The 908284-nt window shown below is 60.8% G+C and carries 844 protein-coding genes, 2 tRNA genes, 1 other RNA gene, 9 pseudogenes and 2 riboswitches (2 of these 858 only partly in view); of the genes and pseudogenes, 476 read left to right on the plus strand and 380 right to left on the minus strand.

The window, feature by feature from the left end; translation table 11 throughout:
- From J3D60_RS25780 to J3D60_RS25815, 8 genes are all read right to left on the minus strand, one after another.
- On the minus strand, positions 1 to 50 hold the beginning of the coding sequence (locus J3D60_RS25780; RefSeq protein WP_027604858.1) for an ABC transporter permease subunit. 862 nt of this gene lie to the left of the window's left edge; the window shows 50 of its 912 coding nt (coding positions 1-50); its start codon is at positions 48 to 50; its stop codon lies off the left edge, out of view.
- Positions 51 to 60: 10 nt separating this feature from the next.
- Entirely contained in the window at positions 61 to 1071 is a 1011-nt protein-coding gene (locus J3D60_RS25785; protein ID WP_003215992.1) for an ABC transporter permease subunit, read from the minus strand.
- Positions 1072 to 1147: 76 nt separating this feature from the next.
- On the minus strand, positions 1148 to 2746 hold the full coding sequence (locus tag J3D60_RS25790; protein ID WP_253493289.1) for an ABC transporter substrate-binding protein: 1599 nt from the start codon (positions 2744 to 2746) through the stop codon (positions 1148 to 1150).
- A gap of 80 nt (positions 2747 to 2826) precedes the next feature.
- Positions 2827 to 4224, minus strand: coding sequence for an OprD family outer membrane porin (locus tag J3D60_RS25795; RefSeq protein WP_253493291.1), 1398 nt, complete (start codon positions 4222 to 4224; stop codon positions 2827 to 2829).
- Positions 4225 to 4395: 171 nt separating this feature from the next.
- A complete protein-coding gene (locus J3D60_RS25800; protein WP_065938504.1) occupies positions 4396 to 6000 on the minus strand; it encodes an ABC transporter substrate-binding protein in 1605 nt (534 codons plus the stop codon).
- A 304-nt stretch (positions 6001 to 6304) separates the two neighbouring features.
- The gene (locus tag J3D60_RS25805) at positions 6305 to 7933 is read right to left on the minus strand and encodes an ABC transporter substrate-binding protein (protein ID WP_141156742.1); all 1629 of its coding nucleotides are present in this window, start codon (positions 7931 to 7933) and stop codon (positions 6305 to 6307) included.
- A 258-nt stretch (positions 7934 to 8191) separates the two neighbouring features.
- The gene (locus J3D60_RS25810; RefSeq protein ID WP_253493292.1) at positions 8192 to 9793 is read right to left on the minus strand and encodes an ABC transporter substrate-binding protein; all 1602 of its coding nucleotides are present in this window, start codon (positions 9791 to 9793) and stop codon (positions 8192 to 8194) included.
- Positions 9794 to 9885: 92 nt separating this feature from the next.
- Positions 9886 to 10599 (minus strand): SIMPL domain-containing protein, encoded by a 714-nt coding sequence (locus J3D60_RS25815; protein ID WP_065938507.1) that lies wholly within the window; start codon positions 10597 to 10599, stop codon positions 9886 to 9888.
- 204 nt (positions 10600 to 10803) lie between these two features.
- On the opposite strand from J3D60_RS25815, the gene J3D60_RS25820 reads away from it, so the two are divergent.
- The 3 genes from J3D60_RS25820 (at position 10804) to J3D60_RS25830 (ending at position 14441) form a co-directional block, all read left to right on the plus strand.
- The gene (locus J3D60_RS25820; protein ID WP_065938508.1) at positions 10804 to 12066 is read left to right on the plus strand and encodes an ATP-binding protein; all 1263 of its coding nucleotides are present in this window, start codon (positions 10804 to 10806) and stop codon (positions 12064 to 12066) included.
- A complete protein-coding gene (locus tag J3D60_RS25825) occupies positions 12059 to 12619 on the plus strand; it encodes a response regulator transcription factor (RefSeq protein ID WP_010565532.1) in 561 nt (186 codons plus the stop codon). Before J3D60_RS25820 ends, J3D60_RS25825 begins: the two co-directional genes overlap by 8 nt.
- Before the next feature lie 97 nt (positions 12620 to 12716).
- Entirely contained in the window at positions 12717 to 14441 is a 1725-nt protein-coding gene (locus J3D60_RS25830; RefSeq protein ID WP_065938509.1) for an ABC transporter ATP-binding protein/permease, read from the plus strand.
- 84 nt (positions 14442 to 14525) lie between these two features.
- Here the strand turns inward: J3D60_RS25830 and J3D60_RS25835 are convergent, their stop codons facing one another.
- A complete protein-coding gene (locus J3D60_RS25835) occupies positions 14526 to 14963 on the minus strand; it encodes a YhcB family protein (RefSeq protein ID WP_003171734.1) in 438 nt (145 codons plus the stop codon).
- 147 nt (positions 14964 to 15110) lie between these two features.
- Between J3D60_RS25835 and J3D60_RS25840 the strand changes: the two genes are divergently transcribed.
- From J3D60_RS25840 to zapE, 3 genes are all read left to right on the plus strand, one after another.
- Positions 15111 to 15740, plus strand: coding sequence for an alpha/beta hydrolase (locus J3D60_RS25840; RefSeq protein WP_065924314.1), 630 nt, complete (start codon positions 15111 to 15113; stop codon positions 15738 to 15740).
- A gap of 24 nt (positions 15741 to 15764) precedes the next feature.
- A complete protein-coding gene (locus J3D60_RS25845; protein ID WP_253493293.1) occupies positions 15765 to 17120 on the plus strand; it encodes a tryptophan--tRNA ligase in 1356 nt (451 codons plus the stop codon).
- Positions 17121 to 17199: 79 nt separating this feature from the next.
- Positions 17200 to 18294, plus strand: coding sequence for a cell division protein ZapE (zapE, locus tag J3D60_RS25850; RefSeq protein ID WP_027604847.1), 1095 nt, complete (start codon positions 17200 to 17202; stop codon positions 18292 to 18294).
- A 110-nt stretch (positions 18295 to 18404) separates the two neighbouring features.
- On the opposite strand, the gene J3D60_RS25855 is transcribed toward zapE, so the two are convergent.
- The gene (locus J3D60_RS25855; protein ID WP_169899207.1) at positions 18405 to 19325 is read right to left on the minus strand and encodes a GlxA family transcriptional regulator; all 921 of its coding nucleotides are present in this window, start codon (positions 19323 to 19325) and stop codon (positions 18405 to 18407) included.
- Between the two features lie 220 nt (positions 19326 to 19545).
- Between J3D60_RS25855 and J3D60_RS25860 the strand changes: the two genes are divergently transcribed.
- Positions 19546 to 20682: an acyl-CoA dehydrogenase family protein gene (locus tag J3D60_RS25860; protein WP_065938511.1), complete on the plus strand. Its 1137-nt coding sequence runs from the start codon at positions 19546 to 19548 to the stop codon at positions 20680 to 20682.
- Positions 20683 to 20742: 60 nt separating this feature from the next.
- Here J3D60_RS25860 and J3D60_RS25865 read toward each other — a convergent pair whose 3' ends face one another.
- Complete coding sequence (locus tag J3D60_RS25865) at positions 20743 to 21783, minus strand: NADP(H)-dependent aldo-keto reductase (RefSeq protein ID WP_253493294.1); 1041 nt, start codon at positions 21781 to 21783, stop codon at positions 20743 to 20745.
- A gap of 248 nt (positions 21784 to 22031) precedes the next feature.
- On the opposite strand from J3D60_RS25865, the gene rplM reads away from it, so the two are divergent.
- The 7 genes from rplM (at position 22032) to J3D60_RS25900 (ending at position 26920) form a co-directional block, all read left to right on the plus strand.
- The gene (rplM, locus tag J3D60_RS25870) at positions 22032 to 22460 is read left to right on the plus strand and encodes a 50S ribosomal protein L13 (protein ID WP_003171742.1); all 429 of its coding nucleotides are present in this window, start codon (positions 22032 to 22034) and stop codon (positions 22458 to 22460) included.
- Positions 22461 to 22474: 14 nt separating this feature from the next.
- Positions 22475 to 22867, plus strand: coding sequence for a 30S ribosomal protein S9 (gene rpsI, locus J3D60_RS25875; protein WP_003171743.1), 393 nt, complete (start codon positions 22475 to 22477; stop codon positions 22865 to 22867).
- Between the two features lie 266 nt (positions 22868 to 23133).
- Positions 23134 to 23727, plus strand: coding sequence for a ubiquinol-cytochrome c reductase iron-sulfur subunit (gene petA, locus J3D60_RS25880; protein ID WP_027604843.1), 594 nt, complete (start codon positions 23134 to 23136; stop codon positions 23725 to 23727).
- Positions 23727 to 24938, plus strand: coding sequence for a cytochrome bc complex cytochrome b subunit (locus tag J3D60_RS25885; protein ID WP_003171746.1), 1212 nt, complete (start codon positions 23727 to 23729; stop codon positions 24936 to 24938). The genes petA and J3D60_RS25885 overlap by 1 nt, the downstream gene beginning before the upstream one ends.
- Positions 24938 to 25717: a cytochrome c1 gene (locus J3D60_RS25890; RefSeq protein WP_253493295.1), complete on the plus strand. Its 780-nt coding sequence runs from the start codon at positions 24938 to 24940 to the stop codon at positions 25715 to 25717. Before J3D60_RS25885 ends, J3D60_RS25890 begins: the two co-directional genes overlap by 1 nt.
- Positions 25718 to 25865: 148 nt before the next feature.
- A complete protein-coding gene (locus J3D60_RS25895; protein ID WP_049710008.1) occupies positions 25866 to 26483 on the plus strand; it encodes a glutathione S-transferase N-terminal domain-containing protein in 618 nt (205 codons plus the stop codon).
- 17 nt (positions 26484 to 26500) lie between these two features.
- On the plus strand, positions 26501 to 26920 hold the full coding sequence (locus J3D60_RS25900) for a ClpXP protease specificity-enhancing factor (RefSeq protein WP_065938513.1): 420 nt from the start codon (positions 26501 to 26503) through the stop codon (positions 26918 to 26920).
- A gap of 61 nt (positions 26921 to 26981) precedes the next feature.
- On the opposite strand, the gene J3D60_RS25905 is transcribed toward J3D60_RS25900, so the two are convergent.
- A complete protein-coding gene (locus J3D60_RS25905) occupies positions 26982 to 28571 on the minus strand; it encodes a glucan 1,4-alpha-maltotetraohydrolase domain-containing protein (RefSeq protein ID WP_253493297.1) in 1590 nt (529 codons plus the stop codon).
- A 277-nt stretch (positions 28572 to 28848) separates the two neighbouring features.
- Between J3D60_RS25905 and J3D60_RS25910 the strand changes: the two genes are divergently transcribed.
- Entirely contained in the window at positions 28849 to 29598 is a 750-nt protein-coding gene (locus J3D60_RS25910) for a FadR/GntR family transcriptional regulator (protein ID WP_053131606.1), read from the plus strand.
- Position 29599: 1 nt separating this feature from the next.
- Here the strand turns inward: J3D60_RS25910 and J3D60_RS25915 are convergent, their stop codons facing one another.
- Both J3D60_RS25915 and J3D60_RS25920 read right to left on the minus strand, forming a co-directional pair.
- Complete coding sequence (locus J3D60_RS25915; protein ID WP_065938515.1) at positions 29600 to 29959, minus strand: hypothetical protein; 360 nt, start codon at positions 29957 to 29959, stop codon at positions 29600 to 29602.
- Positions 29960 to 30095: 136 nt separating this feature from the next.
- A complete protein-coding gene (locus J3D60_RS25920) occupies positions 30096 to 31250 on the minus strand; it encodes a phospholipase (RefSeq protein ID WP_253493298.1) in 1155 nt (384 codons plus the stop codon).
- Between the two features lie 242 nt (positions 31251 to 31492).
- On the opposite strand from J3D60_RS25920, the gene kdgD reads away from it, so the two are divergent.
- The 5 genes from kdgD (at position 31493) to J3D60_RS25945 (ending at position 38035) form a co-directional block, all read left to right on the plus strand.
- Positions 31493 to 32404, plus strand: a complete 912-nt coding sequence (kdgD, locus tag J3D60_RS25925; RefSeq protein ID WP_027604837.1) for a 5-dehydro-4-deoxyglucarate dehydratase — start codon at positions 31493 to 31495, stop codon at positions 32402 to 32404.
- Between the two features lie 54 nt (positions 32405 to 32458).
- Entirely contained in the window at positions 32459 to 33904 is a 1446-nt protein-coding gene (locus tag J3D60_RS25930) for an aldehyde dehydrogenase family protein (RefSeq protein WP_027604836.1), read from the plus strand.
- A 97-nt stretch (positions 33905 to 34001) separates the two neighbouring features.
- Complete coding sequence (locus J3D60_RS25935; protein ID WP_027604835.1) at positions 34002 to 35366, plus strand: MFS transporter; 1365 nt, start codon at positions 34002 to 34004, stop codon at positions 35364 to 35366.
- Positions 35367 to 35377: 11 nt separating this feature from the next.
- A complete protein-coding gene (gene garD, locus J3D60_RS25940) occupies positions 35378 to 36931 on the plus strand; it encodes a galactarate dehydratase (RefSeq protein ID WP_253494037.1) in 1554 nt (517 codons plus the stop codon).
- Between the two features lie 162 nt (positions 36932 to 37093).
- Positions 37094 to 38035 (plus strand): AEC family transporter, encoded by a 942-nt coding sequence (locus tag J3D60_RS25945; RefSeq protein WP_027604833.1) that lies wholly within the window; start codon positions 37094 to 37096, stop codon positions 38033 to 38035.
- Here the strand turns inward: J3D60_RS25945 and J3D60_RS25950 are convergent.
- The 6 genes from J3D60_RS25950 to gatC all read right to left on the minus strand — a co-directional run bounded on the left by J3D60_RS25950 (position 38032) and on the right by gatC (position 43256).
- Complete coding sequence (locus J3D60_RS25950; protein ID WP_065924306.1) at positions 38032 to 38412, minus strand: carboxymuconolactone decarboxylase family protein; 381 nt, start codon at positions 38410 to 38412, stop codon at positions 38032 to 38034. The genes J3D60_RS25945 and J3D60_RS25950 overlap by 4 nt on opposite strands.
- The gene (locus tag J3D60_RS25955) at positions 38409 to 39455 is read right to left on the minus strand and encodes a calcium/sodium antiporter (RefSeq protein ID WP_253494038.1); all 1047 of its coding nucleotides are present in this window, start codon (positions 39453 to 39455) and stop codon (positions 38409 to 38411) included. Before J3D60_RS25955 ends, J3D60_RS25950 begins: the two co-directional genes overlap by 4 nt.
- A 58-nt stretch (positions 39456 to 39513) precedes the next feature.
- A complete protein-coding gene (locus J3D60_RS25960) occupies positions 39514 to 39885 on the minus strand; it encodes a septal ring lytic transglycosylase RlpA family protein (RefSeq protein WP_027604830.1) in 372 nt (123 codons plus the stop codon).
- A 159-nt stretch (positions 39886 to 40044) separates the two neighbouring features.
- Entirely contained in the window at positions 40045 to 41490 is a 1446-nt protein-coding gene (gatB, locus tag J3D60_RS25965; protein WP_253493299.1) for an Asp-tRNA(Asn)/Glu-tRNA(Gln) amidotransferase subunit GatB, read from the minus strand.
- 10 nt (positions 41491 to 41500) lie between these two features.
- Positions 41501 to 42952: an Asp-tRNA(Asn)/Glu-tRNA(Gln) amidotransferase subunit GatA gene (gatA, locus tag J3D60_RS25970; RefSeq protein ID WP_253493300.1), complete on the minus strand. Its 1452-nt coding sequence runs from the start codon at positions 42950 to 42952 to the stop codon at positions 41501 to 41503.
- 16 nt (positions 42953 to 42968) lie between these two features.
- Complete coding sequence (gene gatC, locus J3D60_RS25975) at positions 42969 to 43256, minus strand: Asp-tRNA(Asn)/Glu-tRNA(Gln) amidotransferase subunit GatC (RefSeq protein WP_003171764.1); 288 nt, start codon at positions 43254 to 43256, stop codon at positions 42969 to 42971.
- A 210-nt stretch (positions 43257 to 43466) separates the two neighbouring features.
- Between gatC and mreB the strand changes: the two genes are divergently transcribed.
- The 8 genes from mreB to tldD all read left to right on the plus strand — a co-directional run bounded on the left by mreB (position 43467) and on the right by tldD (position 54664).
- On the plus strand, positions 43467 to 44504 hold the full coding sequence (mreB, locus tag J3D60_RS25980) for a rod shape-determining protein MreB (RefSeq protein ID WP_002555108.1): 1038 nt from the start codon (positions 43467 to 43469) through the stop codon (positions 44502 to 44504).
- Positions 44505 to 44642: 138 nt separating this feature from the next.
- A complete protein-coding gene (mreC, locus tag J3D60_RS25985) occupies positions 44643 to 45752 on the plus strand; it encodes a rod shape-determining protein MreC (RefSeq protein WP_083236340.1) in 1110 nt (369 codons plus the stop codon).
- Positions 45752 to 46240: a rod shape-determining protein MreD gene (gene mreD / locus J3D60_RS25990; protein WP_027604826.1), complete on the plus strand. Its 489-nt coding sequence runs from the start codon at positions 45752 to 45754 to the stop codon at positions 46238 to 46240. Before mreC ends, mreD begins: the two co-directional genes overlap by 1 nt.
- A 51-nt stretch (positions 46241 to 46291) precedes the next feature.
- Positions 46292 to 46888, plus strand: a complete 597-nt coding sequence (locus tag J3D60_RS25995; RefSeq protein WP_253493301.1) for a nucleoside triphosphate pyrophosphatase — start codon at positions 46292 to 46294, stop codon at positions 46886 to 46888.
- A 70-nt stretch (positions 46889 to 46958) separates the two neighbouring features.
- Positions 46959 to 48416: a ribonuclease G gene (gene rng / locus J3D60_RS26000; protein WP_010213134.1), complete on the plus strand. Its 1458-nt coding sequence runs from the start codon at positions 46959 to 46961 to the stop codon at positions 48414 to 48416.
- Positions 48417 to 48492: 76 nt separating this feature from the next.
- The gene (locus tag J3D60_RS26005; protein WP_253493302.1) at positions 48493 to 52308 is read left to right on the plus strand and encodes a YhdP family protein; all 3816 of its coding nucleotides are present in this window, start codon (positions 48493 to 48495) and stop codon (positions 52306 to 52308) included.
- 48 nt (positions 52309 to 52356) lie between these two features.
- Positions 52357 to 53205, plus strand: a complete 849-nt coding sequence (locus tag J3D60_RS26010) for a carbon-nitrogen hydrolase family protein (RefSeq protein WP_065938525.1) — start codon at positions 52357 to 52359, stop codon at positions 53203 to 53205.
- A 16-nt stretch (positions 53206 to 53221) separates the two neighbouring features.
- The gene (gene tldD, locus J3D60_RS26015; protein WP_027604822.1) at positions 53222 to 54664 is read left to right on the plus strand and encodes a metalloprotease TldD; all 1443 of its coding nucleotides are present in this window, start codon (positions 53222 to 53224) and stop codon (positions 54662 to 54664) included.
- 45 nt (positions 54665 to 54709) lie between these two features.
- Here tldD and yjgA read toward each other — a convergent pair whose 3' ends face one another.
- Positions 54710 to 55231 carry a ribosome biogenesis factor YjgA gene (gene yjgA, locus J3D60_RS26020; protein WP_017138246.1) on the minus strand — a complete coding sequence of 174 codons (522 nt, stop codon included), beginning with the start codon at positions 55229 to 55231 and terminating at the stop codon, positions 54710 to 54712.
- 108 nt (positions 55232 to 55339) lie between these two features.
- On the opposite strand from yjgA, the gene pmbA reads away from it, so the two are divergent.
- The 6 genes from pmbA to J3D60_RS26050 all read left to right on the plus strand — a co-directional run bounded on the left by pmbA (position 55340) and on the right by J3D60_RS26050 (position 60594).
- Positions 55340 to 56686 (plus strand): metalloprotease PmbA, encoded by a 1347-nt coding sequence (pmbA, locus tag J3D60_RS26025; protein ID WP_253493303.1) that lies wholly within the window; start codon positions 55340 to 55342, stop codon positions 56684 to 56686.
- Between the two features lie 147 nt (positions 56687 to 56833).
- The gene (locus tag J3D60_RS26030) at positions 56834 to 57229 is read left to right on the plus strand and encodes a FagA protein (RefSeq protein ID WP_065938527.1); all 396 of its coding nucleotides are present in this window, start codon (positions 56834 to 56836) and stop codon (positions 57227 to 57229) included.
- Positions 57222 to 58598, plus strand: a complete 1377-nt coding sequence (locus J3D60_RS26035; RefSeq protein ID WP_065938528.1) for a lyase family protein — start codon at positions 57222 to 57224, stop codon at positions 58596 to 58598. The genes J3D60_RS26030 and J3D60_RS26035 overlap by 8 nt, the downstream gene beginning before the upstream one ends.
- 27 nt (positions 58599 to 58625) lie before the next feature.
- The gene (locus J3D60_RS26040) at positions 58626 to 59054 is read left to right on the plus strand and encodes a hypothetical protein (protein ID WP_027604818.1); all 429 of its coding nucleotides are present in this window, start codon (positions 58626 to 58628) and stop codon (positions 59052 to 59054) included.
- Position 59055: 1 nt separating this feature from the next.
- Entirely contained in the window at positions 59056 to 59667 is a 612-nt protein-coding gene (locus J3D60_RS26045) for a superoxide dismutase (protein ID WP_027604817.1), read from the plus strand.
- Between the two features lie 33 nt (positions 59668 to 59700).
- Positions 59701 to 60594 carry a ZIP family metal transporter gene (locus J3D60_RS26050; RefSeq protein ID WP_253493305.1) on the plus strand — a complete coding sequence of 298 codons (894 nt, stop codon included), beginning with the start codon at positions 59701 to 59703 and terminating at the stop codon, positions 60592 to 60594.
- 23 nt (positions 60595 to 60617) lie between these two features.
- Here J3D60_RS26050 and J3D60_RS26055 read toward each other — a convergent pair whose 3' ends face one another.
- The 10 genes from J3D60_RS26055 to J3D60_RS26100 form a co-directional block, all read right to left on the minus strand.
- Positions 60618 to 60890, minus strand: coding sequence for an HPr family phosphocarrier protein (locus J3D60_RS26055; protein ID WP_027604815.1), 273 nt, complete (start codon positions 60888 to 60890; stop codon positions 60618 to 60620).
- A 16-nt stretch (positions 60891 to 60906) separates the two neighbouring features.
- Positions 60907 to 61764: an RNase adapter RapZ gene (gene rapZ / locus J3D60_RS26060; RefSeq protein WP_027604814.1), complete on the minus strand. Its 858-nt coding sequence runs from the start codon at positions 61762 to 61764 to the stop codon at positions 60907 to 60909.
- 2 nt (positions 61765 to 61766) lie between these two features.
- Positions 61767 to 62231, minus strand: coding sequence for a PTS IIA-like nitrogen regulatory protein PtsN (ptsN, locus tag J3D60_RS26065; RefSeq protein ID WP_027604813.1), 465 nt, complete (start codon positions 62229 to 62231; stop codon positions 61767 to 61769).
- Positions 62232 to 62241: 10 nt separating this feature from the next.
- The gene (raiA, locus tag J3D60_RS26070; RefSeq protein WP_003171804.1) at positions 62242 to 62547 is read right to left on the minus strand and encodes a ribosome-associated translation inhibitor RaiA; all 306 of its coding nucleotides are present in this window, start codon (positions 62545 to 62547) and stop codon (positions 62242 to 62244) included.
- 75 nt (positions 62548 to 62622) lie between these two features.
- Positions 62623 to 64116 (minus strand): RNA polymerase factor sigma-54, encoded by a 1494-nt coding sequence (locus J3D60_RS26075; protein ID WP_065938529.1) that lies wholly within the window; start codon positions 64114 to 64116, stop codon positions 62623 to 62625.
- Between the two features lie 197 nt (positions 64117 to 64313).
- Positions 64314 to 65039 carry an LPS export ABC transporter ATP-binding protein gene (gene lptB / locus J3D60_RS26080; protein ID WP_016974288.1) on the minus strand — a complete coding sequence of 242 codons (726 nt, stop codon included), beginning with the start codon at positions 65037 to 65039 and terminating at the stop codon, positions 64314 to 64316.
- A complete protein-coding gene (lptA, locus tag J3D60_RS26085) occupies positions 65039 to 65572 on the minus strand; it encodes a lipopolysaccharide transport periplasmic protein LptA (RefSeq protein ID WP_065938530.1) in 534 nt (177 codons plus the stop codon). Before lptA ends, lptB begins: the two co-directional genes overlap by 1 nt.
- A complete protein-coding gene (gene lptC, locus J3D60_RS26090) occupies positions 65559 to 66131 on the minus strand; it encodes an LPS export ABC transporter periplasmic protein LptC (protein WP_065938531.1) in 573 nt (190 codons plus the stop codon). The genes lptA and lptC overlap by 14 nt, the downstream gene beginning before the upstream one ends.
- Positions 66132 to 66139: 8 nt before the next feature.
- On the minus strand, positions 66140 to 66664 hold the full coding sequence (locus tag J3D60_RS26095; RefSeq protein ID WP_027604807.1) for an HAD family hydrolase: 525 nt from the start codon (positions 66662 to 66664) through the stop codon (positions 66140 to 66142).
- Positions 66665 to 67639 carry a KpsF/GutQ family sugar-phosphate isomerase gene (locus J3D60_RS26100; protein ID WP_065938532.1) on the minus strand — a complete coding sequence of 325 codons (975 nt, stop codon included), beginning with the start codon at positions 67637 to 67639 and terminating at the stop codon, positions 66665 to 66667.
- 311 nt (positions 67640 to 67950) lie between these two features.
- Between J3D60_RS26100 and J3D60_RS26105 the strand changes: the two genes are divergently transcribed.
- The 10 genes from J3D60_RS26105 to hisC (J3D60_RS26150) all read left to right on the plus strand — a co-directional run bounded on the left by J3D60_RS26105 (position 67951) and on the right by hisC (J3D60_RS26150) (position 75980).
- Positions 67951 to 68760: an ATP-binding cassette domain-containing protein gene (locus J3D60_RS26105; protein ID WP_003171811.1), complete on the plus strand. Its 810-nt coding sequence runs from the start codon at positions 67951 to 67953 to the stop codon at positions 68758 to 68760.
- The gene (gene mlaE, locus J3D60_RS26110; protein ID WP_065938534.1) at positions 68760 to 69557 is read left to right on the plus strand and encodes a lipid asymmetry maintenance ABC transporter permease subunit MlaE; all 798 of its coding nucleotides are present in this window, start codon (positions 68760 to 68762) and stop codon (positions 69555 to 69557) included. The genes J3D60_RS26105 and mlaE overlap by 1 nt, the downstream gene beginning before the upstream one ends.
- Positions 69557 to 70024, plus strand: coding sequence for an outer membrane lipid asymmetry maintenance protein MlaD (mlaD, locus tag J3D60_RS26115; RefSeq protein WP_003171814.1), 468 nt, complete (start codon positions 69557 to 69559; stop codon positions 70022 to 70024). The genes mlaE and mlaD overlap by 1 nt, the downstream gene beginning before the upstream one ends.
- Positions 70025 to 70035: 11 nt before the next feature.
- Positions 70036 to 70683, plus strand: a complete 648-nt coding sequence (locus J3D60_RS26120; RefSeq protein ID WP_065938535.1) for a phospholipid-binding protein MlaC — start codon at positions 70036 to 70038, stop codon at positions 70681 to 70683.
- On the plus strand, positions 70680 to 70985 hold the full coding sequence (locus J3D60_RS26125; protein WP_065938536.1) for a lipid asymmetry maintenance protein MlaB: 306 nt from the start codon (positions 70680 to 70682) through the stop codon (positions 70983 to 70985). The genes J3D60_RS26120 and J3D60_RS26125 overlap by 4 nt, the downstream gene beginning before the upstream one ends.
- A 114-nt stretch (positions 70986 to 71099) precedes the next feature.
- The gene (locus J3D60_RS26130) at positions 71100 to 71339 is read left to right on the plus strand and encodes a BolA family protein (protein ID WP_027604803.1); all 240 of its coding nucleotides are present in this window, start codon (positions 71100 to 71102) and stop codon (positions 71337 to 71339) included.
- Positions 71340 to 71362: 23 nt separating this feature from the next.
- Positions 71363 to 72628, plus strand: a complete 1266-nt coding sequence (murA, locus tag J3D60_RS26135) for a UDP-N-acetylglucosamine 1-carboxyvinyltransferase (RefSeq protein ID WP_024073479.1) — start codon at positions 71363 to 71365, stop codon at positions 72626 to 72628.
- A 212-nt stretch (positions 72629 to 72840) separates the two neighbouring features.
- A complete protein-coding gene (gene hisG / locus J3D60_RS26140) occupies positions 72841 to 73476 on the plus strand; it encodes an ATP phosphoribosyltransferase (RefSeq protein WP_065938537.1) in 636 nt (211 codons plus the stop codon).
- Positions 73477 to 73604: 128 nt separating this feature from the next.
- Complete coding sequence (gene hisD, locus J3D60_RS26145; RefSeq protein ID WP_065938538.1) at positions 73605 to 74924, plus strand: histidinol dehydrogenase; 1320 nt, start codon at positions 73605 to 73607, stop codon at positions 74922 to 74924.
- A 3-nt stretch (positions 74925 to 74927) separates the two neighbouring features.
- Entirely contained in the window at positions 74928 to 75980 is a 1053-nt protein-coding gene (hisC, locus tag J3D60_RS26150; RefSeq protein WP_027604800.1) for a histidinol-phosphate transaminase, read from the plus strand.
- Positions 75981 to 76110: 130 nt separating this feature from the next.
- Here the strand turns inward: hisC (J3D60_RS26150) and J3D60_RS26155 are convergent, their stop codons facing one another.
- Positions 76111 to 77385, minus strand: coding sequence for a uracil-xanthine permease family protein (locus tag J3D60_RS26155; protein ID WP_027604799.1), 1275 nt, complete (start codon positions 77383 to 77385; stop codon positions 76111 to 76113).
- 2 nt (positions 77386 to 77387) lie between these two features.
- On the minus strand, positions 77388 to 78026 hold the full coding sequence (gene upp / locus J3D60_RS26160; RefSeq protein ID WP_027604798.1) for a uracil phosphoribosyltransferase: 639 nt from the start codon (positions 78024 to 78026) through the stop codon (positions 77388 to 77390).
- 163 nt (positions 78027 to 78189) lie between these two features.
- Here upp and J3D60_RS26165 point away from each other — a divergent pair, with 163 nt between their 5' ends.
- From J3D60_RS26165 to J3D60_RS26180, 4 genes are all read left to right on the plus strand, one after another.
- Positions 78190 to 78747, plus strand: coding sequence for a hypoxanthine-guanine phosphoribosyltransferase (locus tag J3D60_RS26165; protein WP_027604797.1), 558 nt, complete (start codon positions 78190 to 78192; stop codon positions 78745 to 78747).
- Positions 78748 to 78750: 3 nt separating this feature from the next.
- Positions 78751 to 79218 carry a WbuC family cupin fold metalloprotein gene (locus J3D60_RS26170; protein ID WP_065938539.1) on the plus strand — a complete coding sequence of 156 codons (468 nt, stop codon included), beginning with the start codon at positions 78751 to 78753 and terminating at the stop codon, positions 79216 to 79218.
- Between the two features lie 35 nt (positions 79219 to 79253).
- Positions 79254 to 79739, plus strand: a complete 486-nt coding sequence (locus J3D60_RS26175; protein ID WP_027604795.1) for a hypothetical protein — start codon at positions 79254 to 79256, stop codon at positions 79737 to 79739.
- 129 nt (positions 79740 to 79868) lie between these two features.
- A complete protein-coding gene (locus J3D60_RS26180) occupies positions 79869 to 80156 on the plus strand; it encodes a PA4642 family protein (protein WP_027604794.1) in 288 nt (95 codons plus the stop codon).
- Between the two features lie 131 nt (positions 80157 to 80287).
- On the opposite strand, the gene mqo (J3D60_RS26185) is transcribed toward J3D60_RS26180, so the two are convergent.
- Both mqo (J3D60_RS26185) and J3D60_RS26190 read right to left on the minus strand, forming a co-directional pair.
- Positions 80288 to 81814 (minus strand): malate dehydrogenase (quinone), encoded by a 1527-nt coding sequence (gene mqo, locus J3D60_RS26185; RefSeq protein ID WP_065938541.1) that lies wholly within the window; start codon positions 81812 to 81814, stop codon positions 80288 to 80290.
- Positions 81815 to 82542: 728 nt separating this feature from the next.
- A complete protein-coding gene (locus J3D60_RS26190) occupies positions 82543 to 82776 on the minus strand; it encodes a hypothetical protein (RefSeq protein ID WP_092487029.1) in 234 nt (77 codons plus the stop codon).
- Between the two features lie 194 nt (positions 82777 to 82970).
- Between J3D60_RS26190 and J3D60_RS26195 the strand changes: the two genes are divergently transcribed.
- Positions 82971 to 83558, plus strand: coding sequence for a YajG family lipoprotein (locus J3D60_RS26195; RefSeq protein ID WP_025855554.1), 588 nt, complete (start codon positions 82971 to 82973; stop codon positions 83556 to 83558).
- A gap of 57 nt (positions 83559 to 83615) precedes the next feature.
- Here J3D60_RS26195 and J3D60_RS26200 read toward each other — a convergent pair whose 3' ends face one another.
- A complete protein-coding gene (locus tag J3D60_RS26200; RefSeq protein ID WP_027604790.1) occupies positions 83616 to 83825 on the minus strand; it encodes a hypothetical protein in 210 nt (69 codons plus the stop codon).
- A gap of 183 nt (positions 83826 to 84008) precedes the next feature.
- Between J3D60_RS26200 and J3D60_RS26205 the strand changes: the two genes are divergently transcribed.
- Complete coding sequence (locus J3D60_RS26205) at positions 84009 to 84266, plus strand: hypothetical protein (RefSeq protein ID WP_253493307.1); 258 nt, start codon at positions 84009 to 84011, stop codon at positions 84264 to 84266.
- A gap of 59 nt (positions 84267 to 84325) precedes the next feature.
- Here J3D60_RS26205 and J3D60_RS26210 read toward each other — a convergent pair whose 3' ends face one another.
- Positions 84326 to 85489 (minus strand): 1-acyl-sn-glycerol-3-phosphate acyltransferase, encoded by a 1164-nt coding sequence (locus tag J3D60_RS26210; protein WP_174556991.1) that lies wholly within the window; start codon positions 85487 to 85489, stop codon positions 84326 to 84328.
- Positions 85490 to 85622: 133 nt separating this feature from the next.
- Here J3D60_RS26210 and J3D60_RS26215 point away from each other — a divergent pair, with 133 nt between their 5' ends.
- The 4 genes from J3D60_RS26215 to J3D60_RS26230 all read left to right on the plus strand — a co-directional run bounded on the left by J3D60_RS26215 (position 85623) and on the right by J3D60_RS26230 (position 87704).
- Positions 85623 to 85805, plus strand: coding sequence for a CPXCG motif-containing cysteine-rich protein (locus J3D60_RS26215; protein WP_027604787.1), 183 nt, complete (start codon positions 85623 to 85625; stop codon positions 85803 to 85805).
- A gap of 11 nt (positions 85806 to 85816) precedes the next feature.
- A complete protein-coding gene (locus tag J3D60_RS26220; protein WP_027604786.1) occupies positions 85817 to 86077 on the plus strand; it encodes a DUF2007 domain-containing protein in 261 nt (86 codons plus the stop codon).
- A 36-nt stretch (positions 86078 to 86113) separates the two neighbouring features.
- Entirely contained in the window at positions 86114 to 86734 is a 621-nt protein-coding gene (locus tag J3D60_RS26225) for an SOS response-associated peptidase (RefSeq protein WP_065938543.1), read from the plus strand.
- A 151-nt stretch (positions 86735 to 86885) separates the two neighbouring features.
- Positions 86886 to 87704, plus strand: coding sequence for a M48 family metallopeptidase (locus J3D60_RS26230; RefSeq protein ID WP_027604784.1), 819 nt, complete (start codon positions 86886 to 86888; stop codon positions 87702 to 87704).
- Between the two features lie 81 nt (positions 87705 to 87785).
- On the opposite strand, the gene J3D60_RS26235 is transcribed toward J3D60_RS26230, so the two are convergent.
- From J3D60_RS26235 to J3D60_RS26245, 3 genes are all read right to left on the minus strand, one after another.
- Positions 87786 to 88370 (minus strand): TMEM165/GDT1 family protein, encoded by a 585-nt coding sequence (locus J3D60_RS26235; RefSeq protein ID WP_005784895.1) that lies wholly within the window; start codon positions 88368 to 88370, stop codon positions 87786 to 87788.
- 89 nt (positions 88371 to 88459) lie between these two features.
- Positions 88460 to 88579: riboswitch (yybP-ykoY riboswitch) on the minus strand.
- A 51-nt stretch (positions 88580 to 88630) separates the two neighbouring features.
- Positions 88631 to 89629: a class I SAM-dependent methyltransferase gene (locus J3D60_RS26240; RefSeq protein ID WP_065938544.1), complete on the minus strand. Its 999-nt coding sequence runs from the start codon at positions 89627 to 89629 to the stop codon at positions 88631 to 88633.
- 30 nt (positions 89630 to 89659) lie between these two features.
- Entirely contained in the window at positions 89660 to 90625 is a 966-nt protein-coding gene (locus J3D60_RS26245; protein WP_065938545.1) for a 2-hydroxyacid dehydrogenase, read from the minus strand.
- An 84-nt stretch (positions 90626 to 90709) separates the two neighbouring features.
- On the opposite strand from J3D60_RS26245, the gene J3D60_RS26250 reads away from it, so the two are divergent.
- The 5 genes from J3D60_RS26250 to J3D60_RS26270 all read left to right on the plus strand — a co-directional run bounded on the left by J3D60_RS26250 (position 90710) and on the right by J3D60_RS26270 (position 99847).
- Positions 90710 to 91342, plus strand: a complete 633-nt coding sequence (locus J3D60_RS26250; protein WP_065938546.1) for a LysE family translocator — start codon at positions 90710 to 90712, stop codon at positions 91340 to 91342.
- Between the two features lie 265 nt (positions 91343 to 91607).
- Positions 91608 to 93290, plus strand: coding sequence for a fatty acid--CoA ligase (locus J3D60_RS26255; protein ID WP_253493310.1), 1683 nt, complete (start codon positions 91608 to 91610; stop codon positions 93288 to 93290).
- A 330-nt stretch (positions 93291 to 93620) separates the two neighbouring features.
- Positions 93621 to 95483 carry a DUF1302 domain-containing protein gene (locus J3D60_RS26260; protein WP_141156769.1) on the plus strand — a complete coding sequence of 621 codons (1863 nt, stop codon included), beginning with the start codon at positions 93621 to 93623 and terminating at the stop codon, positions 95481 to 95483.
- A 29-nt stretch (positions 95484 to 95512) separates the two neighbouring features.
- A complete protein-coding gene (locus J3D60_RS26265) occupies positions 95513 to 96877 on the plus strand; it encodes a DUF1329 domain-containing protein (protein ID WP_065924270.1) in 1365 nt (454 codons plus the stop codon).
- 240 nt (positions 96878 to 97117) lie between these two features.
- A complete protein-coding gene (locus J3D60_RS26270) occupies positions 97118 to 99847 on the plus strand; it encodes a LuxR C-terminal-related transcriptional regulator (RefSeq protein WP_253493312.1) in 2730 nt (909 codons plus the stop codon).
- A 12-nt stretch (positions 99848 to 99859) separates the two neighbouring features.
- Here the strand turns inward: J3D60_RS26270 and J3D60_RS26275 are convergent, their stop codons facing one another.
- Genes J3D60_RS26275 through J3D60_RS26290 form a run of 4 tightly spaced genes read right to left on the minus strand, consistent with a single transcriptional unit; the run spans position 99860 to position 103305 of the window.
- Positions 99860 to 100420 (minus strand): membrane integrity-associated transporter subunit PqiC, encoded by a 561-nt coding sequence (locus J3D60_RS26275; protein WP_253493314.1) that lies wholly within the window; start codon positions 100418 to 100420, stop codon positions 99860 to 99862.
- Between the two features lie 17 nt (positions 100421 to 100437).
- Positions 100438 to 102093: an intermembrane transport protein PqiB gene (locus tag J3D60_RS26280; RefSeq protein WP_098480362.1), complete on the minus strand. Its 1656-nt coding sequence runs from the start codon at positions 102091 to 102093 to the stop codon at positions 100438 to 100440.
- On the minus strand, positions 102074 to 102718 hold the full coding sequence (locus J3D60_RS26285) for a paraquat-inducible protein A (RefSeq protein ID WP_065938552.1): 645 nt from the start codon (positions 102716 to 102718) through the stop codon (positions 102074 to 102076). The genes J3D60_RS26280 and J3D60_RS26285 overlap by 20 nt, the downstream gene beginning before the upstream one ends.
- Positions 102715 to 103305, minus strand: coding sequence for a paraquat-inducible protein A (locus J3D60_RS26290; protein WP_027604773.1), 591 nt, complete (start codon positions 103303 to 103305; stop codon positions 102715 to 102717). The genes J3D60_RS26285 and J3D60_RS26290 overlap by 4 nt, the downstream gene beginning before the upstream one ends.
- A gap of 144 nt (positions 103306 to 103449) precedes the next feature.
- Between J3D60_RS26290 and J3D60_RS26295 the strand changes: the two genes are divergently transcribed.
- Entirely contained in the window at positions 103450 to 104094 is a 645-nt protein-coding gene (locus J3D60_RS26295; protein WP_065938553.1) for an MBL fold metallo-hydrolase, read from the plus strand.
- Positions 104095 to 104308: 214 nt separating this feature from the next.
- Positions 104309 to 105082, plus strand: coding sequence for an OmpA family lipoprotein (locus J3D60_RS26300; RefSeq protein WP_027604771.1), 774 nt, complete (start codon positions 104309 to 104311; stop codon positions 105080 to 105082).
- Between the two features lie 68 nt (positions 105083 to 105150).
- Here J3D60_RS26300 and J3D60_RS26305 read toward each other — a convergent pair whose 3' ends face one another.
- From J3D60_RS26305 to J3D60_RS26320, 4 genes are all read right to left on the minus strand, one after another.
- Entirely contained in the window at positions 105151 to 105732 is a 582-nt protein-coding gene (locus J3D60_RS26305; RefSeq protein WP_027604770.1) for a BON domain-containing protein, read from the minus strand.
- Positions 105729 to 106322, minus strand: coding sequence for a phosphoheptose isomerase (locus J3D60_RS26310; protein WP_007904374.1), 594 nt, complete (start codon positions 106320 to 106322; stop codon positions 105729 to 105731). The genes J3D60_RS26305 and J3D60_RS26310 overlap by 4 nt, the downstream gene beginning before the upstream one ends.
- 92 nt (positions 106323 to 106414) lie before the next feature.
- Positions 106415 to 106786, minus strand: a complete 372-nt coding sequence (locus J3D60_RS26315) for a YraN family protein (RefSeq protein WP_065938554.1) — start codon at positions 106784 to 106786, stop codon at positions 106415 to 106417.
- Entirely contained in the window at positions 106786 to 108597 is a 1812-nt protein-coding gene (locus tag J3D60_RS26320) for a penicillin-binding protein activator (protein WP_065938555.1), read from the minus strand. Before J3D60_RS26320 ends, J3D60_RS26315 begins: the two co-directional genes overlap by 1 nt.
- A gap of 209 nt (positions 108598 to 108806) precedes the next feature.
- On the opposite strand from J3D60_RS26320, the gene rsmI reads away from it, so the two are divergent.
- The 18 genes from rsmI to lpxC all read left to right on the plus strand — a co-directional run bounded on the left by rsmI (position 108807) and on the right by lpxC (position 128306).
- Entirely contained in the window at positions 108807 to 109679 is an 873-nt protein-coding gene (gene rsmI, locus J3D60_RS26325) for a 16S rRNA (cytidine(1402)-2'-O)-methyltransferase (protein ID WP_065938556.1), read from the plus strand.
- Between the two features lie 96 nt (positions 109680 to 109775).
- An RNA gene (gene rnpB / locus J3D60_RS26330) (RNase P RNA component class A) lies at positions 109776 to 110129 on the plus strand.
- 354 nt (positions 110130 to 110483) lie between these two features.
- On the plus strand, positions 110484 to 110939 hold the full coding sequence (gene mraZ / locus J3D60_RS26335; protein WP_003171868.1) for a division/cell wall cluster transcriptional repressor MraZ: 456 nt from the start codon (positions 110484 to 110486) through the stop codon (positions 110937 to 110939).
- 2 nt (positions 110940 to 110941) lie between these two features.
- Positions 110942 to 111883 (plus strand): 16S rRNA (cytosine(1402)-N(4))-methyltransferase RsmH, encoded by a 942-nt coding sequence (gene rsmH, locus J3D60_RS26340; protein ID WP_085989259.1) that lies wholly within the window; start codon positions 110942 to 110944, stop codon positions 111881 to 111883.
- Positions 111880 to 112173: a cell division protein FtsL gene (ftsL, locus tag J3D60_RS26345; protein WP_003216203.1), complete on the plus strand. Its 294-nt coding sequence runs from the start codon at positions 111880 to 111882 to the stop codon at positions 112171 to 112173. The genes rsmH and ftsL overlap by 4 nt, the downstream gene beginning before the upstream one ends.
- Positions 112173 to 113915: a penicillin-binding protein 2 gene (locus J3D60_RS26350; RefSeq protein WP_162844256.1), complete on the plus strand. Its 1743-nt coding sequence runs from the start codon at positions 112173 to 112175 to the stop codon at positions 113913 to 113915. Before ftsL ends, J3D60_RS26350 begins: the two co-directional genes overlap by 1 nt.
- A complete protein-coding gene (locus J3D60_RS26355; protein WP_253493316.1) occupies positions 113915 to 115378 on the plus strand; it encodes a UDP-N-acetylmuramoyl-L-alanyl-D-glutamate--2,6-diaminopimelate ligase in 1464 nt (487 codons plus the stop codon). Before J3D60_RS26350 ends, J3D60_RS26355 begins: the two co-directional genes overlap by 1 nt.
- Positions 115371 to 116741: a UDP-N-acetylmuramoyl-tripeptide--D-alanyl-D-alanine ligase gene (murF, locus tag J3D60_RS26360; protein ID WP_253493319.1), complete on the plus strand. Its 1371-nt coding sequence runs from the start codon at positions 115371 to 115373 to the stop codon at positions 116739 to 116741. The genes J3D60_RS26355 and murF overlap by 8 nt, the downstream gene beginning before the upstream one ends.
- Positions 116741 to 117823 (plus strand): phospho-N-acetylmuramoyl-pentapeptide-transferase, encoded by a 1083-nt coding sequence (gene mraY, locus J3D60_RS26365; RefSeq protein WP_003171875.1) that lies wholly within the window; start codon positions 116741 to 116743, stop codon positions 117821 to 117823. Before murF ends, mraY begins: the two co-directional genes overlap by 1 nt.
- A gap of 6 nt (positions 117824 to 117829) precedes the next feature.
- On the plus strand, positions 117830 to 119176 hold the full coding sequence (gene murD, locus J3D60_RS26370) for a UDP-N-acetylmuramoyl-L-alanine--D-glutamate ligase (RefSeq protein ID WP_253493321.1): 1347 nt from the start codon (positions 117830 to 117832) through the stop codon (positions 119174 to 119176).
- The gene (gene ftsW / locus J3D60_RS26375) at positions 119173 to 120396 is read left to right on the plus strand and encodes a putative lipid II flippase FtsW (protein ID WP_065924256.1); all 1224 of its coding nucleotides are present in this window, start codon (positions 119173 to 119175) and stop codon (positions 120394 to 120396) included. The genes murD and ftsW overlap by 4 nt, the downstream gene beginning before the upstream one ends.
- Positions 120386 to 121456 carry an undecaprenyldiphospho-muramoylpentapeptide beta-N-acetylglucosaminyltransferase gene (gene murG / locus J3D60_RS26380; RefSeq protein WP_065949002.1) on the plus strand — a complete coding sequence of 357 codons (1071 nt, stop codon included), beginning with the start codon at positions 120386 to 120388 and terminating at the stop codon, positions 121454 to 121456. The genes ftsW and murG overlap by 11 nt, the downstream gene beginning before the upstream one ends.
- On the plus strand, positions 121449 to 122897 hold the full coding sequence (gene murC / locus J3D60_RS26385) for a UDP-N-acetylmuramate--L-alanine ligase (protein WP_253493323.1): 1449 nt from the start codon (positions 121449 to 121451) through the stop codon (positions 122895 to 122897). The genes murG and murC overlap by 8 nt, the downstream gene beginning before the upstream one ends.
- On the plus strand, positions 122894 to 123850 hold the full coding sequence (locus J3D60_RS26390; protein ID WP_065938561.1) for a D-alanine--D-alanine ligase: 957 nt from the start codon (positions 122894 to 122896) through the stop codon (positions 123848 to 123850). The genes murC and J3D60_RS26390 overlap by 4 nt, the downstream gene beginning before the upstream one ends.
- A gap of 4 nt (positions 123851 to 123854) precedes the next feature.
- Complete coding sequence (locus J3D60_RS26395) at positions 123855 to 124724, plus strand: cell division protein FtsQ/DivIB (protein WP_065938562.1); 870 nt, start codon at positions 123855 to 123857, stop codon at positions 124722 to 124724.
- Positions 124725 to 124739: 15 nt separating this feature from the next.
- The gene (ftsA, locus tag J3D60_RS26400; RefSeq protein WP_027604757.1) at positions 124740 to 126002 is read left to right on the plus strand and encodes a cell division protein FtsA; all 1263 of its coding nucleotides are present in this window, start codon (positions 124740 to 124742) and stop codon (positions 126000 to 126002) included.
- Positions 126003 to 126076: 74 nt separating this feature from the next.
- Entirely contained in the window at positions 126077 to 127282 is a 1206-nt protein-coding gene (gene ftsZ, locus J3D60_RS26405; RefSeq protein ID WP_017526184.1) for a cell division protein FtsZ, read from the plus strand.
- Between the two features lie 112 nt (positions 127283 to 127394).
- On the plus strand, positions 127395 to 128306 hold the full coding sequence (gene lpxC / locus J3D60_RS26410) for a UDP-3-O-acyl-N-acetylglucosamine deacetylase (protein ID WP_003171886.1): 912 nt from the start codon (positions 127395 to 127397) through the stop codon (positions 128304 to 128306).
- 106 nt (positions 128307 to 128412) lie between these two features.
- On the opposite strand, the gene J3D60_RS26415 is transcribed toward lpxC, so the two are convergent.
- The 6 genes from J3D60_RS26415 to J3D60_RS26440 all read right to left on the minus strand — a co-directional run bounded on the left by J3D60_RS26415 (position 128413) and on the right by J3D60_RS26440 (position 137930).
- Positions 128413 to 129906 (minus strand): sensor domain-containing diguanylate cyclase, encoded by a 1494-nt coding sequence (locus J3D60_RS26415; protein ID WP_253493324.1) that lies wholly within the window; start codon positions 129904 to 129906, stop codon positions 128413 to 128415.
- A gap of 86 nt (positions 129907 to 129992) precedes the next feature.
- On the minus strand, positions 129993 to 131321 hold the full coding sequence (locus J3D60_RS26420; RefSeq protein ID WP_253493325.1) for an OprD family porin: 1329 nt from the start codon (positions 131319 to 131321) through the stop codon (positions 129993 to 129995).
- A gap of 287 nt (positions 131322 to 131608) precedes the next feature.
- Entirely contained in the window at positions 131609 to 132973 is a 1365-nt protein-coding gene (locus J3D60_RS26425; protein WP_253493326.1) for a heavy metal sensor histidine kinase, read from the minus strand.
- On the minus strand, positions 132963 to 133640 hold the full coding sequence (locus J3D60_RS26430) for a heavy metal response regulator transcription factor (protein ID WP_027604753.1): 678 nt from the start codon (positions 133638 to 133640) through the stop codon (positions 132963 to 132965). The genes J3D60_RS26425 and J3D60_RS26430 overlap by 11 nt, the downstream gene beginning before the upstream one ends.
- A gap of 31 nt (positions 133641 to 133671) precedes the next feature.
- Positions 133672 to 136767 (minus strand): multidrug efflux RND transporter permease subunit, encoded by a 3096-nt coding sequence (locus J3D60_RS26435; RefSeq protein WP_253493327.1) that lies wholly within the window; start codon positions 136765 to 136767, stop codon positions 133672 to 133674.
- A complete protein-coding gene (locus tag J3D60_RS26440) occupies positions 136764 to 137930 on the minus strand; it encodes an efflux RND transporter periplasmic adaptor subunit (RefSeq protein ID WP_253493328.1) in 1167 nt (388 codons plus the stop codon). The genes J3D60_RS26435 and J3D60_RS26440 overlap by 4 nt, the downstream gene beginning before the upstream one ends.
- A 213-nt stretch (positions 137931 to 138143) precedes the next feature.
- On the opposite strand from J3D60_RS26440, the gene J3D60_RS26445 reads away from it, so the two are divergent.
- Together J3D60_RS26445 and J3D60_RS26450 are read left to right on the plus strand one after the other, a co-directional pair.
- The gene (locus J3D60_RS26445; RefSeq protein ID WP_027604750.1) at positions 138144 to 138377 is read left to right on the plus strand and encodes a hypothetical protein; all 234 of its coding nucleotides are present in this window, start codon (positions 138144 to 138146) and stop codon (positions 138375 to 138377) included.
- A gap of 166 nt (positions 138378 to 138543) precedes the next feature.
- Positions 138544 to 139326: a transporter substrate-binding domain-containing protein gene (locus J3D60_RS26450; RefSeq protein ID WP_065938568.1), complete on the plus strand. Its 783-nt coding sequence runs from the start codon at positions 138544 to 138546 to the stop codon at positions 139324 to 139326.
- Between the two features lie 17 nt (positions 139327 to 139343).
- Here the strand turns inward: J3D60_RS26450 and J3D60_RS26455 are convergent, their stop codons facing one another.
- The 6 genes from J3D60_RS26455 to J3D60_RS26480 form a co-directional block, all read right to left on the minus strand.
- Positions 139344 to 140087, minus strand: a complete 744-nt coding sequence (locus J3D60_RS26455) for a YkgJ family cysteine cluster protein (RefSeq protein WP_253493330.1) — start codon at positions 140085 to 140087, stop codon at positions 139344 to 139346.
- A 108-nt stretch (positions 140088 to 140195) separates the two neighbouring features.
- A complete protein-coding gene (locus J3D60_RS26460; protein ID WP_253493332.1) occupies positions 140196 to 140678 on the minus strand; it encodes a GNAT family N-acetyltransferase in 483 nt (160 codons plus the stop codon).
- 3 nt (positions 140679 to 140681) lie between these two features.
- Positions 140682 to 141584: a chemotaxis protein CheV gene (locus tag J3D60_RS26465; protein WP_027604746.1), complete on the minus strand. Its 903-nt coding sequence runs from the start codon at positions 141582 to 141584 to the stop codon at positions 140682 to 140684.
- Between the two features lie 99 nt (positions 141585 to 141683).
- A complete protein-coding gene (locus J3D60_RS26470) occupies positions 141684 to 142658 on the minus strand; it encodes a D-glycerate dehydrogenase (protein ID WP_253493333.1) in 975 nt (324 codons plus the stop codon).
- Positions 142659 to 142871: 213 nt separating this feature from the next.
- Complete coding sequence (locus tag J3D60_RS26475; RefSeq protein ID WP_027604744.1) at positions 142872 to 143840, minus strand: LysR family transcriptional regulator; 969 nt, start codon at positions 143838 to 143840, stop codon at positions 142872 to 142874.
- A gap of 96 nt (positions 143841 to 143936) precedes the next feature.
- A complete protein-coding gene (locus tag J3D60_RS26480; protein WP_253493334.1) occupies positions 143937 to 145721 on the minus strand; it encodes a hypothetical protein in 1785 nt (594 codons plus the stop codon).
- A gap of 637 nt (positions 145722 to 146358) precedes the next feature.
- On the opposite strand from J3D60_RS26480, the gene J3D60_RS26485 reads away from it, so the two are divergent.
- Genes J3D60_RS26485 through J3D60_RS26500 form a run of 4 tightly spaced genes read left to right on the plus strand, consistent with a single transcriptional unit; the run spans position 146359 to position 151165 of the window.
- Entirely contained in the window at positions 146359 to 147894 is a 1536-nt protein-coding gene (locus J3D60_RS26485) for an efflux transporter outer membrane subunit (RefSeq protein WP_253493335.1), read from the plus strand.
- A 26-nt stretch (positions 147895 to 147920) separates the two neighbouring features.
- Positions 147921 to 150098, plus strand: a complete 2178-nt coding sequence (locus J3D60_RS26490; protein ID WP_253493336.1) for an FUSC family protein — start codon at positions 147921 to 147923, stop codon at positions 150096 to 150098.
- Entirely contained in the window at positions 150088 to 150288 is a 201-nt protein-coding gene (locus J3D60_RS26495) for a DUF1656 domain-containing protein (RefSeq protein WP_053254492.1), read from the plus strand. The genes J3D60_RS26490 and J3D60_RS26495 overlap by 11 nt, the downstream gene beginning before the upstream one ends.
- Positions 150289 to 150298: 10 nt before the next feature.
- On the plus strand, positions 150299 to 151165 hold the full coding sequence (locus J3D60_RS26500; protein ID WP_253493337.1) for an HlyD family secretion protein: 867 nt from the start codon (positions 150299 to 150301) through the stop codon (positions 151163 to 151165).
- Here the strand turns inward: J3D60_RS26500 and J3D60_RS26505 are convergent.
- The 4 genes from J3D60_RS26505 to J3D60_RS26520 form a co-directional block, all read right to left on the minus strand.
- A complete protein-coding gene (locus tag J3D60_RS26505) occupies positions 151154 to 152461 on the minus strand; it encodes a hypothetical protein (protein ID WP_253493338.1) in 1308 nt (435 codons plus the stop codon). The two genes, J3D60_RS26500 and J3D60_RS26505, sit on opposite strands and share 12 nt — an antisense overlap.
- Before the next feature lie 136 nt (positions 152462 to 152597).
- Positions 152598 to 153011, minus strand: coding sequence for a DUF4440 domain-containing protein (locus J3D60_RS26510; RefSeq protein WP_253493339.1), 414 nt, complete (start codon positions 153009 to 153011; stop codon positions 152598 to 152600).
- Positions 153012 to 153824 carry an SDR family oxidoreductase gene (locus tag J3D60_RS26515; RefSeq protein WP_253493341.1) on the minus strand — a complete coding sequence of 271 codons (813 nt, stop codon included), beginning with the start codon at positions 153822 to 153824 and terminating at the stop codon, positions 153012 to 153014.
- 14 nt (positions 153825 to 153838) lie between these two features.
- Positions 153839 to 154303, minus strand: a complete 465-nt coding sequence (locus J3D60_RS26520) for a multidrug transporter (RefSeq protein WP_253493342.1) — start codon at positions 154301 to 154303, stop codon at positions 153839 to 153841.
- A gap of 181 nt (positions 154304 to 154484) precedes the next feature.
- On the opposite strand from J3D60_RS26520, the gene J3D60_RS26525 reads away from it, so the two are divergent.
- Genes J3D60_RS26525 through J3D60_RS26540 form a run of 4 tightly spaced genes read left to right on the plus strand, consistent with a single transcriptional unit; the run spans position 154485 to position 170455 of the window.
- Positions 154485 to 158426 carry a Tc toxin subunit A gene (locus tag J3D60_RS26525; RefSeq protein WP_253493343.1) on the plus strand — a complete coding sequence of 1314 codons (3942 nt, stop codon included), beginning with the start codon at positions 154485 to 154487 and terminating at the stop codon, positions 158424 to 158426.
- 25 nt (positions 158427 to 158451) lie between these two features.
- A complete protein-coding gene (locus tag J3D60_RS26530; protein WP_253493344.1) occupies positions 158452 to 163260 on the plus strand; it encodes a neuraminidase-like domain-containing protein in 4809 nt (1602 codons plus the stop codon).
- The gene (locus J3D60_RS26535; RefSeq protein ID WP_253493345.1) at positions 163257 to 167753 is read left to right on the plus strand and encodes a SpvB/TcaC N-terminal domain-containing protein; all 4497 of its coding nucleotides are present in this window, start codon (positions 163257 to 163259) and stop codon (positions 167751 to 167753) included. Before J3D60_RS26530 ends, J3D60_RS26535 begins: the two co-directional genes overlap by 4 nt.
- The gene (locus J3D60_RS26540) at positions 167750 to 170455 is read left to right on the plus strand and encodes an RHS repeat domain-containing protein (RefSeq protein ID WP_253493347.1); all 2706 of its coding nucleotides are present in this window, start codon (positions 167750 to 167752) and stop codon (positions 170453 to 170455) included. Before J3D60_RS26535 ends, J3D60_RS26540 begins: the two co-directional genes overlap by 4 nt.
- 105 nt (positions 170456 to 170560) lie before the next feature.
- On the opposite strand, the gene J3D60_RS26545 is transcribed toward J3D60_RS26540, so the two are convergent.
- The 13 genes from J3D60_RS26545 to yaaA form a co-directional block, all read right to left on the minus strand.
- A complete protein-coding gene (locus J3D60_RS26545; protein WP_027604735.1) occupies positions 170561 to 172012 on the minus strand; it encodes a mannose-1-phosphate guanylyltransferase/mannose-6-phosphate isomerase in 1452 nt (483 codons plus the stop codon).
- A 150-nt stretch (positions 172013 to 172162) separates the two neighbouring features.
- Positions 172163 to 172816: an alginate O-acetyltransferase AlgF gene (locus J3D60_RS26550; protein ID WP_065938585.1), complete on the minus strand. Its 654-nt coding sequence runs from the start codon at positions 172814 to 172816 to the stop codon at positions 172163 to 172165.
- A 16-nt stretch (positions 172817 to 172832) separates the two neighbouring features.
- On the minus strand, positions 172833 to 174017 hold the full coding sequence (locus J3D60_RS26555) for an alginate O-acetyltransferase (protein WP_027604733.1): 1185 nt from the start codon (positions 174015 to 174017) through the stop codon (positions 172833 to 172835).
- 11 nt (positions 174018 to 174028) lie between these two features.
- Entirely contained in the window at positions 174029 to 175561 is a 1533-nt protein-coding gene (locus tag J3D60_RS26560; protein ID WP_253493348.1) for an MBOAT family protein, read from the minus strand.
- 154 nt (positions 175562 to 175715) lie between these two features.
- Positions 175716 to 176825, minus strand: coding sequence for a mannuronate-specific alginate lyase (locus J3D60_RS26565; RefSeq protein ID WP_083236343.1), 1110 nt, complete (start codon positions 176823 to 176825; stop codon positions 175716 to 175718).
- 8 nt (positions 176826 to 176833) lie between these two features.
- The gene (locus J3D60_RS26570; protein ID WP_253494040.1) at positions 176834 to 178282 is read right to left on the minus strand and encodes an alginate O-acetyltransferase; all 1449 of its coding nucleotides are present in this window, start codon (positions 178280 to 178282) and stop codon (positions 176834 to 176836) included.
- An 11-nt stretch (positions 178283 to 178293) separates the two neighbouring features.
- The gene (gene algG / locus J3D60_RS26575) at positions 178294 to 179862 is read right to left on the minus strand and encodes a mannuronan 5-epimerase AlgG (RefSeq protein ID WP_253493351.1); all 1569 of its coding nucleotides are present in this window, start codon (positions 179860 to 179862) and stop codon (positions 178294 to 178296) included.
- Positions 179862 to 181349, minus strand: a complete 1488-nt coding sequence (locus J3D60_RS26580) for an alginate export family protein (RefSeq protein ID WP_253493353.1) — start codon at positions 181347 to 181349, stop codon at positions 179862 to 179864. Before J3D60_RS26580 ends, algG begins: the two co-directional genes overlap by 1 nt.
- Positions 181346 to 182737, minus strand: a complete 1392-nt coding sequence (gene algK, locus J3D60_RS26585; protein ID WP_027604727.1) for an alginate biosynthesis TPR repeat lipoprotein AlgK — start codon at positions 182735 to 182737, stop codon at positions 181346 to 181348. Before algK ends, J3D60_RS26580 begins: the two co-directional genes overlap by 4 nt.
- Positions 182738 to 182739: 2 nt before the next feature.
- On the minus strand, positions 182740 to 183906 hold the full coding sequence (locus J3D60_RS26590; RefSeq protein WP_092487134.1) for an alginate biosynthesis protein Alg44: 1167 nt from the start codon (positions 183904 to 183906) through the stop codon (positions 182740 to 182742).
- Between the two features lie 38 nt (positions 183907 to 183944).
- On the minus strand, positions 183945 to 185426 hold the full coding sequence (gene alg8, locus J3D60_RS26595) for a mannuronan synthase (RefSeq protein ID WP_161985711.1): 1482 nt from the start codon (positions 185424 to 185426) through the stop codon (positions 183945 to 183947).
- An 83-nt stretch (positions 185427 to 185509) separates the two neighbouring features.
- On the minus strand, positions 185510 to 186826 hold the full coding sequence (locus J3D60_RS26600) for a nucleotide sugar dehydrogenase (protein WP_027604724.1): 1317 nt from the start codon (positions 186824 to 186826) through the stop codon (positions 185510 to 185512).
- Positions 186827 to 187651: 825 nt separating this feature from the next.
- Complete coding sequence (gene yaaA / locus J3D60_RS26605) at positions 187652 to 188431, minus strand: peroxide stress protein YaaA (RefSeq protein ID WP_253493354.1); 780 nt, start codon at positions 188429 to 188431, stop codon at positions 187652 to 187654.
- A gap of 119 nt (positions 188432 to 188550) precedes the next feature.
- Between yaaA and J3D60_RS26610 the strand changes: the two genes are divergently transcribed.
- The 5 genes from J3D60_RS26610 (at position 188551) to moaE (ending at position 192670) form a co-directional block, all read left to right on the plus strand.
- Complete coding sequence (locus J3D60_RS26610; protein WP_253493355.1) at positions 188551 to 189675, plus strand: polysaccharide deacetylase family protein; 1125 nt, start codon at positions 188551 to 188553, stop codon at positions 189673 to 189675.
- Positions 189676 to 190022: 347 nt separating this feature from the next.
- The gene (locus J3D60_RS26615) at positions 190023 to 191417 is read left to right on the plus strand and encodes a PhoH family protein (RefSeq protein WP_005785025.1); all 1395 of its coding nucleotides are present in this window, start codon (positions 190023 to 190025) and stop codon (positions 191415 to 191417) included.
- 88 nt (positions 191418 to 191505) lie between these two features.
- Positions 191506 to 191979, plus strand: a complete 474-nt coding sequence (moaC, locus tag J3D60_RS26620) for a cyclic pyranopterin monophosphate synthase MoaC (RefSeq protein WP_253493356.1) — start codon at positions 191506 to 191508, stop codon at positions 191977 to 191979.
- Entirely contained in the window at positions 191976 to 192218 is a 243-nt protein-coding gene (moaD, locus tag J3D60_RS26625; protein WP_065938595.1) for a molybdopterin converting factor subunit 1, read from the plus strand. Before moaC ends, moaD begins: the two co-directional genes overlap by 4 nt.
- Before the next feature lie 2 nt (positions 192219 to 192220).
- Positions 192221 to 192670 (plus strand): molybdopterin synthase catalytic subunit MoaE, encoded by a 450-nt coding sequence (gene moaE, locus J3D60_RS26630; RefSeq protein WP_253493357.1) that lies wholly within the window; start codon positions 192221 to 192223, stop codon positions 192668 to 192670.
- A gap of 129 nt (positions 192671 to 192799) precedes the next feature.
- Here moaE and rhlB read toward each other — a convergent pair whose 3' ends face one another.
- Positions 192800 to 194263, minus strand: a complete 1464-nt coding sequence (gene rhlB, locus J3D60_RS26635; RefSeq protein WP_168166801.1) for an ATP-dependent RNA helicase RhlB — start codon at positions 194261 to 194263, stop codon at positions 192800 to 192802.
- 95 nt (positions 194264 to 194358) lie between these two features.
- A complete protein-coding gene (locus J3D60_RS26640) occupies positions 194359 to 195015 on the minus strand; it encodes an alpha/beta hydrolase (protein WP_027604717.1) in 657 nt (218 codons plus the stop codon).
- A 345-nt stretch (positions 195016 to 195360) separates the two neighbouring features.
- On the opposite strand from J3D60_RS26640, the gene J3D60_RS26645 reads away from it, so the two are divergent.
- The 4 genes from J3D60_RS26645 to J3D60_RS26660 all read left to right on the plus strand — a co-directional run bounded on the left by J3D60_RS26645 (position 195361) and on the right by J3D60_RS26660 (position 199530).
- A complete protein-coding gene (locus J3D60_RS26645) occupies positions 195361 to 196392 on the plus strand; it encodes an amino acid ABC transporter substrate-binding protein (RefSeq protein WP_065938597.1) in 1032 nt (343 codons plus the stop codon).
- Between the two features lie 72 nt (positions 196393 to 196464).
- Positions 196465 to 197646: an amino acid ABC transporter permease gene (locus J3D60_RS26650; protein WP_065938598.1), complete on the plus strand. Its 1182-nt coding sequence runs from the start codon at positions 196465 to 196467 to the stop codon at positions 197644 to 197646.
- Between the two features lie 10 nt (positions 197647 to 197656).
- Entirely contained in the window at positions 197657 to 198754 is a 1098-nt protein-coding gene (locus J3D60_RS26655) for an amino acid ABC transporter permease (RefSeq protein ID WP_065938599.1), read from the plus strand.
- A gap of 11 nt (positions 198755 to 198765) precedes the next feature.
- Complete coding sequence (locus J3D60_RS26660) at positions 198766 to 199530, plus strand: amino acid ABC transporter ATP-binding protein (protein WP_003171943.1); 765 nt, start codon at positions 198766 to 198768, stop codon at positions 199528 to 199530.
- A gap of 50 nt (positions 199531 to 199580) precedes the next feature.
- Here J3D60_RS26660 and J3D60_RS26665 read toward each other — a convergent pair whose 3' ends face one another.
- Positions 199581 to 200063 (minus strand): type II toxin-antitoxin system MqsA family antitoxin, encoded by a 483-nt coding sequence (locus J3D60_RS26665; RefSeq protein WP_065924223.1) that lies wholly within the window; start codon positions 200061 to 200063, stop codon positions 199581 to 199583.
- Positions 200060 to 200371, minus strand: coding sequence for a type II toxin-antitoxin system MqsR family toxin (locus tag J3D60_RS26670; RefSeq protein ID WP_027604712.1), 312 nt, complete (start codon positions 200369 to 200371; stop codon positions 200060 to 200062). The genes J3D60_RS26665 and J3D60_RS26670 overlap by 4 nt, the downstream gene beginning before the upstream one ends.
- A gap of 159 nt (positions 200372 to 200530) precedes the next feature.
- Here J3D60_RS26670 and J3D60_RS26675 point away from each other — a divergent pair, with 159 nt between their 5' ends.
- Entirely contained in the window at positions 200531 to 201190 is a 660-nt protein-coding gene (locus tag J3D60_RS26675) for a FadR/GntR family transcriptional regulator (RefSeq protein ID WP_253493358.1), read from the plus strand.
- Positions 201180 to 202445 (plus strand): CynX/NimT family MFS transporter, encoded by a 1266-nt coding sequence (locus tag J3D60_RS26680; RefSeq protein WP_253493359.1) that lies wholly within the window; start codon positions 201180 to 201182, stop codon positions 202443 to 202445. Before J3D60_RS26675 ends, J3D60_RS26680 begins: the two co-directional genes overlap by 11 nt.
- Here the strand turns inward: J3D60_RS26680 and J3D60_RS26685 are convergent.
- The 8 genes from J3D60_RS26685 to J3D60_RS26720 all read right to left on the minus strand — a co-directional run bounded on the left by J3D60_RS26685 (position 202442) and on the right by J3D60_RS26720 (position 210159).
- On the minus strand, positions 202442 to 203092 hold the full coding sequence (locus tag J3D60_RS26685) for a DUF1120 domain-containing protein (RefSeq protein WP_065938601.1): 651 nt from the start codon (positions 203090 to 203092) through the stop codon (positions 202442 to 202444). The genes J3D60_RS26680 and J3D60_RS26685 overlap by 4 nt on opposite strands.
- Before the next feature lie 17 nt (positions 203093 to 203109).
- On the minus strand, positions 203110 to 204210 hold the full coding sequence (locus J3D60_RS26690) for a DUF1120 domain-containing protein (protein WP_253494043.1): 1101 nt from the start codon (positions 204208 to 204210) through the stop codon (positions 203110 to 203112).
- Positions 204211 to 204260: 50 nt separating this feature from the next.
- Positions 204261 to 206693 (minus strand): fimbria/pilus outer membrane usher protein, encoded by a 2433-nt coding sequence (locus J3D60_RS26695; RefSeq protein ID WP_253493361.1) that lies wholly within the window; start codon positions 206691 to 206693, stop codon positions 204261 to 204263.
- Positions 206694 to 206784: 91 nt separating this feature from the next.
- Positions 206785 to 207486, minus strand: a complete 702-nt coding sequence (locus J3D60_RS26700) for a fimbria/pilus chaperone family protein (protein ID WP_065938603.1) — start codon at positions 207484 to 207486, stop codon at positions 206785 to 206787.
- 33 nt (positions 207487 to 207519) lie between these two features.
- Complete coding sequence (locus J3D60_RS26705) at positions 207520 to 208146, minus strand: DUF1120 domain-containing protein (protein ID WP_065938604.1); 627 nt, start codon at positions 208144 to 208146, stop codon at positions 207520 to 207522.
- Positions 208147 to 208235: 89 nt separating this feature from the next.
- Complete coding sequence (locus tag J3D60_RS26710) at positions 208236 to 208850, minus strand: DUF1120 domain-containing protein (protein WP_065938605.1); 615 nt, start codon at positions 208848 to 208850, stop codon at positions 208236 to 208238.
- A gap of 36 nt (positions 208851 to 208886) precedes the next feature.
- Positions 208887 to 209507, minus strand: a complete 621-nt coding sequence (locus J3D60_RS26715) for a DUF1120 domain-containing protein (RefSeq protein ID WP_253493364.1) — start codon at positions 209505 to 209507, stop codon at positions 208887 to 208889.
- Positions 209508 to 209538: 31 nt separating this feature from the next.
- Positions 209539 to 210159, minus strand: coding sequence for a DUF1120 domain-containing protein (locus J3D60_RS26720; RefSeq protein WP_253493366.1), 621 nt, complete (start codon positions 210157 to 210159; stop codon positions 209539 to 209541).
- A 395-nt stretch (positions 210160 to 210554) separates the two neighbouring features.
- Between J3D60_RS26720 and J3D60_RS26725 the strand changes: the two genes are divergently transcribed.
- The 7 genes from J3D60_RS26725 (at position 210555) to dacB (ending at position 217982) form a co-directional block, all read left to right on the plus strand.
- Entirely contained in the window at positions 210555 to 210980 is a 426-nt protein-coding gene (locus tag J3D60_RS26725; protein WP_253493369.1) for a hypothetical protein, read from the plus strand.
- A gap of 207 nt (positions 210981 to 211187) precedes the next feature.
- Positions 211188 to 211823 carry a response regulator transcription factor gene (locus J3D60_RS26730; protein ID WP_065938609.1) on the plus strand — a complete coding sequence of 212 codons (636 nt, stop codon included), beginning with the start codon at positions 211188 to 211190 and terminating at the stop codon, positions 211821 to 211823.
- Between the two features lie 96 nt (positions 211824 to 211919).
- Positions 211920 to 212390: a nuclear transport factor 2 family protein gene (locus J3D60_RS26735; protein WP_065938610.1), complete on the plus strand. Its 471-nt coding sequence runs from the start codon at positions 211920 to 211922 to the stop codon at positions 212388 to 212390.
- Between the two features lie 36 nt (positions 212391 to 212426).
- Positions 212427 to 212702, plus strand: coding sequence for a GIY-YIG nuclease family protein (locus J3D60_RS26740; protein ID WP_090409144.1), 276 nt, complete (start codon positions 212427 to 212429; stop codon positions 212700 to 212702).
- A 75-nt stretch (positions 212703 to 212777) separates the two neighbouring features.
- Positions 212778 to 213713: a glutathione S-transferase family protein gene (locus J3D60_RS26745; RefSeq protein ID WP_065938611.1), complete on the plus strand. Its 936-nt coding sequence runs from the start codon at positions 212778 to 212780 to the stop codon at positions 213711 to 213713.
- A gap of 109 nt (positions 213714 to 213822) precedes the next feature.
- A complete protein-coding gene (locus tag J3D60_RS26750; protein ID WP_253493371.1) occupies positions 213823 to 216240 on the plus strand; it encodes a TonB-dependent receptor in 2418 nt (805 codons plus the stop codon).
- 296 nt (positions 216241 to 216536) lie between these two features.
- Entirely contained in the window at positions 216537 to 217982 is a 1446-nt protein-coding gene (gene dacB / locus J3D60_RS26755) for a D-alanyl-D-alanine carboxypeptidase/D-alanyl-D-alanine-endopeptidase (protein WP_253493373.1), read from the plus strand.
- A gap of 1 nt (position 217983) precedes the next feature.
- On the opposite strand, the gene J3D60_RS26760 is transcribed toward dacB, so the two are convergent.
- Complete coding sequence (locus J3D60_RS26760; RefSeq protein WP_253493375.1) at positions 217984 to 218763, minus strand: IclR family transcriptional regulator; 780 nt, start codon at positions 218761 to 218763, stop codon at positions 217984 to 217986.
- A gap of 120 nt (positions 218764 to 218883) precedes the next feature.
- On the opposite strand from J3D60_RS26760, the gene hmgA reads away from it, so the two are divergent.
- From hmgA to J3D60_RS26780, 4 genes are read left to right on the plus strand one after another with little or no spacing between them, the layout of a single operon-like run.
- On the plus strand, positions 218884 to 220167 hold the full coding sequence (gene hmgA / locus J3D60_RS26765; protein WP_253493376.1) for a homogentisate 1,2-dioxygenase: 1284 nt from the start codon (positions 218884 to 218886) through the stop codon (positions 220165 to 220167).
- Positions 220168 to 220170: 3 nt separating this feature from the next.
- Positions 220171 to 221457 (plus strand): fumarylacetoacetase, encoded by a 1287-nt coding sequence (gene fahA, locus J3D60_RS26770; RefSeq protein WP_253493377.1) that lies wholly within the window; start codon positions 220171 to 220173, stop codon positions 221455 to 221457.
- A gap of 12 nt (positions 221458 to 221469) precedes the next feature.
- Positions 221470 to 222108: a maleylacetoacetate isomerase gene (gene maiA / locus J3D60_RS26775; protein ID WP_253493378.1), complete on the plus strand. Its 639-nt coding sequence runs from the start codon at positions 221470 to 221472 to the stop codon at positions 222106 to 222108.
- A gap of 49 nt (positions 222109 to 222157) precedes the next feature.
- A complete protein-coding gene (locus J3D60_RS26780) occupies positions 222158 to 223528 on the plus strand; it encodes an aromatic acid/H+ symport family MFS transporter (protein WP_253493380.1) in 1371 nt (456 codons plus the stop codon).
- A 172-nt stretch (positions 223529 to 223700) separates the two neighbouring features.
- On the opposite strand, the gene J3D60_RS26785 is transcribed toward J3D60_RS26780, so the two are convergent.
- Positions 223701 to 224504, minus strand: coding sequence for a SirB1 family protein (locus J3D60_RS26785; protein ID WP_253493381.1), 804 nt, complete (start codon positions 224502 to 224504; stop codon positions 223701 to 223703).
- Between the two features lie 185 nt (positions 224505 to 224689).
- Here J3D60_RS26785 and J3D60_RS26790 point away from each other — a divergent pair, with 185 nt between their 5' ends.
- Positions 224690 to 225709: a Glu/Leu/Phe/Val dehydrogenase dimerization domain-containing protein gene (locus J3D60_RS26790; RefSeq protein ID WP_027604689.1), complete on the plus strand. Its 1020-nt coding sequence runs from the start codon at positions 224690 to 224692 to the stop codon at positions 225707 to 225709.
- A 55-nt stretch (positions 225710 to 225764) separates the two neighbouring features.
- Here the strand turns inward: J3D60_RS26790 and J3D60_RS26795 are convergent, their stop codons facing one another.
- On the minus strand, positions 225765 to 226025 hold the full coding sequence (locus J3D60_RS26795; RefSeq protein WP_012722374.1) for a YebG family protein: 261 nt from the start codon (positions 226023 to 226025) through the stop codon (positions 225765 to 225767).
- Between the two features lie 248 nt (positions 226026 to 226273).
- Here J3D60_RS26795 and J3D60_RS26800 point away from each other — a divergent pair, with 248 nt between their 5' ends.
- Positions 226274 to 226762 (plus strand): phosphate-starvation-inducible protein PsiE, encoded by a 489-nt coding sequence (locus tag J3D60_RS26800; RefSeq protein WP_027604688.1) that lies wholly within the window; start codon positions 226274 to 226276, stop codon positions 226760 to 226762.
- On the opposite strand, the gene J3D60_RS26805 is transcribed toward J3D60_RS26800, so the two are convergent.
- Positions 226759 to 227076: a DUF3509 domain-containing protein gene (locus tag J3D60_RS26805; protein WP_065938619.1), complete on the minus strand. Its 318-nt coding sequence runs from the start codon at positions 227074 to 227076 to the stop codon at positions 226759 to 226761. The two genes, J3D60_RS26800 and J3D60_RS26805, sit on opposite strands and share 4 nt — an antisense overlap.
- 337 nt (positions 227077 to 227413) lie before the next feature.
- A complete protein-coding gene (locus tag J3D60_RS26810; RefSeq protein WP_253493382.1) occupies positions 227414 to 228790 on the minus strand; it encodes an L-serine ammonia-lyase in 1377 nt (458 codons plus the stop codon).
- Between the two features lie 137 nt (positions 228791 to 228927).
- Between J3D60_RS26810 and J3D60_RS26815 the strand changes: the two genes are divergently transcribed.
- Positions 228928 to 229875: a LysR substrate-binding domain-containing protein gene (locus J3D60_RS26815; protein ID WP_065938621.1), complete on the plus strand. Its 948-nt coding sequence runs from the start codon at positions 228928 to 228930 to the stop codon at positions 229873 to 229875.
- Between the two features lie 213 nt (positions 229876 to 230088).
- Positions 230089 to 230499 carry an HPF/RaiA family ribosome-associated protein gene (locus J3D60_RS26820; RefSeq protein ID WP_027604683.1) on the plus strand — a complete coding sequence of 137 codons (411 nt, stop codon included), beginning with the start codon at positions 230089 to 230091 and terminating at the stop codon, positions 230497 to 230499.
- A gap of 51 nt (positions 230500 to 230550) precedes the next feature.
- Here J3D60_RS26820 and J3D60_RS26825 read toward each other — a convergent pair whose 3' ends face one another.
- A complete protein-coding gene (locus J3D60_RS26825; protein WP_253493384.1) occupies positions 230551 to 232062 on the minus strand; it encodes an MFS transporter in 1512 nt (503 codons plus the stop codon).
- Positions 232063 to 232167: 105 nt separating this feature from the next.
- Here J3D60_RS26825 and J3D60_RS26830 point away from each other — a divergent pair, with 105 nt between their 5' ends.
- The gene (locus J3D60_RS26830; RefSeq protein ID WP_065938623.1) at positions 232168 to 233040 is read left to right on the plus strand and encodes a LysR family transcriptional regulator; all 873 of its coding nucleotides are present in this window, start codon (positions 232168 to 232170) and stop codon (positions 233038 to 233040) included.
- Here J3D60_RS26830 and fecA read toward each other — a convergent pair.
- From fecA to J3D60_RS26845, 3 genes are all read right to left on the minus strand, one after another.
- Positions 233037 to 235376: a TonB-dependent Fe(3+) dicitrate receptor FecA gene (gene fecA / locus J3D60_RS26835; RefSeq protein ID WP_253493387.1), complete on the minus strand. Its 2340-nt coding sequence runs from the start codon at positions 235374 to 235376 to the stop codon at positions 233037 to 233039. The two genes, J3D60_RS26830 and fecA, sit on opposite strands and share 4 nt — an antisense overlap.
- Positions 235377 to 235466: 90 nt before the next feature.
- A complete protein-coding gene (locus J3D60_RS26840; RefSeq protein WP_253493390.1) occupies positions 235467 to 236408 on the minus strand; it encodes a FecR domain-containing protein in 942 nt (313 codons plus the stop codon).
- Entirely contained in the window at positions 236405 to 236893 is a 489-nt protein-coding gene (locus tag J3D60_RS26845) for a sigma-70 family RNA polymerase sigma factor (protein ID WP_253493392.1), read from the minus strand. The genes J3D60_RS26840 and J3D60_RS26845 overlap by 4 nt, the downstream gene beginning before the upstream one ends.
- A 170-nt stretch (positions 236894 to 237063) precedes the next feature.
- On the opposite strand from J3D60_RS26845, the gene J3D60_RS26850 reads away from it, so the two are divergent.
- Genes J3D60_RS26850 through J3D60_RS26870 form a run of 5 tightly spaced genes read left to right on the plus strand, consistent with a single transcriptional unit; the run spans position 237064 to position 240826 of the window.
- The gene (locus tag J3D60_RS26850) at positions 237064 to 237366 is read left to right on the plus strand and encodes a DUF3649 domain-containing protein (RefSeq protein ID WP_065938627.1); all 303 of its coding nucleotides are present in this window, start codon (positions 237064 to 237066) and stop codon (positions 237364 to 237366) included.
- Entirely contained in the window at positions 237363 to 238937 is a 1575-nt protein-coding gene (locus J3D60_RS26855; RefSeq protein WP_253493395.1) for a PepSY domain-containing protein, read from the plus strand. The genes J3D60_RS26850 and J3D60_RS26855 overlap by 4 nt, the downstream gene beginning before the upstream one ends.
- On the plus strand, positions 238938 to 239264 hold the full coding sequence (locus tag J3D60_RS26860) for a DUF3325 domain-containing protein (RefSeq protein WP_253493398.1): 327 nt from the start codon (positions 238938 to 238940) through the stop codon (positions 239262 to 239264). It abuts the gene before it with no gap.
- A 9-nt stretch (positions 239265 to 239273) separates the two neighbouring features.
- Positions 239274 to 239852 carry an RNA polymerase sigma factor gene (locus tag J3D60_RS26865; protein ID WP_027604674.1) on the plus strand — a complete coding sequence of 193 codons (579 nt, stop codon included), beginning with the start codon at positions 239274 to 239276 and terminating at the stop codon, positions 239850 to 239852.
- A complete protein-coding gene (locus tag J3D60_RS26870; protein ID WP_253493401.1) occupies positions 239849 to 240826 on the plus strand; it encodes a FecR family protein in 978 nt (325 codons plus the stop codon). The genes J3D60_RS26865 and J3D60_RS26870 overlap by 4 nt, the downstream gene beginning before the upstream one ends.
- Here J3D60_RS26870 and J3D60_RS26875 read toward each other — a convergent pair whose 3' ends face one another.
- Together J3D60_RS26875 and yejK are read right to left on the minus strand one after the other, a co-directional pair.
- Entirely contained in the window at positions 240827 to 241177 is a 351-nt protein-coding gene (locus J3D60_RS26875; RefSeq protein ID WP_065938631.1) for a glutaredoxin family protein, read from the minus strand. It lies immediately after the preceding gene.
- A complete protein-coding gene (yejK, locus tag J3D60_RS26880; RefSeq protein ID WP_012722392.1) occupies positions 241177 to 242181 on the minus strand; it encodes a nucleoid-associated protein YejK in 1005 nt (334 codons plus the stop codon). Before yejK ends, J3D60_RS26875 begins: the two co-directional genes overlap by 1 nt.
- 396 nt (positions 242182 to 242577) lie before the next feature.
- On the opposite strand from yejK, the gene J3D60_RS26885 reads away from it, so the two are divergent.
- Positions 242578 to 242859: an HU family DNA-binding protein gene (locus J3D60_RS26885; RefSeq protein WP_003188840.1), complete on the plus strand. Its 282-nt coding sequence runs from the start codon at positions 242578 to 242580 to the stop codon at positions 242857 to 242859.
- Positions 242860 to 243037: 178 nt separating this feature from the next.
- Here the strand turns inward: J3D60_RS26885 and rlmF are convergent, their stop codons facing one another.
- From rlmF to J3D60_RS26910, 5 genes are all read right to left on the minus strand, one after another.
- Entirely contained in the window at positions 243038 to 244054 is a 1017-nt protein-coding gene (rlmF, locus tag J3D60_RS26890) for a 23S rRNA (adenine(1618)-N(6))-methyltransferase RlmF (RefSeq protein ID WP_027604671.1), read from the minus strand.
- 148 nt (positions 244055 to 244202) lie between these two features.
- Positions 244203 to 247049: a valine--tRNA ligase gene (locus J3D60_RS26895; protein WP_253493403.1), complete on the minus strand. Its 2847-nt coding sequence runs from the start codon at positions 247047 to 247049 to the stop codon at positions 244203 to 244205.
- A 149-nt stretch (positions 247050 to 247198) separates the two neighbouring features.
- Complete coding sequence (locus J3D60_RS26900) at positions 247199 to 247591, minus strand: DNA polymerase III subunit chi (protein WP_253493404.1); 393 nt, start codon at positions 247589 to 247591, stop codon at positions 247199 to 247201.
- 7 nt (positions 247592 to 247598) lie between these two features.
- Positions 247599 to 248027: a DNA polymerase III subunit chi gene (locus tag J3D60_RS26905; RefSeq protein WP_027604668.1), complete on the minus strand. Its 429-nt coding sequence runs from the start codon at positions 248025 to 248027 to the stop codon at positions 247599 to 247601.
- A 51-nt stretch (positions 248028 to 248078) separates the two neighbouring features.
- Entirely contained in the window at positions 248079 to 249569 is a 1491-nt protein-coding gene (locus J3D60_RS26910) for a leucyl aminopeptidase (protein ID WP_253493405.1), read from the minus strand.
- A gap of 285 nt (positions 249570 to 249854) precedes the next feature.
- On the opposite strand from J3D60_RS26910, the gene lptF reads away from it, so the two are divergent.
- The 10 genes from lptF (at position 249855) to tadA (ending at position 260392) form a co-directional block, all read left to right on the plus strand.
- The gene (lptF, locus tag J3D60_RS26915; protein ID WP_027604666.1) at positions 249855 to 250973 is read left to right on the plus strand and encodes an LPS export ABC transporter permease LptF; all 1119 of its coding nucleotides are present in this window, start codon (positions 249855 to 249857) and stop codon (positions 250971 to 250973) included.
- On the plus strand, positions 250966 to 252045 hold the full coding sequence (gene lptG, locus J3D60_RS26920) for an LPS export ABC transporter permease LptG (RefSeq protein ID WP_065938634.1): 1080 nt from the start codon (positions 250966 to 250968) through the stop codon (positions 252043 to 252045). The genes lptF and lptG overlap by 8 nt, the downstream gene beginning before the upstream one ends.
- Positions 252046 to 252197: 152 nt before the next feature.
- Positions 252198 to 253997 carry a translation elongation factor 4 gene (gene lepA / locus J3D60_RS26925; protein WP_027604664.1) on the plus strand — a complete coding sequence of 600 codons (1800 nt, stop codon included), beginning with the start codon at positions 252198 to 252200 and terminating at the stop codon, positions 253995 to 253997.
- A 5-nt stretch (positions 253998 to 254002) separates the two neighbouring features.
- Complete coding sequence (gene lepB / locus J3D60_RS26930; RefSeq protein ID WP_027604663.1) at positions 254003 to 254857, plus strand: signal peptidase I; 855 nt, start codon at positions 254003 to 254005, stop codon at positions 254855 to 254857.
- 147 nt (positions 254858 to 255004) lie between these two features.
- Entirely contained in the window at positions 255005 to 255694 is a 690-nt protein-coding gene (gene rnc / locus J3D60_RS26935) for a ribonuclease III (RefSeq protein ID WP_027604662.1), read from the plus strand.
- A complete protein-coding gene (era, locus tag J3D60_RS26940) occupies positions 255687 to 256589 on the plus strand; it encodes a GTPase Era (protein WP_027604661.1) in 903 nt (300 codons plus the stop codon). Before rnc ends, era begins: the two co-directional genes overlap by 8 nt.
- Positions 256590 to 256731: 142 nt before the next feature.
- Positions 256732 to 257421, plus strand: a complete 690-nt coding sequence (gene recO / locus J3D60_RS26945; RefSeq protein ID WP_065938635.1) for a DNA repair protein RecO — start codon at positions 256732 to 256734, stop codon at positions 257419 to 257421.
- A gap of 51 nt (positions 257422 to 257472) precedes the next feature.
- On the plus strand, positions 257473 to 258216 hold the full coding sequence (gene pdxJ, locus J3D60_RS26950; protein WP_253493406.1) for a pyridoxine 5'-phosphate synthase: 744 nt from the start codon (positions 257473 to 257475) through the stop codon (positions 258214 to 258216).
- A gap of 296 nt (positions 258217 to 258512) precedes the next feature.
- Positions 258513 to 259895, plus strand: a complete 1383-nt coding sequence (locus J3D60_RS26955; RefSeq protein WP_253493407.1) for a multicopper oxidase family protein — start codon at positions 258513 to 258515, stop codon at positions 259893 to 259895.
- The gene (tadA, locus tag J3D60_RS26960; protein ID WP_065938636.1) at positions 259895 to 260392 is read left to right on the plus strand and encodes a tRNA adenosine(34) deaminase TadA; all 498 of its coding nucleotides are present in this window, start codon (positions 259895 to 259897) and stop codon (positions 260390 to 260392) included. The genes J3D60_RS26955 and tadA overlap by 1 nt, the downstream gene beginning before the upstream one ends.
- A gap of 33 nt (positions 260393 to 260425) precedes the next feature.
- On the opposite strand, the gene cmoB is transcribed toward tadA, so the two are convergent.
- The 6 genes from cmoB to J3D60_RS26990 form a co-directional block, all read right to left on the minus strand.
- Positions 260426 to 261382, minus strand: a complete 957-nt coding sequence (cmoB, locus tag J3D60_RS26965) for a tRNA 5-methoxyuridine(34)/uridine 5-oxyacetic acid(34) synthase CmoB (RefSeq protein WP_065938637.1) — start codon at positions 261380 to 261382, stop codon at positions 260426 to 260428.
- Complete coding sequence (gene cmoA / locus J3D60_RS26970) at positions 261379 to 262122, minus strand: carboxy-S-adenosyl-L-methionine synthase CmoA (RefSeq protein WP_253493408.1); 744 nt, start codon at positions 262120 to 262122, stop codon at positions 261379 to 261381. The genes cmoB and cmoA overlap by 4 nt, the downstream gene beginning before the upstream one ends.
- 35 nt (positions 262123 to 262157) lie before the next feature.
- Entirely contained in the window at positions 262158 to 262814 is a 657-nt protein-coding gene (locus tag J3D60_RS26975) for a lysoplasmalogenase (RefSeq protein WP_253493410.1), read from the minus strand.
- 1 nt (position 262815) lies between these two features.
- On the minus strand, positions 262816 to 263205 hold the full coding sequence (locus J3D60_RS26980; protein WP_092487281.1) for a protease inhibitor I42 family protein: 390 nt from the start codon (positions 263203 to 263205) through the stop codon (positions 262816 to 262818).
- A gap of 190 nt (positions 263206 to 263395) precedes the next feature.
- Positions 263396 to 265816 (minus strand): endopeptidase La, encoded by a 2421-nt coding sequence (gene lon, locus J3D60_RS26985; protein WP_027604652.1) that lies wholly within the window; start codon positions 265814 to 265816, stop codon positions 263396 to 263398.
- Positions 265817 to 265936: 120 nt separating this feature from the next.
- Positions 265937 to 266926, minus strand: a complete 990-nt coding sequence (locus J3D60_RS26990; RefSeq protein ID WP_253493412.1) for a GntR family transcriptional regulator — start codon at positions 266924 to 266926, stop codon at positions 265937 to 265939.
- 336 nt (positions 266927 to 267262) lie between these two features.
- Here J3D60_RS26990 and J3D60_RS26995 point away from each other — a divergent pair, with 336 nt between their 5' ends.
- Together J3D60_RS26995 and J3D60_RS27000 are read left to right on the plus strand one after the other, a co-directional pair.
- Positions 267263 to 268594: an amidase gene (locus J3D60_RS26995; RefSeq protein WP_253493413.1), complete on the plus strand. Its 1332-nt coding sequence runs from the start codon at positions 267263 to 267265 to the stop codon at positions 268592 to 268594.
- Positions 268595 to 268605: 11 nt separating this feature from the next.
- Positions 268606 to 269484: a polysaccharide deacetylase gene (locus J3D60_RS27000; protein ID WP_003234086.1), complete on the plus strand. Its 879-nt coding sequence runs from the start codon at positions 268606 to 268608 to the stop codon at positions 269482 to 269484.
- Here J3D60_RS27000 and J3D60_RS27005 read toward each other — a convergent pair.
- A pseudogene (locus J3D60_RS27005) lies at positions 269485 to 269580 on the minus strand (outer membrane lipoprotein carrier protein LolA); the annotation flags it as partial.
- Between the two features lie 44 nt (positions 269581 to 269624).
- Between J3D60_RS27005 and J3D60_RS27010 the strand changes: the two are divergent.
- The 7 genes from J3D60_RS27010 (at position 269625) to J3D60_RS27040 (ending at position 277662) form a co-directional block, all read left to right on the plus strand.
- On the plus strand, positions 269625 to 270965 hold the full coding sequence (locus tag J3D60_RS27010; RefSeq protein ID WP_065938643.1) for an MFS transporter: 1341 nt from the start codon (positions 269625 to 269627) through the stop codon (positions 270963 to 270965).
- A 10-nt stretch (positions 270966 to 270975) separates the two neighbouring features.
- Positions 270976 to 271737 carry an SDR family NAD(P)-dependent oxidoreductase gene (locus tag J3D60_RS27015; protein ID WP_065938644.1) on the plus strand — a complete coding sequence of 254 codons (762 nt, stop codon included), beginning with the start codon at positions 270976 to 270978 and terminating at the stop codon, positions 271735 to 271737.
- Between the two features lie 57 nt (positions 271738 to 271794).
- Positions 271795 to 272544: an SDR family NAD(P)-dependent oxidoreductase gene (locus tag J3D60_RS27020; protein WP_065938645.1), complete on the plus strand. Its 750-nt coding sequence runs from the start codon at positions 271795 to 271797 to the stop codon at positions 272542 to 272544.
- A 13-nt stretch (positions 272545 to 272557) separates the two neighbouring features.
- Positions 272558 to 272860 (plus strand): hypothetical protein, encoded by a 303-nt coding sequence (locus J3D60_RS27025; RefSeq protein ID WP_065938646.1) that lies wholly within the window; start codon positions 272558 to 272560, stop codon positions 272858 to 272860.
- Positions 272861 to 272971: 111 nt separating this feature from the next.
- Positions 272972 to 273946 carry a GTP-binding protein gene (locus J3D60_RS27030; RefSeq protein ID WP_253493414.1) on the plus strand — a complete coding sequence of 325 codons (975 nt, stop codon included), beginning with the start codon at positions 272972 to 272974 and terminating at the stop codon, positions 273944 to 273946.
- Positions 273943 to 275115 carry a PotD/PotF family extracellular solute-binding protein gene (locus J3D60_RS27035; protein WP_253493415.1) on the plus strand — a complete coding sequence of 391 codons (1173 nt, stop codon included), beginning with the start codon at positions 273943 to 273945 and terminating at the stop codon, positions 275113 to 275115. The genes J3D60_RS27030 and J3D60_RS27035 overlap by 4 nt, the downstream gene beginning before the upstream one ends.
- Positions 275116 to 275325: 210 nt before the next feature.
- Entirely contained in the window at positions 275326 to 277662 is a 2337-nt protein-coding gene (locus J3D60_RS27040; RefSeq protein ID WP_253494045.1) for a bifunctional diguanylate cyclase/phosphodiesterase, read from the plus strand.
- A 105-nt stretch (positions 277663 to 277767) separates the two neighbouring features.
- Here J3D60_RS27040 and J3D60_RS27045 read toward each other — a convergent pair whose 3' ends face one another.
- Positions 277768 to 280185, minus strand: a complete 2418-nt coding sequence (locus J3D60_RS27045; RefSeq protein WP_253493416.1) for a glucose/quinate/shikimate family membrane-bound PQQ-dependent dehydrogenase — start codon at positions 280183 to 280185, stop codon at positions 277768 to 277770.
- Positions 280186 to 280568: 383 nt separating this feature from the next.
- The gene (locus J3D60_RS27050; RefSeq protein ID WP_253493417.1) at positions 280569 to 282587 is read right to left on the minus strand and encodes a TonB-dependent receptor; all 2019 of its coding nucleotides are present in this window, start codon (positions 282585 to 282587) and stop codon (positions 280569 to 280571) included.
- 149 nt (positions 282588 to 282736) lie between these two features.
- On the opposite strand from J3D60_RS27050, the gene J3D60_RS27055 reads away from it, so the two are divergent.
- The 11 genes from J3D60_RS27055 (at position 282737) to J3D60_RS27105 (ending at position 291828) form a co-directional block, all read left to right on the plus strand.
- On the plus strand, positions 282737 to 282970 hold the full coding sequence (locus J3D60_RS27055; RefSeq protein WP_027604640.1) for a VF530 family DNA-binding protein: 234 nt from the start codon (positions 282737 to 282739) through the stop codon (positions 282968 to 282970).
- 4 nt (positions 282971 to 282974) lie between these two features.
- On the plus strand, positions 282975 to 283601 hold the full coding sequence (locus tag J3D60_RS27060) for a Pr6Pr family membrane protein (protein WP_065938651.1): 627 nt from the start codon (positions 282975 to 282977) through the stop codon (positions 283599 to 283601).
- A 492-nt stretch (positions 283602 to 284093) separates the two neighbouring features.
- Positions 284094 to 284603, plus strand: a complete 510-nt coding sequence (locus J3D60_RS27065) for a fimbrial protein (RefSeq protein ID WP_065926573.1) — start codon at positions 284094 to 284096, stop codon at positions 284601 to 284603.
- Positions 284604 to 284653: 50 nt separating this feature from the next.
- Positions 284654 to 285214 (plus strand): fimbrial protein, encoded by a 561-nt coding sequence (locus tag J3D60_RS27070; RefSeq protein ID WP_092487319.1) that lies wholly within the window; start codon positions 284654 to 284656, stop codon positions 285212 to 285214.
- Between the two features lie 19 nt (positions 285215 to 285233).
- Positions 285234 to 287837, plus strand: coding sequence for an outer membrane usher protein (locus J3D60_RS27075; protein WP_253493419.1), 2604 nt, complete (start codon positions 285234 to 285236; stop codon positions 287835 to 287837).
- Entirely contained in the window at positions 287834 to 288595 is a 762-nt protein-coding gene (locus tag J3D60_RS27080; protein ID WP_065926571.1) for a fimbria/pilus periplasmic chaperone, read from the plus strand. The genes J3D60_RS27075 and J3D60_RS27080 overlap by 4 nt, the downstream gene beginning before the upstream one ends.
- A 22-nt stretch (positions 288596 to 288617) precedes the next feature.
- Positions 288618 to 289199: a fimbrial protein gene (locus J3D60_RS27085; protein WP_065938653.1), complete on the plus strand. Its 582-nt coding sequence runs from the start codon at positions 288618 to 288620 to the stop codon at positions 289197 to 289199.
- Positions 289200 to 289209: 10 nt separating this feature from the next.
- The gene (locus tag J3D60_RS27090) at positions 289210 to 289704 is read left to right on the plus strand and encodes a fimbrial protein (RefSeq protein WP_253493421.1); all 495 of its coding nucleotides are present in this window, start codon (positions 289210 to 289212) and stop codon (positions 289702 to 289704) included.
- A gap of 13 nt (positions 289705 to 289717) precedes the next feature.
- Positions 289718 to 290197: a fimbrial protein gene (locus J3D60_RS27095; RefSeq protein ID WP_065926568.1), complete on the plus strand. Its 480-nt coding sequence runs from the start codon at positions 289718 to 289720 to the stop codon at positions 290195 to 290197.
- 9 nt (positions 290198 to 290206) lie between these two features.
- Positions 290207 to 290755: a fimbrial protein gene (locus J3D60_RS27100; protein WP_253493423.1), complete on the plus strand. Its 549-nt coding sequence runs from the start codon at positions 290207 to 290209 to the stop codon at positions 290753 to 290755.
- A 125-nt stretch (positions 290756 to 290880) separates the two neighbouring features.
- Positions 290881 to 291828, plus strand: coding sequence for a fimbrial protein (locus J3D60_RS27105; RefSeq protein WP_253493425.1), 948 nt, complete (start codon positions 290881 to 290883; stop codon positions 291826 to 291828).
- Between the two features lie 3 nt (positions 291829 to 291831).
- On the opposite strand, the gene J3D60_RS27110 is transcribed toward J3D60_RS27105, so the two are convergent.
- The gene (locus J3D60_RS27110; protein WP_065938657.1) at positions 291832 to 292599 is read right to left on the minus strand and encodes a siderophore-interacting protein; all 768 of its coding nucleotides are present in this window, start codon (positions 292597 to 292599) and stop codon (positions 291832 to 291834) included.
- Positions 292596 to 293144: a PadR family transcriptional regulator gene (locus J3D60_RS27115; RefSeq protein WP_065938658.1), complete on the minus strand. Its 549-nt coding sequence runs from the start codon at positions 293142 to 293144 to the stop codon at positions 292596 to 292598. Before J3D60_RS27115 ends, J3D60_RS27110 begins: the two co-directional genes overlap by 4 nt.
- 520 nt (positions 293145 to 293664) lie before the next feature.
- Here J3D60_RS27115 and J3D60_RS27120 point away from each other — a divergent pair.
- The 6 genes from J3D60_RS27120 to J3D60_RS27145 all read left to right on the plus strand — a co-directional run bounded on the left by J3D60_RS27120 (position 293665) and on the right by J3D60_RS27145 (position 300116).
- The gene (locus tag J3D60_RS27120; protein ID WP_065938659.1) at positions 293665 to 294156 is read left to right on the plus strand and encodes a CS1 type fimbrial major subunit; all 492 of its coding nucleotides are present in this window, start codon (positions 293665 to 293667) and stop codon (positions 294154 to 294156) included.
- Between the two features lie 122 nt (positions 294157 to 294278).
- Complete coding sequence (locus tag J3D60_RS27125) at positions 294279 to 296804, plus strand: CS1-pili formation C-terminal domain-containing protein (RefSeq protein ID WP_253493426.1); 2526 nt, start codon at positions 294279 to 294281, stop codon at positions 296802 to 296804.
- Between the two features lie 26 nt (positions 296805 to 296830).
- Positions 296831 to 298069 carry a hypothetical protein gene (locus J3D60_RS27130; protein WP_253493428.1) on the plus strand — a complete coding sequence of 413 codons (1239 nt, stop codon included), beginning with the start codon at positions 296831 to 296833 and terminating at the stop codon, positions 298067 to 298069.
- Positions 298070 to 298084: 15 nt separating this feature from the next.
- Entirely contained in the window at positions 298085 to 298825 is a 741-nt protein-coding gene (locus tag J3D60_RS27135) for a molecular chaperone (protein WP_253493430.1), read from the plus strand.
- A complete protein-coding gene (locus tag J3D60_RS27140) occupies positions 298825 to 299355 on the plus strand; it encodes a CS1 type fimbrial major subunit (RefSeq protein ID WP_223841661.1) in 531 nt (176 codons plus the stop codon). The genes J3D60_RS27135 and J3D60_RS27140 overlap by 1 nt, the downstream gene beginning before the upstream one ends.
- A gap of 20 nt (positions 299356 to 299375) precedes the next feature.
- Positions 299376 to 300116 (plus strand): molecular chaperone, encoded by a 741-nt coding sequence (locus J3D60_RS27145; RefSeq protein WP_253493431.1) that lies wholly within the window; start codon positions 299376 to 299378, stop codon positions 300114 to 300116.
- Here J3D60_RS27145 and J3D60_RS27150 read toward each other — a convergent pair.
- Positions 300113 to 303223, minus strand: coding sequence for a transglycosylase domain-containing protein (locus tag J3D60_RS27150; RefSeq protein WP_253493433.1), 3111 nt, complete (start codon positions 303221 to 303223; stop codon positions 300113 to 300115). The genes J3D60_RS27145 and J3D60_RS27150 overlap by 4 nt on opposite strands.
- 457 nt (positions 303224 to 303680) lie before the next feature.
- On the opposite strand from J3D60_RS27150, the gene J3D60_RS27155 reads away from it, so the two are divergent.
- A complete protein-coding gene (locus J3D60_RS27155) occupies positions 303681 to 305099 on the plus strand; it encodes an amino acid permease (protein ID WP_253493434.1) in 1419 nt (472 codons plus the stop codon).
- A 50-nt stretch (positions 305100 to 305149) separates the two neighbouring features.
- Here J3D60_RS27155 and J3D60_RS27160 read toward each other — a convergent pair whose 3' ends face one another.
- Together J3D60_RS27160 and J3D60_RS27165 are read right to left on the minus strand one after the other, a co-directional pair.
- Complete coding sequence (locus J3D60_RS27160; protein ID WP_253493435.1) at positions 305150 to 311632, minus strand: NEL-type E3 ubiquitin ligase domain-containing protein; 6483 nt, start codon at positions 311630 to 311632, stop codon at positions 305150 to 305152.
- Between the two features lie 66 nt (positions 311633 to 311698).
- A complete protein-coding gene (locus tag J3D60_RS27165) occupies positions 311699 to 312832 on the minus strand; it encodes an OpgC family protein (protein ID WP_253493436.1) in 1134 nt (377 codons plus the stop codon).
- Between the two features lie 224 nt (positions 312833 to 313056).
- Between J3D60_RS27165 and J3D60_RS27170 the strand changes: the two genes are divergently transcribed.
- The 3 genes from J3D60_RS27170 to J3D60_RS27180 are packed head-to-tail and all read left to right on the plus strand — an operon-like array spanning position 313057 to position 315865.
- Entirely contained in the window at positions 313057 to 313431 is a 375-nt protein-coding gene (locus J3D60_RS27170; protein ID WP_065938668.1) for a GtrA family protein, read from the plus strand.
- Positions 313428 to 314387 (plus strand): glycosyltransferase family 2 protein, encoded by a 960-nt coding sequence (locus tag J3D60_RS27175; protein ID WP_065938669.1) that lies wholly within the window; start codon positions 313428 to 313430, stop codon positions 314385 to 314387. The genes J3D60_RS27170 and J3D60_RS27175 overlap by 4 nt, the downstream gene beginning before the upstream one ends.
- Positions 314384 to 315865: a glucosyltransferase domain-containing protein gene (locus J3D60_RS27180; protein WP_253493437.1), complete on the plus strand. Its 1482-nt coding sequence runs from the start codon at positions 314384 to 314386 to the stop codon at positions 315863 to 315865. Before J3D60_RS27175 ends, J3D60_RS27180 begins: the two co-directional genes overlap by 4 nt.
- Positions 315866 to 315890: 25 nt before the next feature.
- Here the strand turns inward: J3D60_RS27180 and J3D60_RS27185 are convergent, their stop codons facing one another.
- The 4 genes from J3D60_RS27185 to J3D60_RS27200 all read right to left on the minus strand — a co-directional run bounded on the left by J3D60_RS27185 (position 315891) and on the right by J3D60_RS27200 (position 321794).
- Entirely contained in the window at positions 315891 to 316187 is a 297-nt protein-coding gene (locus tag J3D60_RS27185) for a cupin domain-containing protein (protein ID WP_253493438.1), read from the minus strand.
- A 64-nt stretch (positions 316188 to 316251) separates the two neighbouring features.
- Positions 316252 to 317871: an FMN-binding glutamate synthase family protein gene (locus tag J3D60_RS27190; protein WP_065938672.1), complete on the minus strand. Its 1620-nt coding sequence runs from the start codon at positions 317869 to 317871 to the stop codon at positions 316252 to 316254.
- Between the two features lie 81 nt (positions 317872 to 317952).
- The gene (gene bglX, locus J3D60_RS27195) at positions 317953 to 320217 is read right to left on the minus strand and encodes a beta-glucosidase BglX (protein ID WP_253493439.1); all 2265 of its coding nucleotides are present in this window, start codon (positions 320215 to 320217) and stop codon (positions 317953 to 317955) included.
- A complete protein-coding gene (locus J3D60_RS27200) occupies positions 320214 to 321794 on the minus strand; it encodes a glucan biosynthesis protein (RefSeq protein WP_253494047.1) in 1581 nt (526 codons plus the stop codon). The genes bglX (J3D60_RS27195) and J3D60_RS27200 overlap by 4 nt, the downstream gene beginning before the upstream one ends.
- A 370-nt stretch (positions 321795 to 322164) precedes the next feature.
- On the opposite strand from J3D60_RS27200, the gene J3D60_RS27205 reads away from it, so the two are divergent.
- The gene (locus J3D60_RS27205; RefSeq protein ID WP_253493441.1) at positions 322165 to 322755 is read left to right on the plus strand and encodes a hypothetical protein; all 591 of its coding nucleotides are present in this window, start codon (positions 322165 to 322167) and stop codon (positions 322753 to 322755) included.
- A gap of 44 nt (positions 322756 to 322799) precedes the next feature.
- Here the strand turns inward: J3D60_RS27205 and J3D60_RS27210 are convergent, their stop codons facing one another.
- Genes J3D60_RS27210 through J3D60_RS27225 form a run of 4 tightly spaced genes read right to left on the minus strand, consistent with a single transcriptional unit; the run spans position 322800 to position 328869 of the window.
- On the minus strand, positions 322800 to 324179 hold the full coding sequence (locus J3D60_RS27210) for an ATP-binding protein (protein WP_065938675.1): 1380 nt from the start codon (positions 324177 to 324179) through the stop codon (positions 322800 to 322802).
- Positions 324176 to 325990: a DAHL domain-containing protein gene (locus J3D60_RS27215; protein ID WP_253493443.1), complete on the minus strand. Its 1815-nt coding sequence runs from the start codon at positions 325988 to 325990 to the stop codon at positions 324176 to 324178. Before J3D60_RS27215 ends, J3D60_RS27210 begins: the two co-directional genes overlap by 4 nt.
- 10 nt (positions 325991 to 326000) lie before the next feature.
- Positions 326001 to 326969, minus strand: coding sequence for a cytochrome-c peroxidase (locus J3D60_RS27220; protein WP_253493446.1), 969 nt, complete (start codon positions 326967 to 326969; stop codon positions 326001 to 326003).
- Between the two features lie 25 nt (positions 326970 to 326994).
- Positions 326995 to 328869, minus strand: a complete 1875-nt coding sequence (locus J3D60_RS27225) for a bifunctional diguanylate cyclase/phosphodiesterase (protein WP_065938678.1) — start codon at positions 328867 to 328869, stop codon at positions 326995 to 326997.
- 219 nt (positions 328870 to 329088) lie between these two features.
- On the opposite strand from J3D60_RS27225, the gene J3D60_RS27230 reads away from it, so the two are divergent.
- From J3D60_RS27230 to J3D60_RS27240, 3 genes are read left to right on the plus strand one after another with little or no spacing between them, the layout of a single operon-like run.
- The gene (locus J3D60_RS27230) at positions 329089 to 330405 is read left to right on the plus strand and encodes an HD domain-containing phosphohydrolase (protein ID WP_065938679.1); all 1317 of its coding nucleotides are present in this window, start codon (positions 329089 to 329091) and stop codon (positions 330403 to 330405) included.
- 32 nt (positions 330406 to 330437) lie between these two features.
- On the plus strand, positions 330438 to 330851 hold the full coding sequence (locus tag J3D60_RS27235; RefSeq protein WP_092487404.1) for an NUDIX domain-containing protein: 414 nt from the start codon (positions 330438 to 330440) through the stop codon (positions 330849 to 330851).
- A 5-nt stretch (positions 330852 to 330856) separates the two neighbouring features.
- Positions 330857 to 331363, plus strand: coding sequence for a GNAT family N-acetyltransferase (locus J3D60_RS27240; protein WP_253493449.1), 507 nt, complete (start codon positions 330857 to 330859; stop codon positions 331361 to 331363).
- Positions 331364 to 331412: 49 nt separating this feature from the next.
- Here J3D60_RS27240 and metR read toward each other — a convergent pair whose 3' ends face one another.
- Positions 331413 to 332330, minus strand: a complete 918-nt coding sequence (metR, locus tag J3D60_RS27245) for a transcriptional regulator MetR (protein WP_027604617.1) — start codon at positions 332328 to 332330, stop codon at positions 331413 to 331415.
- Positions 332331 to 332512: 182 nt separating this feature from the next.
- Between metR and J3D60_RS27250 the strand changes: the two genes are divergently transcribed.
- From J3D60_RS27250 to J3D60_RS27270, 5 genes are all read left to right on the plus strand, one after another.
- Positions 332513 to 333532, plus strand: a complete 1020-nt coding sequence (locus tag J3D60_RS27250; protein WP_065938682.1) for an alpha/beta fold hydrolase — start codon at positions 332513 to 332515, stop codon at positions 333530 to 333532.
- Between the two features lie 55 nt (positions 333533 to 333587).
- Positions 333588 to 334241: a DsbA family oxidoreductase gene (locus tag J3D60_RS27255; RefSeq protein ID WP_065938683.1), complete on the plus strand. Its 654-nt coding sequence runs from the start codon at positions 333588 to 333590 to the stop codon at positions 334239 to 334241.
- A 188-nt stretch (positions 334242 to 334429) separates the two neighbouring features.
- Positions 334430 to 335350, plus strand: coding sequence for an arginase (locus J3D60_RS27260; protein WP_253494048.1), 921 nt, complete (start codon positions 334430 to 334432; stop codon positions 335348 to 335350).
- Positions 335347 to 335727 carry a transporter gene (locus tag J3D60_RS27265; RefSeq protein ID WP_065938684.1) on the plus strand — a complete coding sequence of 127 codons (381 nt, stop codon included), beginning with the start codon at positions 335347 to 335349 and terminating at the stop codon, positions 335725 to 335727. Before J3D60_RS27260 ends, J3D60_RS27265 begins: the two co-directional genes overlap by 4 nt.
- Positions 335724 to 336128: an EamA family transporter gene (locus J3D60_RS27270; protein WP_065938685.1), complete on the plus strand. Its 405-nt coding sequence runs from the start codon at positions 335724 to 335726 to the stop codon at positions 336126 to 336128. The genes J3D60_RS27265 and J3D60_RS27270 overlap by 4 nt, the downstream gene beginning before the upstream one ends.
- A gap of 47 nt (positions 336129 to 336175) precedes the next feature.
- Here the strand turns inward: J3D60_RS27270 and J3D60_RS27275 are convergent, their stop codons facing one another.
- Positions 336176 to 336946, minus strand: a complete 771-nt coding sequence (locus J3D60_RS27275) for a MipA/OmpV family protein (RefSeq protein ID WP_065938686.1) — start codon at positions 336944 to 336946, stop codon at positions 336176 to 336178.
- Positions 336947 to 337172: 226 nt separating this feature from the next.
- Here J3D60_RS27275 and J3D60_RS27280 point away from each other — a divergent pair, with 226 nt between their 5' ends.
- Genes J3D60_RS27280 through J3D60_RS27305 form a run of 6 tightly spaced genes read left to right on the plus strand, consistent with a single transcriptional unit; the run spans position 337173 to position 344524 of the window.
- Positions 337173 to 337877 (plus strand): MtnX-like HAD-IB family phosphatase, encoded by a 705-nt coding sequence (locus J3D60_RS27280; protein ID WP_027604610.1) that lies wholly within the window; start codon positions 337173 to 337175, stop codon positions 337875 to 337877.
- Positions 337870 to 339264, plus strand: coding sequence for an aspartate aminotransferase family protein (locus J3D60_RS27285; RefSeq protein ID WP_027604609.1), 1395 nt, complete (start codon positions 337870 to 337872; stop codon positions 339262 to 339264). Before J3D60_RS27280 ends, J3D60_RS27285 begins: the two co-directional genes overlap by 8 nt.
- Positions 339261 to 340247 carry an alpha/beta fold hydrolase gene (locus J3D60_RS27290; protein WP_253493452.1) on the plus strand — a complete coding sequence of 329 codons (987 nt, stop codon included), beginning with the start codon at positions 339261 to 339263 and terminating at the stop codon, positions 340245 to 340247. Before J3D60_RS27285 ends, J3D60_RS27290 begins: the two co-directional genes overlap by 4 nt.
- Entirely contained in the window at positions 340244 to 341368 is a 1125-nt protein-coding gene (locus J3D60_RS27295; RefSeq protein WP_253493453.1) for a GNAT family N-acetyltransferase, read from the plus strand. The genes J3D60_RS27290 and J3D60_RS27295 overlap by 4 nt, the downstream gene beginning before the upstream one ends.
- Entirely contained in the window at positions 341368 to 343137 is a 1770-nt protein-coding gene (locus J3D60_RS27300; protein WP_092356323.1) for a HAMP domain-containing sensor histidine kinase, read from the plus strand. The genes J3D60_RS27295 and J3D60_RS27300 overlap by 1 nt, the downstream gene beginning before the upstream one ends.
- Positions 343127 to 344524: a sigma-54 dependent transcriptional regulator gene (locus J3D60_RS27305; RefSeq protein WP_065938690.1), complete on the plus strand. Its 1398-nt coding sequence runs from the start codon at positions 343127 to 343129 to the stop codon at positions 344522 to 344524. The genes J3D60_RS27300 and J3D60_RS27305 overlap by 11 nt, the downstream gene beginning before the upstream one ends.
- 49 nt (positions 344525 to 344573) lie before the next feature.
- Here the strand turns inward: J3D60_RS27305 and J3D60_RS27310 are convergent, their stop codons facing one another.
- The 11 genes from J3D60_RS27310 to J3D60_RS27360 all read right to left on the minus strand — a co-directional run bounded on the left by J3D60_RS27310 (position 344574) and on the right by J3D60_RS27360 (position 356844).
- Positions 344574 to 344912 carry a GlpM family protein gene (locus tag J3D60_RS27310; RefSeq protein ID WP_253493454.1) on the minus strand — a complete coding sequence of 113 codons (339 nt, stop codon included), beginning with the start codon at positions 344910 to 344912 and terminating at the stop codon, positions 344574 to 344576.
- Positions 344912 to 346249 (minus strand): sigma-54 dependent transcriptional regulator, encoded by a 1338-nt coding sequence (locus J3D60_RS27315; protein WP_065926532.1) that lies wholly within the window; start codon positions 346247 to 346249, stop codon positions 344912 to 344914. Before J3D60_RS27315 ends, J3D60_RS27310 begins: the two co-directional genes overlap by 1 nt.
- Positions 346246 to 348147, minus strand: a complete 1902-nt coding sequence (locus J3D60_RS27320) for a sensor histidine kinase (RefSeq protein WP_141156878.1) — start codon at positions 348145 to 348147, stop codon at positions 346246 to 346248. The genes J3D60_RS27315 and J3D60_RS27320 overlap by 4 nt, the downstream gene beginning before the upstream one ends.
- 66 nt (positions 348148 to 348213) lie before the next feature.
- Positions 348214 to 348948: an amino acid ABC transporter ATP-binding protein gene (locus tag J3D60_RS27325; protein WP_027604602.1), complete on the minus strand. Its 735-nt coding sequence runs from the start codon at positions 348946 to 348948 to the stop codon at positions 348214 to 348216.
- The gene (locus tag J3D60_RS27330; RefSeq protein WP_027604601.1) at positions 348945 to 349616 is read right to left on the minus strand and encodes an amino acid ABC transporter permease; all 672 of its coding nucleotides are present in this window, start codon (positions 349614 to 349616) and stop codon (positions 348945 to 348947) included. The genes J3D60_RS27325 and J3D60_RS27330 overlap by 4 nt, the downstream gene beginning before the upstream one ends.
- Positions 349616 to 350362, minus strand: a complete 747-nt coding sequence (locus J3D60_RS27335) for an amino acid ABC transporter permease (RefSeq protein WP_024073702.1) — start codon at positions 350360 to 350362, stop codon at positions 349616 to 349618. Before J3D60_RS27335 ends, J3D60_RS27330 begins: the two co-directional genes overlap by 1 nt.
- 194 nt (positions 350363 to 350556) lie before the next feature.
- Positions 350557 to 351483, minus strand: a complete 927-nt coding sequence (locus tag J3D60_RS27340) for a glutamate/aspartate ABC transporter substrate-binding protein (RefSeq protein WP_027604600.1) — start codon at positions 351481 to 351483, stop codon at positions 350557 to 350559.
- Positions 351484 to 351795: 312 nt separating this feature from the next.
- Positions 351796 to 353334: a glycerol-3-phosphate dehydrogenase gene (gene glpD, locus J3D60_RS27345; protein WP_027604599.1), complete on the minus strand. Its 1539-nt coding sequence runs from the start codon at positions 353332 to 353334 to the stop codon at positions 351796 to 351798.
- Between the two features lie 222 nt (positions 353335 to 353556).
- Positions 353557 to 354312: a DeoR/GlpR family transcriptional regulator gene (locus J3D60_RS27350; RefSeq protein WP_253493455.1), complete on the minus strand. Its 756-nt coding sequence runs from the start codon at positions 354310 to 354312 to the stop codon at positions 353557 to 353559.
- Between the two features lie 95 nt (positions 354313 to 354407).
- Positions 354408 to 355913 (minus strand): glycerol kinase GlpK, encoded by a 1506-nt coding sequence (gene glpK / locus J3D60_RS27355; RefSeq protein WP_253493456.1) that lies wholly within the window; start codon positions 355911 to 355913, stop codon positions 354408 to 354410.
- A gap of 76 nt (positions 355914 to 355989) precedes the next feature.
- A complete protein-coding gene (locus J3D60_RS27360; protein WP_253493457.1) occupies positions 355990 to 356844 on the minus strand; it encodes an MIP/aquaporin family protein in 855 nt (284 codons plus the stop codon).
- A gap of 326 nt (positions 356845 to 357170) precedes the next feature.
- On the opposite strand from J3D60_RS27360, the gene ybaK reads away from it, so the two are divergent.
- Positions 357171 to 357641, plus strand: coding sequence for a Cys-tRNA(Pro) deacylase (ybaK, locus tag J3D60_RS27365; RefSeq protein WP_253494049.1), 471 nt, complete (start codon positions 357171 to 357173; stop codon positions 357639 to 357641).
- Positions 357642 to 357704: 63 nt separating this feature from the next.
- Here the strand turns inward: ybaK and J3D60_RS27370 are convergent, their stop codons facing one another.
- A complete protein-coding gene (locus J3D60_RS27370; RefSeq protein ID WP_065938694.1) occupies positions 357705 to 358814 on the minus strand; it encodes an ABC transporter ATP-binding protein in 1110 nt (369 codons plus the stop codon).
- Positions 358811 to 359731 (minus strand): ornithine carbamoyltransferase, encoded by a 921-nt coding sequence (gene argF, locus J3D60_RS27375; RefSeq protein WP_027604593.1) that lies wholly within the window; start codon positions 359729 to 359731, stop codon positions 358811 to 358813. The genes J3D60_RS27370 and argF overlap by 4 nt, the downstream gene beginning before the upstream one ends.
- A 431-nt stretch (positions 359732 to 360162) precedes the next feature.
- Between argF and J3D60_RS27380 the strand changes: the two genes are divergently transcribed.
- Together J3D60_RS27380 and grxD are read left to right on the plus strand one after the other, a co-directional pair.
- Positions 360163 to 362271 (plus strand): molybdopterin oxidoreductase family protein, encoded by a 2109-nt coding sequence (locus J3D60_RS27380; protein WP_253493458.1) that lies wholly within the window; start codon positions 360163 to 360165, stop codon positions 362269 to 362271.
- 86 nt (positions 362272 to 362357) lie between these two features.
- Complete coding sequence (grxD, locus tag J3D60_RS27385; RefSeq protein ID WP_027604591.1) at positions 362358 to 362696, plus strand: Grx4 family monothiol glutaredoxin; 339 nt, start codon at positions 362358 to 362360, stop codon at positions 362694 to 362696.
- Positions 362697 to 362767: 71 nt separating this feature from the next.
- On the opposite strand, the gene bfr is transcribed toward grxD, so the two are convergent.
- A complete protein-coding gene (gene bfr / locus J3D60_RS27390) occupies positions 362768 to 363238 on the minus strand; it encodes a bacterioferritin (RefSeq protein WP_012722487.1) in 471 nt (156 codons plus the stop codon).
- A gap of 201 nt (positions 363239 to 363439) precedes the next feature.
- The gene (locus J3D60_RS27395; RefSeq protein WP_074844072.1) at positions 363440 to 363658 is read right to left on the minus strand and encodes a bacterioferritin-associated ferredoxin; all 219 of its coding nucleotides are present in this window, start codon (positions 363656 to 363658) and stop codon (positions 363440 to 363442) included.
- Between the two features lie 244 nt (positions 363659 to 363902).
- Between J3D60_RS27395 and J3D60_RS27400 the strand changes: the two genes are divergently transcribed.
- The gene (locus J3D60_RS27400) at positions 363903 to 364505 is read left to right on the plus strand and encodes a peroxiredoxin (RefSeq protein WP_003172097.1); all 603 of its coding nucleotides are present in this window, start codon (positions 363903 to 363905) and stop codon (positions 364503 to 364505) included.
- Between the two features lie 65 nt (positions 364506 to 364570).
- Here the strand turns inward: J3D60_RS27400 and rnt are convergent, their stop codons facing one another.
- Complete coding sequence (gene rnt / locus J3D60_RS27405; protein WP_027604590.1) at positions 364571 to 365245, minus strand: ribonuclease T; 675 nt, start codon at positions 365243 to 365245, stop codon at positions 364571 to 364573.
- Positions 365242 to 366288, minus strand: coding sequence for a dihydroorotase (gene pyrC, locus J3D60_RS27410; RefSeq protein WP_027604589.1), 1047 nt, complete (start codon positions 366286 to 366288; stop codon positions 365242 to 365244). The genes rnt and pyrC overlap by 4 nt, the downstream gene beginning before the upstream one ends.
- Positions 366289 to 366444: 156 nt before the next feature.
- Here pyrC and J3D60_RS27415 point away from each other — a divergent pair, with 156 nt between their 5' ends.
- The 3 genes from J3D60_RS27415 (at position 366445) to J3D60_RS27425 (ending at position 369925) form a co-directional block, all read left to right on the plus strand.
- Entirely contained in the window at positions 366445 to 367353 is a 909-nt protein-coding gene (locus J3D60_RS27415) for an OmpA family protein (RefSeq protein WP_065938697.1), read from the plus strand.
- Positions 367354 to 367482: 129 nt separating this feature from the next.
- Positions 367483 to 368700 (plus strand): argininosuccinate synthase, encoded by a 1218-nt coding sequence (locus J3D60_RS27420; RefSeq protein ID WP_012722490.1) that lies wholly within the window; start codon positions 367483 to 367485, stop codon positions 368698 to 368700.
- A 592-nt stretch (positions 368701 to 369292) separates the two neighbouring features.
- Entirely contained in the window at positions 369293 to 369925 is a 633-nt protein-coding gene (locus tag J3D60_RS27425; protein ID WP_027604587.1) for a response regulator transcription factor, read from the plus strand.
- 84 nt (positions 369926 to 370009) lie between these two features.
- Here the strand turns inward: J3D60_RS27425 and J3D60_RS27430 are convergent, their stop codons facing one another.
- The 4 genes from J3D60_RS27430 to metG all read right to left on the minus strand — a co-directional run bounded on the left by J3D60_RS27430 (position 370010) and on the right by metG (position 374150).
- The gene (locus tag J3D60_RS27430; RefSeq protein ID WP_027604586.1) at positions 370010 to 370192 is read right to left on the minus strand and encodes a PA3496 family putative envelope integrity protein; all 183 of its coding nucleotides are present in this window, start codon (positions 370190 to 370192) and stop codon (positions 370010 to 370012) included.
- Between the two features lie 107 nt (positions 370193 to 370299).
- Entirely contained in the window at positions 370300 to 370938 is a 639-nt protein-coding gene (gene nth / locus J3D60_RS27435; RefSeq protein ID WP_027604585.1) for an endonuclease III, read from the minus strand.
- 82 nt (positions 370939 to 371020) lie between these two features.
- Entirely contained in the window at positions 371021 to 371983 is a 963-nt protein-coding gene (rsxB, locus tag J3D60_RS27440) for an electron transport complex subunit RsxB (protein ID WP_253493460.1), read from the minus strand.
- A gap of 115 nt (positions 371984 to 372098) precedes the next feature.
- Positions 372099 to 374150: a methionine--tRNA ligase gene (gene metG, locus J3D60_RS27445; RefSeq protein ID WP_027604583.1), complete on the minus strand. Its 2052-nt coding sequence runs from the start codon at positions 374148 to 374150 to the stop codon at positions 372099 to 372101.
- Positions 374151 to 374322: 172 nt separating this feature from the next.
- Here metG and apbC point away from each other — a divergent pair, with 172 nt between their 5' ends.
- On the plus strand, positions 374323 to 375417 hold the full coding sequence (gene apbC / locus J3D60_RS27450; protein WP_141156882.1) for an iron-sulfur cluster carrier protein ApbC: 1095 nt from the start codon (positions 374323 to 374325) through the stop codon (positions 375415 to 375417).
- A gap of 497 nt (positions 375418 to 375914) precedes the next feature.
- Here apbC and fdxA read toward each other — a convergent pair whose 3' ends face one another.
- From fdxA to J3D60_RS27470, 4 genes are all read right to left on the minus strand, one after another.
- Positions 375915 to 376238 carry a ferredoxin FdxA gene (gene fdxA / locus J3D60_RS27455; protein ID WP_065938700.1) on the minus strand — a complete coding sequence of 108 codons (324 nt, stop codon included), beginning with the start codon at positions 376236 to 376238 and terminating at the stop codon, positions 375915 to 375917.
- Positions 376239 to 376380: 142 nt separating this feature from the next.
- Entirely contained in the window at positions 376381 to 378972 is a 2592-nt protein-coding gene (gene mutS / locus J3D60_RS27460) for a DNA mismatch repair protein MutS (RefSeq protein ID WP_065926522.1), read from the minus strand.
- A gap of 214 nt (positions 378973 to 379186) precedes the next feature.
- On the minus strand, positions 379187 to 379513 hold the full coding sequence (locus J3D60_RS27465; protein ID WP_253493463.1) for a DUF2388 domain-containing protein: 327 nt from the start codon (positions 379511 to 379513) through the stop codon (positions 379187 to 379189).
- A 134-nt stretch (positions 379514 to 379647) separates the two neighbouring features.
- The gene (locus tag J3D60_RS27470) at positions 379648 to 379863 is read right to left on the minus strand and encodes a hypothetical protein (protein WP_065938702.1); all 216 of its coding nucleotides are present in this window, start codon (positions 379861 to 379863) and stop codon (positions 379648 to 379650) included.
- 261 nt (positions 379864 to 380124) lie between these two features.
- On the opposite strand from J3D60_RS27470, the gene J3D60_RS27475 reads away from it, so the two are divergent.
- The 25 genes from J3D60_RS27475 (at position 380125) to recX (ending at position 395810) form a co-directional block, all read left to right on the plus strand.
- Positions 380125 to 380277, plus strand: coding sequence for a hypothetical protein (locus J3D60_RS27475; protein ID WP_168166799.1), 153 nt, complete (start codon positions 380125 to 380127; stop codon positions 380275 to 380277).
- A 90-nt stretch (positions 380278 to 380367) separates the two neighbouring features.
- Positions 380368 to 381102, plus strand: coding sequence for an XRE family transcriptional regulator (locus J3D60_RS27480; protein ID WP_005785382.1), 735 nt, complete (start codon positions 380368 to 380370; stop codon positions 381100 to 381102).
- Positions 381103 to 381699: 597 nt separating this feature from the next.
- Positions 381700 to 382044, plus strand: a complete 345-nt coding sequence (locus J3D60_RS27485; RefSeq protein ID WP_027604569.1) for a phage holin family protein — start codon at positions 381700 to 381702, stop codon at positions 382042 to 382044.
- Between the two features lie 20 nt (positions 382045 to 382064).
- Positions 382065 to 382580: a hypothetical protein gene (locus J3D60_RS27490; protein WP_065938703.1), complete on the plus strand. Its 516-nt coding sequence runs from the start codon at positions 382065 to 382067 to the stop codon at positions 382578 to 382580.
- 3 nt (positions 382581 to 382583) lie between these two features.
- Complete coding sequence (locus J3D60_RS27495) at positions 382584 to 383195, plus strand: phage baseplate assembly protein V (RefSeq protein ID WP_253493465.1); 612 nt, start codon at positions 382584 to 382586, stop codon at positions 383193 to 383195.
- A gap of 9 nt (positions 383196 to 383204) precedes the next feature.
- The gene (locus J3D60_RS27500; protein WP_253493467.1) at positions 383205 to 383537 is read left to right on the plus strand and encodes a phage baseplate protein; all 333 of its coding nucleotides are present in this window, start codon (positions 383205 to 383207) and stop codon (positions 383535 to 383537) included.
- Positions 383534 to 384529, plus strand: a complete 996-nt coding sequence (locus J3D60_RS27505; RefSeq protein WP_065938706.1) for a baseplate J/gp47 family protein — start codon at positions 383534 to 383536, stop codon at positions 384527 to 384529. Before J3D60_RS27500 ends, J3D60_RS27505 begins: the two co-directional genes overlap by 4 nt.
- Positions 384526 to 385164 (plus strand): phage tail protein I, encoded by a 639-nt coding sequence (locus tag J3D60_RS27510; protein ID WP_253493469.1) that lies wholly within the window; start codon positions 384526 to 384528, stop codon positions 385162 to 385164. The genes J3D60_RS27505 and J3D60_RS27510 overlap by 4 nt, the downstream gene beginning before the upstream one ends.
- Positions 385161 to 385703 carry a phage tail protein gene (locus J3D60_RS27515; protein ID WP_065938708.1) on the plus strand — a complete coding sequence of 181 codons (543 nt, stop codon included), beginning with the start codon at positions 385161 to 385163 and terminating at the stop codon, positions 385701 to 385703. Before J3D60_RS27510 ends, J3D60_RS27515 begins: the two co-directional genes overlap by 4 nt.
- A 68-nt stretch (positions 385704 to 385771) precedes the next feature.
- Positions 385772 to 386524: a hypothetical protein gene (locus J3D60_RS27520; RefSeq protein ID WP_253493471.1), complete on the plus strand. Its 753-nt coding sequence runs from the start codon at positions 385772 to 385774 to the stop codon at positions 386522 to 386524.
- 9 nt (positions 386525 to 386533) lie between these two features.
- A complete protein-coding gene (locus tag J3D60_RS27525; protein ID WP_065938710.1) occupies positions 386534 to 386770 on the plus strand; it encodes a tail fiber assembly protein in 237 nt (78 codons plus the stop codon).
- An 83-nt stretch (positions 386771 to 386853) separates the two neighbouring features.
- Positions 386854 to 387045 carry a hypothetical protein gene (locus J3D60_RS27530; protein WP_065938711.1) on the plus strand — a complete coding sequence of 64 codons (192 nt, stop codon included), beginning with the start codon at positions 386854 to 386856 and terminating at the stop codon, positions 387043 to 387045.
- Between the two features lie 2 nt (positions 387046 to 387047).
- Positions 387048 to 388214, plus strand: coding sequence for a phage tail protein (locus J3D60_RS27535; RefSeq protein WP_065938712.1), 1167 nt, complete (start codon positions 387048 to 387050; stop codon positions 388212 to 388214).
- On the plus strand, positions 388214 to 388720 hold the full coding sequence (locus J3D60_RS27540) for a phage major tail tube protein (protein ID WP_065938713.1): 507 nt from the start codon (positions 388214 to 388216) through the stop codon (positions 388718 to 388720). The genes J3D60_RS27535 and J3D60_RS27540 overlap by 1 nt, the downstream gene beginning before the upstream one ends.
- A 50-nt stretch (positions 388721 to 388770) precedes the next feature.
- Positions 388771 to 389343 carry a phage tail assembly protein gene (locus J3D60_RS27545; protein ID WP_253493473.1) on the plus strand — a complete coding sequence of 191 codons (573 nt, stop codon included), beginning with the start codon at positions 388771 to 388773 and terminating at the stop codon, positions 389341 to 389343.
- Positions 389340 to 389465 (plus strand): hypothetical protein, encoded by a 126-nt coding sequence (locus J3D60_RS31305; protein WP_017844653.1) that lies wholly within the window; start codon positions 389340 to 389342, stop codon positions 389463 to 389465. Before J3D60_RS27545 ends, J3D60_RS31305 begins: the two co-directional genes overlap by 4 nt.
- 5 nt (positions 389466 to 389470) lie before the next feature.
- Complete coding sequence (locus tag J3D60_RS27550; RefSeq protein WP_253493475.1) at positions 389471 to 390934, plus strand: tail tape measure protein; 1464 nt, start codon at positions 389471 to 389473, stop codon at positions 390932 to 390934.
- On the plus strand, positions 390934 to 391317 hold the full coding sequence (locus J3D60_RS27555; protein ID WP_253493476.1) for a phage tail protein: 384 nt from the start codon (positions 390934 to 390936) through the stop codon (positions 391315 to 391317). Before J3D60_RS27550 ends, J3D60_RS27555 begins: the two co-directional genes overlap by 1 nt.
- Positions 391310 to 391522, plus strand: coding sequence for a tail protein X (locus J3D60_RS27560; protein ID WP_027604555.1), 213 nt, complete (start codon positions 391310 to 391312; stop codon positions 391520 to 391522). Before J3D60_RS27555 ends, J3D60_RS27560 begins: the two co-directional genes overlap by 8 nt.
- Before the next feature lie 9 nt (positions 391523 to 391531).
- Complete coding sequence (locus J3D60_RS27565) at positions 391532 to 392542, plus strand: contractile injection system protein, VgrG/Pvc8 family (protein ID WP_065938717.1); 1011 nt, start codon at positions 391532 to 391534, stop codon at positions 392540 to 392542.
- A 22-nt stretch (positions 392543 to 392564) separates the two neighbouring features.
- On the plus strand, positions 392565 to 393122 hold the full coding sequence (locus J3D60_RS27570; protein ID WP_253493477.1) for a glycoside hydrolase family 19 protein: 558 nt from the start codon (positions 392565 to 392567) through the stop codon (positions 393120 to 393122).
- Positions 393110 to 393610, plus strand: coding sequence for a lysis system i-spanin subunit Rz (locus J3D60_RS27575; protein ID WP_253493478.1), 501 nt, complete (start codon positions 393110 to 393112; stop codon positions 393608 to 393610). Before J3D60_RS27570 ends, J3D60_RS27575 begins: the two co-directional genes overlap by 13 nt.
- 81 nt (positions 393611 to 393691) lie before the next feature.
- Complete coding sequence (locus J3D60_RS27580; RefSeq protein ID WP_027604550.1) at positions 393692 to 394192, plus strand: CinA family protein; 501 nt, start codon at positions 393692 to 393694, stop codon at positions 394190 to 394192.
- Positions 394193 to 394275: 83 nt separating this feature from the next.
- Positions 394276 to 395334 (plus strand): recombinase RecA, encoded by a 1059-nt coding sequence (recA, locus tag J3D60_RS27585; protein ID WP_065926514.1) that lies wholly within the window; start codon positions 394276 to 394278, stop codon positions 395332 to 395334.
- 8 nt (positions 395335 to 395342) lie between these two features.
- On the plus strand, positions 395343 to 395810 hold the full coding sequence (gene recX / locus J3D60_RS27590; protein ID WP_012722522.1) for a recombination regulator RecX: 468 nt from the start codon (positions 395343 to 395345) through the stop codon (positions 395808 to 395810).
- Positions 395811 to 396093: 283 nt separating this feature from the next.
- Here the strand turns inward: recX and J3D60_RS27595 are convergent, their stop codons facing one another.
- Together J3D60_RS27595 and J3D60_RS27600 are read right to left on the minus strand one after the other, a co-directional pair.
- Positions 396094 to 397206 carry a TIGR00730 family Rossman fold protein gene (locus J3D60_RS27595; protein WP_065926513.1) on the minus strand — a complete coding sequence of 371 codons (1113 nt, stop codon included), beginning with the start codon at positions 397204 to 397206 and terminating at the stop codon, positions 396094 to 396096.
- Positions 397207 to 397583: 377 nt separating this feature from the next.
- The gene (locus tag J3D60_RS27600; protein WP_027604548.1) at positions 397584 to 398024 is read right to left on the minus strand and encodes a PA3611 family quorum-sensing-regulated virulence factor; all 441 of its coding nucleotides are present in this window, start codon (positions 398022 to 398024) and stop codon (positions 397584 to 397586) included.
- 179 nt (positions 398025 to 398203) lie between these two features.
- On the opposite strand from J3D60_RS27600, the gene J3D60_RS27605 reads away from it, so the two are divergent.
- From J3D60_RS27605 to J3D60_RS27615, 3 genes are all read left to right on the plus strand, one after another.
- A complete protein-coding gene (locus J3D60_RS27605; protein WP_065938720.1) occupies positions 398204 to 398923 on the plus strand; it encodes a tRNA-uridine aminocarboxypropyltransferase in 720 nt (239 codons plus the stop codon).
- A 252-nt stretch (positions 398924 to 399175) separates the two neighbouring features.
- Positions 399176 to 399826, plus strand: a complete 651-nt coding sequence (gene erdR / locus J3D60_RS27610; RefSeq protein ID WP_027604545.1) for a response regulator transcription factor ErdR — start codon at positions 399176 to 399178, stop codon at positions 399824 to 399826.
- Between the two features lie 75 nt (positions 399827 to 399901).
- Positions 399902 to 400264, plus strand: coding sequence for a diacylglycerol kinase (locus tag J3D60_RS27615; protein WP_065938722.1), 363 nt, complete (start codon positions 399902 to 399904; stop codon positions 400262 to 400264).
- Between the two features lie 3 nt (positions 400265 to 400267).
- Here J3D60_RS27615 and J3D60_RS27620 read toward each other — a convergent pair whose 3' ends face one another.
- On the minus strand, positions 400268 to 401194 hold the full coding sequence (locus tag J3D60_RS27620) for a LysR family transcriptional regulator (RefSeq protein ID WP_065938723.1): 927 nt from the start codon (positions 401192 to 401194) through the stop codon (positions 400268 to 400270).
- A gap of 124 nt (positions 401195 to 401318) precedes the next feature.
- On the opposite strand from J3D60_RS27620, the gene fpr reads away from it, so the two are divergent.
- On the plus strand, positions 401319 to 402098 hold the full coding sequence (gene fpr / locus J3D60_RS27625; protein WP_003172178.1) for a ferredoxin-NADP reductase: 780 nt from the start codon (positions 401319 to 401321) through the stop codon (positions 402096 to 402098).
- A 116-nt stretch (positions 402099 to 402214) separates the two neighbouring features.
- Here the strand turns inward: fpr and tsaA are convergent, their stop codons facing one another.
- From tsaA to J3D60_RS27660, 7 genes are all read right to left on the minus strand, one after another.
- Complete coding sequence (tsaA, locus tag J3D60_RS27630; protein ID WP_065938724.1) at positions 402215 to 402910, minus strand: tRNA (N6-threonylcarbamoyladenosine(37)-N6)-methyltransferase TrmO; 696 nt, start codon at positions 402908 to 402910, stop codon at positions 402215 to 402217.
- 3 nt (positions 402911 to 402913) lie between these two features.
- Positions 402914 to 403375, minus strand: a complete 462-nt coding sequence (locus J3D60_RS27635; protein WP_027604540.1) for a DUF1456 family protein — start codon at positions 403373 to 403375, stop codon at positions 402914 to 402916.
- Positions 403376 to 403444: 69 nt separating this feature from the next.
- The gene (locus J3D60_RS27640) at positions 403445 to 404155 is read right to left on the minus strand and encodes an rRNA pseudouridine synthase (RefSeq protein WP_092356391.1); all 711 of its coding nucleotides are present in this window, start codon (positions 404153 to 404155) and stop codon (positions 403445 to 403447) included.
- A 71-nt stretch (positions 404156 to 404226) separates the two neighbouring features.
- Positions 404227 to 404700, minus strand: coding sequence for a GNAT family N-acetyltransferase (locus J3D60_RS27645; protein ID WP_065938725.1), 474 nt, complete (start codon positions 404698 to 404700; stop codon positions 404227 to 404229).
- 100 nt (positions 404701 to 404800) lie between these two features.
- A complete protein-coding gene (rimO, locus tag J3D60_RS27650) occupies positions 404801 to 406129 on the minus strand; it encodes a 30S ribosomal protein S12 methylthiotransferase RimO (protein ID WP_169855583.1) in 1329 nt (442 codons plus the stop codon).
- Between the two features lie 192 nt (positions 406130 to 406321).
- Positions 406322 to 406657 (minus strand): addiction module antidote protein, encoded by a 336-nt coding sequence (locus J3D60_RS27655; protein WP_043293399.1) that lies wholly within the window; start codon positions 406655 to 406657, stop codon positions 406322 to 406324.
- Positions 406654 to 406977: a type II toxin-antitoxin system RelE/ParE family toxin gene (locus J3D60_RS27660; RefSeq protein ID WP_065938726.1), complete on the minus strand. Its 324-nt coding sequence runs from the start codon at positions 406975 to 406977 to the stop codon at positions 406654 to 406656. Before J3D60_RS27660 ends, J3D60_RS27655 begins: the two co-directional genes overlap by 4 nt.
- A 413-nt stretch (positions 406978 to 407390) precedes the next feature.
- Here J3D60_RS27660 and J3D60_RS27665 point away from each other — a divergent pair, with 413 nt between their 5' ends.
- The 3 genes from J3D60_RS27665 to J3D60_RS27675 all read left to right on the plus strand — a co-directional run bounded on the left by J3D60_RS27665 (position 407391) and on the right by J3D60_RS27675 (position 411077).
- Entirely contained in the window at positions 407391 to 409292 is a 1902-nt protein-coding gene (locus tag J3D60_RS27665) for a potassium transporter Kup (RefSeq protein ID WP_027604535.1), read from the plus strand.
- 222 nt (positions 409293 to 409514) lie between these two features.
- A complete protein-coding gene (locus tag J3D60_RS27670) occupies positions 409515 to 410621 on the plus strand; it encodes an NADH:flavin oxidoreductase/NADH oxidase (RefSeq protein WP_027604534.1) in 1107 nt (368 codons plus the stop codon).
- A gap of 270 nt (positions 410622 to 410891) precedes the next feature.
- Positions 410892 to 411077, plus strand: coding sequence for a hypothetical protein (locus J3D60_RS27675; protein WP_065926501.1), 186 nt, complete (start codon positions 410892 to 410894; stop codon positions 411075 to 411077).
- A 47-nt stretch (positions 411078 to 411124) separates the two neighbouring features.
- On the opposite strand, the gene J3D60_RS27680 is transcribed toward J3D60_RS27675, so the two are convergent.
- From J3D60_RS27680 to J3D60_RS27715, 8 genes are all read right to left on the minus strand, one after another.
- The gene (locus tag J3D60_RS27680; RefSeq protein WP_065938728.1) at positions 411125 to 412750 is read right to left on the minus strand and encodes a glucan biosynthesis protein D; all 1626 of its coding nucleotides are present in this window, start codon (positions 412748 to 412750) and stop codon (positions 411125 to 411127) included.
- Between the two features lie 343 nt (positions 412751 to 413093).
- A complete protein-coding gene (locus tag J3D60_RS27685) occupies positions 413094 to 414518 on the minus strand; it encodes a gamma-aminobutyraldehyde dehydrogenase (RefSeq protein WP_253493479.1) in 1425 nt (474 codons plus the stop codon).
- A gap of 169 nt (positions 414519 to 414687) precedes the next feature.
- Positions 414688 to 415497 carry an ABC transporter permease gene (locus J3D60_RS27690; RefSeq protein ID WP_025856826.1) on the minus strand — a complete coding sequence of 270 codons (810 nt, stop codon included), beginning with the start codon at positions 415495 to 415497 and terminating at the stop codon, positions 414688 to 414690.
- Positions 415487 to 416416, minus strand: a complete 930-nt coding sequence (locus tag J3D60_RS27695; RefSeq protein ID WP_027604529.1) for an ABC transporter permease — start codon at positions 416414 to 416416, stop codon at positions 415487 to 415489. The genes J3D60_RS27690 and J3D60_RS27695 overlap by 11 nt, the downstream gene beginning before the upstream one ends.
- Before the next feature lies 1 nt (position 416417).
- The gene (locus J3D60_RS27700; protein ID WP_253493480.1) at positions 416418 to 417452 is read right to left on the minus strand and encodes an ABC transporter ATP-binding protein; all 1035 of its coding nucleotides are present in this window, start codon (positions 417450 to 417452) and stop codon (positions 416418 to 416420) included.
- Between the two features lie 137 nt (positions 417453 to 417589).
- Positions 417590 to 418741 carry a putative ABC transporter substrate-binding protein YdcS gene (ydcS, locus tag J3D60_RS27705; RefSeq protein WP_065926496.1) on the minus strand — a complete coding sequence of 384 codons (1152 nt, stop codon included), beginning with the start codon at positions 418739 to 418741 and terminating at the stop codon, positions 417590 to 417592.
- Between the two features lie 71 nt (positions 418742 to 418812).
- Positions 418813 to 420270: a gamma-aminobutyraldehyde dehydrogenase gene (locus J3D60_RS27710; protein ID WP_253494050.1), complete on the minus strand. Its 1458-nt coding sequence runs from the start codon at positions 420268 to 420270 to the stop codon at positions 418813 to 418815.
- Between the two features lie 132 nt (positions 420271 to 420402).
- A complete protein-coding gene (locus tag J3D60_RS27715; RefSeq protein WP_065938733.1) occupies positions 420403 to 421314 on the minus strand; it encodes a LysR family transcriptional regulator in 912 nt (303 codons plus the stop codon).
- Positions 421315 to 421481: 167 nt separating this feature from the next.
- Here J3D60_RS27715 and J3D60_RS27720 point away from each other — a divergent pair, with 167 nt between their 5' ends.
- The 16 genes from J3D60_RS27720 (at position 421482) to J3D60_RS27795 (ending at position 438142) form a co-directional block, all read left to right on the plus strand.
- Positions 421482 to 422189, plus strand: coding sequence for a tellurite resistance TerB family protein (locus J3D60_RS27720; RefSeq protein WP_065938734.1), 708 nt, complete (start codon positions 421482 to 421484; stop codon positions 422187 to 422189).
- 218 nt (positions 422190 to 422407) lie between these two features.
- Positions 422408 to 424030 (plus strand): methyl-accepting chemotaxis protein, encoded by a 1623-nt coding sequence (locus J3D60_RS27725; RefSeq protein ID WP_027604523.1) that lies wholly within the window; start codon positions 422408 to 422410, stop codon positions 424028 to 424030.
- Positions 424030 to 424542, plus strand: a complete 513-nt coding sequence (locus tag J3D60_RS27730) for a chemotaxis protein CheW (RefSeq protein WP_253493481.1) — start codon at positions 424030 to 424032, stop codon at positions 424540 to 424542. The genes J3D60_RS27725 and J3D60_RS27730 overlap by 1 nt, the downstream gene beginning before the upstream one ends.
- Positions 424539 to 425792, plus strand: a complete 1254-nt coding sequence (locus J3D60_RS27735) for a protein-glutamate O-methyltransferase CheR (RefSeq protein ID WP_253493482.1) — start codon at positions 424539 to 424541, stop codon at positions 425790 to 425792. The genes J3D60_RS27730 and J3D60_RS27735 overlap by 4 nt, the downstream gene beginning before the upstream one ends.
- Positions 425789 to 426490 (plus strand): chemotaxis protein CheW, encoded by a 702-nt coding sequence (locus tag J3D60_RS27740; protein ID WP_253493483.1) that lies wholly within the window; start codon positions 425789 to 425791, stop codon positions 426488 to 426490. Before J3D60_RS27735 ends, J3D60_RS27740 begins: the two co-directional genes overlap by 4 nt.
- The gene (locus tag J3D60_RS27745) at positions 426487 to 428769 is read left to right on the plus strand and encodes a hybrid sensor histidine kinase/response regulator (protein ID WP_253493484.1); all 2283 of its coding nucleotides are present in this window, start codon (positions 426487 to 426489) and stop codon (positions 428767 to 428769) included. Before J3D60_RS27740 ends, J3D60_RS27745 begins: the two co-directional genes overlap by 4 nt.
- On the plus strand, positions 428766 to 429776 hold the full coding sequence (locus J3D60_RS27750; protein ID WP_065938739.1) for a chemotaxis response regulator protein-glutamate methylesterase: 1011 nt from the start codon (positions 428766 to 428768) through the stop codon (positions 429774 to 429776). Before J3D60_RS27745 ends, J3D60_RS27750 begins: the two co-directional genes overlap by 4 nt.
- A 51-nt stretch (positions 429777 to 429827) precedes the next feature.
- Positions 429828 to 430829, plus strand: a complete 1002-nt coding sequence (locus tag J3D60_RS27755; RefSeq protein WP_065926488.1) for a PleD family two-component system response regulator — start codon at positions 429828 to 429830, stop codon at positions 430827 to 430829.
- A 156-nt stretch (positions 430830 to 430985) separates the two neighbouring features.
- A protein-coding gene (prfB, locus tag J3D60_RS27760) for a peptide chain release factor 2 (protein ID WP_098465888.1) occupies positions 430986 to 432081 on the plus strand; the annotation gives its coding sequence in 2 pieces (ribosomal slippage) (positions 430986 to 431057 and positions 431059 to 432081; 1095 coding nt in all).
- A gap of 91 nt (positions 432082 to 432172) precedes the next feature.
- Entirely contained in the window at positions 432173 to 433675 is a 1503-nt protein-coding gene (lysS, locus tag J3D60_RS27765) for a lysine--tRNA ligase (protein ID WP_027604516.1), read from the plus strand.
- 106 nt (positions 433676 to 433781) lie between these two features.
- Positions 433782 to 434498 (plus strand): TetR/AcrR family transcriptional regulator, encoded by a 717-nt coding sequence (locus J3D60_RS27770; RefSeq protein ID WP_027604515.1) that lies wholly within the window; start codon positions 433782 to 433784, stop codon positions 434496 to 434498.
- Between the two features lie 15 nt (positions 434499 to 434513).
- Entirely contained in the window at positions 434514 to 435062 is a 549-nt protein-coding gene (locus J3D60_RS27775; protein WP_092356418.1) for a hypothetical protein, read from the plus strand.
- A 21-nt stretch (positions 435063 to 435083) separates the two neighbouring features.
- Positions 435084 to 436361, plus strand: coding sequence for a flavohemoglobin expression-modulating QEGLA motif protein (locus J3D60_RS27780; RefSeq protein ID WP_027604513.1), 1278 nt, complete (start codon positions 435084 to 435086; stop codon positions 436359 to 436361).
- 27 nt (positions 436362 to 436388) lie between these two features.
- A complete protein-coding gene (locus tag J3D60_RS27785) occupies positions 436389 to 437294 on the plus strand; it encodes an alpha/beta hydrolase (protein ID WP_065938741.1) in 906 nt (301 codons plus the stop codon).
- Positions 437291 to 437617, plus strand: coding sequence for a hypothetical protein (locus tag J3D60_RS27790; protein ID WP_003172217.1), 327 nt, complete (start codon positions 437291 to 437293; stop codon positions 437615 to 437617). Before J3D60_RS27785 ends, J3D60_RS27790 begins: the two co-directional genes overlap by 4 nt.
- A 168-nt stretch (positions 437618 to 437785) precedes the next feature.
- The gene (locus J3D60_RS27795) at positions 437786 to 438142 is read left to right on the plus strand and encodes a hypothetical protein (protein WP_065938742.1); all 357 of its coding nucleotides are present in this window, start codon (positions 437786 to 437788) and stop codon (positions 438140 to 438142) included.
- Between the two features lie 26 nt (positions 438143 to 438168).
- Here J3D60_RS27795 and J3D60_RS27800 read toward each other — a convergent pair whose 3' ends face one another.
- The 4 genes from J3D60_RS27800 to J3D60_RS27815 all read right to left on the minus strand — a co-directional run bounded on the left by J3D60_RS27800 (position 438169) and on the right by J3D60_RS27815 (position 440446).
- The gene (locus J3D60_RS27800; RefSeq protein ID WP_065938743.1) at positions 438169 to 438546 is read right to left on the minus strand and encodes a hypothetical protein; all 378 of its coding nucleotides are present in this window, start codon (positions 438544 to 438546) and stop codon (positions 438169 to 438171) included.
- A 7-nt stretch (positions 438547 to 438553) separates the two neighbouring features.
- Positions 438554 to 439339 (minus strand): OmpA family protein, encoded by a 786-nt coding sequence (locus J3D60_RS27805; protein ID WP_065938744.1) that lies wholly within the window; start codon positions 439337 to 439339, stop codon positions 438554 to 438556.
- A gap of 55 nt (positions 439340 to 439394) precedes the next feature.
- On the minus strand, positions 439395 to 439805 hold the full coding sequence (locus J3D60_RS27810) for a DUF4398 domain-containing protein (RefSeq protein ID WP_169899499.1): 411 nt from the start codon (positions 439803 to 439805) through the stop codon (positions 439395 to 439397).
- A gap of 296 nt (positions 439806 to 440101) precedes the next feature.
- Positions 440102 to 440446 carry a pilin assembly protein gene (locus J3D60_RS27815; protein WP_065938745.1) on the minus strand — a complete coding sequence of 115 codons (345 nt, stop codon included), beginning with the start codon at positions 440444 to 440446 and terminating at the stop codon, positions 440102 to 440104.
- A 184-nt stretch (positions 440447 to 440630) separates the two neighbouring features.
- Between J3D60_RS27815 and ppc the strand changes: the two genes are divergently transcribed.
- The 7 genes from ppc (at position 440631) to J3D60_RS27850 (ending at position 447866) form a co-directional block, all read left to right on the plus strand.
- On the plus strand, positions 440631 to 443276 hold the full coding sequence (gene ppc / locus J3D60_RS27820) for a phosphoenolpyruvate carboxylase (RefSeq protein WP_253493485.1): 2646 nt from the start codon (positions 440631 to 440633) through the stop codon (positions 443274 to 443276).
- Positions 443277 to 443575: 299 nt separating this feature from the next.
- A complete protein-coding gene (gene adk, locus J3D60_RS27825; protein ID WP_010212617.1) occupies positions 443576 to 444223 on the plus strand; it encodes an adenylate kinase in 648 nt (215 codons plus the stop codon).
- An 88-nt stretch (positions 444224 to 444311) separates the two neighbouring features.
- Positions 444312 to 444998 (plus strand): tRNA (adenosine(37)-N6)-threonylcarbamoyltransferase complex dimerization subunit type 1 TsaB, encoded by a 687-nt coding sequence (tsaB, locus tag J3D60_RS27830; RefSeq protein ID WP_253493486.1) that lies wholly within the window; start codon positions 444312 to 444314, stop codon positions 444996 to 444998.
- Positions 444999 to 445158: 160 nt separating this feature from the next.
- Positions 445159 to 445449 carry a hypothetical protein gene (locus J3D60_RS27835; RefSeq protein ID WP_065938748.1) on the plus strand — a complete coding sequence of 97 codons (291 nt, stop codon included), beginning with the start codon at positions 445159 to 445161 and terminating at the stop codon, positions 445447 to 445449.
- Positions 445449 to 446309, plus strand: coding sequence for a DUF72 domain-containing protein (locus J3D60_RS27840; protein ID WP_065938749.1), 861 nt, complete (start codon positions 445449 to 445451; stop codon positions 446307 to 446309). The genes J3D60_RS27835 and J3D60_RS27840 overlap by 1 nt, the downstream gene beginning before the upstream one ends.
- 27 nt (positions 446310 to 446336) lie before the next feature.
- Positions 446337 to 447164 carry an isocitrate lyase/phosphoenolpyruvate mutase family protein gene (locus tag J3D60_RS27845; protein WP_253493487.1) on the plus strand — a complete coding sequence of 276 codons (828 nt, stop codon included), beginning with the start codon at positions 446337 to 446339 and terminating at the stop codon, positions 447162 to 447164.
- Positions 447165 to 447167: 3 nt separating this feature from the next.
- A complete protein-coding gene (locus J3D60_RS27850) occupies positions 447168 to 447866 on the plus strand; it encodes an extensin family protein (protein WP_065938751.1) in 699 nt (232 codons plus the stop codon).
- On the opposite strand, the gene J3D60_RS27855 is transcribed toward J3D60_RS27850, so the two are convergent.
- Positions 447863 to 448483, minus strand: coding sequence for an energy transducer TonB (locus J3D60_RS27855; protein ID WP_253493489.1), 621 nt, complete (start codon positions 448481 to 448483; stop codon positions 447863 to 447865). The genes J3D60_RS27850 and J3D60_RS27855 overlap by 4 nt on opposite strands.
- 96 nt (positions 448484 to 448579) lie before the next feature.
- Between J3D60_RS27855 and J3D60_RS27860 the strand changes: the two genes are divergently transcribed.
- Positions 448580 to 449362, plus strand: a complete 783-nt coding sequence (locus J3D60_RS27860) for a class I SAM-dependent methyltransferase (protein ID WP_253493492.1) — start codon at positions 448580 to 448582, stop codon at positions 449360 to 449362.
- 18 nt (positions 449363 to 449380) lie between these two features.
- Here J3D60_RS27860 and J3D60_RS27865 read toward each other — a convergent pair whose 3' ends face one another.
- A complete protein-coding gene (locus tag J3D60_RS27865) occupies positions 449381 to 450034 on the minus strand; it encodes a TetR/AcrR family transcriptional regulator (RefSeq protein ID WP_065938754.1) in 654 nt (217 codons plus the stop codon).
- A 93-nt stretch (positions 450035 to 450127) separates the two neighbouring features.
- Between J3D60_RS27865 and J3D60_RS27870 the strand changes: the two genes are divergently transcribed.
- The 3 genes from J3D60_RS27870 to J3D60_RS27880 all read left to right on the plus strand — a co-directional run bounded on the left by J3D60_RS27870 (position 450128) and on the right by J3D60_RS27880 (position 455452).
- Positions 450128 to 451228 carry an efflux RND transporter periplasmic adaptor subunit gene (locus tag J3D60_RS27870; protein WP_092487588.1) on the plus strand — a complete coding sequence of 367 codons (1101 nt, stop codon included), beginning with the start codon at positions 450128 to 450130 and terminating at the stop codon, positions 451226 to 451228.
- 6 nt (positions 451229 to 451234) lie between these two features.
- On the plus strand, positions 451235 to 454300 hold the full coding sequence (locus J3D60_RS27875; protein WP_253493493.1) for an efflux RND transporter permease subunit: 3066 nt from the start codon (positions 451235 to 451237) through the stop codon (positions 454298 to 454300).
- 558 nt (positions 454301 to 454858) lie between these two features.
- Positions 454859 to 455452 (plus strand): LysE family translocator, encoded by a 594-nt coding sequence (locus tag J3D60_RS27880; RefSeq protein WP_253493494.1) that lies wholly within the window; start codon positions 454859 to 454861, stop codon positions 455450 to 455452.
- An 83-nt stretch (positions 455453 to 455535) separates the two neighbouring features.
- On the opposite strand, the gene J3D60_RS27885 is transcribed toward J3D60_RS27880, so the two are convergent.
- Genes J3D60_RS27885 through plsB form a run of 3 tightly spaced genes read right to left on the minus strand, consistent with a single transcriptional unit; the run spans position 455536 to position 459205 of the window.
- Complete coding sequence (locus J3D60_RS27885; RefSeq protein WP_253493495.1) at positions 455536 to 456225, minus strand: DUF4197 domain-containing protein; 690 nt, start codon at positions 456223 to 456225, stop codon at positions 455536 to 455538.
- A 22-nt stretch (positions 456226 to 456247) separates the two neighbouring features.
- Positions 456248 to 456649, minus strand: a complete 402-nt coding sequence (locus tag J3D60_RS27890; protein WP_027604494.1) for a YbaY family lipoprotein — start codon at positions 456647 to 456649, stop codon at positions 456248 to 456250.
- 51 nt (positions 456650 to 456700) lie between these two features.
- The gene (gene plsB / locus J3D60_RS27895; protein ID WP_065938760.1) at positions 456701 to 459205 is read right to left on the minus strand and encodes a glycerol-3-phosphate 1-O-acyltransferase PlsB; all 2505 of its coding nucleotides are present in this window, start codon (positions 459203 to 459205) and stop codon (positions 456701 to 456703) included.
- Between the two features lie 180 nt (positions 459206 to 459385).
- On the opposite strand from plsB, the gene J3D60_RS27900 reads away from it, so the two are divergent.
- The gene (locus J3D60_RS27900) at positions 459386 to 459595 is read left to right on the plus strand and encodes a cold shock domain-containing protein (RefSeq protein WP_017529713.1); all 210 of its coding nucleotides are present in this window, start codon (positions 459386 to 459388) and stop codon (positions 459593 to 459595) included.
- A 134-nt stretch (positions 459596 to 459729) separates the two neighbouring features.
- Here J3D60_RS27900 and J3D60_RS27905 read toward each other — a convergent pair whose 3' ends face one another.
- The 4 genes from J3D60_RS27905 to J3D60_RS27920 form a co-directional block, all read right to left on the minus strand.
- Positions 459730 to 460107, minus strand: a complete 378-nt coding sequence (locus J3D60_RS27905; protein ID WP_065938761.1) for a hypothetical protein — start codon at positions 460105 to 460107, stop codon at positions 459730 to 459732.
- Between the two features lie 54 nt (positions 460108 to 460161).
- On the minus strand, positions 460162 to 460971 hold the full coding sequence (locus tag J3D60_RS27910) for a putative RNA methyltransferase (RefSeq protein ID WP_253493496.1): 810 nt from the start codon (positions 460969 to 460971) through the stop codon (positions 460162 to 460164).
- Positions 460971 to 462122: a succinyl-diaminopimelate desuccinylase gene (gene dapE, locus J3D60_RS27915; RefSeq protein WP_027604490.1), complete on the minus strand. Its 1152-nt coding sequence runs from the start codon at positions 462120 to 462122 to the stop codon at positions 460971 to 460973. Before dapE ends, J3D60_RS27910 begins: the two co-directional genes overlap by 1 nt.
- A gap of 111 nt (positions 462123 to 462233) precedes the next feature.
- Positions 462234 to 464825 carry a glycosyltransferase gene (locus J3D60_RS27920; RefSeq protein ID WP_065938763.1) on the minus strand — a complete coding sequence of 864 codons (2592 nt, stop codon included), beginning with the start codon at positions 464823 to 464825 and terminating at the stop codon, positions 462234 to 462236.
- A gap of 212 nt (positions 464826 to 465037) precedes the next feature.
- Between J3D60_RS27920 and tcdA the strand changes: the two genes are divergently transcribed.
- A complete protein-coding gene (gene tcdA / locus J3D60_RS27925; protein ID WP_253493497.1) occupies positions 465038 to 465853 on the plus strand; it encodes a tRNA cyclic N6-threonylcarbamoyladenosine(37) synthase TcdA in 816 nt (271 codons plus the stop codon).
- A 20-nt stretch (positions 465854 to 465873) separates the two neighbouring features.
- On the opposite strand, the gene J3D60_RS27930 is transcribed toward tcdA, so the two are convergent.
- The 4 genes from J3D60_RS27930 to J3D60_RS27945 form a co-directional block, all read right to left on the minus strand.
- Positions 465874 to 466287 (minus strand): SufE family protein, encoded by a 414-nt coding sequence (locus tag J3D60_RS27930; RefSeq protein ID WP_253493500.1) that lies wholly within the window; start codon positions 466285 to 466287, stop codon positions 465874 to 465876.
- Positions 466284 to 467489, minus strand: a complete 1206-nt coding sequence (locus J3D60_RS27935; protein ID WP_253493503.1) for an aminotransferase class V-fold PLP-dependent enzyme — start codon at positions 467487 to 467489, stop codon at positions 466284 to 466286. The genes J3D60_RS27930 and J3D60_RS27935 overlap by 4 nt, the downstream gene beginning before the upstream one ends.
- Positions 467490 to 467553: 64 nt before the next feature.
- Positions 467554 to 468588, minus strand: coding sequence for a 2,3,4,5-tetrahydropyridine-2,6-dicarboxylate N-succinyltransferase (dapD, locus tag J3D60_RS27940; protein WP_027604485.1), 1035 nt, complete (start codon positions 468586 to 468588; stop codon positions 467554 to 467556).
- A gap of 32 nt (positions 468589 to 468620) precedes the next feature.
- Positions 468621 to 468929: an arsenate reductase gene (locus J3D60_RS27945; RefSeq protein ID WP_231982825.1), complete on the minus strand. Its 309-nt coding sequence runs from the start codon at positions 468927 to 468929 to the stop codon at positions 468621 to 468623.
- 281 nt (positions 468930 to 469210) lie between these two features.
- On the opposite strand from J3D60_RS27945, the gene J3D60_RS27950 reads away from it, so the two are divergent.
- Positions 469211 to 470854, plus strand: a complete 1644-nt coding sequence (locus tag J3D60_RS27950; RefSeq protein ID WP_065938767.1) for a Na+/H+ antiporter — start codon at positions 469211 to 469213, stop codon at positions 470852 to 470854.
- An 8-nt stretch (positions 470855 to 470862) separates the two neighbouring features.
- Here the strand turns inward: J3D60_RS27950 and J3D60_RS27955 are convergent, their stop codons facing one another.
- From J3D60_RS27955 to map, 4 genes are all read right to left on the minus strand, one after another.
- On the minus strand, positions 470863 to 471630 hold the full coding sequence (locus J3D60_RS27955) for a M57 family metalloprotease (RefSeq protein ID WP_253493506.1): 768 nt from the start codon (positions 471628 to 471630) through the stop codon (positions 470863 to 470865).
- A 176-nt stretch (positions 471631 to 471806) separates the two neighbouring features.
- The gene (gene dapC / locus J3D60_RS27960) at positions 471807 to 473006 is read right to left on the minus strand and encodes a succinyldiaminopimelate transaminase (protein ID WP_065938769.1); all 1200 of its coding nucleotides are present in this window, start codon (positions 473004 to 473006) and stop codon (positions 471807 to 471809) included.
- Positions 473007 to 473065: 59 nt separating this feature from the next.
- Positions 473066 to 475768 (minus strand): [protein-PII] uridylyltransferase, encoded by a 2703-nt coding sequence (locus J3D60_RS27965; RefSeq protein ID WP_065938770.1) that lies wholly within the window; start codon positions 475766 to 475768, stop codon positions 473066 to 473068.
- Positions 475769 to 475833: 65 nt separating this feature from the next.
- Positions 475834 to 476616 carry a type I methionyl aminopeptidase gene (gene map / locus J3D60_RS27970; protein ID WP_012722594.1) on the minus strand — a complete coding sequence of 261 codons (783 nt, stop codon included), beginning with the start codon at positions 476614 to 476616 and terminating at the stop codon, positions 475834 to 475836.
- Positions 476617 to 477003: 387 nt separating this feature from the next.
- Here map and rpsB point away from each other — a divergent pair, with 387 nt between their 5' ends.
- The 23 genes from rpsB (at position 477004) to ispD (ending at position 503161) form a co-directional block, all read left to right on the plus strand.
- Entirely contained in the window at positions 477004 to 477741 is a 738-nt protein-coding gene (rpsB, locus tag J3D60_RS27975; RefSeq protein WP_003219330.1) for a 30S ribosomal protein S2, read from the plus strand.
- A gap of 192 nt (positions 477742 to 477933) precedes the next feature.
- Entirely contained in the window at positions 477934 to 478797 is an 864-nt protein-coding gene (tsf, locus tag J3D60_RS27980) for a translation elongation factor Ts (protein ID WP_027604480.1), read from the plus strand.
- 211 nt (positions 478798 to 479008) lie between these two features.
- Positions 479009 to 479752 carry a UMP kinase gene (pyrH, locus tag J3D60_RS27985; RefSeq protein WP_003172271.1) on the plus strand — a complete coding sequence of 248 codons (744 nt, stop codon included), beginning with the start codon at positions 479009 to 479011 and terminating at the stop codon, positions 479750 to 479752.
- A complete protein-coding gene (gene frr / locus J3D60_RS27990; RefSeq protein WP_027604479.1) occupies positions 479749 to 480306 on the plus strand; it encodes a ribosome recycling factor in 558 nt (185 codons plus the stop codon). Before pyrH ends, frr begins: the two co-directional genes overlap by 4 nt.
- Positions 480307 to 480323: 17 nt before the next feature.
- Complete coding sequence (uppS, locus tag J3D60_RS27995) at positions 480324 to 481079, plus strand: polyprenyl diphosphate synthase (RefSeq protein ID WP_027604478.1); 756 nt, start codon at positions 480324 to 480326, stop codon at positions 481077 to 481079.
- Entirely contained in the window at positions 481080 to 481889 is an 810-nt protein-coding gene (locus J3D60_RS28000; RefSeq protein WP_065938772.1) for a phosphatidate cytidylyltransferase, read from the plus strand. It begins immediately after the preceding gene.
- A complete protein-coding gene (gene ispC / locus J3D60_RS28005) occupies positions 481886 to 483076 on the plus strand; it encodes a 1-deoxy-D-xylulose-5-phosphate reductoisomerase (protein ID WP_065938773.1) in 1191 nt (396 codons plus the stop codon). The genes J3D60_RS28000 and ispC overlap by 4 nt, the downstream gene beginning before the upstream one ends.
- A gap of 54 nt (positions 483077 to 483130) precedes the next feature.
- Positions 483131 to 484483 (plus strand): sigma E protease regulator RseP, encoded by a 1353-nt coding sequence (gene rseP, locus J3D60_RS28010; RefSeq protein WP_253493508.1) that lies wholly within the window; start codon positions 483131 to 483133, stop codon positions 484481 to 484483.
- A 74-nt stretch (positions 484484 to 484557) separates the two neighbouring features.
- Entirely contained in the window at positions 484558 to 486945 is a 2388-nt protein-coding gene (gene bamA, locus J3D60_RS28015) for an outer membrane protein assembly factor BamA (protein WP_053137245.1), read from the plus strand.
- Positions 486946 to 486990: 45 nt separating this feature from the next.
- Entirely contained in the window at positions 486991 to 487494 is a 504-nt protein-coding gene (locus J3D60_RS28020; RefSeq protein ID WP_003219314.1) for an OmpH family outer membrane protein, read from the plus strand.
- Between the two features lie 3 nt (positions 487495 to 487497).
- Entirely contained in the window at positions 487498 to 488553 is a 1056-nt protein-coding gene (gene lpxD, locus J3D60_RS28025; RefSeq protein ID WP_253493509.1) for a UDP-3-O-(3-hydroxymyristoyl)glucosamine N-acyltransferase, read from the plus strand.
- A gap of 110 nt (positions 488554 to 488663) precedes the next feature.
- A complete protein-coding gene (gene fabZ / locus J3D60_RS28030; RefSeq protein ID WP_003172281.1) occupies positions 488664 to 489104 on the plus strand; it encodes a 3-hydroxyacyl-ACP dehydratase FabZ in 441 nt (146 codons plus the stop codon).
- Entirely contained in the window at positions 489101 to 489877 is a 777-nt protein-coding gene (gene lpxA, locus J3D60_RS28035; RefSeq protein WP_027604472.1) for an acyl-ACP--UDP-N-acetylglucosamine O-acyltransferase, read from the plus strand. The genes fabZ and lpxA overlap by 4 nt, the downstream gene beginning before the upstream one ends.
- Before the next feature lie 2 nt (positions 489878 to 489879).
- Positions 489880 to 491019: a lipid-A-disaccharide synthase gene (lpxB, locus tag J3D60_RS28040; RefSeq protein WP_065938776.1), complete on the plus strand. Its 1140-nt coding sequence runs from the start codon at positions 489880 to 489882 to the stop codon at positions 491017 to 491019.
- Positions 491016 to 491648 (plus strand): ribonuclease HII, encoded by a 633-nt coding sequence (rnhB, locus tag J3D60_RS28045; RefSeq protein ID WP_065938777.1) that lies wholly within the window; start codon positions 491016 to 491018, stop codon positions 491646 to 491648. The genes lpxB and rnhB overlap by 4 nt, the downstream gene beginning before the upstream one ends.
- A 77-nt stretch (positions 491649 to 491725) precedes the next feature.
- Positions 491726 to 495247: a DNA polymerase III subunit alpha gene (dnaE, locus tag J3D60_RS28050; protein ID WP_065938778.1), complete on the plus strand. Its 3522-nt coding sequence runs from the start codon at positions 491726 to 491728 to the stop codon at positions 495245 to 495247.
- Positions 495248 to 495375: 128 nt separating this feature from the next.
- Complete coding sequence (locus J3D60_RS28055) at positions 495376 to 496323, plus strand: acetyl-CoA carboxylase carboxyltransferase subunit alpha (RefSeq protein WP_065938779.1); 948 nt, start codon at positions 495376 to 495378, stop codon at positions 496321 to 496323.
- 161 nt (positions 496324 to 496484) lie between these two features.
- Complete coding sequence (gene tilS / locus J3D60_RS28060) at positions 496485 to 497804, plus strand: tRNA lysidine(34) synthetase TilS (protein ID WP_253493510.1); 1320 nt, start codon at positions 496485 to 496487, stop codon at positions 497802 to 497804.
- A 274-nt stretch (positions 497805 to 498078) separates the two neighbouring features.
- Complete coding sequence (locus tag J3D60_RS28065; protein ID WP_053137224.1) at positions 498079 to 499710, plus strand: CTP synthase; 1632 nt, start codon at positions 498079 to 498081, stop codon at positions 499708 to 499710.
- A 5-nt stretch (positions 499711 to 499715) separates the two neighbouring features.
- On the plus strand, positions 499716 to 500561 hold the full coding sequence (kdsA, locus tag J3D60_RS28070) for a 3-deoxy-8-phosphooctulonate synthase (RefSeq protein WP_027604465.1): 846 nt from the start codon (positions 499716 to 499718) through the stop codon (positions 500559 to 500561).
- A 157-nt stretch (positions 500562 to 500718) separates the two neighbouring features.
- Positions 500719 to 502008, plus strand: coding sequence for a phosphopyruvate hydratase (gene eno / locus J3D60_RS28075; RefSeq protein ID WP_027604464.1), 1290 nt, complete (start codon positions 500719 to 500721; stop codon positions 502006 to 502008).
- Between the two features lie 170 nt (positions 502009 to 502178).
- Complete coding sequence (gene ftsB / locus J3D60_RS28080; protein WP_003172294.1) at positions 502179 to 502457, plus strand: cell division protein FtsB; 279 nt, start codon at positions 502179 to 502181, stop codon at positions 502455 to 502457.
- Positions 502454 to 503161 carry a 2-C-methyl-D-erythritol 4-phosphate cytidylyltransferase gene (ispD, locus tag J3D60_RS28085; protein WP_065938782.1) on the plus strand — a complete coding sequence of 236 codons (708 nt, stop codon included), beginning with the start codon at positions 502454 to 502456 and terminating at the stop codon, positions 503159 to 503161. The genes ftsB and ispD overlap by 4 nt, the downstream gene beginning before the upstream one ends.
- Here ispD and J3D60_RS28090 read toward each other — a convergent pair whose 3' ends face one another.
- On the minus strand, positions 503162 to 504058 hold the full coding sequence (locus J3D60_RS28090; RefSeq protein WP_027604462.1) for a LysR substrate-binding domain-containing protein: 897 nt from the start codon (positions 504056 to 504058) through the stop codon (positions 503162 to 503164). It abuts the gene before it with no gap.
- Between the two features lie 109 nt (positions 504059 to 504167).
- Between J3D60_RS28090 and J3D60_RS28095 the strand changes: the two genes are divergently transcribed.
- From J3D60_RS28095 to rpoS, 8 genes are all read left to right on the plus strand, one after another.
- Complete coding sequence (locus tag J3D60_RS28095; protein WP_065926449.1) at positions 504168 to 505280, plus strand: S-(hydroxymethyl)glutathione dehydrogenase/class III alcohol dehydrogenase; 1113 nt, start codon at positions 504168 to 504170, stop codon at positions 505278 to 505280.
- 2 nt (positions 505281 to 505282) lie between these two features.
- Complete coding sequence (fghA, locus tag J3D60_RS28100) at positions 505283 to 506134, plus strand: S-formylglutathione hydrolase (RefSeq protein WP_175539049.1); 852 nt, start codon at positions 505283 to 505285, stop codon at positions 506132 to 506134.
- A gap of 54 nt (positions 506135 to 506188) precedes the next feature.
- Positions 506189 to 506662 (plus strand): 2-C-methyl-D-erythritol 2,4-cyclodiphosphate synthase, encoded by a 474-nt coding sequence (ispF, locus tag J3D60_RS28105; protein WP_012722614.1) that lies wholly within the window; start codon positions 506189 to 506191, stop codon positions 506660 to 506662.
- A complete protein-coding gene (gene truD, locus J3D60_RS28110) occupies positions 506659 to 507717 on the plus strand; it encodes a tRNA pseudouridine(13) synthase TruD (protein ID WP_253493511.1) in 1059 nt (352 codons plus the stop codon). Before ispF ends, truD begins: the two co-directional genes overlap by 4 nt.
- Positions 507705 to 508454 (plus strand): 5'/3'-nucleotidase SurE, encoded by a 750-nt coding sequence (gene surE / locus J3D60_RS28115; protein WP_027604459.1) that lies wholly within the window; start codon positions 507705 to 507707, stop codon positions 508452 to 508454. Before truD ends, surE begins: the two co-directional genes overlap by 13 nt.
- A gap of 41 nt (positions 508455 to 508495) precedes the next feature.
- Positions 508496 to 509131: a protein-L-isoaspartate(D-aspartate) O-methyltransferase gene (locus tag J3D60_RS28120; RefSeq protein WP_169899534.1), complete on the plus strand. Its 636-nt coding sequence runs from the start codon at positions 508496 to 508498 to the stop codon at positions 509129 to 509131.
- 207 nt (positions 509132 to 509338) lie between these two features.
- Positions 509339 to 510175: a peptidoglycan DD-metalloendopeptidase family protein gene (locus tag J3D60_RS28125; protein ID WP_065938784.1), complete on the plus strand. Its 837-nt coding sequence runs from the start codon at positions 509339 to 509341 to the stop codon at positions 510173 to 510175.
- Positions 510176 to 510280: 105 nt separating this feature from the next.
- Positions 510281 to 511285 carry an RNA polymerase sigma factor RpoS gene (gene rpoS / locus J3D60_RS28130; protein WP_025855149.1) on the plus strand — a complete coding sequence of 335 codons (1005 nt, stop codon included), beginning with the start codon at positions 510281 to 510283 and terminating at the stop codon, positions 511283 to 511285.
- 207 nt (positions 511286 to 511492) lie between these two features.
- Here the strand turns inward: rpoS and J3D60_RS28135 are convergent, their stop codons facing one another.
- Positions 511493 to 511702 carry a cold-shock protein gene (locus J3D60_RS28135; protein ID WP_002554837.1) on the minus strand — a complete coding sequence of 70 codons (210 nt, stop codon included), beginning with the start codon at positions 511700 to 511702 and terminating at the stop codon, positions 511493 to 511495.
- Positions 511703 to 512091: 389 nt separating this feature from the next.
- On the opposite strand from J3D60_RS28135, the gene dcd reads away from it, so the two are divergent.
- Positions 512092 to 512658 carry a dCTP deaminase gene (gene dcd, locus J3D60_RS28140; RefSeq protein ID WP_003172320.1) on the plus strand — a complete coding sequence of 189 codons (567 nt, stop codon included), beginning with the start codon at positions 512092 to 512094 and terminating at the stop codon, positions 512656 to 512658.
- Between the two features lie 107 nt (positions 512659 to 512765).
- Entirely contained in the window at positions 512766 to 512966 is a 201-nt protein-coding gene (locus tag J3D60_RS28145; protein ID WP_027604457.1) for a hypothetical protein, read from the plus strand.
- A gap of 15 nt (positions 512967 to 512981) precedes the next feature.
- Here the strand turns inward: J3D60_RS28145 and pdeM are convergent, their stop codons facing one another.
- The 14 genes from pdeM to J3D60_RS28215 all read right to left on the minus strand — a co-directional run bounded on the left by pdeM (position 512982) and on the right by J3D60_RS28215 (position 528096).
- The gene (gene pdeM / locus J3D60_RS28150) at positions 512982 to 513632 is read right to left on the minus strand and encodes a ligase-associated DNA damage response endonuclease PdeM (RefSeq protein ID WP_098480263.1); all 651 of its coding nucleotides are present in this window, start codon (positions 513630 to 513632) and stop codon (positions 512982 to 512984) included.
- Positions 513632 to 516112 carry a ligase-associated DNA damage response DEXH box helicase gene (locus tag J3D60_RS28155; RefSeq protein WP_253493512.1) on the minus strand — a complete coding sequence of 827 codons (2481 nt, stop codon included), beginning with the start codon at positions 516110 to 516112 and terminating at the stop codon, positions 513632 to 513634. Before J3D60_RS28155 ends, pdeM begins: the two co-directional genes overlap by 1 nt.
- Positions 516113 to 516169: 57 nt before the next feature.
- Entirely contained in the window at positions 516170 to 516934 is a 765-nt protein-coding gene (locus J3D60_RS28160; protein WP_016973168.1) for an ABC transporter ATP-binding protein, read from the minus strand.
- Positions 516935 to 516947: 13 nt separating this feature from the next.
- Positions 516948 to 518066 carry a succinylglutamate desuccinylase/aspartoacylase family protein gene (locus J3D60_RS28165; protein ID WP_253493514.1) on the minus strand — a complete coding sequence of 373 codons (1119 nt, stop codon included), beginning with the start codon at positions 518064 to 518066 and terminating at the stop codon, positions 516948 to 516950.
- 9 nt (positions 518067 to 518075) lie between these two features.
- Positions 518076 to 518786 carry an ABC transporter permease gene (locus J3D60_RS28170; RefSeq protein WP_027604453.1) on the minus strand — a complete coding sequence of 237 codons (711 nt, stop codon included), beginning with the start codon at positions 518784 to 518786 and terminating at the stop codon, positions 518076 to 518078.
- Positions 518783 to 519511 (minus strand): ABC transporter permease, encoded by a 729-nt coding sequence (locus J3D60_RS28175; RefSeq protein WP_027604452.1) that lies wholly within the window; start codon positions 519509 to 519511, stop codon positions 518783 to 518785. The genes J3D60_RS28170 and J3D60_RS28175 overlap by 4 nt, the downstream gene beginning before the upstream one ends.
- 57 nt (positions 519512 to 519568) lie before the next feature.
- A complete protein-coding gene (locus J3D60_RS28180) occupies positions 519569 to 520348 on the minus strand; it encodes a transporter substrate-binding domain-containing protein (RefSeq protein WP_027604451.1) in 780 nt (259 codons plus the stop codon).
- Positions 520349 to 520580: 232 nt separating this feature from the next.
- The gene (locus J3D60_RS28185) at positions 520581 to 522215 is read right to left on the minus strand and encodes an ATP-dependent DNA ligase (protein ID WP_253493517.1); all 1635 of its coding nucleotides are present in this window, start codon (positions 522213 to 522215) and stop codon (positions 520581 to 520583) included.
- Positions 522212 to 523216: a ligase-associated DNA damage response exonuclease gene (locus J3D60_RS28190; protein WP_253493519.1), complete on the minus strand. Its 1005-nt coding sequence runs from the start codon at positions 523214 to 523216 to the stop codon at positions 522212 to 522214. The genes J3D60_RS28185 and J3D60_RS28190 overlap by 4 nt, the downstream gene beginning before the upstream one ends.
- 306 nt (positions 523217 to 523522) lie before the next feature.
- Complete coding sequence (locus tag J3D60_RS28195) at positions 523523 to 525964, minus strand: penicillin acylase family protein (RefSeq protein WP_253493521.1); 2442 nt, start codon at positions 525962 to 525964, stop codon at positions 523523 to 523525.
- A 142-nt stretch (positions 525965 to 526106) separates the two neighbouring features.
- Positions 526107 to 526751: a glutathione S-transferase N-terminal domain-containing protein gene (locus J3D60_RS28200; protein WP_092487687.1), complete on the minus strand. Its 645-nt coding sequence runs from the start codon at positions 526749 to 526751 to the stop codon at positions 526107 to 526109.
- A 175-nt stretch (positions 526752 to 526926) separates the two neighbouring features.
- Entirely contained in the window at positions 526927 to 527127 is a 201-nt protein-coding gene (locus J3D60_RS28205) for an SEC-C metal-binding domain-containing protein (protein ID WP_003189235.1), read from the minus strand.
- Positions 527124 to 527606, minus strand: a complete 483-nt coding sequence (locus J3D60_RS28210; protein WP_098480258.1) for an LEA type 2 family protein — start codon at positions 527604 to 527606, stop codon at positions 527124 to 527126. The genes J3D60_RS28205 and J3D60_RS28210 overlap by 4 nt, the downstream gene beginning before the upstream one ends.
- A gap of 19 nt (positions 527607 to 527625) precedes the next feature.
- A complete protein-coding gene (locus J3D60_RS28215) occupies positions 527626 to 528096 on the minus strand; it encodes a YchJ family protein (RefSeq protein WP_027604445.1) in 471 nt (156 codons plus the stop codon).
- Between the two features lie 277 nt (positions 528097 to 528373).
- Here J3D60_RS28215 and J3D60_RS28220 point away from each other — a divergent pair.
- A pseudogene (locus J3D60_RS28220) lies at positions 528374 to 528666 on the plus strand (type II toxin-antitoxin system MqsR family toxin).
- Positions 528667 to 528668: 2 nt separating this feature from the next.
- The gene (locus J3D60_RS28225; RefSeq protein WP_253493522.1) at positions 528669 to 529070 is read left to right on the plus strand and encodes a type II toxin-antitoxin system MqsA family antitoxin; all 402 of its coding nucleotides are present in this window, start codon (positions 528669 to 528671) and stop codon (positions 529068 to 529070) included.
- Positions 529071 to 529099: 29 nt separating this feature from the next.
- Here the strand turns inward: J3D60_RS28225 and J3D60_RS28230 are convergent, their stop codons facing one another.
- A complete protein-coding gene (locus tag J3D60_RS28230) occupies positions 529100 to 529597 on the minus strand; it encodes a DUF6231 family protein (protein WP_065938795.1) in 498 nt (165 codons plus the stop codon).
- 191 nt (positions 529598 to 529788) lie between these two features.
- Here J3D60_RS28230 and J3D60_RS28235 point away from each other — a divergent pair, with 191 nt between their 5' ends.
- Positions 529789 to 530490 carry an OmpA family protein gene (locus tag J3D60_RS28235; protein ID WP_141156935.1) on the plus strand — a complete coding sequence of 234 codons (702 nt, stop codon included), beginning with the start codon at positions 529789 to 529791 and terminating at the stop codon, positions 530488 to 530490.
- Between the two features lie 156 nt (positions 530491 to 530646).
- Positions 530647 to 531405 carry a collagen-like protein gene (locus tag J3D60_RS28240; RefSeq protein WP_253493523.1) on the plus strand — a complete coding sequence of 253 codons (759 nt, stop codon included), beginning with the start codon at positions 530647 to 530649 and terminating at the stop codon, positions 531403 to 531405.
- Positions 531406 to 531450: 45 nt separating this feature from the next.
- On the opposite strand, the gene J3D60_RS28245 is transcribed toward J3D60_RS28240, so the two are convergent.
- Positions 531451 to 531915, minus strand: coding sequence for a CopD family protein (locus J3D60_RS28245; protein WP_065938798.1), 465 nt, complete (start codon positions 531913 to 531915; stop codon positions 531451 to 531453).
- Positions 531916 to 532014: 99 nt separating this feature from the next.
- On the opposite strand from J3D60_RS28245, the gene dinG reads away from it, so the two are divergent.
- The 5 genes from dinG to pdxH all read left to right on the plus strand — a co-directional run bounded on the left by dinG (position 532015) and on the right by pdxH (position 539768).
- Entirely contained in the window at positions 532015 to 534159 is a 2145-nt protein-coding gene (gene dinG / locus J3D60_RS28250) for an ATP-dependent DNA helicase DinG (RefSeq protein WP_027604440.1), read from the plus strand.
- 98 nt (positions 534160 to 534257) lie between these two features.
- Positions 534258 to 536555 carry a beta-galactosidase gene (locus J3D60_RS28255; RefSeq protein ID WP_253493524.1) on the plus strand — a complete coding sequence of 766 codons (2298 nt, stop codon included), beginning with the start codon at positions 534258 to 534260 and terminating at the stop codon, positions 536553 to 536555.
- Positions 536556 to 536637: 82 nt separating this feature from the next.
- Positions 536638 to 537783: a serine hydrolase domain-containing protein gene (locus J3D60_RS28260; protein ID WP_141156937.1), complete on the plus strand. Its 1146-nt coding sequence runs from the start codon at positions 536638 to 536640 to the stop codon at positions 537781 to 537783.
- Between the two features lie 143 nt (positions 537784 to 537926).
- Complete coding sequence (locus J3D60_RS28265) at positions 537927 to 539093, plus strand: OmpA family protein (protein ID WP_253493525.1); 1167 nt, start codon at positions 537927 to 537929, stop codon at positions 539091 to 539093.
- Positions 539094 to 539120: 27 nt separating this feature from the next.
- Positions 539121 to 539768 carry a pyridoxamine 5'-phosphate oxidase gene (gene pdxH / locus J3D60_RS28270; protein WP_253493527.1) on the plus strand — a complete coding sequence of 216 codons (648 nt, stop codon included), beginning with the start codon at positions 539121 to 539123 and terminating at the stop codon, positions 539766 to 539768.
- Between the two features lie 36 nt (positions 539769 to 539804).
- Here pdxH and J3D60_RS28275 read toward each other — a convergent pair whose 3' ends face one another.
- Entirely contained in the window at positions 539805 to 540065 is a 261-nt protein-coding gene (locus J3D60_RS28275) for a hypothetical protein (protein ID WP_253493529.1), read from the minus strand.
- A 157-nt stretch (positions 540066 to 540222) separates the two neighbouring features.
- On the opposite strand from J3D60_RS28275, the gene J3D60_RS28280 reads away from it, so the two are divergent.
- Complete coding sequence (locus J3D60_RS28280) at positions 540223 to 540687, plus strand: glycine zipper 2TM domain-containing protein (RefSeq protein WP_003189251.1); 465 nt, start codon at positions 540223 to 540225, stop codon at positions 540685 to 540687.
- A gap of 76 nt (positions 540688 to 540763) precedes the next feature.
- On the opposite strand, the gene nhaA is transcribed toward J3D60_RS28280, so the two are convergent.
- Positions 540764 to 541939 (minus strand): Na+/H+ antiporter NhaA, encoded by a 1176-nt coding sequence (gene nhaA, locus J3D60_RS28285; protein ID WP_065938804.1) that lies wholly within the window; start codon positions 541937 to 541939, stop codon positions 540764 to 540766.
- 216 nt (positions 541940 to 542155) lie between these two features.
- Between nhaA and J3D60_RS28290 the strand changes: the two genes are divergently transcribed.
- Positions 542156 to 543250 (plus strand): PLP-dependent cysteine synthase family protein, encoded by a 1095-nt coding sequence (locus J3D60_RS28290; RefSeq protein ID WP_065938805.1) that lies wholly within the window; start codon positions 542156 to 542158, stop codon positions 543248 to 543250.
- Positions 543251 to 543311: 61 nt separating this feature from the next.
- Here the strand turns inward: J3D60_RS28290 and J3D60_RS28295 are convergent, their stop codons facing one another.
- From J3D60_RS28295 to J3D60_RS28305, 3 genes are all read right to left on the minus strand, one after another.
- Positions 543312 to 544925, minus strand: a complete 1614-nt coding sequence (locus tag J3D60_RS28295) for an NAD(P)/FAD-dependent oxidoreductase (RefSeq protein WP_253493531.1) — start codon at positions 544923 to 544925, stop codon at positions 543312 to 543314.
- A 106-nt stretch (positions 544926 to 545031) separates the two neighbouring features.
- Positions 545032 to 545703 (minus strand): COG3650 family protein, encoded by a 672-nt coding sequence (locus tag J3D60_RS28300; protein WP_253493532.1) that lies wholly within the window; start codon positions 545701 to 545703, stop codon positions 545032 to 545034.
- 96 nt (positions 545704 to 545799) lie between these two features.
- Positions 545800 to 546399 (minus strand): short chain dehydrogenase, encoded by a 600-nt coding sequence (locus tag J3D60_RS28305; RefSeq protein ID WP_253493534.1) that lies wholly within the window; start codon positions 546397 to 546399, stop codon positions 545800 to 545802.
- Positions 546400 to 546611: 212 nt separating this feature from the next.
- Here J3D60_RS28305 and J3D60_RS28310 point away from each other — a divergent pair, with 212 nt between their 5' ends.
- A complete protein-coding gene (locus J3D60_RS28310) occupies positions 546612 to 547520 on the plus strand; it encodes a LysR family transcriptional regulator (protein WP_065938809.1) in 909 nt (302 codons plus the stop codon).
- Here the strand turns inward: J3D60_RS28310 and J3D60_RS28315 are convergent.
- The 9 genes from J3D60_RS28315 to J3D60_RS28355 all read right to left on the minus strand — a co-directional run bounded on the left by J3D60_RS28315 (position 547517) and on the right by J3D60_RS28355 (position 555142).
- Positions 547517 to 548002 (minus strand): DoxX family protein, encoded by a 486-nt coding sequence (locus J3D60_RS28315; RefSeq protein ID WP_065938810.1) that lies wholly within the window; start codon positions 548000 to 548002, stop codon positions 547517 to 547519. The genes J3D60_RS28310 and J3D60_RS28315 overlap by 4 nt on opposite strands.
- The gene (locus tag J3D60_RS28320; protein ID WP_065938811.1) at positions 547999 to 548775 is read right to left on the minus strand and encodes a DNA-binding domain-containing protein; all 777 of its coding nucleotides are present in this window, start codon (positions 548773 to 548775) and stop codon (positions 547999 to 548001) included. Before J3D60_RS28320 ends, J3D60_RS28315 begins: the two co-directional genes overlap by 4 nt.
- Positions 548772 to 549650 carry a DUF692 domain-containing protein gene (locus J3D60_RS28325; RefSeq protein ID WP_065938812.1) on the minus strand — a complete coding sequence of 293 codons (879 nt, stop codon included), beginning with the start codon at positions 549648 to 549650 and terminating at the stop codon, positions 548772 to 548774. Before J3D60_RS28325 ends, J3D60_RS28320 begins: the two co-directional genes overlap by 4 nt.
- Before the next feature lie 22 nt (positions 549651 to 549672).
- Positions 549673 to 549969: a DUF2282 domain-containing protein gene (locus tag J3D60_RS28330; protein WP_027604425.1), complete on the minus strand. Its 297-nt coding sequence runs from the start codon at positions 549967 to 549969 to the stop codon at positions 549673 to 549675.
- A 175-nt stretch (positions 549970 to 550144) separates the two neighbouring features.
- Positions 550145 to 550846, minus strand: a complete 702-nt coding sequence (locus J3D60_RS31385; protein ID WP_017844798.1) for an ABC transporter ATP-binding protein — start codon at positions 550844 to 550846, stop codon at positions 550145 to 550147.
- A 1-nt stretch (position 550847) separates the two neighbouring features.
- Entirely contained in the window at positions 550848 to 551615 is a 768-nt protein-coding gene (livG, locus tag J3D60_RS28340) for a high-affinity branched-chain amino acid ABC transporter ATP-binding protein LivG (protein ID WP_027604424.1), read from the minus strand.
- Positions 551612 to 552865, minus strand: a complete 1254-nt coding sequence (locus J3D60_RS28345; RefSeq protein ID WP_065938814.1) for a high-affinity branched-chain amino acid ABC transporter permease LivM — start codon at positions 552863 to 552865, stop codon at positions 551612 to 551614. The genes livG and J3D60_RS28345 overlap by 4 nt, the downstream gene beginning before the upstream one ends.
- On the minus strand, positions 552862 to 553785 hold the full coding sequence (gene livH, locus J3D60_RS28350; RefSeq protein WP_003172375.1) for a high-affinity branched-chain amino acid ABC transporter permease LivH: 924 nt from the start codon (positions 553783 to 553785) through the stop codon (positions 552862 to 552864). Before livH ends, J3D60_RS28345 begins: the two co-directional genes overlap by 4 nt.
- 229 nt (positions 553786 to 554014) lie before the next feature.
- Positions 554015 to 555142, minus strand: coding sequence for a branched-chain amino acid ABC transporter substrate-binding protein (locus tag J3D60_RS28355; RefSeq protein ID WP_065938815.1), 1128 nt, complete (start codon positions 555140 to 555142; stop codon positions 554015 to 554017).
- Between the two features lie 340 nt (positions 555143 to 555482).
- On the opposite strand from J3D60_RS28355, the gene J3D60_RS28360 reads away from it, so the two are divergent.
- Positions 555483 to 555785 (plus strand): DUF2288 domain-containing protein, encoded by a 303-nt coding sequence (locus tag J3D60_RS28360; RefSeq protein ID WP_065938816.1) that lies wholly within the window; start codon positions 555483 to 555485, stop codon positions 555783 to 555785.
- 260 nt (positions 555786 to 556045) lie between these two features.
- The gene (locus J3D60_RS28365; RefSeq protein WP_253493536.1) at positions 556046 to 557137 is read left to right on the plus strand and encodes a hypothetical protein; all 1092 of its coding nucleotides are present in this window, start codon (positions 556046 to 556048) and stop codon (positions 557135 to 557137) included.
- A 36-nt stretch (positions 557138 to 557173) separates the two neighbouring features.
- On the opposite strand, the gene J3D60_RS28370 is transcribed toward J3D60_RS28365, so the two are convergent.
- The 3 genes from J3D60_RS28370 to J3D60_RS28380 form a co-directional block, all read right to left on the minus strand.
- Positions 557174 to 559351, minus strand: coding sequence for a hypothetical protein (locus tag J3D60_RS28370; protein ID WP_065938818.1), 2178 nt, complete (start codon positions 559349 to 559351; stop codon positions 557174 to 557176).
- 201 nt (positions 559352 to 559552) lie between these two features.
- A complete protein-coding gene (locus J3D60_RS28375; RefSeq protein ID WP_253493538.1) occupies positions 559553 to 561817 on the minus strand; it encodes a bifunctional diguanylate cyclase/phosphodiesterase in 2265 nt (754 codons plus the stop codon).
- 138 nt (positions 561818 to 561955) lie between these two features.
- On the minus strand, positions 561956 to 562321 hold the full coding sequence (locus J3D60_RS28380; protein WP_027604417.1) for a YkgJ family cysteine cluster protein: 366 nt from the start codon (positions 562319 to 562321) through the stop codon (positions 561956 to 561958).
- 251 nt (positions 562322 to 562572) lie between these two features.
- On the opposite strand from J3D60_RS28380, the gene J3D60_RS28385 reads away from it, so the two are divergent.
- Positions 562573 to 563919: an MFS transporter gene (locus tag J3D60_RS28385; RefSeq protein ID WP_141156949.1), complete on the plus strand. Its 1347-nt coding sequence runs from the start codon at positions 562573 to 562575 to the stop codon at positions 563917 to 563919.
- Positions 563920 to 564098: 179 nt separating this feature from the next.
- Here J3D60_RS28385 and rapA read toward each other — a convergent pair whose 3' ends face one another.
- On the minus strand, positions 564099 to 566945 hold the full coding sequence (rapA, locus tag J3D60_RS28390) for an RNA polymerase-associated protein RapA (protein ID WP_065938821.1): 2847 nt from the start codon (positions 566943 to 566945) through the stop codon (positions 564099 to 564101).
- Positions 566946 to 567163: 218 nt separating this feature from the next.
- On the opposite strand from rapA, the gene J3D60_RS28395 reads away from it, so the two are divergent.
- Positions 567164 to 567505, plus strand: a complete 342-nt coding sequence (locus J3D60_RS28395; RefSeq protein ID WP_065926412.1) for an aspartate-semialdehyde dehydrogenase — start codon at positions 567164 to 567166, stop codon at positions 567503 to 567505.
- On the opposite strand, the gene J3D60_RS28400 is transcribed toward J3D60_RS28395, so the two are convergent.
- The 3 genes from J3D60_RS28400 to J3D60_RS28410 form a co-directional block, all read right to left on the minus strand.
- Positions 567502 to 568683: an aminotransferase class V-fold PLP-dependent enzyme gene (locus tag J3D60_RS28400; RefSeq protein ID WP_253493539.1), complete on the minus strand. Its 1182-nt coding sequence runs from the start codon at positions 568681 to 568683 to the stop codon at positions 567502 to 567504. The genes J3D60_RS28395 and J3D60_RS28400 overlap by 4 nt on opposite strands.
- Positions 568680 to 569150, minus strand: coding sequence for a RidA family protein (locus J3D60_RS28405; protein ID WP_253493541.1), 471 nt, complete (start codon positions 569148 to 569150; stop codon positions 568680 to 568682). The genes J3D60_RS28400 and J3D60_RS28405 overlap by 4 nt, the downstream gene beginning before the upstream one ends.
- 91 nt (positions 569151 to 569241) lie before the next feature.
- Positions 569242 to 570114, minus strand: a complete 873-nt coding sequence (locus tag J3D60_RS28410; RefSeq protein WP_253493542.1) for a LysR substrate-binding domain-containing protein — start codon at positions 570112 to 570114, stop codon at positions 569242 to 569244.
- A gap of 100 nt (positions 570115 to 570214) precedes the next feature.
- Between J3D60_RS28410 and J3D60_RS28415 the strand changes: the two genes are divergently transcribed.
- Together J3D60_RS28415 and ccoM are read left to right on the plus strand one after the other, a co-directional pair.
- Positions 570215 to 570409, plus strand: a complete 195-nt coding sequence (locus J3D60_RS28415) for a hypothetical protein (RefSeq protein ID WP_131697188.1) — start codon at positions 570215 to 570217, stop codon at positions 570407 to 570409.
- 143 nt (positions 570410 to 570552) lie between these two features.
- Positions 570553 to 570669, plus strand: coding sequence for a cytochrome c oxidase subunit CcoM (gene ccoM, locus J3D60_RS31310; RefSeq protein WP_017530457.1), 117 nt, complete (start codon positions 570553 to 570555; stop codon positions 570667 to 570669).
- Between the two features lie 135 nt (positions 570670 to 570804).
- On the opposite strand, the gene J3D60_RS28420 is transcribed toward ccoM, so the two are convergent.
- Both J3D60_RS28420 and J3D60_RS28425 read right to left on the minus strand, forming a co-directional pair.
- Positions 570805 to 572280 (minus strand): inorganic phosphate transporter, encoded by a 1476-nt coding sequence (locus tag J3D60_RS28420; protein WP_027604410.1) that lies wholly within the window; start codon positions 572278 to 572280, stop codon positions 570805 to 570807.
- Between the two features lie 311 nt (positions 572281 to 572591).
- The gene (locus J3D60_RS28425) at positions 572592 to 572792 is read right to left on the minus strand and encodes a hypothetical protein (protein ID WP_003172389.1); all 201 of its coding nucleotides are present in this window, start codon (positions 572790 to 572792) and stop codon (positions 572592 to 572594) included.
- A 559-nt stretch (positions 572793 to 573351) separates the two neighbouring features.
- Here J3D60_RS28425 and pcaR point away from each other — a divergent pair.
- The 11 genes from pcaR to pcaC all read left to right on the plus strand — a co-directional run bounded on the left by pcaR (position 573352) and on the right by pcaC (position 584043).
- Complete coding sequence (pcaR, locus tag J3D60_RS28430; protein WP_025855315.1) at positions 573352 to 574194, plus strand: pca regulon transcriptional regulator PcaR; 843 nt, start codon at positions 573352 to 573354, stop codon at positions 574192 to 574194.
- Between the two features lie 145 nt (positions 574195 to 574339).
- The gene (locus J3D60_RS28435) at positions 574340 to 575680 is read left to right on the plus strand and encodes an MFS transporter (RefSeq protein WP_253493543.1); all 1341 of its coding nucleotides are present in this window, start codon (positions 574340 to 574342) and stop codon (positions 575678 to 575680) included.
- Positions 575681 to 575826: 146 nt separating this feature from the next.
- On the plus strand, positions 575827 to 576684 hold the full coding sequence (locus tag J3D60_RS28440; RefSeq protein ID WP_027604408.1) for a CoA transferase subunit A: 858 nt from the start codon (positions 575827 to 575829) through the stop codon (positions 576682 to 576684).
- Positions 576684 to 577463, plus strand: a complete 780-nt coding sequence (locus tag J3D60_RS28445; protein WP_027604407.1) for a CoA-transferase subunit beta — start codon at positions 576684 to 576686, stop codon at positions 577461 to 577463. The genes J3D60_RS28440 and J3D60_RS28445 overlap by 1 nt, the downstream gene beginning before the upstream one ends.
- A complete protein-coding gene (gene pcaF, locus J3D60_RS28450) occupies positions 577460 to 578662 on the plus strand; it encodes a 3-oxoadipyl-CoA thiolase (protein ID WP_175539055.1) in 1203 nt (400 codons plus the stop codon). The genes J3D60_RS28445 and pcaF overlap by 4 nt, the downstream gene beginning before the upstream one ends.
- A gap of 17 nt (positions 578663 to 578679) precedes the next feature.
- Positions 578680 to 579384 carry a protocatechuate 3,4-dioxygenase subunit beta gene (gene pcaH / locus J3D60_RS28455; RefSeq protein ID WP_027604405.1) on the plus strand — a complete coding sequence of 235 codons (705 nt, stop codon included), beginning with the start codon at positions 578680 to 578682 and terminating at the stop codon, positions 579382 to 579384.
- 1 nt (position 579385) lies between these two features.
- Complete coding sequence (gene pcaG, locus J3D60_RS28460; protein ID WP_253493544.1) at positions 579386 to 579952, plus strand: protocatechuate 3,4-dioxygenase subunit alpha; 567 nt, start codon at positions 579386 to 579388, stop codon at positions 579950 to 579952.
- A 155-nt stretch (positions 579953 to 580107) separates the two neighbouring features.
- Entirely contained in the window at positions 580108 to 581403 is a 1296-nt protein-coding gene (locus J3D60_RS28465; protein WP_065938827.1) for an MFS family transporter, read from the plus strand.
- 10 nt (positions 581404 to 581413) lie between these two features.
- Positions 581414 to 582778, plus strand: a complete 1365-nt coding sequence (locus J3D60_RS28470; RefSeq protein WP_253493546.1) for a 3-carboxy-cis,cis-muconate cycloisomerase — start codon at positions 581414 to 581416, stop codon at positions 582776 to 582778.
- 10 nt (positions 582779 to 582788) lie between these two features.
- Positions 582789 to 583580 (plus strand): 3-oxoadipate enol-lactonase, encoded by a 792-nt coding sequence (gene pcaD, locus J3D60_RS28475; RefSeq protein ID WP_253493548.1) that lies wholly within the window; start codon positions 582789 to 582791, stop codon positions 583578 to 583580.
- Positions 583581 to 583650: 70 nt separating this feature from the next.
- Positions 583651 to 584043 (plus strand): 4-carboxymuconolactone decarboxylase, encoded by a 393-nt coding sequence (pcaC, locus tag J3D60_RS28480; RefSeq protein WP_027604400.1) that lies wholly within the window; start codon positions 583651 to 583653, stop codon positions 584041 to 584043.
- Here pcaC and J3D60_RS28485 read toward each other — a convergent pair whose 3' ends face one another.
- The 7 genes from J3D60_RS28485 to J3D60_RS28515 all read right to left on the minus strand — a co-directional run bounded on the left by J3D60_RS28485 (position 584044) and on the right by J3D60_RS28515 (position 595698).
- Positions 584044 to 584943: a polysaccharide deacetylase family protein gene (locus J3D60_RS28485; protein ID WP_253493551.1), complete on the minus strand. Its 900-nt coding sequence runs from the start codon at positions 584941 to 584943 to the stop codon at positions 584044 to 584046.
- Positions 584944 to 585027: 84 nt separating this feature from the next.
- Positions 585028 to 586278, minus strand: a complete 1251-nt coding sequence (locus J3D60_RS28490) for an OprD family porin (RefSeq protein WP_141156962.1) — start codon at positions 586276 to 586278, stop codon at positions 585028 to 585030.
- 142 nt (positions 586279 to 586420) lie between these two features.
- Positions 586421 to 588034 (minus strand): J domain-containing protein, encoded by a 1614-nt coding sequence (locus tag J3D60_RS28495; protein ID WP_253493554.1) that lies wholly within the window; start codon positions 588032 to 588034, stop codon positions 586421 to 586423.
- Positions 588035 to 588044: 10 nt separating this feature from the next.
- Positions 588045 to 589742 (minus strand): molecular chaperone HscC, encoded by a 1698-nt coding sequence (locus tag J3D60_RS28500; protein ID WP_027604396.1) that lies wholly within the window; start codon positions 589740 to 589742, stop codon positions 588045 to 588047.
- Between the two features lie 188 nt (positions 589743 to 589930).
- Entirely contained in the window at positions 589931 to 591388 is a 1458-nt protein-coding gene (adeC, locus tag J3D60_RS28505; RefSeq protein WP_027604394.1) for an AdeC/AdeK/OprM family multidrug efflux complex outer membrane factor, read from the minus strand.
- On the minus strand, positions 591385 to 594546 hold the full coding sequence (locus J3D60_RS28510) for an efflux RND transporter permease subunit (RefSeq protein WP_253493557.1): 3162 nt from the start codon (positions 594544 to 594546) through the stop codon (positions 591385 to 591387). Before J3D60_RS28510 ends, adeC begins: the two co-directional genes overlap by 4 nt.
- Positions 594547 to 594549: 3 nt before the next feature.
- Positions 594550 to 595698, minus strand: coding sequence for an efflux RND transporter periplasmic adaptor subunit (locus J3D60_RS28515; RefSeq protein WP_027604392.1), 1149 nt, complete (start codon positions 595696 to 595698; stop codon positions 594550 to 594552).
- A 285-nt stretch (positions 595699 to 595983) separates the two neighbouring features.
- On the opposite strand from J3D60_RS28515, the gene J3D60_RS28520 reads away from it, so the two are divergent.
- Complete coding sequence (locus tag J3D60_RS28520; RefSeq protein ID WP_027604391.1) at positions 595984 to 596616, plus strand: TetR family transcriptional regulator; 633 nt, start codon at positions 595984 to 595986, stop codon at positions 596614 to 596616.
- A gap of 295 nt (positions 596617 to 596911) precedes the next feature.
- On the opposite strand, the gene J3D60_RS28525 is transcribed toward J3D60_RS28520, so the two are convergent.
- From J3D60_RS28525 to J3D60_RS28535, 3 genes are read right to left on the minus strand one after another with little or no spacing between them, the layout of a single operon-like run.
- The gene (locus J3D60_RS28525; RefSeq protein WP_253493558.1) at positions 596912 to 597967 is read right to left on the minus strand and encodes an alkene reductase; all 1056 of its coding nucleotides are present in this window, start codon (positions 597965 to 597967) and stop codon (positions 596912 to 596914) included.
- A gap of 29 nt (positions 597968 to 597996) precedes the next feature.
- Entirely contained in the window at positions 597997 to 599163 is a 1167-nt protein-coding gene (locus J3D60_RS28530; protein ID WP_065938835.1) for an MFS transporter, read from the minus strand.
- 13 nt (positions 599164 to 599176) lie between these two features.
- On the minus strand, positions 599177 to 599503 hold the full coding sequence (locus J3D60_RS28535) for a helix-turn-helix transcriptional regulator (protein ID WP_065938836.1): 327 nt from the start codon (positions 599501 to 599503) through the stop codon (positions 599177 to 599179).
- A gap of 154 nt (positions 599504 to 599657) precedes the next feature.
- Here J3D60_RS28535 and J3D60_RS28540 point away from each other — a divergent pair, with 154 nt between their 5' ends.
- Positions 599658 to 600242, plus strand: a complete 585-nt coding sequence (locus J3D60_RS28540) for an ACP phosphodiesterase (RefSeq protein ID WP_092487785.1) — start codon at positions 599658 to 599660, stop codon at positions 600240 to 600242.
- A 48-nt stretch (positions 600243 to 600290) separates the two neighbouring features.
- On the opposite strand, the gene J3D60_RS28545 is transcribed toward J3D60_RS28540, so the two are convergent.
- Together J3D60_RS28545 and olsB are read right to left on the minus strand one after the other, a co-directional pair.
- Positions 600291 to 601082 (minus strand): lysophospholipid acyltransferase family protein, encoded by a 792-nt coding sequence (locus J3D60_RS28545; protein ID WP_253493559.1) that lies wholly within the window; start codon positions 601080 to 601082, stop codon positions 600291 to 600293.
- A complete protein-coding gene (gene olsB, locus J3D60_RS28550; RefSeq protein ID WP_027604385.1) occupies positions 601082 to 601837 on the minus strand; it encodes an L-ornithine N(alpha)-acyltransferase in 756 nt (251 codons plus the stop codon). The genes J3D60_RS28545 and olsB overlap by 1 nt, the downstream gene beginning before the upstream one ends.
- Positions 601838 to 602136: 299 nt before the next feature.
- Between olsB and J3D60_RS28555 the strand changes: the two genes are divergently transcribed.
- From J3D60_RS28555 to J3D60_RS28575, 5 genes are all read left to right on the plus strand, one after another.
- Entirely contained in the window at positions 602137 to 602946 is an 810-nt protein-coding gene (locus J3D60_RS28555) for a hypothetical protein (RefSeq protein ID WP_065938839.1), read from the plus strand.
- 90 nt (positions 602947 to 603036) lie between these two features.
- Positions 603037 to 604110 carry a serine hydrolase gene (locus J3D60_RS28560; protein ID WP_253493560.1) on the plus strand — a complete coding sequence of 358 codons (1074 nt, stop codon included), beginning with the start codon at positions 603037 to 603039 and terminating at the stop codon, positions 604108 to 604110.
- A complete protein-coding gene (locus J3D60_RS28565; protein ID WP_065938841.1) occupies positions 604107 to 604421 on the plus strand; it encodes an amidase in 315 nt (104 codons plus the stop codon). Before J3D60_RS28560 ends, J3D60_RS28565 begins: the two co-directional genes overlap by 4 nt.
- 90 nt (positions 604422 to 604511) lie before the next feature.
- Positions 604512 to 605102 (plus strand): YceI family protein, encoded by a 591-nt coding sequence (locus J3D60_RS28570; RefSeq protein WP_065938842.1) that lies wholly within the window; start codon positions 604512 to 604514, stop codon positions 605100 to 605102.
- Position 605103: 1 nt separating this feature from the next.
- Positions 605104 to 606261, plus strand: a complete 1158-nt coding sequence (locus J3D60_RS28575; RefSeq protein WP_253493561.1) for a phosphatidylserine/phosphatidylglycerophosphate/cardiolipin synthase family protein — start codon at positions 605104 to 605106, stop codon at positions 606259 to 606261.
- A 66-nt stretch (positions 606262 to 606327) separates the two neighbouring features.
- Here J3D60_RS28575 and bglX (J3D60_RS28580) read toward each other — a convergent pair.
- Positions 606328 to 608618, minus strand: a pseudogene (bglX, locus tag J3D60_RS28580) (beta-glucosidase BglX).
- Between the two features lie 238 nt (positions 608619 to 608856).
- On the opposite strand from bglX (J3D60_RS28580), the gene J3D60_RS28585 reads away from it, so the two are divergent.
- From J3D60_RS28585 to J3D60_RS28605, 4 genes are all read left to right on the plus strand, one after another.
- Positions 608857 to 609468 (plus strand): LemA family protein, encoded by a 612-nt coding sequence (locus J3D60_RS28585; protein WP_065928260.1) that lies wholly within the window; start codon positions 608857 to 608859, stop codon positions 609466 to 609468.
- 18 nt (positions 609469 to 609486) lie between these two features.
- Positions 609487 to 610215, plus strand: coding sequence for a YgcG family protein (locus J3D60_RS31315; RefSeq protein WP_301294599.1), 729 nt, complete (start codon positions 609487 to 609489; stop codon positions 610213 to 610215).
- 28 nt (positions 610216 to 610243) lie between these two features.
- The gene (locus J3D60_RS28600; protein ID WP_065938846.1) at positions 610244 to 610861 is read left to right on the plus strand and encodes a TPM domain-containing protein; all 618 of its coding nucleotides are present in this window, start codon (positions 610244 to 610246) and stop codon (positions 610859 to 610861) included.
- A 121-nt stretch (positions 610862 to 610982) separates the two neighbouring features.
- Positions 610983 to 612200 (plus strand): SAM-dependent methyltransferase, encoded by a 1218-nt coding sequence (locus tag J3D60_RS28605; RefSeq protein WP_253493562.1) that lies wholly within the window; start codon positions 610983 to 610985, stop codon positions 612198 to 612200.
- 11 nt (positions 612201 to 612211) lie between these two features.
- Here J3D60_RS28605 and J3D60_RS28610 read toward each other — a convergent pair.
- From J3D60_RS28610 to J3D60_RS28640, 7 genes and pseudogenes are all read right to left on the minus strand, one after another.
- A pseudogene (locus J3D60_RS28610) lies at positions 612212 to 612325 on the minus strand (outer membrane lipoprotein carrier protein LolA); the annotation flags it as partial.
- Entirely contained in the window at positions 612279 to 613193 is a 915-nt protein-coding gene (locus tag J3D60_RS28615) for a DMT family transporter (RefSeq protein ID WP_065938848.1), read from the minus strand. The pseudogene J3D60_RS28610 and the gene J3D60_RS28615, both read right to left, overlap by 47 nt.
- Positions 613194 to 613295: 102 nt before the next feature.
- Positions 613296 to 615854, minus strand: coding sequence for a TonB-dependent receptor (locus J3D60_RS28620; protein ID WP_253493563.1), 2559 nt, complete (start codon positions 615852 to 615854; stop codon positions 613296 to 613298).
- 127 nt (positions 615855 to 615981) lie between these two features.
- On the minus strand, positions 615982 to 616950 hold the full coding sequence (locus tag J3D60_RS28625) for a FecR domain-containing protein (RefSeq protein ID WP_253493565.1): 969 nt from the start codon (positions 616948 to 616950) through the stop codon (positions 615982 to 615984).
- Positions 616947 to 617486 carry an RNA polymerase sigma factor gene (locus J3D60_RS28630; protein ID WP_027604372.1) on the minus strand — a complete coding sequence of 180 codons (540 nt, stop codon included), beginning with the start codon at positions 617484 to 617486 and terminating at the stop codon, positions 616947 to 616949. Before J3D60_RS28630 ends, J3D60_RS28625 begins: the two co-directional genes overlap by 4 nt.
- A 137-nt stretch (positions 617487 to 617623) precedes the next feature.
- On the minus strand, positions 617624 to 618496 hold the full coding sequence (locus J3D60_RS28635) for a dihydrodipicolinate synthase family protein (protein WP_065938852.1): 873 nt from the start codon (positions 618494 to 618496) through the stop codon (positions 617624 to 617626).
- A gap of 28 nt (positions 618497 to 618524) precedes the next feature.
- On the minus strand, positions 618525 to 619307 hold the full coding sequence (locus tag J3D60_RS28640) for an aldolase (protein ID WP_065928252.1): 783 nt from the start codon (positions 619305 to 619307) through the stop codon (positions 618525 to 618527).
- A 158-nt stretch (positions 619308 to 619465) separates the two neighbouring features.
- On the opposite strand from J3D60_RS28640, the gene J3D60_RS28645 reads away from it, so the two are divergent.
- Positions 619466 to 619993 carry a helix-turn-helix domain-containing protein gene (locus tag J3D60_RS28645; RefSeq protein WP_027604369.1) on the plus strand — a complete coding sequence of 176 codons (528 nt, stop codon included), beginning with the start codon at positions 619466 to 619468 and terminating at the stop codon, positions 619991 to 619993.
- Between the two features lie 61 nt (positions 619994 to 620054).
- Here J3D60_RS28645 and J3D60_RS28650 read toward each other — a convergent pair whose 3' ends face one another.
- Positions 620055 to 621071 carry a DUF4917 family protein gene (locus J3D60_RS28650; RefSeq protein WP_253493567.1) on the minus strand — a complete coding sequence of 339 codons (1017 nt, stop codon included), beginning with the start codon at positions 621069 to 621071 and terminating at the stop codon, positions 620055 to 620057.
- Between the two features lie 125 nt (positions 621072 to 621196).
- On the opposite strand from J3D60_RS28650, the gene yiaY reads away from it, so the two are divergent.
- The 6 genes from yiaY (at position 621197) to J3D60_RS28680 (ending at position 627648) form a co-directional block, all read left to right on the plus strand.
- Entirely contained in the window at positions 621197 to 622345 is a 1149-nt protein-coding gene (gene yiaY / locus J3D60_RS28655; RefSeq protein WP_253493570.1) for an L-threonine dehydrogenase, read from the plus strand.
- A gap of 108 nt (positions 622346 to 622453) precedes the next feature.
- The gene (locus tag J3D60_RS28660; protein WP_253493572.1) at positions 622454 to 623128 is read left to right on the plus strand and encodes an NAD(P)H-binding protein; all 675 of its coding nucleotides are present in this window, start codon (positions 622454 to 622456) and stop codon (positions 623126 to 623128) included.
- Positions 623128 to 624057 (plus strand): LysR family transcriptional regulator, encoded by a 930-nt coding sequence (locus tag J3D60_RS28665; RefSeq protein ID WP_253493573.1) that lies wholly within the window; start codon positions 623128 to 623130, stop codon positions 624055 to 624057. The genes J3D60_RS28660 and J3D60_RS28665 overlap by 1 nt, the downstream gene beginning before the upstream one ends.
- A gap of 68 nt (positions 624058 to 624125) precedes the next feature.
- Complete coding sequence (locus tag J3D60_RS28670) at positions 624126 to 625319, plus strand: CaiB/BaiF CoA-transferase family protein (protein ID WP_253493574.1); 1194 nt, start codon at positions 624126 to 624128, stop codon at positions 625317 to 625319.
- Positions 625316 to 626257: a hydroxymethylglutaryl-CoA lyase gene (locus J3D60_RS28675; protein ID WP_253493575.1), complete on the plus strand. Its 942-nt coding sequence runs from the start codon at positions 625316 to 625318 to the stop codon at positions 626255 to 626257. The genes J3D60_RS28670 and J3D60_RS28675 overlap by 4 nt, the downstream gene beginning before the upstream one ends.
- Positions 626258 to 626316: 59 nt before the next feature.
- Positions 626317 to 627648 carry an MFS transporter gene (locus tag J3D60_RS28680; protein ID WP_253493577.1) on the plus strand — a complete coding sequence of 444 codons (1332 nt, stop codon included), beginning with the start codon at positions 626317 to 626319 and terminating at the stop codon, positions 627646 to 627648.
- Here J3D60_RS28680 and J3D60_RS28685 read toward each other — a convergent pair whose 3' ends face one another.
- Entirely contained in the window at positions 627649 to 628137 is a 489-nt protein-coding gene (locus tag J3D60_RS28685) for a DMT family transporter (protein WP_065938859.1), read from the minus strand. It lies immediately after the preceding gene.
- Between the two features lie 77 nt (positions 628138 to 628214).
- On the opposite strand from J3D60_RS28685, the gene J3D60_RS28690 reads away from it, so the two are divergent.
- Positions 628215 to 629123, plus strand: coding sequence for a LysR family transcriptional regulator (locus J3D60_RS28690; RefSeq protein WP_253493578.1), 909 nt, complete (start codon positions 628215 to 628217; stop codon positions 629121 to 629123).
- Between the two features lie 7 nt (positions 629124 to 629130).
- On the opposite strand, the gene J3D60_RS28695 is transcribed toward J3D60_RS28690, so the two are convergent.
- Positions 629131 to 629415, minus strand: a complete 285-nt coding sequence (locus tag J3D60_RS28695; protein ID WP_253493580.1) for a type II toxin-antitoxin system RelE/ParE family toxin — start codon at positions 629413 to 629415, stop codon at positions 629131 to 629133.
- Positions 629405 to 629644 carry a CopG family ribbon-helix-helix protein gene (locus tag J3D60_RS28700; protein WP_065928241.1) on the minus strand — a complete coding sequence of 80 codons (240 nt, stop codon included), beginning with the start codon at positions 629642 to 629644 and terminating at the stop codon, positions 629405 to 629407. The genes J3D60_RS28695 and J3D60_RS28700 overlap by 11 nt, the downstream gene beginning before the upstream one ends.
- A 100-nt stretch (positions 629645 to 629744) precedes the next feature.
- Between J3D60_RS28700 and fos the strand changes: the two genes are divergently transcribed.
- From fos to J3D60_RS28715, 3 genes are all read left to right on the plus strand, one after another.
- Positions 629745 to 630155: a fosfomycin resistance glutathione transferase gene (gene fos, locus J3D60_RS28705; protein WP_253493582.1), complete on the plus strand. Its 411-nt coding sequence runs from the start codon at positions 629745 to 629747 to the stop codon at positions 630153 to 630155.
- Positions 630156 to 630209: 54 nt separating this feature from the next.
- The gene (locus J3D60_RS28710; protein ID WP_027604357.1) at positions 630210 to 630851 is read left to right on the plus strand and encodes a LysE family translocator; all 642 of its coding nucleotides are present in this window, start codon (positions 630210 to 630212) and stop codon (positions 630849 to 630851) included.
- A 118-nt stretch (positions 630852 to 630969) separates the two neighbouring features.
- Positions 630970 to 631497 (plus strand): DUF4142 domain-containing protein, encoded by a 528-nt coding sequence (locus J3D60_RS28715; RefSeq protein WP_027604356.1) that lies wholly within the window; start codon positions 630970 to 630972, stop codon positions 631495 to 631497.
- Between the two features lie 54 nt (positions 631498 to 631551).
- Here J3D60_RS28715 and J3D60_RS28720 read toward each other — a convergent pair whose 3' ends face one another.
- On the minus strand, positions 631552 to 631977 hold the full coding sequence (locus J3D60_RS28720; RefSeq protein WP_027604355.1) for a low affinity iron permease family protein: 426 nt from the start codon (positions 631975 to 631977) through the stop codon (positions 631552 to 631554).
- Between the two features lie 178 nt (positions 631978 to 632155).
- Between J3D60_RS28720 and J3D60_RS28725 the strand changes: the two genes are divergently transcribed.
- Complete coding sequence (locus tag J3D60_RS28725; RefSeq protein WP_065938862.1) at positions 632156 to 632938, plus strand: GNAT family N-acetyltransferase; 783 nt, start codon at positions 632156 to 632158, stop codon at positions 632936 to 632938.
- On the opposite strand, the gene J3D60_RS28730 is transcribed toward J3D60_RS28725, so the two are convergent.
- The 5 genes from J3D60_RS28730 to J3D60_RS28750 all read right to left on the minus strand — a co-directional run bounded on the left by J3D60_RS28730 (position 632939) and on the right by J3D60_RS28750 (position 635639).
- Complete coding sequence (locus J3D60_RS28730) at positions 632939 to 633439, minus strand: methylated-DNA--[protein]-cysteine S-methyltransferase (RefSeq protein WP_253493583.1); 501 nt, start codon at positions 633437 to 633439, stop codon at positions 632939 to 632941.
- 93 nt (positions 633440 to 633532) lie between these two features.
- The gene (locus J3D60_RS28735; RefSeq protein ID WP_253493585.1) at positions 633533 to 633874 is read right to left on the minus strand and encodes a hypothetical protein; all 342 of its coding nucleotides are present in this window, start codon (positions 633872 to 633874) and stop codon (positions 633533 to 633535) included.
- An 88-nt stretch (positions 633875 to 633962) separates the two neighbouring features.
- Positions 633963 to 634373 (minus strand): type II toxin-antitoxin system HicB family antitoxin, encoded by a 411-nt coding sequence (locus J3D60_RS28740; RefSeq protein WP_053136883.1) that lies wholly within the window; start codon positions 634371 to 634373, stop codon positions 633963 to 633965.
- 22 nt (positions 634374 to 634395) lie between these two features.
- A complete protein-coding gene (locus J3D60_RS28745; protein ID WP_003189411.1) occupies positions 634396 to 634578 on the minus strand; it encodes a type II toxin-antitoxin system HicA family toxin in 183 nt (60 codons plus the stop codon).
- A gap of 164 nt (positions 634579 to 634742) precedes the next feature.
- On the minus strand, positions 634743 to 635639 hold the full coding sequence (locus J3D60_RS28750) for a LysR family transcriptional regulator (protein WP_065938865.1): 897 nt from the start codon (positions 635637 to 635639) through the stop codon (positions 634743 to 634745).
- Between the two features lie 95 nt (positions 635640 to 635734).
- Between J3D60_RS28750 and J3D60_RS28755 the strand changes: the two genes are divergently transcribed.
- Together J3D60_RS28755 and J3D60_RS28760 are read left to right on the plus strand one after the other, a co-directional pair.
- The gene (locus tag J3D60_RS28755; protein WP_253493587.1) at positions 635735 to 636898 is read left to right on the plus strand and encodes an MFS transporter; all 1164 of its coding nucleotides are present in this window, start codon (positions 635735 to 635737) and stop codon (positions 636896 to 636898) included.
- Complete coding sequence (locus tag J3D60_RS28760; RefSeq protein WP_253493589.1) at positions 636895 to 638079, plus strand: MFS transporter; 1185 nt, start codon at positions 636895 to 636897, stop codon at positions 638077 to 638079. The genes J3D60_RS28755 and J3D60_RS28760 overlap by 4 nt, the downstream gene beginning before the upstream one ends.
- Before the next feature lie 12 nt (positions 638080 to 638091).
- Here the strand turns inward: J3D60_RS28760 and J3D60_RS28765 are convergent, their stop codons facing one another.
- Entirely contained in the window at positions 638092 to 638334 is a 243-nt protein-coding gene (locus J3D60_RS28765) for a DNA-binding protein (protein WP_051429321.1), read from the minus strand.
- Between the two features lie 425 nt (positions 638335 to 638759).
- On the opposite strand from J3D60_RS28765, the gene J3D60_RS28770 reads away from it, so the two are divergent.
- Positions 638760 to 638999 (plus strand): DUF6124 family protein, encoded by a 240-nt coding sequence (locus J3D60_RS28770; protein WP_027604347.1) that lies wholly within the window; start codon positions 638760 to 638762, stop codon positions 638997 to 638999.
- A 68-nt stretch (positions 639000 to 639067) separates the two neighbouring features.
- On the opposite strand, the gene J3D60_RS28775 is transcribed toward J3D60_RS28770, so the two are convergent.
- From J3D60_RS28775 to J3D60_RS28830, 12 genes are all read right to left on the minus strand, one after another.
- Positions 639068 to 639373 (minus strand): DUF6482 family protein, encoded by a 306-nt coding sequence (locus J3D60_RS28775; RefSeq protein ID WP_253493591.1) that lies wholly within the window; start codon positions 639371 to 639373, stop codon positions 639068 to 639070.
- Between the two features lie 258 nt (positions 639374 to 639631).
- Positions 639632 to 639705 (minus strand) — tRNA-Gly (locus J3D60_RS28780).
- Between the two features lie 110 nt (positions 639706 to 639815).
- Entirely contained in the window at positions 639816 to 640700 is an 885-nt protein-coding gene (locus tag J3D60_RS28785; protein WP_092487854.1) for an alpha/beta fold hydrolase, read from the minus strand.
- Between the two features lie 304 nt (positions 640701 to 641004).
- Entirely contained in the window at positions 641005 to 641697 is a 693-nt protein-coding gene (locus J3D60_RS28790) for a pseudouridine synthase (RefSeq protein ID WP_253493593.1), read from the minus strand.
- Positions 641687 to 641893 (minus strand): cysteine-rich CWC family protein, encoded by a 207-nt coding sequence (locus J3D60_RS28795; RefSeq protein WP_065938870.1) that lies wholly within the window; start codon positions 641891 to 641893, stop codon positions 641687 to 641689. Before J3D60_RS28795 ends, J3D60_RS28790 begins: the two co-directional genes overlap by 11 nt.
- Before the next feature lie 47 nt (positions 641894 to 641940).
- Positions 641941 to 645546, minus strand: coding sequence for an urea carboxylase (gene uca / locus J3D60_RS28800; RefSeq protein ID WP_253493595.1), 3606 nt, complete (start codon positions 645544 to 645546; stop codon positions 641941 to 641943).
- Between the two features lie 163 nt (positions 645547 to 645709).
- Positions 645710 to 646339, minus strand: coding sequence for an urea amidolyase associated protein UAAP2 (locus J3D60_RS28805; RefSeq protein WP_253493598.1), 630 nt, complete (start codon positions 646337 to 646339; stop codon positions 645710 to 645712).
- 9 nt (positions 646340 to 646348) lie between these two features.
- Positions 646349 to 647074 carry an urea amidolyase associated protein UAAP1 gene (locus J3D60_RS28810; RefSeq protein ID WP_253493601.1) on the minus strand — a complete coding sequence of 242 codons (726 nt, stop codon included), beginning with the start codon at positions 647072 to 647074 and terminating at the stop codon, positions 646349 to 646351.
- On the minus strand, positions 647071 to 647835 hold the full coding sequence (locus J3D60_RS28815; RefSeq protein ID WP_253493604.1) for an ABC transporter ATP-binding protein: 765 nt from the start codon (positions 647833 to 647835) through the stop codon (positions 647071 to 647073). The genes J3D60_RS28810 and J3D60_RS28815 overlap by 4 nt, the downstream gene beginning before the upstream one ends.
- The gene (locus J3D60_RS28820; protein ID WP_253493607.1) at positions 647832 to 648647 is read right to left on the minus strand and encodes an ABC transporter permease; all 816 of its coding nucleotides are present in this window, start codon (positions 648645 to 648647) and stop codon (positions 647832 to 647834) included. The genes J3D60_RS28815 and J3D60_RS28820 overlap by 4 nt, the downstream gene beginning before the upstream one ends.
- A gap of 12 nt (positions 648648 to 648659) precedes the next feature.
- A complete protein-coding gene (locus J3D60_RS28825) occupies positions 648660 to 649727 on the minus strand; it encodes a putative urea ABC transporter substrate-binding protein (RefSeq protein ID WP_253493609.1) in 1068 nt (355 codons plus the stop codon).
- A gap of 60 nt (positions 649728 to 649787) precedes the next feature.
- Positions 649788 to 649889, minus strand: a riboswitch (guanidine-I (ykkC/yxkD leader).
- A 168-nt stretch (positions 649890 to 650057) separates the two neighbouring features.
- Positions 650058 to 651680: a methyl-accepting chemotaxis protein gene (locus tag J3D60_RS28830; protein WP_253493611.1), complete on the minus strand. Its 1623-nt coding sequence runs from the start codon at positions 651678 to 651680 to the stop codon at positions 650058 to 650060.
- Between the two features lie 262 nt (positions 651681 to 651942).
- Here J3D60_RS28830 and J3D60_RS28835 point away from each other — a divergent pair, with 262 nt between their 5' ends.
- Entirely contained in the window at positions 651943 to 652314 is a 372-nt protein-coding gene (locus tag J3D60_RS28835; RefSeq protein ID WP_081744398.1) for a hypothetical protein, read from the plus strand.
- Between the two features lie 55 nt (positions 652315 to 652369).
- On the opposite strand, the gene J3D60_RS28840 is transcribed toward J3D60_RS28835, so the two are convergent.
- Complete coding sequence (locus J3D60_RS28840) at positions 652370 to 653482, minus strand: enoyl-CoA hydratase/isomerase family protein (protein ID WP_253493614.1); 1113 nt, start codon at positions 653480 to 653482, stop codon at positions 652370 to 652372.
- 136 nt (positions 653483 to 653618) lie between these two features.
- Between J3D60_RS28840 and ung the strand changes: the two genes are divergently transcribed.
- The 4 genes from ung to J3D60_RS28860 all read left to right on the plus strand — a co-directional run bounded on the left by ung (position 653619) and on the right by J3D60_RS28860 (position 661201).
- Positions 653619 to 654311 carry a uracil-DNA glycosylase gene (gene ung / locus J3D60_RS28845; RefSeq protein WP_253493616.1) on the plus strand — a complete coding sequence of 231 codons (693 nt, stop codon included), beginning with the start codon at positions 653619 to 653621 and terminating at the stop codon, positions 654309 to 654311.
- A 143-nt stretch (positions 654312 to 654454) separates the two neighbouring features.
- Positions 654455 to 656422, plus strand: coding sequence for a hypothetical protein (locus tag J3D60_RS28850; RefSeq protein WP_253493618.1), 1968 nt, complete (start codon positions 654455 to 654457; stop codon positions 656420 to 656422).
- 381 nt (positions 656423 to 656803) lie between these two features.
- Complete coding sequence (locus J3D60_RS28855) at positions 656804 to 658696, plus strand: hypothetical protein (protein WP_253493621.1); 1893 nt, start codon at positions 656804 to 656806, stop codon at positions 658694 to 658696.
- Between the two features lie 318 nt (positions 658697 to 659014).
- On the plus strand, positions 659015 to 661201 hold the full coding sequence (locus tag J3D60_RS28860; RefSeq protein ID WP_253493623.1) for an autotransporter outer membrane beta-barrel domain-containing protein: 2187 nt from the start codon (positions 659015 to 659017) through the stop codon (positions 661199 to 661201).
- A gap of 90 nt (positions 661202 to 661291) precedes the next feature.
- Here the strand turns inward: J3D60_RS28860 and J3D60_RS28865 are convergent, their stop codons facing one another.
- The 6 genes from J3D60_RS28865 to J3D60_RS28890 all read right to left on the minus strand — a co-directional run bounded on the left by J3D60_RS28865 (position 661292) and on the right by J3D60_RS28890 (position 670444).
- The gene (locus tag J3D60_RS28865; RefSeq protein WP_253493626.1) at positions 661292 to 664918 is read right to left on the minus strand and encodes a YncE family protein; all 3627 of its coding nucleotides are present in this window, start codon (positions 664916 to 664918) and stop codon (positions 661292 to 661294) included.
- A gap of 163 nt (positions 664919 to 665081) precedes the next feature.
- On the minus strand, positions 665082 to 666110 hold the full coding sequence (locus J3D60_RS28870; RefSeq protein ID WP_065938882.1) for an AbrB family transcriptional regulator: 1029 nt from the start codon (positions 666108 to 666110) through the stop codon (positions 665082 to 665084).
- The gene (locus tag J3D60_RS28875; protein ID WP_027604329.1) at positions 666103 to 667617 is read right to left on the minus strand and encodes a tripartite tricarboxylate transporter permease; all 1515 of its coding nucleotides are present in this window, start codon (positions 667615 to 667617) and stop codon (positions 666103 to 666105) included. Before J3D60_RS28875 ends, J3D60_RS28870 begins: the two co-directional genes overlap by 8 nt.
- A 1-nt stretch (position 667618) precedes the next feature.
- Complete coding sequence (locus tag J3D60_RS28880) at positions 667619 to 668077, minus strand: tripartite tricarboxylate transporter TctB family protein (protein WP_065938884.1); 459 nt, start codon at positions 668075 to 668077, stop codon at positions 667619 to 667621.
- A 59-nt stretch (positions 668078 to 668136) separates the two neighbouring features.
- A complete protein-coding gene (locus tag J3D60_RS28885; RefSeq protein ID WP_161985712.1) occupies positions 668137 to 669126 on the minus strand; it encodes a tripartite tricarboxylate transporter substrate binding protein in 990 nt (329 codons plus the stop codon).
- Positions 669127 to 669151: 25 nt separating this feature from the next.
- The gene (locus J3D60_RS28890) at positions 669152 to 670444 is read right to left on the minus strand and encodes an OprD family porin (protein ID WP_146475788.1); all 1293 of its coding nucleotides are present in this window, start codon (positions 670442 to 670444) and stop codon (positions 669152 to 669154) included.
- Between the two features lie 235 nt (positions 670445 to 670679).
- Between J3D60_RS28890 and J3D60_RS28895 the strand changes: the two genes are divergently transcribed.
- Positions 670680 to 671351, plus strand: a complete 672-nt coding sequence (locus J3D60_RS28895; protein WP_027604325.1) for a response regulator — start codon at positions 670680 to 670682, stop codon at positions 671349 to 671351.
- The gene (locus J3D60_RS28900; protein ID WP_027604324.1) at positions 671344 to 672729 is read left to right on the plus strand and encodes a sensor histidine kinase; all 1386 of its coding nucleotides are present in this window, start codon (positions 671344 to 671346) and stop codon (positions 672727 to 672729) included. The genes J3D60_RS28895 and J3D60_RS28900 overlap by 8 nt, the downstream gene beginning before the upstream one ends.
- Here J3D60_RS28900 and J3D60_RS28905 read toward each other — a convergent pair whose 3' ends face one another.
- Together J3D60_RS28905 and J3D60_RS28910 are read right to left on the minus strand one after the other, a co-directional pair.
- Entirely contained in the window at positions 672730 to 673551 is an 822-nt protein-coding gene (locus J3D60_RS28905) for an HDOD domain-containing protein (RefSeq protein WP_065938887.1), read from the minus strand. It abuts the gene before it with no gap.
- 36 nt (positions 673552 to 673587) lie between these two features.
- On the minus strand, positions 673588 to 674529 hold the full coding sequence (locus tag J3D60_RS28910; RefSeq protein ID WP_065938888.1) for a folate-binding protein YgfZ: 942 nt from the start codon (positions 674527 to 674529) through the stop codon (positions 673588 to 673590).
- A gap of 140 nt (positions 674530 to 674669) precedes the next feature.
- Between J3D60_RS28910 and J3D60_RS28915 the strand changes: the two genes are divergently transcribed.
- Positions 674670 to 674924 (plus strand): succinate dehydrogenase assembly factor 2, encoded by a 255-nt coding sequence (locus J3D60_RS28915; protein ID WP_027604321.1) that lies wholly within the window; start codon positions 674670 to 674672, stop codon positions 674922 to 674924.
- Entirely contained in the window at positions 674908 to 675354 is a 447-nt protein-coding gene (locus tag J3D60_RS28920) for a protein YgfX (protein ID WP_108573987.1), read from the plus strand. Before J3D60_RS28915 ends, J3D60_RS28920 begins: the two co-directional genes overlap by 17 nt.
- Here the strand turns inward: J3D60_RS28920 and nadB are convergent.
- A complete protein-coding gene (nadB, locus tag J3D60_RS28925) occupies positions 675323 to 676939 on the minus strand; it encodes an L-aspartate oxidase (protein WP_253493629.1) in 1617 nt (538 codons plus the stop codon). The two genes, J3D60_RS28920 and nadB, sit on opposite strands and share 32 nt — an antisense overlap.
- Positions 676940 to 677401: 462 nt before the next feature.
- On the opposite strand from nadB, the gene rpoE reads away from it, so the two are divergent.
- Genes rpoE through J3D60_RS28940 form a run of 3 tightly spaced genes read left to right on the plus strand, consistent with a single transcriptional unit; the run spans position 677402 to position 679582 of the window.
- Positions 677402 to 677983 (plus strand): RNA polymerase sigma factor RpoE, encoded by a 582-nt coding sequence (gene rpoE, locus J3D60_RS28930; protein WP_003172477.1) that lies wholly within the window; start codon positions 677402 to 677404, stop codon positions 677981 to 677983.
- Positions 677984 to 678015: 32 nt separating this feature from the next.
- Complete coding sequence (locus J3D60_RS28935) at positions 678016 to 678603, plus strand: sigma-E factor negative regulatory protein (RefSeq protein ID WP_003172479.1); 588 nt, start codon at positions 678016 to 678018, stop codon at positions 678601 to 678603.
- A 16-nt stretch (positions 678604 to 678619) separates the two neighbouring features.
- Positions 678620 to 679582: a MucB/RseB C-terminal domain-containing protein gene (locus J3D60_RS28940; protein ID WP_083236355.1), complete on the plus strand. Its 963-nt coding sequence runs from the start codon at positions 678620 to 678622 to the stop codon at positions 679580 to 679582.
- 29 nt (positions 679583 to 679611) lie between these two features.
- Here J3D60_RS28940 and J3D60_RS28945 read toward each other — a convergent pair whose 3' ends face one another.
- Positions 679612 to 679791 carry a hypothetical protein gene (locus tag J3D60_RS28945; protein ID WP_133822131.1) on the minus strand — a complete coding sequence of 60 codons (180 nt, stop codon included), beginning with the start codon at positions 679789 to 679791 and terminating at the stop codon, positions 679612 to 679614.
- A gap of 25 nt (positions 679792 to 679816) precedes the next feature.
- Here J3D60_RS28945 and J3D60_RS28950 point away from each other — a divergent pair, with 25 nt between their 5' ends.
- The gene (locus J3D60_RS28950) at positions 679817 to 681256 is read left to right on the plus strand and encodes a DegQ family serine endoprotease (RefSeq protein WP_253493630.1); all 1440 of its coding nucleotides are present in this window, start codon (positions 679817 to 679819) and stop codon (positions 681254 to 681256) included.
- Positions 681257 to 681323: 67 nt separating this feature from the next.
- On the opposite strand, the gene J3D60_RS28955 is transcribed toward J3D60_RS28950, so the two are convergent.
- Positions 681324 to 682757: a M48 family metalloprotease gene (locus J3D60_RS28955; RefSeq protein ID WP_027604315.1), complete on the minus strand. Its 1434-nt coding sequence runs from the start codon at positions 682755 to 682757 to the stop codon at positions 681324 to 681326.
- Positions 682758 to 682852: 95 nt separating this feature from the next.
- Here J3D60_RS28955 and J3D60_RS28960 point away from each other — a divergent pair, with 95 nt between their 5' ends.
- Together J3D60_RS28960 and J3D60_RS28965 are read left to right on the plus strand one after the other, a co-directional pair.
- Positions 682853 to 683092 carry a sulfurtransferase TusA family protein gene (locus J3D60_RS28960; protein WP_010212198.1) on the plus strand — a complete coding sequence of 80 codons (240 nt, stop codon included), beginning with the start codon at positions 682853 to 682855 and terminating at the stop codon, positions 683090 to 683092.
- 31 nt (positions 683093 to 683123) lie between these two features.
- Positions 683124 to 684194 (plus strand): AI-2E family transporter, encoded by a 1071-nt coding sequence (locus tag J3D60_RS28965; RefSeq protein ID WP_065938893.1) that lies wholly within the window; start codon positions 683124 to 683126, stop codon positions 684192 to 684194.
- A gap of 49 nt (positions 684195 to 684243) precedes the next feature.
- Here J3D60_RS28965 and J3D60_RS28970 read toward each other — a convergent pair whose 3' ends face one another.
- Both J3D60_RS28970 and J3D60_RS28975 read right to left on the minus strand, forming a co-directional pair.
- Positions 684244 to 684717, minus strand: a complete 474-nt coding sequence (locus J3D60_RS28970; protein WP_065938894.1) for a peroxiredoxin — start codon at positions 684715 to 684717, stop codon at positions 684244 to 684246.
- 12 nt (positions 684718 to 684729) lie between these two features.
- On the minus strand, positions 684730 to 685290 hold the full coding sequence (locus J3D60_RS28975) for a glycine cleavage system protein R (RefSeq protein ID WP_003172487.1): 561 nt from the start codon (positions 685288 to 685290) through the stop codon (positions 684730 to 684732).
- A gap of 273 nt (positions 685291 to 685563) precedes the next feature.
- Here J3D60_RS28975 and dapA point away from each other — a divergent pair, with 273 nt between their 5' ends.
- From dapA to J3D60_RS29000, 5 genes are all read left to right on the plus strand, one after another.
- Entirely contained in the window at positions 685564 to 686442 is an 879-nt protein-coding gene (gene dapA, locus J3D60_RS28980) for a 4-hydroxy-tetrahydrodipicolinate synthase (RefSeq protein ID WP_065938895.1), read from the plus strand.
- Between the two features lie 17 nt (positions 686443 to 686459).
- Positions 686460 to 687575, plus strand: coding sequence for an outer membrane protein assembly factor BamC (bamC, locus tag J3D60_RS28985; protein WP_115485874.1), 1116 nt, complete (start codon positions 686460 to 686462; stop codon positions 687573 to 687575).
- Between the two features lie 4 nt (positions 687576 to 687579).
- Positions 687580 to 688338: an MBL fold metallo-hydrolase gene (locus tag J3D60_RS28990; protein ID WP_027604310.1), complete on the plus strand. Its 759-nt coding sequence runs from the start codon at positions 687580 to 687582 to the stop codon at positions 688336 to 688338.
- A gap of 27 nt (positions 688339 to 688365) precedes the next feature.
- Entirely contained in the window at positions 688366 to 689079 is a 714-nt protein-coding gene (gene purC, locus J3D60_RS28995; RefSeq protein WP_027604309.1) for a phosphoribosylaminoimidazolesuccinocarboxamide synthase, read from the plus strand.
- An 83-nt stretch (positions 689080 to 689162) separates the two neighbouring features.
- Positions 689163 to 689252, plus strand: a tRNA-Ser gene (locus J3D60_RS29000).
- A 139-nt stretch (positions 689253 to 689391) separates the two neighbouring features.
- On the opposite strand, the gene J3D60_RS29005 is transcribed toward J3D60_RS29000, so the two are convergent.
- Positions 689392 to 689763: a type II toxin-antitoxin system HigA family antitoxin gene (locus J3D60_RS29005; protein WP_098480212.1), complete on the minus strand. Its 372-nt coding sequence runs from the start codon at positions 689761 to 689763 to the stop codon at positions 689392 to 689394.
- Positions 689764 to 689766: 3 nt separating this feature from the next.
- Positions 689767 to 690069, minus strand: coding sequence for a type II toxin-antitoxin system HigB family toxin (locus J3D60_RS29010; RefSeq protein ID WP_065928208.1), 303 nt, complete (start codon positions 690067 to 690069; stop codon positions 689767 to 689769).
- A gap of 569 nt (positions 690070 to 690638) precedes the next feature.
- On the opposite strand from J3D60_RS29010, the gene J3D60_RS29015 reads away from it, so the two are divergent.
- Positions 690639 to 692264 carry a methyl-accepting chemotaxis protein gene (locus J3D60_RS29015; RefSeq protein WP_092487903.1) on the plus strand — a complete coding sequence of 542 codons (1626 nt, stop codon included), beginning with the start codon at positions 690639 to 690641 and terminating at the stop codon, positions 692262 to 692264.
- A 13-nt stretch (positions 692265 to 692277) separates the two neighbouring features.
- Here J3D60_RS29015 and J3D60_RS29020 read toward each other — a convergent pair whose 3' ends face one another.
- The 8 genes from J3D60_RS29020 to J3D60_RS29055 all read right to left on the minus strand — a co-directional run bounded on the left by J3D60_RS29020 (position 692278) and on the right by J3D60_RS29055 (position 698414).
- Positions 692278 to 692490, minus strand: a complete 213-nt coding sequence (locus J3D60_RS29020; protein WP_027604305.1) for a cold-shock protein — start codon at positions 692488 to 692490, stop codon at positions 692278 to 692280.
- Between the two features lie 67 nt (positions 692491 to 692557).
- Positions 692558 to 692770, minus strand: a complete 213-nt coding sequence (locus tag J3D60_RS29025; protein ID WP_253493631.1) for a cold-shock protein — start codon at positions 692768 to 692770, stop codon at positions 692558 to 692560.
- A 248-nt stretch (positions 692771 to 693018) separates the two neighbouring features.
- Positions 693019 to 694953, minus strand: a complete 1935-nt coding sequence (locus J3D60_RS29030) for a response regulator (RefSeq protein WP_253493632.1) — start codon at positions 694951 to 694953, stop codon at positions 693019 to 693021.
- Positions 694943 to 695806: a sensor histidine kinase KdpD gene (locus tag J3D60_RS29035; protein WP_098480209.1), complete on the minus strand. Its 864-nt coding sequence runs from the start codon at positions 695804 to 695806 to the stop codon at positions 694943 to 694945. Before J3D60_RS29035 ends, J3D60_RS29030 begins: the two co-directional genes overlap by 11 nt.
- The gene (locus J3D60_RS29040) at positions 695799 to 696806 is read right to left on the minus strand and encodes an ATP-binding protein (protein ID WP_253493633.1); all 1008 of its coding nucleotides are present in this window, start codon (positions 696804 to 696806) and stop codon (positions 695799 to 695801) included. The genes J3D60_RS29035 and J3D60_RS29040 overlap by 8 nt, the downstream gene beginning before the upstream one ends.
- The gene (locus J3D60_RS29045) at positions 696797 to 697201 is read right to left on the minus strand and encodes an anti-sigma regulatory factor (protein ID WP_065938901.1); all 405 of its coding nucleotides are present in this window, start codon (positions 697199 to 697201) and stop codon (positions 696797 to 696799) included. Before J3D60_RS29045 ends, J3D60_RS29040 begins: the two co-directional genes overlap by 10 nt.
- Complete coding sequence (locus tag J3D60_RS29050) at positions 697198 to 697560, minus strand: STAS domain-containing protein (RefSeq protein WP_065938902.1); 363 nt, start codon at positions 697558 to 697560, stop codon at positions 697198 to 697200. The genes J3D60_RS29045 and J3D60_RS29050 overlap by 4 nt, the downstream gene beginning before the upstream one ends.
- 2 nt (positions 697561 to 697562) lie before the next feature.
- Positions 697563 to 698414, minus strand: coding sequence for an STAS domain-containing protein (locus J3D60_RS29055; RefSeq protein ID WP_027604298.1), 852 nt, complete (start codon positions 698412 to 698414; stop codon positions 697563 to 697565).
- 117 nt (positions 698415 to 698531) lie between these two features.
- On the opposite strand from J3D60_RS29055, the pseudogene J3D60_RS29060 reads away from it, so the two are divergent.
- Positions 698532 to 698728: pseudogene (locus tag J3D60_RS29060) on the plus strand (LysR family transcriptional regulator); the annotation flags it as partial.
- Here J3D60_RS29060 and J3D60_RS29065 read toward each other — a convergent pair.
- Together J3D60_RS29065 and J3D60_RS29070 are read right to left on the minus strand one after the other, a co-directional pair.
- Complete coding sequence (locus J3D60_RS29065; protein ID WP_027604297.1) at positions 698726 to 699484, minus strand: substrate-binding domain-containing protein; 759 nt, start codon at positions 699482 to 699484, stop codon at positions 698726 to 698728. The pseudogene J3D60_RS29060 and the gene J3D60_RS29065 sit on opposite strands and share 3 nt — an antisense overlap.
- Positions 699484 to 700788, minus strand: coding sequence for an MFS transporter (locus J3D60_RS29070; RefSeq protein ID WP_065938904.1), 1305 nt, complete (start codon positions 700786 to 700788; stop codon positions 699484 to 699486). Before J3D60_RS29070 ends, J3D60_RS29065 begins: the two co-directional genes overlap by 1 nt.
- A 196-nt stretch (positions 700789 to 700984) precedes the next feature.
- On the opposite strand from J3D60_RS29070, the gene J3D60_RS29075 reads away from it, so the two are divergent.
- Complete coding sequence (locus J3D60_RS29075) at positions 700985 to 701128, plus strand: hypothetical protein (protein WP_162844254.1); 144 nt, start codon at positions 700985 to 700987, stop codon at positions 701126 to 701128.
- Here the strand turns inward: J3D60_RS29075 and J3D60_RS29080 are convergent, their stop codons facing one another.
- Positions 701129 to 701680, minus strand: a complete 552-nt coding sequence (locus J3D60_RS29080; RefSeq protein ID WP_253493634.1) for a hypothetical protein — start codon at positions 701678 to 701680, stop codon at positions 701129 to 701131. It abuts the gene before it with no gap.
- Positions 701681 to 701710: 30 nt separating this feature from the next.
- Positions 701711 to 701890 (minus strand): hypothetical protein, encoded by a 180-nt coding sequence (locus J3D60_RS29085; RefSeq protein ID WP_027604295.1) that lies wholly within the window; start codon positions 701888 to 701890, stop codon positions 701711 to 701713.
- 127 nt (positions 701891 to 702017) lie between these two features.
- On the opposite strand from J3D60_RS29085, the gene J3D60_RS29090 reads away from it, so the two are divergent.
- Both J3D60_RS29090 and J3D60_RS29095 read left to right on the plus strand, forming a co-directional pair.
- A complete protein-coding gene (locus J3D60_RS29090; protein ID WP_065938907.1) occupies positions 702018 to 702941 on the plus strand; it encodes a LysR substrate-binding domain-containing protein in 924 nt (307 codons plus the stop codon).
- Positions 702942 to 702996: 55 nt separating this feature from the next.
- Positions 702997 to 703359 (plus strand): 5-carboxymethyl-2-hydroxymuconate Delta-isomerase, encoded by a 363-nt coding sequence (locus J3D60_RS29095; RefSeq protein WP_065938908.1) that lies wholly within the window; start codon positions 702997 to 702999, stop codon positions 703357 to 703359.
- Between the two features lie 15 nt (positions 703360 to 703374).
- On the opposite strand, the gene J3D60_RS29100 is transcribed toward J3D60_RS29095, so the two are convergent.
- The 4 genes from J3D60_RS29100 to J3D60_RS29115 form a co-directional block, all read right to left on the minus strand.
- Positions 703375 to 704310 carry a LysR family transcriptional regulator gene (locus tag J3D60_RS29100; protein WP_065938909.1) on the minus strand — a complete coding sequence of 312 codons (936 nt, stop codon included), beginning with the start codon at positions 704308 to 704310 and terminating at the stop codon, positions 703375 to 703377.
- A 137-nt stretch (positions 704311 to 704447) separates the two neighbouring features.
- The gene (locus J3D60_RS29105; RefSeq protein WP_253493637.1) at positions 704448 to 705635 is read right to left on the minus strand and encodes a cyanate transporter; all 1188 of its coding nucleotides are present in this window, start codon (positions 705633 to 705635) and stop codon (positions 704448 to 704450) included.
- A gap of 145 nt (positions 705636 to 705780) precedes the next feature.
- Positions 705781 to 707223: an aldehyde dehydrogenase family protein gene (locus J3D60_RS29110; RefSeq protein ID WP_253493639.1), complete on the minus strand. Its 1443-nt coding sequence runs from the start codon at positions 707221 to 707223 to the stop codon at positions 705781 to 705783.
- Positions 707220 to 708845: a 5-guanidino-2-oxopentanoate decarboxylase gene (locus J3D60_RS29115; protein ID WP_253493642.1), complete on the minus strand. Its 1626-nt coding sequence runs from the start codon at positions 708843 to 708845 to the stop codon at positions 707220 to 707222. Before J3D60_RS29115 ends, J3D60_RS29110 begins: the two co-directional genes overlap by 4 nt.
- Before the next feature lie 111 nt (positions 708846 to 708956).
- Here J3D60_RS29115 and J3D60_RS29120 point away from each other — a divergent pair, with 111 nt between their 5' ends.
- Entirely contained in the window at positions 708957 to 709829 is an 873-nt protein-coding gene (locus J3D60_RS29120; RefSeq protein WP_065938913.1) for a LysR substrate-binding domain-containing protein, read from the plus strand.
- 123 nt (positions 709830 to 709952) lie between these two features.
- Here J3D60_RS29120 and J3D60_RS29125 read toward each other — a convergent pair whose 3' ends face one another.
- Both J3D60_RS29125 and J3D60_RS29130 read right to left on the minus strand, forming a co-directional pair.
- Complete coding sequence (locus J3D60_RS29125) at positions 709953 to 710567, minus strand: NAD(P)-dependent oxidoreductase (protein ID WP_065938914.1); 615 nt, start codon at positions 710565 to 710567, stop codon at positions 709953 to 709955.
- Positions 710568 to 710601: 34 nt separating this feature from the next.
- Complete coding sequence (locus tag J3D60_RS29130; RefSeq protein ID WP_253493644.1) at positions 710602 to 711465, minus strand: MBL fold metallo-hydrolase; 864 nt, start codon at positions 711463 to 711465, stop codon at positions 710602 to 710604.
- A 107-nt stretch (positions 711466 to 711572) separates the two neighbouring features.
- Between J3D60_RS29130 and J3D60_RS29135 the strand changes: the two genes are divergently transcribed.
- Together J3D60_RS29135 and J3D60_RS29140 are read left to right on the plus strand one after the other, a co-directional pair.
- Positions 711573 to 712478, plus strand: coding sequence for a LysR family transcriptional regulator (locus tag J3D60_RS29135; RefSeq protein WP_253493647.1), 906 nt, complete (start codon positions 711573 to 711575; stop codon positions 712476 to 712478).
- A 100-nt stretch (positions 712479 to 712578) separates the two neighbouring features.
- Positions 712579 to 712755: a hypothetical protein gene (locus J3D60_RS29140; RefSeq protein ID WP_162844255.1), complete on the plus strand. Its 177-nt coding sequence runs from the start codon at positions 712579 to 712581 to the stop codon at positions 712753 to 712755.
- Here the strand turns inward: J3D60_RS29140 and J3D60_RS29145 are convergent.
- The gene (locus J3D60_RS29145) at positions 712748 to 713626 is read right to left on the minus strand and encodes a helix-turn-helix domain-containing protein (protein ID WP_253493650.1); all 879 of its coding nucleotides are present in this window, start codon (positions 713624 to 713626) and stop codon (positions 712748 to 712750) included. The genes J3D60_RS29140 and J3D60_RS29145 overlap by 8 nt on opposite strands.
- Positions 713627 to 713815: 189 nt before the next feature.
- On the opposite strand from J3D60_RS29145, the gene pobA reads away from it, so the two are divergent.
- Positions 713816 to 715000, plus strand: a complete 1185-nt coding sequence (pobA, locus tag J3D60_RS29150) for a 4-hydroxybenzoate 3-monooxygenase (RefSeq protein WP_253494051.1) — start codon at positions 713816 to 713818, stop codon at positions 714998 to 715000.
- Positions 715001 to 715066: 66 nt separating this feature from the next.
- Entirely contained in the window at positions 715067 to 716584 is a 1518-nt protein-coding gene (locus J3D60_RS29155; protein WP_253493652.1) for an MDR family MFS transporter, read from the plus strand.
- Positions 716585 to 716653: 69 nt separating this feature from the next.
- Here J3D60_RS29155 and J3D60_RS29160 read toward each other — a convergent pair whose 3' ends face one another.
- Positions 716654 to 717493: a cache domain-containing protein gene (locus J3D60_RS29160; protein WP_092356617.1), complete on the minus strand. Its 840-nt coding sequence runs from the start codon at positions 717491 to 717493 to the stop codon at positions 716654 to 716656.
- 50 nt (positions 717494 to 717543) lie between these two features.
- Positions 717544 to 718317: a transporter substrate-binding domain-containing protein gene (locus J3D60_RS29165; RefSeq protein ID WP_065938920.1), complete on the minus strand. Its 774-nt coding sequence runs from the start codon at positions 718315 to 718317 to the stop codon at positions 717544 to 717546.
- 346 nt (positions 718318 to 718663) lie between these two features.
- Between J3D60_RS29165 and J3D60_RS29170 the strand changes: the two genes are divergently transcribed.
- The 5 genes from J3D60_RS29170 to J3D60_RS29190 all read left to right on the plus strand — a co-directional run bounded on the left by J3D60_RS29170 (position 718664) and on the right by J3D60_RS29190 (position 723321).
- Entirely contained in the window at positions 718664 to 720034 is a 1371-nt protein-coding gene (locus J3D60_RS29170) for a glutamine synthetase family protein (RefSeq protein WP_253493654.1), read from the plus strand.
- Between the two features lie 101 nt (positions 720035 to 720135).
- Entirely contained in the window at positions 720136 to 720735 is a 600-nt protein-coding gene (locus J3D60_RS29175) for a class I SAM-dependent methyltransferase (protein WP_115485901.1), read from the plus strand.
- Between the two features lie 122 nt (positions 720736 to 720857).
- On the plus strand, positions 720858 to 721991 hold the full coding sequence (gene rnd, locus J3D60_RS29180) for a ribonuclease D (protein ID WP_253493656.1): 1134 nt from the start codon (positions 720858 to 720860) through the stop codon (positions 721989 to 721991).
- Complete coding sequence (locus J3D60_RS29185; RefSeq protein WP_027604276.1) at positions 721988 to 722281, plus strand: YcgL domain-containing protein; 294 nt, start codon at positions 721988 to 721990, stop codon at positions 722279 to 722281. Before rnd ends, J3D60_RS29185 begins: the two co-directional genes overlap by 4 nt.
- 107 nt (positions 722282 to 722388) lie before the next feature.
- Entirely contained in the window at positions 722389 to 723321 is a 933-nt protein-coding gene (locus tag J3D60_RS29190; RefSeq protein WP_027604275.1) for a D-2-hydroxyacid dehydrogenase, read from the plus strand.
- 128 nt (positions 723322 to 723449) lie between these two features.
- On the opposite strand, the gene J3D60_RS29195 is transcribed toward J3D60_RS29190, so the two are convergent.
- Complete coding sequence (locus tag J3D60_RS29195; protein ID WP_065938925.1) at positions 723450 to 724034, minus strand: nitroreductase family protein; 585 nt, start codon at positions 724032 to 724034, stop codon at positions 723450 to 723452.
- A 153-nt stretch (positions 724035 to 724187) separates the two neighbouring features.
- Between J3D60_RS29195 and J3D60_RS29200 the strand changes: the two genes are divergently transcribed.
- Positions 724188 to 724637 carry a YcgN family cysteine cluster protein gene (locus J3D60_RS29200; RefSeq protein WP_003172524.1) on the plus strand — a complete coding sequence of 150 codons (450 nt, stop codon included), beginning with the start codon at positions 724188 to 724190 and terminating at the stop codon, positions 724635 to 724637.
- 13 nt (positions 724638 to 724650) lie between these two features.
- Positions 724651 to 725871, plus strand: a complete 1221-nt coding sequence (locus J3D60_RS29205; protein ID WP_065938926.1) for a hypothetical protein — start codon at positions 724651 to 724653, stop codon at positions 725869 to 725871.
- Positions 725872 to 726058: 187 nt separating this feature from the next.
- Here the strand turns inward: J3D60_RS29205 and J3D60_RS29210 are convergent, their stop codons facing one another.
- The 3 genes from J3D60_RS29210 to J3D60_RS29220 all read right to left on the minus strand — a co-directional run bounded on the left by J3D60_RS29210 (position 726059) and on the right by J3D60_RS29220 (position 727487).
- Complete coding sequence (locus J3D60_RS29210; RefSeq protein ID WP_253493658.1) at positions 726059 to 726409, minus strand: DUF2892 domain-containing protein; 351 nt, start codon at positions 726407 to 726409, stop codon at positions 726059 to 726061.
- Positions 726410 to 726476: 67 nt separating this feature from the next.
- Positions 726477 to 726944 (minus strand): RNA methyltransferase, encoded by a 468-nt coding sequence (locus J3D60_RS29215; RefSeq protein WP_065938927.1) that lies wholly within the window; start codon positions 726942 to 726944, stop codon positions 726477 to 726479.
- A gap of 168 nt (positions 726945 to 727112) precedes the next feature.
- Positions 727113 to 727487 (minus strand): YajD family HNH nuclease, encoded by a 375-nt coding sequence (locus tag J3D60_RS29220; protein ID WP_003210675.1) that lies wholly within the window; start codon positions 727485 to 727487, stop codon positions 727113 to 727115.
- A gap of 106 nt (positions 727488 to 727593) precedes the next feature.
- On the opposite strand from J3D60_RS29220, the gene J3D60_RS29225 reads away from it, so the two are divergent.
- Positions 727594 to 728514 carry a ParB/Srx family N-terminal domain-containing protein gene (locus J3D60_RS29225; protein ID WP_253493660.1) on the plus strand — a complete coding sequence of 307 codons (921 nt, stop codon included), beginning with the start codon at positions 727594 to 727596 and terminating at the stop codon, positions 728512 to 728514.
- Between the two features lie 39 nt (positions 728515 to 728553).
- Here J3D60_RS29225 and J3D60_RS29230 read toward each other — a convergent pair whose 3' ends face one another.
- Positions 728554 to 729240, minus strand: a complete 687-nt coding sequence (locus J3D60_RS29230) for a spermidine synthase (protein ID WP_253493662.1) — start codon at positions 729238 to 729240, stop codon at positions 728554 to 728556.
- A 78-nt stretch (positions 729241 to 729318) separates the two neighbouring features.
- Here J3D60_RS29230 and J3D60_RS29235 point away from each other — a divergent pair, with 78 nt between their 5' ends.
- Positions 729319 to 729597 carry a hypothetical protein gene (locus J3D60_RS29235; protein ID WP_027604268.1) on the plus strand — a complete coding sequence of 93 codons (279 nt, stop codon included), beginning with the start codon at positions 729319 to 729321 and terminating at the stop codon, positions 729595 to 729597.
- On the opposite strand, the gene J3D60_RS29240 is transcribed toward J3D60_RS29235, so the two are convergent.
- Together J3D60_RS29240 and J3D60_RS29245 are read right to left on the minus strand one after the other, a co-directional pair.
- On the minus strand, positions 729594 to 730067 hold the full coding sequence (locus tag J3D60_RS29240) for a cyclic nucleotide-binding domain-containing protein (protein WP_027604267.1): 474 nt from the start codon (positions 730065 to 730067) through the stop codon (positions 729594 to 729596). The two genes, J3D60_RS29235 and J3D60_RS29240, sit on opposite strands and share 4 nt — an antisense overlap.
- A gap of 69 nt (positions 730068 to 730136) precedes the next feature.
- Positions 730137 to 732179: a S9 family peptidase gene (locus J3D60_RS29245; RefSeq protein WP_253493664.1), complete on the minus strand. Its 2043-nt coding sequence runs from the start codon at positions 732177 to 732179 to the stop codon at positions 730137 to 730139.
- A gap of 24 nt (positions 732180 to 732203) precedes the next feature.
- Between J3D60_RS29245 and J3D60_RS29250 the strand changes: the two genes are divergently transcribed.
- From J3D60_RS29250 to J3D60_RS29260, 3 genes are read left to right on the plus strand one after another with little or no spacing between them, the layout of a single operon-like run.
- Positions 732204 to 732737, plus strand: a complete 534-nt coding sequence (locus J3D60_RS29250; RefSeq protein WP_141157030.1) for an MFS transporter — start codon at positions 732204 to 732206, stop codon at positions 732735 to 732737.
- A 30-nt stretch (positions 732738 to 732767) separates the two neighbouring features.
- On the plus strand, positions 732768 to 733544 hold the full coding sequence (locus J3D60_RS29255) for a class II glutamine amidotransferase (RefSeq protein WP_065928175.1): 777 nt from the start codon (positions 732768 to 732770) through the stop codon (positions 733542 to 733544).
- A gap of 11 nt (positions 733545 to 733555) precedes the next feature.
- Positions 733556 to 734098 (plus strand): DUF2937 family protein, encoded by a 543-nt coding sequence (locus tag J3D60_RS29260; RefSeq protein WP_027604263.1) that lies wholly within the window; start codon positions 733556 to 733558, stop codon positions 734096 to 734098.
- Between the two features lie 59 nt (positions 734099 to 734157).
- On the opposite strand, the gene J3D60_RS29265 is transcribed toward J3D60_RS29260, so the two are convergent.
- Positions 734158 to 735072, minus strand: a complete 915-nt coding sequence (locus tag J3D60_RS29265; RefSeq protein WP_092487986.1) for a LysR family transcriptional regulator — start codon at positions 735070 to 735072, stop codon at positions 734158 to 734160.
- A 175-nt stretch (positions 735073 to 735247) separates the two neighbouring features.
- Here J3D60_RS29265 and J3D60_RS29270 point away from each other — a divergent pair, with 175 nt between their 5' ends.
- From J3D60_RS29270 to J3D60_RS29285, 4 genes are all read left to right on the plus strand, one after another.
- Positions 735248 to 735988: a 5-oxoprolinase subunit PxpA gene (locus J3D60_RS29270; RefSeq protein ID WP_065938933.1), complete on the plus strand. Its 741-nt coding sequence runs from the start codon at positions 735248 to 735250 to the stop codon at positions 735986 to 735988.
- Positions 735985 to 736689 (plus strand): 5-oxoprolinase subunit PxpB, encoded by a 705-nt coding sequence (pxpB, locus tag J3D60_RS29275; protein WP_253493669.1) that lies wholly within the window; start codon positions 735985 to 735987, stop codon positions 736687 to 736689. The genes J3D60_RS29270 and pxpB overlap by 4 nt, the downstream gene beginning before the upstream one ends.
- Positions 736686 to 737597 (plus strand): biotin-dependent carboxyltransferase family protein, encoded by a 912-nt coding sequence (locus J3D60_RS29280; RefSeq protein ID WP_065938935.1) that lies wholly within the window; start codon positions 736686 to 736688, stop codon positions 737595 to 737597. Before pxpB ends, J3D60_RS29280 begins: the two co-directional genes overlap by 4 nt.
- 96 nt (positions 737598 to 737693) lie before the next feature.
- Entirely contained in the window at positions 737694 to 738236 is a 543-nt protein-coding gene (locus J3D60_RS29285) for a hypothetical protein (RefSeq protein WP_065938936.1), read from the plus strand.
- Between the two features lie 42 nt (positions 738237 to 738278).
- Here the strand turns inward: J3D60_RS29285 and J3D60_RS29290 are convergent, their stop codons facing one another.
- From J3D60_RS29290 to J3D60_RS29300, 3 genes are all read right to left on the minus strand, one after another.
- A complete protein-coding gene (locus J3D60_RS29290) occupies positions 738279 to 739457 on the minus strand; it encodes a VWA domain-containing protein (RefSeq protein WP_024074064.1) in 1179 nt (392 codons plus the stop codon).
- Entirely contained in the window at positions 739457 to 740302 is an 846-nt protein-coding gene (locus J3D60_RS29295) for a MoxR family ATPase (protein WP_065938937.1), read from the minus strand. The genes J3D60_RS29290 and J3D60_RS29295 overlap by 1 nt, the downstream gene beginning before the upstream one ends.
- Before the next feature lie 100 nt (positions 740303 to 740402).
- On the minus strand, positions 740403 to 741479 hold the full coding sequence (locus J3D60_RS29300; RefSeq protein WP_253493671.1) for a DUF748 domain-containing protein: 1077 nt from the start codon (positions 741477 to 741479) through the stop codon (positions 740403 to 740405).
- Positions 741480 to 741608: 129 nt separating this feature from the next.
- On the opposite strand from J3D60_RS29300, the gene cysK reads away from it, so the two are divergent.
- Positions 741609 to 742583, plus strand: coding sequence for a cysteine synthase A (gene cysK / locus J3D60_RS29305; RefSeq protein WP_108574007.1), 975 nt, complete (start codon positions 741609 to 741611; stop codon positions 742581 to 742583).
- Positions 742584 to 742710: 127 nt separating this feature from the next.
- The gene (locus J3D60_RS29310; protein WP_253493673.1) at positions 742711 to 743649 is read left to right on the plus strand and encodes an aspartyl/asparaginyl beta-hydroxylase domain-containing protein; all 939 of its coding nucleotides are present in this window, start codon (positions 742711 to 742713) and stop codon (positions 743647 to 743649) included.
- A 70-nt stretch (positions 743650 to 743719) separates the two neighbouring features.
- Here J3D60_RS29310 and acnA read toward each other — a convergent pair whose 3' ends face one another.
- Entirely contained in the window at positions 743720 to 746461 is a 2742-nt protein-coding gene (acnA, locus tag J3D60_RS29315; RefSeq protein WP_253493675.1) for an aconitate hydratase AcnA, read from the minus strand.
- Between the two features lie 196 nt (positions 746462 to 746657).
- Between acnA and rlmM the strand changes: the two genes are divergently transcribed.
- Positions 746658 to 747734, plus strand: a complete 1077-nt coding sequence (gene rlmM / locus J3D60_RS29320; protein ID WP_110624214.1) for a 23S rRNA (cytidine(2498)-2'-O)-methyltransferase RlmM — start codon at positions 746658 to 746660, stop codon at positions 747732 to 747734.
- A gap of 27 nt (positions 747735 to 747761) precedes the next feature.
- A complete protein-coding gene (gene tusA / locus J3D60_RS29325; protein WP_253493676.1) occupies positions 747762 to 748013 on the plus strand; it encodes a sulfurtransferase TusA in 252 nt (83 codons plus the stop codon).
- Between the two features lie 125 nt (positions 748014 to 748138).
- Here tusA and J3D60_RS29330 read toward each other — a convergent pair whose 3' ends face one another.
- Positions 748139 to 749527, minus strand: coding sequence for an MATE family efflux transporter (locus J3D60_RS29330; RefSeq protein WP_253493677.1), 1389 nt, complete (start codon positions 749525 to 749527; stop codon positions 748139 to 748141).
- A 161-nt stretch (positions 749528 to 749688) separates the two neighbouring features.
- Here J3D60_RS29330 and pdxB point away from each other — a divergent pair, with 161 nt between their 5' ends.
- The gene (gene pdxB, locus J3D60_RS29335; RefSeq protein WP_253493678.1) at positions 749689 to 750834 is read left to right on the plus strand and encodes a 4-phosphoerythronate dehydrogenase PdxB; all 1146 of its coding nucleotides are present in this window, start codon (positions 749689 to 749691) and stop codon (positions 750832 to 750834) included.
- 54 nt (positions 750835 to 750888) lie between these two features.
- On the opposite strand, the gene J3D60_RS29340 is transcribed toward pdxB, so the two are convergent.
- Complete coding sequence (locus J3D60_RS29340) at positions 750889 to 751062, minus strand: PA1571 family protein (protein WP_027604248.1); 174 nt, start codon at positions 751060 to 751062, stop codon at positions 750889 to 750891.
- 246 nt (positions 751063 to 751308) lie between these two features.
- Here J3D60_RS29340 and J3D60_RS29345 point away from each other — a divergent pair, with 246 nt between their 5' ends.
- Entirely contained in the window at positions 751309 to 753093 is a 1785-nt protein-coding gene (locus tag J3D60_RS29345) for an ABC transporter transmembrane domain-containing protein (protein ID WP_253493680.1), read from the plus strand.
- A 65-nt stretch (positions 753094 to 753158) separates the two neighbouring features.
- Here the strand turns inward: J3D60_RS29345 and J3D60_RS29350 are convergent, their stop codons facing one another.
- Entirely contained in the window at positions 753159 to 755087 is a 1929-nt protein-coding gene (locus J3D60_RS29350) for a transglycosylase SLT domain-containing protein (RefSeq protein WP_253493683.1), read from the minus strand.
- 213 nt (positions 755088 to 755300) lie between these two features.
- Between J3D60_RS29350 and J3D60_RS29355 the strand changes: the two genes are divergently transcribed.
- Entirely contained in the window at positions 755301 to 757220 is a 1920-nt protein-coding gene (locus tag J3D60_RS29355) for an ATP-binding cassette domain-containing protein (RefSeq protein ID WP_065938947.1), read from the plus strand.
- Between the two features lie 80 nt (positions 757221 to 757300).
- Here the strand turns inward: J3D60_RS29355 and J3D60_RS29360 are convergent, their stop codons facing one another.
- Positions 757301 to 757741, minus strand: a complete 441-nt coding sequence (locus J3D60_RS29360; RefSeq protein WP_027604244.1) for a universal stress protein — start codon at positions 757739 to 757741, stop codon at positions 757301 to 757303.
- A gap of 105 nt (positions 757742 to 757846) precedes the next feature.
- Here J3D60_RS29360 and J3D60_RS29365 point away from each other — a divergent pair, with 105 nt between their 5' ends.
- From J3D60_RS29365 to J3D60_RS29395, 7 genes are all read left to right on the plus strand, one after another.
- Positions 757847 to 758284: a hypothetical protein gene (locus J3D60_RS29365; RefSeq protein WP_253493686.1), complete on the plus strand. Its 438-nt coding sequence runs from the start codon at positions 757847 to 757849 to the stop codon at positions 758282 to 758284.
- Positions 758285 to 758779: 495 nt separating this feature from the next.
- Positions 758780 to 760927: a fatty acid oxidation complex subunit alpha FadB gene (fadB, locus tag J3D60_RS29370; RefSeq protein WP_065938949.1), complete on the plus strand. Its 2148-nt coding sequence runs from the start codon at positions 758780 to 758782 to the stop codon at positions 760925 to 760927.
- Between the two features lie 29 nt (positions 760928 to 760956).
- A complete protein-coding gene (gene fadA, locus J3D60_RS29375) occupies positions 760957 to 762132 on the plus strand; it encodes an acetyl-CoA C-acyltransferase FadA (protein ID WP_026136849.1) in 1176 nt (391 codons plus the stop codon).
- A 97-nt stretch (positions 762133 to 762229) separates the two neighbouring features.
- Positions 762230 to 762466: a DUF1653 domain-containing protein gene (locus J3D60_RS29380; RefSeq protein WP_027604241.1), complete on the plus strand. Its 237-nt coding sequence runs from the start codon at positions 762230 to 762232 to the stop codon at positions 762464 to 762466.
- A 114-nt stretch (positions 762467 to 762580) separates the two neighbouring features.
- Complete coding sequence (gene topA, locus J3D60_RS29385) at positions 762581 to 765202, plus strand: type I DNA topoisomerase (RefSeq protein ID WP_027604240.1); 2622 nt, start codon at positions 762581 to 762583, stop codon at positions 765200 to 765202.
- 205 nt (positions 765203 to 765407) lie between these two features.
- Complete coding sequence (locus tag J3D60_RS29390) at positions 765408 to 765929, plus strand: DUF6586 family protein (protein ID WP_253493688.1); 522 nt, start codon at positions 765408 to 765410, stop codon at positions 765927 to 765929.
- Positions 765930 to 766047: 118 nt separating this feature from the next.
- Positions 766048 to 766281 (plus strand): hypothetical protein, encoded by a 234-nt coding sequence (locus J3D60_RS29395; RefSeq protein ID WP_010212068.1) that lies wholly within the window; start codon positions 766048 to 766050, stop codon positions 766279 to 766281.
- 100 nt (positions 766282 to 766381) lie between these two features.
- On the opposite strand, the gene sulA is transcribed toward J3D60_RS29395, so the two are convergent.
- Together sulA and lexA are read right to left on the minus strand one after the other, a co-directional pair.
- On the minus strand, positions 766382 to 766855 hold the full coding sequence (sulA, locus tag J3D60_RS29400) for an SOS-induced cell division inhibitor SulA (RefSeq protein WP_065939343.1): 474 nt from the start codon (positions 766853 to 766855) through the stop codon (positions 766382 to 766384).
- A gap of 10 nt (positions 766856 to 766865) precedes the next feature.
- A complete protein-coding gene (gene lexA, locus J3D60_RS29405; protein ID WP_003172575.1) occupies positions 766866 to 767474 on the minus strand; it encodes a transcriptional repressor LexA in 609 nt (202 codons plus the stop codon).
- Between the two features lie 263 nt (positions 767475 to 767737).
- Here lexA and J3D60_RS29410 point away from each other — a divergent pair, with 263 nt between their 5' ends.
- Both J3D60_RS29410 and nagZ read left to right on the plus strand, forming a co-directional pair.
- Positions 767738 to 768445: a TetR/AcrR family transcriptional regulator gene (locus J3D60_RS29410; RefSeq protein WP_027604237.1), complete on the plus strand. Its 708-nt coding sequence runs from the start codon at positions 767738 to 767740 to the stop codon at positions 768443 to 768445.
- A gap of 136 nt (positions 768446 to 768581) precedes the next feature.
- The gene (gene nagZ / locus J3D60_RS29415) at positions 768582 to 769589 is read left to right on the plus strand and encodes a beta-N-acetylhexosaminidase (protein ID WP_253493690.1); all 1008 of its coding nucleotides are present in this window, start codon (positions 768582 to 768584) and stop codon (positions 769587 to 769589) included.
- Here nagZ and J3D60_RS29420 read toward each other — a convergent pair.
- Genes J3D60_RS29420 through mfd form a run of 3 tightly spaced genes read right to left on the minus strand, consistent with a single transcriptional unit; the run spans position 769586 to position 776316 of the window.
- Positions 769586 to 772279 carry a DEAD/DEAH box helicase gene (locus tag J3D60_RS29420; protein WP_253493691.1) on the minus strand — a complete coding sequence of 898 codons (2694 nt, stop codon included), beginning with the start codon at positions 772277 to 772279 and terminating at the stop codon, positions 769586 to 769588. The genes nagZ and J3D60_RS29420 overlap by 4 nt on opposite strands.
- Positions 772280 to 772288: 9 nt before the next feature.
- Positions 772289 to 772855, minus strand: a complete 567-nt coding sequence (locus J3D60_RS29425) for a CsiV family protein (protein ID WP_065928156.1) — start codon at positions 772853 to 772855, stop codon at positions 772289 to 772291.
- Positions 772856 to 772866: 11 nt separating this feature from the next.
- The gene (gene mfd / locus J3D60_RS29430) at positions 772867 to 776316 is read right to left on the minus strand and encodes a transcription-repair coupling factor (RefSeq protein WP_253493692.1); all 3450 of its coding nucleotides are present in this window, start codon (positions 776314 to 776316) and stop codon (positions 772867 to 772869) included.
- Positions 776317 to 776656: 340 nt separating this feature from the next.
- Between mfd and J3D60_RS29435 the strand changes: the two genes are divergently transcribed.
- The gene (locus J3D60_RS29435; protein WP_074844503.1) at positions 776657 to 778120 is read left to right on the plus strand and encodes a glyceraldehyde-3-phosphate dehydrogenase; all 1464 of its coding nucleotides are present in this window, start codon (positions 776657 to 776659) and stop codon (positions 778118 to 778120) included.
- A 336-nt stretch (positions 778121 to 778456) separates the two neighbouring features.
- On the opposite strand, the gene J3D60_RS29440 is transcribed toward J3D60_RS29435, so the two are convergent.
- Positions 778457 to 778990, minus strand: coding sequence for a chalcone isomerase family protein (locus J3D60_RS29440; protein WP_253493693.1), 534 nt, complete (start codon positions 778988 to 778990; stop codon positions 778457 to 778459).
- A gap of 234 nt (positions 778991 to 779224) precedes the next feature.
- Between J3D60_RS29440 and sthA the strand changes: the two genes are divergently transcribed.
- Positions 779225 to 780619 (plus strand): Si-specific NAD(P)(+) transhydrogenase, encoded by a 1395-nt coding sequence (gene sthA, locus J3D60_RS29445; RefSeq protein WP_003189670.1) that lies wholly within the window; start codon positions 779225 to 779227, stop codon positions 780617 to 780619.
- Positions 780620 to 780661: 42 nt separating this feature from the next.
- On the opposite strand, the gene J3D60_RS29450 is transcribed toward sthA, so the two are convergent.
- Positions 780662 to 781384 carry a glycerophosphodiester phosphodiesterase family protein gene (locus J3D60_RS29450; protein WP_027604230.1) on the minus strand — a complete coding sequence of 241 codons (723 nt, stop codon included), beginning with the start codon at positions 781382 to 781384 and terminating at the stop codon, positions 780662 to 780664.
- Positions 781385 to 781430: 46 nt separating this feature from the next.
- Positions 781431 to 782015, minus strand: coding sequence for a PilZ domain-containing protein (locus J3D60_RS29455; RefSeq protein WP_027604229.1), 585 nt, complete (start codon positions 782013 to 782015; stop codon positions 781431 to 781433).
- A gap of 94 nt (positions 782016 to 782109) precedes the next feature.
- Between J3D60_RS29455 and J3D60_RS29460 the strand changes: the two genes are divergently transcribed.
- Genes J3D60_RS29460 through J3D60_RS29470 form a run of 3 tightly spaced genes read left to right on the plus strand, consistent with a single transcriptional unit; the run spans position 782110 to position 785354 of the window.
- Complete coding sequence (locus tag J3D60_RS29460) at positions 782110 to 783360, plus strand: lipoprotein-releasing ABC transporter permease subunit (protein WP_027604228.1); 1251 nt, start codon at positions 782110 to 782112, stop codon at positions 783358 to 783360.
- A 7-nt stretch (positions 783361 to 783367) separates the two neighbouring features.
- Positions 783368 to 784051 carry a lipoprotein-releasing ABC transporter ATP-binding protein LolD gene (gene lolD / locus J3D60_RS29465; RefSeq protein ID WP_024074097.1) on the plus strand — a complete coding sequence of 228 codons (684 nt, stop codon included), beginning with the start codon at positions 783368 to 783370 and terminating at the stop codon, positions 784049 to 784051.
- A gap of 58 nt (positions 784052 to 784109) precedes the next feature.
- Entirely contained in the window at positions 784110 to 785354 is a 1245-nt protein-coding gene (locus tag J3D60_RS29470; protein WP_253493695.1) for a lipoprotein-releasing ABC transporter permease subunit, read from the plus strand.
- A gap of 53 nt (positions 785355 to 785407) precedes the next feature.
- Here the strand turns inward: J3D60_RS29470 and J3D60_RS29475 are convergent, their stop codons facing one another.
- Both J3D60_RS29475 and J3D60_RS29480 read right to left on the minus strand, forming a co-directional pair.
- Positions 785408 to 786763, minus strand: coding sequence for a heavy metal sensor histidine kinase (locus tag J3D60_RS29475; RefSeq protein WP_065939336.1), 1356 nt, complete (start codon positions 786761 to 786763; stop codon positions 785408 to 785410).
- Positions 786760 to 787440 carry a heavy metal response regulator transcription factor gene (locus J3D60_RS29480; RefSeq protein WP_092490356.1) on the minus strand — a complete coding sequence of 227 codons (681 nt, stop codon included), beginning with the start codon at positions 787438 to 787440 and terminating at the stop codon, positions 786760 to 786762. Before J3D60_RS29480 ends, J3D60_RS29475 begins: the two co-directional genes overlap by 4 nt.
- Before the next feature lie 157 nt (positions 787441 to 787597).
- On the opposite strand from J3D60_RS29480, the gene J3D60_RS29485 reads away from it, so the two are divergent.
- Positions 787598 to 788119 (plus strand): plastocyanin/azurin family copper-binding protein, encoded by a 522-nt coding sequence (locus tag J3D60_RS29485; RefSeq protein ID WP_065939335.1) that lies wholly within the window; start codon positions 787598 to 787600, stop codon positions 788117 to 788119.
- A gap of 66 nt (positions 788120 to 788185) precedes the next feature.
- Complete coding sequence (gene queF, locus J3D60_RS29490) at positions 788186 to 789016, plus strand: NADPH-dependent 7-cyano-7-deazaguanine reductase QueF (protein WP_253493697.1); 831 nt, start codon at positions 788186 to 788188, stop codon at positions 789014 to 789016.
- Between the two features lie 64 nt (positions 789017 to 789080).
- On the opposite strand, the gene J3D60_RS29495 is transcribed toward queF, so the two are convergent.
- Both J3D60_RS29495 and J3D60_RS29500 read right to left on the minus strand, forming a co-directional pair.
- Positions 789081 to 789347 (minus strand): DUF4404 family protein, encoded by a 267-nt coding sequence (locus tag J3D60_RS29495; protein WP_065928147.1) that lies wholly within the window; start codon positions 789345 to 789347, stop codon positions 789081 to 789083.
- Between the two features lie 110 nt (positions 789348 to 789457).
- Entirely contained in the window at positions 789458 to 790066 is a 609-nt protein-coding gene (locus J3D60_RS29500; RefSeq protein ID WP_065939333.1) for a phosphatase, read from the minus strand.
- A 194-nt stretch (positions 790067 to 790260) separates the two neighbouring features.
- On the opposite strand from J3D60_RS29500, the gene J3D60_RS29505 reads away from it, so the two are divergent.
- On the plus strand, positions 790261 to 790950 hold the full coding sequence (locus J3D60_RS29505; RefSeq protein WP_027604219.1) for a VacJ family lipoprotein: 690 nt from the start codon (positions 790261 to 790263) through the stop codon (positions 790948 to 790950).
- 62 nt (positions 790951 to 791012) lie between these two features.
- Here J3D60_RS29505 and J3D60_RS29510 read toward each other — a convergent pair whose 3' ends face one another.
- Entirely contained in the window at positions 791013 to 791309 is a 297-nt protein-coding gene (locus tag J3D60_RS29510) for a PilZ domain-containing protein (RefSeq protein ID WP_065939332.1), read from the minus strand.
- A gap of 276 nt (positions 791310 to 791585) precedes the next feature.
- Between J3D60_RS29510 and rssB the strand changes: the two genes are divergently transcribed.
- The gene (gene rssB / locus J3D60_RS29515) at positions 791586 to 792767 is read left to right on the plus strand and encodes a two-component system response regulator RssB (protein WP_027604216.1); all 1182 of its coding nucleotides are present in this window, start codon (positions 791586 to 791588) and stop codon (positions 792765 to 792767) included.
- The gene (gene rssC, locus J3D60_RS29520; protein WP_010212025.1) at positions 792767 to 793249 is read left to right on the plus strand and encodes an anti-sigma factor antagonist RssC; all 483 of its coding nucleotides are present in this window, start codon (positions 792767 to 792769) and stop codon (positions 793247 to 793249) included. The genes rssB and rssC overlap by 1 nt, the downstream gene beginning before the upstream one ends.
- A 124-nt stretch (positions 793250 to 793373) precedes the next feature.
- On the opposite strand, the gene tal is transcribed toward rssC, so the two are convergent.
- Entirely contained in the window at positions 793374 to 794300 is a 927-nt protein-coding gene (gene tal / locus J3D60_RS29525) for a transaldolase (RefSeq protein ID WP_027604215.1), read from the minus strand.
- Positions 794301 to 794526: 226 nt separating this feature from the next.
- Entirely contained in the window at positions 794527 to 795537 is a 1011-nt protein-coding gene (gene dusA / locus J3D60_RS29530) for a tRNA dihydrouridine(20/20a) synthase DusA (protein ID WP_253493701.1), read from the minus strand.
- Positions 795538 to 795642: 105 nt separating this feature from the next.
- Between dusA and J3D60_RS29535 the strand changes: the two are divergent.
- Positions 795643 to 795834, plus strand: a pseudogene (locus J3D60_RS29535) (site-specific integrase); the annotation flags it as partial.
- A gap of 31 nt (positions 795835 to 795865) precedes the next feature.
- Here J3D60_RS29535 and J3D60_RS29540 read toward each other — a convergent pair.
- Positions 795866 to 796654, minus strand: a pseudogene (locus J3D60_RS29540) (GPO family capsid scaffolding protein); the annotation flags it as partial.
- 25 nt (positions 796655 to 796679) lie between these two features.
- Between J3D60_RS29540 and J3D60_RS29545 the strand changes: the two are divergent.
- Together J3D60_RS29545 and J3D60_RS29550 are read left to right on the plus strand one after the other, a co-directional pair.
- Positions 796680 to 797525: pseudogene (locus tag J3D60_RS29545) on the plus strand (terminase family protein); the annotation flags it as partial.
- On the plus strand, positions 797525 to 798574 hold the full coding sequence (locus J3D60_RS29550) for a phage portal protein (RefSeq protein WP_253493703.1): 1050 nt from the start codon (positions 797525 to 797527) through the stop codon (positions 798572 to 798574). The pseudogene J3D60_RS29545 and the gene J3D60_RS29550, both read left to right, overlap by 1 nt.
- Positions 798575 to 798722: 148 nt before the next feature.
- Here the strand turns inward: J3D60_RS29550 and J3D60_RS29555 are convergent, their stop codons facing one another.
- The 7 genes and pseudogenes from J3D60_RS29555 to J3D60_RS29585 all read right to left on the minus strand — a co-directional run bounded on the left by J3D60_RS29555 (position 798723) and on the right by J3D60_RS29585 (position 804759).
- Complete coding sequence (locus tag J3D60_RS29555; RefSeq protein ID WP_253493704.1) at positions 798723 to 799469, minus strand: hypothetical protein; 747 nt, start codon at positions 799467 to 799469, stop codon at positions 798723 to 798725.
- Complete coding sequence (locus J3D60_RS29560) at positions 799469 to 799861, minus strand: hypothetical protein (RefSeq protein ID WP_253493705.1); 393 nt, start codon at positions 799859 to 799861, stop codon at positions 799469 to 799471. The genes J3D60_RS29555 and J3D60_RS29560 overlap by 1 nt, the downstream gene beginning before the upstream one ends.
- The gene (locus J3D60_RS29565) at positions 799861 to 800673 is read right to left on the minus strand and encodes a ParA family protein (protein ID WP_253493706.1); all 813 of its coding nucleotides are present in this window, start codon (positions 800671 to 800673) and stop codon (positions 799861 to 799863) included. Before J3D60_RS29565 ends, J3D60_RS29560 begins: the two co-directional genes overlap by 1 nt.
- A 972-nt stretch (positions 800674 to 801645) precedes the next feature.
- Entirely contained in the window at positions 801646 to 802419 is a 774-nt protein-coding gene (locus J3D60_RS29570; RefSeq protein ID WP_253493707.1) for a hypothetical protein, read from the minus strand.
- Between the two features lie 358 nt (positions 802420 to 802777).
- On the minus strand, positions 802778 to 803794 hold the full coding sequence (locus tag J3D60_RS29575) for a hypothetical protein (RefSeq protein ID WP_253493708.1): 1017 nt from the start codon (positions 803792 to 803794) through the stop codon (positions 802778 to 802780).
- A gap of 461 nt (positions 803795 to 804255) precedes the next feature.
- Positions 804256 to 804539: pseudogene (locus J3D60_RS29580) on the minus strand (type II toxin-antitoxin system RelE/ParE family toxin).
- On the minus strand, positions 804520 to 804759 hold the full coding sequence (locus tag J3D60_RS29585) for a CopG family transcriptional regulator (RefSeq protein ID WP_253493710.1): 240 nt from the start codon (positions 804757 to 804759) through the stop codon (positions 804520 to 804522). Before J3D60_RS29585 ends, J3D60_RS29580 begins: the two are co-directional and overlap by 20 nt.
- Before the next feature lie 669 nt (positions 804760 to 805428).
- On the opposite strand from J3D60_RS29585, the gene J3D60_RS29590 reads away from it, so the two are divergent.
- From J3D60_RS29590 to J3D60_RS29600, 3 genes are all read left to right on the plus strand, one after another.
- Entirely contained in the window at positions 805429 to 805719 is a 291-nt protein-coding gene (locus J3D60_RS29590; protein WP_253493713.1) for a DUF6124 family protein, read from the plus strand.
- Between the two features lie 331 nt (positions 805720 to 806050).
- Positions 806051 to 807691, plus strand: coding sequence for a methyl-accepting chemotaxis protein (locus tag J3D60_RS29595; RefSeq protein ID WP_053132334.1), 1641 nt, complete (start codon positions 806051 to 806053; stop codon positions 807689 to 807691).
- Positions 807692 to 808027: 336 nt separating this feature from the next.
- Entirely contained in the window at positions 808028 to 808276 is a 249-nt protein-coding gene (locus J3D60_RS29600; protein ID WP_253493717.1) for a CsbD family protein, read from the plus strand.
- A gap of 249 nt (positions 808277 to 808525) precedes the next feature.
- On the opposite strand, the gene J3D60_RS29605 is transcribed toward J3D60_RS29600, so the two are convergent.
- On the minus strand, positions 808526 to 809278 hold the full coding sequence (locus tag J3D60_RS29605) for a metallophosphoesterase (RefSeq protein ID WP_253493720.1): 753 nt from the start codon (positions 809276 to 809278) through the stop codon (positions 808526 to 808528).
- Between the two features lie 196 nt (positions 809279 to 809474).
- Here J3D60_RS29605 and J3D60_RS29610 point away from each other — a divergent pair, with 196 nt between their 5' ends.
- Complete coding sequence (locus tag J3D60_RS29610; protein WP_253493723.1) at positions 809475 to 809696, plus strand: hypothetical protein; 222 nt, start codon at positions 809475 to 809477, stop codon at positions 809694 to 809696.
- 19 nt (positions 809697 to 809715) lie between these two features.
- On the opposite strand, the gene J3D60_RS29615 is transcribed toward J3D60_RS29610, so the two are convergent.
- Positions 809716 to 810903, minus strand: a complete 1188-nt coding sequence (locus J3D60_RS29615) for an MFS transporter (protein ID WP_065939319.1) — start codon at positions 810901 to 810903, stop codon at positions 809716 to 809718.
- A gap of 478 nt (positions 810904 to 811381) precedes the next feature.
- Here J3D60_RS29615 and mqo (J3D60_RS29620) point away from each other — a divergent pair, with 478 nt between their 5' ends.
- Positions 811382 to 813028: a malate dehydrogenase (quinone) gene (gene mqo / locus J3D60_RS29620; protein ID WP_253493725.1), complete on the plus strand. Its 1647-nt coding sequence runs from the start codon at positions 811382 to 811384 to the stop codon at positions 813026 to 813028.
- Positions 813029 to 813115: 87 nt separating this feature from the next.
- Here mqo (J3D60_RS29620) and J3D60_RS29625 read toward each other — a convergent pair whose 3' ends face one another.
- Positions 813116 to 813799 carry an NADPH-dependent F420 reductase gene (locus J3D60_RS29625; protein ID WP_301294602.1) on the minus strand — a complete coding sequence of 228 codons (684 nt, stop codon included), beginning with the start codon at positions 813797 to 813799 and terminating at the stop codon, positions 813116 to 813118.
- Positions 813800 to 813880: 81 nt separating this feature from the next.
- Between J3D60_RS29625 and J3D60_RS29630 the strand changes: the two genes are divergently transcribed.
- A complete protein-coding gene (locus J3D60_RS29630) occupies positions 813881 to 814777 on the plus strand; it encodes a LysR family transcriptional regulator (protein ID WP_253493730.1) in 897 nt (298 codons plus the stop codon).
- 131 nt (positions 814778 to 814908) lie between these two features.
- On the plus strand, positions 814909 to 815238 hold the full coding sequence (locus tag J3D60_RS29635; protein ID WP_065939316.1) for a YXWGXW repeat-containing protein: 330 nt from the start codon (positions 814909 to 814911) through the stop codon (positions 815236 to 815238).
- A gap of 7 nt (positions 815239 to 815245) precedes the next feature.
- Here the strand turns inward: J3D60_RS29635 and J3D60_RS29640 are convergent, their stop codons facing one another.
- The 5 genes from J3D60_RS29640 to J3D60_RS29660 form a co-directional block, all read right to left on the minus strand.
- Complete coding sequence (locus tag J3D60_RS29640) at positions 815246 to 815617, minus strand: hypothetical protein (RefSeq protein ID WP_065939315.1); 372 nt, start codon at positions 815615 to 815617, stop codon at positions 815246 to 815248.
- 71 nt (positions 815618 to 815688) lie between these two features.
- Positions 815689 to 816084: a PIN domain-containing protein gene (locus J3D60_RS29645; protein ID WP_253493731.1), complete on the minus strand. Its 396-nt coding sequence runs from the start codon at positions 816082 to 816084 to the stop codon at positions 815689 to 815691.
- Positions 816081 to 816338: an AbrB/MazE/SpoVT family DNA-binding domain-containing protein gene (locus tag J3D60_RS29650; RefSeq protein WP_027604204.1), complete on the minus strand. Its 258-nt coding sequence runs from the start codon at positions 816336 to 816338 to the stop codon at positions 816081 to 816083. Before J3D60_RS29650 ends, J3D60_RS29645 begins: the two co-directional genes overlap by 4 nt.
- A 207-nt stretch (positions 816339 to 816545) precedes the next feature.
- Positions 816546 to 817919, minus strand: coding sequence for a nucleotide 5'-monophosphate nucleosidase PpnN (ppnN, locus tag J3D60_RS29655; RefSeq protein ID WP_027604203.1), 1374 nt, complete (start codon positions 817917 to 817919; stop codon positions 816546 to 816548).
- Positions 817920 to 818067: 148 nt separating this feature from the next.
- A complete protein-coding gene (locus J3D60_RS29660) occupies positions 818068 to 818892 on the minus strand; it encodes an aspartyl/asparaginyl beta-hydroxylase domain-containing protein (protein ID WP_065939313.1) in 825 nt (274 codons plus the stop codon).
- 309 nt (positions 818893 to 819201) lie between these two features.
- On the opposite strand from J3D60_RS29660, the gene fabV reads away from it, so the two are divergent.
- Complete coding sequence (gene fabV / locus J3D60_RS29665; protein ID WP_065939312.1) at positions 819202 to 820398, plus strand: enoyl-ACP reductase FabV; 1197 nt, start codon at positions 819202 to 819204, stop codon at positions 820396 to 820398.
- 62 nt (positions 820399 to 820460) lie between these two features.
- Here the strand turns inward: fabV and J3D60_RS29670 are convergent, their stop codons facing one another.
- The gene (locus tag J3D60_RS29670; RefSeq protein ID WP_253493732.1) at positions 820461 to 821630 is read right to left on the minus strand and encodes a CyaA/EF/ExoY family adenylyl cyclase toxin; all 1170 of its coding nucleotides are present in this window, start codon (positions 821628 to 821630) and stop codon (positions 820461 to 820463) included.
- A gap of 304 nt (positions 821631 to 821934) precedes the next feature.
- Here J3D60_RS29670 and J3D60_RS29675 point away from each other — a divergent pair, with 304 nt between their 5' ends.
- Entirely contained in the window at positions 821935 to 822558 is a 624-nt protein-coding gene (locus tag J3D60_RS29675) for an HAD family phosphatase (RefSeq protein WP_065939311.1), read from the plus strand.
- On the opposite strand, the gene J3D60_RS29680 is transcribed toward J3D60_RS29675, so the two are convergent.
- Positions 822555 to 823460 carry a LysR family transcriptional regulator gene (locus J3D60_RS29680; protein WP_065939310.1) on the minus strand — a complete coding sequence of 302 codons (906 nt, stop codon included), beginning with the start codon at positions 823458 to 823460 and terminating at the stop codon, positions 822555 to 822557. The genes J3D60_RS29675 and J3D60_RS29680 overlap by 4 nt on opposite strands.
- A 104-nt stretch (positions 823461 to 823564) precedes the next feature.
- Here J3D60_RS29680 and J3D60_RS29685 point away from each other — a divergent pair, with 104 nt between their 5' ends.
- Entirely contained in the window at positions 823565 to 824734 is a 1170-nt protein-coding gene (locus J3D60_RS29685; RefSeq protein WP_065939309.1) for an aspartate aminotransferase family protein, read from the plus strand.
- Here the strand turns inward: J3D60_RS29685 and punR are convergent.
- Complete coding sequence (punR, locus tag J3D60_RS29690; protein WP_065939308.1) at positions 824723 to 825643, minus strand: DNA-binding transcriptional activator PunR; 921 nt, start codon at positions 825641 to 825643, stop codon at positions 824723 to 824725. The genes J3D60_RS29685 and punR overlap by 12 nt on opposite strands.
- A 122-nt stretch (positions 825644 to 825765) precedes the next feature.
- Between punR and punC the strand changes: the two genes are divergently transcribed.
- Positions 825766 to 826950, plus strand: coding sequence for a purine nucleoside transporter PunC (punC, locus tag J3D60_RS29695; RefSeq protein ID WP_253493733.1), 1185 nt, complete (start codon positions 825766 to 825768; stop codon positions 826948 to 826950).
- Here the strand turns inward: punC and J3D60_RS29700 are convergent.
- Positions 826947 to 827780, minus strand: coding sequence for a nucleoside-binding protein (locus J3D60_RS29700; protein ID WP_253493734.1), 834 nt, complete (start codon positions 827778 to 827780; stop codon positions 826947 to 826949). The two genes, punC and J3D60_RS29700, sit on opposite strands and share 4 nt — an antisense overlap.
- A 159-nt stretch (positions 827781 to 827939) precedes the next feature.
- Between J3D60_RS29700 and J3D60_RS29705 the strand changes: the two genes are divergently transcribed.
- Positions 827940 to 829442 (plus strand): nucleobase:cation symporter-2 family protein, encoded by a 1503-nt coding sequence (locus J3D60_RS29705; protein WP_065939305.1) that lies wholly within the window; start codon positions 827940 to 827942, stop codon positions 829440 to 829442.
- A 39-nt stretch (positions 829443 to 829481) separates the two neighbouring features.
- Here the strand turns inward: J3D60_RS29705 and J3D60_RS29710 are convergent, their stop codons facing one another.
- Both J3D60_RS29710 and J3D60_RS29715 read right to left on the minus strand, forming a co-directional pair.
- A complete protein-coding gene (locus J3D60_RS29710) occupies positions 829482 to 830414 on the minus strand; it encodes a proline iminopeptidase-family hydrolase (RefSeq protein ID WP_065928127.1) in 933 nt (310 codons plus the stop codon).
- A 92-nt stretch (positions 830415 to 830506) separates the two neighbouring features.
- Positions 830507 to 831271 (minus strand): LuxR family transcriptional regulator, encoded by a 765-nt coding sequence (locus J3D60_RS29715; protein ID WP_027604192.1) that lies wholly within the window; start codon positions 831269 to 831271, stop codon positions 830507 to 830509.
- 183 nt (positions 831272 to 831454) lie between these two features.
- Here J3D60_RS29715 and J3D60_RS29720 point away from each other — a divergent pair, with 183 nt between their 5' ends.
- Genes J3D60_RS29720 through J3D60_RS29745 form a run of 6 tightly spaced genes read left to right on the plus strand, consistent with a single transcriptional unit; the run spans position 831455 to position 837612 of the window.
- Positions 831455 to 832342 carry a proline iminopeptidase-family hydrolase gene (locus tag J3D60_RS29720; RefSeq protein ID WP_253493735.1) on the plus strand — a complete coding sequence of 296 codons (888 nt, stop codon included), beginning with the start codon at positions 831455 to 831457 and terminating at the stop codon, positions 832340 to 832342.
- Positions 832343 to 832345: 3 nt separating this feature from the next.
- Positions 832346 to 833293: an ABC transporter permease gene (locus tag J3D60_RS29725; protein ID WP_027604190.1), complete on the plus strand. Its 948-nt coding sequence runs from the start codon at positions 832346 to 832348 to the stop codon at positions 833291 to 833293.
- Positions 833290 to 834147, plus strand: coding sequence for an ABC transporter permease (locus J3D60_RS29730; RefSeq protein WP_253493737.1), 858 nt, complete (start codon positions 833290 to 833292; stop codon positions 834145 to 834147). The genes J3D60_RS29725 and J3D60_RS29730 overlap by 4 nt, the downstream gene beginning before the upstream one ends.
- Positions 834144 to 835100, plus strand: coding sequence for an ABC transporter ATP-binding protein (locus J3D60_RS29735; RefSeq protein ID WP_115486001.1), 957 nt, complete (start codon positions 834144 to 834146; stop codon positions 835098 to 835100). Before J3D60_RS29730 ends, J3D60_RS29735 begins: the two co-directional genes overlap by 4 nt.
- Positions 835097 to 836116: an ABC transporter ATP-binding protein gene (locus J3D60_RS29740; RefSeq protein WP_253493738.1), complete on the plus strand. Its 1020-nt coding sequence runs from the start codon at positions 835097 to 835099 to the stop codon at positions 836114 to 836116. Before J3D60_RS29735 ends, J3D60_RS29740 begins: the two co-directional genes overlap by 4 nt.
- Positions 836098 to 837612 (plus strand): ABC transporter substrate-binding protein, encoded by a 1515-nt coding sequence (locus J3D60_RS29745; RefSeq protein WP_253493739.1) that lies wholly within the window; start codon positions 836098 to 836100, stop codon positions 837610 to 837612. The genes J3D60_RS29740 and J3D60_RS29745 overlap by 19 nt, the downstream gene beginning before the upstream one ends.
- Positions 837613 to 837733: 121 nt before the next feature.
- On the opposite strand, the gene J3D60_RS29750 is transcribed toward J3D60_RS29745, so the two are convergent.
- The 4 genes from J3D60_RS29750 to J3D60_RS29765 form a co-directional block, all read right to left on the minus strand.
- Positions 837734 to 838474, minus strand: coding sequence for a YciK family oxidoreductase (locus J3D60_RS29750; protein ID WP_065939298.1), 741 nt, complete (start codon positions 838472 to 838474; stop codon positions 837734 to 837736).
- Positions 838475 to 838543: 69 nt separating this feature from the next.
- Positions 838544 to 839215, minus strand: coding sequence for an N-acetylmuramic acid 6-phosphate phosphatase MupP (gene mupP / locus J3D60_RS29755; protein WP_065928119.1), 672 nt, complete (start codon positions 839213 to 839215; stop codon positions 838544 to 838546).
- A gap of 4 nt (positions 839216 to 839219) precedes the next feature.
- Positions 839220 to 839918 (minus strand): bifunctional 2-polyprenyl-6-hydroxyphenol methylase/3-demethylubiquinol 3-O-methyltransferase UbiG, encoded by a 699-nt coding sequence (ubiG, locus tag J3D60_RS29760; protein ID WP_003172645.1) that lies wholly within the window; start codon positions 839916 to 839918, stop codon positions 839220 to 839222.
- Between the two features lie 64 nt (positions 839919 to 839982).
- Positions 839983 to 841314 carry a TRZ/ATZ family hydrolase gene (locus J3D60_RS29765; protein WP_065928118.1) on the minus strand — a complete coding sequence of 444 codons (1332 nt, stop codon included), beginning with the start codon at positions 841312 to 841314 and terminating at the stop codon, positions 839983 to 839985.
- A 109-nt stretch (positions 841315 to 841423) separates the two neighbouring features.
- On the opposite strand from J3D60_RS29765, the gene mtnA reads away from it, so the two are divergent.
- The 35 genes from mtnA (at position 841424) to J3D60_RS29940 (ending at position 882492) form a co-directional block, all read left to right on the plus strand.
- Entirely contained in the window at positions 841424 to 842494 is a 1071-nt protein-coding gene (gene mtnA, locus J3D60_RS29770; RefSeq protein ID WP_253493740.1) for an S-methyl-5-thioribose-1-phosphate isomerase, read from the plus strand.
- A 422-nt stretch (positions 842495 to 842916) separates the two neighbouring features.
- The gene (gyrA, locus tag J3D60_RS29775) at positions 842917 to 845571 is read left to right on the plus strand and encodes a DNA gyrase subunit A (protein WP_253493741.1); all 2655 of its coding nucleotides are present in this window, start codon (positions 842917 to 842919) and stop codon (positions 845569 to 845571) included.
- 212 nt (positions 845572 to 845783) lie between these two features.
- Positions 845784 to 846869: a 3-phosphoserine/phosphohydroxythreonine transaminase gene (gene serC, locus J3D60_RS29780; RefSeq protein WP_065939348.1), complete on the plus strand. Its 1086-nt coding sequence runs from the start codon at positions 845784 to 845786 to the stop codon at positions 846867 to 846869.
- Positions 846869 to 847963 carry a prephenate dehydratase gene (pheA, locus tag J3D60_RS29785; protein ID WP_003172650.1) on the plus strand — a complete coding sequence of 365 codons (1095 nt, stop codon included), beginning with the start codon at positions 846869 to 846871 and terminating at the stop codon, positions 847961 to 847963. The genes serC and pheA overlap by 1 nt, the downstream gene beginning before the upstream one ends.
- 9 nt (positions 847964 to 847972) lie before the next feature.
- Positions 847973 to 849085 (plus strand): histidinol-phosphate transaminase, encoded by a 1113-nt coding sequence (gene hisC, locus J3D60_RS29790; protein WP_253493742.1) that lies wholly within the window; start codon positions 847973 to 847975, stop codon positions 849083 to 849085.
- 28 nt (positions 849086 to 849113) lie between these two features.
- Entirely contained in the window at positions 849114 to 851324 is a 2211-nt protein-coding gene (locus J3D60_RS29795; protein WP_065939347.1) for a bifunctional prephenate dehydrogenase/3-phosphoshikimate 1-carboxyvinyltransferase, read from the plus strand.
- Complete coding sequence (gene cmk / locus J3D60_RS29800; protein ID WP_003172653.1) at positions 851321 to 852010, plus strand: (d)CMP kinase; 690 nt, start codon at positions 851321 to 851323, stop codon at positions 852008 to 852010. Before J3D60_RS29795 ends, cmk begins: the two co-directional genes overlap by 4 nt.
- 120 nt (positions 852011 to 852130) lie before the next feature.
- On the plus strand, positions 852131 to 853816 hold the full coding sequence (gene rpsA, locus J3D60_RS29805) for a 30S ribosomal protein S1 (RefSeq protein WP_027604177.1): 1686 nt from the start codon (positions 852131 to 852133) through the stop codon (positions 853814 to 853816).
- A gap of 151 nt (positions 853817 to 853967) precedes the next feature.
- Positions 853968 to 854252 carry a hypothetical protein gene (locus J3D60_RS29810; protein ID WP_053132471.1) on the plus strand — a complete coding sequence of 95 codons (285 nt, stop codon included), beginning with the start codon at positions 853968 to 853970 and terminating at the stop codon, positions 854250 to 854252.
- 131 nt (positions 854253 to 854383) lie between these two features.
- Entirely contained in the window at positions 854384 to 854686 is a 303-nt protein-coding gene (ihfB, locus tag J3D60_RS29815) for an integration host factor subunit beta (protein ID WP_053132474.1), read from the plus strand.
- A 19-nt stretch (positions 854687 to 854705) separates the two neighbouring features.
- Complete coding sequence (locus J3D60_RS29820) at positions 854706 to 854951, plus strand: LapA family protein (protein WP_253493744.1); 246 nt, start codon at positions 854706 to 854708, stop codon at positions 854949 to 854951.
- Positions 854952 to 855743: 792 nt separating this feature from the next.
- On the plus strand, positions 855744 to 857057 hold the full coding sequence (gene wbpA, locus J3D60_RS29825; protein WP_053132575.1) for a UDP-N-acetyl-D-glucosamine 6-dehydrogenase: 1314 nt from the start codon (positions 855744 to 855746) through the stop codon (positions 857055 to 857057).
- A 17-nt stretch (positions 857058 to 857074) separates the two neighbouring features.
- Complete coding sequence (gene wbpB / locus J3D60_RS29830; protein WP_053132477.1) at positions 857075 to 858025, plus strand: UDP-N-acetyl-2-amino-2-deoxy-D-glucuronate oxidase; 951 nt, start codon at positions 857075 to 857077, stop codon at positions 858023 to 858025.
- Positions 858026 to 858032: 7 nt separating this feature from the next.
- On the plus strand, positions 858033 to 858617 hold the full coding sequence (gene wbpD / locus J3D60_RS29835) for a UDP-2-acetamido-3-amino-2,3-dideoxy-D-glucuronate N-acetyltransferase (protein ID WP_223013920.1): 585 nt from the start codon (positions 858033 to 858035) through the stop codon (positions 858615 to 858617).
- Positions 858614 to 859705, plus strand: a complete 1092-nt coding sequence (locus J3D60_RS29840) for a DegT/DnrJ/EryC1/StrS aminotransferase family protein (RefSeq protein WP_253493747.1) — start codon at positions 858614 to 858616, stop codon at positions 859703 to 859705. Before wbpD ends, J3D60_RS29840 begins: the two co-directional genes overlap by 4 nt.
- Before the next feature lie 204 nt (positions 859706 to 859909).
- Positions 859910 to 861049: a DegT/DnrJ/EryC1/StrS aminotransferase family protein gene (locus J3D60_RS29845; RefSeq protein WP_253493749.1), complete on the plus strand. Its 1140-nt coding sequence runs from the start codon at positions 859910 to 859912 to the stop codon at positions 861047 to 861049.
- On the plus strand, positions 861039 to 861542 hold the full coding sequence (locus J3D60_RS29850) for an acyltransferase (protein WP_253493751.1): 504 nt from the start codon (positions 861039 to 861041) through the stop codon (positions 861540 to 861542). The genes J3D60_RS29845 and J3D60_RS29850 overlap by 11 nt, the downstream gene beginning before the upstream one ends.
- A gap of 3 nt (positions 861543 to 861545) precedes the next feature.
- Positions 861546 to 862502 carry a Gfo/Idh/MocA family protein gene (locus J3D60_RS29855; protein ID WP_053132486.1) on the plus strand — a complete coding sequence of 319 codons (957 nt, stop codon included), beginning with the start codon at positions 861546 to 861548 and terminating at the stop codon, positions 862500 to 862502.
- Positions 862499 to 863467 (plus strand): dTDP-glucose 4,6-dehydratase, encoded by a 969-nt coding sequence (locus J3D60_RS29860; RefSeq protein WP_253493753.1) that lies wholly within the window; start codon positions 862499 to 862501, stop codon positions 863465 to 863467. Before J3D60_RS29855 ends, J3D60_RS29860 begins: the two co-directional genes overlap by 4 nt.
- Before the next feature lie 207 nt (positions 863468 to 863674).
- Positions 863675 to 864475: an NAD(P)-dependent oxidoreductase gene (locus J3D60_RS29865; RefSeq protein WP_253493756.1), complete on the plus strand. Its 801-nt coding sequence runs from the start codon at positions 863675 to 863677 to the stop codon at positions 864473 to 864475.
- Positions 864472 to 864987 (plus strand): DapH/DapD/GlmU-related protein, encoded by a 516-nt coding sequence (locus tag J3D60_RS29870; RefSeq protein WP_053132492.1) that lies wholly within the window; start codon positions 864472 to 864474, stop codon positions 864985 to 864987. The genes J3D60_RS29865 and J3D60_RS29870 overlap by 4 nt, the downstream gene beginning before the upstream one ends.
- 40 nt (positions 864988 to 865027) lie before the next feature.
- Positions 865028 to 866326, plus strand: a complete 1299-nt coding sequence (locus tag J3D60_RS29875; protein WP_253493757.1) for a glycosyltransferase — start codon at positions 865028 to 865030, stop codon at positions 866324 to 866326.
- Positions 866319 to 867779, plus strand: a complete 1461-nt coding sequence (locus J3D60_RS29880; protein ID WP_053132496.1) for an oligosaccharide flippase family protein — start codon at positions 866319 to 866321, stop codon at positions 867777 to 867779. The genes J3D60_RS29875 and J3D60_RS29880 overlap by 8 nt, the downstream gene beginning before the upstream one ends.
- A gap of 39 nt (positions 867780 to 867818) precedes the next feature.
- Positions 867819 to 869705, plus strand: a complete 1887-nt coding sequence (gene asnB / locus J3D60_RS29885; RefSeq protein ID WP_301294603.1) for an asparagine synthase (glutamine-hydrolyzing) — start codon at positions 867819 to 867821, stop codon at positions 869703 to 869705.
- A 20-nt stretch (positions 869706 to 869725) separates the two neighbouring features.
- Complete coding sequence (locus J3D60_RS29890; RefSeq protein WP_253493759.1) at positions 869726 to 870850, plus strand: glycosyltransferase; 1125 nt, start codon at positions 869726 to 869728, stop codon at positions 870848 to 870850.
- Between the two features lie 24 nt (positions 870851 to 870874).
- Complete coding sequence (gene wecB / locus J3D60_RS29895) at positions 870875 to 871954, plus strand: non-hydrolyzing UDP-N-acetylglucosamine 2-epimerase (protein ID WP_253493760.1); 1080 nt, start codon at positions 870875 to 870877, stop codon at positions 871952 to 871954.
- A 5-nt stretch (positions 871955 to 871959) separates the two neighbouring features.
- Positions 871960 to 873168, plus strand: coding sequence for a glycosyltransferase family 4 protein (locus J3D60_RS29900; RefSeq protein WP_253493761.1), 1209 nt, complete (start codon positions 871960 to 871962; stop codon positions 873166 to 873168).
- Between the two features lie 125 nt (positions 873169 to 873293).
- Complete coding sequence (locus J3D60_RS29905; RefSeq protein ID WP_253493764.1) at positions 873294 to 874505, plus strand: glycosyltransferase family 4 protein; 1212 nt, start codon at positions 873294 to 873296, stop codon at positions 874503 to 874505.
- Between the two features lie 345 nt (positions 874506 to 874850).
- Complete coding sequence (locus J3D60_RS29910; protein WP_053132515.1) at positions 874851 to 875711, plus strand: SDR family oxidoreductase; 861 nt, start codon at positions 874851 to 874853, stop codon at positions 875709 to 875711.
- A gap of 18 nt (positions 875712 to 875729) precedes the next feature.
- Positions 875730 to 876740, plus strand: coding sequence for a polysaccharide biosynthesis protein (locus J3D60_RS29915; RefSeq protein WP_253493767.1), 1011 nt, complete (start codon positions 875730 to 875732; stop codon positions 876738 to 876740).
- Positions 876733 to 877860 (plus strand): non-hydrolyzing UDP-N-acetylglucosamine 2-epimerase, encoded by a 1128-nt coding sequence (wecB, locus tag J3D60_RS29920; RefSeq protein WP_253493768.1) that lies wholly within the window; start codon positions 876733 to 876735, stop codon positions 877858 to 877860. The genes J3D60_RS29915 and wecB (J3D60_RS29920) overlap by 8 nt, the downstream gene beginning before the upstream one ends.
- A 7-nt stretch (positions 877861 to 877867) precedes the next feature.
- Positions 877868 to 878824 (plus strand): SDR family oxidoreductase, encoded by a 957-nt coding sequence (locus J3D60_RS29925; protein WP_253493769.1) that lies wholly within the window; start codon positions 877868 to 877870, stop codon positions 878822 to 878824.
- Positions 878825 to 878880: 56 nt separating this feature from the next.
- Positions 878881 to 880872 carry a nucleoside-diphosphate sugar epimerase/dehydratase gene (locus tag J3D60_RS29930; protein WP_253493770.1) on the plus strand — a complete coding sequence of 664 codons (1992 nt, stop codon included), beginning with the start codon at positions 878881 to 878883 and terminating at the stop codon, positions 880870 to 880872.
- Between the two features lie 95 nt (positions 880873 to 880967).
- Positions 880968 to 881990 (plus strand): glycosyltransferase family 4 protein, encoded by a 1023-nt coding sequence (locus J3D60_RS29935; protein WP_253493771.1) that lies wholly within the window; start codon positions 880968 to 880970, stop codon positions 881988 to 881990.
- Between the two features lie 169 nt (positions 881991 to 882159).
- Positions 882160 to 882492 carry a helix-hairpin-helix domain-containing protein gene (locus tag J3D60_RS29940; protein WP_053132534.1) on the plus strand — a complete coding sequence of 111 codons (333 nt, stop codon included), beginning with the start codon at positions 882160 to 882162 and terminating at the stop codon, positions 882490 to 882492.
- Positions 882493 to 882509: 17 nt separating this feature from the next.
- On the opposite strand, the gene J3D60_RS29945 is transcribed toward J3D60_RS29940, so the two are convergent.
- Complete coding sequence (locus J3D60_RS29945) at positions 882510 to 883088, minus strand: TetR/AcrR family transcriptional regulator (RefSeq protein ID WP_223013944.1); 579 nt, start codon at positions 883086 to 883088, stop codon at positions 882510 to 882512.
- 242 nt (positions 883089 to 883330) lie between these two features.
- Here J3D60_RS29945 and J3D60_RS29950 point away from each other — a divergent pair, with 242 nt between their 5' ends.
- Positions 883331 to 884179: a DUF1989 domain-containing protein gene (locus J3D60_RS29950; RefSeq protein ID WP_253493772.1), complete on the plus strand. Its 849-nt coding sequence runs from the start codon at positions 883331 to 883333 to the stop codon at positions 884177 to 884179.
- Between the two features lie 6 nt (positions 884180 to 884185).
- Here J3D60_RS29950 and J3D60_RS29955 read toward each other — a convergent pair whose 3' ends face one another.
- Both J3D60_RS29955 and eat read right to left on the minus strand, forming a co-directional pair.
- Positions 884186 to 884353, minus strand: a complete 168-nt coding sequence (locus tag J3D60_RS29955; protein WP_003172675.1) for a DUF2897 family protein — start codon at positions 884351 to 884353, stop codon at positions 884186 to 884188.
- Positions 884354 to 884463: 110 nt separating this feature from the next.
- On the minus strand, positions 884464 to 885828 hold the full coding sequence (eat, locus tag J3D60_RS29960) for an ethanolamine permease (protein WP_027604147.1): 1365 nt from the start codon (positions 885826 to 885828) through the stop codon (positions 884464 to 884466).
- Between the two features lie 412 nt (positions 885829 to 886240).
- Between eat and kdpF the strand changes: the two genes are divergently transcribed.
- From kdpF to J3D60_RS29990, 6 genes are all read left to right on the plus strand, one after another.
- Entirely contained in the window at positions 886241 to 886330 is a 90-nt protein-coding gene (kdpF, locus tag J3D60_RS29965) for a K(+)-transporting ATPase subunit F (protein ID WP_003218754.1), read from the plus strand.
- 9 nt (positions 886331 to 886339) lie between these two features.
- Complete coding sequence (kdpA, locus tag J3D60_RS29970) at positions 886340 to 888034, plus strand: potassium-transporting ATPase subunit KdpA (protein ID WP_065928096.1); 1695 nt, start codon at positions 886340 to 886342, stop codon at positions 888032 to 888034.
- A gap of 15 nt (positions 888035 to 888049) precedes the next feature.
- Entirely contained in the window at positions 888050 to 890107 is a 2058-nt protein-coding gene (gene kdpB, locus J3D60_RS29975) for a potassium-transporting ATPase subunit KdpB (protein ID WP_027604145.1), read from the plus strand.
- Positions 890108 to 890171: 64 nt separating this feature from the next.
- Positions 890172 to 890717, plus strand: coding sequence for a potassium-transporting ATPase subunit KdpC (gene kdpC / locus J3D60_RS29980; protein WP_253493773.1), 546 nt, complete (start codon positions 890172 to 890174; stop codon positions 890715 to 890717).
- A gap of 30 nt (positions 890718 to 890747) precedes the next feature.
- Positions 890748 to 893399 carry a sensor histidine kinase KdpD gene (locus J3D60_RS29985; protein ID WP_253493774.1) on the plus strand — a complete coding sequence of 884 codons (2652 nt, stop codon included), beginning with the start codon at positions 890748 to 890750 and terminating at the stop codon, positions 893397 to 893399.
- A 37-nt stretch (positions 893400 to 893436) separates the two neighbouring features.
- A complete protein-coding gene (locus tag J3D60_RS29990) occupies positions 893437 to 894126 on the plus strand; it encodes a response regulator (RefSeq protein WP_115486025.1) in 690 nt (229 codons plus the stop codon).
- Between the two features lie 223 nt (positions 894127 to 894349).
- On the opposite strand, the gene J3D60_RS29995 is transcribed toward J3D60_RS29990, so the two are convergent.
- Entirely contained in the window at positions 894350 to 895387 is a 1038-nt protein-coding gene (locus tag J3D60_RS29995; protein ID WP_065939265.1) for a patatin-like phospholipase family protein, read from the minus strand.
- A 217-nt stretch (positions 895388 to 895604) separates the two neighbouring features.
- On the opposite strand from J3D60_RS29995, the gene J3D60_RS30000 reads away from it, so the two are divergent.
- From J3D60_RS30000 to J3D60_RS30010, 3 genes are all read left to right on the plus strand, one after another.
- Positions 895605 to 895883, plus strand: coding sequence for a hypothetical protein (locus J3D60_RS30000; protein ID WP_003172685.1), 279 nt, complete (start codon positions 895605 to 895607; stop codon positions 895881 to 895883).
- A gap of 44 nt (positions 895884 to 895927) precedes the next feature.
- A complete protein-coding gene (locus J3D60_RS30005) occupies positions 895928 to 896689 on the plus strand; it encodes a CHAD domain-containing protein (protein ID WP_065928093.1) in 762 nt (253 codons plus the stop codon).
- Positions 896690 to 896779: 90 nt separating this feature from the next.
- Positions 896780 to 897577, plus strand: a complete 798-nt coding sequence (locus J3D60_RS30010) for an acyl-CoA thioesterase II (RefSeq protein WP_253493775.1) — start codon at positions 896780 to 896782, stop codon at positions 897575 to 897577.
- A gap of 3 nt (positions 897578 to 897580) precedes the next feature.
- Here the strand turns inward: J3D60_RS30010 and J3D60_RS30015 are convergent, their stop codons facing one another.
- The 5 genes from J3D60_RS30015 to J3D60_RS30035 form a co-directional block, all read right to left on the minus strand.
- Entirely contained in the window at positions 897581 to 897943 is a 363-nt protein-coding gene (locus J3D60_RS30015; RefSeq protein WP_027604139.1) for an Mpo1-like protein, read from the minus strand.
- 143 nt (positions 897944 to 898086) lie between these two features.
- Complete coding sequence (locus J3D60_RS30020; protein ID WP_081744390.1) at positions 898087 to 898503, minus strand: Imm50 family immunity protein; 417 nt, start codon at positions 898501 to 898503, stop codon at positions 898087 to 898089.
- Positions 898500 to 903218, minus strand: coding sequence for an RHS repeat-associated core domain-containing protein (locus J3D60_RS30025; RefSeq protein ID WP_253493776.1), 4719 nt, complete (start codon positions 903216 to 903218; stop codon positions 898500 to 898502). The genes J3D60_RS30020 and J3D60_RS30025 overlap by 4 nt, the downstream gene beginning before the upstream one ends.
- Before the next feature lie 198 nt (positions 903219 to 903416).
- Positions 903417 to 904898 carry a methyl-accepting chemotaxis protein gene (locus tag J3D60_RS30030; protein WP_065939990.1) on the minus strand — a complete coding sequence of 494 codons (1482 nt, stop codon included), beginning with the start codon at positions 904896 to 904898 and terminating at the stop codon, positions 903417 to 903419.
- Positions 904899 to 904994: 96 nt separating this feature from the next.
- On the minus strand, positions 904995 to 905801 hold the full coding sequence (locus tag J3D60_RS30035) for a TatD family hydrolase (RefSeq protein ID WP_065939989.1): 807 nt from the start codon (positions 905799 to 905801) through the stop codon (positions 904995 to 904997).
- Positions 905802 to 906036: 235 nt separating this feature from the next.
- Here J3D60_RS30035 and J3D60_RS30040 point away from each other — a divergent pair, with 235 nt between their 5' ends.
- The 3 genes from J3D60_RS30040 to J3D60_RS30050 form a co-directional block, all read left to right on the plus strand.
- Positions 906037 to 907458, plus strand: a complete 1422-nt coding sequence (locus J3D60_RS30040) for a transglycosylase SLT domain-containing protein (RefSeq protein ID WP_253493777.1) — start codon at positions 906037 to 906039, stop codon at positions 907456 to 907458.
- A gap of 103 nt (positions 907459 to 907561) precedes the next feature.
- Positions 907562 to 907996 (plus strand): DoxX family protein, encoded by a 435-nt coding sequence (locus J3D60_RS30045; protein ID WP_027606966.1) that lies wholly within the window; start codon positions 907562 to 907564, stop codon positions 907994 to 907996.
- A 261-nt stretch (positions 907997 to 908257) separates the two neighbouring features.
- Positions 908258 to 908284: the beginning of a class I SAM-dependent methyltransferase gene (locus J3D60_RS30050; protein ID WP_253493778.1), read on the plus strand. 282 nt of this gene lie beyond the right edge of the window; only the first 27 of its 309 coding nucleotides appear in the window; the start codon lies at positions 908258 to 908260; the stop codon falls past the right edge of the window.

Raw genomic sequence — 908284 nt, forward strand, 5'->3', positions numbered from 1 at the left:
GGGTACAGCAGGCTTTGATCGACTGCTGACACTTGAGTAGGTGTGGTCATGGTCATGATCTCAGCGCTGGTGACGGATGCGTGGGTTGGCGAAGCCGTAGAGGATGTCCACCACGAAGTTCACCAGGATCACCAGACAGGCGATCAGCAGGATGCCGTTTTGCACCACCGGGTAGTCCCGCGCGCCGATGGCTTCGATCAGCCATTTGCCGATGCCGGGCCACGAGAAGATGGTTTCGGTCAGCACCGCACCGGCCAGCAGGGTGCCGACTTGCAGGCCGACCACGGTGAGTACCGGGATCAGCGCGTTACGCAGGCCGTGCACGAACACCACGCGCGCCGGCGACAGGCCCTTGGCCTTGGCGGTGCGGATGTAGTCTTCGCGCAGCACTTCGAGCATGGATGAACGGGTCATCCGTGCGATCACTGCCAACGGGATGGTGCCGAGCACGATGGCCGGCAGGATCAGGTGGTGCAGCGCATCCCAGAACGCGTCCGGCTCGTCGGCCAGCAGGGTGTCGATCAGCATGAAGCCGGTGCGCGGCTCGATGTCGTAGAGCAGGTCGATGCGCCCGGACACCGGGGTCCAGCCCAGGCTCACGGAGAAGAACATGATCAGGATCAGGCCCCACCAGAAGATCGGCATCGAATAGCCCGCCAGGGAGATGCCCATCACCCCGTGGTCGAACAGGGATCCTCGCTTGAGTGCCGCGATCACCCCGGCCAACAGGCCCAGGATGCCGGCGAACAACAGGGCGGCCATGGACAGTTCCAGGGTCGCCGGGAAGAGGGCGGTGAACTCGGTCCACACGCTGGTGCGGGTACGCAGGGATTCGCCAAGGTCGCCGTGGGCGAGCTTGCCGACGTAGTCCAGGTATTGCGCGTACAGCGGCTTGTTAAGGCCGAGGCGTTCCATTGCCTGTGCGTGCATCTCGGGGTCGACGCGCCGCTCGCCCATCATGACTTCGACAGGGTCGCCAGGGATCATGCGTATCAACGCAAACGTGAGCAACGTGATGCCGAAAAACGTGGGGATCAATAACCCCAGTCGGCGGGCAATAAAACTAAACATCTTGTGGTGTACCTCAATCAGCCGGTTAGGCAGGTTCGGCACCGTCCTGGTGGGCGGTGCCGAGCGTTTCTCTTATTTACTTCACCTGGGTGGTGGCGAAGTTATTGTTCGTCAGAGGGCTTTGGGTATAACCCTCGACGTTTTTACGCATGGCGGTGAACATTTTCGGGTACGCCATGGGAATCCACGGTTGGTCCTTGTCGAAAACCTCCAGGGCTTGTTGATAGAGTGCGGCCCGCTGCTGGGGTTCAGCGTCGGCGCGGGCCTTATCGATCAAGTCCTGAAACTCTTTGTTACACCAGCGGGCGTAGTTTTCGCCGTTTTTCGCTGCATCGCAACTCAGGTTCGGCGTAAGGAAGTTATCCGGATCGCCGTTGTCACCGGCCCAGCCGGCGGAAACCATGTCGTGCTCGCCGGCTTTGGCGCGCTTGAGCATTTCGCCCCACTCCATGACCTTGATGTTCACCTTCAGGCCGATCTGCGCCAGATCCGCCTGCATGCGCTGGGCGCCGAGCATCGGGTTGGGGTTGGTCGGGCCGCCGCCGTTACGGGTGAACAGGGTGAACTCGGTGCCTTCCGGTACACCGGCTTCCTTGAGCAGGGCACGAGCCTTGTCCAGGTCGCGTTCAGGGTTTTTCAGCTTGTCGTTGAAGCCCAGCAGGGTCGGCGGATACGGCCCGGTGGCATCCACGGCGTTGCCTTTGCCATACAGGGATTCGTTGTAGCCTTTCTTGTCGAACGCGATGTTGATCGCGTGACGCACCCGCGCGTCGCTCATGTATTTGTGGGTGGTGTTCAGGGCGGTGTATGCGGTGGTCATCGCCGCCAGTTCGGCGACCTTGAGGTTCGGGTCGGCCTTCATGCTCGGCACGTCATCGGGCTTGGGATACAGCGCGATCTGGCACTCGTTGGCCTTGAGCTTTTGCAGGCGGACGTTGTTGTCGACAGTAATCGCCAGGATCAACGGATCGGCTGGCGGCTTGCCACGAAAATACTCCGGGTTGGCCTTGAAGCGCACCTGGGCATCTTTCTGGTAGCGGGTGAAGATGAACGGACCGGTGCCGATCGGCTTGGCATTGAGGTCATCGGTCTTGCCGGACTTGAGCAACTGGTCGGCGTATTCGGCGGAGTGGATAGAGGAGAACGCCATGGCCAGGTCGGCCAGGAACGGTGCTTCAGGGCGGGTCAGGGTGAAGACCACGGTGTGGTCGTCGGTCTTCTCTACGCTTTTGAGCAGTTCCTTGAAGCCCATGCTTTCGAAGTACGGGTAGCCCACGTTGGATTTTTTATGCCACGGGTGATTCGGGTCCAGCTGGCGCTGGAAACTCCAAAGCACATCGTCGGCATTCAGGTTGCGCGTGGGTTTGAAGTAGTCGGTGGTGTGGAACTTGATGTCATCACGCAGGTGGAACGTGTAGGTCAGGCCATCGGCGCTGATCTCGGGCAGGTCCTTGGCCAGCGCTGGAACCACTTCGGTAGTACCGGGCTTGAAGTCCACCAGGCGGTTGAACATGGTTTCTGCGGCTGCGTCGGCGGTGACGGCGGTGGTGTACAGGACCGGGTCAAAACCCTCCGGGCTGGCTTCGGTGCAGACCACCAGGGGTTTGGCCGATACGCCGATAGCCACGCTTAACAGCGCAGCGGCAACGGCAGCTTGTAGCGGGAGCATTTTCATTCAGAGCCCTCTGCAATCGATGGGACCAGACAAGCGTAGACGGCAGGCTCGTCCTGAGCCTGCCGTCTACCTGGTGCTAGTTAAAGAATGTTGAACGGGATGGTGGTGACCAGGCGGAACTCTTTGATGCTGCCGTCGGACTGGAACTCGCTGCCGCGGTGCTCAACGTAGGTTGCTCGCACAGTGGTGGCCTTGAGCGCGCCGCTCTGGATCGCATAAGAGGCGCCTACACCGTATTCCTGGTGTTTTTCGCCGTCTTGTTTCTGGATGCCGTCGTAGGCGAACTTGGCGCGGCCATTGTTGCCGGTGTAGTGGGTACCGTCGATGTCCCAGCCGCGGGCCGAGTAGGCGTTGAACTTCAAGCCTGGCACACCGTATTCGGCCATGTTGATGGCGTAGGCGATCTGGAAAGACTTCTCGTTCGGGCCGTTGAAGTCCGAGGTCAGGGAGTTGGCCAGGTAGATGCCGTTGGTTTCGTGCAGGTAGTCGAAGTACTCGTTGCCGTTCACTTGCTGGTACGCGAAGGTCAGGCTGTGTGCCTGGTGAGCCAGGCCCAGGGACAGGGAGTAGGTATCGTTGTCGATTTCCCCCATCTCTTTTTTGCCTTCATCGACAGTTTTGTAGTAGTTGAAACCGGTGGTCAGCGCCAGTTGCTGGGCGTCGCCCAACTCGTGGGTTGCGCCGAAGTAGTACTGGTTCCAGAAGTCTTTTACGTTGGCGGCGAAGAAGCTGGTTTTCAGGCTTTTCAACGGCTGGTAGTTCACGCCCAGGGTCGATACCTTGTCGGTTTCCTGGGTGCCGTTGCCGTATTCGCTACGGAATTTCGACAGGCTTTGTTCGGTACGTGGCGAAACGCGATCGAAGATACCGCCCTGGAACGACAGGTTGCTGAACTCTTCGCTATTGAAGCTCACACCTTCGAAGCTCGATGGCAAGGCACGGTTGCCGATGGTGTCGACGATGCCGCTGCTGAAGTTCTGGCGACCTGCGGTCAAAGTGGTGTTGGACACGCGGAACTGCACGTTGGCCAGGCCCAGTTTGCTCCATTGATCCACTGCATCACCGTCGGAATCGGCCAGGGTGCGGTTGGAACCGCCTTTGATATCACGCTTGCTGCGGTCCAGGACCAGGGCGTTGTACACCGCCAATTCGGTCTTGACGCCTACAGTGCCCTGGGTGAAGCCCGAGCTGGCGTTGATGATGGTGCCCTGTACCCAGTTGGTGCGGTTACGGTCGGTACGGGTTACGCCGTGTTTCTCGTATTCGAAGGTGCCGCCACGGTATTTGCTTTCATGGGAGTACCAGTTACGGGTGGTGCCACCCAGGCTGAAATCTTCGACAAAACCTTTGGCCTCGCTTTGGGCGCTGGTCCCGGCCAGGGTGGTTGGAACAAAATCCTGGCTTGCGGATTCAGCATAGGCGGTGGCCGTGATGCTGCTGATGGCCAAGGCCAGAAGCGCTTTGCTGCTCAGTTTCATGGGTTGAAGCTCCTTTGGTTCTCTTTTTAATGCCGGTCTTTTTTGGTGATCCGGCTATTGGGTGTGTAACTCGATCAAGCTGTTGCAAACGTTTGCCGTAGGAAATTTCCCAATAAAAGGCTGCACGTTTGCGAGAGAGCCAACTTCGCTCCCTGCAATCCGGTTATTTTCTTATGGGGTAATGCTGACGCCCGAGAACACGTTGCGGCCGAAGGGGCTTACTTTGAAGCCTTCGACTTTGGCGCTTAACGGCTGGTTGACCGTCGAGTGGGCGACGGGTGTGATCGGCACCTGCTGCTTGAGCAGTTGCTGTGCCTGTTTGTACAGAACAGTCCTTTGTTCGCGGTCGGTCACGACCTTGGCTTGCTTGATCAGCTTGTCGTACGCCGGGTCACACCACATGGAGTAGTTGTTCCCGCCGATGGCGTCGCAGCTGTAGAGGGTGCCCAGCCAGTTGTCCGGATCGCCGTTGTCGCCGGTCCAGCCGATCAGGCTGACATCGTGCTCACCGTTCTTGGTGCGCTTGATGTATTCGCCCCACTCGTAGCTGACGATCTTGACCTTCAGTCCGATCCTGGCCCAGTCGCTTTGCAGCATCTCGGCCATCAGCTTGGCGTTGGGGTTGTACGGCCGTTGCACCGGCATCGCCCACAGGGTGATCTCGGTACCTTCCTTCACGCCGGCGGCCTTGAGCAGTTCCTTGGCTTTTTCCGGGTTGTAGGCGGCGTCCTTGATGCTGTCGTCGTAGGACCATTGGGTCGGCGGCATGGCATTGACTGCCAACTGCCCCGCGCCCTGGTACACGGCGTTGAGGATGCTCTGCTTGTTCACCGCCATGTCCAGCGCCTGGCGCACTTCGAGCTGGTCGAAGGGCTTGTGGCGCACGTTGTAGGCGATGTAGCCCAAGTTGAAGCCCGGCTTGGTCAGCAATTGCAGGTTCGGGTCGGCCTTGAGCGCGTCGACGTCGGCCGGGCGCGGGTGCAGGGTGACCTGGCATTCGCCTGCCTTGAGCTTTTGCACGCGCACCGAGGCGTCGGTGTTGATGGCAAAAATCAGCTGGTCCAGCTTGACCTTGCTCGGGTCCCAGTACTGTTTGTTGCCCACATAACGGATCTGCGAGTCTTTCTGATAGCGCTGGAAGACAAAGGGGCCAGTGCCGATCGGCTTCTGGTTGATGTCGCTGGGCTTGCCTTCCTTGAGCAACTGCTCGGCGTATTCGGCCGACAGGATGGCGGCAAAGCTCATGGCGATGTTCTGCACGAACGCAGCGTCGACCGAGTTCAGCGTCATCACCACGGTATGCGGGTCGGTTTTTTCGACCTTGGCGATATTCTTGTTCAGGCTCATCCCGTTGAAGTACGGAAACTCGGTGGGGTAGGCCTTGCGAAACGGGTGGTCGGGGTCAAGCATGCGGTTGAAGGTGAACAGCACGTCGTCGGCGTTGAAATCTCGCGTTGGCTTGAATTCCTTGTTGCTGTGGAATTTCACCCCTTCACGCAGGTGAAAGGTGTAGGTCAGGCCGTCTTCGGAAATGTCCCACTTGGTCGCCAGTCCAGGTACGACGTTGGTCGCTCCCTTTTCAAACTCAACCAGGCGGTTGTACAGCGGCTCGGCCGCATCGTTATCGGTGGCGGTGGTGTACTGCGCGGTGTCGAACCCTGCCGGGCTGCCTTCGGAGCAGAACACCAGGCTCTTCTTGTCGGCCGCCTGGCCCATCGTGGCTACGGCCAGCAGGCTGGTGCCAAAAATTGCGGATAGAACGGTGGTATGGCGCATGACGATCCCGATCCTTGTTTGTAGTTGTCATCAGCAAGCAATCACCCTGGCGTACGGCCAGGGGGACATTACTGATCCCACACACAGCAAGTGCCTTTCCCAGGTTGGAGCCTCTGCTGTCCTACGACGGTATGGGTCGCGGACTGCGCAGTAAATGTGCCAAATTGGACTGACCTTGTAGGCAAAAGAGCTACTTGTCGCAGTTCGCAGCTGTAGGAAGCGGCGATTACGAGCGTGGTCTATTGCCTACGGTCCAGGCGGATGCAATAACGGCGACGTTATGAAACGTCGCCGTCATTGGTCCTTACTTGCCGCTTACGCTCACGCCATAGAAGGAGTTCAGGCCAAACGGGCTGATCTTGAAGTCCTGTACGGTGTTGCGCATGGGTTGATACACCGTCGAGTGCGCGATAGGTGTCATCGGGACTGCATCTTTGAGGATATGTTGCGCCTGCTTATACAGCTCGGTGCGTTTGGCGACGTCCGACGTAGCCTTGGCTTCTTTCACGACGCCGTCGAATTTCTTGTCGCACCACTTGGAGAAGTTGTTACCGGCCAGGGAGTCGCAGCCGAACAGCACGTTCAGCCAGTTGTCCGGGTCACCATTGTCGCCGCTCCAGCCAATGATCATGGCCTGGTTCTCGCCGCCTTTGGAACGCTTGATGTACTCGCCCCACTCGTAGCTGGTGATCTTGACCTTCAGGCCGATCTTGGACCAGTCGTTTTGCAGCATTTCGGCCATCAGCTTGGCGTTCGGGTTGTACGGGCGCTGAACCGGCATCGCCCACAGAACGATCTCGGTACCTTCCTTGACACCCGCTTCCTTGAGCAGCGCCTTGGCTTTCTCGGGATCGTACTTGGCGTCCTTGATGGTGGTGTCGTAGGACCATTGGGTTGGCGGCATGGCGTTGACCGCCAGTTGGCCTGCGCCCTGGTAGACGGAGTCGATGATCTGCTGCTTGTTCACCGACATGTCCAGCGCCTGGCGCACGCGCAGGTCAGCCAGTGGGTTGGGCTGGTCGCTGCCCTTGACCTTGTCCATGACGTTGTAGGCGACATAGCCCAGGTTGAAACCGGCCTGGTGCGGCAGTTTCAGGTCCTTGTCTTCACCCAGCGCCTTGAGGTCGGCCGGACGTGGGAACAGGGTGATCTGGCACTCGTTTTTCTTCAGCTTCTGGATACGCACCGACGGGTCGGTGGTGATGGCGAAGATCAGGTTATCGATCTTCACGTCCTCAGGTTTCCAGTAGTCCTTGTTGCCGGTGTAGCGAATGTTCGAGTCTTTCTGGTAGCTCTTGAATACGAACGGGCCAGTACCGACCGGCTTCTGGTTGATGTCCTGGGGCGTGCCGTTTTTCAACAGTTGGGCGGCGTATTCGGCCGACTGGATGGAAGCGAAGCTCATGGCCAGGTTCTGGATGAACGCGGCGTCCACGGTGCCAAGGGTGAACTTGACGGTGTGGGCATCGACCTTCTCGATGTTCTTGATGTTGGTGTCCATCCCCATGTCCGTGAAGTACGGGAACTCGGTGGGGTAGGCCTTACGGAATGGATCGTCTTTGTTGATCATCCGGTTGAAGGTGAACAGGACGTCGTCAGCCGAGAATTCACGAGTTGGCTTGAAGTATGGGGTGGTATGGAACTTGACGCCTTCGCGCAGGTGGAAGGTGTAGGTCAGGCCATCCGGGGACACGTCCCAGCTGGTGGCCAGGCCAGGAACAACGGCGGTGCCGCCTCGTTCGAACTGGCTCAGGCGGTTGAACATGGTTTCGGCCGAAGCATCGAAGTCTGTTCCGGTGGTGTACTGGCCTGGATCGAAACCGGCCGGGCTCCCTTCGGAGCAGAACACCAGGTTAGTCGCCGCTTGGGCGAATGGGGCCGCGGCCATAAGGCCAGCGCTCACTAATAACGGAAGGACTGCGTGTTTAAGCATGTTGGCCTCATGATTTGTTGTCATTTTTGGTGGTGAGGGCGACCTCGTGAGTCGGCCTGCGGATACTTATGCAGGCGCCATACCCATTGCAAGATGCTGAACCGTCGCAAGGCGGAAAGAGTGGTACGAACGTACAGGAATGTCGCAATTATGAAAGTTTTGACATATTTGAACGTATTTATGGGTTTTTTTCGGTGCACAAGGTGCACCAGATAGGGTCAACCGAGGCGTCTAGCGCACTCGGTTGGGGCATTGATGTTACTTATCTAGACTCACGCCGTAGAACGGTGTCAGCCCAAAGGGGCTGATCTTGAAGTCCTTCACTTCCTTGCGCAGGGGTTGGAAAACCGTCGAGTTTGCAATGGGCGTTATAGGTACTTGTTCTTTAAGAATTTTTTGTGCCTGTTGATACCACTTGATGCGCTGCTCGCGGTCACTGCTGACCTTGGCCTGCTGCACCAGTTTGTCGTAGGCCGGGTTACACCATTTGGCGTAGTTGCTGCCCTTGACCGCGGCACAACTGTAGAGCACGCCGAGCCAGTTATCCGGGTCGCCGTTGTCGCCGGTCCAGCCATAAATCATCGCATCGTGCTCGCCATTTTTGGCACGCTTGATGTATTCGCCCCACTCATAGCTGACGATATTGGCCTTGATGCCGACTTTCTCCCAATCCTGCTGGATCATCTGGGCCGACATGCGCGCGTTCGGGTTGGAAGCTCGCTGGACGGTCATTGCCCACAGGTTGATGGTAGTGCCCGGTGCAACCCCTGCTTCTTTTAGTAGCGCGCGGGCCTTGGTCGGATCGTGCGGGGCATCCTTGATGGTCGGGTCATAAGACCACTGCGCGGGTGGCAGTGCGTTCTGCGCCAATTGTCCGGCGCCCTGGTACACCGCCTTGATGATAGCCGGCTTGTCGATGGCCATGTCCAGGGCCTGGCGGACCTTGAGCTGGTCCAGCGGTGGGTGGGTCACGTTGTAGGCCAGGAAGCCCAGGTTGAAACCGGCTTGCTGCAGCACGCGCAGGTTGGGGTCCTGCTTCATCACCTCGATGTCCGACGGGCGCGGGTAGCCGCTGACCTGGCATTCGCCGGCCTTGAGCTTTTGCAGGCGCGACGCGGCGTCCGGGGTGATGGCGAACACCAGGTTGTCGAGTTTCACATCCTCGGGCTTCCAGTACTGTTTATTCGCCACGTAGCGAATCTGCGAGTCCTTCTGGTAGCGCTTGAACACAAATGGCCCGGTGCCCACCGGCTTCTGGTTGATGTCTTCGGCCTTGCCTTCCTTTATTAGCTGGGCGGCGTACTCGGCCGATTGCACGGAGGCGAAACTCATGGCCAGGTTCTGCACGAACGAGGCGTCGACGTTGTTCAGGTTGAAACGCACGGTGTGCTCGTCGAGTTTGTCGACGCTCTTGATCGTGGTGTTCAGGCCCATGTCGGTGAAGTACGGCGATTCGGAAGGGTAGGCCTTGCGAAACGGACTCTCGGCATCCAGCAGGCGATTGAAGGTAAATAGCACGTCATCCGCGTTGAAGTCGCGGGTCGGCGTGAAGAAATCGGTGGTGTGGAACTTGACGCCATCGCGCAGGTGGAAGGTGTAGGCCAGGCCATCCTCGGACACCTCCCAGCGTGTGGCCAGGCCCGGTTCGACTTCGGTGCCGCCACGCTTGAATTGGGTCAAGCGGTTGAACACGGTTTCGGCGGACGCATCGAAGTCGGTGCCGCTGGTGTACTGGCTGGGGTCGAAACCGGCGGGGCTGGCTTCGGAGCAGTAGACCAGGGTGCTGGCTGCATGGGCCATCGGCATAAAGGCCAGCAGGCCTGCGGCAAGGAGGAGCGGTTTGAAGGTGGTTCTTTCCATGGAGACCCCTAGAAGTGGCAGGCATATAAACGCTGCCCAAACGAAAACGGCGGTCACCGAGGTTACCGCCGTTCAGGTTTGCCGGGTAGGGGTTACGGCATCTGCACTTCGATCACCCCATCGGCGCTCATGCTGACCTGGCTGGTACCTGCCTCCACTTCCGGCGTCGGTGCTGAATCCATCATGGCCGCCTTCATCATCATTCCGCCACGGGCATAAGGTTGTGGGTAGCCATTGGTGTTGAAGTTCAAGTTGACGATCTTGTAGCCCTTGCCGCCCAGCGCATCGGTGGCCAGTTGCGCGCGTGCTTTAAACGCGGCGACCGCGTCCTTGAGCAGGGCGTCTTCGCTGGTCTTGCGCGTGGTGTCGGCGATGGCGAAGTCCATGTTTTCCATTTTCAGGGTATTGAGCAACTCGCCGGTGAGTTTGGACAGCGCCGGGAAGTCCGCGCTTTCCAGGCGCAGTTCGGCGCGCTCGCGCCAGCCGGTGATCTTCTGGTTCTTGTTGTCGTAGATCGGGTAGCTGTTGCGGCTGCCCTGGCGCAAGGTCACGCTCTGGACTTCGCGCGCCTGGCCTAGGGCCTTGTTCATGGTGGTGGTGATTTCGGCGGCGAGCTTGGCCGGGTCGGCGTTCTGGGACTCGGTGTAGAGGGTGACGATCATTTTGTCGCGGGCCACTTCCTGGCTGACCTCGGCGCGCAGGGAAATCTGGTTGTAATTCAGTGCATCGGCGGCCAGTGCCGGAAGGCTGGCCAGGGCGCTTGCGCTGAGGGTGAGAACAACTGCACTGCGAGTGAAACGAGACATGGAAGCTCCTTAGGGTGTTCGTATCGGTATGACTGTAGACGGTGGTGTCGGGTTCTTCGGGTTTACATATTCGCTACACATTGTGCGGCCGCCGACGAACGGTCGTTCGCCCGGCCTGCGGCAAAGAGCCACACGCGCCATGCCAGCGTGCCCGCTTCGTTTATACTCCTGCCGATCCGCCTGCAGCGCTCATCGGGAGAGCTCATGCTCGCCGCCGTAAAACTGACTTCCGCCACCCGCCAGAACCTCTGGCGCCTGACGTTCATTCGTACCCTGGTACTGGCCGCGCAGGCTGGTTCGGTCGGGCTCGCCTATTGGTTCGACCTGCTGCCGCTGCCGTGGCTGCAATTGGGCGTGACCCTGGGTTTCTCCATCGTGCTGTGTGTGTTTACCGCCATTCGGTTGCGCACCACCTGGCCGGTGACCGAGCTGGAATACGCCCTGCAATTGGCCTGCGACCTGTTTATCCACAGTGTGTTGCTGTATTTCTCCGGCGGTTCCACCAACCCGTTCGTGTCTTATTACCTGGTGCCATTGACCATCGCTGCGGTGACCTTGCCGTGGCGCTACTCGGTGGTGCTGTCGGGCATCGCCCTGACCCTGTACACCCTGCTGCTGGCGCGGTTCTATCCGTTGCAGACATTCCCCATCGCCCGCGAAAACCTGCAGATCTACGGGATGTGGCTGAGCTTTGCCCTGTCTGCCGCCGTGATCACTTTTTTTGCTGCGCGCATGGCCGAAGAGCTGCGCCGCCAGGAAGAACTGCGCGCCATTCGCCGCGAAGAAGGCCTGCGTGACCAGCAACTGCTCGCCGTCGCCACCCAGGCCGCCGGCGCGGCTCACGAATTGGGCACGCCGCTGGCGACCATGAGCGTGCTGCTCAACGAAATGACCCAGGACCATCACGACCCGGCGCTGCAAGAGGATCTCGGCGTGCTGCGCGAACAGGTCAAGCAATGCAAGCAAACCTTGCAGCAACTGGTACGCGCGGCTGAAGCCAATCGCCGCCTGGCGGTCGAGATGCAGGACGTGACCCAGTGGCTCGACGAAGCCCTGAACCGCTGGCACCTGATGCGCCCCGAAGCCAGCTACCGTTTCCATCTGCTGGGGCAGGGGGCCGTGCCGCGCCTGGCGCCTCCGCCGGACCTGACCCAAGCCTTGCTCAATCTACTGAACAACGCCGCCGACGCCTGCCCCGAAGGCCTGGAAGTCCGGCTGGATTGGGATGTGGATGACTTGACGATCAGCATTCGCGACCACGGCGCAGGCGTGCCGCTGGCCATCGCCGAGCAGATCGGCAAACCTTTCTTTACCACCAAGGGCAAAGGCTTCGGCCTGGGCCTGTTTTTGAGCAAGGCCAGCGTGACCCGCGCGGGCGGCTCAGTGAAGCTCTATAGTCATGAGGAAGGCGGTACGCTCACCGAGCTGCGCCTGCCCCGTGTCGCACGAGGAGATATCGATGAGTGACGAGATCCAAGTCGAAGGCGAAGAACTGCCGCACCTGTTGCTGGTAGATGATGACGCCACGTTTACCCGCGTGATGGCGCGCGCCATGAGCCGTCGCGGCTTTCGCGTGAGCACCGCCGGCTCCGCCGAAGAAGGCCTGGCCATCGCCCAGGCCGACTTGCCGGACTACGCCGCGCTCGACCTGAAAATGGACGGCGATTCCGGCCTGGTGCTGTTGCCCAAGCTGCTGGAACTCGACCCGGAAATGCGCGTGGTGATCCTCACCGGTTACTCCAGCATTGCCACGGCTGTCGAAGCCATCAAGCGCGGTGCCTGCAACTACCTGTGCAAACCGGCGGATGCCGACGATGTGTTGGCTGCGTTGCTGTCCGAGCACGCCGACCTCGACACCCTGGTGCCGGAAAACCCGATGTCGGTGGACCGCCTGCAGTGGGAACACATCCAGCGCGTCCTCACCGAACACGAAGGCAATATCTCCGCCACTGCCCGCGCCCTGGGCATGCACCGGCGCACCCTGCAACGCAAGCTGCAGAAGCGTCCGGTACGACGCTGAACCTAAGCTGAACAGCCTGCTTCAGGCCGCACGGAACCCTGAACCGATCACCTATGATCGGTTCAAACGCCTGCCTTCCTCCCTACGAGCCTGAACGATGAATCAGAACGCTGAGTACTCTGCGGTCAATGACGCTGTGCGTGGGCAATTTTTTCGCCGAACCTGGGGGATGATCACGCCTTATTGGCGAAGTGAAGAGAAGGGTAAGGCCTGGTTGTTGCTCGCCGTGGTGATTGGCCTGTCGCTGTTCAGCGTGGCCATTTCCGTGTGGCTCAACCACTGGTACAAGGACTTCTACAACGCCCTGGAAAACAAGGACACCGCGGCCTTCTGGCAACAGATCGTTTACTTCTGCGGTATCGCCACGGTGGCGATTCTCGGCGCGGTCTACCGCCTCTACCTCACCCAGATGCTGACCATTCGCTGGCGTGCATGGCTCACCGAAAAGTATTTTGCCCGCTGGCTTGGCGACAAGAACTACTACCAGCTCGAGCAGGGCGGCTACACCGATAACCCGGACCAGCGGATTTCCGAAGACCTCAACAGCTTTACCCTGAACACCCTGAGTCTTGGCCTTGGGCTGTTGCGCAATGTGGTCAGCCTGGTGTCGTTCTCCATCATCCTGTGGGGCGTGTCCGGCAGTATTGAAGTGTTCGGTATCACCATCCCCGGCTACATGTTCTGGTGTGCATTGGTCTATGCCGGTGTCGGCAGTTGGCTGACCCATCTGATCGGTCGTCGTTTGATCGGCTTGAGCAACCAGCAGCAACGCTTCGAAGCGGACTTGCGTTTCTCCATGGTGCGGGTGCGGGAGAATGCCGAGAGCATCGCCCTGTACAACGGCGAACCCAATGAGAATCAGCGTTTGAGCGCGCGGTTCGGGAAGGTCTGGCATAACTACTGGGACATCATGAAGGTGTCCAAGCGCCTGACGTTCTTCACTGCCGGCTATGAACAGATTGCGATCGTCTTTGCGTTTATCGTGGCTGCCCCGCGCTACTTTTCCGGCAAGATCGAACTGGGCGAGCTGATGCAAATCAACTCGGCGTTCGGCAACGTGCAGGGCAACTTCAGCTGGTTTATCAGCGCGTACGCCGACCTGGCCGGTTGGCGCGCGACCAGCGATCGTCTACTGAGTTTTCAGCAGGCCATGCGTGAAAACGAGCAGCGCCCAGCTGCCATCGACGTCAGCGCTGAAGGCGAGCGTCTTGTGGTGCAAGGTCTGGGCTTGAACCTGGTGGATGGTCGCCACCTGCTGACCGACGCCAACATGATCGTTGAACCGGGCCAGCGCGTCATGCTCAGCGGCCGTTCCGGCAGCGGCAAAAGTACCTTGCTGCGCGCCATGGGACATCTGTGGCCGGCTGGTCACGGCAGTATTCGCCTGCCGGCCAGGCGTTACCTGTTCCTGCCGCAGAAGCCTTACCTGCCGATCGGCACGCTCAAGGCGGTGTTGAGTTACCCACAGGACGACAGCGTCTATTCGGCAGAACGTTATGCACAGGTCCTGGAAACCTGTCGCCTGCCGCACCTGGTGGAGCGCCTGGACGAAGCCAACCATTGGCAACGCATGCTCTCGCCCGGCGAGCAACAGCGCCTGGCCTTTGCCCGTGCCTTGTTGTTCGCGCCGCAATGGCTGTACATGGACGAGGCGACGTCGGCGATGGATGAAGAAGATGAGGCGACGTTGTATCAGGCGTTGATTGATGAGCTGCCGGGGTTGAGCATTGTCAGCGTCGGCCACCGCAGCAGCCTCAAGCGTTTCCATGGGCGGCATGTGCGGATCGAGGGTGGGTGGCTTCAAGAGCAACCTGTGGCCTGAGGCCCAATGTTCTGGAGAATGATGCCCAACAAAAAGCCCGGTTGATCAGCGATCAACCGGGCTTTTCTATTGCTTGAAAATAACTTACTTCTTCAAGCCGTAATGCTCATCCAGCATCCCCGGGGCGTTTGGCGTTTTTGGCGCGTAGTCCCGTGGCGGTTCCTGGTTCTCCCGGGGCGGAGTCAGGCGTTCCCGCGGAGTTTGCGGTGCATCGGAATGCAGCGCGGCCAGCAGGCGCTGACGGGTGATGTCGTCGAGGGCCAGGCGGTTTGCGCCATCGGCGAGGTGATCCTGTACTTCCTGGTAGCTCTGGGTGAGTTTCTTGACCAGGGTCGCGGTGCTGTTGAAGTGGGTAACAACCTCGTTCTGATAACTGTCAAAACGTTCCTGAATGTCATCCAACTGACGCTGCGTGCGGTTAGGCGCGGCATTCGGCAGCAGGCGGGCAACCAGGAATCCAATGGCGACACCGGCAACCAAGGCGAGAGTCGGCAACAACCAAACTAAGAGCGAGTGTTCCACGAGTCCTTCCTCTATAAACGGCTTTGCTTTACGTTAACGGCTCAAACCTGCGCTGTATACCGCGATTAAGCTCGCAATGATGCCATGCACAGACTTTTAGCTAGACGAGTCGACCCTTTGAGAGGTCACGGAGTTCATTCCTTGCTCATGCGTGAAACCCCCGTTTTGATCGATGGCCCGGTAGGCCAATTGGAAGCCCTGTACCTGGATCACCCCGAGCCACGTGGCCTGGCGCTGATCTGCCACCCTAATCCGGTGCAGGGCGGGACCATGCTCAATAAAGTCGTTTCGACCCTGCAACGCACAGCTCGTGATGCCGGGTTGATTACTTTGCGTTTCAATTACCGCGGCGTCGGCGCGAGTGCCGGCACCCACGACATGAGCACCGGTGAAGTGGACGATGCCGAAGCGGCTGCCACCTGGCTGCGTGAAAAACACCCCGACCTGCCGATCACCCTGCTCGGTTTTTCCTTTGGTGGCTACGTGGCGGCAAGCCTCGGCGGCCGCCTGGAAGCCAAAGGCGAAAAGCTCGCGCACCTGTTCATGGTCGCCGCGGCGGTTATGCGCCTGCGCGATACCGATGTGCTGCCCCACAGCTGCCCGTTGACCCTGATCCAGCCGGAAACCGACGAAGTGGTCGACCCGCAAACCGTCTACGACTGGTCCGCCGCCTTGAAACGCCCCCATGAGCTGCTGAAAGTGGCAGAATGCGGGCACTTTTTTCATGGCAAGCTCACCGATCTCAAGGATCTGGTGCTGCCGCGCCTCTCGAATTGATAGCAGTCTGATAAGCGATTACCCATGACGACTCGTACCCGTATCCTCACCGGCATCACCACCACCGGCACGCCGCACCTGGGCAACTACGCCGGTGCGATCCGCCCGGCGATCCTGGCCAGCCAGGATGCCAATGCCGACTCCTTCTACTTCCTGGCCGACTACCACGCCCTGATCAAATGCGATGACCCGCAGCGCATCCAGCGCTCGCGTATGGAAATCGCGGCGACCTGGCTGGCCGGTGGCCTGGATGTGAACCGGGTGACCTTCTATCGTCAGTCCGACATCCCGGAAATCCCCGAGCTGACCTGGCTGCTGACCTGCGTCGCCGCCAAGGGCCTGCTCAACCGCGCCCATGCGTACAAGGCCTCGGTGGACAAGAACGTGGAGACCGGCGAAGACCCGGATGCGGGCATCACCATGGGCCTGTACAGCTACCCGGTGCTGATGGCGGCGGACATCCTGATGTTCAACGCGCACAAGGTGCCGGTGGGCCGCGACCAGATCCAGCACGTGGAAATGGCCCGCGACATCGGCCAGCGCTTCAATCACCTGTTCGGCAACGGTAAAGAATTCTTCACCATGCCCGAGGCGTTGATCGAGGAAAGCGTTGCCACCTTGCCGGGCCTGGATGGTCGCAAGATGTCCAAGAGCTACGACAACACCATCCCGTTGTTCACCAGCGCCAAGGACATGAAAGACGCCATCTCGCGGATCGTCACCGACTCCCGCGCGCCCGGCGAAGCCAAGGACCCGGACAACTCGCACCTGTTCACCCTCTACCAGGCGTTTGCCAGCAAGGCCCAGGAAGAAGCGTTCCGCGGCGACCTGCTGCAAGGCCTGGGCTGGGGCGAGGCGAAGAATCGTCTGTTCCAACTGCTGGACAGCCAGCTGGGCGAGGCGCGCGAGCGTTACCACCAGTTGATGTCGCGCCCGTCGGACATGGAAGACCTGTTGCAGGTCGGCGCCAGGAAAGCCCGTGCCGTAGCCGCGCCATTCCTGGCCGAGTTGCGTGAAGCGGTGGGCCTGCGTTCGTTCGTCAACCAGGCTGCGGCGCCGGTTGCGACCAAGAAGAAAGCCGCGAAAGCCGCGCGTTTCGTGAGCTTCCGTGAAGACGACGGCAGCTTCCGCTTCCGCCTGTTGGCCGCCGATGGCGAGCAGTTGCTGCTGTCGCGCAATTTTGCCGATGGCAAGGCGGCCGGCGCGGTGACCAAGCAACTGCAAAGTGGCGCTGCGCTGGATGTACGCAGCGAAGCCCTGAGCTTCAGCGTATGGCTGGACGGTGCCGCAGTGGCCGACAGCGCCGAGTTCGCCGATGCCGCATCCCGTGATGCCGCCATCGAAGCCTTGCGCATCGCGTTGACCCCAATCGAGGATTAACCCGACCAAGGGTTGATTGCCATTATCCAGGGCCGTCGTTACAGTGACGGCCCGTTTTTGTTGCCTTGCTAACGAAATTATGACGCCCCTAGAACGATACCAAGCTGATCTGAAACGCCCTGAATTCTTCCATGACGCGGCCCAGGAAACGGCGGTGCGTCATTTGCAGCGCCTGTACGACGACCTGGTCGCGGCCTCACAGAGCAAGCCGGGGATGCTCAGCAAGCTGTTCGGCAAGAAAGACCACGTGCCGGTCAAGGGCCTGTATTTCTGGGGCGGTGTAGGCCGGGGCAAGACCTACCTGGTCGATACGTTCTTTGAGGCGCTGCCGTTCAAGGAAAAGGTACGGACACACTTCCACCGCTTCATGAAGCGCGTGCACGAAGAGATGAAGACCCTGCCGGGTGAGAAAAACCCGCTGACCATCATCGCCAAGCGTTTCTCCGATGAAGCGCGGGTCATCTGCTTCGATGAATTCTTCGTCTCCGATATCACCGATGCCATGATCCTCGGCACCCTGATGGAAGAGTTGTTCAAGAACGGCGTGACCCTGGTCGCCACCTCGAACATCGTGCCCGACGGCTTGTACAAGGACGGCCTGCAGCGCGCGCGCTTCCTGCCGGCCATCGCGCTGATCAAGCAGAACACCGAGATCGTCAACGTCGACAGCGGCGTCGACTACCGCCTGCGTCACCTCGAGCAAGCGGAGTTGTTCCACTTCCCGCTGAACGAAGCGGCGCACGAAAGCCTGCGCAAAAGCTTCCGCGCCCTTACGCCGGAATGCACCCAGGCGGTGGAAAACGACAAGCTGATGATCGAGAACCGCGAAATCATCGCCCTGCGTACCTGCGATGACGTGGCCTGGTTCGAATTCCGCCAACTGTGCGACGGCCCGCGCAGCCAGAACGACTACATCGAACTGGGCAAGATCTTCCACGCGGTGATCCTCAGCGGCGTGGAGCAGATGAGCGTCACCACCGACGATATCGCACGACGGTTTATCAACATGGTCGACGAGTTCTACGACCGTAACGTCAAGTTGATCATCTCGGCGGAAGTCGAACTCAAGGACCTGTATACCGGCGGGCGCTTGAACTTCGAATTCCAACGGACATTGAGCCGCTTGCTGGAAATGCAGTCCCACGAGTTCCTGTCGCGCGGGCACAAACCCTAAGACCGATGTAGGTCAAGTGTGGGAGGGGGCTTGCCCCGATAGCGGTCTTTCAGTAACAGATGCACTGACTGATCCACCGCTATCGGGAGCAAGCCCCCTCCCACATTTGCTTACGCAGCCTGTTGGAATTGCTGGCGGTATTGGTTCGGCGATAACTCGGTGTGTTGGCGAAACAACCGCGCAAAGAAACTCGCATCGTCGTAACCCACCTCATAACTGATGGTCTTGATGCTCTTGCGGCTGCCCGAGAGCAGGCCCTTGGCCGTCTCGATACGCAGCCGTTGCAGGTAGTGCAGCGGCTTGTCGCCGGTGGCGGTCTGGAAGCGGCGCATGAAGTTGCGGATGCTCATGCCGTGTTCCCGGGCGACGTCTTCGAAGCGGAATTTGTCGGCGAAGTGCTCTTCGAGCCAATGCTGGATCTGCAGGATGATCACGTCCTGGTGCAGCTTCTGCCCGCCAAAACCGATACGTCCCGGCGAGTAGCTGCGCTGCACTTCGTAGAGGATGTCGCGGGCCACGGCCTGGGCGATGTTGGCGCCGCAGAAGCGTTCGATCAGGTAGATATACAGGTCGCACGCCGAGGTGGTGCCGCCGGCGCAATACAGGTTGTCGGCGTCGGTGAGGTGCTTGTCCTGGTTGAGCTGGACCTTGGGGAAGCGTTCGCCGAACGCGTTGAAGAAACGCCAGTAGGTGGTCGCCTCCTTGCCATCGAGCAGGCCGGCTTCGGCCAGCCAGAACACCCCGGTGGCTTCGCCGCAGAGTACCGCGCCCCGTGCATGCTGTTCGCGCAGCCACGGCAGCACTTGTGGGTAGCGTGCGCACAGGGCATCGAAGTCATCCCAGAAGGCTGGTAGCACGATGATGTCGGCGTCTTCCAGGCCGCCGTCCACCGGCATGATCACATCACTGAAACTGCGCACCGATTTTCCGTCGGGGCTCACCAGGCGCGTTTCGAACGCTGGGGTCAGGCCCAGGCCTTGCTGTTTGCCATAACGCAGGCTGGCGAGATGGAAGAAATCCTTGGCTTGCATCAGGGTTGAAGCGAATACCCGATCAATGGCCAAAATGCTGACGCGCCGCAACGGCGTGGAGATTTGGTTAGACATAATTTCATTTATTCTTATAGGGGAAAGTGGTCACCAGACGGCTGGATCGTCTTATTTTTTGTCGCATGTGTCCAGTGTCCTGTGATGCCATCGGGGCATAGGCTCTGTGGGTTCGTCCTTGTCCGACAATCCACGCAGGTGACCCATGATTCCGAGAACCTTGTTCAGCCCGGAGCACGAACTCTTCCGCCAGAGCGTGCGCACCTTTCTTGAAAAAGACGCTGCACCGTTTCACGGGCAATGGGAGAAGCAGGGCTATATCGACCGTAACCTGTGGAGCAAGGCGGGGGAGGCGGGGATGTTGTGTTCCCATCTGCCGGAGGAGTACGGCGGGCTGGGCGCGGACTTTCTCTACAGCGCGGTAGTGATCGAAGAGATCAGTCGCCTGGGCCTGACTGGCATCGGCTTTTCCCTGCATTCGGACATTGTCGCGCCCTACATCCTGCATTACGGCAGTGAAGCGCTGAAACACAAGTACCTGCCCAAGTTGATCTCCGGCGAGATGGTCACGGCCATCGCCATGACCGAGCCGGGTGCCGGGTCCGACTTGCAAGGGGTCAAGACCACCGCCGTGTTGGACGGTGATGAGTACGTGATCAATGGCTCCAAGACCTTTATCACCAACGGGTACCTGGCTGAGCTGGTGATCGTGGTCGCCAAGACCGATCCCAAGGCCGGTGCCAAGGGCACCAGCCTGTTTCTGGTGGAAGCCGATACGCCCGGCTTCGCCAAGGGCAAGCGCCTGGAGAAGGTCGGCATGAAGGCCCAGGACACCTCGGAGCTGTTTTTCCAGGACGTGCGGGTGCCCAAGGAAAACCTGCTGGGCCAGGCGGGTATGGGCTTCGCCTACTTGATGCAGGAGTTGCCCCAGGAGCGGCTGACGGTGGCAATTGGCGCACTGTCATCCGCCGAGGCGGCGTTGCAGTGGACCCTGGAATACACCCGAGAGCGCAAGGCGTTCGGCAAGGCGATTGCCGACTTCCAGAACACCCGTTTCAAGCTGGCGGAGATGGCCACTGAAATTCAGATCGGCCGCGTATTCGTCGACAAATGCATGGCGTTGCACCTGGAAGGCAAGCTGGATGTGCCCACTGCAGCGATGGCCAAGTACTGGGCCACGGACCTGCAATGCAAGGTGCTCGACGAGTGTGTGCAGTTGCACGGCGGCTACGGCTTCATGTGGGAATACCCGATTGCGCGGGCGTGGGCGGATGCGCGGGTGCAGCGGATTTATGCGGGGACCAACGAGATCATGAAGGAGATCATTGCGCGGGCGCTTTGATTTTTGCTGGTCTTGAATGCGTCATCGGGGGCAAGCCCCCGATAGCGCTCTACAGATCAATCAAGGTGCAGGATTCGGATGATCCTTCTGAATCGCCTCAATCCCTTCCAATACCTCTTTCGACAGTTTCAGATCAGCACTGGCGATGTTGCTGTCCAGTTGCTCCAGCGACGTTGCGCCAATAATGTTGCTGGTCACGAACGGCTGTTGGGTCACAAACGCCAACGCCATCTGCGCCGGATCCAGGCCATGCTCCCGCGCCAGTGCCACGTAACGGCTGCACGCCGCCTCCGACTGCGGGTTGAAGTAGCGGCTGAAGCGGCTGTACTCGGTCAGGCGCGCCTTGGCCGGGCGTGCGCCACCTTCGTACTTGCCACTGAGCATGCCGAACGCGAGGGGCGAGTAAGCCAGCAGGCCGCATTGCTCACGGATGGCCACTTCGGCCAGGCCTACTTCAAAGCTGCGGTTGAGCAGGTTGTAGGGGTTCTGGATCGATACCGCGCGGGTCCAGCCACGGGCTTCGGCCAGGGCCAGGAATTTCATGGTGCCCCACGGGGTTTCATTGGACAGGCCGATATGGCGGATCTTGCCGGCCTTGACCTGCTCGTCCAGGGCTTCGAGGGTTTCCTCCAGCGGGGTGAGGTCGTCTTCGTCCTTGTGCTTGTAGCTCAGTTGGCCGAAGAAGTTGGTGCTGCGCTCCGGCCAGTGCAACTGGTAGAGGTCGATCCAGTCGGTTTGCAGGCGCTTGAGGCTGGCGTCCAGTGCCTCGACGATGTGCTTGCGGTTGTGGCGCAGGTGGCCGTCGCGGATGTAGTCGATGGTGTTGCCGGGGCCGGCGATCTTGCTGGCAAGGATCCAGTCGCCGCGGTCACCGCGGCTTTTGAAGTAATTACCGATGTAACGCTCGGTGGTGGCATAGGTGTCGGCCTTGGGCGGCACCGGGTACATTTCTGCGGTGTCGAGGAAGTTGATCCCCGCCGCCTTGGCCCTTTCGATCTGCGCGAAGGCCTCTGCCTCGCTGTTCTGCTCGCCCCAGGTCATGGTGCCCAGGGCTATCGCGCTCACGTTCAGATCCGTACGGCCCAGCTGTCGATAATCCATCGGGTGCTCCTTCAGGGAAAACAATCATAAAAGCAGGTTGAATTTTTTTTCGCAATCTGCATAATTGCCCACCTCTTTCTGCAGTGGAAGTGATGCGCCGCCTGCCGAAGAATCTTGCCGTTGAACGGACGCGCCGACCCGAGCCCCCGATAGCGTCTGTATCCGGCTGCCTTTGACTTGTCAAAGTAAGCACTATTCAGTAAGATCCGCCGTCTAATTTACAGGGCGGCCCCTGAGGCTATTAAAGAATGACAACTTTTACTGCAAAACCGGAAACAGTTCAGCGCGACTGGTTTGTCGTCGACGCCGCTGGTCAGACCCTGGGTCGTCTGGCCACTGAAGTCGCCAGCCGTCTGCGTGGCAAGCACAAGCCTGAGTACACCCCTCACGTTGACACCGGTGACTACATCGTGATCATCAACGCTGAGCAGGTACGTGTTACCGGCAACAAAGCGCAAGACAAAATGTACTACCGTCACTCCGGTTTCCCAGGCGGTATCAAGTCTTCCAACTTTGAAGGCCTGATCTCCAAGAAGCCTGAAGCCCCGATCGAAATCGCGGTCAAAGGCATGCTGCCGAAGGGCCCACTGGGTCGCGATATGTTTCGCAAGCTGAAAGTCTATGCGGGCGCTGTACACCCTCATGCTGCTCAGCAGCCCCAAGAACTGAAGTTTTAACGGAATAGTTCATTATGTCGGCGACTCAAAATTACGGCACTGGCCGTCGCAAAACCGCAACCGCACGCGTTTTCCTGCGTCCGGGCACTGGTAACATCTCGATCAACAACCGCACTCTGGATAACTTCTTCGGTCGCGAAACTGCCCGCATGGTAGTTCGTCAGCCGCTGGAATTGACCGAGACTGTTGAAAAGTTCGACATCTACGTCACCGTTATCGGTGGCGGTGTAAGTGGTCAAGCTGGCGCAATCCGCCACGGTATCACTCGCGCTCTGATGCAGTACGACGAAACCCTGCGTGGCGCTCTGCGCAAAGCTGGCTTCGTGACTCGTGATGCCCGTGAAGTTGAACGTAAGAAAGTCGGTCTGCGTAAAGCGCGTAAGCGTCCGCAGTACTCGAAGCGTTAATTCGCTTTACGTTCCACAAAAACGCCCAGCCTCCTTACGGAGCTGGGCGTTTTTTATTGCCTGCGATTTATGCACATTTTTCACCGTGACAACTTGCCACATCCGTAGACCCCCTATACTACAAGGCCTGGAGGCGGAGCCCCGGGCAATTCCCTTGTCAGACGTGGGGCTTTTCATTACCATTCGGCAAAATTTTTATAAGTTCAGATTTAATACTTAGTAGACGCCTGATTTAACAGGCCAAAAAGCTGATGGGAGAGGACTGAATGAGCAATGACGGCGTGAATGCAGGCCGGCGTCGCTTCTTGGTAGCAGCCACATCCGTGGTGGGTGCTGCAGGAGCGGTGGGGGCTGCGGTCCCGTTCGTGGGGTCATGGTTTCCCAGTGCCAAGGCGAAAGCCGCAGGTGCACCGGTGAAGGTGAATATCAGCAAGATCGAACCAGGCCAGCAGATGATTGCTGAGTGGCGCGGCCAGCCGGTATTCATTGTTCGTCGTACGGAGGAAATCCTGGGAAATCTGAAAAAGATCGAAGGCCAGCTGTCTGACCCCAAATCTGAGAAATCCGACCAACCCGCCTACGCCAAAAACGAAGCACGTTCGATCAAGCCAGAGATTCTGCTGCTGGTCGGCCTGTGTACCCACTTGGGATGCTCACCCACCTTCCGCCCGGAAGTTGCCCCAGTCGATCTGGGTAAAGACTGGGTCGGTGGTTATTTCTGCCCCTGCCACGGCTCCCACTACGATCTGGCGGGACGCGTCTACAAGTCCCAGCCCGCTCCCTTGAACCTGCCCGTGCCTCCGCATACCTACGAAACTGACGACCTCATTGTCATTGGCCTCGATAAGGAGAACGCGTGATGAGCAAGTTCATGGATTGGGTGGATGCACGCTTCCCCGCTACTAAAATGTGGGAAGACCATCTCAGCAAGTATTACGCGCCAAAAAACTTCAACTTCTTCTACTTCTTTGGCTCCCTGGCACTGCTGGTGCTGGTCAACCAGATCGTCACCGGTGTCTGGCTGACGATGAGCTACACCCCGTCGGCGGAAGAGGCGTTTGCTTCCGTCGAATACATCATGCGTGACGTCGAGTACGGCTCGATCCTGCGCCTGCTGCACTCCACCGGCGCGTCAGCGTTCTTTATCGTGGTCTACCTGCATATGTTCCGTGGCCTGCTCTACGGTTCGTACCAGAAACCACGGGAGCTGGTGTGGGTGTTCGGCATGCTGATCTACCTGGCGCTGATGGCGGAAGCCTTCATGGGCTACCTGCTGCCATGGGGCCAGATGTCGTACTGGGGCGCCCAGGTGATCATCTCGCTGTTCGGTGCCATTCCGGTCATCGGCAACGACCTGACCCAGTGGATCCGCGGTGACTACCTCATCTCCGGTATCACCCTGAACCGCTTCTTCGCCCTGCACGTCGTGGCGCTGCCCATTGTGATCCTGGGCCTGGTGGTGCTGCACATCCTGGCGCTGCACGAAGTGGGTTCCAACAACCCTGACGGCGTGGACATCAAGAAGCACAAGGATGAGAACGGCATCCCGCTGGACGGCATCCCGTTCCACCCGTACTACACCGTGAAAGACATTGTCGGCGTGGTCGTGTTCCTCTTCGTGTTCTGCTCGATCGTGTTCTTTTTCCCGGAGATGGGTGGTTATTTCCTCGAGAAGCCTAACTTCGAACAGGCGAACGCCTTCAAGACACCTGAGCACATTGCCCCGGTCTGGTACTTCACGCCGTTCTACGCGATCTTGCGGGCGATCCCCGACAAACTCATGGGCGTCATCGCCATGGGCGCGGCCATTGCGGTGCTGTTCGTGTTGCCGTGGCTCGACCGAAGCCCGGTCAAGTCCATGCGCTACAAAGGCTGGCTGAGCAAAATCTGGCTGTGGGTGTTCTGCATTGCATTCGTGATTCTGGGCGTGTTGGGCGTATTGGCGCCGACCCCGGAGCGTACGCTGCTGTCGCAGGTCTGCACCTTCCTGTACTTCGCCTACTTCATTCTGATGCCGTTCTACACCCGGCTCGAGAAGACCAAACCGGTTCCGGAAAGGGTGACTGGCTGATGAAAAAATTATTCGTTGCATTGATGCTTGCGGCGCTGCCGCTACTGTCCTTCGCTGCCGAGCACGGCGGCCCGGAACTGGAAAAAGTCGATATCGACGTATCAGACAAGGCCGCCTTGCAGGATGGTGCGCGTACCTTCACCAACTACTGCATGGGCTGCCACAGTGCCAAGTTCCAGCGTTACGAGCGGGTGGCCGATGACCTCGGTATCCCCCATGAAATGATGCTGGAGAAGCTGGTGTTCACTGGTGCCAAGATCGGCGACCACATGAATATCGGCATGAAGCCTGCCGACGCCAAGACCTGGTTCGGCGCAGCACCGCCTGACTTGACCCTGGTGGCACGTGTACGCGGCACCGACTGGCTCTACGGCTACCTGAAATCCTTCTACGAGGACCCGGCGCGCCCTTATGGCGTGAACAACCGTGTGTTCCCGAACGTCGGCATGCCTAACGTTCTGGTCGGCCTGCAAGGCAAGCAAGTGGTAGGATGCAAGCAGGTTCAGGTCGTCGAAGACGGCAAGAAGCAATATGATCCGTTGACCGGTACGCCTTTGACTCATGAAGCGTGCGATCAACTGAAGATAGAAACCCCTGGTTCGTTGACTGACGAGCAGTTTGACGAGAAGGTCAAGAATCTGGTGACCTTCCTGGCCTATTCGGCCAACCCGGTCAAACTGCAACACCAGCGCATCGGGACGTATGTCTTGCTGTACCTGGCTTTCTTCTTCGTATTCGCTTATCTGCTTAAGCGCGAATACTGGAAGGATGTGCATTGATCCAACCGTAAGCAATTGCTGTTAATCTTGCGCGCCCAGCGGCATCTCTAACCCGCAGCGATCTGGACTTTCCAGAGGCTGCAGAGATGCTTTCTGGGCGCGCTCGTTTTTGAGCTTTCCATAATTTCAACAAGCGAGGAGGACCGCCATGGGCGTGACCAATCGGTTGGCCTGTTACTCCGACCCCGCCGACCACTATTCCCACCGAGTACGCATCGTACTCGCAGAGAAGGGTGTCAGCGCCGAGATCATCAGTGTGGAGGCGGGTCGTCATCCGCCGAAACTGATCGAAGTGAACCCTTACGGCAGCTTGCCCACCCTGGTCGATCGTGACCTGGCGTTGTGGGAGTCAACCGTGGTGATGGAATATCTGGATGAGCGTTACCCGCATCCGCCTTTGCTGCCGGTGTATCCGGTGGCCCGTGCCAACAGCCGCCTGCTGATCCATCGGATCCAGCGAGATTGGTGCGGGCTGGTGGATTTGATCCTGGATACCCGCAGCAAAGAAGCCGCTCGGGTGCAGGCGCGCAAGGAATTGCGCGAGAGCCTGACCGGTGTTTCGCCGTTGTTCGCCGATAAACCTTTTTTCCTCAGTGAGGAACAAAGCTTGGTGGATTGCTGCCTATTACCCATACTCTGGCGCTTGCCGATTCTGGGCATTGAACTGCCACGGCCGGCCAAGCCGTTGCTTGATTACATGGAGCGCCAGTTTGCGCGTGAGGCTTTCCAGGCAAGTCTGTCTGGTGTCGAACGCGATATGCGCTAAGGCTTAAGGAGCCGTTGATGAACTCCAGTCGACCTTACCTGGTCCGCGCGCTCTATGAGTGGATTGTGGATAACGATTGCACCCCGCACATGCTGGTCAATTCCGAATTTCCTGCGGTTCAGGTACCGCAGGGGTTTGCCAGTGACGGGCAGATTGTGTTGAACGTATCACCCAGCGCCGTGCGCCACCTGCACATGGACAATGAAGCGGTCAGCTTCGAAGGACGTTTCGGCGGTGTGCCGCATACGCTGTTCGTGCCGATTGGCGCTATCCTAGGCATCTATGCCCGGGAGAACGGCCAAGGCATGGTGTTCGATCTGGAGTCGCCTTTCGAGGACGACGAAGCGATTGAAAACGAAGACGGCGATGATGTGCCGCCACCGGATACCGAGCCACCGCGTCCAAGCGGTCGGCCGAGCCTGAAAGTGGTGAAGTAAAATGCGTAAGTCTTCGGGCCTGCGTTAAAAAATGCCTCGGCTCTGCCGGGGCATTTTTTTGTCAAAAACTCCCCGCTGTTTCGCTGGCGGCTCCCGTGGTGAACTGATTGTCGGAGCCACCTTGCCAGTAGACCTCGTTGACATTGCTCAGGCTGCGGATAAAGCATTTCCATTTGATGTCTTGCTGCGTCGGCCACACGACAGTGCCGCTCCAGCGATTGGATGCGCCGGATTGCAGTGCGATAGCGTGGGCCGGGTCCCAGGCGCCGAGTTCGATAGGCGACCCCACTGCGTAGACTGCCTGGCCGAGCTCCGGCCTGGCGTTGTCGCAGTGCAAGGTGGTCGTGGTGTCGGAAGGTGCCGGGGCGGCCTGCCACGAGCGGATGCGCTGCCCGTCCGCAAACAGGGCAGGGCTGAAGCCGTCAGGCACCTTGGAAAGGTCGGAGTCCAAGGCGATCAGCAGGCGCTTGCGGCTGCCTTGGATGGCGGCCACCAATCCGGAATAGTGGGTCTGGAAACTGATGGGTGAATCGGCCCTGATGCCGGCGTCCTTGCGCAGGCTGATCAGCTTGCGGATCAGGTCGCCGCGGCCCCAGTCGTACATGTCGGGCCAATACACAGTCGGCGTACCGGGGCTCAGCAGGATATAGGCATAGGCGATATTGCGTTGCGGGTCGGCAAGGGGCCAATGGTGTTGCCCGCCGTATTGCCCTGGCGAATAACCGGTGTCGTGGTTGTCGACAAAGGTCACCGCGATTTGCCGCCATGCCGGTTCGGGATTGCCATTCAAGCCATGACGCCACTCGGCCAAGCTGCCATTTTGCATGCGCTCCTTGAGGGCAAAATCGAACACGCTGCAGTGGGACCGATCCGACCAGTCCTTCAACGCATCCTGCCAACTGGCCTGGCTGCGCCAGTCGTTCGCCGGATACTCGCCGGGGGCTTTCCACAGCTCGCCGACGCAGAACGCTTGGTCACCAAAGTTTTTCATCCACACATCGACCCGCTCCGGCGCGTAGCCGCGCACAAAATCGAAGCGCAAGCCTTTGGCGCTGTAGTTGTCCCGCAGATTCCTGAATTCCTGCATGAAGCGCTGCGAGACTTCCGAGTTGCTTGTGTTGAGGTCGGCCCAGCCGCTCATGAACGCGTCGCCCTCGTCACAGACCACGGGTGCAGGGCAGTCGTCGCGCCACAGTTTGAGCCCCCTGGGAAAGCGTATCTGTTTACTTGGCAGCTTGTCGTTCATATGGTTGGGCACCACGTCGTATATCGCTTGCACGCCGGCACCTGCCAGGGCGGCGACCGCTTGTTTGAGCTGGCTGTCACTGCCGTATTGGCTGTTCTTGTCGAAGTCGCTCCAGAAGTAACCTTCACCGCCGCCGGACGTTCCCAACGTCGCGTCGCTCCAACTGGATTGATCGGTCCAGGCGGGCGGCAGCCAGATTTTGGTGAAGCCGTCCTGGCCGATAGTGGGGGCCATTTGTGCCAGCACCTCATACCATTTCTGCGGGGCATTGCGGCTGGAGTTCCAATGGAAACCCTGCAGCAGGATGTCTTCTCCACCGCCATTGCGCACACTCGGCGGTGCAGCGTGGACGGCGCATGCCAGCAGCCAGACAATCGTTGTGCAATACCAGCCTGTGCGTTTCATCACCCGTCACCTGTTTGCTGGAACAGGCTTTACTCTGCTATGGGGATGGAAAACCGTCTGCTGTCATAATTGCCAGGTGCGCGAGAACGTTTGGCACTAAGACCCAGGCGTGAAGTAGCCACGCGTTATGTTCGAATTTGAACCCCTTTTCACGGGAGCCCTATACGGCCGGGGCTGAAAGCTGCCCGCTTGTACATGAAAGTGCGGTACAAACGGTGATCGTACAACCGCCATGGGCTATGATGCTGTTTTAGTCCGCCGAGATAGATGATTCCACATGGAAAACGCCAGCACCGCCCCTCGTCTTCCCCGCAAGCGCCGCAGTCTTGCCCAGGAATTGGTCACGGTGCTGTCCGAGCAGATCCGTGATGGTCAACTCAAACGTGGCGACAAGCTGCCCACCGAATCGGCGATCATGGACGCCCATGGGGTCAGCCGCACCGTGGTCCGCGAAGCCATCTCCCGTTTGCAGGCGGCGGGGCAGGTGGAAACCCGTCATGGTATCGGCACCTTTGTGCTCGACACACCGAGCCCGAGCGGCTTTCGCATCGATCCGGCTACGGTAGTCACTTTGCGTGACGTGCTGGCGATTCTCGAACTGCGTATCAGCCTGGAAGTGGAATCCGCCGGGCTGGCCGCACTGCGCCGTAGCGATGAACAGCTGGCCGCCATGCGCGCGGCCCTCGATGCCCTGAATGAAAGCGCGGCGCACGCCGGTGATGCGGTGGCCTCGGACTTCGCATTCCACCTGGAAATTGCGTTGTCCACCGGCAACCGCTACTTCACCGACATCATGACCCACCTGGGCACCAGCATCATCCCGCGTACGCGCCTGAACTCGGCACGCCTGGCCCATGATGACCACCAGCACTACATGGGGCGCCTGAGCCGCGAACACGAAGAGATTTATGAGGCGATTGCCCGCCAGGATTCGGATGCGGCGAGGGCGGCGATGCGCTTGCACCTGACCAATAGCCGCGAGCGGCTGCGCCATGCCCATGAAGAGGCGGAGGCGCAGCGCGGATGAGTCAGTCTTTGATAACCAACGACACCGGCACGGAGCTGAACAGCATGCTGGACTCGCCGATGGACAGATAACGCAATTGTATGGTTTTGTCCTTGAACTGCTCCAAAGCCGTTTTAGGTACCTCCAGGGTCAGGTTCAGAGTCCGTTCAAACTCTTCTTTATCCTCCTGCCATTCACCCGCGTTGATTTCTTCGCCTTCCCACTCAGGATCTTCGGGATTCTTGCCCAGTATCGGGTATACCGTGCCTTCTGGGTAAAGCATTGCGTTATTTGGAATGCTGAGCACTAAAGGCCCCGCGAGCGAGCCGAGGTTAATCTCAGCCTTGATAGGGACATTGAGGCCCGGGGCGGGATTATTCATGATGAAATCTCCTGGTATTGTCGCCGGGGTGGTGGACCAATTCAGAATTACGAGCCCACACGCCTGAATCAACTTATCCACCGCCCGGAAATTGTCTGAAACTGTTAGAAATCACAGTGTCGACAAACGGTACTGCTTACGCAGGCGTATTGGGCTTGTAGTCCTTAAGCAACAAATACGTACTCCACCCCCACCAATCATTGGTCCAGTGCTTGTCGTTGAGGTCATTCACGTCCTTGCGTCGCAGCACCTTGTCGCCCTCCATCTTGAACAATGGCGAGAAGTTATTCGCCGGGTTCTGTGCAGCGTTCAAATCCGGGACGTACAGCGGTGCCTTGAAGTTGGCCGGGGAGGGCGCAACACCACCGATGAAGGTTTCGAAGATCTCATCAGCGGATGCCTGAACGGCGCGTTTGACCTGTGCCCGATTGGCTGCGTCGAGACTGTCGAAATAGCGTTTGTCGCCATAGGCATGCCATTCATCCCCCAGCGCATTGCGCACCTTGAGCCCGAACTTGCTGTCTTCATCGTGCATGAAGCGGCTGATCAGCGAGCCCAGTTCGCCCGGTGTGACGACCGCCGCCAGCTGTTTGCGCGGCACGCGCAGGTGGCCGGCAGAAAATAGATCGGTCAAGAAGTGATCGGCAAAGCCGTTCATGGCGTAGGCCAGTTCCAATGCCTGATCGGTACCGGTCTGGTGGGCCACTACAGCCTGTTGCAAGGCGGCTGTATGCCCCGCCAGGTAGGCCGCCAGCGCCCATTCGCCGAAGTGGTCGGCGTTGTCCGCCGCCAGTTTCAGGTAACGCCCCAGTGGGATCAGTGCTGACACCGTGCTGCCGCCACCGGTGATGCGGTTCCATTCCTCGGACAACGTATCACCCAGGGCATCATAGGCTTCATGGGCTTGCTTGCCGTCCTTGATCGCCTGGTTGACCGCGTTGATCTCTTTTTGCATCACCGCCAGGATATTCGGCGCTTCGTCCCGCGAGGCAGGCAGCACGGCCAGTGAGTTGAACGCGGCGCTGAAACGTTGCATACGATCGACAGGTGAGGTGCCCTCGTTGATGGGCTGGCCGGGGATGCCATAAAAGTCACCGCCCAGGGCGATCACTTGGCCGTAGGTGAGTGCCAGCCCGTTGGGCAGGTGCAGTTCGACTTGCCGCGCGGGGATTGCCGGGGCGTCCTTGCTGAAGCGCAACAGCGTATCGTCGCCGATGGCGGTGTGTTCACCGCCTTCGAAGCGCAGGGTAGGCGGTTTTTTTGCGGGTGCTGCGAGTTCAGGACCTGACATGTTAGCTCCTTGCTATGTCGTAGGAATCTTCCTTGAGTGCTGTATGTATATACAGCCACGCAGAGCATAGAGGAATAATTTCCTACGTCAAGAACACCGCTGCCCAAGCCTTTCAACGCCCTCAAGTGCACAACGCCGATGAATTGCAGTTGACGAAATTATTTATAGTTGTACGATGACGTACGACATCAACAAAACCAACAACCTTTCAATAGAAAGTCTTCGCCCAGGGTGTTCGAATAATGAATCCACAAGAACTGAAGTCCATCCTCTCCCACGGTCTGCTGTCTTTCCCGGTGACCGATTTCAACGCCCAGGGTGACTTCCACCAGGCGGGCTACATCAAGCGCCTGGAATGGCTGGCCCCCTACGGCGCCACTGCTTTGTTCGCAGCGGGCGGCACCGGTGAGTTTTTCTCCCTCGCCGCCAGCGAATATTCCCAAGTGATCAAGACCGCCGTGGATACCTGCGCCACCAGCGTGCCGATCCTCGCCGGTGTCGGTGGTTCGACCCGCCAGGCCATCGAGTACGCGCAAGAAGCCGAGCGCCTGGGCGCCAAAGGCCTGTTGCTGCTGCCGCACTACCTCACCGAAGCCAGCCAGGACGGGGTTGCCGCCCACGTTGAGGCGGTGTGCAAATCGGTCAAGATCGGTGTGGTGGTCTACAACCGCAACGTGTGCCGCCTGACCGCTCCGCTGCTGGAACGCCTGGCCGAGCGCTGCCCGAACCTGATCGGCTACAAGGATGGCCTGGGTGACATCGAGTTGATGGTGTCGATCCGCCGCCGTCTGGGCGATCGTTTCAGCTACCTCGGCGGCCTGCCGACCGCAGAGGTCTACGCCGCTGCCTACAAGGCCCTGGGCGTACCGGTGTACTCCTCGGCGGTGTTCAACTTCATCCCGAAGACCGCGATGGATTTCTACCACGCCATTGCCAAGGACGATCACGCTACCGTCGCCAAGATCATCGACGACTTCTTCCTGCCGTACCTGGACATCCGTAACCGCAAGGCCGGTTATGCCGTGAGCATCGTCAAGGCGGGTGCAAAAATCGTCGGCTATGACGCAGGCCCTGTGCGCACGCCGCTGACCGATCTGCTGCCGGAAGAATACGAAGCCCTGGCCGCGCTGATCGACAAGCAAGGTCCGCAATAAATTATCCACAAGGCCGCTGAGCAATCAGCGGCCTTTTGCGTCAGGAGAAGATTCGTGTCCCAAGTAAAGCGTTTTGAGAACTACATCAACGGTGAATGGGTTGCCGGCGCCGACTACTGCGTCAACCTCAACCCGTCGGAGTTGTCCGATGTCATTGGTGAATACGCCAAGGCCGACGTCACCCAGGTCAACGCCGCCATCGACGCCGCCCGCGCCGCATTCCCGGCCTGGTCCACTTCCGGGATCCAGGCTCGCCACGATGCCCTGGATAAAGTCGGCAGTGAAATCCTCGCCCGTCGCGAAGAACTTGGCACCCTGTTGGCCCGTGAAGAAGGCAAGACCCTGCCGGAAGCCATCGGCGAAGTGACCCGCGCCGGTAACATCTTCAAGTTCTTCGCCGGTGAATGCCTGCGGTTGTCCGGCGACTACGTGCCGTCGGTACGCCCGGGCGTCAACGTGGAAGTCACCCGCGAAGCCCTGGGTGTGGTCGGCCTGATCACCCCGTGGAACTTCCCGATCGCCATTCCAGCCTGGAAAATCGCCCCGGCCCTGGCCTACGGCAACTGCGTGGTGATCAAGCCGGCTGAACTGGTACCGGGCTGCGCCTGGGCCCTGGCGGAGATCATCTCCCGCGCCGGCTTCCCTGCCGGTGTGTTCAACCTGGTGATGGGCAGCGGCCGTGTGGTGGGCGATGTGCTGGTCAACAGCCCGAAAGTCGACGGCATCAGCTTCACCGGTTCCGTCGGTGTGGGTCGCCAGATCGCTGTCAGCTGCGTATCGCGCCAAGCCAAAGTGCAGTTGGAAATGGGCGGCAAGAACCCGCAGATCATTCTTGACGACGCTGACCTCAAGCAGGCCGTCGAGCTGTCGGTACAGAGCGCGTTCTACTCCACCGGCCAGCGTTGCACGGCGTCCAGCCGCCTGATCGTCACCGCCGGTATCCACGACCAGTTCGTCGCGGCCATGGCCGAGCGCATGAAGTCGATCAAGGTCGGCCACGCGCTGAAAAGCGGCACCGACATCGGCCCGGTGGTTTCCCAGGCCCAACTGGACCAGGACATGAAGTACATCGACATCGGCCAAAGCGAAGGTGCGCGGCTGGTGAGCGGTGGCGGCCTGGTCACCTGCGACACCGAAGGCTACTACCTGGCGCCGACGCTGTTTGCCGACAGCGAAGCCGCCATGCGTATCAGCCGTGAAGAGATCTTCGGCCCGGTCGCCAACGTCGTGCGCGTGGCGGACTACGAGGCGGCACTGGCCATGGCCAACGACACCGAGTTCGGTTTGTCGGCGGGCATTGCCACCACGTCGTTGAAGTACGCCAACCACTTCAAGCGTCATTCCCAGGCGGGGATGGTGATGGTCAACCTGCCGACCGCAGGTGTGGATTACCACGTTCCATTCGGTGGCCGTAAAGGCTCGTCCTATGGCTCGCGGGAGCAGGGTCGCTATGCGCAGGAGTTCTACACCGTGGTGAAAACCAGCTACATCGGTTCGTAATACGCAACACCCAGTGGGGCCGGAGGCCTGCCGGTCCCCACGACAAAAACAGAAAACCATTACCCGCAAAAAAAATAATTAGTGGGAGTACTTCTACATGCAAGCGACCAAGCCGACCCATGTCCGCTATTTGATCCTGCTCATGCTGTTCCTGGTGACCACGATCAACTATGCCGACCGGGCTACCATTGCAATCGCGGGCTCCAGCCTGCAAAAAGACCTCGGCATCGACGCGGTCACCCTCGGTTATATCTTCTCCGCATTCGGTTGGGCCTACGTGGCCGGGCAAATCCCCGGCGGCTGGCTGCTGGACCGATTCGGCTCGAAAAAAGTCTACGCCCTGAGCATCTTCACCTGGTCACTGTTCACCGTGCTGCAAGGCTACGTCGGTGAGTTCGGTGTCTCCACCGCAGTGGTTGCACTGTTCATGCTGCGCTTCATGGTGGGCCTGGCTGAGGCGCCGTCCTTCCCGGGTAACGCGCGCATTGTTGCTGCCTGGTTTCCGACCGCCGAGCGCGGTACGGCCTCGGCGATCTTCAACTCGGCGCAGTACTTCGCCACGGTGTTGTTCGCGCCGTTGATGGGCTGGATCGTCTACCGCTTCGGCTGGCAGCACGTGTTTATCGTGATGGGCGTGATCGGCATCGTGTTCTCGCTGATCTGGCTGAAAGTTATCCACAGCCCGCGCCAGCACCCGATGATCAACGAAGCCGAGCTCAATCACATCGCCGCCAATGGCGCGATGGTCGATATGGATCAGGACAAGGGCAAGGGTAAGAAAACCGACGGTCCGAAGTGGGATTACATCCGTCAGTTGCTGACCAACCGCATGATGCTTGGCGTGTACCTGGGCCAGTACTGCATCAACGGCATCACCTACTTCTTCCTGACCTGGTTCCCGGTATACCTGGTGCAGGACCGCGGCATGACCATCCTCAAGGCCGGTTTCATCGCCTCGTTGCCGGCGATCTGCGGGTTTATCGGTGGCGTGCTGGGCGGGGTGATTTCCGACTATCTGCTGCGCAAAGGCCATTCGCTGACCTTCGCCCGCAAGGCACCGATCATTGCCGGCTTGCTGGTCTCCAGCAGCATTATCGCGTGTAACTACGTTGACGTTGAGTGGATGGTGGTGGGCTTCATGGCTTTGGCCTTCTTCGGCAAGGGCGTTGGCGCACTGGGCTGGGCGGTCGTGTCCGACACCTCGCCGAAACAAATCGCCGGCCTCAGTGGCGGCTTGTTCAACACCTTCGGTAACCTCGCGTCGATCACCACGCCGATTGTCATCGGCTACATCATCAGCACCACCGGCTCGTTCAAGTGGGCCCTGGTATTTGTCGGCGCCAACGCGCTGGTGGCGGTGTTCAGCTATCTGGTCATCGTCGGCCCGATCAAGCGTGTAGTACTCAAAGAGCCGCCAAGCAAGGGGCCTGAGTTGACCAACCTAACCGAAGCGCATTCCTGAGAGGCCCCGTGATGCAGTTGATTGAACATGCCGACTCGCCGCGCTCTATCCGCCTGCACGAGCGCGACAACGTAGTGATCGTGGTCAACGACCAGGGCGTACCGGCCGGGACCGAGTTCCCGGACGGCCTGGTGACCGTGGATTTCATCCCCCAGAGCCACAAAGTGACCCTGGAAGACATCCCCGAAGGCGGTCAGATTATTCGCTACGGACAGACCATCGGTTACGCCCTGGCGCCGATTCCGCGCGGCAGTTGGGTCCAGGAAGATCAACTGCGCATGCCCACCGCGCCACCGCTGGACAGCTTGCCGCTGTCCACCGAGGTGCCTGCAACCCAGGCACCGTTGGAGGGGTTTACCTTCGATGGCTATCGCAACGCCGACGGTACCGTGGGCACGCGCAATATCCTCGGCATCACCACCACGGTGCAGTGTGTGACGGGCGTGCTGGACCATGCGGTCAAGCGCATCAAGGACGAATTGCTGCCCAAGTACCCCCACGTCGATGACGTGGTGGCGCTGACCCACAGCTACGGCTGCGGGGTGGCGATCACCGCGACGGATGCCTACATCCCGATCCGTACCGTGCGTAACCTGGCGCGCAACCCGAACCTGGGCGGCGAAGCTCTGGTGATCAGCCTGGGCTGCGAGAAATTGCAGGCCGGGCAGGTGATGCATGACAACGACAGCTCCGTCGACCTCAGCGAGCCGTGGCTGTATCGGTTGCAGGATTCCAGCCACGGCTTTACCGAAATGATCGAACAGATCATGGAACTGGCCGAAGTGCGCCTGAAAAAGCTCGACCAGCGTCGCCGGGAAACCGTGCCGGCGTCCGAGTTGATCCTGGGCATGCAGTGCGGCGGCAGTGATGCGTTTTCCGGTATCACCGCCAACCCGGCACTGGGCTATGCCTCGGATCTGTTGCTGCGGGCCGGGGCGACGGTGATGTTTTCCGAAGTCACCGAAGTGCGGGATGCCATTTACCTGCTGACTTCGCGCGCAGAGACGAAGGAAGTTGCCGAAGAGTTGGTCAGGGAAATGGACTGGTACGACCGCTACCTGGCCAAGGGTGAAGCGGATCGCAGTGCCAACACCACGCCAGGCAACAAGAAGGGCGGGCTGTCGAACATTGTCGAGAAGTCCCTGGGCTCCATCGTCAAGTCCGGCAGCAGTGCGATCAACGGCGTGCTGGGCCCTGGCGAGCGCTTCAAAAGCAAGGGCCTGATCTTTTGCGCCACGCCGGCCAGTGACTTTGTCTGCGGCACCCTGCAATTGGCGGCGGGGATGAACCTGCATGTGTTCACCACCGGGCGTGGCACCCCTTACGGGCTGGCAATGGCGCCGGTGGTGAAGGTCTCGACCCGTACGGAGCTGGCGCAGCGCTGGCCGGACCTCATCGATATCGACGCCGGGCGCATTGCCACCGGGCGCGCGACCATCGAGGAATTGGGCTGGGAGTTGTTCCACTTCTACCTGGACGTGGCCAGCGGTAAGAAGCAGACCTGGGCGGAGCATCACAAGCTGCATAACGACATCACCTTGTTCAACCCGGCGCCGATTACCTGAGACCGCGTCGCCTGCCATCGGGGTAAGCCCCTCCCACAGTTTGAATTGTGAATACTTTCAAGTGTGGGAGCGGGCTTGCCCCGATAGCGGTCTATCAGACGCCGTTGGGCTGTATGGCTTATCATTAGCCACCTGACGACGCTCACCAAGGTTTTCCCCGGCATGCTGGCAATTTTCCTCACCACCCTCACCATCACTGCGCCGGTATTCGCCATGCTGTTCCTGGGTGTGCTGCTCAAGCGCATCAACTGGATCAACGACAACTTTATCCACACGGCTTCGTCCCTGGTGTTCAACGTCACCATGCCGGCGCTGCTGTTCCTCGGCATCCTCCACGCCGACCTGCACTCGGCGCTCAAGCCGGGGTTGCTGATCTATTTTGCCGTCGCCACGCTGCTGAGCTTTGCCCTGGCCTGGGGCTGGGCGATTTTTCGCTGCAAGCGTGAAGACCGGGGCATCTACACCCAGGGCGCGTTTCGCGGCAACAACGGGGTGATCGGCCTGGCCCTGGCGGCCAGCATGTATGGCGACTACGGCATTTCCCTCGGCGCGATCCTCGCGGCGCTGGTGATCCTGTTCTACAACACGCTGTCGACCATTGTGCTGGCGGTGTACAGCCCAGTGATCAAGTCCGACCCGTGGAGCATCTGCAAAAGTGTGGTAGCCAATCCGCTGATCATCAGCGTGATCGTGGCGGCGCCGTTCGCGTATTTTCAGATTGGCCTGCCGGGCTGGCTGGAAAAATCCATGCAGTACCTGGCGGACACCACCTTGCCGCTGGCATTGATCTGCATTGGCGGCACCCTGTCCCTGGCGGCGTTGCGCAAGAGCGGTAATATGGCGCTGAGCGCGAGCTTGATGAAGATGGTCTGGCTGCCGGTGGTCGCGACCCTGGGCGCGTGGCTGCTGGGCTTTCGCGGGCCGGAGTTGGGGATCCTGTTCCTGTACTTCGGTGCGCCGACCGCTGCGGCGAGCTTCGTGATGGCCAGGGCGGCCGAGGGCAATCATGAACTGGCGGCGGCGATTATCGTGATCACCACGCTGATGGCGGCAGTGACCACGAATATCGGGATTTTCGTGTTGCAGGCGGGTGGCTGGATCTAGCCTTCTTTCTGATAGGTGTCGATGACTTCCTGCGCCGCCCGAAACGCATCAATCGCCGCCGGTACGCCGGCATACACCGCGCAATGCAGCAGCGCTTCGCGAATTTCCTCCACAGTACAGCCGTTGTTCAACGCGCCACGCACGTGGCCCTTGAGCTCCTGCGGGCATTTGAGTGCGGTGAGGGCGGCCAGGGTGATCAGGCTGCGCGTCTTCAGCGGCAAGCCTTCGCGGGTCCACACGCTGCCCCAGGCATGTTCGTTGACGAAGTCCTGCAACGGCTGGGTGAATTCGGTGGCGTTGCCCAGGGCGCGGTCGACGAACACATCGCCCATCACCTGGCGACGCATTTCAACCCCGGGCTTTTTCTGATCGGTCATTGCGATTCCCTCTTGTGTTGGCGGCGCCAGGCTCGCAGCGTGCTGAACAACAGGAAAGCCATCAGCGCTGGCAGGACGTAATACAGCATCAGTTGTTCAAGCTTGTTGGCCAGGGGCATGCCGGTGGTAAACGACATCACGTGCAGCCCATACGCCAGGTACAGGCCCAGCAGCACCAGGCCTTCGGCGCGGGTGACGCGGTAGCCGGTATAAAACACCGGCAGGCACAGCACCACCACGCCGAGCATCACCGGCAGGTCGAAGTCCAGGGCGTTGGGCGACACCGACAGCGGCGAAGGCGCGAGCAGGGCGGTCAGCCCCAATACACCCAGCAGGTTGAACAGGTTGCTGCCGATCACGTTGCCCACGGCAATTTCCCGCTGGCCGCGCAGGGCGGCAATCAGTGAGGTGGCCAGGCAGGGCAGCGAGGTGCCGACGCCGATCAGCGTAAGGCCGATGATGCGCTCCGACAGGCCCAGGTCCGCCGCCACATCCACCGCCGCGCCGAGCAGCAAGTGCCCGGCCAGCACCAGGATCAACAGCCCGCCCAGCATCTGCAGCACACTGCTCAGCCAGGGCGCCCGGGCAACGGTATCCAGGGTGCGTGGGCGGCGTGAATGGCGGGTCTGGTAATGCAGCACGCCGAGGTAGGCCAACAGGGCAATCAGCAGCAGCAGGCCATCGACCGGCGTCAGTTCTTCATTGGCCGCCAGGGTAAACACCAGCAGCCCGGCGAGGATCATCACCGGAATATCCACGCGCACCAGCTGCCGCGAGACGCGCAGGGGGATGATCAGCGCCGACAGGCCCAGGGTCACGAGAATGTTGAAGATGCTGCTGCCGATCACGCTGCCCACGGCAATGTCGGTATTGCCGGCCAGGGTGGCCTGCAGGCTGACGGTCATCTGCGGCGCGCTGCTGCCAAAGGCGACGATCGTAAGGCCGATGATCAGCGGCCGCACCTTGAGGCTGGCGGCCAGGCGCACGGCGGCGCGCACCAGGATTTCGGCGCCGAGGATCAGCAGCACCAGGCCGCTGACCAGTTCGAGCAGGCTCCAGGGCGAGAGGGCGGTTAATCCGAAAATGGCCAGGGCTCCGTCTTCAATTGCTCAGGGCTTGCACGCGAACCCGCGCGGTGCCGCTGCTCAGCATGCCCAGTTGCTCGGCCGCCTTGCGTGACAGATCGATCAAGCGCCCACGGGTATGCGGGCCGCGATCGTTGATGCGGACCACGACGGATTTGTCGTTGTCGAGATTGGTGACCTTGACCTGGGTGCCGAAGGGCAGTCGCCGGTGGGCCGCGGTCAGGGCGTTCTGGTTGAAGGGTTCACCGCTGGCGGTTTTCTTGCCATGGTGCCTGGCGCCGTAATAAGAGGCGGTGCCGGTTTCGTCGTAGCCGTTGGGGTCGATGAGGCCGCTGGCGCAGCCGGCCAGCAGTGAAAATAGAGCCCATAGACCTAATAGACGCTTCATTATCAAGGTGCCCCCATCACAAATGTGGGAGGGGGCTTGCCCCCGATAGCGGTGATTCAGTCAAAACAGCAGTGACTGACACTCTGCTATCGGGGGCAAGCCCCCTCCCACAGGGAGTCCGAGTCAGGCATGAAGTCTCGCCCGGACCATTCATCGCAATCAGCCTTCGAGCTTGCTTTTCAGCAGTTCGTTCACCTGTTGCGGGTTGGCCTTGCCTTTGGAGGCTTTCATCGCCTGGCCGACAAAGAAACCGAACATCTTGCCGCGCTTGGCTTCGTCTGCCGCACGGTACTGTTTGACCTGCTCGGCGTTGGCCGCCAGCATTTCATCCAGCACGGCCGAGATGGCGCCGCTGTCGGTGACTTGCTTGAGGCCGCGTTTCTCGATGATCTCGTCGGCGCTGCCTTCACCGCTGGCCATGGCTTCGAACACGGTCTTGGCGATTTTGCCGGAGATGGTGTTGTCCTTGATGCGCAGCAGCATGCCGCCCAATTGCTCGGCCGACACCGGCGCTTCGTCGATCTCCAGGCCCTGTTTGTTCAACAGGCTGCCCAGCTCGACCATCACCCAGTTGGCCGCCAGTTTGGCGTCGCCGGCGATGCTCACGACTTTTTCGAAGTAGTTGGCTTGCTCGCGGCTCGAAGCCAGCACGCTGGCATCGTAGACCGACAGGCCGAACTGCGCCTGGAAGCGCTCGCGTTTTTGCGGTGGCAATTCCGGCAGGGTGGCGCGGATGTCATTGAGGAACGAATCCTCAAGCACCACCGGCAACAGGTCCGGATCGGGGAAGTAACGGTAGTCGTTGGCTTCCTCTTTGCTGCGCATGGCGCGGGTTTCGTCTTTGTTCGGGTCGTACAGGCGCGTTTGCTGGATCACCTTGCCGCCGTCCTCGATCAATTCGATCTGGCGCCGCACTTCGGTGTTGATCGCCTTCTCGATAAAGCGGAACGAGTTGACGTTCTTGATCTCGCAGCGAGTGCCGTACTCGGCCTGGCCTTTTGGCCGCACCGACACGTTGCAGTCGCAACGCAGCGAGCCTTCGGCCATGTTGCCGTCACAGATGCCCAGGTAACGCACCAGCGCGTGGATGGTCTTGACGTAGGCCACGGCTTCCTTGGCACTGCGCATGTCCGGCTCGGACACGATCTCCAGCAGCGGCGTGCCGGCACGGTTCAGGTCGATACCGGTGGCACCGTTGAACTCTTCGTGCAGGCTCTTGCCGGCGTCTTCCTCCAGGTGTGCACGGGTGACGCCGACACGCTTGATGGTGCCGTCTTCCAATGGGATGTCCAGGTAGCCCTTGCCGACGATCGGCAATTCCATCTGGCTGATCTGGTAGCCCTTGGGCAGGTCCGGGTAGAAGTAGTTCTTGCGCGCGAACACGTTGTGCTGGCCGATCTCGGCGTCAATCGCCAGGCCGAACATCACCGCCATGCGCACGGCTTCCTGGTTCAGCACCGGCAGTACGCCGGGCATGCCCAGGTCTACCAGGCTGGCCTGGGTGTTGGGCTCGGAGCCGAACGTGGTGGCGCTACCGGAGAAAATCTTCGATTGGGTGGCGAGCTGGGTATGAATCTCCAGCCCGATCACAACTTCCCATTGCATAGTGTTCTCCTCAGAAGCCGGTAGGGGTGCGAGTGTGCCAGTCGGTGTTCAACTGGTACTGGTGCGCCACATTGAGCAGGCGGCCTTCCTGGAAATACGGGGCGAGCAATTGCACGCCCACCGGCAGGCCGTCGACGAAACCGGCGGGCATGGACAAGCCCGGCAAGCCCGCGAGGTTGGCGGTGATGGTGTAGAGGTCTTCCAGGTACTCGGCAATCGGGTCGCCGGTCTTGGCGCCGATCTTCCAGGCCGGGTTCGGCGTGGTTGGGCCGAGGATCACGTCGACTTCTTCAAAGGCTGCCATGAAGTCGTTCTTGATCAGGCGACGGATCTTTTGCGCCTTGAGGTAGTACGCGTCGTAATAGCCGGCGGACAGGGCGTAGGCACCGACCATGATCCGGCGTTGCACTTCGGCGCCGAAGCCTTCGCCACGGGAGCGTTTGTACAGGTCGGTCAGGTCCTTCGGGTTCTCGCAGCGGTAGCCGAAGCGCACGCCGTCGAAACGCGACAGGTTGGAAGAGGCTTCTGCCGGCGCGATCACGTAGTAGGCAGGAATCGCGTGCTGGTTGTTCGGCAGGCTGATTTCCTTGATCACCGCGCCGAGCTTTTCCAGTTCCTTGACGCTGTTGTGCACCAATTCGGCAATGCGCGGGTCGAGACCGGCGCTGAAGTATTCCTTCGGCACGCCGATGCGCAGGCCCTTGAGCGAAGTGTTGAGGCTGGCGCTGTAGTCCGGCACCGGTTCATCGATGCTGGTGGAGTCCTGGGCGTCGAAGCCTGCCATGCCTTGTAACAAAATCGCGCAGTCTTCGGCCGTGCGGGCCAGGGGCCCGCCCTGATCGAGGCTGGAGGCGTAGGCGATCATGCCCCAGCGGGAAACGCGACCGTAGGTCGGCTTCAGGCCGGTGAGGTTGGTGAAGGCCGCCGGCTGGCGGATCGAGCCGCCGGTGTCGGTGGCCGTGGCGGCCGGCAGGAAGCGTGCGGCAACGGCCGCAGCCGAACCACCGGACGAACCGCCGGGCACGTGTTCCAGGTTCCACGGGTTTTTCACCGCGCCGTAGTAGCTCGACTCGTTGGCCGACCCCATGGCGAATTCGTCCATGTTGGTCTTGCCCAGGGTCACGGCCCCGGCAGCGGCCAGCTTGGCGACCACGGTGGCGTCGTATGGCGCCTTGAAGTTGTCGAGCATCTTCGAGCCGCAGCTGGTGCGAATGCCCTGGGTGCAGAACAGATCCTTGTGGGCGATCGGTGCGCCCAGCAGGGCGCCGGTTTCACCGTTGGCGCGGCGTGCATCCGCGGCCTTGGCCTGGCTCAGGGCCAGCTCTTCGGTGAGGCTGATGAAGCTGTTGACCTTGGGGTCCAGCTCGGCGATGCGCGCAAGCAGGGTCTTGGTCAGCTCTTCGGAGGAAAACTTTTTGTCGGCGAGACCGCGGGCGATCTCGGCCAGAGTCATGTGATGCATGAAAGGCTCTTTCCCTTTAGTCGATGACTTTCGGAACCAGGTACAGGCCGTTTTCGACCGCTGGCGCGATGGACTGGTAGGCCTCGCGATTATTGCGCTCGGTCACGACGTCTGCGCGCAGGCGCTGGCTGGCTTCCAGCGGGTGAGCCAGGGGCTCGATGCCGTCGGTATTCACGGCCTGCATTTGGTCAACCAGCCCGAGAATGCTGTTCAGGGCTGCGGTGGTCTGTGGAAGATCGGCTTCATTCAGGCCAAGCGAGGCCAGATGAGCGATTTTTTCCACGTCGGAGCGTTCAAGCGCCATGGGAATCTCCAGTGGAAAACAGAACGGAGGCTGTCCGTGTGTTAGATTGTCGGAACACTACCGCATTTCTACGGTCTTACGGCCGCGATTGTGGGGGTTGGTGCACAGAAAGTCGGCCAATTTAGCACATTGGCGCCTTGCCCAAAATCCCTGTCGTTGTTAGAGTTTGCCGCACTTTTTTACCCACGCGTTGCCTAGGGTCCTTTCCCCATGTTCAAGAAACTGCGTGGCATGTTTTCCAGCGATCTTTCCATTGACCTGGGCACTGCCAACACCCTTATTTACGTGCGCGAGCGCGGTATCGTTCTGAATGAGCCATCGGTTGTGGCCATTCGGACCCATGGTAATCAGAAAAGTGTCGTTGCCGTCGGCACCGAGGCCAAGCGCATGCTCGGCCGAACACCAGGCAATATTGCTGCCATTCGTCCGATGAAAGACGGCGTGATCGCCGACTTCAGCGTCTGCGAAAAGATGCTGCAGTACTTCATCAACAAGGTTCACGAAAACAGTTTCCTGCAGCCCAGCCCTCGTGTGCTGATCTGTGTTCCGTGCAAGTCCACCCAGGTGGAGCGTCGTGCCATCCGTGAGTCGGCCCTTGGCGCCGGTGCCCGCGAAGTGTTCCTGATCGAAGAGCCGATGGCTGCTGCGATCGGTGCCGGCCTGCCGGTTGAAGAAGCGCGCGGTTCGATGGTGGTGGATATCGGTGGTGGTACCACTGAAATCGCCCTGATTTCCCTGAACGGTGTGGTGTATGCCGAATCCGTACGTGTAGGCGGCGACCGTTTCGACGAAGCGATCATCACTTATGTACGTCGCAACTACGGCAGCCTGATCGGCGAATCCACCGCCGAGCGCATCAAGCAGGAAATCGGTACCGCTTACCCGGGCGGCGAAGTTCGCGAAGTCGATGTTCGCGGTCGCAACCTGGCCGAAGGCGTTCCACGTGCCTTCACCCTGAACTCCAATGAAGTGCTGGAAGCTCTGCAAGAGTCCCTGGCCACCATCGTTCAGGCTGTGAAGAGCGCCCTGGAGCAATCGCCGCCGGAGCTGGCTTCCGACATCGCCGAGCGAGGCCTGGTGCTGACCGGTGGTGGCGCCCTGTTGCGCGACCTCGACAAGCTGCTGGCCCAGGAAACCGGCCTGCCGGTGATCGTCGCCGAAGACCCGCTGACCTGCGTTGCCCGTGGCGGTGGTCGTGCACTGGAAATGATGGATAAACACACCATGGACCTGCTCTCCAGCGAATAAGATCGTTGGTTGCACCATGCTTCGCCCGCAGGCAGCACTTTGCAGTGCTGCCTGTTGGCGTTTATCTTCTTCAATCTGCATCCAGGCCGGTTAGATGCCGTATGAATAAAGAGAACATTTGCCTGGGAGGAGCGGCCTATTAAACCGCTTTTCGCCAAAGGCCCCTCATTGGGCGTGCGCTTATTGGTGCTGGTCGTGCTTTCGGTCGCATTGATGGTGGTCGATGCCCGCTTTGCGCTGCTCAAGCCGGTGCGTAGCCAAATGTCGCTGGTGTTGATGCAGACCTACTGGATCACCGACCTGCCGCAACGTCTCTACCAGGGCGTGGCCAGCCAATTTGGCAGCCGCACCGAACTGGTTGCCGAGAACGAAAAACTCAAGACCGAAAACCTGCTGTTGCAGGGGCGCATGCAAAAGCTGGCGGCCCTCACCGAGCAGAACGTTCGGCTGCGCGAGTTGCTCAACTCTTCCGCGCTGGTCAACGAAAAGGTCGAAGTGGCCGAGTTGATCGGCATGGACCCCAACCCCTTTACCCATCGCATCATCATCAATAAGGGTGAGCGCGACGGCGTGGTGCTTGGTCAGCCGGTACTCGATGCCCGTGGCCTGATGGGCCAGGTAGTCGAGTTGATGCCCTACACCTCTCGGGTCCTGCTGCTGACGGACACCACCCACAGCATTCCGGTGCAGGTCAATCGTAACGGTTTGCGCGCGATTGCCAGCGGTACGGGTAACCCTGAGCGCCTGGAATTGCGTCACGTCGCGGACACGGCCGACATCAAGGAAGGCGATCTGCTGGTCAGCTCCGGCCTGGGCCAGCGGTTCCCGGCAGGCTATCCGGTGGCAACGGTCAAGGAAGTGATCCACGATTCCGGCCAGCCCTTCGCCATTGTGCGTGCCGTGCCCACTGCCGCCCTGAACCGCAGCCGCTACCTGTTGCTGGTGTTCAGCGACAATCGGACTCCGGAAGAGCGCGCCAACGACGCCGCCCAGGCCCAGGAAGCGGAAGACAAGAAGAACGGCACTGCGCCGATCATTCCCGCGACCGTGCCCAAGCCCGCGTCGGCTGCCCCCGTTGTACCGGCGGCAACGCCCGCCGTTGCTGCGCCTGTGGCCACGCCGGTCAAGCCTGCGGCCCATAGCGCGCGCGCGGTGAAACCGACTGCAGCGAAACCGCCGGCCACTACGACGCCCGCTGCGAAGCCTCCAGCCGCAGCCCCGGCCACCACACGGCAGAGGGAGGAATAATGGCCGGTACTCATTCGAGCAATGGCTGGATCGTCTGGCTGACATTCGCTATCGGCTTGCTGCTCAGCGTTTCGCCGCTGCCGCAGTTCATGGAGATCCTGCGTCCGCTGTGGCTGGCATTGCTGCTGGCATTCTGGTCGCTGAACCTGCCCCATAAAGTGGGCATGGTCACGGCCATGTTCCTGGGCTTGGCGGAAGATGTGCTGTATGGCACCTTGCTAGGCCAGAACGCGTTGATCCTGACCCTGATCACCTTCCTGGTGCTGTCGTTGCAGCAGCGCCTGCGCATGTTCCCGATGTGGCAGCAATGCCTGGTGATCCTGGTGATCTTCGGCCTGGCGCAGTTGGTACAGTTGTGGCTCAGTGCCTTGACCGGCAACCGCCAGCCAACCCTGGCGCTGGTGTTGCCGGCCCTGGTCAGTGCGCTGCTGTGGCCGTGGATCAGTTTCGGCCTGCGTGGGTTACGTCGTCGCTATAAAATCAATTGAATGGATTGCGAGGCTCTGCCTGGTTATCGAACCCCACAGGGAGAGTCTGCAATGAATTCGCTTTATCTGGCCTCGGGTTCCCCGAGGCGGCGTGAACTGCTGACCCAGATCGGTGTGCCTTTCACCGTGGTCAGCGCCGCCATTGATGAAACCCCTCTTACAAACGAAACCCCTGTTTCCTACGTTGAGCGTCTCGCTCGCGGTAAGGCCGCAGCGGGTTTTGCTGCGCTCGGGCAACGCTCGGCCGCCTGCGTCCTGGGCGCCGATACCGCAGTGATCGTGGACGGCAAGATCCTCGGCAAGCCCGTAGACCAAGCCGATGCGTTGGCGATGTTGATGGCACTGGCAGGGCGTGAACATGAAGTTCTGACTGCGATTACCCTGACTGACGGCCAGCGCTGTGAAACCCGATGTGTAAGCAGTCGTGTACTTTTTCGTGGGATTTCTGTCGAGGAGGCTACAAGCTACTGGCACAGCGGCGAACCCCAGGACAAGGCGGGCGGCTATGCTATCCAAGGGCTTGGCTCGGTGTTTGTGGCCGGGCTCAATGGCAGCTATTCCGCCGTGGTAGGCCTGCCGGTGTGCGAAACCGCGCAACTGCTTGCCCAATTCGGCATACCCTGTTGGCAAAACCTTACCGCGCGCTGAGCACGTGACTCCAGCGCCCAGCCTTAAGCGACCGGTCACTATTGTGAAAACGCCTGAACGAGACCCAGCCATGAGTGAAGAGATTCTGATCAATATCACGCCGATGGAATCGCGCGTGGCGGTGGTAGAGAACGGTGTTCTGCAAGAAGTGCATGTCGAGCGCACCCAGAAACGCGGGATCGTCGGCAATATCTACAAGGGCAAGGTGGTGCGGGTGTTGCCGGGGATGCAGGCGGCATTTGTCGATATCGGCCTGGACCGTGCGGCATTTATCCACGCCTCGGAGATCTCCCTGCGCGAAGGGCCTGCGGTGGAAAGCATCAGCGCCTTGGTGCACGAAGGGCAGAGCCTGGTGGTGCAAGTCACCAAGGACCCCATCGGCTCCAAGGGCGCGCGGCTGACGACTCAGCTGTCGATTCCGTCGCGCTACCTGGTTTACATGCCGCGCACCGCCCATGTCGGCATTTCCCTGAAGATTGAAGACGAAGCCGAGCGCGAGCGCCTGAAAAAGGTGGTCAGCGACTGCGTGGCCGCCGAAGGTATCAAGGAAGCGGGCGGCTTTATCCTGCGCACCGCCGCCGAGGGCGCCGGCGCTGACGAAATCCTCATGGACATTCGCTATCTGCGGCGCCTGTGGGACCAGATCGGCGCACAGATCAAGACCATCGGCGCGCCGAGTGTGATCTACGAAGACCTGGGCCTGGCCCTGCGCACATTGCGCGACCTGGTCAGCCCCAAGATCGAGAAAATTCGCATCGACTCGCGGGAAACCTTCCAGCGCACCACGCAATTTGTTGCCGAACTGATGCCGGAAATTGCCGATCGCCTGGAGCATTACCCTGGCGAACGGCCGATCTTCGACCTGTATGGCGTCGAGGACGAAATCCAGAAAGCCCTGGAGCGCAAGGTGCCGCTCAAGTCCGGTGGCTACCTGGTGGTGGACCCGGCGGAAGCGATGACCACCATCGACGTCAACACCGGCGCGTTCGTAGGTCATCGCAACCTTGAAGAGACCATCTTCAAGACCAATCTCGAAGCGGCCACGGCGATTGCTCGTCAACTGCGCCTGCGTAACCTGGGCGGCATCATCATCATCGACTTCATCGACATGGAAGATGAAGAGCACCAGCGCCAGGTGCTGCGCACACTCGAAAAACAGCTGGAACGTGATCACGCCAAGACCAATATCATCGGCATCACCGAGCTGGGCCTGGTGCAGATGACCCGCAAGCGCACCCGCGAGAGCCTGGAACAGGTGCTGTGCGAGCCCTGCAGCAGTTGCCAGGGCCGCGGTAAGTTGAAGACTCCGGAAACGGTTTGCTACGAGATTTTCCGGGAAATCCTCCGAGAGGCACGGGCCTACCAGGCCGAAGGTTATAGAGTGCTCGCCAACCAGAAAGTGGTCGACCGCCTGCTGGATGAAGAATCCGGTAACGTGGCTGAATTGGAGGGGTTTATCGGGCGTACGATTCGCTTCCAGGTCGAAACCATGTATTCCCAGGAACAATATGACGTGGTGCTGCTCTGATCCCCATTCGCTTTCTTTTTACGCGACTCGCAGACCTTGATCTGCAGTCCGACTACTGCCTTGAGGGTCGCCTGACATGGAGCGTCTGACACGCTTTTTTGCCGCTTTGACCCGTTGGGGCCTTGGGCTGTGCGCCTTGCTGCTGGTGTTGGCGGCGGTGTACGTGAGCCTGGGGCGCGAATTGACCCCGCTGGTGGCCGAATACCGCGCGGAAATCGAAGCCAAGGCCCAGGCTGCGGTGGACATGCCTGTGCACATCGGCAGCCTTGAAGGCCGCTGGAGCGGTTTTGCGCCGGTGTTGCTGGCCCACGACGTAATGGTCGGCGAGGGCAGCAGTGCCTTGCGCCTGGACCAGGTCGAAGTGGTGCCGGACATGTGGGCCAGCCTGATGGCGCGCGAAGTGCGTATTGCGCACCTGGAAGTCAATGGCCTGCAACTGAGCGCCAAGGAAGACAAGGACGGCCATTGGGCGCTGCAAGGCTTGCCGATACAGGGCGACCAGCCGCTGGACCCGGAGCAATTGCTCAGGCGCATGCAGATGGTCAAGCGCGTATCGCTGCTCGACAGCCAGGTCACCCTGCAACCGTTCGACCAGGCGCCGCTGACCCTGACGTATGTGGGCTTGAGCCTGCACACGGGCGTCACCCGCCAGCGCCTGGACGCCCGCCTGACCTTGCCCGACGGCCAGCCCCTTGCCCTGAGCCTGCGCAGCCGCATTCGCGCGAGCCAGTGGAAGGACGCTGAAATCGAGGCCTACCTGAGCCTGCCGCAGAGCGACTGGGCCAAGTGGATCCCCGCCAGGCTGACCCAGCAGTGGAAACTCACGCAGTTCAAGGCCGGCGGTGAGTTCTGGCTGAACTGGGGTAAAGGCACGGTGCAAAGTGCGGTCGTGCGCCTCAACTCGCCGCAGGTGAAGGGCAGCTACGCCGAACGCAAGCCGGTCCATATCGAAAACCTTGCACTCACGGCCTATCTGCAACGCAGTGATACCGGCTTGAAGGTGTTGTTCGATTCCCTGGCGATGAACCTGGGCGAGACCCGATGGGAATCGCGCCTGCAATTGCAGCAGACCCTGGCGACCGACACGGCCCTGGAAGCCTGGAAGCTGCAGGCTGACCGCCTTGACCTGACCCCCATCACACCGTTGCTCAACGCCCTGGCGCCGCTGCCGGAAGGCGTCGCCAAGACCGTCGAGCACCTGAAGGCCACCGGTCTATTGCGCAATGTACTGGTGGATTTCCGTCCTCAAGACACCACCGATCAAAAAGTCAGCTTTGCCGCCAACCTGGAGCGGGTCGGGTTTGACGCCTACTTCGGTGCGCCGGCCGCACGCAATGTTTCCGGCAGCATCAGCGGCGACCTGGGCCAGGGCGAGTTGCGCATGGACAGCAAGGATTTTTCCCTGCACCTCGATCCGATCTTCGCCAAGCCCTGGCAATACCTCCAGGCCAATGCACGCCTGACGTGGAAGCTGGATAAACAAGGCTTCACGCTGATTGCCCCGTATATCAAGGTGCTGGGGGAAGAGGGCAAGATCGCTGCCGATTTCCTGATTCGCCTGCATTTCGACCACAGCCAGGAAGACTATATGGACCTGCGGGTCGGTATGGTCGATGGCGATGGACGGTTTACCCCTAAATACCTGCCGGCCGTACTGAGCCCCGCGTTGGATGAGTGGCTGCGCACGGCAATTCTCAAGGGCGCGGTGGACCAGGGGTTCTTCCAGTACCAGGGCTCGCTGAACCACGATGCGTTGCCCGCCGCGCGCAATATCAGTCTGTTCTTCAAGGTGCATGACGCCGAACTGGCGTTCCAGCCGGGTTGGCCCCATGTGAACAAGGTCAATGGCGAAGTGTTTGTCGAAGAGACGGGCGTACGCATCCTGGCGAGCAAGGGGCAGTTGCTCGACACCAAGGTCAAGGACGTCTACGTCAATATTCCCCACGCTCCGTCCGGCAAGGAAAGCCATCTGCTGCTTACCGGTGGTTTTGCCGGTGGCCTGGGCGATGGGCTGAAGATTCTCCAGGAAGCGCCAATCGGTACGGCCTCCACCTTCGCCGGCTGGAAAGGCGAAGGAGACCTGCAGGGCTCGCTGGATCTGGACGTTCCGCTGGTCAAGGGCATCGAGCCCAGGATCGTGGTGGATTTCCAGACTGACAAGGCACGCCTGCAATTGGCGGAACCGCCCCTGGACCTGACGCAGCTCAAGGGCAATTTCCGTTTCGACAGCGCCAAGGGCTTGAGCGGCGAAAAGATTACCGCCCAGGCATTTGACCGGCCGATCACCGCGCAGATCTTTGCCGATGGCAAGCCGGGCAATATCAGCACCCGTGTCGCCGCCAAGGGGCAGGTGACGGTCAAGCGTCTGACGGATTGGTTGAAAGTCAGTCAGCCGTTGCCGGTGTCCGGTGATCTTTCGTATCAGTTGCAGCTCAATCTGGATGGTGCCGACAGCCAACTGATGGTCAGCTCCAACCTCAAGGGCGTTGCGGTGGACTTGCCGGCGCCGTTCGGCATGCCGGCCAGCCAGGGGCGTGACAGCGTATTCCGCATGACCTTGCAGGGGGCTGAGCGCCGCTATTGGTTTGATTACGGTGAGTTGGCCAACTTCACCTTTGCCGCGCCGCCGGACAAGCTCAATGACGGCCGTGGCGAGTTGTTCCTCGGCGATGGTGATGCCGTGCTGCCAGGCGCCAAGGGTTTGCGCATCCGTGGCGTGCTCTCGGAGCTGGATATCGATCCGTGGAAAAAACTGGTGAACCAGTATGCTGGCAATGACCCAGGTGGCAGTGCCAAGCAGCTGCTGAGCGGTGCCGAATTCAAGATTGGCAAGCTCACCGGCCTGGGCACCCAGTTCGATCAGGTCAACCTGCAGCTGGATCGCAAGCCCGCTGCCTGGGGTTTACGCTTTGACAGCCAGCAAGCCAAGGGGGCCGTGAACCTGCCGGATGCCAAGGGCGCGCCGATTGCGGTCAACCTGCAATACGTGAAGCTGCCGGCGGTGGACCCGACGGTACAGGCTGATGAAAATGCACCGGACCCGTTGGCCAGTATCGATCCCAAGGATATTCCGGCGTTGGATATCGCCATTGACCAGCTGTTCCAGGGGCCGGACCTGATTGGCGCCTGGTCACTCAAGATCCGGCCAACGGCCAAAGGCCTGGCCTTCAATACGCTGGACCTGGGCCTCAAGGGTATGCAACTCAAGGGCGCCGGCGGATGGGAAGGTGTTTCGGGTGACAGCAGCAGTTGGTACAAGGGGCGCCTGGATGGCAAGAACATCGCCGACGTACTCAAAGGCTGGGGCTATGCGCCCACGGTCACCAGTGAGGATTTCCACCTGGATGTAGATGGGCGGTGGCCGGGTTCGCCGGCCTGGGTCGGGCCTAAACGTTTCTCCGGCAGCCTGGATGCGACGTTCCGTAAAGGTCAGTTTGTCGAGGTGGAAGGTGGTGCCCAGGCGCTGCGGGTATTTGGCCTGCTCAACTTCAACTCCATCGGACGCCGCCTGCGCCTGGACTTCTCCGACCTGCTGGGCAAAGGCTTGAGTTATGACCGGGTCAAGGGCCAATTGGTCGCCAGCAATGGCGTGTTCGTGACGCGCGAGCCGATCACCATGACCGGCCCGTCGAGCAACCTGGAGCTCAATGGCACCCTGGACCTGGTGGCTGACCGTGTCGATGCCAAGTTGCTGGTGACCTTGCCGGTGACCAACAACCTGCCGATTGCCGCGCTGATCGTGGGCGCGCCGGCGATTGGTGGCGCACTGTTCCTGATCGACAAGCTGATCGGTGACCGTGTTTCGCGTTTCGCCAGCGTGCAATACAAGGTGGAAGGCCCATGGAAGGATCCAAAAATCACCTTCGACAAGCCCTTTGAAAAACCAAACTGAGAGCCTGTGGAGTAGCATGGCCCCATGCCTTTTACGGAGTATCGGCCCATGTCCTTTGCAGTAATCCAAATGGTCAGTCAGAGCGATGTGCTGGCCAACCTGGTCCAGGCCCGGCGCTTGTTGGAGCAAGCGGCGGCCGGCGGTGCGAAGCTGGCGGTGCTGCCGGAAAACTTTGCCGCCATGGGCCGCCGCGACGTGGCGGATATCGGCCGCGCCGAGGCGCTGGGTGAAGGTCCGATCCTGCCATGGTTGAAACAGACCGCCCGCGACCTCACCTTATGGATAGTGGCTGGCACGCTGCCGTTGCCGCCCAAGGATCAACCGCACGCCAAATCCAATGCCTGCTCGCTGCTGGTCGATGATCGCGGCGAAGTCGTCGCCCGTTACGACAAGCTGCATTTGTTTGATGTGGACGTGGCGGACGCCCGGGGTCGCTATCGGGAGTCCGATGACTATGCTTTCGGGAGTAACGTGGTGGTGGCGGATACGCCGGTCGGCCGTTTGGGCCTGACGGTGTGCTACGACTTGCGCTTCCCCGAGCTGTACAGCGAGCTGCGCGCGGCGGGGGCTGAATTGATTACCGCGCCCTCGGCCTTTACCGCCGTGACCGGTGCCGCCCACTGGGATGTGCTGATTCGTGCACGGGCCATCGAAACCCAGTGTTACCTGCTGGCGGCCGCCCAGGGCGGTGTGCATCCAGGGCCACGGGAAACCTATGGTCATGCGGCGATCGTCGACCCATGGGGTCGCGTGCTGACCCAACAGGATCAAGGCGAAGCGGTGTTGCTGGCCGAACGCGATAGCAGTGAACAGGCGTCGATACGGGCGCGCATGCCGGTGGTCAACCATCGGCGCTTTTTCTCGCAGGGCGCACAGCGGCCTGCTTCAGAACGATGAATTTAAGGCCAAACCTATGAGCGAGTTGTTGTCCTCAGTCAGTGAACACCTCCTGGCACCCGGTGGCGTGACCATCGAAAGCTTGCAAACCGTGCTCGGCGATCTGGCCGGGCCAGGCATCGATGCCGCCGACCTGTATTTCCAGGGGCAGATCTCCGAGTCCTGGGCCCTGGAAGATGGCATCGTCAAGGAAGGCAGTTTCAATCTTGACCAAGGTGTAGGCGTTCGTGCGCAATCCGGGGAAAAGACCGGTTTTGCCTACAGTAACGCGATCACCCTGGAGGCGTTGGGCCTGGCCGCACGTGCCGCGCGTTCGATCTCCCGTGCCGGTCAACATGGCACGGTACAGGCGTTCAGTACCCAGGACGTGGCGCAGTTGTATGCGCCGGACAACCCCCTGGAAGTGATCAGCCGAGCGGAAAAGGTCGAGTTGCTCAAGCGTATCGATGCGGCCACCCGCGCCCTGGACCCGCGTATCCAGCAGGTCTCCGTGAGCATGGCCGGTGTGTGGGAACGCATCCTGGTGGCGTCCACCGACGGGGGGCTGGCGGCGGACGTACGGCCGCTGGTGCGTTTCAATGTCAGCGTGATCGTCGAGCAGAACGGCCGCCGCGAGCGTGGCGGCCACGGCGGCGGCGGGCGTACCGACTACCGTTACTTCCTCACCGACGACCGTGCCATGGGCTATGCCCGTGAGGCTCTGCGCCAGGCGTTGGTGAACCTGGAAGCCATTCCTGCGCCGGCCGGCACGCTGCCGGTGGTGTTGGGCCCGGGCTGGTCCGGCGTATTGCTGCACGAAGCCGTGGGCCATGGCCTGGAAGGCGATTTCAACCGCAAGGGCAGTTCCGCCTACAGCGGGCGCATGGGCGAGATGGTTGCGTCCAAGCTGTGCACCATTGTCGATGATGGCACCCTGGCCGGTCGCCGCGGCTCGCTGAGCGTCGATGATGAAGGCACGCCGACCGAATGCACCACCTTGATTGAAAACGGTGTGCTCAAGGGCTACATGCAGGACAAGCTCAATGCCCGCCTGATGGGCGTGGCGCGCACCGGTAATGGCCGTCGCGAATCTTATGCGCACCTGCCGATGCCCCGCATGACCAACACCTACATGCTCGGTGGCGAAAGTGACCCGGCGGAGATCATCGCCTCGGTGAAACGCGGTATCTACTGCGCCAACCTCGGCGGCGGCCAGGTGGATATCACCAGCGGCAAGTTCGTGTTTTCTACCAGCGAGGCATACCTGATCGAAGACGGCAGGATTACCGCGCCGGTCAAAGGGGCAACGTTGATTGGCAATGGCCCGGAAGCCATGAGCAAGGTGTCGATGGTCGGCAACGACCTGGCCCTGGACAGTGGTGTGGGCATGTGCGGGAAGGATGGGCAGTCGGTGCCGGTAGGGGTCGGCCAGCCAACGCTGAAAATTGATGCGATCACCGTGGGTGGCACGGGGTCGTAAGGGGTGGAGCTTCGGGTGGCGAAGACCGCCACCCGGGGAAGGGCATCAACGCAGGCCGCGTTGAGTCTCGTCCAGCTCACGGATGTATTTGAAAATTTTACGGCTGGTGGCCGGCGCCTTGTTATGCGCCTGCTCGTGCTGGGCCTGACGGATCAGGGAGCGCAGTTGCTGGCGGTCCGCGTCCGGGTAGTCCAGCACGAATTTCTCCAGCACCGCGTCATCGCCCGAGATCAGGCGGTCACGCCAACGTTCCAGGTTGTGGAAACGTTCGTTGTACTGGCGAGTGGAGGCATCGGTTTGATCAAGCAAGGCGAGAATGGCGTCAGTGTCCTGATCGCGCATCAGCTTGCCGATAAACATGATGTGCCGTTTACGCGCGATATTCGCGGTGTGCTTGGGTGCGTCCGCAAGCGCCCGGCGCATCTCGTCGGTCAGTGGCAGTTTTGCAATCAAGTCTTTCTTGAGCGTTGTAAGGCGCTCGCCCAGGTCAACCAGAGCATGCAGCTCACGTTTGACCTGGGTTTTGCTTTTCTCCCCATCGAGGGAGTCGTCGTAAGAATCAACCATGGTGGCAGTCCGCAAAGAAACGCCGCCATGATAACCAGTCGGGGGCCGCTTGTCCGGCCCGGTCGCTCGATGGCCTTAGCCGAAAGCAGAATTTGAGTGGAGAAAACCATGAGTGCAGCCCAAAGCGTCGGTCCGCAAGCGTTACCGGCCCTGCAGGAACAAGTCGAGCAGATCCTTGCCGAGGCCAAGCGCCAGGGGGCCAGTGCCTGTGAAGTGGCGGTGTCGCTGGAGCAGGGGTTGTCGACGTCGGTACGTCAACGGGAAGTGGAAACCGTCGAATTCAACCGTGACCAGGGCTTTGGCATCACCTTGTATGTGGGGCAGCGCAAAGGTTCGGCCAGTACGTCGGCCAGCGGCCCGGAGGCCATACGCGAAACGGTTGCCGCCGCGTTGGCGATTGCCCAGCACACTTCCGAGGATGAAAGCTCGGGCTTGGCCGATAAGGCGCTGATGGCCAAGGACTTGAAGGATTTCGATCTGTTCCATGCCTGGGACATCACGCCCGAGCGGGCCATCGAGCTGGCGCTGACCTGCGAAGCGGCGGCGTTCGATGCCGATACCCGCATCAAGAACGCCGATGGCACCACGTTGAACACGCATCAGGGCTGCCGCGTATATGGCAACAGCCACGGGTTTATCGGCGGGTATGCGTCCACGCGCCATAGCCTGAGCTGCGTGATGATCGCCGAGGCCAATGGCCAGATGCAGCGTGATTACTGGTACGACGTAAGTCGGCAGGGCGAATTGCTCGCAGACCCTGCCAGCATTGGTCAGCGTGCCGCACAACGTGCCGCGAGCCGCCTGGGCGCGCGCCCGGTGCCGACCTGTGAAGTGCCTGTACTGTTTTCGGCGGAGCTGGCAGGCGGTTTGTTCGGCAGTTTCCTGAGTGCCATTTCCGGCGGCAACCTGTATCGCAAGTCGTCGTTCCTTGAAGGGGCGATTGGCCAGACGTTGTTTCCCGAGTGGCTGACCATCGATGAGCGTCCGCACTTGATGCGGGCCATGGGCAGTGCGGCGTTCGATGGGGACGGTTTGGCCACGTATGCCAAGCCGTTCGTCGAAAACGGTGAGCTGGTGTCTTACGTACTCGGCACTTACTCAGGCCGCAAACTCGGCCTGCCAAGCACTGCCAACGCCGGTGGCGTGCATAACCTGTTCGTGACCCATGGCGACGAAGACCAGGCGGCGCTGTTGCGTCGCATGGGACGTGGCCTGCTGGTAACCGAATTGATGGGCCATGGCCTGAACATGGTCACTGGGGATTATTCCCGTGGCGCGGCGGGCTTCTGGGTGGAAAACGGTGAGATTCAGTTTGCCGTCCAGGAAGTGACCATCGCCGGCAACATGCGCGATATGTTCAAGCAGATCGTTGCCGTGGGAAATGACCTGGAACTGCGCAGCAATATTCGCACAGGCTCGGTGCTGATCGAGCGGATGACTGTCGCAGGCAGCTAATCCCGCTACAGCGGCACAAAAAGGCGCGCCCTCTTACGGAGGGCGCGCCTTTTTTGTGGGCGTGTTTCAGGGGGATTGAGGTGCTGCTCTTGTTTTGATTCTCAATATCATTTAATAATAAATATCATTACCGGATGAGTGTGGATCATGAGTTCTGTCCTGCATGAGGATCCTTACCTGGAAAGCTGGCGCTGGATGAGTCGCCAGATTCGCTGTGGTCTGGATCCCAATGAGCCTCGCCTGATCGAACATTACCTCAACGAGGGCCGATACCTGGCGTGTTGCACCGCGACCCATCCGTGGACCATCGCTGAAACCTCATTCCGCCTGCTGATCGACACCGCCAGCGATATTGCACTGCCGTGGCATTGGCGATCCCTGTGTCTGGATCAAGCCTGGCGCCCACTGCGCGACCTGGAAAAACTCGCTCACTGTGCCTGCCGCCTCAAGCGCTGGCAGACCTTTGCCTGGCAATTGGCGACCTGCGAATTGCTTCCCTCCATTTCCGTTTCTGACCTGGTGCAAGGATCTTCTGATGAGTAACACCCGTATCGAACGCGACAGCATGGGCGAACTGCAAGTCCCCGCCGAGGCCTTGTACGGTGCGCAGACCCAGCGCGCGGTGAACAACTTTCCGATCAGCCACCAACGTATGCCGGCGCAATTCATTCGCGCCCTGATCCTGGCCAAGGCGGCGGCTGCCAAGGTCAACGTCGACCTCAAGCAGATCAGTGAAGGGCAGGGCAAAGCCATCGTCGATGCCGCCCAAGGCTTGCTCGAAGGCGATTACATGCGGCACTTCCCGGTGGATATCTTCCAGACCGGTTCCGGCACCAGTTCGAATATGAATGCCAACGAAGTGATTGCGACGCTCGCCAGCCGCTTGCTCGGCGAAGCGGTCAATCCCAACGATCATGTGAACTGCGGCCAAAGCAGTAACGACATCATTCCCACCACCATCCACGTCAGTGCTGCGCTGGTGCTGCACGAGCAAACGCTGCCGGCCCTGCTGCACCTGGTGCAGGTGATCGAGCAGAAAGCCGAAGAGGTTCACCCATTCATCAAGACCGGCCGCACGCACCTGATGGACGCCATGCCAGTGCGCATGAGCCAGGTCCTCAATGGCTGGGCGCAGCAACTCAAGGCCAATATCGGTCACCTGCAGGATTTATTGCCGGCCCTGCAGGCTCTGGCCCAGGGCGGTACGGCGGTGGGCACCGGGATCAACGCACATCCGGAGTTTTCGGCGCGTTTCAGCCAGCAACTGAGCAGCCTGGCCGGCGTGAAATTCACGCCGGGCAGGAATCTGTTCGCGCTGATCGGCTCCCAGGACACTGCCGTCGCCGTCTCCGGCCAGTTGAAAGCCACCGCCGTGTCGCTGATGAAAATCGCCAATGACCTGCGCTGGATGAACTCCGGCCCGCTGGCCGGCCTGGGGGAAATCGAACTGGAGGGCCTGCAGCCGGGCTCCTCGATCATGCCAGGCAAGGTCAACCCAGTGATTCCTGAGGCTACGGCGATGGTGGCTGCGCAAGTCATCGGCAATGACACGGTGATCACCGTCGCTGGCCAATCCGGCAATTTCGAGCTGAATGTGATGCTGCCGATCATTGCCCAGAACCTGCTCAGCAGCCTCGAGTTGCTGGCCAATTCCAGCCGTCTGCTGGCAGACAAGGCCATCGCCAGCTTCAAGGTCAACGAAGCCAAGCTCAAGGAAGCGCTGTCGCGCAACCCGATCCTGGTCACCGCACTCAACCCGATCATTGGTTACCAAAAGGCCGCTGAGATTGCCAAGAAGGCCTATCAGCAGGGCCGTCCGGTGATTGATGTGGCCCTTGAGCACACCGACCTGCCCCGTAGCCAACTGGAAGTCCTGTTGGATCCGGAAAAGCTCACGGCCGGCGGCGTGTAATCACCGACCCTGCTTTGGAGGCTCACCATGGAGCACTGGAAACGCACGATCGAACGCGCCAATCGCTGCTTTATGCAGGGCGAATTGGTTGACGCTCGCGAGGCCTATCTGCAAGCCCTGGCCCTGGCTCAAGTGTTGTTCGAGCGCTGGGCGAATGCCGACGAAGCAGTAGCGGCTTGCGTCATTTCCCATCACAACCTGGCGGATTTGCACCTGCGCCTGAATCAGCCCGAGGAAAGCGCCGAATACCTCTGCGCCATTCACCAGCGCTTGCTCCAGGCCATGCAGGACGTGCGCCTTAGCCCGCAGCTGCGGGAAGCGGCGCTGCGCCAGAGCAGCAAGACTTACGTCGAACTGTTGAATTTCATCAGCGATCACGGTGAGTACCCGCGCACCCATCGCTTACTGGGCGGTACTGCGGTGCAGCCGACCCCGTCTCAATACGGAGCACATTGATATGACCTACACCTTGCCTGCCTTGCCCTATGCCTACGATGCCCTGGAACCGCATATCGATGCGCAAACCATGGAGATTCACTACACCAAGCACCACCAGACCTACATCAATAACCTCAATGCAGCGGTCGAGGGCACCGAATTCGCGGGCTGGCCGGTGGAAAAACTGGTGTCCAGCGTGCAGCAGCTGCCGGAAAAACTGCGTGCGGCCGTCATCAACCAAGGCGGCGGCCATGCCAACCACTCGCTGTTCTGGGCGGTGATGTCGCCTAAAGGCGGCGGCAAGCCCGACGGCGCGTTGGGAAAAGCCGTTGAAGAGCAACTTGGCGGTTTCGACAGTTTCAAGGAGGCTTTCACCAAAGCCGCCTTGACCCGTTTCGGCAGCGGCTGGGCGTGGCTGAGCGTCACCCCGCAAAAGACGCTGATAGTGGAAAGCAGCGGCAACCAGGACAGCCCGTTGATGAATGGCAACACGCCGATCCTCGGCCTGGACGTCTGGGAGCATGCTTACTACCTGCGCTACCAGAACCGTCGGCCTGAATACATCAACGCCTTCTACAGTGTTATCAACTGGCCGGAAGTCGCCGCACGCTATCAGGCCGCGTTGGCCTGACATTCACTTCCATAACAAGATCTAAGGCCGACTATGGGCACTGAAACACTGGCGATCAGCAGCGTGCGAATGTTTCGTTATGCGTTTGGTTCGCTGCTGCTGTTGGCAGGTACTGCATTGCTGGTGGCCCACGGGCTGGCCTGGCTGGATCTGGCGCCGCGCATCATGCGCGCCCTGCAGGGCGGGGCGATTTGCGCGCTTGGCACGGCGCTCGGGGCGGTTCCGGTCTTGGTGATTCGGCGGATGCCGGTGGCGTTGAGCGACACCTTGTTGGGCTTCGGTGCCGGTGTAATGCTGGCGGCGACCGCGTTTTCGCTGGTCGTACCGGGTATTGCCGCTGCCGAAGCCCTTGGCCTTTCGCCCTGGGGCGCAGGCGGGCTGATCAGCTTCGGCATCATGCTGGGGGCATTCGGTTTGTATCTGGTGGACCGCAAGGTCTCCGGCGCCAGCCCGGAGATGTTGGTGGGTACACCGGATAAACCGGTGATTCCACCGCGCATCTGGCTGTTCGTGTTTGCCATCATCGCCCACAACATCCCCGAAGGCATGGCCGTTGGCGTCTCAGCCGGCGGCGGCATGCCGGATGCCGACAGCTTGGCCATGGGCATTGCTTTGCAGGATGTGCCCGAAGGCCTGGTCATTGCGCTGGTATTGGCCGGGGCAGGGATGTCCCGGGTCAGGGCATTCCTGATTGGCGCTGCCTCAGGCTTGGTGGAGCCGGTGTTCGCCGTGCTTTGCGCCTGGCTGGTGACCCTGGCTGAGGTGCTGTTGCCCTTGGGCCTGGCGCTGGCCGCTGGTGCGATGTTGTTGGTGGTCACCCACGAAGTGATCCCGGAGTCGCGTCGCAATGGTCATGAAAAGCTCGCCAGCCTCGGGTTGTGCACGGGGTTCTGCTTGATGATGGTGATGGATACCGCCTTGGGGTGAAGCCTCAGCGGAGATAGGGGTTACTACTCACCCTCATCAAAGAAGTTGTTGATCAGCGCCACCAGGGCGTCCATGGCTTCCTGCTCTTGCTCGCCCTCGGTGCTCAAATGAATCTTGGTGCCTTTGCCGGCTGCCAACATCATCATCGCCATGATGCTTTTGCCATCGACCATGCTCTCAGGTGTACGCCCGGCGCGGATCTGGCAAGGGAACTGCCCGGCAATACCGACGAATTTGGCCGAGGCGCGGGCATGCAGACCCAGCTTGTTGATGATTTCAATTTCCAGAGCGGGCATCGCGGGGGTGTTCCTTTCAGCTAAGGTCGCGGTGGCGAACCTGGACGTTCTTGAGGGTTTGTTGCAGCACCTGGCCCAGGCGCTCGGTCAGGTAGACAGAGCGGTGGTGACCGCCGGTGCAGCCGATGGCAATGGTGACATAGGCTCGGTTGCTCGCGGCAAAGCGCGGCAACCATTTGAGCAGGTAGCTGGAAATGTCCTGGAACATCTCCTCCACATCCGGTTGCGCGGCCAGGTAATCGGCCACTGGCTGATCCAGCCCCGACTGGTCACGCAGTTCCGGCTTCCAATAAGGATTGGGCAGGCAGCGCACGTCGAACACCAGGTCGGCATCCACCGGCATGCCACGCTTGAAGCCAAAGGACTCGACCAGGAATGCCGTGCCGGGCTCCGGCTGGTTCAGCAGGCGTAGCTTGATGGCATCGCGCAACTGGTACAGGTTGAGGCTGGTGGTGTTGATCTTGAGGTCGGCGAGGTCAATGATCGGCCCGAGCAGTTTGGTTTCATCCTCGATGGCTTCGGCCAGGGAGCGGTGTGGGCTGCTGAGGGGGTGACGTCGGCGGGTCTCTGAGAAGCGCTTGAGCAGGGTTTCTTCGTCGGCGTCCAGATACAGCACATCGCAATGAATGTGCTTGGCGCGCACCTCTTCGAGCAATTCCGGAAAACGCGTGAGGTGGCTCGGCAGGTTGCGGGCGTCAATCGAAACGGCGACCAAGGGCTGGGCCAATTCGGTATGGATCAGTGCCCGTTCCGCCAATTCCGGGAGCAGGCCGGCGGGCAGGTTGTCGATGCAATAGAAGCCGTTGTCCTCAAGGACGTTGAGGGCGGTACTTTTACCCGAGCCGGAGCGGCCGCTGACGATGATCAAACGCATGATTACTGCCCGTTTTGTTCATCCAGGACAACTTGATACAGCGCCTCGTTGCTACTGGCACTGCGCAGTTTGTCGCGTACTTCCTTGCGGTCGAGCATGCTTGCGATCTGCCTAAGCAGTTCCAGGTGTGCGTCGGTGGCGGCCTGTGGGACCAGCAGAACAAACAGCAGGTCTACCGGGGCGCCGTCGATCGCGTCGAAATCGATAGGTGCGTCCAGGTGCAGCAGGGCGCTGACAGGTGTCTCGCAGCCTTTGAGGCGGCAGTGGGGAATGGCGATGCCGTTGCCAAAACCGGTGGAGCCGAGTTTTTCACGGGCAATCAGAGCCTCAAAGACATCTTGCATCTCCAGCTCAGGCACTTGGCTGCTGATCAGGTTGGCAATTTGTTCGAGGGCTTTCTTCTTACTGCCGCCCGGCACGTTCACGAGGGAACGGCCGGGGGTCAGGATGGTTTCAAGTCGGATCATGGGGGGAGAGTTAACGACCTGTACCTTGCATCAGGTGCAGATTCTTTTCCTTATGCTTTATGAGTTGGCGGTCCAGCTTGTCGTAGAGCGAGTCGATCGCCGCGTACATGTCTTCATGTTCCGCATTGGCAACGAGCTTGGCATTCGGCACGTGCAGGGTGGCCTCGATTTTCTGCTTGAGCTTGTCGACCTCCATGATGACCTGCACGTTGGTGATCTTGTCAAAGTGCCCCGCAAGCTTGTTCAGCTTGCTCTCGGTGTACTCGCGCAGGGGCTTGGTAACTTCCAGTTGGTGTCCACTGATGTTGACTTGCATACAGCTTCTCCTTCGTTGCCAGTGCATAAAGCGGCGGGTAGGAATACCCGCCACTGGAACGCTGTGGCCCGCCCGTCACATCAAACGCTTACGCTCGCTGGAAGGCGCGATCCCTAGGGACTCGCGGTACTTGGCGACGGTTCGACGGGCGACCTGAATGCCTTGTGCCTCCAGTAAACCAGCGATCTTGCTGTCACTCAACGGCTTTTTCTGATTTTCCGCAGCAACCAGTTTTTTGATGATTGCGCGGATCGCCGTGGACGAGCATTCGCCGCCTTCGGATGTGCTGACATGGCTGGAGAAAAAGTATTTCAGCTCATATATGCCCCGTGGGGTATGCATGAATTTTTGAGTGGTCACCCGGGAAATCGTCGATTCGTGCATGCCCACCGCTTCTGCGATGTCGTGCAGGACCAGCGGCTTCATCGCCTCGTCACCATATTCCAGGAAGCCGCGCTGATGCTCGACGATCTGGGTGGCCACTTTCATCAGGGTTTCGTTGCGGCTTTGCAGGCTCTTGATGAACCAACGCGCTTCCTGCAACTGGTTGCGCATGAAGGTGTTATCGGCACTGGTATCGGCACGGCGCACAAAACCGGCATATTGCGGGTTGACCCGTAGGCGCGGCACCGACTCCTGGTTCAGTTCCACCAACCAGCGCTCGTTGTCCTTGCGCACGATCACGTCGGGAACGACGTATTCGGCTTCGCTGGACTCGATCTGCGAGCCTGGACGCGGGTTGAGGCTTTGCACCAGCTCGATGACCTGGCGCAGGTCGTCTTCCTTGAGCTTCATGCGCCGCATCAACTGGCTGTAGTCGCGGCTGCCCAGCAAGTCGATGTAGTCGGTGACCAGGCGCTGGGCCTCTGCGAGCCAAGGGGTCTTGGCGGGCAGCTGGCGCAGTTGAAGCAGCAGGCATTCGCTCAGGGTGCGGGCACCAATGCCGGCGGGCTCGAATTGTTGGATGCGGTGCAGGACCGCTTCGATTTCGTCCAGCTCGATGTCCAGTTCCGGGTCGAAGGCCTCGAGAATCTCTTCGAGCGTCTCGTCCAGGTAACCCTGGTTATTGATGCAGTCGATCAGGGTCACGGCGATCAGGCGATCGGTGTCCGACATCGGCGCGAGGTTCAATTGCCACAGCAGATGGCTCTGCAGGCTCTCGCCGGCGGAAGTACGGGTGGTGAAGTCCCACTCGTCATCGTCATTGCTGGGCAGGCTGCTGGCGCTGGTCTGGTAGACGTCCTCCCAGGCGGTGTCCACCGGGAGTTCGTTGGGAATGCGTTCGTTCCAATCGCCTTCCTCAAGGTTATCCACCGTGGGGGCGGATTCCTGGTAGGAGGGTTCCTGTACGTCGGAATTGGGTTTTTGCTCGATGTTGTCGGCCAGTGGGTCTGCATTATCGAAGTCGTCGCCTTCTTCCTGGCGTTCGAGCATCGGATTGGACTCCAGGGCCTCCTGGATTTCCTGTTGCAGGTCCAGGGTCGACAATTGGAGCAGGCGGATGGCCTGTTGCAGCTGCGGTGTCATCGTCAGCTGCTGGCCCATTCTCAGGACTAGCGATGGTTTCATGGCAGGGGCTTAACACCTTATTCGCCGGCGCAATGCGCCATCCACGACAGGGCGCGTGAGCGCCAAACATAAGCAAATTATATGCCTGATATCGGGGGCTTTGCCTAGAGCGCGGTAACAATAAAAATCCGGAGGTTTTCATTGACTCCCGCGCATCGGGCAAACGACCTGCCACCGCCTTGTTGTTGCAGACGGCCTTACAGGCGGAACTCGTGACCCAGGTACACTTCCTTGACCAGTTCGTTGGCCAGGATGGTGGCAGAGTCGCCTTCGGCGATCAGCTGGCCATCGTTGACGATATACGCGGTTTCGCAGATATCGAGGGTCTCACGCACGTTGTGGTCAGTGATCAGTACACCGATGCCCTTGGCCTTGAGGTGGTGGATGATCTGCTTGATGTCGCCGACCGAGATGGGGTCGACGCCGGCAAACGGTTCGTCCAGCAGGATGAACTTGGGGGCAGTGGCCAGGGCGCGGGCGATTTCCACGCGACGACGCTCACCACCGGACAGGCTCATGCCAAGGTTGTCGCGAATGTGGTTGATGTGGAATTCCTGCAGCAGGCTTTCCAGTTCTTTGCGGCGGCCGTCACGGTCGAGTTCCTTGCGGGTTTCAAGGATGGCCATGATGTTGTCGGATACCGACAGCTTGCGGAAGATCGACGCTTCCTGCGGAAGATAGCCGATACCGGCACGGGCGCGGCCGTGCATTGGCTGGTGGCTCACATCCAGGTCGTCGATCAGTACGCGACCTTGGTCCGCCTGGACCAGGCCGACGATCATGTAGAAGCAGGTGGTCTTGCCGGCGCCGTTAGGGCCAAGCAAGCCGACGATCTGGCCGCTGTCGATCGACAGGCTGACGTCGCGCACGACCTGACGGCTTTTATAGGCCTTGGCCAGATGCTGGGCTTTCAGGGTTGCCATTACTCGGCCTTCTTCTTCGGCTGGATAACCATGTCGATGCGTGGGCGTGGCGCGGTGACCTTGCTGCCATTGGCACGACCGGCGTTGGCGATCTGCTTCACGGTGTCATAGGTGATCTTCTCGCCTTCCGTGGAGTTGCCATCGGGGCTGAGTACCTTGGCCTGGTCGATCAGCACGATGCGATTCTGCTGGGCGTGATACTGGATGGTCTTGCCGTAGCCCTTCATCGGGCCGGTGTCGGTAGCCGACTGCTTCTGTTCGAAGTAAGCCAGGTTGCCCACCGAAGTCACCACGTCGATATCGCCCGCCTGGGTGCGCGTCAGTGTCACCGTGTTGCCGGTGATCTTCATCGAGCCCTGGGTGATGATCACGCCGCCGGTATAGGTGGCCACGCCTTGCTTGTCATCCAGTTGCGCATCGTCAGCCGAGATGTGGATCGGTTGCTGGCTATCGTTCGGCAGAGCCCAGGCGCTCACGCTTCCCAGTGCTGCGCCCAGACTGAGCAAAATAGGGAGAGTTTTAACGAGCCTCATACTGTCCTCTTACGTTCGATAGCAGGTGTATCCTGCTTTCTTTCAAATACGCTTTCATTCCCTTGCCAGTCGATACACCGCCAGCGCCGTCGATTCTAACGTCTTGCTCGGTCTGCGCATATTGCTTCTGTGGGAATACGGTCATGCGACTGCTGGTAATCACGGTGTCACGGTTTTTGGCGTCAGTGCGCGCAACGCGTACCGAGTCAATCAGTTCTACCTCGGTGCCGTCCGGGTTCACCTCGCCACGCTTGCTCGTGACATGCCATGGGAACTCGGTGCCGCGGTACAGGTTCAGGTCCGGGTTGGTCAGCAGGGTGACTTCGGTGGCCTTCAAATGCTCGACTTTGTCCGAGGTCATTTCGTACTGCACCTTGCCGTCAGGCAGGAACTGCACGCTGTAGGCATTGGTTGCGTAATAGTCGATAGCCCCTTCGTCAACCTGCGCAACAGGCTGGTCGAGGAAGCGCCCCGGGCTGATATTCCAGTAGCCCACCGCGAGAAACAGCGCGGCAATGACTCCGAATAGCAGGAAGTTGCGAATCTTTTTACTCAGCATAAAACGCTCTATAGGTAGGCGGCGTGGGCCGCTTCAAGACTGCCCTGGGCTCGCAGGATCAGTTCACAGAACTCGCGGGCGGCACCTTCGCCGCCACGGGCGGTGGTGACGCCATGGGCGTGCTCGCGAACAAACGTCGCCGCATTGGCGACGGCCATGCCCAGGCCCACTCGGCGAATGACCGGCAAGTCGGGCAGATCATCGCCCAGATAGGCGACCTGCTCATAGCTTAGGTTGAGTTGGCCAAGAAGCTCGTCCAGAACCACCAGTTTATCCTCGCGGCCCTGATACAGGTGAGGAATACCGAGGTTTTGTGCGCGGCGTTCCACAACGGGGGTTTTTCTGCCGCTGATAATCGCCGTTTGCACGCCCGAAGCCATCAGCATCTTGATGCCCTGGCCGTCGAGGGTATTGAACGTCTTGAATTCGCTGCCGTCTTCGAGAAAGTACAGGCGGCCATCGGTCAGCACGCCGTCAACGTCGAAAATCGCCAGTTTGATGTGTTTACCGCGTTGCAACAGGTCGCTGGTCATTTACATCACTCCCGCACGCAGCAAGTCGTGCATGTTCAGGGCGCCAACCGGGTGGTCGTCGCTATCGACCACCACCAGTGCGCCGATCTTGTGGTCTTCCATGATCTTCAAAGCTTCGGCCGCCAGCATTTCAGGGCGTGCAGTCTTGCCATGGGGGGTCATCACGGCGTCGATGGTCGCGGTGCGGATATCGATGGTACGGTCCAGGGTGCGGCGCAGGTCACCGTCAGTGAATACCCCGGCCAGGCGCCCGTCGGCTTCCAGGATCACGGTCATGCCCAGGCCCTTGCGGGTCATTTCCATCAGCGCGTCCTTCAGCAGGGTGCCGCGCTGGACGTGGGGCAATTCCTCGCCCGAATGCATGACGTTTTCCACTTTCAGCAGCAGACGGCGGCCCAGGGCGCCACCCGGGTGGGAAAACGCGAAGTCTTCAGCGGTGAATCCACGGGCTTCCAGCAGCGCCACGGCCAGGGCGTCGCCCATGACCAGGGCGGCGGTGGTGGAGGAGGTCGGCGCCAGGTTCAGCGGGCAGGCCTCGTGGTCCACGTGAACATTCAGGTTCACGTCGGCGGCCTTGGCCAGCGTAGATTCCGGGTTGCCGGTGACGCTGATCATCTTGATGCCCAGGCGCTTGATCAGCGGCAGCAGGGTCACGATTTCGTTGGTGGTGCCGGAGTTGGACAGCGCCAGGATGATGTCATCCTTGGTGATCATGCCCATGTCGCCGTGGCTGGCTTCGGCCGGATGCACGAAAAATGCGGTGGTCCCGGTGCTGGCCAGGGTGGCGGCGATCTTGTTGCCGACGTGGCCTGACTTGCCCATGCCGACCACGACAACACGGCCCTTGCTGGCCAGGATCATCTCGCAGGCGCGTACGAAATCTGCGTCGATATGGGCCAGCAAGCCTTCTACGGCTTCAACTTCGAGGCGGATGGTGCGTTGTGCGGATTGAATAAGGTCGCTGGATTGGCTCATGTCTGAAGTCGTATAGCCTGACGAAAAGTCGGCGATTATAGCGGTAATGATCAATTCCCTCACGCAAGTTCGTCAGGCTTTATTCAACGAATGCCTGAGATCCATCCTCAGTAACATAGCCAGCAACGTTTTTTCCCTGTCCCTAAACTGAACTAGCGCAGTTCCGGCCTTGGGCGCCCTGTACCAGCAGTGATATAGTTCGCCGCCAGTTCGGTCCGCCCAGCCCATATGGCTATCTATATGCGTCACCGTTGCAAACGTTTGTCGCATGCATGGTGTCTGAGTGAGAGGCTGCATCCCAAGGAGTTTAGATGAGTGCCGATAACGCCTACGCGGTCGAGCTGAAGGGACTGACCTTCAAGCGCGGGACGCGCAGCATCTTCAATAACGTCGATATTCGCATTCCCCGCGGCAAGGTCACGGGCATCATGGGGCCGTCGGGTTGCGGCAAGACCACGCTGCTGCGTCTGATGGGCATGCAATTGCGCCCCAGCGCCGGTGAAGTATGGGTCAACGGCCAGAACCTGCCGACGCTGTCGCGCAGCGATCTGTTCGATGCGCGCAAGCATATGGGAGTGCTGTTCCAGAGCGGTGCGCTGTTTACCGACCTCGATGTGTTCGAGAACGTGGCGTTTCCGTTGCGGGTGCATACCCAGCTGTCCGATGAAATGATTCGTGACATTGTGTTGCTGAAATTGCAGGCCGTGGGCCTTCGCGGCGCCATCGACCTGATGCCCGACGAACTGTCCGGCGGCATGAAGCGCCGCGTGGCCCTGGCGCGTGCCATTGCCCTTGACCCGCAGATCCTCATGTACGACGAGCCCTTCGTCGGCCAGGATCCTATTGCCATGGGCGTGCTGGTACGCCTGATCCGTCTGCTTAACGATGCGCTGGGTATCACCAGCATCGTGGTCTCCCATGACCTTGCAGAAACCGCGAGCATTGCCGATTACCTTTATGTAGTCGGCGATGGCCAGGTGCTGGGGCAGGGTACGCCTGAAGAGCTAATGAACGCCGACAACCCGCGTATTCGCCAATTCATGACCGGCGATCCCGATGGCCCTGTGCCTTTTCATTTTCCGGCAGCGGATTACCGCTCAGACCTTCTGGGGAAGCGCTGATGCGCAAGACATCTCTCATCGAGAAGGTTCGCCTTTTCGGTCGATCCGGTATCGACATCGTCGAAGTGCTGGGCCGCTCGACGATTTTCCTGTTTCACGCGTTGCTCGGCCGCGGTGGCATTGGTGGCGGCTTCGGCCTGTTGATCAAGCAGCTGCACTCGGTGGGCGTGATGTCCCTGGTGATCATTGTGGTCTCCGGGGTGTTCATCGGGATGGTGCTGGCGTTGCAGGGCTTCAATATCCTGTCCAGCTACGGTTCGGAGCAGGCGGTGGGGCAGATGGTTGCCCTGACGCTGCTGCGTGAACTGGGGCCGGTCGTGACCGCGTTGCTGTTCGCCGGGCGTGCAGGTTCCGCGTTGACCGCCGAAATCGGCAACATGAAGTCCACCGAGCAGTTGTCCAGCCTGGAAATGATCGGCGTGGACCCGCTCAAGTACATTGTTGCCCCGCGCCTGTGGGCCGGCTTTATTTCCCTGCCATTGCTGGCGATGATCTTCAGCGTGGTTGGTATCTGGGGCGGCTCGTGGGTGGCGGTGGACTGGCTGGGGGTCTACGACGGCTCTTACTGGGCCAACATGCAAAACAGCGTGACCTTCAGCGGTGACGTGCTCAATGGCGTTATAAAGAGCATCGTCTTCGCCTTTGTAGTGACCTGGATCGCCGTATTCCAAGGCTATGACTGTGAGCCCACTTCAGAAGGGATCAGTCGCGCCACCACCAAGACCGTTGTGTACGCCTCGTTGGCAGTACTGGGCCTTGACTTCATTTTGACCGCCTTGATGTTTGGAGATTTCTGATGCAAAACCGCACTGTGGAAATCGGTGTCGGCCTTTTCTTGCTGGCTGGCATCCTGGCTTTACTGTTGCTGGCCCTGCGAGTCAGCGGCCTTTCGGCCAGCCCCACCGCCGATACTTATAAACTTTACGCGTACTTCGACAATATCGCCGGTTTGACTGTCAGAGCTAAAGTGACCATGGCCGGTGTGACCATCGGCAAGGTCACGGCAATCGATCTGGATCGCGACAGCTTCACCGGTCGAGTGACGATGCAACTGGACAAGAAGGTAGATAATCTGCCGACCGACTCCACTGCATCTATCCTCACTGCGGGCCTGCTGGGCGAGAAGTACATCGGTGTCAGTGTGGGCGGGGAAACAGCCCTGCTCAAGGATGGCTCGACCATCCACGACACGCAGTCGTCGCTGGTACTTGAAGACCTGATCGGTAAATTCCTGCTCAATACGGTCAATAAAGACGCCAAATGAGGAATCTGTACATGATCTCTACCTTGCGACGTGGCCTCCTGGTACTGCTGGCAGCGCTGCCGTTGATGGCCAACGCAGCGGGTTCTGCGCACGAACTGGTGCAGGACACTACCAACAAGATGTTGGCTGACCTGACTGCCAATAAAGAGCAGTACAAGCAAGACCCGAGCAAATTCTACGAGGCGCTGAACAGCATCGTGGGCCCGGTCGTCGATGCTGAAGGTATTTCGCGCAGCATCATGACGGTCAAATATTCGCGCAAGGCCACACCTGCGCAAATGCAAACGTTCCAGGAAAACTTCAAGCGCGGCCTGTTCCAGTTCTATGGCAACGCTTTGCTCGAGTACAACAATCAGGGCATTACCGTCGCTCCTGCCGGGGATGAGTCGGGCGACCGCACCAGCGTCAACATGAGCGTCAAGGGCAACAATGGTGCCGTCTACCCTGTGCAGTACACGCTGGAGAAGATCAATGGCGAGTGGAAACTGCGCAATGTGATCATCAACGGCATCAACATCGGCAAGCTGTTCCGTGATCAGTTCGCCGACGCCATGCAGCGCAATGGCAACGACCTGGACAAAACCATCAATGGTTGGGCCGGTGAGGTCGCCAAGGCCAAGGAAGAGACCGATAAAGCCGCTGGGAAACCTGCGCAATGACCGAGTCGGCTGTTCGTCTCGGCGACGCGGGCGAGCTGTTGCTCAGCGGCGTGCTGGATTACCGCACCGGGCCTGAGCTGCGCAAGCAGGGCCAGGCACTGATCCAGGCCAGCACGGCCCCTGCGCTGGTGCTGGATTGCTCGGCGGTAACCAAGTCCAGCAGTGTCGGCTTGTCGTTGCTGCTGTGTTTCATGCGTGATGCCGAAGCGGCCAAAAAGTCGGTCAGCATCCGTGCATTGCCCGAAGACATGCGTGAAATCGCCGAAGTTTCCGGTTTGACCGAGCTGTTGGCGCATCCTTAATACACATTATCGATAAAGCCCCCCGTCAGAGTCCTGCTATGCGGGGTTCGCAGGCGCGGGGCTTTTTTGTATGATGTGCGACCCGTGCGCACTGGGCGCCGATAGAGGTTGATCATGCAGGCCCTAGAAGTTAAGAGCTTTCTCGAAGGAAAGCTGCCGGATACGAACGTAGAAGTTGAAGGCGAAGGCTGCAACTTCCAGCTGAACGTGATTAGCGATGAACTGGCGGCACTCAGCCCGGTCAAGCGTCAGCAGCAGATCTATGCCCATTTGAACCCGTGGATCACCGATGGCAGCATCCACGCGGTCACTATGAAATTTTTCAGCCGCGCGGCCTGGGCCGAGCGCACCTGAGCCCCCAAGGCGTCGAGATTCTTATGGATAAATTGATTATTACCGGCGGTGCCCGCCTTGATGGCGAGATTCGCATTTCCGGTGCGAAAAACTCTGCCTTGCCGATCCTGGCTGCGACCCTGCTGTGCGATGGCCCTGTGACCGTGGCCAACCTGCCGCACCTGCACGACATCACCACCATGATCGAGCTGTTTGGTCGCATGGGTATTGAGCCGGTAATCGACGAGAAGCTGTCCGTCGAAATCGATCCGCGCACCATCAAGACCCTGATCGCCCCGTACGAACTGGTGAAGACCATGCGTGCGTCGATCCTGGTATTGGGCCCGATGGTCGCTCGTTTCGGCGAAGCCGAAGTCGCATTGCCTGGCGGTTGCGCCATTGGCTCGCGTCCGGTGGACCTGCACATCCGTGGCCTTGAGGCCATGGGCGCGACCATTGACGTCGAAGGCGGCTACATCAAGGCCAAGGCGCCGGAAGGTGGCCTGCGTGGCGCCAACTTCTTCTTTGATACCGTCAGTGTGACCGGTACCGAGAACATCATGATGGCTGCTGCTTTGGCCAACGGCCGCAGTGTGCTGCAAAACGCTGCGCGCGAGCCTGAAGTGGTCGACCTGGCCAACTTCCTGATCGCCATGGGTGCCAACATCACCGGCGCCGGCACCGACACCATCACCATCGACGGTGTGAAACGCCTGCACCCGGCCACCTACAAAGTGATGCCGGACCGCATCGAGACCGGTACCTACCTGGTTGCTGCCGCCGTCACCGGTGGTCGCGTCAAGGTCAAGGACACCGATCCGACCATCCTGGAAGCGGTCCTGGAAAAACTGCGCGAAGCCGGTGCCGAAATCACCACCGGTGAAGACTGGATCGAGCTGAACATGCACGGCAAGCGGCCAAAAGCCGTTAACGTGCGTACCGCTCCATACCCGGCGTTCCCGACCGACATGCAGGCGCAGTTCATCTCCTTGAACGCCATTGCCGAAGGCACGGGTGCCGTGATCGAGACCATCTTCGAAAACCGTTTCATGCACGTGTACGAACTGCACCGCATGGGCGCGAAGATCCAGGTCGAAGGCAACACTGCCATCGTGACCGGCACCGAGAAGCTCAAGGGCGCGCCAGTCATGGCCACCGACCTGCGCGCTTCGGCCAGCCTGGTGATCTCGGCGCTGATCGCCGAAGGCGATACCCTGATCGACCGCATCTACCACATAGACCGTGGTTACGAGTGCATCGAAGAAAAACTGCAGATGCTCGGCGCGAAAATCCGCCGCGTACCGGGCTAGTCCCACTGCATTGTAGGAGCGAGCTTGCTCGCGAAGAACTCGTGGGCACCGCGTTGAGTCTGAATAAACGCGTTATCGTTGACGTTTTTCGCGAGCAAGCTCGCTCCTACAGACACTGGTTTGTTTCAAATCGAGGCTGTCATGGCCTCGATCTGTGTCTGGCGCCGTTTGCGACCGGACAGCAATAGCCTGATGAAGGACTGACGTTTCCCATGTTGACCATCGCACTGTCCAAGGGCCGCATCCTTGACGACACTTTGCCGCTTCTGGCTGAAGCGGGCATCGTGCCGACCGAGAATCCGGACAAGAGCCGCAAGCTGATCATCCCTACGACCCAGGACGACGTTCGCCTGCTGATCGTACGGGCTACCGACGTGCCGACCTATGTTGAACAGGGCGCGGCCGACCTCGGTGTCGCCGGTAAAGACGTGTTGATGGAATACGGCGGCCAAGGCCTGTACGAGCCGCTGGACCTGCGCATTGCCCTGTGCAAGCTGATGACCGCCGGCCGTGTCGGTGATGTCGAGCCTAAAGGCCGCCTGCGCGTGGCCACCAAGTTCGTCAACGTCGCCAAGCGTTACTACGCCGAGCAAGGCCGCCAGGTCGACATCATCAAGCTCTACGGCTCGATGGAGCTGGCGCCGCTGATCGGCCTGGCCGACAAGATCATTGACGTGGTCGACACCGGTAACACCCTGCGTGCCAACGGTCTCGAACCACAGGACTTTATCGCCGACATCAGCTCTCGGCTGATCGTCAACAAAGCGTCGATGAAGATGCAGCACGCCCGTATCCAGGCGTTGATCGACACCCTGCGCCAGGCAGTGGAGTCTCGACACCGCGGTTGACTCACCCGCGTAGCTGAAAAGCTGCGCCCGTCTATCCGCCTCATAGCCAGAATTCTCAGGTGCCCAAGCGGAAACGACTGCTAGTTTAGGGCGCCTGAGTTTTTGCCAATTCTATTGAGGCCCTCGCTATGACCACGTCCACTGCAATTGCCCGACTCAACGCTGCCGACCCGGATTTCGCCCATCATCTGGATCATCTGCTGAGCTGGGAAAGCGTGTCCGACGACTCGGTCAACCAGCGGGTCCTCGACATTATCAAGGCGGTGCGCGAGCGCGGTGATGCGGCCCTGGTGGATTTCACCCGGCAATTCGACGGTCTGGACGTCAAGTCCATGTCCGACCTGATCCTGCCCCGCGAACGCCTGGAACTGGCCCTGACGCGCATCACCGCGCCCCAGCGCCAGGCCCTCGAAGTCGCCGCGACCCGAGTGCGCAGCTACCACGAAAAACAGAAGCAGGATTCCTGGAGCTACACCGAGGCCGACGGCACCGTACTGGGCCAGAAGGTCACGCCCCTGGACCGTGCGGGTTTGTACGTGCCGGGTGGCAAAGCCTCGTACCCTTCGTCGGTATTGATGAACGCGATTCCCGCCAAGGTGGCCGGCGTCACCGAGGTGGTCATGGTGGTACCGACCCCGCGCGGTGAAATCAACGAACTGGTACTAGCTGCCGCCTGCATTGCCGGTGTCGACCGCGTGTTTACCATCGGCGGTGCCCAAGCGGTTGCCGCCCTGGCTTATGGCACCGAAAGCGTGCCGAAGGTCGACAAGGTGGTCGGCCCCGGCAACATCTACGTGGCCACTGCCAAGCGCCACGTGTTCGGCCAGGTCGGTATCGACATGATCGCCGGCCCGTCGGAAATCCTCGTGGTGTGTGACGGCCAGACCGACCCGGATTGGATCGCCATGGACCTGTTCTCCCAGGCCGAACACGATGAAGACGCCCAGGCGATCCTGGTCAGCCCGGACGCGGAGTTCCTCGACAAGGTCGCCGCCAGCATCAATAAGCTGCTGCCGACCATGGACCGCGCCGAGATCATCGAGAAGTCGATCAATGGTCGTGGCGCGCTGATCCTGGTGCGCGACATGGAACAGGCCATCGAAGTGGCCAACCGTATCGCGCCGGAGCACCTGGAGCTGTCCGTGGCCGATCCACAGGCCTGGCTGCCGTCGATTCGCCATGCGGGTGCGATCTTCATGGGCCGCCACACCAGCGAAGCGCTGGGCGACTACTGTGCCGGTCCTAACCACGTGCTGCCGACGTCCGGCACCGCGCGCTTTTCGTCGCCGCTGGGGGTGTATGACTTCCAGAAGCGTTCGTCGATCATCTTTTGCTCGCCACTAGGCGCTTCCGAATTGGGCAAGACCGCTTCGGTGCTGGCCCGTGGTGAATCCTTGAGCGCCCACGCCCGTAGTGCTGAGTATCGAATCCTGGAAGAGGGGAAATAACACATGAGCAAATTCTGGAGCCCCTTCGTCAAGGACCTCGTGCCTTACGTGCCCGGCGAGCAACCGAAGCTGACCAGGCTGGTCAAGCTCAACACCAATGAAAACCCCTACGGCCCGTCGCCCAAGGCGCTGGCTGCGATGCAGGCCGAGTTGAACGACAACCTGCGCCTGTACCCGGACCCCAACAGCGACCTGCTCAAGCAGGCCGTGGCCAAGTACTACGGGATAGACGCCGGCAAGGTGTTCCTCGGTAACGGCTCCGATGAAGTCCTGGCGCACATCTTCCACGGCCTGTTCCAGCACGAGCTGCCGCTGTTGTTCCCGGATATCAGCTACAGCTTTTATCCGGTGTACTGCGGCCTCTACGGCATCAAGTCCGACCCGGTACCGTTGGACGAGCAGTTCCAGATCCGCGTAGCGGACTACGCCAGGCCCAACGGCGGGATCATCTTCCCTAACCCGAACGCGCCCACCGGCTGTGTGCTGGCGCTGGACGCCGTGGAGCAGATTCTCAAGGCCAGCCCGGATTCGGTGGTGGTGGTCGATGAAGCCTATATCGACTTTGGCGGCGAAACCGCGATCAGCCTGGTGGACCGTTACCCGAACCTGCTGGTGACCCAGACCCTGTCCAAATCGCGCTCACTGGCCGGTTTGCGCGTGGGCCTGGCCGTGGGCCACCCGGACCTCATCGAAGCGCTGGAGCGGGTCAAGAACAGCTTCAACTCCTACCCGCTGGATCGCCTGGCAATTGTCGGCGCGGCAGCGGCGTTCGAGGACCGGGCGTACTTCGACAAGACGTGCCAGTTGGTCATCGACAACCGCAATAAAGTGGTCGCGCAACTGGAAGGTAAAGGCTTTGAAGTGTTGCCGTCAGCGGCCAACTTCATCTTTGCCCGCCACCCACGGCACGACGCAGCCGGCCTGGCGGCCAAGCTGCGTGAGCAAGGGGTGATCGTGCGGCACTTCAAGCAGGAGCGGATTGCCCAGTTCCTGCGGATCAGCATCGGTACGCCGGAGCAGAACCAGGCGCTGATCGATGGGTTAGGTGAGCTCTAAGCCACACTGAAGATCAAAAAATGTGGGAGGGGGTTTGCCCCCGATAGCGGTGTATCAGTCAGCTAATGAATTGACTGACACACTGCCATCGGGAGCAAGCCCCCTCCCACATTAGGTTCTGCCATATGTGTTAGATCAGCGGCTCATCCGGCTTCTTGTTCTTCCAGCCATCATTGCCCGGCAGCAGCAGGTTCAGGCCAATCGCTACCACCGCACACAGGGCAATGCCCTTCAGGCCGAAGTCATCCGGGCCGGTCCCGGTTCCCACCAGCACACCGCCAATGCCGAACACCAGGGTTACCGACACAATCACCAGGTTGCGCGCTTCACCCAGGTCGATCCTGTGGCGGATCAAGGTGTTCATCCCCACCGCGGCAATCGAGCCGAACAGCAGGCACAGGATCCCGCCCATCACCGGCACCGGGATGCTTTGCAGCAGCGCACCGAACTTGCCGATGAACGCCAGGCTGATGGCAAACACTGCCGCCCAGGTCATGATCTTCGGGTTGTAGTTCTTGGTCAGCATCACCGCGCCCGTCACTTCGGCGTAGGTGGTGTTCGGCGGGCCGCCAAACAGGCCGGCGGCCGTGGTGGCGATTCCGTCACCGAGCAAGGTGCGGTGCAGGCCAGGCTTCTTCAGGTAGTCGCGACCGGTCACGCTGCCCACCGCAATCACGCCGCCGATATGTTCGATCGCCGGGGCCAGGGCCACCGGGACGATAAACAGGATCGCCTGCCAGTTGAACTCCGGCGCGGTGAAGTGGGGCAGGGCGAACCACGGGGCGGCGGCGATCTTCGCCGTGTCGACCACGCCAAAGTAGAACGCCATGGCAAAGCCCACCAGCACGCCGGAGATGATCGGCACCAGGCGGAAGATACCCTTGCCGAACACCGCGACGATCAACGTGGTCAGCAGCGCCGGCATCGAGATCATCATCGCCGTCTGGTAATGAATCAACTCGGCGCCATCGCCGGATTTACCCATCGCCATGTTCGCGGCAATCGGTGCCATGGCCAGGCCGATGGAAATGATCACCGGGCCGATCACCACGGGCGGCAGCAGGCGGTCGATGAAACCGGTGCCTTTGATCTTCACGGCCAGGCCGAGGAAGGTATAGACAAAGCCAGCCGCCATCACCCCGCCCATGGTCGCTGCGAGGCCGAACTGGCCCTTGGCAAGAATGATCGGGGTAATGAAGGCAAAGCTCGACGCCAGGAAGACCGGCACCTGCCGCCCTGTCACCAGCTGGAACAACAGCGTGCCCAGGCCGGCGGTGAACAGGGCGACGTTTGGATCAAGACCTGTGATCAGTGGCATCAACACCAGCGCGCCAAATGCTACGAAGAGCATCTGTGCGCCAGACAGGATCTGGCGCCAAAGCGGGTCGTTGAACTCATCCTGCATGCTCACGCGTCCTTCTGCTTGGTGCCGAAGATCTTGTCACCGGCATCGCCCAGGCCTGGGATGATGTAACCGTGTTCGTTCAGGCGCTCGTCGATGGAGGCGGTGTAGATCTGCACGTCCGGGTGGGCTTTCTCGACGGCGGCGATGCCTTCAGGCGCGGCCACCAGCACCATGGCACGGATGTCCCGGCAACCGGCTTTTTTCAGCAGGTCGATGGTGGCAACCATGGAACTGCCGGTGGCGAGCATCGGGTCGATGATCATGGCCAGGCGCTCGTTGATTTCCGGTACGAGTTTTTCCAGGTAGGTGTGGGCCTGCAGGGTTTCTTCGTTGCGGGCGACGCCGACGGCGCTGACCTTGGCGCCCGGGATCAGGCTGAGCACGCCTTCGAGCATGCCGATACCGGCACGCAGGATCGGCACCACGGTAATTTTCTTACCGGCGATTTTCTCGACCTGGACAGTGCCTGCCCAACCTTCGATGTCGTAGGTTTCCAAGGGCAAATCTTTGGTGGCTTCGTAAGTGAGCAGCGCTCCGACTTCCTGAGCAAGCTCACGGAAATTCTTCGTGCTGATGTCGGCGCGGCGCATAAGGCCGAGTTTGTGTCGGATCAGCGGGTGGCGGATCTCGCGAGTGGGCATGGGAAAGGCTCCGGCGGCGGGCAAAAAAACCGGCCTAGATTAATCTATCCGAGGGTGTTGTCCTATAGACATCTAGTACGTTAGTCCATTAAGGCTTGCTCGGAGCGCATGAGAAGCGTACCTTCGCCCGCTTTTCTTGCCACAGCACCCCTTGGAGAGCGCCATGTCCGCTGATCTCGAGCATATCCGTCAAATCATGCGCGAGGCTGACTGCCTGTACACCGAAGCGCAAGTCGAAGCAGCGATCGCCAAGGTCGGCGCACACATCACCCGCGAGATGGCCGACACCAACCCGGTGGTCTTTTGCGTGATGAACGGTGGCCTGATCTTCGCCGGCAAATTGCTGACTCACCTGCAGTTCCCGTTGGAAGCGTCCTACCTGCACGCCACTCGCTATCGCAACGAAACCAGCGGCGGCGACCTGTTCTGGAAAGCCAAGCCGGAAGTTTCGTTCATCGACCGCGACGTGCTGATCATCGACGACATCCTCGATGAGGGCCACACCCTGGGCGCGATCATCGACTTCTGCAAACACGCGGGCGCACGTAAGGTGCACACCGCCGTGCTGATCGACAAAGACCACGACCGCAAGGCCCGTCCCGAGTTGAAAGCCGATTTCGTCGGCCTGCCGTGCATCGATCGCTACATCTTCGGTTACGGTATGGATTACAAGGGCTACTGGCGCAACGCCAATGGAATCTACGCTGTCAAAGGTATGTAACCCATGACTCGCTTTCTTGATCAGACGCTGTTTGCCGAGTTGGCCGAGAAAGCGGGCGCCAGCCTCCGTGGCCGGCATCATCACAACTTTCATCAGATGGAAGAGCCGTGCCATCGCCTGGCCGTGGGCCTGCAGCCCAGCACCTACGTGCCGCCACATCGGCACTTGAGCGCCGACAAGGCGGAAACCTTGCTGGTCCTCCAGGGCCGCTTGGGCTTGCTGGTGTTCAGCGACACCGGCGAGGTGCTCGCCAAGCGCGTGATGCAGGCCGGCGGCGAATGCTCGGGCGTCGACCTGCCGCCCGGCGTGTTCCATGGCCTGGTGGTGCTGGCGCCCGACACGGTGATGTTCGAGTGCAAGGCCGGGCCTTATCGGCCGGTGGGCGAAGGTGAACTGGCCGATTGGGCGCCCCGTGAAGGCGACGCCAATGTGGCCGAGTATCAACGCTGGATGCTTGCCCAGTTCGATTGAGCTACAGTGCTGGGCCACCTCTTGCGGAGCGGCCCATGAGCCTGTTGATACGCACCTGCGCCGCCCTGGCGTTGACCCTCAGTCTGCCGCTGGCTGCGGCGCCTGCGCCGATGCATGCGCAGTTCCTGCCGCCGGACGATCTGACCCTGCGCGCCGAAACCCCTGACCAGCAGCAACTGCTGCAAGTCACCGAATATGCGGTGGTGGTGGGCAACCAGCGTCAATCCACGCAACAGCCGATCCCGGTGACCTCGCCGCTGATGATCCGTCTCAAGGGCAAGTCCCTGAACAAAGGCGCGACCATCAGCCAGGTGGTGCTCAACTTCGATGCCGAAAGCAAAAGCCTGAAAAAGCCGGTCTACGATGACAAGAGCAAAACCTTGACCCTGTCCTACCCGGTGGCCCAGTACCGAGTGATTGTCGACCTGCTGCGCAATGACACGGTGTATGTGCAGTTCCTCAGTTACGCCAACGGGCATGTCTGGGCGGATGTGCATACCGGTGCTGTTCGTAGCAAATAGCAAAAACACTGAAGAACCAATGTGGGAAGGGCTTGCCCCCGCCCACATTGGTTCTTCACCGCTTTCGAAGCCTGCGCCTCGCAGGTAGACTTCAAATCCCGTGTAAATGTCTGCTGGCTGGAGTCGGTAATGCGTAAAGATAAGAAACAGGTGATTGGTGACGAGATCGGCGACGACCAGATCAAGTTGTTCCTGGACTTCGAGCCGGTTGACGCGACTTCCCCGTCCCTGCACAAACTGATCAAGGCCTACCGTGGCCTGCGTATCGACGACTTCGAACGCTTCCTGGTTTTCTTCAAGGCGGCCGGTTTGGACCTGGATGGCAAGGATGAGCACGGCCAGACGTTTGTCGACCTGATCAAGGACCAGCGTAACGCCGCCGACTATATCGAGCTGATCGACAACGCCCGCGGCTGATTATTCCTGGGCATAAAAAAACGCCCCGTTCTCATCGCGAGAACGGGGCGTTTTTGCTTTTTACTGTAGGAGCGAGCTTGCTCGCAAAAAACCAGAGAACGCCGCGTTAAACCAGATGCGCTGCGTTATCGTTAACGATCTTCGCGAGCAAGCTCGCTCCTACCGGTCTCGGCGGCAGATTCAACCAGTTCGAGGCTGATGTTGTTCTGCGCGTTGATCTTGCGATACAGCTCGGCATCAGTCTCCAGGACCTTCTCCCGCGCCGGGAAGATCTCGTGCAGCTTGGTCGCCCATTCACCGGCAGCTTTCTGCGGGAAGCAACGCTCGATCAATTCCAGCATGATCGACACCGTCACCGAGGCGCCCGGGGAGGCACCCAGCAGCGCAGCCAGCGAACCGTCCTTGGCCGCGACCAGCTCGGTGCCAAATTGCAGCACGCCGCCTTTCTTCGGGTCTTTCTTGATGATTTGCACCCGTTGGCCGGCCACTTCCAGGCGCCAGTCTTCGGCTTTCGCTTCAGGGTAGAAGCGACGCAGGGATTCCAGGCGTTGCTCCATGGACTGCATCACTTCGCTGACCAGGTACTTGGTCAGGTCCATGTTGTCGCGGGCCACGGCCAGCATCGGGCCAATGTTGCCGGCGCGAACCGACAGCGGCAGGTCGAGGAACGAACCGTGCTTGAGGAACTTGGTGGTGAAGCCGGCGTAGGGCCCGAACAGCAGGGATTTCTTGCCGTCGACTACGCGGGTGTCCAGGTGCGGCACGGACATCGGCGGCGAGCCCACGGCGGCCTGGCTGTAGACCTTGGCCTGGTGGTGCTTGACCACTTCCGGGTTGTCGCAACGCAGCCACTGGCCGCTGACCGGGAAACCGCCAAACCCTTTGCTTTCTTCGATGCCCGAGGCCTGCAGCAGCGGCAGGGCCGCGCCACCGGCGCCGAGGAACACGAACTTGGCGTCCACTTCGCGGCTGTTGCCGCTGTTGACGTCCTTGATGCTCACGGTCCAGCCCGCGCCGTTACGCTTGAGGCCGGTCACGCGCTTGCTGTACTTGACCTGGGCGTCCGGTGAGCTGGTCAGGTGAGTGAGCAGCTGGTTGGTCAGGGCGCCGAAGTTGACGTCTGTGCCGTTCATCACGCGGGTGGCCGCGATTTTTTCGTCGAGCGGACGCCCCGGCATCATCAGCGGCATCCACTCGGCCATTTCGCTGCGGTCTTCGGTGTAGTGCATGTCCGAGAACGCATGGTGCTGGCTGAGTGTTTCAAAGCGCTTCCTGAGGAACTCCACGCCTTTTTCGCCCTGCACGAAGCTCAGGTGCGGCACCGGGCTGATAAAGGACTTGGACGAGCCAAAGGTGCCCTTCCTGGTCAGGTAGGCCCAGAACTGCTTCGACACCTCGAACTGGGTGTTGATGTGCACGGCTTTCTTGATGTCGATGGAGCCATCGGCTGCCTGGGGCGTGTAGTTCAGCTCACACAGCCCGGCGTGGCCGGTACCGGCGTTGTTCCACGGGTTGGAACTTTCCGCGGCACCCGAGTCCATCAGCTCAACGACTTCCAGCTTGAGGCCGGGGTCGAGCTCTTTGAGCAGTACGGCCAGGGTGGCACTCATGATGCCGGCCCCTACCAGTACTACGTCGACTGCTTCGTTATGCGCCATTTAACGCGTCTCCAAAATCTGCAGCACCAAATTGACGGCATGGCTGCCAGGAGTGACGGGGCGTTTCACGTGTTGCCCCAGGTTACCCATGGCCAGGATCGCCATGTCCGTTTCGCAATTCCTTGCACATTCAGCACACGCTTCCTGCCCGGCCTGATCTGCCTATGAACGCATTCATGGGCGCCTGTGGCAATTCGACTTATGGTCAAAGCGTGGGATTCGTGCAATCAATCCGTAGCGGACAGGCTCAAGCTCCGGTGTTTGCGGAGTACTCGGGCCTGTGTGGTTGGGCTGTTCCAGACGCTGATGGTGCTTGTACAAACGCCAAACTATTCATTTGCTCGCCACACTCTTGTGAAGTTGTGAAAACCCGTTTTTTTCACGCTCTTTTGAAGACGTGAACCTCAAAAAAGGGCTGCCCCAGCCTGGCACCTGGCCCGCAAACCTCTGCCGACACGCGGCAAAACGGGCAAACAACTCAAGTGGCCGAGCGCAATGGCAGCTCTGGCAGATTCGGCAAAGGCGGGTGGTTTGCAAAGGAAACAGCAAGCTCGCCAGCTTCACAGGATCTGTGTGGGCGGCTCTCTGTGGGCGATTCTTGGGGTTAATACCGAGGCATTAACGATGCTGCGAGGCCCGATCAGGAGACGTCCTTATAATCGGGGGGAGATTGTAGCGAAGAACGCCGGGGAAATGGGCGGGTTTTATGACTTTTATTAGGCGTTCGGTCAGGCGGCCAACGCCTGGTGACGTGGCGACCGCGCTGGGCGTGGGCTTACACGGGCGCGAGCCGGCAACGGATGATGCATCCAGCTCAGACGAATTTCTTCGATTTCCACCCAGCCTTCGCCGACGGGAGGCTGGCAGCACGCTTTGAAGGCCTGGCAGCGGCCTTGCGCATCGAGCAGGGCGAACTGGCGAAGGGCGGGCTTGCGCGTAAACAGCGACCAGAGAAAATGCATGGCGATCAACCTCCTGAGATTGAGGCCAAGCATGCCTGCTTCGGATGACGAGCCCATGTAACGGCTATGACATATCGGTGACATCGAACCGCAGGCGAAGCCCCGGGTCACAGGTTGTAACTGACGCTAGTTCCCAGCAGGGGCGCCCCGCTATACTGCCGGCCTGTCGGTACCTGATTTCTGGAGAGAAGCGCATGTTGCAACGCCTGTTGTTCGGTTTGATCACTGTGACCAGCTTGACCCTGGTTGGCTGCGCCAACAGCCCGCAGCAACTGACCCCGGAACCGAAAATCACCACGCAGCTGGCCCCGGTGGGCCACGGCCAGCCGGTGTCGGTACGGGTGGTGGACGGTCGTCCGTCGCCGACACTCGGTTCGCGCGGTGGCCTGTACCCGGAAACCGCCCTGGTGTCGGTGAACGCTCAAGACGTGCTGCCCAAGCTGCAAGCCCAGGCCGAAGCGGCCGTGCGCCTGCTGGGGTTCACCCCCAGCCCCAACGCGCCGGGCGCTCCGCAGTTGACGATCACCCTGGCCGAGTTGAAGTATCAGTCGCCTAAAGACGGTCTTTACGTGACCGAGGCGTCCATTGGCGCCACCTTCAAGTCCGACGTCACCGCCGGTACCCGTCGCTACAGCGGCCGTTACGGTGCGTCGCTGAACCAGCGCTTCGGCATGTCGCCTAACCAGGAAACCAACACCAAGCTGGTCAGCGACGTCCTGAGCGACGCCTTGACCCGCCTGTTCAAGGACCCAAGCATCGGTTCATTGCTCAGCTCGCAGTAATCGCTCAAACAAAAAACCGGGCTCAGCGATGAGCCCGGTTTTTTTATGCCTTCAGTTTCACGCGGCCGTGTCGATACAAAAGTCCAGCATGCTCACCCCCGTCAACAGATCGGCCTCCGGCAAGTCTGCATGCTGGTGCCCGCCAAGGGCGCAATACACCAGCCAGTGGCGGTCCTGCACGTTGAACGCCAGGCCGCCGATCAGCGCCTCTTGCTCGTCGCTTTGGGCAATCAGATACAGCCGATCCTGGTTGTGCGCGTGCAGCATGACAAGCTCCTGAGTGTTCGAAGGGCAACAGAGTGGCTTGTTAAGGTGACGTTCAGGTGACGGCGTAAATTACTGGATACATTAGCCGTCCATGGGGGGCGGAGCGGTTTTGGCGTTCGATGCCACTACCGTTCAGGTTTGTATCTGAACCGATACCCAGACACTGTTTCATCGAGGTTTGCGATGGCGCTGCCCGCACTATTGATCAATGCCGTGGCTTTATCAGTGGCCTGCCCAGGCGCTGCGCTGCTGTTCATCACCCGCCTGCGCGAGCAACGCGCGATGGCTGAGTTGACGGCGCAAAGTGAAGATCGCGCAATCGACCAGCCCATGCTGTTCCTGGATGTGCGCACCGAGCGGGCGCACCGTGTGGCTTACCGCATCGGGTTCGCCTGCCTTGGACTGGCGCTGGCTATTTCCTGGCTCAGCACCCGAGTCTAAAAAACCGCAGAACCCATGTGGGAGGGGCTTGCCCCCTCCCATATTTTCTTGATCGGTGGTTACAGCGGGATCCCGGCCTTGACCCGATACTGATTGCGCACTGGCGTCGCGTATTGCACCACCAGGAAAGGCCGGTGCTCGGCCGGGCATTCGTTCAAGCGCCGCTCCCACTCCGCCTTCGCCTTGGCCAGTTCATCCGCCGGGAACACGTCGGCTGCCTTCGGCACCTGCAACTGCGGGTCGGCATCGCTCCACTGGGCGTACGCCAGGTAGTGCACCGGGAACAGCCGGTAGCCGCCGAGAATCTGTCGATCCATTTCTACCGCCAGGACCTTGGTGTCTTCGAAACGCTCGGTAATCGGCGGCGCGAAGTTGATATGTACGCGGCCTTTGTAGCCGGTGATGCCCAGGGCAATGCTGACGTCATCCTCGCCTTGCGCCTTGACGTAGGTGCCGGTGGTGGCGCGGATATACAGTTCGCGGGCCTTGGCGGCATCGCACGGGTCGTACTCGTAGCTGATGGACACCGGCGTCAGGTTGAGTGACTGGATCACCTCGGCAAACGGCTCGTCCTTGCGGCTGACATGGAACATCTTGAGGATCGCCGACTCGGTGCGGTCATCCCCGTCCTTGGCGCGGCCTTCGGCCTGGGCGATCCAGATCGACTGGCAGTCGTTGCGGATCGAATGGTTGATATAGGCCGACAGCAGGTTGAACGCCGCCATCTTCTCCTTTCGCCCGGTGATCGAACGGTGCACGATGAAGCTCTTGTTCAGGCGCATCAGGTCACTGACAAACGGCTTTTGCAGCAGGTTGTCGCCGATGGCGATCCGTGGCGTCGGCAGGCCGGCGTGGTAGACGGCATAGTTGACGAAGGCCGGGTCCATCACGATGTCGCGGTGGTTGGCCAGGAACAGGTAGGCGGTGCCGGATTTGAGCTGTTCGACGCCGGTGTAGGTCACGCCGTCGGTCGCCCGGTCAATGGTGTGGTCGACGTAATACTCGACTTTGTCCTGAAGCGTGGCCACGGTGGTGACACCGGCGAACTCGCGGCGCAGTTTGCGCGCGATCATCGGCTTGAGCAGCCAGCCCAGGGCGCCGGCAAAGCGCGGGAAGCGGAAGTGGGTCAGGATGTCCAGAAAGGCCTTGTCACTGAACAGCCGGGCCAGCACTGCCGGGACTTCGCTGTCGTTGTAAGGTCGGATGGTATCGAATTCGCCCATCATGCTCTCTTGTTAGAAACGGCTAGGGTAAGTAAAGGAAATACCAGGGTGCGGTCCGGGCAATTGGCCCGGCCGGAAAATAGCCCTGTAAATAGACCGGCGATTATACGCACAAGTCACCTGGGAGACTGCGATGCTGGAAACTGCGCTGTACGATTGTCCTTATTGTGGTGAAGCGGTAGAGACCGCGGTGGATTTATCCGGCGGTGATCAGACCTACATCGAGGACTGTCAGGTGTGTTGCCGACCGATCATTTTCAACCTGCAGGTCCATGGTGAAGAGTGGATGCTCGAAACCCGCAGTGAAAACGAATAACAGGTACGCCCATGCAGCGAATCTACGAACCGGAAAACCTGATGGAAGGCGAGTTGCTGCAGCAAATGCTCGCCAGCGAGGGCATCGAGGCGCACCTGGTAGGGCGCCATTTGCTCGGCGGCACGGGGGAGTTGCCGATCTTCGGCCTGCTGGGGCTGGAAGTGGATAACGACCGGGCGGCTGAAGCCCGCGAGCTGATTACCGCCTATATCGGTGCGCAACCCCTGCCCGGCGACGAACCCGACAGCTTCCCCGACGTATTGGTCTGTTAGGCTGTCGGTCGGTTTACCCAAGAGTCGTGTTGCCCCATGTGTGGACGTTATGCCCTGTTTCGCTGGAACCCTACCTTTGCTGCCCTGCCGGGTTTTCCGGCCGACCAGCAGGCCCAGTGGAACATTTCCCCGAATGATTCGGTGCTGATCCAGCGCCTCAATGAAGGCCAGCGCACCCTGGCACGGGCGCGCTGGGGCCTGACGCCGCCCTGGCTGACTGACCTTTCCCGCACCCCGGCCCATGCCCGTGCCGAAACCCTGGCCGAGCAACCGATGTTTCGCGAAGCGTTTCGCCAGCGCCGTTGCCTGCTGCCCGCCAACGGTTTCTACGAATGGCGCGGCACCCAGCGCAAGCGTCCGTACTGGCTGACGCCGGGGGAGGGCTCGACCCTGTTTTTTGCAGCGATCTGGGAGGCGTACCCGGTGCAGGAGCAAGTGTGGCTGAGTACGGCAGTGGTGACCCAGGCCGCCCAGAGTCAGCGCCGGCCGTTGATTCTGGACACGGCGGGGCAGGCCGCCTGGCTCGATCCCGAGACGCCCTTGCATGTGTTGCAAGGCTTGCTGGCCAGTGAGCCGGTCCCATTGCGTGAGCGAGTCCTGGCCAACATGGTCAATGATCCCAAGCTCAACGGGCCGGAGTGCCTGACCCCGGCCTGAGCCTGAGGCCGGTTGCTCACTGAAGTTGTCGGGCGTGTGAGATGTGTCCGAAATTCATCGGTTACACGTCTGTTGTATCTGGCGCCGATACAAATGAGCGCCTACGATACGCGCCATGTTTTCAGGGCGTCTTTTCAGGGAGAGTGTATTGATGAAGAAATCATTGGCCGTAAGTGTATTGGCGGCAGGCGTGTTGCTGGCCGGGTGTCAGTCGGTCAACACCACCAGCGGCGGCGCCGTCGGGGTTGAGCGCAAGCAATATATGTTCAGCATGTTGTCGAGCCAGGAAGTCGACCAGATGTACGCCCAGTCCTACCAGCAGACCCTGGGCGAGGCCAGCAGCAAAGGCCAGTTGGACAAGACCAGTGCCAATGCCAAGCGTGTGCAGGCGATCGCCAATCGGCTGATCGCCCAGGCGCCGACCTTCCGCCCGGATGCGGCGCAGTGGAAGTGGGAAGTGAACCTGATCAAGAGCGATGAGATGAACGCCAACTGCGGACCTGGCGGCAAGATCTTCGTGTACAGCGCGTTGATCGACAACCTCAAGCTCACCGATGATGAACTGGCCGCGGTGATGGGCCATGAAATCGCCCACGCCTTGCGGGAGCATGGCCGCGAAGCCATGTCCAAGGCCTACGGCATCGAGATGGCCAAGCAGGGCGCCGGTGCGTTGTTCGGCCTGGGCCAGGACAGCCTGGCGCTGGCCGATACCGTGGCCAACTACGGCATGACCTTGCCCAACAGCCGCAGCAATGAAAACGAAGCGGACCTGATCGGCCTGGAACTGGCGGCCCGTGCCGGCTACAACCCGAACGCGGCGATCACGCTGTGGAACAAGATGGCCAAGGCTTCGGAAGGCGCACCGCCGGAGTTCATGAGCACTCACCCGGCCTCCGACAGCCGGATCGCCTCGTTGCAGGCGGCGATTCCGAAGGTGATGCCGCTCTACCAGCAGGCCAAGAAGTCCTAAGACTTCAACGACAAGTAGCAAGCTTCAAGCTGCAAGAAAAAGCACTGCTTCTTCCTGCAACTTGAGGCTTGCAGCTTGCAGCTAGATCCAGCCACTGCTCTGCATGGCCTTGTACACCGCCACAATCGCCAGGACAAAGAACGCCGTTGCCGCCAGTCGACGAATCAACGTCAGTGGCAGTTTCTCCGCCGCGAAATTCCCCGCCAGAACCACCGGTACGTTGGCAATCAACATGCCCAGGGTGGTGCCGATAATCACCAGCCACAGTTCCGGGTATTGCGCTGCGAGCATCACCGTGGCGATCTGGGTCTTGTCCCCGATTTCCGCGAGGAAGAATGCAATCAGCGTGGTCAGGAACGGCCCGAACTTGCGCGTGGTGCTGGCTTCGTCATCGTCGAGTTTGTCTGGCACCAGGGTCCACAGCGCGGTGGCGCAGAAGCTGGCCGCGAGAATCCAGTGCAATACCGCATCCGAGAAGAAACTCCCGAACCAGGCCCCCACGGCACCGGCGGCGGCATGGTTGGCCAGGGTCGCAGCGACGATGCCGGCGATGATCGGCCAGGGTTTGCGAAAGCGTGCGGCAAGGATGAGCGCGAGCAGTTGCGTCTTGTCGCCGATTTCGGCCAAGGCAACGATTGCGGTAGGAACGAGCAATGAATCCAGCATCAGGTAGGTTTCCAGGGGCGGGTCGACACGGCTATGACACGTACAGCCTTCCCGCCCCGGGTAAGGTGTGCGTGTCATAGGTCTTGTCAAACCCCGGTCCGTCTGTGCGGACTCCTGGGTCGCATACGCCATGGCCTGTTGACCAAGTATGTTGACGTATGCCGGACGAGCGTGGCGCTCGTGGGAGACTACTCCCCTAGGACGGAGCGGATTCTGCCTAGGCAAAATCCATTCGGCAAGCGTTCTTTTTCAAACGGCTATCAGCCGCGCTTGGCACGGTAGATGCGAAAACCATTGCCTTCGGCCTTGACCGCACACACGCCCAGATGCTCTTCGATCAACGGTTGGTACTTCAGGAAGCTGTTAGCCACCAGGCGAAGTTCGCCACCTTTTGCCAGGTGTTTCGCCGCTTTTCGCAGCAGGTTCTCCGTGGCGAAATAGTCGGTGTGCACGCCGACATGGAACGGTGGATTGCTCAAGATTGCATTCAACCCCATCGGCGCGGCGTCGATGCCGTCACCGGTCAATACCTCCGCTTCCAGACCGTTGGCGGCCAGGGTCAGGCGACTGCTGGCGGCGGCGAAAGCATCCACGTCCAGCATCGTTACGCTGTTGTGCGGGTAGCGACGTTTGACAGCCGCCCCCAACACACCGGCGCCGCAACCGAAGTCGAGCAAATGGCCGCTCGGCAATTTGTCCAAGTGCTCCAGCAACAGCTCGGTACCGCGATCCAGACGGCCGTGGCTGAATACACCCGGCAGGCTCACCACCTTGAGCGGGCCTTCGGCCAGCGGCACATCGAACACCTGCGCCAGGCTTTCCAGCTCGACCGCTTGCGGGGCGTTGGCCACGGTGATTTGCCACAGTTGGCAATGCCGCGCGTTGTCGAGCTTGCGCGGTTTGCCATACGGCGCCATCTGCTTGGCGGCGCTTTCGATACCGCCTTTTTTCTCCCCCACCAGGAATAGTTCGGCGCCGGGCAGTCGCGCTGCCACGGCATTGAGCAGGTAATCGGTGAGGTCCTTGGACTTGGGCAGGAAGATCACCGCCGCCTCGAACCCGCGCTCGGGCGCATTCACCCCAAACTGGCTGCGCTCCGGGAAGCGCGCGTCGAGCGCCGCCTGGTCGCCGGCATGCCAGCACCAGCCGTGGGCGTTGGGCAGGCGACCCAGCAGGTCGTCGGCGGGCAGGCCCACCAGCAGCAGGTTGCCTTGAAAAAGTTCGGCCTGACGAAGCAGTACTTCACTGCGCGGATCCATGGTCTGCTCCTTGAAAAGGGGCGCAGTTTATCAACTGACGACGCGCAGCGGGGCGCCACTGAAAAAGCCCCGGGCGTTTTCCGCCAGTTGGCCGACGATACGCTGGCGCGCTTCACGGCTGCCCCAGGCGTTGTGGGGGGTGACAATCAGTCGAGGAATATCGCCGGCCAGCAATGGGTTGCCATTGACCGGGGGCTCAACACTCAGCACATCGGTCGCCGCGCCGCCCAGGTGGCCGCTGCGCAGGGCATCGGCCAGGGCCTGCTCGTTGATCAAGCCACCGCGCGCGGTGTTGACGATAAACGCGCCGGGCTTGAGCCGCGCCAATTCACGGGCGCCGATAAAGTCCCGGGTGTGTTCATTGAGCGGGCAGTGCAAGGTGAGTGCGTCCACCTGCGCCAGCAGTTCATCCAGGGGCACGCGGTCGGCGCGGGCAGGGCGCCCGGGAATCGCGCCGAGTAGCACGCGCATCCCGAAGGCTTCGGCCAGGCGTGCCACGGCACTGCCCAGTTCGCCATGGCCCAGCAGGCCGAGGGTCTTGCCTTCCAGCTCGACAATCGGGTGGTCCAGCAGGCAGAACTGTTTGGCCTCTTGCCATTTGCCGGCGCTCACATCGCGCTGATAGTCCTGCAGCCGCGTCGCCAGGTTGAGCAACAGCATAATCGTGTGCTGCGCCACCGACGGTGTGCCGTAGCCCTGGCAGTTGCTCACGGTGATGCCATGGGCGCGGGCGGCTTCCAGGTCAATGTTGTTGGTGCCGGTGGCCGATACCAGGATCAACTTGAGTTCCGGGCAGGCCCCCAGGGTCTCGCTGTTGAGCGGGATTTTGTTACTGATCGCCACCTGCGCGCCTTGCAGGCGCTCGACCACATTCTGCGGCGTGGTGCCCGTCAACAACTGCAAGTCGCTGAAGCTGCCGTGCAACTCGCTGAGGTCGAGGTCGCCCAGATCCAGGGACGGGTGATCAAGGAAGACGGCGCGGCGATTGTTCGTCATCAACTGTACCTTTTGCGACAGGGTTCGAAGGCGTAATCTGCCGAGCCTACCAGATGAAATAATCCGTTACTTAATGGAGTGAGTATGTACGCCGCCGAGTTTTTGACCGTAGCCCTGATTCACCTGTTGGCGGTGGCCAGCCCCGGCCCGGATTTTGCGGTGGTGGTGCGTGAGAGCGTGACCCACGGCCGCCGCGCCGGAACCTGGACTGCGTTGGGCGTGGGCTCGGCGATTTTCCTGCACGTGGGCTATTCGCTGCTCGGCATCGGCCTGATCGTGTCCCAGTCCATCGTGTTGTTCAACGCACTGAAATGGGCGGCGGCCGCCTACCTGCTGTACATCGGCTTCAAGGCCCTGCGCGCCAAACCGGCCAAGCCTGCCGCCGAGGGCGAGTTGCACCGCGAAGCGGGCGAGCGCACCCCGCGCGGCGCGTTTACCGCAGGCTTCGTCACCAACGGCCTGAACCCCAAGGCGACGTTGTTCTTCCTGTCGCTGTTCACCGTGGTGATCAACCCGCACACCCCGCTGGCGATTCAGGCTGGCTACGGCGTGTACCTGGCGGTGGCGACGGCGTTGTGGTTCTGCCTGGTGGCGATGTTGTTCAGCCAGCAGCGCGTGCGCGCCGGGTTTGCGCGGATGGGGCATTGGTTTGATCGGACCATGGGAGCGGTGTTGATTGCGATTGGGGTGAAGTTGGCGTTTACCAGCGCGAAATAAACGCTGTTCTCAAGTAAACACAATCCAGTGTGGGAGGGGGCTTGCTCCCGATGGCGGTGCTTCAGTCGACACGTGTATTGACTGATTCACCGCCATCGGGAGCAAGCCCCCTCCCACATTTGACCTCCATTGCCCCTGAATAATGGCTCAAAGCTAGCATTCCCCAGCCTCTGCAAATCATTCCTTTGGCTGATTTAGCTGAAACATAACCTCTCTACAGTGCAGGTCTTCAAGCCAAGACCGTGCAGTCATAAAAGGGATTCGTATGTTGCAGACCCGTGTTATTCCGCCCGCCGAAGGTGCGTATCAATACCCGCTGTTGATCAAGCGCCTGTTGATGTCCGGTACCCGTTACGAGAAGACCCGGGAAATTGTCTATCGCGACAAGCTGCGCTACACCTACCCCACCTTGATCGAGCGCGTCGCGCGCCTGGCCAACGTGCTCACCGCAGCCGGGGTCAAGGCCGGTGACACTGTGGCGGTGATGGATTGGGACAGTCATCGTTACCTGGAATGCATGTTCGCCATCCCGATGATCGGCGCGGTGATCCACACCATCAATGTGCGCCTGTCGCCGGAACAGATTCTCTACACCATGAACCACGCCGAGGACCGCTTCGTGCTGGTCAACAGCGAGTTCGTGGGGCTCTACCAGGCCATTGCCGGGCAGCTCGCCACCGTCGACAAGACGCTGCTGCTCACCGACGGCGAAGCCAAGACCGCCGAGTTGCCCAACCTGGTCGGTGAGTATGAAACCCTGCTGGCCGCCGCCAGCCCGAAGTACGATTTCCAGGACTTCGACGAACACTCCGTCGCCACCACCTTCTACACCACCGGTACCACCGGCAACCCCAAGGGCGTGTACTTCACCCATCGCCAGCTGGTGCTGCACACCATCGGCGTGGCGACCATCATGGGCAGCGTCGACAGTGTGCGCCTGCTGGGTACCAACGACGTGTACATGCCGATCACGCCGATGTTCCACGTGCATGCCTGGGGCCTGCCGTATGTGGCGACCATGCTTGGCCTTAAGCAGGTCTACCCCGGCCGCTACGACCCGGAATACCTGGTGGAGCTGTGGCGCAAGGAGAAGGTCACCTTTTCCCACTGCGTGCCGACCATCCTGCAAATGGTGCTCAACGCCAAGGCTGCCCAAGGCGTCGATTTTGGCGGCTGGAAAATCGTCATCGGCGGCAGTGCGCTCAACCGCACGCTGTATGAGGCGGCAAAGGCCCGCGGGATTCAGCTCACCGCCGCGTACGGCATGTCCGAGACCGGCCCGTTGGTGTCCTGCGCCCACCTCAACGAGGAGCTGATGGCCGGCACCGAGGACGAGCGCATCAGCTACCGCATCAAGGCCGGCGTGCCCGGGCCGTTGGTGGAAGCGGCGATCATGGACGCCGAGGGCAATTTCCTGCCTGCCGACGGCGAGTCCCAGGGTGAGTTGGTGCTGCGCGCGCCGTGGCTGACCGAGGGGTATTACAACGAGCCGCAGAAGGGCGCCGAGCTGTGGGCGGGTGGCTGGATGCACACCGGCGACGTGGCCACCCTCGATGCATTTGGGGTGATCGATATCCGCGACCGCATCAAGGACGTGATCAAGACCGGCGGCGAGTGGATCTCCTCCCTGGCCCTCGAAGACCTGGTCAGCCGTCACCCGGCGGTACGCGAAGTAGCGGTGGTGGGCATCGCCGACCCGCAGTGGGGCGAGCGTTCGTTTGCGTTGCTGGTGGTGCGTGATGGCCATGAGATTGGGGCCCGCGAGCTCAAGGAACACCTCAAGCCTTTTGTCGAACTGGGCCATTTGAGCAAGTGGGCGATTCCGAGCCAGATCGCCGTTGTTACGGAAATTCCCAAGACCAGTGTCGGCAAGCTCGACAAAAAACGTATCCGTATTGACATCATTGAATGGCAGGCCAACAACAGCACCTTCCTGTCCACCCTCTGAGCTGATTTGCCGTGCCCTTGTGGCACGGCGATGCTCTATCTCGCGCCTTCACTTGTGATTTGCCAATTTTCAGCCATCCTTGCCGCGTCGGCCTTCGCCGACATGGCGAAAGGGCTGTGGCAGACGGGTTGGTGATGCAAATCACACTTTAGAGGGATCAAGCGGTACCCCCTGCTGGCTATAGTCCCACCCAGAGTTTTTCAAGGATGCGTCGCTTCGGGCCATGGAGGTTCAGTTGCCAGGCGGCATTGGAATCGTTGTATTCCGGCCGTTACAAGCATCACAGAACAAACTCACTGCCATAACAATAATGCACATGGAGTAGCGTCGATGACCTCAGTAAACCAGTTCTGGCGCCGGGCAAGACTGCCCCTGGCCGTCAGTCTCGCCTCTACGCTCGCCGGGCCCGCATTCGGCGTCAGTTTCAATATCGGTGAAATCGAAGGGAGTTTTGACTCGTCGCTGTCTGTGGGGGCGAGCTGGTCGACGGCCAAGCCGAACCAGGATCTGATCGGTGCCAACAACGGTGGCAAAGGTCTGTCCCAGACCTCCGATGATGGGCACTTGAACTTCAAGCGCGGTGAAACGTTCTCGAAGATCTTCAAGGGCATCCATGACCTGGAATTGAAATACGGCGACACCGGCGTATTCGTGCGCGGCAAGTACTGGTATGACTTCGAACTCAAGGACGAAAGCCGTGAGTTCAAGGACATCAGCGATAACAATCGCAAGGAAGGCGCCAAGTCTTCCGGCGGGCAGATTCTCGACGCCTTCGTCTATCACAACTATGCCATTGCCGATCAGCCGGGCAGCGTGCGGTTCGGTAAGCAGGTGGTGAGTTGGGGCGAAAGTACCTTCATCGGCGGTGGTATCAACTCCATCAACCCGATTGACGTGTCTGCGTTCCGTCGTCCGGGTGCGGAAATCAAGGAAGGCTTGATTCCGGTCAACATGTTCTATGTGTCGCAAACCTTGACCGATAACCTGTCGGCAGAAGCGTTCTATCAACTGGAATGGGACCAGACCGTCACGGACAACTGTGGGACGTTCTTCTCGCAGCCGGATATCGTGTCCGATGGCTGCAAAGACAACTTGAGGGTGTTGAATAAACGCTCCGCTGTGCCGGCGCAGTTCTTGCCCGCGTTGGCAGCCCGTGGAGTTGATATCAACAATGAAGGTGTCCTGGTAAAACGCGGCCCTGATCGTGACGCGCGTGACAGCGGTCAATGGGGTGCAGCGATGCACTACAACTTCGAGCCGCTCGACACCGAGTTCGGCGCGTATTTCATGAACTACCATAGTCGAGCGCCGATTTTCAGCGCGCAGGGTGCTTCTCGGGCTGCATTCGCCAGTGCGGCGCAAGTCGGGCAATTGGCGCCGTTGGTAGTAGCAGGTAACTCCAACTACTTCATCGAATACCCGGAAGATATCCGTCTGTATGGTTTGAGCTTTTCCACCACCTTGCCTACAGGGACGGCCTGGAGCGGTGAGTTGAGCTATCGCCCGAACGCTCCTGTGCAGTTGAACTCCACCGACATTCTGTTTGCAGGCGTGAAGCCTCTTGGTGGTCCGGTGCTGGGAAATGCCTCGTTGCTTAACGGGGCTCCAGGCCAGGATTTGCATGGCTATCGTCGTAAGGAAGTCAGCCAGTTCCAAACCACGTTTACCCATTTCTTCGACCAGGTCATGGGCGCCAGCCGTCTGACGCTGGTGGGCGAAGTCGGCGTGACCCACGTGGGAGGCCTGGAAAGCAAGTCGGACGTGCGCTATGGCCGTGACCCTGTTTTTGGTCCAGGCACGCTGCCGAACAATGCCTGTAACGCATTGAACACCTCAACCGCACAAGGGGCCGGGCTGGCCAACGCCAACGGCCTGAGCACCAACTGCAACAATGATGGTTTCACCACTGCCACTTCCTGGGGCTATCGCGGTCGGGCTATCTGGGAGTACCCGGACGTCTTCGCGGGTGTGAACCTCAAGCCAAACGTGGCCTGGTCCCATGACGTCAAGGGCTATGCTCCTGGCCCTGGCGCCAACTTCGAAGAGGGCCGTAAAGCCGTCAGCCTGGGTCTGGATGCCGAATACCAGAACACCTACACCGCCAGCCTGGCTTACACCAACTTCTTTGGTGGCGAGTTCACTACGGTGAATGACCGCGACTTCGTCGCCCTGAGCTTCGGCGCCAACTTCTAAGCACACTGTATTTTCAGGAAGACCAGAACATGAAAATAACCAAAAGTCTGTTGCATGTGGGTGTGCTTGGGCTGTCGATCCTGGCGAGCAATGTCATGGCGGCAGTGTCGGCGGATGAAGCCGCCAAGCTGGGCACGACCCTGACGCCGATGGGCGCGGAAATGGCCGGTAACGCGGCCGGCACCATCCCGAAATGGTCGCCGATGCCGACCAACGCCGGCGCTGTGGATGCCAAAGGTTTCCTCGCCAACCCGTACGCCAGTGAGCAACCGCAGTTCACCATCACCGCGCAGAACGTCGAGCAGTACAAGGACAAGCTGGCACCGGGGCAGTACGCGATGTTCAAGCGTTACCCGGAAACCTTCAAGATGCCGGTCTACCCGACCCATCGCGGCGCTACCGTACCGGCCGATGTGTTCGCCTCCATCAAGAAGAACGCCACCACCACCAACCTCGTGTCTGGCGGCAACGGCCTGGAAAACTTCGAAACCGCCATACCGTTCCCGATCCCGAAAAGCGGCGTGGAAGTCATCTGGAACCACATCACCCGTTATCGCGGTGGCAGCGTGACCCGCCTGGTGACCCAGGCCACGCCGCAAACCAACGGCTCCTACAGCCTGGTGTACTTCCGCGACCAGTTCGTGTTCCGCGACAAGATGAAGGACTTCGACCCGAAGAACCCGGGTAACGTGCTGTTCTACTTCAAGCAGCAAGTGACCGCCCCGGCACGTCTGGCCGGTGGTGTGCTGCTGGTGCACGAAACCCTGGACCAGGTGAAGGAGCCGCGTTCGGCGTGGGTCTACAACGCCGGCCAGCGCCGCGTGCGCCGGGCGCCGCAAGTGTCCTATGACGGGCCGGGTACCGCCGCCGACGGCCTGCGTACCTCTGACAACCTCGACATGTACAACGGTGCGCCGGACCGCTACGACTGGAAACTGGAAGGCAAGAAGGAAATCTACATCGCCTCCAACAGCTACAAGATCGACGATCCGAAGCTCAAGTACGCCGACATCATCAAGGCCGGCCACATCAACCAGGACCTGGCACGCTACGAGCTGCGCCGTGTCTGGCACGTGGTCGCGACCTTGAAGGAAGGCCAGCGCCACATCTACGCCAAGCGTGACTTCTACATCGACGAAGACACCTGGCAAGCCGCAGTGATCGACCACTACGACGGCCGTGGCCAACTGTGGCGTGTCGCCGAAGCCCATGCCGAGAACTACTACGACAAGCAAGTGCCGTGGTACGCCCTGGAAACCCTCTACGACCTGCAGTCCGGCCGCTACCTGGCCCTGGGCATGAAGAACGAAGAAAAGCAGGCCTATGACTTCGGCTTCACCGCCACCACCAGCGACTTCACCCCGGCGGCCCTGCGCCAGGACGGTGTTCGCTAAGCTGCACGAGTAACTCAAGGTGGGAGGGCGCTTGCCCCCGATAGCGATGTGACAGTCAGCGCAGCATTGACTGATCCGCCTCTATCGGGATCAAGCCCCTTCCACTTTTTGTTTGCGGCGATATTTCTTGTCTCAGTTCTTTTTCAGGCAAATGTTGCAAAGATCTACAAACCCGCCGCTTTTACCGCTAGTCTGCGGACATCTGCAATGCCGACAACAGCCTTCTACAAGAGCCCGGCGATGACTGATCTGTCCCGAATCCAAGGGCCCGCCAGCCGGGTAATCCCGACCCTGGAAGGTCGCTTCTACAGGCCCCCGCTGCCTGATGGCTACGTGCTGCGCCCGCGCCTGTGTGAACGGCTGGGCGCCGGCCTGGAAGGGCGGTTGCTGCTGGTCTGCGCACCGGCCGGGTTCGGCAAGAGTTCGTTGGCGGTGGAGTTCTGCCAGGGCCTGCCGGCTCACTGGCACAGCCTGTGGCTGGGCCTGAGCCCACGGGACAACGACCCGGGGCGTTTTCTTGAGCGCCTGCTCGAAGGGTTGCAGCACTACTTCCCGGCACTCGGCGCCCAATCCCTGGGCTTGCTGAAAATGCGCCAGCGTCACCAACCCTTTGCGTTTGAAGAGTGGCTCGACGGCCTGCTCGATGAGCTGACCGTGCACCTGTCCACCCGTGCGCCATTATTGCTGGTGCTGGATGACTACCATTTGGCCCAGGGGCCGGTGCTGGACCGTTGCCTGCAATTCTTCCTCAACCATTTGCCCGATGGCCTGGTGGTGCTGGTCACCAGCCGCCAACGCCCGGACTGGCATCTGGCGCGATTGCGGTTGTCACGGCATTTGCTGGAGTTGCACGAGCAAGACCTGCGCCTGACCCATGCCGAATCCCAGGCGTTGCTGGATCGCCACAGCAGTTCCTTGAGTGGTGAAGCCCTCGACAATCTCATCCGCCGCAGCGAAGGCTGGGTGGCCGGTCTGCGCTTTTGGCTGCTGGCGGCTTCCGAAGCCGGCAGCGAGGACGCCTTGCCGCAAAGCCTGCACGGTGGGGAAGGGCTGATCCGCGACTACCTGCTGGAAGAAGTGATCGACTGCCTGCCACCCGAAGTGCAGGCGTTCCTGTTCGACACCGCGCCCCAGGAGCGTTTTTGCAGCGAGTTGTGCGATGCCGTGCGCGAAGCCCATGACAGCGCCGAGATCCTGCGTTACCTGCAAGCCCACCAGGTGTTCCTGGTGCCCCTGGACGAGCAGGGGCACTGGTACCGTTATCACCATTTGTTCTCCGACCTGCTGCGCACCCGTCGCGCGAGCAGCAATGTCTTGCCGGCCGCCAGCCTGCATCTGCGCGCGTGCCGTTGGTTCAACGCCCAGGGCTTGATCGACGAGGCGGTGGAGCAGGCGTTGCGCGCCGGGCACCTCGACGTGGCGGCCAACCTGGTGCAGAACCTGTCCGAAGAACAACTGCTTGCCGAGCAGAATGTCGGCATGTTGCTGCGCTGGAAAATGGACTTGCCCGACAGCCTGCTGATCAGCACGCCGCGCCTGATTGTGCTGTACAGCTGGGCGTTGGCACTGGCCTGCCAGTTGGACGCGGCGCAGGAGCTGTCCGCGTACCTCAGTCGCTTCCTGCCGGCGCCCTCGGCCACCGCACAGCGCTCGATGCTGGCCCAGTGGCTGGCGCTGAGCGGGATTATCGCCCGCGGTCGCGGCGACCGTGAATTGACGCAGCGCTATTGCAGCGAGGCGTTGGACAGCCTGCCGCAACGGCGTTACGGCCAGCGCCTGGTGTGCCTGTCGACCCTGTCCAACCTGGCCATTGCCGATGGCGATTTGTGGCGCGCCCGTGGCCTGAACCGCGAATCCCTGGAACTGGCGCAGCGCGTCGGCAACCCGCTGTTCGAAGCCCTGGCCCATTACGACCGTGCACGGGTGCTGCAGGCCCGCGGCGAAATCCTGCGCGCCCTCGACGAGGTGCGCCAGGGCCTGCAGCGCCTGCACGGCCTGGCACCGCAGCGACTGTATGCGGTGCGTGCGCGGCTGTCGCTCTACGAAGGCTATTTGCTGTTGGTGCGCAACCAGCCCGAAACCGGCATTGCCCTCCTGCGCGCAGGCCTGGCCGAGGCGCGGGCCTGTCGCGATATCAGCGTGCTGATCGGCCATTGCGTGATCGCCAGCTTCGAAGGGCGGCGCCATGACTTTCCCAAAGCCTTCGCCGAACTCGCCGAAGCCGAGCGCCTGATGCATATCTGGGATGTGCCGCCGATCTACTACCTGGCGATGATTACCCTGATCAAATGCGAACTGTGGCTGGCCCAGGGCCGCACCGACCTGGCAGATGCCTGGCTGACGCGGCTGGGGCAGACTTACCACGGCGAACAGGCCGCTGCTGCACCGGAATTCCACCCGCACTTGCCGCAACATATCGGGCTGCAACAAGCCGCCCTCGATGCCGTGCGCTATCAGCCCCAGGCGGCGCTGGAGCGGCTCGAAGCACTGGCGCAACAGGCCCGCAACAGCGGGCGCCAGATGATTGCCCTGATGGCGCTGACCCAGCAGGCCCAGTTGCTGCTCGAGTGCGGCCAGGAAGCCAGGGCGCGGCCGGTGCTGGCCCAGGCGTTCGAGGCGGGTGCCGGGGGCGCGTTACAACCGTTCCAGCGCTTGTTGGACGGGCATCCGGACTGGATGCGTGAGCAATTGGGCAAAGACCCGCAAGGTGTGTTGCACCAGAGCCTGCTCGCGCTTCTCCCGGCGGCCGTGACGCCCGAGGTCACGACTGGCCACGAAACCCTGAGCACGCGCGAGCTGGCGGTCCTGCAACTGATCGCCCAAGGCTGCTCCAACCAGGAAATCAGCAACCAGCTGTTTATCTCCCTGCACACCGTCAAGACCCACGCCAGCCACATCAACAGCAAGCTTGGGGTGGAGCGACGCACCCAGGCCGTGGCGCGAGCCAAGGCCATGGGCTTGCTGGCGTAAGTGCCGGGCGGTTTACGGTGTCGTCGGGCACTGGCCGGCTGACCTGTCGACCGCCTGGCTGACCTGCGCGGCAAAGCGCTTGAGATTGTTTTGATGGGCGAGCACCACGTTGTCGATGCTCGGCCCGGCGGGCGACTGCAACGTGGTCCGGCAGGTCAGCGGTGGGCGCTCGGTGCCACCGGCCGGGCGCAGGCGCCATTTGACGTCGAGCAATGCGTATTGGCCGGGCACGGAGTCAAAGCGCTGCACTTCAAGACGCAACAACATCGATTGCCGAGGGTTGCTGCTGGCCAGTTGGTCCACCAGCGCACTCCTCAGCTCATCCGCGAGGCTCGCGGCCCACCACTGGGTTTCCAGGATGGCCACGCCACTGTCGCCCTGGCGGATCACAATCTGCGGTCGGTCGACCTGGGGGGGAACGGTGATGCTTTCAATCCGGATGCTGCCTGCGTCGGCTCCCGTGGCCGTATTCCAGTGCGCCGGTGTCAGCGTATGAAAGGTAATCGGCGTACTGCTGCACGCCGCCAGCAACAGCAGCATGCCGACCACTGTGATTTTCAACGGAAACGTCATGGCGTTTGCTCCAGGGGTCATTTGCGCGGTGGTCCTTGCAGGTCCAGGGGCGCGGCGTTGTCGGGACGGCCGCGAATCAGCGATTCCGGGTGACGGCCCAGGTAGTCCGACAGTTCGCGCAGGGAACGCGACATGCGCCCCAGTTCATCCAGGGTCTGGGTCAGCTGTTCACGCTGCGGTGAGTCCTCGGCCAGGGTGGAACTGGCCGATTGCAGCGTCTTGCTCACGTCAGCGAGGGTGTTCTGCACGCCGGGCAGGGTCTTGGCATTGAATTGGGTCAGGCCTTTGCGCAGCTCGACCAGGTTGCTGTCGAGGTTGCCGGCAATGCGTTCGATCGGCAGTTGGTTGATCTTGTTGACGATGCTCTCGAGTTTTTCCTGCAGTTGCTCGAGGTTGCCGGGAATGGTTGGAATGCTGACCGGTCGCAGGCTGGGGTCAAATTTGACCTTCTCGGCTTTCGGGTAGAAGTCCAGCGCGATGTATAACTGGCCGGTCAACAGGTTGCCGCTGCGCGCCTGGGCGCGCAGGCCATTTTCGATGAACGAGCCGATCAGCCGTACGCCGGCGGCCTCATCGTTGGGGTCATGGTTCATGACCTTGAGCAGTTTGGTGTGGGCCTGCCCGAGCAACTGTGGATAGATCACGATACCGACGTTGAGTGGGAAGCTGCGTTTACTGGCATCGAAGTCCAGGTTGATCGACACCACCTTGCCAAACTCGACGCCGAGGAACTCCACCGGCGCCCCGACCTTGAGCCCGCGCAATGCCTGGTCGAAGCGCAGGGCCATGTATTGCCCCTCGCCATTGGGTGGGGCGAGGGCGCTGTCCTGGTCGTCGAAGAGCTCAAAGGTACGTGCCTCGTCGGCCGGTTTGTCGTTGGGGCTGTACGGCGGCGCCCGAAAGGCGATGCCGCCGACCAGCATGGACGAAAGCGATTCGGTCTTCAGCGCGAAGCCATTGGCGCCCACGCTCAGGTCAACCCCGCTGGCATTCCAGAAACGCGTGTTTTCGGTGACATAGGCATCATTGGGTGCATGCACGAACACCTCGACATTGACACCCTTGCCTTCGGCATCCAACTCGTAGGCCACCACCTGGCCGACCTCGATTTTGCGGTAGTACACCGGTGAGCCGATATCCAGCGAGCCGAGGGTCTGCGTGTGCAGCGTGAAACGCTTGCCAGGCTCGCCGTAGGTGATGGGCGGCGGGTTTTCCAGGCCTTTGAACTGCTTGGCACGGGTCTCCGATTGGCCGATGTCGGCACCGATGTAGTCGCCGGAGAGCAGGGTGTCGATGCCGGATACGCCGCCGGCGCCGATACGCGGGCGCACCACCCAGAACTGTGAATCGGCGCGGGTGAAACTTTCGGCCTGCTTGGCCAGTTGAACCGTGGCGTTGACGCTTTTCTGGTCGTCGCTCAAGGCGACGTCGGTCACCTGGCCGATCACCACGTTGCGGTACTTGACCTCGGTTTTGTTCGCGGTCAGACCGCTGCCGGTCTTGAAATTGAGGGTGATGGTCGGGCCCTGTTGGAGGACGCTGTGTACCACCAGCGAAATCCCCACCAGCACCGCGACGATCGGCACGATCCACACCAGCGAAACGCTGAAGCGCCGTGTCTTGATTGCAGGCGATCCTGGGGCTTGCGGGGTGTCAGTGGGATGTGACGTCATCCGCGGTCTCCTTGTTGTGTGGGGTTTCCCAGATCAGCCTCGGGTCGAAGCTCATGGCGGCCAGCATGGTAAACACCACCACCAGGCCGAAAAACAGGATGCCCAGGCGCGGCTCGATGGTGCCCAGGGCCTGGAACTTCACCAGCGCGGCCACCAGCGCGACCACGATGACATCCAGCATCGACCAGTAGCCAATCAGTTCGACGAAGCGGAACAGCTTCGAACGTTCCTTGCGTGCCCAAAGGCTATTGCGCTGCACGGTGACCAGCAGCAGGGCCAGGGACACAAACTTGATGCCGGGCACTGCGATGCTGGCGATGAAAATAATCAGCGCGATGTCCCACGCGCCGTGCTGCCAGAACTCCAGCACCCCGCTCATGATGGTGCTGTCCGCCCCCGAGCCGAGCATGGTGGTGTTCATCACCGGCAGGAGATTGGCCGGCACATAGAACGCCAGCGCGGTAAGCATGTAGGCCCAGGTGCGCGTCAGGGAACTGACCTTACGCCGGTGCAAGGGCGCGCCGCAGCGCTCGCATTCGGTCGGCCCGTCGCGCAGGTCGCAGGACAATCCGCAACTGTGACAGAGGCACAGGCCGAGCTCGCTGGCCGTCGGCGGTGTGCTCATACGCTGTCCCACAGGTCGCGCACATCACGCCCGGCAATGCGGATCAGTAACAGGCTGAGCACGGCCAGGGCAAACAGGCCGGTGCCGGGGATCACATCAAGCATGCCGGCCAGCTTGAACACCGCCACCATTGCCCCGAGCAGGCACACCTCCAGCATGCTCCAGGGCCTGAGTGCCTCCAGCCAACGCATGCACAATCGGAACGCCGGTGAGCGCTTGCCCGCGAGGGCGAAGCTCAAGACCCACATCAGCAGCAGCAACTGGAACACCGGCGCGATGATGATGGAAATGGCCGCCACCAACGCGATAAACGTGATCGGCCCCAGGCTCAGCGCTACTACCGAGTCCCATAGCGTGGCGCTGCTTTTCAGGCCTTGCAGGCTGATACTCATCACGGGATAGAAATTGGCGAACGTCCACAGCACCGCAGCCGTCAGCGTCAGGGCGAGACGCTGTTGCACGGTCAGGCCGTTGTAGCGCTGGAGCACGCCTGCGCAACGTATGCAGTGGGCTTTTTGATGTTTGGCGAGCGTGACTTTTTCGTACACACAGTCGCAGTGCTCGCAGATGATCAGTTGATTCGCCATGGGGATCGCTCCAACGCGGCACGGTGGCGGGGGCCTGGGTTGTTTTTCGATGGCGTGGGAAAGCTTAGCAGTCGCTGCTCTTCAGGTCTGGCGCCTCGTCAACCATACTGTGTGGAATATGCCATAGCGCCCGCAGGAGCATCGATGAATATTGAAAAAGCCGCGCTGATCCGCGAAACCTTCCCGGTCGGCCCGTTGCAGTGCAACTGCACGATCATTGGCGACCCCATCACCAAAAAGGCCATCGTGGTCGACCCGGGTGGCAATCATGAATTGATCCTGGCGCGCCTCGATGCCCTGGACCTGAAAGTGGTGAGCATCATCCACACCCATGCCCATCTCGATCACTTCCTGGCCTCGGGGCAATTGAAGGAAAAGACCGGTGCCACCCTGCACCTGCACAAGGAAGACCAGTTTCTCTGGGACAACCTGGAGATGCAGTGCCAGATGTTTGGTGTGCCCTACACGCCGGTGCCGTCGCCGGATCGCTGGCTGGCCGATGATGAGGCGTTGGCCTGTGGGTGCGGTGTGGCGTTGCATACACCGGGGCACACGCCAGGCTCGATGAGCTTCTGGTTTGCCGATGCCAAGCTGCTGATTGCCGGGGACACGCTGTTTCGGCGCGGTGTTGGGCGTACGGATTTGTGGGGCGGGGACCAGGCGACGATCGTGCGTTCGATCAAGCAACGGCTCTACACGCTGGACGAGGGCGCGACGGTGGTGACCGGCCATGGCCCGGACACGCGCCTGGGTGACGAGATGCGTGAGAACCCATTTGTGCGGGCGTGAAGCAATTGTTCGAACGGCAATCCGCTGTAGCAAAAACTCAGGCCGCGTTCAGCATGTGTCTGCTACGGTTTCTGTAGCAACGCAAGACCCGAATGTTTTGTTACAGCACTGGGCGCGCCCACGGAATTTTTACCGTTTGTCGCGTTCCAAACTCGGCACGGGTCCATTGCCAATGTCCTTTGCACCACAGAATGCAAAAGTAGGAGCTCCCTTCATGTTCACTCCGCGTCGTCTGCTTGTTGTCGCTACCGCCGTAGCCCTGTTGTCCGGCTGCGCTTCACCTAATCCTTATGGCGGTGGCAGCCAGGGACAGGCGAATAATGAATCCAGCGGTATGAGCAAGACCGCCAAGTACGGTGGCCTGGGTGCCCTGGCCGGTGCATTGGCGGGTGCTGCCATCGACCATAACAACCGTGGCAAGGGCGCGCTGATCGGCGCCGTGGTTGCGGGTGCCGGCGCCGCGGGTTACGGCTACTACGCCGACCAGCAGGAAAAGAAACTGCGTGAGAGCATGGCCAATACCGGGGTTGAAGTTCAGCGCCAGGGCGACCAGATCAAGCTGATCATGCCGGGTAACATCACCTTCGCCACCAACTCGGACGCGATCTCCAGCAGCTTCTACCAGCCGCTGAACAACCTGGCCAACTCCCTCAAGCAGTTCAACCAGAACACCATCCAGATCGTCGGTTACACCGACAGCACCGGCAGCCGCCAACTGAACATGGACCTGTCCCAGCGCCGTGCCCAGAGCGTGGCCAACTACCTGACGTCCCAAGGCGTCAATGGTGCCAACCTCAGTGCGCGCGGTGCCGGCCCGGATAACCCGATAGCCAGCAACGCCGACGTGAACGGTCGTGCGCAGAACCGTCGCGTAGAAGTGAACCTCGGCCCGATCCCCGGCCAGCAGTACGGCCAGCCTGGCGCGCAGCAGCAAGCGCCGCAGCAGAACAACCAGTTCCAGGGCAACCCGTACCAGCAATACCAATAAACGCTGGTCACTAAAAAGGGCGCCATGCAGTGAATGCATGGCGCCCTTTTTCATGGCTGGCGCTTACATCAATCGATGTACTCGAACACCTTGACGATCTTCTGCACGCCGGATACGCCCTGCACCAGGTTGGCTGCGCGCGTGGCTTCCGCCTGGGTCAGCAGGCCCATCAGGTAGACGATGCCGTTATCGGTGACCACTTTGATCCGCGAGCCGGGAATCGCGTTGTCGGTCAGCATCTGTGCCTTGATCTTGGTCGTCAGCAGGGCATCGTTGCTGATGGCCAGCAGGGTGATCGGGTCCATGACCTGCAATTCGTTGTGGACCTTCTTGACCCGCTGTACGGCTGAGGCCGCCTGTTCGGCCTGGGCCTTGAGGTCGGCGCGTGGCGTTTGGCCTGCGAGCAGTACCACGCCGTTGAAGCTGGTCACGACGATGCGTGAAGCACCGTTGCCCAGGTCCGTGGCGGCTTTGGCAATGTTGACCTCGACCTTGGTTTCGATCAGCGAGTCATCAATCTTGCTGCCGAAGGTGCGGGTGCCCTTGTCATCCTGAATAGGGGTGTCACGTGTCGCAGTGATTGCCGTGCTGCAGCCGCTGATGCCGAGGCACAACGTAATGGCCAAAAGGCCGAGGCGGTTAACGGTCATTCTTCACTCCCAAACAGTTGGCTGTCGATCAGATCGCACAGGCAATGGATCGCCAGCAGGTGGACTTCCTGAATACGTGCGGTGACATTGGCCGGGACGCGAATCTCCACATCTTCGGGCAGCAGCAGCGAGGCCATGCCGCCGCCGTCGCGTCCGGTCAATGCTACGACAATCATTTCGCGATCATGTGCGGCCTGGATCGCTTGAATAATATTCGCCGAGTTGCCGCTGGTGGAGATCGCCAGCAGCACATCGCCTGGTTGGCCCAGGGCGCGGATCTGCTTGGAGAAGATTTCGTTGTAGCTGTAGTCGTTGGCGATCGAGGTGATCGTCGACGAATCGGTGGTCAAGGCGATGGCCGGCAGGCTCGGGCGCTCACGTTCGAAGCGGTTGAGCAGTTCGGACGAAAAATGCTGGGCATCGCCGGCCGAACCGCCGTTGCCGCACGAAAGCATTTTGCCTTCGTTGAGCAAGGCATTGACCATGACCTGACTGGCTTGCTCGATGTGCGGTGCAAGTACGTCCATCGCCTGTTGCTTGGTGTCGATGCTGGCCTGGAAAAGCTGGCGAATTCTGGATTGCATGTCCATCTGTGTGACCTTAAGTAGCGCGGCTGTTTGGCACAGGAATGTGCAGCCCGCAAAGCAAAGAGCAAAAGTGTGTGGTGAAGATGTCCGGTGAATCAGTTGTCGAAGGCATTTTGCAGCCAGTTCAGATCAACCTGACCAGACGGGGTGCTTTCCATGGCAACCACATCGAAACGGCAGGGGGCGTCGGCCCAGCGATGCTCTTCTTGCAGGAAAAACTGCGCAGCGAGTATCAGCTTCTGACGCTTGCGCCCGTCGATACTGGCGAGTGCGCCACCCCATTGTGCGTGTTTTCTGTAGCGGACTTCGACGAATACTACTGTATCGCCGTCAAGCATGACCAGATCAAGCTCGCCGCGTTTACACAACCAGTTCTGCGCCAGCAGGCGCAGACCCTGTTGTTGCAAGTGTTTCAATGCTTGAAGTTCGGCATCCTTGCCGCTTTGTGCAGTAGACCGCTCCGGCATCAGCGCGGGGTGTCCGGCAGGCGCTGGATCTCGCCACCGACGAACTTCGCCCATGGCATCTGGCGATCGACGCGCTGGTTGGTGCTGATGCCCAGGTTGCCCGAGAGGCCGTCAATCCGTGTATCCGGCAGTGCCTTCAACTGGCCCAGGCGCGGGGCCAGGCGGTAGGCGTCGACGCCCATCGCATACAGGCGGCCAAGGCTGCCATTGGCTTGCGGCCATTGTGCGGCAACCTGGTTACGCAGCGGGTCGGTGGTGTTGAGCAGCCAAGGGGTTTCGCAGAACATCACGTTGGTCATGTCCAGGTACTGGTTCTTGTCACCGCTGGCGCTGAATACGTGGGACGTGGCGTACACCGGCACATCACCGGCGTACTGGAAGTTCAGGGTCGGCTTGATCTGCTGGGCCAGTTGCGGGGTAACGGCCAGGAAGATGAACTCGATGTCCTGGCGACGTGACGGCTGTGCCGCTACGTCTGTGCCGACTGTGCTTTGCAGGCTCTTGGCGCGGCCTTCGCTTTTACGCAGTTGGAACAGGTCGGCAATTTGCTGGGCGAGGGCGACCGGCTGGTCGACATACTCGACACCGACAACCGTGCCACCGTTGGCTTCCCAATCCTGGCGGAAGGCCTTGTAGACACGCTCGCCCCACTCGCCACGGGGCACCATGGCAGCGGCGCGGTGCAGGCCATCGGCACGGGCGCGGCGCGACACTTCGCGGGCTTCGTCTTCAGCGGCCAGGCCGAACTGGAACAATTGCGCCGGGCCCTGATCGGTTTCGCTGTAGTTCAACGCCAGCGTGGTGATGGGGAGCTGAGGACGCGTGCTGAGCTGCTTGACCAATGGCTTCTCCAGCGGGCCAACCACCAGTTGCACGCCTGCAGCCTGGGCCTTGGCATAGAAGTCGTCGATGGAGGCCAGACGCGAGCTGTCATAGAACTCGATGACCGGTGGTTTCTGCCCGGCTTGTTCAGCCTGGTAGTGCGCCGCCATGAAACCTTCGCGCAGGGCCTTGCCGACGGAGGCCAGCGGGCCATCCTGGGGCAGCAGCAGGGCAATCTTGTTCAGGGGCTGGCTGGCCAGCTCCTTGAGCTTGGTCAGCGGGGTTGGCAGCTGCACGGCGGCCGGGTGGCCCGGGTTTTGTGCGCGCCAGGTGTCGATAGCGGCCTGCTGTTGCTCAAGCGTACCGGCGCCCTTGACGGCTTGGGCCAGGGTGATCCAGCCGTCCAGGGTCGGGTTGCCGCTGGCTTGCAGTTGTTCTGCAGGCAGTGCGGCAATCAAGGTCCAGATGGCTTCGTGATTGCTTTTGGCGGCATCGCCGCTGAGCAATGGCGCCATGGCAACGCGTTCGCGGGCCGCGGCCAGGGTCTGGCCATCGGCTTCATAAGCGCGGGCGTGCACGGTGCCAGTGCGGATCTGCTGTTCGGTCGGCAGCTCCTTCAGGCTTTGCAGGCTCGGATGGTTCAAGGCGGTCAGCGCGGCCTTGGGCTGGTTGCGCGTCATGGCCAATTCGGCAGCCAGGGTGCTGGCAAAGACTTGCGCGGCTGGCTTGAGGACATCCAGGGACACTTGCGCAAGAATCTGCGACGAGCGGCCAGGGTTGTTCTGGCGGTAGGCCATGTCTGCCGCACTCAGGCGCAGCAACGCGGCCTTTTCTGGCGTCTTGGCGGTGGTGGCCTGTTCGAGCAGTTGCTCGATACTGGCGTCCGGGGTCCGTGGAAGGTCGCCAAGGCTGGACGAGGGCGAGCTGGCGCAAGCGGCCAGTAAGGCAGCGAGGCAGAGGGCGGAGAGCAGCCGCAGGCAAGCGATCATGTAAGTGTTCCTGATACCGATCAAATTAGCGTGGAATTGTACCCAAGCACTGGCCCAGGCGCGATGTTACTGGCGTGAAACCGTCGATTTAGGTCGTGCAAATGTTGCGATCAGCCAGGGACGGCTGAAAAGCCATCGGCCGTGATGGCATATTTCCGAGGCGCCTACGCGCTACAATATGGCTTTTGCCAACCATCGAGGTGTGCGTTTTGACTGCTCCAGGTCCTTTGAATTCCACTGCAGGCTCGCTTTTTGTCGTGGCGACGCCCATTGGCAACCTGGACGACATCAGTGCCCGGGCGCTGAAAGTGTTGCGCGAGGTTAAATTGATTGCGGCGGAAGACACTCGACACTCCCAGCGTTTAATGCAGCATTTTGGTATCAGTACGCCATTGGCGGCTTGTCACGAGCATAACGAGCGCGAAGAAGGCAGCCGCTTTATCGTGCGTTTGTTGGCGGGTGACGATGTGGCCCTGATCTCGGATGCAGGTACGCCGCTGATCTCCGATCCTGGTTACCATCTGGTTCGCCAGGCACGTGCCGCAGGTATTAATGTAGTGCCTGTTCCAGGCGCGTGCGCGCTGATCGCTGCATTGTCGGCGGCAGGCCTGCCGTCGGACCGTTTTATTTTCGAAGGTTTCCTGCCGGCCAAGGCCGTGGGGCGTCGTGCGCGTCTACAGGCATTGAAAGAGGAACCGCGCACGCTGATCTTCTACGAAGCGCCTCATCGTATTCTTGAATGCCTGCAGGATATGGAACTGGTGTTCGGCGGCGAGCGCCTGGCACTGCTGGCCCGTGAGCTGACCAAAACCTTCGAAACCCTCAAGGGCCTGCCGCTGGAAGCGCTGCGCGCGTTCGTCGAGGGCGACAGTAATCAGCAGCGCGGCGAGTGTGTGGTGTTGGTGGCGGGCTGGACCGCGCCGGAACATGAAGAGGCCGTCGGCAGCGAGGCCATGCGTATCCTCGATCTGCTGCTCAAGGAGATGCCCCTCAAGCGCGCTGCGGCGTTGGCGGCGGAAATCACCGGGGTACGCAAGAATGTGTTGTATCAAGTTGCGCTGGATAAACAGAAAGCCGAATAGTTCCGGGGGGAAACCGGTATTCCGTCCGAACGTGATGGCAATGCTGCACTTTTAATACTTGTCCTGAGGCCGTCGTGCCGTTAACCTGCGCGGCGGAGAGTCGATTGGACAGTCGCTGCCCTCTATGAAAATTAGGGGGGGGAGGAAAGTCCGGGCTCCATAGGGCGAAGTGCCAGGTAATGCCTGGGAGGCGTGAGCCTACGGAAAGTGCCACAGAAAATAACCGCCTAAGCACTTCGGTGCCGGTAAGGGTGAAAAGGTGCGGTAAGAGCGCACCGCACGACTGGCAACAGTTCGTGGCTAGGTAAACCCCACTTGGAGCAAGACCAAATAGGGTCCCAAGGCGTGGCCCGCGCTGGGACCGGGTAGGTTGCTAAAGATGTCCAGTGATGGCCATCGTAGACGAATGACTGTTCAAGACAGAACCCGGCTTACAGATCGACTCTCCACCTTTTTCCTTCTGTCCGAATCTCGGGCAGAAAACCGGTAGTAACGCAAGAATCCCTCCCTGCCAAATCATTGGCAGATGCATCTTCGTAATACCAAAAAAATCTTACTCTTAATAAATCACTTTAACTTTGATCTGTAGCTCTTTGAGCTATTTGTGCTTGTCGAGCCAAAAACACCGCCGAACTCTGGTTTCTCCTCCTTTTACGCTCCTAAATCTCCGATCTGTAAGGCTTTTCCTTGAATCCGCGCCTTGACGGTGTGGTGGGCGCATTCCTATAGTGTGCGCAAGTGGCGGAAAGTGGCACAAAGTGGGTTTTTTTAACGTAAAACGCTAAAATTTGGAGAAACGCATCTGTGTTTCGCGGAGCTAACGCTATCAGTCTCGATGCAAAAGGCCGTCTCGCCATGCCGAGCCGGTATCGTGACGAGCTGATTTCGCGAAGTTCCGGACAGTTGATCATCACAATCGATGCCGTTGACCCTTGTTTATGTGTTTACCCCCTCGATGAGTGGGAGTTGATTGAGACCAAGTTGCGTGCCTTGCCTTCATTGCGTGAAGAAAACCGCCGTCTGCAGCGTTTGCTGATTGGTAATGCCGTCGACCTCGAGCTCGATGGCAGTGGCCGTTTTCTGGTGCCCCCGCGTTTGCGCGAGTACGCCAAGCTGGATAAGCGCGCAATGCTGGTCGGCCAACTGAACAAGTTCCAATTGTGGGACGAAGATGCCTGGGATGCTGTTTCTGCAGCTGACCTGGCTGCTATTCAACAACCGGGCGCCATGCCTGATGAACTGCGTGATTTGATCCTGTGACTATTGATAGCGGCTTTAACCACATCACCGTACTGCTTGACGAAGCCGTTGAGGCTCTCGCCGTACGCGCGGATGGCTGCTATCTGGACGGTACCTTTGGCAGGGGCGGGCATAGCCGGTTGATCCTCAGCCAGCTCGGGCCCGACGGCAAGCTCCTCGGGTTTGACAAAGACCCCCAAGCGATTGCCACCGGGCAAGCGCTAGCGGCCGAAGACGGCCGCTTTGTCGTTGTGCAGCGCAGCTTTGCCGAACTCGGTGCCGAAGTCGCCGAGCGCGGCATGGCGGGCAAGGTGGCCGGGGTTTTGCTCGACCTGGGCGTGTCTTCGCCGCAGCTCGATGACCCGGAGCGCGGCTTCAGCTTCATGAACGACGGCCCCCTCGACATGCGCATGGACCCTACCCGTGGCGTCAGTGCCGCGCAGTTCATTGCCACTGCGCCGGTGGAAGAAATCGCCCGTGTTTTCAAGGAATACGGTGAAGAGCGCTTCGCCGGCCGCATGGCCCGTGCCGTGGTGGAGCGTCGCGAAATCCAGCCGTTCGAGCGCACCGCCGACCTGGCCGAAGTGCTGAAAGTCGCCAACCCCGCGTGGGAAAAGGGCAAGAACCCGGCGACCCGCGCGTTCCAGGGCCTGCGTATCCACGTCAACAACGAATTGGGCGACCTGGAGGCTGGCCTCGAGGCTGCCCTCGAGGCGCTGGAAGTGGGTGGTCGCCTGGTGGTGATCAGCTTCCATTCTCTGGAAGACCGCATCGTCAAGCTGTTCATGCGCCGCCTGGTCAAGGGCGAGTCCGACAACCTGCCGCGCAACCTGCCGGTACGTTTCGAAGCCTTTGTGCCGAAAATCAAAATCCATGGCAAAGCGCAGTTCGCTTCCGAAGCCGAACTCAAGGCCAACCCACGTTCCCGTAGCGCCGTCATGCGCGTCGCGGAGAAGCTGCGGTGAGCAAGCTTTTCGCCAAGCCCCTCCCGGGCGGCAGCTTCTTTATGTTGCTGCTGTTTGTCGGCGTGCTGGTGTCCGCAATTGCGGTGTCCTACAGCGCCCATTACAACCGCCAACTGCTCAATACCCTCTATGGGGAATTGAGCGTGCGTGACAAGGCGCAGGCGGAGTGGGGCCGGTTGATCCTCGAGCAAAGCACCTGGACGGCCCACAGCCGTATCGAAGTCCTGGCCACCGAACAGCTGAAAATGCACATCCCAGGTGCGGCCGAAGTGCGCATGGTGGCGCCATGATGAAGCTGGAAGGCGCACTCTACCCATGGCGCTTCCGCCTGATGCTTGGCTTGCTGGCATTGATGGTGGGTGCGATTGCCTGGCGGATCATCGACCTGCAAGTGGTCGACCGTGACTTCCTGATCGGCCAGGGCGATGCCCGTAGCCTGCGTCACATCCAGATCCCTGCGCACCGTGGCCTGATCACCGACCGTAACGGCGAGCCGTTGGCGGTGAGTACGCCGGTGACCACCCTGTGGGCCAACGCCAAGGAATTGCAGGTTGCCAAGGACAAGTGGCCGCAGCTGGCTGCCGCCCTGGGCCAGGATCCAAAAGCCTTGGCTGAGCGCCTCGAGGCCCAGGCAAATAAAGAATTTATCTACCTCGTTCGCGGCCTTACCCCCGAACAAGGCCAGCAGGTGCTCGACCTTAAAGTCCCCGGTGTCTACGGCATCGAGGAGTTCCGTCGTTTCTACCCGGCCGGTGAAACCACTGCCCATATGGTCGGCTTTACCGACATTGACGATCATGGTCGTGAAGGTGTGGAACTTGCCTACGATGAATGGTTGGCCGGGGTACCGGGAAAACGACAGGTCATCAAGGATCGGCGCGGCAGGTTGATCAAGGATGTCCAAGTCACTAAAAACGCCAAGGCCGGTAAGCCCTTGGCGTTGTCGATTGACCTGCGCCTGCAATACCTGGCGAATCGCGAGCTACGTAACGCGATCATCGAGAACGGCGCCAAGGCCGGCAGCCTGGTGATCATGGACGTGAAGACCGGCGAGATCCTCGCCATGGTCAACCAGCCGACCTACAACCCGAACAACCGTCGCAACCTGCAACCGGCGATGATGCGTAACCGCGCAATGATCGACGTGTTCGAGCCGGGCTCGACCATGAAAGCCATCTCCATGAGTGCCGCCCTGGAAACCGGACGCTGGAAGCCCAGCGACAAGGTCGAGGTGTATCCGGGTACCTTGCAGCTGGGTAAATACACCATTCGCGACGTGTCCCGTACTGAAGGCCCGGTGCTGGATTTGACAGGTATCCTGATCAACTCCAGTAACGTGGGCATGAGTAAGGTCGCCTTCGACATCGGTGGTGAAACCATCTACCACCTGGCGCAGAAGATTGGCCTGGGGCAACCCACCGGCCTGGACTTCCCGGGTGAGCGCGTCGGCAACCTGCCCAACTACCGCGACTGGAAAAAAGCCGAGACCGCCACGCTTTCCTACGGCTACGGCCTGTCGGTGACCGCCATCCAGCTGGCCCATGCCTTCTCGGTGCTGGCCAATAACGGACGCATGGTGCCGCTGAGCCTGATCCACGTCGACGAAGCGCCGAAAGCCACCCAGGTGATCCCGGAAAACGTCGCCAAGACCATGCAGGGCATGCTGCAACAAGTGATCGAAGCACCGCGCGGCGTATTCCGTGCCCAGGTGCCGGCGTATCACGTGGCCGGCAAGTCCGGTACCGCGCGTAAGACGTCGGTGGGCACCAAGGGCTATGCCGAAAACTCCTACCGCTCGCTGTTCGCCGGCTTCGGTCCGATGAGCGATCCGCGCTACGCCATCGTCGTTGTGATCGATGAGCCGAGCAAAGCCGGTTACTTCGGTGGCCTGGTATCGGCGCCGGTGTTCAGCAAAGTGATGTCCGGCACCCTGCGCCTGATGAACATCACCCCGGATAACCTGCCGCCGACCCAACAAGCGAATGCCGGACCACCGGCCGCTGCAGTAAAAGCCAATGGAGGGCGCGGCTGATGTCTCTTAGCCTGAACAAGATTTTTGCCCACGCCGGCCGCGATCTGCTGATTCGCGAGTTGACCCTGGACAGCCGTAACGTGCGCGCTGGCGACCTGTTCCTGGCAGTGCCGGGCGGCAAGTTCGATGGCCGTGCGCACATCGCCGACGCGTTGCAGCGCGGCGCGGCTGCCGTGGCCTATGAAGTCGAAGGCGCCACGGTGCTGCCGATCACCGACGTGCCGCTGATCCCGGTCAAGGGGCTGGCCAAGCAACTGTCCGATATTGCCGGGCGTTTTTACGGCGACCCGAGCCGCCACCTCAATCTGGTGGGCGTGACGGGCACCAACGGCAAGACCAGCGTGACCCAATTGGTCGCCCAGGCCCTTGACCTGCTGGGCCAGCACTGCGGCATCGTCGGCACCCTGGGTACCGGTTTTTATGGCGCGCTGCAAAGCGGCCTGCACACCACGCCGAACCCCATCGCCGTGCAAGCGACCCTGGCCGACCTGAAAAAGGCCGGTGCCAAGGCGATTGCCATGGAAGTGTCGTCCCACGGTCTGGACCAGGGCCGCGTCACCGCCCTGGCCTTTGATGTGGCAGTGATGACCAACCTGTCCCGCGATCACCTGGATTATCACGGCACCATGGAGGCGTACGCCGCCGCCAAGGCCAAGCTGTTTGCCTGGAATGACCTCAAGTGCCGGGTGATCAACCTGGACGACGCTTTTGGTCGCCAACTGGCGGCCCAAGACAGCGAAGCGCGCCTGATCACCTACAGCCTGGAAGACGCCGGCGCTTACCTGTATTGCCGCGAAGCCCAATTCAATGACGAAGGCGTGCGCGCCACACTGGTCACGCCTCAGGGCGAGCACCACTTGCGCAGCAGCCTGCTCGGGCGTTTCAACCTGAGTAATGTACTTGCCGCCATCGGCGCACTGCTCGGCCTGGATTACGCACTGGACGAGATTCTCAAGGTGCTGCCGAAGCTGGAAGGCCCGGCCGGTCGCATGCAGCGCCTGGGGGGCGGTACGCAGCCGCTGGTGGTGGTTGACTACGCCCATACCCCGGATGCGCTGGAAAAAGTCCTCGAAGCCTTGCGCCCTCACGCCAAGGGCAAGTTGCTCTGCCTGTTCGGCTGTGGCGGTGATCGTGATCGCGGCAAGCGGCCGTTGATGGCCGAGATCGTCGAACGCCTGGCCGATGGTGTGCTCGTCACCGACGACAACCCGCGCAGCGAAGACCCAGGCCGGATTTTCGATGACATTCGCACCGGCTTCAAAGATGCATCCAAGGCCACCTTCGTCGCCGGTCGCGGCGCGGCAATCGCCCAGTTGATCGCCAGCGCCAGTGCTGACGACGTGGTTGTGCTGGCCGGTAAGGGGCATGAGGATTACCAGGAAATCAACGGCGAGCGTCATGCCTTCTCCGATCTGGTCGAGGCCGATCATGCCTTGACCGCCTGGGAGGTTGCCCATGCTTAAGGCGATGACGTTCAGCGAACTGACCCAGGCCCTGTCGGCACGCATACTGTCGAGCGATTGCAGCTTCAGCTGCGTGAGCATCGACAGCCGTGCGATCCAGCCGGGGCAACTGTTTGTCGCCCTGGCCGGCCCGCGTTTCGACGGTCACGACTACCTGAACGACGTCGCCGCCAAAGGCGCCGCAGGTGCCTTGGTGCAGCGCGAAGTGGCTGATTCCACCTTGCCGCAACTGCTGGTCGCCGATACCCGCCTGGCCCTCGGCCAATTGGGTGCGCTGAACCGCGCCGCGTTCGACAAGCCCGTTGTCGCCATTACCGGCTCCAGCGGCAAGACCACGGTCAAGGAGCTGCTCGCCGGTATCCTGCGTACGCGCGGCCCCGTGCTGGCCACCCGTGGCAACCTGAACAATGATTTCGGCGCTCCGCTGACCCTGCTCGAACTCGCCCCGGAACACACGGCGGCGGTGATCGAACTGGGTGCCTCGCGCATCGGCGAAATCGCCTACACCGTGGCGCTGACCAAGCCCCACGTCGCCATTATCAATAACGCCGGTACGGCCCACGTCGGCGAGTTCGGTGGCCCGGAAAAAATCGTCGAGGCCAAGGGTGAAATCCTCGAGGGCCTTGATGCATCGGGCACTGCAGTCTTGAACCTGGACGACAAGGCCTTCGAGACCTGGCGTGTACGCGCCGCCGGTCGCAAGGTCCTGACGTTTGCCGTGCGTAACGCCGCGGCTGATTTCCATGCCTCCGACATCACCGTCGATGCCCGTGGCTGCCCGTCCTTCACGTTGCACACACCGCAAGGTAGCGAGCACGTGCAACTGAATTTGCTCGGCAACCATAACGTCGCCAATGCCCTGGCGGCTGCGGCTGCGGCTGGCGCCTTGGGCGTGTCGCTGTTCGGTATCGCCACGGGCCTGGGCGCAGTGCAGCCGGTCAAGGGCCGCACTGTTGCGCAACTGGCGAGCAACGGCATGCGTGTGATCGATGACACCTATAACGCCAATCCATCGTCCGTCAACGCCGCTGTCGACCTGCTCAAAGGTTTCGATGGGCGCAAGGTGCTGGTGTTGGGCGATATCGGCGAGTTGGGCGACTGGGCTGAACAAGGTCATCGCGAAGTCGGCGCGTATGCCGCAGGCAAAGTCGACGCCCTCTACGCCGTCGGCCCGAACATGGCCCATGCCGTGGCTGCCTTCGGCCCCGGTGCGCGCCATTTCGCCACCCAGGCCGAGTTGATCCAGGCGCTGGGCGTGGCAGAACAAGACAAACACACAACCATTTTGATCAAGGGATCGCGCAGCGCGGTGATGGAAAACGTCGTCGCGGCCTTGTGTGGCTCAAGTACGGAGAAACATTAATGCTGCTGCTGCTGGCTGAGTATCTGCAACAGTTCCACAAAGGCTTCGCGGTCTTTCAGTACCTGACCCTGCGCGGGATCCTGGGTGTGCTGACCGCGCTGTCTTTGTCGCTGTTTTTAGGGCCGTGGATGATCCGCACCCTGCAGAACCTGCAAATTGGTCAATCGGTTCGTAATGACGGCCCGCAGTCGCACCTGTCCAAGTCCGGCACCCCGACCATGGGCGGTGCGCTGATCCTGTCGTCCATCGGTATCAGCACCTTGCTGTGGGCCGACCTGCACAACCGCTACGTTTGGGTGGTGCTGCTGGTGACCCTCCTGTTCGGCGCCATCGGCTGGGTCGATGACTACCGCAAAGTGATCGAGAAAAACTCCAAGGGGCTGCCAAGCCGCTGGAAGTATTTCTGGCAGTCGGTGTTCGGCCTTGCCGCCGCGATCTTCCTCTACACCACGGCGCCAAGCGCAGTGGAAACCACCTTGATCATCCCGATGCTCAAGGACGCCAGCATCCCGTTGGGCATCGGCTTCGTGGTGCTGACCTACTTCGTGATCGTCGGCTCCAGCAACGCGGTGAACCTGACCGACGGCCTCGACGGCCTGGCGATCATGCCGACGGTGATGGTAGGCGGCGCCCTGGGTATCTTCTGCTACCTGTCGGGTAACGTGAAATTCGCTGAATACCTGCTGATCCCCTACGTACCGGGCGCGGGTGAGCTGATCGTGTTCTGCGGTGCCTTGATCGGTGCCGGCCTGGGGTTCCTGTGGTTCAACACCTACCCCGCACAAGTCTTCATGGGCGATGTCGGCGCACTGGCGCTGGGCGCGGCCCTGGGTACCATCGCGGTGATCGTTCGCCAGGAAATCGTGTTGTTCATCATGGGCGGTGTGTTCGTGATGGAAACCCTGTCGGTGGTCATCCAGGTGGCGTCCTTCAAGTTGACCGGGCGCCGCGTGTTCCGCATGGCGCCGATTCACCACCACTTTGAACTCAAGGGCTGGCCTGAGCCGCGTGTGATTGTCCGTTTCTGGATCATCACCGTGATTCTGGTCCTGGTCGGCCTTGCCACCCTGAAACTGAGGTAGAAACGAGTGTCCCTGATCGCTTCAGACCACTTCCGCATCGTTGTCGGCCTCGGCAAGAGCGGCATGTCCCTGGTTCGCTTCCTGGCGAACCGGGGCACGTCGTTTGCCGTGGCCGATACGCGGGAAAATCCACCGGAGCTGGTCACGCTGCGCCGTGACTACCCGCACGTGGAAGTGCGTTGTGGCGAGCTGGATGTCGAGTTTCTGTGCCGCGCCGATGAGCTCTACGTGAGCCCCGGCCTGGCCCTGGCGACACCGGCCCTGCAAGCCGCAGCGGCCCGTGGCGTGAAGCTGTCCGGCGATATCGACCTGTTTGCACGCAATGCGAAGGCGCCGATCGTGGCCATCAGCGGTTCCAACGCGAAAAGCACCGTGACCACCCTGGTCGGCGAGATGGCCATGGCGGCCGGCAAGCGCGTGGCTGTGGGCGGCAACCTCGGTACGCCGGCGCTGGACCTGCTCAGCGACGATATCGAGCTGTACGTGATGGAACTGTCGAGCTTCCAGCTGGAAACCACCCACGACCTGGGTGCTGAAGTGGCCACCGTGTTGAACGTCAGCGAAGACCACATGGACCGCTACAGCGGCCTGCCGGCGTACCACCTGGCCAAGCATCGGATCTTCCGCGGTGCCAGGCAATTTGTGGTCAATCGCCAGGATGCGCTGAGCCGTCCGCTGATGGGCGAGGGCATGCCGTGCTGGACCTTCGGCCTGGGCAAACCCGACTTCAAGGCCTTCGGCATTCGTGAAGAGAATGGCGAGAAATACCTGGCCTTCGAATTCCAGAACCTGATGCCGGTGCGCGAGCTGAAAATCCGTGGCGCCCATAACCAGTCCAACGCGTTGGCCGCGTTGGCGTTGGGACACGCCGTGGGTTTGCCGTTCGACGCCATGCTGTCGAGCCTGCGCACCTTCGGCGGCCTTGAACATCGCTGCCAGTGGGTCCGTGACCTTAATGGTGTCAGTTACTACAACGACTCCAAGGCCACCAACGTGGGGGCCGCATTGGCCGCCATCGAAGGCCTGGGTGCCGATATCGAAGGCAAGCTGGTGCTGATCGCCGGTGGCGACGGCAAGGGTGCCGATTTCAAGGACCTCAAGGCACCGGTGGCTGCCCATTGCCGCGCCGTGGTGTTGATGGGCCGCGACGCCGATTTGATCGCCGCCGCGCTGGGCGATGCCGTGCCACAGGTGCGCGCCACCTCTCTGGACGACGCCATTGCCCAATGCCAAGCCCTGGCCCAGCCAGGCGATGCGGTGCTGCTGTCGCCGGCGTGCGCCAGTTTCGACATGTTCAAGAACTACGAAGAGCGCGGCCAGTTGTTCGCCCGCGCCGTGGAGGGCTTGGCATGAGCATTGATTTCAGAAACATCATCAAGCCGTACCCGTCGCCGATCATTACCGGGCGCGGCATCGACCTTGATTTCCCGATGCTCGCCGGTTGCCTCGCGCTGCTGGGCCTGGGCCTGGTGATGATCACCTCGGCTTCTTCCGAAGTGGCCGCCGTGCAGTCGGGCAATACCCTGTACATGATGATCCGTCACCTGGTGTACCTGATCATCGGCCTGGGCGCGTGCATCGTTACCATGATGATCCCCATCGCCACCTGGCAGCGCCTGGGCTGGCTGATGCTGATCGGCGCGTTCGGCTTGCTGATCATGGTGATCCTGCCCGGCATCGGCCGCGAGGTGAATGGCTCGATGCGCTGGATCGGCTTCGGTGCGTTCAACGTGCAGCCGTCGGAAATCGCCAAGGTGTTCGTGGTGATCTACCTGGCCGGCTACCTGGTGCGTCGCCAGAAGGAAGTGCGCGAAAGCTGGATGGGCTTCTTCAAGCCATTCATCGTGCTGTTGCCCATGGCCGGCCTGTTGCTGATGGAACCTGACTTCGGCGCCACCGTGGTGATGATGGGCGCGGCGGCGGCGATGCTGTTCCTCGGCGGCGTGGGCTTGTTCCGCTTCAGCTTGATGGTGGTGCTGGCGGTGGCGGCGGTGACCATCCTGGTACAGGCACAACCGTACCGGATGGCGCGTCTGATCACCTTTACCGACCCCTGGTCCGACCAGTTCGGTTCCGGCTACCAATTGACCCAGGCCTTGATCGCCTTCGGTCGTGGCGAATGGCTGGGCGTGGGGCTGGGTAACAGCGTGCAGAAGCAGTTCTACCTGCCGGAAGCGCACACCGACTTCGTGTTCTCCGTACTCGCCGAAGAACTCGGCGTGGTCGGCTCGCTGTGCACCGTCGCCCTGTTCGTGTTCGTGTGTGTACGCGGCATGTACATCGGCCTGTGGGCCGAGAAGGCCAAACAGTATTTCGCCGCCTATGTGGCCTACGGCTTGTCGTTCCTGTGGATCGGCCAGTTCCTGATCAACATCGGGGTGAACGTCGGCCTGCTGCCGACCAAGGGCCTGACTTTGCCGTTCCTCAGCTATGGCGGCAGTTCGTTGGTGATCTGCTGCGCCTGTCTTGGCTTGTTGCTGCGCATCGAGTGGGAGAGTCGAACCCACCTGGGCAGCGAAGAGATGGAGTTCAGCGAAAGCGACTTCGCCGAGGAGCCGACCCATGGGCGCTAACGTGCTGATCATGGCGGGCGGTACCGGAGGCCATGTGTTCCCGGCCCTGGCGTGCGCCCGGGAATTCCAGAACCGTGGCTACACCGTGCACTGGCTGGGTACACCGCGCGGCATCGAAAACGAGTTGGTGCCGAATGCCGGTCTGCCGTTGCATCTGATCAACGTCACGGGCCTGCGCGGCAAGGGCAAGTTGTCCCTGCTCAAGGCACCGTTCGTGTTGCTCAAGGCGGTGTGGCAGGCACGCAAGGTCATCCGTGAATTGCAGCCGGTGTGTGTGCTCGGTTTTGGCGGTTATGTGACCGGCCCGGGTGGCGTCGCCGCCAGACTTGCCGGCGTGCCGGTGATCGTGCACGAGCAGAACGCCGTGGCCGGTACCGCCAACCGTTTGCTGGTGCCGTTGGCTGCGCGGGTGTGCGAAGCGTTTCCCAACACCTTCAGCGTCTCGGATAAGCGCCGTACCACCGGCAACCCGGTGCGCACCGAGCTGTTTATGGACATTGCCCGCGAAGCACTGGCGGGGCGCAAGGCGCACCTGCTGATCCTGGGCGGAAGCCTGGGTGCCGAGCCGCTGAATAAATTGCTGCCGGAAGCCGTGGCGCAACTTCCTGTGGAATTGCGCCCGGAGATCTTCCACCAGGCCGGCAAGAACCACGATGAAGTCACCGCCACGCGTTATCGCGACGCCGGTGTGGCGGCCAATGTGCAGCCCTTCATCAAAGACATGGCCCATGCCTATGGCTGGGCCGACCTGGTGGTCTGTCGCGCGGGTGCGCTGACCGTCAGTGAACTGGCTGCTGCCGGTCTGCCGTCCTTGCTGGTGCCCTTGCCCCACGCCATCGACGATCACCAGACCCGCAACGCCGAATATTTGGCCGGGGAGGGCGCTGCCTTCCTGCTGCCGCAAAGAACGACTGGCGCCGCCGATTTGGCCGCACGCCTGACCGAGGTTTTGATGCAACCGGAACGACTCAACAACATGGCGAGCACCGCAAGCCGCCTGGCCAAACCTGACGCAACCCGCACCGTGGTCGATATCTGCCTGGAGGTGGCCCATGGTTGAGAATCAGAAAGCCATGCCACAACCGGAAATGCGCCGCATCCGTCGCATCCACTTCGTCGGTATCGGTGGCGTAGGCATGTGCGGCATCGCCGAAGTGTTGCTGAACCTGGGCTACCAGGTGTCCGGCTCGGACCTGAAAGAGTCGCCGGTCACCGAGCGCCTGAAGTCCTTTGGTGCGCAGATCTTTATCGGTCACCGCGCCGAGAACGCCGCCGAGGCCGACGTGCTGGTGGTGTCCAGCGCCGTGAACACCTCCAACCCGGAAGTGGCCACTGCCCTTGAGCGCCGCATTCCCGTGGTGCCCCGCGCCGAGATGCTCGCCGAGCTGATGCGCTATCGCCACGGCATCGCCGTCGCCGGTACCCATGGCAAGACCACCACCACCAGCCTGATCGCCTCGGTGTTCGCCGCCGGTGGCCTGGACCCGACCTTCGTCATCGGTGGCCGCCTGAATGCAGCCGGTACCAATGCCCAACTCGGTACCAGCCGCTACCTGATCGCCGAAGCCGATGAAAGCGACGCCAGTTTCCTGCACCTGCAACCGCTGGTCGCTGTGGTCACCAACATCGACGAAGATCACATGGCCACCTACGACGGTGACTTCAACAAGTTGAAGAAAACCTTCGTCGAGTTCCTGCACAACCTGCCGTTCTACGGTCTGGCCGTGCTCTGCCTGGACGACCCGGTGGTGCGTGAAATCCTGCCCCAGGTCAAGCGTCCGACCGTGACCTACGGCTTCAGCGAAGACGCCGACGTGCGCGCCATCAATGTGCGCCAGGAAGGCATGCAGACCTACTTCACCGTGCTGCGTCCCGACCGCGAGCCGCTGAATGTGTCGGTGAACATGCCGGGCAACCACAACGTATTGAATTCCCTGGCGACCATCTGCATCGCCTCCGACGAGGGTGTCAGCGATGAAGCCATCGTCGAGGGCCTGTCGCGCTTTGCCGGTGTCGGCCGGCGCTTCCAGGTCTACGGCCAACTGCCGGTGGAAGGCGGTGACGTGATGCTGGTGGACGACTATGGTCACCACCCGACCGAAGTCGCCGCGGTGATCAAGGCCGTGCGCGGTGGCTGGCCGGAGCGTCGCCTGGTGATGGTCTACCAGCCGCACCGCTACAGCCGCACCCGCGATTTGTACGACGATTTCGTCAATGTATTGGCCGATGCCAACGTGCTGCTGCTGATGGAAGTCTACCCGGCCGGTGAAGAACCGATCCCCGGCGCCGACAGCCGCAAGCTGTGCAACAGCATCCGCCAACGCGGCCAGTTGGACCCGATCTACATCGAGCGCGGTGTGGACCTGGCGCCGATCGTCAAGCCGCTGCTGCGCGCCGGCGACATCCTGCTGTGCCAGGGTGCCGGTGATATCGGCGGCCTTGCGCCTAAGTTGCTGGCGAGCCCGCTGTTTGCGGCCGCCAAGAAGGGGGCGTCGAAATGACTGCTGACTACGGCTCCCTGTTTTCGACAATCGCGCCAGCCGACTTCGGCCGCGTGGCCGTGCTGTTCGGCGGCAAGAGCGCCGAGCGCGAAGTGTCGCTCAAGTCCGGCAACGCCGTGCTCGAAGCGCTGCAAAGTGCCGGCGTGAATGCGTTCGGGATCGACGTGGGCGATGACTTCCTCGCCCGCCTGCAGGCCGAGAAGATCGACCGTGCCTTCATCATCCTGCACGGCCGTGGCGGTGAAGACGGCAGCATGCAGGGCCTGTTGGAGTGTGCCGGTATTCCTTACACCGGCAGCGGCATCCTCGCTTCGGCACTGGCCATGGACAAGTTGCGTACCAAGCAGGTGTGGCACAGCCTGGGTATTCCGACCCCGCGTCACAGTGTTCTGTGCAGCGAAGACGATTGTATTTCTGCAGCCAAGGAACTGGGCCTGCCTTTGATCGTCAAACCTGCCCATGAAGGCTCCAGTATCGGCATGGCTAAAGTGAACTCGGCCGCCGAATTGATCGACGCATGGAAAGCGGCAAGTACCTACGATTCGCAAGTGTTGGTGGAACAGTGGATCCAGGGTCCCGAGTACACCATCGCCACCCTGCGTGGCCAGGTATTGCCGCCCATCGCATTGGGCACGCCCCACACCTTTTACGACTACGACGCCAAGTACCTGGCCTCCGATACCCAGTACCGGATCCCGTGTGGCCTTGATGCAACCAAAGAACAGGAATTGATGGACCTCACGGCGAAAGCCTGTGAGGCGTTGGGTATTGCCGGTTGGGCACGGGCAGACGTGATGCAGGATGACCAAGGGAATTTCTGGTTCCTGGAAGTCAACACCGCACCGGGCATGACCGACCACAGCCTGGTACCGATGGCCGCTCGCGCAGCCGGCCTGGATTTCCAGCAGTTGGTGCTGGCGATTCTGGCCGCCAGCATCGAGCCAAGAGGCTAAGGACATGAAAGGCGCATCGCTTCGTCATCAGCCCCCACAAGCACCGAGCCGCAAGCCGGTGCCACGGGGTGCCAGTCGAATGGTGGCTAAAGAGCCGATGTCGGCGCGCCTGCCGAAAGCCAACTTTGGTTTCCTCAAGGCGCTGTTCTGGCCGGTGATGCTGGTGGTGCTGGGCTTCGGCACTTACGAGGGCGCGCAGCGTCTATTGCCCTATGCCGACCGGCCGATCACCAAGATCAGCGTGCAGGGCGACCTGAGCTACATCAGCCAGCAAGCAGTGCAGCAGCGTATCGGCCCGTTCCTGGCGGCGAGCTTCTTCACCATTGACCTGGCCGGTATGCGCCGGGAGCTGGAGCAGATGCCGTGGATCGCCCACGCCGAAGTCCGCCGCGTCTGGCCGGACCAGGTGACGATCCGCCTGGAAGAACAGCTGCCCGTGGCCCGTTGGGGCGATGAGGCGCTGTTGAACAACCAGGGCCAGGCGTTCACCCCGCGTGAGCTGGCCAACTACGAGCACCTGCCGCAGTTGTTCGGGCCGCAGCGGGCGCAGCAGCAAGTGATGCAGCAGTACCAGGCCCTGAGCCAGATGCTGCGGCCACTGGGCTTCTCCATTGCACGCCTGGAACTGCGTGAACGGGGCAGCTGGTTTTTGACTACCGGGGCAGGCAGTTCCGGCCCGGGCATCCAGTTGTTGCTGGGACGCGACCGCTTGGTGGAAAAGATGCGCCGTTTCATCGCCATCTACGACAAGACCTTGAAAGAACAGATTACGAACATTGCGAGCGTCGACCTGCGTTACGCCAACGGCCTTGCCGTCGGCTGGCGTGAACCGGCTGCGCCCACGGCAGCGCAACCCGCTGTCGCGAAGAATTAAGAAGAGGCAGGACCCATGGCAAACGTGCAAAGCGGCAAAATGATCGTCGGTCTCGATATCGGCACCTCCAAGGTGGTGGCGCTGGTGGGCGAGGTCGGGGAAGACGGCACGATCGAAATCGTCGGTATTGGCACGCATCCGTCCCGTGGCCTGAAGAAGGGCGTGGTGGTCAACATCGAGTCCACCGTGCAATCGATCCAGCGCGCCATCGAAGAAGCGCAGCTGATGGCCGGTTGCCGGATTCACTCGGCGTTCGTCGGCGTGGCGGGCAACCATATCCGCAGCCTGAACTCCCACGGCATCGTGGCGATTCGCGACCGCGAAGTCAGCGCCGCCGACCTTGAGCGCGTCCTCGACGCTGCCCAGGCCGTGGCGATCCCGGCTGACCAGCGCGTGCTGCACACCCTGCCGCAGGACTACGTGATCGATAACCAGGAAGGCGTCCGCGAGCCCCTGGGCATGTCGGGCGTGCGCCTGGAAGCCAAGGTTCACGTGGTGACCTGTGCCGTCAACGCCGCACAGAACATTGAAAAATGCGTGCGCCGCTGCGGCCTGGAAATCGACGACATCATTCTCGAGCAGCTTGCCTCCGCGTATTCGGTACTGACCGACGACGAAAAAGAGCTTGGCGTATGCCTGGTGGATATCGGCGGCGGCACCACCGACATCGCGATCTTCACCGAGGGTGCGATCCGTCACACCGCCGTGATCCCGATTGCCGGCGACCAGGTGACCAACGACATCGCCATGGCGCTGCGTACGCCGACCCAGTACGCCGAAGAAATCAAGATCCGCTATGCCTGCGCCCTGGCCAAGCTGGCCGGTGCCGGTGAAACCATCAAGGTGCCAAGCGTGGGCGACCGTCCACCGCGCGAACTGTCGCGCCAGGCCCTGGCCGAGGTGGTCGAGCCGCGCTACGACGAGCTGTTCACCCTGATCCAGGCTGAACTGCGCCGCAGCGGCTACGAAGATTTGATCCCGGCCGGCATCGTGCTGACCGGTGGCACCTCGAAGATGGAAGGCGCGGTCGAACTGGCCGAGGAAATCTTCCACATGCCGGTCCGCCTGGGTGTTCCCCATGGCGTCAAAGGCCTGGGCGACGTGGTGCGCAACCCGATTTATTCCACCGGTGTGGGCTTGCTGTTGTACGGGCTGCAAAAGCAGACCGACGGCATTTCCCTGTCGGGCCCGAGCAACCGTGACAGCTACCGCAGCGACGACGAGGCCAAGGCGCCGTTGTTCGAGCGGCTGCAGGCGTGGGTCAAAGGCAATTTCTAAAGATTTACCGCAACACCGCAGCACCGAAACAAGTAGTAGGCGAAAAAACTAGAGAAAACGAAAGGAGAGGGAACATGTTCGAACTCGTAGACAACATCCCCGCCAGCCCGGTCATCAAAGTGATCGGTGTCGGCGGTGGCGGCGGCAACGCTGTCAACCATATGGTCAAGAGCAACATTGAAGGCGTTGAATTCATCTGCGCCAACACTGACGCCCAGGCGCTGAAAAGCATCGGCGCGCGAACCATCCTGCAATTGGGCACAGCCGTGACCAAGGGCCTCGGCGCCGGCGCCAATCCGGAAGTCGGCCGTCAAGCCGCCCTGGAAGATCGCGAGCGTATTGCCGAAGTGCTGCAGGGCACCAACATGGTGTTCATCACCACGGGCATGGGCGGCGGTACCGGTACCGGTGCAGCGCCGATCATTGCCGAAGTGGCCAAGGAAATGGGGATTCTGACGGTTGCGGTCGTGACCCGTCCGTTCCCGTTCGAAGGCCGCAAGCGCATGCAGATCGCCGACGAAGGTATCCGTCTGCTGTCTGAAAGCGTCGACTCGTTGATCACCATTCCCAACGAGAAGCTGCTGACCATCCTGGGCAAGGACGCGAGCCTGCTGTCCGCGTTCGCCAAGGCTGACGATGTACTGGCCGGTGCCGTTCGCGGTATCTCCGACATCATCAAGCGCCCTGGCATGATCAACGTCGACTTTGCCGACGTCCGTACTGTCATGAGCGAAATGGGCATGGCGATGATGGGCACTGGCTGCGCCAGCGGTCCGAACCGTGCACGCGAAGCCACCGAAGCGGCCATTCGCAACCCGTTGCTGGAAGACGTGAACCTGCAAGGCGCACGCGGCATCCTGGTGAATATCACCGCCGGTCCTGACCTGTCCCTGGGTGAGTACTCCGACGTGGGTAGCATCATCGAAGCCTTCGCTTCCGAGCACGCCATGGTCAAGGTCGGTACCGTTATCGACCCGGACATGCGCGACGAGCTGCACGTGACCGTGGTTGCCACCGGCCTGGGCGCGAAAATCGAGAAGCCTGTGAAGGTCATCGACAATACCCTGCATAACAGCCAGGCCAGCCACGCGAGCCAAGCGGCTGCCGCTCCTGCGCCTTCGCGCCAGGAACTGCCGTCGGTGAACTACCGTGATCTGGATCGTCCGACCGTGATGCGCAACCAGGCTCAGGCCGGTGCTGCGGCGTCCCGTAGCCCGAATCCGCAAGATGACCTGGACTACCTGGACATCCCGGCATTCCTGCGTCGTCAGGCCGATTAATGGAATGTATCAGGGCTATGAAGGTGATTGGTGTTCAGCAAAGGTCTGGTCTGCTATTATCGCCAGCCTTTGTTGATACCAGTTCGCAATTTGCGCTGAAGCGGTCCAAGCCATGATTAAACAACGCACCCTGAAGAATATTATTCGTGCCACAGGTGTAGGTCTGCACTCCGGGGAGAAGGTATACCTGACCCTCAAGCCTGCACCTGTCGACACCGGCATCGTGTTTGTGCGTGCCGACCTGGACCCTGTGGTGCAGATTCCTGCTCGCGCGGAAAATGTTGGCGAAACCACGATGTCGACCACGTTGGTCAACGGTGACGTCAAAGTGGACACGGTGGAGCACTTGCTCTCGGCCATGGCCGGTTTGGGCATCGATAACGCCTACGTCGAGCTCTCCGCGTCCGAAGTCCCGATCATGGATGGCAGCGCTGGACCCTTCGTATTCTTGATTCAATCTGCCGGCCTGGAAGAACAGGACGCAGCCAAGAAGTTCATACGCATTCTGCGGGAAGTGACAGTAGAAGACGGCGACAAGCGCGCCACCTTCGTCCCGTTCGAAGGCTTTAAAGTGAGCTTTGAGATCGATTTCGATCACCCGGTATTCCGTGACCGCACCCAGAGTGCAAGCGTGGATTTTTCCAGCACTTCGTTCGTAAAAGAAGTCAGCCGCGCCCGTACCTTTGGTTTCATGAGTGACATCGAGTACCTGCGCAAGCACAACCTCGCACTCGGCGGCAGCGTTGAAAACGCCATTGTGGTCGACGCGGATGGTGTACTGAACGAAGACGGCCTTCGCTATGAAGACGAATTCGTGAAGCACAAGATCCTCGATGCAATCGGTGACCTCTACCTGCTGGGCAATAGCCTGATAGGCGAGTTCAAAGGCTTCAAGTCGGGCCACGCCCTTAACAACCAGCTGCTGCGCAAGTTGATTGAGCAGACAGACGCTTGGGAAGTCGTGACCTTCGAAGATGCCAGCACCGCACCGATCTCTTACATGCGTCCCGTTGCGGCGGTGTAAGTAACAACTCTCTTTCTTTAGTTTTTAAAGGCTGCCTTCGGGTGGCCTTTTTTTATGTGCCTGTTATGCGCCTCCCTCGTTCCCATGCGCAGCGTGGGGGCGATCATCACCCCTCACTGGCATCCACAATCCGATTGCGCCCCGTGTGCTTGGCCTCATACAACGCCCGGTCCGCACTGAGCAGCAAAGCCTCCAGGGACATCCTGCTGCGCTTGTCCCGGGTGCTCATGCCGATGCTCGCCGTGATCGGCTGCTCATCCCCCGCCACCCGTGGTAAATGTTCGATGCTGCTGCGGATATGCTCGGCGATGACCCACGCGCCCTTGGCGTCCGTATTGGGCAGTACAACCGCGAACTCCTCGCCGCCGTAACGAGCCGCGAGGTCGGCAGGGCGGCGGATATTGCTGTTGATCACCTGGGCCACCGTGCGCAGTGCTGCATCGCCACCATGATGGCCGTGGCGGTCGTTGAAGGCCTTGAAGTGGTCCACGTCGATCATCAGCACAGTCAGTGGTTCGAGCGAACGTTGCGCCCGGTCCCATTCAAGGCGCAGGCGTTCGTCGAGGATGCGGCGGTTGGCCAGGCCGGTCAGGGCGTCGGTGGCTGCCAGTTCTGACAGGACGCGCTCTGCGCGATAACGGCGGCGCAGTTCCCGGCGCAGCATCCAGGTCAGCCATAACAAGCCGATACACAGGATGCCCGTGGCGCCACTGGTCAGCAGTGCGGCGCGCTTCCAGGGGGCGAACACATCTTCACTGGACAGGGCCACCACCACAATCAGCGGCAGGTCCCCGACATTGGTGAAGGTGTACAGGCGCTCCTTGCCGCTGATGGCAGAGATGGCCTGGAAGGTGCCACTGCCTTCACGCAGTATTCTCTTGAAATTCGGTCGCTCGCTCAGGTCCTTGTCGATCATGTCGCTTTCGAGCAGCGGCTGTTGGGCCAATAAAAAGCCTTTGTTATTAAGCAGGTTGACGCTGCTACCGTTGCCGATGGTCACGGTGTTGAACAACTGGTCGAAATACGCCAGGCGCATGGTCGCGACCGCAACGCCAGCAAACTCACCATTGGGCCCCGACACTCGCCGACTGAATGCCATGCGCCAGACCTGGTCGCAGTTGCAATGAATCTTGAACGGCCGGCTGATAAACAAGCCGGCCTGGGCGTCCTTGGCATGCACTTGGAAGTAATCGCGGTTGGCAAAATTGCGCGGGGTCGGCTGCAGGGTCGAAGAGTCGGCGATCACCGCGCCATTGGCATCCAACAACAGTACTTCACCTTTGAAAGGCGCGGCGGTGGAGAGGTCAAACTGCACCAGGTGCTGGATATTCGCGGAAACCTGGGACAGGTCATCGCGTTGTCTGGCAGCAATCAACCCCTTGAGGGCCAGGTCGTAGAGTTCGACGTTGCGCAGCACGTCGGCATTGATCAACTGCGCAATATTGGTGGTTGAGCGCGTAGCGGCCTGCAGGGTGCTGGCGTGTTCGCGGATCAGCAACGCGGCGACAATGACCACGATCAAGACAACAGTGATAGCGCTGCCCAGAACCATTAACAGTTCTGGGCGTGCGGCCAGGGTACGGACACGGCGTTGACTCATCGGGCAGACTTCAGCGATGTGGATGCTGGCAGTTTAGTTCTACCCGATGAAAATTAAATACTCGGTTAAAAAGAAAGATCTGCGCGTTAGAACACGTTGATCGGGTAGTCGACGATCACTCGGTACTCATCCACGTCCCGGTCTACCGCCGAGTAGCCATGACTGCCACGATTGGTTGCCCATTGCAGGCGCACCGCCAGATCCTTGGCCTTGCCGCCCTGCACCACATACTTCACATCGATATCCCGCTCCCAGTGCTTGGCGTCCTTGCCGTCAGCGCTGTACCAGGCACTGTAGCCACGGCTTTGCGGGTCGACTTTGGTCAGATCGGTCTTGCCGCTGATGTAGGACACCGCCGAGGTCAGGCCGGGCATGCCGAGGCCGGCGAAGTCGTAGGCGTACTTGAGCTTCCATGAGCGCTCATTAGGGCCGTTGAAGTCCGAGTATTGCTGGGAGTTGTCCAGGTACACGCTGTCGCCCTGGCTGATGTAGTCGAACGGCGTGTTGCCGTTGACCCGCTGGTAGGCGGCGGTGACGCTGTGGTGGCCCACGCCGACGGTGAAGTGCAGGCTGTAGGTGTTGTTGTCGATATCCCCGAGCAGCGACTGGCCGGTGTCCTGGGTGTGGTAGTAGTGCAGGCCCGGGTTGAGGCTGACCAGGTCGTTCAGCGCGTAGGTGTAGTCCAGGTCGTAGTAGTACTGGTGCCACACGTCCTTGAGTTCGGAGGCGTACAGGTTGCTGGTCACTCCCGGGATGCCGCTGAACGAAACGCCCGCCCAATTCATGTGCTGGCTGTCAGCGTTGCTGGGCAATGCGCCATAGCTGGTGCCGATGCGTCGGTGGCCGCTCTGGTTGTAGAGCTTGGTGAAGCTGGCCTGGCCGCCTTCGAGCATCCAGCCGTCGAAACTGTGGTTGCTCAGGCTCACGCCACGGAAAGTCTGCGGCAGCATGCGCGTCATGCCGCCAGCGATCACCGGGTTGTTGAGGAACAGGTCACCGGCCTTCAACTCGGTGTCGAAGGCGCGCATCTTCAAGGTGCCCCCTGCGGTGGAGAACGCACCGGGCGCTTTGCCGCTGCCGTCAGCACTGCCGTAGGGAAGGATGCTGGAACCGTCGGTGCCGCCACCGCCGTCGAGCTTGAGGCCGAGCATGGCGTGGGCGTCCAGGCCGAAGCCGACGGTGCCCTCGGTGTAGCCGGATTCGAAGGTGCCAATAAAACCTTGGCCCCATTCCTTGCTGTCATCGGTGTGGAGGTCGCGCCGGTCGCGGTTCATGTAGTAGTTGCGGGTGTTGATGTCGAGGTGCGAGCCTTCGACGAATCCGTCGGCGGGGGTGGTGTCTGCCGCGTGGGCAAGGGGAACGATCGTTGCTGCAATCGCGAGGAATAACGGGGTGAACGTCAGCGAGTTCTTCACCGGTGGAGCTCCTTTGGTCAATCGAAAACGGCCAGTGTCGTGGGGGTGTGCCTGGCCTTTTTTTACCGCAAAAAAAAGCCGCTGAAGTCAGCGGCTTTAAGACAGATTCCCAGTGTAGAGCCCTGGAAATAAGTCGAGGGAAATTCGGGTAAGCGGGTCAGCTGCCTTTGCCGTCGCGCTCATCGATGCGTCAAATTAACGCAGGCGAGCGCTGCGATACAGAGTGTAACAAGATAATGACTGTTGCCAAAACAGCAACAGTGATGCTTGGGCCATGGGGGAGATGTCTAGACCGGCAGGGTAATGCCAAAGGTATTGCCACTCACATCGCTGCGCACGAACACATCACCGCCGTGCATCAAGGCTATCGCCTTGACGATGGCCAGCCCCAAACCGTGATTCGCCCCGCTGTTGCTGCGCGACGCATCCACCCGATAGAAGCGTTCGAACAGCCGGGGCAGGTGTTCGCCGGCAATCACGTCGCCAGGGTTGGTCACGCCGATGGCTACCTGATGCTCCAGCACGTCGATGTTCACGTCGATCACCTGCCCGGGCGCGGTGTGCTGCACCGCATTGCTCAGCAGGTTGATCAGGGCGCGGCGCAGGTGGGCTTTTTCGATCTGCACCCGGGCGTCGCCATGCACGCGTACCTGAACCTGGGCGTCTTCAAGGATGAAGTCCAGGTAGTCGAGAGTGGTCGCCACTTCATCGGCCAGGGAGCTTTCGCTCAGCTTGGTGGCCTTGCTGCCCTGGTCGGCGCTGGCGAGGAACAGCATGTCGTTGATGATCGAACGCAGGCGTTCCAATTCCTCGAGGTTGGATTGCAGCACCTCAAAATAATGCTCGGCCGAACGCCCGCGTGTCAGGGCAACCTGGGTCTGGCCGATCAGGTTGGTCAGCGGCGAGCGCAGTTCGTGGGCGACGTCGGCGTTGAACGACTCCAGGCGCGAGTAGGCCTGTTCCACGCGGTCCAGGGTGGAGTTGAACGAGTTGACGAACTGACTCAGCTCCGGCGGCAGCGGCGACAGTTGCAGGCGCCCGGAGAGCTTCGGTGGCGCCAGCTTCTGTGCTTCATCCGAGAGTTTGCCCAGCGGCTTGAGGCCAATGCGCGACACCCAGAACCCCAGCAGCGCCGCCAGCACTACGCCGACCAGCGCCAGGCTGACCAGTGCCACCAGCAGATGGTGCTGGGTGGCGCGGAAGTTTTCGGTGTCGATGGCGATCATGAAGCGCAGCGGCGGGCGTTGGTCCTTGGCCGGGAACTGGCTCACCAGCACTTTGAACGGGTATTCGCGCCCCGGCAGGCGCAGATCCCGCTTGCCTGTCGGGCCCTCGGCGAAGGCGCGGATCTGCGCATCGGGGTTGCCGTACTCGTAGGTCGGATCGCTGCTGACGACCCAGAAGCGGATGCGCTTGTCTTCCTCGCCGAGTAATTTGAGCTTGGCTTGAATCTTCACCCAATGGTCCGGCGTGCCGAAGCGGTTCACAGAGGATTCCAACACGCTGTAGCGCGCATCCAGCTCCGCCCCTGGCAGCAAGCCCAGGCTGCGGTCCACCTGCTGATACAGCGCGCCGCCGATCAACAGGAATATCAGCGCCGCCACGAGGGTGAACATGCTGCTGAGGCGCAGGGCAATGGAGTTAGCCGACACTGCGATTCTCCAGCACATAACCCATGCCGCGAATGGTGTGCAGCAGCTTGTGTTCGAACGGCCCGTCAAGCTTGGCGCGCAGGCGCTTGATCGCCACCTCGACCACGTTGGCGTCGCTGTCGAAATTGATGTCCCAGACCATTTCCGCAATCGAGGTCTTGGAGAGGATTTCGCCCTGGCGCCGCGCCAATACGCTGAGCAGCGAGAACTCCTTGGCGGTCAGGTCCAGGCGCACGCCATTGCGGCTGGCCTTGCGGCTGATCAGGTCGATCCACAGGTCGGCGACGGTCACTTGCACCGGCTCGTGGCCGCCGCTGCGGCGGGTCAAGGCTTGCAGGCGCGCCACCAGTTCGAGGAAGGAAAACGGTTTGCCGAGATAATCGTCGGCGCCTTCGCGCAGGCCGCGGATACGGTCTTCCACGCGCTCGCGGGCGGTGAGCATGATCACCGGCGTCTGCTTGCGCGCACGTAACGCCCGCAGCACGCCAAAGCCATCGAGACCGGGCAGCATCACGTCGAGCACGATCACCGCGTAATCGTTTTCCAGCGCCAGGTGCAGGCCCTCGACACCCTCGCGCGCCACATCGACGGCGTAGCCTTGCTCCGTCAGGCCGCGGTGCAGGTAGTCGGCGGTTTTTTCTTCATCTTCAACAATCAGTACGCGCATGAGCCTTTTGCTCCAGGGCGGTGCCTTGGCCTCAATGTGTGGTTGCCAGCTCAGCCGCTGGTTTGGGCCGGTGGAAAAATTTCTCAAGGTACAAGTATATGACCGGTGTGGTGAACAGCGTCAGCGCCTGGCTCACCAGCAAGCCGCCGACTACCGCGATGCCCAGGGGTTGACGCATTTCCGCACCCGGGCCTGCGCCGAGCATCAACGGTACCGCGCCGAGCAGGGCGGCGAGGGTGGTCATGATGATCGGGCGGAACCGCGTGATGCAGGCTTCATAGATCGCCTCCTCCGGCGATAGCCCGCGCACCCGCTGGGCGTCCAGGGCGAAGTCGATCATCAGGATGCCGTTCTTCTTCACGATCCCGATCAACAGCACCAGGCCGATCAGCGCCATGATCGAGAAGTCCTGGCCCATCAGCGACAGCATGATCAGCGCGCCCAACCCCGCCGAGGGCAAGGTGGAGATAATCGTCAGCGGGTGCACGAAGCTCTCATACAACACACCCAGAATGATGTAGACCGCCACCAGCGCCGCGAGGATCAGCCAGGGCTGGCTGGCCAGCGAACTCTGGAACGCCTGGGCCGCGCCCTGGAAGTTGCCGATGATGGTGGTCGGCATGCCGATTTCATTCTTGGCCTGGTTGAGCATGATCACCGCGTCACCCAGCGCCACACCGGGTGCCAGGTTGAACGACAGGTTGGCGGCGGGGAACATGCCGTCATGGCTGATGGACAGAGGCCCCACGGTCGGTGGGTCGACCTTGGCCACTGCCGACAACGGCACCATCTCATTGGTCAGTGGTGAGCGCAGGTAGAAGTAGTTCAGGCTTTCGGCCTTGCCGCGCTGTTGGCTGTCCAGCTCCAGCACCACCTGGTACTGGTTGATCTCGGTCTGGAACTCGTTGATCTGGCGCTGGCCGAATGCGTCGTAGAGCGCCTGGTCGACATCGGTGGCGGTCAGGCCAAAGCGCGCGGCGGCCTGGCGATCAATGCTGATATGGGTGATGCTGCCGCCCAGTTGCAGGTCGTTGGACAGGTCGCGAAACGCCGGGTTGGCGCGCAGTTTTTCGGTCAGGCGCTGGGTCCAGGTGTTGAGTGTCGGGCCGTCGTTGCTCTTGAGTACGTACTGGTACTGGGCACGGCTGGGGCCGGAGCTGAGGTTGATGTCCTGGCCCGCGCGCAGGTACAGCACGATGCCCGGCACTTTCGCGAGCTTGGGCCGGATGCGGTCGATGAACTGGCTGGCGGACACGTCGCGATCACCGCGGTCTTTCAAGGCGATCCAGAAGCGCCCGTTGGCGATGGTCTGGTTGCTGCCGGTCACCCCCACCGAATGGGAAAATGCCTGCACCGCCGGGTCATCCTTGACGATCTCGGCCAGGGCCTTGTGCTTGGCGACCATGTCCGGGTATGACACGTCGGCCGCCGCCTCGCTGGTGCCGAGCACAAAACCGGTGTCCTGTACCGGAAAGAAGCCCTTGGGGATAAACACGTAGCCGACCACCGCCAGAGCCAGGGTCACCACGAATAGCGCGGCCATACTGCGCTGATGGGCCAGCGCGCGACGCAGGTTGCGCGCGTAGCCGGCCAGCAGGCGTTCGCTGAAGCCGGGTTTGTCGTGGGCGGGATGGGTCGGGGCGCGCATGAACAGCGCGGCTAATGTCGGTGCCAGGGTCAATGAGACCACCACCGAAATCAGGATGGTCGAGGTGGCCGTCAGTGCGAATTCCTTGAACAGCCGTCCGACCACACCGCCCATGAACAGCAGCGGAATAAACGCCGCCACCAGCGAGAAGCTGATGGACACCACGGTAAAGCCAATCTCGCCGGCGCCCTTGATCGCCGCTTCGCGCTTGTCGAGCCCCGCCTCGAGGTGGCGGTGAATGTTCTCCACCACCACGATGGCATCGTCGACCACAAAGCCCACGGCGATCACGATCGCCACCAGGGTCAGGTTGTTCAGGCTGAAGCCCATCAGGTACATCAACGCAAAACTGGCGACCAGCGACACGCCGAGCACGCTAGACACAATCAGCGTCGCCGACAACTGGCGCAGGAACAGCGCCATCACCGCCACCACCAGCAGGATGGCGATCAGCAGGGTGACTTCCACTTCATGCAGGGACGCGCGGATGGTCTTGGTGCGGTCGGTCAACACGCTGACCTGCACCGAAGCCGGCAGCATGCCTTGCAGGCGCGGCAGTTCGGCCTGGATGCGGTCCACCGTCTCGACAATGTTGGCGCCGGGCTGGCGCGAGATCACCAGGTTGACCCCCGGAGTGTCGCCGGACCAGGCCTGCACGTAGGCGTTTTCCGAACCGTTGATGACTTTGGCGATATCGCGCAGTTGAACGGGGGCGCCATCCTTGTAGGACACGATCAGTTGGGCGTAGTCCTCGGGGTGAAACAGCTGGTCGTTGGTCGACAGGGTCGACACGCTGTTCTCGCCGTAGATCGCACCCTTGGCCAGGTTGAGGCTCGATTGCTGGATGGCCAGGCGGATATCGGCCAGGGTCAGGCCGATGGCCGCGAGTTTGTCGGGGGAAGCCTGCACGCGGATCGCCGGGCGCTGCTGGCCGGTAATGTTGATCTGGCCGACCCCGTCGATCTGGCTGATCTGCCGCGCCAGCAGGGTTTCCACATAGTCGCTCAACTCGGTGCTGGGCATGCTGTCGGAGCTGACACTGAGGATCAGTACCGGGCTGTCCGCCGGGTTGACCTTTTTCCAGGTGGGCAGGCTTGGCATATCGCTGGGCAGCTTGCCGGATGCGGTGTTGATCGCCGCCTGCACTTCCTGCGCGGCGGTGTCGATGCTCTTGTCGAGGGTGAATTGCAGGGTCAACAGGCTTGAGCCCAAGGCACTGCTGGAGGTCATCTGGGTCATGCCGGGAATGGCGCTGAATTGCACTTCCAGCGGCGTCGCCACCGAGGACGCCATGGTGTCCGGGCTGGCGCCAGGCAATTGTGCCGTGACCTGGATCGTCGGAAATTCCGCCTCCGGCAGTGGCGCGATGGCCAGGCGCGGGAAGGCAATGATCCCGAGCAGCACCAGGGCAAACGTCAGCAGCAGGGTGGCGACCGGGTGGTCGACGCACCAGGCCGAGGGCGACCGGCTGCCGTTCATGGCTGCACCTTGGCGTCGACGGTCTGGACCACCTGCGGCGGCTCCTTGAGCACCTCCACCTGGGCACCGGCCTTGAGGCGCGATTGGCCGTCACTGACCAGCACATCGCCGGCCTGTACGCCCTTGATGATGTTGACGTCGCTGTCCTGGTACGTCACCTGCACCGGCACCACCTCCACTTTGTCGCCACTGACCCGGTACACGAAGTGCGAATCCAGGCCGCGTTGTACAACGGTCGGCGGCACCACCAAGGCATTTTTGTCGAGGGCGGTCTGGATCTTGATGGTCACCAGTTGCCCCGGCCACAGGCGTTGCGAGGCGTTGTTGAACTCGGCCTTGGCGCGCAGGGTGCCGGTGGTGGAGCTGATCTGGTTATCGATCAGGCTCAAGTGGCCTTCGCCGAGCAGGTCGCCGGTCTGGCCGTCGGTGTCGGCACCCAGGTAGGCGTCGACGCTGGCCTTGGCAGGCGCGGCGATCAGGCCTTGCAGGGTCGGCAGCATCTGTTGCGGCAAAGAGAACTCAACGGCAATCGGGTCGATCTGGGTCACGGAGAACAGGCCCTGGGTATCGCTGGTGCGCAGGAAGTTGCCTTCATCCACATTGCGAATACCGACGCGGCCACTGACCGGTGAGCGAATCTGGGTGTAGGACAGCTGGACCTGGGCTGCATCGATGGCGGCCTGGTTACCTTGGACGGTGGCCTTGAGTTGGTTGACCAGGGCTTGTTGCTGGTCGTACGTCTGCTTGGACACGCCGTCGTCGACGCTCAATTCCTTGTAGCGCTTGAGGTTGACCAGCGCCACCTGCAACTGCGCCTGGTTCTCGCCCAGTTGCGCCCTGGCCTGGTCGAGACTGGCGCGGATCGAGCGATCATCGATTCGGGCCAGTAAGTCGCCGGCCTTGACCCACTGGCCTTCCTTGACCGGCAATTGGGTGAGAATGCCGTCGACCTGCGGGCGAATGACCACACTGTGCAGGGACAACACCGTGCCGATGCCGCTGACAAAGCGTGGAATGTCCTGCTGCGCTACGCTCACCACCCGCACCGGGATCGCGGTGGGTGCCGCCAGTCTGGCCTTGGCTGGGCGGGTCAGCGCCCAGGCTGCAACCGCCACGACCACGAGGACACCCACGATCAGGGCAGTTTTTCGTTGAATGTGCATGGGTGAGGCGCCGGGGCAAAGGATGGGGAGAGTGAGCGGTCTTTATAGCCCTTCAACCCGGTCAGCACGGTGACGGCTAACTGACAGCGCTGTCAGCAAACGCCGACCATTCGTACCGGTGGTGGTTAAAGATCTGAAGCTCGCAGGTATACTGCGCGCCAGTGTGGCCCGCAAGCCGGCCCCGCATCATTTTTTGCACGCCCCGGAGCTTTCATGACTTCCCCGACACAACCCCCTGTTGAAGCGACCGACATCGTCGATCCGGCCAGCGCCGAAGGCGTTGAAAAAGCTGAGATCCCGGCGTTCAAGTTTCCGTTCAAGCCGGGTGAGCTGGCTGGGGCCAGGAATGCGGCCCAACCGTGGTACAAAAACGGTGCCAAGAACGGCCATACCAAGTCGCCAGGCATGGCTCCGCCGGGTACTCGTCGTTCGATGGGTAAACGCTGAGATTAACAAGTCGCAGATCGTGTCGATTATTGCCTACAGCCTCTGCTGAAATTTCTGATTGTAGGCCTACGACCGTTTCTTGAAAGCTTGCACAGCCTTTGCTCTGCCCCTGTGATTTCAGGGGGGAGCGGGGCGACGCTGGTCTTTCCGGAAAAGGACGTCTCCCTTGGCTCTGATACACATCTGTGTAGTGTTTGCCCTGTTGCTTGCAGCGGATGCCTCCGCGGCCGATGATCCACCGCGGCGTGAAATCCGTTTCGCCGTTGCTGCACAATTTCCCCCCTTCCAGAGCCGCGACCCGCAAGGGCAGTTGGTCGGCTTGAATATCGAGCTGGGCAACGCCCTGTGCGTGCAGTTGAATGCACGCTGCATCTGGGTCGACCAGGTGCTTGCCGAAGATTTCATCTCCCTTGAAGCCAGGAAATTCGACGCGATCATGGGGATGGCGCCGACGTCGCAACGGCAACGTTGGGTGGGCTTCACCGATAACCTCTACCCCTTCACCACGCGCCTGGTGGCGCGTCGCATGTCCAACTTGCAGCCGCGGGTAAAGTCGCTCAAGGGCAAGCGTGTCGGCGTGTTGCTGGGAAGTAATCGTGAGGCTTTTGCCCGCTCGATGTGGGCGCCGAATGGCGTCATCGTCAAGAGTTTCTGGCTCAACAATGAATTAGTCAGCAGCCTTAAAGCCGGCGAGATTGATGCGACCCTGCAAGGCACGGTAGAAATTCGTGAAGCCTTGCTCGACACCGAAGACGGCCACGATTTCGACTTCGTCGGCCCTGCCATTTCGTCCGAGCTTTTGGGCGATGGTGTGGCCATCGCGGTGCGCAAACCTGACACCGCATTGCGCAACGAACTCAACTGCGCCCTTGAACAACTGAAGCAGAGCGGCGAGTACCAGCGGATCATCCAGCCCTACCGCCTTGACGCCGTTCCTGCCGAGCACTGATCGGCGGCCTTCAAGGTCTACGCTGCCCGCAGCGAGATAAACGCATAGTTGGCCGGCACCTCGGTGGCAATCTGCGCGCCGGCATCCAGCAACTGTTCGGCGATATCCATCCCCGATACATGAAACACCCACTCACTGGCCACGGCCGGCCGGTCCACCGCCAGCTCAATCGCCTGGGCAAACGCGCCCATGTCCGGCAGGTACGCGGTAAACCCATCGCCCTTGAGCGCCGTGGTGCGGATGCCCAGCAAGGCGCACACCGCCTCCTTGGTCTGCACGTCGTCTCGGTCGGCCTGGCGCGAGCGTTGGATCAGTTCCACCAGCTCCGGGTCCATCAATTCACCCCCGACGATCAACGCCGGGCCCTGTTCCCAGGATTCCGGCGGGCAATCCTTGGCGGCGGGGTTGAGTGGGATATGGGGGTTGATCTCCATCGGGTAGATGCGGCACACCAACGGGCGGCGCTCGTAGATGCGGCATCGGTTGTCTGCGTCAAGATTCCGGCAGCGCCCGGCGTTGTAGGCGGCAAAGGTGATTGCCACAAACGCCTCGGTGTTGCCGCTGGGTACCACCACCGAACGGCGCTCGGCATGTTCGCGCTGCAGTTGAGGCAGGCCCAGGCCATTGCTCAGGAAACCCTCCACCAGAACGATGACGTTACCGCCGTCAGCCGCCCATTGGCGGGCTTCCTGGAGGGTCAGGGGGACGTGATGATCGCTGCAGCACTTGCCGCAGCCGACGCAGGAAAAATGGGTGTTCATGGCGGATCTGTCACCAGGCTAGGTCAGAGGGCACGCAATTACGGTGACGGGTTTTTACCTCTATCCACCGTTGTGCTGCTCTGGAAGCAAGTTATGCGCCAGCGCCTGTCAGTCGTCGGCGACCACATCCCGCAGCACAAAGACCATGCCCGCGCTTTCGTACAGTTGTCGGGCGCGCCGGTTGCTCTCCAGCACCTTGAGGTCGACATAGGGTTCGCCACGCTGCTTGAACACCTGGAAGCAGTGCAGCAGCAACGCGCGGCCCAGGCCTTGGCCTTGAGCGCAAGGATGCACGGACAGGTTCTTGATAAACGCGCTGGTCCAGCACTGCGCCACCCCGAGAATGCCATCGCCGTTGCTGGCCACCAGGCATAGCGTAGGATCGAATTCGGCATCGGTGACGAATTGCTGCTGCCAGGTTGGCAGATGAGGGACGCGGCCACCCCCTTGCTCCTGGGTCATGCGCAGCACCGCATGGATCGCCGGGGCCAGCTCGTCGCGGTAGTGATCCAACTGCGTATGGGCCGGCCATTGCGGTGCAGGCAGGCTGCCGGTGAGGTCGCGGCGCAGCAGTTGGAAATACTCCGCCACCGGTTACAGCCCCTGTTGCGCCACGGTCTGGGCGGCGACCACCAGGCACTTGGTCAGTTCGGGCGAAGAGAACTTGGTCAGCACCGCGTTGGCACCGGCCAGGCGCGCCTTTTCGCTGTTCATCGCGCTGTCCAGGGAGGTATGCAGCAGTACGTAGAGATCCTGGAAGTCCGGGGTTTCACGCAGGGTGCGGGTCAGGGCATAACCGTCCATTTCGGACATCTCGATGTCCGACACCACCACATTGATCTGCGCGGCGGTGCCTTGCAGCTCCAGCAGCACATCGATGGCTTCCTTGGCGCTGCGCGCGGTGTGGCAGGTCAGGCCGAGGTTGCGCAGGGTGTGCACCGACTGCTGCAAGGCGACCTGGCTGTCATCCACCACCAGGATCCGCGCATTGCCGAGCACTTCCGCCTCTTCCATGGTCAGGTCGGTAGGCGCCGCTTCAATCGGCGCCGGGGCGATGCCATGGATGACTTTTTCGATGTCCAGCACCTGCACCAGGCCGCCTTCCACCTGGGTCACCCCGGTGATGAACGCACGGTTGCCGCCGGAGCCGTAGGGCGGTGGGCGAATATCGGTGGTCAGGCAGTGCACGATCTTGCTCACGGCCTGCACATGCAGGCCCTGCTTGGAACGGCTCACGTCGGTGACGATCAGGCAGCCGCCGTTCGGGTCTTCCAGGGGCATTTCCCCCAGGGCGCGACTCAGGTCGATCACCGCCAATGAATTGCCACGCAGGGTGGCGATGCCTTTGACGTGGGGATGGGACTCCGGCAGCTTGGTCAGCGGCGGGCAAGGGATGATCTCGCTGACTTTCAGCAGGTTGATGGCCATCAGCTTACCGCTGCGCAAGGTAAAGAGCAGAAGCGAGAGTGAGTCTGCGCGGGCTTTGGTGGTGGACATAAAAACCTTCTGTGGATCAGGGATGACGAACTTCTATTGAGGGTTATCGACTCGGGAGAGCCAGGCTTTAACCCGATTTTGTGTCGGGCTGGGCCCGTGTCAGCCCTTCCACACCTGCGGGTTCACCAGGTCCTGCGGGCGTTGGCCGAGCAGGGCGCTGCGCAGGTTGTCCAGCGCGCGGTTGGCCATGGCTTCGCGGGTTTCATGGGTCGCCGAGCCGATGTGCGGCAGGGTCACCGCATTGCTCAACTGGAACAGTGGCGACTCGGCCAACGGCTCCTGCTCATACACATCCAGCCCGGCGCCGCGAATGGTCTGGTTTTGCAGGGCCTGGATCAGCGCCGGTTCGTCCACCACCGGGCCACGGGAGATATTGATCAGAATCGCGCTGGACTTCATCAGCCCCAATTCGCGGGTGCTGATCAGGTGGCGGGTCTTGTCGCTCAACGGCACCACCAGGCAGACGAAATCCGCCTCGGCCAGCAGTTGGTCCAGGCTGCGGAATTGCGCGCCCAGTTCCTGTTCCAGCGCGGTCTTGCGGCTGTTGCCGCTGTACAGGATCGGCATATTGAAGCCCAGGCGCCCACGACGGGCCACGGCCGCGCCGATATTGCCCATGCCAACGATACCGAGGGTCTTGCCATGCACGTCACAGCCAAACAGCGGCGCGCCGACGCTGGCTTTCCACTGGCCGGCCTTGGTCCAGGCGTCCAGCTCGGCCACCCGGCGCGCGCTGCTCATCAGCAGGGCGAAGGCCAGGTCGGCGGTGCTTTCGGTCAGTACGTCCGGGGTGTTGGTGAGCATGATCCCGCGCTCGTTGAAGTACGGCACATCGTAGTTGTCGTAGCCCACCGACACGCTGGACACCACCTCCAGCTTGCCCGCGCCTTCGAGCTGCGCGCGGCCCAGCTTGCGACCCACGCCGATCAAACCGTGGGCGTGGGGCAGGGCTTCATTGAATTGAGCGTTGATATCGCCCAGCTTGGGGTTGGGCGCAATCACGTCGAAATCCTGTTGCAGGCGTTCGATCATTTGCGGGGTGACACGGCTGAAGGCGAGGACGGTCTTTTTCATTGCAGGCGGGCTCATCGACTACGGGAGAATGCCAAGCACGCTAACATTCCTTGCCACTATTGTCAGGACACTGCAGACCTAAAGTGGGCAGGGAAAAATGTGGGAGGGGGCTTGCTCCCGATAGCGGTGCGTCAGTCGCCAGATGTATTGACCGATCCACTGCCATCGGGGGCAAGCCCCCTCCCACATTTGACCTGTATCGCCTGGTAGAAATCAGTTCGCCAGCCGTGCACCGCTGAGGCTGCCGCTCAACTCATACGCCACCAGCTCCGCCTGGTGCGCCGCCAGGATCTCCGGCAACGAACCGCGCAGGTATTCCACCCAGGTCTTGATCTTCGCATCCAGGTACTGGCGCGAGGGGTAGATGGCGTACAGGTTCAGCTCCTGGGAGCGATAGGTGGGCATGACCCGCACCAATGTGCCGTTGCGCAGGCCTTCGATGGCTGCATACACCGGCAGCAGGCCGACGCCCATGCCGCTGGTGATCGCGGTTTTCATCGCGTCGGCGGAGTTGACCAGGAACGGCGACGTATTGATCGCCACGCTTTCCTGGCCTTCGGGGCCGTTGAAGGTCCACTTGTCCAGCTGGATCACCGGGCTGACCAGGCGCAGGCAGGCGTGGTTGAGCAAGTCCTGGGGCCGTTGTGCGCAGCCCTTGGCCTTGACGTAGTCCGGTGAGGCGCAGGCGATGCTGTAGGTGATGCCCAGGCGTTGGGACACGAAGCCCGAGTCCGGCAGCTCGCTGGCGAGCACGATGGACACGTCGTAGCCCTCGTCCAGCAGGTCCGGCACGCGGTTGGCCAGGGTCAGGTCGAAGGTCACGTCCGGGTGGGTGCGGCGGTAGCGGGCAATTGCGTCGATGACGAAGTGCTGGCCGATGCCGGTCATGGTGTGCACTTTCAGCTGTCCGGCGGGGCGGGCGTGGGCGTCGCTGGCTTCGGCCTCGGCTTCTTCGACGTAGGCCAGGATCTGCTCGCAGCGCAGCAGGTAGCGCTTACCTGCCTCGGTGAGGGCAATGCGGCGGGTGGTGCGGTTGAGCAAGCGGGTTTGCAGATGGGCCTCAAGATTGGAGACCGCGCGCGAGACGTTGGCAGTGGTTGTGTCCAGTTGCGCGGCGGCGGCGGTGAAGCTGCCGGCTTCGGCCACGCAACTGAAGGCGCGCATGTTTTGCAAAGTGTCCATGGAGAGTTCTCAGGGGAGATGCCAAATTGTGACATGAAGTTGCGCGCAGGTGTGCATCCGCTGGGCGCGCTCCGCCTGGACATTGATGGCGTAGGCTCAGGACAAGGTCCACGCCTGGCTGACTTTGGCCTGGTAGTGCGGCAGGTATTCCCGCAGCAGGTGATTGAAGGCCTCCCGTGCGCTGGCGCGGTGTTCGGCGGTCGGCGCTTCAAGGGCGGTGTTGGCCTGCCGGGTCAGGTCCTCAGCCGCCCGTTCGAGTGCCGGGCTGATGCGTTTGATCGCGTCGAGATCGGCCGCCAGTGTCGTACCGTGTGTCTGCCGGCCGAGGGCGTCGAGTAGTGCATGAATGTCATCGACGTGGTGCTGTATGTAGTTGTCCCAACCCGACTGCTCACCAGGGCTTTCCAGGTAGCGGCGAGCGATTGGCAAAAGATGGTCCAGCGAATCGGTGCCCAATCGTTCTGTGCGCAAGGTTTGCCGTGTGCGCAAAGACTGCACATCAATGCCGCTGAACTGTTCAACGGGCTTGGGCAGCCCCAGCTTGCGCGCTTTGTTCACCGTATGGCGCGTGAGTAATACCACGGGTTCGCCGTGCTTGATCTTTACCAGCACCTGGGTAGACGAAGGTCTGGCCGGGTCGAGCAGCGATTCACTGATCGAACGGACCAGCTTTTCCCAGTCGAACGCCTGGTCTCCGATGGATGACAATGCGTGCCGCAGCGTTTTTTGTACCACCGCCACGGACTTGAGCGCTGCGATGTCGATCGTCAGGTAATCGCCACTCAGGTGCGGGTCATCACTCTTGCGATGGCTGAATTCGATGGACACCCCTTTACCGCCTGCCTCGGCCCGTGACGAAGCCGTGACCCCGGCTGAGCCTGACAGTGTTTGCGCCTGGGCTGACAACGTGTAGGTCCTTAGCGCTTCGGGGCGAAGCAGCGCAGGGTTGCGCTGGATCAGCGCGCGTATTTCGCTGTCCAGGTGCGTCTCCAGGGGGGAGTCGGTCTTGAGCAGTACATACCGCTCCAGCAGTGACCTGGCCTGTCGGTTGCTGGTGTGCAGGGCGGCGTTCAACTCGGACGCCGGCACGGGCTTGCTGACGCTCCGGGTGAATTGCCGGCTGCTGGAAATGACATGGTTTTTCATGTCATTCAACAGTGCCGTGGGGCTGTCATCGGGATGCTTGAGCGAGACCAGTTGCTGCTTCGCCAGCGCCGGGGACATTTCGTGCAAGCCGAGAATATCCAGGGCTTTATGTTGCCGGGTGCGCTGCAAAGTAAGTTCGATCGTGGTGTGCACATTCAGGAAACTGAAGAAGTCGACCGCCACCTTGCCTCGCATGGTCAGTGCGATGCCCCTTTCGGTCATGATGGGTTGGGAGGGACTATGCAGGCAGGGCAGTTCAACGTCGACCAGGCCTGCGCGGGCAAGGGTGTCCCTGACATAGGGTTGGCTCTGTGTTGAGTAAGCGCGGTGCCTGTGCAGGTTGCAGCTGTCACTCACCAGGTTGCGCAAGTTATTGGCGGTGCGCCCGATGCTCTCGCTCAGCGACGTGCGTACAGAATGGCTGCGGGCATCGGCGTAGTGCTCCAGGCTCGAGTACTCGCGAGACGATACATAGCCGAGGCCAAGTTGGGCGCGAGACCGGGACTCGCTCGGTTGTGACAGCGTTGATTTGAATTTGCCCTGCAGGGCAATGATGCGCGTGCTCTTGATCCGCTGATCTGCCGTGGTTGCCAAGTGAGAGTCGGCAGCCAGATGCGGCCCGGCACTGATCTGTCGTGTCGATTCCAGGGCAATGTCGTAGCCGATATGACGATGGTTGATCCGTTCGCCGCCGTCGCGGATATAGCTCAGCGACTGCAGCAGATTGTGTGTCAAGCGCTGGTGGTTTCCCTCGCTGACGGCTGCGCGAAACTGCCATTTGAGCGCACGACACAGTGTGTAATCGGTCTCGATGTCCGGGTTTTGAGGTGATCGATGGCGGCTGAGCATGTGTTCGGCTTTTTTGAAAAACGCGTACAAGTCAGGTAACGCCTCAACCGACACTTCCAGGCTTGGTGGGCTGTTGGACAGTCTGTGGTGGAGTGCCTCTATTGCCAACTGGTCGCGAGGGTCGCCTGCAAGAGGGCTCAGCTTTTCCAGGACCCTGTCGGCGATCCAGAGCACATCCCTTTGTAGAGGCCGCATCCCAGGACGCAAAGCCACAGGGTCGAGGTGCAGCTGCCTGCGCAGAGCATCGACGCTCTCTGGTGTCGGCAACCGCGTATTGAGGGCTGAAAGCATGAGGCGCTCTCCGGGGGCAGTCGGCTGACTACTCTGGTGCCCGGTTACGCGGATCGATGTAGGGCAAGGATGCAGATGCCGGGATAAATATCCGAACCACACGCCCGTTGAACCGGGATTGTCGCTGGAACGGTAATAAAGATTCACAGGAACACCTGCTTATCGCGCTCCGTGCCGCCGCCTAGAATTGCGCCACCTCTCCCCGCAATACCACCTCAGGAATTCGTTCGCCGTGCCGCGTCGCATCAGCAGAGAGCTGAAGACTCTCATTAACCGAGCGCTGAAGGCTCTCAGTGTTTGCGCTTTATCGTTAGCAATCAGCGGCTGCATCGGAACCGGAGGAATCGCCCCCCAAGGCCAGGCTCTCAACGCCACTACCCTGGCCACCGACGAAGCGATCCGCAGCGCCGCCCAGGACGCCCACTGGCCCACCGCACAATGGTGGCAGGCCTATGGCGACCCCCAGCTCAACCGCTGGGTCGAACTCGCCACCCAAAGCAGCCCGAGCATGGCCATGGCGGCCGCGCGGGTGCGGGAAGCGCGGGCCATGGCCGGGGTTGCCGAGTCGGCAGAGTCGCTGCAGATCAACGCTGATACCACCCTCAAACGCCACAACTGGCCCAAGGATCAGTTCTACGGCCCTGGTGAATTGAGCGGTGCCAACACCTGGGACAACAATGCGTCCCTGGGCTTGAGCTACGCCCTCGACCTGTGGGGCCGCGAAAGCAACGCCACCGAACGCGCCGTCGACCTGGCCCACATGAGCGCCGCCGAAGCACGCCAGGCCCAACTCGAACTGCAGAACAACGTGGTGCGCGCCTATATCCAGCTGTCGTTGCATTACGCCAACCGCGATATCGTCGCAGCGACCCTGGCCCAGCAACAGCAGATCCTCGACCTGGCCAACAAACGCCTGGACGCCGGGATCGGCACCCATTTCGACGTGAGCCAGGCCGAAACGCCGCTGCCGGAAACCCATCGCCAATTGGATGCCCTGGACGAGGAAATCGCCCTGAGTCGCAACCAGCTGGCGGCGCTCGCCGGTAAAGGCCCGGGGGAGGGGGCCACCTTGCAGCGTCCGACGCTGTCCCTTGCCGCACCACTGAAACTGCCCTCAAGCCTGCCCGCGCAATTGCTCGGCCAGCGCCCGGATGTGGTTGCCAGCCGTTGGCAGGTCGCGGCGCAAGCCCGTGGCATCGATGTCGCCCACGCCGGTTTCTACCCCAACGTCGACCTGGTCGGCAGCCTCGGCTACATGGCCACCGGCGGCGGCATGCTGGCGTTTCTCGCCGGCAAGAAATTCAACTACAACGTCGGCCCGGCCATCACCTTGCCGATCTTCGACGGCGGCCGCCTGCGTGCCGAGCTGGGGGAAGCCAGCGCCGGCTATGACATCGCCGTGGCGCGCTACAACCAGACCCTGGTGAATGCGCTCAAGGGCATCAGCGACCAGTTGATTCGCCGTGAATCCATGGACAAACAAGCAGCATTTGCGGCGCAGTCGGTGGCCTCGGCGCAGAAGACCTACGATATCGCGATGATCGCCTACCAGCGCGGCCTGACCGATTACCTCAATGTGCTCAACGCGCAGACCCTGCTGTTTCGCCAACAACAGATTGAGCAGCAGGTCCAGGCTACGCGGCTTGGCGCCCATGCCGAACTGGTGACCGCACTGGGTGGCGGTCTCGACGCCGGCAAAGACCTACCGCAGGACGCCCAGACCCTCCCGAGCAAGACCCCGGCGGCGCTTGCCATGTTTGATCACTGAATAGTTTGGTCACTGAGTAGGATTTAATGACTCCAATGCCTGCACCGCTGCGCTGGCTGCATTCCCTTGAGTGGCGCCGTGGTTTTTTCGACTGGGCACGCAGCGACGGCGTGACCTGGGTGTACATCTTCAAGGTGCTGATCGCCGCGTTCCTCACGCTGTGGCTGGCCATGCGCCTGGAACTGCCGCAACCACGCACCGCGATGATCACCGTGTTTATTGTGATGCAACCCCAGAGCGGCCAGGTGTTCGCCAAGAGCTTCTATCGCTTCCTCGGCACCCTGGCGGGGTCGGCGGTGATGGTGGTGTTGATCGCGTTGTTTGCGCAGAACACCGAGTTGTTCCTGGGGGCGCTGGCCATCTGGGTCGGCATTTGCACCGCTGGCGCGACACGCAACCGTAACTTTCGCGCCTACGGGTTCGTGCTCGCGGGGTATACGGCGGCGATGGTCGGCCTGCCAGCCCTGGCCCATCCGGACGGCGCCTTTATGGCGGCGGTGTGGCGAGTGCTGGAAATCTCCCTGGGGATTCTGTGTTCCACCCTGGTCAGCGCGGCGATCCTGCCGCAGACCTCCAGCGCCGCGATGCGCAATGCGCTCTATCAGCGCTTTGGCGTGTTTGCGCTGTTCGTCACCGACGGCCTGCGCGGGCGCAGCCAGCGCGAAGGGTTCGAGGCCAGCAATGTGCGCTTTATCGCCGAGGCCGTGGGCCTGGAAGGGCTGCGCAGCCTCACGGTGTTCGAAGACCCGCATATGCGCCGGCGCAATGGTCGGCTCAGCCGCCTCAACAGCGAGTTCATGGGCATCACCACCCGCTTCAATGCCTTGCACCAGTTGCTCGAACGCCTGCGCACGGACGCCGCGGATCACGTGGTAGCGGCGATCAAACCGGGCCTGCAGGACCTCGCCGAAGTCCTCGACGGCTTCTCCGACCGCGCCCTCACCAGCCCCGACGCCGCGCGCCTGGTCAACCAGCTCAGCGCCTACAAGGACAGCCTGCCCGCCAAGGTCCGCAGCCTGCGCGCGACCTTCCAGGAGGGTAACCCGAGCGAGGCCGAACAGCTGGATTTTCACACCGCTTATGAGCTGCTCTACCGCTTCGTCGATGACCTGCACAACTACGCGCAAACCCATGCATCCCTGGCCGATCACAGCCATGCACGGGAGCAATGGGACGAAACCTTCAGCCCCAAGACCAACTGGCTGGCCTGCGCCGCCTCGGGGATTCGCGCGTCGTTCATCCTGATTGTGCTGGGCAGTTACTGGGTGGCCACCGCCTGGCCCAGCGGCGCCACCATGACCCTGATCGCCGCTGCCACCGTCGGCCTGTCCGCCGCCACGCCCAACCCCAAGCGCATGGCGTTCCAGATGGCCTGCGGCACCTTGATCGGCGCGTTGGTGGGCTTTGTGGAAATGTTCTTCGTGTTCCCGTGGATCGACGGCTTCCCGCTGCTGTGCGTGATGCTCGCCCCGGTGATCATCCTCGGCGCGTTCCTCGCCTCACGCCCGCAATACGCCGGTGTGGGCGTGGGCCTGCTGATTTTCTTCAGCACCGGTTCGGTGCCGGACAACCTCACGGTCTACAACCCCTACACCTTTATCAACGACTACATCGCCATGATCCTCGGCATGCTGGTGTGCGCGGCGGCGGGGGCGATCATCCTGCCGCCCAACAGCCGCTGGCTGTGGCGGCGCCTGGAGCAGGACCTGCGCGAGCAGGTGGTGTATGCCATCAGCGGCAAGCTCAAGGGGTTGGCGTCGAGCTTCGAAAGCCGCACCCGTGACCTGCTGCACCAGGCCTATGGCCTCGCTGTCGGCCAGCCGCAAGTGCAACGCGACCTGCTGCGCTGGATGTTCGTGGTGCTGGAGGTCGGCCACGCGATCATCGAGTTGCGCAAGGAACAGGCGATCCTGCCGGTGCACCCGGCCTATGCCGAATCCCAGCCGTGGCGCCAGGCGATCCGGGTCATGGGCCGCTCGTTGGTGCGCCTGTTCCTGCAACCCAGCGCCAGTAACCTGGAGCGTGGCCTGATCGCCGTCGACCACGCGATCAGCCGCGTGCAGGCCACCGACGAACCCTTCGCCCCGCACTTCGACACCTCGGCCCTGCGCCGGGTGAAAAGCTACCTGCACTTTATCCGCACCTCGTTGCTGGACCCGCAATCACCGCTGGCGGCCCTCAAAGGAACCCCGAATGCCTCGTGAAATCGCCTTCCACGGCCTCTATATGCCGACCATGACCCTGATGTTCCTGATCGCGGCCGCGTTGGCCTGGGCCCTGGACCGCTTCCTGGCCGGCTTCGACCTGTACCGTTTTTTCTGGCACCCGGCGTTGCTGCGCCTGAGCCTGTTCGTTTGCCTGTTCGGCGCCCTGGCGCTGACCGTCTACCGTTGAGAATGCCCCGATGAAAAAGTTTTTCAGCCTGCTCGCGACCTTGCTGGTACTGGCTTTGGCGATCTGGATTGGCCGCACGTTGTGGGTGCACTACATGGAAACCCCGTGGACCCGCGACGGCCGGGTGCGCGCCGACATCATCAACGTGGCCGCCGACGTCACCGGCGAAGTGGTCGACGTGCCGGTGCGCGATAACCAACTGGTGAAAAAGGGCGACCTGCTGATGCAGATCGACCCCGAGCACTACCGCATCGCGGTCAAGCAGGCGCAGTCCCTGGTCGCCTCGCGCAAGGCCACCTGGGAAATGCGCAAGGTCAACGCCCACCGCCGCGCCGACCTCGACGCCCTGGTGATCTCCAGGGAAAACCGCGACGACGCCAGCAACATCGCCGACTCGGCCCTGGCGGATTACCAGCACGCGCTGGCGCAACTGGAAGCGGCCGAACTCAACTTGAAACGCACCCAGGTCGTGGCGGCGGTGGACGGCTACGTCACCAACCTCAACGTGCATCGCGGCGACTACGCGCGCATCGGCGAAGCCAAGATGGCCGTGGTGGATATGAACTCGTTCTGGGTCTATGGCTTCTTCGAAGAAACCAAGCTGCCCCATGTGAAAGTCGGTGACAAAGCCGACATGCAGTTGATGAGCGGCGAGACGTTGAAGGGGCACGTAGAAAGCATCTCGCGCGGTATTTACGACCGCGACAACCCCGAGAGCCGCGAACTGATCGCCGATGTGAACCCGACCTTCAACTGGGTGCGCCTGGCCCAGCGCGTGCCGGTGCGGATTCATATTGATGAAGTGCCGCAGGGGGTGTTGTTGGCGGCGGGGATTACCTGCACGGTGATTGTCGATAGCGTGCCCCTAGCCGAATAAGCACCTTAGCTGGCCTACACCCTTATCATCGATACCCGAGACGTTCGCACCGGCAATGATTCGCTGGTCACCCCGTTCGGTCAGCAGCACAGGGGGGGATCTGGGTTCGGACTGCATGTCGTTGTAACCCTTGTTGTTGAAGGCCAGATCCAGCACGCCGTGGGTTTTGAATTGAGCGATGTAGATCCAGTTGCCGGTTGACGCCGTCACCAGGTTGCCTGTGCGGGTTTGCATGATGCATTGCCAGCCATTGTCGTGGCTGCCGTCAAAATGGCTGATCAGGGGGTTACCGTCATTGAACAGTTGGTGCACCGCGCCGTCTGGGGTAATGGCCCGCATGAGACCTTTTGTGCTTTTGGCGCCGCCCTGCCCAATTTGACCGGCGCCAACAAGGCTGTTGTCCTCCTTGCGCTCGATCAGAGCGTTGAAGGTGGTGTGATCCTTGATCCTGTCCATGAGATGAAACCCCGGCGTCTTGGGACTGCCAAAGCCGGCGTCCGGGCTGCCGTCGGGGTTGAGGCGGGCAAACAGAGCGGTCTTGAGGGTGGGGATAAACCGGGCATGTCCAACAAACACTATTTTGTGATCACTGCCCTGGCTGATACACGCGTTGATCGCAGTGGCCACATTGGAGCCGGCAAGTTTGAACTCCAGCCTGCCAGTTTTGTTGAAGCTTTCGTCCAGTGCACCATTGGGCTGCAGGCGAAACAGCACTCCCATGGTCTGGTCCGGATTGCCGCGGGTTGCATAGTTGGCGCTCACTAAAATACGTCCGTTGCTCTGGACGTGTACTGTCGCTGATTCTCCTATGAGTTCTTCGTAGTCCTTGGTAGGCAGAATGCGCCGTCCTTGCTCGGCAAAATTCGTGTCGGGCTTACCTTCGCTGTTGAAACGTGCAATCACCAAGTCCGCCCAGCCATTGGATGCACTGCGCCATGTCCAGCCCAGCATCAGGATGTTGCCGGCCGATTGTACGGTCAGCCTTGAACCACCGGCCGGTAGCGAGGGTAAAAAATCACCGGTGACCAGCCCGTTCGTTCCAAACGATTTATCCAGGCTGCCGTCGGCGCTCAGGCGGCCCAAGCCGTATAGGTACTGGTCGTCGTGGTTTCTATACACGCTGGCGCTGAACAAAAGCTTGCCATCCTTCGCGGTTGCAAGTCCTCCGAAGCGAAAGCGAACGTTCAGATCACCATGATCTTCGAGGATTTTTTCCAGGGCTTGCACCCCTCCAATACCGAAGTCGGGATCCAGCGTGCCGGGTTGCGTCTTTGAGGGTTTTTTGGACTTACGCATCAACGCATCCCTTCTTTGGTTGGAGAGGAAAGTCTGCCGCGTGGATACCACGTGTGCTCAAACCCGGCGACGTTTTCAGTCTGTTCCTGGGACCCCCCCTCGTCTACTGTCAGATCTGACAGGTGCTAACTGGCCATTAGTTGTTGCGCGCCTGAGGCACAAACGTCTCATGCAAATGCCGCCATAACAGCGCACCGCTGGCCTGCTTCTCGAACACTACGGTAGCGCGGCGATCCGTCTGCGTGCCGCTGGCATCGATCTGATGTTCGCGATAAGTCACCGTTGCGCCGCGCGCATGGCGGTCAATCCCGGTCATTTCACTCAAGGTGATTTTCAACCCCGGGCGCATGCCGCCCAGGCGGGTGAACAGCGCGTTGACCCCGGCTGCATTGACGCGTGTGCCGGTGGCGGGGGCGATCATGCTGAACTCGGGCGAGAAGCGCGCAAGCAGGCTTTGCAGGGTGCCTTCTGGCGCAACCCCGGCAAACCATTGCTCGATCTCGACGTGGGTCTGGATCACTTCTTCAAAAAAATCGCTGTAGTCGATCATTTACAAACTCCCATTCAAACCAAAGCGTTTTTTCAACACGGCTTCCAATAATCCCTTGGGCAACAACGCGGCCATCAACGGCAACGCCCGGCTGCCATTGCCCGAGCGCAACAGGCGCGGCGGTTGTGGTTGTTGCGCCGCCTTGAGCACATCCGCTGCAAACACGCTGGCCGGGGTGGGCTTGTCCTGAGAGGCCTGGCTGCGTGCGCGAATGCCCTCGCGCAACGGCCACCACGGCGATTTCTCGTTGATTAACAGCTCGGCCTGGGCGCCGGCGTTTTTGGCAAAACTCGTATTGATGGCACCGGGCTGGACCTCCATCACCCGCACTCCAAACGGTGCCAGCTCCATGCGCAGTGCATCACTCAGCGCATGCACCGCCGCCTTGGACGCGCAGTAGGCGCCGGCAAACGGCGTGACCAGCACGCCGGAAACGCTGCCGATATTCACCACCAGCCCTTTGCGCTTGCGCAAGGCCGGGAACAGCGCCTGGGTCACGCCGACGATGGAAAATACGTTGGTCTCGAACTGGCGCTGCATCGCCTCGGTGCCGCCATCGAGCAGCGGGCCCATGGCGCCGTAGCCGGCGTTGTTGATCAGTACATCCAGCTCTCCCAGCTGTTCGGTCAGGCGCTGTAAAGCGGTACTGTCGTTGACGTCGAGTTCAACGGCATTGAAACCCGCGGCGGCGAGGGCGGTGACGTCTTGCGGGCGTCGGGCGCTGGCCCACACGTTGAAACCGGCGGATTTGAAGGCCTCGGCCAGGGCGCGGCCAATACCGCTGGAGCAACCGGTGATGAGTACGTTGGGCATGGATCAGTCCTTTGTCAGTCCGAGAAGCTGCCTTGCAGGTGCTCGGCGCGAAATTCCAGGGTTTGCGCGCGGTAGCCGGGGCGCAGGGGCGGGGTGGGCAGGCAGTCGTCCCAAGTGGCGCCGGCCTGCAACTCGCCGGGGCCACGATAGCGCGGGGCGGCGTAGACGTTGTCGGCCAGGTTGACCGTATCGCCCGGCGCATAGGCGGCGACGCGCCAGCGCAGTTCGGTGAGGGGGACGTCGTTGCCGTTGTTCAGGGTCAGCTTGAGCGGTCGGTCGGCCGGGCATTCCTGCGGGGCGTAGGTGATGCGCAGTTCAAGGCGCGCCAGTTGTGAGGCTTCGCGGTTGTCCAGCCACACCACCCACACCGCGACAAGACCCAGGCCGACGGCAGCGGCCAGCGACACTGGCAGTGCCTTGGCCGGGTAGCACAGCAGGAGGATCAGCCAGGTGATGATCAGTAGAACGCCGAAGAACATGGGGCAACCTCCTAGAGAGAGCAGACATCCTACTCAAGCCAGCGTGGTATTGACCATCTTCGCTTTGACGTGGCGCCTTTGGTCGGATGAGAGCTTGTACCTGTCGGGTTTCACAGGTTCACGATCCTTGGGTTGGCGCTAATGTGGTGCGTACAGACTCCGATGCTGGGTGATGACACACATGGAACCCAAGAGTAATCGACTGCTGCTTAACCTGGTTGATGATCCCGCCGCAAAACAGACCGCGCGAGGCAAGGTCAACTTCATTACGGCCATGCAGCAGTTGGGCATAGCGTCGGTCTTCGACATCATCGGCCATTCAAAACCTGAGTTCATCGAGCGCCTGGGTGATATCTGCGACGCCGACGGTGCAGCCGCTTACGACAACGCGATGTGTTACGCCGTGCAGATCGGTCGCCTCTTTCGCGAGCAGCAAGTGTCCAGCGGCAGGTATCAAGACCTGACCCAACGCACGGGTGTACGTGCACTGACTGAAATCGGCCCCAGTTACCCCAACCTGTTCAAGGAAAACTGGGATGAGTTCTGCAAGGTCGGTGCCTTGGCGGCCGTTGATTCGCCCGTGGCTTACTTGCGGTCGTTGTACTACTTTGCCACGAGAATATTAGAGACTTCGGGTCAAGGCACCCACCCCAAGATATTGTTGAACACGCGCCGGCCTGATCTTGCAAGGTTGCTGATTGATCAGCAAAGCACCTTTACCGCCAGGCCGATGCTGGAGCAGGTCAATGAGGTGCTCAAGGACGATATCAAGCGTTACTCACCAGGTATTCCTGGGACAGACCAAGCGATTTACGAACTATTGGCTGATCGCCGACACCCCTTCATTTTTCCCTACAACTTTCCACACCATCAATGCAGGTTGGGGCTGGCAGAAAAGAACTGGCAACTGGGCGAATTGAACTACCGCATCAGCCGGGAGCTACCGGCTACCCTGGGTGGAGGCAATACGTATGGGGCGGTGCAGAATGCAAGGCTAGAAGCGCAACGCATGCTGTCCGGGCTGAGTCCTCAGCAGCAGGCGTTGCTGATTGAGCCGTCGTTATTTACGACGTTTTATCTGTCCAGAGCCGAGCTGGCTGGAAAAACCATATGGGCAGGCCCCGGAACGTCTCACCTCAGCCCACACAAAGCGCTGGGTGTGGGTTTTCTGCTGCATCTCGGGCAAACGGCAATTAAAGAGGTCGAGCCCATTGCGCATCTGTTGAGTGCCTACACCTCTCCGCTCACCAATGTCAGGGTCGAATTCTCCAAGCCGGGGGAAAGTGCCAAGCGTGAGGAAAGGTTTGTGCTCAGTTCAGGCAGTGTGGCCAATAGTTATCGATCGAAGCTAAATTATTTAATTTCCTCAACACGATCAGACTCGCGCGTGCCATGCATCCAATCGGCAGAAAACACGCCTTCCCCGGAAGGTCCTGGCTATAGCGCTTCATTTATCATCACCACGACCACGAGGTTTTCATCAATCCCCGTCAGCCTGGCTGCGCTGAGTGTGACGCTGACGCTGGATGGGAAAATCACAGAGTCTGCCGAGCAGCAAGCGTTCTTCCGGCGTAGTTATGGTCTGGAAAGCCAGACGGATCGGGGCGATGAGGTACTGATCGAACTCAAGGTTTTCATGCAGCAGACCGAGTTGAGCGCCGAGCAGGTGGAAGCGCTTTTATCGCAACGCAAGCACTTCCCGCGCCTGTCGCCCAATTGCCCAAGCACCAACCTGGAGAAGGAGGGTGGGGGCGTGGGGGCGCGGTACCCGCATGCCAATCACTATGGCGCGTGTTACGTCAATGGTCATGGCTCCAGTCGTTACGACAGCGTATTGCCTGCCACCACCGCTTCTATCCGACGCGATCAGGTCGATAACTCGATGGGGTTCAGAGAGGTTCAGGGCGGAGGCCGCACTGTCTGGTACCTGACCAAGACCTCCCCCCAGCGTTTTGATCGTCTGCAACGCATGATTCGCCTGCAACGCTGGCTCGATATTCCGTTTGCCGAACTGGACACCTTGATCATCAGTGCCATTCGCAGCGAAGGTGAAGATAACCTGGGCATGGACTTGAACCTCAATACCCTGCGAGCCTTGGGGGTCTATCGCTATCTCAGCGGGCGCTATCGGATCAAGCCGCAAGAGTTCGCCGCGTTCATGCATGACCTCACGCCCTATACCAGCGGCGAGGGTATGGCGTTGTTTGACCAGGTGTTCAACCCTGTCGCGTTGTTCGATACGCCGCTGGTGCTCGATCAGAAACCGTTCAGTGTTCCAGGCCTGGATGCCGCCTCGACGAAAACCGTGGCGCAACTGTGCGCAGGCCTTGGCTTACAGCCTACCGAGTCGTCGCTGTTTCGCCTGTGCGCACAAACAGAGCGGCACGTCGGCCCGTTGCAACGCGACCTGCAAACCGTGTCGTCGCTGTACCGCCAAGTGCGTATGGCGCAGATGTTCGGGCTCTCGTCGCAAGACGGTTGGGCATTGCTGGATGTGTTGGGCGGGGCGGATTACCAGCGTTTGGTGTGTACCGGGCGGTTGGCAGTACCGGTAGCGCAATCACTCAGACCCCTGGTGGTCAAGGCGGTTGATAGTGTCAACGGTGTGAGCATCCGCCTGACGCTGGTTGTGGTCGTTGAAGAGCCCGGTGAGCTTTTGCGTTTATTGCCGGGGTCAGAGCTGGTGGTCGAAGCAGGGACTGACTTCGAAGCATCAGGCACTGCACGTGTGTTTACCCTGACCCGGCAGCCGGCTGCCCCCGATGTACCGCAGTTCTTGAAGAACGCCGATGGAAGTTTGCTCACGCTCGCTGAGTTGCGTGCGGGGCAATCTATTTCGTTGAGTAACAGGCAAATCATGCGGGTGGCTTGGGAAGCCATCACTCAGTTGCCAGGGCAGATCAACTATCTACGCGTGAAATGTGGCTCCCTCGCCAATCGCGACCTGAGAATAACGGACATTGCCCACGGTGATCTCGTTACGCAGCCACCGGACATTCTCGATGTGTTGATGCAGATGGATTGGGCGGTGACCTGGCTCAAGGACATCCGACAAAGCGTTACCCAGGTGCGCCAGATTCTTGGGCTCACCCCTGGCGACTACCTGCCGCCCGAAGGGTTGACGGATCGCCTGGCGAAGTTGGCCGAGCAGGTCCGGGCGGTGCTTGTCACCGACCAGCAGATCCAGGCGCTGAATTTGCCCACCCATGAGAAGTCCACCAAGTCCCGTGGCCCAGGCGATGTCATCCAGTGGCGTACGGTGCTGCTGCCCTTACTGGATCCAGAGGGCCTGGTGAAAGCCCTGCCGCTGGAGATGGTCGATAACACCCAGGCGCAGTTGCAGGCGGCATTGGTGGTGGTACTCAAACCACTGGCCATGGACAGCGACGCCAGGGTCGCCAGCCTGGAAAAACTCGGCACGTTGTTACTCAGTGGCCACGAGCGGCAACTACGACTGATCGAAGGCCTGGCCCAGGAAATGATCAATCTGCCCATGGACCGTACCGCGGTGGTGGTGCATTGGGCGCAGACCACGGTGTATCAACTGCTGTCGAGGGTGCTGCAACTGGGCACGCACGCCGATGCCGCCCCTTCCCTGATCGAACAACTGCGCGCGGTGCTGCGTCATGCCCAGGCGGTTCTGCATCTGGGCCTGAGTACCAGCGCATTGCGGTTGTTCCTGGCTCGCCCGCAATGGCTGACGGGCACCGACAGCCGCGAGCTGTCCTGGGCCAGCCTGTATTTACTCGGCCGGTATACCCAATGGCTCAAGCGCCAGAGCCAGGCCGAAGAGGCGTTGTTGGGCTACTTCATCAGTGCCAACCCATCCTCTGCTGCGCTCAAGAACAAAGCGTTGCGCAGCGCCGTCAACGAGCGAAGTGCCGAGGTGCTGGCCAACTTGCTGGGTTGGCATACGGAAGATATTCGCCGGTTGTTCCAGGAGCTGCCAATGGGCCGCGCGACGTCGATGGCCGAAGTGGACTGGGTATTGCGCTGCCAGAGCGACTGTGTCGCCAGCGGGTTTTCCGCGAGTGATCTGCTGGCCTTCACGGCGCTGCACGTCGACAGCGCGAGTACCGCTTGGCAGGCGGCCGGGGAAGCGGCTGTCGCCGCGAGTCGTTGAGCCATCACCTTTACGAGGCGCGATCATGTCCAAGTCCATCGACACCCTGCTCAATGAAACCCTGCGCGATGCGCTGGTGGCCTACTACCTCAACGTGGTGGTGCGCAACACTCAGGAGTTTATCGACGCTCAGTTGGGTGACACGCTCAAGACGGCCAATGACCTTTACGAATACAAACTGTTGGACGTGCTGGTCAGCCAGGACGTGACCACCAGCCCGGTCGCATCGGCGATTGCCAGTCTCCAGCAATACATCAATGGCGCGCTGATGGGCATGGAACCGGGTTATGAGATCCGGGTCATGGAGGAACACCTGATCACGCAATGGCGCGAGATCAACAGCCAGTACCCGATCTGGGCCGCCAACCAGCAGTTGCAATACTACCCCGAGGTGTACATCGACCCCTCGCTGCGCCTGAACAAGTCGACGTACTTCCAGCAACTGGAAAATGACCTCAACCAGAACAAAATCCACATCGATACCGCCCAGGAAGCGGTACTGAGCTACCTGGCCAGTTTCGAGGAAGTGGCCAACCTGACGATCATCAATGGCTATATCAACACCGATGATTTCAAGAACGGCCTGTACTATTTCATCGGTAAATCCAGGGCGGAAAATGCGTATTACTGGCGCTCGGTGGACATGTCCCAGCGTACGTACAAGAATCTTTCGGGTACCGACCCCAATCGGCCCAAGTTCGACTATCCGCAGCCAGGCGCCTGGTCGGATTGGCATAAGGCGGCCTTGCCGATTTCGGCGAGTGCCATTGAACGCACGATTCGGCCGGTGGTATTCAATAATCGGTTGTTTGTGTTCTGGGTGGAGTGTGTGGGTAGCAACTCTGATTCGGTAACGGTGGAGCAGAGTTATCTTCCGGGGACGCCAAAACCTCCTGATCCAGGCTCGCCGCAAACCCAAGTCAGCAGTAATCCTATGCTGCGCTTGAACCTGGTCTACAAAAAGTACGACGACAGTTGGAGTGTGCCGCAGACGGTCATTGAAGCCTGGAGTGAGGCGCCGCTGTTCAAATCACGAGATTTACCGGCGCTGGTGGAAAGCATCGCAGTAGCAGATAGCTCGGCTTCGCCGGAGTCCATGCTGGTCGCGATGTATGCGGGTTATGAGAGCGGCGCATCGGTAGACGGTACGCAGGATAAGTATGCTTTTCTGAGGACGGCATGGATCGATAAGAACTTTAATGTGACGCCGCTGTTTCCTGAACGCGGAGTTGTTCTTCATGTAGGCGTGGGGGATGGAGGGATAAAGAAACCGTATGTGCTTAAAGCGGCAAGAATATTTGTTCTTGATAATTACGGGCGCTTTCAGTTCAAATTGCCGGCTTTTATGGTTGCGGTGAAAAGTGTCGAAACGAGTTCGCCTCATACGAGTTCGGATAATTGGAACTATATGAATTGGCAGAATAGGATTTTTACTCCAAGAAAAGGGACTGAAGTAAGATATAACGTGTTGGCACAGGCTTTGGAGTTTGAGTCAAAGTTGGTGAGTTCGGTGGCGTCCCAAGAAATCGTTACCCGAGTCAGCGCGGGGTTGGTGAGTCATAAGTTTACCTTGGTGTTGGTTACCTCGCCTTCGATGGGGGGAGGAGAAAACGTAACTCTCTTGAAAGGATCCACGATGACTGTCGAGGGAGGTGGGTTTTCCGCAGTCAATAATAACGTATGTTCTTTTAGTTTGCAGACATCTCAGATTGGTGCTCTCGACTATTATCTTCGGGACAGTGATGTTCTTTCGACTTGTTCGCTTCCAGCTTTACCATCGGGTGCTTCTGTCTCATTGGAAGGTAAACGAATATTTAAGGCAGCACTTTCGTTGCTTTCCCCTGATAACGCACAATTTGTCACGTATTTTTATATTGGTTTTGCTGGAGGCAGTTTATATTCTTATCACGCGGATATTATTCAGCAAGCCCATAGACCTCTCTTCCAGAGTCTTATATTAAGACCTGTTGACGTGAAGACCCCTACACCTGCGTTTCCGGGAGAACGGTGGCTTTTTTACTCAACGACTGTTTCTTCAAGACTCCCTCCCGACACGCAGACGGTATCAATCCCCATTAACCCTGAAACCCTGTTACCGGACTGGAATGTCGACTGGCCTGTCGGTTCAAAAAAAATTCCACTGATTCACGGCCTAAAAGCCTTTGATAACAATTTGGCAGTGGGACATACCCTCAAACTGTCCCTCGTTGAACTGGAACTCGTCCCTGCTATTCGAACCCCCCTGATCGCGCCGCGAATCAGCACCCGCGCCAGCCCCACCCTGGGCATCGCCGAATTCATCGACTTCACCGGCTCCGGCATCCACCTGAGCGACGACGCCAGTGCTCCCCGCCAGCCCATCCGTATGAATACCCTATTCGCCCGCGAACTGATCCAACGCGCCAACATCGCCCTGGAAAACCTCCTGACCTGGGAAACCCAGGGCCTGGAAGAGCCGCCGCTGCAGCCGCCGGCCGCGGTCAATCGCATGGATTTCCATGGTGCCAATGGCAAGTACTTCTGGGAGTTGTTCCTGCACCTGCCCTTCCTGGTCAGCCAGCGCTTGAACCTGGAGCTGCAGTTCGACGAGGCCGAACGGTGGCTAGGCTTTATCTTCGACCCGTCGCGCAAACAAGACAGCAAGGGGCGCCCCGATTACTGGAACGTGCGCCCCTTGATGGACGGCCTGTTGCAGATGGACCACGCCACCCGCAAGCCCGCCGACCCGGACGGCATCGCCAGCAGTCACCCGGTGCGCTACCGCAAGGCGATCTACCTGCACTACCTGAAAAACCTGCTGGACCGGGGCGATGCTGCCTATCGGCAACTGACCCCCGACAGCCTCGGCGAAGCCAAGTTGTGGTACGTGCGCGTGCTGGACCTGCTGGGCCCGCGGCCGGACATCAAGCTGGTGGACTCCTGGACGCCTGTGACCCTGCAAGTCTTGAGCAATTCCACCAATACGCAACTGCGTACCTTTGAGCAGCGCCTGATTGAGCAGGACCACTTGCGCGCCGATAGCGCCCAGGCCAATGAGGGCCACTCGCTGTATCAGTTTGCCGAACCCCCCCTGTATCTGCGCACCTTCTCGCACGACCCGACGCTGGCTGACCTGGACAGTGATTACTTGCGCCTGCCGATCAATGCTCATCTGGTGAAAACCTGGGATATCGCTGAGTCGCGCCTGGATAACCTGCGCAACAGCCGCACCCTGGATGGCAAGCCGCTGTCGTTGCCGTTATTCGCGGCGCCGTTGAACCCACGGGATCTGCTGGCGGCGTTCGGCCAGGGCGCGGCGGCGGGGGGCAGTGCGCGGTTGTTGGCCCAGGACGTGCCGCATTACCGCTTCAGCGTGATGCATGAGCGTGCGCTCAACGCGGTACAGACATTGACCCAGTTTGGCGGCACCTTGTTGTCGTTGATCGAGCGCAAGGAGCAGGCGCAGTTCGAAGCGCTGCAATATCGCCAGGCCTGGGATTTCGCGCAATTTTCCATCGACCTGCAACAGCAGGCGCAGGTTATCGATAAAGAAAGCCAAAAGGCCCTGGAGGCGAGTCGGGCGATTGCGCAGCAGCGCTTGAGCTTTTACGCGCAACTGGCCGATGAGGTAGTGAACAGTGGCGAGATCGCCGCTGCGGGCTTGCACCTGGCCGGACGCGTCGCTGAAGGCGTTGGGGCGATATCCGATGCGGTAGCCGGCGGGCTGGTCATCCCGCCCAATGCGGCTGGGGGCGGGGGCGGGGCAATCGTGGGTTTTGCCAATGGTGTAATGGCGGGAGCCATGGTCGGCGGCTGGCGGCTGGAAGGGGTGCCGCAAATGGTGTCTGCGGCGGCTTTCGGGCTCGCGGCACTCAGTCATAATCTTGCGGACGCAACGGACCGAACCGAACAGTTCCGTCGCCGTCATCAGGAATGGACGCTTGCGCGCGACCAGGCCGCCCTGGAAATCGAACAGATCGATGCGCAACTCAATGTGCTCCGTGCCCAGTCCCGCGCCACCGCATTGCAACTGCAGCAGGCCGAGGTGGCGCAGGCACATGCACTGGCCACGTATGCTTTCCTGGGCAGTCGATTCAGCAATGTCCAGCTTTACCAATGGCTCAATGGGCAGTTCGCAACCTTCTACTACCAGACTTATGACGCGGCCCTGGCGCTGTGCCTGGCGGCCGAAGCCTGTTGGCAGTTCGAGACCGCCGATTACGCCAGCCGTTTTATCCAGACGGGAGCCTGGAATGACAGCTATCGTGGCCTCGGCGCCGGTGAGTCATTAGGCTTGCAGTTACTGAAAATGGAGGCAGCCTACCTGAGCCGAAATGACCGACATCTGGAAATCACCAAGACGGTTTCCCTGCGTCAATTGCCGGACCGGGACCCGTCATCCGCGCTCAATCAGGATTGGGGTACGACCAAGTTGCGTCTGCTCCAGGACGGCCGCGTCGAGTTCGAACTGACCCAGGGGCTGTTCGACAGCGATTACCCCGGGCATATCCTACGGCGGATCCAGCGTGTGAGTGTTTCCCTGCCGGTGACAGTGGGGCCTTACGAAGATATTCGTGCCACCCTGACCCAGACCTACAGTGCCGTGCGGATGGCTGACGGCAGTCTCAAGGAGAACCTGCGGGCCAGTCAGCAGGTGGCGCTGTCCGCAGGTATTGACGATGACGGTCTGTTCACCTTTGATTTCAACGATGTGCGTTACCTGCCTTTCGAGGGCACCGGTGCCGTGTCTCGCTGGCTGTTGCACTTCCCGAATCACGACCGGCAACGGTCCATGCTGGAAAGCCTGACCGATATCATTGTGCACCTGCGCTACACGGCCAGGGCGGCACCATGAACGCTGACAAGGCGTTGGACATCAATCCACCGTCGTTGCCCAAGGGCGGCGGTGCCATTCGCAGCCTCGGCGACGGTATGGGCGCGGTGGGCACCACGGGAAGGGCATCATTCGAACTGCCGCTGCCGATTTCGCTCGGACGCGGGTTTGCACCGGCATTGGCGCTTACCTACAGCAGCAGCGTGGGCAATGGCCTATTTGGTATCGGCTGGAGCAACCCCGCCAAAGCGGTTACCCGGCGTACCTCCAATGGCGTACCGGCGTACACCGACGAGGACCTGTTCGTTGGTCCGGAAGGTGATCTATGGATGCCCGAGCGAGACCCGAAGACCGGCGCCTTGATCGGCCAGCGGGTGACTGACTACAACGGGCTGCCGGTGGGCGACTACACCGTGGTGCGTTATTGGCCCCGGGTAGAAAGCAGTTTTGCGCGGATCGAACACTGGGCCGATGACGACGACGCGGCCGGTTTCTGGCTGGTTCACGGCGCCGACGGCAGCCTGCATCTGTATGGCAAAACCGCCAGGTCGCGCCGGGCCGATCCCGACCGGCCGCAAAGGGTCGGTGCGTGGTTGCTGGACGAGAGCCTCAATACTTGTGGAGAACACATCGTCTATGAGTACGCGTGTGACGGCCAGGGGCCTGATGCAAGCCAACCACGCGATTACCGGTCACAGCGTTACTTGAGCCGGGTGTGCTACGGCAACGTCGAGGCCGGCGATCAGCTGTATGGCTGGCGTGCCGAGGGCTGGCAGGATATGCAATGGCTGTTTCACCTGGTGTTCGACTATGTTGAGCAGCGCAGCGATCCGTTCTCCAGCTTCGAATACGGCTTTGAATTGACGACGCGGTGGTTGTGTTGGCGCGTACGGATGCTTCACCAATTCCCGGAACTGGGGCCCGAGCCGTTGCCGGTCAAGGGGCTGTTGCTGGAATACCGGGAAACGCCGCTGGGCTACAACCATCTTTCTGCGGCTCACAGCCAGGCGTATGACGAGGCGGGTGAGGTGCAGGCGCGTCCGCCGCTGGAGTTCTTCTACAACCCTTTCGCTCCCCCTCTGGGGGCCGGGCACTATCAACCCTTCGATCCTATGCCCGGTCTTGACGACGGCCATCGTTACCAACTGGTCGACCTTTACGGCGAAGGCTTGCCGGGCATCCTGCGCCGTACCGACAAGGCCTGGTATTACCGCGAGCCATTGCGCGCCCAGCCGGCAGCTCATCTTGATGAGGTGGCTTATGGCGAGTGGCACACGCTGGTGCAAATGCCCGTGATCGATACCTCTGCGCCAGTACGTCAGTTTCTCAGTGATATGACCGGTGATGGCTCGCTGGACTGGGTGGTGGCGCAGCCCGGCCTGGCGGGTTTTTTCACCTGCCGGCCGGATCGCACATGGTCGAACTTCGCGACATTGGCGGCTTTCCCTCGAGAGTTCTTTCATCCCCAAGGGCAACTTGCCGACCTGCTGGGCAACGGGTTGACGGACCTGGCCATGATCGGCCCACGAAGCGTGCGGTTGTATGCCAGTCGTCGCGAGCAAGGGTTTGCTCCAGGGCAAGAGGTGGCTCGGGAAGCGGATGAAGACGCTTTGCCGCTGTTGAGTGACAGCCCCTCTGAGCTGGTGGCTTTCAGTGATGTGCTGGGCAGCGGCAGCCAGCATCTGATCCGCATTCGTCATGACGAACTCACATGCTGGCCCAATCTGGGACGTGGGCGTTTCGGCAAAGGGTTTGTGTTCAGCGCCCTGGAATTTGACTACGCCACGTTCGATGCATCCAACGTGCTGCTGGCGGACCTCGACGGTTCAGGCGCTGTCGATTTGATCTATGTGCAGCCTGAGGGCGCGTTGATTTTCATGAACCAAGGCGGCAATGGTTTTTCCGACCGGCCCCTTGTCCTGCCATGGCCTGAAGGCGTGCGCCACGACCGTTTCTGCCAAGTGAGCGTCGCCGATCTACAAGGGTTGGGCTGCTCCAGCCTGGTACTGACAGTTCCTCATATGACACCCCGGCATTGGCGCTACGACTTTGTCAGTGCCAAACCCTATTTGCTCTGTGCCACCAATAACAACATGGGAGCGGCGGTGACACTGGGCTACCGTAGCTCGGCGCAGGAGTGGCTGGATGAAAAGCAGCTCAGGCTGGCCGCCTCCCTGACACCTGAGTGTCGATTGCCGTTTCCCGTCCCGCTGGTCAGCCAACTGACTGAACACGACGAAATCACGGGCAACCAGTTGATCCGTCGTTTCAGCTATCGAGAAGGTTATTACGATGCCCGGCAGCGTGAGTTCCGTGGGTTTGGCCTGCTGCTGTCAACCGACTGCGAGGCCTTCGCCGATGGTCCGGGCGATGACGGTTTCAGTGCGCCGCTTCTGAGCAAAACCTGGTTTCATGTGGGCCGTACTGTCCATCAGGCCAGCGATGAGTATTTCAGTGGCGACCTGGCGGCCCATCCTCTCGGAAGCCACCTGTTCAGTTGCTATCACGCTCTGGATGGTACTGATCAACGGGTCGAACCGAAGGACATCGATCTTCCGGACATTTGTGCCGCGCTGGCGGGCCGGGTATTGCGTGTAGAGCGGTTCGCGCTGGGCAGTCCCCGTGAGGTTCCCTATACCGTCGAACAAAATCGGTACCTGGTGCGCAAGTACGACCGGCCCACGGGCGGGGACTTCGCACCCTATGCCACGGTGCTTGCCTTGGGGCTCGAGTCGATTGTCTACCGCTACGAACAGCAGGCGGATGACCCGGTTTGCCAACATACCCTGAACTTGCAGTGGGATGCGTTTGGCCTGCTGACCCAGGGCTTGACGATCAGCTATGCGCGAAGGTTGTGCGTCACCGATGACCCTGTCTGCAAGATGGCGGTAGAGCAGATTCCCCCTGAAAAACGCTGGTGGTGCGATGCCCACTGTCCTGAGCAGCAGGTGTATTACTTCAATGAATCCCTGGCGAACTTCATTCACCTGATCGACCCGCAAGGCTGGCACTTGGGCCTGGCCTACCAAACCCGCGAAAACGCCTGGACGCTCGATAAGGACTCCGGCCTGACCCCTCAATCTATCAACTACGAGGCTTTCACCCTCAACGGTATTGCGCAGAATCCACACACCGGGCGAATCCTGGCCGGTCAGTCGATCCAACGCTATAGAGACCCGCAGGTACCTGAGCAGTACCAGGCTTTGCCGGATGGCCGCGCAAGTTTCCAAGGGCTGCTGGATCATCGGGAAGTCGCCGAGCTGGATCCGATTGCGTTGTCCGCCTATGACTTGCTGAGGAATGAGCAAGGCGAGCTACCGTTCGATCTTGAGCAAACGCTGCTGAAGGCCGGCTACCACAAGATGCCGTGGTTGCTGGAGTCGGGCGAACCTGGCCAGGGCGCACTTTGGTCTGTTCGGCACGGGTTCAATACGTATGCCGGGGCCGAGGGGTTCCATCGCGTGATCACGGTCCGAGAGACCCAGAGTCATGGCGTGACCCAGCTGGGCTATGACCCTTTTTGGTGCCTGAATACCCGCGTACAACTGGCGGATGGCTGTGAAACCTATGTCGACCGTATCGACTACCGGCGGCTTCTGCCGGCATGCATCATTGATCCCAATCGCAACGTCCATGAAGTTCGCTACGATGCTTTCGGTCAGGTGTCTGCCAGCAGTGTCCGTGGCACTGAGTTGGGCATGCCCGCAGGCTTCGCCCCCCTGGCTGAGTACCAGCGCCCGGAAAATACCAGCCCCGCAAATGCCATCGACGCGCCGCGCCGCGCGTTGCAGGATGCCGCCAGCGTCTATTTCGAAGATGCCTTCAGCTGGATGGCACGCGTGCCCGACGCCGACCGGCAGGACCCGGTGTGGCTGGAGGCATGTGTCCTGCGGGGCGACTTGCTGCCCAGCGGTCACATCCGCGCTTCAGCGCGCCGGTATACGTCCCTGGATACATCAAGTCCGTCCCGCCGACGGTTGCAAGCCTTGATCGACGCGGCGCAGCGGGAGCCGGTGCATGCCGCTACGTTGCAGGCCGATCGCTACCTGGGTGATCAGCAGCAACAGATTCGTATCAGCGTGGCCTGTTGGGATGGCTTTGGGCGACCTTTGCAACTCAAGCAAAGGGTCGATCCTGGCTACGCCTACCACGTATGTGATGACGGGTCTCTGGCGCTGGACAATCACGGGCAGCCCATCATCGTGCAGGACGTGCCGCGCTGGCGCGTCAGTGAGCGGGTGGAATACAACAACAAGGGCCAGCCTGTGCGGATCTATCGGCCTTACTTTGCCGATCATCATCGCTACATCAACGATGTCAGCTTCAGGGCTTTCGGGTTTTGTGATCGACAGTTCTATGATCCGCTGGGGCGCCCGACCCGGACCGTGCTGGCTAACGAGGGTTACATGCGGCGTCACACCTATTTCCCCTGGTGCACCCTTGCCGAGGATGAGAACGACACGTGGGAGGAGGTGGTGGCAGCCCGCGTTGACGCTGAGGGGGGCAGTCGATGAACCGTTCGGTACATACCAACACCCCCGTTTTGAGCGTCTCGGACCCGCGCGGGCTGACGATTGCAACGGTCAACTACTGTCGTGATACAGCGGACGCGGTTGCACAGGCCCGCTGTGAGCGGCACCTGTATGACGCCGTCGGGCGCCTTGAAGCCGAGTGGGACCCGCGCCTGGCCATGGATGATTCGGCCCCGGCCAACTTGACCCGTACCCGCTCGTTAAACCACACGCCCCTGGCTACCGAGAGTGTCGATGCGGGTTGGCGCGTTTCGCTGTTCGCTGAGACTGGCCAGTTGATACAGGCCTGGGATGCAGGGGGCCGTGTGCAGTTGATTGAGTACGATCAACGGCTGCGACCTTCGGCGGTATTCGAACAAGGCTGCACGCAGCGCTACGAGTATGCGCGCGCCGAGGAACACTTTGCCGATCACAACCAATGCGGGCAGTTGATCCGCCATGACGATACCGCCGGCACACGCCAGTTCGAGGAGTACGGCTTGGCGGGCGAGGTGCTGACGTTGCGTCAGCATTTTCTGCAAGCGCTGGATGAACCGGATTGGCCGCTACTGATCAATCAGCGCGATGCGTTGCTGGAGCCGGGCGACGGAGCGGTTACCGCGTTTCGTTTCAACGCGCTGGGTGATCTGACGGTGCAAGTCGACGCTCAAGGTCATCGCCAGTACTTCAACCAGACACTGGATGGCCAGTTGCGTGAAGCCGGGCTGTTGCTCCACGGCAAGGTTGAACCACAACTGCTGGTGCGCGATATCCGTTACAACGCCCAAGGTCGGGTCGAGCAACAAACGGCGCGCAATCAGGTGGTCAGCCTGTTCGACTACCGCCCGGAAGATGGGCGATTGACTCGTCTGCGTGCCCGGCACCTCAACGGCAGGTGTTTGCAAGACCTGAACTACGGTTATGATCCGGTGGGCAATATCCTCAGTATCGAAGACAAGGCGCTGCCGGTGCGCTTCTTCGCCAACCAGCGTATCGAGCCGATCACGCGCTATATCTACGACAGCCTTTGCCAACTGATCGCAGCCACGGGTTGGGAGACCGGCAGTGATAACCGGGGCCCCGCTCACCGTGAAGACCCCAGGGCCGTGGCCAATTACCGCCAGACTTATCGCTATGACGAAGGCGGTAACTTGCTTGAACTGACCCACCAGGGGCCACAGCAACATGGGCGCGTATTGACGGCTGCGAAGTACAGCAATCGGTGCCTGCCATTGCGGGACGGGCGGCCACCTACAGAAGCTGAAATAGCCGCTGCGTTTGATCACAACGGCAATCTGTTGGCGCTGGATAACGCACGAACACTGCATTGGGATGTACGTAATCAGCTGCATCAGGTCACGCCGGTAGAGCGCGACTCGCAACCCGATGACACGGAGCGCTACGTCTACGGAGCTGATGGCATGCGCCAGCGAAAGGTGCGCATGTTGCAAACCAATGCTCGTACGGTGATCAGTGAAACCCGTTACTTGCCGGGGCTGGAAACGCGCAATGTCGATGGTGCCCGCTTGAATGTCATCACCGTCCAGGCCGGGCGCATGACGGTGCAGGTGCTGCATTGGGAAACCCTGCCGTCCAGGCTGCTTGCCAATGACCAGTACCGCTACTGCCTGGGCGATCACCTCGGTTCCTGCTCATTGGAGTTGGACAGTGATGCACGCATTGTCAGTCGAGAGACTTACCATCCGTACGGCAGTACAGCGTTTAGTGAGCGAGGAAATTCGAGCGAAGAGAGCTATCGCACGTTGGGTTATTCGGGAAAAGATCGGGATGCGACGGGGCTTTATTATTATGGCTCTCGTTATTACATGTGTTGTAACCAGCGTTGGTTGAATCCTGATCCAGCAGGTGCTGTTGATGGTTTAAATTTATATCGGATGGTTAGAAATAATCCAGTTAATTTCTTAGATGTAGATGGACGCATATCTTCGCACTGGTTCATGTCCACTGATAAGGGCGAGCGGGAGTTAGATGTCGAGGAGGTGGTGAGTGTGTTTTCAAATGGGTTGCCTAAAATTATATTTTCCGGTGACGGTCACGAAACTCCACCCTTGGTGTTTTCAACTGAAATACCTGATGTTATGCGAGCCTATGAAGCAGGGCGGCTAGCGTTGTATGTCGAGGGGGTTAATTCGGATGTTCATGCCAAGGCTGAAAAGTTTGTACCGAGTGCTTTCGACGTGAGTAAGCTGGATCTTGTAGGCTGGGAGCATTCGAACCTTGTAAGTTCGACACTGGGTTTGTTCAATGTGGCCATGAACTATAGTGACTCAAATAAAATAGCCTCCGATTCTGATCGTGACGAGGTAGAGCGATTAGGCGCCTCTCTTGTGTCTGATTTATTTCTGGGTAACGAAGAATTAAGTTTAAAGGCAGCATCTTTGGTTGCCCAATTTACCAGCGATGAAGGTTATGACACTGAAACGATTAAAGGTCTTATGTCTTTAACAAGCTCGGAATGGCGTGACGTCTACGTGAACCCTTATTTGGCGGGTAAACTTGCTGATGCGGCAAGCCAGCAACCGAATAAGACTTTCTTAGTTTCGGTAGGAGGGGCGCATCTTGATCCACGTTATAATCCTGTCCAGCAACACTTAAATAATGCCAAGGCAGAGATCGGGTTTTTTCATCAAGTATTGTTTAACAGGTCTACTCAGCCTGTCGTCAAATGGGGAAAACATAAGTGATTTGAACTGTTAAAAACGCGTGGGAGTGAACAAAAAAAGCCCCCACCCAACCCACTGCGGATAGGGGACGCAATGGGCTGGGCGAGGGCTTCTTGTACGACTGTTTTACTGCGCGATAGTTTTCACCGACACGCCACGTTCAACCGGCGTCGAGCGCCCGTAGATATCTTCGAAGCGTTCGATATCGTCTTCGCCCAGGTAGCTGCCCGATTGCACTTCGATGATCTCCAACGGGATCTTGCCCGGGTTGCGCAGGCGGTGCACCGAGGCGATCGGGATGTAGGTGGACTGGTTCTCGCAGAGCAGGAACACGTTCTCGTCACAGGTGACTTCGGCGGTGCCGCTGACCACGATCCAGTGTTCGGCGCGGTGGTGGTGCATCTGCAGCGACAGGCACGCGCCCGGCTTGACCGAGATGTGCTTGACCTGGAAGCGGCCGCCCATGTCCACCGAATCGTAGGAGCCCCACGGACGATAGACTTCGCAGTGGTTCTGGGTTTCGCTGCGGCCCTGTTCATTGAGGGTGTTGACCATCTGCTTGACGCCCTGGACCTTGTCCTTGTGGGCAATCATCATCGCGTCCTTGGTTTCCACCACCACGATGTTTTCCAGGCCGATCACCGACACCAGTTTGCCGTTGCCGTGGATCATGCAGTTCTTGCTGTCCTGGATCACCACGTCGCCCTTGGTGACGTTGCCGTTGGCGTCTTTATCGTTGACCGCCCACAGCGAGGCCCAGCAACCCACGTCGCTCCAACCGGCGCTCAACGGCACCACGCAGGCGCGCTGGGTTTTTTCCATCACGGCGTAGTCGATGGAGTTGTCCGGGCAGCAGGCGAAGGTGGCTTCGTCGAAGGTCACGGTGTCGGCGTCTTGCTGGCTGCGCTCCAGGGTCAGCACGCAGGTGTCGTAGATGTCCGGGTCGTGCTTTTTCAGCTCTTCCAGGAAGCGGCTGGCGCGGAACAGGAACATGCCGCTGTTCCAGAAGTAACCGCCGCTTTTGACGAACTCGACGGCGCGTTTTTCATCGGGTTTTTCCACGAACTGCTGCACGCGGCTCACGCCTTCGGGCAGCAGCGAATCGTTGGTGGACTTGATGTAGCCGTAGCCGGTTTCCGGGCGGGTCGCCGGTACGCCGAACAGCACCATCTCGCCACGCTCGGCGGCCACGGTGGCCAGGGCCAGGGCGCGTTGCAGGGCTTTCTGGTCGTCGATCACGTGGTCGGCCGGCAGCACCAGCATCAGTTCGTCACGGCCTTCGTTGACCAGCATCATCGCGGTGAGGGCCACGGCCGGCGCGGTGTTGCGGCCGAAGGGTTCCATCAGGATGCGCTGGCATTCCAGCTTGCGGTTGGCCAGTTGCTCGTTGACGATAAAGCGGTGGTCCTTGTTGCAGACCACGATCGGGGAGTCCATGCCTTCGAACACCAGGCGTTCCAGGGTTTGCTGGAACAGCGTGTGCTCGCCGGTCAGGGCCAGGAATTGTTTGGGGAACTGTTTGCGGGAAAGCGGCCAAAGACGTGAGCCGCTACCACCGGAAAGGATTACTGGGATCATGTGTTTCTCCTTGAATCAATTTGGGTCAGAGCCTGTGGGAGGGGGCTTGCTCCCGATGGCGGTGATTCAGTCAGTACATCTGTTACTGAACCACCGTATTCGCGAGCAAGCCCGCTCCCACAAGGGGGGAGCGTCAATTTCAAAAGCTAATCAGCGGGTCGACACCGGGCGCTTGACCCAAACTGGCGACAAGCTCGAACCCGAGCCGGTGACATACAGCACCGCCGCTTCACCACGTTCCAACGCAACCGGCTTCACATCGCCGACTTTCTTGTCACCGTCATACAACGCCAGGCTCACCTTCACCGGGTTGATTTCACGTTCGCCACGGCCCTTGGCAGCCACAGCTTTGACCACATCAGTCTTGCCATCGGCAGTCTTCAGGGTCAGGGCCTTGTCGCTGAGGTTCTGCACGCGCACCAGGGATTTCTGCTTGTTCTTGAACGGCGGCTCTTCGATCAGCTGCGGCTGGCCGCTGTTGTTGTTGACCAGGGTGTAGTAGTGGTCCGGGGCGAGCTTGACCGGCACGGTCTGGCTGCCGACCTTGGCGCTGTAGTCGCCGCCGGGCATGAAGCTGAAGTCGCTGCTGGCCAGCGGGGCCACGTCGCTGAGGTTGGTGCTGCCGACAGTGGCGCTGACTTCCTGGTTGGAGGCGTTGTAGATCCGCACGAAGCTTGAGCCTTTCGGTGCGACTGGGCCGTACAAGGCAGCGTCACCGGCGAAGGCGGACAGGGATACCAAGCTCATACCGGCAGCCAGGGCCAGAGTCTTAGCGAGACGACGCGGAGTAGTAGTGAAAGTCATGTGAGTTACCTCTCTTTCAGTTTTGCGCCCGGTCGGGCGTCTCGGATTTTGGGTTTTTAGCTGGGGTGTTCAGTGCCATGTTTTGTTGGCGCGAACCGGCTTGTTTAAGTTGCGCAACCCACGATGGGTCGGCATCACCGATTTCGTTGTTCACGGGCAGATAGCGTTCAGGAAACTCCCAGATCAGCACCTGTGGCGGGCTGTTCTTGAAGTCGTCACTTTTCAGGTAGCTGAGCATCGGCAGGATCGGGCCGTGGCCGTCTTCGGCGTAGCTGACCACGTCGCTGCCCAGGGCTTGCTTGAGGGCGCCGACGAAGTTCCAGTTCGGGTTGGCGCTGTAGCTGGTGCCCACCAGGGCCACCGGGGTTTCGCTGTCGCTGAACAGCGCGTCGTCGCCTTTGGTTTCGGCCAGGTGCGTGACGCGTTTTTCCAGCGGCTCTTTCGGTGGCATCAGGTTTTCGAACAGCGGGTCCAGGGGCAGGAACAGACGCAGGTCGCCTTTATGCGGCTCGGTCTTCTCGGCCTCGGTGACAAAACGCTGCGGCTCGCCGTGGAGCGGGGTCTTGTCGGCGATGGTTTTAGCCAACTGCTTGGCGGCGATTTCCGCGCCGTCCGGGGTCCAGTGGGTGTCGGTGCGCAGGAACACCTGCTTGCCGCCCAGCTTGGCCTGTTGCAGCGGGCCGAGCAGGTCCGGGGCGATGATCTTGTCGGCGGCCACACGGGCGTGGAAGTCCTGGTACAGGTTGGCGTGGATGCTCGCCGGTTTCACTTCACCCAGGTGTTCCGGGTACAGGCGCACCTTGGCCGGCACGATCGCCATCACCAGTTGGATGCCCTGGGCCTTGAGCTTCTGGCGTACGCCTTCGACCAGCGCGTAGTTGCCTTGAAGGTTCTGGTCTTCGTTGACGGCGGGGTTGAACTCCTCGTCGCTGTACAACCAGTGATCGCGGCCCAGCACCACCCCAGGGCGGCCTTCATTGAACAGCTTGTAGTCCAGCGCGGCCCAGAGGTTGGTGCCCAATCGCTTGATCGGGAACTCCTCGTCGTAATGGGTCTCGACGGCCTTGGTCCAGCGACCGTTGAGCACTGTCGCGTCGGCGTTGGTGCTGAAGCCCAGGAAACTGCGCAGCGACCAGGCGCCCAGGGCCAGCAGCAGCACCAGGAACAGGCCGATATAGAGGACGCGTAATGAACGGGTCATGGTCGGCTCCCTCAGAATTGGAAGTAAAGGAACGGCGAGAAACTCTGCGCCGACAGTTTGAGAATCGATGCCACGAACAGCAGCAGCACCGCTGCGCGCATGGCGTAGCGTGGCCAGTCAGCGGTCCAGTAGGCCGGTTGCACGGCAGCGTTACGACCTACGGTGAAACCTGGCTCGTGGATGCTGCCCGGGTTGTCGCCCGGCACGGCCTTGATCAGGCTCGGGTCGGCCGGCTTGGTTTTCTCGGCAGGGCGGTTGGTGTAGAAGTCGCGCAGGCCGAAGAACGCCAGGGTTACGTACGCCACCACCAGGGTCGCGACTTGCAGGCCGGTGAGGTTGGCGCGGTTGAGTTCCGACAGCGACCACTCGCCGAAGCTGAACATCGCACCGTACATACGGCCGGCGACGTGGAGGTTTTCGGCGCGGAAGATCACCCAGCCCATCACCACCAGCAGGAAGGTGAAGGCCCAGCGCAGGACATTGAAACTGCGCGGTGCGGTGTTGAGGCCGATGGCTTTTTCAATCGCCAGCCACATGCCGTGCCAGGCGCCCCATACGATGTAGGTGATGTTCGCACCGTGCCACAGGCCACCGAGCAGCATGGTCAGGAACAGGTTGCGGTAGGTGGTCAGCGTGCCTTTACGGTTGCCGCCCAAGGTGATGTACAGGTAGTCACGCAGCCAGGTGGACAGGCTGATGTGCCAGCGCCGCCAGAATTCGGTGATCGACTGGCTGATGTACGGCTGCTTGAAGTTTTCCATGAAGCGGAAACCCATCATCAAGCCCAGGCCGATGGCCATGTCGCTGTAGCCGGAGAAGTCGAAGTACAACTGCGCGGTGTAGGCCAGCGCCCCCAGCCAGGCATCGCCGGTGGTGGGGTTTTGCAGGGCGAAGCAGTGGTCGGCCACCACCGCCAGGGTGTCGGCGATGAAGACCTTCTTGATGAAGCCCTGCATGAACCGCGTGCAGCCCTCGGAGAACTTGTCGAGGGTGTGGGTGCGGTTATTGAACTGGTCGGCCAGGTCGCGGAAACGCAGGACCGGGCCGGCGATCAGGTGCGGGAAGATCGCCACGAACGCCGCGAAGTCGATGAGGTTGCGGGTCGCCGGGGTATCGCCACGGTACACGTCGATGATGTAGCTGATGGACTCGAAGATGTAGAACGAGATCCCGATCGGCAGCAGCACATGGGTGAGGATGAACGGCTCCAGGCCGGCCGACTTCATCATGACGTTGATGCTGTCGACGCCGAAGTTGGCGTACTTGAAGTAGCCGAGGATGCACAGGTCGACCGCCACGCCCAGCAGCAGCCAGCGTTGGGCCGGCTTGGTGCGCACGCCGGCGGCACCGACCTTGAGGCCGATCCAGTAGTTCCACAGCGTGACGGCGGCGAACAGCGCCAGGAAGTCCACTCGCCACCAGGCGTAGAACACGTAGCTGGCAATCAGCAGCAGCAGATTGCGATAGCGTTGCCCGCTCAAGTAGTACAAGCCGAGAAAGATCGGCAAGAACAGAAACAGGAACACATTGGACGAGAAAACCATCCCGATCTCTCCATGTTTAACCAACAGTCAAGGGCCAGAGCCCCCCCAAACCCCCCACGAAAAAACGGGGAGGGCGGTACAACATTCCTACTGACGAAACCGGCTCAAACTGTGGGAGGGGGCTTGCCCCCTCCCACAGTTTTACCGAGCTCGCTCAGGAACCTTTATTGCCTTTCTCATGCGTCGGGTCGTAGACCTTGGTCAGGTCACCCCCGAGGCGGAAGGTCTTGAACGGTTGCATCCCATGCTTGCGCTCGATCACATCCGGCGCGCAGGTGTAGAGGGTGCAGAAGGGTTCGAGCCAGGCGAATTTCATGTCCTGCTTCAAGTCCTTCATGTCCTGCTCCTTGCCGTTCTTCTGTTCGAAGATCTCCGGGTCCTTGACCCCGGCCAGCACTTTGTCGCCCAGGCGCTTGAGCGCGCTGTTGTTTTCCTGGCGCAGGTCGACACCGTTGACCAGGGCAAAACTGGCGATCATCGACAGCGGCGGCAACGCGTAGTTGTGGTACGACAAGGCACGCTGCTGACGCTTCAACTCGTTGGGCAGGAAGCCTTGGTCGTCGACCTGGTTCACGCCAACCTTGTATTCCTTGACGGCCCAGTCAAACAGGTCGCGCCGGTTGGTGGCGACGGACGTTGCCATCACCGACCAGGCGGCCCAGTAGGAGTGGTTGTTGGTTTTTTCCAGCGGCAGGTTGTCCCAGTCGCTCACCACCTGATCGGCCAGTTTGTTGAACCAGGCTTCGATCAGTTGCGATTCCTGCTGGTGGTTGGCCAACGGGTGCGAGTCGGAGAACTTCAGGCGTACATAGGCCGACGCCATGCTGCCCAGGGCCCATTTGCGCATGGACTTGCCGGTGTGGTTGAAGTCCTTGGACATCAACGCATCGGCCTTGGCCCACGACACCAGCCAGTTCAGGGTGCATTCGAGCTGCTCCGGGCGACCGTCGCGCATGAATTGCATCACGCGCTTGCTGGTGTCTTTTTCCAGCTTGGTGATGTCGGCGGTGCTGTCGCGAAAGGCTTTTTCCGACTGCACGTTCAGGGTCGAACGGGCTTTGTCGGAACCTTCGTACTTGCTGCGAAATTGCAGAGGCCCGGTGTAGGGCGTTGGCATGGTGTCGCAGTTTTCCTTGAAGTCGCCGGTCTTGAACGCTTCAATCGGTGCGAAGTAGCCCTGGGGCGGACGCAGCGGGGCGGCGGCGTTGACCGAACCGGCGAAGATCGCCAGGCCCAGTAACGATGGAATCCATAACTTCTGCATAAGTAACCTCATTGCCCTGTCGAGGCAGTCTGTTGACCGCCCGCTGGGAATACGTTGCGTGTGCAAATTTTCGCTTCGACCTTCTGCGCGGTAGCGCCCGCTTCGGGGCCCTGCACTTCCACGGCCAGCAAGTTCTGCGAGGCCCAGTCTTCATCGGTGCGCAGTTCAAAGGCGAAACGCCCGTCTGTTTCGGATGTTTCGGGTTTCTCGATCTTGATGTCCTCGTGGCGCCCGTTCATGTACCAGAGGGTGGCTTGCAAGGTTTTCACCGACGGGTCGGAGAAGCGGATATCAACCTGGTGATTGGCATTACGCAGGTCTTTGTTCGAACTGTTAACCAGCAATTCGTTCTTGCCGGGTTTCAACGAGGTGCTTGCACTCATCTGGGCGGTCTTGCCTTCGCAGCCGTTGTCGAGCAGCGCCATCATCTGGCGATAGATGGTCTCCTGGTCCAGGCGATACAGCGGCGAGAACTCCCAGATCAGGATTTTCGGCGGGCTCTTCTGGAATTCGTCGCTGCCCAGGTACTGGATCATCGAGCCTTCCAGGCCACCGCCGGGGAAGGCGACGTTGAGGATGTCGGCACCGATTTCCTGTTCCAGGAACCCGGCAAAGTTGTAGTTCTTGCCACTGTGGCTGGTGCCCACCAGGGTGATCTGCGGGTTGCCCGAATCGCCGAACAGGTCGCCGTCGCCGGCTTCGCCTTTCGGCTCGGTGGTGAACTGGTCCATGTACTGGATCGCGTAGCTGGTGCCACACAATTGCCCGGCCATGTTGTGCAGGGTGCCGGTCTTGCCCATGCGCCCGGAGCGTTTGGTCTCGAATTCGCGCTTGGGAATATCGGCGAACTCAGGCATTGCACGCACCTTGGCGCCGACGATTTTCGCCGTGCGCTGGGCGCCGTATGGCGTCCAGTGCTGGTCGCCGCGGAAGTAGAAGTCGTGGGCCGGCAGTTCGTCCGGCAGTTGCTCGTTGGTCAACGGCGACAGGTCCGGCACCACGTAGCCCATCTTGGCGAAACGGCCGAGCATGGTCTTGTAGTTGCCCAGGGCCTTGTCGAAATCGAACGAGGCTTTTTCCGCAGGGTTGAGCTTGTTGCGGTTCACCAGGCCACGGGTCGGCTGGTAGACCACCACCAGTTCCACGCCCTTGGCCTTGAACGCGTCGTGCAGTTGTTGCATGCGCTTGTAGCCGGCCGGGCTGGTGTCGAATTCGGTGCGCAGGTCTTCCTGGGTACGGAACAGCCAGTCGCCCTGGGCTTGCACCAGGGTGGTGAAGTTCTGCTGGTAGCGCGTGGTGTAGTTCTTCGCGTCATGGGCGGCCGGGCACAGGCTGCAGCAGGGCTCGGCGGTGAAGGTCGGCGCCTTGATTTCGTCGGCGCGCACGCCCTGGCTGGCCGCGAGCAGGCCGAGGGTCAGACCCGAGAGGCTCAGCAGTTTGATCATGTGTGGGTGCATAAGGGTCATCCTCAGTCCTGCATTTCGGTCTGGCGTTCGACAGGGTCGATCAGCACGGCTTTCTGCTGGCGCACCAGCAGGTCGAGAATTTCTTCCTGGCGATCGCCCAGCACGCCGGAAAAGCTGATGCCACTGGATTTGGTCGGCGCCAGCATCGACACGCGGTACAGCTCGATACTCAGTGGCGAGTCGATGGACAGCGGCCCGCTGCCGTTACCCGCCAACTCACCGCCGACCACGATCAGCGAGACCTTGGCGTCGAACGGGTCGAGGGCGATGTCGCGGTCGGTGTCGGTCAAATCCTTGATGTGGCCGTACACGCCGGTCAGGCCGTTGGCCATCGAGGTGTTCTCGTACAGCTTGATGTTCACGCTGTTACGCACGCGGATGCCGTGGCGACGGTTGCTGATCACCTTGTTGCCCCACAGCAGGTTGTCGCCGCTCTCATAGAGGGTGATGCCGTCGGTGTGGTTGCGGTAGATCTCGTTGTCGGCGATCAGGTTGTTCACGCTGTTACGGTCGATCACCAGGCCCGAAAGCTTGTTGTCGTAGCTGCGGTTGTTGAAGATGAAGCTGTCGTTCACCTCACGGGAAATGATGATGCCGTGCTTCTTCTTGGTGCCGTAGACGGTGTTGTCCGCGATGATCAGGCCGTGGGAACGGTCATGGGGGTCAATGCCGTAGACGATGTTGTCTTTGTAGGTGTTGCCCTTGATCACGAAGCCCGTGGTCTCGTAGCAGTAGAAGCCGTACCACATGTCCGAGAACTCGGAATCGATGATCCAGCCGGTCGGCTCGGGGCGCTTGAGCACCTTTGCCATGTTCGGCGTGTACTGGGAAATACTCACCCCGTACGACTTACTGTTGGCATAGCCGAAACTGGCCATCTTGGTCTTGGAGACGTAAGTCTCGGTGCCGCCCCAGGCCAGCAGGAACGGGCGGAATTCCTTGGGCGACTTGAACAGCGCCGGGCCGTTGGCTTTTTCGTCCCAACCGGTGATCTTGGTGTCACGCACAAACAACTGGCCGTCGTTGATCAGGAACGAACCGGCTTGCTGGGACAGGCGCAGCTCCTGGGTGTTTTTATCGATGTCCAGGATGCCCTTGCGGCCGACCACGATCGGCAACTTGGCCAGGAACACGCCCGGCGAGGTTTCGCTGAAGTACTGCTTGGGCACTTTGCCCAGCAGGTCCTTGAGGTTCATGTAACCGTCGTCGACAAAGATCGCCTGGGGAATACCGTGCTGGCGCACCACCCATTCGGCCATCTTGTTGTCGCCGCCGATAAAGTCCTTGAGGGCGTCTTCCTGCATCATGCGGCGGATGCTGATCTTGCCGGGCCTGGTGCGTACGATCTTCTTTTCCATCGCTGCGGCGGTGTAGCCCGACAGGTCAGGCAGGGCCGGCTTGGCCATTTCCAGCGGCGCGGTCGGCGGGCTGGAAATGGTGTAGGTCTTGGCCTGTTGCAGTTCCTTGGCGATGGTCGGCGCCTTGGCCGCCGTATCGGCAAACGCTGTGGCGCTGGCCATCAGCATTGCCGCGACGAGTAGGCTTTGAGCATTCATTGCACAGGCTCCCATCAGAATTTCCAGATCACGTCGACAAACGCGCGGTGCATGTACGAGTCGACCTGGCTGCCGTAGGCATCACCTGGCTTGAACACACCGGCACGGAAACGCACCAGGGCCGACGGCTCGTCGATTGACTGGCTGAGCGCGGCGGGCAGCAGGCCGGTCTTGAAGTACTTGGTGACGACCAGGTCCATCTCTTGGCCCAGGTCTTTCTTGCCGTCTTCAAGGGGCAGGGAAGTGCTGGACAGGATCGCGCCGGTGACGTCATCGGTGTTGTTCTGCACGGCGTCAATGCCATTGCTGCCCACCGGCTTGTTGCCGTCGACGCGCCAGAACTTGTGGTACACCAGGCTGGCGTCGTAGTCCTCACGCAGCTGCCAGGAACCGAACAGGCTCATGGACTGCATGTTGTTCATCTCGCCACGAAACGCTTCGCCGAAACGGTGCACGCGGGACTGGGTACCGGTCCAGTTCGAACGGTTGCTTTGCAGGCCGTTCTGCTCGTACTCGGCACTGGCGCGGGAGTAGGCCGCGCCCACTTGCCACTGCGGGTCGAGGCGCAGGCGGATGCCCAGGTCGGTGGCCCAGCCACTTACGTCATCACTGCGTTTGGCTTCTGTCGGGCGGGTGCCGTCGGCGTTCAGGGCATTGACCGAGTCGCGGTCGCCTTTCATGCCGGTGATGCTGGCCCAGTAGTTGACAGTGTTGGTGTTGCGCCAGTTGTAGGCGTCGCTGTTGGCTTCGATGCCGAGCCAGGTCAGGTCGCCGTTCTCGCGCTTGTCCAGCGAATCGGTGGCGACGCCCGGTTCCGGGTAGTCGAGCTTGCCGTTGTCATGGGTGTGGTGGCCACGCAGACCGATCCACTGGCCCGGCGTCCACTGGTAGGACGCGTCGGCGTAGAGGTGCTGACGGTCCTTATCCTTGGGCGACAGTTCCTTGAGGTCGGTACGGTATTCGCTGAAACGTTCTGCGACGCCGACGTTGGCCTTGAGCAGGGTGGTGTCGAAGGTCCAGTTCAGCGCTTCGATGTTGGTGTCGCGCCATTGGCCGTCGTCATTGCGCAGGCGTTGGCGACCGAGCTTGAGGATCTCGCCGGGGTAGGGCGTGAAGCCGCTGTAGCCGACCCAGAACTCGCGCATGGCCAGGTAGTTTTTCTTGGTCTTGCGGTCGTTGTTGGTGGTTTGCTGGTTTTCGTCATCCGCCGACTGTTGCAGGGTGTCGGTCTCGATGATGTCGCTCGACGCAACCGCCTGGCCCATGGCGTAGGCGCTCCAGTTGCCGCTTTCGCCGTAGATCCACGGGCGCAGGTCGAGGCCGATGCCGTTGACGTCGCCGCCTTTCTGGGTGCCGAGGTCGCGGTCATCTTCGGACTGGCCGGTGACTTTGACTTCCAGGCCGAAATTCTTGGCTTCGGTCAGCGCGGCCAGGGTCGGGCACGACCACAGCAGGGCGAAGGTCAGGCCGATGCCGGCCTGCACGAATGGATTGAGCTTCATAGGGATTCCTCGCCGTCTTCTTCTTCCAGGGCGTGCAGTTGCAGCGTGCTCTGGGCCAGGGTGCCGCGGGCGGCCAGTTCCTGTTGCACCAGGCGTTGGCCTTGGGCGCGTTGTTCCGGTGTGAGCGGGGCTTCGAGCTGCGTGGCCAGGTCATTGGCCTCTGGCGTGCCCTGGGCTTTGGCCAATTGGCTGAAGACATAGGCATTCAATGGGTCGGGCTTGGTGCCCTTGCCTTGGGAAAACAATTGGGCGATGGCGAAGTCGGCGCTGTTCTGGCCGTTGCGCGCAGCGGTCAGCAGGTGGTCCAGGGCTTTTTGCGAATAGACCTGGCCCAGGTAACCACGGCGGTAGATCTGACCGAGGTAGTAGTCGGCAGCCACTTCGCGGCCCACGGCTTTCTGGAAGTGCGCTTCAGCCGCCTTGGCGTCCGCCGGCACCCACTTGCCTTCGTAGTAGAGCTTGCCCAGCAACAGCTCGGCGCGCGGCTGGTCGGCGGCGCGGCCGTTGTCCAGGTATTTCATCATCTGGTCGACGTCGCCCAGTTCGGGGAAGTCGTAGAGCAGTTGCGCCAGGCTGACCCAGGAAGCCGGGTAGCCGGGGGCGATTTTTTCCAGCAGGGCCTGGGCGGTTTTCTCGTCGGTCTTGCCCAGCGTGGCGTCGCCCAATACGCGGGCGACGCTGTCGACGCGTTGTGCGGTGACGGTGCCGCGGCTGTAGCCGGCTTCCATCTGCTTGAGCAGTTCGGCCTGTTTTTCCGGCTGGGCTTTTTTCTGGTAGACCGTGGCCAGCTCGACATAGCAGATATCGGTGGTGTTCAGCGCGGCCTTGCAGATGCGTTCCACATCATCCAGATGCTGGTCGTAGGTGTCCTGGGTGCGATACAGCAGGACCTGGGCCAAGCCGGCTTCCGGGTAACCGGCGGCCTGCCACTTGCTGATCTGCTGCTGGGCATTCACGTTGGGGAAGCTGTGGGGGTATTGCAGGTACAGCATCGCCAGCGGGATCAGGGTGTTGCCTTCGCCATTGGCAAAGGCTTTTTTCAGCAGGCCTTCGGCTTCATGGTGTTCGGCTTCGGTGGAGCCCGGCTTGGCCACCAGCAGGCGACCGAGGCGGGCCTGGGCGCGCGGCGAGGTATCCGCCGCGGCACGGTAAGTGGCCTCGGCCTGTTTGATTTGCGCCGGATCGCGGGTGCCTACCTGGATATCGGCCAGGCCCACCTGGGCCTCGCTGTAACCCAGTTCTGCCAGTTGCTGGTAATTCTGCTGCGCGGTGACGGTGTCGCCACGCTTGAGCGCTTCATTGGCCAGGCGTTGGTCGGGCAGGCCGGCACAACCGGCGAGGGCGATGGCCAGCGCCAGGGGCACCGGCAGGGTTCGAAGGGCGCTCATGATTAAAGACCCGCAGCCATGGCTTTATCGATCAGCCAGTTCAGGGATGGGCCACGGTCGCTGGTCACTTCCACCGGGCGGCCGGCGTAGGCGCTGTCCAGCGGGGCGTCAGGCTTGATCTGTACGCGGATGTCGGAGGACAGGTCGGCGCTGTTCAGGCTGGTGCTGCTGACGATGGTGCCGGTGCGGGTCTGTTCTTCGTCGGCCACCTGGAAGCTCACCGGGGTGCCTGGGCGCACGTCACCGAACTGGCGATAGGTAAAGCGAGCTTCGACGTTAGCCTGGCTGCCGCGTGGCACCAGTTGGAAGATCACGTCGCCTTTGCTGGCGTATTGGCCGTCGGCGACCAGTTGCTGGGCGACCACGCAATCGCACGGCGAGGTCAGGGTGCCGGTCATTTGCTTGCCGAACAGCTCTTCGACCTTGGCCGGCTGCAGCTGGTCTTCGTCCAGGTGGCCCTTGAGCACATCCAGCATGCTGGTGCTGAAGGTCGCCAGTGGCGCGCCTTTGGCTGCAATCGCGTCACCCTTGAGCAGGCTTTGCACGGTGCCGTCGCGGGGCATGGTCACGTTCATGCCGGGCACGCTGACCAGGCCCGCCTGGGCGTGGCTGACGAAGTACATGCCGTACACCGATTTGAACACGAAACCGAAGGCTGCCAGGCCAACGAGGAAGATTGCCAGGCTGAACGTCACGGCGCGCAGGCGACCGAAGGCGCTCATGTTGCTGCCGCTGTCCTTGACCTTGCGCGCCTTGGTGAAGTTGTCGCGTTGCAGGGTCGCCAGCACGTCACCCATGGTCACGATGTCGCCGGACAGGTGCGAGGTGATCAGGTGGCGCAGGGTGGAAATATCCTGGGCGTCGAGGTTCTGGAACTGGCAACCGGTGCGGCCGGTCTGGCGGTCGTAGGAGCGGATCTGCAGTTCTACGTCCATGGCCAGGCCGAGGTTATCGATGACGAACTGCAGGCGACCCTTGTGCACTTCACCCACGGTCAACGGCTGGGTGGCGGTGAACGCCAGGCCGCCGGCGGACAGGTCGATCACCCGCGCTTCGGTCTGGGTGCGGTCAGTGTTGAAGAAGCGCAGCTTGGCCGGGATTTTGACCCGGGCATGTTGGCGCTGGGCTTCGGACTCGTGGACAACGTTGGCGTTTACTTGGCTGTTCATGACGGTGTAATTCCTTGGTTAATTCAGGCTTGGCAGGGTCAGACCATCATCAGCAACACGGCAACGAAGATGCTGCCGGCGGAGAAGGTCATGGTCCGAGACGACCAGGTGTTGAACCAACGTTGAAAGCTGGCCAAATCGCGGGTCAGTTTGGTGTCCTGGCGGGTCCAGGACTGTTGATCAAGGCGGAAGAACACGTAGATCTTCACCAACGCGCCCATGATCTGGTTGTAATAGAGAATCGCCGGGTAAGCCGGGCCGATCTTGTGGCCGGAGCACGACAGCAGCAGGGTCAGGATCAGGCGGGTGATGCCGATCCACAGCAGGTACGCGAGGATGAACGCGCCGCCGTACTTGAAGGTGGCGATGATTGCCACGGTCAGGCCGAGCAGGGAGGTCCACATCGATACACGCTGGTCGAACAGCACGATGCTGGTGAACAGGCCCAGCCGACGCACACCCAGGCCCAGGGCTCGGGAGTTCTGGCGCAGGTTGTTACCGTACCAGCGGAACATCAGCTTGCGGCTGGCCTTGATAAAGCTCTTTTCCGGCGGGTGTTCCACGGTGTGGATCGCGGCGTCCGGTACGTAGAAAGTGTCGTAGCCCAGGCGCATCAGGCTGAACCAGCTGGACTTGTCGTCACCGGTGAGGAACTTGAAACGGCCCAGGCGCCAGTGTTGCAGCGAGTCGCTTTCCACGTCGGCGATAAAGCCCGGGTCCGTCACGACGTTGGCGCGGAACACCGACATGCGGCCGGTCATGGTCAGCACGCGCTTGGACAGGGCCATGGAGCACATGTTGATGTGGCGCTGGGCGAAGCGCAGCTTGTGCCACTCGCTCATGATGTAGCCGCCGCGCACTTCGCAGAATTCGTTGGTGGTCAGGCCGCCGACGTTGCCGAACAGCTGGAACCACGGCACGGTCTTGCGCACCACGCCTTCGGCGAGCACGGTGTCGCCATCGATCACGGCAACCACGGCGCGGTCGTCCGGCAGGTGGCGGGAGATGGCGCGGAAACCGAAGGCCAGGCCGTCGCGCTTGCCGGTACCGGCGATACGCACGAAGTCGAGCTTGACGTGATCCGGCGGGTTCATGCGTTCCCAGAGGCTCTTGACCAGCAGCTCATCGGACATTTCCACCAGCGAGCAGACCACGGTGGTGGGGAAGCCGCATTCGATGGCCTCGCGAATCACCGAGCTATAGACCTGCGCGGTGGTCAGCGCATCGATACGGAAGCTGGTGACCATCAGGAACACGTGGGACGGGTCGGCAGCCTTGCCCAGCTTGCGCACTTTACGGCGCAGGTGCGGGTAGACCACGTACAGGAACAGCATGCCGCGAAAGAAATGCGTAGCACCCATCGAGTAGCGCCAGATACCGACGGCGCCAATCAGGAAAATAAAATTCTTCGACTCGGAGTCGAACGTACTCGCCGGCAACAGCAGGGCGAGACCCATCAGCAGGCTCAGAAAGAACAGCCAGCCGGCGGATTGGAGCAGTACGTGTTTTAACTTGGACATAAGCGTCATCCGAAGGTGAAGAAGGCTTCGAGCTGCAAGCGCTGGGGATTGGTACGCCTGCAGCTCGAAACTTACCGTTGCTGTTACCAGCAAATGCCTTCGGTACGGCCTGTCGTACTGGTGGCCTTGGACATGAAGCCCACCAGGTCGATCACTTGCTTGCCGTGCGGTGCGTTCTGCGCCAGGGCACGGAACTTCTCGTCGCGGTTGCCGAGGATGATCACATCGGAGTTGTTGATCACATCATCGAAGTCCGAGTTGAGCAGGGACGACACGTGGGGGATCTTGCCTTCGATGTAGTCCTTGTTGGCACCGTGGACACGGGCGTACTCGACGTTGCTGTCGTAGATGCTCAGGTCGTAGCCCTTGCCGATCAGCATTTCCGCCAGCTCGACCAGCGGGCTTTCGCGCAGGTCGTCGGTACCGGCCTTGAAGCTCAGGCCCAGCAGGGCGACTTTGCGTTTGTCGTGGCCGGCGACGATGTCGAAGGCGTTCTGCACCTGGGACTCGTTGCTGCGCATCAGCGAGTTGAGCAGCGGCGCTTCCACGTCCAGGGAACTGGCGCGATAGGTCAGGGCGCGCACGTCTTTAGGCAGGCAGGAGCCGCCGAACGCGAAGCCTGGGCGCATGTAGTACTGGGACAGGTTGAGGGTCTTGTCCTGGCAGACCACTTCCATCACTTCGCGACCGTCGACGCCGACCGCCTTGGCGATGTTGCCGATCTCGTTGGCGAAGGTGACCTTGGTGGCGTGCCACACGTTGCAGGTGTACTTGATCATCTCGGCAACGGCGATGTCCTTGCGGATGATCGGTGCGTCGAGTTCTTCGTACAGCGACTGCAGGACATCGCCGGAGGCTTTGTCGAACTCGCCGATAACGGTCATCGGTGGCAGGTCGTAGTCGGCGATGGCGGTGGATTCGCGCAGGAATTCCGGGTTGACCGCAACACCGAAGTCGACGCCGGCTTTCTTGCCGGAGCAGTCTTCGAGGATTGGGATCACCACGTTGGCGACGGTGCCCGGCAACACGGTGCTGCGTACCACGATGGTGTGGCGGGTGGTCTTGTCACGCAGGACAAAACCGATCTCGCGGCATACCGATTCGATGTAGTTGAGTTCCAGGTCGCCGTTCTTCTTGCTCGGCGTGCCGACGCAAATCATCGACAGGTCAGTATCACGGATGGCGTCGGCGAAGTTGGTGGTGCCGCGCAGTCGACCGTTTGCGATGCCCTGGCTCAACAGTTCGCCCAGACCCGGCTCGACGATCGGCGATTTGCCGGCGTTGATCAGGTCGATCTTTTCCTTGGAGATGTCTACGCCGACCACTTCGTGGCCACGGGCAGACAGGCAACCGGCACACACTGCGCCAACGTAACCCAAACCAAATATGCTGATGCGCATCGCAATTACCTCTGTATTTAAATCATGCCATTAGATGGCCGGAGTTCATGTTTGCAAACGTCACAAATGCCGCGAAAGTTGGGCGAATAGACGCCGACTTACCGCGTACAGGCATGTTGAATAACGAGTGACTAACTATTGCACTCAAGTTGTGCGCAACTTGGCCTTGTTATTGGGGCCTGCCCTGAAATGCAGCCAGCCTTCCTGGGAGAAGGGCCTGGCGCCAGTGCCGCAGGGCCTTGATAGAGGCTGTAAGCCTTTACATATCAATGCCTTGGGTTGTCTCACTGACCCATTAGGGTAAGCACAGCCTTGGCCTTATAGTTCGTGGCAATGGATCCTTATCGCCGCTCTCAACTAATCGGTTGGTAATGTGACCACTGAGTCAAAGTTGAATATGACAACTTCGCTACTTCCGTTGGTCCGCCTTGTAAGTCATCTCCTACAGGAACAGAGAATTTCGTTACCGGTGGTATGAGCGGCGCTTCAGGACGAAGTTCCTGGCCGCTCATCCTGTTTCCCGAAATTTCTTGAAATATAGGCAAAGATGGCACTGGTACTATATTGATAGCACTTGCTATTTGGGCCAGTAGTTACAGGTAGTTGGCGCGAAGGGATAGTTTTGTGCCACTAGTGTTTTAAAAAAGTGGTGCCACTACGAAAAAATTTTGGAAATGTCGAGTGAAAGAAATGTTAGGGATGTGTCGTGATATTTTTTGACGTCAAATAAATGACGATTCTTGGTGTGAAGCGCGGACAAAATGTGGGAGGGGGCATGCCCCTCCCACATTTGGATTTCATTGTCTGAAAGAGGCTGGTACGGCCTTATTCCGGTGCGTGATCGCGCAGGAACACCAGATTGTCCGGCTTGGACTGCTCCGCATTGAAGCGGTAACCCTGCACATCGAACTGCTTGAGCCTGGCCGGATCGTTGATGCGCTCTTCGATCACGAAGCGGCTCATCATGCCCCGGGCCTTTTTCGCGTAGAAGCTGATGATCTTGTACTGGCCGTTCTTCAGGTCCTTGAACTCGGTGTTGATGATCCGCGCGTTCAGGGCCGTGCGCTTGACCGCCGAGAAGTACTCGTTGGAGGCCAGGTTGAGCAGCGCGTCGTCGCCTTGTTCGGCCAGGGCTTCGTTCAGCCATTCGCTGATGCGCGTGCCCCAGAAGGCGTACAGGTCCTTGCCACGGGCGTTGGCGAGTTTGGTGCCCATCTCCAGGCGGTACGGCATCATCAGGTCCAGGGGGCGCAGCAGGCCGTACAGGCCCGAGAGCATGCGCAGGTGGTCCTGGGCATAGCTGAAGTCGGCATCGGTGAAGGTCTCGGCGTTGAGTCCGGTATACACGTCGCCCTTGAATGCCAATAAGGCCTGCTTGGCATTCTCGGGGGTGAAGGCCGGGGTCCAGCTGCCGAAGCGGGCGGCATTGAGGCCGCCGATCTTGTCGGACACGTGCATCAATTCGCTGATCTGCGCCGGGCTCAGCTCGCGCAGTTGCTCGATCAGCGCCTGGGAATGGTCCAGGTACTGTGGCTGGGTAAAGCGCTGGGTCACCGCTGGGGTCTCGAAATCGAGGGTCTTGGCGGGGGAAATCACCATCAGCATGAAGTCGTCTCCTGTAATCGTGCGGGGATTCTAGGGGTTGGGGCGTTTTGACTCCACCTATGATGGCGATAGGCGCGATCCGCTATGATGGCCGGTGACTCTGGAGAGGGAGACCCTGCGTGCGAATAGCGCTTTTGTTGTCGGCGTGCCTGCTGTGCCTGAATGCCCAGGCGGCGCCGGTGGATGTAGCCAGCCTGGACCGTGGCACCTGGCCGGAAAAACTCAGTAGCCCGGCGCTGTTCGATGTGGCTTCGCGTGCGGAAATCCTGATGTTCGCCCACAGCCTGCTGGCCAGTGAGTCCCAGGATGAAACCGCACTCAAGCAGCGCCTGGGCTTGAAGATCATCAACCTGGCGGCCATCGACGACCTGCGTCGCGAGCTTTGGCAGCGCCTGCTGGAGAACTACACGTTCGCCCAGCAGAGCTGCGAAGTCGACGCCTCGTTCTGCTACCTGGTGGAGAACATGGACGACCTGCGCGAGCAGGCCGGCAAGCTGGCGATCAGCGAAGACTCTTTCTATATAGGCTGGGCCGCCCCCAGTCATGCTTTCCATGAGCGTTATCTGGACGAACTGCTGCGCAAGGCCGCGCTGTTTCCGCAGATCAGCAGCGAGGTCGCGCGCTTTGGCGATCATGAACGCAATGGCGATGAGTTCAACGACCGCCTGTTCCTGCTGACCTTCGACGGCGGTCCTGCACCGGTCAGCGGTAACACCGACTGGCTCGCCGACTACCTGCGCAAGCAGAAGATGAACGCCACCTTCTTTGTCCTCGGCAGCAGCCTGCAAAACCGTGTGGAGCGCAGTTCCGCCGCTGAGGTGGAGGCGTTGTACCAGGGCCAGTGCGTCGGCACCCAGGGCTGGCAGTACCGTTCCCACAGCCATTGGGTCGACTGGCAAGGCTCCATTACCCGCAGCGCGCAGTTGGTGCAGAACCTGATGCCGGAAAACTACGTGCCGCTGTTCCGTCCGCCTTACGGGCAGCGGCGCGCGGACAGCCAGGGGTTCTTCCAGTCCCAGGGCTTGCAGGTGGCGTTATGGGACATCGATTCCCAGGACGAGCCGGGTAAGCTCAAGGCCGATGAATCGGCGCAACGGGTGCTGACGTTGATGCTGTTGTGGCGCAAAGGCGTGATTGTGTTTCACGACACCCAGGACAAGGCGCGGGTGGCATTGCCGATGTTGCTGCAGGCAACGGCGCAAAGTGGGCTGGGTTGGCAGGACTGCCGGGAGGCGTTTCGTTAAAAGGATGAAGTGCCCGGCCCTGTTGGGTGCGAGGCATTTTTACGCTGATTTTGTGCGACATTTCGATGCAGGCGGACTTCCGACTTTAACGGTGCATGGGGCACTCGGCTAGTGCTATTCGTCATCCTGAAAAATAAACTTCAAAAAAGCGTCAAAGTACTTTTTCCTGTCATGGGTTTTGCGGTATTACGAAGTCAGATCGCCGAAACCTGCAACACAGGTGGCGTCTTCCAAGACTCCTCATGTGGGCACTGCGCTTGACGTCACTCAGGTGCAGTCGGTGGTCGAATCGAGGCGCAGCACTGTTGTGGTATTGCGTCGACTGGCTCCCACAAAGGTGACCGAGTATGGATGATCATGGACGTAACCCTTCTTCCGACCAGCCAATCCTTTATGTGCTTGATACCAATGTACTGATCCACGATCCAAACGCACTGCTTAACTTCGAAGAACACCACGTCGCCATCCCGATGATCGTGCTTGAGGAGCTCGACAAACTCAAAAGCGGGCACCACAGCGTGGCTGCCGAGTGCCGCCAGGCCATCCGCCTGATCGACAAGACCCTGGGCGAAGCGTCACCCGAGGACGTTGAGGTCGGCGTGCCGATCCAGCGCGGCAAAAGCGGGCCCAAGGGCTTGCTGTCGATCCTGATGAGCAAGCGCAGCGAGCCCAACAGCCTGCTGCCGGAAAACCTGAACGACAACAAAATCATCAACCAATTGATCGACCTGCACGCTCGCGACAAGGACCTGCGCGTGGTGCTGGTGACCAAAGACATCAATATGCGCCTCAAGGCACGAGCGTGTGGGATCGCTGCCGAGGACTACAGTACCGACCAGTTGGTCGACGACGTGTCGATGCTGTCCCGTGGTTATCACATGATGACCGGCTCGTTCTGGGACCGTGTCAGCAAGGTCGAAACCCGTCAGGACCATGGCCGTACCTGGCACCAGGTACAACTGATCGACAACCTGCCGGCCGTGCATATCAATGAATTCATCGTCGACGAACAGGGCTTCGTGGGCTGGATCAAAGAGATCCAGGTCGACAAGCTGCTGATCCTCGACCTGCATCAGGAACCCCTGTTGCACCAGGAAGCCTGGGGCCTGAAACCGCGTGATATCTACCAGAGCCTGGCGCTGTATGCGCTGCTCGACCCGGACATCCACCTGGTCAACCTGACGGGCGCTGCCGGTTCCGGTAAAACCATCCTCGCCCTGGCTGCCGCCATCGAGCAGACCATGGTGACCAAGCGCTATCGCCGCATCATCGCCACCCGCTCCGTGCAGGGCCTGGACCAGGAAATCGGCTTTTTGCCCGGTACCGAGGCGGAAAAAATGGAGCCGTGGCTGGGGGCGATCACCGACAACCTCGAAGCCTTGCACATGGATGACGAAAACACCCATGGCAGCGTCGACTACATCCTCAGCAAAGTGCCGTTGCAGTTCAAATCCCTCAACTACATCCGAGGTCGCAGCTTCCAGCAGAGCCTGATTTTGATCGATGAATGCCAGAACCTGACCCCGCACCAGATGAAAACCATCATCACCCGTGCCGGCGCCGGTTCCAAAGTGGTGTGCCTGGGTAACCTGGCACAGATCGACACCCCTTACCTGTCCGCGACCAGCTCCGGGCTGACCTACCTGACGGAACGCTTCAAGGATTTCCCGAACGGCGTGCATATCGCGCTGCAAGGGGTGCCTCGCTCGATTCTGGCTGAATACGCAGAGTCGCACCTGTAACCGTTGGAGCGGCGGTGCGTCGCACCGCTGCTCCCACATTTATTGCGTGTTGGGTTTACAATCGCCGCTCCTGATCAGGAGTATCCCTGTGCTGACTCATCTCGATTCCCAAGGTCGCGCCCATATGGTCGACGTCACCGACAAGTCCGTGACGTTCCGGGAGGCGGTGGCCGAAGCGCGGGTGCGCATGCTGCCCGAGACCCTGCAAATGATTGTCGACGGCGTCCACCCCAAGGGCGACGTGTTTGCCGTGGCCCGTATCGCCGGGATCCAGGCGGCGAAAAAAACCAGTGATTTGATCCCCCTGTGTCACCCGCTGATGTTGACCGGAGTCAAGGTCGAACTGAGTGCCGATGGCGCAGACTCGGTGCACATCGTCGCGCGCTGCAAGCTGTCCGGGCAGACCGGCGTGGAGATGGAAGCGTTGACGGCGGCCAGCGTTGCCGCGTTGACCATTTATGACATGTGCAAGGCGGTGGATCGCGGCATGACCATCGAAAACATTCGCCTGCTGGAAAAGCTTGGCGGTAAGAGCGGGCATTTCAAGGCGGATGGACAATGAGCATCAACGTACTGTTTTTCGCGCGTTACAGCGAAAAAATAGGCCTGGATTCACTTGAGATGGAAGGCGACTTCGCCACGGTCGATGCCGTGCGCCAGGCGTTGGCCGCTGATCCGGGCTTTGAAGTGCTCAACGAAACCAGCTTGATGTGTGCCCGCAACCAGGAGTTGTGCGCTCTCGACGAGCCGTTGCAGGCCGGTGATGAAGTCGCGTTCTTCCCGCCCGTGACCGGAGGCTGAACATGGCCATTCGTGTACAGGTCGAACCGTTTGACCCCGGTGCCGAGGTCAACGCGATGCACGCGGCGAATGTGGGCGTGGGCGCGGTGGTGAGTTTTGTCGGCTATGTGCGCGATTTCAACGAGGGCCGAGAGGTGTCCGGGATGTTCCTCGAACACTATCCGGGCATGACTGAAAAAGCCTTGGCCAAGATCGCCGTCGAAGCCGAGCAACGCTGGCCGCTGCTCAAGCTCGAAGTGCTGCATCGTATCGGTGCGCTGGAGCCTGGCGAGCCGATAGTGTTCGTGGCCGCCGCCAGTCCCCATCGCCAGGCGGCGTTCGATGCCTGTGCGTTTGTGATGGATTACTTGAAGACCCGTGCGCCGTTCTGGAAGAAGGAAAATACCAGCGAAGGTGCGCGTTGGGTGGAAGGTCGGGACAGCGACCACGCAGCTGCTGATCGCTGGAAATAGCCAGCCGAACACAGAACCCAATGTGGGAGGGGGCTTGCTCCCGATAGCAGGGTGTCAGTCACTTTATCTGTGACTGACACCCTGCTATCGGGAGCAAGCCCCCTCCCACATTTTTTATTGCATTTCAGCTTACGGGCGTTTGCGTTCTACAGCTCGCAGCAAGTGCGTCGGCGGTGTCTCGCAACTGATCTTGCGCCCCAACAGCGTTTCGATGGAAGGCAACTGATACGAGTCATCCTCCCCGGCAAAGCTGATCGACACGCCCGCAGCCCCCGCACGGCCGGTACGGCCAATGCGGTGCACGTAGTCGTCCGGCACTTCCGGCAGGGTGAAGTTGATCACGTGGCTGATGCCGTCGATGTGAATCCCGCGTCCGGCCACGTCGGTGGCCACCAGCACGCGGATCTTGCCTTCGCGGAAGCCTTCCAGGGTCTTGATGCGCTTGTGTTGCGGCACATCGCCCGACAGTTGCGCGGCATTCACGCCATCGCGCACCAGGCGTTCTTCGATGCGACGCACTTCGTCCTTGCGGTTGGCGAACACCATCACGCGCTCCCAACCGTTGTCGTTGACCAGGTTGTAGAGCAGCTTGTACTTGTCGGCACCGGCCACGGCGTAGATGTGCTGTTCGACGTTTTCGCTGGCGACGTTCAGCGCTTCGATTTCGACGATGGACGGCTCGGTGGTCCACTGCTTGGCGAGGTTCATCACGTCTTCGGTGAAGGTCGCGGAGAACAGCAGGGTCTGGCGTTCGTTTTTCGGCGGGGTCTGACGAATGATCTGGCGCACTTGTGGGATGAAACCCATGTCGAGCATGCGGTCGGCTTCGTCCAGCACCATCACTTCGACCATGTCCAGGTGCACGTCGCCGCGCTGGTTGAAGTCCAGCAGGCGGCCGGGGGTGGCCACGAGGATGTCGCAGTGGCGGGCTTCGAGGTGCTTGAGCTGCTTGTCGAAGTCCATGCCGCCGACGAACGTCATGACGTTGAGGCCGGTGTACTTGGTCAGGTCGGCGGCGTCCTTGGCGATCTGCACCACCAGTTCACGGGTCGGCGCGATGATCAGCGCACGCGGTTCACCCATGTAGCGTTCTTTCGGCGGCGGCGTTTGCAGCAGCTGGGTGATGATCGAGATCAGGAACGCGGCGGTCTTGCCGGTGCCGGTCTGGGCACGACCGATGGCATCTTTGCCGGCGAGGGTAAAGCCCAGTACCTGCGCCTGGATCGGCGTGCAGTACGGGAACCCCAGGTCCTGGATGGCGTGCATCAGTTCCGGGGCCAGGTCGAAATCGTGGAAGCGGGTCTTGCCTTCCTGGGGCTCGACGACGAAATCCTCGAGTTTCCACGGGATCACCGGCGGTTTGGGCGCGCGTTCCCGGCGAGGCTTGGGGGCGGGTGTGGCTTGCGTCTCGGGTTTTGCCTGTTCGGGCGGTGTCACCGTCGGCGTCTTCGGCTGGGCGACAGGTGCAGTCCGGCCTGGCTGTTGACCGTCATTGCGGCTGCCGGAGGAGGGGACAGGAGCACTGGGAACAGGCGCGAGCGGCTCAGCCTCGCTTTTGCCGAACATCTTCTTGAGTGCTTTGAGCACGGTGATCTCATTAATTGGTTAAGGAATGTACGCCGGCCAGTGTAATGCAAGAATCGGGCGCGGCGTAGTGCGTCTGTCATACGGCTACATAAACGTGGGGTTCAGCCCAGGCGAGCGGTCAACCAAGTCCCTATATCGTGTATCTCCTGAGGTAACACTTCGTGGCCCATTGGGTATTCCTGCCATGTCACGGTGACACCACGGGTTTTCAGATGCTCGTAGGCGCTGCGGCCCATGGCGTTCTGTACCACCTCGTCGTACTGGCCGTGCAGGCATAGCGTTGGAATGCGTTGTTGGCTGGCCGACAATTCAAGCTCATCGCTGAAGGTGGGCGCGTAGGTGGAGAGGGCGATGACGCCGCCCAATGGCCCCTCCCAATTCAGGAACGCGGTGTGGAATACCACGGCGCCACCTTGGGAAAAGCCCGCGAGGAAAATTCGCGAGGCGTCTATTCCGGTTCTCTTCTGTGCTTCGATCAGGTCGGTCAGCATTTTTGCCGACACTTCCAGCTCCTCCAGGCTGATCGAGCGGGCCGGACTCATGGCCTTGATGTCGTACCAACTGGGCATCTCGTAGCCACCATTGATCGTCACCGGACGGGTCGGTGCCTGGGGCAATACAAAGCGGGTGGACAGCAAGCTTTCCTGCAACGCCTCGGCCACCGGCAGGAAGTCGTAGCGATCGGCACCCAGGCCATGCAACCAGATGACGCAGGCGTCTGCGGGCTTGGCGGGCTGAAGAATCAAGGGTTCGGTCATGTCTGCTCCATAAATGTGCGTGCGCTCCGATTGGGTGCGTCGGAACGGTGCGCGACAGGTTGATCTGTTAAGAGAATGTCGCAAGGTTGAATCTTTTTCTATTGACCAAGGGCTGAAACGACTCAGCCGCCACTCTGGTACGCGCCTTGCTATGTGTATGTCGATGTCAGAACTTTCCCTGGACGGTAACACTATCAGTGACTGCCGCTTCTGGGATAGCCGCTGGAATTACCGCGAAAGCCTCATGCCGCTTGACCCCAAAAAAAGCCAACACGGGTCGATATCGCCTCATAAGGGTGCGCTGAGGTTGGAGCTTCGACACAACAAGAGCAACTGGAGGTTTGAATGAAGGTATTGAAATCCACCCTGGCCATCGTTAGCGCGGCGGCTGTACTGGGTGTCAGTGGTTTCGCCCACGCTGGCGCCACTCTGGACGCCGTGCAGAAGAAAGGCTTTGTGCAATGTGGCGTGAGTGACGGCTTGCCGGGCTTCTCGGTACCGGATGCCAGCGGCAAGATCCTCGGGATCGATGCTGACGTTTGCCGCGCCGTGGCCGCTGCCGTTTTCGGCGACGCCACCAAGGTCAAATTCAGCCAGTTGAACGCCAAGGAGCGTTTCACCGCGCTTCAATCCGGCGAAGTCGACATCCTGTCGCGTAACACCACCATGACCAGCTCCCGCGATGCGGGCATGGGCCTGAAATTCCCGGGCTTCATCACTTACTACGACGGCATCGGCTTCCTGGTTAACAACAAGCTGGGCGTTAAAAGTGCCAAGGAACTGGACGGTGCAACCATCTGCATCCAGGCCGGTACCACCACTGAGCTGAACGTTTCCGACTACTTCCGTGGCAACAACCTCAAATACACCCCGATCACCTTCGACACCTCCGATGAAAGCGCCAAGTCGCTGGAATCCGGTCGTTGCGACGTACTGACCTCAGACAAGTCCCAACTGTTCGCCCAGCGCAGCAAGCTGGCCTCGCCAAAGGACTACGTGGTTCTGCCGGAAACCATTTCCAAGGAACCGCTGGGCCCGGTCGTGCGTAACGGCGATGACGAGTGGCTGGCCATCGTGCGCTGGGTGGGCTACGCCATGCTCAACGCTGAAGAAGCCGGCATCACGTCCAAAAACGTTGAAGCTGAAGCCAAGTCCACCAAGAACCCGGACGTGGCGCGTCTGCTCGGTGCTGACGGCGAATACGGCAAAGACCTGAAAGTGAAGAAGGATTGGGTCGTACAGATCGTCAAGCAAGTCGGTAACTACGGTGAAGTGTTCGAGCGCAACCTGGGCAAGAGCACCCCGCTGGAAATCGACCGCGGCCTGAACGCGCTGTGGAACAACGGCGGCATTCAATACGCACCGCCTGTGCGCTGATCGCTGATGGTTCTGTCACCCGGTGGGCCAACCGCCGGGTGATGTTCTGTTCCATTCTTTCCGGGGCACTTCATGCAAAAACAAATCGGCGCACCAAATCGGAAGCTCAGCTTCAGCGATCCCAAAGTGCGTGCGTGGCTCTTCCAGATCATCACGATTGTGGCGGTGATCTCGCTGGGCTGGTACCTCTTCGACAATACCCAGACCAACCTTCAGCACCGGGGCATTACCTCGGGTTTCGACTTTCTTGAGCGCAGTGCCGGCTTCGGCATCGCGCAGCATTTGATCGACTACACCGAATCGGACAGCTATGCCCGCGTCTTTGTGATCGGGCTGCTCAACACTTTGCTGGTGACCTTTATTGGGGTGATCCTGGCGACCCTGCTGGGCTTCATCATCGGCGTAGCGCGCCTGTCTCCGAACTGGATGATCAACAAGCTGGCGACCGTGTATGTGGAAGTATTCCGCAACATTCCGCCGCTGCTGCAGATCCTGTTCTGGTACTTCGCGGTGTTCCTCACCATGCCGGGACCGCGCAACAGCCATAACTTCGGCGACACCTTCTTTGTCAGCAGCCGTGGCCTGAACATGCCGGCAGCGCTGGCCGCTGACGGGTTCTGGCCGTTTGTGGCGAGCATCGTGGTTGCCATCGTGGCAATCGTGCTGATGGCGCGTTGGGCCAACAAGCGTTTTGAGGCGACCGGCGTACCGTTCCACAAGTTCTGGGCGGGCCTGGCGCTGTTTATCCTGATCCCGGCATTGTGTGCCTTGATCTTCGGCGCGCCGCTGCACTGGGAAATGCCAAAGCTTTCAGGTTTCAACTTTGTCGGCGGCTGGGTACTGATCCCTGAACTGCTGGCCCTGACCCTGGCGCTTACTGTGTACACGGCAGCGTTCATCGCCGAGATCGTGCGTTCGGGCATCAAGTCCGTCAGCCACGGCCAGACCGAAGCTGCGCGCTCCCTGGGCCTGCGCCCTGGGCCGACGCTGCGCAAGGTCATCATCCCGCAAGCCCTGCGGGTGATCATTCCGCCGCTGACCAGCCAGTACCTGAACCTGGCGAAAAACTCGTCGTTGGCCGCCGGTATCGGTTACCCGGAAATGGTTTCGTTGTTTGCCGGCACGGTGCTCAACCAGACCGGCCAGGCCATCGAGGTTATTGCCATCACCATGAGCGTGTACCTGGCGATCAGCATCAGCATTTCCCTGCTGATGAACTGGTACAACAAGCGCATTGCGCTGATCGAGCGGTGAGGAAACGCACATGAGTTCGCATACTTTCAAACCTGATATGCCGCCGCCGAGCAAAGTCTTCGGACCGATGGCCTGGATGCGCGCCAACCTGTTCTCCAGCTGGCTCAATACCTTGCTGACGCTGTTGGCGTTTTACCTGATCTACCTGGTGGTGCCGCCGATCCTGCAGTGGGCCATCCTCGATGCCAACTGGGTCGGCACCACCCGCGCCGACTGCACCAAGGAAGGCGCGTGCTGGGTGTTTATCCAACAGCGTTTCGGGCAGTTCATGTACGGCTACTACCCCGGCGACCTGCGCTGGCGCGTAGACCTGACCGTGTGGCTGGCCATCGTCGGCGTGGCGCCGTTGTTCATCTCGCGTTTCCCACGCAAGGCGATCTATGGCCTGAGCTTCCTGGTGCTGTACCCCATCATCGCGTACTTCCTGCTCCACGGCGGGATCTTCGGGCTGACCAATGTGGCCACCAGCCAATGGGGCGGCCTGATGCTGACCCTGGTCATCGCGACCGTCGGCATCGCCGGCGCCTTGCCTCTGGGCATTGTGCTGGCGCTGGGGCGGCGCTCGAACATGCCGGCGATTCGTGTGGTCTGCGTGACCTTCATCGAGTTCTGGCGCGGCGTGCCGTTGATCACCGTGCTGTTCATGTCCTCGGTGATGCTGCCGTTGTTCCTGCCCGAAGGCATGGGCATCGACAAGCTGCTGCGGGCGTTGATCGGCGTGATCCTGTTCCAGTCGGCCTACGTGGCCGAAGTGGTGCGCGGTGGCTTGCAGGCGATTCCCAAAGGTCAGTACGAAGCGGCCGCGGCGATGGGCCTGGGTTACTGGCGCAGCATGGGCCTGGTGATCCTGCCGCAAGCCCTGAAGATGGTGATCCCTGGCATCGTCAACACGTTTATCGCGTTGTTCAAGGACACCAGCCTGGTGATCATCATCGGCCTGTTCGACCTGCTCAACAGCGTCAAGCAAGCCGCCGCCGACCCTAAATGGTTGGGCATGGCCACCGAAGGCTATGTGTTTGCCGCCCTGGTGTTCTGGATTTTCTGTTTTGGTATGTCGCGCTATTCCATTCATTTGGAACACAAGCTCGACACAGGCCACAAGCGTTAGGAGTTGATGTTATGAGCGAAGCGATCAAACAGCCTGTGAGCCCTGAAGGCATTATCCAGATGCAGGGCGTCAACAAGTGGTATGGCCAGTTCCATGTGTTGAAAGACATCAACCTCAACGTCAAGCAGGGCGAGCGTATCGTGCTGTGCGGCCCGTCGGGTTCGGGCAAGTCCACCACCATCCGTTGCCTCAACCGCCTGGAAGAGCACCAGCAGGGCCGCATCGTGGTCGATGGCGTGGAGCTGACCAACGACCTCAAGCAGATCGAAGCGATCCGCCGTGAAGTCGGCATGGTGTTCCAGCACTTCAACCTGTTCCCGCACCTGACCATCCTGCAGAACTGCACGCTGGCGCCGATGTGGGTGCGCAAGATGCCCAAGCGCAAGGCCGAGGAAATCGCCATGCACTACCTGGAGCGTGTGCGCATCCCGGAGCAGGCCCACAAGTTTCCGGGGCAGTTGTCCGGCGGCCAGCAACAGCGCGTGGCGATTGCCCGTGCCCTGTGCATGAAGCCGAAAATCATGCTGTTCGACGAGCCGACCTCGGCCCTCGATCCGGAAATGGTCAAGGAAGTGCTCGACACCATGATCGGCCTGGCCGAAGACGGCATGACCATGTTGTGCGTAACCCACGAAATGGGCTTCGCGCGCACCGTGGCCAACCGCGTGATCTTCATGGACAAGGGCGAGATCGTCGAACAGGCGGCGCCGAATGACTTCTTCGACAACCCGCAGAATGACCGGACCAAGCTGTTCTTGAGCCAGATCCTGCATTGATCGATGCCTGAAAAAATAAACCCGGCCTGGCCGGGTTTATTTTTGTCTGTTCAGGAGGCCTTGAGCGCCTCCTGCCCTGTGTTCGCGGTATGGGTGAAGCCCCGCAGGTCAGCGCCTTCGGCCAATACCCTGGCGTCGGCGAGCAGGTGAGGGTAACGGTCCAATAGTCGCATCAACAGAACCAGTGGCTTCGGTGGCAGGAGCTCACCGCGTTCATAACGTGAAAAAGCGTTGTGACCGCCACCGGACAACAGTTGCACGGCTTCTTTCTGCGTAAGGTGCAGCTTGCGACGGATGCGTTTCATCTCGTTGCCGATCATTGTCCGCGCGGTGCGGACCAGTTCATCGCTGGCGGCGCTATAGCGGTCGGAGCTGTCAGGGTCATGCATGCCGTCGCCGCACAGTTGGCATTCCCAGCCAGACAGGTCATCGACACGCCGTTCCATACCGTTGACACGGAGGGTTTCGCTGCGGCTTTCGAAGCGCGTCATGGCGTCGGGTGCACCGCAAATGAAGCAATGTTGAGTGTTCATGAGCTCTTCTTCTTGAAGGAGATCACTGGAGGGTTACCGGCTGTGCAGTAAGTGACCTTGATGTAAATCTCCAGACCGTGTGAATTGATGTGGTACACGTCCTGCCACACCCGGTGATCGGCATACGTGGTCATCGATTTGTACAACATCCTGTTTTGTAGTTCGAAAACGACCTCTTGCATCTCCTTGATATTCAGGCCGAGCCGCGCGCCTGTTTGCTTTGCTGCGAGCGTAAATGCCCGGCCTCCAAGCCGCCTGACATCCGCCTTGATCACCGCCAGATCGTAATGAGGTGTGTACTTTTCCATAAGACACCTGAGCCGAATAATTACCCTTTGAGGGTAATTTTATCAATCGAAAATACTGCTCCTTTTCCTGCCTAAGAACCGTAGTGCGTTGCCTTTGTAGGCAACTCTGAATAGGCTGTAGGAAAATTCATCCTATGATTGGACGAAAGCCTGCATTCCATGACAGACATCGCCCCCTTGATCAAACGCTCCCTGGTGGACCAGGCCCTTGAGCAATTGCGCTGGCGTATCAGCGAAGGCCGGTGGGCCATCGGCGAACGCCTGCCCACCGAGCCGGAGCTGGCCGCCGAGCTGGGCATCAGCCGCAACACCGTGCGCGAGGCCATGCGCGTGCTGGCGTTTTCCGGGTTGATTGAAATCCGCCAGGGCGACGGCAGTTACCTGCGCTCGATGACCGACCCGCTGGGGGCCATGCGCGCGTTATCCCACTGCACCCTGGAGCAGGCGCAGGAGACGCGGCAGATCCTTGAAGCCGAGGCGATCGGCCTGGCAGCGCTGCGCCGAACCGAGGAAGACTTGCAGGGTTTGCATGCGGCCCTGCAAAGAAGTGCCCAGCTGTACCACGGTGACCTGGAGGCCTATATCAGCGCCGACCTGGTGTTCCACAAACGCCTGGTGGACGCCGCGCACAACCCGGCATTGAGCGAGCTGTACCAATACTTTTCCGCCATCGTCGGCGCGCAGTTGCGCCAGACCCTGAACATTTCGCCGCGTCGCCAGGCGGTGTTCGACCTGCATATCGCCCTGCTCGAAGCCGTGGAACACCAGGACCCGGAACGCGCCAAATCCCTTTGCCGGCAGTTGATCAATGAACCCTGAAACCAAGCGTACGAGCGAGTTGGACGAACTGTTGATCGACGCCGAGGCCGACGACGAAGTGGTGCAAAGCAGCCACCCGGTGGTGAGTCGCCCCTGGCTGTTGCTGCTGGGCCTGATCCTGGTGGCCTTGAACCTGCGTCCGGCGCTGTCGAGCGTGGCGCCATTGCTGGCCGACGTCTCCAGCAGCCTGGGGTTGTCGGCGGCCAAGGCCGGTTTGCTCACCACCCTGCCGGTGTTGTGCCTCGGCCTGTTCGCACCCATGGCGCCGATCCTGGCCCGGCGGTTTGGCGCCGAGCGGGTGGTGTTGGGGATTTTGCTGACCCTGGCCGCCGGCATCATCCTGCGCAGCGCTTTTGGCGAAGTGGGATTGTTCGCCGGCAGCCTGATCGCCGGTGCGAGCATCGGCATCATCGGCGTCTTGCTGCCGGGCCTGATCAAGCGTGATTTCGCCAGGCAGGCCGGTGCCATGACCGGCGTCTACACCATGGCCCTGTGCCTGGGCGCGGCGTTGGCCGCCGGTGCCACGGTGCCGCTGAGTCATTACTTCGGTGACCGCTGGACCATCGGCCTGGGCTTCTGGATTCTGCCGGCGTTGGCGGCGGCGTTGTTCTGGTTACCGCAGGTCGGCCGCAAACACGCTACCCACCAGGTCGCCTATCGAGTGAAGGGCCTGCTGCGTGATCCGCTGGCCTGGCAGGTCACCTTGTACATGGGCCTGCAATCGTCCCTGTCGTACGTCGTGTTTGGCTGGCTGCCGTCGATCCTGATCGGTCGTGGCCTGAGCGCCACCGAAGCCGGGTTGGCGTTGTCCGGCTCGATCGTCATGCAATTGTTCAGTTCCCTCGCCGCACCCTGGCTCGCCACCCGTGGCAAAGACCAGCGCCTGGCGATCGTAGTGGTGATGTTGCTGACCCTCGGCGGTTTGTTCGGTTGCCTGTATGCACCGCTGGACGGCCTGTGGGGCTGGGCGATCCTGCTCGGCCTGGGCCAGGGCGGTACGTTCAGCCTGGCGCTGACCCTGATCGTGCTGCGTTCGCGCGACTCCCATGTGGCGGCCAACCTGTCGAGCATGGCCCAGGGATTCGGTTATACCCTGGCGTCCATCGGCCCATTTGCGGTGGGCCTGGTGCACGACTGGACGGGCGGCTGGTCGGCCATCGGCTGGATTTTCGCGGTGATCGGCCTGGGCGCCATCGTTGCCGGGCTGGGGGCGGGGCGGGCGCTGTATGTGCAGGTCAGCAGCGAGAAAGTCTAGAGGTACAGCACTTCCAGGGTCGCCGAGCCGTCGAGCAAGGTGTCGCTGCTCAGGTCCAGGTTCTGCTTGGCATTGATCACCGCCTCGACCTTGACGGTGCTGGTTAACGCCTGGATCGCCGAGGGGCCGGTGGTACTCCCTTCGGTGTCGGTGAAACCCAGGTAGCTGTTGGCGCCGATGTCGATCGGGTTGAGGTTGGCGGTGCGCCAGGCCAGGCCGCCGGTGGTGGATTCGGTACCGTAGGCCGTCGCGAGACTGTCCGCCTGGGTCTGGCGAGGGTCGAAAGTCAGGGAATAGAGGCCGATACGGTTGCCGCTGTTGTCCAGTCCCAGCCCGTAGTAAATCTCGCTGTTGACCATGGCCGTGCCGTCGCGGTTGTCACGCATGCGCAGGGCAAAGCGGTTCGGCGCGTTGCAGCCGATACTGACTTGCAGGTGCTTGACCGGCAATCGAGTGCCTTTTTCGAGGTTGAGGTCTTGCTGGGAAATCTTGCCGTAGTCGATCAACCCGTTGCTCGACAGCAGTGGCGTGCAGGCGGTGGGTGTCAGCCGGCCTTTGACACTCAGGTCCACGCTGGAGGCGGCCAGCGTATGTGGGGCACCGGTCAGTAAAACCAGGGCGCAAACGGCAATGCGGTACGTGTTCATAAGGCGAACTCCAGAGGTCAGAGGTAGATGATTTCAAGGGTGCCCGAGCCGTTGATGTACACCACGTTGCGCAGGTCCAATGACTGGGTCGGCGCCAGGTAGGCCTTGATGCGCACTGTCCCGGCCAGTTGCTGGATCGGCACCGGCCCACGGGTGTTGCCGACGCTGTCGGTGAACCCCATCAGGCTGTTGGCGGCGATGGGGATCTGCCGGGCACTGGAGCTGCTCCAGGCTGCGCCGCCACTGGTGGAATCGGTCCGATACAGGGTGCCGAGGGCGTCGGCGCTGAATTCGGCCGGGTCGATGTTCAGGTAGTAGCGTCCGATCTTGTTCTGGCTGGCGTCCAGGTCCAGGCCGTAGGCGGTTTCATCGATACCGCCGGTGGCCGAGCCGCTGCGGTTGTCATGCATCTTCAGGGCGAAGGGCGTGGCGGCATCGCAACTCACCGAGAGCTGCAAGGTGCGGGTGGGCAGTGGTGTTTCATTGGTAGCATTCAGGTCCTTGGCCAGCAGCGTGCCGTAGTCCACCAGTCCGCCATTGGACAACTGCGGCGTGCAGGCGGCAGGGGCGAAGTGGGCGCGCAGGGTGAGTTCCCGCGAGCGGCTGCCCTGGTGGGCGTCGAACGTCCCGGACACTTCCCAGGTGGTCGCCTCGCGCACCCGGGTTGCGGCGATGTCGGCCCAGGCGCTCAGGCTCACGTGCAAGGCGAAATGCTTGCCCTGCACCACGCTGGCGCCTTGCACCGGTGCTACGCCATGGCCGGGTCGCCAATTCAATGCCGTGCCGACGACGGCCGGTGCCTGGCCGGCTGCGGGCAGCAATCCCAACTCTACTGCCTGGCCATCCAGAACGCCGTCGCTGACCTGCAGGGCGTAGGTGCCGTGCTCGGTCAGTTGCAGGCGTTGGGCACTGGCTGCGAGGGCGCGGTAGAACACACTCATGTCCGCCGGTTGTGGGCAGTTGAGGTTCAGGCTCAAGCGGCGTTCACCGAGCAGGCGCTGTGGGGCACTGTCGTTTTGCGCAAGGCGTTTCATCAGGCCGAAATCGAGCAACGACTCGCTGATGTTCAACTGGCACTCGTCGTTGGCCAAGACGTCTGTGACGAGGCTGACGCTCATCAATGCAGCCGTCAGCCAGGGCGCGCGGAAAAGGGGCATGGCGATCTTCCTCATAGGGGGTGGCAGCGCGCAGGCGCGGTTTCGAAATACACCTGGGGATCACCCTTGGCCGGCAGCTCGAACTGCAACCGGCAGCGGGTCAAGCCTGGCGCGCTGACCCACAATCCGGATTGCTCCAGCACATTGGGCAGGAACACCTGGCCGCCGTCCTGCACCAGGGTCACGAACTCGCCGCCGGCGGTGCTCACGGCTGCACCACGGGGCAGCAGTGCGCCTTGTTCGGTGCGGGCGGTGAGCAACACTCGGCGGGTCAACGTCACCCCGAACTCGACCCGATCCACCGCACCACGCCCGGCCGAGATCATTGCCAGGCCGTTGTTGATATCGGCATTGCGCGGCAGTGAGCGGGTCTGCACTTCCACCGGGCTGCGGCCATAGGCGTTCACCTGGGGCACCACGGCCTGGCCTTGCCAGTCGGTCCATACCGGACCGCTGGGGGTGCTCAGCTTGATGCCGCCCATATCGCCCACCGAGACCACGGCGAAGGTGTCGCGTACCGGATAGGGCGAAAAGGTGACGCCGTCGCCATGCACTACCACGCCACCCCGGGCGCTGCCTTGATAGCTCGACCGCTCGGCATCGGAGCGGCTGTAGCTGACATCGAGCTGGCTGTAGCGCGGCAGGGCCGATAGCCCGAGTGTGGTTTCCACCTGCTGGTCGCGGGTGTCGTGTTCGGCGCTGACGCGATAGCTCAATTGATCGTCGAGCTGTTCGTTCAGCCCCAGGCCCGTGCGATGTTCGCCGCCCGAGTTGCGCACCCAGGCGCGTACGCGACGACTCTCGCCCAGGGGCAGGCTGACATTCAGGTACACCGCGTTGTCCTGTTGCTGGCGTCCGCCCATTTGCCACTCGGCACTGGCCGACAACGACACGCCCCCGACGCTGGTGCCCCAGGACGCCAGGCCCCGGCTGCTGCTGTCGCCATCAAAATTGCTGGAGCGCGACACGCCCGCACTGAATGCTCCCAGCCACGGGTGCGACCAGCCCAGGGCGGCACTCTGCTGATCGCGATAGCGGGAGCGCCGCTGCTGGGTGGAGTCGGATTCGTAGGTGGATTCTTCCAGCTCCCGATAGCCTGGCGTACGCCAGGAGTTGGCCACACTGAACGACCATTGATCATTCAGGCGCTGAGACCATGACAGGTCGGTCTGCACGCCACGCACCTTGTCCCGTGCCTGGGTATCGGCGACCTGGGTGCCCAGTTGCACCTGACTGTCCAGCCATGGCAGCCAACCCAGGCTCAGCCCCACCGCACGGTATTCACTGGCCGCCAGCACACCGCTGCCCAGGGACAGTTGCGGGTGCACGGCGCCGGTCCAGCCCGCGCTGACCACCCACGGATCATCACCCTGGGCATCGCCGATATTGCGCACGCGGCCCGCCGCCACCGAGTACCCCGGCGCAGCCAGTCCCAGGCCGAGCATGGCGGCGGGAACGGTGAAACGGCGCTCGCCACCGCTGCTTTCCTTGACCGTGACTTCGACGTCCGAGCGTGAGTTCAGGCGTCGCACGTCGGTCAGGGAAAACGGCCCGGCCGGCACCACGGTGGAGTGAATCAACGCTCCGTTCTGCCGCACTTCGACCTGGGCCGGGCTGTTGGCGATACCCTCGATGGTCGCGCCCTGGCCTTGTTCTTGAAGGGCCTGTTCGGTCAGTACCTGCACCCCGGTGATCTGTGCACCGGACAATACCGGGTTGTAGAGATTGATCTGCCCGGCTTGCAGGACCGCCTGATGGCTGGCAAAGGTGCGTTGGGCATACGCCTCAAGATGAGTGCTGCGCGACAGGCCATCCTGCCAGGTCTGCACCTGGCGGCTGCGCACGATCCAGTCGCCCGCGTTGAAGCCCACCTCGGTGTTGGCGGAGCCGAAACGACTGTCGTCGTCCTCGAAGCGGTTATAGAAACCCGTGAGGTCGTAATTGAGCAGGGCGGCAACCCCCCCGGTCTGATAACCGGAGATGTCCTGTTGCAGTGGCCGCAGGGCTTCGGTGGGCACCACCAGCGACAGGGTGAGGTTGGCCGGGTCGGGCTCCACCAGGCTTTGGGGGTACAGCGCGAGCAGGTCGTGGCAGGGACCGCTGTCGCCGGGCTGGATCAGGTTGGCGGCGTCCAGCAGTGCCTGATCGAAGCACAGTTGGCCCTGTTGATCGAAACCGACCTCCAGCCGCCCCCGGGGCAGGCCGTTGACCCGCAGGCTCACCGCGTGCCGGCCGGCGGCAAAGCGCGGTGCGTCCAGCAGCAGGCTGGCCAGCTGCGGGTCGATGCCGCGTTGGTGCAGGGTGGTCGCATCGAAGCCTGTGCGTTCTGCGCCCCAGGCTTCGGCGGGCAACAGGCTGCACGCCAGCAGCAGCGCGGGGAGGGCGCTGCGGTTAGGAATGTCGGGCAGGGCATCGCCGTCACGGTAGTTCAATACTGTTTTCACGAAAGGCACTCGAATAATGGCGTCTGTGCGCCCGGTGACGGTCTTCGAGCCGTCACTTCGTTATGCAGGCGCCGGGCGCCTGTCGTGTTGGTCAGGTGAGGGGGGCTTCGTAGGCGGCGACGGCAAAGCCATACACCGTGGCCGGCTGCAGCCGGACTTTACTGGCGGTGCCACCGGTGGCCGGTACGCTCAGGGTTTCCCCCGGCAACACGTAGGTGCGCGGCAACATGGCCTTGCCGTTGCCAGGCAGCAGGCGCAACTCCTGGGCCAGACGTACCACGTACGGACTGTCGTTGCGCACCTGCAGCGTGTTGCCGTGCTGCGACCAGGTCAGGCGGGTCCAGGGCGTGCGATTGAGGGCCAGGCCCTTGGGATGAATGATCACCGGCAGGTTCTGGCGCACGGTCACGCCCACCCGGGCATGCCCGGCTTCGGTGGCCGGGCGGCCCTGGGGCATGCCTTCGAAGATCGCGCGCTTGAGCCGCTGGGTCAGCAGCGGTTGTTGGCGTTGCAGGATGAACCGCACCAGTTGCGATTTGGACGCCTCCACCCGCGACAGGGGCGGGGTGACGACGAGCAACGGCTCGCGGTCTTCGGGAATGTCTTCCAGGGTGACGTGGAGCAGGGCCAGTTGGCTGTCGGTGTTGGTGACCGAAACGGCCGCTTCACCTTCGGCTTCGTAGACGATGACCACGGAGGTGTCCGGGATCATGCCGTCGGCCTGCGCTCCCGTGCCAAACAGCAGCGTCAGGGCAATGAGGCAGGTTGAGGTTTTGAGCAATGTCGTCGTCATGACGGGGTTTTCCATTGGGGCAGCATGAAAAGGTCAGAGATAGCGCAGGTCCAGCACGATGGAACCGTCCAGCGGCACCTCCTGGTTCAGGGTCAGGTACTGGCTGAAGTTGATGGAGGTGTCGATGCGCAGTTGGGCGCTCAACTGGCCGATGAAGTCGGGCTGGCGATCACCGGGTGGGGCGAAGCCCACATAGGATTTGGGATAGGCATTCGGTTCCGGCGACCAGGTTTCACCGTTGTCACTGGAGGCCAGCACCTGCATGGACTGCGCATCGCCGATGGGGTTGCGGTAGGACAAGGCCACGGATCCCAGGCGCTCGGCCGGCACATGAATGTTCCTGCCCAGGCCATAGAAAAAACCGGGGGCCAGTGACGACTCGGCGCGGTTGTCGAGCCCCACCAGGGCAAACAGCATCGGCCTGCTGCATTGCACATTCAGTTGCAGCAACTGGCTGGGCAACACCGTGAATTCGTTGGCGTTCAAGGTGTGCGAGGGGATTTTTCCGTGGTCGACCGTGCCTTGGTCTGACAGCGTGACGTGACAGGCATCCGGCGTAAGCCGCCCGGTCACCGTGAGGTCGACGAAGGCGGCGGCGAACACCGCAGGAGTCGTCGTCAGCAAGAGCAATACAGCCAGGCGTTGAGTGAGCGTGTTCATGGGGAGCGCCACGGGTCGAGTTGAATACGGGCGGTACAGAAACAGCGCCCATGCCCGTGATGGATTGCCAGGCATGGGCGCCCAGGGCGTTACAGGTACTTCACTTCCAGGGTGGCCGAGCCGTCGAGGGTGACCTCGTTGCTCAGGTCCAGGCTGTCGGTGCGGGCGATGACGGTTTGAACCACCAACTCCAGGGACAAGTCCTTGACCGGCACCGGTTGACTGTCGTCCGCCATGCTGGCCACCGACATGTACAGGCCCGGGTCCCAGAATTTTTCGCTGTACCAGTTGTCCTGGCCGTTGAGTGACGCAATCGGCTGCACTGCAACACCGTCGGCGATCGGGTTGGTGAGCATCAAATCAAACGAGCCGAGCTTCTGGTTGCCGTTGATCAGGCCCAGGCCGTAGTAGGCGATGGACGACCCGGCCCGGTTGTCGACCGAGTGCAGCGCAAAGGTGATCGCGCTGTCGCAGCTGACGACCATGGTCAAGGTGTGGTTCCCAATAACCGTATTGCTGTTTGTGTTCAGGTCCTTGGCGGAAATCTTGCCGTGATCGATCACGCCACCGCTGGACAGCACGGGGGTGCAGGCGCTCGGTACGATCAGGCCCTTGACGGTCAGGTCGACGGTGGACGCGGCGTAAGCGGTGGTAGAACCGAGCAGTATCAGGCCGGTGGCGAATGCGTTAAACAGGGGCTTCATGGGCGGCGAGTTCCTTTCAATTGAGTCTGGGGGGCGTCACAGGTAGTTGACTTGGACCGTGGCGTGCCCGTCTACGGGGACTTCGTCGGTCAGGGTCAGGCTGCTGGCGGGGGCGATGTGGGTGTACAGGCGGATTTGCGCATCGAAGTCTTGCACGGCAATGGGGACCAGTCGGTTGCCTACCGCGATTGCCGTCAGCATGGTGTGGGTGAGCATGCTGGTGGGTACCCATGTAACGCCGCCATCGACTGAGGTAATGGTGCGTACGGCAACGCCGTCCGCCACCGGGGCATACAGGTGGAAGGCGGCGCCGCCGAGTTTTTCCCCGTCCGACGTCATGCCCAGGCCGTGCCAGTTGGCGTGGTTGGCCGAGGAGCCGGCGCGGTTGTCGACGGTGGTCAGGGTGAAGAACGTCGGCGCCTCACAGCGCACGCTCAACTGCAGGCTTTGGTGGGGCAGCGAGGTGTACTGATCGGTCTCCAGATCCTTGGCTGCCATTTTTCCGAAGTCGATCGTGCCACCGCCGCCGATCAGCGGCGCACAGGCGCTGGGGGTGATGGTGCCTTTGACGGCGAGGTCGGTGGTGCTGGCGGCCAGTGTCAGTGGCGAGGCGGCGAGTAACAACGCCGTCAGTGGGATCGCGTGGGCAAAATGCATGGTTAGAACCTTCCGTGTGGACGGGGTTGAGTTACAGGTACACCACTTCCAGCGTTGCGGAGCCGTCGATGGGCGTCTCGTTACTGAAATCAAACTGGTCTGCGCGGTTGATCTGGGTACCGACCTCCAGGCCCATCACCAGGTTCTTGATCGGCAGCAGCGTGGTGGCGTCGTCCATGGCGCCTGCGCCCCACAGAGTCTGCAGTTCCCAGGCCCACTCGTCATACCAGGTGCGGCCGCCGTCGCTGGAGGCAATGGGTTGGACTGCGACGCCGTCGGCGACCATGTTTTTTGGTGTCAGGTAAAACCTGCCCAATTTCTTGTTGCCATTGACGAAGCCCAGGCCGAAATTAGTGCTGGTGATTGAGGAGCCGCTGCGGTTATCGATGGGCTTGATGGCGAAGGGAATGGTTGCATCGCAATCAATGCTCAACTGCAACGTCACTCGGGGCAATGTCGTCGGGTTGTTCTGGACCAGGTCCTTGGAGGCTATCTTCCCGTGGTCGACAACACCGCCGGCCGAGACCGTCGGGGTGCAGGCATTCGGGGTGATCAGGCCTTTGACGGTCAGGTCAACGTTGCTGGCAGCAAAGGCGGGTGCAGCACTGGCGAGTAAAAGGGCGATGCTCGACAGGGTCAGGGACTTGCTCATTTCAATACGTTCCACTACAGGGCTGGCTGATAGAAGCGCGCGCAGCATCGTCCGGCCTTTGCGGGAAGGCGGCGAGCAAGGCGGCGGGTTGTATTTGGCTGGGGTCGCAGAAGGCCGCGAGCCCGTTCCGTCTTTGCGGAGTGGCGGCAATTTAGCCGCGCGTTGCTGCGGGGGAAATACAACTATTACGACAATCGAGGGGGCCAGAATTCAGGCGTAAGCGCGTGAGAATTTATATTCATATTTTGTAGGAAAGTTGGATTTTTCGTAGTTGTTGTATCGCCACTTTTATATCCGGAAGGATATTCATGGTCGCTTGTAGACAGTCATGTGAGTGCCTTGGGTTTTGATGAGCTCATGGGCTGACCCATTACTGTAAGCGCAATGAGGTGACCATGGTGACAAGGGTATTTTCCAAGCAAGTACCTGTCCTGAAGTTGGCACCCTCGCCCTTGCCACCGTTGGTGGAGGCGCCGGCTCGTCGTCCAGGCGCGATCGCATGGCCGACGCGGGCCAGCCTGATCGAAATTTTCGGCAGTGATGAGATGGTGAACCGGGCGGTGGCCAGCCTGATTGAGGAAGCACGGGAGGACGATGCCTGGCTGGACCTGGCGCAGGCCCGCGCCGATGCGCCCTTGCTGGTGGAGCGATTGCACCGTTTGGTGGGCAGTCTGGCCTTCGTCGGCGGAGTCGACCTGGAGCATTGCGGCGAACAGTTGATTGCGCGGGTCCAGGCCGATGGTGTGGTGGCGAATACGCCGCGGTTGCAAGCCTTCCAGCGCAACTTGCGGGTATACATTGCTTATCTGAGCCGGTTATGAGTCTTCGGGACTCAAAGGTTTGTAGGAAGTTATTACTTTTGGTTGGAAGTTTTGGATGTAGGTAATTTCTTTTTATTTTGTAGGCGTAAAGTTGCCATCTATCAAACGCTGGGCGCAATCCTGAGCCGGCTGCGTAGAGTGGTTGTTGAAACAAGAGGACACAGGTATTTTGCGCTAATTCCAAGTTGCCATCATTCGTGGGTATTTATGTTGCGTGTAATTATTGCCGACGATCATCCCATTGTGCGCATCGGGCAACGGGTGGTGATTGAGGCGGGCGGTAGATGCACAGTGGTCGGTGAGGCCGACGGTCCCGATGAATTGCTCAAGTTGCTGGGCAGCGTGGCGTGTGACGTGCTGGTGACTGACTTCGCCATGCCCGGCGGCCAGCAGGCCGACGGCTACGGACTGCTGGGGCTGTTGCGGCGCCAGTACCCGACATTGCCGGTGATTCTGGTCACCATGTTTGCCAATGTGGCGACGCTGCGTGCGTCCTTTGCCCACGGGGCACGGGCGATTGTCGCCAAGAGCGCCTCGGCCCGGGAGCTGCCTACCGCCATCGGTACCGTGATCAAGGGCGAGACATTTGTCAGTGAATGCCTGCGCGCGCAGTTGGTGGAGGCGGGCACCGGCGATCAGCTGCAACAGCCGCAGTTATCCAGCAAGGAGCGCGAAGTGGTCAGGATGCTGGCCAGCGGCATGACCGTCAGCCAGATTGCGGCCCGGGTCAATCGCAGTATTTCCACGATCAGCAAGCAGAAAAGCACGGCCATGAGCCGGCTGTGCATCTCCACCGATGTGGACCTGTTTGCCTACGCACGCAGCTGCGGCATGGTGCCGTAGCACCGGGTGGGGCATTCCCGGTGTAAATGGCGATAGAGTTTTACCGGCGCCCGGACTATCGTGGACGGCTTACAACCCCTGGTCTGGAACCTGCCCATGAGCGATGCACACAACGCCCTGATCACCGAGTTCTACAGCGCTTTCCAGCGGCTGGATGCCGAGGCCATGGCGGCCTGCTACACCGAGGATGTGCTGTTCAGCGACCCGGCCTTCGGTGAGTTGCGCGGGCGTGACGCCGGCGATATGTGGCGCATGCTCACCACCCGGGCCAAGGATTTCTCCCTGACGTTCGACCATGTGCGCAGCGATGAAACCACCGGCAGCGCGCATTGGGTCGCGACCTACCTGTTCAGCGCCACCGGTAACACGGTGGTCAACGATATCGGCGCGCGGTTTGTGTTCCGCGATGGCAAGATCTGCGAACACCACGACCACTTCGACCTGTGGCGCTGGTCGCGCCAGGCCCTGGGCCTCAAGGGCCTGTTGCTGGGCTGGTCGCCAGCCCTGAAAAACGCCGTGCGTGCCCAGGCGCTCAAAGGCCTCAGGGCATTCCAGGCCGGTCGTTGATAAGCTTGGCGCTCTTCTGGTTTGCCGAATCGACCCGTGACTGATCCTTCTGAACCCAAACCCTGGTTTGTGTACCTGGTACGCGCCGCCAATGGCGCGTTGTATTGCGGCATCAGCAATGACCCGGTGCGCCGTTTTGCCTCTCATCAGAGCGGCAAGGGCGCACGGTTTTTCCTGTCCAGTCCGGCGGTTGCGCTGGTGTACACGGAGCAATGCGCGAGCAAAGGCGAGGCGTTGCGCCAGGAGCGCTTGATCAAGAAGTTGAAGAAAAGCGCCAAAGAGTGCCTGGCCGCAAGTGGCTCATTGATTTGACTGATGGGTTCCCATCGTCCCCGCCTGGGGTTTTGCAGGCTAAGCTAGCCGCTCACCTATCGAGCGGAGCCTGGCATGTCTGAGTTGATTCTCCACCATTACCCGCAGTCCCCTTTTGCTGAAAAAGCCCGCCTGATGCTGGGCTTCAAGGGCTTGTCCTGGCATTCCGTGCGCATCTCGCCGGTGATGCCCAAGCCTGACCTCACCGCCTTGACCGGCGGCTATCGCAAGACGCCGGTGCTGCAAGTCGGTGCCGACATCTACTGTGACACCGCCTTGATCGCCCGACGCCTGGAGCAGGAAAAATCCGCCCCGGCGCTGTTTCCCCAAGGACTGGAGCTGGTCACCCAAGGCTTCGCCGCCTGGGCCGACTCGGTAGTGTTTTCCCATGCCGTGGCGCTGGTGTTCCAGCCTGAATCCCTGGCCGTCAAATTTGCCAACGTACCGCCACAGATGCTCCAGGTGCTGGTGGCCGACCGCAGCAAATTGTTCAGCGGTGGCACCGCCGCCCGCGTGCAACTGGACCAGGCCAAGCACCAATGGCCGGCGATCATCCATCGTATCGATCAGCAATTGCAGCACCCGACGGGGGACTTCCTGTTCGGTGAGCCGTCGATTGCCGACTTTGCCCTGGCCCATCCGCTGTGGTTCCTCAAGGGCTCGTCGGTGACTGCACCGTTGGTGGATGCGTATCCCGCTGTGGCGGCGTGGCTGGACCGGGTGCTGAGCTTTGGCCATGGCACTGCCAGTGAGATCAGCGCCGAGCAAGCGCTGGAAGTGGCGCGTAACGCTACGCCCACTGCGCTGTCCGATGAGGTTTTCGAGGACTTGAACGGCTTCAAACCCGGCCAGCAGGTGACCATCTCGGCCACTGACTACGGCACCGACCCCGTGGCCGGTGAGCTGCTGTTTGCCGGGCGCGAAGAGCTGATCCTGCGCCGTACCGATGAGCGCGCCGGCACCGTGCATGTGCATTTCCCACGCTTGGGTTTTTGCATTCAGGCGCAATAAATAAAAATATTTGCAAATAAAGGTGAGGTAAACCGTCAGCCCATCCGTGTAGTGCTTGAAACTGCGATCTATTCGCATTAACAGCGTTTTCTACACGGGTTCTCACAGCATGAAGTCGACGGCAGGCGGTTGGGTTAAACAGTGGCTGGGAGCCTCGGTATTGGCGGTGTCGGGTCTGGCATTGCTGCCCCTCGGCGTGGCGCAGGCGCAGGAGCAGCAAAGCGCCCAGTTCACCTTTGCCCTGGCTGCCAAACCGTTGCCCCAGGCCTTGAGCGATTTCAGCCGGGTTACCGGGATCAGCGTGATCTACACCGATGAAGCGCCCTATGGCCTCAGTGCCCCGGCGGTCAGCGGGCAAATGAGTGCGACCCAGGCCCTGCAACGTCTGCTGGGCAACTCCGGCTTTACCTTCCGCCAGATCGACGCCCGCACCCTGGCCCTGGAACCGGTGCCCACCGATGGCGCGCTGAACCTCGGCGCCACCACCATCAGCGGTGTCGGCCAAACCGAGGACAGCACCAGCTACCAGCCCCCGCCCACCAGCTCGGTGATGCGTTCCCGCGCGTTGCTGCTGGAAACCCCGCAGACCGTCAACGTGGTCCCCGCGCAAGTGCTGCGCGACCAGACCCCGCGCAACCTGGATGACGCCCTGGCCAATATCAGCGGCATCACCCAGGCCAACACCCTGGCCAGCACCCAGGACGCGGTGATGCTGCGCGGCTTCGGCGACAACCGTAACGGCTCGATCATGCGCGATGGCATGCCGGTGGTGCAGGGCCGGGCGTTGAATTCAACCGCAGAACGGGTCGAAGTGCTCAAGGGCCCGTCGTCGCTGCTGTATGGCATCCAGGACCCGGGCGGCGTGGTCAACATCGTCAGCAAAAAGCCGCAACTGACCCAGGCCACGTCCCTGACCGTGCGCGGCTCCACCTTCGGCGACGGCAAGAACGGCAGCGGCGGCAACCTCGACACCACCGGCCCCATCGGCGATTCGGGCTTGGCCTATCGCCTGATCGTCGACCATGAGGACGAAGACTACTGGCGCAATTTCGGCACCCACCGCGAGTCGCTGGTGGCGCCGTCCCTGGCCTGGTACGGCGATACCACCAAGTTGTTGTTCGCCTACGAACACCGCGAATTCCTCTCGCCGTTCGACCGCGGCACCGCCATCGACAAATCCAACCACCCGCTGGACATCCCGGCCACTCGCCGTCTGGATGAGCCGTTCAACAACATGGAAGGCCGTTCCGACCTGTACCGCTTCGAAGCCGACCACGATTTGAACGACGACTGGAAAGCCCACTTCGGCTACAGCTGGAACCGTGAAACCTATGACGCCAGCCAGGTGCGTGTCAGCGCGGTGAACACCAACGGCACACTGACCCGCAAGATGGACGGGACCAAGGGCGCGATCACCACTGACCGTTTCGCCACAGCCAGCCTGGAAGGCAAGGTCAATGTGCTGGGCATGCAGCATGACCTGGTGTTCGGCCTGGACGACGAGTACCGCAAGATCTACCGCGCCGACCTGATTCGCCAGAACTCGCGTGGTACGTTCAACTACAACAACCCGGTGTACGGCAACGAAGTTGCGGGCACCACCGTCAGCGCCGCCGACAGCGCCCAGACCGACCTGCTGCGCAGCGACTCGCTGTTCTTCCAGGACGCGATTCACCTGACTGACCAGTGGATCTTCGTGGCCGGTGCGCGCTATCAGATGTATGACCAGTACGCCGGCAAAGGCGTGCCGTTCAAGGCCAACACCAACGGCAATGGCCAGGCCTGGGTGCCACGTGCCGGCCTGGTGTACCGCTACACCGATGAGTTGTCGTTCTACGGCAGCTACACCGAGTCGTTCAAGCCCAACTCCACCATCGCCGCCTTGGCCGATGGCAGCACGTTGACCGGCGACCTCACGCCGGAGGAATCCAAGTCGTGGGAGCTGGGCGCCAAGCTCGACATCCCCGGGCGCATCACCGCCAGCGCAGCGTTGTTCACTATCGACAAACGCAATGTGCTGGTGTCGGTGGGCTCCGGTGCCAACACCATCTACAGCATCGCGGGGCAGGTACGCTCCCGTGGCCTGGAACTGGACGCCAGCGGCCAGTTGACCGACCAGTGGAGCCTGATCGGCAGCTACGCCTATACCGACGCCGAAGACATCAAGGACAACGACCCGACACTGGAAGGCAACCGCCTGCAAAACGTGGCCAAGCACACCGGCTCGCTGTCGGTGGCCTACGACTTCGGCAACATTTTCGGCGGCGATCAGTTGCGTGTGGGCACCGGTGCGCGGTATGTCGGCGAGCGCGCAGGCGACGCCGCCAACGACTTCACCCTGCCGGGCTACACCGTGGCGGATGCCTTCGCCACCTACGACACCAAAATCGACGGGCAGAAGGTCAAGTTCCAGGTCAACGTGAAGAACCTGTTCGACCGCGTTTACTACACCTCTGCGGCCAGCCGACTGTTTGTGTCCATGGGCGATGCGCGGCAGGTATCGGTGTCCAGCACCCTGGAGTTCTAAAACCTGGCGGGCTCCCTATGGCAAGTGTGCTCCTTGTGGTGGGCAGGCTTCCTCTGGTGAGCGGGCCTCCTGTGGTGCGCGGGCTTCCTCTGGTGAGTGGGCTTCCTGTGGTGAGCGGGCTTGCCCCGCGTTGGGCTGCGAAGCAGCCCCAAAACAGACTCCATGGTGCTCCTGAAAGAACGCGACGGCATCAGTAAGGGCGGCTTCGCCACCCAACGCGGGGCAAGCCCGCTCGCCACAAAGGTACGGAGCTGTTAGCGTTGCGGCCACCAATGGCTTTGCGGAACACGTTACTGATGCACTTTGGACGATGGCTACACCTGTTGTGCCTGAGCGTTTTACTGGGCGGCTGCGCGAGTGTTTCGCAGCCATCCACGCCTTCAACCCTGGATCAGCTGTTGGCCGATCCAGTCCTCAACGGCGCCACGGTTTCCGTCATGGTGCGCGACGCCCGCAGTGGCAGCACCCTCTATCAGCACAACCCGCGCACGCGCCTGATCCCAGCCTCCAACCTCAAGTTGCTGACCACCGCTGCGGCGATGGATGTGCTGGGGCCGCACTACCGTTTTTCCACCCAGCTGTTGAGCAACGGCACTCAGCAAGGTGAGCGCCTGGCCGGTAACCTGTACCTGCGTGGCCTGGGCGACCCAACCACGCAGTTCGCCGACTACCAGGCACTGGCCGCCCAACTGGCGAGCCAGGGCGTGCGCCAGGTGCAAGGCGACCTGGTGTTCGACGACACGTGGTTCGACGCCGAGCGTTTGGGCGTGGACTGGGCCCAGGACGACGAGAGCACTTACTACGGCGCACAGATTTCGGCGCTGACGGTGTCGCCCAACACGGATTTTGATGCAGGCACCTTACTCGTCACGGCAAAGGCTCCCGTCGCCCTCGGCCAGCCAGTGAACGTGGTGGTGAGCCCGTCAACCGACTACGTGCAACTGAGTAACCGCGCCATCAGCGGCCCCGGCAACAGCTACGCGATTACCCGCCAGCACGGCACCAACCTGCTGCAACTCAGCGGCGCGCTGGCGCCGGGCAAGCAAAGCCGGCAGTGGGTGAGTGTGTGGGAACCGACGCAATTGGTGGCCAATCTGTTTGAGCAGGCGCTGGTGCAGCAGGGTATCCAGGTGCTCGGGCGGCGCGTGATCGGGGGGGCCAGCCCTGCGACGGCGACGGTGTTGGCCGAGCATCAATCGGCGCCGTTGCAGGACTTGATCACGCCGCTGCTCAAGCTTTCGAACAACAACATGTCCGAAGCCCTGCTCAAGGCCATGGGCCGCAAAACGGCCAATGCGGGCACTGCGGCAGCGGGCGTGGCGGCGGTGGCGGCGTTCATGCAGCGCCAGGGCCTGGACCCGGCGACGCTCAACCAGGTAGATGGTTCAGGTTTGTCGCGACGCAATCTGGTGTCGGCGCAAAATCTCACGGATCTGCTGCTGGCCGCTTCAAAACAACCCTGGTTCGACGCCTGGTACAGCGCCTTGCCGATTGCCGGCAATGCCGACCGTATGACCGGCGGCAGCCTGCGTTATCGCCTGCGCGGGACGGCTGCCGAAAACAACCTGCACGCCAAGACCGGCTCCATGGCCGGCGTGTCATCGCTGAGCGGCTACATCACCGACGCTGAGGGAAGGCGCCTGGTGTTTTCGATGATCAGCAATAACTACGTCAGCGACGCCGCCCCCATCCGCGCCCTGGAGAACCGCCTGGCGCTGGCCCTGGCCCAGTGGCACGACTAGTTCAGGGCTGGTAACCCATCCGCCAACTCACGGCCTGGGTCGCCGCCAGCAAGCGCTCCGCCGCCGGGCCATCTTCGTCGGCATGGAACAGCGAGGTGGGGCCCACCACGGTCATCACCGCCGCCACGTGCCCGACCGCGTTGAATACCGGTGCCGACAACGCATCCACCCCCGGCATCAGCAGGCCATGTACAAAGTGCAGGCCGCGCCGGCGGATCTGTTCACAGGCCGTGGCGTAGGCCTGGTCGTCGGCGAGGGCATGGGCGGTGCCGGCCTGGATTTCACGCTCACGCAACTCGACGGTTTCCCGCGATGGCAGGAAGGCACTGAACACCAGCCCGGTGGATGAACTGAGCAGCGGCAGCACCGACCCCAATTGCGTCACCACCGTCACGGCGCGCACGGCCGGTTCGATCTGCACCACCGTCGCGCCCTGGTTGCCCCATACCGCCAGGAAGCAGGTTTCATTCAACTCGTCGCGCAGCTCCGCCAGGGGCATCGCGCCGACTTTCAGCACGTCCATGCTGCCCAGCGCGGCCAGGCCCACGCGCAACGCCTCGCGTCCCAGGCCGTAATGGTTGGTGGCGGCGTTCTGTTCGGCAAAGCCCGAGGCGATCAGCGCCTGTAAATAACGGTGCACCTTGCTCGCCGGCATCTGCACGTGGTCGGCCAGCCGCGACAACGACGTGGAGGGCGACAGTTCGGCAAGGGCCTTGAGGATGTCGGTGCCCACTTCGGCCGAGCGGACTTTCTGTTTACCGGTGTCGCGGGGCTTTTCCATGGAGGGGCGAGAATCCGAGAGATGAATGGGCGTCTTTATAGCTTGACGGTCGATAGTGATCAAATTACGTTATGCGTAACTGGATTACGATAAAAACAACTTCCGCCTTGAGGATGATCCATGAACCTCGAATACCTGTCGGGCTTCGGCAATGAATTCGCCAGCGAAGCCCTGCCCGGCGCCTTGCCGGTCGGGCAGAACTCCCCGCAAAAAGCCCCCTACGGGCTGTATACCGAGCTGTTTTCCGGCACCGCCTTCACCATGGTGCGCAGCGAAGCCCGCCGCACCTGGCTGTACCGCATCCAGCCATCGGCCAATCACCCCGCGTTTATCAAGCTGGAGCGGCAGTTGGCCGGCGGCCCGTTGGGCGCGGTGACGCCCAATCGCCTGCGCTGGAACCCGTTGGATATTCCCAGTGAGCCGACAGACTTTATCGACGGCCTGGTCGGCATGGTGGCCAACTCGGGGTCGGAAAAACCCTCAGGTATCAGCATCTACACCTACCGCGCCAACCGCTCGATGGACCGTGTGTTCTTCAATGCCGACGGCGAACTGTTGATCGTGCCCGAGCAGGGCCGCCTGCGTATCGCCACCGAACTGGGGGTGCTGGACGTCGAGCCGCTGGACATTATCGTGTTGCCCCGTGGCCTCAAATTTCGCGTCGAGCTGCTGGATGCACAGGCGCGCGGTTACGTCGCCGAAAACCATGGCGCGCCCCTGCGCCTGCCGGACCTGGGGCCTATCGGCAGCAACGGCCTGGCCAATCCGCGTGACTTCCTCACCCCGGTGGCCCACTACGAAGACCTCAGGCAACCGACCACGCTGGTGCAGAAATTCCTCGGTGAACTGTGGGCGTGCGAGCTGGACCATTCACCACTGAACGTGGTGGCCTGGCACGGCAACAACGTGCCGTACAAATACGACCTGCGCCGCTTCAACACCCTTGGCACCGTGAGTTTCGATCATCCCGATCCGTCGATCTTCACCGTATTGACCTCGCCCACCAGCGTGCACGGCCTGGCCAACCTCGACTTCGTGATCTTCCCGCCGCGCTGGATGGTGGCCGAGAACACCTTCCGTCCGCCGTGGTTCCACCGCAACCTGATGAACGAATACATGGGCCTGATCCAGGGCGCCTACGATGCCAAGGCCGAAGGCTTCCTGCCCGGCGGCGCGTCGCTGCACAGCTGCATGAGCGCCCACGGCCCGGACGGCGAGACCTGCACCAAGGCCATCAACGTGGACCTGGCGCCGCACAAGATCGATAGCACCATGGCCTTCATGTTCGAGACCAGCCAAGTGCTGCGTCCCACTCAGTTCGCCCTGGAGTGCCCGCAACTGCAACCTTCCTATGACGCGTGCTGGGCCTCGTTGCCCGTCACCTTCAACCCGAACCGGAGATAACCCATGACGCAGCCAACCCCTACCCGCAGTTGGGTAGCCTCCGCCAATGGTCACCGCGATTTCCCCCTGCAAAACCTGCCGCTGGGGGTGTTCAGCATTAACGGCTCTGCCCCGCGCAGTGGCGTGGCGATTGGCGATTCCATCCTCGATCTGCATGCCGCTTTGGATGAGTTTGAAGGCGAAGCCCGCCGTGCCGTTGAAGCCACTGCCGGCGGCCAGTTGAACGCCTTCTTCGAATTGGGCCGTGGTCCGCGTGTGGCCTTGCGCGAGCGCCTGCTGGAACTGTTGGCGGAGGGCAGCAAACTGCAGAGCCGTGAAGCGCAGGTGCTGCACCGCGCCGCCGATTGCCAGATGCACGTGCCGGCGAAGATCAACGACTACACCGACTTCTACGTCGGCATCGAGCACGCGCAGAACGTCGGTAAACTGTTCCGCCCGGATAACCCGCTGCTGTCGAACTACAAGTACGTGCCGATCGGTTATCACGGCCGCGCCTCGACCATTCGCCCCTCGGGTGCCGACGTCCGTCGTCCCAAAGGCCAGACCTTGCCGGCTGGCCAGACCGAACCAACCTTCGGCCCCTGCGCACGCCTGGACTATGAGCTGGAGTTGGGTATCTGGATTGGCCAGGGCAACGCCATCGGCGACTCGATTGCCATCGGCGATGCAGCCGAGCATATCGCCGGTTTCTGCCTGCTCAATGACTGGTCGGCGCGGGACATCCAGGCCTGGGAATATCAGCCGCTGGGCCCGTTCCTGTCGAAGAGCTTCATCACCAGCATTTCACCGTGGGTGGTCACGGCCGAAGCCCTGGAACCGTTTCGCAAAGCCCAGCCGGCGCGGCCCGAAGGCGATCCGCAGCCGCTGCCATACCTGTTGGATAAGCGTGACCAGGCCGCTGGCGCCTTGGATATCGAGCTTGAGGTGCTGTTGACCACCGCCGCCATGCGCGAACAGAACCTGCCGGCCCATCGCCTGGCCCTGAGCAACAGCCTGCATATGTACTGGACCGTCGCGCAATTGGTGGCGCACCACAGCGTCAACGGCTGCCAATTGCAGGCCGGCGACCTGTTTGGTTCGGGCACCTTGTCCGGCCCTGAAGCCGGGCAGTTCGGCAGCCTGCTGGAGATGACCGAAGGCGGCAAGAAGGTCATCGAACTGCCTTCCGGCGAAGCGCGCAGGTTCCTCGAGGACGGCGACGAAATCATCCTGCGCGCCCGTTGCAGTCGTGAAGGCTTCGCCTCCATCGGCTTCGGCGAATGCCGTGGCACCGTGGTCGCGGCGCGCTAGGAGGGCAGGGCGATGGAACTCTATACCTACTACCGCTCTACGGCGTCGTACCGGGTGCGCATCGCCCTTGCGCTCAAGGGCCTGGATTTCAATGCGGTACCCGTCAACCTGCTGGTGCCAGCGGGTGGCGCCAATCGCCAGCCGGAGTACCTGGCCATCAACCCCCAAGGTCGTGTGCCGGCCTTGCGCACCGATGACGGCGAGCTGCTGATTCAGTCCGCGGCGATCATTGAATACCTGGACGAACGTTATCCACAGGTGCCGCTGCTTTCCAAGGACATGGCCACCCGTGCCCATGAGCGCGCGGTGGCGTCGATCATCGGCTGCGATATTCACCCGCTGCACAACTCCAGCACCCAGAACCTGTTGCGTCAGTGGGGACATGACGAGGCGCAGGTGCTGGAGTGGATCGGGCATTGGATCAGCCAGGGGCTGGGGGCGGTGGAACAGTTGATTGGCGATAAGGGCTATTGCTTCGGCGAGCAGCCGGGGATGGCCGATGCCTTCCTGATTCCCCAGCTGTATGCGGCGGAGCGCTTCAAGGTGCCGCTGGGGGCGTATCCGCGCATCGGCAGGGTGGCGGCGTTGGCGGCGCAGCATCCGGCATTTATCCAGGCCCATCCTGCCAATCAACCCGACACTCCTGAGTGATCGTGCCCGCGCAGAGCGTGAGCACAATAATAAAAACAGGTACCTTGCGATGCACAATCAGATTGCCAGCTTTCGCGCGGCACTCGATGCCCGTCCGGTGTCGGGCTACCAGTGGTTGATTCTCCTGTTGCTGGCCTTGTTGCTGGTAACCGATGGCTACGATGCCCAGGTGCTGGGTTATGTGGTACCGGCGCTGGCGTCGGATTGGGGGCTGGAAAAGGCCGCGTTCGGACCGGTGTTCAGTGCCAACCTGCTGGGGCTGACCTTGGGCTCGTTGCTGGTGACACCCCTGGCTGACCGCTTTGGCGTTCGCCGCATCCTGCTGGGCTGCGTGCTGATCTACGCCAGCCTCACGGTCTTGATGGTCTTCGCCAGCTCGCTGCCAACGCTGATGGCGGCGCGCTTTATCTGCGGTATCGGCATGGGCGGGGCGATGCCCAGTGCCATGGCGTTGATGTCGGACTATTCCCCGCCACGTTTGCGCACCTTGATGGTGACGTTGGCGGCGTGCGGCTTCTCGTTCGGCGGTGCAGCCGGTGGGTTTGTGGCCGCAGGATTTATCGACGGCTTTGGCTGGCAGGCGGTGTTTCTTGCCGGCGGCGTGACGCCGTTGCTGCTGTTCCCTTTCCTGGTGTGGCTGCTGCCGGAATCCCTGCCGCGCCTGCTGCGCGATGCGCCGCCGTATGCACGCTTGCATAAGGTCACCGCGCGCATGTTGCCTGGGTGGCGTGCGCCGCTGGCTAGCGAGGACGAAAACCGCCGCGAGCAGGGCAGCCCATTGACGGTGGTGGAGCTGTTTCGCCATGGCTATGCACGCCCGACCGTGCTGATCTGGGCGACCTTTTTTGTCAGCCTGATCCTGCTGTATTTCATGATCAGCTGGTTGCCGTCGCTGCTGCTGGAAAGTGGCCTGGCATTGAGTGAAGCCAACCTGGTGACCTCGATGTTCCTGTTCGCCGGCACCTTGGGTGCCATCGGCATGGCCTGGTTCGCCGATCGATTGAAGCACAAGGTGCGGCTGTTGTCCGGCGTGCTGGCCGCGGCTGCAGTGTGTACCGTGCTGCTGGGGCTGAACCACGACAATCCGCGTTATCTGGTGGCCTGTGTGTTTGCCGCCGGGTTTTGCATCATCGGCGGGCAACTGACCCTTAATGCTTTCGCCAGCAATTTTTATCCGGCGCATGTACGCGCCACCGGTACGGGTTGGGCATTGGGTGTGGGGCGCTTCGGCTCGATCCTGGGCCCGTTGCTGGGCAGCATGCTGCTGGCGATGCATATTCCGGTGCAGCAGATTTTCTTCTTCTGCGCGATTCCGGCGGTGATCGCGGCGTTGTTGATCATTCAAGTGCGCTCGCCCGCGACTGACGCGCCGAAGAGCCCTTTGCACGACGATATCCTCAAGGTGCCGGCCAATCACTGAAGATGTTGCATCTACATTGAGCAGAATCACTGTGGTGAGCGGGCTTGCCCCGCGCTGGGCTGCGTAGCGGCCCCAAAAATCGTGGGAGCGCTTCGCACTCCAGCGCGGGGCAAGCCCGCTCACCACAGAAGGCCGCTTGCCACAGGGAAATAGGCGCTTGAGAGCAGTGGGTTCAATGCACCACGGAGTTGGGCGGCAAGTGTCCCAGCCGTTCAGTCAGGCGCAGGCGTTGGATTGGGTCTTCGCTGAGCATCAACGCGTGTTCCAGGTCGAAGCGCTCGGCGTTGGGGCAATCCAGGCGTTGATACAGGCTGGCCCGTGCGAGGTAATCGGCAGCGCTGGCATTGCCCAGTTCCAGCACGCGTTCGGCGTCGATCAGCGCGGCCAGGGGGTTGTCATTGGCCAGGTGCAACTGGCGCAGGTTGCGGGACAACCGTTGCAGGATCGAACGGGGTTCGGCGGTGTGCAGATGGTCGGCGTGTAACTTGAGGTTGGGGCCGTATTGGCGTTGCAGCAGTTCGCGGCAGTCGTTGGGGTACAGGCGTCGCCCGCCGCAGGGGTCCAGCAGGTGATCGGCACCGGGCACCCGCAGCAGGAAGTGGCCGGGGAAGTTGACGCCGACCATGGGAATGCCCAGACGTCGCGCCAGCTCCATGGCAATCAACCCCATAGCCAGGGGCTGCCCGCGTTTGCGTTGCAACACCTTGTCCAACAGGGCGGCGGCGGGGCGCAGCGGGGTGAAGTCATCCTGGGCGAAGCCGAGGTCATTCATGCGTCGCAGCAAGGGCTGGCCCAGTTCGTCCGCTGGCTGCAGGGGCATGCCCTGGCTGACCTGTTGCTCGAGCAATTTCAGGTCCTGCATGACCAACGCCGGTTGCACCGCCGGGTCATGCTCGGCAGCCATCCACAGCGCGGCTTCAAACAGCGCGGGGGGTGAACGTTCCAGGCAGGCGAAAAAGGCTTGGCGGGGCTTCATTGCTTTCTCCGGCGGATGCCCCCGTTTTAGCCTTGCTGGGAAATTTCGTCCAGTGTCTTGAGAGATATCCTACGTGCTTATGTCGCAGGGCCTGCAAAACCGAGCGGCTTATTCCAGCGCACTTCGGCAGTTTTCTGCCGCAAGCCTATACTTGGCGACACAAGAAGTGATTCGGGAGCTCGACGATGTTTGCTCTCATGCACAGCACCCGTCTTGAATCGCTGCACCTGAGCATCGACCCGGTGACGGGGTTGAAGGCGGTCATAGCCATCCATAACAGCCGCCTGGGCCCTGCCCTGGGTGGTTGTCGCTACCTTGCCTACCCCGACGATGAAAGCGCCGTGGCGGACGCCGCGCGCCTGGCCCAAGGCATGAGCTACAAGGCCGCCCTGGCCGGGTTGCCGGTTGGGGGCGGGACGGCGGTGATCCTGCGCCCCGCCCATGTGGAAAACCGTGCGGCGCTGTTTGAAGCCTTCGGTCGTTGCATCGAGCAACTCGACGGTCGCTACATCACCGCCACCGACAGCGGCACCTCGGTCGCCGACATGGACTGCATCGCCCAACACACTCGCTTCGTTACCAGCACCACCGCCGCCGGCGACCCCTCGCCCCATGCCGCCATGGGCGTGTTCGCCGGTATCCGCACCACCGCCATGGCCCGCCTGGGCAGCGACAACCTCGAAGGCTTGCGCGTGGCCATCCAGGGCCTGGGCAACGTGGGCTTCGCCCTGGCCGAACAACTGCACGCCGCCGGCGCCGAACTGCTGGTCAGCGACATCGACCACGGCAAGGTGCAACTGGCCATGGAGCAACTCGGCGCGCACCCCATCGCCAACGACGCCTTGCTCAGCACTCCGTGCGACATCCTCGCACCCTGCGGCCTGGGCGCCGTGTTCAACCGCCAGAGCGTCGGCCAGCTACGCTGCGCCGCCGTCGCCGGTTCCGCCAGTGCGCAACTGACCAACCTGCAAGTGGCCGACCAACTCGAAGGCCGCGGCATCCTCTACGCCCCGGACTATGTGATCAACTCCGGCGGCCTGATCTACGTCGCCCTCAAGCACAGCGGTGCCGAACTGCCGACCATCACCGCGCACCTGTCCAACATCGGCACGCGCCTGACGGAAATATTCGCCCACGCCCAGGCCGAAAAACGCTCCCCGGCACGGGTCGCGGACGAACTGGCCGAGCGCCTGCTCTACAAATAGGCCAGGCATTAAAAAGGCCCTGAATCATGGACACAGGGCCTGTTCAATTCGGGCTTTATTCCGCCGGTGCGTTCAGCAACTCGGACAGTGCGTCCGGCTGGCTCTTGAACGCCTTGGCAAACACATCGCGATTCTTCGCCATGTAGATCCCGGCTTCCTCCACCTGTTGCTCGCTCAGGGACGGCACGGCTTTTTGCAACACTTCTGCGAGCAACTCAGCGAGTTCAAGCATCTTGTCATGACGGTCAGCTTCGGCTTTATCCATGAACAAACGCTCCAGATCTCGGCTGCTGCGGTATACCACTTCGACGGCCATTCACCACCTCACATGCCTTCACGATAGTTGTCTTTTGCGACTACTGTATTTATATACAGCTAAAAGGGTAAGCCAAACCGTGGGGTTTGGATAGCAGTTTTTTAATGTAGCCCGTAAATACAGGTCAGGCGTGTCTCATGTCACCCCGCCATCATCTTATACCCGCCTCTGGCCTTTTTTCTGCATGCAGAACAACCGTCACGTCCAACCCGCATTATCCGGTCGAACCGACCTAAGGAAGCACCATCGTGAAATTTAATTGGGCCGAAAAGCTGCGCCATCAAGTCCATGGGCTGGCCGAGTCCCTGGGTAACCTGTTTGTCGAGTCGTTCCATTACCTGGCGTTGTTCGCCATCGGTGCGGTGACCGCCTGGGCGGCGGTGATGGAATTTCTGGGGATGCTGGAGAACGGGCACATCAAGATCGATGACATCCTGCTGTTGTTCATCTACCTGGAATTGGGCGCGATGGTCGGGATTTACTTCAAGACCAACCACATGCCGGTGCGCTTCCTGATCTACGTGGCGATCACCGCGCTGACGCGTCTGTTGATCTCCAACGTGTCCCACCACAATCCGCCCGACCTCGGCATCATCTACCTGTGCGGCGGGATTCTGCTGTTGGCGTTTGCGATTCTGGTGGTGCGCTACGCGTCGTCGGCGTTCCCGTCGGTGAAGGTCGAAGGCCCGCGTCGCAAGGGCGAGGCGAGCCTTGAGACCGAGAAGGGTGAGCTTTAAAGCCCGACGCTGAAGGGCAGGGCGCGGGTCGGCGGCCGCTGCAACAATTTGTGGCTGTCGCCGTCCGTCATCACCGCCAGGATCTCCATGGCGCTGTGGCCCTGCTCGATGGCAATGCCGAATTGAATGCTTTGCACCAGGCGTTTGAGCCGTTGCGGGTCGTTGCGTTGTTCGGCGCTGATCATGCGTTTGGCCACTACGCCCGTCTCGTCCGAGAGGGTGAGCATGATGCTGCCGTCGAGCCGTTGGATGCTCAGGTTGACGCGGTATTTTGGGGTGAAGGTGTCGGTGATGATCTGAAAAGGATTGTCCATGGTGCGTTACCGCCTGATAAGAACATGCAGTCATTGACGACCGGTGTCGTGATTAGTTCGCGTTGCCTGACAACCGGCCACTCCGTCGCTGAGGTGGTACAAATTCCGTTTACCTCATGAGCTGTACAGCAAAGGGCGTGCCGTACAGCGATCTGTCAAACAATGAGCTCCTTGTGTGGGAGGGGGCTTGCTCCCGATAGCGGTGCATCAGTCAATGAATACTTGGCTGATGCACCGCTATCGGGAGCAAGCTCCCTCCCACATGGGTTCTATGTTGTTATTGAGATCGGTGATCCGTTTCAGGGCAACACGGAAAAAACGATCGCAGACAGCGCAATCAGCACTCCACCCAGCTGACCGCCAGGCCGCCCCGTGAAGTTTCTTTGTATTTGTCGTGCATGTCGGCGCCGGTATCGCGCATGGTGCGGATCACCCGGTCGAGGGAAATGAAATGCTTGCCGTCACCGCGCAGGGCCATTTGCGTGGCGTTGATGGCCTTGACCGCGGCGATGGCATTGCGCTCGATGCACGGTACCTGCACCAGGCCGCCGACCGGGTCGCAGGTCAGGCCGAGGTTGTGTTCCAGGCCGATTTCGGCGGCGTTTTCCAGTTGCTCGGGGGTGGCGCCGAGGATGTCGGCCAAGCCGGCGGCGGCCATGGCGCAGGCTGAACCGACTTCGCCCTGGCAACCGACTTCGGCACCAGAGATCGAGGCGTTTTTCTTACACAGAATGCCGACGGCTGCAGCGGCCAGGAAGAAATTGATCACGTCGTCGTCAGACGCGTCGGCATTGAACTTCATGTAGTAGTGCAGCACCGCCGGGATGATCCCCGCTGCGCCATTGGTCGGTGCCGTGACCATGCGCCCGCCCGCGGCATTTTCTTCGTTGACGGCGAGGGCGAACAGGTTGACCCATTCCATGGCCGACAAGGTCGAGGTAATTACATTGGGCTTGCCGATTTCCAACAGGCTGCGGTGCAATTTAGCCGCGCGCCGTGGCACGTCCAGGCCACCGGGCAGGATGCCTTCATCGCGCAAGCCTTGCTCCACGCATTCGCGCATCACCGACCAGATATGCAGCAGGCCGCTGCGGATCTGTTCTTCGCTGCGCCAGGCGCGTTCGTTGGCCATCATCAATTCGGAAACCCGCAGGCCGTGCTTGTTGCACAGGGCCAGCAGCTCGACGGCGCTGGAGAAGTCATAAGGCAATTGCACATCGCTGGCCGGCGCGATGCCCGAGGCCGCTTCAGCGGCTTCGATGATGAAACCGCCACCCACCGAATAATAGGTCTGCTCGCTGAGCAGGCCGTTGTCGCCGTAGGCGTGCAGGGACATGGCGTTGGGGTGGTAGGGCAGGCTTTCGTCCAGCAGCAGGAGGTCGCTGTGCCAGTTGAAGGCAATTTCCTGTTGACCGGCCAGCAACAACCGTCCGGACTCGCGCAGCTGTTGGATTCGCGTGTTGATCGAAGTGGGATCGACCTGATCCGGCCATTCGCCCATCAGGCCCATGACGCAGGCGCGGTCGGTGGCGTGGCCTACACCGGTGGCGGACAGCGAGCCATACAGGCGCACTTCGACCCGGCGCGTTTCACTCAGCAAGTGCTGGTCGCTCAGGGCTTGGGCGAATGTCGCCGCCGCGCGCATGGGGCCGACGGTATGGGAGCTGGAAGGGCCGATGCCCACCTTGAATAGATCGAAAACACTGATAGCCATGCTAAAGCCTTACAAGCAATGGAGTAGGAATCGCTGCCATGTTTTGTAGGACGAGCGCAATTGGCGCGATACTGAGCTTCTGGATCGGCACTGACCAACGAATTATCCTAAGACACCCTTTAGCAGGACTAAACCCTATGGCTCGCCCTCTCCATGGCCAGACTTATGTCTGGTTGCACGTGTTTTCCTGCGCTGCACGGCATCTGTCGTTCACCCGCTGCGCCGAAGAACTGCACATCACGCCGGGGGCGGTGAGCCAGCAAATCCGCCAATTGGAGGAGCGCCTGGGGTTTCGGCTGTTTCATCGACGGGCACGGGGGGTGGAGCTGAGTGCCGAGGGCCAGCGCCTGGCGGCAACGGTGGGGGAGGCCTACGGCAGCATCGACGCCGAGTTGCAGCGGCTGGATGCGGGGATGATCAGCGGCACGCTTCGCCTGCGCTCGATTCCATCATTTCTCGGCAAGTGGCTGACCCCACGCTTACCGCGCTTGCAGCAGCGCTTCCCGGATATCCAACTGCGCATGGTCGCCGAGGACAGCAGCATTGCCCTGCACGAAGGCGACTTTGACCTGGCCATCGACCTCAACGACGGCAGCTACCCTGGCCTGTTATCCACAGCCCTGCTGGATGAGCAAATTTTCCCGGTCTGCGCCCCCAGCCTGTTGCGGGGGCGACCGCCCTTGCACGGTCCGGCCGATCTCGTGCATTTCCCGCTGCTGCATGACATTACCGCCTGGCGTGGGAGTTATGAGTATGCGGAGTGGGAGTTCTACCTGAATGCCATTGGCTATCACGTCGCCGATGTACGCCGTGGCCACACCTTCAACCGCAACCACCTGACCATCGAGGCCGCCATCGCCGGCATGGGCGTGGCGATTGCACGACGCACCTTGCTCAATGATGAGCTGGAACGCGGCACCTTGATCGTGCCGTTCGGCCTCGCGGTGCCCAACCACAAACGTTATGTGCTGCTGTATGCACCGGGTGCCCTGAACCATCCCGGCGTGCGCGCGGTGCATGACTGGCTGGTGGAGGAAGCAGGTATTTTTCGCGCCTTGCACCCGCTGGGGAAGGGGCAATTGTGAGGATTGCGGGGTGTAAGAAGATGTAACTAACTCCCCACCCTAACAGTGTTTCTGCTCGTCGTCAGGGTTAATTTGTAATGTGGGATTTATCTTTGCAAAGGGGTTGAAATGTTTCTCTGACTGCTCAATTGTGTAATCAAGAGGTCATGGTTTCACCACCCCGGTGTTGCAGTTTGTGACCTCTCGCGAGCTAGCTGAAATAAGGGAAGAACTATGCAAATCCAAGTCAATAGCGATAACCATATTGAAAGCAGCATCCGACTGGAGGAGTGGGTACGTACTACCATTGAGAGCACGCTCGAACGTTATGAAGAAGACCTGACCCGAGTGGAGGTCTACCTGCGGGATGAGAACGGCGACAAGCCCGGTCCCCACGATTTAAGTTGCCGACTGGAAGCGCGGCCAAAAGGCCATCAACCGCTGTCGGTGTCCGCCAAGGGCGATACCCTGGAACAAGCGATTGACAGCGCGGCCACCAAGCTGGATCACGCATTGGAACATCTGTTTGGTCGACTGCAAGGCAAGCCCCGCGCTGCCGCGAAAAACCAGCCCATCAACAAAGTGAACGAAGACGCGCTGGAACAGGAATTCCTGGAAAACGAAAACGCGGTCATCAACGGCTGACGTTCTTTTCACCCCCTGCAAACGGGCCTGCATCTGCAGGCCCGTTTTCGTTCAGGCGCCGCGTCGGAAAAAATACCGGCTCAACAGCGCCAGCCCCCCAGCCCCCAACCCGGCAAACAGCATCGCCCAACCGGCGCCGTGGCGCAGTGCCGCCTGGGCATCGTTGGCTGCCAGCCCCATCGACTCCAACTTTCCTGCGGCAATGTTCTGGCTGATGGCCGGCCACTCCATTGCCGTGGTGGCGGGCAGCATCTCGGCCAACTGATGGCTGATCCCCAGCAACAGCACCAGGCCCATCAGGGCAATGTTGAGCGCCAGGGTGATCAGCCGCGCACTGAGGTCGATGCCGGAGGCCATGCCCGCGCGGTCGGCCGATACCGAGCCGGTGGTGGTATTGGTGGTGGGCGAGTTGGTCAGCGCCAGGCCTGCGCCGGCGATCACGCAACTGAGCAGCACCAGCCCGATACGTGGGTGCTCGGCGCCGTTGACGGCGGCCATGGCCAGAAAGCCTGCGCCCATCAGGCCCAGGCCGAGGGGGATGATGCGTTCGGCGCCATAGCGCAGGGCCAGGCGCTCGGCCAGCGGCGGTACCAGCAAGGTCGGCAGGGTATAGGCGAGCAGCGCGGCGCCGGTGGTCAAGGTGTCGTAACCCAGGCCCGCCTGAAAGTACAACGGCAGGTAGATCATGAACGGCCAGAAGCTGAAGTTCATGCCGATCGAGCCCATCAATGCGCCGTTGAAACGCGGGATGCGGAACACCGAGAAGTCGAACATCGGGTGCGCACTGCGAAGCTCGACCGTGATGAACAGCAGCAGGCCGAGCACCGACAACGCCGCCCAACCGAGCATGGCCGGTGTGCCGAAACCGTGTTCGCTGCCTTGGGTGATGAAGTACACCAGGGCAAACACCGACAGGGTCAGGGTGAGCATGCCGGCGATGTCCAGGCGATGGGCGGCCGGGTCGCGGGACTCCTGCACGCTGATGCGCAGCAGCAGCAGGGTGAACAGGGTGAGCGGCACATGTACGAGGAACACCCAACGCCAATCCGCCACCGCCAGGATCAATGCGCCGATCATCGGCCCGAAGCCCAGGCCCACGCCGGCAATCACGCCCCATATCGCAAACGCCCGTGCCCGTGCTGCCGGTTCGCGGAACAGGTGCGAGAGGATGGCGAATTGGCAAATCATCATCGCCCCGGCACCGATGCCCTGGACAAACCGCGCCGTGATCAGCAGCGAGGGATCCTCGGCCAGCCCGCAGGCCAGTGAAGCCAGGCCAAACACCCAGAGACACAGCACCAGCATGCGGCGACGGCCAAAGCGGTCGGCCAATGTGCCCGCTGCCATCAGTACGCTGGTGCAGGCCAGGGTGTAGGCGTTCATGATCCACTGGGCGTCCTGGAAGCCCGTGCCCAACTCTCGCTCGAGCGTCGGCAGGATCACCGGCACGCTGGAAATCTCCAGGCCGAACATCAGGGCGACGAGGCACACGGCCGTGAGGGCCAGCCCATTCCTGGCGGTACGCGGGGGGCTGGCGGTGGTTAACGTGGCGGCGGGTGGCATAGGATTCTCCTGTGGATGAAGTGTCGCGTTATTTTCAGGGGAATCTGTTTCGTTATTCGTGATAAGTTTTCCGCTCATAGGGGAATTAAGGGCGACAATCGAGCCATGACGACACCGCGTTTTGATGGCGTTGAGCTGTTTCTGCACATCGTCGAAAGCGGCAACCTGACCGAGGCCGCCGAACGGCTGAACCTCACCCGCTCTGCGGTCGGCAAGGGCCTGGCGCGATTGGAAGCGCGCCTGGGCACATGCCTGTTGCAGCGCTCCACCCGCCGCCAGCGGCTGACCGAGGACGGCCAGGCGTACTACGAGCATTGCCTGCGCGCGTTGGCGGAACTCGAGGCGGCCGAATCGGTGCTGGAAAGCGGCCGGCAACAGCCACGCGGCCGCTTGCGGGCCAGCTTGCCACTGGCCTTCGGGCATCACTACGCGGCCCCGGCATTGTGGGGGTTGATGGCGCGCTATCCGGAACTGGAGATCGAGATCAGCTTCGCCGATCGGCTGGTGGACCTGGCACAGGAAGGCTTCGACGTCGCCGTGCGGATCGGCCCGCTGCCCGACACCGACCGCCTCAGTGCACGTCGCCTGGGCGAACAGGCCGTTGGGCTGGCGGCGTCACCGGCGTACTTGCAGCGCGTCGGGCCGATTGAATGCATCGAAGACCTTGCCGGCCATCGCGGCATTGCCTATCGCAGCACGACCTCGCAGCGCAATCCCGTGGCCTCGCCGTTGATGATGGACGACCTCCAGGCGGTGGCCGATGCCGCCATCGCGGGCGTCGGCCTGGCCTGGTTGCCGAGTTGGTTGATTGCGCACTATGTGCTGCGGGGGCAGTTGGTCGCAGTGTTGCCCGGCTATCGCGAGCAACCCGCGCCGATCCATGTGATCTGGCCGACAGCCGCGCATATGCCGGCCAAGACCCGTTGTGCAATCGACGCTCTGGTCGCCGCCACCCCCAGTTGCCTGGCGGGCAGTTAGAACGCGATGGAGGTCTGCACGTACAGCGTACGCGGCTCACCCACGTATTTGCCCTTGTTGTTGTCGTCGAACGAGCGGGTGAAGTACTGCGTGTTGAAGATGTTCTTCACGCCGACCGCCACATTCAGATCCGACAGTTGCGGGCCGAAGTCATAGGCTGCGCGGCTGCTGAACAGCATGTAGCCGGGAATTCGACCGTTGGCGCCGTCAGCACTTTCTGCCTGGGTGTTGGCGTTGTCGGCGAACTGGCTGCTCTGATAGCTGCTGTCCACATTGAGTTTCCAGCGCCCTTCGGTGTAACCCACGCCGAGGGTGCCTTTGTGCTTGGACGAGAAGGGCACGCGGTTGCCTTTGTTCGGGCCGTCTTCGCGGATGGTGGCGTCGACGTAGGCGTAGGTAGCGTACACATCGAAACCGGCCAGCGCCGGGCTCAAGCCATCGAGGGCGTAGTTGATGCTGGTTTCAATACCCTGGTGGCGCGTTTCGCCGCGGGCGATCACCGAGTCGTTGGTCTGGTTGCTTTCATACTGGTTGTCGAAGTTGATCAGGAACGCACCGATCTCTGCGCGCAAGGTGCCGTCGTCATAGCGGGTACCCAGTTCCCAGGTGCGGGCTTTTTCCGGTTTCACTTCACCGCTGGTCACACGGTTGGGCATCTGGCTGTACTGCACGCTGCCGAATGAACCTTCGGTGTTGGCGTACAGGTTCCAGTCGTCGGTCAGGTGATAGAGCACGTTCAACGCCGGCAGCGCGGTGTTGTAGTCGCCTTTGTATTTGACGTTGGTCAGGTTGTTGCTCTGCTGGGATTCGATCATCTCGTAGCGGATGCCCGGGGTGATGGTCCATTTGCCGATATCAATCCGGTCATCGACGAAGAACGCATTGGCTTCGGTGCCGCCGCGGGTGTCGCGGTCGTTGCGGCTGTCGGTGCTGGGGATTTGCTGGTTGTTGGCGGAAATCGGCGTGCGGTAGCGCAACTCGTGGCCGGCTTCGTTGATGTAGCGGTAGCCGACGCCCACTTCATGGCTGGTCGGGCCGAGGTCAAAGCCCTGGGCGAAACGGGTTTCCACGCCACGCACCCAATACTCGCGCGGCGACAGCGACAGGAACGTGCCCTGGTCCAGGTAGCCGCTGCGCAGGGTCTTGGTGAAGAAGCTGTTGACGGTGAATTCGCGGCGGTCCTGCTCGTAGCGATAGCCGACGTTGAACATCGTACGGCGGCCCCAGAATTTGTCGTAGGGGCGGGTGGACTGATACGGATCGGCCTTGTAGTCCGCGACGTTCAAGCCCCCAGGCATATCGGCCTGGCCTTCGTAGTACTGCGCCATGGCGTTGAAGCTGTTGGCGTCGTCGAGCTGGTATTTGCCTTTGAGGATCAGGTCGTCGATGCGCGTGTTGCTGTTTTCGCGCCAGTCGCCGCCACGGGTGCCGGAATACAAAATCGCGCCGCCCAGGCCATTCTCGGCAGTGCCGCCGGCCAGCAGGTTGCCGGTGGTCTTGAAGCCGTCATGGCTGGAAGATGGGCTGGTTTCGGTCTGCAAGCCACCTTTGACGGTGGGTGCATCCGGGATCGCGCGGGTCACGAAGTTGACCACGCCGCCGACGTTCTGCGGGCCATAGCGCACCGCGCCGCCGCCACGTACCACGTCCACGGCGTCCATGTTGCCCATGCTGATCGGTGCGAACGACAGCTGCGGCTGGCCGTAAGGTGCGAAGGGCACCGGGATGCCGTCCATCAGTACCGTTGAGCGCGAGGCCAGGCGCGGATTGAGACCGCGAATGCCGAAGTTCAGCGCCATATCGTGGCTGCCGGTGCCGTTATTGTCCGGAGCGTTGACGCCGGGGATGCGGTTGAGCACGTCCTTGGCCTGGGTGGCGCCCTGGCGTTCGAACGCTTCGCGGCGGATCACGTCACGGGCGCCGGGGTGTTCGAAGACATTGGTTTGCGCCGCATCGCCGAGCCAGTCGCCGACCACGCTGGAGGTCGCCAACTCGACAGCCGCCGGCGTCGTTGCCGGTTGCAGGCTGTAGGCGTTGTCGCCTTCGGCGCGGGCTTGCAGGCCGGTACCTTCCAGCAGCTTCTGCAGGCCTTCGGCGGCGCTGTAGCTGCCGGACAAACCACGGCTCTGCATGCCCGCCGTGACTTCGGAACCGAAGGAAATCAACACGCCGGCTTCACGGCCAAACTGGTTCAGGGCTGCTTCCAGCGAGCTTGGGGCGATGTGATACGGCTTGGTATCGGCCGCCATCACGCAAGGCAGTACGGTCAGGCTGAGGCTGGCGCCCAGCAGCAGTTGGCGCAAGGTGCGGGCGAGAAGGGTGGGTTGCTGGGGCATGAAGGGCGGTCCTGAGAAGGAAGGATCAAGGTGGCTTTCCTTCTCTGTCACGCGAGGTGCGGAAAACGGCTCACGGTGGCTGAAAATAATTTATACACGTGCCTGGACGCTCACCCAATAGCGGGTAAAACGCCGCACCTTGACCGGCAGGCTGACCTCCAGCAGGTCGAGGATGCGTTCGCTGTCGTCCAGCGGGTAGCTGCCGGACAGCAGCAGGTTGGCGACCTGCGCATCGCAATGGAGCTGGCCACGGCGGTAGCGGCCCAGTTCGGCGAGAAAGTCCTCCAGGCGCATATGCGCGGCCACCAGCATGCCGTCGGCCCAGGCGCCGCTGTTGGCATCGGTAGGTCGCGGGGTGTCCCAGCCTTTACGGGTGAAATTGACCTGGCGTGCCGCGTCGACCGTCAGGGGCAGGCCGCTGTAGGTGTTGGGCATCACCTCGACGCGGCCGTCGAAGACCGCCAGTTGGGTGTGGTCGTTGAACTGGCGCACATTCAGGCGCGCCGCCTGGCTGCTGAGCAGGCCCTGGCCGGTCAACACCTGCAGCGGCATGCTGCCGGCATTGGCTGTGAGCAGGATCTCGCCTTCGAGCAGGCGGATCAGCCGTTGCCGGCCGTCGAAATGCACATCCACGGCGCTGCCGGTATTGAGTTGCAACTGGCTGCCGTCGGCCAGTTGCACCTTGCGCCGTTGGCCGACGGGGCTGCGGTAGTCGGCGGTCAACGGCGGCAGGATATGCTGCTGGCGCAGGCTCCAGGCGGCGGCCGAACCGGCGCCGAGGATCAGCAACAACTTCAGCGCCTGGCGCCGGCTGGTGGCGGTCGGCGCGCCCAACGCCGCGTGGGCCAGGGGCGAGGGCATGCCGCGCAGGCGCTGGTTGACGCGCTGGATATGGTCCCAGGCGCGCTGATGTTCGCTATGGGCATTCAGCCATTGTTGCCAGGCCGCCTGCTGGCGTGGGTTGAGCGCGCCTTGCTGCATTTCCATCAGCCAGTGCACGGCCTGTTCGGCAACCTGGGTCGAGACATTCATAGGGCGAAATAGCAGCGCAGGGCGGCTTTATTCAGGTGGCGCTTGACGGTGGCGATGGAGATGCCCAGTTCGGCACCGATCTGCGCATACGTCAGGCCGTCGAGCTGGGCCAGCAGGAACGTGCGTTTGACCTGGGTGGGCAAGCCGTCGAGCAACTGGTCCAGCTCCAGCAGGGTTTGCAGGATGATCGCGCGCTCTTCTTCTGATGGCGCTACCTGCTCAGGCATCTGCGCCAAGGCGTCGAGGTAGGCGCGTTCCAGGTCCTGGCGGCGGTAGAAGTTGAACAACACACGCTTGGCGACCGTGGTGAGGAACGCGCGGGGCTCGATCAGCGTTGGCGCCTCCCGTGCGGTCAGGACCCGGATGAAGGTGTCCTGCGCCAGGTCTGCCGCACTTTCCGGGCAGCCGAGCTTGCGTCGCAACCAGCCGGTGAGCCAGTGGTGATGGTCGTTGTAGAGCACTTCGACAGGGTTGGACGGTTGCAACGCAAACACTCCACAAGCATGGGCATGCTTTAGAGAACAAGAATTGTTCGCATTGTAGGGCGCCGCCAACCGTTCGGCAATGCGTGAAGGCAGGTGTTTCATCCGTTCTGTTTTGCTTATGAGAATATTTATCATTAATATTGCGCGCTGATGACCCTGGCGCCTCCTGCATGAAAAGCAAAACCTCACTGCCCGCCTCCTATCGCCTCGCTGTCACATCGCGGGTGCTCGCCGCTGTGGTCGGCGGTTACCTGATGGCGTCCCTGGCCAGTATCTGCCTGGCGCTGTGGATGCCTGTCTCCCGCGCCGATGCGGTGATCACCGGGATGATGAGTTCGTTCGTGTTCTACCTGTTGGCAGTGCTGTGGTGCTTCGCCTGCCGTACGGCATGGCGCGCGTGGTGCGGCGTGATGCTGCCGAGTGCGGCGTTTGCCACCCTGGCGGGCGTGGGCTTGTGGATGGCACGCACATGAAAGAGGGCTTTCGCCAGGCCATGGCCTGGTTGCACACCTGGGCCGGGCTGATCTTTGGCTGGCTGCTGTTTGCGATTTTCCTGACGGGCACCCTGGCCTATTTCAAGGATGAGATCACTCACTGGATGCAACCCGAAGTGCAGGCCCATCCCCTGGATGATGCGCGCAGCCTGAGTGTCGCCCAGGACTACCTGCAGAAGGTCGCACCCACGGCCGCACGCTGGTTCATCACTTTGCCGGATAGCCGCGACCCTGGCCTGTCTGTGATGTGGCAAGACAAGGTCGACCCCGGCAAACGCGGCAATTTCATTCAGAAAACCCTCGACCCCGTGAGCGGGCAAGCCGTAGAGGCCCGGGAAAGCATGGGCGGGGATTTTTTCTACCGCTTCCACTTCCAGCTGCAAATGCCTTACCCGTGGGGCCGCTGGCTGTCGACCATTGCAGCGATGGTGATGTTCGTGGCATTGATCACGGGCATCATCACCCACAAGAAAATCTTCAAGGACTTCTTCACCTTCCGCCCCCGCAAAGGCCAGCGTTCCTGGCTCGACGGGCATAACGCGGTGGGTGTGCTGGTGCTGCCGTTCCACCTGATGATCACCTACAGCAGCCTGGTTATTTTCATGAGCATGGTGATGCCGGCGCCGATCGTGGCTTCCTATGGCAACGACACCCGGGCCTTCTTCAATGACGTGTTCCCCGCCACCAATAATGCGCCGGCGTTGGGTCAGCCTGGCCGACTGCTGTCATTGCTGCCGATGTACGAGCAGGCGAGGGCGCAGTGGGCGGGTGGGCATGTCGGGCGGTTGGCGGTGAACAACCCGAGTGATGTAAACGCTTCGGTGAACCTGTCCCGTGCCAGCTCCGACCGCGTGGTGCATGACTTCGGCAGTACCGTGTCGTTCAACGGCAACACTGGTGAGTTGTTGCGGGTCAGTGCTGAACAATCGCTGCCGGCGGCGATCGGCGGCAGCTTCTATGGCCTGCACATGGGCCATTTCGCCGGTCCGGTGCTGCGCTGGTTGTACTTTATCTGCGGCCTGGCGGGCACGGCGATGATCGGCACGGGGTTGGTGATCTGGCTCGGCAAGCGGCAACTCAAACATGCAAAAAGCGGCGTGATGCCGTTTGAATTGCGGCTGGTAGACGTGCTGAACATCGCCAGCATGTCCGGGCTGTTGATCGCCATTGCAGCCTTCTTCTGGGCCAACCGTTTATTGCCGGTGGGCTTCGCCGGGCGCTCCGATTGGGAAGTGCAGGCCTTCTTTATCGCCTGGGGCCTGAGCCTGTTGCACGCGATCCTGCGCCGGGGCCGCCAGGGTTGGGTTGAGCAATTGAGCGTCGCAGCACTGCTGTTTGCCGCCATCCCGTTGCTCAATGCCCTGACCACGTCGCAGCACTTGGGCGCTTCACTGGCGACGGGCGACTGGGCCATGGCCGGCTTCGACCTGACCTGCCTGGCCAGCGGCGTGTTCCTCGCCTGGGCAGCCTGGAAGATGCAGCACCGCAAGGCCCCGCAGGCCAAGACCGAACGGGCGCGGCCGCTGCAGCTCAAGCAGGAGGCGAACTGAATGCTCCTCGCGCTGCTGATGTGTTACGCCGGGTTTACCGCCTTGTGCCTGTCCACCGACCGTCACCACGGCGAACTGCTGCACAGCAGGCCATCGCCTCGGCGGCGTATTGCTTTGCGCGTCATCGGTTGGCTGCTGCTGACCGTCTCGATCTGGCCCGCCGTGGCTGTCGCCGGTTGGGGCCTGGGCCTGGTGGAATGGTGCGCGGTGTTGATGCTCAGCGCCCTGTTGCTGGTGCTGTTGTTGCCGTATCGGCCAAGGCTGGCCTTGCTCCTGGCAGGCGTCGGCCTGCTGGCCAGCCCTGTTGCCGCCTTCGCAACGTTCTGAGCCGCGGCCATGATGATCAGCACCCCACCCGATTCCCAGGACAGCCCCCAGGCTGACGCGGCGGGTGGGCGTGCGCATTTCCTGCAGGTGTTCCTGTCCCAGCGTTCGCAGATGGAAGCGTTGGTGAGCCGACGTGTCGGGTGCCGCGCCACGGCGGCCGACCTGGTGCAGGACCTGTTCCTGCGGTTTTGGCGTCGGCCATTGGTGCAGGTCGAAGAACTCAGCACCTACCTGTTGCGCTGCGCCGGCAATATCGCCATCGACCACCTGCGCAGCGAAGGCGCGCGGGTGCGCAGCAGTGAAGGCTGGCTGCCGGAGCAGCAGGATAACCAGGGCTCCGAACCCCAGGCGGCGCTCGAGGCGGGCAACGACCTGCGGCATGTCGAAGCCGCTCTGCGCAGCCTGCCGGAGCGCACCCGGCAGATCTTCCTGCTCAACCGCATTCATGGGCGCAAGTACGCGCAAATCGCCAAGGCCATGGGCCTGTCCCAAAGCGCCGTGGAAAAACATATGATGCGTGCCCTCGAAGCCTGCAAAGCCAGCCTTCGCGAACCATCGCCATCGCGCACGCCAGGGAAAGCACCGTGAATCCGACCCCCACGCCTGACCAGGAACAAGCCGCACTGGCCTGGCTGAGCCTGTTGCACGACCAGCCCAGCAGTGGCGACCAGGCCACGTTCAGCCGCTGGCTAAGGGCAGATCCTGCGCACGTCGAAGCCTATGCCCAGGCCCAGGTGCTCTGGGAGTTGAGCGAAGTGCCGGCACGCCAACTGGCGGATGAGGACGCGCTGGCACTGCAGGGCTACCTCAATGCGATGAACACCCCTAGGCGCTCGCGGGTGGTGCGCTGGTCCGGCGCCTTGGCCCTGGCGGCATGCCTGGTATTGATGGTGTCCATGGGCGCCGGTTGGCAGCCTTCGCGCTGGATCGATGACTTCGGCGCCGATTACGTGAGCGCACCGGGAGAAGTGAAGACCGTCACCCTGGCCGATCAATCCCGGGTCACGCTGGATGCGGACAGCGCCATTGCCGTGGACTTCAGCCACGGTGAGCGGCATATCCAATTGCGTCGCGGTGCAGGTTTTTTCAGCGTCACCCATACCGGCGAGTCCTTTGTGGTCGAGGCGGGCGGCGGCGAAGCGCGGGTGCTGGGGACGCAGTTCGAAGTGCGCCTGCAACCGGCGGGGGCCGAGGTAACAGTGTTGTCGGGGCGGGTGGGCGTGACCGCGTCGAAACAGGGCCCGCAGCAAATTCTGACGGCGGGCCAGCAAGTGGCCTACGCCGATGGCAGCGCCGATCCCTTGCACGCGGTCGACAGCGAATCCCGCCTGGCCTGGCGGGATGGCTGGCTCAACTACTACAAGGCACCGCTGGCCGATGTGGTCAAGGACTTGGGGCGTTACTACCCTGGCCGCATCCTGCTGCTCAACGAAGCGATGGGCGCCAGGCGTGTCAGCGGCAGCTTCCCGAGCAAGGACCCGCAGGCGGTACTCAACGCCTTGCAAGCGGTGCTGGGGTTCGAGCAGCACAGTCTGTTGGGGCGGGTAATCGTGGTGCGCTGATTACTTCAGCGCGGCCATGATCGCGTCAGGGTTGTAGTCGCGAATCAGCGTGCCGTTCACGTCCACAAACGGAATCCCGCCACCGCCCAGCGCTTCATATGCCTTGCGCGCCTTGGCGTCCTTCTCGATATCGACGGCCTGGTACGGAATGCCCTTCTGGTCGAGGAAGCGGCGGATCTGCTTGCAGTAGCCGCACCACTCGGTGGCATACAGCACCACCCGCGCCGAGGCTCGCGTCTGCTCCGGCACCACCTGGGAAGGGTTGAACAGGCGCTCGATCTTGCCCCAGTTCTGGATAACCACCACCACCAGCAACACCAGCAGGACTTTCTTGAGGACCCCGCCGAGCATCAGTTGCGGCGCTTGAGCTGGTCGGTCAGTTGGGTCGGCAGGCCCTTGATGATCAGGGTACCGGCGGCTTCGTCGTACTCGATCTTGTCGCCCAGAAGGTGCGCTTCAAAACTGATGGACAGGCCCTCGGCGCGTCCGGTGAAGCGGCGGAACTGGTTGAGGGTGCGTTTATCCGCCGGGATTTCCGGCGACAGGCCGTAGTCCTTGTTGCGGATATGGTCGTAGAACGCCTTGGGCCGATCCTCATCGATCAGGCCCGACAGCTCTTCAAGGCCCATGGGCTCGCCGAGCTTGGCCTGGCTGCTGGCGTAATCCACCAGGGTCTTGGTTTTTTCGCGGGCGGATTCGTCCGGCAGGTCTTCGCTTTCGACGAAGTCGCTGAAGGCCTTGAGCAGGGTGCGCGTCTCGCCCGGGCCGTCGACGCCTTCCTGGCAGCCGATGAAGTCGCGGAAGTATTCCGAGACCTTCTTGCCGTTCTTGCCTTTGATAAACGAGATGTACTGCTTGGACTGTTTGTTGTTCTGCCACTCGGACACGTTGATACGCGCTGCCAGGTGCAACTGGCCCAGGTCCAGGTGGCGCGACGGGGTGACGTCCAGCTCGTCGGTCACCGCCACGCCTTCACTGTGGTGCAGCAGGGCGATGGCGAGGTAGTCGGTCATGCCTTGCTGGTAGTGGGCAAACAGCACGTGGCCACCGGTGGAGAGGTTGGACTCTTCCATCAGTTTTTGCAGATGTTCGACGGCGGTGCGGCTGAACGTGGTGAAATCCTGGCCACCCTCGAAATATTCCTTCAACCAGCCGCTGAACGGGTGCGCGCCGGATTCGGCATGGAAGAAACCCCAGGCCTTGCCTTGTTTGGCGTTGTAGCTCTCGTTGAGGTCGGCAAGCATGTTCTCGATGGCGGCCGACTCGGCGAGCTCGGAGTCGCGGGCGTGGAGAACTGCGGGTGTGCCGTCGGGTTTTTTGTCGATCAGGTGGACGATGCAATGACGGATCGGCATGGGCTTCTCGGCTGGTTGAAGGGGAGCGGTCGGCCTCCCCGAAAAGTCGCCCAGTGTACCGCACCCATTGGTCAAGACACGCGTCGAAGGGCATTTTGGATGCTCTCCGACGAGGCATATGCCTTTTTTTCACGGTTTAGAGCGATAAAGCTGACCAAATGGGTAGGTAGAAGCGGATATTTCCCCGTCTCTGTGCTAGTTTTGCCCCGTCTTACGCCAAGTCTCGGCGATAAGCGTGCATTCAGCATCTGTCAGGTCGAACCAATCCCCGTTTCAAGCATCTATAACCCCGATCTCCGTGGTTATAGCCGGGGGTGCCAGGCCATGACGGTCGGGCTCGACGGCTGACACTGCACTCTGCAATCCATATGAATTTGATAGGGAAGGAACACCACAATGGCTATTACTAAAGACCAACTGATCGCTGACCTGGCTGAAGCAGTAGACGCACCGAAAACCACCGTGCGCGCACTGCTGGACCAACTGAGCCAAGTTGTTGCTGACCAGCTGGAAAACGGCGGCGAAATCACTCTGCCAGGCGTTGGCAAACTGAAAGTGACCGAGCGTCCTGCCCGTACTGGCCGTAACCCTTCGACTGGCGCTGCCATCGAAATCGCTGCCAAGAAAGTTATCAAGCTGGTTGTGGCCAAAGGCCTGACCGACGCTGTTAACAAGTAAGACGCAGCAAAAAAAAACCGTGCTCCGGAGCGATCCGGGCACGGTTTTTTGTTGCCTGCGATTTTTTACCTGTAGGAGCGAGCTTGCTCGCGAAGGCCGTTAACGATAACGCGGCCATCCCGGATGAATGCGGTGTCTTGGCGTTTTTCGCGAGCAAGCTCGCTCCTACAGGTTGGCGTCAGCGCACCCAGCGCTGGCGCCAGATCTGCTGTTCGTTCTTGGTCTGGAAGGTCCAGGCCACGAAACGGCTCTGCTTCTGGCCCTGGGACATTTCCACCACCTGGCTTTCCAGCACGCCGGCTTTTTTCAGGGCGGTCTCGATCGCGGGCAAATTTGACGCTTTTGACACCAGGGTGCTGAACCACAACACCTTGTGGGCAAAGTGCGCACTCTCGGCGATCAACTGCGTCACGAAGCGCGCTTCACCGCCTTCACACCACAACTCGGCCGATTGGCCTCCGAAGTTGAGCACCGGCAATTTGCGCTTGGGATCGGCCCGGCCCAAGGCGCGCCACTTGCGCTCGCTGCCCTTGGTGGCTTCGTCCATGGACGCATGGAACGGTGGGTTGCACATGGTCAGGTCAAAACGCTCACCCGGTTCCAGCAGGCCCAGCAGGATGTGCTTGGGGTTTTCCTGCTGGCGCAACTGGATGACCTTGCTCAGGTCATTGGACTGCACGATGGCCTTGGCGGCGGCCACGGCGATAGGGTCGACCTCCGAGCCGAGGAAGTTCCAGCGGTACTCCATATAGCCAATCAGAGGGTAGACGCAGTTGGCGCCCATGCCGATGTCCAGCACCTTGACGATTGAACCGCGCGGGATCTTGCCCTCGTTGACACTGGCCAGCAGGTCGGCGAGGAAGTGCACATAGTCGGCACGTCCCGGTACGGGCGGGCACAGGTAATCCGCCGGGATGTCCCAATGCTGGATGCCATAGAAGGCCTTGAGCAACGCCCGGTTGAACACCCGCACCGCGTCCGGGCTGGCGAAGTCGATGCTCTCTTTGCCATAGGGGTTGATGATCACGAATTGCGCCAGTTCCGGCGTGGTCTTGATCAACGCCTGGAAGTCGTAACGGCCTGTGTGGCGGTTGCGTGGGTGCAGGGTAGCCTCTTTGCGCGGCGCGACGGGTTTGGCCGTGGCTGCGGTCTTAGGCTTCTTGCGTGGAGGTTTGGGCGTAGTGGGGGCGGTCATGATGATTCTGGTGTTGGCTCAAAGTGGCGGCCATTGTCACACATTCCCGAGGATAACTCGGTCAAATGTGGGAGCAAGCCCCCTCCCACATTGACCGCAAGCACAAAAAAAGAGACCCGAAGGTCTCTTTTTTCACACGGATTGCCCCTTACAGGCTGGAAATCCGCGCATGTTGCTCCGCCAGCTTGCCCAAAGCCTGTTCGGCCTCGGCCAGCTTGGCGCGTTCCTTATCGATCACTTCAGCCGGTGCCTTGTCGACGAATGCCGCGTTGGACAGCTTGCCGCCCACCCGCGCCACTTCACCTTGCAGGCGCAGGATTTCCTTGTCGAGACGGGCCAGTTCCGCGCCCTTGTCGATCAAGCCGGCCATCGGCACCAGCACTTCCATGTCGCCGACCAGTGCGGTCGCTGACAGTGGCGCTTCGGCGCCATCCGCCAATACGGTGATCGATTCCAGCTTCGCCAGCTTCTTGAGCAGCGCATCGTTCTCGGTGAGACGACGCTGGTCTTCGGCGCTGGCGTTCTTCACGAATACCGCCAGGGGCTTGCCCGGGCCGATGTTCATTTCGGCGCGGATGTTGCGCGTGCCGAGCATCAGGGTCTTGAGCCATTCGATGTCGCTTTCGGCCGCCTCGTCGATACGTGCTTCGTTGGCCACCGGCCAAGGTTGCAGCATGATGGTCTTGCCGTCTTTGCCGGCCAGCGGCGCGAGGCGCTGCCAGATTTCTTCGGTGATGAACGGCATGAACGGATGCGCCAGACGCAAGGCGACTTCGAGCACGCGTACCAGGGTGTGACGGGTGCCGCGCTGACGTTCGATCGGCGCGTTCTCGTCCCACAGTACGGGCTTGGACAGTTCCAGGTACCAGTCGCAATACTGGTTCCATATGAACTCGTACAAGGCCTGTGCGGCCAGGTCGAAACGGAACTGGTCGAGTTGACGGGTCACTTCGGCTTCGGTGCGCTGCAATTGCGAGATGATCCAGCGGTCGGCCAGGCTAAGTTCGATGGCCTCGCCGTTCTGGCCGCAGTCTTCGCCCTTGTCCAGCACGTAGCGCGCGGCGTTCCAGATCTTGTTGCAGAAGTTGCGATAGCCTTCGACGCGGCCCATGTCGAACTTGATGTCGCGACCGGTGGACGCCAGCGAGCAGAAGGTGAAGCGCAGCGCATCGGTGCCGTAGCTGGCAATGCCGTCGGCGAACTCATCGCGGGTCTGCTTCTCGATCTTCTTCGCCAGTTTCGGCTGCATCAGCCCCGAGGTGCGTTTCTGCACCAGGGTTTCCAGGTCGATGCCGTCGATGATGTCCAGCGGGTCGAGGACGTTGCCCTTGGACTTGGACATCTTCTGGCCCTGGCCATCCCGCACCAGGCCGTGCACGTACACGGTCTTGAACGGTACCTGCGGCGTGCCGTCCTCGTTCTTCACCAAGTGCATGGTGAGCATGATCATCCGGGCAACCCAGAAGAAAATGATGTCGAAGCCGGTGACCAGCACGTCGGTGGAGTGGAATTTCTTCAGGAATTCGGTCTGCTGCGGCCAGCCCAGGGTGGAGAAGGTCCACAGGCCCGAGCTGAACCAGGTGTCCAGTACGTCGTTGTCCTGTTGCAGCGCCACGTCCGGGCCGAGGTTGTGCTTGGCACGTACTTCGGCTTCGTCGCGGCCCACGTAGACCTTGCCCGACTCGTCGTACCAGGCCGGAATGCGATGGCCCCACCACAGCTGGCGGCTGATGCACCAATCCTGGATATCGCGCATCCACGAGAAGTACATGTTTTCGTACTGCTTGGGCACGAACTGGATACGGCCGTCTTCCACGGCGGCAATCGCCGGCTCGGCCAGGGGCTTGGTGGACACGTACCACTGGTCGGTCAGCCACGGCTCGATCACGGTGCCGGAGCGGTCGCCCTTCGGCACTTTCAGGGCGTGGTCGTCGACGCTGACCAGCAGGCCGGCAGCGTCGAAGGCGGCAACGATCTGCTTGCGCGCTTCGAAACGGTCAAGGCCGGCGTATTCGGCCGGGATCTTGCCATCAATGCTCTCGTTCAGCGTACCGTCCAGGTTGAACACCTGGCAGGCCGGCAGCACGGCGGCATTCTTGTCGAAGATATTCAACAGCGGCAGGTTATGGCGCTTGCCGACTTCGTAGTCGTTGAAATCGTGGGCCGGGGTGATTTTCACACAGCCGGTGCCGAATTCAGGGTCGCAGTAATCGTCGGCGATGATCGGGATGCGGCGGCCTACCAGCGGCAACTCGACGAACTTGCCGATCAGTGCCTGGTAGCGCTCGTCGTTCGGGTTGACCGCGACGGCGGCGTCGCCAAGCATGGTTTCCGGACGGGTGGTGGCGACGATCAGGTAGTCGTTGCCCTCAGCGGTCCTGGCACCGTCCGCCAGTGGGTACTTGAGGTTCCACAGGAAACCTTTCTCGTCGTGGTTCTCCACTTCAAGGTCGGAAATTGCCGTGTGCAACTTGGTGTCCCAGTTGACCAGACGCTTGCCGCGGTAGATCAGGCCGTCTTCATGCAGGCGCACGAAGGCTTCTTTCACCGATTCCGACAGGCCGTCATCCATGGTGAAGCGCTCGCGGCTCCAATCGACGGACGAACCGAGGCGACGGATCTGACGGCTGATGTTGCCGCCGGACTGGTCTTTCCACTCCCAGATTTTTTCCAGGAATTTCTCGCGACCCAGGTCGTGACGGTTCTGGCCAGTGGCTTCGAGTTGGCGCTCCACCAGCATCTGGGTGGCGATACCGGCGTGGTCGGTACCCGGTTGCCACAGGGTGTTGCGGCCCTGCATACGGCGGAAACGGATCAACGCATCCATGATCGCATTGTTGAAGCCATGGCCCATGTGCAGGCTGCCAGTGACGTTCGGTGGCGGAATCATGATGGTGTAGGACTCGCCCGCGCCTTGCGGAGCGAAATAGTTCTCGGACTCCCAGGTGTTGTACCAGGAAGTTTCAATAGCGTGCGGCTGGTAGGTCTTATCCATGCGCGGCGGGACCCTAGTTGGCATATATTCAGGAAAGCCGGCAAGTATAACGGGGGATAGGGCGCAGGGCGAGGCGAAGGCGGGCTTAAGGTGCAGGCAATCAAATGTGGGAGGAGTTTGCCACCTCCCACAGGGGATCTATGGACGGTTCAAGACTGGTATTGGCTGAGCAGCCGCTCCATCCGCGCATCCATCCGGCGCTTGATCTCGGTTTCGATATGGGGGGCAAAGTCGTCGATCACGTCTTGCATGATCAATTGCGCAGCGGCACGCAGTTCGTTGTCCAGGTGCAGCAGCAGGGCGTCGGGGCCCTTTTCAGCCGCAGCAGGGGCAGGGTCCACCACAACGGTGGCTTCGACAACCGGTTCCGGAGCGACCTGCTTGCCGCCGACCATGTCGAACAACAGCGGAATCTGAACCTCGCCATCGGCCTGTTCGGTCAATAGCGGCGGTTGCAAGTCATCATCACCCAGCAACTGACGAATCGACTCGAGGTCGTCCAGCAGGTGGTCATCTTTTTTTGTCGGGTTGGGAGTGTCCATCATGTACTCAAAGTCGTTGTAGCCGGTGATCTTGCAAAGGATAGCCCTGTTCGCGGTAGAAACGGAAACTCTCCCGCGCGGCCTGACGAATAGCCGGATCTTCCACCACCACTTCCGCCACACGGGCGAAGGCCTTGGCAAAAGGCGGTACTTTCAGGTCCAGGTTGACCAGCAGGTCCTGGTGATTGCCGCAACTGTCCCCCAAACCCAGGACAACCTGGCCTTCGGGTTCTGATTCTGCGGGGCCGTGGGGCACGAAGCTTTCGCCCTTGAAACGCCACAGGCGGGCGTCGAGCTCGTCGCGTTGGGCGGCATCGCTGCAATGCAGGTAGATGCGGTGGCCCATGCGCCAGGCTTTCTCGGTGAGTTTGCAGGCGAAGTCCAGGCGCGCGAGCGGATCGGCGCTGGGCAATATATAGAAGTCGACTTGGGTCATTGCGGTTCCTGAGGCCGGGGCGGCGAGATCACCGCCCCGGCATCTTCAGTGTCAGGCTTTGGCGCGGTCCAGCAGGTATTGGGTCAGCAATGGCACCGGACGGCCGGTGGCGCCCTTGTCCTTGCCGCCGCTGGTCCAGGCAGTGCCGGCGATGTCCAGGTGTGCCCAGTTGAAGTTCTTGGCGAAGCGCGACAGGAAGCACGCAGCCGTGATGGTGCCGGCTTTCGGGCCGCCGATGTTGGCGATGTCGGCGAACGGGCTGTCCAGCTGCTCCTGGTACTCATCGAACAGCGGCAGTTGCCAGGCGCGGTCGTCGGCGGCCTTGCCGGCGCTGAGCAGTTGCTCGATCAGCTCGTCGTTATTGCCCAGCAGGCCCGAGGTGTGGGAACCCAGGGCCACGATGCAGGCTCCGGTCAGGGTGGCGATGTCGATCACGGCTTGCGGCTTGAAGCGCTCGGCGTAGGTCAGGGCATCGCACAGCACCAGGCGGCCTTCGGCGTCGGTGTTGAGAATTTCCACGGTCTGGCCGCTGAGGGTGGTGACGATGTCGCCCGGACGGGCCGCGCCGCCGCTCGGCATGTTTTCGGCGCAGGCCAGGATGCACACCAGGTTGATCGGCAGCTTCAGTTCCAGCGCGGCGCGCAGGGTGCCGAATACGCTGGCGGCGCCACCCATGTCGTATTTCATCTCGTCCATGCCCAGGCCCGGCTTGAGGCTGATGCCGCCGGTGTCGAAGGTGATGCCTTTGCCGACCAGGGCGTAAGGCTTCTCGGACTTCTTGCCGCCGTTGTATTGCATCACGATCAGGCGTGGTGGCTGGTCGCTGCCCTGGCCCACGGCATAGAACGAGCCCATGCCCAGTTCCTTGATCTTCTTCTCGTCCAGGACTTCGACTTTCAGGCCCTTGAACTCTTTACCCAATGCCTTGGCCTGTTCGCCCAGGTAGGTCGGGTGGCAGATGTTCGGCGGCAGGTTGCCCAGGTCGCGGGTGAACGACATGCCATTGGCGATGGCCTGGGCGTGGGTCACAGCGCGCTCGACTTCAGCCTGGGCGGCCTTGATGGTCAGCACGGTGATTTTCTTCAAGGCGCGTGGTTCGGTTTTCTGGCTCTTGAACTGATCGAAAATGTAGCCGCCGTCCACCAGGGTTTCGGCCAGCAGGCGAGTCTTGCCGTAGCTGTCACGGCCTTTGACGACGATTTCATCGAGCGCCAGTGCCGCATCGCTGCCGCCCAGGCCCTTGAGGGTGTTGAGGATGCCGCTGATGATCTTGCGGAACGGACGGTCGCCCAGTTCAGCGTCCTTGCCCACGCCCACCAGCAATACGCGGTCGGCTTTCAGGTTGGGCAGGCTTTGCAGCAGCAGGCTCTGGCCGACTTTGCCGGCCAGGTCGCCGCGCTTGAGAACCGCGCTGATCGCGCCGCCGCTGAGTTCGTCGAGCTGCCTGGCGGCCACGCCGAGCTTGCGGCCTTCGCCGATGGCGACCACGAGGGTGGCGGTTTTCAACGTTTCGGGGCTAACGCTTTTTACAACCAATTCCATTTTCGGGTCCCTTATATAAGGTCTGAGAGCCTGGCGTCTGTACGCAGGCTTTAAAGCTTGGCGGCTGTGTAAACCGCCAGCGACAAAGGCCGCAGTTTGAACCTCGCCGGCGGAGCCTGACAACCCTTGCCACCAGCTTTGTGCGTGCGCATGAGGTTGCGCAGTGACAGGCGCGGTCAATCACAGGATAATGCGCCATCTTTTTAGCCGGCCCGGTGCAAACGGGCTGACTCGGTATGCTTGCTTGTTTGGCCGCCTTAGCCTGACAACCCTGGAGTGTCTGGTTTGATCGTCTTCCGTTATCTGTCCCGCGAAGTCCTGTTGACCCTGAGTGCCGTGAGTGCGGTCCTGCTGGTCATCATCATGAGTGGTCGTTTCGTCAAATACCTGGCCCAGGCTGCCTCCGGCGCCCTGGACCCAGGCTCGCTGTTCCTGATCATGGGCTTTCGCCTGCCGGGATTCTTGCAACTGATCCTGCCGCTGGGCCTGTTCCTCGGCATCCTGCTTGCCTACGGCCGCTTGTACCTTGAAAGTGAAATGACCGTGCTCTCGGCCACCGGCATGAGCCAGCAGCGCCTGCTCGGCATGACCATGATTCCGGCGGCCGGCGTTGCGCTGATCGTGGCCTGGCTGAGCCTGAGCCTGGCTCCCCAGGGCGCCATGCAGTTCCAGCTGGTGCTGAACAAGCAGGACGCGATGACCGAGTTCGATACCCTCGAGCCGGGCCGTTTCCAGGCACTCAATGACGGCTCACGGGTGACTTACACGGAAACCTTGACCGACGACCGCGCCAACCTGGGCGGTGTGTTCATCTCCGAGAAACGGTTTGGCCAGGACAAGAAAGACCGGGGCATTTCCGTACTGGTGGCCGATTCGGGCCGTCAGGAAGTGCGTCCTGACGGCAGCCGCTACCTGATCCTGGAAAATGGCTATCGCTATGATGGCAGTCCAGGCATGGCCGACTATCGCGCGATCAAGTACGACACCTATGGCGTGATGCTGGCCCGCCCGGACATCAGCGACGAAGTCACCGACCGCGACGCTATCCCCACGGCGGACCTGCTCGGCAGCAAGGAGCTGCGCTCCATCGCCGAGCTGCAATGGCGGATTTCCCTGCCGCTGCTGGTGTTTATCGTGACCCTGATGGCCGTGCCGCTGTCGCGCGTCAACCCGCGCCAGGGCCGTTTCCTCAAGCTGTTGCCGGCGATCCTGCTGTACATGGCTTACCTCACCATCCTGATTTCCGCCCGTGGCTCCCTGGAGAAAGGCAAGCTGTCGCCGGTCCTGGGCCTGTGGTGGGTGCACGGCATGTTCCTGGTGATCGGCCTGGGGCTGCTGTATTGGGAGCCTATTCGTTTGAAAATGATGAGCCGTCGTGGCCAGAAGGAGTTGGCTCGTGGCTAAGCTCGATCGCTACATTGGTAGCAGCGTCCTGATCGCCATCCTGGCGGTACTGGGCATTATCCTGGGCCTGGCCTCGTTGTTCGCCTTCATCGATGAAGTCGGCAACGTCAGCGACACCTATACCGTATGGGACGTGCTCAGCTACGTGGCACTCACCGCGCCGCGTCGTCTCTACGACATGATGCCGATGGCCGCGTTGATCGGTTGCCTGATCGGCCTGGGCAGCCTGGCCAGCAACAGCGAACTGACCATCATGCGCGCCGCCGGTGTGTCCATCGGGCGTATCGTCTGGGCGGTCATGAAGCCAATGCTGCTGCTGATGCTGTGCAGCGTGCTGATCGGTGAATACGTCGCGCCGCCGGCCGAAACCACCGCCCAGGCCAATCGCGCCCTGGCCCAGGGCTCGGGCGATGCACAAAGCGCCAAGCATGGCCTGTGGCACCGCCAGGGTGATGAGTTCATCCACATCAACGCCGTGCAGCCGGGCGGGCTGTTGATCGGTGTGACGCGCTACACGTTCGACAAGGAACGTCACATGCTGTCGTCCAGTTTCGCCAAACGCGCGCAGTACAGCAGCGAAAAGTGGCAACTGACCGACGTCACCACGACTTACTTCCGCAATGTCGGCCAAGGCACCAAGGCCAGCACCGAAGTGATCAATGTGCCAAGTGAAGAGTGGGATATCGCCCTCAAGCCGGAACTGCTCAATACGGTGGTGATGATCCCCGAAAGCCTGCCGATCTCCGGGTTGTGGGGCTATATCCACTACCTGAAGGATCAAGGCTTGAATAACGGTCGTTACTGGCTGGCATTTTGGGTCAAGGTGTTGCAGCCGGTGGTGACCGCCGCACTGGTGTTGATGGCGATCTCGTTCATCTTCGGTCCCTTGCGCTCCGTGACCCTCGGTCAGCGGGTATTCACGGGCGTGCTGGTCGGTTTCACCTTCCGCATTGCCCAGGACCTGCTCGGCCCGTCGAGCCTGGTGTTCGGGTTCTCGCCACTGTTTGCAGTGCTGGTGCCGACGGCCATCTGCGCCCTGGCCGGCTTCTGGCTGCTGCGCCGAGCGGGCTGATAGCGCACCGATGGATAAAAAAATGCCCCGCTCGGATGAGTGGGGCATTTTTGTTCTGGTCAGCAAAGATGACGCCCGGCCTGAGCATCAGGTACAATTCCCGGCTATTTTTCAGCGGGCAATCTGCCTGCAGCCTTTTTGAGTGTTGATCCGTGAGTGATTTGAGTCATATCCGCAATTTCTCCATCATCGCCCACATTGACCATGGTAAGTCGACGCTGGCCGATCGATTCATCCAGATGTGCGGCGGCCTTGCCGAGCGTGAAATGGAAGCCCAGGTGCTGGACTCCATGGACCTCGAACGCGAGCGCGGGATCACCATCAAGGCCCACAGCGTTACCCTGTACTACACCGCCAAAGACGGTATCAAGTACCAGCTGAACTTCATTGACACCCCGGGCCACGTTGACTTCACCTATGAAGTCAGCCGCTCCCTGGCGGCCTGCGAAGGTGCGCTGCTGGTGGTGGACGCGGGCCAGGGCGTTGAAGCCCAGTCCGTGGCCAACTGCTACACCGCCATCGAGCAAGGCCTGGAAGTCATGCCGGTGCTGAACAAGATCGACCTGCCACAGGCCGATCCGGACCGGGTAAAGGAAGAAATCGAAAAAATCATCGGCATTGACGCCACCGACGCCGTCGAGTGCAGCGCCAAGACCGGCCTGGGCGTCGACGAAGTGCTCGAGCGCCTGGTCAAGACCATCCCAGCCCCCACCGGCAACTACGAAGATCCGCTGCAAGCGTTGATCATCGACTCCTGGTTCGACAACTACCTGGGGGTTGTCTCCCTGGTACGCGTGCGCCACGGCCGTGTGAAGAAGGGCGACAAGATCCTGGTCAAGTCCACCGGCAAGATCCACCTGGTGGACAGCGTCGGTGTATTCAACCCCAAGCACACCGCGACCACTGATCTGAAAGCCGGTGAAGTAGGCTTCATCATCGCCGGTATCAAGGACATTCACGGTGCGCCGGTGGGTGACACCCTGACCTTGAGCTCCACCCCTGACGTCGACGTGCTGCCGGGCTTCAAACGCATCCAGCCGCAGGTCTACGCCGGCCTGTTCCCGGTCAGCTCCGACGACTTCGAAGACTTCCGCGAAGCCCTGCAAAAGCTGACCCTCAACGACTCGTCGTTGCAGTACACCCCGGAAAGCTCCGACGCCCTGGGCTTCGGCTTCCGCTGCGGCTTCCTCGGCATGCTGCACATGGAAATCATCCAGGAGCGCCTGGAGCGCGAGTACGACCTGGACCTGATCACCACGGCGCCGACGGTTATTTTCGAGCTGCTGCTCAAAAACGGTGAAACGATTTACGTCGACAACCCGTCCAAGCTCCCAGACCTGTCTTCCATCGAAGACATGCGCGAACCGATCGTGCGGGCCAATATCCTTGTGCCGCAGGAACACCTGGGCAACGTCATTACCCTGTGTATCGAAAAGCGTGGCGTGCAGCACGACATGCTGTTCCTCGGTACCCAGGTGCAAGTGACCTACGATTTGCCGATGAACGAAGTGGTCCTGGACTTCTTTGACCGTCTCAAATCCACCAGTCGCGGCTATGCTTCGCTGGATTACCATTTCGACCGTTACCAATCGGCTAATCTGGTGAAACTGGATGTGCTGATCAACGGCGACAAGGTCGATGCCCTGGCACTGATCGTGCACAAGGACAACGCGCACTACAAAGGTCGCCAGTTGACCGAAAAGATGAAAGAACTGATTCCGCGCCAGATGTTCGACGTCGCGATCCAGGCCGCCATTGGCGGGCAGATCATTGCGCGAACCTCCGTCAAGGCACTCAGAAAGAACGTACTGGCCAAATGCTACGGTGGCGACGTCAGCCGTAAGCGCAAGCTGCTTGAGAAGCAAAAGGCCGGTAAAAAACGCATGAAGCAAGTGGGCAACGTGGAAATTCCACAAGAAGCCTTCCTTGCGGTGCTCAGGTTGGATAGTTAGGTCCTATGTCGCTAAATTTCCCGCTGTTGCTGGTCATCGCCGTTGCCGTTTGCGGTCTCCTGGCGTTGCTCGATCTGGTGTTCTTCGCCCCGCGTCGGCGGGCGGCTATCGCGTCCTATCAGGGCAGCGTCAGCCAGCCCGATGGCATGGTGATCGAGAAGCTGAACAAAGAGCCTTTGCTGGTTGAATACGGCAAGTCGTTCTTCCCGGTGTTGTTCATCGTGCTGGTGCTGCGCTCGTTCCTGGTGGAACCGTTTCAGATCCCGTCGGGCTCGATGAAACCTACCCTGGACGTGGGCGACTTCATCCTGGTGAACAAGTTTTCCTACGGGATTCGCCTGCCGGTGATCGACAAGAAGGTCATCGAAGTCGGTGATCCGCAGCGCGGCGATGTGATGGTGTTCCGCTACCCGAGCGACCCGAACGTCAACTACATCAAGCGTGTGGTAGGCCTGCCGGGCGACGTGATTCGCTACACCAGCGACAAGCGCCTGTTCATCAACGGCGAGTCGGTGGCCGAGAAGCTGATCGGTTCCGAACCGAACAGCCTGGGCAGTGCCGAGCTGTACCAGGAAAAACTCGGTGCGGTAGAGCATGAAATCCGCAAGGAAATGAGCCGCTACCGCGCCATGCCTGATGGCGAGTGGAAAGTGCCGGCCGGGCACTACTTCATGATGGGCGACAACCGCGACAACTCCAATGACAGCCGTTACTGGGATGACCCCAGCATTCCCAAGGACCTGCTGGGCATGGTTCCCGACCAGAATATCGTCGGCAAGGCCTTTGCGGTCTGGATGAGCTGGCCGGAACCCAAGCTCAGCCACCTGCCGAACTTCTCGCGGGTCGGGCTGATCAAGTAATACAAGCGGCGCTGTGCACACAGCGCCGAATGCTTTTCTGGGGCTTGGACATTTTCCGTCCCCGTGCAATACCAACCAGGATTTGAATTTGAACACTGCGTCAATCGTCGATGGCCGCCGGTGCCACCACACAGATATGGGTAAACCGTGACCGTTTCTCTAAGTCGTCTCGAGCGCCAGCTCGGCTACACCTTCAAGGATCAGGAATTGATGGTCCTTGCCCTCACACACCGCAGCTTTGCAGGGCGTAATAACGAACGCCTGGAATTCCTCGGTGATGCCATCCTCAATTTCGTCGCCGGTGAAGCCCTGTTCGAGCGCTTTCCCCAAGCCCGTGAAGGTCAGCTGTCGCGTTTGCGCGCACGCCTGGTAAAGGGCGAGACCCTGGCCGTACTGGCCCGTGGTTTTGGCCTGGGTGAGTACCTGCGCCTCGGCTCCGGTGAGTTGAAGAGCGGCGGGTTCCGCCGTGAGTCGATCCTGGCCGATGCGCTTGAGGCGTTGATCGGCGCGATCTACCTCGATGCAGGCATGGAAGCGGCCAAGGAGCGCGTCACCGCGTGGCTGACTTCCGAGATCGAAAGCCTCACGCTGGTCGACACCAACAAGGATCCGAAGACCCGCCTGCAGGAATTCCTGCAATCGCGCGGTTGCGACCTGCCACGCTACGAAGTGGTGGATATCCAGGGTGAGCCCCATTGCCGCGTGTTCTTCGTGGAATGTGAAATCACCTTACTGAATGAAAAAAGCCGAGGTCAGGGTGTGAGCCGTCGTATTGCCGAACAGGTAGCGGCCGCTGCAGCACTGATTGCCCTGGGCGTGGAGAATGGCCATGACTGATTCAACCGCAACACGCTGTGGCTATGTTGCCATCGTCGGCCGCCCGAACGTGGGCAAGTCCACGCTGCTGAACCACATCCTCGGCCAGAAGCTTGCAATCACCTCGCGCAAGCCGCAGACCACCCGCCACAACATGCTGGGCATCAAGACCGAAGGCAGCGTGCAAGCGGTCTACGTCGACACCCCGGGCATGCACAAGGGCGGCGAGAAAGCCCTTAACCGCTATATGAACAAAACGGCCTCGGCGGCGTTGAAAGACGTCGACGTGGTGATCTTCGTGGTCGACCGCACCAAGTGGACCGACGAAGACCAGATGGTCCTCGAGCGTGTGCAGTACGTCACCGGCCCTTTGATCGTCGCGTTGAACAAGACCGATCGTATCGAAGACAAAGCCGAGCTGATGCCGCACCTGAGCTGGCTGCAGGAGCAACTGCCGAACGCCCAGATCATGCCGATCTCGGCCCAGCACGGGCACAACCTCGAAGCCCTGGAGCGCGTGATCGCCGGTTACCTGCCGGAGAACGAGCACTTCTTCCCGGAAGACCAGATCACCGACCGCAGCAGCCGTTTCCTCGCCGCCGAACTGGTGCGTGAGAAAATCATGCGCCAGATGGGCGCCGAGCTGCCGTACCAGATCACTGTTGAAATCGAAGAGTTCAAGCAGCAGGGCAAGACCCTGCATATCCATGCGCTGATCCTCGTCGAACGTGACGGCCAGAAGAAAATCATCATCGGCGACAAGGGCGAGCGCATCAAACGCATCGGCACCGAAGCGCGCAAGGACATGGAATTGCTGTTCGATTCCAAGATCATGCTTAACCTGTGGGTGAAGGTTAAGGGTGGTTGGTCCGATGATGAGCGTGCGTTGCGCTCCCTTGGCTACGGCGACCTGTAAGGGCACCGTAGGGCAAAAAATGTGGGAGGGGGCTTGCCCCCGATAGCAGTGGGTCAGTTAATAGATAAGTGACTGAACCACCGCCATCGGGGGCAAGCCCCCTCCCACATTAGGTTTGTGTTGTTTTCAAGATAGAGAACCCATGTCCCAATCCCCACCCACCAGCCAACTCGCCTATGTGCTGCACAGCCGCGCCTACCGCGAGACCAGCGCCCTGGTGGATTTCCTCACGCCCCAAGGCCGCCTGCGCGCGGTGTTGCGCAGCGCGCGGGGCAAGGCGGGGACATTGGCGCGCCCCTTCGTGGCGTTGGACGTGGAGTTTCGCGGCAAGGGCGAATTGAAGAACGTCGGCCGCCTGGAAAGCGTCGGCACTTCCGCCTGGCTCAATGGCGATGCACTGTTCAGCGGCCTCTACCTTAATGAACTGCTGATCCGCCTGTTGCCCGCCGAAGACCCGCACCCGGCGGTCTTCGATCACTACGCCGCCACCTTGCTGGCCCTGGCCGAGGGCCGCCCCCTGGAGCCGCTGTTGCGCGCCTTCGAATGGCGCCTGCTTGACGACCTGGGCTACGGCTTCGAACTGAACAACGACCTGCACGGCGACCCCATCGCCGCCGACGGCATGTACCGCCTTCAGGTGGATGCGGGTCTGGAACGTGTGTACCTGCTGCAACCGGGCCTGTTCCAGGGCACCGAGCTGCTGGCCATGAGCGAGGCCGACTGGAGCGCACCCGGCGCCTTGTCCGCCGCCAAGCGCTTGATGCGCCAGGCCCTTGCCGTGCACTTGGGCGGACGGCCGCTGGTCAGTCGCGAGTTGTTTCGAAAGCCCTGACATCCCCGTGTATGCTGTGCAGCGTTTCTTCCCCTTTTCAGGAGCGCTTCCGTGACCACCAGCAATCGCATTCTTCTTGGCGTCAACATCGACCACGTCGCTACCCTGCGTCAGGCCCGGGGCACCCGTTACCCTGACCCGGTCAAGGCCGCGCTGGACGCCGAAGAAGCGGGGGCCGACGGCATCACCGTGCACCTGCGCGAAGACCGCCGCCACATCCAGGAGCGCGATGTGCTGCTGCTCAAGGACGTGCTGCAAACCCGCATGAACTTCGAGATGGGCGTCACCGAAGAAATGATGGCCTTCGCCGAGCGCATTCGCCCGGCGCACATCTGCCTGGTCCCGGAAACCCGCCAGGAACTGACCACTGAAGGCGGCCTCGACGTCGCCGGTCAGGAAGCGCGGATCAAGGCCGCGGTGGAGCGCCTGTCGAAGATCGGCAGCGAGGTCTCGCTGTTCATCGACGCCGACGAGCGCCAGATCGAAGCGTCCCGCCGTGTCGGCGCGCCGGCCATCGAACTGCACACCGGCCGTTACGCCGACGCCACCACACCGGCCGAAGTGGCGGATGAACTGCAGCGCATCATTGACGGTGTGAACTGCGGCCTCAATGAAGGCCTGATCGTCAATGCCGGCCACGGCCTGCACTATCACAACGTCGAAGCGGTGGCTGCGATCAAGGGCATCAACGAGCTGAACATCGGCCATGCGCTGGTGGCCCACGCGCTGTTCGTCGGTTTCAAAGGCGCGGTTGCCGAGATGAAGGCACTGATTCTGGCTGCTGCCAAGGCCTGATACCGCAGTGCAAGCTCTGCTGTGCTTCCTGTAGTGAGCGGACTTGCCCCGCGTTGGGCTGCGAAGCGGCCCTGAAACCTGCGATTCCGGTCTCCCTGACACCCGGCGGCGATTGAACTGCGGCTGCTGCGCAGCCCAACGCGGGGCAAGCCCGCTCACCACAAAAAGCGTGCTCGCCACGCGACCCAATGAAATCAGCAACTGCGGCAATGCGAAGCCTTACTGTTTAGCCAATGCAGGTGTATCGTATCTGCCCTTTGCAGGCCCTGTGCCTGCGGCAGATACGTGAGGTTGTTGTGTCCCGATCCTTTTCCCGTCGACAAATCCTGGGTGGTCTTGCAGGCCTGGCCGTAGTGGGCGTCGGCGCCGGTGGCGCCTACCGCTACTGGCTGGGGAAAGTCGCCGAAGCCGAAGCGGGGCATGATTACGAACTGATCGCCGCGCCGCTCGACGTAGAACTGGTGCCGGGGCACAAGACCCAGGCCTGGGCCTTCGGCCCTTCGGCACCGGGCACCGAGTTGCGCGTGCGCCAGGGTGAGTGGCTGCGGGTGCGCTTTATCAACCACTTGCCGGTCGCCACCACAATCCACTGGCACGGCATTCGCCTGCCGCTGGAAATGGACGGCGTGCCCTACGTCTCGCAATTGCCGGTGCTGTCCGGCGAATACTTCGACTACACGTTCCGCGTGCCCGACGCCGGCAGCTACTGGTATCACCCCCATGTGAACAGCAGCGAAGAACTCGGCCGCGGCCTGGTCGGCCCGCTGATCATCGAAGAACGCGAACCCACCGGGTTCAAACACGAACGCACCCTCAGCCTGAAGAGCTGGCATGTGGACGAAGAGGGCGCCTTTGTCGCCTTCAGCATTCCCCGTGAGGCCGCGCGCGGGGGCACGGCCGGGCGGTTGTCGACCATCAATGGCGTCTCCCAGGCGGTGATCGACCTGCCCGCCGGGCAGATCACCCGTGTGCGACTGCTCAACCTCGACAACACCCTGACCTATCGCATCAACATCCCCGACGTCGAAGCGCAGATCTACGCGCTGGACGGCAACCCCGTCGAACCACGCCCGCTGGGCAAGGAATATTGGCTGGGTCCGGGCATGCGTATCTGCCTCGCGATCAAGGCGCCGCCGGCGGGTGAAGAACTGTCGATCCGTAACGGCCCGGTGCGCCTGGGCACTTTCCGCTCAGTCGCCAACACCGACGCACCGACCGAATGGCCACCGGCATTGCCCGCCAACCCGATTGCCGAGCCGGACCTGGCCAATGCGGAGAAACTCAACTTCAATTTCGAGTGGGTCGGTTCAGTGTCGGTGAATGTCGATAATGGCAAGCCGCCGAGCCTCTGGCAGATCAACGGCCAGGCCTGGGACATCACCGACAAGACCTGCGCCGACCGCCCGATCGCCAAGCTGGAAAAAGGCAAGAGCTACATTTTCGAATTGAAGAACATGACCCAGTACCAGCACCCGATCCACCTGCACGGCATGAGCTTCAAGGTGATCGCCTCGAACCGCCACAAGGTGATCCCGTATTTCACCGACACTTACCTGCTGGGCAAGAACGAACGCGCCCGCGTGGCCTTGGTGGCGGATAACCCCGGGGTGTGGATGTTCCACTGCCACGTGATCGACCATATGGAAACCGGCCTGATGGCCGCTATCGAGGTGGCGTGATGCGCCAGTTTCGCCCCACGGCGATCATCGACCGCAGCCGCGACCAGGATTTCATGCGCGAAGCCCTGGCCCTTGCCGCCCAAGGCGCGGCGCTGGGGGAAGTGCCGGTGGGCGCGGTGCTGGTGCAGGACGGTGACATCATCGGTCGCGGCTTCAACTGCCCGATCAGCGGCAATGACCCCAGTGCCCATGCCGAAATGGTCGCCATCCGCGCCGCCGCGCAGGCTGTCAGCAACTACCGCCTGCCGGGCAGTACGCTGTACGTGACCCTGGAACCGTGCAGCATGTGCGCCGGGCTGATCGTGCATTCACGCATCGCGCGGGTGGTGTATGGCGCGTTGGAGCCGAAGGCGGGGGTTGTGCAAAGCCAGGGGCAGTTTTTTACCCAGGGCTTTCTGAACCATCGGGTGTTGTTTGAAGGCGGTGTGCTGGCCGAGGAGTGCGGCACGGTGTTGAGCGAATTCTTCAAGGCCCGTCGAGCCAAGCCCCCGCTCTAAAGAACACTTCATTTTTTCAGGGAGCTTGGGGGCTTACTTTTTAGCGATGATCACCGCCCGCATCGGTGCCGGCAGCCCTTCAATCGTCTTGCTGTGATCCTGCGGATCGAGGAAGTCGCTGAGGGATTGATACTTCATCCACTCCGTTCCGCGTTGTTCCTCCACCGTGGTCACGCTCACATCCACGCACCTCACATCACTGAACCCCGCACGCCGCAGCCACAGCATCAGTGCCGGCACCGACGGCAGGAACCACACGTTACGCATCTGCGCATAACGGTCTTCCGGCACCAGCACCTGTTGCTGGTCGCCTTCCACCACCAGGGTTTCCAGGACCAGTTCGCCGCCCTTGACCAGGGTGTCCTTCAGCGCCAGCAGATGTTCGATGGGCGAGCGGCGGTGATAGAACACCCCCATGGAAAACACCGTGTCGAAGCCTTCCAGGTTCGCCGGCAGGTCTTCAAACGGGAACGGCAGGTGCCAGGCCTTGGGTTCGGACAGGTAACGCTGTACGGCCTGGAACTGGCAGAAGAACAGCCAGTTCGGGTCGACGCCAATCACGCTGTCGGCCCCGGCGCCGAGCATGCGCCACATGTAATAGCCGTTGCCGCAACCGACATCGAGGATGCGTTTGCCTTTGAGGTCCAGGTGCGGGGCCACACGCGACCACTTCCAGTCCGAGCGCCATTCGGTGTCCACATGCACGCCGAACAGGTGGAACGGGCCCTTGCGCCACGGGCTCAAGCCCATCAGCGCGGTGTGCATCTGCGCGCGGGTGGCGTCGTCGCAATCGGTGTCCAGCACCAGGCCATTGAGCAAGTCGACTTCGCTGGGCTGGATCTTGGGCAGCGCGTCCAGGGCACTCTGCCAACGCTCCAGGTCGCCATGACCCTTTTCCATCTTGCTATCGAGCTGCGCTTGCAGGCCTTGGGCCCATACGGCCAGCGGGGTGCCGACCAGATGGCGGGCGAGGGGGGACAGATCAATCATGGCAAGGCAATCAACGAGGCAAAGTTAAGACACTGGAACCACGGCACGACTTTCGAGAACCCGGCCGCCAGCAGGCGTTCGCGGTGTTCTTCGAGGCTGTCGGGCTTCATGACGTTTTCGATGGCGCTACGCTTCTGGGCGATTTCCAGTTCGCTGTAGCCGTTGGCGCGTTTGAACGCGATATGCAGGTCGGTGAGCAGCGCATGTTCTTCCAGGTCGTTGAAGCGCAGCTTTTCCGAAAGGATCAATGCACCGCCGGGCAATAACGACTGGCGGATACGCCCGAGCAACGCCAGGCGCTCATCCGGGGCGATGAATTGCAGGGTGAAGTTCAACGCCACCACCGAGGCCGGTTGGAACTGCAACGCGAGGATGTCGCCCTCGATCACCTCGACCGGCAGCAGCTCCTGGAACATCGAGTCCTGGCCATTGAGGTATTCGCGGCAGCGCTCGACCATGGCCGTCGAGTTATCCACCGCGATCACTCGGCAACCGTCGGTGCGCACATGACGGCGCAAGGCCTGGGTCACCGCACCCAGGGACGAGCCCAGGTCGTAGAGCACGCTGTGCGGTTGGGCAAACTGCGCCGCAAGCACGCCGAGGTTTTCGACAATCGTCGGGTAACCGGGCACCGAACGCTTGATCATGTCCGGGAACACCCGCACCACGTCCTCGTTAAAGGCGAAGTCCGGCACCTGGGGCAGGGGCTGGGCGAATAGGCGATCGGGTTCTTTGCTCACGGTTGTTCCGGCGACGAAGGGGAAAGGCCGGCATTTTAGCCAAGTTGGCCCTCGTGTGCGCGGGTTGTCTGATGGAAAGCCGAGGCGGTGATGCCCCACTGTCCGAGCCAGTAGGTGACGATCAACAAATACGGCGCGGCGTCGAACGACAGCACAAACCGATTGATACCGATCAGCGTGTCGGAAAACACAAACGACACCGCGCCCGCGGCCGCCAGCAGCGCCGAGCGTTTCGGCACATCGCTGCCCACGCGTGCCAGCGCGCGCCAGAGCATGGCGCTGATCACCAGTGCGTAAATCACCACCGGTACCTGCAGTTCGCCAAGGCCGTGGGAGATCAGGATGCCCAGCAGGATCGCGCCCACGCCCAGCGCCAACGCCAACGGCAGCAGCGCCAGACGGCGGCAGTCGCTGCAATAGGCTTTGAGGTAGGCCAGGTGGGCAAACAGAAAGGCGCCAAGGCCGAAGATAAACAGGTCGCCCGGCCAGGCCAGCAACACATCGCCGACCAGGGAGAAAATCAGCCCGAGGCTGATCCAGCGTCGATAGTCGGTCGGCGGCGCATCATGCAGCCAACCCAGCAGCGCCAGGACCGGCAGCGGCTTGACCAGCAGGCACAGCAACGTGGCATGGGCGGTCAGGCCGTAGATAAAGGTGCCTGCGCCCATCAACGCAAGAATCAGCCATGGCATATCAGTTCACCGTAATGGCGCAATCGAAGGTCTCGGCGGGTTCGGCTTCCGGTTCCCAGGGTTGCTGGGAGGTCAGGCGCAACCGCCCCTGGCCGGCCGTGAATGCCTGGAAGCGCCAGGTGGACTGGCCACCGCCGCCGATCACACCGGATTCCGAGCTGCTGTACACCTCGGGGCTCAGCGCACGCAGTACGCCACCGGCGGAATCCTGGATGGCCCAGCGGTAGCCGGTGGTGGGGTTGCTTGGCAGGGTGAGGATCAGGTTTTGCCCGGTCTTGAGTTGCAGCGGGCAAGCGCCCTGTTCTTCCACGGTGACGTTTTGCTTCGGCGCACTGGCGCAGGCGGCGAGCAGGCAAAGGCTCAGGGGGAGAAGCAGGCGGGCAGCGGTCATGGAGGCTCCGTTGTTTGGCGACGAAGACCGAGCATAACCGAAGATAAGACAGGGTGTTACAAGCAGGATACAGGTTGCGGCCACTCACGCCATCGGGGGCAAGCCCCCTCCCACATGTTGATGTGTGAACACATTCAAGTGTGGGAGGGGGCTTGCCCCCGATGAGGCCAGTTCAGGCGCTAGCGCTCTATCAGAACAACACCTTCGCCACATCCGCAAAGCGCTTGGCAAAGTGCACGGTCATGCCTTCCTTCAGGTACTCCGGCAACTCTTCAAAACTGCCGCGATTGGGCTCCGGCAAAATCAGCTCGTGAATCTTCTGGCGGCGCGCCGCAATCACCTTCTCGCGTACTCCGCCAATCGGCAGCACATGCCCGGTCAACGTCAGTTCACCGGTCATGGCCACTCCTTTTTTCGGCGCTTGATTGCGCGCCAGGGACAGCAGCGCACTGGCCATGGTCACCCCGGCGCTCGGGCCGTCCTTCGGCGTGGCGCCTTCCGGTACGTGCAAGTGCACAAAGGCTTCGTCGAAGAACTTCGGATCGCCGCCAAACGACTTCAGGTTTGAGCTGATGTAGCTGTAGGCGATTTCGGCGGACTCTTTCATCACCTCACCCAACTGCCCGGTGAGCTTGAAGCCGCGATTGAGGGTGTGGATGCGGGTCGCCTCGATCGGCAACGTAGCGCCACCCATGCTGGTCCAGGCCAGGCCGGTGATCACACCGGTACCCGACAACACCTGTTCGTTGCGGAACACCGGCATGCCGAGGGAGCTTTCCAGGTCCTTGTTGCCGATCTTGATCACCGAGTTCGGCTCATCCAGCAGCTTGACCACCGCCTTGCGCACCAGTTTGCCCAGCTGTTTCTCCAGCTGGCGCACCCCGGCTTCCCGGGCGTAACCGTCGATCAGTGCGCGCAGGGCGCCGTCACTGATGCTCAGGCTGTTTTTCGAAACGCCGGCTTTTTCCAGCTGTTTTGGCCACAGGTGGCGTTTGGCGATGGCGACTTTTTCTTCGGTGATATAGCCCGACAGGCGAATCACTTCCATACGGTCCAGCAGCGGGCCGGGAATCGAGTCCAGGGTGTTGGCGGTGCACACGAACAGCACCTTGGACAGGTCCAGGCGCAGGTCCAGGTAGTGGTCGAGGAATTCGACGTTCTGCTCCGGGTCGAGGGTTTCCAGGAGTGCCGAAGCCGGGTCGCCCTGGAAGCTCTGGCCCATCTTGTCGATCTCGTCGAGCATGATCACCGGGTTCATCACTTCTACATCTTTAAGCGCCTGCACCAGCTTGCCCGGCAGGGCGCCGATGTAGGTGCGGCGATGGCCCTTGATCTCGGCCTCGTCGCGCATGCCGCCGACGCTGAAGCGATAGAACGGCCGCCCGAGGGACTCGGCGATGGACTTGCCCACGCTGGTCTTGCCCACGCCCGGCGGGCCCACCAGCAGCACGATGGAGCCAGCGACCTCGCCTTTATAGGCGCCCACCGCGAGGAACTCGAGGATGCGGCTCTTGATGTCATCCAGGCCGGCATGGTGCTTGTCCAGCACCTTGCGTGCGTGCTTGAGGTCGAGTTTGTCCTCGCCATACACGCCCCAGGGCACCGAGGTGGCCCAGTCCAGGTAATTGCGCGTGACGGCGTATTCCGGCGAGCCGGTTTCGAGGATCGACAGTTTGTTCAGTTCTTCATCGATACGTTTTTTCGCCTGGGCCGGCAGCACCTTGCCTTCCAGGCGTTGCTCGAACTGTTCGACGTCGGCGCTGCGGTCGTCCTTGGTCAAGCCCAGTTCTTGCTGGATGACCTTGAGCTGTTCCTTGAGGAAGAACTCGCGCTGGTGCTCGCCGATCTTGCGATTCACCTCGGCGGAGAGTTCTTTTTGCAGGCGCGCGACTTCCACCTCCTTGCGCAGCATCGGCAGGACTTTTTCCATGCGCTTGAGCATCGGCACGCAGTCCAGCACTTCCTGCAGCTCGTTCCCGGTGGCCGAGGTCAGCGCGGCGGCGAAGTCGGTGAGGGGCGACGGGTCGTTGGGGCTGAAGCGGTTGAGGTAGTTCTTCAGCTCTTCGCTGTACAGCGGGTTGAGCGGCAGCAGTTCCTTGATCGCATTGATCAGCGCCATGCCGTAGGCCTTGACCTCGTCGGTCGGCTCGCTGGGCTGGTGCGGGTATTCCACTTCCACCAGGTACGGTGGGCGGTGGTGCTTGAGCCAGGTCTTGATGCGCACGCGCGTCAGGCCCTGGGCGACGAATTGCAGCTTGCCGTTCTCGCGGCTGGCGTGGTGCACCTTCACCAGGGTGCCGTACAGCGGCAGGCTCGAGGTGTCGAAATGGCGCGGGTCTTCGGGTGGTGTGTCCATGAAGAACAAGGCCAGGGAGTGGTGGTCGGATTTGCTCACCAGCTCCAGGGTCTCGGCCCACGGTTCTTCGTTGACGATCACCGGCAGCACTTGCGCCGGGAAGAACGGCCGATTGTGGATCGGGATGATGTAGACCTTGTCCGGCAGGTTTTGCCCAGGCAGGGCCAGGCCGGTATTGGACGAAGGGGTTTCAGCGTTTTCGGGGTCGGCGTAATCGTTGAGGTCGTAATCAGGGAATTCTTGCTGGTCGCTCATGGGGCACCTGCATCAGGAAGTATGCAGCTTAGATGGGGCGGGGTAGCAGTGGTTTCAATGGTGGGGGTGAGATAGCAACATATTGCAGGAAATTACTGCGGCGACATTGGTCAATATGGGTCAGCTGATTTTGTGGAGGTAGGCGGGGAGTGGCTGTTCTGGCAGCACCGAGAGCACTTTCAGGCGCTGCAACATCCGCTGCCGGGCCCGTTGCAGATGCTCGCGCAGGTTCAACGCCGCGGCATCGAATGCGCCATGCAGCAGCAGCTCCAGAATCAAGCGATGTTCGGCAAGCATCGCCGGATCGGCGCCGATCCCCAGCAATCGGTAAAAAATCCGGCTGATGATCATCGGGCTCTGGCCCTGGCGAATCAGCGCGGCAATTTTGCGGTTCTGCAGGCCGGCCAGGCAGCGCTGGTGCAGGTCCTCTTCGATCTGCTCGATGGCTTCCAGGCTGCACTGGGGGCTGTCCTGGGCATCCAGCACGCGCTGCAGCATAGCCTCCAGCATGTCGCGGTCGAGGTTCGGGGCACTCTGGCGCAGGGCTTCGGGTTCCAGGCAGGCGCGCAGTTCGTAATCTTCGGTGACTTCCCGCGCGGTCAGGGGCCCCGCCAGCCATTGGGAATAGGGCTCTTTTTCCACCAGGCCGCGGTCGCGCAGGCGCATCAGCGCTTCACGCACCACCGCGCGGCTGACGCCGTAGTGGTCGGCGGCGGCTTGCTCATCCAGGCGGTAATGGCCAAAGGCGATACAGGTGGACAGCGCCGCGCCGATTTCCTCGACGATGCGCTCGCCCAACGGCCGGGTGTCCACCAGTTCGGCCTCGCCATTGAGGCCCAGGTGCGCATGGCTCAAGGGCAGGCGCAACGGCTCCATGGCCAGGCCTTCGGGGTTGATCAGGTAGCCGCGGCCGTTGAAGCGGCAGATCAAGCCTTCAGCGTGCAGCAGGTCCAGCGCCTTGCGCACCGGCACGCGGCTGGTGCCGAACAGCTCGGCCAGGGGCGCTTCCAGCAATACCAGGCCATGGCGGGCGGTGCCATTGACGATCGCGTCGTGCAACACCTGGTGAATCATCGCGTAACGGGAGGCCGAGGCGGACACTGCTTTCATCGATTTCTCAAAGGCATGTAGGACGATGGCCGGGGATTCTCTCATAAGTTGCGCCTGTCACTCTGCGCCACGTCGGTGGCACTTTTTTGGGGCCTGGAATGTAGGAATGTTACTTTCTGCACCAAAATGGACTTATTAATAAAAGATACATTATTTCATTGGAGGCGCTTCGCAAGCGTGGCGCCCGTTTTTTTTCCTCCGATCAACACCATCTATCCCGTAGCTCTGGGTAAAAATGCGTAATCGCGACACGAGCGCTACGCAGAGACTGGCACGAAAGCTGCCTTTGTAAAACGTACATTTTATTAATATGTACGTTTTATGAGGTTTCCCGTTATGTCAGACGCCACTTCACTGGCCGAGGACTTCGCCAGCGGTCGCAGCGACCCGGTGCAAGCCCTTGAGCAGGCACTCGATCAAGCGAGCCGCTCGACCAGCGTATTTATTGCCCTGACCGCCGAACGCGCCCGCCGTGAAGCCGAAGCGTCCGCCGCCCGGTGGCGTGCCGGCCAGCCCTTGAGTGTGTTCGATGGCGTACCCCTGGCCTGGAAAGACCTGTTCGACGTAGCCGGCAGCATCACCACCGCCGGTGCCGCCTACCGCCGCACTGCGCCCGCCGCGTTGCTCGATGCTCCCAGCGTGGGCCTGTTGTGCCGTGCCGGGATGGTCAGCGTCGGCAAGACCAACCTCAGCGAACTGGCCTATTCCGGTTTGGGCCTGAACCCGCATTTCGGCACGCCGCACAATCCCCATGGCACGGACCAGGCACGCATTCCCGGCGGCTCGTCGTCCGGTTCGGCGGTGGCGGTCGCGGCCGGTATCGTGCCGATCGCCATGGGCACCGACACCGCAGGCTCCATCCGCATTCCGGCAGCGCTCAACGGCCTGGTGGGTTACCGCAGCAGCAGCCGACGCTACAGCCGCGACGGTGTGTTTCCCCTGGCCCGTTCCCTCGACAGCCTTGGCCCGTTGACCCGCAGCGTGCGCGATGCCTTGGCCATCGACGACCTGCTCCATGGCCGTGCCCGGCAGCACAGTGCCCGCCGCCTGAAAGGGCAGCGTTTTGTGTTGGAACAAGGCGTGCTGGCCGACGTGGAGCCTGCGGTGCGCAACAACCTGCTGCGCGCCGTTGAGCGACTGAAGGCCGAAGGTGCGCTGATTGAAGAGCGTGAAAGCACCCCGTTCCAGGCCACCCTGGACCTGATCAAGCACCAAGGCTGGCTCGGCGCGTTCGAAGCCTTCGCCTTGCACCAGGCCCTGCTCGACAGTGCTGACGCCGAGCACCTCGACCCCCGCGTGCGCCGCCGCCTTGAAGCCGCGCGCGGATTGCCGGCCAGCCAGTTGATCCACCTGACCGACGCACGTCGCCGCCTGCAACAGCAACTGCTCGACGCGCTTGACGGCGCGGTCCTGATCACCCCCACCGTCGCCCATGTCGCCCCGGCGTTGGCACCGCTTGAGGCCGATGACGAACTGTTCGTCAAAACCAACCTCGCCACCCTGCGCCTGACCATGCCCGGCAGCTTTCTCGACATGCCAGGCGTCAGCTTACCCAGCGGTCGCGATGCCCAGGGCCTGCCCACCGGGCTGCTGCTCAGCGCCCCGAGCGGAGAAGACGCGCGGCTGTTGCGCGCGGCCTTGTCCGTCGAATCCGTCCTCAACCTTTAAGGAGAAACACCATGGCTAAAGACATCCTCTGTGCATTTGGCGTCGACGTCGACGCCGTCGCCGGCTGGCTCGGTTCCTACGGCGGCGAAGACTCGCCCGACGACATCTCCCGCGGCCTGTTCGCCGGTGAAATCGGCGCGCCGCGCCTGCTCAAACTGTTCGAACGCTACGGCCTGCGCACCACCTGGTTTATCCCCGGCCACTCGATGGAGACCTTCCCCGAGCAGATGAAGGCCGTGGCCGACGCCGGCCACGAAATCGGCGTGCATGGCTACAGCCACGAAAACCCGATTGCGATGACCGCCGAGCAGGAAGAAATCGTCCTCGATAAATCCATCGAGTTGATCACCCAAGTCACCGGCAAACGCCCCACCGGCTACGTCGCGCCGTGGTGGGAATTCAGCAAGGTCACCAACGAGCTGTTGCTGAAAAAAGGCATCAAGTACGACCACAGCCTGATGCACAACGACTTCCACCCCTACTACGTGCGCAAGGGCGACAGCTGGACCAAGATCGACTACAGCCAGCACCCCGACACCTGGATGAAACCCCTGGTGCGCGGCGAAGAAACCGACCTGGTAGAGATCCCGGCCAACTGGTATCTCGACGACCTGCCGCCGATGATGTTCATCAAGAAAGCCCCCAACAGCCACGGCTTCGTCAACCCGCGCCACCTCGAAGAAATGTGGCGCGACCAGTTCGACTGGGTCTACCGCGAGCACGAACACGCGGTGTTCACCATGACCATCCACCCCGACGTGTCCGGCCGCCCGCAAGTGCTGCTGATGCTCGAGCGCTTGATCGAACACATCCAGAGCCATGCCGGCGTGCGCTTTGTCACCTTCGACGAAATCGCCGACGACTTTATCCGCCGCCAACCGCGTACCTGACCCCAACCCTGTAGGAGCGAGCTTGCTCGCGAAAAGCCTGAGAGCACCGCGTGCATTCAGGATGCCCGCGTCATCGTTGACGATTTTCGCGAGCAAGCACGCTCCTACAGAAAGCCCACTCCACCTCCCGAGGCGCGATTATGTCCATCTACAACAAGCTTGACCTGACTGGCTGGAAACCCCGGCAACTGACGTCCCAGGAAGTGCGCTTCGCCACCTGGATCGCGTTTTTCGCCTGGGTGTTTGCGGTGTATGACTTCATCCTGTTCGGCACCTTGCTGCCGGAGATCGGCCGGCACTTTGGCTGGGGTGAAGTGGAGCAGGCTGAAATCGCGACCTGGGTGGCGGTGGGTACCGCCGTGGTCGCCTTGGCCATCGGGCCGATCGTCGACAAGCTGGGGCGACGCAAAGGGATTATTTTCACCGTGGCCGGTTCCGCACTGTGCTCGGCGCTGACCGCCATTGGCGGCGCGTGGGGCAAGTCGCCGCTGATTCTGATCCGTTCGCTGGGCGGCCTGGGGTATGCCGAAGAAACCGTCAACGCCACTTATTTGACCGAGCTGTATGGCGCCTCGGAAGACCCGCGCCTGACCAAGCGCCGCGGCTTCATCTACAGCCTGGTGCAGGGCGGCTGGCCGGTCGGTGCGTTGATCGCCGCCGGCTTGACCGCGCTGTTGCTGCCGATCATCGGCTGGCAAGGGTGCTTCATCTTCGCCGCGATCCCGGCCATCGTCATCGCGATCATGGCGCGCAAGCTCAAGGAGAGCCCGCAATTCCAGATCCACCAGCGCATCAGCCAACTGCGTAAAAGCGGTGCGGTGACCGAAGCGCAAAACGTTGCCGTGACCTACGGCGTGGACTACGACGAACACAGCAAGGCCGGCCTCAAGGCGGCCTTCCGTGGCCCGGCCCGTCGCGCCACCCTGGTGATCGGCGCTGCGCTGCTGCTCAACTGGGCAGCGATCCAGGTGTTCAGCGTGCTCGGCACCTCGGTGATCGTCAGCGTGCACCACATTTCGTTCGAGAACTCGCTGATCATCCTCGTGCTGTCGAACCTGGTGGGTTACTGCGGCTACCTCAGCCACGGCTGGATGGGCGACAAGATCGGCCGCCGCAATGTGATCGGCCTGGGCTGGATGCTCGGCGGCCTGGCGTTTGCCGGCATGCTGTTTGGCCCAAGCAATATGCCGATGGTGGTCGGGCTGTACAGCCTGGGCCTGTTCTTCCTGATCGGGCCGTACTCGGCGGCGCTGTTCTTTATCAGTGAAAGTTTCCCCACCAGCATCCGCGCCACCGGCGGCGCGATCATCCATGCCATGGGCCCGATTGGTGCCGTGGTCGCGGGCTTTGGTGCGACCCAGGTGTTGTCCGCCGGCAGTGACTGGCAGACCGCCGCGCTGTGGTTCGGCGCGCTGCCATGCTTCTTGTCCGGCGCGCTGATGTTTGCCGCACGCCATGTGCGTCCGGAAACCGTTCAGTAAGGAGAATGTGATGAGCCGTAAAGTTGCCCTGATTACCGGTGCCGCCAGTGGCATCGGCCAAGCCCTCGCCGTGGCCTATGCACGTTGTGGCGTGGCGGTGGTGGGCGGGTATTACCCGGCCGATCCCCACGACCCGGGCACCACCGTGTCGTTGGTGGAAGAGGCGGGGGGCGAGTGCCTGATGTTGCCGCTGGACGTGGGCGATACCGCCTCGGTGGACGCCCTCGCCGAGCAGGCGGTACAGCATTTCGGCCGGCTGGATTACGCGGTGGCCAACGCCGGTTTGCTGCGCCGTGCGCCGCTGCTGGAAATGACCGACGAGTTATGGAACGAGATGCTCAATGTCGACCTGACCGGGGTGATGCGTACCTTCCGCGCGGCGACGCGGCATATGAACGAAGGCGGCGCGCTGGTGGCGATCTCTTCGATTGCCGGCGGCGTGTATGGCTGGCAGGACCACAGCCACTACGCGGCGGCCAAGGCCGGTGTGCCGGGCTTGTGCCGTTCGCTGGCGGTGGAACTGGCGCCCCTGGGCATTCGCTGCAATGCGGTGATCCCGGGGTTGATCGAGACGCCGCAGTCGCTGGATGCGAAGAACTCGCTGGGGCCGGAAGGTCTGGCAAAGGCTGCTCGAGCGATTCCGTTGGGGCGGGTAGGGCGCGCGGATGAAGTGGCGTCGTTGGTGCAGTTCTTGACCAGTGAAGCGTCGAGTTATTTGACCGGGCAGAGCATCGTCATCGATGGCGGCCTCACCGTGCGCTGGCCTGACTGACTGATGTACTCAATCCAAATGTGGGAGAGGGCTGTGTTTGCTTCAGGAGATTTTCATATGCCTCAACTAGATAACCGCCGTGCCGTGATCACCGGTGCCGGCAGCGGCATCGGTGCCGCCATCGCCCGCGCCTATGCCGTTGAAGGCGCGCGGCTGTTACTGGCCGACCGCAACCCCGCCAGCCTCGCCGAAACCGCGACCGCCTGCCGTAACCTGGGCGCCGAGGTGGTCGAGTGCGTGGCCGATGTGGGCACGGTGGAAGGTGCCCAGGCCAGTGTCGACCGATGCGTCGAACATTTCGGCGGCATCGATATCCTGGTCAACAATGCCGGGATGCTCACCCAGGCGCGTTGCGTCGACCTGTCCATCGAGATGTGGAACGACATGCTGCGCGTCGACCTCACCAGTGTGTTCGTCGCCAGTCAGCGCGCCTTGCCGCATATGTTGGCGCAACGCTGGGGACGGATCATCAACGTGGCGTCGCAACTGGGCATCAAGGGCGGTGCCGAACTCACCCACTACGCGGCCGCCAAGGCCGGGGTCATCGGTTTTACCAAGTCCCTGGCCCTGGAAGTGGCCAAGGACAATGTGCTGGTCAACGCCATCGCTCCCGGCCCGATCGAGACGCCGTTAGTGGGCGGTATCAGCGCCGACTGGAAGCGCGCCAAGGCCGCTGAATTGCCCTTGGGACGCTTCGGCCTGGCGGATGAAGTGGCGCCCACCGCCGTGCTGCTGGCCAGCGAGCCGGGCGGCAACCTGTTCGTCGGTCAGACTCTGGGCCCGAACTCCGGCGATGTCATGCCATGAGCGGGGTGTAGCCATGTGCGGACTCTGCGGACTGCTCGGCGAAGACCTGCACTGGAGTGATCCCCTGGGCGATGAACTGCCCAGGCGCCGCGAACGCCTGCGCCGTATCGCCGCGATCAACCAGGTGCTGGCGGTGTTCCGGCTCAAGGTCGAAGACTTCCAGGGTGCGTCTTATCTGCTGTTGGGCGCCACCGGTAAACAGGCACTGGCGAGCGGCTTGGATCAACTCTGGCAGGCGGCTGAAACCATGCTCGGCCGGCCTTTGGATCCCCTTGATCCGCGTCTACTTGATCACCTGGAAAACACCCCACTGTAGGAGCGAGCTTGCTCGCGAAAAACGTCAACGATAACGCGTGTTGTCTGGATGTACGTGGCGCTCTCGGGTTTTTCGCGAGCAAGCTCGCTCCTACCGGGCGTGGAGGTAAATATGAGCATTGCTCTAAATGTGATCACCGGCTTTCTCGGCAGCGGCAAGACCACCTTGCTCCAGCGCCTGCTGCAAGGCGAAAGCCTGGGCGACACCGCGTTGCTGATCAACGAATTCGGCGATATCGGCATCGACCATCTGCTGGTGGAAGAGGTCGCGCCGAACACTGTGCTGCTGCCCAGCGGCTGCATTTGCTGCTCCATCCGTGGCGAGCTCAAGGACGCGTTGCTCGGCCTGTTGCAACGCCGCGAGCGCGGCGAAATTCCTGCGTTCAAACGGGTGATTCTCGAGACCACCGGCCTGGCCGACCCGGCCCCGATCCTCGCCACCTTGAACAACGATGTGCAACTGCGCGGGCGTTTTCATATCGGCCTGGTGGTGACGCTGGTCGATGCCAGCCACGCCGCGTTGCAGGAACGCCTGCACCCGGAATGGCTGGCCCAGGTTGCGGCCGCAGACCGTTTGCTACTGAGCAAGACTGATCTTGTGGATGACTGCGAATCGCTGCGTGCGCACCTGCAGGCGCTCAACGCCGGTACGCCGATCCTCGATACCCACGCCATCCACAGCGGCGACCAACTGTTGCTCGGCGAAGGCCTGCGCAGTGCCGAGCCCGCCCTGGAAGTCAGCCGCTGGCAATTGCACCAGACCACCAGCGCCACCCACGGTACGGCCCAGGTGTGCAGTATGACCTTCGACCGGCCGCTGGACTGGGTCGGCTTCGGGGTGTGGTTGTCGATGCTGTTAAGATGCCACGGCGAACGAATCCTTCGTGTCAAAGGACTGCTCAACGTGAACGCCAGTAACGCCCCCATCGTCATTCATGGCGTGCAGCATTGCCTGCATGCCCCGGTCCATCTGCCCGCCTGGCCAGGCACCGAGCGGCAATCGCGCCTGGTGTTTATCCTGCGCGGTCTCGACCCAGCGTTGCTGCGGCGTTCCTTTGAGGTGTTCTCACGGCGGTTCGCCGGATGATCACCTTACGGGTGCTCGGCACCTCGGTCACCCTGCTCGAATGCCTGCGGGTGCGCGCCGAACAGGAACTGGGCATTCGCCTCGTGTATCAGGTGCACGACGTCGAACAGGCCCAGCGCATTGCGGTGATGCAGCCCGACAGCTACGACCTCTACGACCAATGGTTTCATAACGTCGACTTCGTGTGGCCGGCCCGGGCGATCCAGCCCATCGACACGCGGCGCATCGCGTTGTGGCACGAGATCAACGACCTGCCCAAGCGCGGTCGGCTGTCGCCCAATGACCGCCTGGGCAGCGGCAGCGTGCCCAGCGAGCGCCTGTTCGTGCAGCACGACGGCAGCCTCGGCAGCACCGTCACCGAGCGCATCAGCATGCTGCCCTTGACCCACAATGCCGACAGCTTCGCCTACCGCCCCGAGCGCCTGCCCGAGGGGTTTTGCCACGGTAACGAAAGCTGGGGCTGGCTGCTGGACCCGGCCTGGCGCGCCCGCACGGCGCTGCAGAGCGATGCTGCCATCGGCGCCCTGGATGCTGCGCTGGCGGTGCAGGGCGCGGGGCTGGCGCGCTTCAACGACATCGGCAATATGAGCATCGAAGAGATCGACGTGCTCGCCGATATTCTGGTGCGCAAGCAGAAGGAAGGGCATTTCGCCGCGTTTTGGTCCGACGATGAAGAGGCGGCGCAACTGATGCTCAGCCCGAGCATCGATATCCAGAGCCTGTGGTCGCCGACCTTGATGCGCCTGCACCGCGCCGGGGTGAAATACCGCCTGGCGGTGCCCCGCGAAGGCTATCGCGCCTGGTTCGGCGGCTTGTCATTGTCGCGCCATGCCCAGGGGCCGGTGCTGGACGCGGCCTACGCGTACCTCAATTGGTGGCTGTCCGGCTGGCCGGGCGCGGTGATGGCGCGCCAGGGTTACTACATCGGCAACCCGGCGCGCAGCCGTGATCACCTGAGCAGTGCCGAGTGGGATTACTGGTACGCCGGCAAGCCCGCGCGGGAGGAGTTGCACGGCAGCGACGGGTTGCCGTTGATCGATATCGGCGAGGTGCGCGATGGCGGCTCCTATGAGCAGCGTATGGGGCATATCGCGGTGTGGAACTCGGTCATGGATGAGCACAACTACCTGGTGCGGCGTTGGGGAGATTTCATGCGCGCCCGCAGCTGATAGGCGGATATGGCCAAGCGGTTGTCGCCAATAAAATGACAGTTAAATCCCCGGTTTTATTCGGTGCGCTTCTGCGCGGTCCCAGCTAATCTGCTAAAACAAAAAGTCCAGTCTAAATGGATGTTTTTTTGACAGCAGGTCAGGGCGCAAGGAATGCACATGACTAAGGGACGCGGCGGCGAGCGGCGAACGCTGCCGGAGGGCACTGCCATGACATGGCGCCATACCTTTCAAACCCGTATTGCCGGGGTGTTGGCGCTGTTGCTGCTGGTGGTGGTCGCCGCCACCTATTTCGCTGTCAAGAGCGCCACCCGCCGTGCCGTGGAGAACCAGGCACAAGTCCAACTGAAAACCGGAACCCAGGTATTCGAGCGTCTGCTGGACCTGCGCGGGCGGCGCCTGCAATACGGGCTCGACTGGCTCGCCGGCGATGGTCCGTTCAAGCAGGCCGTGGCCGAGGGCAAGCCTGCGCCGATCCTGGCGGCACTGCGGCGCCACGGCACCGGCATCCGTTCCAGCGAAGTGTTTGTGCTGGGCCTGGATGGCAAGGTCATGGTCAGCACACTTCCTATCCTCACCCGCGGCCAGCCGTTCCCCTATGACGCCGCCTTGCGCCATGCGCGGCGCAATGGCCTGCACATGGTGATCGTGGCCCTGGATGGGCGGCCTTACCTGCTGGTGCAGGATGAAGTGCGCGACCCGTTGCCCATCGCGCGCATCGTGATGGGCTTTGCCATGGACCAACTGTTCGCCTATGAACTGCGCTCCATGAGCAACCTGGAAGTGTCGTTTCTCAGTGTGCAGGACGGCACGCCCGGCCCGCTGTTCAGCACCCAGCCCGACGCGTACCGGGCCACCGCCCTCAGCCTGCTGCACGACGCTCCGCTCAACCCTGAGGCACAGATCCATGGGTTCCACGGTCAGCGCGTGCTCAGCCGCGTGCTTCCATTGGCCAATACCGGCGACGGCGATGACGTGCGCGTATTGCTGCAAAGCCCGCTGGACCATGCGCTGGAATCCTTTGCGCCGCTGGACCGGCAGTTTCTCGGGATTGCCCTTGCGGTGCTGCTGGTGTCGTTGGCCGGCGCGTTGTTCCTGGCGCGGCGGGTCTCGCGCCCGCTCAACGCCCTCGTGGAAGCGGCGGGGCGCATCGGCGCCGGTGATTACCGCACGCCGGTGCGGGTACGCAGCCACGATGAGTTCGGTTTGCTGGCCCGCGCCTTCAATGCCATGCAAAGCGGCATCGCCGTGCGCGAACGGCAACTGGCCCATAACGCCCTGCATGATCCGCTCACCGGCCTGCCCAACCGTGCCCTGGCCATGGAGCGCCTGGGCAGTGCGATCAGTGCACGACGGCCGGTGGTATTGCTGTACCTGGGCATCGAGAACTACCGGGTGATCAACGAAGGCTTCGGTCCGGAGGGGGTCGAGGACATGCTGCGCGAAGCCAGCCGCTGCCTGTCCATGAGCCTGCTGGCCAGCGACACGGCGGCGCGCATCACCGGCAGCGAGTTTTTGCTGTTGCTGGAAAATACCGAGATCGATCGCGCCGTGGCCCGCGCCGACCGCCTCTACGCGCTGCTTACCGAGCCCCAGCGCATCGGCAATGATGAAGTGCGCCACGAAGTCAGCATCGGCATCGCCGCCTACCCCACCGATGGCCAGCAGGTGGAAGAGTTGATCAGTCGCGCCGCCATCGCCCGCCACGATGCGGCGACGCTGCCGGGTTATCTGCAGATCTACCAGCAGGACCGCGACCTCGCCCACCAGCGCCAGATCACCCTGATCCGCGACCTGCGCCGGGCCGTCGTCGAAGGCGAGCTGTACCTGTGCTACCAGCCCAAACTCGACCTCAAGCATGGCGAGGTGTGCCAGGCCGAAGCCCTGCTGCGCTGGCAGCATCCCACCCTGGGGCTGGTGTCGCCCGCCGAGTTCATCCCCCTGGCCGAGCGCACCGGCAGCATGGGCGGCCTGACCCTGTGGGTGATCGAAGAAGCTATCCGCCAGATCGGCGAGTGGTCGCAGCGCGGCATGCACATTCAATTGTCGGTGAACATCTCGGTGGATGACCTGGCCGATGACGACCTGGCGATCCGCGTCAGCACCTTGCTGATGCAGTACGGCGTGGCGGCCCGGCAGCTGATTTTCGAAATCACCGAAAGTGCGATCATGCACAACCCGCAACAAGCCTTGAGCGTGCTGGAGCAACTGCGCGGCTGCGGCATCAGCCTGTCGGTGGATGACTTCGGCACCGGCTATTCCTCCCTGGCGCAACTGCAGCGCCTGCCGGTGCAGGAGTTGAAGATCGATCAATCCTTCGTGCGCAACCTCGACAGCACCAGCGGCGACGGCGTGATCGTGCGTTCGACCATCGAAATGAGCCACAACCTGGGGCTCAAGGTGGTGGCCGAAGGTGTGGAATTCGAGCCCAGCCTCAAGCTGCTCAAGCAGTGGAACTGCGATACGGCCCAGGGCTACTTGATCAGCCGTCCGCTCAATGCCATGGCGTTCGAGTTGTGGATGCGGCGGGAACGCAAGCCGCTCTGAAGCACCGCATAATCCAACACCGCGCAAATCCGCAGCTGCTATGGAAGGCACAAAAAAGGCGGCTACCTGTGAGGGTAGCCGCCTTGGTTTTGCCGCCGATAAAGCTTAATCCGGCAGTTTGAACGCCATCACGTAGTCACCCTGCTTGGTCCCCAGGGAACCATGACCACCCGCCATGACCAGCACGTACTGCTTGCCGTCCTTGCCGGTATAGGTCATCGGGGTGGTTTGCGCGCCGGCGGGCAGGCGGCCTTCCCACAACTGCTTGCCGTTTTTCACGTCATAGGCACGCAGGTACTGGTCGAGGGTACCGCTGAGGAACGACACGCCACCGGCTGTGGTGAAGGTGCCGCCCAGGCTCGGTACGCCCATGGTCAGGGGAACCGGAACCGGCGAGCTGTCACGCACAGTGCCGTTCTTGTGCATCCAGATGGTCTGGTGGGTGGTCAGGTCGACCGCGGCCACGTAACCCCACGCCGGTGCCTGGCACGGCAGGCCCAGAGGCGACAGCAGTGCTTCGAGGATTACGCCGTACGGCGCGCCTTTGTTCGGCTGCACGCCCTGGGTTTCGCTGACGCGCGGGCCTCGCTTGGCGATATCGGCCGCCGGGATCAGCTTGGATTTGAACGCCATGTAGCTCGGGTTCACGAAGGCGATCTGGCGTACCGGGTCGACGGAAATGCCGCCCCAGTCGAACACGCCGAAGTTACCTGGGTAAACGATCGAACCTTGCAGCGATGGCGGGGTGAACGGGCCGTCGTAGCGCATGGATTTGAAATCGATGCGGCACAGCATCTGGTCGAACGGCGTCACGCCCCACATGTCACGCTCTTTCAGCGGCGGTGGCATGAAGTTCAGCTCGGACTTCGGTTGGGTCGGGGAAGTACGGTCGCCCGCGACAGCGCCCTGGGGCACGGCCACTTCGTGGATCGGCACCACCGGCTGGCCGGTGGCGCGGTCCAGCACGTAGATGCTGCCTTGCTTGGTCGACGCCATCACCGCCTGCTTCACGCCGGCTTCGGTCTTGATGTCGATCAGCGACGGCTGGCCGCCGACGTCCATGTCCCACAGGTCATGGTGAGTGAACTGGAAGGTCCACTTCACGTGGCCGCTGTCGATGTCCAGGGCGGTCAGGCCCGCAGCGTATTTCTCGGAATCGTCGGTACGGTCGCCGCCGTACTGGTCGGGCATCTGGTTGCCCATCGGCAGGTAGAGCATGCCGAGTTTTTCATCCACGGCGAACATGGACCACATGTTCGGCGAGTTGCGGGTGTAGGTCTTGCCTTCGGCCAACGGGGTGGTGTCGTCCGGGTTGCCGCTGTCCCAGTTCCACACCAGCTTGCCGGTGTGTACGTCGAACGCGCGGATCACGCCGCTGGGCTCGTCGGTGGAGACGTTATCGGTGACGTGGCCACCAATCACCACCAGGTTTTTGGTCACGGCCGGTGGCGAAGTGGAGTAGTAACCACCCGGGGCAAAGCTGCCGATGTTGGCACGCAGGTCGACCTGGCCTTTGTCACCGAAGTCTTCGCACATCTTGCCGGTGTCGGCGTTCAGGGCGATCAGGCGGGTGTCGGCGGTCGGCACGAAGATGCGTTTCGGGCAGGCATTCGGCGCGGCGGCCGGGCTGGCGCTGCCGGTCGGGCTCTGCTCGGAAGCGTAGGCGGCGTCATCGTGATACGACACGCCACGGCAGGTCATGTGCGCCCACCCCTTGAAGTTCTCGGCACCCTGGCTGCTGATCTTCGGATCGAAGCGCCAGATTTCCTTGCCGGTGTCCGGGTCCAGCGCAATCACCTGGCTGTGGGGCGTGCACACGTAAAGCATGCCGTTGACTTTCAGCGGGGTGTTTTCCGCGGTGGTCTCGCCTGGATCGTTCGGGCCGGGGATGTCGCCGGTGCGATAGGTCCATGCCGGTACCAGCTTGTGCGCGTTTTCCGGAGTGATCTGCGCCAACGGCGAGTAACGATCACCGTAGGCCGAGCGGCCGTAGGAGTTCCAGTCGCCATCGGCCTGGGACGGTGCAGCGCTGGCCATGCCCGGTACCGCGTCGCGGTCCAGTTGGCCGGTCTTGACCATTTCACCGGGGTTGGTGAATTGGCTGGCCAGGGCGGTTGCACCGGCCAGCACCACGGCCACGCTCAGCGCGCCAGTGCCCAGCGGGGCAGGTTGGCCGCGCAGCAACGGACGGCGAAACCACGGGAGCAGCATGACGATGCCCAGGGCGAACAGCAGCGCCAGGCGCGGCACCAGCTGCCACCAATCCAGGCCGACTTCCCACAGGGCCCATACGGTGCTGGCGAACAGCACCAGCGCGTACAACCCGAGCGCGGCGCGGCGGGTGGCCAGTAGCAGCAGGCCGGTCAGGGTGATGCCGATACCGGCCAGCAGGTAGTACAGCGACCCGCCGAGCAGGCTCAGCTTGACGCCGCCAGCCAGCAAGGCCAGGCCCATGATCAGCAGCAAGATCCCGAGCAGCCTGGGCAGCAGGCGGCTTGGGCTCGAAGCACCATCAGTGCTCATAGTGTGTTTCTCCGTGACGTTGGAATAATTGTGTAACCCCGTGCTTCATTCACTGTAGATGACGATTCGGCACAGGCTTGGTTCAGCGTTAATTCGGTTTTTTCGGGGAAAGCGGGGGTTATCCACAGGCAGGTGATTTATCCCCAGGCGCAGGTCGATGTAAGACAGCGCTGTCTTGGCGGGCAGGAATAATCAGCAAGATAGGATCGACCGAGGGAGTGAAACGTTTCAGTTTATTGCCGACAAGGATAAAGCGCGGACGCGCCGAGAGAAAGCGCAAATCGCAAGATGCATCATTTCCGATTTGGTAACAGTGACAGATCGTCGCTGCCAAATGACGGTGGGAGGGGCAAGCCTCCTCCCACATGGGCATTTCAGTGTATTTAGAAGGTGGTGCGGATGCCCAATTGCACACTGCGCCCCGGTGCCGGCGCGATATCGCGCAGGATCGAGCTGGCATAGCGCACGGTCTGGTTGGTCAGGTTTTCACCGTTCACAAACGCCAACCATTGACTGCCGCCGACATTGAAGCGATAGCCGGCGCTCGCGCCCAGGGTGGTGTAGCCATCGGTACCGCTCTCGTTATCCGGCACACGCCCTTGCCCGGCCGCGTGCTCGACGTCGATGCGCGCCTGCCAGCGATCCAGTTCCCACAGCAGGCCGCTGTTCAAGCGCAGCGGCGCGATGCGTGGCAAGGCTTCGCCGGTGTCCAGGTTGGTGGCGCGGGTGTAGTCGCCTGACAGCTCCAGCGCGAACTTACCGTAGGCGCCTTCACCGAGCTTCCAATGATCCTGGGCCTCGAAGCCGGTGAAACGTGCGCGCACACCGGAGTATTCGTACTCGGGGATGCCGCCAGCGTCTTCTTCGCCTTCGTCGTTCAGCGTACGACCGGTGCCCAGCAAACCGATGTAATTGGAGAAGTGGCTGTAGAACACGCCGAAGCTGCCCTTGTGGGTGCCGGTGTCAAAGCGCAGGGCCAGGTCGCTGGACACGGCTTTCTCTTTCTTTAAATGGGCGTCGCCCAACTCATAGGTGCCGGTGGCGACGTGGGCACCGTTGGCGTACAGCTCGTAGAAGGTCGGTGCGCGCTCGGTGTAGCCCAGGGTCGCGGCCACGGACCAGATCGGCGTGAGGGTATACACCGCGCCCGACGACAGGCTGCCGGCGGTGAAGTGGTTGCTCCTGTCGGCGCCGGCGAAGCGTTCGTTGCCCTTGGCGTCGGGGTCGATGCGGGTGTGTTCCAGGCGCCCGCCGAGGCTGAGTTTCAGGCGGTCGGTGGCCTGCATTTCTTCGAGGATAAACAGCGCGCCGGCGTTGGTGTCGGTCTGCGGCACGAAGGCTTCTTCGCCCAAGGCCGAGAACTCGTTGCGCGTCACCTGCGCACCGACCACGCCGTCGAATGGGCCGAGCGGCTGGTGACGGGCTTCGACGCGGGCTTCGTAGCCCTTGTTCTTGAAGACCGTACCGGTTTCGCCGCCTTCGATTTCGCGGTGCTCGTAGTCGGTGTAGCCGGCGTCGACCTTGACCGAGGTAAACGGGCCTTGCAGGTTGCGGATTTCGGACGCAAACCCGTAGTGATCCTGCTGCATGCGGATGCGCACATCCTGCTCTGCCGGGGAGCCGTAGTTGCTGTCGTAGTTGCTGTAGGACAGCCCGGCGTAACCGTCGTCCCAGGTGTAAGAGCCGCCTACCGCGCCGCCGTCCTGGCGCCCGTCGCTGTTGCCCAGGCGGCCGTTCCTGCCGGGTGCGTCGTCGCTGTCCGGGGCGTGGCGGCTGCGGGCCTGGCCGGGGATTTTCAGGTCGTTGAATTCCCGCGCGTTGGCATCCAGGTGCAAGGCGAAGGTGCCATTGCCGGCTTCCAGCTTGCCCGCACTGCTGCGCGTGGTGTCGGCGCCGCCGTAACGCAGTTCACCGGCGCCGTGGATGCCCTCGATGGCTTCGGTGGGGATGCGGTTGTCGAAGGTGTTGACCACGCCACCGATGGCGCTGCCGCCGTACAACAGCGCTGCCGGGCCGCGTACGATTTCGATGCGTTCGACATTCACCGGGTCCAGCGGCACCGCATGGTCGTAGGACAGTGACGAGGCATCCAACGCCCCCACGCCATTGCGCAGGATGCGAATGCGGTCGCCGTCCTGGCCCCGGATGATCGGCCGGCTGGCGCCCGGGCCAAAGTACGAAGACGACACGCCCGGCTGCTTGTTGAGGGTTTCGCCGAGGCTGCCTTTTTGTTGCAGGGTCAGCTCATCGCCCTCCAGCACGGTGGTCGGCGAGGCGAGTTGCTCGCTGCCCAGCGGGTTGCCGGTGATGACTTGGGGTTGCAGTTCCAGGGCGTGGGCTTCCGAGCTGATCAACAGGGCGGCGGCGAGGGGCGACAAGCGCCACAGGGAGGAGAGGGACATCGGACATTCCTTGGCAAAACGACGAAAAGATTTGAGATTTATGGTTACAATATAACATCTCTTTTTTGCCGGGAGCGGGAACTTTTTTTACCTGCCAGGGCGGAGTGATAAGGTGTGCGCCTTCGTGAGCACTTTTTCATAGGCCCGGCATGACCGCGACAAACAACGACCCCCTCCACGGCGTGACCCTGCAACACGTCCTCACCACCCTGGTGGAACACTACGAATGGGCAGGCCTGGCCGAACGCATTGATATCCGTTGCTTCAAGAGCGACCCGAGCATCAAGTCGAGCCTGACGTTCCTGCGCAAGACCCCATGGGCGCGGGAGAAGGTCGAAGGCTTGTACGTCAAGCTGATGCGCACCAAACGCCCGCTGGATTGACCTCATGAAGCGGTATGTGGCGGCAGCGGCGCTGGCCGGTTGGGTGGGCCTGGCGATTCAGCAACACCTGATTTTCTATTCGCGCTGGGAGTCCGGCGCCAGCCTGCTCGGCGGGCTGATCAACTTCTTCAGTTTCTTCACGGTGCTGACCAATACCCTGGCAGCGGTGGTGCTGAGTTATGCGTGGGTGAAGCGCGATTCTGCAGCCAGGCGGTTTTTCCTCGCCCCCGGCGTCAGCAGCGGCATCGCCGTCAGCATCGTGGTGGTCGGCTTGGCCTACAGCCTGTTGCTGCGGCATCTGTGGCAGCCCGAAGGCTTTCAATGGATCGCCGATGAACTGCTGCACGACGTGATGCCGCTGCTGTTCGTGCTGTACTGGTGGCGCTGCGTGCCCAAGGGCCAGTTGCGCCTCAAGCACATTGGCCTGTGGGTCATCTACCCGCTGGTGTACTTCGGCTATGTGCTGCTGCGCGGGGATTTGCTCGGGCAGTACCAGTACCCGTTCATCGATGTCGGCACCCTGGGTTATCCACAAGTGTTTGTGAACGCCGGGGGGATCCTGCTGGGGTTCGTGCTGGTTGCCCTGGCGGCGGTCGGCCTGGACAAGACCTTGAAGTCACCCCGAATTTAACCTGTACAGATCTCTGGGCAGGGAGCAACTCCCTTCTCCCAGGCTTTAAGCCTCTTCATTCCCCCCCGCTGCGCACCGTCCATGGTTTTCCATTGAACGGTGTTTCACCACGTCGCGCACTTATCAACATGTTAGTTGATGTGCTCCAGTAAACGTTGTTATTTTTCGTTGAATGTAATCCCTCTCTTACAGTGATATCTGAAGACAAGTTTCTGCAACTAAAGCTGATGTAGTCCAATTCTTACGGGTAATTTTAAAGTTTTGGCAATTTGCCATATTTTTCCTATGTGTCCGAGTGTTGCAAGGCTACGCAATTAGAAGAACTAGCCGACTTATGTTTTTTGAAATTGGCCGGGATAATCGCCTGGCTTCAAATGAGCTGGTTTGCAATACAAGTAATTGGAATAAATAGAGGAATTCTGTGCGCCACGGCGGCGGAATCACTTAAACGACGTTTATTACTAATGTGGGCATCTATAAATGAAAGCTAAAATGAAAACCGCGCTGTTCTCTATCGGGCTGTTGGTGGGGTCGATGTCCGTTGCCCAGGCGGCGGACGGAACTGTCACGTTCTTGGGGTCGGTCCATTCGGGTGCCTGCTCTATCAAGCCTGATTCGGTCGATCAGACCATTCCCCTTGGCGCGATCGCAAAACATCAATTGCAAGCGGGCGGGAAGTCCGAGCCGCGTCGTCTGCTGATTGAACTTGAGGGCTGCGACCTGGCGGGTCTCACCGATAACACCGTGACCACCACCTTCACCGGAGCGCCATCGAGCGTTGTGCCGGGTGCGCTGGGCACCGTCGGGAGCGCGGGCAATGTGGGCATCATGATGACCCATGGCAGTAAACCCGTTGAATTGGGCGTGGCTACCACGCCGCAAGTGATTGCCGCCGGTGACAACACACTGGAGTTCGGTGCCTATGTACAAGGCGCTGCCACGGGCGACATCGTGCCAGGCGACTTCAGTGCGGTGACCAACTTCACCTTGGCTTATCAGTAAGCGTTTTCCCCCGCCACCCAGCGTGGCGGGGGAGGCTGGTGGAGGCACAGGTGAAAACATTCATAAGTCTCGCTATCTCCTCTTCTTTGGCGATGTTCATCAGCCCTGGGGTGGTTGCCCAGGAGCCTGCTCAAGGTGATGGGCTTGTCACGCTGGGAGGAGAGGTCGTCGACTCGGCCTGCGGGCTGGAGTTGGTCAGCGTCGATCAAACCATCGATATGGACCCCGAGCCCATTGGCCGCTTCCTGCGGCGCGCCAGGGGCCAGGACCAGTCCTTCCAGTTGCGCCTGGTCAATTGCACCTTGAGTCGTACCGATCCATCCCGTCCAGGGGTGACGCTGCCCGACTGGCAGCACCTTCGGGTGACGTTTGACGGCCCCACGGATAGAGGTGGTCGTTCTTTTGCGGTCTTTGGTGGCTCCCAAGGCGTTGCGCTGAATATTGAGGATTCCGCTGGCCAGTTAAGTGTTCCGGGTCAGCCGATGACTCCACATCCGTTAACGGAAGGCGATATGACGCTGCACTACACGCTTCATTTTGTCGGTAACGGATTGCCCATAGTGGCCGGAGCCCACCGTACTGCCGTGCGGTTCAAGTTGGAATATTTTTGAACGTTGATGGGTTGCTTGCATGTTAAATACAGCGAAGGTCAAAAATACGCTGCGCCCAAGCCTTTTTGGCGGGTTGATATCATTGGCAGGCACTGCACTGGCTGCTGGGGATATTGAGTTTAATACTGATGTTCTTGATCTGAGTGATCGCACTAATATTGACTTGTCTCAGTTTGCCCGCAGCGGGTTTATTCTGCCGGGCACCTATTCGATGGTCGTGCAGATCAATGCCCAGCCCATTGCTGAGCAATCGGTGGCTTTCTATCCCCCCGATAATGACCCTAAAGGCAGCCAGGCATGTTTATCGCTGGAACTTGTCGATCAATTGGGTCTCAAGGCGTCGGACGCGGCCAAACTCAAATGGTGGAAAAACGGCGAGTGCCTGGATACCGAAAGTTTGCCTGGCATGGAGGTCAGTGGCGACCTGGCCACCTCCACACTGAACATCAACCTGCCCCAGGCCTACCTCGAGTACAGCGCCATTCATTGGGATCCGCCGTCCCGGTGGGATGAGGGTGTACCGGGGCTGTTGGTTGACTACAACATGACGGCGCAGTCCAGCTATCAAAAGAATGACGGCACCCGCAACAACCTCAGTGGTAACGGAACCCTTGGCGCCAATGCCGGGGCCTGGCGCCTGAGGGCCGACTGGCAGGGGCGGATCGAGAAAGGCGTGGAGGGGGCACCCAGGGATCAACAACAGTTGGAGTGGAGTCGTTACTACGCCTATCGCGCAGTGCCTGCACTGAAGGCACGCTTGACGGTCGGAGAGGACTACCTGTACTCGGACATCTTCGACAGCTTCCGTTTTACCGGTGCTTCACTGATCTCGGATCAAAGCCAACTGCCACCCAACCTGCGCGGCTACGCACCGGAAGTCGTCGGGGTCGCCAAGACCAACGCAAAAATCATCATCAGCCAGAAGGGCCGCGTGCTGTATGAAACGCTGGTTGCCGCAGGCCCTTATCGCATTCAGGACCTCAGCGACGCCGTGAGTGGCACTCTGGATGTGCGGGTCGAGGAGCAGGATGGTTCGGTTCAGACCTTCCAGATCGATACGGCAGGCGTTCCCTACCTGACACGTCCTGGGCACGTTCGATACAAGCTGGCGACCGGGCGCCCGTCCGATCTTCAGTACGGCGCCAACGGCAGCGTTTTCGGCACCGGCGAATTCTCCTGGGGGGTCAGCAATGGCTGGTCGCTGTTTGGCGGCGGGATAACGGATAACAACTACCGCGCATTGTCTGTCGGGGTCGGTCGCGACCTGCTGGCGTTCGGCGCCGTATCGCTGGATGCCACCCAGTCCCACGCCAGTGTGTGGAACCAGACACTCTCGGGCAAATCCTACCGTCTTCAATACTCCAAGCACTTCGAGCAGTACGACAGCCAGGTCACGTTTGCCGGTTACCGGTTTTCCGAGAAAAACTACTTGAGCATGAGCGAGTACCTGGACGCCCGTCATTACGGGTTGAACGGTGAGCGCGGCGGGATCGAGCGCGGTGAATACATCGAGGGCTGGAAGCCGATTGGCGACAGCAAGGCCTTGTATACGGTGACGCTCAACAAGCAGTTTCGTGACCTTGGGGCGACCGTCTACGCCAGCTACAACAAGCAGACGTATTGGGGGCGCCCGGACACTCAGCGTTGGAACCTGTCGATGTCGCGCTACTTCAATGTGGGAACCGTCAGGAACATGAGCCTGTCCCTGAACATGTTTCGCACCCAGGAGTATGCCTACAAGGATAACGGAATGGCGCTGACGGTCAGCCTGCCGTTGGGGCGCAGCGGCACCCTGTCGCTGGACGCCAACAGGACCTCGGGTAAAGAGAGTTTCTCGACGCGCTACAGCGATCGCCTCGATGAGCGCAACAGCTACCAGCTCAATGCAAGCGACCGCTCCGCCAGCGGCTACCTGAGTCATATCGGCGACCAGGCCGACATCGATCTCAGCGCCAGCACCCAGGAAGGCAGTGGCAGGACCCTCAGCGCATCCATTCGCGGCGGTGGCACGCTCACGCCCTACGGTGCGGCGCTGCACCGAACCAATGGCACCGGTGGCACCCGCCTGATGCTCGACACCGGGGGTGTGCCCGATGTGCCTGTGCGTGGTTACGGCACATCGACCCGCACCAACGCGTTCGGCAAGGCAGTGATTTCTGATATCAGCAGCTACCAGCGTACGGCCGCCAGTGTCGACCTGGAGAACCTGCCGAGCAACGTTGAAGCCACTCAATCGGTGACCCAACTGACCCTTACCGAAGGGGCCATTGGTTATCGGTCCCTGGACGTGATTGCCGGTGAGAAGGCCATGGCTGTCCTGCGCCTGCCGGATGGCAGCGCACCGCCCTTCGGCGCGACGGTGAAGAACACAAAACAGCAGGACACCGGGATTGTGAACGACGGTGGCGCTGTTTACCTGAGCGGTATTCAGGCCGGTGAGCAAATGATCGTCAGTTGGGGCGGCATCGAACGCTGCCTGCTCACGCTGCCCGTCGCGCTGCCCGCAGACAGCTTGACCGATGCCTTGCAATTGCGCTGCCAGAGCGTAGCCACTGATCAATCCTCACCCGAGCCAGCAGCGCTGACCGGGAAGCGTACCGATACGGAGAACAACGCCTCATGATGCTCAATACGCACCCCACACTCCTGGTCTTCGCACTGCTGGCTCTGGGCCTGAGCCAGAGTGCCGGCGCCGCGGTTGGCCTGGACCGAACCCGGGTGATTTTTGACGGTGGCAAGGATGCGACCAGCGTGAATATCACCAATAACAACACCCAACTGCCGTACCTGGCCCAAGGCTGGATCGAGGACGAGGAGGGCAACAAGATCACCTCGCCCTTGATCGTGCTGCCGCCGGTTCAACGCTTGGAGCCCGGCAAGCAAAGCCAGGTGAAAGTGCAGGCGTTGCCGGCGGCCAAGTCGTTACCGCAGGATCGCGAGACGGTCTACTACTTCAACCTGCGGGAGATTCCACCGCGCAGCGACAAATCCAACACCCTGCAAATCGCGCTGCAGACCCGGATTAAATTGTTCTACCGACCGCAGGCCATCGCTCCCAGCCAGCAAGACCTGTCCAACCCCTGGCAGGAAAAGCTGACCCTGACCCGCCAGGGCGACCGTTACCAGGTGAACAACCCTACGCCTTACTACGTGTCTCTGGTGGATGCTCGCAGCAGCAAAGACGGCAAGACCGTGCCGGGTTTCGAGCCCGTGATGATCCCGCCTAAAGGCACGCAAACCCTCGGGCCGACGGCCAAGGCGCTGGGCAATTCACCCTACCTGGCCTACGTGAATGACTACGGCGGGCGTCCATTACTGGCGTTCACCTGCACGGGCGAAACATGCAAGGTGAACTTGCAAGTCTCGACGCCTAATGAGTAGCAGCCTGCAGCGGGAGAGCGTCATGAAGTTGCACAACGTGAAAGTCCTGGGCTGTGTGTTACTGGTCCTGGCAACGCGCGCGGGCGCCGAGGATGACGATGGAATCGATGGCCAGCGTGGCCGGTTGAACGTTTCCGGATCCATGCATGAGTCCCCTTGCACGCTGGAGATGACATCGCTGCATCAAACGGTCGACTTGGGCGCCGTGTCTGCCAGTCAGCTGCAACGACCTGGCGATCAGGCCCCATCGAAGCCGTTTCAACTGCGTTTTCAGGATTGCCAGCGCACCGCAGGCAGTATCCGCAGCGAACGTACCGGGAACCTGGCATGGAGCGCTCACCAACCGGTGTTGTCGGTGACGTTTGTTGCCCCTGCCGATGCCGACGACCCACGACTGGTCAAAGTGCAAGGCATCACCGGGATGGGACTGCGGTTGACCGATGCCCTGGGACGCGATGTACAGCTGGGTTCCAGGGGCGAACCGTTGTATCTGAGCGAGGGCAGCACGACCCAGACGTGGAATGTTCAACCCACGCGTACCGCCGCGCCGTTGACCAGCGGAGCGTTTCGGGCGGTGGTGGATTTCAGGCTCAGTTATGAGTAAGGGCAGAACAATGGCTAAGTCAGTCGGCTCGCGGGCCATTCTTATCGCGGGGGGCCTGTTGTGGGCGGTCAGTCAAGGCGCGCAGGCCGAGACCAGCCTGATCATCCGCGCAGTCATCATTGCGCCTCCGCCCTGCGTCATCAATGGCGGCGGTACGCTCAATGTGCCTTTTGGCAATGACCTTCTTACGTCACGGATCGACGGGGTCAACTACCGTCGCAACGTGCCTTACACCGTCACCTGTGACGCCCCGTTCAGTAACGCGATGACCCTTCAGCTCAGGGGGACCGGGGCTTCTTTCGATGGGCGTGTGCTCTCGACCCGCAACCCGGACCTGGGGGTCAAGCTGTCGCTCAATGGCACTGACTGGGCGCTGAATTCGAGCGTGAATTTTACCTATCCGAACTTTCCCGTGGTGCAGGCGGTGCCTGTCAAGCGCGCGGGCAGCCGGCTGGTGGGAGGCGCATTCGATGCTGCCGCCACCTTCGTGATCGATTACCAGTGATGAGGAGCGCGCAATGACATGCTGGCAGCAGCGAGCCTTGCTCGCTTTGTGTTCCATCGGCCTCTGCCATAGTGCGTCGGCCAACGTAACGTTCAGCGGAACGCTTAACGAGCCCCCGCCCTGCACCATCGATGCGGGCAACAAGATTGAAGTCGACTTTGGGGATGTGGGGGTCAAGCGGGTCGATGGGGTGAAATATCGCCGGGGGGTGGGTTACACCATCAATTGTGGCGTCGACACGCTCCCGTGGGTACTCAAGTTGAGTGTCAACGGTACCCCCACGACGTTCGACGGCGCGGCATTGCAGACCAGTGCACCTGACCTGGGTATTCGGATATTCCAAAACAACCTGCCGTTTCGACTCAATACGCCACTGGACATCACCCTGTCTTCCCCGCCGGTATTGGAAGTCGTGCCGGTCAAACAGCCCGGTGCAACGCTTGCCCCCGCCAGGTTTACCGCGGTGGCGACGTTGTTGGCCGAGTACCAGTAGGAGTTGGATATGGGACATGAAACTGTTCATAGGGCCAGGCTGTACGCCGTGCTGGCGTGCCTGCCGGCCCTCGGCCTGACCTGCGAAGCACACGCGGCGGATAACCTGAATTTCAAGGGCAACCTGGTTGAAGAAGCCTGCACCATCCGCCCGGGTGACGAGGCCATCAGCCTGGAACTCTGGGACCTGACCAGCAAGCACCTCTACATCAATACGCGTTCGGTGGGCAAAGGTTTCAAGCTGCACCTGGAGGACTGCGACACCACCATCGGCGACACGGTGACCATCACGTTCGGCGGCGTAGAAAACCGGGAGCTTCCAGGGTTGCTTGCACTCGATGGTGGAAGCGGCGCCTCCGGTATCGGGATCGGTATAGAGACGCCGGGTAACAAGCCCTTGCCGCTGAATAAAACCAGCGACGAACAGGTACTGAGTAATGGCAGCAATGTCATCGAACTCAAAGCCTACGTGCAAGGGGAGCCGACGGCCATCAGGGACCAGACCATAGGGCACGGCAGCTATACCGCGACCTCTACTTTTACGCTGGACTATCCGTAGTCGTGAGCCGTCATTGACCGGCTGAAAACAGCATTGGACAAACTTCACATCTCTCCTGGGCGGCTTAAGGTACGAACTCCGCGTTCGCAGGCCAACGCCTGGTGGAGGAGCAACGAGAGATCAAAATGAAACGATTCTATGGAGCCATTGCACTGCTTGCCTTGATGGGTGCAACTGCCACCGTGAAGGCCGCAGAGTGCCGTGTGAATGGCGGGCCGTGGGGGTGGTCCCTGCAGGTCCCGGTGACCGTGACCTTGGCGGCGGATCGTACGCGGATCCTGTTGGAAGGCGCCAGGCTGGAATGCCGATACAGCGCCGGGCATGGCCCAAGTTGGGGGGAGGATTACTGGGCAACGGGGAATGGCACGAATACCCCTTGGGCGCCCGGCCCCAAGTTTGCGAGCGAAAGGACGGGGCTACGAATTAACGGGGCTTTTCACAACACCCCGATCCCGAGCGGTATACGGTTGGCAACGATGCCCAACAATGGGATTGCTTACCCGATCAATGTCACGCCATTTATTCTGGTGCGCAACAGTCCGTCTAATCCGATCAATGTTCGAATAGGGGACAACCTGGGCTTGCTCCATCTCACCGCTTCGAACAACTACGACGCTACCCGGCCTGAACTGGTGGTCACCTACACCGCCGCCAACAACTTCGACATCTCGCCATCCACCTGCACGATCAACAACAACAACCCGATCGAGATCAACTTTGGCAACGTACACCAACGGGCGATAGGCACCGATCCGCTGACGACCTCCATCCGCAGCAACCGCCGGCTCACCTACTCATGCCCGGACGGAGGGATTACCACGCCAATCACCATCACCTACAAAGGCACCGCCTCGTCGTTCGACACGCGCCTGCTGCGCATGACCAACCCGGACGTGGGCACCGCCCTGGTTCGTGGCGCAAGCGCGGTTCAAGTCGGTGGTTCATTCCTGACCCAAATCACCAACAGTGTGGGGGGCGACGATGTGACGTTTTCTCTCGTACGGCGTTTCGGTTCACTGCCTGCCGCTGGGGTTGTCAGCGGCAGCGGTGTCCTCGTAATGGGTGTGCCCTGAGGCTTACTCCTCTTCGCTGCCTTCCGCACGCCAGTAACCCACCGCCTTGAGGAACGCCTCATTGACCTTGTGGGTGTCCAGCAGCACCCGGCGGACCTGGCGCGACAGCCTGGTTTCGGTGGCGACAAAGCTGTACAACGAACCGCTCGGCAGCGTCAGTTTCTGCACGGTGTCGAGCAGGTCGTCCTGGCCGCGCACGACCCATTTCACCTCCACATCGGCAGCACTTGCCAGTGCCTGCCGTTCCGCCGCATTGGCGATTTCGATCACCGCCAGCACCTTGCGCCCGGCCGGCAATTCTTCCAGGCGCCGAGCAATGGCCGGGATCGCCGTCTCATCGCCGATCAGCAAATAGCTGTCGAACATATCCGGCACGATCATCGAACCCCGTGGCCCGCCGATGTACAGGTGCTGGCCGACCTTGGCCTGTTCGGCCCAGGTGGAGGCCGGGCCGTCGCCGTGCAGCACGAAGTCGATGTCCAGTTCGCCGATGTCCAGGTCGAAGCGGCGTGGCGTGTAGTCGCGCATCGCCGGTTGCGGGCCGTCGCCCTTGATGTTGAAGGTCGGGCTTTCCAGCGCCGCTTGTTCCGCAGCGTTCTGTGGGAACAGCAGCTTGATGTGATCGTCACTGCCCAAGCTGATAAAACCGGCCAGTTCCGGGCCGCCCAGGGTGATGCGGCGCATGCGCGGGGTGAGGTCGACTACCCGCAATACTTCAAGGCGGCGGCGTTTGATTTCGTGGGTCACGCGGTGGATGGCTTGCGTATTCATTGGGCTGTCCCGTCGGCAATGGCTTGGGCGGCGCCGTTGAGCAGCGCCGCGACACGAACGATTTCTTCCGGGCTCCAGCGCCCGTGGTGCGAATGCAAGGCATGGCGCAGGTTGTGCACGGCCTCGTGGATTTCCGCAGGGCGGTCATGACCGCGCAGCGAGCGTTTGCTCACGTCCATGCGCAGGCGAATGCCGTCGAGGGCCACTGCCTGTTCGCTTAGGAAGAGACGACCGGCCTCGGTGATTGTGTAGCGTTTTTTTCCACCTTCGGCGTCGCCGGCGATCAATTCGCTTTCTTCCAGGAAAGTCAGCGTGGGGTAGATCACCCCGGGGCTGGGGCTGTAGGCGCCGTCGAACAGGGTTTCGATGCGGCGGATCAAGTCATAGCCGTGGCACGGCTGCTCGGCAATCAGCGCGGGCAGCAGCAGTTTCAGATCACCCGGTGCGAAGACACGCGGGCCACGCCCACCGCGTTCGCGGCCGGCGCGCTTTTCAAAGCCATCGTGGCGGTCACCGTGGTCTCGGTGGTGATGAGGGTCTCTCATGATGATGTTCTCCTGTCTGATTTCGATACAACTTAAGATATATCTTACGAAGGATGCAAAATCTTCTGACGAGCGGTGCCGGCAGGCGAGCGCTGCTTCGAAGGGGCGCCACGACTCACAATCCGTTCCGGCGTTACCATCATTTATTTGACAGTTAAATGGCAATTTTATGAATGTGGAATAAACTTATTAAATACGTATTTAGGTGAAACGCTTGAATAGTGGGCGTCTGCAGAGCGTGTAGTTAATGTCTTACAGATAAGAGAATAAATTAAGTAGTGTTGATTACTTTTAAAGGTAATACGTGGATGACAGTTAATATTCAACTTATTGAATAATATTGTTTTTTTCTGTATTGCCCGGTCGTGATTAATTACGCGCTTAAACGAAAGTGCTGGCATCGCGAAGTGGTTTTTCAAGGGAGTATTTACCGGCGTCGCAAGACACGCACTACGCGTTTTCTTGACGCCAGAGAACACCGCTTCTCAACTAAATACTGATGCCACTACAGGTACTTAAAATGCTTAAGAAGACCGCTTTCGTCCTGCCATTCATCGCATTGGCTTTCGGCTCATCCAGCGTATTCGCTGCCGGCGAAGCCACCAGCGTCATCAACATCAAGGCCACCATTCCTACCAAGCAGTTTCATGTCCAGCCGCGTGATCCCAACTTCGGTCGTGATGAAACCATGGCCTACAACACCGTCAGCGGTGAACTGAGTTCGCTGCGCGCCACCTACGATGTGAAGAACACGGATGGCTCGATCAAGGCCTACATCGAAGGCGGTCCTGCTTCGTTGACCAACGGCACTGCATCGATCGCACTGACCAACACCTTCAACGGTGTGGTGCTGACCGGTTCGCCGCTGGAAGTGGTCGACGACGCCAGTTCCACCCCGGGTACCCAGGCAGATCTGGTCGTGGCCGCAGCCAAGCCGGCGGATGGCATCTCCGGCCTCTTCACCACTAACTACACCATCGTGTTCGACCACGAGCCACGCGTTACTCCGTAACGCCAAGCCCGTTGACTCAATAAGCAGCGGCTTATTGTTGGGTAGCGGTACCGGTCGGCAGGCAGCATTTGTCGGTCGATCGGTCTCCCTGTTTTGACGTCCGAATCCAGAGTATTCCGTTCATGTTCCCGATGACTCCCATCGCGGCAGCGCTCGCCCTGTTGTTTTGTGCGGGCGCGTTGGCGGCAGGTACCGCCGACGGTACAACCCCTCGTAGTTTGCTTTCCCAGGCCAAGGGATTGCCGGCGGATTTTGAAGAGCATTTTTTCGACGTGCCGCTTGCGGTCAGGGTTGAGCTGGATCAGGAGTTTGTTTCCGAGGCGATGATTGTCCTGACCCGCGATGACCGCCTGACCCTGCTCGACTTTACCGACCACGACGGCAGCGTGATCAAGGATGAGGAACGCGATCAGTGGGCCGATTACCTCAAGCAGGGGGTGGCCCTGGGGACCTGCGCCAGCAACTGCCCGGACGGACTCATGGCCGTGCACTACAACCTGGAAAACTCCACGGTGTCGCTGCTGACCGAGAACGCCGAGCGTGATGAGCAGGCGCAGCGCTACTACTTCCTGCCCACCGGCGGCAGCACCGGCCTGATCGTACGCAACCAATTGAACCTCAGCGGCGGCGAAGGCCAGGACCTGGGCGGGCGCTTCGGCATTGACGCCAGCAGCAGCCTGGGCCTGTGGAGCCAGACCCTGAACATGCAGTTCTCGCGCCTCGGCGGTCCTGATGACGACGACCTCAACCACGCGGTGTATGCGCTCTATACCCAGCGCGAGTTGCAGGGCAACTTCCTGCGCCTGGGCTACTTCACCCCCAACGCCGAAGGCCTGACCCGCCAGCTGCGCACCTTCGGCGCCAGTCCGGATACCGCGGTCGGCGTGATGTACGGCAGTTCCGACAGCCTGGTGATCAACAATTCCAAACCGGCGGTCTACCCGATCTATGTCACCGCCAGCCGCCAGGCATCGGTGGAGATTTACCGCAACGGTCTGCTGATCAACACCCAGCCGGTCGGCAGTGGCCTGCACAGCCTGGACACCCGACCACTGCCCGGCGGCATCTATGAAGTGGAAGTGCGCCTGGTGGAAGACGGCCAGATCACCAGCACTACCCAGGAGCTGGTGTACAAGCCCAACAACTGGCGCAACCACGACGAGCGTTGGCGCTACAACCTGTTCGCCGGCCAGGAAAGCAAACTGCTGAGTAATTTCGACGAACAAAGCAGCGGCAGTCCGACTGCCGGCGTCTCCCTCAATTACCTGGCGCATCCCCGTGTGGTGCTGGGTGTATCCGGGCGCCAGGTCAAGGACAACATGCAGTACGGCTCCTCGATCGACTGGACCCTGGCCGATCAGGCCAGCCTGTACGCCAACGTGTACTGGACGGAAAAGTACGGCACCGGCCTCGACCTCAACGGCTTATACAACTACGGCCTGGGCAGCGTGGTGTTCAACCACACCCGCAGCTGGCTCGACACCCGCAACACTTACGAAACCCTGCCCGATGGCACGCGTATTCGCCAGCGTGACATCTTTGTCGGCCAGACCAGCAGCTCGTCGATTTCGGTCAACCATCGCCTGAGCAACCTGCGTTCGATCAACGGCCGGCTGTTCTACAGCGAGGGCAATAACGAAGGTGTCGGCCTGGACCTGGGCTGGACCGAGCGCACCCACCTGTTTGGCAACGACGCCAATTGGCGGCTGTCAGTGTTCGACCGGCCCGCCAGCGCCAGCACCGGCGACCGGCGCAACCGCGGGGTCGACCTGAGCGTCAGCCTGGCCCTTGGTGCGCCGGGCGAGCAATGGTCCGCCAGTATCGGCACGCGGACTTCCCGCGACGGGACCCGCGACAACAATGCCTCGCTGACCTACCGCAAGGACCTGCAGGACCACCTGCTGCAAAGCGTGTCCGCCACGGCAACCACCGATACCTACGGCGTCGGTTTGTCCGGCATGGCCAGTTTTGAAAACGAGTTTGTCAGTGGTGACGGCTATGCCCAACGCTCGTCGTTCAACAACGAGTTGTCCGGCGGCCTCAACCTGGACAGCACCTTCGCCCTGGGCCAGCAGAAGATGGTGCTCACCAGCCAGTACCACGGCACCGGTTCCGGCCTGATCGTGGACGTGGAGACCGACGTCGATGACATAGCCCTGCGCGCCGACGACCTGAGCGGCGGCAGCACGGCCCTGCGCCCCGGCCGCAACTTCATCCCGATCACCGCCTACAAGGGCAGCTCGGTGAGCTTCGACTTCGAAGGCAACCATGCACCCTCGGCCACGATCCAGCCGCCGCGCACGCGCTACCACTTGAACAAGGGAGGCGTGGAGTATCGCAAGATCAGTGTGATGCAAACCGTGACCGTGCTCGGTCGCCTGGTGGACCCCCAGGGCAAACCGCTCAAGGGCTTGCACGTGATCAATCACGCCACCCGTGGGGTGAGCGAGGTCGACGGCTTCTTCTCGCTGGAAATGAACGCCAGTTCACCCACCCTGGAAGTGCGTCGCAACAACCAGTTGCTCTGCCAGTTCCGGCTAGACCCCTCCAAGGCGCGCAGCGAAAACAGCGTGCTGATGATCGGTGACTTGCGTTGCACGCCGGATACGTTGGCCGACACCACCACCGCCGAACAGATTGCCGGTTGAACATGATGACGAGACTAAGCAACGTTATGAAAACCCCCAGCGCCCGCGCGCCTCAACGTTTCGCCCTGGGCCTGGCTGTCCTGCTGTGTGGCGCTGCTGCAACGGCCGACGAAAACATCACCGCGCGGTTCCGCCCCGACCCCTCCAACCCCATGGTGAACAAATTCGAAAACACCACGCCGATCAGCTCGATCTGCGCCGCGCATATTCCGGCGCGTTGCAAGGCGTTGGGTATTTTCAGCCTGCGGGACACCAACTTCACGGCGCTGTCCCTTGCGCCAATCAAGGCCAACCATGAGGACGAGCGCCAGGGCTTCATGGTCAAGGTGCCCTCCGATTGGCGTGACTTGACGGTGACGCATGTCACCACCCAGGAGACCGAGACCGTCCAACTGCGGATCGCCGGTATCGGCTCGCTTTGGCATGTGCCTCGTCCGCCAGGCGTGTCGGCCTGGGGCATGCCTGGGGTTGCCTGGCAACTCCAATGGATGAGGGCGCCCGCGCCGTGTGTGAGCACCAGCCATCTTGCCGCCGGCGTCTCGTTCGCCTCGTACTTCTGGCTGACACCCGAGGGTGCGGGGCCATGCAGTCGGCAGCCCTCCGTGGACCTGGCGAGCCTGCGCTTCAATACCATGGAGTATGCCTACGAACTGCGCACCCCCAACCCCTTGGGCATGTCCAGCGGGCAATACACCGGCAGCATCACCTACACCATGGGCCCTGGCGGCGATTACGATTTCGGCGACGTCATGATGCCCTCCAAGAACGCCCTCACGTTCAACTTCACCTTGAGCGTGGAGCACGACCTCAAGGTCGAAGTACCACCGGGGGGCAATCGCATTGAACTGGTGCCCCAGGGCGGCTGGCAGGCCTGGCTGAACCAGGGCCGCAAACCTGCGCGCCTGTTCCGTGACCAGACCTTCAATATCTCCGCCTCGTCGCGCTTCAAGATGCAGTTGGGTTGCGAGCGAACGATGGGGGATACCTGCGCCTTGAGAAACGCTACCGACGGCCACGCAGTGCCGGTGGATGTCAGCGTCAGCCTGCCCCATGGCTTGAGCGGCATGGATGGTGCGCCGGTGAATCGCCAGCGGCTGCTGCTGAGCGGTGCCGGTACCGAGTCATTTCAACCGGGGTTCTATGTCAACCGACGGCCCGGCACTTTGCACTTCGAGGTCAAGAAGGACTACGCCGAACAGATGCTCGAACGGGGAGGCAGCACCTACTCAGGCCAGGTCACGGTGGTCTGGGATTCGGAACTCTAACGGGGATTTATGGCGATGAAACATCTGTTGGCGCTGTGTGCGCTGTGCTGGTTGCCGTTGTCGGCGCCAGCGGCTCCCAACATCAACGTCGGGGTGTTCTATGACTACCTCGACGGTGACAAAAGTACCTACCTGAAACGGATATTCAACGGTGGCGACAGTACGGCGTTCATCAAGGTCTCGGTGATGGAGATCCTCTACAACGCCGATGGCAGCGCCGAGGAGGTCGAGCTCAAGAACAACCCCGGCAACTCCGCGCGTGATGGCCTGATGGCCACGCCGGCCCGCCTGATCGTGCCGCCCGATGGCATGCAGGGCACACGCCTGCTGTACCTGGGCGAGCGGCAAAAAGAGCGTTATTTCCGCCTGCGTTTCGTGCCCGTGATGCCCGAGCCCGAGGACGATTTCGTGGTCTCCAGCGAAGAGCGCGAGGCCTACAAGAACCAACTGTCAGCCGGGGTCACGGTGCTGGCGGGGTTCGGCACGGTGTTTTTCGTGCGGCCCAAGGACACCCGCTTCGCCACCCGCATCGATGAGCAGCCGGTTGAGTACGGGCTGCATAACGACGGCAACAGCGTGGTGGTGGTCGATGAGTTCAAGGACTGCGCCAGTGGCGATAGCCAGGACTGCCTGCCCGTCACCAAGCATCACATCCTGCCGGGGCGTGCCTTCAGCTTTGCCAGGCAGGCCGGGCGTACCTACCGCTTCACCCTGATCGAGGGCAGCGAAAAAAAACCATATGAGGTCAAAGGCTGATGGTCAGTGAAATAGCCCCAGGGGGCGCGCGCCAGTCGTGCAGACATTGCAAGCTCGTGTTGGCGGCGCTGCTGCTGATGGTGGGCGCATTGCTGAGTACCCAGGCCTTGGCGATCCGTGAAGAGCAGGTGTTCGATGTGTCCGTGACCATCCCGACCGCAGACTTTTACGTCCTGCCGATCAATCCAGGTTTCCTGGAGCGCGAGCAAAAAATGGTCTGGGACCTGGTGCCCGGGCGCCTGCGCCCGCTGCGCGAGCACTTTGACGTGAAGAGTTCCGCCGGCGGCATCAACGCCCGCTTGGGCGCGTTGCCCACACTGTTCAATGGCGGGCGCACCTATATCGACTTGAACGTCACCTTCAACGGCCAGGTGCTGGGCCTCGATGACACCCTGGTGGTGCCGCACGACGAGGCGCGCCAGGGCAAGCGCGTGCTGCTGGATATCTCGGCGGTCGAGCCGGCGGATGGTTTTACCCCAGGTGAGTACTACGGCAGCGTCGAGCTGCTGTTCGATGCGGTACGGCCGTGATGATGGGCAGAGGAGTGGTTATGAAGGCTTTATATGCAATGCTGGGTTTGATCCTGTGTTCACTCAATGCTCAGGCCGGGCCGAACATCAACGTCGGTGACTTCTACGATTACTTGCGCGGCGATAAAAGCACCTACCTTAAGCGGGTATTCAATGGCGGCACCAAGACGGCCTTCGTCAAGGTCAATGTCACCGAGATGCTCTACAAGCCCGATGGCAGCTACGACGAGGTGCCGCTCAAGCTCGAAGCCGACGGCAGCGTGCGCAACGGCCTGGTGGCCAGCCCGGCGCGGCTGATCGTGCCGGCGGACGGCATGCAGAGCACGCGCTTTGTGTTTATCGGCGATCGCGACCGCGAGCGTTACTTCCGGGTACGCTACCTGCCGGTCGCGCCCGAGACCGAAGACGGCTTTGGCCTCAGCGACGAAGAGCGCAAAGCCTACGAAGAGACCTTGGTGGGAGGCGTGCAGGTGATGGCCGGCTACGGCACGGTGTTCTTCGTGCGGCCCAAGGACAGCCGCTTCGACACCCAGGTCGAAAACGGCGGGCAGCGTTACACCTTGCGCAATGCCGGCAACACCGTGGTGGTGGTGGATGAGTTCAAGGATTGCGCGGCCAAGGACCGTACATCCTGCGCCCCGACCACCAAGAACCATATCTTCCCTGGCCGGGTGTTCAGCTTTGAAAAACAGCCCGGGCGGACGTATCGGTTCTATCTGGTGGAGGGCACCTCCGAACGCATCATCGAAATCAACGGTTAGTCTGTTGAGGTCACGGCACGAGGCGGGTTGCACAGGGTATGGCTGCCCGGTTGCAGGTACGGCATCAGCACCGGCGCCATGCCCTTGAGCACCTGCACCGGCAGCGCCGAGGTAAAGGTGAAATTCTGCGCGCCGCTGCCGGGCACGAAGGCCGTCAGCGTGCCGAAATGCCGGTCGCCGATATAGAACACAAAGGTCGCGGTACGGTTGATCGCCTTGGAGCTGAGGATGCGCCCACCGGCGCCGATGGCTTCGATGCGATTGTCCCCGGTGCCGGTCTTGCCGCCCATGGCCAGCGGTGTGCCGTCGGGCAACTTGAAGCTGCCCGACACGCGTTTGGCGGTGCCCGCATCCACCACCTGGGACAACGCACCGCGCAAGGCGGTGGCGACTTCGCTGGGCATCACCCGCTTGCCTTTGTCGGGGTTGTTCACCAGGCGGGTTTCATAGGGCGTGTCGACGGCAAAGTGCAGGCTGTCGATGCGCAGCGTCGGCTCGCGTATGCCGTCGTTGAGGATCGTGCCCACCAGTTCTGCCAGCGCCGCCGGGCGGTCCCCCGAGCTGCCGATGGCCGTGGCCAGGGACGGCACCAGGTGGTCGAACGGGTAGCCCACCGCCTGCCAGCGCTGGTGAATATCCAGGAACGCCTCGACCTCCAGCATGGTGCGGATACGACTGTCGCGGGCGCTCTTGTGGCGGCTCTTGAACAGCCAGCCATAGACTTCCTGGCGCTCATGCTCGCTGGCGGCGACGGCCTGGGTGAAGGTGGCGTCGGGGTGGTTCAACAGGTAGCCGAGCAGCCACAGGTCCAGGGGGTGGACCTTGGCGATATAGCCTTGGTCCGGTAGGTCGTAGGCACCGGGGCCGTAGTCTTTGTAGAGCTTGGCCAGGCGTTCGTCGGTCAGTTTTTCTGTGGCTTTGGCACCGGTCAGGTGCGAGCGCACGAAGCTGTTGAAACTCACCTGGCTGGCCTGGGGCAACAGGTAGCGGTGCACGGCGGCCAGGCGGATGGCGGTGGGGTGCAGGCTGTCGAGAAAGGTGGCGAGCCGCGCCTGGGTGTCCTTGTTGCGGTACTTTTTCCAGAAGCGCAGCAGGAAGGTCGTGCCTTCGCGGTCGGCGAACTGGGCCAGGTATTCCTGGCGCCGTGGGTTGCTGTCGTCCTTGAGCAACTCGGCACTGTTGTTGTCTGCGTGATAGGTGCTGTAGCGCACCAAGTCACGCATCAGGCGAATAAATGGCAGGTTGATCGACTCACGCAGGGCGTCGCGCAATGTCGGGTTGCGGCCGTTGTCTTCATTGCGAAAGTTATGGAAGCGATGCAGGCCGCCGCCGGTAAAGAAGCTCTCGCCGGGGCTGGCGGAATACGGCCGGTCGAGCGCGGCGTCAAGCATCTTCGACAGGCTCTTGTCGCTGTTTTGCGCCAGGTAATCCACGGCCCAGCGCGACAGGCGATCCTGCTCATCGACATCGACTTTTCTCAGCGCAGCCGGTGTCTGGCCGGCGTAGCGCTGGTGCAGTTCGCTGATGATTTGCAGGTAGGTGGTGAGCACCCGCAGCTTGGCGGTGGAGCCCAGTTCCAGCTTGCTGCTCTCGTTGATATCGAAGGGCTGGTCGGTGTTGTCGGTCTGCACCCGGACCCGCGCGCCGTCGCCGGTCATCTCGTATAGCGTGAAGCTGTAGCGCACTTGCGCGGTGCTGGCGGGCGTCAGCAGGCGCGGGCCGAGCAGGCCGAGTTGCCCGGCAAAGGCCGGATCGGCCAGGTGCTTGAGGTAGGCCGTGGCCTGGGTTTGCAGCTCATTGTGCAAGGTGCTGGTGGCGGACAGGTCGAGGCGATCCAGGTCATACAGCGGACGGTTGAGCAGGGCGGCCAGGCGGCTGCGGGCCATGCTGATGCCTTTATTGGAGTCAATCGCTTGGAGCGTCGGCTGTTGCTGCCAGTCGCGGTAACTCACTGTGCTGGCCAGGGCGGCCCTTGCCAGGGCAGGGTCGATGATCCCGTCCTGCTCCAGCAGGCGGAGGTGGCTGTCGGTCAGGTTCGAAAGTTCCGCGTGGCCTTTGGACAGGTAATGGGAAGGCCGGCGCTGGGCGATCATCAACGACAACACTTCGCGCAGTGCCAGGCCCTTTTGCGCGAGGTCCTGCGGGCTGGTGTCGGCGAGCAGCGCGTTGGTGCGGTCGAAGTCGGCGCCGTACCACACGCGCAACCCTTCGGCCATGCCATGCACTTCGCCGTGACCGGGTACGGCGGACAACGGCACGCTGTTGAGGTAGTCGCGCACGATGTCCTGGCGCGCCTGCAAGGTCTGCGGGCCATCCCGATAGGCGCGCACGCTGGCGGAAAACATCTGGCGCAGTTTCTCGCCGCCGGACAGCGTCAGCCCATCAGGGGAGTGGCGGTATTTTTCCAGCTGGGTGGCCAGGGTACTGCCGCCGGCGGTCTGCCCGGGCAAGTGCAACAGCTTGGCAACTTGCGACCACGCCGCCCTGGCGAAGCGCGGCCAGTCCACCGCCGGGTTGGCCTGGGGCTGGGCCGGGTCGAGTAAATCGCGGTTCTCGATGAACAGCAGGCTGTTGACCACCACCGGCGGGATCGCGTCGAAACGCTGGTAGGACTGCTGTGGGTAGGTGAACCGGTACAACGGCTCGGCGCGGCAATCGCTGATCGACAAACCGGCCTGGATTTTCTCCCCATAGGGCACGAACAGGCCGCGCTCGGCATAGGTCATCAGGGGGGCGGAGAAGCGCACCTGGCTCTGGACCAGGTAGTTGCGCTTGAGCAGGCGCGGCAGGAATTCATCCAGGTCGCTGTAACCCAGGCGCTTGTCGAAAGGCCCGTCACCGGGATAGACCACGGCATCGCTGGGGCCGGGTTCGAGCCGGTAGTTCAAGGTGGCGGCCAGGCGGCTCAATTCCCGGGCCTGCCAATGGGACGTGCGCATTTCGCGCTGGGCGGCGAACCCGGCGGCGATCAGGCCGATCACCAGCAACAGCCACGCCATTCGCCACCGGTACAGCCGTTTGCGGGAGCGTCGTGGCAATGGCTGTTCGTCCATGCTGTCGGTGGGAGCCGCAGCCTTGGTTGAATCGGTTTGCCATAAAGCGCCCATAGTCGATTGATCCATCCCGGCAGATTGATCGGACTTGATTCAAGCGTAGACGCTGATTGGCACCGTCGAGAAATTTGTCGGCGTGCGGGCGACCGCGTGCAACCCCTGGAGATTCGTCGCGGCGAAATCAGCCTGCCCATGGCCCGCACGGTGTTCTTCGACGCGCCGATGCGTGCGCCGCCTGGGTCAGTACGCAGGGCAATGGGCTTAAGCCGCGCACCATCTCCGTGCGATACTCCCACCGCACAATCGGAATTTTCCGGGAGTTCCCGCTGAATATTGCCGTTTATAGAGTGAAAATCACTGGGTTGAGCTTTTTATACTGCACCCCCCTGATCTGGCCCGGCCAGACCGGTTGACCCAAAAGGTCCACCGGAGACGGCATGCCATGGCTGACCCGCCGTGGCGTGCCGGACTCGGAGGCTCATATCCAATAACAAGACGAGGTTGTATCCCTATGCCAGTCGGCAACCACCTGCCCCATGGCGAGACCGCTTCGGGCGGCCCGCTCAAACGCGAACTGGGCGAACGGCATATCCGCCTGATGGCGCTCGGCGCCTGTATCGGTGTCGGCCTGTTCCTCGGCTCGGCCAAGGCCATCGAAATGGCCGGCCCGGCCATCATGCTGTCCTACATCATCGGTGGCCTGGCCATCCTGGTGATCATGCGTGCCCTCGGCGAAATGGCCGTGCACAACCCGGTCGCCGGCTCGTTCAGCCGCTATGCCCAGGATTACCTCGGTCCGTTGGCGGGTTTTTTGACCGGCTGGAACTACTGGTTCCTGTGGCTGGTGACCTGCGTGGCGGAGATCACCGCCGTGGCGGTGTACATGGGCGTGTGGTTCCCCGATACGCCGCGCTGGATCTGGGCCCTGGCAGCCCTGATCAGCATGGGCACCATCAACCTGATCGCGGTGAAGGCCTTCGGTGAGTTCGAATTCTGGTTCGCGCTGATCAAGATCGTCACCATCATTGCCATGGTGATCGGCGGCGTCGGCATCATTGCCTTCGGCTTTGGCAACGACGGCGTGGCCCTGGGGATTTCCAACCTGTGGAGCCACGGTGGCTTCATGCCCAATGGCGTCCAGGGTGTGTTGATGTCCCTGCAAATGGTGATGTTCGCCTACCTGGGCGTGGAGATGATCGGCCTCACCGCCGGGGAAGCGAAGAACCCGCAGAAGACCATTCCCCGCGCCATCGGCTCGGTGTTCTGGCGCATTTTGCTGTTCTACGTGGGCGCGTTGTTCGTGATCCTGTCGATCTACCCGTGGAATGAAATCGGCACCCAGGGCAGCCCGTTCGTGATGACCTTCGAGCGCCTGGGCATCAAGACCGCCGCCGGCATCATCAACTTCGTGGTGATCACTGCGGCACTGTCGTCGTGCAACGGCGGCATCTTCAGCACCGGGCGCATGCTCTACAGCCTGGCGCAGAACGGCCAGGCACCGGCCGCGTTCGGTACCACCTCGAGCAACGGTGTACCGCGCAAGGCGCTGCTGTTGTCGATCTTCGCCTTGCTGCTGGGCGTGCTGCTCAACTACCTGGTACCGGAGAAAGTCTTCGTCTGGGTCACGTCCATCGCCACCTTCGGCGCGATCTGGACGTGGGTCATGATCCTGCTGGCCCAGCTCAAGTTCCGCAGGAGCCTGAGCCCGGCCGAACAGAAAGCCCTCAAGTACCGCATGTGGCTGTACCCGGTCAGTTCGTACCTGGCCCTGGGGTTCCTGGTGCTGGTGGTGGGCCTGATGGCGTACTTCCCGGATACCCGCGTGGCACTGTATGTGGGGCCGGCCTTCCTGGTGCTGCTGACCGTGTTGTTCTACGTGTTCAAGCTGCAGCCGACCCCGGTCGTCCAGGGTTCACAGCCGTCGGCGTGAGCCCTTGAGCGCGGGCCGGCCTGTGTTACGACAGGTCGGCCCGCACGGTCTCAGACCCGCTGCAACGTGCGTTGCGTGCCTTCGGTCAACTGCCGCACCAGGCGGTTGTGTTCGTTGGCTTCCTCGTCGGCCAGTTGCTGGCGACGCTCCAGGTATTCATCCGAACGCCTGTCCGGCAATTCCTGATCCAGCACACTGACTTTGTAGGTGATGGTGTCCTTGACGGTGAAAAACGCCTCCGGCTCGCTGCTGGCCAGGTACTCGACCCAGAACTCGGTGGCCAGGATCGCCTCCTGCAACGCCGGTGACTGGCCGAGCCTGCGCAGGGTCCGGCGCGCCTCGTCGATCACCGCCGGTGTCACATAGTCATCCACGCTGTACAGCAGCTCCAGCGGATAAAACGGCAAGTTGAATTCCCGCGCCAGTTTACTGCGCAGGTAGATGGTCACCTCGGCGGGGTCGGCGTCCAGCTCGGCCCGTTCGCGCGCCAGCACGAACTGGTCGGCAAAGTGGTCGAGCTGATTGAGGTAGAAACAACTCTTGGCCAGTTCCAGCAAGGCCCGGTCGGCCAGGTAACTCCTGGGTTGCAGCTTGGCCTGGTGGATACGGTGATGCAGTTCCATGTTGGTAAAGGCCAGCAGCACGCTGTCGCCGCAATTGCCTGAGCCGTAGGTATTGAGGCAGATCGTGTTGCGCAGTTGCGTCGACTCGCCCATTGCCATCAGCAGGCTCCAGACCCGCTCGGTCAGCCGCGTTCTTGAGGTATTGCTGCGGTAGGCGTGGGTCCGCTTGAGGTCGCGCAGGACCCGGAACACATCATCGGCACTCGCCGTTTCATTGGCCTGCAGTTGCTCCCACAATTGTCGGCGGGCCGCCACGTCCTGCGCCGCGACGCCGGTCAGCCAGGTATCGAAGTCATTCGGCGCCACGGGGGCATGGGCCGGTGTGCGCAGTTGACCGCCCAGGCGGATACCCGTGGCGATACGGTAGGCGTCTATGCTTGCCAGGGTCTCGGCGGACAGCGGGTTTTCGTGCAGCAGGGTGTTGCGATTGGCCATTTGCAGCCAGGGGTTGCTGAAGACTTCGTCGGGAATGGTGCTGATCCCATTGGCCTGCAAATGCAGCTCGGTCAGCACCGGCAGCGCGCTGGCGCCGATGGGCCATTGGGTAATACCGGTGTTGGCCAGGTGCAGGGTATTGAGCTGCAGCATCCGGCTGACATCCGGGGTGAGGGTCAGGTCCGGATTGTCGCTCAGGTCGAGTTTCTGCAGGTTGACCATAGTTGCCAGGCGCTGCACCGACTCTTCGGTCAAGAGCAGGTCGTTGTCGTTCAAGTCAAGGTGGGTGAGCCAGGTCATGTCGGTGATCGCGCTGGGCAAGTCGGTAAGGCGACAGTCGATGCGCAGGGCCTTGAGCTGGGTGAATTTGCCCAGGAACTCTGCCCCCGTGGTCGGGAAGGCATTACCGGAAATCCGCAGGTACTCGATGTGGCTGAAGCCGCTGGTGCCGGTCAGGAACGAGCCGGGCGGCAGGCCTTCGTCGTCCAGCTGCAACTCCAGTGACGGCACGTTGAACAGGCCGGCGATGTAGAACGTCGCGTTTTCGCGCCGCCATGCGCCCCGCAGTTGGTAGGCGATATGGCGACGCCGGCCACGGTTCATGCCCAGAGGGTCATTGAGTTCGTCGTCGGCCGGCAGCAGGGTTTCGCTCCAGCGTGACAGCTCCACATCCATGGCCTGGTACTCGGCCTGGCGGCGTTCCAGCTCGATGAGTTTTTCCGGGTCGGTCATGTTCAGGGACTGGAGCATCCGCCGTGCATCGTCATTGTTGAAATGCGGGTAAAGCTCCTGGACCTTGGCCACCAGATCCGGCGGCCGTGGGCCGCGAAACGGCCAGATACGTTGCCAGAACGGATACACCAGGAACGAACGATCCACCCCCATGGCCGGTTGCATCCAGGGTTGCAGATGGGGGATATCCAGCAGGCCCTTGATTTCCACACGGCGCGCGAAGGCCAGTTCGGCCAGTTGGGTGCGCAGTTGGGCGATGCCGCTTTCGCTGTCCACCTCGAGCAAAGCCCGCTCGTCGGCGGACAAGCTGCTGAGAATCACCCGCAGCAATCGGTTCGAGGGCTCGCCCAGCGGTTCGCCCTGCGGGGTATAGGCCTGGTAACCGCGGTTGGTCCTGGCCACGGTCCGGCGCGAGGAGCCCTGCCGATGGCCGGCGGTTTCCAGCAGGCGCCCCTGATTGTCCCGTTCACGCACATCGATGCGCAGGGTCTTCGGCCACGCGGGCAGGTTGTGCAGCAGGTACAGGGTGATGCGGTCACTGTCGGCGTTGGCGCAGGCATCCACATACAGGCCTTCGAACGCCCGGTTCAAACGTAACTCGTGGCCGCTCAGGCGCGCCTGTTCGGCCAGGCGCAGGCTCAGGCGGTCATGCTCATGCAGCTGTTTGAGCTCGCGCTTGGAGGCTTGGCCGAGAATCGCCTTGACCGTGCTGGTGGACAGGTCCGGGTGCTTGGTCTTGAAGCGGCGCTCGGGCTCGCTGCCCGCCGACTCGCTGCGCATGTACAAGGACTCGAGGATTTGCGAGCGCTCGCGGTCGGTGTAGTCAACGATCCGGGTGATCAGCTGGAACAGCCGCTGTTCCTGGGTCTGCGGCAGCGTGCCGAGCAGTGCCAGGGTCAGGTCGTCGTCAGCGATGAATTTCTCCAGCAGCCCGGCCGACTCGAGGTCCTGGTCGGTGGCGCTCACCACTTTGGCGTCGGGCCGATGGCGGGCAGGGTATCTGATGGGGGCGTCCTGGCCGACAATCTCCAGCACATGGCTGTCGGGCCAGCCGGGCAGGCTGGAGACCACCAGCAGTTGCAGGTCCGGGCGCGGATCGGGGGCGCTGGGCAGCTCATACATCGATTCGATGAAGCGGTCGATTTCCTGGTCGATGCGCAGCCGCTTGCAGGTATCGGCCAACAACGGGGGCGATGCCCGACCGCTGCGGTGTATCTGGCGCAGTACATGGGGCGGGGTGTCGGTCAGGGCGAGAATGCTGCGGGCGGTGTCCTGGGGGAATGTGTAATGGTCGCCCCCGAGGCGATAGAGCAGGCTGTGGTCGTCCCAGCCCATGGGGTTCTCGCTGGACAGGCGCCATGCGCCCTCGCCGTTGTGCTCCAGGGTCGGGGTGTCGACACCGATCTTCTGCGGGTGTTTGAGCCGCCACTTGAACAGCCGTTTGTCATAGACGATCCGGTACCAGGAACCGAACAGCGGCAGATAGTGGTCGCCGGCCAGAGGGAAAATACCCTCGGAATCCGGCCGCAGGCTGGGCGGCAGTGCCAGGGTGTGCTCGTACTGGGCCAGTGAACCGTCGGCCAGCCTGACAAAGCCTTCCGGGCCGCGCTGGTTGCTCATGTAGTCGCCCAGGGTGATGCGCAGGCCCCTGGCGTCGGTGGCACTGTGCATGCCCAATTGTTGCCGCTCGTGGGGTTGCAGCACCGAACCGATGGCCAGGTAGAAACTGTCCACCGCCGGCGTCACCGCAATCGTGCCGGCATTGCGCATGTCATAGGCTTCATAGACACCCTCGCCGTAGTGACGCAGCTCCACGGTGAGGTCCTCGGGGCCGCTGGAGCGATAGGGTTTGGCGATGCGTCCCGCGACCACTTCGGTGATGAGGAAGTCGCGCTTGAGGCTTCGGCGTATCAACGCCGAGGCGAATTCCCGCGCCCATTGATCGGCATCGTTGTTGAACTGGCGCGGGTGGTACAGCGCATCGATCGCAGCGTCGATGCGCAGGGCGGTGCGGTGGTTGTCCAACAGTTCGGCAAAGGCCGTGGGCAGCCCGCCTTCACGCAGATAGGCCTGCTGCTGGCGTGGGGTGAGGGGATGCTGCGCCAACAGACGTTCCAGCAAGGCCGGTGACAGCGGGCTGTTGAGGTCGCGCAGTTTTTTCAGCAACGGCGTAACCGCCACCAAGGGCATCGACGCCTTGACCGGCAGGAAACGCCGCACATTGGCGGGCGGCAATAGCTCATGTTTTTCATAGCCGGCGTAGTTCACCAGGGCCGCGAACAGGGCCAGGCGTTCGCGCCGCGCCAGGGCGGCGACGTCGCGCCGTACTGCCAGGATCCGCTGTTCGAGCGTGGCGTCGAGTTGGTCCGTGAGACCCAGCAGCGAGGTACTCGGTTGCAGGCTGATGACCAGACTCAACAACGGGTCGGCCCGATAAGGCGGCAGGCCGCCGTCGCCTTCGGCCTGGTAGCGGTTGTCGGCGCCGCGCACGAGGGTGATCGTCGTCGGGCCAGGCACCGTCGGCTCGGTCTTGCCGAAGGTTTCGATCACGCTGCGTTGCGGATCGCTGATGCTCAGCAAGGTCGCGGCGGGCCAATCGGGCAGTTGGGTCAGCAGGCATAACACCACGCTGTCGCCAGAGGGGGGCAGATAGCCGGCTTCATGAAAGCGGTTGATGATGTGCTCGATCACCTGGTCGGCTTGCAGGCGGCGCACGCCTTCGATCAGGTTCAACGGTGCCGGTTCGCCTTGCCACACGTGCTCCAGGGTGGCGCGGGAGGTGGCCGTGCTGCGCAGCATCCGTTCCAGGTCGGCCCGCGCGATCAGCGATGAGCCATCGGGCAGCATCTGTTGCAGCAACTGGGCATCCGACAGGGCCTGGGTGTTGTGCAGGTCGAAGGTCCAGGCTTGCAGCGCCGGGTTGAAGACAATCGGTGGCTTGTAGGGGCTGCTGCCGTTCTTGAGAACGTAGCGCTGGGTGGCCTGGTCGTGGGCGACCTCGGCCACCAGGGTCTGGCTGTCATGGTGCAGCTTGACGTATTGCTGGCCTTGCACGGTGAATACGCAGAGGGCGTCGGCGCGTTTACCCTCGAGCAGGTACTGCTGGCGATGGGCGTAGGGACGTGCGTCGGGTTTCCACAGCTCTTCCACCCCGTCGGGACGCGTGACTTTGCGCGGATTGCCCAGCCGCTGCAGGTGCCCGAGCATGCGCTGGCGATGGGCGCTGCCGGCGACGCTGATCAAGCGGCCGCTGATGGCCAGGTCGGCGACATCGCTGAGGGTCGAGGCGAAGCTGCTGGCATCGCCCTTGACCGCTTCATTCAGGCCCACGCTGACGCTGTAGGTCATGCTGCCCAACACGGCCAGCTGCATCACCCGGTTCATCCCCGTGACCCCGCCGGGCAAGGGCGTGAGCAGCACTTGCAAGACTTCGGCGGCAACGGCGGCGGTGGCGTCCTGGACCGCCTGCCAGTCGGCTTCGGAACGGCTGTTGGCCAAGGTGTCGAGGTCGGCCTGGCAGCGTTGGATCTGCCGGTAAGTCAGGGCTTGCACCAGGGTTACGGCGGGGCCGGCGTGCGGGTCGGTGGAGAAGCGGATGTCGTTGAGGGTGCGCTCCGGGAAGGCCGCGTGAAAGCCATCGTAAAGCCGCTCGGCCAGCCAGCTCATGCCCTCGGGGCGGGGTTGCCGGGTCACCAACGACTGGAACACCGACAACCCCACCAGGGGCAATTGCCGGGAAAACCAGCCCAGGTCGCCTTGCTGGTGGCTGTCCAGCAACTGCTGGCGAAAATCCACCTCTGCCGCGCGCGCATCGCTGTGGTAACGCAGCGCGCCGCCGGGGCGGAACGGAAAATAGGACAGCACCCCGAGGCTGGCGACCCTGATCAGCAGCAGCGGTACGGGAATGGCACTCTCCCAGGCGACGAAGGGCACGGCGATGACGGGGGTGACGCCCGAGGTCAGGCTCAGGCTGTCGACCGGCAGTTGCGACCCGCTGCCGTCGATCGATGCGGTGAGGCTGTCATACATCTCGCGGGTCAGGCCGTTGCGGGCGCGGTTGCGCCAGGCGTCAAGCACATCGAACTGCAGCAGTGCCAGCGCCGCCTCGCCCATCAAGCGGCGCAGCGTGCCGTTTTCATCGAGGCTGACCTTGATCTTCACCTGCAACTGGTGGCCCAGGTCCAGCTCGCGGGCAATGGCGATGAACGCCTGCGCCGTGAGGCTGCGATCTCCACCCGGCCCCACCACACGGCTGGCGTCCACCAGGCTGTAGCCGGAGTCCTGGCGGACCGAGGTGGTGAAGCCGAAATTCAGGCAGGCGGCCTCCCACAACGAGAGGCTTTTGATGTGTTCGATAAAGCGCAGATCCTTGTCGGAGCGCCGCGGTACCCGCACGTGACTGCCCGGCTGCCGGTCCCAGGGCAGCGGTTGCTCGATCTTTTCCAGGTAGGTGGTTTCGAAGCGATACTGCTCCGGATCGCGCCCACCGATCCGGTCACGCAACTGCGCCAGGCCATCTGCCTTGAAGCTGCGGACCACCCGTTCCTTTTCGGCTTCAACCGCCGCCATGGCCGCCAGGGCGTTGCGTTGCAGGCGCAGGAAGCGGGGTTTTTCCTCGGCGTCCAGGCCTTCCAGGGCTTGCAGGATATTGCGCTGGATCAGCTCCAGCGCCTGTTGCTGGGCCCAGGTGGTACTCGATTGCAGATTGCCGGACAGGCCGTTGAGTAATTGATGAGTCGGCATGCGCTCTACCTTTCACGATAAGTGGAAGGCAGATGGAAGCACCGCGCATACCGGCGCTGGGGCTATCTATTTAAGGGCCGGCGCCTCGCCGCGCAGCGCCAGGTCCAGGCGCCTGTTGAACTCCAGCCACGCCGCCAGCCCGGCCATCAGCGCCAGCCCCAGCAACGCGCTGAAAACCTGCATCGGCCAGGCATCCTCGACCTGGGCGTTGAGCATGTCCGCCAGCGGTGCCAGCAGCACGCCGAGGCAGAACACCTCCAGGGAGTAACGGCCCATGCGGCAGCTTTGTTGCGCCCACCAGGTTTGCGTCCAGCCGCGACCCGGCAACAGCTTGGCGGTGACATAGGCCAGGGCCAGGAAGTGCAGCAGGCGCAGCGGCGACAGGTCGGTCTTGCTGATGGGATAGATCAGGTCGCTGAGCCATGACGGCATCAACGCGTCATGCACCTCGGGCCAGCGCCATGACAGGGTCAGCACACACGCCACCACGGTGTACACCGCCGCCGCCATGAACAACGGCTGGCGCTTGAGCGGGCGCTGTTCCGGCGGTCGCCCTTGACTGGCCTGCAGCGCCGCCGCGCCACCGAGGATAAACAGGAACTGCCAGGTCACCGGGTTGAAGTACCACACGCCGTCGGCAATCGCCCGCAGGTTCCAGCCCATCCACGGCGCCAGCAGATACACCGTCGCCGACGCAGCCACCACCAGCCAGGTGTGGCGCAGCAGCAGCGGCAATACCAGCGGCAACCCCGCCAGCAGCACGATATACAGCGGCAGCGGGTCCATCAGGTTGGGCTTGAAGCGCAGCAGCAGCTCATCGGTGAGGGCCTGTTGCGGGTGAGTGACGAAGTGCGTCAGGCCCATCTCTTGAACCAGGTCGCGGGTTTCCACATGGCTGTTGGCGAAGAACACGATGCCCATCAGCATCGCCAGCAAAAAGATATGCACCACGTACAACACCCAGGCGCGACGCAGGATTTTCAGCGAGGCAATCCAGTAGCCGTCGCGTTGCAGGATCTTGCCGTAGGCCAGCACTGCGGCGTAACCGGCGAGGAATACAAAGACCTCGGCCGCATCGCTGAAACCAAAATTGCGCAGGGTGATCTGGCCGAGAGGATTGTGGGGGACGTGATCCCAGAAAATGAAGATCAACGCCAGGCCCCGAAAAAAATCGATGCGTGGGTCGCGTCCGTTCAGCATGGCAGCGGGCTCTTGAACAAAAGGTTTAGTAATGACCGGCGAGCGTGCAGGTTGTCGTACGCCGCACGTCGGGCGGGCGCAGGTTGGCGGTATTTGTAAGCAATTGCAAAGGTTGGGTATTACTGAATGTCTCAACTTGCGGCGCTGTGTACCTGTTAATTCCGACAGTAGACGAGCAATGGCGGGGCGTGGCTTGCTGGAGGCAGGCGAAACGGGGCGATGGCATGGCCAGACTGTGGAAGGGATTCTCCAGCTACACGCTGATTGGGGGCGTCAATACGTTGATCCACTGGCAGCTGTTTTACGTGTTCAGCACGGCGCTGGACTTTAGCCAGGCAGTGAGCAACTTCCTCGCCTTTTGCGTGGCGGTGTCCTTCTCGTTTTATGTCAACGCGACCTGCACCTTTGCCATGTCTGCATCGTTGGCCCGCTACCTGGCGTTCGTTGCGTGCATGGGCGCTTTGAGCCTGGGCGTGGGATGGCTGGCGGATCGCTGGGGTGTGCCGGGGATTGTCACAGTGATGGTGTTTTCCGTGGTCAGTCTGGTGTGCGGTTTTTTGTTGTCGCGCTGGGTGGTGTTCCGCGAGCGTGGGCAATGAGGGTTTCGCTGATCGTGCCTGTGTTCAACGAAGAACAGGCGATCGAGCCGTTCTACCGTGCCGTGCGTGAGGCGCCTGGTTTGCACGCCCATGGAGTCGAAATAGTGCTTATCAATGATGGCAGCACCGACCGTACGGCCGAGCGTGCCCGGGTACTGGCCATGACCGGCAGCGATGTGATGCTGATCAATCTATCGCGCAACTTCGGCAAGGAGGCCGCGCTGTTCGCCGGGCTTGAATACGCCACGGGGGACGCCGTGGTGCCCATGGATGTGGACTTGCAGGATCCGGTCGACGTGATTCCGCGCTTGATCCACGAATGGCAGAGCGGCGCCGACGTGGTGCTGGCCAAACGTCGGGACCGCTCCAGCGACGGCTACTTCAAACGTCGCAGTGCGGCGTTGTTCTACCGTCTGCTCAATCGCATGTCCTATACGCATATCGAAGAGAACGTCGGCGACTTCCGGCTGATGGACCGCAAGGTGGTGGACGTGATCAAGGCCCTGCCCGAACAGCAGTTGTTCATGAAAGGCGTGTTGTCCTGGGCCGGCTTCACCGTGGCCATCGTCGAATACGACCGTGCCCCTCGCACAGTCGGCCAGAGCAAGTTCAACGCCTGGAAACTCTGGAACCTGGCATTGGATGGCATTACCTCGTTCAGCACTTTGCCGCTGCGATTGTGGAGTTACATCGGTGGCGGTATTTCGCTGATCGCATTGGTGTACGCCGGGTACCTGGTGGTGGACAAGGTGATGTTTGGCAATGACGTGCCGGGGTATCCATCGTTGATGACGGCGATCTTGTTCCTGGGCGGGGTGCAGCTGATTGGGATCGGGATACTCGGGGAATATGTGGGGCGCATCTATATGGAAACCAAACACCGGCCGCGCTATGTGGTTAAAGGCGTTGTGCGTCGGGAGAGCAAGAGGGATCTTGAGGGAGGTAGCGCAAAGTGAGTACGCATGAATGGTCCAGGAAAGAAGGTTTTATATTCTTTTTGCTGGCTATTTTGGTCTATGTGTATCCATTGATTCTGGCGGACTATTTTTACGTTGAAGATAGCTTTCGGGCGGTCTATGGGTACGCGTCATGGCGTGCTGAAGGGCGTTTTTTAATTGATGGTTTTTATCATTTGTTATCCCTGTCCAATGGCGCGCCAGACGCTTTTCCACTGGGCCTGCTGGTCGCGTGTGTGGTCATGGCAATGGCGTTGACGCGTCTGGCGTTTCATTACTTTTGTCCTGTGACTGTATTGTCGGCAGCGGTGGTATTGCCGATGTTTTTCAGTCCCTTGTTTCTCAGTGATCTGGTTTATAAGTACGACGGCCCGGTGATTACCGTCGGTGTGGCGATGATCGTGTTTGCGATCACCTTGAAGTCTGAAAGGAAATGGGTCGAGTGGTGGGGAGGCAGCGTGTTGGTTGGCGGTGCGCTGTGTATTTATCAGCCACTTATGAATAGCTTTCTCGGCTTGTGCTGCATCGAACTGTACAGAGCGATCAACGATAAAAAAGTCACCCGTGAATGGATGATGCTGGGCTTTGAAAAGGCCACCCAGGCGGGCGTCGCCTCGCTTTTTTATGTGTGTGCGATCGTCCCGTTTGTGGGCGGGGAGCGTCAGCGGCTGCTTGCTTTGGATGAGCATTGGCCAGTTGTCATATTGCAGCGCTTAAAAAACGCTGAAGAAAGAATCCGGCCCTTATACACGGGCGATAGTGCATGGCTTTTCGGGGTGATGGCGATTCTGTTCGGGATGGGTTATGCCTGGGCGTGGTGTTCTGCGTTGCGTGAACGGCCACGGTGGGTGAGTAAAGTCCTGGTGAGTTTGGCTTTTGGGGCGATAGTGCCGTTGATGATCATGTTTGTGCCAGGAATCATGCTGGTTTTTTTCTATGAAAATAGTGATTCAAGGGCGATGCTGGGGGCCGGGCCTTTACTGGTTTTTTTACTGCTGGTGATCTACCAGTGGTTAAACGCTGTACAGCGCAAGTTGACGGTGTTTGTGCTGCTGCCAATAATTTTGTTGTTGTCCATTTCTTATAGTTATGGGCGCGTCTTGAGTTTGAAGAAGACGTTGGAAACTGCCGTGATGAGCAGTTTGGCTTATTCGATAAGCGCTAATGCAACGCTGGCATCGGTAAAGGTTTTTTACTTTGATGGCGGTGCTCAGGATTATTGGTTGCCGGCCTCTGCCGGAACTGTTTCGGGCATGCCGGTCATGCCGTATCTGGTGAATGCTGGCTTTTTGTTTTTACCCGCGGCAATGGCCAGGGTGGGGATCACGAATGTGGTACAGGCCAGCCGCGAACATTCGGGCGGCGCACGATTGAAACGCGACGCCCACCCCATCGTCGATAATTTGTTTTACTCCATTTATCTTGAGGATGGGGACGGTTATATCGTCATGAAAAAACAGCCACGTGTTAACCCGTGATTGCGGTTGTTTCATACCGCTTCAACTAGACATCAATGATCACCAGGGTGCCCTGGCTATCTGGAAGTACGGCATGAGCGGTGCCCGCTTCCACGAGGTACATCTGGCCGGTCTCTACGTGGATCTCTTCATCAGCGATGCTCAGGCGCAAATGGCCGCTTATCACCAGTAGCCCTTCGTTGTAGTCGTGCACTTCTTCTTCGTAAGCCTGCTCATCCATGCGCAACACCTTGATCCGCGCCGGGCCGACCTGGCCCAGGCGTATCGATTTCCAGCTGTCAGGCAGTTGCCCGGCGATTGCAGCGAAGTCCAGTAACGGCATGTGAATCTCCTTGTTTCTACGATGCCGTCGGTGGTCCGGTTCAGCGGGGAAGGGTGTTTACAGGTTATGCAGCTACCACCTCATGGGGTTCAAAACTGTCCGCCCGCGCCATCTGCCACATGCGCGAATAGAACTCGCCATTCACTTCGCCGGTGAGCAACTCGCCAGGCTTGAGGAACACATGCAACTGCGAGAACAGCTTGATCTCGGTGGCCGACATGCGTCGTACCAGATGCTTGGCCGACAGCTGCGACGGGTGATCCAGGCCTGCCGCCGCGAGCATCTCGGCCAGGGCCTTGAGGGTGTTGCGGTGGAAGTTGAACACGCGCTGGGCCTTGTCCGGTACCACCAGGGCACGTTGGCGCAACGGGTCCTGGGTGGCGACGCCGGTCGGGCACTTATTGGTGTGGCAGCTTTGGGACTGGATGCAACCGATGGCGAACATGAAGCCACGCGCCGAGTTGGCCCAGTCGGCGCCGATGGCGAGCACGCTGGCGATGTCGAAGGCGCTGACGATCTTGCCGCTGGCACCGAGCTTGATCTTGTCGCGCAGGTTCAGGCCCACCAGGGTGTTGTGCACGAACAACAGGCCTTCACGCAGCGGCACGCCGATATGGTCGGTGAACTCCACGGGCGCGGCGCCGGTGCCGCCTTCCTTGCCGTCGACGACGATAAAGTCCGGGAGGATGCCGGTTTCGAGCATGGCCTTGGCAATGCCCATGAACTCCCACGGGTGGCCCAGGCAGAACTTGAAGCCCACCGGCTTGCCGCCGGACAGTTCACGCAATTGGGCGATGAATTGCATCAGCTCAATGGGCGTGGAGAACGCGCTGTGACGTGACGGCGAGATGCAGTCTTCGCCCATCAGGATCCCGCGGGTTTCGGCGATCTCTTGAGTCACCTTGTGCTTGGGCAGGATGCCGCCGTGGCCGGGTTTGGCGCCCTGGCTCATCTTGATTTCGATCATGCGCACCTGCGGGTTCTGCGCCTGCGCGGCGAAGCGCTCCGGGTCGAAGCGGCCATCGCTGGTACGGCAGCCAAAGTAGCCGCTGCCCAGTTCCCAGGTCAGGTCGCCGCCGTTTTCGCGGTGATAGGGGCTGATGCTGCCTTCGCCGGTGTCATGGGCGAAATTGCCGAGCTTGGCGCCCTGGTTGAGCGCGCGGATCGCATTGGCGCTCAACGAGCCAAAGCTCATTGCCGAGATATTGAACACCGACGCCGAATACGGCTGCGTGCATTGCGGGCCGCCGACCATCACGCGAAAGGCGCTGGGGTCGCTCAGCGGCGCGGGGCGCATGGAGTGGCCGATAAATTCGAAACCCAGCTGGTACACATCGATCAGGGTGCCGAAGGGTTTGTCGGCGGTTTCGTTCTTGGCCCGCGAGTACACCAGGGATCGCTGCGAGCGCGAGAAGGGCAGGGCGTCGCTGTCGGACTCCAGCAGGTACTGGCGGATTTCCGGGCGGATGGCTTCCACCAGGTAACGGATATTGCCCAGGATCGGGTAGTTGCGGCGTACGGCGTGGGGGCTTTGCAACAGGTCGAAAATACCGATCAGGCTCAACACGCCGGTGACCAGGGTGATGGGCCACAGCCATTCGTGTTGGATAAAGGGCAGGCTGGCGAGGGTGAAAATGACGCACACGGCAAAGAAGGCGTAACGGCTTAGCAAGGACAGGCTCATACGGTTTCCTTGGGTTCGGACTCTCAGGTCGATCCGGCATTCTGCGCCAGTAATGAAACGCCAGACAACCTGCAGGTGTACTCAGTTTGATCCCGGTGATGGGACGGACTGGCCCGAAATAGACAAGGCGCGGCTATCGGTCAGTTCAAACCGGGCCTGGTTTTCAGTGGTCGAATCTGCCCCGACGAAGACGGTGAACGTGCCGGCCTCAATCACCGGCGAAAAGTTGCTGTCCAGCAGGGCAAAGTCCGCCTGGTCAAGGGTGAAGGTCAGCTCCCGCGCCTCGCCGGGCGCCAGCTGCACTTTGCGGAAACCGCGCAATTGGCGAACCGGGCGGGTCACGCTGGCGACATCATCGCGCAGGTATAACTGCACGATTTCTTCGCCTGGGCGCGCTCCGGTATTGGTGACGGTGACCGCCACGCTCAGCACTTGGGTGGACGCCAGCCGCTCTGTGCTGAGCCGCGGTGCGGAGTAGCTGAACGAGGTGTAGCTCAGGCCGAAGCCAAAGGGATAAAGCGGCGTCCAGTGTTCATCGATGTAGGCGGAGGCATAATGACCATCGCCGCTGGGCGGACGACCGGTGTTTTTGTGCGCGTAGTAGAGGGGAATCTGCCCCACGCTGCGGGGGAACGTGATCGGCAGTTTGCCGCTGGGGTTGACGTCACCAAACAGAATGTCGGCCACGGCATGGCCCATCTCACTGCCCAGGAACCAGGTTTCCAGCAGCGCCGGCGCCTGGCGCACGTTTTGCGAGAGCACCAGCGGGCGGCCATTCATCAACAGGATGACCACGGGTTTACCGCTGTCCAGGAGGGCACGCAACAGCACCTCCTGGGCACCCGGCAGGCCCAGGTCCGCGCGACTGCGGGCTTCGCCGCTCTGATCGGCGCGCTCGCCGAGTACGGCGATCACTACCTCGGCACGGCGGGCGGCCTGCCGGACCTCGTTGAGGTTCTGAGTCTCGTTGCTGATAGGCGAAGCGCCGGGCAGGTAAACCACCTCGGTGCCAGGCGCGACGGCGCGGCGTATGCCCTGCAAGACCGTGATCGAGTCTTCCGGATGAGCCGCCAAGGCCCAGGGACCGAGCGTGGCCTCGGCATCCGTGGCCAGGCTGCCGACCACCAGCACGTTGCGCAGGTGCTTGGACAGCGGCAGCAGGGCGTCGGTGTTTTTCAACAATACGATGGACTTCTGCGCGGCCTCGCGTGCCAGTGTCCGGTGTTGCGGAGTCAGGACATTGGCCCGTTGCCGCGCCTCGTCGCTGTAGCGGTAGGGATCGTCAAGCAGTCCCAGGCGCTGCTTGGCCTGGAGTACACGGCGCACCGCATTATCCACGGCGGTCAGGGAAACCTGGCCAGTGCGCACCAGGGTGGGCAGGTATTGGCGGTACGTCTGGCTGGCCATGTCGATGTCCACCCCCGCGCTGAACGCCAGCCGTGCCCGGTCGGCCGGACTGCCGGCGATGCCGTGCTGGCTCAGCTCCCAGAGGGCGTTGAAGTCACTGACAATGAGGCCACTGAACCGCCACTGATTGCGCAGCACACCGGTCAACAGTGCGGTGTTGCTGTGCAGGGGCGTTCCGGCCAGTTCGTTGAACGACGGCATGATCCCATCGACGCCAGCCGCCACGGCGGCCTGGAAAGGCGGCAAGTACACTTCCCGCAAGGTGCGTTCCGACACGTCGGCGACGTTGTAGTCGCGCCCGCCTTCGGCGGCACCGTAGGTCACGAAGTGTTTTGCGGTCGCCAGCATATATGACGGGTCGGCAGGCCCGGCGCCGTGGAACCCCCGCACCTTGGCGCTGGCCAGCGCTGCGCCCAGGAACGGATCTTCGCCGGTGCCTTCCACCACACGGCCCCAACGCGGGTCGCGGGCAATGTCGACCATGGGCGCGAAGGTCCAGTGTATGCCGCTGGCCGTCGCTTCAACGGCCGCCACGCGAGCGGTTCGTTGTGCCAGGTCAGCGTCCCAGGCCGCAGCTTCTGCCAACGGCACGGGAAATACGGTGCGAAACCCGTGGATCACATCAAAGGCAAACAACAACGGTATAGGCAGGCGCGAACGGGTGACGGCGTGTTCCTGCAACCGGCGGGTCTGTTCGACGCCGTAGGCGCCAAGGACCGAGCCCACGCTGTTCATGGGCAGTTGCGCCAGCTCGCCTGGGTCAATGGCCGGGCCGGTAGGTGTGTCCTGGACGCCGAGCTGGCTGAGTTGAGCGACTTTTTCTTCCAGCGTCATCTGCTGCAACAAGGCCTCTACGCGGTCCTGCTCGCCGGCGTGGAGAGCGTTGCCGCTGACATTGAGCGCCAGGCAGAGCAGCGCCCATTGACCGCCGAGCCTCATGGACTATTGCCTGGGGCAGCCGTTGAAGGGGTACCGATTGCCGTCGATTCGGAGTGGAAGGGATGGTACTGATACAGCCAGGTTTCTGACAGCGGCTGGCCGTCCAGGCGCAGGAACAGGCGCAATTCCACCGGGTCCTTGCCGTCGACGCTCAAGTCGAACTGTGCTCGCCAATGGCCGGCGACGCCGTCCGGCACCGCTTCGGTAAAGACCCGGCTGAGGGCGCCCCTGGAGCAACTGATCACGGCCTCGGGCTTGACCCCCGGTGCGAGTTTTTCCAAGGGGGCGCCCTGGAATTCCACCACGAATTTACGTACCCCCAGCGGGCGCGGCTCGCCCGGTGAGCCGCCTTTGCCCAGGCGTGTGGCCACGCACACCGCCAGTGGCGAAACGTAGGGTTCCTGGGCCAGCCAGTGCAGGCGATAACGCAGCGCATAACGGTTGCCCGCTTCCGCCGGGGCCGAGGGTACCCACATCGCGACGATGTTGTCGTGGATCTCGTCGTCGGTACCGTTTTCCATCAGTTGTACGCTGCCTTCGCCCCAATCGCCCAACGGTTCGACCCACAGGCTGGGGCGCTGTTGGTAATTCACCCCATCGAGGTAGTGGTCGAAATTACGGTCGCGCTGTAGCAGGCCGAAGCCCTTCGGTTGACGATCGCTGAACGCCGAAACCAGGGTGCGTGGCGGGTTGTTCAAGGGCCGCCAGATACGTTCTCCGTTGCCGGTCCACAGCGCCAGGCCGTCACTGTCGTGGACCTCAGGGCGCCAGTCGGCGGCGGTGCGCTTGGCGGTCTCACTGAACCAGAACATCGAGGTCAGCGGCGCAATGCCCAGCCGGCTGACGTTCTTGCGCAGGAAAAACGTGCAGTCGATGTCCATGACCACGCCCTGTGTACGGTGGATCACGAAACGGTAGGCGCCGCAGATACTGGGGCCGTCGAGCCGCGCGTAGAGGGTCATGGCGTTTGTGTGCTGGTTCTTTGGCGGCTCGAACCAGATGTGGGTGAAGTCGGGGAATTCTTCGGCCTTGCCGGCTTGTGCCACATCCAGGGCAATCGCCCGTGCCGACAAGCCGTACTGGTACAACTCGCCGATGGCCCGGAAGTACGACGCGCCAAGAAAGGCCACCCAGTCGTTTTGTTGCCACGCCAGCCTGGCCTGGTCGCCCAGGCGGCTTTCCTGGATACGAAAGCCGGCAAATCCACTGTTACGGGGCAGGGCATGGGCCGGGCTGTCGCCCGGCATATCAAAGTGCGCCGGGTCGTAGACGATCTCGCGTGCGATGCCGTTGTCCAGCACATACAGCCTGACGGGCGTGCGAAAAAACGACCCCAAGTGAAAGAATGTGATAGGGAACTTGCCCGGGCCTTTGGCGAACAGGGCGTGCTCGGGTTTGAAGCGGATTTGGCCGTGGGCGGCGTAGTCGAGCCGCGCCAGCAGCGCGGCCGATGCAGTGCTGGGGTAGGTGTAGGGTTTCAAGGCGTCGGCTTGTGCCTGTTCGATCAAGCCTTCGAAGGAAAAAGTACTGGACGGGTCGGCTGTATCGGCCGCCGGGGCGTCCCTGCCCAGTGGCATGAGCAAGGCGCCCAGTGACGCGTATGTGAGGAACTCGCGGCGCGTAGACATGGTGTCATTTCCTTCGACGATGAGAGCCCAGGCCTCACGTTCAGCACGCCACCGGCATGCAATCGTGTTGCTTGTGTGGAGTGTCGAGTCGGGAAAAGGGTCTGTCTACTGTCAGAAATAACAGGTTGCGAGGGCAGGCAGATCAATGATCTGAGCAGGTTTTGAAAAGGTCGATCGTTCATGCTGCGTCCGCTGCGAAATCGTGACCAAGGTTTGGCCATGCAGGTGCCCATTTCAGAGGCCTTGGCGTGCGGAACTCATAGGTCGCCCCTGGCCACTTAAACGGGAGTTCCCCAACCTTTCCCAAAGTGAGCCGACCATGATTAGCAATATCAATACTGCCCTGGCCGCAGTGGATCTGCTGACAGGCCTTGCCTCGTCGTCGCAGATGCCTTCTACCACGCCTCATCCTGTGCCAGACAGCGCGCGGTTCTTTACGTCGACACCCCGCGAATCTGCCCCCTTCATGGCCAATGGCAACCCTTTGGTCAAGTCCAGGCTCTATCAGCAAATGGCACCGTCATTATCGGCGCAAGCGCCCGTAGCCGCCGACCGCAGCTGGGTCCAAAAGGCAAGTGGCGACATCGCTCGGCACACCTGGTTTATTCCCGGCTTGAGCAACATGCTTCATGGGCTGGAAAAGTCAGATGGCAGTGTAGACGGGATGATGGACGGGCTGAAAAGCGGCCTTGATAAAACCCTGAAGACGGGTTTGGCCACAGCGATTGCGGGGGCGGCGAAGGGCGATTGGGTGTCGGTTCTAAACGGATACGGACAAGCGGTCGCCCATAACGAATCCACACCCAAGTCGGTCAAGTCGACGTTGGGGCTGACCCAGGCGCTGGGGGGCACGTTCACTGCCGCTGCTGGGCTTGCAGGAACGCTGAAAACAACGCCGACCGGGATTTGACCTCCCGCGTCCGAGCGATGTCCTTAACGCGCGGACGGCGTGCCCTACGCCGCCGTCTGCCGAATCGGCAATACCACGCGAAACTTCGTGCCCTTGCCCAGTTCGCTGCTGACAAAGATATCGCCATGGTGTTTCTTGACGATGCCGTAGGAGAGTGACAGTCCTAACCCAGTGCCTTCCCCCACCGGCTTGGTGGTGAAAAACGGGTCGAAGATTTTCTGCACCGCCTCGGGGGCAATCCCGCAGCCGTTGTCCGCCACTTCCAGCCACACGTGCTCGCCTTCCACACCGTTGCTGATGGTGATGATGCCGCGCTCCGGCCCCATGGCCTGAGCGGCATTGATCACCAGGTTCATCACCACCTGATTGAGCTGCGAGGCCAGGCATTCGATCTCTGGCAGCGGTGCATAGTGCTTGACCACATCGGCCTTGTACTTGAGTTCGCTGGCAACGATGTTCAGCGTCGAATCGATGCCCTGTTGCAGGTTTGCGAATTGCCAGGTCTGGTCGTTGTCCACCCGCGAGAAGTTTTTCAGGTCCTTGACGATCTGCACCACGCGGCCGATGCCCTCCTTGGACTCGCGGATCAACACCGGAATGTCTTCCTGTAGAAACTCCAGTTCCAGACGGGTGCGCAAGGCCTTGAGCGGCTCGTGCTGTTCACCGGTGGCGAGGCTTTCTTCGGCCTGCCGGTAAGCCTCCAGCATCTGTTGCAACTGGGCGAAGTAGCCGTCGAGGGTGCTGAGGTTGGACGAGATGAAGCCTACCGGGTTATTGATCTCATGGGCCACACCCGCAGCGAGTTGCCCCAGGGAGGCGAGTTTTTCCGACTGCACCAGTTGGCTTTCCAGGTGCTTGCGTTCTTCGATTTCCAGCTGCAGCGCGTGGGTGCGTTGTTCCACCAGCCGTTCCAGCTGGGTGGTTTGCAGCGCGGCGCGACGGGCCATGTCCCATTTATTGGCCAAGGTGTTGGCCATCTGCTGGACTTCGATGTTATCGAACGGTTTTTTCAGGATCAGCAAGCGATCATGGCCTTGCAGGCGGTCGAGCAGGTCCTCCCAGGAATAGTCCGAGTACGCGGTGCATACCACCACTTGCAGGTCGGGGGCGACTTTCCAGAGCTCTTCTATGGTCTTCGCGCCGTCCCAGCCCTGGGGCATGCGCATGTCGACAAATGCCAGGGCATAGGGCTGCTGGTGTGCCATGGCGGTGATGAGCAGCTGCAGGCCTTCTTCGCCGCCGTAGGCCGAGTGCAGGTCGAAGGGGGGAGCCGTGGGTTTGCTGGTTTCGCCGAACAATGCCGACTCCATGTCGTCCAGCTCCTGGTTGGATTCAGTGGGCGGCATCAGGATCTTGCGGAAATCCTCATGAATCGACGGCGTGTCATCAATCAACAGGATGCGCCGGTTGGGAGGCTGGTTCATACGAGGCTTCCGGCAGGAATGAGGGGGATCGTCAGGGTGAATAGCGCGCCCAGGCCCGGCCCGTCGCTGTGGGCGCTGAGGTGGCCGTCCATTTCGACGGCGGCCAGCGCGCAGCTGTGCAGCCCGAAACCGTGGCCTTCCTTGCGGGTGGTAAAACCGTGGGTAAATATCCGCGTCATGTTCTCGGCCGGTATGCCTTCGCCCTCGTCCTTCACGCTGATCTGCAACGTGTTGTCCTCCAGCGACTGGACCGTGAGGGTCATCTGCCGTGGCCGGTCAGTGAGGTTGGACATGGCGTACTTGGCGTTGCTGATCAGGTTGACCATGATCAGCAGCAAGCGGTGTTTGTCCGCGAGGACTTCCGGCACCTGCCCGTAGTGCTTGACCACTGTGACATTGTGCCGGCTCAGGGCCCCCGCGTTCATGCGCAGGGCGTCTTCCATCAAGGTGCTGATCTGCACCGGCTCCTTGAGCGAGGGCGCGCCCGCATAGGATTGTTGGGTGGAGACGATGTCCTTGATGTGGTCCACGCTTTTGCTCAATTGCCCCAGTTCCTCGATCAGGCCTTGTTGCTCGACGGCAATGGCGTCCACCAACTGGTTCAAGTAGCCGGGCAGCAGCTTGCCCTTCTCATCCTCGGTGATAAAAGTGCCCAGGTCGCCCTGGCGTTCGTTGATCAACTGCATGGCCTTGCCCAGGCCCATTGCCTTGCTGCTGCGCAGTTTGCGGGTGACCAGGTCGGCGGAAATGTTCACGCTGTTAAGCACGTTGCCGACGTTGTGCAGCACGTTGGTGGCGATCTCCGCCATGCCGGCCTGGCGTGCACTGTCCATCAGCTCGCTCTGGGCATCCTTGAGCTGTCGGGTGCGCCGTTCCACGCGCTGTTCAAGGGTTTCGTTCACCGCCTGCAAGGCGCGGTTGACACGGTTGATCTCGGCGAAACTGCGCAGCAGGCGAATCGTCAGGTACAGCAACAGGGCCACCAGCAGCGTGGAGAACACCAGCAGGTAACGGTGGTATTGCTGTTCGACCCGGTCCAGGGCCTGTTGGTCCAGGTTGAGGTGGGTGGTCAGGTCATCCAGGCGTTCGGCTACCGGAATGGCGGCGATCTGGTCGAGCAACGTGTTCACCACCGGCTGTTCACGCAGGATCAGTTCGATGTGATTGCTCAGGATCTCCACCGGGCCGCGGAATTCGCTGGGCAGCAGTTCCTGGTTGACGGCCAGCTTGCCCAGGCCGACGAGAATGTCGGCGGCGCGCTCGTCGCTGGTGACCTGGGCGAATTCAAGGCTGCTGAGCAGCAGGTCGTAGGTGTCGGTGGCCACGCTTTGCAGTTGCGCTTTTGTATCGTCGTTTACCTGGTTGAACTGCGCCTGGATATCGTCTTCGGCGGTCGGCAGGAAAGCCAGGGAGTTGCGCAATACCGCGTTATGGGACTTGAACTGGTCGACGCGCCGGGCCTTTTCCTGGATGGCCGCTTGATAAGCCTGCTGGCTGGCTTGCCAGGCGGGCAGGTCTTGCGGGCTGTGGTACGAGCCGCGTGCTTCCAGCTCGGCCCACAACCGGGTCATTTCCGTCAGGGGCGTCACCAGGGGGTCGTAGTTGTGGGTGATGGCGATCCTGGCCTTGAGGACTTCGCTGTCCCACTGGGCGTTGAGTTGCTGCAGTTGTCGGATCAGGTCCCGGGAGTGGGTGTAGGAAGACGCCTGGTCGCTGGACGACTTGATGTACAGAAAGATCAGCGTCGAGGCCAGCAACAGGGTGATCAACCCCAAGGCCAACTGGCTGGTGCGGCGGCGAGAAAGGGTCATGACGGTCTGCTCATAAAGGCTTGCCTTTCCATTCGCCGGTCAGGGTCTTGAGAAACTGGATGATCAGGTCTTTATCCTCCTGCGAAGGGTTGCGCCCCAGTTGGAACTTGAACATCACGTCGACGGCTTCTTCCAGGGTCTTGGCCGAGGCATCGTGAAAATACGGGGCCGTGACCGCGACGTTACGCAGGCTGGGGACCTTGAACACGTGCCGGTCTTCCTCATCCTTGGTCAGCAGGTAGCGCCCCAGGTCCGAGTCGACAGGGTTGCCGCGCACCTTGAAGTAGTCGCCCATCACGCCGAATTTCTGGAACATGTTGCCGCCGATGTTGATGCCCTGGTGACAGGCGATGCAACCGTAATCCTTGAAGCGCTGGTAGCCGTACTTTTCCTGGATCGTGAGGATGTCCGTGTTGCCCAGCAGGTACTGGTCAAACCGTGAGTTGGGCGTCAGCAGCGTGCGTTCATAGGTGGCCAGGGCGTTTTGCACATTGGCGGCGGTGACGCCATCGGGGTAGGCCTGTTTGAACGCTGCCTGGTAGGCGGGCAGGGCGGTCAGGTTCTGTACCACGGTGTTCCAGTCGCTGCCCATTTCCACCGGGCTGATGACCACTTGCTCGACCTGCGCTTCCAGGGTGTCCACGCGGCCATTCCAGAACTGTTTGAAGTTCAGGCTGGCATTGAATACCGACGGCGTATTGATCTCCACGGGCTTGCCGTCGAAACCCAGGGAGAAGGGCCTGGTGTCGGCGCCCCCGGCTTCGAGGTGATGGCAACTGGCGCAAGACAGCGTGTTGTTCACTGACAGGCGCGGCTCATTGAACAGCTGGCGGCCCAGCTCGACCTTGGCCGCATCCAGGTGCGGCACCGGCGGCAGGGGCTTGAGCGCTTCGTCCAGCGGCGCGGCCGTCACGGTCGTCCCCAGGCACAGCCCCAACGCGAGGATGGAACCGAAACGGTAGGTTGAAACGTCGCTCAAGCGAGCACTCCTTGCAGGCATAGGGCTATTGGTCGGGCATCAGTGTGGGGCTGCCCACCTGCAGCAACTGGGCGAAATCCTTCGCAGGCACGGCCTTGCTGAACAGAAAGCCCTGGCCTTCTTCACAGTGCTGGGCTCTCAGGAAGTCCAGCTGTTCGACGGTCTCCACCCCTTCGGCGATGATGTTCAGCTCCAGACTCTTGCCCATCCCGATGATAGCGCTGATCAGCTGCGCGTCCTGGCTATTTTCGTGCAGCCCGCGCACGAATGATTGGTCGATCTTCAGCACATCGATGGGAAAGCGTCGCAGGTAGCTGAGGCTGGAGTAGCCGGTGCCGAAATCATCCAGGGCCAGGCGCACGCCCATGGCCTTGATCCGGTTGAGGATATCGACCGTATCGTCGACATTCTGCATCAGCACGCTTTCGGTGATTTCCAGCTCCAGCTGGTTGGGCGGCAGGCCGGTCTGCTTGAGGATGGCGGCCAGGTTGTCGACAAACTCCCGCTGGCGGAAGTCGATGGCCGAGATGTTCACCGAGATGCGCAGCGGCGCCAGGCCCATGGCGCGCCAGGCCTGTGCCTGTTCGCAGGCGTGGCGCAGCACCCACTGGGTCAAGGGCACGATCAGCCCGCTGTCTTCGGCCACCGGAATGAAGTCGGCCGGGTGGACCCAGCCCGAGCGCGGTTGAAACCAGCGGATCAGCGCCTCTGCGCCGAGGATCCGCCCGGTTTTCAGGTCCAGCTTGGGCTGGTAGTGCAGCGCAAACTCATCGTGCTCCAGGGCCTGGCGGATCGCGCTTTCCAGGTTCTGCTGGTGCCGGGCGCGCAGGTTCATGTCTTCGGTGTAGAAACTCAGGTCGTCCGGGCCACGCTCCTTGGTGGTGTGCATGGCGGTTTCGGCGTGCTTGATCAGTTCCACCGCAGTGCTGCTGTCGTTCGGGTAGATGCTGATGCCGAGGCTGGCGGTGACGCTCAGGTCGTGCCCTGCGACATGCCGGGTAACGCTGATGGCCTGGAGCACCTTCTGGGCGATGTGCTGGGTTTGCTGGGGATGCTGGACATCATTGAGCAGGATCACGAACTCGTCCGAACCATAGCGAAACACCGAGTCCGACTCACGCACGGCCGCCACCAGGCTTTGGCTGACCTGCTGGAGCACCTCATCCCCCACCGGATAACCCAGGGCGTTGTTGATGCGCTTGAAGCGGTCGAGCCCGATAAACATCACCGCCAGTTGCGTGTCATGGCGCCGGCCCAGGGCAATGGCCTGGGTCAGGCGGTCGCCCAGCAGCGTGCTGTTGGGCAGCTCCGTGAGCGCGTCGTATTGCAGCAGGTGCGAGACTTTCAGCAACTCCTGCACGCGTTCCTCAATCGTGCGTTCGAGCCCGATCACCTTGAGGGCGGCATCCTGGGCGAGCTGCCATTTCCAGGTCAGGGCGCTGGCCATCTGGCGGATTTCCAGGTGGTCGAAGGGCTTCTTCAGGATCAGCAACTGGTCGTTGTACTTCAATCGCGCTTCGATCGCTTCAAAGGAATAGTCGGAATAGGCGGTGCACAGGGCGATCTGCAGGTTGGGATCGACGTTCCACAACTGCTCGATGGTTTGCAGGCCGTCCCAGCCGGGCGGCATGCGCATGTCGATGAACGCCATGGCGTAGGGGGTGTTGGTTGCCAGGGCCCGGTTCACCAGATCCAAGGCCTCCTGGCCCTGGTAGGCGGAATCGAGGATAAACGCCTGGCGAGCGACGGTGGTGGTGCCGAACAGGGTCTGCTCAAGGGTATCCAGGGAGGGCTCGGCGTCGGCGTCGGCGCACAGGATCTTGCGAAAGTCCAGGTGGATGGACGTGACATCATCGACGATCAGGATGCGACGGTTGGCCCGCTCAGGGTTCGGGTTCATAGTGCGCGCCTTATCTGCAAACGGTTCGACGGCATAACCATTCCTTCCTTGGTTCCGTGGCTGAGCGGGGCGCAGGCCTGCCGTGACAGTGTAGTCGAGGTCCCTTGAATTCGGCGGCTAGTTGGCGTCAAATCAACCCCGCGCCTTAAGCGAGGGAAGACGGCTTGGCACACGGGTTCAAATCAGCTCAATTCAGTTCAATGTGAAGGCGCAGCAGGCATGGATGAACAACTTGCGACGAAACCCACTATTTTGCTGGTCGACGATGAAGAGTCGATTCTCAACAGCTTGCGTCGCCTGTTGCGCGGCCAACCCTTCGATGTCGTGCTTGCGGGCAGCGGTGCCGAGGCCCTGGAGATCATGGCCGCCCAGCCCATCGACCTGGTGATGAGCGATGCGCGTATGCCCGGCATGGACGGCGCACAATTGCTGGCTGAGGTTCATCGCCTTTATCCCGCCACCAGTCGCATCCTGCTCACCGGCTACGCCGACCTGCCGACGATCATCAAGGCGATCAACGAAGGGGCGATCCACCGCTATATCGGCAAACCCTGGAACGACGACGAACTGAAGCTGATCCTGCAGCAGGCCCTGGAATTTCAGCGGCTGGAACGCCTGGCCCATCAGCAGAACGACCAGCTCAAGCTGTTGAACGCGACCCTGGAAAAGCGCGTGGCAGCACGCACCAGTGAGTTGCAACAGACCGCCGACATGCTCGACCTGGCCTACGACGAGCTCAAGCGCAGCTACGTGACCGGCACCGAAGTGTTTTCGTTGCTGGCCAACCTGCGCCTGCCCAAGAACAAACAGACCAACCGCGCACTGATCGAACTGGTGCGGGTGTACTGCACCGCCCAGTCCATAGACGAAGCCAGCGCCCGCGACATGGCCATGGCCGCCGCGCTGTACAACATCGGCAAGCTGAGCTGGAGCGATAGCATGTTGATCGAGCCGGCCGACAAGCTGCACAGCACCGATCGCGAGCGCTACCGTGGCTATCCGGCCCAGAGCGAATCGCTGCTGATGACCCTGGAGCCGATGAAAGATGCGGCGCGGATTATCCGTCATCACCAGGAGCGCTGGGACGGCAGTGGCTTCCCCGACCACCTCAAGGGCGATGCGATTCCGTTCGGTTCACGCCTGCTGAAACTGGCGGTGGACTTCATCGAGTTGCAGAAAGGCCTGATCCTTGAGCGGCACCTGAACAGCGATGAAGCGCTGTTGTATATCCGCAAATATGCCGGGCGCCTCTACGATCCGGACCTGGTCGAGGACTTCATCCTGGCGTGCGCTGCGTTTCTCAGTGATGTGACCCTGGGCGATCCCACGGTCAAGGTGCTCACCACCCGTGAGCTGGAAGACGGTATGGTCCTGGCGCGTAACCTCAACGCCGATAACGGCATGTTGCTCCTTAACGCCGGCAAGGTGCTGAACCTGCCGTTGGTGGACAAGCTGATTGCGTTCGAGGCGATGGAAGGCGCCAAGTACAGCGTGTTCATCAAGGAGCCGGACGAGAGCGAAGGGGTGCTCCATTAATTTTCATTGTTTGAGTTCAAGGTTTTCAGTTCATGCCTAGCACTATCCGTATCGCCGCTGCCCTGCTGATCGGCAGCGACGGCCACACCTTGCTGGTGCGCAAGCGCGGCACCCAGGCCTTTATGCAACCCGGTGGCAAGATCGACGCCGGTGAGCAGCCCGCCGAGGCCCTGGCCCGCGAGCTGTACGAAGAGCTGAACCTGCGCATCGAGCCCGGCGACGCGGTCTACCTTGGTCACTTCTCGGCCCCTGCGGCCAACGAACCGGGGTTTACCGTGGACGCTGAATTGTTCCAGGTGCAGATCGATGTTCCGGTCAGTCCGGCCGCTGAAATCGAAGAGGTGCGCTGGATCGACCCGGCCGGTGATGGCGGCCTGGTGCTGGCGCCCTTGACCCGTGACCTGATCCTGCCGTTTTACCGCGCGTCATTGACCACGCCGGCCTGACGCGAATGAGCGTCCGTGCGCTGGGGGCCAGCGATGCCGAGGCTTATCGGGCGTTGATGCTGGAAGCCTACGGCGCCTATCCCCAGGCGTTCACTTCCAGCGTGGCCGAGCGTGCGGCGATGCCCTTGAGCTGGTGGGAAAAGCGCCTGGAGAGTCCGCTGGATCGTTTGCTCGGCGCGTACGCCGGGGATGAGCTGGCCGGCATCGTCGGCCTGGCCTTCGAGCCTCGGGAGAAGGCGCGGCACAAAGTGACCCTGTTCGGCATGTACGTGACCCAGGCGCACCAGCACAAAGGTCTGGGCCGGCGATTGGTCGAGGCCGCGCTGGATGAGGCACGCCAACATCCGCGCCTGAAAGTGATCCAACTGACCGTCACCGCCGGCAACGACGCGGCGTTTGCGCTGTACCGACGCTGCGGGTTTATCCAGTACGGCCTGGAACCGCTGGCGGTGCGGGTGGGTATGGACTACTTCGACAAAATCTACATGTGGCGCGAACTCAACGCTGACTGAGAGCCAATGTGGGAGGGGGCAAGCACCCCACATTTAGAACCGTATTGTTTCAGCGCACCGCGCTCACGCCATCCAGCGTTGAAAACGACGTGTCCTTGGCCGTCAGCAAAAAATCGCGCATATACGGCGCATCCAGCATGTCCGCACGAATCCCCGCATACAGCGTCGCAAACAAGCCTTTCTCGCCCAGGCGCTTGGCCTTCACGTAGCCGCGCGAGCTGTATTCATGCAGGGCCCAATGGGGCATGCCGCACACGCCGCGACCGCTGGCGACCAGTTGCATCATCATCACCGTCAGTTCCGAGGTGCGCACCTGGGCCGGTTCCACGTCGGCCGGTTCCAGGAAGCGGGTGAAGATGTCCAGGCGGTCGCGCTCCACCGGGTAGGTGATCAGGGTTTCGCTCAGCAGGTCTTCGGGCACGATGTACGCCTTGTTCGCCAGCGCGTGCTGGTTGGCCACGGCGAGCATGGCTTCGTAGGTGAACAGCGGCACATAGGTGATGCCCGGCAGCTCCAGCGGGTCGGATGTCACCACCAGGTCCAGGTCGCCACGGGCCAGGGCCGGCAGCGGCGCGAACGCAAAGCCCGAGGCCAGGTCCAGCTCGACTTCCGGCCAGGCATCGCGGAACTGGTCGATGGTCGGCATCAGCCACTGGAAACAACTGTGGCACTCGATCGCCATGTGCAGGCGTCCGGCGGTGCCACCGGCCAGGCGCGCGATATCGCGCTCGGCACCGCGCAGCAGGGGCAGGGTGGCGTCGGCCAGTTGCAGCAGGCGCAGGCCGGCGCTGGTGAAACGCACGGGTTTGGTCTTGCGCACGAACAGCGGCATGCCCAGGCGCTCTTCCAGCTCCTTGAACTGGTGGGACAGTGCCGATTGCGTCAGGTGGAGGCGCTCGGCGGCCTCCACCAGGCTGTCGGCCTCGCGCAAGGCGTGCAGGGTCTTGAGGTGACGGATCTCGAGCACGGGCTCTCCATGAAGACAATTTGTGACGAAGCGGAATAGCGTGAGTTTGTCTCATGTTGTAACCCGTGTCGACCATGACCGCCGGGCACTCTTCATCAAACTGTCATGGAACTGTGGCAGTGCCCTTGAACAAACTTCATCAGACTCGCGCTCTACTGGGGTTCTGCGTTTCGGTGTTTTTCATGCGCGTGTTGCTTTTACTGGCCGCTCTACTGTTCGGCCTGCCGTCTTTTGCGGCGTCTCGATGTGATGTCAATGTCCCGACCCAAACGGTCGACCTGGCCCAGGTGAGCATCGCCTACCAGAGTATCGGCCGTGCGTCCGACCCGGCCTTGCTGCTGGTGATGGGCCTGGGCGGGCAACTGATTCACTGGCCCGACGAAGTCGTCGTTGCCCTATGCCAGCAGGGTTTCCGGGTGATCCGCTACGACAACCGCGATGTGGGCCTGTCCACCTGGCGCCAGGCGCCGGCGAACGCCAACCTGACCTTTGAAGTGCTGCGCTACAAGCTCGGCCTGCCGGTATCGGCGCCGTACACGCTGACGGATATGGCCGATGACGCCCTGGGCCTGATGGACGCCTTGCAGATCCAGCAGTTCCACGTACTGGGTGCGAGCATGGGCGGCATGATCGCCCAGCACCTGGCGGCGATGGCGCCGCAGCGCGTGGAAAGCCTGACCCTGGTCATGACCAGTTCCGGCGCCGAAGGCTTGCCGGCCCCGAATGCGGCGCTGGTGCAGTTATTGTCGCGACGCAGTGCGCCGAATCGCGAAGTGGCGCTGGAGCAGCAGGCCGACTTGCTCGCGGCGCTGGGCAGCCCGACGGTGAAGGACGATCGCCAGGTGTTGCTGCACCAGGCGGCGCTGTCCTATGACCGCGCCTTCAACCCGGACGGCGTGAAGCGCCAGATCATGGCGATCCTCGCCGAACCCAGCCGTGTGCCGTTGCTCAACCAGCTGCGCGTGCCGACACTGGTGGTCCACGGCACCGCCGACCCTTTGCTGCCGGTGATGCACGGCGTGCACCTGGCGGCGCATATCCAGGGCAGCCAGTTGAAGTTGATTCCCGGCATGGCCCATCGTTTCCAGGAAGCGTTCAAGGCGCCGCTGCTGACGGCGGTGCTGCCGTACCTGCAGGCTCATCGTGAAGATGCCGCCCATTGGGCGCAGATCGATCCGGTCGGGCCTTCGAAGCTGCTGTGACATTGGTGTATCGTGCACCCTTTACGGCGTATTGAAGCCTGCGAGGTTGCCTGTCATGAGTACTCCCCTGAAAATCGATTTCGTCAGCGACGTGTCCTGCCCCTGGTGCATCATCGGTCTGCGCGGCCTGACCGAAGCCCTCGACCAGCTTGGCACCGAGGTGCAGGCCGAGATCCATTTCCAGCCGTTCGAACTGAACCCGAACATGCCCGCCGAAGGGCAAAATATCGTCGAACACATCACCGAGAAATACGGCTCCAGCGCCGAAGAGTCCCAGGCCAACCGTGCGCGTATCCGCGACATGGGCGCCGAGCTGGGCTTTGCCTTCCGCACCGACGGCCAGAGCCGTATCTACAACACCTTCGACGCACACCGCCTGCTGCATTGGGCCGGGCTCGAGGGCTTGCAGTACAACCTCAAGGAAGCGTTGTTCAAGGCCTACTTCAGCGATGGCCAGGACCCTTCCGATCACGCCACCCTGGCGATCATCGCCGAAAGCGTCGGCCTGGATATAAAGCGCGCCGCCGAGATTCTCGCCAGCGATGAATACGCCGCCGAAGTCCGTGAGCAAGAGCAGTTGTGGATATCCCGTGGGGTGAGCTCGGTGCCGACCATCGTGTTCAACGACCAGTACGCCGTCAGCGGTGGCCAGCCGGCGGAAGCCTTTGTGGGTGCGATTCGCCAGATCATCAACGAAGCTAAAAACTAAAATCGAACACTGATCCAAATGTGGGAGGGGGCTTGCCCCCGAGAGCGGTGGCACATTCAACATCTTTGTTGACTGACACTCTGCTATCGGGAGCAAGCCCCCTCCCACATTTGTTTCTCACTGTCCTTGAGGTAAGCGCTGGCCCGCCCCTTGCATTGTCCCCCTAAAGCCATAGGGGAAACATGACCTTGAACATTCTCGACCTCGACCACAGCCTCACCGGTCAGGCACCGATTGCCCGGCGCCTGGCCAGTGGCCGTGCCACACGTATCGACCTGCTGGACCTGGGCCCGAAGCTGCGCCTGTGGTCCACCGAAAAAACCTGGAAGCGCTTCGCCGAACGCCTGGCCCGGCGGCCCCGGCCCACGGATGCGCGCCCGGAAATCCTGTTCGTCGGCTCCGGCGATTATCACCACCTGACGCCGGCGTTTCTGGCCGACCTGAAAGAACCCATCAGCCTGATCCACTTCGACAACCACCCCGACTGGGTGCGCTTTGCGCCCAAGCGTCACTGTGGCTCATGGGTCAACCGCGCACTGAACATGCCGGCGATCAAACGCATCGTCACCCTCGGCCCATGCAGCGATGACCTGCATAACCCGCAACTGCGTGGCGGCAACCTCGGAGCCCTCAAGCGCGGGCGCCTGCAACTGTTCCCCTGGCAGCACCCGCCGTCGAAAGTCTGGGGCCGGGTCGGCGATGGCGCCGGCCACCAGCAGCAGGAAAACCACCTGCACTGGCGCAACCTGGCGGAGCTGGACTGGGCTGCGTTTCTCGAGCAGATGATCGGCAGCCTGCCCACCGAAGCGATCTGGATCACCATCGACAAAGACGTGCTCGCCAGTGAAGACGCCGCCACCAACTGGGACCAGGGCGGCATGCGCCTGACCCATCTGCTGCAAGCCCTGCGCGCATTGGCGGCACGCAAGCGCATCATCGGCATCGACGTGTGCGGCGAGTTCGCCACGCCGGTGTTCAGCAACGCGTTCAAGCGTTGGGAAGCCAAGTCCGACCAGCCGCCCGCGGAGCGCTGGAGCCCGGAGGATCTGCAGCGTAACGCCGCCACCAATGAAGCCTTGATCGACCTGTTTGAGGAGCTGTTCCCGTGACCTTGACTGTGGTGTTGCTCGTGGCCTTTTCCATCGTGCTCGATGTGATCGGCCAACTGTGTTTCAAGCTCGGCCTGGACCGCTTGCCGGAGCTGGAGGGCGGTTTTCGCCTGAATGCGTTCTGGGGCCAGGTGTTCAATGCGCCGTTGCTGTGGGCGGGGATCGGTGCCTATGTAATCGAGTTTTTCGTGTGGCTCGAAGCGCTGTCTCGTGCGCCGTTGAGCTTGTTATTCCCGGCGGCGGCCCTGGCTTATTGCGGGGTGGTGCTGGCCGGCAAGGTGGTACTGGGCGAAACCGTCAGCCGCCGTCGTTGGCTGGGCACGCTGGTGATTACCTTGGGTGTGATGCTGGTAGCGATTGCTGGGAGTCAGGCATGAGTACGCAAACGATGCATACCGGTTGGTTGCATGGGCGCCTCGGCACGGTGGTGCTGTGGGCCTTGCTGATCTGCACCGAGAGTGCCGGGCAGCTGTTTACCAAAGTTGCAGGGGACCAGCTGGGGCAGATGGATTTCAACTGGCTGTGGTTGTCCGAGGTGGCGCGCAACCCGGGGATCCTGGCGGCGATTGCCAGCTACATCGGCGCGTTTTTCGTGTGGATGCTGATCCTGCGGCGCAGCAGCCTGTCCCTGGCGTTTCCCCTGAGTTCACTGGTGTTTGTGGTGGTGTTGCTCGGTTCGTGGCTGGGGCTGGGGGAACATATCAGCCCGCTGCATTGGGTGGGCGTTGCGGTGATTATCGGCGGAATCGCGCTGTTGGCCGAGGGCGAGGAAAACTGAAAAACGGACCTATGTGGGGGCTTGCTCCCACATGTTGTCCGAAGTGATCAATCGAACGTGTAGCTGATCGCCGTCTGTACCTGGCCCTGGTTCACGTCGCCAGTCTCCTTGACGATGCTGCTGTTGGCCGCCGAGCCCACCAGGTGGATCCAGCTGGCGCTGGTCAGCAGCGACCAGTGGGAGGCCAGGGGGAACTCGAAGCTTTGGGTCAGCGTGAGGTTCTGGAATCCGCCGCTGGCGTTGTAGGGGCGAATGCCGGAGGCCGCGGATTCATTGGCGTCTACCCCGAAATAGGTCTGAGTCTGGCGCGCATCGGCGAAATTCGCCGCCAGGCCGCTGCTGCCGATAACCCCACCACCCAGTGGGTAGCCCAGCTCGCCGCCGACCTTGCCCAGCGCGCCGCTCTGCGAATGCCCGCCGCCCACGGCCTGGCCCATCCGGGCGTACACGCGCCAGAAGTCGGCCGGCGCGTATTGGATGAAACCGCCCACTTCCGCCATGTCCGACACATTGCGCAGGCCTTGCAGCTCGCCGTTGGAGGTACGCCCCTGCAGGTAGTTGATATAGGGGCCGGCGGTAAAACCGTTGGTGTTCAGGGCGCTCCAGGTCAGGCCGTCATCGGTGCTCAGGCTGACAGGGCCCCAGTCCAGGTCCAGGTAGGGCACGGGGCGGGTTTCGTAGCGGCTGCCGGTGGGGTCGTGGGGTTGATAACTGAGGCCCGCGCCGACTTCACCGGTGACCGGGGCTGCCAGGGCGGTGCCGGCAATGCCCCACAGCCCCAGTAAACCGGCGAATACAGCGCAAGTGAGTTTGAGCATGGAGCAGGTTCCTTATGTGGACATGCGCGCATGAACGCGCGAAGGGCATCCCTTGCGCAAGCACTCATCTTGTTTGTAGCGAGCTACAAAAATTGTAGCTTGCACGACACATATCTCCACCGCTAACGCCAGAACCCCCAGCCCGGCTGGGCTTCAGCCAGTTGGCACACTCCCTGCTCTACCCCTTGGGCAAGCGCACACAGCGCGCTCCTCAAGGTAAACGCAGATGATCCACTGGCATATCGTGTGTGACTTCGACGGGACCATTACCCCCACCGATGTCATCGACAACGTCCTCCAACGCTTCGCCGGCCCCGAGTGGGAAACCATCGAACAGGAATGGCTGGATGGGCATATCGGTTCCCGCGAATGCCTGAGCCGTCAACTGGCGCTGATCAAGGCCACCCCAAGTGAACTGCTGGCGTATTTCGACAGTGTCGAGATCGACCCGGATTTCCCCGACTTCGTCGATCACGTGCTCGGCCTGGGCGCTTCCCTCGAAGTGGTCAGCGACGGCATCGAACAGGGTATTGCGCGGATCCTGTCGCGCAACTACGTGACCTTGCTGCCGATCCTCGCCAACCGCCTGCGCCAGGTCGACCAGAACAGCTGGCGCATCGACTTCCCGTATGCCAGCGATGCGTGCCGTGCGGCGTCCGGCAACTGCAAGTGCAAATCCACCCCGCGCAACAAGCGCGTGCTGGTGATCGGCGACGGCAAGTCGGACATGTGCGTGGCCTCCACCGCCGACTTCGTATTTGCCAAAGGCAGCCTCGCCCAGTACTGCGCAGCCAACAACATCCCTCACGCGCGCTTCGACACCTTCGCCGAAGTGCCTGCGTTGCTGGCCCGCCTGCCTCAGGGCATCGCCGCCAACGCCACCACCTTCAACACCTCTTCTGACAATCAGGAACTCTTCCATCATGTCTGATATCCGCATCGCTACCGCCGAAGACCAGATCCTTCTGGATAAAGAAGCCAAGTATTGCTCCTACGGCGACACCGTTCACTACATCGAGCCACCGCGTATTTTCAGCCGGTGCGAAGGCTCCTACGTGTGGGACACCGAAGACCAGGCCTACCTCGACCTGCAAATGTGGTACTCGGCCGTCAACTTCGGCTACGCCAACCCGCGCCTGAACAATGCGCTGAAACAGCAGATCGACACCCTGCCGCAAATCGCCAGCCAGTACCTGCACAAAGGCAAGATCGAGCTGTCGGAAATGATCGCGGTGGACGCCAAGAAAAAATTCGGCCTCGACGGTCGCGTGCACTTCAACGTCGGCGGCTCGCAGTCGATCGAAGACTCCCTGAAAGTGGTGCGTAACGCCACCAACGGCAAAAGCCTGATGTTCGCCTTCGAAGGCGGCTACCACGGCCGGACCCTCGGCGCCTCGTCGATCACCTCCAGCTACCGCTACCGTCGCCGCTACGGCCACTTCGGCGAGCGTGCGCAGTTCATCCCGTTCCCGTACCACTTCCGCGGTCCCAAGGGCATGACCAAGGAAGAGTACGGCAGCCATTGCGTGCAGCAATTCGCACGCCTGTTCGAGACCGAATACAACGGCGTGTGGGACCCGAAAGTCGGGCAGAGTGAATACGCCGCGTTCTACGTCGAGCCGATCCAGGGCACCGGCGGCTACGTGATCCCGCCGATGAACTTCTACCGCGAACTCAAGCATGTGTTGGATCAGCACGGCATCCTGATGGTGTCCGACGAAATCCAGATGGGCTTCTACCGCACCGGCAAACTCTGGTCCATCGAACACTTTGACGTCCAACCGGACGTGATCGTCTTCGGCAAGGCGCTGACCAACGGCCTCAACCCACTGGGCGGTATCTGGGCCCGTGAAGAGTTGATCAACCCGAAGATCTTCCCGCCAGGTTCGACCCACTCCACGTTCGCCTCCAACCCATTGGGCACGGCGGTGGGCCTGGAAATGTTCAAGATGACCAACGAAGTCGACTACGGCGCGATGGTCATGGCCAAGGGCAAATTCTTCCTCGAAGGCCTGCAGGACCTGCAGAAACGTTTCCCGATCATCGGCGACGTCGACGGCCTGGGCCTGGCCCTGCGCTGCGAAATCTGCGGCCCGGACGGCTTCACGCCGGACAAGGCGACCCTGGACTACATGGTCGAAGAAGGCATGAAAGGCGACATGGTCGTCGATGGCCGCAAACTCGGCCTGATCCTCGACGTGGGCGGCTACTACAAAAATGTGATCACCCTGGCACCGTCCCTGGAAATCAGCTACCCGGAAATCGAACTGGGCCTGAAGCTGCTCGAGCAACTGCTGGTACGGGCGACCCAACGGTGAGCGCCGCCGGGATCGACCTCGGTGAAGGCAGCGCCGGTTTCGTTCTCGGTGAAGGTCCGGTCGGGATCCTGTTGATCCACGGCCTGACCGGCACCCCGACGGAATTGCGCCAGGTCGCCAAGGGACTGGCCAAGGCGGGTAACTGCACGGTGTACGTGCCCACCCTGGCCGGGCACTGCGGTGACAACAGCGACCTGCAGGCCACCGGCTGGCTGGACTGGTACGAGGGCGTGCGCAAGACCTTCGTGCAGGTCAGGCAACGCCACGAGCAGGTGTTTGTCGGTGGCTTGTCCATGGGCGCGGTGATGTCGATGTACGTGGCTGCCGAGCACCCTGGGCAAGTTGCCGGGCTGTTGATGTATTCCACCACCCTAAAGTACGACGGCTGGAGCATCAACAAGCTGGCATTCCTCACGCCACTGCTGATGAAAATTCCGTTCGGCGTGCATATATGCCGCTTCGAAGAGAAGCCGCCCTACGGCATCAAGAACGAACGCCTGCGGGCAATCGTCGAGCGGCAGATGAAGGAAGGGCAGAGCAGCGAAGCCGGTTTGCTGACTATGGAAGGCATCACGGTGCGCGAGTTGCACCGCATGAACGCCGTGGTCAGGAAACGCATGCCCAAGGTCAAGGTGCCGGCCCTGGTGCTGCACTCCCTCGAGGACGACATCACCAGCCGCTGGAATGCCGATTACGTGGAGCGTCACCTGGGCGGCCCGGTGACCAAGATCCTGCTGGACAACTGCTACCACATGATCACCGTCGACCTGCAATACCGCCGGGTCATCGAGTTGAGTGCCGACTTTGTCGAACGGCACACCGCGTTTGTGGACGCCGGCTTACTGGGTGGCGAGCGTGCTTGTTGTGTTGAGCTGGCTTGCTGTTGTGAGCGGGGCAAGCCCGCTCACCACAGCAAGCCAGCTCACCACAATGAGCCGCTCACCACAGCAAGCTCGCCAGCCATAACAAGGGAAACGATGTGATCACCACCCAAGCCTTCCCGACCATCCGGGCCCTCCAGCGTAGCGCCTGGAACGACTGTTTTCCCGGTGCCCTGGAAGACTGGGATTATTACGTCGCCGTGGAAAATGCCGCCATCGATGATTTCCAATGGCGCTACCTGGCGGTTTATGACAATGGAACGCTGGTGGCCGTGGCTGCCGCGTTCATCACCCATTATCGCCTCGACACCACGGTGTCGGGCGCCGGCAAGCGTTTGGCCGAACGTGTGGAGCGGCTGTGGCCGGGTGTTTTGCAATTGGGCCTGTATGCCATTGGCTCCCCGGTGGCCGAGCGTTGCGACGCCGGGGTGGCCAGTGGCGTGCCCGAGTCGCGTCGCCCGTTGTTGCTCAAACACTTGCTGGAGGCCGCGCGCCGGGATGCCGATGATTTCGGTATCGGCCTGCTGGCGGTCAAGGATGCACCCAGCCAGGACCCCCATTGGCTCGACAGTTGCCGGGTGGCGGGTTTTCAAAGCATGCCGGGATTGCCCACCGGAGTGTTGCCGCTGCCATACGGCTCGGTGGACGCCTACCTCGGCTCGCTGGGCAAATCCACCCGCAAGGACTTGCGCCGCAAGCTGCGTGCACCTGGACCGCGGGTGGAGTGGCGCGGCAATATCGATGACGTGCTGCCCGAGATCATGCGCCTGTATGAAGCCACGCTGACGCGCGCCGAGTTGCAGTTCGAACGCCTGCCTGCCGGCTATTTCACCGGCGTGCTGGAACGTCTTGGCGATCGCGCCTTCTGTGTTCTTTACTGGGTCGACGAGCAGTTGGTGGCGTTCAACCTGCTGCTGCTGGATGAGCACCGGCTGGTGGACAAGTTTTTCGCCCATGACGTTGCGTTCAGCCGTGACTACAACCTGTACTTCCGCAGTTGGCTGACCAACGTCGACTACTGTATTCAACACAATATTGCGGTGTATGAGTGCGGCCAGGCCGGCTATGCCAGTAAGCTGCGCCTGGGCTGCGAGTTCCAGGGCAACAGTGTGTTTTTCCGCCACCGCAACCGGCTGGTCAACGGCCTGCTCACGCTTGTAAAACTGTTTATTCGACCGGATCGTTCCGACCCTGCCATGGCTGCTGCGATAAGCGAAACCTGATGATCACCAAGACCCGCCAGAAAGCCCGCCCCTTTGCCATTTCGCGCTGGAGCGTCCAGCGCAAGCTGGTGCTGGCGTTCTGGCTGGTCAGCGTGATTCCCACCATGATCGCGGCGGAGCTGGCGGCGACCACGCTGTCGCAGATTTTCGACAGCAACGTGCGTATCTGGCTGCAGGAATCGACCAAGATCGTCAAGGACGAGATCGGCGACATCCTTCACGACAACGCGCGCATGGCCAAGCTGTTCCTGCGCTACACCAGCCCGCCCTCGAGCCGGCAGGCGGCCAAGCATGACCGGCTGACCGCAGACATCGCCGATGCCACCGACATCGACGTGGTGGCGCTGATCCGCACCAGCGATCAAAAGGTGGTGTTCAGCACCGCCTCCGATGACATCGTGAAACAGATCAGCCTGACCAGCAATGCGGTGCTGCAGACCGTACAAGTGGCGGGGGTGAGCACCGGGATTGTGGTCTCGACCTTCGAAACCAGCCAGGACGGGGTCGACTACCGCCTGTTGGTGGCGACCTACCTGGACAGCAGCTTTCTCACCAGCGTGGCCGATGTGCATTCCCTCGACCTGCGCCTGTACCTGGCCAACCCCGAGGGGTTCTCGGAGATATTTTCGACCCAGCGCTTCGTGGACCATCCTGCGCGCATTCCGAAAAGTGTCGAGACCGCGATGCGCAGTACCAAGCAGCCCAGCGAGCAGTTCACCAACAGCTACAGCGGGTTGTACTGGCCGATCTTCAATGACGCCGGTGACCTCCAAGGCGTGATTTTCAGCGGCCTGCTGCGCCATACCAGCCTGGTGGGGCTGGTGAACCAGAGCAATCTGTTCGTGCTGATTTTCCTGCTCAGCTCGGCGCTGTCCCTGGCGGCGGGGGTGCTGGTGTCACGGCGCCTGACCAAGCCGTTGCGGGACTTGTCCGAAGGCGTGGGCGCGGTGATCTCAGGCAACTACACGCACCGCGTGCTGGTCAGTGGCGGCGATGAACTGGCGCAATTGAGCAGCACCTTCAACCATATGACCGAGCGCCTGGGCGAGCTGCACCACCTCGAAGCCCAACTGCGCCGGCGCGATCGCCTGCATGCCCTGGGTGAAGTCGCCATGGGCCTGGCCCATGAGATCCGTAACCCGTTGGGCATCATCAAGACGGCCACCCAGTTGTTGCACCGCCGCGTTGACCTGCCGGACGCCGACAAGCGCCACCTGGAATATGTGATCAGCGAAGTCAGCCGCATCAATGACTTGATCACCGAGTTCCTCGACTTTGCCAAACCCAACCCACCGTTGCGCGTGCTGCAGCCGGCCCGTCCGCTGGTGGAGGAGATCCTGGGCTTCTGCGCGCCGGAACTGGCCAGCCATAACATCGACGCGCAGATCGACGACCAGGCACCGGGGGCGACGATCTACGCCGATGCCAAGCAACTCAAGCAGGCCTGCCTCAACCTGATTCTCAACGCCATCGATGCCATGCCTGAAGGCGGGCGCCTGACCCTAGGCATCCGCAGCGAGGGCGACAACACCGTCATCGCCATCGCCGACACCGGCCAGGGCATCGCGCCGGAGATGATCGAGCGCATCTTTACGCCATTCGTCACCACCAAGGCCTCGGGCACGGGCCTGGGCCTGGCCAAAGTCTATTCGATCATGGAAAGTCACGACGGCAGCATCGAATGCGCCAGCGAAAACGATGCCGGCGCCACCTTCAGCCTGTACATTCCAGCGACAGGCGAAGACGACGAGGACAGTCATGACGCATAACATTCTGGTAGTCGACGACGAACCCAAACTCTGCGACCTGCTGGCGTCGGCCCTGGGCCAGAACAACGTGCAGGTGTTCATTGCGGGCAACGGCCTGCATGCGCTCAAGGTGCTGGAACAGGAAGACATCGACCTGGTGATCAGTGACTGGCGCATGCCGGGCATGGACGGGCCGGCCTTGCTGGCCGAGATCAAGGTGCGTTATCCCCACGTGCCGGTCATCGTGATGACTGCCTACAGCACGGTGAAAAACGCCGTGCAGTCGATGCGCAACGGTGCCTACGACTACATTGCCAAACCGTTCGATATCGACGAGCTGGACATCACCGTGGCCAAGGCCCTGCAGTTTCGCGACATCATGCGCGACAACGCGCGCCTGCGCGCCGAGCTGGATGAGCAGGCGCAGTTCGACAGCCTGGTGGGCGACAGCCCGGCGTTTCGCAAAGTGCTGCAGGCGGTGGATTCGGTGCGCGACAGCAGTACCACCATCCTGCTGACCGGCGAAAGCGGCACCGGCAAGGAAATGGTCGCCCGCGCCATCCACAAGCACGGCAGCCGTGCCGACAAGCCGTTTGTGGCGGTCAACTGCGCGGCGATCCCCGAAGGGTTGCTGGAAAGCGAAATGTTCGGCCATCGCAAGGGCGCGTTTACCGGCGCCGTGTCTGACCGGGTCGGGCGCTTTCAGCAGGCCGACAAGGGCACGCTGTTTCTCGATGAAGTGGGCGATATGCCCCTGGCATTGCAGGCCAAGATCCTGCGCGCCTTGCAGGAGCGGGTGATCGAGCCGGTGGGCGACCCCCGCGAGCGCAGGGTGGATGTGCGGGTGATCGCCGCCACCAACAAGAACCTGCTGGAGGCGGTGGCCAACAAGGAGTTTCGCGAAGACCTGTATTACCGCCTCAATGTGTTCCCGATCCCGCTGCCGGCCCTGCGTGAACGCGTGGAAGACATCGCGCCCCTGGCCCGTCACTTTGCCCGGACCCTCAGCGCCACTGCCGGCAAGCGTATTACCGGCTTCAGCCCTGAAGCGTTGCAGGCCATGGCCGCGTATCACTGGCCGGGCAATATTCGTGAGCTGCAAAACTGTGTGGAGCGCGCGACCATCGTGGCAGCCACGCCCGTGATCGAAGACGTTGATTTGCCAGGTTATCTGTTTGCTTCCAAACCCAGCGAAGGCGGCGTGACCGCGATCCTCAGCGACGGGCCGGGGATTCCCCAGGACCTGGATGCGGCGCTGGCGGAGGTGGAGAAGGCGTATATCCTGGCCGCCTTGCAGGAGAGCAACGGCGTGCAGGCTGCGGCGGCGGCGAAGATCGGGATTTCTGAGCGCAGTTTCTGGTATCGCCTGAAGAAGCTGGGCATCCAGGTCGACAAGATTGTCCGCTGACACACCGCTATCGGGGGCAAGCCCCCTCCCACATTTGTATTGAGTGGTGTCAGGCGTGGACGCGTACCCACACGCTCACCAACACCGTCGCGGCCATCAGCCACGCTACCGCCGCGACGGCTAAAGAGGCCTCCAGCCGCATGCGGTCCACCATCACATACAACGTCCCCAAATACACAAAGTAGGGAATGATCGACCACATCCCGAACAGGATGGTGGTCTTCAAATCGTCCAGCGAGCGGCCCTTGCCGACGATGTAATGGGCGATCAACGCAAAGGTCGGAAACAGCGGCACCAGCCCGGCGATGTAGTAGTTCCTGGTCTTGGCCAGCGCCGCCAGGATCAGCACCACCGCCGCGCCCAGGGCGGCTTTCAAAAAAAGATCCATCAGTGGCTCAACCCGTATTTCTTGACCTTGTCGAACAGGGTGGTCTTGGCCATGCCCAGTTCCTGGCTGGCCTGGGTCAGGTTGCCGCCGCTGCGTTGCAGGGCATCGCTGAGCAGGTTGCGTTCAAAGGCTTCCACCGCTTCGGTGAACGCCAGGCCTTGGCTGCCGCTGCTGGCACCGCTTTTCTTGAAGGCGGGCAGGCCGAGGGCGAAGCGTTCGGCGACGTTGCGCAGTTCGCGTACGTTACCGGGCCAGTCGTGGCTCATCAGGCTGGACAGGGTCTGGTTGTCCAGTTCCGGCGCGGTGCGGTCAAAACGCAGGGATGACTGCTGCAGGAAGTGTTCGAACAGCTGCAGGATGTCTTCGCGGCGCTCGCGCAGGGGCGGCAGTTCCAGGGTCACCACGTTGAGGCGGTAGTACAGGTCGCTGCGGAACTGGCTGGCGCGACTCAGTTCGTCGAGGTCGGACTTGGTGGCGGCGATCACCCGGCAATCCACGGCCACGCTCTGGTTCGAGCCCAGGCGTTCCAGGGTGCGCTCCTGCAGCACTCGCAGCAATTTGATCTGCAGGTTGATCGGCATGCTTTCCACTTCATCGAGGAACAGCGTGCCTTCATGGGCGTGTTCGATCTTGCCGATACGGCGCTTGCCGGCGCCGGTAAAGGCGTTGGCTTCGTGGCCGAAAATCTCGCTTTCGAACAGGTTCTCCGGCAGGCCGCCGCAGTTGAGGGCGACGAACTGGTGGGCGTGCCGGCGGCTGAAATCATGCAGGCAACGCGCGACCAGCTCCTTGCCGGTACCGGTCTCGCCTTCGATCAGCACGTTGGCCGAGGTGTCCGCGACGTTGGCGATCAGCTCGCGCAGGTTCTGCATGGCCGGCGAGCGACCGATGATGCGGCCTTCCAACGAATCCCGCTCAGCCAACTGGCGGCGCAGCGACCAGACTTCCCGCGCCAGCCCGCGTTGTTCCAGGGCGCGGCGTGCGACGTCGACCAGGCGCTCGGGGGAGAAGGGTTTCTCCATGAAGTCGTAGGCGCCATTGCGCATGGCGCCGACGGCCATGGAGATGTCGCCATGCCCGGTGATCAGCACCACCGGCAGGCTTTTATCCAGGGCCTTGAGACGGGTGAGCAGTTCCAGGCCGTCGATGCCCGGCAGGCGAATGTCGCTGATCACAATGCCGGCGAAGTTCTCGCCGATGCGTTTCAACGCTTCTTCGGCACTGCCCACGCCCACGCTGGGGATATCTTCCAGCGCCAGGGCCTGTTGGCAGCCGAGCAGCACATGGGGGTCGTCTTCAACGATCAGCACGGTGAGGTCTTGAGGATCAATATTCATGTCGACTCAGCTTGTTGAGCGCCCACCAGCGGCAGGCTCAGGACAAAGGCAGTGCCACCGCCGGCCGGGTGCTCCACGGCGAGGGTGCCGCCGGTGGCCGCCGCGAGGCTGGCGGAGAGGGTCAGGCCCAGGCCCAGGCCTTGCTCGCCGGGTTTGGTGGTAAAGAAGGGTTCGAACAGATGCTTGCGCGCCTCGGCGTCGATGCCGTGGCCGTTGTCGCGTACCAGCAGGCGGTATTTGCCCTCGGCGGCGCTGCCTTCCAGCCACAACTCGGGAGCCGGTTGTGCCTGCATGGCGTCGAGGGCGTTGCCGATCAGGTTGACCAGGATCTGTTCCAGGCGCGTCTGGTCGATCTGCAATTGAGCCGGGGCAAAGTTACGGTGCAGGCTCAGCGGCAGGCTGTCCAGGCGTGGGCCGAGGACCTGGAACGCGGCGTCCACGGCCTTGGCCAGGCTGGCTTCGCCCTGGTCATCGCCGCGTCGGGCAAAGGAGCGCAGGCTGGCGGTGATACGGCCCATGCGGTCGATCAGTTCGTTGATGGTCTTGAGGTTGGCGCTGGCAGTGTCCAGCGCGCCGCGTTCGAGGAAGCGCACGGTGTTGCCGGACAAGGTGCGCAGCGCGGCCAACGGCTGGTTCAGTTCATGGGCGATGCTGGTGGACATCTGGCCGATGGCCGCCAGCTTGCCGGCCTGTACCAGTTCATCCTGGGCGCGGCGCAGGGTTTCCTCGGCCTGGCGCCGTTCGCGGATCTGGCCCTTGAGCCGCTCGTTGCTGGCGCGCAGGTCGGCGGTGCGTTCGGCGATCCGCCGTTCCAGCTGGCTGTTGGCTTCCTGCAAGGCTTCCCGCGCAGCGAGGCGGGTGGCGATGACTTTGCGCCGCTCGTTCCAGGCAATCAGCAAAAACGCGACGAGGCCAAACGCGACTGCCACCAGGATGCCCTGGTTGATCGCCGCGCGGCGCAGGTCGTTGAGCGGGGTGAGCAGGGTGAAATTCCACGGTGTGTCGTTGAGTGGACGGGTTTGCGCCAGGTAGCTGACTTCGTGCTCGTCGTTGACCACTTCAGTGTTGGCCGGGAAGGTCAGCTTCTCGCTGCGTTCATTCAAGCGCTCACGGGCCAGGGGTTCCAGTTCGTTGAGCGTGGCCCAGTAATATTGCAGGCTGTGGGCCAGGCGATCCTTGGTCTCGTCGCTCAGCGGTCGCACCGCCTTGAGGCGTCGAGCCGGGTCGCTGGAGAGAATGATGATGCCGTTCTCGTCGCTCACAAAGGCTTCGAGGCGCGCGCGTTGCCAGCGCTCTTCCAGGGCTTCGAGGCGCACTTTAACCACCGCTACGCCGATGATCTTGCCGTGTTCTTCCAGGCCATGGGCCAGGTAGTAGCCGGGTTCGCCGTTGGTGCTGCCGATGCCGTAGAAACGCCCGGGCTGGCCGCGCACGGCATTCTGGAAATAGGCGCGAAAGGACAGGTCTTCACCCTGGTAACTGTCGGCATCGCGCCAGTTACTGGTGGCCAGCACGCGGCCGGTGGTGTCCATCACGTAGATGGCCCGACTGCGACTGCGTCGGTTCAGGCCTTCGAGGTAGTCGTTGACCGTTTTGCGGGTTTCCTGGTTCGGCTCGGCCAGCAGCTTGGAGACGCTCGACTCCAGCTCCAGCAGGCTGGGCAGGTAGGTGTATTTGCTGATTTCACTTTCGACGGTGCGGGCATGCAGCTCCAGCTGGCGTTCGCCGTTGTCGCTGAGGGTGCGGATGCCGTAGTACTCACTGATCCAGAAGCCGATATAACCCAGGCCGATCATCAGGGCGATGATCAACGGCGGCAGGAACAGTTGGCGAATCAGACGAGGTTTCACGGCAAGTGATGGCGGTGCGGCGCGATAGAGGTTGGGGTCGCATTTCATCACAGATGCCTTGGGTCAACCAGTTGTGGCGAAGGGGGGCGCCCCTTCACCACAGCTGGGTGGTACTTAGTGCTGCAGGATTTTCTCAAGGAAGTGCTGCGCGCGCTCGGAGCGGGCGCTGATGTCGCCGAAGAACTCTTCCTTCGGGCAGTCTTCGATGATCTTGCCGGCGTCCATGAAGATCACGCGGTCGGCCACTTTGCGGGCAAAGCCCATTTCGTGGGTGACGCACATCATGGTCATGCCTTCCTGGGCCAGTTGCACCATCACGTCCAGTACTTCGTTGACCATTTCCGGGTCGAGGGCCGAGGTCGGTTCGTCGAACAGCATGACGATCGGGTCCATGGCCAGGGCGCGGGCGATCGCCACACGTTGCTGCTGGCCACCGGAAAGCTGGCCCGGGTGCTTGTGGGCGTGCGCCGACAGGCCGACGCGCTCAAGCAGTTGCAGGCCTTTCTTGGTGGCTTCTTCCTTGCTGCGGCCGAGCACCTTGATCTGTGCGATGGTCAGGTTTTCGGTGATGGTCAGGTGCGGGAACAGCTCGAAGTGCTGGAACACCATGCCCACGCGCGAACGCAGTTTCGGCAGGTTGGTCTTCGGGTCGGCGATGGAGGTGCCGTCGACGATTATGTCGCCTTTCTGGAACGGTTCCAGCGCGTTGACGCACTTGATCAGGGTGGACTTGCCCGAGCCCGATGGCCCGCACACCACGATCACTTCGCCTTTTTTAACCTCGGTGCTGCAATCGGTCAGCACCTGGAAGTCGCCATACCACTTGTTGATGTTCTTGATCGAGATCATACGGCAAACCTTTTTTGCAGACGCTTGACCAGCAGCGAGGCGGAAAAGCTGATGATGAAGTAGACGACACCGGCGAAGATCAGGAACTCATTGGAGCGCCCGATGATGTCGCCGTTGGAACGGGCGGAGTTGAGGAAGTCCACCAGGCCCACGGTGTAGACCAGCGAGGTGTCCTGGAACAGGATGATCGACTGTTGCAGCAGCAACGGGGTCATCTTGCGGAACGCCTGGGGCAGGATGATCAGGCGCATGGTCTGGCCATAGGTCATGCCCATTGCCTGTGCCGCCGCCATCTGGCCCTTGGGGATCGACTGCACGCCGGCCCGCACGATCTCGCAGAAGTACGCCGCCTCGAACATCATGAATGCCACGACGCAGGAGGTGAACGCGCCGATCGGGGTGTCTTCGCCGGTGATCCAGCGCAGCACGAACGGCACCGCCAGGTAGAACCAGGTGATCACCAGCAGCAGCGGGATCGAGCGGAAGTAGTTCACATAGGCGCCGGCCACCCGGGACAGCAGTTTGCTGGACGAAAGGCGCATCAGTGCGAGGATCGTACCCAGCGCGATACCGCCGATCACGCCCATGACCATCAGCTTCAAGGTCATGACCATGCCGTTCCACAGGCCCGGGATGGCGGGGATGATGCCGCTGAAATCGAGTTCCATTATTTACCCCCCACGGAGATCAGGCCGGGCACGGCGACTTTCTTCTCGACCACGCGCATCAGCAGCATCAGGCTCATGTTCAGGGTGAAGTAGATCAGGGTGGCCAGGGTGAAGGCTTCAAACAGGTTGGCCGAGAACTCGGCGGTCTGTTTGGTTTGCGCCAGCAGTTCCATCAGGCCGATCAAGGACGCCACGGAGGAGTTCTTGAAGACGTTGAGGAATTCCGAGGTAAGCGGCGGAATGATGATCCGGTAGGCCTGGGGCAGCAGCACGTTCCAGTAGATCTGCGGCAACTTGAAGCCCATGGCACGTGCAGCGGCCTCTTGGCCCCGTGGCAGCGCCTGGATACCGGTACGCACTTGCTCGCACACACGGGCAGCGGTGAACAGGCCCAGGCACACGACAACGCTCAGGTAGGCCGAGGTGGTCGGGTTGAGGTCCTGCTTGTACCAGTCCTGCAGGTTCTGCGGCAGCAGGTCGGGTATCAGGAAGTACCAGATGAACAGCTGCACCAGCAGCGGCACGTTACGAAACAGCTCCACGTAGCAGGTCGCGATGCCTGATACGAGGCGGTTTGGCACGGTGCGCATGACCCCCAGAATGGAGCCCAGCAGCAAGGCGATAATCCATGCCACGACAGCGATGGCGATGGTCCAGCCCAGGCCGGCGATGTACCAGTCGAGATAAGTCTCGCTGCCCACGCCGGTGGACTTGAAGAACACGCCCCAGTCCCAGTTGTAATTCATTAGGGTCTCCCCTCGAGATCGATCGATGTACAAGCACCCGCTTGGGGAAAGTCCATTCCCGCCCGGCGATGAACGCCAGGCACACGCGATCGGCTCGAAAACCGCCCGGTCGAGTGTTCCAAAGTATAGCCAGCAGGTAGTAACAGACGCCTGAGGGAGGGTAGGCTCCCTCAGACGATAAGGTTAGTCAGGAATCAGATTTTTACTTCAGGCGCCGGCTTGTCGGTCGGGTTCTTGATCAGTTCCTTAACCTTGTCGCTCATTGGGAAGTTCAGGTTCAGGTTTTTTGGTGGGATCGGGCTTTCGAACCACTTGGCGTAGATCTTGTTGATTTCGCCGGACTTGTACAGGCCAACAATGGCGTCATCCACCGCTTTCTTGAAGGCAGGGTCTTCTTTGCGAACCATGCACGCGTAGGCTTCGAAGGACTGTGGAGTACCGGTGATGACCCAGTCATCCGGCTTCTTGGCCTTTGCTTCTTCACCGGCCAGCAGGGCGTCGTCCATCATGAAGGCTACGGCACGGCCGCTTTCCAGCATCTGGAAGGACTCGCCATGGTCTTTGGCGGAGATGACGTTCATGCCCATCTGCTTGTCAGCGTTCATCGCCTTGATGATGCGCTCGGACGTGGTGCCGGCGGTGGTCACGACGTTCTTGCCTTTCAGGTCGGCGAAGTCGGCGTAGCTAGGCTTGCCTTCCTTGTCTTTCTTGACCAGCAGGCGAGTGCCGATTTCGAAGATGTTGGTGGTGAAGGCGACTTGCTGGGCGCGTTCGGCGTTATTGGTGGTGGAACCGCACTCGATGTCGACGGTGCCGTTCTGAACCAGCGGAATACGGGTCTGCGAGGTGACCAGGTTGTACTTGGCCTGCAGATCGGGTTTGTTCAGGTCTTTTTTCAGGGCTTCGACGATGGCCAGCTGAATGTCGTGGGAGTAGCCCACAGGTTTGCCCGAACCATCCGCAATGTAGGAAAACGGAATGGAGCTGTCGCGGTGCCCGAGGGTGATGGTGCCGGAGTCGTTGATTTTCTTCAGTGTGCCGGTGAGTTCGGCGGCAAAGACTGGAGTGCTGATCAGAGCAGCAGCGATAGCTGCGCCCAGGATATGGGGAACGATGCGCATCAATACTTCCTCGACATTTGTTTTTTTTATGAAGCCGGCTAGACGGCTCTCTTGTACAGCGAATGCCCGTGACGGCTCCTGAAGCGTCCCAGGCAATCGTCTGGGAGTGTAGAGCATGAGTCGTGCCAGACCGGAAATAAAAGCTTAACAAGTTGATTTACATGAGGATTAATTTTGTATGACGACAAATATGTAACCGTTTGATCCGGTAAACCGAATAGGCTTGCCTGGGGCGTTCGGAAAACCGAATGCGTGGCGCTATAAAAAAGCCCCTGGGCCTTATGGCGCAGGGGCTTTTGTACGACGGGCCTGTCAGGCCGCTTCGATCTTGCTGCGGGTCTGCTCAACCTTGGACAGGTAGCGTTGCACGTTGTCCTGTTCCTGTGGGGTGGTGAACAGGCCGAGTTTGGTCCGGCGCCAGAGCACGTCCTGAGGCTGGGTTACCCATTCTTCGGCACACAGGTAGTCGACCTCGCGGGTGTACAGGCCGCCCCCCAAATGTTCACCCAGGTCAGCCAGCGATTGCACGCCTTCGAGCAGGCGCCAGGTGCGGCTGCCATAGGTGGTGGACCAGCGGCGCGCGATCTCGCTCGGCAACCAGTCGAATTTGCTGCCAATGGCCTCGGCCAGGGCTTCTGGGGTGGTCATGTCCTCGCCGCCGGGCAGGCTGGCGGTGGCGGTCCAGCTGGGACGCATCTGCGTGAAGTACGGGGCCAGTTGCGCCATCGCCGATTCGGCGAGCTTGCGGTAGGTGGTCAGCTTGCCGCCGAACACCGACAGGATCGGCGCCTCGCCCGTACCACCGGACAGCGACAGGGTGTAGTCACGGGTGATGGCCGACGGGTTGTCCGACTCGTCGTTGCACAATGGACGCACACCTGAGTAGGTGTGGACGATGTCGTCGCGGCTCAGCTGTTTCTTGAAGTGCGCGTTGACCACCTTGAGCATGTAGTCGGTTTCGCCTTCGGTGATCGCCACTTTCGCCGGGTCGCCGGTGTATTCGCGGTCGGTGGTGCCGATGATGGTCAGGTGGTTCAGATACGGAATGGTGAAGACGATGCGCTGGTCTTCGTTCTGCAGGATGTGCGCGTGGGCGCCTTCGTACAGTTTCGGCACGATCAGGTGGCTGCCCTGGATCAGGCGGATACCGTAGGGCGAGTCCAGCTTCAGGTCGTCTTTGATGAACTTGGCGACCCACGGGCCGGCGGCGTTCACCAGGGCGCGGGCACGGATCGAGAACAGGCTTCCATCGGCGCGTTCCATGTTCATGTCCCACATGCCATTGCTGCGATGGGCACTGATGCAGCGGGTCTGGGTATGGATATGCGCACCCTTTTCACGGGCGGCCATGGCGTTGAGGACCACCAGGCGGGCGTCGTCGACCCAGCAGTCGGAGTACTCGAAGCCTTTGGTGATTTCGCTTTTCAGCGGGCTGTCAGGGCCGAACTTGAGGCTCTTGGAGCCGGCGAGTTTTTCGCGCTTGCCCAGGTGGTCATAGAGGAACAGGCCGGCACGGATCATCCAGGCCGGGCGCAGGTGGGGGCGGTGTGGCAGGACGAAGCGCATCTGCTTGACGATGTGCGGGGCCTTGGCCAGCAGCACTTCACGTTCAGCCAGGGCTTCGCGTACCAGGCGGAATTCGTAATGTTCGAGGTAGCGCAGGCCGCCGTGGATCAGCTTGCTGCTGGCGGAGGAGGTGTGGCTGGCCAGGTCGTCCTTTTCGCAAAGGAATACCGACAAACCGCGACCGGCTGCGTCTGCTGCAATGCCGACGCCGTTGATCCCGCCACCGATTACGGCAACGTCATAGACTTCGGCAAGCGGTGGAGCAGGCAAGGTAGAAGGGTTCATCGACTGGCCTCGGGAGCTTTTTCGTATTGGAATTCGAACATTAATGTTCATTTGCGAAAATGGTAGCTGATAAACGTGGGCACAGCCAGCCGACTTCGATTGAAAAAACTCATCGAAGGGCGGGAAAAGGAAGATTTGTGAACATGAGCCTGGGCAGGCTCGAGAAAAAGGCGCTGGATAAATCGCCATCGGGGTTTGCCCCCGATGGCTTCAGTGCAGACGCTATACGACTTCCAGGCGAACCTTGTGCTGGTTCAACAACTGCACCAAGGCCGGCACCGGCTCCCGATCCGTCACCAGGCAGTCCACCAGGCTGATCGGTCCCAGGCGAATCATGGCGTTGCGCCCGAATTTGCTCGAGTCCGCCGCCAGGATCACCTGGCGCGCATTGGCGATGATCGCCTGGGAAACCCGCACTTCCTGGTAGTCGAAGTCCAGCAGGCTGCCGTCCTCGTCGATGCCGCTGATACCCACCAGCGCGAAGTCGACCTTGAACTGGTTGATGAAGTCGACACTGGCCTGGCCCACCACGCCGCCGTCACGGCGCACATTGCCACCGGTCAGCAACACATCGAAGTCGTCCTTGGCGCTGAGCATGGTGGCGACGTTGAGGTTGTTGGTGATGATTTTCAGGTGGTTGTGGTTGAGCAGCGCACGGGCAATGGATTCCGTGGTGGTGCCGATATTGATGAACAGCGAGGCGTGATCGGGAATTTGTGCCGCGATGGCTTCGCCGATGCGTTGTTTCTCATCGCGCATCTGGTCGGCGCGCATGGCATACGCGGTGTTCTCGACGCTGGAGTCATAGGCCGCGCCGCCGTGGTAGCGGCGCAGCAGATTGGCGTCCGCCAGCTGGTTGATGTCGCGGCGGATGGTTTGCGGGGTGACAACGAATAGCTGCGCCATTTCCTCGATACTGACGTAGCCGCGTTCGCGGACCAGTTCGAGGATTTGCTGCTGGCGGGGAGGCAGATTCATGGGGCGTCCTTTGGGCTGCCATACAAAAGTGGCCCATGATGACGCAGGAATCTGCTCCCTGCCAGTTGCAACCCGATATAGGGCCGGCGCTTGGCTTATTCGGCGCCTTCGTGGGGCTCCCAGTCACGGGTGCGGCTCACCGCTTTTTGCCAGCCGGCGTAGAGTTTTTCCTTGGCGGCTTCTTCCAGCTGCGGTTCGAATTCGCGCTCGATCACGGCCTTGCCGCGCAGCTCGTCCAGGCTGCCCCAGAAGCCACAGGCCAGGCCTGCCAGGTAGGCGGCGCCGAGTGCCGTGGTTTCACGCATTTGCGGACGTTCGACCTGGGTGCCGAGGATATCGGCCTGGAACTGCATCAGGAAGTTGTTGGCCACCGCGCCGCCGTCCACACGCAGGGCCTTGAGGCGTTCGCCCGAGTCCTGTTGCATGGCGTCGAGTACGTCGCGGGTCTGGTAGGCAATCGACTCCAGGGCGGCACGAATAATGTGATCCACGCGTACGCCGCGGGTCAGGCCAAACAGTGCGCCACGGGCATACGGGTCCCAGTACGGGGCGCCCAGGCCGGTGAAGGCCGGGACCAGGTACACGCCGTTGCTGTCCTTGACCTTGCCGGCGAAGTATTCGGTGTCGGTGGCATCGGCGATGATTTTCAGCTCGTCACGCAGCCATTGCACGGTGGAGCCACCGTTGAACACTGCGCCTTCCAGCGCATAGGCCACTTCGCCACGGGGACCGCAGGCGATGGTGGTGAGCATGCCGTGCTTGGATCTCACTGCTTTATCACCGGTGTTCATCAGCAGGAAGCAGCCGGTGCCGTAGGTATTCTTGGCCTGGCCGGCCTCCACGCACATCTGGCCGAACAGTGCCGCTTGCTGGTCACCGGCGATACCGCCGATGGCGATGCCGCTTTTGGTGCGGCCGTAGATCTCGGAGGAAGACTTCACTTCCGGCAGCATTTCCCGCGGAACGTCGAGGATCTCCAGCATCTTCGCATCCCACTCCAGGGTGTGGATGTTGAAGAGCATGGTGCGCGAGGCGTTGGTGTAGTCGGTGACGTGGGTTTTGCCGCCGGTAAATTTCCAGATCAGCCAGCTGTCGATGGTGCCGAACAGCAGCTCGCCGTTGCGCGCACGCTCGCGGCTGCCTTCGACGTTATCGAGGATCCACTTGAGCTTGGTGCCGGAGAAGTACGGGTCGGTGACCAGGCCGGTGGTGTCGTTAATGTATTGCTCGTGGCCGTCGCGCTTGAGCTGCTGGCAGATCTCGGTGCTGCGGCGGCACTGCCAGACGATGGCGTTGTAGATCGGGCGGCCGGTGACCTTGTCCCAGACCACGGTGGTTTCACGCTGGTTGGTGATGCCGATGGCGGCGACCTGGTCATGGTGCAGGCCGGCTTGTGCCAGGGCCTCGACCATCACCGCGCTCTGGGTGGCGAAGATTTCCATCGGGTCATGTTCGACCCAGCCGGCTTGCGGGTAGTGCTGGGTGAATTCACGTTGGGCGGTGCAGACCACGTTGGCGTCGCGATCGAAGATGATCGCCCGGGAACTGGTGGTGCCCTGATCAAGGGCAATGATGTAGTTCTTATTCTCGATGTCGGTCATGTCAATTGCCTTGGACGAAATAAGGAAGTCAGAAATCAGCCGGGGCCGCGAAGGGCAGGGGACCAGGCTGGCGCTTTCAGGAAATACGAGTCTTGCCGTTGACAGCCGTGTCAGTTGTTTCCGCTATAGCAGGTGCGGCGCTCGGCAAGTGGCGAGCAATCAGCCCGCGATAGGCCGCAGCACCGAGGCATGCGCCGACAATCGGCGCGAAAATCGGAACCAGGAAGTAAGGAATCTCGCGGCCGCCAGTAAAGGCCATTTCACCCCAGCCAGCGAAAAAGGTCATCAGCTTGGGCCCGAAATCCCGCGCCGGGTTCATCGCAAAGCCGGTCAGCGGGCCCATGGCACTGCCGATGACCGCAATCAGCAGGCCGATCAACAGTGGCGCCAGCGGGCCGCGCGGCAGGCCGTTGTTGTCATCGGTGAGGGCCATGATCACGCCCATCAGGATCGCGGTAATGACCATTTCCACCAGGAAGGCCTGCGCCGTGCTCAGCAGTGCATGGGGGTAGGTGGAGAACACAGAGGCCAATTCCAGGCTCGCCTGGGTGCCGCGCACCAGATGGTGGGTTTGTTCGTAATCGAAAAAGAGATTGCTATAGAGCGTGTACACCAGCGCCGCCGAGCAGAAGGCACCGGCGATTTGGGCCAGGATGTAGAACGGCAGTTTGCGCTTGTCGAAGTCGGCAAAAATACACAGGGCGATACTGACCGCCGGGTTGAGGTGAGCCCCGGAAATACCGGCGCTCAGGTAGATCGCCATGCTGACGCCGATCCCCCAGATGATGCTGATTTCCCACAACCCGAAGCTGGCACCCGCGACCTTGAGCGCAGCAACGCAGCCTGTACCGAAGAAGATCAGAAGCGCAGTCCCCAGGAACTCGGCCATGCATTGGCTCGAAAGTGAAGGCTGTTGAAGAGCAGTTGTCATGGAAAACCTCGATTGTTGTTCTTGTCTGGCGCACTGCCTCAACGGACGGTTGCGCGATTTTCACCGTGACGAGGATCCCCATCCAAGACACGGCTTACTGCTGGAACGCTGCAGGTGTATTCCTACAGTATTCGGAAACGAAAAAATATAGACAAGAATGACGGCTGTCAAAGGTCGAAAGTGAACTGTCGGTCACTTTCCAACTATTGGTTTGATGAATGATCACGCTCGCCACGTTAAGTGTTGTGGACGGGGAGGGCGGACTAGAGCGTTTTATGCGGGCTTGGCCTAGAATTGGCCGTCTGTTTGCCACGCTCGGAGAGGTCATGACGCCCGCATTGGATTTGTTGAAAAAAGTTCGCGCCGAACATCGCGTCCACAGTTATGAACACGACCCCAAGGCGGCCTCCTATGGCCTGGAGGCCGCAGAGAAATTGGGCCTCGACCCGGCGCAGGTGTTCAAGACCTTGTTGGCCAGCAGCGAAAAAGGCGAATTATTGGTGGCTGTGGTGCCGGTCGTCGGAAGTCTGGACCTCAAGGCTCTGGCTCATGCGGCGGGTGTGAAAAAAGTCGAAATGGCTGATCCGGCGGCGGCGCAGCGTTCCACCGGTTACCTGCTGGGAGGCATCAGCCCATTGGGGCAGAAGAAGCGTTTGCGCACATTTATCGATGTGACGGCGCAGCCGTTTGCGACAATTTTTGTGAGTGCGGGGAGAAGGGGACTGGAAGTGGAGTTGTCCGCCGCGGTGCTGGCGGAGCATACCCAGGCCAAATTCGCAGAAATTGGCCGGGCGTAATCCCGGTATCCTGGATAACCAATGTGGGAGGAGGCTTGCCCCTCCCACACGTTGATCATTGACTCAGCCAGCCGGGCTGTAGCGCCGTACGCCGGATTCGGCGTGAGGAACCTGCGCCGCGACGCTGCCTGAGGCCTGGAACAGCACCAGATGCTCAGCGGCCACGCGAATGCCCACTTGTGCGCCCACCTGATGGTCGGCATGGCTGGGGAAAATCGACTCCAGCTGCGCGCCGGTCGGCAGTTGCAGGCGGTACAGGGTCGATGCGCCGAGGAAGGTCTTGCCGACGATCCGCGCTTTCAAGGCACTGTCCGGCGCGTAGACGATGTCGTCCGGGCGCAGCAAGACGTCCACCGCCCCCCCCGTAGGCCAGGTGTAGGCGCGGTTTCCGCGCAGGTCGCCCAGTTCGGTGTGGACGGACTCGGGCGAACTCAACTGGCCACGAATGAAATAACCCTGGCCGATAAAGCTGGCGACATACGGCGTCAGGGGTTCGTGATAGAGGTTGTAGGGGGTATCCCACTGCTCCAGGCGGCCCTCCTTGAACACCCCGACGTGATCACTCACGGCGAATGCCTCTTCCTGGTCATGGGTGACCAGGATCGCACTGGTGCCCCGTGCCTTGAGGATGTCGCGCACCTCGTGGCTGAGCTTGCGCCGCAGTTCGCCGTCGAGGTTGGAGAACGGTTCGTCCAGCAGCAACAGCTGTGGCTCCGGTGCCAGGGCGCGGGCGAGGGCGACGCGTTGTTGCTGGCCGCCCGACAGTTCGTGGGGGAAACGCTTGCCCAGGTTCTTGAGGTTGACCAGTTCCAGCAGTTCGGCGACCACACGGTCTTTTTGCGGGTGCTTGCGAATGCCGAAGGCGATGTTGTCGGCCACGCTGAGGTGGGGAAACAGCGCGTAGTCCTGGAACACCATGCCGATACGACGTTTCTCCGGTGCCAGGGTAAAACCGGCGCTGGAGATCACTTCGCCCGCCAGGCTGATTTCGCCTTCGTGCACCGGCTCAAAACCGGCAATCGCGCGCAAGGTCGTGGTTTTGCCACAGCCCGAAGAGCCCAGCAGGCAGCCGATATCGCCCGTGTTGAGGTGCAGATTGAGGTTCTGCACCACCCGTTGATCCTGGTAGCCGCATGCCAGATTGCGCAAGTTCAGCAGTAATGGCTGGCTCATGCGTGGTGGTACGCCGGTTCGACGAGGAATTCGAGCAGGGCTTTTTGCGCGTGCAGGCGGTTCTCTGCCTGGTCCCAGGCCACGGAGCGTGGGTCATCGAGCAGGTCGAGGCTGATTTCCTCACCCCGGTGGGCGGGCAGGCAGTGCATGAACAGCACGTCCGGCGCGGCCATGTCGAGCAGGGCGCGGGTCACCTGGAAGGGCGCGAACAGGGCCAGGCGCTTGGCGGTTTCGTCTTCCTGGCCCATGGAGGTCCAGACGTCGGTGCTGACCAGGTGGGCGCCGATCGCTGCGTCCTTTGGATCGCGCAGGATCTGCACACGGCCATCGGCCTTGGCCAGGAACTCGGCGGCCGGTTCGAAGCCTTCCGGACAGGCGATGCGCAGGTGGAAGTCGAACTGAATCGCCGCTTCTATATAGCTGTTGCACATGTTGTTGCCGTCACCGATCCAGGCCACGGTCTTGCCCTGGATCGAGCCACGGTGCTCAAGGAAGGTCTGCATATCGGCCAGCAACTGGCACGGGTGCAGGTCATCGGACAGGCCGTTGATCACCGGCACGCGCGAGTTGGCGGCGAATTCGGTCAGGGTGCTATGGGCGAAGGTACGGATCATCACCGCATCGAGCATGCGCGACATGACGATCGCGCAGTCGCTGATCGGCTCGCCACGGCCCAGTTGGGTGTCACGCGGCGACAGGAAGATGGCCTGGCCTCCCAGCTGGATCATGCCGGCTTCGAACGACAGGCGAGTGCGGGTCGACGACTTCTCGAAAATCATCCCGAGCACGCGGTTTTTCAAAGGCTCGAACAGTACACCGCGATTACGCAGGTCTTTAAGCTCAATGCCTCGACGGATCACGCTGACCAGCTCTTCGGGCGTGCAATCCATCAGGGAGAGAAAGTGCCTTGCGCTCATCATTAACTACCTTTTTGCAACAGACCGCAGATACTCAAAGCCTTGTTTATTGTGACAACGGGCGAGACCTGCGGCGAAAGCCGCACGGGGCGACGAAATAGGGGAAGGCGCGATCTTATAATTAAATGTCGCGTCTTACCAATAGGGCTACGGTTTTATGGGTGTTCAAGAAGGGCGCAAGAGCGCATTCGAAGACGGTTTCCAGACAGCAGCAGGTCATTTGTACACTGGCCTCGCAACCATTTGCAATGTGCAGGGGCGGGCCCAGGCCGGGCTGTGTCGGTTTTAGACGGGGGTTACAGGCTCTGTAACATTTGCTCATGTTTGCGCATGGCCTGGCCTGATGGCTATCGATTCACAGGACGAACGATGCTGGCGCCTGTCATGGTCACGGCCCATAGTCAGGCCAAAGCCCAATAAAGAGACTGGCCATGACCAAGACTCTCCACCACCGTGCCTGCCACCTGTGTGAAGCCATCTGTGGCCTGACCCTGGAAACCACCCAAGCCGAAGACGGCAGCCTGGCGATCACCTCGATCAAGGGCGACACGCTGGACAGCTTCAGTCGCGGCCACATCTGCCCCAAGGCCGTGGCGTTGCAGGACATCCAGAATGATCCTGACCGCCTGCACCAGCCTATGTTGCGGGTGGGCAGCGAATGGCAGCCAATCCCGTGGGATGAGGCGTTTGCCCTGGTCGCCGAGCGGCTCGCGGGCATCCAGGCGCGGCATGGGCAGCATGCGGTGGCGGTGTATCAGGGCAACCCCAGCGTGCACAACTATGGGCTGATGACCCACAGCAACTACTTCCTCGGCCAGCTCAAGACGCGCAACCGGTTTTCTGCCACCTCCGTAGACCAGTTGCCCCATCACCTCACCAGCCACCTGATGTACGGCCACGGCCTGTTGCTGCCGATTCCGGACATTGACCACACCGACTTCATGCTGATCCTGGGCGGCAACCCGCTGGCCTCCAACGGCAGCATCATGACCGTGCCCGATGTGGAGAAGCGTCTCAAGGCCATCCAGGCGCGGGGTGGCAAGGTGGTGGTGGTCGATCCTCGGCGCAGCGAGACGGCGGCGATCGCTGATCAGCATCTGTTTGTGCGGCCTGGCGGGGATGCGGCGTTGCTGTTCGGGGTACTCAACACGCTGTTCACCGAAAACCTGACGCGTGACAGTCATTTGCCGGTAGAGGGCCTTGAGGAGGTGCGCCGTGCGATCCTCGGCTTTACCGCCGAAGCCATGAGCCGCCAGTGTGCCGTACCTGCCGAGCAGATCCGCCAGTTGGCACGGGATTTCGCTGCTGCGGATAGAGCTGTTTGCTACGGGCGCATGGGGGTGTCGACCCAGGCGTTCGGCACGCTGTGTCATTGGCTGGTGCAGTTGATCAACCTGGTCACGGGCAACCTCGACCGCGAGGGCGGTGCGTTATGCACCAGTCCGGCGGTGGATTTGGTCGCGTCCACCGGTGGCGGGCATTTCAATCGCTGGCAGAGTCGCGTGTCCGGGCGCCCGGAGTACGGCGGCGAGTTGCCGGTGTCTGCATTGGCCGAAGAAATGCTCACCGGCGGCGAAGGGCAGGTCCGCGCGCTGGTGACGGTGGCGGGCAACCCGGTGCTGTCGACCCCCAATGGCCGTCAGTTGGAGCAGGCGCTGGACGGCTTGGAGTTCATGGTCAGCATCGACCTCTATATCAACGAGACCACGCGTTATGCCGATCTGATCCTGCCGTCCACTTCGGCGCTGGAAAACGACCACTACGACACCACGTTCAACATGTTCGCCGTGCGCAATGTCACCCGTTTCAATCGCGCGATCCTGCCCAAGCCTGAGGGGGCGTTGCATGACTGGGAGATTTTTGTCGGCCTGGCCACGGCATTCGCTGCGCACACCGGTAGGGCGCTCAAGCCCACCATGCCGCCTGCGCAAATGATCGACTTCGGCCTGCGCGCCGGTGCTTATGGTGATGCGTCGAGCCATCAGTTGTCGGTGGCGAAGCTGGCGGATCATCCCCATGGCATGGACCTGGGGCCGCTCCAGCCAAATCTCGCAGCGCGGTTGAAAACCGTGGATGGCAAGGTTCAGGCGGCACCGGCAGTGATTCTGGCGGATCTGGCGCGCTTTGCGGCGCAGCCGATGCCTGTGGCTGACGAGTTGCTGCTGATCGGCCGTCGCCATGTGCGCAGTAATAATTCCTGGATGCATAACTATCACCGGCTGGTGAAGGGCAAGCCTCGGCACCAGTTGCATATGCATCCCGACGACCTGGCCAGTCGCCAGTTGGCAGATGGACAGCGGGTGCGCGTCAGTTCACGTATCGGCATGATCGAGGTAGAGGTGGTCGCCAGCCTGGACATGATGCCCGGCGTGGTCAGCCTGCCCCATGGTTGGGGTCACGCCCGTCCTGGCGTCCAGATGACCATCGCCAGCGAGCAACCGGGGGCGAGCGCGAATGACTTGACCGACGAGCGGCAATTGGATGAGTTATCGGGCAATGCGGCATTGAATGGCGTACCGGTCCAAGTCGCTGCCGCATAAGGAGCCCGAGCACTGCGTTGGAATTTTGCGTTACAATGCGCCACCGTGCCGACCTGTGAGTCGCAAAGTTCCAGCCGAGGTGTTCCATGGATATCATCGAAACGATCAAAGAGCAGATTGCCAACAACACCATTCTGCTTTACATGAAGGGCGCACCTAACGCTCCTCAGTGCGGTTTCTCCGCGAAGGCTTCCCAGGCTGTGATGCAGTGTGGCGAGAAGTTCGCTTACGTGGATATCCTGCAAAATCCGGAAATCCGCGCCAACCTGCCGAAGTACGCCAACTGGCCTACCTTCCCGCAACTGTGGGTAGCCGGCGAGCTGGTCGGCGGTAGCGATATCATCACCGAAATGGCGGCTGATGGTTCGTTGCAGGCGTTGATCAAAGATGCAGCGGCAAACGCGGCGGCCAAGACCGACGCTTGATTCGCCTGCAATAAAAAGCCCCGCTTCTCGTGAGAGAGCGGGGCTTTTTTGTACCTGAGAGAGCGACGGGATTATTCGCCCATCTGCGATTGCAGGTAGTTTTCCAGGCTGACTTTATCGATCAGGCCCAGTTGGGTTTCCAGCCAGTCGATATGTTCTTCCTGGTCTTCGAGGATGTCTTCCAGCAGCTCGCGGCTGCCGAAGTCGCCCTTGGTCTCGCAATGTGCGATGGCGGCCTTGAGGTCGCTGTGGCTCTTGCGTTCAAAGCCCAGGTCGCTGCTGATCATTTCCTGGGTGTGCTCGCCGATGTTCAGCTTGCCCAGGTCCTGTACGTTCGGCAGGCCTTCGAGGAACAGGATGCGCTTGATCAGCGCGTCGGCGTCCTTCATGGCCTTGATGGATTCTTTGTATTCACGCTTGCCAAGCTTTTCCAGGCCCCAATCGTCGTACATGCGCGCATGCAGGAAGTACTGATTGATCGCGACCAGTTCATTGGCAAGGATTTTGTTGAGTTGCTGGATGACTGAGATGTCGCCTTTCATGACTGGGGTCCTGCCCTGTAGTAGCTGTGTATAAGGCGGAGTTTGAGCGGCGAAAACCCTAGTGTCAAACCTAAGTTATTGAATAATAAATGAAAATTAATCGGAATAAGAATGTTTGTGTTCCGCGTCTTAGCGCTAACTAATTGAATTACAGGCATAAAAAAACCGGACACGAGGTCCGGTTCTTCAAAACACGCCTATTTAAGCGTGTGTAAATTCTGCTGAGTAGGGAACAGCGGCCTGGGCTGTTTGCAGCTGCGTCAGGGTTTCCCGTACCACTTGTTTGGCGAGGCAAGCACATTTACCACATTGACTGGCAACGCCGGTGGTTTCACGCACTTCCTTGTAGCTGCAGCAACCTTCATAGATTGCTTCGCGGATTTGTCCGTCGGTGACGCCGGTACACAGGCACACATACATAAGGGAGAACCGTCGCGGGTTTAAGGCTTAAGTGCGATGGATCTTAATGTTAACGAGAATGATTGTCAAAGTAGATTCGTAGGGTATTCGCCTGCACCGCCCTCACGCTGACGAACGGTTTTTTCAGTGTATGATGGTCGGTCTTCACGAAGCGTGACTGCGTCACAGGGCTGTCGCTTGAATGCGGCAGACTCAAGGCCGGTCCTTTTACTTCAATCGTCACCCTTACATCAGGAGATACCCAATGAGCGTACTCGTCGGCAAACAAGCCCCGGATTTCGACGTACCTGCCGTGCTCGGCAATGGCGAAATCGTTGACAGCTTCAAACTGTCTGAAGCCATCAAAGGCAAATACGGCCTGGTGTTCTTCTACCCGCTGGACTTCACCTTCGTCTGCCCTTCGGAGCTGATCGCTCTGGACCACCGCATGGACGATTTCAAAGCGCGTAACGTTGAAGTGGTTGCCGTTTCCATCGACTCCCATTTCACCCACAACGCCTGGCGCAACACGGCCATCAACGATGGCGGCATCGGCAAAGTCAAATACACCATGGCTGCCGACATGAAGCACGACATCGCCAAGGCCTACGACGTTGAATCCGAAGGCGGCGTGGCGTTCCGTGGCGCGTTCCTGATCGACGACAAGGGCGTTGTGCGCTCCCAGATCATCAACGACCTGCCGCTGGGCCGTAACATGGAAGAGCTGATCCGTCTGGTCGACGCCCTGCAATTCCACGAAGAGCACGGCGAAGTCTGCCCTGCCAACTGGAAAAAAGGCGACAAAGGCATGAACGCTTCGCCAGAAGGCGTTGCGGCTTACCTGACCGAGAACGCTGGCAAGCTGTAAGCCGGATTCGCGGGACAAAAAAACCGGCCTGAGAAGGCCGGTTTTTTCATGCGCGGGATTTGACCTCAGTCGCCGAAGTCTTCCCAGCCGCCCATCTGCTTCCAGCGGTTGACGATGCCGCAGAACAGCTCGGCGGTCTTCTCGGTGTCGTAGCGGGCCGAGTGGGCTTCGCGACCGTCGAAGTCGATGCCGGCCGCCTGGCAGGCCTTGGCCAATACGGTCTGGCCATAGGCCAGGCCAGCAAGGGTGGCGGTGTCGAAACTGGAGAACGGGTGGAACGGGTTGCGCTTCATGTCCAGCCGCGTCACGGCGGCGTTGAGGAAACCCAGGTCGAAGCTGCTGTTATGCCCGACCAGGATCGCGCGCTTGCAGCCATTGGCCTTCAAGGCCTTGCGCACGCCACGGAAGATATCGGTGAGTGCCGCTTCTTCGCTGACGGCCATGCGCAGAGGGTGATCGAGCTTGATCCCGGTGAACTCCAGGGCTGCCGCTTCGATATTGGCACCTTCAAACGGCTCGACGCGGAAGAAGTGGGTGTGCTCCGGATACACAAAGCCCTGTTCGTCCATGCCGATAGTCGTTGCGGCGATTTCCAGCAGTGCATCGGTGGCGCAATTGAAGCCGCCGGTTTCTACGTCGACAACGACAGGCAGGTAGCCGCGGAAACGTTCGGCCATCGGGTGGCGCGAACCACCACCGCCACCGTGTTCCTGGTCGTCATCGTAATGGTCTTCACTCACTTGCTTTCCTCCAGCAGGCGCCAGCGCAGTGTTTCACCGGCGCGCAGCGGGATAACGGTCAGCTCGCCAAATGGCAGGCTGGCGGGGGCGGTCCAGTCTTCACGGACCAGGGTGATACGGTCGGTATTCGCCGGCAGGCCATAGAATCGCGGGCCATTGAGGCTGGCGAAACCTTCGAGCTTATCCAGGGCGTTGCGCTGTTCGAATGCTTCGGCATACAGCTCGATGGCGGCAAACGCGGTGTAGCAACCGGCACAACCGCAGGCGGCTTCCTTGGCGTGCTGGGCGTGGGGCGCAGAGTCGGTGCCGAGGAAGAACTTCGGATTACCGCTGGTCGCGGCATCCAGTAAGGCCACCTGGTGGGTGTTGCGCTTGAGGATCGGCAGGCAATAGAAGTGCGGCCGAATCCCGCCCACCAGCATGTGGTTGCGGTTGTACAGTAGGTGATGGGCGGTGATGGTTGCGCCGACGTTGGCCGAGGCCTCGGTGACGAACTGCACGGCATCGGCCGTGGTGATGTGCTCGAACACAACCTTGAGGGTCGGGAACAGCTCGACCACGCGGCGCATGTGCTCATCGATGAAAATTTTTTCGCGATCGAAGACGTCCACGTCGCCACGGGTGACTTCACCGTGGATCAGCAGCGGCATGCCGACTTCGGCCATGGCTTCGATGGCCGGCAGGATCTTGTCGATACTGGTCACGCCGGAATCGGAGTTGGTGGTCGCTCCGGCCGGGTACAGCTTGGCGGCGTGCACGAAACCGCTGGCCTTGGCCTGGCGAATTTCTTCGGGCTGGGTGCGATCGGTGAGGTAGAGCACCATCAACGGTTCGAAGCGGCTGCCGGCCGGCCGTGCAGCGAGGATGCGCTGGCGATAGGCGTCGGCTTCGGCGGCGTTACGCACCGGTGGTACCAGGTTAGGCATGATGATGGCGCGGCCAAACGTACGCGCTACATCGGCCACGGTTTGGGGCAACGCAGCACCATCGCGAAGATGAATATGCCAGTCGTCGGGACGCAGCAGGGTCAGGCGGTCGGACATTGGGGATTCCAGGCGGGTCAATCTGGTGGGAATGCTACCGGAAAAGACTCTTGCAGGCACTCGCTATCAAGTTTTGCAGGATGCATCCGATAGCCTTTCGTATGCCTTATCGATGTATGACGCTTTGAAGTGTTGTAGAAACCAGTGGAGCCTCCCGTGCGCCAGCATTATCTAGCCCTGCTCAGTGTGTTCGCCAGCCTGCCTGCTATGGCCCTCACGTTCCAGACTCGTCTGGAGAACATTGAGTGGAAGGTGGAGGGGGACAAGTTCGAGTGCCGCCTGACCCAACCGATCACCGACTTCGGTTCGGGTGAGTTCGTGCGCCGGGCCGGCGAGCAGGCGACGTTTCGTCTGAAAGCCTATAACGGATCGCTGGGTGCAGGGTCGGCCACCTTGTTGGCCGCCGCTGCCCCCTGGCAGCCAGGTCGGGGTGACATCAATCTCGGTGCCGTACGTGCCGGCAGCGGTGATGTGCTGTTCAACAGCTCTCAGGCCCAGGCCGGGCGTCTCTTCAACGGTTTACTCGATGGACGCTCGCCCACTGTGCGGCACTATGGACGCGAGGGTGGCTATTCAGAGATTCGCCTGCTGCCGGTGAAATTCAACAAGGCCTACAGCGACTATCAGCTGTGCACCGCCAAGCTGCTGCCGATGAATTACGATCAGGTCAAGCAGACCGAAGTAGGCTTCCCCGGTGGCGGCATTGAGCTGGACGCTGCGGCAAAGCAGAAGCTGGCGGTGATTCTCGAATTCATGAAGGCGGACCCTACCGTCAACCATATCGAATTGAACGGCCACTCGGACAACAGCGGCAATCGTCTGAGCAACCGTGATGTTTCACGCCGTCGCGCACTGGCGGTGATGGACTACTTCAAGGCCAACGGTATTCCTGAGTCTCAGATCACTCTGCGGTTCCATGGTGAAAGCTACCCCCTGGCGCCCAACACCACTGCCGCCAACCGGGCCCGTAATCGCCGTGTGAATATTCAGCTCGAACGCGTGGCTGCCCCTGAGAAACCGGCCCCCCAGGCCACGGGCCCGAGTAACCCGGCACACACCTCCTGACGTGCGACCATCGGTCGCTCGTTCGACATAATCTGTCGCTTTATCTTCATTTGCTGTCGCGCCCCTGTAAATCCACGGTTTTGATCGGTAGAATCGACGCCTTTCCGTACAACCCCGTGGAGTGATGGCATGGCCGACGTAAACAAGGTCGTTCTCGCGTATTCCGGCGGCCTGGACACTTCGGTGATCCTCAAGTGGCTGCAGGATACTTATAACTGTGAAGTGGTGACCTTCACCGCTGACCTGGGTCAGGGCGAAGAGGTCGAACCTGCACGTGCCAAGGCGCAAGCCATGGGCGTGAAAGAGATCTACATTGACGACCTGCGCGAAGAATTCGTCCGCGATTTCGTCTTCCCGATGTTTCGCGCCAACACCGTCTACGAAGGCGAGTACCTGCTGGGTACTTCCATCGCACGTCCGCTGATCGCCAAGCGCCTGATCGAAATCGCCAACGAAACCGGCGCTGATGCCATTTCCCATGGCGCTACCGGCAAGGGCAACGATCAGGTGCGTTTCGAACTGGGTGCCTACGCACTCAAGCCTGGTGTGAAAGTGATTGCCCCGTGGCGTGAATGGGACCTGCTGTCCCGTGAAAAACTGATGGATTACGCTGAAAAGCACGCGATCCCGATCGAGCGTCATGGCAAGAAGAAGTCCCCGTACTCGATGGACGCCAACCTGCTGCACATCTCCTATGAAGGCGGCGTGCTGGAAGACACCTGGACCGAGCACGAAGAAGACATGTGGAAATGGACCGTCTCCCCGGAGAACGCTCCAGACAAGCCGCAGTACCTGGAACTGACCTACCGTAATGGCGACATCGTCGCGCTGGACGGCGTGGAAATGACCCCGGCCACTGTATTGGCGACGCTGAACCGTATCGGTGGCGAACACGGCATCGGCCGCCTCGACATCGTCGAGAACCGCTATGTGGGCATGAAGTCCCGTGGTTGCTACGAAACCCCGGGCGGCACCATCATGCTGCGTGCTCACCGCGCCATCGAGTCCATCACCCTGGACCGTGAAGTGGCTCACCTCAAAGACGAGCTGATGCCCAAGTACGCCAGCCTGATCTATACCGGCTACTGGTGGAGCCCTGAGCGTCTGATGCTGCAACAGATGATCGACGCCTCCCAGGCCCACGTGAACGGTGTTGTGCGTCTGAAATTGTACAAGGGCAATGTGATCGTTACTGGCCGCAAGTCCGACGACTCGCTGTTTGACGCCAACATCGCCACCTTCGAAGAAGATGGCGGCGCCTACAACCAGGCCGACGCAGCGGGCTTTATCAAGTTGAATGCATTGCGCATGCGCATTGCTGCCAACAAAGGTCGCTCGTTGTTCTGAGTGTTTAGCTCGTTGTAAAAAAATGGCCCCTTTTTCAAGGGGCCATTTTTTTGGCCTGGTATTTTGATTAAGTCCACGTTGTTTAAACTTGTTTAATTGGTGACCCAACTATTGGATTGCTGGTTTTTTTTGCCGGGCGAATGATTTTTTATCATTTATGTAGGAACCAGTCTTACAGATAATTCACTCATATAGGTGCGAGGAGTACGTAAGAAGTAAAAAATCCTGTAGGAAATAAGGAAGTAAATAAATATGTTGAATGGAACTGAAACTACCGATTTTTCTCTGCCAGCTCCGGTACCTGCAGTCGACGGTCAAGGGGCATTTCCTGATAGTGGTGTGCGGCACGTTTACCTTATCCCCTGGGGACCTTGGAAATTTCACTCAAAATATGTGATGCCCCGGAAAGTTCTGAAAGGCTCCATAAAACTGGAAACATCTGAATCGGTGTTTTTTTGTAGGGAATTTCCTTTATCGCTGTGGGTTGGGTCTCTGCTTGCTGTTGCTCGGGGGGGAGCGCTATGCCAACTAGGAAACGACTAGGCTATTGTGTTTGCTCTAAATAATTCGAACAGCGAAATTGGACTTTCTCATGAATAAAGTGCTGATCGTAGATGATCATCCCGTCATTCGTCTTGCTGTGCGTATGCTAATGGAACGTCATGGTTATGAGGTCGTTGCCGAGACCAATAACGGTGTCGATGCATTGCAACTTGCGCGGGAGCATATGCCGGACATTGTCATACTGGATATTGGGATTCCCAAGCTCGATGGCCTGGAAGTTATTTGCCGGCTTTCGTCCACCAAACAGGCGGTACCGTTCAAGGTGCTGGTGCTCACCTCCCAGGCCCCTGGTCACTTTTCCATGCGTTGTATGCAGGCGGGCGCTGCGGGCTATGTGTGCAAGCAACAGGACCTGACCGAGTTGCTGAGTGCGATCAAGGCGGTTTTGTCGGGCTACAGCTATTTTCCAAACCAGGCACTCAACTCGGTACGCTCCACCATGGGCAATGCCAGTGAGGCCGATATGGTCGAGCGTCTGTCCGGCCGGGAAATGATGGTGTTGCAGCAATTGGCTCGGGGCAGAACCAACAAGGAAATCGCCGACGGGATGTTTCTCAGCAACAAGACCGTCAGTACCTACAAGACTCGTCTGCTGCTCAAGCTCAATGCCCGCTCTCTCGTGGACCTGATCGAGCTGGCCCAGCGTAACGGCTTGGTATAGGTGAGGGCATAGCACTGCATACAGGCCGCGTAACCGGCAGAAAAAAGCCTCCGTCAGGGAGGCTTCCGGCCGTCGACCGCTTGATCAGAGGTCGAAGTCGTAGTCGGCCAGTTGTTTTTGCAAGCGTCGTTCTTCCAGAAGGTTGTCGATAGTACGGCGTTTGCTCAGATTGGTCTTGGCGACCTCTGCCACAGGTGCTTCCACGCCATCGTCCTCCGATTCAACGAGGTCGTCTTCCACATCCAACTGTTCTTTGTCAGTGCTCATAACGTTAACTCCGGAGTAAGACTGCCGTTGGCGCTCCTTATAACGATAATCCATGAATGGGTAAAAAAGATTTTTTCAATCGACTGATCGAGAAAACCAATGAACCCTCAATCGTCCGACGTCTTGTCCTTGTATTCGCACAGGTCTTCAATGCGGCAGCTGCCGCAGCGCGGCTTGCGGGCCTGGCAAACATAGCGTCCGTGCAGGATCAGCCAATGGTGGGAGTCGAGCAGGTATGGCTTGGGCACGAACTTCATGAGCTGCTTTTCCACTTCGACCACGTTCTTGCCGCGTGCTATGCCGGTTCGATTACTGACCCGAAAAATATGGGTATCCACGGCCATGGTGAGTTGCCTGAATGCGGTGTTGAGCACCACGTTGGCGGTTTTACGGCCCACCCCCGGCAGGGCTTCCAGCGCTTCGCGGGTTTCTGGCACTTCGCTATTGTGCCGTTCTATCAGCAAGCGGCAGGTCTCGATGACATTCTTGGCCTTGCTGTTGTACAGGCCGATGGTCTTGATGTACTCCGACAACCCGTCCACACCCAGGGCATAAATCGCCTCTGGCGTGTTTGCCACGGGATACAGCCTGGCCGTGGCCTTGTTGACGCCGACGTCCGTGGATTGGGCCGACAGGATCACGGCAATCAGTAACTCGAACGGCGAGGAGTAGGCCAGTTCGGTCTTGGGTTCCGGATTGTCTTCGTGAAGCCTGCGGAAAATTTCCAGGCGTTTTGCGGCGTTCATGGGGCGGAAGGTTCCTTTCGGGCAGTCAGCGTAGTTTCGAATAGTGGGTCCAGGCCTTAAGCCCTGCAAGCAGGATTATCGGTCATGTACCAAGGGTGTCTACTTGTCGCTGCGCATCATCGAGCTTGTGTTGCGCGTCGGCTAATTGTTGCGGATCAGCCTGTTGGTCCAGGGCTTTCTTCAACTCGGCCCGGCGCATCGCCAATTGGATTTTGGCGCGCTTGAGGTCGGCGTTGTTGACGGCAGGCAGCGGTGTTGGCACGGCGTGATTCTGGTCCAGGGCTGCCAATGCCTGCTCCGCTGCCTCGAACTGCTGTTGCAGGGCGATCAGTTGGGATTGTTGTTCAAAGGTCGGCGGGTGCCCGAAAGCCTTCAAGGATTTGTGCAATTGGGCGCGGCTCATGGCCACATTGATCTTGGCTTTTTTTACCTCCGCATCCTGGGCGGCCCGCGCTGCGTCAAGTTGCAAAGGGGGAGTTGGTGCTGAACGCTGAGGCCGCGCCACACGCTGGGCAATCCTGTGCTCTTCTTCCCGTTGCAGTCGCGCATTGCGTTGTTCAAAGCGTTGCCGGGCACGATCGCGCTTGAAATCTCGTTCACGGCGTTCGTTTTCGTTCGCTGCCAGGCCGCCGACGATCGGCAGCCCTGTGACCAGTGGGCGCAACTCAATGCAGTCGACGGGGCAGGGCGCGACGCACAGGTCGCAACCCGTGCACTCATCGACGATGACGGTGTGCATCAACTTGGCGGCGCCGACAATCGCGTCCACCGGGCAGGCCTGGATGCATTTGGTGCAGCCGATGCACTCGGCCTCGCGAATGTAGGCCACCTGGGCAGGAGCTTCCCCGCGGCTGGTGTCCAGTTCCAGAATGGGGACTCGCAGTAATCGCGCAAGGCCAGTAATTGTCTCCTGTCCTCCAGGCGGGCATTTGTTGATTGCCTCACCCCGGGCGATACCCTCGGCGTAAGGCTTGCAGCCCGGGTGCCCGCACTTGCCGCAGTGTGTCTGCGGTAGCAGCGCGTCGATACGTTGAATCAGATTCATGGAGTGATCATTGGCGTGCCGGTTGAACAAACAGGGTTTGATTATCCGGCAAGCGAGAAAGGGGGACTAGTTGAAAAGCCCCGTCGCGGAAAACGACGGGGCTGTTTTGCAGGGCTTACTTGATACGTTGACCCGGTTTGGCGCCGCTGTCCGGGCTCAGCAGGTAGATCTCTTCGCCGCCAGGGCCCGCCGCCATCACCATGCCTTCGGAAATACCGAACTTCATTTTCCGCGGCTTGAGGTTGGCAATCATCATGGTCAGGCGACCATTGAGCTTGGACGGGTCGGGATAGGCGCTCTTGATTCCGGAGAACACGTTGCGTTGTTCGTCACCAATATCCAGGGTCAGGCGCAGCAGTTTGTCAGCCCCTTCCACGGCTTCGGCCTTGATGATCAGCGCCACGCGCAGGTCCACGGCAGCAAAGGCGTCAAAGTCGATTTCCGGGGAAAGCGGGTCCTTGGCCAACTCGCCGTTACCGGCCGGTTTCGATTCGCCGGTATCGGTCTGGCTGGCGGCCAGGTCTTCTTTCGAGGCGTCGGTCATGGCCTGGACCTTGACGGGGTCGATCCGGGTCATCAGAGGCTTGAATTCATTCAACTGATGGTTGCTGAGCAACGTGGCGTGGTCGTTCCAGGTGAGCGGGGCGACATTGAGGAACGCCTCGGCGTCGGCGGCCAGCAATGGCAGCACGGGCTTGAGGAAGATCACCAACTGGCGGAACAGGTTGACGCCGGTAGCGCAGATCGCCTGGACCTCAGCCTGCTTGCCTTCCTGCTTGTTCAGCGACCATGGCGCCTTGTCGGCGATCCAGGCGTTGGCGCGGTCGGCCAGGCCCATGATCTCGCGCATGGCACGGGCAAAGTCACGGGCTTCATAGGCGTCGGCGATGCTTGGCGCGGCAGCCAGGAACGCGTCGGTCAGTTCCGGCGCGGCGTTCTCGGCCACCAGCAGGCCGGCGTTGCCCTTGTGGATAAAACCGGCGCAGCGGCTGGCGATATTGACCACCTTGCCAACCAGGTCCGAGTTGACCTTCTGTACGAAGTCTTCCAGGTTCAGGTCCAGGTCATCGACGCCACGGCCCAGCTTGGACGCGTAGTAGTAGCGCAGGTATTCCGGCGACAGGTGGTCCAGGTAGGTGCGTGCCTTGATAAAGGTGCCACGGGACTTGGACATCTTCTGGCCGTTGACCGTCAGGTAGCCGTGTACGGCGATGCCGGTTGGCTTGCGGTAGCCCGAACCTTCGAGCATCGCTGGCCAGAACAGGGCGTGGAAGTTGACGATGTCCTTGCCGATGAAGTGGTACAGCTCGGCGGTGGAGTCCTTGCCCCAGAACGCATCGAAGTCCAGCTCCGGCGTACGGTCGCAGAGGTTCTTGAAGCTGGCCATGTAGCCGATCGGCGCGTCCAGCCACACATAGAAGTATTTGCCAGGCTCGCCTGGGATCTCGAAGCCGAAGTACGGCGCATCGCGGGAGATGTCCCACTGTTGCAGGCCTGCATCCAGCCATTCGGCGATCTTGTTGGCCACGGCGTCCTGCAGGGTGCCGCTGCGCGTCCAGGTCTGCAGCATCTGCTGGAAATCCGGAAGCTTGAAGAAGAAATGCTGGGAATCCTTGAGTACCGGGATGGCGCCGGAGATCGCCGAGCGTGGGTTCTTCAGGTCAGTCGGTGCGTAGGTGGCACCGCATTTTTCGCAGTTGTCGCCGTACTGGTCTTCAGTGCCGCATTTCGGGCAGGTGCCCTTGATGAAGCGGTCGGCCAGGAACATTTTCTTTTCCGGGTCGAAATACTGCGTGATCGAGCGCGTGGCAATGTGCCCGGCGTCCTTCAAGCGCAGGTAGATCTGGCTCGACAGCTCGCGGTTTTCGGCGGAGTGGGTCGAGTGGAAGTTGTCGAAGTCCACCAGGAACTCGGCAAAGTCGGCGCTGTGTTCAGCCTGCACATTGGCGATCAGTTGTTCCGGGGTGATGCCTTCCTTTTCGGCGCGCAGCATGATGGCCGAACCGTGGGCGTCGTCCGCGCAGACATAGATGCATTGATTGCCGCGATGCTTCTGGAAGCGCACCCACATATCGGTCTGGATGTACTCAAGCATATGGCCAAGATGGATGGAACCATTGGCATAGGGCAGGGCGCTGGTGACGAGGATCTTGCGTGGCTCGGACATGGGGCTCGGCTACTTGATGAAACGGAGGTCGGCCACTATAAAGCGCCGGGAAATTTATTTCACCCCGTGGTGCTGTTTCAGAATCTTCCGCACCTGCGAAAGCATGCCGTAACGCTGCTGGAACGGTTAGGATAGCCGCCTGTTTCAGTCAGTCTTTTTTCGGGAGTTGCCCATGAGCGCCGTCAATCGCGCAGCGGTGGAAGCCGTTCTTCGCCAGTACACCGACCCCTATTTGAACCAGGATCCGGTCAGCGCCGGCTGTGTACGCGCCATCGAGGTCCAGGGTGACCAGGTCTCGGTCCAACTGGAGCTGGGTTATGCCGCCGGCCTGTTCAAGAGCGGTTGGGCGCAGATGCTGCAAATGGCCATCGAGGGCCTCGACGGCGTGCGTGCCGCCAAGGTCGATATCCAGTGTGTGATCGCTCCGCACAAGGCTCAGGCGCAGATCCCGGGCCTGGCCAACGTCAAGAACGTGGTGGCAGTCGCTTCCGGCAAGGGCGGCGTGGGCAAATCCACAACAGCAGCCAACCTGGCCCTGGCCCTGGCCCGTGAAGGCGCGCGCGTGGGTATTCTCGACGCCGATATCTACGGCCCGAGCCAGGGCGTGATGTTCGGTATCGCCGAAGGCACGCGGCCGAAGATCAAGGACCAGAAGTGGTTCGTGCCGATCGAGTCCATGGGCGTGGAGGTCATGTCCATGGCGTTCCTGACCGATGACAACACGCCGATGGTGTGGCGCGGGCCGATGGTGTCCGGCGCGTTGCTGCAGTTGGTCACCCAGACTGCCTGGGGCGACCTGGACTACCTGGTGATCGACATGCCGCCAGGCACCGGCGATATCCAGCTGACCCTGGCACAGAAAGTCCCGGTGGCGGGCTCGGTGATCGTGACCACGCCCCAGGACCTGGCCTTGCTGGACGCCAGGAAGGGCGTGGAGATGTTCCGCAAGGTCAACATTCCAGTGTTGGGTGTGGTGGAAAACATGGCGGTGCACATCTGCTCCAACTGCGGCCACGCAGAGCATCTGTTTGGTGAAGGCGGTGGCGAGAAGCTGGCGACCCAGTACGGCGTTGAGCTACTGGCTTCGTTGCCATTGTCGATGGGCATTCGTGAACAGGCCGACGGCGGCAAGCCCACCGTAGCGGCAGAGCCCGATGGCCAGATCGCTATGATCTATCAGGAATTGGCTCGTCATGTGGGGGCCCGGATCGTCCTGCAGGAAGCGGCGGCCCCGGCAATGCCGACCATTACGGTCAGCGACGACTGACCTCGCTGAAGGACAAGAAGCCTCGACGTTGTCGGGGCTTTTTCTTGTCTGGAGATCGGTCAATGGGGTTCTTTTACGCTTTTACGCAATGGCGCGCGTAAGCATTCACTTACTTTCTCGTAAGTGTTTGGTTTTTTTGTTAGGTGTGTGCGTCTCGAATCTTTGAAGGAGTTTTCTATCTGTTTGAAAGATAACAATTAATTATCTTTGTCTGAGGGCTGGAGCCCGTCAGTGCCCGGTTTGGATCCCGTTGAACTTCCCTCGGAACTCTCTAACATCAGCCCTGTGTCCACGGATTGACACAGCCATCAAGGAGCGATGGTTGAAGGAACGTCGCAGGATGCGATTCATCAGGATGATGAAAAGGAACACAGGGACTAGGGAAAAAATGTGGGCGGGTCATACCGCCCCTTTTTTCGTCTATAGAAAAGTGAATGCGTTCCCCGGAACGCAAAAAAGGCCCTTGAAGGGCCTTTTTTATTGGGCAGCGGCGCTTTTTAGCGCTCTAGTTGCTCAATCTTGTTGGGTTTGCCATCCCATTCGGCGGCATCCGGCAACGGATCTTTCTTCTCGGTGATGTTTGGCCAGATTTCAGCCAATTCAACGTTCAACTGAATGAACTGTTCCATGCCCGCCGGGACTTCGTCCTCGGAGAAAATGGCGACGGCCGGGCATTCAGGTTCACACAGGGCGCAGTCAATGCACTCGTCCGGGTGGATGACCAGGAAGTTCGGGCCTTCGTAGAAGCAGTCCACCGGACACACTTCTACGCAGTCGGTGTACTTGCACTTGATGCAGTTGTCGGTGACGACGAAGGTCATTTCTAATTCTCTCCTCAGGCGGCGGCAGCGAAACCCTTTGTGGTAGGGCTCGCGAGGTTCGGGAGCGATAGTCTGCAGGCCAGGCTAAGAGCCAGCAGCATCCCAAACCGCGCGAGAGTCTATCAGCTTGCAAGCGTGAGCGTTATATCCGAGTCTTCAGTGCATATAACATTTCCAGCGCTTTTCGCGGCGTCAAGTCGTCCAGGTCAAGCTTTGCCAACTCATCCAGCACCGGATGCGGCAGGCTGGCGAACATATCGCTCTGATGCGGCGCAGCAGGTTTGCGGCTGGCCTTGGCAGGGCTGGCCACCACGGTTTCATGGGGCAAGGCCGTGGTTTCCAGGCGGCTGAGGTGTTCGCGGGCACGGGTGATCACGTCGTTCGGCACGCCGGCCAATTGCGCCACGGCCAGCCCGTAACTCTGGCTGGCCGGCCCTGGCAGCACGTGGTGCAGGAACACGATGCGCTCGTTGTGCTCGGTGGCGTTCAGGTGCACGTTGGCCACCAGCGGCTCGCTTTCCGGCAGCACCGTCAGTTCGAAGTAATGGGTGGCAAATAGCGTATAGGCACGCAGGTGCGCCAACCGTTCGGCCGCCGCCCACGCCAGGGACAGGCCGTCAAACGTACTGGTGCCGCGACCCACTTCGTCCATCAGCACCAGGCTGCGCTCGGTGGCGTTGTGCAGGATATTGGCGGTCTCGCTCATTTCCACCATAAAGGTCGAACGGCCACCGGCCAGGTCATCGCTGGAGCCGATCCGGGTGAAGATGCGATCCACCAGAGACAGCTCGCAACTGGCTGCCGGCACAAAACTGCCGATATGCGCCAGCAGTACGATCAACGCGGTTTGACGCATGTAGGTGGATTTACCACCCATGTTCGGACCGGTGATCACCAACATGCGCGTATCGTCGTCCAGCGACAGGTCGTTGGCGACGAACGGCGTGGTCAGCACCTGCTCCACCACCGGGTGACGCCCCTGCACGATGCGCATGCACGGCTCACTGACAAACCGTGGGCAGTTCAGGTCGAGATTCAGCGCCCGTTCGGCGAGGTTGCTCAGCACATCCAGCTCCGCCAGGGCGGCGGCGGTGTCCTGCAGCGGCGCCAACTGGCTGATCAAGTCTTCCAGCAGCGCCTCGTAGAGCATCTTTTCCCGGGCCAGGGCACGGCTCTTGGCCGACAGCGCCTTGTCTTCAAACTCCTTCAGCTCCGGGGTGATAAAACGCTCGGCTCCCTTGAGTGTCTGGCGGCGTTGATAGTCGATGGGGGCCGACTCGGCCTGCTTGCTCGGCAACTCGATAAAGTAGCCGTGCACGCGGTTGTAGCCCACTTTCAGGTTGGCCAGGCCGGTGCGGGCTTTTTCGCGGGCTTCCAGGTCGATCAGGAACTGCCCGGCGTTTTCGCTCAGGGACTGCAGTTCGTCCAGTTCGCTGTCGTAGCCGGTCTTGAGTACACCGCCGTCACGGATGATCGCCGGAGGGTTGTCGATAATGGCCTTTTCCAGCAGCGCGGCCAGTTCCGGGTAGGTACCGGCCGTTACGGCGAGTTGTTGCAGGTGCGGCGTGTCCAGTTCGGTCATCGCCACTTGCAGTTGCGGCAGGGCGCTGAGGGCATCGCGCAGACGCGCCAGGTCACGGGGCCGCGCATTGCGCAGGCCGATCCGCGCCAGGATGCGCTCGATGTCGCCGATCTCCTTCAACTGCGGCTGCAGCTTTTCAAAGCGATAGCCGTCCAGCAGGCAGGTAATCGACGTCTGGCGCGCCTGCAGCACCGTCAAATCCCGCAACGGACGGTTCAACCAGCGGGTCAACAGACGGCTGCCCATGGCGGTTTGGCAGCGGTCGACCACCGATTGCAGGGTGTTATCGCGCCCGCCGGACAGGTTGGTGTCCAGTTCCAGGTTGCGACGGCTCGCGCCATCGAGCACCACGGTGTCGTCCAGGCGCTCGTGGCGCAGGCTGCGCAGGTGCGGCAGGGCGGTGCGCTGGGTTTCCTTGGCGTAGCTGAGCAGGCAACCCGCAGCGCCGATGGCCAGGGTCAGGGTTTCGCAACCGAAGCCTTTAAGGTCCTGCACCGAGAACTGCTGGCATAGACTTTTCAGTGCCGAGTCACGCTCGAAATCCCACGGCGCGCGACGCTTGGTCCCACGGCGTTTTTCTGCTGGCAGGTCTTTGGGCCAATCATCCGGGATCAACAGCTCCACCGGGTTGATGCGCTCCAGCTCCGCCAGCAGGTTTTCCCAGCCCTTGATCTCCAGCACGCTGAAATTGCCGCTGGTGATGTCCAGTACCGAAAGCCCGAACAAGCGCTCATCGCCCAGCACCGCGGCGATCAGGTTATCGCGACGCTCATCCAGCAGCGCCTCATCGCTCACCGTCCCCGGCGTAATAATGCGCACCACCTGGCGTTCCACCGGGCCCTTGCTGGTGGCCGGATCGCCGATCTGCTCGCAGATCACCACCGATTCGCCCAGCTTCACCAGCTTGACCAGGTAACCCTCCAGCGAGTGATAAGGGATCCCGCACATCGGAATCGACTGCCCCGCCGACTGCCCGCGCGCGGTCAAGGTGATGTCCAGCAACTTGGCAGCCTTCTTCGCGTCTTCATAGAAGATCTCGTAGAAGTCGCCCATGCGATAGAACATCAACTGATCAGGGTGCTGGTTTTTCAAGCGCCAGTACTGCTGCATCATCGGGGTGTGAGAGGACAGATCGGACGTGTTTTTACTCATTGGATAATAGGCAAATTCGTTGAAAGGAGTGGGGCAAAGGTGGGGCGCTCGGCCCTGCTGATTTTGCAATGGCTGCAAGGTTAACACGCGAGGTCGGCCCTTCGCAGGTCGCAAACGGATAGGTAAAACGCAAAGTGGGATGGCGCATTTGTTTAAATGCGCAACGCTTCTGCAGGGGCGTGTCGCTGTTGGCATGCAGCCGAAAATGCCTCCCTCAGTACGATGAGGCGATCGCCTTGGCCAGTTGCATATCGGACATAAGAGGGGAGGCGTAGGTCGAGCGATAGTACCGAGATGCCTGTTCGAACTCAGCACCGCGGATCTCGCCGTCCGAACCGATAAAGGCCAGGGCATCGGTTTTGGACGATGTGAAAAGCTTTGGCGCATCGGTCGTGAGAGCGCTGGCTCCCCCAATCAGGATCGTGGGCACGAACGTCGTGTACATCAGCGCTTTATCGAAAGGGTTGGCGTTTTCTGCGGCCACTGCTGGGGCGCCGATCAATACCATGGCAGCCATTGCCAGAGTCTTCCATGAGTCCATTCTTCGAAGCTTCCATTCTATAAGAGGGGGGCACGATAGCAGAGCTGGTCACTTTGCAGATATAAGGCGCCGTCGGCACTGGTGCGGGTTGCCATGCTTGACGGGGTGGTTTTTAACGCTGTGCTCTCGACTCATCAGTTCGCCCCATAGAAATGGTTCAGCACTATCAATTCAATCACCGCGACGAAACAGCACAGCACAATGAACCCGGGGCTGAAGACCCGCTTGCGATTAGAGCCCCCGCCGCCCAGCGAGCTGAAGTCTGCGCCGTCGGAGATCAACATTAGGAGCGCCAGCACGGCGTATATCCACGCCTTGCCCCAGAAGCTCTGATTTCTCCATTCGGTCATTCGTGGTCTTCCGCATACCGCTTTAAATTGAGGTGAATGGGCGTTGGCGGCAAGGTTAGCACGCAAGGTTGGGGGCTTCGCAGGTCATGAACGGATAGGTAGAACGTAAATAAAAGTGCGGGCGACCCTTTTTGTCCCTTAGCCCATCCTGATCAACGCTTCATTGCGTTGCACTGAGTGCGCAAATCGCTATTGCTGATGTTTTCGCAGCTGGAGCCACTTTGCTGGGCGTTGCAGTAGGCTCGTTGGTCAGAGTCGCTGATGCTGGTGCAACTTGCCGCAAATGTGTACCCATTGAACATCAACAAAATGGCAAGCACGAGTTTCATTGCTTTCTTCCTTGGCTCGCCAGGAATCAGCCTGGCGCTGTTTGAGCGCATCGCATCAAGTACCGCGGTGATCATGCCAAATTGACTTTATTTTGCCCGGAAGTTCCGCTGATGTGCATGGAATATGCAAATTAGCATTTGCCAACCCCGAAAACTCCCGTCAATATCGCCCGCTATGCAAAAACGCAACGTTTCTATCGTCTTAAGAGAACTGCTGGACCGCGACCGGATCTCCCCCACGGAGCTTCACCGGCGTACTGGCGTGCCTCAATCCACGTTGTCCCGGATTCTCAGCGGCAAGATCGTTGATCCCTCGGATAAACACATCTCGCGCATCGCCGAGTACTTCCGCGTCAGCACCGATCAACTGCGCGGGCGCGCGGCGGTGGGGGCTTTGCGCGATGACGGGCGTGACCCGATGCATTCGGAACTCAAGGATATAAGCCTGTGGGACGACGACACGCCCGTTAATGATGACGAGGTGTCGATCCCCTTTCTGCGCGAGGTTGAATTGGCTGCTGGATCAGGAAGATTCGTCATCGAGGAAAGCGAGAAGGCCAGCCTGCGTTTTGGAAAACGCAGCCTGCGGCATAACGGTGTGCAGTTCGACCAGGCCAAGTGTGTGACGGTGCGCGGCAACAGTATGTTGCCGGTACTGCGCGACGGCGCGACGGTCGGCGTGAATGCTGGCAAAAGTGGCATCGGCGACATCGTCGATGGCGACTTGTATGCCATCAATCACAATGGCCAGCTGCGGGTTAAACAGCTCTATCGCCTGCCTTCCGGGATTCGCCTGCGCAGTTTCAATCGCGATGAACACCCGGATGAGGACTACAGCTTCCAGGATATCCAGGATGAGCAGATCAGCATTCTCGGGCATGTGTTCTGGTGGGGGATGTACGCCCGTTAACCTCCTTGCGTAAGACAGCCCGCCATCGAGCGGGCTTTTTTTCGCCTGTGGAAAATCGCCAAACCCTTTGCCTGCCGGGCCTGAAATGCATCAGCGCATTAATCGTGTGAAAATAAATGCATTTGTGCATTGACTGTATATGCATACATGCATATTCTTCATCCCAAGCCAGCCAATAAGGCCTGGTGGAGGCGGCAAGGATGCTGCCAAGGAAGACAAGGAAGGCACGCAACATCGGCAAGGACGCCATCAGAGCGATGGCAGGGACGCCAGGCAACACCGGCAAGGATGCCGACGCTCTTTAGTTTCACAGCTTTGCAAGAACAGGCAGCGATGAACCGGCCTTGACGGTTCAGAGGGTTGGCAACTGACCCGGGTGTGCAGCGTAAAGCACCAGAAGCAGTTATCCGGCAGACAGGGATCGTGGTCGGAAAAACATCGAGGAAAGATCCGTACCGCGCCAGTAGCGCCGAAAGATCGACGCTGGATCGCATTACTGAAAAGCCTGGGCAACCGGGCTTTTTGGAATGCCTACCTATACATGGATTTACCCAAAAGCCGGTGTTTTGCCGGCATTGCTCAGCCAGGAGGCGTGACATGACAAACGAGCAGCAAGCGTTAGCGGAAATGCCTATCTGGCTGGTGATCGCACTGGCGCTGATTGGTGGTGTATCCGGCGAAATGTGGCGCGCCGACAAGGAGGGTGCCCGCGGTTGGTCGCTGGTTCGGCGCCTGGCCTTGCGATCCGGGGCGTGCATGGTCTGCGGGGTTTCGGCATTGATGCTGTGCTACGCCGCCGGCATGTCGATCTGGACCGCCGGCGCCATTGGTTGCCTGACGGCCATGGCCGGCGCGGACGTCGCCATCGGCCTTTATGAACGCTGGGCGGCCAAGCGCATCGGGGTCAACGAAGCGCCCACATCTCGCTCGGATCAGCAGTAACTGCTGCAAGGACGCAACTGATGACACTTATCGAAAAACCCTCCCAACTACCTGTAGCCATTGAGGGGGCGCTGAAGCGTGCCTTCCCGCAACTTCAGGTAGGCAACCATCAGGACGTTGGCGCCGCCGGGGATTACACCGGCGTGCTGATCAGCGTGGAACGCAACGGCCCCGGCGTGCGTTCCCGTGAAGGGCGCAAGGCGCATGCCTTGTCGGTATCACTCAGGGTTACGGTCGCCAGCGCGGCGGCGCCTTTTGACGCGTGCGACCTGGCCAGCCAATTGATGGACCTGGCCCTGGATAACCGCTGGGGCCTGCCGTCGGACCAGTGCGATTTACCCACGGCCGTCGTCGCGGCGCCCTCTGGGCTCGCCAACGCCGAAACGGACTACGACACCTGGACCGTTTCCTTCACTCAAACCCTCTATCTCGGCCCGTCGTTGCTCGAAGATCCCACCGGCACACCGCTGTTTGCCCGCACCTGGGAAGTCTCGGACATCGACGATCCGGATCAATATCGGCCCCTGCAGGAGTAGTCCATGTTCGACGCATTGTTACGCATGCAACTGGGGCCGATTGTCGAGCGCCTGGCGGAAATGGAAGCCCAGCTCGAAGACCTGTATCGCCGCGCGGACAGTTTCTGCCGCATTGGCGTGTGCCAGGAGGTCGACGCTGCCAGCAATACCTGCAAGGTCAGCCATGGTGAGTTGCTTACCCCGGCGATTCGGTTCTTCAACCCCAGCGCCGGTGCGCAGACCGAAACCCGTATTCCATCGGTGGGCGAACAATGCCTGCTGCTCAACTACGGCGGCGGGGAAGGGGGCGCGCAGTCGGTGGCGCTGTTCGGGCTGAACAGCAGTCTGTTTCCTCCCGTATCCAGCGTCGCCTCGCTGACCCGGCGGCGCCATCAGGATGGCACCCAAAGCGACTACGACGATGCCAGCCATACCTTCAACTGGATTAACGGCCCAACCACGTTCAGCGGAACCCGCGAACAGGTCGACGTCAAGGTCGGTGCTGCCAGCCTGACCCTGAGCGCCCAGGGCATCATCCTGCAACTCGGCGCCACCGGCCTCTCGCTGGATGCCGCCGGCGTGCATTTGAGCGGCCCGCTGGTGGATCACCAGGGCCGCGCGATCAGCCGCGCATAAGGATTTGCCATGATCGGAATCGATAGGAACACCGGGGCAGCCGTCGATGACTGGCTGCAATTCGTACAGCGTGCCACCCGAGCGCTGACCACTCCCTTGGGCACTCGCCAGAAGCGCCCGTTGTACGGCTCGATGATCCCGCAACTGCTCGGCCAGAACCTTGGCGACGACCTGTTGATCCTCGCCCAAAGCCACGCCGCGCAAGCGTTCTACAACCGCCAGAACGGCATTGCCGACTTCCAGCCCCAGGTCATCGTCGCCACCCGCCTGGGCGCCGGGTTATTGCTGCGTTTTGCCGGTACCTGGAAAAACCGCCAACAATCCTTCGAGGTCGTGACATGAGCATGCTGATCCCAGGCCAGAACCAATTGGCGGAGCCGGCGATTATCGCGGTCGATGAGTTCGAACCGCTGCTGGCGGAGTTCAAGGCGTTTGTCGTCGACTACGTCGCCACCCGCGCGCCGCAGAGCGCGGCCAGACTCAAGGTCAGCCTCGACAACGAGAGCGAACTGCTGACCCTGGCCTTGGAAGCGTTTTGCGTGCGCCTGCAAACCCACGAACGCAAATACAACGCCCGCATCAAGCAGATGCTGGCGTGGTGGGCCACCGGCAGCAACCTGGATGCACGCCTGGCCGATATGGGCCTGGAGCGCCAAGTGCTCGACCCCGGCGACCCGGCGGCTTTCCCACCGGTGCCACCCACCCTGGAAAGCGACGACGACGCGCGCCTGCGCTATTACCTGGCACCCCATGCGCCGGCGGCGGGTTCGCGGATGCAGTATCGCCGCGAAGTCTTCACCCTCGGTGAGCGGCCGTCGGTCAAGGTGCAAAGCGCCACACCGGGCGTGGTGACCGTCAGCTACACCTTCGATCCGGACGGCTACGCGGCCCGGGTCAAGGATGGCAACGGACGGCGCACGGCGCCTGGCGAAGTAATGGTCACCGTGCTTTCAAGGGAAGGAGACGGCACGCCGTCCGCCGATTTGCTTGACGGCGTACGGCGACATTTCGCACGGCCCGATGTACGGCCTGAGACCGACCTGGTCACCGTCCAAGGTGCGCAAATCCTGCCTTACAAAATTCGCGTGGTGGCCAGGATCAACGCCGGTCCGGATTCCGGACTCACCCAAGTCGCCGCGCAGAAATTGCTGCAAGGCTATGCAGAGTCCTGCCATCGCCTGGAAGGCCGTGTGGACCCAAGTTGGATCGACTATGCGATCCACAGCGCCGGTGCCGCGCAATTGCAGATTCTCGAGCCGCTGGCGCCGATCATCAGCACGGCATTCCAGGCCCCGTATTGCACGGGCGTCGAGGTGGAGGTGCGCACGTTATGAGTGAACCCAAAGCGAGTTTGTTGCCCGCCAACAGCTCACCGCTGGAGAAGGCTTTGGACCTGGGGTTCGGTAAGTTGCTCGACCGGGTCATACCGCCGTTCCCGGCGTTGATGAACCCGCTGCAGACCCCTGCCGAGTTCCTTCCTTACCTGGCCGCCGATCGAGGCGTCAGCGAATGGGACGCCGATGCCAGCGAAACCGAAAAGCGCCTTACTGTGGCCTTGTCCTGGCAGATCCAGCGTCAGGCGGGTACGCCAAAATCGTTGAACCATGCGGTGGAATCGCTGGGTTTCACCCCCAACATCAGTGCCTGGTATCAGCAGCGGCCATTGGGCGTGCCTTACACCTTTGATGTGCAGGCGATCATTGGGCGCAGTTGGTCCAGTGGTGATCACAATCGGCTGATTCGCCGTGTCAATGCGGCTCAGAGTGAACGGGATCGGGCCACGATCACTGTAGTGCATGAGACGTACGGTCAACTTGCCTTGACCGCAATTGTTCACGCCCCGTTCAGTGACAGCGAGTTAAGCCTGCAAGGTGCCCTACCTGAATGGGCATTGATTGCTCGACTAAACAGTGCAGGCGTCGCCCAGCACTACACCATTAACGATTACGACCTCAGGGCGCAGCCATGACAGATGACATTACGCGCCTGGTGCGCTTCACCTCCAAGGGTTTGGATGAAGTGCTGCAGGCAAAAAACCAGGGATTGAAAGGCGAAATCACCCATATCGGCGCCGGCACCGGCCGCTACAACCCTGACGGAACCGAACTGGCCTTGCGCGATGAGCGCCAGCGGGTTGCCATTGTGGATTACGAAGACCTGGGCGACCGCCAACTCAGGATGGCGGCACTGTTTGATGGTGACGGTGAGTATGAGATTGGCGAGTTTGGTTTTTACCTCGCCAGTGGGACTTTGCTGGCGGTGTATTCCGTGGCGGGGAGGTTGTTGACGTATAAAGCGGCGGCCGCGCGAGTACTGCAGAAGTTCACGCTGGATATTTCGCCGTTGCCGGCGGATAGCGTGACGATCACGGTGGGGAGTGAAAACCTTAACGTGTTGCTGGTCGATGAATTGGCGGCGCTGTCTGCCGCCAGCGTTGACAATATGGCCAGAGGTGTTGGGCTTTTATTTCGAGTAATGAAACTCGAGAGCAAGAGTAGTGCTTTTTAGTCGTAAGTATTTTGGTGATGGCCAATAAGAGTTTACTGAGTAATCAGAAAAGATAAGGAGATCGTATTTTGAGTACAGAACAGCAATTGGCTGCCGTCGTCAGTGCGGCGAATAGTCTTACCAATGTAGTCACCGGCAAGGTCGGTGAGATTGATAAGGCGATAGCGGAGGCGCGGCGTGCCTACGATGCACAGCTTTTGGATCTGAAAAGCCGTTTGCCCAGGCTTGCGGTGACTAAAAACTTCAACTTGTATCCCAGCGCCGATGGAAAGTTGATCGACAACTGGGGAATTCATGGAGAGGTGGTTTGTAATAAACTGCGTTCTATCACCACCACCTCTCAAGCTACAGGCCGTCCGCAGGCGGATGTGGATTTTCTGCTGCAAGTCCAGGCCGATGTGCGCGAACAGTTTCCTGGCTTCAATATCAGAGCCAGCGAGTACTTTCGAACGATTTTAAACGTGTGGCAATTGAAGTGGGCAACCGCAGACATCAGTCCTTGGCTCGCTTTCCCTTATACGGTTGATACCGCACTTGCTAATGGAACGGGCGCGGTTCCGCTCAACTCCTATATCACATTGGGTGCGTTTGTGCGTGTCCTGGAGGGTTCAATTTCTGGTGCCTGGAGTGTCGGTGCAGAAAAAGGCAAGTGGCGCTGGTGCTCGACAGTTGTTGCGCCCAGTGAACTGTTTGGCGCCTATTATCACCTTCATCCGATGCGGACTTCTCCTTCGGGTATTGTCGAAGTGATGTTGGCAGGCGCCTGCACGGGTGTTGTTACCAGTCCAGGCGACTGGGGAACTATGTTGGCTTTGAGCTAAGGAGAGACCATGAAGCCCATTTTTGTACCTGCTGAACTTCATCCACTGATTAAGTGGCAAGTTATACGTAGCGCCCGTGATCAGGATTTGTCAGCCAGTGATTATGCGGCGATGCCCGACTATCCAATGTTGGATAAAAATAAAGCTGCGTTCTTGGCCTATCGTCAGGGCCTGCGAGATATTCCAGATCAAGGGAGCGATCCCGACACCGTTGTATGGCCTCCTAAGCCGGACTTCCTGAAGTAACCCTCCGCGAAAGCGGTTTTTTTTCGCCTCCCAAAGCCCCTTCCGTAGGGGCTTTGGCGTTTTCCATTCGGAGAATCCCACTCATGCACACCCGCCAAACCTACACCGTCCTCATCCCATTCCCCACCGGTGCCGGCCATTGGTCCACCGTCGGCGAGGAACTGGACCTGCTGGACGTCGAAGCATCCGCCCTGCGCACCGCCGGCCGCCTGGAACTGACCAGCGTCCTCAACGCCACCCCGGCCAAAAAGGCCACCACCAAGAAGGCTGACTAACCATGGCTGAGGTTCTGAACTTCGAGCACAACGGCATCACCGTGAATGCCACCGAATCCCCCGAGGCCATGGGTGGCCTTGGCGACAATGTGATCGGCCTGGTCGGCACCGCGCCGAATGCCCATGCGTCGATCCCGAAAAACGCGCCGTTCCGTATCAACAGCTTCACCACCCAGGCGCTGCTGGATCCTACTGGCGCGGAGACAGGCACGCTGTTCCACGCGGTCTACCAGATCCTCAAAGTGGTCAAGGTGCCGGTCTACGTGGTGATCGTGGAGGAGGGCGCCACCCCGGCGGACACCCTCAACAATGTAATCGGCGGCAACGAGCCGGTCACCGGTCGTAAGCTGGGCCTGGCGGCACTGGCCAGCGTGCCGGAAGACCTGACCATCATCGGCGCCCCTGGCTTCACCGGTACCAAGGCTGTGGCGGGTGAGTTCGCGGCCTTCGGCAAGCGCATCAAGGCCCGTGTGGTGCTGGATGGCAAGGACGCGGCGGTGGCCGACCAGGTGACCTACAGCGGCGAACTGGGCGGTGCCGAGCTTGGTTTCGACCGTTGCCTGCTGGTGCACAACATGCCGTCGGTGTACTCCAAGGCGGCGAAGAAAAACGTGTTCCTCGCGCCGTCATCCCTGGCGATCGCGGCGCTGGCCAAGGTCAAGCAGTGGGAAAGCCCGGGTAATCAGGTGACGTTCGCCGAGGACGTTTCCCGCGTGGTCGAGTACAACATCCTCGACACCTCCACCGAAGGCGACCTGCTCAACCGTTACGGCGTGAGCTACTACGCCCGCACCATCCTCGGCGGTTTTTCGCTGCTGGGTAACCGCTCCATCACTGGCAAGTTCATCAGCTATGTCGGGCTGGAAGATGCCATCAGCCGCAAGTTGGTCAAGGCGGGCCAGAAAGCCATGGCCAAGAACCTAACCAAGTCCTTCATGGACCAGGAGGTCAAGCGCATCAACGACTGGCTGCAAACCCTGGTCGCCGACGAAACCATTCCCGGCGGCAGCGTGTACCTGCACCCGGAGCTCAACAGTGTCGAGAAGTACAAGAACGGCACCTGGTTCATCGTCATCGATTACGGCCGCTATGCGCCGAACGAACACATGATTTATCAACTCAACGCCCGCGATGAAATCATCGAGCAGTTCCTGGAGGACGTTCTCTAATGTTTACCAACCGAGTCAGACAGGCCATTGCGGCCACGCTTCAAGGCCTGCCGTTGTCCGCGACGGTTGAGGAATTCACTCCGCCGAAGATTGAATTCGACATGGAGTCCATGTCCGGCGGGCGCTTTATCGCCGAGGAAATGGCCAAGAGCGGCAAGGTGCTCAATGCCACCCTGGTGCTGCAAGGTGCCGGCCCGGAAATCATGCTGGCCCTGGGCGTGCGCCTGGGTGATGACATCCTGCTGAACGTGCGGGAAGCCGGCCAGGATCAGGACGGCAAGACCTACTTCACCTATCACACGGTCGGCGGCAAGCTGAAATCCCTGGCCGAAGCCAAGTTGAAGATGGGCGACAAGGCTCTCACCACGCTTGAGCTTTCCTGCCGCACTTACAACCGCCTGGAAAACGGCATCCCGGTCATCGACATCGACGTGCGTACCCAGAAGTTCGTGCTCAATGGTGTCGACATCCTCGGCGATGCCCGCCGTGCGGTGCTGATGCCGTAACTCCCCGGGGACGGGCGTGCTCGCCCCTTACTTCATCAAGGAATTGCCCCATGGCCTGGATGCCACCGCTGCACCTCCTGCTGTCTCCGATCACCGCCGACACCGGCGCGACGATCCAGCAGGTGCAACTCAAGCCGCTGTACTACGCCGCGCAAAAAGAAGCGCTGGCCCGGGCCGGTGATGACGAGGACGACCAGTTTTTCGAACTGGCGAAACTCGCCACCGGCCTGTCGGAAAAAGAACTCGACCAGCTCAAGCGCCCGGACTACGTCAGCATCGCCCAATACGTACACGAGATGTCGACACGCCCTACTTCGTTTTTCCTGGATGAGCAAGCGACGGCAACCCACGACCAGCCCGTCCAATTGTTGCTGCCTCTCGACGCGGCCGGCCGGACCCTCACTGAACTGCCCTTGGAAATGCCCGCCCTGCGTGCCACCAAGGTGATGAAAAAACTCGTCACCAACAAAGAGCGCGCCGAGTTCATTACCGCCCATTGCACCGGCCTGATGATCCCCGACCTCGCCAACCTGACCGTGCCCGACTGGACCGAACTGCAGGAGCGCATCGACGATTTTTTAAACAAACCGGCGGACTTCTTTCGGCGCGCGACATCGAAGTGATCCTCGATGTGGTGCCGCTGATCTATTCGGTCAATGAGGCGGAGATCCTCGACTGGGACGCCGGAAAAGCATTGCGCCGCTACGACATCGCGATCACTCGCCTTGGCGTTAAACAGGAGTAAGCGGGATGCAAGAGACTCAATATCAGACCAGGCTCGCCCAGGAAGACAAGCGCTGGATGATCGGCGATGTGGAACTTGGTAATGTGCTCGCGCCGTTTTCCGCAAGCCTTGCCACACCTCTGAGTCTGGAGGCGACGCCGCAGCCGCAGCCGGAACTCAGCTCGGCGCTGATCACCGTCAGTGTGGATATCAACGCCTTGACCCTGGAGCAAGTGCGGCTGCGTGAGACACTGGAAACGCTCAACAGCACGTTGTTCGTTACGAGCGGAGCACTGGCGGGCCCGGCTGGCGGCTCCATCAGCAGTGAAACGAAAAGCACGCCGGAAGGAAAAGCGTCTGCCGACGAATCCTCGATCACACAGTTGCTCAAGTGGTCGGGTGAAGGCCTGGCGGAGTCGGCCAGGACCAAGGTTTCAGACAAAGCACTTGAGGTGACGCTTGGTAAAATTCCCGGCGTCGGCGCGTTGTTCAAGGGCGCCAGCAAGGGGAGCGACGGTTGCTGCCCAGGCGTCAGCGAGGCGCTACGTGGGCGCGAGCGCTTCGGACCAAAGTACACGAGCGGGCGCAAAAAATCGGATAGACCAAGGTTGGCGAGGTTGGGGAACACTTCTACCTCCAGCAAAGCGACCAGTGGGTTTAACTCGACGGTGCGCAACCTGTTCGAGAAGGTGAGCAAGGTGTTGGAAGCCCCACGATTAGGCTTTCATGGCGGCGCAACAACTCAACGAATCTCCCCAAGCCCAAGCCCGCCGGACACTTGGCAGGGGAGCAATGTCGTGCGCAATCTGGCGTCAGGCAAGGGCGTCGGGTTAATTGACGCGTTGGAACGAGGCTTGGTTCCGATGCCCGTCCAAGTGGGCGTGAATACTCCCCACCCTATATCGCCCAGCCCTTTGAGGCATTCCACTGGGGAGGTTGCCCGCGTACCAACGCCGGCAACCTCCCGCCTGGCTGACACGATGATCCGGCTGGAGTCGGTCGGAGCCCGCCGTCTCGGTCCGCTGCGGTACGTCGACGCTGCACTCAATGTGGTTCAAGGTATACGCAACGATGACGTAAACGCCGTCGGCTCAGGCCTCAGCACCGCCGGTGGTGCCTGGGCCGGTGCCTCCGCAGGCGCCGCTATCGGCACTCTGATTTTCCCCGGCGTTGGCACTGCTGTCGGTGGCGCAATCGGTGGTTTGCTCGGCAGCGAGGCAGGCAGTTGGCTCGGTGACAAACTGTTCGGCTCAACGGATCGCCTGCCTGCGCCCAATGCGGTGAGCAAGGAACTCAACAGTGCACGCACGGACAACGTGCAAGTGACCCTCGCCCCGAGCATCCAGATCACCGGCGTCAACCCCGCCGACGCCCAGCAGGTCGTCAACCAGGTAATCCAAGCCTTGCAGTTCCAATGCATGCCGATGGTCACCGACACCCTGGGCATCCGACGCAACGCGGCACTGGCCGATCCTCCAGGAGGTGATTGATGCGACAACAAATGGTACTCGGCGACTTTATTTTCGGCTTGTCTCGAGGATTCGCCTATTCCTCGTTGGTCCGTGCCAGCGATGGCGGCTGGAGTGACCTGGCGATTATTGCCAGCAAGTCGCAGTCGCGGCAGAGCGGTCAGAAGCTGGAAAAACTCACATTCGGCGGCACAGCCATGTACGGCGTAGGCATGCAACGCCTGGACGAATTGCGCGCGCTGCAAAATGCGCGAGCGCCATTGCCCCTGGTTGACGGTATCGGCCGTAACTGGGGCTTGTGGCGGATCAATTTGATTGTGGAAACCCAGAGCAATGTCATCGATGACGGCACCGCCATGGTCATGGCCTGGACGCTGGAGCTGGAGGAGTTCGTCAATGCGTAGAGTGCGAAGTATTGCCGGTGATTCGGTCAACCTGTTGCTTTATCGCGAGGTGGGCCGTTGCGACGACACGGCGGAGGAAACCCTCTGGCGCCTGAACCCCGAGCTTGCCGAATATGGCCCGGTGCTGCCGGCCGGCGTGTGGGTGATCGTGCCTGAACTGCACGCTCGGCCCGGAGCTGTGCGACCCGTTTTGGCCTGGGATTAAGGAGGCTGCATGGCACAGGGATTTACGCCTATCGTGGAGTTTTATGGCGCCAACGCGGCGCTGCTCAATCAACGCTTGATGCACTGGAGCCACACCGACGCCGCGGGCATTGAGACCGACCGGCTGGAGCTGACCCTCAATATCGAGGGGCTGGACGGTCTGCCCACGCTGAACGGCAAGATCGGTTTGCGTGCCGGTTACCTGGAATCGGGGTTGGTGGAAAAGGGCGAGTTTGTCGTCACCCAACGCACACCGGTGCTGTTTCCCATGCGCTTGATGATCGTGGCCACCGCAGCGCCCTTCAGCGTGGTCGATGCAACGGGTTACCGCCAGCGTCGATCCGCCAGCTACGGTCCGACCACCCTGGGCGCGCTGTTTCGCCAACTGGTCAGTCGTCACGGCTATTCACCGCGAGTGGCGCCGGCGCTGGAGGGGATTGCTATCGCGCACATTGACCAGTCCAACGAAAGTGACATGGCGTTCATTTCGCGCCTTGCCCGACTTTATAGTGCAGTCACCAAACCGTTCAACGAACTCTATGTATTGGCCGAAGCCGGCCAAGCCAAATCGCTCTCCGGCCAGCTGTTGCCGGAAGTGAAGCTGTCCGTGACGGATGACAATCGCCCCGGTGAACAAAGCTTTATCACCGCCAAGCTCGACGAAAAATCCCGCTCGAAATACGAAGGCTGCCGTGCCAGTTGGTGGGATGTCTCCGCCGGCAAGCAGCGCGTCGTCCAGGTGGGGAATGCACCGTTCAAAACCTTGCGCCAACGCTACCAGAACGAAGCCGAGGCCCGCGCCGTTGCCGAAGGCGAGCTACGCCGTGTGGGGCGTGAAAATTTGAAGTTGCTGATCGATTGCCCGGGCAATCCATTGTTGGCCGCGGAAGGCCTGTTAGTGCTGGATGAGAGCTGGCCCTCCTATATGCAGGGGCGCTGGTCGATAAAGCAGGTGGTTCATGTCGGCGATCCGGTGACGGGATACCGCAGTTCGATCACGGCCGGTGGGTTGTCGATATAGCTACTTTTCGAGAGTAAAACCAATGGTGATAACACTGCCCCAGCTGCTTGACGTTATGCCGGATGCCCGCCTTAGAGCGGGCGTTTTTTTAATGCCCTTGAATGCGGCGTTCGTTCGCTTCGAGATCAACCGTGCCAAACGCATTGCCGCCTTCCTCGCCCAGATCGGCCACGAATCCGGTGAGCTGCGTTACGTGCGCGAACTGGGCAGCGATCACTACCTGGGCAAATACGACACTGGCAGCCTGGCCGCACGCCTGGGCAATAGCCCCGAATCGGATGGCGATGGCCAGTTGTACCGCGGCCGAGGACTGATCCAGATCACCGGTCGGCGCAATTACCTGGCATGCAGCCAGGCGCTGTTTGGTGATGACCGTCTGTTACGGGAGCCGATGTTGCTGGAGCAACCGCAATGGGCGGTTGAGTCGGCCGCCTGGTTCTGGCAGGTCAATGGCCTGAATGAGCTGGCCGACAAGGACCAGTTCACCACCATTACACGGCGTATCAATGGTGGGTTGAATGGGCTGGAGGATCGCTTGCGGCTGTGGGCGCGGGCGAAGGCGGTGTTATGCGTTTCCTAGGGGCCTACCAATTGATCGGTGCTTGCCTGTTGGTGGCGGGGACCTGGCAGGTGCAGGCCTGGCGCTTGGGGGTACAGCTTGAGCGCCAGGCTTCCGCCCATGCACAGGCGCTCAGCCAGCAACGCCAGGCGGCCTTGCATCAACAACAGGCTGAACAAGACAAACGGCTGGCCCTGGAGCAACAGCTCAGTGCCAGCGACCAACACCATGCTCGGGAGTTAAGCGATGCCCAACGTAACCAGGCTGCTCTGCGCGACCGCCTGGCCACTGCTGATGTGCGGTTGTCAGTCCTTCTTGACGCCACCGAACCCACCAGTGGCTGTGCAATGCCAACCGCCACCGCCACCACCGGCCTGGTTCATGCAGCCGCACGAGCCCGACTTGACCCGGCGCATGCTCAGCGAATTATCGGCATCACCGATGCCGGCGACCAGGGACTGATCGCGCTTCGCGCTTGCCAGGCGTATGTGCGCGCTGTCGCCCGCTGATCTCTTGTTCCAGCCTGTCGCTTGCATGAGCGATCTGCTCCTGTAGGGTAGGCAAACCCCCGCCCACTTCTGGAGACCGTCGTGAAGGAAATCACTCAACTTGCCGCTGACCTGGGCCGCCGCCTGCAGGTGCTCAATGCCCACGTCACCACCGCGGAATCCTGTACCGGTGGTGGTATCGCCGAGGCCATTACGCGGATCCCGGGGAGTTCGGCCTGGTTCGAGGCGGGGTATGTCACCTATTCCAATCGGCAGAAGACCCGGCAGCTGAATGTGCCGGAAACGTTGTTTCCAAAGGTTGGGGCGGTCAGCCAGGAAGTGGTGGAGGCCATGGTGCGCGGCGCCCAGGAGAAAAGCCTGGCGCGCTTTGCCGTGGCGGTCAGCGGTGTGGCGGGGCCCGATGGTGGTTCGGTGGACAAGCCGGTGGGCACCGTGTGGCTGGCCTTTGGCGTTGGCGAGGAGGTCACGGCCGAGCTTCAGCACTTCCCCGGCAACCGCGATGAGGTCCGCCGACAAACGGTGAAGGCCGCGCTGGAGGGCTTGTTGCGACGAGCTGCAGCAGAAATAGAAAATCAGGGGTAGGCGATCTCCGATCTTTGTGGAACAATACTGTCTACTTATACAGGTGTTGGCCGTCAGGCCTTATTGATTACGTGAGGACTTTAATGGACGACAACAAGAAGAAAGCCTTGGCTGCGGCCCTGGGTCAGATCGAACGTCAATTCGGCAAGGGTGCCGTAATGCGTATGGGCGATCACGACCGTCAGGCGATCCCGGCTATTTCCACTGGCTCTCTGGGTCTGGACATTGCGCTCGGCATTGGCGGCCTGCCAAAAGGCCGTATCGTTGAAATCTACGGTCCTGAATCTTCCGGTAAAACCACCCTGACCCTGTCGGTGATTGCCCAGGCGCAAAAAATGGGCGCTACGTGCGCATTCGTCGACGCCGAGCACGCCCTGGATCCTGAATACGCCGGCAAGCTGGGCGTCAACGTTGACGACCTGCTGGTGTCCCAGCCGGACACCGGTGAGCAAGCCCTGGAAATCACCGACATGCTGGTGCGCTCCAACGCCATCGACGTGATCGTGGTCGACTCCGTGGCGGCCCTGGTACCCAAGGCTGAAATCGAAGGTGAAATGGGCGACATGCATGTGGGCCTGCAAGCCCGCCTGATGTCCCAGGCGCTGCGTAAAATCACCGGTAACATCAAGAACGCCAACTGCCTGGTGATCTTCATCAACCAGATCCGCATGAAGATCGGCGTGATGTTCGGCAGCCCGGAAACCACCACCGGTGGTAACGCGTTGAAGTTCTACGCGTCGGTTCGCCTGGACATCCGCCGTACTGGCGCGGTGAAAGAAGGTGACGAGGTGGTCGGTAGCGAAACCCGCGTCAAGGTCGTGAAAAACAAAGTGGCTCCGCCTTTCCGCCAGGCTGAATTCCAGATTCTCTACGGCAAGGGTATCTACCTGAACGGCGAGATGATCGACCTGGGCGTGCTGCACGGCTTCGTTGAAAAATCCGGTGCCTGGTATGCCTACAATGGCAGCAAGATCGGTCAGGGCAAGGCCAACTCGGCCAAGTTCCTGGCGGACAACCCGGATATCGCTGCCACGCTTGAGAAGCAGATCCGCGACAAACTGCTGACCCCAACACCAGACGTGAAAGCTGCCGCCAACCGCGAGCCGGTTGAAGAAGTAGAAGAAGCCGACACTGACATCTGAAGTAAACGATGACCGTTGTACTGGATACACTCGTCGCCGTTCGGCGCACCGCAATGGACCTGCTCGCTCGCCGCGAGCATGGTCGAGTCGAGCTGACGCGTAAACTGCGTCAGCGCGGCGCGGAACCTGAGATGATCGAAACCGCCCTTGACCGTTTGACGGAAGAGGGGCTGCTTTCGGAATCCCGTTATCTCGAAAGTTTTGTCTCCTACCGAGCCCGTTCCGGCTATGGCCCGGCGCGTATTCGCGAAGAGCTGAGCCAGCGCGGTTTACAGCGAGCCGATATCGACCTTGCCTTGCGTGAGTGCGGTATCAGTTGGCAGGCACAACTGGAAGACACCTGGCGTCGCAAATTCTCGGGTCATCTCCCCATTGATGCCAGGGAACGCGCCAAGCAGGGGCGCTTCTTAAGTTATCGCGGTTTTTCGATGGAAATGATCAGCCGCTTATTAAGTGGCCGAGACATGGATGACTGAACACCTTGTTGTGCGGTGAACGGCCTTGTTGTGTGGTGAATAGGCTTGTTGTTTGTTGAATGGGCTTCTTGTGTGGTGAATGGGCTTGTTGTGGTGAGCGGGCTTGTTTGTGGTGAGCGGGCTTGTTTGTGGTGAGCGGGCTTGCCCCGCGCTGGGCTGCGAAGCAGCCCCAATGGCCTCACCTTCGATCTAAACCTGAAACACCAAACCTGAAGCCCCCAAAAAAGGCCCGCTATGAAAATAGCGGGCCTTTTTGCGTTTCTGGATTCTGCATTTCTGGATTTCACGCCGGCTGCGGCGCTACCCGCTGTTGCGTCTTCCCCTGAGCCTGCGCCCAGTTCTCCGGCAAGTTGATGTAATCCACCAGCTCCCGCAACCGGCCCTGGTCGCGGCCATTGAAGTTGAACACCAACCGCGTCAAATGGCTGAACTTCGGCTCATCATGCTCCTCGCCCGTATAGGCAAGCTGCTGGAATTCTCCGCTCAATCGCAGGCTGGCAAATTCACTCTGCAAATGAGCCAGAGCTCGATCACTGAGCGGGTGGTTCATGCGCACCACAAACTCACGTTTCAACCAGCGCGTGGAATGGAAGTTGGCATAGAACTGATTGATCTCTTCCACTGCCTCTTCAGCGCTGTACACCAGGCGTACCAGCTTGAGGTCGGTGGGCAGGATGTAGCGATTGGCTTCCAGCTGGCTACGGATAAAGTCCAGGGCGCCTTGCCAGAAACCGCCACCCGGCGCATCCAGCAACACTACCGGCACCAGCGGGCTTTTGCCGGTCTGGATCAGGGTCAATACTTCCAGGGCTTCATCCAGGGTGCCGAAACCACCGGGGCATAACACCAGCGCATCGGCTTCCTTGACGAAGAACAGTTTGCGGGTAAAGAAGAAGTGGAAGGACAGCAGGTTCTCGGTGCCATCGATGGTCGGGTTGGCATGCTGTTCGAACGGCAGGGTGATATTGAATCCCAGGCTGTGTTCCAGGCCTGCCCCTTCATGGGCCGCCGCCATGATCCCACCGCCGCCGCCGGTGATTACCATCAGGTCCGAACGGGCCAGTGCGGCACCCACCTCGCGGGCCAAGGCGTACAGAGGGCTTTCCACCGGGGTGCGTGCAGAGCCGAACACCGTGACCTTGCGGCGCCCCTTGAACTGTTCGAGTACGCGGAAGGCGTGGTCCAGTTCGCGAATGGCTTGCAAGGTGATCTTGGCGTTCCAGCGGTTGCGGTCGTCCTGGGCCATGCGCAGCACGGTCAGGATCATGTCGCGATACAGGGGGATATTCGGGCTGTTGGGGGCGATCTGCTGGAGCTGAGCTTCAACCTGTTGCGTAAGGTCGGCCCCGTTTTCTTCAAAATGCCGGAGCAGGCGGTCATTCGGTTCGTAAGGCATTCAACTTCTCCTTCTTCACAGAGGCTGGGCCAGCGGCGAGAGATTCGTCCGGGGGCCACGACACTGCATGTGTCGCTGCATACCAAGGCATTGCACGTGTTCGCCAGGCAGCAAACGGGCTCTGTATATTCCTTGTGATTTAAAAAACCTTTGCACTGCATGACGCAGGAGGGCAACCCTCTTTTGCCCTGGAAATGTTACAGAACGGTGTGGAAGCCGTGATGAACGGGCGGTCGGGATGACTTGATCATGGGCCGAAAAACCCTTGGCTGGCAACCGCTTATTGGTCACTCGACAGGGAGTTCAGCTGAACTGCAGGGAAACGGAGCAGGGGCGTGCGCGCTACTGAGCAGCAGCGCGCGAAGGGCAAGCGAAGATTACTTTTTCTTCTTGGCGGCAGCCGGTGCCGGGCAATCCGCTTCCACGAATTTCACCGATGCCACAGGACGATTGGTCTTGTTCTCGGTGATTTCATAGCGCATCACTGCGCCCTTGGCCATCAGCTCGCGATAACCTTTGTTCAGGCACACGCTTTGCCCCAGCTGGAAATACACCGCCTTGGGGTTGGCGCGCATCTGTTCGGCGCGATCAGGCAATACGCTGAGGTGATCGATCAGTTGCATGCCCTCAACGGTGTAGGCCACTTCCAGGGTTTTTTCGTCGATTTCCCGGGGCAGGTCCTTGTTGCTTTCAGTCGCGACGCTTTGCAGCTTCCGGTTCATTTGGGCCTCCAGCAGCGAGGCCGCCTGGGCGCCCACGGGCAGTACCAGCGCAAGTGCGATGGATGGGGCGGCAAGACGCAGCATGGAACGCAGCATGAAACTCTCCTGATTCGGTTACTGGTGCATAGACCAGCCACTGCGCTGTGCGTTCAGTGGCACGCAATTATAGGTGACCCCTGGCCACTACAGCCAGGCGTATCGCTGGTAAACTGCGGTCACTTAAGCCTTCCACGAGTTTTCTCCGTGTCGATCTACCCCTCTGTACGGCGCATCCGATGAGCCACGCCGTCTCCCGCCTGCGCACACAGCGCCTGGCACGCGCGATCAAGCCCTTCGTCAATCGAGGCTCCCGTGCCGAACGCTGCCCCGGCTGCCGGGTCATCCCCGAATACTGCCTGTGTGCCTGGCGCCCCCAGGTCGCAGCCAGGTCCGCCATGTGCCTGTTGATGCACGATGTCGAACCGATGAAACCCAGCAACACCGGCTGGTTGATCGCCGACGTGGTCGAGGACACCACGGCATTCGCCTGGTCGCGCACCGAAGTCGACCCGGATTTGCTCACTCTGCTCGCTGACCCGCAGTGGCAGCCCTATATCGTGTTCCCCGGCGAATTCGTGGCGCCCGAGCGTGTTGTCAGTACCGTGGCGGTGGCAGAAGGCAAGCGCCCGCTGTTCATCCTGCTGGATGGCACCTGGAGCGAAGCGCGCAAGATGTTTCGCAAGAGTCCCTATCTGGAGCATCTGCCGGTATTGAGCCTGGCGCCTGAGCAGCTTTCGCGCTACAAACTGCGCCGCTCCAAGCGTGATGACCATTTCTGCACCGCCGAAGTCGCCGCCCTGTGCCTGGAACTGGCCGATGACGCCGCTGCCAGCGAAGTACTGGACGCCTACCTCGACGTATTCAGCACCCATTACCTGGCCGCCAAGTTCCAGTTGCCACTGGACCCGACCGACTGCGTCCATACTCGTCTGGCACCCTATATACCCACGCTATAGCCAGACGACGTTTGCATGATGGCACCGTAAACCTGCATGCCGCTAAAATGCCCATGGGCGTAGTGCTTGACCCCCCAGGCTGCGCTGGGCATGCTGAGCGCCGATTGGGGTGCAACCGTGAGTTTTCGACGTCGTTCCAAGTGCTTTTGACGTTGAACGTACCCTGTGGCGATGGCTGCCTGGCCGTCGCCTTGTGTATTGGTGAACCCCGAACTCATCGGGGCTGCCATAAAAAACAGGATCATTTAATCAATGGCCACATACGAAATCCTGATAGCCGATGACCACCCGCTGTTTCGCAGTGCGCTGCATCAGGCCGTGACCCTGGGCCTTGGCCCCGACGTGCGCCTGGTTGAAGTGGCCAGCATTGCCGAGCTGGAAACCCGCCTTACCGAAAAATCCGATTGGGACCTGGTGCTGCTCGACCTGAACATGCCCGGCGCCTACGGTTTCTCGGGGCTGGTGCTCCTGCGTGGGCAATACCCGCAGATCCCCGTGGTGATGGTCTCTGCCCAGGAAGACGCCGACGTGGTGGTGCGTTCCAAGGAGTTTGGCGCCAGCGGCTTCATTCCAAAGTCCAGCGCGATGGAAGATATTCAGAAGGCCGTGCGTGCAGTGTTGGACGGTGATGTGTCCTGGCCGCCGCAGGCATTCGAACACATCAACGTGTCCGACGAAGCCAAGGCCGCCCGTGATGGCTTGGCCAGCCTGACGCCCCAGCAGTTTCGAGTGCTGACCATGGTCTGCGAAGGTTTGCTGAACAAGCAGATCGCCTATGAGCTGAGTGTGTCGGAAGCGACCATCAAGGCGCATGTCACGGCAATTTTTCGCAAATTGGGGGTGCGCACGCGGACCCAGGCGGCACTGCTCTTGCAACAACTTGAGTCAATTGCTCAGCATTAAGTTGTTACCGATTCACGCTTTTTTGACTTTGCGTGATCTAGTTTCCCCACTTCTTTGGTTCAGTTGCCTACGTCTATGTCGCCTTTCAAGGGTCAAACCGGTCTCAAACGTATCTTCAATGCAGGGGGCTATTCCCTGGATGGCCTGCGCGCGGCTTTCACCGGTGAGGCGGCGTTCCGTCAACTGGTCTTGTTGAACGTCATCCTGATCCCGCTGAGTTTTTTCCTGCACGTCAGCCGTGTTGAGCGCGCGCTGCTGATTGCGGTGTGCCTGTTGGCCCTGATCGTTGAATTGCTCAATTCGGCGGTAGAAGCGGCGATCGACCGTATTTCCCTTGATCGCCATCCTTTGTCGAAAAACGCCAAGGACATGGGCAGCGCCGCGCAATTCGTGGCGTTGACCATGATCACCCTGGTGTGGGCCGTGATCCTGATCTGACGATCAGGCAATGCTCGGCAGCACGATCTCGTCGCTGCGCTGAACCCCGGCGGTGAAGGTCCGACACAGTTCCAGGAACTCGCGCATGGCCGAGGTCTGGTATTTCTGTTTATGCCAGATGAAGTAGAACTGCCGGGCCAGGTCCAGGTCCGGGGTTTCTACCGGCACCAGGCTGCCACGGCGAAATGCATCGCGCAGCGCCAGCCGGGAAATGCACCCGATGCCCAAACCCGATTCCACCGCCCGTTTGATCGCCTCGGTGTGCTCCAGCTCCAGGCGGATATTCAGCGCGCTGCGGTGATGGCGCATGGCCTGGTCAAAGGTCAGGCGCGTGCCGGAGCCTTGCTCCCGCAGGATCCAGGCCTCATGGGTCAATTCTTCCAGGGTGGCCACGCCGCGCTTGGCCAGGGGGTGCTGAGGTGCACAAAACACCACCAGCTCATCTTCCACCCAGGTTTGCACCTCGATATCGGGGTGGCTGCAGTCGCCTTCGATTAGACCCAGGTCAATTTCGTAGTGCGCAACCTGATGCACGATATTGGCAGTGTTCTGCACATGCAGCTTCACCTGGCTTTCGGGGTGCTGCTGCATGAAGCTGCCGATCAGCAGGGTGGCCAGGTAATTGCCAATGGTCAGGGTAGCGCCGACCGCCAGGGAGCCGAAGCCGGACTTACCGTTGAGCAGGTCTTCGATCTCCTTGGCCTGGTCCAACAGCGCCACCGCTTGAGGCAACAGCTGATGGCCCAAGGCGTTGAGACTCAGGCGCTTGCCGGCACGGTCGAATAATTGGCAGCTGGATTGGCGCTCCAGCTCGGTAATCGAGGTGCTGGCGGCGGATTGAGATAAGGCCAGAAGGCCAGCAGCGCGGGAGACGCTTTCCTGCTGGGCGACGGCGACGAAGACTTGCAGTTGACGGAGAGTAAATCGCATATCGATATAACCGATAACCCTTATCTTAATAATCCAGTTAACAGATATTGTCGCCGCCATTAGAATGCTGTGCAATTGCGCACTTCATCTTTGGCGCAGACCCATTTCCAGGAGTCCCCCGTACATGAGCAACATGAACCACGAGCGTGTCCTCAGTGTTCATCACTGGAACGACACTCTGTTCAGCTTCAAGTGCACCCGCGATCCGGGCCTGCGCTTCGAGAACGGTCAGTTCGTGATGATCGGCCTGCAACAGCCCAACGGCCGCCCGCTCATGCGCGCTTACTCCATTGCCAGCCCGAACTGGGAAGAGCATCTGGAGTTCTTCAGCATCAAGGTGCCGGATGGCCCGCTGACTTCCCAATTGCAGCACTTGAAGGAAGGCGACGAGATCATCATCAGCAAAAAACCGACAGGCACCCTGGTGCTTGACGATTTGAAGCCGGGCAAACACCTCTACCTGCTCAGCACCGGTACTGGCCTTGCTCCGTTCATGAGCGTGATCCAGGACCCGGAAACCTACGAGCGCTTTGAAAAAGTGATCCTGTGCCACGGCGTGCGCTACGTCAACGAAGTCGCCTACCGCGAATTCATCACCGAGCACCTGCCGCAGAACGAATTCTTCGGCGAGGCCCTGCGTGAGAAGTTGATCTACTACCCGACCGTGACCCGCGAGCCATTCGAAAACGAAGGCCGCCTGACCGACCTGATGCGCAGCGGCAAGCTGTTCAGCGACATCGGCCTGCCACCGATCAACCCCGAGGACGACCGCGCCATGTTGTGCGGCAGCCCAAGCATGTTGGACGAGACCAGCGAAGTGCTGAACAGCTTCGGCCTGAAGGTTTCGCCGCGGATGCGTGAGCCGGGTGATTACTTGATCGAACGCGCGTTCGTCGAGAAATAACTGCGGTAAAAAATGTGGGAGGGGGCTTGCTCCCGATGGCGATGGGTCAGTCGATATACACGTTGACTGATCCACCGCCATCGGGAGCAAGCCCCCTCCCACATTGGGTTTCCGGTTTATCCCGCCGGCACCACTTCCAGCACACAAATCATCCCGGCCTCTGGATAGTGCCAGCGCACATCCACATCCCAGAACTGCGCCCCGTATTCGCGTTCAGGCCCTGGCGTCTGGTACGCCGGCCGTGGATCCTGTGCCAGACACTGATCGATCAACTCCACCAACGGCTCCCCAAGGCGCTGGGCATGGCCTTGTGCCTGCTGCAGTGCGCTCTTCAGCCACTGCACCGGAATCAGTTGCGGTGCACCACTGGCGATGCTGTTGGTGGCTGTGTCGATGATATCGGCGTAGGGCACATACGGCTTGATATCCAATACCGGGGTGCCATCGAGCAAATCGATCCCGGAAATCCATAGCCGGCCCGGCTCCACCTTGTCCAGCTTGACCACTGACTGGCCAATCCCGTTGGGCCGATGAGTCGCGCGGGTCGCAAACACCCCCATGGACGTGTTGCCACCCAGGCGGGGCGGGCGCACTTTCAGGCGGGGCTTGTCTTCCAGGGCCTGGTGGAACAGAAACAACAGCCACACGTGGCTGACCTGCTCCAGGCCCTGTACCGCCTCGCCCTGGTCGAACGGCGCCACCAACTCCAGCACGCCCCGCGCGGCAGGCGCCAGTTGCGGTTGGCGCGGGATGGCGAACTTCTCCTTGAAGCAGGAGCGTACGAAACCGACCGGCGAGACCTGGTAACCCATGGCTTACGTGCGAACCCGCAGCGTCAGGCCCTTGAGGAAGTTGCGCAGCAGCTGGTCGCCACAGGTGCGGTAGTTGGTATGGCCGAACTTGCGGAACAGTGCGCTCAGTTCAGGCTTGGACACCGGGAATTCGGCAGCCTTGAGGATGGCGTGCATGTCGTCCTCCTTCAGTTCGAAGGCCACACGCAGTTTCTTGAGGATGATGTTGTTGGTCACCGGGGTTTCGATCGGCTGCGGCGGACGGCTTTCGTCCTTGCCGCGCTTGAAAATCACCAGGCCATCGAGGAAGTGGGCCATGACCTCATCCGGACAGAACACAAAGCCTTCTTCCTCGTCTTTCTTGAGGTAGGTCAGCAGGTCTTCCTTGGTCACGTCCATGCCGCCGAGCTTGATAAGCTCGACCATCTTGTTGTCGCTGATGTCGAGCATGTAGCGCACGCTGCGCAGTACGTCGTTGTGAATCATGGTGGGCAATCCTGGTTTTCAACGGTGGGCGCCGCCGGGTGGGGCGGTGCCTGGAAAGGGGGAGGCTGTTTAGAACTTTTCTTTGCCGGACAGGTAACGCCATTGGCCAACCGGCACTTTGCCGATGGACACGCCGCCGATGCGAATGCGGCGGATAGCGACGACTTTCAGGCCAACGGCTTCGCAGAACAGGGCGATCACGCCCGGTTGCGGGTTTTTCATCGCAAAGCGCAGGCGATTTTCGTTCTGCCAGCTGGCTTTTACGGCTGGCAGCTCTTTGCCTTTGTAGGTCAGGCCGTGGTTCAGGCGGTTGAGGCCGTGGGCAACCATGTCGCCTTCAACCTCCACCACGTATTCCTGCTCGATCTTGGCGGCATCGGCGGTCAACTTGCGCAGAATCTTCCAGTCCTGGGTAAACACCAGCAGGCCGCTGGCCTTGGCCTGCAGGTCGGCGCTGGCGGTCAGGCGCAGGAAGTGGCCCTTGAGCGGACGCTTGCTGAAGCGGTGTTCTTCGGACAGGGTTTCGGCGCTGATCGAGGCCATTGCCGTCTCGGCATCGACACCGGCCGGGGCGTGGAACAGGATGGTCACCGGCTCTGGCGCAGTGGCCTTGGCCTCCGGGTCCAGTTCGACCTTCTGGGTGGTGATCTTGAATTGCGGCTCGTCGATCACTTCACCGTCCACCGAGACCCAGCCGCCTTCGATAAACAGCTCAGCCTCCCGACGGGAGCAACCGACCAGTTCGATAAGGCGTTTGGAGAGGCGTATGGGGTCAGTCATGACAAGGGCCGTAACAAAAGGGGGCGGCTATTGTACCTGTGTGGGCGCGGTTAATCCCGGCCCCATTTCATTTAGCCCTGACGGGCGTTTTGTTGTTGCTGGCGCAGGCGCAGGTGCAGCAACGGATAGGGCTGCCCCAGGCCGTCATGCTCGGTGCGTCCGACCACTTCGAAACCCTGCTTGAAATAAAACCCCAAGGCTTGGGGGTTCTGCTCGTTGACGTCGAGTTCGTCGGCGTTCATGCGCTCGATTGCATAACGCAGCAACTGCCGGCCGAGGCCTTGCCCGCGGTATTGCGGGTCGACGAACAGCATCTCCACCTTACCGCACGCCACCCCGGCAAACCCGGTGATGCGTTGGCGCGAGTCACGGGTGCAGATCAGCATCACCGAATCCAGGTAGCGGGTCAGCAGCAGGTTTTTCAGCAATACGATGTAACTGTCCGGCAAAAAATCATGGGTGGCCCGCACCGAGGCCTCCCAGATGCGCGCCAGCTCTGCGTAGTCGCTGGCTTTAGGTGTGTGGATAACTGAATGCTGACGCATGCCCGCTGCCCCTTGCGTTGATTGGCGCTGATGGGCAAAACGATAGACCTAAAAAAGCCCCGCATCTTGTCCAGAAGCAGGGCTTTTCAAGTTTTTTCGATCAGTCGCGCTTTTCAGCCCACAGATCGTACTCATCAGCGTCGGTCACGGTGCACCAGACCTTGTCACCCGGCTTCAAGCCGCTGGCATCGTCGATAAACACGTTACCGTCGATTTCCGGTGCATCGAAGAAGCAACGGCCGACTGCACCTTGCTCGTCGACTTCATCGATCAGCACTTCGATTTCCTTGCCGATACGCAGTTGCAGGCGCGCCGAGCTGATTGCCTGTTGGTGCGCCATGAAGCGCTCCCAACGGTCCTGCTTGACGTCATCCGGGACCACGGCCAGGTCCAGCAGGTTGGCCGGGGCACCTTCCACGGGCGAGTACTGGAAGCAACCCACACGGTCCAGTTGCGCTTCGGTCAGCCAGTCCAGCAGGTACTGGAAGTCTTCTTCGGTTTCGCCGGGGAAGCCGACGATGAAGGTCGAACGGATGATCAGCTCGGGGCAGATCTCGCGCCAGTTCTTGATGCGCGCCAGGGTCTTGTCTTCGAAGGCCGGGCGTTTCATGGCCTTGAGCACTTTCGGGCTGGCGTGCTGGAACGGGATGTCCAGGTACGGCAGGATCTTGCCGGCGGCCATCAACGGGATCAGCTCGTCCACGTGCGGGTACGGGTAGACGTAGTGCAGGCGCACCCACACGCCCAGGCTGCTGAGGGCTTCGCAGAGTTCGGTCATGCGGGTTTTCACCGGCGCGCCGTTCCAGAAGCCGGTGCGGTATTTCACGTCGACGCCGTAGGCGCTGGTGTCCTGGGAGATCACCAGCAGCTCCTTGACGCCGGATTTGACCAGGCGCTGGGCCTCGTCAAGTACGTCACCCACCGGGCGGCTGACCAGCTTGCCGCGCATCGACGGGATGATGCAGAAGCTGCAGCTGTGGTTGCAGCCTTCGGAAATCTTCAGGTACGCATAGTGACGCGGGGTCAGCTTGATGCCTTGGGGCGGTACCAGGTCGATCAGCGGGTTGTGATCCTGGCGCGGCGGCACCACCTCGTGCACGGCATTGACCACCTGCTCGTACTGCTGCGGGCCGGTCACGGCCAGTACGCTGGGGTGCACGTTGCGGATATTGCCTTCTTCCACACCCATGCAGCCGGTCACGATGACCTTGCCGTTTTCCTTGATGGCTTCGCCGATCACTTCCAGGGACTCTGCCTTGGCCGAGTCGATAAAGCCGCAGGTGTTGACCACCACCACATCGGCGTCCTGGTAAGTGGACACGACGTCATAGCCTTCCATACGCAGTTGCGTGAGGATGCGCTCGGAATCGACCAGAGCCTTCGGGCAACCCAGGGAAACAAAGCCAACCTTGGGGTTGGCTTTTGCGATGGTGGTGGACATGTCTAACCTCGGTATTGAATGACGCCGCCAGTCGGGCACGACAGGGCTGCGGACGGGCGCTTGCTGCGCCTCTGATCAAAAAGTGCGCAATTCTAGCGACGGGCAACGCACTTGACCAGCTTTATGCGGGGAAATGCGACGAGTGCTGTGTTGGGTGAATCGCCCAGCCCTTACACGTTCTTAAGCCCGGACGTCCTGCTCTGTGCGGTGCGTTACAACTTTAGACATGCCCACACCTAACGCCTGAAGCACTTTCAGGAGAGTGGAAAGCTTTGGGTCGCCGCCGACGCCGAGGGACCTATAGAGATTTGCTCTATTGAGGCCCGTGTTCTGCGACAGACTGAGCATCCCGCCGCGAGCGTCCGCCACTCGACGGATAGCGACAAGGAACGCGTCTTCCCCACCCGCTTCATCGATTTCCTCAAGCGCGACAGATAGATATTCCAAGGCAAATGCTTCGTCGTCTCGGAGCATTTCAAGAACACTATCTTCATGAGAACGAGTACGAATGGTCATTTTTGCTGCACCTTGTAAGATTTCCAGAGGGCCTTGGCCTGATCAATGTCGTTCTGCTGCCTGGCCTTTGAGCCGCCGCCCAACAGGAAAACAATTTTTCGATCCTGGATTGCGTAATACACACGAAACCCAGGCCCGAAGTCGAGTTTCATCTCAAAGACCCCGTCACCCACCGACTCGGTAACACCAAAGTGGCCAAGGGAAGCTCGATCCACTCTGGTGGTGATTCTTGCCTTTGAACGCGTGTCTTGCACGGTGTCCAGCCAAGCCTGGTAGATATCCACCCCGTTGACTGAAAGTACGTGTTTCACTTCGTACATGCGGAATGTACCTTAAAAGAGACAGAGCAATGATTGAGTTTTTATATCGACTACGCACGTGATGCAGGCGCGCGATTTATTGATCAGGCAAGGTGGCCAAGGAGCTTGCGCATACACCGCTGAGGCTGCGCTACTGAGCCGGGCGGAAAATATACGGTTGGCCGTAAATGTGATCAATGCAGGCAAAAAGGCTCCAAAATGCCGCTTCATCTACGACTGACGGTGTAAATCGATACCCGAATCACTTGAGCAGGGAAATACGACGACCGCTGCGCTATGCTTCGCGCCGTTGCGCACGGGGAAAACCCTTGGGTCAATAAAACGTCTGTTACGAGAAGTAAAACAGCGCATGCTAGGGTCAGCTTAGACGCGCTGTTTATAAGAGGCCTCAGGTCAAAGGGCAGGAGTGGTTGATGGGTCAGGCAAGTAGTCAGGCAGCAGGTGCCGAGCATTCCAACGCGAAGCCGATCGGCATGCTGGTGGCAGCGGTCGGGGTGGTTTACGGCGATATCGGTACCAGCCCGCTCTATACCCTCAAAGAGGTGTTCAACGGTGGTTATGGGGTGCAGGTCAACCATGACGGTGTGCTGGGGATCCTGGCGCTGATCTTCTGGTCGTTGATCTGGGTGGTGTCGATCAAATACATGCTGTTCGTGCTGCGCGCCGATAACCAGGGCGAAGGCGGCATCATGGCCCTGACCGCGTTGGCGCGAAGGGCGGCGGGGGAGCGCAAGAAGTTGCGCAGTTTCCTCGTGGTGTGCGGCCTGTGCGGTGCGGCGCTGTTCTATGGCGACAGCATGATCACCCCGGCGATTTCGGTGCTGTCGGCCATTGAAGGCCTGGAACTGGCGTTCGACGGCCTGGAAAAATGGGTGGTGCCGATCGCCCTGGTGGTGCTGGTGGCGCTGTTCCTGATCCAGAAGCACGGTACCGACCGCATCGGCAAGTTGTTCGGGCCGGTGATGGTGACCTGGTTCCTGGTGTTGGGTGGTCTCGGTGTGTATGGCATTACCCTGCACCCTGAAGTGCTCAATGCCCTGAACCCGATGTGGGGCGTGCGTTTCTTCGAGGCCCACCCTGGCATTGGCGTGGCGATCCTCGGTGCGGTAGTGCTGGCGTTGACCGGTGCCGAGGCGCTGTATGCCGACATGGGCCACTTCGGCCGCAAGCCCATCGCCCGCGCCTGGTTCATCCTGGTGTTGCCGGCGCTGGTGCTCAACTATTTCGGCCAGGGCGCCATGCTGCTGGGCGACCCGGAAGCCGCACGCAACCCGTTCTACCTGCTGGCGCCGAGTTGGGCGCTGATCCCGCTGGTGGTGTTGTCCACCCTGGCCACGGTGATTGCGTCCCAGGCGGTGATTTCCGGTGCGTTCTCGTTGACGCGCCAGGCGATCCAGTTGGGTTATATCCCGCGCATGCATATCCAGCACACCTCAAGCGCCGAACAGGGCCAGATCTATATCGGTGCGGTGAACTGGTCACTGATGGTCGGCGTGATCCTGCTGGTGCTGGGTTTCGAGTCCTCCAACGCACTGGCGTCGGCCTACGGCGTGGCTGTGACGGGGACTATGTTGATGACCACGATCCTGGTGTCGGCAGTCATGCTGTTGCTGTGGAAATGGCCACCGATTCTGGCCGTGCCGGTCCTGGTCTGCTGCCTGTTGGTGGACGGGCTGTACTTCGCGGCCAACGTGCCGAAGATCATTCAGGGCGGCGCCTTCCCGGTATTGGCGGGGATTGTGCTGTTCGTGCTGATGACCACCTGGAAGCGCGGCAAGCAATTGCTGGTGGACCGCCTCGATGAAGGTGGCCTGCCGTTGCCGATCTTCATCAGCAGCATCCGCGTGCAGCCGCCGCATCGCGTGCAGGGCACGGCGGTGTTCCTTACCGCGCGCCCGGACGCCGTGCCCCATGCGCTGTTGCACAACCTGTTGCATAACCAGGTGCTGCATGAACAGGTGGTGTTGCTGACTGTGGTCTACGAAGACATCCCGCGTGTCCCGGCCTCACGGCGCTTCGAGGTGGATTCCTACGGCGAGGGGTTCTTTCGCGTGATCCTGCACTTCGGCTTTACCGATGAGCCGGACGTCCCCGAAGCGTTGAAGCTGTGCCATTTGGACGGCCTGGATTTCAGTCCGATGCGCACCACGTACTTCCTCAGCCGTGAAACCGTCATCGCCTCCCGCATCAAGGGCATGGCCCGTTGGCGCGAAGCGTTGTTTGCATTCATGCTCAAGAACGCCAACGGCAACCTGCGGTTCTTCAAGCTCCCGGTCAACCGAGTGATCGAATTGGGCACCCAGGTCGAAATGTAAGCCTGCGCGGTACGGGAGCCGGCAATCGGCTCCCGCTTTACGTCTGAACCCTGTGCAATCCACGGTTGTCGACTAGGCTCTAAGCACTGTTGTGTAGGAGCGGGCTTGCCCGCGAAAAACGTCACGGTAACGCGTTAATCCTGGATAGACGCGGCGCCTATGAGGCCTTCGCGAGCAAGCTCGCTCCTACAAAAGTGCCCAAAAGCCAAGAAGAGGTGCGCCATGAGCCAGCTGCTCGAACCCTATACCCTGCGCCAATTGACCCTTCTCAACCGTATCGCCGTGTCGCCGATGTGTCAGTACTCAAGTGTCGATGGCCTGGCTAACGACTGGCACCTGGTTCACCTCGGCAGCCGCGCGGTCGGTGGCGCCGGGCTGATATTCACCGAAGCTACCGCCGTAACCGCCGATGGCCGCATCACGGCCGAAGACCTGGGCCTGTGGAACGACGAACAGATCGAACCCCTGCGGCGCATCACACGGTTTATCGCCGCCCAGGGCGCGGTGGCGGGCATCCAACTGGCCCATGCCGGGCGCAAGGCCAGCACCCACCGGCCATGGATCGGCAAGCACGGCAGCGTCAAGCCGCAAGACGGTGGCTGGGTGCCGGTGGGGCCGTCGCCGATTGCCTTCGACCCGCAGCACACCCAACCCAAGCCTTTGGATGAGGCGCAGATCCAGCAAGTGATCGCCGATTTTGTCGCCGCCGCCAGGCGCGCCCTGACCGCTGGTTTTGAAGTGGTGGAAATCCACGCCGCCCATGGTTACCTGCTGCATCAATTCCTCTCGCCCATCAGCAACCAGCGGCAGGACCAATATGGCGGCTCCTTCGAGAACCGTATCCGCCTGGTGCTGCAAGTGACCGAAGCGGTGCGCGAAGTCTGGCCCCAGGAGCTGCCGCTGTTCGTGCGGGTGTCGGCCACCGACTGGGTGGAAGATGGCTGGAACCCTGATGAAACCGTTGAACTCGCGCGTCGCCTCAAAGACCTGGGCGTGGACCTGATCGACGTATCTTCCGGTGGCACTGCCGCCAACGCCGAAATCCCCACCGGCCCCGGTTACCAGACGCGCTTTGCCGAGCGTGTACGCAAGGAGTCGGGCATCGCCACCGGCACCGTCGGCATGATCACCGAACCGGCCCAGGCCGAGCACATCCTGCGTACCTGCCAGGCCGACATCATCTTCCTGGCGCGTGAACTGCTGCGTGACCCTTACTGGCCGTTGCATGCCGATGATGATCTGGGCGGGCGCAAGGCTATTTGGCCGGCTCAGTACCAACGAGCGACCCATCGGGACCAACCGATCCATGAGTCTGACTTGAGGGATTGATCCTGCGTCGGCGCCCTCGAAACCCACCTTGAACCGGTGGGTTTTTTTTGCCTGCTGCTGTGGGATATGGTTGTAGGTATTTGTTACCGAAGTGGTTTTTTAAGTGAATACTCTAAAAAAATCCCACGCGTAACGAGATTGTTTCTACGCTTAGGGTACGACTGATTTCTGGCCCAGGGAGTCAGTCTGTTTGTACACCGAGGCATTGCGTTCCCCGGGAAACGGTTTGTGGGCACAGGAGTTTTTGATCGATATCAGGAGAAACAGTCCATGGCCAAGTCCTATGGTGTAGCGGGTGCGGTGGTGTCTTTTTTTACCCGCAGGGTGTCCTTGCGTGGCCGCAGGTTGAGTTCGGACGAAGCCGAGTTACTGGCGCAGTATCGCGCCCTGACCGAAAGCGATCAGGTGGCGATGCGGTATTTGATTGGAGCGATGAAGAGTGTGTCGCGGTTCTGATGGCGTGCCCGAGGATCGTTCCCACGCGAGCGTGGGAACGATCTGGATCAGGTGTACTTGCGCTGTTCCGGTGCCGGCGGGAAGTACTGATACAACCAGGTTTCACTCAGGGTGCGGTCCTGGGTGCGGATAAACAGTCGCAGTTCCACTGGCTCCACGCTGTCGCTGGTCGGGTACCAGTCGAACAGGATGCGGTAACCCTTGATGTTGTCGAGCACCAGCACGCTGAAGTCTTTCACTTCACCGTGGGAGCAGGTCACCACCGGCTCGATCCCGGTGCCGGCCGGCAAGCGGTCCAGGCCGCCGCCCTTGAAGTCCACGGCAAACCGGCGCGCCCACACTGGCGGGTAGTGCTCCCCCGGCGCCCAACCTTCGGTAAAGCCGCCCATGCCGGAACGGGTCGCATCGACTTGCGCCAGCGGCGTGCTGACCGGGGGCAGGGCGCTCCAGTACAGCTTGTAGCCATAGTTGAGTGAATCGCCGGCCGCCACCGGCTTTTTCGGGGTCCAGAAGGCCACGATGTTGTCCAGGGTCTCGCCGGTGGTGGGGATTTCCAACAGGTCGATCGAGCCTTCGCCCCAGGCGGTGGTCGGTTCGACCCACAGGCTTGGACGCTTGCTGTACCAGTCGACGGTGTCCTGGTAGCTGGCGAACTCATGGTCGGTCTGCACCAGGCCGAAACCTTTCGGGTCGGTGTCGGCGAACGCATTGAACTGCAGCTTGGCCGGGTTATTCAACGGGCGGCAAATCCACTCGCCATTACCCCGCCACATCGCCAGGCGGTCCGAGTCGTGGATCTGAGGGTGAATGGTGTCGCACATGCGGCGCTCGTGGGTGCCGCAACTGAACATGCTGGTCATGGCGGCGATGCCCAACTGTTCGATGGCGGTACGTGCGTTGATATGGGCGTCGATGGCCATCACCACCTGGTTGGCCTGGCAGTCGATATCGAAGCGGTAGGCACCGGTGGCGCTCGGCGAGTCGAGCAGGGCGTAGACCACAAAGCGGGTCGCGTTCTTGTCCGGGGTCTCGAACCAGAACTGCGTGAAATCGGGGAACTCTTCGCGTTTTTTTGCGTAGGTATCAATCGCCAGGCCACGGGCGGAGAGGCCGTACTGGCCGGTGGAATCCACCGCGCGGAAGTAGCTGGCGCCGAGAAACGACAGCACGTCATGGCGATCCAGTTCCGGCGCCTTGAACAACTTGAAGCCGGAGAAACCCAGGTCGCCGGTCAGCTGTTTGGTGTCGACGGTGGTTTTTTCATAATTGAACAGTGAAGGGCGGAAATGCACTTCGCGGGCTTCACGGGTCTTGGGGTCGACGCTGTGCATGCGCACCGGTGTCTTGAAGCCCATGCCGACGTGGAAGAACTGCACGTCGAGCTGGCCGTTCAATTCCTTCCACAGCGAATGGTTGCCGTCGTAGCCGATGGCGTTGAAATTCTGCGGGGTCATGGTCGCCAGTGTGGGCGGCAGCACCTGTCTGGTGTCTTTATACGCGGTCCCGGCCAGCTGTTTGGCTTGGGCCTTGAGCGTTTCAAAATCGAACGCCACGGCCTTGCCATCGGCGGCACGGTTCCCGGCCCAGGCCTGCGCGGCAAGCAGGCCGCTGGCCGATAAACCGGTGTAGGCCGCAATGGCCATGGAGGCTTTGAGCAAATTCCTGCGGTGCATAGAGACAACCTGTCGTGAGCAAATCCCGCGCCGTTCCTGGCACGTGCTGGATCAGAAATTACGGTTCGGACATGCCTTCGGCCAAACGCAACGGACATTAAACAGACGCCGGATAGCTTAAGCGGTTCGATGACGTAGGAAAATTGATTGATGGCGGGGTGATTGCATTGCAAATGCGACAAGACATTTCCGACGCTGTGAGTGAACACATTACCCACGAATTATGAAGATCCAAATGTGGGAAGTGGGATGGCGACGCCGCTGCGGGTGATGTCCAGAGGGGGATGCCTGTAGGAGCGAGCAAGCTCGCTCCTACAATAAAGCGTTACGGCGCTTGGGGAGATCAGTGCTTGAACATCACATGCCGAACCATGGTGTAGTCCTCCAGCCCGTACATGGACATATCCTTGCCATACCCCGACAGTTTCTGACCACCGTGGGGCATTTCGCTGACGAGCATGAAATGGGTGTTTACCCAGGTGCAGCCGTACTGCAGGCGCGCGGCCAGGCGATGGGCGCGTCCTACGTCGGCGGTCCATACCGACGACGCCAACCCGTAGTCCGAATCATTGGCCCAGCCCAGTACCTGCACCTCATCGCTGAACTTGGTCACCGACACCACCGGCCCGAACACCTCGCGGCGCACGATCTCATCGTCCTGTTGCGCATCGGCGAGTACGGTCGGCTCAAAGAAGAAGCCATTGCCTTCCACCGCCTTGCCACCGGTGACCAGGCGGATATGCGGCTGCGCCACGGCGCGTTCGACAAACCCGGCAACCCGGTCGCGGTGTTGCGCAGTGATCAACGGCCCCAGCTCAGTGGCCGGGTCATCCTGCAAGCCGTATTTGATGCTGGCGACCGCCGCGCCGAGCTTCTCCACAAAGGCATCGTAGATGTCCGCCTGCGCATAAATCCGGCACGCTGCGGTGCAGTCCTGCCCGGCGTTGTAGAAGCCAAAGGTACGAATGCCTTCCACCGCTGCATCGATATCCGCGTCGTTGAAGATGATCACGGGCGCCTTGCCGCCCAGCTCCATGTGCAGGCGCTTCACGCTGTCGGCGGTGCTGGAGATGATATTCGCACCGGTGGCGATGGAACCGGTCAGCGACACCATGCGCACTTTCGGGTGGTTCACCAGCGGGCTGCCCACCGTGGGCCCACGGCCGAACACCAGGTTGAGTACTCCGGCCGGGAAAATCTCCGACGCCAGCTCGACCATCCGCAACGCGGTCAGCGGGGTTTGCTCCGATGGCTTGAGCACCACGGTATTGCCCGCGGCCAGGGCCGGTGCGATTTTCCAGGCGACCATCATCAGTGGGTAGTTCCACGGCGCGATGGACGCGATCACGCCCACCGGGTCGCGACGGATCATCGAGGTGTGGCCGGGCAAGTATTCACCACCGGCCGAACCGCTCATGCATCGGCTGGCGCCGGCGAAGAAGCGGAACACGTCGGCAATTGCCGGGATCTCGTCGTTCAGCGCGGCGCTGTAGGGCTTGCCGCAGTTGTCCGATTCCAGCTTGGCCAGTTCTTCGCCGTGGGCTTCGATCACGTCGGCCAGTTTCAGCAGCAACAGCGAGCGATCCTTGGGCGCGGTCTGCGACCAGCCTTCGAAGGCCGCATCGGCGGCGCGCACGGCGGCGTCGACCTGGGCTTCGCTGGCTTCTTTGATTTCCACCAGCACGCGGCCCAATGCCGGGTTGAACACCGCTTGCGCCGGGCCTTCGCCTTCGACCAGATGGCCGTTGATCAAGAGTTTGGTTTGCATGGTTCAGTCCTCTAGAAAGCGATCGTTATGTCACTGAATAAACCGGCTCTGAATGTGGGAGGGGGCTTGCTCCCGATGACAGTCTTTCAGTCACATCATCTACAACTGACACACTGCTATCGGGAGCAAGCCCCCTCCCACATTTGAGCTCGGTGTCTTCAATAAAAAATTATTTACCACCACTCCCGGCCACGCTTTCACCACCGCGGGTCAGGTAATAGGCGCCCAGGATCGGGAACATCGTCACCAGCATCACCAGCATCGCGACCACATTGGTCACCGGCACATCCCGTGGCCGGCTCAATTGGTTGAGCAACCACAGCGGCAACGTACGTTCGTGGCCGGCGGTGAAGGTGGTGACGATGATTTCGTCGAACGACAGCGCAAACGCCAGCATGCCGCCGGCCAGCAGCGCCGAGCCAAGGTTGGGCATGATGATGTAGCGGAAGGTCTGCCAGCCGTCGGCACCCAGGTCCATCGAGGCTTCGATCAGGCTGTGGGACGTACGGCGCAGGCGGGCGATGACGTTGTTGTAGACGATCACCACGCAGAACGTCGCGTGGCCGACGATGATGGTGAACATCCCCGGCTCGATGCCTAATGTCTTGAACGTCGCCAGCAGTGCAATACCGGTGATGATCCCCGGCAGCGCAATCGGCAGGATCAACATCAGCGACACGCCTTGCTTGCCAAAGAACTCGCGGCGATACAGCGCCGCCGAGGCCAGGGTGCCCAGCACCATGGCAATCAGGGTGGCGATGGCGGCGATCTGCAACGACAGCTTGATCGCTTCCAACACGTCCGGCCGGGCGAAGGCCACGCTGAACCACTTCAGGGTAAAGCCCTGGGGCGGAAAGCTGAACGCGGCTTCTTCGGTGTTGAAGGCGTAGAGGAAGATGATCAGGATCGGGAAGTGCAGGAATACCAACCCGCCCCAGGCTGCGATCTTCAAGCCTAAGGATGATTTCTCAGAGTGCATCGAAGGCCCCCAGGCGTTTGACGATGGACAGGTAAACCGCGATCAGCACGATCGGCACCAGGGTGAACGCCGCCGCCATGGGCATATTGCCGATGGCGCCTTGCTGGGCGTAGACCATGCCGCCGACGAAGTAACCCGGCGGGCCCACCAGTTGCGGCACGATGAAATCGCCCAGGGTCAGCGAAAACGTGAAGATCGAACCGGCGGCAATCCCCGGCACCGACAGCGGCAGGATTACCTGCATGAAGGTCTGGCGCGGCTTGGCGCCGAGGTCGGCGGAGGCTTGCAGCAACGACGGCGGCAAGCGCTCCAGAGACGCCTGGATCGGCAGGATCATGAAGGGCAGCCAGATATAGACGAACACCATGAAGCGCCCCAGGTGCGAGGTGCTTAAGGTGCTGCCGCCCACGCCGGGAATACCCAGCACGAACTGCAACACCGGTTCCAGGCCCAGGTGCTGCACGAACCACTGCGCCACACCGCCCTTGGCCAGCAGCAAGGTCCAGGCATACGCCTTGACAATGTAGCTGGCCCACATCGGCATCATCACCGCGATATAGAAGAACGCCTTGGTCTTGCCCGTGGTGTAGCGCGCCATGTAGTAGGCGATCGGGAAGGCGACGATGGCGCTGGCGATCGACACCACGATCGCCATGCCCAGGGTGCGCAGGATGATGTCGAAGTTCGACGGCTGGAACAGCGCGGCGAAGTTGGCCAGGGTCAGGTCCGGGGTGACCGCCATGGTGAAGTCGTCAAAGGTATAGAAGCCTTGCCACAGCAGGGTCAGCAGCGAACCCAGGTAGATCGCGCCGAACCAGATCAGCGGCGGAACCAGCAGCATCGCCAGGTACAGGTTGGGCTTGCGGTACAGCAGGTTGGAAAACCTGCGCATCGGCGGTTGGGAAAGGGCCAGGCTCATGTCACACCTCGCCTGCGCGGTCAGTCAGCGGCGTCATGGCTTCTCGCGCCCAACGGGCGGTGATGGACTGGCCGACCTGATGGCCGCTGCTGATGTCCAGCCACTGGTTGTTGGCCTGGCTGATGTTCAGCGCCTGGCCGTTTTCCAGTTTCAGCTCATAGCGGGTGGCGCTGCCCTGGTACTGGATGTCGTGCAGCAAGCCGCTGATTTCCACTTCGCCGGCGCCCAGCGGGCCCTCGGCAAAACGCACATGTTCCGGACGGATCGAGAACGGCTGCGGGCTGCCGCTGAGGCGCTGGGCCAACTCGCCGCGAATCACGTTGGAGGTGCCGACGAATTCGGCGACGAACGCGGTGGCCGGTTTCATGTACAGGTTGCGCGGGGTGTCGACCTGTTCGATGCGGCCCTTGTTGAACACCGCCACACGGTCGGACATCGACAGCGCTTCGGTCTGGTCGTGGGTGACGAAGATAAAGGTGATGCCGAGCTGGCGTTGCAGCTTCTTCAGCTCGCTTTGCATCTGTTCGCGCAGCTTGAGGTCGAGGGCGCCCAAGGGTTCATCGAGCAGCAACACGCGGGGGCGATTGACCAGGGCACGGGCCAGGGCTACCCGTTGGCGTTGGCCGCCGGAGAGTTGCACCGGCTTGCGCTCGCCGTAGCCACCGAGGGCGACCATTCCCAAGGCTTCTTCGGCGCGGTTGAGGCGTTCGGTCTTGCCCACGCCTTTGACCTTGAGGCCATAGGCGACGTTGTCGCGCACGTTCATATGGGGGAACAGTGCGTAATCCTGGAATACCGTGTTTACGTCACGCTGATACGGCGGCAAGCCAGCGGCTTCCTCGCCATGAATGCGGATCGAGCCTGCGCTCGGCTGCTCGAAACCGGCGATCAGGCGCAGGCAGGTGGTCTTGCCCGAGCCGGATGGGCCGAGCATGGAAAAGAACTCGCCGTCCTGGATATCGATGGAAACCCGGTCAACGGCGTTCACTTCGCCGAACTGACGGGAAACGTGGGTGAATTGGACTGCAAGCGTCATGGTGCGGTGCTCCAAAAAGGCGCGGGTGGTCGCAGCGCCCGGCCTGGACTGCTGAAAAAACAAAACATCCGTGAATGCGGTCGATGTGGGAGGGGGCAAGCCTCCTCCCACAGGGGATCTATACCGTCTGCATGGTCTTAGCGGCCGCCCATGATCGCGATGTAGTCCTGGGTCCAGCGGCTGTACGGCACGAACTTGCCGCCCTCGGCCTGCGGGGTTTTCCAGAAGGCGATCTTGTCGAACTGGTCGAAGCCGTTGGTCTTGCAACCCTCGGCGCCGAGCAGTTCGCTTTCCTTGCAGGCTGCGGGCACCGCCGGCAGCGAGCCGAACCAGGCGGCGACATCGCCCTGGACTTTGGGCTGCAGCGACCAGTCCATCCACTTGTAGGCGCAATTCGGGTGCTTGGCCTCGCTGTGCAGCATGGTGGTGTCGGCCCAGCCGGTGGCGCCTTCCTTGGGAATGGTCGAAGCAATCGGCTGCTTCTCGTTTTGCAGGCCGTTGACCTGATACGGCCAGGCGCTGGAGGCCACCACGCCTTCGTTCTTGAAGTCGCTCATTTGCACGGTGGTGTCATGCCAGTAGCGGTGGATCAACGGCTGCTGCGCGCGCAACAAATCGAGCACGGCCTTGTACTGGGTTTCGGTCAGTTCATAGGGGCTCTGGATCCCCAGTTCCGGCTGGGTGCTCTTGAGGTACAGCGCCGCATCGGCGATGTAGATCGGACCGTCATAGGCCTGCACGCGACCTTTGTTCGGCTTGCCGTCCGGCAGGTTCTGCGCATCGAACAGCACGTTCCAGCTGGTGGGCGCGGTCTTGAACACGGTGGTGTTGTACATGAGCACGTTCGGGCCCCACTGGTACGGGGTGCCGTAGGTCTGCTGGCCCACCACGTACCACGGCGCATCCTTGAGGCGCGGGTCGATGTTCTTCCAGTTGGGGATCAACGCCGTGTTGATCGGCTGCACACGCTTGCCGACAATCAATCGCAGCGACGCATCCCCGGACGCGGTGACCAGGTCATAACCGCCCTTGGCCATCAAACTGACCATTTCGTCAGAGGTGGCGGCGGTTTTCACATTGACCTTGCAGCCGGTTTCCTTCTCGAAACCTGTGACCCAGTCGTAGGCCTTGTCGCTTTCGCCACGTTCGATATAGCCGGGCCAGGCGACGATATCCAGCTGGCCTTCTCCAGCGCCCACCGCCTTGAGCGGTTCGGCGGCCTGGATACTGACGCTGGCCAGCAGCGCGGTGGTCAAGGCACTGAGCAGTGCGGTCTTATGCGCAGACATGGGGATTCCCTCTTCTTTAATTATGGTCGGGGCAGTGTGTGAAGCCGTGACGCATGAGCTTAGTTGTTGTTTTAAAGATGCTGGCCGTGGCGGGCCATGATGTGGCGCACCACGCTGTAGTCCTGTAGCGAATCGCTGGACAGATCTTTCCCATACCCCGAGCGCTTCAAGCCGCCGTGTGGCATTTCGCTGACCAGCATGAAATGGCTGTTGATCCAGGTGCAGCCGTATTGCAGGCGTGCGGCGACCTGCATGGCCTTGTCCAGGTTCTGGGTCCAGACGGAGGAGGCCAGGCCGTATTCGGAATCGTTGGCCCAGTCCACCGCCTGTTCCAGTTCGTCGAAGCGGGTCACGGTAACCACCGGGCCGAACACTTCGCGCTGGACGATTTCATCGGTCTGCTTGCAACCGGCGAGCAGCGTCGGCTGGTAATAGAAGCCGGCCCCGGAATGCACGGCCGCGCCGGTGACCCGCTCGATATGCGGCTGGCCGAGGGCGCGCTCGACAAAGCTGGCCACGCGGTCGCGCTGGCGTGTGCTGATCAGCGGGCCGAGTTCGTTATCGGCATCGCGCTTGCCGGCGAAGCGCAGGCTGCTGACGGCTGCGCCCAGTTCGGCGACCAATTTGTCGTGGATGCCCGCCTGGGCGTAGATGCGGCACGCCGCGGTGCAGTCCTGGCCGGCGTTGTAGTAACCGTAGGCACGTACGCCTTCGACCACGGCTTGCAGATCGGCGTCGTTGCACACGATCACCGGTGCCTTGCCGCCCAATTCCAGGTGTGTGCGCTTGAGAGTCTTGGAGGCGGCCTGCAGGATTTTCTGGCCGGTGACGATGTCGCCGGTCAGCGAGACCATGCGCACCTTGGGGTGGCTGACCAGATGGCTGCCGACGCCTTCACCGCCACCGCACAGAATGTTGATGACCCCGCGTGGTAACACGTCCTTCAGGACCGGGGCCAATGCGAGGATCGACAGCGGCGTGTGTTCCGACGGCTTGAACACCAAGGTATTACCGGCCGCCAGCGCCGGGGCGATCTTCCACGCGGCCATCATCAGCGGGTAGTTCCACGGCGCAATCGAGGCCACCACGCCAATCGGATCGCGGCGCACCATGCTGGTGTAGCCCGGCAGGTATTCGCCACTGAGCTGGCCGGTCTGGCAGCGCACGGCGCCGGCGAAGAAGCGGAACACATCGATGGTGGCGCTCAAGTCGTCCTGGCGCGCCAGGTGCAACGGCTTGCCGCAGTTCAGCGATTCCAGGCGGGCGAGGTAGTCGGCGTGTTTCTCGATGGCGTCGGCGATGCCCAGCAGGACGTTCGAGCGTTGTTGCGGCGTGGTCCGCGACCAGCCGGCAAAAGCGCGGTGTGCGGCGAGGATCGCACTTTCGACCTGCTCGGTGCTGGCCTCGGCGATCTGGGTGAGCACTTCGCCGGTGGCCGGGTTGAGGATCGGCTCGGCAACGCCCTGGCCCTGGACCAGTTCGCCGTCGATCAGCAACGCAGTGAGCAGCGGGGTGGGCGCGCCGGACATTTTTCGTGATCTCTTTTCTTGTGTGGTCATGGGCGTTCTCTTACAAGTCGCCTGACCTTCTCTTATGGATAGACAGAGACTAGAGATCAGGCGCGAGGTCAACAAATACTAAATACTGAATGCAGCATTCGATTAAATAGATGGCTTGCGTGGGTGTGGTTGTTCCCGCGCCACGGTGAGGAACGGATCCACCAAGGCCGGTCGCGCGGTGCCCCGACGCCAGGCCAGGCCGACGTCCAGGGTCTGGCTGAGGTCGGCAATCGGCCGCGCTTCAATAATGTCGCCCTCCAGGGACCAGGGGCGGTAGGTCATGTCCGGTTGGATCGACACGCCCAGGCCCGCGGCTACCAGGCTGCGCACGGCTTCGGTGGAGGCGGTGCGCAGGGTCACGCGCGGTTGCAGGCCGGCAGCGGCCCACAGGCGCTGGGCGTTATGCCCCATTTCGTCGACATTCAACTGAATCAACGGCTCGCCTGCCACGTCGGCGAGGTTGATGCTGTCGTGCTCCAGCAGTGGGTGTTGCGCTGGCAGCCACAGGCGGTGGGGCGAGTGGGTGAGGACTTCGGTCTGCAGGGCGTGGCGGTCTTCCAGGTTGGAGAGGATAAGTACGCCCACATCGATCTCGCCGCTGACCAGTAAATGCTCGATATACGGGCGTTCGTCTTCCATCACGCGGATCTCCACGTTGGGGTAGGCGCGCTGGAAGCGGGTGAGCAAATCTGCCAGGTAGTAGCCGGCGACCAGGCTGGTCACGCCGATGATCAACTGCCCGGCGACCTGGTCGGTGCTCTGTTGCAGGCTGCGCTTGGCATTGTCGACGGTGGCGAGGATCAAGTGTGCCTGGCGCAGGAACTGATGGCCCTGGTGCGTGAGGGTCATGCCCTTGGCGTGGCGGTTGAACAGGGTGACGCCGATTTCCTGCTCCAGTTGCTGGATCGCCAGGGTCAGGGTGGACTGGGAAATGAACGCGGTCTGCGCGGCGGCGGAGATCGAGCCGGTCTCGGCCACGGCGATAAAATGCCGGATTTGACGCAAGGTCATCATGCTGGAATTACCAGTGGGGTGTTTTTATAGATTTGTCCGAGTGTATATCGGTTTTAGCGAAGGGCAGTGGCGTTACATCTGGAAGCACTCTAGATCGCGGCTTTTTGGCACTTAGTTTTACGCTGAGGGCCTATTGGTCCATGAACCCTAGTGTCTGGAGGCTACGAATGAATACCCGTGGATTGCTCGATCAGTTGCTCAAGTCCGGCCAGGACATGTTGCAGAATAAAACCGGCGGCCAGCGCAAGCAGGACGATAAAGGCGCCCTCGGCGGGCTGCTCGGCGGCGGCGGTCTGGGCAGCCTGCTCGGCGGTGCGGGCGGTGGCGCCCTGGCGGCGGGTGCCATGGGCCTGTTGCTGGGCAACAAGAAGGCGCGCAAGTTTGGCGGCAAGGCCCTGACCTACGGCGGGCTGGCCGCGTTGGGCGTGATTGCCTACAAAGCCTACGGCAACTGGCAGGCCAAGCAGGCCAACGCGCCTCAGGGCGAACCGCAAACCATCGACCGCCTGCCACCGGCCCAGGTCGAGCAGCACAGCCAGGGGATCCTCAAGGCATTGGTCGCCGCCGCCAAGGCCGACGGCCATGTGGATGAACGCGAGCGCGCACTGATCGAAGGTGAATTCACCAAGCTGGACAACGACCGCGAACTGCAAAGCTGGCTGCACGCCGAGCTGAACAAGCCGCTGGATCCGGCCGACGTCGCCCGCGCCGCCGGCACCCCGGAAATGGCTGCCGAGATGTACATCGCCAGCGTGATGCTGGTGGACGAGGAGAACTTTATGGAAAAGGCGTATCTGGACGAATTGGCCCGCCAACTCAAGCTCGAACCGGGCTTGAAGCTGGAACTGGAAAAGCAGGTACGGCTTAACCAGTAACCAACGGGGCCGGGCAAATCCAACCTGTGGGAGGGGGCTTGCTCCCGATAGCGGTGGTCCAGTTCGAATCTCTGCAACTGACCCACGGCAATCGGGAGCAAGCCCCCTCCCATAGGTGTTTTTGCAATGTGTGTGTGCCACATCGAAACCCATTGATAAATGAGGGCTTCTGCTCAGCTATACTCCCCTCCATTTGAATGGCCCTTCGAGGAAACACTGTGAAGAATTGGACCTTGCGCCAGCGGATTTTGGCGAGCTTTGCGGTCATTATCGCGATCATGCTGCTGATGGTTGTGGTGTCCTACTCACGGTTGCTGAAGATTGAAGCCAGCCAGGAATCGGTGCGTGACGACGCGGTGCCGGGGGTTTACCTCAGTTCGATGATCCGCAGCGCATGGGTCGACAGTTATTTGCAGACCATCGATATCATTGGCCTGCGTGAGGATAAAACCTTCACCAATAGCGATAAATCGGACTACAAGGCCTTCGAATCGCGTATCGAACAGCAGATGGCCAATTACGAAAAAACCGTGCATAGCCAGGCCGATCGCATGGAGTTCGACAACTTCAAGGCCGCCCACATCAATTACAACAAGGTCCTGGCCCAGGTACTCGATCGCGTCGAAGCCAATGACCTGCCGGCCGCGCGCGAGCTGCTGGAAGAGCAATTGACGCCGATCTGGACCGAAGGGCGCATGAAGCTCAATGACATCATCACGGAAAACAAGGCCGTGTCCGACAACGCGACGGCCGCCATTGACGACGCCGTTGCCTCTGCCAAGGTCAGCATGTTCCTGTCGCTGGCCGTGGCGATCCTCGCCGCCGGCCTGTGTGGCCTGCTGCTGATGCGCGCGATCATGGCGCCGATGCAGCGTATCGTCGAGATCCTCGAAACCATGCGCACCGGAGACTTGAGCAAACGCTTGAACCTGGAGCGCAAGGACGAGTTCGGTGCGGTGGAAACCGGCTTCAACGACATGATGACCGAGCTCACGGCCCTCGTGTCCCAGGCCCAGCGCTCTTCGGTGCAGGTCACCACCTCGGTCACCGAGATTGCGGCCACCTCCAAGCAGCAACAGGCCACTGCCACTGAAACGGCGGCCACTACCACTGAGATCGGTGCCACTTCGCGGGAGATCGCTGCCACTTCCAAGGATCTGGTTCGCACCATGACCGAAGTGTCTACCGCCGCTGACCAGGCCTCGGTGGCCGCCGGTTCCGGCCAGCAAGGTCTGGCGCGCATGGAAGAAACCATGCACTCGGTGATGGGCGCCGCCGACTTGGTGAATGCCAAGCTGGCGATCCTCAATGAGAAGGCCGGCAACATCAACCAGGTGGTGGTGACCATCGTCAAGGTCGCCGACCAGACCAACCTGCTGTCCCTGAATGCCGCCATCGAAGCCGAAAAGGCCGGTGAATACGGGCGCGGTTTTGCCGTGGTGGCCACCGAAGTGCGGCGCCTGGCCGACCAGACCGCCGTGGCCACCTACGACATCGAGCAGATGGTGCGTGAAATCCAGTCAGCGGTTTCGGCGGGCGTGATGGGCATGGACAAGTTCTCCGAAGAAGTCCGTCGAGGCATGTTCGAAGTGCAGCAAGTGGGCGAGCAGCTGTCGCAGATCATCCATCAGGTACAGGCCCTGGCGCCGCGGGTGTTGATGGTCAACGAAGGCATGCAGGCCCAGGCCACCGGCGCCGAGCAGATCAACCATGCCCTGGTGCAACTGGGCGATGCCAGCAGCCAGACGGTGGAGTCCCTGCGCCAGGCCAGCTTTGCCATCGATGAACTGAGCCAGGTTGCGGTGGGTCTGCGCAGCGGCGTGTCGCGTTTCAAAGTCTGATGAGCGACCTCGCGGCTAAACGCGGCGCCATTCCGGCAGCGAAAAAAGCCTTGTTCCTGGTGTTTCACATCGGTAGCGAACGCTTTGCGCTCAAGGCCACGGAGGTGGCCGAGGTGTTGCCACGCCTGCCACTCAAGCCCATCGCCCATGCGCCACTGTGGGTGGCGGGCATCTTTGCCCATCGCGGGGCGTTGGTACCGGTCATCGACCTGAGCGCGCTGACCTTCGGCACAGCGGCCCAGGCGCGGACGAGTACGCGCCTGGTGCTGGTCAATTACCAGCCGCACACCTGGGTCGAGTCGCGCTGGCTCGGGCTGATCCTCGAGCAGGCCACGGACACCCTGCGGTGCGACCCGGCGGAATTCCAGCCTTACGGCCTGGATAACAGCCAGGCGCGGTACCTGGGGCCGGTGCGGGAGGATGCCCTGGGCCTGATGCAGTGGATTGGCGTGAATGACGTGCTCACCGATGATGTGCGCGCCCTGTTGTTTTCTGCCGAGCTGAGCCTATGAGCAACGACCCGCGTTTTTTTGCCTTCTTGAAAGAACGTATCGGCCTGGATGTCGCGTCGGTCGGCGAGGCCATCATCGAGCGCGCCGTGCGCCAGCGCAGCCAGGCCGTGCAGGCACAAACACCAGGTGAATACTGGCAGCACCTGCAAAGCTCCGAGGACGAGCAACAAGCGCTGATCGAAGCCGTGATCGTCCCCGAGACCTGGTTTTTTCGTTACCCCGAATCCTTTGCGACCCTGGCCCGACTGGCGCTTGCACGCCTGGCCGAGATCAAGCAGATGCGCGCCCTGCGCATTCTCAGCCTGCCGTGTTCCACCGGCGAAGAACCCTATTCCATTGCCATGGCCTTGCTGGATGCCGGTTTGGCGCCGCACCAGTTCAAGGTCCTGGGCCTGGATGTCAGCCCGCTGTCGGTGGAGCGCGCCCGGCGCGGGGTGTATGGCAAGAACTCGTTTCGTGGCGGCGATATTTCCTTTCGCGACCGCCACTTCACGGAATACGGCGACGGGTTCCACATCGCCGACCGCGTGCGTGAACAGGTGCGCCTGCAAGTCGGCAACCTGCTCGACCCGACGCTGCTGGCGAACGAGGCGAGCTACGATTTCGTGTTTTGCCGCAACCTGCTGATCTACTTTGACCAGCCGACCCAGAAGCAAGTCTTCGATGTGCTCAAGGGCCTGACCCATGTGGACGGCGTGCTGTTTATCGGCCCCGCGGAGGGCAGCTTGCTGGGGCGCCACGGCATGCGCTCGATTGGGGTGCCGCAGTCATTTGCCTTCAGCCGGCATGCCGAACCGGTGAAGCCTGAGCCGGTATTCGTGCCCATGCCGACGCCACCGCGCAGCGCCGCGCCGGTCCCGGTCAAGCCGCGACCGTTCAGCACGGCCAGCACCCAGGCGGGGCCGATCAAGGCGCCGCCCTCCGATGCGGGCACTTTGCTCAGCCGCATCGCCAGCCTGGCCAACGAAGGTAAAAGTGCCGAGGCCCGCGCCGCCTGCGAGCAGTATCTGAACAGTCACCCGCCGGCCGCCCAGGTGTTCTACTGGCTGGGGTTGCTCAGCGACGTGGCCGGCAGCGCCCTGGAAGCCCAGGGGTTTTATCGTAAAGCCTTGTACCTGGAACCCCAGCACCCGCAGGCCTTGATGCACCTGGCCGCCTTGCTCGAGTCCCAGGGCGACAATGCGGGGGCGCGCCGTTTACAGGCGCGGGCCGCCCGCAGCGAGCGAGCAGACAGTGAGTCCAAACGATGAGTAGCACCGAGGCGCTCAACACCGCAGGCCTGGACTTGACCCTGGCCGACACCCAAGCCATCGACGACTGCTGGAACCGTATCGGTATCCATGGCGACAAGTCGTGCCCGCTGCTGGTGGAGCATATCCACTGCCGCAACTGTTCGGTGTACTCGGCTGCCGCCACGCGCTTGCTGGACCGCTATGCCTTGCAGCAGGACGACCGTCGTCCGGTGGCGGTTGCCGAGGTCGACGAAAAGATCGTCACCCGCTCGCTGTTGATGTTCCGCCTCGGCGAGGAATGGCTGGGCATCGCCACACGCTGCCTGGTGGAGGTGGCCCCGTTGCAACCGATTCATTCGCTGCCGCACCAGCGCTCCCGTGCCTTGCTCGGTGTGGCCAATGTGCGTGGCGCGCTGGTGGCGTGCCTGTCGCTGGTGGAGTTGCTTGGCCTGGAAACAACCCATCAGGGCGCCAGCGGTGGGCGGATCATGCCGCGCATGCTGATCATCGCCGCGCAGGATGGCCCGGTGGTGGTGCCGGTGGACGAAGTGGATGGCATTCATGCCATCGATGAGCGCACCCTGAAGGCGGCGTCGGCCTCGGGTACCCAGGCCAGCGCGCGCTACACCCAGGGTGTGTTGCAGTGGAAAGGCCGTAGCCTGCGGTGGCTGGACGAGGCGCAACTGTTGTCCGCCGTGACCCGGAGCCTCACATGACCCCCGACCAGATGCGCGACGCCTCGCTGCTGGAGCTGTTCAGCCTGGAAGCCGATGCCCAGACCCAGGTGCTGAGCGCGGGCCTGCTGGCCCTGGAGCGCAACCCTACCCAGGCCGACCAGCTTGAAGCCTGCATGCGTGCCGCGCATTCGCTCAAGGGCGCGGCGCGTATCGTCGGGGTGGACGCCGGGGTCAGCGTGGCCCATGTCATGGAGGACTGCCTGGTCAGCGCCCAGGAACGCCGCCTGCACCTGCAACCCGAGCATATCGACGCGTTGCTGCAAGGCACCGACCTGCTGATGCGTATCGCCACCCCTGGCAACGATGTCGGCACGGCGGACATCAACGCCTATGTGGCATTGATGGAGCGCCTGCTGGACCCATCCCAGCCCAGTGCCTACGTCGCGCCGCTGCCCGCTGTGCCTGAGCCCGCCCCGGCGCCGCTCATCGAAGAGCTGCCGCCGGAGCCTGAGCCCGCACCGCCCGTCGCCAGCGATCCGCCGCGTCAGGGCCGGCGCATGACCGAAGGTGGCGAACGCGTATTGCGCGTGACCGCCGAGCGCTTGAACAGCCTGTTGGACCTCTCGAGCAAGTCCCTGGTGGAAACCCAGCGGCTCAAGCCCTACCTGGCCAGCATGCAGCGTCTCAAACGGATTCAAAGCCAGAGCGTACGCGCCCTGGATACCCTGGATGGCCAGCTCAAGACCCTGGGTTTGAGCCTCGAAGCCGAGGAAGCCCTGGCCGATACCCGTCGCCTGTTGAGCGAAGCCCAGGCGCTGCTGGCGGAAAAGACCGCCGAGCTGGATGAGTTTGGCTGGCAGGCCGGCCAGCGTGCCCAGGTGCTCTACGACACTGCGCTGGCCTGTCGCATGCGCCCGTTTGCCGATGTACTGGCCGGGCAGGTGCGCATGGTGCGCGACCTCGGCCGCAGCCTGGGCAAGCAAGTGCGCTTGGAGATCGAGGGGGAAAAGACCCAGGTCGATCGCGACGTGCTGGAAAAGCTCGAAGCGCCACTCACCCATCTATTGCGCAATGCCGTCGACCACGGTATCGAAATGCCCGAGCAACGCCTGCTGGCAGGCAAACCCGCCGAAGGCCTGATCCGCCTGCGCGCGTCCCATCAGGCCGGCCTGCTGGTGCTGGAGCTGAGTGACGACGGCAATGGCGTCGACCTGGAGCGCCTGCGCGGCACCATCGTCGATCGTCATCTTTCAACCTGGGAGACGGCCCTGAACCTGAGCGAGGAGGAACTGCTGACGTTCCTGTTCCTGCCGGGGTTCAGCCTGCGCGACAAGGTCACCGAAGTGTCCGGACGCGGTGTCGGGCTGGATGCGGTGCAGCATATGGTCCGCCAACTGCGCGGCGCGGTGGTGCTTGAGCAGACGGCAGGGCAGGGCAGTCGCTTCCACCTGGAGGTGCCACTGACCCTGTCGGTGGTGCGCAGCCTGGTGGTGGAAGTCGGCGAGGAAGCCTATGCGTTCCCGCTGGCGCATATCGAGCGCATGTGCGACCTGGCCCCCGACGACATTGTGCAGTTGGAAGGCCGCCAGCATTTCTGGCACGAAGGTCGGCATGTCGGCCTGGTCGCCGCCAGCCAGTTGTTGCAGCGCCCATCGGGGCAGAGCAGTGACGAAACCTTGAAGGTGGTGGTGATTCGCGAGCGCGATGCGGTTTACGGCATTGCCGTGGAACGCTTTATCGGCGAGCGCACCCTGGTGGTGCTGCCGCTGGATGATCGCCTGGGCAAGGTCCAGGATATTTCCGCCGGCGCCTTGCTGGACGACGGCTCGGTGGTATTGATCGTCGATGTGGAAGATATGCTGCGCTCGGTGGACAAGCTGCTCAACACCGGGCGCCTGGAGCGCATCGCCCGGCGCAGCCAGCAGGCCACCGAGGCACCGCGCAAGCGGGTACTGGTGGTGGACGACTCGCTCACTGTGCGGGAGTTGCAACGCAAGTTATTGCTCAATCGCGGGTACGAAGTGGCCGTCGCGGTCGACGGCATGGACGGCTGGAACGCCTTGCGCTCCGAAGATTTCGACCTGCTTATCACTGATATCGATATGCCTCGTATGGACGGTATTGAATTGGTCACACTCCTGCGCCGTGACAGTCGCCTGCAATCGTTGCCGGTGATGGTGGTGTCCTACAAAGACCGTGAAGAAGACCGCCGTCGCGGGCTGGACGCTGGGGCGGATTATTATCTGGCCAAGGCCAGCTTCCACGATGACGCGCTGCTGGATGCCGTGGTGGAGCTGATCGGAGGCGCGCGATCATGAGGATTGCGATCGTCAATGACATGCCCCTGGCCGTGGAGGCCCTGCGCCGTGCCTTGAGCTTCGAGCCCATGCACCAGGTGGTGTGGGTGGCCAGCAATGGCCTGGAGGCGGTGCAGCGCTGCGCCGAATTGACCCCGGACCTGATCCTGATGGACCTGATCATGCCGGTGATGGACGGCGTGGAAGCCACGCGGCAGATCATGGCCGAGACCCCATGCGCGATCCTGCTGGTGACCGTCGACCGCCAGGCCAATATGAGCCGGGTGTTCGAAGCCATGGGCCACGGCGCCCTGGATGTGGTGGACACGCCGGCGCTCGGCGTGGGCAACCCCAAGGATGCGGCGGCGCCATTGCTGCGCAAGATCCTCAACATCGGCTGGCTGATCGGCCAGCGCGGCAGCCGTGTGCGCGCCGAAACCACCCCGGAGCGCAGCACCGGCAAACGCCAGAGCCTGGTGGCTATCGGTTCTTCGGCGGGTGGCCCGGCTGCCCTGGAAATCCTGCTCAAGGGGTTGCCCCGGGACTTTGCCGCCGCCATTGTGCTGGTGCAGCATGTGGATCAGGTCTTCGCCGCCGGCATGGCCGAATGGCTGAGCAGCGCCTCCGGCCTGCCGGTACGACTGGCCCGCGAAGGCGAACCGCCGCAAAGCGGGGTGGTGCTGCTGGCCGGCACCAATCACCACATTCGTTTATTGAAGAATGGCACGCTAGCCTATACCGCAGAGCCGGTGAACGAGATTTACCGGCCTTCGATCGACGTGTTTTTCGAAAGCGTGGCCAGCCACTGGAATGGCGATGCCGTCGGCGTACTGCTGACCGGTATGGGCCGTGACGGGGCCCAGGGGCTCAAGCTAATGCGTGAACAAGGTTATTTGACCATCGCCCAGGATCAGCAAAGCTCGGCGGTGTATGGCATGCCCAAAGCGGCGGCGGCGATTGATGCTGCTGTTGAAATTCGCCCACTGGATAGAATTGCGCCCCGATTGCTGGAGGTCTTTGCAAAATGATCATGACCTTCCGCGGTGTTGGCTTGCAGGCAGTAATTCAGGTGACTGCACATGAATGATTTACAGATCGACGACATCAAGACCGACGAAAACGCCGCCATGGTGTTGCTGGTCGACGACCAGGCCATGATTGGCGAAGCCGTCCGGCGTGGCCTGGCCCACGAAGAAAACATCGACTTCCACTTCTGTGCCGACCCGCACCAGGCGATTGCCCAGGCCATCCGCATCAAACCCACGGTGATCCTGCAGGACCTGGTGATGCCCGGCCTCGACGGCCTGACCCTGGTGCGCGAATACCGCAACCACCCGGCCACGCAGAACATCCCGATCATCGTGCTTTCCACCAAGGAAGACCCGCTGATCAAGAGCGCGGCGTTCTCGGCGGGGGCCAACGATTACCTGGTCAAGCTGCCGGACAATATCGAACTGGTGGCGCGTATCCGCTATCACTCGCGCTCCTACATGACCCTGCTGCAGCGCGATGCCGCCTACCGTGCGCTGCGGGTCAGCCAGCAACAGCTGCTGGACACCAACCTGGTGCTGCAACGGCTGATGAACTCCGATGGCCTGACCGGGCTATCCAACCGTCGCCACTTCGACGAATACCTGGAGCTGGAATGGCGCCGCGCCATGCGTGACCAGACCCAGCTGTCATTGCTGATGATCGACGTGGATTTCTTCAAGACCTACAACGACAGCTTTGGCCACGTCGAGGGTGACGAAGCCCTGCGCAAAGTGGCCAACACCATCCGCGAAGCCAGCAGCCGCCCCTCGGACCTGCCGGCGCGCTATGGCGGCGAAGAGTTTGCCCTGGTGTTGCCGAACACCTCGCCGGGTGGGGCACGCCTGGTGGCGGAAAAGCTGCGCATGGCCGTCGCCGCGCTGAAGATCCCGCATATCGCACCGGCGGAAGGCTCGAGCCTGACCATCAGCATCGGGCTGTCGACCATGACGCCGGTGCAGGGTACCGATTGCCGCCAGTTGATCATGGCGGCGGACAAGGGCTTGTATACGGCCAAGCACAACGGGCGAAACCTGGTCGGTATCGAGTGACTTGAGGCCGCAACAGATCAAAATGTGGGAGGGGGCTTGCCCCCTCCCACATTTAACCCTGCGTAATCTGCCTTTTCGCCAGGCGGACTGCCGTTCCCCCCCGTTTGCCGTTATACTCGCCGGCTTTCAAAAGTTCGCCAACGAGTGCTGCCCGCCATGGAAATCAACCCGATCCTTAACACCATCAAGGACCTGTCCGAGCGCTCCGAAACTATTCGGGGGTATCTTTGACTACGATCAAAAGCATGAGCGTCTGACCGAAGTCAATCGCGAGCTTGAAGATCCGAGTGTCTGGAACAAACCTGAATACGCCCAGGAACTGGGACGCGAGCGCGCTGCGCTGGCGCAGATCGTCGACACCCTCGACGAACTGAACACCGGCCTGGCCGATTGCCGCGACCTGCTGGACATGGCCGTCGAAGAAAACGACGAAGGCGCAGTGGGCGATGTCGTCGCCGAGCTGGCCCGTCTCGAGGAAAACCTCGCCAAGCTTGAATTTCGTCGCATGTTCAGCCACGAAATGGACCCGAACAACGCCTACCTGGACATCCAGGCCGGTTCCGGCGGCACCGAAGCCCAGGACTGGGCCAACATCCTGCTGCGCATGTACCTGCGCTGGGCCGACAAACGCGGTTTCGACGCCACCATCATGGAACTGTCGGCTGGTGAAGTCGCCGGTATCAAGGGCGCGACCGTGCACATCAAGGGTGAATACGCCTTTGGCTGGCTGCGTACCGAGATCGGCGTACACCGCCTGGTGCGCAAGAGCCCGTTCGACTCCGGCAACCGTCGCCACACCTCGTTCTCTGCGGTGTTCGTCTCGCCCGAGATCGATGACAAGGTGGAAATCGAGATCAACCCGGCTGACCTGCGTATCGACACCTACCGCTCCTCCGGTGCCGGTGGCCAGCACGTAAACACCACCGACTCGGCCGTACGTATTACCCACGTACCGACCAATACCGTGGTGAGCTGCCAGAACGAACGTTCCCAGCACGCGAACAAGGACACCGCCATGAAAATGCTGCGGGCCAAGTTGTACGAGCAGGAAATGCAGAAGCGCAACGCCGCTTCCCAGGCGCTGGAAGACACCAAGTCGGATATCGGCTGGGGTCACCAGATCCGCTCTTATGTGCTCGATGCGTCGCGGATCAAGGATCTGCGCACTAACATCGAACGCAGCGACTGCGACAAGGTACTCGACGGTGACATTGACGAATACCTGGAAGCCAGCCTGAAATCTGGCCTGTAACCCCTTGTAGGAACCGGGGGGACGCCCAGTCCTTGCCGGCGATCCCCGGCCGCAGGCCGGGGACCACGAACCTGATGGAAAATTTAAAGACATGAGCGACCAACAACTCGACCCGCAAGCCCTGCAACAGGAAGAAAACTCCCTGATCGCCCTGCGCAAGGAAAAGCTGGCTGCCGAGCGCGCCAAGGGCAATGCCTTCCCCAACGACTTCCGTCGCGACAACTACTGCGATGCCTTGCAGAAGCAGTACGCGGACAAGACCAAGGAAGAGCTGGCAGAAGCGGCGATCCCGGTCAAGGTGGCAGGTCGCATCATGCTCAACCGTGGCTCGTTCATGGTGATCCAGGACATGACCGGGCGTATCCAGGTCTACGTCAACCGCAAGACCCTGTCTGAAGAAACCCTGGCCTCGGTGAAAACCTGGGACATGGGCGACATCATCGCCGCCGAAGGCACCCTGGCCCGTTCCGGCAAGGGCGACCTGTACGTGGAAATGACCAGCGTGCGCCTGCTGACCAAGTCCCTGCGCCCGTTGCCGGACAAGCACCACGGCCTGACCGATACCGAGCAACGCTACCGTCAGCGCTACGTTGACCTGATCGTCAACGAAGACGTGCGCCAGACCTTCCGCGTGCGTTCGCAGGTCATCGCCCACATCCGCAGCTTCCTGATGCAGCGTGACTTCCTGGAAGTGGAAACCCCGATGCTGCAGACCATCCCGGGGGGCGCCGCAGCCAAGCCGTTCGAAACCCACCACAACGCACTGGACCTGGAAATGTTCCTGCGTATCGCGCCTGAGTTGTACCTCAAGCGTCTCGTGGTCGGTGGCTTCGAGAAGGTGTTCGAGATCAACCGCAACTTCCGTAACGAAGGCGTCTCGACCCGGCACAACCCGGAATTCACCATGTTGGAGTTCTACCAGGCCTACGCCGACTACGAAGACAACATGGACCTCACCGAAGAACTGTTCCGCGAGCTGGCGCAACTGGTCCTGGGCAGCACCGACGTGCCGTACGGCGACAAGGTGTTCCACTTCGGCGAGCCGTTCGTGCGCCTGTCGGTGTTCGACTCGATCCTCAAGTACAACCCTGAGCTGACCGCCGACGACCTCAATGACATCGACAAGGCCCGCGCCATCGCCAAGAAAGCCGGTGCCAAGGTGCTGGGCTTCGAAGGCCTGGGCAAACTGCAGGTGATGATTTTCGAAGAGCTGGTGGAGCACAAGCTGGAACAGCCGCACTTCATTACCCAGTACCCGTTCGAAGTGTCGCCGCTGGCCCGTCGCAACGACGACAACCCGAACGTCACCGACCGTTTCGAGCTGTTCATCGGCGGCCGCGAAATCGCCAACGCCTACTCCGAGCTTAACGATGCCGAAGACCAGGCCGAGCGCTTCATGGCCCAGGTGGCCGACAAGGACGCCGGCGATGACGAAGCCATGCACTACGACGCCGACTTCGTACGTGCCCTGGAATACGGCATGCCGCCAACGGCCGGTGAAGGTATCGGCATCGACCGCCTGGTGATGTTGTTGACCAACTCGCCGTCGATCCGCGATGTGATCTTGTTCCCGCACATGCGGCCACAAGCGTAAGCGTAGCGAAATCCGAAGCCGCCTTTTATAAGGCGGCTTTTTTATGTGGCGTTTTTAAGCGTCAAGCAAACAGCGCCAGGTTTTGATCTATTCAAGGATGTGTGTCGTGAACCGCGTAACCGCTCAAGAAGGCGCCGCCGGCATTGCCGCTGCCGTGGCTGAAAGCGTCCAGTACCAGGGCCGTAAGGCCAGCCGTCGGGGCAGCGAGCAACGCAGGCAAGACATTCTCGATGCAGCCATGCGCATCGTGGTGCGCGATGGCGTGCGCGCCGTGCGCCATCGGGCCGTGGCGGCCGAGGCCGGTGTGCCGTTGTCAGCCACTACCTATTACTTCAAGGACATCGATGACCTGCTCACCGATACCTTCGCCCAGTATGTTGAACGCAGCGCCGCCTTCATGGGCAAGCTATGGGTGCGTAACGAAGGCCTGCTGCGTGAGATGGTCGCCTATGGCGATGGCAGCCCGGAATCGCGCTCGCAACTGGCCGATGACATTGCGCGGCTGACCGCCGACTATGTGCTGCGCCAACTGACCAATCGCCGCGAACATTTGATGGCCGAACAGGCCTTTCGCCAGGAAGCCTTGCTCAACCCGCGCCTGGCCGAGCTGGTGCGGTCCCACCAGCAGATCCTGTTGCAGGGCACGGGACAGTTTTTCCAGGTATTGGGCTCCCGCGAGCCGCAACAGGACGCCAAGGTGTTGACGGCGATTATCAGTCGGATGGAATATCAGGGCCTGCTGGGCGGCGCAGAGCCTCTGACCGGTGAAGAGATGCTTGAGATCCTCAAGCGTTACATGCATTTGGTGTTGGCCTCGGTCTGACACCGGGGGAGTCCAATGAAAACCTGGCGTGTGGCGGTAATCGCCTTGTCGTTCCTGTTGCTCAGCGGTTGCCTGGTCACGTTCAAGGACCCGTTGCCCGCCCATGAGGCGGCGCCGGATGAGTTGCTGGGCCATTGGACCAGCAGGAATGCCTGGGGCGAACCGCTCAATCTGCGCATCAGCCGTGCCGGTGAGCACCGCTACAAGGCAGTGAGCTACCCTAAAGCCACGCCGGCCCAGCGTGATGAGTACCTGTTTACCGTTTCGCGTCATGGCAACCGCTGGTACCTGTCGGCACCGTTGCCGGCCCGGTTCGGAGGGCATTACTTCCTGGCGGGGTTCGAGTTCGACGATAAGCACGAATTGGTGGTCTATAACCTCGACCTCGAACAGATTCACCAGGCCATCGGGCAACAGGTGCTGCAGGGCAGCAGCGTGGAGACCGTCGAAGGTGCCGGCGTACGGGTCGACAGTTCCATGAGCCAGGTGTTTGCCTACCTGGATGACCCGGCCAATGCCGATGTGTTCGTTGAAGCCGTGCGCTACCAGCGTGCGGGCAAATAACGTTTAGAGAGGAAGCACCGGGTGGACGATTACCAGCAGACGATACGCAGCTTGTCCGATCGCATTGTGCTGGCGCAAACACCGATTCGCGTCCTCGACGCCGTGAAGTGGGACGACAACATTCGCCAGGGATTCCTCAAGGCCAAGGGCAAGGCCATGCCCGCCGTGGATCGCGACTACTACCTGAACCGACCGCTGTCGTTCGACTCCAGTGCGGTAAAGCTGGAATTCCAGAACATCGAACGCGACATCACTCGCCGCCTCGGCCAGTTCAGCCCGGTGGGGCAGATCATGCGCCGCATGTGCCGCGAATACCGCATGGTGGTGCGCATGCTCGAAGCCCGCGGCACCGAGGACTTCGGTCTGATCTCCCAGGAGCTGTACGGCGCCGCGTCCGATGCCTTCCACGCCGGCGACCCGACCCTGGCTGACCTGGGCCTCATGCTCTCCGACTACCTGAACAATATCGACGGCCGTGGCGACCTCAAGGATGAAGCCAAGACCCTGACCGCCAAGGACGCCGTGGCCCTGCTGCAAACCCGCCTGAACAAGGTATTTGGCGAGGCCGAGGAGACCATCCGGGTGTTTGAGTCCGACGGTATCGTCGCCGATGCCGCCGCGGGCGCCGACTATATCAAGATCCGCGCCGACGCGATGTTCAACGACCGCGACGTGCGTGCGCTGGAAGTCCACGAAGGCCTGGTGCATGTCGGTACCACGCTCAACGGCCAGAACCAGCCGATCTGCACCTTCCTGTCCAAGGGCCCGCCGTCGTCCACCGTGACCCAGGAAGGCCTGGCGATCCTCATGGAGATCATTACGTTCGCCTCCTACCCGAGCCGATTGCGCAAGCTGACCAACCGCACCCGGGCGATCCACATGGTGGAAGAGGGTGCCGACTTCCTGCAGGTGTTCGAGTTCTTCCGCGAGCAAGGCTTTGAAATGGCCGAAAGCTATGGCAACGCCAGCCGGGTATTCCGTGGCTCGGTGCCGAACGGCCTGCCGTTTACCAAGGATCTGTCCTACCTCAAGGGCTTTATCATGGTCTACAACTACATCCAGCTGGCCGTGCGCAAAGGCAAGCTGGAGCAAGTGCCGCTGCTGTTCTGCGGCAAGACCACCCTGGAAGACATGCGCACCTTGCGCCAACTGGTGGACGAAGGCCTGGTGGTGCCGCCCAAGTACCTGCCGGAACAGTTCCGCGACATGAACGCACTGGCGGCGTGGATGTGTTTCTCCAACTTCCTCAACCACTTGAGCCTGGACCGGATCGAGGCGGATTACTCCAATATCCTTTAAACGCTGTTATTCACGAGGCTTCAACGGATGAGAATCCTCGGCATTCTGTGCCTGCTACTCACATTGAACGGTTGCAGCTCGCTGCTGTTCTACCCCGAACCCGGCCTGCCATTCACTCCCGAAAAAGCGCACTTGCAATACCGTGATGTCACCCTCACCACCGCCGACGGCGTCAAGCTGCATGCCTGGTGGCTGCCGGCCAAGGCCGGCGTGCCTCTCAAGGGCACGGTGCTGCACCTGCACGGCAACGGTGGCAACCTGGCCTGGCACCTGGGTGGCAGCTGGTGGTTGCCGGAGCAGGGCTACCAGGTACTGCTGCTGGACTATCGCGGTTACGGGCTGTCGGAAGGCAAGCCCTCACTGCCGGCGATCTATCAGGATGTGGACGCGGCGTTCAACTGGCTCGACCAGGCGCCCGAAACCCAGGGCCAGCCGCTGATTGTGCTTGGCCAAAGCCTGGGCGGCGCGCTGGCGGTGCATTACCTGGCGGAACACCCGCAGCGTCAGTCCCAACTCAAGGCCCTGATACTGGACGGCGTGCCCGCCAGTTATCGTGACGTAGGACAATTCGCCCTGAGCACCTCCTGGTTAACATGGCCCTTGCAGGTGCCCTTGTCTTGGCTGGTGCCCGACGCCGACAGCGCGATCAACGCCATGCCGCACCTGACCGGCGTGCCGAAATTGCTGTTCCACAGCCTGGATGACCCGATCGTGCCCGTGGCCAACGGTATCCGCCTGTATCAGGCCGCGCCACCGCCACGGGTATTGCAGTTGACCCGCGGCGGCCATGTGCAGACCTTTGCCGACAAGACCTGGCAAACCGTGATGCTGCGCTATCTGGACGACCCGCAGCACTTCAACGGCCTGCGCCGCCTGGGCGAGATTCCGAACTACCCCATTCCTAAAGTTGATCCATCAGAGAGCCCGCAATGAGCGAAGAACGCAACATGATCCCGCTGATCCTCACGGGTATCGGCACCATCATCGGCACCGTCGGCTGCCTGTGGTACTACGGCTATTTGCACTTCGCCAAGCCTGAGGATGCGCTGCTGCTCAGCGACTTCACCATGCTCAAGACCGTGCCGGGCGAGGACTACAAGATCTCCCTGACCCCGGCCGCTCAAGTGGCGCAGTGCGTCGATGGCGTGCTGGTCATGTTCGATACTGAGCAGAAAGGCTTGAGCGGTGTGTTGGTCAATAATAAGAAGCAGGCGGTGCGTTGCATGGGGCAGGAAACGCCGCAACTGCAGCAGTAAGCCAGCGCGTCGAGTTCGTGGGAAAGTGCCACTCAATCTGAGGATTCGTCCCTTGGTGCAGGTCCGAGTCTTCGCAGGCCGGAACCATCTCTATTCGTCCGCCACAGACTACGGGCTGATCGGTATGACTGATCGGTCCTTATTCAATTTATTGTGGAGTTAATATTTATGAGCGGTATCAGCGCAATACGGCCTCAGATGAATGCGGACAGCTTTGGTGCCAGCGGAGGCAACGAGCAAGACCTCAGGGGGAAGATTAATGACACAGAAAACAAAATTAACGAATTGAAGGCAAAAGGTTCCCAGGGCGGGCAAGGAAGCGGTGGGGCCGGAGGAGGAGACACTCTCGAGGATTTGGAGAAGTTGCTGGAGAGGCTGAAGAAGGAGCTTGCACAACTGCTGCAATCAACTGCTCCGCAGGGCGCTCAAGGCGGCGAAGGTGGCGAAAAAGGTGTAGGACAGAGCGGTCCGCAAATCCAGCCGCCAAACTACCAAAGCTCAGGCCCCGTCTCCGCCTCCGCCTGATTGCCCACCCGTGGATAACCCGTCTGTCATAGGCGGGTTTTTTCACCGGGCATGGGGCGATAGTCGATGAGGACATCGGCACTTGCGGCAGTCATTGGCGACGGGATTATCTGGAACCATAGCGCGTCATAAAACCACAGAAGGCGGAGTTGCTTACACAGATCGAGGCTGAAAAGGTGGCGATACGCATTGCTGCAATCGACAACATGCTGGACATGATCAGGGGGCATGAGGCGCTGGTAAGGCGAGACGCTCGCAATCATGAGCTTGAGCAGCTGATGGATAAGCTCTCGCAAAATACGTACGGCTCGAAGGTCGAATTGCCCGCCGAGGATACACATCGCACTATCCAGTTCGGCGACCCGAAAAAAAACCCACCGTGAGGTGGGTTTTTTATCCAGCATCAATCAATCAGTTCGCCATGGACGAACGTGGCTTGACCGGCTGGTTGTCGTTGGAGATGGTCACTTCAACGCGGCGGTTCATGGCTCGGCCCGAGACGCTGCCGTTGTCGGCAACCGGGTATTCCTTGCCATAACCCTGGGTCACGATGCGCGAGATATCCACGCCTTGCTGAGCCAGTGCGCGTTGTACCGAGGCCGCGCGGCGCTCCGAAAGGCTCTGGTTGTACGAGTCGGAACCGGTGCTGTCGGTGTAGCCTTCGACGATCACCTTACGATCCGGATTGTCACGCAGGAACTGCGCCAGCTTGGTGATGTTCACCAGGCCGCTGGATTTCAGGTCGGACTTGTTGGTAGCGAACAGCACGTCGCCGAATGTCACCAGCGTACCGCGATCGGTTTGCTTGGCATTCAGGCTGTCCTGCAGCTGCTTGATCTGCGCGTCACGGGCCTCGAGCAGGGCACGGGCACGTTCGTCGCCGGCGTTTTTCAGCTTGGCTTCGGATTCGCGCAGCGCGATGGTGTCTTTGGCCACTTCAACACGCTGGTTGGTCAGGTAGGCCAGTTGGTCAACTTTCTTCTGGTCTTCCTTGTCGCGGTAGGCCTTGTCAGCCTTGTCCAGCCATTCGCTGGCGTCCTTGGTTTCCAGCGCGGCAAGCTTGGTGGCTTGCGGGTTGGTTTGCAGGGACGAGAAGTTGGTCCGTGCGTTTTCCAGGTTCGCGTTGGGCGGGGTAGAGCAGGCCGCCAGGGCAACGCTCATCGCCAGCAGGGCAGGGATCATCAATTGTTTACGCATAGTCGTGTCGTCCTTTCAATTCGATATCGGGTGCAGTGCAATCAGGCGCGGCGCTTTATTTCTGCTGGATAGCAGCCGGGCGCATACCTTCCTGACGCAGCTCCTGAACAGCTTTCTGGGAATCCTTCACAGCCTGTTCGGCCTTGGCCGCCTGGGACTTGCGCTCTGCAACGCGAGCATCCCATTCAGCCTGTTCGGCCAGGCGACGCGCCTCGTCATAGTTCTTGTCGTGCATGGCGATTTCGGCTTGCTTGAGCTTGTCCTGGGCCGATTTCATTTCAACTGCTGCGTACTCGGTGCCGCCGGCGCTCACTGCGCTGTTGACCGCGGACTGAGTCACCGCGTATTGCTCGGTGGGCGGGTTGCCGGCGCAGCCAGCCAAAACGAAGCTGGTGCCGATCGCCAGCGCGGCCAATTTAAGCCCGCGCAGGTGGTTAAACGTGGATTTGGCAGTGCTGGTCTTCATCGTCTTCAACTCCATTGGATAGCTCCTAAAAACATCAAAATCCATCGCAGTCGATGAACGGCCGGGGCGCGGCGGTAAAGCACGACGGGCCCTTTCAAACGGCCGTTCCAAGTGATGGCTTACTGGCTGTGACCGGAGGCTTTTTTCAAAAGTTCAGAAGAGATGGCGATTTGCCTAAAAAAATATCTGACTGATTGGTCAGGGTAAAAAATTGGAACTTTTGCGACGTGCAGGGGTACTCCGAGCCTCGGCAGAGGCCCGGAATACGGGGTTCAGATGGGTGTCAATCGAGTCCGTCAGTGCTTTTGGTCGTCGGCACTGGCAGACAAATCATGCAGATAGCGACGGGACAAGGTCAGGAACCGCGGCGTTGGCCCGACGTCCTCATAGAGCGGGTCGCCCTCTTCATCGGTGGCGATGACCTGTTGCCCCCTGATGTAGGGAAAGCTGGCTTCCAGCTCCTCAAGGGCGGCGCCGATCAGCTCGCCGAGCAGTTCTTCGGTGTGGCGCTTGGGGTACATCTCGGCGATGGCTGCCAGCCGTGCAGCAGCCTCCACATCCAGATGGATGGCGTACTCGGTCTTGGTCAGGCGACCCTTGGCGTTCTCTTCCCAATGCTGGGCCAGTTCTCGAATTTTCATGGCAACCTCAATAAAGCCTGCGGTGGCAGGCGGTGATGAGTGACCAGCCGCGCGCGTGGATAAACGCGGCGGCTCACACTTGAGACTAGCTGCAAGTCACAAGGTTTAAAGTCTTGTCATAAAACGATGCCGGCGGCACTCTGACAGACCTGCGCGTCCCGGATTTCTGGCTGGAGATTGGCTGATGAGTGATATCGATGCACGCTTGCGTGAGGATGTTCACCTGCTGGGTGAACTGTTGGGCAACACCATTCGAGAGCAGTACGGCGATGATTTTCTCGCCAAGATCGAACAGATCCGCAAAGGCGCCAAGGCCGACCGCCGCGGAGCCGCCCCGGACAAAGCCGCGGGTGATGAACTGAGCGCCAGCCTCAATCAGTTGCAGGAAGACGAACTGCTGCCGGTGGCGCGGGCCTTCAACCAGTTCCTCAACCTGGCCAATATCGCCGAGCAGTACCAGTTGATTCACCGGCGCGACGAGTCGCAACCGGCGCCGTTCGAGTCCCGCGTATTGCCGGAGTTACTGGCGCGCCTGCAGGGCGAGGGCCACAGCAATGAGTCCCTGGCCCGCCAGTTGGGGCGCCTGGACATCGAACTGGTCCTCACCGCCCACCCCACCGAAGTGGCACGCCGCACCCTGATCCAGAAATACGACGCCATCGCCGCACAACTGGCGCTGCAGGATCACCGCGACCTCACCACCGCTGAGCGCGAGCAGATCCGCCAGCGCCTGCAACGCTTGATCGCCGAAGCCTGGCACACCGAAGAAATCCGCCGAACGCGGCCCACCCCTGTGGATGAAGCCAAGTGGGGCTTCGCGGTGATCGAGCATTCGTTGTGGCACGCCATCCCCAATTACCTGCGCAAGGCCGACCAGGCGTTACACGCTGCGACGGGCCTGCGTTTGCCGCTGGAAGCCGCGCCGATCCGCTTTGCGTCGTGGATGGGCGGCGACCGTGACGGCAACCCGAATGTCACCGCGCCGGTCACCCGCGAGGTGTTGCTGCTGGCGCGCTGGATGGCGGCCGACCTGTACCTGCGCGATATCGATCACCTGGCCTCCGAACTGTCGATGCAACAGGCCAGCCCGGCGTTGCAGGCCAAGGTCGGTGACAGCGTCGAACCCTATCGTGCCCTGCTCAAGCAACTGCGCGAACGCCTGCGCGCCACGCGCCAATGGGCCCATACCGCGTTGAGCAGCAGCACGCCGGCGCCTGCCGAGGTGTTGCAGAACAACCGCGACCTGCTTGAGCCACTGGAGCTGTGCTACCAGTCGCTGCACGCGTGCGGCATGGGCGTGATCGCCGACGGCCCGCTGCTCGATTGCCTGCGCCGGGCCGTCACCTTTGGCCTGTTCCTGGTGCGCCTGGATGTGCGCCAGGATTCCAGTCGTCATTCGGCGGCCATGACCGAAATCACCGATTACCTGGGCCTGGGCCGTTACGAGGACTGGAACGAAGAGATGCGCATCAGCTTCCTGATGAAGGAGCTGGCCAACCGTCGACCGCTGTTGCCGGGCTATTTCAAACCATCGGCCGATACCGCCGAAGTACTCAACACCTGCAAGGAAGTGGCCGCCGCGCCTGCCGCCTCGTTAGGCTCGTATGTCATTTCCATGGCCGGTGCCGCGTCGGACGTATTGGCGGTGCAGCTGCTGCTTAAAGAGTCGGGCGTTCAACGGCCGATGCGCGTGGTGCCGCTGTTCGAAACCCTGGCCGACCTGGATAACGCCGGTCCCGTGATCGAGCAACTGTTGCTGCTGCCGGGCTACCGGGCGCGCTTGCAGGGCCCGCAGGAAGTGATGATCGGCTACTCCGACTCGGCCAAGGACGCCGGCACCACCGCCGCCGCCTGGGCGCAGTACCGGGCCCAGGAGCGGCTGGTGGATATCTGCCGGGAGCAACAGGTGGAATTGCTGCTGTTCCATGGCCGTGGCGGCACCGTCGGGCGTGGCGGCGGCCCGGCCCACGCGGCGATCCTGTCGCAACCGCCGGGTTCGGTGGCGGGGCGTTTCCGTACCACCGAGCAAGGCGAGATGATTCGCTTCAAATTCGGTTTGCCGGACATTGCTGAACAGAACCTCAATCTCTACCTGGCCGCCGTGTTGGAGGCAACGTTGCTGCCACCGCCGCCACCGGAGCCGGCGTGGCGCCACTTGATGGATGAATTGGCGGCCGACGGCGTCAGCGCTTACCGCGCGGTGGTGCGGGAAAATCCGCAATTCGTCGAGTATTTTCGCCAGTCCACCCCGGAGCAGGAGCTGGGCCGTCTACCTTTGGGCAGTCGCCCGGCCAAGCGTCGCGCCGGAGGCATAGAAAGCCTGCGTGCCATTCCGTGGATCTTCGGTTGGACCCAGACTCGCCTGATGCTGCCGGCCTGGCTGGGTTGGGAAGCCGCATTGAGCAAGGCCCTGGAGCGCGGCGAAGGTGAACTGCTGGGGCAGATGCGCGAACAGTGGCCGTTCTTCCGCACCCGCATCGATATGCTGGAAATGGTCCTGGCCAAGGCCGATGCCGATATTGCGCGCCTGTATGACGAGCGTCTGGTGCAGCCGGACCTGTTGCCATTGGGTGCGCACTTACGCGACCTATTGTCGCAGGCATGCGACGTGGTGCTTGGCCTGACCGGCCAGTCGCAACTGCTGGCCCATAGCCCTGATACCCTGGAGTTCATCCGCCTGCGCAACACCTACCTTGACCCCTTGCACCTGTTGCAGGCCGAGTTGCTGGCGCGCTCGCGTCGCCAGGAAGCCGCGCAGGACAGCCCTCTGGAACAGGCGCTGCTGGTGTCCGTGGCCGGTATTGCCGCCGGCCTGCGCAACACCGGCTGAGGTTTTTTGCGTGTGCTCAAAGGCTTGCGGATAAACCACGACGGCCGCCCCGAAAGGGGTGGTCGGCGTTTACAGCGCTGGTTGCACTCAGGCACACCCTACCTATGACGTACGCGTGGCGCGGGTTCCTGCGACTTTTGGCGGCTTGTGTGGTTAGGGCCCGCTGTGTATCTTGATCAGCCTTTGGCCGTTTGGGCGGCCTGGGCCCATAGTTTCATGAGCCCTATATTATTTTTACGAGATTGGCCCCACGCGGCGAATCCGAGCGTCATCTCTATAAAAAATTGAGGAGCACATCGATGCGCGTCATTCTGCTGGGAGCTCCCGGGGCCGGTAAAGGTACTCAGGCAAAGTTCATCACTGAAAAATTCGGCATTCCACAAATCTCCACTGGCGACATGCTGCGTGCTGCCGTCAAGGCCGGCACCGAGCTGGGCCTGATCGCCAAGAGCGTGATGGACAGCGGTGGCCTGGTCTCCGATGACCTGATCATCAACCTGGTCAAGGAACGCATCAGCCAGGAAGACTGCAAGAACGGCTTCCTGTTCGATGGTTTCCCACGCACCATTCCCCAGGCCGAAGCCCTGGTGAAAGCCGGCGTCGAGCTGGACGCGGTGGTGGAAATCGCGGTTGAAGATGAAGAAATCGTCCAGCGTATCGCCGGTCGTCGCGTCCACGAAGCCTCCGGCCGCGTGTACCACACCGTCTACAACCCGCCTAAAGTTGAAGGCAAGGACGATGTCACCGGTGAAGACCTGGTGCAGCGCAAGGACGACACCGAAGAAACCGTGCGTCATCGCCTGTCGGTCTACCATTCCCAGACCAAGCCGCTGGTGGATTTCTACCAGAAGCTGTCCGCAGCCCAGGGCAAGCCGAAGTACAGCCATATCCCTGGCGTCGGCTCGGTGGAAGCGATCACCGCCAAGGTCCTGCAAGCACTGAGCTGATCCTTTATCGGCTTGATAGACAACGGCCCGCTTGCGGGCCGTTGTTGTTTATACTGGCGCACTTTTTTTGACTTGGACACCCACACCGATGAGCACCCTGCTGGCCCTGGACACCGCGACTGAAGCTTGCTCCGTTGCCTTGCTGCACGATGGCAAGGTCACAAGCCACTACGAGGTGATCCCGCGCCTGCATGCGCAGAAGCTGTTGCCGATGATCAAGCAGCTGCTTGAAGACGCGGGCACCACCCTGTCGGCCGTGGATGCCATCGCCTTTGGCCGTGGCCCGGGAGCGTTCACCGGGGTGCGCATCGCCATTGGCGTGGTCCAGGGCCTGGCCTTTGCGTTGGAGCGCCCGGTGCTGCCGGTTTCCAACCTTGCCGTACTGGCCCAACGTGCCTTGCGCGAACACGGCGCCCAGCAGGTGGCGGCGGCGATCGATGCGCGTATGGACGAAGTGTATTGGGCTTGCTATCGCGAAACGGCTGGCGAAATGCGCCTTGTCGGCGAGGAAGCGGTGCAGCCACCGGAATCGGCGGTATTGCCCGACGATGCCAGCGGTGACTGGTTCGGCGCTGGAACTGGCTGGGGGTATGGCGAGCGTATCGGTGTTCAACCGGCTGGGCAGGACGCCACCCTGTTGCCTCATGCCGAAGATCTGCTGACCCTGGCACGCTTTGCGTTCGAACGTGGCGAGGCGATTCCTGCGGATCAGGCCGCACCGGTCTACCTGCGCGATAAAGTCGCGCAGACCAAGGCGGAAAGAGGGATTATTTGACGCCAAAAATGATGGCAATTTGAGGAAAAAGTCGCCAATCGTCAGAATTTGCCCGGGTTTTTAAACCTTTTTCAAATTATGTGTTCTAGTTATCACCAGAGCATTTGCGCGCGACGGACAGTGCTGCCAAAATGCCATTACTGATAGCGAGTTCGCGCCTATGCGTATAGATGGATTTTCCTCACAGTCGTACCCGATCAAGCGCAAGCCGCGTAAGGCAAACGCCAGGGTGGACGACTCCGTCGAGGATTCGCCGGACTTCATTGAGGTGCAATCCGATGCGCAGGCCAGTTCACAAGCCCGCATCAGCGGCGTTCCCGCCCGTCAGCAAGACATGGTCTTCCCGCGTTCCATGAGCAAAAGCGTTGCCACCGCCCTGGCCAGCTACCTGACCACCGCTGGATTTGTCGAATGGGATATGGAAGTGCTGGGTCTCGACATCCACATCTGATGCGCCTGCCTTACTACCTCGGCTGCCCGTCCTGGAGTGAAAACGCCTGGCGCGAGTACCTGTACCCAGCCGACGCCCGCTCCGGCGATTACCTTGCCCTTTATTCCCAGGTCTTCAACGCCGTCGAAGGCAATACCACGTTCTACGCTCGCCCTTCGGCCGCTACTGTGCAGCGCTGGGCTGAGATCATGCCCGACGATTTTCGTTTCACGGCCAAGTTCCCCGGTGACATCAGTCACGGTGGCGACTTGCGTGAGCAATTGCCGGCAGCGGAAAGTTTTGTCGGTTTGATGAGCCCGCTCGGTGAACGTGTTTCGCCGCTGTGGTTGCAGCTGTCGGCGAGTTTTTCGCCGCAACGCCTGGCTGAACTGGCCGGCTTTATCGATGGTCTGGAGCGCCCGATGGCGGTGGAAGTGCGCCACCCTGAGTTCTTCGCCAAGGGCGATGCCGAGCGCATGCTCAACCGTTTGTTGCGTGATCGCGGTGTCGAGCGCATCTGCCTCGACCCGCGCGCGTTGTTCAGTTGCACGTCGACCTCGGCGGCGGTACTGCACGCACAATCGAAAAAGCCCAAGGTGCCGCCCCGTCCGGCAGCGCTGACCCGGTTTCCCCAAGTGCGTTTTATCGGTCATCCCGAGCTTGAGGCGAATGACCCGTTCCTGGTGCCGTGGGTGGAAAAAATCGCGGGTTGGATCGAAGAAGGCCGCACACCCTACGTGTTCCTGCACACCTCGGATAATCGTCTTGCCGCGCAACTGGCCCTGCGTTTTCACACGCAACTCATGGCGCGCCTGCCCGGCCTGCCGGCGCTGCCGACCTTGCATCGGGAACCCGAAGCCGAGCAACTGGGGTTACTCTAGGGCTCCTTTTTCCGCCAGGAGTCAGTCATGGATGCCCAAACCCTTCGCGCCGAAACCTTCAAGGCCCTGCATGAGCGCGACCGCGCCTTCGTGATGCCTAACCCGTGGGACGCCGGCTCTGCGGTGATGCTCACCACCCTTGGCTTTGAAGCCCTGGCCACGACCAGCGCGGGTTATGCGTTCAGCCTGGGGCGCCCGGACGCGGAAGGGGCGTTGTCCCTGGAGGACACCTTGGGCAATGCCAGCATGATTGCCAAGGCCACCGCGCTGCCGGTGGCGGCCGACCTGGAAAACGGCTTCAGCGATACCCCTGATGGCTGTGCCGAAACCATCTTGCGGGCGGCGGCCAGCGGTATCGTGGGGGGCTCTATCGAAGATGCCACCGGCGTTGCCGTCGACCCGATCTATCCCTTCGACCTTTCCGTAGAGCGCGTGGAAGCCGCCGTCGCCGCTGCCCGCAGCTTGCCATTCCCCTTCACACTGACGGCCCGCGCGGAAAACCTCCTGCATGGTCGCCTGGATCTGCCCGACACTATTCGCCGCCTGCAGGCCTACGCCGAAGCTGGCGCCGACGTGCTCTATGCGCCGGGCCTGCGCAGTGCCGAGGATGTGCTGGCGGTGGTCAAGGCCGTGGCGCCAAAGCCGGTGAACGTATTGATGTCCGGCGCCCTGAAACTCAGCGTGGCGCAATTGAGCGCGATGGGGGTAAAGCGCATCAGCGTGGGCTCGGCCATGGCACTGGCGGCCTATGGTGAATTCTACCGCGCGGCCCAGGAAGTCTATGAGCTGGGCACCTTCAGCTTTACCGAGCGCTCGATGCCCTTCAGCCAGGCCAATCAGTTCTTCAAGGACTGAGCCGTGCGTTTTTTCAAACTGCTGGGTGCTCTGCTGGTGCTCAGTGCTGCATTTGCCGTGGGTGTGTGGCGTGGCTGGTTGCCGCTGCCGGCTGAATGGAACCCCTGGTCGCCGCTGGACGTACGGTCCAGCCCGAACCTGTTGACCCGCTACAAGCTGGGACGCCTGCAGGATGACCCCGAGCTGTGCGACCAAGTGCTGAAAACCTCTGGTTTGCGTGTCAGCCATCAGGCTGACACGCCCGCCGACGCTGCCTGTCCGCTGCGCAATACCTTGCGCGTGCAGGGTGCAGACGTGGCATTAAGCAGCAGCTTTCTCGCCAGTTGCCCGTTGGCCGTGGCGTTCGCGCTGTTCGAGCGCCACAGCCTGCAACCGGCAGCCCAGGCGGTGTTCGGTCAGGCGGTGACACGGGTCGATCATCTGGGCAGCTTTGCCTGTCGCAACATGTATAACCGTGCCGAAGGACGGCTCAGCCAGCATGCGTCGGCCAATGCCTTGGATATTGCCGGGTTTCGCCTGGCGGATGGGCGCAGTATCAGCGTGCTCAAGGATTGGTCCGGGGAGGGCGACAGCGCGCGGTTCCTGCGCCAGGTGCGCGATGGCGCCTGTGATGATTTCAATGTGGTGTTGAGCCCGGACTACAACGCCGCGCACCGCAACCATTTCCATCTGGACATGGGCCGTTGGTGGGTGTGTCGCTAGGCCGCCAGGCGCAGGTTGTGGGTGATCAGTGGGCGTGCCCAGTGGTAGTCGAAGTCCAGCGCCTTCTGTTGCGCCAGCAGTTCTTCGGTTGGGTAAGGCGTGGCGGGTGGTGGCAACAGGTCCAGTTCGAACTCGGCAATCGGCAAGTGCAGAGGCCGTGGTTCCGGCGCCGGGCCGGGCTCAGGCAATGGCTGGCCGGCCGTCAGGACGATGGGGCGAACCCAAGCGCTTTCGAAATTCTGCTGGCGCTGCTGCGCGACGATTTCTTCCTGTGGGAATGGCTCGGCGGCCGGTGGCAGCAACTCGGTTTCGAATTCGGCGATAGGCAGGAACAGTGGCTCAGGTGGGGCGATCTCGGTGTCTTTGACGTCGCACTCACGCTGGGTGAGGATCTGCGACAACAGGTCGGCACCGGCGCTGGGCTCTACCGCCGGGTCCGCCGGTGCCGGCGCCTTGGCGGCGAGCGCGTCCGGCGTTTCACCGAGCTGCTCGGCCAGCGCCCGGGCGAAGAAGTCCTGCCACACATGACTCACCCCGGCCAGCGCTTGGGTATTGCGCAGGCCGTAGTGGTTATGGGTCGGCAGTACACCGATGGTTAGGGGGAGAATGTCTGACATTTTTCTCGGTCGACGCTCAGCTCTGGCAAAATACCTGACTGTTGTTTTTATCGGCCGTTGTTTGCCGATCCTTAATATTTTTGAGCGTAGCGATTGATGAGCGAACAACCAGCGGCCAGCCGCATCCAGGTCGAGGCCTTGGGCGAAGGTTTCCAGGCCCGGGCCGAGCAGTGGGCTGAACAGCTCGGCTTGCCTTTACAGCTTGCGGATGCGGATTTTTCCCTGCAGGTAGGCGAGCATGGCCTGCAACTGCAACAGTTGGGGCCTGAGGCGCCGGGGCCGGTGCGGGTGGACTTCGTCGAAGGCGGCGCGGCTCACCGGCGGCTGTATGGTGGCGGCAGCGGACAGATGATCGCCAAGGCCGTGGGCATTGCCCAGGGCGTACGTCCCCGTGTGCTGGACGCCACGGCCGGCCTGGGCAAGGACGCGTTCGTGCTGGCCAGCTTGGGCTGTGAGATGAGCCTGATCGAGCGCCAACCGCTGATTGGCGCCCTGCTCGAAGATGGCCTGGCACGCGGCGCGGAGGATTTCGACGTGGCGCCAATCGTCGCGCGCATGAAGCTGCTCAAGGGCAACTCCATTGACGTGATGCTCCATTGGAAAGGGGAGCCGCCCCAGGTGATCTACCTCGACCCGATGTTCCCTCACCGTGAGAAAACCGCCCTGGTGAAGAAAGAAATGCGCCTGTTCCGGCCACTGGTGGGGGATGATCCGGACGCACCGGCCCTGCTGGCCGCCGCCCTGGCCCTGGCCAGCCACCGCGTGGTGGTCAAGCGCCCGCGCAAGGCGCCCTGTATCGAAGGGCCCAAGCCGAGCCATGCGCTGGATGGCAAGTCCAGCCGGTATGACATCTATCCCAAGAAAGCACTCAAGCCTTAAGCCATAAGCAGCTTGCAGCTAATCACCTGCAACTGCATCTCTCCTATAGGCCCGCATAAACAACCCCACCACCTCCTGCACATGGGCTTCGGCGGCTTCCTCACTCAACTGCCCGCCGCAGCCATACAGCAGGCAGAAGTTCGCCGTGCCCTTGAGCAGGCAGAAGAAGTGCTCGGCCGCCGTAAACGGTCTGTCGATGCTCAGCGCGCCGCTCTGATCGATCTTGCCGAGCAGGCGCTCCATGCCCTGGAGCATGCGCATGGGCCCGGCTTCAAAGAAGATTTGGGAGAGTTTCACGTCCTGATTGCCGGTGGTCATCATCAAACGATGCAGGTTTACCGACTCTTCACTGTTGATCAGTCGATGGAACCCCCGCGCGATATTCAACAATACCGTTTCCACCGGCATGCCTTCGGGCAGTTCGAAGTACATCACCGGCAACTGTTCCTCGCACTTGGCTACCACGGCGGCGGTGAACAAGGTTTCTTTGTCGGTGAAGTGGCTGTAGACGGTCAGTTTCGACACGCCGGCCTCAAGGGCCACGGCATCCATGCTGGTGTTGGCGTAGCCGTTGCTCAAGAACAGGGTTTTTGCTGCCGAGAGGATTGCCTGGCGTTTTGCCATGTCCTTGGGACGCCCGGGGCTATTGGTGTTTACACGATTGTCGGACATTTTCACCTTTAATACTGGACTGGCGAGTTTGGTATTAATAACATACCGGCCAGTATAATTATTCCTAGCTCCATTTGCGAAAGGTCCTTCAGCATGCGCAGCACTTTCCTGCCCTTTGCGTTGCCTGTCTGCCTGGTCTTCCTGTTGGCCGCCTGCGGCCATGAAGAAGCGGTCCAGACCACCGTCCGCCCGGCTATGGTGGTGCAGCCGCAACCCTCGGCGCAGTCGACGGACAGCTACCCCGGTGAAGTCCGCGCGCGCTATGAGCCGGACCTGGCCTTTCGCATCGGTGGCAAAGTCAGCAAGCGTCTGGTGGAGGAGGGCGAGCGGGTCAAGACCAACCAGGCGCTGGCGGAACTTGACCCTCAGGATGTGCGCCTGCAACTGGAGGCCGCCCGTGCCCAGGTCGCCGCTGCCGAGGCTAACCTGCGCCTGGTGCGCGCTGAGCGTGATCGCTACAAGACCCTGATGGACCGTCAGATGGTCAGCCGTTCCCAGTACGACAATTCCGAAAACCTTTACCGTTCCGGCGAAGCGCGCCTCAAGCAGATCAAGGCCGAGTTCGACGTGGCCAGTAACCAGGCCGGCTACGCCGTATTGCGCGCCCCCCAGGATGGCGTCGTCGCCAAGCGCGCGGTGGAAGTCGGCCAAGTGGTCTCCGCGGGCCAGACCGTGTTCACTCTGGCCACCGATGGCGAGCGCGAAGTGCTTATCAGCCTGCCCGAACAAGGGTTTGGTCGCTTCAAGATCGGTCAACCGGTCGCGGTGGAGTTGTGGAGCCAGCCGGGCCAGCGTTTTACCGGGCGCATCCGTGAACTGTCGCCTGCGGCTGATCCAAAATCGCGCACCTTCGCCGCTCGCGTTGCCTTCACCGGCGGCAAAGTCCCGGCGGAACTGGGGCAAAGCGCTCGCGTATTCATACAGGCCGACGGCGTTGTTCCGCTGTCGGTACCGCTGTCTGCCCTGAGTGCGGAGAACGGTGCGTCCTACGTCTGGCGTGTACAGCCGGACAACACCCTCAAGCGCACACCGGTACGCATTGGCGCCTTCGGTGAAAAAACCGTACCGGTGCTGGAAGGCTTGACCCCCAACGACTGGGTGGTCGCAGCCGGCGTGCATGTGCTCCACGAGGGCCAGCAAGTGCGCGCGGTGGATGGCTCCAACCGTATAGTGAACCTGGCGGCCAAGGAGTAGTCCCCGATGGCTTTCAATCTTTCCGAATGGGCGTTGCGTAACCGCCAGATCGTACTGTTCCTGATGATCCTGCTGGCTGTGGTCGGTACCTTGTCCTACACCAAGCTGGGGCAAAGCGAAGATCCACCGTTCACCTTCAAGGCCATGGTGATCAAGACCAACTGGCCCGGCGCTACGGCCCAGGAAGTCTCGCGCCAGGTCACCGAGCGTATCGAGAAAAAACTGATGGAGACCGGCGAATACGAGCGCATTGTCTCGTTCTCCCGCCCGGGCGAGTCCACCGTCACCTTCATTGCGCGCGACTCCATGCACTCTGTGCAGATTCCTGAGTTGTGGTACCAGGTGCGCAAGAAGATCAGCGACATCCGGCAGACCTTGCCGCCGGATATCCAGGGGCCGTTTTTCAACGACGAGTTCGGTACCACCTTCGGCAATATCTACGCCCTGACTGGCGACGGCTTCGACTATGCCGTGCTCAAGGACTACGCCGACCGCATCCAGATTCAACTGCAACGGGTGGCGGATGTGGGCAAGGTCGAGTTACTTGGCCTACAGGATGAGAAGATCTGGATCGAGCTGTCCAACCTCAAGCTCGCCACCCTTGGCCTGCCGTTGGCCGCTGTACAGCAGGCGTTGCAGGAGCAGAACGCGGTGTCCACTGCCGGCTTCTTTGAAACCCCGAGCGAGCGTGTGCAACTGCGCGTGTCGGGCAACTTCAAGACGGTGGAAGAGATCCGCAACTTTCCGATTCGTGTCGCTGATCGAACCTTCCGGATTGGCGATGTAGCCGACATTCACCGTGGCTTCAACGATCCACCGGCACCGCGCATGCGTTACATGGGGGCGGACGCTATCGGACTGGCCGTGGCCATGCGTGATGGTGGCGATATCCTGGTGCTGGGCAAGGCCCTCGAAGGCGAATTCGCACGTTTGCAAAAGAACCTTCCGGCGGGCATGGAGCTGCGCAAGGTGTCAGACCAACCGGCAGCGGTGAAAACCGGTGTCGGCGAATTCGTGCAGGTGTTGGCCGAGGCATTGGCGATAGTCTTGCTGGTGAGCTTCTTCTCCCTCGGCATACGCACTGGCATGGTCGTAGCCCTGGCGATACCGCTGGTGCTGGCAATGACCTTTGCCACCATGTATTACCTCGGTATCGGCCTGCACAAGATTTCCCTCGGTGCGTTGGTGCTGGCCCTCGGCTTGCTGGTGGATGACGCGATCATTGCCGTGGAAATGATGGCAATCAAAATGGAGCAGGGCTACGACCGGCTCAAAGCGGCCAGTTTTGCCTGGACCAGCACCGCCTTCCCGATGCTCACCGGTACGCTGATCACGGCGGCCGGTTTCCTGCCGATTGCCACCGCGCAGTCGAGCACAGGGGAATACACACGCTCGATCTTCCAGGTGGTGACGATCGCGTTGCTCGCCTCATGGATCGCCGCCGTGGTGTTTGTGCCGTACCTGGGGGAAAAACTCCTGCCGGACCTGGCGAAGATTCACGCGGCCAAACATGGCATCGATGGCCCGGATCCCTACGGCACGCCGTTCTACCAACGTGTAAGACGTTTGGTGGAGTGGTGCGTGCGTCGGCGCAAAACCGTGATTGTCCTGACGTTGCTACTGTTTATCGGCTCGGTGGCGTTGTTTCGCTTTGTGCCGCAACAGTTCTTCCCGGCCTCAGGCCGCCTGGAGCTGATGGTCGACCTGAAATTGGCTGAAGGCGCTTCCCTGAGCAATACCGCCGACCAGGTCAAGCGCCTGGAAGCCTTGCTCAAGGAGCACGCCGGCATTGATAACTATGTGGCCTACGTCGGCACCGGTTCGCCGCGTTTCTACCTGCCACTGGACCAGCAACTGCCAGCGGCCAGTTTTGCGCAGTTCGTGGTGTTGGCTAAGACCATCGAGGGCCGCGAAAGCCTGCGTACCTGGCTGATCGAAACGCTTAACGAACAATTTCCCGACCTGCGCTCCCGTGTCACCCGCCTGGAGAACGGCCCGCCCGTGGGCTATCCGGTGCAGTTTCGCGTAACCGGCGAACACATCGAGGAAGTCCGCGCCCTTGCACGGAAGGTCGCGGCCAAGGTTCGCGAAAATACCCACGTCGTCAACGTGCACCTGGACTGGGAAGAGCCGAGCAAGATCGTCTACCTCAATATCGACCAGGACCGCGCCCGCGCCCTCGGCGTGAGCACCGCCAATCTGTCGAAATTCCTGCAAAGCTCACTGACCGGTTCCAGCGTCAGTCAATACCGGGAGGACAACGAGTTGATCGAAATCCTCCTGCGCGGCACCGTCCACGAGCGCACCGAGTTATCGCTGCTGCCCAGCCTGGCGGTGCCGACCGACAATGGTAAAAGCGTGGCCCTGTCGCAGATCGCCACCCTCGAATACGGTTTCGAAGAGGGCATTATCTGGCACCGCAACCGCTTGCCGACGGTGACCGTGCGCGCCGATATCTACGGCAAGGAACAACCGGCAACGCTGGTCCAGCAAATCCTGCCAACCCTTGAGGGTGTGCGCGCCGAATTGCCGGATGGCTACCTGCTGGAAGTCGGTGGCACCGTCGAAGACTCCGCCCGCGGGCAGAACTCGGTGAAGGCCGGCGTGCCGCTGTTTATCGTGGTGGTGCTGACCTTGCTGATGCTGCAACTGCGCAGCTTCTCACGCACGGCGATGGTGTTTCTGACGGCGCCGTTGGGCCTGATTGGCGTGACGCTGTTCCTGCTGGTGTTCCGCCAGCCCTTCGGCTTCGTGGCCATGCTCGGGACCATCGCGTTGTCGGGGATGATCATGCGCAACTCGGTGATCCTGGTGGACCAGATCGAGCAGGACATCAAGGCCGGGCTGGCGCCGTGGCAGGCAATTATCGAAGCCACCGTGCGGCGTTTCCGCCCGATTGTGCTGACCGCCCTGGCGGCGGTGCTGGCGATGATCCCGCTGTCACGCAGTGTGTTCTTCGGGCCGATGGCGGTGGCGATCATGGGCGGGCTGATTGTGGCGACGGCGTTGACGCTGCTGTTCTTGCCGGCGTTGTACGCGGCGTGGTTCCGGGTGAGGAAGGATGTTGTGTAAGCCTTGGAGTAACTTGGCGCGCTGATGGGGAACCTTTTTCTCACGCGTGCCACATAGGGTTACCTGTCAGGCAGGTACTTTATTCGGTCGGCTTGATCGCCAGAATAAAGATTCCATGACATTCATAGAGGCGGAAATAAGATGCTACAGGCATTGGGCAGCATGTACATGGCGTTTGGTGCGTTCTTGGGTGGCAGTCAACCATCGCAAACGTGCAACGATTGCAACTCAGGTCGAAATAAGCGTGATCTGGAGGAAAGGGTATCGAATATGGAAAGAAATTCGATTAACTTCAGGCCAGTACAACCCACAAGCGGTATCACGATCCACAATAACAACACAAACACCCTCATCAGCCATTGAATGCGTTGATTGGCAGCGTGCGTCTCTTAGCACACTGCAAGTGCAAGAGCCCCGAATACCACGGGGCGTTTGCTTTTTTCACGATAAATAACGGCCTTTGTGATACAACGCCCCAACATTTTATTCGCCAGGTTGGCAGCCGTAAGGGCTATCGGTGAAAAGACGATTGTTCATGACCGACTTAGGATAATGTTCATGTTGGGTACCGTTTTAGCGCTCGTGTTGCTATTGGTTGTGCCCGGGCCGACAAACACCCTGTTGCTGCGCGCTGGTGTGCTGCTCGGGTTTCGGGCGTCGTGGAAGCTGGCCTTCGTCGAGTGCGTGGCCTACGTGCTGCAGGTGTCACTGTGGGGCGTGGCGCTGGTTTATCTGGCAACGTATTCGCCTTGGGCATTGAAGGCTACGCAAATGGCAGCGGCCTGTTACTTGCTGTACGTGTCCTATCACTTATGGCAGCGCAAAGAGCAGGCTGTTGCGCCAGGCAAGGATCGGTTCTCCGGGCTGTATTTCTTCTGGCTGACGGTGATGAACCCCAAGGGCTTGTTGATCGTTTCGTTTATCGCGCCAGCGCATACATTTACCGTGTTGCTGGACTACACCGTGTTCATGGCCACGCTTGCGCTGGTCGTGATACCCGTGGGCTCGGCCTGGATTATTCTGGGGAGTCAATTCGAGGGTATTCGAAGGACCTGGCTGACGCCCTTGAAGATCAATCGTACGACTTCTGTGGCTATCTGCTGTTTTGCCACGCTTATGATGGGGCGCCTGGCCGACTCGCTCTTTTATTGAGCCTGTGACAAAAAACGCCAGGTATCGGATGACCGACCCTGGCGTTGTGAGGGGTGTCGAGGCACCCAGTGCGGAGTTTGCGGTTACAGTGCGCCAAACACCTTCTTCGCCAGACTGGTGGCCGCCGCTGCCGGGTTCTTGCGAATCGTCTCTTCCTGCTGCGCAATCATCTTGAACAAGCCATCCAGCGCCTGTTCGGTCACGTAGTTTTCCACGCTGGCACTCTTGGTATCCACGGCGCCAAACGCGGCGGCCTTGCCTGCCAGGGCGTTGTACTGCTGGGCCACGCCCACCTTGTCGGTCGCGGCCTTGACGATCGGCAGGAACTTGGCGCGGATGGCTTCGCGGCTGCTTTTGTTCAGGTACTGGGTGGCGGAGTCCTGGCCGCCGCTGAGAATGCCCTTGGCGTCGGTCACGCTCATGTTTTTCACGGCATTGACCAGGATCGGCTGGGCCTGGGTCACGGCGGTTTCAGCGGCTTTGTTCATGCTGTCTTCCAACTGCGTGACCTGGTCACCCATGCCGAACATTTTCAGCTTGTCGGCGACTTTGCCCAGCTTGCCCGGCAGGCCGATCTTCACTTCAGGGTTGTTGCTGAAACCACCGGGTACACCCAGTTGTTTTACGGCGATCTGTGCGCCTTGGGTCAGGGCGTCCTTGAGGCCGCCGCTGGCGTCGCCCTGGGACAGGCTACTGAGGTCCAGGGCCATGGCGTTGGCGCCGAGCAGCAGGCCGGCACACAGGGCAGTGAGGCGAAGGGAGTTGCGGAGCATGGGGGCGTCCTTATGTTCGAGTTCAGGGTGCTACGGCGTTCACGCGCACGCGCAGCGGTTGTGGATCCTGGCCGTTGAGCTGCACCGTGTGCCGTTCGGTGGTGATAAACAGTAGCTTGCCATCCAGTTCGATGCGAGCGCTCACCGAATAACTGTGGCCCGGCTTGACCTGTGCGGGGTCGTAGGTCAGGTGAAACGGCAGCGGCACCTGGCCTTTGACCGGGCCTTTCTGCTCGGCCAGCGTCACCGCGGGCGCGTCCGCCAGGGACACGTCCTGCAGGCTCACGCTCAAGGTGGCGGCGGGCGGCAGGGCAATGCGTTGCAGGTAGAACACTTCGCCGTCGAGGCTGGCCTTGGGCGCTGGATGCATGGATTGGCAGGCTCCGAGCAGGGCGGTGAGACCCAGGAGAATGATTTTTTTCATGGTGCAGCTCCTTTTCAACGGCGCCAGCATCCAACTGGCGCCTTGTTCAATCTAGCGTGTTTCTTCTGCTTCCACCGGCGCTTCGGCCGCGCCATCCACACGGTGCAGGGCCACCTGGCGGATCGACAGGCGAATCTCCGCGGGCAACACGCGCTTGGCCGCGCCTTCGGCCAGTTCGCCGAGCAGATCGTGGTAGCTCAACTTGCCGGCCTCGTCGCGGCGCAGCACATCTTGCTCCAGCAAGGTCTGGATGAAATGTCGGAAAAGGCTCTTGTCGAAGAATTCCGGGGCGTTGAGGCCATGCAGGATCGACAGGCGCTGGGCCATGATCGTGCACAGGTCTTCCAGTTCTTCGGCGCTGATGCTGTTCTGGCCGCTGTTGAGCAACAGCGAGATCGCCATGTAGAAGCGTTGCAGGGTCTGGGCGATGGTCCTGGAAAGCAGGGTCAGCAGCACGAAGTGTCGCGAGCTCGGTGCAGGGCGCAGGAACACATTGTTTTCGAAGCGCAGCAGGCCCTGTTCGACGAACGCGTCCAGCCATTGATCGACCACCGTATCCAGCTCTTCCAGCGACCAGCGGATAAACAGCTCCGATTGCAGGTACGGGTACAGCGCGTGGGTATAGCGCAGGATCTGCTCGCGGCTCATCCGCGAGCTGCTCTGGAAGAAGCTGGCCAGCAGCGCCGGCAGGGCGAAGATGTGCAGCACGTTGTTGCGGTAGTAGGTCATCAGGACGGCGTTCTGCTCGTCCAGGTACAGAATTTTGCCCAGGGCATCGCTCTGTTCCGACAGCAGGTCCATGTCCTTGACGTGCTTGATCAGAGCCAGGCCGTCGCCTTCGGGCAAGGTGGTGTGGGGCGAATAAGGCACGCGGCGCAGCAGCGCCAGGTACAGGTCCAACTGGCGGGCCATGGCCTGTTCATCCAGGGCCAGGCGCGTGGTCGACAGCAGCGCCAGAGCCACCAGGTTCACCGGGTTCACAGCGGCGGCTTCGTTCAGGTGGCGGGCCACCTGCTCGCCGAGGCGGTTGGTGGTTTCGTTGAGCCAGGCCGGTTTGTAGTTCGGGCCCAGTTCCTGGGCGCGCCAGTCCGGTTGCTCGGCGTCGAGGAACTCGGCCAGCTTGATCGGCTCGCCGAAGTTGACCGCGACCTGGCCAAAGCGCTGCTTGAGCGCGCCGACCACTTTGAAAATATCGAAGATCGACTCTTTCTTCTTGCTCGCACCCCGCAGCTCGCCGAGATACGTGCGGCCTTCGAGCACGCGCTCATAGCCGATATACACCGGCACGAACACGATCGGCATGCGCGAGGAGCGCAGGAAACTGCGCAGCGTAATCGCCAGCATCCCGGTCTTCGGCTGCAGCATGCGCCCGGTGCGCGAGCGCCCGCCTTCGACGAAGTACTCCACCGGGAAGCCCTTGGTGAACAAGGTGTGCAGGTATTCGTTGAACACCGAGGTGTACAGCGGGTTGCCCTTGAAGGTGCGGCGCATGAAAAACGCACCGCCACGGCGCAACAGGCTGCCGATCACCGGCATGTTCAGGTTGATGCCGGCGGCGATATGCGGCGGGGTCAGGCCGTTCTTGAACAGCAGGTAGGACAGCAGCAGGTAGTCGATATGGCTGCGGTGGCAAGGCACATAAATTACCTCGTAGCCCTGGGCAACCTGTTGGACGCCCTCGATGTTATTGACCTTGATGCCGTCGTAGATCTTGTTCCAGAACCAGCTCAGCACCACTTCCAGGAAGCGGATCGCGGTGTAGGTGTAGTCCGAGGCGATCTCGTTGCCGTAGCGCAGGGCCAGGGCCTTGGCTTTTTCCGGGCTGATTTTTTCCCGCTCGGCTTCGTCAAGGATGGCCTGGCGCACCAGCGGCATGTTGACCAGGCCTTTCACCAGATTGCGCCGGTGGGACAAATCGGGGCCGATCACCGCCGTCTTCAGGTTACGAAAGTGCACGCGCAGGATGCGTTGGGCCATGCGCACGGTGCGTTCGTGGCCTTTATTGTGCTCGATCAATTCACGCAGGTTGATGGGCGCGGAGAATTGCACGCGGGTCTTGCGCCCCAGGATCAGGATGCTCAACAACCGGCGTAGACGCCCGGTGACCGCCCAGCTGTCGGCAAACAGCAGTTTCCACGGGCTGGACTCGCTCGCAGGGGTTTGTCCCCAGAACACGCTGACCGGAATGATTTGTGCATTCTCTTCGGCGTGTTCGCTGAGGGTGTTGACCAGGCGGGTCAGGGTCGGCGGCGCGCCACGCTTGTCCTGGCGCCCCAGCCAGTCCGGCTCGGGCGTGAGGTAGAAGAACGCCGCGGGTTCCATCAACGGGCCTACCGATACCGGCAGCACCGGGCGCGGCAGGCCGGCCTTGGTGCACTCGGCATCGACCACGGCCAATTCGGTGAGGGAGGGCGATTGCAGGACGTAAAACACCGGCCGGCTGCGGTCCAGGTTGAGGGTAAGGGACGACTGGTTGATCGTCTCCGAGCGAACCCAGAGGTACAACAGTCGGCGCAAGGTGCCAAACACCAGACGGCGGAACGGGGAGCGGGTCATAGGCGAGCTGCTTCAAGTGGGAAAAACCGAGCAGGCGCTCGGGCGGGTAGTGTGCCGTATTCGCCGAAAATCGGCAAAAAAGCAGCGATGTAAACTTGAGTTGATCGTTTTTGAGCCTGTCTTATACTCGGCAGTTCAACGCGATCGGCTCAACAATAACAATCAAGTGGGAGTGAACAGATGGCAACGCGCGAGACAGGCAATGTGAAGTGGTTCAACGACGCCAAGGGCTATGGCTTCATCCAGCGTGAAGATGGCAAGGATGTGTTTGTGCACTACCGCGCCATTCGCGGCGACGGCCACCGCTCGTTGGCCGAGGGCCAGCAGGTGGAATACGCCGTGGTAAGCGGCGAGAAGGGGTTGCAGGCGGAGGATGTAGTCGGTCTGTAAGTTCACCACATGAACCCATGTGGGAGGGGGCTTGCTCCCGATGGCAGAGTGTCAGTCACTGAATACATTGGCTGATACACCGCTATCGGGGGCAAGCCCCCTCCCACATGTTGATTGTGGTTTACCTCTCAGGCTCAGGCAGTTTTCCAGGTGATCTGCTCTTCACCGTCCGCGCTGATGCGAATCCAGGTGTCGGCGCTTTCCTCACCTTCTTCCTCGACCCAGCTCCCCGGTGCACAGCGCACTTCCACGTTCAGCGCAGCAAACGCAGCGCGGGCGCAGGCAATGTCGTCTTCCCACGGCGTCTGGTCACTTTCCAGGTACAGGCTGTTCCACTTGCCTACGGCTTTCGGCAGCCAGGTGACCGGCACATTGCCGGCCTTGCACTTGTAGGTCTGGCCACGCTGGACCCAGTCGCTGCAAGGGCCCAGGGCGGTGCCCAGCCAGGCGGCGATGGCCTTGTAGTCGACGTCGGCGTCCTTCAGGTAAATCTCGATATCGGGTTGGCGCATGGATATTCCTCGTTGCGGGATTCGAAAATCCATTCGCGGATGGTTAAACGTCGGTTATTGAAGCACGAAATAATCGTAGCGCATCGACACCGTGACCAGCAGCGGCTCGGCCGCCTCGATCACCTCGGCACGGCGTTCGGCACTGGCGCGCCAGCCGTGAGGGGTCATGGCCAGCAGGTTGGCGCGGTCCCGGGGCTCGGCCAGGCTCAAGGTGAATTCCAGGGTTTCACTGTGGGCCAGGCTCATGCCGTCCGGCACCAGGGCCAGGTGCTTGTCGTCGGTGTACTCGCGCACTTCGTCGTACAGGCGCTCGCGCAGTTCCATCAGGTGGCCGCTGGTCGGGCCGACCTTCATCAGGCCGCCGCCGGGACTGAGCAGGCGCTTGGCCTCTTGCCAATCCAACGGGCTGAACACACTGGCGAGGAACTGGCAGCTGGCGTCGGCCAACGGCACGCGGGCCATGCTGGCGATCAACCAGGTCAGCGCCGGGTCGCGTTTGCACGCGCGCTTGACCGCTTCCTTGGAAATGTCCAGGGCGTAGCCATCGGCATGGGGCAGGGCCGCGGCGATTTGCGCGGTGTAGTAACCCTCGCCGCAACCGATGTCCACCCAGCGCTGCGGTGCGCGTTCGGCGGCCAGCTCGGCCAGGCGCTTGGCCACCGGGGCGTAGTGCCCGGCGTTGAGAAAGTCACGGCGCGCCTCGACCATCGCCAGGTTGTCGCCCGGGTCGCGGCTGTTCTTGTGCTGCACCGGCAACAGGTTCAGGTAACCCTGGCGCGCGCGGTCGAAACGGTGCCCGGCCGGGCACGCCACGCCATTGTCCACCGCGTTGAGCGGGGCGCTGCAAATGGGGCAGGCCAGCATCAGGCGAGCAACTTGATCAGGGTCTGGTAATAGATTTCAGTCAGCACGTCGAGGTCGCTGGCCAGGATCCGCTCGTTGACCTGGTGGATCGTCGCGTTCACCGGGCCCAACTCGACCACCTGGGTGCCGAGGGTCGCAATGAAGCGCCCATCGGAGGTGCCGCCACTGGTGGAGGCCTGGGTCTCACGCCCGGTGATCGCCTTGATGCTGGCCGACACCGCATCGAGCAACGCGCCCGGCTCGGTGAGGAACGGCAGGCCCGACAGCGCCCACTCCACATGCCAGTCCAGGCCATGCTTGTCGAGAATTGCCGCAACGCGCTGTTGCAGGCCTTCGACCGTGGATTCGGTGGAAAAACGGAAGTTGAACACCGCCGTCAGGTCACCCGGAATCACGTTGGTGGCGCCGGTGCCAGAGTTGAGGTTGGAGATCTGGAAGCTGGTCGGTGGGAAGAAGGCGTTGCCGTTGTCCCAGTGCTCGGCGGCCAGTTCGGCCAGGGCCGGTGCGGCCAGGTGGATCGGGTTCTTCGCCAGGTGCGGGTAGGCCACATGGCCCTGTACGCCGCGCACGGTCAGGGTGGCGCCGAGGGAGCCGCGACGGCCGTTCTTGACCACGTCACCCACCAGGGTGGTGCTCGACGGTTCGCCGACGATGCACCAGTCCAGGCGCTCCTTGCGCGCGGCCAGGCGTTCGATCACGGCCTTGGTGCCATGGTGCGCCGGGCCTTCCTCATCGCTGGTGATCAGGAAAGCGACTGAGCCCTTGTGGTCCGGGTAGTCGCTGACGAAGCGCTCGGCCGCCACCAGCATGGCGGCCAGGCTGCCTTTCATGTCGGCCGCGCCACGCCCGCAGAGCATGCCGTTTTCGTCGATCAATGCGTCGAACGGGTCGTTCTGCCAGGCTTGCACCGGGCCCGTGGGGACCACGTCGGTGTGGCCGGCGAAGCACAGCACCGGGCCGTCATGCTTGCCATGGGTGGCCCAGAAGTTGTCCACGTCCTCGATGCGCATCGGCTCCAGCGCAAAACCGGCGTCGCCCAGGCGCTGCATCATCAGCTTCTGGCAATCGGCGTCGATCGGCGTGACCGAGGGGCGACGGATCAGGTCGATGGCAAGTTGAAGGGTCGGCGAAAGGTCGGCATGGGCCGTCATGGGAAAACTCCGGGAAGCATGTCTGGAAGAGCGGGGCGGGCGGACAAAACGGCCGTTATCTTATAGCAAAACGGCGACCAGAGGCCGCCGTTTAGTGCATTGCGCACGTTTTTAAGCCACAGGTGCAGGCTCAGGTGCCACGGCCGGTTTTGGCAGCGACGACAGGAACGCCATGATCAACGCCGCCACATACGGCAGCGATTGCACCAGCAGCATCACCACCCAGAAACGTATGTCATTGCTCGGCAGGCCCTGCACCAGGTAGATCCCCAGCGCCGCGCCCCACAACAGCAGCATGATAAACATTTCTTCGCGGGCTTCGGAAATCGCTACCCAGAAGCCGTGGTTATCCGCGTTTTTCGGTGTACGAAAGAACGGAATGCTGGTGGTGAAGAAACCATACAGCACCGCCTTGGCGATGGTGTGGGACAACGCCAGGCCAGCCAGGGCGGCGCAGAACGCATCCTTGAGGTTCACACCTACCGCGCGGCGGTAGAGGAAGATGATCTTGCCCACCTTGAACACGAACAACGCCAACGGCGGGATCGCGAAAATCAACAGCGGCGGGTCGACCCGGGTCGGCACGATGATCATCGCCGCCGACCACAACAGCGCGCCGACGGTGAAGAAGATGTTCATGCCGTCCGCCACCCACGGCAACCAGCCCGCGAGGAAGTGGTAGCGCTGGCCACGGGTCAGCTCGGTGTCTTTGCCGCGCAGCAGGCTGGCGGTGTGGCGCTTGATGATCTGGATCGCGCCATAGGCCCAGCGGAAACGCTGTTTCTTGAAGTCGATAAAGGTATCCGGCATCAGGCCCTTGCCGTAGCTGTCGTGGTAGTACGCCGCCGACAGGCCTTTCTCGAATACCCGCAGGCCCAATTCGGCGTCTTCGCAGATGCACCAGTCGGCCCAGCCCAGTTCCTCGAGCACCGAGCGACGGGTCATGGTCATGGTGCCGTGCTGGATAATCGCGTCGCGGTCGTTACGGGTGACCATGCCGATATGGAAGAAGCCTTTGTATTCGGCGTAGCAGAGCTTCTTGAAGGTACTTTCGTTCTGATCGCGGTAGTCCTGCGGCGACTGCACCACGGCGATTTTCGGGTCGGCGAAGTGCGGCACCATGTGCTTGAGCCAGTTCGGCGACACGCAGTAGTCCGAGTCGATCACCGCGATCACTTCGGCATCCTTGGCGGTGTGCGGGATCAGGTAGTTCAGTGCACCGCCCTTGAAACCGGCCAGGGGTGCGACGTGGAAAAACTTGAAGCGCGGGCCCAGGGTTTCGCAGTAGTCGCGCACCGGTTCCCATACCGCCGGGTCCTTGGTGTTGTTGTCGATGATCAGGACTTCGTAGTCCGGGTAGTCGAGGGCCGCCAGGGCGTCGAGGGTCTGTTTGACCATCTCTGGCGGCTCGTTGTAGCACGGCACATGGATCGACACTTTCGGGCGGTAGTCCGATTCCCCTTCCACCGGCAGGAATTCACGCCGGCGCTTGTGGGTCCATACCGCTTCCGCCAGTTCGTGGGCTTCGGTCAGCAACACAATGAACACGCCCAGGGCGCCCAGGGCCAACAAGATGCCGACGGTCACGCTGAACCAGGTGCTGTATTGCTGGCTGTAGTCGTAGCCGATCCACACCAGTACCGAACCACAGAGGAACGCGATAAAGGTCAGGAAGGTGCGGCCACGCTGGCGCAGGGATGAGCCGTCGATCATCAGCAGGGTCAGGGACAGCAAGGCGAGCACCACCGAGCCGATCGCCAGGACGCGCCACTGCGGGATTGCCACCACCGGCCCTTCGAAGTTGAATTTCTGCTGGCGCGCGGCGTTGTACACGCCCCAATACGCGCCGGCCGAGCCTTCGTCGCTGACCTTCCACGGCTGGTCGAAGGCCTCGATCACGAAGTAGTTGTAGCCCTGGCGGTTCAGCTTGTTCACCAGCGTACGCAGGTAAATGGCCTGGTCTGCCGGGGACGTTTCATTGCCGCCGCGCATACGGCCGTTACTTGGCCAACCCACTTCCGACAACAGCAGCGGCTTTTTCGGGAACAGTTTCTTCAGGTCCCTGGCACGGTCGAGTACGTACTGGCCGGCCTTGTCCATCGGGATGTATTCCCAGAACGGCAGGATGTGAGCGGCGATCAGGTCGACGTGCTTGGCCAGTTGCGGGTTCTTTTCCCAGATATGCCATTGCTCGGAGGTCGTCACCGGTACTTTCACGGCGCTGCGTACCCGGTCCAGCAACACGATCAGGGCTTCAGGCGTGATCTCTTCACGGAACAAGGCTTCGTTACCGACCACGACCCGCACGACACTGCGCGAGCTGTTGGCGATCTCGATGGCCCGCTGGACTTCGCGCTCGTTACGCTCCAGGTCCGGGCTGATCCAGATCCCCAGGGTTACGCGCAGGCCGAACTCTTCGGCCAGCTTGGGAATGTCCCCCAGCGTGCCGTCGACCGAGTAGGTGCGGATGTTATCCGTCAGCTTGCTCATGATCTCCAGATCGCGACGCATCTGCTCGTCGGTGGGGTACTGGTCTTTTTGCGGGTACTGGCCTTGCTGGAACGGCGAGTAGGAAAAACCGGAGATCTGCTCGGGCCAGTTGGGAGCAGTGACCGGGCGGTTGATCAGCGCCCAGAAGCCGGTGAACAGCGCGGCAATTGCCAGCACTATCACCAGGTTGAGTCCAAATTTACGCGATGCCATGGTTATGTCGGGTTCCAAAGGGTGTGGAACGAAAAGAGGTGTCGGCCTGCACCGAACGGCGCGCATCCTACACCGGCCTTTCCCTGACCGTACAGCAAGCCGAGAAAAACCGGACATTGGGCAGCGAAAGTACATCTAAGTTCTTAACTTGTAGCTTGTAGCTTAAAACTTGTCGCTGCGTAGCCCTATAATGCGCGCCGGTTTTTGGGGTAATGGTCATGAGTACAGAAGATCCGCGGTTTGCAGGCGTCGCCCGCTTGTATGGCATTGAAGGCCTGGAGCGCTTGAAAGCGGCCCATGTGGCGATCGTCGGCGTCGGCGGCGTCGGCTCCTGGGCGGCGGAAGCCATGGCCCGTTGCGGAGTGGGCGAGATTTCGCTGTTCGACCTGGACGACGTCTGCGTCAGCAACAGCAACCGCCAGTTGCACGCCTTGGACAGCACCGTGGGCAAGCCCAAGGTCGAGGTGATGGCCGAGCGCCTGCGCGCGATCAACCCGGATTGCACGGTGCATGCGGTGGCGGATTTCGTCACCCGCGACACCATGGTCGAGTACATCACGCCCACTATCGACTGCGTGATCGACTGCATCGACGCGGTTAACGCCAAGGCCGCACTGATTGCCTGGTGCAAGCGCCGCAAGATCCAGATCATCACGACTGGTGGCGCCGGTGGGCAGATCGACCCGACGCTGATCCAGGTCTGCGACCTGAACCGCACCTTTAATGACCCCTTGGCGTCGAAAGTGCGCTCCACCTTGCGCCGTGACTACGGCTTTTCCCGCACCGTGACCCGCCATTACAGCGTGCCGTGCGTGTTTTCCACCGAGCAACTGCGCTACCCCAAGCCGGATGGCAGCATCTGTTTGCAGAAGAGTTTTGTCGGTGATGGGGTGAAGCTGGACTGCGCCGGCGGGTTTGGCGCGGTGATGATGGTGACGGCGACCTTCGGCATGGTCGCGGCGACCAAGGCGGTGGACAAGATTGTGGCCGGGGTGCGCAGGCCTTCGGAGCGGGTCAAGCCCGCCTGAGTCTCAGAACGTTACACGGTTCAAATGTGGGTATGACTGAGTTCGCGCATGCGCTGCAGGACTGCATTCAGCCCATTGCTGCGCGACGGCGACAGTTGACGGGAAAGCCTCAGCTGATTGAACCAATCCGGCAAGTCGACCGCCTGCAACTCGTCCGCCGACAGCCCATTGACCCGCGCCAGCAGCAATGCCACCAAGCCACGAATCATCCGCGCATCGCTGCTCGCGGCGAACTGCCAGTGGCCATCGTGCAAGCGCCCCACCAACCACACCAGGCTCTCACAGCCCTGCACCAGGTTGGCATCGACCTTCTCCTCATCCGCCAATACGGGCAGACGTTCACCCCACTGCATCAGCATTCGAGCGCGTTGCTCCCAACTGCCTACTGACTGGAAGGCTTCCAGCGCAGCAATTGCATCCATCGGCAGGCTCATCGCAGCATATCCAGCGCCCGGTCCAGCGCTTCAAAGAAGCGTTCCAGGTCATCGGAATCGTTATACAGCGCCAGGGATACACGGATCGCCCCCGACAAGTGCATCGCCTTGAGCAGCGGCATCGCGCAATGATGGCCGGCACGTACGGCAATGCCTTGTTCGGTCAGCAGGTGTGCGAGGTCGGCATTGTGCACGCCCTCGACCACAAAACTGACCAGCGCCGCCTGCGGCGACCCCAGCACACGGACGCCATTGCGTGCGTTCAGCCCGCGCAACAGGTAGTCATGCAGGGCCGCTTCGTGGGTGAGAATCGCCTGTGGGTCCAGCGAACCCAGGTAGTCCAGGGTCGCGCCCAGGCCAATCACGCCGGCAATCGGTGGGGTGCCGGCTTCGAACCCCAGCGGTGCCGGGCGGAAGCTGGCGCTGTGGTAGTCGGCCTGTTGCACCATCTCGCCACCGAATTGCCAATGGCGCAGGTGATGCAGGGCTGCGTGGCTGCCGTACAGCACGCCGACGCCGTCCGGACCGTACAGCTTGTGGCTGGAAAACACATAGAAGTCGCAGCCCAGGGCCTGCACGTCGTGGCGGCCGTGGACGATGCCTTGGGCGCCATCGACCACGGTCAGGGCACCGTGGGCCTGGGCCAACGCCAGCAAGGCCGGCAACGGCTGCCAGGTGCCAAGGACGTTGGACAGTTGGCTCACCGCCAGCAGGCGCGTACGCGGGCCGATCGACTCGGCGGCGGCTTGCAGGTCGATCACGCCGTCATCGCCGAGAGGCAATACCACCAGGGTGAGCGCGCGACGCTTGGCCAGTTGCTGCCACGGCAACAGGTTGGCGTGGTGTTCCAGGGCGCTGATGACAATCTCATCGCCCGCATTGAATAAGTGCTCAAGGCCATAAGCCAGGAGGTTCAGCGCTGACGTCGCGCCGTGGGTGAACACGATTTGCCCGCTGTCACCTGCATTCAACCACTGCACAACCTTGCTGCGACTGTCCTCGAAGGCCTGGGTCGCATGGGCACCCGGCAAATGCTGGGCGCGGTGCACATTGGCGGCGCCATTGGCGTAGTAATGGCTGATGGCATCCAGCAGGGCCTGGGGTTTTTGCGTCGTCGCGGCGTTGTCCAGGTAGGTCTGGTCTTGCCGTTGCAGGGTGGCGATGGCCGGAAAGTCGGCGCGCCAGGGGGAGGGCACAAGCATGGTGTTCAATACTCGTATAAGCGGGCCCCAGGGTCGGGGCCCGCCAGTGGCATCGAGTGGCTGCTTAGTTGTGAGCGTGCAGCGCTTCGTTCAGTTCGATGGCCGATTTGTGGGTTTTGCACTCCACGGCACCGGTCTCGGAGTTACGGCGGAACAGCAGGTCGGGTTGGCCGGCCAGCTCACGGGCCTTGACCACCTTGACCAGTTGGTTCGACTCGTCCAGCAGCGCAACCTTGGTGCCGGCGGTGACATACAGGCCCGATTCCACGGTGTTGCGGTCGCCCAACGGGATACCGATACCGGCGTTGGCGCCGATCAGGCAGCCTTCGCCGACCTTGATCACGATGTTGCCGCCGCCCGACAGGGTGCCCATGGTGGAGCAACCGCCGCCCAGGTCCGAACCCTTGCCGACGAACACGCCGGCCGATACACGGCCTTCGATCATGCCCGGGCCTTCGGTGCCGGCGTTGAAGTTGACGAAACCTTCGTGCATCACGGTGGTGCCTTCGCCCACGTAGGCGCCGAGGCGAATACGCGCGGCATCCGCGATACGCACGCCGCTCGGTACCACGTAGTCGGTCATTTTCGGGAACTTGTCCACCGAGAACACTTCCAGCAACTCGCCACGCAGGCGGGCTTCCAGTTGGCGTTCGGCCAACTCGTTGATGTCGATCGCGCCCTGGCTGGTCCAGGCCACGTTCGGCAGTTGCGGGAACACACCGGCGAGGCTCAGGCCGTGTGGCTTGACCAGGCGATGGGACAGCAGGTGCAGCTTGAGGTAGGCCTCCGGGGTGGACGTCAGTGCGGCGTCTTCGGCCAGCAAGGTGGCGACCAATGGGGTGTGGCTTTCGGCCAGGCGGCTCAGCAGGGCGGCCTGGGTGGCGTCGACGCCTTTGAGCGCGTCAGCCAGTTGCAGGGCCTGGGCGACGGTGAAGGTGATCGCCTGGTTGCCTTCGCTGTAGCCGAGGATCGGCGCGATGGCGGCAACGATTTCAGCCGATGGGTTGAGCAGGGGTTGTGCGTAAAACACTTCCAGCCAAGCACCTTGGCGGTTCTGAGTGCCGACGCCGAAGCCCAGGCTGAACAGGGAATTGGACATGCTGTTACCTCTACAAAAATGGAAGGGCTGGCCTACTTGAGGGCCGCCGAATAACTATCTGGCTTGAAGCCAATCAGGGTTCTGTCGCCGAGATCAAGCACCGGGCGCTTGATCATCGAAGGTTGTGCGAGCATCAATTCAATGGCTTTCGACTGATCGAGATCGGCTTTGCGTTCGTCTTCGAGTTTGCGAAAGGTGGTGCCCGCACGGTTCAAAACCACCTGCCAACCGTGCTCGTTGCACCATTGGGTCAAGTGTTCGCGGTCGATACCGGCCGTTTTGTAGTCGTGGAACTCATAGCTCACCGCGTGCTCGTCGAGCCAGGTGCGCGCCTTTTTCATGGTGTCGCAGGCTTTGATGCCGAAAAGGTGCAACGTTTTGCTTGAAGCGGTCAAGGAATTGCCCCCCCTGCTTTACTGATGCAAGTGCCAATGAAAATGAAAGGTCACGGATTATGCCACGCCCAGAGATTTTGGGTGCCGCTCGTCAGCAGCGTGCGACTTTTGTGCAAAAGCCAGCGCGCAGCATAGGCCGGTAAGATAGCCGGGTAATATGGCACTTCAACGGCCAGTTGTTGCCTGATGTGTGTCGTTGCAAGCCGATCGTCCGGGAAACCCGCGTTATGCAAACCGCCTACACCGTTCTTATCCTGCTGATGCTGGTCAGCGTTTCGCGTCTGGTCGGACGTGTCATCCCCCTGCCGTTACCCCTGGTGCAGATTGCCGCCGGCGCCTTGCTGGCCTGGCCCACGCTGGGACTGCATGTGGCGCTGGACCCGGAGCTGTTCCTGTTTCTGTTCCTGCCACCGCTGCTGTTCTCCGATGGCTGGCGCATGCCCAAGCGCGAATTGTGGCGCCTGCGTGGGCCGATCCTGACACTCGCCGTCGGGTTGGTGCTGTTCACCGTGGTCGGTGCCGGCTACTTCATTCATTGGCTGTTGCCGACGATCCCCCTGCCGGTGGCCTTCGCCCTGGCGGCCGTGTTGTCGCCCACCGATGCCGTGGCCGTGTCGGCGATTGCCCAGAACCGCTTGCCGACGCCGCTGATGCATATGCTCCAGGGCGAAGCGTTGATGAATGACGCCTCGGGCCTGGTGACCTTCAAGTTCGCCTTGGCGGCCGCGTTGACCGGTGTGTTCTCGTTGGCCGATGCCAGCCTGACCTTTGTCTTGGTGGCCTTGGGCGGCCTGGCGGTGGGGGTGGCGCTGAGTTGGCTGGTCGGCCGCCTGCGCGCCTGGATGATTGCCCGGGGCTGGGATGATCCGGCAACGCATGTGGTGTTCATGTTGCTGCTGCCGTTTGCGGCCTACGTGTTGGCCGAACGCCTCGGCGCCTCGGGCATCTTGTCGGCGGTCGCGGCGGGCATGATGCAAAGCTGGCTCGACCTGCTGCCTCGCCAGACCAGCACGCGCCTGCTCAATCGCAGCGTCTGGTCATTGCTGGAGTTTGCCTTCAATGGCCTGATCTTCCTGCTGCTGGGCCTGCAATTGCCGGACATCATCAAGGCCGTGGCCAGTCATGAGCCGACGCTGTGGCCCACCTTGTTGTATCGCTGCCTGGATGTGATTGCGATTTTCCTGGTGCTGGTGGTGCTGCGTTTTATCTGGGTGCAGAGCATCTGGCGCCTATCGGGTTTGCTCCGGCGACTGCGTGGGAAAAGTGAGTTGACCCTGGTGCCCACTGCGCGTTCCTGCTGGCTGTTGACCGTGGGCGGTGTGCGCGGTGCGGTGACCCTGGCCGGTGTAATGTCGGTGCCATTGCTGTTGGTGCCAGGCCAGGATTTCCCCGAGCGCGACCTGCTGATCTTTATCGCAGCGGGTGTGATCCTGCTGTCACTGATCGCCGCCTGCATCGCCCTGCCGCTGCTCTTGCGGGGCGTTGAAAAAAGTCCGGACGAAAAGCGCCATAACGAAGTGCGCGAGGCCTGGAAAAAAACCGCCGTGGCGGCTATCCATGCCCTGGAGGCGGAAGAGCCCGTGGAAACAACAACCCAGGACGCCGCCCAGGCCGCGCTGGCCACTGAACTCAAGGCGCGCCTGATGTCGGAATATCGCCATCAGCTGGAGGTTTACAACGATTCAGCCGAGGCCCAGGCGCTGGCCCAGCAAATGGATCAACTGGAGCGAAAGTTGCGGCTCAAGGCGCTGCGCGCGCAGCGGTTGGAGTTGTACAGCTTGAGCCGTCATCACCAGATTGGTGATGACGTGTTGCGAGAGGTGCTGGCAGAGTTGGATATGAGTGAGGCGAATTTGGGGCCCGTGAAGTAAAAGTGGTATTACGCAGTGGGAGGGCGATCAGGTTTGATTAATATCTTCATCAACGTATAAATGAGTTGCCCCGCAGGCGTGCTGTCCTGCGGATAAAGCGATTGAATAAAATGCTTATCACCCTCTGATAATTGCAACGGTTTAGGGATTTCGTTTGGACTTTTCAATCGCGGCCTGGAGAAATTGTAGTGCATGATTGATTTTTCATCGTAAGGCGAAGTTTTCACGGCGCTGCGATGTGATTTCCTGAGGATGTCGTGGTAAGCCTCACCTCGTGTTTTATTTCGGGATTCGTAATCTTTGTAAACTTCATCGTCATCAAATACCAATGTCCGATCCGGGTGCTGGTGTTCATGCCTTAAACCCAGCGCATGACCAAACTCATGTACCACCTGCGCTTCAATACGTTCCGGCGAACTGCCGAAGCCAATACTCATCGTCGGTTCAGAGGGAGAGGCGTTTTTTGCGTCCGTTCCAACATACGACCAGCCTGCAGTGCTCGTGTTGTTTGCGGTAATTCTGATATCGCCCTGCGCCGTATCGACGAACTTCAAGTGCAGGTTTGTGTGAGGCGTCCATTTTCTTATATTGGCTTTTACCAGCGTCTTCTGCGCGTCCGTCATATCCAGCAACGCTATCTTCAGGACTGAATGCTGTGGCCAGAGTTTGTCGGCGGTGGCGATGCCACGTTTATGCCGGGTGGGATTTGATTCGGGCGTCGTAAAGGCGGCTGTATTGTACGGGGAAGTAGCGGGAGGCAAGTTGCAGACGGTCATGTCTTCTCTCCATCAAAAGTAAAAAGCCAGGCAGCCATGAACGGCACGGACTGCCATTGGCATCATTGTTGGCTGCTACTTTTGGTGGGTGAGAGACGCAGGCGTGTTCCCGTTCAAAGGGTTGCTTGATCTTTCTTTGTGTTGGCCGCTCCGGAACGCGCGAGCGGCCCTTGGGATCAGCGACGACGCTGAATGAAGTCCCGAATTCGCTCAGCCGCTTCCACGCACTCGGCAAGCGGTGCAACCAGCGCCAGGCGCACACGGCCAGCTCCGGGGTTGACGCCATCCACTTCCCGGGACAGGTACGAACCCGGCACCACGGTCACGTGTTCCTCCACGAACAAATCGCGGCAGAACGCGGCATCATCGCCTTGCACATTCGGCCACAGGTAGAAGCCGCCGTCCGGGGCCTGTACGTCCAGCACCGGCTTGAGGATCGCCAGCACGGCATCAAACTTCTCGCGGTACAGGTCGCGGTTGGCCTGCACATGGGCCTCGTCCTGCCAGGCCGCAATGCTTGCCAGCTGGGTTTGCACCGGCATCGCACAGCCATGGTAAGTGCGGTACAGCAGAAAACCCTTGAGGATCTCGGCGTCGCCCGCGACAAAACCGGAGCGCAGGCCTGGCAGGTTGGAGCGCTTGGACAGGCTGTGGAACACCACGCAACGCTTGAAGTCCTGGCGGCCCAGCTCGACGCACGCGCTGAGCAGGCCCGGTGGCGGGGTTTGTTCGTCGAAGTACAGTTCGCTGTAGCACTCGTCGGCAGCGATAACGAAGTCATATTCGTCGGCCAGGGCGATGAGTTTTTTCAGGGTGTCGACCGGGATCAGTGCACCGGTCGGGTTGCCGGGGGAGCACAGGAACAGGATCTGGCAGCGTTTCCAGATGTCCGGCGATACCGCGTCGAAATCCGGGTTGAAGCCGTTTTCATCCAGGCATGGCAGGTAGTGCGGCTTGGCCCCGGCCAGGAACGCGGCGCCTTCGTAGATCTGGTAGAAGGGGTTCGGGCTGACCACCAGCGCGTCGTCGCCCCGGTTGACCACGGTCTGGGTGAAGGCGAACAGCGCTTCACGGGTGCCGTTGACCGGCAGGATAGTGCGCGCCGGATCCAGCCAGCCCTTGGGGACGTCGAAGCGGCGTTCGCACCAGGCGCCAATGGCCTCGCGCAGGGCCGGGATGCCCAGGGTGGTGGGGTAGACCGCCATCTGGTCGAGATTGTTGGCCAAGGCATCGGCAACGAACTGCGGCGATTTGTGCTTGGGTTCGCCGATGGACAACGCGATCGGGCGCTTGTCCGGGTTCGGCGTGACGCTGCCCAGCAGGGCGCGCAGCTTTTCGAACGGGTAGGGCTGGAGCTGGTTCAGGGCGTTGTTCATCGGTGGATCTCATGCAAGGCGTTAAAAACTGGGAGGGGAGCGGTGGGCCGCTCCTGGTATCAAATCGTCAGGCGCGTCAGCTCGACACCGGGTTCCTGGGTCACGCTCAACTGCTGCACGATCGCCGCCTGCAAGCGCAGGCACAGCTCCGGGTCGGACAGCGGCTGGTTATCGGCATCGGTAATAAAGAACACGTCCTCCACGCGCTCGCCGAGGGTCGCAATCTTGGCGTTCTGCAGTGACAAATCGAATTCAAGGAAAATGCCGCCGATCCGTGCCAGCAGGCCTGGCCGGTCCGGCGCGCTGAGTTCCAGCACGGTCACCGGGCGCTGCGCATCGTTGGAAATGGTCACCTGGGGCGCAAAGGCAAAGTGCTTGAGCTGACGCGGTACCCGGCGCTGGATGATCGTCGGGTAGTCGTCGGGGTTACGCAGGGCTTCGGTCAGGCCTTCGCGGATCTTTTTCACCCGCGCCGGGTTATCGCCGATGGACTCGCCTTCGGTGTCGAGCACGATATAGGTGTCGAGGGTGAACTGGCTGCTGGAGGTGATGACCCGTGCGTCGTGGATGTTCAGGTTGAGCTGGTCCATGGCCGCCACGGTCACGGCGAAGAAGTCGTGCTGGTCGGGTGCATAGATGAAGATCTGCGTGCCGCCTTCGAATTCGCGCTGGGTGGTTTCCTTGATCAACACCAACGGGCCGCCATCGGCCGGCTGTTGCAGGATCGCGTCGCTGTGCCAGGCGACATCGCCGGCGGTGTGGCGCAGGAAGTAATCGTCCCCCAATTGCGACCACAACTGCTCGACATCGTCCGGGTCGTTGCCGCCGCGCACCAGGATGTCCAGGGCGGCGCTTTGGGTGCGGCGGATCTGCTCTTCGCGGTCCACCGGGTTTTCCAGGCCACGGCGCAGCGCGCGCTTGGTCTCGGTGTAGAGCTGGCGCAACAGGCTGGCGCGCCAGGAATTCCACAGCGTCGGGTTGGTGGCGTTGATGTCGGAAACGGTCAGCACGTACAGGTAGTCGAGGCGGGTTTCATCGCCGACGATCCCTGCGAAGTCGTGGATCACCTGCGGGTCGGACAAGTCCTTGCGCTGGGCGGTGGTCGACATTACCAGGTGGTTCTGCACCAGCCACACGATCAGGCGGCTGTCCCACAACGGCAACTGATGGCGTTGGCAGAACGCCTCGGCATCGACCGCGCCGATTTCCGAATGGTCGCCATGCCGACCCTTGCCAATATCGTGGTACAGGCCGGCCAGGTAGATCAACTCCGGCTTGGGCAGCTTGGCCATGAGCTTGCTGGCCAGCGGGAATTTCTCTGACACCTGGGTGTACTGCAACTTGCGCAGGTGCTTGATCAGGTTGAGGGTGTGGGCGTCCACGGTGTAGATGTGGAACAGGTCGTGCTGCATCTGCCCGACGATAAACCCGAACTCCGGCAGGTAACGCCCGAGGATGCCATAGCGGTTCATGCGCCGCAGGTTGCGATGGATGCCGATCTTGCACTTGAACAGTTCGATAAACAGGCTGGTGTTGCGAATGTCGTTGCGAAAGTCGTCGTCGATCAGGTGACGGTTTTCCCGCAGCAGGCGGATGGTGTCGGCGCGTACGCCCTTGATTTCCGGCTGCTGGGCCATCAGCACGAAGATTTCCAGCATGGCGAACGGCGTGCGGCGGAACACGTTGTCATTGCGTGCCTCGATATAGCCGTCGTGCAGTTGGAAGCGCGAATTGATCGGTTGCGGCGGTGCTTCGTCTTCCGGAGCGAGGATCACTTCTTCGAAATGCTGGATGATCAGGTCACTGAGCTGGGCAATGCTCATGACCACCCGGTAGTACTGCTGCATGAAGCTTTCGATGCTGGTCTTCGCGTCTTCACCTTCAAACCCCAGCAGGGTGGCGATGGAGCGCTGGTGGTCGAACAGCAGACGATCTTCGGAGCGCCCGGCGAGCATGTGCAGGGCGTAGCGCACTTTCCACAGGAACTCCTGGGACGACGCCAGCAGGGCGTTTTCGCTCTCTACCAGGAAGCCTTCGCCGGCCAGGGCGCGCAGGTTCAGGGTGCCGTATTGGCGGCGCGCTACCCACAGAATCGTCTGGATGTCGCGCAACCCGCCCGGCGAGCCTTTGACGTTGGGTTCGAGGTTGTATTCGGTGTCGTTGTACTTGTGGTGCCGGGCCTTCTGCTCGGCACGCTTGGCCAGGAAGAAATCCTTGCTCGGCCACATGTGCGCGGTGCTGGTGACTTCGAGCATGCGCTGGCGCAGGCGCTCGGGGCCGGCGATGGTGCGGCTTTCCATCAGGTTGGTGATGACGGTCAGGTCGGCGCGGGCCTCTTCGGCGCACTCATCCACCGAGCGCACGCTCTGGCCGACTTCCAGGCCGATGTCCCACAGCAGTGTCAGAAAGCGCTCAATGGAATCGCGAAAGATCTCATGGTCGGCGCTGTCCAGCAGGATCAGCAGGTCGATGTCGGAGTACGGGTGCAGCTCGCCCCGACCGTAGCCGCCGACCGCTACCAGGGCAATATCGGCGTCTTCGCTCCAGCTGAACTGTTCCCAGGCTTTTTGCAGGATGTTATCGACGAACCAGGCGCGGTCTTCGATCAGTCGGCGGATGTCCCGGCCGCTGCGAAAGCGCTCGTCGAGCACCTCGCGGGCCTGGCGGATCGCCTTTTTGAACGCGGCGATGGGGCTCGCTTTCAGTGCCAGCTCGGCCTGGAACTGGCCACGGTCGAAGAGTTCGGGATCCACCTGGGGCATTGATCGGCTTTCCTTTCTATCTATCAGTCAGTCACAACACAGTTTGGGAAAACCTTGGCAGCCCTTCACGCCGAAACGCGTGGGATCGTGTCGTCGGCGCGCAGGGTGAAGATCTCGTAGCCGGTCTCGGTGACCAGCAGGGTGTGTTCCCACTGGGCCGAGAGCTTGCGGTCCTTGGTGATGGCGGTCCAGCCGTCGCCCAGCACCTTGGTGTCGGCCTTGCCCTGGTTGATCATCGGCTCGATGGTAAAGGTCATGCCTGCCTTGAGCTCCATGCCGGTGCCGGCGCGGCCGTAGTGCAGGATCTGCGGTTCTTCGTGGAAGACCGTGCCGATACCATGGCCGCAGAATTCACGCACCACCGAGAAACCGTTCTTTTCGGCATGCTTCTGGATCACTTCACCGATGTCGCCCAGGCGGCAGCCAGGCTTGACGATCTCGATGGCCTTGTACATGCATTCCTGGGTGACCTGGGACAGGCGCTCGGCCCACACCGGCACGGTGCCGACGTGGAACATGCGGCTGGTGTCGCCGAAGTAGCGGTCCTTGATCACGGTGACGTCGATGTTCAGGGTGTCGCCGTCCTTCAACGGCTTGTCGCCCGGAATCCCGTGGCAGACCACGTGGTTGACCGAAGTACAGATCGACTTGGGGAAGCCCTTGTAGTTCAGCGGCGCAGGAATGGCGCCCTGCACATTGACTATATAGTCGTGGCAGATCTGGTTCAGGGTTTCCGTGGTAACGCCGGGCTTGACGTGCTCGGCAATCATTTCCAGCACGTCGGCAGCCAGTTTGCCGGCAATGCGCATGCCGGCGATGTCTTCGGCGGTTTTCAAACTAACGGTCATACAGGCTCTCTCTAGCGCGATGCGCTGAAATCAATACGGTTTACGGGCGTGCGACAAAAGGTTGCAGAATTCGCACAAGCGCCAAAAAACGCGATTCTAACAGACGCGGGCGGCAAATCATGAGCCCCCGACGATCGCTTCTCTCTATCAGATGGGGTTATATCGGCTCTATTCAAAGGGTTGCGTACACGTCGCCCAGGCCAAATGTGATTGCGTGTTTCGTTTTCGCCCTTCGTGTGGTATAAAATGCGCCGCTTTCCGGGGATACCCCGAAAAGCTTAAATCCACACACGTGTCGACACGATGACCTGGGTGCCGGAGGCCTTGATGCCGCTGGTTGGTCATTGGGATACGTGGAGGCCAAACCCGACTTATTAAGGAACTATCATGTCCCAAGTCAACATGCGCGATATGCTGAAGGCCGGTGTGCACTTCGGTCACCAGACCCGTTACTGGAACCCGAAAATGGGTAAATACATTTTCGGCGCGCGTAACAAGATCCACATCATCAACCTTGAAAAAACCCTGCCAATGTTCAACGAAGCTCTGACTTTCGTAGAGCGCCTGGCCCAGGGCAAAAACAAGATCCTGTTCGTCGGCACCAAGCGTTCCGCTGGCAAGATCGTTGCTGAAGAAGCAGCACGTTGCGGTTCGCCGTACGTCGATCACCGCTGGTTGGGCGGCATGCTGACCAACTTCAAAACCATCCGTGCTTCCATCAAGCGTCTGCGTGACCTTGAAGTGCAGGCCGAAGACGGTACTTTCGCCAAGCTGACCAAGAAAGAAGCGCTGATGCGCACTCGTGACCTGGAAAAGCTCGATCGTTCCCTGGGTGGTATCAAGGACATGGGCGGTCTGCCTGACGCACTGTTCGTTATCGACGTTGATCACGAGCGCATCGCGATCACCGAAGCCAACAAGCTGGGCATCCCTGTTATCGGCGTAGTCGATACCAACAGCAGCCCGGAAGGCGTTGACTACATCATCCCAGGCAACGATGACGCCATCCGCGCTATCCAGCTGTACATGGGTTCGATGGCTGACGCTGTCATCCGTGGTCGCAACCACGTTGCTGGTGGTACCGAGCAGTTCGTTGAAGAAGCTCCGGTAGCCGCAGCTGAGTAATTGACGCCCTGGCGTTGACTCAGTAAGCAAAAAGGGGGCTTGGCCCCCTTTTTGCCACCTCGAAAACCATTTGTCAGCAGCGCAGCTACATCACCTGTAACGTGCAGCGGCTAACAAGGGTGGTTCGGGAAGAATTGATCCCCCGTTCGATCGGGTGGAATGGTTGAAAACCTATCCAAGAGGAATTTGAAAATGGCAGCAATTACTGCAGCGTTGGTTAAAGAACTGCGTGAGCGTACCGGCGAAGGCATGATGGATTGCAAGAAAGCCCTGGAAAAGGCTGACGGCGACATCGAAAAAGCCATTGATGACATGCGTGCTTCCGGCGCCATCAAGGCTGCCAAGAAAGCAGGCAACGTGGCTGCTGAAGGCGCTATCGCTCTGAAAGAAGACGGCAAATCTGCTGTTCTGCTGGAAGTGAACTCCCAGACCGACTTCCTGGCCCTGCAGGACGACTTCAAGGCATTTGTTGCTGCCAGCGTTGAAAAAGCGTTCGCCGACAAGCTGACTGACGTCGCTCCGCTGATCGCCGCTCAAGAAGCTGATCGCCTGGTACTGGTCGGCAAGGTTGGCGAAAACGTCAACATCCGTCGTCTGGTACGCGTTGAAGGTGATGTTGTCGGTGGTTACCTGCACGGCAACAAGATCGGTGTTGCAGTGGTCCTGAAGGGCGGCAACGTTGAGCTGGCCAAAGACATCGCTATGCACGTAGCGGCCAGCAACCCTGAGTTCCTGCTGCCTTCGGAAGTTTCTGCCGAAGCGATCGAGCGTGAAAAAGCTGTGTTCCTGCAGCTGAACGAAGAAAAAATCAAAGGCAAGCCAGAAAACATTGTTGAGAACATGGTCAAGGGCCGTATCAGCAAGTTCCTGGCTGAGGCAAGCCTGGTTGAGCAGGCGTTCGTCAAGAACCCTGAAATCAAGGTTGGCGAACTGGCCAAGAAAGCCGGTGCTGAAATCGTTTCCTTCACTTACTTCAAGGTAGGCGAAGGCATCGAGAAGCCGGTCGACAACTTCGCTGAAGAAGTTGCTGCCCAGCTGGCTGCCGCCAAGCAATAAGACAGTTTTTAACTGTCGCCCGAAAGAGGCTGCCCGCTCACGCGCGCAGCCTCTTTTCAAATGGGCAGGCCGATTTAATTTGGCTTACCCTCGGAACTGGCTTACAAAGCCGTGTTCCGATGGCGCTGTGAGAGCGTCCAGCTAGAGTGAACGCAAGCCGTAAACGGCTCGCCAAGAATTTTTTAAAAATACGCCGCAGGAGAGATTCGCAATGGCTCAGCAGGGCAGTGGTTATCAGGCTCGCTATAAACGCATTCTACTCAAGCTTAGCGGCGAGGCCCTGATGGGCTCGGAAGAGTTCGGGATCGACCCCAAGGTACTCGACCGCATGGCGCTGGAAGTCGGCCAGTTGGTCGGCATCGGCGTACAGGTCGGCCTGGTGATCGGTGGCGGTAACCTGTTCCGCGGCGCGGCACTGAGTGCGGCCGGCATGGATCGGGTCACCGGCGACCACATGGGCATGCTGGCCACTGTGATGAACGCCCTGGCCATGCGTGACGCCCTGGAGCGTGCCAATATCTCGGCTATCGTGATGTCGGCTATTTCCATGGTGGGCGTGACCGATCACTATGATCGTCGCAAAGCCATGCGCCACCTGAACGCCAAAGAGGTGGTGATCTTCGCTGCCGGTACCGGCAACCCGTTCTTCACCACGGACTCGGCTGCTTGCCTGCGCGCCATCGAGATCGATGCCGACGTGGTGCTCAAGGCGACCAAGGTAGATGGCGTGTACACCGCAGACCCATTCAAAGACCCGCATGCCGAGAAGTTCGATCATCTGACCTACGATGAAGTGCTGGATCGCAAGCTGGGCGTGATGGACCTGACGGCTATTTGCCTGTGCCGCGACCATAAGATGCCGCTGCGCGTATTTAACATGAACAAGCCCGGTGCCCTGCTGAATATCGTACACGGCGGCGCGGAAGGGACTCTGATCGAGGAAGGCCAACAATGATCAACGAAATCAAGAAAGACGCCCAAGCGCGTATGCAGAAATCCCTGGAGTCTCTGAGCCACGCATTCGGCCAGATTCGTACCGGCAAGGCGCACCCGAGCATCCTGGGCAGCGTGATGGTGCCCTACTATGGCACTGATACCCCGCTGAGCGGCGTGGCCAACGTTACTGTAAAGGATTCGCGCACCCTGCAAGTCGTGGCTTTCGAGCGCAACATGCTCGCTGCAGTCGACAAGGCCATCCAGAGCGCTGGCCTGAACCTCAACCCCACCAACCTGGGTGAGTTGCTGCTGATCTCCATGCCGGCCCTGACTGAAGAAACCCGCAAGGGTTTCACCAAGCAGGCCCGCAGCGCGGCTGAAGATGCGCGGGTTGCGGTGCGTAACATTCGTCGTGATGCCTTGGGCGAGCTGAAGAAGCTGGTCAAGGACAAGGAAATCAGCGAAGACGAAGAGCGTCGTGCCGTCGCCGATATCGACAAGCTGACCAAGGAAGCCGAGGCGAAGATCACCCAGGCAACCGACGAAAAAGAAAAGGACCTGATGGCCGTATAAGGGGTCAGGACGCCTTCATGGAAAAGACCAAGCAGACTGTGCCCTCCGTGGTGCCGCGCCATGTCGCGATCATCATGGATGGGAATAATCGCTGGGCGAAGAAACGCTTTATGCCGGGTGTTGCCGGGCATAAGGCGGGTGTCGATGCGGTGCGGGCGGTGATTGAGGTGTGTGCCGAGGCCAAGGTGGAGGTATTGACCCTGTTCGCGTTCTCCAGTGAAAACTGGCAGCGACCCGCCGAAGAAGTCAGTGCCTTGATGGATCTGTTCTTCAAGGCGCTGCGTCGTGAGGCCAAGCGCCTGAATGACAACAACATCAGCCTGCGCATCATCGGCGACCGCTCGCGCTTCCACCCGGAACTGCAGGCGGCCATGCGTGAAGCCGAGGCGATCACTGCCGGTACTGACCGCTTTGTGCTGCAAATCGCCGCCAACTACGGTGGCCAGTGGGACATTGCCCAGGCTGCGCAGCGACTGGCCCGCGAAGTGCAGGCCGGTCACCTGCGGCCGGACGACATCACGCCTGAACTGTTACAGACCTGCCTGGTGACCGGCGACCTGCCGTTACCTGACTTGTGTATCCGTACCGGTGGTGAGCATCGCATCAGCAATTTCCTCTTATGGCAATTGGCCTATACCGAGTTGTACTTCTCCGACCTGTTCTGGCCGGACTTCAAACACGATGCCATGCGCACTGCGCTGGCCGATTTCGCTTCCCGTCAGCGTCGCTTCGGTAAAACGAGTGAGCAGATCGAAGCTGGGGCCCGGGTTTAAATGCTTAAACAACGAATCATCACCGCACTGATACTGTTGCCGATTGCCTTGTGCGGGTTTTTCCTGCTGGATGGCTCCGGCTTTGCGCTGTTTATCGGCCTGGTGGTAACCCTGGGTGCCTGGGAATGGGCGCGATTGGCAGGTTTCAACGCACAGTTGCCGCGTGTGGTGTATGCCCTTGTGGTGGCGGTGCTGCTGTTTCTGATGCACACCCTGTCGAGCATCATCGTGCCTTGGGTGTTGGGGGCGGCGGTGCTGTGGTGGGCGCTTGCGACCTACCTGGTGCTGACTTTTCCGCGCAGCAGTGGCCAGTGGTCCAGTGTCGCCAGCAAGCTGGTGATTGGCTTGCTGATTCTGTTGCCCGCCTGGCAAGGGCTGGTGGAGATCAAGAATTCGCCCATGGGTAACTGGTTGATCATGGCGGTGATGGTGCTGGTCTGGGGCGCAGATATCGGTGCCTACTTCTCTGGTCGTGCATTCGGCAAGCGCAAGCTGGCGCCGGCAGTCAGTCCGGGCAAGAGTTGGGAAGGCGTGTATGGCGGCCTGGCGTTGACGCTGGCGATCACCCTGGCGGTGGGGCTGGTGCGCGACTGGTCGGCGAAGGAAATCTTCCTGGCCCTGCTGGGCACGGCCATCGTCGTATTTATCTCGGTGGTCGGTGATCTCACAGAAAGCATGTTCAAGCGCCAGGCCGGGATCAAGGACAGCAGCAACCTGCTGCCGGGTCATGGCGGGGTGCTGGATCGTATCGATAGCCTTACCGCAGCCATCCCGATCTTTGCCGTGTTGTTGTGGATGACCGCTTCGTGAGCCGCCTGCAACAAGTGACCGTGCTGGGTGCAACCGGCTCGGTAGGGTTGAGCACCCTGGATGTGATCGCTCGTCATCCTGACCGCTATCAAGTGTTTGCCCTGACCGGGTTCACCCGCCTCAGCGAACTGCTGGCACTGTGCGTGCGCCACGTGCCGCGCTTTGCCGTGGTGCCCGGGCGTTCGGCGGCACGGAGCCTGCAGGATGATCTGCGGGCTGCCGGGCTGGCCACTCAGGTGCTGGTGGGGGAGGAGGGGTTGTGCCAGGTCTCGGCCGATGCCGAGGTGGATACGGTGGTGGCCGCTATTGTCGGTGCGGCCGGCTTGCGTCCGACCTTGGCTGCCGTGGATGCGGGCAAGAAAATCCTGCTGGCCAACAAAGAAGCGCTGGTGATGTCCGGCGCGCTCTTCATGCAGGCGGTGCGCAAGAGCGGCGCCGTATTGCTGCCCCTCGACAGTGAACACAATGCGATCTTCCAATGCATGCCCGGCGACTTTGCTCGTGGCCTGGGCCAGGTGGGTGTGCGTCGGATTCTGCTGACCGCGTCGGGTGGTCCTTTCCGGCAAACTCCTTTGGCGGAGTTGGAGCAGGTGTCTCCGGACCAGGCGTGTGCTCATCCTAACTGGTCGATGGGGCGCAAGATCTCCGTCGACTCGGCAAGCATGATGAATAAAGGCCTGGAGTTGATCGAGGCGTGCTGGTTGTTCGATGCGCGACCGGAGCAGGTCGAGGTGGTGATTCACCCGCAAAGTGTGATTCATTCGCTGGTCGACTACGTGGATGGCTCGGTATTGGCTCAATTGGGCAATCCGGATATGCGCACCCCGATCGCCAATGCCCTGGCCTGGCCGGAGCGAATCGATTCCGGCGTGGCGCCACTGGATCTGTTTGCCATTGCCCGCCTGGACTTCGAGGCGCCGGACGAGCAACGTTTTCCGTGCCTGCGTCTGGCACGTGAGGCCGCGGAGGCGGGTAACAGCGCGCCGGCGATGCTCAATGCGGCGAATGAAGTGGCCGTGGCGGCGTTTCTCGAACGGCGCATCCGCTTTCCGCAGATCGCGAGTATCATCGAGGACGTCCTGGGTCTTGAGCCCGTGGTCGCGGTGAACGACCTCGGCGCGGTATTCGAGGCGGACACCAAGGCACGCGCCTTGGCCGAACAATGGTTGAACCGCAACGCGCGTTAGTCTTGTGGGCGCGATTGAGCCCTGGGGCACTGGATTGGAATGCGGAGAAATTAGATGAGTGCGCTTTACATGATTGTCGGCACCCTGGTTGCTCTGGGTGTGCTGGTTACCTTCCACGAATTCGGCCACTTTTGGGTGGCACGTCGTTGCGGCGTCAAGGTACTGCGCTTTTCCGTCGGCTTCGGTATGCCGCTGGTTCGCTGGCATGACCGGCACGGCACCGAGTTCGTGATCGCGGCCATCCCGTTGGGTGGCTACGTCAAGATGCTCGATGAGCGTGAAGGCGAAGTGCCGGCCGATCAGTTGGACCAATCCTTCAATCGCAAGACCGTTCGTCAGCGTATCGCCATTGTTGCGGCCGGTCCGATCGCCAACTTCCTCCTGGCGATGCTGTTTTTCTGGGTTCTGGCCATGCTCGGCAGCGAGCAGGTGCGTCCTGTCATCGGCGCGGTCGAGGCGGACAGTATCGCCGCCAAGGCAGGTCTGGTCGCAGGGCAGGAAATTGTTTCCATTGATGGTGAGCCGACGACGGGTTGGGGCGCGGTCAATTTGCAACTGGTCCGTCGTTTGGGTGAAAGCGGCACTGTCAACGTCGTGGTGCGTGAGCAGGATTCCAGTGCCGAGACCTCGCGCACGTTGGCCTTGGACCATTGGCTCAAGGGCGCTGACGAGCCTGATCCGATCAAGTCCCTGGGCATCCGGCCATGGCGTCCTGCGCTGCCGCCAGTGCTTGCCGAGCTGGATCCGAAGGGGCCGGCCCAGGCCGCGGGTCTGAAAACCGGCGATCGCTTGCTGGCCCTCGATGGCCAGGCGTTGAGTGAGTGGCAGCAGGTGGTCGACCTGGTACGTGTACGCCCTGATACAAGGATTGTGCTGAAAATTGAGCGTGACGGTGCTCAAATCGACGTCCCCGTGACCCTGGCGGTACGTGGGGAAGCCAAGGCGGCCGGGGGTTACCTGGGTGCAGGCGTCAAGAGTCCGGAGTGGCCGCCCTCGATGGTGCGTGAGGTCAGTTTCGGGCCGCTGGCGGCCATTGGCGAGGGTGCAAAACGCACCTGGACCATGAGTGTGCTGACCCTCGAATCCCTCAAGAAAATGTTGTTCGGCGAGCTCTCGGTAAAAAACTTGAGTGGACCGATAACCATTGCTAAAGTGGCGGGCGCTTCTGCCCAGTCGGGTGTCGCGGATTTCCTGAATTTCCTGGCTTATCTGAGTATCAGCCTGGGTGTTCTGAATTTGCTGCCCATTCCGGTATTGGATGGGGGGCATCTGTTGTTTTATCTGGTCGAGTGGGTGCGTGGTCGCCCCTTGTCGGATCGGGTGCAGGGTTGGGGGATACAGATCGGTATCAGCTTGGTGGTCGGGGTGATGTTATTAGCCTTGGTCAACGATCTGGGTCGACTGTAACGCTTCGCTGAATTGCGAATCTGCCGCATTTTGCGGCAGTTTGTTTATTGCCAGTTGGAATAAGAAAGGACTTCATGAAACGTCTGCTGCTAACTGCGGTTCTCACCGTATTGATGATCGCCGAAGTTCACGCCGAGTCCTTCACCATCTCCGATATTCGCGTCAACGGCCTCCAGCGGGTTTCCGCGGGTAGCGTCTTTGGTGCCTTGCCGTTGAACGTCGGGGAACAGGCTGATGACCGTCGCCTGGTGGAATCCACTCGTGCGCTGTTCAAAACCGGGTTCTTTCAAGACATCCAACTGGGTCGCGAAGGTAACGTCCTGGTTATCACCGTCGTCGAGCGACCTTCCGTCGCCAGTATCGAGATCGAAGGCAACAAGGCGATCTCCACTGAAGACCTGATGAAAGGCCTGAAGCAATCCGGCCTGGCCGAGGGCGAGATCTTCCAGCGCGCCACCCTTGAGGGTGTGCGTAACGAACTGCAACGCCAGTACGTTGCCCAGGGCCGCTACTCCGCGACCGTGGAGACGGAAGTCGTGCCGCAGCCTCGTAACCGTGTCGGCCTCAAGGTCAACATCAACGAAGGTACCGTGGCGGCCATTCAGCACATCAACGTGGTTGGCAACACCAAGTTCGCTGATGAAGACCTGATCGACCTGTTCGAGCTCAAGACCACCAATTGGTTGTCGTTCTTCAAGAACGATGACAAGTACGCCCGCGAAAAACTCTCCGGTGACCTGGAACGCCTGCGCTCCTACTACCTGGACCGTGGCTATATCAACATGGATATCGCTTCGACCCAGGTGTCCATCACCCCGGACAAGAAGCACGTCTACATCACTGTCAACGTCAACGAAGGCGAGAAGTACAAGGTTCGTGACGTGAAGCTCAGCGGCGACTTGAAAGTGCCTGAAGACCAGGTCAAGGCCCTGTTGCTGGTGCAGAAAGACCAGGTGTTCTCGCGCAAGCTGATGACCACCACGTCCGAACTGATCACCCGTCGCCTGGGTAACGAAGGCTATACCTTCGCTAACGTCAACGGCGTGCCTACCCCCCACGATGAAGACCACACCGTGGACATCACCTTTGTCGTCGACCCAGGCAAGCGTGCCTACGTGAACCGCATCAACTTCCGTGGCAACACCAAGTCTGCGGACGAAGTGCTGCGCCGCGAAATGCGCCAGATGGAAGGTGGCTGGGCATCGACTTACCTGATCGACCAGTCCAAGACCCGTCTTGAGCGCCTGGGCTTCTTCAAGGAAGTGAACGTCGAAACGCCAGCCGTACCGGGTGTGGATGACCAGGTTGACGTGAACTACGCCGTGGAAGAGCAAGCGTCGGGTTCGATCACCGCCAGTGTCGGTTTCGCACAGAGTGCCGGCCTGATCCTCGGTGGTTCCATCACCCAGAACAACTTCCTGGGTACCGGTAACAAGGTGTCCATCGGCCTGACCCGAAGCGAATACCAGAGCCGTTATAACTTCGGTTATGTCGACCCCTACTGGACTGCCGACGGCGTGAGCCTGGGCTACAACGCCTTCTACCGCACCACCGACTACAAAGACCTCGACGTCGACGTAGCCAGCTATGCAATCGACAGCCTGGGCGTAGGCGCCAACATCGGTTACCCGATCAGCGAGACTTCGCGCCTGACCTTCGGCCTGACTGCGCAACAGGATGAGATCAAGACCGGTGTGTACACCGTGGACGAGATCTTCGACTTCACTCGCAAGGAAGGCGACAAGTTCCTGAACTTCAAGGCGTCCGCCGGCTGGTCCGAGTCGACCCTGAACAAAGGCGTGCTTGCCACCCGTGGCCATTCCCAGAGCCTGACGCTGGAAGCAACGACGCCGGGCAGCGACCTGTCGTTCTTCAAGCTCGACTACCGTGGCCAGTTGTTCCAGCCGTTGAGCGATAACTACACCATGCGCCTGCACACCGAGCTGGGCTATGGCGACGGTTATGGTTCCACCAATGGGCTGCCGTTCTACGAGAACTACTACGCGGGTGGCTTCAACTCCGTGCGGGGCTTCAAGGACAGCACCCTGGGTCCACGTGGTACACCGAGCCGTGGCGTTGGTGTGACCGGTAACCAGGGCACCGTCGCTGACTCCGACAACGACCCTCTGCCATTCGGTGGTAACGTGTTGATCCAGGGTGGTGCGGAAATCCTGTTCCCGCTGCCGTTCGTCAAGGATCAGCGGTCCCTGCGTACTTCGGTCTTCTGGGATGTGGGTAACGTGTTCGACTCCAAGTGCGAACAGATCACCAACCCAAGCGGCGTGAAGTCACGGACTGAGTGCAACGACGTGAGCCTCAGCAACCTGGCGAGCTCGGTGGGTGTCGGTGTGACCTGGGTGACCGCGCTTGGCCCGTTGAGCTTTGCTCTGGCCATGCCGATCAAGAAACCGGATAACGCTGAAACCCAGATTTTCCAATTCTCCCTCGGCCAGACGTTCTAAGCGTCTGACCCAAGATAACGACAACGGATTCTGTAGGAGTACATCGTGCGTAAGTTGACTCAATTGGTTCTGCTGGCCACCGTGCTGGTAGCCACCCCGGCCTTCGCCGAAATGAAAATCGCCGTCCTGAACTATCAGATGGCCCTGCTGGAATCCGATGCGGCCAAGAAATACGCCGTGGATGCGGAGAAAAAATTCGGTCCGCAACTGACCAAGCTCAAGACGTTGGAAAGCAGCGCCAAGGGTATCCAGGACCGTCTGGTAGCGGGTGGCGACAAGATGCAGCAAGGCGAGCGCGAGCGTCTGGAGCTTGAGTTCAAGCAAAAGGCCCGTGACTACCAGTTCCAATCCAAGGAGCTGAACGAAGCCAAGGCTGTTGCCGACCGTGAAATGCTGAAACAGCTGAAGCCTAAACTCGACAGCGCCGTGGAAGAAGTCATCAAGAAAGGTGCCTTTGACCTGGTGTTCGAGCGTGGCGCAGTGATTGACGTCAAGCCTCAATACGACATCACCCGTCAGGTGATCGAGCGCATGAACCAGCTGAAGTAAGCCATGACCGCGACTATCAAGCTCGGCGAGTTGGCCGAGTTCCTGGGAGCCACCTTGCGTGGTTCCCCGGAGAAGGAAATCACTGGGCTAGCCACCTTGCAGGAGGCTGGCCCAGCTCAGTTGAGCTTCCTCGCAAACCCCCAATACCGTAAATACCTGGTCGACTGCCAGGCCGCAGCCGTGTTGCTGAAGGCTGCTGACGCCGAGGGTTACGCCGGGGATGCCCTGGTAGTGGCTGACCCCTACCTGTCGTACGCGAAGGCGTCGCATCTGTTCGATCCGAAGCCCAAGGCAGCAGGTGGTGTTCATCCGTCTGCGGTTATCGCCGATGATGCCCAGGTTGACCCTGCGGCCAGCATCGGTGCGTTTGCGGTGATCGAGAGCGGTGCACGCATCGCGGCCGGTGTAACGGTCGGTGCGCATTGCTTTATCGGCGCTCGCTGTGTAATCGGCGTCGACGGTTGGCTGGCACCTCGCGTGACCCTGTACCACGATGTGCGTATCGGTGAACGTGTGGTCATTCAGTCGGGTGCCGTGATCGGCGGTGAAGGCTTTGGCTTTGCCAACTCGAAAGGCGTCTGGCACAAGATTGCCCAGGTCGGCGGCGTATTGATCGGCGACGACGTGGAAATCGGTGTCAACACGGCGGTCGATCGCGGGGCCTTGGCCGATACCGTGATCGGTAACGGCGTGAAGCTCGACAACCAGATCCAGATCGCCCACAACGTGCAGATTGGCGATCACACCGCCATGGCCGCCTGTGTAGGCATTTCCGGCAGCACCCGAATCGGCAAGCATTGCATGCTCGCCGGTGGCGTAGGGCTGGTGGGGCATATCGATATTTGCGACAACGTTTTCATCACCGGCATGACCATGGTCACCCACTCGATTACCGAGCCGGGTGCCTATTCTTCCGGTACCGCCATGCAGCCTGCAGCTGAATGGCGCAAGAGCGCAGCACGTTTGAGGCAGCTCGACGACATGGCTCGACGTCTCAAACAGCTGGAAAAGCGTGTTGGGGACGTGACCCCTGGCGGTAATGCTTCATCAGAAGGCTGATACCATTTCCATATCAAGTGTGCACAGCCGCTAGACTGCCTCCTTGATTTGCTAGCGGGGCGTGCGTTTAGTCGCCCGCCCCCAATCTTTATTACAGGCTTCCCCCCGAAATGATGGACATCAACGAGATTCGCGAATACCTGCCCCACCGTTACCCGTTCCTGCTGGTGGACCGTGTAGTGGACCTCAATGTTGAGGAAAAGCGCATTCGTGCCTACAAGAATGTCAGCATCAACGAACCGTTCTTCAACGGTCACTTTCCCGCGCATCCCATCATGCCGGGCGTATTGATCATCGAAGCAATGGCCCAGGCTGCCGGTATCCTTGGTTTCAAAATGCTCGACCTCAAGCCTGCCGACGGCACGCTTTACTATTTCGTCGGCTCCGACAAGTTGCGCTTTCGCAACCCGGTTACCCCGGGTGACCAGTTGATCCTGGAAGCCAAGTTCATCAGCTGCAAGCGCCAGATCTGGAAGTTCGAATGCCAGGCCTCGGTAGATGGCAAGCCGGTGTGCTCTGCCGAGATCATCTGTGCGGAACGCAAACTATGAGTTTGATTGACCCTCGCGCAATCATCGATCCGTCGGCCGTACTGGCCGCCGACGTTGAGGTCGGCCCCTGGTCGATCATCGGCGCAGGTGTGGAAATCGGCGAGGGGACTGTCATCGGGCCGCACGTGATCCTCAAGGGTCCGACCCGCATTGGCAAACACAACCGCATCTACCAGTTTTCCTCGGTAGGCGAAGACACCCCGGACATGAAGTACAAGGGTGAAGAAACCCGCCTGGTAATCGGTGATCACAACATCATCCGTGAAGGCGTGACCATTCACCGTGGCACCGTGCAGGATCGTGCCGAGACCACGCTGGGTGATCACAACCTGGTCATGGCCTATGCCCATATCGGTCATGACAGCGTGATCGGCAACCACTGCATCCTGGTCAACAACACCGCGTTGGCTGGCCATGTACACGTTGACGATTGGGCGATCCTGTCCGGCTTTACCCTGGTGCATCAGTATTGCCATATCGGCGCCCACAGCTTTTCCGGCATGGGCACTGCCATCGGCAAGGACGTTCCGGCGTTCGTCACGGTGTTCGGCAACCCGGCCGAAGCCCGCAGCATGAACTTCGAAGGCATGCGCCGTCGTGGCTTCAGCGAAGAGGCGATTCACGCCCTGCGCCGTGCCTACAAGGTGGTCTACCGTCAGGGGCTGACGGTAGACCAGGCGTTGATCCAACTGGCCGAGCCGGCAGCGTTGTTTCCGGAAGTCGCGGTGTTCCGTGACTCGATCCAGGCATCGACCCGCGGCATCACTCGCTGATCATGGCTACTCTGCGTATCGCGCTGGTGGCCGGAGAAGCTTCCGGCGACATTTTGGGCGCAGGTCTGATGCGGGCACTCAAGGCCCGGCACCCTGCGGTGGAGTTTATCGGCGTCGGCGGCCCGCTGATGCAGGCCGAAGGCCTCACGTCGTACTTCCCCATGGAGCGTCTGTCGGTCATGGGTCTGGTCGAAGTGCTGGGTCGCCTGCGTGAGCTCCTGGCTCGTCGCAAGCTGCTGATCCAGACGTTGATCGAAGAAAAGCCCGATGTCTTTATCGGCATCGATGCGCCGGACTTCACCCTCAATATCGAACTCAAGTTGCGTCAGGCCGGGATCAAGACCGTGCACTACGTCAGCCCCTCTGTGTGGGCGTGGCGGCAGAAACGTGTGTTGAAGATCCGCGAAGGCTGCGACCTGATGTTGACCCTGTTGCCGTTCGAAGCCAGGTTCTACGAGGAGAAGGGTGTGCCAGTGCGGTTTGTCGGGCATACCCTGGCTGACAGCATTCCTTTGCAGGCTGATCGTGCAGCCGCGCGTGCTGAACTGGGCCTGCCCGACGGCCCGCTCGTTGCGCTGATGCCGGGCAGTCGAGGCGGCGAAGTGGGCCGTCTTGCCAGCGTGTTTTTCGATGCTGCCGAGCGCCTGCAAGCCTTGAAGCCCGGGGTACGTTTTGTGTTGCCCTGCGCCAGCCCGCAACGGCGTGCACAAATCGAGACACTGCTGGTCGGTCGCAATCTGCCATTGACCCTGCTCGACGGCCAGTCGCACCTGGCCCTGGCGGCCTGTGATGCGGTGCTGATCGCTTCGGGTACCGCGACCTTGGAGGCCCTGCTCTACAAGCGCCCGATGGTCGTGGCCTATCGCCTGGCGCCGCTGACCTTCTGGATTCTCAAGCGCATGGTCAAAAGTCCTTACATCTCCTTGCCCAACTTGCTGGCCCAGCGCTTGTTGGTGCCGGAATTATTGCAGGACGATGCAACCCCCGAAGCCCTCGCGCAAACCCTATTGCCCTTGATCGATGGCGGCGAAGAACAGACCCGTGGTTTTGACGACATCCACCGCACCCTGCGCCGTGATGCATCGAACCAGGCGGCCGACGCCGTATTGACCTTGATCGGCCAAAAACAGGAAGCTTTATGAGCACGCAAATAGGCCTGGATTTCAGCCTCGTTGCCCAAGCCCACGAACTGGTGGCCGGTGTTGACGAAGTGGGGCGCGGCCCGCTGTGTGGTGCGGTGGTTACGGCGGCCGTGATCCTGGATCCGAACCGCCCGATCCTGGGCCTCAACGACTCAAAGAAACTCACCGAAGCGCGTCGTGAAAAACTCTACGACGAAATCTGTGAAAAGGCCCTGAGCTGGCATATCGCCCGGGCCGAAGTCGAAGAAATCGACGAATTGAACATTCTGCACGCCACGATGCTGGCCATGCAGCGTGCCGTTGAAGGCCTGCATATCACCCCAAAACTGGCGATGATCGACGGCAACCGTTGCCCGAAGCTGGCGATGCCGGCTGAGGCGGTGGTCAAGGGCGATAGCAAGGTTCCAGCCATTGCCGCCGCGTCGATCCTGGCCAAGGTCAGCCGAGACCGTGAAATGGCTGCCTTCGAATTGATTTACCCCGGTTATGGGATCGGGGGCCATAAAGGCTATCCGACGCCCGTTCATCTGGAAGCCCTGGCCCGTCTCGGCCCAACGCCTATCCATCGGCGCTCGTTTGCCCCGGTGCGCCAGGCGTATGAGCTGCGCGAGAACCTCAGCGAGGTTTAGTCGCAAGGCTGATGTTTTTGCCAAGGCCCGGTACAATCCCGGGCCTTGTTGTTTCTAAGTTTCTGGACAGGATCACTATGCCGGCTTCATTCGTTCACCTGCGCCTGCACACTGAATACTCCCTGGTCGACGGCCTTGTACGGATCAAACCGCTGGTCAAGACCCTGGTGGGCATGAACATGCCTGCGGTCGCGGTTACCGATCAGAACAACATGTGCTCCCTGGTCAAGTTCTACAAGAACGCCATGGGCGCCGGCATCAAGCCGATCTGCGGCGCCGACCTGTGGCTGTCCAACAAAGACCCGGATAACCCCCTGAGCCGCATCAGCCTGCTGGCGATGAATGGCGTGGGTTATCGCAACCTCACCGAATTGATTTCCCGTGGCTTTATCGACGGCCAGCGCAACGGCTCGATCATCATCGAGCGCGAATGGGTCGCCGAGGCCAGCGAAGGCCTGATCATGCTGTCGGCCGCCAAAGAAGGCGAGATCGGTATCGCGCTGCTGGGCGGTAATCCCCATGAAGCCGAAGTGCTGGCGAGGGAGTGGATGCAGGTCTTCCCCGACCGTTTCTACCTGGAAGTCCAGCGCACCAACCGTCCCAACGATGAAGAGCATCTGCACGCCGCCGTAGCCCTGGCCGACAAGCTGGGCGCACCCTTGGTGGCGACCAACGATGTGCGCTTTATCAAGAAGGAAGATTTCGAGGCCCACGAAACCCGCGTGTGCATCGGCGAAGGCCGGGCCCTGGATGACCCGCGCCGCTCCAAGAACTATAGCGAAGAGCAGTACCTCAAGAGCGCGGACGAAATGGCCGAGCTGTTCAGCGACCTGCCCGAGGCCCTGGAAAACTCCGTCGAGATTGCCAAGCGCTGCAATATCGAAGTGAAGCTGGGCAAGCACTTTTTGCCCAACTTCCCGATTCCCGATGGCATGACCATCGACGAGTATTTCCGCAAGGTGTCGTTTGATGGTCTGGAGGAGCGGCTCTCCGTCCTGCTGCCCAGGGACACCACCGAAGATTACGAGGCCAAGCGCCAGGTCTATGTCGATCGGCTGAATTTCGAGCTGGATATCATCATCCAGATGGGGTTCCCCGGTTACTTCCTGATCGTGATGGACTTTATCCAGTGGGCCAAGAGCAACGGCGTGCCGGTAGGTCCGGGCCGGGGGTCGGGTGCCGGCTCGCTGGTCGCCTATGTACAGAAGATCACCGACCTTGATCCACTGGAATATGACCTGCTGTTCGAACGGTTCCTGAACCCGGAACGGGTCTCCATGCCCGACTTCGACGTCGACTTCTGCATGGACGGTCGCGACCGTGTGATCGAATACGTGGCCGAGAAATACGGCCGCAACGCCGTGAGCCAGATCATCACCTTCGGTTCCATGGCGGCCAAGGCGGTTATCCGTGACGTAGCGCGGGTGCAGGGCAAGTCTTACGGCCTGGCGGACCGCCTGTCGAAGATGATCCCGTTCGAAGTCGGCATGACCCTGGAAAAAGCCTACGAGCAGGAAGAGATCCTGCGCGACTTCATCAAGGTCGATGAAGAAGCCGCCGAAATCTGGGAGATGGCGCGCAAGCTCGAAGGCGTGGTGCGTAACGTCGGTAAACACGCCGGTGGCGTGGTCATTGCGCCGACCAAGCTGACTGACTTTTCGCCTATCTATTGCGATGAAGAGGGCGGCGGCCTGGTCACCCAGTTCGACAAGGACGATGTGGAGGCGGCCGGCCTGGTGAAGTTCGACTTCCTCGGCCTGCGGACCCTGACGATCATCGACTGGGCACTCAAGACCATCAACCGCGACCGCGCCAAGGTCAACGAAGAACCGCTGGATATCGCCTTCATCCCGCTGGACGACAAGCCCACCTACACCTTGCTGCAAAAAGCCGAAACCACGGCGGTGTTCCAGCTTGAGTCCCGCGGCATGAAAGAGCTGATCAAAAAGCTCAAGCCCGACTGCCTGGAAGACTTGATCGCACTGGTGGCCCTGTTCCGTCCGGGCCCGCTGCAATCGGGCATGGTGGATGACTTCATCAACCGTAAGCACGGCCGTGCCGAACTGGCGTATCCGCACTCCGACTACCAGTACGAAGGCCTCAAGCCGGTATTGGCGCCGACCTACGGCATCATCCTGTACCAGGAACAGGTGATGCAGATCGCCCAGGTGATGGCCGGCTACACCCTCGGTGGTGCGGACATGCTGCGGCGGGCCATGGGTAAGAAAAAGCCCGAGGAAATGGCCAAGCAACGCGGCGGTTTCATTGAGGGTTGCGCCACCAACAATATCGATGCCGACCTGGCCGGTAACATTTTCGACCTGGTGGAAAAATTCGCCGGTTATGGCTTCAACAAATCCCACTCCGCCGCCTACGGCCTGGTGTCGTATCAGACCGCCTGGCTGAAAGCCCACTACCCGGCGCCGTTCATGGCTGCGGTACTCTCGGCGGATATGCACAACACCGACAAGGTCGTGACCTTGATCGAAGAAGTGCGCACCATGAAGCTGCGCCTCGACGCGCCGGACGTGAACGCCTCGGAGTTCAAGTTCACGGTGAACGACGAAGGTCGCATCATCTATGGCCTGGGCGCGATCAAGGGCGTGGGCGAAGGCCCGGTGGAAGCCATCACCGAAGCGCGCCAGGACGGGCCGTTCAAGGATCTGTTCGACTTCTGCGCACGGGTTGACCTCAAGCGCATCAACAAACGTACCCTCGACGGCCTGATCCGCAGCGGCGCGCTCGACCGTCTCGGCCCGTATTTCCACGATGAGCCGAAGGCGTATCAGGCGAATATCGATCGCAATCGCGCGGTGCTGCTCACCGCCATGGAAGAAGCGATCAAGGCCGCCGAACAGACCGCCCGCACCCATGACAGCGGCCACGCCGACCTGTTTGGCGGGTTGTTCGTCGAAGAAGATGCGGACGTGTATGCCAACCACCGCAAGGCCAAGGAGCTGACCCTCAAGGAACGCCTCAAGGGTGAGAAAGACACCTTGGGCCTGTACCTCACCGGTCACCCGATTGACGAATATGAAGGCGAGATCCGTCGTTTCGCCCGTCAACGCATCATCGATCTGAAACCGGCGCGGGATACCCAGACCGTCGCCGGCATGATCATCGCCCTGCGGGTGATGAAAAACAAAAAGGGCGACAAGATGGGCTTTATCACCCTCGACGACCGCTCAGGCCGGATCGAGGCGTCGCTGTTTGCCGACGCCTTTCATTCCGCGCAGTCGCTGCTGCAGACCGACGCCATGGTGGTGGTGGAAGGGGAGGTCAGCAACGATGACTTCTCCGGCGGCTTGCGCCTGCGGATCAAGCGGGTGATGAGCATGGAAGATGCGCGCACCAACCTGGCCGAAAGCCTGCGCCTGAAGGTGAAGACCGAAGCCCTCAAGGGCGATCAGCTACGCTGGTTGGGTGACCTGCTCAAGCGCCATCGCGGCGCCTGCCCGGTGACCATGGAGTACACGGGCAACGACGCCAAGGCCATGTTGCAGTTTGGCGAGACGTGGCGAATTGATCCCGCTGACGGCTTGATTCAAGCTTTGCGTGACCAGTTCGGTCGTGACAACGTCTTCCTCCAATACCGTTGACGGTCAGGACGCCTGACCTCGGCTGAACATTTAATCTCGACCTAAACGCGCCTCTCCCTTAAGGTAGGGCGCGAATAGACAACCGGCTGGCCAGGCAACCCTTGGCCGTCGACCCAAGACGGACGCTTATGAACCCGAATTTTCTTGATTTCGAACAGCCGATCGCTGACCTGCAAGCCAAGATCGAAGAGCTGCGCCTGGTCGGCAATGACAATTCGCTGAATATCGGCGATGAGATCGCTCGCCTGCAAGACAAGAGCAGCACGCTCACCGAAGACATCTTCGGCAAGCTGACCAGCTGGCAGATCGCGCGCCTGGCCCGCCACCCGCGCCGTCCGTATACCCTGGACTACATTCAGCACATCTTCACCGAGTTCGACGAGCTGCACGGCGACCGCCATTTCTCCGACGACGCGGCCATCGTGGGCGGTATCGCTCGCCTGGACGACCAGCCGGTCATGGTCATCGGTCACCAGAAAGGCCGTGAAGTGCGCGAGAAAGTACGCCGCAACTTCGGCATGCCGCGTCCGGAAGGTTACCGCAAGGCGTGCCGCCTGATGGAAATGGCCGAGCGCTTCAAGATGCCGATCCTGACCTTTATCGACACCCCGGGTGCTTACCCGGGTATCGATGCCGAAGAGCGCAACCAGAGCGAAGCGATTGCCTGGAACCTGCGGGTGATGGCCCGCCTGAAAACCCCGATCATCGCCACCGTGATTGGTGAAGGTGGCTCCGGCGGTGCACTGGCCATTGGCGTCTGCGATCAGCTGAACATGCTGCAATATTCGACCTACGCGGTGATCTCGCCGGAAGGTTGCGCCTCGATCCTGTGGAAAACCGCAGAAAAGGCGCCGGACGCTGCCGAAGCCATGGGCATCACTGCCGATCGCCTCAAGGGCCTGGGTATCGTCGACAAAGTGATCGCCGAGCCATTGGGCGGCGCCCACCGCGACCCGGTCGCCGCTGCTGCCACTATCCGTGCCGAGCTGGGTTCGCAACTGGCGATGCTCAAGAAGCTGGATAACGAAGCGCTGCTGGCCCGTCGCTACGAGCGCCTGATGAGCTACGGTCTGTAAGCCGACGCCGTAATTTATGTGGGAGGGGGCTTGCCCCCGATTGCAGGGTCTCAGTCACCACATCTTGTGACTGACCCACTGCTATCGGGAGCAAGCCCCCTCCCACATTTGCTTTGTGTATGCTTGGTCTACGTATTCCAGATTTGCGGCGGTAACGTTTGATGAAACCAACCTTGCCCGCCAAGCTCCTGCAAGCCCTGTCCCCCTGGCGCAACGCCCCGGCCTGGCATATCGCTTTCTCGGGTGGGCTTGATTCCACTGTCCTTCTGCATCTCCTGGTCATCCTGGCAAAATCCGAAACATTACCGCCCCTCAGCGCTGTCCATGTCCACCATGGTCTGCAGGCTGTTGCCGACGCTTGGCCAAGCCATTGCCAGTCGGTGTGCGACAGCCTGGGCGTACCCTTGCGGGTTATGCACGTGCACGTGCAGCCCGGCGCCAGTCTTGAGCGTGCAGCGCGTGATGCGCGTTACCGGGCGTTTACCGAGGTGATCGGGGCAGGGGAAGTGTTACTCACCGGCCAGCATCGCGATGATCAAGCCGAAACGCTGCTATTCCGCCTGCTGCGCGGTGCAGGGGTGCGAGGGCTCGCCGCAATGCCTGCGCATCGCCCGTTGGCAGGTGGTTTCCTGGTGCGGCCGTTGCTGGAGGTCTCGCGCGCCGAGCTGGAAGTCTACGCCGATGAGCATCAGCTCAAGTGGGTTGAAGATCCTTCCAACACCGATCCACGGTTCTCCCGTAATTACCTGCGTCACCGCGTGATCCCGACGCTGACGGCGCGTTGGCCCCAAGCGGTCTCCAGCCTGGCCCGGACTGCCGATCACCTCGGTGAAGCCCAGGCGCTGCTGGGTGAATTGGCCTGCATGGACCTGCAAGCCGCTGATCAGCCTTCGCGGTTTCCTTGGCTGGCGGTGCCATCATTGGACCTTGGTCCGCTGCGCGAACTTTCCGATGCCCGTCAGCGCAATGTCCTGCGCCATTGGCTGGCGCCGCTGACCCGTTTACCCGACAGCGATCATTGGGCTGGCTGGTATTCCCTGCGCGACGCCAAGGGCGACGCGCAGCCCTTATGGCGTCTGGCTGATGGGGAGTTGCACCGTTGCGGCGCACGCATCTGGTGGTTGCCTCGCGCCTGGTCGGAGTTTTCCCACGCATCGGTGAGCTGGCCTGATCCGCAAAACCCACTAGAGTTACCCGGCAATGGCCTGCTGGAAATGAGCGGCAAGGTGCCCGAAGGCCCGCTGGAGGTCCGTTATCGCCAGGGCGGTGAAATGCTTGAACTACCAGGCCGAGGCCGGCGTGACTTGAAGCGCTTGCTTAATGAGCATGGTGTGCCGGGCTTCGTCCGTGGCAGATTGCCGCTGCTGTATCGGGGCGAGCAATTGCTCGGCGTGCCCCTCCTCACTGGACTCTGGGCCGCACCGAGTGAAGCTTGGCAATTACATTGGATGCCAGAGACCTGCGATCAAGGTTTGAGCTGATAGCGCCTTTCCGGTAGACTACGCTCCCTTCTTGATACAACTTCTGTGGATTCGCCTGAATCGCAGCAGTTGCCGATTACCAAGCAGTCTTTGCTGGGCGATTCCAAAAAATGTGTAGCGATCAACGTACCGGCAGTTTCACTGCTGGTCTGTCACAACGCGGCGGTTTTTTTGAAAGGTGCACTGTGATTAATGCAGGTGATCGGGGGCTTCGGCCTCTCTTCGCTTTCCCCGGCGGCTCGGACCGCTTTAACGCAGACTTCTAGGGTTTTTCATGACGCGCTACATATTCGTCACGGGCGGTGTTGTTTCTTCATTGGGGAAAGGCATTGCCTCCGCTTCATTGGCGGCCATCCTGGAGGCGCGGGGGCTTAAAGTCACCATGCTCAAGCTGGACCCGTACATCAACGTCGACCCGGGCACCATGAGCCCGTTCCAGCACGGTGAAGTGTTCGTCACACACGACGGCGCCGAGACCGACCTGGACCTGGGCCACTACGAGCGGTTCATCCGCACGACCATGACCCAGAACAACAACTTCACCACCGGCCGTGTCTACGAGCACGTGCTGCGCAAAGAGCGCCGTGGTGACTACCTGGGTGCAACCATCCAGGTGATCCCGCACATCACCGACGAAATCAAGCGCCGCATCATCAAGGGTGCAGGCGATGCCGACGTGGCGATGGTCGAGATCGGTGGCACCGTGGGTGACATCGAATCCCAGCCGTTCCTCGAAGCCATCCGCCAGCTGCGTTTCGAAGTCGGCGCCAAGCGCGCGATGCTGATGCACCTCACGTTGGTGCCGTACATCGCCACCGCCGGCGAAACCAAAACCAAGCCTACCCAGCACTCGGTCAAGGAACTGCGTTCCATCGGCCTGCAGCCGGACGTGCTGGTATGCCGCTCCGACCATCCGATCGATATTTCCTCGCGTCGCAAGATCGCGCAGTTCACCAACGTTGAAGAACGTGCGGTGATTGCCCTGGAAGACGCCGACACCATCTACAAGATCCCGGGCATCCTGCATTCCCAGGGCCTGGATGATTTTGTGGTCGAGCGTTTCGGCCTGCAGTGCAACGGCGCGGACCTGTCCGAGTGGGAAGCCGTGGTTGACGCCAAGCTCAACCCTGAGCACGAAGTCACCATCGCCATGGTCGGCAAGTACATGGAACTGCTGGACGCGTACAAGTCGCTGATCGAAGCGATGAGCCACGCGGGCATCAGCAACCGTACCAAGGTCAACCTGCGCTACATCGATTCCGAAGACATCGAGAACCAGGGCACCGCGCTGCTCGAAGGTGTCGATGCGATCCTCGTTCCAGGCGGTTTCGGCCTGCGTGGCGTGGAAGGCAAGATCACTGCCGTGCAGTACGCTCGCGAGAACAAGGTGCCGTACCTGGGCATCTGCCTGGGCATGCAAGTGGCCGTTATCGAATTCGCCCGTAACGTGATGGGCTGGAAAGACGCCAACTCCACCGAGTTCGACAGCAAGAGCGGCCACCCGGTCGTGGGCCTGATCACCGAGTGGGAAGACGCCACCGGTGCCGTTGAAACCCGTACCGAAAGCTCCGACCTGGGCGGCACCATGCGCCTTGGCGCGCAAGACTGCCTGCTGGAGCCGGGTTCCCTGGTTCACGATTGCTACGGCAAGGACGTGATCGTCGAGCGTCACCGTCACCGCTACGAAGTGAACAATAACCTGCTGCCGCAGATCAAAGAGGCTGGCCTGAAAATCTCCGGTCGCTCCGGTGATGGCGCGCTGGTTGAAGTGGTCGAGGCCCCGGATCATCCATGGTTCGTCGCTTGCCAGTTCCACCCTGAGTTCACCTCGACTCCGCGCGACGGTCACCCGTTGTTCAGCGGTTTCGTCAAGGCTGCACTGACGCAACACCAGAAGAAGGCGTAAACCTGATGGCCCAGAAGATCATTCGCGTAGGCGACATCGAGATTGCCAACGACAAGCCCATGGTGCTGTTCGGCGGCATGAACGTGCTGGAAAGCCGTGACATGGCGATGCAGGTCTGTGAAGAGTACGTCAAGGTTACCGAGAAACTGGGTATCCCCTACGTGTTCAAGGCCAGCTTCGACAAGGCCAACCGTTCGTCCGTGACCTCCTATCGCGGCCCGGGCCTTGAAGAAGGCATGCGGATCTTCCAGGACATCAAGCAAGCCTTCGGCGTGCCGATCATCACCGACGTCCACGAGCCTGAACAGGCTGCCGTGGTCGCCGAGGTGTGCGACATCATCCAGTTGCCGGCCTTCCTGTCGCGCCAGACCGACCTCGTGGTCGCGATGGCCAGGACCGGCGCTGTGATCAATATCAAGAAAGCCCAGTTCCTCGCGCCCCAGGAGATGAAACACATCCTGAACAAGTGCGTGGAAGCGGGTAACGACCAGTTGATCCTCTGCGAGCGCGGTTCGAGCTTCGGCTACAACAACCTCGTGGTGGACATGCTCGGTTTCGGCATCATGAAGCAGTTCGAATACCCGGTGTTCTTCGACGTGACCCACGCGCTGCAAATGCCCGGTGGTCGCGCCGATTCCGCCGGTGGGCGCCGTGCCCAGGTACTGGACCTGGCCAAGGCCGGCATCAGCCAGTCCCTGGCGGGCCTGTTCCTCGAAGCCCACCCGGACCCGGACAACGCCAAATGCGACGGCCCATGCGCCCTGCGCCTGGACAAGCTGGAGCCATTCCTGGCCCAGCTCAAGCAGTTGGACGAACTGGTCAAGAGTTTTCCGACGGTAGAGACCGCGTAAGCGTTGATTCTCCGGTAGACTTTCCCACGCTTTACGCTCAGGCCTACGGGCCTGAGCCTTGTCGCCTGCAAGCCTGCCCCGTTGTTCCACCCTTGCGGTCGGTCAAAAGATTTCCTTCAGCTGCGTCGTTTTCGTCAACTTTGGAGTGTTTACAACAATGGCAAAAATCGTCGACATCAAAGGTCGTGAAGTTCTCGACTCCCGTGGCAACCCCACCGTCGAAGCCGACGTGCTTCTCGATAACGGCATCATCGGCAGCGCCTGCGCGCCGTCCGGTGCTTCCACAGGTTCGCGCGAAGCGCTGGAACTGCGTGATGGCGACAAGAGCCGTTACCTGGGCAAGGGTGTCCTCAAGGCTGTAGCCAACATCAACGGCCCGATCCGTGACCTGCTGCTGGGCAAGGACCCGCTGGACCAGAAAGCCCTGGACCACGCGATGATCAAGCTCGACGGCACTGAAAACAAAGGCAGCCTCGGCGCCAACGCCATCCTCGCCGTGTCCCTGGCTGCTGCCAAGGCGGCCGCCCAGGACCAGGACCTGCCGCTGTACGCCCACATCGCCAACCTGAACGGTACGCCGGGTGTCTACTCGATGCCGGTTCCGATGATGAACATCATCAACGGTGGCGAGCATGCCGATAACAACGTCGACATCCAGGAATTCATGGTGCAGCCGGTCGGCGCCAAGACCTTCTCCGAAGGCCTGCGCATGGGCACCGAGATTTTCCATCACCTCAAAGCCGTGCTGAAAGCCCGTGGCCTGAGCACTGCCGTGGGTGACGAAGGTGGTTTCGCACCGAACCTGGCGTCCAACGAAGATGCGCTGAAAGTGATCTCCGAAGCCGTGGCCAACGCCGGCTACACACTGGGCACCGACGTGACCCTGGCCCTGGACTGCGCCGCCAGCGAGTTCTACGAAGATGGCAAATACAACCTGTCCGGCGAAGGCCAGGTGTTCAACTCCGAAGGCTTTGCCGATTACCTCAAGGGCCTGACCCAGCGCTATCCGATCATCTCGATCGAAGATGGCCTGGACGAGTCCGACTGGGATGGCTGGAAGATCCTCACCGACAAGATCGGCGAAAAAGTCCAGCTGGTGGGTGACGACCTGTTCGTGACCAACACCAAGATCCTGAAAGAAGGCATCGACAAAAAGATCGCCAACTCGATCCTGATCAAGTTCAACCAGATCGGCACCCTGACCGAAACCCTGGAAGCCATCCAGATGGCCAAGGCTGCGGGCTACACCGCCGTGATCTCGCACCGCTCCGGCGAAACCGAAGATTCGACCATCGCCGACCTGGCCGTGGGCACTTCGGCGGGCCAGATCAAGACCGGCTCCCTGTGCCGTTCCGACCGTGTGTCCAAGTACAACCAATTGCTGCGTATCGAAGAGCAACTGGCCGGCAAAGCCAAGTACAACGGTCGCGGCGAGTTTCGCGGCTGATCGGTAAGTGGTAAAAAGTCGGTGGATTGCGTCGGAAAGATCACGAAGGTGCGAGTTTCGACGCTAATCTGATGGCTATCAAGCACAAGCCTGGTTCTTCCAGGCTTCGTGCTATCAGTTGCTGTAAAAGTTTTGCATGGCGTGTTTTTCCACTGGATACCCGATATTCGATGCGCAGTCCCAATTGGTTGTTCCTCGTCTTGCTCTTGTTGCTGGCTGGCCTGCAGTACCGCCTATGGGTAGGTAATGGCAGCTTTGCGCAGGTAAAAGACCTGACCCAGCAAATTGCCGACCAGCACGCCGAGAACGAACGCCTGCTGGAGCGCAACCGCGTCCTCGATGCCGAAGTGCTTGAGCTGAAAAAGGGTACCGAGACCGTTGAAGAGCGGGCCCGTCATGAGTTGGGCATGGTCAAGGAGGGTGAAACCCTCTACCAGTTGGCCCAATGAGTTACCGTTTGCCGGCCTTCTGGGCCGTGATACCTGCCGCGGGCGTCGGTGCCCGTATGGCCGCGGACCGTCCCAAGCAATACTTGCAATTGGGCGGGCGCACTATTCTCGAACACAGCCTTGGCTGTTTTCTCGACCATCCCAGCCTCAAGGGGTTGGTGGTCAGTCTTGCTGCTGATGATCCGTATTGGCCCGACCTGGCGTGTGCCGCTGACCCGCGTATCCAACGTGCGGACGGTGGTTCGGAGCGCTCGGGTTCGGTGCTCAATGCACTGCTGCAACTCAATGCCCTGGGCGCCGGCGATGACGATTGGGTGTTGGTGCATGACGCGGCGCGGCCTAACCTGAGCCGTGATGACCTCGACAAGTTGCTGGCCGAATTGGCGGACGATCCGGTGGGCGGCCTGCTGGCGGTGCCGGCCCGCGATACCCTCAAGCGCGTCGACAAGCAGGGGCGGGTGGTGGAAACCGTCGACCGCAGCTTGATCTGGCAAGCCTATACGCCGCAGATGTTCCGCCTCGGTGCCTTGCACCGCGCATTGGCTGACAGCCTGGTGGCCGATGCGGTGATCACTGATGAAGCCTCGGCCATGGAATGGTCCGGGCAGGCGCCGCGCTTGATCGAAGGGCGCTCGGACAATATCAAGGTGACCCGGCCGGAAGACCTGGAGTGGCTGCGGTTGCGGTGGGCGAATCGTCGTTAATCAACCGCTGTACTCCGGCCGTTCGGCCAAGCCCTCTTTCAAGAAATCCACCAACTTCCTGACCTTTGGCGACAAATGTCGCTGCTGCGGATACAGCGCCCACACCGCCGTATTCGGCGGCTGATGCGCCTCCAGCAGCGACACCAGCGCGCCGCTGTGCAGATGCTCCAGCACGTAATAGTCCGGCAGTTGGCACAGCCCCACCCCTTGCAGCGCCGCATCCAGCACCGCTTGCCCACTGTTGCAGCGCCAGTTTCCCTGTACCCGTTGGGAAAATTCGCGCCCGTCCTGGGCCAGCTGCCAAATATCCGAGCTGCCGATCAGGCAGTTATGTCGACTCAATTCCGACAAGCTATGGGGCCGTCCATATCGGGCCAGGTAGGACGGCGACGCGCACAGGTACATACGCCGAGGTGCGAGGCGGCTGGCAACCATGCGCGAATCCTGCAAGCGTCCCAGGCGAATCGCCAGGTCAAGGCCTTCGTGCACCAGGTCCAGTTGGCGGTTGCTCAATTCGATATCCACCCGCAATTGCGGGTACAGGCCCATGAACCGCGTCACCAGCGGCACGATGAAACGCTCGCCATAGGCCACCGCGCAGGTCATGCGCAACATGCCTTTCGGTTCGCTGGTGAGGTCGCCCACGGCGCGCAGGGCTTCTTCGCGGCCGTCCTGCAGGCGTTGGCAATGTTGCAAAAATGTCTGACCTGCTTCGGTCAGGGTCACCTTACGCGTACTGCGATACAGCAACCGCGTTTGCAGGCGCTCTTCCAAGCGTGCCACCTGGCGGCTGATGTGGGACGAAGACACACCCAGCCGCTCGGCGGCTGCCGTGAATTGGCTGCATTCGGCGACGGCGACAAATTCATCGATGCCTTCCCAACGGTTTTCCAGCACGTTGATTATCCCTGTACGGCAATAAAGTTTTGCTTTCGCCTGGATTATTAATCAACGAGCCATGTTTTACACTCACCGCCTCAGTTTTTAACCCGATGGAGAAACCCGGATGATCAAGTCCCGCGCTGCCGTTGCCTTTGAAGCCAAGAAACCCCTCGAGATCGTGGAAGTCGACGTGGCCATGCCCAAGGCGGGCGAAGTGCTGTTGCGTGTGGTCGCCTCCGGGGTTTGTCATACCGACGCCTACACCCTGTCCGGCGCTGACCCGGAAGGCATCTTCCCCTCCATCCTTGGCCATGAAGGCGGTGCGGTGGTCGAAGCCATCGGCGAGGGCGTGACTTCGGTGGCGGTGGGCGACCATGTGATCCCGCTGTACACCCCGGAATGCGGCAAGTGCAAGTTCTGCCTCTCGGGTAAGACCAACCTGTGCCAGGCCATTCGTTCCACCCAGGGCAAAGGCCTGATGCCGGATGGCACCACGCGTTTTTCCTACAAGGGTCAGCCGATTTTCCACTACATGGGCACCTCGACGTTCTCCGAGTACACCGTGCTGCCAGAAATTTCCGTCGCCAAGATTCCCAAAGAAGCGCCGCTGGAGAAGGTCTGCCTGCTCGGCTGTGGCGTCACCACCGGCATCGGTGCGGTGCTCAACACCGCCAAGGTCAAGCCGGGCGACACCGTGGCCATCTTCGGTCTCGGCGGTATCGGCCTGTCGGCCGTGATCGGTGCGGTCAAGGCTAAGGCCGGCCGTATCATTGCGATTGACATCAACCCGGCCAAGTTCGAGATCGCCAAGCAACTGGGCGCCACCGACTGCATCAACCCGAAAGACTATGACCGCCCGATCCAGGACGTGATTGTCGATTTGACTGATGGCGGCGTGGACTTTTCCTTCGAGTGCATCGGCAACGTGCAACTGATGCGTGCCGCGCTCGAGTGTTGCCACAAGGGGTGGGGCGAGTCGGTGATCATCGGCGTTGCCGGTGCCGGCCAGGAAATCTCCACCCGCCCATTCCAGCTGGTGACCGGTCGTGTCTGGCGTGGCTCGGCGTTCGGTGGCGTACGCGGCCGTACCGAGTTGCCAAGCTACGTGGAAATGGCCCAGACCGGCGAGATTCCGCTGGACACGTTCATCACCCACACCATGGGCCTGGAAGACATCAACAAAGCGTTTGACCTGATGCATGAAGGCAAGAGCATTCGTACCGTCATTCACTTCTGAGGTTGCCCATGAGCCTGGAAAACCTGTCGTGCCAGAAGAGCTTCGGCGGCTGGCATAAACGCTACAAGCATCACTCCGATGTGCTCGGCTGCGACATGACCTTCGCCGTCTACCTGCCGCCGCAAGCGGAGCAGGGCGGCAAGTTGCCGGTGCTGTACTGGCTGTCCGGCCTGACCTGCACCGATGAGAACTTCATGCAGAAAGCCGGTGCCCAGCGCATGGCGGCGGAACTGGGGTTGATCATCGTGGCGCCGGACACCAGCCCGCGTGGGCCAGGTGTACCGGGCGACCCGGACAATGCCTGGGATTTCGGCCTGGGCGCAGGGTTTTACCTGAATGCCACGCAGGAACCGTGGGCCAAGCACTATCGGATGCATGACTACGTGGTGCAGGAGTTGCCGGCATTGGTCGAGGCGCATTTCCCGGCTTCGGACAAACGCGGTATCAGCGGCCACTCCATGGGCGGCCACGGTGCGTTGGTGTGTGCCTTGCGTAACCCCGGGCGCTACCTGTCGGTGTCGGCGTTTTCGCCGATCAATAATCCGATGGATTGTCCGTGGGGCCAGAAAGCCTTCTCCCGTTACCTGGGTGAAGAGCGCGCCAAATGGCGTGAATGGGATGCCTGTGTGCTGATCGGCGAAGCCTCGGAAAAGCTGCCGTTGCTGGTGGACCAGGGCGACCGCGACGATTTCCTTGCCGTGCAACTCAAGCCCGAAGCCTTGCAGCAAGCGGCCAGGGCGGCCAGCCATCCACTGGAACTGCGCCTGCAGCCCGGCTACGACCACAGCTACTTCTTTATCGCCAGCTTCATCGAAGACCATTTGCGACATCATGGTCGTGCTTTGCTCGGTTAATGTGAGGCAAAAGTAGGTAGAATCACGCCCTGAATTAAATCGGGGCGTTTTTTTATGCGTATTGGCCACGGCTACGATGTGCACCGTTTCGCTGAAGGCGATTTCATCACCCTGGGCGGCGTGCGCATTGCACACCACCATGGGTTGCTGGCTCATTCCGACGGCGACGTTGTCCTGCATGCCTTGAGCGATGCCTTGCTCGGCGCGGCGGCGCTGGGCGATATCGGCAAGCACTTTCCGGATACCGATCCCACCTTCAAGGGCGCGGACAGCCGTGTCCTGCTGCGCCATGTGGTCGGCCTGATCCATGCCAAGGGCTGGAAGGTCGGCAATGTCGATAACACCATCGTGGCCCAGGCGCCGAAAATGGCCCCGCATATCGAATCCATGCGCGCACTGATTGCCGCAGACCTGCAAATTGAATTGGATCAAGTCAACGTGAAAGCCACCACCACCGAAAAGCTCGGGTTCACCGGTCGTGAAGAGGGCATCGCGGTGCACTCCGTCGCCTTGTTGCTGCGCGCATGAACGACCTGCAACTGCTGGGCCCGCGTGCCTATGGCGAGGCCCTGGGCAGCGCGGTCCTGAAGGCCACGGCTGAAGATTTCCAGGTCGACGAAGTACTCGATATTCCGCTCACCGGCGAAGGCGAGCACCTGTGGTTGTGGGTTGAGAAGCGCGGGCTCAATACTGAGGAAGCCGCGCGGCGTATCGCCAAGGCGGCTGGCGTACCGTTGCGCACTGTCAGCTATGCCGGGCTCAAGGACCGCCAGGCGTTGACCCGCCAGTGGTTCAGCGTTCAACTGCCGGGCAAGGCCGATCCGGACATGAGCGGTGCGGAAAACGACACCCTCAGGATTCTGAAAACCGCCCGCCACAAGCGCAAGCTGCAGCGCGGCGCGCATTCGGCCAACGGCTTTACCTTGCGCCTGACCCAATTGGCCGGTGATACCGCCGCCATCGACGCGCGACTGCAATTGATTGCCCAGCACGGCATCCCCAACTATTTCGGCACCCAGCGTTTTGGCCACAACGGTGGCAATGTCGTCGACGCCCGCGAATGGGCCGCGCGCAAGGCCTTGCCGGAGCAACGCAATGTGCGTTCGCGGTTGTTGTCCACCGCGCGTAGCTTCCTTTTCAACAAAATATTGGCGGCACGTGTCGCCGACGGTTCCTGGCAGCGCGCGCAAGTGGGTGATCTGCTGGCGTTTACCGACAGCCGCAGCTTTTTTCCGGCGGGGGAGGCTGAGTGCAGCGACCCGCGCCTGGCGATCCTGGACCTGCACCCCACCGGCCCGCAGTGGGGCGAGGGTGATTCTCCGGCGACAGGTGCCACGTTTGAGTTGGAGCAGGCGGTTGCCGCCGGTGAAGCCGACCTGCGTGATTGGCTGGTGAGTGCCGGCATGAGCCAGGAACGTCGCATTCTGCGGCTGCCCATTGGCGGGTTGACGTGGCATTATCCCGGGCCTGACATTCTGCAATTGGAATTCGTCCTGCCGGCCGGATGCTTCGCCACTGTCTTGGTGCGCGAGCTTGTTGATCTGGTGCCGGTGGGGCAGACGGACAGCCCATGCGTATTCTGATATCAAACGATGATGGTGCCACCGCACCCGGCCTTGCCGCGCTCTATGCTGCGCTGCAGGATTACGCCGAGTGCGTGGTGGTTGCCCCCGACCAGGACAAGAGCGGCGCCAGCAGTTCGCTGACGCTCGACCGTCCGCTGCACCCGCAGGTTCTGGCCAATGGCTTTATCAGTGTGAACGGCACCCCCACCGACTGCGTGCACCTGGCGATCAACAGTTTGTTGGACCAGGAGCCGGACCTGGTGGTGTCAGGCATCAACCTCGGCGCCAACCTGGGCGACGACGTGCTGTATTCCGGCACGGTGGCGGCGGCGCTTGAAGGACGCTTCCTCGGCCGCACCTCGTTTGCGTTTTCGTTGGCATCGCGTCAACTGGACAACCTGCCCACCGCGGCCTATTTCGCGCGCAAGCTGGTGGAGGCCCATGGCGCCCTGGACCTGCCGCCGCGCACGGTGCTCAACGTCAACATTCCCAATTTGCCCCTCGACCACATTCGCGGTATCCAGCTTACGCGCCTGGGCCATCGCGCCCGCGCGGCAGCGCCGTTGAAGGTCGTCGACCCGCGTGGCAAGGAAGGCTACTGGATCGCGGCAGCGGGCGATGCCGAAGACGGTGGCCCAGGCACGGACTTTCACGCGGTGATGCAAGGCTATGTGTCGATTACCCCGTTGCAACTTGATCGCACCTTCAGTGATGCCTTCAGTAGTCTCGATGGCTGGCTGGAGGGGCTGCGCTGATGGCTCGTGAACAAGACGACCTGCTGCGCCGGGGCATCGGGATGACCTCCCAGCGCACCCGTGAGCGTTTGATCCAGCGCCTGTACGAAGAGGGGCTTTCCAACGCCCAGGTGTTGGAAGTGATCCGGCGTACGCCTCGGCACCTCTTTGTCGATGAAGCCTTGGCCCATCGTGCCTACGAAGACACGGCATTGCCCATCGGCCATAACCAGACCATCTCCCAGCCTTATATGGTTGCGCGCATGAGCGAGCTGCTGCTGGCGGCGGGGCCGTTGGACAAGGTGCTGGAGATTGGCACCGGTTCCGGCTACCAGACGGCGGTGTTGTCGCAACTGGTGGAGCGGGTGTTCTCGGTGGAGCGCATCAAGGTGCTGCAGGATCGCGCCAAGGAACGCCTGGTGGAGCTGAACCTGCGCAACGTGGTATTCCGCTGGGGCGATGGTTGGGAAGGTTGGCCGGCGCTGGCGCCCTACAACGGGATTATCGTCACTGCCGTGGCCACCGATGTGCCGCAGGCGCTGCTCGATCAACTGGCCCCGGGTGGGCGGCTGGTCATTCCGGTGGGTTCCGGTGAAGTGCAACAATTGATGCTTATTGTCCGTGAAGACGACGGTTTTTCCCGGCATGTACTCGGCGCCGTGCGTTTCGTGCCGTTGCTCAATGGCCCGCTGGCCTGATCATTTTTCGCGGGCAGTGAATTCTGTTGGTGAGGATGTGTCTTACGGCGGGGTCTATCAAGTCAACATGATAGGCGGGGCGATTCAACGCGCTGAATGATTCGTTTCAGTCGCGTGACGGTAAAACTTCAATGCCCAGTTATACTTGCGTCATATTTCAAGCCTGATACAGGCATTCATGTTCAGCCACCACAAAGGGAGCGGCGGGTGAGTCTCACAGGTCTTGCGCAGCGTATGAGTAAAACAAGTTTTCAGCGACTGGTGCTTGGCCTTGTCTTTGGTTCCCTTCTGGTAGGGTGTTCCAGCTCGCCAAGCAGCGGTGCACGGGTCGTTGACCGCAATAACGCTGCACCACAAAAGCCGACGGTGACCACCGGGCAATATGTCGTGCGCAAGGGCGACACCTTGTTCTCGATTGCCTTCCGTTATGGCTGGGACTACAAGGCCCTCGCAGCCCGTAACAATATTCCTGTGCCCTACACGATACATCCGGGTCAGACGATTCGCTTTGACGGTCGCACCGGTTCTACCCCTACGGCAGTTGTGACAAACACCGGATCTTCGCCGTCGTCTTCGAGCAAAACCACCATCATTACCCGGCCTGCGGGTACCGCTTCGCCGAGTGCTGCGAACAAGCCGGCACCCGCGCCGTTGCCCCCCGCAGGGCCTGCGCCGACCGGTTGGGGATGGCCCTCAAATGGAGTGTTAATTGGAAAATTCTCTTCAAACGGCAGTTTGAATAAAGGCATTGATATTGCCGGGGATTTGGGACAGCCTGTTTTAGCTGCGTCTGATGGGACGGTGGTGTACGCCGGGAGTGGTTTGCGGGGCTACGGCGAGCTGGTCATCATCAAACACAGCGATACCTACGTCAGTGCTTACGGCCACAACCGTAGGCTGTTGGTTCGGGAGGGGCAGCAGGTCAAAGTCGGACAGACAATTGCCGAAATGGGATCAACTGGTACAGACCGGGTGAAACTGCACTTTGAGATTCGCCGTCAAGGGAAGCCTGTAGATCCACTGCAATTCCTACCCCGTCGTTGATATGTTGCACAGCCTGTTCCTCACGTAGAAGGAACAGGCTCCAGCGTTGCCAAGGATAAAGGCGTCGCTTGAGCTTGAGGTCGAACTCACCAAAGGACTATAACAATGGCTCTCAGTAAAGAAGCGCCGGAGTTTGACATCGACGATGAGGTTCTCCTTATGGAGACCGGCATCGCTACGGAATCGATGTCGAATGAGGGACCTGCTGTACCTTCAGTTCGCACCAAATCCAAGAACTCCACCGCGTTAAAGCAACACAAATACATTGATTACACGCGGGCGCTCGATGCAACCCAGCTGTACCTCAATGAAATCGGCTTTTCCCCTCTGCTGACTCCCGAAGAAGAAGTCCATTTTGCGCGCTTGTCGCAAAAGGGTGATCCGGCTGGGCGCAAGCGCATGATTGAAAGCAACCTGCGCCTGGTGGTGAAAATCGCCCGACGCTACGTCAATCGTGGACTGTCCTTGTTGGACCTGATCGAGGAGGGCAACCTGGGCTTGATCCGGGCGGTGGAGAAGTTCGATCCTGAGCGGGGCTTCCGCTTCTCGACCTATGCCACCTGGTGGATTCGCCAGACCATCGAACGGGCGATCATGAATCAGACCCGCACGATCCGGTTGCCGATCCATGTGGTCAAGGAGCTCAACGTCTACCTGCGGGCGGCACGTGAGCTCACTCAAAAACTCGATCATGAACCCTCGCCCGAAGAAATCGCCAACCTGCTGGAAAAACCGGTAGGAGAGGTCAAGCGCATGCTGGGTCTTAACGAGCGTGTGTCTTCGGTCGACGTCTCGCTGGGTCCGGATTCGGATAAAACCCTGCTGGACACCCTGACGGATGATCGTCCTACGGATCCCTGCGAGTTGCTGCAGGACGATGATCTTTCCCAAAGCATTGACCAGTGGCTGTCGGAGCTCACGGACAAGCAGCGTGAGGTGGTGATACGCCGCTTCGGCCTGCGTGGCCATGAGAGCAGCACGCTGGAGGACGTAGGCCTGGAGATTGGCCTGACCCGTGAGCGGGTGCGGCAGATCCAGGTGGAAGGGCTCAAGCGCTTGCGCGAGATCCTGGAGAAGAATGGCTTGTCGAGTGAGTCGTTGTTTCAATAACGACGCCGCTTGAGTGCTTGAATGTGGGAGGGGGCTTGCCCCGATAGTGGTCTGTCAGTCAATGCAAGTATCGACTGCTAAACCGCCATCGGGGGCAAGCCCCCTCCCACATTTTTTGCGCACGACATTTATTCATGTATGCCAAATCCCAGGCATAAAAAAACCCCGCTTTTAAGGGCGGGGTCTTTTCGACTGAGTCAGTACAAGTTAGATAACTTGAACTTCTTCAGCTTGCATGCCTTTCTGACCGCGGGTAGCGATGAAAGAAACCTGTTGGCCTTCTTTCAGGCTTTTGAAGCCGTCGGATTGGATAGCTTTGAAGTGAACGAACAGGTCGTCACCGGATTGTGGAGTGATGAAGCCGAAGCCTTTTTCATCGTTGAACCACTTAACGGTACCAGTTTGGCGATTAGACATGGTGTATCTCCTTGGACAAAGTTAACTGCGACTCAGGAAAAGCCCTGGCCGAGACTGAGTGCAAAGAGCAGGAAAAATTCTTGGAGATGGTTGGATCGAAATTCAACATATCGTGTAGAGATTCTCAGTGACACAAGCAGCACAGTGGCGCCACCTTAACCCTTTTTCCGGAACGTGCCAATGGTATTTCCGAAGGTTTCTCTATTTTCGTGACTGGCGGTGGTATTTACACACACCGGTTGCGGCAACGCGGGTCCCGGCCCCGCTGGCTGCGCCTTATGGCAGCCGGTGCGTTCATCAAGAAAAGCCCGACGCCCTTTGAACCCCAACGCCGGCCCCGGTAAGATGCCCCACAGAATTTTTCCACCTCGCTATTCAGGACACCCGCCATGAGCATCAAATCGGACAAGTGGATTCGCCGCATGGCGCAAGAGCACGGCATGATCGAACCGTTCGTCGAGCGCCAGATTCGTGGCGAAGGCGATGACCGTGTGATCTCGTACGGCGTTTCCAGCTACGGCTACGATGTGCGCTGCGCCGACGAGTTCAAGGTGTTCACCAACATCAACTCGGCGATCGTCGATCCGAAGAACTTCGACGAAAAGAGCTTCGTCGATGTGAAAAGCGACGTGTGCATTATCCCGCCGAACTCCTTTGCCCTGGCACGCACCGTGGAATTCTTCCGTATTCCCCGCGACGTGCTGACCATCTGCCTGGGTAAAAGCACCTACGCGCGCTGCGGCATTATCGTCAACGTGACCCCACTTGAGCCTGAGTGGGAAGGCCACGTGACCCTGGAGTTCTCCAACACCACCACTCTGCCGGCGAAGATCTACGCCAATGAAGGCGTGGCGCAGATGCTGTTCCTGCAGTCTGACGAGGCCTGTGAAGTGTCCTACAAAGACCGCGCCGGCAAGTACCAGGGCCAGCGTGGCGTCACCCTGCCACGCGCTTGATCGAAAGGTCCTACGCGTAAAGGGAATTAGTCCGCAGAAAGTGACTCTATTGGGTGTACTGCCTCGGTGCGTGCAAAACGCACCGAGCCACGCTTGAGGAGTGCCTTATGAAGATTGACCCGCGAATCAGCGCAGAACTTGCCCGGCTTGAACCCAACCAGATTGGCGTTCTGGCCTGGTCCCTGATGGCTGATCCCGCCTATGCAGGCGGCATCCCCGGCCAACCCGATGAAGATTGGCCACAGCAGCCCACCGAGCCCGGTGAGCCGACCCTTCCGGACGAGCCGCCTCCCGCACCGGTCGCCTGATACCCGCAAGGCCGGTCAGCGAACCTGCCACACCTGGTGATCGCCGATGACAAAGATTCGGCGGTCATTGTCCTGCTCCACCGTATGCCCCCCGGTAAACGCCCCAAACGCCGGCAGCAGGCTGACGCGTGTGCCGAATTGGAAACACGGCAGGCGCAGGCTCTGCCGGCCCTTGCCGCGCAAGCGATAGACCGGGTGCACATGCCCCGCCAGCACATGGTGGCTGGCATGGGCGTGCGGTTCGTGTTGCAGGGCGAAAGGGCCCATCAATAGGGGCTCCGGGACCACTTCGATGTTCAAGTCAGCCGGTGGGTCGCCTGCGCGTTTATCGTGATTACCGCGAATCAAGGTCATCGACAGGTCGCAATGACGTGCTCGCCAGGCTCTCAAGGCGCTGAGGGTGCCGCTGGCGTGGGAGCCGGGCCCGTGGAGGAAATCGCCGAGAAAGATCACCTGGGCGCACGGCACAGCCGCCAACAGCCGATCCAGGCGCTGCAGGTTCTCGGTGGTGGTGCCTTGCGGTACCGGCTGGCCCAGGCTGCGATAGGCCGATGCCTTGCCAAAGTGTGCATCGGCGATCAGCAGGCACTGGCGCGCGGGCCAGTAGAGCGCCTTATCCGCCAACAGCCACAGCTCTTCGCCCTCCAGCGTCACTGAGCACACCATCAGCGTTTGCCGTTATCGGCGACTTTTTCCAAGTCCTTGACCATCCGCGCAATGCGCTCCGAGAGTTTTTCCGAACTCATGCTTTCGCGCATCCGTTCTACCAGCAGTGGGAAGGCCAGGGGCGTAGGACGTTCGATCCTATGCACGTCCAGTGTCAGCGCCGAGAGGCGAAGCAAGGTCTCTTCCAACCGACGAATATCCAATTCGTCGCGCAGGACTTCTTCCCCCGCCTGGGCCAGCAACAGGTTTTGCGGGTCATATTGCTTGAACACTTCAAAGAACAACCCGCTGGATGCCTGCACCTGCCGCGTGCTTTTCGGCGCGCCGGGGTAACCGGCAAACACCAGCCCGGCGATACGCGCAATCTCGCGAAAGCGGCGCAGGGCGAGTTCCCCGGCGTTCAGGCTGGCTGCTACGTCTGCCAGCAACTGCTTCGGGCTCAGCAGCGCCCCATTCAGCAAGCGTGGCCAATCCACCTCGGTGGCGCTGAGCAACTCCAAACCATAATCGTTGACGGCAATCGAGAAGGTCACAGGCTGCTGCTGGCTGATCCGCCAGGCCAGCAGACTCGCCAGCCCCAGGTGCACCTGGCGGCCGGCAAACGGGTAGAGGAACAGGTGCCAGCCCTCCCGCGATTTCAAGGCTTCAGCCAGCAAGTGTTCGCGTGTCGGCAAGCCGGACCAGCGCAACTGTGTCTGCAGCAGGGTTTGCACAGCCCGCATTTCCGGCCCCTCGTAGACCCCGTGCGCGGCCGCATCGAAGCGCTCCACCACGGCTTGGGCCAGCTCGTTGGAAAGGGGCATGCGCCCGCCATTCCAGCGGGGTACGGCAGCTTTTTTGGCGCTGCTGCGGCGCACATAGGCGGTCATGTTTTCCACCCGCACCAGTTCCAGCAGGCGACCGGCAAACAGGAAACCATCACCCGGCTTGAGGCGTGCGATAAAACCTTCCTCGACACTGCCCAGGTTCTTGCCACCGCCGCCTTTGCTCCAGAATTTCAGCTGGATGCTGGCGTCACTGACAATGGTGCCCACGCTCATGCGATGGCGGCGCGCAAGCCGGGCATCCGGGACGCGCCAGATGCCGTGCTCGTCCGGCTCAACGCGGCGGTAATCCGGGTAAGCGGTCAGCGATAAGCCGCCATGCCGTACAAAACCCAGGGCCCAGGCCCAATCGGCCTCGCTGAGGTCACGATAGGCCCAAGCGCCACGGACCTCCGCCAGCAGCGCCTGCGGCGTAAAGCCACCGCCGAGGGCCATGCTCACCAAATGTTGTACGAGCACATCCAACGGCTTGTGGGGCGATTCGCGGGTTTCGATGCGCCGCGCTGCAATGGCGTCCTGGGCCGCAGCGGCTTCCACCAGTTCCAGGCTGTGGGTCGGCACCAGGGTCACCCGCGACGGCCGTCCGGGTGCATGGCCGGAGCGCCCGGCGCGTTGCATCAGGCGCGCCACGCCTTTGGCCGAGCCGATTTGCAGCACGCGCTCCACCGGCAAAAAATCCACCCCCAGGTCCAGGCTGGATGTGCACACCACCGCCTTGAGCTGACCGTCTTTCAACGCCCGCTCCACCCAGTCGCGGGTCTCGCGGGCCAGCGAACCATGGTGCAGGGCAATCACCCCGGCCCAATCCGGGCGTGCATCGAGCAGCGCCTGATACCAGATTTCCGACTGCGCCCGCGTGTTGGTAAACACCAGGCAACTGCTGCTGGCGTCGACCTCGGCCACCACCTGCGGCAGCATCTTCAAGCCGATATGCCCAGCCCACGGAAACCGCTCGGCGATGGGCGGCAGCAAGGTGTCGACGTGCAACTGCTTGGCCGTTTGTCCCTGCACATTAATCCCGTCCCCTTGTGGGACCAGCACTTCCAGGGCGTGGGACTGGTTACCGAGGGTGGCCGAAATGCCCCACACCATCAGTTCGGGATGCCAACGCCGCAGCCGCGCCAACGCCAGCTGCAACTGCACGCCGCGTTTGTTGCCGATCAGCTCATGCCATTCATCCACCACCACCATGCGCAGGTGCGCCAGGCTCGTTTCGCTGTCGGCGCGGGCGAGCATCAGGGTCAGGCTTTCCGGGGTGGTGACCAGGGCGGTGGGCTGGCGTCGGGTTTGCCGGGCACGCTCGCTGCTGCTGGTATCGCCGGTGCGCAGGCCGACGCTCCAGGGAATCTGCAAGGCCTCGAGCGGCGCTTCGAGGGCGCGTGCGGTGTCGGCGGCCAACGCACGCATGGGCGTGATCCACAGCACGGTCAGTGGCTCAGCCAGCGGTTTGCGTTTACCGGTGGGAGGCGGCCGGGTGATCGCGAAACGGTTGAGGGCGGCAAACCACAGGGCGTAGGTTTTGCCGGCGCCGGTGCTGGCGTGCAGCAAGCCCGAGCGGCCGTCCTTGACCGCCGTCCATACGTCTTTCTGGAAAGCGAACGGCTTCCAGCCTTTGGCGGCAAACCACGTTTTGGCGAAGTCGAGGGGTTTTGCCATGGGGCCGCGAACGCTCTGGAGGGTCTATTCCACAGACCCTCCAGGCGTCGCAAAGGTTTACTTCAAATTGCCGCTCAGGAACTGTTGCAGGCGCTCGCTCTTCGGATTGCCCAGCACATCCTCCGGCGCGCCTTGCTCTTCCACCAGGCCCTTGTGCAGGAACAGCACCTGGCTGGATACCTTGCGCGCAAAGCTCATTTCGTGGGTCACCATGATCATGGTGCGGCCTTCCTCGGCCAGGCCCTGGATCACCTTCAACACTTCACCCACCAGCTCCGGGTCGAGGGCCGAGGTGGGTTCGTCGAACAGCATCACTTCCGGCTCCATGGCCAGGGCGCGAGCGATGGCCACCCGTTGTTGCTGGCCACCGGACAGGAACGCCGGGTATTGGTCCGCCACCCGTGCCGGTAAACCCACCTTGTCCAGGTAGCGACGGGCGCGGTCTTCGGCGTCCTTTTTGCTGCAACCCAGCACCCGGCGCGGGGCCATGGTGATGTTTTCCAGCACGCTCATATGGCTCCACAGGTTGAAATGCTGGAACACCATCGCCAGTCGCGTGCGCAGGCGCTGCAGTTCGGCATCGTCGGCCACGCGCATGCCGTGGCGGTCGCTGACCATGCGGATCGGCTGGCCGTCGAGGGTCATGGCGCCGTCGTTGGGGGTTTCCAGGAAGTTGATGCAACGCAAAAAGGTGCTTTTGCCCGAGCCGCTGGCGCCGATCAGGCTGATCACATCACCGGTCCTGGCCTTGAGCGAGACGCCTTTGAGCACCTCATTGTCGCCATAGCTTTTATGCAGGCCTTCAACGGTCAATTTGTACATGGGGCGTGCATCCTCAAGGCGAAAGTAGATAGCCGCTGCGGTAGGCCTCGGTGCCTGCGACATGGCCGATGACCATCCCGGCAGTGGCCATGCGGCGCAGCGAACGGGCGTAAAGCAGGCCGGCCTTCTGGCAGTGCACGGGCGTTACGCGGTCGGTAATGGGGTCGATGATTTCGGCGATCAGTTGCCCGGCTTCCAGGTATTCACCGGGCAGGGCGCTGAACACCAGCAGGCCGCCCACCGGCGTTGCCACGGGTTCGACGCCCGCCAGCGGCGTGGCGGGGTAGGGCAGTTCGGGCAGCGGTGCGGCGTCGCCGGCAATCGCGCCGAAGTGAATCAGGTAGTCGATGATTGCCTGGCAGTCGAGGGCGGCCAACCCATGGTTGACGTCGCCCTGGCCACGCAGTTCGACGGTCACCGAAAAGCTGCCCATGGGGATCGGGAAGCGCGCGCCAAAGCGTTGCTGCAACTGCCACCACACCAGGGTGAAACACTCATCGAAGGATTGTCCGCCGGAGTCTGTGGCCAGCAAGTTGGCCTCGGAGCCGATATAGCGTGCCAGCGGTTCCACCAGCGGCCAGGCTTCGGGCGTGGTGTAGAGGTGCGCCACGGCTTCGAAGTCGCAATGCAGGTCCAGCACCATGTCGGCATCGCAGGCCAGGCGTTGCAGCACCAGCCGCTGGGCGTGCAATTGGGTCGCGGCGGTTTGCCCGGCGAGGGCGGTGCTCAACGTGGCACGGATCAGCTCGACGTTGTGCCGGGGATCATCCCCGAGCAACGCTTCGACCTGGTCGCCCACTTCTTCGCTGAGGTCGACAAACAGGCGATTGAAGTTCTGTCCGCTTTCCAACTCGTAGCGGCCCAGCGGGGTGTCCATCAACACCTGCTCCAGGCCTGCCGGATTGGCGATGGGCACCAGCACGATCTCGCTCAGTAACCGCCCGGCTGCCGCCAACTCGGCCAGGCGCACTTTCAGGTGCCAGGCCACCAGCATGCCCGGCAGTTCATCGGCATGCAGCGATGACTGGATATAGACCTTGCCCTCGGCGTGTTCGGGGCCGAAGTGGAAACTGTGAATCTGCCGCGCCGTGCCTGGCACCGGCGCGATCAGATCGTGTACCTGATGACGCATGAAGGCTCCTTAATGGCTGGGCCCGAGAAACGCCAGCCAACGGCGCTCCGCCAGACGGAACAGACCGACCAGGGCAAAGGTCACGGTCAGGTAGATCAGCGCGGCGATACCGAATGATTGGAACGTCATGAACGTGGCCGAGTTGGCGTCCCGCGCCACCTTGAGGATGTCCGGGATCGTCGCGGTAAACGCTACCGTGGTCGAGTGCAGCATCAAGATCACTTCGTTGCTGTAGTAGGGCAACGAGCGGCGCAACGCCGAAGGCATGATGACGTAGGCGTACAGCTTCCAGCCGCTTAAACCGTAGGCCTTGGCCGCCTCGACTTCGCCGTGGGCCATGCTGCGGATGGCCCCGGCGAAAATCTCCGTGGTGTAGGCACAGGTGTTGAGGGCGAAGGCCAGGATCGTGCAGTTCATCGCATCGCGAAAGAACGCATCCAGCAGCGGCTGTTCACGTACGGCGGCGATGCTGTAGATGCCGGTGTAGCAGATCAGCAACTGGATATAGAGCGGCGTGCCACGGAACAGGTAGGTGTAGAACTGCACCGGCCAGCGTACCAGCGGGTTGCGCGATACACGGGCGATGGACAGCGGGATCGACACCACAAAGCCGATGACCAGGGCGGCGCTGAGCAGCCACAGGGTCATGGCCAGGCCGGTGATGTGCTGGCCGTCGCTATAGAGGAAGGGGCGCCAGTATTCCTGCAAGAGTTCGATCATCGCACCGCCTCCCGTGAGCCTGCGGAGTAGCGACGTTCAAGACGACGCAGGACGAAGTTGGACGCGCTGGTGATCAACAGGTAGATCAGCGCGGCGAGTACCAGGAAGTAGAACAGTTGGTAGGTGCTTTTGCCGGCATCCTGGGCGGCCTTGACCAGGTCCGCCAGGCCGATGATCGACACCAGGGCCGTGGCCTTGAGCATCACCATCCAATTGTTGCCGATACCCGGCAGGGCAAAGCGCATCATCTGCGGGAAGGTCACGTAGCGAAAGCGTTGCCCGCGCTTGAGGCCATAGGCCGTGGCGGCTTCGAGCTGGCCACGGGGCACGGCGAGGATCGCGCCGCGAAACGTCTCGGTGAAATAAGCACCGTAGATAAAGCCCAGGGTAATCACCCCGGCGCTGAATGGGTCGATCTCGATGTATTCCCATTCCATGAAGTCGGTCAGGCCGGTGAGCCAGGTTTGCAGGCTGTAGAAAATCAGCAGCATCAGCACCAGGTCGGGTACACCGCGAATCAGGGTGGTGTAGAGCTGGGCGGGGATGCGCAGGAAGGGCAGGCTGGAAAGTTTGGCGCTGGCGCCGAGCAGGCCCAGCAATACGCTGACGATCAGGGACAGCACCGACAACTTGATGGTCATCCAGGTGCCTTGCAGCAACAACGGGCCGAAACCCTTCAGGCTGAGTGCGCTCAGCCCGAGGGTTTGCAACAGTTCTTCGAACATAAATCAGGACCTATGGCGATAAAAAAGCGCCCCTTGAGAGAAGGGGCGCCCCAGGCATTATTTGCCGCTGTACAGGTTCAGATCGCCAAAGTGTTTCTTCTGGATGGTGGCGTAGGTGCCATCATCGTGTAACGCTTTGATACCTTTATCCAAAAGGGCCTTCAGTTCAGTGTTACCTTTTTTGATACCGATGGCGGTTTTCGATGGCAGCAATGGGTCATCGATGGCGGCGCTGACTTCATAGCCGGCACCGGCCGGTGACTTCAAGAAGCCCAGTTCGGCTTGCAGCATGTCCTGCACGGAAGCGTCGAGACGACCGGAGGTCAGGTCGGCGTAAACCTGGTCCTGGTTGGCGTAGGCCTTGGTGGTCACGCCGGCTTTATCCAGTACCGCCTTGGCGTAGGCTTCCTGGATGGTGCCTTGCTCGTAGCCCACGGATTTGCCCTTGAGGGACTCTGGGGTCGAGTACCCCGCGCCTTTCTTGAACACCAGCGAGGTCGGGCCGGAGAACAGCTCGCTGGAGAAATCGATGGCCTTCTCGCGCACCGGGGTCACGGTCATGGACGAAATCACTCCGTCGAACTTGTTGGCTTTGAGGCCTGGAATCATGCCGTCAAAGTCACTTTCGACCCACTTGCACTTCACTTTCAGTTCGGCGCAGATCGCATTGCCCAGGTCGATATCGAAGCCCACGAGGCTGCCATCGGCCGCCTTGGATTCGAACGGCGCGTAGGACGGATCGACACCAAAACGCAGTTCCTTGTATTCCTTGGCCAGCGCGGTACCGGCGGCCATGCACAGAGCCAGTGCAGAAAGGGTCAGCAATGCTTTTTTCATTATTTAATCCCTGGAAACCAAGATAAGCGCTTGTGGCGCGTTTTAGGACTGTTACTGAACGGTGTCAGACGGATCACGAGTAGCAATTTCTGCACCATAGTTCCGAATGAGCGTTTTAAAAGGTGGGACAAGGGAGTCATGAGTGTAGGAGATGCCCGAAAATGGGCATTGAAAATCAAGCGCACTATTTCGGAACATTTGGAGATCCATTGTGGAGGGGCGGTGTTCTGGGTCAGGCCAGTAAGTCCTGCAGGGTGGCAAGGTTATCCGCCTCATCCACTGCCTTGTCCTGGCGCCAACGCAACATCCGCGGAAAGCGCACCGCAATCCCGCTCTTGTGCCGCTTGGACAGGGCAATGCCTTCAAACCCCAGCTCGAACACCATGCTGGGCGTCACGCTGCTGACCGGGCCGAACTTCTCCACGGTGGTCTTGCGCACGATGGCGTCGACCTTGCGCATTTCCTCATCGGTCAGCCCCGAATAGGCCTTGGCGAAGGGCACCAGCGTACGTTCGCTGCCGGGCGGGCCATCCCACACGGCGAAGGTGTAGTCGCTGTACAGGCTGGCGCGCCGGCCGTGGCCGCGTTGGGCGTAGATCAACACCGCATCGACACTGAAGGGGTCGACTTTCCACTTCCACCACAGGCCCATGTCCTTGGTGCGGCCCACGCCGTACAGGCCGTCGCGAGCCTTGAGCATCATGCCCTCCACGCCGAGGCTGCGAGAGGCTTCGCGTTGCTGTGCGAGGTCCTGCCATGTGGCGCCCGTCAGCAGGGGCGAGGGCTGCAACACGGGTTGGTTGCACTGGGCAATTACCTGTTCCAGTTGGGCGCGACGTTCGGCCTGGGGGTGGTTGCGCCAGTCGTCGCCCTGATGTTCCAGCAGGTCATAGGCGAGGAGCGCAACCGGGGCATCGTCGAGCACTTTTTTGCTCAGGGTCTTGCGACCAATGCGCTGCTGCAAAAGGGCAAAGGGTTGTACCGAGTCCTTCCACACCACGATCTCGCCATCAATCACCGTGCCATCGGGCAAACCACTGACCAGGCTGTGCAGTTCGGGGAAACGCTCTGTCACCAGCTCTTCGCCCCGCGACCAGATCCACAGCCGGCCTTCGCGCTTGACCATCTGCGCGCGAATGCCGTCCCACTTCCATTCCACCTGCCAGTGGGCGGGGGAACCGAGCAAGGCGTCGAATTGCTCCACCGGTTGCGCCAGCCCATGGGCAAGAAAAAACGGATAAGGCTGTCCGCCCCGTTGCGCATGCTCGTCGGATGATTCGGCGGCGATCAGCTTGAGGTAGCCTTCGGCTGTCGGTCGGTTGGATAAATCGGTGTAGCCCACCAATCGCTGCGCGACGCGCTTGCTGTCGAGGTCGGCCATGGCCGCGAGTGCGCGGGTGACCAGCAATTTGGACACGCCGACGCGAAAGCTGCCGGTGATCAACTTGATGCACACCATCAGGCTCGGTTGGTCCAGTTGCGCCCATAACGCTGGCAACCGTTCGGCCAGGTCCAGGGGCGACAGGCCACGCAGCGGCAGGAGTTTTTCTTCCAGCCACACGGCGAGGCCGTCCTCGGAGGTGTAGGTGGATTCCGGCAGGAGCAGGGAAATCGTCTCGGCCAGGTCGCCTACCGATTGGTAGCTTTCTTCAAACAGCCACGGCTCGATGCCGGATGCTTCGGTGGCCATGTCCCGCAGCAGACGCGTCGGTACCAATTGTCGCGGTCGTCCGCCGGACAGGAAATACACCGCCCACGCAGCGTCTTCAGGCGGCGCTTGCAGGAAGTAGGCTTGCAGGGCCGCGAGCTTGGCATTGCTGGAGGTGGTGGCGTCGAGGTTGGCGTACAGCTCGGCGAAGGCTTTCATGCCGTGGCCTCCTCTTCGTCATCACCGTATTCGGTGGTGAAGCCCTGGGCATCCAGGCCTTTTTCCCGCAGGTGGCGTACCAATACCCCGACGGAGCCGTGGGTGACCATCACCCGTTCGGCGCCGGTTTGTTCGATCGCCCACAGCAGCCCGGGCCAGTCCGCATGATCCGAGAGCACAAAGCCTCGGTCCACTCCGCGCCGCCGTCGCGTACCGCGCAGGCGCATCCAGCCGCTGGCGAAGGCATCGCTGTAGTCGCCGAAGCGCTTGATCCAACTGCTGCCACCGGCGGAAGGCGGCGCGATGATCAGGGCCTGGCGCAGCAATGGGTCGGTCTTTTTGAAATCGCCGGCGTAGAGGGTCTCGGGGATATAAATGCCGGCCTCGCGGTAAACCCGGTTCAGCGGCTCGACCGCGCCATGGCTGAGGATCGGGCCGATGCTGGCGTCGATGCCATGCAGGATGCGTTGGGCTTTGCCGAAGGAATAACAGAACAACACACTGGCTTTGCCGGCGGCAATATTGCTCCTCCACCAATCGTTGATCCCGGCGAAGATCTGCGCCTGGGGCTGCCAGCGGTAGATCGGCAGGCCAAAGGTGGATTCGGTGATAAAGGTATGGCAACGCACCGGTTCGAAGGGCGCGCAGGTGCCGTCCGGTTCCACTTTGTAATCGCCGGACGCCACCCAGACTTCGCCCCGGTACTCGAGGCGCACCTGGGCCGAGCCGAGTACATGCCCGGCGGGGTGAAAACTCAGGGTCACGCCGTGGTGGACGAGTTTTTCGCCATAGGCCAGGGTTTGCAGGTTGATGTCCTGGCCCAGGCGCGAGCGCAGGATGCCTTCGCCAGGGGCGGCAGCCAAATAGTGTTGATTGCCCGTGCGGGCGTGGTCGCCGTGGGCGTGGGTGATGACGGAGCGTTCCACGGGGCGCCAGGGATCGATGTAGAAATCTCCGGCGGGGCAGTAGAGGCCTTCGGGCCGGGCGATGACAAGGTCCATGGGGTGACCGGGGCGATGGGCTTATCAGGTATGAGACGGGGGCGAGCGCAGAAGTTCTATCTGAATGCATGTGGGCCAAATGTGGGAGGGGGCTTGCCCTAATGCCAGTCAGTTATGGCTTTTTGTAGGAGCGAGCTTGCTCGCGAAAAACTCACAGGCGCCGCGTTCATTCAGGAAGCACGCGTTATCGTTGACGTTTTTCGCGAGCAAGCTCGCTCCTACAGGAGGCGATGTACGCTTAACTGACCGGCATTAGGGCAAGCCCCCTCCCACATTTGAATCCGGTTTTACCAGGCGTAAGTCAGGTCACTTGCCTGGGGTCAGGGTCAACCTGGCCTTCCCATACACCTTCTCGAAGTTCTGCGGCTGCATCGGGAAGCTCAGGTATTGCGCCTTGAGCGACGGGTCGATGCCATTGGCGTAGTTCGGGCTGGCCGGGTTGCCGGACTGGCCGATGCCACCCTGGCCCATCATCGGCTCCACCTGGCCGAAGTCGACGATCATGCGCAGCGCCGGCACCTGGGTGGTGTTGAAATCCTGGCCCCAGCTGTACGGCGCCGGGTTCAAGGTGTTGTGGTCGCCACCGGACGCCAGCGGGCCGCGAATCACTTGGCCGCTGGTGTTTTTCCAGGTGGTGCTGTGCAGCTTGCCCCACTGCCAGGCCTTGTGGTCAGCACCCAGTTGGCTCTCGCCAGCGCTGATCGCGGCGGCCAGGCTGCGGGCGAGGATGGCGGGTTTGTCTTCTTTCTGCGCGGTGCGCACGTCGTCCCAGAACGGGCTGTCTTCGCGGCCCAGCAGGTGGTCGGCCTGGGCGGCATAGGACAGGTTGGCGTTGCTGACAAAGGCTTTCCAGCTGGCACTGTTTTCCGGCCCCAGTTCGTCGAGGAAGATCTGCCGGGTGCTTTCCTGCAGGAACAGTTCGTAGAGCGCCGCGTCGGCGGACGTCGACACCAGGCGACCGTCGAAGGCCATCAGGCGCTTCAGTGCTTCCCGCGCCTTGGCCTGCTCGGGGGCTGGCAACGCATCAATCGCCTGCTTCAAGGGCTGGGCCATGCCCGGCGCCTGGAACATGGTCTTGAGCTTGGCGGCGAAGGTGGTGGTCTGGTCGTATTGCATGGCGATCATGCTGCGGCTGTCGTGCTTGCCTGCATTGGCCAGTTGCGCCAGGCGCTCGCTGCGCTCCGGCGCATCCCAGGAGTTGGATAACTGCATGCCGTAGCCGCGCGGCGCGGTGCGTTGGTTGGCGGTGCCGATCCAGCCTTGGGCCGGGTCCTGGTCATAGGGGTGCAGCATCGCGTCGGCGTAACCGTCCCAGTCAAAGCGCGTATCCCAACCGGGCGAGGGCAGCAGGCCTTCGCCTTCGCGGCGGTTGGGGAAACGGCCGGTGACCTGCCAGCCAATGCTGCCGGCGTCGGCGAAGACCATGTTCAAGGCAATGGCGCGGATGTTGCGGGTCGCGTCCGAGGCCTTGCCGGCGTTTTGCGCGCGGGACAGGTCGAAGAACGCGTCGAGGCTCTTGTCATCCTTGAAGTCGGCGGTTTGCAGGGCCAGGCCAAAACCGCTGGTCAGGGCCTGGCTGCTGTTGAGCAAGGCGCCGTGGCGGGTTTCGTACACCACTTCGCGAATCGAGCGTTGACCCTTGACGAAGAAGGTTTCATTACGCACCGCTGCCGGCAGCCATTTTCCGTTGTTCTCGTAGTACAACGCGCTGCCCTGGCGTTTGACCTTCTCCAGGAACAGGTCCTGGGTATCGCCCTTGACCGTGCTCATACTCCACGCCACATTGCCGTTGAAACCGGACAACAGGGTCGGCAGGCCGGCAATCGAGGCGCCGACGGCCTGGTATTTCGGTGCGCGAATCTGCACGTAGTTCCACGGTGACGGCGCCTGCGGCTGGGCGGCGAGGTCGCCTGCCAGCAGGCTCTTGCCGCTGCGACTGCGTTGCGGGCCGATGGCCCAGTTGCTCGACGTGGTAACCGCCAGCGAGTTGAGGCTGCTCAATTGCTGGCTGACCGTGTCCAGCCCGGCCAGGCCGGTGATCTGGCTGAGGTTCACGCCCTTGAGTTTTTCGGCTTCGGCCAGGGGGATCGGCTCATCCGGCGCGCTCGGTGTCAGCCAGGCGAGTTTGTCCACGCCGACCTTTTGCGCCAGCAGCAACGACGCCAGCTCTTCCTGCAGGTTGGCCGACTCGCTGAAATTCAGCAGGCAGAACAGCAGCGCCGAATCTTCCGGCTTCCAGTACTCAGGCTTGTAGCCCGTCTGGGCCAGGTCCGGCGGCAGCTTGTCGCGGTAGCGGAACAGGTAGGCGTTGACGCCACGGGCATACACTTCGAAGAAGCGCTTGAGGCGCGGCGACGAGGCGTTATACAGCTCGCCGGCGCTTTTCTTCAGGTTGACCGCGCGCATGAAGCGGTCCACATCCAGCACCTCAGGCCCGGACATTTCAGCCAGGCGGCCCTGGGCCAGCAGGCGCAGGGTGACCATCTGGGTGATACGGTCACTGGCGTGTACATAACCGAGGCTGAACAGCGCGTCGTGGAAAGTGTTGCTTTCGATCAGCGGCATGCCCTGGGCGTTGCGGCGTATCGAAACATTCTGTGCGAGGCCCTTGATCGGCTGCACGCCGGCCACTGGCGGCAGGGTGTCCTGGGTGCTCTGGAGCTGGCAACCGGCCAGGCTTAATGCACTGGCCACTGCCGCGGCAACGCCGAACCGGGGAAGAAAATGTGAGAGGGCTGGCGAGGCCATGGCAAAGCTCCTGCGGGGGGTAGCGTCAGTAAAGGCGCTACGTTAGTGAGCGCGGTGAAACGACGCAAGCAGGAGTTTGGGTAAAGCGTTAGATCTTGAGTCGCACCGCCCCTCCCACCTGTTGACCGCGCACGACTTCAGGTCAGGATTTAGGCGGATTGACCTTTTGGACTAATTCATACGCCCGAACCGTCGCTGGCCGTTCCTTGATGCTATTGAACCAGCGATGAACGTGTGGGAAATCTTCCAGGCGCTGGCTCTGCCACTTGTGGGAAACGATCCACGGATAGATCGCCATATCGGCAATGCTGTAGTCCTCACCCGCCACGAACGCACGGTCCGCCAGACGTCGGTCCAGCACACCGTATAGACGGGCGGTTTCATCTACGTAGCGCTTGATCGCGTAGGGGATTTTCTCCGGTGCGAACTGGCTGAAATGATGGTTCTGACCCGCCATCGGCCCGAGCCCGCCCATTTGCCAGAACAACCATTGCAGCGCTTCCTGGCGACCGCGCAGGTCTTTTGGAATGAATTGACCGGTTTTTTCCGCGAGGTACAGCAGGATCGCGCCGGATTCAAACAGCGAGATCGGCGCGCCGCCGTCGCTCGGGTTCTGATCGACGATGGCCGGGATGCGGTTGTTGGGGGCAATCTTCAGGAAGTCCGGCTTGAACTGGTCGCCCTGGCCGATGTTGATCGGGTGCACGTTGTAGGGCAGACCGGCTTCTTCCAGGAACAGCGATACTTTGTGACCGTTGGGGGTGGTCCAGTAATACAGGTCGATCATGAAGCTCTCCAAAAGTGGTGATGCTTGAGCGAATGCCTGTAGGTATAGGTAAAGGTGGGAGGGTGGAAATTCAATCAAACATTTGCGTCTACCCTTAGACGCTTTCGATTTGGAATGCGATGCAGCTGTGGAAGGGAGCGAACTCCCTCACACACACGTGGGCCCTCAGCGCGATTTACGCGCCGTGGCACTTCTTGAATTTTTTCTCACTGCCGCACGGGCAAGGATCGTTGCGGCCAACGTCCTTCAATGCGTTGCGCACCGGCTCCTGGTGAGCGTGGCCGCAGTTCGGGCCGTGGACATGGCCGTGGTCGTGATCATGGTGATCATGATCGTGGTTGCAGTCAGGACCATGGACATGGGGTTGCTGAGTCATCGATGTCGCTCCGGAATAAAATCGCCGGGGATTATCTCGCCATTGTGGTTCACCTGCACGTCATAACCGATGAATAATCCGGTTTTCAGTTCACCCTCCAGACGATACGGCACAGGCTGGTCGGGTTTTTTCAGCAGTTGCACCACGTCGCGTATCTGCGGCCAGAGGTTGGTGCGCACCGACACCTTGAAAAATGCATGGCCCTTGGGCGGTACCGTCAGCCATTCATTGGACTCGCCTTCGGTGAGCACAAAGTCATCCAGGGTGACCTTGTAGATCAGCCCACGCACGGTCAGGTCCGAGTCGTCGCGGTTATCCACGCGAAAGTACAGCTTGAATTTCTGCTCCAGCAGCTTGGCCCGCACCACTTCGACTTTCACCAGGGAAACGTGGGGCGGGGGCGAATCGTCTTCGAACCAGGAGGCGCAACCGGTCAGGCCGAAGGTTAACGCCAGCATCAAGCTGTAGATCCGAAGCATGGCGTGAGTCCTGTGGTAGTTAGAGATAGCTGGAACAACACTTCTTGAATTTTTGCCCACTGCCGCACAGGCACGCATCGTTGCGTCCGGTTTTTACTTCCACCGTGGGGTCGATGAAGTACCAGCGCCCTTCATTCTGTACGAAAGAAGACTGCTCGCGGTGGCTATGTTCGCCGGTGCTGTCATGCCAGCGTGCGGTGAAGGTCACGAAGGCGTGTTCCGGCTGGCCGCCGAACACCTCGGAACTTTCAACCTCCAGGCCGAGCCAGGTGCTCTGGGCGCTCCAGGCACCGATGGCCTCACGGTCCAGGCCAGCCTGTTGCGCGGGCAAAGTGGTGGCGACCAGATAGTCCACCAGGCCCAGCACATAGGCGCTGTAGCGTGAACGCATCAGGGCGCTGGCGCAGGGTGCCGGGTGCCCGGCGTGATAATGGCCGCAGCAGGCATCCAGCAGGTTGCCACTGCCGCAGGGGCAAATGGATGTACTCATCGGGTTACCACCAATACACGTTCTGTTAGACGTAACAATAGCTAAGCCTTGGTATTACCGCAGACACAGCCGTTGACAGCTTATGACCCGATACTACAGAGGATCGCAGGGGAACTCGACGGCCAGCGGGTGCGAGGGACGGCCGAGCGAGCATTCATTCGTTGAGACACTTCCTGGCTGGCTCGCGCAGAGCCGCTTGAGGTTCCATTGGGCTCTACTGCAAGAACAGGTGGATTAACCTACTTGCTAAATAAAAACCCATTAGGTTAATTTCTGCATGGAGAAGAACGCGCCTCACTGCAAGTTGACCAACGTCAAGGCCCTGATCAAATCTGGGAGGGTGCGTACCACGAATACTGCACGACTCGGCGCGGATGCTCTTAACCTCGACCTCTCCGAGATGCTGGCCGTGATACTGGCCCTTAAACCAACGGACTTTTACAAAAGACTACCTACGCCGACCACACGCTATGGCAAGACGTGTACCGGCCACACACGAAGGCGGGGAAGGTCTATCTGAAACTCACGGTTATCGAAGACGTACTGATCGTGTCCTTCAAGGAGCTATGAACATGAAATGCCCTGTTTGCGGCGCTGCGGACTTGGTCCATGACATCCGCGACATACCCTATTCCTACAAAGGTGAAACCACTGTGGTTGCGAATGTGACGGGTGAGTTCTGCCCGTCCTGCTCCGAGTCGATCCTGGATTTGGTTGAGTCGGATCGTGTCATGAAAGCGATGCGCGCCTTCTCAAAACGGGTCAATGCGGATTTGGTAGACCCTGGCTTCATCGCTAAGGTGCGTAAGAAACTTTCGTTGGACCAGCGGGAAGCCGCCGAGATATTCGGTGGCGGGGTCAACGCCTTTTCTCGCTATGAGAATGGAAAAACCAAGCCTCCGCTGGCACTCATAAAGCTTCTCAAGTTGCTCGATCGTCACCCTGAGTTACTTAACGAAGTCCGAACGGCGTAGGGGCGCCTGGAATCGATGTACTCATCCGGTTACCACCAATACTTTCCGAAGTTTTCCGGGTTAGCCCAGAAACGGGCGTTGAGCCAGTCCGGCACCTGTTTATAGTCAAGCAGATCGTAGGTAAACAGCGTCAGCACCTGCTCGTCGCGCTGGAAACGCTCGCCGGCCTGGAGGGCCAGGGAGAAGAAGTCGGTTTCCTTCCAGCCGCAGGCGCCCAGGTCCACCAGCACCGCAATGCGGCTGGCGTTGAGGTTGCGGATGCCGCCGAGCAAGGTCAGGCCCTGGGGTTTTGACAGGTGCTCGAGGCAATCGACCACCAGCGCCAGGTCAAACCGCTGGGCCGCCAGTGCTTGCGGCAATGGTCCTGGGTCGGCGCAAAACACCTGGGTCTCCGGGTGTGCGGCTTTAAATGCGTCCAGCGCCGGGAACTGGCTGGCACCCAACAGCAACAGGCGTTTGGGCTGGTGCAGATCGAGCAAGGCGGCCAGCGCTTGCTGGGGAGTACGGGCAGAAATACCAGCGGTCATCAGAGATCCTCACATCAGAACCCTAGAGACTAGCGCGGCTGAGCGTGCGGGCCTAGAGCGGGTGGCTGCGAAAAGTCCTGCGTGGGCGGCGATCCCCAATGAATACGGGGGCGTGGCGTAGTGGCGCAGTTGAAAAGAGCGGTCTTTACTCCACCCATCGGCCCCCGCCGATCCCCTCAGGAGAAAGTCAGATGAGCATCATGCGGACAGCTCTACCCTTGGTTCTGCTAACCGGAGTATTGACAGGTTGCGCAGGCTTGCAAAAAACCGATTGGCCTACCTGCGCCGCTGTCGGCGGTGTGACCGGTGCGGCGATCGGTGCGACTGAAAGCTCGGCCTACGCAGGCTATGGTGCGTTGCTGGTCGGCGGCATGGCCGGCGCCTATTGCTGGGTGCACGGCGATGGCGACGAAGATGGCGATGGCGTGCCGGACAGCCGCGACAAGTGCCCGGGCACCCCGAAAGGGGTGCAGGTCGACGCCAATGGTTGCCCACCGGCACCGCCAGTGCCAGCGGCGGTGGTTGAGGAGGTGGTCGTGGTCAAGGAAGAAACCATCGTGATCCGCGATGTGCACTTCCAGTTCGACTCTGCCAAGTTGACGGCAGCGGATAAAACCAAACTCGACACCATTGCCACGCGCCTGAAGCAGGAAGCCCCGAGCGCCCAGCTACGGGTCAGTGGTCACACCGACAGCGTCGGTAAAGACGCCTATAACCAGAAACTCTCGGAAAAACGTGCCCATTCGGTCACCGATTACCTGATCGGCGCCGGGGTGCCCCGCAGTGCCTTTGTGTCTGTCACCGGGGCGGGCGAAAGCCATCCGGTCGCCGACAACAAGACCGCTGAAGGCCGCGCCCTGAACCGCCGCACTGAAATCCAGATCAACCGCTGACAGCCCTTGCCCCTGTGGGATCCACAGGGGCATTGCCGGCCACCCTCGCTTGAACCGCTCCCTGCTCAAGTTTTTTGAACCTTCACTGGCAAATCGCCTGTAGAAGTCGTTACTGTGCGTCCAAAGAAAAATTTGAAAACATTCAGGAGCCCCATGATGCGTAAGGTTTTTCTGTTGGCCCTGTTGGTCAGCCCCGTTGCCCTGGCCCAGAGCGTCAGTGTCGAAACCAACTCATTGATGCGCCTTCCCTCCAGCACCAGCGTGTTGCAACTGGAGCGCCTGGACGTGGCGGACTACGGCACGTTGCTGATTCCGGCCACCATCAGCCAGGTCACGGTGGATGAACTGCACCTGGGCCGCGACGCACGCATCGCAATTGTGCCTGGCAATACCGCGCTGCAATTGCAGGTGCGGCATGCACAACTTGAGCAGGGCAGCCAGATCACCTCGCGCGGTGCTCCCGGCACCCATGAAAAACCGGCCAAGGCCGGGCGTGACCTGACTTTGCGCATCAACTCGCTGACGGCCGAAGAACTCTCGGTGGATGCCCGTGGCGGCGCCGGTGCCCAAGGGTATGCCGGGCTGGATGGCGCCAATGGCGTGGATCCTGGGTGCACCTGGGGCTCGGCGGGGCGCGGTTTCAATGGCGATAACGGCGGCGATGGCCTGCCGGGTGGAGCGGGTGCACAGGTGCACGTGGAGTTGCCGAAGGACTTCCCGGCGGAACACATCAAGGTCTGGGTGGACGGCGGTGCTGGCGGTTTGGCCGGCACGGCCGGCAAGCCGGGCAAAGGCGGGGAGTCCAAAGGTTGCCTGGTGTACCGCGCCGACGGTGGCGAGAAGGGGCGCCCAGGGTTGGAAGGGCAGCCGGGGCCAGCTGGGCCTGCGGGTACCGTGACTATTCAGCGGCTCTAAGTTCTAAACAGCTGCAAGCTTCGAGCTTGCAGCTTGCGGCTGTACTCAGAACATCGGCCGAGCCGATGCAATCGCAACCACCGCGAACCCCACGATCAGGTTGATCCCCACCAGCTTGCGAATCTGCCCCAGTGCAGCCGCACCCGCCGGCCAATCCTCAGCCGCCACCGCCGCCTTCAGTTGCGGAAACTTCAGCGCCTGGATGCGGATAAACAACGCCGTCATCACCAGATACAAACCCATCATCACCTGCACATAGCGCGGTGCGCTTTCAAACCCGCTGAAGCGCAGGTGCAGCAGGCCGACGCCGCTGATCGGCAAAACCAGCACTGCCACCCATACCCACACGAAAAAACGTTGAAACACATTGGCCCACAGCTTGAGTCGGGCAGGGCCCTCAAGGGCCGCCACAGCGGCGGGGCGCAGGATCATCCAGGCGAAAAACATGCCGCCGACCCAGATCAGGGCGGCCAATACATGCAGGGTGTAAACGAGGCTAAACGCGGTCATTGTGGTACTCCGTTCTGCGCGGGATTAATTAGCGGGGTATGATAGCTGCCGATCCGAACCACTGAAAATTTATCCAGCGTTTTTTGCGCCCGACTATCCATGATCAGCACTGAACTCAAAACCACGATCCAGGGCGCCTACACGCGTTTTCTCGAAGCCAAGAGCTTGAAACCGCGCTACGGCCAACGCCTGATGATCGCCGAAGTGGCCAAGGTCCTCGGGGATATCGACACCGATGACGAAGGCCGCCGCGAAGGTGAGCCCGCCGTCGTGGCTGTCGAAGCCGGTACCGGTACCGGCAAGACCGTGGCCTACAGCCTGGCTGCGATCCCGACCGCCAAGGCCGCCGGCAAGCGCCTGGTGATCGCCACCGCCACCGTCGCCCTGCAGGAGCAGATCGTCTACAAAGACCTGCCCGACCTGATGCGCAACAGCGGCCTGAACTTCACCTTCGCCCTGGCCAAGGGCCGTGGCCGCTACATGTGCCTGTCCAAGCTCGACGTGCTGCTGCAGGAAGGCCACGCACAAACCGCCACGGCGTCGCTGTTCGAGGAAGAAGGCTTCAAGATCGAGGTGGATGAGGTCAGCCAGAAGTTGTTTACCAGCATGATCGAGAAACTGGCCGGCAATAAATGGGACGGCGACCGCGACAGCTGGCCCACCGCCCTCGAAGATGCCGACTGGGCACGCCTGACCACCGACCACAGCCAGTGCACCAACCGCCATTGCCCCAACTTCGGCCAATGCGCCTTCTACAAGGCTCGCGAAGGCATGGGCAAGGTCGACGTGATCGTTACCAACCACGATATGGTCCTGGCCGACCTGGCCCTGGGCGGCGGTGCCGTGCTGCCGGACCCGCGTGACACCCTTTACGTGTTCGACGAAGGCCATCACCTGCCTGACAAGGCTATCGGCCACTTCGCCCACTACACGCGCCTGCGCTCCACCGCCGACTGGCTGGAGACCACCGCGAAGAATCTGACCAAATTGCTCGCCCAGCACCCGCTGCCCGGCGACCTGGGCAAGTTGATCGAGCAGGTGCCGGAGCTGGCGCGGGAGATCAAGACCCAGCAACAGTTCATGTTCAGCGCCTGCGAACAGGTGGCCGACTTCAAGCCCGGTGAAGATGTGGAAGGCCGTGAGCGCCCGCGCCACCGCTTTGTCGGTGGGATGATTCCCGAGCATATGCGCGAAATGGGCATCGAGCTGAAGAAAGGCTTTTCCCGTCTCACCGACCTGTTCACCCGCCTGACTGACTTGCTCAAGGAAGGCATGGACGGTGAGGTCAACATCGGCATCGCCAGCAACCAGGCCGAGGAATGGTACCCGCTGTTCGGCAGCCTGTTGTCCCGTTCCCAGGGCAACTGGGAGCTGTGGACGGCCTTTACCGTCGAAGACCCCGAAGACAACCCGCCCATGGCCCGCTGGCTGACCCTGTCGGAAAGCGGTGCGTTGTTTGATATCGAGGTCAACGCCAGCCCGATCCTCGCCGCCGAAATGCTGCGCCGCAACCTGTGGAACGTGGCGTACGGCTGCCTGGTGACCTCCGCCACGCTGACCGCCCTGGGCACCTTCGACCGCTTCCGCATGCGCGCGGGCTTGCCGAAAAAAGCCGTCACGGCGGTGGTGCCAAGCCCGTTCCATCATGCCGACGCCGGTGTGCTGCGGGTGCCCGACCTCAAGGCCGATCCACGGGATGCGCCGGCGCACACCGCTGCGATCATCCGCGACCTGCCCTCCCTGGTGGAAGGTTCGCGCGGCACCCTGGTGTTGTTCTCGTCGCGCAAACAGATGCAGGACGTGTTCGACGGCCTCGACCGCGACTGGCGCAAGCAGGTGTTTATCCAGGGCAACCTGTCCAAACAGGAAACCCTGAACAAGCACAAGGCGCGGGTCGATGGCGGGGATTCCAGCGTGCTGTTCGGCCTGGCGAGTTTCGCCGAAGGCGTGGACTTGCCCGGCGCCTACTGCGAACACGTGGTGATTGCCAAGATCCCGTTCTCGGTGCCGGATGATCCGGTCGAGGCCGCGTTGGCCGAATGGATCGAAGCGCGGGGCGGTAACCCGTTCATGGAGATTTCGGTGCCGGATGCTTCCTTGAAGCTGGTGCAGGCCTGCGGTCGCTTGCTGCGTACCGAGGAAGACCGGGGCACCATCACCTTGCTCGACCGCCGCCTGGTGACCCAGCGCTACGGCAAGGCGATCCTGAATGCGTTGCCGCCGTTCCGGCGCGAAATTTCTTAAGCCCTCGTGGGCGAATTCGCCCACTTCGTGGTCTATCTCACTGCTATCGATTTATGTCATCAGGCTATTTACCGGCCGTTTGGGAGAACCTTGTTCGTATGATTCGCACGCTGCCCGCCCTATTTGCCCTGCTGTTCACTGCGCCCTTGATGGCCGCGCCCGCGGGGCAACAGACATTGTTCAACTTCGTCCGGCCTGCCGATGTGGTCAAGGTGGCGACCCAGGACGCCAGCCTGCCGCAATACAACGCCGAACAAACCCCCGAAGGCGAGGTGTTGCGTCGCATCACCTTCAACCCGGCCGCCGAGCCGAGCCTGGTGCTCAGCCCACAGGCCGGTGCCTGGGACTGGTCGCAGTCCGGTGCCATGAGCCTGCGTATCCAGAGTGCCATGGACTGGGCGCTGACCCTCTACGTCAAGGTGCAGAGCAGCGATGGCAAGACCCTGGTCAGCCGCATCGACCTGCCGGCCGGCCCCGCCCAGACTTTGCTGATCCCGCTGCAAGCCAACTCGCCGTTGAGCCAGGGCATGAAGGCCGGCCCGCCGATGCCGATCACCGTGGATGGCCAGCGTGTGTTGCTGGCCAGCAGCGCCGGCGAGATCGACCGTAGCCAGGTGGTCTCGGTGACCCTGTCGATGATCAAGCCCAACGCCGCGCAAAGCATCCTGCTGGAACGCTTTGGTGTGCAGGACAGCGAGCCGGTGCTGAAGGCGGCCTACAGCGAACTGGTGGATACCTATGGTCAGTCCACCCGTGCGCGCTGGCCGGAAAAGGTCAGCAGCGACGAACAGCTCAAGGCGGCTGCGGCAAAGGAACACACCCAACTGCAGGGCTGGCTGGCCGCGCGTGATAAATCCGCATTGGACACGTTCGGCGGCTGGAACAAAGGGCCGGCGTTCAAGGCCAGTGGCTTTTTCCGCACCGAAAAGCGCGACGGTCGCTGGTACCTCGTGACCCCGGAAGGCCATCCGTTCTATTCCCTGGGTGTCAATACCGTGGCCCCGGACAACAGCCAGACCTACGTGGCCGGTCGTGAGTGGATGTTCGCGGCGCTGCCGAAGGCCGGTGAACCCTTCGACAAGTACTACGGCAGCGGCGATAACCGCACCGGCAATGGTGCGGGTGAAGGTCGTGGCTTCGCTGCCGGGCGTTGGTACGATTTCTACGGCGCCAACCTGCAGCGCACTTATGGCGGCGAAGGGTTTGACCAGAAACGCTGGGTGACCCATACCCTTGATCGCCTGCAAGCCTGGGGTTTCAACACCGTCGGCAACTGGAGCGACGACGCGTTGGCCACTGCCGACCGTGTGCCGTACACCTTGCCGTTGTCGATTGTCGGCGACTACGCCAGCATCAGCACCGGCACCGACTGGTGGGGCGGCATGCCCGATCCGTTCGATCCGCGTTTCGCCATGGCGACCGAGCGCGCGGTGGCCATTGCCGCCCGCGACCACCGCGACGACCCGTGGCTGATCGGCTTCTTTGCCGATAACGAACTGGCCTGGGCCGGCCCCGGCGATGATCCGAAATCCCGCTACGCCCTGGCCTACGGCACCTTGCGCATGACCACCGACGTACCGGCCAAGCGCGCGTTCCTCAAGCAATTGCGTGACAAGTACCGCAACGAGCAAGGCCTGTCGAAAGCCTGGGGCATCGAGTTGGCGGGGTGGGAGTTGATGGAAGACCCGGGCTTCGAACCGCCGATGCCCAACCCTGAACACCCGGAAATCGAAGCTGACTTCAAATACTTCCAGAAGACCTTCGCTGATGCCTACTTCAAGACCATCTCCGACTCGCTGAAATGGCACGCACCCAACCAACTGCTGCTGGGCGGGCGTTATGCGGTGAGTACGCCGGAAGCCGTGGCGTCGTGCGCGCAATATTGCGATGTGCTGAGCTTCAACATGTACACGCTCAAACCCCAGGACGGCTATGACTTTGCCGCGCTGCGCGCCCTGGACAAGCCGGTGTTGATCACTGAATTCAACTTCGGCTCTGCGGACCGTGGCCCGTTCTGGGGCGGCGTGACCCAGTTGGCCAGGGAAGAAGAACGTAGCGCGGCGTATGCCAACTTCCTCAAGCAAGCCATGGCCGAGCCGTCCATTGTCGGCGTCCATTGGTTCCAGTACCTGGACCAGCCGGTGACCGGCCGGTTGCTGGACGGTGAAAACGGCCACTTCGGCCTGGTGGGTATCACTGACGTACCATTCCAGGGGTTTGTCGACAGTGTGCGTAGAAGCAACCTGGCGGCGGTGGATCAACTGGGCAAGGAAGCGGAAAAGGCCAAGGCCGCCAGCACCGCGCGTGAAAGCGAAGGCAGCAAGCCTGGGCGCGAGGGCAAAGGCCCGGGGCAGGGCGCCGGACACGCCGGTGGGCATTCGGGAAATGGTCATTGATTCCTTGTTGACGGGTTCACAAATCCAACAATGGCTGGAACAATGTCGGCCACTTTTTACGGTGTTTTCCGAGGGGGCTTAGGTGCAGGTTCAGGGTCATTACGAGCTCCGGTTCGAAGCGGTACGTGAAGCGTTTGCCGCGTTGTTCGATGACCCGCAGGAGCGTGGCGCCGGGCTCTGCATCCAGGTCGGCGGCGAAACCGTCGTTGACCTGTGGGCCGGTACCGCCGACAAGGACGGTACCGAGGCCTGGCACAGCGACACCATCGTCAACCTGTTTTCCTGCACCAAAACCTTCACCGCTGTCACGGCCCTGCAACTGGTGGCCGAGGGCAAGTTGCAATTGGACGCGCCAGTGGCCAGGTACTGGCCTGAGTTCGCTGCTGCCGGCAAGGAAACCATTACGCTGCGCCAGTTGCTCTGCCATCAGGCCGGGTTGCCGGCCATCCGCGAGATGCTGCCCACCGAAGCCTTGTATGACTGGCAATTGATGGTCGACACCCTGGCAGCCGAAGCCCCCTGGTGGACGCCGGGCCAGGGCCATGGCTACGAGGCGATCACCTACGGTTGGCTGGTCGGCGAATTGCTGCGCCGCGCCGATGGGCGTGGGCCGGGTGAGTCCATTGTGGCGCGGGTGGCACGGCCGCTGGGGCTGGACTTCCACGTGGGCCTGGCCGACGAAGAGTTTTATCGTGTTGCACATATCGCGCGCAGCAAAGGCAATATGGGCGATGAAGCCGCGCAGCGTTTACTGCAAGTAATGATGCGCGAGCCCACCGCCATGACGACGCGGGCATTTGCCAACCCGCCGTCTATTCTCACCAGTACTAATAAACCTGAATGGCGACGCATGCAGCAGCCGGCGGCAAATGGTCACGGTAATGCGCGTAGTCTGGCGGGTTTTTATAGTGGTTTGTTGGACGGTAGTTTGTTGGAAGCCGACATGCTCGAAGAATTGACCCGTGAACACAGTATCGGGCCGGATAAAACATTATTGACACAAACCCGCTTCGGGCTGGGCTGCATGTTGGACCAGCCGCAATTGCCCAATGCCACGTTCGGCCTTGGCGCCCGTGCGTTCGGGCATCCAGGCGCCGGCGGCTCGGTGGGTTTTGCCGATCCTGAGCATGATGTAGCGTTTGGTTTCGTGACTAATACATTGGGGCCTTATGTACTTATGGACCCACGGGCACAGAAGTTGGTCAGAATATTGGCCGGTTGTCTGTAAACCCCTTGCTGTTTCACATTTTTTTGTTACAAAGGCAACTATAAGAAGACGCTGAACGAAATGATGTAACTTTAATGTTCTGTAAGCGTCTGTTTAACGGGTCATCGAGACCCCCGTTTCTTTTCTCATTTTGTGGATATCTCATGTTATCGAACAAGTCCTTGGCACTGGCGCTTTGCCTCACTATTACCGGTTGCGCACAAACTCCACAAAATGATGCCGAGGGTGGGCATTGGTGGTCATTTGGGTCGGATAAGGCCACGACCAAGGACGCAGTGACCCAAACCGACGCCAAGCCGGATGCCAAGCCCGCTGCCGGCGCCAAGCCTGCCGCACCTGTAGCCGCTGCTGCTGCTGCGCCTGTCGCCTCCGCGCCAGCGCCGGCCGCCAAGGCTGACACCGGTTCCAGCTGGTGGCCGTTCTCCTCCAAGAGCGCCGACGAGAAGGCCGCTGATGCCAAGGCTGACCTGAAAGCCGACCTCAAGGCCGCGACCCCGGCTCCAGACGCCGCGCCTGCCGTCGCCAAGACCGACAGCGAAACCCACTGGTGGTGGCCGTTCGAAAGCAAACCCAAGCCATTGGCCAAAGTCGACGTGACCAATGTGCCAATGCCTGACCCGAAAATCACCCAGGCCTGGTTGGACGACTACGAGCCGCGCCTGCGCGCCGCCATTAAGGACAGCAACCTGCAACTTGAACGTCGCGATAACGTACTCGTGGTGATTGCTCCGGTAGACGGCTCCTACAACCCGAAACGCCCGGCGATGCTGCTGCCGGTTACCCTGGGGCCGTTCACTCGCGTCGCCAAGGCGGTTGAAGCCGATCCAAAAACCGCTGTGCTGGTGCTGGGCCACGTGGATGCCACCGGTACCGCGCCTGCCAGCCAGGCGTTGACCAAGGAGCGTGCGCAGTCCATTGCCTCGATCTTCAGCCTCAGCGGCCTGAAACAGGACCGCCTGATGCTGCGTGGCATGGGTGACCTGATGCCACGTGCCGCCAACGACAGCACCCAGGGCCGCGCGCTGAACCGCCGCATGGAAATCATGTTCACCCAGCGCACGACCATGCTGGCGCTGTTGAGCAAGTATCAATCGGGCAAGACCCCGCCTGTAGCCGAAATGGTTGCGGTGCAGAACGTTCCAGCCCCGGCCCCCGCCGCCAAGACCCCGGCTAAAAAGGCACCCGCGGCTAAAAAGGCGGCTGCCAAGCCCGCGGCTAAAAAAGCCCCGGCCAAGCCCGCTGCGAAGAAACCGGCCCCGGCCAAGGCCAAGGCTGCTGCACCGGCTGCGAATGACCAGGCGAAAAACTGATCCGCTGAACCACAAGGATAAAGCCGCATGACCCAGGCACTGGCCGATATGCGCCGTGACTACACACGGGACGGTTTGAGCGAGGCCCAGGCCCCGAATGAGCCGTTTGCGTTGTTCCACCAGTGGTTTGCCGATGCGGTGAAAACCGAGCAACCACCGGTGGAAGCCAATGCCATGACCCTGGCTACGGTCGACCAGGGCGGTCGCCCGCACTGCCGCATCCTGCTGCTCAAGGGCCTGGATGCGCAGGGCTTTACCTTCTTCACCAACTATCAGAGCGCCAAGGGCGAACAGCTCGCGGCGCGGCCGTTTGCGGCCATGACGTTCTTCTGGCCGACCCTGGAGCGCCAGGTGCGTATTGAAGGGCGGGTGGTCAAGGTGACGCCTGAGGAGTCCGACGCTTATTATCAGGTCCGCCCCCTGGGCAGTCGTTTAGGCGCCTGGGCCTCCCCGCAGAGCCAGGTCATTCGTGACCGTGAAGAACTGCAGGACCTGCTCAAGGCTACCGAACAGCGTTTCAGCGATACCCAGCCCGACTGCCCCGAGCATTGGGGTGGCTATCGCCTGCTGCCGGAGCGTATCGAGTTCTGGCAAGGCCGCGCCAGCCGCCTGCATGATCGCCTGAACTACCGTCTGCAAGGGGCCGAATGGACCCGCGAGCGCCTGGCGCCCTGAGCGGCACCTTTCGTCACCCCACTGGAATGATATCGATCACACCGAAGTCTCTGTTGAAGAGACTTCGGCTGTGTACTGTTGTGCGGCGTTCGTCAGCCACTGCGGCAACTCGTTTCGCTTGATCTTCGAGATCCGCGCCTGCTCCAGTTGTTGCAGCATAAAGGCACGCTTGTGCAGGTCGTCTCCCGCCAGGGACAGTGCCAGGTCGCGGTCTATCCAGCGTCTGATCCGCAGGTACAGCCAGCCATGGAAGTACAGGCCGGCGACGGTAGTGACTACAATGATGAAATAGTCCATGAAGTTCCTGGTTACGATGAGAGTGCTACCGTTGGTCGGTATTTTGGCTACGGGCAGTCTGTACTGAGGCTGAATGAAAGCAATTTCCTGCCGGGCTTGTCGTGACAGGCGTCAAGCTGCAGCGTCTAATGAATACCTGTCCTTTGGAGTTGATGCTATGCGTAAGTCCGTTTTACTGGTTGCCTGCTTTACCACGCTGTCGTTGCTGCTGGGTGGCTGCGCCTCGAGTCTGACCGGCGACTCGTACTCCCGTGACGAAGCGCGTCGTGTACAGACCGTTCGCATGGGCACCATTGAATCCCTGCGTCCGGTAAAAATCGAAGGCACCAAGACCCCAATCGGCGGCGCTGCCGGCGCGGTCATCGGTGGTGTTGGCGGCAGCGCTATCGGCGGTGGCCGTGGCAGTATCGTGACTGCCGTGATCGGCGCCGTTGCCGGCGGCCTGCTGGGTTCGGCCACCGAAGAAGGCCTGACCCGCACCCAGGGCGTGGAAATCACCGTTCGCGAAGACGACGGCAGCATGCGTGCCTACGTGCAAGCCGTGCAGGAAAATGAAATCTTCCGCATCGGTGATCGCGTCCGCATCATGACCGTTGATGGCACCAGCCGCGTTACTCGCTGACCGGTAAGCAGCAGGCAAAAGAAAACCCCAACCGGGTGACCGGTTGGGGTTTTTTATGGGCTGTGTTTCAGTCGGCTCAGGCTTTTTTGCGACTCGCCATCGCCGTCACCCCATACCCGATACACGCCGCAAGTATCGATCCGGTCAGGATCCCCATTCGATCCTCCCCGGCAAACTCACTGGCACCCGGCACAAACGCCAGGGAGCCGACGAACAGGCTCATGGTGAAGCCGATGCCGCACAGGATCGCCACGCCGAAGACCTGGCCCCAGTTAGCGCCGCTGGGCAGTGCTGCGAGGCCGGTCTTGATGGCCAGCCAGGTGAGGCCGAACACGCCGACGGTCTTGCCGATCAGCAGGCCGGCGGCAATGCCCATGGGCACGTGGTGGGTGAAGCTTTCCAGGCTGACCCCGGTGAGTGACACCCCGGCGTTGGCGAAGGCGAACAGCGGCAGGATGCCGTAGGCCACCCACGGATGCAGGGCGTGTTCCAGTGTAAGCAGCGGCGAGGGCTCGGCATTCCTGGTGCGCATCGGGATGCAGAACGCCAGGGTCACGCCGGCCAGGGTGGCGTGCACGCCGCTCTTGAGTACGCACACCCACAGGATCAGGCCGATGATCAGGTAGGGACCGAGCTTGATCACGCCCAGGCGGTTCATTGCAATCAAGGCGACCAGGCAGGCGCCCGCGCCGGCCAGGGCTGCACCGGACAGGTCGGCGGAATAGAACACTGCAATAACAATGATCGCGCCCAGGTCGTCGATGATGGCCAGGGTCATCAGGAACAGCTTCAACGACACCGGCACCCGCTTGCCCAGCAGTGCCAGGACGCCCAGTGCGAAGGCGATGTCGGTGGCCATCGGGATTGCCCAGCCGGAGAGGGCGGCGGGGTAGTCCTTATTGATGGCCCAATAGATCAGCGCCGGCACCACCATGCCGCCGATGGCGGCTGCGCCGGGCAGCACCACTTGCGAAGGCTTGGACAGGTGGCCGTCAAGCAGCTCGCGCTTGACCTCCAGGCCGATCAGCAGGAAGAACAGGGCCATCAAGCCATCGTTGATCCACAGCAGCGCGGGCTTGGCGATTTGCAGCGCGCCAATCTGGGCCACCACCGGCACGTCGAGAAACGCGCCATACAGGTGCGACAACGGAGAGTTGTTGATGATCAGCGCCAAGGCGGCAGCGGCGATCAACAACAGGCCGCTGGCGGCTTCCAGCTGGAAAAAACGGGTGAAAGTGCTACGCAGAGGCAAGGGATGCTCTCCAATCCAGGTTCAATAGGTGGGTACCCTAACCCGTACCGTTAGTTGTTAAAACAAAAGTTATATTCTTATTTGTTATAAGAGATGGGGTAGGGTGGCGTAGCGCCAAAGCCTAGCAATTGTGTGTCCAATTGAGTCGTCACTGTATCTGTGTGCAGTGTAGGAAACATCCTAAGATTGGTACTGAAATCCTTAGAGTTCTTCCTTATGAGCGACCACCGTCCCTGGGCCCGCGAAGCCATTCGCATCATCGAAGCGGACTTCCAGCGCAGTGCTGACACGCATCTGATTCCGTTACCGCTGCCGGGCCTGCCGGGCATCGAGTTGTACTTCAAGGATGAATCCAGCCACCCCACCGGCAGCCTGAAGCATCGGCTGGCCCGTTCGCTGTTCTTGTATGCGCTGTGCAATGGCTGGCTCAAGCCAGGCGCGCCGGTCATTGAAGCATCCAGCGGCTCGACGGCGATTTCCGAAGCGTATTTTGCCCGGCTGCTCGGGGTGCCGTTCATTGCGGTGATGCCCGCCACGACATCCCAGGAAAAGATCGCGCAGATTGCCTTCTACGGCGGCAAAAGCCATCTGGTACAGGATCCCACGCAGATCTACGCCGAGTCCGAACGCCTGGCCCAGGAAAGCGGCGGTCATTTCATGGATCAGTTCACTTATGCCGAGCGTGCCACCGACTGGCGGGCGAACAACAACATCGCCGAGTCGATCTTCCAACAGATGCGCTTTGAGCGGCACCCGGAACCGAGCTGGTTGATTTCCAGCCCCGGTACCGGCGGCACCACCGCCACGCTGGGCCGTTATGTGCGTTATCGCCAGCACTGCACCCGCGTGTTGTGCGCCGACGCCGAGCGCTCGGTGTTTTTCGATTTCTACCAGAGCGGTGACGCCAGCCTGCGCCTGGACTGTGGTTCGCGGATCGAAGGCATTGGCCGGCCACGGGTCGAGGCATCGTTTCTGCCCAAGGTGATTGATGCGATGGTCAAGGTGCCGGATGCGCTGTCGCTGGCGGCCATGCATTACCTGGCTGAGCGCCTGGGGCGGCGAGTCGGCGGTTCCAGCGGGACCAACCTGATTGGCGCATTAATGGCGGCGCAGCAGATGAAAGCGGCAGGGGAGTCAGGTTCGATCGTGGCGATCTTGTGTGATGGGGGCGAGCGGTATGCAACGACCTATTACGATCAGGCGTGGTTGGCGGGGCAGGGCTATGCGCTCGAGGGGTTGATCGCGGCCGTTGCGGCCAGTGTGGAGCAGGGCGAGCCATTACCCTCCAGCATCCTGCGCGCAAATATCTGACCCGACGTAAACCAAATGTGGGAGTGGGCAAGCCGCCTCCCACATTTAATTTGCGCTGTTCTCAGGCCTCGATACCCAACATATCCCGCGCCAACGCCTCGGCAATCCGAATCCCGTCAACACCGGCCGACAGAATCCCGCCCGCATAGCCAGCGCCTTCACCGGCGGGGAACAGGCCTTTCACGTTCAAGCTCTGCATCGATTCGTCACGGGTAATCCGCAGCGGCGACGAGGTGCGCGTCTCGATACCGGTCAACACGGCATCGTGCAGCGAGTAGCCCTTGATCTGCTTCTCGAACGCAGGCAGTGCTTCGCGGATCGCTTCGATGGCGAAGTCCGGCAAGGCCAAGGCCAGGTCGCCCAGGGCCACACCTGGCTTGTAGGACGGTTCCACACTGCCGATGGCCGTGGACGGCTTACCGGCGATAAAGTCGCCGACCAACTGTGCCGGGGCCTCGTAGTTGCTGCCGCCGAGGATGTAGGCGTGGGACTCCAGGCGCTCCTGCAACTCGATACCCGCCAGCGGGCCACCTGGGTAATCCACTTCCGGCGTGATGCCGACCACGATGCCGGAGTTGGCATTGCGCTCGTTACGCGAGTACTGGCTCATGCCGTTGGTCACCACACGGTTCGGCTCGGAGGTCGCTGCTACCACAGTGCCCCCCGGGCACATGCAGAAGCTGTAGACCGAACGGCCGTTCTTGGCGTGGTGCACCAGCTTGTAGTCGGCGGCGCCCAGCTTCGGGTGCCCGGCATATTTGCCCAGGCGCGCGGCGTCGATCAGCGATTGCGGGTGTTCGATCCGGAACCCCACCGAGAACGGTTTGGCTTCCATGTAGACGCCGCGGCCATGGAGCATGCGGAAGGTGTCGCGGGCGCTGTGGCCGAGGGCCAGGATCACATGTTTGGAGAGGATCTGTTCCCCACCGTCGATGATCACGCCATTCAACTGGCCGTCTTCGATCAGCACGTCGGTCACCCGTTGCTCGAAGCGCACTTCACCGCCCAGGGCGATGATCTGCTCGCGCATGTTTTCCACCACGCCGGTCAGGCGGAAGGTACCGATGTGGGGTTTGCTGACGTAGAGGATTTCTTCCGGCGCGCCGGCCTTGACGAACTCGTGCAGGACTTTGCGACCGTGGAATTTCGGGTCCTTGATCTGGCTGTAGAGCTTGCCGTCGGAGAAGGTCCCGGCGCCGCCTTCACCGAACTGCACGTTGGACTCGGGGTTGAGCACGCTTTTGCGCCACAGGCCCCAGGTGTCCTTGGTGCGCTGGCGTACTTCCTTGCCGCGTTCGAGGATGATCGGCTTGAAGCCCATCTGCGCCAGCAACAGCCCGGCGAAGATACCGCACGGGCCAAAACCGACGACCACAGGCCGTTCGACCAAGCCTTCCGGGGCCTGGCCCACGACCTTGTAGCTGACGTCCGGCGCCGGGTTGACGTTGCGGTCATCGGCGAACTTGAGCAGCAGGGCGGCCTCACCCTTCACATTGAGGTCGATGGTGTAGATGAAGCACAGCTCCGACGACTTCTTGCGCGCGTCGTAGCTGCGTTTGAACAGGGTGAAATCGAGCAGGTCATCACTGGCGATGCCCAGGCGCTGCACGATGGCAGGCCGCAGGTCTTCTTCGGGATGGTCGATGGGCAGCTTGAGTTCAGTGATTCGTAACATGACGGGATCCGGTAGGCGGCGGGCAAAGAGGCCGGCTGTTTTGCAAACCGGCGATTATAAGCCTCAATGGCGGTTTTCCGTCAGGTTAAAACAGCGCTGCGCTGAATCAGTCGTCCCGGGAACCACCAAACGCCGCGCAACCGCGCTGTACCTGGCCGTTGACGCGCAATTCCGCCGTCATGTGTTGCAGGCTGCCGCTGACGCTGTCGATGCAGCGTTGCGGCGCAACCCACAGTTCGATGTGCTGGTTGTTGGCTTCGGTCATCAGGTTGAAGCGGCCGTCGCCGATCTGCTCTTCGACATAAGGCACCGCCAGTGGCGGCTGGCCTTCACGCTCGAGCACCATGCCCTTGGCGGTGACGTTCATGGCCCAGGCCGGCTTGTGGCCGTTGGCCCGCAGGGTCATGCGCTTGAAGTCCGGGTCGGTGCAGGCAGAGGTCGAGCGCTCTACGCGATAGAGTTGTTGCAGGTCGACGCTGCCCTGGGTGCCGCTGGCGACGCCCGAGAACTTGCCACGCAAATCGGCAAACAATGCCCCTTGCTGGCCGGCCAGGGAGGCCGCTTCCTGCAGGATGCTGGTGCCACTGGTGTCGTTGACGACGTAGTTGCGTTTATCGTCGCACGGCTGGAACAACAGCTTGCCACCTACTGCCGTGAGTTCGCCCTGCATGCGGGTCAACCCGGCGGTAGACGGCTTGGTCGGCTCGTTTTCGAACATCTGGCAAGCGGCGAATACAGGAAGCAAGGCAAACAGGGCGAGGGTACGGGCGGCACGCATGATCGGGTCTCCAGACAAGTGCCGCCACGTTACGCAGGCTGGCGTTGCATCACAACCCCGTCCGCCCGCTTCAGGCATTTCTTACCGACTTCAAATTCAGCCGACAGTAAAGGTTTGACCGGTCTGTAGGCCCTCTACACTTTTGGCGTAGGCCAGCGCTACGTCGGCGCTAGCAGCCGGCTTGTAGCCACGGAAGTACGGCGCGTAGCTGCCCATGGCTTCCAGCAGGACCGTGGGGCTCACGGAGTTGATGCGCAGCCCTCGTGGCAATTCAATTGCCGCAGCTTTGATAAAAGCGTCGAGTGCACCATTGACCAGCGCAGCCGACGCGCCTGTACGAATCGGGTCACGGTTGAGAATGCCGCTGGTGAAGGTGAAGGAGGCGCCGTCGTTGGCATACTCGCGGCCGATCAACAGCAGGTTGACCTGGCCCATCAGCTTGTCACGCAGGCCCAGCTCAAAATCGCTTTCGCTCATATCACCCAGCGCTACGAAGTTCACGTTGCCAGCAGCGCAGATGAGTGCGTCGAATTTGCCGGTCTGCTCGAACAGGTTGCGGATCGAAGTGCTGTCGCTGATATCCACTTGGAAGTCACCGCTGCTGCGGCCAATGCTGACCACCTCATGACGCTGGGCCAGTTCGGCCTTGACTGCCGAGCCGACGGTGCCGCTGGCGCCAATCAATAGGATTTTCATGGGGTTGTTCCTCTGGGTTTGTCAGAAACTGTAGGAGCGGGCTTGCCCGCGAAAAACTCGAGCGCGCCGCTGTGTACTCGCTGACCGCGTTATCGTTGACGATTTTCGCGAGCAAGCTCGCTCCTACAGTAGAAGACATCAAGTCTAGGGTGGCTTTTCCGACGGATAAACGTGCTAATAGGCAACCTTTGGTTTTCAATTGGAAACAATCCATGAGCGAGATGGATGACCTGGCGGCCTTTGCCGTACTGATCGAAGCCGGCAGTTTTACGGTGGCGGCCGAGCAACTGGGTTGCAGCAAGGGCCAGCTGTCCAAGCGCATCAGCCATTTGGAAGCACAGTTCAGCGTGGTCTTGCTGCACCGCACCACACGTAGGCTCAGCCTGACCGCCGCCGGTGCGGCGCTGTTGCCCCAGGCGCAAGCGCTGGTGGTGCAGGTGGATCGCGCCCGTCAGGCATTGGCGCGTCTCAAGGACGATTTGGCCGGGCCCGTTCGTATGACGGTTCCGGTTTCATTAGGGGAAACCTTCTTCGATGGTTTATTGCTGGAGTTTTCCAAGCAGTACCCTCAGGTGCAGATCGAGCTGGAGCTCAACAACAGTTACCGAGACCTGGCGCGGGACGGCTTTGACTTGGGGGTGCGTTCGGGGGCGATTGAAAACGAGCGTCTGGTGGCCAGGCCGCTGTTGGCCTGGCATGAGATGACCTGCGCCAGTCCCGCCTATCTGGAGCAACATGGCGAACCACTGACCCCTGGGGATCTTGCGGCGCACACCTGTTTACTCAACAGCCACTACAGCGGTCGCGAGGAATGGCTTTATCACCAGCAACACGAGTTGTTGCGGGTGAGGGTGAGCGGCACCTTTGCCTCCAACCATTACAACTTACTGAAGAAGGCCGCCCTGGTAGGGGCCGGTATCGCCCGCTTGCCGTCCTACGTGCTGCCAACGGAATTGGCTGACGGCCGATTGCGTTGGCTCCTGCGTGATTACCAGACGCGGAGTCTGCCGATGTACCTGGTCCATCCTTATCAAGGCGGCCTGCCGAGACGGACCCAGGTACTGGCCGACTACCTGGTGGACTGGTTCAAGCGCAGCGGTGAGGCACTGGATCGGCTCTAACGGTAGCGGCGCGCAATCAGGTGGTCGATGGACAGGCGGCCCGGCCCTTTGGCGAGCAACAGCAACAGCAGCGCAATCCAGGTGCCGTGGGTGGGGTAGGCGTCCGGGTAGACGAACAACTGAATGACCAGGGTCATGCCAATCAAGGCCAGGGCTGAGAAGCGCGTGGCCAGGCCCACCAGGATCAGCACCGGGAAAAAGTGCTCGGCAAACGCCGCCATGTGCGCGGCCACTTCCGGTGACAGCAATGGCACGTGGTATTCACTGCGAAACAGCGGCAATGTCGAGGCGGCGAGTTTGGGGGTACCGAGTTCGAACGTGCCGTTGATCAGGTCAATGGCAATGCCTTCGACCTTGGTTTGCCCGGATTTCCAGAACACTGCCGCAATGGAGAAGCGCGCGACAAACGCCAGCAGGCTGTAGGGGATTTTTTCGAAAAGTGCGATGGCCTGTCTGATCAGGCACGAAGAGGACGTGTTCATGGCGATACCTGTTGTTCTGGGAGCAGATGAGTGAGGGCGTCGTGGTTGATCAGCAGCGCGAGGCATTGGTGCAGGTCGAACTCGGCGCTGGCCTCAAGGGCATTGGCGACGGCCATTTCCAGCGCCGAGCCGCGTTTCAGACTATTGATAAAGGCGACCGAGCCGCCGTCGATGGCGAAGACCTTGACATTCAACCCTTCGCGCAGTACCAGCGCGCCTTGGGCATGCCAGGGATCCAGGGTGGCCAGGGCGCCCTCGGTCTGGTGTGCCGCCCACACCGCCACCACGGCGTAGGCGGAGTTCAATGTGCCAACGGATGGGTGCAGTTGCAGATGCAGCGCCCCCGGCTTCGTGTGGGCCTGCAGTTGCTGCAGAACGGCTTGCGGATCCACCACGGCTGTATCAGCTGCGTGATAAGCGCGAACCCGCAAGCGTTCCAACCGGGCGACATCGGCCAGGTAGGGCACGCTGGCGGCCGGTTCAAAACCTTGGATAAAGTCGGCGAATGTGCCGCCGTACTCGCTGATCAGCGGGCTGGCGGGCGGGTAGGCCTGGACGAAAATGCCGGCCATGGCGCGGAAAAATTCATCGCCGACCAATTGCGCGGTTACGGGGTATGCGGTTGCCAGCGCAGTGATCAACGAGCTATGAACATTGTTGCGATACACCGCAAAACGACTGGCCGGGTCGGCCCCGTTGCTGCTGAACAGGCCGTCGGGGCAAGGTAGGCCGGGCGCCAGCAAGGCGCTGGAAAAGGCGTCGTGAAGGCTCATGGGCGGACCTGCGATAAGCACCGTTCAGCGTGCTGGGCTTCCGCGCATAGCACGCTGAAGGCCGGCACTTGGTTGTCGCGCTCGATCAGTGTCGCGACCGGACCCGTCAGCGCGAGCACGTGTTCATACAGCAGCCACACCGCGTTATCGATGGGCGCGCCGTGGTCATCGATCAGCAGGCGATCGCCCAGGCTGTCGGTGTCTTCGGCGAAGCCGGCCAGATGAATCTCACCCACGGCGCGCAACGGTAGGGCGTTGAGATAGGCCAGTGGGTCGCGCTGGTGGTTGATGCACGACACGTAGACGTTGTTCACATCCAACAGCAGGCCGCAGCCGGTGCGGCGGATGATCTCGCCGATGAAGTCGGTCTCGTCCAGGGTCGAGCGCTGGAACTGCAGGTAGGTCGAGGGGTTCTCCAGCAGCATCGGCCGCTTGAGGGTGCACTGTACCTGGTCGACATGCTCGCAAACTCGACTCAAGGTGGTGGTGTCATAAGCCAGGGGCAGCAGGTCGTTGAGAAACGCCGGGCCGTGGCTGGACCAGGCCAGGTGTTCGGAAAAGAAGTGGGGTTGGTAGCGTTCGATCAGTGCGGCCAAGCGCCCCAGGTGTTCACGGTTGAGCGGGCCTTCGCCGCCGATGGACAGGCCCACGCCGTGCAACGACAGGGGGTAACGTTCGCGTATCAACCCCAGGTAGTGATGAAACGGGCCGCCGGCCACCATGTAGTTTTCGGCGTGCACTTCAAAAAAACCGATATCGGGCGAAGTATCGAGCACTTCCTTGAAGTGCTCGTTCTTCAGGCCCAGCCCGGCCCGATAGGGGAGCCTTGGCACCTGAACCGGTGAGACTGTGGACAGGCGTGAAAGCGTCATCATCCGTACTCCGGCCGGGGAGGGGTCAGGACTTGGCGGTGAAGGCGGCTTCCTGGCCGAAACCGGTCGGCGAGGTGGAGCTTGGGGTTTGGGTGCAGGTGCCGGCCGGGACCAGTTTCCAGGCGTTGGCCTGATCCTTGGTTTTCGAGGTGCCGGCGCAGGATGTGCCGGCACCGGCGGCGCAATCGTTCTTGCCGGCTTCAGCGACGCCGAAGCACTTCTGCATGTCGTCGGCAGCGTGGGCGGTGGTGGTCAGGGCGGACAGGCTCAAGGCCGAACTCAGGGCGAGGACGAGGCTAGCAGCGGACAGTTTGGTGGTCATGATGGATCTCCAGCAGTAGGTTGAGGAGCGGGCTTGAATGCCTGCTTGCACCACTAGAGGGGGGAGGGGGATGTTCGTTACAAGGTCAGACTAAATAATTTCAAACAATGCACAAAAATGTGGGAGGGAACTTGCTCCCTCCCACATGAGATCCGGCTTATCCAGCCACCGTCTCTTAGCCTCCCAGGTACGCCTCACGCACCTTCGGATCGGTCAGCAACTGCTCGCCAGTGCCCTGCATCACCACCCGGCCGTTTTCCAGCACGTAGGCGCGGTCGGCGATTTTCAGCGCCTGGTTGGCGTTCTGCTCCACCAGGAACACCGTTACACCGTCCTTGCGCAGTTGTTCGATGATGTCGAAGATCTGCTGGATGATGATGGGGGCCAGGCCCAGTGAAGGTTCGTCCAACAGCAACAGCTTGGGCTTGCTCATCAGTGCACGGCCGATGGCGAGCATTTGCTGCTCGCCGCCGGACATGGTGCCGCCGCGCTGGCTGAAGCGCTCCTTGAGACGAGGGAACAGGTGCAGCACCTTATCCATCTGCTCCTGGTAGTCGCCCTTGTCGGTGAAGAACCCACCCATGGCCAGGTTTTCTTCCACGGTCAGGCGTGAGAACACCCGTCGGCCTTCCGGCACCACGGCAATGCTCTTGCGCATGATGTGCGACGACTGCTGGCCCACCAGCTCTTCACCCATGTAGCGGATGCTGCCGCTGTGGGCCTGCGGCGAGCCGCACAAGGTCATCAGCAAGGTCGACTTGCCGGCGCCGTTGGCACCGATCAGCGTGACGATCTCACCCTGGCGCACTTCGACGTTGACGCTGTGCAAGGCCTGGATCTTGCCGTAGAAAGTGGAAACGTTTTCGAATTGCAGCATTTTACGCTTCCCCCAGATAGGCTTTGATCACTTCAGGATTGTCGCGGATCTGCTCCGGCGTCCCGTCCGCCAGCGGCGTGCCCTGGTTGATCACCACGATATGGTCGGAAATGCTCATGACCAGTTTCATGTCGTGTTCGATCAACAGCACCGTGGCGTTGTTTTCCTCACGCAACACGCCGATCAGCGCCTTGAGGTCTTCGGTTTCCTTGGGGTTCAGGCCGGCGGCCGGTTCGTCGAGCATCAGGATCCGCGGACGGGTCATCATGCAGCGAGCGATTTCCAGGCGACGTTGCTGACCGTAGGCCAGGGTGCCGGCGGGGCGGTTGGCGAACTCGGTGAGGTTGACCTTGTCCAGCCAGTACGCAGCGTATTCCATGGCCTCGCGCTCGCTCTTGCGGAACGCCGGGGTCTTGAACAGGCCCGCAAAGAAGTTGGTGTTCAGGTGACGGTGCTGGGCGATCAACAGGTTCTCGACCGCCGTCATGTCCTTGAACAGCCGTACGTTCTGGAAGGTGCGCACCACGCCCTTGCGGGCGATCTCGTGGCCGGCCAGCCCCTGGATCGGCTGGCCGTCCAGCAGGATGCTGCCGCCACTCGGCTTGTAGAAACCGGTGAGGCAGTTGAACACCGTGGTCTTGCCGGCGCCGTTGGGGCCGATCAGCGCAACCACCTGTTTCTCTTTCACGGTCAGGGCGACGCCGTTGACCGCCAGCAAGCCGCCGAAGCGCATGCTCAAGTTTTCGACTTTCAGGATCTCGCGGCTCATTTGCGCAGCTCCATGTGTGGACGTTGCATGGGCAGCAGGCCTTGAGGTCGCCAGATCATCATCAGCACCATCATGGCGCCGAACATCAACATGCGGTATTCGCTGAACTCACGCATCATTTCCGGCAGCAGGATCATCACGATCGCCGCCAGGATCACACCCAGCTGCGAGCCCATGCCACCCAACACGACGATGGCGAGGATGATCGCCGACTCGATGAAGGTGAACGACTCTGGGGTCACCAGGCCTTGGCGAGCGGCGAAGAAGCTGCCGGCAAAACCGGCGAACGCGGCACCCAGGGTGAAGGCGGAGAGCTTGATGATGGTCGGGTTCAGGCCCAGGGCACGGCAGGCGATTTCATCTTCGCGCAACGCTTCCCAGGCACGGCCGATCGGCATGCGCAGCAAGCGGTTGATCACGAACAGTGCTGCCAGCGCCAGCAACAGCGCCACCAGGTACAGGAACACCACTTTGCTCACCGGGTTGTAGTCGATCCCGAAGTACTCGTGGAAGGTCTGCATGCCTTCGGCAGCGGTGCGGTCGAACGACAGCCCGAAGAACGTCGGCTTGGGGATGCTGCTGATGCCGTTGGGGCCACCGGTGATGTCGGTCAGGTTACGCAGGAACAGACGGATGATTTCCCCGAAGCCCAGGGTCACGATGGCCAGGTAGTCACCGCGCAGGCGCAATACCGGGAAGCCCAGCAGGAAGCCGAACGTGGCCGCCGCCATGCCGGCCAGCGGCAGGCAGATCCAGAAGCTCCAGCCCAGGTAGTGCGACAGCAGCGCGTAGGTGTAGGCACCCACGGCGTAGAAGCCCACATAACCCAGGTCGAGGAGGCCGGCCAGGCCCACTACGATGTTCAGGCCCAGGCCCAGCAACACGTAGATCAGGATCAGGGTGGCAATGTCGACCGCACCGCGCGAGCCGAAGAACGGCCAGATCAGCGCGGCCACGATCAGGCCGATGATGATGTAGCGCTGGGTGCGCGGCAGGGTCAGGAATTGGCTGACCTTGGGCGAGACCAACGGGCCACGGTTGCCCTTGAACAGGGCACCGACCTGCTGGGTGAACAGCACGCGCAGGAACATCAGCACCGAACACAAGGCGATGATGGTCAGCGTCACGGGGCCGGTGCCATGCACTTCCAGGTTGATGCCGACAATGCTCAGCTTGAGGCCGAGTACCGGGAAGGCCACCGCCCACACCAGCAAGGCGCTGAAAAACGCCGATTTAAGATATCTGCTCATACTTTCTCAACCTCCGGACGGCCCAGGATGCCGGTCGGACGGAACAACAGCACCAGGACCAACAGGCCGAACGCGACGACGTCCTTGTATTGGTCGCCGAAAATATCGGCACCAAACGCCTCGGCCACCCCCAGCACCAGGCCGCCGAGCATCGCGCCCGGGATACTGCCGATGCCGCCCAATACCGCTGCGGTAAAAGCCTTGAGGCCTACCAGGAAACCGGCGTTGGGGTTGATCACGCCGTACTGCATGCTCAGCAGTACGGCCGCGACGGCTGCCAGTGCGGCACCGATCACGAAGGTCAGGGCGATGATGTTGTTGGTATTGATGCCCAACAGGTTGGCCATCTTGATGTCTTCGGCGCAGGCCCGGCAGGCGCGCCCCAGACGGGAGCGGGAGATGAACAGGGTCAGGCCCAGCATGGCCACCAGGGTGACGACGAAGACCAGGATCTGCATGTAGGAAATCAGCACTTCTTCCGCCCCGCCCGGACCGAAGGAGAAGCTCCCCGGGATCAGGTTGGGGATGGATTTATCCTTGGAATCCTGGGACAGCAATACGGTGTTCTGCAGGAAAATCGACATGCCGATGGCGGAAATCAGTGGGATCAAACGGTTGCTGCCACGCAAGGGACGGTAGGCAACGCGCTCGATACTGTAGCCATAGGCACTGGTTACGACGATCGACGCCAGGAACGCGGCGGTCATCAACAGCGGCAGGGAGTGGATACCCATCATGGCCAGCCCGGCAAGGGCAATGAAGGCCACGTAGGAACCAATCATGTATACCTCGCCATGGGCGAAGTTGATCATTCCAATGATGCCGTAAACCATTGTGTAGCCAATGGCTATCAAGGCATAGGTGCTGCCAATGGTCAGCCCATTAACCAGCTGTTGGAAAAAATGATAGATCTCAGGCATTACAGCGCTCCTAAAAACCCGATACGCATTTCACTGGTGGAGTCATGTTCCGGCCCCGTGCTGTGTTCTGTGAGCACATTTGCACAAAGCGTTTGCCAGCGAACCGCTGGTGACGGTTTTAAGATTTTCAGGTGAGCCAGCGCCCGGATCGCGGGTGACAGGCCCATAAACCTCGTAAAACAAAGCCCACTGCTCTCACAGTGGGCTTGTTGGACCAGTAACGCCTGGCTTACTGAGGGGAAACTTCGGTTTTTGGTTTGCCGAAGTGCCATTCGTAGACCACGAACTTGAAGTCCTTCAGGTCGCCCTTGGCGTCGAAGCTCAGGTCGCCGGTAGGGGTCTTGAAGGTGCCCGCGTGGATGGCTGCGGCCACTTTGGCGGTGTCTTCGCTCTTGGCAGTCTTGATGCCCTCGGCGATGACTTCAACGGCCGAGTAGGCCGGGAACACGAACGGACCGGTTGGGTCCTGCTTGTTCTTGGCGAACTCTTCAACGATGGCTTTGTTGGCCGGGTCGGTATCGAAGGATTTAGGCAAGGTCACCAGCAGGCCTTCGGAGGCGCCCTGGGCGATTTGCGAGATGGAGTCGTTGCCGACGCCTTCCGGGCCCATGAACTTGGCGTTCAGGCCTTTTTCCTTGGCTTGGCGCAGGATCAGGCCCAGCTCCGGGTGGTAGCCGCCGTAGTAGACGAAGTCGACGTTGGCTTGCTTGAGCTTCTGGATGATCGAGGAGAAGTCTTTGTCGCCGGCGTTCAGGCCTTCGAAGACGGCAACCTTGGTGCCTTTCTTCTCGAGGGTCTGCTTGACGGCGGTGGCGATGCCTTCGCCGTATTGCTGCTTGTCGTGCAGGACAGCAACGATTTTCGGCTTCACGTGGTCGGCGATGTAGTTGCCGGCCGCCGGGCCCTGGGCGCTGTCCAGACCGATGGTGCGGAAGATCAGCTTGTAGCCACGGGCGGTGATTTCCGGGCTGGTGGCTGCCGGGGTAATCATGATCACGCCTTCGTCTTCATAAATGTCGGACGCTGGCTGAGTGGAGCTGGAGCAGAGGTGACCGACCACGAACTTGACGCCGTCGTTGACCACTTTGTTGGCTACGGCCACGGCTTGTTTAGGGTCGCAAGCGTCGTCGTATTCCTTGGCTTCGAGCATTTTGCCGTCGACGCCGCCCTTGGCGTTGATGTCGGCGATGGCCTGCTTGGCACCCATGAATTGCATGTCGCCGTATTGCGTTACAGGACCAGTCTTTGGACCGGCGATGCCGATCTTGATGGTGTCGGCTGCGAACGAATGGCCGGCAACCCCAGCCAGGACCATAGCGGCAAACAGTTTGGAAATCTGCTTAGTAGCCTTATTCATAGTGCTCCACTCTTACTGTTGTATTTTTTATAGTTCTAGCGGCCTTGTGAGCTGCAGAACCGGATCGGATATCTCGGATATCCCCCCGGCAGTGCCCTGGCAACTGTACCGGTACAGTGTAGAGCGCCGGTTGATCGCTTGAAAAGCTGGCTGCCGGGGGCAAAAGCCGGGTGTGTCGCTTAAATGAAAGAAAAAGACAGAATTGCGGCGGGGTGATGCCAGCGTTCCGGGCAATCCTTGGCTTTCCTGACACTTTCTATCGATGACTCATTTGCAACTGGGTTTTTCTGCCGGAGAGGGGGCGCTATGATTGCGCCGATTTTTTCCCAGGTGAATTCCCATGACTCAAGAACCTAGCACCCTCTATGCCAAGCTGCTCGGTGAAACCGCCGAAATCTCCTGGAAGGAGCTTGAGCCGTTCTTTGCCAAGGGTGCCCTATTGTGGGTCGATGCCGGCCTGGATTTGATCGAGGCCGCCGAGGGAATGGCTGAAGACAACCGCGATAAAGTCGCTGCCTGGTTGGCCGCTGGCAGCCTTTGCGAAGTGTCTGCGACGCGGGCATTGGACCTGGTTGAACGTGACCCGAGCTTGTGGGCGGTGGTGGTTTCGCCGTGGATACTGATCCAGGAAAGGGCGGCGTGATAAAGGGTTGCACTGAAAAGGTGCGTGATTTTCCGTTTTAAAAGTGTGTAGCTGAGTAACCGCTGGTGCCGTGATGGCATCTTGCCGTGAAGAAAGGTCACAGCGCTGGGTGACGCGCACGTCATGGGAACAGTTTTCTCGCCGGTGAATAGGCCGGAGAATTGTTTCTCAGTGTGAATAAGAGGGTGATGCCTGTCAGATCGCGACGTAGGAAACGGCGAATTCCGGTAAAGTTCGCCGCTTGTCACCCGGAGCTAGTCATGCCGTCAGCGCTGTCCCCCTTAGCGAAGCCTTCGCACCAACTGCTTTACCTTATCTACGGTCGCCAGGACGTTTATCGGCGCGAAGCCAAGTTCAGCATCCTCACCGCCCTGTCCCAACTCAAACCGGGCGAGTCGCTGTGCATCCGGGTCATGACCGATCGGCCCCAGGACTACATGGGCTGGCCGGTTGAAACCATCGCCCTGGACGAGCAGACCCTGGCCCAATGGCAGGGTGAAAACGGTTACCCCCATCGCCGCAAGGCCTGCGCGATCGCCCAAGGGCTTATGCTGGCGGACAAGACCCTGTTCGTTGACACCGACACGCTGTTCCTCAAGTCCCCCCATCGTGTGTTCGAACTGATAGAGCCGGGCCAGTATGTGATGGACGGCTTTGAATACGACTGGAGCTATGTCTGCAAGCGCCCTGACTATCTCAAGTTGGGCGAGCACCTGCAGGCCCATGGCATCTCTGCGGATAACAGCTTCAAGCTCTATAACAGTGGTCTGTGCGGCGTGCGTGCCAGCGATGCGCCGCTGCTCGAAGCCTCCATCCGCCTGATCGACGAGTGGACGCGGAACTCGTTCGATATTCACACCATCGAGCAAATCGCGATTTCCTTCGCGATGCGCGACCAGAAGGTGCGCGAGGCGCATAAATTCGTTCATCACTACTTCGCCGATAAGCGCTTCTTCCATGCCATGCAAGCGCACTTCTTCACCCTTCACGGTGAGGCATTCGGCCCTGAGCTGGTAGCGCGATGCAGGGATGTGCCGCGAGTCAAGCCGGTGCCCTCGCCCTGGCAGCGGCTGCGCATCAAGTGGAAGCTGCGCAATCAGCGCAAGCACCTGAAAAAGGTCGGTCGTGACTTGCTCTACGGCAGTTCGGCGCCTGCGCATCCGTACTACGATGTGTGCCGACACGGGTGGTGGGAATCGGCTTCGCGGGAGATTCGTGGCTGGGATGAGGCGGAGCAGAAGCGGTTCTTCGGCGCAAAAAATTCCGGCTGGCCGAAGCATTTGCCCCGGCCTGCAAGACGCGCCGACGAAAAGACCATCATCGCGTTCCTGCGCCAACGCATGACGCACTGAGGTTGCAACGGCGCCAGGCGGCGCCGTCACACTGGGCTAGGCGGTCTTGCCGGTGTGGTTATTCAACGAGATAACCTTGGTCTTGCCGATGCGGTGACGGTAGATCTCGCGCAAGTACTTGATCGCCTTCTTCACACAATCCCGTGACAGGCGAATGTCATTGATCGACACGAACTTCTCTTTGTCGTTGATCAACTCGCGGTACTTCTTCTCATACATCGGCTTGATCGCGTACCAGTTGGTATCGAGGATCTTCGCCGGGTTTTCAAACTCATTGAGCAACTCGTCGATGCGGTCTTCGTCGAAGTCCTCGTGGATGATGAAGTCCAGGATCGAATTGTCCAAGGTGTCATCGAAGCGGTACGGGTTGCGCGCAAAGCAACGCTTGATAAAGGCCACGATCAGTGTGAGGAAGTCATCCGACAGGCACGGGCTCTTGGCGATCAGGGTGGTCAGTGACAGGTTGGCGGACGCGCCGATCACCAGGGCATAGCGTTTGAGGGTGGTGTTGGGGAACAGGCTGTTGAGGTGCGTCTTGAGCCGGTTCAGGTCCATGTAGGACAGCTTGTAGTCCTTGGGCAGCGAGACGATCGACACCACCGACGAGCAGTTCTTGAAGAAGTGCAGGTCATGCAGCGCCGCCGCGTCGTAGCCGGAGTTCTTGTATTGCTCCAGGGACGCCTTGTAGCGCTTGGACTCGATCGGCAACAGGCTGATGCCTTCAATGGCCTGGGTGACTTTGTTGAAGTGCGGCAGGTCGATGGAACGGAAGAACAGGTCGTCGATGTTCAGGCGCTGAGGCTCTTTCTCGAAGACTTTGAACTTGTCATTGGACGGCGCCGGGGTTTCCGGTACGACGGATTCGGCGTAGGCAATCGCCACCGGCCCGGCCAGGCTCATGAACAGGTCATTGGCATCCAGGCGGATGGTCTCGCCGATGTCGATGCCGGCGCGACGGAAGTAGTTCTGGTCGTAGTCGGTGGTCACGGCCTGGGCGGTGAGGATGTTGAAGATCTGCTGGGAGATGTACTGGTTGGCGTGTTTCTCCATGGCATTGACGTCAATGTTCTGGATATTGCCGTCATCGCTTTCTTCGGCGTAGCGCATGATGTCGTTGGAGATCAGCATCATCGCGTTCCAAGGCCGGATGCGCCCCTTTACGCTGGCTTCGCTGCTGTCTTCATTGTCGAAGTTGTACGAGAAGTCCCATTCCTCCGAAAGGTACTTGCACAGCAAGCGTCCGGCGTTGATGTGCAGCGCCTCGGACATTTCGCTGCGGTGGTCGGAGATGTTCGGCAGCACGCAAATACCGCTGGTGAAGATCGGCTCGAATACGAAGGCGTGGCCGCTTTTGCTGTCGTGTTCGTCGGCGGGCTTGGTGTCGAACGTCTTGTTCATGTACGAGTGCTGCTGCGCCAGGCCGAACTCCGAGGCCATGCCCGAACCGGTGCCGCCGCCGGCGCTGAAGATCGAGAAGTACAGGCGCGACTGGTTGGCCTTGATGCCGCAGGAGTCGATCAGGTACGAGTGGATCATCTTCCAGTCGGGGCTGGAAAAGCGCTGGGTGTCTTTGTTGAGGATGATCTTGGCCAGGTACTGGCCGAGGATCGGCGCGTTACCGGCGCCACCGGCATGGACTTCGGAGAGGTCCATGATTTTCATCTTGCTATAGTCGCGCAGGAAGCCGCTTTTTTCGCCCTTGCGCGAGAAACGGATACGCCCGGCGATGTCCTTGTCCAGGTCACCGAGCATCACCAGCGGTTCCACCAGGAACACCGGCTTGCTGGCCTTGCCGCCGCCCAGGCGCAGGTTGTTGCGAATCCACTGGGCCGGGCTGTAGCCCTTATCCAAGGATTTGTCTTCGGTGCTGAATTCGTTGAGGTAGAACTTGCGCGCGTTGTACACCAGCTCCGCCACGTCCAGCGCGATGTTCGAACCGCAGCGGCCCAGGCCGATCAGGCAGACCGAGGGGAATTCCTGCTCGCTGTGCTGCTCGCTGTCGCCTTCCAGGTGAGGCGGGCGCGGGAACACCATGTCGCGCAGGCCGTCGAGGTTATCGAGGATGCGGTCGGTATTGGTTTCGGTGAAGTACAGGTATTGCTGGGTGGCCAGCGGGCGCGCGGTGCTCAATGACTTTGAACCTGAGGGTTTGCCCTCAGGCGCTGGGAGCAACACGTCGGATACCACGGTGCCAGAGTTATTTTTAGAGGTCATTGTGCGCCATGTGCCTGGACGGATGGCTGAAAAGTATCAAATAGCCATCACGGAATGGGAGATCGCGACTTTACAGTGCGTCCTTGTCCGAACCATCAGGCTTACCCAGTGAGCTCAGGAAAAACCTGGCCGGACTCTGATGAATCGGCCGTTCGTCGGCGATCTTTAGGTAAGTGATGGCGAAATGCCAAAGATTCGACGTCAGCGAATTGGCCTGACAACGGAGGTGGATCCGGGGCGGCCTGGGGACAGCTCTTTTGTCGCAGGGGTGTCCTTGGTGCCCGCCACGCTGGCTGGGGGGCTCGGATTGCGCCTGTCGATCCCCTGCATTGCGCCCATTATTTCACTGGCGGGCACCGCCGGGCTCAATAGGTAGCCCTGGACGAAATCACAGCCATGATTGAGCAGCAGATTGAATTGGGCCTCGGTTTCCACGCCTTCGGTCACCACCTGCAGGTGCAGGGTGTGAGCCATGCCGATAATTGCCTGGACGATCTCGATGTCGGCGGTCGACTTGGGAATGTCCTGGATAAACGAGCGATCGATCTTCAGGGTGTTGAGCGGCAGGCGCTTGAGGTAGGCGAGGGAGGAGTAGCCGGTGCCGAAGTCATCGATGGCCAGCGACACGCCCAGCGCGCGGATTTGCCGCAGCAGGGCCAGGGTGCTGCTGATATTGCCCATCAAGGCATTTTCGGTCACTTCCAGCTCCAGGCGGTTGGCGCCGATCCCGCTGAAGCGCAACGCGTCTTCGATTTCATCCGCCAGTTCGTCGCGGGCCAGGTTCAGGGCCGAGCAGTTCACCGACATGGTCAGTTCGGTATAGCCGCGGTCGGAGAGCAGGCTCAAGTCATGGCAGGCTTGGCGCAAGACCCAGTGATCGAGTTCGGCGATCAGCCCGTTGCTTTCGGCAATCCCGATAAACCGGGCTGGGGTCAGCAGCCCATGTTGCGGATGCTGCCAGCGCACCAGGGCCTCCAGGCGTGTCACTTTGCCCAGCTTCATGTCAAAGATCGGTTGGTAGAACAGTACCAACTGGTTCTGGGCGCGCAGGGCGCTGCGTAGCTCTTCTTCCAATTGCAGTTCGAGGGAGGCGCGGGTCTTCAGGTTGGAGTTGAAGAAGTTCAGGCTATTACGTCCCATGTCCTTGGACTGGTACAGCGCCAGGTCGGCGTTTTTGAGCAGCTCTTCGCAGGTCAGGCCATCCTCGGGAAACAGGCTGATGCCAATGCTGGTGGTCATCACCATACGGCGACCGGCCAGTTCGACGGGGTCCTTCATCTTTTGCATGATGCGTTGGGCCAGGTGTCGCGCTTCGTCGCGGTGGTGAATGCTGATCAGGATGCAGAACTCATCGCCGCCAAACCGTGCGACCACGTCCGCATGGCTGCGCACGGAGCCTTTGATATGGCTGGCGAGAACGCTGAGCAATTGATCCCCTGCGTCATGGCCGAGACTGTCGTTGATGCGCTTGAAGTGGTCAATATCCAGGAAAATAACCGCCATCATGCCGTTTGAAGCCGTTTTTTCGGCGATTTTTTCTGCAAAAATCTGATTGAAACCGCGTCGGTTAAGCAAGCTGGTCAGCGCGTCGTAATGCGCCACCTGTTGCAGGGAGGCGCGCGCCTGATCCAGTTCGCTGAGCAGTGCGTTGACCCGACGCAGGTCGCGCTCCTTGTGCTGCAGCTTTTTATCCGCCAGCGCAGCGCTGATGCTGCTGCCGATCACCAGCAGGGTGATCACGGCGACCGACAGGCCCAGTTGGGTAGGGTTATTGTCCAGTGGCAACGAGAGATCGGCGCCGGTGGGGACGATCAGTTGCATGGCGGCCATGCCGGTAAAGTGCATGCTGATAATGCCTGCGCCCAACATCAGGCTGGCAGCGTATTTGAGCAGTTGATGGAAGACGCCGGCACCGGTGCGCAGGTAGCTCGACAACAACAGGGCGGCCAGGCTGGCGCCAATGGCGATGCCCACCGAGGCGAGCAGCAGGCCCGACTCGAAATACGCCTGGGCCTGGGAACGCATGGCCGACATGCCGACGTAATGCATCAGGGCGATGCCGATGCCCATCCACAACGATGCCAGCAGGTATTGGTTAAATCGCAGTTTGGTGTGACTGAGGGTTTGCATGGCGAACAACGAGGCGATCAGGGCGATGACCAGCGAGGCGAACGTCATGAGCAGTTCGTAGTGAATCGCGATGGGTGCCTGGAAGGCCAGCATGCTGATGAAGTGAGTGGACCAGATACCCCCTGCCAAACAACCGGCACCCAGCCAACGCCAATGGCGGCGAGCGGTAGGGTCTTCGACATGACCAACCCGTTCGGCCATGTCCAGGGTGCCGAACCCCGCCGCACAGGCGACCAGATAGGCCAGCAGCACCAGAAAAGGGTTATGACTGCAATTGAGTAATAAGTGCCCGTTCGCTGGGAGGTCGGTAAAAAAGTGCAGACCTAGCCATTCCATAGCATGTCCCGTCATAGCGTCACGTCACAGCCTACGGCGATGACCTATGAGGTCGAGTATAGAAGCCTCGCGGGATTTTCCAGCGATAATGGCACTTTGCTCTGAATGATTTTGGCATGCCGTGCATAGCAATTAGTGCTAAGCGCTGATGGGCAACTCCAACTCGAACGGTGCTTGTAACGGCGGCAGGCCGAACGCAGCACGGGCCGCATCGCAATCGACATTCTGCTCGCCCTGGCTCCATGAAGCCTCGAATTCTCTGCAGGGGCTTGAGCGTTGTTCATAAATCGAGCAACTCGTGCCTTTGCCGACTTCGCCTTCAAGGCTGCAGCAGCGCGCGGGTTTCTGGTCGGTACCGATCATCGCCACGCGGGTCGGGTTGATCTGCACCACCAGGTCATCAGGCACCGTCCCTCCCGAGGAGGCGCACTCACCCCAGAAAAAAGACACACGAAAGTGTGAACAGCAGGCACCGCAACTCAGACACGGACTGGCTTCGGACATGGGCGTCATCGATAAGAAAAGTAGAGTGGGGGACTACTGGAAGGCTCGCCATTCTAATCGGGTCATGGCCGTTGGGAAGGGGGGCAGGCACTTATATTTTTGTCGGCAAAGTCCCGTGTTGTCGGGTGAAATCATGCCCTATCAGCTTTACGAATCATTACAGACAACCACGGCTCGCCTGACTATGTTGCAGGTACCGGGCGGGATGCATCGGGCATCGCAGCTCTCATAACAATAAAAGAGACGGACCCATGCAGAACTCGACCCAAGCGGCGAATGCCTGGCGCATTCTGTTCCTGTTGTTCCTCGCCAACCTGTTCAACTTCTTCGACCGCACCATTCCGGCGATCATCATCGAGCCGATCCGCATGGAATGGCACCTGAGCGACTTCCAGCTCGGCATCATCGGCACCGCCTTCACCATCGTCTACGCCATTGCCGGCCTGCCGCTGGGGCGTCTGGCCGATACCGGCTCGCGCAGCAAACTGATGGGCTGGGGCCTGTTCGCGTGGAGCGGGTTGACGGCGATCAACGGCCTGGTCGGCAGTTTCTGGACGTTTTTGCTGGTGCGCATGGGCATCGGTATCGGTGAAGCCAGCTATGCGCCGGCCGCCAACTCGCTGATCGGCGACCTGTTCCCGGCGCACCGTCGTGCCCGGGCCATGGGGATTTTCATGCTGGGCCTGCCTTTGGGCCTGTTGCTGGCGTTCTTCACCATCGGTTGGATGGTCAAGGCGTTCGACAGCTGGCGCGCGCCGTTCTTCATCGCCGCCGTGCCGGGGCTGATCCTTGCGGTGTTCATGTTCTATATCAAGGAACCCAAGCGCGGCGCCGCCGAAGCCGTACAAGTCTCCCAGGAGCGTGTTGATCGCCCGATTCGCCGTGTGCTGGCCGTGCCGACCTTCCTGTGGTTGGTGCTGGCCGGGTTGTGCTTCAACTTCGCCACCTATGCGTGCAACTCGTTCCTGGTGCCGATGCTGCAGCGCTATTTCCTCCTGCCACTGCAGGACGCGGCGGTCGCCACCGGCGTCATCGTCGGGTTGACCGGCCTGGTGGGCCTGACCTTGGGGGGCTGGATTGCCGACAAGATCCATCAACGTGTTGCCAATGGCCGACTGTTGTTTGCGGCGTGCAGTCTGATCATCTCCACCGTCACTACAGCCTGGGCCCTGCATGCCGGGCGTATCGAGATCGGCGTGTTTGTGGCGCTGTTCAGTGTGGGCTGGTTGTTTGCGTATAACTTCTACACCTGTGTGTACACCGCGATCCAGGACGTGGTCGAGCCGCGCCTGCGGGCCACGGCGATGGCGCTGTTCTTTGCCGGTTTGTACTTGCTGGGCGGGGGCATGGGGCCGATTGTGGTGGGCGGGTTGTCCGACCATTTTGCCCATGCGGCGATGTATGCGGCGGGGGCCGAGCAGATGACCGAGGCTTACAAGGCGGTGGGCTTGCATGACGCCATGTACCTGATTCCGGTGGCGTTGTTCTTGACCATGCTGTTCCTGTTCCAGGCGTCACGCAGTTTTGTGCGTGATGCCAAGCGGATGAAGGAGGGATTGAAGGGGGTTGAGGTGCCGGCTGCGGCAGCGATGGCTTGATTCCGCGTTGACGCCATCGGGGGCAAGCCCCCTCCCACATTGATCGGTGACCTACATGACAACGCGGTCAACTGTGGGAGGGGGCTTGCCCCCGATGAGGCCCGCAACGCCAACGGTGTTCTCAAGTGAATAAAAAAGGCCCGCAGTGCGCGGGCCTTTTTAACAGGGCAGGGCGGTAATCAACCCGCTACCAACACCCGAATGGCTTCCAGTCGCAGCGCCGCCTTGTCGAGCATGGCCAGGCCTTGCTCACGTTGGTTGCGCAGGGCGACCAGCTCGCTGTCGCGTACGGTCGGGTTGACCGCTTGCAACGCGGTCAGGCGCGCCAGTTCTTCGTCGGTGTCTGCCGCCAGGCGACGCTTGGCTTCGGCCACACGTTCGGCGTGACGCGGTGTGATCTTCTCTTCACCGGCATTGATCCGCGGTGTGAGTTGATCGCGCTGGGCCTGCACGAACTTGTTGGCGCTGGCCCGTGGCACGCTTTCCAGCTGGTCGTTCAAGGTTTCGAACGAGACGCGGCCGGACAGGTCGTTGCCATTGGTGTCCAGCAGGCAGCGCAGTGCCGCCGGAGGCAGGTAGCGGCCCAGTTGCAGCGCGCGGGGCGCGACCACTTCGCTGACGTAGAGCAGCTCCAGCAACACGGTGCCCGGCTTGAGCGCCTTGTTCTTGATCAGCGCCACGGCGGTGTTGCCCATGGAGCCGGACAGCACCAGGTCCATGCCGCCCTGCACCATCGGGTGTTCCCAGGTGATGAACTGCATGTCTTCACGGGACAGCGCCTGGTTACGGTCGTAGGTGATGGTCACACCTTCGTCGTCGCCCAGGGGGAAGCTGGCGTCGAGCATCTTCTCGCTGGGCTTGAGGATCAGCGCGTTTTCCGAATGGTCTTCGCTGTCGATGCCAAAGGCGTCGAACAGGGTTTCCATGTAGATCGGCAGGGCGAACTGGTCGTCTTGTTCGAGGATGTCCTCCACCAGCGCATCGCCTTCACCGGCGCCACCGGAGTTGAGCTCCAGCAGGCGGTCGCGGCCGGTGTGCAGTTCCTGTTCCAGGCGCTCGCGCTCGGCACGGGCCTCGTCGATCAGGGCTTGCCACTCGCTGTCGTCGGCGTTTTCCAGCAGCGGCAGCAGGCGCGGGCCGAACTGGTGCTGCAAGGCGTTGCCCGTCGGGCAGGTGTTAAGGAACGCGTTCAGGGCTTCGTGGTACCACTGGAACAGGCGCTGTTGCGGGCTGGTTTCCAGGTAGGGCACGTGCAGTTCGATCACATGTTTCTGGCCGATCCGGTCCAGACGGCCGATCCGCTGTTCCAGCAGGTCGGGGTGGGATGGCAGGTCGAACAGCACCAGGTGGTGGGAGAACTGGAAATTGCGGCCTTCACTGCCGATTTCCGAGCAGATCAGTACCTGGGCGCCGAATTCCTCATCGGCGAAGTAAGCGGCGGCGCGGTCACGCTCGAGGATGTTCATGCCCTCGTGGAACACCGTGGCCGGGATGCCGGAGCGTACGCGCAGGGCGTCTTCCAGGTCCATGGCGGTTTCGGCGTGGGCGCAGATCACCAAGACCTTGGTGCGCTTGAGCATTTTCAGCTGGTCGATCAGCCACTCGACGCGCGGGTCGAAGCGCCACCAGCGGTTTTCTTCGTCGATGTCCGGTTGCGACTGGAAGCTGACTTCCGGGTACAGCTCGGCGTGTTCGCCCAGGGGCAGTTCGAGGTATTCGTCCGGGTTCGGCAGCGGGTAGGCGTGCAGCTTACGCTCCGGGAAACCCTGCACCGCGGCACGGGTGTTACGGAACAGCACGCGGCCGGTGCCGTGGCGGTCGAGCAGTTCACGCACCAGGCGCGCACTGGCTTCGGCGTCGCCATCGTTGACGGCGGTCAGCAGCGCTTCGCCTTCGTTGCCGAGGAAACCTTGGATGGTCTTGTGCGCGGCAGGCGACAGGCGGCCCTTGTCGAGCAGCTCCTGCACGGCTTCGGCCACCGGGCGATAGTTCTCGCTTTCGGCACGGAAGGCGTGTAGGTCGTGGAAACGGTTCGGGTCCAGCAGGCGCAGGCGCGCGAAGTGGCTGTCCTGGCCCAGCTGTTCCGGGGTGGCGGTGAGCAGCAGCACGCCCGGGATGACCTCGGCCAGTTGTTCGACAAGGCTGTATTCCGGGCTGGCTTTGTCTTCATGCCAGACCAGGTGGTGGGCTTCGTCGACCACCATCAGGTCCCAGCCGGCGGCGAACAGTGCGTCCTGGGCCTTCTCATCGTCCACCAGCCACTCCAGCGCGACCAGGGCCAGTTGGGTGTCTTCGAACGGGTTGGCGGCATCGCTTTCGATAAAGCGTTCTTCATCGAACAGCGCCACTTGCAGGTTGAAGCGGCGGCGCATTTCCACCAGCCACTGGTGCTGCAGGTTTTCCGGTACCAGGATCAGTACGCGGTTGGCACGGCCCGACAGCAGTTGGCGATGGATCACCAGGCCGGCTTCGATGGTCTTGCCCAGGCCCACTTCGTCCGCCAGCAAGACCCGTGGTGCGATACGGTCAGCGACTTCACGGGCGATGTGCAATTGGTGGGCAATAGGTTGCGCACGCACGCCACCCAGGCCCCACAGCGAGGATTGCAATTGGCGGCTGGTGTGTTCAAGGGTGTGATAGCGCAGCGAGAACCAGGCCAGCGGGTCGATCTGCCCGGCGAACAGACGGTCGCTGGCCAGGCGGAACTGGATAAAGTTGGAGAGCTGGGTTTCCGGCAGGGTGACCTGCTCGTTCTGCCCATTGAGGCCGTGGTAGACCAGCAGGCCGTCGACGTCGTCGACTTCCTGCACGGTCATTTTCCAGCCTTCGAAATGGGTGATGGAGTCACCCGGCGAGAACCTCACACGGGTGAGGGGCGCATTCCGTAGCGCATACTGGCGGGTGTCGCCAGTGGCCGGATAGAGCACGGTCAACAAGCGGCCGTCCTGTGCCAGAACGGTGCCTAACCCCAGCTCTGCTTCGCTGTCACTAATCCAGCGTTGCCCCGGTTGATACTGCTGCGCCATGCTGCCTGACTCCCGCCGTGAAAAAGCCGACTATGTTAACGGAACAAGGCCCCACGCCCAAGGACTCTGACAAAAACTACTCCGTTTGGGCGGCCGGGTGAGCACGCAATCGACGGGTGGCGGGCACTTGTGAGTGTCGACTGGGTCACAGGTTGGCGAACCTGCGCTCAAGTCGTCGCGCGGCCCGCCGACAGCCTGCTGACAGGAGAACAACTATCATGCTTCCACCTATGCTGCCCGTCAGCGTCGTACCGGTTACGTCGCAACTCGACCCGGTCCGCCAGAAACCCGATATTCCGCCCGTGGTCCCTGTGCAAGCGGGCTCCAACGAAAGCACCATCGACCTGAAAAAGGGCGATGCCGAGCAGTCGACTTTTTTGCTGCGCGAGGAACAACGCCGCCAGCAGGAACAGCAGAAACGCCGGCGCGAAGCCGATGAAGACCCGGATCAGCACTTGGCGATCCCGGGCGACCTGCTCAATGCCGACAACACCGTACCGGTTGTGCCGCTGATCGAAGACGCGCCGCGCCAGGGCTTGTGGGTGGACGTCGAGGTTTAGCCACGCAGTTCCTCCAGGGCTGTTATCAACAACTCGATGTCGTGATCGTTGTTGAACGGGCTGACGGAGATCCGCGCAATGCTGGTCAGGCCGCGGGCCTGCATATCCAACGGGGTGTAGGCCACACCGTTGGCACCGATATTGATCCGCTTCAATCCCAATTGCCGTTTGAGTTCGAAGGCGTCCCAGCCGGCGAGGTTGAAGGCGATCAAGCCCGATTGAAGCGTGCCCAGGTCATGCAGGGAAATACCCGGAATCTCACGCAATGCTTCGCGGATTCGCCTGCTGGTTTGCGTGATCTTTTCCCATACACGCTCGATCCCCAGCTGATTCATCTCCTGCAGTGCATTGCCCAGGCCCGCTAGCAGGGCAAAGGACACCTCGCTGGTCTCAAAGCGCCGGGCGTCGTTGCGCAGGTCGAAACCGTCGGCGCTCCAGGGGGCGGAAAATACGTCGCGCTGGGCGGGGTTCAAGTGCGGGAGGAAATCCGGCCGCACATACAGCAGCGCCGTTCCCCGTGGCCCGCGCAGGTGCTTGCGCCCGGCCGCCTTGAGCACATCGCACTGCAACGCCTGCACGTCCACCGGCACCTGGCCGACGGCTTGGCCGGCGTCGATAAAGTAGGCGATCCCGTGACGCCTGGCCACTTCACCGATGGCCTGGGCGGGGTTGATCAGTCCGCCGTTGGCGGGGAGCCAGGTGAGGTCGATGAGCTTTACCCTTGAGTCGATCATCGCTTCCAATGCCACGGGGCACACCGCGCCGGTGGCATCGCAGGGGATGACGTCCACCCGCGCGCCGGCTTGCACCGCCCACTGCATGCTCGCCAGGTTGCCGCCCCATTCGTGGCGCCCTACCAGAATGCGGTCGCCCGGCTGCCACGGGCCCAAGGCCTGGAACGCCATGCTCCAGGCGGTCGAGCCGCTGCTGGCAAAGGCAATCGATGGGGTGGGCGCGTTGAGCAACTGCGCGGCCGCGCGGCGGGCTTTTTCTACCAGCAACGCGCCATGCTCGCCGGCTTCCATCGGGCCGTCGCGGGCTTCGCGTTGTAGTTGGTCGATGATGGCGTCAAGGGTCGCCTGGCTCGGCAAGGAGGCACCGGCAGAGTTGAAGTGCACGATGCCCGATTGGCAGCCGGGAGTGCCCTCGCGCAGATGTTGCACTTGCAGCGGGCTCACGGCTGCAACTCGAAAATCCCGTCAACCTCCACCGCGACGCCGGCCGGCAGACTTGAAACGCCCACTGCCGTGCGCACATGCCGGCCTTTTTCGCCGAGGGCATTCACCAGCAGGTTGGACGCCCCATTGGCCACCGCGCCCTGGCGCTGGAAGTCGCTGCTGCTGGCGATAAACACCCCCAGGCGCAGGATGCGCACCAGGCGCGACAGGTCATCGCCCAGGGCATCGCTCAATTGCGCGAGCAAGCTCAGTGCGGCCAGTTCCGCGGCCTGGACACCTTCTTCCTCGCTGAAGGATTCGCCCAGGCGGCCCACGTAGACAGGCTTGCCGTCTATCAGTGGGATTTGTCCGGAGATAAACAACTGGTTCTGGCTGACCACATGGTTGATGTAGTTGGCAATCGGCTGGCTGGGTGATGGCAGCGTCAGGCCGAGGGCTTGCACGCGGTGGCGGAGGGAGTCGCTCATGGTGAATCCTCTGGGGTCAGGAGGTTTCAGCATGTGGGGCAGGGGGGAGTGTCGACAAACGGATAGATCTCATCCGACGTATCGAAATAACTCACGTGTCGTGGCAGATGTCCTTCAACCACTCGCTGAAACACCGCGCGGCGTCGCTGGCAGGGCCTTGCGCTGCAATCAACCAGTAGCCTATTTCACTGTGATAGGGCGGCCAATCGAAGGCTTCTACCAGGCTGCCATCATCCAGCCTGCGTTGGATCAAGCGATGACGGCCCATGGCAATGCCCTGGCCGGCCACCGCGGCTTCGACCACGATGTTGTAGTCGTGCAGCATGACGCGCGGATGGTGCTTGAGGTCGACTTGATAGTGCCCAGACCAGTCCGTCCACTCAAAAGGACGGTGCGAAGTGGCCATCAACAGCGCACCGTTGTGCACTTGGCTGGCCTTGAATGCCGGACTGCACACCGGAGAGATCACTTCGGGCATCAGTCGTGTGGCCTGTACATCGGGCCAGTCGCCCTTGCCGTAGCGAATGGCCAGGTCGACTTCGGCCGCCGCGACGTTTGCCAGTTGAATCGCCGGCAGCAACTCCACCTGGATATGCGGATAGCGGTTGAGAAAACCCGCCAGGCGCGGCGCCAACCACAGGGTGGCGAACGACGCCAGCAGGCCGACACGTAACACCGTGGCGCTGGGTACCAGCCGTTGGGCGCGGGTTGCGACGGCGATGGCGTCCAGGGCTGGGCGGATTTCGGCGTAGTACTGCTGGCCGTCTGCGGTCAGATCGATCGCGCGGGTGCGTCGGATAAACAGCGGTTTACCCAAGTGCTGTTCGAGCTTTTGTACCTGATGGCTCAGGGCACTCTGGGTCACCGACAATTCCTGCGCGGCCTTGATAAAGCTCAAGTGCCGGGCCACGGCTTCAAAGGCGCGCAGGGCCAGCAGCGGCGGAAGATCCTTATGCAGTGCCACCTGAATGGGCCTCCTTGAGTGGTTGGAAAGTGCCGATTTTGGGCGCCGCTCGGTTTTTTGTCGCCGGTTGATTTGCCGTCGGGCGCAGGAGTCCGCATTATTGAGCCTTACTCGCCACGACGTAAGCCAAGCCATGAGTGATGACGACAAGCTGATCGACCTGAACGCCGAACGGGCCAAGCGCGTGCATGACCTGAATGACAAGCGCCTGAATGAAGTGCGCCAGGCGTTTGAACAGGCGATGCCTTTAGGCAAAGCCAAGAAAAAATCAAAGAACAAACCCAAAAAGCGTTAAAACGGCCTGCATCTATTGATGCAGGTCATTTATTACCCTTCTTTACGCCCCGTCGCGGGCGACATTGATCCCCGTCAATTTTCCAATCCGCCTTCTCCATTAACTTAGCCCTATCGCAACAAGGCAAGTGCAGGAGGCCGGTCATGTTTATCGATAATGTGGTATTCGCCGGAGTGCTGACTGTTAGCCTCATGGTGCTGTTTTTTGTAGGGTTTGGATTTTTTATCTGGAAAGACGCGAACAAGCGTAAAAAACCTTAGGTCTTTCCGGGTTACATGAGCACGCAAGGCATTTTGGGCGACTTCGGTCGCCCTTTTTTTTGGGTGTTTAATTCTGGTCCATAAAAAAGGTGCGGTCCTCACAGAGGCCGCACCTTTTTTGTCAGCGCCTGGCGATCAGTTGCCCAGTGCCTTGGAGGCCAGCCAGAACAAGCCGGCCGAGAGGCCCACGGTCGCAGGCAGGGTCAACACCCAAGCCATCAGGATGGTCTTGACCGTGCCACCTTGCAGGCCGCTTTTGTTGGCGACCATGGTGCCCGCCACGCCGGAAGACAGGACGTGGGTGGTGGAGACCGGCAGGGCGAAGATATTGGCAAAGCCAATCATGGTGGCGGTGGTGATCTGTGCCGACATGCCCTGGGCATAGGTCATGCCCTGCTTGCCGATCTTCTCACCGATCGTCAGTACCACACGCTTCCAGCCCACCATGGTGCCCAGGCCCAGGGCCAGTGCGACCGCAAGGATCACCCAGAACGGAGCGTACTCGGTGGTGGCGGTGAGGTCCTTGCGCAGCTTGTCGAGGTCGGACTTCTCACGCGCTTCCAGGCCCGGCAGCTTGCCGACTTTTTTCGCGGTGTCATCCAGGCACAGCAGGTAGCGGCGCACTTCGATGCGGTGATCGGCGCTCAGGGAATGGTAATCGGAGACGCCTTTCAAGGTATCCAGCAACGCATTGATGGTGGGTTCGGTCTGCTGCGGGTTGCAGCGGAACTTGCCCGGCAGGTCGTCTTTCACGCTTTTGCCCAGGGCCAGGAACTCACCCAGGGTCTCGTGGTTGCGCTGGTAGAACTGGTTAAGGTGCAGCGTGGCGTCGCGAGTACGCTCGATCTGGTAGGTGGTGCTGCCCAGGTCGAGTACGAACTGCGCCGGCACGATACCGATCAGCACCAGCATGATCAGGCCGATGCCTTTCTGGCCATCGTTGGAGCCGTGCACGAAACTCACGGCCATTGCCGAAATCACCAGGACCAGGCGGTTCCAGAACGGCGGGTGCTTCTTGTCGTCGAGCTTGCGGCGCTGGTCCGGGGTCTTGTGCATCTTCGACAGCGGGCGCCACCATTTCAGGCCGATCAGCACCAGGGCTGCGACCAGGAAGCCAGCCATCGGCGAGAACACCAGGGACGCGCCGATATCGACGGCCTTCTGCCAGTTCACACCGTCAGCCAGGGGGATGTCGTTGATCAGGGCATTGGCCAGGCCGACACCGAGGATCGAACCGATCAGGGTGTGGGAGCTGGAGGCGGGGATACCGAAGTACCAGGTGCCCAGGTTCCAGGTGATCGCCGCGGCTAACAACGAGAAGACCATCGCCAAGCCATGGCCGGTGTTCACATTGATCAGCAACTCCACGGGCAGCAGGTGCACGATGGCGTAGGCGACACCGACACCACCGAGCAACACGCCGAGGAAGTTGAACACCCCGGAGAAGAACACGGCCAGATGCGGCGGCATGGCTTTGGTATAGATGACTGTGGCCACCGCGTTAGCGGTGTCATGAAAGCCATTGATGAACTCGAAGGCGAGGACAAAGGCCAGGGCGAGCAACAGGCTCACGAGAACCCAAGCATCCAGTCCGCTGAATAAATCGATCATGAAGGTTTTCTGACCCGGTCGTAAGGGGGCGCGATTATGCCAGAAAACCTCAGTAATCGATGCACTAGCTGCTCATCGGTATCAATCTTCATCGAATCGCCCTGGGCGAAAGCTGGCGATCCCAGGGTTTTCGGGGCTTTGGCAAGTCTTTGATTTATAAAGCGCAGCGCTGAAAAGACAGGGTTTTGTCACCAAATCGTCATGCCTGAAACATTTGTATGAAATTTTACAGGCGATCGCGGGATGAGGCCGACGGGACGCTGGCTAAATGGCAGCACTCCAGCCAGGACCCAAGACTCAAGCCGAAGCGCTTATGGCTCTTCGGCCTTGAGTTCCTGTTCAATCTTTTGGATTTCCTGGGCAAATGCCTGGTCGAGCAGGCTGGCTCGCTTGCGCCATGGTTTGCGTTCCGGTTCAGGCTGGGCGGCGTAGGTGGTGACTTCCCCGCCGTAAACGTCCTTGTAACGTTGCTCCTGGCGCTCAAGTTCCGCGCGCAGTTCATCTTTCGTCACATTGTTACCTAATTGAGTTGAGTGTAAATACGTAGCAGCGTTAATGCCTGAATGCCGCCTCGGGTTGTTCCAAATTGAACCCATGAAGTGTTCAAGTTTGAAATGGAAACGAGAGGCCACTGTTGTGGCAGTCATTGCAGGCAGGTAGTTGCGACCGTTCATGCACGGCCTGTGCATGATCTGGCGAGCTCCGGCCCCGATATCAAACCGGGCTGACCTCCGCACAGGGTGCATTATAGCGGCGCATTTGAATAACACTATCGGCATAAAGTTAAAAAGCGTCAACTTTGTGTGAGTGTTTTGTTACGCGGACGCGTCGGTATTTGCTGAAAAACTGGCGTCATAAATACAACAAGGGATACCGTTATTAAATGACCGGCTTAACATTATCGGATGGCGAGATTGGGACATCTGCCAGGTGCGGTGCTGAATTGCGATAATCGCATGATTGTCCGATAATCGCCCAATGTTACGGGGCGTGCCTTGTGCGCTACGGCCGGCCCGGCTTGTAATAGCAGCCCAATCCCCTGCGGTTGACAATAAGAGAAAGGAACCTGGCATGAACGATCAATTGCGCAACTCTTTCGCGTCAGTGGCGCCGCCGATCGTTGCTTCGCCGGCCAAGCGTATCCAGGCGTTTACCGGTGATCCGGATTTCATGACCTCCCTGGCTCGCGGCCTGGCCGTGGTGCAGGCGTTCCAGGAGCGCAAGCGCCACCTGACCATCGCCCAGATCAGTCACCGCACCGAAATCCCCCGCGCCGCCGTACGCCGCTGCCTGCATACCCTGATCAAGCTCGGCTACGCCACCACCGATGGGCGCACCTATTCATTGCTGCCCAAAGTCCTGACCCTGGGGCATGCCTACCTGTCCTCCACGCCATTGGCGGTATCGGCCCAGCCTTACCTGGACCGCATGAGCGAGCAACTGCACGAAGCCTGCAACATGGCCACCCTCGAAGGCGACGACATCCTCTACATCGCCCGTTCGGCCACCACCCAGCGCCTGATTTCCGTGGACCTGTCGGTGGGCGGACGGTTGCCGGCCTATTGCACCTCCATGGGCCGCATCCTGCTCGCGGCATTGGATGACGCCTCGCTGCAGGACTACCTCGACCATGCCGACCTGCAAACCAAGACCAGCCGCACCCTGACCACCCCCGAGGCCTTGTTCGAATGCCTGCAACAAGTGCGGCAGCAGGGCTGGTGCATTGTCGACCAGGAACTGGAACAGGGCCTGCGCTCCATCGCCGTGCCGGTGTATGACGCGTCCGGCCAGGTGCTGGCGGCGCTCAATGTCAGTACTCACGCTGGGCGGGTCAGCCGCAGCGAACTGGAGCAGCGTTTCCTGCCGAGCATGCTCAGTGCCAGCCGTGAGTTGAGTGCGCAGCTGTTTGCCTAAGGTGTTCGGTGACCGCACAGATCCCCGCTTGATCAATTGACGATGTTTCCCCCGGCTTATTACTGTGCGGCAGCGCTCTTGAGGGCGCCCCAATAATAATGACGGCCCCAGGCCGTTGGCCCGCCATCGGTGTGGAATAAGAATAATGAATCAACCTTCTGTCGGCACGACCCTGGACGTCCAGTCCTTCATCAACACCCAGCCACTGTCCCGTTACCAGTGGCGCGTGGTGATCCTGTGTTTCCTCATCGTTTTCCTCGATGGCCTCGACACCGCCGCCATGGGCTTTATCGCGCCTGCGCTGTCCCAGGACTGGGGCATTGACCGCGCCAGCCTTGGCCCGGTGATGAGCGCTGCGTTGATCGGCATGGTGTTCGGCGCCCTGGGTTCCGGACCGCTGGCTGACCGTTTCGGGCGCAAGGTTGTGCTGGTGGGCGCGGTGCTGGTGTTTGGCGCCTTCAGCCTGGCCTCGGCCTACAGCAGCAACGTGGATCAATTGCTGGTGCTGCGTTTTCTCACCGGGCTGGGCCTGGGTGCCGGCATGCCGAACGCGACGACCTTGCTCTCCGAATACACCCCTGAACGCCACAAGTCGTTCCTGGTGACCAGCATGTTCTGTGGTTTCAACCTGGGCATGGCCGGTGGCGGGTTTATCTCGGCCAAGCTGATCCCGGCGTTCGGCTGGCACGCCTTGTTGATGATCGGCGGCATCCTGCCGTTGATCCTGGTGGTGGTGCTGATGCTGTGGCTGCCGGAGTCGGCGCGTTTCCTGGTGGTGCGCAACCGAGGCACCGACAAGGTGCGCAAAACGCTGTCGCCCATCGAACCCTCTATTGTTGCCCAGGCCACCGCCTTCAGCGTGCCCGAACAAAAAACCGTCAAGGCGCGCAATGTGTTCGCGGTGATTTTCTCGGGCACCTACAGCGCCGGCACCTTGTTGCTGTGGCTCACGTACTTCATGGGCCTGGTGATTGTGTACCTGCTGACCAGTTGGCTGCCGACCCTGATGCGCGACAGCGGCGCCAGCATGGAGCAGGCTGCGTTTATCGGCGCGTTGTTCCAGTTTGGTGGCGTATTGAGCGCCGTCGGCGTGGGATGGGCGATGGACCGGTTCAATCCCCACAAGGTCATCGGCACCTTCTACCTGCTGGCCGGGGTGTTTGCCTACGCGGTCGGGCAGAGCCTGGGCAATATCACCCTATTGGCCACCTTGGTGCTGGTCGCCGGGATGTGCGTCAACGGTGCGCAATCGGCGATGCCATCCCTGGCGGCGCGCTTCTACCCGACCCAAGGCCGCGCCACCGGCGTGTCGTGGATGCTCGGCATCGGCCGTTTCGGCGCGATCCTCGGCGCGTGGATGGGCGCCACCTTGCTCGGCCTGGGCTGGAACTTCGAGCAGGTGCTCACCGCCCTGGTGATTCCGGCCGCTTTGGCCACGGCAGCCGTGGTGATCAAAGGCATGGTCAGCCATGCGGATGCGACCTGAGATCAATCGATAGCCTGCCAACAATCCGTTCGATAATCGAACGCTGAGTCGATTATCGGATTGTTTGGCCGATTTCCCCGGCTTAATCTTCAAGCACTTCGGCGCCACCTCAGCGCCTTTTCGATCCACACCGGGAGCCCAACCCCATGGCTGAAATTCTTGCGCTGCGCGACGCGGTGAAGCAATTCGTGAACGACGGCGACACTGTCGCACTGGAAGGCTTCACCCATCTGATCCCAACGGCAGCGGGTCATGAAATCATTCGTCAGGGCAAGAAAGACCTGACGCTGGTGCGTATGACGCCTGACCTGATCTACGACCAGTTGATCGGGGCCGGGTGTGCGCGCAAGTTGATTTTTTCCTGGGGCGGAAACCCGGGTGTAGGTTCCCTGCATCGCCTGCGTGACGCGGTTGAGAAGCAATGGCCGCAACCGTTGGAAATCGAAGAACACAGCCACGCCGACCTGGCCAATGCCTACGTCGCCGGCGCATCGGGCCTGCCGTTCGCGGTGCTGCGCGCCTACGCGGGTTCCGACTTGCCCAAGGTCAACCCGCTGATCAAGAGCGTGACGTGCCCGTTCACCGGTGAAGTGCTGGCAGCGGTACCGTCGGTGCGTCCGGACGTCACCGTGATCCACGCGCAAAAGGCTGATCGCAAGGGCAACGTGTTGCTCTGGGGCATTCTAGGGGTGCAGAAGGAAGCGGCCCTGGCGGCCAAGCGCTGCATCGTCACCGTGGAAGAAATCGTCGATGACCTGAACGCGCCGATGAACAGTTGCGTACTGCCGACCTGGGCCCTGACTGCGGTGTGCCATGTACCCGGTGGTGCACATCCGTCCTACGCCCACGGCTACAACGAGCGAGACAACCGCTTCTACCAGGCGTGGGACCCAATCGCTCGCGACCGTGGGACCTTTACCGCCTGGATGGATGAATACATCCACGGCACTGCCGATTTCAGTGAATTCCAGGCCAAGCTGACCACGCAGCAGGAGGCCAAGTAATGGCTTACTCGACCAATGAAATGATGACCGTCGCCGCCGCGCGTCGCCTCAAGAACGGCTCCGTATGCTTTGTGGGCATCGGCCTGCCGTCCAAGGCCGCCAACCTGGCACGCCTGACTTCGTCGCCGGATGTGGTGCTGATCTACGAATCCGGGCCGATTGGCGCCAAGCCCAGCGTATTGCCACTGTCGATCGGTGATGGCGAGCTGGCGGAAACCGCCGACACCGTGGTGCCGACCGGCGAGATTTTTCGCTACTGGCTACAGGGTGGGCGTATCGACGTGGGCTTCCTCGGTGCCGCGCAAGTCGACCGCTTCGGCAACATCAACACCACCGTGGTCGGTGATTATCACCAACCCAAGGTGCGCCTGCCGGGCGCCGGTGGCGCGCCGGAAATCGCCGGTTCGGCCAAGAGCGTGTTGATCATCCTCAAGCAGTCGTCCCGTTCGTTTGTCGACAAGCTGGACTTCATCACCTCGGTCGGCCACGGCGAAGGTGGCGATTCGCGCAAACGCCTGGGTCTGCCGGGTGCCGGTCCTGTCGGAATCATTACCGACCTGTGCATCATGGAGCCGGAAGAGGGCACCCATGAGTTCGTGGTCACCGCCCTCCATCCGGGCGTGACCCGCGAGCAAGTCGTGGCCGCCACCGGTTGGGCGATTCGATTTGCCGAGCAGGTCAGCACCACCGCCGAGCCGACCGAGGTCGAGTTGACCGCCCTGCGTGACCTCGAAGCACGCACGGCTGCCGCCCACGGCCAAGCACCGGGAGAAGCCTGATGCGCGAGGTCTTTATCTGCGATGCGATTCGCACCCCCATCGGCCGCTTTGGCGGTGGCCTGTCCAGTGTGCGCGCCGATGACCTGGCGGCCGTGCCGATCAAGGCGCTGATCGAGCGCAACCCTTCCGTGGACTGGTCGGCCGTTGACGAGGTGTTCCTCGGTTGCGCCAACCAGGCCGGTGAAGACAACCGCAACGTCGCCCGCATGGCGCTGTTGCTGGCCGGCCTGCCGGAGAGCATTCCCGGCGTCACCCTCAACCGTCTGTGCGCCTCGGGCATGGATGCGATCGGCACCGCGTTTCGCGCCATCGCCAGCGGCGAAATGGAGCTGGCGATTGCCGGTGGCGTCGAGTCGATGTCCCGTGCGCCGTTCGTGATGGGCAAGGCGGATGCGGCGTTTTCGCGCAACATGAAGCTGGAAGACACCACCATCGGCTGGCGTTTTATCAACCCGTTGATGAAAGCCCAGTACGGCGTGGACGCCATGCCGCAGACCGCCGATAACGTCGCCGACGACTACCAGGTCTCCCGCGCCGACCAGGACGCCTTTGCCCTGCGCAGCCAGCAACGCACCGCCGCCGCCCAGGCGGCCGGGTTCTTCGCCGAAGAAATCGTGCCGGTGCGGGTAGCCCAGAAAAAAGGCGAAACCGTGGTGGAGCACGATGAGCACCCCAGGGACACCACCCTTGAAGCCCTGGCCAAACTCAAGCCGGTCAACGGCCCGGACAAGACCGTCACTGCGGGCAATGCCTCGGGGGTGAACGACGGTGCGGCCGCGCTGATCCTGGCGTCTGCCGAAGCGGTGAAAAAACACGGCCTGACTGCCCGCGCCCGCGTGCTGGGCATGGCCAGTGCCGGTGTTGCGCCACGGGTGATGGGCATCGGCCCGGTGCCGGCGGTGCGCAAGCTGGTGGAGCGCCTGGGCCTGGCCGTCACTGACTTCGATGTGATCGAACTCAACGAAGCCTTCGCCAGCCAAGGCCTGGCGGTGCTGCGTGAACTGGGCATCGCCGACGATGCACCCCAGGTCAACCCGAACGGTGGCGCCATCGCACTGGGCCACCCCTTGGGCATGAGCGGTGCACGGCTGGTATTGACGGCCCTGCATCAGTTGGAAAAAACCGGCGGCCGTAAAGGCCTGGCGACCATGTGCGTGGGCGTCGGCCAAGGCCTGGCCCTGGCGATCGAACGCATCTAATAAGAGAGGACAGCTCCATGAGTGACAAGCCCGGTTACCGGCGCCCGCAAGCGGGCACTCAGCCTGATTACCTGCACCCGGCCTACCAGTCGACGAACCTGCGTTCGCCGTCCCAGCCGTTGGTGTTCCTGCCCCATTCCTTGTCGGAAATCACCGGCCCGACCATCGGTGCCGAGCGAGTCAGCGAGAAGGACAACGACCTCACCGCCCAACACGACGGCGAACCGTTGGGCGAACGCATCATCATTCATGGCCGCGTGCTGGATGAAAACGGCCTGCCGGTGCCGGGCATCCTCGTGGAGATCTGGCAGGCCAACGCCGCCGGTCGCTACAACCACAAGCGTGACCTGCACGATGCGCCGCTGGACCCGAACTTCACCGGCACCGGGCGCACCGTCACCGACGCCGATGGCTGGTACCAGTTCCAGACCATCAAGCCTGGGGCCTACCCATGGGGCAACCACCACAACGCGTGGCGCCCGGCGCATATCCACTTTTCGCTGTTCGGCCCGAGCGTGCTGACGCGCCTGGTGACGCAGATGTATTTCCCTGGCGACCCGCTGCTGGAATACGACCCGATCTACAACTGCGTACCGGATACCAGCGCCAAGGAGCGCCTGATCGCCCGTTTCGACCTGGAAAAGACCATTCCTTCCTATGCCCTCGGCTACCGCTGGGACATCGTCCTGCGCGGCCGCGACGCCACGCCGATGGAGAAATGAGATGACACTCTACGCGACCACGTCCCACACCGTAGGGCCGTACTACCACATCGGCCTGACCTGGTTGAACCGCGAGGATTTGACCGTCGCCGCCACCCTCGGCGAGCGCGTGGCGATCAGCGGGCAAGTGGTGGACGGCAACGGTGATGTTGTCAACGACGCCATGCTCGAAGTCTGGCAGGCCAATGCCGCCGGCAAGTACGACCACCCTGAAGATGAGCAGGACAAGGCGCTGGACCCGAACTTCGAAGGCTTTGGCCGGGTGCCGGTGGATGCCGAAGGGCGCTTCCGCTTTACCACGATCAAGCCGGGCAGCGTGCCGGGCCTGCAAGGCACGACCCAGGCGCCGCACCTGGTGGTGCTGGTGTTTGCCCGTGGGCTGGTGAAGCACCTGCTGACGCGGATTTATTTCGAGGGCGAGGCGTTGAACGGGGATGACCCGTTGCTGGCCCGTGTGCCTGCCGAGCGGCGCGGCACGTTGATTGCCAAGCCGGACGCGGCGGGTGTGCATCAGTGGAATGTGATTTTGCAGGGCACAGATAAGGAAACGGTGTTCTTCGATTATTGAGTCGCTTGTCAGGACCCCATCGGGGGCAAGCCCCCTCCCACATTTTAATGTGGGAGGGGGCCGGTTCAGGCACTGCCTACGCAAAAGTCTGCTTGCGGAACATGGTTGTTGCAAAGTATGTCTAGGCTATAACCGTTCCCACTGAGTGAAAAACCATGACAACAACCACCAGTCACTACACCGGAGAAGAGCGCAGCAAACGGATCTTTGCGATTGTCGGTGCCTCCTCCGGTAACTTGGTCGAATGGTTCGACTTCTACGTCTATGCCTTCTGCGCCATCTACTTCGCCCCGGCGTTTTTCCCGTCGGATGACCCCACGGTCCAACTGCTCAACACCGCTGGCGTGTTCGCCGCCGGCTTCCTGATGCGCCCCATCGGCGGCTGGCTGTTCGGCCGGGTCGCCGACAAGCACGGGCGCAAGAATTCGATGATGATCTCGGTGCTGATGATGTGCGCCGGTTCCCTGGTCATCGCCTTTTTGCCCACCTACAAAGACATCGGCGCCTGGGCCCCGGCCCTGCTGCTGGTGGCGCGGCTGTTCCAGGGCCTGTCGGTCGGGGGCGAATATGGCACCACCGCCACCTACATGAGTGAAGTCGCACTCAAGGGCCAGCGTGGGTTTTTCGCCTCGTTCCAGTACGTGACCCTGATCGGTGGCCAACTGTTGGCGGTGCTGGTGGTGGTGATCCTGCAACAGATCCTCACTGAGGAAGAACTGCGGGCCTGGGGCTGGCGGATTCCGTTCGTGATCGGTGCGATTGCGGCGGTGATTTCCCTGCTGCTGCGTCGCACCCTCAAGGAAACCACCAGCAAGGAAACCCGCGAGGACAAGGACGCCGGCAGTATCGCCGCGCTGTTCCGTGACCATAAGGCGGCATTCATCACCGTGCTCGGCTACACCGCAGGCGGTTCGCTGATTTTCTACACCTTTACCACCTACATGCAGAAGTACCTGGTGAACACCGCCGGGATGCACGCCAAGACCGCCAGCTACATCATGACCGGCGCGCTGTTCCTGTACATGTGCATGCAGCCGCTGTTCGGCATGCTGGCCGACAAGATCGGCCGGCGTAACTCGATGCTGTGGTTCGGCGCGTTGGGCACACTGTGCACGGTGCCGATCCTGCTCAGCTTGAAAACCGTCAGCAGTCCGTTCCTGGCGTTTGTGCTGATCACCCTGGCCTTGGCGATTGTCAGCTTCTACACCTCGATCAGCGGCCTGGTGAAGGCGGAAATGTTCCCGCCACAAGTGCGCGCCCTGGGCGTGGGTCTGGCCTATGCGGTGGCCAACGCGATCTTTGGCGGTTCGGCGGAATACGTGGCCCTGGGCCTCAAATCCATGGGTATGGAAAACACCTTCTATTGGTATGTCACCGGCATGATGGCGGTGGCCTTCCTGTTCAGCTTGCGCCTGCCGAAACAGGCGGCGTACCTGCATCACGATTTGTAAGGGATGAGTTATGACACTGCGCACGAGCAATCAACTGTTCGACGCTTACTTCACCGCTGACAGCATGGCCGAGGTGTTCTGCGACCAGGGACGCTTGCAGGGCATGCTCGATTTCGAAGCCGCGCTCGCCCGGGCGCAGGCCCGGGTCGGGTTGATCCCCCAGGCCGCCGTGGCGCCGATTGCCCAGGCGTGCCTGGCGTCGCTGTACGACGTGGATGCCCTCGGCGTGGCGATTGCCACGGCGGGGAATTCGGCGATTCCGCTGGTGAAGGCGCTGGGCAAGTTGATTGCCAGCGGGGATGCCGGGGCCGAACGTTATGTGCACCTGGGCGCGACCAGCCAGGACGTGATGGACACCGGGCTGGTGCTGCAACTGCGCCGGGCCCTGGGGTTGATCGAAACGGACCTGGCGCGTCTGGGCGACGTGCTGGCCGCCCAGGCCCAGCGTTATGCGACGACACCGTTGGCCGGGCGTACCTGGTTACAGCACGCGACGCCGGTCACCCTGGGGATGAAGATTGCCGGTTGGCTGGGCGCGGTGACGCGCAGTCGCCAGCGTTTGAAAGAACTGCAGCCGCGTTTGCTGGTGCTGCAATTCGGCGGCGCGTCCGGGACGTTGGCGGCACTCGGCGAACACGCCATGCCGGTGGCCGAGGCGCTGGCGTCGGAGTTGCAACTGAGCTTGCCTGAACAACCCTGGCACACCCAACGGGATCGTCTGGTGGAGTTCGCCGCCGTCCTGGGCCTGATCGCCGGCAGCCTCGGCAAACTGGGCCGCGATATCAGCCTGCTGATGCAAACCGAAGCGGCCGAAGTCTTCGAGCCGTCGGCGCCCGGCAAAGGCGGTTCGTCGACCATGCCGCACAAACGCAACCCGGTGGGCGCCGCTGTGCTGATCAGCACCGCCACGCGCGTGCCCGGCCTGGTGGCGACGATGTTCAGCGCCATGCCCCAGGAACATGAACGCAGCCTGGGCCTGTGGCACGCCGAATGGGAAACCTTGCCGGAGATTTGCCGCCTGGTGTCCGGTGCCTTGAAACAAGCGCTGCTGGTGAGCGAAGGGTTGGAAGTCGACCCCGGACGCATGGCCCACAACCTCGACCTGACCCAAGGGCTGGTGCTGGCCGAAGCCGTCAGCATCGTGCTGGCTCAACGCCTGGGCCGGGAAACCGCGCACCACCTGCTGGAGCAATGCTGCAAACGCGCCGTCGCAGAAGGGCGCCACTTGCGCGCGGTGCTGGCGGACGAACCGCAGGTCACCGCCGAGTTGTCCGCCCCTGAGTTGGACCGCCTGCTCGACCCGGCCCACTACCTGGGCCAGGCGCCCACCTGGGTCACTCGCGCTGTCACCGAACACTTTGCATTGAACGCCTAAGGAGAACGCTGTGGCTTTCGTACAACTCGCCGAGGGCGAACTGCATTACCAACTCGATGGCCCCGTGGACGCACCGGTGCTGGTGCTGTCCAACTCGCTGGGTACCGACCTGCATATGTGGGACATCCAGATCCCGGCGTTGACCGAGCATTTCCGGGTGTTGCGTTTCGACACCCGTGGCCACGGTAAATCCCTGGTGACCGAGGGACCGTACAGCATCCAGCAGTTGGGCCACGACGTGATCGCACTGCTGGATGCGCTGGATATTCAGCGTGCGCATTTTTGCGGGCTGTCCATGGGCGGCTTGATCGGTCAATGGCTGGGGATTAATGCCGGTGAGCGCCTGCAGCGCCTGGTGGTGTGCAACACCGCCGCCAAAATCGGCACGCCGGAGATCTGGAACCCACGGATCGAGATGGTCCAGCGGGATGGCGCGGCGGCCATGGTGGCCTTGCGCGATGCGTCGATTGCGCGCTGGTTCACCGCCGATTTTGCGGCAGCCAACCCGCACCAGGCCAAGCAGATCACCGACATGCTTGCCGCGACTTCGCCCCCAGGTTACGCGGCCAACTGCGCCGCCGTGCGTGATGCGGATTTCCGTGAGCAGTTGTCGAAGATCAAGGCGCCAACCCTGGTGATTGCCGGCACTGAAGACGCCGTCACGCCACCGGCCGGTGGTCACTTTATCCAGCACCATGTGCAGGGCGCCGAGTACGCCGAGTTCTACGCCGCGCACCTGTCCAACGTACAGGCTGGCGCTGCATTCAGTGACCGGGTTATCAAATTCCTGCTGGCCCGCTGAGGCCGCTCACCACAGGAGCCCGCTCGCCACAGGTCATCGAATTGAAATCTTATTGAACCAGGAGTTTTTTGTGGACGAGAAACAACGTTATGCCGACGGCCTGCAGGTGCGCCGCGAAGTGCTGGGCGATGCCCATGTCGACCGCAGCCTCAATGCCTTGACCGAGTTCAACAGCGAGTTCCAGGACATGATCACCCGCCACGCCTGGGGTGACATCTGGACCCGCCCCGGGCTGCCTCGCCACACCCGCAGCCTGATCACCATTGCCATGCTGATCGGCATGAACCGCAGCGAAGAACTCAAGCTGCACCTGCGCGCCGCCGCCAGCAACGGCGTAACCCGTGCCGAGATCAAGGAAGTGCTGATGCAGAGTGCGATCTATTGCGGGATCCCGGCGGCGAATGCCACGTTTCACCTGGCGGAGTCTGTATGGGATGAGCTGGGTGTCGAGTCGCGTGAGTGATCAGTGGGAGTCGGCGTCCCACACCCAATTCCACACGCCCGGCAGATGCACTGCTTCATTCACGTTTTTGACCGTACGCGCCAATGCCGCGCGTTGCAGGGCGGCCGTATCGGTGTAGAACGGTTCGGCTGCGGTCTTCATGCCATTGACTCGTGCGCTGTCCAGCAGGATCTGCAGGTATTCCTGCATATGCCGCGCGGTATAGCGGTTGATATCGTGGAAGGTCACCACCACCGGTATCACGCCGTCCACCGTCGGTAACTCCCCCAATGCGATGCGCTCGCGCACCACCGACAGTTGTCGATACAGGTTGGCGCGGCGGCGTGGGCTGCCATTGAAGCCCCAGATCTTGCCGTCATTGGCGCTCAGGTCAGTCAGCAGGACCTGCATGCCGTGGCGCTGGTAGGCGGCGAAGGTGCGTCGGTCGTAGTTCCAGAACGGCGGGCGGACCAGCACGGGCGGCGCGCCGGTGATCGAGGCGATATCGGTCGCGCCCTGGCTGAGGGTGCGTTCCAGCTCGGCATCATTCAGCCAGCGGTGGTTGGTATGAAAGGTCGTGGCAGTGTGAAAAGCCAGCACATGCCCGCCGGCGTATTCACGCGCCATCGTCTTGCGGCCCCGCGAGCTGCCGCCGGAACGCGACGATTCGGTCTGCAGGAAGAACACCGCCTTGATCCCCGGCAGCACCGGGTTGTGCGCCAGGTCGGCGAGCACTGAACGGCTGGGGTTGTTGTAGCCCGAGGCGCTGGGGCCGTCATCGAAGGTCAGCAAAAAACGGATCGGTGCCTGGGCTTGCAGGCGTTGCTCGGTCTGCGCGGTCAGGGCGATGGGCGCGCCGATACAGCCGCTGAGGCTCAAGGCCAGGGCAAGCACGGCGGATGCGATGGCAAAGGATTTCATGGTGTGCGCAGACTCGGATAAGAGGCCGCTGCTGGGCGGATCAGCAGCGGCAGGCGCGCACGATACAGTAAGTGCCGCGCCGGATTACAGCAGACTTATCGGGTAACTGACGATCAACCGGTTTTCATCGAACTCGTTGTTGCTGTAGTCGCGGCGCATGCTCGAATTGCGCCAGCGCACCGTGAGGTTCTTCACCACGCCGCTTTGCACGGTATAACCCAATTCGCTTTCGCGACCCCATTCCTTGCCATCGGTGATGGTGCCGGTGTGCACGTTGCTGCCGCTGATATAGCGGTTCATCAGGGTCAGGCCCGGTACGCCGAGGGCGGCGAAGTTGTAGTCGTGGCGCACTTGCCAGGATTTTTCCTCGGCGTTGTCGTAACTCGAGTTGTAGCTGTCGTTGGCCAGGGTGCCGCCGCTGGTGCCGTTGACGCGCATCCACGCGCTGTTGCCGGTGAGTTTTTGCAGGCCGACGTAAAAGGTGTTGCCGCCATACTTGGCCGAGAACAGACCGGACCAGGTTTTGTTGTCCAGGTCGCCGGCGCGGGCGCTGCCGTCGTCCTTGCCATAGAAGAACCCGAGGTTGGCGCCCAGGGTCCAGTCGCCCAGGGGCTGGCTGTGGATCAGGTTGACGAACTGCTGGCTGTAGATGTCCTTGAGCTGGGCGTTCCACACGCCGATCTGTGTGCGTTTGTCGTTGAAGGCGTACTCGCCGCCCTGGAAGTTGAAGCGGTCCGAGGTGAACGCGGTTTTGCCGACCATCGACATGTCCGACATGCTGCTGTCGTCGCGCGGGCTGTTGGCGCGGAACTGGCCGCCGTACAGGGTCAGGCCGTCGATTTCCTTCGAGGTGATCTGCCCGCCTCGCAGGGTTTGCGGCAGGGAGCGGCCATCGTCGGCACGCAGGATCGGCAGCACCGGCATCCATTCGCCGACCTTCACTTCGGTCTTGGAAATACGCGCCTTGAACGCCACACCGAGACGCCCGAATTCATCCGCAGGGCGGCCATCATGGTCCAGCGGCAACAACTGGGTGCCGCCGGTACCGCGCCCGCCATCGAGCTTCAACGAGTACAGCCCCAGCACATCCACACCGAAACCGACGGTGCCCTGGGTAAAGCCGGACTTGGCATCGAGGATGAAACTCTGCGTCCACTCCTGTGCGCCACCCTGGGTTTTAGTGGGGTTAGTGAAGTTGCGGTTGAAGAAGAAATTACGCAGGTTGAGGTTGGCGCTGGCGTCCTCCAGAAAACCGTGTTCTTCGGCGACGACGGGCAGGGCAAGACTGGCGATAGCGGTGGCCAGCAGGAGCCGGCGCGGGTGAAAAGTGCTCATGGTGGTGGACCTGTTGTTATTGGGTTTATGCAGGTGGCGGCCATGGTGCGGGGCGGTGCGGGGGCGGTTCAATCGGGGCAGGGCGGGTTGTGGGCGATGATCGAACGCAAGTTGCCGGGCGCTGAGGCCCGGCATTGGCGGGTTATCGTTTGGGCAGGTCGAAGTGGGTCCAGGGCACCGCCGGCAAATAATGCTGGGCGGCAATGATCAGCGCCACCATCACCACCAGGAACACCCCTTGCAGAGGGCTCCAGAAGGCCCAGTGCAGGCCGTTCAACCAGGGGTAGCCTTCGGCGAACTTCTGGCTCATATGACCGATGCGTTTTTTGTGCAGCAGGTTGATCAGCAGCGCGCCGGCATAGGTCACCGCACCCAGTACACCGAGCATCAAGCCGCAGGCCACCAGCATGATCGCCTGCGGTACGCCGTGGCGAATCACCAGCCAGTAGTCGTTGGGGTTGATTCGCTTGGGGATCAGGTACTGGCTCAGCCACACATCCAGCACCCGATAGGTTGAACTCATCCCGGCCCACATTTGGGTAACGCGAAAGCCAACGGCCGCCGGCACGAACGCCATCAGCATGAAAATGACCAGCGACATCCCGTCCATTCTGTCTGGCTTATCGTGGGCGATGCTCAGGCCAAGCCCCAAAGCGAAGACGGCCCATAGCCGGATAAACACCTGGGTGTAGATCGGCCGGGGCACGAATTTGCGCCAAAAGAACAGGTCTGTTTGAGGCAGGCGCTCGACCAGTTGCGGATAGCGCCAGGTCAGTGTTTGCGCCAGGTGCTGGCAGGCGTTCCACTCGTTCTCGCCAAACCCATCGATCATGCGTTTGTGTTGCGTGGCGGACATCGGCGTCAGCAGCAGGCGCGCGGCCAGGGCATCGGCTGATGTGCGCCGCGTGTCCTGGGCCTTGTCTTGCAGGTTGGCGTAGAAGCTTTCCTGCTCGCAACGCGACACCAGTTCGCGCCACATCCACGCCGGTTCCGGGTACACGCCTTTCTGGTCGTCCCAGCCGAAGGCCTGGCACACCCGCTCGAACAGCGGCACGCTCCATTGAGTGTCATGCAGCAGGTGCAGGACGATGCGCTGCCATTGCTGTTGCAGGTCGAACACCCGCAGCCAGGGTTGGTCGTTGTACTGCGTGAGCTGGGTGATGAACTCGCGCTCGGCCTTTTGCTCCAGCAGTTCCTGCAGGGTGCGGCGGTAGTCTTGCAGCAGTTCGCCGGTCAGTGCTTCGTATTGCCAGGACGTCATCGCCACCTGCTGCCAGGGGGTCAGCCATTCCAGGTGTTGCGCGGCCCAAGCGGCGATGGCGCTGCGTTCGCCCGGTGCTTCGAAACAATGGCGCAACAGGCCGGCCTGGAACGCCTCGGTGCAATCCTGTTGCCGAGCCTGGGCCCAACGTTCATCGAGGTTACCCGCGGTAAGGCCGTCGAGCAGGGCCTGGGCCGGGTCCGGAGTGGGTGCGTCGAAGGGCGCCGGGCTGACGGGGCTGATGTCCAGCAGTTCGGCCAGGTCATTCAGGTTGGCGTAGACCGCTTCGGCCACGGGCGCCTGGACGGGTTCTGCCTCTTCGTTATCCGCTCGCCAGCGTGCTTCATTCAGCGCGTGCTCATAGGCCTCGCGCAAGCGCTGGAAGCCTTGGGCGTCGTCGTCCGGGCGGCAGTTTTTCAGCAGCCGTGCATAGCTGCGCTTGATGGTGCGCTCGTCGGCGTCCTCCGGCAGTTGCAGTACGGTCCAGCAATCCATCGGTGTGCCCTCAGCGCCAGAACCCGTTGTCGAGTTGCTCAAGTTGACGGCTCAGTTCGCTGCGCGCTTCGCGGATGCGGCGTTCGTCCTGGGTGTCGAGTACCTGCTGGAACTGCGCCGCCCAGTGCCCGAGTTGTTCGCGCAGCTCGCCGAGGTTTTCCTGGTAGAGCCGTTCGAGGCGGGCGACGAGCACGGTGTTGACCTGCTGGTCGCGTGGGTGGACCTTCAATTGCGCCAGGGCTTGCAGGCGTTGCTGGATCTCCTGCGGGTTGAGCACGCCGGGGTTGTTCTCGATCACCAGCGAATGCTGCTCGCCGGTCAGCGGGATATTCACCTGAGCTTCCAGCAGGCCGTTGTTGTCGTAGGTGAAACGCACGTCCAGGGAGACTTCACCGGCCTTGCGCTTGGGCACTGGAATATCCAGTTGGCCCAGCTCGATGTTGTCTTTGACCAGGCGGCTTTCGCCCTGATAGATCTTCAGCAGTACGTGGGCCTGGTCGTCGTGCAGGGTGACCACGCTTTTGACCCGGCTGACCGGCACGCTGCTGTTGCGTTCGATCAACGGCAGGTAATGGCCGCTTTCGATATGGCCGCCGTACTGGTTGGAGGTTTCGATGCCCAGGGTGTAGGGGCAGACATCGGTCAGCACCACTTCTTCGAGGGCCGCGGAACGGGCCTTGAGGGCGGCCTGGATCGCCGCACCATGGGCGACCACCTGGTCGGGGTCGAGGCTGATGGAAGGGAAGCGCCCGAACAGGCCGGCGGCGAGTTTGCGCACCAGCGGCATGCGCGTGGTGCCGCCCACCAGCAGGATTTCATCCAGGTCGCCGACGCGAATCCGCGCATCGCGCAGGGCACGTTCGATCGGCGCGCGCAGGCGTTCCAGCAGCGGCGTGTAGAGCTTGGCCAGTTCCTGTTGGGTGATGGTTTTTGTCCATTGCTGGCCGTCGACGCGCAGGGCGAACTCGGCGCTGTCGTCCTGGCCCAGGGCTTTGCGTACGCGCTCAGCTTCGCGGCGCAGGGCTTGCAGCACCGTGCTGGTGGGCGGGAAACCCGTGGCGTTACGTTGGCTGTCGACAAAGTGTTCGAGCAACAGGGTGTCGAAGTCTTCGCCACCGAGGAAGTTGTCGCCAGCGCTGGCGCGGACCTCCATCACGCCGTCGAACAGCTCGATGATCGACACGTCAAAGGTGCCACCGCCAAGGTCGAAGACCAGGAATGAGGTTTCTTTATCCCGCTGGTGCAGGCCGTAGGCCAAGGCCGCGGCGGTCGGTTCGTTGATCAGTTTTTCCACGCTGAGCCCGGCCAGTTCACCGGCGATGCGCGTGGCCTTGCGTTGGCCATCGCTGAAGTAGGCGGGCACGCTGATCACCGCGTCGGTAACGGTTTGGCCGTAGGTGCGCTCGATGTCCTCCTTGAGGCTCTTGAGCACCAGCGCCGAGAGCTCTTCGGGGCGGAACGAACGGTCGCCCAGGCGCACCTCGGTGGCGCTGCCCATGTAGCGCTTGAACAGCGAGGTGGTCAGGTGCGGGTGGGTGTGCAGGCGCTCCTTGGCGGCCTGGCCCACCAGGACACGGCCTTGGTCATCCAGCCCGACCACGCTGGGGGTCAGTAACTGGCCCAGGGCATTGGGCACCATTTCGGCGGCATCGCCGCGCCAGACGGCTGCGAGACTGTTGGTGGTCCCCAGGTCGATTCCTACGATCATTACGACAAGCTCCCTCTGTGGTCTGTAAGAATCTGTGACAGATTTTACCCTGAAAGGTTGAGCGCAAAGCAAGGCGGGAGCGCTTTGTGGCTCGCCACAAAAACATTCCGTCCATCGCAAGGCCCCGATGACCGGGCATAAAAAAACCGCTTCCAGTAAGGCAAGCGGTTTTGTTTACAACGGCGCTATCAGAACAACTTCAACGCCGGTGCTTCTTCTTTCAACGGCTCGTTCTTCGCGGTCTGCTCGTTCCAGCCACCGCCGAGGGCCTTGTACAGGTTGACCTCGCTGGTCAGCTGCGCCAGGCGGTCGGTGATCAGCGATTGCTGGGCACTGAACAGTTGGCGCTGGGCGTCGAGGAAGGTCAGGTTGCTGTCGACACCGATGCGGTAGCGACGCTCGGCCAGGCGGTAGTAATCCTGGTTGGCCGCGACGAAGCCACGCTGGGCCTCCAGCTGCTGCTTGTAGGTCTCACGCGCGGCGAGGCCGTCGGAGACTTCCTGGAAGCCGGTCTGGATCGCCTTCTCGTAGTTCGCCACGTTGATCTCTTTCTGGATCTTCGAGTAGTCCAGGCTGGCGCGCAGGCTGCCGGCGTTGAAGATCGGGATGTTGATCTGCGGGGCGAACGACCAGGTACCCGAACCGCCTTTGAACAGGCCGCCCAGGGTAGGGCTGGCGGTACCGGCGCTGGCGGTCAGGCTGATGCTCGGGAAGAACGCTGCACGGGCCGCACCGATGTTGGCGTTGGCGGCCTTGAGGTTGTACTCGGCCTGCACGATGTCGGGACGACGTTGCAGCAGGTCCGAGGGCAAGCCGGCCGGTACGTCGCTGAGCAGGTCATCCGACAGCGGCTTGCTGGCGATATTCGCCGGCAGGCCGGTGCCCAACAGCAGGGTCAGGTTGTTTTCGTCCTGGGCCACCTGGCGGGTGTAGCGTGCCAGTGCCACGCGGGCATTTTCCACCGAGGTGCGCGCCTGGCTGAGGTCGAGGGCCGAAGCCACGCCGACTTCATTGCTGCGTGAGGTCAGCTTGAAGCTCTGCTCGTACGCGCCGAGGGTGTCCTGGGTCAGCTTGAGCAGTTCCTTGTCGGCCTGCCAGGTCAGGTAGGCATTCGCCACGCTGGCCACCAGGCTGATCTGGGTGCTACGCCGTGCTTCTTCAGTGGCGAAGTACTTTTGCAGCGCTTCTTCACTCAGGCTGCGCACACGACCGAACAGGTCCAGCTCATAAGAACTGATCCCGAGGCCGGCCGAGTACTGGCTGGTGATGGTCGATTCGCCGGTCTGCGACAGCTTGGCCGGGGTGCGCGAACGGCTGCCGCTGCCCGTGGCCGATACGGCCGGGAACAGGTCGGCACGCTGGATCTGGTACTGCGCCGCATACGCGTCGATGTTCAGGGCCGCGACACGCAGGTCACGGTTGTTCACCAGCGCGGTCTGGATCAGCTGTTGCAGGGCAGGGTCATGGAAAAACTGCTTCCAGCCCTGCTCGGCAGCGGCCTGGCCCGGCGCCTGGGCCGACGAATACGCCGGCCCCTGTGGGAACTGAGCTGCCACCGGCGCTTCAGGGCGCTGGTAGTCAGGGATCAGCGAGCAGCCACTGAGCACGAATGCGGTGACGGCTAAGGAGAGTAGCGACTTGCTCATTGGCCAGCCTCTTGAGGAGTTTGCTTAGGTTCAGTCTTGTTACGTTCGCCCATGGCGGACACGCTCGCGAAGAACAGGGGTACCCAGAAGATCGCCAGCACCGTGGCCGTGATCATGCCACCAATTACACCGGTACCGATTGCGTGCTGGCTGCCTGAGCCGGCGCCCGAGGAGATCGCCAGCGGCAACACGCCGAGGACGAACGCCATGGAGGTCATGATGATCGGCCGCAGGCGCATCCGCGAGGCTTCGATGGCCGCCTCGACGATGCCTTTGCCTTGCTCGTGGAGTTCCTTGGCGAACTCCACGATCAGGATGGCGTTCTTCGCTGCCAGGCCCACCGTCACCAGCAAGCCCACCTGGAAGAACACGTCGTTGGACAAGCCGCGCATGCTGGTGGCGATCAACGCACCCACCACGCCCAATGGAACCACCAGGATCACTGCGATCGGGATCGACCAGCTTTCGTACAGCGCCGCGAGGCACAGGAACACCACCAGCAGCGACAGCGCATACAGTGCCGGCGCCTGGGAGCCGGACAGGCGTTCTTCATACGACAGGCCCGTCCAGGCGTAGCCCACGCCTGCCGGCAGTTGCTTGGCGATGCGTTCGACTTCGGCCATGGCGTCACCGGTACTGTAGCCCGGTGCCGGGGTACCGAGGATTTCCATCGCCGCTACACCGTTATAACGCGAGAGCTTCGGCGAGCCGTAGATCCACTTGCCCGAGGCGATGGCCGACAACGGCACCATCTTCCCGGAGTCGCTGCGCACGTACCATTTGTTCAGGTCTTCCGGGGACATCCGGCTGGCGGCTTCACCTTGCACGTAAACTTTCTTCACCCGACCACGGTCGATGAAGTCGTTGACGTAGCTGCCACCCAAGGCAATCGCCAGGGTCTGGTTGATGTTGGACAGCGTGATGCCCTGGGCACTGGCCTTCTCGTCGTCGACGGTGAGCTCGTATTGCGGCTCATCGTTCACGCCGTTGGGGCGCACACCGGCCAGGATCTTGCTCTGGGCAGCCATGCCCAGGAACTGGTTACGCGCAGCCATCAGCTTTTCATGGCCGACACCGCCCTGGTCTTGCAGGAACACGTCGAAACCGGTGGCGTTACCGAGTTCCAGTACAGACGGCGGCACAATGGCAAACACCATGGCGTCCTGGAAGGTCTGCATGAAGTAACCCTGGGCACGCTTGGCAATCTCGAACACCGAGGTGGACGAGTCGCGCTCATCCCACGGCTTGAGCATCACAAAGGCCAGGCCCGAACTCTGGCCACGACCGGCGAAGTTGAAGCCGTTCACGGTAAACACCGATTTCACGCCTTTGCCTTCGCCCGGCTCGCCTTCCTTGTCATTGAGCAGGTAGGCGCGCATGTCGTCGATGACTTTTTGCGTGCGTTCAGCCGACGAACCTACCGGGGTCTGCACCTGGGCAAAGATCACACCCTGGTCTTCATCGGGCAGGAACGCAGCCGGGATGCGCATGAACAGCCAGATCATGCCGGCGATGATCAGGGCGTACACCAGGAACGCCGGGATCTTGTGCTTGATCATGTTACCCACGCCGCGCTCGTAGCTCAGTACGCCACGGTCGAAGGTGCGGTTGAACCAGCCGAAGAAACCACGCTTGGGTTGGCCGTGTTTTTCCGGGTCGATCGGCTTGAGCATGGTGGCGCACAGGGCCGGGGTGAAGATCAGGGCAACCAGTACCGACAACGCCATGGCCGAAACGATGGTGATGGAGAACTGTTTGTAGATCACACCGGTGGAGCCGCCGAAGAACGCCATCGGCAACAGTACCGCCGACAGTACCAGGGCAATACCCACCAGGGCGCCCTGGATCTGGCCCATGGACTTGACCGTCGCCTCTTTCGGCGACAGGTGCTCCTCGGCCATTACCCGCTCGACGTTTTCCACCACGACGATGGCGTCGTCCACCAGCAGGCCGATGGCGAGGATCATGCCGAACATGGTCAATGTGTTGATGGTGAAACCGAACGCCGCGAGGATCCCGAAGGTACCCAGCAATACCACCGGTACGGTCATGGTGGTGATGATGGTGGCGCGGAAGTTCTGCAGGAACAGGAACATCACCAGGAACACCAGCACGATCGCTTCGACCAGGGTATGCACCACACCGGAGATCGATTCGGTCACGACCGGGGTGGTGTCATACGGCACCACCGCCTTCATGCCAGGCGGGAAGAACGGTTCCAGGGACGCCACGGTGGCACGGATGGCCTTGGCGGTGTCCAGGGCGTTGGCGCCCGACGCGAGTTTGATCGCCATGCCGGAAGCCGGGTTGCCGTTGAACTGCGCGCTGATGCTGTAGTTCTGGCCGCCGAGTTCGATACGCGCCACGTCACGCAGGCGAACCTGGGAACCGTCGGCATTGACCTTCATCAGGATATTGCCGAACTGCTCCGCCGTCTGCAGCCGGGTCTTGCCGATGATGGTGGCGTTCAGCTGGTTGCCGGGCAGGGCAGGCAGGCCGCCCAATTGACCGGTGGCCACCTGGACGTTCTGTGCCGAGATGGCCGTGCTGACATCCACCGGCGTGAGCTGGAAGTTGTTCAGCTTGGCCGGGTCCAGCCAGATACGCATGGCGTACTGCGAACCGAACACCTGGAAGTCACCCACACCTGCGGTCCGGGAAATCGGGTCCTGGATGTTGGAAACGATGTAGTTGGACAAGTCATCCTTGGTCATGCTGCCGTCTTCCGACACCAGACCGATCACCATCAGGAAGTTCTTTACCGACTTGGTTACGCGGATACCCTGTTGCTGCACTTCCTGCGGCAGCAATGGGGTCGCCAGGTTCAGCTTGTTCTGTACCTGAACCTGGGCGATGTCCGGGTTGGTACCCTGGTTGAACGTCGCGGTGATGGTCATGCTGCCGTCGGAGTTACTGTCCGAGGCCACATAACGCAGGTTGTCGATACCGTTGAGCTGCTGCTCGATGACCTGCACCACGGTGTCCTGCACGGTTTGTGCGGACGCGCCTGGGTAGGTCACCTGGATGTCGATGGCGGTTGGCGCGATGGCCGGGTATTGGTTGATGGGCAACTTCAGGATCGACAGTGCCCCGACCAGCATGATCACCAGGGCAATTACCCAGGCGAAAATGGGACGGTCGATAAAAAATTTCGACATGGATTACTCCCCCTGGCCAGGCGCGGCAGCAGGAGCAGCGGCGGAACCGGCGGGCTTGGCGTTGTCAGCCTCCTTGACCTTGACCTCCACACCCGGCTTGACGTACTGCAGGCCTTCGGTGATCACGCGGTCACCGGCGTTCAGGCCTTTCTCCACCAGCCAATAAGCGCCGGCGGTGCGGTTGGCCACCAGCACACGCTGCTCGACCTTGTTGTCGGCGTTGACCACCAGCGCCGTCGGGATGCCCTTGAGGTCGCGGGTCACGCCTTGCTGTGGCGCGAGGATCGCCTTGCTGTTCACGCCGGCTTGCAGCTGGGCGTGGACGAACATGCCCGGCAGCAGGGTGTGGTCAGGGTTGGGGAACACGGCGCGCAGGGTCACGGAGCCGGTGGTCTGATCGACCGAGACTTCGGAGAATTCCAGTTTGCCGTCATGGCCGTAGTCGCTGCCGTCTTCCAGGGTCAGCTTGACCTTGGCGGCGTTGGCGCCGGCTTTTTCCAGTTGGCCGCTTTCCAGGTCGCGGCGCAGTTTCAGCATTTCAGCCGAAGACTGCGTGACGTCGACATAGATCGGGTCCAGTTGCTGGATTACCGCCATGGCATCGGTCTGGCCATTGCTGACCAGCGCGCCTTCGGTCACCGAAGAACGACCGATACGCCCGGAGATCGGCGCGAACACTTTGGTGTAGCGCACGTTGATCTGGGCGGTTTGCACGTTTGCTTCCGCAGTCATGCGGTTGGCCACGGCGGTGTCGTATTCCTGGCGGCTGACGGCTTGTTCATCGACCAACTGCTTGTAGCGGTCGGAGATGGACTTGGTCTGGGTCAGGCTGGCTTGTGCGCTTTTCAGCGTGGCTTCATAGACCGACGGATCGATCTGATAGAGCTGCTGGCCTTCCTTCACATCCGCACCTTCCTTGAACAGGCGCTTGAGGATGATGCCGTTGACCTGTGGGCGAACTTCCGCGATGCGGTAGGCGGTGGTGCGGCCGGGCAGCTCGGACGTCAGGGTATAGGCTTGCGGTTGAATGGTGACCACGCCGACCTGAGGGACTTGAGCGGGCGGAGCCGCTTCTTCCTTTTTACATCCGCTGAGCAGCGATGCCAGGGCGACGGCAGTGACCAGAGCGGTAACAGCTGGCTTAAGTTGCATGAAGATCCTCGGGTCAGGCGCGCAGGGTGCGCACAAGAAGTGTGGAAGGGTAAAAAACAAGCTGTGAGTGGATAAGTAGCTTGCTACGCAATATACTTACGTTCATGGTTGTTTGTAAACTCTTGACAGGCTTCGCGGATTGTTGACAAAGCAGGCCAAAAGTCTCGATTCCATTACGTTCGGCGCCCATGACGGTGTCGTCCCACAAATATTCGGATGATCGTTAACATCTATTAACACTGCGTTAACGATAGTCTTATGTGTCCTGATTGAGGTTGTACTGCCATGGTTCGTCGCACTAAAGAGGAAGCTCAGGAAACGCGCAGCCAAATTCTCGAAGCCGCCGAGCAAGCCTTTTATGAACGCGGCGTTGCACGGACGACGCTGGCGGATATCGCTGCGCTGGCCGGCGTCACGCGGGGCGCTATTTATTGGCACTTCAGTAATAAATCCGATCTGTTGCAGGCCCTGCTGGACACGCTGCATGAGCCACTGGACGAATTGGCCAGGGCCAGTGAAAGCGAGGACGAAGTCGATCCGTTGGGGTGCATGCGCAAGCTGCTGATTCATTTGTTTCATCAGGTGGCCCTGGACCCGAAAACCCGGCGCATCAATGAGATTTTGTTTCATAAGTGCGAATTCACCGATGAAATGTGCGACATGCGCCGTCAGCGCCAGACCCACAGCCTGGAATGCAACCTGCGCATCGGCCTGACACTGCGCAACGCGGTCCACCGCGGACAACTTCCGGAAAACCTCGACACCACCCGTGGCGCAGTGTGTATCCATGCCTACATCAACGGGCTGATTGGCCAGTGGCTGCTGGTACCCGACAGCTTCCAGCTACATCAGGAGGCCGAACGCTGGGTGGATGCAGGGCTCGATATGCTGCGCCTGAGCCCCAGCCTGCGCAATTGAGACAAAATGCGTAATTGCATCAGGTTGTGTCAACAGTAAAGCCTAAGGACCGTCAATCGTCCTTCTGCCTGATAGGTGGGGTGACTTTATATACGGGCTGGCGGGCGGTTGATACATAGCCGCCTAAGTATTTTGTAGGGATTTTGTTGCAAGGCTGTTAAGGAGTGTTTCCCAAGGCAACAATGTGGGAGGGGGCTTGCCCCCGATGGCAGTGGTTCAGTCAACACATACAGTTACTGACGCACCGCCATCGGGAGCAAGCCCCCTCCCATATTTGGTTTCGCGTTTCGGGCGATTACAGCGGCAGCGTCGGGTAATCGATGTAGCCCACCGGGCCCTGGCCGTAGAAGGTTTCCGGATGCGCTTCGTTCAACGGCGCATCGGCTTTCAGGCGTGCTGGCAGGTCCGGGTTGGCAATGAACGGCACCCCCCAGGCCACCGCATCCGCTTTGCCTTCGGCCAGCCAGGCATTGGCGCTGTCCTTGGTGAAACGTTCGTTGGCGATGTACACGCCGCCAAAGGCTTTTTTCAATTGAGGACCGAGGCTGTCCGCACCTGCCTTTTCACGGGAGCAGATGAAGGCGATACCACGCTTGCCCAGTTCGCTGGCGACGTAGGTGAAGGTCTCCTTCAGGTTGTCGTCGCCCATGTCGTGGGCATCGGCGCGCGGTGCCAAATGCACACCCACACGGCCAGGGCCCCAGACCTCGATGGCCGCATCGGTCACTTCCAACAGCAGGCGTGCACGGTTTTCCAGGGAGCCACCATAGTTGTCGGTGCGCTTATTGGTGCTGCTTTGCAGGAACTGGTCGAGCAGGTAGCCGTTGGCGCCGTGGATCTCCACGCCATCAAAGCCTGCGGCCTTGGCGTTCTCGGCGCCGGTGCGGTAAGCGTCGACGATGTCGGCGATTTCAGCGGTTTCCAGGGCGCGCGGCGTCGGGTAGTCGGCCAATGGGCGCACCAGGCTGACGTGACCTTTAGCCTGGATCGCGCTCGGCGCCACCGGGGTTTCGCCGTTCAGGTAGGACGCGTGGGAAATGCGGCCCACGTGCCACAGTTGCAGGAAGATCTTGCCCCCTGCGCCATGCACGGCCTTGGTGACATTGGCCCAGCCGCGCACCTGGTCGTTGGACCAGATGCCCGGCGTGTCCGGGTAGCCGACACCCAGCGGTGTCACCGAAGTGGCTTCGCTGAGGATCAGCCCGGCGGAAGCACGTTGCACGTAGTACTCGGCCATCAGCGCGTTGGGTACGCGGCCGGCATCGGCGCGGCAGCGGGTCAGCGGTGCCATGATGATGCGGTTCGACAGTTCCAGGTCGCCCAGTTTGATCGGATCGAAAATAGTCGTCATGGGAAAAACACCCTTCTCTTTGAAGTTGATCAGTGGGTCGCAGGGGCCAGGTCGGCATCGCCGCCCTGACGGAAAGTAATCAGGGTCACCAGCAGCGCCAGGATCGCCAGGGCCGCTGCCGCCAGAGGCACGCTGCTCAGGCCGAAACCGTGGGCAATCACGCTGCCGCCCACCCAGGCGCCGAGGGCGTTGCCGATGTTGAAGGCGCCGATGTTCAGGGTGGATACCAGGTTCGGCGCGGCCTTGCCGAAGGTCACCACGTTGATCTGCAGCGCAGGTACGGCGGCAAACGAAGCGGTGGCCCAGAGGAACAGGGTGATCTCGGTCGGGATCACGGCGATGCTGGTCCAGGTCAGCGCGGTGGACACCACCGCCATACTGATAAACACGCCGATCAGGGTGGCTGCCAGGCGTTTGTCCGCCAGCTTGCCGCCGATGATATTGCCCACGGTGAGGCCCAGGCCGATCAGCAGCAGGGTCCAGGTCACGCCTTTGGGCGACACGCCAGTGACATCGCCGAGCAGCGGCGCAACATAGGTGAAGAGGGTGAACATGGACGCGGCGAACAGCGCGGTCATGCTCAGCGACAACCAGATGCCGGCACCCTTGAGCGCGGCCAGTTCGGCGCGCATGTCGAGTTTTTCTTCGTCACGCTTGGCCGGCAGGAAGCGGATCAGGCCGATCAGCGCCACCACGCCAATCACCGTCACTGCCCAGAAGGTCGAGCGCCAGCCGGCTTCCTGGCCCAGCGCAGTGCCCAGTGGTACACCAAGCACGTTGGCCAGGGTCAAACCGGTGAACATCAGGGCCACGGCCGAAGCGCGCTTGTTGGCCGGCACCAGGTTGGCGGCGACCACCGAACCGATGCCGAAGAACGCACCGTGGCACAGCGCGGTGATCACACGGGCAACCATCAGCACGTTGTAGTCACTGGCCAGGGCGCAGAGCAGGTTGCCGATAATGAAGATGCCCATCAACGCTACCAGGGCCGCCTTGCGGGGCAACCTGGCGGTGGCCAGTGCCATGAATGGCGCACCGATGGCCACGCCCAGGGCATAGCCGGTGACCAGCCAGCCGGCGCCGGGAATCGACACGCCGAGGTCCGCCGCCACATCGGGCAGCAGGCCCATGATCACGAACTCGGTGGTGCCGATGGCGAAGGCGCTCAGGGCCAGGATGAGTAGCGAGAGGGGCATTATCGTTTCCTTGTTACAACGTCGCACTGATTTCAGCGCTGAGTTCAGTGGTAAGCGCCGCGAGGAAGGCTTGGATCACTTCCTCATTGCGCTTGAAAAAGTGCCACTGCCCGGCCTTCTGGCTGCTGATCAATCCCGCCCGTTGCAAGGTGGCCAGGTGGGCCGACACGGTCGACTGGGACAAGCCGCAGCGCTGGTCGATCTGCCCGGCACAGATGCCGTATTCGTGGTTGTGCAATTGCTCGGGGAACTGCACTTTCGGGTCTTTCAGCCAGGTGAGGATGTCTCGTCGTACTGGGTGCGCCAGGGCTTTTATTATTTCGTCGAGGTCGATGGACATGGCAGGTGCTCGGTGTCGTAAAGCGTTATATCGCGATGAGGCGAACTTTAAATCGTTATATCCCGATATACCAATATGATTTTGCTCTGAGCTCAGGCTGAATCGGTATATCGGGTTATAACGATACGTTGGCGCCAGTGCTAGACTGCGCGGCATGAATTATCTCGCACATCTGCACCTGGGCGGCCAACTTCCTGCGCAACTGCTGGGCAGCCTGTACGGCGACTTTGTCAAAGGCCGCCTGCAGGGCCAGTTCAGCCCGCCAATCGAAGCGGCGATCCAGTTGCATCGCTCGATCGACCGCTTCACCGACAGCCACCCGTTGGTGGGCGAGGCGTTGTCGCGCTTCAGCCTGACCCGGCGGCGCTACGCCGGGATTGTCCTTGATGTGTTCTTCGATCACTGCCTGGCGCGGGATTGGGCGCTGTACGCCGACCAGCCCCTGGAGCACTTCACCTCGCAGGTGTACCGCGTGCTGGCGGCCGAACCGCAGTTGCCGGGGCGGCTGGCGCAGATAGCGCCGTATATGGCCGCGGATGACTGGTTGGGGTCGTACCGCGAGTTTGCGGTGATGGAGCCGGTGTTGCGCGGGATTTCGCGGCGGCTCACACAACCTCAGGAATTAGGGTTTGCGATGCAGGAATTGCGTGAGTTGTATGAGCCGTTGAGTGAAGACTTCCGGATCTTCTACCCCGAACTGCAAGCCTTCGCGCATAACCACCTGACAACACAAAGCTAAATGTGGGAGGGAGCAAGCCCCCTCCCACATTTGAACTGTGTTCACATCTCAGGCTGCAAAAGCCGGTCGAGCATGCACTTGTTCAGCCTCCGGCACCGGCCCAAACAACGCCTTCTGCACCGCCTGCTGCGCCTGGAACGCCAGCGCCGCACGTTCCTGCCCGGCGCAGGCAATCGGTTTGAGCACGTGGATTTCCACATCGCCCTGGTCATTGCCGAACAGGCGCATCAGGTGCGAGAGCAAATCGTCATCGCCAATGAACGGTGCCAGCGGGTCGATCTGCCCATTGCGCAGATAACGGATGGCCACCGGTTGCAGCGACACGTCCGCGTCAATCGCACTGGCCAGCAAGCGCCCGTGGAAGGTGCGCAGGCTGCGGCCGTCGGTGGTGGTGCCTTCGGGGAACATCAGCAGCGGGTGCTGTTGTTCCAGATGGCGGGTCATCTGCTTGCGGATCAACTGGCTGTCACCCGAACCGCGACGGATAAACAAGCTACCGGCCTTCGCCGCCAACCAGCCGGCCACCGGCCAGGTGCGCACTTCGGCCTTGGACAAAAACGACATCGGCGCCACTGCGCCCAGCAACGGAATATCGGTCCAGGACACGTGGTTGCTCACCCACAGCATGGGCTGGGTCGGCAACTCGCCGAGCACTGTCACGCGAAAGGGCAGGGCGTTGGTCAGCCGCGCCATGAAGAACCGCGACCAGCGTTGGCGCCGCACCATCGAGTTGGCCACGCCCAAGCGTTCGAACACGCCAAACACACTGGCCATGCTCAAGCCCAGCGCCACTACCACCAGCACCCGGGCAATGCGTCCGTACACGCGCAGGCGGCTCATCACATGGCCGCCTTGAAGTGGCGCGCATAGCGCGGGCATAGCTCATCGCGCTTAAGCAGGATGAACACGTCGGCGACCTGGAAATCCTCATCCCAGCACGGTTCGCCGCAGATCTTCGCACCCAGGCGCATATAGGCCTTGAGCAGTGGCGGCATCTCGGCGATTACGTTGGTCGGCAGGTCCAGCGCCGGCAGCGGTTTTTTCGGTTCGGCGCGCAGGTGTTCGTTGCACAGGTAACGTTCGCGCAGGCGCTGCATGATCGCGTGGGCCTGGATGCCGCCGTCGTGCATCGGGATGCTCGCGCAGCCCATCAGGTAGCTGTAGCCGCCCTGGTTGAGCACTTCGGCCAACTCGCCCCACAACACGGCGATGGTGCCACCGTTGCGGTAGGCAGGGTCGACGCAGGTGCGGCCGATTTCCAGGATCGGGCCCTGCAGATGCAGCAGGCCATGCAGGCTGAATTCTTCTTCGCTGTAGAACCGGCCCAGGGTGCTGGCGGCCTGGTGGTCGAGCAAGCGGGTGGTGGCGACGAGTCGACCGCTGTTCAAGTCCCGCACGCCGATGTGGCTGCAGTGAACATCATAGTCATCCATGTCCAGGCCGTGTTCCGCGCCTTTGAGCTTGGCGTTGAACTCGCCGCTGAAGACGTTGAAACGCAGGGCCTGGGCTTCCTGCAAAGCCTTGGCGCCAACCAGGCGTTCGGCTTGCAGACGGCGTTCATTGCCGGTGTCGCTGATGCGGGCGATCTGAGTCATGGCGAATCTCCGAGTGCCAGCCACGTTTCGGCCGGTCGACTTTGTTGTCCAAAGTCAGGCTATGTAGCCCCGGTGTCATCTCCATGAAGTTATGGTGACGCTTGGATGACAGGCGTTTTGATAGAGCTGCACAGGAGCGGTCGTTCGACATTTTTCCTACTTTTGATTTGGAGAAAGGATGACCGATCAGAGGGAACCGGATTACCCGTGCCGCCACATAGGCTCTGGATGTGAGGGCAGATGGGCTCCTTATGCCGTTGGACGTTTGTTAAGCCTTGCGCTCTGGAGGTAGGGGCACTATGCCGATTTCGCCCGTTTCGAATAACGCGCCCGCCTGGTGGGAAATTGATAATCATGAAAAAAGTCTGGGTTCTGAGCCGCCGCAGGTGCAAGTCATTAGCGAACGGTACAGCGGCATCCGCAGGCAGGATGGCCGGTCTTACGGCGAACCCGTCAACAACAAGGTCGTGGCGTCGGGCATGCACCTGTTTGTATACAAGCCAGATAATCGTGATCCCGGGAAAAAGCCCGAGGACATCTGGAGCGCTTTCAGCCAGTGGAATCAGGACAACTGTGTGTCCGTTGCGGCGATAAAGATGGCGATGATGCAGTTTGGCGAGCAGCCAACCGACGTATTCAAAGAGGTACGAGAAGTACCGGGTGGTTTCCAGGTTACGTTAAGAAATAACGAAACGGCTTACGTGACCCAGGCTGAGCTGGAAATGACGGCGATGGCCATGAAGTTGAAGGGGACGGATCCACGGGCAATCACCTCGGCGAACGTGATAAGTACGGTTATGGCCAAGGTTGAGCAACAGAAATTATCCAAAGAACAGAACAGAAATGTGGGATTTGGCGAAGCGCTGCAGGTCTTGAATCGCCCTGACGCCCTTCCTTTGGCGCTTGCGCGGCTTGGCTTGGGGAGCATGATTGAAATGGTACCGCCCGAGGACTTGCTTAATGGGCGTCTAGGGGCTTTTTCCAGTGGTGTTAAAAACGGCAGTCATAGCTCTGTGAGCGTGGGGGGTAAAGAGGAGCGTTGGGGGCTGCGCGGCGGTCCATCCCCGACTGGGGAGGATATTTACGCCTATGCATTCAAGAAATCATAAGCGTGCGACGCTTGTCAGGGCGGGTTGTCACAAAACCATCATTAGCCTCGGCTAGCCTCGCGGGCTTGAATGCCCCTTGAGTCTGCGTCCATGGTCAGAGGCCTGCTGTGCGTTGCCCTGCTGTTCGTCACCGTTACCGCCTGCGCTGAAACCTGGCCTGACAAGGAGTGGGCCAAGGGCACGCCACTCGCAGGGCCCGCCGTCGAAGCCCTTGACGCCTATGCATTCCCGCCCCGTGACGACACTGCCCGCCAAGGCATTCGCACCGACGCGCTGCTGGTGATCCGCGACGGTGTGGTCATCTATGAACGCTACGCCGCGCCGACCACGGCCAGCACGCCGCATCTGACCTGGTCCATCAGCAAAAGCCTGATGGCCACAGTGCTCGGCGTGGCCTACGGCGAAAACCGTTTCAAACTGACCGACCCCGCAGCACGCTTTTACCCGCCGATGAAACAGCACCCCAAGGTGACCATGGCCGACCTGCTGCACTGGGCCTCGGGCCTGGACTGGCAGGAAGACTATGAATACGCGCCGCTGAAGTCCTCAGTGGTGGCGATGCTTTACACCCGTGGCCGCGCCGATATGGCCGAGTTCGCCGCCAGCACTGAGTCCTTCAGCGCACCGGGCCAGGCCTTTCGTTATTCCAGCGGCGACAGCAATATCCTGTCCGCCGCGCTCAAGGGCATGCTCGGCCACAAGGCGTACATGAGTTACCCCTGGGACGCGCTGTTCAAGCCGCTGGGCATTCACAACGCCACCTGGGAAACCGATGCCGACGAAACCTTTGTCGCCTCGTCCTATGCGTTCCTCACCGCGCGTGACCTGGCGCGTGTCGGCCTGCTGATGGCCCGCGACGGGCGCTGGGGGGATCAACAATTGCTGCCCAAGGACTGGGTGGCGTTCAACCGCCAACCCTTCGACAAATACACCGCTGGCCAGGACGAAGCCGTCCCCGGTGGCCAATGGTGGCTCAACCAGGGCGCCCCGAGGCCCTGGCCCGATGCCCCCGCCGACACCTTCGCCGCCCTCGGACATTGGGGGCAGGCGTTGTACGTGATGCCCGACGAACACCTGGTGATCGTGCGCTATGGCGATGATCGCGACGGCAGCTACCGCCACAACGAACTGCTCAAACGCGTGCTCGCGGCGGTGCAACCATGATCCGTCGTCGGCCGTTCACCAGCCTGTTTCTCGTGCTGCTGCTTGCCCTGTCTGGTTGGGTTTGGCACGAGCGCGTCAACCTGCAAGCCTTCCCCGATATCATCGCGGCGTATACCGCCAAGGAGTACTGCTCGTGCCGCTATGTGGCGAACAATCCAGCCGACTACTGCCGGGGTTATGTGAAGCAGTACGTGCCCACCAGTGCGTTCAGCGATAACCCGGAACGCAGTGAAGTGACGGCGAGTGGCTTGGGGCGTACGCACAGCGCGCGGTGGTTGGGGGATCGGCAGGGCTGTCGTCTGAATCCCTGACACAGCGCAAGCCACCCCCCACATTGGATTTGCGCCGTTCGTGACATTGCGCTTAAGGTTCGTGCAGGTTTTTCGCCCCACGAGTCCTTAATGTTCAACGCGTCTGTTATCAAACCCCTGGCCTTCGCCCTGCTGGCCGCTGCCGCGGTGCCCGCCCATGCCGACTGGTACCTGGACAACGAGTCCTCGCGCCTGTCGTTCGTCACCACCAAAAACACCGAGATCGCTGAAGTCCATCGCTTCCTGGTGCTGCACGGCAAGGTCGACAGCAAGGGCGCGGCGCAATTGGAAGTAGAGCTGGAGTCGGTCAACAGCGGCATCCCGCTGCGCGACGAGCGCATGCGCAATCAGCTGTTCGAAATCAAGACTTTCCCCGAGGCGCTGATCAGCGCACAGATCAATCTGCAACCCATCAATGACCTGGCGCCTGGCGCGCAACTGGAACTGCGCTTGCCCCTGAGCGTCACCCTGCATGGCAAGACCCAGACCTACAGCGCTGAGTTGTTGGCCACGCGCCTGGATGACCGGCGTTTCCAGGTGGTGACCCTGGAACCGGTGGTGTTGCATGCGGAGGATTTCGACCTGGCGCCGGGTGTGGCGATGTTGCGTAAAGCGGCCGGTCTCAAGTCGATCAGTTTGTCGGTGCCGGTGGGTGCGGTGCTGATCTTTACGGCGCGCTGACATGAGCGGCGCAGTGTTCCCGTGGCGCAGCGCCAACCGTTTCGAGTTGTTGATCGACGGCCCGCAATTTTTTCCGCAGATGCTGGTGGGCATTGCCCGGGCCGAGCGGCAAGTGGAGTTGGAATTGTATCTGGTGGAGGCTGGCGCCTGCGCCGAAGCGATGGTGCAGGCGCTGGTGCTGGCCGCCGAGCGCGGCGTGCGGGTGCGTTGCCTGTTTGATGACTACGGTAGCCTGGCATTTACCCTGGGGCTGCGTAAGCGCCTGACCGACGCCGGTGTGGAGCTGCGTTTCTACAATCGCCTGAGCTGGCGCCGTTGGATGCGCAACCTGTACCGCGACCACCGCAAGCTGTTGCTGATCGACCAGGAAACTGCCGTGGTCGGTGGCACGGGCGTCACCGATGAGTTCTGGACGCCGGGGCAAGACACCGCCGACTGGCATGAGGTGATGGTGCAGGTCCACGGCCCGCTGGTGCTGGACTGGCAGGCGCTGTTCGAGCGGCAATGGCATGCCAATGTCGCGCGCCGTGCGTGGAAGCCCGCCACCCATTTCGGTTTGCCGCGCTTGCCCAAGGTGCCGGCGACGGGGCCAGGCCTGGGCCGAGTGGCCTATGCAGACGCCCGACAGCACCGCGATATCCTGCAATCGCTGATCCGCGCGCTGAACAGCAGCCAGCAACGTATCTGGTTTGCCACGCCATATTTTTTGCCCACCTGGGGCGTGCGCCGCGCATTGCGTCGGGCCGCAGGGCGTGGGGTGGATGTGCGTTTGCTGCTCACCGGCCCGCGCACCGATCACCCCTCCGTGCGCTACGCCGGGCACCGTTATTACCCGCGTTTGTTGCGTGCAGGCGTGCAGATCTTTGAATACCAGCCGTGCTTTTTGCACCTGAAGATGGCGCTGGTGGACGATTGGGTGAGTATCGGCTCGTGCAACTTCGATCACTGGAATCTGCGCTTCAACCTGGAAGCCAACCTGGAAGCGTTGGACCCCGGGCTGACGCAGGCGGTGGCGGCGAGCTTTACCGCGGATTTTGCCCAGAGCCTGGTGGTCAGCCTGGAAGCGTGGAAGGCGCGGCCGTTGTGGCGGCGGGTGAAGCAGCGGGTGTGGGGGTGGATTGATCGGTTGGTGGTGAACCTGCTGGATCGACGCGGCTAGCAAGAACACTGAGGTCAAATGTGGGAGGGAGCAAGCCCCTCCCACATTTTTTGACCGCGTCAGGCGTTAGAGCAGTTCGAAGGTCTGCTGCTGCACATCCTGGGAATCCAGCCCGATCTGTACATTGAACTCACCCGGCTCGGCGGCGAACTTGAGCTGGGTGTTGTAGAACTTCAAGTCGTCCTCGGTGATGGTGAAGTGCAAGGTGCGCTCTTCGCCAGCCTTGAGCATGACCTTCTGGAAGTTCTTCAGCTCCTTGATCGGACGGATCATCGAACCTGCCACGTCCTGGATATACAGCTGCACCACGGTTTCGCCATCGACCTGCCGGTGTTTTTCAGCGTGACGCTGGCGTCGAGCTTGCCGGTCTTGTTCAGGGTGGTGGACGACAGCGCCATGTCCGACAGGCTGAAGGTGGTGTAGCTCAGGCCATAGCCAAACGGGAACAGCGGCCCGGTGGTGTCATCGAAGTACTGTGAGGTGTAGTTGCCCGGCTTGCCCGGGGTGAATGGCCGGCCGATGGTCAGGTGGTTGTAGTAGGTCGGAATCTGCCCCACGGAGCGTGGGAAGGTGATCGGCAGCTTGCCCGATGGGTTGTAGTCACCGAACAGCACGTCGGCGATGGCGTTACCGCCTTCGGTACCGGCGAACCAGGTTTCCAGGATGGCGTCGGCTTGTTGTTTCTCTTCCAGGATCGACAGCGGGCGGCCGTTCATCAGCACCAGCACCAGCGGTTTGCCGGTGGCTTTCAGGGCCTTGATCAGGTCGCGCTGACTCTGCGGGATATTCAGGTCGGTACGGCTCGACGATTCGTGGGACATGCCACGGGATTCACCCACGGCGGCCACCACCACGTCGGCATCCTTGGCGGCCTTGACCGCTTCATCGATCATCACCTGGGCCGGGCGGGTGTCATCCACCACTTCCGGGGCATCGAAGTTGAGGAAGTTGAGGTAGTCGACCACCGCCTTGTCGTTGGTGATGTTGGCGCCACGGGCGTAAATGATCTTGCCTTTTTCGCCGATGACCGCGTTCATGCCGTCAAGCAGCGTGACCGATTGCTCCGGCTTGCCGGCCGCCGCCCAACTGCCCATCATGTCGATCGGCGCCTTGGCCAGTGGGCCCACGAGCGCGATGGTCGCGGACTTTTTCAGCGGCAGGGCGTCGTTCTGGTTCTTCAGCAGCACCAGGCTGCGGCGCGCCACATCACGGGCCTCGGCACGGTGCAGGCGGCTCTCTGCGTAAGTGTCGGCCGGGTCATCCTCGGCCTTGCCGATGCGCAGGTACGGGTCTTTGAACAGGCCCATGTCGTACTTGGCAGCGAGCACTTCACGCACGGCGTTGTCGATGTCGCTCTGTTCGATCTCGCCGGACTTGAGCAGCCCCGGCAGTTCCTTGCCGTACAGCGAGTCGTTCATGCTCATGTCGATGCCGGCCTTGATCGCCAGCTTGGCGGCTTCACGCCCGTCCTTGGCCACGCCGTGCTTGATCAGCTCGAAGATCGCCCCGTGGTCGCTGACGGCCAGGCCCTTGAAGCCCCAGTCCTTGCGCAGCAGGTCGTTCATCAGCCAGGTGTTGGCGGTGGCGGGCACGCCATTGATCGAGTTCAGCGCCACCATCACGCCGCCGGAACCGGCCTTGATCGCCGCGTGGTACGGCGGCAGGTAGTCCTGGTACATCTTGACCGGGCTCATGTCGACCACGTTGTAGTCACGTCCGCCTTCCACTGCGCCGTAGAGGGCGAAGTGCTTGACGCTGGCCATGATGCTGTCGGCATTCGCGGGGCTGGCGCCCTGGAAGGCCTTGACCATCACTTCGGCAATCCGCGAGACCAGATAGGTGTCCTCACCGAAACCTTCGGACGTGCGACCCCAGCGCGGGTCGCGGGAGATATCGACCATCGGTGCAAAGGTGATGTCGAGGCTGTCGGCGGCGGCTTCCTGGGCGGCGACGCGCCCGGAGCGGCCGATGGCGTCCATGTCCCAGCTGGAGGCCAGGGCCAGGCTGATCGGGAAGATCGTGCGGTGGCCGTGGATCACGTCATAGGCGAAGAACATCGGGATCTTCAAGCGGCTGCGCATGGCCGCGTCCTGCATCGGACGGTTTTCCGGGCGGGTGATGGAGTTGAACGTGCCACCGATGCGGCCGGCGGCGATTTCCTTGCGGATCAGCTCGCGGGGCATTTCCGGGCCGATGCTGATCAGGCGCAATTGGCCGATCTTTTCATCCAGGGTCATCTGCTTGAGCAGGTCGCTGACGAAAGCGTCCTTGTCCTTAAGCGCAGCAGGCTTTGTTTCTGCCCAGACGGGGTGGGTGGCCAGCGTGGCAACAAGGCCGAGCAAACACAGCTTCTTCATGAATATCCTTTTTCGGCTCACTGCACAGCGCTTGGGCTGATCGGCCAAAATGTGGGGAGCGTCTATTGTTGTTCGGGTGTTGTTCAGATAAATGCAGCACACTCTGAACTCTTTATCGCGCTGGGCATCTTTGTAGCTGATTGGCTCGATGCATTCCAGTGGTGGCGGATTATGCCCCAAGCGTGTGGTTTTTAGGGTTAGTCGTCACATTCCATCCAGTTTGGGCAGGAGAAACACCATGCAAGCAGCACAACATTCCCGCTGGGGCCTCAAGGCCGCGGCTTTGCTATTGATCAGCACAGTATTGAGCGGCTGCGGCATCAATAACATCCCGACCCTGGACGAACAGGCCAAGGCGGCCTGGGGCCAGGTGCAGAACCAGTACCAACGCCGCGCCGACCTGATCCCCAACCTGGTGGAAGTGGTCAAGGGTTACGCGGCCCATGAGCAGGACACCCTGACCGCCGTGATCGAGGCGCGGGCCAAGGCCACCTCGATCCAGGTGGATGCCAGCACCCTGGACAACCCGGAAAAACTCAAGCAGTTCCAACAGGCCCAGGACGGTTTGAGCGGTGCCCTCAGCCGCTTGATGGTGGTCTCCGAGCGCTACCCGGACCTGAAGGCCAACCAGAACTTCCTGGCCCTGCAATCCCAGCTCGAGGGCACCGAAAACCGCATCGCCGTGGCCCGTCGCGATTTCATCCAGGCCGTGCAGGCGTACAACACCGAGATCCGCACCTTCCCAGGTCGCCTGTGGCACAGCGTGATGTACAGCGACCTGCCGATCCGCGCCACCTTTGAAGCCACCAGTGCCGATGCCGATAAAGCGCCGCAAGTGAAGTTCAAATAAGGCTGCACTGAGGTGTCGATGCGTTTATTACGGATAGGCCTGGCGCTATGGATGCTGGCCTGCGTGGGGGTGGCCCAGGCAGCGCTGACGTTCCCGGCGTTGAGCGGACGGGTGGTGGACACCGCCCAGATGATCGACCCGGCCACGCGCGAGCACATCACCCAGCAGTTGCAGACGCTGGAGCAGACCCGTGGCGACCAGATCGTGGTGGTCACGGTGCCCGACCTGCAGGGCGTGCCCATCGAGGACTACGGTTACCAGCTGGGTCGCCAGTGGGGCATCGGCCAGAAGGGCAAGGACAATGGCGCGTTGCTGATTGTCGCCCGTGACGAGCGCACGTTGCGCATCGAAGTCGGCTATGGCCTTGAAGGCGTGCTAACCGATGCGCAGTCCTGGGTGATCATCAACCAGGTGATCGCACCCAAGTTCAAGGCCGGCAATTTCAGCCAGGGCATCAGCGACGGCGTGGCGGCGATGGTGCAGGTGGTCGGTGGCGAACCGCTGGCGGTGCCGGCGCATGTGGCGGATGCCAACTTTGCCAAGGATAATCCCGGCTTTTCCATCGGCCTGTTCATCCTGCTGATCGGCGTGTTGTGGCTATGCAATCGCATGGGCCTGCCGGTGGGCGCGATCCTTTTGGCGATCCTCAGCAGCAGTGGGCGCGGCGGCGGTGGCGGGGGAGGTGGCGGCGGTTTCCGAGGCGGCGGTGGTGGCTTCGGCGGCGGCGGCGCGTCGGGCGGCTGGTAATGACAATAACTAGAGAGCAACTACAACCATGGCATTACTGACTGAACACGAGCAGCGCCAAGTCGCCGAAGCGATTGCCCGGGTCGAAAAAAACACCGACGCCGAACTGGTCACCGTGCTGGCGGCCCGCGCCGACGATTACGCCTACATCCCCCTGCTGTGGGCCAGCCTGATCGCCTTGGTGGTACCGGGCGTGGTGCATTACCTGTCGGGCTACCTGACCATGTACACCTTGCTGCTGGCGCAATGGGCGACGTTCATTGTGTTGTGCCTGCTGTTTCGCCTGCCCAAGGTGACCACTCGCCTGATCCCACGCTCGGTACGCCATTGGCGCGCATCCAACCTGGCGCGCCGGCAGTTCCTGGAGCAGAACCTGCACCACACCCTGGGCAGCACCGGGGTGCTGATTTTTGTCAGTGAAGCGGAACGTTATGTGGAGATACTGGTGGACGAAGGTATTTCCAAGCGCCTGGATAACAGCAGTTGGGATGCCATCGTCAAGGCGTTTACCCAGCAGGTGAAACAGGGGCAGACGCTGGCTGGGTTTATTGCCTGTATCGAGGCATGTGGCGAGTTGTTGAAGGTGCATGTACCGGTGACACACGCCCGGAATGAACTGCCAAATCGCCTGGTCGTACTCGAATAGAACATCCAACACTGGAGATCAAATGTGGGAGGGGGCAGTACCGTTGATCAAATAACCCCGTGCCCTGAACCCCCATCCCCCCTAAAATGCCCGGCATTCCCTGCCCGAGGCGTTTTTGTTCATGTCCGTTACCGCTCAACCTGCCAGCCCCGCGCCGGATCATCACGCCCAGTTCATCGAACTGTTGAGCACAAGCCTTGCGCAGAACGCCTTCATCAAGCTGGTGCTGGCCAAATACGTCGGTGACGAAGCCGAGTTGCAGCGGCTGATCATCAAGGCAGTGACCGTCAAGGAGCAGCCGTGCCTGTCCTTCGTCTACCGCTACAAGACCCGCGACATCACCAAGAACTTGGCGCTGGCCGACGGCGTGGCGGCGATTGCCGCGTTGCTGCCGGGCTCGTTCAAGAACGCGCACCTGCTGTCGCTGACCGACGAAGCCCAGTTGGAATACAGCAAGAAGAACAAAAGCTCGCTGTTCAGGAGCAAGCCTCAGCAACTGCGCGAGGCACCATCGGCCGAGCATAACCGTGAGAAGCATCGCTTCCTCGACCTGAGCCGGCCGTTCCTCGCCGACCTGGGCGTGACCGACGCCAAGCAGGCGCTGATCCCGTCGATGTCGCGCAAGTGGAAGCAGATCAACAAGTTCATCGAAGTGTTCAGCCATGCGCTGACCTCCTCACCGCTGAAGCTGGACCAACCGGTGCGCGTCGCCGATTTCGGTTCGGGCAAGGGCTACCTCACGTTTGCGATCCACGACTACCTGCGCAACACCCTCAAGGCAGAAGGCGAAGTCACCGGCGTCGAGTTGCGCGAAGACATGGTGACCCTGTGCAACACCGCCGCCGCTCGCCTCGAGCACCCGGGGCTGGTGTTCAAATGTGGTGATGTGCGCAGCGTGGCGCCCAGCCAACTGGACGTGATGATCGCCCTGCATGCCTGTGACGTCGCCACCGATTACGCGATCCACACCGGCATTCGTTCCGGCGCATCGATCATCATGTGCTCACCTTGCTGCCACAAGCAGATTCGCCTGCAGATCCAGAGCCCGGCGCTGCTCAAGCCGATGCTGCAATACGGCCTGCACCTGGGCCAGCAGGCGGAAATGGTCACCGACAGCTTGCGTGCGTTGTTCCTCGAAGCGTGCGGCTACGAGACCAAGGTGTTCGAGTTCATCTCCCTGGAACACACCAACAAGAACAAGATGATCCTGGCGGTCAAGCGTGCGGAGCCGGTGGACAACGCGCAGTTGCTGGAGAGAATCCAGGAGTTGAAGGCGTTCTATCACATCTCCGAGCACTGCCTGGAAACCCTGCTGCGCGCGGATGGCTACCTGATCTGACCGCCGCCCCCTGTAGGAGCGAGCTTGCTCGCGAAAAGCCTGAGAGCACCGCAGGCTTTCAGGTTTCCCGCGTTATCGTTAGCGACCTTCGCGAGCAAGCTCGCTCCTACAGGGGGCTGGCGCAGCCTGCACCGCGGTCTTGCGCCCGAGCATCACCGTGACGATGACCCCACAGGCAAACACCCAGGTAATCGGCTCGATATGTTCACCAAAGAACAGCGCCGAAAACGCGATGGTGAAGAAGATCTGCAACAGCTGAATCTGGCTGACCCGCGCAATGCCGCCCATGGCCAGGCCGGCGTACCAGGCGAAGAAGCCCAGGAACTGCGAGAACAGCGACACATAGCCGAACGCCCACCAGGCACGCATCGAGACCGCGCCTTGGTGCTGCGCCGCCAGGTACCACACCGGGCCGATCAACACCGGCGTGGACAGCACCAGCGCCCAGCAGATCACCTGCCAGCCGCCCATCTCCTTGGCCAACCGGCCGCCTTCGGCATAGCCCAGGCCACCCACGGCTATTGCGCCGAGCATCAATAAATCGCCGGCCTGGATACTGCCGGCGCCGGTGATCAATGCATAACTCAACACCAACCCGCTGCCCAGCGCCGCGCAGGCCCAGAAGGCTTTCGACGGCCGCTCATGGGACAGCCACGCCGCATACAGCGCTACGCACAGCGGTTGCAGGCCGTTGACCAGTGCGCCATGGGACGCCGGCAAGGTTTGCATGGCCCACGCCGACAGCACCGGGAAGCCCAGAATCACCCCCGCAATGACCAGGCACAAACCCCGTACCTGGCGCCAGGTCGGCCAGCGCTCGCGGCGCCACAGCAACAGCGCCGCCGCCGGGATCGCCGCAAACAAGGCACGGCCCAGGCCGTTGAGCAGCGGGTGGATTTCCTGCACCACGATACGGGTGAAGGGCAGGGTCAGGCTGAAGATGATGACACCCAGCAGGCCGAGGGCCATGCCGGTGTTTTCGCGCGAGCTCATGGGCGGGATCCGAAATCCAGAGGGCTTCAAGGGAAGCCCATCTAGCCACAACCCCCGCCGATTCCGGGCCTACAGCTGGGTGCGGATTTATCCGTACAGTTTTCAGAAGAAGCGCGTGATGCTGATCTTGGCGTCGCGCCCCTTGGTGTAGGCACGGTCGCCGCTCAGGGCCGGACGGAAGTTGTTGTTGAACATATTGTCCAGGGTGAAGTTGACCTCAGTGCCCTTGAGGTACGCCTGCTGCGGCTTCCATTTGGCGAACAGGCCCTGGGTGTTGTAGCGCTTGTTGCCATACTGGTCGTAGAACAAGTCGCCGACGCTGGAGCCCGGGCCGCCCGAATATTTGTCGCTGGGCAGGCGGTCGGTGGCGCCGACGAATTGCCCCGTCCAACCGACCTGGGCATCCCAGGCCGGGATGTTGGTCCCTAACACCAGTACCCATTTGGTCGGCGGAATATCGCGTGCCGACACATCCGGCCCCCATGGGTTGGTGTAGGCCCCTTCGTGTTGGCCGGTGGCATAGGCGTACGATACCGAGCCGAACAGGTAGGTGGAGTTATAGAACGACTCGACCTCGAAGCCCTTGATGGTCAGGCCGCCGATATTGCGATAGTTGGACATCGCCCCCGGCGGGCAGGCCGTGGAAATACTGCCGCCGTTGATGGCCTGGTTCTGGCAGCCCACACCGGTAGCCTTGAAGATCTCGTCCTCGACTTTGTTGTGGAACAGGGTCGTGCGTATTTGCAGGTTGTCATCCTGGGCGATCAGGTTATCGAAGCTGGTGATGTTACCCACGGTGATCGAGGTGATGCGCTCCGGGTCGAGGTCGACGCTGGTGGCGGTGCGGCTGCCCAGGCCTTGCACTTCGTACTGCTCGTCGATCACCGGTGCGCGCCAGGTCTGGCTCCAGTTGGCAAACAGCCCGACATGGGGGGTTACCGTCCAGAACAGCGCCAGGCGCGGCGACCAGCCGGTGTAGGTCCGGTCGCTGTAGTCGTGGCCGACGGCCGGGTCGGGGTTGCTGTAGTACGGCGCATCGTTGGCCTCGCCGCGGTTGCGCACGTGGTCGTAGCGCAGCGATGGGGTAACGGTCACATCCCCCAGGGTCACCGCGTCCTGGATGAAGAAGCTGTTGGTATCGACCTTGCCATGCGGCATGAAGCCCGGTTGGAAATGCCCGTAGTTGTAGCGTGGGGTGTTGTAGGTGGCGCCGGGCATCCACATCTCGGTTTCGCGGGTGTGCTTGCGAATTTGGCCGCCGAGGGTCACTGCGTGCTGCAAGGGGCCCGTGTCAAACAGGCTGACGTTACGGATGTCGAGGTTCTTGTCGGTGTAGGCCGTGTCCATCTTGCGCCCGCCGGTGGCCAGCTGGAAAAACGCCGTGGCATCGCGCTCGTCGGTCTGGTCGGTGTTGGACTGGGAGTATTTGACGGTCAGGTCCACCAGCGGGTTGTCCAGGGGCTGGTACTCATACTTGCCCGACCACGTGGTGTCGACGGTATCGCGGTGGGCTAAAAAACGCTTGAGTGCTCCTTCATAGCCGTAGCGATCAATGTTGGCCTGAGTCGGTGGCGTGGGGTAGCTGGCGGCGGAAAACGGTGTCCAGCGGTTGCTGTGGGACCGTGAGTAGGACAGGCCGACGCTGTGTTCATCGGTGAAGTGCGCATTGACCTTGAACAGCTTGCCGTCCACATCCTGGGCCGTATTGGGCAGGCGTTGGGGGTTGATCGGGTACTGGTTGTTCTCGTTGGGCAGCTTGGCGGCCACCTTCATGTCGTCACCGTCGCGTTTTGTCAGGTAGGCCAGCGCATCGAAACGACCATCGTCGGTGCGGCCATACACGGCGCTGCTGTAGACCTGTTCGTGGTCGTTGCTGGAATAACCGTACTTGAGCATCGCACCGCTGTTGCGACCGTCCTTGAGCAGGTCCGGGGCATCCTTGGTGGTCATGTTCACCGTACCGCCAAAGCCGCCGTTCCCGCTGAACGGCGAGTTGGGGCCTTTTTCCACTTCGATGCTCTTGATCAACTCCGGCTCGATAAACACGGTGCCTTGCTGGTAGCGCTCGAAACCGCTTTTGGTCGCGCCATCGACGGTCAGCGGCACGTCTTCGGCATCGCCGAAGCCACGGATGTTGATGGTCTGACCGCCGGGTTTCAGTGAGCCACCCTGGCTCACGCCGGGCAGGGTCTGCAACAGGCTGGGGATGTTATTGGCCTGGTAGCGATCGATATCCGCCTGGCTCAGGGTGGAGCGGCCGACGGTGCTGGAGTCGACCTGATTGCCGGTGCCGATCACGCTCAGGGTGTCCAGCTGGATCGCGCCGCTCTGGGTGGTCTTGGCCTCTTCGGGCTTTACCACGTATGTGCTGCCGACCTTGATCAGGGTGAACTCACCGTTTTTCAGCAGGCTGCGAATCGCAACTTCCGGTGTGAAGTCACCGTTGAGCGCCGGCGCCTGCACGTTCTTGAGCAGCTCCTCATCGAACAACAGCTGGATCTTCGCCTGCTGCGCTACTTGGCTCAGGGACGTGGCCAGCGCCTGGGCGGGCAGTTGCACGGTGAATGACTCGGCCTGGGCGCTGAGGCTGAACGCCAGGCAGGTGGCGATAAGGGTCGGTCGAAGATACAGGTGCGAAGCGTGGCAAGGCGCGCGAAACATGGAATCCCCCGGAGCGGCCACATGGCCAAAAAGGTGTGCTGATCAGATACAGACCGGAGGAAGACGGGGCAGGCAAAAAAATCCACACCTGCGAATGCAAAATATTCTCAAATAAGAATTTCGCAGGTTATTTGCTCGGTTCGATCCGCACGATGCCATCGGCCGAGACCACGGTTTTCACCGGCAACAGGGCGGGCAGGGCGTTGAGCAGGGCATCCGGATCATTCACGTCCAGATTGCCCGAGACTTTCAGGTGCGCCACCGCGTTACTGACCTGCAACGGTGCCTGCGGGCGATACAGGCTCAGTTCATCGATCAGGCTGGCCAGTTCACGGTTGCGGAACGACAAGTGCCCGCTGCGCCAATCGGCGACTTCTTCGGCCGTGAGGGTTTGCTGTTGCAGGGTGCCCTTGGCGTAGCTGTAGATGGCGCGTTGCTGGGCGCCGAGCAGAGAGACGGGGCTTATGGCGGACGGCTCGAAAGCGACCTGGCCGTGGGCGACGCTGACCACCAGTTGCTGCTGGCTGCGGCGCACATCGAAGCCGGTGCCGACCACCCGCACACTGGCCTCTCCGGCTTGAACAAACAAGGGCCGCTCTTTGTCGGCCGCCACTTCGATATACACCTGGCCCTTGTCCAGGTGCACGATGCGCTGGTGGGCGCTGAAATCCACACGCAGGCGGGTGTTGGCATTCACCGACAGGGTGCTGCCATCGGGCAGCTTCAGGGTGCGCATGCCCTTGGCATGGGCCGACACCTGGCTGTGATACAACTCGCGGGGCGCACCGATGTGGGGGGCCAATACGGCGCACAGCACGGCGGCGGCTACGGCCAGGGCCGGGCGTAATACCGATGCTTTGCGCTTGGGCAGCGCCACGGGTTTGTTCAGTTGCTGCAACTGGGCCAGGTCGGCCCACAACTGCTCGAATTCGGCATAGGCGCGGGCATGGGCCGGCGTGGCCTGCCAGGCGGCAAAGGCCTTGCGATCGGCACGGCCTGTGTCGTTACGGTTGCGCGCAAACCAACTGGCGGCTTGGGCATCGATGGCGTCACTGGCTTCGATATCCAGGCCGTCGGTGTCGCTCAGGCGGTTCATTCTGGCTGCTCCGTGCCGGGGTCGTTTTGAAGGCGTCGCTTGCAATGCAGCAGGGCAAAAGCGATGTGCTTTTCCACCATGCTCGTCGAAATACCCATGCGCTCGGCGATCTGCGCCTGGCTCAGGCCTTCGAAGCGGTGCAGCATAAGGGCTTCTCGCCGGCGGGGCGAGAGTTCGGCGAGGACTTCTTTCAACTGTTCCAGGCGTTGCAGGCGCTGGGCGGCTGCCATGGGGTCGTTTTGCTCGTCGGTGATCGGTTCCGCGTCCCTGTCGGCCTGATCTGGGTGGACGGTTTGCCGTACCTTCTGTTTGCGCCAGTGATCACGCAGCAGGTTGCGTGCCATCTGGAACAAAAATGCCCGTGGCTGCTCGACCTTGGCCCGGTCGCGGTAGTCCAGCCACTGGGTAAAGACGTCCTGGGTCATGTCCGCCGCGTCGCTGGCGTTGTCCGTGCGTCTGCGCAGGAAATACAGAATATCTGCATAGAACCCGCGAAAGGCATCGGCCGACACCGGGTCGGGCTTGGGACGAGACATGGATATCCTTCTTGACGAAGCACGACGTGGAAAAGTCGTGAATGATATCGAGAACTATTGTCATTTGTCTCTATTTTAGACGGGCCCGGATTAAAATATGGGGAGGAAGCAAACCCCTCCCACATAAGGTCGCAGTTTTACCGCAGCAAGGTCTTCAGTTGTTCGATCCCTGCTTCACCCAATGGAAACACAGGCAAACGAGGATCGCCCGCCTCCAACCCGGTCAGGCGCAGCCCGGCCTTGATCGTCGCCGGCAACCCGCCCTTGAGGATGAACTCCAGCAACGGCAACTGCCGATAAAACAGCTCGCGCGCCTTGTCCAGGTCATTGGCTAGCACCGCCGCATACAACGCTAGGTTCAGGTGCGGGATCAGGTTTGGCGCCGCCGTGCACCAACCCTTGGCTCCGGCCGCAAAGGCTTCCAGGGCCAGCGGGTTGCAGCCGTTGTAGAACGGCACGTCGCTGTGGCGCCGCAGTTGATGCATGCGTTGAACGTCCCCGGTGCTCTCCTTGACCATCGTCACGTTTGCCACCTGCTTGACGATACGCAGGATCAGCTCCACCGACATGTCCGTACCGCTGGTGGCCGGGTTATTGTAGAGCATGATCGGCACGCCGATGCTGTCGCCGATCGCAGCGTAGTGGGCGAGGATTTCGGCCTCGCTGAGCTTCCAATACGAGGCCGGCAGCACCATCACCACGTCCGCGCCATTGGCTTCGGCGTAGCGGGCGCGGCGCACGGCCTTGGCGGTGGTCAGGTCGGAGACGCTGACCACCGTGGGCACGCGCCGGGCGATTTTTGCCAGGCTGTAGGCGCTGACTTCGTCCCACTCGGCATCGCTCAAATACGCACCTTCACCGGTGCTGCCCAGGGGCGCGATGGCGTGCACGCCGCTGTCGATCAAACGGTCGATGGAACGACCGAGGGCGTCGAGGTCGATGCGCTGGCCGTCAGCGCTGAACGGGGTGATGGTGTAGCCGATGATGCCGTGAATCGTTGGGCTGGACATGGAAAGTCTCCGATAGAAAAAGGGCGGGTCAGTTCAGGCAATCGGCGTGTTGGCGCAGGTTCTGCCGTACGTAGTAATTGAACGCGGCACCGTGGCGCTTGGGGCGGGAAATCCAGGCATGGGCTTCGCGCCCCAGTTGCGGCAGGATCGGCTTGATCGCACCGGCTGCCATGGCGAGCAACTGCAACTTGGCCGCGCGTTCGATCAACTGTGCGATCACGCAGGCTTCCTCGACACTCGCCCCGGTCGACAACTGGCCGTGGTGCGACAGCAGGATCGCGCGCTTGTCGCCCAGGGCCTCGGTGATGATTTCCCCCTCTTCATTGCCCACCGGCACACCCGGCCAGGCCTCCAGGAACGCGCAGTCTTCGTACAATGGGCAAAGGTCCATGTGGGACACCTGCAACGGCACTTCCAACATCGACAGTGCAGCGATATGGGTCGGGTGCGTATGAATAATGCAATTCACATCCGCTCGCCCGCGGTACACCCAGCTGTGAAAGCGGTTGGCCGGGTTGGGGATGCCGTGACCTTCCAGCACCTCAAGATCCTCGTTTACCAGCAACAGGTTGCTGGCCGTGATTTCATCAAAACCCAGGCCCAGTTGCTGGGTGTAGTAGGTACCCTGTTCAGGCCCGCGCGCGGTGATCTGCCCGGCGAGGCCGGAGTCGTGGCCGTGTTCGAACAGGATTCGGCAAGTGAGCGCCAGCTTTTGCCGGACGGTCCACGTATTATCCGCCAGGGTGTTTTGCATCTGGACCAGCGCTTGCTTGACCAGTTGGTCTTTGGGGAGTGCTAATGTCTTGGCCATATCGGTGTCCTTTGGGTGCTTCAATGGACGTCGGATTTGCTGGTCTCCCGCTGCTCGCAAGGTCGTTGGGTGAGGCAAATGACACTAATGATGCTATATGACACAAAGTGTCATTGGCAAGCGCAGCTTATCGCTTCTGCATGGATTAACCGCAGCACATGTCTATCCGTTTGAAATTATTGAGGAAAAAACTTGGCGTAACCTTGGAGGCCCTGGCTGAAAAATCCGGGATGACCAAGAGTTACCTGTCCAAGGTCGAGCGCGGGCTCAACACGCCGTCGATTGCCGCTGCGCTGAAACTGGCCAAGGCGTTGAACGTGAAGGTCGAAGAACTGTTCAGCGAAGACCGCGTCAGCCTCGACAGCTACAGCCTGGTGCGCAGCCATGAGCGGCCCGACACCGCGCCGGGTTACGCAGTGCTGGCCCATCAGGTCAGTGAGCGCAGCTTGTTGCCGTTCATCATCTACCCGCCGGCGCAATTCTCCGACAAGACCTTCAAGGAGCACCTTGGAGAGGAGTTCCTGTTCGTGCATGAAGGGGCGGTAGAAGTGGATTTCATGAACGAACGGGTGATTCTGGAGCGCGGCGATGCGCTGCATTTCAATGCCCAGAAGCCGCATCGGCTGCGTTCGGTAGGCCCTGTGCAGGCGCAGCTATTGGTGGTTGTACACAGCTCGCAAGAATGACCGCGCTGACAGTTTGAAATGCGATCGGTATGGGCGGGAGCAAGTCCCTCCCAGCGGTGGCTCAACGTTCGACAGGTACCGACAGGGCCGGATCACCCAACGGATGCGTGCGCGCGGCAAAAAACTTCAACTGCACGCCGCAGCCATCAAACAACTGCGAATACCGCCGCTTCTGCTGGCGAATAAACCCGTCGCTACGGCCCGATACTGAGATCGCCAGGGTCGTGGGACGGGCCTGGCGAATCGCATCCACCAGGTGTTTATCCTGCGGCCCCAGGTCATGGCCAAAGATGCACAGCGCGCCCTCATGGCTCAGCAACTGTTCATAGCAGAACGACAGGTAATCCGAGCTGCGGATGGTCTTGAGCTTCTCTTGCACCGTGCCTTCGTTGATAAACAGCGGCACATCGTCCAGGGTCTTGATCGTGTTGTTGATCGCAAAGCTGCTGAGCAAGGTGCTGTCGGTGCTCGGCAATTTGCGTGCGGTGCCGTCAAGGTTGCGCACCAAGTGCAGGCCGCCGTGCAGGTAGAGGACGCGCGTGGTATCGGTGTGGGTGTTGCGCAGGTCGAAGCTCGAGTCGGCGCTGCGGAACAGGTCGTCGATGCCCGGCGTGTGCAGGATCGCCCAATAGTTGAGCAGATCGTAATTGGTGGTGAATACGCTGGCGTAGTTCGCCAGTTCGCGGTTGATCGTCGCCAGCGTCGACGGCTGCACCAGCCGCCACGGAATGTGCACGGCGTGGATGGTATTGATCAGCGCTTCCTTGATCGCATAGTAGCGATTACGCGGTGCCGCCGAGCTGACCGCCAGGGCCTTGTTGACTCGGCTGGTGGTTTTCAATGCCCCCAGGGTCTGCTCGAAGCTGCGGGTCTGCAGGGCGTCGAACACGCTGAGCTCGGATGGGCCGAGGGGTTTTTCTTCGACGGTGCGTGCGTTTTCGAACAGCGAGTCGTAGGCAAAGTCTTCCCAAATCGTGCGGCTCGCGCCATTGCCGATCAGAATCCCACTGAAGGCGGTGCTGCTGCGCAGGGCGCTCCAATCTTCAAGGTGGGCGTCAATATCCTGGAAATCCTTCATTGCTGTGGGTCTACTCGAAATCGGCTGGATGGCGACTTTATCACGAGCCGGCGTTGATCCTGGTCAAGATGCCGCAGGCAGGTGAGGTTGATGCTGTAGGCATACACGCCATTCGAGGATTCGCCATGAGCAGCACCTTCTTCATTCCCGCCGTCAACATCATGGGCACCGACTGCCTCGACGAAGCCATGAATGCCATTCGTAACTACGGTTTTCGCAAAGCGCTGATCGTCACCGACGCGGGCCTGGCCAAGGCGGGCGTGGCCAGCATGATCGCCGAGAAGTTGGCGATGCAGGACATCGACTCGGTGATCTACGACGGCGCCAAGCCCAACCCCAATGTGGAAAACGTCGAGAAAGGCCTGGCGTTGCTGCAGCAGAGCGCCTGCGATTTCGTGGTGTCCCTGGGCGGCGGTTCGCCCCATGACTGTGCCAAGGGCATCGCCCTGTGCGCCACCAACGGCGGGCATATCAGCGACTACGAAGGCGTCGACCAATCCAGCAAGCCGCAGATGCCCCTGGTGGCGATCAACACCACCGCCGGCACCGCCAGCGAGATGACCCGTTTCTGCATCATCACCGACGAAACCCGCCACGTGAAAATGGCCATCGTCGACCGCAACGTCACGCCGCTGCTGTCGGTCAACGACCCGAGCCTGATGGTCGGCATGCCCAAGGGCCTCACCGCCGCCACCGGCATGGACGCCCTAACCCACGCCATCGAAGCCTACGTGTCCACGGCGGCCACCCCGATCACCGACGCCTGCGCGATCAAGGCCATCGAACTGATCAGCGCCAACCTGCGCCTGGCCGTACGCGACGGCAGCGACAAGGCCGCGCGGGAAAACATGGCCTATGCCCAGTTCCTCGCAGGCATGGCGTTCAACAATGCCTCCCTGGGTTTCGTGCATGCCATGGCCCACCAACTCGGCGGTCTCTACGACCTGCCTCACGGCGTGTGCAACGCGGTGCTGCTGCCCCATGTGCAAAGCTTCAATGCCAGCGTCAGTGCCAAGCGCTTGAGCGATGTCGGCCGCGCGCTGGGTGTCGACGCCAAGGGCACCACTGACGAAGAGGGCGCCCAAGCCGCCATCGCCGCCATTCGCAGCCTGTCCCAGGACGTTGAAATCCCTGCCGGCCTGCGCGAACTGGGTGCCAAGTTGCAGGACATTCCGCTGCTGGCGACCAATGCATTGAAGGACGCGTGCGGGCTGACCAACCCACGGCGCGCCGATCAGCGTCAGATTGAGGAGATCTTTCGTAGCGCGTTCTGACGGCGCAGCCTCAAGCTGCAAGCGTTAAGCTACAAGCTGTTAAGGTGCGAGTCTCGCACTGCATTCAACTTGAGCATGAAGCTTGCGGCTTGCCGCTGAGGTCCTCTTATGAGAGTTCTGTTATTCGGTGCCACCGGCATGGTCGGCCAGGGCGTCCTGCGCGAGTGCCTGCTGGCCGCTGACGTACAGGAAGTCGTCGCCGTCGGCCGCACGCCCCTGACCCGGGAACACGGCAAGTTGCATCAGGTGTTGCACAGCGACATGCTGGATTTCCAACCCCTGGAAAACCTGCTGCAAGGGTTTGACGCGTGTTTCTTCTGCCTCGGCGTCTCCTCGGCGGGCCTGAATGAAACCAAGTACACCCACCTCACTTATGACCTGACCCTCGTCGCCGCCAGCACCCTGGCGCGGCTTAATCCGCAGATGACGTTTATCTACGTGTCCGGCGCCGGTACCGACAGCTCCGAAGCGGGCAAGTCGATGTGGGCGCGGGTCAAGGGCAAGACCGAGAATGCCTTGCTGCGCCTGCCGTTCAAGGCGGTGTACCTGTTCCGGCCGGGGATCATTCAGCCGCTGCACGGTGTGCGCTCGAAGACGCCGTTGTATCAAGCCTTCTATTCCGTGCTCGGGCCAGTGCTGTCGTTGGTGCGTCGGGTCAAGCCGGGCTGGGTGGTGAGCACAGAGACTGTCGGCCGGGCGATGCTCGCGGCGGTGCGCCATGGCGCGCGGCAACCGGTGGTGGAACAGGCCGAGATCAATCGCCTGGCGTCCGAGCGCGCCTGATGCTGCACAAGAGCCTGGTGCGTCGCCTCGATCTGATCACCCTGCAGCTGTTCGTCGCGGTGTTCGAAGAGGGCACCCTTACCCGCGCCGCCGCCCGCGAAGCCATCGCCGTGTCGGCAGCCAGTAAGCGCTTGATGGAACTGGAGCAGGTGCTGGGTGTGAGCCTGTTCGTACGGCGCGCCAAGGGCATGGACCTCACCGCCGCCGGCGAAACCCTGCTGCACCATGCCCGGCAGATGCTGTTCAACGTGGAAAAAATGGGCCTGGAACTCGGCGAGCACAGCCACGGCGTGCGCGGTTACGTGCGGATGCTGGCCAATCTCTCGGCGATTATTCAGTTTCTTCCAGAAGACTTGCGGGATTTTTCCCAGCTGCATCCCGAAGTGAAAACCGACCTCGAAGAGCGCCCCAGCAACGGCGTGGTGCAAGGCGTGCTGGATGGGGTGGCGGACCTGGGGATCTGCTCCAGTGACACAGACACCAAAGGCCTGCCCAGGGTGACCTATCGCCACGACAAACTGGTGGTGTTGATGCCGGCGGGTCACCCGTTGGCGCCGCGCGAAAGCCTGGCCTTCGCCGAGACCCTGGACAGTGACTACGTGGGCCTGCACGCCGCCAGCTCGATCAATATGCGCACCCACGCCGCCGCGCGCGAGGCCGGCAAGACACTGCGCCTGCGTATTCATGTGCCGGGCTTTGATGCGATGTGCCGGATGGTCCAGGCGAACATGGGCATCGGCATCCTGCCGTTGAAGGCCTATGAATTGTTTGGCCGTGCCCTGGGCCTGCATGCCGTGCCGCTGACCGATACCTGGTCGGACCGCAGTTTGATCCTGGTGGTGCGCGATGAGACGCAGTTGTCACCCGTGAGCCGGCTGCTGTTCGATTACCTGAGCGTTCGCATTCAGCGAACGCTCCTTGCCAACTGACGGTTGGATTTTTCCTGTCCCTGTCCTCTAGCCTTGGCTGCACATTCCAAGAATAAGAGGTACACCCCATGACGGCTCCCTTGAGCGGTATCAAGGTGATCGAGATCGGCACGCTGATTGCCGCGCCGTTCGCCGCCCGGCTGATGGCCGAGTTCGGTGCCGAGGTGATCAAGATCGAAGCCCTGGGGCAGGGTGATCCACTTCGTAAATGGCGAAAGCTGCATGAAGGCACCTCGCTGTGGTGGTACCTGCAATCGCGTAACAAGAAATCCCTGGCCCTGGACCTCAAGTCCGCTGAAGGCCTGGACCTGATCAAGCAGCTGCTCGGCGACGCCGATGTGCTGATCGAAAACCTGCGCCCCGGTGGCCTGGAAAAACTCGGCCTGGGCTGGGACGTACTGCACGCGCTCAACCCCAAGCTGACCCTGGTGCGTATCTCCGGCTACGGCCAGTCCGGTCCGTACCGCGACCGCCCTGGTTTCGGTGCCATCGGCGAAGCCATGGGCGGGATTCGCTACACCACCGGCAACCCCGATTCGCCCCCGGCTCGGGTCGGCGTCAGCCTCGGAGACTCCCTGGCGTCGTTGCATGGCGTGATCGGCGCGCTGATGGCGTTGTTGCGGGTCAAGACCGGCCAAGGCGACGGGCAGGTTGTCGATGTGTCCCTGGCGGAAAGCGTGTTCAACCTGATGGAAAGCCTGGTGCCCGAATACGACATGCTCGGCCACGTGCGTGAGCGCAGCGGCGGTGCCTTGCCCGGTATCGCACCTTCGAATACCTACCTGACCGCCGACGGTGCCTATGTGGTGATCGCCGGTAACAGCGACCCGATCTACAAGCGCCTGATGACCACCATCGGCCGTGCCGACCTGGCCGAAGCCGCCGAATTCGCCCACAACGATGGCCGTGCGGCGAAAAGCGCTCTGCTCGATGCCGCCATCACCCACTGGACCAGCAGCCTGCCTATCGAGCAGGTGCTCAGCGCCCTGGAAGCCGCCGAAGTGCCGGCCGGGCGCATCTACTCCGTGGCCGATATCGTCAGCGACCCGCACTACCAGGCGCGCGACATGTTGCTCAATGCCGAGCTGCCGGGCGGAGTGTCGGTGAAGATGCCCGGCATTGTGCCCAAGCTCTCGAAAACCCCTGGCGCCGTGAACTGGCAGGGCCCGAGCCTGGGCCAGCACACCGATGACATCCTCGGCAGCCTGGGCCTTACGGTTGCCGACATCCAACGCCTGAAAACCTCGGGAGTGGTGCAATGATCACTGACTATTCCGACCCGCTGATCGTGCAGGAAGTGTCCCCGCGCGATGGCCTGCAAATCGAACCGGCCTGGGTCGAGACCGCTGACAAGATCGCCCTGATCGACCAGCTTTCCCTGGCCGGTTTTTCGCGGATCGAAGCCGGTTCCTTCGTGTCACCCAAGGCCATCCCTGCATTGCGCGATGGCGAACACGTGTTCCAGGGCATCGCGCGCAAAGCCGGGGTGATCTACGTTGCGCTGATCCCTAACCTCAAGGGCGCCCAGCGCGCCGTCGAGTCGCGCGCCGACGAACTGAACCTGGTGATGTCGGCCAGCCAGACCCACAACCTGGCAAATATGCGTATGCGGTGCGAGGCGTCGTTGTCGGCCTTCGGCGATATCGTCAGCTTTGCCGCCGGGCACCCGGTACGCCTCAACGGCAGCATCGCCACCGCCTTTGGCTGCCCGTTCGAAGGCAGGATCGATGAAGACCGTGTGCTGCAACTGGTCGACGCCTATCTGCAACTCGGCATCCAGGGCATCAGCCTTGCCGACACCACCGGCATGGCCAACCCGCGCCAGGTGGAACGCCTGGTCAAGCGCGTGTTGCAACGCGTGCCGGCCAGCGACCTGACCCTGCATTTCCATAACACCCGCGGCTTGGGCCTGTGCAATGTGCTGGCCGCCTACGAGGCCGGGGCCCGGCGTTTTGACGCGGCGTTGGGTGGCCTGGGTGGGTGCCCGTTTGCGCCGGGGGCGTCGGGCAATATCTGTACCGAAGACCTGGTCAACCTGTGTGAAGAGGTCGGCATTCACACTGGAGTCGACCTGCCGCACCTGCTGAACCTGTCCCGCCGCTTGCCGGCCTTGCTGGGCCATGAATTGCCCGGCCAGGTAGCCAAGGCCGGGCGCAATTGCGACCTGCATCCGCCGCCGGACTACATCGCCACCTTGTAACGCCATACCAGACAACAAAAACAATCGGACGCCTGTGAGCAGTCCGCTGGAGAGAAACCATGAGCACTCATACGTTGGAGGTCGGCGCGCGCCCGGCCGCTGAAATCGATGCCGAAAAAGCCCTGGTCAGCAAGGTCGCCTGGCGCCTGATGCCGCTGATCATGGTGTGCTACCTGTTCGCGTTTTTTGACCGCATCAACATCAGCTTTGCCAAGTTCCAGCTGCAGGCCGACCTCAGCCTGAGCGACACCGCCTACGGCCTGGGCGCCGGGTTGTTCGTGGTGGGGTATGTGATCTTTGAAGTGCCGAGCAACATGATGCTGTACAAGGTCGGCGCGCGGCGCTGGATTGCGCGGATCATGATGTCGTGGGGCCTGGCCACGGCGGCCATGGTGTTTGTCACCGCCGAATGGCAGTTCTATGGCCTGCGTTTCATCATCGGTGCGATGGAGGCGGGCTTCGCGCCCGGTGTGCTGTATTACCTGACGTTGTGGTTCCCGCAGCACTTCCGCGGGCGCATTACCTCGATGCTGTTCCTGGCGTCCGCCTTTGCCGGCCTGGTAGGTGCGCCGTTCTCCGGCCTGGTGCTGGAACACCTCGACGGCGTGCTGCAGATGCGCGGCTGGCACTGGCTGTTCCTGCTCGGCGGCTTGCCCTGCATCGGCTTGGGCTTGCTGGTGCTGACCCTGCTCAAGGACCGTATCGAAGATGCGCACTGGCTGACGCCGGCTGAGAAGACCCTGCTGTCGAGCCGCATTGCCCGGCATGAGCCGAACACACATGGCGGCTCACTGCTGTCGGCGATCCGCATTCCCGGCTTCCTGATGCTCGGGTTTATCTACTTCCTGATCCAGGTGGCGTCTTACGGCCTCAACTTCTGGGCGCCGCAGCTGATCCGCAGCGCCGGCACCCAAAGCCCGGTGATGATCGGCCTGCTCACCGCGATTCCCTATGTGTGCGGCGCGATCAGCATGGTGGTGATCGGGCGGCTGTCGGACGCGACCGGCGAGCGCCGCAAGTTTGTCTGCGGCTTGGTGGTGCTGGGCGCGGTGGGCTTCTTCAGTGCCGGGATCTTTGCCGATCACACCACCTTCCTGATCATCGCCCTGGGCATGTTGGGCGCCGGCATCATCGCGTCGATCCCGACCTTCTGGACCCTGCCACCCAAGTTGCTGGCCGGTGCCGGCGCAGGCGCGGCGGGCGGGATTGCGGTGATCAATACCCTCGGGCAGTTCGGTGGGATTGTCAGCCCGGTGATGGTGGGGCGGATCAAGGACCTTACCGGCAGCACCACCCCGGCACTCTATGTGATCGGCGTGTGCGCGTTGTTGGCGGCGGCGCTGCTGCTGTGGGGCCTGCCGCAAAAGCTGCGCACCCTCGACAAGGCCTGATCAGCCGGCGGTTGTCAGCGCTTGGGCCGGTGTGGCGCTGAACTGAATCAACGCCACGCCGCCCATCAACAACAACGCGCCAAGGATTCGGGGCGTTGTCAGTGGGCGCTCCGCCAAGCCAAACAGGCCGAAGTGATCCAGCAGCAGCGACGCGAGAATTTGCCCGGCCATGGCCAGGGCGATAAACCCCGACGCGCCCAGCTTGGGCAGCAGCGTCAACGCCAGCGCGATAAAGCACACGCCAAACGCGCCCCCGGCCCACATCCACAGCGGCGCCTTGGTGATAAATGCGAGACCGGGAAGCGGCAGGCGCAGCGCCACGATCACCGGCAGCAGCACGAGGATGCTTACCAGCAGCGACGCCAGGGTGGCCCACAGCGGGTGCCCAAGGCCGCGTCCGAGGTTGGCATTGATCGCACTTTGAAACGGTACCATCGCCCCGGCGATCACCGCCAATAGCAACAAACCGGCCCAATGCAACGTCGTCATGGCGAATCTCCCAGAGGTTTTGCTGGACTCTAGGCTATTCGTCGCGCAAATTTAAATTCCAAGTTTTTATACGGAACATGCAGCTTATGAATGATCTGCGCCGCATCGACCTTAACCTGTTGGTGGTCCTTGACGCTTTGCTCAGTGAGCAACACGTCACCCGCGCCGCTGAGCGTTTGCACCTCAGCCAGCCGGCAGTGAGCCACGCGCTGGCGCGCTTGCGCGATTTATTGGGTGACCCGTTGCTGGTGCGCCAGGGCGGCACGTTAGTGCCCACGGCCCGCGCCCTGGAGTTGGCGGCGCCATTGGCCGAAGCCCTGGCCCAGGTGCAGGCGCTGCTGGCGCCGAATCGCTTCGACCCGGCATCGGCCAAGCGTCGGTTTCGTGTGGCGATGTCGGACTACAGTGCGGCGATTTTCCTGCCGGGTCTGGTTCGCGTCCTGCGGCGTGAAGCGCCCGGTATCGACCTGCAAATCATCCAGGCCAGCCGCGAAGGCATGGTGGATGGCGTGCTCAACGGTGATATCGACCTGGCTGCCGGCGTGTTCCCCGACATGCCCGCCGAGCTGCGCACCGCAGCGTTATTCGAAGAGCATTACACCTGCCTGCTGGACCGCAACAGCCTGCCGCAGAGCGGTGCGCTCGACCTGCCCACCTACCTGTCGCGCCCCCACGTACTGCTGGAAATGCGCGGCAGCGGTGCGCCGGAAATCGAGCGGGCACTGACCGCGATTCGCGAGCGACGGCATGTGGCGATCAGCCTGCCGCACTGGGGCGTGGCGCCGCAGTTGATCGAGGGCACGGACTTGATTCTCACCGTATCGTCGCGAGGTTTGCTGAATATTGATCACCCGCATCTGGTCGCCGTGGCGCCGCCGTTTCATATTCCGTCGTTTACCTTTGAACTGGCATGGCATGCGCGACGGGGCGGGGATTCGGGGTTGCAGTGGTTGATTGGGCAGGTGCAGGGAGGGTTACAGGGCTGAATGGTTGCTACCAGGATGTCGGTGGCTGGCGATGTGTATGAAAAATTCGCATCACTTGTAATCGTCCATCTCGAATCCGGTAGGGAACGATGTAAGGCCATCGAGGCACTACCCACTCCCGCGTTCCTGGCACTCGACCTTCCTTTCCCATTGCAGGAAATTCAGCGACATGTTCTAGCCCAACCATGATGGCCTGGACGAACTCATGGGCGGCTTTGGGGTTTTCCTGCGCAATGTACGCGGCTTCATCATCAAGGTTCTTGAGGGCTGTCCTCAGCCACTCAACCTGCATTGGTGCGCCATTTATCGGCAACGGCTTTTACCTCCGCAGCCGTCGCGAACTCGCCTGCGTCTGCTTCTTTCAATGCTTTTTGAATTTCTTCGATTTGCCACGCTTCGCGCGTCAAGTATTCGCGTAATGCATCGACTGCGAGAAAGGATTTGCTGCGCCCGGTCGCCTTGGCGAGACTGGCAAGCGTGGCGGCGATGTCTTCGGGTATGCGTAGGGACATAACAGACATGGGGAGCCTCGATGTAGTGATGTGTAGTGCAACATACTACATTGTCATCTCTTCATGATTTACCCCCGTTCGTCAGGGGGATCCGATAAGGAAAATGCTCATGCTCTCAGGCCTCAATCACTTGACCCTGTCGGTCACCGATTTGCAGCGCAGCGTCGGGTTTTACCATGAGTTGTTGCAACTCAAGCTCGAAGCCACCTGGGACACCGGCGCCTATTTGTCATTGCCGGGCCTATGGCTATGCCTGTCCCTTGATCCGCTGCGCGACTCGAAGCCGGCGGCCGATTACACCCACTACGGATTCACTGTCGCAGCGAGTGATTTCGCTGCGCTGGTCTCGCGCCTGCGCGCCGCCGAGGTGCAAGCGTGGCGCGACAATCGCAGCGAAGGCGCCTCGTTCTATTTCCTTGATCCCGACGGCCATAAGCTCGAAGCCCATGTGGGCGACCTGGCTTCGCGCCTGCTGGCTTGCCGCGACCAGCCCTATGCGGGAATGCGGTTTTACCCATAGCGCAGGAACGTGCAGAATCCGTCCACCTTCCCATGCTTTGTCAGAGTCGCGACCATGACCCCCTCCTTGCTGCTTGCCGTCCTCGCTTCGGGTTTTATCTACGGTATTACGCCTGGCCCCGGGGTACTGGCGGTGTTTGGCATCGGCGCCGCCCGCGGCCGTCGTGCGGGGGCGGGGTTTCTGTGCGGGCACTTGCTCGGCGATGTGCTGTGGTGCAGTACGGCGCTGATCGCGATTGTGGGCGCGCGGGAAGTCGGCAGCAGCGCGTTCGATGTGCTCGGCGTGCTCAGTGGCCTGTACCTGTTCTGGCTCGGCTGGCGCGCGATTCGTACCCAGCGTCGCAGCAGTGAAGCCCCCCAGGGCGCGGCGCGGCATCCGTTCTGGCACGGCATCCTGTTCGGCTTGACCAACCCCAAGGCGTATCCGGTGGCCGTGGCGACATTTACTGCATTGCTGTCCAGCCGCGCCGAATTGCTAACCTGGTCGATGCTGCCGGCGTTGATCTTCCTGAGCTTCGTCGGTGGCCTGTTGGCCTACGCGATCCTGATCGGCGTGGTCGGTGCCCAGCGGGTGCGCACGGTGTATCAGCGCCATGAAATCCTCATCACCAGGCTCTGCGGCGTGATGTTTATCGGTTTCGCCATCAATGCCCTGGCCCATGCGTTGCCAGGCCTGTTCGGCAGTAAACCGGCCTGACTGGGCACGACCGTTCGTCGCGCGGGCAAGTTTTTTCTAAACCTTTGCCGCCCTGAAAATTCGAATTCAGGGCGAGGTGTCTTTCCCCGCACTTATTTTTGCCCTGGAGGAACCCATCATGAGCCGCATGGCTATCCGGTTACGCACCGCCAGTTTCGCGATGCTGCTGGGCCTCGGCGCCAGCAATGCTTTCGCCCAGTCGCCTGCTGAATTCATCGAGCAGGCTTCGGCCAAAGGCATGGCCGATATCGAAACCAGTCGCATGGCCCACGCCAAGACCTCGTCCCAGGAAATCAAGGACTACACCATCGAGGTGATCAACGAGCGCACCCTGGCCAACCAGCATTTGGCGGCGATCGCCAAGAAGCTCGACCTGCCCGTGGCCCCACGGGAGAAGATCGTCGACAAGGCCGAAACCCTGATGCCCGAACTCAAGGACGGCGACTCCTTCGACGCGGCCTACACCGCGCAGCAAGTGAAGGAAAATGAAGACGCCATTGCCCTGTTCAAGCGCGAAGGGGCGGCCTCGGATGTGCCGGAAATCAAGGCACTGGTGGATGAGACGCTACCCAAGCTGGAAGAGCGCCTGCAAAAGGCCCGAGCCCTGGCCTCGACCTACGGTAAGGGCCATCAAGGCGATGGTTGAGCCCTTCGCTTGATATGAAAAACGGCGGTTGGATCCTATCCAACCGCCGTTTTTTTACGCCTGGTTCAGGTCGGTTTTGTTCGGGGCTGCGTCATCGGCCGCGTGGCCGCAACTGCTGTTCAGGCTGACGGTGCCGGTGTTGCCGATGCTGCGGTATTCCTGGCGCAGTTTTTCCAGCTCCTTGCGGTCCAGGCCATCCAGGCTCAGCACGGCGTTCTGCGCATCCTTGGAGACGCGCAGCAGTTCGTCAATCTTGATGTGCAGGATGTCGTTATCGCGGTTTTGCGTGTTCTGGATCAGGAACACCATCAGGAAGGTAATGATGGTGGTCGAGGTGTTGATGATCAACTGCCAGGTGTCGTTGTAGTGGAAGTACGGACCGCTCAAGCTCCACAGGAAAATCAACGCGACCGCCGCATAGAACGTCCGGGCACTGCCTGCCCAACGGGACAGGGATTGTGAGACTGCAGAGAATTTCATGACCGTTTTCCTTAAAGGTGAGTGATGAAAATACTGACCGCAGGTACGCTCTGAAATTTCTTTTTACATCTTGGGGTGTGAACAACGTTGTGCGTTTTTCTTCCGGACTTTTAGGAGTGAGCTTACGGCACGCCGATGGAGCGAGGGGCAAGACTGGGATTTTATCCGGGAACGCCCTATGCACGTTAACGCCGACTGTGACCTGACCGCGCTTTATCACCAGACCGAAGATCATTACTTCGCTGCCACTTGCTCGCTGCATCGTCGCTACAACGCCTGTATCAACGCTTATTTTACCGACGGGTATTTCGAGCCTGCGAACCTGTTGTTTATCCGGATAGGCAGCACCCCGATGGGGGATGCCATGGCGGCGCCCATGGAGCTGATTCGCTGTATCTTGATGAATACACGCATCGTGATTCATGAGGAAAAGGTCGCGCAGGTAGGTACGGTGCTGATGGGGCTCGGCTTTCAGGCAGCCGAAAAGACCACGGCGATGGCCCTCGATCTGTCGCGCCTTGTTTCATCGGAGCGTGACAGCGCTGTACAGGTCAGCTTGACTCGAAACCTGGAAGGCTGGGCGGCTCCCCTTGGCAATGCGTTTTTGCTCCCGCCTGAATGGGTTACGCGTTATCAGGCACGGCACCAGCGGGCGCTTGACGTGGGTCAAGCGCTTTACCACTTCACCTTGTCCACTGAGGGGCAGGTGAGGTGTTCGTTGACGCTGTCCATGTGCAATGGAGAGGCCCGGCTTAACGATGTCGGCACGATCACGGAGTTCCGCGCCAAGGGGTATGCCACGCAACTGATTCAAACCGCGCTGCTTCATGCTTCGAGCCTGGGGGCCCGGCGCTGTTTTCTTGAAGCAACGACGCAGGGTGTTTCGGTGTACCGCAAGTTGGGTTTCGAAGATTTATTCGACTACCAGTCTTTTGTCCGTGGCCCGGTCGCAGGCCAGTGATCAGAAGGTCATTTTTCCTTGACCACGGTCCTCGAGCGTCAACAGATACTGCTTGGCTTCGAGTCCTCCGGCAAACCCGGTCAAGGTGCCCGAGGCACCAATCACTCGATGGCACGGCGCAATGATCGAGATGGGATTGCGCCCATTGGCAGCGCCCACGGCTCGTACGGCTTTCGGGTTGCCAATTTGTCGGGCGATCTGGCTGTAGCTGCGGGTTTCGCCAAAGGGAATAGTCAGCAGCGCCTGCCAGACCTGTTTCTGAAAGTCGGTACCGGCGAAATCCAGTTCCAGGTCGAATGTGTGGCGAGTCCCCGCGAAGTACTCCTTCAACTGGCGCTCGGTTTCCAACAGCACCGGGCTGTCGTTGGCTTCGTGCAATTGACCCAGGCGCACGCGGTTGGCGCGCTCGACTTCCCACAGGATGGCACTGAGCTTGCCATCGCGCGCCACCAGGGTGAGTTCCCCGACAGGGGAGGGCATGAGCTTGTATTCGTAGGACATGAGCGGGCTCCTCGAAGGGCGGTTGTTAAACGCTACAGGCCTACGGTAATGCCATCCGCCGGACTGAACACTACGTTTCTTGCGGTGGAATTCTCACTGGCCCTGGAAATTCCAGTAAACCCAGTTGGAATAGTACGGGTACCAGTAGAACCAGAAAATCCTGTAGAGCCCCATGATGACTGAGGCCTCCCCGATGACGACCAGGGAAATCAGATTGAACAGCGTGACGATTGCAGCGAATGCGGTGACGCCTCGGCTGGCATGGCGCCTGGCAAACACTACGCCGTAGACGGATGCGGCGATGGATCCGAGCGCCAGCCCCAGCCCCAAGGGATACGGAAGCCGCACCAGCGCGACCAGCAGTGGTAACACCAGCACCCAGCCGAGCACTTGGCGCAATACGGGTGAGGATGTGTGTTGTTTGGGTTCAATCATGGCAATAACCTTGGGGCCGCAATCTCAATGAAGCGACATCATCACGCTATGGATGCAGTGCCGCATTCAGACTTTGCTCCCGTTGCAGCTACCGATCCTGTTGCAGCACTTTGAGCGCCGCCGACGCGAGGAAGCCGGAGCGGCTTTTTTCCTCCGGGTGGTGCAGTACATATTCATCGATGCGGTTGAGCAGGTAGCCCGGCAACGTGATGTTGAGTTTTTGCGCCTTGCCCAGGTACTTGGTGACATCGATGTCTACAACCGCCCAAGTGCAGCCGGCGTACTGAGGGTTGGCGGCATGCACGGTGACCTTCTGGGCGCTAGGGATCGGCGCGCCGTCTTCCGCGAGGATTTCGAAGTGCCCTTCGATGGCTTCGCGCGCCATGGCCATGGCGTCGTCCAGGTCGTCACCGGCAGAGTAGCAACCGGGAATATCCGGGACTTCCACGCCCCAGGCGTGGTCTTGGTCACCGGTTGAAATTGCGATGGGGTACAGCATGTTCGTTGTCCTCCAGGGACGATTAACTCAACAGAGCTTGTTTCAAAATGCTCTTGGCGGTTTTGTCCAACAGGTCTTTCTTTGGATGGGGGATCGTCACCAAGCCAGGCTTCGTCGGGTGCTTGAAGTGGTGATGACTGCCTCTGATGCGCACCAGGTACCAGCCGTCTGCGACGATGTGACCTATCAAGTATCGGCTATCCACAGCACCTCCTTGTGGGGTGTGTTGGTGGTGACTATAACCACTGAAAATAAATTATCAACACTCTACCTACCGGTCTTCGATGACCGGTATTTCGGCAGATGGTGAATGCAGTGTAAGAGCGAGTGGGATCGGCGCTCTGGGGAGGTATTGCGAGGTTTTTCGGATCATTGCCGGATGTGTAATGCCTCTTCGATAACGGCAAGAAACGCGTCAATCAACACACTGTGTCTTTCGGTCGGTGTCAGCACCAACAATCGCGCACACGCATCTGCCTCCACCAAAGGCCGATAAGTCACGCCCTTGTTCATCAAACTCCGGGTACAGGCCGGTACCAGCGCGACCCCTTGCCCGGCGGCCACCAGTGCAATGATCGAAGTGATCTGCCGTCCGGTCGGTCCGGCATGCAGGGGCACGCCATGGTGGCGGTAAAGCTGCTCGATGGACTGGTTCAGCCCCGAGCCGTAATCGGCTGGAAACAGAATCAAAGGATAGGCACTGAGCTGCGCCAGGCTGATCTCGGCCTGGCTGGCCAACGGGCTGTCACTCGACACCGCTGCCACCAAGGGTTCCTCGCCCAACGACAGCGTTTGCACTGCGTCGTTTTGTGGCAACAGCCGGCTCAAGCCAATATCCAGCCGACCATCGGCCACTTGCGCACCGAGACTGCCGGAGGCGCATTCCACCAGGGTCAGTTGCACATCGGGAAAGCGCTGGGCAAAGGCCTGGATTGACTGGCTGAAAAGGTCCGACAGGGCGATGGAACTCACATAGCCCAGAGCCAGTTGCCCGGCGGTGCCAGCAGCCAATTTACTGGCGATCACCTGTGCCAATTCAACCTGTTCCAGCACGCCACGGGCATAGGGCAGGAACGCGCGGCCCTGGGCGGTGAGCGTCACCGTGCGGCTGGTGCGATCGAACAGCTTGAAACCCAGCTCTGCTTCCAGTGCCGAAATCTGCCGGGTCAACGGCGGCTGGGCAAGGTGCAGGCGCAGGGCGGCGCGACCGAAGTGCAATTCTTCGGCGACCGTCAGAAAGTAACGCAGCTTGCGTAGGTCGAGCATCCTGATCCTTGGGTATCAATCGGTCCGAATTCGGTATTGGTTCAAGACCTGCCGGCCATTCTATAAAGACCTTTCAAAATAAAACGAGAGGTTTCATGAAACTGCGCCTGCATTGTGCCCGCCTTGCCCTGTTCCTGTGTGGCTGCGCGGCGTTTCTCAACCTCTATGCGACCCAAAGCATCCTCCAGACGTTTGCCGCGCACTTTCATATCAGTGCCAAGGAGGCGGGGTGGAGCATCACCGTCACCACCCTGGCGGTGGCGATCACGGCACCTTTCGTCAGTCGCCTGACCGGACGTTTTGCACAACGCAGGGTGATCTCGGTGGCCGCTGTGCTGCTGGCGGTGCCGGCATTGATGACCGCTTATGCCGACAGCTTTGCCGAAGTTCTGGTGTGGCGCTTTGTCGAGGGCATGCTGATCCCGGTACTGTTCGCCACCAGTGTGGCCTACATCGGCGACCGCTGGAGCGGCGGCACGGTCACAGAGGTGACGAGTCTCTACGTCGCGGGCACCGTGTTGGGCGGGTTCGCCGGGCGCTTCGTCACCGGAGTCATGACCGAGTATGTGGGCTGGCGCGAGGCCTTTGAAGTGCTCGCGGTGCTGAGCTTGATGGTGGGCGGATTCATCCAGTTTCTGTTGCCGGCCAACCGCCCGCGGACCGTGCAGGTTAAAGCCTCTTCGTCAGGTGTATTTCGCCGGCCGCTGTTGGCCGCATACGCCGTAGGCTTCTGCGTGTTGTTTTCGCAAGTCGCGGCGTTTACCTACGCAGGTTTGTACTTGGGCCTGCCGCCGTTCAACCTCGGGCCTGCGGCGTTGGGGACGCTGTACATGGTGTTCCTGTTAGCGTTGATCGTGATCCCCATCGCTGGACGCTTAAGCAAAGCCCGGCCCCATGCCCAACTGCTGGGTGTCGCCGCCGTGCTGGGCGTCAGTGGTTCGGCGTTGACCCTGATGCCCTCCCTGTGGTGCATCGTCGTGGGCCTGGCGCTCAGTTCCACCGGTGTGTTTCTCGCCCAAGCTGCCGCCAATGGGTTTATCACTTCCACCGCAGGCGATAACAAGACGGGTGCTGTCGGGGTGTATCTCACCTGTTATTACCTGGGCGGCAGCGGCGGCGCCATTGTCCCGGCGCTGATCTGGGAACGCTGGGGCTGGGTCGGGTGCGTGGTGCTGATCATCGGTTTCCAGCTGCTGACCTTGTTGATCGCCTTGACCGGCTGGAAGCCCCTTAAACCTGAGCTGATTCCTGCACCATGAACGACACCGTCGCTGTGCCTTCGCCCGAATCATCGACGCGCCGTCGCGCCTTGTTCGCCGGTTGCAGCGCCCATGCCGTGCATGATGGGCTCACTGATGTGATCTACGTTTTGCTGCCTGTCTGGCAGGCTCAGTTCGCCTTGTCCTACGCCCAGATCGGCCTGCTGCGTGGTGCCTATTCCGGGATGATGGCCGTGTTCCAATTGTTGGCCAGCCGCGCCGCCAGACGCTGGGGCCGCACACCGATGCTGGTGGGCGGCACGGCGCTGGCGGGTGTTGCCTACTTGTTGGTGGGGCAGGCGACAGGGCTGGCTGTGTTGCTGGTGGCGCTGCTGCTCGGCGGCCTGGGCGCCAGCACCCAGCACCCACTGGCCTCGTCGATGATCACCGACGCCTACGAGGACGGGGGCGGGGTCAAGCAGGCGCTGTCCCAGTACAACTTCTCCGGCGACATCGGCAAAACCTTGATTCCTGGTCTGGTCGGGCTGCTGCTCACCGTCATCAGTTGGCAGGCCAGCGCCACGTTGCTGAGCCTGCTTGGCCTGGCGGCGGCGGGGCTGTTGTGGTGGCTGATTCCTGCTCAAGCATCCGAATCCACCGCCGCAAAAAAAGCCAAGCCCCTCAGGGGTAGCGGCTCCACCACGGGCCTGCGCGCGCTGATCCTCACCGGCACCCTCGACAGCGCCGTGCGCATGGGATTTCTCACTTTCCTGCCGTTCCTGCTGCAAGCCAAGGGCGCCGGTACTGCTGGCATCGGCCTCGCCCTTACCTTGCTGTTCATCGGTGGTGCCTTCGGCAAACTGTTCTGCGGCTACCTCGGCGCACGCATCGGCATGATGAAGACCGTATGGATCACGGAAACCAGCACCGCAGTGCTGATCGTCGCAGCGGTGTACCTGCCGCTCAGCGGGTTGATGGTGATGCTGCCGCTGTTGGGCCTAGTGCTTAATGGCACCTCCTCGGTGCTGTACGGCGCCGTGCCCGACCTTGCCGGCGCGGGCAAGCGCGAGCAGGCGTTTGCGCTGTTCTACACCGGCACGATTGGCGGTGGCGCGCTGGCGCCGGTGGTGTTTGGTGCAGTGGGGGATGTGCTGGGCGTGCCGGTGGCGGTGATGGTGTTGGCGGGGATGTTGGGTGTGACGTTGCCGTTGGCGTGGGTGGTGCAGAGGAGTGGGGGTTGAGGCTTAAAAGGCTCACTCTCGGGTACTTGGAATTTTTTGCTTAAATGCCACGGAGTCGAACGGCTGAGGTTCTCGGCTGGACTCAACCATCGCCAGTTCTGCCCGAATTTTCTCACGGGCTTTGGCCGCAAAATCGACAGCCCTTAGGAACTCTGATTTATCACCCTCTGCAATAACCTGAGAAAGGTATTCGTGGATGGCTTCCTGGCTGTCGAGCAGGTCAACAATATCGAAAGCGGTCAATGGCTGAGTCATGATCAAACCTGCGTATGCATTTCTGGTGGGCTGGGGTCATGGACAATGATGTGAGTGGTAGGTTGAATTCAAACGTTCTTCAACGGCTATTTGTTGCCAAAAGCTTCGATTTCTTCACGCTTCGAGCATGGGTCTGAACCTTGCGGCATTGCCTACACAACGATCAGACTAGTCCGAGTTGTGCGCCTTGGACGACCTCTTTAAGGTTCGTCAGCCGCTGCTCATCAGCGGTCGGGTTTAGTAGCCCGATATAGTTCTTGGCGTGTAGCTGTTCGTTGAGTTAGGCACTTTAGTGCCCGTGCTTGACGGTAGCTGTATGCAGGGCGCTTTCGAGCGCGCCGGTTCTAAGAACTTCCCGGTCTACTAACCTGCGTACAGCTGCCACCCTTACCCTGTGGGTGGTGGTCCTTACCGAGGATCAACAGATGTGTACTGACTCATGCAATCCATCCGTAAAACTGTTCAGCGTCCGCCCCGAAATCGACACTCAAGCGCTGCTCGCCAACGCCTACGAAACCATCGCCGGTGCAGGTGCCATGACCCACGAGTTCGTCGAAAGCCTGCCCTCTCAACAGCGCTACCTGGCCCTGGCCATTCAGCAGATGATTGAACTGGGCCTGCTGCTGGTCGAGGCTGTTCAGGACCGCGTGGACCGAGCCGCGTAGGCCACTCGTACGGTGTAAACGGCTTGCCTTCCCAGGCCGCCCATACCACGGGGGAGGGGAGCCAGGATTTACAGTGTCGCCGCCAGCGAAAACGGAATGCGCAACGCACCGATAGGCCCTTCACGCGTACCGCACATTTCATCGTGAACGCAGTGCTGCACCAGTACGCAAGGAAACGGCGGAACCCGCTGCAACAGGTCGCGTAAATGCGTGGTGGAACCGATGCGCATCGGCTTGCCCTGATCGTCCAGTAACGTCGCCTCGACATGCTCCAGCCTGACGCGAGCGATATAGAAACCACCCTCCAGGGACAGCAACTCCAGCTCACGTATTTCGCCTTTCCCGGCCAGCTCGGTCAGCATTTGCATATTCATGATTAACCCTCGCTTAGGGCTCATTGGTGACGAAAAACAACGTGACCTGGCCCCACTCATGGCCTGGCTCTTCGAAGGTGCGGGGCGAAGTGCCGCCGCTCGAAGCATGATACCTATACAATAAATAAAATTTGTACAGGTTTGTGCGCGCTCTATTTTTGAATCTCAAATCCCACCCATAAAAAAACCGGCCACCAAGGACCGGTTTTTTTATGCATTCCCCGCCAAAACCCTGCCGGCGTGGAATCTATGTCTGAGTGGAGCGGGTGAAGGGAATCGAACCCTCGTTATCAGCTTGGGAAGCTGGAGTAATGCCATTATACGACACCCGCTCAGAGCGGCTGACTTTGTACCAGATGTGCGCCGGGATTTGAAGTTTTTCTTCGGAATTTGTGCAGCTTTCCGTGGCGAGCAGGTCCGTTCGCCACGGAAAGCCTTCATTTCAGATGGCGAATGCATGCTGCGTCTGGCCCTGGTGATAACGCAATCGGCTGGCCTGCCGTTCCGGTTTCAAAAAGCCCACCACCGCGTCCCGGCTGTCCCGGCAGGCGGCCTTGTGCTCCATATCCAGGAAATGCCCCGTCGCCTGGATGGTGCTGAAGCTGCTCTTCGTCACGTACTGCCCGAACTGCCTGGCGTCTTCAGCGCTGGTGTATTCGTCCCATTCGCCGTTCAAAAACAGCACCGGCACATCGATCTGCCGCGCGGCCTTGAGGTAGCACAGGCGGTCGTTGTGCAGTACCTGGCTGATGTGAAAATGCATCTGCCCGTATTCGTGCTCGGCCAGGCTGCTCACATGCTTGTAGTTGAAACGCTTGAACAGCGACGGCAGGTGTTTGCCGATGGTGCTGTTGATCAAGTGCCCGACGCGGTCGCGGTCGAGGTTGCCGAGGTAGTCGACGCCACGCTCCAGGTAGTCGCGCATTGGCGCGTTGATCACCGGCGAGAACGAGCTGATCACCGCCTTTTCCACATGCCGTGGCCGCTGGGCGAGGGCCACCAGGGTGGCGGCGCCGCCCCAGGAGAAGGACAGCACGTGCTCGGCGGCGAAGTGGTCGATCAGCTCCAGGAGGATCTGGCCTTCGACTTCCTTCGTCAGCATTTGCTCATGACGGTTATGGATTTTGGAGCGACCGGCGTAGGGCTGGTCGTACAAAACCACATTGAATTGCGGGTACAGGCTTTTCACGGTTTGGGCGAAGGAGGCCGTGGTGGCCAGCGAGCCGTTGACCAGGATGATGGTCTTTTCAGCAGCATCCGCGCGGTAGAACTCCGTGTAAACCCGATACTGACCCTGTATATCCAACACAGCGATTTCTGGCCTCATGTCGTAAGACTCCTGGCAAGCGGGTAGGGCGCGCAGATCACTCTGCACGAGCTTTATGACAGGTAGGCATACGCCTGGAAGATGAGAGCCCATGTCGGTCCGATGACGGCTGGCCGACGGCTGTTGTTAGGGCGGGCTGTTTGCCTGGGAGGCCCGTAGATCAAGCGCGGGCGGGGCAAGGTGTTTCTTGGAGGTTATAGGCGACTCGTCAGTCATAATTTGGCTGACGGTTTGATTCAAGCAGTAGACCGGGGATGCCGCAAGTCGCTCAAATGGGTTTTTGCCATCACCGGCCGAACGGTCGTCAGACCTGTCGGATTTCTTCCTCGGACAGCGCCCGATATTTGCCCGGCGCCAGGGCTGTATCCAATTCCAACGGGCCCATTCGCTCACGGTGCAGGCCGATCACTTTGTTGTTGAAGTGCCCGAACATGCGCTTCACCTGGTGATAGCGGCCTTCGATGATGCTCAGCCGGGCCAGGCGTGGCCCCAGCAGCTCCAGCTCGGCGGGTTGCGTGGTCAGGTCTTCAAAGGCGAAATAAAGGCCCGCTGCAAAGGTTGCCGCGTATTCGGGGCCGATGTCCTGCTCCGTTTCTACCCGATAGACTTTTGGCAACTTGGTCTGCGGTTGCGTCAGGCGCCGCGACCACTGGCCGTCGTTGGTGATCAGCATCAGGCCGGTGGTGTTGAAATCCAGGCGACCGGCGATATGCAGCTCGCCTTTGTCCGGCTCATCCAGCAGGTCCAGGACGGTCGGGTGTTGCGGGTCCGAGGTCGCGCTGACGCAGCCCTGGGGTTTGTGCAGCATGAAGTAGCGCGCCGCTTTACCCGCCTGCAGTACGTCATCGTCCACGCACACGCGGCTGAATTCGCGCACTTCATGATGTGGGTCGCTGACTGCCGTGCCATCCACCGTCACCCGCCGCTCCACCAGCAACACGCGCACTTGCTGGCGATTGAAACGCGGCAGGTTGCTGAGGAAACGGTCAACGCGCATTGCGAAGCTGCTCATCCACCTGAGCACAGCGCGGGCACAGGCAGGCCGTGTTGCGCAATGCATCGGGCAGCGCTTCAAGCACCGCCGGGTCGATGGTGACGCTGTAGCACCAGCACGGCTGGTCGGCGGTGCGTGGGTCGGCCAGGGTGCAATCGTTGCGGGCACCGCAGGCGGGGCAAAGGGTTGGCGTGGTCATGGTCGCTGGGGCAGGGCCTCGGAAGTCCCTGCACGATACAGCGCCGGTCAGTCCCGTTCCAGCACCACGACCCGTTGGCCGGCGCCAATGCCGCTGCCCGGCTGCACCGGGATTTCCCGCACTACACCGGCAAAGGGCGCCAGCACCGGGATCTCCATTTTCATCGACTCCAGAATCACCAGCACATCCCCGGCGGCAACCCGCGCACCCACGGCCACCGGCACCTGCCAGAGGTTGCCGGCGATAGGGCTGTCGATGCTGTATTCATTGGCCTTGAGCGGCGTGTCTTGCGCCGCTGGCGCCGCGAGTTCTTCGCTGTCGAAATGCGCCTGGCCGCTGGCGATCCAGCGTTCGCGCTCGGCATTGAAGGCGTGCTGCTGGTGCTCACGAAACGCGCCGATGCTCGCGGCTTCCCGCGTAAGAAACCCTTGGTAATCCGCCAGGTTCAGCGTGCTTTGCTCAATGCTCAGTTCGAAGCGTCCCAGGGGGAAATCCCGACGAATCCGTACCAGCTCATCCGCGCTCACGGGATAGAACCGAATCTGATCGAAGAAGCGCAGCAGCCACGGCTTGCCGTCAAACGCCGCCACTTCGCGATAGCGGTTCCACATCTGCAAGGTGCGCCCGACAAACTGATAACCGCCGGGCCCTTCCATGCCGTACACGCACAAATACGCGCCGCCGATGCCCACCGAATTTTCGGCGGTCCAGGTGCGGGCCGGGTTGTATTTGGTGGTCACCAGGCGATGACGCGGGTCCAGCGGCGTGGCCACCGGCGCGCCGAGGTAGACGTCGCCCAGGCCCATTACCAGGTAGCTGGCGTCGAACACGGTGTGGCGCACTTCATCGAGGTTGGCCAGGTCGTTGATGCGACGGATGAACTCCAGGTTGCTCGGGCACCACGGGGCGTCCTTGCGCACGGTGGTCATGTATTTTTCGATGGCCAGCTGGCACGCCGGGTCGTCCCAGGACAGCGGTAGGTGCACGATGCGCGAGGGCACCTGCAGGTTTTGCCGGGTGCACACGGCGGTCCACTCGTGGCTGATCAGTGCGATCAGGTCGGCGAGGGGCAGTTGTTCCGGCTGGTAGTGGATCTGCAACGAGCGGATCCCGGGCGTCAGGTCGATCACGCCTTTCAGCGCTCGGGTTTCCAAGGCCTGCATCAGGGCATGGGCGCGAAAGCGCAGCACCAGGTCCAGCTCCGGTGCGCCGATTTCTAGCAGCAGGTGGGTGTCGCCGGCGAGGCGCGCGACCAGGCGGGTGTCGGCGTGGCCGATGTCCAGGATGATGGGGGATGCCAATTGCTCGATGCGGGCGGCTGACCGAGTTGATCCCATCGCGAGCAAGCTCTGCTCCCACAGGGTTTCGGCATCCTTTTGATCCCAGTTCAGGGCAAGGTCGCGGGCGGTCTTGAGGTCCACCGGTTCAAAGCGAATCTTGTCACCGGCCTTGAGCTGGCCGAGTTGCCAAAGGTCCGCCTCGATCACCGTCACCGGGCATACGAAACCGCCCAGGCTCGGTCCGTCCGGCCCCAGGATCACCGGCATATCACCGGTGAAATCCACGGCGCCGATGGCATAGGGGTTGTCATGGATATTCGACGGATGCAGCCCTGCTTCGCCGCCGTCCGTGCGTGCCCACAATGGCTTGGGCCCGATCAGCCGCACACCGGTGCGGCTGGAGTTGAAATGCACTTCCCACTGCGTGGCGAAGAACGTGTCGATGTACGCCGGCAGGAAGTATTCCGGCGCGCCGTGAGGGCCATAAATCACCCGCAGTGTGCGGACCTCCGGCAGCGGTTCAGCGACTGATTGTTGCCCGGCGTTCCGGTCTTCCAACGGCAACAGATGCAACACATCGCCTGCCCGCAAGGCGCGACCGCCATGCCCGCCAAACTGGCCGAGGGTGAAGGTGCTTTTGCTGCCCAGGTAGTCCGGCACTTGCAGCCCGCCACGCAGGCACAGGTAACTGCGCGCCCCGGCGCCGGCGAGGGTGCCCAGGCTCAGCACCGACCCGGCCTCAATCAACAACGCGGTGTTCATTGGCACGGCTCGATCATTCAACCGCAGCGGGATTTCAGCACCGGTCACGGCGACCACCGCCGCGCAATTGAAGCGCAGCAGCGGCCCGCTCAGGGTGATTTCCAGCGCCGCAGCCCCCTCGTCGTTGCCCAGTAGGCGATTGCCCAGGCGCAGCGCGCGGCTGTCCATCGGCCCCGACGGCGGCACGCCCACGGCCCAGTAGCCGAGGCGGCCGGGATAGTCCTGCACGCTGGTTTGCGTGCCTGCGCTGATCACTTCAAACGTGGCGGCCACGTAGACCAGGTCTTCCAGGCACCGTGTCCACGGCCGACCATTGGCAAAGGCCGGTGCCAGCAGGATTTGGCGCAGGTAATCGCGGTTGGTTTCCACGCCGTACAACCGGCTGTCACTCAACGCCCGGTGCAGATCCAGGCGCGCCTGTTCGCGGGTGGGCGCCCAGGTGATGAGCTTGGCGATCATCGGGTCGAAGTACGGCGGGATCTCGCAGCCGGCTTCCACCCAGGTGTCGATCCGCAGGCCCTCGGCTTGCGGGAAATCCACACAGGTCAGCAAGCCGGGACTCGGCTGGAAATCGCGGCCCGGGTCTTCGGCATACAGGCGCGCCTGGATCGCGTGGCCCCGGGGGGTTAACTCGAGTGTGTTCAGCGGCGGCATTTCCCCGGCCGCCAGTTGCACCATCCAGCGCACCAGGTCCACGCCCCATACCTGTTCGGTGACGCCGTGTTCCACCTGCAAGCGCGTGTTCACTTCGAGGAAGTAGAAGCGCCCGTCAGCACTGTCATAGATAAATTCCACGGTGCCGGCGCTGCGGTAGTTCACGGCCTTGGCCAAGGTGATGGCGGCGGCGCACAGCGCGTCGGCCATGCCTTCGGGCAGGTTCGGCGCCGGGGTTTCTTCGAGGACTTTCTGGTTGCGCCGTTGCACCGAGCAGTCGCGCACGCCGAGGGCGATCACTCCACCGGCGCCGTCGCCGAACACCTGCACTTCCAGGTGGCGCGCGTGCTCGATGTACTTCTCGATAAACACGCCGGCATCGCTGAAATTGTTCTGCCCCAGGCGTTTGACCGCCTCGAAGGACTCGCTCAACTCCACGCTGCTGCGGCACACGCGCATGCCGATACCGCCACCGCCGGCGGTGCTTTTGAGCATCACCGGGTAGCCCACGGCGTCGGCGGCCAGCAACGCAGAGGCGAGGCTGTCGAGCAGTTCGGTGCCTTCCAGCAGCGGGATCTTGTGTTGCTTGGCCAAGGCGCGGGCGGTGTGCTTGAGGCCGAATACCCGCAGTTGTTGCGGTGTCGGCCCGACAAAGGCGATGCCGGCGTTTTCACAGGCTTCGGCAAACGCGGCGTTCTCCGACAGGAAGCCGTAGCCGGGATGGATCGCCTTGGCCCCACAGGCCTTGGCGGTGGCGAGGATTTTGTCCACCGCCAGGTACGTACTGGCCGCTGCGCCTTCACCGATGCTGTAGGCCTCGTCGGCTTGCTGGATATGCAGGCTCGCCGCATCGGCCTCGGCGTACACGGCGATGCCCTTGACCTGCAGCTCGCGCAAGGTGCGCAGGATGCGGCAGGCGATGGCGCCACGGTTGGCGATCAACAGTTTTTCGAACATGGCAAAACCCTGCGGGCCGTCCCGCAAAGTGGGGGAGCACTGCGGTCGTCCGCAGTGTGTGCAGTCAGTGTGGATCCCACATTGGCGCGCTATTGTTTTCGGATGCACTGCCCGCTGCGGGATTGGCACAGGGCAAACAGCCAACGGCGCAGGCGCTTGAGTTTCAGTTCCATACCAGCAGCTCCGCAGGGGTGGGGTTGTAGGCGTTGCACGGGTTGTTCAACTGCGGGCAGTTGGAGATCAGCACGATCACATCCATCTCGGCGCGCAGGTCGACGTACTTGCCGGGGGCGGAAATGCCGTCTTCGAAGGTCAGCCCGCCGTCGGCCGTCACCGGCACATTCATGAAGAAATTGATGTTCGGCCCGATGTCGCCTTTGCCCAGGCGGCCGTCGTGGGCACAGGCGCGCAGGTAGTTGTCGCGGCAGCTGTGCATGTAGCGTTTTTCCAGGGCGTAGCGCACGGTGTTGCTCTCTTGGGCGCAGGCGCCGCCGAGGGTGTCGTGGCGCCCGCAGGTGTCATCGACGATGGTCAGCATCGGCTGGCCGAGGTTGGAATACAGCACGCTGCCGATGCCCAGGTACACGCTGTTCTGCCGGCGCAACGTGCGCTGCACGTCGTAGCGCTCACGGGGGTTTTTCACGCTGTAGAACAACGTGTCGACGGCCTGGTTGCCCTCCAGGTCGAGGATACGCAGGGTCTGCCCGGCCTTGACCTCCATCAGCCACGGTTCGCCGGCGGGGATGGTGGCGCGGTACACGGCCGCGTCCGGTTGTTTCAGTGCAATAGACATGGCAGCTCCTCAGGCGAACAGGCGGTCGGTGTTGATAAAGCCGCGCTCGTTTTCCGGGCGCGAGATGCGGCAGTGTTCGGCGACGCTTTTGTCGGCGTTCATCCAGCTCAGTTTCAGCGGTTGCGGCGCGTAGTGCGGGTTCGGGTCCATGGGGTGTTGCAGCGCAGTGAGCACTACCAGGGTGTCCATCGGCGCGTAGAGCTCGATGTAGTCGCCGGCCTTGGAATGGCCCGCTACAAAGTGCAGGCCACCGTCACTGTCCACCGTGACTTTGCTGAACAGGTTGAGGGTCATCAGCAGGTCGGACAGGCCCAGGCCCCACTTGCCCAACTCCACCAACAGGTTGTCGGTGCCGTTGCGGAAGAAGCCATTGCGCAGTTCCTGGTAGCGGCCCTGGCCGTATTTCTCGGCGACTTCGGCGGCGCACAGCACGCCGCCGATGCTGTCGCTCCAGCCGCAGGTGTCGGCGGTGATCGCGGCCAGCACGCGGCCCATGTCCGAGTACAGGCAATGGCCGGTGGTGAGCTTGGCGGTGTGTTGGCATTTGAGGCTGTCGGGCAGGTTCAGGCGCTCGGTTTTTTCGTTGGCGTTGAGCAGGGTCAGGCTGACGTTGGCGCCGCCGCGCAGGTCGGTCAGGCGCAGCAGTTGGCCGCGCTTGAGCACGAACGAACGGTGGCCGCCCCCGGGCAGCATTTCTTCGGCGAAGGGTGGGAACAGTTGGGTGGAATCGGTCATTTGGACGTGGCTCCAAGTTCGGCGGCGAGCGCCTTGCGGCGTTCGCTGTTCAAAGGGATGTCGTAGGTGATGCGTGCGCCATAGGCGCCGGGGGCGTGGGGATCGACGCGAACCTTGTCGAACACCAGCAGGCGCGTGCCGAGGCTGAAGCCTTCGCTCAGGTCATGGGTGACCATGAACACCGTCAGCCGGGTTTCGCGCCACAGTTCCAGCAGCAGTTGGTGCATGTCTTTGCGAATGCCCGGGTCGAGGGCGCCGAAGGGTTCGTCCAGCAGCAACACGCGGGGTTTCATGATCAGGGCCTGGGCGATGGCCAGGCGTTGTTGCATGCCGCCGGAGAGCTGCGCGGGGTACTTGTCCAGGGCTTGGCCGAGGCCGACCTTGTGCAGCAGCACGGCAGCCTGTTCGCGGGCGTCCTTCCTGGCTTTACCGAACAGCCGGCCCAGCAGGCGAGAACGTGGCAGTTCCAGGCCGAGGGCGACGTTGTCGAGCACAGTCAGATGTGGGAACACCGAATAGCGCTGGAACACCACGCCACGGCTGGCATCCGGCTCGGCGGCGAGGGCCTGGCCGTCCAGCAGGATCTGGCCCTTGCTCGCGGTTTCCTGGCCTAGCAGCAGGCGCAGGAAGGTCGACTTGCCACAGCCGGACGTGCCCACTAGCGTGCAGAATTCACCCTCGGCGACCTGCAGGTTGAGGCCTTCGAGCACCACTTGGTCGCCATAGCGCTGCCACACATTATTGACGCTGATAAAGCTCATGCCCGCGCTCCTTCGTACCAGGGGAACGCACGCCGGGTCAGGGCCTTGAGGCCCCAGTCCATCAGCCACGCCAGCAGCGTGATCCACACCACGTAAGGCAGGATCACGTCCATCGCCAGGTAGCGTCGTACCAGGAAGATCCGGTAGCCCAAACCGTCGGTGGAGGCGATGGCTTCGGCGGCGATCAAAAACAACCACGCCGAGCCGAGCATCAGCCGCAGCGAGATCAACAGGCGCGGCAGCAATTGCGGCAATACCACACGCAGCATCAGGGTCCAGGTGGAGGCGCCGAGGGTCTGCGCTTTCACCAGCAGCTCGACCGGAATTTCCCGCGCGCGCTGTTCCAGGTCTCGGGCCAGGCACGGGGTGACGCCGATGACGATCAGCATCACCTTGGACAATTCCCCCAGCCCGAACACGATGAACAGGATCGGCAGGATCGCCAGCGGTGGCACCATCGACAGCACCGTCAGCAACGGTGACAGCGGCGCGCCAAACAGCGGCAGCGTGCCGGCGGCGATCCCCAGGCACAGGCCGGCGAGGGCGCTGATCCCCAGGCCGATGGCGAGGCGCCGCAGGCTGGAGGCGCTGTCTTGCCACAGTACGTATTCGCCGGTGCGAGTGTCGGCGTTGAAGGCCAGGCGCTTTACCGCGTCAAGCATTTGCCCGGCACCGGGCAGCAGCTTGTCGTTGGGGTTGTCCGCCAGGCGCTCGGCCGAGCCCACGAAGTAGGCGAACAGCAGCAGGGCGAACGGCAGCAGCACCAACAGCAGGCGGCTGGAGCGGTCCGGGTGACGGTTGATCAGGCGCATGGCCGGGTCCTCTTACAGCTTGCCGTCGGCGGCCATCTGTACGTAGCTGGGGTCGAACTGCAGCTTGAGGTTGGCCTTGTCGCCGCTGGTCACACCGTTGGCGAAGCGCATGCCCACGGCGCTGGCGTCCTTGGCGCCTTCACCCAGCAGGCCGTGTTTAAACGAGAACTCGGCGACTTTGCCCATGGTGGCGGGCAACTGTGGACTGGTGGCGAAGGCCAGGGCTTCCTGGGGCGTGACGAACAGCTTGGTAGTGTCCAGTTGCGACTGGAAGCCCGCAAGGTCAGTGCCCGAGGCCTTGGCCATATGTTCGAGGGCTGCGGTGCTGGCGGGGCCCTTGGCGTTCATCAGCGCGACCACTTCGAACCAGGCGCCGGTCAGCGCTTTACCCAGCTTGGGGTTGTCTTTGAGGACCTGGGTGTTGACCACCATCATGTCCATGATTTCGCCGGGCACTTTGCTGGAGTCGAACACCTGGCTCACCCCAGGCTTGGCCTTGATCTCCGAGAGCATCGGGTTCCAGGTGGTGACGGCCTGGACCTGGTCGGTGTTGAACGCCGCCGCGATGTCGGCATCGGAGGTGTTGACCACCTTCAGGTCTTTTTCCGTCAAGTCCGCCGACTCCAGCGCGCGGGCCAGCAGGTAGTGGGACACCGAGAGTTCCACCAGGTTGACGTTCATACCCTTGAGGTCGGCCACAGTCTTGCCGGCGCCCTTGATCACCACGCCGTCGTTGCCGTTGGAGAAGTCGCTGACCACCAGCGCGGTGCTGTCCACGCCACCGGCGGCGGGGATGGTCAGGGCGTCCATGTTGGTCATGGTGCAGCCGTCGAACTGGCCGGCGGTGTACTGGTTGATGGATTCGACGTAATCGTTGAGCTGCACCATGTCGATGGTGATGCCGTATTTCTTCGCCCACTTGTCGAGGATGCCTTGGCTGCCGGCGTACTCCCACGGCATCCAGCCGGCGTAGATCGTCCAGCACACGCTGAAGTGTTTTTTGGGGGCGGCTTGGGCCTGGACGCTCAGCACGGCGGCAAAGACGACGGCGAGCAGGGCGGGTAAACGGATTGAGGGCATGGGGCTTCTCCAGTTGATCAAGGGCGAGCAGGAGCAACGCGGCACCGTGAGCGGTGGCTTGTCTCCCGGGCTTTTATCCCGCCGTGTAACCTCAACTGGAGGTCGCCAACTCTCGGACCAGCCACTCGCTTTCGGCGAGCCGGAACCCTAGTCGGCCATTGCAAATTGTGGTGCCGCGAACCTGTGATGAATCCTGCACGCAAGAGACAAAGCGAGAGTCGTGCCAAGTGGCTTCGATGCCCGGCGGTTCAGCCGGGCGGGCGGGAGAGGAGGGTGTAGACGAGGGCGGTGTGCGCCACGCAGGTGCGCCGGCGCACTGTGATGAGGCGCTTACAGCTGGAACTTGCTGACCAGCACATTGAACGAGGTGGCCAGGCGCGACAGGTCCTGGCTGGAGGCGTTGGTCTGGTGCGCACCGGCGGCGGTCTGGGTGGACAGGTCCTGGATGTTGAGCAGGTTGCGATCCACTTCCCGGGCCACCTGGGCCTGTTCCTCGGACGCCGAGGCGATTACCAGGTTGCGCTCGTTGATACTGGCCACGCTGGCGGTGATGCGCTCCAGCGCCTGGCCGGCATTTTGCGCCAGGGTCTGGGTGTTGTTGGCCCAGGTCAGGCTTTTGTTCATGGCGGCCACAGCGCCATCGGCACCGGCCTGGACTTCACCGATCATCTTCTCGATGTCGACCGTGGAGGTCTGGGTGCGGTGGGCGAGCGCCCGCACCTCATCGGCCACTACCGCAAAACCGCGACCTTGCTCACCGGCTCGGGCGGCTTCGATGGCGGCATTGAGGGCCAGCAGGTTGGTCTGGTCGGCAATGCCGCGGATCACATCAATCACCTTGCCGATTTCGCGCACCTGGTTGGCGAGGTCGGCGACCGATTGGGTCGAATCGTTGATCTCGACCACCATCGATGACATGCCCGACACGGCCTGCTCCACCTGCTGGCGGCCGTCCTCGGCTTCGGTGGTGGCCTGGCGCGACGCCTCGGAGGTCGACACGGCGTTGCTCGCCACTTCGTCGACCGCTGCGGTCATCTGGTTGACGGCGGTGGCGGCTTGCTGGATTTCGTCGTTCTGGCGGGTCAGGCTACGGCTGCTTTCGTCGGTGACCGCGCTCAGCTCTTCAGCGGCTGACGCGAGCTGGTCGGAAGCGTTGGCGATTTCCACCAGGGTGTTTTTCAGGCCGCCCTGCATATCGGACAACGCCATCAACAGTTGCCCGGCTTCGTCGGTGCGCTCGGTAACGATGGCTTGGGTCAGGTCACCCTTGGCAATGCGCTGCGCGCCTTCCACCGCCTGGGCGATGGGACGGGTGATGAGCCGCGTGATCAGCACGCCAATGATGATTGCAATGATGAAGGCCAGCACGATGCCGGCAATCATCCAGGTCATCGCGCTGTTGCGCAGCTCGTCGGCGGCGGCGGCACCTTCCTTGATCTGGCGGTTATTGGAGTCGACCATCACGCGAATCAGCTCACGTGCCTGGCGGAACAGTTCATTGTTACTGGTGTTGAGCTGCGTACGGGCTTGCGCAAGCTGGCCGGCATCGAGCATCGCGATGATGCCTTCGGAGTTACTGACGTAGGTGGGCCAGATCTGGTCGAACTTGTCGCCGGCTGCCCGTTCGTCATCTTCCAACGGTGTGGCGCGATAAATGGCGTAGGCAGTCTGGCTGCGTTTGAGTTCGTTGGCGATGTCCTGGCGCACGCGTTCGCGGTCCTGCTGGGCCACATCGCCATTGCTGGCATCCACCAGGCGATACAGGCCACGGTTGTGGGCGACCATGCCATTGAGGGTGGCGGCGGTATTGCTCACCGAGACCAGGTTGTTCGAGAAGGTCAGTTCAAGCGCCGAAGCCAGCCGTGTCACGCCCTTGATACCCAAGGCGCCCACGACGAGGGTGATGAACGCGCACAATACAAATGAGAGCAGCAGTTTGGTTGAAATCTTCATGACTGGAATCCGGGGATGAGGGGAGGAAGCTCGCGCTAGAGCCTCCCTGGCATTGTGCGATGTCGTAATGACATCATGCAAATCCGGAAAGTTTCAGTTCGTACAAAAAAGCCCTGTTCATGACGGTTACACACATGTTTCAAACTATTGCGAAAACGCACCAGTTTCGTTTTTTGATGTCAGATACTTCGTCATTCAGTGAAAGCTGAATGCCGCCCCCCAGCGTCGCTGGAGGTGCTCTTCCGCGGTCCAGGAGGCCGCCATGTATCGACGACTGCTGCTCAGCGCTTTACTCGGTCTGACCCTTTCCGCTTGTGTGCCCTACTACGATGGAGGCCAGAGCTACTACCGTTCCGAGGTCTACACCTCACCGGCGCCGGCTTATTACTACGGCGGCGGCACGGCGTATCAATATCGCCGTGATTACTACCCGTCGCCGCGTTATTACGCTCCGGCACCGCGTTACTACTCGGCACCGCGTTATTACCAGCCGGCGCCTCGCTATTACCCGTCAGGGCCAAGGGCCGGTTACCGGCCATACCCGAACCAAGGCTGGGGGGATCGTTGGAACAATGGCGGGCATGGACGCGGTGGCGATCATGACCGTGGAGGTGGCCGCGGCGGTCACCGTTGACCGGCCTGTATGACAAGCGGCGCATGAAGCGCCGCTTTTTCATGGGCGCAAAACCTCAGTAATCGGACAAGTCCGCCAGCGGGTGCCGGCCTTCCCACGCCTTGGTGAAGTGCGCCTGCACCACGGCGTCCGGGACCGTATTGATGTCAGGCCAATGCCAATGGGGTTTCTGGTCCTTGTCGATCAACCGCGCGCGTACCCCTTCGCTGAATTCCGGATGGCGGCAGCAGTTCAGGCTCAGGGTGTATTCCATCTGGAACACCTCGGCCAGGGACAGATGGCGGGCCCGTTGGATCTGTTCCCACACCAGGTGCGCGGTCAGCGGGCAGCCTTCGCTTAATGTCTTGCCGGCGCGATTGAACAGTGGGTCCGCGTGGTCACGCAGCGGGCTCAAGGCGCGCCAGGCGCTGCGCACATCGCCGACGTCCAGCCATTCGTCGATCTGTGCCCGGCGCGGCAGCCATTGCGCCTCGGGTTGCTGGGCCACGGCTTCCTGGGCCAGGGCCTTGAACAGGCTATTGAGCTGTATCGCGGTCTGTTCCTGCCAGTTCAGTTGCAGCAAGCCATCGAGCAACTCGTCTTGTTGATCGTCGCGCAGGAAACGGTCGGCCAGGCCCAGGTCCAGGGCGTCACGGCCGTTGATATGGGCACCGGTAAGGCCAAGGAATAAGCCCAACTTGCCCGGCAGGCGCGACAGGAACCAGCTTGCGCCCACGTCCGGGTACAGGCCGATGCTGATCTCGGGCATGGCCAGGCGGCTGCTCGGCGTGACAATCCGTATGGCCGCGCTTTGCAGCAGGCCCATGCCCCCGCCCAGCACGTAACCGTGGCCCCAGCAGATCAGCGGCTTAGGGTAAGTGTGCAAGCGGTAGTCGAGGCGATATTCCGCAGCAAAAAACTGTGCGGCCAGGGCCGGCACTTCACCCGGCTGCTCGCGGCAGGCCAGGGCCAGGCTGCGCACTTCGCCCCCGGCGCAAAAGGCCTTGGGCCCGTTGCCACGCAGCAGCACACAGACGATCGCCGGGTCTTTGGCCCAGGCCTCCAGGCGATCTGTCAGGGCCAGGATCATCGGCAAAGAGAGGGCATTGAGGGACTTTTCAGCGTCGAGGCTGGCGATGCCGACGCGGGCGCCGCCACTGCCGGTCAGTTCTTCGAAGTGCAGATTCATCGTGACCTCAATCGAGAAGGTGAAGGATCAGTATGATCGCTTCGTGGGAAAGTGCCGGTGGTGTGTCAGATCAATTGACAAGCAGGGCCGGCTTTCCTAGGGTTCGCCTCATTCTTTTCTACAAGACATTTCAACTATGACCGAAGGCGACCGTATCAAACTCGAACCCAGCTGGAAACACGCCCTGCGTGATGAGTTCGATAAGCCCTACATGGCCCAGTTGCGCGAGTTCCTGCGCCAGGAACATGCCGCCGGCAAAGAGATCTACCCGCCCGGTCCGCTGATCTTCAATGCGCTTAACTCAACGCCGCTGGACAAGGTCAAGGTGGTGATCCTCGGCCAGGACCCGTACCACGGTCCCGGCCAGGCCCACGGCCTGTGCTTCTCGGTACAACCGGGCGTACCGGCGCCGCCGTCCCTGGTCAATATCTACAAAGAGCTCAAGCGCGACCTGAACATCGACATCCCCAACCACGGCTGCCTGCAAAGCTGGGCCGACCAGGGCGTGTTGCTGCTCAACACCACCATGACCGTGGAACGCGCCAACGCCAATGCCCATGCCGGCAAGGGCTGGCAGTTCTTTACCGATCGCATTATCGAGGTGGTCAGCGAACACCAGCCGCACCTGGTGTTCCTGTTGTGGGGCGCCCATGCCCAGGGCAAACAGAAGCTGGTCGATGCCACCAAGCATTTGGTGCTGACGTCGGTGCATCCGTCGCCGTTGTCGGCGTATCGCGGATTCCTGGGCTGCGGACATTTCAGCCGCACCAACAAGTTTCTTCAGCAAAACGGAGAAACCCCCATTGATTGGGCGCTACCACCGGTCTGACTGGAACGCCCTACCTGTTATTTCCGACAGTATCGAGTAGGTCGTTTTGCGCATTTAATAATCTCCTTGGCCTTGTCGATCTGGCGAACACCAGAACGGTAGTCAATGGTCGATCATCGATTGATTGCTCAAGGAGATTAAACATGTCCGAGTCGAATCTGCCCTCTGACGCCCAGCCCGTTGACCCGCGGCAGCCGGCTGACGATAAGCGCCCCCCGCGCAAACGTTCCGAGTCGATCATGAGCCTGGACAACCCCATCCCGAGCCAGGCACTGCCGTTGCTGTGGGATGAGGCGGCGTACACCCTGCCAGTGAGCCTGCAGGACCAGGATTTGCTGGTGACGATCGCGAGGGTCTGGCCGGTCCATCATTCCAACTTCGCAGTTCCCACGTTGGTGGAGTACCTCTGGCAGGGGGAGGTCGAACATAGGCACACGATCCCGGGGCCGTACGACCCCGACGTGGTGTTTCCATTGACTCAGGCATTACCCGCTCACCTCCTGTCTACCGGGGGCATTCGGCGTTTGAATTATCGAGTCAGCTCGGCGTTTGTGCCGCTGACTGAATCCTTCCCGACGTTTATCAATATCGACAAGACTGCGCCCAATTTTGATAACCCCGGCCTGCCGCTGGAGTTTGAGGACGAGGTCCTGGTTGAAGTGACAGATGACTATCTGGTCCGCAATGGCGGGGTGCCGGCCATCGTACCGCGGTGGCTGGATATTCGGACTGAAGATGTCGTCAGGTACTACTGGGGCGAATTTCCCGACGTCAACCTGGTGGGTGTCGTTGTTATCGAGCGGTCGCATGTTGAAGGTGCGCCTATCGAGTTCACCTTTCCCGAGGCATTTGTGCGTACCAGCGGCCCGGGGCAACGTTTTGCTTCCTACACCCTGACTGATCGAGCCGGTAGGGTGGGGCCGTTTTCCGAGCCGGTGACGCTGAACGTGTCACTGGCAACGCTGCCCGACCTGCCGCGGCCGTTGGTGCCCTTGGCCGAGGCGGATGGCTTGATCAACCTGGAGGACGTGCGCCAAGGTGTAACCGTGTCGATTCCACAGATCACCGACGCAGCCCCTGGGGACCGAATTTTTCCGTTCTGGAACACCCATGCCCTTGGACCGATTACCATCGGCGCGGTGCAGCAGTGGCCCATTCCAGTGCCGGTGCCCTGGCCGATTCTGGCTGACGGCGGCTTCGACAATACTTACCCGGTACGGGTGCGCTATCTGTACCGGCGGGGTACGGCATCGAAGAGCTCTCCCGACAGCTTCTACCTGGTCGACCTTTCGGTTGCAGGCGTTTCGCCCATTGGCCCTGACCCGATCAATCCCGGTTTGGAGAGGGTCACCGTAAAAGGCCGTTCTGGGGATAATGTCGTTACGGCTGTCGATGAGCCGGGGCCAGTCCCGGTGGAGGTTCCCCTGTTTTTTAACCCTGTCGTGGGTGAGAGGCTGGAGTTGTATTGGGGCAATGATGACACTTATGCTGGCGAGTATGTGGTGCAGCCAGGCGATGTTGCAGGGCAGTTGGTCACGATCCAGGTGCTCTGGACAGTGGTGTCGACCGGCTCCAATCCAGCGCTTGAGGTCTACTACTGGACTGACAATGGCGTCAATCGTCAACGCAGCCCGTTCACGCCGGTACGGGTGGAGTTCGATACGTTGATTGGCTTGCAGCGGCCTCGGTTGCTCAATGACAGTACCCGCGACTTTGTGGCCTGCGGCACCACTCCGGAGCCTTGGGAGGGGGTGTTCCTGGGAATAGACTGGAACTCGCAGCATTTCGAGGTCGGCGACACGGTTCGGCTGTATTGGAAAAGCTACCCGAGCAAAAATGGCAATGGGGAGCATTTTGATGGCACGGATGTGTGGTTCGATCACCTACTGACGAGTGATGATCGTGACATCGGTGTCGCGCAAATCCAGATCCTGCCCTTCAATCCGTTGATTACCCTTCCAGGTCTCGTTGCCGAATGGGGGTCTGCAGTTGTTTCTTACCGACTGTACAAGGCCACGGGGCCTACAGGGCTATCGTTGAGGAAGCTGATTTACATCGATCTGAAACGGCCGGGTGGGGGCACCTGCCTGGGGCCGTCGAGTAAAATGTGACCTGTGCAAGCAATGACAAAGAAGAGGGCGCAAGCCCTCTTTTTTTACCTTGATTTTCGACCAATGGCGCAGCGCTATTGGCTATGAGGGACTTCCAAGTCGCGAGGCTATGTCGGGTTAGATTTTATGTTACTAGCCGATTATGTTTGCGCATGAGTGAGTTATTAAAAACAACCAATCGCAGGTTGTTATTTTCAAGCACACTTTTTCATATTGTGCATCTGTCAGATTTGACAGGCTGTGCCTCGAAGTTAAAAGGCGTTTAATTAATCTGTCCTTGGTTCAATTGCATTGGGCGAGCACAGTCCTTAACCTTTCGAGTACATACCGATGGCAAACTCAAATAACCAAACCCCACCCACTCAGCCGACGGATGCTCTATTGAAACGACATCCGCGAGGTTATTCGCCGGGTGGGGCGTATGCGGTCGACGACTTGCGCGTCGTCAATACGCTCCCTGATATCCCCGGTGGGCAGCCTAACTTGATGCGGCTGGCCACGCTTTATCAACAGGGTGTCCAGTGTGAAATTGATAGCTGGACCGATACCTTTCCGATTCCGGGTTCCAACCCGGATAATCTGCAGCTCTACATTAATGGAACGCCCTATGGCGCGCGTATTCCCTTTACGAAACCGTTGTCCGCGCATATTTGGCCTTATACATTTTCGATTCCGGAACAGGACATTGGCGAGCACGGCGAGAAAAGGCTGAGTTATGAGGTGTTTGTGGGGGTGGGCGCCGATGAGCGTTCGGGCAATACGCGAGTGACGATCGACCGCCTCGATCCCAACGCCCGAATCATCCCCGAAGCTATTGGCCTACCAGCCTGGGTGGTGGACGGTTTAATCACACTGGAGGGGTTGGCGGAGCACGATGATAAACTTGACTTGACCGTCCCCGGCCGCCTTGACCCCCAAGAGGGTGATATGGTGATGGTGTACTGGGGGTTCCCTACCCCGACTCCCATTTTCAATGCGCCTTTAACCAGAACCACCGCACCGTTTATTCTTACGTTGACCACCGCTCAGATTGTGGCGCAAGGCGCCGGCATGAAATATCTTGCCTACCGTTACACGGACCGTGCTGGCAACAACACTTCTTGGCCGCCGGAACTGACGCATGTGACGGTAGTGACGGACCCCTTCCCAGACAACCTGCAACCCCCTCGCATTCCAGAAGCGCCTCTTGACCTCACCGATGTGCAACTGGGAAGGGCGGAAGTCTTTATCGATGGCTATGACAATGCCCAAGTGGGTGATGATATCCAGATTGACTTCAACGGCCTGGTGATCACCTATACCTTGCCGTCAGTGTCCTGGCCGCAGAGGGTCCCCATTCCGTGGGATATCCTCAGGGACGCGGGTGGACTGGACGCTCCCTATCAGGCAGACGTCCGTTACCGGGTGGTTCGTGCGGGGGGCGCTTCGCCCTATTCAACCACCCTCACGGTGGATGTGGACCTGACCTCGGCGGGTGGGATTCCTGAGGACCCAGGCCCTGTCAATCCTAACCTGGACCTGATCGAGATAGAGTCTTCGGAAGGCCTGATCAACGAGATCGGGCCGGGAGACACGGGCAATGCTACCGCACGCTTTGCTGTCTACCCCGGAGCGCGCGAAGGGCACAGGATTCAGATCTTCTGGAGAGGCATACCCGCCCTCACGCCGCCCTACACCGTGACATTGGCGGACGAGAGCGCCGCAGAGTTCGTAATTACCGTTCCGGCCAACGTGATTGCCCTGGCCGGTAACGGCGAAAAACTACCGGTGTGGTACGAGCTCAATAACGGGGTCAATGGCAACATTATCTTCTCGTTGGAGACGCCGGTTGATGTGTTTGCCAGCCAACTCACCGACCTTGCGCCCATCGTATTTACTGATGCGCTATCTGCAGGCGAAGGATTATTCGTCATCACCTGCGACCAGGGTGTTACCAATGGCATCAGCACGGAGATCCTCGACCCTGAGAACCTGCGTACCGGTGATAAGGTCACTCTGGTGTGGGTGGTCTACGGTCCTGATGATCTCAATTCCACGATCATCACGGTTGAACATGCCTTTGATCCAGTCACGGTCACGTTGGATCACAACGTGCCGGGGCACCCAGGCGAGCTTCGTACCGTGCCTTTCCCGGTGTTTATCCAACCCGTTACGCTAGGCCGTATCGAAGCCTACTATCGAGTTCTCAAGGCTGATGGCGTAACACAGGGAGAGTCCGACCCCACAGTGGTGTATTTAACTCGTCGTAGAGGCGATGGGACTATCTGCGGATAATCCATTACTCGCTGTTTGAAATGCACGAACCGGTGAGGGTTGCCTCAACGGTTCGTGTGGTTTTATCACCCGCCCTATTTTCCTTTCTATCAAGTCTCCTTTACTGGTGCGTGATTAGGATAAGTCCTACGCGCTCTTGGAATCGGCTGACATGCATCGCCCTCTTCGTTCCGTACTCTTTGCGCCTCTGAAAGCCTGAGTCGATGGTCCTGTAATCGATTGGCTTGTTCAGTCATCCGAATAGAGGTACTGCCCTTGAGTAACGAAACGTCTTTTCCTTTATCACGACTCGCCACTGCAATTAAGGTCATGGCGGTCATGCCGTTTTCCCTGGTCGCCACACAAGCCTTGGCTGTGGATATTCATCCTGGTCAGAACGTGGTTATCGATGAGAGCTCGCAGCGTGACCGCTATAAAGTCACCGATGCCACGTTGACCGCCAACGGCGCGGATATCGTGAGCGTTACGGCCTACGGCTCGACGTTCAACATGACCGGTGGGCAAGTGAAAACGACCCTCGACGGTGAGGTGGGTGTTGCCCTCTACGGCAGCCAGGCCAACATTGACGGGGCGTATATTTCCAGTGCCGGCGGCGCCGGCATGATTGTGGGTTCCCTGAGCACCCAAGGCTCCAGCGTCCAGATCAGCAACAGCCTGATTGAAGGCGCGACCGACGGCATCCTGCTCAACGGTTCCAGCACCTTGACGCTGGACCGCACCAATGTCTATGGCGGCAAGACGGGTTTGTCGTCGTATGACGGCCAACTGACGGCCAACAACAGCCTCATTGTCGGGGGCACCAACGGCATTGTGGCCTACCGCCTGCCTACTCAGGACAACCCCTCCGTATTGACCCTCAATAACACCGACGTGGTGGGTGAAACGGGCGCGGCGATCCTGGTGGACTACCCGGGGGGGACCCAGATCAACGTCGCCAACGGCTCTACCCTGGTGGGCGGCAACGGCAATATGCTGGAACTGACCAACGGCGGCTCCGCTGACATGCGCGTGAGTAGCACGGCCCTCAGCGGCAACATTCAAGTCGGCACGTCGAGTGTGCTGGACTTGAGCCTGGACCGCGCGATCATGAATGGCGACGTGATCAACAACGGCGGCACGGCCAGCGTTGGCCTCGACAACGGCTCGATCCTGACTGGCCGCCTGGAGAGTGTCGATAAGCTGGCCATCAACAATGACGCGACGTGGGTGATGGTCGACAACCAGCAACTGGGCGACCTGTCGCTGAGCGGCGGTAACGTCAAGTTCGGTGACACCGGTACGTTCTACCAACTGGATGTGAACAACCTGTCGGGCAACGGCACCTTCCACATGAGTGCGGATTTCTCCACGTTGACCGGCGACTTCCTCAACGTTACCGGTACTTCGTCGGGTGACCACAAGCTGTTGATTTCCAGCAGCGGCGCCGACCCATTGCGCGATGACCGTCTGCACGTGGTGCATACCGCCGATGGCGGCGCGAGGTTCAGCCTGTTGGGCGATCGTGTGGATGTGGGCACCTACTCCTACAGCCTGATCGACGATAACGAGAGCAAGGACTGGTACCTCGACCCGGACAGCAAAGTCATCAGCCCGAGCACCAACTCCGTGCTGGCGTTGTTCAACGCCGCGCCGACCGTGTTGCTGGGCGAGATGACCACCCTGCGCACCCGTATGGGCGAGTTGCGCTTCAGCGACGGCAAATCCGCAGGCCTGTGGACCCGCGCCTATGGCAACAAATACGAGGTGTCCAACGACACGACCGGCCTGGGTTACAACCAGACGCAACGTGGTTTCACCCTGGGTGCCGATGTACCGGTAGAGGGTGGCGACGGACAGTGGTTGATCGGTGCCATGGCCGGTCACAGCAGCTCGGATCTGGATCTGAACCGAGGCAGCAGTGCCACCATCAACAGCTACTATGTGGGCGGCTACGCCACTTGGATGGATGCCGAGAGCGGCTTTTACTTCGACGGTGTGCTCAAATTCAACCGCCTGCACAACGAGTCCAAGGTGGCCATGAGCGACGGCAAGAAAGCCAAGGGCAATTACACGCAAAACGCGGTAGGTGCATCGGCGGAAGTCGGCCGGCACATCAAGCTGGACGATGATTTCTTCGTCGAGCCTTACGGCAAGGTGGACGCGGTGATTACCCAGGCCCAGAGCTACACGCTGGACAATGGCCTGGATGCCAAGGGGGATCGTTCGAGCACGGTGATTGCCGAATTGGGCACCACGGTTGGGCGCAATATCCAGCTGGAAAGCGGCAGTGTGCTGCAACCGTACCTGAAGGCTGCGGTAGCCCATGAGTTCGACCAGAGCAACAAGGTGTTCGTTAACGATAATGCCTTCAACAACGACCTGTCCGGCTCGCGCTTCAAGGTCGGCGCGGGTGTGGCGATGTCGGTATCGCAGAACCTGAAGCTGCATGCGGACATGGAGCACAGCGTCGGCAAGAATATCAAGCAGCCTTATGGGGTGAACGTGGGGTTGCGGTACGATTTCTAAGTCGGTGAATGCAGGGTTTGGTGGCAGTTCAAACTGTACCGGTAATAAAAAAATGCCCCCGCTCGAAAGAACGGGGGCATTTTTTATGGCTTAAAGGCTGACGATAATGACATTGTTATTTCCGGAGTTGGCAACGTACGCCACCCCGCCATCAGAGCTGATAACAATTTCTTTTGGACGATCCAGCGGGTGGGTGGTGGTATTGATTTCTCCAGTGATGAGTCGGGTTGTCGTATCGATGATTTTTATCGAGTTGTCTGCATGCAGGCACATATAGGCTTTATCGCCGTTTGGTGCGAATGCTATTCCCCAAGGCTGGTGAAGGCTCTCGATCTTCTTGATAAGAGAGGGCGGGGTGGTCGTTGCTGAAAGTATATTAAGGGTGCCATTGGTAGGCGTCGAACCATAGGTTGTCACGTAGAGGACTTCTTCAGTAGGGCTGTAGGCAATACCTTTGGATTCTGTAGACCCATTGTGATAACTGCCTAAAAGCGTGCCGTTAGATTGATTGAACTCACTTACATAGTAACCCGTTGTGTAAACTCGACTGCCAGAACGGTTAGTTGTAATCGCACTTGCATAATAGTAGCTGCCGTAGAGAAATTTCACGGATGTGTTAGTTGATGTTTCGATTTCTTGTGTAAAGGGGTAGAAGTCATTGCCTATATATAGGCGTGAGCCTGTAGGATTCAAGCGGATTGCTGAACAAGAAGTATGTCCATTAATGGTTTTGATTGTCTGGAAGTTCTCAGTCTCAATGGCAAGCGTCGCCCAAGCCGTTTCAACGGTGACATACAAGGTTTGGCCGTTCGGATGAATGGCTATGCCGCGAGGTGCCGTTGCAAGCGAGATCGTGTGTGTCACTTTCCGTGTAGCGGTATCGATGACAGATACCGTCTTACTGCCAAAGTTGGCCACATAGAGTGTCGAATTGTCAGAACTCAGCGCAAGGTGGTTGGGTGTGTTGCCCACCGCGATTGCCCCTTCAACCACTCCCGATGCCTTCTTCACCCTGTACGCCGGCGAAAGTGTCAACGGCGTAGCCGAAGACTTGTAGCCGGTGCCATCCAGCGACACCAGCACCTGGGCTCTGAGCGTGTCACCTTCGTGCAGGCTTCGCAGGTAACTGGCCGGTATCGGTGCCCGGATGCGTTTGTCCGTGAACTCCTCGCTGCTGACCGGCACTGCGATCCGTAAGTCCAGATGACTGCTGCTGAACAGGTCGATCCAAACCGCCTGGCCCTGGCGCATGAACGGCCATCCTTGTACCAGCACGGTGTAGGACTTGCCGGTCTCCACCTGGTTGCCCACCGCTTCTGGAATGGTCACCAGGTCCAGTTCCTGCGGCGCCAATGCTTCGATTTTCAGCGTCAGGTCATCGGACTTGCTGGTCTTGCCGATTTCAATCAGGTTGTAAAACACCGTGCATTCCCCACCCAGGTACGCGCCGACAAAGTCGCTGGGCACGGTAAAGCTGGTGTAGTTTCCGCCGGGTTCGGGCCGCGCCGGTTTAATCGGGATATCCGGCGAGCCGACCCCCGGTTTGCCGATGATGTACACCTTGATATCCGCACTCGGTGGCAGCGTGTCAGTGATCACGCGGATGGTCACGATTTCTGGGCGCGGCGGCAGCACGTGCAGTGGGTTGAGCGTGGCGATATCGGTGCCTGTCACCGTGGCCTCGACGACTGTCGGTGCGCGCAGCAGCAGCCTGGAACCGACCCCCATGTTCACCGGCAGCGAGAAACGCGTCAGTGTGTTATCGCGTTCGCGGGTGTAGTAGATGCGCATGCTCTGGCCCAGGTTGGGCGTAATGAAGCGGCGCTCAAGTGTGAAGGGCAGGTCGCGGCCGACCCAGAAACTCTGGATAGGGAAGCGTTTCGGTGGCTGGGTACCGCCGGGGGCAGTGCCTTCGCAGTGCAGGACGACGGTGTCGCCTACGTGGAAGTCGGGATTGCTCTTGACCAGGATCTGGGCATCGCCGAGTGACACGGCCGGGTCGAATTGATACAGCGGTGGGGGCGCTTCTTCTACCAGAGGTTCGGGCAACGAGGCGACCGGGCTGCCGACGTTGAACGTCGCATCCAGCGAGGTGCGGCTGCCCTCGGCGTTGGTTACCTTATAGAGGACCCGCAACGTGCCCCCTTCCAGTTTGGCGATGTCGCCGTTGGGGCCGTTGTTGAGGCGGAACAGGATAGCGCCGGTGCCCGCCGGCTTGTCGATTTCCCGGTAGTAGCGACTGCCATTGGCGTAGGTGCCGTCGAGGATCAGGGTAATCAGGTCGAACGGATCCCGACCGTCATACGCCAGCACTTCGACGTTGACAGCCAGCAGTTGTGGGTCGATCACATCCCCATTGGCTTCGATGACGATGGGCGCACGTAGGTCGGTTTCGATGGGCGTACCGATCACCTGCACGATGCTGCTTTCGGATGGCCGGTTCGGCACGCCGCTGCGCACGCGTTCGTAGGACAGCTGGAAGCGTCCTCCGATCAGCTTGCGCAAGTCTTCGTTAGGGCAAGGGATGATGACAAAGCTGGGAGCTGTCAGGGGCGGGGAATCATACGTGGTGATAATGAGGTTTCCGCTGACCGTACGACCCACGGCGGTGGCTCGCACGATGTCACCGGCCATGAAGTTCGGAGACGGAGTGGATACAAAGATGCTCGCATTCGCGCCATTGAGTCCATCGTGGTTGAGCGTGCCCGCGGGTGCTTCCAGGACAAACGCCGCCGGCAGCAAGGGCTCGGCGCCATCGTTGAGACGGACATTGAGCAACTGGGGCGGCGACCATCCTTGAGAGGCGTTGCCCACTTCATCGATGACCTCGTATTCGCACACATGCGAACCGCTGCCGACTTGCTGCCAGAACCCGTAATAAAGTGTGACGGTGATATCACCACGGCCAGCCGCCTGGGCGTCGGAGAGGGGCGGAATGGGTGCAAATGCCCCGCCAATGCTCAGGCGAATACGGTCGCGTGTTGCGCGGTAAGTGTTGGCGGGCTGGCCGTCATCGACCGGGTAGAATCTGAATGTAACAGGCACGCCGTGCTGTGCATCGGCATCGGTCACGCCGAAATCAACGATTGCCTGTGGAAATATCGGCATGGGCAGGTTTTCATTCTGCAGGGTGCTGGCAATCGGATTACGGCCAGCAGGCGGGACGGTATCGACCTTCAATCTTAACCGAGTGGTTTCTTCGGAGCCCCCTCCAGTGAACGTGGCTCTCATGAACACCGGGGTGACCGTGCCGTCGGTCAGACGTGAACGACGGATATAGAGCGGAATTGCCCGGCCTTTTGCGACATCATCACTGGTCACGTTGTAGATAGCGGCCGGCACGACCGTGTCAACGCAAAACAACTCGATGAAATCGCCATCAGCCATATCCAGGTAAGGCAAGAGGATGCATCCCAGGCCCGCCTCACGGTGCACTTCCAGTGCCGCTTTGTTGATGCCGCCATCAAAGCCTTGAACACCGGATGTCAGCCCCGGAATGTAAAGGGGCAGGCTGGAAAACGGCACTCTGGCGAAGTCTGCCGGGGTCAGCACGTCTTGAGTTGACTGGGGGGGAGCGAAGTATTGGGGGAGCAGGCGTTGGGGGGCGGACAGGTCCACATCCAGCTCGTCTTCATCGTCGGCATTCGGAGGTGCTGGAGTCACGGCAGGAAGGTGGGTGGATTGCAGATCGGTACTAAGATCAATATCAAGACTCATGATAGCTAATCCTTTGTCATGCACGAGGGATACGACTGGAATGTCGATTGCGCATTCGTCGTTTCAGCAACTTAGCGCCGTCCCAGGCAGCGTGGATAGCTGTGAGAAATGACAGTGCCGACCAATGGTCAGTGGCCCGGAACGGGCCTTTGAAACAGGAGGGTTATGGCTGCCGGTTCCAGTGCCGGAAGAGTGGCTCCGCCAGGAACAGCACAAACAACAAGCGCATCACCTGCATCGCCGTCACCAACGGCACTGACAGTTGCAGGGTCTCGGCCGTGAGGCTCATCTCGGCAATCCCGCCGGGCATCATGCCCAGGGTCAGCGAGCGCAAATCCAGATGGGTGAGGGCGCTCAAGCCCACTGCCGCCAACGTTGCCAGCGCCATGGTCAAGGCCGTGCCGATCAAGGTGCGGCCCATGAACGACGGCGCTCGACGGAAGAACTGCCGATTGAAGTGACAGCCCAACCCGCTGCCGATCAACCACTGGCCGATCTGGCTGCCGCCGTCGGGCAGGCCGATATGCAGGTCCCACACCACGCTGGCCGTCGCACTGACCAGCAATGGGCCGAACAACCACGGGTTAGGCTGGCGCAAGCGCTGCCAGCCCCAGGCCACCAGTGCGCCGAGTGGAAACAGCAGCGCCAGCCACGCCCAACTGACAGGCGCCGGATGAAACTGCGGCGCACCGCCGCCCAGCAAATATTTGAAGATCGCCGGCACACACAGCACCACCACCAGCACGCGCAGACTTTGCCCAGCCGCGACACGGCTGAGTACCGCGCCATTGCGCGAGCCGAGGTTGACCATCTCCCCGGAACCGCCCGGCATGCTCGAGAAAAACGCGGTGGCGCGGTCTTCACCACTGCGGCGCATCAACCACACGCCCACCACGCTCGACAGGCTGGTGACCAGCGCTCCGAAGAAAATCAGGCCGAAGTGGCTCATCACCTGTTCGATCACCACCGGGGTGAAGTGCAGGCCGATGCCGATGCCCACCACCCATTGGCCGCATTTGCGCCCGCCGGGAATCTCCGCCAACTGCCACGGCGTGAGGCAACGCACGAGGATGATCGCCAGTAAGGAACCGACCATGTACGGCAAAGGCCAGCCGACCAGGCTGGCCAGGTAACCGCCGGCCAGGCCGACCAGCGGTGTTCCCCACCAATGTTTAAAGGTGACCTCAGACATCGGCCACGGCACGACGCTGCAGGGCACGTTTGCGGTAGATGCGCACCAGCGGGAAGGCCAGCATCAACGCGGTCAGTACCCACACCCCGAAGGTGATGGGGCTTGACCAGAGAATCTGCAGGTCACCGTTGGAAATCGACAGCGCGCGGCGCAGGTTCTGCTCCATCAGGCCGCCGAGGATAAAGCCCAGCAGCACCGGCGACAGCGGGAAGTCCAGCTTGCGCAGGATGTAGCCGAAGATGCCGATGCCGACCATCAGGAACAGGTCGAAGGTGGTGGCGTGCACCGCGTACACACCGATCGCGGTGATGATCGCGATCACCGGCACCAGCGCCCAGTTCGGCACGGCGAGGATGCGCGTGAAGATGCGGATCATCGGGATGTTGAGGATCACCAGCATGATGTTGGCGATAAACAACGAGGCGATCAGGCCCCAGACGATGTCCGGTTGCTGTTGGAACAGCAGCGGGCCGGGGGTGATGTTGTACAGCGACAGGGCGCCGATCATCACGGCGGTGGTGCCCGAGCCGGGAACGCCGAGGGTCAGCATCGGCACCAGGGCACCGCAGGCGGACGCGCCGATGGCGGTCTCCGGTGCAGCCAGGCCGCGCATGTCGCCCTGGCCGAATTTGCCGCTGGCACCGGCCAGGCGTTTCTCGGTCATGTAGGCCACGGCCGAGGCCAGGGTCGCGCCCGCGCCGGGCAGCACGCCCATGATGAAACCGAGCAGGCCACAGCGAATGTTCACCACGAACACCGAACCTGCTTCCTTCAGGTTGAACATCATCCGCCCGGTGGCCTTTACTGCTTCCTGGCCTCGGTGGGTTTTTTCCAGCAGCAACAGGATCTCGCTGATGGAGAACAAGCCCAGCACCAACACCACAAACTGGATGCCGTCGGTGAGGTGGATGTTATCGCCGGTAAACCGGTACACGCCGCTGTTGGCGTCGATGCCCACGGCGGAAAGGAACAGGCCGATCAGCGCCGCCACGAAGGTCTTCAGCGGTTTGTCACCGGCCATGCCGCCCAGGCAGACAATCGCGAACACCATCAGCACGAAGTATTCCGCCGGGCCGAAGGCAATCGCCCATTTGGCCAGCAGCGGCGCGAACAGTACCATGCCGCAGGTGGCGATAAACGCGCCGATGAACGAACTCCACGCGGACAACGACAGCGCCACGCCGGCCAGGCCTTTGCGGGCCATCGGGTAGCCGTCGAGGGTGGTCATCACGGTGGAGGCTTCGCCCGGGATGTTCAGCAGGATCGAGCTGATACGGCCGCCGTATTCGCAGCCCAGGTACACGGCCGCCAGCAGGATCAGCGCCGATTCCGGCGGCAGGCCCAGGGCGAACGCGATGGGGATCAACAGCGCCACGCCGTTGATCGGGCCCAGGCCCGGCAACAGGCCGACCACGGTGCCGATCAGGGTGCCGCACAGGGCAGTCACCAGGTTGTAGGGGGACAGTGCAACGCCGAAGCCCTGGCCCAAATAGCCGAAAGTATCCATATCAGTTCTCCAGAACGTCGAGCAGGCCGAGGGGCAGCGGAACATCCATGGCCTTATCGAACAGCAGATAAAGACCGATGGCCATCAGGCTGACGATCACCACGCTGGGCACCCAGCGGCCGCCATACAGGCGCGCCATGGGGATGCCGATCAGCATGCTGCTGAGGATGAAGCCCAGGGGCTCGAAGGTGCCGGCAAATACGATCAACAGCGCCACGCAGATGCCGATCTTGACCAGGGTCTGGCGGTCCAGCGCCGGTTCTTCTTCGGTGTGCTTGGTGGGTTGCGGGCGGAACAGCATGTAGATCAGCGCCAGGCTCATCAGCCCGAGCATCAGCAATGGGTAGGCGCGGGGCCCTACGGGTTCGTAGGAAAACGACGCCTGGTAGGGCCAGGCCATCAAGGCCAGGATGGCGCAGGCCAGCAACAGTACGGCGGCGAAAATGCGTTGTAAGAGCATGTTGAACTCCTGGGCCATGCCTGGGGTTTGCCAGGCATGGCCGCGCGACAGAGGGGCGATTACTGGATCAGGCCGAACTCTTTGGCCAGCACTTTGTAGTCAGCCACCTGTTTCTTCACGTAGGTGTCCAGCTCCGGGCCGGTCATGGCGAACGGGAACAGTTCGCGCTGGTCACGCAGCTTGGCGAACTCGTCGGAGGCCAGCAGTTTGTCGAAGGCCTCCTTCCACCAGGCGTAGTCGGCATCGCTGACTTTTGGCCCGAGGTAGAAACCACGCACCACCGGCCAGACGATGTCGTAGCCTTGCTCTTTGGCGGTCGGAATATTCTTCATTTCCGGCTCGTCCAGGCGCTCCTCGGAGAACACCGCCAGCAGGCGCATGTCACCGCTGAGGATGTGCGGCATGGAGTCGGAGATGTCGGTACTGCCGACCTGGATATGTCCGCCGAGCAGGGCGGTGGCGATTTCACCGCCGCCTTCGAGCGCCACATAGCGCAGCTCGCGCGGGTTGATCCCGGCGGCCTTGGCGATCAGGGCGGTTTGCATCCAGTCCTGGCTGCCGACGGTGCCGCCGGAACCGATCACCACGCTGCCCGGATCTTTCTTCAGGGCTTTAACCAGGTCGTCGAGGGTCTTGTAGGGCGAATCGGCTTTCACCGCGATGGCACCGTAGCTGGTACCCACGGCGGCCAGCCAGCGTACGGCGCTCTCATCGAAGCGCCCGAACTTGCCCTGGGCCAGGTTCAGCAGCGAACCGCTGGACCAGGCCACGAGCGTACCGCCGTCCGCAGGACGCTGGGCCACCACGGCGTTGTAGGCCACCGCGCCCACGCCACCCGGCATGTAGGTCACGCGCATTGGTTTGCTCAGCAGTTTCTCGTTGACCAGCGCGCTTTGCGCCAGTTTGCAGGTCAGGTCAAAACCACCGCCGGGGGAGGCCGGGGCGATGCATTCCGGGCGCTTGGGTTCGTCGGCGGCCAACAGTTGGCCGGCGAACAGCATGCAGCCGGCGGCGAGGGCCAATTTACGCAATGAAGGGGTCATGGTGATCTCCGTCTTTGTTGTTATGAGTGGCTTACCAGAGCGCAACGCTGTAGCTGACCAGCAGGCGCATTTCATCCGCATCACGGGCTGAATAGTTGGAACGGTAGGTGGCATTGCGCAGGCGCACGGCGACATCCTTGAACGTACCGCTTTGCACCACGTACTTGATCTCGCTGTTGCGTTCCCATTCCTTGCCGGTGTCGCCGTTCCTGAGCTTGATATTGTCACCCGAGAGGTAACGGCTCATGAAACTCAGGCCGGGAATGCCCAGCTTGGCGAAGTCGTAGTCGTAGCGCGCCTGCCAGGAGCGCTCTTCGGCGCCGGCAAAGTCGTTGATCTGCACGAAGTTGACCAGGTACGGGTCGCTGCCATCCACGTACGGAAAGGCACTGTCGCCGGACATATGCTGGTAGCCGGCGCTGAGCTTATGGCCATTGAGGGCATAGCTGAACAGGCCGTTGAGAGAGGTGTTGTCGATCTTGCCGCCACGGGCTGCACCTGCGTCATCGCTGATCGCCAGGCGCAGGTCGGTGGCGAAGGTGCCGGGGCCCATCGGGCGTGCGGCGACCAGGCCGAGGAAGTGCTGGCGGTACACGTCGTCGAGTTGGGCGAAGTGGTAGCTGCCGGTGATCTTGTCGGCGAACTTGTAGTCGACCCCGCCGAAGTTGAAATGCTTGCCGGTGGCACCGCTGAGGAAGCGGCTGTTCTTGTTGTTGAGGGCGATGTCCTCGTAGTTGCTGTCGTCGCGGTCCTTGGCCTTGTCGAGACGGCCGCCGGTGAAGACCAGGTTCTTGAATTCCTTGGAGGTGACCAGGCCACCGTTGAAGGTCTGCGGCAGGATGCGCCCGTCATTGGGCTTGAGGATCGGCAGTTCAGGCATCAGCGAGCCGATCTTGAGCTCGGTGGCGGAAATCTTCACTTTGCCGGTCAGGCCCAGCTTGGAGTACTCGTTGGCGGCGCGGCCATCGTCGTGGGTGGGCAGCAGGCCGGTGCCGGTGCGGTCGGGGCTGGAGTCGAGCTTGACCCCGAGCATGCCCAGCGCATCCACGCCAAAGCCGACGGTGCCGTCGGTGTAGCCCGATTGCAGGTTGAGCATGAAGCCCTGGGCCCACTCGTCGCGCTTGGATTGCTGGGCGCTGGTGCCGTCGCGAAAGTCGCGGTTGAAGTACATGTTGCGGGTTTCCAGGGTCGCGCTGCTGTCTTCGAAGAAGGCAGCCTGGCCAAGCGGCGAAAAGCCGGCAAGGGCAGCGGCACTGGCAAGGGCGGTGTGGGTCAGGCGGGAAATACGAACAGGCGGGCAAGCCTGTGGCTGTGTCGACAGCATGGTGGTGCACTCCGTTATTGTTCTTATTTTGGCGAAAACGCTTCGAGGCGTTTTTCGGGCGCGACCCATCAGGTCGCTCGGCAGGCATGACCTACCGTGGCTGGATGCTAAAGGGCGAAGCTTTCACTAACCTTTCAGCTGCCTTTCAATGTTTTCAGGCTTCACAGGGCAGTCGGCGCCTGTAAACTGCCCGGCAAAGCGTGGCGCCGACCACGTCCGAATAAGGTAGAAATCCATGCGTGTCCTTCTGGTTGAAGACCATCTGCAACTCGCCGAAAGCGTCGCCCAAGCGCTCAAGAGCACAGGTTTGACCGTTGACGTATTGCATGACGGCGTGGCCGCCGACCTGGCCTTGAGCAGTGAGGATTACGCGGTGGCCATCCTCGATGTGGGCCTGCCGCGCATGGACGGCTTCGAGGTGCTGGCGCGCTTGCGGGCGCGTGGGAAAAACCTGCCGGTGCTGATGTTGACCGCGCGCAGCGATGTGAAGGACCGCGTGCATGGCCTGAACCTGGGCGCCGATGACTACCTGGCCAAACCGTTCGAACTGACCGAGCTGGAAGCCCGGGTCAAGGCGCTGCTGCGCCGCAGCGTATTGGGCGGCGAGCGCCAGCAGGCCTGCGGGGTGCTGGTCTATGACCTCGACACCCGACGTTTCACCGTGGGCGGCGAGTTGATGACGTTGACCTCCCGCGAGCAAGCCGTGCTTGAAGCGCTGATTGCCCGCCCAGGCCGGGTGATGAGCAAGGAGCAACTGGCTTCCCAGGTGTTCGGCCTGGACGAAGAGGCCAGCCCCGACGCCATCGAAATCTACGTGCACCGCCTGCGCAAGAAGCTCGATGGCCAACCCATCGCCATCGTGACGTTTCGCGGTCTCGGCTACCTGCTGGAAGCCCGCGATGCATAAGCCCAGCAGCCTGCGCTGGCGCCTGCTGTGGAACCTGGCGCTGCTGCTGGTGCTGTTGATGCTCGCCAGTGGCATGAGTGCCTACTGGAACGGTCGCGAAGCGGCCGACACCGCCTATGACCGCACGCTGCTGGCCTCGGCGCGTACCATCGCCGCCGGCCTGACCCAGGTGGACGGCACCCTCAGCGCCAACGTGCCCTATGTCGCCCTCGACACCTTTGCCTACGACAGCGCCGGGCGCATCTATTACCAGGTCAATGACATTGATCAGAAGCTGATTTCCGGCTACGAAAACCTCCCCGGCCCGCCCCCCGGCACACCGCGCACCGACGACTACCCGGCGCTGGCGCGCTTCTACAATGCCAAGTACCAGGGCCAGGAAGTGCGGGTGGTCAGCCTGCTCAAGGCGGTCTCCGAACCGAACATGAACGGCATGGCGGAAATCCGCGTGGCCGAAACCGATGAGGCACGGGTGAGCATGGCCCGCAGCCTGATGGCCGACACCTTGCTGCGCCTGGGCATGCTCGCCATTGGCGCCTTGTTGCTGGTGTGGTTTGCCGTCAGCGCCGCCTTGCGCCCGCTGGAGCGCCTGCGCACGGCGGTGGAAGAGCGCCAGCCCGACGACTTGCGGCCGTTGCCGTTGGTGGAAGTGCAGCATGAGTTCGGCCCGCTGGTGCGTTCCCTCAACCATTTCACCGAACGCCTGCGCGGCCAGTTCGAGCGTCAGGCGCAGTTTATTGCCGATGCATCCCATGAGCTGCGTACCCCCTTGGCAGCGCTCAAGGCGCGCTTGGAACTAGGCCTGCGCGCCGAAGATCCCGCAACCTGGCGCAGTACCCTGGAAACCGCCGCCCAAGGCACCGATCGGTTGACCCACCTGGCCAATCAGTTGCTGTCCCTGGCGCGCATCGAAAACGGTGCCCGGGCGATTGCCGAAGGCGGCGCGCAGCTGCTGGACCTCAGCCAATTGGCCCGTGAACTGGGCATGGCCATGGCGCCGCTGGCCCATGCGCGTGGCGTGGCACTGGCGCTGGAGGCGGATGAACCGGTGTGGTTGCGTGGCGAGCCGACGCTGCTCAACGAGCTGTTGAGCAACCTGGTGGACAACGCCCTGGCGCACACGCCACCGGGCGGCAACGTGATCCTGCGGGTGACGGCGCCGGCGGTACTGGAGGTGGAAGATGATGGCCCGGGTATTCCGCAGGATGAGCGCGACCGGGTGTTCGAGCGCTTCTACCGCCGCAGCCAGCAAGGCATGGGCTCAGGCCTGGGGTTGGCGATTGTGGGCGAAATCTGTCGTGCACATCTGGCCCAGATCAGCCTGCATGACGGCGAGCACGCGGGGTTGAAGGTGCGGGTGAGTTTTATCGCCGGTTGATCAATCGAACATGGCGCGCGCTTCATCCAGCTCTGCGCGCAGTTTTTCGCTGTAGGGGTCAACCCGCAGTTTTTTCATCGCAGGCACGCTGGAGACGTCCACCTTGGCCAGGGGGTGGTCGGTGCCGTGATGGCAATACAGCATGGCAATCTGCACCAGGTCGATGTAGTCGAGGCAGGCTGAATCCCGTTCCAGGTTCAGGTACTGGCCCGGCAGTTTCGCCAGCATTTCCGGGAAGTCCCAGCCACTCAGCAACTTGTCGCCCAGCACCGGGTGGATGCTGTCGATCACGTGGTTGAGGCTGACCGGGTCTGACAGCAGTTCGTAGTGGTCCTCGGCATAGGTCAGGATCGGCAGCACGCCGATCTGATGCACCAGGCCGCCCAGCGCTGCCTGGTCCGGCTTGAGCTGGCTGTGGTTGCGGCACAGGGCGTAGCTGACGCCCGCCACTTCCAGGCTGCGGCGCCACACATCGCGCATTTTCTGTTCGACCACTTCGGAACGGGCGTGGAAGATCTGTTCCATCACCAGGCCGATGGCCAGGTTGCTGCTGTAGTTGGTGCCCAGCCGGGTGATGGCGGTGTGCAGGTCGGTGACTTCCTGGGTAGCGCGCAACAGTGGGCTGTTGACCACTTTGATCAGGCGCGCCGACAACGCAGTGTCGCGGCCGATCACTTTGCTCAAGTGGCTGATGCTGATTTCCGGGTCTTCGGCGGCCTGACGGATGTTCAGGGCCACTTCCGGCAATGTCGGCAGAACCAGGTCATCGTTGTCGATGGCCTTAACCAACGCCTGTTGGACTTTTTCCGCCAGTTTGTTCATTCATGCTCTCTAGGGTGTTGCAGGAAAATACGGCGACTAACGCTGGATCTCACGATCACGGTCAAGGCTGTAAGGCAGGTCAAGCAGTTGCAAACCGGGGCCTTCCAGTGTGCCTAGGTGCACATCGCCACTATCGGCAGCTTCGGCTTGCAATACCGCCAGAAGTTCAATCACCTGGTCAGCTTTTGCTGCAATCACCACTTCGCCGATGGAGCTGTTGTGGCTGGGGGAAAACAACGGGGTGCCTGGCTCGGGCATTTGCGCCGCGTTCAGGCTCAAGCGGTACAGGCGACGCTTCAGTTTGCCCAGGTACTGCATGCGCGCGACGATTTCCTGGCCGGTGTAGCAGCCTTTCTTGAAGCTGACGCCGCCCACGGCCTGCAGGTTGAGCATCTGCGGGATGAACAGTTCGCGGGTCTGGGGCATGACCTGGCCGATACCGGCGCGGATCTGGCCCAGTAGCCAGTGATTCAAGTCGGTTTGTGTCAACTGTGCGGCCAATTGGCTGCGCACGCCGTCGGCTTGCTCGGCCGGTACCCAGAGTTCGGCGCGGGCGGGAGACACGCGGACGGCGATCAGGTGTTCGGTACGGGCAACGCTGTCCGTTTCGGTGGGCAGCTCAAGGCCAAGGCCGGTCAGCGCCTGATCGCCATCGATCACACCGAAACGCACCCAGGCGGCGCTTTCGTCGGTGAGCTTGGACTTGGAGAACACCGCATATTTCTTCAGGTCCGCCAGTTGCGGTTCGAGCAGTTCGCTGGCCATGGCCAGGAGTACGCCGTCGCCCTGCAACAGGATGCGGAAGCTCGACTGCATGCGGCCTTTTTGCGTGCAGCGCGCACCGAGGCTGGCCTGGGTGTCGCTCAGGTAATTGAGGTTGCAGGTGAGTTGTCCCTGCAGGAACTTGGCAGCGTCGGAGCCGCGGACGGCGAGAACGCCTTCGTGGGACAGGGGGCAGAAGAAAGCAGAGTCAGCCATGGGTCATCGCAGGTCAAAAAGTCATGGGTGCATCATAGAGGGGCGCCCGGCAAATGGATAGTTTCCGTAGGGGGCGACCAAAGCCGACTGTTCTGGTGCCGTCGGGCCTGTATACTTGCGCTCTATTTGAGGAGCGCTCCATGGTCGAAGATGTAGAAATCAATCGTCTCTACTGGCACAGCCGTCGTGGCATGCTTGAGCTTGATGTGTTGCTGGTGCCTTTTACCAAAGAGGTGTATGCGACGCTCAATAAGGAAGATCGCGATCTCTACGTCAGGCTGCTGACTTGCGAAGATCAGGACATGTTCGGCTGGTTCATGGAGCGGGCCGAATCCGAAGATCCTGAACTGCAGCGCATGGTCCGGATGATCCTGGATCGTGTCCAGCCCAAGTAATCGTTTTGAATGCCGCTGGCAGGCCTCACGGCTGCTGCTGGCGGCGTATCTCCTTGCCCAGCTGTTCGCGCTGGGTGCGCTGATGGTCCTCGACTCTCCCTTTGCTGTCCTCGGCGTGCTGGCGTGCCTGGCCCAGGCTGCCTGGGTATTGCCGCGTTATGTCCTGCTGACTCACCGTTCGTCGATTCGTGGCCTGCGACGGGATGAAGAGGGCTGGCAATTATTCAGCGGTGAGCGCGGTTGGCATCGCGTGCAACTGCGCCCCGACAGTCTGGCGCTGCCGCTGATTGTGGTGTTGCGCTATCGCGTGCCGGGGGAATGGCGGGTGCGCTCGGTCTGCGTGCCGACGGATTCGCAGGCCGCCGATGTGCACCGGCGCCTGCGGGTTCGCTTGAAGTTCAGCCGCCGTAGGTGGTTGGCACCAGAATAGTGTCGCGGGCGTCGGGCAGCATCTGCGGGTAGTCGAGGGTGTAGTGCAGGCCCCGGCTTTCCTTGCGTTCCATGGCCGAACGGATCATCAGCTCCGCGACTTGGGCCAGGTTGCGCAGTTCGATCAGGTCACGGCTGACCTTATAGTTGCTGTAGAACTCATCAATCTCATCCAGCAGCAATCGCACCCGGTGCTGTGCCCGTTGCAGGCGCTTGTTGGTGCGCACGATCCCCACGTAGTCCCACATGAAGCGCCGCAGCTCGTCCCAGTTGTGGGCGATGATCACGTCTTCGTCCGAGTCGGTAACCTGGCTGGCATCCCAGCGGGGCAGGGCGGCCGGTACCGGGATGCGCGGCAGTTGTTCGAGAATGTCGGCTGCGGCCGAGCGGGCGTAGACGAAGCATTCGAGCAGCGAGTTGCTGGCCATGCGGTTGGCACCGTGCAGGCCGGTGAAGCTGGTTTCGCCAATCGCGTACAGGCCGGGGACATCGGTACGCCCATGCTGGTCGACCATCACGCCGCCGCAGGTGTAGTGCGCCGCCGGCACCACCGGGATCGGGCCTTTGGTGATGTCGATGTTGAACGCCAGGCAGCGCTCGTAGACGGTCGGGAAGTGGGTCTTGATGAACGCTTCGGGCTTGTGGCTGATGTCCAGGTAGACGCAGTCGATGCCCAGGCGCTTCATTTCATGGTCGATGGCGCGGGCGACAATATCCCGTGGAGCCAGCTCGGCGCGCGGGTCGAAGCGCTGCATGAAGCGCTCACCGTTGGGCAGCTTGAGGTGTGCACCTTCGCCGCGCAGGGCTTCGGTGATCAGGAAACTCTTGGCCTGTGGGTGATACAGGCAGGTGGGGTGGAACTGGTTGAATTCCAGGTTGGCCACCCGGCAGCCCGAGCGCCATGCCATGGCAATGCCGTCGCCGCAGGCGCCGTCGGGGTTGCTGGTATAGAGGTAGACCTTGGCGGCGCCGCCGGAGGCGAGGATGGTGAAGCGCGCACCATAAGTATCCACTTCGCCGCTGGCGCGGTTGAGCACATAGGCGCCGAGGCAGCGTTCGCCCGGCAGGCCCAGGCGCTTTTCGGTGATCAGGTCGACAGCGACGCGTTGTTCCAGCAGTTCGATGTTGGGGCGTTGGCGGGCCTGGTCGAGCAAGGTCCTGAAAATCGCGGCACCGGTGGCATCGGCGGCGTGGATGATACGGCGATGGCTGTGGCCGCCTTCGCGGGTCAGATGGAACTCGAAGCCGCCGTCATCGCTGCCTGCATGTTCATCGCGGGTGAAGGGCACGCCCTGGTCGATCAGCCATTGGATCGCCTCGCGGCTATGCTCGACGGTGAAGCGCACCGCGTCTTCGTTGCACAGGCCGCCGCCGGCGTTGAGGGTGTCTTCAACGTGGGATTGCACCGTATCGGTGTCGTCCAGCACCGCGGCGACACCGCCCTGGGCCCAGAATGTCGAACCGTTGGCCAGGTCGCCTTTGCTCAGGACGGCAATGCGCAGGTGGCTGGGAAGGGTCAGCGCAAGGCTCAAGCCGGCCGCGCCGCTGCCGATCACCAGGACATCGTGTTGAAACTGTTGGCTCATTTGAAGGATTCCGCAAAAAGCGATCCACAGGGCTGGCGCAAACAGGACGCCTGGATCGGCGAATCAAAGGGTCACACGGGCCACTAGTATATAGAGGGGGGGAGCGGCACAATAGCCGGGCATTCGTGGCAATGTGAGATTACGGTGCACGGCTCGGGTAAAATCGGCAGGTTATTGAGGTGGGAACTTTTTGCATAAGCCTCGACTCAATAGCAGGTTGCCCGAAAGCTGGGAAACGTTGAGTTTATTGGCCCGTCGGGAGCATTGGACGCGTCAGAAAACCGACGACAAGATTATTCGCGCAGCCGGCGTTGCCCGCGCTGCGTTTTTCGTGTGTGCCAAATCAGTGCATGCCGGAAACTTGCTTGAAGGGGGAGAACTTTTGCGAAAAGTCCGAGTCTATGTTTGCAAGCCTGATCGTTTAGTTATGCAAGCCTCCTTCAAGTACAACGAGGAGTGTTCATGCTAACCCAGGAAGAGGATCAGCAGCTGGTCGAACGCGTTCAACGCGGTGACAAGCGAGCATTTGATCTGCTAGTGCTGAAATACCAGCACAAAATTCTCGGGTTGATCGTGCGGTTTGTGCACGACACCCATGAAGCGCAGGACGTTGCACAGGAAGCCTTTATCAAGGCGTACCGTGCACTGGGCAATTTCCGCGGTGATAGTGCGTTTTATACGTGGCTCTACCGCATCGCCATCAATACGGCGAAGAACTATCTGGTGTCTCGCGGACGCCGCCCACCGGATAGTGATGTAAGTTCAGAAGATGCAGAATTTTACGATGGTGATCACGGCCTCAAAGATCTCGAGTCGCCGGAGCGTGCATTGCTGCGCGATGAGATCGAAGGCACCGTTCATCGCACAATTCAGCAACTGCCAGAAGATTTGCGTACGGCGTTAACTTTACGTGAATTCGATGGTCTGAGTTACGAAGACATTGCGAGCGTCATGCAGTGTCCGGTGGGGACTGTAAGGTCACGGATTTTCCGGGCCCGGGAAGCCATCGATAAAGCCTTGCAACCGTTGTTGCAGGAAAACTAAAGACAGCGGCGACAGCCAAGAGAGGAACCGCCATGAGTCGTGATGCCCTGCAGGAATCGCTGTCCGCAGTGATGGATAACGAAGCGGATGAACTGGAACTTCGTCGAGTGCTCAACGCATTTGATGATGCCGAAACCCGTGATACCTGGTCTCGTTACCAAGTCGCTCGGGCGGTGATGCACAAGGATCTTCTAATCCCTCGTCTGGATATTGCTGCGGCCGTTTCTGCCGCGCTGGCTGATGAAGCCGTTCCGGCAAAAGCTGCTCGTGGCCCTTGGCGCAGCCTGGGTCGCCTGGCAGTGGCTGCCTCGGTGACTGTTGCAGTGCTGGCCGGTGTGCGCCTGTACAACCAGGACGAAATCGCCGGTGCCGAACTGGCCCAGCAGACTCAGCAACCGGTCATGGCCGGTCCGCAAGTCAAAGGCCCAGCGGTATTGGCCGGCTACAAGGAAAGCTCCGACACCACCGGCCCTATGGCCAACGGTGTGCTGCAAGGGCAATCCGGCTGGCAGGACCAGCGTCTTCCAGGCTACCTGCGCCAACACGCACAGGAATCCGCCTTGAAAGGCACTGAAAGCGCTCTGCCATACGCTCGCGCTGCAAGCCTGGAAAACCGCTGATCCGTTAAGGAGCCCTATGCGCGCCATACCGCTCCTTACGTTATTGCTCAGTGGTTGGTTTGCACTCCCCGCCCATGCCGATGAAGCCCAAGACTGGCTGACTCGACTTGGGCGTGCTGAGCAGCAGCAAAGTTTTCAAGGTACGTTTGTCTACGAACGTAATGGCAGTTTTTCTACCCACGACATCTGGCATCGTGTCCAGAATGGCCAAGTCCGTGAGCGGCTCTTGCAGCTTGATGGTTCTGCCCAGGAAGTCGTTCGGGTAGATGGTCGCACTCAGTGCGTCAGCGGCACTCTTGTCGCCGGCCTGGGCAATTCGCGTGATGCGCCCTCGCGCGCCCTCGATCCGCAAAGACTCAATCAATTCTACGAACTGGCCGTTATCGGAAAATCTCGCGTGGCCGGTCGTAATGCAGTGATTGTGTCGATTACACCCCGAGATCAATACCGCTACGGTTTTGAGCTGCACCTTGATCGTGAAACTGCGCTGCCGCTCAAATCCTTGTTGCTGAATGATCAAGGACAGTTGCTGGAGCGCTTTCAGTTCACTCGATTGGACACCTCCACCACACCCAATGATCGCGACTTGCAGCCCAGCGGCGAATGCACTTCCATCGCCGTCGGCGATACCAAGGCATCGGCCGTAGAGGCCACCGAGGCGTGGCACTTGGAGTGGTTGCCGCCAGGCTTTCAGCTGACCAATAGCAGCGCCCGCAAGGATCCCCATACCAAGGCCACGGTCGACAGCCTGATGTATGAAGATGGACTGGCGCGCTTCTCGGTGTTTCTCGAACCGATCAGCGATGTGAGCGTGACCGAGACTCGCACCCAATTAGGCCCCACGGTTGCTGTATCTCGTCGCTTGAATACGGTGGATGGCGAAATGATGGTGACTGTGGTCGGCGAAATACCTATTGGCACCGCCGAACGCATCGCACTGTCGGTGCGCGGTGAAAAAAAGGCCACCCCCAAGCCGTGAGTCGTTAATCCTATGTTCATCCAGATCTTTCACAGTACGCCCATGCCAGGTTGGCTGCCGAGAGCATGAAATGTCTGGATCAGCATTTTCACTTGCAAAAATCTCCCATGTTTTTTATAGGTCAGGGCTTGTTGGCCCTGGCCTTGTTTTGTTCGCGGAACAAAGATGTCGTTCGCAGTTTTCGGCGTTTCTTGAACCCTGTCGCTCAACCCTGCTCGTCGTAACGGGAGCTGTATGTCGATACCACGTTTGAAGTCTTACCTATCCATAGTCACCACGGTATTGGTGCTGGGTCAGGCCGTGCCCGCGCAAGCGGTCGAGTTGCCTGACTTCACCCAATTGGTTGAGCAAGCCTCGCCTGCCGTGGTGAACATCAGTACCACTCAGAAACTGCCGGATCGCAAAGTCTCCAACCAGCAGATGCCTGACCTGGAAGGCCTGCCGCCGATGCTGCGCGAGTTCTTCGAGCGTGGCATGCCACAACCGCGTGCGCCCCGTGGTGGCGGTGGTGGCCAGCGTGAAGCGCAGTCCCTGGGGTCGGGCTTCATCATTTCGCCAGATGGCTACATCCTTACCAATAACCATGTGATTGCCGACGCCGACGAGATCCTCGTGCGCCTGGCCGATCGCAGTGAGCTGAAAGCCAAATTGGTCGGCACCGATCCGCGTTCCGACGTGGCCTTGCTGAAGATCGAAGGCAAGGACCTGCCGGTGCTGAAGCTGGGCAAGTCCCAGGACCTGAAGGCGGGGCAGTGGGTGGTAGCCATCGGCTCGCCGTTTGGTTTTGACCATACCGTTACCCAGGGTATCGTCAGTGCCATTGGTCGCAGCCTGCCGAACGAGAACTATGTGCCGTTCATCCAGACCGACGTGCCGATCAACCCAGGCAACTCCGGTGGCCCGTTGTTCAACCTGGCGGGCGAAGTGGTGGGGATCAACTCGCAGATCTACACCCGTTCCGGTGGCTTCATGGGGGTTTCGTTCGCCATTCCTATCGACGTGGCCATGGATGTTTCCAATCAGCTGAAAAGCGGTGGCAAGGTCAGCCGTGGCTGGTTGGGCGTGGTCATCCAGGAAGTGAACAAGGACCTGGCTGAATCCTTCGGCCTCGACAAGCCGGCGGGCGCCCTGGTCGCGCAAATCCAGGACGACGGCCCGGCTGCCAAAGGCGGTCTGCAAGTCGGCGACGTGATTCTGAGCATGAACGGTCAACCGATCATTATGTCGGCCGACCTGCCGCACCTGGTTGGCGCACTCAAGGCCGGCAGCAAGGCCAAGCTGGAAGTGATTCGTGATGGCAAGCGCCAGAATGTCGAGCTGACCGTGGGTGCGATCCCTGAAGAGGGCGCGACCCTGGATGCCCTGGGTAATACCAAGCCGGGCGCCGAGCGCAGCAGCAATCGCCTGGGCATTGCCGTGGCCGAGCTGACTGACGAGCAGAAGAAAGCCTTCGATCTCAAGAGCGGCGTGGTGATCAAGGAAGTGCAGGACGGCCCGGCAGCCTTGATCGGCCTGCAGCCTGGCGACGTGATCACTCACCTGAACAATCAGGCGATTGAGACTACCAAGCAGTTCACCGACATCGCCAAGGCGTTGCCGAAGAACCGCTCGGTATCGATGCGCGTGCTTCGTCAGGGGCGTGCCAGCTTCATTACCTTCAAGCTGGCCGAGTAACCCACCCGGCCAATAAAAAGCCCCGCCTTCGTGTTACGAGGGCGGGGCTTTTTTGTGGGCGACGGGTCTAGCCCATCATGCCTTTAACCAGGCGTTCCTGTTCGATCAACTCACGCTGACGTGCATCGATACGTGACGACAACGGGAAATTGCTGCCGGCGCGACGTTTGGCAAAGTCCAACTGCTGAATCGCCTGCTGGAAGTCGCCCACCAAAGCAAAGTATTCGGCGCGAGCCTGATGCAGGCCGATGATATTGCCCGACAAGCCACGGGTCTCGGCGACCTGGTACCACACATCCGGATCGTCCGGGCGCGACTTGAGCAAGCCATCCAGGGCCTTTTCCGCATCGGCGGTGCGATTCTGTTTAAGCAACAGATCTACCCGAATCTGATTCAGCGGGTAGTTGCCGGGGTATTGGGTCAGCATCCGATCCGTGCGTTGCTGGGCATCGGGCAGGTGGTTGTTGTCGATGTCCAACTGGATCTGCGCCAGGTTGTAGGTGATGTCATTGGGCGCCTTGGCCAGCAAGGGTTGCAGGCTTTCCCGTGCCTGTTTGAACTGGGAGGCTTTGATCTGGGCGATGGCCAGGCCATAGCGCGCCACGTCGTTTTTAGGATTTTCGTCCAGTTGCGCCTGGAAGCGCTTGGCGGCGAGTCCGGAGGTGTCTTCGTATTGCAGTTGTACCCGCGCGCGAATCAGCTGGTAGCGCAGGCTGTCTTCCTTGCCGCCGGCCTTGGCCTGTTCCGCGCGGTTGCGGGTGTCGGCGATACGCGATTCGGTCACCGGGTGAGTCAGCAGGAATTCCGGCGGCTTGGCGTCGAAGCGATACTGACGCATCAGACGTTCGAACATGGTTGGCATGGAGCGCGGGTCGTAGCCGGCTTTCTCCAGGTTGACGATGCCGATACGGTCCGCTTCCTGTTCATTCTGGCGAGAAAATCGTCGTTGTTCCTGGATGGCCGCGGCCTGGGTGCCGGCGATTGCAGCGATCCCGGCATCCCCGGCACCGGCGGCGGCCGCAATGATGCCGCCGAGGAGGGCGGCCATCATCGGGATCTGCATGCGCTGCTGCGCCTCGACACCACGGGCGAAGTGACGCTGGGACAAGTGAGCCAGTTCGTGGGCCAGCACCGACGCGTATTCCCCTTCGGTCTGGGCATTGAGAAACAGGCCGCCGTTCACGCCGACGATACCGCCGGGTGCGGCGAAGGCGTTCAGTTGCGGGCTGTTGATCAGGATGAATTCCAGGCGCCGGTCATTCACCTGGCTGGTTTCCACCAGCTTGTACACGCTGGTTTCGACGTAATCCTTGAGCTGCGGGTCGTTCAGCTGCGAGACCTGGCCCCGTAGGTAGGCCAGCCAGGCGCGGCCCAGCTGATATTCCTGTTGTGGCGAGACAATGGCAGAACTGGCGTCGCCAAGTGACGGCAGGTCGTCAGCGAAGCCTGGGGAGGCCAGCAGGCAAGCCAGCGTCAGCAGGGTGGGGCGCAAAAAAGTCATGCACAGAGCCTTTCGACAAAGAGCTTACTGTAGCCGGACACTGAGCTTCGGACCAGATATTCTAAGCACCCCGAATGCGTGCCCGGAGTAAAACCATGACCGACGCTGTAGCCTTTGATGCCGAACTCGATGCCAGCGGCCTCAATTGCCCGTTGCCTCTGCTCAAGGCCAAGCTGGAACTCAATCGATTGGCCAGTGGCGCTGTGCTCAAGGTGATCGCCACCGACGCAGGTTCCCAGCGTGATTTCCGCACCTTCGCCAAGCTGGCCGGCCATACCCTGCTGCATGAAGAAGACGCCGCCGGTGTGTACCGTTACTGGTTGCGCAAGGCCTGAACCGTTTGCCCCTACCACCCGAGGTTGATTGATGTTCAAAGTGTTACGAGACTGGATCCAGCGCTATTTCTCCGATGAAGAAGCCGTGGTGCTGGCGGTCCTGCTGTTTCTGGCCTTTACGGCCGTACTCACCTTGGGTGGCATGCTGGCGCCGGTGCTGGCGGGGATGGTACTGGCTTACCTGATGCAGGGCCTGGTCACCACCCTGGAGCGTTTACGCTTGCCGGGCGGCGCGGCAGTGGGCCTGGTATTCGCCTTGTTCATGGGGCTGCTGGTGGTGTTTGTCGTCGTGGTATTGCCGCTGCTGTGGCACCAACTGATCACGTTGTTCAACGAGTTGCCGGGCATGCTCGTCAAATGGCAGTCGCTGTTGCTGCTGCTGCCGGAGCGCTACCCGCATCTGGTCTCGGACGAGCAGGTGTTGCAGGCCATAGAAGTGGCGCGCGGCGAAATCGGAAAATTCGGGCAATGGGCGCTGACCTTTTCCCTGTCCAGCCTGCCGCTACTGGTCAACATCATGATCTACCTGGTGCTCGTACCGATCCTGGTGTTCTTCTTCCTCAAGGACCGCGCCATGATCGGACGTTGGGTGAGCGGCTATCTGCCGCGCGAACGAGCGCTGATCACCCGGGTGGCCGAAGAAATGAACCGGCAGATCGCCAACTACATTCGTGGCAAGGTCATCGAGATCATTATCTGTGGGGGCGTTACCTACATCGCGTTTATCGCACTGGACCTCAACTACGCCGCCTTGCTGGCACTGCTGGTGGGGATTTCGGTGGTGGTGCCGTATGTCGGTGCCGTGGTGGTGACAGTGCCGGTGACCTTGATCGCCTTGTTCCAGTGGGGCTGGAGCGACCAGTTCATCTACCTGATGGCGGTCTACGGCATCATCCAGACCCTGGATGGCAACGTGCTGGTGCCGCTGCTGTTCTCGGAGGCGGTCAACCTGCACCCGGTGGCGATCATCTGCGCAGTGTTGTTGTTTGGTGGGCTGTGGGGATTCTGGGGGGTGTTCTTTGCGATTCCCCTGGCGACGCTGTTCAAGGCCGTGCTGGATGCGTGGCCGCGGCAGGAGCCGGTGGTGGCACCGTTGTTGTAAGGGGAGGCGCGAATCACTGCTTCATCGCCGCAGTGATCCGCGCTACAGATCAGGCCTTGTTCAACGCCTGGGCTGCGGCCAGAACGGCGTCCACATGGCCCGGCACTTTCACGCCGCGCCATTCCTGGCGCAGCACACCGTCCTTGTCGATCAGGAAGGTGCTGCGATCTACACCCAGGTATTCCTTGCCGTACAGCTTCTTCAGCTTGATGACGTCGAACAGCTGGCAGACCGCTTCGTCCTTGTCGCTGATCAGCTCGAACGGGAATTCCTGCTTGCCCTTGAAGTTCTCATGGGACTTCACGCTGTCGCGCGACACGCCAAACACTTCGGTGTTGGCGGCCTTGAATGCTGTGTACTGGTCACGGAAACCCTGGCCTTCGGTGGTGCAGCCTGGGGTGCTGTCCTTCGGGTAGAAGTAGATCACCACGTGCTTGCCCTTGAGGGCGGCAAGGCTGAAGGTCTGGCCACTGGTGGCCTGGGCTTCGAAATCAGCTACGGGTTTGTCGATGACTACCGCCATGAAAAAACTTCCTTACATTGGGTTCTGTGGGCGCCACGGCTCGATCAACGCGTCGAGGTTCAGGGCATCGGCGAAATCCAGGAACTGGTCGCGCAGCCAACTGATCTGCACGCCGGCCGGCAGGGTCACGGTGAAGGTGGCGTTGAGCATGGTGCCGCCGGTTTGCGGGGCCTGGTAGGTGTCGCAGGTCAGGTTCTCCAGTTCGACGTTATGGTCGATGAAGAACTGGCACAGCTCATTGACGATGTCCGAACGGTAGGCCGAGCTGACATACGCCACATAAGGAAGCGCCTGCGGGCGATTTTCCAGGGCGGCGCTGCGCACCACGTTGACGGTGAAGTCGTGCTTCTTGGCCAGGCCCGGCAGGCCGGTCTCCAGGCGCGCCAGGGCATCCCAGGTGCCGGAAATCTGCAGGACCAGCGCACTGCACTCGCCATGGCGGGTCAGGCGGGAGGTCACCACGGCACAGCGGTTTTCATGGCTGGCGCGGCACAGGACGTTGGTCAGCTCCATGGGGTTGGCGCCGAGGGCACTGATAACAAGGAATTGTTCGCGAACTGTGGGGGTGGACATGCAGCCTTCCTAAAACGATGAGCGGTCGATACGGTGAGGGCTGTATCGATCAAAGCATGAAGGGTAGCGAAAAGCGTCGCCAAGGGATAGGAGGTGGCGTTTTCATTACGTGATCCGCCTGATTTTGCCCTGCCTCAACCGGTGCTTTGGCCCGATGATGGCATTGCCCGTCGTTTAGTTGCGCCAGAACGCATCCTCAGGCGGTACTTCGCTTGTACAAGCATCTTGGCGCCAGTACCATTACGGCTCTCTTTTTCCGGCAGGAGCGGTTGCATGATTGCGGGCAGTATGGTGGCACTGGTCACACCCATGGATGCACAAGGTCATCTCGACTGGGACAGCCTGGGCAAACTGGTGGACTTCCACCTGCAAGAAGGCACCAACGCCATCGTGGCGGTCGGCACCACAGGTGAATCGGCCACCCTCGATGTGGAAGAACACATCCAGGTGATCGAATTCGTGGTCAAGCGTGTGGCAGGGCGTATCGCCGTGATCGCCGGCACGGGCGCCAACTCGACGCGCGAAGCCATCGAGCTGACCCGAAACGCCAAGAAAGCCGGCGCCGACGCTTGCCTGCTGGTGACCCCGTACTACAACAAGCCGACCCAGGAAGGCCTGTACCAGCACTTCCGCACCATTGCCGAAGCCGTCGACATCCCGCAGATCCTCTATAACGTGCCGGGTCGTACCGCGTGCGACATGAAGGCCGAGACCGTGATCCGCCTCTCTACCGTGCCGAACATCATCGGCATCAAGGAAGCCACCGGCGACCTGCAGCGCGCCAAGGATATCCTGGCCGGGGTGAGCAGCGATTTCCTGCTGTATTCCGGTGACGACGCCACGGCTGTCGAGCTGATCCTGCTGGGCGGCAAGGGCAATATCTCCGTGACCGCCAACGTGGCCCCGCGCGCCATGAGCGACATGTGTGCCGCTGCCATCGCCGGTGACGCCGTGACCGCCCGTGCGATCCACGAGAAGCTGATGCCGCTCAACAAGACACTGTTTATCGAATCCAACCCTATTCCCGTGAAGTGGGCGCTGTTCGAGATGGGCCTGATGCCGGACGGTATCCGTCTGCCGCTCACCCGCCTCAGCGAAGCCTGTCACGAACCGCTGCGACAGGCCCTGCGCCAGTCCGGCGTCCTGGTTTAATTGAGGAAGCACTACGCATGAAGCGATTGGCCGGACTTTCCGCACTTGCCTTGATTATCTCCAGCACCAGTGGCTGCGGTTGGATCTGGGGCCCGGAAGGCTACTTCCGTGACCGCGGCAGCGATTACCTGGAAGCACAAGCAACCAAACCGATGCAACTGCCGCCGGACGTCAACGTCGCCAAGCGTCTTGACCCGTTGCTGCCGATTCCACGCAACGTTGCCGACGACACCACCAAGGGTGAATACGTCGTGCCACGTCCCCAGCCGATCTCGGCCGTGGCGGATGCCAGCGATTACAGCCTGCAGAAGAGCGGTGATTCGCGTTGGATCGTGGCGCAGCGCCCACCTGCTGAAGTCTGGCCGGTAGCGGTGCAGTTCTTCCAGGACAACGGTTTCCGCATCGACGAGCAGCGCCCGCAGACCGGTGAATTCACCACGGCATGGCAGCAAGGCAGCGAGCTGTCCGCCACTATGGCCAAGCGCCTGCAGGCCGGCGGTGTGGCCGCCGACAGCGAAGCCCGTGTGCGTGTGCGCATCGAGCCAGGCGTACAGCGCAACACCAGTGAAGTCTACGTGGTCAGCGCCGAGCGTCCTGCCGGCAGCACCGCCAACGTCGACTTCACCAACCGCTCGGTCAACACCGGTGTCGACTCGGCATTGGTCGACGAGATGCTGGCCAGCATGAGCCGTATCTCCGAGAAGGGCGGTTCCGTTTCCCTGCTCGCCGCCCGTGATTACGACACCCCGAGCCGCGTCAGCCTCACCGAGGACGGCAGCGGGAACGTGGTGCTGAACCTGGGTGAAGACCTGGATCGCGCCTGGGCCAGCGTCGGCCGCGCGTTGGAGCAAGGCCCATGGCGTGTTGAAGACATCAACCGCAGCCTGGGCCTGTACTACATCAACGTGGCTGAAAAGGCCGAGCGCAAAGACGATGAGCCTGGTTTCTTCGGCAAACTGTTCGGCAGCAAGCCGACCAAGGAAGAAATCGAGACCCGCGCCGAGCGTTATCAGGTGCGTTTGAGCAAGGTTGGCGAGACTGTGCAGGTCACCGTCGAGAAGAACATCAACACCGTCGCGCCGGCTGAAACAGCGCGCAAGGTGTTGGGCGTTATTCAGGACAACCTGGGCTGATCCGATGCGTTTTGCCGTTCTCGGCAGCGGTAGCCAAGGGAACGGCACGCTGGTCGCCCATGACGACACGTACGTGCTGGTGGATTGTGGTTTCTCGTTAAAGGAAACCGAGCGGCGCCTGCTGCGCCTGGGGGTTCACCCCTCGCAGCTGAGCGCGATTCTGGTGACCCACGAACATGCCGACCACGTGCATGGCGTGGGTTTGCTGTCTCGGCGCTACAATCTTCCGGTGTACCTCAGTCGCGGCACACTGCGCGGGATGCGCAAACCTATAGAACCCGCAGGTTTCCTGGCCGGTGGCGAGCAGCTGCAAATCGGTGCCCTGAGCATCGATGTGATTGCCGTGGCGCACGACGCCCAGGAACCGACGCAGTATGTATTCAGTGACGGAGAGCGGCGTTTCGGCGTGCTCACCGACCTGGGCTCCTACTGCGCCAAGGTACTGGACGGCTACCGGAACCTCGATGCCTTGATGATCGAGTCCAACCACTGCCGAGACCTGCTGGCTCGCGGTCACTATCCGTACTTTCTCAAGCAACGGGTCGGCGGCGAACTGGGACATTTGAACAACCATCAGGCGGCGTACCTGGTGTATGAGTTGGGCTGGCAAGACCTGCAACACCTGGTCCTGGCCCACTTGAGCAGCAAGAACAACCTGCCGACGCTTGCCCGGCAATGTTTTGTCGACACCCTCGGGTGCGACCCGGACTGGCTGCAACTGGCCGATCAAGATTCAGGGCTCGACTGGCGACATATCGCCTAGCCCACCTCACTCAAAGCGGAGCCCATCATGGAAAAACGTGAAGAACTCTACCGCGGCAAAGCCAAGTCGGTGTACAAGACCGACGACGCCAACCGCCTGATCCTGCTGTTTCGCAACGACACCTCGGCGTTCGACGGCAAGCGCATCGAACAACTTGATCGCAAGGGCATGGTGAACAACAAGTTCAACGCCTTCATCATGCAGAAACTCGAAGCGGCCGGTATCCCGACCCAATTCGACAAACTGCTGGGCGACAACGAGTGCCTGGTGAAGAAGCTGGACATGATCCCGGTGGAATGCGTCGTGCGTAACTACGCCGCCGGCAGCCTGGTCAAGCGCCTGGGCGTGGAAGAGGGTCTCAAGCTCAACCCTTACACGTTCGAACTGTTCCTGAAGGACGACGCCAAGGGCGACCCGTTCATCAACGAATCCCACGTCGTGGCGTTCGGCTGGGGCACCGCCGAGCAACTGGCACGCATGAAGGAGTTGTCCCTCAAGGTCAACGACGTGCTGAGCAAGCTGTTCGACGACGCAGGCCTGCTGCTGGTGGACTTCAAGCTGGAATTCGGCGTGTTCCACGACGGCTCCATCGTCCTCGGCGACGAATTCAGCCCGGACGGCTGCCGCCTGTGGGACAAGGACACCAAGAAAAAGATGGACAAGGACCGCTTCCGCCAAGGCCTCGGTGATGTGATCGAAGCCTACGAAGAAGTCGCCAAGCGCCTCGGCGTACCGCTTTAATCGACGCAAGCATCTGATAGCACGGAAAAAAATCTCGTTTGAGCTTTGCTTCCACGAAACAGGCTGTTATGATGCGCGCCGTTGGAGAGATGCCAGAGTGGCCGAATGGGACGGATTCGAAATCCGTTGTACCTTCACCGGTACCTAGGGTTCGAATCCCTATCTCTCCGCCATTACATAGAAAAAGCCCCGTAGCTGAACAAGCTACGGGGCTTTTTCGTTTCTGAGATTTGAGGGCAAGCTACTCGTTCCGAGCAGCAAACAGGGCCGCAGTGGTTGTTTCCAGCAGGCACAACCCACCGTATTCCATCTTCAAGCAGTCCTTACTGGCTTGATCAGGCTTTCTGCTGGAATTCCAAACATCTCATGCAGCTTCCAAATCATCGGCAAGGTCAGCGCTCGTTTTCCATTCAGCACTTCATAAACACGATTCTGGCGGCCAATGGCGGGAATAAGATCAGCCGCCGACAGGCCAGACTGTTCCATTCTGAAGCGAATGGCATCGATTGGGTTGGGCAGGTCCATGGGAAAGTGTTTGGCTTCATAGGCCTCGATCAGCGTGATCATTACGTCAAAGTAATCACCTTCCGGGGTGCCGGGTTCTGGTTCGTTGTCGAACAGTGCAGAGACAGACTTGAGCGCGTCCTTGTAATCCTGTTCGGTGTGGATAGGTCGGATGTTCATGGGTTACTCCGTTTCGACGGTATCGGCGTCAATTGCGTCGTACTGCTTATGTGTACCGACAAACTTGATGTAGACAGCGCCATAGCGATAGGCCACGGCGACCACGAGCCTGTAGTCGTTACCTTTGATGTTGAAGACGACCCTTCGACTTTTGAGAATGCTAGCGCTGCGAAAGTGTTCCTTGATGTCAGCCGGGTTTGACCAGTCGGCGTTTTTTACTTCGTCTATCCAGGCCAGGAACGGTTGCTCCGAATCCGGGTACTTGTGCCAAAAGGTTTTGAGTTGACTGAGTGCGACTATTCTCATGGGAAAATCCTAGTCCCGCCTTGGGACTTTTGCAAGTGGGCACATGGGAACAAGCAGTTTTCCAGACGGGTGTCATGGGCTCTCAAGGCATTTCTCCACATAAGGCATTCCCCTTGTAACCGTGCATGATCGGTCCCAGGAACATGAAAGGACCACAGGCATATAAGGGCGAGGGAGCGGGATGTGAGCGGCACACGGGGAGCTTCAGGGGTATTGGAACTACAGCCCAAAGCGTCACGCCGCACCATGCTCGTTCAGGCGGGTTCTGTTGAGGGGTGGTGCGTACGTTTTTCTGTTCAGGAAGTGAAAGTTGTGCGCCGATGCAGCCGTATAGGCAAGAAATCAGTGCCAGAGTAATGACGGCTTTTTCCATGTCAGACCTGCTGGTGGGGTAATCCTTTGATGTTCCCAGTATTGTCGTTGGTGGGCGCCGTGCTCGTCGATACTGCAAATAACTCACTGATATTTATAACTTCCCATTTCCTGGGTGTACGCCCCTCAAGTCTTTATCCGCACGGCCGAAATACTCTCGTACGACATCGTATCCCCCAATAAGAGAGTCCCCCCTAATGTCCCTTCGCAGCCTGTCCATCGCCCGCCGTGCGGGTCTGGGTTTTGCCCTGATTGCTTTGCTCGTGGCCCTGCTGGGTTTTTTTGCACTGTCGAACATGGCAAGCATCCGCGCCAGCGCGGTGCAGGTGGAAAGCGGGCTGGTGCCGAAGATGCGGCTGGTGGCGGACATTCGCGAAATCATGCTGCGCATTCGTACGATCTCTTTGCGCATGGCCCTGGACCCGAACCCGGCGAGCATCCCGCAATACCGTAGCCAGATGGACACCCGCAGCCAGGACCTGAGCAAACGACTGGCCGACCTCGATGCAGTGATCGACACCCCCGAAGTGCGCACGCTCTACGACCAGTTCCAGGTCTCGCTGCGCCAATACCAGCAGGGGCTGGCGCAGTCGTTCATCCTCGCCGACAAGCAGCAGGGCGCCGAGCTCAACAAGTTGTTGCTGGTGGATATGAAAACCGTGGTCGATGGCTCCGGGGCCCAACTCAATGCCCTGGCCGACTACTACAACGCCCAGATCAACCAGCAAGGCCAGGCGGCCGAATCGCAGTACGGCCGTTCGCGCACCATGGTGTTCGGATTTGTGATCGTGGCCGGGTTGAGCACCGTGCTGCTGGCCTGGTTGCTCACGCGCAGCATTGTCGGCCCGCTCAGTCATGCCGTACGGGCTGCCGAGAACGTTGCCCAAGGTGACCTGACCCAAACGGTGGACGTGAGCGGCGACGACGAAGTGACGCGCCTGCTCGTGGCCCTCAAGACCATGCAGGCCAACCTGCGCGGGACCTTGCAACTGATTCGCCAGTCGGCCGGGCAGATGGCGTCATCGGCCACCGACCTCAACGGCATCACCGACCAGAGCAGCCGCAGCCTGCAAAAGCAGACCGCTGAAATCGAGCAGGCCGCCACCGCCGTCAACGAGATGACCTCGGCGGCGGATGAGGTAGCGCGCAATGCGGTGTCCACCTCCGAGTCCACTCGCCTTTCCAATGAAACCGCGCGCGAAGGCCAGCACCGTGTGGGTGAAACGGTCAGCGCCATTCAAGCCCTGAGCACCAACATCGGCGAAACCTCGACCCTGGTGCAGAACCTCGCCGAGCAATCGCGGGATATCGGCAAGGTGCTCGATGTGATCCGCTCCATCGCCGAGCAGACCAACCTGCTGGCACTCAACGCTGCGATCGAGGCGGCGCGGGCCGGTGAGTCCGGGCGCGGCTTTGCGGTGGTGGCTGACGAAGTCCGTGCACTGGCCCACCGTACCCAGCAATCGACCCTGGAAATCGACCAGATGGTGACCGCGATGCGCACGGGGTCCAACGACGCGTTGAGCTCGATGCAGTCGAGCACCCAGCGAGCCACCGACACCCTGGCCCTGGCTGAGGGGGCGGGGGGCGCATTGAGCCAGATCACCGACTCCATCGACCAGATCCACCAGCGCAACCTGGTCATCGCCAGCGCCGCCGAGGAGCAGGCCCAGGTGGCCAAGGAAGTCGATCGCAATATCGTCAATATTCGCGACCTGTCTGCGCAATCCTCTTCCGGCGCCGGGCAGATCAATGGATCGAGTCGAGAACTGGCGCAGCTGGCCGTTTCCTTGAACGAAGCCGTCGCAAGGTTTCAGCTGTAGTGAAATGCGTGGGCTAGTTCAGTGTCGACTCGTCCACGATCTCGATATTGACGGCCTGCCAGTCGCCGCCCGGGCCCCTGACCAATTCGTAGGTGACCGTCTGCCCCTCGCGCAGCCGCCGGCCGCCCTGGGCGGTGGTGGCGCTGCGAAAGAAAATGTCCTGCTCATCGTAGGCGGCGGTCTTGCTGCTGATGGAGATTGCAGTCTGTGGAGTTTTCCTGGGCATGGCCGTTCTCCTTTCCAGTGCAATAGGTGGCCCGTCGGGGCAGGTATGTCTGCGGGCATCAAGCGGGTCAGGACACGATTTGGACTTTATCGGCCTGCATGCCTTTCTGGCCCTCTACGACTTCAAAGGTGACCTTCTGGCCCTCCTTCAGTGTTTTGAACCCGTTGCCCTCGATTGCCCTGAAGTGGACGAACAGGTCGGGGCCGCTCTCCGGCGTGATGAATCCGTAACCCTTTTCATCGTTGAACCACTTCACTGTGCCGTTTTGTCTTTCGCTCATTCTTGGTGTCCTCGAACCGGTGTGCCCCGCTGCAGATTCGTCGCGGTACCCATAAGCAAAGTCCCGAAGCCGCTGCTCGTCAACGCGCCACGGGACCAGCGGTACTGTCATTCCTGACAGGTTCGCCGCCTGTGCCGTTGCGCGATACTGCTTCGTTTTACCGTGGGTTTTCGCGCCGCGCGGGCATTCGGTTTTCGCCGCCTTCGGGCACCAGGCAGGTGCCTTGTGGCGTGGTGCGCCTGTCCCTTCTAACGCTCGCCTGCCATCCCATCCAGCCCACGGCGGATCTTTTCCAGCAACTCATCGATATGGAACGGCTTGGAAATCAGATCCATGCCTTCGCCGAGGAAGCTTTGCCGGTTCGCGGCATTTTCCGCGTAGCCGGTCATGAACAGGATCGGCAAGGTGTGGCGAATCTCGCGTGCCACGTCTGCCAGTTCGCGCCCGGTCATAAAGGGCAGGCCGACGTCGGTCAACAACAGGTTGATGCTCGGGTCGCTGCGCAGGCAGACCACCGCTTCGTCACCATTGGCGGCCAGGCTGCAGCGGTAGCCGGCGTCGGCCAGGATTTCGGCGACAAAGCTGCGCACCGAAGGCATGTCTTCGACGACCAGCACATGTTCGCCCTGGCTCTGGCCGGGTGCGGCCAGAGGCTTGGTCACGATGCTGGCAGGCCCGCTGGCGGCGGGAAGCATGATGGTCACTTCGGTGCCCTGGCGGGTCACGCTGCGGATCTGTGCATCGCCGCCGGACTGGCGGGCAAACCCGTAGATGGTCGACAGGCCCAGCCCGGTACCCTGGCCCAGCGGTTTGGTGGTGAAAAAAGGATCGAAGACTTTGTCGATGACGCTGTGTTCGATGCCCACCCCGTTGTCCCGCACCGACAGGGCGATGTAGGCGCCGTTTTCCAGTTTCAGGTTGCCACTGGAGTAGGCTGGGTAAGTCGTCACCCAGACGGTGCCGCCCTTGGGCAGCGCGTCGCGGGCGTTGATCACCAGGTTCAGCACCGCACTTTCCAGCTGGATCGGATCGACCATCGCCACGGCAGGGTTGTTGGTCAGCTCCAGCTTCAGCGCGATATGTTCACCGATGGTGCGTACCAGCAGTTCCTCCAGGGAGCGGATATGCGCGTTGATGTCGATCGGCCGCGTGTCCAGCGGTTGCTGGCGGGCGAAGGCGAGCAGGCGGTTGGTCAGGCCGGCGGCGCTGAGGGCCGAGCTCAACGCTGCATCGGCATAGGCCATGACCTTGTCGGTGCGCTGGGTCTCGATGCGTTTCTTGATCAGCTCCAGGCTGGTGATGATCCCGGTCAGCAGGTTGTTGAAGTCATGGGCAATGCCGCCGGTGAGCTTGCCCAGGGCATCCATCTTCTGCGCCTGCAACAGTTGTGCCTCGGTACGTGCCAACTGGGTGGCGGCGTTGGCCAGCTCGGCCTGTTGGTGCCGCTCGCGGTGGCGGTGCTCGGTGACGTCTTCGACAAACACCAGGCTCAATTCGGCGCTGCGGTAGGGCGAAACCTGCCATTCGGTCTCGCGCAACTGACCGTCGACCTTCATGTGCAGGGTGCCCTTCCAGCGCTCGCCCGCAGCCAGGCGCTGGCACAGTTCCTGGAGCACGCCGAGCTGATCGGCGGCGAAGCACTCCAGCAGGGCGTCGGGGTTGAGGTTGTCGTGAATCAATTGGGCGAAGGCGTGGTTACATTCGTGGACCTTGAGCTGTGCATCCATGACCGCAATCGGTGCGCTGATATTGAAGAATATTTCGCGAAAGCGTGCCTCGCTCTCGCGCAGCGCATATTCGGTGTCGCGCACCCGCAGCAAGGTCCGCAGAGTCGCCAGCAGCACATCGGGGTCGATAGGGTGGATCAGGTACGCATCGGCCCCGGCATCCAGGCCGGTGATGATGTCGCCGGTCTCGATGGAGGCTGCCGACACGTGCACCACCGGCAGCAAGGCCGTGACCGGATCGGCGCGCAGCCCGCGTACGATGTCGAAGCCGCTCATGTCCGGCAGGTTGACGTCGAGGATCAGCCCGTCGATCTTTTGGCTGGCGATCAGGTCCAGCCCTTCCTGGCCGGTGCCGGCCTCGAGCACGCGGTAGTCATGGTTCTCCAGGCGCCGGCGCAGGGCATAGCGGGTCGCCGCGTTGTCGTCGACGATCAGCAGTTGGATGTCACGGTTCATCAACAGGCCCGCCAGGAATAGAGAGAGGAATGATCACGAAGAACATCGAGCCCACGCCTGGGGTACTTTCCACGCCGACGCGGCCGCCGAGCAACTCGGCAAAGCGTTTGCACAGCGACAGCCCCAGGCCGGTGCCGCGCAGGCGTTTTTGCAGCGGCGAATCGATCTGGGAAAAGTCTTCGAACAGGTTGCTGTGCAATTCGGCTGGAATGCCCAGGCCGGTGTCGTGCACGGCAAAGCGGATTTCCTGATCACCCACTCTCTGCGCCGACACTCGCACTTCACCTTGCACCGTGAACTTAAGGGCGTTGGAGATGAAGTTGCGCAGGATCTGCGCGAGCTTCTTGTCATCGGTGTACAGCTTGGGCAAGCCGATCGGCTCTTCGAAGATCAAGTCCACCGACGTCGCATCGACGATCGGGCGGAACATCCCGCGCAACGCCGAGAACAGATCGAACATGTCGAACCAGGCCGGCGAGATCGTGATGCGCCCGGCCTCGATCTTGGCCAGGTCCAGCAGGTCGTCGACCATTTCGCGCAGTTCGCGTGCCGAGCTGCGGATAAACCCGACCTGTGTGTGCTGCTCGGGGCTCAGCGGGCCGTCGAGTTCGTCGGCCAACAGGCTGGTGATGCTCAGGATCGAGCCCAGGGGCGTGCGGAATTCATGGCTCATGTACGACAGGAAACGGCTTTTCAGGTCCGACGCCTGGCGCAGTTGGTCGGCCTGGGTATCCAGCTCGGCATAGAGTGCCAATACGCCCTGGTTGGTTTCGTCCAGTTCGGCGCGCAGTGCATCGGCTTCCAGGCGAAGCGTTCGCACTTGCTCCTCAAGCGAAACGGTGGTGTCAGCCATCGGTGGCCTCCAGGGCAATCACAAAGACGGTAACGTCATCCCGGCCGCGAGAGAAATCACGGTGCAGGACGGCGGCGATCAGGGCAGGGTGGCGATGGGAAAGCCCGGGATAGTCCGCCAGGTTCCAGCGTGACTGCAGGCCGTCGCTGTAGAGGATCAGTATCTGGCCACCCACTTGAGCGTAGTCGAAGGGCTGCGCCTTGCGAAACTGCACGCCGACGATCCCCGGATGGGACGCCAGCCCGCGGGACTTGCCGGGGCCGATCAGGCTGGCGCCGATATTGCCCACCCCGGTAAAGCGCAGGCTGTCGGTCGTGGCATCGTACTGCGCCACGGCCACGGCTGCGCCGCGGGTGCCGTTCATGCCGATATGCAGGTCGTTGAACAACTCGCTTGCGTCGAAGAAGGCGTCTTGGGCAAACACCGCTTCGCCGGCCTGCGCCGCGCGTTCGGCTTCGCAGCCATGGCCCAGACCGTCGGCTACCATCACGCTGAACCGGCCGGGTTCGATCACCAGGTGCCAGGCATCGCCACAGGCCGGGTCGTCGTGCAGGGAATGCTGGCTGACGCCGTAGCGGATATCTTTGGTGGCCGATGCCCGTGGATACAGGCGCGCCAGCATCGCCGTGCCGCGTTGATCGGCGTACACGTCGAACACCTGGGCCACACGAGCAATGGCGCCCATGCCGATGCCCTGGGTGCCGCCGGTGGAAAAGCCGTCCACCAGGCAACTGTCCAGGTCAAAGCCCTGGCCACGGTCCACGGCGATCAGCTCCACGCCCTGGTTACCCGTAAGGCGCAGATGCAATTGGCCATGGGCGGCATGCTTGAGGATATTGCTGGCCAGCTCGGTGGCCACCAGTGCCACGCGGCCGGCATCGGTCTCGTCGAAGCCCGATTGTTCGGCCAACTGTTGCGCGGTGCGTCGGGCATGGCCGATCTGGCTGACATCCTCGATCAACAACACCTGGGTCAGGGCACTGGGAATATTCAGGCCCATCGGGTAATCGTCACGCGGGTGCCCTGGCCGGGTGCGGTGTCCAGTTCAAACTCGTCCACCAACCGCTTGGCGCCGGTCAGGCCCAGGCCCAGGCCGCCGCCGGAGGTCCAGCCGTCGGTCATCGCCAACTTGAGGTCGGGGATGCCCGGCCCTTCGTCGCGAAAGGTCAGGCGCAGGCCTGGGCGGTGGTCTTTTTCGACCACGGCCCAATCCATATGGCCGCCGCCGCCGTACACCACGGTGTTGCGCGCCAGCTCACTGACGGCGGTGACCAGTTTGGTCAGGTCGATCAGGCGCATGCCGCATTCCTGGGCCAGCTTGCGCACCAATTGTCGGGCCAGCACTACGTCCTGTTCGATGAGCACCGGGTGAGTGCCACTGCTGGCCTGGGTCATGAGTGGTCTACCCGGTCACGCAACAGTTGCATGCCGCGCTCGACGTTCAACGCGGTGGCCACGCCCGGCAGGGTCATGCCCAGTTCCACCAGCGTGATCGCCACGGCCGGCTGCATGCCCACCAGCACGGTCTGGGCATCCATGATGCGCGACAGGCCGGAAATGGTGCCGATCATGCGGCCGATAAACGAGTCGACCATGTCCAGCGCCGAAATGTCGATCAGCACGCCCCGGGCGGATGTACGGCTGATGCGCTCGGACAGGTCGTCCTGCAGCGTCAGCGCGAGCTGGTCATGCATGTCGACCTGGATCGTCACGAGCAGGAATTCGCCCATCTGCAAAATAGGGATACGTTCCATGCTTAAACAGCCTTGCTGATGGTGACGCCCAGGCGTTTCAGGGCCAACGCCAAGGCATCCGCCAGGTTGGCCTTGGTCACCACGCCTTGCAGGTCGAGGCCCAGGTGCACGATGGTCTGGGCGATCTGCGGACGCACGCCGCTGATGATGCAGTCGGCCCCCATGAGGCGGATGGCCGTAACGGTTTTCAACAGGTGCTGGGCTACCAGGGTGTCCACGGTGGGTACGCCGGTGATGTCGATGATGGCGATTTCCGAGCCGGTGTCGACGATGCGCTGCAGCAGCGACTCCATGACCACCTGGGTGCGTTGCGAATCCAGGGTGCCGATCATTGGCAGGGCCAGCACGCCGTCCCACAGCTTGACCACCGGGGTGGACAGTTCCAGCAATTCTTCCTGCTGGCGCTTGATCACCGACTCACGGGATTTCTGGAACGTACGGATGGTGTGCATGCCCAGCGCGTCAAGCAGCTCGGAGATTTCCCAGAGTTGTTCGGCCAGTTGCGTCGGTTGTTCGGCATATTCCCGTTGCAGCAGCGCGAACAGCGGGCCCTTGAGGGCAAAGATAAAGCTGGCGGTCTGTTGCGAGTCCTGGCCGACCAGGGCGCGGCTGTGGGAGAGCTTTTCCAGGAATACCCGGGTTTCTGCCCAGTTTTCATGGTTGACCGGCTGGGAACCGCCTTGCTGCAGCGCCGCGATCAGCAGGTTGAGGAAGTCGTTGGCCTGCTGCCGGGTGTCTTCGGCCTTGACGTTACGCGTGGCCCCCGAAGCTTCAAGGCTGGCAACCCATTCGGTCAGCAGGGTCGGGCGATGGGTGTGCAGTGCCTGGATGGTGTGAGCTTGCAGAGTTGCCACGGGAAACCTCCTTGAATGCCTTGTTGAGTGGCATGCAATTTATACTAAATTGAAGTGCTTTGAATTGTTTCGAAGGTTTTCGTTCATTTGCCTCAAGCCCTGTGGACCGGGCGCTTCGGGCGGGTGGAGGCGGGATGGGGGTCGATGCTGCCGTCGATCGCGATAGCGGCGTCGGAGCAACCCATTTGGCTGAGTGTGCCGTGGGTGGAACCGCAGGTGATGGGTAATGTGGGCTTGATCAAACGCCGCGGACGGAGCTGGCCGTCGGCGGCGCTGGAATTGGAGCGGTGGGGCGGAAGATACCGTTTCGGTCAGTGTGCCACCGAGTCCAGGCCGGTGGATTGCACCACCGGTTGTGCCTGGGGCGAAGCGAGGAACTGCAACAACGCCTTGGCCTGTGCAGGGTGTTCGGCATTGACCGGAATGCCCGCCGCAAAGCGCGTCACCGATTGCACGTCTTCCGGGATCTTGCCGACGTAAGTCACACCCGGCACCGGCAATAACTCCGCCACCTGCTGCAAGCCCACCTCGTAATCGCCCTTGGCGACCTGTTCGGCCACCGGGAGGCGTTCGATCATGGTGCCTTTGGCGGGCATGCCGAGCTTCTTGAACAGCTCTTTCTCGACATACACACCGCTGGCGCTGTCCGAATACGCCACGGACTTGGCCTTGCTCAGTACGGCCTTGAGTTCGGCATCGGTGCCGATCGCGGGTTTGGTCGCACCCGCCTTCACCACCAGGCCGATGCGCGAATCCGCCAGTTCCACGCGGGACGCCGGGTCGACCTTGCCTTGTTTGATCAAGTCATCCAGGGCATAGCCGACCATGATCACTACGTCGGCATGTTCGCCACGGGCCAGGCGGTTGGGAATCGCTTCTGGCGCCTTGCCCATGGACGGGCCGAGGACGGTATCGAGGGTGTCGCCGCTGTGCTGGGCGTATTGCGGGCCCAGCAGTTTATAGGCGGCGGTGAAGCCACCGGAGGTCATCACCTTGAGTTCCTCGGCCTGGGCCGTCAGCGCCAGGGCACCGAGGGCCAGGGCCGCCAGGGTCTTGAACAGAGACTTCATCACGCCGCCCCCTGCATCACCTGCCCGCGTGCATTGGCGCGACGATACAGCGCCAGGGTCGAACACAGCGCGCACAACGCAGCGAACATCATCCAATAGGCCGGCGAGGCCTTGTCTTCAGTGATGTGGATGAACCAGGTGGAGATCGCCGGGGTAAACCCACCGAAGATCGCGGTCGCCAGGCTGTAGGCCAGGGAGAAACCCGCTACGCGCACTTCCACCGGCATGATTTCCGTGAGGGCGGGGATCATCGCGCCGTTGTACATGCCGTACAGGAACGAGAACCACAGCAGCGTCTCCAGCATATGGGCGAAGCTCGGTGCATTCACCACGTAGGACAGCGCCGGATAAGCCGTGAGCACCGTCAGCGCGGTCATGGCGATCAGCACCGGCTTGCGGCCGAAGCGGTCGCTCAGGGTGCCGCCGATCGGCAGCCAGACAAAGTTCGACACCGCCACCAGCAAGGTCACCAGCAGCGCATCGGAGGTGCTCAGCTGCAGCACGGTCTTGCCGAAGGTCGGCGCGTACACGGTGATCAGGTAGAACGCGGTGGTGGTCATGGCCACCATCAGCATGCCGCCGATGACCACGGTCCAGTTTTTCACCAGTGTGGCCAGCACCTCGCGCATGGTCGGGCGATGCTTGCGGTTGGCGAATTCTTCGGTTTCCTGCAGGTTGCGACGCAACACAAAGATAAAGGGGATGATCACGCAACCGATGGCGAACGGAATGCGCCAGCCCCAATCGGCAACCACCGCCGGTTCCATCCACACGTTCAAGCCATAGCCCAGGGCGGCGGCGACCACGATGGAGATCTGTTGGCTGCCCGATTGCCAGCTGGTGTAGAACCCCTTGCGGCCTGGGGTGGCCATTTCAGACAGGTACACCGACACACCGCCCAGCTCCGCACCGGCCGAGAAGCCTTGCAGCAAGCGGCCCATCAGCACCAGCAACGGGGCCCACAGGCCAATGGTGTGATAGCCCGGCACCAGCACGATCAACAGCGTGCCGCTGGCCATGATCGACAAGGTCACGATCAACCCTTTGCGGCGACCGACGTCATCGATATAAGCGCCGAGGATGATTGCGCCCAGTGGGCGCATCAGGAAGCCTGCGCCGAACACGGCGAAGGTCATCATCAATGAGGCAAATTCATTGGCGGCAGGGAAGAACGCGGCAGCAATGTAGGTGGCGTAGAAGCCGAACAGAAAGAAGTCGAACTGTTCAAGGAAGTTGCCCGAAGTAACGCGGAATACCGCACCTACTTTCGAACGGGCAGAATCGGGCCGGGAAGGGCTAGTCATGGGTTTGTGTCTCCAGCGTTCTTTTTAAATGCTTGTTTCGCGTAAGACCGAGGATAGTGGCTGACACATTTAGAAATGAAAAGTGAAAAATATGGATTGATTAATGTCTGTTGGTTATGAATTTGCGCGCCTTTCAAAGATCCCGCTCTGTTCTATGCTGGAAGGTATGACCAATTCTTACGGAAGGGAGATGGCTATGGGCAATGAACCGAAGCGCCAAGATGAGCCGGAGCATGAGCAACCCCGGCGACATGAAGAGGAAAAACCCCAGACCTGGAAGCACCCGGACGACGGCACTGAGCTGTCCGAGCGGGATCAGGAGCGTCCGCTCAAGCCCTGATCAATGTTCGGCCGGAGCCAAAAAGCACCCTTGACGGGCCATGAACTGCCTCCACGAAGGGCTCTCCGTGGGGTCGGGTGTTACCTGGGTCGGGGTTTCGAATTCCGCCAGCGCGGCGCCGGTATCGGCATTGATCACCTTAACGCGACACCACCCACTGTCGGCGTCGGCAATCCCGCCTTTGAGCAGGTAGCGTCCCTGGGCGGCGAACTGGGTGTTGAACTCAATCACACAGCGCCGGCCGGCGCTCGCCAGGCCCGACACGATCAAGTGCAGCGGTTGGTCGGCGGCGATGTCCACGTAACCGTCGGGGCGCGAAGTGCTGCTGTGCACCGCAAACAGTGCGGTTTCCTTACTCGGCGTTCCCACCCTGCCTTGCAGGCATTCATGATCCGTCGAAACGCTGACAGACAGCCATTCGTTGTAGCTGGCGTGGGTGCTCAACTCACTTTTGAGCTGCGCGCGCGGGCCTTCGAGCGGTGCCTTGTAGGGCGTCGTGGCGGTACATCCGGCCAGTAACAGCGGTAGTGCGATGTTGCGGCTGTTTATCAAGGCAATAGCATCCAGTTCAAAGAGGGGGCGTTATGAAACCAGCAACGAAACAGGAAAACCCGAGGCCAGCACCAGGTACGCCACCACTGCTGCCAGGCACAGGCCGACGAACACCCGCAACAAGGTGCGGGCGGTGGGGCGGGTGACAAAGCGGATAAGCCAGAGGCAGAGTCCGGCCACCAGAATGGCCAGGCCAAAAATGACCAGCACGGTAGTGTTCCTGCGACGTTCGAGCGCTGTTTATAGTCCCAAAGCCGCGTGATGAACAGTGTGCACATAGACGCGGCCGGCCCGGCTTTCTAAACTGCGGCTTGTCTTGGGCTAGGGGCAGGCGCCGATGAATCGCAATGAATTACGCAAGGCCGATATCAACCTGATGGTGGTCTTCGAAGCACTGATGCTCGAGCGCAATGTGACGCGAGTGGCCGAGAAGCTGTTTCTCGGCCAGCCGACCATCAGTTCGGCCCTCAACCGTCTGCGTACCTTGTTCAACGACCCGCTGTTTATTCGCGTCGGCCATCGCATGGAACCTACCGCGCGCGCCGAGGAAATCATCCAGCACCTGTCGCCCGCCCTGGATTCGTTGTCGTCGGCCTTGAGCCTGACCCACGATTTCGACCCATCCATCAGCACCATGACCTTTCGCATCGGCCTGTCCGACGACGTCGAGTTCGGCCTGTTGCCACCGTTGCTGCGCGCCTTGCGCCAGGAAGCGCCGCAGGTGGTGTTCGTGGTGCAGCACGTGGACTATTGGCGGATTCCCGATCTGCTGGCGTCCGGCGATATTACCGTCGGCATCACCCAGACCCGTGGCCTGCCGGCGAATGCCAAGCGCAAGCTGCTGCGCCACATTCGTCCGCGACTGCTGCGCGCCGATGCCTCGGACACCCCGCTGACCCTCGATGAATATTGCTCGCGCCCCCATGTGCTGGTGTCCCACACCGCCAACGTGTCCGGGTTTGCCGATGAGTGGCTGGCGGAAATCGGCCGCAAGCGCCATGTGGTGTTATCGGTGCCGCAATACAGCGCATTGCCCGCGCTGCTGGCCGGGACCGACTTGATCGCCAGCCTGCCGGATTACACGGCCGAGGCCATGGCAGTGTCGGGCAACCTGTTCTGCGAGCCGTTTCCGTTCGAGACGCCGACCCTGGATTTGTCCATGGTCTGGCTCAGTCATGTGGACACCGACCCTGCCGAGCGCTGGGTGCGTTCGCGGCTGGAGGCGTTCATGAGCGATCGGGGCCAGACGAACAAGGCCTGAGGCTTTTATCCGTGCTATATCTACAGACTTTCCTACGAATGACTCGGAGTCATCCATGCCACACCTGCACTTGGAATACACCGCCAACCTGACAAACCTGGCCGTCGAGAAAACCCTGTTGAGGCTCAACAATGTGCTGATGGCGTCCGGGCAGTTCGGTTCCGAGTTCGATATCAAAAGCCGCGCCGTGAAGCTCGAGAGTTTTCAGGTGGGCACCTCCCTCAACCCACGCGGTTTCATCGCGGTGAAGCTGTCACTGCTCAGCGGGCGGTCGCCGCAGGTCAAGCAGCAATTGTCGCAAAGCCTGCTGGCAGCGTTGCAGGATCTGGGCGACTGGCCGACGGATCTGCAGGTTCAACTCAGTGTCCAGCTGGTCGACATGGATCGCGATTCCTACAGCAAAGTCGCCATCGGCTAACCCTCGCTACAGAAGTCAGAGTAATCCCTGATCCGCACACACCTTCACCACCTGTTCACGAAACCAGGTATTGGCACTGTCCTGTTCACTGCTTTCATTCCACTGCATATCCAGGGTGAACCCCGGCAACCCGTTGGGGGCCTCGCAGTGGCCGAACACCGTCGCCGGTGCCAGCAGTTTCTGCACGCGGCGCGGCAGGGTGACGATGAAGTCGGTGCCGGTGATCATCTTCAGCGCCGCGCTGTAGCTGTTGGCGCGGGCGATCACCTGGCGCTTGTGGGCCTGGCGCGCCAGCCAGCCGTCGATCATGTTGGTGTCGGAGGTCCATGGCGTGGGGAACACGTGGCGCCGCTCGACGAATGATTGCAGGCTGAACGCCGACTCGCGCGGTGCCGAGCGTTTATCGAAGACGCACACCAGATCGTCCTCCAGCAGCATTTGGGTCTTGAAGTCTTTATGGGCGCGGTGAAAGTGCGGTCCGAAGCAGATCACCAGGTCCAGGCGGCCCTCGCGCAGGTCGTCGGCGGGGATGTCGGCTTCCAGTTTCTGCACATTGACGATCACCGGCAGGTCGGCGCGGTCGAAATGCTTCAACAGGCGCGGCAGGATCAGTTGTTCGAAGTACTCCGGCGCGCAGACATTGAAGGTCACGGCCTTCTGGGTCGGGTCGAAGGCCTGGCCACCGGCGTGGCACAGGTTGATGCTTTCGAGGATCTTCTGCACATGGGCGTACATGGTAGTGGCCTTGTACGTAGGCCGCATGCCCGCCCGCGTGTTGATAAACAGCTCGTCTTCAAAACTGGTCCGCAGTTTCTTCAGGCTGTAGCTCACGGTGGACTGGCTGACGAACAGCGTTTCTGACACGTCGGTAACGCTGCTCTGGTCATAGACGGCGATAAACACCATCAAGTCCTGCATATCGAGTTTTCTGAGCAAGTTACTGTTTAACATCGGTTTCGTCCGTAAACCCCATGTACCGAAGTCAGTACAAGACAGCGCGAAAGCTTAACGGAACGGCCGTACCAATAGAAAGCTCTGTAGGGCGTTTCAATGTTTTGCGTGGGACAAATACTGTTTGCAACACGACGTCAGCGAATATGTTCTGCGTAATGCCTTGGGTTGAAGCGCGTGACGATCAGCAGCATCACCACGATCACTGCCGTCAGCGACCACCAGGCCCATTCGAAGCTGCCCAGTTGGTCGCGGATCATCCCGGCGATCAGCGGCGACAGGCCGGCAATCAGGTAGCCGATGCCCTGCACGAATGCGGTAAGGCCCCCCGCGCGACGCGGGTTGTCGAGGTGGTCGAGGGACAGGATCAGGCTCATCGGGAACAACCCGCCGATACCCAGGCCCAGCAGGCACGGCCACAGCAGACTGAGGTGTTGCGGGCTGAGGATCAGGCCGCAGAACCCCAGGATGATCAGCCCCAGCAACACGGCCACTACCCCGCGTTTATCCCGGCGGCGGTTGGCGATGGCCGGCGTTACCAGGCCGGACACCACCTCCATCGCGGTCAGGAAACCCAGCAACAAACCGGCATTCTGTTCGCTCCAGCCTTGCTCCACGTAGTACGGCGCGAGCCACGCCAGCACGCAGGTGTAGGACGCCGTACCGAGGCCGAAAAAGATCGCCAGCAACCAGGCGCGGCCGTTGCCGAAAAACGATTCCTGAGGGCCGGCGGCGGCTTGGGGCAACGGTGGCAACACCGAGCGCTGGGCGTACCAGAACACCAGGGCCAGCAGCGCCAGAAACCCCCAAATCGCCAGGCCGATGCGCCAGCTGCCGGTCTGCACCTGCACGAAGGGGGAGAACGCTGCCGCCAGCGCCGCGCCGCCCATGATGGCGGTGACATAGAGGCCCATGAACAGCGACACGTTGTCGCTGAACCGCGACTTGATCAGGGCCGGCATCAACGCCTGGATCATGGCGATACCCACACCGGCGGCAATGGCGCTGACGATCAATTCCAGGGCCGAATCCAGGAACAGCCGCGACAACGTCGCCACGCCAATCACCAGCAGTGACAGCACAATGCTGCGGTGCTCGCCAAAACGCTTGGCCAGGCCCATGCCAAAGAACATCGCCAGGCCCATGGCCATGACCGGCAACATGGTCAGCAACGCCGCGCTGCTGAAACTCAATGGCACATCGCCGCGAATCGACGACAACAACGGCCCCACGGCGGCCATCGACGGCCGCAGGTTAAGGGCGACCAGCACGACGCTGATCATCAGCCATACGGCGGTGGTGGGTTTTGCCTGAACGTTTTCCATGGGCCTGCCTTGAATGAACAAGGGTGAATCAGGCCACGCAGGGGGGAGTGGGGCAAATGAGAAAGTCGCAGGGGCTATCTAAAAATTGCGGTTAACTGAAACACCGCTATCGGGGCAAGCCCCCTCCCACAGTTGTTCTGCGTCGTCAGATAGACCGGATCACATGCTTGATCTCCTGAAACGCCGCCAGCCCCCACGGCCCCAGCTCACGGCCGATACTGCTCTGCTTGTAACCACCCCATGCGGTCTGCGGGAAGATCACCTGCGGTGCGTTGATCCACACCAGCCCGGCCTGCAAGGCATTCGCCACGCGCTCGGTGGTTTCGACGCTGCGGCTGACCACGCTGGCCACCAGGCCGAAATCGCTGTCGTTGGCCAGGGCAATGGCCTCTTCCTCAGTGGCAAAAGGTCGTACACACAGCACCGGGCCGAAGATTTCTTCGTTCCACAACGCACTGTCCAATGGCACGTCGGTAAACACCGTCGGGCGAATGAAGTAGCCCTTCGCCAGGTTCGCCGGGCGTTCGCCGCCACACACCAATCGCGCGCCAGCCTCGACGCCCCGTTGGATATGCCCCAGCACCCGCTGATACTGCACGCGGTTGATCAACGCGCCCATTTCCACGTCGTCGGCAAATGGGTCGGCGACGCGAATTGCTTCAGCCCGTGCCTGCAAGCGTTGCAGGAATTCATCCGCCAGGCTGTCGGCCACCAGCACGCGGCTGGTGGCGGAACACATTTGTCCGGCGTTGAAAAAGCCACCGCCACACGCCAGCTCCACCGCCAGGTCGAGGTCGGCATCCGCCAGTACCAGCAGCGAAGATTTACCGCCCAATTCCAGGCTCACGCCCTTGATGGTTTCCGCTGCACGTTGCATCACCTGCACGCCCACGGCGTTGCTGCCGGTGAAGGAAATCTTCGCCACGCGACGGTCTGCGGCCAACGGTGCGCCAACGGCCAAGCCGGTGCCGCAGACCAGGTTGAACACCCCCGCCGGGCAGCCCGCGTCAGCGATGATTTGCGCCAACTGCAACTCCGCCAATGGCGTGACTTCCGAGGGCTTGAGCACCACACAGCAACCGGCGGCGAGGGCCGGGGCGAGTTTCCAGGCGGTGGTGACCATCGGGAAATTCCACGGCACGATCAACCCCACCACGCCGCACGGCTCACGGCGCAGGCGCGCGCTGAAGTCATCGCTGGGCAGCGCCACCGGGCGATCCTGGCCGGCGTCCATGTCGTCGGCGATACCGGCGTAGTACTCGAACGTAGCGATCACGTCGTCCACATCGATGCCGGCTTCAAACAGCGGCTTGCCGTTGTTGCTCGATTGCAGGTGCATCAACTGTTCGCGCTGCGCGCTGACGCCTTGGGCGATTTTGCGCAGCAGGCTGGCGCGATCACGGCCGCTACTTTTCGACCAGTCGATAAAGGCCGCGCTGGCTGCATCCACGGCCTGGGTCACTGCCTGCCCATCGCCGACGCTGATGCGCGCCAGAGTCGCCTCGGTGGCCGGGTTGATCACCTCCAGCACGTCATGGCCGGCACGCCATGCGCCGTCGATATACACACCGTTCACTACTGCGCTCATACCGCTGTCTCCTTCATCCATAGGTCCTGGTCGATCTCAATCAGCGTCGGCCCCGGGCGATCGGCGGCGGCGCGCAAGGCGTTGCGTAGCTGTGCAACGCTGTGAGCGCTGTCGGCAGCACTGCCGAGGGCCTTGGCCACCCCGATAAAGTCCGGGGTGTAGATGTCTACGCCGACCGGTTCGATGGCGCGGTTGAGCATGTATTTCTTGATCTCTTCATAACCCTGGTTATTCCACAGCAGCACGATGATCGGCGTGCGCGCTTCCACTGCACTGGCCAGTTCCGGCAGGGTAAATTGCAGCCCGCCGTCACCGATCAAACACACCACCGGCTGCCCATCACCACGGCCCAGCCACGCGCCGATGGCGGCCGGCAGGGCGTAGCCCAAGGTGCCGTAGCCGGTGGAGGAGTTGAACCAGCGGCGCGGGTGGTCGAGGTTCAGGGTCAGGTTGCCGCTGTACACCGGTTGGGTCGAGTCGCCCACCAGCACGGCGCCCGGCAGTGCTTCCAGCACCGTATTGAGGAACAGGGTTTGCGCGCGGGTGGCGGCGTCCCAGGTGGGGGCCAGTTCGGCCCACAACCGGGCGACTCGCTGAGCGCCCCAGTCGGTGTGGCGAGGGGCCAGCGGCGTGCGGTTCAAGTCGGTCAGCAAGGCATCGGCGGCGATCCGCGCATCGGCCACCAGTGCGAGGTGCGGCGGGTAGTTGCGCACGGTCTGGTCGGGGTCGATATCGATGCGCAGCAGCGCACCGGGTATCTCGAAGCCACCGGCGAAGGTCACGTCGTAGTCGGTCTCGGCCAGCTCGGTGCCGATGGCCAGCACCACATCGGCCTCGGCCACCAGCGCGCGGGTAGCGACCAGGGACTGAGTCGAGCCGATCAGCAGCGGATGCTCGGAAGGCAGCATGCCCTTTGCATTGATGGTCAGGGCCACCGGCGCGTCGAGGGCTTCGGCCAGGCGGGTCAATTCGGCGGCCGCCTCAATCGCGCCGCCACCGGCCAGGATCAGCGGGCGTTTGGCGGCGGCGAGCAACTGGCTCATCTGCTTGACCGCCGCCGGTGCCGCACCGGCACGGGTGACGTTGATCGGCTTGCTGCCCAACAGTGCATCGGCGTTTTCCACCAGCACATCCAACGGAATCTCGATATGCACCGGGCGCGGCCTGCCGGCCTGGAACAACGCAAACGCCCGTGCCAGCACGGCGGGCAACTCTGCTGCCGACATCAAGGTATGGGAGAACGCCGCCACGCCGGCCATCATCGCGCCCTGGTTCGGCAGCTCATGCAGCTTGCCGCGTCCGCCGCCCAATTGGCTGCGCGATTGCACGCTGGAAATCACCAGCATCGGGATCGAGTCGGCGTAGGCCTGGCCCATGGCGGTGGTGATATTGGTCATGCCGGGGCCGGTGATGATGAAACACACGCCCGGCTTGCCACGGGTGCGCGCGTAGCCGTCGGCCATAAAACCGGCGCCCTGTTCGTGGCGCGGGGTGACGTGGCGGATGCTCGAACGGGCCAGGCCGCGATACAGCTCCACGGTGTGTACGCCGGGGATACCAAACACCTGGTCCACGCCGTAGCTTTCCAGGAGGTTGACCAATACTTCGCCGCAGGTCGCCATAGGTGTCGCTCTTGTTATGGAATCGTGGCGCTATTGGAACGGCTGGCCCGTAGCGGCAACAATCGATAAAAAGTCATACTAGCCATGTCCTCACGTCATGGCTGCACCCTTATGAAACGCCTTCCGCCTCTGCCCGCGCTGCATACCTTCTGGGTCACGGCCCAGTGCTGCAACTTCACCCGCGCCGCCGAGCAACTGCACATCACCCAAGGTGCGGTGAGCCGGCAGATCGCCGGGCTGGAGAGCCATTTGGGCTACGCCTTGTTCCAGCGCCAGGCACGGGGGTTGAGCCTGACCGAAGAAGGTCGCGAGTGGTCGCAACGAGTGCAGCAGGTGTTTGGCCTGCTCGGTGACGCGCTGGAACAGATCGGCAATCGCCGCCATACCCTGCAAATCAAGGCCTCCACCTGTGTGATGCGCTGGTTGTTGCCGCGCTTGATGCAGTGGCAAAAGGAACGCCCGGACGTGCCGGTGGAACTCACCACCACCGTGGCCTACAGCGTGGATTTTCGTCGCGAGCAATTCGATGCGGCGGTGATCTATGCGCCCATCGCCGAGCAGTCGGCCGAGGCGCGGCACTTGTTCGACGAACAACTCACACCGGTCTGCGCACCGGCGCTGCTCGCTGGTTTGCACACCCCGGCGGACCTGCAGCAACAGGTGCTGCTGCACCCCACGCGAGACGAGCGCGATTGGGCGCGGTGGCTCAAGGCGGCGGATACGCGGTTGAGCAACTTGAGCCAGGGGCATCATTTCGAGACGTTGGACTTGGCGATGAACGTGGCCTCCCAGGGCTCCGGGGTGGCGATGGGCGACAGTGCGTTGATGGGCGAGGATCTCAAGGCGGGGCGCTTGGCGATGCCGTTTGAACTGCGGGTACCGACGGGGAAGGGGTACTACCTGGTGTATCCGCCGGGGACGGTGCCGTCGGCAGGGCTTGAAGCGCTGATGGATTGGTTGGTGAGCCAGGCGCAACAGTCGTAGGCGCTGAAGATCCAAATGTGGGAGGGGGCTTGCTCCCGATAGCGGTGTTTCAGTCAAAGAGGCTGCAACTGAACTACCGCTATCGGGAGCAAGCCCCCTCCCACATTTCTTGACCGCGTTGGGTCAGTAGCCGACGGTGAAGCGCTGGCGGGAATGTTTTGGCGTTTCTACTTCGTCGATTAGTGCAATCGCATAGTCGGAGAAGCTGATCCAGCTTCTTCCTTTCTCACTAATGAGCAAGTGGTCTTGCCCCAACCTGAAGTCGTCAGTGCGCACATCTTCAACAAACTCCGCAGAGGGCGAGAGAAAGGACCAATCCAACTCCTGTTCTTGACGCAGTTTGTCGAGAAACACGCTGCCAGCACTTGCTTCTGCACGATATTCCTCAGGGAATCCGGCGCTGTCGATGACGCGCTCTCCGGTCGGTAATAACAACGAGCCAGCGCCTCCCACTACCAACAGGCGCTTTACACCGGCTTTCTTCACCGGACCGATCACAGCCTCGGCTGGCACGGTTGCGAAGTGTGCGGCACTGATTACCACATCACTTCCACTGACAGCCTGTTGCAGTTCGTCAGCATTCAAGGCATCCGCTTTTTTGACGGTCACACCTGGCTTCACATCGATGGATTCGGTGTTACGCGCGATAGCCACCACGCTATGCCCACGACGCAGGGCTTCTTCCAGCAATTGGCTGCCGGCACGGCCGGTGGCCCCAATGATTGCGATCTTGCTCATGATGTTCTCCAGTACGGTCAGGGTTTAAAGCCATTCACCACTTCATTTCGCCCTTGGCGACTTTGGCGCTCAGTTCCAGCGAGCTTTCGTCGGCGAGGGTGGGGTAGCGCTTTTTCATGGCCGCGATCAGCGCGGCGGCGTCCTTGGCCTTGGCGGTTTCTACGTCGAATGCCTTGATGTAGTCGGCAGTAAAGGTCACGGATTGCGGCGATGGCGTGCCCAGGTAGTGGCCCGGGATCACCGTGCGTGGCTTCAGCTGTTCGATGCGTTGCAGGGTCGCAAGCCAGTCTTTATGGGATTGCGCGCTTTGGGTGTCGGCCATCCACAGGTGAATGTTTTGCGCGACCACCACGCCCCCGACCACGGCCTTGATCGACGGGATCCACACGAAGCTGCGGTCCGGCTGCGGGCCGTCCAGGCCGATCACCTCCAGTTGCTGCCCTTCAAGGGTCAGGCTGTGGCCTTGCAGCATCTGGGGCACGATGGTTTTGCCCGGTTTGTCGGCACCCATTTTCGGGCCCCAGAATTCAAGTTTGCCGGCCACGGTGGCGTTGATATGGTCGACCACCGGTTGCGGCGCCAGGACCTTGGCGTCGGGGAACGCGGCCGTCAGGGTATCGAGGCCGAAGTAGTAATCCGGGTCGCCGTGGCTGATGTAGATGGTGGTCAGGTGTTTGCCGCTGGCGCGGATCTTCTGCACCAGTTGCTCGGCCTGGCCCTTGCCGAATTGCGCGTCCACCAGGATTGCGTCTTTGGCGCCGCTGACCAGCACCGAGCTGACCGGGAAGATCGCCGCCTCGCCTGGGTTGTAGACATCCAGGGTCAGGTCGGCCGCCGCTGCATGGCCGGCAAACGCCAAGGCAGCGGTGAAGGTCAAGCGCTTGAGGGTTGAGAACATCGGGCAGCTCCAGCAGTGGATTCAAAGAATGCACAGAGCTTAGTTGCACTAAACCGAACTAAAAATGCGATGCTGGGACATAGTTTGTTTCTGAAATCGGGCAAATCATGGATCGTCTTCAAGCAATGCGCGTGTTTGTCACGGTGGTGGACCTGGGCAGCCAGTCCGCCGCTGCCGATCATCTGGACCTGTCGCGCCCGGTGGTGTCGCGTTACCTGGCCGAGCTGGAAGACTGGGTCGGCGCGCGCCTGTTGCACCGCACCACGCGCAAACTCAGCCTTACGGCGGCCGGTGGCGAAACCTTGCCACGCTGTCGGCAACTCCTGGAGTTGTGCGGTGATATGCAGGCCGCCGTCAGTGAGCCCGATAATGCGCCCCGTGGCCTGTTGCGCCTGAGTGTCAGCACCTCGTTCGGCCAGGCGCAATTGGCCGAGGCTATCGCCGAGTACGTCAAGCGCTACCCCTTGGTGACGATTGACCTGCAAATGCTCGACCGCACGGTGAACCTGGTGGATGAGCGCATCGACCTGGCCATCCGCACCAGCAACGACCTGGACCCCAACCTGATCGCCCGGCGCCTGACGGTCTGTCGCTCCGTGGTGTGTGCAACCCCAGCGTACCTGTTGGAGCACCCGGCGCCGCAGAAAGTCGAGGACCTGGCCCGGCACAACTGCCTGACCCATTCGTACTTCGGCAAAAGCCTGTGGCATTTCGAAGAGCACGGCGAGCACGTCTCGGTGCCGGTGCACGGCAATATCACCGCTAACGAAGCCAGTACGTTGTTACGCGTGACGCTGGCCGGCGCGGGTGTGGCGATGCTGCCCAGCTACCAGGCCGGCGATCACATCCGCCGTGGTGAACTGGTACGTCTGCTACCCGAGGCCGAACCCCGGCAGATGAACATCTACGCGGTCTATGCGTCGCGCAAACACATGCCATCGGCGTTGCGCAGCCTGCTGGATTTCCTGGTGGTGAGGTTCCCCGAGGAGCCGGTGTGGGATAGGGGGCTCTAAGGCGACATAACCCTGTTGAATGTCGCCCAATAATGGCAACTCGCCCTGGTTGGCCTATGCTTTAAACAGCACCCTGTAGATCCGCTCAGAGGTCTGTGCCATGAGCATTAAAACCCGCAAGTACCTGATGATTTTCTTCCTCTGCGCCCTGGCGACCGGGCTGTATGGCACCGCCGCCTACCGTGTGGAGCAGACCCGGATGCAGCCGACCTTTGCGATCAGCTGCCATCAGGACCAATGCGTTCCCCACACCGGCAGTTTCAGTGCACTCAGGTAGGCGGCTGTTCGGCCTTGAGTTGCTCGCGAAACGCCTTGGGTGAGAACCCTACCCGTCGGCGGAACAGCCGAGAGAAGTTGGTCGGGTCGGAAAAACCCAGTACTTCCGACATCTCGTTGATGGTCATGCTGGTGTAGGTCAGCAGGCGCTTGGCTTCGAGTAATTGGCGGTCATGCATGATCTGCAAGGCAGGCTGCCCACCCAGTTCCCGACACGTCCCATTCAGGTGCGAGACCGAGATACCCAGCTTGTGGGCCAGATCCTCAATCTTCGGGTGTTCCCGATAGTGCTGTTCAACCAATTGCGTAAAGCGCCGGAAATACTCGCGGCCCCTTGGCGCACGCGGGTGGCGACGCTGGATGGCCTGGCGGCTGATCCACACCAGCAGCACACTGACCAGCGCATGCATCAGCATGTCCCGGGCCGGTTGGTTGTCGGCGTATTCGTCCTGCAGGCGGGCGAACTGGCTGTTGAGGTAATCACTGTCCTTGCCCGCCGGGTAGCTGCCCAGGGTCTGCAAACCGCCTGCCGTTGCGCCCAGCTGGGCTTGCAAGTGGCTGACCAGCGGTGCCGCCAGGGTGACCACATAGCCTTCCACATCTTCGGCAAAGCGAAACCCATGCACGCACAACGGCGGCAATACCTGCAGCGTGGCTTCTTTGAGGGTGGTGCGCTGGCCTTCGATTTCCAACTCGGCCTGGCCTTTGTGCACGTACAGCAGTTGGCACAGATCCGCGTGCCGGTGGGGCTGGATTTCCCACTGGTATTCCCGACTGCGCCGGGAAATGGTTTCGCAGTGCAACAAATCGGGGGTCGGCCATTGCTGGCTTTCTCCGTAAAGCTTGAAGACCGGAATCGCGGTGTTGGTCATGGTTTCAATCCGATACTCAGGACAGTGGTGCGGTAATCGCCCAAATTGGCAAAAAGCGCAGGTTTTGTCGCAGTTTTCACCTTCTTATACTGCGCACTCAAGTGAAAACTGTCAGCCACAAGATCAATGACAACTCTTTCACTCGATCCGTTCGGGTGGAACTTGCGGGCGATAAAAATAATGAAAACCCTGAAAACCCAAGTCGCCATTATCGGCGCCGGTCCCTCCGGACTCTTGCTCGGCCAGCTGTTGCACAACGCCGGTATCCAGACCCTGATCCTGGAGCGCCAGAGTGCCGACTACGTACAAGGCCGCATCCGCGCCGGGGTGCTGGAACAAGGCATGGTCAACCTGCTGCGCGAGGCGGGCGTGAGCCAGCGCATGGATGCCGAAGGCCTGGTGCATGATGGCTTCGAGCTGGCGCTGGACGGTCAACTGACCCACATCGACCTCAAGGCGCTGACCGGCGGCCAATCGGTGATGATCTACGGCCAGACCGAGGTCACCCGCGACCTGATGGCCGCCCGCGCCGCCGCTGGCGCCACCACCCTGTATGAAGCGCGCGACGTGCAGCCCCATGATCTTAAAAGTGATCGACCCTGGCTGACGTTCGAGCATCAGGGCCAGGCGTTTCGCCTGGAGTGCGACTACATCGCCGGTTGTGATGGGTTCCACGGCGTGGCGCGCCAGTCGATCCCGGCTGAATCGCTAAAAGTGTTCGAGCGGGTCTACCCCTTCGGTTGGCTGGGCATCCTTGCCGACACCCCGCCGGTGCATGCGGAACTGGTGTACGCCAAGCACCCACGGGGCTTTGCGCTGTGCAGCATGCGTTCACCGACACGCAGCCGCTATTACCTGCAAGTGCCGGCCGAGGAGCCCGTGGATGAATGGTCGGACGAACGCTTCTGGGCGGAACTGAAAACCCGGCTGCCCAACGCTTTGGCTGAACAACTGGTCACCGGCCCCTCCATCGAAAAAAGCATCGCGCCCCTGCGCAGTTTTGTGGTGGAACCGATGCAGTACGGGCGCCTGTTCCTGCTCGGCGATGCGGCCCATATCGTGCCGCCCACCGGGGCCAAGGGCTTGAACCTGGCGGCCAGCGACGTGAGCACCTTGTTCCGAATTTTGCTCAAGGTGTATGGCGAGGGGCGCGTGGACTTGCTCGAACGTTATTCCGCCATCTGCCTGCGCCGGGTGTGGAAGGCCGAACGGTTTTCCTGGTGGATGACCTCGATGTTGCATCAATTCCCTGAGTCCGATGGATTCAGCCAGCGCATTGCCCAGAGCGAGCTGGAGTACTTCATCCACTCCGAAGCCGGGCGCCAGACCATCGCGGAAAATTACGTCGGACTTCCTTACGAGCCTATCGAATAGCCTGCTATCGTATCGAGCATTCCCGCGGGCCGCCTTTTCCCGCGGGCCTTGCTCGAAGGTTCTGCCGTGACTCAGCTCAATCAGCCCGCGCCACCGCTCCCCGCGGTGCGCAGTATTCTCGCCTCGTTGATGATGGCGATCTTCCTCGGTGCCCTGGACCAGACCATTGTCGCCGTGTCCATGCCCGCCATCTCCGCGCAATTCCACGACGTCAACCTGCTGGCCTGGGTCATCTCCGGTTATATGGTGGCGATGACGGTGGCGGTGCCGATCTACGGCAAGCTCGGCGACCTCTACGGGCGGCGGCCGATGATGCTGATCGGCATGGGCCTGTTCACCGTCGCTTCGTTGTTCTGCGGCATGGCCCAGAGCATGGAGCAACTGGTGCTGGCGCGGGTGCTGCAGGGCATCGGCGCCGGCGGGATGATCTCGGTGAGCCAGGCGATCATCGGCGACATCATCCCGCCCCGTGAGCGCGGGCGCTATCAGGGCTATTTCAGCAGCATGTACGCGGTGGCCAGCGTGGCCGGGCCGGTGTTGGGCGGCTACATGACCGAGTACTTATCCTGGCGTTGGGTGTTCCTGATCAACCTGCCGTTGGGCGCCGGTGCCTGGTACGTGGCCCATCGCACTCTGGTGGGGCTGCCGGCACCGCAACGCAAGCCGATCATCGATTACCTCGGCACGGTACTGATGATCATCGGCCTCACCGCCTTGCTGTTGGGCATCACCGAAATCGGCCAGGGCCATCATTGGCGTGACAGCCAGGTGCTGGGGCTGCTGGCCTGTGCCCTGGTGGCATTGACCCTGTTCGTCTGGCACGAGCGCCGCGCCCGCGAGCCCTTGCTGCCGATGCACCTGTTTGCCAACCGCAGTGCGGTGCTGTGCTGGTGCACGATTTTCTTCACCAGCTTCCAGGCGATTTCCCTGACGGTGCTGATGCCCTTGCGCTTTCAGACAGTGACCGGCGGCGGTGCCGACAGCGCCGCCTTGCATTTGCTGCCCCTGGCGATGGGCCTGCCCATCGGCGCCTATTGCGCCGGGCGCATGACCTCGGTGACCGGGCATTACAAACCGATGATCCTCGGCGGTGCGCTGTTGAGCCCGCTGGCGATCCTGGGCATGGCCTACAGTGCGCCCCAGGATATGCTGCTGACCGGCGTGTTCATGTTGCTGTGCGGGATCGCCGCCGGCATGCAGTTCCCCACCTCCCTGGTGGGGGCGCAGAACTCGGTGCAGCAACGGGACATCGGCGTTGCTACCAGCACCACCAACCTGTTCCGCTCCCTGGGCGGCGCGGTGGGGGTGGCGTGCATGTCGGCGTTGCTGCTGGCGTTGTTGCAGGACTCCAGCTTCGCCCATCTGGCCAGCGGTGCGCTGGTGCCCGAAGGCGGTTCCGGCAATGTGCTGCTTGACGGCCTGAACGCCGCGCCAGGCCCGGCGCAGGATGCCCTGCGCGGGGAGCTGGGGGTGACGTTCAGGCATTTGCTGTTGGTGAGTGCGGGGGTGTCGTTGCTGGGGTTGGCGGCGGCGATCACGATGCCCAATCGCGTGCTGCGCGGGAGGGAAGACAAAACCCGCTGACTGACACAATAGAGACCTAATGTGGGAGGGGCTTGCCCCCTCCCACATTTGAATGCATTCCAATTCAGATCAGGGGCTGTAGTAACCCACCGCAACCATGAAATGCCCGGCCTTGCGCACATACGCATGCTTGTTCTCGACCTTATCCGTCACCGGGTTCTTCCAACGGTACTTGTATTCCCCCTGGTCCTGCTCGGCCATCAGCTTGAGGATCGGCTCGCCCACCGGCTTGCCGTCGGGGTCCTTGATCTTGCTGAAGTCGGTGTTGATCAGGCGCAGGTTGGTGCCATGGGCCACGTAGCGCTGGGTGTTCAAGTCCACGACAAACACATAGAGGTCATCCTGCAGGAAACCGCCCTGCAATGAGTTGATGGCCTTGAGTGTGCCGGCTTCATCCTTCAGCAACGCGTTCACCGCCTTGTTGCGCAGGGCCCGGGCCTGTTCCGGGGTGGCGCGCGGCAGGTAATAACCCACGGCCAGGATGCGCTCGCCGACGCGCTGGTAAAACACATGCTTGTGCTCGACCTTGCCGTCGTTCCAGTTCTGCCAGCGGTAGTCGGCCTGTTGGATACCCTGGCCTTCCGGCACCTTGAGCGCGTCCTTGAATGACTGGCGCAACTCTGGCCCGAGTACCTCGGACACATCCCGGCCGATCAAGGCGGAGGAGGGCCCGCCGCTGGCCAGCAGCACGCCCTGGGTGTCGACCACGAATACGTAGCGGTCATGGTCGACAAACTCGCCTTGGCGGCTGAACACGGCGAGCGCCTTGTCGCCGTTGCTCTGGTAGTAGGCCAGGGCTTTTTCCAGCAGGGCCTTGGCGGCCTGGGCGTCCTCGTCCTGAGTGGTCGCGGCGTGTACCTGGCTGAAACACAACAGCAGCAGCCAGGTGATGCGGAGCAGTCCCTTCATGTCCCGTCCCTCGTTCTTATTGATGTGAGCACAGCGTAGACGGCTCTGGCTCAGGGCGCCGCCAACCATTGGCTGACGATGCCGTCGTAGACGCCGGTGGCCACGCTCAGGTGCAACCACTGGTCGACATAGCTCTTCCACGCCACATCATCGCGGGGCAGCAGGAAGGCTTTTTCGCTGTACTGCATCTGCCGCTCCGGGTTGACCGCGCACAACCCGGGCTTTTGCTTCTGCTGGTAACGCGCTTCGCTGGCGTCGGTGATCATCACGTCGGCTTTGCCGGCCAGCAGTTCGTCGAAGATGGTCACGTTGTCGTGCAGGCGGATTTGCGCCTGGCCCAGGTGGGCGCGAGCGAAGATTTCGTTGGTGCCGCCCGCCGGTTCGATCACGCGCACCTGGGGCTGGTTGATCTGCTCCACGGTCTGGTAGCGCTTGACGTCGGCGCAACGCACCAGCGGGATCTTGCCGTCGACCCCGAGGGACTGGCTGAAGAAGGCTTTTTTCTGGCGTTCCAGGGACACCGAAATCCCGCCCACGGCGATGTCGCAGCGCTGGGCGAGGAAGTCCGGCATCAGGGTTTTCCAGGTGGTGGGCACCCACTGGATCCTGGCATTGAGGCTCTTGGCCAGGGACTCGGCCATGGCAATGTCGATGCCTTCATAGCCGCCATCGGCGCGCAACGAAGTGTAGGGCTTGTAGTCGCCGGTGGTGCAGACGCTGAGGGTGCCGCGCTCAAGCACCTGGTCAAGGCGCGAGGGGGCGGTGTCGGCCAGGGCGGAGGTGGCCAGGCTTGCCAGTACGCACAGGGTTATCGTTGTTTTCATGCGATCGGGTCCTTGGGGCATGCTCGGGGGCGGTCATTATTTCCAGCAGCAAGGCCAGGTAGCAAGGGGCGTTGAATGTTTAGCCAAGTCGCAACCAAACTCCATCAACCCTGAATTTAAACACCTATGCGGGCGTGTGACGCTGGGCGCATCTCTATCATTGTGATCCACCCATGGGCGGCTCCCCCGACACTCACCCTGCGACACTGCCCTCCGAACTCGCCTTCTGGGCCCTGTTCCACTGCCGCCACGCGCGCCCGCCAGATTCCCTTCTCCTACGCTGATTTACCCCACGGATGACGCACCCTTGTGCGCGCCTGCCTGAAACAAACGTAAGAGAACCCCCATGAGTGTTTTTGCCAGCCTGCACGAAGCCCACGCCTTCCTTGAACAGCATCCGGACATCGAGATGTTCGAGCTGTTTATCCTCGACAACAACGGCGTGCCGCGCGGCAAGTTGCTGCACCGCGATGAATTGCTGGCGGTGTATGAAAGCGGCCGTCCGTTGCCCAGCACCATCCTCGGCCTGACCATCAATGGCGACGATGTGGAGAATTCCGGGCTGGTGTGGGAGGTGGGCGATATCGACTGCCGCGCCTACCCGATCAGCGGCAGTTTGCAGCGCATGCCATGGCGGCTGATCCCCACTGCCGCGGTTCAGGTCAGCATGCACCCCACCGAAGGCCTGCCTGCCACCGTGGCCGACCCCCGGCATTTGCTGGCCAAGGTGATCGAGGGCCTGAACGCCGACGGTTATTACCCGGTGATGGCGGCGGAACTGGAGTTCTACCTGCTCGACCAGAAGCCCGACAGCAATGGCCGCCCGCAACCCGCACGGGACGTGGACGGCGGGCGCCCACGCGCGACCCAGGTCTACGGCCTGCGTGAGCTGGAGCAGATCGAACCGTTCCTCGCCGACCTTTACAGCGCCTGCAAACTGCAAGGCATTCCGGCGCGCACGGCGATCTCCGAATACGCCCCGGGCCAGGTGGAAATCACCCTGGAACACCGCGCCGACGCCCTGCAAGCCATGGACGAAGCGGTGCGCTACAAGCGCCTGGTCAAGGGCGTGGCGCACAAGCACGGCATGGCGGCGTGCTTCATGGCCAAGCCGTTCGATGACCTGGCGGGCACCGGCATGCATATGCACGTCAGCCTGGCCGACGCCGAGGGCAACAACCTGTTCGCCAGTGAAGCCGCCGACGGCACGCCACTGCTGCGCCACGCAGTGGGGGGCATGCTCGGCACCCTGCTCGATTCGCTGCTGATGTTCTGCCCCAACGCCAACTCCTATCGCCGTTTCCAAACCAACAGCTATGCGCCGCTGGCCGCCACCTGGGGCGTGGACAACCGCACCGTCAGCCTGCGGGTGCCGGGTGGCCCGGCCCATTCCCGGCATATCGAACACCGCATTTGCGGCGCCGATGCCAACCCTTACCTGGCGGCGGCCGCGATCCTGGCGGGCATCCACCGTGGCCTTCGCGAACAACTCGACCCCGGAGCCCCGGTGGAAGGCAACGGCTACGCCCAGGCCAAGGCGTTGCTGCCCACCGATTGGCTCACCACCCTGCGCGCACTGGAGGCTTCAAGCTGGGCGCGGGAGGCGTTCGGCAGCGAGTTCCTGGGCGTGTACCTGGCGGTGAAACATGCTGAATACCGCCAGTTCATGGGCGAGGTGGGCGAGCAGGACTGGCGTTGGTATCTGCATCAGGCGTGATGGTTTTTACGGCGGTGAGGGTTTCGACCTTTTTTTCACGTTGCAAGGGTTAAGCTGCGAATCAAGGTCGTTCACTACCGTTTCAGTCACATGAGCCTGCGATGTCGCCACAACCTCCTTCTTCCATCGAGATCGAATACGCCGAACGCTGTGGCCTTGAGCACGCCAGGGTCTGCGGTGACACGCGCCCGCCCGGTCTGCGCCAGCGCCTGGCGTCATGGCGCGACGAGTGGTTGGTGCGCCAGGCGCTCAAGGTCGCTGGCGAGCCGGGGCTGATCCTGGACCTGGCCTGCGGCTCGGGGCGCTTCTGGCCGGTGTTGGCCGAGCACGTCAACCGCGTGATCCTGGCCTCGGACAATTCCCAGGACATGCTCGACCATGCCCGTAGCCACCATCCGGCGTCATTGCTCAAGCGCGTCAAGACCTTCCAGGGCTCGGCGTTTTCCATCGGTTTGTCGGCGAACGCGGTGGATTGCATTTTCTGCCTGGAGTTGTTTCGTCATGTGCCCAGCAGCGAAGGGCGCATGGCGTTGCTGCGCGAGTTTCACCGGGTCAGCCGCGACACGGTGATTGTGTCGGTACCCTCGCGTACCGCCGTGGAAGAGGAATTTCGCCAGGCCGGGTTCAAGGTCTTGAGTCAGCAGGAATTCATGCCGGGCTCCAGCCTGTGGCGGGTCTACGTTCTTCGTAAGAAAGGATAACTCCCACTTGTCGGACTATTCTTCATCTCCTGTCTGAGTTTTCATGGTTGCCTGTGCACTGCGGATGCTCGCTAGCCCCGTTCGCGATATATACTGCGCGCCATTCTTCAAGGGAGAGCCGTGTGGCCATCGATATTCACTGGATCTGCGACAACGATAGCCTCGGCCAGCATTGCGCCGAATGGCAGCAGTTGCCATTCGTCGCCCTCGACACCGAATTCATGCGGGTCGACACCTTTTATCCCATTGCCGGGCTGATCCAGATCGGTGATGGCGTACGCGCTTACCTGATCGATCCCCTGACCATCGACAACTGGCAACCCCTGGCCGCGTTGCTGGAGAACCCGGCGGTGATCAAGGTGGTGCACGCCTGCAGCGAAGACCTTGAGGTGTTGCTGCGCCTGACCGGCAGCCTGCCGGTGCCGTTGTTCGATACCCAATTGGCCGCCGCCTACCTGAACCTCGGCTTCTCCATGGGCTACTCGCGCCTGGTGCAAGCCGTGCTCGATATCGAGTTGCCCAAGGGCGAGACCCGCTCGGACTGGCTGCAGCGGCCATTGTCCGAGACTCAGGTGAGCTACGCCGCCGAAGACGCCGTGCACCTGGCCGAGGTCTACATTCGCCTGCGCCCGCGCTTGTCGGATGATAAATACGCCTGGGTCCTGGAAGACGGCGCCGAACTGGTTGCCAACCTGCGCCGCGAAGTCGACCCGTACGAGGTGTACCGCGACGCCAAGCTGGCGTGGAAACTGTCCCGTGACCAACTCGCTGTATTGCGTGAACTCTGCGCCTGGCGCGAGCAGCAAGCCCGCGCCCGTGACCTGCCGCGCAACCGCATCATTCGCGAACACTCGCTGTGGCCCCTGGCCAAATCCCAGCCGGACAACCTCGCCGCCCTGGGCAAGATCGAAGACATGCACCCGCGTACCGTGCGCCAGGATGGCCAGTTCCTGCTGGACCTGATCAAGCGTGCCGGCAGCGTGCCCATGGACCAATGGCCGCCGGCCGTGGCCGAACCGCTGCCGGTGGACGCCGCCACGCTGATCAAGCAACTGCGCGCCCTCGGCCAGACATTCGCCGAGCGCCTGGACATGGCGCCGGAACTGATGCTGCGCAAGAAAACCCTCGAAGCCCTGGTTAAAAGTGGCTACCCCGATGGGCCTTACCAATTGCCAGACTCGCTGCGTGGCTGGCGCCGCGAGTTGATGGGCCAGGCGCTGCTCGACAGCCTGGCCACTGCCGGAGAACAGCCTTGAAACGTATTTGCTCCATCTATCGCAGCCTGAAAAAAGACGGCATGTACCTCTACGTGCTCAAAAGCGACGCCCTGGAGCGCGTGCCGGAGCCCTTGATGGCGGCGTTCGGCAAACCGCACCACGCCTTCGACATGGTGCTGACGCCGGAGCGCAAGTTGTCCCGCGAAGACATCATCGTGGTGCTGGAAAATCTCGACAAGCAGGGCTATCACCTGCAAATGCCTCCGGCCGAGGACGAGTACATCGAGCACCTGCCCGAAGAGCTGCTGCGTCGCAACGACCCGATGTGATCGGGCAGTGCCCCGCCCGGGGCACAGGTTTCAATGGAATCGTATTAGTGGGCGGTGGCCGTAGGGAAGCGGGCGGCCGTCTGCACTGTTTTTGAAAGGTTTGAACCATGCGTGTTCTGATTGCTGAACAGGATCACCCGCTCTACGCCCAATTGCTCAATGACGCGGCGCCGGACCTGGAGGTGCTCACCAGCGGCGACTCGGCCGAACTGTCGCGCCTGGCCGCCGATTGCCCGGTATGGCTGGGCCAGCCGGACCTGTTGGCGACACTGTTGCGCCAGGGCCACCAGCCGCAGTGGCTGCAATCGACCTGGGCCGGTATTACGCCGCTGCTGGCCGAAGGCCTGCCCCGCGACTATCGCCTGACCCGCGCCGTCGGTATTTTTGGCCAGGTCATGGCCGAATTTGTCCTCACCTACATGCTGGGCCACGAGCGCGAAGTACTGGCGCGACTGGTCAGCCAGGTCGAGCGCAAGTGGGACAGCCGCACCGGCCAGAGCCTGGCGGGGCGCAAGGCGTTGATCGTGGGTACCGGCGACATCGGCCAGCGTGTCGCCGAGTTTCTCGTGCCGTTCGGCGTCAAGTTGTACGGCATCGCCAGCACTGCGCGGGAACAAGCGCCGTTTATCGAAGTGGCCGGGCTCGACCAACTGGGTCGGTTGGTGGGGGAGGTGGACTACGTGATCAACCTGCTGCCCAATACACCGAACACCCATGACCTGTACGACGCCGCGCTGTTCAAGCAATTCAAGCCGACCGGTTTGTTCATCAACGTCGGGCGCGGTGTGGCGGTGGTGGATGCCGATCTGGTCGAAGCCCTGAAAGAAGGGCACCTGGCCGGCGCGGTGATTGACGTGTGCCGTCAGGAACCGTTGCCGCAGCGCCACCCGTTCTGGACCGCCTGGGGCCTGCTGTTGACCGGGCACAGCTCCGCGCCGACCTCGCCGCCGATGATGGTGGAGTTGTTCCTGGAAAACCTGCGCGCGTACAAGGCCAAGCAAGCCTTGCGCGGGGAAGTGGATTTCGAGCGCGGTTACTGAGGCCGCGCGGGGAGAAAATGTGGGAGGGGGCTTGCTCCCGATAGCAGAGTGTCAGTCACTGTATCTATTGACTGAACCACCGCTATCGGGGGCAAGCCCCCCTCCCACATTTTGAGATTGCGTCAGTTTCAGAGGCTGAAATCACCTTCTGACACCAGCTCGCTCAGCGGCTTGCGCGGGCTTGGCGCTTCACGGCCCTGCAGGTACTCCGGCAAGGTCGATTTGTCGCCCAGCTTGCCCACTGCAACGGCGGCATGCAGCGCATACCCCTCCGGAATCTTCAGCTCCTTGCGCGTCAGCTCCTGATCGAAGCCGGCCATGCCGTGGGTGTGCCAGCCGCTGAGGCTGGCTTGCAGCGCCAGGTGGCCCCAGGCCGAGCCGGTGTCGAAGGTGTGCCAGAGTGCCGGGGTTTCTTCCGTGGCACCGGGGGCGATGAAGTCGGTTTTCGAGGCAATGATCACCAAGGCCGACGCATGCTGTGCCCAACCACGGTTGAATTCATTCAGCAGGCCCAGGAAGCGCTCCCAGTCCGGCGTATCACGGCGTGCGTAGAGAAAACGCCAAGGCTGCGAGTTGTAGGCCGACGGTGCCCAGCGTGCGGCTTCGAAGAAGCTCAGCAGGGTTTCCTGCGGGATGCTTTCGCCGGTAAAGGCACGGGGCGACCAGCGTTCGGTGAACTGGGTATGGATCGGGTAATCGGCAACGCGTGTCATGGGCAGCTCCTGATCGTCAATTCGGCGCTCAAAGCTACTGCGCCCCCGCTAGACTGACAAGTCTTGTCATACCGACAGTCGTAAGCGCTTGGCCCCAGGGGCCTTGGGCACTAGACTGGCGGCCTTTTCACCTACCGATACCGATGTAGAGCCATGGCCGCCAAAGTCGAACCTTTCTGGATACGCAAAACCCTTGAACACCTCGACCAGGAGGAGTGGGAGTCGTTGTGCGACGGTTGTGGCCTGTGCTGCCTGCAAAAGCTTGAGGATGAAGACGACAACAGCGTCTATTACACGCGCATCGCCTGCAAGCTGCTGGACCTGAAAACCTGCCAGTGCACCGACTACCCCAACCGCCGTGCCTCGGTACCCGACTGCATCCAGCTCACCCCAGGCCAGGCCGACCAGTTCAAATGGCTGCCGCCCACCTGCGGCTACCGCCTGGTCAGCGAGCGCAAGGACCTGCCGTTGTGGCACCACCTGGTGTGCGGCGACCGCGATGCCGTGCACCACGAACGCATTTCCCAGTCCGGGCGCATGCTCAGCGAAGGCAGCGTGCCCGAGGACGACTGGGAGGATTACCTGATCTTCCGCGCGGGCTGAGCAAGGAGTGTGTATGAGGGCGGGAACCAAGCTGGCGGCAAGCCTGGTGTTGCTGGCGTTGAGCATGCCTGCGTGGTGCGCGAAGAAAGTCGACCTGGATTATCACGTCAAGCTGCTGCCCCAGAGCGATCAGGCCGAGGTGCGGGTGAGCCTGTCTCAGGGCTCGGCGGTGCGCAGCCTGAACTTCGACCTGGGCCGCACTGGCGACTACAGCGACTTCAAGGCCGATGGCCAGTGGAGCGTCAATGACCACCGCGGCCTCTGGCAACCCAGCGCCAACAAGGCCAGCCTGACCTATCGGGTGCGCCTGAGCCACGCGCGCAAACCGGGTATTTACGAAGCGCGGATGACCCCGAGCTGGGCGCTGTTTCGCGGCGAAGACCTGGTGCCGCCCGCACGCCTCGACCAGCAGGACGGCGTCGAACTGGTCTCGCGCCTGGTGTTCGAACTGCCGGCCGGCTGGAAAAGCATCGAAACCGCCTGGCCGCGCATCGGCAAGAACAAGTTCCGCATCGACAACGTCTCGCGCCTGTTTGACCGGCCCACCGGCTGGATGCTCGCCGGCACCCTGGGCAGCCGCCGCGTGCGCCTGGGCGAGACCGAAGTGACCATCGCCTCGCCCAAGGGGCAAGCCATGCGGCGGATGGATGTGCTGACACTGCTGACCTTTGTCTGGCCGCAGGTCGAAGCGGCGTTCCCACGTCATCCGGCCAAGCTGCTGGTGGTGGGCGCCAGCGATCCGATGCGCCGTGGTGCGGTCTCGGCGCGCGACTCGATCTACCTCAACAGCCGCACGCCGCTGGTCAGCGAGAACGGCAGCAGCCCGTTGATCCGTGAAGTGGTGCAGGCGATTGGCCGCTTCAACGACCACGACACCAGCGACTGGATCAGCGAGGGGCTGGCGGAGTACTACGCCATTGAACTGGTGCGCCGTGCCGGCGGGGTGACCGATGAGCGGTACCAGGCGATACAGGCGCGCTTGGCCAGGGATGGCAAGGACGTGACCAGCCTGCGCGGCGACCACGTCAGCGGTGCGACGGTGTCACGGGCGGTGGTGGTGTTGCAGGAGCTGGATCGCGAGATCCGCGTAAAGACTCACAACAAGCGCTCCCTGGATGACCTCGCGCAGGCGGTGATGCGCGCCAACAGCATCACCACCGCGGAGTTTGTGCAGTTGGCCGAGAGCATCATTGGGGAATCGTCGGTGGTACTGGACAGCAAGCTGCTGCGCTGAGCCCTCGCCATACACAAAACAAAAGGTGGGAGGGGGCAAGCTCTAATGCCATGTAGGAGCGAGCTTGCTCGCGAAAAACGTCAACGATAACGCGTGCTTCCTGAATGAACGCGGCGCCTGTGAGTTTTTCGCGAGCAAGCTCGCTCCTACATGATGGCATTAGGACTTACCCCTCCCACATTTGAATCTAACCAGTGGTTTTAACGGCCTTCTCAGCCTCCACTTCCGCCCTGGTCTTCAGGTTTTTCAGCTCTGCACCGGCACGTTCGATCTTCGTGCGCACGCTGTTCATTTCCTGGCGGCCCTGTTCCAGCTTGTCTTTCAGCGCACTGTGCCCGGTAAAGCCGCGCGCCAGGGCCACGCCGCCGATCGCCACCTGAATCAGGCCGAAAATCCCGCCACGGCGCAGGCCTTTGCCCACCATCATCACGCCACCGGCCACTGAGCCGATACGTTCCCAGCCGTGCACGTTCTGGGTGGGCTGATTCTGGAAGGGGGTGTGTTCGATGATAGGTCGCAAGGTTGTGCTGTCGCTCATGATCTGTCTCCAACAAGGTCAAGTGTATGCAGCTGACTGCGCGCAGGCGCCGGATGTTCCCAAAAGATCAGTACTTGGGGCCCGAACGGGTGTTGTTGCCCTTGGCCATGCGGTCATAGAGCACCACGTTGACGGTGGCGGCCAGGTTCATGCAGCCGGTGGTGGGGATGTACACGACGTCTTCGCACCAGTCGCGGATGTCTTTATCCAGGGACCCGTCTTCAGGGCCGAAGATATACAGCGCGCGGTCGGGGTGCGTGTATTCGGGCAGCGGGCGGGCACCGTCCACCAGCTCCACGGCGACCGGGATGCAGCCCAGGGGCAGGATCTTCTTCAGGTCATCGATGCCGATCAGCGGAATATCGTGGTGGACCTTCTTGGTGTCGGTGATGAAGTCCCGGGCGCGCTCGTAGCGCACGCCGGTGTAGAACACCGAGGCCACGCCGTAGCAGCCGGCGGCACGCATGACCGAGCCAACGTTTTCGGGGGATTTGGGGTTATACAGACCGATGCAGCTGTAGCGTTTATTGCCCACGGGGAAGGGTGCCTTGGAGAAAAGCGGCGATTATACGGCCTGAAGCTGGTGTATTGCTTGGGGTAACGCTATCGGGAGCAAGCCCCCTCCCACATTTGAAAGTGTTCACAACTCAAAATGTGGGAGGGGGCTTGCTCCCGATGAGGCCAGGACAGGCAACGACACTCTTCAGTCGTCTTTCTTCATCAACCCCGCCAACGCCGCAAACGGGTTATGCGTGGCCTTGGCGATCGTCGGGCTGCTGGTGGAGCCTTCGCCGAAGTACTGCTGGTCGGTGTAGCGCGAATGTTCGTTGTCGTGGCAGTACAGGCACAGCAACTCCCAGTTCGAGCCATCCTGGGGATTGTCATCATGATTGTGGTTACGGTGGTGTACGGTAAGTTCGCTCAAGCGCTTGCCGGCGAACTCACGGGCGCAGCGGCCGCACACGTGGGGGTACATCTTCAGGGCTTTGTCGCGGTAGCCCATTTCCCGGTCGCGCTGGGCATCGGCAAGGATGCGGTCCAGCTTGGCGGTGTGGGAGGGCGGGTTGGTCGAGCTCATCATGGCTCCTGGCTGTTTGGTGGTCACGGATAGCGTTGATTCTAGCCGCTTGCGTCGCAAATGACCGCTGGGATCGATTTACTTTACTCATAAGGATCTGAAAAACATGCGTCTGCTTTCATGGACTGTTGCACTGCTACTGTGTGTCGTTACCCTCCAGGCCCAGGCGTTCTCGACGCCCAAGCCCGGGCAAGTGATCGAAGTTGCCCTTGAACAATTGCATCCGACCCAGGCGGTGGTGGGCTTCGACCAGATCTACTACAGCCTGGGCCTGTTCGCCGACAAACCCGCCAAGGTCTTCGATGAATACTGCGAAACCAACGGCCAGGGCGAGGCCGACAAAGTACCCAGCAAGGCTGACCTGCACCAGCCCGACAGCTTCACCTGCAAGGACCCGGTGGGCACCCACCCCGAGGACATGAAAACCGTGGTGGTCGGCCCCGCCGGCCAACTGTACCTGACCGACGGTCACCACAGTTTCACCACCTTGTGGGAAGTGCCCGGCGGCGGCCCGCGCTTGAAGATGTGGGTCAAGGTCACCGATGACTTCAGCAACAGCCCGAACATGGCGAGCTTCTGGCAGCGCATGGAAGCGGCCCGCAAGGTCTGGCTCAAGGACAACCAGGGCCAGGCCCTGCCGCCGGAACAACTACCGGCGCACCTGGGCTTCAAGAACCTGCAGGACGACACCTTCCGCAGCCTGGTGTATTTCACCCGCAAGGCCGCCTATGGCAAGCCGAATGACGGGCAGATCGCCCCGGAGTTTCTGGAGTTCTATTGGGGTAACTGGCTGCGCACGCAGATTGATCTGGGCCAGTACAACCTGAACAAGAAAGGCGGCTTTAAGGACGCTATCGAAGCGGTCGCCAAGCGCATGGTCAGCCTGGCGCCGGGCTCACAGGTGGGTGACAGCGGTTTCACCGCCCATCAACTGGGCGGCATGACCCGGCTGGACCGCGATGAGCTGGAGAAGACCTTCGACAAAAAAGTGCCGTACGTGATCGACTACCGCAAATCCCACAACTGACAGGGATCAACATGTGGGAGGGGGGCTTGGGAAGCGTGCTCAGCCCTTGAGCTTCTCCGCTATCCAGATGGTATGCCGGGTGCCCTTGTTGCCATGGGCAAACACCTGCACTTCCTCGGCCTTGAAACCGGCCTTGCGCAGTTTGTCGCTGAACATTTTGTCGGCGCTGGCGGACCACACGGCCAGCACGCCCTTGGGCCGCAGGGCCTTGGCGCAGGCAGCCAGGCCACCGGCGGAATAGAGCCAGCTGTTGGCCTTCTGCGTCAGGCCTTCGGGGCCGTTGTCGACGTCGAGCATGATCGCGTCAAAGCCCTGGGGCTCGGCCTGCAGCACCTTGGCCACGTCTTCCATGCGGATCACCGTGCGCGGGTCCAGCAGTGGGCGGCCGGACTTTTCCCCCAGGGGCCCCCGGTTCCACTCCACGACACCGGGCACCAGTTCCGCCACCACCACTTCGGCGGTCTTGCCCAGGTGCTTGAGCGCCGAGGCCAGGGTGAAGCCCATGCCCAACCCACCGATCAGTACCCGTGAGCCCGGGCGCCCCGCGACCTTGCGGCAAGGGATTTCCGCCAGCGCGTCTTCGGAGCCGTGCATGCGCGTGTTCATCAACTGGCCGCCGTCACCGCCCTGGATCTTGATGACAAAGTCTTCACCGTATTCGAACAGGCACAAGGCACCGCCGTTGTCGGGGATCGGGGTGGTGTCCAGCAGAACGAAACGTTTCATGGAAATCTCATTGGGAAGGGCATTCTTGCGCGGTTGGGAGTAGCCTTACGACATTCCGGTCAGGCCATGGAGCCATCGATGAAGTGCAGCATTCTAACGGTCATTGTGTTGAGCGCGCTCGCATTGGGTGCGGCGCAGGCTCAGGAGTTGCAAACCGTACCGGTGGCGCCGGCACCTAGCCCCGGCGCACCGGGCACGCCAACGCCGACGCTGTATCCGCAGATCACCCCGCCGGCCGTGCCGAAGACGAACGGCTCACCGCCGTTGGTGCCCATCGTGTTGCCGACGCCGCCGAAGGACCAGACGGTGCCTGGCCTGCAGCAGAACGACAGCAAGCCGAAGACCCCCGGCGGTTAAAACTGTTGGGAGAGTAATTGCCCATCGGCCATGCGCAGGCGCTTGGACAACGCGATGGCGATTGCGCGGATGATCTTCGCCGCCACACGCGGCGTTTCATTGAGCATCTTTTCCAGGGCGTCCTTGCCCAGGTTCAACAACACACAGTCGCTGGCGGCCACGCAACTGGCGGAGCGCCGCTCGCCGTCAAGCACGGCCATCTCCCCAAAGGCCCGGCCGCTGCGCAGGGTGGCAATGGTCAGGCGCTGGCCGGTGTGGTTGGTTTTCTGCACCGCCACCTGGCCGCTGTGGATGATGCACATGAAGGTGCCGGCATCGCCCTCGAGGAAAATCACCTCGCCCTCGGCAATGCTGCTGATGTTGAAGTAGCCGGCGGCGACGTAGAAGTCTTCCGGCAACAACGGGTCGAACAGGCCGCAGTCCATGAGCATGTCGCGGATTTCGGTATTCATTAAAGTCGGGAGTGCCATGGCTGCAATCTTGGTCCATCAATCAGGAGGCGGTCTGAATGTTCAGACACGACCGCCCCGCTAAGTTCCTTAAACCAGCCCCAGCGCCTTGAACACAAATGCATATTCGAGTGCTACGTCACGTAATCCCTGGTAGCGACCGCTCATCCCGCCATGGCCGGCACCCAGTTCGGTCTTGAGCAACAGCAGGTTGTCGTCCGTCTTGGTCGCGCGCAACTTGGCCACCCACTTGGCCGCCTCCCAGTACTGCACGCGGCTGTCGTTGTAGCCGGCGATCACCAGGGTGGCCGGGTAGGCCTGGGCGCTGACGTTTTCGTACGGCGCGTAGGCCTTGATGCGTTCATACACCGCAGGCTCTTCGGGGTTGCCCCACTCGTCGTACTCGGTGATGGTCAGCGGCAATTCCGGGTCGAGCATGGTGTTGAGCACGTCGACAAACGGCACTTCGGCAATCGCCGCCTGGAACAACTCCGGACGCTGGTTGAGCACCGCGCCGATCAACAGGCCGCCGGCACTGCCGCCGCTGATGACCAGTTGCCTGGAGGTGGTCAGGCCCTCGGCGATCAGGTGTTCGGCACACGCGATAAAGTCGCTGAAGGTGTTCTGCTTGTGTTCCTGCTTGCCATTGCGATACCAGGCTTCACCCAGTTCGCCACCGCCGCGCACATGCGCAATGGCGAAGGCCACGCCACGGTCCAGCAGGCTCAGGCGTGCATGGGAGAACCACGGGTCGAGGCTTGAGCCATAGGCGCCATAGCCATACAGGTACAACGGTGTCGGCTTGCCGAGCTGGTCGCGCTTGACCACCAGGCTGATCGGCACCTGGGTGCCATCGGCGGAGGTGGCCCACAGGCGCTGGCTGACGTAGTCATCGGCATTGAACACGCCGAGCACCGGGGTTTCCTTGAGCACCTGCTGGGCGCCGCTGGCCAGTTCCAGCTGGCGCACCTGGGCCGGGCGGTTCAGGGCTTCATAGCGCAGGCGGATCTTGTCGCTGACGAATTCCAGGCTGTTTTGCACGTAGAGGCTGTAGGCGGCGTCGGGCAGCTCCACGCGATAGGGCGACAAGCCCTGGGGATGCACTTCGATCACCGGCAGGCCGCCGATGCGCAGGCTCAGGGTCATGGCGCCGGTGTTCAGGCTGACGCCGTCGAGCATCACGTCATCGCTGTGGGGGATCAGGTTCTGCCACTCATCCTCGGTCGGCACGTCGCCAATGTCGGTCGCCACAAACAGGGCGTAGTTGATGCCATCACGGTTGCTGCGGATAAACCAGGTCCACGCGCCATTCAGTTGGCCGTGGTCGACATCGTATTCATGGTCCTCGACCCGTGGCGCCAGGCAGGTGAAGTCCAGGTGCGGCTGGTCGGCATCCAGCGCCCAGACCTCGCTGGTGGTCTTGCTGCCGAGCGAGAGCAGCAATTGGCGCTCGGAGCTGGAACGGTAGCAATGCAGGAAGAAGCGGCCGTCGGGCTCATGGAACACTTCCTGCGCCGCCGTGCCATCCAGACGGTAGCGATACAGCTTGTGCGGGCGGTGGGTGTCGTCCAGCTCGCCGAAGAACAGGGTCAGGCTGTCATTGGCCCAGGTCATGCTGCCGTCGCAATCCTGGAACTCCAGTTCGCTGACTTTGCCCGTGGCCAATTCCTTCACGAACAGGGTGTAGATCTCTTCGCCACTGGTATCGAGGCTGTAGGCCAGGCGCTGGTGGTCGGGGCTGATGCTGAATGCGCCGAGGGAAAAGAAGCCGCCGTTGGCCAGCACGTTCGGGTCCAGCAACAGCTCTTCGCTGCTGTCGTCCACCTGGTTGCTGTCGTCGGCCGGGCGGCGGCAGCGGTAGTGGCGGGCGTATTCGTCACCGGCGGTGGTGCGCGTGTAATACAGGTACGGGCCCCAGGGGGAGGGCAGGGACAGGTCGGTTTCGAGGATGCGGCCCTTGATCTCCTCGAACAGGGTTTCGCGCAGGGCCTGCTGGTCGGCGAGCCGGGCTTCCTGGAAGGCATTTTCGGCCTTCAGGTAATCAAGGACCTCAACGCTGTCGCGCTCTTGCAGCCAGGCGTACGGGTCCTGGCCTGGGGCTTTACGGGCAATCGGGGCGGTCGATGAAGGCATGGAGCACTCTCTGTCTGGCGGAAGGTGGCAGGCATTGCAGCCGCGACACGCAAAAGCCGTTATCATAGCCGCCTGTTTGCCTACCTTGCCATGGACACCATGACCGAGAACGACTATCTGACCGCTTGGGGCCTTTACGCCTTCGCTGCCTTGGGCTGCCTGTTGGTGTGGTGGCGCATGACCCGCTGGATCTGGCGCTGGCTGCGCGAACCGCTGCAATTGCTGATGGCCGTGCTGCTGTTGAGCCCGACCATCGTCGACCCGGTCAAGACTCAGTTCGCGCCGGCCGTGGCCATCACGGCCCTGGACCTGGTGCTCAAGGTCGGCAATAACGCCTGGCGGGCGATTTCCGATTTGTTCATGTACACCATGATCGCCTTTGGTGTGTACCTCGTGTTTGTGCTGATCCGCTGGCCCATCGAGCGCGCCGCCAACGCCCGCCGTGAGCGCAAGGCCGCCACCGACGCTGCCTTGGCCGCCGAGCCTGTGGATGAAGATGATGAGCCGTTCCGTCGTCCTGCACCTGTGAGCGGTATGCGGGTCGAACCGCGCCTTTAACGTTGTCTGCCCTGCAGCGAGAGCCCTGGCATGTGTGAATTATTGGGCATGAGTGCCAACGTCCCCACCGATATCGTGTTCAGCTTTACCGGGCTGATGCAGCGCGGTGGGCGTACCGGCCCCCACCGCGACGGTTGGGGCATCGCCTTCTACGAAGGTCGTGGCCTGCGCCTGTTCCAGGACCCGGCCGCCAGCAGCGAGTCGGAAGTCGCCCTGCTGGTGCAGCGTTACCCCATCAAGAGTGAAGTGGTGATCGGTCATATCCGCCAGGCCAACGTCGGCAAGGTGAGCCTGGCCAACACCCACCCGTTCGTGCGCGAACTGTGGGGCCGCAACTGGTGTTTCGCCCACAACGGCCAGTTGGCGGACTTCCACCCCCGCGCCACCTTCTATCGGCCAGTCGGCGATACCGACAGCGAAGCGGCCTTCTGCGACCTGCTCAACCGCGTGCGCGAGGCCTTCCCCGAGCCGGTGGACATCGAACAGATGCTGCCGGACCTGATCGCCGCCTGTGCCGAATACCGCAGCAAAGGCGTGTTCAACTGCCTGCTCAGCGACGGTGACTGGCTGTTTTGCTATTGCTCGACCAAACTGGCGCAGATCACCCGGCGTGCGCCGTTTGGTCCGGCGCGCCTCAAGGATGTCGACGTGATCGTCGATTTTCAGGCCGAAACCACCCCCAACGATGTGGTGACGGTGATCGCCACCGAGCCGTTGACCGACAACGAAAACTGGACCCGCTACGAACCGGGCCAATGGAGCCTGTGGCGACGCGGTGAATGCGTCAGCCAGGGCGTTACCGAGTAAGGATATCGACCATGTTGCTCAGTTATCTGCGGTTGGTGCTGTTTGCCATTGGCCTGTTGGTCGGCGTGCAAGTGCCGGGGTTTATCAACGACTACGCCAAGCGCGTCGAAGCCCACCTGATCGAGGCCCAGACCGGCCTGAGCGGGTTTGAAACCACCGCGCGGCAGTTCTTCAACGGTGACTTGAAGGCCTTGGTGGCGCATTACCGCGCCAGCGACGATCCGGTGTTCCAGAGCGACGCCAACAGCCTGGGCGCCATGCTTGACCGCCAGGTGGCATTGGACAAGCAATTCCAGGCCATGCAAGGCCCGTGGTACATCCGTGCCCTGCAAGTGGCGGTGGCCGCCGACCCGGATATCCGCCTGGAGACCTGGAACGGCTACAGCTACCAGATCCTGCTGACCCCCGAAGCCATGGGCTGGGGCCTGGGCGGGGCGATGCTGCTGTCGTTTGGCCTGGAGTGCCTGTTCCGCCTGATCGACTGGGTGGTGCTGGGTGGCAAGCGCTTGCGCCAAAGCCGGCCAATCGAAGAACGGGACCTGAAAGGTCTCTAACCCACACCTCGGTCTAATGTGGGAGGGGCTTGCCCCTCCCACATTTGTATCCGGTTTATTCAGTTGCTCAGCACCATCCGCTCTTCGCCGACTTCCTCGGCATAGCGGGTAACGACCTTCTGGCACAGCCCGACAATCTCCTCCACCAATTCCACCCCCACGCGCCACGACACCACCACTTGCAGGTTCGGCAGTTTTTGCGCCATCGGCAACATCACCAATTCGCCACGCGCCAGTTCTTCCCTGACCAACACCGGCGGCAGTGCACCAATCCCGAAGCCATCGCGCAACAACCGGGTAATCGCCGACACCGAGTTCACGCAGTTCATCCGTGGCGCGGCCACGCCGTTGGCCTGCATCAGGCTGATGACGTCCTGGTGCGGGTGGGAGTTTTTCGAGTAGGTGATGATGCGCTCCTGGGCCAGTTCGGCGAGGGAGGCGTAGTCGCGGTTGTAGATCGACTGGCTGGCGACGATCCAGGCCATGGGGTGGCTGGCCAACTCCAGGCTGCGCACGGTTTCCAGGCGCAGCAGGTCGGTTTGCAGGATCAGGTCGAGAAAGCCTTTTTGCAGCTGATCGCTGAGGTTAAGCGCGGTATCGGCGACCAACTCGATTTCCACCAATGGGAAATGGTCCATCAGTTCCGCCACCAACGGGCTGAGCCAAGTGTGGATCACCGTGTCCATCGCACCGATGCGAATGCGCCCGACCTTGCTGCTGGTGGTTTCCAGGGACTGTTTCAGGCCCTGCATGGTCACCATCATCTGCTCGGCATAATCGAGCACCTTCAAGCCTTCCGGGGTCAGGCTCACGCCCCGGGAGTCACGCAGGAACAGCTTTACCCCCAGCTCGCTTTCCAGCACGGCGATGCGGCTGGAAATCGAGGCCTGGGTGGTGAACAGCTTCTCCGCGGTCAGGCGGAAGCTCTTGAGCTTGGCCACCCAGACGAAGGTTTCGAGGAACTTCAAATTCATGGGATCAACTTTTTCTTATGCATGGATCGGTTTTTATTAGTTGGACGCCGCACCGGGCAAACGCCAAAAATCAGGCTATTCCACGATAAGCGCCGTTGGGGTGTCAGGACAAGTTGCGAGTTCTGCGTAAAAAATCCCACACTACAAAAAAACAAAGCCTACAGGAGCAACCAGCGTGAGCCGTCTGCTATTGAATTGCGACATCGGCGAGAGCTTTGGCAACTGGACCATGGGTCTGGACGCCGAGGTCATGCCGTTCATCGATTGCGCCAACGTGGCCTGCGGCTTTCATGCCGGCGATCCGAGCATCATGCGCAAGACCGTCAGCATGGCCCTCAAGCACGGTGTACAGGTGGGCGCACACCCGGCGTACCAGGACCTGCAAGGCTTCGGCCGCCGCTCCATGACCTACACCCCCCAGGAAATCCAGGACCTGCTGCATTACCAGATCGGCGCCCTCGACGGCATCTGCCGTGCCCAGGGCGGGCGTGTCAGTTACGTCAAGCCCCATGGCGCGATGTACAACGACATGATGGCCAACCCGGCGCAGCTGCGTGCGGTGATCGAGGCCGTGGCCGCGTATGGCGACCTGCCGCTGATGCTGCTGGCGACCCGCGACAACAGCGCGGCCCAGGCATTGGGGGATGAGTACGGGGTGATCCTGTGGTTCGAGGCTTTCGCCGACCGTGCCTACGACGCCAACGGCCATCTGGTTTCGCGCCAGTTGCCGGGTGCCGTGCACCATGATCCAGAGGTCATCGTCCAGCAGTCCTTGACCCTTTCCCGTGGCGAACCCCTGACCGCCAGCGATGGCAGCTCGTTGTTGTTGCGCGCCAATACCCTGTGCGTGCATGGCGACAATGCCAGTTCGGTCGCCGCCGTAAAGCGTATCCGCGAGGCATTGAAGCCAGCATGAAGCCGCGGATTGAAGTGGTGGCGATCGACTGCCTGATGGTGCGTCTGTTCGAGGTGATCGCCGAAGCCAATATGCCGTGGATGCTCGCCGCCACCCAGCGCTTGCGCAGCGGTTTTGGCGCGGCCCTGGTGGATCTGGTGCCGTCCTACACCACCTTGATGGTGCATTACGACCTCACGGCGTTGAGCCCGGCCCAGGCGCGGGAATTGATCGACCAGGCGCTGACCGACCTGCAACCCCAGGCCCAGGGCAGCGGCCAGTGCCATGTGCTGCCGGTGTGGTACGACCTGAGTGTCGGCCCTGAACTGACATTGCTGGCCCAGCGCAGTGGCCTGGCTGTCGACGATGTGATCCGCCGCCACAGCGCCCACGAATACCAGGTGTTCGCCCTCGGCTTCGCCCCCGGTTTTGCCTTTATGGGGCTGGTGGATGAAATCCTCGCCACCCCGCGCCTGAGCACCCCGCGCCAGCGCGTGGCGGCCGGCAGTGTCGGTATCGCCGAGCGACAGACCGCCGCCTATCCGGTGGTGTCCCCTGGTGGCTGGAACCTCATTGGCCGCACGCCGGCCAAGCTGTTTGACCGCGAGCGCGCTGGCTACAGCCTGATGCAGCCCGGTGACACGGTGCGCTTTGAATCGGTCAGCCACGCTGAATTTATAAACCTGGGTGGCGATGACACGCCGTTGGAGGCGCAGGCATGAGCCGCTTGATCATCGAGGCCAGCACGCCGCTGTGCCTGCTGCAGGACGCCGGTCGTTTTGGCGTGCGCCACCTGGGCGTGACCCAGGGCGGCGCGCTGGATTGGGTGTCGATGTCCTGGGCCAACTGGCTGCTGGGCAATGCGCTGGACGCGCCGGTGGTGGAAATCACCCTCGGTGGCTTTACCGTGCAGGCCGAGGATTATTGCCTGTTGGCGCTGGCCGGGGCGGATCTGGGGGCGTATATCGATGAACGTGCGATCAGTCCCGGGCGTAGTTTTATCCTGCAAAAGGGCCAGCGCCTGCGCTTTACCCAGCCCTTCAGCGGCGCGCGGGCTTACCTGGCGGCCCCCGGCGGGTTTGATGCGCCGGATGTGCTGGGCAGTTGCGCCACGGTGGTACGTGAGGCGCTGGGCGGGCCGGACGGTTTCGGCAAGGCCTTGGCCGAAGGCGGGCGACTGGGCTACTCCGGTACCGGCGGTGGGATGAAAGTGCTGAGCGAACAGGCGCTGCCGGCCAAGGCGCCGCTGGAGGTGATCGTCGGCGCCCAAATTGGCCTGTTCAGCGGCCAGAGCCTTTTCGATGCCTTTAACACCGAGTGGACCCTGGACAGTCGCGCCGACCGCATGGGCATGCGCTTGCTGGGCACGCCGTTGCAGTACCAGGGACCGTCACTGATTTCCGAAGGGATTCCGTTGGGTGGCATCCAGGTGCCGCCGGATGGGCAGCCGATCGTGTTGCTCAATGATCGCCAGACCATCGGTGGCTATCCGCGCCTGGGCGCCTTGACGCCGTTGGCGCTGGCGCGGCTGGCGCAGTGTTTGCCGGGAGAAAAGCTGAGGTTGGTGCCGGTGGTGCAGGATATGGCGCATCGGCAGCATGTGGAGTATCTGCGCCGGTTTTCCCTGTAAAGAAAGCTCCTACGGGAGTGCCAGTGTTTGTCGTCTTCGCGGCTTTAGCGCAGTCATGAAAACCTGAATGGGTTCATCCACTATTCAGGCTTTTCCATGCGCTATTTGAAGATTTTTGCCCAAGATGTACTCGATAACGATGTTCCCGATGTGGTGTACCTGGAATTCTATGACGATTCCAGGACCCCCGCGCTTGTCCATCGAGCCACCGCCTTCGATATCACCGACGACGGCCAGTTCGACTGGATCATTGCGGACGATCTCAATCAGGACGGCATTGTCGACACCGTGGACCGAGAGATGGCCATCGAGTTTGCCCAGCTGTTTCTGGCGTTCGAATGGTTCAGCCTCGACGAACCCTTCGACAAGTACCTGAAGGTATTTGCCGGGGATTTTGATAACAACGGGATTCCCGACACGGTGCGCTTGCACTTTCATCAAGGGGAGGGGGTGCCCCGAGATGAAACCATTGTTTACTCGGCGGCGGTGTACAGCGACGGTAATGGTCGTGGCGCCTCTGTCTCGATCCACCAGGACGTCAACAATGATGGGAAGGTCGACCGTCAGGATTCGGAACTGGTCAAGCGGTTCGCCGCGCTCTTCCTCAAGTTTGCCTGGATCGACCGCGAGCACTGCTGAGTGAGGGACCTGAAGCCGATGTCTTCGGCTACAGGCCTGCCATCACTTGGACAGGAAGCGCATGCCTTCTTCCAACCCGCGCAACGTCAGCGGGTACATCTGATCCTCCACCAACTCCCGCACAATCCCCGTCGACGCGGTATAGCCCCAGGTATCCTTGGGATACGGGTTAATCCAGATCAGCTTCTTGTACTTGGCCATGAAGCGCTGCATCCACACATACCCCGGTTCCTCATTCCAATGCTCGACGCTGCCGCCGGCCTGGGTGATTTCATACGGCGCCATCGATGCGTCGCCGATAAAGATCACTTTGTAATCGGCACCGTACTTGTGCAGCAGGTCCTGGGTGGAGGTGCGCTCGGAGGTGCGGCGCTGGTTGTTCTTCCACACCGACTCGTACACGAAGTTGTGGAAGTAGAAGTACTCCAGGTGCTTGAACTCGGTCTTGCACGCCGAGAACAGCTCTTCGCAGATTTTCACGTGGGCGTCCATCGAACCGCCGATATCGAACAGCAACAGCAGCTTGATGGTGTTACGTCGTTCCGGGCGCATCTGGATATTCAACAGCCCCGCATCGCGGGCGGTGTGATCGATGGTGCCGTCGATGTCCAGCTCTTCGGCCGCACCCTGGCGGGCGAACTTGCGCAGGCGGCGCAGGGCGATCTTGATGTTGCGGGTGCCCAGTTCCACCTGGTCGTCGAGGTTCTTGTACTCGCGCTGGTCCCAGACCTTCACGGCCTTGCCCTGGCGCTTGCCGGCGTCGCCGACGCGAATGCCTTCGGGGTTGTAGCCGCCGGAGCCGAACGGGCTGGTACCGCCGGTGCCGATCCATTTATTGCCGCCGGCGTGGCGTTCCTTCTGTTCTTCCAGGCGTTTCTTGAATGCCTCGATCAGCTTGTCGAGGCCGCCGAGGGACTGGATCTGTGCGCGCTCTTCGTCGCTCAGCGAGCGTTCGAACTCCTTGCGCAGCCAGTCTTCGGGGATCAGCGCCTGCAGGTGGTCGTCGAGCTTTTCCAGGCCATTGAAGTAGGCGCTGAAGGCGCGGTCGAACTTGTCGAAATGCCGTTCGTCCTTGACCAGGATCGCCCGGGCCAAGTAGTAGAACTCGTCCATGTCGGCAAAGGTCACGCGCTGTTTCAGCGCGTTGATCAGGTCGAGCAGCTCGCGCACCGACACCGGGACCTTGGCTGCGCGCATTTCATTGAACAGGTTGAGCAACATTATCGATTACCGCGACGGCTCATGAATGCCAGGCGTTCGAGCAACTGCACGTCTTGCTCGTTCTTGACCAAGGCACCGGCCAGGGGCGGGATGGCCTTGGTGGGGTCGCGCTCGCGCAGCACCGCTTCGCCGATATTGTCGGCCATCAGCAGCTTGAGCCAGTCGACCAGCTCGGAGGTGGACGGTTTTTTCTTCAGACCGGGGACTTTGCGCACGTCGAAAAACACGTCCAGCGCCTCGCTGACCAGCTCCTTCTTGATGTCCGGGTAGTGCACGTCGACGATTTTTTGCAGGGTGGTGCGGTCGGGGAAGGCGATGTAGTGGAAGAAGCAGCGGCGCAGGAACGCGTCCGGCAGCTCTTTTTCGTTGTTGGAGGTAATGATGATGATCGGGCGCTTCCGGGCCTTGATGGTCTCGTCGATTTCGTAGACGTAGAACTCCATCTTGTCGAGTTCCTGCAGCAGGTCGTTGGGGAACTCGATGTCGGCCTTGTCGATTTCATCGATCAGCAGGATCACCCGCTCCTCGGACTCGAATGCTTCCCAGAGCTTGCCCTTCTTGAGGTAGTTGCGCACGTCGTGCACCTTGTCCACTCCCAGTTGCGAGTCGCGCAGGCGGCTGACCGCGTCGTACTCGTACAGGCCCTGGTGGGCCTTGGTGGTGGACTTGATGTGCCAGGTAATCAGCTTGGCGCCGAAGGACTCGGCCAGTTGTTCGGCGAGCATGGTCTTGCCGGTGCCGGGCTCACCCTTGACCAGCAGTGGGCGCTCCAGGGTGATGGCAGCGTTGACGGCCAGTTTCAGGTCATCGGTGGCAACGTAGGCCTGGGTGCCTTCGAACTTCATCGGTCATTCCTCGAATTCATCAATGCCCGGACTATACCGCGCGGCCCCGGCGACTGTGAACGCAGACGGGTTATTCAGTCTCTGAATGACCGGTCACGGCTCAATCCGCCGAAGGCTTGGGCTGTTCATAGCGCGCATTGAACGCCTGGATAAAACCATTACGCAAAATCGCCAAAAATGCGGAGAACGCGCTGACATTTTGCTGATGCACGCTGCCACTTAGCTCCACGCGGGTGGCGAACTGGTTCTTTGCCTGGTTCTTCAATACGGTCTCGCTGGCGCCCACCACGGCCTCCCAGATCGAACGAAAGATGTTCTTGCCCTTGTTCTCCACGTCCTGCTGCCAGTCGAAGACTTCCACGTCGCGCAGCAGCGGCTTGATGTACCCGGTCAACTGGCCTTTTTCCGCCTGGGCTTCGATCACTACGTCCCCGGTGCCGGCCTTGAAGTCGAACTTGCCATAGGCCGCGGCGAAGTCGTTCATGCGCTTGAGCTGCAAGTCCCTGGCGCGAAAGCGAAACTCGAAATTCTCGAAATTGCTCAGCGGGTCGAAGGTGGCGGTGGCTTCCAGCGGGGCCTGGCCTTGCAGCAGGGCCTTGCCGTCGAAGCGCGCGTCGCGCCGGCCTTTGACGTCGACCACATTGGTCAGGTTGTAGAAGCTGGCGTTGACGTCGGTCGCGTCGATCTTCACCACGGGTTTGGAACTGAAGTTGTGGAAGGCGATCTTGCCGTCTTCAATGCGCACTTCGTCGAGGGTGATGGGGGCCAGCTTACTCAACTGCTCGCGCCAGTCGGTACCCTTACCGGTCTGGGAGGCTTGCTTGTTGGCGCCGCCGTCGACGAAGTTAACCTCGGGCTTGATAAACAGCACTTTGGCCACCACCGCGTGGTCGTACCAGAGAGAGTGCCAGCTCACCGCCAGGTCGATCAGCGGCGCCTTGACGAACGGGACGGGCACCTTGCCGTCGACCTTGACGATCTCCAGGCCGTTGATCCGGTACGCACCCCGCCACAGCGCGAGGTCCACGTCGGTCACCTGGCCGCGGTAATCGCCCATGTCGGCGAGCTTGTCATTCAGGTAGTTACGCACCAGGTAGGGGAGCGCGATGCTCACGGCGACCAGGACCACCAGCAATCCGGCAATGGTCCATAGTGGCCAGCTGTAGCGACGTTTCATGGGGAGAGTCCTCTGTCCATACTGGTGCGGTGGACCCCAGCGGCAGGCGCAACGTTCCTTCGACTGGACGCTTTGCAGCACGAGGCATACCCTTGGAGCCTTTCTGAAAACCGCCTAATAGGACCCGCCATGAGCCGCATTTTTGCAGACAACGCGCACTCCATCGGTAACACGCCCCTGGTTCAGATCAACCGTATCGCACCGCGTGGCGTGACCATCCTGGCCAAGATCGAAGGGCGTAACCCAGGCTATTCGGTGAAGTGCCGCATTGGCGCAAACATGATCTGGGACGCCGAAGGCACCGGCAAACTCAAGCCGGGCATGACCATCGTGGAACCGACTTCCGGCAATACCGGTATCGGCCTGGCGTTTGTCGCCGCCGCCCGTGGCTACAAGTTGCTGCTGACCATGCCGGCGTCCATGAGTATCGAACGCCGCAAGGTGCTCAAGGCCCTCGGCGCCGAATTGGTCCTGACCGAGCCGGCCAAGGGCATGAAGGGCGCCATCGACAAGGCCGGCGAAATCGTTGCCAGTGACCCGGCCACCTACTTTATGCCGGCCCAGTTCGAAAACCCGGCCAACCCGGCCATCCACGAAAAAACCACCGGCCCGGAAATCTGGAACGACACCGATGGCGCCGTGGACGTGCTGGTGGCGGGCGTGGGCACCGGTGGCACCATCACCGGCGTGTCGCGCTACATTAAGAACACGGCGGGCAAGCCGATCCTGTCGGTGGCTGTCGAGCCGATGGTGTCGCCGGTGATCACCCAGGCCCTGGCCGGTGCCGAGATCAAGCCCAGCCCCCACAAGATCCAGGGGATTGGCGCCGGGTTCGTGCCGAAAAACCTCGACCTGTCGATGGTCGACCGCGTGGAACTGGTGACCGACGACGAATCCAAGGCCATGGCCCTGCGCCTGATGCAGGAAGAGGGCATCCTGTGCGGTATTTCCTGCGGTGCCGCCATGGCCGTGGCCGTGCGCCTGGCCGAGAAGCCGGAAATGCAGGGCAAGACCATTGTGGTGATCCTGCCGGACTCCGGTGAACGCTACCTGTCGAGCATGCTGTTCAGCGATTTGTTTACCGAGCAGGAAAACCAGGCTTGATTTATGTCAGCCGGTCAGCCTGGGCCTTCTGCATAATGGCCCAACTGTTTATCATGGCCGGCTGTCACGTCTGGCCTCCCGTCGCCGGGAGGCTGTTGGCCAGGCGCTTATTTCCAGGAGTTGCTGCATGACCTTTTCTTTGGCCGCCAAACTGTCGGTGTTGTTGCTGTTTATCGGCAGCACGCTGTACGTGCACCTGCGCGGCAAGGCCCGTTTGCCGATGTTGCGCCAGTTCGTCAACCATTCGGCGCTGTTCGCCCCCTATAACGCCTTGATGTACCTGTTTTCGGCGGTGCCGTCCAAGCCGTACCTGGACCGGAGCAAGTTCCCGGAACTGGACGTGCTCAAGGACAACTGGGAAGTGATCCGCGAAGAGGCCATGCACCTGTTCGACGAGGGTTACATCCGCGCCGCCGAAAAGAACAACGACGCCGGTTTCGGTTCGTTCTTCAAGAAGGGCTGGAAGCGTTTCTACCTCAAGTGGTACGACAAACCCCTGCCATCGGCCGAGGCGCTGTGCCCGAAAACCGTGGCGCTGGTGAGCAGCATCCCCAACGTCAAGGGCGCGATGTTCGCGCTGTTGCCGGGCGGCAGCCACCTCAACCCGCACCGTGACCCGTTTGCCGGTTCCCTGCGGTATCACCTGGGCTTGTCCACGCCGAACTCCGACGACTGCCGCATCTTCGTCGACGGCCAGGTATACGCCTGGCGCGACGGTGACGACGTGATGTTCGACGAAACCTACGTGCACTGGGTGAAGAACGAAACCGACAAGACCCGCGTGATCCTGTTCTGCGACATCGAACGCCCGCTGAGCAATCGCGTGATGACCCGCGTCAACCGCTGGGTCAGCAAGCAACTGGGCCGCGCCACCGCGCCGCAGAACCTCGACGACGAGCGCGTCGGCGGCATCAACCAGGCGTACGCCTGGAGCAAGACCTTCAGCGACAAGTTCAGCGGTGTGGTCAAGCAGTGGAAGCGCAAGCATCCGAAGGCTTACCGCATTGCGCGGCCGGTGCTGGCGGTAGTGGTGTTGGTACTGCTGTGGAAGTGGTTGTTCGGCTGATCTGAAGCGTTAAACGCGGTCAAAATGTGGGAGGGGGCAAGCCCCCTCCCACATTTGATCTCCTGTGTTCTTAAGAGGCAATCAACTGCCGCAGCACATAGTGCAGAATCCCCCCCGACTTGAAGTATTCCACTTCATTCAAGGTATCGATCCGGCACAGCACCTCGACCTTCTCGCTGCTGCCGTCCTCCCGGGTAATCACCAGCGTCAGGTTCATCCGCGGTACGATCTCTACCTCGGTCAGGCCGAGGATATCGATCTTCTCCTTGCCCGTAAGCTTCAGCGCCTTGCGGTTCTGATCCAGCTTGAACTGCAGCGGCAGCACGCCCATGCCCACCAGGTTGGAACGGTGAATCCGCTCGAAACTCTCGGCGATCACCGCCTTGACCCCCAACAGGTTGGTGCCCTTGGCGGCCCAGTCGCGGCTGGAGCCGGTGCCGTATTCCTGGCCGGCGATCACCACCAGCGGTGTGCCCGAAGCCTGGTACTTCATGGCCGCATCGTAGATCGGCATTTTCTCGCCGGTGGGGATGTACAACGTATTGCCACCTTCCTCGCCGCCAAGCATTTCATTACGGATGCGGATATTGGCGAAGGTGCCGCGCATCATCACTTCATGGTTGCCCCGGCGTGAGCCGTAGGAGTTGAAGTCACGCGGCTCCACGCCTTGCTCGCGCAGGTAGCGGCCGGCGGGGCTGTCGGTCTTGATGTTGCCGGCGGGGGAAATGTGGTCGGTGGTCACCGAGTCCCCCAGCAACGCCAGTACGTGGGCGCCCTTGACGTCTTTGATCACCGGCAGAGGCCCGGCGATGTCGTCGAAGAATGGCGGGTGCTGGATGTAGGTGGAGTCTTTCTGCCACACATAGGTCGCGGCTTGTGGCACCTCAATGGCTTGCCACTGTTCGTCACCGGCAAACACCTCGGCGTATTCCTTGTGGAACATTCCGGTGCTGACCTGCGCAACGGCGTCGGCGATCTCCTGGCTGCTCGGCCAGATGTCCTTGAGGTACACCGGCTTGCCGTCCTGGTCGTTACCCAAGGGTTCGCTGCTGATGTCGATGCGCACCGTACCGGCCAAGGCGTAGGCCACCACCAGCGGCGGCGAGGCCAGCCAGTTGGTTTTCACCAATGGGTGTACGCGGCCTTCGAAGTTGCGGTTGCCGGACAGCACCGAAGCTACGGCGAGGTCGGCCTTCTGGATGGCTTTTTCAATCGGCTCGGGCAACGGCCCGGAGTTGCCGATGCAGGTGGTGCAGCCATAGCCCACGAGGTCGAAGCCAATTTTATCCAGATACTGGGTGAGGCCCGCGGCCTTGTAGTAGTCGGTGACCACTTTGGAGCCAGGCGCCAGGGAGGTTTTCACCCAGGGTTTGCGCGTGAGGCCTTTCTCCACGGCTTTTTTCGCCACCAGCCCGGCGGCCATCATTACGCTGGGGTTGGACGTGTTGGTGCAGGAGGTGATGGCGGCGATCACCACGGCGCCGTTTTTCAGGCGATAGGTCTGGCCTTCGTATTCATAGTCGGTTTCGCCCACCAGGTCGGCGTTGCCTACGGCCACACCGCCGCCGCCTTCACTTTCCAGGCGGCCTTCTTCCTTGGTGGTGGGTTTGAACTGCAGGTCGAGGAAGTCGCTGAACGCCTGGCCGACATTGGGCAGGGACACGCGGTCCTGTGGGCGTTTCGGCCCGGCGAGGCTGGCTTCGACGCTGCCCATGTCGAGGGCCAGGCTGTCGGTGAACACCGGTTCCTGGCCAGCGTGGCGCCACAGGCCCTGGGCCTTGGTGTAGGCCTCGACCAGCTTCACGGTGGCTGCCGGGCGCCCGGAGAGGCGCAGGTAGTCCAGCGTCACCTCATCCACCGGGAAAAAGCCGCAGGTGGCGCCGTATTCCGGGGCCATGTTGGCGATGGTCGCGCGGTCCGCCAGGGGCAGGTCGGCCAGGCCGTCGCCGTAGAACTCGACGAACTTACCCACCACGCCTTTCTTGCGCAGCATCTGGGTGACGGTCAGCACCAGGTCGGTGGCGGTGATGCCTTCTTTCAATTTGCCGGTGAGCTTGAAGCCGATCACTTCCGGGATCAGCATCGACACCGGCTGGCCGAGCATCGCCGCTTCCGCTTCGATCCCGCCCACGCCCCAGCCGAGCACGCCGAGGCCGTTGATCATGGTGGTGTGGGAGTCGGTGCCCACCAGGGTGTCGGGGAAGGCGTAGGTGCGACCGTCCTCGTCCTTGGTCCACACGGTGCGGCCCAGGTATTCGAGGTTGACCTGGTGGCAGATGCCGGTGCCCGGCGGTACCACGCTGAAGTTGTCGAAGGCGCTCTGGCCCCAGCGCAGGAAGGCGTAGCGTTCGCCGTTGCGCTGCATTTCGATGTCGACGTTCTGCCCAAAGGCGTCGGCGTTGCCGAACTTGTCGACCATCACCGAGTGGTCGATCACCAGGTCCACCGGCGAGAGCGGGTTGATGCGCTGCGGGTCGCCGCCGGCCTTGGCCACGGCGGCGCGCATGGCGGCCAGGTCGACCACGGCGGGTACGCCGGTAAAGTCCTGCATCAACACGCGGGCGGGGCGGTACTGGATCTCACGGTCGGACTGGCGTTCTTTGAGCCAGGCGGCAATGGCCTTGAGGTCGGCGCCGGTGACGGTCTTGTTGTCCTCCCAACGCAGCAGGTTCTCCAGCAGCACCTTGAGGGACATCGGCAGCTTATCCAGGTCACCCAGGCGCTTGGCGGCCTCGGGCAGGCTGAAGTAGTGGTAGGTCTTGTCGTCGATTTCTAAAGTTTTAAGGGTACTCAGGCTATCAAGGGATGACATTACATGACTCCTTATGGTCCGCACGGCTACGGACCTGACGGGACGAACAGAGCTTTCAAACTAGCGCTGTTTTCAGTAGCTGGCTAATTACTGGACTCTATGGACAGAACCAAGGTTCCGAACTCGGCTATCATGCGCGCGTTTTCATGACAGGCATTGCGATAGCGCAACGTCAGTTGAGTCACCAGGAGAGTCGATGAACACCCTTTTTATGCACTGCCGCCCGGGGTTTGAGGGCGAAGTCTGTTCCGAGATCGCGGAACACGCCGCGCGCCTGAACGTTTCCGGCTACGCCAAGGCCAAGACCGGCAGCGCCTGCGCCGAATTTGTCTGCACCGAAGAAGACGGCGCCCAGCGCCTGATGCACGGCCAGCGCTTTGCCGAGCTGATCTTCCCGCGGCAGTGGGCGCGCGGGGTGTTTATCGACCTGCCGGAAACCGACCGTATCAGCGTGATTCTCGCTCACCTGCGTGAATTCCCGGTGTGCGGCAGCCTGTGGCTGGAGATGGTCGACACCAATGACGGCAAGGAACTCTCGAACTTCTGCAAGAAATTCGAAGTGCACCTGCGCAAAGCCTTGTTGAACGCCGGCAAGCTGGTGGACGACCCGAGCAAGCCGCGCCTGCTGCTGACCTTCAAAAGCGGCCGCGAAGTGTTCATGGGTTTGGCCGAGTCGAATAACTCGGCGATGTGGCCGATGGGCATCCCGCGGTTGAAATTCCCCCGGGACGCGCCAAGCCGCTCAACCCTGAAACTGGAAGAAGCCTGGCACCACTTTATCCCCCGCGACCAATGGGACGAGCGCCTGCATGGCGACATGACCGGCGTCGATCTGGGCGCAGCCCCTGGCGGCTGGACCTGGCAGCTGGTCAACCGTGGCATGCTGGTGACCGCCATCGACAACGGCCCCATGGCCGAAAGCCTGATGGACACCGGCCTGGTGCAGCACCTGATGGCAGACGGCTTTACCTTCGTGCCCAAGCAGCCGGTGGACTGGATGGTCTGCGACATCGTCGAAAAGCCGGCGCGCAACGCGGCATTGCTGGAGACCTGGATCGGCGAAGGGCATTGCCGCGAGGCGGTGGTGAACCTGAAGTTGCCGATGAAGCAGCGTTACGCCGAGGTCAAGCGCCTGCTGGAGCGTATCGAAGAAGGCTTCAAGGCGCGCGGCATTCGGGTGGAGATCGGCTGCAAGCAGCTGTATCACGACCGTGAAGAAGTGACCTGCCACCTGCGTCGGCTGGTGGATGTGAAGAAAACCAAGGCCCGCTAAACTGAGCGCCGGTTTCAGGAGTAGACAATGAGCGATATTTTCGACACCGCCGTGGATGGCACCCTCGACGCAACGGGCCTCAACTGCCCTGAGCCGATGATGATGCTGCACCAGCACATCCGCGACCTGCCGCCCGGCGGCTTGCTCAAGGTGATCGCGACCGACCCGTCGACGCGCCGCGATATCCCCAAGTTCTGCGTGTTCCTTGACCATGAACTGGTGGATCAACAGGAGCAGGCCGGTACCTATCTGTACTGGATCCGCAAAAAACTCGACTAACACCGGTCCCTGTAGGAGCGAGCTTGCTCGCGAAGGGCGTTAACGATGATGCGCGTATCCTGAAGGAACGCGGCGCTCTCGGGTTTTTCGCGAGCAAGCTCGCTCCTACAGGGGACGCGTTGTGCTTATGCCTTGTTGTCGCGAATGCGCCGGCGTGCACTGCGCGCCAGGCGCACCAGCAGCATCCCCGCCGCACAGCTCAAGCCCACGATCAGCCCTTGCCACAAACCGCTCGGGCCGCTGGGTTCGCCCAGCCAGTTGCTCAGCCCCAGGGCGTACCCCACCGGCAGCCCCACGCCCCAATAGGCAAAGAGGGTCAGCACCATGGTGACGCGGGTGTCCTGGTAGCCCCGCAGGGCGCCGGCGGCGGTGACCTGGATCGAGTCACTGAACTGGAACAGCGCTGAAAACACGATCAGCGTCGAGGCCAGGTGGATGACAATCGGGTCCGGGGTGTAGATCGCCGCAATCTGCTCGCGAAACACCAGCATCAGGCTGCAGGACAGGCAGGCGTACGCCAGCGCCGTGCCCATGCCGACCCCGGCGGCGAAGCGTGCTTCACGCGCCTCGCCACGCCCCAGGGCCTGGCCGACGCGCACGGTGACGGCCATGCTCAGGGAATAAGGGATCATAAACACCAGTGAGCTGACGTTCAGCGCGATCTGGTGCCCCGACACAACCGTGGCGCCCAGGCTGCCGAGCAGCAGGGCGATGACGGCAAAGATGCTCGATTCGGCAAAGATCGCGATGCCGATCGGCAGGCCAATCCCCAGTACGCGCTTGATCACCGACCACTGCGGCCAGTCGAAGCGCTTGAACAGTTCGCTGCTCTGGTAGGCGGCCCCCCAGCGGGTCCAGGCGGCCATGCCGAGCATCATCACCCACATCGCAATGGCCGTGGCCCAGCCGCAGCCCACGCCGCCCATGGCCGGCACGCCCAGGTGGCCGTAGATGAAGATGTAGTTCAGCGGAATATTCAGCGCCAACCCGCACAGGCCCATGGCCATGCTGGGCAGGGTGCGGCCCAGGCCATCACTGAAACAGCGCAGCACGTAATAGAGGGCGATGGCCGGCATCCCGGCGGCGATGCCATGCAGGTAGCCCATGGTGGGGGCGATAAGGTCCGGCTCGACCTTCATGGCATGCAGGATCGGCTCGGCGCAGAGCAACAGCAGCGCGCCGATGATGCCGACCACCACCGCCAGCCACAGTGACTGACGCACCAACGGCCCGATTTCGCCGTAGTGGCCCGCACCGTAGCGCTGGGCGACTTTCGGCGTGGTGGCCAGCAGCGTACCGGTCATCAGCAGGTACACCGGAATCCAGATCGAGTTGCCCAGGCCCACCGCCGCCAAGTCCTGGGGGCTGACGCGCCCGGCCATCACCGCATCGACGAAGCTCATGGCCGTGGTTGCCAGTTGGCCGATCATGATCGGCAGCGCGAGCGTCAGCAGGCCACCCACTTCCCGGCTGATGCGGGCGGGGCGGGTGAGGGGGGCAGTGGCAGTGTTCACGTACGCAAGTCCAGTCAAGAGGGTGCAAGGCCGCGGATTCTACGCCTTGACGTAACGGTCAGGAAAAAACCTGTGTTAGGGATTTGTAAGCGACCTGCCAGCCCCCTCCCACATTGAAGATCGCATCCCTGTACACTGCTGATCCGCCAAAGGAGCCTGCCATGCTGATTGTTGCCGACGAAAATATCCCGCTGCTCGATGAGTTCTTCCAAGGATTTGGCGAGATTCGCCGAGTGTCCGGTCGTTCCATCGACCGCGCCACCGTCGAACAGGCCGATGTGCTGCTGGTGCGCTCGGTGACCAACGTCAACCGCGCCCTGCTGGGCGGCACGCAGGTGCGTTTTGTCGGCACCTGCACCATCGGCACCGACCACCTCGACCTCGATTACTTCAAGCAGGCCGGTATCCAGTGGTCCAGCGCCCCCGGCTGCAATGCGCGTGGCGTGGTGGACTATGTGCTGGGCAGCCTGCAAACCCTGGCCGAGATCGAAGGCGCCGACCTCAACCAGCGTACCTACGGCGTCGTCGGCGCCGGTGAAGTGGGCGGGCGACTGATCGAAGTGCTCAAGGGCCTGGGCTGGAACGTACTGGTCTGCGATCCGCCGCGCCAGATCGCCGAAGACGGCGATTACGTCAGCCTCGAGCAGATCATCGAGCAGTGCGATGTGATCAGCCTGCACACGCCGTTGACCAAATCCGGCAATGGTTCCACCTGGCACCTGTTTGATCGCGACCGCCTCAACCGCCTCAAGCCCGGCACCTGGCTGATCAACGCCAGCCGTGGCCCGGTGGTGGACAACGCCGCCCTGCGCGACGTACTGCTGGCGCGTGAAGACCTGCAAGCGGTGCTGGACGTGTGGGAAGGCGAGCCCGAGGTGGACGTCGACCTGGCCGACCTGTGTGTGCTGGCCACCCCGCATATCGCCGGCTACAGCCTGGACGGCAAACAGCGCGGTACGGCGCAGATCTATCAGGCGTTCTGCGCGCACCTGGGCCATGAGCCCAGCATTCAGCTGGGCGACTTGTTGCCGCAACCGTGGCTGGCCGAAGTGCACTTGAACGCGTCGACCGACCCCGCCTGGGCGCTCGCGACCTTGTGCCGCAGCGTGTACGACCCGCGCCGTGATGATGCGGATTTCCGTCGCAGCCTGGTGGGCAGCGTCGAAGAACAACGCAAGGCGTTCGACGTGCTGCGCAAGCATTATCCGGAGCGTCGTGAGATTGATGGCTTGAAGGTGCGCATTGTGAATGGGGAGTCGCCGGCGTTGGCGCGCATCGTGTCCGCATTGGGCGCGACAACCGTCTAGGCACTGAATAAAAAACCCGGCCACCGGGGCCGGGTTTGAAAGAGCGTGGGCCCTTCAGCCTTGCTGGGCAGGCTTGACCAGTCGCTGTTCCAGCTCGCGGCACGCCTGCTGGATCATCTCTTCGGTAATCTGCACTTCGCGGCCCTGGGCGTCGATCACGGAGCAAGGCAAGTGCTGCGGTTGGCGGATCACTTCAATCTTGGCATCGCTGCTGTTTTGCAAGGTCATGGCCTGTCTCCTCATCAGGTTGTGTACCTACTGTATAACCCCCGAGTGACCGCGCTGTTACAACTCCTTACGAGATCACCGGTTCGAACACCCAGTCCACCAGAAACCGCTGTGGATTTCCAGCCGGGCGTTAGACCGATAGCCTCTAGGGGCCAGCATCGGCGGGCATAATTAACCTGACTCATTGTTATTCGCGCAAGTTCCCCCCATGTAAGCAGGCAGGTACCAACCCTTTCCGATCAGGTGATGCCCTCCATGCTCTCAGTCCGTCAACGCCGTGCAATTCGCCTGGCCAGTCGTTTCATCGCGCCCTACCGCTGGCAGGCCCTCGGTGCCCTGGTCGCGCTGATCGTCACCGCCGGCATCACCTTGTCCATGGGGCAGGGCATTCGCCTGCTGGTGGACCAGGGCTTCATGACCCAATCGCCGCACCTGCTCAACCAGTCCATCGGCCTGTTCATGGTGCTGGTGCTGGGCTTGGCCGTGGGCACGTTTGCGCGGTTTTACCTGGTGTCGTGGATCGGCGAGCGGGTGGTGGCGGACATTCGCCGGCAGGTCTTCAACCACCTGATCTACCTGCACCCAGGTTTCTACGAGAACAACCGCAGCTCTGAAATCCAATCGCGTTTGACCACCGACACCACCCTGCTGCAATCGGTGATCGGCTCGTCGTTGTCGCTGTTCCTGCGCAATGCCTTGATGGTGATCGGCGGCATCGTGCTGTTGTTCATCACCAACCCCAAGCTCACCAGTATCGTGGTGGTGGCGCTGCCGCTGGTGCTGGCGCCGATCCTGATCTTTGGCCGTCGCGTGCGCAGCCTGTCGCGCCTGAGCCAGGACCGTATTGCCGATGTGGGCAGCTACGTGTCCGAGACCCTTGGCCAGATCAAGACCGTGCAAGCCTATAACCACCAGGTCCAGGACGAGCAACGCTTTGCCGTGACCGTGGAAGAGGCGTTCAGCACCGCCCGCAAGCGCATCGCCCAGCGCGCCTGGTTGATCACCCTGGTGATCATGCTGGTGCTGGGTGCGGTGGGCGTGATGCTGTGGGTCGGGGGAATGGATGTGATCAGCGGGCGCATTTCCGGCGGCGAGCTGGCTGCGTTCGTGTTCTACAGCCTGATCGTCGGCAGCGCCGTCGGTACCCTGAGCGAAGTCCTCGGTGAACTGCAACGTGCCGCCGGTGCAGCGGAGCGCATTGGTGAGCTGTTGCAGTCGAGCAACGAGATCCAGGCGCCGGCCACGGGTAAAGTGCAGTTGCCCGAGCGCGTCAGCGGGCGCATGGAGCTGCAGGACCTGCGCTTTTCCTACCCTTCGCGGCCGGACAGCTACGCCATCGACGGCCTGAACCTGAGCATCAACCCTGGCGAAACCCTGGCACTGGTGGGGCCGTCCGGCGCGGGCAAGTCGACGATTTTCGACCTGCTGCTGCGCTTCTACGATCCCCAGCAAGGCCGCATCCTGATTGAAGGCCAGGCGCTGACCGATCTCGACCCCCTGGACCTGCGTCGCCACTTCGCCCTGGTGTCCCAGAGCCCGGCGCTGTTCTTCGGCAGCGTCGAAGAGAACATCCGCTACGGCAACCCCACCGCTACCCGCGAGCAAGTCGAAGCCGCTGCCCGCATCGCCCACGCCCACGATTTCATCCTGCAAATGCCCGACGGCTACCAGACCCACCTCGGCGACGGCGGTATGGGCCTCTCCGGCGGCCAGCGCCAACGATTGGCGATTGCCCGCGCGTTGCTGGTGGACGCGCCGATCCTGCTGCTGGACGAAGCCACCAGTGCCCTGGATGCCCAGAGTGAACACCTGATCCAGCAAGCGTTGCCGCAATTGATGCAAGGGCGCACCACGCTGGTTATCGCCCATCGACTGGCGACGGTGAAGAACGCTGACCGCATCGCGGTGATGGATCAGGGCAGGCTGGTGGCGGTGGGCACGCATCAGCAGTTGATTGCGAGCAATCCGTTATATGCGCGATTGGCGGCGTTGCAGTTCAGTGATGGAGCTGAGGAGAGCAGCGAACACTGAGTTGCGGTGCGCATAAAAAATGCCCGCATCTCTCAATGCGGGCATTTTCATTTCTGCTTCAAACCTTATTGATCATCAAAGTAGCGCTCATGCCAATCCACCAACGGCTGTGGCGAGTTGAGCTTCTGCCCGTAGATCACCGAATAAGACAGCACGTTCTGCACATACTGGCGGGTTTCGTCGAACGGGATGCTTTCCACCCAGACGTCGAAGCTCAGGTGGTCGGCGCCGCGCAGCCACTGGCGCACACGGCCGGGACCGGCGTTGTAGGCGGCGGAGGCGAGGACGCGGTTGCCGTTGAACTGACTGTGCACCTGGCTCAGGTAAGCCGCGCCGAGCTGGATGTTTTTGTCCGGGTCCAGCACCTGGGCGGGTGAGGCCAGGGGGATGCTGAACTTGCGCGCGGTGTCCTTGGCGGTGCCGGGCATCAGTTGCATCAGGCCGCTGGCGCCGACCCCGGAGCGGGCGTCGTCCATGAAGGCGCTTTCCTGGCGAGTGATGGCAAACACCCAGCTGGAATGCAGGCCACGGACCTTGGCTTCGCGCACCAGGGTGTCGCGGTGGGCCATCGGGAAGCGGATGTCCAGGTCATCCCAGTACTGGGCCTGGCTGATGGTGCGGATCGCCGGGAAGTACCACTTCATGTCGTAGGCCAGCTTGGCCTGGGCGACCATTTCGTCACGGTTGAAGTGGCGGCTGACGTGGTACCACTCGCGACGACCATCCACGATCTGGCCCCGGGCGTAGAACTCAAGGGCACGGCGCACGCCCGGGGTGTTACGCACTTTGTTGACCAGCGCCTGGCTCATCAGCAGCGGCTTGTTCTTCAACTGGTACGGCGCCTTGGAGCGATCGGCGGCCAGGAAGCCATAGAAGTCCCGTTCCTGCGCGAGATTCTTGTACAGCACCAGGGCTTGCGGGTTTTTCGGCTCGGCCAGTTCCAGGCTGCGGGCCTGCCAGTAGCGCCAGCGGTTGGTGGTGGCCAAATCCTGTGGGAGTTTGCGCGTCAGTTGGTAGGCGTCTTCCCAACGGGCCAGGCGCAACAGCAGGCGCAGGCGCCATTCGGACACCGTGTTGTCGCGCAACTCGGGGTCGTACTTGGTCATCACCTCAAGCGCCCGCGGGTCGAAGCGCTTGGCCAGGGTCAGGCCGATTTCACGGGCGATTGCCACTTTTTCGTCACGGGAGAAGTGCATGCTGCTGGCGTAACCGTCGAGCAGCGCCATGGCCTTGTCCGGATCCTGGCGTGCCAGGCGGCGCAGGCCCAGGCCCACGGCGTCAGACATCGCCTCGGTGGCCGGCAGGAAGCGCGACGGGTCGCTGAGCATGTCGGGCTTTTGCGCCACGTCCACCATCAGGCGGCCCTGGGTGCCCAGGGTCGGCAGGGTTTTTACCAGGCTGTTGGCCAGCGGGTAATTGCGTGCTTCGGCGGCGAGTTTGGCGCGGTCCCAGATTTTTTGTTCGGTGAGTTGGCCGTCCGCGGCCCACTGGCTGAAGGTGGCATCACAGGCGGCCGGCTGGGATTTGCCGGTCATCCACAGTTTCTCGGTGGTCTTGTAGCCTTCAGCCTTGAGGTTGTGGGTCAGTTGGAACTGACCGTGCAGGCAGTCCAGCTCGACGAAATTAAGCTTGGGGTCATAGTACTTTTCAAAGGTCTGCCAGTCGCCACGCTCGGCCAGCCAGCGCAACCAGCGCAGCTTCATCCAGTTGGCCTGGGGCAGGTCGCCGTTTTTGGCGAGGAATTGTTCGATTTCCTCGTTGCTGGCGGTCTTCAACCGGGCGGTCAGTTCGTCGTAGGCCAGGTAGGGCGTCAGCGGGTAGTCGGCCAGGGCCTGGCTGTATTGCATGTAGGGGCCGGTATCGCCCTTGGCCAGGGCGCGTTTGGCTTCATCGTAATATTGACGTTGGGTGGTGAGGTCCACGGCCTGGGCGGATTGAACGGCGGTGGCGGAAAGAAGCAGACAAGATAAAAAGTTGAAAAGGCGACTGCGCATGAGACGTCCGTGCAGAGAAATCACGACTAGCACCGGCACCGCCGACACTGATTGCCCCTAGCTTAGCCTTTTGCCAGCGGCCGGCGAAAGCTTTGCCAGGTGGTTCGTTCAAGTTCTCCGGAAATGTCCTAAAGAACGTGTCGGTAGCGAAAATGCTGGCCGCATCCCACCCTCAAGTCAGGTAGAATGCGCGCCCAGTTTTTGGAGAAGCGTATGACCCTGCTCAAATTCAGCGATGTGTCCCTTGCTTTCGGCGCTATGCCGTTGTTGGACAAGGTGTCCTGGCAGATCGCCCGTGGTGAGCGGGTGTGCATCATCGGCCGCAACGGCACCGGCAAGTCCAGCATGATGAAGCTGGTAAAGGGCGACCAGAAGCCCGATGACGGCTCTGTCTGGCGCGCCCCAGGCCTCAAGATTGGCGAATTGCCGCAGGAATTGCCGGTTGCCGACGGACGGACTGTGTTCGACGTGGTTGCCGAAGGCCTGGACGGTGTCGGTGAGTTGCTTGCGCAATACCATCACCTGGCCCAGAACTGCGTCACCGAAGCCGACCTGGACAAGCTGATGCACGTTCAGCAAGACCTCGAAGCCCGTGACGGCTGGCGCCTGCAGCAACTGGTGGACAGCACCCTGAGCCGCCTGCAGCTGCCGGCCGACAAGACCCTCGCCGAGTTGTCCGGCGGCTGGCGTCGTCGTGTGCTGCTGGCCCAGGCCCTGGTGTCCGAGCCGGACCTGCTGCTGCTCGACGAGCCAACCAACCACCTGGACATCGGCGCCATCGCCTGGCTGGAAGAAGCCCTCAAGGATTTCCAGGGCGCCGTGCTGTTCATCACGCATGACCGTTCCTTCCTGCAAAACCTCGCCACGCGGATCCTCGAGCTGGACCGTGGTGGCCTGATCGACTGGAACGGCGATTACGCCAGCTTCCTGGTGCACAAAGAGGCGACGCTGGCTGCCGAAGAAACCGCCAACGCCCTGTTCGACAAGAAACTGGCCCAGGAAGAAGTCTGGATCCGCCAGGGCATCAAGGCGCGCCGCACCCGTAACGAAGGCCGCGTGCGTGCCCTCAAGGCCCTGCGCGTTGAGCGCAGCGAACGTCGCGAGCGCACCGGCAAGGCCAATATCCAGCTGGATACCGCCGATAAGTCGGGCAAGCAGGTCATGGTGCTGGAGAACGTCAGCTTCCATCACCCGGATGGTCCGTTCCTGATCAAGGACTTCTCTATGGTCCTGCAGCGCGGCGACCGTATCGGCCTGTTGGGTGCCAACGGTACCGGCAAGACCACCTTGCTCAAACTGATGCTCAATGGTCTGCAACCGACCAGCGGCACGGTGGAAGAGGGCACGCGCATCGACGTGGCCTACTTCGACCAGTTGCGCCATCAGTTGGACCTGGAAAAGACCGTGATCGACAACGTCGCCGAAGGCCGCGACTTTATCGATATCGACGGCCAGAGCCGCCACGTACTCAGCTACCTGGGCGATTTCCTGTTCAGCCCGCAGCGTGCGCGTACGCCAGTGAAGGCCTTGTCCGGTGGCGAGCGTGCGCGCCTGCTGCTGGCCAAGCTGTTCAGCAAGCCGGCCAACCTGCTGGTGCTCGACGAACCGACCAACGACCTCGACGTGGAAACCCTCGAGCTGCTGGAAGAGGTCCTGCTGACCTTCAACGGCACTGTGCTGATGGTCAGCCACGACCGGGCATTCCTCGACAACGTGGTCACCAGCACCCTGGTCTTCGAAGGTGAAGGCAAGGTGCGCGAATACGTCGGTGGTTACCAGGACTGGCTGCGTCAGGGCGGCTCGCCGCGCCTGTTGGGCGTGACCGAGAGCAAGTCCGGCAAGGCCGACCTGGCCTCCGCTGTGGTGGCTCCGGTGGAAGCGGCTGCACCGGCCCAGGAAGCGGCGCCGGCGACCAAGAAGAAACTCAGCTACAAGCTGCAGCGTGAGCTGGAAGCCTTGCCGGGTGATATCGACGCCAAGGAACAGCAGATCGCCGCGGTAGAGGCGGAAATGGCTGACGCGGGTTTCTATCTGCGTCCGGCAGCGGAAACCGCCAAGGTCATCGCCTCTCTGGAGACGTTGAACCAGGAGCTGGAAGTGCTGGTCGAGCGTTGGGCCGAGCTGGATGCCTGAGTGATCTACGCGCAATAAAAAAGCCCGGCGCCCTAATATGGGCGCCGGGCTTTTTCATATGAAATGCGGTTCAAATGGCCTTAAGAGGTTTTTACCAGCCTGACGGCCAATACATCGCACGGCGCACCGTGCAGCACATCATTGGCAGTAGAACCCAGCAGCAACGCCAAACCATGACGGCCATGACTGCCGACCACGATCAGGTCGCAATGCTGCTCCTTGGCCAAGTGGTGGATTTCCTGGCGCGGTTGGCCGTAGGTGAGGTGGGAGTTTTCCTTGGTCACTTCGGGGTATTTGACGATCAGGCGGTCAAGGCGCTCCTTGGCCTGGTCGAACTGTTGTTGCTGCAGTTGGGAAAGGTCCATGGGCACGTCGCCGCCAAAGGCCATGGCCATGGGCTCGACGATATGCACCAGTGACAGTTTTGCGCCACTGGCAACGGCAAACGCTCGGGCGCGCTTGATCACTGGATCGCACTCTTCGGTCAGGTCTACGGCGACCAGAATATGTTCGTAGGACATGGGGCGTTCCTCCAGGGGACTGCAATAGATTCAGTATGGCTGCTTTCAAGCGGATAGGGTTGCGTCAGGTCAAATCCGCTCATCAGAAAAATCGGGAGTACACATATGACGGTCTGGATAGTGGTGTCAATCCTTGTCGTGGTTCTGAGCCCCCTGGCATGGCTGCGCCCATCGCGCCATCAGAGCGGGCGCATGGCCCTGCGCATGGAGGCACGCCGCATCGGCCTGGCCATGCAGCTGGCGCCCCAAGAGTGGCCGCACTGGCTCAAGCATGAGCCGCCGAGCCCGTGTGCGCAGTACTGCCGACCCCGGCGCGGCAGGATGCCGGCAGTTTGGAGCTACTGGCAGCTGGAGCCGGGCGTGTGGGTCAATCAGTGGCGCGAAGTGTGTGTCGATGAGAAGTTGTTGCCGCATTTTGCAACGCTGCCGGCGAATGTCTACAAGGTCGAGGCCGACAAGCAAATGATCGCCCTTTACTGGGGCGAGAAGGGCGAGGCGAGCGACCTGCTGGCCATTGATACATTGCTCAAGGCCCTGGCCTGACACCTGTTGGTCAAACCCCAGGCAATAAAAAGCCCGAAAGCATCATCGGGCTGGAGTTGGCCAGGCAGGCCGGTAAATCCGGGTTTCCCGCGTCGGATGTTCATCCAGGCGCGTTACGGTTGTCGCTAGCCTAGCGGCATATCCCGTTCTGTACAGCGGTTTTCCCTATCTTTTTCATTATTGATTTCGTGAATAGTTGAATATTGACGAATCGCGGGCCTGGCCCCGGGGTTCTGAAATGACTGGAAAGTCGCGTTTTTCCTAGCCTTTCGAGCGATTGACAATTGCTCGGAATTGGATGAAGGTGGCGTACCCAAATCAAACGGGCGTATGAATTGAGCGTTTGTCTGTCAGACCGCTCATACAGAACCCCGACTATCGCATTGGCGGGTGTGCCTGGCGGATTGGCCTGAGCATTGACGAAATTATCAATGTCCAAGCATAGGCCAGCGTCCAATGTGTACTGTTCAGCTTCCATATCGTGGAGATCAGTTGATGATTTACGAAGGTAAAGCCATCACGGTTAAGGCTCTTGAAAGTGGCATCGTCGAACTGAAGTTCGACCTCAAGGGTGAGTCCGTCAACAAGTTCAACCGTCTAACCCTGAACGAACTGCGTCAGGCCGTAGACACCATCAAGGCTGATGCATCGATCAAAGGCGTGATCGTCTCCAGCGGCAAGGACGTGTTTATCGTCGGCGCTGACATCACCGAATTCGTCGACAACTTCAAGCTGCCCGATGCCGAGCTGGTGGCTGGCAACCTCGAAGCCAACAAGATTTTCAGCGATTTCGAAGACCTCAACGTACCTACCGTTGCCGCGATCAATGGCATCGCGCTGGGCGGCGGCCTGGAAATGTGCCTGGCGGCGGACTTCCGCGTCATGTCCGCCACTGCCAAGATCGGCCTGCCTGAAGTCAAGCTGGGCATCTACCCAGGCTTCGGCGGCACCGTGCGCCTGCCGCGCATCATTGGTGCCGACAACGCCATCGAGTGGATTGCCGCCGGCAAGGAAAACCGTGCCGAAGACGCACTGAAAGTCGGTGCCGTCGACGCCGTGGTGGCTCCGGACAAGCTGGCTGAAGCCGCGTTGAACCTGATCAAGGGCGCTATCAGCGGCGAATTTGACTACAAGGCCAAGCGTCAGCCGAAGCTGGAAAAACTCAAGCTCAACGCCATCGAACAAATGATGTCGTTCGAAACCGCCAAGGGCTTCGTGGCTGGCCAGGCCGGCCCGAACTACCCGGCACCGGTTGAAGCGATCAAGACCATCCAGAAGGCCGCGAACTTCGGTCGCGACAAAGCCCTGGAAGTGGAAGCAGCAGGCTTCGTCAAACTGGCCAAGACCTCGGCGGCCCAGAGCCTGATTGGCCTGTTCCTGAACGACCAGGAACTGAAGAAAAAGGCCAAGGCCTACGACGAAATCGCCAAGGACGTGAAACAGGCTGCCGTCCTCGGTGCCGGTATCATGGGTGGCGGTATCGCCTATCAGTCGGCGTCCAAAGGCACGCCGATCCTGATGAAGGACATCAACGAGCACGGGATCGAACAGGGCCTGGCCGAAGCCGCCAAGCTGCTGGTCGGCCGCGTTGATAAAGGTCGTATGACCGCGGCGAAGATGGCTGAGGTGCTTAACGGCATTCGTCCTACGCTGTCCTACGGCGATTTCGGCCATGTCGACCTGGTGGTCGAAGCGGTTGTCGAGAATCCGAAGGTCAAGCAGGCGGTACTGGCTGAAGTTGAAGGCCACGTCAAAGACGACACCATCCTGGCGTCGAACACCTCGACCATTTCCATCTCGCTGCTGGCCAAGGCCCTCAAGCGTCCGGAAAACTTCGTCGGCATGCACTTCTTCAACCCGGTGCACATGATGCCGTTGGTGGAAGTGATCCGTGGCGAGAAGTCCAGCGAGCTGGCGATTGCCACCACCGTTGCCTACGCCAAGAAAATGGGCAAGAACCCGATCGTGGTCAACGACTGCCCGGGCTTCCTGGTCAACCGCGTGCTGTTCCCGTACTTCGGCGGTTTCGCCAAGCTGGTGAGTGCCGGTGTGGACTTCGTGCGCATCGACAAGGTCATGGAAAAATTCGGCTGGCCAATGGGCCCGGCGTACCTGATGGACGTGGTCGGCATCGACACCGGCCACCACGGTCGTGACGTGATGGCTGAGGGCTTCCCGGACCGCATGAAAGACGACCGCCGTTCGGCGATCGACGCGCTCTACGAGGCCAAGCGCCTGGGCCAGAAGAACGGCAAGGGCTTCTACGCCTACGAGGCGGACAAGAAGGGCAAGCAGAAGAAAGTGGCCGACCCGTCGGTGCACGAAGTGCTGGCTCCGGTCATCTACGAGCAGCGTGAGGTGTCCGACGAGGACATCATCAACTGGATGATGATCGCCCTGTGCCTGGAAACCGTGCGTTGCCTGGAAGACGGCATCGTTGAAACCGCCGCCGAGGCCGATATGGGCCTGGTGTACGGTATTGGCTTCCCTCCATTCCGTGGTGGTGCGCTGCGTTACATCGACTCGATCGGTGTGGCCGAGTTCGTTGCCCTGGCTGATCAATACGCTGATCTGGGCCCGCTGTACCACCCGACCGCGAAGCTGCGTGAGATGGCCAAGAACGGCCAGCGCTTCTTCGGTTAAGTGCCCAGACGACTAGAGCGAGAATATTTATGAGCTTGAATCCAAGAGACGTCGTGATTGTCGACTTCGGTCGTACGCCGATGGGCCGCTCCAAGGGCGGCATGCACCGCAACACCCGCGCTGAAGACATGTCGGCGCACCTGATCAGCAAGCTGCTGGAACGTAACGTCAAGGTCGACCCGAACGAAGTCGAAGACGTGATCTGGGGCTGCGTCAACCAGACCCTGGAGCAGGGCTGGAACATCGCGCGCATGGCGTCGTTGATGACGCAGATCCCGCACACGGCAGCCGGCCAGACCGTCAGCCGCCTGTGTGGCTCGTCCATGAGTGCGCTGCACACCGCCGCCCAGGCGATCATGACCGGCAACGGTGATGTGTTCGTGGTTGGTGGCGTGGAGCACATGGGCCACGTCAGCATGATGCACGGCGTCGATCCTAACCCGCACATGTCGCTGTACGCGGCAAAAGCCTCGGGCATGATGGGTCTGACCGCGGAAATGCTCGGCAAGATGCACGGCATTACCCGTGAAGCCCAGGACGCGTTCGGCGTGCGTTCCCACCAACTCGCCCACAAGGCGACCGTGGAAGGCAAGTTCAAGGATGAAATCATCCCGATGAACGGCTACGACGAGAACGGTTTCCTCAAGCTGTTCGACTACGACGAAACCATTCGTCCGGATACCACCCTGGAAAGCCTGGCGGCCCTCAAGCCTGCCTTCAATCCAAAGGGCGGCACCGTGACGGCGGGTACTTCGTCGCAAATCACCGACGGTGCCTCGTGCATGATCGTGATGTCGGCGCAGCGTGCCCAGGATCTTGGCATCCAGCCGCTGGCAGTGATTCGTTCGATGGCAGTGGCGGGTGTGGACCCGGCAATCATGGGCTATGGTCCAGTACCTGCGACGCAAAAAGCCTTGAAGCGCGCGGGCCTGACCATCTCCGATATCGACTTCTTCGAGCTCAACGAAGCTTTCGCTGCACAGGCCCTGCCGGTGCTGAAAGATTTGAAAGTGCTCGACAAGATGAACGAGAAGGTTAACCTGCACGGCGGTGCGATTGCCCTGGGCCACCCATTCGGTTGCTCCGGTGCGCGTATTTCCGGCACTTTGCTTAACGTGATGAAGCAAAATGGCGGTAACCTTGGGGTTGCAACCATGTGCATTGGTCTCGGCCAAGGCATCTCCACCGTCTTCGAACGCGTCTAAGCGTTGAGTCGACGGAAGCCGGGGCCCAGTGCCCCGGTTTTTGTTTTTTGGAATTTTTAATATTTTTTTTCAACAAATTTTGTAAGGGGGCCAGAGCATGAAAGTCGAACCAGGGCTCTACCAACATTATAAAGGTCCGCAGTACCGCGTTTTCAGCGTGGCACGGCATTCCGAGACCGAAGAAGAAGTGGTGTTCTACCAAGCACTGTATGGCGATTACGGCTTTTGGGTACGCCCCTTGAGCATGTTCCTGGAGACCGTCGAAGTTGACGGCGAGCAGGTCCCGCGCTTTGCTTTGGTCCAGGTCGAACCCAGTCTTTTTTCAGGGCAATAACGGCAGGTCGCGCAGAATGCTGCGCTTGACCTCACCTTGTTGCCACTATATATAGCGTTGCCGCGTCAGGCGCCAACTGCCTTTCACTTCTCGAATTCAGGAATTTTCCGATCCATGGGCAAATCGCTGGTCATTGTGGAATCCCCGGCTAAGGCCAAGACCATCAACAAGTACTTGGGCAACGAGTACGTGGTGAAGTCGAGTATCGGCCATATCCGAGACCTGCCCACCAGCGGTTCGGCTAGCGCCAGCAAGGAGCCTGCCGCCAAGCGCGGCAAGGCGGCCGCGGGCGAAGGTCCGGTGCTCACGCCTAAAGAGAAAGCGCGCAAGCAGCTGGTCTCGCGCATGGGTGTGGACCCGGATCATGGCTGGAAGGCCAAGTACGAAATCCTTCCGGGCAAGGAAAAGGTCATCGAAGAGCTGCGCCGGCTCGCCAAGGATGCCGACACCATCTATCTCGCAACGGACTTGGACCGCGAAGGGGAAGCCATTGCCTGGCACCTGCGGGAAGCCATCGGCGGTGATGACAGCCGCTACAAGCGTGTGGTGTTCAACGAAATCACCAAGAAAGCCATCCAGGAAGCCTTCTCCAAGCCGGGCGAGCTGGACATCGATCGCGTCAACGCCCAGCAGGCCCGTCGTTTCCTCGACCGCGTCGTGGGCTACATGGTCTCGCCGCTGCTGTGGGCCAAGATCGCCCGTGGCCTGTCCGCCGGTCGTGTGCAATCGGTAGCGGTCAAGCTGGTGGTGGAGCGCGAACGTGAGATCCGTGCGTTCAACCCCGAGGAATACTGGGAAGTCCACGCCGATCTCGGCACCGCCAAGGGCGCCAACGTGCGCTTCGAAGTGGCCCGTGAGAAAGGCGAGGCGTTCAAGCCGCTGAACGAAGCCCAGGCCATGGCCGCGCTGGAAAAGCTCAAGGCCTCCAGCTACAGCATCGTCAAGCGTGAAGACAAACCGACCAGCAGCAAGCCGTCGGCGCCGTTCATCACCTCCACCCTGCAACAGGCCGCGAGCAACCGCCTGGGCTTCGGGGTGAAGAAAACCATGATGATGGCCCAGCGTCTGTACGAAGCCGGCTACATCACTTATATGCGTACCGACTCCACCAACCTGTCGCAAGACGCGGTGGCGATGGCGCGTACCTATATTGAAAGCGAATTCGGCAAGAAGTACCTGCCGGAGAAGCCGAACGTCTACAGCAGCAAAGAGGGCGCGCAGGAGGCGCACGAAGCGATTCGTCCTTCCGATGCCAACACCGAGCCAAGCAAGCTGAGTGGCATGGAACGCGACGCTGAGCGCCTCTACGAGCTGATCTGGCGCCAGTTCCTGGCTTGCCAGATGCTGCCGGCGCAATACCTGTCCACTACCGTCAGTGTCGGCGCCGGGGACTTCGAGCTGCGCGCCAAGGGTCGTATCCTCAAGTTCGACGGCTACACCCGGGTGATGCCGCAGATCGCCAAGCCTGGCGATGACGATGTGCTGCCGGACATGGCTCAGGGCGACACGTTGAAGCTGATCAAGCTCGACCCGTCCCAGCACTTCACCAAGCCGCCGGCGCGTTATTCGGAAGCCAGCCTGGTGAAAGAGATGGAGAAGCGCGGTATCGGTCGTCCGTCGACCTACGCGGCGATCATCTCCACCATCCAGGACCGTGGCTACGTCGCGCTGCACAACCGTCGTTTCTATTCGGAAAAGATGGGCGATATCGTTACCGAGCGCCTGTCCGAGAGCTTCTCCAACCTGATGGACTACGGCTTTACCGCCGGTATGGAAGAGAACCTCGATGACGTGGCCCAGGGCGAGCGCGACTGGAAAAACGTGCTCGACGAGTTCTACGGCGACTTCAAGAAAAAACTTGAAGTGGCCGAAAGCCCTGAGAGCGGCATGCGTGCCAACCAGCCGGTGATGACCGACATTCCGTGCCTGACCTGTGGCCGTCCGATGCAGATTCGTACCGCATCCACCGGCGTGTTCCTCGGTTGCTCGGGCTACAGCCTGCCGCCGAAAGAACGCTGCAAGGCCACCGTCAACCTGGTGCCGGGCGATGAAATCGCCGCCGACGACGAGGGTGAATCCGAGTCGCTGGTACTGCGTGGCAAGCACCGCTGCCCGATCTGCAGTACGGCGATGGACGCTTACCTGCTGGACGAGAAGCACAAGCTGCACATCTGCGGTAACAACCCGGATTGCGACGGCTACGAGATCGAAGAGGGCAGCTACCGCATCAAGGGTTATGAAGGCCCGAGCCTCGAATGCGACAAGTGCGGCAGCGAGATGCAGCTCAAGACCGGCCGTTTCGGCAAGTTCTTCGGTTGCACCAACCCGACCTGCAAGAACACACGCAAACTGCTGAAAAGCGGTGACGCGGCGCCGCCGAAAATGGACCCGGTGAAGATGCCGGAACTCAAGTGCGAGAAGGTCAACGACACCTACATCCTGCGTGACGGCGCCTCGGGCCTGTTCCTGGCGGCCAGCCAGTTCCCGAAAAACCGCGAGACCCGAGCGCCGTTGGTGCTGGAGATCGTGCCGCACAAGGACGAGATCGATCCGAAGTACCACTTCCTGTGTGAAGCGCCGAAGAAGGATCCTGATGGCCGCCCAGCCGTGATCCGCTACAGCCGCAAGACCAAGGAGCAGTACGTGCAGACCGAAGTGGACGGCAAACCTACCGGCTGGAAAGCGTTCTACGACGGTGGCAAGTGGAAGGTCGAGGACAAGCGCCAGGGCGCTTGACCCGCTAGTCTGTTAACGTTAGAAGCCGTCTGTATAGACGGCTTTTGCTTGCTGTGGGAACGAGGAGGGCGCCTGGTCCTCGCTCGCGAAGGTTGTTAACGATTACGCGAAAAACCTGGCGCCAAACGGTGCTCTGAAGTTTTTCGCGAGCAAGCTCGCTCCTACATAGCCAGGATCACGCTTATTCGTTGTGGAGATTGCCGTTATGGCCAACGAGCTCTATACCCGTACCAATCAGAAAATTTATTTTGCGGGTTTGTCCCTGGAAGCCCTTGGCCGTGCCGAGGAGGGGAAGGAGATGAATGCGATTGCGCTGGTCCAGGCCGGGCGTGAAGCCGCGTTGTTCCACCTGTATGGTGCGTTACTGGGCTTGTGTCATGAGATCGCCGGGTTCTACCGCTTGCCCCAGGCCGGTTCGCCCCGTGCGGAAATGATCATGAATCGTGAGGTGCTGGAAAGCATGGCGATCCCTGAGCTGGCCGAATTGGTGGAAATGGCGCAGAGCCCTGACAGCTGGGTCGCGCGTCTGCTTAAGGCCCATGCGGATATGTTTCAGCCGCCCCGTGTTCCCCATGTGCCCAAGGGCGATGTGACCCAGCCCTTGATCGTTGCGGTTGCATTGGAAGAGGAAGAGCCCAAGCCATTGAGTCGCCAAGAGTTGGAAGGCTGGCGTCAGGCGCTGAAAAAGATGGCATTGCGCTTTCGTGAAGGTTTGAACGAGTGCTGAACGTTGGTCGGATTCACATGGCACCGTTCATCAAGCCGTAAAGAAACCTCTTCAGATCCTCAGCGAGGCCGGGCGGATGACTGATATAATCCCGGCCTTTCGTGGAGAACAGACTTTTATGCCGACGTCCTTTCTGGAAATTGTTGAGTTGCCTGACGGCCGAATCGAGCTGCGCCGGGCCGAGGACGAAGGTTCTCTGGTTATCCTGGATTTTTCCGAGGACGCCAAGGTGTTCCTGCAGGGCCAGCACGTGGAAGTGGCAAAAGCCATGTTGAGCGTTGGTGTGCAGATGGCCGGTCGCCTGGCAGAAGGCGAGCCCGAGAAAGAAGACGGCCCGCGCGTTCTTCACTGAGTGGGGCAAGTGGGTTCGCTGTTGTGGCAAGCCCGCTCACCACAGTAAGACCGTTCGCCACAACAGGCCCCTCCCCAGGGACAGCCTGCGGCACACCGAATTACCCCAATCGAATATTCAAGCTCTGTGCATCGCCGGTACGCGCTGCGCTGATCAGCTGTGCCTTGGCAGTGGCATTCAGCGGGTTGAGCCAGCTCACCACGGTGTGGCTACGGCCCAGGCGCAAGGCTTCACAGGTCAACTGCTGAGCACTTTGCGCACCGCGGGGTTGCAGTAACAGGATGCGCTCGCGATTAAGGCCGGCATCCCGTAGCCAGGCCTGGGTCAGGCTGGCGGGCGGGGCAATCAGCGTCAACCAGCGTGCATCCTGTTCCTCGCTCAGTTCACGAAGGATCGGCGCCAGCAGGCTCAGGCAGCTCCCAGCCGCACCGCGCAACGACAGTTCACTGAACGCCTCAGGTTCGGCGCCCCAGGGCGCCTCGACCGTTTCCTTGAGGATGGGCGCAAGGGGTTGGGCCATAAAGGCCTCGAACAGCGACAGTTGTGTGTGTTGGGGGGTGTGCACGAGCTGCATGATGCCTCCTTTAGCGGCGAATGACGCCGACGCTCAGGCCTTCGATCACCAGGTCCTGATCTTTCAGGTTCACTTCAATCGGGGCGAACTCAGGGTTCTCGGCCAGAAGCCAGACCTTGCTGCCTTCGCGCTTGAAGCGTTTGACGGTGACTTCATCGCCAATACGGGCGACGACGATCTGGCCGTTACGGGCTTCGCGGGTAGTGTGGACGGCCAGCAGGTCGCCATCGAAGATCCCTACGTCCTTCATGCTCATGCCGTGCACCCGTAACAGGTAGTCGGCGCGAGGGTGGAAGAAGGTCGGGTTGATGTTGCAGGATTCCTCGACGTGCTGCTGTGCCAGGATGGGCGCACCGGCGGCGACGCGACCGATGATCGGCAGTGTCGATTCGTCGGCCTTGGCTTCGAAGCCAGGGATGCGAATACCCCGTGAAGCACCGGGGGTCATCTCGATCGCGCCTTTGCGAGCGAGGGCCTTGAGGTGTTCTTCGGCGGCGTTGGGGGACTTGAACCCCAGTTCCAGCGCAATTTCGGCTCGTGTCGGCGGGTAGCCGTTGTCATCGAGGCAGCGCTTGATAAAAGCCAGAATCTCAGCTTGGCGTGGCGTCAGTTTTAGCATGTTGATCGCTCTGTCTTTTTATACAGTGACTGGGATTATATACAGTGGACTGCGCTTGGCAATCATCCTTTTCTACGCCTCCGCTGGACGGTCATTCGTTAGCTGTCCTACAAGGCAGAGATAGCGCTGCCTACAGACCTGGGAGTATGTGATTAAATAGCGATGAAATAGATGACTGCCCGGCCGGAAAGCGAACTTGCAGGCTTGACAAGACACACCCTGAAACGTATGTTTCAAACAAGTGTTTGTCAGGCGGAGTATCCATGGCCCAGTCGGAAACCGTTGAACGCATTCTCGATGCTGCCGAGCAATTGTTCGCGGAAAAAGGATTTGCTGAAACTTCATTGCGGCTGATCACCAGCAAAGCCGGGGTAAACCTCGCCGCAGTGAACTACCATTTCGGCTCGAAAAAGGCCCTGATCCAGGCGGTATTCTCGCGCTTCCTGGGGCCGTTCTGTGCCAGCCTGGACCGTGAACTCGAGCGCCGCCAGGCCAAGGCCGACCACAAGCCGACCCTGGAAGACCTGCTGGAAATGCTCGTGGAGCAGGCGCTGGTGGTTCAGCCACGCAGCGGCAATGACCTGTCGATCTTCATGCGCCTGCTGGGCCTGGCATTCAGCCAGAGCCAGGGCCACTTGCGCCGTTACCTGGAAGACATGTACGGCAAGGTATTCCGCCGCTATATGTTGCTGGTCAACGAAGCCGCCCCGCGTATTCCGCCTATCGAACTGTTCTGGCGCGTGCACTTCATGCTCGGTGCGGCCGCATTCAGCATGTCCGGGATCAAGGCGTTGCGTGCGATTGCCGAGACCGATTTCGGCGTAAATACTTCCATTGAGCAGGTCATGCGCCTGATGGTGCCATTCCTTGCCGCAGGTATGCGCGCTGAAACCGGCGTGACCGACTCGGCCATGGCTGCCGCTCAATTGCGCCCGCGCAGCAAATCCACGCCAGCTGCCGCCAAGGTTTGACCGCTCCGGGTGTGCGCGGCCGCTTGCATCCGCTAAGCTAGCTGCCCATGTCGAATTCAGCTATTTACTCGCAACCTGTTGTCCTCACTGCGCCTGGTGGGGTCAACGGGTTGTGTGCGTTATTTAAGGAAGGTTTATGACTGCTGCCCTGCAAGGTTCTTTGATGGTCGACGTGGCCGGTACTTGGCTGACGGCCGAGGATCGCCACCTGTTGCGCCAGCCTGAGGTCGGTGGCCTGATCATTTTTGCGCGCAATATCGAGCACCCACGGCAGGTGCGGGAATTGAGCGCGGCGATTCGTGCCGTGCGCCCGGACCTGCTGCTGGCGGTCGACCAGGAAGGCGGTCGCGTACAGCGCCTGCGCCAGGGGTTTGTGCGCCTGCCGGCCATGCGCGCGTTGGCGGACAACCCCAATGCCGAGTACCTGGCCGAGCAGTGCGGCTGGATCATGGCCACCGAAGTACTGGCGGTCGGTCTCGACCTGAGCTTCGCCCCGGTACTGGACCTGGACTACCAGCGCAGCGCCGTGGTCGGCACCCGTTCCTTCGAGGGCGATCCCGAGCGCGCCGCCGTGCTCGCCGGTGCCTTTATCCGAGGCATGAACAGCGCCGGCATGGCCGCCACCGGTAAACATTTCCCCGGCCATGGCTGGGCCGAGGCTGATTCCCACGTCGCGATTCCCAATGACGAACGCAGCCTGGAACAGATTCGCGCCAATGACCTGGTGCCTTTCGCACGCCTGAGCAAGCAGTTGGCGGCAGTGATGCCGGCGCATGTTATCTACCCGCAGGTGGATGCGCAGCCTGCCGGCTTCTCACGCCGCTGGTTGCAGGACATCCTGCGCGGCGAGTTGCAGTTCGATGGGGTGATTTTCAGCGATGACCTGTCGATGGCCGGTGCCCATGTGGTCGGCGACGCGGCCAGTCGGATCGAGGCGGCGCTGACCGCCGGTTGCGACATGGGGCTGGTGTGCAACGATCGTGCGGCGGCTGAGCTGGCGCTGAGTGCGGCGCAGCGCATGAAGGTCACACCGTCGGCGCGCATCGGGAGTATGCGTGGGCAGGCGATTGCTTCGACTGACTACAAGCAGGATCCGCGCTGGCTCACCGCACTTGGCGCTTTGCGGGATGCACAGCTGATCTAGCGCTTTTCCTGCTTATTGGGCAACGGCGCAAACAACGCCTCGATATCCTCGTTGCCCAACTGCCAATCCCCTGTCGTACGCCCATCCAGCACACCCGCTGCCAGGTCGGATTTTTCCTTCTGCAGGTGCTGGATTTTCTCCTCCACCGTGCCCCGCGCGATCATCTTGTACACGAACACCGGCTTCTCCTGGCCGATGCGGTACGCACGGTCGGTGGCCTGGTTTTCCGTGGCCGGGTTCCACCAAGGGTCGTAGTGAATCACGGTATCGGCTTCGGTCAGGTTCAGGCCCACGCCACCGGCCTTCAGGCTGATCAGGAAAATCTGCAACTTGCCGCTCTGGAAATCCTTCACCGGTGTGCGCCGATCGCGGGTCTGGCCCGTCAACAGGGCGTAAGCGACACCGCGTTTTTTCAGCTCCACTTCGATCAGGCTCAACATCGAGGTGAACTGGGAAAACAACAGGATCCGGCGACCTTCCTCAAACAGCTCTTCGAGCATTTCCATCAGGCTGTCGAGCTTGCCCGAACTGCTGCCGCGGGTGGGCAGGGTCGCGTCGTTGACCAGGCGCAGGTCGCAGCACACCTGGCGTAACTTCAGCAGTGCTTCAAGGATGATGATCTGGCTGCGTGCCACGCCTTTGCGGGTGATTTCGTCGCGGACCTTTTTGTCCATGGCCAGGCGCATGGTCTCGTACACATCGCGCTGGGCCTCATTGAGGTCGACCCAGTGAATGATCTCGGTCTTGGGCGGCAGTTCCGTGGCCACCTGCTCCTTGGTGCGGCGCAGCAGGAAGGGTTTGATCCGACCGTTGAGGTGCTGCAATCGTACCTCGCTGGCGCGCTTTTCGATGGGAACGCGGTAGTCGCGGTTGAAGCTTTTGACGTCGCCCAGCCAGCCCGGCAGCAGGAAGTGGAACAGCGACCACAACTCGCCCAGGTGGTTTTCCAGCGGTGTGCCGCTCAAGCACAGGCGCTGCCGGGCATTCAGCTCGCGGGCGGCCTGGGCTGCCTTGCTGGAAGGGTTCTTGATGTACTGGGCTTCATCGAGGATCAGCACATGCAAGGGCAGGGCGGCCAGGTGCTCGATGTCCTTGGGCAGCAGCGCGTAGGTGGTCAACAGCAGGTCGTAGTCCTGCAGGCTGGCGAAGTGTTTTTTGCGCGTGGCCCCGTACAGCGCCAGCACCTTGAGTTGCGGGGTGAAGTGCGCCGCTTCGTCCAACCAGTTGGGGATCAGGCTGGTGGGCATCACCACCATGCACGGGCGGTCCAGGCGCCCGGCGATCTTTTCACTGAGGATATGCGCCAGGGTCTGCAGGGTTTTGCCCAGGCCCATGTCATCCGCAAGAATGCCGCCCACCTCCAGCTGGCGCAGCGACTGCATCCAGCTCAACCCTTCCAGTTGATAAGGCCGCAAGGTCGCATTCAGGCCTTCGGGCGCCACACAGGTGAAGTCCTTGATGTCCCGCAGGCGCTGGGCAAAGTTGCGGATCTTCTCGCCGCCCTCCCATTGCAGGGGCAGGTCTTCCAGCGGATTGAGGCGAATCGCATCGGCCTTGGCCAGGCGTAGCGTGGTGGTGCCGGGCTCCTGCAGGTAAAACTCACCGAGGGTGGCCAGTACCGGTTTCAGGCGGCCGTAGGGCAGGGCCACTTGCAGCGGGCCATGACCGCCATTGGGCAGGCCGGGGATATTCACCAGGATCAGCTCGTCATCGCGGCGCCGCGCAAGTTTTTCCGGGTTGAGGATCTCGGTGTGGGAGCGCATCAGGTTGAGCAGGATCGGCAGCAGGCTCAGGCGCTCACCGTTGACGATAATCCCCAGTTCCAGGTCGAACCAGTCGCGCTCGGGGCCTTCATCGACGGTGGCGTACCAGTCGTCGACGGCGCTCAGGTCAAACCCGAAGTCATCATCGATCTGCAGCTCCCAACCCTCGGCCCGCAGGGTCGGCGAGGCATTGAGGGTGAAGTTCAGCCAGGCGCTGTCATTGACCATCTCGAACAGCTCGCCGGCGCTTTCCGGCAAGGCCTTGCTCTGGCGCGTGGCGATCTTGAAACCGAGCAGGCGCAGTTGTTCGCGATAGGGCTGCTCCAGCTCGGGATGGCGCTTGATGCGCAGGCTCTGGGTTTCCTGGCGCACGATGATATCGGCGTTCTTCTGCCCGCTGACATAGTTGCCCAGGTAGTTGAACGACAACGCCGCACGGTGCTGGATATAGCGTTGCATCTTGCCGTTGCGCGGCTCAAATGCGCTGAACTCGACGCTGGCCAGCCACAGGCGCGGCACGGGCACCACATCCTCCATCACCACCTGCGGCAACACCACGCGGTTATCCAGCACGGCCTGGAGTTTTTCCAGCAACTCGGCATCCTGGGCGGCCGCCGGGTAGGCCAGGGTTTCCTGGACCTTGAGCAGCACCGCGGCGATGTGTTTGCAGTTGGTGTGCACCGGGCAGGTACAGCGGCTGTCCACCAGGATCAGCGCGCCTTTGGCCGATTCGCGCAATGAGATGGTCTGCCGGTAAACGTTGCCCCCCGAGCCTTCGCAACTGGCGACGATGGTGCTGTCGCCGGATTCGACGATGCGCACGCGGTTCTCCAGGGCATAGCGACGCCCGCGCTCCAGGCTTTGCTCTTTGAAGCGATTGGCCCATGAAGGGGCCAGGGGTTTGGTCAACGGCGACGTCAGGGGCATGGCGCTGGATCAGTCCTGAATGTCGGGCGGGGGTGCGCTGGGTGGCTTGGCGGTCAGCGAAGTGATCTTGATCAGCAGTGCCAGGTGGCCGCCATCCAGGTAGTTGAGCTGGTTGTTCTTGGTGCGCACGTCTTTCTGGCTCAGGTGTTCGCTGGCCACCACACTGCCGTTGCTGTCGAACGTGTTGAGCCAGAAGTCCGCATCGATATCCGTGAAGCGCCCCAGTTGCAGGCTCAACACCCCTTCGATGGGGAACTGGCCGAACTGCTCCTGGCCGTCAGTGATCGCGATCCTGACCGGCTGCTCGCCGAGGTTCTGTTCCCAGGCCTTGTGCGCCAGCACGGTGAAGCTGTTATCGGCGTTGAGTTTGTCGACGATATTGTTCAGGCGCGGCGGGCTCAGCCTGTCGCCCAACCGCTGCGCGCCCGCATCCCAGTTTTCCGGCGCAGCGCGGCTGTTGAGCGCCGGCTCCGCGTTCTGGCGTACCAGGATCATTTCCACCTGGTACGGACTGTCGGCAAATGCCGAAGGCGCGAGTACCACCAACAACAGGCTCAGAATGCGGAACAGGCGCATTGGGGCGTCCTTCAAGCAGATTTCGGGATGAGGCGCTCGAACAACGCCTCCAATGTATTAAAGCGTTCTTCGGCACGTTCCATCGGCACCATGAACTTGAACAGCGTAGCCCCTTCGAACTTGTAGCGATTGGGCTGGCCCTGGATCAGCTTGATCAGCACCAGTGGGTCCACCGGTGTCTGCGCTTCGAACTCGATACGCCCGCCTTGCGGCCCGGCGTCGACTTTCTTGATCCCAAGCTGCTCGGCCTGCAATTTGAGCAGGGTCAGGCGCACCAGGTTCTTGGTCGGCTCGGGCAGCAGGCCGAAGCGGTCGATCATCTCCACCTGCAGGTCCTTGAGGCCCTCTTCGTCGGTGGCCGAGGCGATGCGCTTGTACAGGATCAGGCGTGCATGCACATCCGGCAGGTAGTCTTCGGGGATCAACGCCGGCAAGCGCAGGTTGATTTCCGGACCGCCGCCCAGGGGCTGGTCGAGGTTTGGCTGCTCGCCCTTGCGGATGGCTTTCACCGCGCGTTCGAGCATCTCCATATACAGGGTGAAGCCGACGGCCTGGATCTGCCCGCTCTGGCCATCGCCCAGCAGTTCGCCGGCACCGCGGATTTCCAGGTCGTTGGTGGCCAGCACAAAACCGGCGCCCAGGTCCTGGGTGTTAGCGATCGCTTCCAGGCGCTTCTCGGCGTCCCCGGTGATCTGCTGGCGGGGCGGCGTCAGCAGGTAGGCATACGCCTGGTGGTGACTACGTCCAACCCGGCCGCGCAGCTGATGCAGCTGGGCCAGGCCGAACTTGTCCGCCCGCTCGATGATGATGGTGTTGGCGCTAGGCACGTCGATGCCGGTCTCGATGATGGTCGAGGCGATCAGCACGTTGAAGCGCTTGTGGTAGAAGTCGCTCATCACCTGTTCGAGATCGCGTTCGCGCATCTGCCCGTGGCCGATGGCGATGCGTGCTTCCGGCACCAGTTCGGCGAGGTCGGCGGCGCATTTCTCGATGGTTTTTACGTCGTTGTGCAGGTAGTACACCTGGCCGCCGCGCAGCAATTCCCGCAGCAGCGCTTCCTTGACTGTGCTTTTGTTCTGCTCCATCACGAACGTGCGCACCGACAGGCGCCGCGCCGGCGGCGTGGCGATGATCGACAGGTCGCGCATGCCCGACACCGCCATGTTCAGCGTGCGCGGAATCGGCGTGGCGGTGAGGGTAAGAATGTCGACTTCGCTGCGCAGGGCCTTGAGCTGTTCTTTCTGACGCACACCGAAGCGGTGTTCTTCGTCGATGATCACCAGGCCCAGGTTCTTGATCTTTACATCGTCCGACAGCAGCTTGTGCGTGCCGATCACGATGTCGATCTTGCCTTCCGCGAGGTCGGCGACCGCCGCGTTGACTTCCTTGGCGGACTTGAAGCGGCTCATCACTTCCACGGTCACCGGCCAGTCGGCAAAGCGGTCTCGGAAGCTGTTGTAGTGCTGCTGGGCGAGCAGGGTGGTCGGCACCAGGATCGCCACTTGCTTGCCGCCGTGTACCGCAATAAAGGCTGCGCGCATGGCCACTTCGGTCTTGCCGAAGCCCACGTCGCCGCACACCAGGCGGTCCATCGGCTTGGGCGCGAGCATGTCGGCGCGCACCGCTTCGATGGTGGTTTGCTGGTCCGGGGTTTCTTCGAAGGCGAAGCCGGCACTGAAGGTGGCGTAGTCGGCCTTCGGGTCGGCGAAGGCATACCCTTCGCGCGCCGCACGACGGGCATAGATGTCGAGCAGTTCGGCGGCGACATCGCGCACTTGCTCGGCGGCCTTGCGCTTGGCTTTCTGCCAGGTCTCGGAACCCAGGCGGTGCAACGGCGCCAGGGCGTCGTCGCTGCCGGTGTAGCGGGCGATCAGGTGCAGGTTGGCCACCGGCACGTAGAGCTTGGCGCCTTCGGCGTATTCCATGGTGAGGAATTCGGCGGCCTGGTTGTCGATCTCCAGGGTCTGCAGGCCCAGGTAGCGGCCGACACCGTGGTCGATATGCACCACCGGCGCGCCTTCGCGCAGTTCCGTGAGGTTTTTGATCACCGCGTCGTTGTTGGCGTCGGCGCGTTTTTCACGGCGGCGACGCTGCATCACGCGCTGGCCGAACAACGGGCTTTCGGCGATCAGCGCGAGCGCCGGGTCATCCAGCAGCAGGCCTTCGTCCAGTGGCGCGATGGTGATCGCCAGGCGCTCTTTGCCGGCGACAAAATCCGGCCAGCTGTCGACGGTTTTCGGCCGCAGCTTCAGGCGTTCCAGCAGCTCCAGCAGCACTTCACGGCGCCCGGCGGACTCGGCGGTGAACAGCACGCGGCCGGGGAAGTCGCCGAGGAAGTTCGAGAGTGCTTCCAGGGGTTGCGTGGCTTTGGCCTGGATCGCCAGGTCCGGCAGCGTTGCCGCCGGGAAACGCTCGCGGCCGCTGCCGGCGTCCACATCCTGCTGGCTGGCGACCACGCGCGGCCAGTTCTTCAGGCGGGCGAAGCAGTCTTCCACCGGCAGGAACAATTCGGCAGGCGGCAGTAAAGGCCGGGAAGGATCGACGCGGCGCTCTTCATAACGGTTGCGCACGTCGTTCCAGAAGTTTTCCGCCGCCTGTTCGATGCCCGGCAACGAGAACACTTGGGTGTCCTGGGGCAGGTAGTCGAACAGGGTGGAGGTTTCGTCGAAGAACAGCGGCAGGTAGTACTCGATACCGGCCGGGGTAATCCCGCTGCTCAAGTCCTGGAAGATCGGGCAGCGGCGGAAGTCCACGTCAAAGCGTTCACGGAAGCGCGCCTTGAAGCGCGTGACCGCGTCCTTTTGCAGCGGGAACTCCCGTGCCGGCAGCAGCTTGATCGACTCGACCTTGTCGATGGACCGCTGGTTTTCCGGGTCGAAGGTGCGCAGGGTCTCGATTTCGTCATCGAACAGGTCGATGCGGTACGGCAACTTGCTGCCCATGGGGAACAGGTCGATCAGTGCACCACGCACGGCGAATTCACCGTGTTCATACACCGTGTCGACGCAGCGGTAGCCGCTGGCTTCGAGGCGCGTGCGCATCTGTTCCACGTCGAGCTTCTGGCCGATATCCAGCACCAGGCTGCTGCCCAGCAGGAACTTGGTCGGCGCCAGGCGGTGCAGGGCGGTGGTGATCGGCACCACCAACACACCGTGGGCCAGTTCCGGCAGGCGGTACAGGCTGGCGATGCGCTGGGAGATGATGTCCTGGTGCGGCGAGAACAGGTCGTAGGGCAGGGTTTCCCAGTCGGGAAAATGCAGCACCGGCAAATCGGGGGCGAAGAAGCTCAGCTCCTGCTCCAACCGTTCGGCGCTTTGGCTGTCGGCGGTAAGCAGCAGGGTAAAGCGCTTGGCTGCGCTGGCAGCCTCGGCAATGGCCAGGCTCAGGGCGGCACCGGGCAGGTTGCCCCAGTGCTGTTTACCTGCCGCGGCAGGGAGAAGCGGTAGACGCAGAACGGGCACGGAAGGTTGAGCTCCAAGCGTTGCGACAAAGTCGGTAATTGTAACGGCCCGAGGTGCCGCCTGTCAGTTGCTGACTGAGCCTATTACGGTTTGTAGGAAATGTAGTGGCTAAGACAAACAAAGCAGCCTTTTGACTCATTATGTAGTGCCGTTTTGCACGGATGTTTCGGAGGGTTACGGACAAGTTGGCGGCACTGCGCCATTGGTGGCCTTCTGAAACCCGCGTGTTTCCTGGCCTGTAGCGGGGTGGTATTTTTTTGCAAGGGCTTTTTGTTGTGGCTGGCGCATTGCTCAACGGGCGGTCGGACGACATAATGTAGCCCCTTTTTTCAGCCCCTACATGTGGAAGGTTCCCGTGACTCAGAAGCCCGACCAGTGTCTTGGTGAATGGATCGACCGTGAAGCACTCGCAGAAGCGATGATCCCGCTTATCGGTCAGCTGTACCGCAATAACAATGTGGTGAGCTCGATCTATGGCCGCAGCCTGATCAACCAATCAGTCATCGCGATTCTCAAGGCGCATCGCTTTGCTCGCCATCGTTCCGCCGACGACAGCGAACTCTCCGTCCACGAAACATTCCCCCTGCTCAAGGCCATGAGCGAGCTCAAGCTCGGCGCGGCTTCGGTAGACCTGGGCAAGCTGGCCTACAAATTCCGCAAGGAAGGTGCCGGCCGCAGCGCCGAGCAGTTCGTGCGTGAAGAAATGGCCGATGTGGTGGGCCAGCAAAACGCCGCTGCCCGCAAAGGCACCGACGTTGTCCTCTACGGCTTCGGTCGTATCGGCCGTCTGCTGGCGCGCATCCTGATCGAAAAAACCGGTGGCGGCGACGGCCTGCGCCTGCGTGCCATCGTGGTGCGCAAAGGCGCCGAGAACGACCTGACCAAACGCGCCAGCCTGCTGCGCCGCGATTCGGTACACGGTTCGTTCAACGGCACCATCACCATCGACGAAGAAAACAACACCATCACCGCCAACGGTAACCTGATCCAGGTGATCTACGCGAAGAACCCGACCGAGGTGGACTACACCCAGTACGGCATCAAGGACGCCCTGCTGGTGGACAACACCGGCGTATGGCGTGATGCCGAAGGCCTGGGCCAGCACCTGGCCTGCCCGGGCATCGACCGCGTCGTACTGACCGCGCCTGGCAAAGGCAAGCTCAAGAACATCGTGCATGGCATCAACCACGGTGAAATCACCGCTGACGACAAGATCGTGTCCGCCGCCTCCTGCACCACCAACGCCATCGTGCCGGTGCTCAAGGCTGTGAATGACAAGTTCGGCATCGTCAACGGCCACGTTGAAACCGTTCACTCGTACACCAACGACCAGAACCTGATCGACAACTTCCACAAGGGCGATCGCCGTGGCCGCAGCGCCGCGCTGAACATGGTCATCACCGAGACCGGTGCCGCCACCGCCGCTGCCAAGGCCTTGCCTGAGCTGGCCGGCAAGCTGACCGGTAACGCGATCCGTGTGCCGACGCCGAACGTGTCGATGGCCATTCTCAACCTGAACCTTGAGAAAGCCGCTACCCGTGAAGAGATGAACGAGTACCTGCGCTACATGGCGCTGCACTCCGACCTGCACAAGCAAATCGACTTCGTCAATTCCCAGGAAGTGGTGTCCACCGACTTCGTTGGCTCGCGCCACGCCGGTGTGGTGGACGCGGAAGCGACCATCAGCCAGGACAACCGCGTTGTGCTGTACGTCTGGTACGACAACGAGTTCGGCTACAGCTGCCAGGTGGTTCGCGTGATGGAAGACATGGCCGGGGTCAACCCGCCTGCGTTCCCGCGCTAAGCCTTAGCACTGAATGAAAAAGCCCCGACTGGTTCGGGGCTTTTTCATGGCTGCTGGTTTTGTGTTGTCGAGCAGGGCCTCATCGGGAGCAAGCTCCCTCCCACATTTGAATGTATTCACAAGTCGACATGTGGGAGGGGTTAATGCCAGTCAGTTAAGGCTTTTTGTAGGAGCGAGCTTGCTCGCGAAAAACTCACAGGCGCCGCGTTCATTCAGGAAGCATGCGTTATCGTTGACGTTTTTCGCGAGCAAGCTCGCTCCTACAGGAGGCAATGTACGCTTAACTGACTGGCGTTAGGGCTTGCCCCCGATAGCGATCGTTCAGTGGATGCATACTCATTTCAGCAGTTTGCCGCGCAAGTCATCGGACAAACCCTTGGGTGCCAGCCAAATGCCCAGGTAGGCCCTTGCCAGCGCGTCATTGCGGCTGCTGAACACCACCTGCCCATTGATCTCCAGATTCAGGCCACGGCCCGGACGAAAGTCCAGGGCGTAGCGATCAGCGCTGCGGATGTTACGAAAGCTGGCGTGCAACTGGTCGACTTCAAGCCTCAGGCGAGGGCTGGCTTGCTGGCGCTCCAAGGTGGCCGTCGCCGCCTTGATCACATCGTTGCGGTCGATGTCGCGAAAGTAATACAACACAAGGCGCAGCGGCTGTTGCGAGTCCCGTGCCTGCCTGGCGCTCACAGTCTGCGGGGCATACAGCGCAGCCGCGTACACATCCGCCCAGAGGTAGGTGAACACCGTCTGGTTTTTCAGCGCCAGTCCATGGGCTTGCGCAGGAAAATCGGCTTGCCGGAGGCGGTCTGCCTCATTCGCATGCACCACAACCGAAAAAATCATCATTAAACAGAAAACGACATGCCGCATAATGACCCGTCCTGCAAAGGTGCGTGTCAGCAGTGTAATGCCGGTTTCCTGTTCCTGTAGTAAAGGCAAAACTGGCCTACGACGCGACCAAGGGTTAATGTGCGCGGCGTTGAGCCTTATATAGACTGTGCCCCGGTTCACACACTTGAGCCAAATTGTCCTTCATGACCGCTGGCCGCGGCATGATTTAGCCAGGCGTCCAACCGTGCGCCTGGCCTGTTCTGAGGAGTACGCATGGCTGTCTACAACTACGACGTGGTGGTACTGGGTTCCGGCCCGGCTGGAGAAGGTGCGGCGATGAACGCCGCGAAGGCAGGGCGCAAGGTGGCGATGGTCGATAGCCGTCGCCAGGTCGGCGGTAACTGCACCCACCTGGGCACCATCCCGTCCAAGGCTTTGCGTCACTCGGTGCGCCAGATCATGCAGTTCAACACCAACCCGATGTTCCGGGCCATTGGTGAGCCGCGCTGGTTCTCGTTCCCGGACGTGCTGAAAAGCGCCGAGAAGGTCATCTCCAAGCAAGTCGCTTCGCGCACCGGCTACTACGCCCGTAACCGTGTCGACCTGTTCTTCGGCACCGGCAGCTTCGCCGACGAGCAAACCGTCGAAGTGGTGTGCGCCAACGGCGTGGTCGAGAAGCTGGTGGCCAAGCACATCATCATCGCCACCGGTTCGCGCCCGTATCGCCCGGCGGACATCGATTTCCACCACCCGCGTATCTACGATAGCGACACCATCCTCAGCCTGGGCCATACCCCGCGCAAGCTGATCATCTACGGCGCCGGCGTGATCGGCTGTGAATACGCCTCGATCTTCAGTGGCCTGGGCGTGCTGGTGGAACTGGTGGACAACCGCGACCAGTTGCTGAGCTTCCTCGACTCGGAAATTTCCCAGGCGTTGAGCTACCACTTCAGCAACAACAACATCACCGTGCGTCACAACGAAGAATACGAGCGGGTCGAAGGCCTGGACAACGGCGTGATCCTGCACCTCAAGTCCGGCAAGAAGATCAAGGCCGATGCCTTGCTGTGGTGCAACGGCCGTACCGGCAACACCGACAAGCTCGGCATGGAAAACATCGGGGTCAAGGTCAACAGCCGTGGCCAGATCGAAGTCGACGAGAACTATCGCACCTGCGTGCCGAACATCTACGGCGCCGGTGACGTGATCGGCTGGCCAAGCCTGGCCAGTGCGGCGCATGACCAGGGCCGTTCGGCCGCCGGCAGCATTGTCGACAACGGCAGCTGGCGTTATGTGAACGACGTGCCGACCGGGATCTACACGATTCCCGAGATCAGCTCGATCGGCAAGAACGAGCACGAACTGACCAAGGCCAAGGTGCCTTACGAAGTGGGCAAGGCGTTCTTCAAGAGCATGGCGCGTGCGCAGATCGCCGGTGAGCCGCAAGGCATGCTCAAGATCCTGTTTCACCGCGAAACCCTGGAAGTCCTCGGCGTGCATTGCTTCGGCTACCAGGCTTCGGAGATCGTGCACATCGGCCAGGCGATCATGAACCAGCCGGGTGAGCAAAATACCCTCAAGTATTTCGTCAACACCACGTTCAACTACCCGACCATGGCCGAAGCCTATCGGGTAGCGGCCTACGACGGCCTCAACCGGCTTTTTTGAGCGGCTCCGGCCGGTGGCCTGAGCCGGCCGGGGAGACCGATTTCAGTAATTCTCGAGGGTGGCAGTGGCCAAACCGGGAAAGTCTGTAATCAGGCTATCTACGCCGAAGTCGGCGAGCCTGCGCATCAGCGCAGGTTCGTTGACTGTCCACACGGACACGTGCAGGCCCTGGCGCTGGGCTTTTTCCAGGCGCTCGGGGGTGCACAACGTCCAGTTCAACGCCAGCATCTCACAGCCGTAGTTCTGCGCGACCTTCAGCGGGTCGAGCCAGGCATATTCGGCGACCAGCCCGCGTGACAGGTCGGGGGTGAGTTCAACCGCCGCTTTCAACACTTCCCGCGAGCTTGAGGTTACGGTGACCTTGTCCATCAGGCCGAAACGCACGGCCATCTCACGGATGGCCAGCACGGTGGTCGCGGCACGGGTGCGCGAGGCGCTTTTGACTTCCAGTTGCCAGTGATCGAAGTCGCACTGTTCGAACAGCTCTTCCAGGCGCGGAATCGGGCAAGGCTTGACCCAGCCCGGGCCGCCTTTGCGCGCGTCCATCTTCACCAGGTCTGCCGCCGAATACTCGACGACTTTGCCGCGCCGGTCGGTGGTGCGCTTGAGGGTCGGGTCGTGGATGACCATCAGCTCGCCGTCCATGGACAGGTGCAAATCCAGTTCGCAGCGGCGTACACCGTGCTTGAGACACGCCTGGAAGCTGGTCAGGGTGTTTTCCGGTGCTTCGCCTTTGGCACCGCGGTGGCCGTAGATCAGGGTCACAGTTGCTCCTTTACGCCAGCTTGTCTGGCAGGGTGAATTCGAGAGTTCAGGTGTCTTGGGCGTCGCTCTGTTCCCGTGCCAGGCGCCGTTCCTGCGCCTGTTTCTGCAGGATGTAGCGCGCCAGCAGCTGGCGTTGGGCATCGGTCATGGCTTCGAATTCCGTGCCGACGTCGAAGCCTGTGCCCTTGGGATCGCAATGGGTGACCCGCGCGCGCAGCAGCAGGCCGAGCGCCTGGGGCATCAGCACCAGCTTGACCGCCAGGTGTGCACCCACCGTCAGGGGGGAGGGGTGTTGGAAATCGATGCCGCCTTCGGAAATGATCACCGGCTGCGGAGCGCCGACCTCATCCAGCAGGCCGCGGGCCATGATTTGGCTGAGCAAATCCAGGCGTTTGTTCTGCACGCGAAGAAAGGCCACAAGGGTGCGATCCTTCTCGCTGAGCTGGCGCAACAGGTGCTGGGCTTCAAATTCGCTCAGGTGCAGTTCACTGAGCAGATTGAACAGCGGTGAATCATCCAGCAACACTTCCTTGCTCGCCGCTTCGGGGGCAGACAGGCTTTTGATTTGGAGTGCGATCATGTCGTCGATACGGTAGTATTCGCGGCGCTCTTCTTCATCTAATGTCGACATGGCGAACCCCAGGTAACGGTAATGGTCTGAGTGTAAAGCTGCTTACCAGACCCCGCCACCGGGACGTCTTCTTTTCCTCCGAACAAGCCCCGACATGTTCAGACCTCTCTTCGTATTTATTGGCACGCGTTATACCCGTGCAAAGCGTCGCAATCATTTTGTGTCGTTCATTTCCTTGACCTCGATGATCGGTCTCGCCCTTGGCGTGGTCGTGATGATCGTGGTGCTGTCGGTGATGAACGGCTTCGATCATGAAATGCGCACCCGTGTGCTGGGCATGGTGCCCCACGCGACCATCGAGGGCGATGCGCCCATCAGCGACTGGCAAAGCCTGGCCGCCAAGGTCAAGCAGAACCCCAAAGTGGTGGCCGTGGCGCCATTTACCCAGATGCAGGGGTTGCTGACCAACGACGGCAAGGTGCAGAAAATCCTGCTCAATGCCATCGACCCGGCCCAGGAACGCAACGTCTCGATCATCGACAAGTTCATGTTGCAGGGCAAACTCGACGATCTGGCCCCCGGCAGTTTTGGCATTGTCATCGGTGACAAGGCGGCGGCCAAGCTCGGCGTAGGCATCGGCGACAAGCTGACCTTCGTCGCGCCGGAAGTCACCGTGACGCCGGCCGGCATGTTCCCGCGCATGAAGCGCTTTACCGTGGTCGGCACCTTCCACGTCGGCGCCGGCGAGATCGACGGCTACCTCGGCCTGACCAACCTCACCGACCTGGCCCGCCTGCATCGCTGGCAGCCGGACCAGGTGCAAGGCCTGCGCCTGAAGTTCAACGACCTGTTCGATGCCCCGCGCGGCGCCTGGGAAATCGCCCAGCACCTGGGTGAAAGCCAGTACTACGCCCGCGACTGGACCCGCACCCACGGCAACCTGTACCAGGCCATCCGCATGGAAAAAGCCATGATCGGCCTGCTGTTGCTGCTGATCGTCGCCGTTGCCGCCTTCAACATCATCTCCACGCTGGTGATGGTGGTGAATGACAAGAAGGGCGACATCGCCATCCTGCGCACCCTCGGCGCCACGCCGGGGCAGATCATGGCGATCTTCATGGTGCAGGGCACCGTGATCGGCGTGGTCGGCACCTTGATCGGCACCGCGGTAGGCATTTTGGCCGCGCTGAACGTCAGTGCCGCCATCGCCTTGCTTGAAAAGGTGATCGGCCACAAGTTCCTCAACGCCGATGTCTACTTCATCGATTACCTGCCGTCCCAGGTGCAAGCCCAGGACGTGCTGATGGTGGGCGGCGCCGCGTTGGTCCTGAGTTTCCTTGCCACCCTGTATCCAGCCTGGCGCGCGGCACGTACCCAGCCAGCACAGGCCTTACGTTATGAGTGAATCGGGCATGAGTGAAAAAGCAATCCTGAGCTGCCGCAACCTGGGCAAATCCTACGAGGAAGGCCCGGAGTCGGTCGTGGTGCTGTCCAACCTGCAACTGGAACTGCATCCCGGCGAGCGCGTGGCGATCGTCGGCAGTTCCGGTTCCGGCAAAAGTACCTTGCTCAACCTGTTGGGCGGCCTCGATACGCCGTCCCAGGGCAGCGTATGGCTGGCCGGTGAAGAACTGTCGGCCCTGAATGAAAAGGCCCGTGGCCAGTTGCGCAACCGCTCGTTGGGCTTTGTGTACCAGTTCCACCACCTGTTGCCGGAATTCACCGCCCTGGAAAACGTGTGCATGCCGCTGTTGATCGGCAAGACCGCGATCCCGGAAGCGCGCCAGCGCGCCAAGGCGTTGCTCGAGCGCGTCGGCCTCGGCCATCGCCTGGAACACAAGCCGGCCGAACTGTCAGGCGGTGAGCGCCAGCGTGTGGCGATTGCTCGTGCCCTGGTGAACAACCCGGGGCTGGTGATGCTCGACGAGCCCACCGGCAACCTCGACTCCCACACCGCCCAGGGCATCAAGGACTTGATGCTGGAACTGAGCACCCAGATGCGCACCGCGTTCCTGGTGGTGACCCATGACATGAGCATGGCCCGCCAGATGGACCGTGTGCTGCACCTGCAGGAAGGTCATCTGGTCGCCATCTGACCTGTTTCAAGCCCGGTGCCTGACGCCGGGTTTTCTATTTTTCCAACGGTGCCCGCGAATGTTCAGACCGTTATCGATTTTCATCGGCACGCGCTATACCCGCGCCAAGCGCCGTAACCGTTTTGTTTCGTTTATCTCGATGACGTCGATGATCGGCCTCGCCCTGGGCGTGCTGGCGATGATCGTGGTGCTGTCGGTGATGAACGGCTTCCAGCGCGAAATGAGCTCGCGCATCCTTGGCATGGTGCCTCACGCCACTGTCGTCGGGGTGAATCCGATCGACGATTGGCAGCCGGTGGCCGCTGCGGCGATGAAAAATCCGCAAGTGACTGCCGCCGTACCGTTCACGCAGATGGACGGCATGTTCTCCTACAAGGGCGCGATGCAGCCGATTGAGATCAGCGGCGTCGACCCGGCCCAGGAAGGCAAGGTGTCGATCGTGGCCCAGCATATCGTGCAGGGCAAACTGGAAGACCTGAAGCCCGGCGAGTTCGGCGTGGTGGTCGGCGAAATCACCGCCCGGCGTTTTCGCCTGAATGTGGGCGACAAATTGACCCTGATCGTCCCGGAAATCAGCAGTGCGCCCGGTGGTATCACCCCGCGCATGCAGCGTCTGAACGTAGTGGGTATCTTCAAGGTCGGCGCCGAGCTGGATGGCTCCATGGCCCTGATCCACATGGCTGACGCCGCCGAGATACAGCATTGGCAGCCGAACCAGGTGCAGAGCGTGCGCCTGGCGTTGAAAGACCTGTACGCAGCGCCCAAGGTCTCGGCGGACATCGCCGCCAGCCTCGGCAGCGGCTACAAGCCCGATGACTGGACCCACACCCAGGGCAGCCTGTTCAGCGCGATGAAGATGGAAAAGACCATGATCGGCCTGTTGTTGCTGATGATCGTCGCGGTCGCGGCGTTCAACATCATCGCCACGCTGATCATGGTGGTGAACGACAAGGGTGCGGACATCGCGATCCTGCGCACCATCGGCGCCACGCCACGGCAGATCATGGCGATCTTCATGGTGCAGGGCACGGTGATCGGCATTGTCGGCACCTTGATCGGCGGCGTGCTGGGGGTGATTGCGGCGCTGAACGTGAGTGAGCTGGTGGGCTGGCTGGAGCGGGTGAGCGGGCAGCATATCTTCAGTTCGGATGTGTACTTCGTCAGCAACCTGCCTTCGGAGCTGCAAAGTGGCGATGTGGTGCTGATTTGTACGGCCGGGTTTGTGTTGAGCTTCATGGCGACGATTTACCCGGCGTATCGGGCGGCGAAGATTCAGCCGGCACATGCCCTTAGGTATTCGTAGTCTTTAAGACCGCTATCGGGGGCAAGCCCCCGATAGGGCCGGCCCGGCTTGCATCAATTTCCCCTGGGCAACTCAATCACAAACCTTGTCCACCCCGCCGCGGATTCACAAAAAATCCTCCCCCCATGGGCTCGCACAATCGACTGGGTAATCGCCAATCCCAGCCCCGCATGCTCGCTGCTGCCTTCATGGCGCGCCGGGTCGGCTCGGTAGAACCGGTCGAACAACCTCGGCAACACGTGCGCTGGAATACCTTCCCCGCTGTTCTCTACCGTCAGTGTCACGCCCCGTGTGCCTTCAACCATCCGCACGCGCACTTGGCCGCCGGCCGGGGTAAACCTGAGGGCGTTATCCAGCAGGTTCGACAGGGCCCGGCGCAGCATGCCGCGATCGCCGACGGTTTGCGCGCCGCCTTCGCGTACCAGCGAGACCTGTGCGTCTTCTGCCAGCAACGCGAAAAACTCCAGCAATGTCTCCACTTCATCCGCCAGCACCAACGGCTCGCGCTTGGGCACCAGCAAGCCGTGGTCCGCCTTGGCCAGGTACAGCATGTCATTCACCAACTGCGCCATCCATTGCAGCTCTTCCAGGTTGCTGTGCAGCGCCTCGCGGTAATCCTCCAGGGGGCGCGGTTGGGTCAGGATGACCTGGGTCTGGGTCAGCAGGTTCGACAGGGGCGTGCGCAGTTCATGGGCAATGTCGGCGGAGAAGGCCGACAGGCGTTGGAAGGCGTCGTCCAATCGCCCCAGCATGGCATTGAAGGCCTGGGCCAGGTCGGCCAGTTCCGCCGGCATTTGCTGGTGAGGTAGGCGTTGGGTCAAGGAGTGGGCCGACACGCTGGCAGCCACTTCGCCCATGCGCCGCAACGGACGCAAGCCACTGCGTGCAGCCCAGGCGCCCAGCAGCGCGGTGGCCAGGGCCGACAGGCCGACGGTGAGCCAGATCAAATGTTGCATGCGTTGCAGGAAGTGCTGGTGATGGGTGATGTCGAGTATCAGGGTCAGTTGCGGTGAAGCGGGCTGGCCGGGCCTCAAGGGGGCGTTGTACACGCGGTAGTCGGTACCTGCGTTTTGCAGGGTGTGCAGGCCAGGCGCCTCGGGCAGGCTGACGCTTGGCGCATCGTCCAGCCAGCGCTGGCCGGCGGCGGTGATGCGCAATGTCAGGTCAGGCTGGCGATTGAGTTCGGCTCGCAGCTGCGCTTCGCGTTGGGCGAATGAGTCCAGTGATTCGACGCCCTGCAAGGTACTGCGCAGCGCCACCAGCGTGCTGTCGAGTTGCTGTTGGTCCAGCTCAATGAAGTGCGCCTCGCTGGCACGGTTGAACAGCACGCCCGCGAGCAACGAGACCACCGCGGTGCACGCCGCAAACAGCAGGGCCAGACGGCTGGCCAGGGACAGACGCTGGTTCAATGGCTGCGCTCCTCCAGCACATAACCCATGCCGCGCACGGTATGGATCAGCTTGGTGGGGAAGGGATCGTCGACTTTCAGGCGCAGGCGCCGGATCGCGACTTCGATGATGTTGGTGTCACTGTCGAAATTCATGTCCCACACCTGGGAGGCAATCAGCGACTTGGGCAGGACTTCGCCCTGGCGGCGCAGCAGCAGTTCCAGCAGGGAGAACTCCTTGGCGGTGAGGTCGATGCGCTGGCCGTCCCGTTCGACACGGCGGCGGATCAGGTCCAGGCGCAGGTCGGCCAGTTGCAGAGCGGTTTCCTGCGGCGTGCTGCTGCCACGGCGCAACAGGCTGCGTACCCGCGCCAGCAGTTCGGAGAAGGCAAAGGGCTTGACCAGGTAATCGTCGGCACCCAGTTCCAGGCCGTGCACCCGGTCTTCCACGGCATCCCGGGCGGTCAGAAACAGCACCGGGATCTCCAGGCCGGCACTGCGCACCGCTTGCAGGATTTGCCAACCGTCGCGACCGGGCAGCATCACATCCAGGATCAACAGGTCATAATCGCCGGTCAGCGCCAGGTGCTGGCCGCTGGTGCCGTCGGCCACCAGTTCGGTGGTAAAGCCCGCCTCGGCCAGGCCTTGGCGCAGATAGTGGCCGGTTTTCGGTTGGTCTTCGACGATCAGCAATTTCATGGGCGGCTCTTGGCAACAGTTCACGAGGGGCTTTATACCCTGGGTGCCAGGGGAAGGGCGCAACCTGACAAAGTTGTAATCTAGCAGTCAGCTGGCTGGCAGCGGCGCACTCTTAGAGTGCTGTCCAAGCAGGTTGCACACTTTTTGGAGAATCGAGATGGCATTGCGTACACCCCTGTTGTTGGCGAGCTGCCTGTTGGCGTTGAGTTTCAATGTAATGGCGGATGCGGCCCATACCTACGCGTTCGGCCAGCCGGCACCGGCGGATAAGGCCACACGCACCGTGGAAGTGACGCTGCAGGACATTTCCTTTTCGCCCAAGTCCCTGGACGTCAAGGCCGGTGAGACGGTGCGCTTTGTACTGGTCAACAAAGGCCAGTTGCTGCATGAATTCAACCTCGGTGACGCGGCGATGCACGCCGAACACCAGAAGGAAATGCTGCAGATGCAGGCCAGCGGCATGCTCACCTCCACGGGGATGGGCAAGATGGATCACAGTGCGATGGGCCATGGTGATATGGGCGGCATGAAACACGACGATCCCAACAGCGTGCTGGTGGAACCCGGCAAGACCGCTGAGCTGACCTGGACGTTCACCAAGGCCACCGGCCTGGAGTTCGCCTGCAACCTCCCCGGGCATTACCAGGCGGGCATGGTCGGCAAGCTGACCGTTGAGTAAGGCGTTTCTTAAGGGCGGGGGCAAAGGCTGGTAGACTGGCGCGGTTTATTTAGCCAGGTTTCCGCCATGCATCCCGCAGCCGAACATTCGCCGCTGGGCAAGTCCAGTGAATACATCTCCACCTACACCCCTTCGTTGCTGTTCCCGATTCCACGCGCCGCCAAGTGGGCCGAGCTGGGCCTGAGCGCCGGGACCTTGCCGTACAAGGGCGTGGACTTCTGGAACTGCTTCGAGTTGTCCTGGCTGCTGCCGTCGGGCAAGCCGGTGGTGGCCATCGGTGAGTTCAGCATCCCCGCCGACTCGCCGAACATCATCGAGTCCAAGTCGTTCAAGCTGTACCTCAACTCGCTGAACCAGACCGCGTTCACCGATACACCCAGCCTGGAAGCGACCCTGCGCACCGACCTCAGCGCTGCCGCCGGCAAGCCTGTTACCGTGCGTATCCGCAGCTTGGCCGACATTGAGGCCGAAGGCGTGATGGCGTTGCCCGGCACGTGCATTGACGATCTGGATATCAGTGTCAGCAACTACGAACACCCGCGCCCGGAGCTGCTGCGTTGCGATGACTCGCGCATTGTCGCGGAGAGCGTGCACAGCCACCTGCTCAAGTCCAACTGCCCGGTGACCAGCCAGCCCGACTGGGGCAGCGTAGTGGTTGAGTATCGCGGTTCGGCGTTGGATCACGGGAGTTTGCTGGAATACCTGGTGAGCTTTCGCCAGCACTCGGATTTCCATGAACAGTGCGTGGAGCGCATTTTCCTCGACCTGCAGCGTTTGCTGAAGCCGGAGAAGTTGACGGTGTATGCGCGCTATGTGCGGCGCGGCGGGTTGGATATCAACCCTTACCGCAGTACTGAGGATGTGGCGTTCCAGAACGTGCGCCTGGCCCGTCAGTAAGCAAAGGTGGGAGGGGGGCAAGCCCTCTCCTACCTTTTGGTTCTGCGCCTGGCTTGGGCTCGGGTCAGATCCCCATGTTACCCAAGGTGATCATGATATTGCGCAGTGTCCCGGAAATTACCGGGTGCTCAGCGTCGAACTCTATGGCAGCTTGGCTCACATCGTCGGAAATACTCGGCGTTTGAGTGGCCGGTTCAAGTTCAAGTTGCAATTCAAACTTGGCAATCAAGGCCTGCAGCGCTTCACGTTTTTCTTCCGACAGCGGCGGTTCCTGTTCCAGCTGCCCGCGCAGGATTTCGACCTGTTCTTCCAGTTTTTTGCGATCAGGCATGACGTTCTTCCTTTTATCGATAGGCACTGGCATAGACCACGGCACGCCGTGAAAGGTCTACGGATTGACCTGTAGATTAATCCACGGGCGCCGACTGTGCATGATCTCGATCAGGGCTTCTCGCCTTTGAGCTGGCGCAGGCTGATGTCGGCCAGGCAGGTGCCGAGTTCACCGAGGTGATCGATCACCGAGTGGACCCCCAGGCCATAGAGCTCAACGGTGGCTTTGCCGCGCTTGTGCTCGCGTTCCTTGTCGCTCAGCGCCTGCCACTGCTCAGGCGCCAGGCCGCACAGCGAACCACAGGAGGCCAGGCCAATGGTCCACAAACCGGCATTCAGGCCCGATTGCAACAGGCGCGGTTCGCCACTGACCAGTACGCAACCTTCCAGGCGTTCAATGTTGAGTTCCATCAAGGCTTGCCAGCAGGCATGAGGGGCGGGCCAGCGGATGGAGGAGGGGGGGGCGGCCTTGAGCCAGCCGGGCAGTACGGCGGCCAGTGGTGTGGTTACCGAAGGCGGCAGTTCATCCAGCCAGGCACAGGGGACGCCTTGTTCCTTGAGGCTGCGCAGGATTTTCAGGGCGCCGGGTGTGGCTTGGGAGTCCGGGGAGGGGGAATCGGTGCGTGCCCGGGAACCAAAGTCCACCAGGCAACCACTCAGGCCAAACAGAACAGCAGTCAAGGCGGGCGCGTTGGCGATGGCTATCTCGGCGTGAGGCATGTCGACATCCCTGAAATAGCTGTGACGCTATCGGGGCAGGATGACAAGCAGATGACAGGCGGCTAATTGTAGGAAAATTGTCCATTTGTGTTAGGACGATTCCTAGCAGCTGCCTAATTGGACACTTCCGTCATATACTGACGGCCTTATTCAGGGCATAGCGCCCATGACAGACCATTCAAGGAGCAAAAGCTATGCGCTGGAGCCACTACTTCGCTCAGCTATCGGTGTGTGCCACTGTCCTGCTGGCGCCTTTCGCTGCACAGGCTGCATCGGAAGATGATCCATGGGAAAGCGTCAACCGCCCGATCTTCACCTTTAACGACACCGTTGATACCTATGCCCTCAAGCCATTGGCCCAAGGCTATCAGTGGATCACCCCGCAATTTGTCGAAGATGGTATCCATAACTTCTTCCGCAATATCGGTGATGTCGGCAACCTGGCCAACAATGTGCTGCAGCTCAAGCCCCACAATGCCGGGGTCGACACTGCGCGCTTGCTGGTTAACACCACTTTCGGCGTGCTGGGCTTTATCGACGTCGGCACCAAAATGGGGCTGCAACGCAGTGATGAAGACTTCGGCCAGACCCTCGGTTACTGGGGCGTGGGCAGCGGTCCCTACGTGATGATCCCGCTGTTGGGCCCGAGCACCTTGCGTGATGCACCGTCCAAATACGTGGACAGCTACACCCAACCGTACCGCTATATGAACGATATCGGCTGGCGCAACAGCACCATGGGCCTGAACATCGTTGACACCCGTGCCAGCCTGCTCGATAGCGAGAAACTGATCACCGGCGACAAGTACACCTTCATCCGCAATGCCTACCTGCAGAACCGCGAGTTCAAGGTCAAGGATGGCAAGGTCGTCGACGACTTTTAAGCTGTGATGTTTTGAAATGAAAAAAAGGCGACCCTGGCGGTCGCCTTTTTTGTGCGCGGGTTTCAGCGCATTTTCAGGATCCTAAGCCCGAGTTGTTGCTCGTCGCCCGTGGTTTTGGTCCAGACCACTTTCGTGTCAGCCTCCAGGCCCTTAAGCGCCGGGTGGTCTGAATCAATGCGTACGGTGAGCAGGTCTCCCACGGCAAACTGGCGCGGTGCCTGCACCTGCATCCCGGAGCTGGAAAGGTCCACGCAAACCCCGGCAAACTCCTGGCCTTCGTGGAGCAAAGATACTTCGGCATCCACCCGCATGCGGATGAAATCGCGTTTTTCGGCGTAGTCGCGCTCGTGTTCGCCCATCGGTTCCATCCTTACTTTGTGTTGTGGTCTTGGCTGTTCTTATAACTCCCGGTGATTTGCGATGTAAAGACGCCCGGCGACCATCGGCATGAGCTTGAAACCCCTGGCGGATGGGAGTACCGTCTGCGCCTTAGAAGGGCACCTCTGCTTTACAGTTGTGCATGGGGAAAATCCCATTGCGTTGTAGTACAGAGAGGCTAGAAAGCGAATCCAGTACGTGAGCCCGGCCATTGCCGAGCCACCTACGCCAACCTAATTCTGGCGCCGTTTGCCCACATGCAAAAAACCAGTGCCACGCTGCTGATAATCGATGACGACGAAGTAGTGCGCGCGAGCCTCGCGGCCTATTTGGAAGACAGTGGCTTCAGCGTCCTGCAGGCCAGTAATGGCCAACAGGGTCTCCAGGTATTCGAGCGCGACCAGCCCGACCTCGTGATCTGCGACCTGCGCATGCCCCAGATGGGCGGCCTGGAGCTGATTCGCCAGGTGACCGAGCTTGCCCCGCAGACGCCGGTGATTGTCGTGTCCGGTGCCGGCGTCATGAACGATGCCGTGGAAGCGTTGCGTCTGGGCGCTGCCGACTACCTGATCAAGCCCCTCGAAGACCTGGCGGTACTGGAGCACTCTGTGCGTCGCGCCTTGGATCGTGCGCGCCTGCTGGTCGAGAACCAGCGCTACCGCGAAAAGCTCGAAACCGCCAACCGCGAACTCGAAGCCAGCCTTAACCTGCTTCAGGAAGACCAGAACGCCGGTCGCCAGGTGCAGATGAACATGCTGCCGGTCAGCCCCTGGACCATAGATGAATTCCAGTTTGCTCACCAGATCATCCCGTCGTTGTACCTGTCGGGCGATTTTGTCGATTATTTCCGCGTAGACGAGCGGCGTGTCGCGTTCTACCTGGCCGATGTCTCCGGCCATGGTGCTTCCTCTGCTTTTGTCACCGTGTTGTTGAAGTTCATGACCACACGGCTGTTGTTCGAATCCAAGCGTAATGGCACCTTGCCGGAGTTTACTCCCTCCGAGGTGCTGGGCCACATCAACCGAGGCCTGATCAGCTGCAAGCTGGGCAAGCACGTGACGATGGTGGGCGGCGTGATTGATGAAGAAACCGGTCTTTTGACCTACAGCATCGGCGGCCACCTGCCGATGCCTGTTTTATACACTCCCGACAGTGTGCGTTACCTGGAAGGGCGTGGTCTGCCCGTAGGCTTGTTCAATGAAGCTACTTACGAAGACCACATCCTGGAGCTGCCGCCGACGTTCAGCCTGACGCTGATGTCCGATGGCATCCTGGATCTTCTTCCAGAGCCTACACTCAAAGAGAAAGAAGCCGCCTTGCCCCAGAAGGTCAAGTCGGCGGGCGGCAGCCTGGATGGCCTGCGGCAGGTTTTTGGATTGGCCACGCTAGGGGAGATGCCGGATGATATCGCCCTATTGGTGTTGAGCAGGAATCTTTGATGAGTACCGGAAGAATCCAATTCGCCGAGCAAGACGGGACCTTCGTCCTGAAGTTTGTCGGTGAAGTGCGCCTGACCTTGTGTTCGGCGCTGGATGCGACGATTGAGCGGATTTTCACGGCGTTGAATTTCTCGGCGATCGTGATCGATCTGACCGAAACCCGCAGCATCGATAGCACCACCCTTGGGCTGTTGGCCAAGTTGTCCATTCTGTCCCGGCAGAAGGTTGGCCTGTTGCCGACTGTCGTCACCACCCATGAAGACATCACCCGTCTGTTGCAGTCCATGGGCTTCGACCAGGTGTTCAACATCGTTGATCGCCCGATCCCTTGCCCGGAATGCCTCACCGACCTGCCGTCCCAGGACCAGTCCGAGGAAATCGTACGGGTCAAGGTGCTGGAAGCGCACAAGATCCTGATGGGCCTGAACGAGTCCAACCGCGAAGCTTTCCACGACCTCGTCAATGCCCTCGAGCGTCACTGATCCGTCTGTCGAACACATGCCAATTGTGGGAGCAAACCCCTTCCCACAGTTGAACTGAGATCGGCTTGAGACAAAAAAAGGGCGGTAACCTCACAGGTACCGCCCTTTTTGCCGCCTCCGCCGTTTACAGCTTGGCAGACAACAGTGCCTCAAGCTTCTCCTGGTCCCGGGCAAACTGACGAATCCCCTCCGCCAGCTTCTCAGTCGCCATCGCATCCTCGTTGGACTCCCAACGGAACTGCGCTTCAGTCAGATGCACTCGCGCTTCCCCGGCGTGCCCTGGCGACAACTTGCGCTCCAGCTTGCCGTCATCCGCCGCGAGTTTCTCCAGCAGGTCCGGGCTGATGGTCAGGCGATCACAGCCGGCCAGTTCTTCAATCTGGCTCAGGTTGCGGAAACTCGCACCCATCACCACGGTCTTGTAGCCATTAGCCTTGTAGTAGTTGTAGATGCGCGTCACCGACTGCACGCCCGGATCATCAGCGCCGGTGTAGTCGTTGCCATTGGCTTTCTTGTACCAGTCGTAGATACGGCCTACGAACGGTGAAATCAGGAACACGCCGGCCTCTGCACACGCTACCGCCTGGGCAAACGAGAACAGCAGGGTCAGGTTGGTCTGGATGCCTTCTTTTTCCAGCTTCTCCGCCGCGCGGATGCCTTCCCAGGTGGACGCGATCTTGATCAGCACGCGGTCACGGCTAACCCCGGCTTTGTCGTACAGGTCGATCAGACGGTGCGCACGCTTGAGTACGGCGTCAGTGTCGAACGACAGGCGGGCATCCACCTCGGTGGAGATGCGCCCTGGCACAACCTTAAGGATCTCCTGGCCCACGGCCACTGCGAAACGGTCGCTGGCCAAGCCGACATCACCGTTGCAGTCCTGCACGCACTCATCCAGCAGCTTGGCATAGCCCGGGATCGACGCGGCCTTGAGCAGCAGGGAAGGGTTGGTAGTGGCGTCTTGGGGCTTGAGCTTGGCGAGGGTGGAAAAATCGCCGGTATCGGCTACGACAGTGGTGAATTGCTTGAGTTGTTCCAGCTTGGAAGTCATGGGCGTGCTCTGTCCTATGGGTCTGATGACATTACCCGAGCGCTGGCAGGCGCTCAAGGGCGCAAATGCGTTCGATCGTTTGCGAGGGCAACAACCTGAAAACAGCCGTTTGAATGCCCGGCCGTACTAATCAATAGGAGGCCAGAACGGCCGACAGGTTCAACCCGACTGCCCGATGACACTAGGATAGCGCTTCATGCCAACTGACCCCCTGCACGCTATCCAATCAACGCCCTTCCAACAAAGCCCCAGCCTGATCCAACAATGCCAGCGGATCCGCAGCCTTATGAATATCCACCGACAACAACTGCCTGAATCTGCGTGCCCCAGGGAAACCGGTGCCCAACCCCAGCACATGCCGCGTAATGTGATGCATCGTCCCGCCAGTCGCCAAATGCTCAGCAATATAAGGCCGCAGTTGCGCCAACGCCTCAGCCCGACTGATCACCGGCGCTTCACTGCCAAACAACTGCTGATCCACCTCCGCCAGCAGGTATGGATTGTGATAAGCCTCCCGGCCCAGCATCACCCCATCAAACGTCTGCAAATGCTCATGGCACTGCTCCAGCGTCTTGATGCCGCCGTTGAGAATAATCTCCAACTCCGGGAAATCCTGCTTCAACTGCGCCGCCACGTCATAACGCAACGGCGGAATGTCGCGGTTCTCCTTAGGCGATAACCCCTCCAGAATCGCAATCCGCGCATGCACGGTAAAACTGGTGCAGCCGGCATCCTTCACCGTTCCGACGAAATCACACAGCTCGGCGTAGCTATCCCGACCATTGATCCCGATACGGTGCTTCACCGTCACCGGAATCGACACCGCATCACGCATCGCCTTCACACAATCGGCCACCAGGGCCGGGTGAGCCATCAGGATCGCGCCGATCATGTTGTTCTGCACCCGGTCGCTGGGGCAGCCGACGTTCAGGTTCACTTCGCCGTAACCGGCAGCCTCGGCCATACGGGCACAGACGGCCAGGTCAGCGGGGACACTGCCGCCGAGCTGGAGCGCCAGAGGGTGCTCGGCTTCGTTATGGCGCAGGAAGCGGTCGTGGTCGCCGTGGAGGATTGCGCCAGTAGTGACCATCTCGGTGTAGAGCAGGGCGTGCTTGGAGAGCAGGCGCAGGAAGAACCGGCAGTGGCGGTCGGTCCAATCCATCATGGGTGCAACGCTAAAGCGCCGAGACAGTGCGGGGCTTGATTCTGCTGGGCTAAAGCTCTGTTTATCTAGCATTTTACTCAACGTGTTCTTGACGAGTTTTAGGGCGTTTTCAGGCGTTTTTTTGGAGGCTCGGTGGTACGAGGTACCACCTCAAAACTGACGCGTACCACTTTTGAAATGGCGACTATCAGGGCAAGAAAACTGGCGGATGGGACTGTGAGCTACACGGCTCAAATCCGCATCAAACGCGACGGAGTGCAAGTCTACCAAGAGAGCCAGACCTTCGCCCGGAAACAGGCCGCCCAGGCGTGGACGCGCAAGCGTGAATCGGAGCTGGACCAGCCTGGTGCGATCGAGCGGGCCAGTCGGAAGCGCTTTGTGTTCTGCGGGTTTCGCGCCATTACCCTGGGGCTCGCAAACGAACCGATGCCGCTTTCGGTTGGACGCAGTCAGGGCCTCGGTAAGGCCTGGCACTACGGCGGCGCATTGCTCGTACCGGTGGGCGCTGGGTTTGGGAGTGGTCTTGGGTTTTACCGAGGGTGGTTTTCAGCTCGACCAGGTCTTTGCTGAGCTGCTCAAGCTTGGTGTTCAGTTCGCCGGAGAATTTCTTCTCGGCAGCCAGTTGATCGGGCAGATCCTTGACGTGATCGGCAATCGCTTCGACGGCCTGGCCGATTTGGGCGAATTCGGCGTCGTCCTTCGCCTGTTTGCCGCCGAGCAGCGCCTGCACCTTGCTGAAGAGCTGGGCGCCGAGGCTGGGTTTGTCCTCGATTTCCTCAAACTGCAACTCGGTTTCCACTGCCTCGGTGAACATCGATGTCGCGGAGTAATGACGGTCTTTGAATGGGCTGGATTCTGGCTTCTGCGCCGAGAAAGACAGTACATCGGTGCCCAGGCTGGCCGGGGAGTCGGTCACCGCAAGGCCAACGATGTATGCCTCGCCGGTATCCGAGAAGCTGTCGTCGATTTCGATCGAGGTGTAAATCTTCTGCTTGGCCTTGTTCATGGCGATCAGATCGGGCGTCGGCTCGACCTGGGCGAACAGGGCCAGCTTCTTCTAGCCGTTGATTTCAACTTCTTCGGTCTTGACAGCGAGCACGTCACCGTAGGCCTTGAAAGGGCTGTCGGGCAGCAGGCTACGGAAGTGCTCCAGCCAGATGCGAGCACCATAGGTGGCTGGATTGAAGTTCGGGTATGGCGATGCACAAGAAGTGGCGCAAAACCTACTTCTCGACGTATCCCATGGGGCGCTCCAGCAGGGGAGGTTCTGCGAAGACCGGCTTTGGCGACAGATCGTCACCATCCTCGACGCGGAGCAGGGCGGTTGCGACCTATTCGATATTGAAGAACTGCGGCGGGAGTACAGCCCGGAAGCGTTCGCCAACCTGCTCATGTGCGAATTCGTCGACGACGGCGCGAGCATTTTTCCGCTGACGGTGTTGCAGCCGTGCATGGTCGACAGCTGGGTCGAGTGGGCTGAGGACTACAAGCCTTTTGCGATGCGGCCGTTCGGCGACCGTCAGGTGTGGGTGGGGTATGACCCGGCGGAAACCGGCGATTGCTCGGGCCTGGTGGTGGTCGCGCCGCCTCTGGTACCAGGGGGTAAGTTCCGGGTGCTGGAGCGTCACCAATTCCGAGGCATGGACTTCGCGGCGCAGGCCAGCGTGATAAAAGGCGTCTGCGACCGCTACTGGGTGACGTACATCGGGATCGATGTCACCGGTCTGGGCAGCGGCGTGGCGCAGCTGGTGCGCCAATTCTTCCCCAATGTCACCACGTTCAGCTATTCGCCTGAGGTCAAAACCCGCCTGGTGCTGAAGGCCTACGACGTGATCCACCGTGGCCGGTTGGAGTTCGACGCCGGCTGGACCGACATGGCGCAATCGCTTATGGCGATTCGCAAGACCATCACCGCAGGCGGTCGCCAATTCACCTACACCGCCGGCCGCAACGACAACACCGGCCACGCCGACCTGGCATGGGCGCTCTTTCACGCATTGCACAACGAACCGCTGGAGGGGCAGACCACTGCCAATACCGGGCGGATGGAGATTTTTTGATGTCGAACCGCCGCAGAAATACCAAGCAAGTGGCCCAGGCTTCCACGGTTTCAACGCAGGAATTTATTCCGCGCAGTGACAGCAAGATGGATGCGTTCAGCTTCGGCGATCCGTCGCCAGTGTTGAGTGGCCGCGAGGTGTTTGATTATCTGGAGTGCTGGTTTAACGGGCGGTGGTACGAGCCGCCGCTGTCGCTGGACGGTCTGGCACGGTCTGTAGGTTCCAGCGTGCACCTTCACTCGGGGCTGATGTTCAAGCGCAATTTGCTGAGCAAAACCTTCATTCCACACCGGCTGCTGTCGCGGGCAGCGTTCGAACAGTTCGCCCTGGACTTCCTGTGTCTGGGTAACGGCTATCTGGAAGGAAGGCGCTCGATGCTCGGCCCAGTACGCGAGCTGGTACCGCCGTTAGCGAAGTACATGCGCTCGGGCAAAGACGGCCGGCAGTTCATGGTCCAGGGCTGGAAGGAAGAGCACGAATTTGAACCGGGCACCGTTTTTCACCTGCGGGAAGCGGATCTGCACCAGGAGGTGTACGGCCTGCCCGAGTGGATCAGCGCTTTGCAGTCGGCGTTGCTGAATGAATCGGCCACGCTGTTTCGCCGCAAGTATTACGAGAACGGCAGCCATGCCGGCTTCATCCTCTACATGACCGATGCCGCCCAGAACGAAGCGGACGTCGATTCACTGCGCAAGGCGCTGAAAGACTCCAAGGGGCCTGGCAACTTCCGCAATCTGTTCGTGTATTCGCCGAACGGCAAAAAGGACGGGCTGCAGATCATCCCGGTCAGCGAAGTGACGGCCAAGGACGAATTCAACTCGATCAAAAACCAGACCCGCGACGACGTGCTGGCCAGCTTGCGCATTCCGCCGCAACTAATGGGCATCGTGCCGCAGAACGCGGGTGGGTTTGGGTCGATCAGGGAGGCGGCGCAGATTTATGCGGCCAATGAGCTGGAGCCGATTCAGGCGCGTATGGCGCAGGTGAATGACTGGCTTGGAGAGGAGGTTGTGCGGTTCAAACCCTATGAAATTCCCGCGGGAGCCTAAATAGCTCTGCGGAGTAACCGGTGCGTCAACACCGGTCATATTTAGGAGCTCGTGAACCTTGCTTTGCGTTGTTAGACGAGCGGGCTGAAGAGGCTCCCAGCGCTGCTCTAAAAAAGGAAAAACCGTTAGTTTGGCTACAGAGTAATGCTCAATTACGGAGAGTTATTTTTAGTGCTGTTTTAATGGCCTGGTGTCTAGCTACTGGAATAGCCAAACTTACCGATTTTCTGAGGTTTGGTAGTGCTGCTCCTTTTATGTGGTCAGCAAAAAAACATAACAGTAATAAGTTTAATCCCGTAATAGTGGACTTTTCTCTTGTGCTCCATGCCCCAAGGTCAGCAGGGGAGTTTAAATTCAAACCTGTAACAATTCCATCGCGAGACATTCGAAATGCTCTTGCAGAGCCGTGGACTGCTTTTGATAAAGTTGCATATTCTGATTTTAGGACGTCTATACCCGTTATGGAATCATCTAGATGCGAAATTTTTGGATGGCGTAGCAAGTAAGATATGGTTTCACTAAAGCCTAATTTATGGTCGCCGGTGGACCACTGTTGCAGTTCCACTGGGTGTTCGCAGTAATAGAGCCCAAATACTGTGTTCTCAATGAGGCTTCTAAGTGACATTAATGACACACGCCAAGCTCCTTGGCGAGCCAGAGCGTGTGACATTAATGCGTCGTTATGCGCCTCTCGAAAAAATTCCTCTGCATCAGAACTAAGCACGTCACAAAAAAGCTCTGACCGCCAAGCTTGTAAAGAAACGAGCCGGTTGTAGCTGGCTGCGTACTTATTCTTGAAGCCATCAAGTTCTTGAAGCGTTGACTCAACAGCAGCACGAGTTGCAACGAAGCTACGCTCGAAATTGGCAGATACCTCTAATTTGAACTGTTCCATTATTTCAATAACAGGTTAAGTGCGTTAGCAAGTTCAGTAGATTCCGAAACGTTTTTCTTGGAACCAGTTCTGAGTAAATTCTCACGGGCATTGGGGTTCGCTGCAAGATAGTTCAGTATTTTCCCTACGATATCTCGATTTGCATCGCGAGAACGAATCTCAATGTCAATATCATATTCCTTCATTAGCGACAGCCATTGAGATTTATTGACATCGTTGAGCTTGACTAAAGTATAAAGCGCAGCCGGGATGTCACTTTCTTTTAAATTTGATGATTTGGGCATAGGTGCCGGTCTGCTTAGCATAGACCAGTCTTCTATGTCGACGTCTGGGCCGGATTTCAATATTTTTGAAAGTGCCAGTAACGCCTTTGAGAGTTCGTGCGCCTTCATTAAATAACTCCCGAATTTTTTAGCAGTGTCCTACAAACCTTGTCGAATTCTTGGGTGGATATGTCATCTTTAGAATCAAATATCGAAATTTGCTTTTGTGCACAGGCACTTACTGCTACGCGCTCAGATATTTTTGATGTCAATACTGATTTTTTGAATTGCGTTCTTAGAGTCGCTTCTGTTTCCGCCCTATGAAGCGCTGGGCGACCGACTCTAGAAATAACAATACCGATGTTTTCCAGCGTATGTTCTAGGTCAGTGCAAAACTCTTGGACCCGCTTGAGTAGTAGACCCACACCAATAGCTGAAAGGAAGTCCAAAGACACAGGTACTACGTAGTGGGTACTTATGGCCAGTGCGTTCTGGGTTGGAATTGTGAGGTTAGGTGGGCAATCGCATATCACCACATCGTACTCCTCTATCACGTCCTTGAGTGCCCTTCTCAATCGAGTCTCACGTGAAGTGGCACCAGCAAGGTCTAGATCAACGGTGAACAAATCGATATGGGACGGGATGAGGTCAACGTTCCGAAACACATCGTGAAAAATAGTTTGATGCGCGTCTTTGACTGAACCGTCGGCAGAGGTGTGTTTTCTAGCGCCCAGGAGATCGGCTACCGAACCGTTATCACGCACGTGTTTCTGCCATGCGGCTACACCCACTGCGGAAAAACTAGCATTTGTTTGCGGATCTAGATCCACAAGGAGGGTCTTTTTACCGAGTAACCCGCAGTATGCGGCTAGATTGACAGCTAAGGCGGTCTTACCCACGCCGCCTTTCAGATTGATGCAAGAGATAACCGCAGCAGCCATTGTCCATTCCTTTGGTGATGTTGATTTTTATCATTACATCACACCCCGCGGTTAAAACCGAGCCCTAGAACACCTTCGTTACATCTCACGATTCGACAGGAAATATTCGGGAGCTAGCGCACCAAATTTGGGGTAATGACGTGCTACAAATTGGGGGGACTGACGTGCTACTTAGCCCGGCGCGCGCCGTCGTCCCCCCACCTCGCCTGCGGGCTAAATGGGTCGTTTTTTCTGCGCACCTGCGGACCATTCGCAGCGGCCCAGGCTGGGGCTCTGCTCGGCGTTGTGAGGAGGTTAAAAGCCTGCGGAACCCTGCGAGGGTAGGTGTATTGGGGGGTGGTGTTGGTGCTGGCTGGACGCTTTTTCAGGAACGGCATCGGAAAAAGGTAATTAGGAAATGTGGTGCAGGGAAGGTGCTTGAGAGCCCCGTGTTCATTGGGTTTCGTCGATTACTTGAGGAAGTTATTTTTAGTAATTCTTCAGGTAATTTTATCATAACTCATTGATTTATAATGGTTTTGACGATTATGGATATTACCTTTAAGAATAGTAATTTCATTACCTATATATTACTCAGATATTACTTTTCCGATTTTGTCTCAAACCCTTCAAAAACAATGGCTGTAGAGATTTTGGCGTATCTCATTACCTAAATTACCTTTTTCCGACGCCTTACCAAAAAAAACGCCACCCCCCTCAAGCGCGGCTCTTCTGCTCGCCCCGCTGCCCACTCATGACGATGACTTACAGACGCTCTCGCGCACATGTCTTTGGGCTGTCCGTGAGTGCTTGTCGGAAGTGCTGGGATTGGAGCGACAAGCAACTGCTACATAGAGAAACCTGTGCTCTGCTCGATGTTTGGGGGGTTGAGCGTAATCGCATGGATATCGTGGAGTTGTTTGGTGCAAGGGTTGTGGGCGTCCTCAATGAGTATTGAGGTGCACCCTCTTTCGCCCACTCCAGCAGCGGAATTTATTCTCCAGGTGTCGGCTCTGATTTGAACGTATCACTCAGGTTGCCGCTGTTTGAAAGCACCATCTCGTCCAGCTCTAACAGGTACCCCACAATACGATGGGCCGGAATGAAGTTCATGACGCCCGTCGATTTCACGGCCAGGGTCAGCATTCCTGCGAACATCCACTGGTCTTCTATAACCGCGATTACAGGGGAACCGCTGAAACCTCTCAGCGAATTGGGATAGCCATCTACAAGGTTAAGGGAAACCATCTCCTCCAGGTTTGGGCTTGCCAGCGTGCCTACCAGATAGGAGAGAGAAGCACTTATACGCTTTTCGGAGTAGTCATACTCTCGATGGTCCTCGCTGTATCCGAAGACGTAGAAGATTTTCGCGTCTTGATAATATTGTGGGGAGATTGTGAACTCTGTGCCCACCCAATACACCCCTTGCTTGATAAGCAGCTCACGTTGAAACGGCGCAACACGTCGGATCAATATGTCGAAGTGTGGCTCGTATTCGGGGCGGAAAACGGCCTGAAGGTCGAAGATGAGCGAGTAAGCGGCGTCTCGAATAAGAATCGTAAAGTCGTCACTTTTCGCCCTCTGGCTATCCAATACGTGCTGGGCAGAGACCACGAATAGCTGTTCGTTATGTTCCAGGATGAACGCAGTGCCTACTCCATGATACGGATGCTCTTCGTCCGGATAATGAAGAATCACAGGATGTACTTGACCATTCAGCTGTCGCCAAACCTGTTTGATTTCTAGCCAAATTGGGTTGTCCTTCACTGAGCCTCCTTAGCATTTTGGTCCGCGTGCCAGCGGAAAAGAGGGGACGTGTGACGATAGCTGAAGTTTAGAGAGGTACATAAATGGTACGCATTTTTTTGGAGGCTCGCATAGGCTCTGGATTTACTGGCTATTTTCGTTAGTGCGGCCAATCCATCAGCGATACGTAAATTGCTTCGGCGCGATACTGGCGGCGAGCCATATCGGACGGATGACTACCGTCAGTTTCTCTGGGACGTTCTACTCTTAGTTCAAGAAATTAACCCTAGTGCGAAAACCAGCTACATATTTAGTTAGTTGCTGTGTCGGTCAGGCGCAGAGTTTTCCAAAATGGAGAAAACCAGCGCCTATGTTTGAATTAAACAGGTGTACTATTTTTAGAGTTGGTCGTCTTTGTGGATACTTCTAGCTTTTTAATCAGTTCCATAAGTATTTCATGAGTGTTTATTGGGTACGGATCACTACCAGCTTTGGAGAAGTCCTTCCCGCTGAAAATCCTTGAAGCGATGGCAGCTTTAATCTTGTGTCGCTCATCCTCGGGGAGGGAAGCAAGGAACGGCGAAACGGCTTTCATGTCCAGCGAGGTTTGCTGGTGCTGATACTGCTGCTCTCTATGTTTGGCAGACTCTCTCGCAAGGTATGCGGCTGGTATCGAAAGCAAGAATACCAAACTGACGCGACTCAGGAACCTTGGCCATTCAAACTCGCTGGAAATAGTTGCTGCGACTGCGCTGCCCAGAACCACCACAATGAGTGCCATACACGCTAGAGCACCATATCTCAGCCAATCTGCCATCACCTTCTCATCGGCAGCGCTTTTTTCATAGTCGCCAGCAATTGCTCGACCTGAAACATGACCAAGAATATCGTTGATTTCCGATTTAGAACTTTCTATGCCTTCTACACCTTCAGCATATAAAGCTATGACTTTATTGATCTCATTCTGCGCTTCTTGCTCTAGAAACTGGATTCTTTTTTCGAGCGCGACGATACGTATTTCGTTCTCGTTTAGTAGTTTCTTTATTCGGTCGTCATGAGAAATGTGCTCAGTTGGTGCAAATCTGTTTCTGATAAATTTGTTTAGAGTTTCGCAGTCTAAATCTAGAAGCTTTCCAGCTTTCTTAATTCTATCATTCGGAATTTCCCGAGCTTTTTCAGCTAACTCTTGCCCAAAAATACTAGTCAATTTGGCATTCTTAAGCGCCTCGTCTGTGTTGCCAATATCTAAATTTTTCTCAAAGCTCAAAAGGTTGTTTGTTATTGCGGAAAAGAGGCTTTTTAAATCGTCGGCTTCAAGTTCTTCACCGAATAACGACTTCAGGCTTTGAAAAGACTGGATGACTGTTTTGACTTGTATTTCTATGTCTTCGAACATGACTGCTCACTGGTTAATGGAGTAGGAAGGTCGGCAGCCTTTTGAGGTGGCCAGAAGCTACTACATTAATGAGTTTCTTGCTAGAAGGGGCGCGCCTATCCTTGCGGTCTTATGAAAAAACAGGCACGAACTTCGCGAGAGTGGCCCGATCAATCAGCACATCAGCTCACGCATGGGCGATGCTCGGCCTTGTTGCAGCCAGCTTGAAAGGGGGAGCGCTTCGATGTGCAAGAAGGTAGGTGTTGGTACGAAAGTGGTACACGCATGCGGATGCGGTGCTGCAACGCCAGTTCTAGAATGTCTGTAGCCTTAGGTGTTCCAATCCATCATCGGGGCGACGGAAAAGCGGCAGGATAGAGGAGCGGTTTGTAGGGGCATTGGGGATCTGAATCAACGTGGCGAATGGTGGGCAGTTTATCAGGGATGGATCCAGGGTGTGGGAGAGGCTTGTTTTGTGCCATTCACCACTTCGAGCGCGGACGTTGCCGTGTGTGGAATATGCCGAGGATTTGCAGACGATCTCCGCGAACCCGATACGGGATCAGGTAGGACCAGTTGGGTACTGCCCATTCACGGGTGTGTTTGACCCGGCCTTCACGACCCATGGTAGGGAACAGAGCCAGTTTGTCGATGCTGGCGAAAATGGCATCGGAGAAGTCATCAGCGGCCTTTGGGTTTTAAGGGCAATGTAATTGGCTTCGTCTTCAAGATTTTTGAGTGCTTTTTCAAGCCACTCGACCCGCATTCCTACTCCAGCGCCTAGCGCGCATGGCTGACACTTGGTCATCAGTGGCGAATTTGTCTTGGTCGGCTTCTTTTACTGCCAGCTCGATTTGAGCGGTCAGCGTTTTTTCGTGTTCGATGTAGTCGCGAAGAACGTCCATAACCAGGTAGCTCGCCGTTTGGCCGTTGGTTTTGGCCAGGTCGGCTAGGTCTTCCGGCGGGTTTAGGGATATTCCAGTCATGGCGGCCTCGATGTGGAAGGTTGATCGTAGAGTGCGGGCTTGAATCGTCAGGTCGTCGGCGTAGCTGATTTGGGCTATTTGTTGACTCAGTCTGTAGAAGCCTTCGGTCTACTCGCCGATCTGGCAGGGGGTAATGGAAATTGAACATAAATAAGTCCGTCCCCTTAGTGGTCGGAGACCTATTACCAGGTGCGCGGCTGGAAGGATGAACACGAATTCGCCCCTGGATCGATCTGCCACCTGCGCGAAGCCGTTATCAAGAAGCCGTTATCAATCAGTAGATCTAGGGCACTGCGCTGAAGAACTCCAAAGTGCCTGGCAACTTCCCAAATAGCTGGGTCAGACCACGATACCCTTCTCTCAGTCCACTATGCTTTCCGGGAAATTTCCCACACTTTTCTCGGCTTGCCCCTCAGACCTCCCCTAGCTAACCTCCTCAAGCCGCTGCCAACCCAGCGGCCGGATGTGGAAGTCCGTACCAAGCTAAGACGCAATCGCCCATAAACCGCTACCGGCGTTTTTTTACGCCTGTATTATGTGTTTCGGCGGCTGTGCGCGGGGCACTTCGGTGCGCCGGGTCCTTAGCCCTGGTCTTCCACACCTGCGTACAGCTGCCACCCTCATGTGGAAGTGAGTTTGGCAGTTCCTGAATAGTTAAGGAGCTTCGCCATGTACAAAGTCACACCTAACCCGCCTCATGCTTCAAACGCTGCACCAGTCGAACAATCCACTGCCAATGTCTTCCTCGTCAGCCCCAACGTCGACACCGAAACCCTACTAGCCAACGCCGCCGAAAACCTTGCATCCGCCAATCAAATGACGGCAACCCTGGCGTTCGACCTCGACGAATCCCAGCGCTCCATCGCTTTGGGCATTCAGCAACTGATCGAGTTGAGCTCTCTGCTTGTCGACCGAGCTCAAGAGCAAGTCGACGCGACGTCCAGCACGGCCACAGCCTGACACCCAACCCTGCCGCCTTACCCCAAGAAGGCGGCAACCTGACCCCCCTTTTGGCTCAGCAGTTAGCAGGCTTACTGCGTCGGCAGCGCTCAGAGCAATAACGAACCTACTGCCATAGCCGCGCAAAAACGCTCTAGGTAAATCGCGAGGCCCACTGCAGAACATACGCATCATAATGATAGCTATACGCTATCATGGCGGTGCGTATTGCTAACTGGATGACCTTTCTGCGTCGACGTATCGTCAAGGCATCAAGCGTAATGGGCTGGTAGTACCGTTCGCGTCTTCCAAATCAACAAAGGCCTGTACAGGTCATATTTTCGAGCTAGCCATGAAGAAAACGCTGTCGTTGGCCACACGCATAGGGCTTAGTTTCGCAGCCATCCTGGCGCTGCTCATGTTGATAACCGCCATCGGCATTCACCGCGTTGCGTTCATTGACTCCACCTTGGAAGACGTCAGCGAAAATGCCGCCAAGGTGCAGCGCTATGCAATCAATTTTCGAGGCAGTGTCCATAACCGAGCCATCGCTATTCGGGATGCTGTGCTGGTGACGACTGATACGGATTTGGCAAAACACTTATCGGAGGTCACAGCCTTGGAAAAGGCCTACTCCGACTCGGCGGCTCCAATGGATCAGTTGTTCAAGGGCGCAAGCGTAACAGGCGAGGAGGTTCGATTACTGAGCGCTATCAAGGACATCGAACAACAAACCCTTAACTCCACCAGGGCGGTAATCTCCCTGCGCCAAGCGGGTGACATACCTGGAGCTCAGGCGCTGCTGATGCGTCAAACGTCTTTGGATTACAGTGAGTGGCTGAAACGCGTCAATGCACTGATCGACTACGAGGAAGCATCAATCAAGGCAAAGCTGGGCGCAGTGCAGGCAACCGCCAGTCAGTTCAGTACGCTGATGCTTATCGCGACAGGTATTGCTTTGCTGCTGAGCATCACGTTGTCGGCTGTAATTATTCGCTTCGTTAAATCCACGCTGGGTGCTGAGCCCACAGACGTTGCATTGGCCATCGAGCGACTGGCAGCTGGTGATCTGAATCAGACGATTTCCACAGATTATCCCGGCAGTGTGATGGGCGTCCTGAAAGACGCGCTAGGCCATCTCGGAGAGACTATTCAGCAAGTACGTAAGGCGGCCCAAGAGGTCAATCACTCCTCCACCCAGTTGTCTGCCGCATCATCGGCTAACAATGAGCAGACCAGCTTACAAACCCGCGAAGCCGAGCAGGTGGCCGCAGCCATAATGCAAATGGCCGCGACGGTTAATGAAGTATCTGGATATGCCGCGCAGGCAGCTGACGCCTCCCGGTTGGCTGATACTGAAGTGGGAAGTGGGAACAAGCTGGTTGCAAGTACCACGCTTGCCATTGAACAGTTGGCAGTAACGCTTGAGCAAACCACTGCTACCGTGAACCAGGTGTCCAAACACAGTGAAAATATCGCGTCAGTGATCGACGTCATCAACGCTATCGCCTCGCAAACCAATTTGCTTGCCTTGAACGCTGCCATTGAGGCAGCGAGAGCTGGGGAGCACGGGCGTGGGTTTGCGGTGGTAGCTGACGAAGTACGTTCTTTGGCCAATCGTACACAGCAGTCGACCGAGGAAATTCGGGAGATGATCAGTACGCTGCAATCGGGTACCGAAACGGCATCCCAAACTATGCGCGATAGTTGCGAGCTAGCGAGCCAAACGGTCACACAAACCCGCAGTGCGCAGCATGCATTGGCAAGGATCAGCGAGCAGGTTGCCGCAATCAGTCATATGAACGCTCAGATCGCGAGCGCCTCCGTGCAGCAGAGTAGCGTGACCGATGAGGTCGCTGAAAATATCAACCGCATTCATGGTTCGACTGTTGAATCTGCCAACGGCGCGCGCCAAGTGGCGGCAGCTAGCATCGAGCTATCAGGTTTGGCGGATCGTCTTACCGCTAAAGTGGCGTTCTTCTCTGCGGCTTAGTGGATTCAGGACAGCTTTTCACTGCTGCGCTGACGTCTATGCGCGACTGCTGGGCTACTCAGAAGTTTAACTGGCGACGCAGGATTCTCGGTCGAAGTAAGACAGAACATGCCAACTTATCTTAATGGGGCTGCTACATGGAGTCTTGCTGAGGGCGTCTGCATGCCGTCAGCGGAGGCTGTTTCTTTGACGTTTTCGAGTGAATGATAGCTGGCTACCTGTGAGCCTCATCCACTTTGAACTAATCATTACCAGCGTCCCCCTAATGCCGTGAAGGTTGCCTCAAGCCCAGGTTTATTCTGGGTTACTCAATCACACACGAAGGTTTGGTGAATCATGAAGAGCGAACAGGTAGAAGGTGTTGTTGAAAAGGTTGCCGGCAAAGCGCAGAGCGCAGTTGGGAAACTGTTTGGTGATTCGAAGCTGGAAGCTGAAGGTGCTGGTCGGCAAGCAGCTGGACAGCTGACACAAACCTATGGCTACGCATTGGACAGCGTATCTACATTCGTTAAAGAAAAACCAGTTGCGGCAATCGCGATTGGTGCAGTTGCCCTGTTGGTTCTAGACCGTCTTTTTCGTCGCTGAGTGAGGAAGAAGGGACGTTCCGACAGGGGCGTTCTCTTTTGCGTTTATTCACCCCCGCCCCCTAGATTTTTCCATCAGTGGGCTTCTGGGGCGCGGGCAGGTATGCACGACTCAATTCCATCCGCGCACCGCGTCTGAATTACTACGGGGCTATTGGGCCACTTAGCTCGTGGAAATGGACACTGGAGAGGCTGTCCCCCAGCATAGAGTCATAATCCCTTAGGGAAATATTTGCTCGCGTTCAAGTAACTACTGCGAGCTGACGCCGAGAGCGTCATGCAATGAATGCATGCTCACATGCGCAACCTCTCCACTTTCTATCTCTATCAAACTCAACGCACCGTCCGAAAAAGAACAACCCGTATCGATATAAACGACATTGCCCAATGCATGCACATGAGGGACTGTCGAGTGGCCCACATATAACCTATCCAAACCTATGATCGCTGCCTGGTTTTGCTGCTCTATTTTTTCCCTGGCATAGAGTGCGGTTTTCAACGCTAGTTGTTGCGTGGTTTCCCCTCGCATTCCACTGATAGCGTCTTTGGCGTCTTGCCAACTATGGGTAGCACAGGAAAGAAACGCTTCAGCATGGACGATGCCGACTTTTCGACCATCCGCTAAGCCGATCTCAATCATTACTGGGAGCGTTTGCAGTGCGTTGTAAATCTCGCTCTGGACACTGGGCGAGAGCGCGTATAGCCACGCTCCGCCGTTTCGCGTGTGCCTGTTGATGTCGCCGCGACCGGAGAGGCAATCCATCAACATCTGTTCGTGGTTGCCGCGTACGCCGTGAAACCAGGGTTCGCTGAGCCACTTCAATACGTCAATAGAGTCAGGGCCTCTATCAATAAGATCGCCCACACAAAACAGGCGATCCTGTTGGGTGTTGAAGTTTACTTTTTCCATGAGTGAAGCAAGTAGCTTGAAGTGCCCGTGAATATCACCCACTACAAAGTCGCGGCCCTTTGAGTTGGATTCAAATACTTCGATGGTGTACATGTTCAGGGCTTCGATGGGGTGGGCACGGGTGAACTATATCATTGCCAACGTCTGCGAAAACCTGGCATTACCCTCAAATCAGGCAACCTGAACTCTCCCTGTCACCCAGCAAAGTTTCATCATTCCCTTCGCCGTTGAGGTCTACGATCTTGCTCAAGAGAGGACCCTCGCGCCTCCAGTCCACAGGGAACTGAAAATGATCTCGAACCTCGTCAAAGTCGTGATGATTGCTGGCACGTTGCTGTTGGGCGCTTGTTCTTCGGGGGCGTCCGGTGTGAGCACTGACCCTTGCTTTTCAGGCGGATGCCAGGCGTTTGGTGACCACAGCCCCAGCAAGGCCGCGAAGATGAATTTTGGCGGCAGTGGGCTGGGGAGCAGTTATGGGGAGTACGGGTCGGGGTTGTTGCATGATGATTGATTGGGGGGGGGGGGGGCAGTCAGTGGCCGCCCTTCATGCGGCGGGCGATCAGGTAGATACCCAGGCCGACCAGCGCCGTGGCCGCGCCGATGTAGCCGGTGCTGGTCCAGCCAAACCCCGCCGTAATCGCCATCCCGCCAAACCATGGTCCCAGCGCATTGGCCAGGTTGAACGCCGCATGGTTGGACGCTGCTGCAAGGCTCGGTGCTTCGTGGGCGATGTCCATCAGGCGGATCTGCAGCGGCGCAGCCAGCGACACCATGGTGCCGACCAGGCCCATGCTCAGCAGCACGCCCCATAGCGAGGACGCCGCGAGGGGGAAGAACAGCAACACGGCGATCGACCACACCAGAATCCAACCCACCGCACGAAACTGCAGGCGATCAAACAGCTTGCCGCCGGCAATGTTGCCGATAATCCCGCCCACGCCAAACGCTGCCAGACCAAATGGAATCCACTGCGGCGATACCTTGGTCACTTCCAGCATGGTCGGCGCCAGGTAGCTGAACACGCAGAACATTCCGGCAAAACCGATCGCCCCAATGGACAGCGCCATCCACACCTGCGGTTTGGTGAAGGCGCGCAGTTCCTTGCGTGGGTCGCTGCGTTGTTCGTCATGGCGATGGGGCACGAATTGCCAGACCAGGGCGATGGTGCACAGGGCGATCACGCTCACCAGCGCGAACGCCGAGCGCCAGCCCAGGTGCTGGCCGAGGAAGGTGGCGATGGGGTTGCCCAGCAGCATGGCCAGGGTCAGGCCCATCATTACCCGCGCCACGGCGCCGGCGCGTTTGTCGTTGGGCACCATGCTCGAGGCGACAACGGCAGCAATGCCGAAGTAGGCGCCGTGGGGCAGGCCGCTGATAAAGCGGAACGCCACTAACGAGCCGAAGGTCGGGGTGAACGCAGTGGCGAGGTTGCCCAGGGCATACAGGCCCATCAGCAACAGCAACATATGTTTGCGCAGCAGCTTGGCGCCGAGGATGGCCAGCAGTGGGGCACCGACCATCACACCGAGGGCGTAGGCGCTGATGGCGTGGCCGACCTGGGGTTCGCTTAAACCCAGGTTTTGCGCGATGTCGGGCATCAGGCCCATGATGGCGAATTCGCCGGTACCGATCGCGAAGGCGCCCACGGCCATGGCAGCTTCCATTTTGGCGGCGCTGCGCGCGGGCAGTACGTGCCCGGGAGTTTGGTGGATAGACATGGATCGCTCTGTATTGAAGGGGTACGAGGGAAAACCGTCGATGCTACGCAAGCAGCGACGAAGAAGTCTAGAACAGCCTTTTGCCTGAGAGTTCCTGCCCTGTGACCTCAGGTCGCGTTTGCCACACTTGACACTCGCGCGTTAAAACCGGCGATTTAGAGTTGTCAATTGGCCAAACGACGCATAAACGCCGTGTGGCGTGATATTCTGCGCGCCGTCTTGGTCTGGTCTTTCCCGGTACGTACACCGTATACGTCCCGGCGTTTGGCTGTCGCCCAGGTAGCTGAAGCCAATAATGATAAGAAGTCAGCGCAGAAGGGACATAAAAGTGAGGTCGATACGTCGGCCTTGTGTGCCCACCCTGCGGTCCCCGAGTGAATGTGTAAACCCCGCGGTGCGTTGCCTGGCGCAGCGTGATTGAGGGTTGCCCATGATCAGGGGCGGTGGGGCGGATGGCGTTTTATCATAGGTGCTACTGATGTTTAAAAAAGTAAACACTGCCCTGCTGGGGCTGGCTTTGTCGATGGGGATCACGTCCGTTCACGCGGAAGAGGCAAAGAAAGTCGATGTGCTGCTGATCGGCGGCGGCATCATGAGTGCAACCCTGGGTGTCTGGCTCAACGAGCTGGAACCGGGCTGGTCGATGGAAATGGTCGAGCGCCTCGATGGCGTCGCCGAAGAAAGCTCCAACGGCTGGAACAACGCAGGTACCGGTCACTCGGCCCTGGCTGAGTTGAACTACACCCCGGAAGACAAGAACGGCAACGTTGAGATCCCGAAAGCGGTCGAGATCAACGAAGCGTTCCAGATCTCCCGTCAGTTCTGGTCCTGGCAGGTCCAGCAGGGCGTGCTGAAGAACCCGCGTTCGTTCATCAACTCCACGCCGCACATGAGCTTTGTGTGGGGCGATGACAACATCAAGTTCCTCAAGAAGCGCTACGAAGCCCTGCAAGCGAGCCCGCTGTTCGCCGGCATGCAGTACTCCGAAGACCCGGTGCAGATCGCCAAATGGGTTCCGCTGATGATGGAAGGGCGTGACCCGAACCAGAAAATCGCGGCCACCTGGAGCCCGCTGGGTACCGACATGAACTTCGGCGAGATCACCCGCCAGTTCGTCGCTCACCTGCAAACCACGCCTAAGTTCGACCTGAAACTGTCGAGCGAAGTGCAGGACATCACCAAGAACGCCGACGGTTCGTGGCGTGTCAGCTACAAAAACCTGAAAGACGGCACCAAGACTGAAACCGACGCCAAGTTCGTGTTCATCGGCGCCGGTGGCGGTGCACTGCACCTGCTGCAAAAGTCGGGCATTCCTGAAGCCAAGGAATACGCCGGCTTCCCGGTCGGCGGCTCGTTCCTGGTGACCGATAACCCAACCGTCGCCGAGCAGCACCTGGCCAAGGCCTACGGCAAGGCTTCGGTTGGCGCGCCACCGATGTCGGTTCCGCACCTGGACACCCGCGTGCTGGATGGCAAGCGCGTGATTCTGTTTGGCCCATTCGCCACCTTCTCGACCAAGTTCCTGAAAGAAGGTTCGTACCTGGACCTGCTGACCAGCACCACCACCCACAACATCTGGCCAATGACCAAAGTCGGTATTCGTGAATACCCACTGGTCGAGTACCTCGCCGGCCAACTGATGCTGTCGGATGACGATCGCTTCAAGGCGCTGCAGGAGTACTTCCCGAACGCCAAGCAATCCGACTGGCGCCTGTGGCAGGCCGGCCAGCGCGTGCAGATCATCAAGCGTGACGAAGAGCAGGGCGGCGTCCTGAAACTCGGTACTGAAGTGGTCAGCTCTGCCGACAATACCATTGCAGGTCTGTTGGGTGCATCGCCAGGCGCGTCCACCGCGGCTCCGATCATGCTGACCGTGCTGCAGAAAGTGTTCAAGGACAAGGTTGCGACCCCTGAGTGGCAGGCAAAACTGCACCAGATCGTGCCAAGCTACGGCACCAAGCTGAACGACAGTCCTGAGGCTGTTGCCAAGGAATGGGCCTACACCGCCAATATCCTGCAACTGCCTACACCGCCTGCGATTCCGCAACAGGCTGCTGTCAAGGCGCCCGAGGCTGCCAAGCCTGCGGCTGAGCCGAGCAAGCCGGCGTCTGACCTGGCGCTGTAAGCCGCTGGCGAGGTCCTGGGTCAGGACCTTGCCGGTAACTAAAAGCCCACTGAACCGGTAACGGCCAGCGGGCTTTTTTGTGCGTGTCTAACGGCGGGTCCGTTCGACAGGCGGCAGTTCAACCGTACGTTCGGCGGCGGCCAGCGCTGCTTTCAAGCCAGCCTGGTCCAGCGGGACGCAATAGGCAGGCTTGCCGCGTTCCAGCCGCCAGCTGTCATCCAGGCTGCCGGCATCCACGGCGTCGAACCCCAGTTCGTCGAGTAGCGTGATGACGCGTGCCTTCGCTGCGGCGTCATCTGCTGCCACTGGCAACGCCCGGCGGTCGGGGGCACCGTGGGGGCGGGCATCCTGTGTCAGGTCGGGAGCGAAGATCGCGTTGAACACTTTGACTACATGTGAATGGGGCAAATGCTCGGCGAGCAACCGGCTGGTGGTGGTTTCGAAGCGATCCAGTACCGGTATATGGCCGTCGCGGTTCGGGTAGTAATTATTCGCATCCATCACGGTCTTGCCCTCCAGCCATTGCGTCGGGACGCTGCGGTAATGCTCCAGGGGAATCGCCACGAGCACCACATCGCCGAATTTGGCGGCGTCGTCGGCACTGCCCACCTGCACGCCGAGTATGCCGCTCACTACGCTGCTCATGGTGTGGGGGCCACGGGAGTTGCTCAACATCACTTCATGTCCGGCCGCCAGCGCCAGTTGGGCCACGGCGCGCCCGATAAAGCCTGCTCCAATAACACCAATCTTCATGGTCTTGCTCCGATGCATGGGGGGAGCGGTTATGATGATTGGCAACCCATTGGCGATAAATTGTCGTTTTGGCGTGGATGTTGTTACTGGGAGTAGGGAATGGTGGATCGCCTGTCGAGCATGAATGCCTTTGTGATAGCTGCTGAGTTGGGCTCGTACGCGAGGGCTGCCGAGCGCTTGGGGATGTCGCCGCAGATGGTGGCCAAACATGTCACCGCGCTGGAGCAGCGCCTGGGCGCTCGCTTGCTTAACCGCACCACACGAAGGCAAAGCCTGACGGAGTTGGGGAGCGCGTACTACGAGCGTTGCAAACATATCCTGATAGAAGCCGAGGCTGCCGATTCACTGGCGCAGATCATGAACGACACGCCGCGCGGCAAGCTGAAAATCACAGCACCCGTCACCTTCGGCTCCTACAGCCTGATGCCGTTGATTACCGGGTTCCTGCGCGACAACCCGGATGTGGAAATCGACCTGCACCTGACCGACCGTTTCGTGGACCTGGTGGAGGAGGGCTATGAAGCCGCTTTTCGTATCGGCCCCCTGGCGACCACCGGTCTGACAGCCAGGCCACTGGCACCTTACCGCCTGGTGGTCTGCGCGTCGCCTGAGTACCTGGCGGCACGTGGTACCCCACAGGCCCCGGCGGACCTTGAGCGTCATGAATGCCTCGGCTACGCCTTCTGGTCGCGGCCGGCGGATCGCGAGTGGGTGTTCTACCAGGCTTCGACGTCTTACAAGGTGCAGGTTGCCAGTCGCTTGCAGATCAATGAAAGCAGGGCCTTGATGTCCGCCGCGCTGGATGGTTTTGGCATCGTGCTCGGTCCGGAAGACTTCTTGCGCCGGGCATTGGCCAGGGGCGAATTGGTGAGAGTGCTGCCGGACTTTGAAGCGCCGAGCCGGCCGATGCACCTTGTCTACACGGCGAACCGCCAGCGTACGGCCAAGCTGAGACGCTTTGTCGAAGCGGTGTTGGGACGCTTCGGTCACCCTTGATGCGTGCTGCTTCAGCAATCCGACAGACACAACCTGTTAAAAAAGTACCCAGGCCTGAGCAGGAGCACGGCTGAAACACGGGGGCATTTTTACCGGTGCAGGTGGTGGGCGATAACGCCCGAGGGGGTTGTATGTTGTTACGTTACGCGGCATTAGCGGCAGTTGTGGTCGCGGCGTCCGGGTGTGTACAGGAGCGCGTGGTGCATGAGCGCCGGCCTGTACAGCGTGAATATGTCGAGGTGATTGCGCCACAACCGCCGCCGACCCAGGTCATCGAAGTCGAGCCTGCCGTACGTGAAGGTTACATATGGTCACGTGGTTACTGGCGCTGGGAAGGCGGGCGCTACGTTGCCGTACACGGCCATTGGGAGCCGGTGCGAGAAGGCTATCGTTATGTGCATCCGCATTGGGTGCAGCGCAATGATGGCTACCACTGGCAGGTGGGTGGCTGGGTTCGTTGAACCCCGACTAGGAGGGCTTCTTTGTACCCAGGAGCCGTACTTCCCGCAGCAGCGCGGCACCGAGTTGATCGGTGCCCAGTTCCTTGTATCCCACGGCCTTGACCTCTCCGTTCTCTTCGGCCTGGATGATGATCACCGGTGTCTCTTTGCCGCTGGCTTCGTCGATGTGAAAAGCGTATTGGGGAATATCCACCTTGATCGGCGTACCTGCGGCCTTGCCTTGCACATTGATCAGGAACGCTGCGCAGCCGGTGTCCACATCCACACTAGTGGCAGAACGCCCGCTGACGAAGCAGCTCTTTGGCAGGTCGGGCCAGATGATCTCGGCCAGGGCGAGGGACGGCGTCAGGGCCAGGGCAGCAAGAAGAAGCGTGCGCACGTGGGGCGTTCTCTCGATCAGGGATTGACGCGATTTTTACCAAAGCCTGCCCCTTGCCGCAATGTTGCCGCTCAGCCCAGACGCTTCATACCCGCTGCCTTGGCCGCACCGAGGTCAAAGGTAGCGGTGTATTCGCACCCGGCGGCGTGGGCGCTGCGCTCTATCAGGCAATCGGCAAAATCGGCGTTGTTGGCCGTGAACCGTCGAAGCGCCTGCCAGATGACTTCGGCATGTTCGACGGTCAATTCACGGGTGCGCAGCAGTGTTTCCAGAACGACGACAATGTCATTTTTGGCGCATTGGTAGCAGCTCTGTAATACCCACACCAGCTCCACCACGGACACCAGGCTGACAAACCCTGGTGAAAGCGTGGTGAGGGATTCAATCAATTCGCAGGCCTTGGGGGATTGAACGGGATCATCCTGGGTGACGTAGCGCACCAGCACGTTGGTATCCAGCCCGATCATCCAGCCTTCGCTCCCTGCGCTGCGATGGCGCGGTTCATGTCGTCAATGGACACGGCCCTTGCAGGCTTCCGGACCAGCCCCTTGAGATCATGGACAGTCTTGCTCGCTGCAATGATGGAAAACTTGCCATCTTCCGTTTCGACGAACTCGACGCGGTCGCCTGTTTCCAGGCCAAGTGCAGTCCTGACTTGGACGGGGATGGTGATTTGCCCTTTTGAGGTAAGTGTGGCGGTCGCCATGGTAAAGATCTCCAGCATGATGCTCCTTACCTTAGGGTAAGGAATGGTGGAGGACAATATCCGTTGGTCCATAGGTCGCTCTTCAGGTGGAGGATGAGTCGGAGTCATGAAAACCTAGTCCGAACTCAGCCCTCCCGCACGCTTACCCATGCCGCCAAGAGATACAAACTATGACCGACCGCCAGTAAAGCCTGGCGGCTGTAAGCAAATTACCTGGCGAGCTCACTGCACTACGCGATAACACGGCACATACGCCGCGCCACCCGGCAACTTCATGCGATGCTGGGCAACGAACGCCTGCAACAGCTCATCCAGTGGCTTCATGATGGCCGGGTCGCCGTGGATCTCGTACGGGCCATGTTCTTCGATCAGGCGAATGCCCTTGTCCTTCACGTTACCCGCCACGATCCCCGAAAACGCACGGCGCAGGTTGGCTGCCAGTTCATGGGGCGGCAGTGCGTGGCTCAGTTGCAGGCTGGCCATGTTTTCGTGGGTCGGGTCGAACGGGCGCTGGAAGCCTTCGTCGATCTTCAGCAGCCAGTTGAAGTGAAACGCGTCGTTGCGCTCACGGCGGAACTGCTTCACCGCCTTGAGGCCGGCAGTCATCTGGCGGGCCACTTCGGCCGGGTCGTCGATGATGATCTGGTAGTGCGCCTGCGCGGCTTCGCCGAGGGTGGCGCCGACGAAGGCGTGCAATTGTTGCAGGTACGGCGCGGCTTGTTTCGGCCCGGTGAGAATGACCGGGAAGGGCACGTCGCGGTTGTCCGGGTGCATCAGGATGCCCAGCAGGTATAGGAACTCTTCGGCCGTGCCGGCGCCTCCAGGGAAGATGATGATGCCGTGGCCCACGCGCACGAAGGCTTCAAGGCGTTTTTCGATGTCCGGCAGGATCACCAGTTCGTTGACGATGGGGTTCGGCGCTTCGGCGGCGATGATGCCCGGCTCGGTCAGGCCCAGGTAGCGCCCGCCGGTAATGCGTTGCTTGGCGTGGGAAATGGTCGCGCCCTTCATCGGGCCTTTCATCACGCCCGGGCCGCAACCGGTGCACACGTCGAGGCTGCGCAGGCCAAGTTCGTGGCCGACTTTCTTGGTGTATTTGTACTCTTCGGTATTGATCGAGTGCCCGCCCCAGCACACCACGATCTTCGGCTCCACGCCCGGACGCAGCGTGCGGGCGTTGCGCAGCAGGTGGAACACGTAGTCGGTGATGCCCTGGGAGTTGCTCAGGTCGATGCGTTGGCTGTCCAGCTCGTTCTCGGTGTAGACGATGTCGCGCAGGGCGCTGAACAGCATTTCGCGGGTGCTGGCGATCATTTCGCCATCGACGAACGCATCGGCGGGGGCGTTCAACAGCTCTAGGCGCACGCCACGGTCCTGCTGGTGGATGCGCACTTCAAAGTTTTTGTAGGCGTCGAGGATGGTCTTGGCGTTATCGATATGGGCGCCAGTGTTGAGGATCGCCAGGGCGCACTGGCGAAACAGGGTGTAGATGCTGCCGGTACCGGCTTCGCTCAGTTGCTGGACTTCACGTTGGGACAGGGTTTCGAGGCTGCCCTTGGGGCTGACGGAGGCATTGATGACTTGGCGTTGGGGCATTCTGATTCCTTGAAAAACGCAGCCACCGCACCTGTCGAGGTGCGATGACGTGAGAATGGTGGGCGCAGGTTAGGGCGCACGAGCCGGATATTTACCTCAGGCGCAGGGCTGAGCGCAAATACCGTCCAACACCATCATGCCGCAGAACTTACTCAATCAGCTTCCAGTTTTTGTAGAAAACCCGACGCAGGGTAAAGACCAGCCCGGCAAATCCCGCGATGACGGCGTTAAGCACCGACGGCAGCGGCGTCGGCCGTACGATGTCGATGAACAGGCAGTAGCGCTTGGCGTCGTTCTTGTTGAAGGACGCATGCATCAGCGTGTCATCAAAGATAAACAACGGGTCGTCATGCCAGTAGTGCTTGTGCTTGCCGACCTGGATGTACACGCCATCGTGATGGGGCGCCGGTGCCATGTTGTAGAGCACGCGGAACATCATGCGCAGGGGACCGAAGTGAAAGGACGTCGAGCGGTTCTCGTTGAACACCGACACGCCGATGGTTTTCACGAACGGCAGTTTTTTGCGCAGTTCAGGAATATCCAGCCTGGTTTCGATCGGTCGCCCGTACCACTGGAAGAACAACATGCCGCGCTTCTTCTCGGCCATGCGTTCATCCAGGTAGCCGATGATTTCATCCTTGTGGGCCATGGCGTCATCGAGCACCTGTTGCAGGTCTGTGCGCCAGGCGGGTGGCAGGTCGCTCATTGTGTAGACGTGACGGTTACGCGCGCTCAGCAGGTCGAACAGGGTGTTGAACGGGGCCAGCAGCCAAGTGTTACGACCGCTGCCGATAAAGTATTTCTTGATGGTGGGCTTGTCATACAGGCCGTTACGCAGGAAGTCGTAAACGCCGCACACCAGTACCAGGCAGAGGAACACCAGCGTGGTTTCGGGGAACACATCGATAATCAGCAACACGCCGAGTACCCAGGCGACTGATACCGCTTTCTTACGCAAAGCAGACTTGTTCATGCAACTCAGCTCCAGAAGGACGCCATTCGACAGATCCGGATCCGTGGCCGCGAGTGGTGGGGTTTTGAAACATAATGAAACATCTTCGTCATGATAAGGCGTCCAGCAGCGGATTGGCGTTTTAAATAGTGCGAAATTGTGAACGCTCGACACAGTCTTTAACCCTGATGGGCTCGTGTGGATTGGATTTTGTAAACAGAAGATTTGCGACTATCGTGACGCTTCGGTTTTTCAGACGTCATAGACCGGTACGATTGAAGTTGAATGGCCACCATTGGCCTTCGGCACCTTGGAAGAGGCAGAAATTTTATGATCATCAAACCGCGGGTTCGTGGCTTTATCTGTGTGACCGCTCACCCTGTTGGCTGTGAAGCGAACGTCAAGGAACAGATCGACTACGTAACTGAGCACGGCGCCATCAAAAACGGCCCGAAGAAGGTGCTGGTCCTGGGCGCTTCTACCGGCTACGGCCTGGCCGCGCGCATCAGTGCTGCGTTTGGCTGCGGCGCCGACACCCTGGGCGTGTTTTTTGAGAAAGAAGGCGAAGAAGGCAAGCTGAGCTCCGCCGGCTGGTACAACAGCGCTGCGTTCGAGAAGTTTGCCGTTGAAAAAGGCCTGTACGCCAAGAGCATCAATGGCGACGCGTTTTCCGACGAGATCAAGCGCCTGACCATCGAAACCATCAAGAAAGACCTGGGCAAGATCGACCTGGTCGTCTACAGCCTGGCCGCGCCACGCCGCACCGATCCCAAGACCGGTGAAGTCTACAACTCCACCCTCAAGCCAATCGGCAAGGCTGTGACCCTGCGCGGTATCAATACCGACAAAGGCGTGGTGGTCGATACCACCCTCGAGCCTGCGACCCAGGAAGAAATTGACGGCACCGTCAATGTCATGGGGGGCGCCGACTGGCAGCTGTGGATCGACGCCCTGCGTGACGCCGACGTACTGGCCGAAGGCGCCAAGACTACCGCGTTCACCTACCTCGGTGAGAAGCTGACCCAGGACATCTACTGGAACGGCTCCATCGGCGAAGCCAAGAAAGACTTGGACAAGAAAGTCCTGACCCTGCGCGACAACCTCGCTGCACTGAAGGGCGATGCCCGCGTATCGGTACTCAAGGCGGTGGTCACCCAGGCCAGCTCCGCGATCCCGATCATGCCGCTGTACTTGTCGTTGCTGTTCAAAGTAATGAAAGAGCAAGGCACCCACGAAGGCTGCATCGAGCAGGTCTACGGCCTGTTCAAGGACAGCCTGTACGGCAGCGAACCGAAGCTTGATGCCGATGGTCGCTTGCGTGCCGACCTGGCCGAACTGGAACCGAAGGTCCAGGACGCCGTGGCGGCACTGTGGAACCAGGTCACCGACGAGAACGTCAACGAGATCAGTGATTTCGCCGGTTACAAGGCAGAGTTCCTGCGCTTGTTCGGCTTTGAAGTCGATGGTGTGGACTACGAGGCTGACGTCAATCCGACCGTGAAGATCAACGGCTTGGTCCAGGCGTAAATGATGTGACTGATAGCGGCCTGATCATCGGGTTATCAGGCCGCTGTCTTCGCTGTCATGATTCAGGCAAGGCGATTTTTTGCCTGGGTGAAGGCACACCGCCTCACGTTGGTCACTTCTTTCTCCCACAGGGGATTCAGCGGCACGTGATAACCGCTGTCCTTGGCGGTCTTGATCAGTTCTGCCATTTCCCTGCTGTCGTGGATGATGCTGATTTCATCGAATCGACCCAGTTTTGCCGGTAGGAAAAACGTCGCTGGGTAATTGGCGGCCACTTCCGTGACCGGGTTGGCCGAGTCCGCACTGTGATGAACCACTCTCTCTCCCTCGCCGACCAATTTTTGATTGATCAGCCCTATCATCTGCTCTATCCGTGGTGTTGCGTTGCCAAGGTGGGGATCTGCTTTCCGGTAGAAATGGCCGGGGCTGTCGAAGTCTGCGCGTAGCACCTCAGGAACTTGCTTATAGCGCTCAACTCGACCCTTGAAGACACTGTGGGCCACGTCCGGTATGGGGAGTTTGTCCTGGGGGCCGAAGTCGCTGATATGGGGCGCGATCAGGTGCAGGTCGTAATCGGCAGTCAACGGTTTGCCTTCTGCCTGCTTGGCCAGTACTTCAAGGGGCTTGCCCTGATGGGTGATGAAGTAGCTGTCGCTTGAAGGTGATGCGCGATGGCCTTCGAATGTATAGGTGTGCTGACTGGGCCCGCGGGCGCTTAATTGCAATGTGCCGTCAGCACCTTGAACAGCGAGTTGGGTTATGTGTCCCAGCTTGACCAATACATCAAGGCGTTGGCTTGACAGCTTCAGGGGCGTTGCAACTGCATGGCCTTCCTGGATGCACGCCTGGATTTGCTCATTGGCCTTGGCCACTTTGGCCGGTATTTTTTCGGCAAATTGTTCAAGTTTGCTGAACGCCTGGTCTGTACAGATCAGACCTGCCTGGGGGCCCCAGTTGGCGCTCTTGCCTTTGATATGGAAGTCCTTGGTGGGGTGCCCGGCTTCTATCAGGCCTGTTGCGACGGTTTCGACCGGGCGTATGCCTATGATGGAGTTGGTGGTCAGTGCGATGTCTTGCAAGGGGGCAAGATGGCTTGGCACGATGCCTGTTTCGTCCTTGACCCGATCGACCAGCACTGCTGTGGGAGTATTTGCGCCTTGGGCCAGGTAGTTTTGCAGCGCAGCAAGGCTGTATGCGGAAGGGGAGGTCACTGAAGAGGTCATGCTTGTCATTGAAGTTTCTCCAAGTCATATCTACAGCGAAATTCGATGATTCCCTTCAGGCGCCAGCTCCTTGAGTTGTACGCCCGAGATTAAAGTGAGGGCATCTTCAACCGGGGGGAACAAGTGTGACCATCTATGTGAGATAGAATCCGCGCGTTAAAGCTAAAGGCTTGTATTCACGAGGGACGCTGCTGGTTCTCAGCGCACGCCTTGTTTGAATATCAGAACAATCCTACTCGTGCTTACTTGCTGCCAGGGGCCGGGTACATGCCAAACTGTCCTGACTCTGGCGTTGCACAAAAGGGAGGAGCCCATGAAGATCCGCGCAGTAGTATTTGACTTTGGCGGTGTACTGTTCGACTGGAGCCCGCAGCATCTGTACCGCAAACTGATTGCCGACGATCAAGAGCGGCAGTGGTTCCTCGATAACATCTGTACCCAGGCCTGGAACACCGAACAGGATGCGGGGCGGCCGCTGGCCGAAGCCACGCAGATCCTGATCGATCAATATCCCGACCATGAACCCTTGATCACGGCCTATTACGGCCGGTGGCACGAAATGCTGCGTGGCCCGTTGCCTGAAGGCGTGGCGATTCTCAACGCGCTGCATCAGGCGAACATGCCACTGTTTGGGCTTACAAACTGGTCGGCCGAGACCTTTCCCTATGCGCTTGCCAATTACCCCTTCCTTCGGAAGTTTCGCAACATCGTGGTGTCTGGCGAGTTGAAGCTGATCAAGCCCGACGCGGCGATCTACCACGCCAGTCTCAGCCAGGTACGGGTGTACCTGCCGGATATCCAGCCGGGGGAAGTGGTCTTTATCGATGATGTTGCCGGCAATATCGAAGCGGCCGTCGCCCTCGGCTGGCAAGGCATTCACCATGTGTCTGCCGAGCAGACGGCTGCGCGATTGCGCGAGTTGGGCGTGGGCTTCTAGCGCGCCCACTTTTCCATGGCGAAATCCACAAAGGCGCGCAGCTTCGGCAAGCGATAACGGTCCTGGCCGTACAGCAAATGCATGGGCCGGCTGGGCAGTTGATAGGTGGTCAGCAAGGCCACCAGCTTGCCGGTTTGCAGGTCGGGCTGCACCAGGGCATCCGGCAGCATGACGATCCCCATGCCTTGCACGGCAGCCTGGCGCAAGGCCTGGGAGCTATTGATGGTCAGCGAGCCGGACACCGGGATTTCCACTTCGCCTTCTGCGCCGGTCATGCGCCACAGCTTGTCGGCGTTGCGCCAGTCATCGGTGGAAGGGTAGGCGAACGCCAGGCAGTCGTGCTGTTGCAGATCCTCGGGCGTTTGTGGCGTACCGCGTCGGGCCAGGTAATCCGGTGAGGCGCACAGGGTGATGGTGTAGTCCTGCATCGGTCGGGCGATCAGGCTTGAGGCTTCCAGCTCGCCCAGGCGGATGGCCACGTCGAAGCCGCTGTCGACCATGTCCACGCGCTGGTTGCTGAGCACCACGTACAGCTTGATCAGCGGGTAGCGCTGGGAAAACTCGCTCAGGGCCGGCGCCAGGCGTTCAGTGCCGAACGCCGGTGGCGCGGTGATGCGCAGGGTGCCTTTGGGGACGTCGCCGTGGGCCTGTTCGGCCCATTGCTCGGAGTCGGCCACCAGCCCGAGTACTTCCAGGCAACGCTGGTAATACTGGCCGCCGAACTCCGTGAGGCTCTGTTTACGAGTGGTGCGCTTGAGCAGGCTGACGCCCAAGCGTTGTTCGAGGGCGCGCAAGTGGTTGCCGACCATGGTGGTCGACATCCCGCAGGCGTGTGCGGCGGCGGTCATGCTGCCGCTCTCCACCACTTTCACGTACACCGACATCGCCTGGAATAGATCCATTATCAAGCCCTGGTTTAAAGTCATTGCAGTAAAGTGCAGTTTATCCAGCTCTGGTGGCTAACGATACTTCAACCCATCACAACGATGCACTGGAGTCCGCCACCATGACCGCCGCCTGCCTGATGACCACCTATCAACCCCTGGCCCTGAGCTTCACCCGAGGCCTCGGCACGCGCCTGTGGGACCAGCAGGGGCGCGAATACCTGGACGCAGTGGCGGGGGTGGCGGTGACCAACGTCGGGCATTCCCACCCGAAACTGGTAACGGCCATCAGCGAGCAGGCCGGCCTGTTGTTGCACACCTCCAACCTCTACAGCATCGACTGGCAACAACGCTTGGCCCAGCGCCTGACCCGGCTGGCCGGCCTGGACCGTGCCTTCTTCAACAACTCCGGCGCCGAAGCCAACGAGACGGCGCTGAAACTGGCGCGGTTGCATGGCTGGAAAAAAGGCATCGAAGAACCCTTGGTGGTGGTGATGGAGAATGCCTTTCATGGCCGTACGCTGGGTACCATGGCGGCGAGCGATGGCCCCTCGGTGCGCTTGGGTTTCCAACGCTTGCCGGGGGATTTTCTCAAGGTCAGGTTTGGTGATCTGGCGGCGATCGAGGCAATCACCCAGACGTTTGGCACACGGATCGCGGCGGTCTTGCTGGAGCCCATCCAGGGCGAAAGTGGTGTACTGCCAGCGCCGCCGGGTTACCTGCAAGCCCTGCGTGACCACTGCACACGGCACGGCTGGCTGATGATGCTCGACGAAATCCAGACCGGCATCGGCCGCACCGGCGCCTGGTTTGCGTTCCAGCATGAAGGCATTGTTCCGGATGTGATGACCCTGGCCAAAGGCCTCGGCAATGGCGTACCCATCGGTGCGTGCCTGGCCAGGGCTGCGGTAGCCGCACTTTTCACGCCCGGCAGCCATGGCAGCACCTTCGGGGGCAACCCGCTGGCGTGCCGAGTGGGCTGCACGGTGTTGGACATTATCGAAGAGCAAGGCTTGTTGCAGAACGCTGCACAACAGGGCGAGCGCTTGCTGGCGCGGTTACGCATGGAATTGGAAGAGCATCCGCAGGTGCTGGCGATTCGGGGGCAGGGCCTGATGATCGGTGTTGAGTTGGCCAGCCCCTATCGCGACCTGGCGCAGCGTGCTGCCCAGGAGCATGGGCTGCTGATCAACGTGACGCGGGGCAAGGTCATTCGCCTGCTGCCGCCGCTGACCCTGGATGCCAAGGAGGTGGAGATGATCGTGCGGGCCATCACTCGGCTATTGAGCTAGGTCCTTTCCGTTGAGCCACTCCTGGTTCATGGTTTCGGTATCCCCCAGGTATTCCAATAACCACGCCATGGCCGGGGACAGTTTGCTCTGTGCCCAGGCCACGCACGAGGGGCTGGCCGGGAAGGGGCGCGTCAGTTGCAGTGCCATCAATTCGCCGCGTTCGATCCAGGGCAATACCTGATGCGCCGGTGCCATGCCGACGCACAGGCCATCGCGCAGGCAATCGATGGCGGAGGCCCAGTTCGGGACTACCAATCGGCGTTGGTTATCCAGAGTCCAGGTGTCGCGTTTGGGCAGGTTGCGCGAGGTGTCGGTCATGCACAGCGAGGCGAAGGGGCGCAGTTGGTCGTCATTGAGCAACCCGTCCACGGCCGCCAGCGGATGCCGGGCGCTGACCACGCACAGCCAGTTCAGTAAGCCCATATCGCGAAAAGTAAAGCGACTGGCCACCGGCACCGCACTGGTGGCACCGATGACAATATCGGTGCGCTCATCCGCCAAGGCATCCCACACGCCGTTGTACACCTCGTATTCCAGCAGCAATTCCACCTCGGGAAACTGTCGATAGAAATCCAGCACCAACTGTCGGCAGCGCTGGGGCTTGACGATGGAATCCACGGCCACCTTCAACTGGCCACTCCAGCCATTGGCCACCTGCTGGCACAGGCGCCGTGTGCCGAGCATTTTTTTCATTACCCCGCGGGCCTCGTCGATAAACAGACGGCCGGCGGGTGTCAGTTCCACATCACGATGCCGGCGCACAAACAGCGGCACCGCGAGCCACTCTTCAAGTTGACGTACGGTGTAACTGATGGCTGACGGCACGCGGTGCAATTCCTGGGCGGCGGCGCTGAAGCTGCCATGGCGCGCTACCGCATCGACGACATCCAGGGAGTATTCGGACCACATGAGGGTTGTCTTCAAAATTATTGATAACAGTTGCCAATTATTATCGCTTCACACCAAAAATGTCAGCTTCATAATGGTCTGCAGTCAGCAAATAGTTTGATGGCAGGATTAACAAGGCTTCAATGAAAAATTCTTTTGGTTTCACCTGGTATCTGGCGGGGCTGAGCATGCTCGGTTATCTCGCCATGGACATGTATTTGCCGGCGTTCGGCGCCATGGGCGAGCAGTTGCAGATTGGTGCGGGCGCTGTGGGTGCCAGCCTGAGTATTTTCCTCGCGGGTTTTGCCGTGGGGCAGTTGCTGTGGGGACCGTTGTCCGACCGCCTGGGGCGCAAGCCGATCCTGCTCGCAGGCTTGAGCCTGTTTGTGGTGGGCTGCGCGGGGATGTTTTGGGTCGAGACCGCGCCGCAGTTGCTGGCCTTGCGCTTTATGCAGGCGATTGGCGTGTGTTCTGCGGCCGTGAACTGGCAGGCGTTGGTGATCGACCGCTACCCGGCCGACAAGGCCCACCGTGTATTCGCCAGTATCATGCCGTTGATGTCGTTGTCACCGGCCCTGGCGCCGCTGCTGGGCGCGGTGGTGTTGAACCACTTCGGTTGGCAAGCCATCTTCGGCGTATTGCTGGGGGTGTCGTTGCTGTTGTTGCTGCCGACGTTGTTCCTGCGCTCCGTGCCGAAATCTCAGACGCGGGAAGACGAACCTTCGCGCCTTGGCTATTGGCAGTTGCTCACCTCCCGGGTGTTTACCGGCAATGTAATGATCTTCGCCGCCTGCTCGGCCAGTTTCTTCGCCTGGCTGACCGCTTCACCTTTCATCCTCGGCGACATGGGCTATAGCCCGAATGACATCGGCCTGAGCTACGTGCTGCCGACATTGGCGTTTCTGGTGGGTGGCTACAGTTGCCGCAGCGCTTTGCAGCGTTTCCAGGGCAAGACGCTGTTGCCGTGGCTGCTGCTGGCCTATTGCATCAGCATGGTGGCGTTGTACCTGGTCGCCACCTTGACCGTGCCGACGCTCACCACCTTGCTGATTCCGTTCTGCCTGATGGCGCTGGTCAACGGCGCCAGCTACCCGATCGTGGTGGCGAATGCGCTGATGCCGTTTGCAGAACATTCCGGCAAGGCGGCGGCACTGCAAAACACCCTGCAATTGGGCCTGTGCTTTCTCAGTAGCCTGTTGGTGTCGTCGATGATCGAACAGCCGTTGCTGATTACCGTGATGGTGATGCTGGCGACCGCACCCTTGGCCGTCTTGGGCTATTGGCTGGCGCGACCGAAAGCAGACAAGTCGGAACTGGCCGCCGCCTAGAACGTCACTTCCATGTTCACCGTCGGCGTTGACGTGCGGCTGCCCCGGCCGCCGTCCACGCCGAACTTGTTATGCCAGTACTCGTAACCCACGCCGAGGTACAGGTTCGGCTTTACGCTCTTGCCCGGTCGCACCGCGACCATCAGCGCGCTGCGCATCAGCGCTTCCGGTGCCGTGTCACGGCCATGGTAGTCCGCACCTTTTTCCCCGACGTAATTCACAAAGCCCTGGAATTTCGCCGCATGGTTGGCGATCTCGAAAGGGCGCATCCACGTCAGGTTGAGCATGTAGGTGTCGTCAAACGTGTGGTTCGACTCCCGTGCACCGGGGATGCCGGTGTGGTTGCGCTCCTTGTAGTACAGAAGGCTCAGGTCCAGCACGCCTACGGTGTTGAACTTCAAGGTCGGGCCAATCACCAGTGCGCGTTTTTTCGCCGACGCGAAGTTGTTGTTGCGGTTCGCATCAAAGCCGAGGGTCAGCGCGTAATCCTTGACCAGCCCGGTGCCCAGGGGCACCTCCAGCACCCGCGACGCATACAACTGATGCCGGTACACCGCGTACACCTCACTGCCGCCGTGGTCGGTGCCCTTGCGCGGGTCGCGGCTGTCGGACAGGAACACGTCCAGGTTCAGGAAGTTGCTGCCATACCGGTAGCCGCTGGCGTGGGTAACGCTGTAGATGCGCTTGCTGAATTCGTCGGGGTTATTCGGATTGGTGAACTGCTGGCCGTAGCGAAAACCTACGCTGTTGTTCATCCATTCCACTGCGACGGCCTCCCCGCCGCCGAGGAGGGTGAGTGCAACGGTTGCCCCCTGTAATGCCTTTTTCATGGTTTCTGTGTCCTTTGGCGTTCTGGCTCATCACGGCCGGGTTGTTTTTGTAACGCCGACGGAGGGTATCTTGTTCGATTGATTGTATACAACTCTATGGACATCCAGTCTGAACATTGCATACAGTGTCACCACAACAAAAACAGAGAACCCCTCACCATGACTATCCCGAAGGCGTCACCGCAGCGGCCGGAAGATGAGAATCTAGGCGTCGCCGCCAACATGGCTTACGGCCTGCAGCATGTGCTCACCATGTACGGCGGCATCGTCGCGGTACCGTTGATCGTGGGCCAGGCGGCCGGGTTGTCACCGGCGGATATCGGCCTGTTGATCGCCGCGTCGCTGTTTGCCGGTGGCCTTGCCACCCTGTTGCAAACCCTTGGCCTGCCGTTTTTTGGCTGTCAGTTGCCGCTGGTGCAGGGCGTGTCGTTTGCCGGTGTGGCAACCATGGTGGCGATTGTCGGCAGCGATGGCGCCGGCGGGGTACCGGCGATTCTCGGCGCGGTGATGGCCGCGTCGTTTATCGGGCTGTTGATCACCCCAGTCTTCTCGCGGATTACCCAGTTCTTCCCGCCGTTGGTGACCGGTATTGTGATCACCACCATCGGCCTGACCCTGATGCCCGTTGCGGCGCGCTGGGCCATGGGCGGTAACAGCCGCGCGGCGGATTTCGGCAGCATGCCCAATATCGGCCTGGCGGCGTTGACCCTGGTGCTGGTGCTGCTATTGAGCAAGATCGGCAGCGCGACCATCTCGCGCCTGTCGATCCTGCTGGCGATGGTGATCGGCACGGTGATCGCGGTGTTCCTCGGCATGGCGGATTTTTCCGGGGTCACCCAGGGGCCTATGTTCGGTTTCCCTGCGCCGTTCCATTTCGGTATGCCGACCTTTCACATCGCGGCGATCATTTCCATGTGCATCGTGGTGATGGTGACACTGGTGGAAACCTCGGCCGACATCCTGGCGGTGGGGGAAATCATCGATACCAAGGTCGACTCCAAGCGCCTGGGTAACGGCCTGCGCGCCGATATGCTGTCGAGCATGTTCGCGCCGATCTTCGGTTCGTTCACCCAGAGTGCCTTCGCCCAGAACGTTGGCCTGGTGGCGGTGACCGGAGTGAAGAGTCGTTTTGTGGTGGCAACCGGTGGCTTGTTCCTGGTAATCCTCGGCTTGCTGCCATTCATGGGGCGGGTGATCGCGGCGGTGCCGACCTCGGTACTGGGCGGTGCCGGGATTGTGCTGTTCGGCACCGTCGCGGCCAGTGGTATTCGCACCTTGTCCAAAGTGGATTACCGCAACAACATGAACCTGATCATCGTCGCCACGTCCATCGGGTTTGGCATGATCCCGATTGCTGCACCGAGCTTCTACGACCAGTTCCCCAGCTGGTTCGCGACCATTTTCCATTCGGGTATCAGTTCGTCGGCGATCATGGCGATCCTGTTGAACCTGGCGTTCAACCATTTCACCGTAGGCAATTCGGACCAGCAGTCGGTGTTTGTGGCGGGGACTGAGCGCAGTTTGTGTTTCCACGACGTAGCGGCGTTGCGTGATGGGGACTATTTCAGGGGTGGCAAGTTATTTGATGCCGAGGGCAAGGAAATTCCATTGGTGGCGCAGGAGCCAAGGAAAGCCGCACACGCTGAAATCACAGAGGTCTAAAAATGTGGGAGGGGGCTTGCCCCCTTCCACATTTGGAATTCAACCAGCCTTGCGGACTGTGTGCGGAACAGAGCACGCCTCATCCAGAAACTTCACCACGGTGCCCATGCACGCCTGGCGTTCTTCCACGTGGGGCATGTGGCTGGAGTCTTCGAACAGCGCCCAGCGCACATCCGCGATCTCATCCAGGAATGGCTTGACCACCAGTGGCGTGGCCTCGTCATGCCGGCCGGAAATCACCAGGGTCGGCACCTTGATCGCCGACAGGCGGCCAATGGATTTCCAGTCTTTCAGGCTGCCGATCACGTGGAACTCGGTCGGGCCGCTCATGGCGTGATACACCGTGGGGTCCGAGTCGACCTGGGCGAAGGTACGCGCTACTTCTTCCGGCCATGGGTTCACCCGGCACACATGCTGGTCATAGAACACCCGTGAGGCGGCGAGGTATTCCGGGTCGAGGTAGGTGCCGGCGGCTTCATGCTTGAGCAGGGTTTCATGCACGCCTTGGGGCAGCAGCTTGCGCAGGCGGTTGGCTTCGCTGACCCAGGTGCGCATGCAGGTTGGCGAGTTGGCCGGGATAAACGCACGCAGGCCCTTGGGTTGCAGGATTGCGTGCTCGCTGCCGAGCATGCCGCCCCAGGACTGACCAAGGATCGCGTAGTTATCGCTGATCTGCAGATGGTCCAGCAGGTTGTCCAGTTCTTTAAGGAACAGATCGACGGTCCAGAAGGAAGGGTCTTTCTCAGGCAAGTGCGTGGAGCGGCCGTTGCCCAGTTGGTCGTAGTGGATGACCGCATGACCGCTGGCCGCGACGTCCTTGAACGCGTCGACATAATCATGGGTACAGCCCGGGCCACCGTGGATGACCACCAGCGGCGTGCGGCCGCTGGCCAAGTCGCCAGTGACGCGGTACCAGGTCTGGTAGTCGCCAAACGCGGCATACCCTTCGCGGATTTTTTCGATGAAGTCCATTTCCTACCCTGCCCTGAAAAAATGATCAGGAACACGATAGTCTGCGGGCGAGATTTAGGTAACTAGCAAAACAGCTAGGTTTTGCCGGGGGATCAGTCTTCCAGCAGGCGGTAATGGGTGGCGCGGACCACCGCCTGCACGCGGTTCTTGGCGCCCAGTTTGTGCATCGCCGAGGCCAGGTGCAGGGTGACGACGGCCAGTGAGCGGCTCAGTTGCGTGGCGATTTCGGCGGCGGTCAGGCCGTCGGCGGCCCATTTGAGGCATTCGCGTTCACGTTTGGTCAGGTGAATGTGCGGGTAGGTGCGCAGCTCCTTGCCGAACAGCGGGTAGGCCGCTTCCTGCAACGCGTGGGAAATCAGGCTGAAGTCCGACAAGGTCTGCTGCGCGTCCTGCAGCACGGTAGGCGTTTTGCCAGTGCGCAAGCCGGTCAGTGACGCGAAGCCGCCACGGGGCAGATGCATCGGCACGCTGACGCCGCAGGTCAGTTGCTGGTCGTGCAGGTAGGACGAGACGGGGGCGTGGCAGGGGTCGATGATGGTTTGCAGGGCCGTGTCAGCCTTGGCTTCGTAGGACCACACGAACGGCGATACCGTGCGCAGGGCCAGGTGTTGCACCGGGTCGATCTGGTAGAAACCCTTGCTGCACCACAGCGCATGCCAATCGGTCGGCGTGTTGCGCAGCTCCAGCACCGAGGGGGTGATCAACGCACCATTCTGGTCGATCGGCACCGGGGTGTAGTCGTATACCAGTGCATCGAAGCCCAACTGCTGGGCGAGGATAAAAGTGTTGTCCATCTGCTCATCCAGGCTCCTGCCCGGCATCAGACGATTATTGAAGGCAGTTAGCTTGGCCAGCATCCGTTCTGCTCCCGAATTCATTTGAATCTCCACTTCCTGCAAGTAGAATGCCACGCCCCGGCGAAGGACTGCCAGGCCAAACCTATAAGAAATACCAGGTTATGGACGCGCGGCATCCTCGGTAGTGTTGGCCTGATAAACGGCCGCTGCCCGCCAGGCCGATACAACACAAGGAATGTATGCATGTGGCGTGAAATTGCCCCCGACCAGCAGTACAACGTGCAAGTCGATGGCCACAACCTCGTGGTCTACAGCTTCGGCGAAGGCGATGAGGTGCTCTTGTGTCTCAACGGCGGGCCGGGCCTGCCGTGTGACTACTTGCGCGACGCCCATGGCTGGCTCAAGGACCATGACCTGCGAGTGGTTGCATTCGACCAGCTTGGCACAGGCGCATCAGCCAGACCGACCGATGTTTCCCTGTGGGAAATCCGCCGTTATGTCGAAGAAGTCGAAACCGTACGCCAAGCCCTTGGCCTCGGCCGCGTGCACCTGCTCGGGCATTCCTGGGGCGGCTGGCTGGGCATCGAATACGCCATCCATTACCCCGACAGGCTGAAAAGCCTGATCCTCGAGAACACCGTCGGCGACATTCCGCATCTTTCTCAAGAACTCGAACGCCTGCGCGGCGCGCTGGGCAGTGAGACCGTGGCGATGATGCAACGCCACGAAGCCATGGGCACCCTGGATCACCCGCAATACCAGGCCGCGATCACCTTGCTCAACTATCGCCATGTGTGTCGTCTTGACGAATGGCCCGAGCCGGTCAAGCGTTCCCTCGACGACTGGAACATGGGCCCTTACGAAACCATGCAGGGCCCCAACGAATTCCTCTACGTCGGCAACCTCAAGGATTGGAACCGCATCCCCGAGATGGCCGCTTTCAACATGCCGATCCTGATCACCACCGGCCAGCACGACGAACTCACCCCGGCCTGCGCCATGCGCATGAAGATGGCGGCCAGACACGCCGAACTGCATGTATTTCCCAACAGTAGCCATATGCCGTTCTATGAAGAGCCACAGGCTTATTTTCCGGTACTGTTGGACTTTCTCGCTCGCCACCGAGGCTGACAGATGAACCTGGCGCGCTACCGTTTTGTACTGTCCCGGCCGCTGCAATTGCTGCCGGTACTGTTTGGCATCAGCCTGATCACGTTTGTGCTGGTGCGCTCGATTCCTGGCGACCCGGCACGGGCCCTGCTGGGGTCGCGCAGCACGCCGGACGCCTTGCTGAAAATCCGCGCCCAGTACGGCCTCGACCAGCCTTTGTGGCAGCAGTATTTCTATTTCCTGAAGAACCTGCTCAAGGGCGATCTTGGCCAATCACTGCTGTACAAAGTCGACGCCTTGAAATTGATCGTCACCCGCATCGAACCCACCCTGGTGCTGGTGCTTGGCAGCGTGGTGCTGGCACTGCTGATTGCGGTGCCGCTGGCGACGTGGGCCGCGCGCAATAAAGGCGGGTGGGCGGACAACCTGATCCGCGTGTTCACCACCGTGGGCCTGGGCATGCCGGCGTTCTGGCTGGGCCTGATGCTGATCCTGCTGCTCAGTGTGCAATGGGGCTTGTTCCCGGTGTCCGGCTACGGCCGTACCTGGCTGGACAAGGCGCACCATATGGTCTTGCCGTGCCTGACCATCGCCCTGGCGCTGTCGGCGGTGCTGGTGCGCAACCTGCGGGCGAGCATGTTGATGGAGCTGCAGGCCGACCACGTCACTGCCGCGCGGGCCCGCGGGCTGTCGGAAGCTGCGGTGTTCCGACGCCATGTGCTGCCCAATTCCCTGGTGCCGGCGGTCAACCTGCTGGCGGTGAATATCGGCTGGCTGATCAGCGGCACCGTCGTGATCGAAAGCCTGTTCGCCATTCCCGGTATCGGCCAGTTGCTGGTGCGCGGCATTTTTACCCGCGACTACATGGTGGTGCAGGGCGTGGCCATGGTGCTGGCGTGTGCGACGGTGGTGGTCAACTTTATCGCCGACGTGGTCACGGTGGCCCTCGATCCTCGGGTGAAAATGCAATGAGCAGCCGTCCACTGATTGCCCCATGGCGCATGCGTCTGCGGTTTGGCTTTCGCAATGGTCGCCTGACGGCCGCGTGGGGGCTTTTGGTCCTGCTGGTGTGGTTGGTCCTGGCGCTGTGCGCGCCGTGGATCGCGCCCTATGACCCGATCGCGCAGAACACCGACATCAGCTTGCTGGGGCCGAGCCTGGCCCATCCATTCGGTACGGATAACTACGGTCGAGACATCCTTTCGAGGGTGATCTGGGGCGCACGCGTCGACCTGCAGCTTGCCATCATCGGGGTGATTTTTCCGTTCATGATCGGCACGTTTGTCGGCGCGGTTTCCGGCTATATCGGCGGGCGCTTCGACAGTTTCTGCATGCGCGTGATCGATGTGATCCTGGCGTTCCCGTTCCTGGTGTTGATGCTGGCGATCATGGCCATCCTCGGTCCGGGCTTGAAGAGTTTTTATATCGCCATGGCGCTGGTGGGCTGGGTGTCCTATGCACGGCTGATCCGCTCACAGATCCTGGTGCTCAAGGAAAGCGACTTCGCCCTCGCGGCCAAGAGCCTGGGCTTTGGCCATGGGCGCATCCTGTTCCGGCATTTGCTGCCGAATGCGATGTTTGGCTCGATTGTGTTTTCCATGTCTGACGCGGTGCTGGTACTGCTCAACGGTGCCGCCGTGAGCTACCTGGGCCTGGGCGTGCAACCGCCGACGGCGGAGTGGGGGACGATGATTGCCGAAGGGCAGGCGTTTATCACCACGGCCTGGTGGATCTGCACCTTTCCGGGGCTGGCCATCGTGACCCTGGCCATGGGCTTCAGCCTGCTGGCCGATGGTGTGGCGCAAGTTCTGGGGGATCGCTCATGAGTCTGCTTCAAGTGCGGGATCTGAGTGTGATCGCCAATAACAGCGGGCGCGATGTGACCCTGGTCGACCGCGTGTCCTTCGACCTGGCCGAAGGCGAGATCCTCGGCCTGGTGGGCGAAAGCGGCTCGGGCAAGACCATGGCCTGCCGTGGCTTGATGCGTCTGTTGCCGTCGCCCAACCTGCGCGTGCAGGGCGGTGCGGTACGCCTGGCGGGCCAGGACCTGCTGCAACTGGATGACACCGGCATGCGGGCGGTGCGTGGCGGGCAATTGGGTATGATTTTCCAGAACCCCAGCAGCCACCTTGACCCGTTGATGCGCATCGGCGATCAGATCGCCGAAGGCATCCGCCTGCATCAGGGCGCGTCGAAAAAACACGCGCGGCGACAAGCCATCGAAGTGTTGCGCCAGGTGGGCATTCCCGATCCCCAGGCACGGGTCGACAACTATCCCCATGAATTTTCCGGTGGCATGCGCCAGCGCGCGATGATCGCCGTGGCCCTGGGCTGCAACCCGAAAGTGCTGATTGCCGACGAGCCGACCACGGCGTTGGACGTGACCGTGCAGGCGCAGATCCTGCGCTTGTTGCTGGACCTGCGTGACCAGCGCGGCCTGTCGCTCATCATGATCACCCACGACCTCGGCGTGGTCGCGCAAACCTGCGATTCCATCGCCGTGATGTATGCCGGGCGCCTGTGCGAGCACGGCAGCAAGTACGACGTGCTCGCCCACCCGCAACACCCCTACACAGCGGGCCTGATTGATTGCCAGCCGGCCCACGGCAGTGGCCCTGGGTTGCTGCGTACCATTCCCGGCCAGCCGCCCTTGCTCGATGCATTACCCGGCGGCTGCCGCTTCAACCCGCGTTGCCCGCAGGTCGGCGCGTTGTGCACTGAACGGTTGCCCGAAGGCGCGCGCGTGGCCTGTCACTACCCGTTGGGAGCACGCCCATGAGCCTGTTGCAGATCAAGAACCTCGAGGTGCGGTTCGCCGCGTCCGGCACGGGGGTGTTCGGCCTGAACAAGCAGTGGGTGAAGGCGGTGAACGGCGTGTCGCTGAACCTGGCCGCCGGTGAAACCCTGGGGTTGGTGGGGGAGTCCGGCAGCGGCAAAAGCACCCTGGGCCGCGCGATCCTGCACCTCAACCCGATCAGTGCCGGGCAGGTGCTGTTCGATGGTATCGACATGGCCCATGGCAGCGCGATCGACATCGCGCGCCTGCGCCAGGAAACGGCGATGATCTTCCAGGACCCCTACGCCGCGTTGAACCCGCGCCACACCATCGGCGAAACCATCGCCGAGGTGCTGCGGGTGCAGCGCAAAGTCCCGGTAGAGCGTATTCCGGCTCGCGTCAACGAACTGCTTGACCTGGTCGGCCTGCGCCCCGAACTGGCCAGTCGCAAACCCGGCGCCCTCAGTGGCGGCCAATGCCAGCGTGTCGGTATTGCCCGGGCGCTGGCGGTGGAGCCGCGCTTGATCATCGCCGATGAATGCGTGGCGGCCCTGGATGTATCGATCCAGGGCCAGATCATCAACCTGCTGTTGGAACTGCAACAGCGCATGAACCTGGCGATCCTGTTTATCGCCCACGATTTGGCCATCGTGCGGCGCCTGTGCGACCGCGTGGCGGTGATGTACCTGGGCAAGATCGTCGAGGAAGGGCCGGTGGAAGCGGTCTTCACCGCGCCGCGCCATCCGTATACCGCGGCGTTGATCGAGGCGATTCCGGAGATCGATCCGCACCGGCCCTTGCCGACGCAGCCGTTGCCTGGCGAGCCGCCGAGCCCGCTGAATTTGCCTACGGGCTGTGCCTTTCACCCGCGTTGCCGGTACGCCCGGACGATGTGTTCCGTGGTATTGCCGCCTATCCATTCCCTGCACGAGCATCGATACAGTTGCGTGCTTGAAGAACCGTTGACCCTTCCTGCCCATCATGAACAAGGAGTTATGACATGCAATCGCGCCACTTGAAATTGCTCGCCGCTGCCACGTTGACCGCCTGGTCGTTGACCGGCGGCCTGGCCCAGGCCGCCGGCGTCCTGACCATCGGTTGCCGTGAAGACAGCACCACGTTCGACCCGATCAAAAGCGCGCAAAACCGCGATACCTGGGTATTTGCCAACGTCTACGACACCCTGGTACGCGTGGACAACCTGGGGACCAAGATGGAGCCGGGCCTGGCTGAAAGCTGGGATATTTCCAAGGACGGCCTGACCTACACCTTCAAGCTGCGCGATGCGAAGTTCTCCGATGGTTCGGCGATCACCGCCGAGGATGCGGCGTTCAGCCTGCTGCGCATCCGCGACAACAAGGCGTCGCTGTGGGCTGATCCTTTCAACCTGATCGACACCGCCAAGGCGACGGACTCGAAAACCCTGGTTGTCACACTGAAGACTCCGGCGGTCGCCTTCCTGTCGCAACTGGCTTCGCCGACGGTGTCGATCCTGTCGGAAAAAGCCATGACCAAAATGGGGGAAGACGCCTATTCGGAGAACCCGGTGACCTCCGGCGCGTTTACCGTGGACGAATGGCGCAAGGGCGACCGGGTCATCCTGAAGAAGAACCCGAACTTCTGGCAGGCCAAGAAGGTCAGCCTGGATGGCGTGGAGTGGGTCTCCGTGACCGACGACAATACGCGGATGCGCATGGTGCAGAACAACGAGCTGGACACGGCGATCTTCGTACCGTTTTCCCGGGTTGAAGAGCTGAAGAAAGACAAGAACGTGGTGATCCACTCCGACCCGTCCACCCGTGAAGATCACCTGCTGATCAACCACGCCCACGGTCTGCTGGCCAAGCAGGAAGTACGCGAGGCGCTGGACATGGCCATCGACAAGCAGTCGCTGGTGAAAACCGCGACCTACGGTCAGGGCACTGTGGCCTATTCCTACATCCCGAAAGGCTCGTTGTTCCACTACGCCAACAACCTGCAACGCCCGTATGACCCGACCGCTGCAAAGCTGCTGTTGGAAAAGGCTGGCGCGAAGGACTTGACGCTCAACTATGTGGTCAACGCCGGCAACGAAGCCGACGAGCAGATCGCGGTGATCATCAAGGACCAGTTGGCCAAGGTCGGCGTGACCGCCAACCTGCAGAAGGTCGACCCGACCCAAAGCTGGCAGATGCTGGTGGACGGTGAGTACGATATTTCGGTGATGTACTGGACCAACGACATCCTCGACCCGGACCAGAAGACCACCTTCGTGCTGGGCCACGACACCAACCAGAACTACATGACCCGCTACAAGAACGATAAGGTCAAGGAACTGGTCGCGGCGGCGCGCATCGAGGCTGACCCGGTCAAGCGTGAGCAGATGTATGTCGAATTGCAGAAACTGGCGAAACAGGATGTGAACTGGATCGACCTGTACTACAGCCCGTACATCAACATCTCACGCAAGAATGTGAGCAACTTCCTGCAAAATCCGCTGGGTCGTTTCACGCTTGAAGATGTCGTGAAAAACTAAGGCCCAGAGAACACCGCAATACAAATGTGGGAGGGGGCTTGCCCCCGATAGCGGTGGGTCAGTCACCGATACAGTGACTGACACCTTGCAATCGGGGGCAAGCCCCCTCCCACATTTGGTTTCACTGCGCGTCAAACGCCTGCCCATTGATGCCGGTACTGTCCGGGCCCATCAGGTACAGGTACACCGGCATGATTTCTTCCGGCGTCGGGTTGTCGCTTGGGTTTTCACCTGGATACGCCTGGGCCCGCATGCTGGTACGCGTGGCGCCGGGGTTGATGCTGTTGGCGCGTACCGGTGCGACGGTGTCGAGCTCATCCGCCAGGGTCTGCATCAAGCCTTCAGTGGCGAATTTCGACACCCCATAAGCGCCCCAATACGCCCGGCCCTTGCGCCCGACGCTGCTGGAGGTGAACACCACCGACGCATCCTGGGACAGCTTGAGCAGCGGCAACAACGTGCTGGTGAGCATGAACATCGCATTGACGTTGATGTGCATCACCCGCATGAAGTTTTCGCCGGACAGCTGCTCGATCGGCGTACGTGGGCCGATGATCGAGGCGTTGTGCAGCAGGCCATCGAGGTGGCCGAATTCTTTTTCGATCATCGCTGCCAGCTCATCGTATTGATGGGGCAGGGCGGTCTCCAGGTTGAAGGGGATCACCACCGGCTGCGGGTGGCCGGCCGCTTCGATCTCGTCATACACCTGGGCCAGGTTGGCTTCGGTCTTGCCCAGCAACAGCACGGTCGCGCCATGGGCGGCGTAGGTTTTCGCCGCCGCCGCACCAATTCCGCGACCGGCGCCGGTCACCAGGATCACCCGGCCTTTGAGCAGTTCTGGACGTGCAGAGTAATCAAACATAAAAAGCCTCGACAGAATTCAGCGGGTTACAAACACCAATCTTCATAGGTCAGCTGGATCGGTGAGCCATCAGCAACTGCACAGTGCGTTATCCAGCACCTTGCGCAGTTCCAACGGGTGATCCACCACCACATCCGCGCCCCAATGGCGCGGGTTGTCGTCCGGGTGGATATAGCCATAGGTGACCGCCGCCGTGCGGGTGCCGGCGTCGCGGCCGGACTCGATGTCGCGCAGGTCATCCCCCACGAACAACACACTGGCCGGGTCCAGGCCGAGCATCTTGCACGCCAGGATCATGGGCTCCGGGTCCGGCTTGCTGTTTTTCACATGGTCCGGGCATATCAGCAGCGCCGAACGCTCGGCCAGGCCCAGTTGCTGCATGATCGGCTCGGCAAAGCGCAGTGGCTTGTTGGTGACCACGCCCCAGATCAGCTTGGATTTCTCGATGTCTTCCAGCAGTTCCGCCATGCCGTCGAACAGTGTGCTGTGAACCGCACAACCCTTCAGGTAACGCTCGAGGAATTCCAGGCGCAGCTCTTCAAAGCCGGGGGATTCCGGGTCCATCGAGAAGGTCACGGCCACCATCGCCCGCGCACCGCCGGAGATTTCATCGCGGATATGCTGTGGGTTGATCGGTGGCAGGTCGCGATCGGCGCGCATCGCCTGGCAGATGGCGATAAAGTCCGGCGCGGTGTCCAGCAGGGTACCGTCCATGTCGAAGAGAACCGCTCGCAACTTCACAGGCTTACTCCTCGCGCAGGGTCTGGATCATGTAGTTGACGTCAACGTCGCTGGCCAGTTTGTAGTGCTTGGTCAGCGGGTTGTAGGTCAGGCCGATGATGTCCTTGACGGTCAGCCCGGCCTGGCGGCTCCACGCACCCAGTTCGGAAGGGCGGATGAATTTCTTGAAATCGTGGGTGCCGCGCGGCAGCAGCTTCATGATGTATTCGGCGCCGATGATCGCGAACAGGTAGGCCTTGGGGTTGCGGTTGATGGTGGAGAAGAACACCTGGCCGCCCGGCTTGACCATGCGGAAGCAGGCACGGATCACCGACGATGGGTCTGGTACGTGCTCCAGCATTTCCAGGCAAGTGACCACGTCGAACTGCTCGGGCATTTCCTCGGCCAGGGCTTCGGCGGTGATCTGGCGATATTCCACGCTCACGCCGGATTCCAGCTGATGCAACTGGGCTACGGCCAGCGGCGCTTCGCCCATGTCGATCCCCATCACGGTGGCGCCGCGCTGGGCCATGGCTTCGCTGAGGATGCCGCCGCCGCAACCGACGTCCAGCACCTTCTTGCCGGCCAGGTTGACGCGTTCGTCAATCCAGTTGACCCGTAGCGGGTTGATGTCGTGCAGGGGTTTGAACTCGCTTTCGCGGTCCCACCAGCGGTGGGCCAGGGCTTCAAACTTGGCGATTTCGGCGTGGTCGACGTTGCTCATGGTGAATCCTCTAAATCTGATAAATCGGTTTGTCGGTCCTGAACACGCAGGTTCAGAGCCAGCGTTATTCGGTGTGCCCGCTGATGCGTTTTCCCCAGGCAATGGCCGTGGCGGTCAACTGTTGTTCATCCATGCGGGTGAGTTGCCGGTCGTCGAGCAACTGCTTGCCGGCGACCCAAAGGTGTTTCACGCAATCGCGTCCGGTGGCATATATAAGCTGTGAGACCGGATCGTAGATCGGTTGTTGCGCCAGCCCCGTCAGATCGAAGGCGACCATATCCGCCGCCTTGCCCACTTCCAGGGAGCCGATTTCGCTCTCCAGACCCATGGCACGCGCACCGTTGAGCGTAGCCATGCGCAGCGCGCGGTGGGCGTCCAGGGCGGTGGCCGAACCGGCGACGGCCTTGGCCAGCATCGCGGCGGTACGGGTTTCACCCAGCAGGTCCAGGTCGTTGTTACTGGCGGCGCCATCGGTGCCGATGGCCACATTGACGCCCGCCTGCCATAGACGCTCCACCGGGCAGAAGCCACTGGCCAGTTTCAGGTTCGATTCCGGGCAATGGATCACGCTGGTGTTGCTTTCTACCAGCAAAGCCAGGTCGTCCTCGCTGATTTGGGTCATATGAACTGCCTGGAAGCGCGGACCCAGCAAGCCCAGGCGTCCCAGGCGCGCCAACGGCCGCTCGCCGGTCTGTTCGACGGCCTGTTGTACCTCGAAAGCGGTTTCATGCACATGCATATGGATCGCGGCGTCCAGCTCTTCGGCGATGACCCGGATCTTTTCCAGGTTGGCATCGCACACGGTGTAGGGCGCGTGGGGGCCGAAGGTGATCTTGATGCGCGGATGGTGCTTGAGGTCGCCGAACAGTTCGATGCCCTGGCGGATCGCCTCATCGGCGGTGCCGGCACCGGGAATCGGGAAGTCGAGGATCGGAATCGCGATCTGCGCACGCATGCCGCTGTTGTGCACGCAATCGCTGGCGACCTTGGGGTAGAAGTACATGTCCGAGAAGCAGGTGATACCGCCCTTGAGCTGCTCGGCAATGGCCAGGTCGGTGCCGTCACGCACGAAGGCCTCGTCGACCCACTTGGCTTCGGCGGGCCAGATGTGTTTTTCCAGCCAGGTCATCAGGGGCAGGTCATCGGCCAGGCCGCGAAACAGGCTCATCGCCGCATGCCCGTGGGCGTTGATCAGGCCCGGACTGAGCAACATGCCCGGCAGTTCGCGCACTTCAGCGGCCGACAGCTTCAACGCCGCAGCCCGTGGACCGATAAAGGCAATACGCCCATTGCGGATGCCCACGCCATGGTCCTTGAGCACCACACCGGCGGGTTCGACAGGTACCAGCCAGGTTGGCAGTAGCAATAAGTCGAGCGGGGCGGCAGTGGAGGTCATCGCAGGCTTCTTCCCGGGCAGCTATAAAAGAAGCGCGAAGTATACCCGAGCGTCCTGGCTGGCGGATCGCTATAATCGGCGGCTTTTGTTGATGAGTATGGGGTGATGGATGCGCGATCGACTGTTGGCAGCGGAGAAAGTGAAGCCCATCGATTGGCGTGATGGCACGCTGCACCTGCTCGATCAACGCGCCCTGCCGTCCCAGGAATGCTGGGTGGCCTGCTCCACGGTCGATGCAGTTGCAGCGGCCATTCGCGCCATGGTGGTGCGTGGCGCATCGGCCATCGGCATCAGCGCGGCCTATGGCCTGGTGCTCGCCGCTCGCGAGCGCATCGCCGAGGGCGGTGACTGGCAGGCCGCCTGGGAAGAGGACTACGCACTACTGGCCGATACCCGTCCGACCGCCTCGAACCTGTTCTGGGCGCTCAAGCGCATGCGCGATCGCCTGGATCGCGTCAAGAAGCACGCCGATCCGCTGGCGGTGCTGGAGGCCGAAGCGATCGCTATCCATGAAAGCGACCGGGAAGCCAACCTCGTCATGGCCCAGTTGGGCGTTGAGCGGATTCGCAAGCATCAGGGCAACGCCCAGGCGATCTTGACCCATGGCAACGCCGGCGCCTTGGCAACCGGCGGTGTCGGCACGGCCCTCGGGGTGATTCGCGCGGCCTTCCTGGAAGGCTTGGTCGAGCACGTCTACGCCAATGAAACCCGCCCATGGCTGCAAGGCTCGCGGCTGACCGCCTGGGAGCTGGCGGGCGAGGGGATCCCGGTCACCGTGAATGCCGACTCGGCCGGTGCGCATCTCCTCAAGACCAAGGGCATCACCTGGGTGATCGTCGGCGCCGATTGCATTGCCGCCAATGGCGATGTGATCAGCAAGATCGGCACCTATCAATTGGCGGTGTGCGCCATGCACCACGGCGTGCGTTTCATGGTGGTGGCGCCGAGTTCGAGCCTGGACTTGATGATGGCCACTGGTGACGATGTGGCCCTGGAGGAGCGCGATCCGGGTGAACTGCTGGAGGTCATGGGGCAGCGTTTGGAGGTTACTGCGTTTAATCCGGTATTTGATGTGACCCCGGCCGACCTGATCGATGTGATCGTGACTGAGAAGGGCGTGGTTGAGCGGCCGGATACGGCGAAATTGGCCAAGCTGATGTGCCGTAAGCGGCTGCATTGAGGGCTGTGGTGTCTGTGAAATGGCCATCGGGGGCAAGCCCCCTGCCGCATTTTGACTGTTCACAATTAAAGTGTGGGAGGGGGCTTGCCCCCGATTGGCCCTGAAAGTCAATAAAACCCTCGGATCCGCCCTCAAAAAAAAGCACCACCCCATCTCTGAGCCCCTCTCGTCCTCCTCAAGCCTGTCATCCGTCAAATTACTAGTCTCCATGCGCATCAGGGGGATAGGTGCGTGGCGGCGATTGTGATAACATCCGGCGGTTTCCAGGGCCGCCCCCAGGGGTTGCCCATAACGTGCAGATCCGTGTCATAACTCGTTGATTTGTCGTAAGTCGTTGTCAGGCAGTGTGCCGGCGACGGCGAGCTTCGTTCGTCCCATATGGATGCGACGAGGTTTCACCCGAAAAAGGAATCAGGCTTCTCATGGGCGAACTGGCCAAAGAAATCCTCCCGGTCAATATCGAAGACGAGCTGAAACAGTCCTACCTCGACTACGCGATGAGCGTAATTGTCGGTCGGGCACTGCCTGATGCGCGCGATGGCTTGAAGCCCGTGCACCGGCGTGTGCTGTTCGCAATGAGCGAGCTGGGTAACGACTGGAACAAGCCGTACAAGAAATCTGCCCGTGTTGTCGGTGACGTGATCGGTAAGTATCACCCTCACGGCGACACTGCGGTGTACGACACCATCGTTCGGATGGCCCAGCCGTTTTCCCTGCGCTACCTGCTGGTAGACGGCCAGGGCAACTTCGGTTCGGTCGACGGCGACAACGCCGCGGCCATGCGATACACCGAAGTGCGCATGACCAAGCTGGCGCACGAGCTGCTGGCCGACCTGCATAAAGAAACCGTGGACTGGGTGCCGAACTACGACGGCACCGAAATGATCCCGGCGGTCATGCCGACCAAGATTCCCAACCTGCTGGTCAACGGTTCCAGCGGTATCGCCGTGGGCATGGCCACCAACATCCCGCCGCACAACCTCGGTGAAGTCATCGACGGTTGCCTGGCCCTCATCGACAACCCTGAGTTGACCGTCGATGAGCTGATGCAATACATCCCGGGCCCGGACTTCCCGACCGCCGCGATCATCAACGGTCGCGCCGGCATCATCGAAGCCTACCGCACCGGTCGCGGGCGCATTTACATGCGCGCCCGCTCGATCATCGAGGACATCGACAAGGTCGGTGGCCGCCAGCAGATCGTCATCACCGAGCTCCCGTACCAGCTGAACAAAGCGCGTCTGATCGAGAAGATCGCCGAGCTGGTTAAAGAGAAGAAACTCGAAGGCATCACCGAGCTGCGCGACGAATCCGACAAAGACGGTATGCGCGTGGTGATCGAGCTGCGTCGTGGCGAAGTGCCTGAGGTGATCCTCAACAACCTCTACGCCCAGACCCAGCTGCAAAGCGTGTTTGGTATCAACGTCGTGGCATTGATCGATGGCCGCCCACGCATCCTGAACCTCAAGGATCTGCTGGAAGCCTTCGTACGTCACCGTCGCGAAGTGGTTACCCGCCGTACCGTGTTCGAACTGCGCAAGGCCCGCGAGCGCGGTCACATCCTGGAAGGCCAGGCTGTAGCGCTGTCGAACATCGACCCGGTCATCGCCCTGATCAAGGCTTCGCCGACGCCGTCGGAAGCCAAGGAAGCGCTGATCAATATGCCATGGGAATCCAGCGCCGTCGTGGCGATGGTTGAACGTGCCGGTGCCGACTCGTGCCGCCCGGAGACCCTGGACCCGCAATACGGCCTGCGTGATGGCAAGTACTTCCTGTCGCCGGAACAGGCCCAGGCCATCCTGGAACTGCGCCTGCACCGCCTGACCGGTCTGGAACACGAGAAGCTGCTGGCCGAGTACCAGGAGATCCTCAACCAGATCGGCGAGCTGATCCGCATCCTCAACAGCGCCGTGCGCCTGATGGAAGTGATCCGCGAAGAGCTGGAAGTGATCCGCGCCGAATACGGCGACGTGCGCCGCACCGAAATCCTCGATGCTCGCCTCGACCTGACCCTGGGTGACATGATCCCGGAAGAAGAGCGCGTGGTGACCATCTCCCACGGTGGCTATGCCAAGACCCAGCCATTGGCTGCGTACCAGGCCCAGCGCCGCGGCGGTAAAGGTAAATCGGCTACCGGCGTGAAGGATGAGGACTACATCGCCCACCTGCTGGTCGCCAATAGCCACACCACGCTGCTGCTGTTCTCCAGCAAGGGCAAGGTGTACTGGCTCAAGACCTACGAAATCCCGGAAGCTTCCCGTGCTGCCCGTGGTCGTCCGTTGGTCAACCTGCTGCCGCTGGACAGTGATGAGTACATCACCACCATGCTGCCGGTCGAGGAATACACCGAAGGTCACTTCATCTTCATGGCCACCGCCAAAGGCACCGTGAAGAAGACCCCGCTGGAATCCTTCAGCCGCCAGCGCAGCGTGGGCCTGATCGCCCTGGAGCTGGACGAAGGCGACGTACTGATCAGCGCAGCCATTACCGATGGCGAGCGTGAGGTCATGCTGTTCTCCGACGGCGGCAAGGTCACCCGCTTCAAGGAATCCGACGTTCGTGCCATGGGCCGTACCGCCCGCGGTGTGCGCGGCATGCGCCTGCCGGAAGGGCAGAAGCTGATTTCGATGCTGATCCCGGAAGAAGGCAGCCAGATCCTCACCGCTTCCGAGCGTGGTTATGGCAAGCGCACCGCCATCAGCGAGTTCCCGGAGTACAAGCGTGGCGGCCAGGGCGTTATCGCCATGGTCAGCAACGACCGCAACGGCCGTCTGGTCGGCGCGGTCCAGGTGCTCGATGGCGAGGAAATCATGCTGATTTCCGACCAGGGCACCCTGGTGCGTACCCGTGTGGCTGAAGTGTCGAGCCTGGGCCGTAACACCCAGGGCGTGACCTTGATCAAGCTGGCCAAGGACGAAAAACTGGTCGGCCTGGAGCGTGTCCAGGAACCATCGGAAGTCGAAGGCGAAGAGCTGGAAGGTGAGGAGTTTGAAGGCGAGGTGATCGCAGCGGGCGATGACAACGTCGACGAGCCAACCCTCGATGCTGCCGCAGACGAAGAAGAACCGCAGGAATAAGCGGACACACAGGGGGCGGATGAAGATTCGCCCCCTTGTTGTTTGTCCCCTTTGAAAGAACAACGCCGCCCCCTGTAGGAGCGAGCTTGCTCGCGAAAATCGTCAACGATAACGCGAGCTGCCTGATGCGCCCTTGCGCTCTCGGGTTTTTCGCGAGCAAGCTCGCTCCTACCGTGTTTGATTTCAGTCCCACCAGATCAGAGAGATTGGATGTGAGCAAGAGAGCCTATAACTTCTGTGCCGGTCCCGCGGCGCTTCCTGAAGCAGTCCTGCAGCGTGCGCAGGGTGAACTCCTCGACTGGCATGGAAAAGGCCTCTCCGTGATGGAAATGAGCCATCGCAGCGATGAGTTCGTGTCCATTGCCACCAAGGCCGAGCAGGATCTGCGCGACTTGCTCGACATTCCATCCAACTACAAAGTGCTGTTCCTGCAAGGCGGTGCGAGCCAGCAGTTCGCCCAGATCCCGCTGAACCTGCTGCCGGAAGACGGCACGGCCGACTACATCGACACTGGTATCTGGGGGCAGAAGGCTATTGAAGAGGCCTCGCGCTACGGTCATGTCAATGTGGCCGGCACCGCCAAGCCTTACGACTACTTCGCCATTCCCGGTCAGAACGAATGGAAGCTGTCCAAGGATGCGGCCTACGTGCACTACGTCGCGAACGAAACCATTGGTGGCCTGGAGTTCGACTGGGTGCCGGAAGTCGGCGACGTTCCGCTGGTGTGCGACATGTCCTCGGACATCCTCTCGCGGCCTATCGATGTGTCGCGCTACGGCATGATCTACGCCGGTGCGCAGAAGAACATCGGCCCGAGCGGCATCCTGGTCAATATCGTCCGTGAGGACCTGCTGGGTCGCGCCCGTTCGCTGTGCCCGACCATGCTCAACTACAAGGTCGCGGCCGACAACGGCTCGATGTACAACACCCCGCCGGCCTTCGCCTGGTACCTGTCGGGCCTGGTGTTCGAGTGGCTGAAGGAGCAGGGCGGCGTGGCGGCCATGGGCAAGCTCAACGAAGAGAAGAAGCGCACCCTGTACGACTTCATCGACGCCAGTGGCCTGTACAGCAACCCGATCAACCTCACCGACCGCTCCTGGATGAACGTGCCGTTCCGCCTGGCCGATGACCGCCTGGACAAGCCATTCCTGGCCGGTGCCGACGCCCGTGGCCTGCTGAACCTCAAGGGGCACCGTTCGGTAGGTGGCATGCGCGCCTCCATCTACAACGCTGTCGACATCCATGCGATCAACGCGCTGGTTGCCTACATGGCAGAGTTCGAAAAGGAACACGGCTAATGTCTGAACAAGAACTCAAGGCCCTGCGTGTACGCATTGACAGCCTGGACGAGAAAGTCCTGGAGCTGATCAGTGAGCGTGCGCGCTGCGCCCAGGAAGTGGCACGGGTGAAGATGGCGTCCCTGGCGGAGGGCGAAGTGCCGGTGTTCTACCGGCCGGAGCGTGAAGCCCAGGTGCTCAAGCGCGTCATGGAGCGTAACAAGGGCCCGCTGGGCAACGAAGAGATGGCGCGGTTGTTCCGTGAAATCATGTCGTCGTGCCTGGCGCTCGAGCAGCCGCTGAAAGTGGCCTACCTCGGCCCGGAAGGCACCTTCACCCAGGCGGCGGCCATGAAGCACTTCGGCCACGCGGTGATCAGCAAGCCCATGGCGGCCATCGACGAGGTGTTCCGTGAAGTGGCGGCCGGCGCGGTGAACTTTGGCGTGGTGCCGGTGGAAAACTCCACCGAAGGCGCGGTCAACCACACGCTGGACAGCTTCCTTGAACACGACATGGTGATCTGCGGCGAAGTCGAGCTGCGCATCCACCATCACCTGTTGGTGGGTGAGAACACCAAGACCGACAGCATCAGCCGCATCTATTCCCACGCCCAGTCCCTGGCCCAGTGCCGCAAGTGGCTGGATGCGCATTACCCGAATGTGGAGCGCGTGGCGGTGTCCAGCAACGCCGAAGCGGCCAAGCGGGTCAAGGGTGAATGGAACTCGGCGGCGATCGCCGGTGATATGGCGGCAGGCCTGTATGGCCTGACGCGCCTGGCCGAGAAAATCGAGGATCGCCCGGACAACTCCACGCGCTTCCTGATGATCGGCAGCCAGGAAGTGCCGCCGACCGGCGACGACAAGACTTCGATCATCGTCTCCATGAGCAACAAGCCCGGCGCGCTGCATGAGCTGCTGGTGCCGTTCCACGATAACGGGATTGACCTGACGCGCATCGAGACACGTCCTTCGCGCAGCGGTAAATGGACTTACGTGTTCTTTATCGACTTCATCGGCCACCACCGCGATCCGCTGGTCAAGGGCGTGCTGGAGAAGATCAGTCAGGAAGCCGTGGCACTCAAGGTGCTGGGCTCTTACCCGAAAGCGGTTTTGTGAGGCTTTAACATGAGTGGCAACTTCCTCGCCCTGGCCCAGCCGGGCGTGCAACAACTGTCGCCTTACGTTCCGGGCAAGCCTGTGGACGAGCTGGCGCGTGAGTTGAACCTGGATCCCTCCAAGATCGTCAAGCTGGCGAGTAACGAGAATCCACTGGGCCCAAACCCCAAGGTATTGGCGGCGATTCGCGAAGAATTGGCCGAGCTGACCCGTTACCCGGACGGCAATGGCTTCGCCCTCAAGTCCCTGCTGGCAGAAACATGCCGGGTCGAGCTGAACCAGGTCACCCTGGGCAACGGTTCCAATGACATCCTCGAGCTGGTTGGGCGTGCCTACCTGGCGCCGGGCCTGAACGCCGTGTTCAGCGAGCACGCGTTTGCGGTCTACCCGATCGTCACCCAGGCGGTCGGTGCCGACGCCCGCGTGATTCCCGCCAAGGACTGGGGCCACGACCTGCCGGCCATGCTGGCTGCCATCGATGCCCAGACCCGCGTTGTGTTTATCGCCAACCCGAACAACCCGACCGGCACCTGGTTCGATGCACAGGCGCTGAACGACTTCCTGCAGGACGTGCCTGAGCATGTGCTGGTGGTGTTGGACGAGGCCTATATCGAGTACGCCGAAGGCAGCGACCTGCCGAACGGCCTGGATTTCCTGGCAGCCTACCCGAACCTGCTGGTGTCGCGCACCTTCTCCAAGGCCTATGGCCTGGCGTCGCTGCGGGTTGGCTATGGTCTGTCGACTGCGGTGGTTGCCGATGTACTGAACCGCGTACGCCAGCCGTTCAACGTCAACAGCCTCGCCCTGGCGGCAGCCTGTGCGGCGGTGAAGGATGCCGAGTACCTGGAAGAAGGTCGCCGCATCAACGCAAGCGGCATGCTGCAGTTGCAGGATGGTTTCCGTGAGTTGGGCCTGGGCTGGATTCCCTCCAAGGGCAACTTCATCTGTGTCGACCTTGGTCAAGTGGCCGCCCCGGTATTCCAGGGGCTGCTGCGCGAAGGTGTGATCGTGCGGCCGGTGGCCAACTACGGCATGCCGAACCACCTGCGGATCACCATCGGCTTGCCGGCTGAAAACAGCCGCTTCCTGGAGGCGCTGGCCAAGGTCCTGGCTCGTGGTTGATGTCACTGCATTGCAACCTGCCGTGCCTATGATCGGTCGCCTGGTGGTGGTCGGCCTGGGCTTGATCGGTGGCTCCTTCGCCAAAGGCCTGCGCGAAAGCGGGCTGTGCGGCGAAGTGGTCGGTGTGGACCTTGACCCGCAATCGCGCAAGTTGGCGGTGGAGTTGGGCGTGGTGGATCGCTGCGAGGCGGACCTGGCGCTGGCGTGCCAGGGGGCTGACGTCATCCAGCTCGCTGTGCCGATCCTGGCCATGGAGAAACTGCTGGCGGTATTGGCCGGCATGGACCTGGGCCAGGCGATCCTGACGGACGTCGGCAGTGCCAAGGGCAATGTGGTGCGGGCGGCGCAGCAGGCCTTTGGCGGCATGCCGTCGCGCTTTGTGCCGGGCCATCCGATTGCCGGTTCCGAGCAGAGCGGGGTGGAAGCGTCCAATGCGCAGCTGTTCCGCCGTCATAAAGTGATCCTGACGCCGCTGGAGCAAACGGATCCGGCCGCGCTGGCGGTGGTGGATCGTCTCTGGCGTGAGCTGGGGGCGGATGTGGAACATATGCAGGTCGAGCGCCACGACGAAGTGCTGGCGGCGACCAGCCATTTGCCCCATCTGTTGGCATTCGGCCTGGTGGACTCCCTGGCCAAGCGTAACGAAAACCTCGAGATTTTCCGTTATGCCGCCGGTGGCTTCCGCGATTTCACGCGGATTGCCGGCAGCGATCCGGTGATGTGGCACGACATCTTTCTCGCCAATCGCGAAGCGGTGTTGCGCACCCTGGACACCTTCCGCAGTGACCTCGACGCCTTGCGCGACGCGGTCGATGCCGGGGATGGCCATCAATTATTGGGCGTGTTCACCCGTGCTCGGGTGGCGCGTGAGCATTTCAGCAAGATCCTGGCTCGCCGGGCCTATATGGAAACCGCTGTGAACGCCGATGACCTGACATTCCTCGCCAACCCGGGCGGCCGCTTGAGCGGGCGTATCCGGGTGCCGGGTGACAAGTCGATCTCCCATCGCTCGATCATGCTCGGCTCGTTGGCCGAGGGCGTGACGGAGGTGGAAGGGTTCCTTGAGGGTGAAGACGCCCTGGCGACCCTGCAGGCGTTTCGCGACATGGGCGTGGTGATTGAGGGGCCGCACCATGGGCGCGTGACCATTCATGGTGTGGGCTTGCACGGCCTGAAACCGGCGCCGGGGCCGATCTACCTGGGCAATTCCGGTACGTCCATGCGCCTGCTGTCCGGTTTGTTGGCGGCACAACGCTTTGACAGCGTGTTGACCGGCGATGCTTCCCTGTCCAAGCGTCCGATGAACCGCGTGGCCAAGCCATTGCGGGACATGGGGGCGGTGATCGAGACCGGGCCGGAAGGGCGTCCGCCGCTGACCATTCGTGGCGGCCAGGCGCTCAAAGGCATGAGCTATGCAATGCCGATGGCCAGTGCCCAGGTCAAATCGTGCCTGTTGCTGGCGGGGCTGTATGCCGAAGGTCAAACCGCAGTGACCGAGCCTGCGCCGACCCGTGACCATACCGAGCGTATGTTGCGCGGTTTTGGTTACCCGGTTGCGGTGGAAGGCGCTACCGCATCGGTGGAATCGGGCCATGTACTGACGGCTGCCCATATTGAAGTGCCGGGGGATATCTCCTCTTCGGCATTCTTCCTGGTGGCGGCTTCGATTGCCTCGGGCTCCGAGTTGTTGCTGGAGCATGTCGGCGTCAACCCGACCCGCACCGGCGTGATCGATATCCTGCGGTTGATGGGGGCCGATATCACCTTGGAAAACCCGCGCGAAGTGGGTGGCGAGCCTGTCGCTGACCTGCGGGTGCGGGCAGCTGTATTGAAGGGTATCGAGATTCCAAAAGCGCTGGTACCCCTGGCTATTGATGAATTCCCCGTGTTGTTCGTCGCGGCCGCCTGCGCTGAAGGCCGGACCATTTTGCGTGGCGCCGAAGAGTTGCGCGTGAAGGAGTCCGACCGTATCCAGGTCATGGCCGACGGTCTGCAGGTGTTGGGGGTGAAGTGTGAACCGACCGCCGATGGGATTATCATTGACGGTGGCGTGATGGGCGGTGGTGAAGTCCATGCCCATGGTGATCACCGGATTGCCATGGCCTTCAGCGTGGCTTCCCTGCGGGCGACCGCGCCGATTCGTATCCATGACTGCGCCAATGTTGCTACGTCTTTTCCGAACTTTCTTACACTGTGTGCCCAAGTCGGCATTCGTGTTGCCCAAGAGGCTCAATTGTGAATATCAAAGCACCGGTGATTACCATCGACGGGCCAAGCGGCTCGGGCAAAGGCACGATCGCCGGCATCCTGGCCAAGCGCCTGGGCTGGTGCCTGCTGGATTCCGGCGCGCTGTACCGCCTGCTGGCGTTTGCCGCACGCAACCATGGCGTCGACCTGACCAACGAAGAATCCCTGAAGCTGCTGGCCGCGCATCTCGATGTGCAGTTCGTCGGCGCGACTGAGGGTCATCCCCAGCGCATCATCCTGGAAGGGGACGATGTGACCGATGACCTGCGTAACGAGCAGGTCGGTTCCTGGGCCTCCCAGGTTGCCGCGCTGCCGGCGGTGCGTGATGCGCTGTTGCAGCGTCAGCGGGCTTTCCAGGAGCCACCGGGCCTGGTGGCCGATGGCCGTGACATGGGCACGGTGGTGTTTCCCGAGGCGCCGCTGAAGATTTTCCTGACCGCCAGCGCCGAGGAGCGGGCTCGCCGCCGCTACTTGCAGTTGAAGGGCAAAGTCGATGGTGTTAGTCTGTCGAGTCTGCTAGATGAGATCCGTGCACGCGATGAGCGTGATACCCAGCGCGCAGTAGCCCCGCTCAAGCCGGCGGCTGATGCCATACAGCTGGATTCCACGGAGTTGTCCATCGAGCAGGTGCTGGAACGCATCTTGAGTGAAATCGCCATTCGCGATATCGCCGGGTGATCAAGAAGGCCGCAGGGGACCAGTCATAGTCCTGCGGTGGCTTCTTTTAACTGAAACTGACCCACACCGTCTGGGGTGTGGAGATGGGCGTATTCTTCGCCCTTATCAACAGGAATTAAAATGAGCGAAAGCTTTGCGGAACTCTTTGAAGAAAGCCTAAAAACCCTGAACCTTCAGGCAGGCTCCATCATCACCGGTGTTATCGTTGATATCGATTACCAAGCTCGCTGGGTAACCGTTCACGCTGGTCTGAAGTCTGAAGCTCTGATCCCGCTGGAACAGTTCTACAACGATGCTGGTGATCTGACAATCAATGTCGGTGACGAAGTTCACGTTGCTCTGGACTCGGTTGAAGACGGTTTCGGTGAAACCAAGCTGTCCCGTGAAAAAGCCAAGCGCGCTGAATGCTGGATTGTTCTCGAAGCAGCCTTCGCAGCTGAAGAAGTGGTCAAGGGCGTTATCAACGGTAAGGTTAAAGGCGGCTTCACTGTCGACGTTAACGGCATCCGTGCGTTCCTGCCAGGTTCTTTGGTCGACGTTCGTCCTGTGCGCGACACCACGCACCTGGAAGGCAAGGAACTCGAATTCAAAGTCATCAAGCTCGACCAGAAGCGCAACAACGTTGTCGTTTCCCGTCGCAGCGTCCTGGAAGCAGAGAACTCCGCCGAGCGTGAAGCTCTGCTGGAATCCCTGCAGGAAGGCCAACAAGTCAAAGGTATCGTCAAGAACCTCACCGATTACGGCGCATTCGTCGATCTGGGTGGCGTCGATGGCCTGCTGCACATTACCGACATGGCTTGGAAGCGTATCAAGCATCCTTCCGAAATCGTCAATGTTGGCGACGAGATCGATGTCAAGGTTCTGAAATACGATCGCGAGCGCAACCGTGTTTCCCTGGGCCTGAAGCAACTGGGTGAAGATCCATGGGTCGCTATCAAAGCCCGTTACCCAGAAAGCACTCGCGTCACCGCACGTGTTACCAACCTGACCGACTACGGCTGCTTCGCTGAGCTGGAAGAAGGCGTTGAAGGCCTGGTACACGTTTCCGAAATGGACTGGACCAACAAGAACATCCACCCTTCGAAAGTCGTACAAGTCGGCGACGAAGTGGAAGTCATGGTCCTGGACATCGACGAAGAGCGTCGTCGTATCTCCCTGGGCATCAAGCAGTGCAAATCTAACCCATGGGAAGATTTCTCTGGCCAGTTCAACAAGGGCGATAAAATCTCCGGCACCATCAAGTCGATCACCGATTTCGGTATCTTCATTGGTCTGGACGGCGGCATCGACGGCCTGGTTCACCTGTCCGACATCTCCTGGAACGAAGTTGGCGAAGAAGCTGTTCGTCGTTTCAAGAAGGGCGACGAGCTGGACACCGTTATCCTGTCGGTTGACCCAGAGCGCGAGCGCATCTCCCTGGGTATCAAGCAACTGGAAAGCGATCCGTTCTCCGAGTACGTTCAAGAGAACGACAAAGGCGCAATCGTTAAAGGCACTGTGAAAGAAGTTGACGCCAAAGGCGCCATCATCGTTCTGGCCGACGATATCGAAGCGACTCTGAAAGCCTCCGAAATCAGCCGTGACCGCGTTGAAGATGCGCGCAACGTTCTGAAAGAAGGCCAGGAAGTAGAGGCCAAGATCATCAGCGTCGATCGCAAGAGCCGCGTGATCCAGCTCTCCATCAAGTCGAAAGACGAAGTGGAAGAGAAAGAAGCCATCCAGAGCCTGAAATCGGCTCCGGAAGCTGCAACAGGCGAGACCACCATGGCCTCCCTGCTGCGTGAAGCAATGGCTAAGCAGAACTAAGTTCTGTAAGGCTGTAAAAAAGGGCGACTTCGGTCGCCCTTTTTTATGCCTGAAATTCGTTGAATCCACACGCAAGAACCAAGGGTTAGGACTTGGTGTCAGAGCTGACTATAGTGTTGATAAGAGCCATCCCGTGTTATTAAGGACTTCAATGAAAAGGCTTATCGTAGTGCTCGCAGTGGTATTGCTTGCAGGCTGTGCCGCTACCAGCGCCAAAACTCACGTCAAGCGCGGTGTCAGCGGCATTGAGGTTGACTGCTCGGGGCTTGGCGGCAATTGGGAGAAGTGCGAGAAGCGCGCCGCCCGCGAATGCAAGATGCGGGGCTATAAGGTCATCACCAGGTCCAGCGACGCCAAAGACGAAGAGGGTGATTACTTGTTCGGTTGGAACCCTGCTGGAGCAGTCACTCGTACCATGCTTGTGATCTGCAATTGAGTGTGTTGATCGCTCATGGCGGTGGTTATTCAAACGGCAGATAAGTTGATGTGTGGGCTGTTCAAATTCATCAAGTCATGCTAAAACCTTCGAAGCGCTTTTCCTAGCTGCTTGAAAAAGAAGGGAAAAATATGACGAAGTCGGAGTTGATCGAACGAATTGTCACCCATCAAGGGCTGCTTTCATCCAAGGATGTAGAGCTGGCTATCAAGACCATGCTTGAGCAGATGTCCCAGTGCCTGGCGACCGGCGATCGGATTGAAATTCGCGGGTTTGGGAGTTTTTCGCTGCACTACCGTGCTCCGCGGGTAGGGCGTAATCCTAAGACTGGGCAGTCAGTCAGCCTAGACGGTAAGTTTGTCCCTCATTTCAAGCCGGGCAAGGAGTTGCGGGATCGGGTGAATGAGGATGAGGAAGATGAAGGTAGTCTGTGATCGTAGTTTGGAGGTTTAGATGAGTAAAATCAGGCAATTTGTTGAAATCGCGCTGCTCATTTTGGTTGTCGCCGTCGTGATTGTATTCACTCTTGAAAATGATCAGCGTGTAAGTCTTGTTTTCTTTACTTGGTCGACGCCTCAAGCTCCAGTTGCAGTCTATGTTATCTTGGCTTTGTTGATAGGTTGCTGTCTCGGTCCTGTTATCAGTTCGTTAACACGTCTGCGTTCAAGGCGTGCAGCGAAAGCGCGCATTCAGAGCTAACACGCTGGTGTTGGGGGCTTCAGCTATTGGTCTTTGAAAGTTGGATTTGATTTGGCTGGATTGGTCTTTTTTGTATGCTCAATGAATGTGCTCTTTTTTGCCGGTAGGGTTTTAGGTTTTTCTTATTTGAGTGTTGACCCGTGAGTGCAACGCTTTTCGGGTTATGGCAGTTTGGATTTCTAATTCAATGGTTTCGCGTTAAGTGACGTTGTGCGTTGGCGAAATTGTTTGTGGAATATTTGTCTCTGTGCCGCATCAATGAGTCGTGGGGGCGGAACTGCTAAGAGGTCAGGCTCAGTAATGGGTTTGTAGTCTCTTGAAAGCCTGTCTGCGTCCTCCTGTCGTGTGTCGAGTCGTCAGCCCTGTTGGAAATTTTGCCCTGGTCTATACTGGAAGGCGCTTTGCCGCTGCGACATTTCGTAGCGGAAGGCAGGGGTTGCATGAGCTTTTTGTGAGAAAAATCATAGGCTTTTTAGAGGTGGGCACGGTTAGGAAGCGTCAATACGTTGCCTGGATTTGCTCGCTGTAACGCCATGATTACAAGTATTTCTCTCCGATGCTGTTGTGGAATCATCAATTTGGCTACAGCTATGCAGGGAGAATAACGGCATAATGTGCCCTTTGATACATTGCCCAAGACGTATGCGCTTACGCTGTCTCGCAGGTTGGTCAATCCCAATTGGCGGCGTTTGGAGTGGGGCGTATGAAAAAGAGAGCCTCAGCATCGGGTTGTGATTCCCGGGATAGTTGATGTGTTGATCGTTCCAGAATTAGCTAATGGAGTTTTACCTGATGTCAGGCATCAAGCAGTCAAGTGTTGACAGATTTAAGAACAAAGAAGCCCTAATTGGTATTGTCGGATTGGGGTATGTCGGTCTGCCCCTGATGTTGCGTTATAATGCCATTGGCTTTCGTGTATTGGGCATCGACATTGATGAGGCTAAAGTCTCTCGGTTGAATGCTGGTCAAAGTTATATCGAACATATTCCTGCTGAAAAAGTTCAGAGCGCCCGTCAAAGCGGTTTTGAGGCTACCACCGCATTTGAGCGCGTGAGCGAATGTGATGCCTTGATACTGTGTGTTCCAACTCCCCTGAACAAGTACCGTGAGCCGGACATGAGCTTCGTGATTAATACCACGGAAGCCATTAAGCCTTACTTGCGCGAGGGTCAGGTTGTTTCGCTTGAAAGCACCACCTATCCGGGGACGACTGAAGAAGAGTTGCTTCCGCGTGTTGAGGGTGGTGGTTTGAAGGTGGGTGAGAATATCTTCCTGGTTTACTCGCCAGAACGGGAAGATCCGGGTAATCCAAACTTTGAAACCCGTACTATTCCGAAAGTAATCGGTGGGCATACTCCCGCATGCCTTGAAGTCGGCATCGCCCTGTACGAGCAGGCAATTGACCAAGTGGTGCCGGTGAGTTCTACCAAGGCCGCTGAAATGACCAAGCTGCTGGAAAATATCCACCGCGCGGTGAATATCGGCCTAGTCAACGAAATGAAAGTTGTCGCTGATCGGATGGGCATTGATATTTTCGAAGTGGTCGACGCAGCGGCAACCAAGCCTTTCGGCTTCACGCCTTACTACCCTGGTCCAGGTCTCGGTGGGCACTGCATCCCCATCGATCCGTTCTACCTGACCTGGAAGGCCCGCGAGTATGGCCTGCACACGCGTTTCATCGAGCTCTCCGGCGAAGTCAACCAAGCCATGCCCGAGTACGTAGTCAGTAAGCTGATGGACGGCCTCAATAACAACAGCAAACCGTTGAAAGGCAGCAAAGTGTTGGTGCTTGGTATCGCGTACAAGAAAAACGTGGACGATATGCGTGAGTCCCCCTCCGTGGAAATCATGGAGTTGCTGGAAGCCAAGGGTTGTATCGTGGCTTACAGTGACCCGCACGTTCCGGTGTTCCCGAAGATGCGCGAGCACCACTTCGACTTGTCCAGCGAGGCGCTGACCGCAGAAAACATTGCGGGCTTCGACGCCATTGTCCTGGCGACAGATCACGACAAATTCGATTATGAGCTGATTCGCCAGCACGCACGATTGGTGATCGATAGTCGCGGCAAGTACCGCACCCCTGAAGCCCATATCATCAAAGCCTGATTGCTGGAGTGTTCCCTTTGAAACGTTTCGCCCTTATCGGCGCTGCCGGTTACATCGCCCCTCGGCATATGCGCGCAATCAAAGACACCGGTAACGAGTTGGTGTCGGCCTATGACATCAATGATTCCGTGGGGATCATTGACAGCCTGTCTCCGCAGAGCGAGTTTTTTACCCAGTTCGAGCGTTTCAATGAGCACGCCTGGCAGCTCAAGCGCGATCCGGCCACCGCCTTGGATTACGTCGCAGTCTGCTCGCCCAATTATCTGCATCACTCGCATATCGCGGCCGGCTTGCGCCTTGGCTGCGATGTGATTTGCGAGAAGCCGCTGGTTCCCACGCCTGAAATTCTCGACGAACTGGCCTTGGTCGAGCGCGAGACGGGCAAGCGCGTTTACAACATCCTGCAGCTGCGTCATCACCAGGCAATTCTCGACTTGAAAGAGAAAGTTGCCCGTGAGTCTCGCGACGGCAAGTACGATGTAGAACTCACCTATATCACTTCGCGTGGCAAGTGGTACATGGAGAGCTGGAAGGGTGATCCGCGCAAGTCGTACGGCATCGCGACCAATATCGGCGTGCACTTCTACGACATGCTGCATTTCATCTTTGGCAAGTTGCAGCGTAACGTTGTGCACTTTGCCAATGATTACAAAGCAGCCGGCTACCTTGAATACGAGAACGCCCGTGTGCGCTGGTTCCTGTCCATTGATGCCGATGACTTGCCGGATTCTGTCAAGGGCAAAAAGCCAACCTATCGCTCCATCACGGTTGATGGCGATGAGATGGAATTTTCCGAAGGCTTTACCGACCTGCATACCACCAGCTACCGGGAAATCCTCGCCGGCCGTGGCTATGGCATCGAAGACGCGCGTCACTGCGTCGAAACCGTAAATACCATTCGTTCGTCCGCCATCGTTACGCCGCAGAACGGCGAGGGCCACCCTTTTCTTGCAACCCTGAGTCGCTGAGGCAGGCATGAATTATCAAGTTCACCCTTCCGCAATTGTCGATGAAGGCGCGCAGATCGGTGACGACTCGCGGGTGTGGCATTTCGTGCACGTTTGCAGTGGCGCACGTATCGGCAGGGGCGTGTCCCTCGGGCAGAACGTCTTTGTTGGTAACAAGGTGCTTATCGGGGACAACTGCAAGATCCAGAACAACGTTTCGGTCTACGACAACGTGACGTTGGAAGAAGGTGTGTTCTGTGGGCCGAGCATGGTGTTTACGAATGTCTACAACCCGCGCTCTCTGATCGAACGCAAGAGCGAGTATCGCGACACCCTTGTCAGAAAAGGCGCCACCCTGGGCGCCAACTGCACGATCGTCTGTGGTGTCACCATCGGTGAGTATGCTTTCGTTGGCGCCGGCGCGGTGATCAACAAGCCGGTACCCGCCTATGCCTTGATGGTGGGCGTGCCCGCTCGGCAAATCGGCTGGATGAGTGAGTTCGGCGAGCAATTGGACCTGCCGCTGGAAGGCGATGGGATTGCGATTTGCGAGCACAGCGGTGCTCGCTACCTACTGAGCGGTAAAACGCTGGTCAAGGAGGCCGGGCAATGATCGAGTTTATTGACCTCAAGATCCAGCAAGCCAGGATCAAAGACAGGATCGACGCCGGTATCCAGCGTGTCCTGGCGCATGGCCAATACATCCTTGGCCCGGAAGTCGCGGAGCTCGAAGAGCGCCTTGCTGCATTTGTTGGTGCCAAGCATTGCATCACCTGCGCTAATGGCACCGATGCCTTGCAGATTGCCCTGATGGCCTTGGGCGTAGGCCCTGGCGATGAAGTGATCACACCGGGCTTCACCTACATCGCTACTGCAGAAACCGTTGCGCTGCTGGGCGCCAAGCCTGTATATGTCGACGTTGACCCGCGCACCTACAACCTAGATCCGGCGTTGCTGGAGGCGGCAATTACACCGCGTACCAAAGCGATTATTCCGGTTTCGCTGTACGGCCAGTGTGCGGATTTCGACCCGATCAATGCCATCGCGGCCCAACACGGCCTCCCGGTGATCGAGGATGCAGCGCAGAGTTTTGGTGCAACCTACAAAGGGCGCCGATCCTGCAATCTGACAACCATTGGGAGCACGAGCTTTTTCCCGAGCAAGCCACTGGGTTGCTATGGTGACGGCGGTGCGCTCTTTACCAACGACGATCAGTTGGCTGTTGTCATGCGGCAAATCGCCCGCCATGGCCAGGATCGCCGTTACCATCACGTGCGTGTTGGGGTGAACAGTCGTCTGGATACGCTGCAGGCGGCCATCCTCTTGCCCAAGTTGGAAATATTCGCCGAAGAGTTGGCGTTGCGGCAAAAGGTCGCTGAACGCTACAGCCAGCTGCTCGTAGAGGTCGGCATTACTGCGCCCTTTGTAGAGACATTCAACACCAGTGCCTGGGCGCAGTTCACCGTGCAGGTCGATGCGCGTGACAAGGTCCAGGATCAACTGAAGGCGTTCGGCGTACCCACTGCGGTGCATTATCCGATCCCTCTCAACCGCCAGCCGGCCGTGAAGGATGATAGCGCCGAGCTACCAGTCGGTGATGCAGCCGCCTCGCGGGTCATGAGTTTGCCAATGCATCCCTATCTCGATGAGGCGGCATTGCAGTCCATTGTCCAGGCGTTGAGCAATAGCCTGGGGGAGTGAGTTCCGGTGGTCGGGCTTGACTGTCAGGGTGGGATTACCCTGACACTGCTGGATTACATATCTTATTGATTTTAAATGTTTTTAGCTCAAATTCCTCCAGGCGTAAATTGTCGGTAAACGGCACCTGGAGGGGGTGACACTAGTTATGAGATTGGCCCGGATTGCTGATAAAGTGGCGGCCATTTTTGGGCTTATCTAAGGAGATTGAAAATTAACGTTCCCTTCATTGATCTCAAGCGCTTTGAGCCTGGGTTCCACGCCGCGCTGATGGAAAAATTCCACGCGATGACCATCAACGCACAGTTCATCGGTGGTGCTGAAGTCGCTGCCCTGGAGTCACGCTTGCAGTCGGATTTGCAGGTGGCTCATGCCGTGAGCTGTGCAAACGGCACGGATGCTCTTCAGCTGGCCCTGCGTGCAGTGGGCGTGGGGGAGGGGGACGTGGTACTGGTTCCGAATGTGACCTTCTGGGCGACCTTCGAAGCGGTCGTCAATGTAGGCGCAAAACCAGTCACCATTGATGCTGACATCACTGATGGAGGCGTCGATTTTGCTGCGTTCGAGCTGGCCATTCGCGAGGCATCGCCCAAGGCTGCGATCATTGCCCACCTGTATGGCTGGGGCAGTGCGCGCCTGCAGGATCTGCGTGATCTGTGCAAAAAACACGCTGTATGCCTGATCGAGGACGGTGCTCAATCGTACGGTGCTGAATTCGCGGGTGAGCCGATCTGCAAGGGGGCGTTCATTTCCACTACCTCCTTCTATCCAGCCAAGGTTCTTGGTGGTGCGGGCGACGGCGGTGCAGTGTTTACCGATGACGCGGCGCTTGCCGACAAGGTTCGACGTCTCGGTAATCACGGGCGCACGGCTCATTACGGGTACGGCGACGTGGGCTGGAATTCGCGCCTGGATTCGCTGCAGGCGGCGTTCCTCAATTTGTCCATCGGGCATATCGAGGAACGCCTTGCGTCCCGTCGCAAGGCGGTCGCCTTTTACCGAGACGCTCTGCCTTCGACTGGCATCGAGCTGATGTCGGCCCCGGCCGCATACACAGAAAATGGTTACTGCAATGTCTGCCTGGTGCCTGACGCGGATACCAAGCTCGCCCTGGAGTCTGCACTCAAGGCGGCCGAGATCGGTTTTGCGAACATCTACCCTGGCGTCATGTCCAGCCAGCCCGGCGCCGCCGCCTATATCAAAGGGCACTTCGGCGGCCAGGTCGGCGAGCGACTGTGTGCATCGGTGCTTAACTTGCCGCTGTTCCCGTACATGACCGATGAGGAGCTGCAACGCGTGGCGTCCGTGGTCCGTGCAACGCTGGCCGGAGGCGATCATGGCAAATGATGTCTACATCCATCCGACCGCGAACGTCTCGGACAAAGCCAGTATTGGCCAGGGCACTAAGGTCTGGATCAACGTACAGATCCGCGAAGATGTGGTGATCGGAGAAGGGTGCATCCTGTCCAAGGATGTCTATGTCGATCACGCGGTGAAAATCGGCGATCGCTGCAAGATCCAGAACAGCGTCTCGGTCTATAACGGCGTAGAGATCGGTGACGATGTCTTCGTTGGCCCCAATGCTTGTTTCACCAACGACAAAGTGCCACGCGCATTCAACGCCGATTGGTCCATCACACCGACCTTCGTGCATAACGGTGCCAGCATCGGTGCCAATGCGACCATCGTCTGCGGGATTACCATTGGTGAGTACGCCATGGTCGCCGCCGGGAGTGTCGTCACCAAGGATGTTGCACCTTATACCCTGGTCATGGGGAATCCTGCTCGTGCGGTCGCCAAGATCGACAGGGAAGGCAATCGAGTTTCCGGAGACGTTTGAGATATGTTTGAAGAAGTGCTCAAGGTAGGCCTGATTGGCCTGGGGAATATGGGGCGCAATCACTTGCGCGTGCTGTCCCTGCTCAAAGGCGTGGAACTGGCCTTTGTCGCCGATGCGAACGCTGCCGTGGCAGCTCGTGCTGGCGAAGCGCACGGCATACCCGGGGTGGTTGACCCAACCCCGTTGCTCGCAAATGTCGACGCGGTGGTGATTTGTACCCCGACCGTGACCCACGCCGATTACATCCGCCTGGTAGCCGCTCAGGTGAAGAATATCTTCGTCGAAAAGCCCCTCGCTGCGACCTTGGAGGAGTGCGATGAAGTCGCAGCTTTCGCCAAGGACAACAACCTGAATATCCAGGTCGGCTTCATCGAGCGCTTCAACCCAGCAGTGCAGGCGCTGAAGGTGGTCCTGGAAAAAAGCGAGCAGATCATCAGTATCGACTTCACGCGGACCAACAAAGTGAGCTCGCGTATCACCGATGTTGATGTCGTCACCGACCTGATGATTCACGACATTGACCTGGCGCTGTACCTCAACGGCCCGGCAAAGTCCGTGGCTGCTCACGGTTTCGCGCACGGGAGCATGATCGATTTCGCCTCAGCGTTGATTACCCATGAAAACGGCCGCTTCTCAAGAATTCAGGCGAGTCGCGTAACCGACAAGAAGAAGCGCCAGATCGAGGCTACTTGCACCGACATGTTTGTCGACTGCGATCTGTTGCGTAAGGAAATCATCATCAACCGTCAGTCTGAGACCCAGCAGGGCGGCGTATTGCCCTACACCATCTCTGCGATTCAAGAGGCAGTTGCGGTGCCTCCTCAGGAAGCCCTGTTGTCCGAGCTGCAAGCCTTCATGGCGAGCTGCCGGCAGCCATCCTCGGTCAGCGTGCCGGGTGTCGATGCAGGTGTTGAGGCAATGAAAATTTGTGCAGTGATTCAAGCGGCGGTGCAAGCATGACTATTCGGGATGATGTGCGGGGCAAGACGATCCTTGTCACCGGTGGTGCTGGCTTTATTGGCAGTCACCTTGTGGACAAGCTGCTGGTCGAAGGGGCAGCGCATGTTGTCGTGATCGACAATCTGTTTGTCGGCTCGGAAGACAACCTGGAGGAGGCTCTCGCGACTGGCAAAGTCACCTTTTATCGCGACGATGCGGAATTCAACACCAGTCTGGAATACATCTTTACCAATCATTCAATTGATATCGTCTTCAATTGCGCGACCAAGGCGCTGAATTATTCGTTCCTGAACCCGGCCAACGCTTTCGATACCAACGTGCGCGTGACGCTTAACCTGTTGGAGCTGCAGCGCCGGGGCCTGTTCAAGACGCTGTGTCATTTCTCCACTTCGGAAGTTTACGGCTCTGCTGTTTACGAGCCGATGGACGAAGCTCATCCACGTAATCCAACCACCACGTATGCTGCGGGTAAAGCTGCTGCCGACCTGGCAGTGGAAAGCTATGTACGGATGTTTGAGCTGGATGCCTTCATCGTGAGGCCGTTCAACAACTACGGGCCACGCCAGAACTACAAGGGCATGCTCGCCGGTGTGATCCCGATTACCGCCATGCGCTTGCTGAAAGGCGGTACGCCTGAGATTCATGGCGAGGGTACTCAGAGCCGCGATTTCATCTATGTGCAGGACACGGTAGATGCCGTTGTGAAGCTGTACTCCATGCTGCCGTCGGGTGAGACCGTCAACATTTCCACCGACAATCAGATTTCCATCACGGAGCTGATTGAGCGTATCTGCAAAGCTTTCGACTATAGCGGTGAGATCCTGCGCAAACCGGGACGCCATTCGGATGTGCTTTGCCACAATGCCAGTAACGAAAAGGTAAAGGGCCTTATCCAGTACTCTCTGACGCCGTTCGATAAAGGCCTGGCGGACACCCTGGCCTGGTACAAACAGCGCATCGACTAATAGGGTGTAAGCCTTGATTCAGGTTGGCGGATGCTGATTTATCTTGCCCCTCATGCGTATTCAAGCCTGAATTGGTTCTAGCGTATGTAACGTCTGGGTGAGCCAATACCGGGTTTGAAATTAGTCGTAGGCGTGTCAGTTTCAGCGGGCAACCTGGACGGTACAGAAACACGGTATTGGCTGGTCTGGTTTTATCAGGTGTTAAATATGAATGTTGGAATCGTAGGCGCAAACGGATTTGTCGGCAGTCACCTGGTCTCTAGACTGACTGCCGAGGGGCATCAGGTTCGAGCCTACGGTCGCAGCGATATTGATCTTGTCATGCCGGAGTCATTTGGCTGCCTTGAGGATCACGATGCGGTGATCAACTGCGCCGCTTATGTGGGGGCGGATCGAGAAAAGCTGTTCACCGTAAACGTACAGGGGATCATTAACCTGTGTGCGATGTTGCAGGCGCGCGCAACACCCCCTTATTTGCTCAATGTATCCAGTGGCGCTGTATACGGCTATTCGGATGGCCCGGCGGTGTTCGATAGTCCGGCAGCCCCTGTGGGTGATTATGCTTTAAGCAAGTACCTCGGGGACGAGGTCGTCCGCCTGCATTATCGAGGGCCATCTGCAGTTGCGCGTTTGTATTACCCCTACGGTGAAGGTCAGTCCCGGGAGCGCCTGATGCCAAGGTTGATCCAGCGCATCCTGAACCGCGAGCCGATTGATATTTCGATTCATGCTTCGTGCCCGCTCATCAACCCGCAACATATTGATGACCTGTGCGATCAGCTCTGTGCAATGACGCTAGGGCGAGTCGAGGGCGTGCATGTGTTGGGTGGAAGCGAGATCGTCAGTATTCAGGAGATTGCGCTGCTCGCGGGGCGGATTCTAAATATTGAGCCCGTTTTCAATCATGTAGACGGTGCTAAATCCAGTATGTATTGCAAAGGACGGGGTGCTATTTCCCTGGAGTGCGGACTGGGTCGTTTAATCGACAGTATTCGAGGTGGGCAATGAAAGCATATCGATCAGAAGGGCCAGGTACTCCTGACCTGAGCAAGTTTGCGCGTGTAGGGACGAATGTCATTATTGAAGATGGCGTCCGGGTCTTTCACCCGGAAAATATCGAGCTTGGGGATAATGTCTACATCGGTCACGACACGATCTTGAAAGGTTATTACAAGGACAAGATTGTTCTAGGAAACAATGTGTGGATTGGCCAAGGCTGTTTTCTGCATGGTGCCGGCGGCATTGAAATCGGTGACTGCGTGGGTATAGGCCCAGGGGTGAAAATCCATGCGGCGTACCACGAAGATAGCGGGCGTGACGTACCTATCATGTTTCAGAGCTTGAGCTTTGCCAAGGTTGTCATTGAAGACGATGTAAACATTGGTATTGGCGCAATCATCATGAACGGCGTAACCGTCAGCAAGGGCAGCAAGGTGGGAGCAGGTGCCGTCTTGACCAAGACCTTCCCTGAATACTCTGTCGTCGCTGGTGTTCCGGCCAAGTTGATTCGCAGCCGATGATTACGATGCTCTCCTGCTCAAGTCTCATCCCGGAGGTGGTATGAGGGTTTTGATCGGCCCGGTAGAAATCGCCGGTGTTGCCAAAGGTCTGGCCAAGGGCTTTGCCGAAAATGGCATCTCGGCTGACCTGGTGTTGGAGAGCAGGCATATCTTTTCCTACGGCGGGGCGCGTGACTCGTGGCTGATCCGTGCCTGGCAGGCAATCGGTGCGCGTCGGGCCGCGACACAATCACGTCAATTGTTGCGCAAGATCTTTTACGTACTGCTGCACAAAGCCTGGAGCTGGCTGGTTTTTCTAGGGTCGGTTTTTTGCTGCGACGCTTATATTTTCCTCTACGGTCGTACGTTAACGGACTCTCATCTCGAACTGTTTTTGCTCAAGGCGTTCAGGAAGAAAGTGGTGTTCATTAACGTGGGCAGTGACTTCCGTCCCCCTTATCTGGATGGGTCTGTTTATCCCTGTGTGCCAGAGTCGCCTGATTTTCATAAATTGGGACGGGTGGTCAAAACCCTGAAAAAGCGTATCGCCCTGCATGAGCGTTACGCTGACTTCATTGTCAGTTCGCCGAGCAGTTCCCATTTCCATGAGCAACCCTTTATAAACTGGTTCTCTATGGGCGTGCCGGCTGCCTTTGATGCGCCTGGTGGTATTGATGCAAAGCCCGCAGCGGGAAAAGTGACGATTTTGCACAGTCCCTCAAGTCCCCTGGCCAAAGGCAGCCAGAGGATAGGTGAGGTTATCGATGGGTTGATCGCCCGGGGGCATCCGATCGAGTTCATCAAGCTCCAGGGTGTCAGTAATCAGGAAGTACTCAAGCAGTTGGCCCATTGTGATTTCGTTGTGGATCAACTGTATTCGGACATCCCGCTTGCCGTTTTTGGTTCCGAGGCGGCTCGTTTTGGTAAACCTTGTGTCATCGCAGGCTACATGGCCGAGCATGTCTCCCGTTACATCCAGGCCGAAGACGTGCCACCCAGCTTGTACGTGCTACCGCAGGATCTGGAATCCGCTATAGAGAAGCTGGTTTGCGATCCCGAGTACAGGATGGCGTTGGGCCGGCGTGCGCAGCTTTTCGTTGAAGAGCGCTGGTCGTGTGCGGTCGTTGCCAGGCGTTACCTGGATCTTCTTGAGGGCGTTCCTCGCGCAGAATGGTGGTTTGACCCTGCGAACATTGACTACGTCGGCGGGTGTTGCGCCCCCGATTCTCATGTGCGTTTTCTGGTAAAGGGCGTAGTCGATCAGTTGGGTGTCAGCGCTTTGGCAGTGGGGGATAAACCAGTCCTGGAGCGCGCGCTTCTGGCGTTGGTCAAGGGCGAGGATCAAGTCCCCAATGCTTAAGGCGATTTTGCGTGACAGCCTGATCTACGGTCTGGCCTCCGTCCTGTCCCGAGGGTTGGCTATCTTTCTGCTGCCACTCTACACACGGGTACTCTCGACCGGCGATTACGGGGCTTTTGACTTGCTCATCACCCTGGGCGCGCTGGTGAATCTAACCGTTGCGCTGGAAGTGTCGCAGGGGTTGGCGCGTTACTGGGGAGACATAAAGGAACCCTCCGAAAGGCGCACGCTGGCCAGCACGACCTTTTGGTTCACGCTGGGCATGTACAGTGTGTTTCTGCTGGCGGGCCTGTTGGCTTCGTCGCGCCTGAACCTGTTGGTGCTCGGCGACGCGGCGTACCTCGACACCTTTCGCCTTGGCCTGGGTTTTATCACCATCAATGGCATTTACTATTTGCTGCTCAACCAGTTTCGCTGGGAGCTGCGCAGCAAGGCTTATGCCATGGTCAGTTTCGGCTATGCATTGATGACATTGGCTTTTGCCGTGGTGTTCTGCCTGCTGCTTGGCAAGGGGTTGGAAGGGGTGATGCTTGGCCAGCTACTGGCCGCGTTGTGCTCAACGCTGATCTGTCTTTGGCTTCTACGCACCACATTCGGCTTTTCCTTCGATGTTGAAAGGCTCGCGGCGATGCTGAAGTTCTCCATGCCGTTGGTTCCGGCCGGCCTGGCGGTGTTCGTCAGCCTGTATATCAACCGCGTTGCGCTGATGCATTTTGGCTCACTGCAGGACGTAGGCCTGTTCGGTATTGGCAGCCGTGTCGCGGGCCTTTCCGCCTTGCTGCTGCTCGGTATCCAGGCCGCACTGACGCCACTGGTCTACCAGCATTACCGGGAACCGGAGACACCGGGACAGATTGCCCGGTTGTTCAGCTGGTTTGTTGCTGTAGCGCTGGCCGGCTGCCTGTTCCTGGCGGTGTTTGCCCGCGAGCTCTTGACTGTGTTCGCAACCGCGGATTATCTCGGAGGCGCCTCGCTGGTTGCCTTCCTCGCCCCCGCGTTGCTTCTGTCTCAGATGTATATTTTTGCGCCGGGCATCGCCATCCAGAAAAAAACCATCTGGCAGCTGTGGGTAACGCTGCTGTCAGCGGCGGTCAGTGCCGGGGCCAACTGGCTGCTGGTGCCGTTGTGGGGTGTTTACGGGGCTGCAACGGCGACACTTCTGGCCGCGCTGGTGTTCTTTGTGGCCTGGCTGTTGGTCAGTCAGCGCCTCTATCGGATTCCCTATAACTGGCGTGCCTGCGCGTCTGGCGTGGTGGCCTTCATTATTTGTGCCTGGGTGAGCGCGCAGCTGGATCAATGGGATCTCTATTTGCCGCTGACCCTGATGTTGAAATCGTTGCTGTTGATTGCACTGTCGATTGTCGTGGTAGCGAGTGGCCTGCTGCCACTTGCAGATATTCGTGCGCTGTTGCTGCAGGTTCGCCAGCGTGTCGGTCGACGGTCTAATGTGTGATTCGGCAGGCTTAACCTTGTTTCTGGAGATTGGATAGCCATGTGCGGTATTGCAGGGGGATGGTGGCCGACACGGTCATCCTTGGTGGATGACAGCCTGGCCAGGGCGCTCGACGCCATGCGCCTACGGGGGCCGGATGACCGGGGGTACGAGCTGTTCGAGGCGGCAAACGCCGTCGTCGGCTTGGGACATACGCGTCTGTCGATCATTGATCTGTCATCGGCTGGGCATCAGCCGATGCATTGCGCTGAGGGGGCGCTATCGATCGTTTTCAATGGCGAGATCTACAACTACCGCGAACTGCGCGAGGAACTCCGCTCGCTCGGGCACCCCTTTGTTTCCGACTCTGATACCGAAGTGCTGCTGGCCGCATGGAAGCAGTGGGGCAGAGCGTGCCTGCCACGCCTGACGGGGATGTTCGCTTTTGCGGTGTTTGACCGGGTAGCGGCGACGCTGACGTGCGTGCGTGACGCGTTTGGCATCAAACCCTTCTTTTATAGCCAGGAACAAGGTGCGTTCCTGTTCGCCTCGGAAGTGGCGGCGATCAAAGCGTTGAAGCGCGAAAAGGCGACTCTGGACTGGCAGCGTGCCTACGATTATCTGGTTCACGGCGATTATGAAAGTGGTCCCGGCACCTTTTTTGAGGGGGTGTTGAACCTGCTGCCAGGGCATGTGCTTACGGTTGACCTCAAGACTGGCGCGCTCAGCGACCCGCTACGTTGGTGGGCCCCCTCGATCAAAGAGCGCAGCGACCTGAGCTTCGCGGATGCCACGGAGCGTGTCCGAGAAACCTTTCTGCAAAGCATCCGCTTGCACCTGCGCAGTGATGTCGCGGTCGGCGCGGCGTTGTCCGGCGGCATCGACTCCTCTGCTGTTGTGTGTGCCATGCGCCATGTCGAGCCGGACGTGCCGATCAATACCTTCAGCTACATTGCGCGGGGCAGTGATGTAAGCGAAGAGGTGTGGGTCGATCGAGTCAATGAACACGTGGGTGCGGTCCCCCATAAAATGGTGGTCAGCGCCGATGAACTCGCGCGCGACCTCGATTCCATGATCCTGGCTCAGGGCGAGCCTTTCGGCAGCACCAGTATTTACGCCCAGTATCGGGTGTTTCAGCTGGCGAAAGAGCAGGGCGTTACCGTCACCCTGGACGGTCAGGGCGCTGATGAGATGATGGCCGGTTATAGCGGTTATCCAGGCCAGCGCCTGCGAAGTCTGATCGAGAAGGGAAAACTGGGCGAAGCCTGGAGTTTTCTTGATGAGTGGTCCAAGTGGCCAGGTCGCAGCCGGATGGGCGGGGCCAAGCGATGCGTCGCTGAAATGACCCAGGGCACGTTGAACCAGGTGCTGCGCTCATTGAATGGCATGAACGCATTGCCCGCCTGGATCAAAAGTGAGCCGCTTGCCGAGCGCGGCATTGTTCAGCGTTTTCCGTTGCAGCGCTCCGACGTGACCGAGTCGGGTCGCCGCGTGGTTTCCGAGCTGGCACTTTCGTTGACCCGCCGTGGGTTGCCCGCGCTGCTGCGTCATGGCGACCGCAACTCGATGCGTTTTTCGGTTGAAAGCCGGGTACCTTTCCTGACGCTGGATATGGTGAATCTGTTGCTGTCGTTGCCAGAGTCCTACCTGATCTCGCCGAAGGGCGAGACGAAGTCCGTGTTTCGTGCTGCCATGCGCGGTATCGTGCCCGATGACGTCCTGGATCGCCGCGACAAGATCGGCTTTGCCACTCCTGAACAGGTTTGGCTGACATCGATGGTGGATACGATTCGCAGTTGGCTGCGAGTTGATCTGCAGTTGCCGTTTTTCGACCAGGCAGAAGCGTTGCGTGAGTTTGAGTTGATCATGGCGGGCAAAAAGCCTTTTACCTGGCAGGTCTGGCGCTGGATTAACTTCTGTCGCTGGCATAGTCATTTTATTGCTTGATATTGAATCAAGGTTTTACTTTGAAAAGCATACTGATAATTTCTTTTTCCGTTATTCATAGCGATCCTCGGGTCATGCGGCAGGTTCGCTTGCTCGAATCTGATTACCAGGTGACTGTGGCCGGCTATGGCCAAAAGCCTGATGCGAATATACGTTTCGTAAACCTTGAGAAATCACCCGCGAGTCTGCCGAAGAAGCTGTTTTGGGCGGCCAAGCTTCTGGCCGGTGCGTTTGAAAACTACTACTGGAATCAGCAACAGGTCCGCAGCGCCCAGGTTCTGCTGAGCGCCGACAGTTTTGACCTTATCATTGCCAATGATCTTTCCAGTGCGCCGCTGGCGTTGAAGTTGGCGGGTGCTACGCCAGTGCTGGTGGATGCGCACGAGTACTCGCCTCGGGAATTCGACGATAAATGGGCGTGGCGGTTGCTGTTCGGTCGTTACAACCATACGTTGTGCCAGCGCTACCTGCCGTTGGCCGCTGGCATGGTTACTGTTTGCCAGGGCATTGCCGACGAATATGGGCGTGTCTATGGGGTTCAACCGGTGGTTGTTCATAACGCGCCACTCGATCAGAAACTGGCGCCATCGCCTGTCAATGAACACCAGGTTCGTCTGATCCACCATGGCGCCGCCATTCGGTCTCGTCACCTGGGCGTCATGATCGAGATGATGCAGTACCTGGATCAGCGCTTCAGTCTGGATTTCATGCTGATGGAGTCGGATGCGGCTTACATGAAGGAGCTGCGCCAGGCTGCCAGCGCAGACGCGCGGATCAGGTTTATCGAGCCCGTACCGATGCCGCAGATATGCCAGGCGCTCAATGGATATGACATGGGCGTCTATCTGCTCCCACCGGTCAACTTCAACCATGAGCATGCGTTGCCCAACAAGTTCTTTGAGTTTGTGCAGGCCCGTCTCGGGGTTGCCATCGGCCCTTCGACTGAAATGGCTACGCTGCTGAACAAGTATCGCTGTGGTGTGGTTGCTGACTCTTTTACCGCCCAAGCGCTGGCCGCCTCCATGAATGCGCTCAGCGCTGAAGATATCGCTGAATTCAAGCAAGCGTCGCATCGCGCGGCCAGTGAACTCAATTACGAGCATGATGGAAAGGTTCTGCTCTCGGAAATCACACGGCTGCTCTGAACACCGTCATTTATGAGTGAATTTATGAAAATTGTTACCGTCGTCGGTGCTCGTCCTCAGTTCATCAAGGCCGCTACTGTCTCTCGTGCAATGGCAGAGCAAGGCGACTGCGTTGAAGTCATGATCCATACCGGACAACATTTCGACGCAAATATGTCGGATGTTTTTTTTCAAGAACTGGAGATCCCTAAACCCGCCTACAGTCTCGGGGTGGGAGGCGGGAGCCACGGCCAGAACACGGGGCGCATGATTGAAGCCATTGAGGCTGTACTGATCAAGGAGTGTCCGGATGCGGTGCTGGTCTACGGGGACACGGACTCCACCTTGGCTGGCGCGCTGGCGGCCGCCAAGTTGCACGTACCCATTGTTCATGTCGAAGCGGGGCTTCGTTCCTTCAACCGGGCCATGCCTGAAGAAATCAACCGCAAGTTGACTGATCACCTCAGCGATTTGCTGTTGACCCCGAATCAGCAGGGTATCCAGAACCTGGCGCAAGAAGGTATCACCGGTTCGCACGTCATCAACGTGGGTGACGTGATGTTTGATGCAGCCTTGTACTTTGGGGCAAGAGCCGACGAGACCAGCAAGATTCTTCAGACGTTGTCACTGGCCCCAAAAGCGTATTGGTTGGCGACCGTGCATCGGCAGGAAAATACCGACGATCCACTGCGTCTGCAGCGCATCTTTGATGGCTTGTCCCGGTCCCCGCTGAAAGTCGTCCTGCCTTTGCATCCGCGGACCCGTAATCGCCTCGCTGATCAAGGGATAGTCATGCCTGCGAATATCCTGATAGTGGAACCGCTCGGGTATATCGACATGGTCATGCTTGAGAAGCACGCCTCACTGATTGTCACTGATTCCGGCGGCGTGCAAAAAGAGGCGTATTTTCATCGGGTTCCCTGCCTCACGCTGAGGGATGAGACCGAGTGGCTGGAATTGATCGATATGGGCTGGAACCGCCTTGCTTCGCCACTGAGCGACGATTTTTTTAGCGCATTTGAACAGGATTATCTGCCGGGCACGGCAGATGGCGAGCCTTATGGTGACGGTCAGGCAGCAGGCCGGGTTGTTCAGTCACTTCGCCTCGTTTCAGGCCAGGGGTAGTTCGGGTGCGAGTCTTGTTCCTCCACCCGGCAGCGGCATTCGGTGGCGCATCCAAGAGTCTGATCGAGTTGTTCGGGTGTCTGCGCGCCTACGGTGTGAAGGGCACGGTGTTAAGCCCCTCCGGTACCGTCTGCCAGGCTTTTATTCAGGCGGGAATGGATGTCAGGGCGGTCAAGGGATTGAGTCAGTTCGACAACACCCGTTATGGCTATTATCGACGCTTGCGATGGATCATTCTGCTGCGCGAGTTGTTCCTGCTGCCCTTTTCCCTGATCGCCCTTTGGCGCTTGCGGCATGAGCGCTTTGACGTGTTGCATCTGAACGAAGTGACGTTGCTGCCCTTGGGGATACTAGCGAAGTTATTATTGCGCATACCGATGGTGGTGCATGTGCGGTCTCTGCAGCGTCCTCCCCGTCAGGGTGTGCGTACAAGGCTTGTGAGTGCGGTATTGCAGCGTTTTGCCGATGCGGTCGTGCCTATCGACCATACGGTAGCTGCTACCCTTTCAAACGATTTGCCTCTGCGCATTGTGCATAATGGCCTGAGTATTGATGGTCCGCTGAATGAACGGTCGCCACGGGATAGGGATAAGCCTGTACGAGTCGGGTTCGTGGGTGGGCTCATTCCTCTGAAAGGGGTTTATGAGCTTGTGGAAGCCATGCGCCTCCTCAGGGACCGTCAGGTTCGGATCGAATGCTGGATTGCTGGTGAGAATGCACGGGATCTTTCCGGACCCAAGGCTTGGGTGCTGCGCAAGCTTGGATTTGCACACGACGTACGTAGCGATCTCGAATGTTTCATCGTAAAGCATGACCTGCAAAGCCATGTGCGCCTGATGGGTTTTGTAGACGATGTCCGGCAGTTGTATCCGCAGCTCGATATTCTGTGCTTCCCTTCCCATCTTGATGCGGCGGGCCGGCCGGTGTTCGAGGCGGCGTTCTACTCAATTCCAAGCGTGGTTGCCGTGGCGAACCCCGTACCGGACGCGATAATTCATGAGGTGACGGGGTTGGCCATACCCCGCTCTGATCCAGAATTACTCGCTAATGCCTTGCAACGACTGGCAGGGGACGACAAGTTTCGTTTGACCCTTGGCCGCCAGGCTCGCCGGTGGGCTGAGGATAATTTCGCCATCGAAGTGAATGCACGGCTTATGTACCAGATTTATCAGGATGTCTGCGGTGTGACATCCCAGGATGTTCACCAGGGATAATCACTGGTCTGGTCAAAGGCATCTGAATTTGCTCAAGCGTGCGCAGGTGGCTGGCCGATCTTGGCCAGCCACCTTGCCAGGCAGAATACCTCGCTCGAATCAATGATTGAGTACCCCGATTCCCTATGAAGATTCTCGTTGTTTCGCAATACTTTTGGCCCGAAAGCTTCATCATCAACGACATCGTGCGTACCCTTGATGAGCAGGGCCATGAGGTGGTTGTGGCTACCGGCAAGCCCAATTACCCGGATGGCAAAATATTTGAGGGCTATAGCGCCAAGGGCACCCAACGCGAGCGCTACCTTGGGAAGATCGATGTGCTGCGCGTTCCGCTCTGGCCAAGAGGGGGAGGGGGCGCGAAGAACCTGATTTTCAACTATCTGTCGTTCGTCTTCGCCGGCCTGCTGTTTTTACCGTGGATGCTGCGTAAACGAGAGTTCGACGCGATTCTGGTCTTTGCCCCTTCGCCAATCCTGCAGGCTGTTCCCGCGATTCCGTTGAAGTGGCTGAAGAAGGCCAAGCTTGCTTTGTGGGTGCAGGATCTGTGGCCGGAAAGTCTCTCTGCCACCGGATTCATTCATAACCGGTATGTGTTGAGGCTGGTGGGTGAGGCGGTCAAGGTCATCTATCGCCATTGCGACACGCTGCTGGTGCAGTCGCACGCATTTGTAGAGCCGGTTGCCCGGTACGCGGCACGCGAAAAAATCCAGTATTACCCTAACTCAATGGACACGCGGGGGGCGCAGTCGCCGTTTGTTGTTCCGCCTGAGCTGGATGCAGTGCTCACGCAACATTTTTGCGTAGTGTTTGCGGGCAATCTGGGCACCGCTCAAGCCCTCGATACACTGGTCGAGGCAGCATTAAAGCTGCGTGATGACGCGCAGATTCGCATTGTGCTGGTTGGCAGCGGGAGTCGTCTGGACTGGCTCAAATCGCAGAAGTTGGCCCTTGAGCTGGACAATCTGGTGCTGCCGGGGCGCTTTCCGGTAGAGGCGATGAGCGCGATTTTCAAACGATCATCGGCGTTGTTGGTTTCGCTGACTGATGAGGAAGTTTTTGCCCAAACTATTCCGAGCAAAATTCAGGCGTATCTTGCAGCGGGACGGCCGATCATCGCTTCGATGAACGGCGAAGGCGCGCGCGTGATCGATGAAGCAGGCGCAGGCCTGACTTCGCCTGCTGAGCAAGTTCCTCCTCTGGTGGCCAATATTCGGCGCCTGAAGGCTATGGGCACGCAAGAGCGAGCGGCAATGGGCGAAGCCGGGCGGGCGTACTTCGATGCCAATTTTGACATGGACAGCCAAGTGAGCCGCTTGGTCGGGCTGTTGCAGCGCTAAAGGGCGACGCAACCATGTCAACGTGCGCAAGCGTTTGATAACGTTCAAGGCGCACATATTGATCTGCTCGAAGTCAGAGAGCGTCATCTGCGAACGGATTGAATGCGTGTTAGTTGTTGGGGCGTTATTTCAAGTGGCTGTAATACTGTATAAGCGCATGAGGGATTGATGTGTCGGTGTGAAGCAAACTCAATTCAGGTCATGTAAGTCTTCAGTATGTTAAGTGTTTCCATGCAAAGTTGTAGACTGTTCGTTTTCCTTTTTTGAGCGTCTTTATTCTGTTATTTATTGATGGGGTTTTTTCTCGTCTTTTCCAGATCTGAAAATATAGAAGGTTCATGATTCATGGCACGTGTTCTTGTTCTTGGCGTTACCGGCATGCTCGGCAGTGCGGTCTTCAAGGCTTTCAGTTCCGACTCGGAGCATGAGGTGTGGGGAACGTTGCGAAGCGCTGCCGGACTGCGACACTTCCCTGCCGCCAACCACGAGCGCCTCCTGTCGGGCGTCGATGTGTTGGATCAGGACTCGCTTGTTGCGGTGCTCGCCCGGGTTCGTCCTGACGTGGTGATCAATTGCGTAGGCCTGATCAAGCAATTGGCCGATGCCAACGATCCGCTGACGGCATTGCCGGTCAACTCGCTGTTGCCGCATCGGTTGGCGCGACTGTGTGCCCTAAGCGACGCGCGCCTGATCCAGATCAGTACCGATTGCGTGTTCTCGGGGCAAAAAGGCGGCTACCTGGAAAGCGACGTTTCAGATGCCAGTGATCTGTATGGGAAGTCCAAGTACATCGGCGAACTTCATGACGTGCCCAATGCGGTAACCCTACGAACCTCCATCATCGGGCATGAGTTGAATTCCAGTCACTCCCTGGTGGATTGGTTCCTGTCACAACAGGGCAGCACACGCGGTTTTTCCAAGGCCATTTTCTCCGGCCTGCCCACCGTTGAATTGGCCCGCGTCATGAAAGACTTCGTCATTCCGCACCCGGAGCTCAATGGTCTGTATCATGTGTCCGCAGATCCAATTGCCAAGCTCGACTTGTTGAAGCTGATTGCCAGCCAATACGGCAAGTCAATCGAGATCCGCCCTGATGCGGCATTAGTCATCGATCGCTCGCTCAACAGTGAGCGTTTCACCCAGGCAACTGGATACACAGCTCCAGCCTGGCCCCAGCTCATTGAGCTGATGCACGCCACTCGCTAACGAATTCGGAAGGTTTACATGTTCGACGACAAGGTATTGATGATCACCGGTGGCACCGGTTCCTTCGGCCATACGGTCCTCAAGCGTTTTCTCAATACCGCTGTGCGCGAGATTCGCATCTTCAGTCGCGATGAGAAAAAGCAGGAAGACATGCGTATCGCCTTGGCCAACGACAAGGTCAAGTTCTACATCGGTGATGTGCGCGACTACGACAGTCTTTCCCAGGCAATGGTCGGTGTCGATTACATCTTCCATGCCGCTGCGCTGAAGCAGGTACCCTCCTGCGAGTTCTATCCTATGGAAGCGGTGCGCACTAACGTACTGGGCACCGAAAACGTGCTGAATGCCGCTATTGCGACGGGCGTGCAGCGCGTCGTTGTATTAAGCACCGACAAAGCTGTTTATCCGATCAATGCCATGGGCATCTCCAAGGCGATGGCCGAGAAGTTGATGGTGGCGAAGTCGCGCATGATCCCGGTCAAGGGGCCGGTTATTTGCGCAACACGTTACGGCAACGTCATGGCTTCGCGCGGCTCGGTCATTCCATTGTTTGTCGATCAACTGCGCAAAGGTGAAGTGCTCACGGTCACGGATCCTGAAATGACACGTTTCCTTATGTCACTTGAAGACTCGGTCGACCTAGTCCTGCACGCGTTTGAGCACGGCCAGCAGGGCGATTTGTTCGTTCAGAAAGCACCGGCCTCCACTGTCGGTGACCTGGCCGAAGCGCTCAAGCAACTGTTCGCCAAGAGCAATGAGATCAAGGTCATCGGTACCCGCCACGGCGAGAAACTCTATGAGTCCCTGGTGTCGCGGGAGGAAATGGCCAAGGCCGAGGATATGGGGCGCTATTACCGTATTCCGGCAGATAACCGCGACCTGAATTACAAGAAGTACTTTGTTGAGGGGGAGCAGCTTATCTCCGACATGGATGATTACACTTCCCACAATACAGAACGCCTGGATGTACCTGGCATCAAGGAACTGCTACTCAAGCTTGATTACATCAAGGAGCAACTCGATGCTTAAGGTGATGACACTCGTCGGCACGCGTCCCGAGCTGATCAAAATGAGCCGGGTCATCGCCGAGCTGGATCGTCAGGTCAATCATGTCCTGGTGCACTCTGGGCAGAACTACGATTACGAACTCAATCAGGTGTTCTTCGACGACCTGGAAATCCGCAAGCCGGACCATTTCCTGGGTGCTGCCGGCGATACCGCCGCGAAAACCATCGCCGAGGTCATTGCCAAATCCGATGAAATCTTCGAGCTGGAACAGCCTGACGCGTTGCTGCTCTACGGGGACACCAATACCTGCCTCGCAGTGATCGCCGCCAAGCGCCGCAAGATTCCGGTGTTTCATATGGAGGCCGGAAACCGCTGCTTCGATCAGCGGGTGCCTGAAGAACTCAACCGCAAAGTGCTGGACCACCTCAGTGACATCAACATGGTGTTGACCGAGCATGCCCGCCGCTATCTGATCGCCGAAGGCATTCGTCCGGAAACGATCATCAAGACCGGCTCGCACATGCAGGAAGTACTCGACTACTACATGCCCAAGATCGAGCAGTCCGATGTGTTGGCGCGTAGCGGCCTGGAGCAGGATAAGTTCTTCATTGTCAGCGCCCACCGCGAAGAGAACGTCGATACCCCGGAGAACCTGCGGGATTTGCTGGATACCCTGCGTGCCCTGGCGGACCACTATGGTTTCCCTCTGATCGTCTCGACACACCCACGTACACGCAAACGTCTGGAGGCTTTGGGTGAGTCCCTTGACCATCCGCTGATCCGTTTCGTCAAACCGTTCGGTCTGCTGGATTACATCAGGCTGCAGATGTCGGCGTTTTGCGTGCTGTCCGATAGCGGCACCATCACCGAAGAGGCTTCCCTGTTGAGCCTGCCGGCGGTCACCTTACGCAACGCCCATGAGCGCCCCGAGGGTATGGATGAGGGCACACTGATCATGAGCGGCCTCAAGCGCGAGTCCGTGATGGACGCGGTTCGCGTGGTTACCAGCCAGCACGTGCGCGGGCAACGCAAGGTGCCAGTGGTCGCGGATTATCAAGGTGGGCCGGTTTCGTTACAGGTGGTTCGTGTGGTGCTGAGTTACACCGATTACATCAATCGTACGGTGTGGAAAAAGGCTTGAGATCGTTATGACACGTGTTCTTCTGACCGGAGCCAGTGGCTTTGTCGGGGCTGCGGTTCAGGCTCGTCTGCTGAGTGATCCGGGGTACGCGGTGCGTTCGGTCTATCGGCGCCTACCCTTGCAGCCATTCGCGCGTCTTGAGGTCTTTCAGGTCCCGGGACTTGAACCGCACAACGACTGGCAGCCGGCGCTTGAAGGGGTTGACGTGGTCATCCACTGTGCGGCTCGGGTCCATGTCATGGACGAGCGTGAATCCGACCCGCTGGAGGCTTTCCGGCGCGTGAATGTGCGCGGGACATTGCGTTTGGCAGAACAAGCGGCAGCGGCCGGTGTTCGCCGTTTCATCTACCTGAGTTCGATCAAGGTCAACGGTGAGGGCACGTTACCGGGTTGCCCTTACACGGCAGATGACGTGCCTGCTCCAATAGATCCCTATGGCATTTCCAAGTTGGAGGCGGAGCACGTATTGCTGAAGCTCGCCGCCGAAACGCAGATGGAAGTCGTGATTATTCGTCCGGTGCTGGTGTACGGCCCAGGGGTGAAAGCCAACTTTCGCAGCATGATGGCCTGGCTCAATCGTGGCGTGCCTTTGCCGCTGGGGGCTGTCAGCAACAAACGAAGCCTGGTGGCGTTGGACAATCTGGTCGACCTTATAGTGACGTGTGCACACCATCCTGGCGCTGCGAATCAAGTGTTTTTGGTGAGCGACGATGAAGACCTGTCTACCACTGAATTGCTGCGGCGCATGGCGCGGGCATTGGGTCAGCCAGCGCGTCTGTTGCCACTGCCAATGTGGCTGTTGAGTGGCCTCGCGCAATTGCTTGGAAAAAAAGCCTTATCCCAACGTCTGTGTGGATCGCTTCAGGTCGACATCAACAAAACCAAGGCATTGCTTGAATGGACCCCGGTGATCAGTGTGAATGGGGCTCTTGAAAAAACGGCAAAAGACTTTCTGGAGCATTGAGCGTGGAAGGCAAGGGGGGTGGGCAATCCGAAAGTCGAACGAAGGGATCTCGGGCAATGCGTGAGCGTTTATTAAATTTGCCGCGTAGCTACAAGCGTGTCTTGCAGTTAATGGTTGATGTGCTGCTGGTCTGGTTTGCACTGTGGCTGTCGTTTGTCGTGAGACTGGGGATTGAGCGACCCATCAACCCGTTCGGTGATTACGCGTGGTTGTTTATCGCCGCCCCCATCATTTCTGTGCCTATTTTTATCCGGTTTGGCCTTTATCGCGCGGTGATGCGCTATTTCGGCAATGAAGCGTTGGTCAGTATCTTTAAAGCCGTGGCGTTGTCGTCGCTGGTATTAACCGTCTATGTCTATTTGTACCGGCCTAACGTATTGGTGCCACGTTCGTTGATCATCAACTTCTGGTGGCTGAGTTTGCTGATGATCGGCGGATTACGGTTGTTCATGCGCCAGTATTTTCTCGGCGACTGGTTCCTAGCCGGTCAGCATGTGCCTTTTCTACGCCAAGACGATGATGCCACCAAGGTCGCTGTCTATGGGGGGGGCGCCGCAGGTAATCAATTGGTCGCGGCGCTGCGCTCGGACAAATCAATGCGGCCGGTTGCGATCATCGACGACGACGCGAGTATCGCGCGGCGGGTCATCGCCGGGCTTAAGGTTTACCCGTCTTCTGATATTGAGCAGATGATCGAGGAGACCGGCGCCACCGAAGTACTGTTGGCTATTCCATCGGCCTCGCGTGCTCGACGCCGTGAGATTCTGGCTGGACTTGAGTGTTATCCGGTACACGTGCGTACGATCCCCGGGTTCATGGACCTGGCCAATGGTCGCGTCAGTGTCAGTGATCTGCAGGAGGTTGATATTGTCGATCTGCTCGGTCGCGATCCTGTTGCGGCGCAACAGGCTTTGTTCGAGCGCTGCATCCGCAATCATGTTGTCCTTGTGACCGGGGCCGGCGGCTCCATTGGCTCGGAGTTATGCAGGCAAATCCTTACCAGTCAGCCGACGGCGCTGATCCTGTTTGAACACAGTGAATTCAATCTCTACAGCATTCAGACTGAACTTGAGAAGCTGATCCAGGATGAAGGGTTGAACCTGGAGTTGGTGCCGATCCTGGGTTCGATTCGCAACAGTGAGCGTTTACTGGATGTCATGCATACCTGGAAGGTTAATACGGTTTATCACGCAGCCGCCTACAAACACGTACCCATCGTCGAACATAACGTCGCTGAGGGTGTGTTGAATAATGTCCTCGGGACATTGCTTACCGCGCAGGCTGCGGTGCAAGCAGGTGTAGAACACTTTGTGTTGATCTCCACCGACAAGGCGGTGCGGCCGACCAACATCATGGGGTGTACCAAGCGATTGGCTGAGATGACCTTGCAGGCGCTCAGTCGGGAGCCCGAACCGCTGTTGTTCGGTGAGCACGAGACGCAACCCTGCACCAACAAGACACGCTTTACCATGGTGCGTTTCGGTAATGTGCTGGGCTCGTCGGGCTCCGTCATTCCGTTGTTTCGGGAGCAGATAAAGAGCGGTGGCCCGATTACAGTGACCCACCCGAACATGACCCGCTATTTCATGACCATTCCCGAAGCTGCGCAGTTGGTCATTCAAGCAGGCGCCATGGGGCAGGGCGGTGACGTGTTTGTGCTCGATATGGGGCAACCGGTAAAGATTGCCGACTTGGCTGAAAAGATGGTTCACCTGTCGGGCCTGTCATTGCGTAGTCATGAGAAGCCTAACGGAGATATCGCGATTGAGTTCACTGGACTGCGTCGCGGTGAAAAGCTCTATGAAGAATTGCTGATTGGGGACAACGTATCGCCGACCGAGCACGCGATGATCATGCGCGCCGATGAGGAGCACCTGTCATGGGAGCCATTCAAACTGGCAATCTCGGCACTGCTGGATGCCGTCGCTGCGGATGATTATGTCCAACTGCGCGAGTTGCTCGGCGCGACGGTGAGTGGCTACGTGCCCGAGTGCCAGATTGTCGATCTGATTCACCGGCGCCGTCAGGAAAATGCTGACGGCCTTTGAGTCACACAGAAATTGAATCGTCATTTTCTGGGGTGTGTATAAGGCCGACACATCAGTACCAATAAGAAATGTATGTTTTTGGAGTTGTTCGGATAATGAACTATTGGTGGCTGGTTCCGGCATTGACCGGGCTTTCTTTTTTTCTGACCGCTGCCCTGCGTCGCTATGCGTTGTCGCGAAAAATGCTCGATATTCCCAATGGGCGCAGTTCGCACTCCATACCCACACCGCGTGGCGGTGGCGTGGCGATTGTACTGAGCTATATCGTGGCGTTGCTCGGCATGTTTGTGGGAGGCCTGATACCTCCCACGTTGTTTTACGCATTAACCGGCGCAGGTGTGTTGACTGCCGTTGTTGGTTTTTTGGATGACCATGGGCATATAGCCGCGCGCTGGCGACTGTTGGCGCACTTTACGTCGGCGATATGGGCGGTGGTGTGGCTGGGAGGGTTGCCGGCTATAAGCCTGTACGGCGTTAATGTTGATATCAGTTGGGTTGGGTATTTTTTCGCGGTCGTTTATTTGGTGTGGATGCTTAATCTTTATAACTTTATGGATGGCATCGATGGCATCGCCGGTGTTGAAGCGGTGACGGTTTGTCTGTCTGGCTGTCTCTTATATTGGATCAACGACACGCCGGCGCACGCTTGGTCATTAGTTGCTCTGGCCAGTTGTGTTGCAGGGTTTTTACTCTGGAACTTTCCGCCAGCCAAGATATTCATGGGCGATGCCGGGAGTGGATTTCTTGGCATGGCATTGGGCGTTCTATCGCTGCAGGCGGCCTGGGTCTCTCCCAAGTTCTTTTGGGCTTGGCTGATACTCCTTGGCGTGTTCATTGTAGATGCTACATTCACCTTGTTACGCCGTCTGGTACGAGGAGATAAAGTCTACGAAGCCCACCGTAGCCATGCATACCAGTTCGCGTCACGCCGTTTTGGTGCCCATTTGCCTGTGACTCTGGCAGTAGGAGCAATCAACATTTTGTGGCTATTGCCTGCGGCACTGTGCGTTGTTATCTACGATTTGGACGGTGCGGCAGTATTGACAGTGGCCTATGTGCCGCTGGTTTTATTGGCAGTCAAGTTTCGGGCTGGTGAGTTGGAACGCAGCAGTGTGTAATTGAGGTCGTACCGAATGCTACTTGGTGTAAGTGCAATAACCAAATAGCAAAGCTGCTACATCACATCCTGTAATGAACACGTTTTTGACAGTTGCCTGATATCACCTAAGTTTGAAAAGCAGCTTCGGAAAGCTGCTTTTCTCTCAACGATGTCATGGAGCGTCACCAATGCAGAACACCTACATTTCTTCCCTTATTTTCGCCTTCCTCACCACCCTCTCCGTCGCCACCAACGCAGCCCCGTCCATCAAACCCGAAGCCCCAACCCCCATCACCGCCCAGATGACCCAGGTCGAGCAATCCGCCAAGGTCAACCTGAACGCCGCCGATGCCGAAACCCTGCGTCGTGACTTGTTCGGTATTGGCGCCGCTAAAGCCAAGGCGATCATCGCCTATCGCGAAAGCAATGGTCCGTTCACGGCGGTGGATGAGTTGTTGGAAGTGAAGGGTATCGGCAAGGCGTTGCTGGAGAAGAATCGCGATAGGCTGGCTATCAACTGAACCACCCAAGAGGCCGATCATTGATCGGCCTTTTTATCCTCCGGGTTCTGCGTTTTCAGGCTTTCGCGCACGACGTCCATGATGCGTCTCGCCAATTTAGGGTCTTCAACACTCCTGGCCAGTACTAATGCGCCCACCAGTGTCGACATCATCACCAGGCTCTTTGCATCGCAACGCCCCTCTCCCAACGCCGTTTCTATTTGCTTTAGCCTTGCGTCGAGCACCTGGTCCGTTGTCGCACTGGGTTGGCCTCTCAGTCCCAGCTCTGAAGACATCGTTGGCAACGGGCAGCCCTGGTCCGGGGAGGTCAGGTGCCATTCAGACAGGTAACTGTCGATAAATGCGTCCAGCGGCCGTTCCTGGCTGAACAGCATGTCGCAATGGGCATCCAGGTCTGCAGCCGCCGCTTGCAGGGCTGTCTCCACCAATTCGCCCTTGGATTTGAAATGCGCGTAAAAGCCGCCGTGAGTCAGGTTCAACGCTTTCATCAGTGGCTGCAGGCCGGTGGCGTCGATGCCGTCGCGGCGAAAGCGTGCAGACGCTTCCTTGATGATGCGTTGGTGGGTTTGGGCTTTGTGGTTTTGTGAATAACGCATCGGGCAGCCTCGGTTGCAGGCTGGCATTTTAACCAACTTGAGCTTTTTTACACTTTTGTCGGCGTTTAGCGCGTTGGCATGAAATGTGATTACGTCTGGATGGAAGATTGTTCAACAATCGCGAGATGATTTTGTTGTTCCATCGGCCTATCGTCGGATTGATGCGCCGGCCCCTGTTCGACGAGTTATTTGCCCAGGTCAGCGCCGGGCCTGTTACCCATCCCTGATCGAGGATCTGCACCATGTACAAAGACTATCCGGCCGCTTACCAGGTCAGCAAAGGCTCGGCGCTGCAGGTCGACACGGCATTCTATGAGCGTATTCGTGATCGGGCGGATCAACGCACGCTCATCGAGCAGTTCGAGGTACCGATTCGTACCGGCCGGGCCTGGAAGGTGCCCGCCGGGCATGTGTTTCGTGTCACCACGCCGGTGGGCCCGCAGGTGGGCGACTTTAACGTGTGGAACGCCAACGATCCCCGTGAACGTCTCTGGGCCGCACGCACCCGCCAATTGCAGGGTGCCCATGTCAGTACCCATGACCGTTTATGGTCGAACCTGCCGTTCCTGCGACCTTTGGTCACCATCACCGATGACAGCCTGGCCAGTTACGGCATCGATGAGCACGGCGGGCGTCTGCATGACTTGCTCGGTACGCGCTGCGATCCCTATGTGAACCGCATGCTCACCGGCGAGGACTTCCATCACCATTGCCACTCAAACCTGACCCGCGCGGTATTACCCCACGGTCTGACGGAATTTGACGTGCATGACGTGCTGAATATTTTCCAGTGCACGGGCCTCAATCACGACGACATGTATTTCATGAAAGCCTGCCCGGCGCAGAAGGGCGATTACCTGGAGTTCTTTGCCGAGATTGATTTGCTCTGCGCGCTGTCGACGTGCCCGGGCGGGGATTTGTCCCTGCCGATGTGGGGGCCGGATGCGCAGGATCCGCTGACGGTGTGCCGTCCGTTGGGGGTTGAGATTTATCGGTTGGAGGACGAGTTGCTGGACGGCTGGAGCCAGCCGGAGCGTGCTGCCTATAAAGGGCAGCACGGGTTGCAGATTGCCAAGGCGGATTGGGAGTAAACGGTCCTAGCGATCCTGCGCGTCCTTGGCGTCCGCCTGGGCGTTGCGCTCGGCCACGCGTTTGCGTTGTTCGTCGGTGAGTTCCACCTTGTTGGCGCTGTCACGCAGCATCATCAGCCCTCCGACGATCGACCCGATCGCAACTACCATAATCAACCACGCATACCACGGCATAAGGCTCTCCTTGAGGCAGATTACCGTCGGAGAATTTTCCCACGGTAATAACTACTTTGAGTGACGGGCTTTCTGAGTAGTTCAGTGTAGGCCCGTTCTGCCTCGAAACCTTAGAGCCCGGTCAACATTGCGTCTGCCGGCGCATCGGCACGATCCTGTGCGGTCATCTGGAAGTAGATGAAACCCACCGCCATAAAACCGAGGAAGATCAGCCCGATCAGCGTGTTGAACCACGCCATGGCCACCAGGCACACCACGGCCAGCGCCAGCGCAATGCCGGGCACGATCGGATAACCCGGCGCGCGGAAGGTACGTTCCAGCAGCGGCTCGGTCTTACGCAGTTTGAACAGGCTGAGCATGCTCATGATGTACATCACAATCGCACCGAACACCGCCATGGTGATCATCGCCGCGGTCAATGTCATGCCACCCAGGTTGATCAGGCCATCGCTGTAGATGGCGGCGATGCCGACCACGCCACCGGCGATGATTGCCCGGTGTGGTGTCTGAAAGCGCGATAATTTGGCGAGGAAGGAGGGCAGGTAACCGGCGCGGGCCAGGGCGAAGAACTGGCGCGAGTAGCCCAGGATAATGCCGTGGAAGCTCGCCACCAGGCCGAACAGGCCGATCCAGACCAGCATGTGCAGCCAGCCGGAGTTGTCGCCCACCACGGTTTTCATCGCCTGCGGCAGTGGATCGTTGATGTTCGACAGGGTGCGCCAGTCGCCCACGCCGCCGGCGAAGAACATCACGCCCATGGCCAGGATCACCAGGGTCAGGATGCCGCTGATGTAGGCCTTTGGAATGGTGCGCTTCGGATCTTTCGCTTCCTCGGCCGCCATGGCCGCGCCTTCGATGGCCAGGAAGAACCAGATGGCAAACGGAATCGCCGCGAACATCCCGGCAATCGCCGGGGCGCCGAAGGTATCGGAACCGGCCCAGCCGTTCAGGGCAAAGTTGCTGAAGCTGAACGCGGGCGCGACCACGCCCATGAACACCAGCAGCTCGGCGACGGCGAGCACGCACACCACCAGCTCGAAGGTCGCGGCCAGTTTTACGCCGAGAATATTCAGCCCCATGAACACGATGTAGGCACCGACGGCCGCATGCTTGGGGTCCAGGGCCGGGAACTGCACATTCAGATACGCGCCGATCGCCAGGGCGATGGCAGGCGGGGCGAAGACAAATTCGATCAGGGTGGCGAGGCCTGCGATCAAGCCGCCTTTCTCCCCAAAGGCGCGACGACTGTAGGCAAACGGCCCGCCTGCGTGAGGAATGGCGGTAGTCAGCTCGGTGAAACTGAAGATAAAGCAGGTGTACATCGCTGCGACCATCAACGAGGTCACCAGGAAGCCCAAGGTCCCGGCCACGCCCCAGCCGTAGCTCCAGCCGAAGTATTCCCCGGAAATCACCAGCCCGACGGCAATGCCCCATAAATGCAGGGTGCCCAAGGTGGGTTTGAGTTGTGTGTTCATCGTGCTGCGCTCCCTGAACGGTTTGGAATGATTCAAGGTGTTGCAGCGGCCATGCCAGCCTGAGAATCATTGTCGTAAAGCGGCGCAACTGTCGTGTGGGGGATGGTTTGGCGTTTGAAATTTGCCGGTGTCGCACCAGATAGGTGCGGCGGTGGCGGTGCCGGCGCTATCGGGAGCAAGCCCCCTGCCACAGGTTGACTGGCGCTCGGCATGACAACGCGGTCAAGTGTGGGAGGGGGCTTGCTCCCGATAGCGCCCGCCCAGACGCCAAATACCCCCCTGTAAACCCCGCATAAACCCACTCTTTACGCCATCTTTACGCCCCGCCCAGCCCGTCGCTCTCGTTCCTTTACGCCACTCCTGCGGACAATTGCCCCACACGCGGCACTCGCCGCTAAACGGAGAGACTTCCATGAGCGTTCTGGACGGGGTGTCACTGCTATTGGCCGTGGCGCTGTTCATTTATCTGCTGGTTGCGCTGTTACGCGCGGATCGGAACTAGGAGCTGGCCATGCACAGTTATGACTATTGGCTGATCATTGCCTTCTTTGCCGTGGTACTGGTGCCGGCACCGTTCCTGGGGCGGTTCTACTACAAGGTGATGGAAGGCCAGCGCACGTGGCTGAGCCCGGTGCTGGGGCCTGTCGAAAAAGCCTGTTATCGCCTGTCGGGGGTGGATGAACATCAGGAACAAAGCTGGCAGAAATACATGCTGGCCTTGCTCGCGTTCAACCTCGCGGGCTTTTTGCTGTTGTTCGCGATCCTGCTGTTCCAGGACTATCTCCCACTGAACCCGCAGAAATTGCCGGGCCAGGAATGGACCCTGGCCTTCAATACTGCGGTCAGTTTCATGACCAACACCAACTGGCAGTCCTACAGCGGTGAGGCATCCCTGAGCTACCTCAGCCAGATGGCTGGCCTGACCGTGCAGAACTTCGTCAGTGCGGCCACCGGCCTGGCCGTCCTGGTCGCGCTGTGCCGTGGGATCGGGCGCAAATCCGCCAGGACCCTGGGTAACTTCTGGGTCGACATGACCCGCGCCACGCTCTACGGCCTGCTGCCGTTGTGCCTGGTGCTGGCGCTGTTCCTGGTGTGGCAGGGCGTACCGCAAACCTTCGCGCACTATGTGGATGCCGTGACCCTGCAAGGCGTGGATCAAGTGATTCCCCTGGGCCCGGCAGCCAGCCAGATTGCGATCAAGCAACTGGGCACTAACGGCGGCGGCTTCTTCGGCGTCAACTCGGCGCACCCGTTTGAAGACCCGACCGCCTGGGCCAACCTGTTCGAAGTGGCTTCGATCATCCTGATCCCGGTGGCGTTGGTATTCACCTTCGGCCACTACGTGAAAGACCTGCGTCAGAGCCGCGCGATCCTTGGCTGCATGCTGGCGCTGTTCCTGATCGGCGGCGCCACTTCCCTGTGGTCCGAATACCAGCCCAACCCGACCTTGAACAACCCGGCCGTCGAGCAGACCGCACCGCTGGAAGGCAAGGAGGCGCGCTTCGGCACCACCGGCACCGTGTTGTGGTCGGTGACCACCACCGCGGCGTCCAACGGTTCCGTTAACGGCATGCAAGACAGCCTCAACCCCCTCAGTGGGATGGTGGCGCTGGTCAACATGATGGTCGGCGAAGTGATCTTCGGCGGCGTCGGCGCCGGTATGTACGGCATGTTGCTCAACGTGTTGATCGCGGTGTTCCTGGCCGGCCTGATGATCGGCCGCACCCCGGAATACCTGGGCAAGAAACTCCAGGCCAAGGAAGTGCAACTGCTGGTTGTGACCCTGCTGGTGATGCCGGTGGGCGTGCTGGTATTGGGGGCCATCGCCGCGAGCCTGCCCGGCCCTGCTGGCGCCATCAGTAACCCTGGCCCTCACGGTTTCAGCCAGTTGCTGTACGCCTACACCTCGGCCAGCGCCAACAACGGCTCGGCGTTCGGTGGTTTCAGTGCCAACACGCCGTTCCACAACCTGATGCTGGGCCTGGGCATGTTGATCGGCCGCTTCGGCTACATCCTCCCGGTACTGGCCCTGGCTGGCAGCCTGGCGATGAAGAAGACCGCACCGATTGGCCAGAACAGCTTCCCGACCCATGGTCCGCTGTTCGTGACCCTGTTGACCGTGACTATTTTGCTGGTGGGCGGCCTGACTTTCCTGCCGACGCTGGCGCTGGGGCCCATCGCTGAACACTTGAGCATGGGCTTCTAAAAAGGGGATATGAACATGAATATGCCTGCAAAAAACGCGGCCCCGGTCAAAACCCAGGAACCCGCCAAAACCGCCGTCTCTGCCCTGTGGCGCCCGGCGCTGGTCCAGGCGTTCGTCAAGCTGGATCCGCGCCAGCTGCAACGCTCGCCGGTGATGCTGGTGGTCGAGCTGACCGCCATCCTCACCACCGTGCTGTGCTTTGTGCCCGACACCGCCGTACCGACGTATGTGGCCGTGCAAATCGCCGTGTGGCTGTGGTTCACCGTGCTGTTCGCCAACTTCGCCGAAGCCTTGGCCGAAGGGCGTGGCAAGGCCCGTGCCGACAGCCTCAAGGCCGGCAGCGAAGGCCTGAGCGCACGGCGTAAGGAAGCCGATGGCAGCTTCAAGGTCGTGCCGGCCACCAGCCTGCGTAAAGGTGATGTGGTGCGTGTGGCCGCCGGGGAAATGATCCCCGGCGACGGCGAGGTCATCGAAGGCATCGCAGCGGTCAACGAAGCGGCGATCACCGGTGAATCCGCACCGGTGATCCGCGAGTCCGGCGGCGATCGCTCGGCCGTCACCGGCAACACGCGGCTGGTCTCGGACTGGCTGCTGATCCGCATCACCGCCAACCCTGGCGAGTCCACCCTGGACCGCATGATCGCCCTGGTCGAAGGCGCCAAACGCCAGAAAACCCCCAACGAAGTCGCGCTGGATATCCTGCTGATCGGCCTGACCCTGATCTTCCTGCTGGTTGTCGTGACCTTGCAGCCGTTCGCCCACTTCGCCAACGGCAGCTTGCCCCTGGTGTTTTTGGTCGCACTGCTGGTGACGCTGATTCCTACCACCATCGGCGGCTTGTTGTCGGCCATCGGTATTGCCGGCATGGACCGCCTGGTGCGCCTCAATGTGATCGCCAAGTCCGGCCGTGCCGTGGAAGCGGCCGGTGACGTGCACGTGTTGCTGCTGGACAAGACCGGCACCATCACCTTCGGTAACCGTCGGTGCGCGGCGGTGGTTGCGGCGCCTGGCGTCAGCGGCAAGGAAGTGGCCGAAGGTGCGTTGTTTGCCTCTTTGGCCGATGACACGGCAGAAGGCAAATCCATTGTCGAATACCTGCGGGCTCTGCACCCGCAGGCCGAGCCATCCCTGGATGAACTCACCGCCGTACCGTTCAGCGCCGAGACCCGCTTGTCCGGTGTCGATTACCAGGGTCGCGTGTTCCGCAAAGGCGCAGTGGATTCGTTGCTGGCGTTTATCGGCCAGCCACGCGGCGACCTGCAACCGGCATTGGCGCGGGAAATCGACAAGATCGCCCAGAGCGGTGGCACGCCCTTGCTGGTGTGTGCCGACGGCAAATTGCTCGGTGCGATCCACCTCAAGGACGTGGTCAAGCCCGGTATCCGCGAACGTTTCGCCGAGCTGCGCAAGCTGGGCATTCGCACCGTGATGGTCACCGGTGACAACCCGCTGACGGCCGCTGCGATCGCTGCCGAAGCCGGTGTGGATGACGTGCTGGCCGAAGCGACCCCGGAGAAAAAACTCGCCCGCATCCGTCACGAGCAAAACGACGGCCGCCTGGTGGCGATGTGCGGCGACGGTGCCAACGACGCCCCGGCACTGGCCCAGGCGGACGTCGGCATGGCGATGAACGACGGCACCCAGGCCGCCCGCGAGGCCGCCAACATGGTCGACCTCGACAGCGACCCCACCAAGCTGCTGGACGTGGTGCAGATCGGCAAAGAGTTGCTGGTGACTCGCGGCGCGTTGACCACCTTTTCCATCGCCAATGATGTGGCCAAGTACTTCGCGATCCTGCCGGCGTTGTTCGCCTCGATCTACCCGCAGTTGGGCGTGCTCAACGTGATGCACTTGCAGAGCCCCCAGAGCGCGATTCTCTCGGCCATCGTCTTCAACGCGCTGATCATCGTGGTGCTGATTCCCCTGGCGCTGCGCGGTGTGCGTGTGCAGGCCGCGAGTGCGGCGGCGTTGCTGCGGCGCAACCTGCTGATCTATGGCCTGGGCGGGTTGCTGGTGCCGTTCGTGGGCATCAAGGCGATCGACATGCTGCTGACCGCGCTGCACCTGGTGTGACCCGATGCCTGTGGGCGCCACCCCGGTGCCCACAGGTTGCAAAGACCGAATTGAGGAATTTGAAATGTCCAACATAATCCGCCCGGCCCTGAGCCTGCTGGTGCTTATGACCCTGATCACCGGCGTGGCCTACCCACTGGTGGTGACCGGTGTCGCCCAAGTCGCTTTCCCGGACCAGGCCAATGGCAGCCTGGTGCGCGATGCCGGCGGCAAGGTGCGTGGCTCCAGCCTGATCGCCCAGGAGTTTACCGGTGACAGCTGGTTCCATCCGCGCCCTTCGGCGGGGGCCTTTGCGACGGTTTCCAGCAGCGCCAGTAACCTCGGCCCCAGCAACCCGGCCTTGGCCACCCGCGTGTTCGATGACGCGAACAAACAGTTGGTGCCCGGCCAGGGCCCGGTGCCTTTGGTGTCGCTGACTACCTCCGGCAGCGGTCTTGATCCACACTTGCCACCCCAGGCGATTGCCTATCAACTGGCACGGGTGGCTGCCGCGCGAAATGTACCGGTGTCGACTCTGCAACGGTTGCTGGATGAACATATCGAAAGCCCGCTGGTGGGGCCGCCGGTGGTGAATGTGCTGACGCTGAACATGGCGTTGGAAAAGCTGTAACCCGATCAATACCTGAAGGACACTGCCCGCATGAGCGACTCCGGCCGCGCCGATGCCCTGCTAGCCGATCTACCCCGGGACGGCCGTGGCCGGCTCAAAGTTTTCCTCGGCGCCGCGCCGGGTGTGGGCAAGACCTACGCCATGCTCCAGGCTGCCCACACCCAACTGCGCCAGGGCGTCAAACTGATCGCCGGCGTGGTTGAAACCCACGGCCGAGCCGAGACCGAAGCCTTGCTCAGCGGCCTGCCGCAACAACCGTTGTTGCGCAGCGAATACCGTGGCGTGATGCTCGAAGAAATGGACCTCGATGGCCTGCTCGCCGCCAAGCCCAAGCTGGTGCTGGTGGACGAACTGGCCCACAGCAACGCCCCCGGCAGCCGCCATGAAAAGCGCTGGCAAGACATCCAGGAACTGCTCGCCGCCGGCATCAACGTGTTTACCACGGTCAACGTCCAGCACCTGGAAAGCCTGAATGACCAGGTCCGCGGTATCACCGGTGTGCAGGTCCGCGAAACCTTGCCGGATTGGGTGCTGCAGGAAGCCGACGAACTGCTGCTGATCGACCTGCCGTCCCGCGAACTGCTCGAGCGTCTGCGCGACGGCAAGGTGTATGTGCCGGAGCAGGCCCGCGCCGCCATCGATGCGTTCTTTACCCAGACCAACCTGATGGCCCTGCGCGAGCTGGCGATGCAGACCGCCGCCGCCCATGTCGACGACGATTTGGCCCAGGGTTATCGCCAGCTCGGCCAGGCGGCGCCGGCGGTGCGTGGGCGTTTGTTGGTGGGCGTGGATGGCGATGCGCAGGCCGAACGCCTGGTGCGCCATGCCAGCCGCGTCGCCCAGCGCCGGCATTTGCCGTGGAGCCTGGTGCATATCGACAACGGCCGTGCGCGGGATGAGCAGGCCCGTCTGCGCCTGCAAAACGCCCAGCAATTGGCCGAGCGTCTTGGTGGCGAAGTGGTGCTGCTGCGGGCAGGGGAGGTGGCCAAGACCTTGATCCAGCATGCCGCCGAACGCCGCGCCAGCCTGCTGTTGGTGGGGCAGTCGCGAATGCGTTGGCGGCGTCGCCTGTTCGGTGGCGGCTTGGCGGCGCGGTTGTTGCGTAATGCCCGGGGCTTGGAAATCAACGTCCTCGACAGCGACGATGTGCCCGCAGCCCCACGCTTGCCGGATGTGCGCGGCCTGGTGTGGTTCGATTACGCCTTGGCCGTGGTTGCGACCCTCGTCGCTGCCGCTGTGGCCTGGGCCGTGTCCAGCGTATTGCCGTTGCCGAATATCTCGCTGGTGTTTCTCGCCGCCGTGCTGCTGGTGGCGGTGCGCAGCAGCCTGGGGCCGTCCCTGGTGTGTGCGGCGTTGTCGTTCCTGACCTATGACTTCCTGTTTATCCCGCCGAATTTCTCCTTCGCCATCCAGCGCGAAGAGGACGTGCTGACGCTGTTGTTCTTCCTGCTGATGGCGGCGCTCACCGGCAATCTTGCCGCACGTCAGCGCCGGCAGTTGCAGGCATTGCGCGACACCCAGGAAGAAACCGGCGAACTGCTCGACCTGTCGCGCAAACTCACCGCCGCCACCGACCGCCAGGCGGTGATCAGTGCCGCCGCCCACCATCTGGAAGGCTGGAGCGACCTGGATCTGTGCCTGGTCAATCGCGACGGCCAGGGTGGCTGGAAAGTCGAGACCGGCGGCCCGCTGACCTTCACCGAAGCCGAACGGGCTGCGGCCGATTGGGCCTGGCAGCATGACCAGCCGGCAGGCATGGGCACCGGCACCTTGCCGTTCGGGCGCTGGTGGTGGTGGCCGTTGTCGGGCGAAGAAGGCCCGCTCGGGTTGCTCGGCGTCAGTGCCAAGCCGGGCCTGGAATTGAGCGGCCAACGCCGTCGCTTGCTCACCGCCTTGAGCCAGCCCCTGGCCCAGGCCCTGGCGCGGGCACAGTTGGCCCAGGAGCTGGAATCCGCCCGTTTGCATGGCGAAACCGAGCAACTGCGCAGTGCCTTGCTGGCGTCGGTGTCCCACGATTTGCGCACACCGTTGACTTCCATGCGCGGCAGTATCGACAGCCTGCTGGCGCTCGGCGAAGCCATCCCCCTGGTGGATCGCCGCGAGTTGCTCGAAGGTACCCGCGATGAGGCCGAGCGCCTGGACCGCTATATCCAGAACCTGCTGGACATGACGCGACTGGGCCATGGCGCGCTGAAGCTGGCGCGGGACTGGGTGTCGCCCGGCGATATTGTCGGCAGTGCGCTCGGGCGTTTGCGCGCGGTGCTGGCACCGCTGCAGGTGAGCACCGATGTGCCCGCGGAGTTGCCGCTACTCTATGTCCATGCCGCGTTGATCGAACAGGCACTGGTCAATGTATTGGAAAACGCCGCGCGCTTTTCACCGCCCCACGGTCGATTGCAACTGAGCGCCGGCGTCTCGGATAACCGATTGTTTTTCGCCGTGGCGGATGAGGGGCCCGGTATTCCTGAGGATGAGCGGGCGAAGATCTTCGACATGTTCTACACCGCCGCACGCGGTGATCGAGGCGGGCAGGGCACCGGCCTCGGCCTGGCGATCTGCCAGGGCATGGTCGGCGCCCATGGTGGGCATATCAGCGTGGCCGATGGCATTGAGGGGCGCGGTACCTGCATCACGCTGTTCCTGCCGTTGCCGACACAGCCTGGCCTGGAAGGCGAGGCGTGAGCTACCCTGTTTTCTCTACGGATTTTGATTGGACACCATGAGCCAGACCGCGACGATTTTAGTCATTGATGACGAACCGCAGATCCGCAAATTCCTGCGCATCAGCCTGGCCTCCCAAGGTTACAAAGTGATCGAGGCCGGCACCGGCAACGAAGGCCTGGCCCAGGCGGCGTTGAGCAAACCCGACTTGCTGGTGCTCGACCTGGGCCTGCCGGACATGGACGGCCAGCAGGTGTTGCGCGAGTTTCGTGAGTGGTCGACGGTGCCGGTGCTGGTGCTATCGGTGCGGGCCAGCGAAGAGCAGAAGGTCGAAGCCCTTGACGGTGGCGCCAATGATTATGTCACCAAGCCCTTCGGCATCCAGGAGTTCCTGGCCCGCGTGCGCGCCTTGTTGCGCCAGGCGCCTGTGGGCGAGACCCAGGAAGCGGCGCTGCAGTTTGGCCCGTTGACGGTGGACCTGGCCTATCGCCGCGTGCTGCTGGACGGCGCCGAGGTGGCACTGACCCGCAAGGAATACGCGGTGCTGGCACAACTGGCGCGGCATCCGGGGCGGGTGATTACCCAACAGCAACTGCTCAAGGATATCTGGGGTCCGACCCACACCGACGACAGTCACTACCTGCGGATTGTGGTGGGGCATCTGCGCCAGAAGCTGGCGGATGATCCGACCCAGCCGAGGTTTATCGTGACCGAGGCTGGAGTGGGGTATCGATTGTTGAGCGCCTGAGGCGATCTGTCAGCCTCTCTGTGGTTCTGTGGTTCTGTGGTTCTGTGGTTCTGTGGTTCTGTGGTTCTGTGGTGAGCGGGCTTGCCCCGCGCTGGGCTGCGCAGCAGCCCCAAAACCAGGCCCAAAGAAGTACCTGACACTGCGCGTTCCTCATTGAGTGGGGCCGCTGCGCAGCCCAATGCGGGGCAAGCCCGCTCACCACAGCTCTAGCGACACGGCTGTCTCAGCGCTGCTCACTCTCATAGCGATCCAGGGTATCACTGGCAATTTCCCGCCCAAGTGCGATCAGCTCCGGCGCCTTGTAGAACTCGAAAAATCGGCACACCCGCTTCGGCACGTTGATCAGCACATCCGGCGGGTAGCCGGCGATCTTGTATTGCGCCAGCGAAGTCTGCATCACCTCGAAACTCTGGTTGATCAGATCCAGCAATGACGCCGGCCCGACGTTATCGATGATGAATGAACCGGTGGCCGACTTCGGCGCCCCCGGCTTTTCCGGTGCGGCGGCGGGTTGCTGGGATTCGGGTTCGGCCGACTCCAGCCACGGATTGATCTCGGCCGCCTGGGCCTGCAAGGCTTCCTGCTCAAGTTTCATCAACTGCTCGGCCTGCTTGCGGCGAAACGGCAGGTGCGAACCCAGTGATTTCGCCAGGCTGTTGAAGCGGCTCTTGAACGCCGGCGGGCGCTGGATCACCGGCAAATGGTAGTGTTTCTGGTTGGTGGCGTTGAGGTTGACCGCGATAATCAAGTCACAATGGCTCGACACCACCGGCACGATCGGCAGCGGGTTGAGCAGGCCGCCGTCCACCAGCATGCGGTTGCCTTGCATCACCGGGGTGAACAGGCTGGGAATCGCTGCCGAGGCGCGCATGGCCTGGTGCAGGCAGCCTTCCTGGAACCAGATTTCCTGCTGGTTGGTCAGGTCGGTGGCGACGGCGGTGTAGGGGATGCGCAGCTCTTCGATAGTGATCTCGCCGACGATCTTGCGGATTTGCCCGAAGACCTTTTCGCCACGAATCGCCCCAAGGCGGAAACTCACGTCCACCAGGCGCAGCACGTCGAGGTAGTCGAGGCTTTCAATCCAGTTTCGATACTCGTCCAGTTTGCCCGCGGCGTAGATCCCGCCCACCACGGCCCCCATGGAGCAACCGGCGATACAGGCGATGTCGTAGCCGCGCCGTTCGATTTCCTCGATCACCCCGATATGGGCGTAGCCCCGGGCCCCGCCGGAACCCAACACCAAGGCAACACGTTTCTTCATGGTCGATGTCCTTCATAAACGGGGGCCCACAATGCGCCTATTTTGGGGGCCGCTTCAATCTTCGTTGCGCCTGGCAATATTTTTCAAGAATAGCGCCCAGGCTCGGGTATGCTCTGGCAATAGGTACTACCGATTTCAGGCTAAGGACAAGGCACTTTTTCTTGTAGGCAACGTCTACAGGCGTACGACTGTTTTTCTTTATTTTGAGGTGTCATCGATGAAAGCCTGGATGTGTGTGCCTGTGATCATGTTGGCCCTGGCGGGTTGTGCCGGGAAAACCGCATACCGCGACAGCTGTGGCTCGCAATTGGATGCCGCTTGGAAAGAGCTCGACCTGGCCAAGGCTGAAGGTTTTGCCGGCACCGTCAGCTACTCCAAGGCCTTGTCGTTGTTGACTGGCGCCAAGACCCAGCAGCAATTCGAGGCGTTTGAAGGCTGCTCCAACAAGGCCGAAAAAGCTCGGTTCTATATTCGTGAGTCGCGCGCCGGGCGTTAACGTGCAGCGCAGAGTGGGATTTTTCATCTGAGAGTGAGGGCGGGATGTCAGCTTTGGTCGATCAGTTAGTCGCTCAGGTCATTGGCCTGGAAGTAGGGTTACTGAGCTGCCAGGCTCGCCTCGCTGCCGTCACCGATGATGAAGCCCTGCATGATCTGCGCACCACCGTGCGCCGCCTGCGCAGCCTGTTGCGTCCTTTGCGCGGGCTGCCGGGTGTGGAACAGCTTGAATTGGCCGCCGGTACGGTCGGCCAGTTAACGACGCCGCTGCGCGACCGAGAGGTGCTGGCGGCGTATTTGCATCAGCATGGTTATCACGAGGCCGCTGATCGACGCCTGCGCCTGCAACCCGACGCCTATCGCCAGGTGGCACAAGGCCCGGAAGTTGCCCATCTGCTGCTGATCCTTGATGCATTCCCGCGCTTTATCCGCGCCTCGGAGCATCAGAAATTGCTCAAGGGTTTGCGACCGCGCATCGAGAAGCGCCTGGCCAGGCAATGGCAGAAACTCGATCAAGCGCTGAAAGATCCAGACCATGATCGCCACCGTTTGCGCTTGTTGATCAAGCGTGTGCGCTATGCCGCCGAGGCTTACCCCCAGCTGGATAAGTTGCCCGCCAATGCCCTGCCACGCCTGAAGAAAGCCCAAGCGGCACTGGGTGATTGGCATGACTGCTGGCAATGGTTGGCCCAGGCCGAACATCAAGCTGATCTGCAGCCCTGTGTTGCGATTTGGCATCGCACCATGGCCAAGGCCGAAGGGCAGGCGGATCGCGTGCTGGACAAACTCAGCGCGGATTGTTTCTAAAGCGGTCCGGCTTTTGGCCGGAATGAGCGCTGTACCTTGCCCGCGCGCTGGTTAAGATCGCCCATCTGTTTCTTTTGATGTGAGGTCGCCATGCGCTTTAGTGATTTGCTCGACGCCGCCCGAAGCAACCCGCAGGATGTCACCATTCCCGCTGAATGGGCCCAGGGCCGCGCCACGTTCGGTGGCCTGGTTGCTGCGTTGCAATACGAAGCCTTGCGCGCCGAGGTGCCGACGGACCGCCCATTGCGCTCGCTTGCGATCACCTTCGTTGGCCCGGTCGCGCCCGATATACCCGCCAGCTATCAAGTCGAAGTGTTGCGTGAAGGCAAGGCGGTCAGCCAGTTGCTCGGCCGTGTTGTGCAGAACGGTGAGGTCGCGACCCTGGTACAGGCAAGTTTTGGCGCATCCCGCGAGTCGGAAATCGATGTGGCCAGCGAGCCGCCGCCGACGTTCAAGCACTGGGATGAGTGCCAGGAACTGCCCTATATCAAGGGCGTCACGCCTGAGTTCATGCGCCACCTGGCGATGCGCTGGAGCGTTGGCGGTTTGCCGTTTACCGGGAATAAATCCCGCGAGATGGGCGGTTGGGTTCGTTTGCGCGGGGATGTGAAGGAAGAACCGCTGACCGAAGCGCATATCCTCGCCCTGGTCGACGCCTGGCCACCGGCGTTACTGCCGCACCTGAAAAAGCCCGCTCCGGGCAGCACCCTGACCTGGACCATCGAATTCATCCAGCCCTTGCAGGACCTGACGACCCTGGACTGGTGCCAGTATCACGTCAGCATCGAGCATGCGCGCGACGGCTATGGCCACGCCGCCGCCGCGCTGTGGAGTCCAACGGGCGCGTTGATCGCCCTCAGCCGCCAGACCGTGGTCGTCTTCGCCTGATCGTCAGTGGCGGTGGCGCAGCCGCCAGGCACGCCACCAGCCACCGCTCAACACAAAGCGCGGGAACGTCAGGAACTGCTCGACCACCAGGCGCTGTACTGCGTCTTTACGATCACTGAACGGCTCACCGGCTTCGGCTTCCAGGCTATGGCCATGACGCTGCAACGCCAGGCCTGCGAGGATGCCGACTACGCCAATGGCGAAACTGGCCAGGCTCAGGCTGAACACTCCGGACACAATCAACAGAAACCCGATGATAAACAGCGGCACGGCAATCAGGTGCAACGCCAGGTTGGTCGGGTGCTGATGGTTTTGCGGGTAGTTACGCCATTGCCAGGCGGGGAGATTGGGATGACGTTTGCCCATGATGGTGAACCCTCTGTCCGTTGAAATAACATGGGGAGAGTTTAGGTGGGGGTGGGCGGGTGGGCGAATTGGGGTTGGCTATAGCACTCATAGTTTCTGTTATGTAAATCATCTAATCCTTTCTCCCATCTATTCTACAAAACTTATGCTGGCCAGCTATGATCTCCTGGTTCAGGACAATTTATATAAACTGACGGCCCAGCCATAGACAGCCACTTTGATTTAAATTCAATAGAGGCATTTTCTGATTTTGCGTTGAAAATAAAGTGCTCGTTTTCTCGCGTTATTTTTGCAATGAAAATTTCCCGACGAGGAAGATTGGTTATCTGCAGGTTACTTATTGCGTTACAGGTTAGTCCAATCCTGCATGTGTTGTATCCTTTGTTCTCCCATTTTGGAGGTAAAAAATCTGGAAAGTCTGGTATGTCAAAACCAATGCTGAGAGAAGGTTGGTCGTTTTCTATCGTCAGAGAGTGTATATAAATCTCGCGAATTTCAATTGGACGACTGAACAATTTATTAAAAAATATCGTTCCTTCAAGATCATTCCAATGCTTCATTTTTTATCCTTAAATGGGTAGTGGTCTTTTGTTTCCGGGACTTTGCCGGTTCGCGGTGTATCAATTGGGCGTAGGTTGAAGTGAGAGCCTTGATCGCCTGCTCCGTTTTGAGCACCGAAATTATGCCCTGCTGAATGGTCTTGTATTAGTATTTTGGAACCATCGGCTCTCGTATATTGGTAGACCCTCGTCTTAATCGGTTTTCCAGAATTATCTAAAATTGTTTTTTCATTTATATCTGACATTTTCACAGTGTTGTATTGTTTTTTTGCGCCAGAACCCGCGTCGATAAATACATCGGGTTGTTGCGATGTCGGTATATTGGCGTCTCTTTTTGCTTCGCGGAATGCTCCTTTACGAGATACATAAGGTGCGTGAGGTTCAACAGGTATTGCGCAGGTTGGATTTTTCTTTACTACGCCGGTGCAACGGGCATTCAGTCCGAGTGGATCTACCCAACCCGTAGGGTTAGGCACGTACTGGTACGCGTTGATCCCACCCGCCAACTTCACCGGATCCGGCGTCAGGTAACACCCAATATCTGGATTGTAGTAGCGATGGCGGTTGTAGTGCAGTCCGCTTTCCTGATCGAAGTACTGGCCCTGAAAACGTAGCGGGTTGTCGATTGTGCCTTTGTCGAGACGGCTGATCTGGCCGTAGGCGCGGTAGTGGGCGGACCAGACGATTTCGCCCTCTGGGTCTGTCAGTTCCTGCGGCGTGCCGAGGTGGTCGAGTTGGTAGTGGTAGGGCTTGGTATCTTTTGGGCCGAAGCCTTCCAACAGAACCAGCGGACGAAAGCTGCCCGGTTCATAGAGATAGCTGCGATGGCAGTCCGCATGGTGCTCGGCAATCAGCCTGTCGCCTTGCCAGAAAAACTCCGTCGTTAGGCCGTCCACGGTTTTGCTGATGCGCCGCCCAAACGGGTCGTAGCGATAGCTCGCGGTTTGGCCGTTGGGTTGGGTGAGGCCTATCAGCCGATGCTGGCAGTCGTAGCGGTATTCGGTGACGAGTTGATGGCCTTTACCACGCCGCTCGCGGATGAGGTTGCCGAAGGCGTCGTAGTCATAGTGGCGGTCGCCCTGGATCATCAGGCGGTTGCCGGCAACGATGTCGGGGCCGGGGCGATCTTGCATCAGCAGGTTGCCGGCCGGGGTGTGGCCGAAGCGTTCCTGCAGGTCTTGGGAGTGGTCTGCGCGGGTGAGGCGGCCTAAGGGGTCGTAGTGGTAGTGGTGTTCGCCTTTGCGCGTGTCGAGCAGGTGGGTGAGGTTGCCGGTTTTGTCGTAGTCGTATTGGCGTTGGTAGAGGAGGTCTTGTTGCTGGGTGATTGCGTGGGCGTGCAGGCGGTGTTGGTCGTCGTAGTGGTAGTGGCTGAGGAGTTGGCCTTGTTGGCGCTGATGTTCCTGGCCGGCTTTGAATAGGTGAGACGTCAGTAGCGTGCCATTTAATTCGACGGTGGCGAGGTGGCCGCCTTTCGCATGATTAAAAACCAGCCGGTTGTTATCGGGCAGGCGCAGGTGTTGAAGCTGGCCGCAGGCGTCGTAGCCGTAGCGCAAGGTGCCCCAGCCCTGGTGTTCGGCGGTGAGGCGGTTTTGGCGGTCGTATTCGTAGGCCAGCGCCCAGTGGCCGTCGTCGACGCTGAGGAGGTTGCCCTGGCGGTCGTAGGCATATTCAACAAGGCTGCCGTCGGGCAGGGTTTTTCGTACGAGGCGTCCGGCGTGATCGCGCTCGTAGCGAGTAACGAGCTGACTGCCGTCGTCACCGTATTCGGTCTTTTCCTGCAGGTTGCCGTTGAGGTCGTAGACGTAGGCGGTGCGCTGCCCGTCAAAGCCGGTTTCCTGCTGGATCAGGCCATTGGGGTGGTAATCAAGTCGGTAGGTCTCGCCGACCTCGTTTTCGATCTCGGTCAGCAGTAACCGCACGTTGTCGTAGCGGTACTTGACCTGACTACCGTCGGCGTTGATACGGCGGCTGATCAGGTGCAGGCCGTTGGCGTATTCGTAGCGGGTGACATGCCCCAGCTCATCGCGTTCGGCGGTGATTTTTCCGTAGGGGTTGTAGCTGTATTCCCGACATGCACCGCCTGGTAATACGACGCGAACCAACCGACCCACGCTGTCCCACTGATACTGGGTCAGCGCGCCATGCTCATCCTCGCGCGCCACCTGCCGGCCAAGATCGTCATAGCGATAACGCTTGATCCCGCCATTCGGCAGTTGCTCTTCAAGCAACTGTCCGCGCTCATTCCACACCAGCCGCTGGCAACTGTGATCCGGGTACCAAACCCCAACCAGTTGCCCATATTTGTCGTAACTGTAATCCGTAACATGACCATCGGGATTGGTCTTACGGATGACATCGCCCTGATCGTTACGCTCGTACTTCCAGACCGCCTCACCACGGCGCATAACCCGTACGAAGCCATTGTCGTGCTCGTAGGACGTCGGTTCATCATCCCCGGGAAATAACGCCACCAAGCGTCCGGCTTCGTCGTACTGATACGCCGTCACCGCCCCCAGCGGATCCTGCTCAACCGTCAGGCGACCCTTGTCGTCATAGGATTTGAAATGCGAAGCACCGTCCGAATCAATCCGCTGCACCAGCCGCGCCCGGTCGTCATGGACGTACACTTCCTGGCTACCATCGGCGTTATGCAGAGTGACACTGCCGTCGTCCCCCCACACATACCGCGTATCCATCTGCGAAAAACTGGCCCAATGCCGGACACATCGCGCGGCCTTGCCAGCCCGTTCCCACGCCCAAAAGAAACTCGCCCCACCGGCCAGCCCACGCTCAAGAATCACGTGCTGCTCGTCGTAGCGATAAACCTCGCTTTCGCCTACCGCATTGGTCGCCGAAACCAACCGTCCCAGGTCGTCATAGGCGTAGGAAACAACGGTCTGCTCGGTCACCCACTCGAAGGGTTCATGCCCCTTGGCGCGCTGGACCTGATAGTCCACCGCCACGATGTGGCCGAACGCATAGCGCAGGAACAGCGAACGCCCGACACCGTTATCCAGCCGCTCGATGCGCCCCAAATAATCCCGGGAAATCCGCAGCCGGTTGTCATACGCATCGCTGATCGAGACCAACACACCGTCGCGAAAGTGATAGAACCGTGATGCCTGGGCCAGCACCAGTTCATCCGGCGAAGACCCTAAATAGATCGCTGCTTCGGCCAGGCTATTGGTGATGGCAGGTCGAGCAACCGTCGGCAGTGGAAACTCAATCGAGCGGTTCTCATGGTCCGTCCACACCACCGAATCGCCCGACACCACCAGCCGATGCGCCAGCGAATGACTCCAGCCAAACCCCAGCCCGGCATCCACTTCCACCGCACTGGTGCGATACAGCCGGGTCCACTCGAATGGCAGGATCCCATCCAACGTGCCGTCGGTGAGGGTGAGCAATTCCTCCCCGGTAACCATCGACACGGGGCAGCCGTTGGTGACGGTCTTATCCGAAGCCGCCGCCGCATCCCCGTTCGGGTTCTTCCCTGAAACCGGCACATCATCGACAGGCTCCTGCCTGACCAACACCGTCTGCCGAGTCTTCCTGCGAACCGCCGGCACGGGGTTCGAAACCACATGCTCCCCCGCCTTCAACGGCACAGCCGGTACGGTCTTGATCGCTGTCGCCGGGCCACCGAGCAGCAAAGGCTTCACCGCCTCGACGTGCGCGTCCAACGTCGGCCCCACCAACTGATCAGCCAGCCTCTCCAGCCACTTGCGCGCTCGTCCGGATTTGATATGTCCCAGCACCTGAGCGCCCAGGCGAATCTGCACGCCCATGCCACGGGTCGCCCAGATCAAAAACAGATTGATCAGCACCTCACCGGTGATCTCGCCCAGCACTTCATACAGCTCGGGCGGCGGCAGCAGGTGTAGCCAACTGACCAGGGCCGACAGGTAGATAAACAGCAGCGGCTCATCGCTGAGCACCAACAGCCCCTTTGCGATGGCGTCGTTGCCCAGCCTCAGCAGTTCATCGAGTTCAGTCTGGGAGATGTAGGCCAACAACTTCTGGCTGTTGGCCTTGAGGTCCGCCAACAAGTCATACAGCTGCGTAACGCTGTCCCACAGGTTGTAGAGCGCCTTGGCCATCCCGCTTGAAAACGCCAAACCTTGCATCGCGCTACGTTCGGGCGGCGTGGCGTTGGCGAAGTCGTCCCATTGGGGCTGGAAGGTCTTGGTCCATTCGTCCCGGAGGCGACCTTCCAACCCCGCGATCACCGACTGATAAGACCCATACAGCGCCTGGACGTGATCCTTGGAAACGTTGGGATAGAAGGTGATTTGGTACGGCTGGTTGCGATCACACTCGGTGATTTCGAGGATGCCGCTGGGGCCGATGGTCTTGTGGATCGGCTCGCCCAACGGGCCGCCATTGGGATCGACGCGCTGCAGCATCACCGGCGTGTTGCCGATGGGCACGAAGCGCGTGCTTTCAAATATATGCACCAGGGTCAGGGTGCCGTTGGCCGGGCATGTGGCGACGGTGCTGCTGGGGATGATTGAGCGATTGATCGGCGCGACCAGCGCTACCTCATCGCCGACCTTGAAGACCTGCTCAACCTCCAGCGCCGAAGCGCTCCAGAAGCTCCCCGCCCACTCATCAAAGGTATTCAGGCAACCGCGAAAGTCACGAAAGACGCGCTCAACGTCCGGTGCCTTGGCATCCATGGGGGCCAGAACAAAGCTGGCAATCACGGGAATCAAGAGGCAGCCCCGACGACCAGGGCATTAACGGGTAGGTGCATCGGCGGTCCCTCGCACTGAATGATCAGGCGAGAGACTTTGGAGGGCTTCGTCAGGTAAAGAAGTCGGCGCTATTCGCCAGGACGGCTAGGAGGGGTCGCCAAAACTTCGGGTAAACGCAGAGTCGATCGTAGGAGTCGGATTACAGGTGGAGAAGCCCTACAGCTTCAGTTGCCCAATCGCCTTGCTCAACTCACCAGCCAACGTTGCCAGCTCATTGCTGGTGGTCGCCGAATCCACCGTCTGTTGCACGGTGTTCTCGGTCACATCACGAATGCTCACCACTGCGCGGTTCATCTCTTCGGCCACGTGGCTTTGCTGTTCGGCGGCGACGGCGATCTGGGTGTTGCTTTCACGCATTTGCGCCACGGCGCTGGTGATTTCGGCGAGTGCTGTGCCGGCTTCCAGGGCTTGTTGTACGCAGTCGTCGGCCTTGAACGAGCTTTCCTGCATGAAGTCCACCGCGTCGCGGGTGCCGGCCTGCAGCGCCGAGACCATGCGGGTGATTTCGTCGGTGGAGCTTTGCACGCGCTTGGCCAGGTTGCGCACTTCGTCGGCGACCACGGCAAACCCACGGCCCATTTCCCCGGCGCGAGCAGCTTCGATGGCGGCGTTGAGGGCGAGCAGATTGGTCTGTTCGGCGATGCTGTGGATCACACTGACCACGCTGTTGATTTTCTGGCTGTCTTCGGCCAGTTTCTGGATCATTTCGGCGGTCTGTTGCACGCCGGAAGACAGGCCGGCGATTGAATGCTGTACGCGGGTGACCACGTCCTGACCGCTGCCAGCGAGGGTATCGGCGGACTGGGACAAGTCGCGGGTGGCGCCGGCATGTTGGGCGATGTGGTAGACGGTGGCGGTCATTTCGTTGATGGCGGTGGCGGCCTGGTCGGTCTCGCTTTGCTGGCCAAGCATGCCGTGTTGTACCTCGTTCATGCTGCTGGCCAATCGAGCGGCACCCTCGTCCAGAAGCTTGGCGGTGCGCGCCACGGTGCTGACCACGCGCTGATAACCGGCTTGCATGGCATTGAAGGCGCTGGCCATCTGGCCGACTTCATCCTTGCAGGCCAATGGCACGCGGGCCGACAGGTCGCCGGTTTTCTCCACGTGCAGCATCACGTCCTTTAGGGTGTTGAGTTGGCTGAGCAGGAAGCGGATCAGCAATTGCGAGGCGCAGAGCATCGCCAGCATCAGGATCAGCACCGCCACGGCATAGTTGGCGAAGCGTTCACTGAATACCTGGCTCAGGCTGGGGGCGCGGGCGAGCACGGCGATGTATTGCCCATCAGGGCGGGCGATCACTTCGGCGCCCATCAGCGTGTTTTCGCCGAACAGCGGCATGGGGTTGAGTTCGACCCAACCCGTATTGCTGCTCAGGGCTGACAGATCCTGATCGGCCAGCTGTGGGACTTGGCCGCGGGCAAACGTCAGCCAGTGCTCGCTCTTGGGCAGGGCCTTGTCGGCCGGCCAGGCACCGAGCAATTGCGCCTGGGCCTGTGCCGAGGCCTGGGACGCATGGCTGCGCGATTGCTGTTCGAGATGCACGGCATACAGCACCAGGAGCAGGGTAGTGATAAAGGCGACCGCGTTGACGGCCCAGAATTTGTATTTCAGCGAGATATTGCTAAGCCAGGCACCCATGGAAGGTTTTCTCTGATAGCGGAAACAGCATTGGCAAGGTGCCATTATTGTGCCGCTACTCAGAAAAGCGGTTTTGACATGGGTCAATGCACCGCATCAATCCACGGCAGGCAGCCCAAAAAACGTGCGGGCACAGGCGGTGCTGTGCTGAGCCAGGTCCTCGGCCGTTTCGTTGCGGTGCAGGGCGACTTCGCGCAGCACTTCCGGTAGGTAGGCGGGTTCGTTACGGCCGTTTTTCGGCTTTGGACGCAGGGTGCGCGGCAGCAGGTAGGGCGCATCGCTTTCCAGCATCAGACGACCACGGGGAATTTCCCTGACCAACGGATGCAGGTGCGTCCCACGGCGTTCATCACAGATCCAGCCTGTAATGCCGATGTGCAAATCGAGATCAAGGTAGCTGAACAGCGCCGGTTGTTCGCCGGTGAAGCAATGCACCACGGCTGCGCTCAGGTGGTCGCGGTAGTCCTTGAGGATCTCCAGCAGGCGCTGGTTGGCGTCGCGCTCGTGGAGAAACACCGGCAGTTTGAGCTCAACCGCCAGCGCCAAGTGCTCTTCGAGGACTTTTTCCTGTTGCGGGCGCGGAGAGAAATCCCGATTGAAATCCAGGCCGCATTCGCCCACAGCACGTACGCGGCTTTCGCTGAGTAAACCGCGCAGGCGCCTGGCGCTATCGCCGTTCCAATCGCTGGCGGAGTGCGGGTGGATGCCGGCCGTGCTGAACAGGCGCTGGCCGCTGTCATCGAGGTTGACGCACAGCTCCAAGGCTTGTTCGCTGCCGTCGACGCTGGTGCCGGTGAGCACCAATTGTTGCACCCCGGCGGCATAGGCGCGGTCGAGAACGGCCTGGTGCTTCTCGTCGAAACTGGGGTTGGTCAGGTTGACGCCGATATCAATGAGTTGCATGGTGCTATCTCCGCCTGCGGCCGGAAAGCATATCAGAGCTGTAGATTTATAAGAAAAACTAAGAACTACAACGAGTTATAGCTGTCTTTGAACGTCGCAAGTGACATCGTGACTGGCTGCACGCCTTGCACTGTGCCACCGTTGCGCGTCTTGCCAGCGCTTAAAGCGCTCTGTTTCTGACCCCAATACCTCGTTTTTCGCGAGGGTGTTGGCCAGTATTCTTTCCGGAGAGCGGATGATCCGACCCTCGGCGTTGCTTATGTTGTGCCTGACGCTGCTGCTGCCCGCAGCGGCGCTCGCACGTCTGGACGGGCCACTGGAAGTGACCAAGCCCGGCAAGGTGCGCGATCTGGCGGAGATTCGCTCGAGTCGCACCCTGCGTGTACTGGTCAACCAGAGCCGTAACAGTTCCGGCGAAGTCCAGGGCCAGGCCATTGGTGTCGAATACCATCGCCTGCGTGCGTTCGAGCAATACCTCAATGGCCACGCCCGGGATGGCCAGGAAATCAACCTCAAGATCATTCCCAAGGCCAAGGACCAACTGCTCGGCGCATTGGCCCGTGGCGAAGGCGACCTGGTGGCCCCCGGTGAATTGCTGGATGTGAAGGCCGCACACAAGATCAGCACCAGTGATCCGATCGCCAGCGGTGTGCCGTTATGGCTGGTGGGGGTGAAGGGTGAGCGGCGGTTTACCAAGCTGGAACAACTGTCCGGACGTACCCTGGCGCTGACCACGGGCAGTGCGGCGGCGGATGCCATCAGCCAGGTCAACCAGAAACTGGCCTTGCACAAACAGCCGCCGGTCAAGGTGGAATGGGTAGACCCGACCCTCGCTGTTGAGGATGTGCTGGAGATGGTCCAGGCGGGTATTTTTCACCTGACTATCGTCGAGAAGCCGATTGCCGAACGCTGGTCGAAGATCCTGCCCAAGTTGCGCTTCGACAAGCAAGTGGCAATCAGCGAACCGGGCGACGAGTACTGGTTTGTGCGCCAGGACGCCTCGATGCTGCGGGCCAGTATTGACCGATTTCTCAAGACCTATCGCACGCCGTCCGACCAGGATGTGGCATTCCAACGCATCTATCGGCGCCTCTACCAGGTGCGCAACCCGCTGGCCCGCGTCGACCGCCAGCGCCTGGAAAAACTGCGCCCGGTATTGCAAAAGCACGCCCGTGAGCAAGGCATGGACTGGCTGAACCTCGCTGCGCTGGCGTTCAAGGAGTCGGCTTTCGACCCGGGTGCGCGCAACAGCGGCGGCCCTACCGGCCTGATGCAGATCACCCCTTCGGCGGCGCAGCGGGTGGGCGTCAACAACATCGAAAGTCTCGACAGCAATGTGCAGGCCGGCGCGCGTTACCTGGCGTTGATCCGTCGCAAATTCTTCGCCAGCCCCAAGCTCAACGAGCGCGAGCGCATGGCCTTCGTATTGGCTGCGTACAACATGGGGCCGGAGCGGGTGCAGGGCATGCGCACCGAGGCCAGGCGTCGGGGACTGAACCCCAATCAATGGTTCTTCCAGGTGGAGCGCATCGCCATGGAGCAGGTGGGGATGGGGGGCGTCAGCTATGTTAATAGCGTCAACAAGTACTACTTGGCGTTCGATCGGGAGCGAGAGTCCCTGGAACCGCCGGCACCGAAAATCGCCTCACGGAAATAATCTATTTTTTCGATGTTAATCAGGCATTTTTTCGGCTTTTATCATTGCTTAAACTGATTAGTATAGCGGCCAACCCACCTCTACTTTGAAAAGGATTCACCCCATGAGCCCAATGATCAAAAGCGTACTGTCCACTCGTGCCGGCTACGGCCTGACCATCCTGCGCATCGTCGTCGGCATCATCTTTGCCGCCCATGGTTCGCAAAAACTCTTCGGTTGGTTTGGCGGCTATGGCTTGGCGGGCACCGCCCAGTGGATGGAAAGCATTGGCCTGGCGCCGGGCACCCTGATGGCGCTGCTGTCGGGCGGAACCGAGTTCTTTGCCGGCCTGGCACTGATCATCGGTTTGCTGGTACGCCCGGCGGCATTGGGCCTGACCATTCTGTCGCTGGTGGCGATCTTCTCGGTGCATATCCATAACGGCTTGTTCATGGCCAACAACGGTTATGAGTTCGCACTGGCCCTGCTGGGCGGCTCCCTGGCGGTGCTGCTGGAAGGTGCTGGCAAACTGTCTGCCGACCGCGCCATCGCCAACTGACAGCGGCACCAAACTCTGAAAAGGCCCACCACTGTGTGGGCCTTTTCGTTGCTCGGGATTCTTGACACCGCCCCACCGGCTTCTCTAGGATGCTGCGCATGCGCCGATTTAAACAGCTAATTGCGGGGCGCCACTGGGTCTTGATAGAACCCGACAGAAGCCTGTTTTCCCCTGAGGAGGCAACTTCGAAATACCGCTAAAGCGCTGGTTCGGTGTTGCCTCTCACCTGCCCGCAGACTTTTGAGGCAGAGACACGACACGATGAATGCACTACGCCCCCTGATACGC

Source organism: Pseudomonas sp. S3E17 (assembly GCF_024168685.1).
Taxonomy (GTDB): Bacteria; Pseudomonadota; Gammaproteobacteria; order Pseudomonadales; family Pseudomonadaceae; genus Aquipseudomonas; species Aquipseudomonas marginalis.

Excerpts from the sequence above, each read along its gene's own strand:
- J3D60_RS25785 (WP_003215992.1), bottom strand. The coding sequence starts at position 1,071 with ATGTTTAGTTTTATTGCCCGCCGACTGGGGTTATTGATCCCCACGTTT.
- J3D60_RS25790 (WP_253493289.1), bottom strand. The coding sequence starts at position 2,746 with ATGAAAATGCTCCCGCTACAAGCTGCCGTTGCCGCTGCGCTGTTAAGC.
- J3D60_RS25795 (WP_253493291.1), bottom strand. The coding sequence starts at position 4,224 with ATGAAACTGAGCAGCAAAGCGCTTCTGGCCTTGGCCATCAGCAGCATC.
- J3D60_RS25800 (WP_065938504.1), bottom strand. The coding sequence starts at position 6,000 with ATGCGCCATACCACCGTTCTATCCGCAATTTTTGGCACCAGCCTGCTG.
- J3D60_RS25805 (WP_141156742.1), bottom strand. The coding sequence starts at position 7,933 with ATGCTTAAACACGCAGTCCTTCCGTTATTAGTGAGCGCTGGCCTTATG.
- J3D60_RS25810 (WP_253493292.1), bottom strand. The coding sequence starts at position 9,793 with ATGGAAAGAACCACCTTCAAACCGCTCCTCCTTGCCGCAGGCCTGCTG.
- J3D60_RS25815 (WP_065938507.1), bottom strand. The coding sequence starts at position 10,599 with ATGTCTCGTTTCACTCGCAGTGCAGTTGTTCTCACCCTCAGCGCAAGC.
- J3D60_RS25820 (WP_065938508.1), top strand. The coding sequence starts at position 10,804 with ATGCTCGCCGCCGTAAAACTGACTTCCGCCACCCGCCAGAACCTCTGG.
- J3D60_RS25825 (WP_010565532.1), top strand. The coding sequence starts at position 12,059 with ATGAGTGACGAGATCCAAGTCGAAGGCGAAGAACTGCCGCACCTGTTG.
- J3D60_RS25830 (WP_065938509.1), top strand. The coding sequence starts at position 12,717 with ATGAATCAGAACGCTGAGTACTCTGCGGTCAATGACGCTGTGCGTGGG.
- J3D60_RS25840 (WP_065924314.1), top strand. The coding sequence starts at position 15,111 with ATGCGTGAAACCCCCGTTTTGATCGATGGCCCGGTAGGCCAATTGGAA.
- J3D60_RS25845 (WP_253493293.1), top strand. The coding sequence starts at position 15,765 with ATGACGACTCGTACCCGTATCCTCACCGGCATCACCACCACCGGCACG.
- zapE (WP_027604847.1), top strand. The coding sequence starts at position 17,200 with ATGACGCCCCTAGAACGATACCAAGCTGATCTGAAACGCCCTGAATTC.
- J3D60_RS25855 (WP_169899207.1), bottom strand. The coding sequence starts at position 19,325 with ATGCAAGCCAAGGATTTCTTCCATCTCGCCAGCCTGCGTTATGGCAAA.
- J3D60_RS25860 (WP_065938511.1), top strand. The coding sequence starts at position 19,546 with ATGATTCCGAGAACCTTGTTCAGCCCGGAGCACGAACTCTTCCGCCAG.
- J3D60_RS25865 (WP_253493294.1), bottom strand. The coding sequence starts at position 21,783 with ATGGATTATCGACAGCTGGGCCGTACGGATCTGAACGTGAGCGCGATA.
- rplM (WP_003171742.1), top strand. The coding sequence starts at position 22,032 with ATGACAACTTTTACTGCAAAACCGGAAACAGTTCAGCGCGACTGGTTT.
- rpsI (WP_003171743.1), top strand. The coding sequence starts at position 22,475 with ATGTCGGCGACTCAAAATTACGGCACTGGCCGTCGCAAAACCGCAACC.
- petA (WP_027604843.1), top strand. The coding sequence starts at position 23,134 with ATGAGCAATGACGGCGTGAATGCAGGCCGGCGTCGCTTCTTGGTAGCA.
- J3D60_RS25885 (WP_003171746.1), top strand. The coding sequence starts at position 23,727 with ATGAGCAAGTTCATGGATTGGGTGGATGCACGCTTCCCCGCTACTAAA.
- J3D60_RS25890 (WP_253493295.1), top strand. The coding sequence starts at position 24,938 with ATGAAAAAATTATTCGTTGCATTGATGCTTGCGGCGCTGCCGCTACTG.
- J3D60_RS25895 (WP_049710008.1), top strand. The coding sequence starts at position 25,866 with ATGGGCGTGACCAATCGGTTGGCCTGTTACTCCGACCCCGCCGACCAC.
- J3D60_RS25900 (WP_065938513.1), top strand. The coding sequence starts at position 26,501 with ATGAACTCCAGTCGACCTTACCTGGTCCGCGCGCTCTATGAGTGGATT.
- J3D60_RS25905 (WP_253493297.1), bottom strand. The coding sequence starts at position 28,571 with ATGAAACGCACAGGCTGGTATTGCACAACGATTGTCTGGCTGCTGGCA.
- J3D60_RS25910 (WP_053131606.1), top strand. The coding sequence starts at position 28,849 with ATGGAAAACGCCAGCACCGCCCCTCGTCTTCCCCGCAAGCGCCGCAGT.
- J3D60_RS25915 (WP_065938515.1), bottom strand. The coding sequence starts at position 29,959 with ATGAATAATCCCGCCCCGGGCCTCAATGTCCCTATCAAGGCTGAGATT.
- J3D60_RS25920 (WP_253493298.1), bottom strand. The coding sequence starts at position 31,250 with ATGTCAGGTCCTGAACTCGCAGCACCCGCAAAAAAACCGCCTACCCTG.
- kdgD (WP_027604837.1), top strand. The coding sequence starts at position 31,493 with ATGAATCCACAAGAACTGAAGTCCATCCTCTCCCACGGTCTGCTGTCT.
- J3D60_RS25935 (WP_027604835.1), top strand. The coding sequence starts at position 34,002 with ATGCAAGCGACCAAGCCGACCCATGTCCGCTATTTGATCCTGCTCATG.
- garD (WP_253494037.1), top strand. The coding sequence starts at position 35,378 with ATGCAGTTGATTGAACATGCCGACTCGCCGCGCTCTATCCGCCTGCAC.
- J3D60_RS25945 (WP_027604833.1), top strand. The coding sequence starts at position 37,094 with ATGCTGGCAATTTTCCTCACCACCCTCACCATCACTGCGCCGGTATTC.
- J3D60_RS25950 (WP_065924306.1), bottom strand. The coding sequence starts at position 38,412 with ATGACCGATCAGAAAAAGCCCGGGGTTGAAATGCGTCGCCAGGTGATG.
- J3D60_RS25960 (WP_027604830.1), bottom strand. The coding sequence starts at position 39,885 with ATGAAGCGTCTATTAGGTCTATGGGCTCTATTTTCACTGCTGGCCGGC.
- gatB (WP_253493299.1), bottom strand. The coding sequence starts at position 41,490 with ATGCAATGGGAAGTTGTGATCGGGCTGGAGATTCATACCCAGCTCGCC.
- gatA (WP_253493300.1), bottom strand. The coding sequence starts at position 42,952 with ATGCATCACATGACTCTGGCCGAGATCGCCCGCGGTCTCGCCGACAAA.
- gatC (WP_003171764.1), bottom strand. The coding sequence starts at position 43,256 with ATGGCGCTTGAACGCTCCGACGTGGAAAAAATCGCTCATCTGGCCTCG.
- mreB (WP_002555108.1), top strand. The coding sequence starts at position 43,467 with ATGTTCAAGAAACTGCGTGGCATGTTTTCCAGCGATCTTTCCATTGAC.
- mreD (WP_027604826.1), top strand. The coding sequence starts at position 45,752 with ATGGCCGGTACTCATTCGAGCAATGGCTGGATCGTCTGGCTGACATTC.
- J3D60_RS25995 (WP_253493301.1), top strand. The coding sequence starts at position 46,292 with ATGAATTCGCTTTATCTGGCCTCGGGTTCCCCGAGGCGGCGTGAACTG.
- rng (WP_010213134.1), top strand. The coding sequence starts at position 46,959 with ATGAGTGAAGAGATTCTGATCAATATCACGCCGATGGAATCGCGCGTG.
- J3D60_RS26005 (WP_253493302.1), top strand. The coding sequence starts at position 48,493 with ATGGAGCGTCTGACACGCTTTTTTGCCGCTTTGACCCGTTGGGGCCTT.
- J3D60_RS26010 (WP_065938525.1), top strand. The coding sequence starts at position 52,357 with ATGTCCTTTGCAGTAATCCAAATGGTCAGTCAGAGCGATGTGCTGGCC.
- tldD (WP_027604822.1), top strand. The coding sequence starts at position 53,222 with ATGAGCGAGTTGTTGTCCTCAGTCAGTGAACACCTCCTGGCACCCGGT.
- yjgA (WP_017138246.1), bottom strand. The coding sequence starts at position 55,231 with ATGGTTGATTCTTACGACGACTCCCTCGATGGGGAGAAAAGCAAAACC.
- pmbA (WP_253493303.1), top strand. The coding sequence starts at position 55,340 with ATGAGTGCAGCCCAAAGCGTCGGTCCGCAAGCGTTACCGGCCCTGCAG.
- J3D60_RS26030 (WP_065938527.1), top strand. The coding sequence starts at position 56,834 with ATGAGTTCTGTCCTGCATGAGGATCCTTACCTGGAAAGCTGGCGCTGG.
- J3D60_RS26035 (WP_065938528.1), top strand. The coding sequence starts at position 57,222 with ATGAGTAACACCCGTATCGAACGCGACAGCATGGGCGAACTGCAAGTC.
- J3D60_RS26040 (WP_027604818.1), top strand. The coding sequence starts at position 58,626 with ATGGAGCACTGGAAACGCACGATCGAACGCGCCAATCGCTGCTTTATG.
- J3D60_RS26045 (WP_027604817.1), top strand. The coding sequence starts at position 59,056 with ATGACCTACACCTTGCCTGCCTTGCCCTATGCCTACGATGCCCTGGAA.
- J3D60_RS26050 (WP_253493305.1), top strand. The coding sequence starts at position 59,701 with ATGGGCACTGAAACACTGGCGATCAGCAGCGTGCGAATGTTTCGTTAT.
- J3D60_RS26055 (WP_027604815.1), bottom strand. The coding sequence starts at position 60,890 with ATGCCCGCTCTGGAAATTGAAATCATCAACAAGCTGGGTCTGCATGCC.
- rapZ (WP_027604814.1), bottom strand. The coding sequence starts at position 61,764 with ATGCGTTTGATCATCGTCAGCGGCCGCTCCGGCTCGGGTAAAAGTACC.
- ptsN (WP_027604813.1), bottom strand. The coding sequence starts at position 62,231 with ATGATCCGACTTGAAACCATCCTGACCCCCGGCCGTTCCCTCGTGAAC.
- raiA (WP_003171804.1), bottom strand. The coding sequence starts at position 62,547 with ATGCAAGTCAACATCAGTGGACACCAACTGGAAGTTACCAAGCCCCTG.
- J3D60_RS26075 (WP_065938529.1), bottom strand. The coding sequence starts at position 64,116 with ATGAAACCATCGCTAGTCCTGAGAATGGGCCAGCAGCTGACGATGACA.
- lptB (WP_016974288.1), bottom strand. The coding sequence starts at position 65,039 with ATGGCAACCCTGAAAGCCCAGCATCTGGCCAAGGCCTATAAAAGCCGT.
- lptA (WP_065938530.1), bottom strand. The coding sequence starts at position 65,572 with ATGAGGCTCGTTAAAACTCTCCCTATTTTGCTCAGTCTGGGCGCAGCA.
- lptC (WP_065938531.1), bottom strand. The coding sequence starts at position 66,131 with ATGCTGAGTAAAAAGATTCGCAACTTCCTGCTATTCGGAGTCATTGCC.
- J3D60_RS26095 (WP_027604807.1), bottom strand. The coding sequence starts at position 66,664 with ATGACCAGCGACCTGTTGCAACGCGGTAAACACATCAAACTGGCGATT.
- J3D60_RS26100 (WP_065938532.1), bottom strand. The coding sequence starts at position 67,639 with ATGAGCCAATCCAGCGACCTTATTCAATCCGCACAACGCACCATCCGC.
- J3D60_RS26105 (WP_003171811.1), top strand. The coding sequence starts at position 67,951 with ATGAGTGCCGATAACGCCTACGCGGTCGAGCTGAAGGGACTGACCTTC.
- mlaE (WP_065938534.1), top strand. The coding sequence starts at position 68,760 with ATGCGCAAGACATCTCTCATCGAGAAGGTTCGCCTTTTCGGTCGATCC.
- mlaD (WP_003171814.1), top strand. The coding sequence starts at position 69,557 with ATGCAAAACCGCACTGTGGAAATCGGTGTCGGCCTTTTCTTGCTGGCT.
- J3D60_RS26120 (WP_065938535.1), top strand. The coding sequence starts at position 70,036 with ATGATCTCTACCTTGCGACGTGGCCTCCTGGTACTGCTGGCAGCGCTG.
- J3D60_RS26125 (WP_065938536.1), top strand. The coding sequence starts at position 70,680 with ATGACCGAGTCGGCTGTTCGTCTCGGCGACGCGGGCGAGCTGTTGCTC.
- J3D60_RS26130 (WP_027604803.1), top strand. The coding sequence starts at position 71,100 with ATGCAGGCCCTAGAAGTTAAGAGCTTTCTCGAAGGAAAGCTGCCGGAT.
- murA (WP_024073479.1), top strand. The coding sequence starts at position 71,363 with ATGGATAAATTGATTATTACCGGCGGTGCCCGCCTTGATGGCGAGATT.
- hisG (WP_065938537.1), top strand. The coding sequence starts at position 72,841 with ATGTTGACCATCGCACTGTCCAAGGGCCGCATCCTTGACGACACTTTG.
- hisD (WP_065938538.1), top strand. The coding sequence starts at position 73,605 with ATGACCACGTCCACTGCAATTGCCCGACTCAACGCTGCCGACCCGGAT.
- hisC (WP_027604800.1), top strand. The coding sequence starts at position 74,928 with ATGAGCAAATTCTGGAGCCCCTTCGTCAAGGACCTCGTGCCTTACGTG.
- J3D60_RS26155 (WP_027604799.1), bottom strand. The coding sequence starts at position 77,385 with ATGCAGGATGAGTTCAACGACCCGCTTTGGCGCCAGATCCTGTCTGGC.
- upp (WP_027604798.1), bottom strand. The coding sequence starts at position 78,026 with ATGCCCACTCGCGAGATCCGCCACCCGCTGATCCGACACAAACTCGGC.
- J3D60_RS26165 (WP_027604797.1), top strand. The coding sequence starts at position 78,190 with ATGTCCGCTGATCTCGAGCATATCCGTCAAATCATGCGCGAGGCTGAC.
- J3D60_RS26170 (WP_065938539.1), top strand. The coding sequence starts at position 78,751 with ATGACTCGCTTTCTTGATCAGACGCTGTTTGCCGAGTTGGCCGAGAAA.
- J3D60_RS26175 (WP_027604795.1), top strand. The coding sequence starts at position 79,254 with ATGAGCCTGTTGATACGCACCTGCGCCGCCCTGGCGTTGACCCTCAGT.
- J3D60_RS26180 (WP_027604794.1), top strand. The coding sequence starts at position 79,869 with ATGCGTAAAGATAAGAAACAGGTGATTGGTGACGAGATCGGCGACGAC.
- mqo (WP_065938541.1), bottom strand. The coding sequence starts at position 81,814 with ATGGCGCATAACGAAGCAGTCGACGTAGTACTGGTAGGGGCCGGCATC.
- J3D60_RS26190 (WP_092487029.1), bottom strand. The coding sequence starts at position 82,776 with ATGCATTTTCTCTGGTCGCTGTTTACGCGCAAGCCCGCCCTTCGCCAG.
- J3D60_RS26195 (WP_025855554.1), top strand. The coding sequence starts at position 82,971 with ATGTTGCAACGCCTGTTGTTCGGTTTGATCACTGTGACCAGCTTGACC.
- J3D60_RS26200 (WP_027604790.1), bottom strand. The coding sequence starts at position 83,825 with ATGCTGCACGCGCACAACCAGGATCGGCTGTATCTGATTGCCCAAAGC.
- J3D60_RS26205 (WP_253493307.1), top strand. The coding sequence starts at position 84,009 with ATGGCGCTGCCCGCACTATTGATCAATGCCGTGGCTTTATCAGTGGCC.
- J3D60_RS26210 (WP_174556991.1), bottom strand. The coding sequence starts at position 85,489 with ATGGGCGAATTCGATACCATCCGACCTTACAACGACAGCGAAGTCCCG.
- J3D60_RS26215 (WP_027604787.1), top strand. The coding sequence starts at position 85,623 with ATGCTGGAAACTGCGCTGTACGATTGTCCTTATTGTGGTGAAGCGGTA.
- J3D60_RS26220 (WP_027604786.1), top strand. The coding sequence starts at position 85,817 with ATGCAGCGAATCTACGAACCGGAAAACCTGATGGAAGGCGAGTTGCTG.
- J3D60_RS26225 (WP_065938543.1), top strand. The coding sequence starts at position 86,114 with ATGTGTGGACGTTATGCCCTGTTTCGCTGGAACCCTACCTTTGCTGCC.
- J3D60_RS26230 (WP_027604784.1), top strand. The coding sequence starts at position 86,886 with ATGAAGAAATCATTGGCCGTAAGTGTATTGGCGGCAGGCGTGTTGCTG.
- J3D60_RS26235 (WP_005784895.1), bottom strand. The coding sequence starts at position 88,370 with ATGCTGGATTCATTGCTCGTTCCTACCGCAATCGTTGCCTTGGCCGAA.
- J3D60_RS26240 (WP_065938544.1), bottom strand. The coding sequence starts at position 89,629 with ATGGATCCGCGCAGTGAAGTACTGCTTCGTCAGGCCGAACTTTTTCAA.
- J3D60_RS26245 (WP_065938545.1), bottom strand. The coding sequence starts at position 90,625 with ATGACGAACAATCGCCGCGCCGTCTTCCTTGATCACCCGTCCCTGGAT.
- J3D60_RS26250 (WP_065938546.1), top strand. The coding sequence starts at position 90,710 with ATGTACGCCGCCGAGTTTTTGACCGTAGCCCTGATTCACCTGTTGGCG.
- J3D60_RS26255 (WP_253493310.1), top strand. The coding sequence starts at position 91,608 with ATGTTGCAGACCCGTGTTATTCCGCCCGCCGAAGGTGCGTATCAATAC.
- J3D60_RS26260 (WP_141156769.1), top strand. The coding sequence starts at position 93,621 with ATGACCTCAGTAAACCAGTTCTGGCGCCGGGCAAGACTGCCCCTGGCC.
- J3D60_RS26265 (WP_065924270.1), top strand. The coding sequence starts at position 95,513 with ATGAAAATAACCAAAAGTCTGTTGCATGTGGGTGTGCTTGGGCTGTCG.
- J3D60_RS26270 (WP_253493312.1), top strand. The coding sequence starts at position 97,118 with ATGACTGATCTGTCCCGAATCCAAGGGCCCGCCAGCCGGGTAATCCCG.
- J3D60_RS26275 (WP_253493314.1), bottom strand. The coding sequence starts at position 100,420 with ATGACGTTTCCGTTGAAAATCACAGTGGTCGGCATGCTGCTGTTGCTG.
- J3D60_RS26280 (WP_098480362.1), bottom strand. The coding sequence starts at position 102,093 with ATGACGTCACATCCCACTGACACCCCGCAAGCCCCAGGATCGCCTGCA.
- J3D60_RS26285 (WP_065938552.1), bottom strand. The coding sequence starts at position 102,718 with ATGAGCACACCGCCGACGGCCAGCGAGCTCGGCCTGTGCCTCTGTCAC.
- J3D60_RS26290 (WP_027604773.1), bottom strand. The coding sequence starts at position 103,305 with ATGGCGAATCAACTGATCATCTGCGAGCACTGCGACTGTGTGTACGAA.
- J3D60_RS26295 (WP_065938553.1), top strand. The coding sequence starts at position 103,450 with ATGAATATTGAAAAAGCCGCGCTGATCCGCGAAACCTTCCCGGTCGGC.
- J3D60_RS26300 (WP_027604771.1), top strand. The coding sequence starts at position 104,309 with ATGTTCACTCCGCGTCGTCTGCTTGTTGTCGCTACCGCCGTAGCCCTG.
- J3D60_RS26305 (WP_027604770.1), bottom strand. The coding sequence starts at position 105,732 with ATGACCGTTAACCGCCTCGGCCTTTTGGCCATTACGTTGTGCCTCGGC.
- J3D60_RS26310 (WP_007904374.1), bottom strand. The coding sequence starts at position 106,322 with ATGGACATGCAATCCAGAATTCGCCAGCTTTTCCAGGCCAGCATCGAC.
- J3D60_RS26315 (WP_065938554.1), bottom strand. The coding sequence starts at position 106,786 with ATGCCGGAGCGGTCTACTGCACAAAGCGGCAAGGATGCCGAACTTCAA.
- J3D60_RS26320 (WP_065938555.1), bottom strand. The coding sequence starts at position 108,597 with ATGATCGCTTGCCTGCGGCTGCTCTCCGCCCTCTGCCTCGCTGCCTTA.
- J3D60_RS26350 (WP_162844256.1), top strand. The coding sequence starts at position 112,173 with ATGAAGCTGGAAGGCGCACTCTACCCATGGCGCTTCCGCCTGATGCTT.
- J3D60_RS26355 (WP_253493316.1), top strand. The coding sequence starts at position 113,915 with ATGTCTCTTAGCCTGAACAAGATTTTTGCCCACGCCGGCCGCGATCTG.
- murF (WP_253493319.1), top strand. The coding sequence starts at position 115,371 with ATGCTTAAGGCGATGACGTTCAGCGAACTGACCCAGGCCCTGTCGGCA.
- mraY (WP_003171875.1), top strand. The coding sequence starts at position 116,741 with ATGCTGCTGCTGCTGGCTGAGTATCTGCAACAGTTCCACAAAGGCTTC.
- ftsW (WP_065924256.1), top strand. The coding sequence starts at position 119,173 with ATGAGCATTGATTTCAGAAACATCATCAAGCCGTACCCGTCGCCGATC.
- murG (WP_065949002.1), top strand. The coding sequence starts at position 120,386 with ATGGGCGCTAACGTGCTGATCATGGCGGGCGGTACCGGAGGCCATGTG.
- murC (WP_253493323.1), top strand. The coding sequence starts at position 121,449 with ATGGTTGAGAATCAGAAAGCCATGCCACAACCGGAAATGCGCCGCATC.
- J3D60_RS26390 (WP_065938561.1), top strand. The coding sequence starts at position 122,894 with ATGACTGCTGACTACGGCTCCCTGTTTTCGACAATCGCGCCAGCCGAC.
- J3D60_RS26395 (WP_065938562.1), top strand. The coding sequence starts at position 123,855 with ATGAAAGGCGCATCGCTTCGTCATCAGCCCCCACAAGCACCGAGCCGC.
- ftsA (WP_027604757.1), top strand. The coding sequence starts at position 124,740 with ATGGCAAACGTGCAAAGCGGCAAAATGATCGTCGGTCTCGATATCGGC.
- ftsZ (WP_017526184.1), top strand. The coding sequence starts at position 126,077 with ATGTTCGAACTCGTAGACAACATCCCCGCCAGCCCGGTCATCAAAGTG.
- lpxC (WP_003171886.1), top strand. The coding sequence starts at position 127,395 with ATGATTAAACAACGCACCCTGAAGAATATTATTCGTGCCACAGGTGTA.
- J3D60_RS26415 (WP_253493324.1), bottom strand. The coding sequence starts at position 129,906 with ATGAGTCAACGCCGTGTCCGTACCCTGGCCGCACGCCCAGAACTGTTA.
- J3D60_RS26430 (WP_027604753.1), bottom strand. The coding sequence starts at position 133,640 with ATGCGCGTACTGATTGTTGAAGATGAAGAAAAAACCGCCGACTACCTG.
- J3D60_RS26435 (WP_253493327.1), bottom strand. The coding sequence starts at position 136,767 with ATGAACGGCAGCCGGTCGCCCTCGGCCTGGTGCGTCGACCACCCGGTC.
- J3D60_RS26440 (WP_253493328.1), bottom strand. The coding sequence starts at position 137,930 with ATGCACATTCAACGAAAAACTGCCCTGATCGTGGGTGTCCTCGTGGTC.
- J3D60_RS26445 (WP_027604750.1), top strand. The coding sequence starts at position 138,144 with ATGACTTCCCCGACACAACCCCCTGTTGAAGCGACCGACATCGTCGAT.
- J3D60_RS26455 (WP_253493330.1), bottom strand. The coding sequence starts at position 140,087 with ATGAACACCCATTTTTCCTGCGTCGGCTGCGGCAAGTGCTGCAGCGAT.
- J3D60_RS26465 (WP_027604746.1), bottom strand. The coding sequence starts at position 141,584 with ATGTCCACCACCAAAGCCCGCGCAGACTCACTCTCGCTTCTGCTCTTT.
- J3D60_RS26470 (WP_253493333.1), bottom strand. The coding sequence starts at position 142,658 with ATGAAAAAGACCGTCCTCGCCTTCAGCCGTGTCACCCCGCAAATGATC.
- J3D60_RS26475 (WP_027604744.1), bottom strand. The coding sequence starts at position 143,840 with ATGGACACTTTGCAAAACATGCGCGCCTTCAGTTGCGTGGCCGAAGCC.
- J3D60_RS26490 (WP_253493336.1), top strand. The coding sequence starts at position 147,921 with ATGACTCCAATGCCTGCACCGCTGCGCTGGCTGCATTCCCTTGAGTGG.
- J3D60_RS26495 (WP_053254492.1), top strand. The coding sequence starts at position 150,088 with ATGCCTCGTGAAATCGCCTTCCACGGCCTCTATATGCCGACCATGACC.
- J3D60_RS26500 (WP_253493337.1), top strand. The coding sequence starts at position 150,299 with ATGAAAAAGTTTTTCAGCCTGCTCGCGACCTTGCTGGTACTGGCTTTG.
- J3D60_RS26505 (WP_253493338.1), bottom strand. The coding sequence starts at position 152,461 with ATGCGTAAGTCCAAAAAACCCTCAAAGACGCAACCCGGCACGCTGGAT.
- J3D60_RS26510 (WP_253493339.1), bottom strand. The coding sequence starts at position 153,011 with ATGATCGACTACAGCGATTTTTTTGAAGAAGTGATCCAGACCCACGTC.
- J3D60_RS26515 (WP_253493341.1), bottom strand. The coding sequence starts at position 153,824 with ATGCCCAACGTACTCATCACCGGTTGCTCCAGCGGTATTGGCCGCGCC.
- J3D60_RS26520 (WP_253493342.1), bottom strand. The coding sequence starts at position 154,303 with ATGTTCTTCGGCGTTCTACTGATCATCACCTGGCTGATCCTCCTGCTG.
- J3D60_RS26525 (WP_253493343.1), top strand. The coding sequence starts at position 154,485 with ATGGAACCCAAGAGTAATCGACTGCTGCTTAACCTGGTTGATGATCCC.
- J3D60_RS26530 (WP_253493344.1), top strand. The coding sequence starts at position 158,452 with ATGTCCAAGTCCATCGACACCCTGCTCAATGAAACCCTGCGCGATGCG.
- J3D60_RS26535 (WP_253493345.1), top strand. The coding sequence starts at position 163,257 with ATGAACGCTGACAAGGCGTTGGACATCAATCCACCGTCGTTGCCCAAG.
- J3D60_RS26540 (WP_253493347.1), top strand. The coding sequence starts at position 167,750 with ATGAACCGTTCGGTACATACCAACACCCCCGTTTTGAGCGTCTCGGAC.
- J3D60_RS26545 (WP_027604735.1), bottom strand. The coding sequence starts at position 172,012 with ATGATCCCAGTAATCCTTTCCGGTGGTAGCGGCTCACGTCTTTGGCCG.
- J3D60_RS26550 (WP_065938585.1), bottom strand. The coding sequence starts at position 172,816 with ATGACTTTCACTACTACTCCGCGTCGTCTCGCTAAGACTCTGGCCCTG.
- J3D60_RS26555 (WP_027604733.1), bottom strand. The coding sequence starts at position 174,017 with ATGACCCGTTCATTACGCGTCCTCTATATCGGCCTGTTCCTGGTGCTG.
- J3D60_RS26560 (WP_253493348.1), bottom strand. The coding sequence starts at position 175,561 with ATGGTTTTCTCGTCCAATGTGTTCCTGTTTCTGTTCTTGCCGATCTTT.
- J3D60_RS26565 (WP_083236343.1), bottom strand. The coding sequence starts at position 176,825 with ATGCAGAAGTTATGGATTCCATCGTTACTGGGCCTGGCGATCTTCGCC.
- J3D60_RS26570 (WP_253494040.1), bottom strand. The coding sequence starts at position 178,282 with ATGCACCCACACATGATCAAACTGCTGAGCCTCTCGGGTCTGACCCTC.
- algG (WP_253493351.1), bottom strand. The coding sequence starts at position 179,862 with ATGGGAGCCTGTGCAATGAATGCTCAAAGCCTACTCGTCGCGGCAATG.
- J3D60_RS26580 (WP_253493353.1), bottom strand. The coding sequence starts at position 181,349 with ATGAAGCTCAATCCATTCGTGCAGGCCGGCATCGGCCTGACCTTCGCC.
- algK (WP_027604727.1), bottom strand. The coding sequence starts at position 182,737 with ATGAGCGCCCTTCGAACCCTGCCGGTGCCCCTGGCGCTGGCCATCGCC.
- J3D60_RS26590 (WP_092487134.1), bottom strand. The coding sequence starts at position 183,906 with ATGAACAGCCAAGTAAACGCCAACGTTGTCCACGAGTCCGAAGCCCAG.
- alg8 (WP_161985711.1), bottom strand. The coding sequence starts at position 185,426 with ATGTCCAAGTTAAAACACGTACTGCTCCAATCCGCCGGCTGGCTGTTC.
- J3D60_RS26600 (WP_027604724.1), bottom strand. The coding sequence starts at position 186,826 with ATGCGCATCAGCATATTTGGTTTGGGTTACGTTGGCGCAGTGTGTGCC.
- yaaA (WP_253493354.1), bottom strand. The coding sequence starts at position 188,431 with ATGCTGATGGTGATTTCCCCCGCCAAGACCCTCGATTTCGAGACCCCA.
- J3D60_RS26615 (WP_005785025.1), top strand. The coding sequence starts at position 190,023 with ATGGATGATCATGGACGTAACCCTTCTTCCGACCAGCCAATCCTTTAT.
- moaD (WP_065938595.1), top strand. The coding sequence starts at position 191,976 with ATGAGCATCAACGTACTGTTTTTCGCGCGTTACAGCGAAAAAATAGGC.
- moaE (WP_253493357.1), top strand. The coding sequence starts at position 192,221 with ATGGCCATTCGTGTACAGGTCGAACCGTTTGACCCCGGTGCCGAGGTC.
- J3D60_RS26640 (WP_027604717.1), bottom strand. The coding sequence starts at position 195,015 with ATGACCGAACCCTTGATTCTTCAGCCCGCCAAGCCCGCAGACGCCTGC.
- J3D60_RS26645 (WP_065938597.1), top strand. The coding sequence starts at position 195,361 with ATGAAGGTATTGAAATCCACCCTGGCCATCGTTAGCGCGGCGGCTGTA.
- J3D60_RS26650 (WP_065938598.1), top strand. The coding sequence starts at position 196,465 with ATGCAAAAACAAATCGGCGCACCAAATCGGAAGCTCAGCTTCAGCGAT.
- J3D60_RS26655 (WP_065938599.1), top strand. The coding sequence starts at position 197,657 with ATGAGTTCGCATACTTTCAAACCTGATATGCCGCCGCCGAGCAAAGTC.
- J3D60_RS26660 (WP_003171943.1), top strand. The coding sequence starts at position 198,766 with ATGAGCGAAGCGATCAAACAGCCTGTGAGCCCTGAAGGCATTATCCAG.
- J3D60_RS26665 (WP_065924223.1), bottom strand. The coding sequence starts at position 200,063 with ATGAACACTCAACATTGCTTCATTTGCGGTGCACCCGACGCCATGACG.
- J3D60_RS26670 (WP_027604712.1), bottom strand. The coding sequence starts at position 200,371 with ATGGAAAAGTACACACCTCATTACGATCTGGCGGTGATCAAGGCGGAT.
- J3D60_RS26675 (WP_253493358.1), top strand. The coding sequence starts at position 200,531 with ATGACAGACATCGCCCCCTTGATCAAACGCTCCCTGGTGGACCAGGCC.
- J3D60_RS26680 (WP_253493359.1), top strand. The coding sequence starts at position 201,180 with ATGAACCCTGAAACCAAGCGTACGAGCGAGTTGGACGAACTGTTGATC.
- J3D60_RS26685 (WP_065938601.1), bottom strand. The coding sequence starts at position 203,092 with ATGAACACGTACCGCATTGCCGTTTGCGCCCTGGTTTTACTGACCGGT.
- J3D60_RS26690 (WP_253494043.1), bottom strand. The coding sequence starts at position 204,210 with ATGAGCGTCAGCCTCGTCACAGACGTCTTGGCCAACGACGAGTGCCAG.
- J3D60_RS26700 (WP_065938603.1), bottom strand. The coding sequence starts at position 207,486 with ATGACGACGACATTGCTCAAAACCTCAACCTGCCTCATTGCCCTGACG.
- J3D60_RS26705 (WP_065938604.1), bottom strand. The coding sequence starts at position 208,146 with ATGAACACGCTCACTCAACGCCTGGCTGTATTGCTCTTGCTGACGACG.
- J3D60_RS26710 (WP_065938605.1), bottom strand. The coding sequence starts at position 208,850 with ATGAAGCCCCTGTTTAACGCATTCGCCACCGGCCTGATACTGCTCGGT.
- J3D60_RS26715 (WP_253493364.1), bottom strand. The coding sequence starts at position 209,507 with ATGCATTTTGCCCACGCGATCCCACTGACGGCGTTGTTACTCGCCGCC.
- J3D60_RS26720 (WP_253493366.1), bottom strand. The coding sequence starts at position 210,159 with ATGAGCAAGTCCCTGACCCTGTCGAGCATCGCCCTTTTACTCGCCAGT.
- J3D60_RS26725 (WP_253493369.1), top strand. The coding sequence starts at position 210,555 with ATGGTGACAAGGGTATTTTCCAAGCAAGTACCTGTCCTGAAGTTGGCA.
- J3D60_RS26730 (WP_065938609.1), top strand. The coding sequence starts at position 211,188 with ATGTTGCGTGTAATTATTGCCGACGATCATCCCATTGTGCGCATCGGG.
- J3D60_RS26735 (WP_065938610.1), top strand. The coding sequence starts at position 211,920 with ATGAGCGATGCACACAACGCCCTGATCACCGAGTTCTACAGCGCTTTC.
- J3D60_RS26745 (WP_065938611.1), top strand. The coding sequence starts at position 212,778 with ATGTCTGAGTTGATTCTCCACCATTACCCGCAGTCCCCTTTTGCTGAA.
- J3D60_RS26750 (WP_253493371.1), top strand. The coding sequence starts at position 213,823 with ATGAAGTCGACGGCAGGCGGTTGGGTTAAACAGTGGCTGGGAGCCTCG.
- dacB (WP_253493373.1), top strand. The coding sequence starts at position 216,537 with ATGCACTTTGGACGATGGCTACACCTGTTGTGCCTGAGCGTTTTACTG.
- J3D60_RS26760 (WP_253493375.1), bottom strand. The coding sequence starts at position 218,763 with ATGGAAAAGCCCCGCGACACCGGTAAACAGAAAGTCCGCTCGGCCGAA.
- hmgA (WP_253493376.1), top strand. The coding sequence starts at position 218,884 with ATGAACCTCGAATACCTGTCGGGCTTCGGCAATGAATTCGCCAGCGAA.
- fahA (WP_253493377.1), top strand. The coding sequence starts at position 220,171 with ATGACGCAGCCAACCCCTACCCGCAGTTGGGTAGCCTCCGCCAATGGT.
- maiA (WP_253493378.1), top strand. The coding sequence starts at position 221,470 with ATGGAACTCTATACCTACTACCGCTCTACGGCGTCGTACCGGGTGCGC.
- J3D60_RS26780 (WP_253493380.1), top strand. The coding sequence starts at position 222,158 with ATGCACAATCAGATTGCCAGCTTTCGCGCGGCACTCGATGCCCGTCCG.
- J3D60_RS26785 (WP_253493381.1), bottom strand. The coding sequence starts at position 224,504 with ATGAAGCCCCGCCAAGCCTTTTTCGCCTGCCTGGAACGTTCACCCCCC.
- J3D60_RS26790 (WP_027604689.1), top strand. The coding sequence starts at position 224,690 with ATGTTTGCTCTCATGCACAGCACCCGTCTTGAATCGCTGCACCTGAGC.
- J3D60_RS26795 (WP_012722374.1), bottom strand. The coding sequence starts at position 226,025 with ATGGCCGTCGAAGTGGTATACCGCAGCAGCCGAGATCTGGAGCGTTTG.
- J3D60_RS26805 (WP_065938619.1), bottom strand. The coding sequence starts at position 227,076 with ATGGACAATCCTTTTCAGATCATCACCGACACCTTCACCCCAAAATAC.
- J3D60_RS26810 (WP_253493382.1), bottom strand. The coding sequence starts at position 228,790 with ATGGCTATCAGTGTTTTCGATCTATTCAAGGTGGGCATCGGCCCTTCC.
- J3D60_RS26815 (WP_065938621.1), top strand. The coding sequence starts at position 228,928 with ATGGCTCGCCCTCTCCATGGCCAGACTTATGTCTGGTTGCACGTGTTT.
- J3D60_RS26820 (WP_027604683.1), top strand. The coding sequence starts at position 230,089 with ATGCAAATCCAAGTCAATAGCGATAACCATATTGAAAGCAGCATCCGA.
- J3D60_RS26825 (WP_253493384.1), bottom strand. The coding sequence starts at position 232,062 with ATGCCACCCGCCGCCACGTTAACCACCGCCAGCCCCCCGCGTACCGCC.
- J3D60_RS26830 (WP_065938623.1), top strand. The coding sequence starts at position 232,168 with ATGACGACACCGCGTTTTGATGGCGTTGAGCTGTTTCTGCACATCGTC.
- fecA (WP_253493387.1), bottom strand. The coding sequence starts at position 235,376 with ATGCCCCAGCAACCCACCCTTCTCGCCCGCACCTTGCGCCAACTGCTG.
- J3D60_RS26840 (WP_253493390.1), bottom strand. The coding sequence starts at position 236,408 with ATGAATGTCTCGACCCAGGTTGCCGAACAGGCCGTGCACTGGCTGATG.
- J3D60_RS26850 (WP_065938627.1), top strand. The coding sequence starts at position 237,064 with ATGAAAAGCAAAACCTCACTGCCCGCCTCCTATCGCCTCGCTGTCACA.
- J3D60_RS26855 (WP_253493395.1), top strand. The coding sequence starts at position 237,363 with ATGAAAGAGGGCTTTCGCCAGGCCATGGCCTGGTTGCACACCTGGGCC.
- J3D60_RS26860 (WP_253493398.1), top strand. The coding sequence starts at position 238,938 with ATGCTCCTCGCGCTGCTGATGTGTTACGCCGGGTTTACCGCCTTGTGC.
- J3D60_RS26865 (WP_027604674.1), top strand. The coding sequence starts at position 239,274 with ATGATGATCAGCACCCCACCCGATTCCCAGGACAGCCCCCAGGCTGAC.
- J3D60_RS26875 (WP_065938631.1), bottom strand. The coding sequence starts at position 241,177 with ATGCTCGGCGGGGTCCTCAAGAAAGTCCTGCTGGTGTTGCTGGTGGTG.
- yejK (WP_012722392.1), bottom strand. The coding sequence starts at position 242,181 with ATGCCGATCCGTCATTGCATCGTCCACCTGATCGACAAAAAACCCGAC.
- J3D60_RS26885 (WP_003188840.1), top strand. The coding sequence starts at position 242,578 with ATGGCTATTACTAAAGACCAACTGATCGCTGACCTGGCTGAAGCAGTA.
- rlmF (WP_027604671.1), bottom strand. The coding sequence starts at position 244,054 with ATGACCGCCCCCACTACGCCCAAACCTCCACGCAAGAAGCCTAAGACC.
- J3D60_RS26895 (WP_253493403.1), bottom strand. The coding sequence starts at position 247,049 with ATGGATAAGACCTACCAGCCGCACGCTATTGAAACTTCCTGGTACAAC.
- J3D60_RS26900 (WP_253493404.1), bottom strand. The coding sequence starts at position 247,591 with ATGGACACTCCCAACCCGACAAAAAAAGATGACCACCTGCTGGACGAC.
- J3D60_RS26905 (WP_027604668.1), bottom strand. The coding sequence starts at position 248,027 with ATGACCCAAGTCGACTTCTATATATTGCCCAGCGCCGATCCGCTCGCG.
- J3D60_RS26910 (WP_253493405.1), bottom strand. The coding sequence starts at position 249,569 with ATGGAATTGGTTGTAAAAAGCGTTAGCCCCGAAACGTTGAAAACCGCC.
- lepB (WP_027604663.1), top strand. The coding sequence starts at position 254,003 with ATGTCGCTAAATTTCCCGCTGTTGCTGGTCATCGCCGTTGCCGTTTGC.
- era (WP_027604661.1), top strand. The coding sequence starts at position 255,687 with ATGACTGATTCAACCGCAACACGCTGTGGCTATGTTGCCATCGTCGGC.
- recO (WP_065938635.1), top strand. The coding sequence starts at position 256,732 with ATGTCCCAATCCCCACCCACCAGCCAACTCGCCTATGTGCTGCACAGC.
- tadA (WP_065938636.1), top strand. The coding sequence starts at position 259,895 with ATGCGCCAGTTTCGCCCCACGGCGATCATCGACCGCAGCCGCGACCAG.
- cmoB (WP_065938637.1), bottom strand. The coding sequence starts at position 261,382 with ATGATTGATCTGTCCCCCCTCGCCCGCCATCTGGTCGGCACCCCGCTG.
- J3D60_RS26975 (WP_253493410.1), bottom strand. The coding sequence starts at position 262,814 with ATGCCATGGCTGATTCTTGCGTTGATGGGCGCAGGCACCTTTATCTAC.
- J3D60_RS26980 (WP_092487281.1), bottom strand. The coding sequence starts at position 263,205 with ATGACCGCTGCCCGCCTGCTTCTCCCCCTGAGCCTTTGCCTGCTCGCC.
- lon (WP_027604652.1), bottom strand. The coding sequence starts at position 265,816 with ATGAGCGACCAGCAAGAATTCCCTGATTACGACCTCAACGATTACGCC.
- J3D60_RS26990 (WP_253493412.1), bottom strand. The coding sequence starts at position 266,926 with ATGAAAGCAGTGTCCGCCTCGGCCTCCCGTTACGCGATGATTCACCAG.
- J3D60_RS26995 (WP_253493413.1), top strand. The coding sequence starts at position 267,263 with ATGTCAGACGCCACTTCACTGGCCGAGGACTTCGCCAGCGGTCGCAGC.
- J3D60_RS27000 (WP_003234086.1), top strand. The coding sequence starts at position 268,606 with ATGGCTAAAGACATCCTCTGTGCATTTGGCGTCGACGTCGACGCCGTC.
- J3D60_RS27010 (WP_065938643.1), top strand. The coding sequence starts at position 269,625 with ATGTCCATCTACAACAAGCTTGACCTGACTGGCTGGAAACCCCGGCAA.
- J3D60_RS27015 (WP_065938644.1), top strand. The coding sequence starts at position 270,976 with ATGAGCCGTAAAGTTGCCCTGATTACCGGTGCCGCCAGTGGCATCGGC.
- J3D60_RS27020 (WP_065938645.1), top strand. The coding sequence starts at position 271,795 with ATGCCTCAACTAGATAACCGCCGTGCCGTGATCACCGGTGCCGGCAGC.
- J3D60_RS27025 (WP_065938646.1), top strand. The coding sequence starts at position 272,558 with ATGTGCGGACTCTGCGGACTGCTCGGCGAAGACCTGCACTGGAGTGAT.
- J3D60_RS27030 (WP_253493414.1), top strand. The coding sequence starts at position 272,972 with ATGAGCATTGCTCTAAATGTGATCACCGGCTTTCTCGGCAGCGGCAAG.
- J3D60_RS27035 (WP_253493415.1), top strand. The coding sequence starts at position 273,943 with ATGATCACCTTACGGGTGCTCGGCACCTCGGTCACCCTGCTCGAATGC.
- J3D60_RS27040 (WP_253494045.1), top strand. The coding sequence starts at position 275,326 with ATGACATGGCGCCATACCTTTCAAACCCGTATTGCCGGGGTGTTGGCG.
- J3D60_RS27045 (WP_253493416.1), bottom strand. The coding sequence starts at position 280,185 with ATGAGCACTGATGGTGCTTCGAGCCCAAGCCGCCTGCTGCCCAGGCTG.
- J3D60_RS27050 (WP_253493417.1), bottom strand. The coding sequence starts at position 282,587 with ATGTCCCTCTCCTCCCTGTGGCGCTTGTCGCCCCTCGCCGCCGCCCTG.
- J3D60_RS27055 (WP_027604640.1), top strand. The coding sequence starts at position 282,737 with ATGACCGCGACAAACAACGACCCCCTCCACGGCGTGACCCTGCAACAC.
- J3D60_RS27060 (WP_065938651.1), top strand. The coding sequence starts at position 282,975 with ATGAAGCGGTATGTGGCGGCAGCGGCGCTGGCCGGTTGGGTGGGCCTG.
- J3D60_RS27065 (WP_065926573.1), top strand. The coding sequence starts at position 284,094 with ATGAAAACCGCGCTGTTCTCTATCGGGCTGTTGGTGGGGTCGATGTCC.
- J3D60_RS27075 (WP_253493419.1), top strand. The coding sequence starts at position 285,234 with ATGTTAAATACAGCGAAGGTCAAAAATACGCTGCGCCCAAGCCTTTTT.
- J3D60_RS27080 (WP_065926571.1), top strand. The coding sequence starts at position 287,834 with ATGATGCTCAATACGCACCCCACACTCCTGGTCTTCGCACTGCTGGCT.
- J3D60_RS27085 (WP_065938653.1), top strand. The coding sequence starts at position 288,618 with ATGAAGTTGCACAACGTGAAAGTCCTGGGCTGTGTGTTACTGGTCCTG.
- J3D60_RS27090 (WP_253493421.1), top strand. The coding sequence starts at position 289,210 with ATGGCTAAGTCAGTCGGCTCGCGGGCCATTCTTATCGCGGGGGGCCTG.
- J3D60_RS27095 (WP_065926568.1), top strand. The coding sequence starts at position 289,718 with ATGACATGCTGGCAGCAGCGAGCCTTGCTCGCTTTGTGTTCCATCGGC.
- J3D60_RS27100 (WP_253493423.1), top strand. The coding sequence starts at position 290,207 with ATGGGACATGAAACTGTTCATAGGGCCAGGCTGTACGCCGTGCTGGCG.
- J3D60_RS27105 (WP_253493425.1), top strand. The coding sequence starts at position 290,881 with ATGAAACGATTCTATGGAGCCATTGCACTGCTTGCCTTGATGGGTGCA.
- J3D60_RS27110 (WP_065938657.1), bottom strand. The coding sequence starts at position 292,599 with ATGAATACGCAAGCCATCCACCGCGTGACCCACGAAATCAAACGCCGC.
- J3D60_RS27115 (WP_065938658.1), bottom strand. The coding sequence starts at position 293,144 with ATGAGAGACCCTCATCACCACCGAGACCACGGTGACCGCCACGATGGC.
- J3D60_RS27120 (WP_065938659.1), top strand. The coding sequence starts at position 293,665 with ATGCTTAAGAAGACCGCTTTCGTCCTGCCATTCATCGCATTGGCTTTC.
- J3D60_RS27125 (WP_253493426.1), top strand. The coding sequence starts at position 294,279 with ATGTTCCCGATGACTCCCATCGCGGCAGCGCTCGCCCTGTTGTTTTGT.
- J3D60_RS27130 (WP_253493428.1), top strand. The coding sequence starts at position 296,831 with ATGAAAACCCCCAGCGCCCGCGCGCCTCAACGTTTCGCCCTGGGCCTG.
- J3D60_RS27135 (WP_253493430.1), top strand. The coding sequence starts at position 298,085 with ATGAAACATCTGTTGGCGCTGTGTGCGCTGTGCTGGTTGCCGTTGTCG.
- J3D60_RS27140 (WP_223841661.1), top strand. The coding sequence starts at position 298,825 with ATGGTCAGTGAAATAGCCCCAGGGGGCGCGCGCCAGTCGTGCAGACAT.
- J3D60_RS27145 (WP_253493431.1), top strand. The coding sequence starts at position 299,376 with ATGAAGGCTTTATATGCAATGCTGGGTTTGATCCTGTGTTCACTCAAT.
- J3D60_RS27150 (WP_253493433.1), bottom strand. The coding sequence starts at position 303,223 with ATGGGCGCTTTATGGCAAACCGATTCAACCAAGGCTGCGGCTCCCACC.
- J3D60_RS27155 (WP_253493434.1), top strand. The coding sequence starts at position 303,681 with ATGCCAGTCGGCAACCACCTGCCCCATGGCGAGACCGCTTCGGGCGGC.
- J3D60_RS27160 (WP_253493435.1), bottom strand. The coding sequence starts at position 311,632 with ATGCCGACTCATCAATTACTCAACGGCCTGTCCGGCAATCTGCAATCG.
- J3D60_RS27165 (WP_253493436.1), bottom strand. The coding sequence starts at position 312,832 with ATGCTGAACGGACGCGACCCACGCATCGATTTTTTTCGGGGCCTGGCG.
- J3D60_RS27170 (WP_065938668.1), top strand. The coding sequence starts at position 313,057 with ATGGCCAGACTGTGGAAGGGATTCTCCAGCTACACGCTGATTGGGGGC.
- J3D60_RS27175 (WP_065938669.1), top strand. The coding sequence starts at position 313,428 with ATGAGGGTTTCGCTGATCGTGCCTGTGTTCAACGAAGAACAGGCGATC.
- J3D60_RS27185 (WP_253493438.1), bottom strand. The coding sequence starts at position 316,187 with ATGCCGTTACTGGACTTCGCTGCAATCGCCGGGCAACTGCCTGACAGC.
- J3D60_RS27190 (WP_065938672.1), bottom strand. The coding sequence starts at position 317,871 with ATGAGCCTGTCCTTGCTAAGCCGTTACGCCTTCTTTGCCGTGTGCGTC.
- bglX (WP_253493439.1), bottom strand. The coding sequence starts at position 320,217 with ATGAGGCTCGGCGGTCAATGGGCGCTGCTCTGCCTGGCGCTCAATGTC.
- J3D60_RS27200 (WP_253494047.1), bottom strand. The coding sequence starts at position 321,794 with ATGCCACTGGGCAGGGACGCCCCGGCGGCCGATACAGCCGACCCGTCC.
- J3D60_RS27205 (WP_253493441.1), top strand. The coding sequence starts at position 322,165 with ATGATTAGCAATATCAATACTGCCCTGGCCGCAGTGGATCTGCTGACA.
- J3D60_RS27210 (WP_065938675.1), bottom strand. The coding sequence starts at position 324,179 with ATGAACCAGCCTCCCAACCGGCGCATCCTGTTGATTGATGACACGCCG.
- J3D60_RS27215 (WP_253493443.1), bottom strand. The coding sequence starts at position 325,990 with ATGACCCTTTCTCGCCGCCGCACCAGCCAGTTGGCCTTGGGGTTGATC.
- J3D60_RS27225 (WP_065938678.1), bottom strand. The coding sequence starts at position 328,869 with ATGAACCCGAACCCTGAGCGGGCCAACCGTCGCATCCTGATCGTCGAT.
- J3D60_RS27230 (WP_065938679.1), top strand. The coding sequence starts at position 329,089 with ATGGATGAACAACTTGCGACGAAACCCACTATTTTGCTGGTCGACGAT.
- J3D60_RS27235 (WP_092487404.1), top strand. The coding sequence starts at position 330,438 with ATGCCTAGCACTATCCGTATCGCCGCTGCCCTGCTGATCGGCAGCGAC.
- J3D60_RS27240 (WP_253493449.1), top strand. The coding sequence starts at position 330,857 with ATGAGCGTCCGTGCGCTGGGGGCCAGCGATGCCGAGGCTTATCGGGCG.
- J3D60_RS27250 (WP_065938682.1), top strand. The coding sequence starts at position 332,513 with ATGCGCGTGTTGCTTTTACTGGCCGCTCTACTGTTCGGCCTGCCGTCT.
- J3D60_RS27255 (WP_065938683.1), top strand. The coding sequence starts at position 333,588 with ATGAGTACTCCCCTGAAAATCGATTTCGTCAGCGACGTGTCCTGCCCC.
- J3D60_RS27270 (WP_065938685.1), top strand. The coding sequence starts at position 335,724 with ATGAGTACGCAAACGATGCATACCGGTTGGTTGCATGGGCGCCTCGGC.
- J3D60_RS27275 (WP_065938686.1), bottom strand. The coding sequence starts at position 336,946 with ATGCTCAAACTCACTTGCGCTGTATTCGCCGGTTTACTGGGGCTGTGG.
- J3D60_RS27280 (WP_027604610.1), top strand. The coding sequence starts at position 337,173 with ATGATCCACTGGCATATCGTGTGTGACTTCGACGGGACCATTACCCCC.
- J3D60_RS27285 (WP_027604609.1), top strand. The coding sequence starts at position 337,870 with ATGTCTGATATCCGCATCGCTACCGCCGAAGACCAGATCCTTCTGGAT.
- J3D60_RS27300 (WP_092356323.1), top strand. The coding sequence starts at position 341,368 with ATGATCACCAAGACCCGCCAGAAAGCCCGCCCCTTTGCCATTTCGCGC.
- J3D60_RS27305 (WP_065938690.1), top strand. The coding sequence starts at position 343,127 with ATGACGCATAACATTCTGGTAGTCGACGACGAACCCAAACTCTGCGAC.
- J3D60_RS27310 (WP_253493454.1), bottom strand. The coding sequence starts at position 344,912 with ATGGATCTTTTTTTGAAAGCCGCCCTGGGCGCGGCGGTGGTGCTGATC.
- J3D60_RS27315 (WP_065926532.1), bottom strand. The coding sequence starts at position 346,249 with ATGAATATTGATCCTCAAGACCTCACCGTGCTGATCGTTGAAGACGAC.
- J3D60_RS27320 (WP_141156878.1), bottom strand. The coding sequence starts at position 348,147 with ATGAAATGCGACCCCAACCTCTATCGCGCCGCACCGCCATCACTTGCC.
- J3D60_RS27325 (WP_027604602.1), bottom strand. The coding sequence starts at position 348,948 with ATGATCTCGATCAAGAACATCAACAAGTGGTATGGCGACTTCCAGGTG.
- J3D60_RS27330 (WP_027604601.1), bottom strand. The coding sequence starts at position 349,616 with ATGGAACTCGATTTCAGCGGCATCATCCCCGCCATCCCGGGCCTGTGG.
- J3D60_RS27335 (WP_024073702.1), bottom strand. The coding sequence starts at position 350,362 with ATGAATTACAACTGGGACTGGGGCGTGTTCTTCAAGTCCACCGGCGTG.
- J3D60_RS27340 (WP_027604600.1), bottom strand. The coding sequence starts at position 351,483 with ATGCGCATCGTTCCCCATATCCTGGGCGCAGCTATCGCTGCTGCTCTG.
- glpD (WP_027604599.1), bottom strand. The coding sequence starts at position 353,334 with ATGAACCCTTCTACCTTGCCTGCTCCACCGCTTGCCGAAGTCTATGAC.
- J3D60_RS27350 (WP_253493455.1), bottom strand. The coding sequence starts at position 354,312 with ATGAATCTGCCTCCCCGCCAGCAGCAAATCCTCGAACTGGTCCGCGAA.
- glpK (WP_253493456.1), bottom strand. The coding sequence starts at position 355,913 with ATGACCGACATCGAGAATAAGAACTACATCATTGCCCTTGATCAGGGC.
- J3D60_RS27360 (WP_253493457.1), bottom strand. The coding sequence starts at position 356,844 with ATGACAACTGCTCTTCAACAGCCTTCACTTTCGAGCCAATGCATGGCC.
- ybaK (WP_253494049.1), top strand. The coding sequence starts at position 357,171 with ATGACGCCCGCATTGGATTTGTTGAAAAAAGTTCGCGCCGAACATCGC.
- J3D60_RS27370 (WP_065938694.1), bottom strand. The coding sequence starts at position 358,814 with ATGAGCCAGCCATTACTGCTGAACTTGCGCAATCTGGCATGCGGCTAC.
- argF (WP_027604593.1), bottom strand. The coding sequence starts at position 359,731 with ATGAGCGCAAGGCACTTTCTCTCCCTGATGGATTGCACGCCCGAAGAG.
- J3D60_RS27380 (WP_253493458.1), top strand. The coding sequence starts at position 360,163 with ATGACCAAGACTCTCCACCACCGTGCCTGCCACCTGTGTGAAGCCATC.
- grxD (WP_027604591.1), top strand. The coding sequence starts at position 362,358 with ATGGATATCATCGAAACGATCAAAGAGCAGATTGCCAACAACACCATT.
- bfr (WP_012722487.1), bottom strand. The coding sequence starts at position 363,238 with ATGAAAGGCGACATCTCAGTCATCCAGCAACTCAACAAAATCCTTGCC.
- J3D60_RS27395 (WP_074844072.1), bottom strand. The coding sequence starts at position 363,658 with ATGTATGTGTGCCTGTGTACCGGCGTCACCGACGGACAAATCCGCGAA.
- J3D60_RS27400 (WP_003172097.1), top strand. The coding sequence starts at position 363,903 with ATGAGCGTACTCGTCGGCAAACAAGCCCCGGATTTCGACGTACCTGCC.
- pyrC (WP_027604589.1), bottom strand. The coding sequence starts at position 366,288 with ATGTCCGACCGCCTGACCCTGCTGCGTCCCGACGACTGGCATATTCAT.
- J3D60_RS27420 (WP_012722490.1), top strand. The coding sequence starts at position 367,483 with ATGGCCGACGTAAACAAGGTCGTTCTCGCGTATTCCGGCGGCCTGGAC.
- J3D60_RS27425 (WP_027604587.1), top strand. The coding sequence starts at position 369,293 with ATGAATAAAGTGCTGATCGTAGATGATCATCCCGTCATTCGTCTTGCT.
- J3D60_RS27430 (WP_027604586.1), bottom strand. The coding sequence starts at position 370,192 with ATGAGCACTGACAAAGAACAGTTGGATGTGGAAGACGACCTCGTTGAA.
- nth (WP_027604585.1), bottom strand. The coding sequence starts at position 370,938 with ATGAACGCCGCAAAACGCCTGGAAATTTTCCGCAGGCTTCACGAAGAC.
- rsxB (WP_253493460.1), bottom strand. The coding sequence starts at position 371,983 with ATGAATCTGATTCAACGTATCGACGCGCTGCTACCGCAGACACACTGC.
- metG (WP_027604583.1), bottom strand. The coding sequence starts at position 374,150 with ATGTCCGAGCCACGCAAGATCCTCGTCACCAGCGCCCTGCCCTATGCC.
- apbC (WP_141156882.1), top strand. The coding sequence starts at position 374,323 with ATGAGCGCCGTCAATCGCGCAGCGGTGGAAGCCGTTCTTCGCCAGTAC.
- fdxA (WP_065938700.1), bottom strand. The coding sequence starts at position 376,238 with ATGACCTTCGTCGTCACCGACAACTGCATCAAGTGCAAGTACACCGAC.
- mutS (WP_065926522.1), bottom strand. The coding sequence starts at position 378,972 with ATGAGTAAAAACACGTCCGATCTGTCCTCTCACACCCCGATGATGCAG.
- J3D60_RS27465 (WP_253493463.1), bottom strand. The coding sequence starts at position 379,513 with ATGGACTCATGGAAGACTCTGGCAATGGCTGCCATGGTATTGATCGGC.
- J3D60_RS27470 (WP_065938702.1), bottom strand. The coding sequence starts at position 379,863 with ATGACCGAATGGAGAAATCAGAGCTTCTGGGGCAAGGCGTGGATATAC.
- J3D60_RS27475 (WP_168166799.1), top strand. The coding sequence starts at position 380,125 with ATGCTGGTGCAACTTGCCGCAAATGTGTACCCATTGAACATCAACAAA.
- J3D60_RS27480 (WP_005785382.1), top strand. The coding sequence starts at position 380,368 with ATGCAAAAACGCAACGTTTCTATCGTCTTAAGAGAACTGCTGGACCGC.
- J3D60_RS27485 (WP_027604569.1), top strand. The coding sequence starts at position 381,700 with ATGACAAACGAGCAGCAAGCGTTAGCGGAAATGCCTATCTGGCTGGTG.
- J3D60_RS27490 (WP_065938703.1), top strand. The coding sequence starts at position 382,065 with ATGACACTTATCGAAAAACCCTCCCAACTACCTGTAGCCATTGAGGGG.
- J3D60_RS27495 (WP_253493465.1), top strand. The coding sequence starts at position 382,584 with ATGTTCGACGCATTGTTACGCATGCAACTGGGGCCGATTGTCGAGCGC.
- J3D60_RS27500 (WP_253493467.1), top strand. The coding sequence starts at position 383,205 with ATGATCGGAATCGATAGGAACACCGGGGCAGCCGTCGATGACTGGCTG.
- J3D60_RS27505 (WP_065938706.1), top strand. The coding sequence starts at position 383,534 with ATGAGCATGCTGATCCCAGGCCAGAACCAATTGGCGGAGCCGGCGATT.
- J3D60_RS27510 (WP_253493469.1), top strand. The coding sequence starts at position 384,526 with ATGAGTGAACCCAAAGCGAGTTTGTTGCCCGCCAACAGCTCACCGCTG.
- J3D60_RS27515 (WP_065938708.1), top strand. The coding sequence starts at position 385,161 with ATGACAGATGACATTACGCGCCTGGTGCGCTTCACCTCCAAGGGTTTG.
- J3D60_RS27525 (WP_065938710.1), top strand. The coding sequence starts at position 386,534 with ATGAAGCCCATTTTTGTACCTGCTGAACTTCATCCACTGATTAAGTGG.
- J3D60_RS27530 (WP_065938711.1), top strand. The coding sequence starts at position 386,854 with ATGCACACCCGCCAAACCTACACCGTCCTCATCCCATTCCCCACCGGT.
- J3D60_RS27535 (WP_065938712.1), top strand. The coding sequence starts at position 387,048 with ATGGCTGAGGTTCTGAACTTCGAGCACAACGGCATCACCGTGAATGCC.
- J3D60_RS27540 (WP_065938713.1), top strand. The coding sequence starts at position 388,214 with ATGTTTACCAACCGAGTCAGACAGGCCATTGCGGCCACGCTTCAAGGC.
- J3D60_RS27545 (WP_253493473.1), top strand. The coding sequence starts at position 388,771 with ATGGCCTGGATGCCACCGCTGCACCTCCTGCTGTCTCCGATCACCGCC.
- J3D60_RS27550 (WP_253493475.1), top strand. The coding sequence starts at position 389,471 with ATGCAAGAGACTCAATATCAGACCAGGCTCGCCCAGGAAGACAAGCGC.
- J3D60_RS27555 (WP_253493476.1), top strand. The coding sequence starts at position 390,934 with ATGCGACAACAAATGGTACTCGGCGACTTTATTTTCGGCTTGTCTCGA.
- J3D60_RS27560 (WP_027604555.1), top strand. The coding sequence starts at position 391,310 with ATGCGTAGAGTGCGAAGTATTGCCGGTGATTCGGTCAACCTGTTGCTT.
- J3D60_RS27565 (WP_065938717.1), top strand. The coding sequence starts at position 391,532 with ATGGCACAGGGATTTACGCCTATCGTGGAGTTTTATGGCGCCAACGCG.
- J3D60_RS27570 (WP_253493477.1), top strand. The coding sequence starts at position 392,565 with ATGGTGATAACACTGCCCCAGCTGCTTGACGTTATGCCGGATGCCCGC.
- J3D60_RS27575 (WP_253493478.1), top strand. The coding sequence starts at position 393,110 with ATGCGTTTCCTAGGGGCCTACCAATTGATCGGTGCTTGCCTGTTGGTG.
- recA (WP_065926514.1), top strand. The coding sequence starts at position 394,276 with ATGGACGACAACAAGAAGAAAGCCTTGGCTGCGGCCCTGGGTCAGATC.
- recX (WP_012722522.1), top strand. The coding sequence starts at position 395,343 with ATGACCGTTGTACTGGATACACTCGTCGCCGTTCGGCGCACCGCAATG.
- J3D60_RS27595 (WP_065926513.1), bottom strand. The coding sequence starts at position 397,206 with ATGCCTTACGAACCGAATGACCGCCTGCTCCGGCATTTTGAAGAAAAC.
- J3D60_RS27600 (WP_027604548.1), bottom strand. The coding sequence starts at position 398,024 with ATGCTGCGTTCCATGCTGCGTCTTGCCGCCCCATCCATCGCACTTGCG.
- J3D60_RS27605 (WP_065938720.1), top strand. The coding sequence starts at position 398,204 with ATGAGCCACGCCGTCTCCCGCCTGCGCACACAGCGCCTGGCACGCGCG.
- erdR (WP_027604545.1), top strand. The coding sequence starts at position 399,176 with ATGGCCACATACGAAATCCTGATAGCCGATGACCACCCGCTGTTTCGC.
- J3D60_RS27615 (WP_065938722.1), top strand. The coding sequence starts at position 399,902 with ATGTCGCCTTTCAAGGGTCAAACCGGTCTCAAACGTATCTTCAATGCA.
- J3D60_RS27620 (WP_065938723.1), bottom strand. The coding sequence starts at position 401,194 with ATGCGATTTACTCTCCGTCAACTGCAAGTCTTCGTCGCCGTCGCCCAG.
- fpr (WP_003172178.1), top strand. The coding sequence starts at position 401,319 with ATGAGCAACATGAACCACGAGCGTGTCCTCAGTGTTCATCACTGGAAC.
- tsaA (WP_065938724.1), bottom strand. The coding sequence starts at position 402,910 with ATGGGTTACCAGGTCTCGCCGGTCGGTTTCGTACGCTCCTGCTTCAAG.
- J3D60_RS27635 (WP_027604540.1), bottom strand. The coding sequence starts at position 403,375 with ATGATTCACAACGACGTACTGCGCAGCGTGCGCTACATGCTCGACATC.
- J3D60_RS27640 (WP_092356391.1), bottom strand. The coding sequence starts at position 404,155 with ATGACTGACCCCATACGCCTCTCCAAACGCCTTATCGAACTGGTCGGT.
- J3D60_RS27645 (WP_065938725.1), bottom strand. The coding sequence starts at position 404,700 with ATGCGTCAGCATTCAGTTATCCACACACCTAAAGCCAGCGACTACGCA.
- J3D60_RS27655 (WP_043293399.1), bottom strand. The coding sequence starts at position 406,657 with ATGACCATTCGTACTCGTTCTCATGAAGATAGTGTTCTTGAAATGCTC.
- J3D60_RS27660 (WP_065938726.1), bottom strand. The coding sequence starts at position 406,977 with ATGTACGAAGTGAAACACGTACTTTCAGTCAACGGGGTGGATATCTAC.
- J3D60_RS27665 (WP_027604535.1), top strand. The coding sequence starts at position 407,391 with ATGGGTCAGGCAAGTAGTCAGGCAGCAGGTGCCGAGCATTCCAACGCG.
- J3D60_RS27670 (WP_027604534.1), top strand. The coding sequence starts at position 409,515 with ATGAGCCAGCTGCTCGAACCCTATACCCTGCGCCAATTGACCCTTCTC.
- J3D60_RS27675 (WP_065926501.1), top strand. The coding sequence starts at position 410,892 with ATGGCCAAGTCCTATGGTGTAGCGGGTGCGGTGGTGTCTTTTTTTACC.
- J3D60_RS27680 (WP_065938728.1), bottom strand. The coding sequence starts at position 412,750 with ATGCACCGCAGGAATTTGCTCAAAGCCTCCATGGCCATTGCGGCCTAC.
- J3D60_RS27685 (WP_253493479.1), bottom strand. The coding sequence starts at position 414,518 with ATGCAAACCAAACTCTTGATCAACGGCCATCTGGTCGAAGGCGAAGGC.
- J3D60_RS27690 (WP_025856826.1), bottom strand. The coding sequence starts at position 415,497 with ATGCACTCTGAGAAATCATCCTTAGGCTTGAAGATCGCAGCCTGGGGC.
- J3D60_RS27695 (WP_027604529.1), bottom strand. The coding sequence starts at position 416,416 with ATGAGCCTGGCCCTTTCCCAACCGCCGATGCGCAGGTTTTCCAACCTG.
- J3D60_RS27700 (WP_253493480.1), bottom strand. The coding sequence starts at position 417,452 with ATGACGCTTGCAGTCCAATTCACCCACGTTTCCCGTCAGTTCGGCGAA.
- ydcS (WP_065926496.1), bottom strand. The coding sequence starts at position 418,741 with ATGTCTGCGCATAAGACCGCACTGCTCAGTGCCTTGACCACCGCGCTG.
- J3D60_RS27710 (WP_253494050.1), bottom strand. The coding sequence starts at position 420,270 with ATGTCCGGCGCGCCCACCCCGCTGCTCACTGCGTTGCTGATCGACGGC.
- J3D60_RS27715 (WP_065938733.1), bottom strand. The coding sequence starts at position 421,314 with ATGATGACCTTGCGTCAAATCCGGCATTTTATCGCCGTGGCCGAGACC.
- J3D60_RS27720 (WP_065938734.1), top strand. The coding sequence starts at position 421,482 with ATGAATACCCGTGGATTGCTCGATCAGTTGCTCAAGTCCGGCCAGGAC.
- J3D60_RS27730 (WP_253493481.1), top strand. The coding sequence starts at position 424,030 with ATGAGCGACCTCGCGGCTAAACGCGGCGCCATTCCGGCAGCGAAAAAA.
- J3D60_RS27735 (WP_253493482.1), top strand. The coding sequence starts at position 424,539 with ATGAGCAACGACCCGCGTTTTTTTGCCTTCTTGAAAGAACGTATCGGC.
- J3D60_RS27740 (WP_253493483.1), top strand. The coding sequence starts at position 425,789 with ATGAGTAGCACCGAGGCGCTCAACACCGCAGGCCTGGACTTGACCCTG.
- J3D60_RS27745 (WP_253493484.1), top strand. The coding sequence starts at position 426,487 with ATGACCCCCGACCAGATGCGCGACGCCTCGCTGCTGGAGCTGTTCAGC.
- J3D60_RS27750 (WP_065938739.1), top strand. The coding sequence starts at position 428,766 with ATGAGGATTGCGATCGTCAATGACATGCCCCTGGCCGTGGAGGCCCTG.
- J3D60_RS27755 (WP_065926488.1), top strand. The coding sequence starts at position 429,828 with ATGAATGATTTACAGATCGACGACATCAAGACCGACGAAAACGCCGCC.
- lysS (WP_027604516.1), top strand. The coding sequence starts at position 432,173 with ATGAGCGACCAACAACTCGACCCGCAAGCCCTGCAACAGGAAGAAAAC.
- J3D60_RS27775 (WP_092356418.1), top strand. The coding sequence starts at position 434,514 with ATGAAAACCTGGCGTGTGGCGGTAATCGCCTTGTCGTTCCTGTTGCTC.
- J3D60_RS27785 (WP_065938741.1), top strand. The coding sequence starts at position 436,389 with ATGAGAATCCTCGGCATTCTGTGCCTGCTACTCACATTGAACGGTTGC.
- J3D60_RS27790 (WP_003172217.1), top strand. The coding sequence starts at position 437,291 with ATGAGCGAAGAACGCAACATGATCCCGCTGATCCTCACGGGTATCGGC.
- J3D60_RS27795 (WP_065938742.1), top strand. The coding sequence starts at position 437,786 with ATGAGCGGTATCAGCGCAATACGGCCTCAGATGAATGCGGACAGCTTT.
- J3D60_RS27800 (WP_065938743.1), bottom strand. The coding sequence starts at position 438,546 with ATGCTGGATAAAAAACCCACCTCACGGTGGGTTTTTTTTCGGGTCGCC.
- J3D60_RS27805 (WP_065938744.1), bottom strand. The coding sequence starts at position 439,339 with ATGCGTAAACAATTGATGATCCCTGCCCTGCTGGCGATGAGCGTTGCC.
- J3D60_RS27810 (WP_169899499.1), bottom strand. The coding sequence starts at position 439,805 with ATGAAGACCAGCACTGCCAAATCCACGTTTAACCACCTGCGCGGGCTT.
- J3D60_RS27815 (WP_065938745.1), bottom strand. The coding sequence starts at position 440,446 with ATGAAAATTCGAGAACTGGCCCAGCATTGGGAAGAGAACGCCAAGGGT.
- ppc (WP_253493485.1), top strand. The coding sequence starts at position 440,631 with ATGAGTGATATCGATGCACGCTTGCGTGAGGATGTTCACCTGCTGGGT.
- adk (WP_010212617.1), top strand. The coding sequence starts at position 443,576 with ATGCGCGTCATTCTGCTGGGAGCTCCCGGGGCCGGTAAAGGTACTCAG.
- tsaB (WP_253493486.1), top strand. The coding sequence starts at position 444,312 with ATGAGCACCCTGCTGGCCCTGGACACCGCGACTGAAGCTTGCTCCGTT.
- J3D60_RS27835 (WP_065938748.1), top strand. The coding sequence starts at position 445,159 with ATGCGTATAGATGGATTTTCCTCACAGTCGTACCCGATCAAGCGCAAG.
- J3D60_RS27840 (WP_065938749.1), top strand. The coding sequence starts at position 445,449 with ATGCGCCTGCCTTACTACCTCGGCTGCCCGTCCTGGAGTGAAAACGCC.
- J3D60_RS27845 (WP_253493487.1), top strand. The coding sequence starts at position 446,337 with ATGGATGCCCAAACCCTTCGCGCCGAAACCTTCAAGGCCCTGCATGAG.
- J3D60_RS27855 (WP_253493489.1), bottom strand. The coding sequence starts at position 448,483 with ATGTCAGACATTCTCCCCCTAACCATCGGTGTACTGCCGACCCATAAC.
- J3D60_RS27860 (WP_253493492.1), top strand. The coding sequence starts at position 448,580 with ATGAGCGAACAACCAGCGGCCAGCCGCATCCAGGTCGAGGCCTTGGGC.
- J3D60_RS27865 (WP_065938754.1), bottom strand. The coding sequence starts at position 450,034 with ATGTCCGACAATCGTGTAAACACCAATAGCCCCGGGCGTCCCAAGGAC.
- J3D60_RS27870 (WP_092487588.1), top strand. The coding sequence starts at position 450,128 with ATGCGCAGCACTTTCCTGCCCTTTGCGTTGCCTGTCTGCCTGGTCTTC.
- J3D60_RS27875 (WP_253493493.1), top strand. The coding sequence starts at position 451,235 with ATGGCTTTCAATCTTTCCGAATGGGCGTTGCGTAACCGCCAGATCGTA.
- J3D60_RS27880 (WP_253493494.1), top strand. The coding sequence starts at position 454,859 with ATGTTGGGTACCGTTTTAGCGCTCGTGTTGCTATTGGTTGTGCCCGGG.
- J3D60_RS27885 (WP_253493495.1), bottom strand. The coding sequence starts at position 456,225 with ATGCTCCGCAACTCCCTTCGCCTCACTGCCCTGTGTGCCGGCCTGCTG.
- J3D60_RS27890 (WP_027604494.1), bottom strand. The coding sequence starts at position 456,649 with ATGAAAAAAATCATTCTCCTGGGTCTCACCGCCCTGCTCGGAGCCTGC.
- plsB (WP_065938760.1), bottom strand. The coding sequence starts at position 459,205 with ATGACCCGCTCCCCGTTCCGCCGTCTGGTGTTTGGCACCTTGCGCCGA.
- J3D60_RS27900 (WP_017529713.1), top strand. The coding sequence starts at position 459,386 with ATGGCAACGCGCGAGACAGGCAATGTGAAGTGGTTCAACGACGCCAAG.
- J3D60_RS27905 (WP_065938761.1), bottom strand. The coding sequence starts at position 460,107 with ATGCGCCAACCCGATATCGAGATTTACCTGAAGGACGCCGACGTCGAC.
- J3D60_RS27910 (WP_253493496.1), bottom strand. The coding sequence starts at position 460,971 with ATGCTGGCCTGCCCCATTTGCAGCGCCCCGCTCAACGCGGTGGACAAT.
- dapE (WP_027604490.1), bottom strand. The coding sequence starts at position 462,122 with ATGACGGCCCATGCCGACCTTTCGCCGACCCTTCAACTTGCCATCGAC.
- J3D60_RS27920 (WP_065938763.1), bottom strand. The coding sequence starts at position 464,825 with ATGGCATCGCGTAAATTTGGACTCAACCTGGTGATAGTGCTGGCAATT.
- tcdA (WP_253493497.1), top strand. The coding sequence starts at position 465,038 with ATGGTCATGAGTACAGAAGATCCGCGGTTTGCAGGCGTCGCCCGCTTG.
- J3D60_RS27930 (WP_253493500.1), bottom strand. The coding sequence starts at position 466,287 with ATGAGCCTGCCGATGGATGCAATTGCTGCGCTGGAAGCCTTCCAGTCA.
- J3D60_RS27935 (WP_253493503.1), bottom strand. The coding sequence starts at position 467,489 with ATGCTTGTGCCCTCCCCCTGGCGCGCCGACTTTCCGGCCATCGCCACC.
- dapD (WP_027604485.1), bottom strand. The coding sequence starts at position 468,588 with ATGTCCAATTCCCTGTTCAGCCTGGGCTTCGGCGTCGGCACTCAGAAC.
- J3D60_RS27945 (WP_231982825.1), bottom strand. The coding sequence starts at position 468,929 with ATGAAAAAGGCGCGCACCTGGCTCGACGAGCACGCGGTGAGCTATGAG.
- J3D60_RS27950 (WP_065938767.1), top strand. The coding sequence starts at position 469,211 with ATGCAAACCGCCTACACCGTTCTTATCCTGCTGATGCTGGTCAGCGTT.
- J3D60_RS27955 (WP_253493506.1), bottom strand. The coding sequence starts at position 471,630 with ATGACCGTCTGCAACTTGCCTCCCGCTACTTCCCCGTACAATACAGCC.
- dapC (WP_065938769.1), bottom strand. The coding sequence starts at position 473,006 with ATGAACAACGCCCTGAACCAGCTCCAGCCCTACCCGTTCGAAAAGCTG.
- J3D60_RS27965 (WP_065938770.1), bottom strand. The coding sequence starts at position 475,768 with ATGCCCCAGGTGGATCCCGAACTCTTCGACCGTGGCCAGTTCCAGGCC.
- map (WP_012722594.1), bottom strand. The coding sequence starts at position 476,616 with ATGACCGTTAGTTTGAAAACCGCCGAAGACATCGCCGGCATGCGCATT.
- rpsB (WP_003219330.1), top strand. The coding sequence starts at position 477,004 with ATGTCCCAAGTCAACATGCGCGATATGCTGAAGGCCGGTGTGCACTTC.
- tsf (WP_027604480.1), top strand. The coding sequence starts at position 477,934 with ATGGCAGCAATTACTGCAGCGTTGGTTAAAGAACTGCGTGAGCGTACC.
- pyrH (WP_003172271.1), top strand. The coding sequence starts at position 479,009 with ATGGCTCAGCAGGGCAGTGGTTATCAGGCTCGCTATAAACGCATTCTA.
- frr (WP_027604479.1), top strand. The coding sequence starts at position 479,749 with ATGATCAACGAAATCAAGAAAGACGCCCAAGCGCGTATGCAGAAATCC.
- uppS (WP_027604478.1), top strand. The coding sequence starts at position 480,324 with ATGGAAAAGACCAAGCAGACTGTGCCCTCCGTGGTGCCGCGCCATGTC.
- J3D60_RS28000 (WP_065938772.1), top strand. The coding sequence starts at position 481,080 with ATGCTTAAACAACGAATCATCACCGCACTGATACTGTTGCCGATTGCC.
- rseP (WP_253493508.1), top strand. The coding sequence starts at position 483,131 with ATGAGTGCGCTTTACATGATTGTCGGCACCCTGGTTGCTCTGGGTGTG.
- bamA (WP_053137245.1), top strand. The coding sequence starts at position 484,558 with ATGAAACGTCTGCTGCTAACTGCGGTTCTCACCGTATTGATGATCGCC.
- lpxD (WP_253493509.1), top strand. The coding sequence starts at position 487,498 with ATGACCGCGACTATCAAGCTCGGCGAGTTGGCCGAGTTCCTGGGAGCC.
- fabZ (WP_003172281.1), top strand. The coding sequence starts at position 488,664 with ATGATGGACATCAACGAGATTCGCGAATACCTGCCCCACCGTTACCCG.
- lpxA (WP_027604472.1), top strand. The coding sequence starts at position 489,101 with ATGAGTTTGATTGACCCTCGCGCAATCATCGATCCGTCGGCCGTACTG.
- lpxB (WP_065938776.1), top strand. The coding sequence starts at position 489,880 with ATGGCTACTCTGCGTATCGCGCTGGTGGCCGGAGAAGCTTCCGGCGAC.
- rnhB (WP_065938777.1), top strand. The coding sequence starts at position 491,016 with ATGAGCACGCAAATAGGCCTGGATTTCAGCCTCGTTGCCCAAGCCCAC.
- dnaE (WP_065938778.1), top strand. The coding sequence starts at position 491,726 with ATGCCGGCTTCATTCGTTCACCTGCGCCTGCACACTGAATACTCCCTG.
- J3D60_RS28055 (WP_065938779.1), top strand. The coding sequence starts at position 495,376 with ATGAACCCGAATTTTCTTGATTTCGAACAGCCGATCGCTGACCTGCAA.
- tilS (WP_253493510.1), top strand. The coding sequence starts at position 496,485 with ATGAAACCAACCTTGCCCGCCAAGCTCCTGCAAGCCCTGTCCCCCTGG.
- J3D60_RS28065 (WP_053137224.1), top strand. The coding sequence starts at position 498,079 with ATGACGCGCTACATATTCGTCACGGGCGGTGTTGTTTCTTCATTGGGG.
- kdsA (WP_027604465.1), top strand. The coding sequence starts at position 499,716 with ATGGCCCAGAAGATCATTCGCGTAGGCGACATCGAGATTGCCAACGAC.
- eno (WP_027604464.1), top strand. The coding sequence starts at position 500,719 with ATGGCAAAAATCGTCGACATCAAAGGTCGTGAAGTTCTCGACTCCCGT.
- ftsB (WP_003172294.1), top strand. The coding sequence starts at position 502,179 with ATGCGCAGTCCCAATTGGTTGTTCCTCGTCTTGCTCTTGTTGCTGGCT.
- ispD (WP_065938782.1), top strand. The coding sequence starts at position 502,454 with ATGAGTTACCGTTTGCCGGCCTTCTGGGCCGTGATACCTGCCGCGGGC.
- J3D60_RS28095 (WP_065926449.1), top strand. The coding sequence starts at position 504,168 with ATGATCAAGTCCCGCGCTGCCGTTGCCTTTGAAGCCAAGAAACCCCTC.
- ispF (WP_012722614.1), top strand. The coding sequence starts at position 506,189 with ATGCGTATTGGCCACGGCTACGATGTGCACCGTTTCGCTGAAGGCGAT.
- truD (WP_253493511.1), top strand. The coding sequence starts at position 506,659 with ATGAACGACCTGCAACTGCTGGGCCCGCGTGCCTATGGCGAGGCCCTG.
- surE (WP_027604459.1), top strand. The coding sequence starts at position 507,705 with ATGCGTATTCTGATATCAAACGATGATGGTGCCACCGCACCCGGCCTT.
- J3D60_RS28120 (WP_169899534.1), top strand. The coding sequence starts at position 508,496 with ATGACCTCCCAGCGCACCCGTGAGCGTTTGATCCAGCGCCTGTACGAA.
- rpoS (WP_025855149.1), top strand. The coding sequence starts at position 510,281 with ATGGCTCTCAGTAAAGAAGCGCCGGAGTTTGACATCGACGATGAGGTT.
- J3D60_RS28135 (WP_002554837.1), bottom strand. The coding sequence starts at position 511,702 with ATGTCTAATCGCCAAACTGGTACCGTTAAGTGGTTCAACGATGAAAAA.
- dcd (WP_003172320.1), top strand. The coding sequence starts at position 512,092 with ATGAGCATCAAATCGGACAAGTGGATTCGCCGCATGGCGCAAGAGCAC.
- J3D60_RS28145 (WP_027604457.1), top strand. The coding sequence starts at position 512,766 with ATGAAGATTGACCCGCGAATCAGCGCAGAACTTGCCCGGCTTGAACCC.
- pdeM (WP_098480263.1), bottom strand. The coding sequence starts at position 513,632 with ATGGTGTGCTCAGTGACGCTGGAGGGCGAAGAGCTGTGGCTGTTGGCG.
- J3D60_RS28155 (WP_253493512.1), bottom strand. The coding sequence starts at position 516,112 with ATGGCAAAACCCCTCGACTTCGCCAAAACGTGGTTTGCCGCCAAAGGC.
- J3D60_RS28160 (WP_016973168.1), bottom strand. The coding sequence starts at position 516,934 with ATGTACAAATTGACCGTTGAAGGCCTGCATAAAAGCTATGGCGACAAT.
- J3D60_RS28165 (WP_253493514.1), bottom strand. The coding sequence starts at position 518,066 with ATGCGTCATCAGGTACACGATCTGATCGCGCCGGTGCCAGGCACGGCG.
- J3D60_RS28170 (WP_027604453.1), bottom strand. The coding sequence starts at position 518,786 with ATGATCGAACTCTTGCAGGAATACTGGCGCCCCTTCCTCTATAGCGAC.
- J3D60_RS28175 (WP_027604452.1), bottom strand. The coding sequence starts at position 519,511 with ATGTTCGAAGAACTGTTGCAAACCCTCGGGCTGAGCGCACTCAGCCTG.
- J3D60_RS28180 (WP_027604451.1), bottom strand. The coding sequence starts at position 520,348 with ATGAAAAAAGCATTGCTGACCCTTTCTGCACTGGCTCTGTGCATGGCC.
- J3D60_RS28185 (WP_253493517.1), bottom strand. The coding sequence starts at position 522,215 with ATGAAAGCCTTCGCCGAGCTGTACGCCAACCTCGACGCCACCACCTCC.
- J3D60_RS28190 (WP_253493519.1), bottom strand. The coding sequence starts at position 523,216 with ATGGACCTTGTCATCGCCCGGCCCGAAGGCCTCTACTGCCCCGCCGGA.
- J3D60_RS28195 (WP_253493521.1), bottom strand. The coding sequence starts at position 525,964 with ATGGCCTCGCCAGCCCTCTCACATTTTCTTCCCCGGTTCGGCGTTGCC.
- J3D60_RS28200 (WP_092487687.1), bottom strand. The coding sequence starts at position 526,751 with ATGATCGACCTGTATTACTGGACCACCCCCAACGGTCACAAAGTATCG.
- J3D60_RS28205 (WP_003189235.1), bottom strand. The coding sequence starts at position 527,127 with ATGACTCAGCAACCCCATGTCCATGGTCCTGACTGCAACCACGATCAT.
- J3D60_RS28210 (WP_098480258.1), bottom strand. The coding sequence starts at position 527,606 with ATGCTTCGGATCTACAGCTTGATGCTGGCGTTAACCTTCGGCCTGACC.
- J3D60_RS28215 (WP_027604445.1), bottom strand. The coding sequence starts at position 528,096 with ATGAGTACATCCATTTGCCCCTGCGGCAGTGGCAACCTGCTGGATGCC.
- J3D60_RS28225 (WP_253493522.1), top strand. The coding sequence starts at position 528,669 with ATGAAATGCCCTGTTTGCGGCGCTGCGGACTTGGTCCATGACATCCGC.
- J3D60_RS28230 (WP_065938795.1), bottom strand. The coding sequence starts at position 529,597 with ATGACCGCTGGTATTTCTGCCCGTACTCCCCAGCAAGCGCTGGCCGCC.
- J3D60_RS28235 (WP_141156935.1), top strand. The coding sequence starts at position 529,789 with ATGAGCATCATGCGGACAGCTCTACCCTTGGTTCTGCTAACCGGAGTA.
- J3D60_RS28240 (WP_253493523.1), top strand. The coding sequence starts at position 530,647 with ATGCGTAAGGTTTTTCTGTTGGCCCTGTTGGTCAGCCCCGTTGCCCTG.
- J3D60_RS28245 (WP_065938798.1), bottom strand. The coding sequence starts at position 531,915 with ATGACCGCGTTTAGCCTCGTTTACACCCTGCATGTATTGGCCGCCCTG.
- dinG (WP_027604440.1), top strand. The coding sequence starts at position 532,015 with ATGATCAGCACTGAACTCAAAACCACGATCCAGGGCGCCTACACGCGT.
- J3D60_RS28255 (WP_253493524.1), top strand. The coding sequence starts at position 534,258 with ATGATTCGCACGCTGCCCGCCCTATTTGCCCTGCTGTTCACTGCGCCC.
- J3D60_RS28265 (WP_253493525.1), top strand. The coding sequence starts at position 537,927 with ATGTTATCGAACAAGTCCTTGGCACTGGCGCTTTGCCTCACTATTACC.
- pdxH (WP_253493527.1), top strand. The coding sequence starts at position 539,121 with ATGACCCAGGCACTGGCCGATATGCGCCGTGACTACACACGGGACGGT.
- J3D60_RS28275 (WP_253493529.1), bottom strand. The coding sequence starts at position 540,065 with ATGGACTATTTCATCATTGTAGTCACTACCGTCGCCGGCCTGTACTTC.
- J3D60_RS28280 (WP_003189251.1), top strand. The coding sequence starts at position 540,223 with ATGCGTAAGTCCGTTTTACTGGTTGCCTGCTTTACCACGCTGTCGTTG.
- J3D60_RS28290 (WP_065938805.1), top strand. The coding sequence starts at position 542,156 with ATGAGCGACCACCGTCCCTGGGCCCGCGAAGCCATTCGCATCATCGAA.
- J3D60_RS28295 (WP_253493531.1), bottom strand. The coding sequence starts at position 544,925 with ATGTTACGAATCACTGAACTCAAGCTGCCCATCGACCATCCCGAAGAA.
- J3D60_RS28300 (WP_253493532.1), bottom strand. The coding sequence starts at position 545,703 with ATGCGTGCCGCCCGTACCCTCGCCCTGTTTGCCTTGCTTCCTGTATTC.
- J3D60_RS28305 (WP_253493534.1), bottom strand. The coding sequence starts at position 546,399 with ATGAAAATCCTATTGATTGGCGCCAGCGGCACCGTCGGCTCGGCAGTC.
- J3D60_RS28310 (WP_065938809.1), top strand. The coding sequence starts at position 546,612 with ATGAGCGAGATGGATGACCTGGCGGCCTTTGCCGTACTGATCGAAGCC.
- J3D60_RS28315 (WP_065938810.1), bottom strand. The coding sequence starts at position 548,002 with ATGAACACGTCCTCTTCGTGCCTGATCAGACAGGCCATCGCACTTTTC.
- J3D60_RS28320 (WP_065938811.1), bottom strand. The coding sequence starts at position 548,775 with ATGAGCCTTCACGACGCCTTTTCCAGCGCCTTGCTGGCGCCCGGCCTA.
- J3D60_RS28325 (WP_065938812.1), bottom strand. The coding sequence starts at position 549,650 with ATGATGACGCTTTCACGCCTGTCCACAGTCTCACCGGTTCAGGTGCCA.
- J3D60_RS28330 (WP_027604425.1), bottom strand. The coding sequence starts at position 549,969 with ATGACCACCAAACTGTCCGCTGCTAGCCTCGTCCTCGCCCTGAGTTCG.
- J3D60_RS31385 (WP_017844798.1), bottom strand. The coding sequence starts at position 550,846 with ATGCTGCAATTCGAAAACGTTTCCACTTTCTACGGCAAGATCCAGGCC.
- livG (WP_027604424.1), bottom strand. The coding sequence starts at position 551,615 with ATGAGCCGCGAGATCCTGAAAGTCGAAAACTTGAGCATGCGCTTCGGC.
- J3D60_RS28345 (WP_065938814.1), bottom strand. The coding sequence starts at position 552,865 with ATGAGCAGATATCTTAAATCGGCGTTTTTCAGCGCCTTGCTGGTGTGG.
- livH (WP_003172375.1), bottom strand. The coding sequence starts at position 553,785 with ATGCCTGAGATCTATCATTTTTTCCAACAGCTGGTTAATGGGCTGACC.
- J3D60_RS28355 (WP_065938815.1), bottom strand. The coding sequence starts at position 555,142 with ATGAATAAGGCTACTAAGCAGATTTCCAAACTGTTTGCCGCTATGGTC.
- J3D60_RS28360 (WP_065938816.1), top strand. The coding sequence starts at position 555,483 with ATGACTCAAGAACCTAGCACCCTCTATGCCAAGCTGCTCGGTGAAACC.
- J3D60_RS28365 (WP_253493536.1), top strand. The coding sequence starts at position 556,046 with ATGCCGTCAGCGCTGTCCCCCTTAGCGAAGCCTTCGCACCAACTGCTT.
- J3D60_RS28370 (WP_065938818.1), bottom strand. The coding sequence starts at position 559,351 with ATGACCTCTAAAAATAACTCTGGCACCGTGGTATCCGACGTGTTGCTC.
- J3D60_RS28375 (WP_253493538.1), bottom strand. The coding sequence starts at position 561,817 with ATGGAATGGCTAGGTCTGCACTTTTTTACCGACCTCCCAGCGAACGGG.
- J3D60_RS28380 (WP_027604417.1), bottom strand. The coding sequence starts at position 562,321 with ATGTCCGAAGCCAGTCCGTGTCTGAGTTGCGGTGCCTGCTGTTCACAC.
- J3D60_RS28385 (WP_141156949.1), top strand. The coding sequence starts at position 562,573 with ATGCAGAACTCGACCCAAGCGGCGAATGCCTGGCGCATTCTGTTCCTG.
- rapA (WP_065938821.1), bottom strand. The coding sequence starts at position 566,945 with ATGGCGCAGCAGTATCAACCGGGGCAACGCTGGATTAGTGACAGCGAA.
- J3D60_RS28395 (WP_065926412.1), top strand. The coding sequence starts at position 567,164 with ATGCTTCCACCTATGCTGCCCGTCAGCGTCGTACCGGTTACGTCGCAA.
- J3D60_RS28405 (WP_253493541.1), bottom strand. The coding sequence starts at position 569,150 with ATGAGCGACTCCCTCCGCCACCGCGTGCAAGCCCTCGGCCTGACGCTG.
- ccoM (WP_017530457.1), top strand. The coding sequence starts at position 570,553 with ATGTTTATCGATAATGTGGTATTCGCCGGAGTGCTGACTGTTAGCCTC.
- J3D60_RS28420 (WP_027604410.1), bottom strand. The coding sequence starts at position 572,280 with ATGATCGATTTATTCAGCGGACTGGATGCTTGGGTTCTCGTGAGCCTG.
- pcaR (WP_025855315.1), top strand. The coding sequence starts at position 573,352 with ATGAACGATCAATTGCGCAACTCTTTCGCGTCAGTGGCGCCGCCGATC.
- J3D60_RS28435 (WP_253493543.1), top strand. The coding sequence starts at position 574,340 with ATGAATCAACCTTCTGTCGGCACGACCCTGGACGTCCAGTCCTTCATC.
- J3D60_RS28440 (WP_027604408.1), top strand. The coding sequence starts at position 575,827 with ATGGCTGAAATTCTTGCGCTGCGCGACGCGGTGAAGCAATTCGTGAAC.
- J3D60_RS28445 (WP_027604407.1), top strand. The coding sequence starts at position 576,684 with ATGGCTTACTCGACCAATGAAATGATGACCGTCGCCGCCGCGCGTCGC.
- pcaH (WP_027604405.1), top strand. The coding sequence starts at position 578,680 with ATGAGTGACAAGCCCGGTTACCGGCGCCCGCAAGCGGGCACTCAGCCT.
- pcaG (WP_253493544.1), top strand. The coding sequence starts at position 579,386 with ATGACACTCTACGCGACCACGTCCCACACCGTAGGGCCGTACTACCAC.
- J3D60_RS28465 (WP_065938827.1), top strand. The coding sequence starts at position 580,108 with ATGACAACAACCACCAGTCACTACACCGGAGAAGAGCGCAGCAAACGG.
- J3D60_RS28470 (WP_253493546.1), top strand. The coding sequence starts at position 581,414 with ATGACACTGCGCACGAGCAATCAACTGTTCGACGCTTACTTCACCGCT.
- J3D60_RS28485 (WP_253493551.1), bottom strand. The coding sequence starts at position 584,943 with ATGAAATCCTTTGCCATCGCATCCGCCGTGCTTGCCCTGGCCTTGAGC.
- J3D60_RS28490 (WP_141156962.1), bottom strand. The coding sequence starts at position 586,278 with ATGAGCACTTTTCACCCGCGCCGGCTCCTGCTGGCCACCGCTATCGCC.
- J3D60_RS28495 (WP_253493554.1), bottom strand. The coding sequence starts at position 588,034 with ATGGATTGCTGGACCGTACTGCAACTGCCGGAGGACGCCGACGAGCGC.
- J3D60_RS28500 (WP_027604396.1), bottom strand. The coding sequence starts at position 589,742 with ATGATCGTAGGAATCGACCTGGGGACCACCAACAGTCTCGCAGCCGTC.
- adeC (WP_027604394.1), bottom strand. The coding sequence starts at position 591,388 with ATGAGCAAGTCGCTACTCTCCTTAGCCGTCACCGCATTCGTGCTCAGT.
- J3D60_RS28510 (WP_253493557.1), bottom strand. The coding sequence starts at position 594,546 with ATGTCGAAATTTTTTATCGACCGTCCCATTTTCGCCTGGGTAATTGCC.
- J3D60_RS28515 (WP_027604392.1), bottom strand. The coding sequence starts at position 595,698 with ATGCAACTTAAGCCAGCTGTTACCGCTCTGGTCACTGCCGTCGCCCTG.
- J3D60_RS28520 (WP_027604391.1), top strand. The coding sequence starts at position 595,984 with ATGGTTCGTCGCACTAAAGAGGAAGCTCAGGAAACGCGCAGCCAAATT.
- J3D60_RS28525 (WP_253493558.1), bottom strand. The coding sequence starts at position 597,967 with ATGACGACTATTTTCGATCCGATCAAACTGGGCGACCTGGAACTGTCG.
- J3D60_RS28530 (WP_065938835.1), bottom strand. The coding sequence starts at position 599,163 with ATGCCCCTCTCGCTACTCATCCTGGCCCTGAGCGCCTTCGCCATCGGC.
- J3D60_RS28535 (WP_065938836.1), bottom strand. The coding sequence starts at position 599,503 with ATGTCCATCGACCTCGACGAAATAATAAAAGCCCTGGCGCACCCAGTA.
- J3D60_RS28540 (WP_092487785.1), top strand. The coding sequence starts at position 599,658 with ATGAATTATCTCGCACATCTGCACCTGGGCGGCCAACTTCCTGCGCAA.
- J3D60_RS28545 (WP_253493559.1), bottom strand. The coding sequence starts at position 601,082 with ATGAGCCGCCTGCGCGTGTACGGACGCATTGCCCGGGTGCTGGTGGTA.
- olsB (WP_027604385.1), bottom strand. The coding sequence starts at position 601,837 with ATGACTCAGATCGCCCGCATCAGCGACACCGGCAATGAACGCCGTCTG.
- J3D60_RS28555 (WP_065938839.1), top strand. The coding sequence starts at position 602,137 with ATGCCGATTTCGCCCGTTTCGAATAACGCGCCCGCCTGGTGGGAAATT.
- J3D60_RS28560 (WP_253493560.1), top strand. The coding sequence starts at position 603,037 with ATGGTCAGAGGCCTGCTGTGCGTTGCCCTGCTGTTCGTCACCGTTACC.
- J3D60_RS28565 (WP_065938841.1), top strand. The coding sequence starts at position 604,107 with ATGATCCGTCGTCGGCCGTTCACCAGCCTGTTTCTCGTGCTGCTGCTT.
- J3D60_RS28570 (WP_065938842.1), top strand. The coding sequence starts at position 604,512 with ATGTTCAACGCGTCTGTTATCAAACCCCTGGCCTTCGCCCTGCTGGCC.
- J3D60_RS28575 (WP_253493561.1), top strand. The coding sequence starts at position 605,104 with ATGAGCGGCGCAGTGTTCCCGTGGCGCAGCGCCAACCGTTTCGAGTTG.
- J3D60_RS28585 (WP_065928260.1), top strand. The coding sequence starts at position 608,857 with ATGCAAGCAGCACAACATTCCCGCTGGGGCCTCAAGGCCGCGGCTTTG.
- J3D60_RS31315 (WP_301294599.1), top strand. The coding sequence starts at position 609,487 with ATGCGTTTATTACGGATAGGCCTGGCGCTATGGATGCTGGCCTGCGTG.
- J3D60_RS28600 (WP_065938846.1), top strand. The coding sequence starts at position 610,244 with ATGGCATTACTGACTGAACACGAGCAGCGCCAAGTCGCCGAAGCGATT.
- J3D60_RS28605 (WP_253493562.1), top strand. The coding sequence starts at position 610,983 with ATGTCCGTTACCGCTCAACCTGCCAGCCCCGCGCCGGATCATCACGCC.
- J3D60_RS28615 (WP_065938848.1), bottom strand. The coding sequence starts at position 613,193 with ATGAGCTCGCGCGAAAACACCGGCATGGCCCTCGGCCTGCTGGGTGTC.
- J3D60_RS28620 (WP_253493563.1), bottom strand. The coding sequence starts at position 615,854 with ATGTTTCGCGCGCCTTGCCACGCTTCGCACCTGTATCTTCGACCGACC.
- J3D60_RS28625 (WP_253493565.1), bottom strand. The coding sequence starts at position 616,950 with ATGAACCGCCTGAGCGACACCGACGGCCTGGATATCGAAGCCAGTGAC.
- J3D60_RS28630 (WP_027604372.1), bottom strand. The coding sequence starts at position 617,486 with ATGTCTCGTCCCAAGCCCGACCCGGTGTCGGCCGATGCCTTTCGCGGG.
- J3D60_RS28635 (WP_065938852.1), bottom strand. The coding sequence starts at position 618,496 with ATGTCCAGCCCAACGATTCACGGCATCATCGGCTACACCATCACCCCG.
- J3D60_RS28640 (WP_065928252.1), bottom strand. The coding sequence starts at position 619,307 with ATGGCCAAGACATTAGCACTCCCCAAAGACCAACTGGTCAAGCAAGCG.
- J3D60_RS28645 (WP_027604369.1), top strand. The coding sequence starts at position 619,466 with ATGTCTATCCGTTTGAAATTATTGAGGAAAAAACTTGGCGTAACCTTG.
- J3D60_RS28650 (WP_253493567.1), bottom strand. The coding sequence starts at position 621,071 with ATGAAGGATTTCCAGGATATTGACGCCCACCTTGAAGATTGGAGCGCC.
- yiaY (WP_253493570.1), top strand. The coding sequence starts at position 621,197 with ATGAGCAGCACCTTCTTCATTCCCGCCGTCAACATCATGGGCACCGAC.
- J3D60_RS28660 (WP_253493572.1), top strand. The coding sequence starts at position 622,454 with ATGAGAGTTCTGTTATTCGGTGCCACCGGCATGGTCGGCCAGGGCGTC.
- J3D60_RS28665 (WP_253493573.1), top strand. The coding sequence starts at position 623,128 with ATGCTGCACAAGAGCCTGGTGCGTCGCCTCGATCTGATCACCCTGCAG.
- J3D60_RS28670 (WP_253493574.1), top strand. The coding sequence starts at position 624,126 with ATGACGGCTCCCTTGAGCGGTATCAAGGTGATCGAGATCGGCACGCTG.
- J3D60_RS28675 (WP_253493575.1), top strand. The coding sequence starts at position 625,316 with ATGATCACTGACTATTCCGACCCGCTGATCGTGCAGGAAGTGTCCCCG.
- J3D60_RS28680 (WP_253493577.1), top strand. The coding sequence starts at position 626,317 with ATGAGCACTCATACGTTGGAGGTCGGCGCGCGCCCGGCCGCTGAAATC.
- J3D60_RS28685 (WP_065938859.1), bottom strand. The coding sequence starts at position 628,137 with ATGACGACGTTGCATTGGGCCGGTTTGTTGCTATTGGCGGTGATCGCC.
- J3D60_RS28690 (WP_253493578.1), top strand. The coding sequence starts at position 628,215 with ATGCAGCTTATGAATGATCTGCGCCGCATCGACCTTAACCTGTTGGTG.
- J3D60_RS28695 (WP_253493580.1), bottom strand. The coding sequence starts at position 629,415 with ATGCAGGTTGAGTGGCTGAGGACAGCCCTCAAGAACCTTGATGATGAA.
- J3D60_RS28700 (WP_065928241.1), bottom strand. The coding sequence starts at position 629,644 with ATGTCTGTTATGTCCCTACGCATACCCGAAGACATCGCCGCCACGCTT.
- fos (WP_253493582.1), top strand. The coding sequence starts at position 629,745 with ATGCTCTCAGGCCTCAATCACTTGACCCTGTCGGTCACCGATTTGCAG.
- J3D60_RS28710 (WP_027604357.1), top strand. The coding sequence starts at position 630,210 with ATGACCCCCTCCTTGCTGCTTGCCGTCCTCGCTTCGGGTTTTATCTAC.
- J3D60_RS28715 (WP_027604356.1), top strand. The coding sequence starts at position 630,970 with ATGAGCCGCATGGCTATCCGGTTACGCACCGCCAGTTTCGCGATGCTG.
- J3D60_RS28720 (WP_027604355.1), bottom strand. The coding sequence starts at position 631,977 with ATGAAATTCTCTGCAGTCTCACAATCCCTGTCCCGTTGGGCAGGCAGT.
- J3D60_RS28725 (WP_065938862.1), top strand. The coding sequence starts at position 632,156 with ATGCACGTTAACGCCGACTGTGACCTGACCGCGCTTTATCACCAGACC.
- J3D60_RS28730 (WP_253493583.1), bottom strand. The coding sequence starts at position 633,439 with ATGTCCTACGAATACAAGCTCATGCCCTCCCCTGTCGGGGAACTCACC.
- J3D60_RS28735 (WP_253493585.1), bottom strand. The coding sequence starts at position 633,874 with ATGATTGAACCCAAACAACACACATCCTCACCCGTATTGCGCCAAGTG.
- J3D60_RS28740 (WP_053136883.1), bottom strand. The coding sequence starts at position 634,373 with ATGCTGTACCCCATCGCAATTTCAACCGGTGACCAAGACCACGCCTGG.
- J3D60_RS28750 (WP_065938865.1), bottom strand. The coding sequence starts at position 635,639 with ATGCTCGACCTACGCAAGCTGCGTTACTTTCTGACGGTCGCCGAAGAA.
- J3D60_RS28755 (WP_253493587.1), top strand. The coding sequence starts at position 635,735 with ATGAAACTGCGCCTGCATTGTGCCCGCCTTGCCCTGTTCCTGTGTGGC.
- J3D60_RS28760 (WP_253493589.1), top strand. The coding sequence starts at position 636,895 with ATGAACGACACCGTCGCTGTGCCTTCGCCCGAATCATCGACGCGCCGT.
- J3D60_RS28765 (WP_051429321.1), bottom strand. The coding sequence starts at position 638,334 with ATGACTCAGCCATTGACCGCTTTCGATATTGTTGACCTGCTCGACAGC.
- J3D60_RS28770 (WP_027604347.1), top strand. The coding sequence starts at position 638,760 with ATGTGTACTGACTCATGCAATCCATCCGTAAAACTGTTCAGCGTCCGC.
- J3D60_RS28775 (WP_253493591.1), bottom strand. The coding sequence starts at position 639,373 with ATGAATATGCAAATGCTGACCGAGCTGGCCGGGAAAGGCGAAATACGT.
- J3D60_RS28785 (WP_092487854.1), bottom strand. The coding sequence starts at position 640,700 with ATGAGGCCAGAAATCGCTGTGTTGGATATACAGGGTCAGTATCGGGTT.
- J3D60_RS28790 (WP_253493593.1), bottom strand. The coding sequence starts at position 641,697 with ATGCGCGTTGACCGTTTCCTCAGCAACCTGCCGCGTTTCAATCGCCAG.
- J3D60_RS28795 (WP_065938870.1), bottom strand. The coding sequence starts at position 641,893 with ATGACCACGCCAACCCTTTGCCCCGCCTGCGGTGCCCGCAACGATTGC.
- uca (WP_253493595.1), bottom strand. The coding sequence starts at position 645,546 with ATGTTCGAAAAACTGTTGATCGCCAACCGTGGCGCCATCGCCTGCCGC.
- J3D60_RS28805 (WP_253493598.1), bottom strand. The coding sequence starts at position 646,339 with ATGTCTATTGCACTGAAACAACCGGACGCGGCCGTGTACCGCGCCACC.
- J3D60_RS28810 (WP_253493601.1), bottom strand. The coding sequence starts at position 647,074 with ATGACCGATTCCACCCAACTGTTCCCACCCTTCGCCGAAGAAATGCTG.
- J3D60_RS28815 (WP_253493604.1), bottom strand. The coding sequence starts at position 647,835 with ATGAGCTTTATCAGCGTCAATAATGTGTGGCAGCGCTATGGCGACCAA.
- J3D60_RS28820 (WP_253493607.1), bottom strand. The coding sequence starts at position 648,647 with ATGCGCCTGATCAACCGTCACCCGGACCGCTCCAGCCGCCTGCTGTTG.
- J3D60_RS28825 (WP_253493609.1), bottom strand. The coding sequence starts at position 649,727 with ATGCCCTCAATCCGTTTACCCGCCCTGCTCGCCGTCGTCTTTGCCGCC.
- J3D60_RS28830 (WP_253493611.1), bottom strand. The coding sequence starts at position 651,680 with ATGAAGATTTCAACCAAACTGCTGCTCTCATTTGTATTGTGCGCGTTC.
- J3D60_RS28835 (WP_081744398.1), top strand. The coding sequence starts at position 651,943 with ATGTATCGACGACTGCTGCTCAGCGCTTTACTCGGTCTGACCCTTTCC.
- J3D60_RS28840 (WP_253493614.1), bottom strand. The coding sequence starts at position 653,482 with ATGAATCTGCACTTCGAAGAACTGACCGGCAGTGGCGGCGCCCGCGTC.
- ung (WP_253493616.1), top strand. The coding sequence starts at position 653,619 with ATGACCGAAGGCGACCGTATCAAACTCGAACCCAGCTGGAAACACGCC.
- J3D60_RS28850 (WP_253493618.1), top strand. The coding sequence starts at position 654,455 with ATGTCCGAGTCGAATCTGCCCTCTGACGCCCAGCCCGTTGACCCGCGG.
- J3D60_RS28860 (WP_253493623.1), top strand. The coding sequence starts at position 659,015 with ATGCCGTTTTCCCTGGTCGCCACACAAGCCTTGGCTGTGGATATTCAT.
- J3D60_RS28865 (WP_253493626.1), bottom strand. The coding sequence starts at position 664,918 with ATGAGTCTTGATATTGATCTTAGTACCGATCTGCAATCCACCCACCTT.
- J3D60_RS28870 (WP_065938882.1), bottom strand. The coding sequence starts at position 666,110 with ATGTCTGAGGTCACCTTTAAACATTGGTGGGGAACACCGCTGGTCGGC.
- J3D60_RS28875 (WP_027604329.1), bottom strand. The coding sequence starts at position 667,617 with ATGGATACTTTCGGCTATTTGGGCCAGGGCTTCGGCGTTGCACTGTCC.
- J3D60_RS28880 (WP_065938884.1), bottom strand. The coding sequence starts at position 668,077 with ATGCTCTTACAACGCATTTTCGCCGCCGTACTGTTGCTGGCCTGCGCC.
- J3D60_RS28890 (WP_146475788.1), bottom strand. The coding sequence starts at position 670,444 with ATGCTGTCGACACAGCCACAGGCTTGCCCGCCTGTTCGTATTTCCCGC.
- J3D60_RS28895 (WP_027604325.1), top strand. The coding sequence starts at position 670,680 with ATGCGTGTCCTTCTGGTTGAAGACCATCTGCAACTCGCCGAAAGCGTC.
- J3D60_RS28900 (WP_027604324.1), top strand. The coding sequence starts at position 671,344 with ATGCATAAGCCCAGCAGCCTGCGCTGGCGCCTGCTGTGGAACCTGGCG.
- J3D60_RS28905 (WP_065938887.1), bottom strand. The coding sequence starts at position 673,551 with ATGAACAAACTGGCGGAAAAAGTCCAACAGGCGTTGGTTAAGGCCATC.
- J3D60_RS28910 (WP_065938888.1), bottom strand. The coding sequence starts at position 674,529 with ATGGCTGACTCTGCTTTCTTCTGCCCCCTGTCCCACGAAGGCGTTCTC.
- J3D60_RS28915 (WP_027604321.1), top strand. The coding sequence starts at position 674,670 with ATGGTCGAAGATGTAGAAATCAATCGTCTCTACTGGCACAGCCGTCGT.
- nadB (WP_253493629.1), bottom strand. The coding sequence starts at position 676,939 with ATGAGCCAACAGTTTCAACACGATGTCCTGGTGATCGGCAGCGGCGCG.
- rpoE (WP_003172477.1), top strand. The coding sequence starts at position 677,402 with ATGCTAACCCAGGAAGAGGATCAGCAGCTGGTCGAACGCGTTCAACGC.
- J3D60_RS28935 (WP_003172479.1), top strand. The coding sequence starts at position 678,016 with ATGAGTCGTGATGCCCTGCAGGAATCGCTGTCCGCAGTGATGGATAAC.
- J3D60_RS28940 (WP_083236355.1), top strand. The coding sequence starts at position 678,620 with ATGCGCGCCATACCGCTCCTTACGTTATTGCTCAGTGGTTGGTTTGCA.
- J3D60_RS28950 (WP_253493630.1), top strand. The coding sequence starts at position 679,817 with ATGTCGATACCACGTTTGAAGTCTTACCTATCCATAGTCACCACGGTA.
- J3D60_RS28955 (WP_027604315.1), bottom strand. The coding sequence starts at position 682,757 with ATGACTTTTTTGCGCCCCACCCTGCTGACGCTGGCTTGCCTGCTGGCC.
- J3D60_RS28960 (WP_010212198.1), top strand. The coding sequence starts at position 682,853 with ATGACCGACGCTGTAGCCTTTGATGCCGAACTCGATGCCAGCGGCCTC.
- J3D60_RS28965 (WP_065938893.1), top strand. The coding sequence starts at position 683,124 with ATGTTCAAAGTGTTACGAGACTGGATCCAGCGCTATTTCTCCGATGAA.
- J3D60_RS28970 (WP_065938894.1), bottom strand. The coding sequence starts at position 684,717 with ATGGCGGTAGTCATCGACAAACCCGTAGCTGATTTCGAAGCCCAGGCC.
- J3D60_RS28975 (WP_003172487.1), bottom strand. The coding sequence starts at position 685,290 with ATGTCCACCCCCACAGTTCGCGAACAATTCCTTGTTATCAGTGCCCTC.
- dapA (WP_065938895.1), top strand. The coding sequence starts at position 685,564 with ATGATTGCGGGCAGTATGGTGGCACTGGTCACACCCATGGATGCACAA.
- bamC (WP_115485874.1), top strand. The coding sequence starts at position 686,460 with ATGAAGCGATTGGCCGGACTTTCCGCACTTGCCTTGATTATCTCCAGC.
- J3D60_RS28990 (WP_027604310.1), top strand. The coding sequence starts at position 687,580 with ATGCGTTTTGCCGTTCTCGGCAGCGGTAGCCAAGGGAACGGCACGCTG.
- purC (WP_027604309.1), top strand. The coding sequence starts at position 688,366 with ATGGAAAAACGTGAAGAACTCTACCGCGGCAAAGCCAAGTCGGTGTAC.
- J3D60_RS29005 (WP_098480212.1), bottom strand. The coding sequence starts at position 689,763 with ATGAACATCCGACCTATCCACACCGAACAGGATTACAAGGACGCGCTC.
- J3D60_RS29010 (WP_065928208.1), bottom strand. The coding sequence starts at position 690,069 with ATGAGAATAGTCGCACTCAGTCAACTCAAAACCTTTTGGCACAAGTAC.
- J3D60_RS29015 (WP_092487903.1), top strand. The coding sequence starts at position 690,639 with ATGTCCCTTCGCAGCCTGTCCATCGCCCGCCGTGCGGGTCTGGGTTTT.
- J3D60_RS29020 (WP_027604305.1), bottom strand. The coding sequence starts at position 692,490 with ATGCCCAGGAAAACTCCACAGACTGCAATCTCCATCAGCAGCAAGACC.
- J3D60_RS29025 (WP_253493631.1), bottom strand. The coding sequence starts at position 692,770 with ATGAGCGAAAGACAAAACGGCACAGTGAAGTGGTTCAACGATGAAAAG.
- J3D60_RS29030 (WP_253493632.1), bottom strand. The coding sequence starts at position 694,953 with ATGAACCGTGACATCCAACTGCTGATCGTCGACGACAACGCGGCGACC.
- J3D60_RS29035 (WP_098480209.1), bottom strand. The coding sequence starts at position 695,806 with ATGGCTGACACCACCGTTTCGCTTGAGGAGCAAGTGCGAACGCTTCGC.
- J3D60_RS29040 (WP_253493633.1), bottom strand. The coding sequence starts at position 696,806 with ATGGGCCTGAATATTCCCAGTGCCCTGACCCAGGTGTTGTTGATCGAG.
- J3D60_RS29045 (WP_065938901.1), bottom strand. The coding sequence starts at position 697,201 with ATGACCCAGGCCAGCAGTGGCACTCACCCGGTGCTCATCGAACAGGAC.
- J3D60_RS29050 (WP_065938902.1), bottom strand. The coding sequence starts at position 697,560 with ATGGAACGTATCCCTATTTTGCAGATGGGCGAATTCCTGCTCGTGACG.
- J3D60_RS29065 (WP_027604297.1), bottom strand. The coding sequence starts at position 699,484 with ATGAAGTCTCTGTTCAAGACCCTGGCGGCCCTGGCCCTCGGTGCCCTG.
- J3D60_RS29070 (WP_065938904.1), bottom strand. The coding sequence starts at position 700,788 with ATGACTAGCCCTTCCCGGCCCGATTCTGCCCGTTCGAAAGTAGGTGCG.
- J3D60_RS29075 (WP_162844254.1), top strand. The coding sequence starts at position 700,985 with ATGGGCAATGAACCGAAGCGCCAAGATGAGCCGGAGCATGAGCAACCC.
- J3D60_RS29090 (WP_065938907.1), top strand. The coding sequence starts at position 702,018 with ATGAATCGCAATGAATTACGCAAGGCCGATATCAACCTGATGGTGGTC.
- J3D60_RS29095 (WP_065938908.1), top strand. The coding sequence starts at position 702,997 with ATGCCACACCTGCACTTGGAATACACCGCCAACCTGACAAACCTGGCC.
- J3D60_RS29100 (WP_065938909.1), bottom strand. The coding sequence starts at position 704,310 with ATGTTAAACAGTAACTTGCTCAGAAAACTCGATATGCAGGACTTGATG.
- J3D60_RS29105 (WP_253493637.1), bottom strand. The coding sequence starts at position 705,635 with ATGGAAAACGTTCAGGCAAAACCCACCACCGCCGTATGGCTGATGATC.
- J3D60_RS29110 (WP_253493639.1), bottom strand. The coding sequence starts at position 707,223 with ATGAGCGCAGTAGTGAACGGTGTGTATATCGACGGCGCATGGCGTGCC.
- J3D60_RS29115 (WP_253493642.1), bottom strand. The coding sequence starts at position 708,845 with ATGGCGACCTGCGGCGAAGTATTGGTCAACCTCCTGGAAAGCTACGGC.
- J3D60_RS29120 (WP_065938913.1), top strand. The coding sequence starts at position 708,957 with ATGAAACGCCTTCCGCCTCTGCCCGCGCTGCATACCTTCTGGGTCACG.
- J3D60_RS29125 (WP_065938914.1), bottom strand. The coding sequence starts at position 710,567 with ATGAGCAAGATCGCAATCATTGGGGCCACCGGCCGTGCCGGCAGCCAA.
- J3D60_RS29130 (WP_253493644.1), bottom strand. The coding sequence starts at position 711,465 with ATGTTCTCAACCCTCAAGCGCTTGACCTTCACCGCTGCCTTGGCGTTT.
- J3D60_RS29135 (WP_253493647.1), top strand. The coding sequence starts at position 711,573 with ATGGATCGTCTTCAAGCAATGCGCGTGTTTGTCACGGTGGTGGACCTG.
- J3D60_RS29140 (WP_162844255.1), top strand. The coding sequence starts at position 712,579 with ATGAGCATTAAAACCCGCAAGTACCTGATGATTTTCTTCCTCTGCGCC.
- J3D60_RS29145 (WP_253493650.1), bottom strand. The coding sequence starts at position 713,626 with ATGACCAACACCGCGATTCCGGTCTTCAAGCTTTACGGAGAAAGCCAG.
- J3D60_RS29160 (WP_092356617.1), bottom strand. The coding sequence starts at position 717,493 with ATGAAGGGACTGCTCCGCATCACCTGGCTGCTGCTGTTGTGTTTCAGC.
- J3D60_RS29165 (WP_065938920.1), bottom strand. The coding sequence starts at position 718,317 with ATGAAAACAACGATAACCCTGTGCGTACTGGCAAGCCTGGCCACCTCC.
- J3D60_RS29170 (WP_253493654.1), top strand. The coding sequence starts at position 718,664 with ATGAGTGTTTTTGCCAGCCTGCACGAAGCCCACGCCTTCCTTGAACAG.
- J3D60_RS29175 (WP_115485901.1), top strand. The coding sequence starts at position 720,136 with ATGTCGCCACAACCTCCTTCTTCCATCGAGATCGAATACGCCGAACGC.
- J3D60_RS29190 (WP_027604275.1), top strand. The coding sequence starts at position 722,389 with ATGCGTGTTCTGATTGCTGAACAGGATCACCCGCTCTACGCCCAATTG.
- J3D60_RS29195 (WP_065938925.1), bottom strand. The coding sequence starts at position 724,034 with ATGACACGCGTTGCCGATTACCCGATCCATACCCAGTTCACCGAACGC.
- J3D60_RS29200 (WP_003172524.1), top strand. The coding sequence starts at position 724,188 with ATGGCCGCCAAAGTCGAACCTTTCTGGATACGCAAAACCCTTGAACAC.
- J3D60_RS29205 (WP_065938926.1), top strand. The coding sequence starts at position 724,651 with ATGAGGGCGGGAACCAAGCTGGCGGCAAGCCTGGTGTTGCTGGCGTTG.
- J3D60_RS29210 (WP_253493658.1), bottom strand. The coding sequence starts at position 726,409 with ATGAGCGACAGCACAACCTTGCGACCTATCATCGAACACACCCCCTTC.
- J3D60_RS29220 (WP_003210675.1), bottom strand. The coding sequence starts at position 727,487 with ATGAGCTCGACCAACCCGCCCTCCCACACCGCCAAGCTGGACCGCATC.
- J3D60_RS29225 (WP_253493660.1), top strand. The coding sequence starts at position 727,594 with ATGCGTCTGCTTTCATGGACTGTTGCACTGCTACTGTGTGTCGTTACC.
- J3D60_RS29230 (WP_253493662.1), bottom strand. The coding sequence starts at position 729,240 with ATGAAACGTTTCGTTCTGCTGGACACCACCCCGATCCCCGACAACGGC.
- J3D60_RS29235 (WP_027604268.1), top strand. The coding sequence starts at position 729,319 with ATGAAGTGCAGCATTCTAACGGTCATTGTGTTGAGCGCGCTCGCATTG.
- J3D60_RS29240 (WP_027604267.1), bottom strand. The coding sequence starts at position 730,067 with ATGGCACTCCCGACTTTAATGAATACCGAAATCCGCGACATGCTCATG.
- J3D60_RS29245 (WP_253493664.1), bottom strand. The coding sequence starts at position 732,179 with ATGCCTTCATCGACCGCCCCGATTGCCCGTAAAGCCCCAGGCCAGGAC.
- J3D60_RS29255 (WP_065928175.1), top strand. The coding sequence starts at position 732,768 with ATGTGTGAATTATTGGGCATGAGTGCCAACGTCCCCACCGATATCGTG.
- J3D60_RS29260 (WP_027604263.1), top strand. The coding sequence starts at position 733,556 with ATGTTGCTCAGTTATCTGCGGTTGGTGCTGTTTGCCATTGGCCTGTTG.
- J3D60_RS29265 (WP_092487986.1), bottom strand. The coding sequence starts at position 735,072 with ATGAATTTGAAGTTCCTCGAAACCTTCGTCTGGGTGGCCAAGCTCAAG.
- pxpB (WP_253493669.1), top strand. The coding sequence starts at position 735,985 with ATGAAGCCGCGGATTGAAGTGGTGGCGATCGACTGCCTGATGGTGCGT.
- J3D60_RS29280 (WP_065938935.1), top strand. The coding sequence starts at position 736,686 with ATGAGCCGCTTGATCATCGAGGCCAGCACGCCGCTGTGCCTGCTGCAG.
- J3D60_RS29285 (WP_065938936.1), top strand. The coding sequence starts at position 737,694 with ATGCGCTATTTGAAGATTTTTGCCCAAGATGTACTCGATAACGATGTT.
- J3D60_RS29290 (WP_024074064.1), bottom strand. The coding sequence starts at position 739,457 with ATGTTGCTCAACCTGTTCAATGAAATGCGCGCAGCCAAGGTCCCGGTG.
- J3D60_RS29295 (WP_065938937.1), bottom strand. The coding sequence starts at position 740,302 with ATGAAGTTCGAAGGCACCCAGGCCTACGTTGCCACCGATGACCTGAAA.
- J3D60_RS29300 (WP_253493671.1), bottom strand. The coding sequence starts at position 741,479 with ATGAAACGTCGCTACAGCTGGCCACTATGGACCATTGCCGGATTGCTG.
- cysK (WP_108574007.1), top strand. The coding sequence starts at position 741,609 with ATGAGCCGCATTTTTGCAGACAACGCGCACTCCATCGGTAACACGCCC.
- J3D60_RS29310 (WP_253493673.1), top strand. The coding sequence starts at position 742,711 with ATGACCTTTTCTTTGGCCGCCAAACTGTCGGTGTTGTTGCTGTTTATC.
- acnA (WP_253493675.1), bottom strand. The coding sequence starts at position 746,461 with ATGTCATCCCTTGATAGCCTGAGTACCCTTAAAACTTTAGAAATCGAC.
- rlmM (WP_110624214.1), top strand. The coding sequence starts at position 746,658 with ATGAACACCCTTTTTATGCACTGCCGCCCGGGGTTTGAGGGCGAAGTC.
- tusA (WP_253493676.1), top strand. The coding sequence starts at position 747,762 with ATGAGCGATATTTTCGACACCGCCGTGGATGGCACCCTCGACGCAACG.
- pdxB (WP_253493678.1), top strand. The coding sequence starts at position 749,689 with ATGCTGATTGTTGCCGACGAAAATATCCCGCTGCTCGATGAGTTCTTC.
- J3D60_RS29340 (WP_027604248.1), bottom strand. The coding sequence starts at position 751,062 with ATGACCTTGCAAAACAGCAGCGATGCCAAGATTGAAGTGATCCGCCAA.
- J3D60_RS29345 (WP_253493680.1), top strand. The coding sequence starts at position 751,309 with ATGCCCTCCATGCTCTCAGTCCGTCAACGCCGTGCAATTCGCCTGGCC.
- J3D60_RS29350 (WP_253493683.1), bottom strand. The coding sequence starts at position 755,087 with ATGCGCAGTCGCCTTTTCAACTTTTTATCTTGTCTGCTTCTTTCCGCC.
- J3D60_RS29355 (WP_065938947.1), top strand. The coding sequence starts at position 755,301 with ATGACCCTGCTCAAATTCAGCGATGTGTCCCTTGCTTTCGGCGCTATG.
- J3D60_RS29360 (WP_027604244.1), bottom strand. The coding sequence starts at position 757,741 with ATGTCCTACGAACATATTCTGGTCGCCGTAGACCTGACCGAAGAGTGC.
- J3D60_RS29365 (WP_253493686.1), top strand. The coding sequence starts at position 757,847 with ATGACGGTCTGGATAGTGGTGTCAATCCTTGTCGTGGTTCTGAGCCCC.
- fadB (WP_065938949.1), top strand. The coding sequence starts at position 758,780 with ATGATTTACGAAGGTAAAGCCATCACGGTTAAGGCTCTTGAAAGTGGC.
- fadA (WP_026136849.1), top strand. The coding sequence starts at position 760,957 with ATGAGCTTGAATCCAAGAGACGTCGTGATTGTCGACTTCGGTCGTACG.
- J3D60_RS29380 (WP_027604241.1), top strand. The coding sequence starts at position 762,230 with ATGAAAGTCGAACCAGGGCTCTACCAACATTATAAAGGTCCGCAGTAC.
- topA (WP_027604240.1), top strand. The coding sequence starts at position 762,581 with ATGGGCAAATCGCTGGTCATTGTGGAATCCCCGGCTAAGGCCAAGACC.
- J3D60_RS29390 (WP_253493688.1), top strand. The coding sequence starts at position 765,408 with ATGGCCAACGAGCTCTATACCCGTACCAATCAGAAAATTTATTTTGCG.
- J3D60_RS29395 (WP_010212068.1), top strand. The coding sequence starts at position 766,048 with ATGCCGACGTCCTTTCTGGAAATTGTTGAGTTGCCTGACGGCCGAATC.
- sulA (WP_065939343.1), bottom strand. The coding sequence starts at position 766,855 with ATGCAGCTCGTGCACACCCCCCAACACACACAACTGTCGCTGTTCGAG.
- lexA (WP_003172575.1), bottom strand. The coding sequence starts at position 767,474 with ATGCTAAAACTGACGCCACGCCAAGCTGAGATTCTGGCTTTTATCAAG.
- J3D60_RS29410 (WP_027604237.1), top strand. The coding sequence starts at position 767,738 with ATGGCCCAGTCGGAAACCGTTGAACGCATTCTCGATGCTGCCGAGCAA.
- nagZ (WP_253493690.1), top strand. The coding sequence starts at position 768,582 with ATGACTGCTGCCCTGCAAGGTTCTTTGATGGTCGACGTGGCCGGTACT.
- J3D60_RS29420 (WP_253493691.1), bottom strand. The coding sequence starts at position 772,279 with ATGCCCCTGACGTCGCCGTTGACCAAACCCCTGGCCCCTTCATGGGCC.
- J3D60_RS29425 (WP_065928156.1), bottom strand. The coding sequence starts at position 772,855 with ATGCGCCTGTTCCGCATTCTGAGCCTGTTGTTGGTGGTACTCGCGCCT.
- J3D60_RS29435 (WP_074844503.1), top strand. The coding sequence starts at position 776,657 with ATGTGGAAGGTTCCCGTGACTCAGAAGCCCGACCAGTGTCTTGGTGAA.
- J3D60_RS29440 (WP_253493693.1), bottom strand. The coding sequence starts at position 778,990 with ATGCGGCATGTCGTTTTCTGTTTAATGATGATTTTTTCGGTTGTGGTG.
- sthA (WP_003189670.1), top strand. The coding sequence starts at position 779,225 with ATGGCTGTCTACAACTACGACGTGGTGGTACTGGGTTCCGGCCCGGCT.
- J3D60_RS29455 (WP_027604229.1), bottom strand. The coding sequence starts at position 782,015 with ATGTCGACATTAGATGAAGAAGAGCGCCGCGAATACTACCGTATCGAC.
- J3D60_RS29460 (WP_027604228.1), top strand. The coding sequence starts at position 782,110 with ATGTTCAGACCTCTCTTCGTATTTATTGGCACGCGTTATACCCGTGCA.
- lolD (WP_024074097.1), top strand. The coding sequence starts at position 783,368 with ATGAGTGAAAAAGCAATCCTGAGCTGCCGCAACCTGGGCAAATCCTAC.
- J3D60_RS29470 (WP_253493695.1), top strand. The coding sequence starts at position 784,110 with ATGTTCAGACCGTTATCGATTTTCATCGGCACGCGCTATACCCGCGCC.
- J3D60_RS29480 (WP_092490356.1), bottom strand. The coding sequence starts at position 787,440 with ATGAAATTGCTGATCGTCGAAGACCAACCGAAAACCGGCCACTATCTG.
- J3D60_RS29485 (WP_065939335.1), top strand. The coding sequence starts at position 787,598 with ATGGCATTGCGTACACCCCTGTTGTTGGCGAGCTGCCTGTTGGCGTTG.
- queF (WP_253493697.1), top strand. The coding sequence starts at position 788,186 with ATGCATCCCGCAGCCGAACATTCGCCGCTGGGCAAGTCCAGTGAATAC.
- J3D60_RS29495 (WP_065928147.1), bottom strand. The coding sequence starts at position 789,347 with ATGCCTGATCGCAAAAAACTGGAAGAACAGGTCGAAATCCTGCGCGGG.
- J3D60_RS29500 (WP_065939333.1), bottom strand. The coding sequence starts at position 790,066 with ATGCCTCACGCCGAGATAGCCATCGCCAACGCGCCCGCCTTGACTGCT.
- J3D60_RS29505 (WP_027604219.1), top strand. The coding sequence starts at position 790,261 with ATGCGCTGGAGCCACTACTTCGCTCAGCTATCGGTGTGTGCCACTGTC.
- J3D60_RS29510 (WP_065939332.1), bottom strand. The coding sequence starts at position 791,309 with ATGGGCGAACACGAGCGCGACTACGCCGAAAAACGCGATTTCATCCGC.
- rssB (WP_027604216.1), top strand. The coding sequence starts at position 791,586 with ATGCAAAAAACCAGTGCCACGCTGCTGATAATCGATGACGACGAAGTA.
- rssC (WP_010212025.1), top strand. The coding sequence starts at position 792,767 with ATGAGTACCGGAAGAATCCAATTCGCCGAGCAAGACGGGACCTTCGTC.
- tal (WP_027604215.1), bottom strand. The coding sequence starts at position 794,300 with ATGACTTCCAAGCTGGAACAACTCAAGCAATTCACCACTGTCGTAGCC.
- dusA (WP_253493701.1), bottom strand. The coding sequence starts at position 795,537 with ATGCTAGATAAACAGAGCTTTAGCCCAGCAGAATCAAGCCCCGCACTG.
- J3D60_RS29550 (WP_253493703.1), top strand. The coding sequence starts at position 797,525 with ATGTCGAACCGCCGCAGAAATACCAAGCAAGTGGCCCAGGCTTCCACG.
- J3D60_RS29555 (WP_253493704.1), bottom strand. The coding sequence starts at position 799,469 with ATGGAACAGTTCAAATTAGAGGTATCTGCCAATTTCGAGCGTAGCTTC.
- J3D60_RS29560 (WP_253493705.1), bottom strand. The coding sequence starts at position 799,861 with ATGAAGGCGCACGAACTCTCAAAGGCGTTACTGGCACTTTCAAAAATA.
- J3D60_RS29565 (WP_253493706.1), bottom strand. The coding sequence starts at position 800,673 with ATGGCTGCTGCGGTTATCTCTTGCATCAATCTGAAAGGCGGCGTGGGT.
- J3D60_RS29575 (WP_253493708.1), bottom strand. The coding sequence starts at position 803,794 with ATGTTCGAAGACATAGAAATACAAGTCAAAACAGTCATCCAGTCTTTT.
- J3D60_RS29585 (WP_253493710.1), bottom strand. The coding sequence starts at position 804,759 with ATGACTGGAATATCCCTAAACCCGCCGGAAGACCTAGCCGACCTGGCC.
- J3D60_RS29590 (WP_253493713.1), top strand. The coding sequence starts at position 805,429 with ATGTACAAAGTCACACCTAACCCGCCTCATGCTTCAAACGCTGCACCA.
- J3D60_RS29595 (WP_053132334.1), top strand. The coding sequence starts at position 806,051 with ATGAAGAAAACGCTGTCGTTGGCCACACGCATAGGGCTTAGTTTCGCA.
- J3D60_RS29600 (WP_253493717.1), top strand. The coding sequence starts at position 808,028 with ATGAAGAGCGAACAGGTAGAAGGTGTTGTTGAAAAGGTTGCCGGCAAA.
- J3D60_RS29605 (WP_253493720.1), bottom strand. The coding sequence starts at position 809,278 with ATGTACACCATCGAAGTATTTGAATCCAACTCAAAGGGCCGCGACTTT.
- J3D60_RS29610 (WP_253493723.1), top strand. The coding sequence starts at position 809,475 with ATGATCTCGAACCTCGTCAAAGTCGTGATGATTGCTGGCACGTTGCTG.
- J3D60_RS29615 (WP_065939319.1), bottom strand. The coding sequence starts at position 810,903 with ATGTCTATCCACCAAACTCCCGGGCACGTACTGCCCGCGCGCAGCGCC.
- mqo (WP_253493725.1), top strand. The coding sequence starts at position 811,382 with ATGTTTAAAAAAGTAAACACTGCCCTGCTGGGGCTGGCTTTGTCGATG.
- J3D60_RS29625 (WP_301294602.1), bottom strand. The coding sequence starts at position 813,799 with ATGCATCGGAGCAAGACCATGAAGATTGGTGTTATTGGAGCAGGCTTT.
- J3D60_RS29630 (WP_253493730.1), top strand. The coding sequence starts at position 813,881 with ATGGTGGATCGCCTGTCGAGCATGAATGCCTTTGTGATAGCTGCTGAG.
- J3D60_RS29635 (WP_065939316.1), top strand. The coding sequence starts at position 814,909 with ATGTTGTTACGTTACGCGGCATTAGCGGCAGTTGTGGTCGCGGCGTCC.
- J3D60_RS29645 (WP_253493731.1), bottom strand. The coding sequence starts at position 816,084 with ATGATCGGGCTGGATACCAACGTGCTGGTGCGCTACGTCACCCAGGAT.
- ppnN (WP_027604203.1), bottom strand. The coding sequence starts at position 817,919 with ATGCCCCAACGCCAAGTCATCAATGCCTCCGTCAGCCCCAAGGGCAGC.
- J3D60_RS29660 (WP_065939313.1), bottom strand. The coding sequence starts at position 818,892 with ATGAACAAGTCTGCTTTGCGTAAGAAAGCGGTATCAGTCGCCTGGGTA.
- fabV (WP_065939312.1), top strand. The coding sequence starts at position 819,202 with ATGATCATCAAACCGCGGGTTCGTGGCTTTATCTGTGTGACCGCTCAC.
- J3D60_RS29670 (WP_253493732.1), bottom strand. The coding sequence starts at position 821,630 with ATGACAAGCATGACCTCTTCAGTGACCTCCCCTTCCGCATACAGCCTT.
- J3D60_RS29675 (WP_065939311.1), top strand. The coding sequence starts at position 821,935 with ATGAAGATCCGCGCAGTAGTATTTGACTTTGGCGGTGTACTGTTCGAC.
- J3D60_RS29680 (WP_065939310.1), bottom strand. The coding sequence starts at position 823,460 with ATGGATCTATTCCAGGCGATGTCGGTGTACGTGAAAGTGGTGGAGAGC.
- J3D60_RS29685 (WP_065939309.1), top strand. The coding sequence starts at position 823,565 with ATGACCGCCGCCTGCCTGATGACCACCTATCAACCCCTGGCCCTGAGC.
- punR (WP_065939308.1), bottom strand. The coding sequence starts at position 825,643 with ATGTGGTCCGAATACTCCCTGGATGTCGTCGATGCGGTAGCGCGCCAT.
- punC (WP_253493733.1), top strand. The coding sequence starts at position 825,766 with ATGAAAAATTCTTTTGGTTTCACCTGGTATCTGGCGGGGCTGAGCATG.
- J3D60_RS29700 (WP_253493734.1), bottom strand. The coding sequence starts at position 827,780 with ATGAAAAAGGCATTACAGGGGGCAACCGTTGCACTCACCCTCCTCGGC.
- J3D60_RS29705 (WP_065939305.1), top strand. The coding sequence starts at position 827,940 with ATGACTATCCCGAAGGCGTCACCGCAGCGGCCGGAAGATGAGAATCTA.
- J3D60_RS29710 (WP_065928127.1), bottom strand. The coding sequence starts at position 830,414 with ATGGACTTCATCGAAAAAATCCGCGAAGGGTATGCCGCGTTTGGCGAC.
- J3D60_RS29715 (WP_027604192.1), bottom strand. The coding sequence starts at position 831,271 with ATGCTGGCCAAGCTAACTGCCTTCAATAATCGTCTGATGCCGGGCAGG.
- J3D60_RS29720 (WP_253493735.1), top strand. The coding sequence starts at position 831,455 with ATGTGGCGTGAAATTGCCCCCGACCAGCAGTACAACGTGCAAGTCGAT.
- J3D60_RS29725 (WP_027604190.1), top strand. The coding sequence starts at position 832,346 with ATGAACCTGGCGCGCTACCGTTTTGTACTGTCCCGGCCGCTGCAATTG.
- J3D60_RS29730 (WP_253493737.1), top strand. The coding sequence starts at position 833,290 with ATGAGCAGCCGTCCACTGATTGCCCCATGGCGCATGCGTCTGCGGTTT.
- J3D60_RS29735 (WP_115486001.1), top strand. The coding sequence starts at position 834,144 with ATGAGTCTGCTTCAAGTGCGGGATCTGAGTGTGATCGCCAATAACAGC.
- J3D60_RS29740 (WP_253493738.1), top strand. The coding sequence starts at position 835,097 with ATGAGCCTGTTGCAGATCAAGAACCTCGAGGTGCGGTTCGCCGCGTCC.
- J3D60_RS29745 (WP_253493739.1), top strand. The coding sequence starts at position 836,098 with ATGCAATCGCGCCACTTGAAATTGCTCGCCGCTGCCACGTTGACCGCC.
- J3D60_RS29750 (WP_065939298.1), bottom strand. The coding sequence starts at position 838,474 with ATGTTTGATTACTCTGCACGTCCAGAACTGCTCAAAGGCCGGGTGATC.
- ubiG (WP_003172645.1), bottom strand. The coding sequence starts at position 839,918 with ATGAGCAACGTCGACCACGCCGAAATCGCCAAGTTTGAAGCCCTGGCC.
- J3D60_RS29765 (WP_065928118.1), bottom strand. The coding sequence starts at position 841,314 with ATGACCTCCACTGCCGCCCCGCTCGACTTATTGCTACTGCCAACCTGG.
- mtnA (WP_253493740.1), top strand. The coding sequence starts at position 841,424 with ATGCGCGATCGACTGTTGGCAGCGGAGAAAGTGAAGCCCATCGATTGG.
- gyrA (WP_253493741.1), top strand. The coding sequence starts at position 842,917 with ATGGGCGAACTGGCCAAAGAAATCCTCCCGGTCAATATCGAAGACGAG.
- pheA (WP_003172650.1), top strand. The coding sequence starts at position 846,869 with ATGTCTGAACAAGAACTCAAGGCCCTGCGTGTACGCATTGACAGCCTG.
- hisC (WP_253493742.1), top strand. The coding sequence starts at position 847,973 with ATGAGTGGCAACTTCCTCGCCCTGGCCCAGCCGGGCGTGCAACAACTG.
- J3D60_RS29795 (WP_065939347.1), top strand. The coding sequence starts at position 849,114 with ATGATCGGTCGCCTGGTGGTGGTCGGCCTGGGCTTGATCGGTGGCTCC.
- rpsA (WP_027604177.1), top strand. The coding sequence starts at position 852,131 with ATGAGCGAAAGCTTTGCGGAACTCTTTGAAGAAAGCCTAAAAACCCTG.
- J3D60_RS29810 (WP_053132471.1), top strand. The coding sequence starts at position 853,968 with ATGAAAAGGCTTATCGTAGTGCTCGCAGTGGTATTGCTTGCAGGCTGT.
- ihfB (WP_053132474.1), top strand. The coding sequence starts at position 854,384 with ATGACGAAGTCGGAGTTGATCGAACGAATTGTCACCCATCAAGGGCTG.
- J3D60_RS29820 (WP_253493744.1), top strand. The coding sequence starts at position 854,706 with ATGAGTAAAATCAGGCAATTTGTTGAAATCGCGCTGCTCATTTTGGTT.
- wbpA (WP_053132575.1), top strand. The coding sequence starts at position 855,744 with ATGTCAGGCATCAAGCAGTCAAGTGTTGACAGATTTAAGAACAAAGAA.
- wbpD (WP_223013920.1), top strand. The coding sequence starts at position 858,033 with ATGAATTATCAAGTTCACCCTTCCGCAATTGTCGATGAAGGCGCGCAG.
- J3D60_RS29840 (WP_253493747.1), top strand. The coding sequence starts at position 858,614 with ATGATCGAGTTTATTGACCTCAAGATCCAGCAAGCCAGGATCAAAGAC.
- J3D60_RS29850 (WP_253493751.1), top strand. The coding sequence starts at position 861,039 with ATGGCAAATGATGTCTACATCCATCCGACCGCGAACGTCTCGGACAAA.
- J3D60_RS29855 (WP_053132486.1), top strand. The coding sequence starts at position 861,546 with ATGTTTGAAGAAGTGCTCAAGGTAGGCCTGATTGGCCTGGGGAATATG.
- J3D60_RS29860 (WP_253493753.1), top strand. The coding sequence starts at position 862,499 with ATGACTATTCGGGATGATGTGCGGGGCAAGACGATCCTTGTCACCGGT.
- J3D60_RS29865 (WP_253493756.1), top strand. The coding sequence starts at position 863,675 with ATGAATGTTGGAATCGTAGGCGCAAACGGATTTGTCGGCAGTCACCTG.
- J3D60_RS29870 (WP_053132492.1), top strand. The coding sequence starts at position 864,472 with ATGAAAGCATATCGATCAGAAGGGCCAGGTACTCCTGACCTGAGCAAG.
- J3D60_RS29875 (WP_253493757.1), top strand. The coding sequence starts at position 865,028 with ATGAGGGTTTTGATCGGCCCGGTAGAAATCGCCGGTGTTGCCAAAGGT.
- J3D60_RS29880 (WP_053132496.1), top strand. The coding sequence starts at position 866,319 with ATGCTTAAGGCGATTTTGCGTGACAGCCTGATCTACGGTCTGGCCTCC.
- asnB (WP_301294603.1), top strand. The coding sequence starts at position 867,819 with ATGTGCGGTATTGCAGGGGGATGGTGGCCGACACGGTCATCCTTGGTG.
- wecB (WP_253493760.1), top strand. The coding sequence starts at position 870,875 with ATGAAAATTGTTACCGTCGTCGGTGCTCGTCCTCAGTTCATCAAGGCC.
- J3D60_RS29905 (WP_253493764.1), top strand. The coding sequence starts at position 873,294 with ATGAAGATTCTCGTTGTTTCGCAATACTTTTGGCCCGAAAGCTTCATC.
- J3D60_RS29910 (WP_053132515.1), top strand. The coding sequence starts at position 874,851 with ATGGCACGTGTTCTTGTTCTTGGCGTTACCGGCATGCTCGGCAGTGCG.
- J3D60_RS29915 (WP_253493767.1), top strand. The coding sequence starts at position 875,730 with ATGTTCGACGACAAGGTATTGATGATCACCGGTGGCACCGGTTCCTTC.
- wecB (WP_253493768.1), top strand. The coding sequence starts at position 876,733 with ATGCTTAAGGTGATGACACTCGTCGGCACGCGTCCCGAGCTGATCAAA.
- J3D60_RS29925 (WP_253493769.1), top strand. The coding sequence starts at position 877,868 with ATGACACGTGTTCTTCTGACCGGAGCCAGTGGCTTTGTCGGGGCTGCG.
- J3D60_RS29930 (WP_253493770.1), top strand. The coding sequence starts at position 878,881 with ATGCGTGAGCGTTTATTAAATTTGCCGCGTAGCTACAAGCGTGTCTTG.
- J3D60_RS29935 (WP_253493771.1), top strand. The coding sequence starts at position 880,968 with ATGAACTATTGGTGGCTGGTTCCGGCATTGACCGGGCTTTCTTTTTTT.
- J3D60_RS29940 (WP_053132534.1), top strand. The coding sequence starts at position 882,160 with ATGCAGAACACCTACATTTCTTCCCTTATTTTCGCCTTCCTCACCACC.
- J3D60_RS29945 (WP_223013944.1), bottom strand. The coding sequence starts at position 883,088 with ATGCGTTATTCACAAAACCACAAAGCCCAAACCCACCAACGCATCATC.
- J3D60_RS29950 (WP_253493772.1), top strand. The coding sequence starts at position 883,331 with ATGTACAAAGACTATCCGGCCGCTTACCAGGTCAGCAAAGGCTCGGCG.
- J3D60_RS29955 (WP_003172675.1), bottom strand. The coding sequence starts at position 884,353 with ATGCCGTGGTATGCGTGGTTGATTATGGTAGTTGCGATCGGGTCGATC.
- eat (WP_027604147.1), bottom strand. The coding sequence starts at position 885,828 with ATGAACACACAACTCAAACCCACCTTGGGCACCCTGCATTTATGGGGC.
- kdpF (WP_003218754.1), top strand. The coding sequence starts at position 886,241 with ATGAGCGTTCTGGACGGGGTGTCACTGCTATTGGCCGTGGCGCTGTTC.
- kdpA (WP_065928096.1), top strand. The coding sequence starts at position 886,340 with ATGCACAGTTATGACTATTGGCTGATCATTGCCTTCTTTGCCGTGGTA.
- kdpB (WP_027604145.1), top strand. The coding sequence starts at position 888,050 with ATGAATATGCCTGCAAAAAACGCGGCCCCGGTCAAAACCCAGGAACCC.
- kdpC (WP_253493773.1), top strand. The coding sequence starts at position 890,172 with ATGTCCAACATAATCCGCCCGGCCCTGAGCCTGCTGGTGCTTATGACC.
- J3D60_RS29985 (WP_253493774.1), top strand. The coding sequence starts at position 890,748 with ATGAGCGACTCCGGCCGCGCCGATGCCCTGCTAGCCGATCTACCCCGG.
- J3D60_RS29990 (WP_115486025.1), top strand. The coding sequence starts at position 893,437 with ATGAGCCAGACCGCGACGATTTTAGTCATTGATGACGAACCGCAGATC.
- J3D60_RS29995 (WP_065939265.1), bottom strand. The coding sequence starts at position 895,387 with ATGAAGAAACGTGTTGCCTTGGTGTTGGGTTCCGGCGGGGCCCGGGGC.
- J3D60_RS30000 (WP_003172685.1), top strand. The coding sequence starts at position 895,605 with ATGAAAGCCTGGATGTGTGTGCCTGTGATCATGTTGGCCCTGGCGGGT.
- J3D60_RS30005 (WP_065928093.1), top strand. The coding sequence starts at position 895,928 with ATGTCAGCTTTGGTCGATCAGTTAGTCGCTCAGGTCATTGGCCTGGAA.
- J3D60_RS30010 (WP_253493775.1), top strand. The coding sequence starts at position 896,780 with ATGCGCTTTAGTGATTTGCTCGACGCCGCCCGAAGCAACCCGCAGGAT.
- J3D60_RS30015 (WP_027604139.1), bottom strand. The coding sequence starts at position 897,943 with ATGGGCAAACGTCATCCCAATCTCCCCGCCTGGCAATGGCGTAACTAC.
- J3D60_RS30020 (WP_081744390.1), bottom strand. The coding sequence starts at position 898,503 with ATGAAGCATTGGAATGATCTTGAAGGAACGATATTTTTTAATAAATTG.
- J3D60_RS30030 (WP_065939990.1), bottom strand. The coding sequence starts at position 904,898 with ATGGGTGCCTGGCTTAGCAATATCTCGCTGAAATACAAATTCTGGGCC.
- J3D60_RS30035 (WP_065939989.1), bottom strand. The coding sequence starts at position 905,801 with ATGCAACTCATTGATATCGGCGTCAACCTGACCAACCCCAGTTTCGAC.
- J3D60_RS30040 (WP_253493777.1), top strand. The coding sequence starts at position 906,037 with ATGATCCGACCCTCGGCGTTGCTTATGTTGTGCCTGACGCTGCTGCTG.
- J3D60_RS30045 (WP_027606966.1), top strand. The coding sequence starts at position 907,562 with ATGAGCCCAATGATCAAAAGCGTACTGTCCACTCGTGCCGGCTACGGC.